Genomic DNA, 917986 nt, shown 5'->3' with positions numbered 1-917986 from the left:
GTGGCGGCCAGAGCCACACCCGGCAGCGCCATGTTGACCAGGTCGACACCCAGCGTCGTCAGTCCACCGAAGCCGAACAAAAGGGCCTGCAGCAGCAGGCCGACGAAGATTGCCGGAAACGCCTTCCAGCCGAGCATGAGACCGATGAGGCCGCCGAGCAGCAGGTGGACGGAAGTCGGCCCGAGCGGGAAGGCCAGTGACGAAGCGATAAAGAACACGGCGGCAAGCAGCGCCGTGCGCGGAATATCACGGTCGCCTAACTGGCGGACGCCGAGCGCAAGGCCTGCCGCGCCAGCCAGAGTGCCGGCGACGAGCACCGGCAACGATAGGACGCCGTCGGGAATGTGTGCCACGTCAGGCCTCCAGTCCGGTCGTCACTTCGCTTCACCCATATCGGTCGCCTTCACCCACATCAGCGCGCCGAGTTCGGTGGCGGCTGGCTTGCCATCCGGCGACTGGGCCTCTGGGCCGTCGATCAGCGCGGCAAAGCCCCACCATCCCGCCCTCGGCATGGCATAGGCGAAGACGCCTCTATCGTCGGCCTTGATCACCTGGGTGATGAAGGCTTCGTTGGGCGGTGTCACCGATCCATCGTTCACCCACTCCACCTCGACCTCGGCGCCGGGCACCGGCTGTCCGTCCTTGAGCACGACCCCGCGGAATAGGTTACCGGTCCACAGGCCGGTCGGTCGAACCAGCGGCGCAATCTCGACGGGCAGGCCGACGAGCCGATCCCAGCCTTCGCCGGAGGCGTAACCGTCCACGACCACCTTGGCATAGTGGATGATGTACTTGTTCTCCGCCGGCTCCCAATAGGGTTTGGGCTCGACGAAGAGCACCTCGGCACCCGGTTCGCCGACATCGCGCTCGAAGCGCCAAGCCTGCTTGCTGTCGACCGGAGCCTCGATCAGCGTGCTCGAAATGTCCTCGACGCCTTTTGCCGTGACCACACCAACCCGCACGGGCTTGACCATATCCATGGTCGGTCCGCGCTCCATCGGGTGGGTGAAGACCAGGCTGACAGTGACTTTGCCGCCCTCGGGCAGCACGTCCGCCGACGGCAGGATTTCCTGGAAGTGGGCGAAGGCGGGCGAGGTGAGGGCGATGAAGGCGGCGGTGGCAAGGAGCGTACGCATCGGCTTTTCCGGTTTGCATTAGTATGAGAAAAATACAAAATCATCATACCGACGCAATACGGTAAAAGACTAATGTGGCCCAGCCGTCAGCACGTCCAGATCGGTAGGGCGGACATAGCTTTCCCCTAGACAATGATAAATATTTATACGTACATTTCGTAGCCAATATAAAATGGGGGCAGATATGAGAGCACTGATTGTTTTGTTAGCCGGCCTTGCTTTTGTCTCGAATGCCATCGCCGCGCCAAAATTTGTTAGCAGCGAAGAGTTCAGCGTCGCCGTGGTCGACAAGACCATTGGCAGCAAGACCAAGAAAGGTGTGCCGTTCACCGCTATCGTCAAGAAGGGCGGAACGGGTGTCTTCACAGCCAAAGGCAAAGATCCGCAAACCTTTACCTGGGATTTCAAGGGTGACACCTTCTGCTGGCATTTCCCGAGCTTCACCGAGTGCAACAAGGTGGAGATCGTCAGTAAAAAGGCGGCGAATTTCTACGATTCGGCAAGCGGCAAGCTTAACAATGCGTATGTCGTGAAATGAATTTCGGCGACGCGGTTTTCCGCGTCGCTTTTTCAGTCCTGCGCGATATGGCTATGGCCATGCGGATCGGATCGTTCGCTTTTCCCTTCGACCGGCACCATGACTAGGCGACCATATCGGACACCGCGCTCGGCCATGAGATGTTCGGCGAAATGACTGATCTCGCCGGCTTTCCCTTGCAGCAGCGCCACTTCGAGGCAATTGGCTTCGTCGAGATGGACATGCGTCGTGGCAAGCGAAAGATCGTGGTGGTGGTGATGTACCGCCGCGAGGCGACGCGCCAGTTCGCGCTTCTCATGGTCGAAGGTGTAGACGACGGCGGCCACGCAGTCCCGCTCGGGATCGGCGGTGGTGGCCAGTTCCCCAAGGCCGGCGCGGGCAAGATCGCGGATCGCCTCTGAGCGGTTTTGATAGCCGCGCCGGGCAATGAAGGCGTCGATCTCCTCGACGAGGTCGTCATCCAGTGTGATTGTCACCCGCTGCAAGGCGCTCTCCCTGATTTCCAGCCGGCGGAAGCCCGTCGGCGGCAGGGAGGTTAGCAGGCTCGGGTCGGCGAAGGATAGTCGTCGCTATACTCTTGCGAGTTCGCTCGCAAAGGACGAGTAGCTGGCTGAAGACAGTGGCAGGTAGGTCTTGTTCATACGACCGCAGACCGTCTTCAGTTTCTCGACTGCGGTGTGGCTGACGCAATCCACCGGGAACATCACCACGTCGGCGCGCACGAGGACGCCATCCAGCGTTTCGGCCGATTGCTCGGCGCCGCCATCATGGTGGATCAGCGAACCACGGCAACGCTCGACAAGGTCGCGCATGCGCGACACCGTGCGAGGCCGTCCGCCGATGTAGGCGATGCAACGCCCCTCGAGGTTGAACGGGCAATCATCGGCACAGGCGCGGGCGGGGTAGGGCGAGGCTTCCGCCAGTTGGTCGGTGAGGTTGCCTATCCGTGTTTCGGCGACGGCGACCTGGCTGGTCAACGCATCGATTTCGGCCGCGAGATGATCGTTGCGGCGTAGGGCTAGGTCGAGCCGGCGGGCGAGTTCGTCGGCGCGATGATCGAGACGAGCCAGCTCTTCGCCGCCTTCCAGCTCGGCGACGCGGGCGCGCAGGGTTGCCGTCTCTCTAACGAAAGGCTCGATGCTAGACACCAGGCGGCTCAGGCGCTCGATCTCTCGGTCGCGGGCCGCAAGTGTTTCCAGGTGGCCGGCATTGGCCTCTTCCAGCCGCCGAGCCAGAGCGGCGCATTGCTGTTCGGCGAGAGAACGGGCACGCGCATCGCCTCTGTGGGAGGCCCCGCAGAGATGCGACATCATATGTACCTCGCCGAAGACGCGCACTTCCAGCGCGCCACCGAGATGCACGTGGCTCATCACTGCCCAAAAGGCACCGGCGATCTGGCCTTCAGCCACTTCTCGATCCCAGAAGGCCGAAAGCTCTTCCTCCGAATGGCAACGTGATGCCTTGCGCACCGCGCCGGCATGATTGGTCTCGAGTAGCTTCTGGACGGCGCTGGAGGCCCGGTTGCGGTTCGATAGGACGTGCACGAACGCGCCATGCAGTTCATAGTCGGTCATCTGGTCGATGCCGTGGAAAAGCCCCAACCGTTTCGCCATTTTGCGCAATTCGGCCAAGACCAGACAGGTTCCGAGGGTTACGCAGTGGCAACTCTTCGGTAGGTCCCAGATCTTCGGTCGTTCGTGACGGGCGGGGCGCAGCTGTGGCCGGTCGGCTGCGAAAGAGGAAAGGGAGGTGGCCGCGTCGGCCGTCCCGGGTATCGAGAAAACGGGTTTGCCGAGCATGTCAGTTCCCTTTGGGCAAGAGAGCGCAAAGGGCGCGATCGACGGCGTCCGCGCTCACTTCCAGCTCGAACGGGCAGCCCCGCCCGGCACAGAGATCGAAGTGGGCGCAACGAAAGATGCCGGCGCGTATCTCCACCAGTTCGGCACACATCCGCGCCTGCACCTCGCCGCGATCCGGCGGATTGAGGGCTTCCAGCACGGAACGCCGCACCTCTACCTCGCGGTCGACCGGCATCTCCTGTGCGATTCCCACCGGCGCGTGGATGAAGCGATAAAGGCGCGACACGCCGACGAGGCTCGCCGCGTAGCCCTCGGGCGCGCGCGGCCGGGGTACGAGCGCGCAACGTTCGACGAGCCGGCGGCAGGCGAGAGCGTCGGATCGGCTCGCGTTGAATGTTTCGCCGGCTTTCCGCCGTTTCTCCGCGCCGATGAAGCGCACGAGGATCAGCAGATCCTCTACGTCCTGGGTAGACCAGCTTTCGTGCGTCAAGTGGGGAGCGTTCATGATGGCTTCCAGCGATAGGATTCGCCTATAGGGATCATAACTTGAGTTATTGAGTCAAGTATGAGGGAAAGTGACTACGAAATATCGGTTTACCCTTGCCCTACCTGCGGCGAACCGCCAATCTGCGATGATCCGCGCATCCATCCGGAGTTGCGATTGTCCAGCCCTCAATCTTCTGCTGTGTTCGAAGCCCGTCTCCACCATTCAGGCGGCAATGGCGCGCCTCTTCTGCTCCTGCACGGCTTCGGAGCCGACCGCCGCACCTTTACGGCCAATCAGCCGGCCTTGTCGGCAGTGGCCGATGTCTGGTCGCTCGATCTGCCGGGGCACGGAGCTTCGCCCTGGGTGGACGGGGCGAAACCGTCGGCGGCGACCTTTGCCGATGCCATCCTGCGGGCACTCGATGCGGCGGAGGTTGGCCGCGTCGATATCGTCGGTCATTCACTCGGTGGCGCGGTTTCCGGCGTCTTCGCAGCTCGATACCCGGATCGCGTCCGGTCGCTGACGGCGCTTGCCGCTTCGGGGCTTGGCCGGCCGGTGCCGCGCGTTTTCGTCGAGACGCTGCCAACTTTGACCGACGTCGAGGCCACCGAACATCTGCTCCAGCGCCTGTTCGTCAGGAAGAGCCTCGCCAACCGGCGCCTGGCGCTTTACATGCTCGACGAGCTGGAAAAACCCGGACGACGGGCGGCGTTGTCGCGAATCGCCTCGGAAATGACGGCGATCTCCGCCGAGGCGGACGCCGCTTTCCGCGCGGTTGCCGAGGCTGGCGTGCCGCGTCTCGTCGTCTGGGGGGCCGGAGACGCCGTCAATCCGCTTGATGAGGAACGTCTCGACGCGGTGGGCGGCGAGCGTTGCGTCATTCCCGACGTCGGCCACCTGCCGCACGTCGAGGCGGCGCTTGCCGTCAATCGCCGCCTCGCCGCTTTTCTGGCCGAGCTTCCTGCCTGATCGTCTTGTCCTTTATCGCAAACAAGGCCTTCCAAATGTCCCGTACTACCCGCGCCACCCAATTCCTCGACAAGGCGCGTGTCGCCTACGAAACGGTGACCTACGATTACGATCCCGACGCCGACCGCATCGGCATGCAGGCGGCCGAGGCGATCGGCGCCGAGCCGTTCCGTGTCCTCAAGACGCTGATGGCTGAGGTGGACGGCAAGCCGGTCTGCGTTGTCGTGCCCTCCGATCACGAAGTCAGCATGAAGAAGCTGGCGGCGGCCTTCGGCGGCAAATCGGCCAATATGATGAAACCGGCCGACGCCGAGCGTGTCACTGGCTACCACGTCGGCGGCATATCGCCCTTCGGCCAGAAGAAACGCGTGCCGACCGCCTTCGAACAAGCGGCGCTCGCCCATCAAACGGTTTACATGAACGGCGGCCAGCGCGGCCTGCAGGTGCATCTCAAACCGGCCGACGCGGTGAAGTCGCTCGACGCCAAGGCAGTATCGCTCGTGGCGGATTGACCACTAATCCGGGGACAAAACCAACCCGCCAGCGGATAACCGCTTGCCATTCTGTTGCACTTGGACGGGGGTGATTCTACCCATCGTGCCATGGGCAAGGAACTGATTCCATCCGACGGCATCGAGCCGATCAATCTGCGGGAGGCGCTCGAGGAGCGCTATCTCGCATATGCTTTGTCGACCATCATGCATCGGGCACTGCCCGACGTGCGCGATGGCCTGAAGCCGGTGCACCGGCGCATCCTCTACGCCATGCGCCTTTTACACCTCGACCCCGGCAACGCCTTCAAGAAGTGCGCCCGTGTCGTCGGCGACGTGATCGGTAAGTACCATCCGCACGGTGACGGCGCGGTCTATGAGGCGATGGTGCGCCTCGCCCAGGATTTCTCCCAGCGCTATCCGCTGGTCGATGGCCAGGGCAACTTCGGCAATATCGACGGCGACAGCGCCGCCGCCCAGCGTTACACCGAAGCGCGCATGACCGAGGTCGCCCGCCTGCTGCTGGATGGGCTTGACGAGGATGCCGTCGACTTTCGGGAGACCTACGACCAGGCCGACAAGGAACCGGTCGTGTTGCCCGGCGCCTTCCCCAACCTCCTCGCCAACGGCTCGGCCGGTATTGCCGTCGGCATGGCGACCAATATTCCCACCCACAACGTCGCCGAGATCTGCGACGCGGCCATCAAGCTGATCGACGCGCCGGAAACGCCGGTGGAGGGCTTGGTCAACCGTGACGAGGGGCCAATCCGCGGCCCGGATTTCCCAACCGGCGGTATTATCGTCGAGAGCTCGGAGTCCATTCTCGAAAGTTACCGCACTGGCCGGGGCGGCTTCCGCGTCCGCGCCCGCTGGCATCGCGAAGACCTTGATCGCGGCATGTGGCAGGCGGTGGTCACCGAGATCCCTTACCAGGTGCAGAAGGCCAAGCTGATCGAAAAGATCGCCGAGCTGATCACCGATCGCAAGGTGCCGCTTATCGAGGATGTGCGCGACGAGTCGACCACCGACGTCCGCGTCGTCATCATTCCGAAGTCGCGTAACGTCGACGACAAGCTGATGATGGAAGCGCTGTTCCGCATGTCGGAACTCGAGAGCCGCTTTCCGATGAACATGAACGTGCTGTCGCGCGGTCAGGTGCCCAACGTGCTCGGCGTGCGGCAGGTGCTCATCGAGTGGCTCGCTCATCGTCGCGAGGTCTTGATCCGCCGGTCGCAACACCGGCTCGACCAGATCAACGCCCGTATCGAGCTGCTCGAAGGCTTTATCATTGCCTACCTCAACCTCGACGAGGTGATCCGCATCATCCGCGAGGAGGACGAGCCCAAGGCTGAATTGATTCGCGCCTTCGCTCTCAACGGGACTCAGGCCGATGCCGTGCTCAACATGCGCCTCAGGAATTTGCGCAAGCTTGAGGAAATGGAGATCCGCAAGGAGCACGCCGAACTGTCCAAGGAAAAGGCCGAGATCGAGGACCTGCTCAGCTCGGATAAGAAGCAGTGGAAGACGGTGCGTTGGCAGATCGGCGAGGTGAAGAAGGCGTTCGGTGCCGACAGCAAGATCGGCAAACGCCGCACCACCTTCGGAGAAGGTCCGGCCCATGACGCCGGCGATGTCATGGAAGCGCTGATCGAGCGCGAGCCGATCACCGTCGTCGTTTCCGAAAAGGGCTGGATTCGCACGCTGAAGGGCCACATCTCAGACGTTTCCGGTCTTCAATTCAAGGCCGGCGACGAGCTCAGGCTGTTCTTCAAGGCGGAAACCACCGACAAGCTGATCGTGTTCGCCGACAACGGCAAGGTATTCGCCCTCGGCGCCGACAAGCTGCCGGGCGGCCGTTCGGCCGGTGAACCAATCCGGTTGATGGTCGACATGGACGACGATGCCGATGTGGTTGACGTGTTCGTCCACAAGCCTGATCGCAAGCTCCTCGTGGTGTCGTCCGATGGCTATGGCTTCGTTACCGTCGAGGCCGACCTTGTCGCCACGACGCGCAAGGGCAAGCAGCTGTTGAACGTTTCGCCTGGCCAGAAGGCGAAGCTGATGGTTCCGGCGGAAGGCGACCATGTCGCCATCATCGGCGAAAACCGCAAGTTCCTGATCTTCCCACTCTCCCAGGTGGCGGAGATGGGCCGTGGCAAGGGCGTGCGTCTCCAAAGGTTCAAGGATGGCGGCGTGTCAGACGTGAGGGTGTTTGCCGCCGATGGTGGTCTCATCTGGACCGACACGTCGGGTCGCGTGTTCCAAAGGTCGATGACCGATCTCGCCGACTGGATAGGTGATCGCGCCTCCGCCGGTCGGCTGCCGCCGCTGGGATTCCCAAAGTCGAACAGTTTCGGACCGAGGGGGCTCTGACGAGTCGTTGGGGGCTATAACGATTAAATACTACATTTGGTGTGTATGAAACCCGCCGGACACCTCCTTTGCTGCCTTTACGGACCTGCCGAACGAATGTACAAATCGCATGCTGCCGATTTCCTGAACAGGAGGTCGGGCGCTAGGGATTGACCAGGGGATTCATCGTCGAGCCGCCATCTCATCTTTAACAAGAGGTTAGGGATGGTGTTCTAAAGTGAGCAAATGTGCTTCGGTGCAACGCTTCGTTTTGGAAGGGCTCCGGAAGGCTTTCGGCCTGCTGGAGTCGCGGTGGTGATGAGTGCTCAAACGGCAAGGCGTATGGAATGACTGCTGGGCGAAACGGCACGCGCTCGACGACGAAAACGCTCCTGACGGTGATGTCCACATCACTGGCTTTGGCGATCGGCGTAGCGGGCTGCGGAACAACCGAACAGGCCCCTCTCAAGTTCGCCAAGGCAAAGATCGATCCTAAGTACGGCGTTGCGCCAAGCCCACGCGTCGTGGCGATGGGCGACCCCGTACCCAAGGGTGGCGGTCGTGCCATGGTCGGCAAGCCTTATCAGATTGCCGGAAAAACCTATTTTCCGCGGATCGACCCTGATTATAAGGTCGTCGGCCTTGCCAGCTGGTATGGCACCGATTTCCATGGTCGCCGCACCGCCAATGGCGAAGTGTTTGATAGCGCGTCGATCTCGGCCGCCCATCCTACCATGCCTCTGCCGTCCTATGCCCGGCTGACCAGCTTGGCGACCGGCCGGTCGGTTATCGTCCGCGTCAATGATCGCGGCCCGTTCCATTCCAACCGCGTCCTCGACATGTCGCAGCGCGCCGCGGACATGCTCGGCGTCAAGGCCGCGGGTGTGGCCAAGATTCGCGTCGAATATGTCGGTCCCGCTTCGACCGACGGCGATGATACCGCCTTCCTGCTTGCCTCTTATCGTGGCCCGTCGCTGGATCAGCAGCAGGCAGACAAGCCGAACGTGATGCTTGCCGCCGTCGAATCCTTGCCGGGCGTGAAGTCCGTGATGAATGTCTTCGGCAGTTCGGATGCGCCGAAGGCCGCGCCTGCGCGGATGGCTCCCGTCGCTCCGGCGGTGATGGCTGCCGCGACCATGCCGGCGGAAGTTGCCGGCATTCCAGCGCCGGCTATCGACGTTGTGCCGCTGCCGCGTCCTGCCGAGACCTTCGATTACGTCACGATCGCTTCGGCAGACCCAGCCGATTTCATGGCGCAGCCGCAGTTCGCGGTTCTTGCGCCGACCGCGGTGCCTTTGCCGCAGCCGCGTATGAGTTACGCCGACCCGAGTGCCAACACCTATCAGCCGACCGTCATGTTCGGCGATGTCATGTTACCGCCTCTGCCGCCGAATGCCTCTGGCTATGCGGCCGACCGCGTGTCGCAAGCCTATCAGGCCGTCGATGGTATCGAAGCCGGTACGGGCCTGTCGGAGCTGGTCAATAAGCTTGAAGGTATGGCTGGGTCGAAGCCGTCTGCCGTCCATGACACGTCTGGGCCGGTGGTGCAGCTAGGCGTGTTCGGCAACCCTGATAATGTCGCCAAGGTGAGCACAGCGCTCTCGGCCTACGGTACGCCTGTTGTTACCGACATCACCGTCGGCGGGCGCGATATGAAGCTGATGCGTCTCACGGCCCTGACCACGACGCCGGACCAGGTGATTGCCGCTGCCGAGGCTGCCGGCATCGACGGAGCCCGTCTCCTGCGCTGACCCGGTGTTCCGCGCGACGAGGGAGATCCGGCGTCTTTGGGCGCCGGAAGCGGGAGGTCCGGTTTCGTCGTCATGCGTGGGTTCGTTCTGCCGTTCCTTCTGTTTGTTGTCCTGATGTCCGGCCCGTCCGTCGCAGTTGAGAGCGCCGCGCCGCGGGTGATGCTGCATGACGAAAGCACCGGCTCACTGCTGATTACCAAGGACGAAAACAAGCCTTTCGCGCCGGCCAATTTCGCCAAGCTTGTTACCGCCGCCGTGGTTTTCGAAGCGCTGCAGACGGGTGAGGTCACCGATGCCACGCTCTATCCCATCACAGAACATGCGTGGCGAACGGGCGGCGCGCCTGCCCGAGTGACCACCATGTTCGCGGCGGTGAAGTCCTTCGTGCCGGTGAGCGATCTTCTGCGCGGTCTCGTCGTCGACTATGCCAATGACGCGGCTATTGCGTTGGCCGAGGGCTTGACGGGGTCCGAAGCGGCTTTCACTGAACGCATGAACGCCTATGCGGCGCGGATTGGTCTCAAGGACAGCCGGTTCGCCAATCCGACCGGCTACCCTGACCCCCAGGCAAAGACCACTCTGGCGGACATGCTGGCGCTGGCTGCCTATGTCCGGACGACGTATCCCGACCGCTACGCGCTTTATAGCCAACCGGATTTTCTCTGGAACAAGATCAACCAGACCAACAAGACCCGCTTTGTGAAGGAGCTGCCGGGCGTCGACGGCATGATGCTGGCGTTCGATGAAAAGGATGGTTTCGGGGCGCTGATGTCGGCCAAACGGGGCGATCGCCGTATCACCGTGGTGGCAAGCGGCTACACTGCGCTCGCTGATCGCGACAAAGATCTCAAGGCGCTTGTCGAGGGGGCGTTCTCTGAATATGGCCGCTTCGAGATTTACCCATCTGGCGCGGAGATCGGCCGGGTGAAGGTGTTTGGCGGCAATACGCCGGATGTGGCGGTGATTTCGGCGGGTGGCGCTCCGGTGCATCTGACGCTGCCAACCGGCGATCGTTCCAAGTTTCGCCTCACCGTCGTCTACAATGGTCCTGTGCCGGCCCCTATCGTGCGCGGCACCCCGATCGCCCGTCTTGAGGTGCGCGTCGACGATCGTCTCTATCAATCGGTCCCGCTTGAGGCGGCCGGTGATGTCGAACGCGGCGAGATCCGGGACCGGGCGCTCGACGGCTTCACCGAGATGTTCGCCGGCTGGTGGTATAAGACGATCGGGTCTATATCGATCGAGGATATCGTGAACTTGGGAGCATTGCGTGGGCGGCACCAGGGGTAGGTTCGTCACTTTCGAGGGCGGCGAAGGCACCGGCAAGTCAACACAGTCGAAGCGCCTAGCCGCGGCTCTGGAGGCGCGTGGCCTCGACGTGGTGCTGACGCGCGAGCCGGGAGGTTCGCCGGCGGCCGAGACCATTCGCGGTCTTCTCCTGTCCGGCCGGGTCAAGCCGCTTGGCGTGCTCGGTGAGGCCTATCTGTTCGCCGCTGCCCGCATTGACCATGTTGCCGAGCTCATCGAACCGTCGCTCGGGCGCGGCGCCGTCGTGATCTGTGACCGTTTCGCCGATTCGAGCCGCGTCTATCAGGGGACCGCTGGAGGACTGTCGGCCGATGTTGTCGATGGCCTTGTCGACGCCGCCATCGGCTCCACGATTCCCGATCTCACAATCATCATCGATGTGCCAGTGTCGGTCGGGCTCGCTCGGGTTGGTCATCGCTCCGAGGGCGCCGATCGGTTCGAAAGCGACGCCGTCGCCGTACACGAAGCACGCCGCCGAGGCTTCCTGGCGCTGGCCGACCGCTTTCCTGAGCGTTGTGTCGTCGTCGATGGTAGCCGGGAGAAGGACGTGGTGTCCGCCGAAATCCTGGCGCTGGTGACAAGCCGCTTTAAGCTCGACGGGGAGGGCGCCCGTGGCGATTGAGGACGATCGCGCCACCGAGGCCGATTGGCTGGAAGGGTTGCCGCTGCCGCGCGAACAGACGGAGCTGATCGGCCATTCGGTCGCTGCCGCCGAACTGCATGAGGGCTACACCGGCGGTCGCTTGCACCACGCCATTCTCTTGACCGGACCGAAGGGCATCGGCAAGGCCACGCTGGCCTTCCGCTTCGCTCGCTTCGTGCTGAGCCACCCCGATCCGACGAAGGCGCCTCCGCCCACCGCCGGTCTGCTGCCGGCAAGCGATCGCGTCGCCGCCATGGTGGCGACTGGCGCCCATCCCAATCTCTTGCACCTCCGCCGCCCTTGGGACGACAAGACCAAGAAGGTCAAGACACAGCTGACCGTCGACGAGATCCGCAGGACGGTGACTTTCTTCGGCAATGCCGCCGGTATCGACGGCTATCGCATCGCCATCGTCGACGCGGCCGACGACATGAATATCTCGGCGGCCAATGCGCTGCTGAAGATGCTGGAGGAGCCGCCAAAGCGGTCGCTGTTCCTGGTGCTGTCGCACGCGCCGGGTCGGCTGCTGCCGACCATTCGCTCGCGCTGCCGGCGGCTTTCCCTTGATCCACTCGGCCCCGACGATCTCGACGCGGCCTTGACGTCGCTAGGCCTGACGGTCGCCGAGGGCGACAAACCGGCGCTGGCGGCCTTGGCAGAAGGCTCGGTGCGGCGAGCGATCGAATGCATCGAGAACGACGGTCTCGATGTCTATCGGCTGTTTCAGACCTTGGTGGACGGATTTCCGCGTCTCGACCGACCGCGCCTTTATCGCTTTGCCGACGCGGTCGCTGGTCGCAAGGGGGGCGACAGTTTCGATCTTTGCGCCGACCTGGCTCGCGGCTGGCTCTCCGAGCACATGCGCCTGACGCTGAGGGGGAGTGTTGACCGCCTCAATGGCTATGCCATCGCTTGGGAAACGGTGAATCGCATCGTCGCCGAGACAGATGGCATCAACCTAGATCGCCGGCAGGCTGTCATTTCGATGATGCAAAGCCTTGCGGGATGTGTAGCGAAGTAGCTATTCACAAGAGTGTGCCGTCGGCGTTCCCCTAGGACGCGCCTTGCGACCTTCCGTCCGGCACCATCGAAACCCTGAAGCGAACTCATGAAACCGACGTTCTACATCACAACCGCGATCAGCTACCCCAACGGGGCTCCTCACATCGGTCATGCTTACGAAGCGATGGCGACTGACGTGATGGCGCGGTTCATGCGGCTCGACGGCTATGATGTCCGCTTCCTGACGGGCACGGATGAACACGGCATCAAGATGCTGCAGACGGCGCGCAAGGAGGGCATCACCGCCCGCGAGCTCGCCGATCGCAACTCGGCCCGTTTTCTGGAGATGGCCAGCCTCCTGAATCTCTCCAACGACGACTTCATCCGCACCAGCGAAGAGCGTCATCGCGTTGCCTGCCAGGCGATCTGGAAGGCGATGGAGGCCAACGGCGACATCTATCTCAATAAATATGCCGGCTGGTATTCGGTGCGCGACGAGGCCTACTACGGCGAAGAAGAGATCATCGTCTCCGATGAAGGCATCCGCTTCGGCCCGCAGGGCACGCCCGTCGAATGGGTGGAGGAGGAGAGCTATTTCTTCCGTTTGAGTGCCTATCAGGAAAAGCTCCTGAAGCTTTATGAGGATCAGCCCGATTTCATCGGCCCGGATGAACGGCGAAACGAGGTGATGAGCTTCGTCAAGGGTGGGCTAAAGGACCTCTCCATCTCCCGCACCACCTTCGACTGGGGTATCCCGGTGCCGGGCAATGACAAGCACGTCATGTATGTCTGGGTCGACGCCCTCACCAACTACATCACGGCGCTGGGTTACCCCAACACCGACAGCGAGCTGTTCCAGAAGTTCTGGCCGGCCCTGCACATCATCGGCAAGGACATCGTCCGCTTCCATACCGTCTATTGGCCGGCTTTCCTGATGAGCGCTGGCGTACCGTTGCCGAAGCGTGTTTACGCCCACGGTTTCTTGTTCAACCGCGGCGAGAAGATGTCGAAGTCGGTCGGCAATGTCGTCGGCCCGCAGGAGATGGTCGATGCCTACGGCCTCGACCCAGTGCGTTACTTTTTCCTGCGCGAGGTCTCCTTCGGCCAGGATGGCAACTACAGCCACGAGGCGATTGTCGGACGCATGAACGCCGACCTTGCCAACAATCTTGGCAACCTCGCACAACGCTCGCTGTCGATGATCGCCAAGAACCTTGGCGGCGTGCTGCCGGCGCCGGGGCCGCTGACCGACGCCGATAAGGCTATCCTTCAGAGCGTCTATAGTCTGTTGCCGACCTGCCGCGAGGCGATCCACGGCCAGCAGATCCATCAGGCACTCAACGCCATCTGGGCGGTGCTCGGTGAGGCCAACCGCTATTTCGATGGCGAAGCGCCCTGGACGGTCCGCAAGACCGATGAGGCACGCTTTGCCACCATCATGTGGGTGACCGCCGAGTTGCTTCGCAACGTCGCCATCTTGATCCAGCCGGTGATGCCGACGTCCATGGAGAAGCTGCTCGATCTGCTGGCGGTGGCGGCGGATCGACGCGCCTTCGACAGTTTGGGCGAGGGTGGGGCACTTTCCGGCGATGTCGCTCTGCCGGCACCTGTCGGCATTTTCCCGCGCTACGTGGAAAAGACGGCCGACTAAGACTGAGAGCGGTGAAAGCCCCGGGTGAGCGCCATTGCCCGGGGTAAAATCAGTCCAGGATCGTGAAACGCCAGTCGAAGCTACCTGCGAAGGCATTGGCGTAATCTTTGTGCAGTGCTTGCTGGAGCGTTGAGCTGCCGCCTGCTTGACAGCGGCGGTGGCTGAATTTCTGATGGCCACACAGGGCGGATCGTATGCCCGAAGGCAATCAGGTTCTCAAATGGCTCACTATGATGTCGTGATCGTCGGCGGCGCCGTGACGGGGTCGTCGGCAGCCTATCATTTGGCCTCCAATCCCGATTTCTCCGGCAAGGTGCTGGTGCTGGAGAAGGATCCCTCCTACCGCAAATGCGCATCGGCCCTTTCAGCAGCATCGATCCGGCAGCAGTTCTCCACTGCGGTTAACATTAAGATATCCCTATATGGAATTGAATTCATTAGGAATATAGGCGATATTCTCGACGTGGATGGTGACAGGCCCGACATCGGCTTCCACGAGGACGGGTATCTCTTTCTCGCCACTGACGCGGGGCGCGAAACACTCGTCGAGAACCACAAGTTACAGGTCGAACTCGGCGCCGACATCGCTTTCCTGGAACCGGGTGATCTGACCGCCACTTTTCCTTGGCTCAGCGTTGACGATGTCTCGGCCGGTTGTTTCGGCCGCAGCGGCGAGGGGTGGTTCGACGGCTATGGCATGATGCAGGCCTTCCGCAAGAAGGCGCGTTCGCTGGGCATCGACTATCGGCCGGCTCGTGCCGCTGCCATCGAGGTGGAAAGTGGCAAGGCAATTGGCGTTCGTCTCGAAGACGGCGAGGTGATCAATGCCGGCACGGTGATCAATGCCTCCGGTGCCGACGGGCGCAAGCTCGCCGCCACGGCTGGCATCGACATTCCAATCGAGGTGAAGAAGCGGATGATCTTCACCTTCAAGTCCGAGGATCGGATCGAGCGTTGTCCGCTGCTGATCGACCCCAACGGCACCTATGTACGCGGCGACAGTGACGGCTTCATCTGCGGCTGGGCACCTTCGGGTGAGGACGATCCGGAAGTCGAAGACGATTTCGATGTCGACTGGAACCTGTTCGAGGACCATATCTGGCCGACCATTGCCACGCGGGTTCCCGCTTTCGAACGCATCAAGCCGGGGGCGGCCTGGGCTGGCTATTACGACATGTGCGCCCACGACGACAACGTGCTGCTCGGTGCGATGCCCGAGGTACCTAACTTTTTGCTGGCCAATGGCTTCTCTGGCCACGGCTTGCAGCAGGCGCCCGCCGTCGGTCGCGGTCTGTCCGAACTCATCGTCTACGGTGGCTACCGCAGCCTCGATCTTGCGGACTTGTCGCCCGCCCGCGTGCGCGATGGACGCAAGGTCAGGGAAAAGAACATCGTCTGAATGGCAAGAACGGCGGAAGCGAGCCACCGGACGGAGAGCGATTGCAGAAAAAAATATATCGCGCCAGGAATTGCGCCAGAGGGAGATCGGCATTTCCGGTGAATATGGCACCGGAAATGCCCTTGTTCCGCCCTTCGATCAGCCACGAACGCCGCGCCGGGCGGACTCGATCACTCGTCGTTCAGCCGCTGGCGGGTTCGCGGTTGGGCAGGCGATGCCGCCAGTGGGCAAGCCGTTGTCTGGCTGCATGGATCTTGCCGGCAAGCGGCGCTGCCGTCTCATAGAAATGCTGGTCGTCTGCTCCGGTATGGATCGTTGAGGGCCGGCGCAAGCCTTCGCGCGCGATGAAGAAGGTCAGGATGTCCAGCATGATCGCCTCCGAACGTTTTGTCAGAGGTCTATATAAGTGCAAGGAAAAACGATTCATATTGCCCGTTTTCGCAAGCCGTCTTTCAGATCTGAACGATGGCGGAGACCCATCCGCCATCGTAAAGCCGATCGCGGGATCAGGCAGTGCCGCCATTGACTGCCGGCTTTACCTTGTTGCCAAGCAGTTCGATGGAGTGGAGAGCCACGTCATGCGGTAATTCTGCCCCTTGAAGCAGCAGGGTAATCCGATCGATGCCGCCGAGCGATTCATTGACGTGGTGCACCTTGGCGATGATCTCATCCGGGCTGCCGATCATCAGTGCGCCGGTCGGCCCGCGCAAAGCGTCATACTGGGCGCGCGTTGTGGGGCCCCAGCCGCGCTCGCGGCCGATCTTCGAGAAGGTGCGCTCGTAGCCGGGCCAGTAGACATCGGCAGCTTCTTCGGTTGTGTCCGCGAGGAAACCAACCGCGTGAACGCCGACCCTGAGCTTTTCCGGGGAATGGCCGGCTTCGGCGCCCGCCTTCCGATACAGGTCTATCAGCGGCCGGAATCGGTGCGGTTCGCCGCCGATAATGGCGACCACCAGAGGCAGGCCCATCAGGCCGGCGCGGGCGAAGGAAGCTGGCGTGCCGCCGACGCCGATATAGACCGGCAATGGGTTCTGGACGGGCCTCGGATAGACGCCTTGCCCAGTAAGCGCCGCGCGATGCTTACCTGACCAGGTGACATTGATGTTGTCGCGGATGGTCAGCAGCAGGTCGAGCTTCTCGGTGAACAGTTCGTCGTAATTCCGGAGGTCGTAGCCAAACAGGGGATAGGATTCGATGAATGAGCCGCGCCCAACCATGATTTCAGCGCGGCCGTTCGAAATCAGATCCAATGTGGCGAACTGCTGGAACACCCGCACCGGATCGTCGGAACTGAGCACGGTCACGGCGCTGGCGAGGCGAATGTTTTTCGTGCGAGCAGCAGCGGCGGCCAGAATAGTCGCCGGCGATGAGGCAAGGTATTCCTCGCGGTGATGTTCGCCGATCGCGAAAACGTCGAGTCCGGCAGCCTCTGCGGTTTCGATTTCCTCAAGGAGCCGCGCCATGCGCTCGGCATCGCCAGTTTGACTGGCTGGGGTCCAGGTGGTCGAAACGAAGCTGTCGATACCGAATTCCATGGTCGATCCCTGGGTAAGAGCAGTCAGAGTGCCGTAAAGCCCGAAGGCAACGCAATCCGCTCAATTTGGATGCCAAACTACGGCGGCGAAAGGGGTAGATTGTTCATCGTGAGTGGAAGATGTGTCGCGCATTACGTGACTTTGCGTAATCACTGGGACGGATAAGTTCACCTCACTACCCTTGCCGGCAACCCGGCTCTGATCGAGGAACATTCTAAATGGCCAAGGTCCTTGTACTCTACTATTCCGCATACGGACATATCGAGACGATGGCCACTGCCGTCGCCGAGGGCGCCCGCTCTGCTGGCGCCACGGTTGATGTGAAGCGCGTGCCGGAGCTGGTGCCCGAAGATGTCGCCAAGGCGTCCTACTTCAAGATCGATCAGGCGGCACCGATTGCCAAGCCCGACGAACTCGCCGATTACGATGCGATCATCATTGGTGCCGGGACGCGGTACGGCACCGTCGCTTCGCAGATGCGCAACTTCCTCGACCAGACCGGCGCTCTCTGGTTCCAGGGTAAGCTCGTCGGCAAGGTCGCCTCGGCCTTCACCTCGTCGGCCACTCAGCATGGCGGCCAGGAGTCGACCATTCTCGGCCTGATCCCGACTTTCCTGCATCACGGCATGGTCTATGTCGGACTTCCCTATGCCTTCCAGGGGCAGATGGGCGTTGAGGCCGTCAAGGGCGGTTCGCCCTACGGCGCATCGACCATCACCGATGGCGATGGTTCGCGCCAGCCGTCCGAGATCGAACTGGAGGCGGCTCGCTATCAGGGCGCCCACGTCGCAAAGATCGCCGGCAAACTGTTCGGCTGATTTCGGTCCGACCGCGTCGTCAAGCCTCGGAATCTTTAGGGATTCCGGGGCTTTATTTGCTTTTGGGCCGCGAGCGCTCATAAAGGCCGATCGGTGCGCCGTCGGTGCCCGTGATGACGGCCGCCTGGGCGTAGCCGGCCCGCTCGGCCAGTCGGATCGACGGTGCGTTTTGGGGCTCGATGATGCAGGTCGTCAGCGGAAAGCGCGCGGCTCGGTCGGCCCAGGCAAGGCAGCCGGCGAGCGCCTCGCTGGCATATCCCTTGCCATGGGCCGAATGCACGAAAGCCCAGCCGGCTTCCGGTAGCCCCCGAACCGGCAAATCGATTGGCCGTTTGAAATCGGAGAAGCCGATTTCACCGATGAACGAGCCGGTATCTTTCCGCTCCACCGCCCAAAAGCCATAACCCATGACGATCCAGTGGCCGGCATAACGCAAATAGCGCATCCAGCTCTCATGCTCGGTCGCTGGCCGGCCGGAGATGAAGCGCGTCACTTCCGGATCGGCCCACATAGCCGCAAGCGCCGGAAAGTCGTCGCGCCGGTGTCCTCTCAGAACAAGTCGGTCGGTTTCGATCTCCGGCGCCCGTGTCCTTCGGCTCTGTGGCATCGCTCACCTCGCATGGATATAGTATCGCTTTAGCAGATTCGACGGAGAGTGAGCCTCATGCGGTGTCCTTATTGCGGCAATGACGATAGCCAGGTGAAGGACAGCCGCCCGACCGAAGACGGAACCGCCATTCGTCGTCGTCGTGTCTGCATCGCTTGTGGCGGTCGCTTTACCACCTTCGAGCGAGTTCAGCTCCGCGAGCTGACCGTCATCAAGCGCTCCGGACGGCGAGTGCCCTTTGACCGTGACAAACTGATGCGTTCGGTGCAGATCGCTCTCCGTAAGCGCCCGGTCGAAAGCGAACGGGTCGAGCGGATGGTCAACGGTATCGTTCGCCAGCTTGAGAGCATGGGCGAGAGCGAGATCGAAGCCGGGCTGATCGGACGATTGGTCATGGAGGGCTTGAAGACGCTCGACGACGTCGCCTATGTGCGCTTTGCCTCCGTCTACCGCGATTTCCGCGAGGCCAAGGATTTCGAGAGCGTGCTCGGCGAACTCAACGCCGACAGTGAGTGAGGCGGCAATGACGGTGGCCCGCGGCCAGCCGACCGAGCTCGATCGTCGTTTCATGGCCGCCGCCATTGCCCTCGGCTGGCGCAATTCCGGTGTCGCCCGGCCAAACCCCTCCGTCGGCGCCATATTGGTGCACAAGGGAGCGGATGGGTTTGAAGTGGTTGCTCGGGCCGTCTCGCCCCCAGGTGGCAGGCCGCACGCCGAGGCGCTGGTACTGGCGGCTGCCGGCAGCCGGGCTCGTGGCGCGACGCTTTATGTTACGCTTGAACCTTGTTTCAACGGCGGGCCGGCGCCATCCTGCGTCACCGCGCTGGTCAATGCTGGTGTCGCCCATGTCGTCGTCGGTATCGAGGATCCAGATCCTCGATACTCCGGCCGCAGCCTCGCCATTCTCGAGCGCAATGGCATCAGGGTGACGTGCGGCGTGCATGGGGCCCAAGCGGCTCTACTGCATGCCGGACACATCGCCCGTTCTCGCCTCGATCGTCCGCATGTCCATTTGCGCCTGATGCTCAGTTCCGATGGTTGCGTCGAGCGCACCGGCGAGGGCACCAGGCCGATCGCTTCCGCCGCTGCCCGTGCCCATGGCTTCGGCCTTCGCATCCTGCATGACGCCGTGATGGTTGGCAGCGGCACAATCATCGCCGACAATCCTCGTCTCACGGCTCGTTTGCCAGGCTGCGAAGCTCGTTCGCCGGTGCGAGTGGTTATTGATGCCGAGGCCCGTACGCCGGTGGACTCCAACGTCGTGGGGCTGGCTCGCACATCGCCGACCTGGATCTTTGTGGCTCCCGACGCGCCGGAGGATCGGGTGAAAGCCTTGTTCCAACGTGGCGTATTGGTCCTGACGGCCGAACGCGAGGCGTCCGGTCGCATCGACCTTGCGGACGTCTTGTTTCAGATGGGCGGACTTGGGATCTGCTCGGTATTGGCCGAAGGCGGAGCTCGTCTGTCGCGCTCCTTGCTGGAAGCCGGCATGGTCGACGAGGCGACGGTCATCGTCTCAGGTGAGGCGGATGGCGGCGAAGTTCCGGACCTGCCTCTGACGGGGCTTTCCGACGCCGGGGCCTTTCGCATCGTCGCCGGCAGGTCGTTCGGAGAGGACCGTTTGTTGCACCTTGCCCGCATCGACGGTCGCACGTCGATCCATGACATTCGCCTGCCCGTAAGGCCTATCCGGAGACCTATTGCGGAACCACTGTGATTTTGCCAACCTCTTTGCGTTGAATGATTTGTTAGCCCAAATGGGGACTGCGATGACCCTTCCGATGACTGTCCAGGATGTGAACAGCCTGGGCGCCAAGGCCTTTATGGCCACCTTCGGCGACGTTGCCGAGCATTCTCCCTGGGTGGCCGAGGCCGCCGAGGAGATGCGCCCCTTCCAAAATCGCGATGCTATCGTCGCCGCCTTTGAGCAGACGCTGCGTGCCGCCGGCCGCGCGGCCAAGCTCGCGTTGATCCGCGCCCATCCCGATCTCGCCACCAAGGCAAAGTCCATCGCCGATGATTCACGCCGCGAGCAGGCTGGCGCCGGGCTCGACGCTCTGTCGCCCGAGGAGTTTGCCCGCTTCGAGACGCTCAACAAGACTTATCGCGAGCGTTTCGGCTTTCCGTTCATTTTCGCGGTGCGAGGGGCGACAAAGGCCGACATTCTCGCTTCCTTCGAGGAGCGGCTCGACAACAGCCCTGAAGCGGAATTCGAGCGCGCGCTCGACGAGATCGCTCGTATCTTCCGTTTCAGGATCGAGGATCGGGTTGCATCGTGAGGACGCCGACGCAACTTGGCATTCGCGCTGAAGCCATGCTCGCCGAACTCGCCGCCTTTACCGACGGTGACGGCAATCTCACGCGCCTCTATCTCTCGCCGGCTCATCGCGCGGCGGCGGACCGTGTTGCCTCGTGGATGCGGGATGTCGGCCTTGATGTCGGGTTCGACGCGCTTGGCACCGTGCGCGGCCGCCTGAAGCCGACCGCTCCCGGGAGGGCGGGCAACCGCCGCCTGCTGATCGGTTCGCACATTGACACAGTGGTGAACGCCGGCCGCTACGACGGCATGCTGGGCGTGGTTGCCGGCATCCTGGCGATCGAGGAAATTCTGGCGCGGCATGTCGAACTGCCGTTCGGGATCGACGTGCTGGCCTTCGGGGAGGAGGAGGGCGTTCGCTTTCCCTCGACGCTCGTGTCCAGCTCGGCTGTCGCCGGTAGCCTCCTGCCATCCGATCTTGACGCGCGCGACGCCGATGGCGTGGTGTTGCGAGACGCTTTGATCGCCTTTGGAGGCAACCCCGACGCGGTCACGTCCGCCGCCTATGCTGCTGAGGAAACGCTCGCCTATCTTGAAGTCCATATCGAGCAGGGGCCTGTGCTTGAAGCCGCCGGGCTTCCGCTCGGCGTGGTCACCTCCATTGCTGGGCAATCGCGTTTCTTCGTCAGCGTCATGGGTGAAGCGGGCCATGCCGGCACCGTTCCAATGGCGTTGCGCCGGGATGCGCTCGCGGCGAGCGCCGAGATGATGCTGACCATCGAGGAAGTAGCCCGTGCCGGCTATGCCCACCAAATGGTCGCTACCGTCGGCCGTCTTGCGGCGAAGCCCGGCGCCGTCAACGTTATTCCGGCCGAAGTTGTCTTCACGCTGGATATCCGGGCTGACGCCGATGCGCCGCGTTTGGCCGCCATTGCCGAACTCGAAAAGCGTTTTCAGGCGATCGCGATCAAGCGTGGGGTCTCGGTAACCCTAGATAAGTTTTACGAGAGCCCAACCACACCTTGCGCCCCGCGCCTGCAGGAGGCCTTCGCCGGCGCCGTTCTCGATCTCGGACTTGCTGAGCGGCGACTCGCCTCGGGTGCCGGCCATGACGGCCACGCCATGCACCATCTCACCGATGTCGGCATGCTGTTCGTGCGCTGCCGCGGTGGTATCAGCCACAACCCGGCTGAATTTGCGACCGTTGACGACATGGGCCTTGCCGTGGAAGCCTTGATCAAGGCCGTAGAACGGCTGGCGGCAGACGCCGTATCTTCAGGGGACTCGACATGAAAGCCATTATCGAAGCCGCTTTTGCCGCCGAGGTCGACTTCCTGAAAGCCTTGGTGAAAGTGCCAAGCGACAATCCGCCCGGCGATTGTGCACCCATCGCCGAAACGGCCGCCAGCCGCCTCGAAGCGCTCGGTTTTCGCGTCGAACGCCATCCGGTTCCCGAGCCTTTCGTTCGTCAGAATGGCATGCGCTCGGTGACCAACCTGATCGTCCGCCATGTGTTCGGGGCGGGGAAGGGGCCGGTGATCGCTCTCAACTCTCACGGCGATGTGGTCCCACCAGGCTCCGGATGGACGATGCAGCCTTATGGAGCGGAGGAAAAGAACGGCGCTGTCTATGGCCGTGGCGCCGCCGTATCGAAGTCGGATTTCGCCACCTATGCCTTTGCGTTGAAAGCGCTAATCGATTCGGGACTTCCTCTTGACGGGACCGTGGAACTGCACCTCACCTTCGACGAAGAGGCTGGCGGATTCGTCGGTCCTGCCTGGTTGATCGAACAGGGGCTGTCGAAGCCTGATTATGCGATTTCCGCCGGTTTCTCCTATGCCATCACGACCGCGCACAACGGCGTCCTGCACATGGAGATCATCGTGCGCGGAAAACAGGCGCACGCCGCGATGCCCGAGACCGGCATTGATGCATTGGAGCACGCCGTCCCGATTTTGAAGGCGCTCTACGACGAGCGGCACCGCCTCGGAGGGGCTGTCTCAGCACTGAAGGGCATCGGCTCGCCCAAGCTTACCGTCGGACTGATCTCCGGTGGTATCAACACCAACGTTGTGCCTGACCGCGTTGCGCTGCGTCTCGATCGCCGTCTTATCCCCGAGGAAGTCGGCACAGAGGTCGAGGAAAAGTTGATGGCGCTGATCAGTGCGGCCACACCCAAGCTAGAGGGGCTTGAAGTTGAGTGCCGGCGCATCATGCTGGCCGAGCCGCTACGTGAGCTGCCGGGCGCCGACCGGTTGGTCGCGGCCATATCGAGCCATGCCAAGGAAGTGCTCGGTGTCGCTGTCGAACCGACTGGCGTGCCGCTTTACACCGATGCTCGCCATTATTCGGCGGCCGGTATTCCAACGGTTCTCTACGGCGCCGGCCCTCGCTCCATCCTTGAGGCCAACGCGCACGCGGCCGATGAGCACGTTCAGCTATCGGACCTCAAGGCCGCGACAGAGGTGATTGCATTGACGCTGAAGGATTTGCTGGCGGTTTGAAGATACGCCGTTCAAGACGGCGTATCTCATTGATATCCCTGCGGTGGGACAGGGTCATCGCCAACGGCGTGCACGTTCCCAGTATTCGGTTCAGGCTGCGACGTCGAGGCTCGCGCTGGTTTCAGCCCCCGACGACTGTACGGCCTCGTAGGCTGAAATAGCCGAGTTGACAGCGGGATTGCGTTCCGCGGACGGCGTGGCTTCTTTTTCGCTATTCCGCTGAGCTGCGGCAGAACCGGGCGAGGCCTTTGTTGTTGTCTTGTCTGTGCTGCCGTCTGAATAAGTGATGGTCGTCGTCGAGCTGCCGTCTGCATTGTAGACGGTATTTTCGCTCTCGACCTGCTTGCTCGAAGAGCTGTCGCTGGACGAAGACGAGCTGCTTGCAGTTGTTCCGGTCGCAGAGCTGGTCGCCGCCGTCGACGTACTGTCGGCCGCGGCGGTGGTGTCGGTCGACGCAGCGGTCGTTGCCGATGACATGCTCTCGGCGAAGGTCGTGAACTCATCTTGGCTGACCGAGCCATTACTGTCGGTATCGATCGCCGTGTAGAGCTGCTCCAGCGCCGCGGTATCGGAGGAGAGTTCGTCGGGTGCACCCGCGGAAAATTCCTCCAAGCTCAGGCTATCGGAGCCGTCCGTGTCGAGGTCGGAAAAGGAGGGACCGCTGCCAGCGTTCTCCTGAACGGACATCAACGTCGATTGCATGTCGCTCGACAGTTGGTTGAACGCACTCTCGAATTCCGACCCCGAGAGAGCGCCGTCGCCGTCCGCGTCGGCAGTGGACACAAGATTCGATACGGCGGAGGACAGGGCGTCTGATCCGGTGCTGTTTGCGGCGGTCGTTAATTCTTCAGCGGTCACGCTGCCGCTCTTATCGGTGTCGACCTTGGCGAACAGCGCCTGCAACTGCGACTGGGAAGACGAGGACGAGGTTAACGAGGAAACACTCATGGCTTCGATATACTCCCAGGTTGGGAGGCGCGCACAATCGCGCGTCAGCCTTTTGACGTGTCGACCCATAAAGTCAGGCAGAGATTATTGTATCCCAATTTGATAGGTTTTCTGGGCAGTTACAAGCCGGTCTAGGTTCTGTCCGTCTACGCTCAGCTGACTGTTCCCCAGAGGTCGTAGGCATCGGCCCGCTCGATCTTTGCGGTGACGATGTCGCCGACACGCATCGGGCGGTGGCTCGCAAGATGAACGGTGCCGTCGATCTCTGGCGCGTCCCACTTGGAGCGACCTTTGGCGACGGTGCCGTTCGCCTCGTCGATGATGACCGGAATGCGCTTTCCGACCCGCCGCTGCAGAAGTTTCGCTGAGATTCCCTGCTGGTGCGCCATGAAGCGGTGCCACCGGCGCTCCTGCTCCTCAGGTGGCACCAGCGGCAGGCCGAGGTCGTTGGCGGCAGCGCCTTTTACAGGCTCGTATTTGAAGCAGCCGACGCGCTCGAGCTTCACCTCGGTTAGCCAGTCGAGCAACATTTCGAAGTCTTCTTCCGTCTCGCCGGGGAAGCCGACGATGAACGTCGAACGAATGGCAAGGTCGGGACAGATATCGCGCCATTTGGCGATACGCTCGGCCGTCTTCTCTTGATGTGCGGGCCGGCGCATGGCGCGAAGAACATTCGGCGAGGCGTGCTGGAAGGGAATGTCCAGATAGGGCAGTACCTTGCCCTCGGCCATCAAGGAGATGACCTCATCGACGTGCGGGTAAGGGTAGACGTAGTGGAGACGCACCCAGATGCCAAATTCGGACAAGGCACTGGTGAGGTCGTAGAAGCGCGCCCGGATCTCCCGATCCTTCCATACGCCGGTCTGGTACTTGATGTCGACGCCGTAGGCCGACGTGTCTTGCGAGATGACCAGCAGTTCCTTGACGCCGGCGTTGGCCAGCTTTTCCGCCTCGCGCAGCACGTCGACCACCGGCCGAGATACGAGGTCGCCCCGAAGCTTGGGGATGATGCAAAAACTGCAGCGGTTGTGGCAGCCCTCGGAAATCTTGAGGTAGGCATAATGGCGCGGCGTCAGCTTAACGCCCTGCGGCGGCACCAGGTCGAGAAAGGGATCGTGCGCCGGCGGGATAGCCTCGTGCACGGCGCTCATAACGCTTTCGTAGGCCTGCGGGCCGGTGATTGCCAGCACACCGGGAAAGGCTTCGCGGATCTGCTCGGGTTCGGCGCCCATGCAGCCTGTGACGATGACCTTGCCGTTTTCGGACATCGCTTTGCCGATGGCGTCGAGGCTTTCGGCCTTGGCGCTGTCGAGGAAACCGCAGGTGTTGACGATGACCACGTCGGCGCCGTCGTGACGGCGGGCGATCTCATAGCCTTCCGACCTTAGGTGCGTGACGATGCGCTCGCTGTCGACGAGTGCCTTTGGACAGCCGAGGCTGACGAAGGAGATCTTCGGGGCAGTGTCGGAACGGGCATCGATTGTCATTTACGCCGAAATCCTGAGCTTTTGAGGCCGAGATGCATGAAGAGCTTTTCCTTCGCAGTCAAGATGGCGGGCATGAATTCGCCGGAATGCCGTGGTTTGGATGATAACGTGGAACTTCACGCGGCGATCACCTTTTGCGGAGCGATGAAAACCAAATCGCAAAGACTCCGATGCTAGTGTATGATTTGTGTTGTAACGAGATACCGAGGCTTCATGCGTTTTCTGACGTCCCGCTCCTCCAAATCTTTGGCAGCTATGACTGCTATTTTCGCGACCCTCTCTCTTGGGGGCTGCGCCGGCGGACCATCTGATTTTCTGTCTATGGCGAGCGAGCCCAAGGCGGAGAAGCCGATTGTTCGCGATGCCAATCAACAGGCGGCGCTTGCCGCCGCGTTAAGCGCACAGAGCCGGGGATACCGAATGCCGTCCGATGACACGTCGACGGTGATGGCTCTATCTGCCGCGCGCCAGCAGCAGACCTCGGAGGCTCAGGCGCTTGTCCAGGAAACGGAAGCGGCCTTCAAGCCTGTCACGACGCCGGCTTGCGATGCTTATTCAGTTGATCCGGCCACGGCTTGTCCGGCTAAGACGCCCTGAAACACATCGGCTTCAGTGCATCGACAACTGCTGGCCTAGGTAAAAGGCTGGCAGGCACTTTAGGCCAGACGCTTCTGCTTTTCCGCACCTTTCAGCTGCTTCGGCAGCGTTGCGGAACGGCCCTGCGATGAGCAGCAATTCGGTGCGACCGCTGCGATCTCGGATGGTTGCAAGTCCATCAAGCCCTTCGAATAGCGCTGGATATTGCCTGACAAGATCCAACCACGCCTTTTTGAGCGTGGTGAGGTCGCCATAGGTACCGAGTTCCATGCCGAACTGAGTGTAGGCCGCGTCGCTTTGGGAGCTGGTATCCGGCGGCACGAGATCGTCAAAGTTTGGGGTGGCCGAGGACAGTGCCGTATTAGCCTGGGAAGCGAGCACTGACGGCGTGCCGATGCTGCCAGTCATTTCCGAGAAATGGCTCTCGACCTTACCAAGCCGTTCCGACAAGGAATCGATCTGTCCGCGCAACAGTTCGGTCGCTTGGCGGAGTGCCGCATTCTCGATTCGAACTTTTGCCAATTCGCTAGCCAGATCGGCGTCATGGGCCGGAGCCCCTACCATGTCGCTGCGGCCGCTCGATGTTGTCGCGACAGACGTCGCGTCGGGCGTTGGCGTTCCCCGAAGCAGTGTCGCCCCGCCACCGTAGGCGACCGGATGCGGCGGTTGAACGGCGGTCTCATGCCCCGGATCGCCATACACCAGGGCAACGACGGCGAATAGCAGCGCCAATGTGGCAATCGCAAGCCAGACGGACAGCGCAATAGAGCCGGAACCGAGTACCCCGCCTCCGCCGCCGTATCTGTCGTCACGCTCGCCGTTCACGAGAACACCCCAACGCCGAAAGGCCGCATTTCGGCCAGTCTCTTCCATAAAGGATGAGGAAGCCGATTCACTCAAGGGTAATGAGTCGTCGCCGGCCCTTGCCGGCCTGCTTACCCACGAGTGTTTCACGGTTGCGCCATCAGTGGCCTGTAAAGAAAGCCCGATCGAACGGAAAACTTCACTTGTTCCTCATGCGCGGGCAATATGGGGCGGTGAACGGATGACGGAAGGACTGGGGGCGTGACGAGACTTAGGAACTATTTCCTGACCGGTTTGCTGGTAGCCGGCCCGGCCGGAATTACCATTTATCTCACATGGTCGATGGTGTCGTGGATAGACAGCTGGGTGAAGCCCTATTTGCCGCTCGCCTATAATCCCGACACCTATTTGCCTTTTCGCGTCCCCGGCTACGGTTTGGTTGTCGCCGTTTTCCTCATCACGCTGATCGGCTTTTTGACCGCGAATATCGTCGGTGCTTCGATCTTTTCGTTTTCGGAAGAGCTGGTCGATCGCATGCCGGTCGTGCGCAATCTCTATAAAGGATTGAAGCAGATCTTCTCGTCGGTGCTTGCCGATAAAGGCGATGCCTTCAAGCAGGCCGCATTGGTCCGCTTTCCTCACACGGGCATTTGGACCATCGGTTTTGTCGCCGGCACAACGCGTGGAGAGGTGGCGGAACGACTGAACGGCGGTGAAGACATGCTCACCGTCTACGTGCCGACCACGCCCAACCCGACCGGTGGCTATCTCGTATTCATCAGGCGGGAGGATATTATCCTTCTCGACATGACGGTCGAGGACGCTGCCAAGTTCGTGATCTCTTTCGGCCTCGTCACCGCGGAGTCGGCCGACGCTGCCGAAGGCCTCATTCGCACCCTATCAAAGAGCAATCCCCGTCAGTCGGTGACCACCGGCGCGTCGGAGCGTCCGCCCCATTCGGTCCAGGAACCGTCGTAGACGGCAACAGCGCGCGCCCCGATCACGTCAAGGGCGAGGGCTAGAACGGCAGCTGTGACCCCCGAGCCGCAACTGGTAATGATGGGCTTGCTGGTATCGACACCGCGTGAAGCGAACAGCGCCCGAAGATCCGATGATGATTTCATGCGTTCGCCATCGATGACATCGCCAAAGGGGATGTTGATGGCGCCGGGCATGTGCCCTGAACGAAGGCCGGCGCGCGGTTCCGCCTCCTGACCCAGGAAGCGGCCGGTTGAGCGCGCATCCAGGATCTTGATCTCGCTCCCGAGCGCTGCCTTGACCTCATCGAAATTCCGCACCAAGGCCGGCTTGAAGGACGGGCTGAACGTCTTTTGTTCGATTCTGGAGGGCTTACCCTCCTCGAGCGGAAGATGCTCGGCGATCCAGGCCGGGAGCCCGCCATCCAGAATGACAACATCCTCTGCGCCCATCGCTCGGAATGTCCACCAAACGCGTGCGGCCGAACGCAGGCCGTAGCTGTCGTATATGACGATCGTCTGTCCATGGCTGATGCCAAGGGCACCCATGGCAGTTGCGAAGGCTTCCGGCGATGGCAGCATATGCGGCAGGGGAGATGTTGTATCTGCGATGGCATCGACATCGAAGAAGACGGCGCGCGGAATATGTCCGGCCAGATATTCGGTCCAGCCATTTCGCGCGGTTGCAGGCATATGCCAAGAGCCGTCAACAACGGCCACACTGGGGTCGTCGAGGTGGCGTGAGAGCCAGTCGGCAGTAACAAAATGCGGGTCCGGATGAACGGGCATGACTCGGCTCCTCGTTGATGGTGGCGAACTAGCGCATTGTGGAGAAAAGTGGAAACCGGTTTTTCGCAAAATCAATGCGACAACAAAGACCTAGAGCAACGATTTGCGCTCGTCAGAACGCATGTTGCTCTAGGCGCTCTCGGCGGATGGTCCGAAACGCAGGCGGACACGGCGGTTGATCCGGCCCTTGTTCTCGATCTTGGCGATATGCACCTCACCGATCTCGCCCGTGGATTTCACGTGCGTGCCGCCGCAGGGCTGAAGATCGATATCGGCGCCGATGCGAACGAGGCGCACCCGGCCGGCGCCAGTCGGCGGCTTCACCTTCATCGTTTTGACGAGAGTCGGATTGGCGACAAGTTCATCATCGCTGATCCACTCGGTGGTGACGGCGTGGTCAGCGCGGATCAGCGCGTTGATGGCGTCGTTGGCAGACACCCTTTCCACTGTTTCACCTTCCGGAAGGTCGAAGTCGAGCCGACCTTCCTCAATCCCGACTTGCCCGCCGGTGACCGGATAAGGCAGCACCACGGACAGGAGATGCATAGCCGTATGCATTCGCATCAGGGCATGACGGCGGGCCCAATCGATATGCTGGATGATCGTCTGGCCAAGCTGCGGCAAATCTTGATCACCTCTGGGGATGAGAATGATTGACGATCTATCAGGGCTATAGACGGTATTTTTAATGTTCGTTCTTAGCCCTGTTCCCCACTCGATCGATCCACAGTCGCCGGGTTGACCGCCGCCTTGTGGATAGAAGATCGACCGGTCGACATAAAGCCCCCCATCTGTGCCGACAGCGGTCACCGTTGCCTCGACAAGTTCCAGATAGGGGTTATCGAGGTACAATGCCTCGGTCATCGCTTTTCCTCCGTCACGCCGCCTCGAACGGCGGCCTGAATTTCCTGGGAGCATTGAGCCAGTTCGGCACCGGCAAGTTCTTGCTCCTTAGGAAGGCCGGGTTGTAGAGCTTCGACGCGTAACGTGCGCCACCGTCGCAAAGCACGGTGACGATGGTGTGTCCTGGGCCAATTTCGCGGGCAAGGGCGATGGCGCCGGCGACATTGATGCCTGAGGAACCGCCGAGGAAGAGACCCTCGTGTTCGACGAGATCGAACAGTATCGCGAGCGCCTCCTCATCGGAGATGCGGCAGGAGAAATCCACCGGCGCGCCTTCGAGATTGGCTGTGATACGACCTTGTCCAATACCCTCGGTGATTGATGACCCTTCGGCCTTGAGTTCGCCGGTTGTATACCAGGAATGGAGCGCTGCGCCATATGGGTCGGCCAGGCCGATCTTTACGCTCGGCTTCCGCTCCTTGAGACCGATACCGACACCGGCCAGCGTGCCGCCGGATCCGACGGCGCAGATGAAGCCATCGACCCTACCGTTCGTCTGCTCGAAGATTTCGCGCGCGGTGGTGTCGATATGCGCTTGCCGGTTGGCGATGTTATCAAATTGGTTAGCCCAGATGGCACCTCGCGGTTCGGTCTTTGCCAGCTGGTCGGCGAGTCGACCGGATAGCTTCACGTAGTTGTCGGGATTTCGGTAGGGAACGGCCGGTACTTCCACCAGTTCGGCGCCCACCATGCGAAGGTAGTCCTTCTTTTCCTGCGACTGCGTCTCCGGAATGACGATCACCGTCTTGAGGCCGAGAGCGCTGCCAACCAGCGCCAGACCGATTCCGGTATTGCCGGCGGTGCCTTCGACGATGGTGCCGCCAGGCTGAAGGCGCCCGGTCGCCAGAGCATCACGGATAATGTAGAGAGCGGCCCGGTCTTTGACCGATTGCCCCGGATTCATGAACTCCGCCTTGCCGAGAATCTCGCAACCTGTTGCCTCGGAAGCGTGGCGAAGACGGATCAGCGGAGTGTTGCCGATCGTATCAAGAATGCTGTCGGTCATTAGGACGCCTCCGTGGATGCCGCCGGCCGAACGCGGGGCCGGAAAAACTCAAGCACCCATCCGAAAAGGGCAGCCCTTTCGGTAAAAGCGGATGCGGGAACAACAATAAGATGAAATGCCGCGCCAGTTCGATCGGATTTCAGGTTGGCGGTGGGCACCATCCTTTACGCAAAATCGATCCCGGCCGGCTCGTCGGGCAGTATCGCCCAGCCTGTGGGTGTCAGATATTCCAAGGGTTTGTAGCGGCGCTTGTAGTCCATTTTGCGCGAGCCCTGTACCCAATAGCCAAGGTAGAGATAGGGCAACCCACGCCGCCGCGTCCGCTCGATATGATCGAGAATCATGAACGTGCCGAGCCCGTCGCTTTGTAGGTCCGGCTCGTAGAACGAGTAGACCATGGACAGGCCATCGATCAGCACATCGGTCAGGGCCGCGCCGATCAGCGGCCCGTCCCCCATGCCGTTCAGGAAGGTATTGATGCCGCGCCGCCGGTATTCGATCATCATGGTCGACACGTGCGTTTCCTCGACCATCGCGGCGTAGTCGCCCACCGTCATATCCACCATGCCGCCGTCGGCATGGCGGGCGTCGAGATAGGAACGAAAGAGCGAATACTGTTCGCCCGTCGCAGCCGGCGGTAGCTCGGCGCCGATCAGGTGGTTGTTGCGCGCATAATTGCGGCGCTGGCTCTTGTCAGGACGGAAGTCGTCGACGCGCACACGCACCGACACGCAGGAGTGGCAATCCTCACAAGCCGGGCGATAGGCGATGTTCTGGCTGCGTCGGAAGCCGCCATGGCTCAGGATGGAGTTCATCGCCGCGGCGCGTTCGCCCACCATATGGGTAAACACCTTCCGCTCCGTCTTGCCCGGCAGATAGGGACAGGCGGACGGCGCGGTCAGAAAGAATTGAGGCGCGTCGGTCGGATGTTGCGTCATGGGTTCGTGCGTCGGTCTGTTCTGTCGATCTTGGCATCTTTCGCCGGCTCTGGCGAGATACCAACATCAACGGAAGGAATGGATCCGGGCATACCGAGGCCGCGCAACGACCATCGATGCCAAGCATCGCCCGCGTGAGAAGCGCAATAGCCAAGGCGGCGATGTCGCCGCCGGTATTTGAGGCCAAAAGCGGAATCAGTACCGATTGACGAAGACGACGCCGAGTACGATGTCGTGCAGCAGCCGCTTGTTCTCGGTGAACAGCGATACCAGCAGCACCAGCGGCGTCAGGACCGATATCGAGAAGTAGAACAGCACGGCGTGGATCGCGGCGATGCCGGGATTGAGGCGACTGCCGTCCATGAAGCGGGCCTCGATGCCCTGGGTGCGCATGCCCACCGTTGCGGAATTGGGGCCGCCCAGCGAGAAGGCGCAATAAACGAGCGCCACGGCTGGCCAGAGGATCGGGTAGAGCATCCAGCCGAGGCCGAGCGTCACGATGCCGAGGAAGAACACCACTACGCCGACCGCGAAGGTAAGCATCGCGATGATAACGGCATCGATCAGGAAAGCCAGGACACGGCGCGTACGGATTCCGCTGACGGCGCTGGGGCCGGGTCGACCTTCGTCGATGATATAGTCGGCAGCGTCATAGGTCCGATTGGACATGGAAGTCTCCCTGGGAACGATGAGCCGAATATGGGAATGCGGCTTGTGACTTCAATGCGCCTCAGGCTCCGGGTGCCGCCTACTCCGCCGATTTTCGCTCGACGCCATAGCCTTTTGCCCTGAGCGCCGCGATGATTTCCTCGGCGTGGTGGCCATCACGCGCCTCGAGCGTGATGTCGAGCGATGCTCCCTTGGCCGGGATCTCCAGCACGGTGCGGCGATGCGACACCTCAAGGATATTGCCGCCTGCATCGCCGATCAACGTTGTGATGGCGCCGAGCGTGCCCGGTCGGTCCGGAATGGCGAGGCGGATGGCGACGATCTTCTCCTCCCGGGCGAGTTCGCGCATCATGATCGAGGCTAGAATGCGCGGATCTATGTTGCCGCCCGATAATACGAGGCCGACCTTCTTGCTGCGGAACAGGTCGGGTTCGGCGAACATCGCTGCGAGACCGGCGGCACCAGCCCCCTCGGCCATTGTTTTCTGCAAGGTGAGGTAGGCGTTGACCGCGCGTTCGAGATGGCTCTCATCGACGAGCACGATGGTGTCGACGAGGTCGCGGACCACCGGCAGCGTTCTTCGTCCGGCCACCTTGACGGCAATGCCCTCGGCCAGCGTGGCGCCGCCGGCCATGGCGTCGATGCCTTTCACCGCGGCCCACATCGAGGGATACATGCGCGTCTCAACGCCGATCACCCGGATGTTCGGCTTCAAAGCCTTGGCCGCCGTCGCCATACCGGCAATGAGGCCGCCGCCACCCACCGGTACGGCGATCACGTCGAGGTCGGGCCGCTCCTCCAGCATTTCCACCGCCAGCGTGCCTTGGCCGGCAATCACGTCGCTGTCGTCATAGGGATGAATGAAGACGAGATTTTCCTCGGCGCCGATCCGCTCGGCCGCCAGCGCCGCCTCGGCCACCGTCTCGCCCTCCAAGACCACGCGAGCACCGTAGCCGGCCGTCGCAGATACTTTCACATGCGGAGTCGTGACCGGCATGACGATGGTCGACGCGATGCCGAGCCGCACGGCGTGATAGGCAACGGCCTGAGCATGGTTGCCAGCCGACATGGCAATCACGCCACGTCGTCGCTCACTGGCCGAGAGCGTCAGGAGACGATTCAGGGCGCCCCGTTCCTTGAAGGCCGAGGTCACCTGCAGGTTCTCGTATTTGACGAATACGTCTGCCCCAGTCAGCCGGCCAAGGCGCGGCGCGGGCAGGAAAGGGGTATGCATCACCTGACCCGAAATCGCCTCCCGTGCGGTGAGAATACGCTCGAGAGTGATTGGTTTGTCGGTGTCGTCCATCTGTTTTTCCACGCTTTTTCCCGCCGCGCCCGTTCATGGGAACGAGCAGGGTAACATCCTTGTGAAAACATTCGTTTTCTAGTCAAGAATCCGGGATTGTCTCTGGGATACCCCTGAGCGTAATAAACCTTAGAAAGGGACCTTCGACACCCTTGCGAAGTGAAGGTCTATCCGCTAACCGTGCCACAAGCAATTCGGCGACCCCACGCGACTCCTCACGAAATTGTTGCGTTGCGCAAATGGGTTGCGTCCGAACCAACGAGGTCACAATGGATGAACTCCTTCGGGACTACCTGCCGGTGATCATTTTCCTCGGCGTAGCGTTGGCCATCGGCCTAGCGCTTCTGGTGGCGCCCTTCATTTTGGCTTTCAAGAATCCCGATCCGGAAAAGTTGTCGGCCTACGAATGTGGCTTTAACGCCTTCGATGATGCGCGCATGAAATTCGATGTGCGCTTCTATCTGGTGTCGATCCTGTTCGTGATCTTCGACCTGGAGGTCGCCTTCCTGTTCCCTTGGGCCGTGGCTTTCAAGCAGGTTGGATTGTTCGGCTTCTGGTCGATGATGGTTTTCCTCGGCGTTCTGACCATTGGTTTCGCCTATGAGTGGAAGAAGGGGGCGCTGGAATGGGATTGAGCCCGAGAGAGACGCTGGTGTCGCCCGCCCCCAAGGGCATCATCGATCCCCGGACCGGTAAGCCGATTGGCGCCGACGACGGCTTCTTCACCGGTATCAATGACGAACTGGCCGATAAGGGCTGGCTCGTGACCTCGACCGAGCATTTGATCCACTGGGCGCGCACCGGCTCGTTGATGTGGATGCAGTTCGGTCTCGCCTGCTGCGCCGTCGAGATGATGCAGGCGTCGATGCCCCGCTACGACATGGAGCGCTTCGGCTTCGCGCCGCGCGCCTCGCCGCGACAGTCCGATGTGATGATCGTTGCCGGCACGCTGACCAACAAGATGGCTCCGGCGCTCCGCAAGGTCTACGACCAGATGCCGGAGCCGCGCTACGTCATCTCCATGGGCTCCTGTGCCAACGGCGGTGGCTATTACCACTATTCATATGCCGTGGTGCGCGGCTGTGATCGCGTGGTGCCGGTCGATATCTATGTGCCAGGCTGTCCGCCGACCGCCGAAGCGCTACTCTATGGTGTGCTGCTGCTTCAGAAGAAGATTCGGCGCACCGGTACCATCGAGCGCTGAGCGACAACGAGGCTGGGTGAAACATGAGCGAAGCCCCGAACGATCTAACTGGCGAATTGGCTCTGGCCGTCGGCGGCGCCCTTGGTGTCGACGCGCTCTCAGTCACCGTCGCCTATGGTGAGGTGACCGCCGTTGTTGTGCGTGAGCGGATCGTCGACGTCGTAACGCGATTGCGCGATGCACCGGGTCTCGGCTTCATCAACATCATCGATGTCTGCGGCGTGGACCATCCGGAACGGCCCGAGCGCTTTGACGTCGTTTATCATCTGCTGTCACCGACCCGGAACGCCCGCCTTCGCCTCAAGGTAACGACCGATGAGGACACCCCGGTGCCGTCAATCTCCGGCGTGTTTCCTGGCGCGCAATGGTTCGAACGGGAGGCCTACGATCTGTTCGGTATCCTGTTCACCGACCATCCCGAACTCCGGCGCCTGCTCACCGACTACGGCTTTGATGGCCATCCGCTCCGCAAGGACTTCCCGATGACCGGCTACGTCGAGGTACGCTACGACGATGCCCAGAAGCGTGTTGTCTACGAGCCGGTTCGGCTCAATCAGGAATTCCGCAATTTCGACTTCCTGTCGCCCTGGGAAGGCACGACTTACGTGCTGCCGGGCGATGAGAAGGTCAAGACGAACTGAGGCGCGTGATCGATGGCTGAAGCCCAGGTCAGAAACTTCAACATCAACTTCGGGCCGGAGCATCCGTCAGCGCACGGCGTGCTGCGCCTCGTCCTTGAGTTGGACGGCGAGGTGGTCGAGCGTGTCGACCCACATATCGGCCTCTTGCATCGCGGCACAGAGAAGCTGATCGAAGCGCGCACTTATTTGCAGGCGCTGCCGTATTTCGATCGCCTCGACTACGTGGCGCCGATGAACCAGGAGCATGCCTACTGCATGGCGGTGGAGCGACTCGCCGGCATCGTCGTGCCGCGCCGGGCGCAGATCATCCGCGTGCTCTATTCTGAAATCGGTCGCATCCTGTCGCACCTCCTCAACGTGACGACCCAGGCGATGGACATTGGCGCGCTAACGCCGCCGCTCTGGGGCTTTGAGGAACGCGAAAAGCTGATGATCTTCTACGAGCGTGCCTCCGGTTCGCGTATGCATGCCGCCTATTTCCGTCCCGGCGGCGTCCATCAGGATCTGCCTGAGCAGCTCGTTGCCGATATCGAGGCGTGGTGTGATCCCTTCCTGCAGGCCCTGAGCGACCTCGATACCCTTTTGTCAGAGAACCGCATCTTCAAGCAGCGCAACGTCGATATTGGCGTCGTCAGCCTGGAAGACGCTTGGAAGTGGGGCTTCTCGGGCGTGATGGTGCGAGGTTCCGGCGCGGCCTGGGATCTTCGGAAGTCGCAGCCCTACGAGATCTATGGCGAGCTTGATTTCGATGTCGCCATTGGCAAGAACGGCGATTGCTACGATCGCTACCACATCCGCATGGAAGAGATGCGGCAAGCCGTGCGCATCATGAAGCAGTGCCTCGCTCTTCTGAAAGTGGAGAAGGGACCGGTACAGACCATTCAGGGCAAGTTCGCGCCCCCACCTCGGGCCGAGATGAAGCGGTCGATGGAAGCTCTGATCCACCACTTCAAACTCTACACCGAAGGCTTCCGCGTGCCTGAGGGCGAGGTCTATGCCGCCGTCGAGGCGCCGAAGGGTGAGTTTGGCGTCTACCTAGTGTCGGACGGTAGCAACAAGCCCTATCGCGTCAAGATCCGCGCCCCTGGATTTGCTCATCTGCAGGCCATGGATTTCCTCTGTCGCGGCCATCTTCTGGCCGACGTGTCGGCCGTGCTCGGTTCGATCGACATCGTGTTTGGTGAGGTGGATCGCTGATGTCCGTCCGTCGTCTTCATTCCGAACAGCCTGAAAGCTTCGCCTTCACTGAGGAGAACGCCGCTTATCTTCAGAAGGTGATCGGCCGTTATCCCGAGGGCCGTCAGGCTTCGGCGGTGATCCCAGCTCTGATGGTTGCTCAGGACCAGGAGGGCTGGATCAGCCGTCCGGCGATCGAGGCGGTGGCAAAGCTGCTCGACATGCCCGATATTCGCGTGCTGGAAGTTGCAACCTTCTATACGCAATTCCAGCTGTCCCCGGTTGGCCGTAAGGCGCATGTCCAGGTTTGCGGCACCACGCCGTGTCGCTTGCGTGGCGCCGATGAAATCATCGCCATCTGCAAGAACCGGCTTGCCGCTCATCCCTTCGAGCTTTCCGCCGACGGTGACTTCTCATGGGAAGAAGTCGAATGCGCCGGCGCTTGCGTCAACGCGCCGATGGTCACTGTTGGCAAGGACACCTACGAGGATCTGAGCGTCGAGACCTTCAACGCGCTGATCGACGGCTTGGCCACAGGAAATCCGCCGGCACCGGGCCCGCAAAGCGGGCGTTTCTTCTCGGCTCCAGCCAACGCTGACACCTCATTGACCGATCCTGCGCTCAACGATGGATCGGTGATCGGCAAATACCGCGCTTTCGATCGCGAGGAGCTGACCCCGCAGCCGGCAGCGCCAGCCGCTGCTGCCCCGGCACCTGCGACAGCTCCGGCGGCCGCCAAGCCGGCTGCCGAAACGCCCATTCCCAAGGTGGTTGAGGCGCAAGGGCAGGCCGATAGCGAGAAAGTCCCGGACCTGCATAAGCCGACGCTGCTTGAAGCGGCGCGCGATGGCAAGCCTGACGACCTCAGGCTGATCCACGGCGTCGGCTCCAAGCTCGAAGAGCTATTGCATAAGCTTGGCGTCTATCACTTCGATCAGATCGCCAACTGGAATGAGATGAACCTCAGATGGGTTGACCAGCATCTCGGCAGTTTCCGCGGCCGTGCTCTCCGCGACAAGTGGATCGAGCAATCCGCGAAACTGGTGAGCGGCTGGCGGCCGTCCGACAAGGACGGCGACAAGCCCGCCTGAGATTGAACCGAAGACCTGGGAACCTCAGTCATGCTGCAGGACAAGGACCGCATCTTCACCAATATCTACGGACGCCATGACTGGGGTCTGCAGGGCGCGCTGAAGCGCGGCCAGTGGGATGGCACCAAGGATATCCTGGCCAAGGGGCGCGATTTCATTATCAAGGAAATCCAGGCGTCTGGCCTGCGCGGGCGCGGTGGCGCCGGTTTCCCGACCGGCCTCAAGTGGTCGTTCATGCCCAAGCAGTCGGATGGGCGTCCGCATTATCTGGTGGTCAACGCCGACGAATCCGAGCCTGGCACCTGCAAGGACCGCGAGATCCTCAGGCATGATCCACATACGCTGGTGGAAGGGTGTCTTCTTGCCGGCTTCGCCATGGGCGCCCATGCCGCCTACATCTATGTGCGCGGCGAGTTCGTCCGCGAGCGGGAGCGGCTTCAAGCCGCTGTCGACCAGGCCTATGATGCCGGCCTTCTCGGCAAGAACGCCTGCGGCTCGGGCTGGGATATGGACGTCTTCGTGCATCACGGCGCCGGCGCCTATATCTGCGGCGAGGAGACGGCTCTGCTCGAAAGCCTCGAGGGCAAGAAGGGCCAGCCGCGCATGAAGCCGCCGTTCCCGGCCAACGTCGGCCTCTACGGCTGTCCGACGACGGTGAACAACGTCGAGTCCATCGCCGTGACGCCGACCATCATGCGGCGCGGTGCCGCTTGGTTCTCCAGCTTCGGCCGCGACAACAACAAGGGCACCAAGCTGTTCATGATCTCCGGCCACGTCAACACGCCTTGCGTGGTCGAGGAAGAGCTTGGCATTCCGTTTCGCGACCTGATTGAGAAGCATGCCGGTGGCGTGCGCGGCGGCTGGGACAATCTCCTGGCGGTGATCCCCGGTGGCGCTTCGTGCCCCATCGTTCGCGCCGACCAGATCATGGACGCCCAGATGGACTTCGATGGCATGCGCGCCATTGGTTCCAGCTTCGGCACCGGCGGTCTTATCGTTATGGACAAGTCCACCGATGTGATCGCTGCCATCTCTCGCATCTCCTACTTCTTCCGCCACGAAAGCTGCGGCCAGTGCACGCCGTGCCGCGAGGGCACCGGCTGGATGTGGCGCGTGATGGAACGCATGCGTCAGGGCAACGCCGCTCGTGAGGAAATCGACATGCTGTTCCAGGTGAGCAAGCAGATCGAGGGGCATACCATTTGTGCCCTTGGTGACGCCGCCGCTTGGCCGGTGCAGGCGTTGATCCGGAATTTCCGCCCGGTGATCGAGGCGCGGATCGACGATTATGTATCCGCGCACGGCATGGCAGCCGAATAAGCGGGCGGGTTTGATCGAGTTTGACGGGCGGCTGCCGGCTATGGGCGGCGCGGCTCCAGCAAGGGTTGGGTCGACATGGCAAAACTGATCGTCGACGGGATCGAGGTCGATGTAGCTCCGGAGCTGACGCTGCTGCAGGCATGCGAAGCGGCGGGCGCCGAGATTCCGCGCTTCTGTTACCACGAGCGTCTGTCGGTCGCCGGAAACTGCCGTATGTGCCTCGTCGAGGTGAAGGGCGGGCCGCCGAAGCCGACCGCTTCCTGTGGTATGAACGTGCGCGATCTTCGGCCCGGTCCCAACGGCGAGCCGCCGGTGGTGCTGACCAATTCGCCCATGGTCAAAAAGGCCCGCGAGGGCGTGATGGAGTTCTTGCTGATCAACCATCCGCTCGACTGCCCCATCTGTGACCAGGGCGGCGAGTGCGACCTGCAAGACCAGGCGATGGCCTACGGCGTCTCCGGTTCGCGCTTCATCGAGAACAAGCGCGCCGTCGAGGACAAGTACCTCGGCCCGCTCGTCAAGACGTCGATGAACCGGTGCATCCATTGCACCCGTTGCGTCCGCTTCACAACGGAAGTGGCCGGCATCGCCGAGATGGGCCTCATCTCGCGCGGCGAGGACGCCGAGATCACCAGCTACCTCGAAAAGGCGCTGTCCTCGGAATTGCAGGGCAATGTCATCGACCTTTGCCCGGTTGGTGCGCTGACCTCCAAGCCCTACGCTTTCCATGCCCGTCCCTGGGAGCTTTCCAAGACCGAGTCCGTCGATGTCATGGACGCTGTCGGCTCCGCCATCCGGGTGGACGTGCGTGGCCGAGAGGTCATGCGGGTGCTGCCTCGCCTCAACGAGTCGGTCAACGAGGAGTGGATCTCCGACAAGACGCGCTTCATCTGGGATGGCCTCAGGACACAGCGGCTCGATCGCCCCTACGTCAAGGCCAATGGTCGTTTCCGTGCCACGTCGTGGAGCGATGCCTTCACGACGATTGCCACCCGCGTCACTTCGACGGCTCCGGAACGCATGGGCGCCATCATCGGTGACCTCGCTTCCGTCGAGGAAATGTTCGCGCTCAAGGAATTGATGGCCGCGCTTGGTGTGGTTTCGGTCGATGGCCGGCAGGACGGCACGGCGCTGCATCCGAAGTTTGGCCGCGCCAGCTACGTGTTCAATGCCACTATCGCCGGCATCGAGGACGCTGACGCCATCCTGATGATTGGTGCTGATCCGCGCCGTGAGGCGTCGGTCATGAATGCCCGTATCCGCAAGCGCTGGCGGGCGAGCGGCGGCAAGCTGCCGGTCTATACGATCGGTGCGCCGGTCGACCTCACCTATCCGCAGGTGCACCTTGGCAACGATCCGGCCGCGCTCCAGCATCTCGATGCCAGCGCGTTTGAGGCGCTGAAGGCGGCACAGAAACCGCTCATCATCGTCGGGCAGGGCGCACTCATTCGTCACGACGGTTTGGCCCTGCTGTCGCTCGCCGCCAAGCTGGCGACCGACGTTGGTGCCGTCACTGAGAGCTGGAACGGCTTTTCGGTGTTGCATACCGCCGCTTCGCGCGTCGGCGCGCTTGATCTCGGCCTTGTGCCGGGCGAGGGCGGCCGCGACGTTGCCGGTATGATCGACGCATCAACCAAGGGCGAACTCGACGTGCTGTTCCTGCTGGGTGCCGATGAATTCGGGGCTCAGCATCTCGGTCCGAATACCTTTGTCGTCTATATCGGCAGTCATGGTGACACCGGTGCCCACCGTGCCGATGTCATTCTTCCGGGCGCTACCTACGCCGAGAAGTCGGGCACCTACGTGAACACCGAGGGGCGGATTCAGTTGGGCAATCGCGCGGCTTTCCCGCCGGGCGAGGCCCGCGAGGACTGGGCGGTGCTCAGGGCATTGTCGGAAGTGCTCGGCCGCCGGCTGTCCTTCGACAGCCTGGCTCAGCTCCGGGCAAAGCTCTACGCCGAGCGTCCTGAGTTCGCCGCCATCGACACCATCCCGGCGACCGAGTCCGGAGCGATCGCCACGCTTGCCGCGCTTGGCGGTATCGTACGGCCGGAGCCCTTCGTCCCGGTGTTTGCCGACTTCTACCTCACCAACCCGATCGCACGTGCCTCCAAGGTGATGGCCGAGTGTTCGGCGCTTGCCCGCTCCGGGCACTCCATCGCAGCGGAATGAGAGACGCCCCATGAGCTTCTGGTCCGATATCGTCTGGCCCGTCGTGGTGATCGCCGCTCAGAGCGTGCTGCTTCTGGTGGTGCTACTTGTCATCGTCGCCTTCATCCTGCTGGCCGACCGCAAGATCTGGGCGGCGGTGCAGATCAGGCGTGGCCCCAACGTGGTTGGTCCGTTCGGCCTGTTCCAGTCGTTTGCCGATCTTCTGAAGTTCGTGCTGAAGGAACCGGTCATTCCGTCCGGCTCCGCCAAAGGCTTGTTTCTGCTGGCGCCGCTTGTTACCTGCACGCTTGCCTTGCTGGCCTGGGTGGTGGTGCCGGTTGCTGACGGCTGGGTGATCGCCGACGTCAACGTCGGTGTGCTGTTCTTCCTCGCCATCTCCTCGCTCAGCGTCTACGGCTCGATCATGGCGGGGTGGGCGTCCAACTCGAAGTATCCCTTCCTGTCGGCCTTACGCTGCGCCGCGCAGATGGTTTCCTACGAGGTGTCGATCGGCCTCGTCATCATCACCGTGCTGCTCTGTGCCGGCTCGCTCAATCTTTCGGCCATCGTTCGCTCGCAGGAAACCGGCCTGGCCACCATGATCGGCGTGCCCTGGCTCGCTTTCTTGAACTGGTACTGGGTGCCACTGTTTCCGATGTTCGTGGTGTTCTTTGTCTCGGCATTGGCGGAAACTAACCGTCCGCCCTTCGATCTCGCCGAGGCCGAGTCCGAGCTGGTGGCCGGCTTCATGGTCGAATACGGCTCGACCCCGTACATGATGTTCATGCTCGGCGAGTACGTCGCCATCTGCACCATGTGCGCCATGATGGCGTTGCTGTTCATGGGCGGTTGGATGCCGCCGATCAACGTCGCGCCGTTCACCTGGGTGCCGGGCATCATCTGGTTCCTGGCCAAGGCGCTCTTGATGTTCTTCTTCGTCGCCATGGCCAAGGCGATGGTGCCGCGCTACCGCTACGACCAGTTGATGCGCCTCGGCTGGAAGGTGTTCCTGCCACTATCGCTTGTCTACGTCGTGCTGGTGGCCGGCGTGCTGCAGATTACCGGCTGGGCGGCCTGACGGGAGTCGATCATGGATCTGTCGCTCGCAGGCATAGTTGGAGCGGCGGTCGGGATTGGTGTCGGTCTCGTCGATTACGGCGTGATCGCATCGATCGTAAGGCGGGCGCTGGAGCGTCGGCCGGGATGGATGGAGCCGCGGCGGGCGGACCTTCTGATGAAGGTTTTGTTCGTCGTCAACGCCGCCGTCTTTGCTGCCCTGGGTTGGTGGCTGGGCGTGTCGGTGGCGGGAACGGGTCTTCCGGCGCCGGGCTGACAGGCGACGGAACATGATTTCGGCCGGCATCGCCTCATGGCGATGCTAGATCGGGAATGAAGGAAGCGGGTGAGATGAAACTCAGTCAGGTGGCAAAGTCCTTCCTCCTCAAGGAGTTCGTGTCGGGGTTTTTCCTCGCGATGCGCTACTTCTTCAAGGCGAAGCCGACGATCAACTACCCCTTCGAGAAGGGGGCGGTGAGCCCGCGCTTCCGCGGTGAGCATGCGTTGCGCCGCTATCCGAGCGGCGAGGAGCGTTGCATCGCCTGCAAGCTGTGCGAGGCGATCTGCCCGGCGCAGGCGATTACCATCGAGGCCGGCCCGCGCGGCAACGATGGTACACGCCGCACCACGCGCTACGACATCGACATGGTGAAGTGCATCTACTGCGGCTTCTGTCAGGAAGCCTGCCCGGTGGATGCCATCGTCGAGGGACCGAACTTCGAGTTTGCCACCGAGACGCGTGAGGAACTCTATTTCTCCAAGGAGCGGTTGCTTGAGAATGGCGATCGCTGGGAGCGGGAAATCGCCCGCAATATCGCGGCTGACGCGCCTTACCGCTGATCGGCCGCCAGGGACTGACGGAATTGGACGCGCCAAAGGGCGTATCGGGGACGAAGCGAGATGATCCAGGCCTTGTTCTTCTATCTGTTTGCGGCGATTGCCATCGCTTCGGCGGTCATGGTGATTTCTTCCCGCAACCCCGTGCATTCGGTGCTGTTCCTGATCCTCGCCTTCGTCAACGCGGCCGGCCTGTTCATGCTGGCCGGTGCCGAATTCCTCGCCTTGTTGCTGATCGTCGTCTACGTCGGTGCCGTGGCGGTGTTGTTCCTGTTCGTGGTGATGATGCTCGACGTCGACTTTGTCGAACTGCGGCAGGGTTTCATGCAGTATCTGCCGATCGGTGTGCTGGTCGGTCTGATCTTCCTGGCCGAGCTGTTGATGGTGGCCGGCGCTTGGGTGTTCGCTCCGGAGGCGATTGCCACCGCTTCCGCGCCAATTCCCGACCCAGCGCAGGTTTCCAACACGTTGGCGCTCGGTCAGCTCCTCTATACGCGCTACGTCTACTTCTTCCAGGTGGCGGGCCTGGTGCTGCTGGTCGCCATGATCGGCGCCATCACGCTGACGCTGCGCCACCGCGTCGCCGTACGGCGTCAGAACATCTCCGTTCAGGTGGCGCGCACCCGCGCCACGGCCATCGAAGTCAAGCATGTCGAGCCGGGGAGGGGACTGTGACCAACTACGCTCATCGCTCCACGCCGGACAAGGAAGGTTGACCCCATGACGCTCGGTCTTGCGCACTATCTGTCGGTCGCGGCGATCCTGTTCACGCTCGGGGTGCTCGGCATCTTTCTCAACCGGAAGAATGTCATCGTTATCCTGATGAGCGTCGAGTTGATCCTCCTTGCGGTCAACCTTAACCTCGTCGCCTTCTCGCATTTCCTCGGCGATCTCGTCGGACAGGTCTTTGCCCTGTTCGTCCTGACGGTCGCCGCCGCCGAGGCCGCCATCGGCCTTGCCATTCTGGTCGCATTCTTCCGCAACCGCGGCTCCATCGCGGTGGAAGACATCAACGTGATGAAGGGCTGACGCAAGAGATGTATTCCCTCATCGTCTTCCTTCCGCTTATCGGCTTTCTCATTGCCGGCGCGATTGCGCTCTGGGGCGCGTCGGCTACCGTGCCTGCTCCTGAGGGTGGTCACGACGCCCACGGCCATCACGGCGAGCCCGTGGCGCATGCCGTGCACGACGATCATGCCCATGGTGGTCACGACAACCATCATGCAGTTGAGCCGGCGGCGCCGGGTTCCCGTGTGGCCGAGTTGGTGACGACGGGCCTGCTGTTCGTTTCGGCGATCCTGTCCTGGGTGGCTTTCATTTCGGTCGGTTTCGGCGAACACGAGACCCAGTCGATCAAGGTCCTGACCTGGATTTCTTCCGGCGCTCTGAAGATCGACTGGGCTTTCCGTGTCGATACGCTGACCGTTGTCATGCTGGTGGTGGTGACCACCGTATCGTCGCTGGTCCACCTCTACTCGATCGGCTACATGGCCGAAGATCCGGATCGGCCGCGTTTCTTCGCCTATCTCAGCCTGTTCACCTTCGCCATGCTGATGCTGGTGACAGCCGACAACCTCGTTCAGATGTTCTTCGGCTGGGAGGGTGTCGGTCTCGCCTCCTATCTCTTGATCGGCTTCTGGTACAAGAAGCCGTCGGCTTCGGCGGCTGCCATCAAGGCCTTTGTGGTCAACCGTGTCGGCGACTTCGGTTTCATGCTGGGTATCTTCGGCATCTTCGTGATGTTCGGCACGATCAGCTTGACCGACATCTTCGCCAACGTGGCGACCGTCGAAGGCAAGACGATCCACTTCCTGTGGGGCGATTGGGACGCGATCACGGTGATCTGCCTCCTGCTGTTCATGGGCGCCATGGGCAAGAGCGCGCAGTTCCTGCTGCACACCTGGCTGCCGGACGCCATGGAAGGTCCGACGCCGGTCTCCGCTCTCATCCACGCGGCGACCATGGTGACCGCCGGTGTCTTCATGGTGGCGCGGATGTCGCCACTGTTCGACCTCAGCCCGACGGCGCTGACCGTCGTCACGCTGGTAGGTGCCGTCACCGCCTTCTTCGCGGCCACCGTCGGCCTCGTCCAGAACGACATCAAGCGCGTCATCGCCTACTCAACCTGTTCGCAGCTCGGCTACATGTTCGTAGCGCTCGGCGTTGGGGCTTATGGCGCCGGCGTGTTCCATCTGTTCACCCATGCCTTCTTCAAGGCCCTGCTGTTCCTGGGCGCTGGCTCGGTGATCATGGCCAGCCATCACGAGCAGGACATGCGTGCCATGGGTGGCCTCCGGCACAGGATTCCGGTGACGTTCTGGGCTATGACGCTCGGCACGTTGGCCATCACCGGCGTTGGAATTCCCGGCACGGAGATCGGTTTCGCCGGCTTCCTGTCCAAGGATGCCATCATCGAAAGCGCGTTCGCTGGCCACAACCCGGTATCCGGTTTCGCCGCCGTGCTCCTGGTGATCGCCGCCGGCTTCACCAGCTTCTATTCCTGGCGTCTCGTCTTCCTGACTTTCTTCGGTCAAAGCCGTGCGCCCAAGGACGTCTACGACCACGCTCACGAGAGCCCGCTTGTCGTGCTCATTCCACTCGTCGTGCTGTCGCTTGGCGCGGTGCTGGCCGGCATGGTTTTCTACGGTCACTACGTCGGCGAAGAGCAGGCGGAGTTCTGGAAGGGCTCGCTGTTCTACGGCCCGGAAAACCATATCCTGCATGCCATGCATGAGGTTTCCTTCCTGGTGAAGGTTTCGCCCTTCGTGGCCATGCTGGTCGGCCTCGCCATCGCTTTCTGGTTCTACATCCTGAACCCGGCGCTGCCCAAGAAGCTCGCCTCGGCTCTGCCAGGGCTCTACAAGTTCCTGCTCAACAAGTGGTACTTCGACGAGCTCTATGACCTGATCTTCGTGCGTCCGGCCTTCGCCATCGGCCGGCTGTTCTGGAAGACCGGCGACGGCACCATCATCGATGGCCTTGGTCCCAACGGGATTGCCGCCCGTGTGCAGGATGTCACTGCCCGCGTCGTGCGACTGCAGACCGGATATGTCTACCATTATGCCTTTGCCATGGTGATCGGCGTTGCCGCCCTGATCACCTGGGCCATGTTCGCCGGGGGACAATGAGTATGAGCGGAATGCCGCTTCTGACGCTGACCACGTTCCTGCCGCTGGCGGGTGCCCTGTTCATCCTGCTGATCCGGGCGCAAGACGAGGCCGCGATTCTCAACATCCGGCGCGTGGCGCTGATCACAACGGTTGCCACCTTCCTGGTGTCGATCGGCATCTGGACTGGCTTCGACCCCAAGAACCCCGGTTTTCAGCTCACTGAGACGGCTGGCTGGTCGGGTGGCTTCTTCGCCTATCGCATGGGCATTGACGGCATCTCGATCCTGTTCGTGCTGCTGACCACGTTCCTTATGCCCTTCTGCATCCTGGCGAGCTGGGAGTCGGTTCAGGTTCGCGTCAAGGAATACATGATCGCTTTCCTGGTGCTCGAAACGCTGATGATAGGCGTGTTCTGCGCCACCGACCTGGTACTGTTCTACGTGTTCTTCGAAGGCGGCCTGATCCCGATGTTCCTGATCATCGGCATCTGGGGCGGACAGCGTCGCGTCTACGCCTCCTACAAGTTCTTTCTCTATACGCTGGCCGGCTCGGTTCTGATGATGCTGGCGATCATGGCGATGTACTGGCAGAGCGGCACGACCGACATCACCGAGCTGGTCAACCATCCGTTCCCCGCCACCATGCAGTGGTGGCTGTGGTTTGCCTTCTTCGCATCCTTCGCCGTGAAGATGCCGATGTGGCCGGTGCACACATGGTTGCCGGACGCTCACGTCGAGGCGCCGACCGCCGGCTCGGTGCTGCTTGCCGCCATCCTGTTGAAGATGGGCGGCTATGGTTTCCTGCGGTTCTCGTTGCCAATGTTCCCGCTGGCATCAGTCGATCTTGCCCCCTTCATCTTCACGCTCTCCGTGGTCGCCATCGTCTACACCTCGCTGGTGGCGCTGGTGCAGGAGGACATGAAGAAGCTGATCGCCTATTCGTCGGTCGCCCACATGGGCTACGTGACCATGGGTATCTTTACGCTGAACATGCAGGGTCTGCAGGGCGCGGTATTCCAGATGTTCAGCCATGGCTTGGTGTCGGGTGCGCTGTTCCTGTGTGTCGGTGTGGTCTATGACCGCCTGCACACCCGCGAGATCTCGGCTTACGGTGGCCTCGTCAACCGCATGCCGGTCTATGCGACGGTGTTCATGGTGATGACGATGGCCAATGTCGGCCTGCCTGGGACGTCGGGCTTCATCGGTGAGTTTCTGACCTTGTCGGCCGCCTTCCAGGTCAACACCTGGGTGGCCGCCTTCGCTTCGCTGGGCGTTATCCTGTCGGCGGCCTATGCCCTCTGGCTGTTCCGTCGTGTCGTCTGGGGCGCGCTCACCAAGGCGAACCTCAAGGCGATGCTGGACCTCAGCCCGCGCGAGATTGCCATCCTGGCGCCGCTTGTCGTGTTGGTGATCCTGTTCGGCGTCTACCCGTTGCCGGTGCTCGACGCCACAGCCGCCTCGCTCGAGGCGCTTCTCCGCTCCGTTCACGCGGCGATCGACGCCGCTGGCCAGACCGCATCGGTCGGGCCGCTGCCGCTGATCCGCTGAGGGCACAGACCATGACCGTACTTCCCGACTTCGCCCTCGCCGGACCGGAACTTCTGCTGGCCGTGGGTGCCCTTCTTCTCCTTATGCTCGGCGCTTACGGCGGCGAGCGGCGGACCGGGCTCGTCTTCGGTCTATCGGCGCTGCTGCTCGTGGCAGCCGCCGTGGCGGTCATCGTCGGCCGCGACGGCTCTACCTTCGGTGGCTCCTTCGTGGTCGATGGGTTTGGCCGCTTCCTGAAAGTGCTGGTGCTGATTGGTTCGGCGCTGGCGGTGGTCATGACCCAGCGCTTTGCGGTCGCCGAGAAATTCTTCCACTTCGAGCTGCCTGTGCTGATCGTGCTGGCAACCATTGGCATGCTGCTGATGATCTCGGCGGGTGACCTCATCGCCGTCTACCTCGGTCTCGAGCTGCAGTCTCTGGCGCTTTACGTCGTTGCCGCCTTCCATCGTGACAACGGTCGCTCGACCGAGGCCGGCCTCAAGTATTTCGTGCTTGGTGCACTGTCGTCGGGCATGCTGCTTTACGGCGCCTCGTTGATCTACGGCTTTACCGGCCACGTCGATTTTGGCGGCATTGCCGCTGCCGCCGCCACCAGCGGCGGTCACGCCTCGCTTGGCCTGACCTTCGGCATCGTCTTCGTCGCTGCCGGCATTGCCTTCAAGGTGTCGGCCGTGCCGTTCCACATGTGGACGCCCGACGTTTATGAGGGCGCGCCGACGCCAGTCACCGCCTTCTTCGCCGCCGCGCCGAAAATTGCCGCCATGGCTTTGTTCGTCCGCGTCTTGATGGAGGCGCTGGGGCCGGTCAAAGCCGAGTGGCAACAGATCGTCGCCTTCATGTCGCTGGCCTCGATGATTCTCGGCGCGTTCGCGGCCATCGGCCAACGCAACATCAAGCGGCTGATGGCCTATTCGTCGATCGGCCATATGGGATTTGCACTGGTCGGCCTCGCCGCTGGTTCCGAAGCCGGTATCTATGGTGTCCTGATCTATCTCGCCACCTATCTCGCCATGACGGCCGGCGCCTTCGCCGTGATCCTGTCCATGCGCCGCGATGGCGTAATGATCGAGGACATCGACAGTCTTGCCGGCCTGTCGCGCACCAACCCCATCGTGGCTTACTTGCTCGGGATCATCATGTTCTCGCTGGCCGGCATTCCGCCGTTTGCGGGGTTCTTCGGCAAATACTTCGTCTTCGCCGCCGCTATCAATGCCGGGCTCTATTGGCTCGCAGTGATCGGCATCCTGAGTTCGGTGGTGGGTGCCTACTACTATCTCCGCATCGTCAAGATCATGTTCCTGGACGAGCCGAAGGGAGCCTTCGAGCCGATGGGCGGCGAGCTGAAAGTGGTGCTGGGCATCGCTGGCCTATTCGTTGCCGCCTTCGCATTGGTGTTGGGGCCGCTGGGTGACGCGGCACTGGCCGCCGCGCACACGCTATTCTGAGGCGTCCGGAACAATGACTGATGGTCCGGGACTTGTTTGTCCCGCTGGCTATACGGCCGTTCATCTCGACGCGGTCGGCTCGACCAACGCCGAAGCGTTTGAGCGGGCCAGGCAAGGCGCGGAATCGGGGCTCTGGGTTGTCGCCCGTTGCCAGACGGCGGGGCGCGGCCGGCGTGGGCGGATTTGGACATCCGAGCCAGGCAATCTCTATTCCTCGCTGATGCTGCGCGATCCCATCGAGGAGGCACGGCTCGGCGAAATGCCGCTTGTGGTGGCGCTTGCCGTCCATGATGCGGTCGCAGCGGCATTGCCGCCTTTCGCACGGGCCGACCTCGCCATCAAATGGCCAAACGACATTCTCTACGCCGGAGCCAAACTCTGCGGCATCCTGATTGAGGCAACGACCACACGTGAGGGCAGGGTGGTGGTCGCCGGCATTGGCGTCAACTGCGTCCATCACCCCGACGTCGCGCTCTATAGCGCTACCGATCTCGCCGAGATCGGTTATCCCACCGAGCCCGAGGCAATGTTCGGCCTTCTCGCCATGGCGATGGCGAACCGGCTATCCGAATGGCGGAGGGGCGACTTCTCCGACCTGCGAGAGGCCTGGCTCGGTCGCGCCCGTGGCATTGGCGAGGCCATCACCGTCCGCCTCCCTATGCGTGAACTCACCGGCATCTTCTCAGGTCTTGATGGCGAGGGGCGGCTTCTGCTTCGCCATGACGGCGGGTTGGAGGCAATCTCCGCCGGCGACGTGTTCTTCGGCCGATCCTAAGGCCTTTTGCTGGCCCCACATACGATTCCGGTGCTGTGCAGGCTCTTTCCGAGAGTTTTCTTGACGTAGCTGCCTTTCGCGTCCACCTAGAGCCAACAGACAAAAGAATGAACGCACGTCGGCAGGGGTCGGCGAACTGGAGATACTCTGTGACGAAAAAGAAGAGCGGGGCCGACGAGCTCATTTTCCTGCCGCTCGGCGGCGTTGGCGAAATCGGCATGAATCTCGCCCTCTATGGCCTCGGTCCCGAGGCCGACCGCAAGTGGTTGATGGTTGACTGCGGCATATCGTTTGCCGGCCCGGACCTGCCGGGCGTCGACCTGTTGCTGCCTGATATCTCCTTCATCGAGGCTTATAAGGATGACCTCGTCGGTATTCTGATCACTCACGCCCACGAAGACCACTACGGAGCCATCTACGACCTCTGGCCAAGGCTCGGTGCGCCGGTCTACATGACGCCGTTCGCCGCCGCCCTTCACGCCGCAAAGCGCGAAATGGAGCCTGGCGCGCCGCGTGTGCCGACCAGCGTCGTCCAGCAGGGGCAGCGCTTTTCCATCGGTCCGTTCGACCTCGAACTAATCGCCATGTCGCATTCGTTGCCCGAGCCAACAGCGGTGCTGATCCGCACATCCATGGGCAATGTGCTGCACACCGGCGACTGGAAGATCGATCATGATCCGCGCGTTGGTCGGCCGATCGACATGAAACGCCTCGCCGAGATTGGTGTCGAGGGCGTCGACGCGATGATCTGCGACTCCACGAACGCGGTTCGTGCCGGGCGCAGTCCTTCCGAGGGCGAGGTTGCCCACGGCCTTGCCGAGGTTGTCGCCAGGGCAAAGAGGCGCGTTGCTGTCACCATATTTGCCTCTAATCTCGGCCGGATCCGTTCGATCGCCGAAGCGGCCGCCAAGAATGATCGCGAGGTCGTCGTGGTCGGCCGGGCCATCAGGCGCGTACTCGACGTTGCCGGCGAACTCGGCATGCTCGAGGGACTGCCGCCGTTCCGCGATGAAGAGTCCTATGGTTATCTGCCGGCCGACAAGGTGCTAGCCATCGTCACCGGTAGCCAGGGTGAGGCGCGCGCCGCGTTGGCAAAAATCGCTGCCGGCGATCACCGCAATATCACGCTCAATCGCGATGACATGGTGATCTTCTCCTCGCGCACCATCCCCGGTAACGAGAGGGCCGTCGGCGCCATCAAGAACAAGCTTGTCGAGCAAGGGGTCGAGATCGTTTCCGACAGTGATGCGCTGGTTCATACCTCGGGCCATCCGCGGCGCGATGAAATGATGGAGCTTTACCATCTCGTCAAACCGAAGGTGGCGGTTCCTGTGCATGGCGAGGCCATCCATCTGGCTGCCCATGAGAGGCTGGCGCGCGAAGCTGGCGTGCCGCGCGTGGCGCGCACGCGAAATGGCGAGATGTTGCGCCTTCTGCCCGGGGACGAACCGAAGGCGATCGGCCATGTACCCTTCGGCATCCTCGTCAAGGATGGCAACCTCGTCCGCGATCCCGATGGGTCGGGTGTGGTCGAACGCCGCAAGATGAGTTTTGCGGGCGTGGTGGTCTGCACGCTTCTGATGAACGGACGCGGCGACATTCTTGGTGAATACGGCCTCAACTGCTTCGGTCTGCCCGAGGTCGACAACAAGGGGGCGGATTTCGAAGATGTGCTGGCAGCGGCTGTCGATGGTTGCCTGCTGTCCATCCCCAAGAACCGCCGCAAGGACGAAGATATGGTCGCCGAAGCGGTACGCCGCTCGATCCGTGCCGCCGCCAACGAGCGCTGGGGCAAGAAACCCATCACCGAGGTGACAGTGCTGAGAGTGGATTGACCGTCAGGCCGATGCGCCGCCGCTGAGGCTCTCATCGTGACGGACACAAACACCCGGCCAACAGCGCGAAAAATTGTCAGATTGCTATAAATCGTCAGGATCCCGGCAATCTGTTGTTAGGCGAACCAACGATATCCTATGGTCCAGGAGGGGCCATGGGCATTCGTCGTTTTCTAGCGAACCGAGACGGCAACGTCGCGATCATCTTCCTCGGGTGTCTCGTACCCCTTTTGATCAGTATCGGGGCAGCGGTGGATTATGCGCGGTTGGCGGATGCGCGCGAACTGATGCAACACTCGCTCGACGCTACGGTGCTGGCCCTGTCATCGGAGGCGCCCAAGCTGACTTCTACCCAGCTCAATGCGCGGGCGGTGCAGCTCTTCAACGTCAACTTCCCATCGGGGAAAGCGGATAACGTAAGCGTATCCGCTACCTTCACCCAAACCAACGGAGCCGTCATCGCTGCTTCCGCGAGCGGAACGGTTCCCATGACCTTTTTGAATCTCGCTGGTATCGCCTCGGAGACTCTGTCCGTCACATCCAAGTCGGCTTGGTCGTCAAAGCGATTGCGCGTAGCTCTCGCTCTCGACAATACGGGGTCCATGGCTTACTCGGGCAAGATGTCGGCTCTCAAAACAGCCACCAACAACCTGCTTGCCCAGCTACAGTCGCAGTCAACGACCAGTGGCGACATTTATGTATCCATCATTCCGTTCAATCGTGATGTCAACATTGGCGCATCTAACAAGGATGCGACTTGGCTTTACTGGGATGGGACTTGCATTAATTATAGCTCAAGTTCTTGTAATTATGGAGACAAGCTATATCCATATGGTACAGACAAATCGAAGTGGAATGGATGCATTACAGACCGAAATAAGGATCTGGACATTTCGGTATCTGTTCCGGACGTTAATAATTATAAGACAAAATTTTATGTCGATCAGTATGGTAGCTGCCTTTCCACGCTGACACCAATGACAAATAACTGGACAACGTTGAACTCCGCAGTGACTGCCATGACTTCAAACGGGTCAACCAATCAAACAATTGGTTTGGTCTGGGCTTGGCAATCACTACAATTGACTTCGCCGATCGCTGCTCCGGCCAAGGACTCTAACTACGAGTACCAGGATGCGATTATCCTGCTATCGGATGGCGACAATACTGAGAACCGGTTTGGAGGCAACGGCAGCGCCAGTTCGTCTGCAGTCGACGATCGGATGTCGAAGGTCTGCACGGCTGCCAAGGCAGCGGGTGTAACCATCTACACCGTTCTGGTTATCTCTGGGAATGCATCCGTGCTGAAATCCTGTGCCAGTTCCAGCGACGACTATTTCAACGCCTCCACTGCCAACGACATCATCACGGCCTTCGGTGCCATTGGTGACAAGCTCTCGGCACTTCGCATCGCCCAATAAGGTGGACCCATGAGTGGCCGAGGATCGGCACGAGCTCATAATTCACGAAATAACGTATCACAGTGCCATCCCCACGGGCCGGTGGCGCCGAGGATGGTGCGGCTGGCCTTCTCAACGTGAAGACCACATTGCGGGGCAGCGGCGTGACCGGTCGCCGCGGGCGAATCCTCCCGTCGAAAACGATGAACAGGATGCCCAAAAACGCCGGAGCCTGGGTGCTAAATCGGTGATCGTCGTTGCATCCTGCTTCTAGCGATGGCTATGGGGTGGAGGGAAGGCGCGAAATGGGATAACAGCTCATCGCACGATTCAGGTGGTGAGCGTGTATGCCGCCGCCTTTTCTTGCTGTGTCCCTAGAGAGGCTTAGGCGCGTTGGATTATCGGAAAGCCAGAACGCAAGCAGCCTTTTGGCTCGAATACGCGGGATTGCGCGCGGCGGTTGCTTTGCTACATCTCCTCGGCGTCGACTTCGCGTCGGCGTTCATGGGGCGGCTCTGGCGATGGTTTGCGCGCTTCAATCCTCGCCATCTTCGGGCGGAACGGAATCTTGCCTTTGCCCTGCCGGAATTGACAGCGGTCGAGCGGAATTCGATACTTTCGGAAATGTGGGAAAACCTTGGCCGTACGTTTGCCGAGGCACTTCTCCTGCCGGAAATCGTCGATAAACCCGAACGCGTCGTCGTGAATGACAAGTTCACTGCCGATATTCGCGCTCTTGGAGCCAGAGGTGCAGTGTTCTGCTCGCTGCACCAGGGCAACTGGGAGTTACTGGCGATTGGCTGCGCGGCCGTCGGAAAGCCGGTCGCTGGTGTTTACCGTTCGCTCAAGAACCCGCTTGCAGAAAGATATTTTCGGTCGCGGCGGGAGACGGCCTACCCAGCGGGGCTGGTCGCTGCCGGTGCAACGTCGGTGTTGCGCCTCCGCTCCATTGCCCGTGGAGGCGCAGCCATCGCCATGATGGCTGATCTTCCGGATGGTACGGGCGTCCGTGCTTCGTTTTTCGGCGGTCCCTCGTCTCTTTCGAAACTGCCCGTGACATTGGCCCGCCATCTCGGCCTTCCGTTGGTGGTGGCACGTTGTCGCCGGACGGAAGGAGTTCATTTCTGCATTGATGGCCAAAGGATAGATCTGTCTCGCACCGACGACCCCGATGCCGACGTGGCCGAGGGAACACTCACGTTGCATGCAATATTCGAGGATTGGATTCGCGACGAACCGGGCCAATGGATGTGGGCAACGCGCAAATGGTCGGAAGCCGTTCTCCGGGGTGAAGCCCGAAGGTAATACCCGTTCACCTCGCATTCATGTCAAATCTTTGAATTGACAAGCTTTTGCCTCCTTTCTTCTGATTGATGCCCCATTGGCTGGGCAAACTCCGGAACCGAAGGCCGCTGCTGCCGGTTTCTATACCGGACTTCGCCCGAAGCACGGCGGCCGTTAGGTGCTACCGATTCTGACCGCTGTCGTCTCGGGATGCACAAGGGAAGGCTGGAGGATTTTATGAAGCGACTTAGAAAGCTGTTGCTGGCTTGCGCGATCGTACCGTTGTCGCAGATCGCCTTACAAGCCGCGGCCCAAGCCGAAGAGGGCGGCTTTGTTCTAGCCCAGGCCGGCCCGCCGGCTTGCCAGCCCGGCGATGCCAGCTGCGTGCCGCCTGAGAAGGTGGCGCCGCCGCAGGAAAAAAAGCCAGAGGCACAGCCCGAGCCTGCTGCTCCCAAGCAAGAGATGGAGCCGCCTCGCCCCGCGCCTCAACCCGAGGTCCGTCCCGAGGCACCTCGTCCTGAGGCCCAGCCCGAGCCATCTGCTCCCAAGCAGGACGCGAAGCCACCGCGCCCTGAGCCTCAGCCTGAGGTGCGTCCCGAGGCGCCGGCACCTCGTCCTGAGGCCCAGCCCGAGCCATCTGCCCCCAAGCAGGACGCGAAGCCACCGCGCCCTGAGCCTCAGCCTGAGGTCCGTCCCGAGGCGCCGGCTCCTCGTCCGGAGGCTCAGCCCGAGCCCTCTGCTCCCAAGCAAGAGGCAAAGCCTGAAAGTCCCGCGCCTCAACCTGAGGTCCGCCCCGAGGCCCAACCTGATGCTCCGAAGCTCGAATCGGGGCCCAAAGCGCCTGGCGCCGAGCCCAAGGCACGCCCTGAACGCCCCGCGGCGAAGCCGGATGCACGTCCTGACCGCCCCGCGCCGCCGGATGAAACAGCAGCTCCGAAACCCGAGTCGAAGCCAGTAGCCCCCGCTCCTGAGCCGACAGCAGAGCCTAAGCCCCCGATTCCTGCACCGATAGGCGCACCTGATAAAGGCGCTCCTCAACCGCCTGCGCCCGACGCTGCTGCGCCAGGGACACCGCCTCCGCCACCGGTTCAGCCCGGCGATCAGCCGCCGCCCCCGCCGGACGCGGCTGAAAAGCACGCACCTTCCGCGGCGCTTATCGAGAAGGTCGGGAACCCCGGTGCCGCCGCCGCGGAAGCCATGGGTCAGAGTGTTGGCCAGAAAGCTGGGAACATCCGAGACATCCAGCGCGACCGCCGGGTGATCAGCGACGACAACGGTGTTCGCGTGACGGTGGAACCGGGTGGCCGCGTCATCGTCCAAAGTGGCGAAGAGGCAGTCATCCGCCATGACGATCGCGGTCGTTTCGATCGCGGTGGTCGCGATTATAGCGAGCGCCCGACCCGCGATGGTGGCCGCGAGGTGACTGTCGTCACTCGCGATGGCGGCGAGGTACGGACCATCTACGATGAAAACGGCATGATGATCCGACGCGAACGGCAGGATCGCGATGGCGGCGTCTACGTCCTGTTCGACAACCGAAGCTTTGGCCCAGGCCCGGTGGACGAGCCGGCGTGGCAGCCCGTCGTTCGCTTGCCGCCTCCGCCGGCTTACGACGTACCGCGCGATCGCTATCGTGTAGAAATGCGGTCTGCCCCGCCGCTTTATGTTGAGCAGGCCCTCACTGCGCCGCCTCTCGTCGAGGTACAGCCGGAATACACGCTTGATCAGGTCATCTATAGTCCCGACCTGCGCGAGCGGGTCAGATCCGTCGACCTCGACAGTATCACTTTCCCAAGCGGCGCTTGGGTGGTGGAACAGAATCAGGTTCCCAACCTTGAGGCTGTTGCGCGTGGTATCGACGCGGCTCTGCGTAGCAATGCCAACGAGGTTTTCCTTGTTGAGGGCTATACGGATGCCGTCGGCTCGGTGGTGGATAATCTGTCGTTGTCCGATCGTCGTGCCGAAGCGGTCGCCAATGTATTGACCGATCACTATGGCATTCCGCCCGAGAACCTTGTCACGCAGGGGTACGGCGAGAGCTATCTGAAGATCCAGACCGAGGGCCCGGAACGCGCCAATCGCCGTGTGATGGTGCGTCGCATCACGCCGCTGCTCTCCACCAAGGGTCAGCAGTGAGGCAATTGCCCCGCCGCGTCTTTGTCCGCTAAAAGAGAGCCCCGTCCACGTTGGACGGGGCTTTCGCATATGGCCGAAGGTTCCTTTACTCGGAATCGTGCTTTGCCACATCGCTTCGTCGCAGTCCTAGGCAACCATCCCCGTCGCTTGACGGTCGCCGCCGTCGTTGTGATGGCCGCGCTCGGCTGGCTATGGCTGGCCGTCGCCGTTTTAGACGGTGAGATGTCCAAGGCGCTTATGCCGGCAATGGGGGAGAACCTCAGCTTTGGTGGCGTCATGCTGATGTTCGCCATGTGGGTGGCCATGGTGTTCGCCATGATGCTGCCAACGGCGGCTCCCACCTTTCGCGCTTATGCCGATAACGTGGGGATTGGCGCCGTTGCGCTGATCACTGGCTACACGACGGTCTGGCTGGTGATTTCTCTGTTGGCAACAGCCGTTCAGGTCTGGCTCATTCGTGTCGGCGCGCTGGCCCCGCACATGGCGCCCGCCGGCGTGGCATTGTCGGCCTCTATCCTGATCGCCGCCGGCATTTACCAGTTCACCCCGTTGAAATGGGCCTGCCTTGTTCGCTGCCGCAACCCGCGCAGTGCCGACATTTACGATGGGGCAGGGGCGGCTTTTCGGATTGGCGTCGAGGAAGGGTTCGCCTGTCTTGGCTGCTGCTGGGCTATAATGGCGGTCATGTTTGCCGCTGGTTTGATGAATCTTACGGCCATGGCCCTGCTTGGCGTGCTAATGGGGCTGGAAAAGCTCGTTAGCGGCGTAAAAGTCACGTATTTCCTCGGGGTTTTGCTCATTCTTGCCGGTGTCATCTTGGCGAGCGGCCTTGTGATCGGGTAGATTGTCGCCAGATGTAACCATCCGGCAGGATCGGTGAGGTTTTGGGCGATGATTTTGTGGACTCCGTCGGACGACGCGTATCGTCCGTTCATGATGGCTCGCAGCCCGGCCGTCGGATCGGACGAGAGGAACGGCGCGCAATGACGGAACTGACGCTTGTGGGCAGACATCAGAATGCGTTGATCGCCCTTGCCGTGCATGCCTTTACGGCAAGCGGTATCGTTCTTGCCATGCTCGCGGCGTTTGCCGCCTACAATCTCGACTGGCCAGCCTTCTTCATGTGGCTTGGATTGGCGCTCGTCGTTGATGGCGTCGATGGGCCGATCGCCCGCAAGGTCTCCGTGGAAAGCCGTCTGCCGACCTTCTCCGGCGCCGCGCTCGACTTTGTGGTCGACTACGTCACTTACGTCTTTCTTCCGGCACTTGCCGTCGCGACGGCGGGATTCACATCGATTCCCGTAGCCTTGGCGCTTGCCGGCGTCATCGTCTTCACATCCGCGATGTATTACGGCGACACGCGCATGAAGATGAAAAACAACGCCTTCCGGGGCTTTCCGGTAGTATGGAATGGCGTTGTTTTCCTCTATTTCGTTTTTGATCTCAATCAGTTCGCCGTCATCGGCATCACGCTCGCGTTGTCGATCCTGACGTTTGCCCCGATTGCCTTCGTACACCCGGTGCGCGTCGAAAAGTGGCGGCCGGTGACGCTGGCCGTGACCCTTGCCTGGTTCCTTTTTGCCGGTGCGGCGCTCGCCTGGAAGCTCAATCCACCTCTCGGCGTCGAAATCGGTTTGGCACTCTCCACTACTTATCTGGCGTTCGTGGCGGCGATACAGCAGCTCATCGAGAAATTCTTCGGTGTAAAAGCCGCCTGACTTCTTGAAAAGCTGACGGCGCTCTCCAGATAAGGTCCTGTTCTGACGGCCATATCTGGGGAATGACCGCTTCCATGCTCGATCTTCTTTTTAATGCCAACGCCTGGGCAAGTCTTCTCACCTTGACGGTGATGGAGATCGTCCTTGGCATCGATAATCTCGTCTTCATTTCGGTGCTCACCAGCCGTCTGCCGACCGACGCCGCACGCAAGGCCCGCGCACTCGGCCTTTCCATGGCACTGGTCTTTCGTATCCTGCTGCTGATTACCCTGTCGTGGTTGATCGGCCTTACGGCGCCGGTGTTCTCTTTATTCGGACATGGCTTCTCCTGGCGAGACCTGATCCTGCTCGCTGGCGGCTTGTTCTTGCTCTACAAGGCAACGCACGAAATCCACGCTGGCATAGAGGGCGAGGAAGACGCCAGCGGCAACGTCGTGCACGCTGCCTTTGGCGCGACGGTCGCCCAAATCATCGCCATCGATATCGTCTTCTCGATCGATAGCATCATCACGGCGATCGGCATGGCCGAGCACGTGCCGGTGATGATCGTCGCCGTCGTCATCGCCATGATCATCATGTTCATTGCGTCCGAGCCGATCTCAAAGTTCATTCACAACCATCCCACCACCAAGATGCTGGCGCTGTCATTTTTGCTGTTGATCGGTGTTTCGCTGGTGGCAGATGGCGTCGGGTTCCACGTGCCGCGTGCCTACATCTACTTTGCCATGGCCTTTTCGGCTGGTGTCGAGATGGTCAACATCCTGGCGAGTCGCAGGCGTCGCAAGGCCAAGGCTTGACGCCAAACTCGGCTGAACGATCAAAAGCCTTTTTTGGTCCAAGTGGGCGGTGGAGGAATCCTCCGCCCTTTTGTCGTGTGAAATCATAAGAGATGGTCCCGAAATTGTGACATTCGCACATGGTGTTTGTACGGATTTCGCTTGGGATCTAGATCGTTTCAGGCTACCCCTCTGTCAGGTGGCGCCTCGTCGGCGTTTTTCGACGTTCATGGGTCGCCTCGCTTCATCACGGGTACTGGGACCGATGAGCACCACCGATATCGCTAAACGGGTTCACGACCATAACTGGAAGCTCGACCCGATCGTCCGCAGTCTACTCGATACGGACATCTACAAGTTCCTGATGCAGCAGCTGATATGGAAGCGCTATCGCGATGTCGATGTCACTTTCTCGCTGATAAATCGGACAAGCAGCATCCGCCTGGCCGATGATATCGACGAGGGTGAACTCAGAGCCCAACTTGATTATGCTCGGTCGTTGAAGCTTGGCAAGAAAGAGTGGATCTGGCTCGCCGGTAATACGTTCTACGGTAAGCGACAGATCTTTGCGCCCGAGTATCTCGACTTCCTGCGCGATTTCCAACTCCCACCCTATAGGCTCAGCAAGGCTGACGGCCAGTATCAACTTGAGTTTCACGGGCCGTGGACGCACACGACCATGTGGGAAATTCCCGCCTTGGCCATCATCAACGAGTTGCGTTCGCGCTCCGTGATGAAGACCATGCGCCGTTTCGAGCTCGACGTGCTCTATGCTCGTGCCAAGGCCAAGCTGTGGAGCAAGGTTGAGCGGCTGCGCACCTTTCCCGACATTAAGATTGCCGACTTCGGGACCCGCCGCCGCCACTCGCACCTCTGGCAAGATTGGTGCGTCAACGCATTGAAGGAAGGGCTGGGTTCTGCGTTCATCGGTACCTCCAACGTGCTGATGGCCATGAAGAGCGATCTTGAAGCCATCGGCACCAACGCCCACGAATTGCCAATGGCCATGGCCGCGCTCGCCAATACCGAAGACGAAATGCGCCGCGCACCCTATCGCGTTCTGTGCGACTGGCAGGAACTCTACGACGGCAACCTGCTGGTCGTTCTACCGGACGCCTTCGGAACCGCCTCATTCCTGCGAGACGCGCCGGACTGGGTTGCCGACTGGAAGGGCTTCCGCCCCGATAGTGCCGATCCGGTGGACGGCGGCGAGGAGATCATTGCCTGGTGGAAGTCCAAGGGACAGGACCCGCGTGACAAGCTGATCGTCTTCTCCGATGGCCTCGATGTCGAGGAGATCGAGCGTGTCTACACGCACTTCCGCGGCCGGGTGCATATGAGCTTCGGCTGGGGAACTAACCTCACCAATGATTTCCATGATTGCGCACCGCAGCCCACCGACGACTTCGACGCGATATCGCTGGTTTGCAAGGTGACGCAGGTGGCCGGCCGGCCAGCGGTGAAACTCTCCGACAACCCGGAGAAAGCGACCGGCGATCCGGCCGAGATCGCCCGCTATCTGCGAGTCTTCGGCGAGGCGGGGCGTATTAAGCGGCCAGTGCTCGTTTGATCTCCAGGCCGAAAACGGCAACGCCGCCCGTTAGGGCGGCGTCTTTATAAGTCAGCTCTTGCTTGTTCAGGTCAAGCTTCGAAAGGCTTGGTGGCGAGCCACTTCTCCAACCAGTGGATGTCATAGGCGCCGTCGATGATATCGGCGTTCTTCAGCATGTTGTTGAAGAGCGGTATCGTCGAGTCGATACCGTCGACCACGAACTCGTCCAGGCACCGGCGCAGGCGCATCAGGCACTCGACGCGGTTTCGGCCATGAACGATCAGCTTGCCGATCATGCTGTCGTAGTAGGGCGGGATCGTATAGCCCTGATAGACACCGCTATCGACGCGGACCCCCAGGCCTCCCGGCGGATGCCAATACGTGATCTTGCCGGGCGATGGCGCGAAGGTGGCGGCGTTCTCGGCGTTGATGCGGCACTCGATGGCATGGCCGTTGAAGTGAACGTCCGACTGGCGGAAGCTCAGTGCCTGACCGGAAGCCACCTTGATCTGCTCGTTGACGAGGTCGATGCCGGTGATCATCTCGGTGACCGGGTGCTCGACCTGCAAACGGGTGTTCATCTCAATGAAATAGAACTCGCCGTTCTCATAGAGGAACTCGATGGTGCCGGCGCCCGAATAATTGAGTTCCGCCATGGCGTTGGCGACGATCTTGCCGATCCTGGCACGCTCGTCATCATTGAGGGCCGGCGAGCGGGCCTCTTCCATGACCTTCTGATGGCGACGCTGAAGGGAACAGTCTCGTTCGCCGAGATGTACGGCGTTGCCCTGGCCGTCGCCGAGCACCTGCAACTCGATGTGGCGCGGCTTCAGGAGATATTTCTCAATATAGACGGCGTCGTCACCGAAGGCGTTCTTCGCTTCCGTCTTGGCGGCCGACATGGCGGACGGCAACTCCGCCTCGTTCATGGCAACGCGCATGCCACGGCCGCCGCCACCCGCCGACGCCTTGACCAGCACCGGATAACCGACTTCGGCGGCAACCTTGAGCGCGTCTTCCTCGGATTCCACAGCGCCGTCCGAGCCGGGCACCACAGGAATACCAAGTCGCCTGGCGGTCGCCTTGGCCTCGATCTTGTCGCCCATGATACGGATATGGTCGGCAGACGGCCCGATGAAGGTGATGTTATGGGCGGCTAGAATGTCGGCGAAGCGGGCATTCTCGCTGAGGAAGCCATAGCCCGGATGCACTGCTTCGGCGCCAGTGATTTCACAGGCGGCGACGATGTTGGGAATATTGAGGTAGCTGTCGCGCACCGGTGCCGGACCAATGCACACGCTCTCGTCGGCGAGGCGGACATGCATGGCGTTGGCGTCCGCCGTCGAATGGACGGCAACGGTACCGATGCCAAGCTCCTTGCAGGCGCGCAGCACCCGAAGGGCGATTTCGCCGCGGTTGGCGATGAGGATCTTTTCGAACATGGGGCTGGTCACTCGATGATCAGCAGCGGTTCGCCGAATTCGACCGGCTGGCCGTTCTCGACGAGCACCGCGGTAACACGACCGGCGCGAGGGGCCGGAATGTGGTTGAGGTGCTTCATGGCCTCGATGATCATCACCGTCTGGCCTTCTTTGACCATATCGCCCACTTCGACAAATGAGCGAGAGCCAGGCTCCGGCGCCAGATAGACGGTCCCGACCATGGGGGAGGGCACGGCACCAGGATTCACCGCCGGATCGACAGACTTGGCCGTTTCGGCGACAGGCGCCACTATGGGGGCGGGCGCGGCCATTGCCGGCGCGGCCCAGCCACCACCTTGGGTAATGGTTACCGGCGCCGCCGTCCGAGCCACGCGGATCTTCAGCTTTTCCTGCTCTACCTCGATCTCGGTGAGATTGGTCTCGTCGAGGATGTTGGCAAGCTGGCGGATCAGTTCGTAGTCAAAGGTCTGGGGCATCGGTTCTCACCGGATTGGGACGGCGGTCACCCTTTCAGGAGACCGGCGAGGGCTTCGAGCGCGAGTGTGTAGCCGAGGGGGCCAAGGCCGACGATCACTCCGGCCGCCACGGGCGACACGAAGGACCGATGCCGAAAACTCTCGCGGGCATGGACGTTTGAAATATGGACTTCGATCACGGGAACACCGGTTCCCTTGATCGCGTCGTGGAGGGCGATCGACGTGTGGGTATAGGCGCCGGGGTTCATCACCACGCCGGCTCCGCGCCGCCCGGCCTCCTGGATCCAGTCTACGAGTACGCCTTCATGGTTGGATTGGCGGAACTCGACGGCTGAAAATCCCAGTGCATCGGCCTTTTCGCGGCAGTTCGCCTCGATATCGGCAAGAGTGAGCGATCCGTAGATGCCCGGTTCTCGTGTTCCGAGAAGATTGAGGTTCGGTCCGTTGAGGATGAACACTTCAATGGGCAATCGGTCGGTTCCCTTTCAGGTCGGTGCAGAAGCTGCCGCAACCCTTACAGGGCAGCGACCGGCTTCCTTATAGGCATATGCCGCGCCGAAAAAAAGAGGCCGCGCCAATTCATCCCCGTCCGTGGGAACCCATCTTGTTCGCGGTTCCGACCAACGATCAGCAGGTCGTCTTGCCGCAAGCGCGCATCGCCTCAATCTTGCTATTGAGTTCGGAAAAGCCGACGGCTCCATAAACCAGTTCATCACCGATGATATAGGCGGGCGTGCCGTTGATATTGAGCTTGTGTGCAAGGTCGTAGGATTGGCTGATCGCCGCTGCCACTTCCGGCTTGGCAGCGGTTTCCTTCACCTTTGCCTCGTCGAGGCCGGCCTTGGCCGCCGCCGCGAGGGCACGGTCGCCATCGGCTTGGCCACGGGAGCCCAGCAAGTCGAAGTGGAAAGCCTCATAGGCCTTGGGGTCAAGGATATTAACGGCGGCTGCTACCTTTGCCGCCTCGACGGATCCTTCGCTCAGGATGGGAAACTCCTTGAGGATGATCTTGACGTCTTTCTCCTTGTCGAGAATGGCGCGGGTATCGGAAAGGGCTTTTTTGCAATAGCCGCAGTTGTAGTCGAAGAACTCGACCAGCGCGATCTTGGCGTTGGGATCTCCGAGGACTGCCTGGTAGGGCGAGGAGAAGATGGCCTCTCGGTTCGCCTGGATGGCATCGGTCCGTCCCTGCTCCTCGGCCATCTTGTTGCGGGCGTCGAGCGCTTGCAACGCGTCGGCAATCACCTCCGGATGGTCCATCAGGTATGCCTTGACGACATCGCCGATCGCCGCCTTCTGGCTGGCGGTGAAATCCTCGGCGTAGGCGGTGGATGGCAGGAGCGTCGCGGCGACAAGCGTCGCCATCAGGAATTTTCGGCAATGGGCAAACATGCGGCTGCTCCTTGTCCCTGTCGGGAGATGTCGGGTCAATTCGGTCTCTTGTAGGTGATGATGTCGTCGGCGCGCAGCCAAGCCGGCGAACCTGCCTTGAGGCTTTCCTGGGCGCGAATGGCGTATTTCTTGGCGGTATCGATGTCGCCGGAGGCAAAGCTGCCCTGTGCCGATGCGAGGTCGGCCAAGGGGATATTATTTTTGCGAGCATAGGCGATGGCGAGCTGGCGATAACCGACCGGCTGGTCAGGATCGTCGCCGATCCCTTTGGTGAGGGCGGCGATGGCCTCGTCGGTCAGCTTTGCATCGCCGGTACCCACCAGCGCCTGCCCAAGCAAAACACGGATAAGGCCCGCGCTCGGTGCCAGTGCGACTGCTTTCCGGAGGGGAGGCAACGCATCCCTTGGATTTCCGGTTTCCAGCAGGATCTGCCCTTTGAGTTCCCAGAAATAGGGATTGTTCGGCGAGCGCTTGATCAAAGCGTCCATACGGGCCAAGGCGGATTTCGGATCGGAAAAGCGATAGGCGACGATGGCGCGGGCATAATCGGCCGCAAGGCTGGTGTCGGATGGCGGGTAGAGCCGCAGCACGCTCTGGCCATTGCGGGTGAAGGCCGCGAACTTGGCGCGGACGAGGTCATGACGCTCTTTGAGCGACGGGTCGTCGGGCTTGTCGAAGAATTTTGACTTGTGGGCCAGTTCGTCGATCATAGCGATACGGTCGGCGGCCATGGGGTGAGTTTGAACGTATGGGTCGACATGCGCGGACATGAACATCTGTTGCCCGGCGAAACGCTGGAATGTCTCCAGCATGCCCTTGGCGGACTGGCCCGTCTGGTCGAGATACTTCAGCGCCAGCTGGTCGGCGGTCGTTTCGTTTTCGCGGGCATACATCAGCAGACCACGCTGGCCGAACTGCATGCCACCGGTAGCGACCGCGCCGGCCGCCGCGCCACCACCTCCTGCCACGCCCGCCGCGACACCGCCTAGCAAGGCAATGGCCGTCAGGATCTGCATCCTGCGGATTTCGGACCGGAGCTGGGCGAGGTGATTGGCCGCGAGATGACCGATCTCGTGCGCCAGGACGCCGATCAGTTGATTGGGCGTCGTGGAATCGATGATGGCACCGGCATTGACGAAGATATGCCGACTGTCGGCGACGAATGCGTTGAAAGTATCGTCATTGACCAGCTTGACCTGAACGGTGGCCGCGCCGAGACCAGCTGCTTTCAACAGTGGTCGTGTGTAGTCGGCAATCAGGGCCTCCGCTTCGGCGTCGCGCAACAGGGAAATTCCGCGCCCGCGCTCGGCAGCGAACGACGGCATTGAAGACGAGACGACAATTGCCGCGGCCGTGATGACGGCAACGGAGGCGCGGTAGAAACTGATCATCGTGGCGCGATTCACCATCGGAAGTCTCGTCAGTGTGTCTTTGGCCTGATAAAGGGCAGAACGCAGGCTCGGTGCAATGGAAAAATCCCGAGCAGCAGCGCTTGGCGATAGACTGCCGGCCATCTCAGGCAAAATCGTGGAGGGGGACATGCTGGTTTCGCGGCGGAGTGATGTGGCGCCCTTCCTGGCCATGGACGTACTGTCGGATGCCAACCGTCTCGCGCGCGAAGGGCGGGATATTATTCATATGGAGCTTGGCGAACCCGGAGCGCCTGTGCCGACCGCCGTGCGCGTCGCCGCCGAGGCAGCCCTCTCTCGCGGCCGTATTGGCTATACCGAGGCATTGGGCATTCCGGAGTTGCGTGCCCGCATCGCCCGCCTCTACGCCGATCGCTATGGTGTCGACGTGCCGGCCGAGCGGGTTGCCGTCACCGGGGGCTCCTCCGGGGCCTTCAACTTGGCCTTCCTTGCCATGTTCGATGTTGGCGATCGCGTCGGTCTGCCGACGCCTGGTTATCCAGCCTATCGGAATATCTTGACTGCGCTCGGTCTTGAGGTGGTGGAAATTCCGACCACCGCCGAGGCGCGTTGGCAGGCCAGCGCTGCCGCCATAGAGATGGTGCACGCCGAACGACCGCTTGCCGGAATCATCGTAGCGAGCCCCAACAATCCTTCGGGAACCATGATGACGCGCGACGGCCTCAAATCGCTGGTCGCCGCCTGTCGCGATATGAAGATCGCCCTCGTCATGGACGAGATTTATCATGGGTTGGTTTATGACGGCGACGAGGTAACGGCGCTGGAGTTCTCCGACGACGTCGTGGTCGTCAACTCCTTCTCGAAATACTTCTGCATGACTGGTTGGCGCGTCGGCTGGATGGTGCTTCCGGAGCAATTGGTCCGGCCGGTCGAGCGTCTCGCTCAGAACCTCTTCATCTCGCCGTCAGAGCTGTCACAGCGTGCCGCCCTCGGTGCTTTCGCGGCGGGTGAAGAACTGGAAGCGGTGAAGGCCGGCTATTCTGCGAGCCGTCGACTGCTCCTGGAGCGTATGCCGCGGATCGGTCTCGATCGCTTTCTGCCAGTCGATGGCGCTTTCTATTTCTACGCCGACGTCAGCCGCCATACCAACGACAGTCTCGATTTCTGCCGCCGTATGCTGAATGAAGCGGGGGTAGCCGCAACACCCGGCCTCGACTTCGATACCGGGCGCGGCTCAACTTATGTGCGCTTTTCCTTCGCGGGACGCACGGACGCCATTGCCGAGGCCTGCGAGCGGCTCGGGGGCTGGTTGAGGTAGGAGACTTACGCCTTCACGTAGACCCAGGCTTCCGCTCCGGACCTCAGCGTCACCAATATGCGCTTGTAGTCGGCGACCTCGTAACCATCGGCGGCGATGAGCTCGTCTGGGGTCATTTCGAAGACGACGCCGGGCACTTCATCGTCCAGATTCCCACTTGGTGAGACGATCGGGTGATGCGTCTCTCCCGACTGCCGCAGAACGTCCGGGTCGGTGATCTCCACCATCGCTCGATGCCAGCCGACCATGGCGTCGGCCCGACCTTTCAGTTCCCGCCCGAAATTGGCGAGTTGCACCGACTTGAGCTGCAAGGTTCCGTAGGAAAACAAAAGCACGCTTTCCGCCATGACGAGCTCCTTCCTTTTTCTTGGCGCGATGCCCGATACAACAAGGCCGCCCAGGTTTACCGGGGCGGCCTCGATTGGTTTGCTTCGAACAATCCTCAGAAGAACGAACGGCGCTGCCACCAACCAGTCTTCTTCGGATGGTTGGACTCAGGTTCCGGTTCCGGCTCTGGTTCGGGTTGGCGGACCGGCTCGTTGGCTTCCACTGACTTTTCGACCAGTTCGGCAACGCTTTCGAGCGGCAGATGAACAGGCGACGTTGCCGGCACACTATCCTCAGGCACGTCTTCGGCCTGTTCGGCCTCTGCTGCGAGTGCTTCGACCGGTTCGTCGTCGGCCGCGCTGGGGCTTGCAATCGCGGCGGATGCATCATCCGTCACGGACTGTTGGTCGGTGACGACCACTTCGTCGGGGGCTGTCACCGCATCGGCGGAAACGGACTCGCCTTCCTGCGCCACGGCAGCCGACTCGGAGCCAGCATCCTCGTCAAGCTGATGCCGGCGGCGACCACCGCGACGGCCGCGTCGACGCGACCGACGACGCTGCTCGGCCTCGCTTTCGCCTTCAACACGCGGCTCACCATCTTCCTCATCGGTACCGTCTTCTTCGCCTTCCGTCGCCAACTGCTCGGTGCCTTCGGCGCCTTCGACGGCTGCGTCCTGGCCTTCACCGTTGGCAGCGGTCTCGCCACCTTCGATCCGCCGACGCCGACGCCGACGCCGCTTGCGGCGGCCATCTCCGTCCCCACCCCGTTCATCGCGTGAGGCTTGCGCCTTTTCCGGCTCGCTCTCCTCGCCTTCTTCGTCTTCCTCGTCCTCGATTTCCTCGTCAACTTCCTCGTCATAGGGCTGAACGCTCTCTGGCGTCAGCGTCGGCGCGGGCGGCGGCGGGGCGGGGTTGAGGATGATCTCACCGCGCTCAACGGCAAAGTGCTGAGCACCCAGATGCTCGTCGGCCGAGATGGTGATGGTCAGGCCGAAGCGCGCTTCGAGATCTGAAAGGTGCTTGCGCTTCTGGTTGAGGATGTAGAGCGCCACTGCCGATCGTGTACGCACGGTCAGATGGTGTGTCACGCCCTTGATCAACAGGTCTTCGAGTGACCGCAGAACGTGCAGCGCCACGCTCTCGGTGGAGCGGACGATGCCGGCGCCCAGGCAATGCGGGCAGAGCTCGGTGGAGCCCTCGAGCACGCCGGTGCGGATACGTTGGCGGCTCATCTCCATCAGGCCGAAGTGCGAGATGCGTCCCACCTGGATGCGAGCGCGATCGTTCTTCAGGCAATCCTTGAGCTTGCGCTCCACTGCCTTGTTGTTCTTGACCTCCTCCATGTCGATGAAGTCGATCACGATGAGGCCGGCAAGGTCGCGCAGGCGGAGTTGGCGGGCCACCTCTTCGGCGGCTTCGAGGTTGGTGGCGAGCGCGGTATCCTCGATATTGTGCTCGCGCGTCGAACGGCCGGAGTTGACGTCGATGGCGACGAGCGCTTCCGTCTGGTTGATGACCAGATAGCCACCCGACTTCAGCGTTACTTGCGGTGAGAACATCGCATCAAGCTGCGGTTCGACGCCGAACCGGCCGAAGATCGGAATCGGGTCGCGGTAGGGCTGGACGTTCTTGGCATGGCTCGGCATGAGCATGCGCATGAAGTCCTTGGCCTCGCGATAGGAATCGTCGCCGGCCACCAGGACCTCGTCGATGTCCTTGTTGTAGAGGTCGCGGATCGAACGCTTGACCAGCGAGCCTTCCTCATAGACGAGGCTTGGCGCGGAGGACCTGAGCGTCAGCTCGCGCACGTTCTCCCACAAACGCAGGAGATACTCGAAGTCGCGCTTGATCTCGGTCTTGGTGCGAGCGGCGCCGGCCGTCCGAAGGATGACGCCCATGCCTTCCGGCACGTCGAGTTCGTGAGCGATCTCCTTGAGACGCTTGCGATCCTGAACGTTGGTGATCTTGCGGGAAATGCCACCGCCCCGGCCGGAGTTGGGCATGAGCACCGAATAGCGGCCAGCCAGCGAGAGATAGGTGGTCAGCGCCGCGCCTTTGGTGCCGCGCTCTTCCTTGACGACCTGGACCAGCAGGACCTGCCGCCGCTTGATCACTTCCTGAATGCGATACTGGCGCGCCCGACGAACACGGCGCTCGGGCACTTCCTCAAGCGCATCTTCGGCACCGACGCTCTCGACGTGCTCTTCTTCGTCGTCGTTCGAGCGTTCCTCGCCATCGTCATTGATGGTCTCGACGCTCTGGTCGTCGTGGATGTCGATGACCCCACCATTCTCGGGCACCGGAACTTCATCGTCTCCGGATTCGATAATTGGCGTCGCCGCGATGTACGCGTCTTCATAAGCAGGCTGCGGCTCGCCGCCTTCGGCGGGCGCCTCGCTGACGGTTTCCACCGGCCTAGATGCCGCTTTGGCCGCCTGAGCACGAGCTTGCCGATCGCGGTGCATGCGAGCCCGGCGTTCGGTCTCCTCACGCTCCTCAGCCTCTTCGGCTTCGATCAGAGCCTGACGATCGGCCTGGGGAATCTGGTAGTAGTCGGGATGGATTTCGGAGAACGCAAGGAAGCCATGGCGGTTGCCGCCATACTCAACGAAGGCAGCCTGCAGCGACGGCTCGACGCGTGTCACCTTGGCGAGATAAATATTGCCTCTGAGTTGTTTCCTTGTCGCCGACTCGAAATCGAATTCCTCAACGCGGTGTCCACGCACCACTACCACCCGGGTCTCCTCCGGGTGGGTGGCATCGATCAGCATTTTGTTGGCCATAAAGACTGACTCCCGGCCGCATACGATCTCCACACCGCCGCGATCCCGATGGAAAACTCCGGAGAGCTCTCCCTGGGGGCGTCGCGCGCTGGAAGGATCGGCACTGGCCGTAGATAAGGGGGAAGGGAATGGGGAAGGGCGCCGGACCGACCAAGGCCACAAATCGGGAAAAGGCCGATGCTTGACGCCATCCTGCCTCTTCCAAGATCTGCTGTGGCCCCACGACTTTCACGTCCGGCACGTTCTTTCTTTTCAACACCGCCGTTCCTAAAAAAAGCCCGCTCGGCGAAAGCCAATACGGGGGAACGGCGACGAATGCCTGTCGGGTGACCTCATCGGCCACGCGCCGGAGCGCCGAACTTTCCGGTGGATCTACGGGCGTCCTCATATGCTTCCCGCAACGCGGCAGACCGCCGGTCGGAACGCAACAAGCGAAGGACTGAGTTTCACGCATCGGCCGGAAAACCACACCGGCGGTGACGCTGATCTCTCAGACCCCCGACTACCGATCTCATTCCACCGCTTTTTCAAGCAGGCGGCGAATCGGTTGGACGCTCTCAAGTACCGAGAGCAAGGATTCGGGCTCCGATCTCTTATTACTTGCGTGAAGTCACATATGCAAGGTGATCAAATAGGCCGTCGATCAATTCCTCGCAATGTGAAGCGTCTCCCATTAAATGCAGCGTGACGCAGGAATGTTTAACCAAATGCGCTTAGTTACTGTCGGGTGAATGGCCTCCGATCCGGGGGGAGACATCTCGTCCGGAGAGGGGAGTTGCCATCCTGTCCGTCTGTGGCAGTTTGGGCCGATCATGGGATCGTGGGAGCGATCATTTGACGACCGTCGCAAACCGCTTTGCAGTCTTTTTTCGTGTCGTCACGGTGGCGGTGATGACGCTCGTCTGCCTGACGGCTGGCGTGCTCGCCGAGGGCGCGCCTGTGGCAACCGATGGCCGCGTCGTTGGTGATGACAGCCGCACCCGCTTCGTGCTGGATATCTCCGGTGAGGTCGACCTCAGTGCCTTCACGCTCGGCGAACCTTACCGCGTCGTCATCGACTTGCCCGAGGTCGACTTTCACCTGCCACCAGGGACTGGTTCCACCGGCCGGGGCCTCGTTGCCGATTGGCGCTACGGTCAGTTCGCGGCCGGGCGATCGCGCATCGTGCTCGACGTCACTGGTCCGGTGAAGATCGATAAGGCGTTCGTGTTGCCCGCGGTCGAAAACCAGCCGGCCCGCCTGGTACTCGACCTTCTCAAGACCACGACCGCTGCGTTCGAGGAGGACTTGAGAAAAAGCCAGCTCGCACGTGACAGCGCCAATGAAGCGCCGGTGCAGAAGGCCGACCAGTTGCCACCGCCCGACCGCAGCAAACGGGAGAAGCCGCTGATCGTCATCGATCCCGGCCACGGTGGTGTCGACTCCGGCACCGTCTCGTCGTCGGGCGTCATGGAAAAGGACATTGTCCTGGCCTTTGCCATGAAGCTGCAAGAACGCCTCGAACAGACTGGAAAGGTGGCCGTGCTGCTCACACGCAGCGATGACACCTTCCTGCCGCTCGCCTCGCGGGTGCAGTTCGGGCGCGACCACGCAGCCGACCTGTTCCTTTCGGTTCACGCCGATTCCGAGCACGAGGGTTCGGTGCGAGGCGCCACGGTCTACACGTTGTCCGACAAGGCATCCGACCAGGAAGCGGCGGCGCTGGCTGCCAAGGAAAATGCCTCCGACCTCATCGCCGGTCTCGACCTGCAGAAGGAAGCCGACGGCGTGACCGACATTCTGGTCGATCTCACCCGGCGGGAAACGCGCAACTTCTCCGCCGCATTTGCCAACGGGCTGGTCGGCGATCTTGCGTCCACGACGCGGATGATCAAGAATCCGCGTCGATCGGCTGGATTCCAAGTGTTACGTGCCCATGATGTTCCCTCGGTGCTCGTGGAGATCGGCTACCTTTCCAACGATCAGGACGAAAAGTTGCTGACCTCCGACGAATGGCGCTCGCGCGTTGCCGACGCTACCACGCAGGCGGTACTGCGTTTCTTCGGTCAGAAATACGCCTACCTCGGCAAATAGCCACTGCTGGCTGACTGTTGCGGCCAAGCAACGCCACGGCCCCGCCTTCGCCACAAAGAGCGGCGAACGTCCGGCCTCACGGAAACATTCGCATTCTGCGGCGTTTTAAGGTATCGGCTGCCCCAAAAGCCGACGTACGAGCAGTCAGGCGTGCCGGGTTTCGACCCACCGCCAAGGCGGGTGGTAAAGTCGGTTCGGCCGGTGTCGACGGGAATGATGGACGGGACATGATCTTCGTAAGATTTTTCGGCTGGGTTTTCTCGATCACGGCGTTGCTGTTCCTGGTGGTAGCCAGCGGCGTGGCCGTCTATATCCATTCCCTCAGCACCGATCTGCCCGACACCAACCAGTTGCGCAATTACCAGCCGCCGGTGGTTACACGCATCCATGCCGCCGACGGTGAACTCGCCTCTGAATACGCTCACGAGCGGCGGCTGTTCCTGCCGATCCAAATGATTCCCGATCGGGTCAAGCAGGCGTTCATTTCCGCCGAGGACAAAGACTTCTACACCCATCCCGGCATCGACCTTCTGAGTCTCGCCGGCGCGGCCGTCAAAAATCTGGACACGCTCGTCTCCGGCTCCAAGAAGCGCATGGTTGGCGCCTCGACCATTACCCAGCAGGTCGCCAAGGTCTTTCTGCTCACCAATGAGCGCACAATCGACCGCAAGCTGCGCGAGGCGCTGCTGACGCTGAAGATCGAGCAGACGTATACCAAGGACCAGATCCTGGAACTGTATCTCAATGAGATCTATCTGGGTTTCCGATCTTATGGCGTCGCCGCCGCTTCGCTCGCTTATTTCGACAAGCCGCTGTCCGACCTGAAACTCGAGGAGGTGGCCTATCTGGCCGCGCTTCCCAAGGGGCCGGAAAATTACAATCCCTACCGCAGCCGGCAGGCGGCGGTCGAACGCCGCAATTATGTCATTCAACAGATGGTCGCCAATGGTTACGCGACGCGCGAGGAGGGCGACGCGGCCATGAAAGCGCCGCTTGTCATCGCCGAGCGCAATCAGTCGGCCAAGGTGTTTGCTTCCGACTATTTTGTCGAGGAGGTACGCCGGACCTTGCTGACGATGTACGGCGAGAAAGGGCTTTACGAGGGCGGGTTGTCGGTCCGCACCACGCTCGATCCAAAAATGCAGGTGATCGCTCGCGGTGTCCTTCAACGTGCGCTTTTGCGTTACGATGAGGCGCATGGCTGGCGCGGAGCGAAGAAGCAGATCGACGTGACTGGCGATTGGGGCATTCCACTTGCCGCAGAAGCGGCACTGTCGGACGTGCCTGAATGGAACCTTGCCGTGGTGCTCGGCTTTGACGGTGATGCTGCCCGGATCGGCCTTCAGCCGTCGAAGGGCCCCACCGGCAATGTCAATGGCGAGCGTGTCGAAGGCGTCATCACTCTCGATCAGCTGAAATGGGCAAAATGGGACAGCGGCCCGAAGCGGGGTGCACCCGTGAAAGCCGCCTCGGATGTGCTTTCGGTTGGCGACGTGATCTATGTCGAGAAGACCGGTAATGCCGTCGGCACGCTCGAGGCCTATCGGCTCCGGCAGTTTCCGGCCATTTCCGGCGCGCTGGTGGCCATGGACTCCAACACGGGCCGTGTCCGCGCCATGGTTGGCGGTTTTTCCTTCGCGGAAAGCGAATTCAACAGGGCGACGCAGGCGATGCGCCAGCCGGGGTCGTCGTTCAAGCCCTTTGTTTACTCCGCGGCGCTCGACAACGGCTATACGCCGGCTTCGGTGATCATGGACGCGCCGATCGAGATCGACCAGGGCGCGGGCCTCGGCATGTGGCGGCCGCAAAACTATGGCGGTGGCTATATCGGTCCGGCGACGCTCCGCACAGGCATCGAACAGTCGCGCAACCTGATGACGGTGCGCCTTGCCCAGGACATGGGCATGCCGCTCGTCGCCGAATACGCACGTCGCTTCGGTATCTACGACAACATGCAGCCGGTGCTCGCCATGTCGCTTGGTGCCGGCGAGACGACGGTGATGCGCCTCGTTAACGCCTATGCCATCATTGCCAACGGCGGCCGCCGCGTACAGCCGACTCTGATCGACCGCGTCCAGGATCGCTTTGGACGGACGGTCTACAAGCATGATCAGCGGGTCTGCGAAGGCTGTAACGCCGACGATTGGAAGGGCCAGGACGAGCCTCAACTGGTTGATGAGCGCGAGCAGGTGCTCGACCCGATGACCGCCTATCAGATCACCTCGATGATGGAAGGCGTCGTCCAGCGCGGCACGGCCACCGTGATCAAGAGCCTCAATCGTCCCATCGCCGGCAAGACCGGTACCACCAATGACGAGAAGGACGCCTGGTTCGTCGGCTTCACGCCTGAACTGACCGTCGGAATCTTCCTCGGCTTCGACACGCCCAAGCCCATGGGGCATGGATCAACCGGCGGCTTGATCGCCGCTCCGGTTTTCCGCGATTTCATGGGCCAAGCGCTGGTCGGTCAGCCGCCACAGGAATTCAAGGTTCCCGACGGCATGACGCTCATCCCGATCAATCGCAAAACCGGCATGCGCGCCTACGAGGGCGAGAGCGCCATCATTGAGGCGTTCAAGCCGGGCACCGGTCCGTCCGACGTCTATTCCGTGATCGGTGGCGACGGCGTGGCCTGGGGTGTCCCCACCCAAGTTAATCCCGAGGCCGACAAGGCAGCAGTGAGTGGTACCGGCGGTCTCTATTGACGGCCGGATTTTAGGCCACCATGTGTGAAGGCGAACCCGAAAGTCGCCTAAGTGTTTCTCGGCGCATAATGCTACCGCGCGAAGCTGGTTCTTTGACGGCGGAGCGGGGCGGAATAGGCAGCCGATGGGTTTACATCCGCAGCGTCCATTCATATGGTCCGCCGCGCCCGTGATCGACGACGGGTGCCCGCCGATGGCTATCGCCACGGTGACAACTCAACCTTACGACTGGAGCTCACGTCCATGCGAGCCGAAATCGAGGCCATCGTCGACGAGATCAAGCAGGGTATGGCCCTGCTGAGGAGGCATCTTTGACTGGGATGCCTCCCAGCAGCGCATGGCCGAGCTGAACGGTTTCGTCGAAGATCCGACCCTGTGGAACGATCCTGAGCGCGCGCAAAAGATCATGCGCGAGCGGACCGATCTCGAAAGCCGAATCAATGGGTATCTCAAGCTCGATCGCGATCTCAAGGATAGCGTCGAGTTGATCGAACTTGGCGAGATGGAAGACGACGCTACCGTTGTCGCCGACGCCGAGAACACCCTGCGCGGCCTCAAGGACGAGATTGCCCGCCAGCAGGTGGAATCGATGCTGTCCGGCGAGGCCGACTCCAACGACACCTATATCGAGGTGAACTCGGGCGCCGGTGGCACCGAGAGCCAAGACTGGACCAATATGCTCCTGCGCATGTACACGCGCTGGGCCGAGCAGCATGGCCACAAGGTCGAACTGCTCGAAGTCCACGATGGCGAGGAGGCTGGCATCAAGAGTGCGACGGTGCTCATAAAGGGCCACAACGCCTATGGCTGGCTAAAGACCGAGTCTGGCGTTCACAGGCTGGTGCGCATTTCGCCTTTCGACAGCCAAGCAAGACGGCATACATCGTTTTCGTCCGTCTGGGTCTATCCTGTGGTCGACGACAAGATTGAGATCGAGATCAACGAGAGCGATTGCCGCATCGACACCTACCGCGCTCAGGGCGCCGGCGGTCAGCACATCAACACCACCGATTCGGCGGTGCGCATTACTCACCGCCCGTCGGGAATCGTCGTCTCCTGCCAAGCCGAGAGATCGCAACACAAGAACCGCGCCACGGCCTGGAACATGCTACGTGCCCGCCTCTACGAGGCTGAGCTGAAGAAGCGCGAGGAGAAGGCCAACGCCGAGAATGCCGGCAAGACCGACATCGGCTGGGGGCACCAGATCCGTTCCTACGTCCTGCAGCCCTACCAGTTGGTCAAGGATCTGCGGACCGGTGTCGAGAGCACCGCGCCGTCGGACGTTCTCAACGGCGACCTCGATCCCTTTATGGAGGCGGCGCTCGCTCAACGCGCCTTTGGCAAGCAGCCGGCCGAGATTTCGGATATCGACTGAGCAGACGCTTAAGTCGAACGAGAAAAGGCGGGGTGCCGAGCACCCCGCCTTTTCAGTATCACGGGTGATTATCTTCGCGGAGCCATGCCCCGCTACGCGGCGACCGACAGGCCCTCAAGGCAGAAGACTCGCCAGCCGGTTCCCTGCGTTGATGTAATTGACCGGATTGAGCGGCACACCGTTGATGCGGGTCTCGTAGTGCAGATGTGGACCGGTTGAGCGGCCGGTGGAACCCACCTCACCGATAACGGTATCGCGTGTCACGCGGTCTCCAACCTGGGCAATGATGCGAGACATGTGGCCGTAGCGGGTCGTGACGCCGTTGCCGTGGTCGACCTCAACCATATTGCCATAGCCTCCCGACCAGCCGGCCACCGTGACGACACCGGGTGCTGTGGGCCGAATGTCGGTGCCTGTGGGCGAGCGGAAGTCGATACCGGCGTGAAATGCCAGCGAACCGAGAAATGGATCGCGACGCGACCCGAAATTGGACGTCATGTCGCCGCCGGGCATGGGGCGGATAAGCGGCAGACGGGCCGCTTCGGCTTTGACCAGCTCAATGCGGCTGAAAGCCATATCGGCTTCCTGCATGGCGGAGGAAAGAGCCTGTGCGCCTCCTATGGGGATGTAGGGGCCACCGACGGCGTCTTGCAAATCCGCCGAAGCTTCCGGCACATTCACTCTCAAACCGGCGTCGGCAATGACCCCCACAGCTGCGTCGACGCGTGAATTGGCAGCGTCAGCGATGGCCTCTACCGCCTTCGCCTGCTCGGAGTCGACGGCGGCGAGATGACTGGAGATTGCTTTTAAATCCGGCTTGCCGTCTGAGGTGCGCAGGTCGACCTTGGCTACGTCGGCCTTTGGCGACGTCGAAGTTAGCGCATCGAACTGACGGTCTACCAGACTGGCGCTGCCGTCATCGGCATACGCATTGATGGAGCCGGTCATGTCGGTTGAGTCGAGAGCCGCATGTTTTTCGGCGGGGACCGCTGCGTTGTGGCCGTCGATGAGGCCGATGCTGCGTGCCTTGTCGATCAGTTCGCCGACTGCTCGTTGCCGGTCCGCGATGCCCTGCTGGGCCGACATGATCTTCTCGACCTTTTCGTCCATCGCGACGCTGTCGAGAATCTGCCGGCTGGAGATGCGATCGATTTCCGAGCGAAGACGGGCGATGCGGTCCTCATAGGCCTGCTGCATGTTGGCGTTGCGCTCGCGAACCAAGTCGAACAGGTCGTCACGAAATACCAGATAGGTCGTCGCCGCGAGAAAGCCGAGTGATACCGCCAGAAAGAGGGTGAGACCGCCGAACAGGGCCAGCGGGCTAAAGGTGTACGTACGGGTATTGTCCCGGCTGATGATGACGATACGTCTCGCCGAACTCTGGCTGCAATATCGATCTGCGGCTTGCGGTCTCATCATCAACGCGACGCTCCAAGGGGGCACTGGCCGCATCACCGACATGCGGTAGGCGGAGCCCCGTTGAGCGCGATTAGAAACTGTTAGGGTTAATGAAGGCTTGAAGCGCATCCACGACAGCGTGTGCGCGGCTCGTTCAGAGTGCCTTGACCGCCGCCAACACGTCTTCGGCGTGGCCTTCAACCTTGACCTTAGGCCAAGCTCTCGCCACCGTTCCATCGGCCGCGATCAGGAAGGTAGAGCGGATAATACCGAAATACTTTTTGCCGTAGAGCGACTTTTCACCCCAGGCTCCGTAGCTTTCCGCCACCTTGTGTTCCGGATCGGAGCCGAACGCCACCGTCAGCTTATGCTTGACGCGGAACTTGCCGTGCTTCTCCACCGTATCCGGCGAGATTCCGATTACCGTCGCTCCCGCCTTTTCGAATTCGTCCGCCAGACAGGAAAAACCAATTGCCTCACGGGTGCAGCCCGATGTGTCGTCCTTGGGATAAAAATAAACGACGATCGGCCGGCCCCGCAGAGCGGCGAGCGAAACCTCGCCCTGGTCGGTCGGCAGGGTAAAGTCGGGGGCAGGGGATCCAACAGCAACAGTGGTCATCGGGCGGTCTCCGGCTTTTAAGTTGTCTTTATCCTCCGGTTGACGCCTCGGAGCAATAGGCCGCCGACGTGCTCGCCATCAGGGAACGGACGCGGGAGCGTTCCCTAATCAACAGATATCCGTGCTGGTCGGCGAGTGTTTTAGGCTCGGCCGTGAGCGCCTCGCATGAACGGCTCGGTTCACTCAGCATGACGATACGACATTTCCGGGCGGACAAAGGCAAAGGAGCCTTTTGCGGCAGGATATTCCCACCAAAAATTGTACTTTTCAAATTACAGGATATAAGTAATTATATCGGTGTTTTTTAAAACAAGTCGCAGTTTTGAGCTTTTTTGCGCGAGATTTCCCCTCGCACCCTCCATCCTTTTTAAGGAGGACGCAATCGTGATTGTGCCATTGAAACAAGGGTTTACCACCCACTTGGAATTTGAGGGTATGCCTCCCATTCCCGTCGTCTGTCGCGTCAAGGCCGGCTTCCGAAGCGACGGAAGCCTCTCTGTTGAGGGGGAGGCCGATGTCGCCGGAGACTTCACCTACATGATTGGTGTTTGCGGACGTATCAGCATGGGTGCTGGCCGTCGTAAAGTCGGGGTTCGGATTGCTGCTGCCGATGCCGAGCACGGCGTGGTCCGCTTCCTGATCCGGGATCCGGTACTCGACGCTGTTGCCTAGAAGGCGGCAGCCAGTCAGGTCGTTTCAATATTCTCCAAAGCAAACGGGGCGCCGAAGCGCCCCGCTTTTCATGAACGATAGTGAAGCTATCAGGCGATCTTGGGGTCGAGTTCGCCCGAAGCGTAACGCTTGGCCATGTCGGCGAGCGGAATCACCTTGATCTTCGAGCCGTTACCGGCGGCGCCGAATTCCTCATAGCGCTGCTTGCAGACCTTCTGCATGGCGGCCATGGCGGGCTTCATGAAGGAGCGCGGGTCGAACTCGGCCGGCTTCTCCGCAAAGAACTTGCGGATGGCACCGGTGATCGCCATGCGGCAGTCGGTGTCGATGTTGACCTTGCGCACACCGTGCTTGATGCCGTTGACGATCTCTTCGACCGGAACGCCGAAGGTCTGGGGCATCTTGCCGCCGTAGGCGTTGATGACGTCGAGAAGGTCCTGCGGAACCGACGACGAGCCGTGCATGACGAGGTGCACGTTCGGCATACGCTCGTGGATCTCCTTGATGCGGTAGATGGCGAGCACGTCGCCGTCCGGCTTGCGGGAGAACTTGTAGGCGCCGTGGCTGGTGCCCATGGCGATGGCCAGGGCGTCGACCTTGGTGCGCTTGACGAACTTCACGGCTTCGTCCGGGTCTGTCAGCAGCTGTTCCTTGCTGAGCACGCCCTCGGCGCCGTGGCCGTCTTCCTTGTCGCCCTTACCGGTCTCGAGCGAGCCGAGCACGCCGAGCTCACCTTCGGTCGAGGCGCCAACCAGATGCGCCAGCTCGGCCACGCGGCCGGTGACGTTAGCATTATAGTCGAAGTCAGCCGGGGTCTTGCCGTCAGCCTTGAGCGAGCCGTCCATCATAACCGACGAGAAGCCATTGGTGATGGCCGAAAGGCAGGTGCCCTCCGAGTTGCCGTGATCCTGGTGCATGCAGACCGGGACATCCGGGTAGAGCTCGATGGCAGCCTTGATCAGATGGCTGAGCACGATGTCATTGGCGAACGCGCGAGCACCGCGGCTGGCCTGCATGATCACCGGGCTATCGGTCTCCTTGGCCGCGGCCATGACGGACAGCATCTGTTCCATGTTGTTGATGTTGAAGGCAGGCATGCCGTAGCCGTGTTCGGCGGCATGATCGAGCAACTGCCGCAGTGAAACCAGCGCCATAAGGGAACTCCTTCGCGAATTCTTCTGTGATCCCGAGCCCTTCCCGCCTATCAAACGCGACCGGCGAAACAGACTGGCTCATATCTACGACTTTAGCACAATTTACCAGAGGCGAGTTCGGTCAAGGCCGTCGGTTGCGCCAAAAAATCGTGAACGCAATTGATAGTTCGTCTGAATATTCGTGTTTTCCTCGTTGGGCAAATTACAGCCCAAGAGATCAGCTGGCAAGCACTGCCACGTCGACCCGGCGGGCCAGTTGCCGCACATCGTCGGGCGAAGGAAGGTTCGGCCCGATTCGACCGAGTTTGGCTGTTGCAAACGCCACCGCCCGGCGAGCCAGCGCCTCTAGCCCCAGGTTATCGGCGACCGAAGAGGCTATGCCGGCCACCATGGCATCGCCCGCGCCCACCGTCGATAGTGCGTTGACCACCGGTAGGCGGGCCGAAAGCGCGGTGGTGCCCCGCAGGAAGATTGCCCCTTGTTCACCGCGCGAGACGGCGACCAATTCGATACCGAGTGCCTGGATATCCCGGGCCGCGGTGACGATATCGGCCACCTCCTTGAGCGGCCGACCGACCCACGACTCCAATTCCAACCGGTTGGGCTTGACGGCAAACGGCAGGTTGCCACTCGGAGCGGCGAGCGAGGCCGCGAGCGGCGCGCCGGAGGTGTCGAGCACGACGCGACAACGCAGAAGGCTGAGATCGGCGGTGAGCCTCGCCCAAACGCTGGCCGGCTGACCCAACGGCAGCGACCCGGCAAGTACGACCAACGCGCCGTCGACCACTTCGCTCCGCAGCACGTCGAGCACCATGTCATAGGTCTCGTCGTCGAAGGTGAGGCCGGGCAGGTTGATATCCGTCGTCGTGCCGGTAACGATATCGGCGATCTTGATATTGGTGCGGGTATCGCCAGCCGTGCGGACGAAGCGATCCTGGATACCCTTGTCTTTGAAGAAGTCGGTGAAGGTGGCATCGTTGCCACGACCGAGCACGCCGGTCGCCACGACCGGAATGCCCCAGTCGGCGATGCATCCGGCAACATTGATGCCCTTGCCGCCGACATTCGATTGCGCAGCGCGGGCGCGATGGACCTTGCCCGGCGTTAGGTCATCAAGCGTGACGGTGAGGTCGATCGCTGGATTGAGCGTAACGGTGATGATGGGCGAGGTCATAGTCGGCTCCAAAGCGAAAACGTCTCTAGCGTCTTTAATATAGCGGTTTCGCAGGATGGCGCCGTTTCGGCAAGCCCCTCCGCAAGGAAAGGGCGGCTACCGGCTCAGTGCTCGACGTGCAGGCACTTGTGGTGATCGCCCAACACCTCGATCACTCGGCACTCGCCGACGCAACGATGCCCGCAACCACCAACCATTGCTTCCAACTCATCCTTGAGCGCCATCAGGCTCTCGATGCGAGCATTGACCTCGGCCAGCTTGTCACGTGCGATACTGTCGGCTTCCGCGCAGGGTTGGTTCGGATTGTCCTGAAGCGTCAACAACGTTCGAATGGCATCGATCTCAAAGCCGAGATCGCGCGCGTGGCGAATGAATGAAAGACGCTTGAGATCTGGCGCACCGTAGAGGCGACGGTTGCTCTCGCTGCGCGGCGGCGTCGGCAACAAACCGATCTGCTCGTAATAGCGGATCGTCGGTACCTTGACTTGGCTTCGCCGGGAGATTTCGCCAATCGGCATATCCGTCATTTTACGTACTTGCTCCTCTAGCGACTGGAGGATGCAGCCTTAGGGCAGCAAAATCAAGAAGAGCAGCATTCAAGGATTCGCGATGGGCGATATAGCATTAAAAACCCGCTTCAAGGTTGATGGCATGGATTGCGCTGCTTGCGCTGCCCGCGTTGAAGGAGTCGTGGCGAGGCTTGGCGGAGTCGAGGACGTGTCCGTTTCCGTGATGACGGGTTCAATGGTCGTCCACCACGACAAGACCGTCGATCTCGCCGCGCTCGAAAACGCGGTGAGCCGTCTCGGTTACGGCATCAACGCCGAGCGTTCGGAACGCCGCGCCGAACAACACGCCGAAGAAGAGCATGAATGCGACTGCTGCGGCCATGGCGAATCCGGACATGCCGAGCATGCCCATCACGACCATGATCACCATGGCCACGACCATGCGCATGAAGAACATGACCACGCCGAACATGACCACGCTGGTTCGAGCCATTCCGGCCACGATCATGCAGGCCACGTCCACGCCGAGATCGAAGGGGCCTGGTGGAAGTCTCCAGCGGGTTTGCATACGATCGGCGTAGGTCTGGGTATCGTTGCCGCCTATGCGTTCGGCCGGCTTGTACCTGAAGCGGAACGCTGGCTGTTTCTTGCCGTGATGCTTGTCGGCTTGGCACCGATCGCTCTGCGCGCCCTGCGCTTGGCACAGGCCTGGGAGCTGTTCAGTATCGAGACCTTGATGACCATAGCCGCGGTCGGCGCTGTGTTCCTCAATGCCGGCGAGGAAGCGGCGGCCGTGGTGTTCTTCTTCCTGGTCGGCGAATTGTTGGAAGGCCTCGCTGCCCGGAGAGCTCGGTCTTCGATCAAGGCGCTGGCTGGCCTTGTGCCAGAAACGGCGCATCTTGTCGCCGGCGGTACCACGCGCGAGGTTGCCGCCTCGGCACTGGTGGTTGGCAATGAGGTACTGGTTCGCCCCGGCGACCGCGTGCCGTGCGACGGCTTGGTGGTTGCCGGAACTAGCTCTATCGACGAATCCATGGTGACCGGCGAAAGCGTGCCTGTGACGCGCGGCGAGGGCGCCTCCGTCTATGCCGGCACGATCAATGGCGACGGTGTGCTTACCGTTCGCGTCACGGCTCCGGCCGCCGACAACACCATTGCACGCATCGTTCGGCTGGTCACCGAGGCTCAGGAAACCCGCGCTCCCGTCGAGCGCTTCGTCAACCGCTTCGCCAGATACTACACACCGGCAGTGGTAGCCATTGCCGCCGCCGTCGCGGTGCTGCCGCCGCTCTTTGATGGTGATTGGCACGGTTGGATCTACAAGGGGCTTGCCGTCTTGCTCATTGGCTGCCCTTGCGCGTTGGTTATTTCCACGCCGGCCGCCATCGCCGCGTCATTGGCCTGCGGCGCGCGCACCGGACTGCTGATCAAGGGGGGATCGGTGCTCGAGCGTCTGCGCGACATAACCGCCGTTGCCTTCGACAAGACCGGCACGCTGACCGAAGGCATGCCGAAGGTCACTGATGTCGAGAGCTTCGGGGCTGATCGCGATACTGTGCTGCGGTTTGCCGCCTCGCTCGAGGCGTCCTCCAGTCATCCACTGGCCAAGGCTATTCTTGCGGCTGCCGATGGGGCAATCCTCTCACCCGTCGAAGACGGCAGGGCTGTTCCGGGCAAAGGTGTCATTGGCCGTGTCGATGGGCGTGAGTTGTTCTTTGGTTCGGCCGACGCGGCTGCCGAGCGGGCGCAGCCATCGGCCGAGGTGCTCGCCACCGTCGAGCGTCTCGCCGCCGAAGGCAAGACGATCTGCCTTTTGTTGGCGGATGGCGCCGCTCTCGGTCTTGTCGCTCTTCGCGACGCGCCGCGTCCGGATGCCGTTGCCGCCGTTGCCGACCTACGGCGTCGTGGCATCGCTACCGTGATGCTGACCGGCGACAACCCACGCGCTGCCGCCGCCGTTGGCCGCGAACTCGGCATTGATGACGTGCGGGCCGGTCTTCTGCCGGCCGACAAGCAAGCCGCCATCAAGGCGCTGCAGGACAAAGGGTTGATCGTTGCCAAGATAGGGGATGGCATTAACGATGCCCCCGCGCTCGCCACTGCCGACATCGGCATTGCTATGGGCGGAGGCACCGACGTTGCGTTGGAAGCGGCGGACGCTGCCTTGCTCTACGGCCGGGTTGGCGACGTCGCGGCGCTGATCGATCTCTCCCGTCGGACGATGGCCAATATCCGGCAGAACATCACCATTGCGCTCGGGTTGAAAGCCTTCTTCCTCGTGACGACGGTGCTTGGCATCACCGGCCTCTGGCCGGCCATCCTTGCCGACACCGGCGCAACCGTGCTGGTGACCGCCAACGCGCTACGTCTGTTGCGCACCAACCGATAGCGCACCGTTCGCGCCGGCTGGAACGAAGCTTGCTCGGCGGACGGCATGTCTGTCCGCCGGAGACGCTTATGAACCGCCGCGCGTTCCTCTTCGGGACGATTACGAGCCTTGCCATGCCGGCGGTGGCCCGTTCCGGCACGCTCGGCCTCGCCGAACTGCGCGGCAGCCTGACAGCGCCCGAGGCGCGGCCGATCGTTCGCCGGACAGGCGATCGCAGCATGGAACTGCAGGCCGCCATCAACCGGGCTGCCAGAGCCGGCAGGCCACTTTACATTCCCGCCGGTCGTTACGAGGTCTCCAACATCCACCTGCCGGATCGCACTCGCCTTGTCGGCGTGCCGGGCGAAACGCGGCTCGTCTATTCGGGCGGTGGCCGGCTCCTCTATTCGGAAGATGCGCACACCTTGTCGTTGGACGGCTTGGCGCTCGACGGGGCCAACCGGACACTGTCCGACGAGGACGACGGGCTCTTGTCACTCGCCTTCGTCGAGGACCTCGATATCTCCCGCCTCCTCGTGCAGGGCAGTGTCGGCCACGGCATCGCGCTGACCCGAGTGGGAGGCAGCCTTCGCGATTGCCGCGTTTCCGGCGCCGGTGGCGTTGGGATTGTGTCGACCGAGGGGAGGGCGCTTGCCATCGCAGGCAACGCAGTGAGTGATTGCGCGCGCGGCGGCATCCATCTCCGGCGCTGGACGGCGGGAGATGATGGTTCGACGCTGCGCGACAACCGCATAGATCGGGTGGGCGGGGGAGGTATCCGCCTATCCTCCGCCGGTAACGTTCGAATCTCGGACAACGATCTCCGTGCCATCGAAGGAGTGGGCATCGTCGCCGATGCCGGTTCGGTGGGGGCCGCGGTCAGCGGCAACACGATTGATGGCGCCGGGCTCGGCATCGCGCTGCTTGGCGGCAACGGCGACCGCCTGTCCCTAGTCGAGGGCAATACCGTGCGCAACATCGCCGGCGATACGGCGTTGACGGCGGTCGGCGGTCGGTCGGGCGGCGTTGGCATTCATGTTGAGACACCGGGATCGGTGACTGGCAATATCGTTGAAGCCGCGCCGCATCTCGGTCTGTCGCTCGGCTGGGGGGCGACGCTCGGTAGCGTCGTCGCATCCGGAAATGTCGTCAGGCGGACCGGGGTCGGCATCGGCGTGTCGGTGTTGGCACCGCCCGAGCAGGCAACCATCGTTACCGGCAATCTCCTGGTCGAAGTGCCGGGCGGCGCGGTGCGCGGCATGCGGTTTGCCGAGTTCGCAACCGATGACCTCACGCGGATCGGCGCCGCGGCCTGGCCCGGTCTCACGGTTGGGGAAAACCGCGTGGCCTGAGCGTGCACAGGCTGGGGAACAGCTGTGGAGAAGCTGTTCATGATCCTGGAACAAGCTGTGCGCCAGGCGGTGGAAAACCGGTGCGAATGCCTTTGATAACCGCCAGAAGAGCCTGTGGATATCCTGTGGCCTTCATGTGGACGGCTTCCGTCCCACCCGGGAGAGCACGATCACCGGCAGGATGCCGATGAGCACAATGGCCAGTGCCGCCAGCGAGGCTTCCTCATAGGTACCACGTGCCGCTTCGCCATAGAGGTGCGTGGCGAAGGTCTCGAAGTTGAGCGGCCTCAGGAGCAATGTCGCCGGCAATTCCTTGATGCAGTCGACGAACACCAACAGCGCGCCGGCTGCCAGAGAGGCGCGCGTCAGCGGCAAGTGCACGGCGTAAAGCGTATCCCCTGCCGAGCGGCCGAGCGTGCGCGCTGCGTCGTCGAGTGATTTTGGTATCCGAGCAAGTCCGGCGTCGGCGCTGCCGGCGGTGATCGCCAGGAAACGCACCATGTAGGCGTAAATCAGCGCCGCGCCCGAACCGATGAACAGAAGCCCTGTCGACAGGCCGAGCCATTGCCGAACCGCACCGTCGATGGTGCGATCGAGCGGTGCCACCACCAGCAGCACGCCGAGAGCGACGACGGTGCCCGGCATGGCGTAGCCGATCGTTGACAGCCTGAAGATCAACGGACCGGCCCGCCCCGACGACAGTCGCAGTGCGTAGGCGGCGACGACGCCTAACACCAGGGTAAGCAAAGTGGCGCCTCCGGCATAGAGCAGGGTGTCGCGCGCCTCGCCAATGAGCCGGTCGGAGAGGCCTGCGAAGCGCCATCGCGTCCACGCCTCTTCAATGAGGTGGATGGCCGGGATCAGAAAGCCGAACGTCACCGGTAAGGCGCCGAGCGCGAAGAGGCCGATCCCTCTGAGACCGCCGCACCGCTCTGGTCGCAACGTTCGTCCGCGTGAGCCAGAGACATAGCCTTGTCGGCGCCGCGCCCATCGCTCGAGGGAGATCAGCATGACGACGATCGAGAGCAGCAGCAACGCGATTTGGGTGGCGCCGGCCAGATCGTTCTGCGTTATCCAGGTGGTGTAGATCGACACTGTCAGCGTGCGCACGCCGAGGAATTGCGAGGCGCCAACGTCGTTGAGCGCCTCCATCAGCACGAGGCTGACGCCAACGGCGATCGCCGGTCGGGCAAGCGGTAGCGCTACGCGCCAGAACAGTCTCCGGTGCGGTGTGCCGAGCATGCGGGCCGCATCGAACAGGTTTGCCGACTGGGTCAGGAACATCGCCCGCGTCGTGAGATAGACGTAAGGGTAGAGGACCAGGGAAAATAGCAGCACGCAGCCGGGCAGCGAGCGAACGTCAGGTAAGCGGAACTCGCGCGGGCTTGCATAGCCCAGGACCCAGCGGACGGCGCCCTGGAAGCCGCCGGTTGGATGCAGGATATCGAGATAGGCGTAGGCGACGATGTAGGTCGGCACTGCAAGCGGCAACAACAGCGCCCATTCGAGAATGCCGCGTCCTGGGAAGTCGTGGGCCGTCACCAGCCAGGCGAGCGCCACCCCCAGTAGGCCTGCGATCAGCCCGACACCGACGAGCAAGGCCAAAGTCTCGGCCAGCGCCCTCGGCAAAATGGTGCTGGCAAGGTGGAGCCACAAGCCGGGCGAGCCGCCAACCGCCTGCGAGCCGAGGGCCAACACAGGCAGGCCGACGAGCACGGCAATGACGGCGGCGGCAAAGCGCCAGCCAGGGCGACGCCGGGAAGGCGCTGCCTTCAATGAAATAGCGGTTTCGGCAAGCAAAGCCATCGGCAGGGAAAATGCGGGACGTGGAAACGTCCCGCCCTTCGATTAACTGTCGAAGCCGACCTTGTCGACCAGTTGGCTTGCCGCCTTGCGGTGCTTGATGATCTCGCTCAGCGGCGTCTTGTCGACGGTGAGCTCACCGAACGAGGCAACGATCGGATCGGCCGCGACGCCAGCCTTCACCGGATACTCGTAGTTGGCCTTGGCATAGATTTCCTGCGCCTCGTCGGAGACGAGATACTCCAGGAACTTCACGGCTTCGTCCTTGTTGGGGGCATGCTTGGCAATGGCCGCGCCGGAGATATTCACCTGCGTACCACCGTCCTTGAACGTCGGCAGAATGACCTTGATCGCATTGCCCCACGTGGTCTGCTCTTCGCCACCTTTGCCGGAGCGCATCAGCCCGACATAGTAAGAGTTGGCAACGGCGAGATCGCAGATGCCACCGAGGATGTCGCGAGCGCCATCGCGATCGCCGCCGGCCGCCTTGCGGGCGAGGTTGTCCTTGAGGCCGGTCAGCCAGGTCTCCGTCGCTTCTTCGCCGTGGTGGGTGATGTAACTGGCGAACAGGGCCGTATTGTAGGGGTGCTGGCCCGAGCGGATGCACACCTTGCCCTTCCACTTGGGGTCGGCAAGATCCTCATAGGTGAGGCCGTTCACATCGAGGTCTTGGGCCGCGTAGATGACGCGGGCGCGGTAGGACAGGCCGAACCACTGGCCGTTCTCGTCACGCAGCTGCGCCGGCACGGCCTCATTCAGAACCGCGGAATTGATTGGCTGCGTCACACCCTTTTCGACGAGGTCAACCAAGTTTCCGGCGTCGACGGTCATCAGGATGTCGGCTGGCGAGCTTTCTCCCTCGGTGGAGACGCGCTCGGCAAGGCCGTCCTGCAGGAATACGGTCTTGGCGGCAATGCCCGTCGCCTTGGTGAAACTGTCGATCAGCGGCTGGATCAGCCCTGGTTCGCGCGTCGTGTAGATATTGACGTCGGCGGCGGCGGTGCCCGTGACGGCAAGGGGAATGAGCGCCGTCAGGCTGAGCATCATCTGTCGCATGAGGTTTTCTCCAGTGTGTCTGAACGACCCGATCAACAACATAGTTGAATATTATAGTCAACATATTATGGGCGGGCACGGTTTTCTCTTCCACTGGATCTTCAGGTAGGAAAAATCATTGCCTGGCCTGGTGTTACGCTGACACCGATGCGACAGACACCGGCAGCTAGGCGGCGGGTGGATCTGATCCTGATGGGGGCGGCAAGGCCCGGCAGACGGACGTGGAGCGTCTCGATCTCACCCATCAGCTCGCGCGCCGTCACCTCGCCTTCGCCGGTATTGGGGATGACGTCGATATCCGTCGGGCGGACCAGGACGACTGCCTCGTCGCCGTCGTCGAGCATATCCGGCGCAGGAAAAGTGCCGAGTGCCGTCTCGACCCAGCCTGCCCCGACACGACCTGGGATGCGGTTGCAAGCTGCGAAGAACTCGGCGGCATACGGACAGTTCGGCCGGTCGTAGAGGTCATAGGCACTGCCGATCTGCACGACTTCGCCCGACCGCATCAACACCAGTCGATCACCGGACGACAGTGCCTCCTCGGGATCATGGCTGACGATGACCGCCGTGATGTTGAGCCGGCGGATCAGAGACAGAGTTTCCCGCCGGATACCTTCCCGAAGCGCCCGGTCGAGGTTGGAAAACGGTTCGTCCATCAGGAGGAGGCGAGGCTCGGGCGCCAGCGCCCTGGCGAGCGCCACTCGCTGCTGTTCACCGCCGGAAAGCTCGTGCGGATAACGAGTGGCGTGGCCTGCAAGGCCGACGAGGCCAAGCATGTCTCGGGCCCGATCGTTTGCCTGAGCCTTTGACTTGGCCCGAAGGCCGAAGCGGACGTTGTTTTCCACAGTCAGGTGCGGAAACAGCGCATAATCCTGGAAGACGAAGCCAACTCGTCGCCTCTCCGGTTCGACGAAACGGCTGGGACCGAACACCTCCTCACCGTCAATGCGGATGCTCCCCTCGTCGGGCGTGTCGACGCCGGCGATCAGCCGCAAGAGCGAGGACTTGCCACAGCCGGAATGGCCAACGAGGCTCACCACTTCGCCCTTTTCTACGGCAAGATCGAGGTTTCGAACCGCCTCCGTCTCCCCAAAGCGACGAGCAAGCGACAGAACCTCCAGCGCGGAAAGGGCAGGCATACCAGCTCCATTTGTTGCATCTAAATATCAACAATAGAAAACTGGACTATCGGGGGCAAGCGGTAGGGTTGCCACCTGGAGAATCCCTTCGATATCCGCGACTTTTCGCTTGCCCGGCGACCGGATTCAGCTTAGCGGAACCGCTTGATCCTTCTGGCCCCTTACCGGAAAGAGTTCCCCATGCAAAAGCCCGCCCACGATAGCCTGCTGATCATTGATTTCGGCAGCCAGGTGACGCAGCTCATTGCCCGCCGAGTGCGCGAGGCCGGCGTCTACTGCGAAATTCACCCCTATCAGTCGGCGGCGGCGGCCTTCGATAAATTGCAGCCAAAGGGCGTGATCTTCTCCGGAGGCCCGGATTCGGTGACCCGAGATGGCAGCCCGCGTGCACCGCAGGCCGTGTTCGACAGCGGTGTGCCTATTCTCGCCATCTGCTATGGCCAGCAGACCATGGCCGTACAGCTGGGTGGCAGTGTCGAAGGTGGCCACGCCGCCGAATTCGGCCGTGCCGACGTGGAGATCCTGAAGGCTTCGCCGCTGTTCGAGGGGCTGTGGGAAGTCGGCAAACGCTATCCGGTGTGGATGAGCCACGGAGACCGCGTGACCCGCGCGCCGGAAGGCTTCGAAGTGATCGGCGTCTCCGAGAATGCCCCCTTCGCCATCGCCGTCGACGAGACGCGGCGTTATTACACCACCATGTTTCATCCCGAAGTGGTGCATACGCCCGATGGCGCCAAGCTTCTTTCCAATTTTGTGCACCAGATTGCCGGTCTGAAGTCCGACTGGAGCATGTCGGCCTATCGCGCCGAGATGATCGCCAAGATCCGCGCACAGGTCGGCAAGGAGCGCGTGCTTTGCGCCCTATCCGGCGGTGTCGACAGTTCCGTGGCTGCCGTGCTGATCCACGAGGCGATCGGCGAGCAGCTCACCTGCGTCTACGTCGACCATGGCCTGATGCGCCAAGGCGAGAGCGAGCAGGTGGTCGGCATGTTCAGAGATCACTATAACATTCCGCTTGTTCATGTTGATGCATCTGATCTTTTCATTGGTCAGCTCGAAGGCGAGGCCGACCCGGAAAAGAAGCGCAAGACCATTGGTCGCCTGTTCATCGAGGTGTTCGAAGCCGAGGCGAAGAAGATTGCCGCCGACGGTCGCGGTGCACCAACTTTCCTTGCTCAGGGCACGCTTTATCCGGATGTGATCGAAAGCGTCAGCTTCTCGGGCGGGCCTTCCGTCACCATCAAGAGCCACCACAACGTCGGTGGCTTGCCGGCGCGCATGAATATGAAGCTGGTGGAGCCGCTGCGCGAACTCTTCAAGGATGAAGTACGCGCGCTCGGCCGTGAACTCGGCCTGCCGGATAGCTTTATCGGGCGCCACCCGTTCCCGGGGCCGGGCCTTGCCATTCGCCTGCCAGGCGGTGTGACGCGTGAGAAACTGGATATCCTCAGGAAGGCCGACGCCATCTATCTCGACGAAATCCGCAAGGCTGGCCTCTACGACCAGATCTGGCAGGCTTTCTCTGTGCTACTGCCCGTCCAGACGGTGGGCGTGATGGGCGATGGCCGCACCTACGACCGCGTACTGGCGCTACGCGCCGTCACCTCGGTCGACGGCATGACGGCCGATTTCTTCCCCTTCGACATGAACTTCCTCGGCCGCGCCGCCACCCGCATCATCAACGAAGTGAAGGGCGTCAACCGCGTCGTCTACGACGTGACCAGCAAGCCGCCTGGAACCATCGAGTGGGAGTAGGGGCTGGCCTAGGTCAATTGCCGTGACGATGACGCTGGATGATGAGAGTTGGAACCAACAATTCAAGTCAGACTAGATGCATTGTATGAGCTTTGTTCGACCAATCAATAACTTCGACCGTCGATTTGGTTGATAGTTCGCTTTGCTGCGCAGCTACCGTCGCTGTCACTTCTCCCTTCCACTCCTCTTCCAGTCAACACGGGCTCCATGATTCGTCTCGATAACATCAGTAAGCAAAACGGCCATCAGATCCTGTTTATCGACGCGTCGATGGGTATTCTGAAAGGAGAGAAGGTTGGACTTGTCGGGCCGAATGGCGCCGGCAAGACGACGCTGTTCCGGATGATCGTCGGTGAGGATCGGCCCGACGATGGCCAGGTATCGATCGATGCCGGCATGACGATCGGCTATTTCAGCCAGGATGTCGGCGAAATGTCCGGCCAAAGTGCCGTTGAGGCGGTGATGGATGGCGTTGGGCCGGTGAGTGCGCTCGCCGCCGAAATGGCCAAGCTCGAGGCGGCCATGGTCGACCCGGATCAGGCCGGCGAGATGGACGCCATTATCGAGCGCTATGGCGACGTGCAGGGGCGCTTCGAGGAACTGGATGGCTATGCGCTGGATGCGCGAGCGCGCGGGGTGCTCGCCGGCTTGAGCTTCAGCCAGGAACGCATGGACGGCGATGTCAGTCTTCTTTCCGGCGGCTGGAAGATGCGCGTGGCGCTCGCCCGCATCCTGCTGATGCGGCCCGATGGCATGTTGCTGGACGAGCCCAGCAACCATCTTGATCTTGAAAGCCTGATCTGGCTGGAGGCTTTTCTCAAAGGCTATGACGGCGCCTTGCTGATGACCTCGCATGACCGCGCCTTCATGAACCGCATCGTCGGCAAGGTCGTGGAGATCGATGGTGGGTCGCTCACGACTTATTCGGGCGATTTCGATTTCTACGAACAGCAGCGGGCGCTGGGCGAGACGCAGCGTCAGGCGCAATTCGAGCGTCAGCAGGCGATGCTTGCCAAGGAGATCAAGTTCATCGAGCGCTTCAAGGCGCGCGCCTCGCATGCGGCACAGGTTCAAAGCCGCGTGAAGAAGCTGGACAAGATCGAACGGGTCGAGCCGCCCAGACGACGCCAGTCCATCCAGTTTGAGTTCCGCACACCGCCACGCTCCGGGGAGGATGTGGCGAACTTCAGCAACGTGCATAAGGGCTATGGCGGCACGCCGATCTACGCGGGGTTCGATTTCAAGCTGCGGCGCAAGGAACGCTGGTGCGTGCTGGGCGCCAATGGCGCCGGGAAGTCCACGCTGCTGAAACTGGTGGCCGGCGCGACCGAGCCGGACGAAGGCGCGGTGACCATAGGCAGCAGCGTCAAGATGGGCTATTTCGCGCAGCATTCCATGGATTTGCTGGACGGTGACGAGACGGTTTTCGCCTCGCTGGACGGTTCCTTCCCGCAAGCTGGACAAGGCGCTCTGCGCACCCTCGCCGGTTGCTTCGGCTTCTCCGGCGACGATGTCGAGAAGCCCTGCCGCGTACTCTCCGGCGGCGAGAAGGCGCGGCTGGTCATGGCCAAGATGCTGTACGACCCGCCGAACTTCCTGGTGCTCGACGAACCGACCAACCATCTGGACATGGCGACGAAGGAAATGCTGGTCGCTGCACTCTCGACATTCGAGGGCACCATGCTGTTCGTGTCGCATGATCGCCACTTCCTGGCGGCCCTCTCAAATCGCGTGCTGGAACTGACGCCCGAGGGCATCCATCAGTTCGGCGGTGGCTACACCGAATATGTAGCCCGGACGGGCCAGGAAGCACCGGGTCTTCACCCTGGCGGTTAGCGGGGTTGGTGAAGAAGGGTCGGGGATAGCGATGAGGGCACTCGGCGTTACGCTTCCCATCGCTCCTGATCGGTTCTGGCGACCCCAGCTTTTTCATTTCACAGGCTTCCTGACCTGTGCTGGGTTCAACGCATTCGTCGAGGTCTTCGCGCTGAGCTATTCCCCGTGCTCGGCGATCACGGCGAGAAAGGCAGCGCCGTAGCGATCCAGTTTGGCCTCTCCGACGCCCGGAACCTTTGCCATCTGCGATCGCGAACCAGGGCGCGCGGTGGCCAGCTCGATCAGCGTCTTGTCATGGAAGATCACATAGGGCGGCACATTCTGCGCGCGGGCGAGTTCGGTGCGTTTCTCGCGTAGCGCCTGAAACAACGTTTGGTCGGCCTCGGACAGGGCGGTCATCGCCTGGGTGCGGACACCCTTGGTCCGCGCGGCCTGCGGTTTTGCCGGCACGCGCAGCATCAGCACAGGCTTTTCGCGCAGGAACTGCCGGCCTACCTCTGAGATCGACAGCCCGCCATGGCCTGTCAGGTCGACATCAACAAGGCGAAGCGCGATCAACTGGCGCAGGATGGCGCGCCAAGTGCGGCTGTCGTGCTCCTTGCCGATGCCATAGGTCGAGATGCGATCGTGGCCGGACTGAGCAATGCGCTCGTCCGACCCGCCCAGCAGCACGTCGACGATGTAGGCCTGGCCAAAGCGCTCGCCCGTCCTGTGGATGCAGGACAGGGCCTTCAGAGTTGCAACCGTTCCGTCGAACAGGGCTGGTGGCTCCGCGCAGGTATCGCAGTTTCCACAAGGCTCGGAATGGTCGCCGAAATAGGACAGTAGCACCTGCCGGCGGCAGCCGGCCGTCTCGGCAAGGCCCAAAAGCGCGTCGAGCTTTTGCCGCTCCATGCGTTTTCGTTGTTCCGGCGCGTCGGAGTCCTCGATGAAGCGGCTGCGCAGTGCGATGTCTTCGTGGCCGTAGAGCATCAACGTATCCGCCGGCAGACCGTCGCGACCGGCTCGCCCTGTCTCCTGGTAATAGGCTTCAATGCTCCCGGGCAGGTCGAGATGCGCGACGAAGCGCACGTCGGGTTTGTCGATGCCCATGCCGAAGGCGATGGTGGCCACCATGATGATCGCCTCTTCGCGCTGAAAGCGCGTCTGGTTGGTCTCGCGAGCCGACTTGTCCATGCCGCCGTGGTAGGGCAGCGCGGTATAGCCCTGGTCGCAGAGCCATGCCGCCGTTTCTTCCGTCTTTCGCTTCGACAGGCAGTAGACGATGCCGCTTTCGCCCTTGTGTTCCTTCAGGAAGCGCTTCAGCTGTGCCCGCGGATTGTCCTTTTCCGCCATGGCATAGCGGATGTTGGGGCGGTCGAAGCCGGCGATGAACGCATCGCTTTCGGCAATCTCAAGATGCGACAGGATCTCGGCGCGCGTTGGTGCGTCGGCCGTCGCCGTCAGCGCCATGCGCGGTGTGTTGGGGAATTGCGTGATCAGCGCGTCGAGTTGACGATAGGAGGGACGGAAATCGTGCCCCCATTGCGACAGGCAATGCGCTTCGTCGATGGCGATCAGCGACAGCGGCGTGCGGCGCAGCAGGTCCAGAATGTCGGATCTGAGCAGTGTTTCGGGGGCGACGTACAGGATATCCAGCGCGCCACTCGATATCTCCCGCCACAAGGCGTGTCGCTCCTCGCCCTGCAGGTCGGAATTGAGCGCGGCAGCCTTCACACCCGCTTGGCGCAATGCCGCCACCTGATCGGCCATTAGGGCGATCAGCGGCGAGACGACCAGCCCCATGCCGGGCCGGGCCATCGCCGGTATCTGGTAGCAAAGGGACTTGCCGCCGCCCGTTGGCATCAGCACGAAGGCGTTGTTGCCGGCCATCACATGGTCGACGATTTCGGCCTGGGGTCCGCGGAAGGCGTCGTAGCCGTAGACGGTTTTCAGAATGTGCAGGGTATGCGCGGTCACGGCGGCCCGGGGGAAGAATCGGAAGGACGGGTTGTCATAACAGGTTTGCCGTCGGCCCGCCCGCATAGGGGAGATTCGACGCTTGATTGGCTTTGAGACTGATCCTCAAATGCGTGGCGCCGAAGGCTAAGCGGTGGGAACCGTGCCGCCATCAATGGTGAATTCTGTTCCCGTAATCGCGCCGGCACGCGGCGACACCAGAAAGGCGATGAGGTCGGCCACCTCCTGCGGCTTGACCGGCCGGCCGAGCGGGATGCCGCCGAGCGCGTTCATGATGATCTTCTGGCCGCCCTCGTAGTCGGTTCCGGCATTGGCCGCCAAACGCTCGGCCAGCGCGACCGCTGCCTCGGTTTCGATCCAGCCTGGCGAAACGCGAACAACCCGAATGCCCTTGGGGGTCACCTCCTTGGAGAGGCTCTTGCTGTAGGTGGAAAGGGCAGCTTTTGCGGCAGCGTAGGCCGTCGTGGAGTCGGGCAATGGCAGCTCGTGCTGGATCGAGGTGACGTGAACGATGACGCCGGATCCCTGCTTGATCATCGACGGCAGGAACGCCCGATCGAGGCGCACCGCCGGCATGAGGTTGAGATCGAGCTCCCTGGACCAAATGTCGTCGGTTAATACCGCAAAGCCGCCGGGCGGCGCCGACGAGCCACCTAAGACATTGACGATAATATCAACTCCGCCCAGGCGCTCGACAACGCCCTTGACGACGGTGTCGCAGCCATCTGCCTTGGAAAGATCGGCGGCAATGTATTGAACGCCTTCAGGCGGGTCGTTCGGAACCGTTCGCGCCGTTCCGACAACCTTGACGCCGGCCGCTGCGAGGGTGCCGACCACGGCTGCGCCGACCCCCTTCGTCCCGGCCGTGACCAATGCGCGACGGCCGGCAAGTTGGAGATCGAAACTCATAGAGTGATCTCCAACTCGGAGATCTTGTCGCCATCGAGGAGGAAAAAGAAACGCAGGTCCACTGGGCTGCCCGGGAAGTTACCGGTTAGCCGGCTCGTGACGACCGTTCGTGCGCCATCGGTGCCGATTGCCTGGGGTTCGCTGACATAGCTGTATTTCGACGACGCCTCGGCTTTCCATGCTCGAATGGCTTCCCGCCCCGTATAGGTATGACCTTCATCTTTAACGACACCGGTATCGGTGAAGCATTGCGCCATTGCATCGCCGTTCTTGGCATCGGCAATGAAGTAAGCGGCTATCGGTGTTGGAAAATTGATCATATTGTTCTTCCTCTGGTAGGGCGTTTCATCCGGCCATCGGATTGCCTGACCCGGAAAATGGCTGTAGACTTACCAAATGACAAGAACGCACGAAAAAGTTAGGTACTCACCTGAAAGTAAGCCTCACGCCTACACGCGAGAGACGGCTGCGGAAGGTGTCGAACAAGCCCTGAAATTGCTGGAGGGCCGATGGAAGCTGGTGATCCTGTTCCATCTGTTCGGCGGCCGGATCATGCGCTTCTCCGACCTGGAACGCGCCATTCCTGGAATTTCCCAGAAAATGCTGATCCAGCAGCTCCGGCAGATGGAGGGGGACGGAATTGTCCGCCGTATCGTACATCACCAGGTGCCACCGAAGGTCGAGTATGCTCTCACGGATTGGGGGCAGGCCTTGTGTCCGGCGCTCGACGCACTGCTCACCTGGGCAACCAATCGTCCGGGGGCCGATGGCACGGCGGATGCGGCCGAACTATCGGTATAATCCCACCGGTGCGACGGCCGATCCCATAGCGTGGTTGACCCTGCGGATTTCCAACATACACTTGCCCCTGTCGAAAAGGACCTGAGCGGCATCGGTAAGCCCGCTCCCTTCTCAGGCTTGAGAGGCTCCGCGTCACCTTTGGGGGGAACCCGCGACAAGCAACGGCGAGTTTCGCTGCGGCTTGGCGTGCGCTCAAAGGTCTATCGGTACGCGGCAAGCGCGGCGGCTCGCGCTCATTATGGAGTGCAAAAAAATGCCAGTTATCCAGGCCCATTAGCCGCTCATCACCCAGATCAATGTTTTTTGCCGTTCCCGACGGCGGGCAGGGTCCGCTGATCGACTATCTGGCCAAGGCTGCTCGCGAGGTTGATGGTTGGATATCGGCCAGTCTGCACCGCAGCCTGGACGGAACGCGCGTCGTCAATTATGCGCAAAGCGCCGACGAAGACGCTGCCCGTCGCGTCATCAAGCACCTGGTGGGCCGTGGTCTGATCCAAAGAAACAAAGCCTACGGCGAGGCGCACCCCGGCCTTTATGAGATAGCTTTTACGCTTGACCGAGACGGCTAAGTCTCTCGATGGGCGCACGCTCCTAAAGGGTGACGGCGCCTTTCCGATTAAGAGGAGCGCGGGAACGACCGCTTGGCCGACCTCGCACTTCATCTCTAACTTCGGGCCGCCGACAAGACGGCTAAGCCTTCAGAACCTTCCGGAGAGAGGCCTCGATCTGGCCGCCACAATAGGCATCGCCGTAGTCTTGTCGCGCTTTAGCGGCCAACGCCTTGAGGGACGGTAAGGCGGCAACCCGCCGCGTCAGATCTGCGGTCAGAGGCGCGCTTTCTTCAAGGATCTTTCCGATCGTGTCGAAGCGCTCGGCCATGGTCGACCAAAGGGTGGCGGTCACGACGTCGGCGATGCCCGGTTTCTCGCCGCCGAGCAGAAATCCCGAATCCGCTTTCAGGCCGTGGCGCACGCCGGTTTCCTCCCAAAGCGACATCCACTTCTTGAGACGCGGAATAAAATCCCGCCAACTCTTTTCCGTCCACATCTCGCGCCCGCCATCCAGGGTGATTTCGTCGATCACGTCATTGGCGTCATTTACGACCTTCATGGTCATGGCACGGAGTGCGGCGGTGTTTGGCAGAAGATCCAACGTCTCGCCAAGATAGAGGACGATGGCCGGCATTTCAGCGATGGCAAAGTCTGCCTTCTTGTCGATGAGCAGAGGCGGCCCCATGAAAGGAACCGGCATCCGCTTCACCGGTCCACTCATCAAATCCGAAATCGCCGCATCGCCGCCTTCGGTCCAGCTTTTTCCGGCGTAGGTAAGCACGGCTCGCACGAATTGCCCCCGGAAGGGAACGGACCAATAGTAGAGATCATAATCGGACATCGTCTAGGCTCCCATCAAGCGATCGCCATCCAACAACGTCTACGGCTATGTATGGTTTCCATTGGCATTATAGGCCGGCTTATGACCGGCCCATGGCGTCTAGTCGCTTAGCTCTGCAAAAGCGCGCGGTTCCTTGCCGAACGTCCGGTGATTGGGAGTGAAGAATACCAACACCGGCGATTGCTTGCCGAACGAGCGTGCCCGGCGAGTTTTCGCCTGATGCCTCAAACCCGCTTCAGCCATTCGAGCAATTCGGGGCCAAGCAGGCGTTCGTTCAGTTGCTCGTCCGACAAATCGACGAATGAGTCGAGGTCACGGATGATGACTAGCCCAGTGTTGCGGAATCGACCGGCTATCTCTTGCAGGAATTCGAAGTCCACACCTTCGTGCTCGCAGGCGCCGACAAACAGGAAATAAACCTGATCTCCGCGCTCTTGGGATTCCTCCAGAATGCGTGTTGCGCGAGCGTGATCGGCAGGTTCGTTCTCGCCGTCCGTCACGAAGATAATGATCGAGCGCTTCTTTTCTTTGTGGTCGGGTTTCGATGCCCCAAACAAGAAGCGGCTCAACCAGCCACCGGCTTCCATAGGCAACCAACCGAAGTGACGAAGATTGGCTTCAAGCACATGGCTATAGGTGGTGCCACCACCCCAGCCCGGTACCATGCCGAACACGTTGCGAATGACATAGTCCTCGCAATTGTCCGGAGTGACTGTGCCGACATGATGCACGCTCCCTTGGCCATGGCTGAACGTGAATACGTCCATCTGGCCGTCGGGGTCGAGCACCATGCCATAGGGAACCAAGCGCGCGATCAGCTTGCTGGTGGTCCCTTCCTCATGCTCGTGCTCGAAAGAGCCGGAGACATCCAAGTCGAAGATCAAGTCGGCTTTGAAATCCGGCCTCACACCGGCCTTGTCGAGCGAAAGACGCAAGGATTTCGCCGACTTCTGGAGATTGAGTTGCAGAACCATATTAACTCCTCAAGCCTTGAGATTCTGAAGAACATCGCGCAGCCGGAACGCTATTTCGCCGGCTTCCGTACGGGTTGGCCGGCCGCCGCTCCGCGCCAGGGTGTTTAAAGCGGCAAAGCTGCTGAGAAGGTCGGGAAGCGAGACAAGCACTACGCTCTGAATAGCCGCGATGAGACGAAGCGGTTGCTCGGCTTGCACGGAGGCAACGGACGCATTGCCGCGGAGCTGGGCCAGACTTTGCGTCAAGCTCATCGAACGTTCCAGGAAACGTCGCGACAGCTCCTCTCGCTTGCCTAGGAAATAATTTGATAGAAACTGCGCCGCTAACGCCGCTGCTTCGATCGCATTTGCCGTCTCGCCAATTTCATCGTCGAGCCGTCCCAACGCCTCTCGAAGGGAGAGCAATTCTTCGAGCGCCGCACCCGTCAGCCCGACGAGCTGGTTGATCTCGACGCGCGCGCGCTCCAATTCCTCGATCGTGTCGATCCTGGCATTCGCACGCCGCAATGCCCGAACCAGGATTCCACCATCCGATCCGGCACCGGAAGCTGCCTCAATGTCGATCGCTCCGAGCAATTCGGCCATCCGGCGAAGATATCCGGCGGTCCTGACCAGCACCTGCGCCTGCGATAGATCAACTGCGCGCGACACCAGCCCGCCATAACGCTGCTGGGCATCATGCCCCCAAAGCACGATCTGTCGCTCGTTCGCACTCTCTGCCGGAAATGATCCAATGATACGAAGCGCCTGATCGATGACATGCGAACCTGCCTGTGGTGACAGGTCCCGCAAGTCGTCCGCGGCAACTACAATCCGCTTGCGTTCATCTCCAGGGATTGCCGTGGGAGCAACGACAAAATTAGTGTTGGGCGTCGAAGGACGAGACTTTGTTTGCTTCGATCTGGCAGCTCGCGGTTCTTCAGCCCTGCCAATCACCGTGGGGCGAAGAACGCCGGGCTGGGATGGCTTCGGGGTAGTCGGTTCCTTGCGCGCACGGAGTTCTGCGATAACGGTCGGGCGCACGCCAGCCGGTGCGTCCTTTTCCTTTTCCTTCTTGTCGGATGGAGCCTCGTCTTCGGACGTCATGATCAGGAGAAGTAGGCGAGAACGTCGTTGAAGTTGCCGACAAAGCCGCGACCCACCGCCGCATACTCCCAACCATTCGGTCCCAGAAGAACGCTGCCGAGTTGGACGACGTTGAAATCCTTGAATTCGTCTGACAGCGAGTATGCGCCAAGCTCGCGCCCGTTTTCATCGGTCAGCGTGATTGTGCAGACTTCGATGTCGCCGAAAGCCGCTTCCTCCTCGTCCCCGGCTCCTCCGTCGTGACCATGATCGGTCTCGTGCACCGTAACCAGGATCGGAACCTCATTGACGCCGTGAGGGAGTCGCGCTCCATCGATCAGAACCGTCTCGCTGTTATTTTCGACGCGCTTGTCGCCGCTGTGGGTCAGGCCGCCGCTCGGCGTCTGGAAAGAGCCGTCCGGATTGGTTGCGAGCGCGCCGCCGCCGGGATTCATCCGCGTGGTGTTGTAAGTGGACAGTACGTTATCCAGTTCCGCCACCTTGGCGCCCGCCCCACTGTTGCGAGCTTCGAGGGCATGCACATCGATGTCATCGATATGGCCCGCGTCACAGTGCCATTCGACCGTTACCTTGAAGCGCGCACCTTTATTGAGTGAAAGCCGCAACTTCGGCGCGGCGACGCCGGGCTTTTCGAGCTTGAGCGTCAGCATAGACTGAGACTTCCTTTTACAGTGTAGAGTAGAGGGCAGATGGGGTGCAGTTAGGCCGATAGCGACGCCAGTTCCTGGCGTGCCGCGACGAAGCGCCGGCGGGCTTCCTCAAACTTTTCGTCCGTTGCCGCCGTGGCAGCCGCGACGAGACCATGGATTTCCTTGGTCGTCGCGATGATCTGTTCGATCTGCTTTGTCTGAGCCAGTCTGTTGTTGCCTGGCGCTTCCGCTGCCTTAACGGCGACGTCCCTTAGCGCACGGCTACGCAGGTCGGTGAGTTGCGCATCAAGCCTGGCTTGGCGCTCGGCGATCTGCTGTACATTTTTGACCGCAAAGGCGCCGTGGATCGACAGCAATGTCATCTTGATCGAAGCAAAGCGCGAGGAGACTGTGGTGGCCGTTTCCTGAAGCGTGGCAACCCCCGCCTGCTCGATCTGCTGAATGACGAGTTGGTCGGCCGGCAAGCGCGTGTAGGTGCCTTCAAGGGCGAGTGCCCGACTTTCGAGCAGGCGCAGCTTGTCGCTGAGTTCCATGAAACGCGATTGCGCCACCGGGTCAGCCGCGTTCAGATTGGCCTTTTCCTCGGCGACATATACCCGAGCTTTGTCCTGCAGGGCACGCGCCGTTGCTGCCGCCACTGTGAATTCGCCAAAATGCTTGGAATAGGCCCGTTTAAGTTCGTCGAGCACCTGCAGTTCGGAGAAGAGTTTCCCCATCTCTCCACCGAGCTCATTTTCAAGGCGCGTCATTTCGTCGGCCAATGTCTTCGTTCGGCCCGATACGAGATCGCCAATGCTGACCATCAGATCTTCGGCGATTTCCTCCGCGCGTCGGCCTCTGAAGCGATTGAGAAGCGAACCGAGGAAGCCCGGCTTCGCAGGGTTTTGAATCTTATCAAGGACTTCCGCCAGATTGGCGTCTTCGATGCCCTTTTCAAGCTGGCCGAACAGAGCGAAAACCTTGGCAGCAGTGTTCTTGTCGAGCCGCGCCAGAAAGCCGTCCAGCGTTCTTTGCAGCGCATGTTCCGCGTCTAGACCTATGCGAAGCACGTCGCTTGCCGCCATGCTCTCAAAATCGAAGCGCGCCAATTCCTTTTTGACATCCGGCACTTGGCCTGGACGTAAAACGATCGCTCCGGTGTTCAGCGGTGTTTGCAGAACTTCCGCCGACGGCATCGTCACGGGGGTGGTGGTCGGTTCCATCGAATGTCCTCCCGCGCCGTGTCATCGAAGCCCTGTCTTTCATCCCCCGGCGGCACAAGCATGCCGAGTATGAAAAATGGCCGGTGACTCGACTGGGTCACCTTCTCGAAGCACAATCGCGGCACCATATGAGAACGAAGCCAGCACAAATGCAAGTGAATTGTGTGCCGCGGGATTTTCAATCTCTTGCTGCGTAAATGGATGCTGAAGGCGGCTCAAATCCACTTCGTGGTCGACCGGGGCGCACGCCATTTCTGCGCAAAAGAAAGCCGCCAGCGAAAAGCGCCAATCGCCTCAAGCCACAGATTCCCTGAAGCAGCGTCACAGCCTCTTATGATGAGATGGGCTTTGACGGTCTATGCGGATTTTGGGATGGCCGATGAGGTAAGTCTATGCCAAATGTGAAGTATTAATGTTATCAGTGTTTTGTGGCGTGGTGATCGCCTGGAGGTATCCAGAAAATACTGCTCGGTGGCGACCGTTCGATCGGCACCGAGCACTGCCAACTCCTGGCGATTCCGTTGGTTCTACGTTCTACTCATCGCGCAGCCGTCCGCCCAGAGCAGCGGCGGCGCTGGCAATGAAGGCGCCGATCACCAGTGACAGCGCGGCCATCAGGGCGAAGGCAATGCCGGCCTTGCGAGCCTTGTCGGCAGCCTCCTGGGCCTTCGCTTTGGCGTCATTGACCTGTGCAAGCACGCTATTGACGCGGGCCGTGGCATCGGCTTCAGGGAGGCCTGTGTGTGCAGCTACCAGTTGTCCGAGATAGGTTCGGTCGGTAGGCGACATTTCGCCGGCAGCGGCGCTGGCGATCAGGATGCGCGAGACCTGCGCGGTGACGGCGGCATCGCCTTCGGCGCCCGGAGCGGCGAGGCGGGTCGGATCGTTCGGCCGGAATAGGGTATCGACGAAGTAAGACATGGCGTCGCTGCCGCTATTCTCATTTGAGCTCGAGGCAGTTCCAGCCGAGGCTCCCATGGCCGCGCCGGAGGCAACATTGGAGGCGGCTTGCACGCCGGTTCCAACCGCGGAGGTCAGGCTGGAGCTTGCCATGCAGATCACAAGCAGCGTTGCCAGCGCCCAAGCCATGAGACCGTGCGCCGTGTCGCGGAAAAAGGTCTCGTCGGTGTGGACACCCACCCACTTGGTGCGCAATCGCCCAGTCATATAGCCCCCAAGAGCGGACGACAGCCACTGCACGACGATCATCCAGATCGCGGCGGAAACGGCAAAAGTGGTGACGCCAGCTCCTTGATTGGCCCACGGGGAAATCATCGTTAGACCAAGACCGGAGCCCAAAAATATCAACACCACGGTGAGCGCGGCGGCTGAAACGGCACCGGCAATAATCGCGCTCCAGCTGACGGCGGAGGACGAAGATTCAACGGGTGGCGCATCATCGAAAGCGGGAAGAGCGGAAGCCATGGTGTTCTCCTGTCGACGATTGGGAAATGCCCAGATCCACGGAGGCCTTCCGCCGCAAGCTCGGCCGCCGCGATCGACGATCGCACCATACCGGGCGTTTCGCACCGAGTGAACTTTGCGACGGAAAGACCATGGCTAATAAGCGTCGCTGATGGAAAAAGGTTCCGCCGCTACTGCAACTTGAGTTCGCTGCTGGGTAGGTTGGAGCGTAAGGAGATGGTTTACTCCGAGGCTGAGGTAGCGGACGGCATCGCCGCCTCTGCCTTCAGCCAGTCTCCGAACGAGCGGACGATCCGCGAGCGGACCCTGGCTTCGGGATAGACGAACCAATAGGCCTTGCCGGCGTCGAGCGGTCGCTTGGTCAGCAGCACCAGCTGTCCGGACGATAATTCCGTTTCGATCATGAAGCGCGGCATCAGCGCCACGCCCATTCCGGCGACAGCAGCTTCCGCGATCATTGAAAATTGGTCGAAGCGCGAGCCGCGATAGGCGCCGGTGGTCGCAATGCCTTCGGCGGAGAGCCAGTCGGCCCAAGCGGTTGGGCGGCTCGATTGATGGAGAAGTGGGGCTCTTGCAATGGCGGCAAGATCGCCGAGGCCAAAACGGTCACGCACGCCAGGCGCTGCCACAGGATAGATCTCTTCGATGCAGAGGAATTCGCAGATCGCGCCTGGCCAAGTCGGTTCGCCAAAATGAATGGCGGCGTCGAGCGGGACGTCGTTGAAGGAGAACGGCTCGTTGCGGACGGTAAAGTTGACGGTGACCTGCGGATGGTCGGACAGAAAAAGCGGCAAGCGCGGGACCAGCCAGCGCGCTGCGAAGGTGGGCAGTACGCCCAGATTTATGACCTCGGCGCCGCCGGCGCTGGCCATGGTGCGCTCGGTGGCCGTTGCCAAACCGGCGAGGATTCGTGCGACCTCCAACCGATAGGCCTCGCCGGCATCGGTGAGGAAAACGCGTTGATTGATCCGCTCGAACAGCGGCAATCCGAGCCTGGTTTCCAGCTCGCGGACCTGCCGGCTGATAGCTCCTTGCGTCAGGTGCAGTTCGGCGGCGGCGCGCGAGAAGCTGAGATGGCGGGCAGCGCTCTCGAAAGCAACGAGCGCACCGATCGACGGCAGGAGATCGCGGGCCATTCGTGGATCCGATCATGAGTTTTTCTCATGAGCCTACCAGAAATCATCGTTTGCAGGGTAGGGGGCTCGGGACAATAACCTATCAGCAGTTAAGCCCAGCGTGCCGCCGTGCTCCGGCCGGCGCCGCCGACGAGAGTGTCCGATGTCCGCTTCCAGTCTTGCCAGGGAAACCGCCGATCTTCTCGCCCGCCTCGGTGTCGCCGAAGGTACCTATATGGGCGGCAGCCTTGCCGTATCATCGCCCATCACCGGCGAGCGGATAGCCGAGGTGCGCGAGACCGACGAGGCCGACTGCGACGCCGCCATCGCCGCCGCGGAAGCCGCCTTCCGGACTTGGCGCTTGGTGCCGGCGCCCAAGCGCGGCGAGTTGATCCGCCTGTTCGGTCTTGAGCTGAGAGCGGCCAAAGTAGATCTCGGCCGGCTCGTCACCATCGAGGCCGGCAAGATCGTCTCCGAAGGTCTTGGCGAAGTGCAGGAGATGATCGACATCTGCGATTTCGCGGTCGGTCTCTCCCGTCAGCTCTACGGCCTCACGGTTGCGACAGAGCGCCCGAGCCATCGCATGATGGAGACTTGGCACCCGCTTGGTGTCGTCGGCATCATTTCGGCCTTTAACTTCCCGGTCGCCGTCTGGTCGTGGAATGCCGCCATCGCACTGGTCTGTGGCGACACTGTCATTTGGAAGCCGTCGGAAAAGACGCCACTCACTGCGCTGGCCACCCAGGCGCTGTTCGAGAAGGCCGCCGCCAAGGCGGGAGCGCCGGCTGGCCTGTCTGCTGTGATCATCGGTGGTAGGGCGATTGGCGAAGCGCTGGTCGACGATACCCGCGTCGCGGCCGTGTCGGCCACCGGCTCGACGGCCATGGGACGCGCCGTGGCGCCGCGTCTCGCCGCTCGCTTTGCCCGCGCCATTCTTGAACTCGGTGGCAACAACGGCGCCATCGTCGCGCCGAGCGCCGACCTTGACCTTGTGGTGCGCGGGGTTGCCTTCGCCGCTATGGGGACCGCCGGCCAACGCTGCACCACACTCAGGCGTCTGTTCGTGCACGACAGCGTCTACGACAGCCTGCTGCCTCGCCTCAGGAAGGCCTATGCCTCAGTGACGATCGGCGATCCACGCGAGGCTGGTACTCTGGTCGGGCCGCTGATCGACAAAGCCGCATATGACCGCATGCAGCAATCGCTCCAGAGGGCACGGGATGACGGCGCTGTCCTCCACGGCGGCGAACGCACTCGCGAGGAACTGGGTAGCAACGCTTTCTATGTCAGGCCGGCGCTGGTCGAGATGCCGGCACAAACCGAGGTCGTCGCGACCGAGACGTTTGCGCCAATCCTCTATGTCATGCGCTACACCGACTTCGACGCGGCGCTCGAAGCGCACAACGCGGTGCCGCAGGGTCTCTCTTCGTCGATCTTCACCAACGACCTGCGTGAGGCCGAGACCTTCCTGTCGGCCAAGGGCTCGGATTGCGGCATCGTCAACGTCAACATCGGCCCGTCCGGCGCCGAGATCGGCGGTGCCTTCGGCGGCGAGAAGGAAACCGGCGGTGGCCGCGAGGCCGGCTCCGACGCCTGGAAGGCCTACATGCGGCGTGCCACCAACACCATCAACTACGGTCGCGACCTGCCGCTGGCGCAGGGCGTCAGCTTCGACGTGGAGTAAGGCGATGACGATCCGCATTATTGTCGCAGGGGCAACCGGCTGGACCGGGAGCGCCGTGGCCAAGGCGGTGCTCGCCGCCGATGATTTAGCTCTCACCGGCGCCGTTGCCCGTTCGGCGGCCGGTCGCGACATCGGCGAGGCATTGGGGGGTGGTGCCGTCGGTGTGATGGTCGTTGCCACGGTGGAGGAGGCGCTGAAAATTGGCGCCGACGTGCTTGTCGACTACACATCGCCGCTGGCCGTGAAAGCCAACGCGCTTGCGGCAATTTCAGCCGGCGTAGCTGTGGTGATCGGCACGTCGGGTCTTTCAGCTGACGACTATGCGGAAATCGACACCGCGGCACGGACTAAGAACATCGGTGTATTCGCCGCCGGTAACTATTCGATCACCGCTACGCTGATGACCAAGTTCGCTCTAATGGCGGCCAAATACGTCGCTGACGTCGAGGTCATCGACTACGCCTCGGCCGGCAAGCCGGACACGCCGTCCGGCACGGCGCGCGAGCTGGCCGAACGGCTCTCTGCCGTGCGACAGCCGGCCACTTCAAAGCCAGTAAGCGAACTCGGCGGCGTCCGTGAGACGCGTGGCGGTGCAATCGGCGCGGTGCAAGTGCACTCGCTGCGCCTTCCGGGTTACGTCCTTTCCTGCGAGGCACAATTCGGTGCGCCGGGCGAGCGGCTTCTCATACGCCATGATGCCGGCTCCGACGCCGCGCCCTATGTCGCCGGAACACTGCTTGCCGTACGGCACGTGCGGGAGCAAGCGGGCCTTCGGCGAGGGTTGGACCTGTTGATCGATTGACGCTTTTCTTGGTGCTCTGGTTGAGCTCTGACCGCATTGTCTTGGGAGTTACCTAACTTGTCCCCCTCTATCTCCTCCCGCACCGGCGGCCAGATCTTGATCGATCAACTCGTCAAGCAAGGCGTCGAGCGGCTCACTTGCGTACCCGGCGAATCCTACCTCGCCGCTCTCGATGCACTGCACGGCAGTCCGATCGACGTTCTGGTTTGCCGCAATGAGGCCGGAGCCACCATGATGGCCGAGGCCTATGGCAAGCTCACCGGTAAGCCCGGCATCTGCTTTGTGACGCGGGCGCCAGGCGCCACCAACGCCGCGCCGGGGCTGCACATTGCCGAGCATGACTCGACACCGCTGATCCTGTTTGTCGGTCAGGCCGAGCGCGGCATGTTGGAACGCGGTTGTTTCCAGGAGATGGACTACAAGGCGGTGTTTGGCTCCATCGCCAAGTGGGTTGTGGAAATCGACGACCCCCAGCGCATCCCCGAGCTTGTCGCCCGCGCCTTCCGCGTTGCCATGCAGGGCCGTCCGGGACCGGTGGTGGTGTCATTACCCGAGGACATGCTGACCGAGACCGCCGAGGTCGCCGACGCGCCAGTCGTCGAACCGGTCGAGATATGGCCAGGCCTTGCCGACCTTGCCCGGTTGCAGAAGCTTATCTGGGAGGCAAAGCGACCGTTGGTCGTCCTCGGCGGGTCACGTTGGAGCGAGCGGGCGCGGCGCGAGGTGATCCGCTTTGCCGAGCGCTTCGACTTGCCAGTGGTGACCAGCTTCCGCCGGGCCTCGCTGTTCCCCGCCGATCATCCCAACTATGCCGGCGACCTTGGCCTTGGTCCCAACCCGAAACTTGCCGCGCGCATTCGTGAGGCGGATGTGTTGCTCGTCATCGGCGGCCGACTGTCGGAGTCGCCGTCCTCGTCCTACACGCTGCTCGATATTCCCCAGCCAAAGCAGACGCTGATCCACGTCTACCCCGATCCGGAGGAGATCGGCCGCGTCTATCAGCCGGCGCTCGGTATCGTCGCCAGTCCGCACGCCTTCGCCTCGGCTTTGTCCACCGTGCACCCACCGGTCGAGATCCGCTGGTCTGCCGAGACGAAGACGGCCCGCGCCGACTTCCTCGCCTGGACCGATAAGCCCACCGTGCTGCCGGGCGAGTTCCAGTATGGCGAGGCCATGGTCTGGTTACGGGAGCACTTGCCGCCCGATACGATCATCGCCAACGGTGCCGGCAATTACGCCATCTGGGTGCATCGCTACTGGCGCTATCGCAGCTTCACCGGCCAGTTGGCGCCAACCTCGGGATCGGTTGGCTACTCCGTACCGGCCGGCGTCATGGCCAAGCGGCAATTTCCCGAGCGGCCGGTCGTGGTCTTTGCCGGCGATGGTTGCTTCCTGATGAACGGGCAAGAATTTGCAACTGCGGTGCAATACGATATTCCGGTGGTGGTGATCGTCGTTGATAACGCCATGTACGGCACCATCCGCATGCATCAGGAGCGCGAATATCCGGGCCGCGTCTCGGCCACCTCGCTGAAGAATCCTGATTTCGCGGCGCTGGCGCGCGCTTACGGTGGGCATGGCGAGACGGTACGGACCACGGCCGAATTTGCGCCGGCCTTCGAGCGGGCAATGGCCTCCGGCAAGCCGGCGATCGTCCATTGCTTCCTCGATCCGCAAGCGGTGACTCCGGCGAAAACGCTCGACCAGTTCGCCGGCCGCGCCTGATACCAAGATGCATTGAAAATGACTATTGGTATTCTGCTTGTCGATTTCGCATGCCACTGATGCAAATGAGAAATCGACAATGTTTCAATGAGCGGATGCGTCAGCATCTTCGCGAATTGGTATGAGCAAAATGAAAAGGCCCGGCCTTGATATTGGCCGGGCCCCTCGTTCTGATCTCTTGCCGATCAGTAATCGGCGTGGATGTCGTTGTCCTTGGTCTCCCGGACGAACAGCATGCCGATCACCAGCGTGATCGCTGCCACGACGATTGGGTACCAGAGGCCGTAGTAGATATCGCCGGTGGCCGCCACCATGGCGAAGGCGGTGGTCGGCAAGAAGCCGCCGAACCAACCGTTACCGATGTGGTAGGGCAGCGACATCGAGCTGTAGCGGATGCGCGTTGGGAACATCTCCACCAGGATCGCGGCGATCGGCCCGTAGACCATGGTCACGTAGAGCACCAGCACGAAAAGCAGCAGCGTCACCATGACGAGGTTGATCCGCGCCGGATCGGCTTTGGCCGGGTAGCCGGCGGCGGTGATGGCGTCGGTCAGCGACTTAGTGAACACCTGTGCCGGCGTCGAGCCGTCGGCACCGGCCGCGGTTCCGAAAGCGACCGCGGTGGCGCCGATCTTCACGGTCGCTGGCGTACCGGCCGCCGCCGTCTCGTTCTCATAAGGCACGCCAGCCTTGACCAGAGCCGCTTTAGCGACGTCGCAGGAGGTGGTGAATTTCGATGTACCCACCGGGTTGAACTGGAATGAGCACTCGTTCGGATCGGCGACGACGGTTACCGGAGAACTGGCGACGGCCTGCTCGAGCGCCGGGTTGGCATAGTGGGTGATACCCTTGAAAATCGGGAAATAGGTGAGGCAGGCAAGTAGCAGACCCAACATGATGATCGGCTTGCGGCCGATCCTGTCCGACAACGAGCCGAAGATCACGAAGAAGGGTGTGGCAATCAGCAAAGAGGCGGCGATCAGGAGATTGGCGGTCTGGGCCTCTACTTTCAGCGTTTGGGTCAGGAAGAACAGTGCGTAGAATTGGCCTGTGTACCAGACCACCGCCTGACCGGCGACGAGACCGAACAGGGCAAGCAGAACGACCTTGAGGTTCTTCCAGCGACCGAAAGCCTCGGTGAGCGGCGCCTTGGAGGTTTTGCCCTCGGACTGCATGCGTTGGAAGGCAGGGCTTTCGCTGAGCTTCATGCGGATCCAGACGGAGATCGCCAACAGCAGGATCGACACCAAGAAGGGAATGCGCCAGCCCCAGGCGTTGAAGTCGTCAGCGGACATCGCCGCGCGACAGCCGAGGATGACCAGAAGCGACATGAACAGGCCGAGCGTCGCCGTCGTCTGGATCCATGAGGTATAGGCGCCGCGGCGATGATCGGGCGAGTGTTCGGCGACATAAGTTGCCGCGCCGCCATATTCGCCACCAAGCGCCAGGCCCTGCAGGAGGCGCAGCAGGATCAAGATTACCGGCGCAACCATGCCGATGGCGGCATAATTGGGAAGAATGCCGACAATGAAGGTCGACGCCCCCATGATCAGGATAGTGACGAGGAAGGTGTACTTGCGACCGATCATGTCGCCGAGCCGGCCGAATACCAGGGCGCCAAATGGTCGCACTGCAAAGCCGGCGGCAAAGGCGAGCAGGGCGAAGATGAAGCCGGCCGTCGGATTGACGCCGGAAAAGAATTGGGCGGCGATAACCGCCGACAGGGAACCATAAAGATAGAAGTCATACCACTCAAAAACGGTGCCGAGCGACGAGGCGAAGATGACGCGCCGCTCCTCCTTAGTCATCGATGTTGATAAGGGTGACTTCGTCGGGTCGACGGTGACATCTGTCATCGGAGCTCCTCCCAGAACTTGACGCTTTCCCCTGGTCCGTCCGTCGATCGAATTCGATCGCCGGCTCCACCCGGACTCGAGAGCGGAACGTAATACTACGTATGCGGGAGTTGTGCGTGAAGATACCGATGGCGGAATCTTTAGTCTACAAACGATGTGCTTAGCGGAAACGCCGCAGACTGATCTGGCGGCTCTCACTGCTTCGACATTCGCATCCGCTAGCAATCTATTGTTTTCATTGGATATTGCGAACCCGACATTTGAACTGATGACGCATGTCGATCGAGCCCCAAATGTCGAATGTGCTCAACTAACCGCCAGGCGTACGCCTAAGCGCTGAGGAGTCGAACTTGCCCGATCGCATGATGTGGCGCCACGCGGCTTCCACGTCGTCAGGGATGTCGACGTGCGGCAGGAAGCCCTTGCCGCGCGGCCCATAGCCGTTTTGGTCGTCGGTAAGACGTTGGATTTCCCCAGCCAGCAGTGAAAGGAAGCGCTCCGGCGTCCACTTGCGGCTATTCGGGCTCTGGAGAAAGTCGATTCGATTGTTGCGGTAACCGACGCGCGGCACCTGCACTGGCCAGTTGGTGATTGCCGGACATGCCGCATCCGCCCAGGCCTGTCGGAACGAGGCGTCGGTGCGCCGTTGCATCAGCGGATCCTGCACGAGCAGCATCGACGTCGGTGCAAAGCCGATGCTGTCGAGAAAGCGTCGGCTGAAAAGGCCGTTCTCACCGCAATTTGTCGAGGCATCCTCCAGCAGCAACCGCGACTGATCGAGGCCGAGGAACATCGCAGCGATGTCGCCGAGCAGGCGGGCTTCGGATGTTTGGCCGGCCAGCGCCTTGCGGTAAACCGGGTGGGCGTCGACGGCTGCGGCCAGCAGCGGGGTCGAATGACCAATACCGCCGGAAATCAACAGTGGCGCACCGGTTGTCCTGGCCTTCTTCACCGCGCCCTCCAGCGTCCACAGCAGCGCGTTACCGGCTAACACGACAAGATCGAATACGGGCGTATTGTGCAGGCCCTTGTCGCTGAGGTCGTCGAGCGCCAGAAAGTGGGCGACGGCGTTGAGCGCCACGATATCGTCGGTGTCGAGCGGACCGTAGGGACCGAAGAAGGACATGAGAAGCTTTTCCGTGTGCCGCCGTCGAGGGAGGTGACGGGCTGTCACAACTTGTACGATCCACGATGACAGCGGCCTATCCGTGGCAGCGCTCATTGTGATGGATCAACCGACCCTAATCGATCCAGCCGTATAGGCGCCCGTCTGTATCGCCAGACCTATGCTTGTTTTCCTGTTGCGGGCAATCTGCCGAGAAGATAGGCAACGGTCAGTCCCGCGGGCGGATGGGCCGCCCGCTGAAGGAACCGGAGAGTCCCATCATGGCGATCACTCGCATCGAGCCCGGCAAGCGCATGAGCAACGCCGTCGTCCACAACAAGACCGTCTATCTCGCTGGCCAGATCGGCTCGCCAAAGGGCGACGTCAAATCGCAGGCCGCCGAGGCGCTCGCCGAGGTCGACCGCCTGCTCGCCGTTGCCGGTACTGACAAGACGCGCATACTGCAGGCCATCGTCTGGCTCGCCGACATGGCCGACTTCGCTGCCATGAACGAAGTGTGGGAAGCTTGGGTCGCTCCCGGCAACACTCCGGCTCGCGCCACCGGTGAGGCCAAGCTGGCCGCGCCGGAATATAAGGTCGAGTTCATCATCACCGCCGCCCTTCCGGATTGATCCGGCGCCGGCCGCTCCGATTATTTCGGGCTTTCCTTGATCCGGCTCGACGAGCCTGATCAAGGATGTCCGGCTAAAGCAGTTTGGAGCGTTCTCATCGACCGATCGTTTCGATCGGCTCTGTGAACGCTCCAGAAACTGCGGTCGGAGTGGAAGAGTGTCACTCCCGCGTGGTATCAGGAAAATCGCGGTTTGCCGCGCCTGTCCGGAGTGTCTGGCCCTTGCTCAACACTGAGATTCCTGGCTTCGTCTGGGCCTATCGTTTTGACGCCGTGACCGGCGTCGGCCATCCCTTGCCGCCAACCACGCCGCGTGAGGATCTGATCGTCGACGAGGGCTTCGTCTGGCTGCATCTGGCCCTCAGCGATGCGCGCGTGCCAAAGTTTCTCGAAGGCTTTGCCGATCTTCCCGACGAGGCACAGGCAACGCTGACCGACCGCGATAATCATGTGGTGCTTGCGTCCGACGACGGTGTGCTGCACGGCGTATTCACGGATATCGAACGCGCTTTCGATTACGAGACCAATGATATCGGTTGGTTTCGCTTCGCGGCGTCCGAACGGTTGATTGTCACGGCCAGGCTGCATCCTCTGCGCTGCGTGGAAGCGGCCCGGCTTGCCGTCGACCGTGGATTTGCCATTCATGGAACGGTCGGGGTGTTTGCCGCGGTCGTGACCGAGTTTGAGAAGGTGATCGACACTCTCATTCTCGAGATGGGCGACGAACTCGATCGTATCGAGGATTACGTGTTCGAGACGGCGCCGCGCGACGAGCGCCGCCGCCTCGGCCCGGTTCGGCGCACCGTTGTGCGGTTGAACCGCCAACTCAGGGCCTCAGTCGCTCTGTTCCGCCGCTATCAGCGGTGGGATGAGCGGGATCCGCTGCCGACTGGCACGGTAGAGATGGCCGAAACACTCGCCGATCTGCTCGGTTCGGCATCGCAGGAAATGCAGGGGCTGCAGGATCGAGCCCGCCTGCTGCATGAAGAAATCGACTCCAAAATCTCGTCGGAAACCAACCGCCATCTCTACATACTGTCGATCATGACGGCCTTCCTGCTGCCGCCGACGCTGGTGACCGGCTTCTTCGGCATGAACACCGGCGGATTGCCTTTTGCCGGCGAGCACTTCGGTACGTTGGTCGCGTTTTTTCTTGGTGGGGCGTCCATCTGGGGCGCCTGGTGGTTCCTGAAGAAGGTCGGCATTCTCTGAAAGCAAAAGGACCGCCGCCTCGGCATTGCCAGCAAAAGTGTTTTGCGGTTTGCGTCGAGAATTGCGCCAAACGTTGAGACAGAGAATTTCCAGAGACATGGAATCCGCTGGAAACTCCCAAAAGACTGTCGCCTGTCGCTCACTCGGCGGCGCGGGCAAGTCCCATGCGTGGGAAGGCCATGCCATTTTCGTCGAAGAGATGCAGCCGCTCGGCCGGCGCCGTCACGGTCAGCGTTGCCCCCTTGGCAATATCCACATCGCCATCGATCTTGACCGTGATCGGTTCGGGAAGGCCGGTGTCGAGGTAGACCAGCGTGACCTCGCCGAGCTTTTCGACGATTGATACCTTGCCGGTGAACAGTCCCGGCCCATCGGTCGGTACGAGATCCTCCGGGCGCACGCCGAAGGTCGCTTTGGCATCGACATAGGTGGCGGGGACCGAGGCGTTGACAATGACCGGATTGCCTGTTTCCGGCTGCACCGTTGCCGGCGTGCCAGCGCTGGTGATGGTTGCCGAAACGATATTCATCGCTGGTGAACCAATAAAGCGGGCAACAAAGAGGTTGTCCGGCGTGTGGTACAGCTCCATCGGCGTGCCGACCTGTTCGACCACGCCATAATTCAGAACAACGATGCGGTCGGCGAGGGTCATCGCTTCCACTTGATCGTGGGTCACGTAGATCATCGTGGTGTCGGCCATGCGTTCGTGCAGCTTGGCGATCTCAAGGCGCGTGGCGACGCGCAGTGCCGCGTCGAGGTTGGACAGGGGCTCGTCGAACAGGAACACCTTGGGATCGCGGACGATAGCCCGGCCGATGGCGACCCGCTGCCGCTGGCCACCGGAAAGCTGCTTGGGAAGGCGGTCGAGATAGGGCGTGATCTGCAGCATGTCCGCCGCTTCTCGGACACGCTTTTCCTGCTCGCTTGGCGATGTCTTGGCAAGCTTCAGGCCGAAGGCCATGTTTTCATAGACGGTCATGTGCGGATAGAGCGCGTAGCTCTGGAACACCATGGCAATACCGCGCTTGGACGGCGGCAGCGCATTGACGACGGTGCCGCCGATCTCGAGTGTGCCCTCGGTGATGTCCTCCAGCCCGGCGATCAGTCGCAGAAGCGTTGATTTGCCGCAGCCGGAGGGGCCGACAAAGACAAGGAACTCGCCGGACTTGATGTCGAGATCGATGCCGTGCAGAACCTGCACCGCGCCATAGGCCTTCTTGACTTGCTTGAGCTTCAGTCCGGCTGACATGCGTAATTCCTCCCGCAATTCCGAAGGGTTCTCCCAAACCCGGTTCATGGAGCCGGCCGTTCCACTGGGGAACGGCCGATCTTCTTTCAGATCATTTCAGCTTGGCAATGAAGGCGCTTTCGGAGGGCAACGTGACCATGTCGTCGGCGACCCTTGATGCAAAGCCAAGGTCTGCGATGTCTGCTACGGAATGGCCTTCCGGTACCTGAAAGCCCGCTCCCATGGAGCCGAAGTTGAAGACGCAGAGCACCTTTTCGCCGTCCGCCTCGCGCAAGAAGGCAAGAATATCGCCCTCTGAAGCAAGGAACCGCACCGATCCCTTTGACAGCGCCAGGCTCGCCTTGCGCCAAGCGATCATCGCCTTGTAGGTCTCGTATTGGCTTCCGGCCTTGCCGACCTGCTGATCGGCAGCCTTGGCAAGGTGGGCCTGCGGCACCGGCAGCCACGGCTTGGCAGTGGAGAAGCCGGCATTCACGGCCTCGGCTTCCCAGACCATTGGTGTGCGGCAGCCGTCGCGTCCCTTGAACTCCGGCCAGAAGCGGATGCCATAGGGATCGACCAGATCCTCAAAGGCAAGATCGGCTTCGGTAAGGCCCAGTTCGTCACCTTCGTAGATGCAGACCGAGCCGCGCAGGCTGAGTTGCAGGGCTGCCATGAGTTTGTCCTGCTGCGCCGGATTCTGCGCGAAGGGCAGGAAGCGCGTCGCGTATCGGACGACGTCGTGGTTGGACAGCGCCCAGCATGGCCAAGCATCGCCGGCTTGCGCCTCGAAAGTCTTGAGCGTCTTCTCGACATAGGCCCGCGTCGGCTCGCCGCCCAGAAGGTCAAAAGTGTAGCTCATGTGCAGCTTGTCGCCACCCGAGGTGTAGGCAACCATCGTCTTGAGTGAGCGGTCGCCGTCTCCAATCTCGCCCACCATGGTGGAACCGGGATACTGGTCGAGCAGCTTGCGCATCCGCTTCAGGAATTCGAGGTTCTCCGGCTGGCTCTTGTCGTAGATATGGTCCTGCCGAAGATAGGGATTGACCCGCGGTGCGTCGATGGCGTCAACCGGCCGCGTTTGTGGCGGGTTGGGCCGCAGTTCCTCGTCGTGAAAATAGAAGTTCACTGTGTCGAGCCGAAAGCCGTCGACGCCGAGGTCGAGCCAGAACTTCAGCACATCGAGCAATGCGTCCTGTACCGCCTGGGTATGGAAATTGAGATCGGGTTGGCTGGTCAGGAAGTTGTGCAGATAATACTGGCAGCGGCGGGTATCCCATTCCCAAGCCGAGCCGCCGAATACCGACAGCCAATTGTTGGGTGGCGTACCGTCCGGCTGAGAATCCGCCCAGACGTACCAATCCGCCTTGGGATTGATCTGATCGAGTCGGCTTTCCGAAAACCAGGGGTGCAGGTCGGAGGTGTGGCTCAGCACCTGGTCGATAATCACCTTGATGCCACGCCGATGCGCCTCGTTGACCATTGTTCTGAAGTCGTCGAGCGTGCCAAAGATGGGGTCGATATCGCAATAGTCGGAAACGTCGTAGCCGAAGTCCTTCATCGGAGATTTGAAGAAGGGTGACAGCCAGATGGCATCGACGCCAAGATCCTCGAGATAGCCGAGACGAGCGGTGACGCCTGCAAGGTCGCCTATCCCGTCGCCATTGGAGTCCTGGAACGAGCGTGGATAGATCTGGTAGATCACCGATCCACGCCACCAATCGGGATCGGCGGCTCGGTTGGCACGTGCGGTGGCTTGGTCAGGCATAGTCATCGTCAACTGGTCTTTCTCTTCGTCGATGCCGGCGGGGAGGGCGTCGGCACAATCCATTTTGTCCGGGCAACGCTGTAGGCACAAAGCGGGTGCACCGCTTTGTCGCCGTTTGTAGGGGCGATCTCCTTCTAGCCCTTGACGCCGCCGGCCGTGAGTCCCTGCACGATCTTGCGTTGGAAGACCAGCACGAGGACGACGAGGGGCACGGTAACGATGACCGAGGCAGCCATGATGCGCCCCCAGGGTATTTCGTACTGGCTTGCGCCCGACAGGAGCGCGATGGCAACCGGTACCGTGCGCGTCTCGTTGGAGGAGGTGAAGGTCAGGGCGAACAGGAACTCGTTCCAGGCGGCGATGAAAGCCAGCAGACCTGTCGTCACCAGTGCCGGCCACATCAACGGCATGAAGACTTTAGTGATGATGACCCACGGGGTGGCACCGTCGACGATCGCTGCTTCCTCGATCTCCATCGGCAGATCCCGCATGAAGGTGGTGAGTACCCAGACCGTGAAGGGCAGGGTGAAGATCGTATAGGAAAAGATCAGGGCGAAGGGCGTGTTGAAGAGACCAAAGGCGCGCACCAGCTCGAACAGGCCGGCCAGCACCGCGATCTGCGGGAACATCGACACGGCAAGGATTGTCATCAGCAGGAGACCGCGGCCGCGGAAACTGACGCGGGCGAGGGCAAAGGCCGCGGTCACTGCGAGGAACAGCGCCAACCCCACCACCGACGTTGCTACAAAGATCGAGTTACCGAGGTTGCGTAGGAACACGCCGGCGGTCAGCACCGAGATATAATTGTCGAGGCTGAAGTGGACCGGAAAGTAGTTGACCTCGAATAACGCCGTTCCCGATTTGAAGCTCGTCAGGATCGCGTAATAGAAGGGAAAGATCGAGACGATGACGATAACGGCCACGAGCGCGTAGAAGGCGGTGGTCTTTGCATAGCTCCAGAGCATCACCGGTCTCCTCCGTCGAAGCGCACCTTGCCGAGCCAAATGTAGAGGATGGTCATCAGGGCGATAATCAGGAACAGCATGGTCGACTGTGCCGAACCGTAGGCAAACTTGTCGAAGTCGATCAGGTTCTCGCGCGCCAGCACCGAAATGGTCTTGGTCTGAGCGCTGTTGGGTGTCAGCACGTAGATCAGATCAAAAATGCGCATGGCGTCGAGCAGGCGGAAGATCACCGCCACCATCAGCGCCGGGCGCACCAAGGGGAGCGTCACCTTCCAGAAAGTCTTGACCGGGTGAACGCCATCGATGGCCGCCGCCTCATAGATGTCGCGCGGAATCATTTGCAGGCCGGCGAGGATGAGGAGCGCCATGAAGGGCGTCGTCTTCCAGACGTCAACGATCAGCACGGCGATCATCGCCGTATCCGAGGAGGCGGTCCAGGCAATCTTATGGTCGATGAGACCCAGCATCATCAGCAGATCGTTGATGATTCCGAACTGGTCGTTCAGCATCCAGCTCCACATCCGAGCGGAAACGATGGTCGGTATCGCCCAGGGAATGAGGATGGCGGCGCGCACGAGGCCACGCCCCTTGAATTCAGCATTGAGAACGAGTGCGACGACGGTGCCAAGAATGGTTTCGAGTGTGACCGAAAGGACAGCAAAGCGAACCGTATTCCAGACCGCATTCCACCAGACGGGATCGGCGAGCAGCCCTGACCACATGACCCGGCCGCTCTTTAGTACCGTCCAGTTCAGGTAATTCTTGAAGCCGACCAACTCGGCGCCGCTAATGTTGGTGAGCGATGCGTTGGTGAACGAAAAGTAGATCGTCCTGAGAAGCGGCCATCCGGCGACAATGGCAAGCGCGACCAACATGGGCACCAGAAACCAACCGGCTGCCCTCAGGCGCTGGCGCATCAGTTCGGATTTGACTCGCTTTGGACGCCCGGGTCCGGTTGGCACGATCCGGATGGTAGATTGTGTGGAGGCCATGGCAATTCCTGCGATGGAGTGCGAAGGGCGTCGATCTGCCTCGGCGGTACCGGTCGCGGGCACGATCAGGGGACACCGGAATCTCCGACAGCCACCCTCACGACTGAAGTTGTGCGGAACGGGCTGATTGGCGGCTCGGTCGAAAATATGTCCAGACTGGCGCGATAGAACCGCACCGGAAGAAGCCAGCCGCCCGTTCTTCTAGAGAGTGACGCCGGGCGACTGGCGAACCAAAGGCTTACCAGCCGGCGCCCTTGAGCTCGGTTAGCTTGGCCTCAAGCATTTCGAGGTTATCGGCGGCGGCACCATTGCCCGACAACGTGTCGTGAACGGCGGACCAGAACAACGAGGACACCTCGTTGTATTTGACCTTGGTCGGCGCCGACGGACGCGGCACGGCGTTCATGAACACGTCTTTCCACTGCGGAATGATCGGCGCGGCCTTGGCCACGTCGGGGTCATCGTAGAGGGACACGATCGTCGGCAAGTTGGTCTGGTCGATGGCCCGGTTCTTCTGAACCTCCTTGGAGCCAAGGAACAGAGCGAGCTTGATCGCCTCATCCGGGTTCTTGGAATATTTGGATACCGCGAAGTTCCAGCCACCCAGCGTTGCCGCCGGTTTGTCACCCGCCGTCGCAGCCGGCAGGGGCGATACGCCAAATTTGCCCTTCACGGCGCTGTCCTCACCGTTGCCGAGCGCATAGGCATAGGGCCAGTTGCGCATGAAGACGGCGTTTCCAGTCTGCCAGACGCCGCGTGCTTCTTCCTCTTGATAAGCAAGCACGCCGGGAGGCGAAATGGTGCCAACCCAGCCCTTGACCGTATCAAGGGCCTTGGCAGCCTTTTCATTGTTGATGGAGATGTCGCCGTTGGCCTCGACGATCTGGCCGCCGCCGAACGACTTCACCCACTCCAATGCGTTGCAGGTCAGGCCCTCGTAGGCATTGCCCTGGAAGACAAGGCCCCACATGTCCTTGGCGCCGGCCGCCCGTTCCTTGTCCTGGATTTCCTTGGCCGTGGCGGCCATCTCATCCCAGGTCTTGGGAACCGGCTTGCCATATTTTTCGAGCAGATCCTTGCGATAGAACAGAGCCGGCGCGTCGGTAAATGCCGGAATCGCAACCAACTTGCCATTGGCCGTCTGCGACTCGATGATCGAGGGGAAATGGTCCTTGACCACATCCTTGGCGGCATCCGTCAGGTCGAGGAACTGATCCGACAGCTGCGGCGCCCAGATGACGTCGGTCTGGTAGACATCGATGTCGGCGTTACCGGCGGCCAGCCATAGCCGATACTGGCCGAACTGGTCGGTGGTGGACGACGGCATCGGCACGATCTTGACCGTGTTGCCGGTCTTGGCTTCGAACTCCTTGAGCTGGCTCTGCAGGAAAGCCAGTCCGTTGCCGGTATCACCGGACACGACCGCAAGCTCTGCTGCCATCGTGGCGGATGCGCAGAAAACCGCGCCGGCAAAAAGACCGGCACGCAGGGCTGAATGAAACATCGAGTCCTCCCTTGAATGCGGCACTTCTCCCGAATGCCGCAACTGGGTACGAAGCGCCCGAAACCTCCAAAGCGCTTTGAACGATAGGATCATCCTTGAAAGCCGAGCCCCTGTCAACAGGTCAATGTAACCGTTTGCAGGGAGGATTTAGGCGCCCCGGCTGCCAATTCTTGCCGTGCTAATCCTTTGAGCAGGAGCCAATGGGTTTAACAGTATCGCGACAAATGGTAAGGCTCGCTCATCGGCGCTGGCTCCCGGCTTCTGGGGGAAGAGTGAGGCGGCTTCCGATGACGACGGAAAAAATGACAATGAATCTTAAGGAATTGGCTGCCGAGTTGCATCTCTCGCAGACCACCGTCAGCCGCGCGCTCAACGGATATCCAGAGGTCAGCGAAAAAACGCGCGAAATTGTGCTCGCCGCTGCGCAACGTTTCGGATATCGGCCGAGCCCGGCAGCCCGACGGCTGGCAACGGGACGTGCTCACGCTTTGGGCGTCGTATTCAATGCCGAGCGAAACGCGTTCATGGATCCGCTTTTCGTCGAATATCTCGCTGGTGTCGCCGAGACCAGCGCCAAAGAAGGGTTTGATATTCTCATCAGCCCGTCGACGCCCCGTGATGAGATCGCCAGCTTCGGCCGATTGGCCCGCGATGGCACGGTCGATGTTGTCATCCTGTCGGCGCCGCAGGTTATCGACGCGCGCATTGCCCTGCTCAGCGAGTTGAAATTTCCCTTCGTCGTGCACGGTCGCCCTCCCGAGCCTGTGGGTATCTCCTTTATCGACATCGACAACTTCGGCGCTTTCCAGCAGGCGACCAGCTTCCTGATCCAACTTGGCCACCGCCGCATTATGTTGATGAACGGCGAGGAGCACTTCACTTTTGCACAGGATCGCTCGCGGGGCGCTGCCGTCGCTTTTGCCGCCGCCGGGTTGCCTGGGAGTCTGCTCAACGAGTATTTCATGCCGATGACGGCCGAGAACGCCTATCGCTGCGCCCGCCAAGCGCTGGAAAGCGACGCGCGGCCGACAGCTATCCTATGCGGCTCCATTCTGGTGGCGCTCGGCGTGCTGCGGGCCGCCGCCGAACTTGGTCTCGAAGTGCCTCGCGACCTGTCGATCGTCGCCCACGACGATGAGATGCCGGCCTTTCCTGCCGAGCAGTTCCACCCTCAACTTACGACGACGCGGTCCTCGATCCGCGCTGCCGGTGCCCGCGTTGCCGAGATGGCGCTTGCCCGGGTTGCCGGGCAAAAGCCGGGCACAGTGGCCGAGGTGTGGCCGGTGCAACTGATCGTCCGTGGATCGACGGCCGCCGCCCCCGAGCGGCCTTTAAACGGCGCGCATACCGAAGTCTCTTAAAATTACAATTAGAATACAAATACAGTAGATAATAGATATTATCGGCCGAAATTTGCACTCAACGAAAGCAAAACGCTCTTGGCGGAAAGATTTTCTCTTTTCTCCTTTCGCGGGAGTGCGCGCTTTCTTGAGGGTATCAGGGAGGCTTGATACCGCTTCGCCAGTATCTCCAGTCATGTGACCGGCAGAGAGAAAGCCGCGACGTTCGTCGCGCACGAGGTGAGTTCAGGTGTCCCAGGATCGTCTGACCCATTTGAAGCGTCTCGAAGCGGAATCCATCCACGTCATCCGCGAAGTCGCCGCCGAGTTCCGCAATCCGGTCATGCTCTATTCGATTGGCAAGGATAGCTCGGTTATGCTGCGCTTGGCGCTCAAGGCTTTCTATCCAGGAAAGCTGCCATTTCCGCTGCTGCACGTTGACACCACTTGGAAGTTTCGCGAGATGATCGCCTTCCGCGATGCGACGGTAAAGTCGGAGGGGCTCGATCTCCTGGTGCACACCAATCCGGACGGAGTCGCGGCCGACATCACGCCGTTCAGCCACGGCTCATCTGTCTATACCAACATCATGAAGACAGAGGCTCTGAAGCAGGCGCTGACCGCGCACGGCTTCGACGCGGCCTTCGGTGGCGCCCGTCGTGACGAGGAGAAGAGCAGGGCGAAGGAGCGAGTCTTCTCCTTTCGGACCGACACCCACGCCTGGGACCCGAAAAACCAGCGGCCGGAGCTATGGCACCTCTATAACTCCCGCGTCCGGCCGGGCGAGAGCATCCGCGTCTTCCCGCTGTCTAATTGGACCGAGCTCGACATCTGGCAATACATCCTGCTTGAGAAGATCCCGATCGTGCCGCTTTACTTTTCGGCCGAGCGGCCGGTGGTCAACAGGGGCGGCCAGTGGATCATGGTCGACGACGATCGCTTACCGCTCCAGGCCGGGGAAACACCGGAATTGCGCCGCGTCCGCTTCCGTACGCTTGGCTGCTACCCGTTGACTGCCGCTGTCGAAAGTGACGCGGCGACCCTGCCGGAAATCGTCCGCGAGATGCTGATCGCCCGAACGTCCGAGCGCTCCGGTCGCCTGATCGACCACGACGATGCCGCCTCCATGGAAAAGAAGAAGCGGGAAGGCTATTTCTGATGAATGCCATCGACCAGAACGTCGCCGCCGATGCCTCGGCTTTTACCGACTATCTCGGCCGGCACGAACGCAAGAGCCTGCTCCGTTTTCTCACCTGCGGTTCGGTTGACGACGGCAAGTCGACGCTGATCGGCCGTCTGCTCTACGACTCCAAGCTGCTGTTCGAGGACCAACTCCTGAGTCTCGAGAAAGACTCGCGCAAGCACGGCACCGTCGGTGACGACATCGATCTGGCGCTTCTTGTCGATGGCCTCGAAGCCGAACGCGAGCAGGGCATCACCATCGACGTCGCCTATCGTTTCTTTTCGACCGACCGGCGCAAATTCATTGTCGCCGACACGCCCGGCCACGAGCAGTACACGCGCAACATGGCGACGGGCGCCTCCACCTCCGACCTGGCGGTGATCCTGATCGACGCACGGCGCGGTGTGCTGACCCAAACGCGCCGTCATTCCTTCATCGTGTCGCTGGTTGGCATTCGCCACGTCGTGCTGGCGGTCAACAAAATTGATCTTGTCGACTTTTCCCAAGCCGTCTTCGACGATATCGTCGCCGACTACAGGGCGTTTGCCGCCGATCTCGGCTTCGAAACGCTGACCGCGATTCCGCTCAGTGCTCGTTATGGCGACAACGTGCTCGAGCGGAGCGTTCGCATTCCCTGGTACACAGGTCCGACACTGGTCGAACATCTGGAAACCGTGGCCGTCGACGATGATGCGACTGAACGGGCGTTTCGCTTGCCGGTACAGTGGGTCAACCGCCCGAACCTCGATTTTCGCGGCTTCTCCGGCACAATCGCTTCCGGCACAATCAGGCGTGGCGACGCTGTGGTGGTTGCAAAATCCGGGCGGACCTCGACGGTGAAGTCCATCGTTACCTTCGACGGCGAGCTCGAATCCGCTTCTGTCGGCGAGGCGGTGACATTGACGCTTGCCGACGAGATCGACATTTCGCGCGGCGACGTGCTGTCCGCTGTCACGGACCGACCGGAAGTATCCGACCAGTTCGCTGCCCATCTGATCTGGATGGCCGACGAGCCGCTCCTGCCGGGTCGGCCTTATCTCCTGAAGATTGGTGCGCGCCAGGTCACCGCTCAGGTCACGGCGATCCATCACAAGATCGACGTCAACACCGGCGGTGAGTTACCGGCGAAAAGCCTCGCTCTCAACGAGGTCGGCATCACCAACCTGTCCTTGTCCGAACCGGTTGCCTTCGATCCCTATGCCGTCAATCGTGAGACCGGTGCCTTCATCGTCATCGACCGGCTTTCCAATCTCACCGTTGGCGCTGGCATGATCGATCACGGTTTGCGTCGTGCCGGCAATATCCATTGGCAGGCGCTTGACGTCGACAAGCGAGCACGGGCGCTCGCCAAGGGGCAGAAGCCGGCCGTCGTCTGGTTCACGGGTCTTTCCGGCGCCGGCAAGTCGACCATTGCCAACCTCGTCGAGAAGAAGCTGACCGCACTTGGCCGTCACGCCTATATCCTCGACGGTGACAATGTCCGCCACGGCCTTAACCGCGACCTCGGTTTCTCGGACGCCGACCGGGTCGAGAACATTCGGCGCGTTGCAGAGACGGCCAAGTTGTTTATCGACGCCGGCCTGATCGTGCTGGTCTCGTTCATCTCCCCCTTCCGCGCCGAGCGGCAATTGGCCCGGGAACTGGTGGAGGAGGGCGAGTTCATCGAGGTGTTCGTCGACGCGCCGCTTGATGTCGCAGAGGCTCGCGATCCCAAGGGGCTTTATGCCAAGGCACGCGCTGGCGAGATTGCCCGCTTCACCGGCATCTCCTCGCCCTATGAGGCGCCGGACAAGCCGGAGATCCACCTCGACACGACCTCGGCCCCCCCGATCTGTTGGCCGAGCGCATCGTCGCACACTTGCAGGACGTTGGAATCATACCCGGGGCCGATGTGACGATCTGATCGTTACTCGTACGTGCCGGCTCGATGGAGCCGGCCCATGCGAAGCGCAAAGCCGAGCGACGGCAGTGCCAAGAGGGCTGCCGCCGCGAAGGCGACGATCATCGCGAACCGGAGACCTTCCGGCGAGCGGTCGGTCGCAAAACCGGCGAGATTGGCGACAAGACCGAAGATCGCCGAGCCAGCCGCGTAGCCCGCTGACTGGAGCGTCGGAAGAAGGGCCGAAGCCTTGCTGCGCTCATCCTCAAGTTGAGTTTCCATGACCACTTGGCAGAGACTGCCCCAGGCAACGCCCATGCCGAGGCCGATCACCAATTGACTGAGCATGACCAGTGCCAGGAGGTGCTGAGCCATGGCGCTGAGGCCAACAAGAAGCCCTACCATCAGCACCGAAGCGCCGATAGCGACGAACGCCACGCGTCTTCCCCGGCCGTCGAAGTTAGCGACCGTTACCGCGCCGCTGCTCCATGCCACAGCCAGAATAGCGCCAATACCACCGGCAACGGCCGGCCCATATCCCCAGAGATGCTGCACGGCGTAGACCAGGAATACGCCGGTCACTGATTGGGCAAGCGGCAGGAGGAAGATCGCCCACAGACCGAGTCCCGATATGCTGGAAAGGCCGAAGGCACCATGCGGCAGGATAGAAACGTGGGCGGAAAGGTCGATGCGCACCGCTGCGATGAGGCAGAGAGCCGCCCCCAACACGACGATAGAGGCCTGCCAAGGCTCTTCTAGCGCAACGCCGGCAATCGAAATCGCCATCATGGCAAGCGCCACCAGACCGAGCCGGATTCCGGGAAAGAAGCCCGTGTCATGGTTACGCGCCTCCCGCGGCACCGCCACATGCACGAGCAACAAGAAGATGGCGACGATCGGCAGGTTGACGAAGAAGGCCGCGCGCCAGCTCACCATCTCCGTAATGACACCGGCCAGAACCGGTCCGCCGAAAGCGGCGACGGCCCAGACGATTGCCTCGGCGCCAAACAGCTTGGCGACCAGCCGCGACGGGAAGAGCTGCGGAATCAGCGCGAAGGCAATGGCCGCGACAAGGCCTTCGCCGGCGCCTTGAACAGTGCGCCCGATCAGAACGAGTTCCATGCTCGGTGAGAGAGCGGCTGCTAGCGTTCCGACAGCGAACACGCCGCTGGCCACGAACAGGCAGCGCCGTGCGCCGAAGCGCGCCTTGAGAAGCGGCGCCGAGGCACCGGCGGTGATTGAGGCAACGATATAGACGGTGAGCGTCCAGGAGATATAGGCCTCGCCATGCAGTTCACCCACCGCCGTTGGCATCGCGGTCGATACCAGGAAGGCATTGAAAGCGAAGATCGCCGTGGCGAGCATCAGCGTGAGTGAAGCCGCCAGATGGGGCGGTGCGATGAGTTCTGACCAGCGGCTCGATGAAGCGGAATGCATGATAGAAAAGCCGGAGCCAAGTTTGAAAAGGGTGCCCCCTATAGCAGCCTTGAGCGGTTGCCGATACCGCGGACAACCGCCAAGCGTTGCCTTTGACCGCCGATTTCCGCTATTACGGGGGCAAGGGCGCGCCTGCGGGCTGAGTTCCCTTATCGATTTCCAGGAGAACTGCCGATGTCGGGGCTTAGCCGTACGTCCGACGACTTGTCGCCCAGACGCCGGAAGATTCTCTATCACGCTTGGCATCGCGGCACGCGTGAGCTGGATCTTTTGCTCGGCCGGTTCGCCGATGCCGCAATCGGCGACCTGACGGAAGCCGAACTTGACGATTTCGAGGCCCTATTGGAGGTCGACGACCGGGATCTGTTCGGCTGGATTCTCGGCAAATTCCCGGTTCCGGAAACCGCGCCGAAAGCAGTATTCTCGAAGGTAATCGCCTTCGCCCTTGAGAACCCCGTGGTCGGCTGAGTGGCCCTCAGACGGCTGCGGACGCAGGTTGGCCGCGATCGCTGGTCCTGGAAAAGGTAAGCGGCGGCGTTGGCGGATCCGGGCGATGAATGGCCACGCGGTTGCGCCCCTCGCTCTTGGCCTTGTAGAGCGCGAAATCCGCTGCGCTATTCAGCGACTCGTAATCTGAGCCGACTTCCGCGACGCCGGCGACTCCGCCACTTACCGTGAAGCGAAGTTCGCCTTTGGCTGTATCCAGGCGATAGGCGTGGGTAAGCTGGCGAATGTGCTCAGCGAGGATGGTCGCTGTGGCTACGCTTGCATCGGGAAGGAACAGCGCAAACTCTTCGCCGCCGACCCGCGCTGTGACGGCATTTTTAGGGGCTGCCCCGGCAAGAATGTAGGCGAATTCTATGAGTGTGCGGTCTCCGATCAGATGGCCGTGCGTGTCGTTGATCCGTTTGAAGTGGTCCAGATCGAATAGAGCCAGAGCGCCGCGATCGGAACGGTCTGCCAAACGCGGCAGAACTTCGTTCAGGAAGCACCGCCTGTTGGCGAGTCCGGTCAGCTCGTCAGTTTCCGCCGCGATGCGAAATCGGCGTTCCGAACGCTGGGCGACCAGAGCCATTTGAAGAAGGCCGGAGAGAACGAGGACGGCCATCGTGCCGATCAAGGTCAAGCCAATCAGATTACCGCTCGGAAGACTTGTGATGGATGGATCGAGAGGGAAAAAGAATATGTAGATCATACGGGCTATCAGCATCGCTTGCTGAAAGACAATGACCATCAGTGTCAGGGCGAGAGCCGGCAAACGTTCCTTTCGGCATTGACGAACGAGCTCGAGGCTGAGAACCAGCAGATAGGCGAACTGCATGGCCGAGATAACGTAGGTCCTGAAATTGATGTCGGCAAAGAGGCCTTGATCGCAGGCGAGGGCGCCCCAGATCAGTGCGCCCAGCAGGGCGAAGAGACGGTCATGGCCGGCGACCTTGCCGAAAAAGCGGCGATAGCCAAGCCAGATCAGTCCCGAGACTAGCAGCAACATCGCGTTGCTGACCGTGATGGACCACAGGGCCGGTATATGGCCGCGCAGCCCCAGCATGATCATCGATATCGTGGCGAGGCCGTAGGCAACGCCCCAGATCAGAACGCAAACCTCGTTCCTTACTGCTCGCCAGATTACCAGATGGCCGGCCGATACGCAGGCGCCGGTTACGGCAGCCGCGATGATCAGAGAGGGAACATGCAGAACTGCGCTCACGAGGTGGACCTCTCAGCATGGACCGACTACTCACCGCTCGCCTGGAGAGGAAGGGCAGCCATGACCAAGGAATTTAGACTTGTCTACAGAAGGAGTGTTGAATGGATATGTAAAAACACCATCCTTGCTGAACAATGCATAAATGGCACCGTTAGCCTTCACCATATTACAGTACGCCGAACGGCTGCCACGAAGACCTGTCGCGGGGCGATCAAAAATCTGCGACTACTTTTTCGGTTTGATGCAAAATTGCTAACCCATTGGATTTTGTTGGTTTTTCGTTTGTGCTCGGGGTTTCTTTTTGCCTCGGGATGCTTTAGAAAGTCACCCTTTCTTCCATTGCAGATACCGCCGCCATGCCCACGTCCTGGTCCAGCCTGCTGTCCGACTTTTCAACCGTTACGGTCGCCGCCGTTCCCGATGGCGCCGAGGCGCTGGCGCTTGCCGAACTGGTTCGGTCGGGAAAGCGGCGCGGGCTCGATGCTGTCTACGTTGCGCGCGACGGCCAGCGTCTTCAGCAGCTCCAGCGGGCGCTTGCCTTCTTTGCACCGGAGATAGGTGTCCTGGAATTTCCAGGTTGGGACTGCCTTCCCTACGATCGTGTCTCTCCGACGCCGGCGGTTGTCGCCAGGCGCATGACGACGCTGTCGGAATTGGCCGCTCACGCTGGTGACGCCCGCCCCTTTGTCCTGCTTACAACCGTCAATGCATTGGTGCAGCGCGTCGTGCCGCCGTCCATGGTATCTGGACAGGTCATGACGCTGGCTCCCGGCAACATTGCCGACATGGGTAAGCTGACTGCCTGGTTGGAGAATGCGGGTTTTTCCCGTTCGTCCACGGTGCGCGATACCGGTGAATATGCCGTGCGCGGCGGTATTCTCGATCTCTATGCGCCGGGAACCGAAGCTCCGGTCCGCCTCGACTTCTTCGGCGACCAGCTGGAATCAATCCGCACCTTCGATCCGGAAAGTCAGCGTTCGACGGGGCAGCTGAAACGCCTGGACCTCGTGCCGATGAGCGAGGTGCAGATCACCCCGGCCTCGATCAAGCGTTTCCGGCAGGGCTATATTGCCGCCTTTGGGGCCGCCACCTCGGGCGATCCAATGTATGAGGCGGTGAGCGAAGGGCGCCGTTACGCGGGCATTGAACATTGGCTGCCGCTCTTCCACGAGCAGCTGGGCACGCTGTTCGATTACACCGGTGATGCGTCGATCATGGTCGATCAGCTGGTTGATGAGGCGGTGAACGAGCGCCTCACCACCATTGTCGATCATTACGAGGCCCGCCTCGACACGCTGAAGACCGCCGGTTCCGGTGCGCCTTACAAGCCGATGCCGCCCACCACGCTCTACCTCGCCGAAAGCGAATTGCAGGGGCTGCTTGCCCGCCGCGCCGTTGCTCGCCTGACACCGTTCAATCGGCCTGAACAATCCGCAGTGAAAGTTGTCGATTTCGCTGGAAAGACGGGACGTTCGTTTGCCGCCGAGCGAGCGACCGGCGATGTCAATATCTTCGACGCGTTGGTGAAACACATCGCGGCGCTTGGCGTAGAAAAGCGCAAGGTGATCCTCGCCTGCTGGTCGGAAGGCTCGCGTGATCGCCTTGCCCAGGTCATCCGCGACCATGGTGGTCAGGCAACCGAACTGGCGCCCCACCTCGATGCAGCCCTGAAGGCACCGGCCGGCGTACTGCCGCTCGCCATCCTGGGTATAGAGACCGGTTTCGAAGTGCCTGGTTTCGTGGTCATCGCCGAGCAAGACGTGCTTGGCGACCGGCTGGTGCGCGGTGCCAAAAGTCGCAAGAAGGCCGAGAACTTCATCAAGGAGGCGACGAGCCTTGCCGAGGGCGACCTCGTCGTCCATGTCGATCACGGTATTGGCCGGTTTGTCGGCCTCAAGACGATCGAGGCGGCCGGCGCGCCGCACGACTGCCTGGAGATTGTCTACGCCGGTGGCGACAAGCTGTTCCTGCCGGTCGAAAATATCGAACTTCTGAGCCGCTATGGCTCCGACGATACCGATGCGCAGCTCGACAAGCTGGGTGGTGGCGCCTGGCAGGCGCGCAAGGCGCGGCTGAAGAAGCGCATTCGCGAGATCGCTGACGAGCTGATCAAGACGGCTGCCGCTCGGCTGCTCAAGACGGCGCCGGTGCTGTCGCCTCCCGAGGGCCTGTACGACGATTTCGCCGCCCGCTTCCCCTATGACGAAACTGAAGACCAGCTCAATGCCATCGAGGCGGTGGCCGGTGACATGTCCTCCGGCCGGCCGATGGATCGCCTGGTCTGCGGCGACGTCGGCTTCGGCAAGACGGAAGTGGCGCTCCGTGCCGCCTTCCTCGCGGCAATGAGCGGCAAGCAGGTGGCGGTAGTCGTGCCGACGACGCTGCTGTCACGCCAGCATTTCCGCACCTTCCACGACCGCTTCAAGGGGCTGCCGATCAATGTGCGGCAGGCGTCTCGTCTCGTGCCTTCGAAGGATCTCGCTGCCACAAAGGCAGGCATCTCCGATGGCACCGTCGATGTCGCGGTGGGAACGCACGCGCTGCTCACCAAGGGCATCGATTTCAAGGACCTCGGTCTGTTGATCATCGACGAGGAGCAGCACTTCGGCGTCAAGCACAAGGAGCGGCTGAAAGAGCTCAAGTCCGATGTGCATGTCTTGACGCTATCGGCCACACCGATCCCGCGCACATTGCAGCTGGCGCTGACCGGCGTCCGCGAACTATCGTTGATCGCGACGCCGCCGGTCGACCGTCTCGCCGTGCGCACCTTCGTGACGCCCTTTGATCCGCTGATCGTTCGCGAGGCGATCCTCAGGGAGAAATACCGGGGAGGGCAGGTATTCTACGTCTGCCCGCGCGTCGCCGATCTCGCCAGCCAGCGGGAGTTCCTGGAAAAGCACGTGCCGGAAGTGAAGGTTGCCGTCGCCCACGGCCAGATGGCCGCGACGCAGCTCGAGGACATCATGAACGCCTTCTATGAAGGCCAATATGATGTGCTGCTTTCCACCACCATCGTTGAATCCGGCCTCGATATCCCGACGGCCAACACCCTGATCATCCATCGCGCCGACATGTTCGGCCTTGCCCAGCTCTATCAGCTGAAGGGACGCGTCGGCCGCTCCAAGACGCGCGCCTACGCCATCTTCACGACGCCGCCGGAGAACCGCGTCAATACGGTCGCCGAACGCCGTCTCAAGGTCTTGCAGTCGCTTGACACGCTTGGTGCCGGCTTCCAATTGGCGAGTCATGACCTCGATCTGCGTGGCGCTGGCAACCTGCTTGGCGAGGAGCAGTCGGGCCACATCCGGGAGGTTGGTTACGAACTCTACCAGCAGATGCTGGAAGAGGCTGTGGCTCAGCTCAAGGCCGGCATCGTCGATGAGGTGGTGGAAGATCAATGGTCGCCGCAGATCACCCTCGGCACGCCGGTGATGATCCCCGATCATTACGTGCCCGATCTGCAACTACGCCTTGGCCTCTATCGGCGCCTTGCCGACCTCGAGGACAGCAGCTCGATCGATGCCTTCGGCGCTGAGCTGATCGATCGCTTCGGCCCGCTGCCCGAGGAGGTCGAGCATCTCCTCAAGACCATCACCATCAAGAGCCTCTGCCGCAAAGCCAACATTGAGAAGATCGACGCTGGCCCGAAGGGGCTGGTCCTGTCTTTCCGCGACGGCAAGTTCGAAAATCCGGCGGCGCTGGTGCAATACATCGGCGAGCAAGGCTCGCTGGCCAAAATCCGGCCGGACCAGAAGATCGTGCTGACGCGCGAATGGCCGGAAGCCGAGCAACGCCTGAGGGGCACGGCGGCGATATTGCTGAAGCTTGTTCGTATGGTCGACGATGCAAAATCCGGCGTTTCGACAACCCTCAAGCCCATTGAGCCACAAAAATTGAAGCTCAAGCCGACGCCGCCTCCACCGCCTCAGGCCCCGCTGCCGAAGGGGCGTTACCCCTCGCTGGCATCGCTCAAAGGAAAAGGGCGGCGCTAAATTTACCGGGTTGTCTGAAATTCTTGGCTGCGCGCCTTGAATCCTACACTTTTCTGACACAATCGAGTATCGATATAGTGTTCCTGAAGTGAACTGGACCCCGCGATTTTGGAAGCGTGGAGGTCGTCATGGGCGAGCTGATCAACGTTTCGACATTATTATTAGTCGGTGTGCTCGGTGGGATGACTGCCGGCACGGCTTTGGGCTTCATTTGGCTGACGGAGCGGCGCAAACTTGCTCTCGGCGTCTGGGCCGCCTCCTTGTGGCTAGGCGCCATTGCTTGCGCGTTCTATATGTTGCGTCCCGTGGTGCCGGATTGGACTTCGGTGCTGTTCGGCAACGCAACGCTGGCTTTCGCCTACGGCCTGATCTGGCTCGGATTCCAGCTTTTCGAGGGTTGTCGACCGGTTATATGGAAGGCCGCGGTTGGCGCGGTGGCTTGGCTGCCGTTCCTCGCCCTTCCTCTTCTTCATAACCAACCAACCTTGCATGCTGCGCTGGCTTCGACGGTGATGGCCCTTTATTCGTTGGCGATCGCCTGGAAGCTCATCCTCCGTCGCCGGGTTGAGCCACTGCAGGCTCGTCTCCCGACTGCCGTCATGTTCGCCGCTCACGGTCTGCTTTATGCGTCCCGCGTACCGTTGCTGGTGCTCTTTCCCGACTTCGGCCTGGGTGAGGCTTTTGACCAGTCGCCGCTGTTTATCGCTGGCGTGTTCGAGGCGCTTTTGTTCACGCTTTTCCTCGTCGTCGCCATGTTGACATTGATCGCCCAGCGCGATGCCCGCTTCCACCGTAAGGCTGCCGAGATAGATGCGCTTACCGGCCTTCCCAACCGGGCGGCCTTCTTCACTGTTGCCGAGGCGCTGCTGCAGGGCGGCGGCGAACGCGGCGTTCTGATGGTGTTCGACCTTGATCACTTCCATTTCGTCAACGACCGTTTCGGCCGTGACGAAGGGGATCGGGCTTTACGAGCCTTTGCTCAGGTTCTGGATCGTGAAGTGCGACCACCCGACATCGTTGCTCGCGTCGGGGATGAGGAGTTCGCGTTGTTCATGCCATCGATCCGGCTCGATGTCGGTCTGTCGATTGCAGAGTATCTCTGCCGCCGAACCGAGGAACTGAGGCTGATGACCGAGGATGGCGAGCATATTCCGCTCACCACCAGTGGCGGTGTGGCCGCTGTCGCGGATGTTGGCGCCAATATCGAGGCACTGATGGTGGCCGCGGGAACGGCGCTTGCTGAGGCAAAGCGCATCGGCCGGAACCGGTGCCGTGCCTATCGAGCCGCGTCGAAGCTGCACAGCCATCTGGTGGATAATTGGCTCAAGACCGGCTGAACCGCTTGAGTTTCAGACCGACACGGCGGTCCTGGAACGGACCGCCATCGTGCCAAGCAACAGTATGACGTAAATCACGATGGCGGCGATGGTTAGCCATGCGGGACAGTGCAGCTTTTCGGTCGCCTCCATGGCGTCGAAGGTAATGCGCAGTCCGATCGCTATCTGCAGCAGCACGGCCGGCAGATAAAGGATCGGCACGTAGCGGACCGGTGCTCCGGTAACGGCCGGCAGGATGATCGGCGCGTGGGCGAACACCATGGACAGGATGAAGCCGACGGCGATGGCATGAATAGCCGCGTCGTGGCCATAGACGCTCTCACCCGGCGGCAGCAGTGAAAGACTTGCGGCGGCGACCAGCAGCCAGCCGTAACCGCAGATCAGCATCAAGGCGGAAAAGCGCGCAAAACCTTGGGTCCGAACGGTGCGGAGCGCGATGTCCTCCCTGAGCAGCCAAAGCGCGATACCGGCAAGTGCCACGGAAAGCAGCGCCGAGCCTTGCCATGGCTGGCCCAATGCGAGCGCCAGAACGAACAGTGCAACGAGGAGGACCAGCAGGCCGCGAGCGGCCAGTGTTGGCCTTAACAAGCGCGATAGCTCGATCCGCTCGGCGACGACAGTCAGGATCAAGAAGCCGAGCCAGACGTAACCCACCTCCGGCAGTGTCCGGCCGGATATCCAGAAGAGGGTTCCCAGCGGCCATAGGGCGGCGGCAACTGTCATTAGCGCGGTGAACAATGTGGGCAGTTTCCAGGTTGAAAGAGCTGTGAGTAGCGTCAATCCAACCCCGGCAACGAGAAACAATGGCGCGGTGGCCTCGGCATAGCCGCAAAGTAACAGGACGGCGCCGGCTCCCGATAGCGCGGGCACCAAAAGCGCCGTGAGGCGACCGTCGGCGACAGCGCGCTCAAGCGAAATCAGCGTACCGAAAAAGCCCGAAGCCATGATCGCCCCGTGCATATCCGCCAGGTCACCCACCGGTGCGACAACGCCTAGACGGGCGAGGCCACCGGTGAGGCCGGCTACCAGCGATGCCGCCGCGGTCACGGCAAGGGCGATGCGAAGGAACGGGGTGAGCGTCATGGCAGGGCTCCGTGGATATTTCTGAAAAGCGGACAGCGAGCAGGTCGTATTCGCCCGCCTCAATGACCGAAAATGCCGGCGGCAAACTTCGAAACGGCCGCCTCGAAGCGCGACGGCTGGCGTTCGAAACGCGAGCGGACGGCTGGATCGGCAAGTTCCGGTGACCAGACGGCCGACTTGTCGATTGCGACAGCCACCTTCCAATCCCGCCCAACAGCTCCCTCCACGGCAGCTTTGGCATTTTCGCCGATCAGACTGCCGAGCGGGCAGGTCGGCGTCGTCATCATCAGCTCGACGTGGATGGTTTGGCCTTCAATGTCCAGGTGGCGAACGAGGCCGAGCGAGACGATGTCGATGCCGAGTTCGGGATCGTCGACGGTCGCAAGGGCGGCGAGAACCTGTGCTCTCATGGCTTCATCTCCGGGCCAGTCGGATGCGCCAGATATCCGGCCCCTGTTCGAGATAGTCCCAGCTGAATCCAACCAGGGTCCGCGCCTCGAAATGCTGGCGAAGCGGCACCGGGTCGAAGCTGTTGATGATTTCCATCGCCTGGCCCGGCTCGAGGGCGTCGAAGCTCTCGATAATTGTGGCACGACGGAGCTCACAGGGGAGACGGCGAACATCGAGCACGCTCGCGGCGTCGATCGTATCAAGGGGCATCGTTAGGGCTCTCCGTTATTCGATAAACGAAGAGTAGCTTTCTTGTCGTGCTGCCTCGTTGTCGCGCAGCAAACTTCCGATACGGAAAAGCAACGGCGCCCCGAGGGGCGCCGCTAAATTTGACCGTATATTTGAGAGAAACCAGCCCGGATCAGAGGATCGAGCGGTAGAGCGCCTCGATGTCCGCAATGTTGGTATCGCGCGGGTTGCCACCGGTGCAGACGTCGGCGAACGCCGCCTTGGCGAGCGCCGGAATGTCGTCGGCCTTGACGCCGACTTCGCTCAGCTTGGCGGGAATACCGACATCGGTGGAGAGCTTCTGGACGGCGGCGACAGCCGCCTTGCGGGCTTCGGCAATCGACATGGCCTCGGTACCCTTGACGCCAAGCGCGGCGGCGATGGCGCGATATTTCTCACCAGTGAAGTCGGCATTGTAGGCCATCAGCGTCGGCAGCAGCACTGCGTTGGCGACACCGTGCGGCGTGTTGTAGAAGGCGCCGAGCGGATGGGCCATGCCGTGCACCAGACCAAGGCCGACGTTGGAAAAGCCCATGCCGGCGACATACTGACCGAGAGCCATCTCCTCCACGCCCTTGGGATCGCCAGCGCACGAAGCGCGCAGCGACCGGCCGATGATCTCGATCGCCTTGATATGCAGCGCGTCAGTCAGCTCCCAGGCCCCCTTGGTGATGTAGCCCTCGATGGCGTGGGTCAACGCGTCCATGCCGGTGGCGGCCTTGAGCGGCTTGGGCATGGTGGCCATCAGCTCGCTGTCGATAATGGCGACCAGCGGAATGTCATGCGGGTCGATGCAAACGAACTTGCGGCGCTTTTCCTCGTCGGTAATGACGTAGTTGATGGTCACCTCGGCGGCGGTGCCGGCGGTCGTCGCCAGCGCGATAATCGGCACCGACGGCTTCTTGGTGGGGGCGAAGCCTTCGAGGCTGCGCACGTCGGCGAATTCCGGATTGTTGGTGATGATGCCGATCGCCTTGGCGGTATCCTGCGGCGAACCGCCGCCGATGGCGACGAGGTAATCGGCCTTGGCGGCTGCGAAGGCGGCGACGCCCTGCTTGACGACACCGATAGTCGGATTGGGCATGACCTTGTCGAACAGCTCGTAAGCCAGACCGGCCGCGTCCATCAGGCTCGTCACCTTGGCAACCGTGCCGGCCTTGACCAGCACCGCGTCGGTAACCACCAGCGCCTTCTTGTAGCCGCGGCGCTGCGCCTCACCGACCAGCTCGGCACGGGCGCCGGCGCCGAAATAGGACGTCTCGTTGAGAATCATGCGATGGGACATGCTGCGTTCCTCCTGAGGCCGGTTGTCCGGCGCGTCGATGGCTGCGGCGCTCGCGGCCGGGCAACTTGCCAGGAGCGGATCCGATGCGCGGCGTCCGCGCGCCGATCGCCCGTGGAAAGGGGCGGCTGGATATCGCCAACCCCGGTCCCCGCCAAGAAAGCCGCCGAGAGCTGAACCATCTTGAAAACTATTGACTCGCAAGGTCGCTCACAACCTCGCACGAACCCCTATTAGATGATCGAAATTGATTGAATTTGAGAGTTTTGCGACATAGCTGACGATATAGCTCCGCAAAACCCGAACCGCCCGGGAGGATCGGCGTGGGTTCATTTGAGGAAAGCTGGCTATGCGGAGGTCGACTTCTAGTCGAGCGCCTGATGGCGGGTTTCCGTGTCGATCTGTGAAGCAGCCACAGCGGCGAGGATCAACAATACGGCAAACAGCGCCACCGCCGCGCCGAAACTCCGGGCAATCAGGAGTGACAATAGGGACGGTGCCAGCAGCCCGCCGAGCCGAGCCATGGCTCCCGCGGCGCCCATGCCGCTCGCCCGTGCCGCTGTCGGATAGAGCTCCGGCGTATAGGCGTAAAGTGCACCCCAGGTACCAAGCAGCGCAAAGCTCATCAGAAGAATAGCCGTCGCCACAAGGCTCGCGTTGCCGGCGACGACGAACAGCACGCAGCCGGCCGCCGACAACAATAGAAAACCGATCAGCGTCGGCCGACGCCCGATCCGTTCGACGCCCCAGGCGGCTAGTGCATAGCCCGGCAACTGGGCCAACGCGACGATGACGAGGAAGCCATAGCCGCGCACGAATCCGAATCCCTCGCCTGCGAGCCGCGCAGGCATCCAGGTGAAGATCCCGTAATAGCTGAGCGACACCAGAAACCAGACTGCGAGCATCAATAGCGTCCGCCTTTTCAACGGCGGGGATAATAGATGGACAGTCCGAGGTGCTTCACCGGCAGCGAGCGGTTCGGAAAGCGGCGCCTTGCCATTGGCCTTCAGAACGCGGTCGATGACGGCACGCGCTTCGTCGCTCCGTCCCTTGCTAAGGAGATAGAGCGGCGACTCCGGTACCATCAGACGCAGCCAGAAGCCTATCAGTGCCGGAACGGCGGTCACGAAAAGGATGGCGCGCCAGGCGTCCGTCAAGCCGACTGAGGCCGCGGCCCAGGCAGCGAGCGCCACCACCACCGTGCCGATTGCCCAGAAGGCCTCCAGCATGACCAACCAGCGTCCACGCCGGTCCGAGGGTAGGAATTCGGCCATCATGGCGTAATCGACGGGCAGCGTGCCGCCCACGGCGACGCCAGTGAAAAATCGGGCGGCGAGCAGCAACGCAAAGTTCGGCGCGAACACCGAAGCTAGCCCGAAGAGGCCGTCGCAAGCCACCGTAACCAGCAACACCCGCCGGCGGCCGATACGGTCGGCAATTCGGCCGAACAATGCCGCGCCGATCATCATGCCGAGGAAGAATAAAGTGCCGGTTTGCAGTGCTTCAGGCACCGTCAAACCAAAGCTTGCCGCTATCGATGGGGCGGTAAAGCCGACGGCTAGAACCTGCATGGCATCGGCGGCCCAGACGAGGCCGAAGATGCCGAGAAGTCGCCGCTGAAACGCGCCGGTGCCGGCCTGATCGAGGGCGGAATCGATAGCAACCGGCATGACGGCACCTCAAAATAGAGGGTTGATATACCCTTCCATAGACCAAAGTCGCAGGCTGGAAAACCAAACCTTTACCGAACCGACAACTTCCGTGGCCCTCACGCCCTCAACGCGACTTCGTGATCACCCCAAGGGTGACTAATACTAAAGTCGCATGCTATAATCCTGCACAAGATAAATCAACGATCGAGGCAAGAAGGGATCATGAGCGATATGTCACAGGACGCCGTCAAGTGTCCGTTCATCCGGTGCCGTCACCCGGTGCCGCGTTCCTGGAGCGAGGGATGCGCTTCGAGCTGCTTTCTCCTCCGCAAAGAGCGCCGGCGGATTACTGTTCGTCACACTTACGACTTCTAAGGAGGGGACCACCCCTCCTTTTTTGTTGGACGAGCGAAGCCACGTCTGCGGAACAGGCCGGGTACTCTCATACCAGCCAAGACGCTCGGCACGATTCAACGCGCATCCAAAGCCAGACCTGATGTTGGCCAATAAAGCTATATGGCTGATATCGTTGGATTTAGTAAGGCCGGGGAATGAGGCTGGGATTCGAATCCGTGACCTCATGATTGAAAGTTTCATCAGCCGTCATCTCGTATGGAACAGATCAGGGATCATGGTCCATTGATGGTTCGCTGACCGCTCGAACGCGGGGCCATTCATCTTCCGGCGCGTACATCCAACCCGTTGGTCGGTCGCGACGAGATGCACAGGATCGATGTCAGCAATATCATCCGCGCCAAGCAAATTGTTTGCCCACGACTGATAACGCGTCAATTGCTCGTGACCACACGTTCTTGGCGCGAATTCTATCACCTTCCGCAAGAGAACACCTGCGATAGCGAGGCTGCCAAATCGACATCCCGGAAGGGCTTGTGGAGACGGACTGCATGGGGATGGAGACCGACATAGTCGAGCCTGTCGCCGCTGATGAACACATGCGGCACATACCTTTGCTGCAAGATGCGATTGATCGCCCGAACGCCGTTGCCCTGCGCCAGACCGACATCAACGACCATGGCGTCGGGACAGCATTTGAACGCCGTCGCAACGGCGCCGTCCTCGGTATATTCGGTGCCGCAGATGGAGTATCCCAACTTCACCAGCGTGTAATCGAGTAATAGGGCGACGAACGAGTCGTCTTCAACGATCAAAATTCGCGGCGCGGTCATCGGCGCACCTCACCACCGGCTCCGCCTTCGTTTACCCAGGTTGCGATCTCTTCAAGGGACGCTCGGGATTCGGTCCGCTCATTCGTCGTAATGGCTCGTCGCGCCATGCGCAGACGCTGGATAAGGCCGCCTTGCCAATCCATTTTTTCTTTGAAAAACAACATGGCCGTCGCCCTATCCATCGCTGTCTCCGTCTGCCAACAATACATCCCGATGCCGGTCTTCGTTTTCGTCGAAACCAGGCCTCGAATACCTACAACGCTCAAGCAGTTTATTTCGGCGACCAAAAAGATAAACGGACGGATTTTACTCACAAATACTCAGGACGCGTCGTTTCAGTATGATAAGATATCAATAATTCATGGCAGCCTTCGGATTCCGTCCGTTAAGCATGTCGCGCGACGGCGTTGTCAGGGAAGACGAGGAGCGACGAGATGATGGGCAGCTCGCCAACGAGAGATGTCGCGTCTGGCTTCTCGGATCAGTCAGACGGTACGTCGATTCCATGGCCGATCATCGGCGTCGGCTCGTCAGCCGGTGGTCTCGATGCCTGCCGGAAGCTGCTCGATGCCATGCCGGATGCCTTGGCCTGTGCGCTGGTCGTGGTCCAGCACCTGGAGCCACATCACGATTCGCTAATGGCAAATCTGTTGGCCACCCACACGACCATGCAGGTGGTGGAAGCTGCCGAGGGGATGCTGATCGAGATCGGCCACCTCTATGTTATTCCGCCCGGCTCATATCTTACGGTTCGCCATGTCGCTTTCCATTTGACCAAGCCGCAGGCTTCGCAGGGAACGCGGCTGGCTTTCGACGTTTTTCTTCACTCGCTTGCCGAGGAATACGGGCCGCGCGCAGTCGCCGTTGTGCTATCCGGCACCGGTACAGATGGCAGCGCTGGTCTTGAAGCCATCAAGGCGCAGGGGGGTGGACGCTTGCACAGGATCCAGCCGAGGCGAAATTCGATGGCATGCCCAAAAACGCCATCGCCACCGGCCATGTCGATCTTGTGCTCCCCGTGGAGCAAATAGCCGAGGCCATCACCGAACGTGTGCGATCTGCCGGCGGTGCCGTAGGCTCGGTGGAACGCCCGATCAGCAGCGTTACCGAGGATGGTTTGCGGTCGGTGCTCGCTATCATTCAAGCGAAGACCAGTCGCGATTTCTCGGCCTACAAACCAGGCACCCTTGCACGCCGGCTCGACCGCCGCATCGGAATGGCTGGCCTCGACACGCCGTCGCTCGAAAATTATATCGACCGCCTGAACAGCGACACTGACGAACTCAACTCTCTGATCGATGAGCTACTGATCCATGTCACCGGGTTTTTCCGCGATCCCGAGGTGTTCGATCACCTCGCCACCAACGTGCTGCCGACCTTAATCGCGACGCATCCTACCGGCCAGCCGATCCGCATCTGGGTGGCAGGATGCAGCACCGGTGAGGAAGTTTATTCGCTGATCATACTCCTGCTCGAAGCTCTGAGCGCTGCCAAAAGTCCAGCGAAACTGCAGGTGTTTGCCACCGACATCGATCAGAAGGCGGTCTCCGTTGCCCGCAATGGCCACTATCCGGCCGACATCGCCGATGCCATCTCGCAATCCCGGTTGGACCGCTTCTTCACCAGCGAGGATAACGGCTATCGTGTCACAGCGGAGCTTCGCGACGCGATTGTCTTTTCCGTCCACGATATTCTTACAGATCCGCCATTCTCCCGCATCGATTTCGTCTCCTGCCGCAACCTTCTGATCTATCTCGGAGTCGACGCGCAGGAAAAAGTGCTCGCCGTGTTCCGCTTCGCCCTGAGGCCGGGCGGCCTGCTGCTGCTCGGCAGCGCTGAATCGGTTGGCGGCAACGATGATCAGTTCTCGGTCATCTCAAAGCCTGCGCACCTGTTCAAATTCACGGGACGAGGCAAGCCGCGTAGCGGCCTGCCAATCGGTGATGGCGAAGCGTTGCGTATGCCGCTGCGTCCCGCATCCGAGCGCGCCGCTCGGCCGCCGACCTCTCTGTCGGCATTGTGCGAAAGGCTGGTGATCGATGCCTTCGCACCGGCCGCTGCGTTGATCAACTCCCGACAGGAAGTGCTCTACACCCTCGGTCCGATCGATCGGTATCTGCGCATCGCACCTGGCTACCCCAACGCCGATCTTCTGGCCATGTTGTCCGACCAAGTGCGGATGAAAGTGCGGTCGGCGCTACTGATCTTCGGCGAAAGCCGGACTCCGGCGCGGTTAGCGGGCGGGCGGCTCGAAGCCGCGTACGGTGGCAGGCGCTTCGACATCGACGTTCGCGCACTACCCGGCGATGGCGAGGAGTTGGTGCTGATCTCCTTTGTCGAAGGTCCTGACGAAGCGATTTCCACCGCCCCTCCTGGCGCGGCGTCACCGGACGATCAGTCGCGCGTTAATGAACTGGAGCGGGAGCTCGTCACCGCGCGGACTGAACTCAGCGAAGCTCTCCGCAACATCGAGCGATCAGCAGAGGAACAGAAGGCTATCAACGAGGAGGCTATGTCGGTCAACGAGGAATACCAGTCAACCAACGAAGAACTTCTGACATCCCAGGAAGAGTTGCAGTCGCTCAACGAGGAACTGATTGCTCTCAACGGTCAGCTCCAGGAAACACTGGAACGCCAGCGTACCACCTCCGACGATCTGCAGAACGTGCTCTACAGTACGGACGCTGCGACGATTTTCCTCGATACCAAACTAGATATCCGCTTCTTCACACCCGCGACGCGGTCGCTGTTCTCCATCATCGCAAGCGATGTGGGGCGGCCGCTGGCCGACCTGCGCTCACTTGCCATCGACGGTACGCTGTCGGCCGATGCGGCGCGCGTGCTGGAAACGCTCGCCCCGATCGAACGGGAAATTGAGGTGGAGAGCGGGCTGTGGTTTCTGCGCCGCATCCTGCCATACCGCACCCAGACCAACGGTGTCGAAGGGGTTGTGATCACATTCGCCGACGTCACCGCCCCCCGACACGCCGCCGACGAGCTTCGTGCCGCCAAGGCTCTGGCCGAGCGCGCCAACATTGCCAAGTCGCGCTTTCTCGCCGCCGCCAGCCACGACCTGCGCCAACCGTTGCAAACCCTGTCGCTTGTCCACGGGCTGCTTGTAACGAAAGTGTCGGGTGAACAGGGCGAGACGTTAATGGCTCGGTTTGACGACGCCTTGAACTCTATGTCGGATATGCTCAACACGCTGCTCGACATCAATCAGATCGAAGCCGGAACGGTTCGGGTTGAAAGGAAGGCCTTCCCGCTAGCCGAGCTTCTCGACAGGCTATTCTCAGAACTGACGATCCAAGCCAAGGCCAAAGGACTGGCCTTCCGCTATGTCCCCTCGACGCTTTGGGTGGACAGCGACCCACGCCTTCTGGAGCAGATGGTTCGCAATCTCCTGATGAATGCTCTGAAATACACCAGGAAAGGTGCTGTTCTGCTGGGATGCCGCCGCCGGGGTGACCGTCTCACCATCGAGGTCTGCGATACCGGGATCGGTATTCCTCCAAACGAGCTGGAAACGATCTTCGAAGAATATCATCAAGTCGACAATGTTGCTCGACAGCATGGCCTTGGTCTGGGACTGGGACTGTCGATCGTGCAGCGGGTCGGGGCCTTGTTGAGGCATCCGGTCCGCGTTCGCTCCAGGCTGGACGTCGGATCATCGTTTTCGATAGATGTTCCCGTTCATGCCAAATCGGCCGAGCCCGCTTTGGTGACTGGCCCTAAATCGCTCGCGCCCCGTCTCGTTCGTCCCGCTTCGATCCTGCTGGTCGAGGACGACCCCGATGTCAGCGATCTTCTGGCTCAATCGCTCCGCTTGGTGGGCTATCGGGTATTGGTTGCAGCCAACGGTGCCGCCGCCAGCGATCTTATTCGGATTGGCTCTGTTCGCCCTGAGCTTGTGGTGACCGACTACAATCTGCCGAACGGGCGTACCGGTGTCGAAGTGATCTTTGATATTCGCAACCAGATTCACGCCCGCATTCCCGCCATCGTACTGACCGGTGACATATCGACGCGCGCGCTGGCCGACATTGCCGATCGCTCCTGCGTCCAACTGAGCAAACCAGTCAGCCTCGCCACCCTGCTGGGTGTTATCGCCGAACACCTTCCCCCTAGGGAGGCGACGCAGTTTGAAGACCTACCGTCGCCGAAGCTGCAAAAGTCGAGTGCTGGCGGTCCCCCCATCGTGTTTGTCGTCGACGACGACGATCGTGTGCGCGACCTGATCCGAGACGTGCTCCGGGAGGCCGGTCACAGGGTTGAGACCTACGCCGATAGCGAAACGTTTCTGGCCAACTTCCGGGCTGTGGGGCAGGATTGTCTGCTCGTCGATGCCTATCTGCCCGGCATGAGCGGTCTGGAATTGTTGCGCCAACTGAACACACAGGGGGATGCGCCAGCGTCGATCATGATCACAGGCGGCAGTGACGTTCAAACAGCGGTCGATGCCATGAAGGCCGGTGCCCTGGATTTCATTGAAAAGCCGATCGGCCGGGACATGTTGTTAGCGGTGGTCGGCCGTGCGCTCGGGGAAGCCAAGGATACCGAGCGACGCACGGCGCGTCAGCATGCCGCTCTCGAGCATGTGGCTGGGCTGACCAGTCGCCAACACCAAATCATGGACTTGGTGCTGGCGGGGCATCCCAGCAAAAATATCGCCGCCGACCTCGGTATCAGCCAGCGCACCGTGGAGAACCACCGTGCCGCTATCATGAAGAAGACCGGTGCCCGCTCGCTGCCGGAGCTAGCGCGTCTTGCCGTGGCGGCGGCAGCGGTTCCGAACTTGCCGCACTGAGCCACCACATTCGGATCCGATCGCTGTCTGTCTGCGTCAGGCGAGCGCAAGGTGGCGGTAGAACAATCGCTTGGAGACTTCGACCAAGGCGAGATAGGCCGCCGTTGCGCCGACCAGATAGGCGAAGAACAAAGGCGGCGGCGATGTGAAGCCGAACCATTGTCCTGCCGGCGTAATGGCGAGCCCGACCGCCACGACCACCGCGGCGGCCGCTGTCGCCATCAATGAAGCGCGCGGCCGGCTACGGAAAAACCGCCGCCGCGTGCGGATCGCGAACACCACCAGCACCTGCGTGGTCAGGGACTCGATGAACCAGCCAGTCTGGAACAGAGCTTGGCCGGCTCCGAACACGTGCAGCAGCACGTAGAAGGTCAGAAAATCGAAGGCTGAGCTCAGCGGGCCGAAGAACAGCATGAAGCGCTGGATCTCCTTGATGTCCCAGGCGATCGGCTCCGCGACATCCTCCGGGTCGACGCGGTCGAAGGGAATGGCGATCTCCGAGATGTCGTAGAGAAGGTTGTTGAGCAGAATCTGGATCGGGGCCATCGGCAAAAACGGCAGGAACAGTGCCGCGCCGGCCATCGAGAACATGTTGCCGAAATTGGAGCTGGATCCCATCAGGATGTATTTGGAGACATTCTGCACTGCGGCACGCCCGCTCAGTACGGCAGCCTGCACCACGGAAAGATCGTGTTCTAGCAGGATGAGATCGGCCGCCTCGCGCGCGACATCGGCGGCGCCGTCGACGGAAATGCCGACATCGGCGGCGTGCAGGGCAGGGGCATCGTTGATACCGTCGCCCATGAAGCCCACGACATTTCCCATCCGCTTCAATGCCAGTATGATCCGATGCTTCTGTTGCGGATTGACGCGGCAGAATAGATTGACGCGTGCGAGCTGGCCAATCAGTGCCTCGTCGGAGAGATGAGTGAGTTCGTCGCCACTGAGAGCGCCCGTGACCTCGACGCCGATTTCGCGGAAGACGTGCCTGCTGACCTGTTCGTTGTCGCCGGTGAGCACCTTGACACCGATGCCTGCCGTCGCCAGCGCGGCGATGGTGGCGCCGGCACTGGCCTTCGGTGGATCGAGGAAGACGGCAAAGCCGGAAAATACCAGATCGCTTTCATCGCTGATCGCCGCGGAGCTGATGCTGGCATCCTCCGCCCGACTGGCGACGGCCAAGGCCCGGAAACCCTCGGCACCCAGGGCATCGAGCGTTGTGGCGAAGGTGTGCCGCGTTGCAGTGTCGAGTTCATGTTCGACCCCATCGGCATCCTCATATCGGCTGGACAGCCGCAGCAGATCTTCCGGTGCCCCCTTGACGATCAGTCGCCGACCGCCAGCGTGCTCGGCCAGGATCGAAATCCGCCGTCGCTCAAAATCAAAAGGCACTTCGTCGATCTTGGTCCACTCTGTCGCGTCGATGGGGCTGGACACCAGGATGGCGTCGTCGAGAGCGCTCTTCATGCCGCTCTCGAACAGCGAATTGACATAGGCGTAGGCGTGGGCGTGAGCTGATGGGTTGCCGTGTCCATCGACGGTCTTGAGTAAGGTGATGGCTGCTTCGGTCAATGTACCGGTCTTGTCGGTGCATAGCATGGTCATGGCACCGAGATCGTGGATCGCCGTGAGCCGTTTGACGATCACCTTGCCCTTGGACAATTCGAGGGCCGAACGTGCCAGTGTCACCGTAACGACCATCGGCAAGAGTTCGGGCGTTAGGCCGACGGCCAGCGCCAGTGCGAACATGAGGGACTCCAGCACCGGTCGGTGGAAGGAGATATTGATCACCAGTACGAACAGCACCATCAGCACAGTGAGGCGCATGATCAGCATGCCGAAGCGATGGATGCCAACGGTGAAGGCGGTAACCGGTGGCTTTTCTGCCAGACTGCTCGCCAATCCGCCGAGCGTCGTGTGGCTACCGGTTTGGCAGATGAGAACGCTAGCCGTGCCCGAAATCACCGATGTACCGGCGAACACCGCGTTGGTGGCTCCGGTCGGACTGGTGGCGGCCGTCGAGAAGTCGCCGACGCTCTTTTCGGCTGGGTAGGCCTCACCGGTCAGCAGCGCCTCGTTGACGAAAAGATCCCGACTGGCGATGAGTCGCCCGTCGGCAGGCACGAGGTCACCGGCGATCAGCTCGACGATATCGCCGGGCACCACCTGATCCACCGGCAGATCGCGCGGCTGTCCGTCGCGCAGCACCTTAGCCGTCACTGCCACCGATTGCCGAAGAGCGTCGACCGCGCTCTGCGCCCGACTTTCCTGGATGAAGTCGAGTGTTATGGAAACTGTGACGATGGCAACAACAATCAGGAAGCTGGCAATATCGCCGCTCGCTGCCGACAGGCCACTTGCCACCAAGAGGATGATCACCAGAGGATTACGGAAGCGCCCGAGAAACTGCAGCCAGAGCGGCACCTGTTTGACCGCCGCCGCATCGTTGGGACCAAACTCGGCAAGACGCGTCTCGGCCGCGCTCCCGGTCAAACCGGAGGGCGTTGCCGACAGGCGGGAGAGGAGCCGCTCGACCGGTTCGGTCCAAATGTCCGTTGGCCGGAGGTTGGCTGCGACAACCGGCGACGAATGACGTCGCTCGGTCCGGATCGGATGCCGAGGCGCTCTTGCCATGAGCCTATCCTCCTGAAACGGCGATTGACCGACAGGCCTCGGGGCAGAGTAGCCCCTTGCCTGCCGATCGCTTAGTTAAATGTGAACTCCCGAAATCTCGAAATAATTCTTCTTGTCACGGGTGTAGAGATTTCGAGCGAACGCTCTGATCCTGTTTATGTTCTCGTCGAAGGCCGTTAATGCGGATGCCTCGTCTAGCTGCCCGTGGCCGTCCTGGTGGCCGTGGACAAATGGTTCCAGAACGGCCTGGTCGAGACGGAAGGTGATTTCGAAGGCCGCATCGTGTCCCCAGAAGCTGATGCTTCGACGATGGGGATCATAGCTGCGGGAGTCGTTCAGAAAATCGATGGCCATGGATCGCCTCCTCGTTGACATTCGACGCTCAGCGATTGCGGCAGACCTTGCGATTGTAGCTGTCGCGATAGCAGCGCTGATCGGCCTTGTGCCGCCCAGTGGCATCGGCCACCACCGCGCCGACGGCCGCGCCAGCAACACCACCGATCACGGCGCCGCCAACACTCCGCGACGCAACACCGCCGACGACGGCACCGCCGACGGCGCCGATGCCGGCACCTTGCATCACGCGGTCGTTGCGCGCGCCGACGCAGCCCGCGAGCGTGAGGCCGAGTATGCTAATGATGATAAGAGATTTCATGTCGATTATTCCCTTGAGAGGTGAGAAGGGCGTCGCCGATTCTGTTAGCGGCAGACTTCCGGAGTCACAGAGACGCGATCGGGCAGTTCGCATGTCGGCCGCCCGAGGTTAGGCGGGCGGGGAAGCGGCAAAGGCGCCGCCGCAGCGGCTGGCCGTACAGCCACGTCCCTGGGCAGGACTGCCAACGCGACGGTGCAGGGCGCAGTTCGCTGTACTGCGCAATCAGCAGACGTTTTTTGGCCGGCAGGATCAAAACCGTAGCAATCGGACGGCAGTGCCGTCAGGCCGAAGGCCAGCGTACTCACCAATAAACCAAGCCGGATCATCATGACGGATGTCCTTCTGTGAAAGCTGTTCGCTGGCCGAACGGTCCAATTCAGTGGTTGAGGCCTACGCTCGTCTTCGGCTCCGCATGTGATTCAACCAGCCACAGTTGCCGAGCGATGCCACGGGCGACCTCTGTGAACAGATCGGCAGTTTCGAGGTCGCCCTGCGTCGTGGCGATGCCGATGGCGGCGCGCGATGACTCGCCGAAAGCCGCCAGCGAGCCGGCAACCGCGAAGACATGCTGCGCGCCATCGGCGATTCCGAGGTCATAGGGGACTAAAAAGGAGCGCGCGGTTGCGGTCTGCACGGTGCCTTCAGCGGTTCCACCCAGCCCGCCGGTACGCTCGGCGATCTGGTCGGAGTAGGTGCCGACGGCAGTGGCAACCGTGTCGAACAACTCGTGAAGCGCAATGAAGTTCGTTCCCCGCACGTTCCAGTGTGCCTGCTTGACTTGAGCCGCCAGATCGATGGAGGCCGACAGATGCTTATTGAGAAGTTCGACGGATAATGTCCGTACGTTTTCGGACAAAGTGTTTCTCGTGGTGTGCAATTGACATACTCCGAATGGTCGATAACGATGATCGCCGGCGGGGAAAGTATTGATCCTGAATTATAAGCCGCGACGTCTGGAACGGCAGGATCGGAAATTACTCAGTTGACGTTCGCTGGCGAAAAAAGACTTGGAAATCCATTTCGTAGGATCGTTTTTTTGAGGGTCTTCTGGGGCGCCATGTCCGCGATCGATGGTGCCGTGACAACCGAGATGGCGCGCCATCGCACAATTGACCGGTGTATTTAGCCAGCTCCACACCTATATAGAGGCCGACCGATCGACTTCTCCCACCCGCTGGTGAGACGGTTGGGCGCCGGGGTGCATTGCCGTCGCCGACCTGGCTGGCGACGTTTCCACCTCGGATGGCCTTCGGCGGCTAACAAAGCGGCTCATCCGATCCGGCCTGCGCCGGAGAGAGGTCACCATGCGCAAGCTCGTTCCGTTCATCGCGATAACGACACTGGTCATCGCCGCCGCCGCTGGCTGGTATGCTTGGTCAATCTATGGCAGTCAGAGATTGCCGGCCGGCGTCACAGTGGCCAACGGTCGTATCGAGGTCGAACGCATCGATATTTCGACCAAGCTGGCCGGGCGGGTCGCCGAGATCGGGGTGAAAGAGGGGGATCTTGTTGCCGCCGACGATGTCGTCGCAATCCTCGACACGACCGATCTCCTGGCCCAGCGTGCCGCGGCGCGTGCCGCCGTTGCCCGCGCCACCGCCGGCATTGCCAAGGCAAAGACGGATGTGGCGTCGGCCGCGGCCAATCTCGGCCTCGCCGATGCCGAGTTGCGGCGCTCGTCGGAACTTTTGGAAAAAGCAGTCAGTCCGCAGTCCCTAGTCGACCAACGCAAAGCACAACGCGATGTGGCGGTTGCCACCGTCGCCGCCGCCAATGCCGCCGTCGATGATGCCATGGCCGCCCGTGATGCCGCTTCGGCCCAGGTCGATATGATTCAGGTCAACATCGACGATATGACTCTGCGTGCGCCGACCGCCGGCCGCATCGAATACAAGCTGGTCAATCGAGGTGAAGTGATCGCCAGCGGTGGCAAGGTCGCCACCATGCTCGATCTCACCGACGTCACCATGACCGTCTTCCTGCCGACCCGGCTGGTCGGCCGCGTCAACCTCAACGCTCCGGCCCGCCTGGTGCTCGATGCAGCGTCGGAGTGGGTGATCCCGGCCACGGTCTCTTTCGTATCGGCCGAGGCGCAGTTTACGCCGAAAAGCGTTGAGACCGCCGATGAGCGGGACAAGCTGATGTACCGGATCAAGGTCAAGATCGACCCGTCTCTCCTTGAAACCTATCGCGACTATGTCAAGTCCGGCTTGACTGGCAATGTCTACCTACTGACCGATCAGGCGGCGACCTGGCCGGAAAATCTGGCTATTCATCTGCCGCGAGCCGCCGCCAAATGACAACGCCCGCCGACAATCGACCGGAAGCGGGGGGGAGGCGGGTGCTCCTGTCATCGCATCCAGCGTCAACCATCGGTATGGCAAAGCCGCCGCACTCACTGAACTTTCGCTGAGCTTTGCCTCCGGCTCGTCGACGGCGATCATCGGTCCGGACGGCGTCGGCAAATCGACGCTGCTCGGTCTCATCACCGGTGTGCGGCGCCTGCAGACGGGAGAGATTAGCGTTTTGGGCGGATCGATGCGCGAGCGACGTCAGCGTGACGATGTCGCCCCGCGCCTTGCCTACATGCCGCAGGGGCTCGGCCGCAATCTCTATCCGACGCTGACGGTGGCCGAGAATATCGACTTCCACGCTCGCCTGTTCGGACTGGCAGCCACAGAGCGTGCCGTCCGTATAGACCGCTTGCTCACTGCGACCGGCCTCGATCCGTTCCGCCAACGCCGGGCCGGCCAGCTGTCGGGCGGGATGAAGCAGAAGCTGTCGCTATGCTGCGCGCTGGTTCACGATCCCGATCTCCTAGTGCTTGACGAACCGACAACCGGCGTCGATCCGCTGTCGCGGCGTCAATTCTGGGACTTGATCGATTCCATCCGTAACCAGCGCGCCGGCATGACGGTGATCATCGCCACCGCCTATATGGACGAAGCGGCTCGTTTTGACCGGGTGATCGCACTTAACGATGGCCGCGTGATCGCCGACGGCACGCTCGCCGACATCCTGGCCAAGACCGGCGAGGCAACGCTGGAAGATGCCTACCGTCGGCTTGGCTGTCGTGACGGCGAAACGCTGGCGCCCGCCTTCGTCATGCCGGAGCGCAAGCCGGAACCTGGCAACTGGGCGATTTCGGCCACGGGGCTGACGCGTCGTTTCGGCGATTTCACCGCCGTCGACCACGTATCCTTCCAGATCGAAAAAGGCGAGATTTTCGGCTTTCTCGGCTCCAACGGCTGCGGCAAGACCACCACCATGAAGATGCTGACCGGCCTGTTGCCGGCCACCGAAGGCACCGCCGAGCTGCTCGGCAGTCCGGTCGATGCCGCCGACATCAGCATCCGCCTGCGTGTCGGCTATGTGTCGCAAAGCTTTTCACTCTACGACGAGCTAACGGTCAGGGCCAACCTGACGCTGCATGCTCGCCTCTACCGCCTCAGCGCGGCCGACGTCACAACCCGCGTTGACGAGTCGCTGAAACGCTTCGATCTGGTCGCTCACGCCGACAGCCTGCCGGCGTCGCTGCCGCTTGGCATTCGCCAGCGTCTGCAGCTGGCCGCCGCCTGTCTGCATCGCCCGGAGGTGCTGATCCTCGACGAGCCGACTTCCGGCGTCGACCCTCAAGCGCGCGACGATTTCTGGAGCCACCTCGCCAGCCTGTCGCGTAACGACGGCGTCACGATCTTTGTCTCCACCCATTTCATGAACGAGGCCGAACGCTGCGACCGCATCTCCTTGATGCACCAGGGCCGTGTGCTGGCGGTCGGCACGCCGGCCGAACTCGTCCGGCAAGCCGGCGCGGAAAACCTCGAAGCCGTGTTCATCAACAAGCTTGAAGGCGCCGAGGCGGCAAGCCAAGGCAAACAGGCAGCGGCCACTTCATCGCAGCTGGACATCGCCAAGCCGCCGTCCGCTCCTGCTTCGTCTCCGCACCGTCAACGGCGGAACCAGTTCGCATCCGCGTCGATGATTTGGGCCTTTGCCCATCGCGAGGGACTGGAGATCCTCCGCGATCCCATCCGCATGTCGTTTGCCGTGTTCGGATCGCTGCTGCTCTTGGTGCTGTTTGGCTACGGCATTTCCTTCGACGTGCAAAACCTACCCTACGCCGTGTTCGATCGAGACCGGTCGATCGAGAGCGGGCAGTTGATCGATGCCTTTTCGGGCTCCAGCTATTTCAAAGCTCAGACGCCGATCAGGGATGAACGGGAGGTCGACCAGCGTCTGCAATCGGGCGAATTGCGCCTCGTCGTCTCCATCCCACCCGGCTATGGCGCCGATCTTCTGAAGGGCATCCGCCCGGAAGTGGCAATCCTGATCGACGGTGCCAATACTTTCCGCGCTGAGACGGTCAAGGCTTACGTACAGGGCGTTGTCTTGACCTATGTGTCGCAGCTGACCCACGACCGATACGGCCCGGGCGCATCGATGGCGCTGCCCTTCGATCTCAGGCCACGCTACGCTTACAATCAGGCCTTCGTCTCGGTCGACGCCATCACTCCGGGCGTCATCATGCTGCTGCTTATTCTGATTCCCTCGGCGCTGACCGCCGTCGGCGTGGCGCGGGAACGCGAGATCGGCTCGATCACCAACTTCTCCGCCTCTCCAGCCTCGGTGGTCGATTTCATGATCGGCAAGCAACTGCCCTATGTGGCGGTTGGAATGGTCAGCTACCTGACGCTGTTCGCCTTCGCTCGCCTGTTCTTCGGCGTGCCTTTCACCGGATCGTTCCTCGCGCTGAGTGCCGGAGCTCTGCTCTACGTGCTGGCCGCCACAGGCTTCGGCCTTCTGATTTCCACACTGGTCAAAACTCAGGTTGCCGCCATCATGGCGGCGGCGATTCTATGCGTCGTGCCGGCCGTCAACTTCTCCGGCTTCATCAACCCGATGTCGTCGATAGAAGGTATCGCCCGCTGGGTCGGCCTGTTGTTCCCCGCTTCCTGGTTCCAGACCATTGCCATCGGCAGCTTTGCCAAGGGTGTGAGCGCACTCGATCTCCTCGGTTCGGATCTGGCGCTCGCCGGCTTCGCGGTGGTGTTCATCGGCGCCGCGTGTCTTCTTCTCGACAAGCAGGAGGCCTGACATGCGCCGCTTCCTAATCAACGTCTTCTATCTGGCCATCAAGGAGCTGTGGAGCCTGCGGCGTGATCCGGTCATGCTGTTTCTCATCATCTACGCCTTTTCGGCGGCCGTGGTGATGGTGGCGAATGCCGTCAAACTCGAAGTCGTCAACGCCACCATCGCCATTGTCGACGAGGACCGCTCGCAGCTGACCGCTCGCATGACCGACGCCTTCGTTGCCCCTTATTTCAAGACGCCTGAACTCATTACTCATAACGAGGCCGATGGTGCCATGGAGGCAGGCCACTATGGATTCGTGCTGGAGTTTCCGCCGTCCTTCGAGGCGGACGTGTTGCGCGGTCGGCAACCAGCCATCGGTCTCACCATCGACGCCACCGCCATGGTCCAAGCTGGCAATGGCTATGCCTACATCCAGTCGATCCTGCTGACCGAGGCAACAAACTTCCTCCACAGCAAGGGCATCGAGGCTCAATTGCCGATCGTCACCGCGCCACGGGTCTATTTCAACCCCAACATCGAAGGGCGCTGGTTTTCCTCGATCATGCAGCTGATCAATTCGATCACCATCTTGTCGATCTTGCTGGTCGGTGCCGCTGTTATCCGTGAGCGCGAGCACGGCACCATCGAGCATCTGCTGGTGATGCCTGTTCGGGCCATCGAAATCGCGCTCGCCAAGGTGTTGGCCAATGGCGTTGTGCTGCTTGTCGCCGCCGTGCTGTCGATGGAACTGGTCGTGCGCTGGTATCTCGACGTGCCAGTGGCCGGGTCGCGCGCCTTGTTCTTATTCGGCACTACCATCTTTCTGTTTTCGACGACGTCTCTCGGCATCCTCGTGGCGACACTCGCCCGATCGATGCCGCAATTCGCGCTGATGGCCATCCCGGTGTTCACCACCATGCTGCTGCTCTCAGGCAACATGACCCCGCTTGAGAGCATGCCGACGGTGCTGCAGTGGGCGATGCACGCCTCGCCGTCGGTCTATTATGTACAGTTCTCACAAGGACTGCTTTACCGTGGCGCCACGATCGACCTCGTTTGGAAGCCGCTGCTGATCATGAGCGGCCTTGGCGCGCTTTTCCTCGCCTATGCTACGCACCGCTTCCGCTTGATGCTGTCGCAGACCGAATGAGCGACGCTATCAGAAATATCGGAAGATGCTGCGAAGCGGGCCTCTCTTCAGGTAACGATAGCGTCTGATAAAGAGAGGGCGAATAACGTCAGCGACCAGCGCATCGACATTCTCGCCACCGGCTCCGGCTTTAGCTATTGGAACTGCCGCAATGCCGGTCGTCAGGCTATGGACGCTCATATTATTTTCCTCTTCTTGTCGAGGGGCATATCCCATTGCGCAGCGGTTCATCGTCTGTGACTTGGGGGCTACGAGACGATCATTCTTCCCGCCGACGCCGATAACCGGCCGACACGCCTGATCCGATCTCGCAGAATAAGGATCTGGAGCATTTGGCCTATCAACCAGGCATTTCAATATGGGCCTGCCAATACTCTAGAAATCGCAATTTATGACTAGGTGAGCGTGACACCCGTTAAACAATATCCGTTTCTGTCACCAGACCGTTAGGTTCGGAAAATACCCCTAATTCTGAATATCGCTCCTGCCGGCCAATTTCTCCAAGACATTTCAATTGGCAGATTTTGGCACAAGTTGCCGAATCCAATCTATTTATTGAGTAATTTCCGACGGTTCCGTGACACGTGTCTTCGGCTCATAGTGTGAGAACAATCAACTAGGCAAATTTCTATTTCACTTACGGCATGCAATGCCCGTTTGCCGACCTCACTCCAGAGAGGGAAGCCATGAATAAAGACCGCATCGCCGGCTCAACCCAACATAACGGTGGCGTCCTCAGGGAGCCAACCGCAGGAGCGCAGGCAACCCCAGGCTGTGTGTCAACGGCGTCGCTGAGAAATCCAAAGGCGATATCCCAAATGCCGTCCGTGGTTTGGCGAAGGTCAAAATTGCTCCGGCGAACAACGCCAAAACCTGACGGACGGCTCGTACTCCCCGCCGAGGATCTCATTGACGCGCGTCTAGGCAAAATCCCACCTGAAGGAGCATCACATGTCACGTTTATTGCTGACCGCCGCGTATCTCACCGCCTTGGCAGCCCTGGCGCTGCCGCTTCCGGCGCTGGCGCAGGGCGCTCCGCAGACTCTGTCGATGACCAAGATCGATCCTGCATCGCTCGCCACGGGCTATCGCACCTCCAAAGTGGTTGGCGCCATCGTCGTCAACGAAGCCAAGGAAAAGATCGGCACCGTTGACGATCTGATCGTCACCAAGGACGATACGGTTCCCTATGCGGTGCTTTCGGTCGGTGGCTTCCTCGGAGTGGGCACGAGATACGTCGTTGTGCCTGCCAATCTCCTCGTGGTGCAGAACGGCCAGATGACGCTGACCGGCGCCTCGAAGGATTCGCTGAAGGCTCTCCCTGAGTTCACTTACGCCAAATAAGTAATCGCCGGTGGGGCTGGCGATTCCGCTGCTATCCGCTTTTGCTCATTAGGAGGCACTCCATGAATCTCGGAACAATCCTGCTGATCGTCTTGGTCCTCTTCGTGATCGGAGCCTTACCGCGCTGGCCACACAGCGCCACGTGGGGTTATTACCCCAGCGGTGGATTGGGCGTGATCCTGATCATCGTCATCGTGTTGGTATTGCTGGGCCGCATCTGACGCTTGTTCATCTGGAATCCGAGACGATCGGATTCCAGAGGCGTTACCGCTAAGGCCGGATCGACTGCGATTGCTGTTTCGAAATGTGGACGATGCCGGCCAAGAGTGGTGCAAGTTTCAGCACGTAAAGATATTCCCAATTAAGCTTTCCCAAGCCCCGGCCAGGGTGACGCTCAACAGGCAGGTCCACCAGCCATGGACTCCCGGCGATCAGCCACGATGCCAGAGCCGCCAAGACTGCGTCCGTGGTGGCAAGTCGGACAGTTCGATCGTTAGCCGATCGGATGGATAGAGCCGCCGCCATATCCACCAAGGGGAGCCATCACCATCCGTAACCACGCCAGCCATAGTGGTAGTGAAGCCTCGTCTCGAAAGACCGATCGGTGAACGCGGTCGGATTCCAATCAGGGCTGCTCCGGATCATTTCGCGCGTCACGTCGACCTTGATCTGGTTGCCGAACCAATCGATGTCGGTGATCGCGTAAGGGGACAGCAGCACGCGCTTGCCGGGCCACCAGCCTCTGGTGTCGACAATGAGGTAGCGCAGACTCCAGTCGACATCGTCGAAGAGAAAGTTTTCGACATGGCCGATGTTGCCGTCCTTGGCGTGGATGCCGTAGCCCGTGACCGCCAAGGTGCTTCGCAAATGCTGATCGCCGATGGGCTCATCAGGCGGCAGTGCCGTCGGCGGCACAATGACTCCCGTATCGAAGTAGGATCCGCCACCCCACGTCGGATCCCAATTGTAGTAGGTGTAAAGACGGCGTTCCATCTGTTGTGATACTGGCAAATCCCAATCGATGCCGGGGCTTTTCTCGATCTGTGACCTCGTCAGGTTCACAGAGAGCAAGCGTAATTTTTGATCTATTCGCGTCACGGCCGATGGATGCAACAGAACCTTGCGCTCTGTCAGCCAGGAGCCGGTCTCGACGACGAGCCAGCGCAACTTCCAGCTCCGATCATCGAACAGGAAGTCCTTGACCGTTCCAAGCGGACCGTCGGTGGCTTCGATGGCATATCCACGCAGCATTGAGATGGCGTTGAGCATCGAGAGGCTTTCCTAGAGGAAGAACGGCAGTTCAGGGCCGCCACCAAAGCAACGACCGAAGGGTGTCGGTGGAGGCGCCCGGATCGTCATGCCAGATCGGCTTGAGCTGGCCACGGAGAGCCACTGAACGTAATCGAAAGCTGGTGAGGAGGCATTTCCCGTGTCAGGCCGGGAAGTGGCACTCGCCTCCTGGCACCACCGCAATGGCAGTGCCACCGACCGCGGTTTCTTCGTCCATATTCATGGCGCCAGCGGGCGACGATCAAAAGAGTCGGAATTTACCCATAACTACGCGCGATGCCCACGGCCACAGGTGCCCAGCGGCGGTCTTTACGGCAAGGACTGGCCAGTCACGCCGGGGGGCTCACCACTGCCGAGGTCGACCTTGGGCGCAGCTTGGTTCCAACTCTGGCGCGGTCCGGTCAGGGATATCAGCCCCCAAGGCGGTCTGCCGTCGACGCTTCCCCGTCAGCACTTTCAAGCGAAATGCGATGATCGCCGAAGCGGATTTCGGCACGTTCCTGCTTATGCTGCTCGTCTTGATAGAGTCGGTACCCGAAGGCTGCGACAACAGCTGCGAATACCGCCAGAGCGACGTAGACGAAAGTGCGTGGCAACGTTGAATATTCCTCTTGATGATAGTTCATTGGTAGAAAGCATGGAGTTATTCTGGCATCCGGTCGTATTTTGCGCCACCACACCAAATTTCCACGCATGATCACGAGCAGAAATCGCCCATCCAAAAATTATAAATGGCTATTACACGCACCATCAGGGTCGGAATATACCTAGCGCCAGGCGACTGGTTGGGATTCCGCTAGTTTAGCCGGAAAAGCTACAAGAGGTAGATGATTGAGTGGTTTCCGATCCTGCCTGCTCCCGCCGAGGTGACCTAACGTTTAGGACGCGGAACAACGGGATCCCCAGACCTCACAGATCCCGTAGTTGCCGTATTCGCCGTCACTGAGCGCTGACCTTGAAGCCAGCGCCGAAACGGCACAGGAATCGGAGAGCATCATGTCCGACGTGCAACTGCAGAAGGCCGTTCTCGACGAGTTGAACTGGGAACCTAGCATCACCGCCGCCCATATTGGCGTATCAGCCAATGATGGCGTCGTAACGCTTGCTGGTCACGTCGGCACCTACGTCGAGAAATTCGCCGCCGAAAAGGCGACCCGCCGCGTCAAGGGTGTCCGGGCCGTCGTCGAAGAACTCGAAGTGCGGCTGCTCAACAGCCTTAAGCGCGAAGACGACGAGATCGCCAAGGTGGCAGTCAATCATCTCGCCTGGGATGCGTCCATTCCTAAGGACGCTATTATGGTCAAAGTCGAGAAGGGTTGGATCACGCTGAGCGGCAACGTCGCCTGGAACTATCAGCGTGAAGCGGCCGAGCGGGACGTGCGGGGCCTATCGGGCGTCATCGGACTCACCAACCACATCGCCATCACCCCGAAGGTGGACGTCGCCGACATCAGCGACAACATCCAGCACGCTCTTGATCGGTCGTGGTTCTTCGACCCCAAGACAGTGGGTGTCTCCGCCGTCGGCGGCAAGGTCCATCTCACCGGCACGGTGCATTCTTGGCACGAACGCAACGTCGCGGCCGACGCTGCCTGGTCGGCGCCGGGCGCTAGCGACGTCGTCAACGATATCATGGTCGCCTGACCCAAAGCCGCCCCCGGCGCTATCGACGGGGGCGGTATCGGGCGTTGGCCGCGATCGATCCGGATCTCGGTAAAGGAGACGCGTATTTGGACGATCCCTATGCCACTCTCGGCCTCACACAGGCCGCCAGCCAGGGCGAAATACGTCATGCTTACCGCAAGCTGGCAAAGCGATACCATCCCGACCTCAACCCCGGCAAACCCAAGGCCGAGGCTTTGTTCAAGAAGGTTTCGCTGGCCAACGAACTGTTGTCCGATCCCGAACGGCGCGCCCGCTTCGATCGCGGCGAGATCGATGCCGCCGGACAGGAGCGCCCGCCGCAGCCGACCTATCGCGACTTCGCTGAGGGTGATGCCGGCCATCGCTATGGCGCCGCGAACGAATTTTCCGACCTCTTCGGCTCGATATTCGACAGTGTTCACCGTAAGACCGGCAGTAGCCAAGCTTCCGGACAGGACGAACTCTATTCGCTCGACGTCAACTTCCTCGAAGCCGTGAACGGCGCGACGCGTCGCCTGACATTGCCGGACGGTCGATCGCTGGATGTCACCATCCCGGCCGGCACCGAGGATGGTCAGGTGTTGCGGCTAAAGGGACAGGGCACCGTCAGTAGCCATGGCGGGGTCAATGGCAACGCCTTGATCGAGATTCACGTCGCATTACATCGTTGGTTCCACCGTGACGGCCGCGACATCCGGATTGACGTACCGATGACGCTGGGGGAGGCCGTTCTGGGTGGCGCGATCGAAGTGCCGACGCCTGGCGGCCTAGTCCGCATGCGCATCCCGCCGCACTCGGACACTGGAACAAAACTGCGTCTGCGCGGACGTGGAGTGCCTGCGCATGGCAAGGAGGCCGCCGGCGACCTGCAAGTCACCCTGCGGGTGATGATCGGTGCGGCCGACCCCGCTCTCGAGGCCTTCCTGACTACTTGGACACCGGAGCACGCAAACAACCCGAGGCGAGCGATGGAGACTACATCATGATCGACATCGACGTTCTCATTGCCCGTGAGCCCGGCCTAAGCCGGCAGGACCTCGATCAGTGGATTTCCGACGAATGGGTACGGGCGGATCGCACGGCTGATCAATGGACCTTTCAAGAGATCGATGTTGCGCGCGTGCGGCTGATCCGCACATTGCGGGAGGACATGGCGATCGATGACGACGTGCTGCCGCTCGTCCTGTCGCTGCTGGATCAGATCTATGACATGCGTCGTCGCTTACACCGCCTCGCGGCGGTCGAGAGGGGCGGCGCGAAGACCTACGAGTGAGTACATTCCGACGCTGTCTGACGACAGCGAAGCGTGGCCACACTCCTTTCTCGGATGGCGCGCCGAAGCGGCGGACTTCCTCCTGCCAATTGCGCCCTTCAGGCTACAGCGGGCGATCAGCTGCTGTGTCATCCCAAGGAGACTATTATGCACGCCAACAATTCCGTGGTCGCCATCTTCGATAGCCATGAGACCGCCGAAGGGGCTGTGAAGAAGCTCACCGCCGGTGGCTTCGACATGAAGAACCTGTCCATCGTCGGAAAAGGGTATCACACAGAAGAGAAGGTCGTCGGATTCTACAGCACTGGAGACCGCGTCCGCTTCTGGGGAGCTCGCGGCGCATTCTGGGGAGGACTGTGGGGTTTGTTCTTGAGCGGCATGTTTGTCACCGTGCCGTTCATCGGCAGCGTTGTTGTGCTCGGATACTTCGCCGCCACGCTGGTGTCGGCTCTGGAGACCGCCGTCGTGGTCGGCGGGCTCAGCGCGCTTGGTGCCGGCTTCTACAGTCTTGGCATCCCTAAGGACAGCGTCCTTGAATATGAGTCCGCCATTCGCGCCGACAGCTTCGTCGTCATGGCGCATGGCAGTGCCGATGAGGTGGCCAAGGCCAAAGAGATTCTGTCCGGCGCGTCGGCGTCCCGCGTTGACGTTCATCTCGCGCCGGCAGCCAAGAACGTGCCAGTGGCTGTTCACGCCTGAGCGGCGCGGCACCGGGTCCTCGGCGAAAGATAGCCTCGGGTTGGGATTCTATCCTGCCGCTGCGCTGCCAATCGTCCGTGTACCCGGGGCCTGATCAGCTGTGCTTCGACCTGGTCGGCCATGCCGGCCGCAAGGTGACGCTCGTCTCGTTGCGAGCAATCAAGGTCACATGCGCGAGGCACGGCAGAAATCTAAACATTCGACTTCGATCCCCGTCGCCCATCAATGCAGAAGGATGCCGATCATGTCCAAAGAGCAAAAGCATGGCAACAAGGAAGCTCGCAAGCAGAAGGGTGACAAGAAGAAGCCGCCGGCAGTCGCCGCCAGCGTGTCATCCCTGATGGCCAGCGCAACGCCAAACGGTCGCATGCCCAAAGCGAAATCCTGAGGGACGCATCATGACCGAGAGCAGGATCGAGTCCACGGTCACGTTCCACCACCCGATCGTGCTGCGAGATTTCGACGCGCCCCAGGCAGCAGGAACCTATCGGCTCGTGTTCGACATGGAAAAACTTGAGGGGCTATCATTCACGGCAACACGGCGCACCGGCATCCAGTTGCACTTGCCTGCTCTCTCGGTTTCGGACTCGGCAACGTCGGTCGTCAAGATAACTCAGGGTGAACTCGATGCCATGATCGCCACCGACGCCGCGCTGCGATGAGCAGGTAATCTCATCGGATGGCGACGGTAGCCAATGTCCTTTCGATTTCCGGCCGTCGCAGCAGCCACCACCTAAAGCCCCATCCGCGGAGAAACGATCGCCATGCCCAGGGTCAACCGAATTGCCTTCATCGGCAACTCCCTTCCTCGGCGGTGCGGTATCGCCACCTTCACAACGGAACTTCAAAGGGCAGTCGCCGCGCATCGTCCTCGACTTGAAACATCAATCGTGGCGATGAATGATGTGGGCCAAATCTACGCCTATCCTGACACCGTCCGGATTGAGATCGGCGAGGATCGGCCGGAGGACTATCTGGCCGCCGCCGAGCTCCTGAACAGCAACCAGGTCGACGTGGTCTCCCTCCAGCACGAATTCGGCATTTTTGGCGGGGAGGCCGGCAGCAACATCCTTCCCTTGCTATCTCGCTTGGCTGTCCCGGTGGTGACCACCTTGCACACCGTGCTAGCCGAGCCCACGGCTGCCCAGCGCCGGGTGATCGAGCGCATCGTCCGGGTTTCGGCACGAGTGGTCGTGATGGCTGAAAAGGGCCGTCAGATGCTCAAGGACATTTACGGCATTCCGGCGGACAAGATCGAAGTCATTCCGCACGGCGTACCGGACGTTCCCTTTGAGACCTCGGACCTCACCAAGCAGGCCGAGGGCTATGAGAACCACAAGATCATTCTCACCTTCGGACTGCTGTCGCCCAACAAGGGCATCGAGGTGATGATCGATGCCATGCCCGCCATCCTGTCGGCATGTCCGTCAGCCGTTTATGTGGTGCTCGGTGCCACCCATCCCAATTTGATCCGAGATGAAGGCGAAGCCTACCGCGAGAGTCTGGTGGCACGGGTCGAGGCGCTTGGCATCAAGGATCACGTGGTATTCCTCAACCAGTTTGTCGACCAAGCTACGCTGCTTCGTCACATTTCGATGTGCGACGTCTACGTCACGCCCTATCTCAAGGAAGCGCAGATGACCTCTGGAACGCTTGCCTACAGTTTCGGGCTGGGTCGGGCGGTCGTCTCGACGCCTTATTGGCATGCCGCTGAGCTCCTCGCCGACGGCGGAGGCATTCTGGTACCTTTTGGTGATAGCGCAGCGATCGGACAGGCCGTTGCCGGTCTTCTCTGCGATGACGCAAAGCGGCGGGAGCTGGCACTCGGCGCCTATCAGCGCAGCCGGTCCATGACTTGGAAACACACGGCCGAGCGTTATATCAAGGCGTTTGAAAGCGTAATTGCTCGGCATCCGCAAAAGCTGGCCGCGACGGACAGCCTTGCGGCCATGGCCCGAACGGCAGACCGGACACCTGAACTCAGTACGGATCATCTGTTGTCGATGTGCGACGACACCGGCCTCTTCCAGCACGCTGTGTATGCCACTCCGGACCGGACCCACGGCTATTGCGTCGACGACAACGCCCGTGGTTTGTTGCTGGCAACGACGCTGGAGCATGCTGGCGAATCCGACTTGCCTGATCATCTGGTGGGGAGCTTCGCCGCGTTCGTCCAGCATGCCTTCAATCCCGATACTGGCCGCTTTCGTAATTTCATGAGCTTTGATCGTCGCTGGCTGGAGGACGTAGGGTCCGAAGATAGCCATGGGCGTACGCTGTGGGCTCTTGGCGAATGTGCCCGCCATGCGACCGATCTGTCGCGACGGCAGTGGGCATCGGCTCTCTTCACTAAAGCCCTGCCGGTGGTTGAGGACTTCCACTCACCTCGCGCTTTGGCCGCCACTCTGCTCGGCCTCGTGCCGTTCCGCGCCTCTCATCCTGACGATGGCATGGCGAGCCGGCTCCAGACGCTTCTTTCCCGTCGTCTGATGGCGTCGATCGTGGCGGCGGAGGCGCCGAACTGGATATGGTTCGAGGCGGGACTCTCGTATGACAATGCACGACTCCCGCAAGCCCTGATTTCAACCGGTCTGGCTACCAGGCAGGGCTCCGTGGTTCGGGCTGGCCTCAGGACTCTCGATTGGCTGATCGCGATACAGACGGCACCATCGGGTGTGTTTCGTCCTGTCGGCTCGAACTCCTTCGGCACATTGCACGAGAAACCTCAGCCCTTTGATCAGCAGCCCCTCGAAGCGGCGGCGACGATTTCAGCCTGCGTCGCCGCATGGACTGCAACCAGAAACCTGAAATGGAAGATCGAGGCCGAACGCGCCTTTGCCTGGTTTATGGGTATCAATGACCTTTCCGTCCCGCTCGTTGATACCAAGACGGGGCGGTGCCGCGATGGGCTGCATTACGACCGCGCGAATGAGAACTGTGGGGCGGAGTCGGTTGTCTCCTACCTGCTCGGTCTCTCGGAAATCCGCAAGCTGGTTCGGGTGCGCAACGTCCAGGCGGAAGTTCTCCCCGTTGTGAAACTTCTGCAGTCTGAGCGGCCGCCCACTACTACAACGGCCATCCAGTGAGAATATTTTGCTGCCATATGCCAGCCTCGAGCGCGCCGATTGAGCTTTGTCCGTCCATTCCGCTTCGACGTTGCCCCTCGCGCCCGAAACTGGTTTGAAGTTCGTTCTGGCCCATCGAGAGGGCCAGGACGTGAAGCGCAGTCGGTTTGAACCGCTCCGGGGCTACCAGAGCCGAAGAGTCTCGCTCGTGCGCCGATCTCGGCTTCCCCCCGGGAATGGCCGAGCATGCCATTGAAAAGCTGATCGCCTGGATGGATGCGAAAACCACCCAGGGTTGATAGGGCGGCGACGGCTCGCAACGCAAAGGCCCTCAATGTTGGGGGCTGTAATGCGTTTGTCTTTGCTTGTCGTCGCCGCGTGCGTCGCTCTTTTCGCGTGCGCGCCGAAACCACAAATCTATGCTGAAAAATTCGCTGCGGAAAAGGACCTGAAGTTCGATAGCCCGGAGTGCCTTTCGATCCGAGAGAAGGCGTTGACCTACGATGACAAGACGGCGGAACGAGCAGTCACCGGCCTGGCTTTAGGCCTGTTTCTTGGTCCGTTCGGCCTTCCATTTGCTGTTGCTGGCGATGCCTCTCAGAACGAAGACCGTCGCGCTTTTGCCGCCGAAGTCCATCGACGCCGCTCTTCGAAGCCTTTGCCAAAAGAACTCGAGCCTTCAAAGAGTGAGCCAGAAAAGAAGAGCCCCTGACATCGAGGGGCAAAACGACCATGAGTACGCAAATAGAACGACTGGTCGCACGTGCGAGTTGTGCGACTAGTCGCAAAGCCTCGCAAACAGTCGCATGTTCTGGTCTGGTTCTATTCTGTCTGCTTCTAACCCATTGAAAAGATTGGTGAGCGCGATGGGATTCGAACCCATGACCCCATGATTAAAAGTCACGTGCTCTACCGACTGAGCTACGCGCTCCCACCTTGATCGCAGCGGCAACTACCACTTTCGCCGAGTATAACCCGCAACGGGGACGGCGCGAACGGGCTTTCACATACTCGACCCGAACCGACATGGCAACCGAGGGCAGGGCGTTTTTCTCTCTCCAGACAAAGCCGCGCCCGCTTTTCTGTGTGTCCGAGATAGCACGGCTCCGCTTCGAACATCTGCGAAGCCGACCCGGGTCTTATGCCGGGCATTGCGTTGAACGTTTGAATCGTTTTATGAATTTCAGGATTATTGGGCGGTTTCCGCAAGCGAATCCGCCTCTTTTCCTATTGATCGGTGAGGCCCGTGTTTACCGCCCTGCGTATCGGCACCCTTTATTTCGGCTCGTCCTTTCTCACAGCCAACTGGCTGACGCGCATGCCGGACCTGCTTGCCCATCTTGGCGTCGACAAGGCGACAATGGGGCTGGCGTTGTTTCTAGGGCCCGTGGGGGCACTGGTCACGGCGCCCATCGCCGGGCCGCTGATGGATCGCTTCGCCGCTGCCCGCGTCGGCGTGTGGGGGCTTGTGCTCGCCGCGATGATGGTACTCGGCATCGGTCTCGCAGGTCACTGGACGATCCTCGCCGCCGTGCTGTTCTTCGCCGGCGTTGGCAATACATTGTTCGAGATCGGTGGCAATGCCGGCGTCCAACGCCTCGAGACGACCTCCGGCGGTAAATACATGGCCCAGTGCCACGGCTATTGGAGCCTTGGCTTTGTCTGCGGGGCGCTTTCAGCAGGCCTGTTCGGCCAGTTTGGCGTGCCCTTGGTCTGGCACCTCGCCACGGTGGGGGCTCTCGGCATCGTCGCTTGTGGCGGGATCGCGCGACTGCTGCCTCAACCGATGTATGAACGGATCCTTCGTCCGGTCGGGGGAGCCAAGCCGCCGCTATTCACCATACCAAGCCTCAGTTTGGTAGGTCTCTGCATCATGGCAACCGGCGTGACGCTGGCAGAGGGCGCGGTTTATGATTGGGGTACGCTGTTCCTGCGCGAACGGCTCCAGCCAAGTCCGTTTTGGACGTCGGCCGCCTACGGCACCTTCCCGCTTACAATGTTTGTCGGCCGGGTGTTGGGCGACTGGTTCCGGGCGCGCTATCGTGCGTCAAGCATCGTCCGCGTCTGCGCTACCATGACGGCCATAGGGCTGGTCGGTTTCATCTTCTCGCCACACATCGCCATCTCCGGTTTGTCATTGGCACTGATGGGTGTTGGCGTGTCGCTGGTCATGCCGATCGGCGTGGCGGCGGCCGGTGACAAGCCGGGCGACGCGGCGCGCAACGTGGCTGCCATGTCGATGATCATCACCTCGATCTTCCTGTTGGCCCCTCCCGGCGTCGGCTTTGTAGCGCAGCATTTCGGCCTGACGGCGGCATTCCTCATGATGTTGCCCTTCGTGGCGATGTCGGGCGTCTTTGCCCGTGAAGCCGATCCGCCGCCGGCCGATCTCGGCAGCCAACAAAAGATAGTTGGCGGGCCTGCCGCCGTTGGTGATACGAAGATTTCAACCACGTAACCCGCCGATTTCCGGGAGTGAAGGCCATGGTGAAGGCGATTGTCGTCCGTCAAACGGGCGGACCCGAAGTGATGTCCGTCGAGGAAGTCGAAGTCGGTATGCCCGGTCCGGGTGAGGTGCGCCTCAGGCACACGGCGATTGGCGTGAACTTCATCGACACCTACTATCGCAATGGGATCTACCCCGCGCCGGCCGGCTTGCCGTTCATCCCGGGCGCCGAGGCTGTCGGCATCGTGGAAAAGGTGGGTGAGGGTGTTGTTCAGTTTCATCCGGGCGATCGTGTTGCCTATGCCGGATCGGTTGGCGCCTACGTCGAAGCGCGCCTCATCTCGGCGCAGCGGCTCGTCCGCGTTCCCGACGACATCGATGGCTTTACCGTCGCGGCGAGCCTCCTCAAGGGCATGACGGTGCAATATCTGCTGCGCCAGACCTTTCAGGTGACGCGTGACCATACCGTGCTGTTTCATGCTGGCGCCGGTGGTGTCGGTCAGATCGCCGGCCAATGGCTAAAGTCGATCGGTGCGACGTCCATCGCCACGGTCGGTTCGGAAGAGAAGGCGGAGATCGCGAGGGCCTGCGGCTACACCCATGTGATCAACTATCGCGCGGAAGACTTCGTCGCCCGCGTGGGTGAGATAACCCGCGGCGCCAAGTGCGACGTCGTCTATGATTCGGTTGGCAAGGACACGTTCCCGGCCTCGCTCGACTGTTTGAAGCCGCGCGGCCTGTTCGTCTCCTTCGGCAACTCCTCGGGGCCGGTATCGGAATTCAGTCTCGGTATACTGTCGCAGAAAGGATCGCTTTATGCGACCCGCCCGACGCTCGGCCACTACACCGCGACGCGCGCTGACCTCGATGCTTGCGCCGAGGACCTGTTCGAGCAGATACGCAATGAGGTGGTGACGATCAATGTCGGACAGAAGTTCGCGCTGACGAACGCCGTCGCCTGCCACAAGGCCATGGAGGCTCGGGAGACAGTCGGCTCGACGCTACTGACCGTCTGAATTCGGCATCAGACGGAAAATGATGTGCCGCAGCCGCAGCTGGATGTGGCGTTCGGATTGTTGATCTTGAAGGACTGGCCCATCAGGTCGTCGACGAAGTCGATCTCGGAGCCGTCCATGAAAGGCAGCGAAACCGCATCGATCAGCACCGTCGCGCCATCGCGCGTGACGGCGAGATCATCGGCATTTTGCCCCTCGACGAGGTCGAAGTGATAGGAAAATCCGGAGCAGCCACCACCCTCGACCGAGATCCGCAACGCCGTCTTGCTCGGCTGCTTCTCCAATACCTTGAAAATCCGACGCGCGGCACCGGCGGTCATGGTGATGTTGGCGGCGAGAGCTTCCATGATGGTTCCTAGGGCTCGAATGACTTGAATGTGTGATCCCTGCTGACATACGTAAGGCAGCGGATGGCAAAGTCAAATGACGGCTGCGAGAGCCCGTCATGCGCGTTTGCCGAGGCTGAACAAGGGGTCGGGAGGTCATCGTGGCAGGTCTTGGGTTTGGTACTGAGCCGCTGGCACTTTTCGCCGTCCATCCCGAGGAGAGTCTCGGCCGGCGTTATTCCGAGTCAGCGAGCCCGACACGCACGCCGTTCCAACGCGATCGCGATCGCATCATCCACTCCACCACCTTCCGCCGCCTGAAGCACAAGACGCAGGTTTTCGTCTTTCATGAAGGCGACCATTACCGGACCCGCCTCACCCATACGCTGGAAGTGGCGCAAATCGCCCGCGCGCTCGCCCGCGCGCTGAGGCTCAACGAGGATCTCGCCGAGGCATTGGCGCTCGCCCATGACCTCGGTCATACGCCGTTCGGCCACACCGGCGAAGATGCGCTCGATGCCTGCCTTACCGGCTTTGGCGGATTCGATCACAATGCTCAGTCCTTCCGGGCGGTTACCGAGCTGGAACACTCCTACGCCGAGTTTGATGGGCTCAACCTGTCTTGGGAAACGCTGGAGGGCCTCGTCAAGCATAACGGTCCGCTGACCGACGCGGACGGCAAGGCGATCGGCCGGCACGCCGAGCGAGGACTGCCGGTGGCACTGCTTGCTTACCCAGACCTACAGTCCCTCAAGCTCGGCACATATGCCAGCGCCGAGGCGCAGTGTGCTGCGATCGCCGACGATATCGCTTATGACGCACACGACATTGACGATGGTTTGCGCGCCGGGTTGTTTTCTCTCAATGATCTCAGGCCGTTGCCGCTTATCGGCGGCTTCCTCGAGGCGATCGAGGCTAAATACCCAGGCCTCGACCGACACCGCACCATCCATGAAATCACCCGTCGGCTGATCACCGCCATGGTCGAGGACGTGATCGCAGCCGCGCTCGCCCGGCTCGCCGCGATCAATCCACTGTCGTCCGACGACATCCGGCAGGCCGGCCACACCATCGTCACCTTTTCCGAGAAGATGGCCGCCGTCGATGCGGCCATCAAAGGGTTTCTCTTCCCTCGCATGTACCGGCACCCCGAGGTGATGCGGGTGCGCCGCGATGCCGACCGTGTGGTCAAGGACCTGTTTGACAAATACGTCACCCATCCGGACTTCATGCCGGAGGAATGGCGGCGCGACCTAGATGCCAGCGATGAGACAGCTCTCGCCCGGCGCGTGGGCGACTATATTGCCGGCATGACCGACCGTTTCGCCATCCAGGAACACCGTCGCTGGTTTGACGATACGCCGGAATTGCGCTAGGCCCCTCGCCGAATGGCCGGAATCCGGCTCCCACGAGGTACCCGATGAATATCTTCCAGGTGTTCGGCGAGCGCATTCGCTCGGCCATCGCTTCTTTGCTGCTTGACGTTCCCGCTGATGTGCTCTCCCGCATCGCCGTCGAGCCGCCGCGCGATGCGAGCCATGGCGATGTTGCCACCAACGCCGCCATGCTCTTGGCAAAGCCGCTGGGCAAGAAGCCGCGCGACCTCGCCGAGGATATCGCCGCGATGCTCCGGAGCGATCCGGATGTCGAGGCGGTCGAAGTGGCTGGCCCTGGGTTCATCAACCTCCGCATTTCCCCGGCCTTCTGGACCAATTTCCTGAAAGTGTCGCTGGCCGAGGGCCTCGACGTCGGCGCGACCAGCCTCGGCAAGAGCCTCAAGGTCAACGTCGAATATGTGTCTGCCAACCCAACAGGCCCGATGCATGTTGGCCATTGCCGGGGCGCCGTCGTGGGCGATGCGTTGGCCCAGTTGCTGGCCAAGGCCGGCTTCGATGTCACCAAGGAATATTACATCAATGACGCCGGTGGTCAGATCGACGTGCTGGCCCGCTCTGTCTTTCTGCGCTACCGCGAGGCTCTCGGTGAGACGATCGAAATTCCCGAAGGCCTCTATCCTGGCGACTATCTGAAGCCGGTTGGCGAAGCGCTCAAGGCCACATGGGGTGATCGGCTGCTGACTATGCCTGAGTCCGAGTGGCTTCCGGTTATCAAGAAGCTCGCCGTCGACATGATGATGGACATGATCCGGGCCGATCTAGCGATGCTCGGTGTGCGGCATGACCTGTTTTTTTCCGAGAAGACGCTGCACGACCCGCGCGGCAACGAGCCTTCCGAGATCGCTGAGATGATCGAGGAGTTTCGCCAGCGCGACCTCGTCTATGACGGCCGCCTGCCGCCGCCCAAGGGCCAGTTGCCCGACGACTGGGAGGATCGCGAGCAGGTGCTGTTCCGCTCCTCCAATGCCGGCGACGATGTCGACCGTGCCTTGGTCAAGTCAGACGGGAGCTACACCTATTTCGCCGCCGACGTCGCCTATATGCGCTCGAAGTATCAGCGCGGCTTCAAGCAGATGATCTTTATTCTCGGCGCCGATCACGGCGGTTACGTCAAGCGGCTCGAGGCCGTCGGCAGCGCCATTTCCGGTGGCACGGTTGAGGTCATCGTTCGCCTTTGCCAACTGGTGAAGCTCTATCGGGGCGGCGAGCCCGTGAAGATGAGCAAACGTTCCGGCGACTTCGTGACGCTGGCCGAAGTTGTCGAAGAGGTCGGCCGCGATGCGGTGCGCTTCATGATGCTCATGCGCAAGAACGACGCGCCGCTCGATTTTGACTTCGTTAAAGTCAAGGAACAGAGCAAGGACAACCCTGTCTTCTACGTCCAGTACGCCCACGCTCGCTGCTATTCCATCCTGCGCCAAGCCCGCGAAACGGCGCCCGAAGCGGCTGCGGCCGACGAATCGGCTGCGCCATTGGAACTGCTTGCCGATCCGTCTGAACTGGCGCTGATACGGAAATTGGCGGAATTTCCACGCGTTGTTGACGCCGCTGCCGGTTCTCATGAGCCACACCGGGTCGCATTTTATCTGTATGAACTGGCTAGCGACTTCCATGGACATTGGAACGCTGGCAAGGAAAATGTAAGTTTGCGTTTTGTTAACCCTGATGAACCACTGTTGACCCATGCGCGCTTGGCTCTGGTCAAGGCGGTCAGGAACGTTATCGCGTCGGGCCTTGAGGTTCTTGGCGTCAATGCGCCCGAAGAGATGAGATAATCGCCTAGGCGGATCGTCTGATCCTGGCGGTGGCGAAGTGAAACGGGAAGAGCGACGCCGATGGTTAGGAGCAGCGCAGCCGAACAGTCCTCCACGCGGCCCGCCGTATCCGGCAGCGATGGGCGGCTCAGCGAGGATGAACGCTTCTATGAAGATCTCCTCAGCGGTCGTGAAGCCAGCGACGCCGATATGGACCAGTTCGTCGACGCTCTCGCTGCCGAACTGGAGCAGGACATAGCTTCGATGAATCCGGTCGATGTACGCACCGGCCAAGTCTACAAGCCGGCCAGTGCGCGCAAAGCCAACCAGGCTTATGATCCATGGGACGATCAGGCTCTCGATGAGTTCATGGCTGAGTTCGAACGCGATGGCGTCGATCCGGTCGTTGACGAATTCGGTGTCCTTCCCCCACATGTTGGTGACGCGGAGGTTGAGCCCGCCAACACACACGGTCGTCGTCGCCTCATGACGGCTGTCGCCGCGGCGGTCCTCGTTATGGCCACCGGCTTTGCCGGTTGGGCGTTCTTTGGCGGTTCGACGGGGTTCCGCGAGGCCGTGGTTGTGAAGGCACCCGACGGTCCTTACAAGGTCAAGCCGGATCCCAACGCTCAGGAAGTTATTGCGTCCTCGGAAGGCGCATCTGTCTACGACACGGTCGGTGGTGCTCCGCCCAAGAGCGAGGAGCGTTTGGTTGCCCGCAGTGGTGATGTACCGGAGCTGCCGGCCGTCACGCCGCACGTCTCGCGAATCACGCTTCCGGACGGCCAAGAGGTGGAGGCAGAGCTTCCTACCGGGTTCGATCCCAACGAAACGGGCCCGCGTCGCGTACGTACCGTGCTGGTTAGGCCTGACGGTTCTTTGATCGAGACACCTGCCGATTCGGCCGCGAACACGACGACCACGACCGCGCCGTCGCCGAGCGATGGTGCCGGTCAGATCATCGCCCGCAGTGAAACCGCCGGCGATACCGCCGCAGGTGATGACACAGAGGGCGGTACTGGCCTGCCGCCGCTTGCCTCGACCAATCAGACCGTGGCGTCCGACAACACACCGGCGGCGCCTCAAGGTTTGCCGGCGAGCAATCTGACCGATGCTTCCGGCCAGTCGATGCCGATCAATCTTGCCGCCGTGGCCAGCGCCACACCGGACACCTCCGTCGAAACGACGGCTTCCGTACCAACCCAGGCGTCGGCACCGCTGCCGCCTGACAAGCCGGCCGCTCCTGCTGCCACGCCGTCATCCGGTCCGCTTGATCTGACGGCCACGGCCGGTAAGGCACAGCCAGCCGCGCCGGCGCAAGTCGCAAGCTTGCCTGCCGTCACGCAACCTGCGCCGGCGGCTGCCTCAAGTGGCGGTGTCGGGGCGTATGTGCAGCTGTCATCTCAGCGTAGCGAGGACGCGGCGCGCTCTGCTTTCGTCGCGTTGCAACGGAAATTCCCATCCATTCTTGGCTCGGCGGTCGCCGACATCCAGCAGGCCGACCTTGGCAGCAAGGGCGTCTACTACCGGGCCCGCGTTGGCGCCCCTACCAAGGAAGCTGCCGTGGCACTCTGCGAACAGCTTCGCTCGGCCGGCGGCGACTGCCTGATCGCTCGCTGATTGAAAACCGATGGTTTGGGCCGCGTCGAGGTGCCGGACGGCATCGGGCGCGGCCTTTCCTTGGGAAGGATTGACGATGTCTCTTGCTTTCGTAACCGGTCTCAAGGGAACAGAGCTTTCCGTCGAGGAGCGCGCGTTTTTGGCTGAATCGGCGCCCTGGGGACTTATCCTCTTTCGTCGCAACGTCGAAAACCCCGAGCAGATGAGGCGACTGACCGGCGACTTCCGCGATGCCGTCGGTTGGCAGGCTCCCGTGTTGATCGATCAGGAGGGCGGGCGCGTCCAGCGCCTGACGACGCCGCACTGGCGCAAATATCCCTCGGGACGGCGGCTGGCTGGCGCGGCAAAACTCGCCGGTGACGCCAAGCTGATCGAAGATGTCGCGCACCTGATCGGAGATGATCTCGCGGCTGTCGGCATCGACGTCGACTGTGCTCCTTGTCTCGACATAGCGACCCCCGACATGACGCCGGCCATAGGCGATCGCAGCTATGGCGAACAACCGGATTTGGTGGCCGCCGCCGGTCGCGCCTTCGCCAACGGACTGATTGCTGCCGGCGTGTTGCCTGTGATTAAGCATGTACCTGGTCACGGTCGCGCTCGGGTCGACAGCCATCATGAATTGCCGGTGGTCGATGCCGATCTTGATAGCCTTGTCGCCACCGATTTTGCGCCGTTTGTGGCGTTGGCGGATCTACCGGCGGCGATGACCGCCCACCTCGTCTATACCGCTATCGACGCGGAGAGGCCGGCGACGCAGTCGTCCGCAGTCATCGAACGGATCATCCGCGATCGCATCGGATTCGATGGCCTTCTTTTTTCGGACGATCTCTCCATGAACGCTCTGAAAGGCACGCTGGCCGAGCGGGCGAGAGCAACGCTCGCCGCCGGCTGCGATATTGCTCTCCATTGTTCGGGCGATATGAGTGAAATGGTCGCCGTGGCCGCCGAGACGCCTGTCCTCGCGGGAAAAGCGGCGGCGCGAGCCGAAAGGGCATTGAAGGGACGCGCGGGATCGCCGCATGATGATGCGGGCGGCGTGCTCGCTTGGCTCGATGCCGCGCTGGCCGCCTATGATTCCGCTGGCGTGTAAGCTGGCGCAACGCGGGTGAGATGACCTTCTGATGGCGACAACCGACGAGTGGAGCGAGACGCGGCTCGACGTCGACCCGACAGCTGAAGAGGCGTTCGTGGTCGATCTCGATGGCTTCGAAGGGCCTCTCGACCTGTTGCTGACGCTCGCCCGGAACCAGAAGGTCGATCTGGCTCGCATCTCCATCCTGGCGCTGGCCAATCAGTATCTTGCCTTCATCGAACGGTTGGGCGAGCGCCGGCTGGAACTGGCTGCCGACTATTTGGTCATGGCCGCCTGGCTCGCCTATCTCAAGTCGCGCCTGATGTTGCCGCCTGATGAAACGCCCGGCGACGAGCCCTCGGCGGAAGAACTCGCCGGCATGTTGGCCATGCGACTGAAACGCCTCGAGGGGATTCGTATCTTGGCCGAGAGGCTCATCGATCGGTCTCGGCTTGGCCGCGACGTTCTGCCGCGCGGTGCGCCCGAGGAGATGGGGCTTATTCGGCGTTCGCTCTGGGAGGCGAGCCTGTTCGATCTGCTTGATGCTTACGGCCGGCAGCGCCAGCGCGATATGGTACGCGTCCACACGGTCCGCAAACGACAGGTCTGGGCACTCGCCGACGCACGCGATCTTCTGGAGCGGTTGATTGGCGCGATTACCGACTGGGCGCCGATCGAAGACTATCTTATCCGCTACATGACCGGCCCGGAATCGCGGGCCACCGTCCGCGCCTCGGCTTTTTCAGCTTCGCTGGAGTTGGTGCGCGAAGGGCGGATGGAATTGATGCAATCGGGGCCATTCGCGCCGCTCTACGTGCGCAAAGGGCAGGGCAGATCCGAAGCGCCTGAGGAGGGCGATCTATGAATCGTTCGGGCCTCACCGACGAAGCGCCTCACGGCCAGCTTCGGCTATTCGCCGGCGATCGCGATCCGGCGGAATATGAATCCTGGATGACGGCGATCCGCGGCGCCGAGGCGATCTTGTTCGCGTCCGCCCAACCGGTCGGTTCCGATGAGCTCGCCGAGCGCCTGGCGCCGGGAACAAATATTCCCCAGGTATTGACTGACCTGCGCACCATTTACGCCTCACGCGGTGTCAACCTCGTTGAGGTGGCCGGCAAATGGATGTTTCGCACGGCGCCCGATCTCGCACACCTTTTGACTCGGGAGCAGGTCGAGCCGAAAAAGCTGTCGCGCGCCGCGCTGGAGACCCTGGCGATCATTGCCTATCATCAGCCGGTCACCCGCGCCGAGATTGAAGAGATTCGCGGTGTTTCCACCAACAAGGGTACGCTTGATGTGCTCATGGAAACGGGCTGGATCAGGATGCGTGGCCGCCGTCGCACGCCAGGGCGGCCGCTGACCTACGGCACCACCGAGGCCTTTTTGGTTCATTTTGGCCTGGACGCGGTGACCGATCTGCCGGGTGTTGATGACCTCAAGGCCGCGGGCTTCCTCGAAGGCGCGGTGCCGCCGGGCTTCCGGATACCGATTCCCAACGCGTCTGACACGCTGATGCCCGACGAGGACCCTTTGACCGAACTCGATTTCCAGGACTACCAACCGCTGCCGCCCGAGGAATGAGGCTTTATAGAGGTTAGCCGGCCAGTACCTTCAGAAAGCCGGAATTCCTGCATAGCCTTGTCGCGGTTTGTTGCGACAGGGCGTGCGTTGTGCAAGAGTGCCGCCACTTTTGGGCGGGCTATGCCCTCTGGAGACAAAAATGGGTTCGTTGAGCATCTGGCACTGGCTGATCGTCTTGGTTGTTGTCCTCATTCTGTTTGGTGGTCGGGGCAAGATCCCTGAGCTGATGGGCGACTTTGCCAAGGGCATCAAGAACTTCAAGAAGGGCATGAACGACGACGACGAAACGCCGTCGAAGCCCGTCGAGAACAAGACCGACGAACCGCCCCGGGTCTGATCGATCCTCTATCTTGCGTTCATCCATAAGGCGTCGCGCCTGATGGTGCGGCGCGCGTCGATGGTAGGCGAGTGAGCGATGTTTGAAGTCGGTTGGACGGAAATCCTGGTGATCGCCATTGTGGCGCTCATTGTCTTTCCCACCAAGGATCTGCCGCGTCTTCTCAGGACCGTCGGCCAGTTGGTCGGTAAAGCGCGTCGCATGGCTGGCGATATGCAGGCGCAGTTTAATCAGGCACTGCGTGAGGCGGAGCGCGAGGCTGATCTTACCGATATCAAGAACAGCGTCCAGAACGCCAATCCGCTGACTGATCTCAAGAAGACTCTAGATCCGTTGCGCACCTTTGGTGACGACCTGAAGAAAACGGTGACGACGTCGATTCCTCCGAAAGCGATCGAATCTGTTGCCACTCCGGCGCCGACCGATGCATCGCCGCCGGCGGCGCCGGTGGTGCCCGTCGATGGGCCGGCACCGACCGACGCTGGTCATCCGGCTGAGGCTTCACCGCCGATCACACCGGAACAGCCGGGTGGTAAACCGACTTTTGAGGCTTCCGCTTCGGCTGGCAAGGGCGAGGGCGCCGCATGACTACCAAGGAAGAAGACGACGACATCGAGGCGTCGAAGGCGCCGCTCATCGCGCATCTCGCCGAGCTGCGGTCGCGCCTCCTAAAATCGTTGGCGGCGATTCTTGTTTGCTTCCTGATCTGTTTTTTCTTCGCCCACAATATTTTCAATATTCTGGTCATCCCCTATGAGCGGGCGGCGGGCGCAACGCAAAATGTGCGGCTGATCTATACTGCGCCGCAGGAATATTTCTTCACCCAGTTGAAGCTGGCCATGTTCGGCGCTTTTTTTGTCGCCTTCCCGGTGATCGCCAATCAGATCTACATGTTCGTGGCGCCGGGTCTCTATAAGCATGAACGGCGTGCTTTCCTGCCATTCTTGGTTGCCACGCCGATCCTGTTCTTGCTCGGCGCTCTGATGGTGTTCTTCTTCGTGATGCCCGCCATCATGCTGTTCTTCCTGTCGATGCAGCAGGCGGGCGGTAATGGGAAGGCGGCAATCGAGCTGTTGCCCAAAGTGTCGGAATACCTCAGCCTGATCATGACGCTGATCTTCGCTTTCGGCATTGTGTTCCAGCTACCGGTGGTGCTCACATTGCTCGCCCGCGTCGGTGTTGTTACCGAGGCGGGGCTGAAGTCCTGGCGTCGCTACGCCATCCTTCTTTCCTTCGTCGTTGCCGCCGTACTCACGCCTCCTGACCCGATGAGCCAAATCTTGCTTGCGGTTCCGACGATGGTTCTCTACGAAGTGTCCATTATTGCCGTCAGGTACATCAAGAAGCGCGACGAGTCCCGGGACGTCTCCACCACCGAAGGCTGATGCGAGGGCTCCGGCGGACGTGCCGCGCGGGGAAAGCCAATGCTCGACATCAAGTGGATTCGCGACAATCCGGAAGCCCTGAAGCACGCTCTTGTTCGGCGCGGCCAGTCGGCGGACTTCGCCGAAGCCACCGCGTCGGAGGCGATTCGGCTCGACGACGCGCGCCGGGCCAATATCAAGTCGCTGCAAGAGGCCCAGGAGCGCCGCAACATCGCCTCCAAGGAGATCGGCAAGGCAAAGGCCAGCAAGGACGAGGCCCGCGCCGCCGAGCTGATGGAAGAGGTCGCACGCATCAAGTCATTCATTCAGGATGGTGAGGCGAAGGAGCGAGAGCTGGATGCCGCTCTCGAAGCGGCGCTGTCGGTGATCCCCAATCCGCCACTCGATGAGGTACCCGAAGGGCCGGATGAGAGTGCCAACATCGAGCACCATCGGTTCGGAGAGCCACGCCAGTTCAACTGGGCGAAGGAGCATTTCGAACTGGGCGAAGCGCTCGGCATGATGGACTTTGAGCGTGCTGCCAAGCTGGCCGGCGCCCGCTTCACGGTGGTGAAGGGGCATCTTGCCCGCCTTGAGCGTGCGCTCGGGCAGTTCATGATCAACCTTCACACCATGGAGCACGGCTACACTGAGGTGATTCCGCCGCTGATGGTGCGTGACGAAGTGATGTACGGCACCGGTCAGCTACCGAAGTTTGCCGAAGACCTGTTCCGGACCACGGATGGCCGCTGGCTGATTCCGACGGCCGAGGTGCCGCTCACCAATCTCGTCCGTGAGGAAATCCTCGAGGAGAAAGACCTGCCACTGCGTTTTACTGCACTGACCCCGTGTTTCCGATCGGAAGCCGGTTCGGCCGGTCGTGATGTACGCGGAATGCTGCGTCAGCATCAGTTCAACAAGGTGGAGCTTGTCTCGATTACCGCGCCGGAGAAGTCGCTCGACGAGCACGAGCGCATGCTCGCCTGTGCCGAGGAAGTGCTGAAGCGCCTCGGGCTGGCCTATCGCGTCGTGACGCTCTGCACCGGCGACATGGGGTTTGGCAGCCGCAAGACTTACGACATTGAAGTGTGGTTGCCTGGCCAGAAGAAGTTCCGCGAGATTTCGTCCTGCTCGGTTTGTGGCGATTTCCAAGGGCGCCGTATGAATACGCGCTATCGTCCCGCGGGCGAGCCGAAGGGCACGCGCTTCATCCACACGCTCAACGGGTCAGGTGTCGCTGTCGGCCGCGCTCTCATTGCCGTCATGGAGACTTGGCAAAACGAAGACGGCTCCATAACGGTACCTGATGTTCTGCTGCCCCTGATGGGCGGAATTGCACGTCTAGAGAAAGCCTAAACAGAAAGCGAAGACCCGGCCATGCGCATCCTGATTTCCAATGATGACGGCATCTACGCGCCGGGTCTTGTCGCACTTGAGAACATTGCTCGGTCGATCAGTGATGACGTTTGGGTGGTGGCGCCCGAAACGGACCAATCGGGCTTTGCCCATTCCCTCACGTTGCACGACCCGCTGAGGGCAAGGAAGATCGACGAGCGCCGGTTTGCCGTGCGCGGTACACCGACCGACTGCGTGATCATGGGCGTTCGCCATATCCTGCCCGGCCGGCCGGACCTCGTGCTCTCCGGCGTCAACGCTGGCACAAACATGGCCGACGACGTCACCTATTCTGGGACTGTCGCCTGCGCCATCGAGGCGACGCTGCTCGGCATCCCCGCCGTCGCGCTGAGTCAGGCTTACGAGGACTTTGTCGGTCGCATTCCCTTTGAGACCGCCGAGGCGCTTGGGCCGGATATCCTCCGCAAGTTGACCGGGCAGGGGATTGCCCATGGCACGTTCATCAATGTCAACTTCCCCAACTGTCAGCCATCCGAAGTGGCCGGCATCGAGGTGACGCGGCAGGGTAACTTTGCCTATGACCACGGCATCGACGTCGAAAAGCGCATCGATGCCCGGCATAAGCCCTATTACTGGCTGACCTTCAAACGCGGTGAGATGTTGTGCGCGCAAGGGACGGATGCTTTTGCCATATCGCGCAAAAAAGTTTCGGTCACTCCGCTTCGCCTCGACCTCACCGACAGCGCGGCTATGGAAAAACTGCAGGCGCTGTTCTGACCGAAACGCTTTTTCAAGGCTGTTGGTCTTACTTTTGACACCTCGGTCATAAATGCAGCGTCACAACTCATGTTTTGTGGCATTGCGCGAGAGAATGGTGTCGATGAGGCCTTTCGAGCCGGACAAAGTGGCGATCGCGGAGCTGACGATGAAGCTCCGTGGCATGGGTGTCACTGATAACCGGCTGCTACGCGCCCTCGAACTCGTGCCGCGCCGCATGTTCGTCGCCGCCGCCCATCAGGCGAGCGCCTATCTCGATCGATCCCTGCCTATCGAATGCGGTCAGACCATCAACGCTCCCTCCACGGTAGCGTTGATGGTGTCCGCTCTCGCTATCGAGCCACAGGACAAGGTGCTTGAGGTTGGTTGCGGGTCGGGCTTTCAGGCGGCCATTCTCGCCCATCTCGCTACCCAGGTGGTGACGATGGATAGGTTCCGCAGCCTGATCGACATCGCCGAGGATCGCCTGTCGGCACTGAAGATCACCAACGTCGTCACTCTGCTCGGCGATGGGCTCGAGGGCTTTACCCGCTATGCGCCCTACAACCGTATCCTGATCGATGGTGCGGTTGAAAAAGTACCGACGGCATTGCTCGATCAACTGGCCGACAAGGGAACACTGGTCGCCCCGGTTGGAACCGGCCATACGCAAACCCTGGTGCGAATCTCACGCGACGGTCGGCTGTTCCATCGCGCCGAGCTCGGCAATATTCGGCAGTTCCCGCTGCGGGAAGGCGTAGCGCGACGGTTGTGAGTCCCGACCGTCGGGCTGAACGTGTTCACCAAAAGTCTTGAGGAAATCCGCCGTTTCCCGTGGGTTTCATGGTGTTAACTGGCGAGCCTTCTTGTCGCTTTAAACCTTTGTCAACGTTACTGCGGCTTAATCATTGCAGTTGAAGTCGAGCAGGCGAGACCTGATGATCATGAGTAACCTAGCGATCTGCCGGACCTCCCGCTTCCTGGCCCAGGTTGCCGCCGTCGCCATCATGGCTGGCTTTTCGGCCGGCTGTAGCGGCGACGTGAGCCGGTTCGGAAATGTGTTTGCCGAGACGGACAACCAGGGCCAGATCATTGGCCGCGCCGATCCGATGCCGACCGGATCTATAAACGCCCAGGCGACCTCCGCGCAGCCCGCCTATGCGCAACCGGCCTATCCGCAGCAGACTTATGCCGCGCCGGCCCCCACCTATTCGTCGAGCGCCGTGTCTGCGAGCGCGCTGCCGCCGGCTCCCGGCGCCGTTGTCAACAATGGCGCTTATGTCAGGCCGACTCAGACCGCCGCCCTGCCGGCACCGACCGGCACTGCCCCAGCCGCCACTCAGCCTTGGACACCCTCGAACGGTACGACCATCACCGTAAAGCCTGGCGATAGCGTGCAAGTGCTCGCTCGCCGCTATGGAGTGGCCGAATCGTCGCTGCTCGCCACTAACGGTCTTATTGCTGGCGCGCAGCTGGCTCCGGGACAGAATATTGTCATTCCGGCTTATGGACAGCAGAACACAGCGGTTGCCGCCCCGCCGGCCGCAACGGTCGCCTCAGCTACCGCGCCTGGCCCGCAAGTTCTTGGCCAATTGCCGCCCGTCAAGCCACCGGTGCCGAAATCTGTGTCGAGCGAAGTGGCTGCCGCAGCGCCCGCCAAGCCTGTCCCGCCAGCGACCACCGCGGTCGCCATGGCGACACCGACCTCGACGACAGCTACCGATGCCAAGCCGGGCTTGCTGCCGCCAGCTGGAAACAAGCCGGCTCAGCAAGCGAGCCAGCAGGTGGCTGCACTTGCTCCGAACCAGACTCAGCCAAGTGTCAAGGATACCTCGCCAGCTTCGGCGGGTGTTGAGAGCGCTGCCGATGGCAGCTTCCGTTGGCCGGTGCGCGGCCGCGTGATTTCCGCCTTCGGCGTCAAGCCGGGTGGTGAGCGCAACGACGGCATCAATATCGAAGTGCCCGAGGGGACTCCGATCAAGGCAGCCGAGGGCGGCCAGGTGATCTACGCCGGTAACGAGCTGAAGGGCTTCGGCAATCTGGTGCTGGTCAAGCACCCGAACGGCTTCGTGTCGGCCTATGCTCATGCCAGCGAGGTGCTGGTCCAGCGTGGCGACAGTATCCTGCGTGGTCAGACCATCGCCAAGGTTGGCGCCACCGGCAACGTCAGCCGGCCGCAGCTACACTTCGAGATTCGCAATGGCAATCGCCCGGTCGATCCGCTGCCCTACCTCAGCGGCTGATTAACGGCATTTGAGACAGCACAATTCTGCAACCGGCGGCTTCGGCCGCCGGCTTTTTATATTCTGGATGCCGCTTCATTGTTCAGGTCGGTAGCTGCGCTGATCCCGCAGCCAGACCACGGTATCGTTTTGTCCGGCACGCGAAACGCACCCACAGGTATTGATTTCCCGTCCTCCGGGCTTGTTGTAGCGTGGAGGCAGATACTCAATTGTTTGGAATGAGATATGCCTCTCTTGGAAAATCGCCGAATCGCGCTGGCCGCTCGCCCCAAAGGGGAACCCAGAATTTCCGATTTTCGTTTGGAAACGGTCGCCGTTGCAGAACCTAGTGATGGCCAAATTCTGCTGGAAATCCTCTATCTCTCGCTCGATCCCTATATGCGGGGGCGCATGAGCGCGGCGAAATCCTATGCGAAGCCGGTTGAAATTGGGGAGGTCATGGAAGGTGGAACCGTGGCGCGGGTGGTTGTTTCGCGTCATCCGTGTTTCGCAGAGGGAGACATCGTCCTCTCCTATTCCGGCTGGCAGAGCTTTGCGATTTCCGACGGTTCGGGTCTGCGCAAGCTCGATACCTCGCTTGTGCCGCCCAGCACGGCGCTCGGAGTGTTGGGTATGCCGGGTTTCACGGCCTATTCCGGCCTTTTGACGATTGGAAAGCCTGCGGTGGGAGAGACGGTGGTAGTCGCCGCCGCTAGTGGTGCTGTGGGTTCTGCGGTAGGCCAGATCGCCAGGATTAAGGGCGCGCGTGCGGTCGGTATTGCCGGTGGGCCGGAAAAGTGTGCTTTCGCAAGGAAAGAACTCGGATTCGATGCCGTTGTGGATCATCGTGCCGGGGATTTTGCCGAGCAGCTTGCAGCCGCCTGTCCGGATGGGATCGACGTATATTTCGAAAATGTTGGCGGCGCCGTATGGGATGCCGTTTTCCCGCTGCTTAATGAGTTTGCCCGCGTTCCAGTTTGCGGTCTGATTGCGAACTATAACGACGAAGGAGAGGCGCTTGCCGGGCCGGATCGTCTGCCGGGCCTCTTGCGTGAGATATTGACGAAAAGTCTGACGATCCGAGGGTTCATCCAGCGAGAATTCGCTGATCAGCGACCCGCGTTTTACCGAGAAGCGGCCGAATGGCTTGCCTCGGGAAAGCTGCGGTACAAAGAGGATATCGTCGACGGGCTCGAAAACGCGCCCACTGCCTTTATCGGCCTGTTGAAAGGCAGAAATTTCGGAAAGCTCGTCGTCCGCGTTGCCTCATGATTCCATGACGGCGGCGGCTATATTCGGCAATCGGTAGCTTTTCCCGGCAAGGCGTCTCGTTCGACCTTGCCGGGGCGAGGCGACAGGGATCAGCGCCAGCCGCGCGGGATAATCCGCTCGTCGTCGGTCACGCAGGCGAGCGAGGCGGCTGGTGCCTGATTGTCGCGACTGACCAGATAGGCCGTTTCCGCGTCGCTGCCACAAATCGGCCTGGCAATCACTTCGAATCCAGAACGACGCAAGCAACTGCCAATGTAGCGCTCGCGCAATTCCGCGTTGACATCGCTCGTGCGGCTGCTGCCGGGGTAGAAAAACCCACCTCTCTCGCGGCAATAGCGGCGACCGCTCTCCGGATCTTCCCGGCACTCAGTGAACCCGGGGCTGTATTCCGGGGGGCGGTATTCCGTGACTAGCGCTTGAGGAATCTTTTCCAGCGATTCGATGCGGCATTGGTCAGCCGCGGCTTGTCGCTCTGCGAAGCTCGATCCGGTTTTATGAATGACCGGCACCGGCGTTGACACGCACCCTGCGAGCAGGAGCGCGCCCATCGCCATGATACGCTTCATCTTTCTCTCCCCCGATTCTGACGGTTACCCGTTACGTTTCGAGCCTTAACCGGCCCGCCAGATCTTGAACATATTGCCAGGCGACACGGCCTGACCGTGCGCCGCGCGTCCGCTCCCATTCGAGTGCTTCCGCCCTGAGAACCTCTGGGTCGATATCGAGTTCCAGCGCCGCGACATAACCTCGCACCATGTCGAGATAATCATCCTGCGAGCAATTATGGAACCCGACCCAAAGACCAAACCGGTCGGAGAGCGATACTTTCTCCTCGACCGCCTCGCCAGGATTGATCGCCGTCGCTCGCTCGTTCTCCATCATATCGCGCGGCAACAAATGGCGCCGGTTGGATGTTGCATAGAACACAACATTGTCCGGACGCCCCTCGATGCCGCCCTCAAGCACAGCTTTCAGCGATTTGTAAGAAGCGTCGCCGTGGTCGAACGAGAGATCGTCGCAGAACAGGATAAACCGATGGCCGCTGTCGCGCAGCATTTTCATCAGAACCGGCAGGCTCTCGATGTCTTCCCGATGAATCTCGATCAGTTTGAGGGGCGTGAAGCCCGGATGGCCGGCAAGGCGCCGGTTGACTTCCGCCTGGGCGGCCTTCACCAGCGACGATTTGCCCATGCCGCGCGCACCCCACAGCAGTACATTGTTGGCCGGCAAGCCACGGGCGAAGCGCTCGGTGTTGGCGACGATCATGTCGCGATTGCGATCGATACCCTTGAGAAGGCCGATCTCTACGCGATTGACCCGCTGAACAGGTTGCAGTGAAGCCGGATCGGCGGCAAAGACGAAAGCATCGGCCGCCCGAAAGTCCGGCGCCGAGGGACGCGACGGTGCCAACCGTTCGAGAAGGTCGGTGATACGTTCGAGATGGCTGTTCAGTGTCTCGATGGCGGAAGCGCTCATATCCGTCCTCTCCCTGTTGATCTAGTACCGAGCGGTACTCCCTTGGTTTTTCTAGGTCGCCCTATATGTCAATGCAAACCTCGGAAGGCCATTTCCGGTACGCTTTGCGGTGATTCCTGCCGGAGACTACCTAGACGGCGGCCCGAAGAGCGGCCGCGCGTAGCTTTGGTTTGCAAAGTCCTGCGGCCTAGGTATATTCCGGCCACTTTCGAGAGGGCGTCTTGTCGCCTTCTCTTCAATGCCCCTGTGCCTCGTCGGTCCGGCTTACGGGCGGCGGCGTGCCGATGGAGTTGACCTGATGTTTGTGACCCCAGCCTACGCCCAGGCAGCCGGTGCCGCCGGCGACGCCAATTTTCTGATCCAGTTTGCGCCTTTCATTCTGATCTTCGTGATCATGTATTTCCTGCTCATTCGGCCGCAGCAGCGCAAGGCCAAGGAGCATCGGGATATGCTGAAGAACCTTCGGCGCGGTGACGTGGTGGTGATGCAGGGCGGCCTGATCGGCAAGATCGCCAAGGTTGTCGATGAGAGTGAACTGTTGCTCGACGTGGGTGATGGTACCACTAAGGTGCAGGTGCGAGTCGCCGCTGGCCTTGTGCAGCAGCTCCGCACCAAGGGCGAGCCCGTCAAGGAAGGCAACTGACCGAACGGTTGGTACAAGATGGAAAGCGGGCAGCCGATCTGCCCGCTTTCGGCCAATGAGGTCCGAGGCAGCACATGCTCTATTTTTCTCGCTGGAAAGTGACCGCGATCCTGTTGACGATTTTCGTCGCACTCGTGGTTCTGATTCCCAACTATCTGAGCTCGGACCAGATCAAGTCCCACTGGCCGTCCTGGCTTCCGGGGCGGCAGATTGTCCTTGGCCTCGACCTTCAGGGCGGTGTGTATCTGCTCTACCAAGTCGATGTGACCGACTACAAGCAGAAGCGGCTCAAGGCGCTCGAAGGCGATATCCGCCAGGCTATGCGCGATGAACCGCGCCTCGGTTATACCGGCCTTGGTATCCAGGGCGACGTCGTTCAGCTGAAGATACGCGACGCCGATAAGTTCGACGAAGCCGGCAAGCGTCTTCACAATCTGCTCAATCCACTCTCGACCGCTACCCTTGGCGGGACCGCTGTGAGCGAGTTCCAGCTCGATCAGGGCTCCGATGGGCTGATGCGGCTCGGGTTCTCGTCGGCGGGTCTCGACAAGCGGCTTGGCACCGTCGTTCAGCAGTCGATCGAAGTCATTCGCCGCCGTGTTGACCAGATGGGCGCCGTCGAACCGTCGATCCAGCGCCAGGGCTCCGACCGCATCCTGGTAGAGGCGCCCGGCGAGAAGGATCCGGCTCGTCTCAAAAACATTATCGGCCGTACCGCGCAGATGACCTTTCATCTCGTTGATCTCAACGTGTCGCCCGACGAGGCGGCCAAGGGCAACCTGCCGCCTGGTGAGATCCTCCTGAAACAGAAGGAAGCGGGCGGCATTCCGATGGTGGTCGACGAGACACCACTGATGGGTGGCGAAGATCTCACCGACGCCCAGACCTCGTTCCAGAGCCAGACCAACGAACCGGTGGTGTCCTTCCGTCTGTCGACGTCCGGTGCCCGCAAGTTTGCCCAGGTGACGACCGATAACGTCGGCCGGCTGTTTGCCATTGTGCTCGACGACGAGATCATTTCAGCGCCGCGCATCAACGAACCGATCACCCAGGGGTCTGGTCAGATCTCCGGCCACTTCACTGTCGAGACCGCCAACGATCTCGCCGTGCTGCTCCGAGCCGGCGCGCTGCCGGCCAAGCTGTCGGTCGCCGAGGAGCGCACCGTCGGTCCCGGACTTGGCGCCGACTCGATCGCCGCCGGCGAACGTGCCGCGATGATCGGTACCGTCGCTGTCGTCATCTTCATGCTGGCGGCCTACGGTTTGTTCGGCGTGTTCGCCAATGTCGCCCTGTTGGTCAACGTGATCCTGATCATGGCCATCATCACCATCCTGCAGGCGACGTTGACGCTGCCCGGCATCGCCGGCATCGTGCTCACCATGGGCATGGCGGTCGACAGTAACGTGTTGATCTACGAACGCATCCGTGAGGAGCAGCGGCTTGGCCGGTCGCCGATCTCGGCTATCGATACCGGTTTCCGTCGCGCTTTCGGTACCATTCTCGATGCCAACATCACCACTTTGATCGCCGCCATCGTGCTGTTCCAGATGGGCTCCGGCCCGGTGAAGGGCTTCGCGGTGACCCATGTGATCGGCATCGTCACAACTATGTTCACGGCCATCACCTTTACCCGACTGGTGGTGGCGACTTGGGTCCGCTACCGGCGGCCGTCCGTCGTTCCGCTTTGATCCGGACCCTGAGGCTCCATCATGCGCCTGCTTCGCCTATTTCCTGACGACACCAAGATCCCCTTCATGAAGTGGAGGAAGTGGAGCTTCCTCTTCTCCGGCATCGCGTCGGTGCTCTGCTTTGTGGTCCTCTATACCCATGGAATGAACACCGGCATCGATTTCCAGGGCGGCACGCTCATGGAAGTCCAGACCAAGTCCGGTCCGGCCGACCTTGAGGGCATCCGAAATCAGCTTAATGGCCTCGGTCTCGGCGAGGTACAGGTGCAATCTTTTGGCGCCGATGACGACGTGCTGATCCGCATCGCCCGCCAGGAAGGTGGAGACGAGGCCCAGACCGCCGTTATCAGCAAAGTGCAGGCTTCCCTCGGCGATGGCGTCGACTATCGCCGCACAGAAATGGTCGGGCCCCGCGTCTCCGGTGAGCTGGCTGAGAATGGTATTCTCGGCATCATCTCGGCGCTGGCCTTGATCATGGTCTACGTCTGGTTCCGATTTGAGTGGCAGTACTCGCTCGGCGCGGTGATCGCCACGTTGCATGACGTCGTGCTGACCATCGGCTTCTTTGCCATTAGCCAGGTTGAGTTCAATCTGTCCTCGATCGCCGCCATCCTGACGATCGTTGGCTATTCATTGAACGATACCGTGGTCGTCTATGACCGAATCCGTGAGATGCGGCGCAAATACAAGCGCCTCAATCTCGTCGTTCTCCTGGATCTCGCCATCAATCAGACACTGACCCGGACAACCAACACCGCGCTCACCACGCTGATCGCGCTTGCTGCTTTGGTGATATTCGGTGGCGAAGTGATCCGTTCGTTCACCGCGTCGATGCTGTTTGGCGTGCTGATTGGCACCTATTCCTCGATCTTCATCGCGGCTCCCGTCCTGATCTTCCTCGACCCGCAATTGGCCGGCGACAAATCGACGAAAAAAGTCGAGGATGATGAGGGGGCCGTCGAGCCGGCGTGAGTTCGGGTGTGTCTCCTCTGGAGCGCCGCCGATGAAGCTGTTTGGGCCACGAAGCCGTCCGCTACAACGCCATGAGCAGCACCTGCCCGAGCAGGCGCCGGTGGAAGCCTATGGCAACGGCGGGTTTCGCTTTGGCGGCATGTCGCATCGTGGATCGATCCTGATCCTGCCGTCCGGCGTTCACGGCTGGGCGGCCGTCACGTCGGCCGACATCACCATCGACAGTCTTGCTCGAGTTCTTGAAGAGGCTGGCGACATCGACATGGTGTTGATCGGCACCGGTCAGGATCTCGTTCCATGCAAGCGGGCCGTCGTCGACGCTTTGCGCGAACATGGCGTCAAGCACGAGGCAATGTCGACCGGGGCAGCAGTCCGCCTGTTCAATGTCATGCTCGGCGAGCGGCGCAAATTCGCCGCGGCCCTGTTGGCCGTCGACTAATGGTGTCCTCTTCTCGCCTTGACGACGCTTATCGCTATTGCGAGGGGCTCGTTCGCGATCATGACCGTGATCGTTGGCTGGCCGACGAACTGCTTCCCGAACAGAAACGCCGGCATGCCTTGGCAATCCATGCCTTCTCCTATGAGGCGGCGCGCATCCGCGAGACCATCCATGAGGCGATGCCAGGCGAAATTCGCCTGCAATGGTGGATCGATGCCATAGAGGGCGAGGCACGTGGCGACGTTGCCGCCCACCCTGTGGCTGCGGCATTGATCGACACCATCCGCCATTTCTCACTACGCCGGTCGGGTTTCGTCAATCTTCTGGAAGCCCGCCGCTTCGATCTTTACGACGATGCCATGCCGACGCTCAACGATCTCGAAGGCTATGCCGGCGAGACGGCGTCGGTTCTATTCCTTGAGATTGCTCAGGTGCTCTGCGATGGCGCCGACCCGAAGGCGGCCGACGCAGCCGGTCACGCTGGTGTCGCTTATGCCTTGACCGGATTGATGCGGGCGCTGCCGATCCATGCGCGCCGCAATCAGGTTTATATACCGGCCGATCTCCTGAAAGCGTCCGGGATCGAGCCGGACGATGTGCGCCAAGGCCGCAAAGCCGAGGAATTGGCGGGCGTTCTTAGCGCCCTGAGGGACCAAGCCGCTGGTCATCTCGATAAGGCGCTCGCTGCCCTGGCGGAAATGGATCCGCGCGCTAAGCCGGCCTTCCTGCCGCTCGCCTTTGTCACACCTTATCTCAAAACGCTTGCCAAGGCGGCGCCCTATGGTCCCGTGGCTGAAATCAGCGCTTGGCGGAAGCCATTGCTCCTGTGGCGGTTCGGGCGACGGCTTTAGCCGCGCGCGCTCGCCTCGACGAGGCCCACCAGCCCCTTCAGCATGTCGATCGGTTCGGGTGGACAGCCTGGGATCGTGAGATCAACCGGAATAATCTCCGATACGGCGCCGATCACCGCGTAGCTCTTGCTGAACACACCGCAGCCGGCGGCGCAGTCGCCGATCGCCACCACCCATTTGGGTGCCGGCATTGCGGCATAGGTGCGTTCAAGACCTTCGCGCATGTTGGCCGTGACCGGTCCGGTCACCATCAATACGTCGGCGTGGCGCGGCGAGGCGACGAAGCGCAGGCCGAAGCGCTCGACATCATAGTAACTGTTATTGAGAGCGTGGATTTCCAGCTCGCAGCCGTTGCAGGAGCCAGCGTCGACCTCGCGGATCGAGAGGCTGCGGCCAAGCCGCGCCTTGGCGGCAACACCGAGTCGCGCGGCCAGCGCATCGATCTCGGCGTCCGCAACCGTCGGCGCCCTCTCGGTCACCGGCCGTCGAAAAAGACCCTCGAGCAGCATTCTACGCATGGTCGGTCGTCCGCCTCAAAGGTCGTGCCCGGAATAGGAGCAATTGAAAGACTTGTTGCAGAGCGGGAAGTCGGCAACGATGTTGCCCTCGATAACCGCCTCCAGGAGAGGCCACTGAAAGGCTGAGGGGTCGCGCACGGTCCCGCGCAGTACGCGGCCGGTCTCATCGGTCCTGAGCCAGACCAGCACGTCGCCGCGGAAGCTCTCGACCATGGCAAGCCCTTCCATGGCGCCGTCACGCGGCTCGTGCGCGAGACCACCGGCTTGCGGGACTCTGCGTTCGCGCAACGCCGGCGCCGTTGGATAGGCAATTGGCCCGGGCGGTAATCGGTCAATGATCTGCTCGATCAGTTCCAGGCTTTCAGAGATTTCATCGATACGCACCCAGATGCGGGCATCAACGTCGCCGCCCTCCCGCCTGATGACCTTGAAGTCGAGGTCGCCATAGGGCGGGTAGCCGGGCGCCTTTCGAGCATCGAAAGCGCGGCCGGACGCACGGCCGACCGGTCCGCCGGCTCCGAACCGGCGCGCGAGTTCGGGCGAAAGGCGACCGGTTGAGACCGTGCGATTCTGCAGCGAAGCTGTGTTGTCGTAGAGTTCGACAAGGCGGGGGAAACGTTGGCGGATGCGTGTGGTGAGGGCCTTGATCGGCGCAACATCGTCAAGGTCGGAGGTTACGCCGCCTGGAATGATGCGATCCATCATCAACCGATGGCCAAACGTCGCTTTGGCGGCGCGCAATACTTCCTCGCGCAGTATGCCGCAATGCGCCAGCATCAATGCGAAAGCGGCGTCGTTGCAGATGGCGCCGATGTCGCCAAGGTGGTTGGCGAGCCGTTCGAGTTCGGCCATCAGCGCGCGCAGCCATATTGCCCGTTGCGGCACGCCGATGCCCAGAGCTGCCTCGGCCGCCCGTGCGAAGGCAAAGGAATAGGCTACTGTGCTATCGCCGGAGACACGGGCGACCACCTTCGCCGCCGCCTCCAGCGTCGTGTTGGTGAGTAACCCCTCAATGCCCTTGTGAACGTAGCCGAGCCGCTCTTCCAGCCGCACGACGATCTCGCCATTGGCCGAGAAGCGGAAGTGGCCTGGCTCGATGATGCCTGCGTGCACCGGGCCGACAGCGATCTGGTGGAGCGGCGGTCCTTCGGCCTTCAGGAAAGGGTAGGGCGCGCCGTCGGCCGGGATCAAGGCACCGTCGCCGAGCGGCGCGCGGACACCCCAGCGGTCGTGGTCGAGCCAGCGCCGATCGTCGGGCATTCCCTCGGGTAGAAGGCCGTAAAGGTCGACGATTGCCCGCTCGAGGCGCTGGGCCGGCGGATGCGTAAGACCGACCGACGGGAAACGGCCGTCGGGCGTCGCCAGCGTCAATACCATGAGTGCGCCGTCGTCGTCGTCGAGTACGGCCATGTGTACGGCGCGAGGTTCGGCCCATAGACCCGAAAGCGTGGCATTCCCCGCGGCGATCGCCAGCGTCGCCTGCCGCCATGTGTCGGCGTCGACGGTGACGCGCGGCCAGGGCTTCTGCTCTTCGATGGTCAGCGCGGCGTTGAGGAGGGCGGTGCGGAGCGTGCTCATGGTCTCATCCCAGCATGCGCGCGACGTTCTGGAACCAGGCAACCAACGGGCCGGGCAGGTAGATGCCAGCGATCAGCACCAGAACGAGATGAATGATGAGCGGTAACATCGATGGAGGTCGGCCGGCGTCGACGACACTTGGCGACGGCGTACCGAAGGCAATGCCTGTCAACCGCCAGATAAGGGCGCCGAAGGCGAGGAGCAGGCCGAAGACCAGGGGTATGGCGAGCAGTGGCTGGCGGGCGAAGGTCGAACTTACCAGAAGGAACTCACTGGTGAAAATGCCCATGGGCGGCAAGCCGGCGATGGCCGCGACGCCGACCACAAGGCTCCAGCCAAGCGTCGGGTGGCTCTCGGTGAGGCCGCGAATATCAGCAATCTTTTGCGTACCCTTGACCTGCGCCACCTGACCGACGGCGAAGAAGATCGCCGATTTGGTCAGCGAATGCATGGTCATGTGCAGAAGGCCGGCGAAGTTGGCAAGCGGTCCACCCATGCCGAAGGCGAAGGCGATGAGCCCCATATGCTCGATCGATGAGTAGGCGAACAGTCGCTTGATGTCCCGCCGGAGGTACAGCATGAATGCCGCGAAGATCAGCGACACCAGGCCAAGCGTCACCAGAAGCGGTCCTGGTGCCACCGCGAAGGGGTTGGCGGCGAGCAGCATCTTGAAGCGCAGGAGCGCATAGAGCGCCACGTTGAGCAGCAGGCCCGACAGCACGGCCGAGATTGGCGTCGGACCCTCGGCATGGGCGTCCGGCAGCCAGGCGTGCAGCGGTGCGAGACCGACTTTGGTGCCGTAGCCAAGCATCAGGAATACGAAGGCAACGTTGAGCAACTCCGGGCTGAAGGCACTGGCGTTGGCGATCAGTGTCGTCCAGACCATGGCGTCGTGGCCTTCGCCGATCACCGGCCGGGCGGCCATGTAGATCAGGATGGTACCGAACAGGGCGAGGGCGATGCCGACCGAACCGAGAATGAAGTATTTCCAGGCAGCCTCTAGCGCCGCCTGCGTGCGGTAAAGGCCGACCATCAGTACGGTGGTCAGAGTGGCGAGTTCGACTGCCACCCACATCAAGCCGATGTTGTTGGCCGTCAATCCGAGGTTCATCGAGAAGGAGAGTGCTTGATACATGCCGTGGTAGAAACGGATGTAGCCCGGTTTCAATCGGCCGATCTCGATTTCATGACCGATGTAGCTCGCCGAGAAGATCGAAGTGGTGAAGCCGACGAAGGTGCCAAGCACCACGAAGACGACATTGAGATCGTCGACGAACAGGAAGCTCACCGTTGGGTCTGGTCGCGCAACGAGCAGTGTCAGCGCGAACAGGAAGGTGATGCCGGACGCCAGCATGTTGATGAGGGCGCCGGGCCGGTACTGCGGGATCAGGACGAGAAGGAGCGCCGCGATGCCGGGAACCACAAGCAAGGCGTCAATTGGAGCAAAGGGTAGCATATTCAAAATCGCGATCATTCCCGGCCCTCCCGAAAATCGTCGAGGGCCTGGGTGTCGATGGTGTCAAAGCGCTCGCGGATGCGAAACAGGAACACCCCGATGACGATGAATGCGACCAGTACCGAGAAGGCGACGGAGATCTCGACCACCAGCGGCATGCCGCGGGCGCCGGTGGCGGCTAGGACGAGGCCGTTTTCAAGGCTCATGAAGCCGACGATCTGGCTGATGGCGTTCTGACGCGTCACCATGATCAACAGACCGAGCAAAATGACCGAGAGAGCCAGCGCCAGATCCTCGCGGGCGATCGGGTCGGCCTCGGCGGCGGCCGGCAGCATGACGACCATGGACAGCGCCACGAGGCCGATGCCCATCAGCATGGTCGGGCCAATGCCGCCCACCGTTTCGATGTCGCGATGGACACCGAGACGCAGCACCATGTGGTGTAGCGCCACCGGAATGATGATCGCTTTCAGAATCAATGCGATGGCAGCGGTGACGAACAGGTGCGGCGCCGACTGGACATAGGCTTGCCAGGCGACTGACAGCGACAGCACCACCGCATGCGCCGCGAAGACGTTGAGAAGACCGAGTAGCCGGTTCTGATAGAGCATCATGAAGCTCACCAGCACCATGCCGCCAGCCAGAAGATGCGCAGCGTCGAGGGAAAAGCGTTCCATCAGAAGCTCCGCGAAACGAATAGCAACAGCGTGCCGAGAAGGCCGAGCATCAGCGCGCCACCGACAAATTCCGGCACGCGGAACACCCGCATCTTGGCAATCGCCGTCTCGAACAGCACCATCAGGAAGCCGCCGATGGAAAGCTTGCCGACCCAAGTAACGACACCGACAAGCATGCCGAGGACACCGTCGTTCTGGCGAGCCATGCCCCAGGGCACAAAGATGCAGGCGATCAGCGAGATGTAGAGCAGGAGCTTCAGTGCCGCCGCGAGCTCGATCACCGCGAGATGGCGGCCGGAATACTCCAGCACCATGGCCTCATGCACCATGGTCAGCTCAAGATGCGTCGCCGGATTATCGACCGGTACACGGGCATTCTCCGTCAGCGCCACGATGATGAGACCGATCAGCGCTAGGCCGAGCGAGACGCGCAGTGTGCTGTGGTCGACCATGAACTCGGCCACAGTCGAGAGCTGCGTCGAGCCGGCCACCAGCGCCACGGTGAACACGATCATGATCATCGCCGGTTCGGCCAGTGTCGCGAACAGCATCTCTCGGCTCGATCCGATGCCCCCAAAGGCCGTCCCGATGTCCATGCCGGCAAGTGCCAGGAAGAATCGCGCCGAGCCAAGCAGCGCGGTGATGGCGATCAGGTCGGCGGCCCATGAGAAATGCAAGCCGGCGGCAAACGTCGGCACCAGCGCCGCTGCGACCCAGGTGGTGGCGAAAATCAGGTAGGGCGCGTTGCGAAACAGCCAGGAGGCGTTGTCGGCCAGTACGGCTTCCTTGCGCACGAGGCGGAGAAGGTCGCGATAAGGCTGCAACACAGACGGTCCCTGCCGCCGCAGGAGGCGCGCTTTCACCTTGCGTGTGAAGCCGATGAGGCCTGGCGCGAGTGCCAGCACCAGCACCATCTGGATGCCCTGGACGAGGATGGCGAGGATCAGGCCCATGTTGCCACCAGAACGAGAAGGAGAACCAGCGCCGCGAAGACGAGACTAAGGTAACTGCGGATCGTCAGGAACTGCAGGATGTTGAGCCGTTCGGCCGCGTAGAGCACGGCGCTCTCGATCGGCGCGTAGATGAATTCCCATATCAGATCACGCAGCGACAACGTCAGACTGGCCGGCGCCATGTCGCCGGGGGCGGGCATGGTCTGGCTGACCTTGGCCCGGAAGGCGATCGGGCCGAACACCCGGCGGATCGGCTGAGCGAAACTGTCGGCAGTGTATTGCGTAACCGGGGAAGCATCGGGAAAGCCGCAGTCCCAGGGCGGCGCGCGGCGCACGGCACGGGAGGCGAAGTTGTGAATGACGCGGATCGCCGCCCAACTGGCCATCATGATGAAGAAGAAGACCAGGAAGCCGGAATAGGAGCTGCGGCTCTCGGAGATCGGTATGATCGACAGGTGCGGCAGGATCGGCTGTTTCGGCATCGCGCCGGCGACAAGCATCTGTGAGACCGGCGACAGCGCATCGAGGAACGGGCCGGGGAAGACACCGGCAACGAGGCAGACGGCGAGAAGAGCGTACATCGCACGGACCTGCCAGCGGCTGACCTCGTGCGCCGTCTCGGCGGCGGGCGAGCGTGGCCGGCTGAGGAAGGTGATGCCGAAGGCACGAACGAAGCAGGCGGCGGCGAGCGCCGCGGCCAGAGCCAGCATGGCGCCCGACGCCGGTACCAGGAAGCGCAACGCCCACTGCGGCAAGTCGGGACTGAGGAGAATTGCCTGAAGGATCAGCCATTCCGAAACGAAGCCGTTGAGCGGTGGCAATGCCGATATGGCGAGGCAGCCGCCGAGAAACAGATAGGCCGTCTCCGGCATGCGGTGGACGAGGCCGCCAAGCTTCTCAATGTCCCGTTCACCGGAGCCAGTCAGCACGTTACCGGCGCCGAAGAACAGCAGGCTTTTGAACAGCGAGTGGTTGAATGCGTGGAAGATCGAGGCGGTAACGGCCAGCGCCGCCGCGCCGACCATGTCGTTGGTCTTGAAGGCGAGACCGAGACCAAGGCCGATGAAGATGATGCCGATGTTTTCGACGGTCGAGTAGGCAAGGAGCCGTTTCAGATCGCGCTGCAGGACGGCATGAAGCACGCCGAGCACCGCCGATCCCGCCCCCAGGATCAGTACCAGCACCGCCCACCACCACGCCGGCTCTCCGGCAAGGTCGAACACGACGCGAATGAAGCCGTAGATGGCTACCTTGGTCATAACGCCCGACATCAGCGCCGACACATGGCTCGGTGCCGCGGGGTGAGCTAGCGGCAGCCAGACGTGCAGCGGCACGAGGCCGGCTTTAGAACCGGCGCCGAGCAACATCAACACCAGCACGAGGCCTGTAAGCCAAGGCACATGCTCGGCGGTACGAATGGCCGAGAAGGCATAACCACCATCCGGACCGGCCAGCAGGCCGAAGGCGAGCAACAACATCAGAGTGCCGAAGGACGCCATCAACAGGTAGACATAGCCGGCGCGGCGGTTCTCCGCGTCGTGGTGGTGGGCCATCACCAGTGCCCATGAGCTAAGCGACATGAACTCCCAGGCGACAAGGAAACTGAAGGCATCGGCCGACAGGACCACCAAATTCATGCCGGCTAGGAAGGCCGGATAGAAGGGCAACACGCGACCCGGCTCCTCCTCGTGGGCACCATAGCCAATGGCATAGAACGAGGCCACCATTGCGCCGAAGTCGACAATGATGAGGAAGGCGGCACTGAGAGGATCTAGGACGAAATACGCGCCGATCCACGGCAGGCCGACCGGCAAATGCACGCCGCCCTGAAAGGCGCTGCCACCTAGAAGGGCAAGGAGCGCACACATCAGCAATATGGCGGCAAGGACGAGGCTTGCGCCGTAAACGACGGGTGTCGCCCAGGCAGCGCGACGGGCGGTGAGGATCGGCGCCACCACGGCGACGCCGGCAAGGCCGGCGACACTCAGAAGGGCCGCTACGATCGGCATTGTCACTTTCGTTCCCCGAATGGGTTTCGGGCCGCTTCCGGCGGCTCCGTGAGAGCGACGTGCAACGACGCTCACGCATCGGCTCGTCGAGGCGTCGATTGACGCCGGTGAACCACACCGAACGGTGCGGGAGCCGCGATCCCGGCGCGACCGGTGTCGGCGTCGGATGAGGCGGCTGTCGTGAAAGACTCAAGGATTGATCAAAGCATACCGGCTCAACGATGCCGCCGAAATTGTTTGTTGGTATTCAATCAATTCAGTTGGGCCGATGACGTGCCGCTGTTGCATGGATGTCGCGGCGTCCTGAGCGCAAGTCGGCGTCCATCCGTCCGGCATTCAGATTGAATTATGAGAGATGAATGCCGCAATTGCGCGGATGCGTCAGCAGATACGAGGCAACTGCTCGCCGGCCAGCCAGTCGACGATGCGGCCACCACCGAAGCCTGTGGTCATCTGCACGAAATGCTGGTCATCCTCGACTGCCTCGCCAATGATCGCCGCGTCCACCCCGAGCGGATGCGTCCGCATGGCGGCCACCAGCATTTCCGCTGCCTCAGCCGCGACCACGGCGACGAGCTTGCCCTCATTGGCGACGTTAAGTGGGTCAAGGCCGAGGAGTTCGCACGCCGCGGCCACCTGCCGCTTGATCGGAATTTGGTCTTCGACGATGCGGAAACCGACATCCGATTGATGGGCAAGTTCGTTAAGCGTGGCTGCGAGCCCGCCACGCGTCGGGTCGCGCATCAAGCGCAGATGAGGCCCGGCGGCCGACACTATGGTCTCGACGAGGCCATTGAGCGCCGCGCTATCCGACAGGATTTCCGTCTCGAACGTAAGGTTCTCGCGGCTCGACATGATGGCGACGCCGTGGTCGCCCATCGAGCCGGAAACGATCAGTTTATCGCCGGGCCGCGCCCGGTCACCGGATAGCGCGAGACCATCCGGCACCACACCGACGCCGGCCGTCGAGATGAACACGCCGTCCGCCTTGCCGCGCTCCACCACCTTGGTATCGCCGGTGATGATCATCACGCCGGCGGCCCTGGCCGCCGCGCCCATCGAATCGGCAATGCGCTTCAGGTCGCCGAGCGGGAAGCCTTCCTCGATGATGTAGCTCGCCGACAGGTAGAGTGGCTTTGCCCCGGCCATGGCGAGATCATTGACAGTGCCATGCACGGCCAGCGAACCGATGTCGCCGCCCGGAAAGAAGATCGGCGATACGACATAGCCGTCGGTGGTCATCACCATGCGCCCACCAGCCGGCGTCGGGAAGCTCGCCTGGTCATTACCCTGTTCGAGCAGTTCGTTACCGAAGGCGTCTTTGAAGATCGAGGAAATCAGTTCGGCCATGGCACGGCCACCAGCGCCGTGGCTCATGTCGACGCGACCGGATTTCAAGTCGAGTTTGCGGCGGAAGGTCTTTGTCATGCGGTTCTCCGCAGGCCGGCATCGCTCTGTCGGGTACGGAAGCGGCCGTAGGTCCAGTGGGCGGCGCAAGCGCCTTCCGACGACACCATGCAAGCACCCGTCGGCGTCTCCGGCGTACAGACGGTGCCGAACAGGCGGCAGTCGGCCGGCTTCTTCTGGCCGCGCAGGATGGCGCCGCATTCACAGGCCGGATTGTCCTCGGCCGGCTGCGTCTCGATGGTGAAGCGCTTCTCTGCGTCATAGAAGGCGAAGGCGTCGCGCAGCTTCAGCGCGCTCTTCGGCACGGCACCGAGACCGCGCCACTCGAAGCTTTCGCGCAGCTCGAAAACCTCATCGCAAAGCTCGATGGCAACGGGATTGCCCTCCGTCCTGACGGCTCGGATATATTGGTTTTCGACGTCCGCCCGCTGCTCGTTGACCTGCCGCACCAGCATCAGGATGGCGTACATCACGTCAAGCGGCTCGAAGCCGGCGATCACCACCGGCTTGCGGTAGTCGCGCGCGAACACCTGATAGGGTTCCATGCCGATGATGGTGGAGACGTGCGACGGGCCAACGAAGCCCTCGATGGCAATCGGCGGCTCGTCCGGCGTCGGCGGCATGTCGAGGATCGCCCGCATGGCGACGGGCGTCAGCACATGGTTGCAAAAGATCGAGAAGTTCATGAGGCCCTTGGCCTCGGCTGTCTTCAGCGCCACGGCGGTCGGCGGTGTCGTCGTCTCGAAGCCGATGGCGAAGAAAACCACCTGCCGGTCGGGATTAGCCTCAGCGATGCGTATGGCATCGAGCGAGGAATAGACCATGCGGATATCGGACCCAGCCGCCTTGGCCTTCATCAGGCTGAGGCCGCCTGAGGCCGGCACGCGCATAAGGTCAGCGTAGGTACAGAGCGTGACTTCCGGCCGCTTCGCCAAGCGTATTGCGTCATCGATGCGGCCGATCGGGAGCACGCAGACCGGGCAGCCGGGCCCGTGAATCATGCGCACATTTTTCGGCAGCAGGTCCTCGATACCGTAGCGCGAAATGGCGTGGGTATGGCCGCCGCAGAACTCCATCAAAGCATAGGAACGGTCCGGGCGCACCTCGGCGGCAATAGCCGCCGCGATGTCACGCGCCCTGTCGCCGTCGCGATATTCGTCGACGTATTTCATCGGACACCTCCGGCGGCGAGCGGCACGCCGCGCGCTTCATCGAGCAGGTCGAGGGTCCGTCGTGCCTCGTCCGGATCGACTTTGGACAGCGCGTAACCGACGTGAACGATGACATAGTCGCCGACAGCGACGTTTTTCACCAGCGCCACGGAAATGGTCATCGACACACCGTCGAGGCTGATCTTGGCCATGTTGTCGGGCAGGAGCTCGGTGACGAGGGCGGGAACGGCAAGGCACATGGGTCAGATCTCCGAGAAGGCTCGGCGCGCGAGAACGGCTTGTCCGAAGGAAAGGCCGCCGTCGTTGGCCGGCAGGCGCCGGGCGAGGAGGGGAGTGAGATTGGACGTGACGAGAGCGGCCGAAAGACCTTCGGCCAGTACGCGGTTCATCAGGCAGCCTCCGCCGAGTGCAATCGACTTGAGGCCGGTCATGATGGCACCATGGTGGGCGAGGGCGGTGAACCCTTCGATCAGAGTACCATGGAAGAGGGATGCGCCGGTGCGGGCATCGGGGCGGGCGACGGTGAAGTGGCTAAGAAGCGGAGCGAATGAAAGGACGCCGCCTTCGATCTCAAAGCCACCGGCGAGCGCGACCGGTTCGTCGACCAGCGCCTCCAGTTCCATCGCCGCCTGTCCCTCATAATCCTGCACGGCACGCACGCCCAAAAGCGCCGCCGCTGCGTCGAACAGCCTTCCGAGCGATGTGGTAGCAAGCCGATCGGCACCTGAGGCGACACGATCGGCGATCGGCCCAGCCAGTGGTCGGTCGGCAAAGAAGCTTGACGCGAGATCGGCCTGTCCGAGAGCCGCGAGCGCACCTGCGCCCATCCGCCACGGCTCGCGGGCGGCACGGTCGCCACCAGGTAGCGGCAACGGTGCAAGATGGCCAAGGCGATGGTGCGCCGCGCCGCTCACAAAAAGCAGCTCGCCACCCCAGGCGCCGCCGTCATCGCCGAGACCGTGACCGTCGAGGGCTAGACCCAACACCGGTCCGGCGTGCCCGACTTCCGCCGCCACTGCCGCCACGTGCGCGGCGTGATGCTGAACCCGCACGATCGGCAGGCCGAACTCCTCGGCTATCTGGCTGGAGCGATAGTCGGGATGAAGGTCCGAGGCCACCAGCTGGGGCTTCACGCCGACAATGTCGATCAGGTGCTGGATGGTCTCGCGGTAGAATTTCAGTGTCTCGGCGGTGTCGAGATCGCCCACGTGCTGGGAGACGAAAGCCTCCCGGCCGCGCGTCAGCGTCACCGTGGATTTGAGATGCGCGCCAAGGGCGAGGGTTATGGGCCCATCTTCGGCAAGCGCGATCGGCTCGGGCACGTAGCCGCGCGCCCGGCGCAGGAAAGATGGCGCGCCGGCAATCACCTGTGTGACGCTGTCATCCGCGCGTACGACGATGGCGCGGTCGTGGGTGACGATCAGGTCGGCAATGCCGGCGAGGCGGCGCGTCGCATCCGCGTCGTCCACCACCAACGGCTCACCACCGGGGTTGGCCGAAGTGGCAACCAGCACGAAGTTATTGGCGACGTACGGATCGTGGCCGGCAAAATCATGGTCCGCGAGAGCTGCGAACAGCAAATGGTGCACCGGTGCGTAGGCCAGCATGACGCCAACGCGAGAAAGGCCGGGCGAGACGGCGGGCGCCAGCACGCCGGGCTTTGCCTGCATCAGCACGATCGGCCGGGCAACCGACGAACAGAGGGCCTGCTCTTCTGGTGACGCTACGGCCACTGGGGCAATGGAAGAACGATTGGCGACCATCACCGCGAAGGGCTTGAACTCGCGCGCCTTTCTTGCCCGGAGCGCCGCGACCGCCTCGGCATTACGACCGTCGCAGACCAGATGGAAGCCACCGATGCCTTTCAGCGCCACGATGCCGCCGGCTTTGATCGCCGATGCGATCTCGGTGACGGAGTGGCTCAGCTTCGGTCCACAGGTGGGACAGGCGACTGGTTCGGCATGAAAGCGTCGATCCCGGATGTCGGTGTAGGCCGTCGCGCAGTCCGGACACATTGGGAAGGAGGCCATCGACGTTTGCCGGCGGTCATAGGGCAGGCGGCGGGTGATGGTGTAGCGCGGGCCGCAGTGGGTGCAATTGACGAAGGGGTAGGCGAAATAGCGGCTTGCCGGGTCGAACAATTCGGCAAGGCAGGCGTCGCAGGTGGCGGCGTCCGCCACGATCCGCGTCATCGTCGCGCCGTCGAGGCTTTCTCTGATGATGAAGTCGCTATCGCCGGTGACCGGCAATTCCCGGCGATCAACCGTGTCGATGCGGGCAAGCGGCGGCGCTTCCAACCTGAGGCGTTGTGTGAATTCCTCGACGCGCGTGCCCTCCACCTCGATGGTAACGCCGTCGGCGCCGTTGCGGACATAGCCGGCAAGACCGCATTCCGTGGCGAGCCGGTGCACGAACGGCCGCATGCCCACGCCCTGCACAGCGCCGTTCACCTTGAGGAAAAGGCGCGCCACGGGGGCGAAGGCGTCGGGGCTGGGCGCGGCTGTCATCGTTCCATCAGGCCCGGGCGACGGCGGCGGTACGAGAAAGCGCCGCGCGCGCTTCGATCCAGGCGTAGAAGGCGGCCATGCCTTCTCCAGTCTCAGCGGAAACCACCAGCGTCTGCAGGTGCGGATTGACCCGCAGCGCGGCGGCGAGACATTTGCCGACGTCGAATTTGAGATGCGGCAGAAGGTCCGCCTTGTTGAGGAGCAGCAAGTCGGCGACGGCGAACATGTCGGGATATTTCAAAGGCTTGTCCTCGCCCTCGGTAACCGAGAGCACCACGACCTTGTGTGCTTCTCCAAGGTCGAAGCCAGCCGGGCAGACGAGGTTCCCGACATTCTCGATGAACAGGATCCCACCGGGCTCCGCCTTTATGTCGTCGAGCGCGGCACCGACCATGCCGGCTTCCAGGTGGCAGCCCTTGCCGGTGTTGATCTGAACGGCGCGGGCCCCGGTTGCCCGGATGCGTTCGGCGTCATTGTCGGTCTGCTGATCTCCTTCGATGACAGCGATCGGAAACTTCCTCTTGAGGTCCTCAATGGTGCGGACCAGCAACGTCGTCTTGCCTGAGCCGGGCGACGACATCAGGTTGAGCGCCAGGGTGCCCGTGGCGGCAAGGCGCGCGCGGTTCTGCCGGGCTGCGTCGTTGTTCTTGGCGAGAATATCGCGTTCGATGCGGATCACCCGCTCGCTGTCAAGGTCGGGCTGATGCACGGCGGCAAGCGGAGCCGCGTGTGAGTGATCATGTCCATGGTCATGCAAATGGTCATGATCGTGCGGGTGGTCGTGGTGATGGTCGTGATCATGGCTATGGTCGTGATCATGATGGTGGGGATGATCATGGTTGTGCACATGGTCGTGCAGCTCGGCCGGTGTCTTGCCGTTGATCTTGTAGCCGGTCCCGCCCGAGCCGCAGCCGCAATCATTGCACATCACTCTACCTCCAGTTCGCGCAGCTTAAGCTCGTCGCCTTGCGTCATCTGCACGTGGCGGCGCCCGCAGTCCGGGCAGGCGCCAAAGCGTTCGGTCATCGGCACTGTCTTAGCACACTCGAGACACCAGCCACTGCCGGGAACGCGGTCGATGATCAGCTTTGCGTTCTCGGCAAGGGTGCCGTGGCTGATGGCGGAAAAGCAGAAGGCCAGGGCGTCGGGATCAACATGGCTGAGCACGCCCACCTCAAGAACCACCGCTCGAATACGCGTCGCGCCGTTCTTTTTCGCTTCCTCGACGGCGATTTCGACAACCGCTTCGCAAAGCGACATCTCATGCATTGGTCGCCCCTGCCGGAACGACATCCACCGCCACACAAGGAGAGAATTGCGCCGCCAGCCGGGCGATCGCCGCCGCGACATCGCCGTCCGGCCGGAATCCTGCGAGTGCGCGCGCAAACGGTCCGTCCGGATGGAAGTTCCATTCCGTGGGAGCGACAACGCGGGCGTCTCGGAGCCGTCCATCTCCTTGCACCACGGTCCAATAATATAACCTGCCGCGTGGACTTTCCACTGAGGCGTATCCCGTATTGTATTGCGTCCGACTTGCAGTAAGCCAGTCGCCGAAGCCCCGCTCGAAGCTGGCACTACCCAGAAGAACGCCGAGTGCCTCTTCCGCCTCGATGAGGCGGGCTGCGTCGGTGGCACCCGGTGTCGACGCCGACCAACCGAGGCGGGCTGCCGGCCCCGTTTCAGGATGCCGGCCGGGAAGAGACGGCTGCGAACAAAAGTCGGCGTCAGCCTCCAGCGCGGCCACAATGGCTGCATCGTCGGCCGTGGTCAAAGCGTCTGGCAACGAGGGGGGCTTGGGCAGCGCTGGCAACCAATCAGGTACGAGGCCAAAGGCGGCGCCGATAGCCCTGATATCGTCGCCAGCGACGCCGGTTCGTGCCGCCTTGCGCGCAGCGTCAAGAGCATCGCGGACAATTGGGAAGGCGGCGACCGGCGCGAGACGCACCAGCTCGCGAAGATGCTCGGCGATCCGTTCAGCCGCCAGTCGAACGCGCCAACGTTCAGCTTCCTCCACGCTAATCGTTCGATGGCCTGCGGCTGCTGCGGCGAAGGTCAGAGCTGCGGAATGCGACACCCCACAAACGGCATTGACGAGGCCAACCGCCTCGACGGCCTGTTCGATGGGGCGGCCGGCAAAGCGCGACGCCAGCGACAGGGGCCGTGCCGAGCGGATCGACGCCTCGGTGACCACACCATCCGTCAAGGAGAACTCGACGGCGATCCGGCCAGGATCGAAGTCGCTCATTTTCCATTCTCCGGCAGGCCGTTTCCAAAACCGAGAAGACGGCGGCGGTCCATATTGACGGATAGAGGCCCGATTTCCGATGGTTCGGCCTCACGCAGCAGCTCATCGAGTGCGGCGAAGGCGACGGTTTCAGCCGCCACCTGATCGTCAAATTCCTCCATCGGCGAAAACAGGGACGCTGAGCCGTAGCGACTTCCGTCCTCCATTGATGCCACCACGAAATCGACGTCGCCAGCCGGCAGCTCGAGCCGCAGCGTAACGCCGTCGGGTGGCAGCTTGATGCCCACATCGGCTACGGCGACGATGTTCATGCACCAGGGCGTTACCACCGCGGCGAAGCGAAAATGACCGAAGCGACAGACTGGTGTCACCATGACGGCGAGCGACGGATTGTGAATGGGGAGGTCCGCCATGCGAGCTTCGGCCGCTCGCCAAAATCCTTCGAGGCGACCGACGAGTTCCCCATCATCAAGGGTGGACAGCGGCGCGTCAGCGGTCATCGTCGATCCTCAGGAACTTGAGCTTGGCGCCGTCGCAATGAGGACAACGCCAGTCATCTGGTAGCGCCTGAAAGGGGGTGCCGGGCTCTATCTGCGCCACGTCGTCACCTTCAACCGGATCATACACCGTCCAGCAGACGCCGCACTCCCAGCGATCGTCCAAGCTACCGGTCATTGGAAATAAGCCTCGCCAATCTCGCGCAGCCGAATGGCAGAATCGAGAAAATCCTCCTGGGCTGCCTGTGCCGCGGCGGGTACGTCGCCGATTTCGATGGTGTCGAGCAGGATGGCGTCCATGGCATTGAAGAATTGTACCGACCAAACATTGTGAATCGCCGTCGCCTGGACGCGGCAACTACCGTATCCGCGCGAGACGACTTTCACCGGCCCGGTCCCAAGACGGTTGACGAGAAGATCGAGGTCTTCTGGCAGCATGGGCAGGAGTGTCAATGAGACGACATGGTTTGGCTCACCAAGCCGATAATGCACCGCGCGGTCGGCGATCTCGGTCAGGACGGCCGGTGCGTTCATTAGACCGTCGGGCATAGCTCGGAGATCGAGGCGTGGCAGTGTCATCGCCGCGGCGCGACGGACCGCCTGCGGCACAGCCGACACCTCGGCGTAGTCTGCAAGGATCGTATGATCGGCACCGACGAAACGAACACGCCAGAGACCGGCAAAGATGCTCTCGACGATCTCGGCGACAACGCCATCCGGAAGAGCCACTGTGGCGGCCACTTCGCCTTCGCCGAGAATTTCGTTGAGCAGGACGCGTTCTTCATTCGAAAGAGAGGATAGGTCGAACAGCAGCCCGGGCGCCGTTTCAGTCTGGCGCTCGAGAGCATCCACCATCTCCGGAAGAAGGCGTGCGACATTGGGGCAGCGAGCGATCAATGCCTCGGCATCGGTCGTCGCCAGGAAGGCGAGGGTACCCGTGCCGGTGGTTCGGCCGGTCGTCGGGAATTCCTCCGTCATGCGTCGGCCCTCCGGGCACTTGTTGTGATCTCGATGCGGCCTGGAGCGGAAAACGTCGCTGCGTCAGGTCGCAGTGCCGCGCCGAGGCGGTCGAGATATTCGCTCCAATCGCGGATGCGTGGCAACACGTCGAGTAGGGTTTGCCCACGCAGCACGACCAACGACGGAAACACCTCGACATGGAAGCGCGCCTTCAGCGCCCCTTCGGCCGAACGGGCGACCACGCCGGCACGGAGGCGGCAGGGAAAGGCGGCGAGCAACTCCGGCACCACCACGGCAACGTCGCCGCTATCGTTCCGCTGATCGGGATCGCCGGTGAAGAACAATAACCGGTGTTCAGGCCCGCCCTGCGCCGGCGCCAGAAAGGCATCCAGTGTTTCGGTGTCGACGGTCGGCAGACCATGAAGGCTGGCGAGGGCGGCAATCAAAGCAGACATGTTTCCCGTTTCCTCATCGGGCAGGAAGGCCTTGGCCTTACTTCCTCAGGTGCTCCGGCAGTTCCGGTTCGCGGTCGATCAAGTCGGCAAACAGGTGCTCGAAGGCTCTGCCCTCGGCAGCCGCGGCGAGGCCGTCGAGCGCGCGGTCAATCGCTTCGGCTTCGGCATCGTCAAGCACCCGCATCGCACTATCGATGTGCACGAGCAGCCGTGCGCCCCTCGTCTGCCGACCGATCAGCAGTGTCGATACGCGTCGCCGCTCGCCATGCCATTCGCAGAGAGCGGAGAAGTCGTCGCCTTCGACGACGGTCATCGGCAGGCCGAGGCACATGGATTGGTTCCCTTAGTCGGCACCGGCACGCGGCCGCTCGTAAGCAGCCCGATCGATATCGTTGGCGAGCAGGCCACTTTCTGCGGGCAAGGGAACCGCGCGCCGGCTCGGCGCGACGCCCCAACTCTCAAGAACCTCCACCGCCGCCGCGAGCGCCGGCTCGATGCTGGCCGACACCGGCGCCGTCAACGGACCACCCCAATCCTCGAGATCGAGCGGTTGACAGCCGATGAGTACGATGTCGCTCGGATAATGACCCATCAGGTCGGCTGCCGATAGCACTTCCTGGAAGCCGGTCTGATGCAGGCTCATCTTCTTGGCGCCGGTGAACTTCGGCACCTCGTCGCCGATCACCAGCTTCAGCGTGCCGGGCGGCAGGCCATAGTCGATGGCATCGAACACCAGAAGACGATCTACCTCGGCGACTCGGTTGACGAGGTAGAGCCCCTGCGTCCCGCCATCGAGCAGATCGACGTCCTTCGCCATAGCGTAGAGCCGATGAAAGGCCTCGACAGCGCGAACGCCAAAGCCTTCATCGGCCCACAGGATGTTGCCGATCCCCAATACCAACACTGTCATGCCGCTCAGTCCTCGCGCTCGTCGCGGAACTGCCGCTCACCGGAGATCATTGTGGATATCATGGTCTGGCGGCTCATGATGTCCTCACGCACCGCCGCGTAGATATGGACGATGGCGAAGATGACGATCACCCACATGCCCAAGTGGTGAATTGTGTGAACATCCTGCGAATTCGGCCAGATGCTGAATACCCAGCCGAACGCCTTGGCTTGCCAGCTGTCGCGACCGGCGCCCTCGGAATAGAGCGCGAAGCCAGTGACTATCATGCCGAGGTTGAACAGCGTGAACATCGCGAACATCGCCGCGTGGGCCAACGGATTATGGCCGATGTATTTGTAGGGCTCCTTTTCGAGGAACAAATACCAGCGCGCCTCGCGAATGACGCCTTTCCACCATGTCTTCTCCCAGACCGGCAGGTAGAAGAGCTGGCGCGAATATTTATTGCCCCAGAAGGCCCAGAGGATGCGGGCAAGGAACGCGACGGCCAGCACCTGCCCGGCGGAGAAATGGGCAAAGCGAATGTAGCCGAACAGGAAGTTGTCCGACGCCTCGCCCGGCATGGTCGGCGGCGGCGAGCCGATGAAGTAGCCGGTCACCGCAAGAATGGTAATGCAGAGGGCGTTGCCCCAGTGCCAGAGGCGGACCGGCGCCTCGTAGACGTAGATGGACGGGCCGGAGACGATAACATCGTCGGTGGCATCCATAACGCCGGTGAGCAGTTTCGCTTCGCTTGCCATGGCATTGCCCTCAGCGAACGGTGACGGTGGCCATGTCTTGCCCGTCTTCGCTCATCACGTGAGTAGAGCAGGCCAGGCAGGGATCGAAGGAGTGCAGCGTCCGCAGGATCTCAAGCGGCTTTTCCGGATCGGCCATCGGCGTGTCGAGAAGAGCGGCTTCGAAAGCGCCGATGTTGCCTTGCGGGTCGCGGGGGCTACCGTTCCATGTGGTCGGCACGACCGCCTGATAGTTGTCGATCTTGCCGTCCTTGATCCTGATCCAGTGACCGAGCGCGCCGCGCGGGGCCTCGGTGAAGCCAACGCCCTTCGCCTCTTTCGGCCAAGTGTCCGGCGTCCACTTGTCGGTATTGGCGGTGGCGAGGTCTCCCGCCTTGATGTTGGCGACCAACTTGTCCTGGAAATAGCGCAACTGATTTGCCGCCCATTGGCATTCGAGGGCTCGCGCCGCCGTGCGGCCGAGCGTCGAGAACAGCGCGGTGAGCGGCAGACCTAGGTCGGTGAGCAGCTTGTCGACCGGCTCCTTGAACTCGGCCTTGCCCTGCGCGTAGCCGATGATGTAGCGGGCCAGCGGTCCGACCTCGACGGCATGGCCCTTCCAGCGCGGCGACTTGATGAAGGAGTATTTGGCCGCCTCGTCCAGTGCCTCGATATTGGTCTTTGTGCCACGGGCATTGGGGCCGAGTTCGAAATGCGGCTCGGTGACTCCATCCCAGGGATGCAACCCCTTGGTTTCATCAGGATACTTGTACCAGGAGTGGGTGACGAACTCCTGCACTTCGTCCGGATTGGTCAGGTCGATCGGATGGATCTCGTCGAGTTTGCCGTTCAGGATGACGCCGCGCGGCAGTTTCAGTGAGGTGTCGGTATAGTCGTTGGCATGCTCGGGAATGTCGCCATAGCTCATCACCGAGGTCGACGACAGGCCGCCGCCGTGCAGCCAATCCTTGTAGAAGGAGCCGATGGCCTTGAGGTCGGGTATGTAGACCTGCTCGGTGAAGGCGATCGCCTGGTCGATGATCGACGAGACAAGGTTCAGCCGCTCCATGTTGATGGCGCCGACGGCACCGGTGCCATCGACGTTGATCGGGGAGGGTACGCCACCCACCAACCAGTTGGGATGCGGATTCTTGCCGCCGTAAACGGTATGGATCTTGACGATCTCCTTCTGGAAGTCGAGCGCTTCCAGATAGTGCGCGACCGCCATCAGGTTGGCTTCCGGTGGCAGCTTGTAGGCCGCATGGCCCCAATAGCCGTTCTTGAACGGGCCGAGCTGGCCGCTCTCCACGAATTTTTTTAGCCGGCCCTGCAAGTCGCGGAAATAGCCTGGCGATGAGAGTGGCCAGTCGGAAATCGACTGGGCAAGCGCGCTGGTCGCCTTGGGATCGGCCGAAAGAGCCGAGACGACGTCCACCCAATCGAGCGCATGCAGGTGGTAGAAGTGGACGAGATGATCATGCACCTGCAGCGTCAGCTGCATGATGTTGCGGATCGAGTTGGCGTTCTCGGGAATCTTGATGCTCAGGGCGTTCTCGACGGCGCGCACCGAGGTCAAGGCATGTGTGCCGGTGCAAACGCCACAGATGCGCTCGGTGAACGCCCAAGCGTCGCGCGGGTCGCGTCCCTTAAGGATCACTTCGATGCCGCGCCACATGGTGCCGGTGGAGACGGCGTTGCGAATGACGTTATCGGCGTCGACGTTCACTTCGACGCGCATGTGCCCTTCAATGCGCGTTACCGGATCGACGACGATGCGACGGCCGGCATTGTCGAGCTTGAAGCCGTTGGGGGTTTCGATACCCATGGCGAAATTGTCCTGTTGCTGGAAGGATCGGCGGGGCGCGAGGCGCCCGCGCGCCGGCGATTATTGCTGGTCGTTGCGACGGTGATGGTCGTGCTTGCTGGTGAGGCGCTTGACGGCGGTCGCCGCCGTGTGCACCGCCACGCCGGCCACTACGACACCGGCGGCGGTAAGGCCGATCTTGTCGGCCGTCGCCTCGACACCGAACTGACGGATGGTGGTCAGCCGGTCATAGAACGAGCCCTTGTCCCAGAAGCCTTCTTCCGAGCAACCGATGCAGCCATGGCCCGATTGGATCGGGAAGGAGACGCCGCCGTTCCAGCGCACTGTCGAACAGGCGTTATAAGTGGTCGGTCCTTTGCAACCCATCTTGTAGAGGCAGTAGCCTTTGCGCGCGCTTTCGTCGTCCCAGCTCTCGACGAACTGGCCGGCGTCGAAATGCGGCCGGCGATAGCATTTGTCGTGGATGCGCTGCGAATAGAACATCTTCGGCCGTCCCTGACGGTCGAGTTCGGGCATCTTGCCGAAGGTAAGGATATAGCTGATGACGCCGGTCATCACCTCGGCGATCGGCGGGCAGCCAGGCACCTTGATGATCGGCTTGTCGCGGATCACCTTGTCGATCGGGACAGCCTGCGTCGGATTGGGTTTGGCCGCCTGTACGCAGCCCCAGGAGGCACAGGCACCCCAGGCGATGACCGCCATGGCGCCATCGGCCATTTCCTTGAGCTTCTCGACGAACGGCCGGCCGCCGTCGATGCAGTACATGCCATCCTCATTGAGCGGTGGGTTACCCTCCACGGCGAGGATGTAGCCCCCCTTGTACTTTTCGAGGGTCTCCTGAAGGATCTCGTCGGCCTGATGTCCGGCCGCCGCCATCAGCGTGTCGTCATAGTCGAGAGAGATCATCGACAGGATGACATCCTTGGCCAACGGGTGCGCCGAGCGGATGAAGCTTTCCGAACAGCAGGTGCATTCAAGACCGTGCATCCAGATGACGGGAATGCGCGGCTTGGTCTCCAGCGCCTCTGCGATCTGGGTCGCGGCCACCGGACCGAGCCCTAAACTTGCCGCCGTCAGGTTACAGAATTTGACAAAGCTCCGCCGCGTGATCCCCTGCCTACGGATCACGTCATAAAAGGTCTCGGTTGCCGAACCCATGCTGTTCCCCCGAAAAGCGCGCCAACGCAACGAGCGGTCGATCCACACCTGAAAGGTGTCATATCCCGCGACTCGAGAACATTAGCAATCGCTCATGCAGCTTAGTCCGCAGTTCAGAATCGGTCCAGATCACAAATCGTAGTGATAATGGCGCGTTCCAGGTTTTCGTCGTTGAAATAAGGGGATAGGCTACTCCCCATGAAGCGGTGTACGTGTCTTGACGTATGGGACTGCCCCCGAGACCGGCTTCTGGAGAGCGAACCGGCCGCAACCACGAGGTAGAGCGATGCCCGTTACCGTTTATGGAATCAAGAACTGCGACACCATGAAAAAAGCCATCGCCTGGCTCGACGAACACGACATCGCCTACGCATTTCACGATTACAAGAAATCGGGCATTTCCAGCGACAAGCTCGGAAACTGGGTATCGCGAGCTGGCGGTTGGGAACACGTGGTCAACAAGAGTGGCCTGACTTTTCGCGGCCTGCCCGAGACCACCAAGGCAAGCCTGGACAACGAGCGCGCCATTGCCCTGATGATCGAGAAGCCGAGCATGATCCGCCGCCCGATCATTGAGGCGGACGGTGGCAAGCTGATCATCGGCTTTTCAGACGAATCCTTTACCGCAAGCTTCGACCCATCCAATCCCGCGCCCTGAATCGGCGCACGGGGCGCTGAGCTTCGTCAAGTCCCGCAGAAGGTTGCCGCCACGCGTTCTTCCGGGCGCGGCGGCAGGGTGAGGTCTACATCTTCCGCCCGATCTTCGAAGGGGCGCGCCACCGCCTGCAACAGGCGGATATAAGTTGAGCCGTCGCTCCCATCGACGATGGCGTCGAGTGCTTTTTCAATCTGATGGTTGCGCGGAATGATGGCGGGATTGACCGCGCGCATCGCCACCGCGACGTCGGCGGGGGAACGGCTGCCCGCCGCGAGCCGCTCTTGCCATGTCTTCAGCCAAGGCTCGACCCCGGAGCTTCCCCCGAAAAGCGACAGGAAAGCTTCGGTATCCGCATTCGGATCGACAAGGCCGGCTAGACGGCGGAAGGTAAGGGTAAAGTCGGCTCCTCCCATCTGCATGACGGACAGCAGACCGGTTACTAGGTCACGGTCGCCCGGCCGCTCGTCGGCAATGCCGATCTTTTCGAGGAAACGCCCGAAATAGGTGGCTTCGAAATGACCGGCAAAGCCGCTCAGTCGCTGCACGACCAGCTCGACCGCCTTGTCGCGATCATCGGAGAGGAGCGGCAGCAGACATTCGCCGAAGCGAGCGAGGTTCCACTGAGCGATCTGCGGCTGCCGGCCATAGGCGTAACGGCCCTGGCGGTCGATGGAACTCAGCACCATACTGGGGTCATAGGCGTCCAGGAAGGCGCATGGACCGTAATCGATGGTTTCTCCGGAGATCGCCATGTTGTCGGTATTCATCACGCCATGGACGAAGCCGACCGATAGCCAGAGTGCGACGAGTCGCGCCTGCCGTTGTACGACGCTTTCGAACAATGCCGCGTAAGGGGTGTCGGTGCCCGCGATATCGGGATAAAGCCGTTCGATCACGTAATCAGCAAGGCGGCGGATACCATCCTCATCGGAGCGATGGGCGAAATATTGGAAGGTGCCGACACGGACGTGGCTCGCAGCGACGCGGGCCAGTACGGCACCCGGCAGCGGTCGTTCACGGAGAACCGTTTCGCCGGTTGCTACGGCTGATAGCGACCGCGTCGTCGGAATCCCAAAAGCCGCCATAGCCTCGCTGACGAGATACTCGCGCAACACCGGTCCCACCGCTGCTTTGCCGTCGCCGCGCCGTGAGAAGACCGTACGGCCGGAGCCTTTCAATTGCAGGTCCAGTCGGCGGCCGTCACCGGCGATCACCTCACCGAGCAGCACCGCGCGACCATCACCGAGCGCCGGCACGAAATGACCGAACTGATGGCCGGCATAGGCAAGGGCAATCGGGTCGGCGCCAGCCGGTATCGCCGCGCCCGACAGTGCTGCCACACCCTCGGGCGAGGCGAGGGCCTCGGCGTCGAGGCCTAGTTCCTGGGCCAGAGTCGTGTTGAGGACCAACAGCCCCGGCGACGGTGCTACCTCGGGACGCACACGCTCGTAAAAACGGGCGGGCAAGCGAGCATAACTGTTGTCGAAAGCGATGGAGAGAGGCACGAGCGGCTCCTCAAATCCCGGCCGTCCACGACGGTCTCGGCACGCAGGGGCGGTCACCGGACGATTGGCCGGTTCGCGTTTCTACTACGTAGAGTTCTGGATAAGGCCCCGCAAGGGCTTAGCCATCAAGGTAAATGGAGGTAGAGCAATTATCGTGCGGAAAATTATATTAAAACAAATATTTATACGAGAGTCTTAATCAAATATGTGAACGTTAGCCGTCCAATTTCTATCATTTAGATAGAAGAATGTACCATAAATGATTGATGTTTATGATAAGCGCGACGAAATCTAGATCATTCCGTCTCACGCAAATGGAATCAGGAGCCTGCTGGCGCGAAGGCGTTTTGGCCCATTCCGGAGGGCGCCGAGAGAATCGTGGTTGGCTAAAACCAGCTTGGCGACTGGGTGGGAAGGGCCTCTGCGTCATCTGCGCTCTGCCGTTGGGAAGATTCCGCAGTCGAAAATCTATTTCGGACCTCTGTAGGCTGTGACGATTCCGCAACAGCTCAGTCAAACTCGCGGAAGCAGAAATCATTAGGCATAAATTGCCCCTATTCAGCCATAAACGAACCTGACTTTATCCCCGTAAAACAAGCGTGGGAAAGCGTGTACGTGGCTGCTGCCATGAACCACATGTTCCCATGGAGGTTCGCGGGATGGGCGCGGTGCTCTAGGCACCGATAACCTGAAAGCGGGCGGGGCGGAACGCCGAGAGTGAACATGTCGGGTGTCTGTGTCAGAAACGTCTGCAAGGTCTCCGTCGCCCTGTCGTTGGGGGTGATGTTCGGCTCACAGGCCATGGCCTTCGATCCGCAGTCCGCCGCCAGGCAGGATGCGTGTTGCGATGCCGCAACCATGTCAACGCTCCGCGAAGCCACCCGAGCCTATTATTCGGGCGACAAGCGCGAAGCGGTCACCGGGCTGCTCGCTGCCGCGCAGAGCGGCCATCCGGCGGCCCAGTGGAAGCTCGGCCGCATGTACGCCAAAGGCGACGGCGTGGCCGAAGACGACATGAAGGCGTTCGATTTCTTCAGTCAGCTGATCTCGGCCCACGGTGAGGATTCGCCGTCGTCTCCGGACGCGCCGTTCATTTCCAGCGCTTTCGTTGAGGTTGGCTCTTACTATCTTACGGGCATCGCGGATTCGGCGGTTGTACCCAACGTCAACCGCGCCCGCGAAATATTCACCTATGCCGCCTCCTATTTTGGCGATGCATTGGCCCAGCTGAAGCTTGGCAACATGTACCTTGACGGGGTCGGCGTGGATCAGGATCCTCGGCAAGCCGCCCGCTGGTACCTGCTTGCAGCCCGCAAAGGACAGATTGACGCTCAGGCCAAACTCGGCGAGATGCTGGTCAAGGGCGACCAGATCGAGCCCAATCCGGTTCATGGCCTGATGTGGCTGACCATCGCTCTGAAGCGCGCCGAAGTCATGCATCATGACGATGCGGAAATCCGCGCGGCTCATGAAGATGCCTTCTCGCTCGCCAGCGAGGACGAGCGTCGCAAGGCCATCGCCTTGGCCGATCAATGGCTCGTGGACAACGACGCCGCCTTCACCCAGGCCTATGCCACGTCGGAACGTGCCGTCGAAGCCTCAGCGACCCGCTGAACGCAAACGGTCGAGATGCTCGGCGGCCTATGCCGTCAGTCATCCGGCAAGTGCCATCCACCGGGCCGTCGTCTCCGAGAAACAGATCGGCAGAGCTGGCGCTATACCCTGATCTCGACCACCACCGGCACATGGTCGGATGGCTTTTCCCAATCGCGGACGTCGTCCTCGATTTCGACTCCGGCGACTCGATCTGCCGCTTGGGGAGATGCCAGGACATGGTCGATCCGGATTCCCCAATTCCTCTGCCGCGCGCCCGCTTGATAGTCCCAGAAGGTGTAGCGCCCCGGCCGGTCATCGACGGAGCGCAAAGCATCCGTCCAGCCTAGATTAACGATCGACCGGTAGGCGGCCCGGCTCCGCGGCAGGAATAGCGCATCACCAGCCCAGACCGCGGGGTCATGACAGTCGCGCGGCTCGGGAATGATATTGTAGTCCCCGCAAAGCAGGGTAGCTTCCTCAAGCCTGAGAAGGCCAGCGGCATACCGCTTGAGGCGCTCCATCCAGGCGAGCTTGTAGGGGTATTTGTCGCTGTCCGGCGGATTGCCGTTGGGAAGATAAATGGAGGCAACGCGCAAACTGCCGCTCGGCACGGACACTACCGCCTCAATGTAGCGCGATTGAATGTCCTCGTCGTCTCCCGGTAAACCACGCCGAACCTCTTCGAGTGGTAGCAGGGATAGAATGGCTACGCCGTTGAAGCCCTTCTGGCCGTTCAGAGCTACATTATAGCCAAGGCGCTCGAACGGTTCGGTCGGGAAGGCCTCGTCAACGCACTTGATCTCCTGAAGGCAAACAATATCGGGACGGCTTTTTTCCAGCCAGGCCGATGCCGTCTCAATCCGGGCGCGGACACCGTTGATGTTCCAGGTGGCGATGCGCATGCAAGCTCCTCCGGCGGCTATTTCGACCTAACGATTCCCTATTTCCATACGCGCGAATCCTTCTCATACGCACGTGAACGTTACAAGAACTATCGTATTTTGATCTAGGTTAAGGGCATGCTTGACAACAGAACAAAGGCGGAACATTATAGGGAATAACAGGGAACACGGAGGCGAGGATGCCTGTCATAAATGCCAAGTTTTCCATCAGGGAAATCGAGTGTGTGGTCGGTATTCGCTACAATCAGGCGCCACCGACCCAGAACAAAAAAAGATCATTGTCGGGCTCTGCTCAGGTTTTGCCCGGATTTTCGCGTGAATCGATGCCTACGGTGCGCGATTTCACGCTATCGCCGCGCGAGCGCCTCGCCTCGGCGATTGCCTCGGCAGCTATCGTCCGCGATGTAGCGGCCCTTGGCGCCCTGGTCCTGTTCGGCACCATGCTGGTGCTGATATTGAGTTCGGCTGACATATTGGTTTGAGCTTGGGGATGGACGGGGTGAGTTTTCCACAAGTCGCAAGCCTTTCCACGAAAACACTCCGATCGCTTGGCTGGATGGGGTAGCCTGTCTTCGCCGATCCGATGTGGTGGATCGGCTTCCAATCGGAACATGGCGATGATCGGCGACGTTGGCTTTATTCACCTGCGCGTTCACAGCGCCTATTCGCTTCTTGAAGGGGCGCTTCCCCTCGTCAAGGCGCTGAAGCTTGCCTTGGCTGACAACCAGCCGGCACTGGCGATTACCGACACTGGCAATCTTTTCTGCGCCCTCGAATTTTCCGAGAAGGCCATCGAGAAGGGATTGCAGCCGATCATCGGCTGCCAAATGGCCGTCGATTTCGGGGATGATAGCACCGACCGCCGCCGACCGGGCGGACTGCCGCAGGCGCTGCCGTCCATCGTGCTCCTGGCAGCAACGGCGGAAGGTTTCGCCAACCTCACGGTGCTGATGTCGCGCTCCTTCCTGGAATCGGAACCCGGCGCTGCCGCCAATTTGCCGATCGGCCGTTTCGAAGGGCTGACCGGTGGAATCATCGCACTGACGGGCGGTCCTAGCGGTCCGGTCGACAAGGCAATCGCCGCGGGGCTGATGCCACAGGCCGAAAGCCGCCTTGCGCTGCTTGAACAGTTATTTGGCGACCGCCTCTACGTCGAACTGCAGCGGCACGGCACGCCCGAGGAGGTGATGGTCGAGCCACATCTCGTTGAGCTCGCCTATGCGCGCGGCTTGCCGCTTGTCGCCACCAACGAGTGTTATTTTCCGACGCGCGCCGACTACGAAGCCCACGATGCGCTGATCGCCATTTCCGAAGGGCGCATGGTCGCCGAGGACGATCGCCGCCGTCTGACCGAGGAGCATTATTTCAAGTCGCGCGCCGAAATGCAGACGCTGTTCGCGGATGTGCCGGAAGCGCTGGAAAACACCATTGAGATCGCCCGACGCTGTACCGTCAGGGCGCCAAAGCGCAAACCGCTGTTGCCGCGCTTTGCCGGAGCCGACGTTGACGACGTCGCGGCGGCCGAGGCGGCCGAGGCGGCCGAACTTGCTCGTCAGGCCTGGGAGGGACTCGCTCGTCGTATCGAGAGCCATGGTCTTGCCCCCGGACTAACGCTTGAGGACTATCATAAGCGCTTGGAATTCGAGCTGGGCATCATCACCGGCATGAAGTTTCCCGGCTACTTCCTGATCGTGGCCGACTTCATCAAATGGGCCAAGGCGCACGGCATTCCTGTCGGGCCAGGCCGCGGTTCGGGCGCAGGCTCGCTGGTGGCTTTCTCGCTCACCATCACCGATCTCGATCCCTTGCGGTTCGCCCTGCTGTTCGAACGCTTCCTCAACCCCGAGCGCGTGTCGATGCCGGACTTCGACATCGACTTCTGCCAGGACCGCCGCGAAGAGGTGATCCGCTACGTCCAGGGCAAGTATGGCCGCACCCAGGTGGCGCAGATCATTACCTTCGGGTCGCTTCAGGCGCGTGCCGTATTACGCGACGTTGGCCGCGTGCTGCAGATGTCCTATGGGCAGGTCGACAAGCTCTGCAAACTGGTACCTCAGAACCCCGCTCATCCGGTGACGCTCGGGCAGGCGCTGGAAGATGAGCCTCGGCTGAAGGAGGCACGCGAAGACCCGGTCGTGGACCGCCTGATCGACATCTCGATCAAGCTCGAAGGCCTTTACCGCCACGCTTCGACGCACGCCGCCGGTATCGTGATCGGCGACCGACCGCTCGATCAACTGGTGCCTCTCTATCGAGACCCGCGTTCGGACATGCCGGTCACCCAGTACAACATGAAGTGGGTAGAAAGCACCGGCCTTATCAAGTTCGATTTCCTCGGCCTCAAAACGCTGACGGTGCTGAGGCGCGCCGTCGACCTCATCGAGCGCAAGGGGGTGAAGATCGACCTGTCGGCGTTGCCGCTCGATGATCCCAAGACCTACGAGTTGCTGACCCATGGCGAGACGGTCGGCGTGTTCCAGCTGGAAAGCATGGGCATGCGCAAGGCCATCTCGGACATCAAGCCGGACCGCTTTGAGGATATCATCGCGCTCGTCGCGCTTTATCGGCCTGGTCCCATGGCCAACATTCCCGTCTACGGCGCCCGAAAGTTCGGCCTCGAGAAGCCTGACTATATGCACTCCTCTATCGAGCCGGTGCTGAAGGAGACTTACGGCATCATCGTCTATCAGGAGCAGGTGATGCAGATCGCCCAGATCCTGTCAGGCTATTCGCTCGGCGAAGCCGACCTGTTGCGCCGCGCCATGGGCAAGAAGATCAAGGCGGAGATGGACAAGCAGCGAGTCCGCTTCGTCGATGGCGCTGTCGAACGCGGCATCGACAAGGCGCTCGCCGATACCATTTTCGACCTCCTGGCCAAGTTCGCCGACTACGGCTTCAACAAGAGCCACGCCGCTGCCTACGCGCTGGTCGCCTACCAGACCGCCTATCTCAAGGCCAACCACCCTGTTGAGTTCATGGCGGCGTCCATGACGCTCGAATTGACTAATACCGATAAGCTCAACGACTTCCGGCGCGAGGCGATCCGCCTGGGTATCACTGTCGAACCGCCCTCGGTCAACCGATCCGATGTGGTGTTCGAGGTGGATGGCAAGCACATTCTCTATGCGCTTGCCGCCGTCAAAGGCGTCGGCCAGGCGGCCGTCGAACATATCGTCGAGCAGCGGGGCAACAAGCCGTTCCGATCAGTCTCTGATTTCGCCAGCCGCATCAATCCGAAGGCGATGAACAAGCGCATTCTCGAAGCGCTGACCGCGGCTGGTGCCTTCGATTGTCTGGAAGCTAACAGGAACAAGATGTTTCAAGGGCTCGAGGGCGTGATGGCCGCTGCCGCCCATCGGCTAGAACAGCAAGAGACTGGCCAAAACGAGCTGTTCGGTGGCGGTGGCGAACCGGAACCCGTTCGCCTTCCATCTGTCCCTAACTGGCTACCGGAAGAAAAGCTGCAGCGCGAGCACACGGCAATCGGGTTCTATCTGTCCGCCCATCCTCTCGACGCCTACGAGGCGCTTCTTGGCCGCCTCAGGGTGCAGACATGGGCTCAGTTCTCAGCCTCGGTGAAGAGAGGGGCCGCGGCCGGTCGTCTTGCCGGCACCATCGTCGCCAAGCAGGAGCGCAAGACTCGCACCGGCAACAAAATGGGCATCATCGGCATTTCAGATCCCACCGGACAGTATGAAGCCGTGATCTTCTCGGAGGGACTTGCTCATTTCCGAAGCCTTCTCGAACCCGGACAGTCAGTTATCCTGCTCGTCAATGCCGAGGACAAGCCGGAAGGCATCTCGGTGCGCATCGATTCCGTGGAGCCTCTCGATCAGGCGGCAGGCAAATTACAAAACGCTCTTCGGATCTTCCTGCGCGGCGTTGAGCCGCTTGCCGCGCTCCGTGATGTGCTGAGGCCGGGCGGGGAGGGGGATGTGTCACTGATCGTGCTCGGCGATCGCGGGCGGGGCGAGGTGGAGGTGAAATTGCCGGGCGGCTATCGGGTATCACCACAGCTAGCCGGTGCGCTCCGGGCGGTCGATGGCGTAGTCGATGTCGAGTTGGCCTGAGGGCGGCTAGCCGCCTGACACGAGCGCTCAGCGACCGTCGAGATCCCGGCGTACGGCGGCGAAGACCGAGCGAAACATCTCGGTTGTCAGCACGCCGGTGTTCGTGTTGTATCGCGAGCAGTGGTAGCTGTCGTAAAGGCGAACGCCGGGCAGACAGTCGAGCGTGTGTACGGCGCCATGGGCAAATTTGTGACGGGCAAGTGGTACCCCAAGCGTCTTCAGCAGCTGGTCGTGGGCGATCTTGCCTAGGGCCAAGATGGCGGAAAGCCGCGAGAAGCCTGCCATTGTCGCAGCAAAGAAGCGCCGACAGGTGTTGATCTCGTCGGTTGTCGGCTTGTTCTCTGGTGGCACACAACGCACCGCGTTGCTGATGGCGGCGTCGACGAGTTTGAAACCGTCGTTGGGGTCTGCCCGATAGACCCCACTCGCAAAGCCAAAGTCGAGCATGGTCTCGTAGAGAAGATCGCCGGCATAATCGCCGGTAAACGGCCTTCCCGTACGATTGGCACCGCGGAGACCAGGGGCGAGCCCCGCGATCAGGAGGCGCGCGTTGGAGTCCCCGAAGGTCGGAACCGGTGCGTTGAACCAATCGGGATGCGCAAGACGCTGGTCGTTTCGGAAGGAGACAAGGCGCGGGCACAAACCACAGTTCGGGTCGGGTTCGACCGGCTGTCCCTCGTATTCGGCAAATATCCTAGGCTTCGGCATACCGGTCTCAGACTTCATGGTTCGCAAAGGCGGCGAAGGCGCGGCTCCATTTCGGCAGTAGCTTGAGGAAGCGCGTATTCTAGCTGGGCGCCAATCGAACGTTGCTGCATCGACAATCTTCCACTTGGCTGACAACTACGAGCCGGGCCAATACGGATATCTCTTGCTGAAATGAAGTCAGCTAGCTACAGCGCGGCTCGAATATGTAGCCGTCCGGGAAGTATATTTGCAACACTTGGAAGCCGAACGCGCGTCAGCTGATGGCGTCCCCATAACCCGGCAGCGCCCGGTGTTGCTTCCGGCGCTCATGCTCAGTCAGCTCGCGCTACGCGCCTTGCTTGAGACCTCCGAGAAAGACATCGGCAGGTTCGAGCATGGAACAACCGTGTGAATCGGCGCTTACGCTTCACTCCTCGTCGGTTGCTCCCGACCGTTCGGTAGGACGGGCCGGCCGTTCGCCTGCGTCGCGGCCGATGCGCGTTGAAAGATTGGCCAGGTCGATGAAGTGATCGGCTTGGCGACGCAACTCGTCGGCCACCATCGCCGGCTGCGTCTGCAATGTAGAAACGACCGAAACCTTGCGGCCTTTGCGCTGGATGGCCTCCACCAGCGAACGGAAATCGCCGTCGCCCGAAAATAGAACGATATGGTCGACGTGTTCGGATAGCTCCATGGCATCGACTGCCAGCTCGATATCCATCGATCCCTTGACCTTACGCCGGCCGGTGGAATCAAAAAATTCCTTGGTCGGCTTGGTCACAACTTTATAGCCATTATAATCGAGCCAGTCGATTAATGGGCGGATGGAGGAGTATTCCTGATCCTCAGCAAGTGCAGTATAATACAGCGCTCTTAAAAGGTATCCCTTGGCACTGAATTCCTTTAGCAACCTACGATAATCAATATCAAATCCAAGGGCCTTGGCAGTCGCGTAAAGATTTGCACCATCGATGAAGAGGGCTATTTTTTCGCGTTCGTCAAACATTAGTTCTTTGCTTACCTCGCAACCGGCGGTCGTTAACAATGCTTCGTTTATATGAGCTTTTGTTCACGCGCTCTAAGAAAATTTCATCAGACGATATCAACGCGCTTCGTTTTGCCCGTCAACATTTCGCACATTAGCCCGCCTGTTATCAAGTTTCGGCGGCACAACCAAGTTAAAACGCTTTATTCTGATGGATTCCCACGGAAAATAGCAGAAAAGGGTACCAATTCGACAAACGACGCATGCAATGGACAAACGAATTAGCACCAACCATGGAGCGGTCACCGCTTTTTGATGCTCGCGTGAAATGATCCTCGCACTGGCTGGAAGTGGATGTTCGCTTGCATCGCCGCTTGCTTTTCGGCGGCCCTCCGCATATCTTCAATACGAATTCGGCAGGTTTGTTTCGCTATTTGAGACGAAACTGCTGGAAGCGAAATTCGCACTCTCTGAGCGCTTGCCGGACGGGATGCCGTTCGTGCAGGCGAAATTTGTTTCTGAAGCTGGAGTTGGACTATGGCACGCGTCACAGTCGAGGACTGCATCGACAAGGTGGACAACCGCTTCGAACTGGTGCTGCTGGCCAGCCATCGTGCCCGCATGATCTCGTCCGGTTCGCCCCTGACGGTTGATCGCGATAACGACAAGAATCCAGTCGTTTCGCTGCGAGAAGTGGCGGAATCGTCGATTTCTCCTCAGGACCTCAAGGAAGATCTGATCCACTCGCTGCAGAAATACGTTGAGGTGGACGAGCCCGAGCAGGAGCCGGTGGCCGGCCTACTGGGCGGCCCCAGCGATAGCGGCGACGACGATGAGATCGTCTTCGATCAGATGTCCGAAGAGGATCTGCTGCGCGGCCTTGAGAGCATGGTCCCGCCCGAGAAGGTCGAAGAGATCTGATTGCCGATCATGGCTGATGCTTTGACGGGCGGACCGGTTTCGGTTCGCCCGTTTTCATGCGTCGGAAACGGATTGAAAAGGCTCATCTCGCTTTTCCGTCGGTGCGGCCATGAATGAACTACTCTCCGAATTGGTGTTGCTATAGCTTGATTTTCGATGCCGACCCGATGCGGATTCGGGGTGCTCGGCAAGGAGAGGAATAACCGTCCCCGATGATGCGGCAGTACGAACTCGTCGAAAGGGTGCAGCGTTACAACCCCAATTGCGACGAGGGGCTGCTTAACCGCGCCTATGTTTACGCTATGCAGAAGCATGGCACGCAGAAGCGTGACTCGGGTGATCCCTATTTTTCGCATCCCCTAGAGGTCGCGGCCATTCTCACCGATCTCAAGGTGGACGATGCGACCATTGTCATAGCTCTTCTGCACGACACGATCGAAGACACTGACGCCACGCGGCAGGAGATAGACCAGCTGTTTGGCGTCGAAATCGGCCAGTTGGTCGAGGGGCTCACCAAGCTCCAGAAATTGGATCTCGTGTCGAAGCGTACCGCGCAGGCGGAGAATCTCCGAAAGCTGCTGCTGGCCATCGCAGAGGACTTGCGTGTTCTCCTCGTAAAACTTGCCGATCGTCTTCACAACATGCGGACCCTGCACTTTGCACCTGAAAGCAAGCGCGGCCGCATCGCCGAGGAGACGATGGAGATCTATGCGCCGCTCGCCGGTCGAATGGGCATGCAGGATATGCGCGATGAACTTGAGGACATCGCCTTCAAGACGCTGCACCCCGACGCTTTCAGTGCCATCAAGGCGCGCCTTGATGAAATGGAGGCGCTGCAGAAGGACCTCATCGCCGATATTGAAAAAGAACTTCGGGAAAACCTGGAGTCGCGCGGCATCGTCGCCACCGTCAAGGGGCGGCGCAAACAACCCTATTCGATCTTCCGCAAAATGATCGACAAGCAGCTCGGCTTCGAACAGCTCAGCGACATCTATGGGTTCCGTGTGCTCGTGGATGATGTCGATACCTGCTATCGAGCGCTCGGTGTCGTCCATCAGCTCTGGCGAACGGTGCCGGGCCGCTTCAAGGACTATATCTCGACACCCAAGCCGAACGGCTACAAATCGCTGCATACCACCGTGGTCGGGCCTCATCGCCAGCGTGTCGAGCTGCAGTTCCGTACACATGGGATGCAGCAGGTCAACGAGTACGGCATCGCCGCGCACGCCCTCTACAAGGACAAGATCAGCGAGAGTGGCCACCTGCCGCAGCTCGCCGACGATACGGCTGCCTATGCTTGGCTGCGTCAGACCGTCGAAGCGCTGTCTGAGGGGGCGAGCCCCGAGGAGTTCCTGGAAAACACCAAGCTCGAGCTTTTCCAGGATCAGGTGTTTTGCTTCACGCCCAAGGGGCTGCTGATTGCCCTGCCACGCGGCGCGACCCCGATCGACTTCGCCTACGCCGTTCACACCAACATCGGCAACACGTGCGTCGGCTGCAAGATCAACGGCCGCATCACTCCGCTGGTAACCGAACTGAAAAACGGCGACGAGGTGGAGATCATCCGCTCCAAGGCTCAGGTGCCGCCACCGACTTGGGAGACCATTGCCGTCACGGGCAAGGCGCGCGCCGCCATCCGCCGCGCCACACGCGAGGCGACACGCAAGCAGTTTGCCTCACTCGGCCGTCAGGTCCTCGAAAGCGTGTTTTCGCGCGAAGGTCGTGAGCTTACCGATGCGTTGCTCGAGCAGGCGCTGCCCCGCTTGTCGCAGCCGACTGTGCCGGATCTGCTCGCCGCTGTCGGGCGTGCGGAGGTTCCATCGGCCGATGTGCTCAAGGCCTGCTTCCCCGATTATCGCGAGGAGCGGGCGGCTAGGCAGACGTCAGCGCAACGGCAGGAAGGTGGCTGGTTCTCGTTTGCCGCCCAAGCGGGCATCAAGTTTCATGGCGATTCCGATTCGATCCGCGCCCATGGACTGCCGATTCGTACCGTCGCGGCTGATCTGCCGGTGCGCTTTGCACCCGATGGCGGCGCTGTGCCCGGCGATCGCATCGTCGGTATCGTCGAGCCGGACATCGGCATCACCATCTATCCGATCCAGTCGCCGGCGCTGATCGCCTTCGAGGACAAGCCCGATCGTTGGTTAGATGTGCGCTGGGACATTGATAGCGAGGATCCGATCCGCTTTCCGGCCCGCATCTCCATTCAGTCGTTCAACGAGCCCGGCTCGCTCGCTCGCATTGCCAAGGCGATCTCCGACGGCGACGGCAACATCGACAACATCGGAATGGCGCGACGCACGCCCGATTTCCACGAGATCGTCGTCGACCTTGAAGTTTGGGACATCAAGCATCTGACGCAGATCCTCAACGAGCTGCGCGTGCTGACGAATGTCAGCAAGGTCGAACGCGTCAACGGGTAAGCCATGATCATAGGTATCGGCTCCGACCTTATCGATATTCGCCGCGTCGAGAAGACGCTGGAACGCTTTGGCGAGCGTTTCGTCCGGCGGGTATTCACCGATGTCGAACGCGAGAGGTCCGATCGCCGGGCCAATCGCGCAGCGTCCTATGCCAAGCGGTTCGCGGCCAAGGAGGCCTGCTCCAAAGCGCTAGGTACAGGCATCCGTATGGGGGTCAACTGGCGCGAGATGGGGGTCGTCAACCTAGTGACAGGACAGCCGACCATGCGTCTCCAGGGCTCGGCGGCGGCGCGCCTTGCCGCATTGACCCCAAAAGGGCTTGTTCCGCGCATCGATGTCACCATCACCGACGACTATCCTCTGGCGCAGGCCTTCGTCGTAATCTCCGCTTGGCCAGCGGACTGGCCGGGAAGTGGTGCTTGATCCGCCACAATTCGGCTTGCTTTTCGGCTTTTCGTTGCGTCTCCGGTGCCGCTCCGATAAAAGGCGCCAAGGTCCGAGCTGCCGCGGATCGGTCGCTTTGGCCGACAGGGGTTCGGGATCAGACTCCGATTGAAGGGCGGCCACATGTCGGCGACCAAACAGAGCGCGGAATCCAAGGACGGCATCTGGGAGACGATCAAAGTGATCGTCGAAGCATTACTTCTCGCGCTCGTTGTGCGCACCTTTCTGTTCCAGCCTTTTTCGATCCCGTCAGGCTCGATGATGCACACGCTGCTCATTGGCGACTACCTGTTCGTTTCGAAATACTCCTACGGCTACAGCAAGTATTCCTTCCCCTTCGGCCTCGCGCCTTTTGAAGGTCGCATCTGGGCGAGCGCGCCCAAGGCCGGCGACATCGTCGTCTTCAAGCTGCCAGCCGACCATTCGACCGACTATATCAAGCGCGTCATCGGTCTGCCTGGCGACAAGGTTCAGATGAAGGGTGGCGTGCTCTATATCAACGACCAGCCGGTCAAGCGCGAACACACCGGGGAATTCGCCGAAAAGGGGCCTTTCGGTAATGACATCAAGGCGCAGGTCTGGCGCGAAACGCTGCCGAACGGAGTCTCCTATGACACGCTCGACATGGGTACGACAGCCGGTGACGATACCCGCGAATTCGAAGTGCCGCCGGGCCATTATTTCATGATGGGCGACAACCGCGACAACTCCGCTGACAGTCGCATCGACGGCTCCGGGGTGGGCTACGTGCCGTTCGATCATCTGGTTGGCAAGGCGCAGGTCATTTTCTTCTCCATCGACGAAAGTGCCAAGCCCTGGATGTTCTGGACGTGGCCGTGGACGGTCCGCGTCGACCGCATGCTTTCGATGCTGAACTGATCTATGAATAATCATCAGGCACAAATCCTGGAGGCGCTCGAAGGGCGCCTCCAGTATCGTTTCCAGGATCGCGCCGGTCTTTTACGCGCGCTCACCCACCGTAGCGCCGTACCAGGCGATCAAGTGGCGCATGAGAGCTATCAGCGCCACGAGTTCCTGGGTGACCGCGTGCTGGCGCTGGTGGTGGCAGAAATGCTGTTCACCACCTATCCGAGGGAAGAGGAGGGCGACCTCGCCCGACGCCTCAATCAGTTGGTTCGCCGCGAGACATGTGCCGAGGTGGCGACAGATCTCGATCTTGGCTCGGTGTTAAGGCTCGGCGCTGGCGAGCGTCAGTCGGGTGGTCGCCGCAAGGAGGCGATCCTTGGCGACGTAGCCGAAGCAGTTATCGCGGCGATCTACCTCGATGGTGGCTTCGACGCGGCAAAGGATTTTGTCTTGCGCAACTGGAAACCTCGCATGGAAAGCCTCTCGGGCTCCCTGCGCGATTCCAAGACGCTGCTGCAAGAGTGGGCGCAGGGGCGCGGGCAAGGGCTTCCCAACTATACGATCGTCGAGCGTTCCGGGCCCGATCACGCCCCGACGTTCCGCGTCATCGTTACCATCGACGGTGAGTCCGCCGGTGAAGGGCAGGGCAAGTCGAAGCGCGACGCCGAACAAGCCGCCGCCGCTGAGGCGCTGGTCACGCGGGCAGGGTGAGTGAAACAACAGCCTGCGACGCCATCTCGAAATATCCCGCCACAACCCCGTCCAGAGATTTGGGGAAGGGCGTGCGCTTCGACCTCTACCTATTCTCTACTTAAGCGGCACAACCCGCCGTAGATCCGCTATCCAGTTCGAAAGGAATGACATAATCTTGGCCACCCTTCCGCCTCCGGAGAGAGACGCGATGACCGACGAATCCGCCATATCCGCTGACATGCCCACCCGCGCCGGCTTCGTTGCGCTGATCGGCGTTCCCAACGCCGGCAAATCGACGCTGCTCAACTGTCTGGTCGGGGCCAAGGTGTCGATCGTCAGCCACAAGGTGCAGACGACGCGCGCCATCATGCGCGGCATTGCCATGCACGGTTCGTCGCAGGTGGTCTTTGTCGACACGCCAGGCATTTTCGCACCCAAGCGCCGGCTCGACCGGGCGATGGTGGACACCGCCTGGTCCGGGGCTGCCGACGCCGACGTGATCTGTCTGCTGGTCGACGCCAAACGCGGTTTGGTGGAGGAGGTAACGCAGGTCGTCGATAAGCTCGGTGAGCTCCGGCATCCCAAGGTGCTGATCCTCAACAAGATCGACACGGTGAAGCGTGACAGCCTTCTGGCGCTTGCCGCCGACCTCAATGCTCGCGTTGGCTTTGAAGCTACCTTCATGGTTTCGGCCCTGAACGGTTCCGGTACCGCCGACCTTCTTGCGCATCTGGCGTCGCATGTGCCGGAAGGGCCGTGGCTCTATCCGGAGGACCAGCTCTCCGACCTGCCAATGCGCATGCTGGCTGCCGAGATAACCCGCGAGAAGGTGTTCCTGCGCCTCCACGACGAGCTGCCCTATTCCTCGACCGTTGAGACCGATCAGTGGAAGGACCAGAAGGACGGTTCCGCGCGCATCGAACAGACCATCTTCGTCGAACGCGAAAGCCAGAAGAAGATTGTACTCGGCAAGGGCGGTGAGACCGTAAAGGCCATCTCGATGGCCGCCCGCAAAGAGCTGACGGATATCCTGGAACGGCCGGTCCACCTGTTCATCTACGTCAAGGTGCGTGAGAACTGGGCCGATGATCCCGAGCGCTATCGCGAGATGGGGCTGAATTTCCCCAGGCACTGACGGCGGAGAGCAGGGCGCGCTGGTCGGGCCCTCGCTCACGCACTCACCTCCCTGCCGTCTGTCACGTTTGCCTCCTGTCTTGTGCTTGTCTTTAGCGGGGCCAAAGCTGCCCTGGAGCTGTCCGTACGGACAGTAAATCAGGGCATATCCCGGAGTTCTAGGTATAAACAGCCTGAGGTCTTTGTTTGGTACTTAGTTGACATCGGTGTCACAACCTGATTTCTTCTTACAACTGACAGCGATGTCGGCTGAGGCTGGAGGAGGTCTGGTTGGTTACGCTCAAGGACGTTGCCCGCGAGGCGGGTGTTTCGCCCAAGACGGTGTCGCGCGTCGTCAACGACGATCCTGCCGTCAACAGGCAAACGCGCGAGGCCGTCGCCGCGATTATCAGCCGTATGCATTACGTGCCGGACCACGCAGCCCGCATGATGCGCATGTCCCATTCGTCCGTGGTCGGTCTGATGACGGACGCCGTTGCCACCACGCCATATTCGGTGGACATCATTCGCGGGACGCAATCGGGGTTGAGAGAGCAGTCACGCACCATGCTGATTGCCAACACGGACGGCGATCCGGCGCAGGAGCGGGAATACTGGCAGGTGTTCCGGGCTCACAAGGTCGCGGGCGTGGTTTACGCCACCATGTATCATCGCCCCGTAGACGTTGGCGCGCCCGATTTCGAGCGCGGCATCGTCCTTGCCAACTGCTATTCCGCGCGGCGTAGCCATTCCTGTGTCGTCCCCGACGATGAAGGGGGCGGATACACGCAGGCCCGCCATCTGATCGAACTTGGCCATCGACGCATTGGTATTGTGTCGCTCAGCCCAGTCTTGCGCGCCACTGTTCTGCGGGGGGCCGGTTACCGCACCGCCTTTGCCGAAGGCGGTCTCGTCTACGATCCCTCGCTGGAGATTCCTGGATTTTTCACCCGGCCGGACGGTGGGGAGGATCTTGTCGCCTATGATGCGGCGCTCAACCTTCTGCGGCGTGCCGGCCGTCCGACCGCCATTATCTGCGGCAACGATCAGATCGCGGTGCAGGTTTACGCCGCGGCGGCCATGCTCGGCTTGTCGGTTCCCGAAGACGTCTCGGTGATGGGATTTGACGACATGACCGTCATCACCCGGACGCTGAAGCCGATGCTGACCTCGGTGGCGCTGCCATATTTCGAGATCGGCCGCACTGCCGTCGACATTCTCAGCAGGATCAATGGCGAAACCGAGGGAGTGGTTGTGCCACAGGTATTGGTGCCCTGTCCGCTGGTCGTTCGCCAGTCCTGCCGGCAGTTGGTTTAGCACTTTGCCGGGTCACGGGGTGGGCTGATTGGACTGACGGGCGGCCTCGACGATGCTGTCATGAAAAATCGTCTGTGCCGCTGCGACAGCCTCGCGCACGTCGGCCGTTGCCTTTGCCAAGGCTTCCGGATCGGGTGGGTTCGCGGCGGCTAGATCGAACATGCGCCCACGTGCTGCACGCAGCTTTGCGACTGCGTTTCTCAGTTCCCCGGCGTGGCCGATGAGCTCTTTGCGCACCAGACGGCCAAACTCCGGTTCGAACTGCCGTGTTGAAAGTTCGGCGAAGATGGTCCGTCCGACTCGATCGCCGGCGAGGCGGCTTACAGCGTAGACATTGCCGAGCAGCGACAGACAGAGCAGTCCGCTGACCAACAACAGAAGACGGCGAGTGGTCATGGCAGCTTTCCTTGGCTGTAGTCGTCACCAGTGATGATGGCAGCAAGGTCAAGGTCCTCGGCACGCCCAAAACCATTGTCGTAACCGGCCTTGAAACCGACAGAAGCAACCAGCAGGACGGCCAAGGCGCCGGCTGGAATAAGCGGCTGCCAACCACCCCACAGCCTTCGCCCGGCATGAGGTACTCGAGTTGCTGACATGACCCGTCCGACCAGGGCCGTGTCGAGCGTGGCCGTGGTCGCCGCGTGGACCGCGGTGTCAGCCGCGATCACATCATCGAGGAGCGCGCGGCTCTCCGCGTCGATGGCGAGCAGGCGCCTGGCCGCTTCGGCCTCCGCGATCGGCCAGCGGGTGAGATCTCCACCCCGGACCAGCAGTTTGTTCTCGAATTCAATCCGATCCATCGGTCGGTTCCTTCATTGCGACTCTGATGCTGCGCCGAGCACGGGCAATCAACTGTTCCGCCGCGGCACGCGATATACCGAGGAGTTCGGCTATATCCTCGGCCGAGCGCTCGCCCACCGTAGCCAGCATCAAAGCCATTCTCTGGCGCGGCGGCAGGGCGGCGATGACGGCGGAGACGTATCTGAGCGTCTCGACACCGGCGATGGTCCGCTCGGCTCCGATATCGGCCGACGGTAGGTCTTCTGCATCGTCGATAGGGCTCCATGGCCATCGAAACCGCTGTCGACGGATATCAATGCAGCGGTTGACGACGATGCGATAAAGCCAAGTGGACAGGGCCGCCTTCTCGGGATCGAAACGACCGGCGTGTCGCCAAAGCCGGATCAAGGCTTCCTGCACAGCGTCATCGGCTTCGCCGGCATCAAGGAACTGGCCGGCGATCGACCTCAGTTTCGGGCCATGGCGATCGATGACGCAGCGGAAGGCCCGCTCGTCTCCGGCCGCCACGGCCCGTACCAGTTCGGCGTCGGACTGCTCCAAGCCTTTCCCTCCAGGCTATTGCGCCATCAGCGCATGGCGCGCGCCGCCTCTATTCCAGCTTGGAACTCCTCTTTGGAAACCAGGCCGTCGCCGTCCTTGTCCACCCGGGCCGCACCGGCGCCCGGAGCACTCATGAACTCGTCCCGTGTCAGTTTGCCGTTGCCGTCGGTGTCGAGGGCTTCGAATCTGATCGCCATCGCGCCCTCCATAGCTTCAGTCTTGCGGAACATCCGGTTACCCGCCTCGGCCTGTTCGGCTGCCGTGATGAAGCCGTCATGGTTGATATCTAGCCGCTCGAACCGCTGGGCGCGGGCCTGACGCAGCTCAGCCGCATCAAGCTTGCCATCGCCGTTGGCGTCGAGGCGCGAAAAGGCAATATCGGCGAGGCGATCGCCAGCGAGGGCTGGCACCGAAAAGGCTGCGAGCCCGCTGGCGACGAGAAGTCTGATCAGTGGAACCATAGTCAACACTCCGCTTGGTTGGCGTCGGTCCTGTTACGTCGGCGCGTGCTGCGGCTGACGTTGCCTGCAAAGAAATCTGCGCCACCGAAGAAAAATAGATCTGAGCAGCGTCAGTCACCCTGCAAGGGCAACGTAACAGCGGCATCTCCGAAGTCTGGCATTCCAGTTCGTTCGGACATCTTGAGCAATGGAGACAATGCCCCATGCATCGCGCGCTAATGCCTATCGCCGCCGGCATCGCCTGCGTTCTGTTCGCCACAGCTGCCGACGCCCAAACCTCGGTTACGTCGGCCGCCCTCAACCTGCGGACTGGACCGGCCACGGGCTATCCGGCCATAGCGACCATTCCAGCACGGCAGGTGGTCAGCGTCTATGGTTGCACCGCCGGCCCGAGCTGGTGCGACATAGGCTGGGCTGGCTATCGGGGGTGGCTGGCCGCCGCCTATCTCGGGCCGGTGGCTGCCTATCCGGTGGTGGTCTATGACCCGGTTGTCTACCACAATGCCTATTATGCCGGTCAGCCCTATTACGGCGTCGGTCCCGGATTGACGCCGCGTATGGAGGCCCGTCGCGACGCGCGGATCGATTACCGTGTCCACCGGAGAATGGACCGACGCTGGGATCGTTGGGGTGCGGATTGAGCCATTGGCGACAAGAAGGCGGTAGGGCAGTGCCCTCCGCCTAATACTGTTTATCCATAATGAACAATATGGTTGCGAGTCCTTGGCTTGTGTCACGCTGGGAGGGCTTCTAGATTCAGGTCGAGTACGGCCGTATCAGATGTGGCCGAAGACGAGGCGGCCGGTCATGGCAACATGATCCGGTAAAAGTCCTCCGAAAGGATAGTTCGATCATGGCCGATCTCGGTCGCCACTTCGCCGATCTTCCAACGACACCGCGCATGCCGGCGCTGTTCGTCGGTCACGGCAGCCCGATGAATGCCATCGAGGATACGCCCTACAGTCGCGGGTGGCGTGAACTCGGCGCTCGCCTGCCTGTACCCAAGGCAATCCTCGTCGTTTCGGCTCATTGGATGACACGCGGCGTCACGCTGGTTCACGTCAGGGATCATCCCGTTACCATTCACGATTTCGGCGGCTTTCCGGATGAGCTGTTCGCCCAGCGCTATCCGGCACCGGGCGCACCCGGCTATGCCGAGGCGACCATCGATCTCGTGAAAAACCATCATATCGAGCCCGATGAGCGTTGGGGCCTCGACCACGGCGCTTGGTCTGTGCTGATCCATATGTTCCCGAAAGCCGATATCCCCGTGTTTCAGCTGTCGGTCGACCTCAGTCGGTCGCCTGAAGAGCATTTTGCGCTGGCCGAGGAACTAAAAGCCCTGCGCGAGCGGGGCGTGATGATCATCGGTTCGGGCAATCTCGTCCATAACCTTCGCGCGGTTGCCTGGGGTGGCGGACCGGCTTACGACTGGGCTGAAGAATTCGACGCGCGAATGGCCGAGGCGATCGAGAAGGGCGACTACAAGTCGGTCGTCGATGCGCCAAAGCTTGGTCGCATCGCACAACTATCGCATCCGACGTTCGAGCATTTCTTTCCGGCTCTTTACCCGTTGGCCGTCGCCGACAAGGCCGATGAACTCAGCTTCTTCAACGAGGGCATCGATCTCGGCTCGATCTCCATGCGCTCTTTCATGCTGGCTTGACGCAGCAGCCCGCGACGAATGAGGATAGGTCATGCAGGAGGGAAGGGCATGACCGACGGCCTATTGCGCATTGCTCTGGCACAAGTGTCAGCCGGCGGTGACATTGAGGCTATCATTGGCCGGGCGGCAGGCGAGGGCGCCGACATCGTCGTCTTCCCTGAAATGTATTCCAACGGCTACACACCCTTCGATCCTGCGAGCCAAGCCGACCGAGCTGCTTGGATCGACGCTGCCAAGCCGCTCGATAGCGGTTTCGTCGATCGGTTCCGCTCCGCTGCCCACCGGCACGGTGTTGCCGTCGTGGCAACATTGCTCGAGCGCGCTACGCCTAAGCCATTCAACGCGGCTTTGTTGATTGATGCCGTGGGCGACATCGTTCTCCACCAGCGCAAGCGCCACATCTGTTTTTTTGGCGCACCGGAGGAGGCCTGCGCCGCCGGCGACCGTTCGGCAGTGGTTCGTCTCTCAACAAAGGCTGGCAAGGTCTCTGTCGGCATCATGATCTGCATGGACCGCGAATACTCCGATGTAGCGGATGATCTCGTCCGACAGGGCGCCGAGGTAGTCCTCGTTCCCAACAGCTGCCTGCTTCATGACGAGCCCGAAATCGGCGACGTGCGGCTGTGCGGCATACGTGCCACGGCCTTCGAAACCGTCATGGCAATCGCTGTCGCCAATTACCCGATACCCAAGGATGACGGGCATTCCGTTATCGTTGGTCCCCTCGGCCGGATCGTCGCCATGGGCGGCGCGGCGCCAGACCTCATCGTTGGCGACATCGACCTTGAAGCACTGCGGCGTCTCCAGAAAAGCGAATGGTTCCGGCGAGCTGCTCCTTATCGCTGAACCCATGGGGGCAAGGAAATTGGGGCGCTTTGCCAGAGAGGGCATTCAAACCTCCAAAAGCGCCACGCCGGACGATTTCAGAGGGAGTAGCAGCTCGTCCGCAAGGCCCGATACCGTCACGAGAGTGCCAACATCCGTAAGCGGCATGATCTGGTAGGGCGATGCCGCTCCCAACTTGTCAGGCGTCGCCAGAACAATCGTTTCCGCCGATTGTCGGGCGATGAGGCGCTTGATCGCCGCCTCTTCCCGGTCGCCTGTCGTGATACCTGTGTCCGGATGCACGCCGGTTGCCCCCATGAAGAACAGGTCGGCGCGAATCCGAGAGATTGCTTCCGCGCTCGTCGTCCCGACGGCGACGATGGAATGCTTGAAAAGCCGCCCACCGATGAGTTCGACCTCTACAGAGGGATGGCGGACGAGTTCCACCGCGATGCTCGGGCTGTGGGTTACGATAATCGCCTTGAGATCGCAGGGAAGGTGACGGGCCAGTTGCACGTTCGTGGTGCCGCCGTCGACAAAAACGATCTGGCCGGGCTGGATCATTTGGGCTGCGGCTTGTCCGAGCTTGGCTTTCACGGATGATCCGAGCTGCTCGCGAGAGCCGAAATCAGCGATAGCCGGGGAGGCGGGCAGAGCTCCACCGTGCACCCTTTGCAACAGACCTTCGCCGGCAAGTTCTCGCAAATCACGACGAATTGTGTCCTCGGAGAGGCCGAGTTTTTGGCTGAATTCCTTCGCCACGAGACGGCCTTCTTGTCTCAAAACCTGCTGAATCAATGCCTTACGTTCGGATGTGAGCATATCGGCCTCATTTGCACGAAATTTCTTGACATTGCACGATATTGCACGAAAACTAAGTGCATATCCAGAGCAGGATATGGGCATCAAAGGCTGAGGTTATCATCTTGAGCATTGCCGATCGGGTTCGTGTGGAGAATGTCACAGTTCTCTCCAATGACTGGTACGTCCTGAAGAAGACGACGTTTTCCTTCCAGCGCAGCGATGGAAGCTGGCAGCGCCAGTCGCGTGAGACCTACGATCGGGGAAACGGTGCGACCATCCTTCTTTACGATCCGAAGCGTCGTACGGTGATCCTCACCCGCCAGTTTCGCTACCCGGCCTTTGTCAACGGACATGATGATCTGTTGATCGAAGCGTCGGCAGGGCTCCTTGACGATGCCGAGCCAGAGACCCGCATTCGCGCTGAGACGGAAGAGGAAACGGGCTTTCGCGTGCGCCATGTGCGTCAGGTCTTCGATGCTTTCATGAGTCCAGGTTCGGTAACGGAGAGACTGCATTTCTTCGTGGGCGAATACGAGCCCGGTGACAGGGCGTCGTCTGGCGGGGGCAACGCAGCCGAGGGCGAGGACATCGCCGTTCTGGAAATTGGAATTGACGAGGCCCTGGCAATGATCGGTTCGGGTGTGATCCGCGATGGCAAAACCATCATGCTGCTGCAGCACGCAGCTCTCAATATTTTCTCCGACCAGCGCTGAAGAGGGATGGTGCGTCATGCTGATACTGATCGCCGGTCCATATAGATCCGGAACCGGTGACGATCCTCAGAGAATGGCGGATAATCTACGCCGCCTCGAGGAAGCCTCCTGGCCGCTTTTCAGGGCCGGACACATACCGGTCATCGGTGAATGGATCGCACTTCCTGTCTGGCGTTCGGCTGGCGGAACAGAGCTCGGTGACGAACTCTACGACCAGATTTTCTATCCGACGGCCGATCGTCTTCTACAGCGCTGTGACGCGGTCCTCCGGCTTCCAGGAGACTCCAAAGGGGCCGATAATGACGTTCGCTTGGCAAAAGAGCGAGGATTGCCTGTCTATCATCGGCTCCAGGACGTGCCGGGGATGGAGGGGGACCAGGCTGGGCTTTAGGCCCGGCTCCCAGATCCATGATTCGCATAATAGATATTATGGAACCTAATTACGCAGGCAAAAGCAGGCTGGCGGGGTCAATTGGCCAGCGCTGCTTCACTCTGTAGGCTCGGAGCAAGGCGCGCCATCACTACGACATCACGATACTCATTGCCGAAACGCGCTGCCGCTCGCATCACGCCCTCGCGGACAAATCCACGCGTCTCATAGAGCGCTATCGCCCGACGATTGTCGGAAAAAACCGTGAGTTCGATCCGTTGGAAATCCAGTCGCTCGGCAGCGGCAACGGTCATATCGAGCAAAGCCTTGCCGATGCCTTTGCCGCGAAACTCAGGCAGCAACCCTATGCCTAACGTGCCGACATGAGCCTCGATTTCGAAGGAATGGCGGCAGACGTCGCACCAGCCGATCAATTCGCCATCGACGACGGCCCCCAGATGGGGATTTCCGGCAGCGAGACTCTCACGAAGGAAATCCACGGTCCTGTCCATCGATGGCGCATCGAGAAAGCGCAAATAGCGACGTTCGCGCGCCACAACGCCGACCAGCCGGTTGAAATCAACGGCGTCGTCGATCGATATGGAGCGAACGAGGATATCTCCGCCAGCCATGGCTAACTCATATAAATAAGCTATTTCAATAGATTATTCGGGTTTCCTGAGTTATGCAAGGACAGAACAGCATTTGCGGAGAAACACATGGCACACACCACCCGGCCCCTCGTTTTGATCTGTGCCGTTGCTCTGATTGTACAGGCGGGCGTCCTTTACGCCATGGGGCAGCCGCCGATCTGCGCTTGTGGAACGGTACGGCTTTGGGTCGGTGCCGTGCTCAGCCCGGAAAACTCGCAGCAACTCACCGATTGGTACACGCCATCGCACGTCATCCATGGCATGCTGTTCTTCGCACTAGGCCGCCTGCTTTTCCGCGGCCGGTGGTCGCCGGTCCTGGCCGTCGCCCTCGCGCTCGGCATCGAGATTGCCTGGGAACTCATCGAGAATTCTCCGCCGGTAATCGCCCGCTATCGCGAGCAGGCCCTGGCGCAAGGCTATTCCGGCGACAGCGTTCTGAACTCCCTCTGCGATACCCTCGCCATGCTGGCCGGTTTCTGTTTGGCTGCCCGACTGCCGGTTCGCGCCAGCATAGCCTTGGCGCTTGCTGCCGAACTGTTCACCGGCCTGATGATCCGGGACAACCTGACGCTCAACGTCATCCAACTGATCGTCCCAAGCAAAAACATCTCCGCCTGGCAAGCCGAAGGCGGTCTCTATGGCGCATCCACGAAACAATGACCCCTTCCTGCCTCATAGCGCGCCGGGAAACACGTCTGACAGGACGGCCAAGGCTTCGTCCCAACGATGGATACGCGGATAGCCACTCACAAGCGCGTTGTGAGGCGACGAGAAGACGATGCCCTGCCCAGCGAACCGCTTGAAGTGCCGGGCATTGTCATCGATCAGGCAATCGGCGGATATGATGCTTTTATCGCCGCAGAAAACGATATTGAGCGGCTCGACGAACGGAAAATGCCGCCGCAGCCAAAGGAACTTCGGGCCGAGTGAATTGGGAAACTCCATGGCGGCGGAGGTAACGAACAGCTCGTAGCGGGCTGCGATTTCCGACAGCGCTGCTTGGCTCCCCTCGATCACTGGCAGATTTGCGAAGAAGGCGCCGTCGTGCATGGCGGTCCTGAGTGCCTCGGCCGTATCCAGTTCGAGGACATCGAAGATCTGCCGACCATGAAGGGCTTCGGTGCTCCATCGTGCTCCATGACGATGGCGCAGCCAGTTCAGCATGGCGCCATAAGTGTCGGCGATGACTTCGTCCATGTCGACGGCAACGCGGATACGTTTCACGGTCCTCTCTCCCAAGGCAACTTCAGAGATGAATCGAATCAAACTATGTCTGGTCGGCCCGGACATGCAAGTTCGGCTTAAAGTTTGGTCCGCGATGTTCTATTGAGCGGCCACAGGCGGCCGCCCCGCGGTCCCATTCGTCAAGGAGGCACCGATGGCCCTCGACCGCATTCTCGCCGAAGCCTTTATTCCTGAACTGCCCAACTACTACAAAGGCAAGGTGCGCGAGAATTACGATCTGCCGGACGGCAGTCGCATCATCATTGCCACGGACCGCATCAGTGCCTTCGATCGGGTGCTAGCGGCTATTCCCTTCAAGGGACAGGTGCTGACCCAGACCGCGCGCTTCTGGTTCGACGCGACCGCCGATATCTGCCCCAACCATGTCGTCGCTTATCCCGACCCCAACGTGGTGATCGGTCGCCGGCTCGACATTTTGCCGGTCGAAGTGATCGTGCGCGGCTATCTCGCAGGTACCACCAGCACGTCGGTCCTGACCAAATACCGGACCGGCGAGCGGAGAATGTATGGGCTGACGCTGCCTGATGGCCTCTACGATAATGAAAAGCTGCCCTCCCCGATCCTTACCCCGACCAGCAAAGCTTTCGACGGCGGTCACGACGAGCCGCTGAGCGGCGAGGAGATCCTGGCAAACAAGCTGCTGACGCCCGAGCAATGGGCCACGGTGTCGGACTACGCCCTGAAACTTTACGCGCGCGGTGCCGAGATCGCCGCGCAGCATGGACTCATTCTGGCTGACACCAAATATGAGTTTGGCCTGGATGGTGGCGGGACGATCGTGCTCGCGGACGAGATTCACACCCCCGATTCAAGCCGTTATTGGATCGCGGCCTCCTATGCCGATGATTTCGCGGCTGGTCGGCGTCCCAAGAGTTTCGACAAGGACTTCATACGCGCCTGGGTCGGGGCGCGTTGCGACCCCTACAAGGATCCCATTCCCCAGATTCCAGAAAGCATGATCGCCGAGACCTCGAAGGTTTATATCGACGCGTTCGAAGCGATTACCGCAGGGATTTTCACGCCGGATCTCGCGGGGACGACACCGCTCGAGCGGGTGCGGGCAAATCTCGCCCCCTATTTCGGCCGCTGACGCAACGGGCCGGCTTGCGAACGGTTGCAGGTCGGCAACGTCCTGTGAACCACTTCCGGTTTATGCTACTGGTAAAGCTGGCATAAACGGGTCATGAAGTCGTACTGACACTGGGGCTTGGGCAGAATCATGGGGCAGATCGCCGGCGGAGCCGTTCCGTTCGATGATAATCCGGGATTGAAGAACGCGCTCGACAAGCTAGAACGTTTGACGTCCGTGCTGCGCAAACCCGAGCCGCCGGACTGCCTGAACGCCAACAATCCCGTGCATGCCCTGCTGGCAACCACCGAGGCTGCCTTCGCTCCCGCACCGATGGAGCTCGAAGCGCCTGTTGCTGCCGGCCGAAGGCCGAAAGCGGCGATCGCCGTCGCGCCGACGCTTTTGTCGATGAAGCAAGCCTCGACCATGACGACGCTATCGGTGTCGTCCATCAAGCGCATGATGGCTGCCGGCACTTTTCCGAAGCCGGTTAGGCTTGGCGAAAGCCGCATCGCCTTTGTGGATGCCGAAATTCATGCCTGGGTGCGCGCCCGCATAGCCGAGCGCGGCTAATTCACGCCTCTCGGACCTCCTGAGACACTGCATTTGCGGTGTTGCGGACCAACTCGGCCAACGATTCGTAGCGCTCTGGCGTGATCTGATGCGCTTGGCCAACGGTCGCCACAGCGGCCACCACGCGATTGCGGCCATCGAACACCGGCGCGGCGATGCAGGACGTATCGTCAAAGGTCTCGCGATCATCGAGTGCCCAACCGCGCTCGCGCACGACGTCGAGCTCCCGCGCCATGGCATCCGGTGAGGCGATGGAGCGCGGTGTCGCCTTGATCCAGTCCAGATCCGCGAACAACCGCTTTCGGTCCACCTCATCGAGGAAAGCCAGGAGTGCCTTGCCTGTTGCCACTCGGTTCAGGGGGGAGCGCCGTCCCTCACTGCCCGCGCTACGAGCGCCGCCATTGGGACTGGCACTGGCGATAACCACCGCATCCCGCCCCTCGAAAGTGGCTATTTCGCAAGGAAGGCCGGACTGGCCGGCCAGCATTTCCAGATGCCTGAGCGACAGGCTGTCGATAGTGCGCTGCCGTATGCCGAGGATACCGAGTTCGCATATCTTCGTGCCTAACATAAAGCCGCCATCGACCCGAACTTGCAGGGCGCCAACGTCAGTCAGGGCTTTGAGCAGCTGATGGGTTGTGCTTTTGGGAAGATCAAGGGTCTTCTGAATGGCCGAAAAGGGCAATCTGCCGCGACGTCCAACCAAATCGAGAATCAGTATTGCTTTTCGCAGTGCCGGAACGGCAACCGCGCGACGCGACGTGGTTGCCTCTTTGCCATTTTCACGGACCATTGCCCGCCCTCATCGAATTGTCATCGGTGACAACTTTTACGACGCCCCGCAAAACCAGCCATCCGTGGCGACACGTGGATATGTACAAAAAATCGCATTCGTTGCAGTACAATGATCAGGGCATGCCGGAAATTCGCTTGCACCCATGAACGACTCCTTGCACAACCCCTTCACTCGGCGGGTCGTTTTATAGCTGACTTGCCTTATCCTCCCTGCGAGGAATTTTGCCTTTAAGGCGGAATCATCGGCCATTCCCCGGAGCTGTACATGCCAAGCCATCCCGACGCGTCCGGAGCGGCGCCGTTGCCGTCGCCCGGAAACTCGGAAAGGGCGTTGCTCGCGATGCTGCTGGTCTTCGCCTCGACGATCTTTTTTGCCGGCGGCGACGTCGGCGCTAAATTAATGAAGGAAACGGCGCCCGCCCAGTTGGCCACGTGGTTTCGCTATTTCATCTTCTTTCTCGTGGCGTTTCCCTGGGCGATGTCCTCTAGCGGACTCAAGGCCTTCCGCCCGGCGAGCTATCGGCTGCAGATCGGACGCGGCCTTGCGGCTGTGGCCTCAACCAGCTTCTTCATCCTCGGCCTAGCCTACCTCGATGTTCCCTCCAACACGGCAATCCACTTCATCTCGCCGATCATCGTCATGGTGCTTTCGATTTTCGTGCTGGGAGAAATGGTGGGAATCCGTCGCTGGCTCGCGGCAGCGGTCGGATTTGCCGGCGTACTGCTGATCGTTCGCCCCGGTACCGACGGGTTCCAGCTCGCGGCTCTTTTGCCGCTGGGATCGGCGACGGCCTGGGCGCTGGGAGCGCTGTTTACACGTCTGATGAAGAACGAGCCGACAGAGGTTACCTTCATGTGGACGGGAATCGTCGGCTTAAGCGTGTCGACACTGCTGGTACTGCCGGTGTTCCACGTTCCAACCGGCCGCGAGCTCGTCTATGGCATTGGTGGCTCGTTGAGCTTCACGCTGGCGCACATGTTGTTCATCTCGGGCCTGAAACTGGCGCCATTGTCGCTGCTGGCGCCCATTACCTACGTGCAGTTGGTATCGGCCGGGATTCTGTCCTATCTGTTCTTCGGAGATTTCCCGAGCTATTATACGCTAATAGGGTCGGCAATGATTGCTGGCTCAGGCCTCTATTCGGCCCACCGCGAGCGGATCCGGCGGATAACACCCGCCATGCCGGCGCCCCCCGTGCAGTAACGGTTGGCGCCGTCATCTCGGACGGAACCACAAGCCGCAATTTTCGTTTGTTGTAGGCGGCGCTGGCGGACTTTTGTTCTCCGGTGCTTTTAGAGTCTGTCGAGCGATAGGAGAACACCCCATGAAGAGATCTTCCATCATTTGGATCGTTATCGCCGTCATCGTCGTGATTGGCGCAATCGTCTACTTCTCGGGCAATAAGAAAGTCACGCCGCCGCCGCCGCCCGCGACATCGTCGGCACCCGCCGCCCCATCCACGCCTGCGCCTGCCAAACCCGCGCCGGCTGCTCCTGCGACGCCGGCTCCTGCAACGCCTTCAACTCCGGCTGCTCCGGCAACGCCGCCTGCGACGGCCCCGTAAGGCATCGGGCTTCCGCACTTCGGTTGGCAACTCTTGTCCGGCCCGGGTGATGTTGCTTCAAAAAAACGATCGGCGCCTCTCATGGGCGCCGATTTTGTATTTTGAAGGATAGCAGCTCAGAGCTTTAGGTCGAACACGGCGGTACGCGGAGTACCCCCCGTCCCTTCCCAGGCTTCGATCATCGCTTGCATGCGCATGGCGAATTCCTGGCTGTCCTGAACGACCGCTGTATTGGCAGGCGAGTCGGAGGTTTGATCCTCAGTCTTGCTCTCATCCGAAACGAATACCTCAAAGCCGGATACCTGGTCGAGCGAACTGGCCTTGATGGTATTGGCCTTGGTCAGCGCATTGGCTGACGCCGATCCACTACCCTGCCCTGAAGACTTGTCAGTCGACGTATCGACGGCGTTTTTATCTGTCTTCTCAGCGACCTTAACGGCCTTCTCGGCACTCAAATCGGTTGTCGTCGACTGTTTCTGCTCGGTCGGCGTTTTCGGCACCGGCGAGGTCACACCGGTGAGTACCGGTTTTACACTCCCGATATCCATGATCTATCCTTTCGAGCCGGATAGTGAATGATCCGGATCATCAAAGGAAGTGTACGCCCGGGGACCTGAAAGGAGCGTTTTTGCCATCGTTAAATTTTTAACGATGTACACGATCGTCGGGGCGTTTGTTGGTGAGCGGCCGCCTCTGCCCCGAGACGGCGCGACTAAAGCAGATGAGGTATTAACAGCTCCTCAATGCCTAGCAAAAACAACACCTTTCACGGCGCAGGATGAATAAACGGCCAGGGTGAGGCCTCGCTATCGCGCGGCACCGCGACGTGGATCAACACCGTTTCATTGGCCTCCAGAGCCAGCGGAAGCACAGCGGCCAAGTCTGATTGCGAGATGACAGAATACGCCTTGATGCCGAAGGCCTCGGCTAGTTTCGAGAAGTCGGGGTTGCGGAGTTCGGAGGCGATGAAGCGCCCTTCGAAGCGGGTTCGCTGATCGCGGCGGACATTGCCGTAGGCACCGTTGTCGAACACCACGACGACGACGCCGATGCCTTCCTGCGCCGCGGTCGCCAGCTCCTGCACGCCGAACATGAAGCCGCCGTCGCCACAGACAGCCACCACTTTGCTGTCGGGATTGGCGACCTTGACACCGAGCGCCGTCGGAAAGCCATAGCCAAGCGTCCCTTGGTAGCCTTCACTGACGTAGGTGCGCGGCTGCCGAGCGTCCCACGCGAAATAGGAGGCAAAGCCAACCTGACAAAGCTCGGTCAGGAAGAAGCCATCGTCCGGCAGCGCCGCTCGAATCGTCCGGAGATAATCGACTTCAGGCTGTACCTTGACGATCTCGGATTCCACGGCCGCCTTGGCGGCAGCGATCTCCTCATCAATGGCGGCGCCATCGCGCTTGGATACCGCTATAGGCGACTTGCCGATTGCCTCGATCAGCGCGCGAACGCCAGCCTTCGCATCAGCGACCACCGGCACGTCCGCCTTCAGACGCACCATTTCCTCAGGATCGACATCGATGCGGACAAGCTTACGCCCACCGGGAAGACGTTCGTGGTAGGTCATCATGCCGGCCCAGCGCATGGTCGGCAGCTCCAGCCGCGTGCCGATGCCGATTACCACGTCGGTTTCCTGATAAAGGCGGTGGGCGACAGCTGACGACAGGCCGAGCGGCTCGCTCTCGGCGAGAATGCCGCGGCCGCCGCGCAACGCCGTCACCGGCGCGTTGAGCAGGGTGGCAAGCGCCCTCACCTCTTCCGCCGCGTGCTGGGCGCCGCTGCCGGTCATGATCATCGGCCGACGAGCCGTCGCGAGAAGCTGTGCCGCCGCTTCGATTGCCGCCGCGTCAGGCTCTGGCGATGAAGGAATGGCAGCGGCGTCAAGAGGGGCGACCACCGATGTCTCCGCCATGCTGTCCCACGCCATTTCAAGCGCGACCGGTCCCGGCCGACCGGCCAGCATCTGCCGAAACGCCTCGTTGACGAGCGCAGGCGCATCTTCGACCCGCTCTATGCGGGCCGACCATTTGGTCATCCGCCGAAGGAGTCCGAGTTGGTCGGGGATTTCGTGCAGGTGGCCGCGCCCCCTCCCCTCGAAGGTCGAGGGAATGTTGCCGGTGATCAGCAGTACCGGCGCGCAACAGCCGAGCGCAGTGATGAGCGCCGCCCCCGCGTTGAGCACGCCAGGCCCCGGAACCACCGAAAATATGCCGGGCCTGCCAGTGGAGCGGGCATAGCCGAATGCCATGTAGCCCGACGCCTGTTCGTGGCGGGCGCTGTAAGTGCGGATACGATCCGCCGATAATGCCAGCGCATCGAACAGCGGGTAGGTCTGCGCGCCCGGCAGGCCGAATACGGTGTCGACGCCATTGGCAATAAGCGCGTCAACAATCGCGCGACCGCCGGAGACGGCGTCACGGACTTGCAGCATGATGTCCTCCCAAAGGATCGGTCAGGTCAGTCGACCGGATATCCCACAGCCTTGAGTGCCGACACGAAAGCGGGAATGTCACGGACATGAAGACCCGCAACATTGATACGACCCGAGCCGGCCATGTAGACGGCGTGGTCCTTGCGCAGCGACAGAACCTGTTCAGGGCTTAGCGCCAGCGTCGAGAACATACCGGTCTGCGTCTCATGCGCCTTCAACCCCGGGCCGGCGGCAGCCAGAGCCGCTCGCACGCCGCGGACACGGGCACCCATGCGATCGATTTCCTCGCGCCAGACGCGCGTCAGCTCGGCATCCTCAAGGATGGTACGAACGATGGCCGCGCCATGGTCCGGCGGCATCGACCAGGACACCCGGCTGAAGGCCGCCAAATTGGACATCACCACCGACGCGGCCTTCTCATTGCGCGCCTTGACGTAGAGAGCGCCGACGCGCTCGCGGTAAAGACCGAAATTCTTGTCGCAGGAATAGGCGACCATGACTTCGTCGAGGTTATCCGTCAGCAGGCGTACGCCATAGGCGTCACCCTCAAGGCCCTTGCCAAGACCGTGATAGGCAAAATCGATCAGCGGCACGACACCGGTTTCCTGCAACGCCTTCAGGACCGTCTGCCAGTCACCCGGCTCCAGTTCGCCACCGGTCGGGTTGTGGCAGCAGCCATGCAGCAACACGACATCGCCCGCTGACGCCCCCTCGATCGCCGCGACCAGCGAAGCAACGTTCACCTTCTGCGTCTTCACATCAAAATAAGGATGCGGCACTGCCTTGAGGCGGGTGGCGTTGAGGATCTGCAGATGGTTCGGCCAAGTGGGCGCACCGTAGAGGATCTTCGCGTCGGGGCGCGCCAGCGCAACAAGATCGGCGGCAAGCCGTACAGCACCGGTACCGCCGGGCGTCTGAATGCCGGCGACACGGGCGCCCGGATCCTTGCCGAAGACGATCGGCTTCAGAAGGTCGGTGTAGGCGGGGTCGCCTTCCGGTCCGAGATAAGCCTTGGTGGTCCGTGTTTCGAGCAGCATCTTCTCGGCTGCCTTTACCGCGGCCATGATTGGCGTGACGCCACTGTCGTCGCGATAGACGCCGACGCCGAGGTCGAGCTTCTGGGAGCGAGGGTCGGCGCGGTAGAGTCCGATGAGGGCAAGAAGGGCATCGGCAGGCTGTTCGGGCAAGGTATCAAACATTTGGAGCGCTTCCGGGTGGCGGTGAATAACCTCACCTTAATGGGCTTCTGCGGAAATTTCTCTGCAATTTCCGGAATGGCAATTGCCCGCAGTGAAGATTTTCAGCATGATGCGGCCCGCTTGCGCATGTTTCTTGCGTGGTTGTTTTTTCGGAGTTGCGCGCCTTGGAAGAACTGGATGTCTTCGACTTACGCCTTCTCGCCGCCATCCAGGCCAAGGGGGATATGACCCAGGCGGAGTTGTCTGAGATAGTTCATCTCTCGCCCACCCAATGCGCCCGTCGCCTGCAACGCCTCCGGGCCGATGGTTACGTCCGCGATATCGTCGCCATCCTCGATCCCGAGCGTCTTGGCATCAATATTATCGCCCACACGCTGGTCGGCCTGCGCAACCACGACGATGAGACGGGCAAAGCTTTCCGAGCTTTTGTCGACACGGCCGACGAGGTGGTGGAGTGTTGGTCACAGACCGGCGACGCTGACTATCTTCTGAAAGTCATGGTCAGGGATCTCGGAGAACTTGCCAGTTTGATCGAGCGGCTGATCACTGCCGTCGGGGGATTCGCTTCGCTCCGCTCCTTCGTGGCGCTGAAGGCCATCAAGCGGACAACGGCGGTGCCGATCCGGGTGTAACGGGTACCACAGGTCCTCTTCTACGTCGAAGAGACGAGAAGGACGTGTGAGCAGCCTTTCGCCGGCACCAAAAGAATTGCCGCATTCCACCGATCAGTTCCGTTTTTCTTTGAAATCACCGACCATCGTGAGAACGGCTGTCATGTCAGGCTCGCTGACATAGGAGGCCGAACGCCGCCCCATGTTCCATTGCGAGCGCCACCGTTCCGACTCGCCTTCGCAAAATTTCATCGGTACTTTCGTTTTTTATTCATTTGCTTTCGTAATTTTGCTAGCGTCGCCTTCACGTGAAAGCTAGCCGTTGGAAGCGGCGGTGACCCGGAGAGTGGCGATGGCGGACGTGGATATCCTGGTCATCGGTGGCGGCATCAACGGCTGTGGCATCGCCCGCGATGCAGTGGGGCGCGGTTACTCGGTGCTATTGGCCGAGATGGGGGATCTTGCATCCGGTACGTCCTCTGCGTCGACGAAGCTTATTCACGGCGGCCTCCGCTACCTTGAGCACTACGAGTTCCGTCTCGTCCGTGAGGCTCTGACGGAACGGGAAATCCTCTGGGCCATGGCGCCGCATATTATCTGGCCGCTGCGCTTCGTCCTGCCGCATCATGCCGGCCTCAGGCCCGCGTGGTTGCTGCGGCTCGGCCTTTTTCTTTACGATCACCTCGGCGGCCGGAAGAGGCTGCCGGCCACCCGGGCGCTTGATCTTCGCGTCGACGCCGCGGGAAGAGCACTGAAGACCGGCTATCGCAAAGGGTTCGAATATTCCGACTGCTGGGTGCAGGATGCTCGCCTCGTGGCACTCAATGCCATCGACGCCGCTGCTCGTGGCACCACCATTGTCACTCGCACTCGCGTGACGAGAGCCGTCCGCGTCGGCGACCACTGGGCTGTGACACTCACCGACACGGAAACCGGCGCCGTTCGCACCGTCACCGCTCGTCTCGTCGTCAACGCCGCCGGACCGTGGATCGATGAAGTGCTGCGCTCCGCCGCCGATATGCCGGAGGCGCATAATGTTCGTCTCGTGCAGGGCTCGCACATCATCGTTCCGAAACTCTATGACCATGACCGCGCCTACATCTTCCAAAACGCGGACGGCCGCATCGTCTTCGCCATTCCTTACGAGCGCGATTTCACTCTGATTGGCACCACGGACCGCGATTATTCCGGCGATCCGGCGGACGTCCGGATCACCGGCGAGGAGACGACCTATCTCGCGGCATCCGCCTCGGAGTATTTCGAAAAGCAGATTACCGTCTCCGACGTCGTCTGGACCTATTCCGGCATTCGTCCGCTCTACAACGACGGGGCTTCGAAGGCGCAGGAGGCGACGCGCGATTACGTGCTGAAGCTTGCAGGCGAAAAAGCCGAGCCGAAGATGCTCAACGTGTTTGGTGGCAAAATCACCACCTATCGCCGTCTTGCTGAGAGCGCGCTGGAGCTCATCGAACAAACGATCGGCGCACGAGGCGCGCCTTGGACCAAGGGTGCGATACTGCCTGGCGGAGATATTCCTGCCGGAGGCCTCGAGGCTTACCAGACGCGTCTTGTCGCGGCTCGTCCTGGCATCGATCCGGGGCTGATCGGACGGTTGGCCCATACCTATGGCACCCGGACGGAAGCAATTCTTGCTGGCGCCACCATTACCGCCGACCTCGGACGCGACTTTGGCGCTGGCCTGACGGAAGCCGAGGTGCGCTATCTGGTTAAAGAGGAATGGGCGAAAAACGCCGACGACATACTGTGGAGACGCACCAAGCTGGGGCTCCGCGTGCCGAAAGAGGCAGTTGCCGACATAGATGTCTTCATCGCCGGCCTGCGCTGAGCCAGTGGAGGCTTTGGAACGGCGCTTGCGCTGCCCTAGCGAACAACTAAAACTCAAGCAAAACCAAGGGACGGGAGGAGACCGACCATGGCCGAATTTGTACTCGCGATCGATCAGGGTACCACGTCGACGCGGGCCATCGTTTTCGACGAGGAGTATCGCGTCAAAGGCGTGGGAAAACAGGAGTTTCCTCAGCATTTTCCGGATTCCGGTTGGGTTGAGCATGAGCCGGAGGATATCTGGCATACCACGCTGGAGACCATGCAATACGCCCTCGCCCGCGCCGCCGTGTCGCCACAGGACATCGCGGCCATCGGGATTACCAATCAGCGCGAGACGACGCTGATCTGGGACCGCGACACTGGCAAACCCATCCACCGTGCCATCGTCTGGCAAGACCGTCGGACGTCCGATCGCTGTGCCGCGTTGAGGGCCGACGGCGCTGAAGACATGGTGCGCGAAAAGACCGGACTGCTGCTCGATCCCTATTTTTCCGGCACCAAGATCGCCTGGCTGCTCGACAACGTGGAGGGTGCGCGCAAAGCCGCCGAGGCAGGCCGCCTCGCGTTCGGCACCGTCGACAGCTTTCTGCTTTGGCGACTCACGGGCGGCCGGGTGCATGCGACGGACGCGACCAACGCTTCACGCACCCTCCTCTACAACATCGCCTCCGGAGAATGGGACGACGACCTCCTGCGCCTTTTTGGCGTGCCGCGCGCCCTGTTGCCAGACGTGCGCGATAGCGCCGCAGACTTCGGTGAAACCGACCCCGATCTGTTCGGCGTCGCCATCCCCATTCGAGGCATCGCCGGCGACCAGCATGCCGCGACTGTCGGCCAGTCCTGCTTTTCACCGGGAATGCTCAAGTCCACCTACGGAACCGGTTGCTTCGCTTTGCTCAACACCGGCACCGAGATCGTTCGTTCGTCCAATCGGCTCCTGTCGACCATCGCCTACCGCCTCGATGGTAAGGTGACCTACGCGCTGGAAGGCTCGATCTTCATGGCGGGCGCTACCGTGCAGTGGTTGCGCGACGGCCTGCGCTTTTTCGAACGATCGGATCAGGCCGGGGCTTTGGCCGACCACGCCGATCCCAGCCAGAACGTCTATCTCGTGCCTGCCTTCACCGGCCTTGGCGCCCCGTGGTGGGACGCGGAAGCACGCGGCGCTCTTTATGGGATGACGCGCAACACCGGGCCGGCCGAGATTGCCCGCGCCGCACTGGAAGCGGTTTGCTACCAGACGCACGATCTGCTCGAGGCGATGCGCCGCGACTGGACAGGGGCATCGCAAACGGTGCTGCGTGTCGATGGCGGCATGGTCGCGAGTGACTGGACCATGCAGCGCCTCGCCGACCTCCTGAACGCGCCGGTCGACCGTCCGTTGGTGTTGGAGACCACCGCCCTCGGCGCCGCCTGGCTGGCCGGTCACAAGGCGGGCGTGTGGCCGGACATGCAAGGTTTTTCCGCCAGTTGGAAGCGCAATCGTCGCTTCATGCCCCAGATGGACGACGACATCCGGCAACGAAAGCTCGCAGGGTGGGCCGACGCCGTCAGGAGAACGTTGACCACCTGAAAGCACACCGGCCCGCCACCTCCAATACAGGCGACATGGCGGGCCGGATAGCGTCGGCCACGGTGCTTTGGTCCGTCGACTACCCAATCCCTGTTCAATTTCCGCATAGTATTTTCGCGGAGATAAAGATGGGACTGATTGTCAACACGATCGACGAGAAGGATGTTTCTTTCAGTCGAAACAAAATTACCGAGCTTCAACTTACCCTGACTGAAAAGGGTGATCACTTCCACCTAGTTTTGATCCAAATCATCGCCGAGGCTAGCCTAAAGGCTAATCATGATTGCATTGGACAGTATGAATATGGAGGTGTGAATGATCGACAAATCGTCCTCCAAGGCAGGCGGAGACGCCTGTGGCTGTGATCAGGAACCGGAACTCATGCGTCGCATGGCGATGACGCTCGATTCCGATCAGGTCCTGCAGGGCATCGAGCGCAAGTTGGCTGCCGATCGATGCCACGAATGCACCGAACTCGACGCCTGCAAGGTCTGGCTCGATATCACAGCGATCCGTGGTGCCGTGCACCCGCCGAAGTTCTGCCGTAACGCCGATCTCTTCGAAGAAATTAGCAACGACGCAGCTTCGTCGTCCTTCTGACCGCTTGGCTTCTCGGAGCGAGATCAGGCGGCATCGGCCTCGCCGTTTTCGTCGTCGTCGACTGAAACTGTTAGGGAGGCAAAGCTGTCGGAGACTTCGACCGGCTTGTCGGTGCGCGTAGCCAGACCGGATTTCGCGCGCTCGAGCGACTTCAGCGCAAACTCGCGGAATTGCTTCACCGGGATCGGCGGCGAGTAGATATATCCCTGCGCCTGGACGACGCCGATCGATTTGAGGTGTTCCACCTGATCTGGACGCTCGACGCCTTCGGCAACAATGCCCAGGCCGAGCTGATGTCCAAGCTCGACCAAAGTGTCGACGATCGTCTGTGAGGAATGATCGGTACCGATGTGGTCGATGAACATCTTGTCGATCTTGATGATATCGACGCCAAGCTTCTGTAGGTAGGCAAGACCGCCGTGCCCGGTGCCGACATCGTCGAGGGCGACCGAGGCGCCAAGCGCCTGGATGCGGCCGATGATGGCGCGTGACAGCGTGAGGTCCTTAAGCGGATGCTGCTCGGTTACCTCAAAGCAGAGCTGCTCATAGCGGATCTTCGAATTGCCGTAGATCCGCTTGATGTCGTCCATGATCTCCAGGTCGTTGAAATGCATGGCCGTAAGATTGATGGCCAGCTTGAGCCCGGGATTCTTGTCGTAGATGTCGGAAACGTCGGCTACCGTTTGAGTCATGAGCTGACGCGTTATGTCGCGAATGGCGCCTGTCGCCTCGGCGTAGGCCAAGAACTGGCCAGGCGGTACCATGGTGCCATCTGGCCGCAGCCAACGAACCAGCACCTCGGCACCGCGAATTTCTCCGGTCATCAAGTCAAACACCGGCTGGTAGTAGGGGAAGAATTCATGGTTATCGACGGCGCGCGAGAAGCTGTCGCCCTCGGACTGGCGCCACATGGACCAGGTGACGATGATAAAGACGCCTAGCCCGGCCATCGTAGACAGAATAATGGTGATGGTACGAAGACCGGCAATCGATTTCTGGGCCGCCGTTTGGTCGACCGCCACTCGAACCTTGATCGGATAGCGCTCGGAAGAGACCACAGATACCAGCGCGGCCGACTTGTCGCTCTCCGTCCACTTGCCGGCGAATTTGCTCCACTCGGACCCGTCGTCGAGATAGACGGAGGCGGTGCTTGAGTCTTCGAAATAGCTGGCGCCAGCATCGATATCGAGTGCGCGCGATGCGAGGCGGGCTACGAGACGCGACTGGTCGTCGACTCGCAACGTGACGACGGCTTGCCGTCTGTCCTTTCCATCGCTCAACACCGACAACATGACCGACGGATCGCCTTTCTCGGCCACCGGCAACCGAGCAGGTGCCGCGAGGGCACCCATCGGTTCGCCACAAATCAGCGTACCGGCTTCGTCGGTCAGTCCGATCTGTACGATGAACTCCGAGTTGAAGGCCGCCATTCCAAAAGTGGTTCGATCGGCAAGACTACAGCTCACGCGGCCGCTGACCCTGAGGTCGGCGAGCACTCTCAATGCTTCGGCGACGGTCGTCTCGGCACGCGTCAGATAGCGCGCCGCCATGGAATCAGCCTCGGCCTGTCCGGTTGAAATGGCATGTTGGAAAAGAACGTAGTCGGCGGCGGCGATCGGAACGGTTGTCACAACCGCCGACAGGGCAAGGAGCCGGAGCCATTTCAACCACCTGAGCTTCACGTCGCATCCATTCCGGTCTTCGATCCGCTACTTGGCACCCACATGTCTTGCACACGGGAACAGATGCCGTCTTTCGATCATTCATCTTTGTTTGGGCTGGATGAACAAATGGTTTCCCAAACGCCGCGCCCTCATCTTTCTTTGAAACCGACAGATTGCACGCTTCATCAATAAAATAGGCCAGAGGCATGGCTTGTGCGCTGACCGTCATTTGGCCACAATGCCAGTCTCGAAAGGCGTGGGGTTATCTCTGTTTGCCGATAAAGACTTATTGGGAGTTTGAAATGACGATTTCCAGTCGTTGGTCTCTTACCGTGGCTGTCGTGGCGTTGACCGCGGGCCTCGCCGGACCAGCCTTCTCGGCGGCGACGCCAGAACAGGTAACGGCGGCGCTGACCAAGCTGTTGGCCACGGACAAGGGAGCGACCTTCACGCTGGGAACGCCAACCCAGTCGAGTGAGGGGGTCGTCTACAATAACGTCTCGATCAAATCTGGAGACGGTGGCGAGACGAAAATCGACGTGCTGACCGTCGCCAATCCTTCTGTCGAGGGCGACACGCTGAGCGCTGACTCGATCGTTGCGGAAAATATTACCGGCAGCAATAAGGGCGATAACCTTTCCGTTTCGTCCCTCGAGCTGACAGCTCCTGTATTTACCGGCAAGGAAACGGGCAATCGCGTCGATGCCGTATCCGCCGAGGGTATTTCGCTCAGTCAGCCGGGCAAGGCTCCAGTCGTCGTCGACAGCGCGGACTTCGATCTTTCCGACTATGCCAACGACGTGCCGCATGCCATCGACGTGTCGGTGGAAGGTATCGCAATCGACCCGGCGGCGGTGGATGAGAGCGGTCAGTTTGCTGCTCAGCTAAAGACCATGGGCTATGACAAACTGACGCTAGGCTTTTACGGTTCCGGCTCACTTGATGAGGCGACCGGCGACCTTATGGTCAACGAAATCACGATTGCCGGCACCGATCTTGGCACCGTGACGCTGACGGGCACTTTCGGCGGGCTTACTGCCGATGTTGTCAAGGGACTGAAGCAGCCTAACCCGCCACAGGACGCGTTTGGCAAGATCACCTTGAAGCAGGCCTCGGTCTATTATGGCGACGCCTCGTTGGCCGGTCGTATCATCGCCCAACAGGCCAAGCAGATGGGCCAGGAGCCGGCTGCCTTTGTTGGCCAGATTACCGGTGCCCTGCCGCTGCTCCTGTCAGTGATCGGTAACCAGCCGTTTCAGGACAAACTGGCCCAGGGCGTGACGACGTTCCTTAAAGATCCCAAGAACCTGACCATCACTGCCAAGCCATCGACGCCGATTGCGCTTATGGAGCTTTTCTCGACTTCGCAGGCCGCTCCGCAGACCCTTCCGGACCTCCTCAAGGCTGACGTTATTGCCAACCAACCGGAAACGGAAGGCGGCGAGGCGGGCGAAGGCACTGACACGAACTGACTAGGAATCCGGCCCGTCAGCGGGCCGGCTCATTCGATAGTGGTCAAACGTCGGCAGTGGCGAGTTGCCCGAAACGTCAGCAAATAGGAGGGGCCGGTTCGCCGGCCTCGAAAACTGTACATCCGGGAGGATCGTCCATGAGGACCAGCGCTTCGCTTGGCGTAGTTGCCGCGTTTGCTGCACTTGCTTGCCCCTCGCTTGCCCAGGCGGAAACGCCGCGGGAGACCCTGGTCCGAGAATGGCTCGCCTCGGCTGCGTTCGGACTGCCGGTCACCATCGGTACCAGCAGTTTCGATCCAGCGACACAAACAGTAACGCTGGATGACGTCACTTTCGGCGACATCGACGACAATCTCATCGCCGTCCATTTCGACGAATTGTCGGTCGAAGATGCGCGGACTGCACCGGGCGGCGCCTTCGCCGCCCACGCCATTCGCGGCTCCAGCTACAGTGTTGACATCCGTCTGGACGTTGGCAAATGGTTCCCTGGTCTGGCCGCGCTGGAAGCCGGCGCCAACAAAGAACTCGACAAGGTACCTTTACCTTCGACGAAGCAAAAGCCGGTCAACAAGGCCCAAGAGAGCCGTGGTGACACCCACACCGACGGAGATGCTTCGCCGCCCTCCGAGAAATCCAAGGCCGACGCAGAGACCACGCGGCCGCCGGTGGTCGACTACGCCCTGTCGGCGGAAACCCTGCTCGTCGAACGCTTGGTGTTTCCGCCGCCGCCGAAGGCTCTGCCGGCAGACCGTCCGCTCTACGAGAAGATTTTCAGCTATGCGACGTGGACGACAGGTATTCGGGCCGACTGGGCGGAGATGAACAACGTCCAGATAGAAACCAGCGGCATGACCGAGGGTGACTCCATCACCACCTATTCGCTGGCTTACCTGTCCGGCCTGCACGAAGGACGTGTCGAGAGGGCGGGCATCAACTCGGCGGAGCAAAAGCCCAAGGACGAGACGTCGCCGCTGAAGTCGATGACAATCGACAGTACCTACGTCATCGGCATGGATTTCGGCGCGGCGCTGGAAACTCTCGACCCATCCAAGTATGTGGGCGGCGCAGGCGACGGCAAGGTGCGCACCATCTATTCGCAGTATGGCGTCAACAACGTTGTGCTCGCCTTCGATGGGGCAACTGCCAGCATCGGCAACATCGAAGCCAACAACGTATTCATGCGTCAGACCGGCCAACCTTTGGTGAAGCTGGTGGCGGAGGCGCTTGATGATCCCAAGCGCATAGAGGCCGATCCCCTCTCATTCGTTTCCACCATCCTGCCCAACTACACCCAGCTCATGGGTGTGGATTTCGTCCAGGCCAATAAGCTGGAGGTCAAGGCAGGAGACAGTTTGGATCTTGCCATCAACCGCTTCGATGGTAACGGGCTTGATGGCAATGGCATCGGTGCCTTTACGCTGCGCGACATCACGGCCGATTCCAAGGCGGCATCGTCAAAATTCAGCCTGTCCTTGCTGACCCTGCAGGATATTCGTTTCGGCTCTCTCGCCTCCCTTATGGAACTCGGCATGAACGCCTCCGAAGGCAAGCAACCCTCCGGCAAGGCGATGCATGACGCCATTGTCAACGGCGGCACGTCATTCGGATTTGTCGAGCTCAGCGCGCTGTCGATCGAATCGCCACTCGGGTCGGTGGGGCTCGATTCGCTCGCCCTCACCAGTGGCAGTTATCTGGGCACCCTGCCCCAGCGAGGCGACTTCACGTTCACCTCGCTGTCGCTGCCGGTGTCGCTGCTGTCCGATGAGACGCTGGTCTCCGAACTCACAGCAATGGGATATGACACTCTCGATTTGTCCGGTGGCATGACGCTGACCTATGATGCCGAAAAGGGCGATCTCTGGCTCGAGGACCTCACCCTGAAGGCAACCAACATGGGCCTTATTTCCGCTGACTTACATCTCGGCGGCCTGCCACTGTCGCTGGTCGAAAAGCCAGATGAAATGGAAGCGCGCATGAACGAGGCGACGCTGGTTTCCGCTTCGCTCACCTATGGTAATAGCGGCATCGTCGAGAAAGCCTTCGAGGCGCAGGCGAAAAAGCTTGATCAGGATGGCGAGAAATTCCGCCAGAACACCGCTGGCGCTCTGCCGCTGATGTTGAATTTCCTTGACGATCCAAAACTGCAAGCGAAGTTCGAGGGACCGATCACCGATTTCATCAAGGATCCGAAGTCGATAACCCTGACGATCGCGCCGGAAAAGCCGGTTCCCTTTGCCGAGCTCGAGAAGGTCAATACCGATAAACCGAACGACCTCATCCGGGTCCTGAACGTCGACGTAACAGCCAATCAGTGAAGCCTGTCGTGCCAGAGCACACGACGATACCCAAATAGAAAAGGCCGGGGAGGCGCCCTCCCCGGCCTTTGTCTTTTATGGCGACCTGCCGATCAGTTCGGCACGTTCAGCTTCAGATGCAATTCGCGGAGCTGCTTGAGCGAGGCTTCCGATGGCGCCCCCATCAGCGGATCCTCGGCACGCTGGTTCATCGGAAACAGCGTAATCTCGCGAAGGTTCTGCGCGCCGCACAGTAGCATCACGACGCGATCGACACCGGCCGCCATGCCACCATGTGGCGGCGCGCCATACTGGAAGGCGCGGTACATGCCGCCGAAACGTTCCTCGACCTCGGCCTTGGACGTGCCGACCAATTCGAAAGCCTTGACCATAGTCTCCGGCGACTGGTTGCGGATCGAGCCGGAGGCCATCTCGTAGCCGTTGCAGACCATGTCGTACTGGAAAGCCTTGATGGTCAGTGGATCCTGCCCGTTAAGCGCTTCAAGGCCACCCTGTGGCATAGAGAACGGGTTGTGGGCAAAGTCGAGTTTCTTGTCTTCGTCGCTCCACTCGTAGAAGGGGAAGTCGACGATCCAGCAGAGCTCGAAACGCTCGGTATCGACGAGGTTCAGGTCGAAGCCGACGCGGTTACGCGCTTCGCCGGCAAACTTGTAGAACTTCGCCGGATCACCGGCCACAAAGAACACCGCATCGCCTTCTGCGAGGCCCAACTGAACCCGGATCGCCTCGGTACGCTCAGGTCCGATGTTCTTGGCAAGCGGACCAGCCCCTTCCACCGCACCATTCTCGGAGCGCCAGAAGATATAACCGAGGCCGGGTTGTCCCTGGCCCTGCGCCCAGGAGTTCATGCGGTCACAGAAAGCACGGCTACCGCCCGTCTTGGCCGGGATAGCCCAGACCTCCGTCTTCGGGTCGGCCTCGATCATGCGAGCGAACACCTTGAAGCCGGAACCGGCAAAATGCTCGGTCACAGCCTGCATCTCGATCGGGTTGCGAAGATCGGGCTTGTCCGAGCCATAGAGACGGACGGCATCATCATACTTGATGCGCCGGAACTGCTGGGTGACCGGCTTTCCTTCGGCAAACTCCTCGAAGACGCCACGGATGACTGGCTCCATGGTGTTGAAGACGTCGTCCTGCGTCACGAAGCTCATCTCGAGATCGAGCTGGTAAAATTCGCCCGGCAGGCGGTCGGCGCGCGGATCCTCGTCGCGGAAGCAGGGTGCGATCTGGAAATAGCGATCGAAGCCGGCCACCATCAGCAGCTGCTTGTACTGCTGCGGCGCCTGCGGAAGGGCGTAGAATTTACCGGCGTGGATACGGCTCGGCACCAGGAAGTCGCGCGCGCCTTCCGGCGACGAGGCCGTCAGGATCGGCGTCGAATATTCGGTGAATCCGGCATCTTCCATGCGGCGGCGCATGGAGCGGATGACCTTCGTCCGCTTGACGATGTTGCCATGCAGCGTTTCGCGGCGAAGGTCGAGGAAGCGATACTTGAGGCGCACGTCCTCCGGATAGTCCGGCTCGCCGAACACCGGTAGCGGCAAGTCCTTGGCCTGAGCCAGCACGGAGATCTCGTTGGCGAACACCTCGATCTCGCCGGTAGGAAGGTTCGCGTTGATCGTCTCGGGCGTGCGGGCGCGAACGAGGCAGTCGACACGGATCACCCACTCGGCGCGCAAGGTCTCGGCCAACTTGAACGAGCCGCTGTCGGGATCAACCACGACCTGCGTCATGCCGTAATGGTCGCGAAGGTCGATGAACAGCAGGCCGCCATGATCGCGCACGCGATGCACCCAGCCGGACAGCCGCACATTCTGCCCAACGTCGCTAGCTCGAAGTTGGCCGCAGGTGTGGGAGCGATAGGCGTGCATGATGATCGTCCTGTCTCGTTTAATCCGTCGGGAACGGCTCCGGAATCTCGCCTTGGGGCGGCCGGATCTGTGGCCGCGACAAGCGCACGGCGGGGCGGATTTGTCAAGAATTCAGACGGTGGATTACGCGCTTCACCGGCTGACCGACACCTCCGTTGCGGTCCGGAATAAGATCAACATCCACGGAAGAATTTTCCATTGCCGGCGTTTTTAAAGCCTGTTGCTTCCGACTTTGCCGGCTTCGTCGGAATAGTGTCATCCGATTGTGGGAGAAGCCTTCGCTCAGACGGCAGGCCGCAAGGCGACTCGCAGGACCATTCCCACCTGCCGGCCGATGGGGACGCTTCCATGAGCAAGCAGAAGACCAAGGACCTCCTGGCAAACGCGGTGCACGCTAACAAGCTGACCAGCCGGCAGGGCATTCTCGAGCGCCTGTTTACCCTTGCCTTCTCCGGCTTGGTTTACCCGCAGATATGGGAAGACCCAGCCGTCGATATGGCCGCTTTGGAACTCAATCCTGACAAGCGCATCATTACGATCGCCTCGGGCGGCTGCAACGTCATGAATTACCTGACCGCATCCCCCGCCGAGATTATCGCGGTCGATCTCAACCCGGCTCACATCGCACTGCTCAAGCTGAAGCTGACCGCTGCTTGTCACCTGCCTAATCATGAGAGCTTTTTCCGCTTCTTCGGTCATGCCGACGAACGCGAGAATACTGCCCGCTACGACCGCTTCTTACGCGACCATCTGCCGGAAGATGCCCGCGCCTATTGGGAAAAGCGAGGCCTGACCGGCCGTCGGCAGATCGCCATCTTCACCCGCAACATTTACCGCTACGGTCTGCTCGGCCGCTTTATCGGCATGATGCATCTGCTCGCTCGTGCCTATGGCAAGAACCCGCGCCTCATGCTGACCGCTCGGGGGCTCGACGACCAGCGACGTCTGTTCGAGGAGAACCTGGCGCCGGTCTTTGATTCACGGCTTGTCCGCTGGCTATGCCGCATGCCGGTATCGCTTTACGGTCTTGGCATCCCGCCAGCCCAGTTCGCCTACCTCTCCGCCGACGCCGGCGGCGATCTGGCCGGCCTGCTGCGGCAGCGCCTTTCCCGCCTTGCCTGCGATTTTCCCCTCGAAGACAACTATTTTGCCTGGCAGGCCTTCGGCCGCGGCTACGACCGCGAAAGCCGCCGGGCAGTTCCGCCCTACCTCGGCCGCGACGCCTATGACGCCATCCGCGCCAATGCCGACCGCGTCGTCGCCGTGCAGGCGTCGATGACCGACCGGCTGGCCGAGATGCCCGCCGGCAGCCTCGACGGTTATGTGTTGCTGGATGCGCAGGACTGGATGACGCCTGTCCAGATGATCGCTCTGTGGACCGAAATCACCCGGACGGCCCGCCCCGAGGCCCGCGTCATCTTCCGCACCGCTGGCTTTGACAGCCCGCTTGAGGCTGTGCTGCCTACTGAAATTCGATCGCGCTGGTCCTATGACCCGTCAACGGTGGCGGGTTATATCGCCCGCGATCGCTCGTCGATCTATGGTGGCTTCCATCTCTACGTGAGGGCGTCGGCGTGAGCGTCCCGGCCTCGGCCCCTCGGTCGTCAGATGGCCAGAAGGCGGCCATGGACCGCATGTACCGGCTAACCCGGCATATCTACGACGCGACGCGCAAACCGTACCTGCTTGGCCGCGATCGCATGATCGAGGATCTCAACGTTCCACCCAATGGTACCGTGCTGGAGATGGGCTGTGGCACCGGTCGCAACCTCATCGCGGCCGGCCGGCGTTATCCAGGTGCCCGTCTGTTTGGTTTCGACATTTCGGCCGAAATGCTGAAGACGGCACGCAGCAACGTAGAACGCTCAGGCCTCAGCGTTTGTCTCTCTGAAGGCGACGCATGCGTCTTTGACCCCCATGCGGTTTTCGGAACTGCACGTTTCGACCGTGTTTATTTCTCCTACACGCTGTCGATGATCCCCGATTGGACGACGGCGCTGGCGCATGGTCTCTCCTTGGTCAAGGATGGAGGGCGCCTGTCAGTCGTCGATTTCGGCTTCTGCGAGGGGCTGGGAATCCCGGCCCGGGCTCTTCTCCACGGTTGGCTTTCTCTCTTCCACGTTACGCCGCGCGCCAGCCTGGAAACGGAAATGGCTCGCCTCGCGAAGGCGAGTGGTCGGACTCTTACCTTCGAACGGCCGGCGCGCGGTTATGCGCAACTCGGCACTCTTCGCTGATCTGTGTTCCGCGCGACACACCGCTTCGATGTTGTGGCCGTCGGGATCGATGATATAGGCGGCAAAATAGTTGGGTGCGTAAGGACGAAGTCCCGGCCCACCATTGTCCGTACCGCCCGCCGCCAACCCCGCCGCGTGGAAGGCCACTACCGCCTCCCGCGTCGCGGCGGAAAAGCCAATGTGGATATGCCCCTTGCGGCTCGCGTTCGATAGCCAAAAGCCGGCGTGACCATCGTAGCCGTAGCCGGCATTCGAAGCGCTGGTTGCATCCGAGGCGATGCGCGTAATCAGCCTTACGATGCCGAGCGGTGCCAGCAATGCGTCATAGAAGGCGACGGAACGGTGGATATCCGTCACTGGACAGTCGATATGATCAAACATGATGGTTAGGGGACGAGCGGCGGCGGATATGCCGTCGCTCGCCATCCTTTCATTCCGGCTTGTGGCAGACTGCTTCGATGTTGTTGCCATCGGGATCCAACACAAAGGCCGCATAGTAGTTCGGGTGGTAGTGCGGCCGAACCCCCGGCCCGCCATTATCGCGGCCACCGGCTGCCATCGCCTCGGCGTAAAAGGCATCGACAGTGGCGCGATCCTTGGCCACGAAGGCGACGTGGAAGTGCATGATCTCACCGGCCGGTCTGCCGGTCGACACCCAGAAGTCCGGTTTGCCGTCGCTTCCGTAACCGGCAAAGGCGTCGCCGCCGGTTTCCTCTGCCGAGACGGACATCACCACCGAGACGCCGAGAGGCGCCAGTGCCTTGTCGTAAAAGGCCTTCGACTTGTCGTAGTCGACGGCCGGAAAACCCATGTGATCAAGCATTTTTGTCTCTCCTTTTGATGGAGAGACATTAGCCGATTGCTCTGCCAGCCCATGTCAGGAGTATATGCTGACGCAACCTGTCAGACGCCTTCGAAGCCCGCGAGTACGCCGACAGCGTTGTGACCGATGTCCTCGACGGCGTAACCGCCTTCCTGCACGAACAGAGTCGGACGCCCGAGGCGGGCGATACGGGCGCCGATCTTGGGATAGTCCTCGCGCTTCAGTTTGAATTTTGAAATCGGATCGCCTTCGAAGGTGTCGAGGCCGAGCGATACCACCACGACATCCGGTCCGAAGGCTTCGATTGCGCGGCAGGCTTCATCGAGTGCGTCGCTCCAGGTGTCCCAGGCAGTCCCGAACGGCATTGGCAAGTTGACTGCGAAGCCCTCGCCCTGCCCTTCGCCCTTTTCGTCGGCACGACCGGAGAAGAACGGATAGGCAAAGCGCGTGTCGGCGTGCAGATCCACCGTTTGCACGTCTCGGCGCCGGTAGAAGATTTCCTGCGTGCCGTTGCCATGGTGATAATCGACGTCAAGGATGGAAACGCGGCGGGCGCCATGATCCAGGAACCACTGGGCGGCCACGGCGGCATTGTTGATGAAACAATAGCCGCCCATGGTGGACGATCCCGCGTGATGGCCCGGCGGACGGCACAGCGCATAGGCAGCCCTCTCGCCGCCATCGATCAGTTTGGCACCGCCGACCGCCGACCAGACCGCCGACTGTACGGCCTCCCAAGTGCCTTCGACGAAGGAGCCGCCGCCGTCGAAGGAGTAGTATCCCATCAGGCCGTTGACGTGTTCGGGCCTGATATCGCGCTGACCGCGCGCCGGCCAGACATAGGGCATGGTCGGGCCGGTTCGCCCCTCGGCGAGCCACAGCGTCCAGAAGTCGGCCATGAACTGGAGATAACCGGCGTCGTGCACCTTGGCCGCCGACGTCAAGGCATCGACGGGCGCCGCCTCGATGACCTCGCCAAGGCCGACCGTCGCAATCCGCTTCAGAATAAAGTCAACGCGAACCGGCAGCTCGAAAGCCGGCGTGATGACTCCGGCATTGAGTTCCTGGTTATCAGCATGCAGGCGGTGTCGAGAGGAGTAGACGGTTTTCATAAGCGATTCCGGTCAAGCGACGATCAAGAAACCCGACGCTACACCGGTCGTTTGTGTCGGCAAGGGCGAAAAGACGACACGGAGGCGGAAATTCGCGCCGGCCGTCTTGCCTTTCGCGGCCGTTCGGGCGAAATCGCCCGACCATGCTGATCATCTCCGATCTCACCTACCGTATCGTCGGCCGCACCCTCATCGAGGGCGCCTCCGTCACCATCCACGATGGCGCCAAGGTTGGCCTTGTCGGTCGCAACGGCACCGGCAAGACGACGCTGTTCAACATCGTTGCCGGCGAGCTTGCAGCCGAGAGCGGCTCGATCGACCTCAAGCGCGGCTCTCGCATCGGCCGCGTTGCCCAGGAGGCACCGGGCTCCGACACCTCGCTGATCGACTTCGTGCTGGCCGCCGATACCGAGCGAACCGCGCTGATGACCGAGGCGGAGACGGCCACCGATCCGCACCGCATCGCTGAAATCCAGGTCCGTCTCGCTGACATAGAGGCACACTCGGCCGAGGCCCGGGCCGCCACCATTCTGTCCGGTCTCGGCTTCGATGCCACCGATCAACGGCGGCCCTGCGCCGACTTTTCCGGTGGCTGGCGGATGCGAGTCGCGCTTGCCGCCGTGTTGTTCACCGAGCCGGACCTGTTGCTGCTCGACGAACCGACCAACTACCTCGACCTCGAGGGCACGCTCTGGCTCACCAACTATGTCCAGCGCTATCCCTATACGGTGGTGCTGATCAGCCATGACCGCGACCTTCTCGACACCGCCGTCGATCATATCTGTCACTTATCCGACGGAAAGCTGACGCTGTGGAAAGGCGGATACACCTCATTTGCCCGCCAGCGGCAGGAGAAAATGCTGCTGCAGGAAAAGGCGCGCGAAAAGATCGAGGCGCGGCGCAAGCACTTGCAAGCCTTCGTCGATCGCTTCCGCTACAAGGCCAGCAAGGCAACACAGGCGCAGTCGCGCATCAAGATGCTGGAGAGGCTCGACATTGTCGACGCCGTGGTGGAGGACAATGTCCGGCAGATCAGCTTCCCAAATCCCAAGGCCAAGCTGGCGCCGCCCATCGTCACCTACGACAAGGTCGATCTCGGTTACGACCCGGAAAAACCGGTATTGAAGCGGTTGACGTTACGCATTGACGACGACGACCGCATTGCCCTTCTGGGCAAGAACGGCAATGGCAAATCGACTTTCGCCAAGGCCCTGGCCGACCGCCTGACGCCCTTCTCCGGCAATATCATCAAGGCTGGTAAACTGGAGATCGCCTTCTTCGCCCAGCATCAGCTCGATGAACTCCATCCTGATGAGACGGCCGTCGCGCACGTTCGCCGCCTGATGCCGGACGCGCCCGATGCCCGCGTGCGCTCACGTGTTGCCCAGATGGGTCTCGACACCAATAAGATGGACACGCCGGCCCGTGAACTCTCGGGTGGTGAAAAAGCCCGCCTGCTTCTGGGTCTCGCAACCTTCCATGGACCCAATCTCCTGATCCTCGACGAGCCGACCAACCATCTCGACATCGATAGCCGCGAGAGTTTGATTCAGGCGCTCAACGACTTCGAGGGGGCGGTTATTTTGGTTAGCCACGACCGACATCTGGTCGACGCGACCATGGATCGTCTCTGGCTGGTGGACAAAGGTACCATTACGCCCTTCGATGGCGATATGGACGACTACAAACGCTTCATCCTGTCCGGCGACGCCGACCGGACATCGACGAAGCCTGACGAACAAAAAGTCACCAACGCCGATCGTCGTCGCCTCGCCGCTGAACGGCGCGTCCAGCTCGCCCCGCTCAGGAAACGCATCCAGGGCATCGAAGCGGACATGGACAAGCTGCGAAAGCTGATCGCCCGTATTGACGCGGCGCTTGCCGATCCCGCCCTGTTCACAAGCGATCCCGCCAAAGGCGCAAGGCTCTCCAAGGAAAGGGCCGACGCCCTTCGTGGCCTGGATACACTTGAGGAAGAGTGGCTGACGCTCTCGGCCGAATATGAAGAGGCCGAGGTGACGGAAGGCTGATTGTCACCCGGCCGCTTTTACCCTGTTTTACGAGTCTATATCGTCGACTTGATCTGCTTCTCCGGACAACCGCCATGACGACCGCCTTCACGCCTTTCGACATCGCTGCCTTCGTCTGGTTCCTCGCCATGTGGTTCGGACAGGCTTGGCTTACCGAAAACAGCCCCTGGTCCAAGCATTCGCTCACCCATTTCATCAATATCGGTCGGCACGGCTGGGTAAGGCAGGCCGCAACGCGGGATCTCCGCATGGTTGATACGGCCATCGTGGCCGGCCTGCAGAATGGCACCGCCTTCTTCGCGTCAACTTCGCTTCTCGCCATCGGCGGTGGCTTCACGCTGCTGAACTCGGTCGATCACGCTGTCGGCCTCGTTTCGGCGCTCTCAGAACTCACGGCCACTAATCCCGTTGCCTTCGAGTACAAGGTGATGGGCCTGCTTGGCATCTATGCCTATGCCTTCTTCAAGTTCGGCTGGGCCTATCGCATGTTCAACTTCGGCTCCATCCTGCTTGGCGCGTTGCCGCCGCCGTCCGAGGCGGACACCACGGAAATGGACAAGGCGGTGGCACGAGCGTCGTCGATTATCGTGGTGGCCGGAACCAACTTCAATCGCGGCCTTCGCGCCTTCTTCATGTCGATCGGCTATCTCGGCTGCTTCCTCGGACCGCTGCCGTTTATCCTTAGCTCGACCTTCATCGCGGTGGTGCTCGCGCGCCGCCAGTTTACCTCCAACGCCGTCAAGGCCATGAGGAGATACGAGTGACCGACGTCGATCCGCGCCGCGTCAAGGCCGGCCAAATCCGTGACGTCCTGCTGCAAATGGCCGCCGAGTCGCCTGCCGGCAAGTCCATCAGCCCGGACGCCGTCGCTCGCGCCATCGCCGGCAAGGACGAGAAGGTTTGGCGCCGCCTGATGAAGCCGATCAAGGACGAGGCGGCGCGCCTCGCCAAGGATGGCAAGGTGATCATGATCAGGAAGGGCAAACCTGTCGATCCCGACCGCGTGCGCGGCCTTTACCGCATCCGCCTGCGGGCTGAAGGAGAGCCGATGCCGGTGTACGAGGCTCCGAAGCCGGAAGATGATCTGCTGGACGACGATTTTATATTGGACGACGACGAGGACTGAAGCGGCGTCTCATGGCCGTGGCAGCAACGCGTCCGTGTACCCGGCAAAGCGATAGGCTACGAGGCCGATCCATTCGCGGACGGCCATATCGGTCATGGTCAGTCCTTCGGCGGCTGTTCTGCCACCGAACCAGTCCGTGGTGGCACCGTTTCGATAGTCGACCGGCCACGCCACCACGCCGTTCCAACCTGCGGCGCGGAACGTACCGATGGCGCGCGGCATGTGGAAGGCAGAGGTCACCAGCAGCCATTGTTCCTGCGGTGCCGGCTCAGCGGCGGAAAAGCTGAAGACGGCGTTCTCGTGTGTATTGCGAGAGTGGTCCTCGATGGAAATTCGGGCCGCCGGTACGCCAAACTCGATCAGAAGATCCCTGGCAACGGCCGATTCGGCGACATCGTTATTGGCAAATACGCCGTTTGAGCCGCCCGATAGCAAAATCCGGGCATTGGGATAGCGCCGGGCAAGCTCAGCGGCAACGACCAGCCGTTCGGCCCCATCAATGAGCTCGGCCGAATGGAGTTCGGTCGACAGACTGCTGTCAACCACACCGCCCAGTACCAGAATGCCGGCCGGATTCAGGCGATCGGGGTCGTCCGGCACCGAAAAGCGCTGTTCGAGCGGTCTCAGCAGGATCGTTGGAACACCAGTCCAAGAGCAAATGACAAGAATGCCGAGCGCAATGCCAATCAGCTCAGCGCCCCGCCGCCGCCAACCAAACACTCGTAATCCCACACCGAACAACAACGCCAGAAGAAGCGCGTTGGATGGGCGTAGGAACAGGAAGCCGAGCTTGGAGAGCACATAGAACACCTTGTCGGCCCTCCTTCTCCAAGGCGAATCCGGTCCCGCTACTGAGGAGTCAGAACCTTGCCGGGCACATTGCCGACAACGCCATTGTAGGAGATTTCACACCACCGCGCATCGAGCAGCGCAAGCTGAGTCTTCCGACTGCCGAACTGCCAGGAACCAAAAGGAATTTCGTCACGGCACCAGCGTAGCACAATGCCCTTGGCATCGCCCGAAAGCGTGCTCTTTTTCGCCGCCTTCTCGCTCATATCTGTGTAAAGCGGGGTCGGCTTACCGTCGCGAAGCGCGTAAGTCATGTCATAGGGGCTGGCTGACTGAGCCAGTGCCATCCCGGACGAAAGGCTGAAGCCAATCGAAAGGGCAATCATTCTAAAGCCAATCAATCTCGTCCTCCCCGCCGACAGGCGGCGCCATAGCTTCCCCAGCATGGACATGATCCGAGGAACGCGAGGAGGTCAATCCGTTGATCGGCTTAGCGCCCTTTCCTGAACGTCAACGACGCAGGCGCCACAAGCTAAACGATGGGCGGCCCATCCGAGCCGCCCATGCTGGTTTCAGATGTCCGTGGCAGTCCGCACGACCCGGCCGACAAGACCATAGGCGATGCCTTCCTCGGCGCTCATCCAGTAGTCGCGATCGGTATCCTTCTCGATGCGTTCGACAGGCTGCCCGGTGGCATCGGCGAAGATCCGATTGAGACGATCGCGCATCTTGATGATCTCGCGCGCCTGGATCTCGATGTCAGTGGCCATACCGCCGGTACCACCGGACGGCTGATGAAGAAGGAACCGGGTGTTGGGCGTGCAGAAGCGACGCTCCTTGGGCACCGACACGTAGATCAGTGCACCAGCACTCGCCACCCAGCCCGTACCTATGATGTTCACCGGGGCTGCCACGAAGCCGATCATGTCATGGATCATATCGCCGGATTCAACGTGGCCGCCAGGCGACGACACGATGACGGTGATCGGATCGGTCGCATTCGCCTCCGCCAGTGCCAGCAGACGTGACGTCACGTCTTTGGCCATTTCCTGGGTCACCTGGCCGGTGATCAGAACCGTGCGCGACTTGAAGAGATACTTATCGACCTGCGGTGCTTGGGTCGCATCCTTGGCCTTTTCGTCCTTCTCCTCTTCCTCGTCGTCGAGGCGGACGTATTCCTGATCCTTGGAAATCATGTGGACCTTCTCGTGGGTGGCGGCCGCGACAAAGGGGTCGGGCCTCGTGACTCGCAAATCCTGATGGACCCATTCGTATCTCATCAGGGGAGCAGACGGCAACCCAACCGGATGGACAGGGTGAACGGCTCACTCACTGCTCGAGATAAGCACGCAGAGCGACAAGTGACAGATCCCGCGCGCCAGTTTCTCTCAGCATGCAGCCCGCCACCGCGCCGCCAAAGCCGGTTCCGCCCAACCAGAACCCGCTCTCTACGTCGCAGGTGGTATCGCGCACAGTCAGCCAGGCCTTCTGGCCGGCTTTGAGTTTGTCCTTTGCCTCGCTCTCAAGCCCCGCGAGCAGCGCCCGATAGTCGGCATTGAGACGCTCGTCCCAAATCGTGGACTCGCGTTCGAGGCAGGCGGCCATCATCACTGTGTTGTCGTTGCCTGGCTCGGCAAGGCAAGGATCGGATACGGCACCGACGCAACGGAGCGCACTCGCTCCCTCCTCTCCCGCCTTGTCGATACAGGCGGTGATCACGTCGCGGTCGGCATCGGTCGGTTTGGCCGGGTTGTTTTCCTCAGCGCGGAGAGGACGGGCGAAAAACGCGGCTGCAATTAAACAAAGAATGACAATCCGCCGCATTTGCATCTCCCTGGAGCAACGCACGTTCTGACGAACGCAAAAGCGTAGCTCCCTTTCTTTGTTATCAAACCGCTTTTGCGGAAAACCGATTCCCCGCTTTCAGCACGGTGCTTCTAACTTTCTGGGCGGAGCCGACCTTGCAGGAAAGCTTGCCATTCGCGGATCGAACCGTTGAAGACGTTGCGATCGACCCGTCCGCGGATACCAGCGACCCGTCCGGCTTCGGTGTGCTGCCAGAAATTCCAACGCAAGCTGGGATCGCGGACCACCGGATGCCCCTTGTAGGAGGCTATCCAAACAAAATAGCCAGGGAAAGCCCCTCTTAGGCGATCGTTGTAGAAGCTGATCGACGTGTAGATGATCGGACGCTTGCCGTAGTAGCGCTCGATAGCGTCGAGCCAGATTCGCACTTCCGAAATGATCACTTCGCGCGGCGGATGGCCGGGACAGTTCTTGGAATCGACCCACTCGATGTCGAGTACCGGCGGCAATGCATAAGGATCGTAAGGCACGTGCTGCAGGAACCAGCTCACCTGTTCCATCGCCGGACGGCAAAAATACCAAAAATGATAGGCGCCGCGCGGCAAGCCCGCCATGGCCGCGCCATACCAGTTGGCGTCGAACTTGGGGTCGTACCAGTCCCCCCCTCGGTGGCCTTCAGCCAAGCAAAGGCGGTGTTGTCGGCCACCACGGAGCGCCAGTTGATATCGTCCTGGTAATAAGAGACGTCGATGCCCTTCACCGGATAATCGTCAGGACCCGGCGGACCGAAATCAAATAACGCGCACGCCGACAGGCCGAAGGCGAGTGAGCCGAGGGCGATCGGATTTACGAGACGAGCGGCAAGGCTGGCCCAGCGACTGGCCCCGGCGGGCGGCTTGCCGCCGCGCCGTCGCTTCGTCCGAAAAGCCTTTTTCACCCAAGTAAAATCCATGACGCGAGCCCGAGGAACGCCAAAAACCCCACGACATCGGTCACCATCGTCACGAAAACCCCTGAAGCGACCGCCGGATCGATATCGAACCGTTCGAATGCCAGAGGTATCAGGATGCCGGCCATTGCCGCGGATAACAGGTTGACGATCATCGCTACGCCGATCACCCCTCCCAGAGCCAAGTCCTGGAACCAAAGCGCGGCCGCCGCCCCGACGATCAATGCGAAACTGCCGCCGTTGAGTAAACCAACGCTTAATTCTCGACCGAAAATCCGCCAAACATTGTGTGCATCGAGATCGCGAGTGGCCAAAGCCCGTACCGTCACGGTCATCGTCTGCGTCGCCGCGTTGCCGCCCATCGAGGCGACGATCGGCATAAGCACCGCAAGCGCCACCATTTTCGAGATCGAGCCGGAGAACATGCTGATCACCGACGAGGCGAGGAACGCCGTCAGCATGTTGAACAAAAGCCAAACCCATCGTGTGCGGAGCGTATAAAATACCGAGTCCGAGATTTCTTCGTCACCGACACCCGCCAACGCACGGATATCCTCCTCCGCCTCAGCCTGGATCACATCCACCACGTCATCGACGGTGATAACGCCCACCAGCCGTTCCGCTTCGTCAACCACCGCCGCCGAGACGAGGTTATAGCGCTCGAACATGCGCGCCACGTCCTCCTGGTCGTCCGTTGCGAACACACGCTGCCGCTCGTCGTTCATGATGTCGGCCATCCGGGTAGGACGCGGCGCACGCAGAAGGCGATTGAGCGCCACGCCTCCTAGAAAGCGGAAACCGGGGTCAATGACGAAAACTTCGTAAAACTCGTCCGGCAGGTCTTTGTGGTCTCTCAAGTAGTCGATGGTCTGCCCGGCGGTCCAGAATGGTGGAACGGCGATAAAATCGGTCTGCATCCGCCGACCGGCGGTCTCCTCGGGGAAATCAAGGCTGCGACGCAACGCCATGCGGTCGACCGCCGGTAGCTTGGCAAGGATCTCCTCTTGGTCTTCGTTGTCGAGATCCTCGAGGATGTAGACTGCGTCGTCCGAATCGAGGTCGCGGACACCCTCCGCCACCGCCTCGGGCGACAGTTCCTCAATAAGCTGGGCACGGACGGTGTCATCGACTTCAGTAAGCGCGGCGAAGTCGAAATGCTCGCCAAGCAGCTGAATGAACGGCATTCGCTCATCGGCCGGCAACGCCTCGATGATATCGCCGACATCGGCCTCGTGCAGATCGGCGGCCAGCGCTGCGAGGGTCCGTGCATCGGCTGCCTCGATCGCCGAGTGGATCGCGTCAAGGAAGAGAGGATCCAGTTCGCCATCTTCGGCCCTGAGTGGCGGCAGGCCGGCAAGGCCGAGCGTTTCAGGCGCGTTGGGCTCGACTTCGGCCATGGCGCGTCTCCCGCGAATCTTGAGGTGGCGAACGGGTTGAATCGACGACGAAAGCCTGCGTCGTCGCGCGGGAGTTAAGGCCGACAAACCGGAGGGCGCAAGGAAGAAATTCCGATGGCTACGACACGGCAGCCAAATCCCTCAAGGCAGCTACTGCCAAAAAGGGAGCTTTCCATCTTTGCCCTCAGGAACCCTGTGGCGCTAAGCGGCAAGCGCGCCATACTGCCTCTCGGCGGTCCGGGAGGCAAAATCGGCTGAAGGCTGCTAGTTTATTGCTGTTTTATCTTCCGAGCGCACAGGCCAAGTCGTTTGAAGCAGACCCATTGCCTGTTCGGCGGGGACTGCGCGGCTGAACAAGAACCCCTGCCCCTGATGACAACCAAGCAATTGAAGCGTCTCGGCCTGGGATGCCTCTTCAATTCCCTCGGCAATGGTCTTCATTCCTAGTCCTCGACCAAGGCCAATCATCGCTCGTATGATCATGGCCTGTCTCGCGTCGTCCAGGAAGGACGACACGAAGCTCCGATCGATCTTCAGCTTGTCAAATCTCAAACGCGACAGCTGCGATAGACTGGAATAGCCGGTCCCGAAGTCGTCAATGGCGATGTGAACCCCCGCCTCTCTGAGCTCGTCGAGCAAAACGGCTACGAGCTGCACGTCTTTGACGAACATCGACTCGGTAACCTCCACCTCGAGCTGACTGGGGGAAAGGCCCGTTTCCGCAAGTGTTTCCAGCATTTTTCGTCCGAAGCTTCGGTTGCTGAACTGGGCCGGCGAGACGTTAAATGACAGCCTCACGGCGCGAGGCCATTTAGCGGCGTCCCTACACGCCTGACGGAACAGCACGTCCGAGAGCTCGCCAATCATGCCGGTCTCTTCAGCCAGGGCGATGAACTCCGATGGGGGAACGAAGGTACCATCGGGACGGCGCCAGCGCGCCAGGGCTTCAAATCCGACAATGCGACCAGACGTCAAATCGATCATCGGCTGATAATAAGGGTTCACTTCGCCAGACTTGAGCGCGGCACGCAACTGTTTGTCCAGATCAGCGTATTTGGCTGTCGCTTCATCGATAGCCGGATCAAACCATTTAGGATCGTTGGAATGCTCTCTTTTCGCAAACGAAGCCGCGGAGAGTGCGCATCGAAGAAGATATTTGATATTGGCGGCGTCATCGGGATATCGAGCCATCCCGATATAGGCGGAGACTTCGTAGCTACGGTCACCAATCAGAATTGGGGTGGATATCTGCTTGATAGTTCGGCGCGCGAGCTTTTCCCAATCCCTCGTCAATGAACCCTCTTGCGAGGCATAGAATTGGTCGCCGCCTAGTCTGAACAGATAGCCGCCAACAAAAATTTCACGTAGCCTGTCTGCAACGACCACCAGTATTTCGTCGCTAATCTCATTTCCGTATATGTCGTTAATATATTTAAATCCATGGATATCGATTACCATGGCCAAGTGGGGCTTGCCGACGTTGTTGCTCGCTCGCAGGCGTTCGACCTCTTGCTTGAGACCAATGCGGTTGGGAAGACGCGTTAGGGGGTCATGAGCTGCGATCCAGGATACGTCGCGTTCGGCGCGTCTGCGGTGAGCCATCTCTACCTTCAGATCGTGAAGCCGGCGATAACCGAAAGCGAAGCCCAGAAAACCGACAATTAGCAGCGCGAGAAGCAGTTCATCAGCCTGAAGATACTCGTATTTTCGCAGAAGTGCTGCGAGATTCTCATAAAGATTGAGCCACTCGCAGCCAACGAAAAGCAAAACACCGATGAAAATGAGAGCTGCTGCATCTCGGGTTGCTCTTCCCACCCTGAAAAGCCGCATTTTCTCACCTCTCTCCATGCATTCGCGATCCGCACCGCGTTGCACATGAATTGATAGATACAAAAAATCAAAATCCCAACAAGCATAATTTATATGGACGCGTCGAATTAATTAATGATTTACGATCCGACTAGGCACTTTTGGCCGAGACCCTCGTCGTGGCCATAACCCACAGATAAATATGGTGCTTTGGCATATAGACTACTTGGCGAAAATCGATGGAGGATAAGTCGACTGTCGACTAACCCTTTGTTCTGAAATCGATAATTTCGGATTTCGTAGAGAAGTAGATCGTATTTCAATCAAGGCAACCTATATTCCGTTAAATATATCATTCGGATAATTTGAAGGATTTTAACTTACAGTCCGGTTATTGATGAGTAATTATAAAGTAAAATTCGGTGGGCGACTGTGGATGAGCAATGAATAAATCGCTTGGATTCGGTGTGCTGCCCTACGCGGATCTCTTTATCGCGGATGTAAGCTAAGGATTTTATTTCTATCTATTGAAAGATAGTAGGATGCAGCTCTTCTGAGCTCATCGCCATGTCTGGGCAGTCAAGGCGCGTCTGGAGCGTTTACAAGAGATCAGCTAGTCCAGATTCCGGAAGGCATAAAAAAACCAGGCACTTACGAGCCTGGCTTTTTTGAATGGTGCGGTCGAGAAGACTCGAACTTCCACGTCTTGCGACACAGCGACCTCAACGCTGCGCGTCTACCAATTCCGCCACGACCGCATCGTGGTAGGTGCCACCCCTTCCGGGCCGGCGCCGGGTATCTAGCAAGAGATTCTCCGGGGCACAAGAGGCAGGCAAGAAGAATTTTGCCAGCATCGGAAAAACGGCTGGAATCCGGGAAAATTCCTTAGATCTTCACAACATCGTCGACACGGCGGTAGGACGCGGGGCGAGCCAGGACTTCGGTGATGGACACGGTCACGCGGTCCCCCTTCAACACCACCTGCCCCTTTGCGACCGGCAGGTTGTTGGCGAGGATATCGACGTCATCGTCGGCCGAATGGTCCAGCTCGATCACCGCGCCACGTCCCATCCGCAACAGCTGATGGATCGGCATGGTCTGCCCGCCGAGCACGACAGAGATCTCGACTTTGATCTTCTCCAGAATGGCCATCGGTCCTATCTTCCGTGTCGTCGGCGGCGTGCTTTGACGAACCGGCGCCAGCCGGAATACGAAGCGGCAAACCCAACGCATCGTCGTCCGTTGAGTGTTTGCGGCATAAGGTTACCGAATGGTTAACGAGAGATCCGAAATCAGGACAGACATGCATGCCATCCCCGGTTCGCCACCGGTCGAGTGGCGTGTCGAACCGGGCCTCACCGATTACGAGCATGCGGTTGCTTTCATGGAAGACCGCGTCGCCGCGATTTCGGCGGGGCAGAAAGCGGAGCTCGTTTGGCTGGTCGAGCACCCTCCCCTTTACACCGCGGGAACCAGTGCCGATGAGCGAGACCTCGTTGAGCCCGATCGCTTTCCCGTTTACCGGACCGGGCGCGGAGGGCAGTACACCTATCACGGACCCGGCCAGCGGGTCGTATACGTCATGCTGGATCTTGAAGCTCGCGGCAAGGATATCAGGGCTTTTGTGGCGGGGTTGGAGCGCTGGATCATCGGCGCGCTGGCCACCTTCAACGTTCGCGGCGAACGGCGCGAAGATCGTGTCGGCGTCTGGGTGCGCCGACCCGACAAGGGGAGCGGCGCGGAGGATAAGATTGCTGCCATCGGCATTCGCGTCCGTCGCTGGGTTACCTTCCACGGCATCAGTCTTAACGTCGAGCCGAACCTCAGCCATTTCTCCGGCATCGTGCCTTGCGGTATCCGGGGCCACGGCGTCACCAGTCTGGTCGACCTCGGGTTGCCGATTGCCATGGAGGATGCCGACGTCGCCCTCAAGGCGAGCTTTGTCGAAGTGTTCGGACCTTGCGCTACATCGAGGGGCTGACTGGGCGGATCGCTAAGGATCCACCCCGCCGTGAACATGGACGGAAACCTTGGCCGGCGAACGCGCAACCGCGGCGACGGGAACCAAATCCATCGAAACTAAATGTTTGCGAGATTGGCGGCGTATGCAGCGTGCATGCGATGAGTTTCGACCTGCAAAAGGACGGGTAAGGAGAATGGAGTGCTAGCTACCGGCCCGCATCCGGGAGGAATGCTCCAGATATTTCAGGGGAATTGGGCGCGCCCTCATTAATTGTCATACTTAAGAAATGGGCTCGGCGCTAAAAGTCAAAAACCGGACGACGGCGATCATCAATGGATCGAAATGCGTTTTGGGTGGCTTTTTGCCAGAAGAGCGCCGCAAATTCCCATCTTGGATACGGATATTATACCTTAGTATAGGTCTTAAATTCATACGGATCAGCAGAATATTCCATGAAGGAGACTGATTTGTCTCTTTTGCGAAAACGCCTGCTGGGTTAACTTGCTCTTAGCCGGTGTGGAGGCCGGCATCCGGGGAGTGATCAGGTCTTCCTGTTGCTTCCGGAGAAAATTTGGAGGAGAGAATGCGCACTCTTAATTTGCTCGCCGCGACCGCCTTTGCGACGGCTCTTTCAGTTTCGTCCGCCTTTGCCCTGACCGTCGGCTTCTCGCAGATTGGTTCGGAATCGGGCTGGCGCGCCGCCGAGACGAGCGTCACCAAGCTTGAGGCTCAAAAACGCGGCATCGACCTGAAGTTTGCTGACGCGCAGCAGAAGCAGGAAAACCAGATCAAGGCCGTTCGCTCGTTCATCGCTCAGGGCGTCGATGCCATCTTCATCGCTCCGGTCGTTGCCACCGGCTGGGATGCGGTTCTGAAGGAAGCCAAAGAAGCCAAAATTCCGGTGATTCTGCTCGATCGTACGATCGACGCTCCGAAGGACCTTTACCTCACCGCCGTCACGTCCGACACGGTCTACGAGGGCAAGGTCGCCGGCGAATGGCTTGTCAAGAACGTTGGCGACAAGCCTTGCAACATCGTCGAACTGCAGGGCACGACCGGCTCTTCGCCGGCCATCAACCGCAAGAAGGGCTTTGATGACGCTATCGCCAGCCATGCCAACCTGAAGATCATCCGTAGCCAGACCGGCGACTTTACCCGCACAAAGGGTAAGGAAGTCATGGAGAGCTTCATCAAGGCTGAAGGCGGCGGCAAGAACATCTGCGCCCTCTACGCCCACAACGACGACATGGCCGTTGGCGCCATCCAGGCGATCAAAGAAGCTGGCCTGAAGCCGGGCAAGGACATCCTGGTCCTCTCGGTCGACGCCGTCCCGGATATCTTCCAGGCGTTCATCGCCGGCGAAGCCAATGCCACAGTCGAGCTGACCCCCAACATGGCCGGTCCGGCCTTCGATGCCCTTGATGCCTACCTCAAGGACAAGAAGGAGCCTGCCAAGTGGATCCAGACCGAGTCCAAGCTCTACACGCCGGCTGATGACCCGCAGAAGGTCTACGACGAAAAGAAGGGCCTCGGTTACTGATACCGACCCGGAACGCCGCCCCTTTTAGATAGGGCGGCGTTCCCCTTTATTGCCGGGCCGCTTTTCCGGCTGCCGGCGGGCTTGTCCCTCGGGGTGAGGCCGCTGCATCGGAGGGCGGCCCGTTTCTTTGATCGGCAATAGTTGGACCAGCTATCATGGCGAACGCTCAGCCGCTGCTATCCGTGCGCGGAGTCAGCAAGGCCTTTCTCGGCGTTTCCGCGCTCGAGAATGTCGACTTCACCCTGCGGGCCGGCGAAGTGCACGCCCTTCTCGGCGAGAATGGCGCGGGCAAATCGACGCTCATCAAAATCATTACGGGCGCTTACCGCAGAGACGAGGGCGAAGTCCTGCTCAATGGGACGCCCATCCATCCGCGCGACGTCGTCGATGCGCAGAAGCTTGGCATCGGCACCGTCTATCAGGAGGTCAACCTCCTGACCAATCTCACCGTGGCAGAAAACCTCTTTCTCGGACGTCAGCCCAAGCGCTTCGGACTGACCGATGTCCGAGAGATGAACCGACGGTCGCGGGCAATTCTCGATACCTACGGACTTCATATCGACGTCACGGCGCCGCTCGCCAATTTCTCCGTTGCCATCCAGCAGGTCGTCGCGATCGCCCGCGCCGTCGATATCTCCGGCAAGGTGCTGGTACTCGACGAGCCGACCGCCAGCCTCGACTCCCATGAAGTGGCGATGCTGTTCGCGGTAATCCGCCAACTCCGCGAGCGGGGTATGGGCATCATTTTCATCAGCCATTTCCTCGACCAGGTCTACGAAATCGCCGACACCATCACGGTGCTGCGCAACGGCCGGCTAATCGATACGGTGTCCGTCGCCGGCCTCGACCGCTTGAAGCTGGTATCGATGATGCTGGGCCGTCAGCTCGAAGCTGACATAAAGCGCACGATCGATCCCAACACAGCGCAGTCCGAGCCGCTGGTCTCGTTGCGCGGCCTCGGCAAGCGCGGCAACATCGATCCAATCGACCTCGACATCCGTCGCGGCGAGGTGGTGGGGATCGCCGGGCTGCTCGGCTCCGGCCGCACCGAAACGGCGCAGTTGGTGTTCGGTATCGAGCGCGCGGACAGCGGCACCATCAGTGTCGCCGGTACGCCGGTCACCATGTCTTCGCCGCGCAAGGCAATCGCTCAGGGCTTCGCCTTCTGCCCCGAGGACCGCAAGACCGATGGCATCGTCGGTGACCTGTCGGTGCGCGAGAACATCATCTTCGCTCTGCAGGCCCAACGCGGCTGGACGCGGCCGCTCTCTCGCTCCGAGCAGGAGGCCCTTGCCGACCGCTATATCGCCGCCCTGGACATCCGCACGTCCGACCGGGAGAAGCCGATCAAGTTCCTGTCCGGAGGCAACCAGCAGAAGGTGCTGCTGGCCCGCTGGCTCGCGACCAACCCGCGCTTCCTGATCCTTGATGAGCCCACTCGAGGCATCGACGTCGGTGCCCATGCCGAAATCATCCGCCTGATCATCGATCTCTGCGAGCGCGGCATGGCACTTCTGGTCATCTCATCCGAGCTCGGTGAACTTGTCGGCTACTCCTCTCGCATTGTCGTGCTGAGAGACCGCAAGATGGTCAGCGAGCTGACCGGTGAGGAGATTTCCACCGATCAAATCATGAAGGCCATCGCTTCGCATGGCACTTCCGGGGAGGCAGCGTAATGGCCGTTCCTACCATCGTCCGTGAACGGATACCTCAGCTAATTGTTCTGGCTGTGATTCTCGCACTCAACGGAATCATATCGCCGGGCTTCTTCTCCATTGAAATCCAGAATGGCCGTCTCTACGGATCGCTGATCGATGTGCTCAATCGCGGCGCGCCGGTGACCCTTTTGGCCATCGGCATGACGCTGGTGATTGCCACCAAGGGCATCGATCTTTCGGTGGGTGCCGTGATGGCTATCGTCGGCGCCGTCGCGGCGTCGTTGATCACCTCTGGCTACTCGTTACCGGCGACGGTCGCGGGGGCTCTGTTCGTCGGTCTCGTCTGCGGCATCTGGAACGGCGCTCTGGTTGCCCTGCTCGACATTCAGCCGATCATTGCAACGCTGATCCTGATGGTGGCCGGGCGCGGCATCGCGCAGTTGATTACCGAAGGCGTCATTCTGACGTTTAACGACAAACCGGAGCTGATCTTCGTCGGCTCAGGCTCGTTCCTGAACCTGCCCATGCCGGTGATCATCTGGATCGTCATCGCGATCCTGGCGATCCTGGTGGTACGACGATCGGCCCTCGGCCTGCTGATCGAGGCAATCGGCATCAACCGACGCGCCTCGACCCTGTCGGGCGTCAATTCCCGAGTTATCCTGCTCGCCGTCTACGCGGTGTCCGGATTATGCGCGGCCACCGCCGGCATCATCGCCGCCGCCGACATCAAGGGCGCCGACGCCAACAACGCCGGCCTCTGGCTGGAAATGGACGCCATCCTGGCGGTAGTTATCGGTGGCACGTCGATGCTCGGCGGCCGTTTCTCGCTCGTCGGCTCGCTGATGGGTGCCATGATCATCCAGTCACTCAACACTGGCATTCTGCTGGCGGGTTTCCCGCCGGAATTCAACCTCATCATCAAGGCGGCGATCATCCTGATCATCCTGATCGTTCAGTCGCCAGCCAGCCAGGCAATCATGGCTAACTTCCGAGCCAACCGACAAGCCATGGCGGTCAAGACCGAGAGCAGGGAGCACGCGGCGCGATGAAAAACTCCAAATACCTGCCGCTGTTGGCCACCTTCGTGGTCTTCATGGTGGCCTATATCATCTGCATCTCGGTGTTCCCGAACATGCTGTCCACACGCGTCGCCGGTAATCTGCTCACCGACAATGCCTTTCTCGGCATCACGGCGGTCGGTATGACCTTCGTGATCCTATCGGGTGGTATCGATCTCTCCGTCGGCTCGGTAATCGCCTTTACCGGCGTGTTCCTGTCAGTGATCCTGAGGGACACCTCAATTCACCCGCTGGTCGCCTTCGTCTTGGTGCTGGCTCTGACCACGGCCTTCGGAGCGGCGATGGGTGGGGTCATCTTCTTCCTCGATATGCCGCCCTTCATCGTGACGCTGGCCGGCATGTTCCTCGCACGCGGCATCTCTTACCTGCTGACCACGGATTCGGTGCCCATCAACCATCCGTTCTATTCCACACTGCAGGACATCTATTTCCTGATGCCCGGCGGTGGTCGGCTGACCCTGATAGCCATCATCATGCTGGTGGTATTCGCCGTCGGAATCATCGTTGCCCAACGCACCCGCTTCGGCACCTACGTTTATGCGCTCGGCGGCAACCTTACCTCGGCGCAGCTGATGGGCGTGCCGGTGGCCAAGACGACGATCGGCATCTACGCCCTTTCGGGCTTCCTGGCCGGCCTTTCGGGCATCGTCTTCTCGCTCTACACCTCGGCAGGCTATTCGCTTGCAGCCGTTGGCGTGGAACTCGACGCCATTGCGGCCGTCGTGATCGGCGGAACGTTGCTGACCGGTGGCTACGGCTTTGTCGCCGGCACCTTCCTCGGCATCTGCATTCAGGGCCTGATACAGACCTACATCGTCTTCGATGGAACTCTGTCGAGCTGGTGGACGAAGATCGTCATCGGTCTGCTGCTGTTCGGCTTCATCGCCCTGCAGCGCGGCCTGATGTGGATGTCCGAGCGTAGCTCGCGCAATATGCGCCACGCTTCGGCCGCGCAGCCAAGCAGTGCGTGAACGCTGTCGCCAGGTTCAAAACAAAACCGCCGCCGGAGCGATCCGACGGCGGTTTCATTTTGCGAACAGGTAATTTAGCGATCGAGATAGTGCACAGTCGGCAAGTCGCGCAGCCGCTGGGCGGCGGTCTCCGGCGTCAGGTCGCGCTGCGGCGAGCCGAGCATCTCGAAGCCGACCATGAACTTCTTCACCGTCGCCGAGCGCAGCAGCGGCGGATAGAAATGCGCATGGAACATCCACTCCTCATGCGCCTCACCGTCGGTTGGCTTCTGATGAAAGCCCATCGAATAGGGAAAGGACGTCTCGAACAGGTTGTCGTAACGGATAGCGATGTTGGAAAGAGCGTCAGCCAGCGAGGCTCGCTCGCCGTTCGTAAACTCGTCGAAGCCGCCGATGCGACGCTTGGGCAATACCATGGTTTCGAACGGCCAGATTGCCCAATAGGGCACCAGCACCACGAAATGCTCATTCTGGTGGATGATGCGCTCGCCGAGTTTCAGCTCCTTCTCGACATAATCGAGAAGCATCGCCCTGCCCTTTTCCTTGAAATAGGCGAGCTGACGGTCGGTTTCCTTGGCCGTCTCGTTCGGCATGTGCCGGCTCGACCAGATCTGCCCATGCGGATGCGGCTGCGAGCAGCCCATCACCTCACCGCGGTTCTCGAAGATCAGCACCGAACCGATGTCTGGCTTCGAGCCGAGGTCGACGAACTGCTCCACCCAGGCATCGACGATGTAGGTAATCTCTTCGACCGACATGCGCGACAGCGTTTGGTCGTGGCGCGGCGAGAAGCACAGCACTCGGCAAAGGCCGGACTCGCCCTCGGCGATCATCAACCCATCGTCGTCGCGGTAATCCGACGGCGCGTCGGGAGTCAGCGCTGCAAAGTCGTTGGTGAAAACGAAGGTATGCTTGTAGTCGGGGTTACGCTCGCCGTTCATGCGCAGATTGCCAGTGCAAAGATTGCATTTGGGATCGTGCGCGACGCTGGTAACGGGCGGCAGCTTTTCCACCTGTCCCTGCCACGGCCTCTTGGCCCGATGGGGCGATACCAGCACCCATTCCCCGGTAAGCGGGTTAAGCCGGCGATGGGGATGATCGGCGAAAGCGTTCATGATTGTTCCGTCCTGGCCGATGGGCCGGTCGGCGACCGGTCGGAACGCCTTGGCGTTCCGGGAAATGAGGCGGAGAAAATGACGTGTCCCCGCCCCGCCGTTGTGAATCAGCCTGCAAGCGGACCAACGCCCTGCTGCGGCGAGCAAGCGAAAATAGTCGACTTGAGACCGGTAGCCTTCTCATAGGCCACCTTGACGCTCTCCATGAAGGCATCAGCCGCGCCGGCTTCGACGAGACTGACCGTGCAGCCACCGAAGCCGCCACCGGTCATCCGGGAGCCGAACACGCCCGGCTGTTTCTGGGCGATGTCGACCAGCACATCGACTTCCTCGCACGAGATCTCGTAATCATCGCGCATCGAGCTGTGCGACTGGTTCATCAGTGCGCCGCATCGGACAAGATCACCGGCGGCCAGCGCGTCGGCGGCTTCGACCACCCGCTCGTTCTCGGTCACGATATGCCGGGCACGGCGATAGGTGACGTCCGAAAGCAAAGCCTTGTTGGCTTCCAGTCCGGCCGGCGTCACGTCGCGCAATGCCTTGATCGGGCCGAGCACCGGCGCAAGAAGGTGAACGGCTTCCTCGCAGGAGGCGCGGCGCTTGTTATACTCGCCGGACGCCAGCTCATGATGAACCATCGAATTGGCGACGACGATCCGGGCACGCGGATCAATCGGCACCGGCCGCTTTTCGAGACTGCGGCAGTCGATCATCAGCGCGTGGTCGTGCTGGCCGTTGCAGGAAATGAACTGGTCCATGATGCCGCAGCGCATACCGACGAACTCATTCTCGGCCTTCTGGCAGAGTTTGGCGAGTTCCACTTTGTCGATTGGCAGCCCGGCAACGGTGAGCAAGCTGTAGCCGATCGACACCTCGAGCGCCGCTGAAGAGGACAAACCTGAGCCAACGGGCACAGATGAGGCGACCAGAATGTCGGCTCCTTTGAGTCTCATGCCCGCGCCAGCCAGCGCGACAGCCACGCCGAACACATAATCGGTCCAATCACGCTTTGGCTGGGGAGCAGGATTGTCCAGATCGAACTCGCGAGTCTCGCCAATTTTGGCCGAGTGGACACGGAGGATTCTGTCCGCGCGCGGTGCTACGGCAGCCCGAGTTTCATACTCGAGCGCCGCCGGCATGATGAAGCCGTCGTTATAGTCGGTGTGCTCGCCGATCAGATTTACGCGTCCCGGCGCTCTGATGAGAAACGGCTCGCTTCCGTAGATATCCTTGAATCCCGCCTTGAGCTCGTCGACGCTAAACATGTTGGCTTTTCGCCTCCCGAGGGTCATGGCCAGCACCCCCTCGGAAACGGCTGCCGGCATGGATGAATGCGCTAATGCAATCGCGCCGCTTCGGGCTCACGCGTCGAGGCGACACTCCCTTATAGACAGCATAAAACAACCCGGCAAGCGCCCGGTGCTTGCACGCCTTTGCGTATAACAGCGGATTTCCGCCCCCCTCAAGGAGAGCAGAGCCAGTCTCGGAACGGATAGATTCTTACTTAAAGCAGCCCCTGCGTACGTCCATGTTCGGCTCGAAAGGCCTTTGGACTGCACCCGGTATAACGGCGGAAGACGCGACTGAAATAGAGCGGGTCCTCATAGCCGACCTGGGCGGCAATCTGCTTCACCGGGCTTGGCGTCACCAAGAGCAGATGACAGGCGAACTGGATCACCTGCTCCTCACGCCACTTCAGGATCGATCGGCCAAGCGTCTGGGTGAACAGGTGCGCAAGACGCGACGGTGAAAGGCACACTGCCTGGGCGATTTCGGCCACGGAAAGTGGGCGATGCAAGTTATCGGTGACGAACTTGCAGGCCATCAGCAGCCGCTGGTCGAAGTGCCCCGGCGGCGCTGTCGCCCGGTCATTCTTCGCACAGAGCAGGATGACTCTTTCAAGGAGATTCATGGCGAGCTCCATGGAAAGCAGATCGGTGTTGGCCGACCAGCTCGCCACTTCGCCGAACAGCGTTTCCAGCGTTGCCACCAGCGACTTGTCCTCGACCCGCTGCACAAAGAACGCTCCGTGCACGCCGCGCCAGGATAACCAGCCGCTCCAGAAAGCGCGCGGCTGGAAATAGATCCAGCGGTGCCACCACTCCGACGCCCCTGGCGCGCGTCCATAGTCATGGATGGCCCCCGGAGGAAAAAGCACAAGATCACCCGGCTCGACCGTAAAGCGGTTCTCGCCATCGAAAACTTCGCCGCTCCCCTTGACGGTCAGGTTGATAATCCAGCCGCGCATGCCATCCGGGCGTTCGATACGGAAGTCCAGCGGGCCTCCGCGTTCGATCGGCGTAATACCGGCGACAAGGCGCGTATCGAAATGGAAGCCGGGAAAGAGCGGGGCGACAAACGGGTCAGCCGTCGTCTCACCTTCCGTTTGCAAGAGAGACAAACGGCGAATGACGCTTTCGACTTGGGCCGGAGCGGAAAGGGGGGTGGCAGTATCGTCCATGTAAAAAGCTGGATTAGCCCTTTGGGAAGCGGATGGGGCGCACTATAATCCTCACAATCAAAATGAGCAATAACAGCGGCTTGGATTCAATTGCCGACACGGAGGAAGAGGCTGGCCATTTCGCGTCATAAGCGAAATTCGTCCGCATCGCAGCTAGAGCTTAGGCAAAACCGCACTGCTTGGTCTTGATGCGCCAACGGGCGTGTTTTCCGACTTCGTGTGGCGGATCTAGGTTCGATGGAAAACAAAAAAGGCGATCCGAAAGGCATAGCAGCTGAACGGATACGTCAACCAAGACAGAGTTCCCCTGGGAGGGGCAGATGGCAAATGGCGACCGGCCTATGATCGGTCTTGATTTCAGGCCCGACAGCGCCCGAGAGGCGTTCTCGCCGAATATCGGCCGAACCCCAAAGCCGCTGCGATCTCCCGGAAAATGTCTGAGCATCGCCTAAAGCGCGGCGCTTATGTCGAGACCGACGCCCGTCGTTGGGTTATTTAGCCTGCTGGCCGCTTCAATACGCGCGGCCAAAAGACAGACTCATGCTGAAGGCAGCCATCAATGAAACTCAAGGAACTCCGCGAACAGGTCTGCGAGGCCAACCTAGAGCTCGACCGCCGCAAGATCGTCGTCCACACCTGGGGTAACGTCTCGGGTATCGATCGCGAAAAGGGCTACATCGTCATCAAGCCGTCGGGCGTCTCCTATGACAAGCTAACGCCGGACAAGCTGGTGGTGGTGAACCTTGCCGATGGCAAGGTGCTCGAGGGCGATCTCAATCCCTCCACCGACACCAAGACGCATCTGGTTCTCTATCGCGCCTTCCCGACCATCGGCGGCGTCACCCATACGCACTCTGCCTATGCCGTTGCCTGGGCGCAAGCGCGCAAGGAAATCCCCTGCTTCGGCACCACGCATGCCGACTACTGCCACGGCCCCGTGCCGATGACGGCTCCCCTCACCGCCGAGGAAGTTGCTTCGGACTACGAAGCCAACACCGGCGAAGCCATCGTTCGGCGTCTCGGCAATGAGAATCCGCTCGCCAAGCCGATGGTGCTGGTGGCCGGACATGGTCCCTTCACCTGGGGCAAAAATGCCGCTGATTCAGTTCTCAACGCCGTGTTTCTCGAGGAGATCGCCCGCATCGCCACAACAACCGTGATGCTGGCTCCCAATGCGGCTCCCGTCGAGGAATACGTTTCTGAATACCACTATCAGCGCAAGCACGGCCCTGGGGCGTGGTACGGCCAGAAAAAAGCCTGATCCCCTCTCGGATATCGGGCAGCGGACTACGGCAAGGACAACAATTTTCTAGGAGGCAAGGAAATGTCGCTCAAGGACATCACGCGGAAGCCGAAGATCGGTTTCCTCGGCATCATGCAGGAACTCTACGACAACACGCTGCCCGGTATCACCAAGCGCCAGGAGGGCTTTGCCCGCGAGGTTTCGGCCCGCCTGACCGGTGTCGCCGAGGTGTTGTTCCCGAAGGCCGCCCGCTGCCGTGAAGACATCGAGCAAGTGCTGAAGATCTTCGCTGCCGAAGAAGTCGACGGCATCATGATCGTCAACCTGACCTACGGCCCGGGCCTCCGCCTCGTCAACGCCTTCCGCGACGTGTCGACGCCGCTGTTCCTGGCCAACATCCAGCCGGAACCGCGCGTCACCAAGGCGTGGGACATGGCCGACCTCACCTATAACCAGGGTGTCCACGGCGCCCAGGATACCGCGAATTCGCTGATCCACGTCGGCAAGCAGTTCTCGGTCTGGTCGGGCGACTGGAAGGATGGCGAGTTCGTTAAAGCCTTCGAAGTGTTCGCCTCGGCCGCCCACGCCGTCGCCGTCATGAAGCAGACCAAGGTCGCCGTCTTCGGTCGCATGCCCGGCATGGGCGACATCCTGACCGACCCGCACACCTTCATGCGCGTCATCGGCCCGCAGGTCGATCACATCGGCATGGGCCCCGTGGCCGCCGAGATGGACAAGGTCAACACCCAGGAGATCCAGGCCGTCATCGCCTACTGCAAAGCCAACTTCGACATGGACCCGAAGCTGACCCAGCCGCAGCTCGAGGAAGCCGCCAAGATCCAGGTCGCCCTTACCAAGGTGCTCGAAGCCGGCGAATACGACGCTTTCTCGCTTTACTTCAACGAGATTGGCTTGGACGGTCGTTTCAAGCAGACGCATATGATGGCCGCCTCCAATCTGATGGCCGACGGCTATGGTTACGCCGCCGAGGGCGACACCAACTGCGCCTCGCTGATGGTCGCTGCCCGCGCGCTGCAGGCTGATCCCCAGTTCACCGAAATGTATGCCATGGACTTCGAGCTCGACGCGGCTCTGCAGAGCCACATGGGCGAAGGTAACTGGAAGATCGCCCGCAAGGACAAGAAGCCGCGCCTGATCGACCGTCCGCTCGGCATCGGTGGCCTCGATAATCCGCCGACCGTCCTGTTCCAGGGCGAGCCCGGCCCGGCCACGCTGGTCAGCCTCGTCTCGCTCGGTGCCGACAAGTACCGCCTTGTCGTGTCGCAGGGCGATATCCTCGACACGGAGGAGTTGCCCACCGTCGAGATGCCTTACTTCTTCTTCAAGCCGGCCACCGGCGTGAGGGAATGCCTCAATGGCTGGCTGAAGAACGGCGGCACGCACCATCAAGTCCTGCATCTCGGCGATACCCGCGCCAAGTGGAAGGCCTATTGCGATCTCGTCGGCATCCAGTACGTCGAGGTCTGATACCCGCTCCTCCCAAGCAAGCGGAACTGGGCCGGCGAAAGCCGGCCCTTTTGTTTGAGTCTCCCAGACCGAACGGTGATCTCCGCCAGCGATATCGCCCATCGCCAGAATCCATTTGCGCCGACGCGCCTGAACGGCATTAATCTCGTCTCGAAATCAAAGCCGAAAGGCCAATTATTCTGGGAGAAAAGTCATGCTGTATCGCAAATTCGGCCGTCTGCCGGTCGAGGTCTCGGATATCGGCTTCGGCGCCTGGCAAATCGGCGGCGCTTGGGGGGAAGTAACCGAGGCTGACGGCAGAGCCGCCCTTGAGGCGGCGCTCGAAGCGGGCGTCACCTTCATCGACACTGCCGATGTCTACGGCGATGGCCGATCCGAGCGAATCATTGCCTCGGTACTGAAGGAGTGGACAGGCAAACGGCCCTATGTCGCCACAAAGGCTGGCCGCCGCCTCAACCCACACGTTGCCGCCGGCTATACCCCGGAAAACATCGAAGCCTTCATCGACCGCAGCCTCGCCAATCTCGGCGTCGAAACGCTGGATCTCGTTCAGCTCCACTGCCCGCCGACAGAAGTACTGTACACCCCTGCCCTGTTCGTGGGGCTCGAGGCGATCAAGGCCAAGGGCAAGATCCGCAATTACGGCGTTTCGGTCGAAAAGGTCGAAGAGGCGTTGAAGGCGATCGAGTATCCGGGCGTTGTTTCCATCCAGATCATTTACAACATTTTCCGTCAGCGGCCGGATCGGTTGTTCTTCGAGGAAGCTAGGAAGCGTGGCGTCGCCGTGATCGTGCGAGTGCCGCTTGCTTCAGGTCTGCTCTCGGGCAAGATCACGGCGGAAACGAAATTCGCCGCCGATGACCATCGCCTGTTCAACCGTCATGGCGAAGCCTTCGATGTCGGCGAGACCTTCGGCGGCGTGCCTTTCGAGGTTGGCCTGCAGGCGGTCGAGGAGATTCGCCAACTGGTACCCGTTGGCCAGAGCATGGCCGCCTTTGCGCTGCGCTGGATTCTGATGGCCGACGCCGTCAGCGTCGTGATCCCCGGCGCCCGTAACGCGGAACAAGCGCGCGGCAATGCCGCTGCCTCCGATCTTCCAGCCATCCCGGCAGACGTGATGGCCGCGACGCGCGAAATCTACGCCAGGCTGGTTGCCCCGCACGTCCACCAGCGCTGGTGAGCGGCGGCGGAAATATCCTTTCTTGCGGCGGAAACCCTTGCGATTTCCGCCGCTTGTTTCTTGTCCCCAAGCGGGCTGCGGCCGCTCATGGGAAGCAGGACATATCGCGTGGGGCATCTACAGGATCGACGTCGCTGGGGCTTGACCCAGTGCCTCAGAATCTCTAGACAACTCGCAACGGAGCTGTGGCCGAGAGGCTGAAGGCACTGGTTTGCTAAACCGGCGTACGAGCTTAAACTTGTACCGAGGGTTCGAATCCCTCCGGCTCCGCCACTACCCTTGTTAACCTATGGGCTTGCAGCTGACAGGCGGCATTGCCTTACTCTCGTAGAGCGTGCCTCCCGGACCTTCGCGATTTCTGGTGTTATGCGGATGCCGCTGCGAACGTCAGACAGGCTCACGTTATCGCCTGCAGGTCTCGCAAAGCGATGCGAACATAGGCCTCGACCAGACCATCGCCCTCGCTTCGTTCCACCCCGATAGCCAGCCGCATCGTTGCGGTGCCAAGGTGCATGAGCAAGGTGGCCGTGGTGAGAAGCTCGGTGGAATCCGCATTCGGGTGAAGGCGTTGCAGCACACGCGCAAGAACAGCGCCGTTCTCACGGCTGTCGGCAAGGTCGATATCCAGAAGCGCCTTATCTGCCTGTGTACCTGACCAGATATCGCGCATGACGGGTTCGGCGAGGAACAACCCGTAATACATGTCGATCAAGCTGCGAAAGGCGCGAGCAAGACTATCGGTATCCTTTACCTCTTCTAGGGCTTCTCGGATGCAAGCGCGGCCTTCCAAGTTGTACCGCTCGGCCAAAGTACGAACGATGGCCCCTTTGTCCGGAAAATACTGATAGAGCGAGCCAATCGAGACACCCGCCTGTTCGGCCAGTTCTCCCATCTTCATCGCATCACTACCGTCGCGCGCAATTAGTGTCTTGGCCGCTGCCAGAATACGCTCCATGCGTTCACGACTACGCACCTGCTGCGGTGTGCGACGCGCAACGGTCTGCGAGGTCGCTTCCTTGTGATGACTATCAGTCATATATGATAAACCCTCATATTTAGGCTTGACCGGAATAATATGAGGATTTATCACATTACGCAACGTGAGAATCATTCACATTAAGGGAGGCGCACGGTCATGCAAAAGCCTATTCTACTGGTGGGAGGCAAAGGCAAAACTGGGGTCCGGGTCGGCAAACGCCTGACCGAACGTGGACTGCCGGTGAGGTTCGCCTCGCGTTCGACCGGATTTGATTGGAGGGATCGCGACACTTGGGCCAACGCCATCGAAGGCGCCGCCTCCATCTACATCACATATTATCCCGATCTGGCCGCGAAGGGCGCAGCTGACACTGTAGGGGCGTTCGTAGCCTTGGCGGTATCGCTTGGCGTCAGACGTCTCGTTCTGCTTTCCGGGCGCGGCGAACCAGAGGCCGAAGAGAGTGAGCGGCGGCTCATCGCATCTGGCGCCGACTGGACAATCGTACGAGCCAGTTGGTTCAACCAGAATTTTGACGAGGGCCAACTCGCGCCAATGATACTGGGCGGAGAAGTTGCTTTGCCAGTCAGCGTGGTCCGAGAGCCTTTTATCGACGCCGACGATATCGCCGACGTTGTCGCGGCGGCTCTCGGCGACCCTCGCCACATTGGCAAGCTCTACGAGGTGACGGGGCCTCGTCTTCTCACCTTTTCGGAAGTGGTGGGAATCATCAGCAAGGCGGCCCATCGCGAGATAAGATTCAGAACTGTTACTGCAGAGGCCTTTATCAAGGCGCTGAATGACGGAGGAGTCCCCGGCGATGTTGCGGACCTTTTGGAAGAACTCTTCACAATTGTGCTCGATGGTCGCAACTCATCGCTGAGTGACGGAGTCGAGCGCGCCTTGGGGCGGCCGCCACGCGACTTTGTCGACTATGCCGAATCCGCAGCGACCCGAGGAGCTTGGAGCTAACCCATGAACAGTTGGCTTAATCTGTTGTTGTTCACTGCGGCACTCGGCGCGGCGATCATGGGGGGAATCTTCTTCGCCTTCTCGAATTTCGTCATGCCGGCTGTTGCGCAACAGCCAGCAACGTCCGGCATCGCGACAATTCAGACCATCAACGTGACTGTGCAGAATCCCGTCTTTCTCGCGATATTCCTAGGTACTGCGCTCATCAGCATTGTTTTGGTTATCGCGGTCTTGGGGATCGGACATCCGCGCCCGTTTCTCATGATCGTCGGGGCGATATTCTATATCATTGGAACGTTTGGGGTAACGGTCGCCCTTAATGTTCCCATGAACGAGGTTCTGGCTTCGTTGCCGCCGGAGAGTCCAGAGGCACACTTAATTTGGGCGGATTTTCTGAGCGATTGGACGTTCTGGAATTCCATCCGTGCCGCTGCCGCCGTGATCGCCGCAACCTGCCTTGTCGGTGGTGTGCTCGTTTAGCAATCGAGGTCCGGACTGGTTTGCCGTAGCGATCCTCACGACTGACGATTCGGCCGGCCTTCCACCAAATCGTACGTTCAATTTTGGCAGATAGAGACTAGGGAGGTCGCAAGATTGCCCAACCTGATCGATCCCTCTCTGTCGAGCCTATAATGAATGATGGCGTCTACGTGCCGCCAAACTCGGCGCGGGATAAGGCTACAAAGTCGGCCTGTGGGACTTCTTCCATGAAGATAGTCAGCGCATCGAGCATGACCGGCTGCAGCAGGCTATCGGCAAACAGTGCCGAAAGATGATCGCCCACCGCGGTTCGCAGCTCTTCCGGCACCGGACCGGTCAGTGACATATGAAAGCGGAACCGCTCGAAGACGTAAGGATAGCCCCACGCCTTGAGATTCTCGACCTCGACGGCATTGAGGTTCGACCCGTTTCGGCGGGCAAATTCCTCAGCTCCCATCGGAGCACGGAATCGGTCGAACTCGGCCACCACCGCGTCGGCAAGCGTCCGTAGCGCGACCGGAGGCTCCTCGGGAACCAGGGCAAAAAAGCTGCCGATGCGCGCCACCTTGAGGAGTCCAATATCGAGCGGCGGCTGCTTGCTGGCAAAATCGCTGGCGGCGGACTGCAGATCCCATGAGTGGAATTCCGGCCTGAGGCGCATCGGTGGCTTCAACGTGGCATGGAAGCCGTAGCGGCGAGGATCGGTGACCAACGGCTCCCAGGCCGGCGGCAGCGTCCGTGCCGGCACCCGGCCGCCGAAGGCATCGCGACCGAGCCACCGCAACGCAATACGCGTCAGCGGATGGTCAATCGGCGGGGCATAGTAAAGGGCGTAGCGGGCACGATGCGGCATGATGGTCCCTTCAGGCCTGACGATCGGCGATCGCCTCGACCAGTCTGGCAAAGCGCCGACCGGCCTCGGTGAGATCGCCGCTATTGTCGACGGTATAAATCGCCAACTCGGCTGGCAACGATGGTTCTGGCCGGTCTAGGCGGGCTCTGATCTCCGCCTCCGTTTCGCGGCCACGCGCTACGAGCCGGGCAACCAGGCAATCGTGGTCGGCGGTAACAAGGATCACTGCGAGCGACGGATAGACGTCAGCGAAATCGCCAAGGGATGAGCGACTCCCGTTCGCCACCAGACAACAACCGGCCTGCACTTCCCCGATGGTCGAAGCCGGAATACCGTAGCCATGACCATGCGCACGCCAGAAAACGGCAAAGCCGCCGGCGGCCGCCGCGGCCTCGAACTCGTCGTGGCTAACGGGTTGGTGCGCTTCGCCGCCAGCGTCGCCGGCTCTCGTCACCATTCGCCGCACAAAGGCGATATCCGATCGTCCGGCCAGGCGATCGGCCGCCTGAGCCATCAGGCTGTCCTTACCGGCGCCTGATGGACCGACGACAACGATCATGCAGCCGCTCGGCGGTGTTTCGAGACCGTTCATTACGCTACCCGCCGCCCCTCGCGCCAGACGGCCCGAACCACTGGCATGCCTTCCCGACGGTGTACATGGACCAAGTCGGCACGGAGGCCCGTGGCGATACGACCACGATCTACAAGGCCGACGCTCCGGGCCGGTGTGGCAGTGACCATGGCAATGGCGCGCGCGAGATCGATCCCCGCGGCCCGGTCGGCCAGGATGAACGGAGCGTGGATCAAACTGATCGGCACGTAGTCGGAGGAGAGCACGTCGAGCACGCCCGCGGCGGCGAGGTCGCCGGCCGCGATATTGCCGGAATGCGACCGGCCGCGCACGATGTTTGGCGCGCCCATGAGGACGGCGATACCGGCGGCGTGCGAGGCGCGGGCTGCGTCGAGTGTCGTCGGAAACTCGGCGATTCGGACGCCATGGCCAGCCGATTCCGCGACATGGTCGATCGTTGCGTCGTCGTGGCTGGCCAGCGCGATGCCACGTGCCTGGCAATCGGCGGCAACAACCTGCCGGTTGGGGGCGGAATGGCGGGCCGAAGCCTCCTGCCGGCGAGCAACGAAGGCGGCGAAGGCCTCGTCGGAGAGGCCGCGCTTGGTCTTATAGTAGAGCGTGTATTGGTCCATGGTTTGGAACTGCCGCTGCCCAGGCGCATGGTCCATCACCGAGGCGAGATGCACCAGCGGATCGTCGCGGAAAGCCTCGTAGTCGGCGAGCATATCGGGGGCCGACACTTCGCAGCGCAAGTGGATGAGATGGTCGGCACGGAAGCGCCCCTGGTCGCGCCCCTCATGCAACGCATCGGCGAGTGCCCGCATCTCACCCGGCGCAAAGCCACCGTCCTCGTCGGAGCCCATGCGCAGGCAATCGAACACCGTGGTGATGCCAGCCGTCGCCACCTGACCGTCGTGCGCCTGAATGGCGGCAATGGTGTCCCAGCGCACGCCGGGCCTCGGCGCGTAATGCACCTCCAGATGATCGGTGTGCAGTTCGACAAGGCCGGGAATGAGGTAGTCGCCGCCGAGATCGATACCGTTCCGCGCCGAACCTTCCGTCACCTCCGCGATGCGACCATCGCGGACGATCACGCCGCCGGTGACGACCCGATCCTCCAGCACGAGGCTGGCATTGCAAATTTCCAAATCGCAAGCGTCGATCATATCAGGTCTTCTTCTCGTCAGGGCTGCACGCGGCCGGTCAGCCGGCTGCGCAGCGCATTGGAAATGGTGTCGAAGATGAAAACGGTGCCGATGATCAGGATCACCATGTAGAAAATGTTCGGCCAGTTTGTGTGGGTGCGCATCGACTCCCACAGTTTGAGGCCGATGCCGCCGGCGCCCATGGCGCCGATGATGGTGGCCGAACGGGTATTGGATTCCCAGAAATACAGCGTCTGGCTGACAAAGACGGGCAGTACCTGCGGCAGTACGCCGAAGCGCTGCACCGCGATTGGCGGGGCACCCACTGAAGTCAGCCCGTCGCGCGGCTTGCCGTCGATGTTCTCCAGCGCCTCCGAGAACAGCTTACCGAGCGAGCCGGTGTCGGTAAAGAAGATGGCCGCCATGCCGGAGATCGGGCCGGGGCCAAAGGCGCGGGTGAAGAACAGCGCCCAGATCAGCATGTCGACCGAACGCTGGAAGTCGAAGAAGCGCTTGGCCGTCTGGTTGGCCAACCAGTTGGGCGTAATGTTACGGGCAGCGACGAAACTGAGAGGGAACGCCACGATCGCCGCGAACAGCGTGCCAATGAACGCCATGACGACGGTTTCGAGCAGCTTGGTCCAGACATCGAGATGCTGCCAGGACGGATTGTAGAGGAAATCGTTGACCGCGAGAGCGAGGTTACTGCGGGTGGGATCGAGGCGTTGCCCGGCGGTGATCAGGTGCATCACCTCCCCGGCCGATTTGCCGAAGAAGGCTGAATTGGTGTCGAAGATGAAGTTGACCCAGCCGGGGAAGCGCCGGTGTACGACCACCGAACCACTGTCGATCTGCGCCCAGCCGGACAAGCCGAAGGCAACGATGATGCGGTCGCCGGCCCGCTTCTGCTCCGCCCAAGCCGGCAGCGGCCCGGTCGCCCTCACAGCGTCGCCGGTACCGAGCGGCACCACCAGCGTCTCACCGTTTCTTTCGACCACAATGTGGTTTGGGGTGACAACGAGACGGGCATTGGCCGAGAAGTGTATCTCGGCGCGCTTTACCACCTCTTCAATGCGATTAGTTGGTTCCGTGGTGGGAGTAGCGGGCGCGGTGCCCGGTGCCATGAAACTGCCCCCGGCCATGAAGCCGCCTGTCGTTGCGCCGGCCGGTTTGGGCGCGGCTATACGGCGCTCCATCATGGTGCGATCGACGGTCATCCAGTCCGGTTTCGGATTGGGGCCGATCGGATCGAAACGCGGAAAGGTCACGGCCATGGCGCCGTCTCGATCGATGGAGATGGTGGGGCGATATTCGTAGGTCACCCATTGCACGAGATAGGAGCCCGCAATCTGCCAGTTGGTATTCGCGAGCACTTGGCCGATGCCGAACACCCACCAGCAGAACACAAGATAGATCACGGTGGCGGCCGCCAGCGCCGGCACCCGCCATACCGTCCAGAAGCGCGGACGTACGGCTTGAGGGTAGCGAGAGGCGATGGCGGCGTATTGATCGGCGGTGAGGGCAAGCATCGCAGGGCCTCCTCAGGTAGCTGGCAGGAAGGCATCGCGGCCGACCATGCTTCGGCGCAGCCAGGCAGAGAACTGGTCGACGGCGACGATGGTACCAAACAGCAGGATGACGATGGCTATGGTCTTGGCGCCATGGTTCTGGCTGATCGAAAGGCGCAGAAGCTCGCCGATGCCCCCGCCACCGACAGCCCCGATGATGGTGGATATCCGCACGTTGATCTCGAGACGCAGAAGGAAATAGCTGGCGAAGTTGGGAAGCACCTGTGGCAGCATGGCGAAACGCACGCGCTCGATCCATGTGCCTCCCACAGCTCTGAGGCCTTCATCGGGCTTCATGTCGGCGTTTTCCACCACCTCGAAGAATAGCTTGCCGAGCGCGCCGATGCTGTGGATCGATACCGCCGCGATGGCCGGTATTGGCCCCACGGTGAGAAAAGACAGGAAGAAGCCGGCGACCACGACATCGGGAAAGGCGCGCAGGATTTCCATGAATCGGCGGACCGGCCAACGAGCCCATCGGCTCGGCATCATGTTACTGGCTGCGAAAAACGACAGTACGCCGCCGATGAGCGTGCCTATTATAGTCGACAGCAGCGCGATATTGAGCGTGATTGCCATCTGGTCGATGTATTCGGGAATGTAGAGAGCTGATGTGAGATAGGTGCGGCCCTCGGGATAGTTGTACTTGAGACTGCCATCGTCGTACGGCGATGGCAGGTCGAACATGGCGCGCCCCACCTCGAGCCAGTCACGCGGCACCAAGTCGCCCGTGAAATCCAAAAAATGCGGCAGCCGGTCGAAAAATTTGCCAGCGTTGGCCTCGTTGGCGAACCACAGCGACAGCGCAACCGTGACGATCAGACCGCCGATGCCGAGGACGGTGTAAAGGCGCCGCACCTGTGCCTGGGCCTGCCAGTGGCGTTCGATAAGGGCGGCACGGTCGGAGAGTCTTGTCGGCATGGCTGACCCGGCTTAGGAGGGGACCGGCCGGAGGATTCCGGCCGGTCCGGTTCGAGCGAGGGGAGATCAGCCGCCGATCGCCGCCTTGCGGGCGGCGACGATGGTCTTGTAGAAATCGGGCGTCACATCGGTGAAGCTCTTGAAATCGCCGCCCTCAATGGCCGAGAAGCAGGCCGCGTCGCTCTTCGGCAGGTCCTTCATGAAAGCGACGAACTTGGTCTTGACCTCATCCGGCAGCGCATTGCGAACGACGATCGGACCGTTGGGGATGAGCGGCGACTTCCACAGCTCAACGATGTCGTCCATGTTGAGCATGCCCTTCTCGACCATCTTGCGCAGATTGCCGGAGGTGTAGCCGTCCTTGAATTCGCCGACGCCCGAGCCAAAGGTGGTGCCGGCATCGAAGGTGCCCTTCAGCACTTCGAGGACGAGGTTCTCGTGGCCGCCGCCGAAGCCGGTCGAAGCGAAGTAGTCCTTGATGGGGGCGCCGATGGCATCGGGCAAGGTCACAGTCGGCACCAGGTAACCCGAGGTGGAATCCGGATCGGCAAAGCCGAGCTTCTTGCCCTTGAGGTCCTTGAGCGTCTTGATGCCGCTGTCCTTGCGGGCCACCATGATCGAGTAGTAGCCGGTCGAACCGTCGGTCTGGACCGTGGTCAGCACCGGCGTGACGACATCCGGGTTGGCCAGAGCGATCTTGGCATAGCCTGAGGCACCAAGCTCAGCTTCGTCGAGCGTGCCACCGAGCAGGCCCTGGATGACGCCGTCATAGTCGGCGGCCGGGAACAGCGACACCTTATCGACGCCGAGCACGGCCGGCAGCTTGTCCTGCAGGCATTTGAAATTACGCAGGCGGTCGGCTTCATTCTCGCCGCCCAGAATGCCGATGCGGAAATCCTTGATCTCCTCGGCGGCAGCGGCGCCGGCGAGCGCGACGAGGGCGGTTGCGGCAAACAGAATCTTCTTCAACATCCGTCTCACTCCTGGTTCCGCCGGCTCCGCCGGTCGGATGGTCATGCTGCGCCAATGGCGCGGGCAAGCGAGCGCGCGGGATCGCCCTCTGAAACCGGCGGTCGGTCTCGCGCGTTCGAAATCTGGTCGTTGAGGCTGGCCGGCCTTACATGGCGGCGGCGGCTTGCATGACGAGGCCGGAAATGGCTTCGGGCGCTGGCACCCACTGGGGGGTGAGCGAAGTCGATGTCATGCGTTCGTCGAAATCATCCTCGGCACCGTAGATGCGGCGGACCGCTTCGGCTGTCAGTTCAGCTGGCGGGCCATCGAACACCACCCTCCCCTCGGCCATGCCGACGATGCGCTGGCAGTAGGCACGCGCCGTATCGAGGGTGTGAAGATTGGTAATGACGGTGATGCCGTCGCGGCGGTTGATGTCGGCCAGAGCGTCCATCACCACCTTGGCATTCATCGGGTCAAGTGAAGCGATCGGTTCGTCGGCCAGGATAACGCGGGGTTCCTGCATGAGGGCACGGGCGATGGCGACACGTTGCTGTTGGCCGCCACTGAGCGTGCCCGCGGCTTGCAGCACAGTCTGCTCGATGCCTAGCCTCTCCAATGCCGCGATGGCCATGATGCGTTCGTCGCGGCTGAAAAGATTCATCACCGACAGAGCTGTCGAACGGTGATTGAGGCGGCCCAGCAGCACATTGGTCAGTACGTCGAGGCGCGGCACCAAATTGAATTGCTGGAAGATCATGGCGCAGTCGCGCCGCCAGCGACGCAACGCCTCACCCTTCAGCGAGGCGATCTCCACATCGCCATAGCGGATAGAACCGGAGGTAGGATCGGCGAGCCGATTGATCATTCGCAGTAGCGTTGATTTGCCGGCACCGGAGCGACCGATGATGCCGACCATCTGTCCCTCAGGGATCGAAAAACTGACGTCATCGACGGCGACCTTGGTGCCGAAGTGGCGCGACAAGTTGCGAATTTCGAACATTGGTCTAGACGCCCTGCCAGATTATATTTTGTGTGAGCTTGAATTTACGCCGGCTGGATGTCACTTTCGTGTACAAGCGGAAAGTAAACCGGCTAATGACCGTACTTATTCAAGAAAGACTCAACGTCAAGTTCGCGAAAATCTTCGAGCGCCTCTCGAAGTTGCCCATGCTCCCAATCCCACCAGGCAAGCGTCTCCAACCGATCGGCGATATCTTCGGAAAAACGTCGTTTAAGGGGCCGTGCCGGCACACCCGCCACGATGGTGTAGGCGGGCACGCTTCGGCTCACCACAGCGCCAGCGCCGACGACGGCGCCGTTGCCGATGGAGACGCCCGGCAAGATAGTGGCGCCATGACCGATCCAGACGTCGTGGCCGATGCGAACGCGATTGTCGCGCCGCTGGGCGAAGAAGTCCTGTTCGTGGTTGGCGTCGTCCCAGTAATCACCGGCCCGGTAGGTGAAGTGATGGAGGCTCGCCCGATCCATCGGATGACGGGTGGCGTTGATGCGAACGGCAGCCGCGATATTGGCGAATTTGCCGATCGTGGCGCACCAGACCATACCGTCGCGTTCGATGTAGGAGTAGTCGCCAAGCTCAAGTTCGCTGATGCGGCAGCCTTCGGCGATTTCGGTATAGCGGCCGAGCTGGCTCGCCTCGACACTGGCTGCGGAGTGGATCAGAGGGGTTTCCGAGAGGCGTGTCATTGTCCGGTTCTCCGCTCCGAGTAGCGAGACACATCGACGACGCGGCTTGCCACGCGGTCGCGCACGTCCTCGTCATGGAAAATGCCGACTAGTGCCGTGCCGGCCGCTTTTTTTCCTCGATCATATCGACGACGACGGCACGGTTGGCAGCGTCCAGCGAGGCGGTCGGTTCGTCGAGAAGCAGAATAGGATGATCGGAAATGAAACCGCGGGCGATGTTGACGCGCTGCTGCTCGCCACCCGAGAAGGTGGCCGGTGGCAGGCTCCAGAGCTCACGCGGCAGATTGAGCCGAGCGAGCGCCACTTCGGCACGTTCCAGCGCCTCGGTCCGGTCGGCGCCTCGGGCGATCAGCGGATCGGCCACAACTTCCAGCGCCGGCACGCGCGGAATGGCACGCAGGAACTGGCTGACGTAACCGAGGGTGAGGCGGCGGACGTCGAGAACTTCGCGCGGCAGAGCTTTCGCAAGGTCGACCGGATGGCCGGCGTGAGCGACGAGGATCTCGCCGGCGTCGACGCCGTAGTTGCCATAGAGCATCTTGAGGATGGAACTCTTGCCGACACCCGACGGGCCGCCGAGCACCAGGCACTCGCCGGAGCCCACCTCGAAGGAGACATTGGAAAACACTGGCAGACGGAGACCGCCGCGCAGATGCATGACGAATGTCTTGGCGATGTCGCGCACACGAAGCGGCAGCATGGCGTTCTCCGGTCAGGCTTGCGGAATGGAGGAGACGAGGAGTTGCGTGTAGGGCTGGCGCGGATCGTCGAGCACGCGATCGGTCAACCCCTCCTCGATGACGCGACCGTCCTTCATCACCATGATCCGGTGGCTGAGCAGACGGGCGACGGCGAGGTCGTGGGTCACGATGATCACCGAGAGGCCGAGATCGCGGACGAGACCACGCATCAGGTCGAGGAGGCGCGCCTGCACCGAAACATCGAGGCCACCGGTCGGCTCGTCCATGAACACGAGGCGTGGAGCGGTGACGAGATTACGAGCGATCTGCAGGCGCTGACGCATGCCGCCGGAAAAGGCACGAGGGCCGTCATCAATGCGATCAGCGGCAATCTCGACACGCGAAAGCCAGTCGAGCGCCGTGCCGCGAATGCGGCCGTAGTGCCGGTCGCCGATGGCCATCAGTCGCTCGCCGACGTTGGCGCCGGCCGAAACACCCATACGAAGACCTTCGGACGGGTTCTGATGCACAAATCCCCAGTCGGTGCGCATCAGGAAGCGGCGCTCGGCCTCCGGCATGCTTGTCAGATCGCGCAGGCTGCCATCGCGCATGGCGTAAACCACCGAGCCGCTGTCGGCCTCAAGCCGTGTCGACAAGCAATTGAGCAGGGTCGTCTTGCCCGAGCCACTCTCGCCGACCACTGCCAACACTTCGCCGGGCCAGAGATCGAACGAGATGTCCACGCAGCCAAGGCGGGCACCATAATGCTTGGCAAGATCGCGCACTTCGAGAATGGGAGCTTCGGTCATGATTGGGCTCCGATCTCGGTGCGGCGGCTCTCGCAGTTGTCGGTATCCGAACAGACGAACATGCGGCCGCCGCGATCATCGAGCACCACCTCGTCGAGATAGACGTTGCGGGCACCGCACAGGGCGCAGGGCTCGCTGAAGGTTTGCACTTCGAAGGGGTGATCCTCGAAGTCTAGGCTCTTCACTTCAGTATAGGGCGGCACGGCGTAGATGCGTTTCTCGCGGCCAGCACCGAACAGCTGCAGCGCCGGGCTCATCGTCATCTTCGGATTGTCGAATTTCGGTATGGGCGAAGGGTCCATCACATAGCGTCCGGCTACTTTCACCGGATAGGCGTAGGCCGTGGCGATCCGGCCGTGATGGGCGATGTCCTCGTAGAGCTTGACGTGCATCAGGCCATAGTCCTCAAGGCCGTGCATCACTCGCGTCTCGGTCTCGCGCGGCTCGAGGAAGCGCAAGGGCTCGGGGATCGGCACTTGATAAACGAGGATCTGGCCTTCCTTGAGTGGATGTTCCGGAATGCGATGGCGCGTCTGAATGACGGTCGCCTCAGCGGTATGCGTCGTGGTGGTAACGCCCGCCACCTTGCGGAAGAAGGCTCGGATCGAAACCGCGTTGGTGGTGTCGTCGGCGCCCTGGTCGATTACCTTAAGCACGTCGTCCGGTCCGATGACGGCGGCGGTGACCTGCACGCCACCCGTACCCCAGCCATAGGGCATCGGCATCTCACGAGCGGCGAACGGCACCTGATAGCCGGGAACGGCGATCGCCTTCAGGATGGCGCGGCGGATCATCCGTTTGGTCTGCTCGTCGAGATAGGCGAAGTTATAGGTGACGGCGTTCATTGGGCGGCCTCCCCGATCGGTTCGTCACCCTCGTCAGCCTCGACCAAATTGCCACGTTCCTGCCAGGCAGTACGCAACCGGCGGACAAGGCCCAGTTCAGCCTGGAAGTCGACGTAGTGCGGCAGCTTCAGGTGCTCCACGAAGCCAGTCGCTTCGACGTTGTCGCAATGGGAGAGGACGAATTCCTCGTCCTGGGCGGGGGCGGTTATCTCCTCGCCATATTCGGCGGCCCTGAGCGCCCGGTCGCAAAGCGACATGGCCATGGCCTTGCGCTCGCTCTGGCCGAACACCAGCCCGTAGCCGCGTGTGAATTGCGGCGGCCGTTCGGCCGATCCTTTGAACTGATTGACCATCTGGCACTCGGTGACGCGCACCTCGCCGATCGCCACAGCAAACCCCAGTTCGGGAATGTCGATCTCCACGGTCGCTATGCCGATCCGGATCTCGCCAACAAAGGGATGGCTTCGCCCGTAGCCGCGCTGGGTGGAATAGGCGAGCGCCAGCAGGAACCCTTCATCGCCACGAGCGAGCGACTGCAGCCGTTCGGCGCGTGACAAGGGAAACTCCTGCGGGGTGCGGGTGATATCGCCGGGCTCGGTGCCTTCGTCGATCTCCGTTTCGATCAGGCTCTCACCATCAAGAATGTCGGAGACGCGAGCCAGGTCTCCGATGCCGCCATCGCGACAAGCCGGCTCCGCAATGTCGGGATCGCCCGACAGTGTGGGATCGAGCAGACGATGGGTATAGTCGAAGGTGGGGCCGAGAAGCTGGCCACCCGGCAGATCCTTGTAAGTGGCGGAAATACGCCGCTCGACCCGCATTGCGTGGCTATCGAGTGGCCGGCTCATCCCGAAGCGCGGCAGCGTTGTCCGATAGGCGCGCAGTATGAAGATCGCCTCGATCATGTCGCCGCGCGCCTGCCGGATGGCCAGTGCTGCGAGACCCGGATCGTAGAGCGAGGCCTCGGCCATCACCCGGTCGACGGCAAGCGACAGCTGTTCGGTGATCTGCGCCTCGGTGATAGCCGGCAGGTTCCGGTCACCGCGACGGCGGTCGGCGAGGAGGCGGTGGGCATTGTCGATGGCGGCCTCGCCACCTTTGACGGCGACATACATGGCTCAGCCTTCCGAAGGGATGAAATGAGTGGAGCGTGGCAGGGCGACGAGATCACGACCAGCCGTCAGCACCACGTCGAGGCCACGCGGAAAGAGCGCTCGGTTGGCGGCGCGAAAGGCGGCAAAGCCTTCGGGCAATCCCTCGATGGCGATGTCATAATGGCCGTCGATGCCGGGACCCGTGAGGCCGAAGCGCTCGCCCTCGCCAAGGCATCCCACCTCAACGACGAGTGTCGCTGAGCGGTCGGGGTAATCCTGGGTCCCGAGAGGCAAGTCCTCCGGCGTGATGCCGTTCAGTCCAATGAACGCGAACGCCGCTTGGTCGGGATTTGCCGTCAGGGAGGCTCCGGTATGAAAGGCGAACCAAGCGCCGAGCGCTGGCGATGCATCACTGCACCAGACCGGCGTGTCGGCGTCGCAAAGTGTGAGCGCCAGCGCCGTCTGGGCTGGGCCGGCGAGACCTGGAGCCGTTACGTCGGCCTTAATGCGATGGCAGCTGCCTGGCCGGGCCATGGCGTCCATCACGAGGCGAAAGGTCGCCTGCGCTTCGAACACCGGTTGACCGAATCCACCGTCCAGAGAGGCTTCAAGTGAAGGAATGTCGTGGGGCATTAGTCTTCTCCCCGCACCAGCGTGAAGAAATCGACGCGCGTTGACGCCGTCTCGGCTTCCTGTTGCTCATGCTCGTCGGCGAGACGCGTTTCAATGACCGCGCAAAGCTGGTCCACCACCAAACGCCCCTTCTCCGTGCCAGCAAGGGCGTCGAAGACGGCAGCGCGGCGGGCGCGATTCCGGTCGCTGCCGAGCAACTGGCCAAAACCCACATGACCAGATGCCAGCCGTACCGTCGACCGGCTCACCGTCGCCTCGCCAAGGTTGAAGCGGGCGCCATCGCCACCGATACGGCCGGTCAACATGACGAGCCCGGTCTCCGGACCGCGCAGATCGGTCACTTCTGGCGGAACGGTGAGCTTCGTCCAGGCAGCCTCAAGTTCGGCGGCATTGGCGCGAGCCAGAAGCCCCATGCGGCGCCGGCGGCGTTCCATCTCAGGATCATCAACAACAGCAGCGGCATCCATCGGCTCGCTCCGGTAACACCCGCTTGCCGCTTTGGCAGGGCAGGCTTGCATCTTGCATATTTGTCTATTAATCTAGACAACTACACAATAACGAGAGTCTTAACGGAACTCCGTGACAGCGAGGTGACATGGCCCAGCCAAAGCCGGTCGAGCGACATTCGGGCGTCTCCCTCTGGCGGCAAATTGCCGATCGCATCCGCGTATCGATTGCCGACGGTGAATTCCGGGAAACTGGCCGATTACCGCCAGCCTTCGATCTCGCCGAGCGCTTCGGGGTCAACCGGCACACCGTACGGGCCGCCCTCGCCTTTCTGGCGGAAGAAGGGCTCGTCGAGAGCATTCAGGGACACGGCACCATCATTACAGGTGGTCGCCAGCTGACGTTGCCGATCTCGAAACGAACCCGTTTCTCAGCTGGTGTCGGCGATCAGGCATCTTCGGTGACGACCCGCCTGCTACGCTCAGGCGAGCTTCAGGCTTCGGCCGAGGTGGCTGCTCAATTGCAGATCGCTCCAGAGCAATCGGTTATTGAAGTGGAGGAATCCGGCTACGTCGATGGCCGACCCGTCTCCTGTTCGCACCACTTCTTTCCGGCCGATCGCTTTCCCGACATCGCTCGCCATATTGCCGCCACTGGCTCGATCACCCGAGCTTTCGCCGCCTGTGACCTGCCAGACTATCTCCGGCTGAGCACAGAAGTGTCGGCCCGCCACGCCGATGCCCGCGAGCGCGAACTGATGCACTTGTCGCCCGGCGCCATTGTGCTGGAGACGCGGGCCGTCAATACCGATCTGGATGGTCGGCCGGTGCAATGCTCGCGGACGCGCTTCTCCGCCGACCGGATCAGCCTCAGGGTAACCGCCTGACCGCTGAGGTCATGTCGATCAAATTTGAACGGCCGAAATGATGGTCGATGGCCGGACGATCTCGTCTTGGGCGGCGATCAGCACGATTTCCCGGCTACCGACCTCGACGGTTCGCTTCAGGAGGCCGAACACTGAAGAGACTGAGCGCGACAATGCCTCAGGCACCGAGCGCGTGGTCAGCCAATGCACGTAGAACAGCGCCGCGATGGCATCGCCGGCGCCGTTGATCGATAGAGGCAGCCGCCGAGAGCGGGCAAGCCACAGGTTGTCGCCATCGGAGGCGACGATATCGAGCGTGTCATCCGGCGTACCATCGACGATCAGCGATGTGACGAGCACGACCTTGGGGCCAAGCGCATGCAGATCGGCGATCGATGCCCTGACTTCATCCATCGACGTCGAAGGCCGCCCAACCAAATAGTCCATCTCGAAATGATTGGGTGTGACGAGATCGGCCGCTGGTACCGCCTGGTCGCGGAAGAATTCCGGCACACCGGGACGCACGAAAATGCCCCGTCCAACATCGCCGATCACCGGGTCGCACGCATACGCCGCTGCCGGATTGGCATCTCGCACTCGCTTCACGGCCTTGAGGATAGAGTCCCCGATGGCCGGCGCTCCGACATAGCCGGACAGAACGCCATCGCAACTCCCCAGTACTCCCCGCTCGTAAATGCCTTCGACGCAGTCGTCGATCAACGAACTGTCGAACACCTGTCCTTTCCAGGATCCGTAGCCGGTATGGTTGGAGAACTGGACGGTATGGATGGGCCAAACTTCATGGCCGAGACGCTGCATGGCAAAAGCGGCTGACGCGTTACCAACATGACCGTAGGCGACATGAGACTGAATGGACAGAATGTTCATGGATGGCATTTCGAGATGGGTATGAGACTGCGCTGGATAGGCCATAGGGCTTAACAGCTCACAATAAAGATCATCTCACTGTCGAGCACCCGGCAACTTTGTGCAAGCCGCCCCATCGCCTTCCAGTCTGGAAAGCGTAAGTCATTTCAGGCGGCTGCTGTGGCGAAGGACAAGTCCAGCCGCGCCGAGGCAGTTGTCGTTATCGAGAAACTTCCCTGCCCTGAAAACCGGATAATGCGCTTCGTCGACGTCATCGCGCTTGACGAAGGAGTGCTTCTCGTAGCTGGCGCGTAGCGGCGCGAGCAGCAATTCGCCGGCACCGGCCAGAATACCGGAAACAATGAACAGTGGCGGGTTGATCATCGCGCCGACCATGCTGAGGCCACGGCCGGCCGCCTCGCCGGCATCGGCGAGGAGACGGCGGAAGCCCGTCTCGCCCTGAACGGCACGTGCTACAATCTCATCGACAGGTATGGAGCGGCCGAGCCAATCGGCAGCCATCTTTGCGACGAAGCCGGCTCCGCAATAAAGTTCGAGGCAGCCGCGATTACCGCATCGACACAGTGGCCCGTGCGGATCGACGACGATATGGCCCATCTCGCCGGCCGACCCGGAGGCGCCGACAAGCGCTCGGCCATCGACCACGACGGCGCCACTGACGGCCTGGTTGAGTTTCAGCAGAACGAAGTCGCTGCAGCCACTGGCTGCGCCCCACATCATCTCAGCCAGCGCGGCGCAATTGCTTTCGCTGTCGGCGAAAATGGGTTTTTGCAACGCCGGCTCAAAAGCTTCGCGGAAGTCGGTACCCTGCCATCCCGGCAAAGCCGAGGACCGCATGACGCGTCCGTCGGGCGCCAGCGGTGCCGAGACTGCAAAGCCGATACCGATCAGGCTGCCGTATGCGAGGCTGTGTTCCTTGTAGAGCGTGTCCACAGCGTGCTTGACGACGCGCGCAGCCTTGGTGGGCGAATACTCCCGCTCGACCGGCATCGCCAGATCGGCGACCACGTTATGCGCCACGTCGGCAACAATCACCCGGATCTCATCGACATCCAGGAGGGCCCCGACGCAGGTGCCCGCCTCCGGATTGAGCGAATGAGCGATGGCCGGCCGGCCGGGGCCTGGGTTCCGCGCCTCCATCTCGACCACCAGATTCGATCGCTTGAGGTCCGCGAGAATGGTGGAAACGGTCGATCGGGCGAGGCCGGTATTGCGCGCAATCTGCGACGTGCTCACCGCTCCATGGCCACTCAGTGCTCTCACGACCTTTACGACCGGCGAGTCCAACTCGCGGCCATAAAGCAGGCCCTCGAGTTCGCTAGTGATCATGTTGGCCAATTTCGTCTCCGACGAACTTAATAGATACTACCCGTCGACGCTTTAACGTCCCCTGCGACAAAACGGTAGTGTCGCGCCTTTCCGCCGTCAATGACATAATAGGGGCAGCTAGAGCCCAAGGAATCCAATCTCTCGGCAGAAATCGGCTAAATTCAATCGTTTATGCTAGATTTTCGACGTAACTAGTCGCCTTAACGTCGGGTAATTACGTCGAAAATGACATAATGATCCTTGACAGAGGGTAAAGGCGGCCATACTCCATGCTCAGTCGCGCTAGAAACGACTGGGAGGAAAATCATGACATTAACTTCTGCTGCCTCGCGCGCCGCGCTCGCCGGCGGTCTGCTATTGGCCGGGACTTGCCTGTCCTCGGCCGAGGAATTGACGCTTTGGACATTGAACTTCAGCTCGGAAGCGTCGAACGAAGCGTTCAACAAGATTACCTCCGGCTTCGAAGCCGCCAATCCCGGCGTTAAGGTGACTGTCGTCACCCGTGGCACCGACGACCACAAGACCGCGATCCGCGTTGCCGCCGGCACCGACAAGGGGCCGGACATTTATTTCATGTGGGCGGGCCTCGGCCTCGGCGGCGAATATGTGAAGGCGGGTCTCAGCCTGCCGCTCGACAAGTATTATGCGGAATATAAATGGGACGACGAACTGGTCCCCGCCGCGGCTTCTTTCTCGCGTATCTACGAGGGCGGCCGCCACGGCGTGCCATTCACCTTCAAGGGCGAGGCGCTCTACTATAACAAGGCGCTGTTCGAAAAGGCCGGCATTACCGGCACGCCTGCCAACTATGACGAACTCGTTGCCGACGCGGAAAAGCTGAAGGCAGCCGGCATCCCTGCGATCACCTTCGGCGGCACGGTCAACTGGCACGTCATGCGGCTGATGGACGTGATCCTCGAGTCAAAGTGCGGCGCTGAAAAGCATGACGCACTGATGAACATGGCGGTCGACTGGACCAAGGAAGCCTGCGCGAAGGACTCTTTCACCGAGCTCGACAAGTGGGCGAAGAATTACATCCTGTCGCCCTTCATGGGGATCGATCAGGCTCAATCGTTCAACCTGTTCGTCGCAGGTCGGGCGGCGATGATGTTGGAGGGCGACTGGCTGGTGCAGCAGCTTGCCGAGGCCACCGACCTCAACGGTTACGACCTGTTCCCGTTTCCGACGGGGACCAACCGGCTCTATGGGTTTGCCGAATATCATTATGTGAGCTCAAAGAGCAAGAGTCCGGATCTCGCCGCGAAGTTCCTCGACTACTTCAACTCCACTGAAGTACAGCAGAGCGTGCTCGGAAAATTCAGCACTTCGTCCATCAATAAGCACGTTGTCTATAAAGATCTGCGTCCGATGGACAAGAAATGGCTCGATATTTTCAACACCTATGACAAAGTTTACATGAACGGCGACCAAGCCTTCCCGCTTGACGTGACCACGGAATATTTCCGCGTCATCAATGAAGTGGCCAGCGGCAACATGGCGCCGACCGATGCGGCCTCCGCCATGCAGACCTTCATCCACAACAAGGGCTGACCTCTCCTCCTGAAGCCCTATGCGGCCGACCGCCTCCCCCCGGCCGGCCGCATTTTTTCCATCGCGCCAAGTGAGGGCGACCTGCCCTCGCCTGCCTGTCAGTGATCGAACCGCTTTTGAATCGACGGGAGGAAAGCCATGAATAAAATTGCTAGCGTATCCCGCGCGGCCATCGCCGCCGCTCTGCTTCTGACCGGAACGAGCCTGTCGGCGGCTGAAAACATCACGCTCTGGACGCTGAATTTCAGTTCCGAGGCCGCCAATAAAGCCTTCAACGCAGCGGTCGACGGCTTTAAAGCGGCCAACCCCGGCGCCGAGGTGACGGTCGTCACCCGAGGCACGGATGATCACAAGACCGCCATCCGCGTCGCCGCCGGCACCGACAAGGGGCCGGATATCTACATGATGTGGGCCGGTCTCGGCCTCGGGGGTGAATATGTGAAGGCTGGCCTCAGCCTGCCGCTCGACAAGTATTACGCGGAATACAAATGGGACGACGAGTTGGTGTCGGCATCCGGCTCCTTCTCGCGAATGTATCCGGGCGGCCGCCATGGCGTGCCTTTGTCCCTCTCCGGCGAAGCGCTCTATTACAACAAGGCATTGTTCGCGAAGGCAGGCATCACCTCGCTCCCTGCCAACTACGACGAACTGGTGGCTGACGCCGAGAAGCTGAAGGCAGCCGGCATCCCGGCGATCGCCTTCGGCGGCACGGTCAACTGGCACCTCATGCGCCTGATGGACGTTATTCTTGAGGCCAAGTGCGGTGCCGAAAAGCATGATGCGCTGACGGCGATGACCCTGAAGTGGACGGAAGAGGCCTGCGTCACCCAGTCTTTCAGCGAACTTCAAAGGTGGAGCAAAGATTACATCCTGTCGCCCTTCATGGGCATCAACGATTCCCAAGCGTTCAACCTGTTCCTGGCCAATCGCGCTGCCATGATGCTGGAAGGCGACTGGCTTGTGCAGCAGCTCTCCGAGGCCGGCAAGCTCGATGAAGTCGACCTGTTTCCGTTCCCAACGGGCACCGGCCGCCTCTACGGCTTTGCCAACTATTATTACGTGAGTTCTAAGAGCAAGAACCCGGATCTCGCGGCGAAATTCCTCGACTATCTGCTCTCCACGCCCATCCAGCAGAGTTTGCTCGGGGCTTCCAGTACGACTTCTGTGAATAAGAATGTCGCATATGGAGAAGTGCATCCAATGGTGAAGAAATGGATCGACCTATTCAATACCTATGACAAGGTTTATTTGAATGGTGACCAGGCATTCCCACTCGATGTGACCACAGAATACTTCAGGGTGATCAATGAAGTGGGCACCGGCAACATGACGCCCGCCGATGCCGCCGCTGCGATGCAGACCTTCATCTCCAACAAGGGCTGACTGGCCGCTCTGAAATCCGAGTGGCCGGCCTATCAAGAGGCCGGCCATATCCTGTCGCCGCCAAAGGCAAGGAGGCGTTCAATGGCCGAACGCGTCAATCTGTCCGATACCCGTATCCAGGCTGCGATGCTGCTGGGGCCGGCCCTCGTTATCTACTGTGTGTTCGCCATATTTCCGATGCTCGACGTGATCTGGCTGAGTTTCTTCAAGTGGAACGGTCTCGATCCGGTCAAAACCTACGTCGGTGCGGCCAACTATGTCGACGTCTTCACCAAGGACCCTGTGTTCTGGGTGGCATTTCGAAACACGTTGATTTGGACCACGCTGTCAGTCGCCATTCCGCCGATGATAGGCCTCGCTCTGGCGCTCGGCCTCAACCAGCCGATCTTTGGCCGTAACAGCCTGCGCGCCATCTATTACCTGCCGGTGATCATCGCCCCGATCGCCGTCGCCACCATGTGGCGCTGGATGTACGATCCTTTCTTCGGCCTGTTCGGTCAGATCCTGACCTCGCTTGGCCTGCAAGCCTTCGTACCGGACTGGCTCGGCAACCGCGACATCGCCCTCTATTCGGCTTTTGGCGCCTATGTCTGGCAGTCGGTCGGTTTTTCGATGGTGCTGTTTCTTGCCGGCCTGCAGGGCGTCGACAAGTCGCTGGTCGAAGCGGCGCGCATTGATGGGGCCGGCCGCTGGGCGGTGTTCCGCTACGTGACGCTGCCGGCGCTGCGCACCACTCTGACCATCGTGCTCGTCCTCTCCATCATTTCGTCCCTGAAGGCCTTCGACATTGTTTACGGCCTCACCGGCGGCGGTCCCGCTCAATCGACCCAAATGCTGGCGCTCTGGGCCTTCACCCAGTCGATGCAGATCTTCGACTTCGGCCGTGGCAGTGCCATCTCGGTCGTGCTGCTCGGTGTGACGCTCGCCGTCGTCATTCCCTACATGCGCTGGAGTCAGAAGCGCGAGGAGGCCGCGGAATGAGCGTTTCCGTTGAAACTGCCGCGGCCGACCGGCCGCCGCGCGACTGGGTGCTGATCGGCCTCTGGATCTCGCTCTTGCTGGTCGCCGCTATCTGGATCGCCCCCTTCGTCTTCATCGTCTTCACATCGCTGAAGTCGACAGCGCAGGTGATGACGTCGAGCGCTTTCGCACCGCCGACCGATCCCCAGTTTTCCAATTTCACCTCGGCTTGGGCGCGTGGCCGCTTCAGCACCACTTTCGTCAACTCGGCGATCATCACCGTCGTCAAGGTGCCGCTTGGCTTGTTCCTGTCGGCCATGGCCGCTTATGCCCTAGCCAAAATCCCCATGCGCTTCGGCAAGTTGATCCTGCTGCTGGTGCTGTTTGGAACAATGATCCCCTTCCAGGTGATGTTGGCACCGATCTTCACGCTGGTGAACGGTATCGGACTGATCGACACCTACCCCGGCGTCATCCTGCCCTATCTCGCCTTCGGCATCCCCTATCAGGTGTTCGTCCTCTACGGCTTCTTCCGGGCTATCCCGAAGGAACTCAGCGAAGCGGCGCGCATCGACGGCGCCTCTCACTTCACCACCTTCCGGCGGATATTCCTGCCGGTGACGCTCCCGGTGCTGGCGGCGCTGTTCATCCTCGACTTCGTTGCCACCTGGAACGAATTCGCCATGGCGCTGGTGCTCCTGCAAGACCGGGACATGTGGACGCTTCCGCTCGGCCTGTCGGCTTTCCAAGGGCAGTTCTCGCGCGATTACGGCCAGCTCAACGCCGCCATCGTCATGACCGTGCTGCCGGCCACCATCGTCTACTTGATCTTCCAGCGTTATTTCGTTTCCGGACTGACATCCGGCGCCGTCAAGGGCTGAAGCCTCAACCAGGATAACCAGAATATGTCCAAGCAGAGCGTATCCAAGTGGGATCTCTTTGAGGCCAGCTTTACCGGCCCCGAAACCGGCAACCCCTATCTCGACACCGGCTTCGAAGCGTTCTTCAAGCAAAACAGCCGCGTCGTCCGCGTACCCGGCTTTTATGATGGCGCCGGTGTCTACAAAGTCCGCTTCATGCCCGACAATGAGGGCGAATGGACTTACACGACCATTTCCAACGTCGCCGAACTCGATGGGCAGACAGGCGCCTTCAGCGTCAAGGTACCGGCAGCGGGCAGCCATGGTCCGGTCCACGTTGCCAACCAGTTCCACTTTGCCTATGCCGACGGAACGCCTTATCTGCCTTTCGGAACAACGAGCTACGCCTGGACGCATCAGCCGTTGGAACTGCAGGCAGAGACGTTGAAATCGCTCGCCGGCGCCCGTTTCAACAAGATCCGTATGGCTGTGTTCCCGAAAGACTATCCGTTCAACGTCAACGAGCCCTTGTTTGACATCTTCGAACGCGATGACGAAGGCGAGCTCGATTTCGACCGCCCGAACCCCGCTGCGTTCCGCCATTTCGAGACTCAAGTGGCCGCGCTTAGCGCTCTCGGAATCGAGGCGGATATCATCATATTCCACCCCTACGACCGCTGGGGTTATTGTGAGATGTCAGCGGCGCAGGACTATCGCTTCGTCGCCTATCTCACGGCGCGCCTCGCGGCCTTCCGGAATGTCTGGTGGTCCTTGGCTAACGAGTACGATTTCCTGCTCAACTCCAAGCCCATGGCCCAATGGGATCGCTATTTCCAGATCATCGAGGAAAACGATCCCTACCGGCATCTCAAGTCGATCCACAACGGCGACGTCAAGGCCAACTACGACCATCGTAAACCCTGGGTCAGCCACGTCTGCATCCAGAACTGGGACGTCAAGCGCACCCAGGAATGGCGCGATGCCTACGGCAAGCCGGTCGTCAACGACGAGCCTGAATATGAGGGTAATATCCTTCTATCCTGGGGCAATATCTCGGCCGAGGAACTGGTTCATCGCTATTGGATCACGCTTCTGCGCGGCGGCTATGCCGGCCATGGCGAAACGTTCATGCATCCTGAGGATATCCTCTGGTGGGCCAAGGGCGGCGTATTGCGTGGCGAGGCCTGGAAACGGATCGGGTTCCTGCGCGATCTCCTCGAGCAGGACGTGAAGAAAGGTCTCACGCCGCTTGCACCCTCCGACAACTGGCCGTGGAGTCGAGTCTCCGGTGCCAGCGATGGGGATGTCGTCTACATCTACCTCGGCGAACATCAGCCGGCGATCTGGGCGCCTGGGCTGCCGACCGAACCCGGCGACTACGATGTGGACGTCATCGATACGTGGAACATGACGATCAGCCCGGCCAAGCTCGTCGACGCGCCGGCCAATCATCCGACCCGGCACGGGGCGCAGGTGCGCCCACGGCGTCCGGATGCGGCGTTTGCCATCGAACTGCCCGGCAAACCCCATCTTGCCATCCGCGTTCGCAGGCGTCGTTGATAAAATCGGGGAGGAAGCAAAGTGGCCAGTGTCACAATCAGCAATGTGCGCAAGAACTACGGCGCGGTCCCCGTCATCCATGGCGTTGACATCGCCATCCGCCACGGGGAATTCGTCGTGCTCGTCGGCCCGTCGGGCTGCGGAAAGTCGACGCTTCTGCGCATGATAGCCGGCTTGGAGAACATCTCCGCCGGCACCATCGCCATCGACGATAAGGTGGTCAATCATCTGGAGCCGAAGGACAGGGACATCGCCATGGTGTTCCAGAACTACGCGCTCTACCCACAAATGACCGTCGCTCAGAACATGAGCTTCGCGCTGGAACTCGCCAAGGCCGACAAGGCAACGATTCGAAAGAAGGTGAGCGAGGCGGCCGCCATCCTTGGCCTTGAGCCGTTGCTCGATCGCAAGCCTGCACAGCTTTCCGGTGGACAGCGCCAGCGCGTTGCCATGGGCAGAGCTATCGTCCGCAATCCCAAGGTGTTTCTGTTCGACGAGCCGCTCAGCAATCTCGATGCCAAGCTGCGTGTCGCCATGCGCGCCGAGATCAAGAGCTTGCACCAGCGGCTCGGCACAACCGTCGTTTACGTGACCCACGATCAGATCGAGGCCATGACCATGGCTGACACAATCGTGGTGCTCAACGCCGGCCATATCGAACAGATCGGCACGCCCCTCGAACTCTACGATCGGCCCGTCAACCGCTTCGTCGCCGGTTTCATCGGTTCGCCGGCCATGAACTTCGTCGTCGGCATCCTCGAGGCCGATCAGGCCGGTCTGAAGGTTGCGTCCGGCGCGGTCGTTGCCATCGGCCCCTACCCGGCTGAATTTGCAGGGCGAGAGGTGGAGTTCGGCATCCGTCCGGAACACATCCAGGTGTCCGATAACGGCGGTGTTGAAGCCCATGTCGACGTGGTCGAACCGACTGGGTCGGAGACGCACATCGTGGTCGATGCCGCCGGCAATAAACTGGTCGCCCTGGTCCGCCGACGTATTCCGATTGCTGTCGGAGACCGGCTCTCAATCGCCTTCGAGGAAGGACAAGGTCACCTGTTCGATGCCAAGAGCGGCCAAAGGCTCAGCCTGGACGCACCTCGCGGGTAAAGACGACGTCATTCCAAGGCGTCGCCTCGGGCCCTAAAACACGCTTGAGCGCCGGGAACACAGGTTCCCAGCGCTCAAAGCCAGCCAGCTCCAGCACTCTGCCGAAGCGGATTCGTCAGTGAAGTTCGCCGATCACCGCTTCTGCGTTCGGAGCCATGATGGAGGTGTCGAAACCGGCTTTTTCCATCTCGTCGATGACCGCCGCCAGCGCGAGGTCGAGGCAATAGGACGTGAACTCGGCATTCAACGTCTTGGACGTTTGGCGCGCATAGATGATCAACCGCGCGAGGGCCGCGAACTCCTCCGAATCGGCCACAATGGCCTTGTCGATGGTTCTATCCAGCATCTCGATCCCCTTCATTGCCTACAAAGCACACGTTACCTGGGGACCTAACCAAGTGTGCCGTGACAGAGCCGTTATAAATTGGAAACGGCGGACTACCACTAGGTAGCAAGCGTCTGGAAATAGGACGTATGCGAGAAGTCCCAAGCCGGGGACTGCTTCGATCGGGCGTCGGCTTCGAGCTCCACCGCCTTCAACAGCGCCACCGCATCGATCATTTTCTGGTCAACGCGAAATGTCCGCACCAGTCCACTGATATGCATGCGTTCGTCGGGCGACAGCGCCGCCGCGGCAAGGATCATCCTCCAGGTCCGTTCCTTGTAGAAGATCGACGAAGCCGTTGTGATCAGCGCCTGGGATTGATGCTCGGCAATGAGATCGGCCAGTAGCAGATGGTTGAGCGTGGCTCTCACGTTGACCAGAGGTTCCGACAGCGGCAGATAGGCGAGCTCCTTTGGCGCGTGTAACAGCGCAACCTCGGAGTCGTCCTCCAGTTGGCCGTTGGCATAGGCTTCGTAAATAGCTCCAATTCCGGTCATGCCGAACGCGGCGCATTCGGCTGCCCTCAACGCGCCGATGCTCGCCGCGCCAAACATGCGCACACCACACGACAAGGCATGGAGGATTTCCTTGTGCCAAACCGCCGCCGTCGCTTCGAAATAACCGTCGACGAGACCGATGACGTCGGCACCCTCCTCCACAGCCCGGTATAGGTCACCTTTGGCCGCGGGTGGGCGAAGCGCCGCGCCGGCAGGAGCACGCGCCTCCGCTCCGTGAAGCGATGGACCGATGAATATGACCTTCATCGAAACACCAGAAGACGCGAGAGAGCCCTTGCGCCAAAACGACGCTGTCTGCGCCCATCGGGATGCTCCAAGCCGGACACGATCACCTTTATCACCGAAAAGCGGTCTTCGCCGGGGTTCAGCCGAACTGCGATGATCCGACCGATTCCGCGGTCCCGGAGTCTGTCCAGAACACTCGTCAGCATCGCCTCCACTCCGTCTCCCGGAACGCACAGGTCGGGGGGGATGCGAGCCTGAGGTCGAAGTCGCAATTTACGCAGAAGGAATTCGGACGCTTGGCTCTCGTAGACATCGTCCTCGACGTCGTCGCGTGTGCCGGTAATCAGCGTCAGTCGCGACTGAACGGCTTCGGTGATGGCCCGAAGCGCTGCGCGGTAGGCAACCGGATGCGTGCCGCTCCCCATCGTGATGTCAATATATCGGAGGGATCGACGCGATAACGCGTCGGCGGGTGCGAGCAGAACCGAGAAGGTCGGCACGCCGAGATCGCTGGTCATATCGAAAAGCTGCAGCCTGAACCCGGCCCGTTCTATGCGATCCACCAGCAAGGTCACGACGGCGTCGTTGAGATCGGCGCTTGAAACGCATGTTGCCGCTTGGCGCTCGAAACGCTCAAGGGACCAAAGGGTATCGGCATCGCGCTCGATGCGTTCGAGCAGGCCGTGAAAGATCGCCTCCCGGTCGGTGTTTCCGGAGGCTAGCCCGTCGGACGACTGCCAAAAATGCGAGGAACGGGTAAAATCGAGAAGGACCGCTTCCAAGGGAACCCAGATCGCCTCGCCGCTCGTCAGGTCGTACCCCTCGACCCACTCCAAGCGACAGGCGCGATCCTTGGGGTGGTGACCCGCCGCCACGAGATCGTCGAGAGCATCGCAGAATTTGCCTTTCGCGATCAGCTCTGCAGCCGAGGTCATCCGCGTGGGAAGACTTGGCCGCTCGGCGCACGCCCGTTCAAGCGCTTCCATGACGGCCGACGCCTTGGCGTCAACATCCGAGATGCCTTTGCCTTGGTGAACCGAGAGCGCCCGGGCATTGGGGCGAATGGCATTCCAGACCGGAATGCCGATGCAATCCAGCCCAGTCACCTTTGCAAGACGCGTGACCCCGTGCTCGGCGAGCGCCGACGCCACGCGTACCAAAGTATCCTCCGGACGGCACATGCGGTCCGAATAGGTGTGTGTGCTTGATGCCACTTCTATCGGACCGAACGCGCCCTTACCCGTTGAGACGGCCAGAATAGGCACTCAGGCGACCCGAGAAAGCCTCGCCCTTGCCATCGAAGGCCTCATCGCCGCTGTCGAGCGCCACGGCAAGATCAACACCGGCGACCAGTTTCGCGCCCTTGTCACGGGCGGTCTTGGAAAAATCGAACGGTTCCTTTGCGGAATCCGGCAGGGCTGACACCGTGCCATTTTCAAAATCGACCAACCAATATCCGGACTCGCCGGAGATACCGAGAACTGCCAACTTAGCCATGTTCTTCTCTCCTCAACCACGGGCTCCTTATTTGAAGCCCGCTTTCCGCATGCCGTCTCGAAACATGTCCGTCTTCCATTTCTCGCGGATCGGCACCTTCATCAGCCAATCGTCGATGGTGAAATCAGGATAGATCGCGAGTGTCCGGCGCATCTCTCTCTTGGCGCTTCGTTGGTCGCCAAGCATGGCGTAGGCCGCCGCGGCCAGCCTTCCGGCATTGGCTTGGTCGGCCATCCGGCCGATACAAGCGATGGCCTCACCATATTCCTCTAGAAAGTAATTAGCACCAGCCGCCGTCCACCAATAAAGATCGGGGCATAGCGGGTTGAGTTCGATCGCTCGTTTGATCTTGTCGAGAGCGAGGATCGGATCGGCGGCGTGCACGAGCGTATCAGCATGGTCGGCAAGCAGGTCGGCATGCGACGGAGCCCGGCTTTCAGCCTCGAGAAAGGCTTCCATGCTTTCGAAAAACTGCCCTTGGTAGAGCTTGGCGACGCCCAGCTGATGATAGCCGCCGGCATCGTCGGCCCCAATGCGGATGGCGTCGCGGGCGTGGGCCTCCGCCGAACTTAGCAACTCTTCATCGCCGCGTGCCGTCAGGAGCCACTCAAGGTGTTCCGTTCGCGCCAGACCGGCAATTGCCGAGGCATATTGCGATGCGTCGTGAAGAGCTGCGCGGAAGAATTTTCGGGCCCGACGAATACCGGGCAGATCGGCAACCGAGAGGCTATGTTGTCCGAGCAGAAAGTTCTGATAGGCAGTTGGCTTTGAGATGGTGCGGATCTTCGCCAACTCTTTTCTGGCGATCGAACCTGCCGTCTCCAGCACGATCCGGGCAACAAGCTGATTGTAGGTGTCCGGAAAATCGTCCGGGTGGCCAGGAAATTTCTCGGACCAAACAACCCCATCGCTCGCAACATGGACAAGCGTTGCATAGAGGGCGGTTTCTCCGCCCCGCTCCTGAAGTCGCGTCTCCAAAACGTAGGAAACATCGAACTGCTTCAGAAGATCGGCCTCCTCTCCAGCCATCCCGGCGATCCGCCTGGCGGTATGGGGGGCTACAATCGCCATGGTCGGAATACGACAGAGACCGATGGTGACGTCTTCGATCAGCCCGGAAATGGGCGCCCAATTCCGCTTTTCCTCGGAGCGCCTTGGCGGCAGCAACAGCAAGCGCGGCAATTGGGGGCGCAATGCTGAAGCCGGCTCCGGATGGCGCGCTTGAGCCCACTCTGGGGTTGGCTCCATGGCGGTAACAGCCGCCCGTCCCTCATCGTTGAACAGCAGTCGGGCAAAGCCAAGCATGTCCTCGGACGGCCGAGTATTGAGTTCGGACCAGAGCTGCTGCTTGTAGCGGTCATAAATGAGCCGGGCCTGGGATAGCCTCCGATCCTTGGCATAGACCCGCATCAGAACCTGATGGGCGACATCGCTGTAAGGGTCCAGCTCGATGAGCCGCGCGGCCGCGGTCTTGATCGACACGCTGTTCTGGCGCGAAAGGGCAGCCGCCGCCTCTTCCAACGCAGTGGCAAATTCGGCCAACCAGAAATCGCGCCGCTCCAGAAGCCAGAGCTGGCCCGTTTCTGACGATGTATCGATATCGGCGAGAAACTGCCCCGATAAGATCTTCAGGAAGATCTCCAGGCGCTCAACAGGCCCCTCCGAGTACCCCCGCTGCATGTCTTCAAAATCAAAACCGATAGCGTCCCGACAAAGAGCAATCTCGGAGGAACGGATATCGAGGATGTTCGCTTTAAGCTCTCGCTGACGTATCCTGATCCTCGACAGCAGCTGACGGAGATTGCCGAGCGCCTTGGCGCCGCCGTCGTTGCCCTCCCCCCAAAGAAAAGACGCCAATTCAGTCCGAGATACTCTTCCAGATGGCCGAAACTCCAAGAAAGCGATTGCAAGCAATCCCTTATCCGGAAAGGCGACCAGCTGGCCGTCGGATCCGATCAATCGCGTCTCGCCGAAGGTCTTCAGTCCAAAGGGCACGTCGTTCCTCGTTTGGTTCGAAAGCCTCCCGAAGTTCAGTTGGAACGAAGGCTTTGAATCTCAGCGCCAACCGTGAAATCGGTGACGGATGTCTGGCCATCGTCGGCGAGCATTTTCACCAAATCGATGATGGATCTTCTGACTCTCGCTCTCCTGATGCGAACGAAAGCCTTATTGAGGGCCATGCCGTCCTGCGTCAGCAGGGTAGTGTCGACGGCGTCCGACAATGGGTCGCCATCAATGTGCGAATGGCCGGCAATGTTCTCGAAAAAGAAGCCTACGGGAACCTCGAAGACATTAGCGATCGTCTGAAGACGGGACGCACTGATGCGACTGGTTCCCTTTTCGTATTTTTGAACCTGCTGGAAAGTAACGCCCAATTGCTCCGCCAGCTTTCCCTGGCTCATGCCGACAAGAAGTCGGCGCATGCGCACGCGCGAACCAACATGAATATCTATTGGGTTAGGCGACTTGACGGTCATTGGAGTCTCCAGCTTGGCGATGGTCGACGAGCGTCGTAACGATCAAGGTAGCTTAGGGAGCAGGCCGAAAGAGCCACACCACAAGTTAGTGTATTTCATGAGGCGTACAAAATAAAGTAGCGAGCGTGCAACGCTGCTCAACGTGAATGCCAGCGCGCATGGTGTTGGCTTGGTGCACAACTTAAGCTCGCATAGGTAAATTCGTCCTAAACTATCTACCAAACTTTGAACCGCTCGATTGCCCCATCGCAGGGGAATGGACTATTATTATCGGTCTGGAGCAGGCGGGCGCTAGAATCCTGCCGCCAAGGGATGAGACGGAAGAGGAGGCCTGGTACCAATGACCGGGGCCGATTGCGTATTGGGCGTGGACCTGGGTACCTCCTCGGTGAAAGCCGTATTGGTGGATCGGGACGGCCGTATCCTCGGACAGGGGCGAGCAGAATATGGCTTCGTCAGTCTTCACAGCCTATGGGCCGAGCAATCGTCTGAAGTATGGCTGCAAGCCTTCATAGAGGCGGTGCGGGAGACTTTGCTGCGCTCAGGCGTCAGTGGCCAAAGCGTCCAGGGAATGGCAGTATCGGCAAATGGCGGAGGAACCGGTATTCCGGTGGATGTCGGCATGCAGCCGATCCGCCCTTGCCTGCTCTGGCTCGACCGTCGCGCCAAGATCGAGAGCGAGCGCGTTCGCCAGGTGATCAGCGAGAAGGATCTCTACGCCATTACCGGTAACGGCGCAGACTCCTACTTCGGCTTTACAAAGATCCTGTGGATCAAAAATCACGAGCCGGAAGTCTGGTCGCGCATCAATTATTTCCTGCCGCCCAACGCCGATATCATTTACCGCCTGACAGGCGAAATTGCCGTCGACCATTCGCAAGCCTGCAACATCGGCGGCGTCTACGACCTCGGCAAACGTGCCTGGTCTGAGGAGATGGCGGATATTCTCGACATCCCTCCCTACTTCTTTCCGGAGCGGCTGGTCGGCTCGCAGGAGGTGGTCGGGCGGTTGCACAAAGCCGGCGCGCGCATGCTGGGTCTCTCCGAAGGATTGCCGGTCTGTGCCGGCGGTGTCGACGCGGCGGTTGCCACGCTTCGGGCCGGGGTGGTGCGCGAGGGGCAGCACGCCGCCATGCTGAGTTCGTCGACCTGCTGGGGGTTCATCCACGCCAGTGCCGATCGCTTTCCCGGGCTTGTGTCGATGCCATATGTGATCGATAGCGAGACACTCACTTATTCCTACGGTGGTTCAGCGACATCAGGTTCGGTGGTCCAATGGTTCCGAGACAATTTTGCCGACAATGAACGGCTGGTCGAGTCTTTGACCAGCGGAGGCAAGCGCCGCATTTCGGCCTTTGACCTCCTGGATGAGCACGCCTCAACCATCCAACCAGGCTCCAACGGCCTGATGGTACTTCCCTATTTCATGGGCGAGCGAAGCCCGATTTGGGATGTGGACGCCCGTGGCACCATCACCGGCTTGACGCTTAACCACACCAAGTCTCACCTCTATCGAGCCATTTTGGAAAGCGTTGCCTACGCGCTGAAGAACAACATCGAATACGGCAGCGCCGCCTTTCAGGGGCTCGAAGAGCAATTGACCGTCGTCGGCGACGTGTCGAAATCCGATCTCTGGATCGAAATCATCACCAATGTTACCGGACGGCCGGTGCGGGTGTTGCCCAACAGCGGCAAGGCGGCCTATGGCGCGGCGGTGATCGCCGCTTACGGCATAGGAATGATCGACCGCCAGCAGATGGGGGACTGGCTGAGTGTCCGCCAACAGGCAAGAGTGCTGATGCCGGACGCCACAGCCAACGCCGTCTACGAGCGTAGCTTTGAGACATTCAAACGGCTCTACGAGCACATGAGATCCTATTTTCCAACCGCCACCGAAAGTTGACGCTTCGCCTCAAGCCGCGGCGAAGCCTTCGAGCGGGAACTCGTACTCCTGCGCTTCTTGCGACTTGCGGCGGAATTCGCTGGGCGTGACGCCAATTACCTGCCGGAACAGACGATTGTAATTGGAGACATTGTTGAATCCCACAAGATAACAGATCTCCTGTATGGAGCGCGCTGTGGAAAACAGATACTCGCAGGACTTATTGATTCTCGTCTTGATGACGTAACGGCGAAAGCCGATGCCTGTGCACTCGATGAACCAGCGCGAAAACATCTTGTAACTCATACCGACCAGGTCGGCCGCTGCCTCCATCGAGACGTCTTGTTCGATATGCTCGTGGATATAATCGACCACCTTGTTGAAACGCCGGAGCGAAACGGTTCGCATATCGATGAAATAGCGCGACGTTCCGAGCACCGTCTTGCGGCGGCATTGCTTCAGTTCGTCGATGATCCGCATGAACGAGATGAGCCGCTCCAGAGGCTCCTGGGTATCGATACCGTTCATCAGGCCGTAGACCGATCGCTGCGTTTCGCCGCCGTATTCGACGCCGAACACCGCTTCGTCGAAGGCCGGTCGAAGCAGGCGCAACTCGGTCAGCACGTTGGCACTGGCCTCGATCCACTCTTTGCGGAACTGCAAGATGAGGTCGCGCTCGGGAACCGCCGCGCCACTCCGCGCGTCGCTGACAAAATTGTGCGGCGTGTAGGGACCTATCAAAAACAGGCTGCCGGGCCGGAAATTCAGCACATTGTCGCCAATGAACAGCTTGCCGCTGGTCCTGACGATCTGGTGCAACTCGTATTCCGGATGAAAGTGCCATTTGTCGCTGTCACCAGGCCACCCGCAGCGTTGAAAGCGGAAGGAATTTCCGAGGTTGTTGTCGTTCACCTCGAGCGATGGCTTCATCTCCGGCATCGTTCGTTCCTCCTCCGTCGCCGGCCGTTCGCAGCTCAACTGCCTCAATGATCTGAACCAGACGACACCATTGTCAAGACGACCGTCGGCATCTGGTTGCCACTCATACCTATGGCTAACCGGCCCGCCAAATTCCGCTGACGATTCAAGGTTGAGGTAGAAAAAGTACAAGACAAATCAGGAAAAAAGTCTACGGGCGAACGCAGGAGGTCAGCTAGAAGGAATCCGCCGAAAGGCAATAATTACGGAGGAGACGTTATGAATATCCACGCAAAAGCGGCGTTACTTGCCGCCACGGCGACGCTTGTCCTGTCGGCAGGTGCAGCTTTCTCCAAGGATGCTCCCAAGATTGGTGTTTCCTTCCAGGAAATGAACAATCCTTACTTCATCGTGATGAACGAGGAAGTCACGGCCTTCGCCAAACTGCTCGGTGCAAATACAGAGGTTTACGTCGCTGATGCTCGTCACGACGTTTCCAAGCAGCTCAGCGACATCGAGGACATGGTCTCCAAGGGCGTCAATATCCTGGTCGTGAACCCCACCGACTCCGAGGGCGTCCGTGGCGCCGTCGAAGCCGCCAAGGCCAAGGGCGTGACGGTTGTTTCCGTGGACGCGCAGGCTGCTGGCGTCGACGCCTTCGTCGGCTCCAAGAACTATGACGCGGGCGTCCTGGCCTGTGACGCGATGGTCAAAGATATTGGCGGTAAGGGAGAAGTCGCCATTCTCGATGGCATCGCCGTGGTTCCGATCCTCGAGCGTGTGCGCGGCTGCAAGGACGCCCTCGCCAAGGCGCCGGACGTCAAGCTGGTCGACACTCAGAATGGTCGTCAGGAACGCGACATTGCCGTCGACGTCGTTGAGAACATGATCCAGTCGCACCCGAACTTGAAGGGCGTCTTCTCGGTCAACGACGGTGGTGCGATGGGCGCCCTCGCCGCCATCGAAGGCTCGGGCAAGGACATCGTCCTGACCTCGGTCGACGGCGCCCCCGAGGCGACCAAGGCGATTGCTGCCGGCTCGGCCTTCAAGGCCACCGCCGCCCAGTTCCCGCGCGACCAGATGCGCATCGGCCTTGCCATCGCGCTGGCCAAGTACATGGGCGCCCATGTTCCGGCCGTGATCCCCATCGACGTCCAACTCGTCGATAAGTCCAACGCGGCTACCTTCGCCTGGTGATCGATCCGCCGCGGGGAGGACGTGGGGCAACCGCCCCTCCCCGCGGCGGTCTGCTTTCCGGACAGTCCGATCAGCATCGCCGTGTGGAACGGCGCGCTCCGAGGGTTCCGCCATGCTCGAAATGAAACATATCACCAAGAGGTTCCCCGGCATCGTCGCCCTCAACGATGTCTCCCTCTCGCTGAAACGCGGCGAGGTTCACGCGCTCGTCGGCGAAAACGGCGCCGGCAAGTCGACGCTGATGAAGATCCTTTCCGGTGTCTATCAGGCCGACGAGGGGGAACTGCTGATCGATGGGAAGGCAGTTCATCCGACACGCACACGCGAGTCGGAAAAGCTTGGCATCAACATCATCTTCCAGGAATTCAGTCTGGTTCCCGATCTCAATGCCTATGAGAACATCTTTCTCGGCCGCGAAATCCGTACCAAGCTCGGCACGCTCGATAGCCGCACCATGCGCCGTATGGCACGCGAGGCGCTCGACCGGCTCGACATGTATTTCCCGCTCGACTGTCCCGTTGCCGATCTGACGGTGGCCGAACAGCAGTCGGTGGAAATCGTCAAGGCGACCATCTTCAGCTGCAATTTCCTGGTGCTCGACGAGCCCACGGCGACTTTGACGCCGCGCGAGGTCAAAAAGCTGTTCGAGGTGATCGAGCGTCTCAAGGCGCTTGGCGTCGGCTGCTTCTTCATCTCCCATCATCTCGAAGAGATCTTCGAGATCGCTGACACCGTGTCGGTGTTGCGCGATGGCTGCCATGTGTTCACCGGCCCGGTCAGCGACTGTACCCAGGACGAACTAATTTCCAAAATGGTCGGGCGCGAAGTGACGCAGGCGTTCCCGCCGAAACGCGGCGCCGCCGAGCAGACTGAGCCACCGATCATGGAAGTGCGCAAGCTGCGCTTTCCCGGCTCGGACGAGATCTCGTTTGAGGTGCGGCGCGGCGAAATCCTCGGTATCGCAGGATTGGTTGGTGCCAAGCGGACAGAGAGCTTTCTGGCGCTGATCGGTCGCGATCCCTCCATCGAAAAGGAAGTGCTGTTCCAGGGCAAGCCGGTCGAGCTGCGTTCGCCGCACGAAGCGCTGACCCATGGCATCGGCTACCTACCAGAAGACCGAAAGCGGACCGGCTTGTTCCTGCCGTTCTCTATCCGCTCCAATATCGTGATCAGCACAGTTGCTCGGTTGACCAACAAGCTCGGCATGGTGTTGCCGCGCGAGGAGAAGGCGCTCAGCGACCGCTTCATTCAGCGCATGCGCATCCGCACCACCTCCGATCTCAAAACCGTGTCGGAGCTGTCCGGCGGCAACCAGCAGAAGGTGATCATCGCCCGCTGGCTGGCCAGCAACTGCAAGCTCTTGATCTTCGACGAGCCGACCCGCGGCATCGACGTGGGCGCAAAGGCGGAGATCTACGTCATGCTGCAGGAGCTCGCGGCGCAAGGCCTTGGTGTCGTGGTGATTTCGTCCGACCTGCCGGAAGTGATCGGTCTTTGCGACCGCGTGTTGGTCATGCGCTACGGCTCGATCCGCGCCACGTTGACCGGTGCCGACATCAACTCTGAAAAAATAATGCTTTACGCCTCGGGAGGTGAAAATGGGTGAAGCTGCAGCCACCGGCGCGACGTCGCGCGAACAACCCGGCGGACTGGTCGGCCTTGCCAAGGCCACCGTCGCCAGGCCTGAGTTCGTGTCCTTCGTCGCGCTGATCGTCCTGATGATCCTGACCGCGACGATGAACGAGAACTTCTTCACGGTCGACAACCTGATGAACATCACGCGTCAGGTTTCTACCACCGGCATCATCGCCGTTGGCATGACCTTCGTCATCCTGACGGGCGGCATCGACCTCTCCGTCGGCGCCATCGTGGCGCTCGCCTCGACGCTGATGGCCGGCATGATCGCCAACATGGGTTTCCCCTTCTGGCTGGCGGCTTTAGTGGCTATGCTCGGCGGCACACTGACCGGCTCGGTCTCGGGCTTCTTCATCGCCCGCTTCGCCCTGCCCCCGATCATTGTCACGCTGGCGATGATGGAAATCCCGCGCGGTCTCGGCCTGATCTACACCAATGGCTATCCGCTGCCGATCGACCGTGAGTTTGGCTTCATCGGCCGCGAATACATTCTCGGCCTACCGATACCGACGCTGATCATGCTGATCGTTTTCGCGGCGGCCTACTTCGTGCTGAACCGTCTGCCGATCGGCCGCTATATCTACGCCGTCGGTGGCAACGAAGACGCGGCCATCCTGTCGGGTATCCGTACCGCTCGCATCAAGCTGATGGTCTACGCCATCTCCGGCTTTACCGCTGCCATCGCTGGCATGATCCAGACCTCGCGTCTCCTGTCCGGCCAGCCCAATTCGGCCATCGGCGTGGAACTCGACGCCATCGCAGCCGTCGTGCTCGGCGGCACGGCGATCACCGGTGGTCGTGGGCATATCGTCGGCACCCTGATCGGCGCCTTACTGCTCGGTGTGCTCAATAACAGCCTGAACATGATCGGCCTGTCGCCGTACAGCCAGCGCGTCGTCAAAGGCGTCATTCTGCTGATCGCCGTCCTCATCGGCTATCTCCGCAAGCGGAATACACGCTGACACCATAACGAGGCGCCCCGGAGTCAACGAGGCGCCTCCCGGACAAAACCAAGGACCGACCATTGGTCGGTCCCATGCAAAACGGCGTCGACCGTCCCAAACCGAACAATCTTCCCGACTGCCAGACCATGGATCTGGCGGACCGGACCCTCTTTGCCCGGTGTCAAGCCGGACCCTGTGCCGCGTTTCTCTAGAGGATCAAGTGCTGTGACTTATTTTCTCGGAATCGACATCGGCGGAACCGTTATCAAGAGCGGTCTCTATGACGCCGAAGGGCACGAAAAGGCCGTGGCATCCGAGGTCGACAACGGCGTCGCCGCCCATGTCGGCTGGTCCGAGCGCGATATGAATGCCATGTGGCGGATCGTCGTTGGCACCATTCGCCGCGTCGTCGCCGAAGCGGGCGTTTCCGCCGATGACATCGCCGGTATCAGCTTCTCCGCCCACGGCAAGGGGCTCTACGCCCTCGACGCCGATGGCGAGCCGGTGCGCAACGGCATTATCTCCTCGGACAACCGCTCGCTGTCCATCGTCAAGGACTGGAAGGCCAAGGGGCTCGACGCGGCGAGCTATCCTTACGGCTACCAGCAACTGTGGACGGGCCATCCGGTATCGCTGCTCGCCTGGATGAAGGCCAACGAGCCGGACAATTACCGTCGGACGCGCCACGTGCTGATGGCCCACGACTTCATCCGCTATAAGCTGACCGGCGTTTTCGCCGCCGAGGTCACCAACATCTCCGGCAGCAACCTCTACAACGTCGAGAAGGGCGCCTACGACCCTGCGCTTTTCAAGATGTTCGGCATCGACGAGATGGAGGGCTGCCTGCCGCCGGTCGTCGGATCTGAGGAATGCGTGGCCGGCCTGAGCAGCAAGGCGGCAGAGGAAACCGGCCTCAAGGCGGCTACGCCGGTGTTCGGCGGCTTCTTCGACGTAGTGTCGGCGGCGGTCTGCGCCGGCCTCTCCGATCCCAGCTTCGTCAATGTGGTGATGGGCACCTGGACCATCGTTACCTGGACCACCGACCGCATCCTGAAACCGGAAGGCGACACGTGGCCCTACATCTGGGGCCGCTACTGCATGCCCGATCGCTACTTCGTCCACGAGGGCAGCCCGACGTCGGCCGGCAATCTCGAGTGGTTCGTCCGCACGTTCCTCGGCGGCTTGCCCGACTGTTATCGCCAGGCCGACCTGATGATTTCGTCGTTGCCGAAGGCTGGAACCGGCATTCAATTCCTGCCCTATCTGTTCGCCTCCAACCTCGGCGACGACCTCTCGGCCGGCTTGCACGGCCTCGCCAATGCCCATGGCCTCGGCCAGGTTTTGCAGGCGGTCTATGAGGGCATCTGCTTCTCGCAGCATGTCCATCTCGAGCGGATCGTCAAGCTGTCCGGTCGTGACAAGACCTTGCGCCTCACTGGTGGTCCAACCCGCTCCAAGCCCTGGATGCAGATGGTCGCCGACATCTCGGAGATGCCGGTCGAGGTGATGCACGTCGAGCAGTCCGGCTGCCTCGGAGCGGCCATCGCCGCCGCCGTCGGCTCCGGCGTCCACAAAGGCTTCAAAGAAGCCATGGCGGCGATGTGCCCGTCCGGCGCGCTGATCGAGCCGGATGCCAAGAGCTTCCCTGCCTATCGCGAGAAATACGCTGCCTTCCGCCGTCTGGCCGAGACGCTGTCCACCCTGCCGGCTGGACGCTGAGAGCCATCAAGTTCTGGAGGATGATGTGACCCGAGAGGCGCTGCCCAACCCGCTGGGCATCTACGAGAAGGCACTGCCGAAGGACCTCGACTGGCCGGCGCGGCTAGCCCTTGCCAAGGCATTGGACTTCGACTTCGTCGAAATGTCGATCGACGAAACCGATGAGCGCATGACGCGTCTCAGCTGGTCGAAAGCCGAGCGCGCTGCCTTCTGTGCCAGCGTAAGCGACTTCGGAGTTTCCGTGCCGAGCGTCTGCCTGTCCGCCCATCGGCGCTTTCCGTTCGGCAGCCGCGAGGCGTCGACGCGTGTCAAAGCGCGCGACATCATGCGCCGGGCAATCGACCTCTCCGTCGATCTCGGCATCCGCACCATCCAGGTGGCGGGATACGACGTCTACTACGAGGAAGCCGACATCGGCACCAAGGAGCGGTTCATTGAGGGGTTGCAGTGGTCGGTGGGCGAGGCCGCCAAGGCGCAGGTGATGCTGGCGGTCGAAATCATGGACACCGCCTTCATCAACTCAATCACCCGCTGGCGCGAATACGACCAACTCATCCATTCGCCTTACTTCTGCGTCTATCCCGACCTCGGCAACCTCACGGCCTGGGGCAATGACGTTGACGCCGAGCTCAGGGCGGGTATCGACCGCATCGTTGCCATCCACTTGAAAGACACGCGCAAGGTAACCGGCGACTTCCCGGGCCAGTTTCGCGACGTGCCGTTTGGTGACGGCTGCGTCGACTTCAAGGCCTGCTTTTCCACACTCGCCGACCTCGGCTATCGCGGCCCCTTCCTGATGGAGATGTGGACCGAGAAATCCGACGAACCGGTGGTGGAGATCGCCACGGCCCGCCGCTGGATGATCGAGCAGATGCGTCTCGGCGGCCTGCTGCAGGCGGCATGAAAAAACACCAGAGGAAACGCCCAACAAACAAAGTGAACGTCCGTCGGAGATGGACGAAAGGAGACTGAAATGGCTGTGAGTATTGAAGGTCAGGTTGCCGCCATCACTGGTGGTGCCTCCGGTATCGGCTTGGCGTGCGCCAAGGCCATGGCTGACGCCGGCGCCCGTGTCGCCATCGTCGATCGCGACGAAGAAGGTCTTGCCAAGGCCTGCGCCGAAATCGGCGCCAAGGCGTTCCCGGTTCGAATCGACCTCCTGAATCCCAAGAGCGTCGCGACCATGTTGCCGCAGATCCTGGAAAAGGCCGGCAAACTGGACATTCTGCATGCCAACGCTGGCGCTTATATTGGCGGTGACGCTGCCACGGGCGATCCCGACGCCTGGGACCGCATGCTGAACCTCAACATCAACGCGGCGTTCCGCACCGTGCATGCCGTTCTGCCCTATATGATCGAGCGCAAGCACGGCGACATCCTGATGACCAGCTCGGTGGCCGGCGTGGTGCCGGTGATGGTCGAGCCGATCTACACCGCGTCCAAGCATGCCGTGCAGGCCTTCGTGCACACCGTTCGCCGCCAGGTGGCCAAGCATGACGTGCGCGTCGGCGCGGTACAGCCGGGTCCGGTGATCACCGCCCTCCTCAAAGACTGGGTGCCGGAGCGGCTTGCCGCCCTGAAGGCAGCCGGCGGTCTCATCGAGCCCGAGGAAGTTGCCGAGGCGGTGCTGTTCATGCTGACGCGGCCACGCAACGTCATCGTCCGCGATCTGGTGATCCTGCCGGCTCAGTTTGATATCTGAACCCTCCCACCGGCAGACTGAGCGGCGGCGTACCGGCAGCGGTAGCGCCGCCGCTTCTTTTCGAGCGTTCGTTGCTCGCCCCTGCCCCGCAATTTGATTATCCTCCGCGCACCGTGTCGGTTCCCGCAGAGGAGATAGTCATGTCGCAGGTCAGAGTCCGCCCAATGGGTGCCAACGCAAGCCTCGATCGCAATGGCCGAGGTGACGTTGTCGCCCGCTCCGGCGCCAGCCTGGCGCTGGCCGGTTCGCCATCGATGGAAGGCTTCAATCCGCTCGAATTGCTGGATGCTTCGCTGGCCGGCTGTCTGGCGCTCAGTGTCCGTATTGCAGCCCGCAATCTCGGCCTTAACGATCGGCTCGGCTCGGTTTCAGTGGAGGTGATCGGCGCCAAGGCAGCGGAACCGCCGTCGCGCATCGCCCGCCAGACCTGCCGCTTCGCGATCGAAGGCGACTTCAACGACGCCGAACGGCGGTCGCTGATCGAGGAGGCGCACAAGGTTTGCACCATCGGCAACAGCTACCACACAGCGATCGACATCATCGACGGCGAGCCCGTCGTGTGAATTTCAACAATCCCACAGAACTTGTCTATGGATGCCTATACGGGTAAATTTATCCGAATACGACCTGTTTCGCGCAAACCTGTTTCTATGGCACCGAGCATTTCAGACGGCCCCGACATTCTCATTTCCCATGCCTCGGCTAGACTGGCCGCAATAGGTCGCCCAGTCGGCCATCCTTCGAGGAGAGAATTATGACCGCTTTGCCCGCCCGCGCGCCCCGGACCCCACTCTCGGTTCTGAAAGCAACGACGGCCGCCGCGCTGCTTGTGATGGGCCTTGGGCCGGCTCTGGCCGCCGAAGGCGGTGTCGATGCCACCATCAACGTTGGCTCGCTCTACGAGCCGCAGAACCTCGACAACACCGCCGGTGCTGGCCAGGGCATCAACGAAGCCTTCAACGGCAACGTCTACGAAGCCCTGTTCCGTCTCAATGACGACGGCTCGGTGTCGCCGAGCCTCGTCAAGGACTACAAGGTGTCCGACGACGGCCTTACATACACTTTCACGCTGCAACCGGGCGTCACCTTCCATTCCGGTGATCCGCTCACCTCCGCCGATGTCAAGTGGTCGATCGAGCGCGTCACCTCGGCCGACAGCAAGAGTTCGCGCAAGAACTCGCTGAAGCCGATCGCCTCCATCGAAACGCCGGACGACGCGACCGTCGTCGTCAAGCTTTCGTCGCGGTCGATCTCGCTGCCCTACAATCTCTCCTATGTCTGGGTGATCAACGACAAGGCCAAGGATCTGCAGTCTACCGAGGATGGGACCGGTCCCTACGCCCTCGAAGGCTGGCAGCGTGGCGCGCAGCTTGCCGTCAAGCGTTTCGACAAATACTGGGGGCCGAAGGCCGAGAACGGCGAGGTCGTCTTCAAATATTTCACCGAGGCGACCGCCCTCAATAACGCGCTACTGACTGGCGCCGTGGATGTCATCACTTCGGTGCAGAGCCCGGATTCGCTGGCTCAGTTCAAGGACAACCCCGACTTCGCCGTCGCCGAGGGCAAGTCGACCACCAAGCTGATCCTTGCCTACAACGACCGTGTCGCCCCCTTCGACAACGTCAAGGTGCGCAAGGCGCTGGCCCGGGCCGTCGACGACAAGAAGCTGCTGGAAGCGGTATGGGGCGACTATGGCACGCTGATCGGCTCCTTCGTGCCGCCGACCGATCCCTGGTACGTCGACCTCACCAAGGTCGATGCTTACGATCCGGCAAGCGCCAAGGCGCTGCTCGCCGAAGCGGGATATCCCGATGGCTTCACCTTCACCATCGACACCCCCAACTACGACCCCCATCCGCTCGCCGCGCAGTTCCTGCAAGGCGAACTGGCCAAGATCGGCGTCAAGGTGAACATCAACGTCATCACCGCCAACGAGTGGTACACCAAGGTCTACAAGGCGCACGACTTCCAGGCGACCTTGCAGGAGCACGTCAACCACCGTGACATCGTCTTCTACGGCAACCCCGACTTCTACTGGGGCTACAACAATCCCAAGGTCACCGATCTGATCAAGGCGTCCGAGGAAGCCAAGACCGTCGACGAGCAGACCGAGAAGCTGAAGGAAGCCAACATCCAGATCGCCGAGGATGCCGCCAGCAACTGGCTCTACCTCTACCCACAGATCGTGGTGTCGAAGAAGTCGGTCACCGGCTACCCGCTCAACGGCCTTAACTCGCAGTTCTTCGCCTACGGCATCAAGAAGGCGGACTGATCTCTCATCCGCTTGCCTCGACACGCGACGCCGCCCGACCTAAGCTCGGGCGGCGTTTGCCGCTTTTTTCAAAGGTGCCGTCATATTCGCCTATCTCGTCCGTCGGACAGCGATCCTCCTGGTTTCGGTGCTGATCGCCGCCGCTGTCCTTTTTCTGTTGCTGCGTCTGCTGCCCGGCGATCCCGCTAACGCGCTGGTATCGGTGGGTGCCGACCCTCAACAGATTGAAGCCGCCCGCCGGCAGGTTGGCTCCGACTTGCCGATTGCGGCCCAGTTCATCCGCTATCTCGGGCAGCTCGGCCGCTTCGATCTCGGCGCCTCCTTCGTGTCCGGCGTGCCGGTGCTGGAGGAAATCGGTCGCCGCCTGACACTGACGCTGCCGCTCACCGCCCTGGCCTTTACCGGCGCCATTGTCCTGGCTCTGCCGCTCGGTATCCTTGCCGCCGTCAAGCGCGACCGCTGGTATGGTGGCCTTATCTCCGTTGTCTCGCAGCTCGGCGTCGCCATCCCGGTTTTCTGGATCGGCATCCTCCTGGTTACTGCCTTCGCCGTGAAGCTGCGGCTGTTTCCCTCGAGCGGCTTTCCGACCTCCGGTTGGCGTGACCCGTTCGCAGCCTTGCATCAATTGACGCTGCCTATCCTGACGATCGCCTTGGTCATGTCGGCCTCGCTGATCCGCTATATTCGCTCGGCGACACTCGACGTGCTTGGCTCTGATTACCTCCGCACCGCCCGCGCACTTGGCGCCGGCTACGGCGAAGCGCTCATCCGTCACGGCATTCGCAATGGCGCTGTGCCCGTGATCTCCATCCTCGGCATCGAGCTTGCGTCAACGCTGCTCGGCGCAGTGGTGGTCGAGCGGGTGTTCTCCCTGCCAGGTCTAGGCTCCATGCTGCTCACCGGCATCGAACAGCGCGACTATCCGAGCGTTCAGGGCGTACTGTTCATCTCGACGCTTCTGGTCCTCCTTGTCGGCTTCGGCGCAGATCTCATACAGCGTCTTGTCGATCCCCGCCTGCGTGGGACAAGCGGAGCACGGTCATGACCGCCGTGGTGTCCCCCCTCGCTCCAAAGTCAAACTTCCGCGTCACCCCGGCCTTTGTGATTGGGGCAACCCTTGTCGGCCTCCATGTCGTCGTTGGGTTGCTGACTCTCGTCTGGACGCCGTATGACCCGGCGGCAATGACCGGCGGTCGTCTGGCTGCCCCATCTCTCGCCCATTGGGCTGGGACCGACCGACTCGGCCGCGATCTTTTTACCGAGATCATGGTGGGTGCCCGCATCGCGCTTAGCGTCGGCGTTGGTGCCGTGACCATCGCCGCGGCGATTGGCGTTACCGTAGGCATGCTGGCCGCTTTTGCGTCCCGCGCGGTCGACGACGTGCTGGCCGCGACGCTCGATATCCTGATTGCGTTTCCAACGCTGCTGCTCGCCATGTTGATTGTGGCCGCGAGTGATGGTGCCAGCCTCGGCACGGCCATCTTTGCCATCGGTATCGCTGCTTCGTCCATCGTCGCTCGCCTCACCCGCATCCTGGCGAAGCGCGTACTGGCCATGGATTACATCACCGCTGCGCGCGTATCGGGCACAAGCTGGCTCGGCATCGTCCGCATCCACGTGTTACCGAACATTTGGCCGACGCTGATCGTCAACTTCGCCCTGCAGTTCGGTCTTGCGGTGATCGCCGAGGCGTCGTTGTCTTACCTTGGTCTGGGCGCGCCGCCGCCCAACGCGTCCTGGGGACGATTGCTGCAGGAGGCACAGGCCACCGTCTACACTGCGCCCCTTGGCGCCATCGCGCCGGGTCTCGCTCTGGTGTCGCTGGTGATCGGCCTCAACCTGTTTGCCGACGGTCTCCGCGACGTCGCCGATCCGACCCGGTGGAGGCGTTGATGGCTGATCTTCTCCGTATCGAAAACCTCTCCATCAGCCACGCTGGCCGGCGGCTCGTCTCCGGCGTGTCCCTCGGCCTTGCCGCCGGCGAACGGGTCGGCCTGATTGGCGAGAGCGGTTCCGGCAAGTCGCTGACGGCGCTTGCCGCCATCGGTCTTCTGCCCGAGGGCATGACGGCTTCCGGTTCCGTCCTGCTCGCCGGCCAAGAAGTCGTGGGCACCGCCGACCGCGATGTCGTCCGCCTCCGAGGCACTGCCGTCGCCACCATCTTCCAGGAGCCGCTGACCGCGCTCGATCCGCTGATGCGTATTGGCGATCAGATAGCCGAAGTGTTGCGCCGCCGCGCCCGCCGCGATGGACGATCTATCTCTCGCAATGATCTCGCCACAGAGGTATCGGCTCTGATGGCCCGTGTCGCCCTGCCCGATCCGGCGCGCCTTGCCCGTTCCTATCCGCATCAGATGTCCGGTGGCCAGCGTCAGCGGGCGGCGATCGCCATGGCGCTTGCTTGCCGGCCGAGCCTTCTCATCGCCGACGAGCCGACCACGGCACTCGATGTCACCACTCAGGCCGAAGTGCTGAAGCTGCTCGAGACGTTGGTGCGCGAGGAGAACATGGGGCTTCTCTTTATCAGCCATGACCTGCCGGTGGTCGGGACTGCCGTCGATCGGGTGCTCGTCCTGCGGGCAGGTGAACTGGTCGAAGAAGGCGAAGTCGCCAAAGTATTTGGCCAGCCGCGCCACCCCTACACCCAAGGCCTCGTCGAAGCGGCCCGCGCCTTCGATCACGCCATCGGAGCGGCGTTATGAGCCTCATCGATCTCAACGCCGTCTCTTTTGCCTACGGTCACGGCCGTTCAGTGCTCAACGGTATCGACCTTCGCATCGAGACAGGCCGCAACCTTGGCATCGTCGGCGAGAGCGGATCCGGCAAGACCACCATCCTGCGTCTGCTGCTCGGCCTTGCCCGGCCAACGTCCGGACAAATCACCTTTCGCGGTGAGCCGCTTGATCCCCGCGACCGGCCGTTCATGCGCGGCTTCCGGCGGGCGGTCCAGGCCGTGTTTCAAGACCCATATTCGTCGCTCGACCCGCGCCAAAAGGTGGCCGACATCGTCGCCGAACCCTTGCGATCGCTGAGGGTGCAAACCGATATCGACGCCGCCGTTGCCGGAGCGCTGGCATCGGTGGACCTTCCTCTTGACGCAGCAGACCGCTATCCGCATGAGTTCTCGGGCGGCCAGCGCCAGCGCATCGCCATCGCTCGTGCTATCGTGTCGCAACCCGAACTGGTGCTGGCCGACGAGGTGGTGAGCGCGCTTGACCTCACGACGCGTATCCGCATCGTCGATCTCCTGAAATCGCTGTCGGAAAAGACGACGCTGGTGCTCGTTTCCCACGACATCGGCTTCGTGGCCCTTCTCTGCCAAGATCTCGTCATCTTGGAGAAGGGCCGCATCGTCGAGCAAGGGCCGGCGCGAGACATCCTGTCGGCGCCGAAACATCCCTACACGCAACGGCTTCTCGACAGCACGCCGCGTTTGCCCGATTTTGCTTGAACCGACCTTACGGCTCGCGCTGGCCCTCGGCGAGGCCGAGGCGCGTCATCTTGTCGTAGAGAGTCGACTTGGCAATCCTGAGCGCCGAAGCGGTCCGGCCGAGACTGCCGCCGCTGCGGCCGAGCGCGTCAACGATCATCGCCCGTTCGAAGGCCAGCACCGCCTCGGTCAGCGACAATGGTTCGAGGGCCGCTGCCTCAGCAAACGGCGGGAAACCAGCCTCGATACCCAACACGCAGCGATCGGCGACATTGCGCAACTCGCGCACGTTGCCCGGCCAGTCGTAGGCCATCAGCGTGCGGAGGCGGATATCGTCGAGTGCTGGCGCCGGACGGCCGTGCACGACGCTGGCTTGCTCCGCGAAGTGGGCGAACAGGAGCGGGATGTCCTCGCGCCTGTCGCGAAGCGCGGGCAGCGTCAGCGAGGCGACGGCGAGCCGATAGTAGAGATCGGACCGGAAACGGCCCTCGGCCGCCATCTTGCCGAGGTCGCCCTTGACGGCGGCGATGATCCGGCAATCGACGGGAACGGAGGTATTGGAGCCAAGTCGTTCCAGAGTTCTCTCTTGCAAGACGCGCAGCAGCTTGATTTGCACGCTGACCGGCGTGGTCTCCACCTCGTCGAGGAACAACGTGCCACCGCTCGCATGTTCGATCTTGCCGATGCGGCGCTTGGTGGCCCCGGTGAAGGAGCCTGCCTCGTGGCCAAACAATTCGCTTTCGACAAGATGCTCCGGCAGTCCACCACAGTTGATCGCCACGAAGTGGGCCTTGCGACGAGAGCTTTCGTCATGCAGGCAACGGGCGACCAGCTCCTTGCCGGTGCCGGTATCGCCACTGATCAACACCGAGGCGTTGGTCCCGGCGATGTCGGTGATGACTCGACGAAGTTTCACGATGGCCGGCGAGCGGCCGATGATGCGTCCCTCCAGGCGGCCACCATCGGAAAGCTTGTGACGGAGGCGAACGATCTCAAGCGTCAGCGCCCGCTTCTCGCGCGCCCGCCGCACCACCTCGACCAGATGCTCCGGCGAAAAGGGCTTCTCGATGAAGTCGTAGGCGCCCGCGCGCATCGCCTGCACTGCGAGCGATACGTCGCCGTGGCCGGTGATGAGGATGACCGGCAGGTCGGCATCGGCCGCCTGCATTTCCCTGAGGAGCGAGAGGCCGTCTCGTCCGGGCAGGCGCACGTCGGAGACAATGACCCCCGGCTTAGCCTCGGCGATCCGGCGCAGCGCCTCTTCCACCGAGCCGACGCCGATCGTTTGCATACCCTCGAGCTGAAGCGCCTGCTCGCAGCCGAGCAGCACGTCGGGATCGTCCTCGACGATCAGCACCCGGAGATCGTCGATCGTGGCCTTCGTCATGTCGCCTCTCCGGCGCCTGTTGGAATGGTCATCGAGAAGACGGCCCCGCCGTCCTCTGCATTGCTGGCGACAAGTTCGCCGCCAAAGTCGCGGATGATACCGGCGGAAATCGTAAGGCCCAGCCCGAGGCCGACGCCCGGTGCCTTGGTGGTAAAGAACGGCTCGAACATATGATCCAGCCTCTCCGGAGGCAGGCCTGGCCCGCTGTCCCGAATGTCGATGCGGGCGAGTCCCCCTTCGCGCCGGGCAGAGAGGAAAATACGCTGATCCTCCTCCCCTTCCATGGCGTCGATGGCGTTGCCGATCAGGTTGAGCAGCACTTGTTCGAAGCGGTTGGGATCGCACCAAAGATCGATATTGCCCCCCTCAATGTCGATCATCACCGCAACTATTCCGCGTGTCAGGCGATGATTGAGCAGGAACAACACGTCATCAATAACCTTGCGCAGTCCGACGCGCTGCGGCTCACCGGATGATTTGCGCGCGAAGATCTTGAGTTCGCCGGTCAGGTGCCCCATGCGTTCGACCAGCGGCCGAACCCGTTCGAGATTGCTGCGTACGGTGTCAAGTTCGCCGCGTTCCAGGAATCTCACCGCATTGCCACACAGCGTGACGAGGGCGGCGAGAGGCTGGTTAAGTTCGTGAGCGAGACCGGCTGAGAGCTGACCGAGGCTGGCGAGCTTACCGGCTTGAACGAGGCCGGACTGGGCATCGCGTAGCGTGCGCTCGGCACGCTCGCGCTCCTCCACCTCGCGGCGCAGTCGCTCATTGGTCGTCGACAGCGCTGCCGTTCGTTCGACCACTTCGCTTTCGAGATGATCGTGAGCCCGCTGCAGCGCGGCGCGCGCCGCCAGAATTTCGCGAAGATGCCGCCGCCGCTGGCGGTAGACCGCCAATAGGCCCAGACACAGCAGACTACCGAGACCGACGAGCGCCGCCCACAGACGTGCCAGATCATCCATCTCCGAGAGGTCGGTGAACACGGTGAGCGTCCACGGTGTCTCGGGCATCGCTCGGCTTTCGGAGAGGAAGAGCCCCTGAGTGGAAAAGCCGCCGTCCGTTCCGGCCGCGCCCGGCAGGCGGACGATGCGGGTACGATCGTCAAGTTCCCTTAGCGTTGAAAGGCCGATCGGCGCCAGGGACCGGTCATTATACTGCTGCGCCTCGGCAATTTCCCGGCGGGCTTTTTCGTCGAGCGCCGCCAGCGTTCCGTATTTCCAGCCAGGCACCGAAGACAGCACGACGACACCATGCTCGTCGCTGAGAATGGCCGGCGACTCCGCCGACGCCCAGGAGCGTTCGAGCTGATCAAGACTGACCTTCACGACGCTGATACCCAGCGTGTCGTTGCCTCGGGTGATCGCCGTCGCCAGGAAATAGCCCGGTTGAAGGTTTGTGGTGCCGATGCCGTAGAAGCGGGTCACCCGGCCGGCACCGGCGTTTTGGTAGTAGGGACGGTAGGAGAGGTCACGGCCGACGAAGCTGTCCCACTTGTTCCAGTTGCTGGAGGCAATCACCCGCCCCGTCTTGTCCAACAGGAAAACGTCGAGCGTGCCGATGCGATCGTTGAGCGCCTCAAGGTAACTGTCGGCGCGGTAGCGAAGTAGAGAGTCGGTTGGACTTACGAGCAGGGCGATAATGGTGCCATCAAGACCCATGACGTACGGATAGCTCGCGTATTTGCCGACCTCTCTTTCGAAACTCGCCGCGTAAAGATCGAGCCGATGGCCGGCATTGGCGCGGGTGGTGGAAAGCGAAAGCTCGAAGGCGACACGGTAGGCGACGAAAGCCACCAACGCTGCGAAGGCAAGAGCGCCGGCCAACGGTAGCACCGCCGCAAGGCGAAGCCGGCGACGTTTAGGCACGATGCTCTCGGCTTCCCCGGCCAATACGGTTCCTCCCGCAGGCTTCCCATGTCCCATCGATAGCGCAAGGCCGCCCGACTGGAAAGCCGGACGGCCTGTGCATGCCTTGAGTATGGAGTTCAGCCAAGAGCCTTCAGGAGGAAGACCGCCAGCACCACCATGCCCGCGCCACCGATGCGGGTGGAGATCTGGGCGAAGGGCATCAGGCCCATACGGTTCGACGCTGAGAGGATGGCGACATCGCCGGTGCCACCGAGACCGGAATGGCAGCAGGTGACGATGGCTGCTTCGACCTCATACATCCCCAGCAGCTTGCCGATGAACCAGCCCGAGGAAACCATCGCCAGCACGGTGGCGGCACAGATGGTGAAATAGGCGGGCGTGAAAGCGGCGATCAGATCGTTCCAGGGAACGTAGAGGGTGCCGAGGCCGACCAGCAGCGGGAAGGTCATGTTGGTGGTCATGAACTTGTACATCTGGTGGGCGCCGGTCTCCATCTGCGCCGGTATCAGCTTCGACACCTTGAGCAGAGCCGCGCCGATGATCATCAGGATTGGGCCGGGAATACCGGTATAGGGGGAGAGGAAGGCGCCAAGGATGAACATGGTGCAGGCCATCAGGAGACCGGCGCCCATCAGTGGCAGCTCGAGCTTCTTCTCGGTGGCCATTTCCTTGAGGAACTCGTTGTCGTCGCCGGTACGAACCAGAAGGCCGTTGCCGGAATAGCGCTGCTTCTTCTCGCCGATGCGTTTGAGAACGCCGGCGGAAATAATGGCCACGACATTGCCGATCAGCGCGGCCGGGATCAGCGAGGCGATTAGCGCCGGCTGCGCCGTGCCGAGGATCTCGGAATAGGCGAGCGACAGCGGCAGGATACCTTCGCCAATGCCGCCGGCGATGATCGGCATGACGATGAAGAAGAAGGTGTGTTTGAAATCATAGCCGAAGGCCATGCCGACGAGACCGCCGACTGCGACGGCGCCGAGCGTGCCGACAGCAAGCGGCACGAACATCTTGAGGAAGCCCTGAATCAGAACCTTGCGGTTCATGCCGAGCATCGAGCCGGTCACCAGACATGCGATGTAGAGATAGAGGAAATTCGACGTCTTCATCACCGCCTTGATGGCGTCGGACGTTGCCGGATTCATGACTTGATAGCCGAGCATGGCCGAGGGCACGAACAGGCAGAGGATGGCCGACCCGCCGATACTCTTCAGATAGGGAATGCGGCTGCCGATCTCACCAAGCAAGAACCCCAGCACCATGATGGTAGCAAAGCCGCCGATCATATCGGCCGGGAGTTTACCGACCACCGACGCGCCGAAGACGACGGCGGCAATGGCGATGTAGAGCGGGAGCGGCACCGGGCCGACCTTGTAGGCGACAACGCGGGAGAAAAGGCTGCTGCCCGTCTCCGTCGTAATCGCGTCATTGCGAGTGATATCCGTCATGTTCGTTCCTCCTGCCCGGCGCACTTCATCCCCGTGCTGGGCCTCTCTCCAGGACTGTCCGGCCGCCCGATATGTCGGGCGCCGAGATGGCTTCGATCCGGGGCGCGCGGCCGTTGAGGCCAACATCCGCGAACCGACCATGCCCCGACCCTCCGTCCTCGTTCCCTCCTCGGAAGGCGGCCGTCGCATGCCAACTGAATGGCATCAGCCGTGCCAACTTGAGCTGCCGGCTAAACGTTTGTTTTATCGATTTAATTCGTGGATCGACTGATCGGATTTTCCGGATTTCCGGACACGGACCGCGATACACCGTCCGGAAAACCGGACGACTTGAAGGTGGCTGAATACGTGATATCACTGATTTTATTGAGAATTCTGGATTTAACTGTCTGGCGGAGACGGGCAGCGGAGTCATTTCATGTCGCTGACGCCCAGCACGCAACGTCACATCACCGCAACCAGAGATGTCTTGTCGTGTATTGAGTACAAGATCCTATAGAAAGCCAAAAAACGGGATTCAAATTTCATTCCTTGAAAGACAACGCGCCCGTCATGCTTTGTGCCTCAGTGGCGCAACGATACTATCGGCGGGCATTCCGGTTTCGCGACCGGCTTTACCGGATCAAACTGATGGCGCTTGTTTCTCTTCGCAATGTCTTCAAGGCCTTCGGGTCGACGCGGGCGCTCGCTGGTGCTTCGCTCGACGTTGAGGCTGGCGAGATCGTCGCACTGATGGGTTCCAACGGCGCCGGCAAATCGACTCTGGTGAAGATCCTGTCCGGCGTGATCCAGGCTGATGCCGGCGATATTCGCTTCCACGATCAGCCCTTTAGTCCCCGGTCCCCGGCCGAGGCAGCGGCCGCGGGCATCGTCACCGTTCATCAATCGACTGGCGTCGTCGGAATTCCCGGCCTGTCGGTTGCCGACTCGCTGCTTATCGACCGCTATGCCGACCGTGCCACGCCCTTCTTTTTGAACCGCCGCAGCGTCCGTCGGCAGGCGCGCGCCATCGTCGACGAGGCCGGCTTTGATCTGCCGCTCGACCGTGACTTCGCCGATCTCTCGGCCGCCGACCGGCAACTGGTCGCCATCGCCCGCGCCATTGGCCGCAAGGCGGAGCTCCTCATTCTCGATGAGCCGACTGCCAGTCTGTCGGGGGCCGAGGCCCAGCGGCTCTACGCCGTGCTGAGGGATCTGGCAGCCCGTGGCATTGCCATTCTTTACATCTCTCACCGCCTCGCCGATTTGGAAGCGCTGGCCGACCGGGTCGAGGTGCTGCGCGGCGGACGCACCGCCGGCAGTTTCCGCCGGCCGATCGATTTCGACGCCGCCGTGGAGACAATGATTGGCCGGCCGCTAGCGAGCGCCCATCCCGACGCTCGCCCGCCGGCCGGACCGGCCGTGCTCCGTCTGAAGGGCATTCGTCTGCTGCCGCATGCCCGCCCCTTCGACCTGGATCTTCATGCCGGCGAAGTGGTCGCAGTGACCGGCGTGCTCGGCGCTGGCAAGAGCCGCCTTCTTACCGGCATTTTCGGCGAGGGGCGCTTTGCCACCGGCGAGATGTGGCTCGACGGCCGGCGCTATGCCCCACGCGATCCAGCCGAAGCCATTGCCGCCGGTGTCGTCATGGCCGGCGAGGACCGCCATCGCACATCGCTGATGCCAACCGGTTGGCCTGGCGAGGCGGTGCGTGCCACCATCAGCCTGCCCCATCTTGAGCGTTGGTTTCCATCGGGGTTCATCCTCGGAGACCGCGAAACCGCTGAGGGGAAAGGTGCCATCTCCCGTCTCGGCATCCGCGCGGCTTCACCGGCCGCCTCGGTCTGGTCGCTGTCCGGCGGCAACCAGCAGAAGACCGTTATCGCCCGTTGGGAGGCCGAGCCGAGCCGTGTACTGCTGCTCGACGAGCCATTCCAGGGCGTCGACCTCGGCGCCAGGCAGGACATCATCGCCACCCTTCGCCGCCACACCGACCGTGCCACGCTGATAGCTACCTCCGATCCCGAGGAGGCGGCCGAGGTTGCCGACCGCGTCGTGGCGCTCGACGGCCATTCTCTTTCAAGCGCCTTTGGCGAAACGACCAACTTTCAGGAAGCCCATCCATGACGTCCGACAGCGATGCCGTGCCGGCCCCGGCGGCCAGCCTTCATCCGGTCCACCGCCTCGGTGACCTCGTTCGCAACGGCGCGATCTTCATTCTGCTTGCCGCTTTGATGGTTGGCTTCACCCTCGCCCAGCCGGCATTCATCGGCATCAATAACCTGATGAGTATCCTGCAGGCCGTGGCCGTTGTGGCGATCCTCGGGGCCGGCGTTACCATTTCCATGGCCGTTGGCGGCTTCGATCTATCGGTTGGCGCCACCGCCGCTTCGTCAGTGATGGCGGCGAGCTACGCCATGATCGTCTGGCGGCTCGGCGTTTTCGAAACCGTGCCTCTGGTCCTGGCCTTCGGCGCCGCTGTCGGCCTTATCAACGCCTTCCTGATTGTGCGCCTGCGTATCCCCGACATGCTGGCGACGCTTGCCATGATGTTCCTCCTGACCGGGCTGCAGCTCATCCCCACTGCAGGCCGGTCGATATCCGCTGGCCTGATCCTGGAGGATGGCTCCACCGCTCTCGGCAAATACGATCCGCTGTTCCTGACGATCGGCCGTACAAGCATTGGCGGCGTCATCCCCGTGCCTGTGTTGCTGACGTTGATTGTTGCCGTCGTTCTGTACGTGCTGACCGAGCACACCCGCGCCGGCCGTCTTCTGTTTGCCACGGGCGGCAACGAGCTGGCTGCCCGCCTCGCTGGCGTCTCGACCGCTCGCATGAAGGTGCTGTCCTATGTGATCTCGGGCACGCTCGCTTCGATCGGCGGCATCGTCGTGGCCGCCCGCGTCGGTCGCGGTGACGTTTCGTCCGGTTCGTCGCTGATGATGGACGCGGTGGCTGCCTCGCTGATCGGGTTTACGGTACTCGGCCTCCGCCGGCCCAACGTGTTCGGCACGGTTGTTGGCGCGGTGTTCGTCGGCGTGCTGCTCAACGGACTCACCATGCTCAACGCCCCCTACTACACGCAGGATTTCGTAAAGGGCGCCGTGCTCGTCGGCGCGCTTGCCATGACCTACGGCCTTGGCCGTACCCGCTCCTGACCGCTTGATCCCTTAACTCCCAGCAACGGAAACCCCATGAAGACCTCGATCCTTTCCTCCGGCCTCGCGGTCGGTGCCGCTCTCCTTGTCTCTCCCGTCGCCGCCGAAGGCCTGGCGGGCGCCCCTGCCCCATTCGACAAGGGCGGTGTCGAAATCGCTGTCGTCTCCTTCCTTGGCAGTGGCGACTGGTTGCAAGCCTTCGAAGCCGGCACCAAGCGCCAAGCCGAGGCCCTGGGCGCCACGCTGACGCTTTCGCAGGCCCGCAACGACAACGACACCGAGCGCAATCTCGTCGAGCAAGCGATCAATCGCGGCGTCAAGGGCATCATCATCAACAACGGCCGTCCGGAAGTCCTGAAGGACGTTGCCCAGAAGGCGCTCGACGCCGGCATCAAGGTGGTGGCCTACGACGTCGACCTCGACAACCCGGCGATCCCGCAGATCGAGCAGAGCGACAAGGACATGGCTCGCCTTGTCCTGGAACAGGCCGTCAAGGACAAGGGTGACGGCTTCACCGCCGGTGCCGTGTATGTCGCCGGCTTTGCGCCACTCGACCGACGTTACGCCGTGTTCAAGGACTTCGTCGAGAAGCACAAGCTGACAGAGAAAGCTGTCTGGGGCGTGGTCAACGACACCGTGCCGGCCTCGGTCGCCGATCAGACCAAGGCGGTCTTGCGCGCCAACCCGGATATCTCGGTGATCTTCACCCCGTGGGATGAGTTCGCCAAGGGCGTCAAGCTCGCCACCGACGAACTGGGCGTCTCCGACAAGGTGAAGATCTACGGCGTCGACACCTCGACCGCCGACATCCAGCTGATGATCGAGCCGAATAGCGCCTGGGTGGCCACTGCCGCCACCAATGCCGCCGTGGTCGGCGAAGTGTCCGTCCGCGCCGTATCTCTGGCCATCGCCGGCCAGGATCCCGGCCATTCGGTTCTCCTTCAGCCGACGCTGGTCACCCGCGACGATCTTGTGAACAACAAGATTGAGACCATCGAGGACCTGCAGCGGAAGTTCCCCGCCTTCAGCGCTTCCGATGCCGCCACAGCCAGCTGGATTCCGGCACCGAAGAAGTAATTCTTCGTCGCTTGTCACTTACGAAGGGGCGTCGCCTGAAGCGACGCCCAACTCGTTTCCTGTTTTCCGCTGGTGCCCAATGAGCCTCGACCTGCTGCCCCCCGACTTTTCCCGCAACATGAAGCTGATCGGCCATTCCGATATCGGCGGCCGAAGTGACGGCCTGCAACTCATGGTCCATCGGGGCTTTGCCTATGTCGGCCATCCCTGGTCGCGTGGCTTCTCGATTGTCGACGTGCGCGATCCCAAGCGGCCCGGCGAGGTGACCTATGTCCCGGCGCCGGAGAATACCTGGAACATTCATCTCCAGGCGCATGACGACCTGCTGCTGGTGATCAACGCGCTCGACCTGTTCGCCGATGTCGATGTTTCCCAGGACGAGAAGGTCTACTACACCAAGTCGGTGGGCGAGACCTTCGCCGACGCCGCGGCTCGACAGGCCTGGACGGCCGGAATGACCGTTTACGACATCTCCAAGCCCGACCGGCCAAGGAAGATCGGCCAGCTCGATTCAGGTGGCATCGGCTTCCACCGCCTGTGGTATGTCGGTGGCCGTTGGGCCTACGCCTCGGCACTGCTTCCGGGCTTTACCGACTACATCTTCGTCACCATCGACCTTGCCGATCCGACGAAGCCTTTCATCGCCGGAAAGTGGTGGCTGCCGGGCATGAACAAGGCTGCCGGCGAGGTTCTCGGCGCGCCCGAGGGGCGGCGCTGGGCACTGCACCATGCCCTTGTCCACGGCGATACCGCCTACGCTTGTTGGCGTGACGGTGGACTAACTTTACTTGATATTTCAGATCGTTCCACGCCAAAGCTCATCGTCCATCGTAACTGGTGTCCGCCCTATGGCGGCGGTACTCATTCAGCTCTTCCGCTGGTGGCGCGCAATCTTCTGGTGGTGGCCGATGAAGCGGTCCTCGACAATGAGGAAGACGGTCGCAAGCTGACCTGGCTGTTCGATATCCGTGAGCCGTCCAATCCCATTTCCATCTCGACTTTGCCGGTGCCGGACGAGATCGACTACGCCAACAAAGGCGGCCACTTCGGTCCACATAACCTCCATGAGAACCGTCCCGGCAGCTTCGTCTCCGATACGCTGATCTTCGCCACTTGGCAGAACGCCGGCATTCGCGCCTTCGACATCTCCGATCCCTATCGACCAAAGGAAACCGGCGCCCTGGTGCCGGCGGCGCCGACCGTCATGACCGATCGCCGGCCGGGCCGCCCCAGAGTCATCCAGTCGACCGACGTGTTCGTCGACGCCGCTGGACTTATCTACGCGACCGACTACAACGCCGGCCTCGAAATCATCGAATACGGCGGCTGATCGGAAATAAGATGTACGAAGACTCCGCGGCTTTTAAGACGCTCGGCGCCCGCTATGGCAACCGCTTCTCCCGCTCACCGGCGCTACGCGCCCAGCACGGTGGCGGCGAAACCCATCACGCCATCGCCGCTCCCGATGCCGTCTTGTTCGCCGAGAATACCGAAGAAGTAGCCGAAGCCGTGAGGCTCTGCGCTGCCGAGGATATTCCAGTGATCGCCTTTGGCGCAGGTACCTCGCTTGAAGGCCACTTGGCAGCCACCAAGGGGGGATTGTCGCTCGATCTCACTCGCATGCGGAAGATCCTGCGGGTTAGTCCGGCGGACCTCGACTGCACGGTCGAGGCCGGTGTGACGCGGGAGGACCTCAACGCCTATCTGCGCGACCAGGGCCTGTTCTTTCCCGTGGATCCCGGTGCCAATGCCACCCTCGGCGGCATGGCGGCAACGCGCGCTTCTGGCACCAACGCCGTCCGCTATGGCACCATGCGCGAGAATGTGCTGTCGCTGACCGTTGTTCTGGCCAATGGCGACGTGATCCGTACGGCGAGCCGTGCCCGTAAGTCGGCTGCTGGCTATGACCTAACCCGACTGTTTGTGGGATCGGAGGGCACGCTCGGTATCATCACCGAGGTAACGCTGCGCCTTCACGGCATTCCAGAGGCCGCTGCCGCCGCCACCTGTCGCTTCCCCGATCTTGTGAGCGCTGCCGAGGCGGCCATCGCCGTCATCCAGTATGGCGTGCCGATCGCCCGCGTCGAATTGATGGAAAAGCGGCTCGTCGATTACACCAACGCGTTTTCCGGTTTGACGCTTGAAGGCGGCGACACGCTGGTGTTCGAATTTCATGGCTCTGGGCAGAGCGTCGAAGACCAGGTGGCGACCGTGAAGGATATCGTCGCCGATTTCGGGGGCACCGCCTTTACCTGGGCGACGACGCCCGAAGAACGATCACGTCTGTGGAAGGCGCGGCACGACGCCTTCTACGCTGTGCTTGCTGCCCGTGCCGGCTCGAAGGGCTGGGCGACGGACATCTGTGTGCCGATTTCCGAGCTTGCGGCCTCTGTCGCGCTCGCCCGCGACCTCGTCGAAAAGGCCGGTGCTACGGCCGCGATCCTCGGTCATGTGGGTGACGGCAATTTCCATGTCATGTTCGCTGTCGATCCAGACGACGCGGACGAGCTTGCCCGCGTCAGATCGATCAACGCGGAGCTGATTCATCACGCCATCGCCGTCGGTGGCACCTCGACCGGCGAGCATGGCATCGGCTCAGGCAAGATCGACTACATGCGCGAAGAGTTCGGTGACGCTGGCCTTGCACTGATGCGGGCGATCAAAACCGCCGTCGATCCGAAGGGCATCTTCAACCCCGGCAAAATTCTGCCGTCGGCCTGATCGGGGCCGCTGCATGGGGAATGGCGTGTCCCCTCGGCGCAAAAGGCTTACCTCCTCTTGAAACGATATGTAAGCTGGCGCGCGAGCCGTCGGCAGACCGATTGGCCCCGTGCCAGTTTGGAATTGGACGGAGCAAATAACGCCTGGCCAAGATCGATTGCTCGCCTCTTGGATCATAGGATTGCGCTAAAGGAATAGGCGATGGCCGATACGGACAAAAACCTTGTCATTTTCGATACGGATCCGGGCATCGACGATGCGATGGCACTGCTGTTCCTGAAAGCGCAGCCGAGTTTGAAACTTGCCGCCATCACCACTGTGTTCGGCAACGCCGAGACCGATATTACCACTCGCAATGCTCTCTACCTCACGCAGCGCTTCGGCATCGACGCACCGGTCTATTCCGGCGCTACCCAGCCGCTGACCATCAAGCGCCTGAGGGCGCCGACCTTCGTCCATGGCGACGACGGTCTCGGTGACGTGGACGTTGTCGAGGGTTTCTCAGCCGAGCCGGCCGAGGGTCACGCCGCTGACCGGATCGTCGAAATCATCAGGGCCAATCCCGGCAAGGTCACCATTCTTGCCGTGGCGCCGCTGACCAACCTTGCCCTCGCCCTGGAGCGCGATCCCGGCATCGCCGCGCTGGTGAAGGACGTGGTGATCATGGGTGGCGCCTTCGCCTGGGGTGGCCGGCGCGGCAATGCTACGCCGGTGGCCGAGGCCAATGTTCACAACGATCCGCACGCCGCCGACAAGGTGTTCACAGCCGCCTGGCCTGTGACAGCCATCGGCCTCGACGTCACCAGTCACTGCATGGCAAGCCACGATGATGCCGCGGAACTGGCCGAAAGCGGAGAGGCCGGCCGTTTCCTCTGGGATATCTCTCGCGGTTATGAGGCCCTTTATCGGCAGCGAAATCAGATGGATGGTTGTTGCCTGCACGACGTGGCGGCCGCCGCTTATCTGGTGGCACCGGACCTGTTTACCCTGCGTTCGGGGCCAGTCCGCGTCGTCACCGAGGGCATCGCCATCGGCCAATCCATCCAGAAGCTCGACGAACATAGTTTCGGCCCCAATGCCTGGGATGGGCATCCGTCGAAATTGGTCGCCGCGGATGCCGACTTTGCCGGCATTGTGGAGAGCTACAAGACCGCCATCCGCTCACTCGGTTGAGGTGAGGCCTATGTCCGTCGATCCGCGCGTCCTCCTCCGCTCCATGTTCGACGCGGCGATCGCAGCCGCCCAGCCGGACCGTTGCGTTCCGCCTTTTCTGCCGCCCCGCCCGAAGGGTCGGCTGATTGTACTCGGTGCTGGAAAGGCATCGGCTGCCATGGCGCGAGCGGTGGAACGCCATTGGGACGGACCGATCGAAGGGCTGGTGGTGACGCGCTACGGCTACGCCGTGCCGACCGAGCGCATTGAGGGCGTCGAAGCAGCACACCCGGTACCCGATGCCGCGGGCCTTCAGGCAGCGCGCCGCATCTGCGATATCGCCGCTGGCGCCGGGCAGGATGATACCGTCCTCTGCCTGATCTCTGGCGGAGGTTCGGCGTTGCTCGCCCTGCCGCTGGAGGGCATTACTCTCGAAGACAAGCAGGCGATCAACCGGGCGCTGTTGGCCTCCGGCGCGCCGATTTCCGAAATGAACTGCGTCCGCCGTCATCTGTCGGCGGTCAAGGGCGGCCGCCTCGCCGCCCTCGCCCACCCGGCAAAGGTTGTGACGCTGCTGATCTCCGACGTTCCCGGAGACAACCCTGTCGATATTGCCTCCGGCCCTACCGTCGGCGATCCCACCACCTCGGCCGATGCGCTCGCTATCGTCCGCCGCTACGGCATTGTTCTGCCCCCCACCGCCGAGGCGCTGCTTGCGGCTGCTCGCAGCGAGACGGTGAAGCCGGACGACCCGTGCCTCTCCGGCTGCGAGACACATGTCGTCGCAGCCCCACAGGCCTCATTGGAGGCCGCGGCGGCCACCGCTCGACAAGCCGGCTTCGCCGTCCATATCCTGGGCGATGCCCTGGAGGGCGAGGCGCGCGACGTCGGCGCCGTTCTGGCTGGAATGACCCGACAGGTCGCACGACGTGGCCAGCCGTTTGCCCCGCCTTGCGTGCTTCTGTCAGGCGGCGAGACCACTGTAACGGTGCGCGGCAAGGGGCGTGGCGGTCGCAATGTCGAGTTCCTGTTGTCGCTCGGCCTGCATCTGCGTGGGCTCGAAAATGTCTGGGCGCTGGCCGGTGACACCGATGGCGTTGACGGCCAGGAAGAGATTGCCGGCGCCATCCTGACGCCCGACAGTCTTTCCCGTGCCTGGTCGCTCGGCGTCAATGCGCAGACTGCCCTCGACGAAAATGACGGCCACGGCTTCTTCGGCGCGCTGGGCGATGCCGTGGTCACCGGTCCGACGTTGACCAACGTCAACGACATCAGGGCTATCCTGATCGGCTAGTTCCGCGATGGCTCTGTTTTCTCTACGTTGGGAACTTGCGAGTCCTCGCGCAATTTTCAACGGCAGGAGCCAGCGATGCAAGGCATCGAGCTTTCGCAGCTGTTCTACCAGAACGTTGTCAGTCCCTGGCTCGACAAGGCCTTTCCGGGCCTGCCTTACGATGCGGGGATTTTCGGCTATGGCTCCGAACTCCTCGGCTTCGACGACGACATGTCACGCGATCATAACTGGGGTCCGCGTGTCCAACTGGTGGTGACCGGAGCCGACTTCGCGGCTCACGCCGTGGCGATTGTCGACGGCTTCGACGCGGTGAAGCCGGCCACTTTCCTTGGCGAGCCCATCGGCTATCGCTCTCGCCCCCATCCGCCGATTGTCGCAAGTGACGCGTTGGGGTGTCCCTCGCATGGCGTCGAGGTATTTACCGCCCAAGGAATTGTGAGAACGCGGCTGGCGCTTGACCTGGACACTCCGCTCGACGCCCTGACTTGGCTGTCCTTACCGGAACAGAGACTGCAGGAACTCACAGCTGGCGATGTTTTCCATCACGGCCTCGGAGATCTGAAGCGCCTCAGGGAAACCTTCGGCCAGTGCCCACACGACGTCACTCTTTACAAGCTGTCCGCCCAATGGCGCCGTATCGCCGACGAACAAGCTTTTGTCGGCCGAGCCGGTTATGTCGGCGACGATCTTGGCTCCCGTATCATCGCCGCGCGGCTTGCGCACGACATCATGCGAATAGGCTTCCTGCTGGAAGGTCGCTATCCGCCCTACGCCAAATGGTTCGGTTCGGCTTTCGCCAGGCTTGCAAGCGCAAAGACACTGTCGCCACTGCTTTCCGCGGCACTGGCAGTGGATACGTGGGAAGCACGCCAGACGCATCTCGCCAACGCCTGCCTCGCGGCTGCCGAACTGCATTCCTCAGCCGGCTTTCCACTTTCGGTTACGCCGAGGATCGGCCCCTATTTCAGCCGTCCGTTTCTGACAATCAACGCCGAGGAGATCAGCGCCAGCCTTGCCGCAGGCATCGTCGATCCGCTTCTCAACGGCCTGCCGGTTATCGGCTCCATAGATCAGATCGCCGATGCAACGCCAATGATCGTTGAGCCGGAACGAGCGCGACACGTGATGTCCGCATTGCTTTCAAATCTCGGCAAGGACTGAATTGACGGGCTTTATCGGCATTGTTTTTTTGCAACCTAAAATTGCTATTGCCGCATAAATTCGGAGCGGCCGGCTCTTGTTTCGATCCGGCACACTTTTCCTCACAAAGATCACTAAATCGTCCCGCAGTCCGGCGTCGAGCCCCAATGTCCTAAACAACGCCTCAAACGCCTTCGTATTTTTGACGAGAGGAGAGGAGATCAAGAATACCTTGTTAACGCCATCTATGCTGGCAGAAAAGGCTGAAATAACGTCTGATTTGATAGGGTTTTACTTTCAATTTTAGCTTTCAAACGACAAGCTTCGCGCAAGGGTGGCGGTGTTTCCTGCAAGCAATGACAGTGCTTCAGGAGATCAGCGATGAGTCTTTATGGCGTCTTGCGTAGCGGCGTTTCCGGAATGAACGCCCAAGGTAGCAAACTGGCTACCACCGCTGACAACATCGCCAACGCTAATACCGTCGGCTACAAGCGCGCCTCGAGCGAATTCTCGTCGATGGTGATCGGTAACAGCCGCTCCGGCGATTATCAGCCGGCGGGCGTCAGTACCCAGACACGCTACGCCATCGGTGAAGCAGGCTCATATCTTTCAACCACCAGCGGTCTTGATCTAGCAGTCACCGGGTCCGGTTTTTTCGTGGTGCAGGACGCGGGCGGCAAGCCCTATCTCACCCGTGCCGGCTCGTTCGTCGAACAGACGGACGGTACGCTGAAGAATGCCGGCGGCTTCACGCTGCTCGGCTACGATCTCTCCAGCGGCACGCCCTCCCCCTCGGCCAATAGCCTGACGGGCCTCGTACCGGTCAATGTCAACGCTCTCGGCATGACGGCGTCGCCGACAACGAGTGGCTACATCACCGCGACGCTCAACTCCAATGCCACCACCGTCACGACGCCAGCCAGCAGCAACACTGCCGCTTCCGCCTACACCAACAAGACCTCGCTGACGACTTACGACAACCTCGGCAACGAGGTGATGCTCGACGTCTACTTTACCAAGACCGGCTCCAACCAGTGGGAATACGCGGTGTTCGACCGCGCGGGCGCCTCCGCGTCGGGCGGCTTCCCCTACGCGGCTACGGGAACGCCGGCTGCCGGTCCGGTCCTCAGTACCGGCACCCTCACCTTCGATCCGACCAACGGCAAGCTGACCGCGCCGGCAATTCCGTCCTTCTCGGTACCAAACAATGGCTCGTCGCAGACCATGACGCTCGACCTGTCGGGCATGACCCAGCTTGGCACCACGGAATTCACCCCCACTGGCGACACCAATGGCAACGCCGCCCAGGCGGTTGACAGTGTCGAGATCAGCGACAAGGGCATCGTTTATGCCATCTTCGGCGATGGCACGCGAAAGGCCACCTTCCAAATCCCGCTCGCCAACGTACCGAGCCCTGACAATCTGACGCCGGTTGCCGGTAATGCCTACTCCGTCTCGATGGACTCCGGCGATCCCAGCCTCGGCTTCGCCGGCTCGTCGAGCTTCGGCGTCATCAAGTCCGGCTCGCTGGAGCAGTCCAACGCCGACATGGCGAGCGAACTCACGGCGATGATCGAGGCGCAGCGCGGCTACACGGCCAATTCCAAGGTCTTCCAGACCGGCTCCGACCTGCTCGACGTTCTCGTCAACCTGAAGCGCTGACTTCCAAACCCAACGGATGACCCCGATGTCCCTCTCGATGGCCCTCAACGTCGCCAACTCCTCGCTGCAGACCTCCGGCGTGCAGACGGCGACGACGTCGCGCAACATCGCCGGCGGCGCGGAGTCGTCCTACTCGCGCAAATCGGCGATGGTTATCACCGGCGCTGGCGGCACCGTTCAGGTGGTGTCGATCCAGCGTGCCACGGACGCCGCCCTCTACAAGACCATGCTGAAGGCCACCTCGGCCTCGTCCAAGCAGGATGCCCTGCTGGATGGCCTCACCAAGCTGTCCCAGACGATCGGCGATCCCGAGCTCAACCAGAGCCCGGCTGCTAAACTGGGCGACCTCAACAACAAGCTGCAGCAGTATGCCGCCAACCCGAGCAACACCATTCTCGCTCAGGCGGTGCAGAGCTCGGCCACATCGTTGGTTTCGACGCTCAACGAGGCGACGACAACCGTACAGTCCACCCGCGCCCTTGCCGACGCCGACATGGGCGCCTCGGTTGAGCGCATCAACGATCTGCTCGCCAAGATCGACACCCTCAATACGACTATCGTCCACGGTACCGTGACGGGCGCCGACGTTACCGACAGCATGGATAGCCGCGATGGCCTGATCTCCCAGCTTTCCGAGGAGATCGGCATTTCTGTGGTGGCGCGCGATAACAACGACGTCGCCATCTATACCGATGGCGGCGTGACGCTGTTCGAGACGCATCCGCGCGAAGTCAGTTTCCAGGCGACCAATGTTTTCAGCGCCTCGACGGTTGGCAACGCCGTCTACGTCGATGGCGTCGCTGTGGCTGGCGGCACATCATCGATGTCCAGCACCTCCGGTCGCCTCGCCGGCCTCGCCACGCTGCGCGATGAGGCAAGTGTCACCTACCAGAGCCAGCTCGACGAAATCGCCCGTGGTTTGATCGAGGCTTTTGCCGAAAGCGATCCGTCCGGCACAGGGCCGGACGTGCCGGGCCTGTTCACCTGGCCGTCCGGCACCATGCCGGCCACCGCGACCATTCAGACAGGCCTTGCCGGCCTCATCACTGTCAACCCAGCCATCGATCCAACGACCGGCGGTGATCTCGATCGCATTCGCGACGGCATCACCTACGACTACAACACCGGTAACGAAGCCGGTTTCGCCGAACGACTGAATGCTCTCGTCACGGAGTTTGGCGAGGCGCGGGTGTTCGACCCGGACTCCGGCGCCGATCCCACCAACACGCTCGCCGACTACGCCACGTCCTCGGCAAGCTGGCTCGAATTCAACCGGCAGCAGGTCGACACTTCATCGACCTACCAGTCGACCATGCTGCAGCGCGCTTCAGAAGCGCTGTCCAACACCACCGGCGTCAACCTCGACGACGAGCTGTCCAAACAGCTTGAGATCGAGCGCACTTATTCGGCTTCCGCCAAGCTCATCTCGGCGGTCGATCAAATGCTTCAAGACCTGCTCAACGCCGTCTGAGAGAGGAGTGAGACATGAAAACCACCTATATCTCGACCCAGGCGGCGTCCACCGCATCCCGCCTTTCGATCCTCAAGATGCAGACCGAACTCGCAAAGAATACCAAGGAATTGAGTTCTGGGCGCTGGGCCGACGTCGGTCTTGAGCTTGGCAACAAGACCGGACGAACCATTTCGCTCCGCCAGGACTACCAGCGTCTCGACGCCATCCGCGATACCAACGGCCTTGTCGCTTCACGCCTCGACACCAGCCAGGCGTCGCTCGACGGCTTGCTGAAAAACGCCCAGGATTTCGCAGCCTCGCTGATCGCCGTTCGCTCGGGCAATGTCGGCGCCAAGGTCATCGCCGACGACGCGAAGAATGATCTGCAATCGCTGATCGCTTCGCTCAATACGTCGATCAACGGTGAGTATCTGTTCGCCGGTATCAACACCGACGTCCGACCGGTCAACGACTATTATGCGACGCCTACCTCGGCCACCAAGACGGCTTTCGACACCGAACTCGCCAACTACTGCAGCAGCGTTGGCGCCGCCACGCCGGCCGATCTGTCGGCCAGCGACCTCAGCACCTTCATCGACGTCAACATGACCAACATGTTTGACGCCACGAGCTGGTCTGATCCCGCCACCGGCTGGTCTTCGGCTTCAAGCCAGAACGTCAAGAGCCGGATTTCCACTTCGGAGCTGATCGAAACCTCGACCAATGCCAACGAACAGGCTTTCCGCAAGCTGGCCATGGCCTACACGATGGTGAGCGAACTCGCGGACAAGGGGCTGTCGGAAAAGGCCTATCAGACCCTCATCGACAAGACCGCCCAGATCGTCGGCAACGCGACAGTCGACGTCACCGTGGTCAAGGCACGTCTCGGCACCGCGCAAGAGCGGCTCAGCAACGCCAACGGCCGCATTGAGGCGCAGATGGACATTCTCAACCGCAATATCAACGACTTCGAGCAGGTCGACCCGGTTGAGACCCAAACCCGCATCTCCGCCCTGGAGACGCAGCTCGATATGGCTTTTTCGCTGACCAGCCGCGTGCAGCAGCTCAGCCTGCTCAACTATCTCTGATCCCCGGTTCGCCGGCTGGCTCGTTTCATCTCAACCCGCAGGGTGTTTCATGCATCAGTTTTCCTACGCCGACATCGTTGGCGACGCTGTTAACCTCGCGCGCCAGCACGAGGCCGAGGCCATGGACCATGCCGTCGAACTCCTCCAACGGGCCAAAGCCAAGGGTACCCGATCGCGGGAAGCGACCGATGCCATCCTCTATCTCCGTCGTCTGTGGAGTTACCTCATCGAGGATCTCGCCAGTCCCGACAACGACTTGCCGGACAAGTTGCGTGCCGACCTCATCTCCATCGGCCTTTGGATCATCAAGGAAGCCGAGCAGATCCGTCGCAACGAGTCCGATAATTTCGATGGACTGATCGAGATCAACGGCATCATCCGGGCAGGTCTCGCATGAGCAACGGTTCGATGCACATCGGTCTCCGCGCTCGCGAGCGCCTCTATATCAACGGCGCGGTGATCCGCGTCGACCGTAAAGTGTCTATCGAGCTGCTGAACGACGTGAGCTTCCTGCTCGAAGCCCATGTCATGCAGCCCGAAGAGACGACGACGCCGCTTCGGCAGCTCTACTTCGCCGTCCAGATGATCATGATCGACGGTACCGACAGCCGTAGCGCCCGTTCGGTCGCCGCCGGGCTGATCACCTCGCTCGATCGAACGTTGATCAACCCCGACATCCGCGTCGGCCTTCGGGCGGTGGAAGCACAACTCGCCGCCGAACGACCGTTCGACGCCCTCAAGACCATCCGCTCGCTGTTTCCGGTCGAGGCCGGCGTACTGGGCGGACTCATCGCCGCCTGACCAGGAGGACACCCCCATGCAGGTCAACACCACAACCAGCCAGAGTTCCAGCTCATCGTCGTCTTCGTCGACGAAGTCGTCCAGCTCCGGCAGCTCTCTCGACTACAACTCCTTCCTGAAGCTGTTCATGGCCGAGATGAAGAACCAGGACCCGACTGAACCGACCAGTTCGACGGAATATATCGCGCAGTTCGCCACCTTCTCCCAGGTCGAGCAGTCGATGCAGAGCAACACCAAGCTCGACAGCATGCTGTCGTCGCTCGCCTTGTCGCAGGCCGATGGCATCATCGGCCGGACACTCACCTCCGAGGACGGCAGCGTCTCCGGCAAGGTCACCGCGGTCCGCATCGTCAACGGCGGCGCGCTCGCCGATCTCGACAGCGGCAAGTCGGTGGTGCTCGGCCCCGGCGTGGTCGTTACCTGATGAACGAGTTCGACGCCCTCGACCTAGTTCGCGACGCCATCTGGACCATCATCATCGGCTCCGGACCGGCCGTACTCGCCGCGATGACGGTTGGCATCGTCATCGCGCTCTTGCAGGCTCTGACGCAGGTGCAGGAAATCACGTTGACCTTCATTCCGAAGATCGTCGCCATCTTGCTGACCGTTGTGGCCACCGGTCCGTTCATCGGTGCCCAAATCTACGCCTTCACGGAAATCGTCTACGGCCGCATCGAGAGCGGCTTCTAGTCTGGAGACGGGGCGAAAGCCCCGCTCAAGTTCCCTGGATTATTTCTGCCCCGACTGTATTCAGGAGCACACCGCATGTCGAACGTCAGCCTGTCGGCTCCCGCCGGCACCAAGCCCGCTTCCGGCTCGCGCGACATCGGTTTTGCCATCGGCATCGTCGCCATCTTGGCCGTGTTGTTCCTGCCAATCCCTCCGATCCTGATCGACACGGGCCTTGCATTGTCGATCGCTCTATCGGTGCTGATCCTGATGGTCTCCCTGTGGATCCAGCGTCCGCTCGATTTCTCGTCCTTTCCGACCGTCCTGTTGATCGCCACACTATTGCGCCTCGCCCTCAACGTGGCGACGACGCGCCAGATCCTGTCGGGCGGCCATGCGGGCGATGGCGCCGCCGGTCATATCATCCAGGGTTTCTCGCGCCTGGTGATGAGCGGCGACTTCGTGATCGGCCTCGTCATCTTCGCCATCCTGATCATCGTCAACTTCGTGGTGATCACCAAGGGCGCGACCCGTATCGCCGAAGTCGGCGCCCGTTTCACTCTCGATGCCATCCCCGGCAAGCAGATGGCCATCGACGCCGACCTGTCGGCGGGCCTGATCACCGACAAGGAAGCACAGCAGCGGCGGCGCGAACTGGAGGAAGAGAGCACCTTTTTCGGCTCGATGGACGGCGCTTCCAAGTTCGTACGGGGCGATGCCATCGCCGGCATCATCATCACCGCCGTCAACATCTTCGGCGGCATCGTCATCGGCACCACCCGCCACGGTCTCCCGCTGTCGGAGGCGGCCGACGCTTTCGTCAAGCTTGCCGTCGGTGATGGCCTGGTCACCCAGATACCGGCGCTGATCGTCTCGCTGGCCGCCGGCCTGCTGGTCTCCAAGGGCGGCACGCGCGGCTCGGCCGAGCAGGCGGTGATGGGACAGCTTGGCGGCTATCCCCGCGCACTCACCGTGGCCGCCGGTCTTTTGGCTGGTCTTTCGCTGGTGCCGGGCCTGCCCCTCCTGCCCTTCCTCATTCCAGCAGCGATGATGGGCTTTGTCGCCCGGGCGATCCCCAAGCGCCGCGCCGAGCGCGCTGCTGCCGAGGCCGCCGAAAAGACCAGGATCGATCAGGCCGCCAAAACCGAAACCAAGGACTCGGTCAAGGAGCAGCTGCGCACCAATGAGATCGAACTTTGTCTCGGCAAGCAGATTGCCGCGCGTATGATGAACAATCACGGCGAACTGGCTCACCGTGTCGGCAAGATGCGTCGCAAGTTTGCCCAGCAGTACGGGTTCGTGGTTCCCGACATCAAGCTCGGCGACAGCGTTGCCATGCCGCAGAAAGAGTACCGCATCAAGATCCACGGTACCGTCATCGCCGCCCAGGAGTTGCGGCTGGGCGAAGTCATGGTGATCACCGGTGATACCACAGGGCCGGACGTGCCCGGCGACGAGACCCGCGAGCCGGCCTTCGGCATGAAGGCGATGTGGGTGTCCCAGGACTATGTGAACGAGGTGACGCGCGAGGGTTACTCGCCCATCGACAGCATGTCGGTGATGCTCACCCACCTCTCGGAAGTCCTCCGCAACAACCTGCCGCAGCTTCTTTCCTATAAGGATATGCGCATCCTGATCGATCGGCTCGATCCCGAGTACAAGCGCCTCGTCGATGATATCTGCCCGTCGCAGATCTCGTTCTCCGGCCTGCAGGCGGTGCTGAAACTCCTGCTCGCCGAGCGCGTATCAATCCGCAACCTCCATCTCATCCTGGAAGCGGTGGCCGAGATTGCCCCGCACGTCCGCCGCGCCGAGCAGATCGCCGAGCACGTCCGCATGCGCATCGCCCAGCAGATCTGCGGCGACCTTGCCGACGGCGGTACGCTGAAGGTGCTGCGCCTCGGCAACCGTTGGGACCTCACTTTCCATCAGGGACTGAAGCGCGACGGCAAGGGCGATGTCGTTGAGTTCGACATCGATCCGCGCCTTGTCGAACAGTTCGGCACCGAGGTGTCGGAGGCGGTTCGCAGCCGTCTTTCGCAGGGCCACAGCTTTGCGGTGGTCACCGCTCCCGAGGCCCGTCCCTACGTGCGTCTCATCGTTGAACGCCTGTTCCCCTCGTTGCCGGTGTTGAGCCACGTGGAGATCGCGCGCGGCGTCGAGGTCGAGGCCCTCGGGACCATTTCATGACCGGTATCGGCTCGAACACCATTCTCGCCATCTGCTTGTTATTCTGCCGTATCGGCGGCGCGCTGATGCTGATGGTCGGCATCTCCAGTGCCCGGGTACCCATGCAGGTTCGCCTGTTTCTCGCCTTCGGCCTGACGCTCGCCGTGGCGCCCATGCTGGTCGACCAGGCCGCCGCCGCCATTACTGACGACGCGCCGGTGACCCTGTTGCGGCTGATCGCCGCCGAGACGTTCACCGGTCTGTTCATCGGCTTCCTCGGCCGCCTGTTCTTCCTTGCCCTGCAGATGATGTCGCACGCCATGGCCATGACCGTAGGTTTCTCGATGCCGGATACGGCGATCGAAGATCAGGAGGCCCTGCCGGCCATGTCGGCGCTGGTCATGCTGACGGCGACACTGATGTTCTTTTTGACGGACCAGCACGCCAAGGTGCTGGAGGCGGTCATCTCCTCCTATAAGGTGCTGCCGGTAGCCGGCGTTTTCGATCCGCAGGGCAGCCTCATCGAGGTGACCGACACGCTTTCCGCCGCCTTCTGGCTGGCTCTGCGCCTGGCGAGCCCCTTCATCATCTACGGCTTGGTCGTCAACTTCACCCTCGGCCTCGTCAACAAGATGACGCCATCAATTCCGGTCTACTTCATCTCGATGCCCTTCGTATTATTCGGCGGGCTGATGTTGTTCTATTTCACCGCCGTCGAATTCCAGCAGCTGTTCGTGCTCGGTTTTTCCGACTGGCTGGCCTCCCAATGAGCGCGGCCGACAAAAAACGCCTCGACGCCATGCGCCGCATTGCCGGGCTCCGCAGGCAGCTCAAGCAGGTCGAGGAACTGCGCCTTGCCCGGGTCATGCGCGAGGAAGCCGACATCGATGAAAAATGCACCGCGCTGATCGCTACGCTCAATGACGACACACCGCTTCATGGTCTGTTTGCCGGGCATATGGCCGCCCGCTTGAAGCGCCTCACCGAGCGCAAGACATTGCTTGAACCACTCAAGGCGCAGCAGATCGCTGCCGTAATGACGGAAGCGCGCCACACCCGCTTTGCCGAAACGGTGATCGGTCGCCTGGAGACCGGCATCGCAGCGGATGACGAGAAACGCCAGCTCGAAAGCCTCGTCGAGGGCGCGCTCGCTCGCCGTCACGCCAGCCTCGCTTAAGCTCGGCTGGCTAATCTGTTTCCCAACGTTTCCGGAGGACGCTGATGGCCATCTCTCCCCCGTCTGATATCATTCTCGACGTCTCCCGCGCCGCCGATCCCGAACGGCTCAAGGTGGCGACCGCCAAGCTTGACCGACTGGCCGACACCACCGGCACCGCCTTCGCCAGCTTGATGCCCGCCGTCTCCGAGGCCGGCGGTGCTCTCGCCGCGCTGGCCGATGCGACCCAGGTTGTCGACCCGGCGCCTTCAGCGCCCTTCGATCTTCATCGTGCCCGTCTGCGCCTTCAGAACGAGACTGCGCTGGCGAGCCGCGTGGATGACGCCGCGGCAGCTGCCGGAGACCATCGCTCTAAAGCGCTTGAGAGCTTCGAAGCGATGGTGCTCAGCACGTTCGTCGGTTCCATGCTGCCCGAGGGCGCGGAGGACGTCTATGGCTCCGGCACTGCCGGCGACGTGTGGAAATCCATGCTGTCCGACCAACTTGGCAAGCAGATGGCCAAGGCCGGCGGTATCGGCATCGCCGATCGTCTCCTTGCCGGTCACGTTCCCAATCTCGACGCCGGCACAGCCGGTGGCTCCCCCCTGCGCCTCGCCGCGCTTCTCTCCACCATCCCGCGTACCTGACGTCCGACGTTATTTCGGAGTTTCCTGATGGACGAACCGCTCGCCGCTATCGCCCCCACTGAAAGTGCCACCCCAACGGCACTATCCGTTTCCCTCGATCTGTGGAGTAATTCCGACGGCAGCACGCCGATCGAGATCTTGGCTCTGCTCAAAGCTATTGCCCGCCTCGAGCAGGTGGTGGACCAGGAGACACAATCCCTTCGGGCTGGCGAGACACCGGCTTTCGAGGACCTCAATTATCGCAAGAGTCACGGTCTCCTGGAGTTGACGCGCGCCATGCGTCTCGTCGATCCCCTGAGCATTGGCGATGATCTCAGGGATCGGCTCGAGAGCTTTCGTGACCAGCTCGAGCGCAACAGGCTGCTGCTCAAGACCCACCTCGACGCCACGCGCGAGATCTCGGCAATCCTCACCGCGGCCATCCGCGATGCGGAGTCCGATGGGACCTATGCGCCACCGCAACGCATGTGGACGCTACCGCAATGAGGCGTATTCTTCTCACGGGCCTTTGGGTCTGCGTCGTCACGCTTCTGTCGGCCTACAGCGCGGCTTGGTGGCTGGTGAACGGCAGCGTGGCGAAGCCGACTGATGAACCGACCTGGGAAGGCCTGCAATACGTCAAAACGGCCCCGATCAACGTGCCGATGATCCGTGACGGCAAGCTGATGGGCTACAGCGTGCTCGAATTGGTATTCACCGCTGACAGCACCCGCCTCAAGGAGGCGCCGGTGCCGCCGGAGCTGTTCGTCACCGACGAGGCTTTCCGTACGATCTACGGTGACGACAGCGTCGATCTCGACCACATCCAGCGCTACGACCTCAAGGCCTTTGCCGAGGGTATTCGCCAGAAGGTCAACGTTCGCTTGAAAAGCGATATCGTTCAGGAGGTTCTGGTCGACCAGATCAGCTATTTCTCGCGCGACGCCATGAAACAATGACCGACCATTGAATGGTGGGTAAAAAAAGGGCGGCTTTCCTGCACGGAAGGCCGCCCTTTTTTCCATGCGCCGACAGCGCTACGATCAACTCGTTGTCGCTGGCGGCGGCTGCATCTTCTCGGCAAGTTCCCGGAAGGCATCTTGGCTCAACGGATCGGTCGGGTTCTGCCGAAGGCCGTCGTAAATGCGCGGCACCAGCGAGACCGCCTGATCGAGTTCAGGGTCCTGCCCTGCTTGGTATCCACCCATTAAGCGCAGGTCGCGCGTATCCTCGAAGCGGGCGATCAGGCTCCTGAGCCGTAACACCAGGTCGCGCTCCTCGCGGCTCCAGACATGCTGGGCGAGGCGAGAAATCGAAGCGAGTACGTTGACGGCTGGATAGCGGCCTTGGTCGGCAATCGCCCGGTCGAGCACGATATGGCCGTCGAGCGTGCCGCGAATATTGTCGGCCACGGGGTCGTTATGATCGTCGCCGTCGACGAGGACGGCGAACACGCCGGTGATCGAGCCGCCGCCTTCTTCACCTGGTCCAGCCCGTTCGAGGAGTTCCGGCAGGGTCGTAAACACGCTCGGTGCGTAACCGCGCGCCACCGCCGGCTCGCCGGCGGCGAGCGCCACGTCGCGGGCGGCGTGGGCGTAGCGGGTCACCGAGTCGACGATCAGCAGCACTTGCTCGCCACGATCGCGGAAATATTCGGCAACGGCCATGGCGGTGCGGGGCGCCAGGCGCCGCATCATCGGACTCTCATCGCCGGTTGCCACCACCGTGACCGAACGGACGCGGTTGTCGCCAAGGGAATCGTCGAGAAACTCGCGCACCTCGCGGCCGCGTTCGCCAACCAGTGCGATCACCACGGTGTCGAAGGCACGCGAGCGGGCGATCATCGAAAGCGTCGTCGATTTACCGACGCCGGAACCAGCGAAGATACCGATGCGCTGCCCCGCGCAGATGGGCGTGAACAGATCGAAGGCGCGTACGCCGGTGCGGATCGGCTTCGTGACGCGGGCACGGCGGAGCGCATTGGGCGGCCGGCCATCGACAGGGACCGCCGCGGCACCTGGCATCAGCGGCCCGAGCCCATCGACCGGCGCCGCCATGGCATCGATGACGCGCCCCTTCCAGGACGGATGTGGGGCAAGGACCACAGGTCCCGCATGGTAGGCGACGGCACCGAGGCCAACTTCAAGGCGTGGCGCGAAGGGTTTGACGGTGACCCCTTCGCCATCGATGCGCAGCACCTCGGCGAGCCCGGGGCCATCGGCAGTGGCGATCTCGACGCGGTCGCCCAGATGGACGTGTCTCGACAGGCCGCGGAGGCGAAAGGCTTCGGGCGCCACTTCCGATACCCGACCCCCGATGCGGATAAATCCGAGTTGGTGGGCAGCGGTGGCAACGCGATCGGCGAGGTCTGCAAGGTCGGGAGAGTTCGTCACGAGACCTGCCCGAGCCGCTTGACGGCATCCTGCATCGATTGCTCCGACTTGTTCGAGGCGGCGGTCACCTGCTCGAAGGCGCGCGTCACTTCGATGAGACGGGTCATCTCCAACACGGGATTGACGTTGGCCTCCTCGACGAAGCCCTGGGCGACGCCCTGGCCGACAAAGTCGACCACCGGCACGGCCGGCCGGTCGGGAATGACGCCTGAATTAGTGCCGCGCGCCAACTTTGCTTCGTCAGGGATCGAAAACAGGCCGATCGCACCGATCGCCCGACCATTCTGGGAAATCATGCCGTCTCGGCCGATCGTCAGGCGTCCGGCATCGGTGTCGACGAGGATCGAGGCACCGCCTGGATCCAGAACGGGATTGCCCGCGACGGTCTGGAGAACGCCGTCGGCGGAAATCTGCATACGGCCGTCGCGGGTGTAAACGTTGCCGTTCTGAGTCTGTACGGCCAGCCAGCCTTCGCCATCAACGGCGACGTCGAGGTCATTGCCGGTCTGGCGCAGCCCACCCTTGTCGCGGGAGATGAAGGTTTCGCCTGTTGATGAATAAGCAACGGGGTCGGAGCCGGCCTTTGACAGAAAGGTGTCGAACTTCACTTCGTCGGCCCGGTAAGCGGCCGTCGATAAATTGGCCACGTTGGTTGCCAGCGTATCGAGGCGATTGGCGAGTGCGACCTGGGCCGACAACGAGACATAAAGGGAACTCTGCACGGTTCACAGGCCTCCAAGTTTCAGCCCTTGCAGGCTCATCAAGGTATTGGCGCTCATCACCGCGCTGGTTTTGCCGGTGATCAGTGTGGCGACAGACGTTGTCGCCGTACTGCTGGGGTTGGCAGCCTCCCACATGGCGGTAAACCGGGTGAGGAACTTTTTGAGTTCGTCGGGATCGGAAAGGCTTTTGATATCGATCCGGCTGGCGATGTAGTTGGCCTGAACGTCGATATCCGCGTTGCCGGTCTCCGACGACAATCCGAGCGCCGTCTGCGCCACCTTCAACAGCGCGGAGTCGGCGAGAATGCTGTAGCCGGAGGTGATGGTCGACGCCTTACGCTCGAAATAGAGTGCTAGCCGCACGCCCTCATTGTCTTTGCCTGCCTGCGTCTCGACGGTCTGCCGAAGATAGCTCGATACGGTATCGGCCGCTTGGGTGCTCGTCTGGACGCGAACGGTGCCGTCTCCAGAGAAATTGAAGGCGGTGGCAAAATCCTTCCAGGCCGATTTGGTCTGCCGCGCGGCAAAGCTATCAGTATCGGCGGGATCGGAAGTCAGAACGCGCCGCAGGAAGTTCTTGGCATTGGCCGCCGTTCCTGGCGGGTCGACGCCGAAAGCGGTCGTGGCATAAGCCACCAGCGAGTCGTCGGCGAGAAAGTCGTCGACGGTCTTCACCGTCGGCAGCGTTTTCTCGTAGGCCAGAGTGCCAAGCCGGATCATCGACTTGGAGTCGCCCTGTTCGGCCGCGTTCTCGGCATATTTCTTCTCGATGTCGGTCAGCGCATCTTGGGTCTGCGCCGACGGCTTCAGGAAAGAGAAGGCCTTGGCAAACTCCTGATAGCGCTTGTCGACAAGTTTGTTGGCAAAGCTCGCTGAATCGGTGAGATCGCTCTCCAATACCTTGCGCATGAACGCCTTGGCGTAGGTCATGTCCTCAAGACCATAGGCCTTCATCGCATAGGAATAGAGGCGCTGGTCGCCTAGGAAATCGTCAAGGCTGGTCACCTTGCCGATGTTCTCTTTGTAATACTCGGTCGCCCGTTTCACGTCCGGCTGAGCGGCGGTGCGCTTCAACGTCGCCGACATGTCGCGCGTGATCATCTGATAGCTGAGCGGCGTCGAGAGCATGGCCTTTCTCCTTGTCTTGCCTTGATGATTGCCGCCTGAACCTTGCTCGTGGCTGGCGGCGGACCTCCCAAGCCTCGCACAAGCCTCGCCGCCTAGACCCGACGGCAGGCAACCACGAAAAGGAGCAAGGCATTGGGTAGTTTGATCGGCTTCATCATCGCGATCGGCTCCTTGCTCGGCGGCTACGCGGCACTTGGCGGGCATCTCACCGTGCTTTGGCAGCCGTGGGAGTTCGTGATCATTGGCGGCACCGCCCTCGGGATCTTCATTGTCGGCAATACGATGCGCACCGTGCGAGATACCGGCCGTAGCATCATCGAAGCGGTGCTCGGCAAAGCACCACAGCGACAGCACTATCTCGGTGTTCTCGAGGTGCTCTATGCCCTGATGCGCGAGTTGAGGTCCAAGGGCCGCAGCGACGTCGAAAAGCACATCGAAGATCCGGAGAATTCCGACATCTTCCGCAAAGTGCCATGGGTCAGCAAAGACCAGGAAATGCGCGCCTTCATCTGCGACTACTTCCGCCTGATCATTGTTGGCAATGCCCGGCCACACGAGGTTGAGCAGTTGATGGACGAGGAAATTCAGACCATCGCCCACGAGCGTCTGATGCCTTACCTCGCCATGGGGGCGATCGCCGAAGCGCTACCGGCGCTCGGCATCGTTGCCGCCGTGCTCGGCGTCATCAAGGCAATGGGCGCCATCGATCAATCCCCGCAGATCCTCGGCGCGCTGATCGGCGCGGCGCTGGTCGGAACTTTCGGCGGCATCTTCCTGTCCTACGGCGTGGTGACCCCGATCGCCGGCAAGATCAAGACAGTGCGCGAACGCCAGCTCGCCCCCTACATTCTGATCAAACAAACACTGATTGCGTCCATGAATGGCGCCGTGCCGCAGATTGCCTTGGAATATGGCCGCAAGACCATTCCCGCCCATCAGCGGCCGACCATCGACGATGTCGAGGACGAAGTCATCTCCTCGCCCGCACCAGCCGCCGCCAAGCCCGGTGAGACCACCCAGCGGAGTGCCGCCTGATGGCCAGCCTGCATACCGCCACCCGCCCCGTTTCCGACAAGCTCCTCGATGCGAGCGGCATTTCCGTCGATCGCATCCCCATGCTGCACGTCGCCTTCGATCGCCTGGCGACACACTGTGCCGACAGTCTCCGCCAGATGTCGGCCTCACCAGCCTATTTTTCGCTCTCGAACATCGCAGCATCGCGCATCGACGACGTGCTGGACGACTATGAGGCCAACGCCATCGCCGGCGTCTTCCACGTGCCGGCTTGGGACTCGCGCATCCTCGTCGGGTTCGACCGGGACTTCATCTTCTCCATGGTCGAGGTTCTGTTCGGTGCCGACGGCAGCGAACCGCCCATCGACGTCGAACGCCCGTTTTCCAACATCGAAGTCAACATCGCCCAGGCGATCTTCGAGCGCATGGCCAAGGTACTTCCGCTCGCCTTCGGTGCGCCGCATGACACCACGTTCAAGTTCGAACGCATCGAAACGCGCATGGACTTTGCGATCATCGGGCGGCGCAATAGCCAGGCACTGGTCGCCAAGTTCCTGCTGCAGGCGCTCAATCGCGGCGGCGAGATGTTCGTCATCCTGCCGCAATCGGCCCTCAACCCGGTTCGCGAAACGCTGGCCAACACCATGGCCGGCGAGGCGGCTCCTCGCGATCCGCGCTGGGCCCGCCAGATCCAGAGCGAGGTGCAGCGCACCGAGATGCGCGTCGATGCCATCCTAGAAGAGCGATTTATCGATCTCTCCGATGTTTCCAACTTCGAAGTTGGGCAGGTGATCGAGCTGCAGGCAACGCCACGCAGCCGCGTCAAGCTGGTCTGTCGTGGCGAGCCACTGTTCTGGTGTCAGCTTGGCCAAAGCAACGGCCTTTACACCATCAAGATCGACGAACACGTCGATGCCGATCAGGAGTTCCTCAATGACATCCTTTCTCGTTGAAACCATCCTGCTGGTCGCACTGATCGGCACCATCGCCGGCCTGCTCGTTTTCCGGCGGGAACTTCGGGAGCTCAAGTCCAACCAGGCGAACTATGCCACCTCGCTCGACGAGACCGGCGTTGCCCTGATGACCGTCGGTAATGCCATCCGCGAGATCAACATGCAGGGTCTGACGACGCTGCAGAATCTCATCGTCGAGATCGAACGGGCCCGGACCATGCTCGACGAGCTGGAGAAGGCGGCAAGCCTCGCGCCGGCTGAACCGGTGAGGAGCGGCGCGCGCGCCTCCGGCCGCTGATCGCAGCCACGTCCCACGAAAATTCCAGGAAAAGGATAGGATCATGGCACGCAGTACCAAGACCCAGCGCGACATCGACGAGATCATGGCCGAGATGGACGGTTCCTCTCAGCCCACGCCGGCCGGAGACGTTCTGGAAGCGGTCGCCGTCGAGACGATTGCGAGCCTCGACACCAGCGACGAGCCGCCGGAAGAAACTGGCCCCAGCCTGGAGGACAGTTTCGGCGCCGTTCGCAATCTCGAGGCGGTGATGCGCATTCCCGTCACTATCCAGGTGGTTCTCGGCTCGGCGATCATGCCGGTTGCCAACCTGATGAAGCTCCGGCGCGGCTCGGCTATTCCGCTCGACCATCGCGTCGGCGAACCGGTCGATGTCGTGGTCAACGGCCGCACCGTCGCTCGCGGCGAGGTGGTGGTGGTCGAGGACGACACCTCACGCTTCGGCATCTCGCTCACCGAGATCGTCGGCGGCAACGCCTCCAACGCTTGAACGGCGGACGGGAGATCATGGCAGCCTCGGCTACGGCGAAAAAGAACAAGAGCAACCGCGCCCTTCAGGGTCCCGACAAGGCAGCGGTCTTGCTGCTGGCACTCGGCCAGCCTCTGTCGGGTCGCTTGCTCTCCCATTTCGACACCGGCGAGATCAAGCAGGTTACCCGCTCGATCGCCGACCTCGGCGCCGTGTCGGCCAAGCAGATTTCCGACATCGTCGAGGAGTTTGCCACGCGCTTCACGGGCGGCAACCTGCTCGGAACCGTCAGCGACGTCGAAAAGATGCTGACCGGGATCCTGCCGCCCGATCAGGTGTCCGACATCATGTCGGACGTGCTCGGTTACGCCAACCGTTCCATCTGGGACCGGATATCCTCGGTTTCCGAGGCGATCTTCGCCAATTATCTCCAAAAAGAGCACCCGCAGACGGCAGCGCTCATCCTGTCCAAGGTGCGTCCGACCTTCGCCGCCCGCACCATGAGCCACCTGCCGCCGCCGCTGCGCCACGAACTGATGCGCCGCATGCTGAATCTCAAGCCGATCGTCGAAGACACTGTGGCGATCGCCGAGCGCACGCTGCACGAGGACTTCATGCTGAACTTCTCGCGCAACATGGGCGCCGACACACATGCCCGGATGGCCGATATCCTGAACAAGATGGAGCGGCAGGACATGGAAGACGCTCTCGAAGGCATCAAGAAAGTGAAGCCGGAATCGGCGGAGATGCTGAAAGGGCTGCTCTTCACCTTCGACGACATCATCAACCTGGCACCGCGTGCCCGTCAGGCGATCTTTGATCAGATCCCGACCGAACGGGTGGTTCTCGCCCTTAAGGGTACCGACCTCGACTTCCGCGACGCCATCCTGTCGTCGCTGGCCACGCGCGCGCGCCGTATCGTCGAGAATGAACTGTCGACGAGCGAACCATCGCCGCAGCGCGATGTGCTCGAAGCGCGTCGGGTGATCGCCGACCTCGCCTTGGACATGGCCGGTCGCGGCGAGATCGAGCTCAATTCCGACCAGGATGACGACACCTACGTGCGCTGAGGTGCGCCATGAGCGACGAGCCGGATCAAGACAGTAAAACCGAGGAAGCCACCCCAAAGAAGACGCAGGACGCCATCGAAAAGGGCAATATCGCAACCTCGCGCGAGCTGCCCATGCTGTTCTCCCTCGGTGCCACCCTGATCGTCATGATCTGGGTGATCGGCAGTGGTACTGCCCGCCTGGCGGTGACCCTTCGCGGCTTCCTCGACAACCCCGGAGACGTCCGCCTTGAACAAGGCCAGGATGCCGTTCTGCTGCTCGACGCCATCGGTCTCGAGATGGGTCGCTTTCTGGTGCCGGCCATCATTATCTTCGCCGTCGCGGGGCTGGCTGGGTCCTTTGTTCAGAACGTACCTCAGGTGGTGTTCGACCGCATCAAACCCGAGCTCAGTCGGGTGTCGATCGCCAAGGGCTGGAAACGTGTCTTCGGCCTGCAAAGCTTCGTCGAATTCGGCAAGGCACTGTTCAAGTTCGCTGCGACGGCCCTTGTGGTTTCGATCATCCTCAAAACCGAACAGCATCGGATGGTGAACGCCATGTTCTCCGACCCCGGCACCCTCGTCGACTCCACCGTCGGCATCGCCATCCACTTGCTTTCCGCCGTCTGCATCGCCACGGTGCTGCTGGTGGCCGCCGATCTGGTCTGGGCTCGCCTGCAGTGGCGGCGCAACCTGCGCATGACCAAGCAGGAGGTGAAGGACGAGTTCAAGAATACCGAAGGCGACCCGATGGTCAAAGCCCGGATGCGTTCGCTGGCCCGGGACCGCATTCGCCATCGCATGATGGCCAGCGTACCGCAGGCCACGCTGGTCCTAGCCAACCCCACCCACTATGCCATTGCTTTGCGCTACGTCTACGAGGAAGGCGGCGCGCCGGTGGTACTCGCCAAGGGGCAGGACCTCGTGGCCCTCAAAATCCGCGAGATTGCCGAAGAGAACGGAATTCCGGTGGTTGAGGATAAATTGCTAACCAGGGCGATGTACGGTAAGGTCGAGCTCGACCAGATGATCCCCGTCGAGTTCTACCGGGCCGTCGCGGAAGTCATCTATCTGCTTCAGGCACGGTCTTCCGATAGTCACCTGCCTGCCATCATCCACGGCCACTCATGACGGATACTCGAAACGACCATCGCTCACTCGCCCGGGAAAAGGCGATCGCCGAAGGCGTCAAGGACGTCGCAGCCGAACTGCGCCTGATCGATATCGTCAATCTGGTCGTCTATATCCAGCTCGAGAAGCATGGCAATCTCGACGACCTCGTTGCTTCCTCGGTCGAACTCTTTTTCAAACCTGACACACTGCGCTATGGCTGGCGTGCCGCCATCGATACCGATTGGTCTGGGCCGACCACGGTGACGCTCGACATGGAATTCCAGAACCAGGGCGTGACGGTGTTTTTCAGCCTGATTTTGGGGCCGCTGAACGCGGGCGTCGAGATCCATTATTTCGCGGTTTCCGGCTCCTCCGGCGATCCGGAAGAAAACACGCGTCGTCTCGTCGACGCCATCGCCGACGCTCGTCTCGTTCCGATCAACTGACGGACAAGGCTGAGCCGGTGAGGCCAGCCTCGGGCAAGATTTGCGCTCCATGATCCCTCCCGAACACTCGGAGGGATCGTCTTGCAGCCCATCCATCTCTTTTCTCTCGCCTCCCGGCAAGCCGACTGGCTGTCCGTCCGTCAGGCGACCGTCGCGCAGAACGTAGCCAACGCCGACACGCCGAAATATAGCGCCGTCGATGTCGAGCCGTTCAGCGAGGTCTTTTCCCAGACCCGACTTGAACTCGCGGCGACCAACCCGGGGCATATGGCACCCTCGGGCCTCGATGCCGCCACGGCGGATGTCCGCCGCGAGAAAGCCTGGGAAACAAGCCACTCGGGCAACTCGGTCAGCCTTGAGCAGGAAATGATCAAGGCCGGCGACATTCACACCAGCTTCTCCCTCAATCGCAGCATCGTCGCCGCCTTCGGTCGCATGCTGACCTCCGCCGTGAAGGGTTGACCCGATGGATCAGCTGACCGCCGCCCTCAAAATCTCCGGATCCGGCATGCAGGCCCAGTCGACGCGCATGCGTGTCGTCTCCGAAAACCTCGCCAACGCTCAGTCGACCGGCCGTACCCCCGGAGCAGATCCTTACCGCCGCAAGACGGTGACTTTTGCCGAGGAAATGGACCGCGCCATGGGAACGCCGAACGTCATCGTCAAAGACATAGGTGCCGATCGAAGTCCCTTCGATGTGAAGCACGATCCTGGCAACCCCGCAGCGGACGCCAACGGCAACGTCAAGATGCCGAACGTCAACGTGCTCATCGAGCTTAGCGATCTTCGCCAGGCCAACCGATCCTATTCGGCCAACGTCGAGGCAATCACCCAGGCCCGCTCGATGCTGACCATGAACATCGATCTCCTGAGGAACTCGTGATGCTGAACCCCATCTCCTCGCTCGATTTCAACCTCGACCGGCTGTCGCCACCAACCGCCACTTCGGCCATTCGCACCGCTGCGCCTGCCGCCGCAACGTCCGCCGCCGCCGCTCCGGTCAATTTCACCGATGTGCTTGCCCAGGTCTCCGGTTCGGCGATCTCCGATCTCAAGGCCGGCGAAGCGGCCTCGATCGCCGGCATGGAAGGCAAGATGAGCGTGCAGCAGGTCGTCGAGGCAGTGATGACCGCCGAGAAGTCGCTGCAAACCGCCCTCGCCGTCCGCGACAAGGTCGTGTCCGCCTACCAGGAAATCGGCCGCATGGCCATTTGAGGAGCCCAACATGAAAGCGCTCGCCATCGCCGCCACCGGCATGACCGCCCAGCAGCTCAACGTCGAAGTCATCGCCAACAACATCGCCAACATCAACACGACCGCGTTCAAACGGTCACGCGCCGAATTCACCGACCTGCTCTACCAGACGCAGCGCATGCAGGGCGTGCCCAATCAGGGCGGCCAGTCGGTGATCCCCGAGGGCGTGCGGCAAGGGCTCGGCGTCCGCGCCGCCGCCATCCGCAACCTGCATCTACAAGGTGGCCTGACGCTCACCGGCAATACCTATGACATGGCCATCGATGGCCGCGGCTGGTTCCAGGTCGACGGGCCGAATGGCGAAACTCTCTATACGCGCGCCGGCGCCTTCAACAAGAACGCCGACGGCCAGCTCGTCACGCTCGATGGCTATGCCGTGCAGCCGCCGATCATGGTGCCGACGGACGCCACCGACCTGACCGTCAACGAATCCGGCGAGATTTTCGCCACTGTCCCCGGACAGACAGCACCCCAGTCGCTCGGCCAGCTGTCCCTTGCCAACTTCACCAACGACGTCGGACTGGAACCGATTGGCGGCAATCTCTACCGGGAGACTCTCGCCTCCGGCACACCGGTTGCCGGTGTTCCTACCGATCAAGGTTTTGGCAAGATCCGCCAGAAATATCTTGAAGCGTCCAACGTCGATCCCGTTTCCGAGATTACTGAGCTCATCTCGGCGCAGCGCGCCTACGAGATGAACTCCAAGGTTATCCAGGCAGCCGACTCGATGGCCGGCACCGTCTCGAACGGGTTGCGCTGACGCCGGAAAGGCCTTTCCATGAAACGCCTGCTGCTGCTTGCCACACTTGCATTTTTCGCCATTGCCCTGCCGGCCGGCGCCCAGATGGTGTCGACCTTGCCGGTGCCGGGTATCACCATCTACCCCGGCGATCCCATCACCGATGAAATGCTGACGGATCGCCGCTTCCGCTTGACGCGCGCCTCTCTCGAAGCCGTCGTCGCCGGGCGCGAAATGCTAGTCGGCAAGGTGGCGCGACGAACGTTGCTACCTGGACAGCCGATCACCATCAACGCCGTGGAAAATCCGCAGTTGGTGCGGCGCGGTGTGCCGGTGCGCCTCGTCTTCACGGAGGGCGGCCTCACCATCATCACTTACGCCGAGCCGATGCAGTCCGGTAGCGCCGGCGAGGTGATCCGTGTCCGCAATACGGAATCCGGCACCATCATCGTCGGCGTCGTCCAGGCCGACGGCAGCATCGTCGTAGGAAAAAGCTGATGCGCGCCCTTTTCGCCGGCCTCGCCGTCGGCTTCTTCGCCCTCCAGCCAGCCTCCGCCCAGGATAGCCCGCGGATGCCGATCACCCTGGATCCACAGACCGGCGAAGTGGTCAGTGTTGTCGATAGTCCCTTGGCCTTTGTCGAAAGAGACGGATCGACGCTGCTCGCCGCCGACATGGCACCAACTTCGCCTTTGCCGCCGCCACCTGCCGTCGCACCGATCATGCCGCGAAGCGGACCGGAACCGAGAGCCCCCGACACGCCGGATCCGATGGTACACGCGCTCGCCCCCGGCGACGTGCGCATCAAGGATATCGCCGCCGTCGAAGGCGTCCGCGAAAACCAACTCGTTGGCTACGGCCTCGTCGTCGGCCTGCAGGCCACAGGCGATACGTTGCGCAACGCCGCCTTCTCCGAGCAATCGTTGCAATCGATGCTGGAGCGGCTCGGCGTCAATGTGCGCGATAGCGCGCTCCGTACGCGCAACGTCGCAGCGGTGATCGTTACCGCCGAACTACCGGCCTTTGCCGGCGCCGGGTCGCGCATCGACGTCAACGTCGCCTCGCTCGGCGATGCCAGCTCGCTGCAGGGCGGCACTCTGGTCATCACCCAGTTGGCCGGTGCCGACGGCGAGGTCTACGCCGTGGCGCAGGGGCCGATCGCCGTCACCGGCTACAGCGCTGCCGGCATGGCGGAGAGCGTGCAAAAGGGCACCCCTACCGCCGGCCGTATCCCCAACGGCGCGTTGGTCGAACATGAACTTCAGACCAGCCTGGATGGTCTCGGCGCATTGACCTTCAAGTTGCGCAACCCGGACTTTCGCACGGCTATCCGCATCACCGACGCGATCAATGCCTATAGCCGCCGCCGCTACGGCGCCGCCGTCGCCGAGGAACGCGACTATCGCACCGTCGCGCTCATCAAACCTCGCGGCATGTCGGCGGCTCGATTCATTGCCGAGATCGAAGGTTTGCCGGTGCGGCCGGACACGCCGGCGCGCGTCGTCATCGACGAACGTTCGGGTACGGTCGTGATGGGCGCCGACGTGCGCATTTCAACCGTGGCCATCACTCATGGCAACCTCAGCATCCGTGTCACCGAGACACCGGTAGCCTCACAGCCGGCTCCCTTCTCCGACGGTGAGACGGTGGTCCTGCCGCGTACCATGGTGGATGCCAGCGAGAGCGGCGGCAACCTCGCCATCATCGGCGGCACCGACCTGCAGACGCTCGTTCGCGGTCTCAACCAGATCGGCCTCAAGCCGACCGGCGTCATAGCCATCGTCCAGGCGATGAAGACTGCTGGCGCACTCCAGGCGGACCTGGTGGTGCAGTAATACCAAGAGGCATTGAACATGCCTCTTGGTGTTCCGCTTGCCGATTTCTCATGCCCTTGATGCAGATGAGAAATCGGCAATGTCTCAATTGGCGGATGCGTCAGCATCTTCGCCAATTGGGATGGGGCTTCCGGCGACGGGGCCAGCCCCGCGCAAGACTGCGATGCGATCCTTCGAGACATCAAATCAAGGACTGAAAGGGTATCGACATGACGTCGATCCGACGGCGCATTCTGTTTCGCCTTGTGGCAGCAGCCATGACGGTTCAGCTCTGCCCAGTCATCGCGCGGGCAATGGAGACAGAAACAAAGACAGTGTCGCCGGTTGAAACCGACGCGACCAGTCACTCGGGTCTGGAGATGCGCGCGCTGACCGAAGAGGCGCGCCAATATTGCGTCAATATTCGCGATGTTGCCGCCGATGCCCGCTACGCTTGGCAGAAATCGACCCTGGAAGGTCTCGACAAGCGCCTCACCGAGCGGATTGCCGCCCTCGAGGCGAAGCGGGCCGAGTATGAAGCCTGGCTCAAGAAGCGTCAGGATTTCCTCGCCGCCGCACGCGACGATGTCGTCGCCATCTACGCGAAGATGCGTCCTGAGGCCGCCGCCGGCCAGCTCACATCCCTTGACGACGAGATGGCCGCTGCCGTGCTCGCGCGGCTCAACGCGCGCGCCTCCAGCGCCATTCTCAACGAAATGGATCCCGCCCGCGCCTCCCAGCTCGCCACCACGCTCGCCGGTATGACCGAACTGTCCGCCAAAGGAGACACCCCTTGAAGCGCGCCCTGCTTCTCATTGCCGGCCTGACGCTCGCCGGCTGCAATACGTCCAACGACCTCAATACGGAACCAACCATGTCGCGGCTTGGCGCGGCACTGCCGCTCAACGCGTTGGCGCCAGAACAGGCCATGTTTCGTGACCCCAACTCCACCTACATTCGTGGTGGGGAAGGTCTTTTCCGCGATTCCCGCGCTCATCAGGTCGGCGATGTCCTCACCGTTCTGATCCAGATGAATGACAAGGCCGCGCTCGACAATTCCTCGGAACGGTCTCGTGTGTCCAGCGCCGGCTTTGGCGCAGGCTTCGGCTTCTCCGTCGATGGCGAGGGCTCGGACGCCAGCCTCAACGGCAGCGCCAATTCGACCTCCAAATCGAAAGGCGAAGGCGCCGTCGAGCGCTCGGAAGCGATCAAGGTCACCCTGGCCGCCGTGGTTACCAGCGTCCTGCCGAACGGCAATCTGATCATCTCCGGCTCGCAGGAAATGCGCGTCAACTTCGAGATGCGGGTCGTCAACATCCAGGGCATCGTCCGCCAGCGCGATATCTCCGGCAACAACGTCGTGCCCTATGAGAAGATCGCCGAGGCGCGCATTTCCTATGGCGGCCGCGGTCGTCTGACCGAAGTGCAGCAGCCGGGCGTGCTCCACCAGCTTTACGATCGTGTGGCTCCGTTCTGAGAGACAGCATGGCCAAGCTTCCGCTCCCCGCTGCCCGCGAGGCAACCCCCACCGAAACCGAAACCGAGGTACGCCGCCTTCCTCCGCCACCCGAGCGTGGCGCCCTTTTGAAGCCGGCACTTATCCTGACGATTCTGGCCGTGGCCGCCGGTCTTGGTCTCGGCGTCCACCTCGTTCGCTATGCTCAGGTGGCCGACGCCAGCAAGCAGCAGAACACGGTCTCGTCGGGAGAGGCCGATCCCCGTGCCTCCCGCCTCTACCGGTTGAAGCCGATCGTTACCAACCTCGCCGAGCCCTCCGACGTCTGGCTTCGTCTCGACGCCGCGATCGTATTCGAAGACGAGATGCCCAACTCGGAGATCGTCTCGGCGGAAATCTCCGAGGATCTCCTTGCCTTCCTGAAGACGCTGAAGGTCGGGCAACTCCAGGGCGCCACCCAGCTCCAGCATCTGCGCGAAGACCTCAAGGACCGCGTCGCCATTCGCTCGGGTGGCGACGTGAAAGATCTCATCATTGAAAGTCTGGTTGTCCAGTGAAGAAACTTTTGCTCGCCATCCCGCTTTTGACCGTCCCGCTGCTCGTGACCATGAGCGCGCCGGCCCTCGCCCAGATTCCCGGCCTCGGCTCTGGAATCCCCGACCTCAGTTCACTGATCCCAGCCGGTGAGGGATCGGCCTCTGGCCGCATCGTCCAACTGGTCGCGCTTCTGACAGTGTTGTCGGTGGCGCCGGGCCTGTTGATCATGGTGACGAGCTTCACCCGCATCGTCGTCGCCCTCTCCTTCCTGCGCTCCGGCATCGGTTTGCAGACGACGCCGGCCAACCTCATCCTGATCAGCCTGGCGCTGTTCATGACGTTCTACGTTATGGCGCCAACCTTCGACCGCGCCTGGAACGACGGCGTGCTGCCTTTGACCCGCAACGAAATCTCCGAAGAAGTCGCTTTCGAGAAGATCTCCGATCCCTTCCGCGATTTCATGGCCCAACGTGTCCGCGACAAGGACTTGAAGCTTTTCGATGACCTTGCCGCCGAGCATCTCGGCATCAAGACGGACGAGGGCGCGACACCGCTCCGGGTGCTGATCCCCGCTTTCATGATTTCCGAACTTCGGCGCGGTTTTGAGATTGGTTTTCTGATCGCCTTGCCCTTCCTGGTGATCGACATGATCGTGGCGACGCTCACCATGTCCATGGGCATGATGATGCTCCCTCCCACCGTTCTGTCGCTTCCCTTCAAGGTATTGTTCTTTGTGCTCATCGACGGCTGGAACATGCTGATTGGCGGTCTGGTTCGATCGTTCTTTTAGCCGCGGAACAGTCTTCGCTTTTGAAAACCCGCCCCACTACCGGAGCGGGTTTTTGCGTTTGGTTCGGGGCGTTTCCGCTTGGAAACGTAGCCGGGAAAGCCATTCGCAGCGCGTCAGCTTCGCGCAAGCCTCATCGGGCAAGGTGAAGCCATGGCAGGTTGGATCGCTCAGCGAACCAAGAGGATCCAAGGGCATGATGCCGCTCCTGCCATGCCGGTGAAAACCCGGAATGTCCCAACTCACTCATCAAAAAGGGACATACGAAAATGGCCAGCCTTCTGACCAATGCCGCGGCAATGACCGCCCTCCAGACCCTCGCGTCCACCAACAAGTCGCTCGACACGACGCAGAACCGTATTTCCACCGGCCTGCGTATCTCGTCCGCCTCCGACGGTGCCGCTTACTGGTCGATCGCCACCACCATGCGCTCCGACAACAAGTCGCTGTCCGCCGTTCAGGACAGCCTCGGTCTCGGCGCCGCCACGGTGGATGTGCAGTACACCGCCCTTGATGCCACCGTCGACCAGCTTACCGAGATCGGTAAGCTGCTCGTCAGCGCCAAGACCCCGGGCGTCAACCGCGGCCAGATCCAGCAGGACATCAAGGCCCGTCTCGGCCAGATGAACTCCATCGCCTCGTCGTCGGTGTTCAACAGTGAGAACTGGCTGTCGGTCGACTCTGGCGCCGCCGACTACAACAAGGACAAATCGGTCGTCGCCTCCTTCTCGCGTGTTGGCGATGCAATCTCCATCGAGACGATCCAGGTCGACGTCGACCAGATCAAGCTCTATGACGCCAATACGGCCGCTACCGCCACCGGTACCGCTCCGACCACCGATGCCGCGGGCCTTGCGCTCGGCGCGGTGAAGGTTGGCGGCCAGGGCCTGTTCGACTCCCAGTGGGCGATCACCACGTCCAACGGCGCGGCGACGCCGGTCTATACGGCCCAGACGCTGTCGATCAAGGACCTGGACATCTCCACGCTGACCGACTCGGCCGCCGACCAGGAGAAACTGTCGGCCTATATCTCGATCGTAGATGGCGCCCTCGGCAAGCTGACCGACAGTGCCTCGAACCTCGGCGCCGTCAAGAACCGCATCGACACGCAAAAGGACTTCGTCCAGTCGCTGACCGATGCCATCGGCCGCGGTATCGGCCAGCTCGTCGACGCCGACATGAATGCTGAATCGACACGCCTCCAGGCGTTGCAGACCCAGCAGCAGCTCGGCATCCAGGCGCTGTCGATCGCCAACTCCAACAGCCAGAACATCCTGTCGCTGTTCCGCGGCTGAGCGATCACCACCCGCTCGAAGTCGCAAGGAAGCCACGCCCTCCGGGGCGTGGTTTTTTCATTGGCGGCAATGCTCGCGCAAGTTTGCCGGACGACACTGAGCCGTAGACGACCTAGCCGCCCACCGGCTCCGCCCCTGACGCAACGGACCGCATCGAGGCCGACAGATGACCGCTCGCGAACACGCAGAAACCCTCTGGATCAACCTCCTCGACCTTGGTCCGCGCCGGCTTGCCGCCCTGGCAATGGTCGCCGTCACCATGATGGCGTTGATCGCCGGCTCCGCTTATTATCTGAGCCGCCCGCAATATACGGTGCTCTACACCAGCCTCGAGAACGGCGACGCTTCACGGATCGGATCGGCGCTGACCGACGCGGGTATTGCCTTCGACGTCAGTGCCGACGGCGCCACGGTCTTCGTCACCCCGGCCCAGACCTCGCAGGCGCGCATGCTGCTTGCCGAGAAAGGGCTGCCGCGCAGCGCGGCGGCGGGCTACGAGCTCTTCAACGAGCTTGGCTCACTTGGCCTCACATCCTTCATGCAGGAGGTGACGCGCGTGCGGGCTCTTGAAGGTGAGCTCGCCCGCACTATCCAGACAATGAAGGGCGTCAAGGCGGCACGCGTCCACATCGTGCTGCCCGATCGCGGCTCGTTCCGGCGCGACCAGCAGCCACCCTCCGCCTCTGTGATCATCCGCACCGATGTGCCCGATGACGTACGCATGGCCGAAGCGATCCGCCAATTGGTTGCCGGCGGGGTACCCGGGCTTGGCGTCGACCACATCACTGTTCTTGACACCGAAGGCAGCGTGCTCGCTTCGGGAGAGGACGCGACATCCTTGCCTGGCAGCAAGACCAATCGGCTGGAACGCACCGTGGCAACCGGCATCGAGGCCAACATCCGCCACGCACTGACGCCCTATCTCGGTCCGGACAACTTCCAGATCAGCGTTGCCGCCGAACTCAACACAGACCGCACGCACACCAATCAAACGCTATTTGATCCGGAGTCGCGTGTCGAACGCTCGGTGCGTACCGTGCGCGAGAATGGCAATTCACAAAATTCCAGCCAAGACCCGCCAACCACCGTCGAACAGAACCTGCCCGAAGAGACCGTACAGTCTACCAACCCGGGCGATCGCTCCAGCGAGGAAAATCAGCGGCGCGAGGAGCTGACCAACTACGAAATATCGACCACCACCAAGGAGGTGATCAGCGACGGTTACCAGGTGAAGTCGCTGTCGGTTGCCCTGATCGTCAACCGTGCCCGCGTCGCCCAGTCGCTCGGCGAGAATCCCACTGCCGAGGCGATCGATGCCCGCGTGAACGAGATGCGTAACCTTGCCGCGTCCGCCGCCGGCCTCAACGAGGGACGGGGCGACCATATCCAGGTGACCGCCGTCGACTTCGCCGACAACTTTGCCGATATGCCGCCGGTACCGCCGCTGACATTCAAGGACGTGCTGTTGCGTCAGGCCGGGACGGTCGTCAACGCGGTGGCGATCCTTGCGGTGACGCTGCTGCTCATCTGGTTCGGCCTGAGGCCGGCGATGAACGCCCTTCTGCCGCGTCTCGAGACAAAGGCCGATGACAAGGAAGCGTCCGCCGCGCTGACCAATGCCTCCGGCGAGGCGACCGCCGCTCTCGCCGGCGCCAGCCAGACGGCGCTGCCAACCGGCGAAGCTGCCGGCAGCATGCAGCATCTCATCGAAGATATGAACTCCCGCATGCGCAACTCGCCGCTCAAGGTGCTGGAACAGCTCGTCGAGATGGATGAAGAGCAGGCTGCCAGCATCCTCCGGCAGTGGATGAGTGAAGAGGAGGCCGCCTGATGCTGCGCTCGGCCATCGACGTACTTGCCATCTTCGACCTCGACCGACCCGATCCGCCGCCGGTGCCGCTGGAGGCCGAGCCGCCTATCGAGCCGCTAGGCTATTCCGTCGCCGAGGAAATCGAACGCCGGGTGGCCGAAGCAGTCGCCACGGTAAGGAATGAAGAGCGGGCGGACGCCGAATGGCAGCTGACGGAAGCGTTGGCCGAACAGGCAAAGTCACTTCGCGCTGAACACGAGGCGGCACGCAAAGCCTGGGTGGAGGAGCAGTCCGAGCGGATTGCCGCCACCATCGAAGAGCAGTTTACCGCGCTCAGCGAACAACTCAGCGTTGCCGCCGCCCGCGCCCTCAGGCCTTTTCTCATTGAACGGATGGTCGATCGGTCGGTAGACGACCTTGCCACCTGTATCGGGATCCTGATGACCGACGGCCCGACACCGTCCTTGGAGATCACCGGCCCGGCCGACCTGCTTGAGCGCCTGGCCGAAAAGCTGGGCGTGCGTGCCGCCGCCGTTGCTTTCCGCCCCGCCGACCACGCCGATATCGTCGTGACGGCGGGCGAAACCCAGATCGAGACCCGCCTCCGGGAATGGGTCGCCCGCCTCCTTCCCATTGAAGAGTGAGCACCATGAGTGCCGAGCCCCCGGAAATTATCTTCGTCCGCCGAGCGCTGCATCGCAGGACAGAGGAACCGCATACCGGTGTCTGGAAGATCGCCTACGCCGACTTCATGACGGCTATGATGGCCTTCTTTCTGGTGATGTGGCTGATCAACGCTACCGACCAGAAGACGCGTGAGGCAGTCGCCAGCTACTTCAACCCGATCAAGCTTGCCGAGGCGACCGTCGACAAGAAGGGCCTGCGCGACCCATTGGAAACCGAGAAAGAAGGCAAGCCCGACGGCAAGGATCAACGGTCGGCGGTCGAAAGCGTCGACGAGAACCTCAAGGGGTATAGCGAGACGCTCGACAAGCCAAACGAGCGCAAGCCGCGCTATTCGGAAGCTGCGCTGTTCGAGGATCCCTACGCGGTATTGGCCGCCCTGGTTGCCGGTTCCGAGCCCGATCAATCGGCCGACAACGTCGGCGCCTTCGAAACGCTCGGCCAGTCGGGCGAACCCGGCCTCAATGGCGGGGACGCCCAACGCGATCCCTTCGATCCGGTCTACTGGAAGATGTCGCGAACCCCCAAGCCGCAGGACGGCGACGAAAATGGCGGCACCACTGTTGCCGCCGACAAAGCCTTTGAAACTCCGGTTGGCGCGCAGCCTACCCCGGCCAAGCCCCAGGTCGACGCAAAGGCGGAAGCCAAGGAGGCCGCAAAGCCCGCCGCCGTTGCCGAGCCGCCGGTCGATCAATTGCAAAAGCTTGCGACCGCGCCAATGCCTCCGCCGCCTGCCCCGATGGCTGCTCTCGATGCGGCCAAGAAAGCTGCGGAGACAGCCAACGCCACGACGACGGCGAACACGGAGCTGGGAAAGCCGACCCGCACCGCTGAGGAGGAGAAACTCGCAGCGGGCCCCTTGCCTGCCCAAGTCGAGATCGCCCAGACCAAATCGGGCGCCGACGCCAAGACCCTCGGCCATGACATTCAGGCTGCTGTCGGCAATATCGGCCCGACGCCCGGCATTGAAGTCAGCGCTGCGCCCGAAGGCCTGTTGGTCACGCTGATGGACGAGCAGAAATTTGGCATGTTCGCCGTCGGTTCGGCCGAACCGGAGCCGGAACTTATCCGGACCATCGACGCCATCGGCAAGCTGATCGAGAAGCGGCCCGGCAAGATCGTGGTGCGCGGCCACACTGACGCCCGGCCGTTCCGCAGCAAGGACTATGACAACTGGCGGCTCTCTACCGCCCGCGCGCATATGGCTTACTACATGCTGGTGCGTGGTGGCGTTCCCGAGACGCGCTTCGAAAAGATCGAGGGCTATGCCGACCATTGGCTGAAGAACGCCGGCGATCCCGAGGCGCCGGAGAACCGCCGCATCGAGATCCTCATCAGGGAGACGCCAACGTGATCCGCCGCGTCCTCTTCCTCGTCTCGCTGTTGGCCGCAGGTCCGCTTGCCGCGGCTGACGCAACGGCCGACGCCCTTCAGCCTTTTGAAATGGTGCGCACGCTGCAGATGTTGCAGGCGCAGATCGCTGGCGGCAACGCCGCCGCGGTGGCTGCCCAGCGCGAGCTGCTCGTCGTCATGGAGGGGAAATTCCTCGCGGCCGATCCCGCCATCTGGCAAGATGGGCGCAATGCGCGCGCCGCCGTTACCTACACACTCTCCGGCGGCAGCCCTCGGCTGATGCGCGGCCTTCTCGCGCGCACTCCACCCATCGCCGTCGAGACCAATCTCGCCGCGGGCGCGCTCGCCTACATCGAGAACCGCGAGGACGAAGCCCGCAAGGATCTGTTGCCGCTCGATGCCCGTTCGCTGCCTATGTCGCTCGGCGGCCAGGTGGCATTGGTCCAGGCCGGCCTGGTCGCCCGGGAGGATCTGGGCCGGGCGATTCATTTGCTCGACGATGCCCGCCTGCTGATGCCGGGAACTCTGGTCGAGGAGGCGGCGTTGCGTCGCGAGGTGTTCCTGGTCGCCCAGAAGGGCGATCTCGACCATTTCGAATTTCTGTCCCGCCAATACCTCCGTCGCTTTGGTACCTCTATTTACGCAGAGGATTTCCGCCAGCGCTTCGCCACAGCCATCGCCCGGCTCGGCATCGCTGATGGCGACGATCGCTTTCCCCGCCTCGAGGCAATTCTGAAATCCTCCGACCCCGAGAACCAGCGGGCGCTGTTTCTGCAACTGGCTCAGGCAGCCGTCGTGCACGGCAAACTCACAACGGCACGCTCGGCGGCGGCCGACGCGGCCAAGCTGTCCCCGCTCGGCGGCGGCGATGCCATGCGGGCCGGCCTTTATGACGCAGCAGCCTCTATCGTTGCCGGCAACGACATCGCCGATGTGGCCAAGCTCCTCGGCAACCTCAATCGCCGTCAACTCGCAAGGCGAGATGCCGATCTGCTGGACGCCGCCGTCGCAGTCGCGGGCGCCGTTGGCGAGGTGCCCACGGTGCCAACCCCACTCGATCCTGTTCCGGTCGTCAGCGCCGACGCCAAGCGCGGCGATACCTGGGTGACCGACAATATGCGGACCGCCGAAGCGGACCTTGCGGCCGCTGACGCCCTCCTGGAAAAGGCAAGCAGCCCATGACCAGAATCGACACGCCGCTGGCGTCACCTGCCACCGATAAACCGGCTGACAAGGCGATCGGCAAAGTCACGTCCAAGGGTGGCGACAGCCGCCAAGCTGCCTTCCGATCCCTATTGCGACAGCTCGGTGGCCACGAAGACAACGGCACCGGGACATCCGGCAAGGAACCGAAGACGCTTTCGGACGACGCCGCGCCGCGTGGCCTGCCAACAGTTCGCCGTCGGGTCGAGTCCAAGGACGACAAGGCAGCCGAGACATTACCCGAGAACAATATCGCGGCGGAGCCCGTGGAGCAGATCGCCTCGGGTGAGCCGGTGCGCGCTTGGCAGACCATTCTCGGTGAATGCTCGGTGGATCGCCGGGAGCAGCCCGCCGCGACCGTCGACCTCACTGCGCTGATTTCGGCCCGAGCGGGGGACACCAACGTATCGGCCGGCTCACCGGAGAAAACGGCGCCCACTGCATCCGATCGTCCCGGTCGGCCGGTTGGCGCGGCGCTTCCGTCGACTGCCGGCCTCAATCTTATGCGCGGCGATGCAGTTTCCCCGGCGACGACCGACACGGTCGATCCATTCGCAGCTCTATCCTCACTTCTGGAGAAGGCGAACGACACCGTAACGGAACCGGAAACAGCTGATATGGCGCCCATCAAGATGTCGATCGTTACCCGCGAAACACATTTCGAACCGGTTGCGCGCCTGTCACCAGTGCAGCAGATCGTCACAGCGGTCGGTGAAGAACTCGTCGCTGCCAACGCATCTGCTCCAACGGAAGCCGCCCCACAGTTGACCGAACCGTCGCGCCACACCGCCGGGCCACTCAAGGTACTGCATATCAAGCTCGAACCGGAAGATCTTGGCGCCGTCGTCGTCAAGATGCGGCTTGTCGACAGATCGCTGGAGCTCGAGGTTGTGGCCTCCCGGCAGGAAACCGCCGATCTCCTTGCCAAGGACAGGGACATGCTGACAAGGGCGTTGCGCGGCTCCGGCTACACGACAGATGTGGTCGCAATCACCGCCTCGACGACACCCGACAGCAGCCAGATGACGGGTGACAATCGAAGTGGCGCCCAAACATCGTCCGGTCATCCCGGCGCGCAGGCGGGCGGTAATCGAGGCTCGAACGATCCCGCTGGCAGTGGCGGCCGGCCGCCGGCCCGCCCCCAGCCGGGAGAAGGAGTGAACCATGAAGAAAGCGGCGCTGGCCGTTCTGGCGGCGATCTCTACCTTTAGCCCCATTGGCCGTGCAGCCGCCGAGGAGCTGACCATTTGCGAACGCGAGATGCGGGCGGCGGCCGCCGAATTCGGCATTCCGCTCGGCGTGCTCTACGCCGTGGGCATGACCGAGAGTGGCGGCAAGAAGGGATTGCAGCCGCTGGCCATGAACATTGCCGGCAAGCCCTATGTCGCTTCGAGCCTTACCGACGCCCTCGCCCGTTTCCAGAAAGAAAGGTCCCGCGGCGTCAAGCTCATCGATCTCGGCTGCATGCAGATCAACCAGCACTATCACGGCGAACGCTTTGCCTCGGTGGCGGAAATGTTCGACCCGCACAAGAACGTCCAATATGCCGCCCGCTTCCTCAATGAGCTGCGCGCCCGCCACGACACTTGGACGATGGCCGTTGCCCGCTATCACGCCGGCCCGAATAACAATCCGGCCCAAAAGCAGTATGTGTGCCTTGTCATCGGCAATATGGTACGGAGCGGCTTTGGCGCCTGGACGGCTAATTCAGCCGCCTTTTGCGGCAAGAAGGCTGGCTGAGTCAGAAGGCTACTTGTACGTACATCTACATAGTAAACGAGTGACGGGACTTGACCGGCAAGCCTATCGGCGTATACATGGATACCATTATGAATAGAAAATGAACGTCATTGGCAACAGTACATAATTTTATGGAATTTTTCGATATTTAATTGCGGCGTTTGTCAGACAAATTCGAATAATAGCGTTTCCAGATACATAATCACATATCCAGAAGCATGCCAGATACATATGGCAACAAGTTGACCAATGTCCACTTCTCAACCTAGCTTATCCCCGACGTTGATCTTTACCCACAGGTCGATTGACGGGGAATGTGAGCTATGTTCGTTATCATTGATGACCGGAAGATTGTAACTTCCGGCTACGCGTCAGGATTTGAACGTGAAGGGGTTTCCTCGATCGGCTTCCGATCGCCGGAGTTCCGAGACTGGATGGGGGCCGCACCTGACAGCGACCTATTGACCATCGAGGGCTTTTTGCTGGGCAATTGCGAAGACCGTCAGTCGGTGCCGAAAATCATCCGTGAGAGATGCGGTGCCCCTCTGATCGCCTTCAGCGACGTTCCCAGCCTCGAGCAGACGTTGAATCTGTTTGCCGTCGGCGTCGATGACGTCGTTCGGCAGCCGGTCCACATCCGCGAGATCATTGCCAGGGCCGGTGCCATCCAGCGCCGGACCGGTAGCCAGACCGACGATTGCCGGATCATCGGGTCGATGCGCGTCTTCTTCGACGGTCGCGACCCGGAAGTGAACGGCGAGCCTTTCGTGCTGCCGCGCCGAGAGCGTCGGATTCTGGAATACTTAGTGCGCAATCAGAACAAGCGCGTCACTAAGGAAAAGATCTTCGGATTCGTCTATGGCTTCTGCAATGAAGAAGTCGAGGAGAGCGTGATCGAGAGCCACATCAGCAAGCTGCGCAAGAAACTGCGGGCACGCCTGGGCTTCGATCCGATCGACTCCAAACGCTACGTCGGCTACATGCTGGAAAACGGCTGAGCCATCCCCATCGGCGGCAGTCCCTGGATTGCCGCCGATCGTGGCATTATTGGCAGCGAATGAGGCGGCGTTTGTAGAATCCGATAACGACGCTCCGATCATGTGCCTTTAACGTGTAACGCACCCAGTATCTTGCAGCGATTTTCGGCTTTGGCGACCGTCGCCAATGGTCATCGGCTGCAAAGTCTTTTCACATCAATTCCCACGCGCGAATGGCTCGCTTCCTAAGCTGAGATTCCGATCCTGGCACAGTCAGATCGGACGCGGGAGTTCACTGTATTTTTGAGACGTCAGGTTGTGAAACGAGAGTTTCGCGCATCGAGTCACCATTGGCCTGTTTCTGCTAAAAGAAAAGCCAGGCCAATACCTTGTTTTGAGTTCAATCAGAGCGCATATTTAAATCTAGTTGAATTGGAAAACATGGCTTGGCGGCAACATTTGTCGCTATTTTCTTTCGAATTTCTATCTTGAATGCATGCGCCATGCGGCGTCGCATTTTGTCCCACTTGGTGCCCGGAATGCCCTCCACCCTGACCGCGCATGCGCTCGCGGCCCGGGCATTTGGGCTGAGGTGGGCATAGCCTGGCAAGGCAATTGCCGTTCGCGGAGGCCCAACCATGGCTAATCGTACCACGCAGACGATCGTCCATTTTATGCACGCCTTTCTCCTGCCAGGCTTCAACAAGCCTTTGGCGGCGGGGGATTATCGTATTGACCATGAAGAGGAATCGATCGAAGGGCTCTCCAGTATGGCGTGGCATCGTATCGGTTCGTTCATTCATCTGCCCGCAATCGGCGTGGAAAGCGCGACGCATCAGATGGTGCCGATCAATCCATCGGACCTCAACGCCGCGTCTGCGAAAGACAGCAAGCAGCCGTGAACACCTTCCCGCCCTCGTTTGTTCGGCCAACGCAGGGCTCGTCGCCAGAAGCGGCGTAGCGAATGACCACCATTGACATCAATGGCTCTCGAAGAAGGATATCAACCATGGCACTGGCCTTTCCCAATCCGAGCCGCAATTACGACGAGGCGCGCCACGGCGTGCGCTTTTCCGGTCATGACGGCATGTTCGAAATATCGTTTCTCGTCGAAGCAGCGGTACTTTCGAAACACCAGCCACAGCAAACGCCCCTGTCGGAGCAGCAGTATCTTTCAGTTTTCGACGCAATGCGTTCTTCCATTCAGGAGGCGGCAAGCGAAATGTATTCCAGCCACCGCCGCCCGACCAACACCCTCACAATCACTAATTTCCGATAGGCGGTGACAATGCTGATTCGATACGGTTACGAGATCACCCTCACCTGCCCACAACCAACCGCGCTGGTCTGCCTGCTGTCGCTCCATGAGGATCGCGCTGCCGACGTCAGGGTACCTGAAACGACCTTCACCAACCCGGACGTGCCTGTGTCGACCTATCTCGACCTTTTCGGCAATCGCTGCCGAAGACTTGTCGCACCAGCTGGTGATTTCATGATCTGGGGCGACGCGACTATCGAAGATGACGGCGCCTTGGATGCACTCGTTCCAGAGGCCCGGGAAACGCCGGTGCAGGATCTGCCCGACGAATGCCTGGGCTACCTGATGGGCAGCCGCTATTGCGAAACGGATCGTCTCAGCCAGATCGCCTGGGATCTATTCGGAAAGCTTCCGCCTGGCTGGAGCCGTGTGCAAGGGGTTTGCGACTTCGTGAATGCCCACATCCGTTTCGACTATATGCAGGCTCGGGCCACCCGCACTGCGTTTGAAGCTTTTCACGAACGCGTCGGGGTCTGCCGCGACTTCGCACATCTGGCGGTAGCTTTCTGCCGGTGCCTCAATATTCCCGCACGCTATGTGAACGGCCATCTGGGTGACATTGGGGTTCCTGTTGTCGATCCCATGGATTTCAGCGCCTGGATCGAGGTTTTCCTGGATGGGGCCTGGTATACGTTCGACCCGCGCAACAATAAGAGGCGGATTGGCAGGATTGTCATCGCGCGTGGGCGGGACGCCGCCGATGTTCCTCTCATCAACTCATTCGGCCCGCACGTTCTGAAATCCTTCCGCGTATGGACCTACGAGGTGCCCGCGCCGCTGTAGCCATAAATTTCATCCGCTACGGCGACAACGCGAGGGCACTTTGATGATCGAGAGCCTATCCAGACTCCCGAAAGTGCCTGCTGATCGACTGGCCAGGCCCTTTATGCGCTTCCTGCGCATCGAGGCCATGGCCGGCGCCGTCCTGTTGCTAAGCACTCTTTTGGCGCTGGCGCTTGCCAACTCTCCATGGTCGGTTCCGTTTCTCGCCCTCTGGGATACGCATGTCGGTATCCTGCTTGGCAGCATTGAAATCTCCCGGTCGCTGAAACACTGGATCAACGATGGGCTGATGACTCTGTTTTTCTTCGTCATCGCGCTGGAACTGAAACGGGAGCTGGTGCTCGGCGAGTTGCGTGATCTGCGGGTCGCGGCCCTACCCGTTGCCGCGGCGATCGGAGGGATGATCGCTCCGGTCAGCGTGTTTCTTCTGGTCGTCGATGGCGGACCGGGCAAAAGCGGCTGGGGCACCGTGATGTCGACAGACACTGCCTTCGTCATCGGTTGCCTTGCCGTTCTCGGGTCGCGCATTCCTCAAAATTTGCGATTGTTCCTGCTTTCATTGGCTATTTTCGATGACGTCGGTGCCATCCTCGTTGTGGCTGTCGGCTATGGCGGCCATCCGAACTGGCTGGCTCTTGGCGCCGCTGGACTGGGACTGATGACCGTGGCCACCATCGCGCGCCTCGGCGTTCGTGGTCTTCCTGTCTATTTCGCCCTAGGGGGTGGAATTTGGCTGGCTCTCGATGTCTCGGGCATCCACGCCACTTTGACCGGTGTCATCCTCGGGTTGATGACGCCGGCGCGAAGCTGGGTGAGCGACAGGCGGTTGCACGCCATCCTCAGTCGGGTCATCGCCTACCCGCCCGGTAACCACTGGAGCGGAGACAGAACCGCTCGCCGTGATCTGCATCGAGCCGGTATCGCAACGCGCGAAGCGCTGTCCCCCATCGAGCGCCTTGAAATAGCTCTCCATCCTTGGGTGGCGTTTGCAATCCTACCTCTGTTTGCCCTGGCCAATGCCGGAGTTCCTGTAAGGGGCACGGAGTTCGACCCGAGACTCACGACAGCAATCTTCGCCGCTTTCGTCATCGGCAAGCCGGTCGGCGTGATTTTGTTCAGCTACGTAGCCGTGAAATCGCGGCTGGGTATTCGTCCGAGCGAACTGTCCTGGGGGCTGTTGGCCGCGGGAGGATTGCTGACCGGCATTGGCTTCACGATGGCGCTATTCATTGCTGATCTTGCCTTCGAAGCAGCGCTTCTAAACTCGGTCAAGCTTGGTGTTCTCGGCGCGTCCGTCATCTCGGCAGCCATGGGGTTGGTTTTACTGACTTGGCTCACGTCAGCCGGACGAAGCGCCGCGCGGACATGAGCGGGAAATGCCGGTGCCTCGACGGCTTATCGTCTCACTTCCGTCCAATTGGCGAGCCGTTCGGCAGCTGTGCGGGCTTCCGCTTCCCTAATTGACAGCATCCCAGCCATTTTCTCCCGATATGCGGCCAGGATCGTTGTTGGCGCGCTATCTGGTGACCCTGCGCTGAAAGGCGGCGCGGGGGCATACTCCAGTCCAAGCTGGATGGTCTGGGCTGCTGCCTCACCCGCAATTTCGGCCAGCACGGTAAGGGCAAAATCAATGCCGGCCGTCACCCCTCCTCCGGTGATGACATTTCCGTCGCGCACGACCCGCCCTTCGTCGACGATCGCACCGTATAACGGTAGCAAGTAGCGCCACGCCCAGTGACAGGCTGCGCGGCGCCCTTTCAATAGGCCCGCCGCACCCAGGATGAGCGAGCCTGTACATACTGAGGTGACGTAACGCGCCTCCAGCGCCAAGCGCCTTACGTCTCCGATGAAAGCCGTGTCCAGCGCGACGGTGGTCGCATTTGCGCCTCCTGGCACACAGATCAGATCGCAGGCCGAGATATTTGCCAGCCGCTGGGTTCCGGCAAACGTCAGCCCCTCGCTCGGCACATCTCCCCCCGCGGCACTGGCAACGGTCACCTCGCTTTTTGGCATGCGTGAGAAGAACTGGTACGGCCCAGTGAAATCGAGCTGGGTCATGCCTGGATAGATGGCAAAGACGATGCGGAATGGCTGCTCGGTCATGGTTTTCTCTCCCTTTTCGCTTGCCCGATTATGCCCAAGCGAGCAGTGTGAAAAAATGACGGTGATCCCTCCTTTCCAGCCAATGACCAAAAACATCGCCATCTTTCTTTACGAAGACTTCCAGCTCCTCGATGCGTCCGGACCCATCGCGGCATTCGAGATTGCCGGCCGCGTAAGGCCGAACTTCTACCGGCTGACAATCATGTCGATTCAAGGTGGGCTAGTCAGGAGTTCATCCGGAGCCTCGATCGACAGCGTCGCAGCCGACACCGTAGCGCCTGTCGACACACTGATCGTGTCGGGTGGCAACGGCAGCCGCACCGCCATGCAGTGTCAGGACCAGATTTCCTATTTGCGCGGTTGTGTAGCCGAGGTCAGGCGGTTGTGCAGCGTTTGTTCGGGCGCATTTCTGTTGGCGGCGGCAGGGTTGCTCGATGGCAAGCGGGTAACAACCCATTGGGGCCGGGCAGAGCAGCTGCAACAGCTATTTCCAAAGGTTCGGGTTGAGATCGACCGCATCCACATCCGCGACGGCAATATCTGGACTTCGGCGGGAATCAGCGCGGGAATCGACCTTGCCCTCGCGTTGATCGCAGACGATCTCGGTGACAAAGTCGCCCGGCGAGTGGCGCAGGAAATGGTGGTCTATTATCGCCGACCGGGTGGTCAGTCGCAATTTTCCGCGCTGGCCGACTCGGGTGGTGATGCCACGATCTTTTCTCCGCTGTTCGACTGGATGCGTGCCAATCTGGCGGAGCGACTGACCGTCGAGCGACTTGCGGAACGTATGGCCATGAGTCCGCGCAACTTCTCCCGTAGTTTTCGGAAGGTAAGCGGGATCAGTCCCGCCAAGGCGGTTGAACGTATCAGATTGGAAGCCGCGCGTGAGCGGGTTGAAAGCTCTCGCGAACCCATCGAACAAATTGCCAGGGCGACTGGATTTCGCGATCCGGAGCGAATGCGTCGAGCGTTTTTGCGAAGTTTCGGGCAACCACCGCAAGCGATAAGGCGAGCTGTTGCCTAACCCAGTTGTGCCATGCCGTGCCTGAAATGTCGGATTTTGCCAGTAACGCTCAACGGTCGAGCTGGACTGTCATAGCCACGGGGCTGGCGGACGGAGTGAGATTCGAACTCACGGAGGGCTTGCACCCTCGGCGGTTTTCAAGACCGCTGCCTTAAACCACTCGGCCATCCGTCCTGCGCTTGCCTGCGCGGCGCGCAACATGTCGATTTTTCGTCGTCTTGGCAAGGGATTCGGCTTGCCTGCGACCGCCTATCCCACGGCTCAGTCGCGCGAGCGAAGCAGCCTTGCCTTTTCGCGGTTCCAGTCGCGTTCCTTGGTCGCCTGCCGCTTGTCGTGCAGCTTCTTGCCTTCGGCCACCGAGATCTCGCACTTGGCCATGCCGCGCTCGTTGAAATAGAGGCGGAGCGGCACGATGGTCATGCCCTGACGCTGGATCGAGGTGATCATCCGGTCGATCTGTTTGCGATGCAGCAGAAGTTTGCGCGGCCGCCTCAGCTCGTGATTGAAACGGTTGCCCTGAAGATATTCAGGGATGTGGGCGTTGTAGAGGTAGACATCGCTACCGGCGACCCCAACATAGGCCTCACCGAGGTTGATGCGGCCGGCACGCAGGCTCTTCACCTCCGTGCCGACCAACATAATACCTGCCTCGAGCTTCTCGCCGAGGGCATAGTGATAGCGAGCCGCCCGGTTGTCGGCGACGATCTTCTTGTTTGGATCCGCTTTTTTCTTCTGCGCCATCACCTTGCCATCCGTCAGCTCAAAAGGCCGGCGTGTTCGAGCGCTTTACGCAGCGCCGTTTCCGTCGACGGCGCCACCGGCACCAGCGGCAGACGCAACTCGTTTTGCATCTTGCCGATCAGAGACAGGGCATATTTGGCGCCCTGCGGGTTAGGCTCGATGAACAGAGCATGATGAAGCGGGTAGAGCTTGTCCTGAATGGATAGTGCTTTCGCAAAATCCCCCGCAAGGCAAGCGGTCTGGAACTCGGCGCAAAGGCGCGGCGCGACGTTGGCCGTCACCGAGATGCAGCCGTGGCCACCGTGGGCCATGAAGGCCAACGCCGTTCCATCCTCGCCCGAAAGCTGGATGAAGCCAGGGCCCATCGCATGGCGCTGAGCGGAGACACGCTCGACCTTGGCCGTGGCGTCTTTGACGCCGACGATGTTCTGGAGCTCGTTGAGCCGGGCCATCGTCTCCACAGACATGTCGATCACCGACCGGCCAGGGATGTTATAAATGAAGATAGGCAGGCCGACCGCGTCATTGATCGCCTTGAAGTGCCGGTAAAGGCCTTCCTGGTTCGGCTTGTTATAGTAAGGCGTGACGACGAGAAGCGCGTTCGCCCCCGCCTTCTCGGCGAACTGGGCGAGGTCGATGGCTTCGGCCGTGTTGTTCGAGCCCGCGCCGGCAATCACCGGCACACGACCAGCCGCAACCTTTATGCAGGCCTCGACCACCCGTTTGTGCTCGTCATGGCTGAGCGTCGGGCTTTCACCCGTGGTTCCAACCGGAACCAGGCCGTGGCTGCCTTCCGTGACCTGCCAATCGACGAACGCCTCGAAGGCGTTCCAGTCGATGGCGCCGTCGCGGAAGGGCGTGACGAGCGCAGTGATCGATCCCTTGAACATGATCCCTCTTCATGATGGACTGGGCGAGATGCGAAAGTGCACCCCGGTCCGCAGCCGGCGGACAATAAGGCGAGGACGGGCGAAGGACAACAGCTCCGCCAGCCTTTGTGGAAATTTGCCACAAAGCCGTGTCACAAATTCGGTCCACCCTCCCCTCTGTCGGCGGCGTCAAGGTTTCCTCAACAAAATGGCGACATCTTGAAGTTAATTTTCAATTGATGAGGGTTGCCATGCTCAAGACGCCTTCGCTCGTTGCCGCGCTGATCATTGCCTTGCCGGCCATGTTGTCGGAGCCGTCGCCTGTCCTTGCTGCTCCCGCAGATATCACCGGCGCACTGCCGAGCCTATCGCAAAGCAGCGTCGAAGGGTTGCGCTCGGCCCTCGACGCCCTCGATTCCAAAAACCTTACCGGTGCTTTGGCCTTGGCCGCCGGTCTGCCGGAACTCGATCGAGACATCGTCACCTGGATGGCCATCCGGCGTGGCACCGAAGGGCTAACGCCGGCTACCATCACCGATTTCGCCCGCCGACGGCCCGACTGGCCTTCTGTGGAGTTGATGCGTCGGCGCGCCGAGCAAGCCCTCACGGATATGAACCTGACCCCGGCCGACGAGGTCGCGGCCTATGCCGGTTCCGCGCCAATCTCCGACAAGGGAACGAAGTCGCTCGCCCGCGCGCTGATCACCCTCGGTCGTACCTCCAACGCCTCGGTGCTGCTTGGCGCCTGGTGGGCGCGCGAGGCACTGTCGCCGGCCGACGACAAGGCGGTGATCGCGGAGTTCGGCAAGGTGCTGACCCGCGCCCAGCATAAGGCGCGCTACGACATGCTGATGTATGCCGATCGCGTCACCCAGGCAGCGGCACTCACACCGTACCTGCCGGACGGTTATGCCGCTCTTGCCACGGCTCGCACTGCCGTGCTGCGCGGATCCTCCGACGCCGGCCGCAAGCTTGACGCCGTACCGAAAACGGTGCGCAAGGATCCGCTCTACGCCTTCACTCTGGCCGAGTGGCACCGCCGCGCCGATCGTCCGGAGGAAGCGGCCAAAGCCATTCTATCCGTCGATGCCAAAGCGACCCTCGCTCATGGTGACGAGTGGTGGGTGGAGCGGCGCATCGTTTCGCGCGACCTCGTGGAAAAAAACAGCCCTCGTCTTGCCTATAAAGTCGTGGCCAGTCAGGCCGGTGGCAGCGAGATGACGCTTCAGGAAGCTCATTTTCACGCCGGCTGGTACGCGCTACGCTTTCTGAAGGACCCGCAATCGGCGTTGCGGCATTTCGGCGAACTCGAGAAGATTTCGCAAAAGCCGATTTCGCGGGCTCGCGCCAACTATTGGATCGCCCGTGCCGAAGAAGCGGCGGGTCGCGCAGCCAACGCTCGTACCCGGTACGACCGCGCCGCCGACGATGAGTTTACTTTCTATGGCCAGCTCTCTCGCGTGAAGCTCGGCCTGCCGACCCTCGGATTGCCGCCGGCACCGAAGCCCACTGACGCCGATCGGGCGGCCTTTGCGCGCACCGACCTTGCCCGTGTGCTGGTGCAGTTGCTCAGGACCGGTCGGGAAAGTGACGCCAACCTGCTCTATCTGGAACTGGCGAAGACACTCCCCACCGGGGGGCAGGTGGCATTGCTTGCCAGCTTTGCCGAAAGCCAGGGCGACCATCGCCTGGCCCTGCAAATCGGCAAGCTCGCCGCCGACCGGGGGCTCGGCGCCGAACGCCTCGCCTTTCCGCTTGATGCCATTCCTGAAAGTGCCCGCCACCAGAAGCTGGTGGAAACGGCTATGGTCTACGGCATTGCCCGCCAGGAGAGCGCTTTCGACCCAGGCGCCCGCTCGGCGGCTGGCGCGCTCGGCCTTCTCCAGCTGATACCGACAACGGCTGCCAATACGGCAAAGGCGATCGGCGTCAAGTTCTCCAAGGATCGCCTCACCAGCGATCCCGGCTACAACGCCACGCTGGGCGCCGCCCATCTGCGCGAGCTGTTGGACGAGTTCGGCGGTTCTTATGTCCTGACCTTCGCCGCCTACAATGCGGGCAAGAGCCGCGTCAGGGAATGGGTGCAACGCTTCGGCGACCCACGCAACCCCGGCGTCGATCCGGTCGACTGGATTGAAAGCATCCCCTATGGCGAGACGCGAAATTATGTGCAGCGGGTGTTGGAGAACATCCAAGTCTACCGCGAGCGTCTCGACGGTTCCCGCCTTGCCATTGTAGAGGATCTGCGACGCGGCAAATAAATGCCGCGCCGAGTCCCTCGACCGAAGCTATTCGTCGTCGCCACCACCGCCGGAATCGTCACCACCGGAGGAGTCCTCGCCACCACCGGAATCATCGCCGCCGCTAGAGTCTTCCTCCACCGCGGAGTTGTCCTGGGCGGGCTCCTCATAGCTTTGATCGCCGCCTCCCTCGTCGCTGGAAGCGCCCTCGTCGCTAGCTGCCCCATCATCGCCAGCAGCCCCCTCGTCACTCGAGAAGCAGTCGGCCGGTGGATTATCGCCAGCGCAAGCATCGCTCCCTTCGTCCGACGCATTGGCGTTGTCGTCCGACACGCCGCTATCATCGGGAGAGGCCTCGTCCCGAGGCTGTTCATCAGGATTTGCTTCGTCGGGCGTGGCTTCATCCTTGGACTGCTCGTCGGGAACCGCTTCATCTTGGGCGGTCCCGTCATCGGCGGGTGTGGTTGCGCAATCTTGTGACGGATTGTCGGCGGCGCAGCTGTCATCGCCCGGAAGTGCTTCATCAGCGCCCTGCCCAGCCCTGTCCGGCTGGTTGGCGGTGTCGCCATCCGTCTTCGGTGCCTCATTGGCATCGGCGGGTTGATCGGCTTCCGTATCAGGGGCGACGGCGTCCGGCGCCGGCGCCTCGGTGGCAGCCGACTCCTCGGTGTCGATCTCGGTCTCGACGCTATCGAGCGTCTGACGCTCGTCGGACGATTGGTACAGGCTCTCCGCCTCCGCGCCGACACTGACGCCAGAGGTCTCGACCTCCGTTTGAGCCGCGGTGAATTCCTCTTCGGTCAGACCGAACTCGTAGCTGTCGGAAACCTCGACCGTCTCTTCGTAGGACGTCCAGGAATATTCCTCGTAGTAGGAGACGGACTCGCTATAGAAATACTCCGTCTCCGAGGAGATGCTCTGCCATGACTCGCGATAATCGGCGGCATAGGTCGGCTCATAGGCCGCATAATATTCGTATGCACCAGCGTAGTAGCCATAAACCTCGGCCATCAGCATGGACGCATACCAAAGCTGATCGGCTTGGCGGCTCGCCGCGTCTGCTTCCTTGAGGAGTGCCAACAGGTGGGCTCTCTGCGCCGCCGCGCGCCGGTCGCCCTTCTGGCTCTCGCCGCGCCGCATTAATTCGTGGCGCATATGACTGATCTTGCGGGCGCTCGTCGCTGACTGTTTGCCCGACTTTCGCGACGCACCGACATCGACGACCTTGAGATAAGTCTTCCACAGAACGTTGAGTGACTTGAGAGAGTCGGCAATGTGCTGGTCGCGGATCCCAGACAGCTGATAGGCACTATCGAGCTTGGCGAGCGCGGTTGCCACTTTCGGCAGGGCGGCCCCCATCTTGCGATTGTCACGCGCTTTGCTGGCAACTGCGACGTCACGATAGGCATTGGCGACGTCGATCAACCCCTTCAAAAACGGCGCCGATCTGCCGCGCGATTCCTTGGGCAAGGCGGTATAGCTCTTGGAAATGACCGTAACGGCAACGCCTTGCCTGTCCAGAATCTGCGCCGCGGTGAGTTTCGCTGGCGCTTTCTGCGCGGCAGTAATGGCTTGAGCACTGCAACTCCCGGCGAGCGGTCCGCCTGCCAGAACGGCTGCGGACAGCATAAGAACTTTCACAAGACGTGCTAGCATACTTTTCTCCCAGATCGGCACGGGCCGACTCTGCTGGACCGTCCGTCGACAGGCATCCCCATGTCCCGTCGCCCCCTCGGTCAGTCGACGAAATCTTGCCGTCATCAGGCGGTCAAGCCGGCAGAATCGATTCATGAGCGGCGGCGATCGCGTGAAACGCGGCTTGTGGTTTGGACTGGCGAAAATATCACACATTGTTAAATAAGATGAATTGCATCCAGTTTTCGCAAAGCCAGCCAACGCCGCCAGCGATTCTGTTCACTGGAGCATCACCTCACTCGCCAAGCTGGGCGCCACCTTCACCGCCACCTGTTGTCTGGAGAGGATGGAAGCCACTGACGCCGAAGCGCTCGCCTGCCAAGTGGCGAGGGTATTTCACCCAAGCTGCGGCTGCGGGCAGCCCTGTCGCCCTGACCTCCATGGTTATGTGGATCGGATTCGCGGACGAAGTGTCGACTGTGGTCGTCACCTTGGTCGAAAGAGCGGTTCCGACCAGAACCCGGCGAAGGAAATTCGCAAGGAAATACATGGCGATTCCGCCAGTTTTCTATGCTCGGGATACCTGCCCGGCAAAAAGTCGAAAAAGGCCGCTTGACTTCGCCGGGGGCATCCCCTAATTCACCGCTCACCAACACGGAACGCGGCGCTGCCGACAAGACAGCGAGCGCAACGATACGGCCCAGCGGGGGTGTAGCTCAGTTGGTTAGAGTGCCGGCCTGTCACGCCGGAGGTCGCGGGTTCGAGCCCCGTCACTCCCGCCATTTCTTCAAAAGAGAATTTGAAATCATCGCTTTATGCGATGTTTTTCATTTTTGACTTTAGAAGAATTTATCCTTCGAAAATGCTTTTTTTGCACGGTGTCATGTCTCCGCATCGTTGATTGCGGAGACTTTGCGCGGCCAACAGCTCAGCCTCGTCCTGTCGTAAACACTGCTCATGCCGGTCGAACGAGGTGGCGCCGCGGTGTCGGCCAAGGGCGCCGGCTCCTCGGGAAAATCTTGCCAGAACCGGGCGATGTCGCGGCAAAACGCTTCGAAATGCATCTCAGAGGGCGTGACGCCAACGCGGAGGCCTATGGGCGAGCGAGGCTGAAGGTAAAGCCCGATTTTACTTGCCGCACCGGTACCTTTCCTGTATTAGCGCGCCATCGTTCAAGATGGACGATGCCCGGCTGGGGGCTGAACGGAAGGTGGCCGCGTCGCAAGGCGAGGTCTTTGATCCCGCAAAACGGATCGTCTTCCCGTGTCTCCGCTCTCGATCTCGTATCTGTGGAGCCTTTCGGAGGGTTCGCAGAGGCTTGGCGCCGGGTGGTCAATAGAACCGAGAAAGGCTGTACCGACATGGCGCTCTACGAGCACGTGTTCCTGGTCCGCCAGGACGTCTCCGCCCAGCAGGTGGAAACGATCGCTGACCAGTACAAGGCCGTCATTGAAAGCAATGGCGGCGCTGTGAAGAAGGTAGAGAACTGGGGCCTGCGCGCCCTTGCCTACCGCGTCAAGAAGAACCGCAAGGCTCACTACGTCCTGTTCAACCTCGACGCGCCGCATGCCGCCGTCGCCGAAATGGAACGTCAGCAGAGCCTCAGCGAAGACATTCTCCGCATCATGACCATTCGCGTCGATGAGCTTGAGGAAGGCCCGTCGGCCATGCTTCAGAAGCGCGATCGTGACGATCGTGATGGCGCTCCGGCCGGCCGTGGCGATCGTGGCGGTTTCCGCGGTGGCGATCGTGGTGGCCCGCGTCGTGACCGCGCGCCCCGTCGTGACGAAGCTGGGGATATGGAATAATCATGGAAATCACCTCTCTCCCCGCCGCCCGCCGTCCGTTCTTCCGTCGCCGGAAGACCTGCCCGTTCTCCGGCGCCAACGCCCCGAAGATCGACTACAAGGACGTGCGTCTGCTGCAGCGCTACATCTCCGAGCGCGGCAAGATCGTTCCCTCCCGCATCACTGCGGTGTCGGCCAAGAAGCAGCGCGAGCTCGCCCAGGCGATCAAGCGCGCCCGCATCCTCGGCCTGCTGCCGTTCATCATCAAGTGATGACGGGCGCCTGACGGCGCAATCTGAGACATCCGACGCCGCGATCATAGTCGCGGCGTCGTTACTGCAAAGTTGGGATGCGGCTATTCGGCTCGGCACCCCTAACCGCCCGGCGGCATAGGCCGTCGATCGAAGCATCGGTCGTCCTCATCGGCGATCGCGCGGGACAGCGAGATAAACGTGAACGGACTTCTTCTCGGCATCGCTGCGGGTGCTGCATCAGCCCTGCTTTTCGCGGCCGTCACAAGTGGCGGTGCCTTTGGCACGCCGCTGTTCTTCATGTCCGCGCTTCCCATTGCCATCGTCACGATCGGTTGGGGCACGTTTGCCGGCCTCGCCGCCGTGCTCGCGGGCTTTATTGGCCTAATGACCCTCGTGTCCTGGAAGGCGGCGCTGCTGCATGCCCTGGTGATCGCCGGTCCCATGGCTATCTACAGTTATCTCGTCTGTCTCGGTCGCCCCCTCGACGCCGAGGGCAAAAGCTTTGAGTGGTACCCGCTCGGCCGCGTGTTCATGGCCATGGTGCTGATCACCGCGGCCACCATAATCGGCGTCGGCGTGATCATCGGCTTCGACGTGCAGGCAACGGCTGGTGAAGTCGCCGACATGCTGGTCAGCATGGGGCAGACCTCCGGCGACCTGGGCGCGCCGACACGCGAAGACCTGCTGCCCGCCCTTCTCATCTACATGCGTCTTATGCCCCTGGCGCTGGCCATGTTCTGGCTGGTGCTGACCGCGTTCAATCTCTGGCTGGGTAGTCGTATTGTGCGCCTATCCGGACGCCTGAAGCGCACCGATGATTCTATCGCGGAAACGCTGTCTCTGCCGCTGTGGATGGCAGGCGTATTTGTCGCCGCCGCTCTTCTGGCAGGTGTCGACAATTCGCTTGGCCTTGTTGCCGGAGTTGTCGCGGGGTCGGTGGGAATGGGCTTTGCGCTGGTGGGCTTTGCCGTCCTGCACGTCGTCGTGCGCGGCAATCCGGCTGCACCGCTTATCCTCGGCGTCACCTACGGCGCCACCTTCGTCCTTTCCATCCCGCTCTTTCCACTGGCTATAGCCGGCATTCTCGACGGTCCATTGGGCCTTAGGGCCAAGCGACTCAACAAACGACCGGGTGCCTGACAGCCCCCGATCTCCCAAACGGCAGCAACGCCAAAACAACCATATTGGAGTACAGAAAATGAAGGTCATCCTTCTCGAGCGCATCGGCAAGCACGGCACCCTCGGCGAGACCATCAGGGTCCGCGACGGATTCGCCCGTAACTTCCTGCTGCCGCAGGGCAAGGCGCTGCGCGCTACCAAGGAGAACCAGGCCCGCTTCGACCGCGAGCGCGCCGCCCTCGAGGTCCGTAACGCCGAGCGTAAGTCGTCGGCCGAGGAGATCAAGGTCGGCCTCGACCAGCGCTCCTTCATCGTGGTCCGTCAGGCGGCCGAGACCGGCCAGCTCTACGGCTCCGTCGCCGCCCGCGACATCGTCGACATCCTGGCCGCTGCTGGTGAAACCGTCACCCGCGCCCAGGTGGACATCAACGCGCCGATCAAGAACCTCGGCGTCCACACCGTCGAGATCATCCTGCACGCCGACGTACGCGCCACCATCACCCTCAATATTGCCCGCTCTGAGGAAGAGGCCCTGCGCCAGGCCAAGGGCGAGGACGTCACCGCCAACGCCCGCGAGGATACCTTCGTTCGCGAAGTCAGCTCGGTGCTTGAGGACGAGGGCATGGACCGCGAGGAGCTCTGAGCCGCCTTCGGTTCTGAGTCTGCCGCTACAGATTGGCCCCGGGACCCAAATCCCGGGGTTTTTCTTGTCAAAACAATGGGCTGCCGATTCTCTTGCAAGGCTATTGGTCTGGGGCGAGAGTCAATAACCATCGTCGGGAAATTCGACTCCTTGTGAATAGTGGGAGTCCGCCACAACTGCCGCATCCTGACAGGACGGGGCTTGATACTGTCCCTTCTTCATCCATCAGCAGGAACCCGTCCGTCCCATGTCCACCATCCGCCGCGTCGAAGATCAGGCTACCGCGCTTACCCGTAGCGCACCGCATAATGTTGAGGCGGAACGGCAGCTGCTCGGCGCCATGCTGATGAACAACGAGACGTTCTTCCGCGTCTCCGACTTCCTCGAGCCGCCGCACTTCTACATCGAGCAGCACAAGGCGATCTACGAGAAGATCGGCCAGCTCATCCGCGGCGGCAAGGTCGCTTCGCCGATCACGCTGAAGACCTTCTACCCGGCCGACTATCAGATCGCCGAGATGCCGGTGACGCAGTATCTGCTGCGCCTCGCTTCAGAAGCGACCACCATCATCAACGCTGAAGACTATGGCCGCGTCATCCACGATCTTGCCGTCCGCCGCGACCTGATTCGCATCGGCGAGGACATGGTCAACATTGCCTTTGACGCACCGATCGACATGCCGCCGCGTGCCCAGATCGAGGATGCCGAGCGGCGGCTGTTCGGCATCGCCGAGAGCGGACGCTACGAGGGTGGTTTTCACACTTTCTCGGACGCGCTGCGCGAAGCGATTGACATGGCCGCCGCCGCGTACCAGCGCGACGGTCACCTGTCCGGCATAGCCACCGGCCTCAATGACCTAGATCGGACCATGGGCGGTCTGCAGCGGTCCGACTTGATCATCCTCGCCGCTCGTCCGGCCATGGGCAAGACATCGCTGGTCACCAACATCGCCTTCAACGTTGCCAACGCTTACGAAGCGGCTGAGCAGCCGGATGGCTCACTGAAAACAGTGAATGGCGGCATCGTCGGCTTCTTCAGTCTGGAAATGTCATCCGAGCAGCTGGCAACGCGTATTCTCGCCGAGCAGTCGGAGGTGTCGTCCTCCGATATCCGCCGTGGCAACATTGATGAAAACCAGTTTGCCAAGCTCGCCGCCGTCGCCCAGCGTATGCAGACGCTGCCACTCTACATCGACCACACCGGTGGCATTTCCATCGCCCAGCTCGCTGCCCGCGCTCGCCGTCTGAAGCGCCAGCGCGGGCTCGACGTGGTCATCGTCGACTATCTTCAACTGTTGTCGGGTTCGTCAAAGTCCGCGCAGGGCGGCCGCGTGCAGGAAATCACCGAGATCACCACCGGTCTCAAGGCGCTGGCCAAGGAATTGGCCGTCCCGATCATCGCCCTCTCCCAGCTGTCTCGTCAGGTCGAAAGCCGTGACGACAAGCGGCCGCAGCTCTCCGACCTGCGCGAATCCGGCTCGATCGAGCAGGACGCCGACGTTGTGATGTTCATCTACCGCGACGAATATTACATGCAGTCGCGCATGCCCAAGGAAGGCACCGAGGACTTCTTCAAGTGGCAGACCGAGATGGACCGCGTCACCGGCAAGGCTGAGGTGATTATCGGCAAGCAGCGCCATGGCCCTACCGGTACCGTGCAGCTCGCCTTCGACGCTTCGGTCACCCGCTTCTCGGACCTCGCCAAGGACGATTATCTGCCCGAGCGCTTCGAATAACGGTCTTCCCATGAAAACCAAGGCCCCGGCTGCGCAAAGCTCCGGGGCCTTTTCTATTCAAGCCTCACCCGGCTTATTTCGCGGCCAGGAAGTCGCCCACTTCGAGCAACACGAACTCGTCGTCGTCGGCCTTATCGACGGCGCGGCCGGCCGAGTACGGCAGGTTGTTGTCATTGCCGACCACGATGTGCGTGGCGTCAACCACATCGACGTTCTCGATAGTGACGAAGGGCATAGTGTAGACGCCGTTTACGGTGCCCTGCTTGGCCCTGTTGTCGGGATCGGCGATATTCAGGAGATCGATGTAGCCGACCTTGCGCACGGCCTTGCCGACGTTGTCATCGCCGAAGGCTATCTTGTAGACGCGCTTGTGCTTGGCCGGCTTGTCGAAACAGGTCGGCTCGGGCTTGGCCGGATCGGCGCAGACCTTGTCGGGAAGGCCGGCACCGCCATCACGCTCGATGACCAATGCCGTGCCATCGTCGATCATGTTGAAATCGCCGATGTTGGTGCCGGCACCTGAGAAGGGATAGAGCCAGGAGCGGCCGGTCCAAGCCTTCTTGGCAACATCGAACTCGACAATGCGAGTGGCAGTCGCGCCGTCCACCTGCTCGAACTTGCCGTCGCCGAGATAGAGCGGACCTTCCAGAAGCCCATAGAGCTTGCTGCCGTCTTTCGATTGGGCCAGCCCCTCGAAGCCATTGGAGCGACGCAGGTTGAACGCTGGCAGTGGCTTGGTGGGATCGGCCGGCAGGCTCAGGGTCGGGTTGTCAGGCGACAGAACCGGCTTGCCGTCGACAAGCGTCGGCACTACGTCGGTCAGCTTGCCATCGGCGGTGACGTGGATGAGGTAGGGGCCGAGCTCTTCACCGAGCCAGAAGCCATCGCCGACCGGCTGGATCGACTCGATGTCGAAATCGGCGCCGGTCAGGTAGCGCTTGTCGGCGCCTTCCATGACGATCGGGAACGGCGCCACCTTGTCGGGATCGCTGAGGAAAACGGTGCCAAGGCGATCTACCGTACCGGACTGCCAGTCGAACTTGACATGATGCAGCATCAGCATGGCGTCGGTGGAGTTGGCCTTGCTGCCGAAGCCATTGTCGCTGAGGGTCCAGAAGGAGCCGTCGGCCATTGTCCTGATGCCGGAGAAGCCCTGCACGGCCTGACCATCAAACGGCAGGCCGAGGCCTGTTTTGCGAACACCATCGAGGCCAGGGACCGAGCCGAGCGTCGTGGCGCGCTTGCGGTCGGGCGTCGAGAATTTGCCGGCCTGCTTCAGAAATTCAGGCGCATCGGCTGGGGCAGCGATGATGGTATTTGCTGGCAGAATGGCCTGCGACACCAGGGTCGCCTTGAAGGCCGTTTCGTCGGCAAGTGCAAAGGCAGAGGATACGACGAGGGCGACGGACGCCAGGAGCAAAGTCTTCATCGGGCTCACCTGAAAAGGAATGGAGAAAGCCAGACCTTGTTAAGAAGCCCTGGTGTCAGTGGATTGACACGGTCGTGACGGTTCGATGATGCGGAATAAAGACCAATGAAAAGAAAAACCCCGGCAAAGCATCTTGCCGGGGTGATGATTTCTTCCGCCACGCCGCAACCGCGGCGTGGATCAGGTGAGCGGGCTCAGTTCTTCTTGGTCTCTTCCAGGAAGAAGCGGCCGAGCGGATTCTGGTCGAAATTCTCGATGTTGGCGCGGGTCACGTTGATATAGGGGCTGTAGTAGAGATCGATCCAGTTGACGTCGTCCTTGGCCATCTTCTGGAGGTCGATATACATCTGCTCACGCTTCTTGGGATCCATCTCGACACGCGCCGCCGCGACCAGATCCTTGACGGGCTGGCTCTTGTAGCGCGTCATGTAGTTCATGTTGCTGTCATCGCCCAGCGTGAACGTCGTCTTCTGGTCGGGGTCCAGAATATCGTTGGTCCAGTACATGACGGACAGATCGTAGGACCCGTCGATCAGCATGTTCCAGCTCTGGCTGGGATCGACCTTCTGCAGGTCGAGCGTGACGCCGGCCTTGGCCAGCATCTGCTGCATGAGCACGGCGATCTGTTCGTCGGCCTCATTGCCGGCGTTGACGACGTAGTTCAGCTTCAGATCGGACGCGCCGGCGGCGGCCAGCATGGCCTTGGCCTTTTCCGGGTCATAGGGGCGCTGGAGATTGTCGGCGTAGTGATAGAGGGCACCCTTCGGAATGTAGGAATAGGCGACTTCGCCAAGGCCGAAGGTAACCGCGTCGACGATCGTCTTCTTGTCGATCGCCATGTCGATTGCCTGCCGGACCTCTTTTTTGCCGAGCAACCCATGCGAATGGTTGATCAGCATGTGGTCTTCGCGGGTCGACGGGTTGAGAACGACCTTGAGGTTGGGGTCTTTCTGCAGTTCGGCGACACGGGAGAACGGGACGAACAGGGCAGTATCCAGTTCGCCAGCCTGAACCTTCAGCATGCGCGTGTTGTCGTCGGGAATCGAAATCCATTCGACGCCGTCGAGGCTGACATGGGCGGCATCCCAGTAGTTGGGGTTCTTCTCGAGGATGACGCGATCGCCACGGCGCCATTCCTTGACGGAGAAGGCACCCGAACCGATCGGCGCTTCGCCAAAGGCATCTTCGCCTTCCGACTCCAGTACCTTCTTCGGCAGTACGGAGACGTTTGGCAGCGCCATCGACGACAGGAACGGCGCCGACTGCGTCTTCAGCTTGACCACCAGCGTCTTGGGATCGGCGGCGGTTGCCGTATCGACCACCTTGAAACTATCGGCCCACAACGAGCCGGGATTGTCGCGGATACGCAGGATCGAAAAGGCGGCGTCGTCGGCGGTCACCGCGTCGCCGTTGGAGAACTTGGCGTCGCGCAGCTTGAAGGTATAGGTCAGGCCGTCGTCGGAAATCGTCCAGCTTTCAGCAAGGCCTGGGATCAGCTTGGTGCCGGACTTGTCGACGCGCACCAGCACGTCGAACACGTTGGAAAACACCCAGTTGTCGACGTTCTGCGCCGTTTTGATCGGATCGAAGGTCGTGCCGTCCTCGCGGCGGCCGATGGTCAGCACACCGGCGGCCTCGGCGATCGAGGCTCCGAAGATGAGGGTGGCGAGAACGGTCGCCACGCTGAGTTTGGTCCACTTTGCGGTCATGTCGAGTCCCCTTCTGGTTATGATATTTCGCCCGTGACGAGCCCGGACGTTTCTTCGGTCAAAGCGTCTCCGCCTCGTGGAGACACAAGCGGTTTGTCAGGATCGATGTCCGGAATGGCGTCGATCAGCGCCTGCGTGTAGGCCTCGCGTGGGGCGCTGAACACCTCTTCCGTCGGCCCCTCCTCGACGATCTGGCCGTGGTACATCACCACCACCCGTTCGCAGAGGTTGCGGACGATCGCGAGATCGTGGGCGATGAACAGCAGCGTCAGATTGAGGCGCTGCTTGAGGTCGCGGAAAAGGTCGACGATCTGCGCCTGGATGGTGACGTCGAGCGCGGCGACGCATTCATCGGCGACGATCAGCTTCGGATTGACCGCCAGCGCGCGAGCGATGCCGGCGCGTTGGCATTGGCCGCCGCTCATGGTCAGCGGCTTGCGGCTAGCGAACTCGCGTTCGAGGCCGACGAGGTCGAGGAGTTCGCCGATCCGCTCGGCAATCCGCTCTCTCGGTACGCTCTCCTGCACGGCAAGGACCTCGGCAAGCATGGCGCCGACGGTCAGGCGAGGGTTGAGCGCGTTATAGGGATCCTGAAACACCATGGCCGTCTCGCGGCGGAGTTTCCTGAGCGCCTTCGCCCGTTCGGTGACAATGTCGGCGCCGTCGAAGGACACATGTCCCTCGGAGATCGGCGTCAAGCCGAGCAGCGCCCGAGCCAGCGTCGACTTTCCCGAACCGCTCTCGCCGACAATACCCACCGTCTCGCCGGGCATGACCTGCAGGCTGACGCCTTTCACCGCCGCCAACTCGCGTGGCCCGCCGGAAAACAGGCCACGGCCGGTGATAGGGAAGCGGACATGAAGATCATCGATCTCGATGAGTGGCCGCGTCTTCGCGGCGAAGGGTTCGTGGGCGATGACGGCTAGCGCCTGCCGTTCCGGCATCGACGGATGCGAAGCGATGAGGTTCTGCGTGTAGGGATGCTTTGGGCGCCCAAGGACGTCGCGCTTGTCCCCGATCTCCAGCAGCAGTCCTTGCCTGAGCACGGCAATGCGGTCGCAGGTTTGGGCTACGATGCCGAGATCATGGGTGATCAGGATGACCGACAGACCACGACTCTCCCGGAGGTCCATCAGTAGCTTCAGAATCTGCGCTTGGATGGTGACATCAAGCGCGGTCGTCGGCTCGTCAGCGATCAGGATGCGCGGGTCGCAGGAAAGCGCCACACCGATCATTGCCCGCTGTCGCATGCCACCGGAGAACTCGTGCGGATAGCCGTTGTACTGCCGCGCAGGATCGGGGAAACCCACTTGCGCCAGGATTTCCAGCGCCGCCGCCCTCGCCTGCTTGCCGTCGACACCGCGATGGACTCTGATGCCCTCGGCGATCTGATCCCCGATGTGCATCAACGGGTCGAGGTGGCTGGTCGGATTTTGGAAGATCATGCCGATATCGCGGCCACGCACCGCGCGGATGTCGGCGTCCGGCGCCTTGGTCAGATCGCGACCGTCCAGCATCACCGAACCCGAGGTGATGGCAAGTTTGGGCGACGGCATCAGCCGCACCAGCGAACGGCAGGTGAGGCTCTTGCCCGAACCGCTTTCGCCGACCAGGCCGAGGATCTCGCCCTTGCCAAGATCGAAGGACAGGTTGTCGATCAGTGTGCGAGGTCCGTCTTCGCCAGCAAAGACGACGCTGAGATCGCGTACCGAGAGCAGCGCCTCGCTCATTCGCGCACCCCCAGGAGATCGCCAAGGCCGTCGCCGGTCAGCGAGAAGCCGAAGGCCAACGTGACGATGGAAAGGCCGGGAAACAACGTGATCCACCAGGCAGTGGTAATGAAGCTCTGCCCCTCCGCCACCATCACCCCCCACTCGGCAAGGGGGGGCTGCACGCCGAGGCCGAGATAGCTGATAGCGGCGCCGGAAAGTAGCACCAGCACGCAGTCCGACATGGAGAACACGACCGAGCCGGCGATAGCGTTGGGCAAAAGGTGACGGAACATGATGCGGGGACCGGAGAAGCCCAGGCTGAGCGCCGCCGTCGCATAGTCTACCGTCTTCAGCACCAACATCTGCGCCCGGATCAAGCGCGCATAGGACACCCAGCCGACCAGCGCCATGGCGATGTAGAAGCTCTGAAGCCCTGGCCCGAGAATGGCGATGATCGACAGCATCAACACGAGAAAGGGAAAGGCCAGGATAATGTCGATGATCCGCATGAAGACGGTGTCGACCTTGCCGCCGAGATAACCGGCGAGCGTGCCAACCGTCGTGCCGATCAGGAACGGAAACACCACGCCGATCACCGCGATCTGCAAGTCGATGCGGGTGCCCCAGATGACGCGCGAGAAGATGTCACGGCCGAAGTTGTCAGTGCCGAAGGGATATGCCCAGGACGGTGGCCGCAGGCGCAGATCGCCGTTCTGAAAGATTGGATCGTAAGGCGCGATAACCGGCGCCAACAGTGCGACGAGGAGAAATGCAGCGAGCAGGATCAGCCCGGCCAGCAGCGTCGGCCGCCGCCGGACCGCCTTCCAGGCCGGAGCGAGCGCGACGGTCATTGTTTCACCCTCGGATCGATGGCGACGGTGACGATGTCGGCGAGGAAATTCACCAGCACGGTCGCACAGGCGAACACCATGGCCACGCCTTGCACCACCATGTAATCGCGCGAAAAAATGGCGCGGACCAGCAATTGGCCCATGCCCGGCAGCGCGAACACGCTTTCGACGACGACGGTACCGCCGATCAGCCAGCCGATGTTGACGGCAAGCAGATTCACCGTCGGCACCAGCGAGTTTGGCATGACGTGCCGCCAGAAAACGATGCTTTCCGGCATGCCGCGCGCCCGCGCCGCCGTGGCGAGATCACCTTTCAGTTCGGCAATCATTGCCGTCCGAAGCGAGCGGATCAGTACGGTCGACAGCGACAGGGCGATGGTCAGCGACGGCAGGACCAGGTGATAGAGCTTGTCGGCAAGGGTTTCGCCGTAGCCGGAAACAGGGAACACATCGAGCCGCACCGAGAAGAAGATGATCAGCATCAGCGCCAACCAGAAGGGTGGGAAGCCGATGCCGAAGGTTGAGACGAAGCGCACGGCATGGTCGGCCGGTCCGCCGTTGGAACGGGCGGCCAGTGAGGCGAGCGGTACGGCGATGACAAGCGACAGCAGCACCGCCGAGAGCACCAGCGCCAGCGTCGGTTCGATGCGGGTGGTGATCAGCCTCAGCACATCGATCTTGTAGAGGATCGACTTGCCCATCTCCCCATGGGCGAGGTTCTGAAGAAAGTAGAAGTATTGCAACCAGATCGGCTGATCGAGGCCATATTGGGCGCGGATGGCCGCGATGGCCGCCGGCGTCGACTTGGTGCCGAGCAGCACGCGTGCCGGATCGCCGGGAATCAGGCGGACCAGAACGAAGGTGATCAAGCTGATGCCAAACAGCACCGGCAGAAACTGCAGGGGGCGATGGAGAACGAACTTATACCGGTGCATCGCGGCGTCCGGATGTGGCAGGCAATGACATGGGTGGGGCGATCGTCATCGTTGGCTATGTTTCCCGAGGAAGGCTAGGAGTGCTGGGTAGTAATCACCAGGGTTCTCATAGAACGGCATGTGGCTCGCGTTGGCGAACACCCGGAGTTCGGCATTCGGCAAATTGAGCTTCATGCGCAGCGCGCAGGCCGGCGTCAACTCGTCATGCTCGCCGCAGGTGATGAGCGTCGGCACGGTGATCTTGTGAAGGTCGGGGACGCGGTTCCAGTCCTTGAGATTGCCGATGTAGAGGAACTCGTTCGGCCCTTGCATGGTGCTGTAAGGCCCCATGTTCCAATCAGACAGCGATCGGTTGACCGGCGCCGGCCATTCCTTCAAGCGACAGACGTGACGATAGTTGAGCAGGGTGATCGCCGCCAGATATTCGGGATGGTCGATGGTGCCGGCCGCCTCGTGCGCCTGCATCATAGCCACCGTCTCCGAACCTAGCGCAGCGCGCAGGCGCTCGAGCTCGGTGATGAGATGCGGCATGTCGGCGACTGTATCCTCGAGGATCAGCGTCTTGAGCGCCTCCGGATAGGTCAGCGCATAGTCGATGGCGAGCCAACCACCCCAGGAGTGGCCGAGGAAATGCACCTTGCCGAGGCCGAGCGCCCGGCGAACCTTTTCGGTCTCCTCGACATAGCGGCCAATCGTCCAGAGCGCGGGATCGTCAGGCCGGTCGGATGCGCCAGTGCCAAGCTGGTCGAAGGCGATGACGCGGTAGCCTTGATCGATCAGACAGGAGTGGGCCTCGCGAAGATAATCGCACGGGAGGCCGGGACCGCCGTTGGCCAGAAAGACCACTTCGTCGCCCGTGCCGAACTCATAGGCGATGACATCATAGCCCTCGACCTTCACGACATGCCTGGCATCCGGGGCGATTTCCCGCCACATGGCGATCTCCAGTCCGATTCAAAGCCCACGAATTGAGCGTGATCAATTTTTGGATGAATTGCTGCTCAACACCAGCTATTAGAAGTGATAGGGTTCGTGGGTTAGAGGAGCATAAGCCACCATACGCGGGGCTTTCCACTCCGGAGTAGCTATAGATGCCCGTCGACATCGCCGCCATCAAAGAGCGGCTCGCCACCGAGACCAACCTGGAGGGGTGCATCGACCAGGCCTTCGACATGATGAAGGGCTTCGGCTTCGACGCACTCATCTACGACTACACGCCGGTGCCCTACGACGTCGACGGCAGCATGAATATTCCGTCGGTCCTCAAGCTCAGGAACGTGCCGGAAGACATGCACGAATACTGGTGCGGTCGCGGGTACTTCCGTTTCGATCCGGTGCAGCAACTCGCTCTCCGGACGTCGACGCCTTTTTTCTGGAACTATGACCGCGACGCCAACACGGCGATCCGCAAGTATCTGTGTGACGACAGCCGCCCGGTCGAGAGCTATCTGCGCGACCGTGGCCTGACCTCCGGTGTTACCGTGCCCGTACATCTGCCGCGTGGCGACTATGCAACGGTGACCGGCGTAAGTTTCGGCGCGGGAACCGATTTCCAGCGCACCGCCGAAGGCGCCCTGGCCGACTTCGGGCTGCTCGCCCATCTCTTTCATGAAACGGCCTATTCGGCTTTTGATGCTCCTGCTCGTATTGGCGCCATGCCGCGTCTCACCGACCGAGAGCGCGAATGTCTGCGCCACTCCGCCGAGGGCCTGTCGGCCAAGGAGATCTCGCGCATCATCGACCGCTCGGTGCCGACGGTGGTGATGCATCTCAACTCAGCGATCCGCAAACTCGGCGCCCGCAACCGCACCCAGGCCGTGGTGCGTGCCATCCACTACCGGCTGCTCGACGAACGCCACACCTATAACTTCTGATAGCTGCTGCTCAGCTTTTCGCCGCGCTATGTTTTTGCCCAACGCAGATGCAGCGGAGGGTAAGCGGTGGTTGACGTCGTGGAAGGATTTGCGCCGTTTGGTGCCTATGAAACGTGGTATCGCGTCAGCGGCTCGCTGTCATCGTCCCGGTTGCCATTGATCGTCGCCCACGGCGGTCCAGGTTGCACGCACGATTATGTCGACAGTTTCAAGCGCATCGCCGACCTCGATGGACGCGCCGTCATCCACTACGACCAGCTCGGCTCCGGCAACTCGACGCACCTGCCCGACAAGGGCAAGGACTTCTGGACGATCGAGCTGTTCCTTGACCAGCTCGACGCCCTGCTTTCCCACCTCGGGATCGCCGACCGCTACGCCTATCTCGGCCAGTCCTGGGGCGGCATGCTTGGTGCCGAACACGCCGTGCGTCGACCTGAGGGCCTCAAGGCACTCATCATCGCCAACTCGCCGGCCAACATGCATACCTGGGTGAGCGAAGCCAATCGTTTGCGTGAGGAGTTGCCGCCGGAGGTGCAGGCGACGCTGCTGGAACATGAAGCGGCCGGCACCATTTCCCATCCCGATTACGTCGCTGCGTCGCGGGTCTTCTACAATCGCCACGTCTGCCGCCTAGATCCCTGGCCGAAGGAGGTAAGCCGCACCTTTGAGCTGATGGACCTCGACAATACCGTCTACATCAACATGAACGGCCCCACCGAATTCCACGTCATCGGCACCATGAAGGATTGGACGATCGAGGATCGCCTGCCACTGATCGACGTGCCGTCACTGCTGATCTCCGGTAAATATGACGAGGCGACGCCCGAAGTGGTTCGCCCCTATGTCGAGAAGGTGCCCGGCATTCGCTGGGTGCTGTTCGAACATTCGAGCCACATGCCGCATGTCGAGGAAGAGGCGAAATGCCTTGCCACCGTCTCGGACTTCCTGAAGTCTGTCGAGGGATAGAAGGCAACGCAAAAGGCAAGGACCGACCATGACCTGGAAAACCGCCCGCCGCTCTTTCTATTACGATGGCGCTCCCGAGCCGGAAGATCCTGTGCTCCTCCCCCGCAAGGTGGCACTGCTCGTCATCGACGTGCAGAACGTCTATCTCGAACGCCCGGATCCCACTGGACTCAACGGCGGCGACCTCGAACGCTATCACGCCTGGACGCCGTTCCACGAGCGCATGCACGGAACGGTGATTCCGTCGATCCAGAAGCTGCTTGCAGCCTTTCGCGGTCGTGAGCTCGATGTACTCTACGCCCGCATCGCCGCGCTACGACACGACGGGCGTGACCGTTCGCTCAGCCAGAAGAAACCGGGCTGGAATAACCTTTTGCTGCCGAAGGACGAAGCGCCGTCGCAGATCGTTCAGGCCATCGCACCTAAGGGCGACGAAATCGTCGTCACCAAGACCACCGACAGCGCGCTTACAGGTACCAATCTTCGTCTGGTGCTGACCAATCTCGGCGTCACCCATGTGGTCTGCTGCGGCATCTTCACCGACCAGTGCGTCGCCTCGACGGTACGCAGTCTCGCCGACGAGAGCTTCGATGTCATCGTCGCCGAGGATGCTTGCGCCGCCGGCACCATGGACCTGCACGACCGCGAGCTCGAGATCATGAACATGATCTACTGCTCGGTGATGAGCACCGACGATGTGATCGGCTACCTGCCGGCCTGAGCACGACACATCCGGCCTGCCCTTACCGGGCCATCCGTCGGCCGCTGCCGTTTTCGAAGAAGTGCAGACGGTCGGCGGCAACCATCACTCTGATATCGTCGGCCAGCGGCAAATCCGGCGACAGCGCCATGGTCAGATGTCGCCCTTCGACCGAGCCATGCACCAGCCTTTGGGCACCGAGTTCCTCGATATACCGGATGGCGAAGGGCATGCCAGCTCCGGATGCGGCCGGTTGGATGTCCTCGGCGCGAAGCCCGACAGTCAGCTTGCCATCGGCAATTCCGGCAATCCCACTCGCCATGACCTGTCCACCAATCGCCACGGAGCCGTTCGCCATCTCGGCGTCGGCGAGATTCATAGCCGGCGAACCGATGAAGCTCGCCACGAAGGTCGAGGCCGGGTTGTGATAGACATCGAGCGGCTGGCCGACCTGCTCGATACGCCCGCCATTCAGCACAACAATGCGGTCGGCCAATGTCATCGCCTCAAGCTGATCGTGCGTCACATAGACCGACGTGACGCCGAGCCGTCGCTGCAGTTGCCTGATTTCGCCGCGCATGGAAACACGCAGCTTGGCGTCGAGGTTGCTGAGCGGCTCGTCGAACAGGAAGGCATCGGGCTTGCGAACGATGGCACGCCCCATGGCAACACGCTGTCGCTGGCCACCGGAAAGCTGCTTTGGCTTGCGGTCGAGGAAGGGCTCGATCTCCAGCATGCGCGCGGCCTCGGCGACACGAGCGTCGATGTCGGCCTTGGGCACACCACGATTGCGAAGGCCGTAGGCAAGATTGTCGTAGACGCTCATGTGCGGATAAAGAGCGTAATTCTGGAACACCATGGCAATGTTGCGAGCGGCCGGGTCGACTTCGTTCACCACTCGGCTGCCGATGGCGATGTTTCCTGAACTGATGCTCTCAAGGCCGGCGATCATTCTCAGCAGCGTCGATTTGCCACAACCTGACGGACCAACGAGCACGATGAACTCGCCGTCGGCGATCGAAAGACTGACATCGGAAACGGCCCGGACACCGCCAGAGTAGACTTTGCTCACAGCGGTGATTTCAATGGCGGACATGCTCACTTCTCCGTTTCGATGAGGCCTTTGACGAACAGCCGTTGCATGCCGACCACCACGATCACCGGTGGCAGCATGGCCAGCACGACCGTCGTCATCACCACGTTCCACTGCGGTAGCGCGTCGGCGACATCCGACATGCGCTTGATGCCCATGACGATGGTGTAATGGCTGGACGTGGTGGTGATCATCATTGGCCAGAGATACTGGTTCCAGCCGTAGATGAAGAGAATGACGAACAGCGCGGCGATGTTGGTGCGGCTAAGCGGCAGCAACACATCTCGGAAGAACTTGAGCGGCCCGGCACCATCGATGCGCGCCGCCTCCATCAGTTCTTCCGGCACCGTCAGGAAGAATTGGCGGAACAGGAAAGTGGCCGTCGCCGAAGCGATCAGCGGCACCGTGAGACCGGCATAGCTGTCGAGCAGACCGAGATCGGCCACCACCTTGAACGTCGGCACGATGCGCACCTCGACGGGCAGCATCAGCGTGATGAAAATCATCCAGAAGGCGACCGCCCGGAACGGGAAGCGGAAGTAGACGATGGCGTAGGCCGACAGGATGGAGATGATAATCTTGCCGAAGGCGATGGAAAGCGCCATCACCAGCGAATTCCACAGCATGCCTAGGAGCGGCGGAGCGCCTGAGCTGGAGAGGCCGTCGGTCAACATCGAGCGATAGTTGGCAAACATCTCGCGGCCGGGCAGCAGCGGGATCAAGCCCGACATGAAGTCGTTGGGGCCGTGCGTCGAAGCGATCACGGCAACGTAGACCGGGAAGGCGACGACCAGCACGCCGACGATCAGTACGACATGGGCAAGCGCGTCGAGCCAGGGATGGCGATCGATCATGGTCGGTTCCTCAATACGTTACCTTGCGCTCGACCCATTTGAACTGGATCACTGTCAGCGCCACGACGATGATCATCAACACCACCGATTGAGCGGCGGACGAGCCGAGGTTCAGCCCAATGAACCCGTCGACGAACACCTTGTAGACCAGGATGTTGGTCGACTGGGCCGGGTTGCCGCCGGTGGTGGCGTGGATCACCGGGAAGGTGTCGAACATCGCGTAGACGAGATTGATGACCGCCAGAAAGAAGGTGGTGGGCGACAGAAGCGGCAAGGAGATGGTGAAGAAGCGCTTCACCGGTCCGGCGCCATCGATGGCCGCCGCCTCGATCATCGATTTTGGGATCGCTTGCAGGCCGGCCATGAAGAACAGGAAATTGTAGGACACCTGCTTCCAGCTCGCAGCGATCACCACCAGGATCATGGCGTCCGTCGGCTGCAGGGCGTGATCCCAGTGGTAGCCGACCATGGCGAGGAGATAAGGCAGCAGACCGATGGTGGGGTTGAACAGGAACCACCACATGATGCCGCCGACGGCGGGGGCTACCGCATAAGGCCAGACCAGCAACGTTGCGTAGACGCGGCTGCCCCGCACAAGTCGATCGAGACTGGCGGCGAATACGAGGCCAAGACCGACCGACAGCAGCGTCACCGCCGGCGCGAAAATTGCCGTCACCTTCAGGGCGTTGAGATAGCTCGGATCCTGGAGAAGGTCAGTGTAGTTGGTGAGGCCAACCCATGCGGTGGAAAGGCCGAAGGCGTCCTCGCGTTGGAACGACTGGAGAATCGCCTGGGCCGCCGGCCACAGGAAAAATACGACGGTCACGGCGAGCTGCGGCAGGAGGAGCGCGTAGGGCAGCAGGCGGTTGCCAAAGACGGTGCGCTTGGTCTGCATGAAATGAACCGGATCGAGGAACGCGGCAGAGCCTGGTTATCGGCAGCCGCCCGGATGAATACCGGCGCCGCACGGGAGAGCCCGTCGGCGCCGGTGTTCGACAAAGATGACCGGCTTAACCGTTCGACGCCCGGAAGTCGGCGATCAGCTTGTTGCCGCGCGTCACGACCGAGTCGAGGGCGTCCTTCGGGGTCTTCTTGCCAGCGAGGAGATTTTGGAACTCCTCGTCGATGACGTCGCGGATCTGAACGTAGTTGCCGAAGCGCAGACCCTTGGAATTCTCAGTCGGCGGGTTCAGCGTGATCTGCTTGATGCCGACGTCAGAGCCCGGATTCTTGGCATAGAAGCCCTGATCCTGGCCGAGCTTGTAGGCAGCCTCGGTGATCGGCAGATAGCCCGAATACTGGTGCCAGTCGGCCTGCACTTCCGGCGACGACAGGAAGGTGAAGAAGTTGGCGACGCCCTTGTATTCGGCCTCGCCATGGCCCTTCAGCACCCACAGCGTGGCACCACCGATGATCGAATTCTGCGGTGCACCCTGGACGTCCGAATAATAAGGCAGCATGCCGAAGCCGACCTTGAAGTCCTTCGAATTGGCGATCACGCCAGCGCGCGAGGCCGACGAATTCATATAGATGGCGCATTCCTGGCTGTAGAACTTTGGCGGGGCGTCATTGCCGCCGGCCGGACCGCCGTATTCGAACAGCCCCTCATCCTGCCACTTCTTGAGATTGGTCCAGTGACGGACCTGCAGGTCGCCGTTGACGGTCAGCTCGGCGTTGATGCCGCCGATACCATTCTGAAGGGTGCCGATCGGCTTGTTATGCCAGGCCGAGAAATTCTCGAGCTGCACCCAGGAGATCCATCCGGTGGTGAAGCCACACTTGGCGGCGCCCGACGACATGATCTTCTTGGAATAGGTCTCGACATCTTCCCAGGTCTTGGGCGGCTGCTCGGGGTCGAGGCCGGCCTTCTGGAAGACATCCTTGTTATAATAAAGGATCGGCGTCGAGGAGTTGAATGGCATCGACAGCATGTTGCCGTCAGCGTCGGTGTAGTAGCCGACCACTGCCGACAGGAAAGCCTTTTGGTCGAATGCGGTGCCGGTGTCCTTCATCAGCTGGTAGACCGGATAAACGGCGCCTTTGGCAGCCATCATCGTGCCGGTGCCGACCTCGAACACCTGCACGATGTCGGGCTGCTGCTTGGCACGGAAGGCGGCGATGGCGGCGGTCATGGTCTCAGGGTAGGAGCCCTTGTAGACGGCGGTCACCTTATAATCGCTTTGCGAGGCGTTGTACTTGGCGACGATTTCGTCGAGCTTCTTACCCAGTTCGCCGCCCATGGCATGCCACCAGGTGATTTCGGTGGCAGCGAAGGACGACCCGGACAGAAAGGTCAGGGCAAGGCCGGCGATGAGGGAACGCTTCAGCATGGCGTCTTCCTACTTTGGAGGTTTTCGGTGACGGCAAGCAGTAGGAGCCGCATATGACAGGGGGATTGCTTCCCCATGACGGTTCCAAGACACCCCGAAGGGCTCCTCGCGAATGCCTTGCAACAACCCCTCGGCAATGGAGGCGACTCGAAAGCCCGGGGGTAGCCGGAGGTTTGGCGACATTCTCATGCGCCTGCGAACCGTCTCCTCGGCCCGCCAAAAACGCCTAGTCCTTTCGTTTATACGCGTAACAACCTAGCGACTTGGTACACCCCTACCCGCGCTAGGGCCCGCCCAAGAAAACCAGGCTTTACCGTCCCTCCTAAAACCACGCGTCCAATATCCATGCCTCAGGCATCGGACAACATTAGGTTGCCGTTGAGCGAGATAACAGCCCTCTTGCCGAGGACGCTTGTTTTTACATCTGTTTTATAACGCGCCCTGACCCAAAATCACGATCTGCTTGGTGGCAACTTAGATATACGTCATGGACGAACAGATATAGCTGCAGATTGTATCGTTTCACTCTGGGTAATAATAAAGCACAACGGAAAGTATCTGCACATTTGATCAAACTCAATGGCTTCTAATTCAGAGCAACGTTTTGAATAAACGTCAGCTTAACCCAGCCAGATATGAAATGGGCCCTACACATGCTGAGGGCGTGGTTCAGGCATTGAGTTGGCTGAACGGATTGTTTGGGAGAGAGAGATGCGCTGGACTGTTGGCAGATTGGGGTTGAAAGCTTGGCGGCTGGGCATATCCGGCAAGATCGTTTTCGGGTTCCTGGTAGCGCTAGCGTTAATGGCTGTCGTCGCTGGCGTGGCGCTGAGGACCTTCTCTCAATCCAACAGCGTAGTGAGCGCCCTCGCCGTCCGAAATCTCGAAGTCGGCATAGCCAATGACATCCAGGCGAAATTCCTGGAGTACCGCCGCCTCAGCCGAGAACTCATCTACACCTCGCTTCCCGGCACGGCCGAGGCAACCGAAAAGCAGGCAGAGCTGTTACGTACGGCGATTGCCAACGACATCGACAAGATTTCGGATTTAGGTCAGCGCGACACACTGAAGGAATTGAGCCTCGAGTTCGACTCCTACGCGACCGAGCTCACGCGCATCGGCGTTGAAAAAGCCAAGCTGGCGACCATGCGCACGCAGTCAATGGAGCCCGCCGTTGCTGCCGTGCAGAAGGGACTCGAAGACCTCGCAGCCATCGCGCTGGCTACCAGCGATGCCGCGACGCGCGACACCGTCAACGAGATCCTGCGGCTGGTCTTGCAGATGCAAAACCAAGTGAACGTCGCCCTCACAAATCTGGACGACGACTCTGCGCAGGCGGCACTCGACACGCTGACCACGGCCGATAGCTGGATTGATTCCTCGGCGAAGAGCGGCCCCAAGGAACTGCGTTCGACGTTCGCCGAACTGCGCGACAAAGCCAGTCAGTATGAATCCGATTTTACGGTCATCCAGGCGTCGAGCCTTCAGAATATCAAGGATGTCGCAGCGCTTAACGACAAGGTCGCTGCCATCACCGACACGCTCAATGCCTTCATGAGCGTCGCCAATAAGAGCCAAGCCGCCTTGCAGGCAAAATCCGAAGAGATGCTGGCCTCGTCGGAAACCATGCTGTGGGGCATCTCGGCCGGCGGTCTTGTTCTCGGCCTCGTACTCGCTTTGCTGCTGGGGCGCGGCATATCCCGTCCCATCGTGTCGATCACCGGTGCCATGCAGCGCCTTTCTGTCGGCGAGCTGGCCGTGGCCATCCCCGGTCTCGGTCGAACCGATGAGGTCGGAACGATGGCGGCGACGCTCAATGTTTTCAAGGAGGGGCTGCAGGAGAACGAGCGGCTGCGCGTTGAACAAGACCACGCCAAGGGGATGACCGAGGAGCGTCGCCGCGGTGAACTGAACCAACTGGCCGATGCGTTCGAAATGGCCGTCGGCGGCGTCGTTCAGTCGGTGGTTAGCGCCTCCTCGCAATTGCAGCTTGCCGCAAGATCGATGACCTCGGCCACCGAGGAGGTCTCGGGCCAGTCGATTACCGTTGCGAGCGCTGCCGAAGAGGCGTCCACCAACGTTGAGACCGTCGCGGCCTCGGCTGAGGAGCTCGCCTCCTCCATCGGCGAAATCAAACGCCAGGCCGATGAAAGCACCCGCGTTGCCTCCCGCGCCGCCAGCGACGCACAGGCTACGGCCAATCGCGTCCGCGAACTGGCCGAAAGCGCCAACCGCATCGGCGAGGTGGTCAATCTCATCGACAACATCGCCAGCCAGACAAACCTTCTGGCGTTGAACGCCACCATTGAGGCCGCCCGCGCGGGCGAGGCCGGCAAGGGGTTCGCGGTCGTTGCCGCCGAGGTGAAGCAGCTCGCGGACCAGACATCGAAGGCCACTTCGCAAATCTCCCGACAGATCGGCGAAATCCAATCGTCGACACAGTCGTCGGCCGAAGCGATCGTCGGCATCACCTCGATTATCGAGCAGCTCAACGCCATCGCATCGTCGATTGCCGCTGCCGTCGATCAGCAAGGCGCGGCGACCAACGAAATCGCCCGCAACGTCGCCCAGGCATCGTCGGGGACCCATCAGGTGTCGCAGAACATCGTTGGCATCACGCAAGCAGCAACCGAGTCTTCTAGCGCCGCGACCCAGGTACTGGCCTCGGCCGACGATCTCGCCCGACAGTCGGATACGTTGCGCGGCGAGGTGAGCCGCTTCCTGTCATCGGTACGCAGCACCTGACAGAGTGAATATGACAGCACCTTGCGGCGGCCTCACCGGCTGCCGCTTTTTTGCATCACTCGAGCCGACTACGAAACAACCAGCCGGCGGCCGGCAGTGTCACACCGGCAATCACTGCCATCGGCACCGTCTCGGCGACGATTTCGGCAAGCGGAATTTCCTTCAGGAATACGCCGCGCACGATCACCAGGAAATAGCGGAGCGGATTGACGTAGGTGAGCACCTGCAACCACTCGGGCATGTTGGCAATCGGCGTGGCAAAACCGGAGAGCAGCATTGCCGGGACGAGGAACAAGAAGGCCCCGAGGATTGCCTGCTGTTGCGTGGCCGCCAGTGCCGAGATGAACAGACCAAAACCGACAAGCGAGACCAGATAGAAAAAGGCGGCACCGTAAAGGGCAAGCAATGAGCCGCGCAGTGGAATGCCGAAAATCCAGACGGCCGCGAGGATGAACAGGGTGATATGCACAAAGCCGATCAGGATCGGCGGCACCACCTTGCCGATGAGGATTTCATGGGTCCGGAGCGGTGACACCATCAGCTGATCGAAGGTTCCCAGTTCGCGTTCGCGGGCGATGGAAAGCGAGGTCACCAGCAAGCCGACCAGCATGGCGATCGAGGCAACGAGGCCCGGCACCATGAACCACCTGAATTCAAGGTTGGGGTTGAACCAATTGCGCGCCACCGTGCCGACCCGGACAGAGGCGAGCCGCTGGCCGGCCGGGGTTTCGGCGGCAAGGCCGGTCGCGATGGACGAAATATAGCCGGCGACGATCTGTGAGGCGTTGGAGCGCCGACCATCGAGGATGACCGCGAGATCGGCGGTCGATCCGGCTTCGATATCGCGCGAAAAATCCGGGCCGATCTCGACGGCGGCGATCACCCATTCACGGTCGATTGCTTGGTGGAGTTCGGCCTGGTTGTCCGTGCGTTGGACAAGATGAAACTGCGGCGAGGCCTCAATGCGGCTGATGAATTCAGCTCCCCAATGCCCGGAGTCGCGATTGAGCGCCATCACATCGACGTTCCGCACCTCAAGTGTGGCCGCGTAGGAAAAGACCAGCAATTGCAGAACCGGCGGGGCGATCAGGATCATCCGGCTCTTGGGGTCTCGGAAAAGAGCCAGGAATTCCTTGCGGACAAGGGCGAGGAGGCGCGTCGGTCCCATGTCAGGCGATCCTTTTCGCGGTCTTGCGGATGGCTATGGCAAAAAGAACGACCCCGAAGCCGATCAGGATCAGGATGGCGCGAAGGAACATTGGCCAGATGTCGCCAGCCAGGAATACCGATTGCAGACTGGGGATCAGGTAGCGGGCCGGCACGGCCAGCGAAATATACTGGATCACCGTCGGCATCGAGTTGATCTCGAAAATGAATCCGGACAGCAGGAAGCTCGGCAGGAAGCCAGACAACAGCGCCAACTGGGAGGCGAGAAACTGGTTCTTGGTGACCGCCGAGATCAGAAATCCCTGCCCGAGCGCCGGCATCAGGAAAGCCGCCGATAGGGCGTAAAGCGCCAGGATAGATCCTCGAAACGGTACATCGAACAGGAACACGGCAAGGACGACACACAGACTCATAGAGCCGAGGCCGAGCAGGAAATAAGGAACGATCTTGCCGGCAAGCAGCTCCCAGGCGGTGACCGGTGTCGCCATCATTGCTTCCATGGTACCGCGTTCCCATTCGCGAGCGATCACCATGGAGGTGAGCAGCGTACCGACCAGCGTCATGACGATACTGATCGAACCAGGCACGAGAAAATTGCGGCTCTTGAGTTCGGGATTGAACCAGAAGCGCTGCTGAACAAGGAGCGGCGTTGCAGTCAGTGCCCGCTCGGCCGCCCGCTGTGTCTCCCAAGTGGAAACCGTACCGGCCGCATAGTTTTGCACGAAGTTGGCCGTGTTGGGATCGGCGCCGTCGACAATCACCTGCACCGCCGGATGGCGAGCCGCCGTGAGATCCGCGGTGAAGCCGTCGGGTATGACGAGGAAGCCGCCGATCCTGCTTTCGACGAGATCCTCGGTGAACTCTCGCCGATCGTGGCCGATCGTCACGTCGAAGTAGCGAGAATTCTGAAAGCTCGCTGCTAGATCGAGCGTGGTGGGTGTCGTTTCCTCGAGCACAAGCCCAACCCGCGTGTGCGTGGTGTCAAGTGACACGCCATAACCGAACAGAAACAGCAGGATCAGCGGCAGCACCAGCGCGATCAGGATGCTGGAGGGGTCGCGAACGATCTGGAAGCTTTCCTTGCGAATGAGCGCCATGAGGCGGCGCGTTCGTCCACGGCGGTGAGCGTTCATGCAGCGGCCTCCCGTTCACTCGCTTCAATCAGCGTGACGAAGGCATCCTCCATGGTGGGATCAGGGCGATCGGCTGTCGCCACCTTGGCCTTCAATTCGTCGGGCGAGCCGAGGGCAATCGACTTGCCGCGATAGATCAGCGAAATGCGATCGCAGTATTCAGCCTCGTCCATGAAATGGGTGGTGACCAGTACCGTCACCCCCTTCTCGACGAGACCATTGATATGTGTCCAGAATTCGCGGCGGGTGATTGGATCGACGCCCGACGTGGGCTCGTCGAGGAACAGCGCTTCCGGCTCGTGCATGACGGCGGCGGCCAGTGCGAGGCGCTGCTTGAGGCCGAGCGGCAGGTCCTTGGCCGACATGGTCGCGTGTCTTTTGAGATCGAAGATATCGAGCATCAAAGCGATGCGCTCTCGGCGTCCCGCACCGGACAGACCATAGACGCCGGCAAAGAAATCGAGATTCTGGCCGACGGAAAGATCCCCATAGAGCGAAAACTTCTGGGCCATGTAGCCGAGGCGATTGCGCGCCTCGGCGGCGTCGCGACGAAGATCGAATCCGGCCACCCTGCCCTCGCCCTCGGTGGGCTTCAAGAGGCCGCACAGCATCTTGAACGTGGTGGACTTGCCGGCGCCGTTGGGGCCGAGCAAGCCGAAGATCTGGCCGCGCGGAATGTCGAAGGTGATGCGGTCGGCGGCGGTGAAATCGCCGAACCGCTTGGTAAGGCCGCGTGCCTCGATGACCGGCCGGCCATCTCCGGTGGCGAGGGGCGACTGTGACTCGGCGAGTGCAGAGCGACCGCTTGGTCCACCACCCAGCATGTCAACGAAGGCGTCCTCAAAGCGGGGCGTGGCGGGAACGAGGCGGTCAGGATCGATGCCGGCGATCTTGGCGACGCTTTCAGCATCGCCCTGTTCCGCCAGAACCAGCCGGATCGCCTCGCCCTGAATGACACCATCGACGACTTTGTCCTCATCGAGAAGGCGAGCGAGAAGCCGGCGACGGCTGTCCTTGATGCCGGTGAGGCGCCAAACCCTTCCGACAACACGATCTGTGAGGCCGGAGGGCGTACCGGCATAGAGCATCTTGCCGGAATTCATCAGCAGCACGTTATCGCAGGCCTCCGCCTCATCAAGGTAGGCGGTCGACCAGACGACGCCGATGCCCTCGGCCGTGAGGTTCTCGACCATCTTCCACAGTTCGCGCCGCGAGATCGGGTCGACGCCGACGCCCGGCTCGTCAAGCAGCAATAGGCGCGGCTTGCGGATCAGCGCACAGGCGACGCCCAGCTTTTGCTTCATGCCGCCAGACAGTTTGCCGGCAAGCCGGCCGGTAAAGCGCTTGAGATCTGTGAAGGTCAGCAGTTCGTCAAAAACGGAGGGTCGGTCACGACGCGGCAAGCCGCGCATGTCGGCATAAAGATCGAGGTTCTCCTGGACAGAAAGATCCTCATAGAGACCGAAGCGCTGCGGCATGTAACCGATCGACGCCTGAATGGCCGGCGCCTCGGTTCGTGCATCATGGCCCAGCACTGTGATGCGGCCGACTTCAGGTTGCATCAGCCCGGTCAACAGTCGGATCAGCGTGGTCTTGCCAGCACCATCGGGGCCAACCAGGCCGGTAATCTCGCCTCCTCGAATTTCGCCCGAAACATCGTCAAGCGCGGGGGCTCCATCACCGAAGCGCTTTACGACGCCCTCGAGACGGACAAGGACCGGTTTGCCATCGTCGGCGTTCACTTGGCCTCGCCCGCCATAGGCGGCAGATGAACGGTGACCGGCATGCCTTGTCTCAGATCCTTGCCCGGATGGTCGACGATGATGCGAAGGCGATAGACGAGATCGGTGCGCAGATCCGGCGTCTCGACCGACTTCGGCGTAAACTCGGCCACAGGCGAGATGAAACCCACCTGCCCTTCATAGCCAGCGCCTGTCGTTCCATCGGAGGTAACCTTGACCTTAAGCCCGGGATGAACACGGCCAAGGTCGGCCTCGGACACATAAGCGCGCACCCACACAGGCTCGTTTAGAGCTAGCACCAGCACGTTAGTCGACGAGGCGACGATAACGCCCGGCTCGCTGATGCGCGACAGGATCACCCCGTCGGCTGGTGCCTTCAGCTCAGTGTCGGCCAGCGAGGTGCGGGCAGCGTCGAGTTGAGCCTCAGCAGCGCGTAGCTGGGCTTCAGCCGCGGCTATGTCTTCGGTACGGCTTCCCTCCTCGATAAGGTCAAGCGCCGCTTTGGCGCTGGCAACGCGCGCGCTTGTCATATCCTTGGTGGCGGTCGCCGTATCGAGGCTCGATTGGGCAACCGTGCCCTGGCTACGCAGTTGGTCGGCGCGAGTCAGCGCCTGCTCGGCGTTGGCAAGGCTGGCCACCTGTTCCTCATAGGCCGCGCGCGCCTTGGCGATCTCCGATGGGCGAGCGCCCGCTTTGAGTTTGTCGAGCGTCGCTCGGAGTGCCACCACATTCTCTTCAGCGGCGCGGACGGCGATCTCGTAGGGACCGGCGTCAAGGCGAGCCAGTACATCGTTGGCCTTCACCGCATCGCCCTCTTCCGCGACCATGGCGGCGAGCCGGCCACTCACACGGAAGCCGAGCGAAACCTGGCGGATATCGACGTTGCCGTAGATCTTCTCAGTTGCCGGAGCCGGCAGGAAATAGCCGTAGCGTTGCGGCACGCCCATGTACCAGGCAATACCGGCGCCAGCCGCGGCAAGGAGAACGATGGCGGGGACAATCTTGTTCATGTGGCGCTTTCCCCGATCGGACAGATACCGGCGACAAGGTCGGCGGCGATGCCGCGGATCGCAATGATCTGTTCGGGGCCGACGGCCGACCAGCCCATCTCGCGCAAGATGGTGGCCCGGCCGACACGATAGATGATCAGCGAACCGACCAGCGACAGCGTTCGGAGCCGCGTACGTTCGGACGATGGATCGGCCTCGATGAGAATGCCGACCAGATGGCGAACGGCAGTTAGCATCGGCTGCATGAAGCCTGTGTAGATGCGGTCGAAGGCCTCAGTCGGCTCAGCCTGCTCACGCACCATGTAGCGCACCCAGATAGCCGACTCGTCGTCGGCGAACAGGGTGAGCAGGGATTCGCCCACTGCAATGAGGATGTCGCGCGCCTCGGTCGCATCGATCGGCCGATCGCCGGATTGCGCTTCAGCGAACCGCTCGAGCACTATCTTTCGCCGGTCGCCAACGCGGATCTGCAACCGTTCGATGAGATAGTCCGCGACCGCGTTATAGAGGCCGCGCTTGTTGTCGAAATAGTAGTTGATCGCCTGAAGATTGACCCCTGCCCGCTCGGCGAGCTTGCGGGTCGACACACCTTCGAAGCCATACTGACCGAAGAGTTCAAGCGCGGCGAGGAGGAGCTTCTCGCGCGTATGATCGTTTCGGGTCGTGTCGGTTGCGGAACGGAGAGATGGCGCTTTTGTCATGCCCGCCATTCTATACCGATCGCCATTTCAGTCAATCGACTGATTTATGTCGGGCTAAGAAAAAGCCAAACGGTCTCATTCCGCGAAGCCGGTTGAGAAGTCGTCGGAAATGTTGGACCGCTCCGGTTCTTTCAGTCTCGCGACAGCGCCACGACCGGATCGAGCTGGGAAGCATTGCGAGCCGGCAGGAAGCCGAAGACGACACCGATCAGCGTCGAGCACAGGCAGGCGGCGATGATAGAGGTCGTCGAGTAGATCAGCGTGAAGTCGCTCGAGAACAACCGCACAATCTGGCCGATGCCGAAGGCGGCCCCGATACCGCACAGGCCGCCGATCAGGCACACCAACACGGCTTCAATCAGAAATTGCTGCAGGATATCGCCTTGTCGGGCACCAACCGCCATACGCACACCGATTTCGCTCACCCGTTCGGACACGGATACTAGCATGATGTTCATGACGCCGATGCCGCCGACCACCAACGAGATAACGGCGATCGCCGCGATCAGCAGCGTCAGCATCTGCGTGGTCGCGGTGATTGTCTGGCGGATGTCATCGGTGTTGAGAATGAAAAAGTCCTGCGTGCCGTGGCGCTGGGTCAGGAAGCGCGTCACATCCTGCTCGGCGAGGCTGGTGTCCACGTCATCGGCGACGCGCACCGTAATCGAGCGGAGCGACATGTTGCCGAGGAAGCGGGTCTGCACCGTCGTAAAAGGCAAATAGACGGACAGGTTCTGGCTGGAGCCGAAGCCGCCCTGCTGAGGTTGCGTCACGCCGACGATACGGGCGGGCACGTTGCCGATGAGCAGCACCTGTCCGACCGGTGAGTTGGCGCTATCAGCGAACAGCGTCTTGCGGGTGTTCTCGTCGATGACCACGTCGGTCGCCCGGTTGCGCACCGATTGAGCATCGAAGAAGCTGCCTTCGGCGAGCCTGGTACCGCGTGCGGCGAAATACTGCTCGCCGACGCCATTGACCAGCGCACTTGCCTCCTGCGAACCCACGCGTAGCGTCTTGCTGGTAGAGACAGTTGGGGTGACGGCTGCGACATAGCTTTGCCGCGCCAAAGCCTCGGCGTCTGAAACGACCAGCGTGGTGATGCGGGCCGAACGCGTGTCGCCAAAGCTGCGACCGGCGAAAATCTCCAGCGTATTGGTGCCAAGGTTTGAAATGTTGGCCAACACCTGCTGCTGCGTGCCTTGGCCGATCGCCACCACTGACACCACCGAGGCAATACCGATGATGATGCCGAGCATGGTGAGGAAGGTTCTGAGGCGATGCGCAGCCATGGCCAGCACGGCCATGCGCAACGCCTCCTTGAACCGGTCGATCAGCGAGCGGAGATAGCCACCTCGCCGCGCCCCGTCGACAGCCTTCTCGGACGAAACCTTAGGCATCGTTTCCGAGGTTGGCGCACTCCTGCGGTCGCTGAGGATGACGCCGTCGGAAATCTCGATGATGCGGCGGGCGCGGCTCGCCACATTCATGTCGTGGGTGACGATGATGATCGTCTTGCCCTCGGCATTCAGCTCCTCGAGGATGCGCAACACTTCCTCGCCGGAATGTTTGTCGAGCGCGCCGGTCGGCTCGTCGGCGAGAATGACATTGGCACCGTTCATCAGGGCGCGGGCGATGGAGACGCGTTGCTGCTGACCTCCGGAAAGTTGACCTGGCCGGTGGTCGGTGCGGTCGCTCATGCCGAGCCGGTCGAGCAGGCTTTCCGCCCGCGCTCGTCGATCTCGCTGCGCCATGCCAGCATAGATCGCGGGGATCTCGACGTTGGCAAGCGCGTCAAGTTCGCCTAGCAAATGATATCGCTGGAAAATGAAGCCGAAATGCTCGCGCCTGAAGGCGGCGAGTTCATCCGGCTCCAGCAGAGCCGTTTCCCGGCCGGAAATGCGGTAGCTGCCACCCGTCGGCCGGTCGAGGCAGCCGAGGATATTCATCAGCGTCGACTTGCCGGAACCGGAAGCGCCGACGATCGCCACCATCTCGCCCGCCTCGATCACCAGATCAACGTCCTTCAGCACGGTGATCGTGCCATCGCCGGACGGAAATTCGCGACGGAGCTTTTCCAGCCGGATGAGCTCGGCCATGACCTTACATCCCCGGTGGTGGGCCGCCGGCGCCACGACCTAGCTTGAGCGAGGAGGCAGAGGCCGCTCGCTGGGCGGCGGTCATTTCGCCGGTCACCACCAGATCGCCCTCGGTGAGACCCGATTTAACCTCGGCGGTAACCTTGTCGTTGAGACCGATCTCGACATGGCGTTCCGCCATGATGCCATCGGCATTCAACACCTTGACGCGATATTTCCCTTCGGAATCGCGATTACCCAGCGCGGCTGCCGGTACCGTCAGGACATTTTCGGCACTTCCGAGCACGATATTCACCTCGGCGGTCATGTAGGTCCGGAGACGGCCATCGGGGTTCGGAACGGTGAAGTTGCCATAATAGTAGATGGCCGACGACGAAGAGCTCGACGAGGAAGATGAGGAGCTCGACGAAGCGATAGCCGTGTCGCTGCGAATGGATTCAGGTGCCGGATCGATGCTCTCAAGAGCCGCGTCATAGCGGTGTTCGGGATCACCGATGATCGTGAAGTAGACCTTCTGGCCTGGCGCGACGTGGACGACGTCGGCCTCCGATATCTCTGCTCGCACCGTCATTGTGTCGAGCTGCCCCAGCACGATGATGGTCGGCGCCGACTGGCTGGCGTTGACCGTTTGCCCGGCCTGACTGACCACAGCAAGCACCGTGCCGTCCATCGGCGCGGTAATGCGGGTATAGCCGAGATTGGCTTTGGCTGTGGCCACGGCCACTTCCGCCGACTGAATCTGGGCGTCAAGGGCGGCAATCTGCGCCTCTGTCGTCTTGACGCTGGCTTCGGCACTTTCCAGATCGGCGCGCGCGACGGCGTTCTGGTTGACCATGGTCTGCTGGCGATCAAGTGTCTGGCGGGCCAGCGTCAGCGATGCGTCTTTTTCGGCTCGCTGCGCGTGGATATTCGCCAGAGACGCCTCAGCCGTCTTGAGACTGTTCTGCTGCGTCACCGAGTCGATCTCGGCGATAAGGTCACCAACTTTGATACGGTCGCCGAGCTTGACGTGAAGCGAAGTGATCCGCCCCGAGGCCTGTGCGCCGACGGCGACAAGCTTGACTGGTCGGAGTTCGCCGGTCGCCAGAACGGTCTCTTCGACGTTGCCGCGCGCAACCGTCGCGGTCATCATGGTCACGGTAGGCGCCGTATAGTAGCTAACCTTGACGAAATAGCCGGCCGCCACCGCGACGAAGAGCACAAAAAGAAAGATCAAGCCGCGACGGCTCTTACGTTTGCGCTGTGAGGCGGTCATGCGCGGTGTCCGCTAAGATACGCCAGCGACGCAAATATGCCGCCGGCCAGGATGATACCCACCATGGGGTATACGGTTCCATCGTGCAGCAATCCGACCGCCGCGCTGGCACAGCTCGCCACGGCGAACTGCATCACGCCGAGCACCGAAGATGCCGTGCCGCGATGGGATGAAACGTTGCTCATGGCGACCGCCATCGTATTGGCGCCAATCAGCGGGCCAGTGGACAAGCAGAGCATTAGAAGCGCGACGAGCATCGGCAACGACGCGCTGGCGGCCGAGGCGACGAGAACAATTCCCATCGCCACGTTGAAGGCAAGAGCGCCGACCAGCACGCTTCGTGTCGAAAAACGGCGCAGCAGCAATCGATTGACCTGCGAGGCTACGATCATACCGCAGGCATTGAGGCCAAACAGCCAACCGTAGTGTTGCTGGCTGACGCCGTGCAGATGCATGTAAACGAACGAGGAACCGGTGATGAAGGCAAAGATACAGGCCGCGGCGAAGGCCCCCGACAGGGCCGGTGCCATGAAGCCTCGGTTGGAGAGAACCTCGCCAAAGGCACGTGCAATACCGACGATACCGACCGCGTGCCGACGTTCCGGCGGTAGCGTTTCCGGCAGTCCCCGCGACGCCGCCACGAGGCAGCCGATGCCGAACAGGGTGAGGACAACAAAGATCGCCTGCCATGGCGCCACCGCTAAAATATAGCCGCCAAGAAGCGGAGCGACGATCGGCGCCAGACCCTGTACGAGCATCATCTGCGAAAGGAATCGGGCGCTGCCGCGTTCGTCGAATAGGTCGGCGACGATGGCCCGGCTGACCACCATGCCGGCGCAGCCGCCGAGCGCCTGGCAAAGGCGAAGGAAGATGAAGCCTTCCACGGTTGGAACGACAATGATGGCGGCCGATGCCAACGTGAAAATCATAAGGCCGGCGATCAAAGGCGGCTTGCGGCCGAAGCGATCGACCAATGGGCCGTAGATCAGCTGTCCCGCCGACAGGCCAAGAAAGAACACCGACAATGAAAGCTGCACCCGCCCCTCATCGGTGGCAAAGCTATCCGCAAGGCTTGAAAAGCTCGCGAGATACATGTCGGTCGACAACGGGGCGAAAGCTGTGAGGGACCCAAGAATAAGGGTCAAGCCTAGGGAACCAATGGTGACAGTCTGGGAAGGGGACATCGTTTCTTGAGTTTACCGGAGATGCGCCGGCTCGCGGCTCAAGGCCAATGGAAAGATTAGTTGGCAACCGCCTTACGCAGGCGCGGACCAGTGTTGGTATCCACCACTTCCGGCTTCGAAACGTCGACCGTGCCGTCCCAGCCGCCACCCAGCGCCTTGTTGAGCGTGATGTAGTTGTTGGCGATGGCGACCGTGCTGGTGAGCAGCGAATCCTCGGCGGAATAAAGCGAGCGTTCGGCGTCAAGCACATCGAGGAAACTCGACGAGCCCGACTGGTAAAGCGACTGTGCCAGCTCCGACGCCTTGCGATAAGACTGGGTGGCGTCAGCAAGGCGGCCGTTCTTGATGCGCTCTTGCCGGAAGGCAACGATGGCGTTCTCGACGTCTTCCAGCGCACCGAGCACCGAGGCCTTGTAGGCGACGAAATACTGATCACGCGTTGCCTCGGCGGCATCCTGGGCAGCGGCAAGCTTGCCTGCGTTGAAGATAGGCACCGATAGCGACGGTCCTAAGCTCCAGGAAATCGTAGACGACTTACCAAGGTCACCAACGCTGGTCGCAGTTGTGGCAATAGAGCCAGCCAGACTTATCGAGGGATAGCGCGCGGCCGCCGCGGCACCGATCTTGGCCGTTGCCTGGGCATATTCGCGTTCCGCCTGACGGATGTCAGGCCGGTTGGAAAGCAGATCGGCCGGCAGACCCGGGGGTACCGGCTGGCGCGGCCGCGGGATCGCCCCGCCCCTCGTCATGCGGGCATCCAGCTCAGCCGGCGCCCGCCCCGTCAGGACCGCGAGGCGGTGGACTGCCTCGGCATAGGAGGTCTGGAGGTCCGGGATCTTTGCCTCGGTACTCGCCGCCTGTCCCTCCGCGTTCGAGACGTCGACCGCCGAAGCCGACCCCGCCTCGAACTTCTTGCGCGTCAGCCCAGCCGTCTCGCGTTGAGACGAGGCGCTTTGTCGCGCCAGCGCCATGCGCGCTTGATACCCCCGCGCCGCCACGTAATTGGAGGCGACATCGCCGATCAACGTCAGCAATGTTGCGTTGAGATCCTCGTTGGCTGCCTGGCTGCCGTAAAGCGCCGCTTCCGACGAGCGAGCGTTGGCGCCAAACAGATCAAGCTCCCACGACGAATCAAATCCGCCCTTGAACTGGTTACGCACCTCTCCCTGCGACTTCTGTCGGGTCGTCGACGATGAGCCATCGGCGGACGGAAACAAAGCCGCATTGGTCTGTCGCTCGCTCGCGCGGGCTGTCCGAATCTTAGCCTTGGCGGCTGCGACATCGAGATTGCCGGCGACGGCCTCCTCAACAAGGGCGTTGAGTTCTTTGTCGCCGAGTCGCTCCCACCAATGGGCAAGTTCGACCGAACGGGCCGGCGTCTCGGCACTCTTCGAGCTCCAGCTGGCCGGCAACACGAGGTGCGGCACCATATAGTCCGGTCCGACGGCGCAACCCGATAAAAGCAAGCCGAGAAGCGGGAGTGAAATCCCGGCAACGCGACGGAGGGAGGGGTAACTTTTGACAATCATATCCGCGCGCAACGCCATGGCTGTACTGTTGCCCTTCTAAAACTTGTGGGATTTGGACTGCTTCTACGCCGGTCGGCAAGTCAAAAGAGGTCGAAAAGTGTAACTAGCGCCGACAACCAACCGGAATGATGATCAGGACACAATCAGATACGCACAATTGACAAGGCATTGGGAAAAGCACGACGGTTGACGCAGTCCCTGCCGCTATCCAGTTTTGGCGACATGCCATTGGATGTAGGTGAGTTTGCCCGATGCCCGCTCTTCCCTCAAGCTTTTCGACGCAACGCCTCGAGCTACGCAGCTACACACCGGACGATGCTGCCTGGTATGTGGCTATGGCGACACGCAACCGCGCCCATCTCGCCCGCCATGAGGCCGACAATGCGGCGATGAAGATCGTCACCATAGTCGATGCCATCACCATCATTCGTGGGTTCAATGAGGAAGCCGATGCCGGCGAATCTACCTTTCTCGGCGCCTTCAACCGCTCAAATGGGGATTTTGTCGGGCAAATTTACGTTGGCGTCAGCAACGCCGATCTGCCCGGCTACCTCATAGGCTATTTCTGTGACGAGGCGCATGTGAGGCAGGGCTACACAGTGGAAGCCGCGGCGGCCACGCTTACCAAGCTGTTCGAGGACTGCGGCGCCCAGCGCGTCGGGCTCTGGTGCGACGACACCAACATCGCCAGCCAACACATCGCCAAGCGACTCGGAATGCGCCAGGAGGGCCATGTGCGCGCCGACAAGCGCCTTGCTGATGGCTCGGTCACCGGCTCGCTCTGCTACGGCCTGCTGCGCGACGAATTTCTCGCACAGCAGACGCCCTAGCCTTCATTCATTCCGCCCTGCCGACCGCCGGCACGAAATCGGACAGATCCTCGCGATCAAAATAGACCGCGCGCCCCTCTTCAGCCGACTTATACAGCGCCATCAGCATTTCGATCACCGCAACGCCGTCGGCAAACGTCTCGTCGGGCATCTGTCCCTTGCGAAAGCGCTCGACCATGTGACGGTTCTCGTCAGTGTAACCATAGACGCCGGCTTCGTCTTCCAGCACAGGCATCAAGCCCTGCTCGGCATTCTGCTTCTCGACGAGATCCTCGCCCTCGTTACCGCTGACTCGACGCGACATGAACACCTTGAGTCCGGTGTTGAGCGAGGAGAATTCCAGCGCGTATTCCGGCCCTAACAGCTCGAGCTGAATGCGCAAACCGGCGCCAACGTAAGCCCAGGACGTGGTCGCCTCGATGATCACTTCCTGCCCGAGCTCGTCCTCGAGCGTGATCATGCCGCGCGCGAAGTCCTCACTGGCTCGTCGGCTATAATCGACCGTCGGCCCCATGCGTTCCTTGAGTTCCGCGGCATAGTTCGGTCGCGTCCACTTCAGGCAGGCAACGGCACCGGTCGCCGACTTCAGTTTCAGCGACGAGCGTGGAGCATCGGGGCGCGTCAGCATGAAGCGCGCCACCTCGACTGAATGGCACATCATGTCGAGCAGCACACCGCCGCCTTGCTGGTCGCCCTTCCAGAACCAGGGCTCGTGCGGGCCGGCGTGTTCCTCGGCCGCCCGGGCGAGATAGGGGCGGCCGGCGGCCGGCACCGCTCGGCGCCAGATGATATCCTTGCCGCGCATGACGGCCGTGGAGAACACCTGATTCTCTAGATAGCCATGGATAAGTTTGGCGTCCTCGACGAGCCGAAGCATCTCGCGCGCCTCGCTGAGCGTACGTGCCAGTGGTTTCTCGCAAGCAACGGCATAGATGGACGAGCGACCGGCCGTCTTGAGATCATGCAGCGTCCGCATGACGTCGAGGCGGGTATAGTTGGGGGACAACACCCAAATGGCGTCGACGTCAGGCGCCGTCAGCAGAGCGTCCAACGTCGGATGAGCGGTGCAGGTACCGAGATCGAGATCGTGAACCGCCTCGGCGAATGTCCGACGCTTGTTTTCGGTCGGCGAATAGACGCCGGTCACTTCGACGTTGCGGACGCCGACCAGCGACTTCAGATGAAAATGAGCAATGAAGCCACTGCCCACGAAGCCGATGCGGAGGGTCTGGCGCGGGAAATCGGTCGTCATCTCTGGTCCTCATAAGTCTCTTGTCGTTGTCCGGCGGTCCTGCGGCCGTCCGGCTTGGCGGGCGCGGTTGACGAGCGAACCACGAGTTCGGTCGGTACGATCAATGTGGCGTCGGATGCGAGCCGGCCTTCCAGCCGCTCGATCATCATCCGCATGACCTCAACGCCGATCTGACGTTGCGGCTGGCGAACCGTGGTGAGCGGCGGATTGCAAGCGACGGCGAAGATGGTGTCGTCGAAACCGACCACCGAAATGTCACCCGGCACCGAGGTGCCACGCGCCCTGAGCCGGTTGATGGCGCCGACGGCCATTTCATCGTTGGAAGCGAAGATGGCCGAAAAAGGCATGTTCCGCCGATAGAGTTCGTCGACCGCTGCCTCTCCTGAGGCAAGGCTGTAGTCACCGCGCACTTCCAGCCGCTCGTCGGGCGGATATCCTTCATCGGTGAGTGCCTTGCGCCAGCCGGCGACACGGGCGACGCTCATGACTTCCGGAACGGGGCCACTGATATGGGCAATGGCCGTGTGGCCAAGCCCGAGAAGGTGGCGCGTCGCCTTGGCGGCGGCGCCTTCGTTGTCGATCAGCACTGTGGGCAGCTTGCGCATCGGCAAGTATTCGAGCGCCACCACCATTGGCGGCAGTTCGGCATCCTCGAGTTCCACCGGCATCGAGCCAGTCATCAGAATGAGGCCGTCGGCGTGTCGCTCGCGTACCATATCGATGTAGTGGTGGACACGCGCCGGGTCGGAGCGGGCATCGCCCATCAGCACCTTGTAGCCGGCCGACGAGGCCACATCTTCGACTCCCTTGAAGACGTCGAGGTAAAATGGGTTGGAGATGTCGCGCACCAGCAGGATCACCGTGTCGGTGGCCTGGCGTCGGAAATGGCGCGCTTGGGCATTGGGCACGAAGCCGAGCGCGGCGACACAGCGCAGCACCGCTTCGCGCGTCTCCGGTCGCACGAGGTCGGGGTTTTTGAGGGTGCGCGACACAGTGGCGACGGACACGCCAGCCATGGCGGCAACGTCGCGGATATTGGCGGAACCTGCCATGACGATCAGACCCTCAACCGAGCTTGCCGGCCATAAAGCAGCATCAGAAGCAGCAGCGTCACGCCGAAGATCACCTGCCGCCCCCAGAATTCCAGATTGAGTGTGGTGAGCACGCTCTGCAAAAGGATCAGCGCGATGGCGCCGAGCGCCGTGCCGGTATAGGAGCCAGCACCACCTGACAGCGAGGTGCCGCCGATCACCACGGCGATGACTGACGGCAGCACATACTGGTCGCCGACGCTAATGAAGGAATTGCCGGTGTAGCCGATGACGCAGACGCCGGTGAAGCCGCCGAACAAACCGGCAAGGCCGTAAAGCAGCACGCGGATGCGGCGGGCCGGCAGGCCGGTCAGCACGGCAGCGTTCTCATTGGCGCCGACGGCGTAGATCGACCAGCCGAAGCGCGTTCGTTTCAACACCAGCGCCATCAGCACGATGATCGCCGCCCAGACGAACAGAATGCCGGGGATGCCGAGGAACGCCGAGCGACTGACGAAGGCCATCAGTGCCGGTGCCGCGTTGCCCGACGGCACGCCACGCGAAAGCACCACGAGGCCTCCCTGGATGACACCCATCATGCCCAGCGTCATGACCAGCGGCGGAATGCGCAGGTAGGTGACGCCAAGGCCGTTGACGAGGCCGATCACGAAGCCCGCAAAGCAGGCGACGACAAAGGCCAAGGGTATCGCGGCGTCGGATCCGTTCATCACATTGCCGGCGATGACGGCGCCCAGCGAGATGACGGCGCCGATGGAAAGATCGATCCCCTCACGCCCGCCGAGGATGACGAGGTTCTGTCCAGCCGCGGCGATGCCGAGAATGGCCGACACCGTCAGCAGGCGGACGATCTGGTCGCCGCGTGCAAAGCCCGGTGACACCAGCTCGCCGATGGCCAGTAGCGCGAGGATAGCAAACAAGGAGATCAATAGCGGGTTCTTCGCAAGGTCTACGAAGCGGTTCATGGCTTTCTCCTCCTCAGCGCCGGGTGACGAGGACGCCGCCGGCCAGCGCGGCGAGAATGATCAGGCCTTGTACCAGCGTCTGGTACTCGAATGGCAAGCCGGCGAAGAAGATCACCGAGCCGATCATGCCAACGACCCAGGCGCCGAGCACCGAGCCGAGCTCCCCGCCGATACCGCCGGCCAGCGCCGTACCGCCCAGCACTACCGCCGAGATGGCCGACATGGCCAGCGTTTGGCCCATCAGCGGATCGCCGCTTGCCGTCTCGCCCGTCAGGCAGAGGCTGGCAAAGGCACCGAACAGGCCGGACAGAACAAAAGCGGAGACCCGAAGCCTGCCAAGGTTCAGGCCGGTCTGGAAGGCGGCGGCTCTATGGCCGCCAACCGCCCTGAGGCGGGTCATGAACGGACGGGCGGCAAGGAAGGAGGCAATCAGGAAGGCGGCAAGATAGATGACGTAGACCGAGGGAATGCCGAGGATCGTACCGGCATAGGTGCGCCAATAGGGTTCTGGCACCGGAAGGCCAGCCTGCGGCAGCACCCAGAGGGCAAGGCCGGAAAAGACGATCGAAGTCGCGAAGGTCGTAACGATCGGCTGGAAGCGCAGGCCGGCGATGATCAGGCCGTTGACGAGGCCACAACCGACGCCGACGCCCACGCCGACAAGAAGACCGACCGCGACCGCGGGGCCATCGCCACCTAGAGTTGCGATCACCGTGACGGTAACGACGTTGACGAGCGCCACGATGGCCCCTACCGACAGGTCGATGTCGCCGCCGAGGATGACGTAGGTCTGGCCGATTGCCACCAGCACCAAGGGCAGGAAAGTGGTGAGGTTGGACTGGATGACCGATGGCTCCAGGAAATTGTGCTGGAGCATGGCATTGACGACGACGAGAACGATGAGCGCCGCCGCCGTTACGATCCAGGTACGGCCGCCGAGTTGACTGAGGCGCGTCATGCCGCGTCTCCGTAGGAAGCTTGCGTCAGCTCGAATGGCGTCAGCCGATCACCCGAGAGCTCGGCGGTGAGAGCGCCGCCGTTCAGCACCAGCACACGATCACAGAGGGAAAGAAGTTCGCTATCCTCGGAAGAGTAGATAATCACGGTCGCCCCTTCGTCGGCGAGCTTACGGGCCAGGAGGTAGAAATCTCCCTTGGCTCCGAGGTCGATGCCCTTGGTAGGGTCGTCGAGCAACAACAGGCCGGGCGCCGGAGATAGCCAGCGCGAGATGAACACTTTCTGCTGATTGCCGCCCGACAACGAGCCGATCGGTGTGTCGAGGCCGACATAGCGCGTATTGAGGCCAGCAAGCACCTCGGCAAAACGCTCGCGAAACAGAGCTCCTGGAATAAAGTGTCGCCTCTCGCGCACCAGGCTTGCGATGGCGGTATTCTCGAAGATCGAGCGCCCAGGCAGTGCGCTATCGCGGGCTCGATCGCCGGAAACATAAGCGATGCGATGGGCCATGGCGTCGACCGGCCGGCGGGAGGTGACATCGACGCCGTCGAGAGTGACACGGCCGGACTGGAACGGTTCGGCACCAAACAGGCCTGATAGCAGCGCCTTCTGCCCCTGCCCCTGCAAGCCGCCAAGGCCAAGGATCTCGCCGCGCTGCGCCGTGAACGACACAGGCCCCAGCCGGGCCGCTCGAACGTCCTCAACCGCCAGTCGGATATCCCCCTTGAGCGGCGCGTGATCACGGACGGAAGCGGCAATAGCGCCGGTCTCGCCCACCATGGCGTAGACGACAGCATAGCGGTCGGTCTCGGTAGCGGCAAATTCAGCCACCGTCTGACCATTGCGCATCACGGTGATCCGGTCGGCGATGGCAAACACTTCGTCCATGCGGTGCGAGATGAAGATCGACGAAATGCCTTCCGCCCTCAGCTCGCGCAGGATGTCAAAGAACACGTCCACCTGCCGACGGTCGAGCGTCGCGGTCGCTTCATCGAAGATAATAATCTTCGGCTTGCGGGCGAGCACCTTAAGAATCTCGGCGAGCTGGCGCTGGTCCGGCGAAAGGTCTGCAACGCGAGCATCCGGTGTGAACCCCTTGCCGGCCACCGCGGCGATGCGGGCGATCAGCGCTTCGGCCTCGCGGGCAATGGCGGTATGATCGGTGAAGCCAAGTGCGTTGCGCGGCTCGCGGCCGAGGAAGATGTTTTCGCCGAGGGAGAGCTGCGGCACCAGCGACAGTTCCTGGTAGAAGAGTGCCACGCCCTGTTCTTCGGCGAGGCGGGGCGAGCCGAGCGCCGCTGGCTTGCCGTCGATCAGCACCTCGCCTGTGTCGTGGCCCACCGTGCCGGCAATGACCTTGCAGAGCGTCGATTTGCCGCAGCCATTGGCACCGAGTAGCGCATGGATCTCACCGCGCTCCACCGTAAGACGGGCCTTATCGAGCGCACGCACGGCGCCAAAGCTTTTGGATATGTCGATGGCACGAAGGATTGGCTGCATCATGCGTATCCGGTTCGGATCGGCAATGCGCATCCGCCGCACGCGTCAATCGCGTGCGCCGAACGGCGGAAAAGAGACGGGCCGGTCCCAGGAGGAAGACAGGCCGGCCCGTTCGGGAGTTTACTTGAAGAACTTGGTAGCGTCGTCGATCGACACGACGTCGGTCACCGACCAGTAGCCGGGCTTGCCTTCCGCTTCCTTCAGCTTGTCGGCAAGGTTGTCATTGGAGACGAACGGGATCGGGATGTAGATGGCGTTGCCATAAACGCCGCCGAAGATGCCGTCCTTGAACTCCTTGCCCTGCAACTTCAGCACGGCGACGTTGAGGGCCGAGGCCATGACGCCCGGCGGGTTGACGGAGGCGCCCGACTTCAGGCCTTCCTTCGACCACAAGTCCATGAAGTCTTTGCGGATCTCGCCGGTGGCGACGATCGACTTCTGCTTGCCGGCAGCCATGATGGCGCGCCACGTGCCGGCCGCCATACCGTCCTGCACCCAGATGCCGTTGATGTCGGGATAGGTGGCAAGCAGCGTCTGTGCCGTCTGCTGGCCCTGTGCCTGATCCCAGTTAGCGTTGGCCTCGTTGAGGATCTTGATGTCAGGGAACTTCTTGAAGACCTCGGTATAGCCGTCGACGCGCATCTGGTTGGCCGGATGGCCAGCGACGCCGTTGATGGTGACGACGTTGCCCTTGCCGCCAAGCGTGTTGGCCAGCCATTCGGCCGACTTCATCGCCCAGCCCTTCTGGTCGATGCCAACGTAGATCGCGTCCTTGGACGACACCTCGGCATCGGTTGCGACGACCAGAATGCCCTTGGCCTTGGCCTGAGCGAAGATCGGGTCGAAGGCCGTCGGGCTGTTCGGATTGATGATGATGGCGTTGACGCCCTGATTGATGAAGTTTCGGACGTTGCCGATCTGCCCCTGCACGTCGACATTCGCCGACTGCACGACGACATTGACGGTGACGCCCTTGTCGGCCCAAGCCTTGGCAGCCGCCTGAGCCTCATCGATCATCTGGGTGCGCCACTCACTGCCGACCCAGCCGTTCGACAAGCCAATGGTGAAAGTCTCGGCCGCCGACGCCGCGCTGACCGCGGCCACGGCGATGCCGGCCGCCAACAGAACTGATTTCATTATCGCCTCCCTGAAGCGCCGCGAACCAGTCATCCGGTCCGCCAGCCTTGTCGTTTGGTATCGTTTCCTCCGGGATCTCACTCCGTGGTGCCCGCCAACGGGCATCCTGATCCCCTTGGGCCAATAACGCCCGACACGCATGATGTAACCGGTTACATTACCCGTCAATAAGCCCTTTCGCCTATAGCCGCCCTTACCCGGCAACCTCAGGAAGTGCTCCGCCGCGCGCGCCGCTCAGCCGAGCGCCGCGTCGAGATCGGCGATGATGTCATCGGCATTCTCGAGGCCGACCGACATGCGGAAGGTGCCCTCGCCCGTCCAGTCGCGATAGGCGGTCGCATCCTGTCCCTCGAGGTGGAAGGACGAGGCGATCAGGTCTTCGGCTGGGATATGAAACAGCAGACTACGCGTCTTGCCGAGCGATACGGCGTAGGCGACCGTTTTCAGTCGATCGGCGAACTGCCGAGCCAGCGCCGGTCCGTCATCCGTCACGAAGGAGACCATTCCCGAGAAGTTCTTCATCTGGCGAACGGCAAGCTCATATTGCGGATGGCTCTTGGAACCGGGCCAGTAGACGCGCTTCACGCGCGGATGGTTTTCGAGGAAGGCGGTGATGGCGCGAGCATTTTCTTCATGCGCCTTCATGCGGATAGGCAGCGTCTCAAGACCGCGCAGGATCAGCCATGCCGCGAAAGGATTCAGGGCCGCGCCAAGGTGGATCAGCGACGTTTTCCTGAGATCGGTAATGGCTTCCGCCTTGCCAATCACCGCTCCGCCCAGCGCATCGCCGTGGCCGCAGGCATATTTGGTCAGCGAATGGACGACGAAATCGGCGCCGAGTTCCAGCGGCTTCGTCGCCACCGGCGTCGCCATGGTCGAGTCGACGGAGAGTTCGGTGCCTGCCGCGTGGGCGATGCCGGCGATGGCCGAAATGTCGGCAAGACGGAGAATCGGGTTGGCGGGGGTCTCGATGTGCACGAGCTTCGTCTCGGGCCGGATCGCCGCCGCCACCTTCGCAAGGTCGGATGTATCGACCGCTGTCGCGCTGATTCCGAGCCGCGACAGACCGTCGTGAGCGAACTCGGCGACGCCAGCGTAGCAGACATTGGACAGAACGAGATGATCACCCGTCTTCAGCCGGTTGAGGAACAAGCCGGTTACCGCCGACATGCCGCTGGCAAACGTCAATGCCGCCTCGCCGCCGTCAAGCGTGGCGAGCCGCGCCTCCAGCGCTTGTGCGGTCGGATTGCTCCAGCGAGTATAAAAATGCGGTGCCTTGTCACTGAGGTCATTGGCGGAAAAGCCGATATCGTCGGGATGAGCGTAGAAGCTCGAGGCCGGCACCAGCGGGCTCAGCACGGGTTCGCCCGAACGGGCAGCCGGCAGGCCGGCATGGATGGACTGGGTCTCGATCTTCATGATGACTTTCTCTCGGATGCGGACGCTCCCGCCAACAGGCGGCGAAATCCCTACTCCGCACCCTAACTCCACCTACGCGCCCTTCTAAGGAATTCGATTCCGCCAACTGACAGGTTGGCGCATTTTCATTCCATTTACTGCCAACGATCCGCACGAACCAAATAGAGACCTTGTCGGAGATAAAATGGGGGTATATACCCGCGTTATGGACTCACCATGCTATTGCGATCTTCTAAGGACGGCGGCGCGCAAGACGACCGCCATTTACGACCGTCATCTGGCAGAGGTCGAGCTGACGCTTGCCCAATACAAGCTGCTGAAGAAGATCGATCGCGCCGGAAAACTGTCGATCTCCGAGCTCGCCGCCCTCTGCGATCTCGACCGCTCGACGATCGGCCGCAATGTGCAAGTTCTCGAGCGACACGACCTCGTCGAGGAAACCAACTGCGGTGATGGTCGGCGCTGCATGCTGAGACTGACTGACACAGGGCGACAACGGTTCGCCGCCGCCGTGCCGCTCTGGCAGGCAGCCCAGGCCGAAATTGAAGCGACGCTCAATCCAGATCAGATCACGGCGATCACGGCTCTTTCCGGCGTCCGATAGAACCTCGGCTTGTTCATCCTCTCTATTCAGCGAAAGCCCGCCGATGACGACGTCCGCCCTCCCCGCCTATTTTGCCCGCCGCGACATTCACTACGGCTGGGTAGTAGCCGCCGTCACCTTCCTCACCATGCTGGCGACGGCCGGCGCGCTGGGGGCGCCCGGCGTGATGCTGCGGCCACTCGAGGCCGAGTTCGGCTGGCAGAACTCAGACATCTCGACGGCCTTCGCCGTCCGCCTGGTACTTTTCGGCTTGATGGGTCCCTTCTCGGCGGCGCTGATGAACCGCTTCGGCGTGCGACGCGTGGTGGTGACGGCGCTTCTGCTGATCATTGCCGGCTTCGGCTTCTCCGTGACCATGACCAAGCTCTGGCAACTGATGCTGTTCTGGGGTGTTGTCATCGGCTTCGGCACCGGCATGACGGCGCAGGTACTTGGTGCCACGGTGGCGACACGCTGGTTCGTCAGCCGGCGCGGCGTCGTTGTCGGCATGCTCACGGCGTCCAGCGCCACGGGACAGCTTATTTTTCTGCCAATCATCGCCGCTGCCACCGAGGCTTGGGGCTGGCGTGCCGCCCTCGGTCTGGTGGTCGCTCTACTATCCATCGCGCTGTTCGGCGTACTGTTCCTGATGCGCGATCGGCCTGCCGACGTCGGTCTCGCGCCGCTTGGTGGCATGCATCAGCCGGCGCCGGCCCATACGGCCGGCTTGTTGACGCTGGTGTCGGCGCCGATCCAAGGGCTTCGCGACGCCGCCCATTCCTACGTCTTCTGGGTGCTTTTCGTCACCTTCTTCGTCTGCGGCTTGTCCACCAACGGCCTGATCCAGACCCATTGGGTGTCGATCTGCGGTGACTACGGCATACGGCCGGTCAACGCGGCGGGTTTCCTGGCTTTCGTCGGCGTGTTCGACTTCGTCGGCACGCTGCTTTCAGGCTGGCTCTCCGACCGCTATGACAATCGCTGGCTGCTGTTCTGGTATTACGGCCTGCGCGGCTTGTCCCTGCTCTATCTACCGCTCACCGGATTCGATCCGCTGTTGCTCGCCGGTTTCGCGGTCTTCTACGGCCTCGATTGGGTCGCGACCGTACCGCCAACGGTAAAGCTCGCCGCCGAGCGCTTCGGCGCCGAGAAGGCAGGTCTCGTCTTTGGCTGGGTATTCGCCGCCCATCAGCTCGGTGCCGCCACCGCCGCCTATGGTGCCGGCTGGAGCCGCACCGATCTGGAAAGCTACATGCCGGCGCTGGTTGTGGCCGGCGGCTTTTGCCTTGTAGCGGCGGCTCTCTGCCTCACCATCGAGCGTAAGCGCGAACCGGCCGCTCCGCTGCCACAGGCTGCCTGAGCAAGATCAGAGGACGAAAGTCACGACAATCATCAGGACGAGGATCAACCCGCCGACGATGGCGGCAACCATTCGGCCAGCCGGCGGACGATTGCCAGCCGATGCGCCCGCCGCTCGGGCGGCCTCGGCCTTTTTGCGCGCCTCGCGTGCCTTCTTGTCGAGCTTGACGACCTCGCCCATCCGTCCCTCCGTATCGCCTTGATCCCGCCGCTCAGCCTGTAACGCCAGCAAGCGCTTCGGTCACGCGAATTTCGCCGACCGCGTCGCCAGCCCAAGTCTTGACCGGGGGATTGGCGAGATCCTGCATCTCAGCATAACCCGGATCGTCGGGGGTGAGTTTCAAGAGATCGATGAGAATTCGAGCCGTCACCGCCTCCGACGCTCGCCCGGCGCCATCGTCGATCTTGATGGCAACCCCGAGGCCGAGCTCCTTGATCGCTGCGATAAAAACACCTTCGGCTCCGGTCTTGACCAGGACGCGGCTACCAAGGGCCGTCATAGCCCGGGTACAGAAGCGCCCGGTACCGGCGACCATGAAAGGTTCGGCGGCGGCGGCAAGCCTCAGCCGCTCGGCGGCGCGAGAGCGCGTCGCCGTGAGGCCGACACCGGTCACGAAACGGGCGAAACCGTGGGCGAGCGCCCGGGGCGCAACGGCGAAAGTCGGGATCGAACAACCGTCTATGCCACAGATATCGGTGGCGTGCGGCGTTCCGGTCATCGAGGCTCCAGCGGCGATCACCTCACGCATCACCGGATGTTCTGCCCGCTCGTAGCCGCGCGGGTCGGTACCGGTCACGACGCAGGTGCAGAGAAAGCCGGAGTGCTTGCCCGAACAGTTGTTGTGAATGCGGCCGGGTTTTTCCCCGCGGCGATACAATTCGCCCTGATCGTCATGACGCGCCGGCCAGTGGGGACCACAGGCAAGGCACCCTTCGTCGAGCCCGGCAGCGGCGAGCATGGCTCGGGCGGTCTCGACATGCCGGGGCTCGGCGTTATGCGATGCCATGGAAAGGGCCAGCTCCGCGTCGCCGAAGCCGAACCGATCGGCCGCGCCGCTTTCAACGAACGAAAGCGCCTGAAACGGCTTCACTGCAGAACGGGGAAAACTCGGCCGTTCGATGTCGCCGGCACCGAACACCAGGCGGCCGTCACCATCGACGATCGCCACCGAACCGCAGTGAAAGCTTTCGACGATGGGGCCACGCGTCACCTCGACCAGAACTGGATTTTCCATCGAAATCATCGTCCCTGTTTGTCGATCCAGGCGGCGAGACGGGCTACGGCCTCGTCCAGCACCTCGTCGCGCTTGGAAAAGCAGAAGCGGATAAAGCGCTTCGGCGGGGCGGAAACATAGAAGGCCGAAACCGGCACGGCTGCGACACCCGCCTCTCGCGTCATCGTGAGGCAGGCTTTGGCGTCGTCATCGATACCGAGCGGTCCGGTGTCGGTCACAATGAAATAGGTGCCGGCCGACGGCAACACCGAAAAGCCCAGCGCCGAAAGGCCGGTCGAGAGGCGGTCTCGCTTGGCCTGCAAGCCGGAGATGAACCCATCGAAATAGTCGTCTCCGAAACAAAGCCCATGTGCCACCGCTGTCTGCAGCGCCGGCGGCGTCGTGAAGGTGACGAACTGATGCGCCTTGGCGATTGGCTCCATCAGGGCCGGTGCCGCAGTGACATAGCCCACCTTCCAGCCGGTCAGCGAGAAGGTCTTGCCGGCCGAGCCGATGCGGACGACGCGATCGCGCATGCCGGGAAGCTGCATTGGCGACACATGGCGACGACCATCGAACACCAGATGCTCGTAGACCTCGTCGGAAATCACCACGGCGTCGTGCTTCTGGCAGAGGCCGGCGATCAGTTCCAGTTCTTGCCGCGAGAACACCTTGCCCGCCGGATTCATCGGGGTGTTGATCAGGATCGCCTTGGTGCGGTCGGAAAAGGCGGCTGCCAGTTCGTCGGCATCGAGCTCCCAATTCGGAGGAGCGATGCGAACCGGCTTTGGGATGCCGCCAGCCTGCAGGACGATCGGCAGGTAGCTGTCATAGAGCGGCTCGATCAGCACCACCTCGTCGCCAGGACGGACGAGGCCGAGAATGGCATCGGCAAGCGCTTCGGTCGCGCCGGACGTCACCATCACCTCGTTGGCCCAGTCGATATCGAGACCATAGAAGCGCTTGTTGATGGCGGCGACCGCCTGCCGCAGGGCCGGCAGGCCCATCATCGGCGGGTATTGGTTGGGTCCCGCGAGAAAGGCCTCGGCGGCGACGCGGCGCACCTCTTCGGGACCATCGACATCGGGGAAGCCCTGTCCGAGGTTGATGGCGCCGGTCTCGCGCGCAAGACCCGACATAACCTCGAAGATGGTGGTCGGAAGGCCGGTAAAGATGGGATTGGTGAGTTTCATCTCAAGATCATTCGCTGCAAACCCGGCGACCCTAGTGGAGCCTCGCCAGCCCCACAAGCGGTTTGCCGTTCAGCGTCCCGCCCGGCGCATGGCTTGCCACTGCGGATCGAGGTCTTTGCCTATGGCGTGACTGAGCTCATCCGGCTAAGCTCATGGCATCTCACGGGGTGCCCCATCCGGGGCTGAGAGGAGTTTCTCCAACCCGACGAACCTGATCCGGGTCATGCCGGCGGAGGGATAGAGCCATGCAGACATCAGCCTGAAGCGTTCCGCCGCCCGCAATTTCCAATGACGGCAGAACGATCATGATTCTCGACGAACGCACCTACACCATCGAGCCGGCGCATGTCGGCACCTATCTCAATCTCTATGTCGACGAAGGCATGGCGATCCAGACGGGCCACCTCGGCACGCTGATCGGCTGGTTCACGCAGGATATCGGCGCCGTCAATGACGTCGTGCATATCTGGCAGTATGAAGACCTTGCCGACCGCGAGCGACGGCGTGCCGGCATGGAAGCCGACCCAGCCTGGCAGGCCTTTCGCGCTAAGGCGGCGCCCTTTGTGCGGGCGATGCGGAGCCGCATCCTGAATCCCACCTGGTTCTCACCACTCGGTGGCAATGGGGTGCGGCCATGAGGCGATTTGCTGCGCGCTTGTCTTCAATAATCGACCGCCTGCTCGCCAGCCTATTGGCGGCTATCCTGGCGGCGCTGCTCGTTCTGGTGTTCGGCGCCACGCTGCTGCGCTATGTCTTTTCAACCGGCTTCGTCGCGACCGAGGATCTCGGCATCCTTCTGCACACGGCGCTGGTCTTCCTCGGACTGCCGCTTTGCGCCAGCGGCCCACTCGCCATGCGCATCGACGTTGTAACTCGCCAACTCGGCCCGAGGGGCCGCGCAGTCGCCGATATCCTGTCCGATTCCGTCACGCTGGCCGCGGCACTGGTCTTGATGCTCGGCGCCGCCAAGGTGGCCACGCTGATCGGCGGCATATCGCCAACCCTGGACACGCCGGAAAGCTGGCGCTTCTGGCCGGTGGCCATCGGTGGCGCTTTGGCGGCGGCACATCTGATCCTCGGCTCCCTCGCCAGTGGCCGATCCTGGGCGAGCAGCCTCGCCGTCATTGCGGGCGGCGCCGGCCTCGCGACCCTGCCTCATCTTCCCGTCTTGCAGCCGGTCGGCTTGCCGAGCCTCGTTGCCTGCGCCGCTGTCTGTCTCGCCCTCGCGGCGGAAGCCCCCTTCGTCCACGCGCTGATCGTCGGACTTGCTGTTGCCATCCCCTTCGGCGCCCGTCTACCAGAAGCCGCCATCGTACAGCAGACGGTTTCCGGCATGGGCAAGTTCCTGCTCCTCGCCATTCCCTTCTTCCTGCTGGCCGGCATGCTGATGAACGCCGGCGGCCTCGCCCATCGTCTCGTCAGCTTCGCCTCGGCGCTGGTCGGTCATCGACGTGGCGGCATGGCGCAGGCGACACTCGTCACCAATCTGTTGTTTTCCGGCGTCTCCGGCTCGTCGATCGCCGATGCAGCTTTTGGTGCCAAGGTGTTGGCGCCGGCCCTTATTGCGGATGGCGTCAAACCGGAAAAGGCGGCCGCCATCGTCGCTGCCACGGCGGTGCTACCCAACATCATCCCGCCATCAATCGCCTTCCTGCTGCTTGCTTCGGCCACCAATCTGTCGGTGGGAGCCTTGTTTGAAGGTGGTTTGGTGGCTGGCCTGATCCTGGCGGCGGCCATGGCGGCAATGTTGCATTTTTCCGCCGACACACCGAGCCGTCCGTCTGCCGATCGGATCGAGCGCATTGCCGCCTTCGTCGCCGCGGTACCGGTGTTCGGTCTGGCATTGGTGGTCTTCTTCGGCATCCGCCTTGGTATCGCCACGCCCACCGAGGCCGCTGCCGTCGCCTCGGTCTATGCGCTCATCGCTGCGCTGGCCGTGCCGGGCGGCCGCAAGGCGACCCTAGCCGCCTTTCTCCAGGCAGGGCGAGAGACGGCGGCGATCGGCCTCCTCGTCGCCTCGTCGGCGCCGCTGGTTTTCCTGCTGGCCGTCGACGGTCTGCCGCAGGCGCTGGCCGGTTGGGTAACGGTGTTGGGCAGCAATCCCCTGGCCGTCATGCTCGTTGCCAATCTTATCCTGCTCGCCGTCGGTGGGCCGCTCGACGTCGGCCCCGGAATCCTGCTGTTCGCGCCGCTGCTCATGCCATCGATCGTCGCCGCGGGCATCGACCCGGTGGCCTTCGGTGTCATCCTCACGGTCAACCTGATGATCGGTGGTCTGACACCGCCGGTCGGTGTGTTGGTATTCGTCGCCGCCGGCATCACCGGACTTTCTTCAAGCGCCGTCTTCCGCGCCGTACTGCCGCTCACCCTCACCCTCATCGCCGCCATGTCATTGATGGCGCTTGCCGCCGCCCTCTGGGCGTTTCCATGACCTCGAACTTCGGAGGAACTGCATGCCTATCCTGACCCGCCGCGCCTTTGCCGCCGGCCTTTCCGCCCTAGCCCTCCCTGCCGTCATCCGGCCGGCTCGCGCCGCGTCGCGACCGCTGACCGTCGCCTCGTTGCTCGGCGACGATAAGCCGGAGACAAAGATTTGGCTGAAGGTGCGCGACCTTGTGGAAACAAAGCTACCCGGCCGCTTCGATTTCCGTATCGTCGGCAACGCCGCGCTCGGTGGTGAAAAAGAGGTGGCCGAGGGTATCCGCCTTGATTCCATCCAGGCCAGCCTGTCCACTCTATCGTCCCTGTCGGCCTGGGTGCCGGAGACACAGCTCTTCGATCTGCCCTTCGTCTTTCGCGATCGCGATCACGTCCGCCGTGCCACCTCTGGTCCGATCGGCTACGAGTTCAAGGGGAAACTGACCGACCAAGGGTTCGTCACACTCGGCTTCATCAATTATGGGGCTCGCCACCTTCTGGCCAAGGAAGCGGTGACCACACCCGGGGGTGTTGCCGGAAAGCGCATCCGCGTCATCCAGAGCCCGCTGCACGTCGAACTTTGGAAGGCCTATGGCGCGCTTCCGACCCCGATCCCTATCACCGAGACCTACAACGCGCTGAAGACCGGCGTCGTCGACATGATGGATCTCACCAAGTCGGCCTATGCCGGTTTCCGTCTCTACGAAGTGGTGCCCTATCTCATCGAAACCGCCCATATCTGGGCCACCGGTGCCGTCTATCTGTCAGCCGGATTCTGGAATGGTCTCAACGATGAGGAGAAAGCGGTGTTCACGGCGGCAATCGCCGAGGCATCGACCTATTTCGACGCGCTGATGCAGGCCGATGAAGCAACGTCGATGGAAACTGCGAAAGCGGCCGGCGGCCAGATGATCGCACCAGAAAACCGCGATGCCTGGGTGAAGGGCGCTGAGGGCGTTTGGGCAATCCTGGCGCCAAAGGTCGGTGGCATGGAGAAGATCAAGGCGCTGACGGCGCTCTAACATCGCACCAAAAAGCCGGCACGCCTCGCGGCGGCCGGCTTCCAGAACTCAAATGACGCCCGACCTCAGACCAGCCGGCCCTGTTCGACCGCCGCCGCGATGAAGCTCGCAAACAGCGGGTGCGGCTCGAACGGACGGCTCTTCAGCTCGGGATGATACTGCACACCGATGAACCAGGGATGGCCGGGGATCTCCACTGTCTCCGGCAGCACGCCATCCGGCGACATACCGGCAAACGACAGGCCGCAGGCCTCCAGCCGATCACGATAGTCGATGTTCACTTCATAGCGGTGACGATGACGCTCGTGAATGATCTCCGAGCCGTAGATCTCGGCGATCTTGGATCCCTTGGCGAGATGCGCCTCGTAGGAGCCGAGGCGCAGCGTACCGCCCATATCGCCGCCGGCCCGGCGCTTCTCCAGCGCATTGCCCTTCAGCCACTCGGTCATCAGGCCGACCACCGGTTCCTCGGTCGGGCCGAACTCCGACGACGAGGCTCCGGTCACACCGGCCAGCGCCCGAGCCGCTTCGATCACGGCCATCTGCATGCCGAAGCAGATGCCGAAATAGGGCACGTTGTGCTGGCGCGCAAAGCGGGCCGCGAGAATCTTGCCCTCCGAGCCGCGCTCGCCGAATCCACCCGGCACCAAGATGCCGTGCACATGGTCGAGATAGGGGGTGGGATCCTCCTTCTCGAACACTTCGCTCTCAATCCATTCGATCTTGACGCGAACATTGTTGGCGATGCCGCCATGCATCAGCGCCTCGATCAGCGACTTGTAGGCATCCTTCAGCACCGTGTACTTGCCGACGACGGCGATGTTGACCTCGCCCTCGGGGTTCTTGACGCGATTGACGATACCCTGCCAGCGATCAAGCTTGGGGGCTGGCGCCGCCTCGATACCGAACGCGGCCAGCACTTCGTCGTCAAAGCCTTCCTTGTGGTAGGCCAGCGGCACTTCGTAAATGTTGCCGACGTCGAGCCCAGGGATGACCGCCGACTGGCGAACGTTGCAGAACAGCGACAGCTTCTTGCGCTCGCCCTCGGGAATCGGCCGGTCGCAGCGGACCAGCAGGATGTCCGGCTGAATGCCGATGGAGCGCAGCTCCTTCACCGAGTGCTGTGTCGGCTTGGTCTTCAGCTCGCCCGCCGAGGGAATGTAGGGCATCAGCGTCAGGTGGATGTAGACGCAATGCCGGCGCGGCAGCTCGTTGCCAAGCTGACGGATCGCCTCAAGGAAAGGCATCGCCTCGATGTCACCCACGGTGCCGCCGATCTCGCACAGCACGAAGTCATAGTCTTCGTTACCGTCGAGAATGAACGCCTTGATCGCGTCGGTGACGTGCGGAATCACCTGCACAGTACCGCCGAGATAATCGCCATGCCGTTCGCGGGCGATGATCTCCTGATAGATGCGGCCGGTGGTGATGTTGTCCTGCTTGTTGGCCGGGCGCCCGGTGAAGCGCTCGTAATGGCCAAGGTCGAGATCGGTCTCCGCGCCGTCGTCGGTCACGAAGACTTCGCCATGCTGATACGGAGACATCGTCCCCGGATCGACGTTCAGATAGGGGTCGAGCTTACGGAGACGAACCTTGTAGCCACGCGCCTGCAGAAGAGACGCAAGAGCCGCTGCCGCGAGCCCCTTGCCCAAGGACGAAACCACGCCGCCAGTAATGAAGATGTACCGCGCCATGGGCCTTCAACCTATCTTTTCGCGGACCCGTTGGGGAGTGGTCCGACTGGTTTATCCAAAACAAAACGAAAAGGCCGGCCCGGAAGGCGTTAACCCTCCGGTCGACTGATCGCTTCAAGCTATTGTCCTGTCTCACGAAAACGGCCGCGGAAGCCCGCGACCGTCCATATCCGCTTTCTACCGGACGGGGTCGTCCTTAGGGTGTCTGTGCGGGCGTAGCCGGGGCGACTGGGGCCGGCGCAGACGTTGTCGGGGCCGAATCAGTCGCCGGAGCGGCCGGAGTTTGCGCTGCCGGAGCAGCCGGTGTCGCGGCTGCGGGAGCCTGAGTCGTCGGCGCGGCCGGAACCTCCACCGCGGGAGCGACCGGCACGTTACCCGACTGGGCGGCTGGTTTGCTCATCTGGTTGAGCTGGTCGAGAACACCACCCTTGCCTGAGCCGATGGGCTGATCGGCCGTCGGTGAGGACGGTGCCGTCCGCACCTTGTCGAGGATCGAATCGTGCGCGCCGGTAAAGCGCGGCAAAACCGACAGACCGATCGAGGTCACGAAGAAAATCCCCGCGAGGATGGCGGTGGTGCGGGTCAGTACGTTGGCGGTGCCGCGGCTGGTCATGAAGCCACCGCCGCCACCAATACCAAGCGCACCGCCTTCGGAGCGCTGCAGAAGCACGACGCCCACCAGGGCTGCGACCACCATCAGGTGGATGACGAGAAGAACGGTTTGCATGTAACCCCAAAACTTTCAACGGGCGCCCGACCGGGGCGCGCCAAAGGGCACACCGACCGCCTATGCGGTCCGAGTCCGCGGCGTTGTACACGAAGGGCGGTAGCCTTTCCACCTTTCTATGGCGTTTATTTTGGGAAGCGAACGCCTTATCACAAGCCTCCCATCAAAGAGAGGAGCCCCAAGACCATGATACTCGCAACTCCGCGCCTTGTGCTCGCTCCCTGGACGGAGCAGGACCTCGCCCCATTCGCCGCGCTCAACGCCGACCCGGAGGTCATGCGCTATTTCCCGAAGACCCTGACGACCGACGAAAGCAACACCCTTGTCGATCGGCTCCGAGGCACGTGGTCGGAGCACGGCTACGGCTTTTCCGCCGTGCGGCGGCGAGAGGACGACGCTTTCATCGGCATGGTTGGCATTCAGAAAGTGCTCAACCCCGCCTACCCCTTCGCGCCGGCAGTCGAGGTGGGCTGGCGGCTCGACAAGGCATTCTGGCAGCGCGGATATGCCAGCGAAGCGGCGCGCGCCGCCCTGGCTCATGGTTTCGATGTCCTCGAACTCACCGAAATCGTCGCCTTCACGGCGGTTTCCAACCTGCCATCGCGCGCGGTGATGCAGAGCCTTGGAATGGTACGCGATCCGGCCGACGACTTCCTGCATCCATTATTGCCGGAAGACCACCCGCTCAGACCGCATGTGCTTTACCGGTTGAAGCGAGAGAATTTCCAACGCTGACCGTCACTCGAGAAGAAGCAGAGCCGCCGCGTCGAAATCGGCTCGCCGAAAATCGCGGCGTTGACGCGCTTCGCTGTCGACGCCCCAAAGCTCGGCGTTCCAATCCTCGTCGACATGGGCAGCGAGCCAGACGTCGTCTGGCGACAAGCGCTTCTCCATAAGGGCGAGTGCCAGGAACACCGAACCGGTTAGCGTTGTGACCAGCTCGGTGGCGGCGAGGCGGATGGCGTCGTCAGGCAGGGTGGAATGAACCGCGGCGAAAAGCCGCGGCGGCTGAGGTACCGCCACCACGCCCACCGTTGCGATCGGGCGTGTACCGAACCGCTCCCGGACCCAGTCGAGCACCGGCTCCCAGGCGGATCGCTGGCGTTCGTCAAGGCGTTGCGGCTCGCCTGCGCGATAACAGGTCAGGTCCGAGCCGGCATAAGCGGCGACTTCATCTTTCACCGCCTCGATCTCGCGCGATACGCCGTCGATGGCCGAGTTGACGAGTCGGGTGAGCGGCATGGTCATCGGATCGATGAACTTGCCCTGCCCGGCCCATTCGGCCTCCAGGGCGCAGGCCGCCCGTAGCGGGCCGACGGCAAGCAGATTGCGCCCCGGCGTGCGAACCGGCTTGCCGTCGAGCAGCACGCGATAAAGGCCGTCGATCGGCTCAACCGATACCGCTTGGTAGAAGCGCTTCGGCAGCACGCGCTGCACGTTGGCGCGGGCCCGTTCGGTTGCCAGAACTGGATCGAAGGACGCGGCAAGTTCGTCGAAGAGATCGGCCATCGGTTTACGCCTTCCCGCCAAGCAGCTCCATCGCCAATACCGGCACCTCGGTAAAGCCGTCGGCGAGCACTTGGGCACCGGCCTGTATGAGTTCGTCGCGGCTATTGTAGCCCCAGGTGACGCCAAGGGCGAAGGCGCCTGCCGCGCGGGCCATCAGCATGTCAAAGCCGGTATCGCCGATCACCACCGTGCGAGACACATCGCCGCCGAGAGCGGCCACTGCGTCGACCACCATGAAGGGGTGCGGCTTTGATGGTCCGTCATCGGCGGTGCGAAGCACGGCGAACAGATTTGTCAGCCCGTGCGTCTCGAGGATGGCGTCAAGCCCACGCCGCGACTTGCCAGTGACGACGCCGAGCAACACGTCGTCCTGTGCCGCCAAGGCCTTCAAGGCGTCGAGCGTGCCGGGATAAAGCGGCGCCGTTTCGGCAAGGCGAAATTTCATCGCCTGATAGGTGTCGCGATAGGCCTCCACGACGAGGCCGACGGTGACCGCGTCAAGATCAGGATTGAGGCGGCTGACCGCCTCCGGCAGCGACAAGCCAATAATGGAAAGCACGCCGGCCGGGTCGGGCGGCACATGACCGAGCTTGACAAAGGCCTCCGTCATGGTGGCGACGATCATATGCTGGCTGTCGACCAGCGTGCCGTCGCAATCGAACAGAACGAGTTTTGGCGGCATTGGCCGGCTATCCGCCGCCGTCATGCCAACGCGCCGCCGCCGGCCGTCTTCAGCCACGCTTCGCCGCAGGCTTTGGCCAACTCGCGGACTCGCAGGATGTAGCTCTGCCGCTCCTGCACCGAGATGACGCCGCGCGCGTCGAGCAAGTTGAAGCGATGGCTGGCCTTGATGCACTGATCATAGGCCGGCAGCACGCACTTGTTGATGCCGTCCGTACCGGCCGCCGCGCCCTTCTCGAGCAACGCCTTGCACTCAGCTTCGGCGTCCTTGAAATGCTGCATCAGCATGTCGGTGTCGGCATATTCAAAGTTATGACGGGAGTATTCTTCCTCAGCCTGGTGGAAGACGTCGCCATAGGTGACCTTGTCCTCGCCCTCACGGCCGTTGAAATTAAGTTCGTAGCCGTTGTCCACGCCCTGAAGATACATGGCGAGGCGCTCGAGGCCATAGGTGAGCTCGCCCGACACGGGTGAGCATTCGATACCCGCCACCTGCTGGAAATAGGTGAACTGGCTCACTTCCATGCCGTCGCACCAGCATTCCCAACCAAGCCCCCAGGCGCCGAGGGTCGGGCTCTCCCAGTCGTCCTCGACGAACCGCACGTCGTGCAGCTTGAGGTCGATGCCGATCGCCTGAAGGCTTTCGAGATAGAGCGCCTGCAAGTTCTCCGGCGACGGCTTCAGGATCACCTGGAACTGGTAGTAGTGCTGGAATCGGTTGGGGTTTTCGCCATAGCGCCCGTCCTTGGGGCGACGAGATGGCTGCACGTAAGCCGCCTTCCATGCTTTCGGCCCCAGCGAGCGCAACGTCGTCGCCGGGTGGAAGGTACCGGCCCCCACTTCCATGTCGTAGGGTTGCAGGATGACGCAACCCTTCTCGGCCCAGAAGCGCTGCAGGGTCAGGATCAGCCCCTGAAAGGAGCGGCGGGGATCGTTGACGTCGGCGGGCTGGGTCATCTGGCGCTACCTGAAACGGCTGGAACCCCGGCGGGAGCCGGGCGGGATCGGGCGCGAAATTAGGTGCGCCCCCTCGCCCCGTCAACCGCAAAAAGCCTCGCACCCCGCCGCCCGAAAAATCGGCGGGCATCGTCCAAGAAAGGAAGCGTCATCCAATCGCGGGTGCCGCCACAGGATAGGACGATGACCTCCAGACGCCTTCGCTTCACCCTGGCTCTCGCCGCCACGTTGATCGTGGCCGCCCCAGCCTTCGCCGCCGAAAAGCGCCATCAGTTCCTGGAACCCATTCAGTCGGATCGCCAACAGGAAGAAGAAATAGAGGGTTCGGCCACTGGCGGCAAAATCTGCTATTGCCGCACTCTCCATGAGAAAGGCGCCACCGGCCAAATAACGTGGAGGGTGGCCTGCTCGGAACAGCCCGATCAAGGTGCGCGGAAGATCCGCGCCGACGATTGTGGGGCCATCCGCAACCTGTCACATCCCTGATCCAACAATGAAAAAGGCCGAAGCAATGTGCTTCGGCCTGGTTCAACAATGGCGAACAGATCCGCCAAAAAGAATACCCGATACTCAGCGGCGATCGCGATAGACACCGGTCACCGGATCGCGCTCCATGCGGATCTCGACACGTACCGGCTTGGCGTTGGCTTCATGGAGAATTTCGGCCACACGCATCATCTCGCGCTTCAGCACCTGCACGACGACGTAAACGCCTGCGCCGATGAGAGCATATCCAACCAGATGGGACATGGACCAATCTCCTTTGCTGACAAAACCATGAGACCACTGTCTTGGTTTCCTGGCAAGCGCAAATTCCTGTGATAGGTTCACAAACCGTAGCGAGAATACATACTACGTCGTTCGATTGTCGCAAGAATATTGTCGAAATCGACAAGGGTGGTGGCATCGACCGCGCTGCCAAACAGACGTCGGCGCAGGAAGCCGCTCCGTCCGGGTTCGAACAGGCGGATATCAACTTTGTCGCCGAAGCGGGCGGCAAGATCGTCATGCGCGGTGCCGATCCGATCGGCAAGGCCGAGCGCCACCGATCGCTCGCCGGCCCAGTAGAGCCCCGAAAACAGCTCTTCACCGCCGGTCAACCGAGCACCGCGTCGGTCTTTGACCAGTTCGATGAAGAAGGCATGGATGTCGCGCTGCAGCGTTTTGAGATGTTCGATGTCCTCGCCGTTCTCCGGCTGGAAGGGATCGAGAGTCACCTTGCGCGTGCCGGCCGTATAGACACGGCGATCGATACCGAGCCGGCCGATGGCCTTGTCGAGGCCGAAGCTGGCCGAAACCACGCCGATTGACCCGAGGATGGACGAGCGGTCAGCGACGATCTCGTCGGCCGCTGAGGCCAGCATGTAGCCACCCGACGCCGCTATATCCTCGACGTAGGCGATCACCGGCAGCTTTTTTTCCTCGGCAAGCTGGCGGATGCGGCGAAAGATGAGGTGAGATTGGACGGGCGAGCCACCGGGCGAGTTGATGGCAAGCGCCACAGCCTTCGCCCCACTCACCGAAAAGGCTTTCTTGAGCGCGCCATCGATAGACGACAGCGACAGCGACCCACGCCCTAGTGCGGCGGGCATGCCGATAGCCCCGGATAAGCGTACGAGCGGCACAACGGGAACGTCGCCGCGAAACCGTCGCGGCAGCCAGGACCTGAAATCGACCAAGGGCATGTTCCTTTGCGGAATTGTTCGTCGTCCTCGCATGTAGGAAGAAGCCTGCGAAGATTCAAATGGCGGCCAGGGGACCTGTTCGATGCAGGAAATCTGAATGCAGCCTTCAGAAGATACGATTTGTTCCTATTGGGCATCACACCTATATTGAGGATGTAAAAAGAGAGACAGAGAAAGAACGGAGAACAACGATGGACGCCATGATGTTCGCCATGCTGGGTGCCAACCACAAGCGCCACAGCCAGAGCACCGCCGAACGCGAGATCGCCGAGGCAATCGCCAACTACGAAGAGACTGCCGGCAGCCGGGCCAAGACCAAGAAGCGCGGTTTCCTGAAAGGCTTCGGCCTCTGATAGGCAGGCACCGATCGCCGGTACGACGCGAGCGCTCGATCCCAAGGGGGATGTCGGGCGCTTTGTCGTATTTAGGCGATGCTCGCAGTTTGCCACGGTCACCATTTCATCACTATTTTCCTGAATGACTGCCGCACTCCGGCCGCCAATCGCGCGACCGTTCGCTTCGAGCCAAAAAGGCTTCGGCCTCTGATAGGCAGGTACCGATCGCCGGTACGACGCGAGCGCTCGATCCCAAGGGGATGTCGGGCGCTTTGTCGTATTTAGGCGATGTTCGCAGTTTGCCACGGTCACCATTTCATCACTATTTTCCTGAATGACTGCCGCACTCCGGCCGCCAATCGCGCGACCGTTCGCTTCGAGCCAAATATGACGATCGAGAAAATGGTATCTTCATCGGTGCGCCATGGTGGCAGCGAGTTGCAACGCATCGACTATCTGGACGGCTGGCGGGGGCTGGCAATCCTTCTGGTGCTGCAAGGGCATTTCCTGATCATTCAGGGCTGGCACAGCGGGCGAATGGGCGTCGACGTGTTCTTTTGCCTGTCCGGCCTATTGATGAGCCGCCTTTTGTTTCAGCGTCGCGTGCCGCTTGCCACCTTCTATAAACGCCGCATTTCGCGCATCATTCCCGCCTTCTTCCTTTACCTCCTGATCGTCTTCGGCATCGCTGCGCTCATCGGCAAGGCGGCTCCGGCGTCGGAGGTGGTGCCGACGGTGCTGTTTCTTCGCTCCTACCTGCCGGCAGACTTTCATATGTTTGCGAGCGCCTACCCGATCGGCCACCTTTGGTCGCTGAACGTGGAGGAACACTCCTATATCTTCCTGTCGCTTCTCACCCTTCTCCCCTTCCTGCGCGGCCGAGAAGGCTGGGCGCTGATTGGCTTCGGTCTCCTGACCATCGCCATACACCTCAGCTATTTTACCTTCCCCTCGATCGCGCCGCCCATAGAATACTGGGTGCGCAGCGAAGTCGCGGCAACCAATCTTTTGCTTTCAGCCGGTTATTCTCTGCTCAGAGATCGAACCGCCCCTTACGTCCGCCCTTGGATGCCAGTGGCCGCCTTTGCCCTTGGGTCGGCGCTTTACGTCGGCTCGGTGTTTCCGTGGATGATGACCATGACGGTCGCGCCCTTCTTCCTGGCCTTCACCGTCAACCATCTGGCCGAGGCGCCGAGATGGGTGCGAACGGCGCTGTCCTGGAAGCCACTCAGGCTGCTCGGCATCGGTTCTTTCTCGATCTACCTCTGGCAACAGCCTTTTTATCAGTACAAGACATACCTGTTCGGCGACCTGCCGGCCCACGAACTGATTGGCCTCGTGCTATCGGTGGCGATCGGATTCCTGTCGTTCTACGCCTATGAAAACCGCGTCAGGAGTTGGCTGAACCGCGTGTGGTGAGGACCACCATTCAATCGGAGGAAGAAGACGTGAAGATTCATAAGGACAGCAAGCTGCTGTTCATCGGCGACTCGATCACCGACTGGAGCCGCGCCCGGCCGATCGGCGAAGCATTGTTTGACTCTCTCGGCACCGGCTATGTCGGCTTGGTCAACGCCTTTCTCAATGTGACGCACGCCGCCCACCGTATCCGCGTCGTCAACATGGGCGTCAGTGCCAATACCGTGCGCGATCTCGAAGCACGTTGGGCGACCGACGTCGAAGACCTGAAGCCGGATTGGCTGTCGATCATGATCGGTGTCAACGACGTCTGGCGGCAGTTCGACGCCCGCCTCCAGACCGAGAACCATGTGCTGATCGGTGAATTCGAGGCGACGCTGGAGCGCCTGATCGTTCGCACCAAGCCCCACCTCAAGGGGCTGGTCCTGATGGCGCCCTACTTCGTCGAGTTCAATCGCGAAGACCCGATGCGCAAAATGATCGACGACTACGGCACGGTGATGAAAAAGCTCGCCGAAAAGCACGGCGCCATCTTCGCCGACACGCAGGCCGCCTTTGACGAGATGATGGCCGAGATCCATCCTATGGGCATCGCCACCGACCGTGTCCACCCGACCTTGACCGGTCACATGATCATCGCCCGCGCCTTCCTGAAAGCGGTGGGATATCCGATCTGAGAGGCGGCAGGGCGAGGCAATCGGAGGCGATTATGGCACTCGAGGAACTTCCCCTCGCACGTGCATTCACGCTGTTGGAGCCAGGGCCAGTTGTTCTGGTAACAACCAACGACGGCCGGCGCGACAACGTGATGACCATCACCTGGACCATGGTGCTGGATTTCTCGCCGACCTTCGCCATCAAGACCGGCCCCTGGAACTATTCCTATGCGGCGCTCGCAAACAGCAAGGAATGCGTTCTCGCCATTCCCACGGTTGACCTGATCGACAAAGTCATCAGCATCGGCACCTGCTCAGGGCAGGACACTGATAAGTTCGATGCTCTCAATATCGCCCGCAAACCGGCTCGGAACGTGCGCGCTCCCCTGCTGCCCGAGTGCCTTGGCAACGTCGAATGCCGTGTCGTCGACATTCTCGATCCCCATGGCATCATCGTGCTCGAAGGGGTTACTGCGTGGATCGATCGTGAGCGCCAGGAGCGCCGGATGCTACACGCGGTCGGTGACGGCACCTTCGTCGTTGATGGTGAGACGGTCGATCGCCGGATCGCGATGCGTTCCAAGTTGCCGGATGGCGTTTAGGCCCCCTCGCCCGCGCCGCATCTCGCTCGGCGACCGTTTGTAAACCTCACTGAACACGGCGTTGAAGCGCCGGAGGCTGCCGAAGCCGGCCTGAAGCGCGACATCAGTCATGGGAAGATTGGTGTCTGTGATGAGGCGCTTGGCGCGCTGAACCCGCGCCGTCTTGGCCACTTCGGTCGGGCTGGCACCGAGATGTCGACGGAAAAGCCGCGTCAGGTGCCGGCCGCCGATACCGACGCGCTCTGCCAGTGCCTCCACATTGCCATCGCCGTCGAGCGCTCCCTCATCCTTGATCAGCCGCGCCGCCTTCTCGACAATGGCGAGTGTACCCTTCCACGCCGGACAGAAGGGCGCCGTCTCCGGTCGGCAGCGCAGGCAAGGCCGGTAGCCGGCGAGCTCGGCCGCGGTCGCACTCGGTAAGAACTCAATATTGCGTCGGAGCGGCTGCTTCACTGGGCAGACGCAGCGGCAATAGATGCCCGTTGTCCGTACGCAGATGAAAAAGGCGCCGTCATAGGCAGGATCACGCGCCGCCCAGGCCGTTTCGCAGAGGGTGATGTCGAGGCTCATAACAGGAATTGTACACGCACTCTGCGCAAGATCATCGAACAGAGTCCGATTCCGGCGAGCAGTCCATCATCGGTCAGGCAATTATTCGCTCAGTCAGCCAGGAGGCGTCTTTGACAAAAGCACCGCGGATGGGCCTCCTCGAATGGGGCCTTCTTGTTTTCCTCTCCGTCCTCTGGGGTGGCTCGTTCTTCTTCTCGAAGGTGGCGCTTGCCGAGCTGCCACCGTTCACCGTCGTGCTCGGCCGCGTGTCGATCGCCGCTCTCGCACTTTTCATCTACCTCCGGTCGACCGATCAGGTGATCCCAGTCAGTGGTAAAGTCTGGCGCGCCTTCTTCGGCATGGGGCTACTCAACAACCTCATCCCTTTCAGCCTGATCTTCTGGGGCCAGACGGCGCTCGCTTCGGGTCTTGCCTCCATTCTCAATGCCACGACGCCGATCTTTTCCATTCTGGTCGCCCATCTGCTGACCGCCGACGAGAAGATGACCCCACAGAAGATCACCGGTGTGCTGCTTGGCATCCTTGGCGTCTCTGTTCTGATGAGCGGCAGCGCCTTTGCCGGCAACGGTCCACCGGTTTGGGCGCTTCTTGCCTGCCTTGGCGCCGCCCTGTCCTATGGCTTTGCCGGCACGTTCGGGCGCAGGTTCCGTCGCATGGGCATCGCGCCGGCTATCGGCGCCTTCGGCCAGACCACGGCCTCTACCGCAATGATGCTGCCACTTGTCGCCCTCGTCGACGCCCCCTGGCAGCTCGCCATGCCCCACCTCGTTACCATCGGTGCGCTTCTTGCTCTGGCGCTGATCTCAACGGCGCTGGCCTATATCATCTACTTTCACCTCCTCTCCGTTGGTGGTGCCACCAACTCGTCGCTGGTGACCCTGCTGATCCCCGTATCGGCCATCCTGCTTGGAAACCTCGTGCTCGGCGAACGGCTGTCGATCAGCCATTTCCTGGGGATGGCCTTGATCGCCCTGGGTCTCCTGTCGATCGACGGTCGGATCTTCGCCATGCTCAGGCGAACTCCAGCCATGTGAGGCGCACATGTTCGACATCGTCTACACCTATCTTCAGGCCCCCATCGGTTCCCTGCTTCTGGCTGGCGACGGCGTGCGTCTGTCGAAAGTCGGCTTTCCCAACGGCAAGGGCCGCGTCGCCCCGCAGGATCACTGGCGGCGCGATGACGGCCAGTTTGTCGAGGCGCGCGCCCAGCTCTCGGCCTATTTCGCGGGCGAGCTTCGCGCTTTCGACATCGAGCTAATGCCGGTCGGTTCGCCCTTCCAGCTCGCTGTCTGGCAGGCGCTTACCGCTATTCCCTATGGCGCGACCATGTCCTATGGCGAGCTCGCCAGTCGCATCGGCCGCCCTTCGGCGAGCCGCGCCGTCGGCGCTGCCAATGGTGCCAATCCAATCCCGATCATTGTCCCCTGCCATCGGGTGATTGGCGCGTCTGGCGCTCTCACCGGCTTCGGTGGCGGTATCGACACAAAACGCTGGCTGCTGGCGCACGAGCAAGGTGGCGCGCCAGGCGCGCTTCAAGGCAGCCTGTTCTAAGCCAAAGCTGGTCATTCTGGCCCGCTCCTTGCTTTTGTTGCAGCTGGCAGGCAAGTTTAGCGTTGGCGTTCATAAGTTTGCCGCAGATTTTCTCGACGATCGAGGTCGGGCCGGTTCGCCCAGGCTTTGGGAGTTCACATGACGGCATTCGAAATGAGCGCGGCTTCGCCACGACGCAGTTTTACCGGCTCGGCTACGATTGCCATCGTCGGAGCGGTCGCGGCGGCAACGCTGGCACGGTTTAACGCCGATAGCTTCTATTACGGCGATCTCCTGACCTTCTTCCTGCCCACACTGTTCGAAGTCTCCCTCGCCGCCACACTCGTAGCGCTCGTTGGCCGCCATCGCCTCCTCGCGGCAATCGCCGTCGTTCTTACCGTACTCAATGGCCTGCCGCTCTTCATGCCGATCGATCGCGCCGCCGCGTCGGCCGGTGGGCGAGAGCTCCGCGTCGCCACGAGCAATGTGCTGGGCGGTCGCAGCGACTACGACGATCTCATCGCCTGGAGCACCAAGTCGGGCATCGACGTGCTTGGCCAACAGGAGGTGAGCGGCTACGTGCTGCGGCATTTCGATGCATTGCGGAACCATTTTCCTCAGACGCCGTCGGCCGAACTGCTCGGTCGCTATCCGGAGGTGATGGCTTGGTCGGGTTGGCGGATCCTCAAGGCAGAGCACATCAAAAACGTCTCTGTTATCCCTGGAGACGGATGGGGAGGCAACCCGCTCAGGCTGGAACTCGCCCCGCCCGATACGACGGATGCCGCATCGATTCCCGCCTCGAAGCCGATGGTAGTGGTCTACGTGCTGCACCCCACGACGCCTCGCAGTTTTGACCAGTGGGAAGGCCGCAACCTCTATCTCAACGTCGTGGCAAAATCGGTCGCCGCCGAGGCTCCGGGTACGCCTGTCGTTGTCTTGGGCGACTTCAACACGCCGACATGGTCGCCGTTCTTCCAATCGTTCCTGAAAAAGTCTGGGCTGGTCGACGCTGCCGGGACCGGTTGGCCGAGCACGACGCGCTTCTCAAGGCGGTGGTTCGCCAAGAACTTCTATTTCGGCTCGCCGGTCGACCACATCCTGGTATCTCGCAATATCGAAGTGAAACACTTCGAGGTTGGTCCCGATATCGGCTCCGATCACCTTCCGGTGCTCGCCGACCTGCGTCTCCCCTGAGGTCACCACCAGGAGACTGGCAGCGCTGCCCCCCGAAGCACAGCCTCGACATCCGAGCGAAAACTGCCGTCCGGCGCGTGCAGCACGATGCCGGGCAATATCCGAAGCGGCGCCCGGCCCTGTGGCCGGCCGCGCAGGATTAGCCGGTGCGCTGCTTCTCCAGCGCGCGCATGGATCGGCAGCAAGGCGAGCGAACCGAAGCGGCTGCCAATGGCCGAGAAGAGACGCGGCAATTCGTCGGCGCGAAAGACGACCGTCAGCGTACCGGATGGCTTCAGCGCGGCGGCGGCGGCGCGGACCCAACCATCAATCGCATCGGCAGTCACCGCATGCGCCCGCGCCCGCGCCGGCGACGGTGATGATCGGCCGCGATCGGCAGGATGGAACGGCGGATTCATGACAACATGATCGGCCATATTGTCGAGCAAGCCAGCGGCCCGACGCTCGGCGGCTGGCGCCAGCACATCGGCGACCACGACATGGACCCGGTTGGCCGTGCTTGCATTCATCGCCGCATTCCCCTCGGCGAGCCGTGCCAGCTCCTGATCGATCTCCACCAGGGTGACGGTCGTCTCAGGTAGCCGATGAGCCGCGGCGAGGCCGGCGACACCGACCCCGGCGCCGAGGTCGACCACATGACCGGTCGTTCCATCGGGAAGCGACGCGGCAAGCAGCACGGCATCCAGGCCGGCTCGGTGCGAACCGGACAGCGGCTGGTCGATCATGAGTTGATTGCCAAGAAAGCCATCACGGCTCACGGCGCTCAAAACGGTCACCAGTCCGATTCCGGCTTCGGCTTATGCCGAAGTTCCGCGCCGAGACCGGCATCGGTAATAAGGCGGCGGGCACGAATAGCGTCATCGGCATCGACTAGAATACGGCGCGGAAAAGCGCCGACCATTCCCTCAAGCGCACTCATCGCCTGATCGGCGACGATATAGCCGATGTCAGCGTCCTTCAGCAGCGCCTCCACAAAGGAGATGGTCACCAAATCGTTGGTGCGGATCAATTCTTCCATGAAACCTCCGGAATTGCCGATGGCTATCCCCGATGAGATTCGACATTATCCGCTTGGCGGCCTAATGGTCACCCAATTAATCTTTCTCAAGCGCGGGCACCGACTCGTGTCGGGAAGCGTTGTGGACACACAACCGGCGGCAAGCCGGACGGATGGTTCGGGAGTGGAAGGTTTGAGCTCGGTCGCACCTCAGCACAGCAACGCTCCGGCGGCACCGCGCGAGAAATCCATCGCGCCCCTGATGAAGCTTGTCGACGCCGACATGCAGCGGGTCAACCAGATGATTCTCGACATGGCCGCTGCCAATGCCGAGATGATTCCCGAAATCGCCCGTCACCTGATTGATTCCGGCGGCAAGCGCCTGCGGCCGATGCTGACCCTCGCCGCCGCGCTCGCCTGTGGCTATCGGGGGGATGGCCATGTCAAGCTGGCCGCCACCGTCGAGTTCATGCACACGGCGACGCTTCTCCACGACGATGTGGTCGACGAGAGCGAACTCCGGCGCGGCAAGCCCTCGGCGCGCATGGTCTGGGGCAACCAGGCGAGCGTGCTGGTTGGCGACTATCTGCTCGGCCAAGCCTTCCGCACCATGGTCGAGGTTGGTTCACTCGACGCGCTCGCCGTGCTATCGCGCGCCGCCTCGGTGATCGCCGAAGGCGAGGTGCTGCAACTGGTCGCCGCCAAGCACCTGACGACCAGCGAAGAACAGTATCTGCAGGTGATCAACGCCAAAACGGCGGCTCTCTTCTCGGCCGCCACCGAGGTTGGCCCGATTATCGCAGGCAGCCCCACCGAAGTGCGCACCGGACTCGCCGAATACGGCACTCAGCTCGGCCTCGCCTTCCAGCTTGTCGACGACGCGCTTGATTATGGCGGCTCGTCGATGACGCTCGGCAAGAAGGTCGGCGACGACTTCCGCGAAGGCAAGGTAACGCTGCCAATCCTGATCGCCGCCGCCCGAGGTGGCGACGCCGACCATGACTTCTGGCAGCGCACCATCGAACGCGGGGAAATCGAGGACGCCGATCTCGGTCACGCCATCGAGCTGCTCGGAAAGCATCAGGCCATCGCCGCCACCGTCGAGCGCGCCCGTGCCTATGGCGATAAGGCGATCGCCGCGCTCGAGGTGCTGGAGGAAGGCCCCTACCGGGCGGCTCTCGAAGACGTGGTGCATTTCTGCGTGAGCCGCGTCAGCTGATTTTTTAAACAGTTAGATGAAGAAGTCCGAACAACACATTGTTCGGACTTCTTTTCGTATTAGTCCTTGGTTGCCACGCCAGCTTCGGCGAAGGTCGCCATGCCCGCATGCACATCTGCGGCCGCACGGATGATCGACCCGGCGATGGCAGCGCCGGTACCCTCGCCGAGCCGGAAGCGCAGGTCGACGATCGGTTCCTTGCCGAGTCGAGTGATGACGTCGCGATGAGCGCCTTCGACCGAGGCGTGGGCAATCTGAACGTGATCGATGGAGTGCGGATCGACGGCATGCAGCACCGCGGCGGCGGCGGTAACGACGTAGCCATCGACCACCACCGGAATGTTCTGGTGGCGGGCGGCAATGATGGCGCCAACCATGGCGGCGATCTCACGACCACCAACTTGGCGCAGAACCTCGAGGCCGTCGCGCTCACCCTTGCCGAGACGCGCCACGGCGGCGGCCACGGCATCGCGCTTGCGAGTCAGGCCGGCGTCATCGACACCGGTGCCACGGCCGATCCAGTCCGACGCCGCGCCGCCATAGAGCGCATGGTAGATGGCGGCGGCAACCGTGGTATTGCCGATACCCATTTCGCCGAGCATCAACAGGTCGGTCCCGCCGGCCACCGATTCCATGCCGAAAGCCATGGTAGCGGCGCAATCGGCCTCGTCGAAAGCATCCTGTTCGGTGATGTCGGGCGTCGGCACCTCCAGAGCAAGCTCGAACACCTTGAGCCCGTAATTGTAGCTCTTGCAGAGCTGATTGATGGCAGCGCCGCCGGCGGTGAAGTTGGCTACCATCTGGAAATTCACTTCGACCGGGAACGCCGAAACGCCCTTGGCAGCAACACCATGGCTGGCCGCGAAAATCGACACCATCGGATGGCGCACCGCCGGCCGCTCTACCCGCTGCCAGGCGGCCAGCCATTCAGCGAGTTCCTCGAGCCGACCGAGCGAACCGAGTGGCTTGGTCAGCTCCGCATTGCGCGCGCGAACGGCAGCGACGGAGGCTTCGTCCGGCCCCGGCATCGAACGGATCAACTCACGAAAATCGTCGAACGGCAGGCCGGACATCGAGGGAATCATATCTTCGTCTTTCTGAGTGAACTGGAAACCACGGGTCTGGATTTAGTATCAGAACCACCGCAATACCACGAAATGACACAACATTTAGCGGGTTCACGCTATACATGACTCGCGCGGCGGCCTACAAACGAAGAATGCTTGCCAACGAACTCCTCCACCGTCTTGCCGATCTCGGCGCCTCGCTCCGCTTTTTCTCGCGCCTGCCCGTGCCGCAGCTCGGACGGCTGGACGACACAGGCGCCCTGCCCAGCCTGCCGCGAGCGGCGGCGGCGGTGCCGCTCGCCGGCTTCCTGATTGCTCTGCCGGCGTCGCTCATCGGTCTCTTGGTCGGTTCGGCCGACCTGCCCGATCTTCTCATCGGCCTCATCGTTGTCGCAGCGCTGGTGGTTCCTACCGGGGCGCTGCACGAGGATGGTCTCGCCGACAGTGCCGATGGCCTCGTGGGCGGCACCACGGTCGAAAAGCGGCTCCTCATCATGAAGGACAGCCGCATCGGCACTTTCGGCGGACTGGCATTGATTCTTGCAACGTCGATCCGTGCCAGCGCCTACGGCGCGCTGTTCGCACACCCGGCGGCGGGCGTCTTCGCCGTGCTGGGCGCGGGCGCCCTGAGCCGCCTTGCCATGACTGCCCTCTGGGCGGCGCTGCCCAACGCTCGGCCAGACGGTCTTGCCGCAAGGCTCGGCCAGCCTGACCAGCGCGCCGTTGCCCTCGGCGTCGGATTGACGGTACTGCTGTTGTCGCCGCTGCCGGCATTGATCGGCGCGTCGGCTACGCTTCTCGGCATCGCTTTTGCTGGCCTCACCACCCTCGCCTTCGCCGCATTTGTCCGCGACAAGATCGGTGGGCAGACCGGCGACATTCTTGGCGCGACGCAGGTGCTTACTGAGGTGGCCTTCCTGATCGGCCTCCTGATCGGCAGGTGACAACAATGGTGGAAACGCCTTGCGTCAAAATTTGTCGAATGCTGGAGGGCGGCAGCCTCTGTCGCGGCTGCGGTCGCACACTGGAGGAAATCGCCCACTGGACGGAGATGAGCCCCGAGGGGCGACGAGCGATCATGGGCGGGCTTGCGGAACGGCTGCGGCGGATCCAAATGCTGGATACCGCATCCCGATCGGAGGCCTGAGCCAATGCGACAACCGGTGCTCTATGTCGCCGTGGCGATCCTGATCATCGCTACCGGCATCCTGTTGATCTTCGGCCGGTCGGGCGACGTCGCCGGCCTCGCCCCGGCCCAGTTCGCCAATGCCGCCTATCTCTCGATCTTTGCCCTGTTGATTGGCGCTTCGCTGGCGTTCGGCCGCCACCGCGTCAACGCACGGCTATGGCACATCGCGGTCTGGCTCGCCGTCTTCCTGGCGCTCGCCGCCGGCTATCGCTGGTTCCATCAACCACCGACGGTGATCGTGCCAGGAGAAGACGCCCATTCGACGGCAATCTGATCAGTCCGTTGCTCTACTCGCAAAACGCGCCGCCAACACGCTGACGATGACCAGTTGCAGGAAGTGGAAGACCATGATCGGCGCGACGATCAGGCCGATGGCGGCGCTCTGGCCGAACATCACCGGCGCCAACGGTACGCCTGTCGCCAGCGACTTCTTGGAACCGCAGAACTGGCAGGCGATGCGATCGCGGATATTGAAACCCATGATGGCGCAGACACCGTTCATGATGACGTAGACCACCAGGAACAGCGCCACCGAAGCGACGGCAATCTCCAGCACCACCGTGAGATCGTTGGCACTCCAGACGCCGGCCGCCACGGAATCGCAAAAAGAATTGTAGACGATGGCGAGGATGGTGGTGCGATCGGCGAGCTTCACCCAGAAGGCATTGCGGTGCGCCCAGCCGCCGAGCCAGCGGCGGGCGATCTGGCCGAGAATGATCGGCACCAGCACCAGCATCACCACCTTGAGCATCACCGGCAGGAGCGGCATGTCGATGCCGTTGCGCTTCATGTACCAGCTCATCAGAAGCGGCGTGACGAACACGCCGAGCAGGCTGGACAGAGAAGCGTTGAACACGGCCGCCGGCACGTTGCCACGAGCGATGTTGGTCATCGCCACTGATGAGGACACGGTGGACGGCAATGCCGCGACGTAAAAGAAACCGAGCCAGAGATCATCGGAAAACAGATCCGGCATCAACGCCCGGGCGGCCAACAGCAAGGCCGGAAACAAAACGAAGGTAGCAAACTGCACGCAAACGTGCAGGCGCCAATGGAGGATGCCAGCCTTCATCTTCTCCGGCGACAGCGTCAGCCCGTAAAGAAAGAACACCACCGAGACACCGTAGGTGGTGACATATTCGAAATGCAGGGGCCCGCCGCTCTTGCCAGGGACCGGCCAGATGAGCGCCAGCGCCACCATCAGAACGAGGCCAATGAGGAAGTAATCGAGCTTGGGCAGACGGAGGGACACGGCAGACAAACTTTCCGGTATCAAGCGGCCTTGCGGCGCTGGAGCGCATCAAGAGCCGCGTCGATGACCTCGAGGCCAGCGCCTTCCTTGACGCCCCCCTCGGTCAAGATGCGGCGCCAGGCGCGAGCGCCCGGGACCTTGTGGTAGAGACCAAGCATATGGCGAGTAAAGGCCGACATCCGGCCGCCAGCGGCCAGGTGAACGGCGATGTAAGGCCGCATCTGCTCCACCACGACGAACGGATCGGCGTCGCCGTCAGCCATGCCATAGACGAGCCGATCGACCGAGCCGAGCAGTGCCGGCTCCTGATAGGCAGCGCGCCCCAGCATGACCCCGTCGAGCGTCTTCAGAAGATCGAGGGCGGCGTCAAGATCGTTGATACCGCCGTTGATGCCGATGAACGCATCCGGGTGCCGCGTCTTGAGGCGGCGAACGCGGTCGTAATCGAGCGGCGGGATGTCCCGGTTTTCTTTGGGGCTGAGGCCCTTCAGCCATGCCTTGCGGGCGTGCACCCAGAGGGCTGAAACACCAGCAGCGATCACCGCGTCGGCGAGCCTGTCTAGCGCCTCCTCGGGGTCCTGATCATCAACGCCGATGCGACATTTAACGGTAACCGGCACACTGACCGCCGCGCGCATCGCCGCGACGCAGTCGGCGACGAGCGCCGGCTCCAGCATCAGGCAGGCGCCAAACCGGCCGGATTGCACGCGATCGGATGGGCAACCGACGTTGAGGTTGATCTCGTCATAGCCCCAATCCTCGCCCACCTTGGCGGCAAACGCCAACTCGGCCGGATCGGACCCGCCAAGCTGCAGCGCAACCGGATGTTCCTCGCCGGAAAAGCCCAGCAGCTTTTCCCGATCGCCAAAGCGGATCGCCGCCGTCGTCACCATCTCCGTATAGAGCAGCGCATGCGCACTCAGCTGCCGATGGAACAGCCGGCAATTGCGGTCCGTCCAATCGAGCATCGGTGCTACGGCAAAAATCGGCCCCGAGGAGTACAGGGAATTCGCTGAATTCTGCGGATTTCCGAGGCTACCTTGCATGCCGATTTGGTCTCGTAAGTTGTGATCCAGGCTCGTTTGCGATACCGTTTACAACAAATGTCGTAAAGCCAGAGGCCATGTTGTAAATGGGTTCGATTATCGAGCGGAAGAGAAAAGACGGAACGGTCGCCTATATGGCGCAAATCATGATTATGCGCGACCGGAAAATTGTGTTCCGCGAGAATAGAACGTTTGAACGCCGCCCCGCCGCGAACGCTTGGCTGAAGAAACGTGAGGCAGAGCTGGCTCAGCCGGGTGCGCTGGCTTCCGCCAAGTCGGCAAGGCGGTCAGCAACCCTCGCCGATGCCATCGACAAATATGTTCGAGAAAGCATCCGCCCTATCGGCAAAACCAAGGCCCAAGTCCTGGAGACAATCAAAAGCTTCGATATCGCGGACATACCCTGCCCTGAGATCGGGAGCCAACAGATTACGGCCTTCGCGACGGAGCTTAGAAAAACACGAGCCCCATCCACAGTCTCGAACTATCTCTCGCACCTATCGGCCGTGTTCCGTATCGCCCGGCCGGCGTGGGGCTACGAGCTCAACTACAGTGCGGTGCAGGACGCATTCATCGTCGGAAAAGCTTTGGGCCTGACAGGACGGTCCAAGGTTCGTGAGCGCCGGCCGACGATTAATGAGATGGATAAGCTCATGGCCCACTTTGCGAAGGGTCATGCCAAACGCCCCTCATCAAACCCGATGCACAAGGTGGCGCCCTTCGCGATGTTCTCAACGCGTCGCCTCGAAGAAATCACCCTCCTTCGAGGGACCGACCTCGATGAGGAGGGGTCAAGGATCTTGGTCCGCGATATGAAGAACCCCGGAGAAAAAGAAGGTAACAACGTCTGGTGCGATATCCCGGTTCCCGCGCTGCGGATCATCCAGTCAATGGATCGAACCCAAGAGCGCATTTTCCCTTTCAGCACGGACGCCATCGGCGCCGCTTTCACGCGCTCGGTTGCACTCCTTAACATTGAGGATCTGCACTTTCATGACCTTCGGCACGAGGGGGTTTCCCGGTTGTTCGAGATGGGCTTGAGCCTACCTCGCGTCGCAGCCGTATCGGTGCATCGCTCCTGGAACACCCTCAGGCGCTATACTCACTTGCGGCAAGTCGGAGACAAGTGGGCTGGTTGGGGGTGGCTTGATAAGGTAGCTCAGACTTCCCAGTGACGCTTTAATGTCGCACCGCCTTTGGTGGGCCTGAGATGGTGGATGGACCGGTTTTGGGCGGCGAAACGCCCCCTTATCGATTGCACACTGCAGGATGAATCATTACCGCTTTAAAGGCGCAATTCGAGCCATTTCCTGGCTGCCAACTCACGTTCTATGAATGCTTGTTTTTCATTTTTGTTCATGCGATCCGTAATGCGAAACTAGATATAGATGAGACGGCGATCCTAATGGGTTACTATAGATTGTTCCTCGCTTTGTGCGTTGTCTTTAGTCACACCGCATTCCAGATTGGTTTTAATGTCGGAAAATCTGCCGTTATTGGATTCTTTCTAATTAGCGGCCATGCGATGTACAATTTAGTGAATAAAAAATACTCGTCGTTAGGCGGAATTTTTCCCTTTTATATTGACAGGGCGCTGAGAATATATCCGCTATATATTTTCTTTGCCGCGATTTCTATATTATGGATTCTTTTCAACGCGCAAAATATCGGATTTCATCAGAGCTGTACACCTGAATTGATGGGATTGAATGTTGCCATTGTTCCTCTATATTTTCAAATTGCTCCCTGGCATCTCTGCACGCTTCTGCCTCAAAGCTGGAGCTTGTCTCTGGAGTTAGTGTTTTATGTAGTCTTGCCGTTTATTATCATATTTTGGAATCGATGGGTGGTGCTAGCGATCTTTACACTGTCAGTCTCAGTTTATCTCCAGGCCTATCTCGGCATTATTGATACCGACCATTACGCTTATCGTCATCTTTCGGGCACGTTATATATTTTTCTCATAGGCATGTCCTTCGCCTGCGAGGGATTATTTTGGGGTGTATTTCGTTGGTCAGCGTGGATGTGTTCAGTTATACTGTTTGTGATAATGTTTAGTATTCCGTCCCTCTGGGAGCTAAACAGCAATCGAGAGATCGTTATCGGTCTCTTAATTGGAATTCCATCGCTCGAATTATCGAGAAAAATGCCGTCATCAAAGATTGAGAGATTTTCTGGAAACTTAAGCTACGCTGTTTTCTTGTCTCATTATTTAGTATATCTAGTTGTAACGCAGTTTTTCCACCTGGATTACGGAGTTAAATTGTTTTCAATAGTGGCTATAATATCCTTTATTATTGGGTCAATATCCCATATTTACATAGAGAAACCTATTATGACTCGTTTCGGCCGACGTCGCGACGATCCGCAACCAGCGATCGCCGTCGTGATTTGATTTCCATTCTGCCGGCCCCAAGTATTTGAATCGACATGGAACAGGGCGCGGAATAGGTCGACCGGCTTTCATTTTCCTACGGTCACCCACTTAATGAACGTCGGCGCATACGTCGATCCGGCACGAGCGAGACCCCGCGCCGCAGCCGGGTCTCCCAGTCTTGGCACGAGAAATCCCACAGCATCAGTTGACCAATTGCCCCCAGCTTGAGTTCTCGTGAGCGGTCTTGGCGAGGCGATCCGCCTCTTCCTTCTTGCCAAGCGGCTGTGCCTTCGGCGCCTTGCCCTGCGCTGACTTCGGCACGCGGGTGTCATGCTTTTCGAAGCGCTTGAAGTATTTGTCGATCGCCGAGACGTTACCGGCTTCCGCCTCGGTCATCAGCGCTGTGATCAGCTTTGCTTCCACCCGGAAGCGGGCTTCGGCCCTCGACTTCAGCTCCCGAAAATAATGTTTGCGCAAAGTTGGTGGCGTGATCGAAAGCGCCGCCGAGATCTGCTCGACCGACCAATCGAAAGCCATCAACTGTATGACAAGTCTACGCTTTTCGTCGGTCGGTGTATGGACTGGCCGACCACGCTTGCCGAACCCTTCGGGGATCGGGTCGCCGAGCAGGTCAAAATCCAGTGCCATTAGAAAAAAATCTCCGCGTGAGATCTATGCCGGTTGGGAGGGTTAGGCCCCCTCAGAGTTCGACCCCGCCCCCCGCCTCGCGTGAAACGGGGTGTTTCACAGGCGCTCAGCCCCGACCGCGCCGCTCGCCGAGGTGGTTCTCCTTCAGGCGGTTGTCGCAGGGGCGGCAGACAGCCCGGAGGTTCGACAGGTCATCGGCGCCACCATTGCGGCGGCTCACGATGTGGTCAGCGATGGTTGCCGTGTGGATGCAGCCCGGCAAGGCGAGCTGACAGACGAAGCCATCGCGAACGAGGCACTGCTCGCGAAGATCCCGCCATGCGGACGTGTGGTAGTAGGCGTCGGCCGTCTTCGGCGGCAACCGAGCCGACGAGGTATCAAGCCGAGGGGCAATGCCCTTCAGCCTCGTGAGCTTTGCCATGTTGGGTTTGGTCCAATTGAAAAGCCAGGCTGGAGGACCAACCCGGCTTCATTGCCCGAAGGCGCAATTCTTTAATGTGGCAAAAACTGATGATCTTCCCCGGAGAAGTCAAGGCGAGCCCAGGCGGGGTTTCATCGAGTTGGGGACAAACCTTTCACCGACGAGGCACAGGGCGTCTCGCACACGGCGCCCAATCGCGGCGCATGTCTCCTTGTCCGCCTTTCCATTCAATACCTTAACCGTAGGCCAAGCCATGGCGGCCTCTTCGATCGTTCGCCCCTCCACGCAAATCGCCATCGGGATCGACCAGTCGGGTTGCCCGATGTAGGCAGCGATCATCGCGAGCTCGGTCTTTGCACCGAGAATGGTACCAGCCGGCCCGTCGTATGACTTGGTCGAGCAGTCCACCCGGATCACGCGATAGTCGATCGCCGAGGAACCACTCGCCTGCGCCGCCTCGGCAAGCGACACAACGTAACCGGCGGCGACAACAGCAAGGCGGCTTAGGCCTCCGCGCTCCGGTGCCTTGGCGGCAAGGCGGCGGATCGTCTCCGAAGCGCGAACCAGAACCCGATCCGTTTTGTTCTCAAACCAAGGGCTTGCGACGGATACCTCAATTCTTGCATTAGCTGTCATCACACGCCCTCGCGCTGTGTTGCCTGAGATTGTCCGCCTGCCGGCTCCTCCGGCGGCCTAGCCGATGGCAACCAGATCCGATCGACCTTCGCCGGCCGTGGAAGCCTGAAGCCCCGATCGGCAAACCACTCGCGCCAAGCCACGAAGTCAGGCGATGCGACCAGCACATAGGCGAACCCCGTCGATGCAGCCTCCATCGCTTGAGCCTCGGCAAGCAGCACAGCGACTCCCTGCCCTCGTTCCGCCTGTTGAGCCATGAATTTTGCCTTGCCAGCCGTCGGCGAAGATCGTGTCCCCGGTGGTGGTGTAGCTGAGTAGGTAGGTGGTCATCGGCGGTTTTCGGTAGGGTCTGGTTGCTTACACCAACCTGATACCGGAAGGGCTACCGATGACCGACGAGATGATGAACCTGCGCAAGCTGGTAGAGAAGACCCCTGACGCCGATATCTTGCGCGAGATGATCGGCTATGCCGCTGAGCGGCTGATGGAGCTGGAGGTGGGTGCCGCCACCGGCGCGGGTTATGGCGAGAAGAGCCTCGACCGCCTGGCGCAACGCAATGGCTACCGCGAGCGGGGTTGGGAGACGAGGGCTGGCACGGTCGAGTTGCGCATCCCTAAGCTGCGGAAGGGAAGCTACTTCCTGGGCTTTCTGGAACCGCGCCGCATGGCTGAGAAGGCGCTGACGGCCGTCATCCAGGAGGCCTATGTCCAGGGCATCTCGACGCGCTCGGTCGACGATCTCGTCAAGGCGATGGGCATGAGCGGCATCTCCAAGAGCCAGGTCAGCCGGCTGTGCGAAGAGATCGACGGCAAGGTGAAGGCCTTCCTCGATCGACCGATCGAAGGCGACTGGCCTTACCTGTGGATCGACGCCACCTACCTCAAGGTTCGCCGTGGCGGGCGCATCGTCTCGGTCGCCGCCATCATCGCGGTTGGCGTCAACACCGACGGCCGGCGCGAGGTGCTGGGCATGGAGATCGGCACCTCGGAGGCCGAGCCGATCTGGACCGAGTTCCTGCGCAAGCTCACGCGCCGAGGGCTGCGCGGGGTCAAGCTGGTCGTCTCGGACGCTCATGAAGGCATCAAGGCCGCCGTCACCAAAGTACTGTGCGCCACCTGGCAACGCTGCCGCGTCCACTTCATGCGCAACGTGCTGGCCCATGCCGGCAAGAGCGGGCGGCGGGTCGCCAGTGCCTTCATCGCCACTGCCTTCGCTCAGGAGAGCGCCGAGGCGGCAAGCAGCCAGTGGCGCGCCGTCGCCGATCAGATCCGCCCCAAAGTGCCCAAGCTGGCTGCCATCATGGACGACGCCGAGACCGACGTGCTGGCCTACATGACCTTCCCCAGGGAGCATCGGGTCCAACTGCACTCGACAAACCCGATCGAGCGCGTCAATGGCGAGATCAAGCGCCGCACCGAGGTCGTCGGCATCTTCCCCAACGAGGATGCCATCACCCGCTTGGTCGGGGCGATCCTGCTCGAACAGAACGACGAGTGGGCCGTGCAGCGCTCCAGATACATGACACTAGAAACCATCGGTCAGATCAGCGATGATCCACTCGTCAGCTTGCCAGCTGTGGCACGCTGATTATCCAGGCGCTGCCGGAAAGCGTCGAGGCCAAGCCGCAATTACACCACGCTGCGGGACATGATCACGGCCGCCGCTGGAATGATGGAATATCGCGGCCCGCTCATGCGGCCTCCCTTTCGGCTTCGTAACCTGATTGCAAAGCCTCTATTTCCGCCGCGCGCTCTTTCGCGAACGCGCGTTCGGCTTCAATGCATGTTCGGATGGACGCGCCGTAGCGCCGGACAAAGGTCAGCGTGCCGAAGGCGGCGCCGAGCACGTCGAGCCGCCGTTGCGCCGTGTCCGCGCGCATCAGCCCACGTGAAACTTTGAACTCCAGGCGCGTCGTCTCGGCGTCGATCAACTGCCTGATGGCGGCAATCTGATCGTCGATCGACGGCTTTGAACGCCTGCCGGATACGGCGTCCGTCATGGTGCATCCTCATCTATGACGGCGAGAATGAACGCATGAGCCACGCCTTGGCCGAGCTGCGCTTCCATTGGACCAGACGCACGCTCCCGCACAGCCGCGATGATTTCCCCATCGGTCGAGCTTGGCGGTAGGCCAAGGATGCTCCACAGCGCCGAACGCAGGTTGACCAGCCGAAAAGCCGGCTCGCAATGAAGGTCGGTCATCGCGCCCTCCCCAGCCACTTGGCTCGGGAGCCATCGTCCAGCACATAACCCAGGCCGGCTAGGTATTTGACCACGAACCCCATGCGGCGAAGTTCGGTCACCAACACCTGCACGGACTTCCGCGAACCCGAGAAACCCGCCTGTTGCAAACACTCGCTCATGCCATCGGCGCTAACCGGCATGCTCGGCGGTGCGCCTGCGAGCAAGTCGAGCCCTACGAGATGGCGCGACGACACAACACGCCCCTGCCAATAGCGAATCTTCGAAACGGCGCCGACTGGTTGACTCGCGAGACACGGCACCGGCTCCACCTTTGGCGGTTGGCTTTCCGACAAATCCGGCACGTCTTCAGTGAAGGCAGGCGCGTCGGGTAGCGTCGTTTCCGGCCAGGAGAACGCGCGCCCTGCCCTGATATCGTCCGCCGGCAACTCGCCGATCATCCCCTTTGCGAGGAAATCAAGCGCCGTCGCTTTGACGTCATGCCGGGACAGCTTCAGTCCGCGAGCCTGCACGCCAAGCGGAACCCGCTCGCGGCAAAGACCGAGCACGGCACCGCGGAGAAAAAAGTTGAGGCTGCTCACGCTGCATCCTCCTCGGCAAGCACTACGTCTCGGCACTCGGCGCAAAGCCAGATGCCGGCCTTTCGCGCGTCGCCTGCATCCATCGCCGGGCCGAGGTGGCAGAGGTAGCCGAAGGGTGCGTCAACCGAGCCGCACTTGGCGCAGTGGTGGACGAACAACACGGCCTTGCCATGCCGCTCGAACCGGCCGGAGGGGTTCAGCGCCGCGAGGCCGGTAATCGGCTTCGGCGCCGGTCGCGCCGCAAGGTCGGCGGCTTGGAACAGGCCGGTCATTGCCTGCCCCCCTTCACCACCCGCACTTTGGAATTGGCGAGCGACATGCGCGCCGAGCGCCGGAGGCTCCTTCGCCTAAACAGCCCCGGCGCGCCGCTCCCTTCCTTCGTGAGGTCACTATGGAAATCGAGAGCGTGTCAGCCGATAGCCAGGAAAGCCAAAGGAAAGGGCGAGCCCGGAAAGGGCAACAGGAGGAAGCCTTCACCCCCAAGGAAATGGGCGTGTCCGCCGAGGAGATCCTACGCTTCATTGAGCGGATTGAACGCCTTGAGGAAGAGAAGTCCTCACTCAGCGACGACATCAAAGACGTGCTCGCCGAGGCGAAGGGGCGCGGCTATTCGGCCAAAGCCCTGCGCGCCATTATCAAGCTTCGCAAGCTCGATCCCGAGGAACGCCAAGCCTCCGAAGCCATCCTCGATCTCTACATGAACGCAATCGGAATGATCTGAGGCGAACCATGAACACCCTCTTCCTCCTCATGGCGCAATACAACGCCGCCGTCATCATCCCGCTCGACAAGGTCCGCGCCGACTTCTTCCCCCACCTAGGCTCAGGACTCATTGATTTATCCAGAAGATGACGGTGGCTGCGATGCAGATCGCTGACATGAAGGTGTGGGCGCAGCGATCATAGCGTGTGTGGATTCGCCGCCAATCCTTGAGCCTGCCGAACATGATTTCGATCTTGTGGCGCTGGCGATAAAGCGCGACATCGTGGGGGATCTGGATCTTACGGTTGCGCCTTGAAGGGATGCAGGCGGCAATCTTACGCTGTGCAAGTGCCACGCGGAACCAGTCTGCATCGTAGCCTCGGTCGCCGAGCAGGGCCTTGGCCCTGGGCAGGGCGTCGATCATGAGCGCCGCCCCTTTGTAATCGCTCATCTGGCCTTCGCTCAGGAGCATGACCAGCGGCCTGCCCTTTGCGTCACACACGGCATGGAGCTTCGAGTTCAGGCCGCCTTTGGTGCGTCCGATACGTCGGGGAACAGCCCCTTTTTGAGCAAGCTGGCTGCGGTCCGGTGCGCCTTTAGGTGGGTTGCATCGATCATCAGTTGGTCGGGTTTCCCGCCCTTTGCGGCGAGCCCGGCGAAGATCTTGTTGAACACGCCGAGCCGGCTCCAGCGGATGAAGCGGTTGTAGATCGTCTTATGCGGCCCGTACTCGGCAGGTGCATCGCGCCACCGCAGGCCGTTGCGGATCACGAAGATGATGCCGCTGATGATCCGCCGATCATCGACGCGCGGAACCCCGTGTGACAACGGAAAATAGGGCTCGATCCGGCGCATCTGCGCCTCCGACAGCCAGATCAGATCACTCATCGCAACGCCTCCTCACGCTGCTATTGAATCAACCAATCTTTGCGACCGCAACCAATTTAATAGGTCCTGAGCCTAACGATGCCGAAGCTCCTCCGCAAAGTAATGGCTGGCGAAATCGACCTCCCCGTCACCCGAATCGAAGGCAGCCAAAAGGCCGCCAAGGGCGTGCATATCTCCGACCTGGCTGAGTATCTGGACAAGCGAAGGGCTGCGGCGATTAGGGAACGGGATGCGCTGTGCGGGTGAGATCTTGGTAGTCCGACGGTAGTTCGAAGGTGACGCGCCATCAACTGATGGCTGAACGACCGTTTGTCGCCCCCCTACCACCACTCAAGACGTGGGTTGTAGATTGATAAACCGGCTATTGGTGGAATCTGTACTACAAATTGCTAAAGCAGACTCCCACTACACCTCCCGAACTGACTCGGAATCTCCACGAACGTCATCACCAACGGACCTTGGAGTTTAGGCCCGCCCATCCGTAACACTCCAAGTCCTAGCAGCTCAGGTTAGCAATAAAGCACCGCCAAAGGACCTTTGCCTGAACATCACATGCCGGAGATCGCCTCCACAGGCCTTTCCCTATGCGCCTGCAACCAGCTTTCGTTCTCATCGAGCGCGAGCTCCCCGAGCTCCACTAACAAGCGGCGCAGCTCTATCAGCACGTCGTAGATTGTGTCGGCAGCAGCAAGTCCGGCATCTGGATCGGCTGCAGAGGAAAATGCGTACCAAGCCTTATCCAGTTCACCAAGTCGCTCCTCCAAGACATCGGCAAGCCGCAAAAATACCCGATTACTGTCGTTGGATTCGGCGAACTGTGCCGAGTGGTTACGCTTCTCTACATAGTACTTCAGCATGCCGGAGCCAGCGAACAACAGCGTCGTTGCCGTGATGATCAGCGCGCGGAACGCTTCAGCAAAATCCATAGGATGTTCGGGATTCGCGAAGCGCGAAATCTCCATCATTGTCGGGCTAAGCAGCAGTAGGGTGCCGACGAGCGCGATCCACGAAACGTGGATGACGGCGACGCGCGGCCAGAATCCGATGTGCGGCACGTTCCAGTGCTTCACCTGCCATTCCATGCTCTCGATAAAACACAGCGCCAATGTGCCGACGATAGCGCAAACAGCCGCCAGCCAGAAGGTAGCGCCAACCGCGCCTCTGGGCTGGAAGAGGGCGAAGCCGAAGGTCAGGAGATAGATACCAGCGAGGACATGCGCGCCCATCGCAAGCCATGAGCGCTTGCGATATGAAGTTCGCTCCAACCTTTGAAACCTTGCTGTGGCAGCCTCATGCTCCGGTTTTCCCTCGCGTGGTGAGCGCACTGCGTCTTCCGTCTTATCGACCAATTTATCGCGATGCCGACCCCAACCATTCCAGACTCCCGAGAACTGATATCGGAAGGCATTGGCCGCAACTGCGATGGCGAACCACCAAACAGCTAGCGGTATTAGCCAAGCGCGTGTCGGATAGAGGTGCGCCGCGTCCAGCATCGACTCAAAGCCGTTGTGGCTGACCAGCACCGCGAGCGTCAGTAGGCAGAGCAACGCGGTGCCGAGGCCGACGGAACTGGCCTGTTCCGCGAGCCAAGTGTGACCGCGCTGTAACACCCAGCGGTCGAAATGATAAGAGGCTTGCTCTTTGACCCATGACTTGTGAGCCCGTCTGACGCCCTCGATTAGCGGCCTGCTCGACTCTACAGAGAATGTGATAGCGTCTCTGGCGGCCTCGAGATCCGGCCGGGCCGCCATCTTGTCTGGCCCTGGCATTTCCAACCAACGTTCACGGACTCTGTGCGCAAGTTCAAGCGCCTCACGAAAGCAGTGCAGGGTCGTCGCCGATGCCCTAAGGCCACTACGCAACGCCGCCCACATCGTGACTGTAGCGCTGATTTCCCGGATAGTCTTCAAATCGCTATCGATGCTGCGCAGATGCACCCGGTCGACCATGCGGTCGATACCGGCGCGCCACCATGCAATTTGCACCCGGAGCACTTCTTTGACACCGCGAAGGTCTTCGGACTGCTGGGCCCATTCCATCTTGTCAGTGAAGATGGCAATCATCCATACCCCCCCAACCAGAGCCACATAGGCCCAGAGCCAGAGCACATGGCTGTTGTCGAGTTCTGTGAAAATTTCAAGGCAAGCGACCGCCACTAAGAACAGGGCGATCATCAGGCGCAACACCCAGCGGAAAGTCGCCGCCAGCCGTGATTGTTGAGCGTTAAGCGGTATATGGCGTGCGGCATCCGACGAACGCAGATTGGCCAGGAATTCGGCAGGGTTTCCACTCGGCTCAAAAGGTGCTGCACCAGCAACCGGGTTCTCCCCTCTTAGGAGATTGTCCACTAATCGCGCCGACCAGCGCTTCCAGAACGGGAAAATCGCAGGTTGCCGACGCCAGAAAAGATCCCGACGGAGCTCGTAGTCAAGTTGGCGTTCGTGGAACAGTTCGAAATGCCGCGTCACGCGCAAGGCATTGTCGAGCATCTGCCCTGTCGTCAACGGCTTAAGGTTAGAGTTCTCGGGGCGAGCGACGAACGGCGTCCTGAATACCTCCTCACGCTGAAGCGAAAGAGGGACGTGGTCGAGATCATGATCTGGCCGCCGTTGCCCCTTGCCATGTTGGTTGTAGATCGAGGTGATGGGAGGCAGGATTGTAAACAATGGCTGCGCTGCATCGAGCTTGTCAGTGTCCATCCAGAACACATGCCCTGCGTCGGGATCGTCAAGTACCGAGCTGGTCAGCAGTTCTTCGCTGCGGTCCATCGCCCATTGCGCCATTTTGTCGAACAAGGCGGTGCGGCGGAAGGCGACGACACGTGCAACTGCGCCGGGTTTTGCCCCATCTTCGATCAGAGCGGGCTGCGCCGGGCCTGCAGCAAACAATAGCGTCGAGTAACGGGCGAGCCACAAGCCGAGTTGGTCGAAATGCCCATCGCGAAATTCCTTGTTATGTGTCTTTTGCTCGTCGCTTATAGCATCACTAATGTAGTTCATACGCTCTCGGCCGAGATGGCTGTCGAGGCGACTGTCATCAAATTTGTCCTTCATCAGTCTGCGCAGAGCAACAGCAGAAAAGCGAGTAGCATTCTCGCTTCTCAACTTTTCATAAGCATCGGTCGTCTCTTGCTCATCGGGACGATAGCCATCAAAAGCAGCAATAGTCATCGCCGACCATAGGGGAAAATCACCTTCAAGGATTGTGCGGACGACAACTAGATCACAGCCGCTGTCTCCGCCGCACATCAGCACCTTCGGCGTCAGAGGCAACTGCTCATCGAGCCAACGGGCGATGCGGCACCAATGTTCAGTGAACTCGTCGAGAGCACGTGCATTTTGCTCCGGTCCGGTACGAAGCTGACGTTTGCCGGTAAAGCCAATGAGAATGGGCAAGCGGCGGTAGGCAATATCTTTATCCGACATCAAAACACCTCGAAGAGTAAGCTAACTCCAGCAACCGCGCTTCTGGCGTCTGCAGCCAACTAGCAGGCTGTTGAAGAAGTCACCCGAATGGCTTTGAGGGTGGCTTGGTCGCCGTTGTGATAGGCGAAGGTGACCTCGATGGAGCCATCGTCGAGCAATTCGGCGTCACCGTCGCCGGTGACCTCGTCCATTTCGTCTGATCCGGCCCATGTGAAGACGACCATCGAGCGGCTGCAGCCGAGTTCGAGGTTGGCCTGCATGGCGCCGAAGGCGATTTCGCCACGGCTGTTGGCCCCGATGGTGATTGTGGCCGGGCCACACAGATCGAGATAATCGCGATCCCAGATGTCGGCTTCGATGATGCGCCAGCGGCCGATCAACTGGCAGTCCGTTGGCACGCTCATGTGGGTACCGCCAGGAGTTTGGGCAACCGCACCAGATTGTAGGCGGCGGCACAGAAGGTGAAGGCCCATCCGACGCGGTCGATGCCCCGGAACCTGGTCTTGCGCTGCCCGCCGATCGTCTTGATCCAGCCAAAGGCTTCCTCGATGCGCTTGCGAATGCGCAGGCTGACACCATAACCCTCATGCCGTGTCGTGCGCCCGTCGATGGCCGAGCTTCGCCCGCTGGTATTCCGGGCCACGTGCGGCGTCACGTTCATCGACCGCAACTCGTTGACGAAGTCCTCGCTATCGTAGGCCTTATCGGCACCCAGCGTGATCGCCTCCGGCCGGTCGGCACGCAGTTCGACCATGCAAAGGCCCGCCACCCGTTCGGCATGGCCATCGGCTTGGGTCAGGCTGGCATCGACCAGAAGACCGTGGCGGTTCTCCATCAAGCCGTGCCCCATGAAGCACAGCTTCGCCTCCTTGCCTTTGCCCTTCTTGTAGAGCCGCGCCTCCGGATCGGTGGTGGAGACATGGGTATCATTGGTCCGCTTGTGCCCATGAAAATCGGCTTCGGCATTGCGGCCACCACCACCCGAAGGCGGCGTGTCCGATCCGTCTCTGGGCCTAACGCTCTTCATCGAGGCCCACGCCTCGATCAGCGTCCCGTCGACCGAGAAGTGATCGGTGGACAGAAGCTTGTTCACCTTGGGCTGCGCCAGAACCGCCCTGAGGAACTTCGCCGCGACGGCCCCTGCCAGCAACCGGTCGCGGTTCTTGGAGAACGCCGAATGATCCCAGGCCGCATCGTCCACGCCGATCCCGACGAACCAGCGGAACAAAAGGTCGTATTCCAGCCGCTCCATCAAAAGCCGCTCCGAGCGGATCGAATAGAAGGCCTGCAACAGCATCGCCCGCAACAGCTTCTCCGGCGGGATAGAGGGCCGCCCGATCGGCGAGTAAAGCGCTGCAAAATCTGCTGCCAGGCTCGTCAGGGCCGCGTTCACGATCTCCCGGATCACCCGCAGCGGATGATCCCGCCGAACCCGCGCCTCAAGATCGACATAGCTGAAAAGCTCGCCGCTCCGCTCGTCTCCACCCCGCATCCACCACCCTCCAAATCACCGTTCGGACAGAGTGAATCATGCCAGTATTGACGAGGCGAGGCCTTTTTCAACAGCCTGCTAGTGCTGCGTCATCCGTCACTGTCCAATCTGAGGGTTATTCTCTGAAAGGCAATTTTGATCCAGAACATTCATCAGGAAGCCAAGTTAGCTGTAACATGCACTCTTTGACCAGATCCTATATTTTTGAGAACCCATGCAAGGTTGCAAACTCAATTGGCAACTCGCCGGAACGTGATGAAATTCTATTTGTTTTTAGATCCGGTGAAACTAGGAAATTCCAAACTAACAGCCCTCGATCGAAGGGAAAATGTCTGTCTGGCGGTTAGGTGTCGGCCTCCACCACTGCGACCTACTCGGATTTGAGATGTTCGGATACATCACCAAACTCGCCCTGCCATTCATGACCACTCACTTCAGATCAGCTAGTTGTCACGTAGTTCCCCTCTCTGGACAGACGTCCATTCAGTCCTTTTTTAGTACACTCTTATGTTCACAGTGCACTCCCTTAGCGGGTACCCACATTGTGTTTCCCCAACGCGGCTTCGTAATCTACCGGGGTCTCAGGAACATCCGAAACGTACCTCGAGGACCTTCTTGACCAGAGAAAATCGTTTTAATCGTTTCTGATTGTATCAAATAGCCCTAAATCAGTAGATTTCTCTCTAAATAGGTAAGCCACCCGATGTCCATTCTAGGTGAGGCATTTCCGGTCGACATATTTCTTAGCTATCGGTGGCACGATCAGCGTAAGACAGGAGAGTCCGCCTTTATAAGATGGGTTAGGCATATTAAACCAATATTGGTCGAGGAATTAGAGTTCGAGTTTAGTTGCGTCCCTAGTATTTTTTGGGATCATGATGACATAAGTCGTTCCCAAAATTTTAATTCTCATTTGGAAATTAACGCAAGGTCCTCAGCAATATTTGTACCTCTTGTATCTCACGAATATCCAAAATCGGATTATTGCAAAAGAGAACTAGAGTGGTGGCGAGATGAGCAAGCTCGGCGTGGATGGGCGGAATCCGATCGGATCTTACTAATCAACGTTTGCGCACCTCCATCTGAAGATCCGAATTGGAAATCTTTTAAGACTAGCCTATACTTACAGGATCTCCTCGGAATCGATTTCTACAAGCCAATACCAAATTTGCGCGTAATAAGACCTTTTGGCTGGCAGGACAGGGACCAGGATAAAATCAAAGATCCTGAATTCCAAAAAGCAATGGCAGATTTCATTGATGTTTTATGTAGGTCACTTCACACGATGTGCGCTATCGCAGAGCAGAAACAGAGAGAAGAGAAAGATATATATTCAACTAAGAACTCAAATTTGAAGATATATATATACGGTAAAGATGTTTCTGTCGAAGAACGAAAAGCAATAGCGGTAACACTCGCCAAAGCCGGTCTTGATCCCATCTCCGGGCGTCCCGTTGCGGTGGCTCCCAACCTCTTGGGGCGCCTTAAAGAAGGTGAACGCATCGCGGCAGAGATCGACCAATGTGACGGCGTTTTATTAATTGCTCCAGAAGAAAATGCTAATCTAGAATCTGAAGCCTACTACGTATATGGCTTGGTTAATACTGTTTTGGCAAAATCAGAAAGACCTAATCGCCGCATTCCGATTGTGGTGGGCGACCCCATAACAGATCCCCAACAGGTGACAACGCGCCAGGGTTTTCTATCTCCTGCGATGGGTCATGTGCAACTCGACGCCCCAAAGCTGGCAAATTTGATTGAAACCTACATTCGAGAGCAATGTCGATGAACGGACGGCTTCCCACCAGCCCATATCCTGGCCTTCGCTCGTATTCATCAAGCGAATCGAATATTTTCTTTGGACGCGAGGAGATGGTCCAGGATGTCGTTCGACTGTTGGCGGAGAACTCACTAGTCACCATCCATGGCGATTCGGGATCGGGCAAATCCTCGCTCGTTTGCGCCGGAGTTCTGCCGCTACTCAAACTGGACCAGTCGCGTGCCCAGGGGTGCTGGCGCACTTGCATAACCCAGCCCGGCAATTCTCCGCTTCACAATCTTGCTGCAGGCCTAGCCGAGGTAAAGGGAGATGCGTCTGACGAGAATGTTCGCGCATTCCGGCGGGCATTCCGCAAAAGAACTGGCATAATAGAGCACCTAATTGAACTACTTGACTGTAAAGAAGATAACTGCTTATGCATTATTATTGATCAATTCGAGGAGTTGTTCGAGTATTCGAGATTTAATGAAACGGCCGATGCAAATATAATAATTTCCATACTTAATGAATTGGCAACAAAGAAACCAAATGGTCTGTATGTCATCATAACGATGCGTACGGAATATCTAGGTAAATGCGCCCAATATGAGGGCTTTGCAGAGATCGTGAATAGAACCCAATATTTAGTGCCTTATATGAAGGCACAAGCCCTACTACGCGCAATATCGGTTCCTGCAGCACTGTATGGCGGGTCAATAGACGACAAATTAGCCAGACTTTTGGCTAATGAGGCAAGTAACGGACAAGATCGCCTGTCGCTGCTTCAGCATGGTCTCAGCCGGCTGTGGGCACTAAAATGTCAAACGGACGAAGCGCCAAATCTGACTGTCGAAGATTATGTGAGCGCAGGTTCTCTATCGACGTTGATCTCAAGTCATGCCAACGAAATATTGTACAAAGCGACTGGAGGCGATTCCGCGAAAACATTAATTGTTGAACGCATATTTCGTGCTCTGATCAGCCGCAATGCGGACGGGCTCGCAATTCGACGACCGCAGACTTATCGAGAAATACAAGAAAATGTTGACGCGGACGACGTGATTTTGCAGCCGCTTCTGGCCTGCTTTCGCGGGCCAGAGGCCTGCCTGCTACGTCCTTATGGCGATCAGCCGCTCGCGCCTGAAACGCTGGTGGATATCAGCCATGAGGCATTAATCCGTAATTGGAATAAGATTGTCGCAAGCCACATAGGCTGGTTCGACAGGGAAAATGAAGATGCCTTGATCTGGCATTCGCTGCGGGTGGCTACGGAAAATTACAAGATCGACAGCCGGATGCTGTTGTCAGTCGCAGTGTCGGCTGATCGCGCGTCCTGGATGTCCGAACATAGCCCAGGATGGGCACGACGATATGGGGGAGATTGGGATGCTGCGGCCCAATTGGTAGAGGCCAGCCGCTACGCCGAGGCCGCACTTTGGGCGGCGCGAGGCCGAAGCCCCAGCGACGTACATTTACCTGTCGGTGTTGGGGTGGATGGCGATATTTTGGAAGAGGAATTTGATCCGACCTGGCCAGACATTATGGTCGACTATACTCGAGAACGCATGATCTTGTGGCATCGCCGACAACTGATTGTGAGCGTCAAGGGCGGTACCTTAGCGGCTGCTTATGCATCCGTTAAGAAGTTGCGTGAACTGGGATTTGAGCAGCTCTTGGACACTCTCGATCGAGGTTCTGATTCAGCCCAACTCCACCGTGCTTTCTGGGCGGCCATAACCGGCGACGATCGCTCCGATAAAGCCTTTTATTCTTCCGACGTGTCCGTTAAGGAGTCGGTATTCGAGGGTGAAGAAGGCCCGCGATTGTTAAAGCGAACAACCTCGTTGGGAATGACTCCACTTGCATGGGCGTTTTTTGCTGGTCGCAACGACCTCGCCCAAAAAATGATTGAGAGATTCAAAGCCGACCCGAATGTTCTTGATACTCTCGGCGCGAGTATAATTCACTATTGTGCTTATTCAGGAAATATTGACGGCATAAAATATCTTGTTAAAAAATGTAACGTCGACCCCTTACACGTTTCTTTAGACGGTGGGCCGCCAATTATATGGGCTATACAGCAAAAACATCATAAAGTAATCTCTTATTTGTTATCGAAAGGCCAACGTATAGACTTTCTTGCGGAAGGAAGTTGGAACGCACTTACAGAATCTGTTCGTGCTGACGATATATTATACACAAAAAAGCTTATCAATAAATATAAATTTAATACTGATCACAAAACAAAAGACAATCAGAGCTTAATTCACGTGGCGTGCTTTGGCGAACAGGCAAATACATCGTTAGTAACGCAATATCTATGTACTTTACCAACGACAAATATTTTGGCTAGAACGCAAAACGGCAGTACGCCGCTGCATATAGCATCTATATCTAGAGGGAAAATATCTGCTATCCCAGTTTTGCTAGAGGCTGCGAAAGTGAAAGGCATTGCGCTTTCTGAAATTCTTAACGCAAGGGATGAATTCGGAGATACACCACTGCACAATGCCGCTACGGAAGGAAATATTCAGGCTCTCGAGGCGCTACTGGAAGCTGGTGCAGATGCTGACGCCGTCAACAATACAGGCGATCCGGCAGTGGTCAAGGTAAGCTATGTGTTGGCAACTATGGGAAATTCGGCTCGTCGCGCTTGCCTCCATGCCCTTATCCGTCACGGTGCCCGGCTTGACCTATACGATTCATGGAGCGTCCTGCATTACGCAGCCGATGATGGTGATCTCGAAACACTGATTACAATACACTCTTCCAATCATAACATCAATTGGAACGTCTTGGAAACTGGCTCCGGCTGGACTCCTCTAATGAGGGCTATAGGGAAGGGGCGTATCGACTGCATTGCATTTCTGCTTCGCGAAGAAGTCGGGGCGAATCCATTTCTGAAATCTTCAGTTAGCTCGCTAGATGCCTTTAGGCTTGCAATAATGCAGTTGCAAAGTGCTGGTGATGAAAAGAAAATTACTCGAGCAAGAAATGCGGTAAATTTGTTGCGTTCTTATGCGGAGCGACGCAAAGAAAGCGATGAAGCCAAAGAAGCTCTGCGTGTTATTAATAGTGAGGTGTTTTTTGCAAACCCTCACCGATTCGGACGCGCCCCGGACATATCTCCTTCGCTACCTGAGTTGGTCATGGCGGCGCGCGAGGGCAATATTCCATCGCTACAAGCCATTCTGGCGTCTCGGTCAACCTTCACACCCGATTTGGGCCAAGCGATCCGAGAAGCTGCGTTGAAGGGAAAGCTTGAGGCGCTGCACTTACTGCTACCATTGGCTGACGGTATCATCAGTCACGAAGACCTGTCGCGCTATGCTGAAGAGGCTTCCCAAGTTGGACAGCACGGAACGACCAAAGCTCTGATCGGCGCGGGCGCAAGTGAGCCGGACCATTGGAATTTCCAGAAAGTCAGCATTGGTGCGACATTTCTTCAATTTAGTCCCTTTGTTTTACGCGAAGCTGACCCAGTTAAGCAGAGACTTTGTCAAATCGACGAATTAATTGGCGAGCCCAGCGGCTGGATCATAAAACAAGCACCGCTCACTTTCCTGAGGGGCTGTAAGCTTCTGGCTATCGAGCATAAGGATTTACCGGGGGCGAATGAGCAGTTCGTTATCGTCGAACGGAACAACAATGTCACATTCCTAGATTGGACAAATGAGCCAATATATATGCTTTGCGAACGTATTTTTGATATTTCCAAAGGTGACGCGGTTCGCGATTACGTCAGATTCTTCTTTCATTTTGTGCGAGGAAAACTGGGAAGATTTCAGATCGTCGATAGCGTTGATGACATTTTATGGTCAGAGACCGCCAGAAAGCGACGGAAGCAGTCAGTAGAAAAAATGATTACTCCACTGACTGTCACGATGGAGGATATGCATGGAGTTACTCTATCTGCGTCGGTAGTTTTTGGAAATGCATTATTTAAAACAAATATTTATGTAACAAAGAGATCAATTAAATTTAAGATCAACGACAGTATGAACCGGAATCAGGTTAGAGGGGTAATAGATCTGATGGACGAAAAACTATTGGCACGTAATCTTGATGTTCGAGTTCCAACCTCCCCCACGGTGTTTGGGTGACTTGGCATTGCCCTAAGATCCATCTAACTCTGAGTTGATTGCCCGTGTCAAAACGCAACGGGGCAACTGTGTTATTGTCATAGCCGGATAGGCTGATTGTTTCGGATCATTGCATTGAGGAAGCCAGGAGTTGTGATGCCGTCCATAGTCGTTGTGTAGGTCCTGAGTGAGGTGGTCACCGGCAATGTTCGGTAGGGTCTGGTTGCTAACTCCAACTCCAGACCGAAGAGACCACCGATGACCAAGGACATGATGAACTTCCGCGACCTCGTGGAACAAGCCCCTGACGCCGACATTCTGCGCGAGATGATAGGCTTTGCCGCCGAACGGCTGATGGAGTTGGAGGTCGGCACCGTGACGGGCGCCGGCTATGGAGAGAAGGATCCGTCACGCCGCGTCCAGCGCAACGGCTACCGCGAGCGTGATTGGGAGACGAGGGCTGGCACGGTCGAGCTCCGTATCCCCAAGCTGCGCAAAGGCAGCTATTTCCCAGGCTTTCTCGAACCTCGCCGCATGGCTGAGAAGGCGCTGACGGCCGTCATCCAGGAAGCCTACATTCAGGGGATCTCTACACGCTCGGTCGATGATCTGGTCAAGGCCATGGGCATGTCCGGCATCTCCAAGAGCCAGGTGTCGAGATTGTGCGAAGAGATCGACGACAAGGTGAAGGCCTTCCTCGATCGACCGATTGAAGGCGACTGGCCTTACCTGTGGATCGACGCCACCTACCTCAAGGTTCGCCGAGGTGGGCGTATCGTCTCGGTGGCCGTCATCATCGCCATCGGCGTTAACACCGATGGCCGGCGCGAGGTTCTGGGGCTGGAGATCGGCACTTCCGAGGCAGAACCGATCTGGACCGAGTTCCTGCGCAAGCTGACCCGACGTGGATTGCGGGGCGTCAAGCTGGTCATCTCCGACGCCCACGAAGGCATCAAGGCGGCCGTCTCCAAGGTGCTCAGCGCCACCTGGCAAGTAACCCTCCGCCGAAGGCCGCAGAGGCGATTGTTCGCGCTTATTTCGGGGCTCTTCGCCTTGGTGTCCATCGTTTGGCGAGTTTTTCGAGGGACGCTTCAATGGCTGGGATGTCCACGGCGGCTGGGTCGTAGGTTTCGATGCCCCACCATTCGCGGATTTCCTGGTGGCGCTCGTGGTTAGGATCGGCAAGTGCTTGTCGCGCTTCCATGAATCCCCATGGACCGCCACTGTCCTCGGGCGGGCAGGCTCCTGAGGCTTCGATCAGGCAAGGATAGGAGACGCCATCGATCGCCGGCATGATCTTCTCGATCTTGATCGAGTGCTCCCAGCCATCGCCGAAGTCGTAGAGATATTTGAACGACTTGGCGCCGGTATCCTCAACGATGTCGATGAGCCTCGCCTTGCGGGCATCCATTGGACCGTCGCCCCAGCCGTCGTCGGGAAGGCCGAAGCCGACACCTTTGAAGACCAGTTCGTAGAGATGGCTGTTGGACCAGCCGATGGCGGCCTGCAGCGCCTCGTGCAGCCGATCGAGGCGAATGTTGAGCGGCACATCCAGCCGCCGCATGACTTGAGGCTCGACGTCGTCGAGCACAACCTTCAATCTTGCAACGGAAGTGGCCGTGCCTGTCGATCTCGGTGAGCGCGTCATGCTGCCAGGGGCTCCTCGGTGGAGGCTTTCCAATTCCACGGCAGAAGCTCGCCGATATGGCCCTGCGGCAGTTCGGCAATCCGGGCAAGGACATCGGCGAGCCAAGCTTGTGGATCGATGTCGTTCATCTTGGCGGTCACGATGAGACTGGTCATCATGGCAGCACGGGTCCCGCCTCGGTCGGAACCTGCGAACAGCCACGACTTCCTGCTAAGGGCGAGGCCACGCAACGCGCGTTCGGCGGCGTTATTGCTGAGGCAAACCCGGCCATCGGAGAGAAAGCGCGTGAAGGCAGGCCAGCGCTTGAGCACGTAGTCGATGGCTTTGGCAACTTCGCTGCCGCGCGAGAGCTTGGCGCGCTCCGCCGCCATGTAGTCATGGAGATCGTCGACAAGCGGTCGGCTCAGTTGCTGGCGAGCTGACAGTCGTTCCTCGGCTGGCTTGCCATTGATATCCCGCTCGATGGCAAATAGGGCATCGATCCGCCTGATGACTTCGAGAGCGATCGGCGAGACAACCGGCGCCACCCGGCCTTTGGACTGGACCTTCCGGCGCGCCGCCGCCTCGATGTCGGCCATCAGGAAGAACGGACGTCGTGCATGAACCCAGCAGGCCGCCTCCAGCAACGGGCCTGGTTTACGGTCTGGAGCATAGAGCCCGGCATACCCACCATAGGCATCCGCCTGGAATAGGCCGCTATAGCCTGCAAGATGCGCCTCCGGATGCTCCCCGGCACGATCCCGCGAGTAATAGAACACGGCTGCCGGCGGTTCGGGACCGCCGAAGGGGCGATCATCCCGCACGTAGGTCCACATCCGCCCGGTGATCGTCTTGCCCTTGGCCAGAACAGGCACCGTGGTGTCATCGCCATGCAGTCGCTCGGCAGTGAACACATGGGATTCCAACCGCTCGAACAAGGGCTTCAGAACGAAGGCCGCCGCTCCGACATGATCGGCCAACGTCGACAGGCTGAGAGCGACACCCTCGCGGGCGTAACGCTCGCTCTGCCGGTTGAGCGGCTGATGCTGACCGAACTTCTCGAACAGGATCATCGCCAGCAGGTTCGGCCCGACATGCCCGCGCGGGATGACATGAAACGGCGCCGGCGCCTGACTGATGGCTTCGCAGTCGCGGCAGGTGAACTTCTCGCGGACCGTCTCGACCACTTTCCACTGACGGGGGATGACCTCCAGCGTCTGGGTGATGTCTTCGCCCAGCTTGCGCAGCCGATTGCTACCACAACAGGAACAGTTCGTCGGACCGGGCACGATGACACGCTCGCGCGGCAAATGGGCAGGGAACGGCCGGTGCGAGGGCCGCTGGCGTGCAAAGGACGACACCGTCGTCGTGCGCCTGGCACTCGCTTCGGCTGCCAGTTCGTCTTCCGTCGCCGCAGCCTCAAGATCAGCCAGTTGCAGTTCCAACTGATCGAGAAGGCGGACAGTCCGCTCCGAATGGGGGCCGTACTTGTCGTGCTTAAGCTTCTCGATGGTCAGTTTGAGATGGGCGATCAGGGCCTGATCTTCGCTCCGCCGGGCTCGTTCGGCGGCGAGTTCCGCAGCCGCATGCTCGGCTTCAGCCCGTGCAATACGGAGCGCCGCCTTCAGCGCGTCGATGTCATCCCCGGGCGTGGCCAAGTCGTCTTCCATGGCCAGATTGAATCACAAAAACAGTGCGTTGACCAATAATTTTAGCCCCATCCGCTTACCCGGCCCGGCTGGGCCGCCACACCTTCTGCGGGTTCCGCCAGTCGATGCCTTCGAGAAGATAGCCGAGTTGGCCAACGCTGATCGTCACCACGCCATCGGCGACGGACGGCCACAGAAACCGCCCTTGTTCCAGACGCTTCATGAACAGGCAGGCCCCTTGGCCATCATGCCAGAGCACCTTCAGACGATCGCCCCGACGTCCACGGAACACGAATACGTGGCCGCTAAACGGATCGAGGCGCAGGATCTCCTGAACCTGGAGCGACAGCCCGGCAAACCCTTTGCGCATATCCGTATGGCCCGTCGCCAGCCACACCTTCACGCCGGCCGGCATCGGGATCACAACCGGCACCCCATCAGGCCGGCCACGACCTGTACCAGGAAGTCCGCGTTCGAACTGGACGTCAGCCTGATGACCAGCCTGTCCCCGACCGCAATCTCCACCCGTTCACCCAATCCGCTGCCGGAACCCATCTGACAATCGGCCGGCTCTTCGGACGGCACACCATCCGGAGCCGGAAGGGCCAAACTGTCTGAGGCAAGCGAAACAGCCACGAACTCTGCAGCGTCTCTTGCGCTCGCAAGCCGATCCCGCCAGCAGTAGATTTGCTGGGCTTGGATGCCGTGTTGCTTTGCTACCCCAAGCACGTTGCCCGTCGACATAGCCTACGCGACAACGGCCCGCTTCTCGTCCCACGTCCAGCGTCGGCGCCGGGTGAAAACCTCATCTCCAACCACAACAGCCTCTCCAGCATTAATGCCGGCACTACTGCCGGATCAAAACAGCCGGAGATTCTTCGCAACAATCCAAACTCACAAGGCGGCCTTCTCCGGAGGGGTACCCTGGCAACGCTGCCGAGTCCACTTCATGCGCAACGTGCTGGCCCATGCCGGCAGGAGCGGTCGCCGCGTCGTCTCTGCCTTCATCGCCACGGCCTTTGCTCAGGAGACCGCCGAGGCCGCCAGTACCCAATGGCGTGCCGTTGCCGACCAGATCCGTCCCAAAGTCCCGAAACTGGCCACGATCATGGATGACGCCGAAGAGGATGTGCTGGCCTACATGACCTTTCCGAAAGAACACCGGGCGAAGCTGCATAGCACCAACCCGATCGAGCGGCTAAACGGCGAGATCAAGCGACGCACCGAAGTGGTTGGCATCTTCCCAAATGACGAAGCGATCGTTCGTCTCGTCGGGGCCTTGCTGCTGGAACAAAACGACGAATGGGCCGTCCTACGCGCTAGATACATGACGCTGGAAACCATCGCGCAGATGGGCAATGATCCCTTCGTCAGCTTGCCGGCAGTGACAAACTGATCAAGCAGGCCCGAGCCGAACTTAACGGTGACCAGCAGCGCCAGCTACACCACGCCAAGGGACACGATCTCTGTCGGGCTCTTGTGGCACCGTGAGGGTGAGCGGCAGGCGCTGCCCCATCTGGGCCAGGACGCGGGCGACGACCTTGTCCGTCTTGGCAAGAACGCCGAGTGTGGGGGCAAACTCGCGTGCCTGACGTGGATTGACGTGGGCATAGGCGATTTTGCCTTCATCGAGGGCTTCAATGAGGATTCCGTCACATCCGCTGGTCGCTTCGAAGACGATGAGAGCAGTAGGCTTTAGGGTTCCGAGCCATTGGGCGACGGCGGGCTTGATGTTCTCGATCCTCGACGTCGTTCGCCCGGCATTGATGCAGACGTCGATGAAGGCGCGGGAGAGACTGCAGCCGCCGATGATCTGTGGCATGGTTGGGCTCCTGTCCATGTCGTGCGGGCTCGTGGTAAGCCCAAGCAACTGTTCAGGTTGAAGACCAAGCGGAGGAGCCCCTTGCTCCCAAATGGGGTGGTACCCATGGGGGGACTGGGCGATTTTACAACAAGCTCACAACATAGTGCCGGGAAAAGCATATAATATTGATTTTATGTACTTATTCATGCTGTGCCGTCCAATCGAGCATGGGGGCCACGGCAAAGACGGGGGCGGCGTAGTGGCTCATGGTGTCCTTATCGCATTGGTTTCCGCTCCCATAAGCCAAAAGTCTCAAAAAGACGAGGGAGAGACGAGTTCAAAAGGACGAGAGGGACGGCAAATCGTTTCCGCTGACGCCGCACTAGCTATAAAGGAGGCAATCCAAGGAGGTTCGCATGCCTGTCACCGACATCGTCATCTTCCACAACCCCGACTGCGGCACGTCGCGCAACGTCGTTCGTATGGTGGAGGCCGCCGGCTACGCGCCAACGGTCGTCGAGTACCTCAAGACAGGCTGGACCAAGCCGCAGCTTCTCGCCTTGTTCGCCGCCGCCGGGATCAGCCCGCGTGACGCGCTGCGGGTTAAGAAATCGCCGGCCGTCGAACTCGGGCTCACCGATCCCTCGGTCCCCGACGAAGACATCATCGAGGCGATGATCGCCCACCCTGTTCTCGTCGAGCGGCCGATCGTGGTTACAGCCAAGGGCACCGCCCTTTGCCGGCCGAGCGAGAAGGTGCTCGACCTTCTCGACCGCTTGCCGCCTGGCCCCTTCGCCAAGGAGGATGGCGAACTGGTGATCGATGCCGCGGGCAGGCGGATTGGGTAAAGCTGTGGCCGCTCCAAGCGCGTAGCACCCAGGGTTTCCAGCTTGGGACGGGCTTCTCGGCCTGTCCCACCTCCATCAGCTCTCGAAGGATGCCCTGCCCCCATGGGCAGCCGACCAGTCGGCCGGGGCGTGCAGGAACTTCTCCACCTCGGCCAGCATCGCCGCTGGGAAGCGGTTCGAGGCCTTGGCTTCGGCCAGAACGTCCCACCATGTGGCAAGCGCATGCAGCGTGATGCCATCGGCGGCCAGCACCTCGGTCGACGACGGGAAGATGCCGTAGTGGAAAACGACGAAAGCGTGGCTCACCTTGAGGCCGGCGTCGCGCATAGCCTTGGTGAAGATCAGCTTGGAACGACCGTCGGAGGCAAGATCCTCGACCAAGATGGCACGGGCGCCTTCCTTGACGTCGCCCTCGATCTGGGCATTGCGGCCAAAGCCCTTCGGCTTCTTGCGCACGTAGAGCATCGGCAATTCCAGCCGATCGGACAGCCAGGCCGCAAAGGGAATACCAGCCGTCTCGCCGCCGGCCACCGCGTCGAGCGATTCGGCTCCGATCTCCGAGAGGATGACTTCTTCGGCGAAAGCCATCAGCCGCTTGCGCAGACGCGGGAAGGAGATGAGCTTGCGGCAGTCAGTATACACCGGGCTCGCCCAGCCGGACGTGAAGATGTATGGCTTTTCCGGATTGAACTGGATGGCCTCGACCTCCAGAAGAAGGCGGGCGGTCTCTCGGGCGATGAACGACTTGTCCATAGGCGGGTCCCCTAGCTGATTTGCCCGGCCATAGCATAGCTTGTCCGTCCTGTCCTGCCTTTCACCACCTCATCAATACGAAACGGCGGCCCTTCCCCCAGGAAGAACCGCCGTCAGTTGCCCGATCTTTTGGGCGCGCGTTTTCCATTTCTTGCCGCGAGGCCCGTTCCGGGGCCAGCCGCGTCAATCAATGCAGCGAAATCCACTCGCGCGCTTCGCGCTGGGCCGCGGCGATATCGGACATCGACATCTCAAAGGCAAGTTCTCGGCGATAACGGGCGGCACTCTCAGATCCGCGGAAAGCGGCGATATTGAACCACTTGTGAGCTTCGATGAGGTTCTGCTTCACGTCGCGGCCAACGGCATACATCACGCCGAGTTCGTAGAGGACATCGCTGGTGGCACCGGCGCCGCCAGCCATTTGATCGGTCGAATTCAATTCAAGACGGGCCATAATGACATTCCCTGTTGTGTATTGTTCGAGGTCTTTTGCCTCGTGTCTTCGTTTTCAGAAGATGTCATCATGCTGCGCCAATTGATTAAAAAGCAGATTAAATTGCAGACTTAACAATCGCCAAACAAAAACTGAACGGAAGGTTATGTAAAGGAGAAATAAACCATCGATTCCGCCGTTTTCGCGGGAATCTACGTTGCCGGTTTCGACACACCGCCGGCAGCTCTAAACCATATGGAAACCACGATGGAGATTAGTGGCTCGATAGATTGAAGCAGAGCCCGGCCGCTTTGCCGCGAACCCACATCATCATGCCGTTCAGTGACATCTTCTGCTCGGCAATGTTGATCACCACCGTCTCGCCAACCACGAGCAGCCCATCGGTGTTGTTCACTCTGCAGTCGCCGAGGCTCATATCCTCAACGATACATTCACAAGTGTATTTATTATGTTGCACAGCAGAGATTATGTAATACATGTCACGTTTGTGCCGACACCCGTCGCCAACCTTGATGTTGGGATTGCGGAGATGCTTCAAGGGTAATTTTATATCCGCGAAGGCTTGCAACATCGCCGCGCCTGACCTCCATTACGAGTGTCAGATATGACAAGTACGCCGTCCTGCCGGAGTATTTTCTCATAATGACACTTAAAATACATAAATTTGGAAATAATATCCTACAGGTGATTGAATATCGGATGGAATAATACTTTCAAAGAAAAAAGCCCCGGCGTCCAAACGACACCGGGGCGATATAAGATTTAATCGTAAGATTAATACGAAAGGATTAGGTATTGCCGGCGAGCGCTTCCCTCAGCGGGCTCGCTGATTGAACAGCACCTTCTGCGCCTCCTTGTCGTCCGCCAGATTGCTCGGCGGCGTCGGTGCCGTGATGGCCAGCGCCTTCACCACGGCCGGCCGGTTCGACACCCGGTCGATCCAGGCCATCACGTTCGGGAATTCAGCTGCCTCGATCGCCTGCCGCTCCCAGCCGCGCGCCCAGCCGACGCAGGCCATGTCGACAATGGAATAGTCACCGCAGATATAGTCTTTGCCGGCAAGCTGCTTTTCGAGGACGCCATACAGGCGATGCGTCTCGTCCTGGTAGCGCTTGATGGCGTAGGGAATCTTTTCCGGCGCATAGATTGCGAAATGGTGATTCTGGCCGAGCATGGGGCCAAAGCCGCCCATCTGCCACATCAGCCACTGCTCCGCTTCGACGCGGCCGCGCTCGTCCTGGGGATAAAACTTGCCGAACTTGCGGCCGAGATACAGCAGGATGGCGCCCGACTCGAACACCGAGATTGGCTCGTCGTCGGGACCTTCGGGATCGACGATAGCCGGCATTTTGTTGTTGGGCGAAATCGTTAGGAAGTCTGGCTGAAACTGGTCGCCTTTGCCGATATTGATAAAATGCAGGTTGTAGGGAACGCCCAGTTCCTCAAGCATGATGGTGATCTTGTGGCCATTGGGCGTCGGCCAATAGTAGAGGTCGATCGGTTTGGTCTGGGTCGCAGTCATCGGCTTCTCCTCGCCTGTTTCCGAGATCGGCTTGAGATGCCAGCATATTGTTCCGCCACAGCGACGAAAAGGGGCTGGTGATGAACTCGCCGTGTTTGCGATGACTCCCGACCTCAGGCGGAAGGGATTCCCTTCTCGCACTCCACGACGACCCCAATCTCCGGACCTTTGCGACGGATGATACGGATATCATAACGTCGATGATCCGCCTCGTCCTCCAGTTCCAACTCAAGCGGTAGCGGCCGCTCCTCGATAAGATAGAGCTTCGCCCCACCTGCCGAACGATCGCGGATTACGCAGTCGGCGAGGCGCCGGCCATCCCGGCCGCGCAAGATGCCGGCCCTGAGCCGCGTCCTATGGCGATCTTCCCGGCGGCGATTGTCGGTATCCGGCGCGTTGGGATCGGGCATGGCAGAACCTTGTCGGACAAAATCCGGCAAAGCCTGCATCGGCTCGCTTGTCCCGGCCTTACGTTTACCTTTTAGAACGGGCTATCGCTTGGCAGCGCCGGTGCTTCTTTGAGCAGTACAAGCTCGATCCGGCGGTTACCCGACAGGAAAGGATCATCGGGAAACATCGGATCCTTGTCGGCAACGCCGATCACCTGCGCGAGGCTGCCCGGGCCGAGGCCAAAGCTGCCGAGGATTTCCGCCGTCGAGAGCGCGCGCTTGGCCGAAAGAGCCCAAGCCGCGCCTCCGGGAACGGCCATGTCACCGGTCGATTCGGTGTGCCCGATGATCTGCAACCGTCCGGGCATCTGCTGGATGACCGGAGCAATGCGGGACAACAAGATCTTCATCCGATCGGTCGGATCGCTCGATTGCGAAGCAAACATCGGCCGGCCATCCTGATCGATGATCGAGATATGCAGGCCGTCGTTGGCGACATTGAGGATAATCTGCTTGGAGAGTTCGGCGTAATCGGGCAGATCCTGCAGCGCCTGCCGCAGCGATTCGGATGCGGTGAGATAGTCGCGCGGCTTGCTCTCGGCGGCCTTCTCGAACCGGTTGGTGTTTACCTCCGGCCCCTGCTTCTCGTATTGGTCTTTGAAGTCGCTGGCGAACTCTACCGCGTCGGACAGCGACATCGGCTGGACGTTGCGCAGGTACTTCCGCTCCGGCAATCCGCTCTGCTCGATCATGCCGGCAGGTCGCTGTACCGACTGATAACCGAAGGCATCCCGCATCGAGCCGGCAGCTTCCTTCAGCTTAGCTTCGTCCTGGTTCGAGAACGAAACGATCATCACGAAGAGCGCCATCAAGAGGCTCATCAGGTCGGCGAAAGTGATGACCCATGGCGCACCGCCATGTCCGCCGCCACCGCCACCCTTCTTCTTGGCACTCATCCCGCCGCCCTTCCGTATCTACGGTCAATCCGGCCGTCAGGCCGCTTCCTTCTCGGCCTCAGCCTTGGCGCGATGCTTGAGCGGCAGGTAGGATAGAAGCTCCTCGTGCACTTGCTTGGGGCTCTTGTTCTCACGGATCATCAAGACCGCGTCGATGATCATCGACTGGATTTCGGCCTCATGGTTGGCCCGGTTGGCGAGCTTGTCGGAAATGGGCGCCGCCATCACGTTGGCGATCACAGCGCCATAAAGCGTGGTCAGTAGCGCGATGGACATGGCAGGGCCGATCTGCTTAGGATCGGACATGTGGGCGAACAGCGAGACAAGGCCGATGATGGTACCCACCATGCCCATGCCCGGCGCCGCCTCGGCGATCTTGGCCCAAGCGGTGTGCCCCATGTGCAGGCGCTCGTGCTGCAGATCGCGCTCACGCTCCAGCACGTGCTGAATGGTCTCGCCCGAATAGCCGTCAGCGATCATCTGAATCGCCTTCTTGAGGAAGGGTTCGTCAATCTCGAGCTTTTCCAGGCCGAGCGGCCCCTGCTTGCGAGCAACCTCGGCGATCTCCGTCAACTGGTCGAGCAAATGGAAGGTATCATGCGTCTTGTACATGACCGCTTCCTTGAAGCCGCCAAACACGGCAATCGGAAACGTCTTCAGAGTGTAGCGCCCGAGGAGCGCGACCAGCGCGCCGACGATCACGACATTGGTCGCCAGAAGGTTCATGAACATCATGATGTTCGAGCCTTCGAGGGCGATGGCCAAATAGAGCACACCAAAACCGCCGAAAACGCCGAGAAGGGTTGCAATGTCCATCGGTCGCTCAACCCGGGGGGAATGAGACACGTAGAGCGGCTTGCGCCGCGGAACCCCGGCATTTCGACATTACGGATCATGGGGATAAGGCAGGCTTAACAAACAGGGTTAATCAAACCCTCCCTAGGTAACAAAAAAGGCGGCCCGAGGGCCGCCTTGGAGCAAATTGCGCAACTGGGACGGCAGCTTATGCCGCCTCACTTCGCCTTTATTCGATGCCCAGCTTCCGTTTGACAAGATCGTTGACCGCCTGCGGGTTGGCCTTGCCGCCGGTCGCCTTCATCACCTGACCGACGAACCAGCCACTCAGCGTCGGCTTCGCCTTGGCTTGCTCAGCCTTCTCCGGATTGGCAGCGATGACCTCGTCCACGGCCTTCTCGATGGCGCCGGTGTCGGTGACCTGCTTGAGGCCGCGCTCCTCGACCAGCTTCTTCGGATCGCCGCCCTCGGTGTAGACGATTTCAAACAGATCCTTGGCGATCTTGCCTGAGATCGTTGCATCACCAATCAGGTCGACAATGGCGCCCAGCTGGGCGGGAGACACAGGCGACACCTCGATGCCCTTGCCGTCCTTGTTGAGACGGCCGAACAGCTCGTTGATCATGAAATTGGCAACGGCTTTGCCGTCGCGGCTCTTAGCAACCTGCTCGTAATAGTCGGCCGATGCACGTTCGAGCGTCAGGACCATGGCGTCATAAGGGGTGATGCCATACTCGGTCACGAAGCGGGCCTTCTTTTCGTCCGGCAACTCGGGAAGGAGGGCCTTCAGGCTCTCCACCCAGACCGGATCCAACTCGAGCGGCAGAAGGTCGGGATCGGGGAAGTAGCGATAGTCGTGTGCCTCCTCCTTGGAGCGCATCGACCGCGTCTCGCCCTTGCTGGGATCGTAGAGACGGGTCTCCTGGTCGATCTTGCCGCCGTCCTCAAGGATGCCGATTTGCCGGCGCGCCTCGTACTCCACCGCCTGGGCGGCAAAGCGCATCGAGTTGACGTTCTTGATCTCGCAACGGGTGCCAAGCGGCTCGCCGGGTTTGCGCACCGAAACATTGATGTCGGCCCGCATGGAGCCTTCCTCCATGTTGCCATCGCAAGTGCCGAGATAGCGCAGAATGGTGCGGAGCTTGGCGAGATAGACTTTGACCTCCTCCGACGAGCGGAGATCTGGCCTGGAGACGATCTCCATCAACGCCACGCCCGAACGGTTGAGGTCGACGAAGGACATCGTCGGATGCTGGTCGTGGATCGACTTGCCGGCATCCTGCTCAAGGTGCAGCCGTTCGATGCCGATCTCGACGACGCCCTCAGGCATATCGAGCAGCACCTGTCCCTCACCGACGATCGGCTGCTTGTACTGGCTGATCTGATAGCCCTGCGGCAGATCGGGGTAGAAGTAGTTCTTACGGTCGAACACCGAATAGAGGTTGATCTCCGCCTTGAGGCCAAGGCCGGTGCGAATAGCCTGCGCCACGCATTCCTCGTTGATCACCGGCAGCATGCCCGGCATTGCCGCATCGACAAGCGAGACGTGCATGTTCGGCTCGGCGCCGAACACCGCCGAGGCCCCGGAAAACAGCTTAGCATTGGAGGTGACCTGAGCATGCACCTCAAGGCCGATGACGACCTCCCAGTCGCCGGTGGCGCCCTTGATGAGCTTCTTGGGGTCGGGGGTGCGGACTGCCATGTTCATGGTGGGTCTCTCGGATAGATCAGACGACATCTGTCTGGCGGGATAGCCCGTTTTGCTTCGCAGGTAAACGGGAAAGGCGCGTCATTCCAGCATCCCACCGGTCGGAGATCGACCCGAAAACGACAATGGGCGCCGCGATGACGCGGCGCCCGGTGTCCGTTCTGCTGCGAACAGGATCAATCAAGCGATAGGCGGTAGACCAGCACCATGGTGTCGACATCGGCGTCGGCTTTGTAGTCGGCTCCGACTTGATGCCCCCGCGTGGTCAGGAAGTCGTTGTCGTTGGCGATCAGCACCAGCACGTCCTTGGGATGCTCCGGATCGAACGCCGGCACGATACCCATCGATTCCCACTTTTCCGAAAGGTCGCTGGCGTCATGCGGCGCACCGTTATGGAGGCCCGCCTTGGCCAACTCCGCATTGTCATTCATGTCGATGACGGTCGTGAGCTTCGCAGCGATGACCGACGGATCGAGCTGTCCCTTTGGTGCCACAGGCTTCAGTCCATCGAAATCGGTGCCGGCGATGTTGGTGGCGCCGGTGAAATCGAGAAGATCGACGCGACGGTAGAGCGATGACTCCCCCTTGACGCCCCAACCATTGTTGCTGTCTCGTGAAAGCAGCAGCAACCGGCCATCCGGCAGGATCGACAGCTCAGACTGAGCGGCCACCAGCGTTTTGCCCTCGGCGTCCTTAAATGTCGGCAGGGGCACGACATATTCGGCCTTGAGCTTCAAGGCATCCGGATTGGTCGCATCGTAGACCAGCGCGCGCGTATTGAAGCGGGTCGTCTTCTTTTCGCCGCCATCCTGGCGGGTAGCACTTTGCAGCACCACCGTCAGCTCCTGCGTGGCCGGGTTGAGAGCCATGCCTTCGAAGCCCTGGTTGTTCTGGCGGCCAGTCTCCGGATCCTCCGGGTCGGGCTTGGGCGCGTTGGCACCGGGATTGTTGGACGAGAAGTTGAGCGAGCCCTTGCGCATCGGCAGGAACGCCTGCGGCGGCAGCGTTGCCGAGACCAGTTTGCCTTCACCGGTGAAGTGATAGATAGCCGGGCCGTATTCGTCGGAGATCATCAGCGAACCATCCGGCAAGCGAACAATCGCCTCTGGATCGAGGCTGACCGCGCCGGTGGAAGCGCCAGGAAGGTCGGGGCCATTGTCTTTATTGATGGCAACCGGATCGAGGCCGGTCATCGCTTTGCCGGCCTTGTCGGTGAGCAGGAATGTCTTGTCGAGCGTCAGCTCGGCGGTCGCGGCCTTGCCAATCTCCGGCGCGGCGAAGGACATCGAAAGCACGTTGACGCGCGTGCTGTAGTCCGTCGTACCCTCGACGTTATAACCGCGGTCGGGCAGCAGCAGGAACGACCCCTGGTAGCCCTTGTCCGTCTTCTTCCAATCCAGCACCGACATGCCCGAGCCGGAGCCGAAGGTGTCGCCGAAGCTATCGCGAAGATCAGCCGGCAGACGACCGGCGGCGACAAGCCCTTTGTTGACCGGCAGGTCGGACGCGGCCGAGGCCATGACACCAGTAAGAAGCGTCGCTGCGAAGACAGAAAGGCATGTAAGACTTTTCATGACAACCTCTTTGGTGAAACCATCAAGGTTGTTGGATATGTCGGTTGTTTGACGCTGGTGTGAAGGTCGTGCCCGCTGAGCCGGCACGACCATTTATAATCCTACCACCACTGCGTCGGGCTGAACGTGCCGGCAGCCTTTTCGATCGCCGAACCGAGCGTGAATAGCGTCTCTTCGTCGAACGGCCGGCCGATCAACTGCAGACCGAGCGGCAGCCCTTCGGCGGAGAGGCCGGCGGGCACGGCAAGACCCGGCAAACCAGCCATGTTGACCGTCACCGTGAACACGTCGTTGAGATACATTTCCACAGGATCCGCATCGGCTTTTTCGCCGATGCCGAAGGCCGCCGAGGGCGTCGCCGGCGTCAAGATGGCGTCCACCCCCTGAGCATAGACCGTCTCGAAGTCGCGCTTGATCAGCGTACGCACCTTCTGGGCGCGCAGATAGTAGGCGTCGTAATAGCCGGCTGACAGCACATAGGTGCCGATCAGGATACGGCGCTTTACCTCGGCACCGAAGCCGGCCGCCCGAGTGTTCTCGTACATGTCGAGGATATCGGAGCCCGGCACCCGCAGGCCATAGCGCACGCCATCGTAACGGGCGAGGTTCGAGGACGCCTCGGCCGGCGCCACGATGTAATAGGCCGGCAGGGCATATTTGGTGTGCGGCAGCGAGATATCGACGATCTCGGCCCCAGCCTCGCGCAGGATGTCGATGCCTTTCTGCCAGAGCGCATCGATCTCGGCCGGCACGCCATCGAGCCGATATTCCCTGGGGATGCCGATCCTGAGCCCCTTCACCGACTTGCCTATGGCAGCCTCGTAATCGGGAACGGGAATATCGACCGAGGTGGTGTCCTTGAAATCGACCGAAGCCATCGATTTCAACAGGATCGCCGCGTCGCGAACATCACGCGCGATCGGTCCGGCCTGGTCGAGCGAAGAGGCAAAGGCGACAAGACCCCAGCGCGAGCAGCGACCGTAGGTCGGCTTGATTCCGGCGGTGCCGGTGAAAGCGGCCGGCTGGCGAATCGAACCTCCGGTGTCGGTCGCCGTCGCCCCAAGGCAGAGGCGCGCGGCAACAGCGGCGGCCGAGCCACCCGACGAGCCACCCGGTACCAGATTGACGTCAGAGCCGTTACGCCGCCACGGGTTAACCACCGAACCGTAATAGCTGGTCTCGTTGGACGAGCCCATGGCAAACTCATCCATGTTGAGCTTACCGAGCATGACTGCTCCATCGGCCCAAAGATTGGCCGACACCGTGCTTTCGTAAGGCGGCTCAAAGCCGTCGAGAATATGGCTGCAGGCCTGGGTGTGCACGCCCTTCGTGGCGTAGAGATCCTTGATGCCGAGCGGCAGCCCTTCAAGCGCGCCGGCCTTGCCGGCGGCAATACGCGCATCGGATGCCCTGGCCATGTCACGGGCCTTTTCCGGCGTCTCGGTGACATAGGCGTTGAGTACACGCGCCTTTTCCATGGCGGCGAGATAAGCGTCGGTCAGTTCGACGGCGGTGAAAGTCTTGGCCTTCAGCGCGTCGCGCGCCTCGGCAAGGGTGAGTGCGGTGAGATCGGTCACGGCGGAAATCCCGAAAAGTCTTGAGAAGCTGGTGTCTGGCGGGAGTTACTCGACCACCTTGGGCACCAGGAAGAAATGGTCCTCGGAAACGGGCGCATTGCTCGTCACCGCCACGGCATCCTCGCCATCGGTGACCACGTCCTGCCGGCGACGCATCTTCACCGACACGACCGAGGTCATCGGGTCGATACCGGCCACGTCGACCTCGTTCAGTTGCTCGACGAATCCGAGGATGGAATTGAGCTCATTGGTCATGCGCTCCGCCTCGTCATCGGTGACCTTGATCCTGGCGAGACGCGCAACGCGGCGCACGGTAGCCGTATCCACGGACATGTAGATTCCCTCGAACAGACTGGAATGTCCCGCGTATAGCACCGGTCGCGGCCAGGAGCCACCCGCTTCCTCATGCTCCGACGTCATGGCGAACAATTTGGCGGCAGACGAACCGGTGAGTCGCACCGCTTAGTCCCTGCAACCTCAAAGGGAGACGGTCGGATAGCACCGAGGCGTTGAACCGAGCCGGAGGGCTAGCAAGCCGGTGCGGTCGCGGCGGCCCTTTTCTTGTCGTTTAACACATTGATCTATCGCAATATTTTAATTCTACGACATAGAGACTGCGTTTTTGCGGGAAATCATCCTGGTGAAGTTCTGCTTAATGAACCGAATTTGGCGGGAATCCGTTGTTTTTTCATTGATGAATTCGACAAAAACAGTTTATGAGTTCCGCACTTTTCGGGGGTGGCTTGGCCACCTTTCAGGTACACCAAGCTCATTATGCACATCGTGCTCGTCGACGGCAGTCGTACCGGACTGATGATCCTGCAGAGGATGCTTGAACCTCGTGGTGACGACGTCGCCTATTTCACCGACGGTCGCGAGGCGCTTTACTACATCCAAACGACACCGCAGGCCGAGGTGCTGATCACCAGTTTCGAGATCGGAGGCGTTTCCGGCACCGAACTGTGCTGGGAGGCTCGCCTTATCGCCGATGCTGGCCGGCCGCTTTATGTGATCGGCATGTCGGCCTCCAACGATGCGCAGCATTCCATCGGCGTGCTCGACGCCGGCGCCGACGACTTCATGTCAAAGCCGCCGCGTCAGGACGAACTCAATGCCCGCTTGAGAGTGGCTGAACGCACGCTGATCATGCAGCGCCGGCTGATCGACATGGCGACTATCGACCCCCTCTCCGGCCTCTTCAACCGTGGTGCCTTCCGCCAGCGGTTCGACGCGGAAATCGCCGCGGCCGAGCTTGGCGGCACTTTCTCACTCATTTTATTCGACATCGATCACTTCAAACACATCAACGACATCCACGGTCACGATGCCGGCGACGAAGTGATACGGTGCGTGGGAACACTTCGCGTGCCGTCAGATGCCCACTTTTCTCGCATCGGAGGAGAAGAGTTCGCCGTGATCCTGCCGAGCATTCCCATCGACGGCAGCATCTCGGTCGCCGACTATCTGCGTGGGCAAGTCAGCGCACTGGTCATCGAGCGCGGTGACAACACCATCCAACTGACGGCAAGCTTTGGAGTCGCGGAGTTCAGACCGGGAGACACGGTCAACGACCTTTATCGTCGCGCGGACTCGGCGCTATATCAGGCCAAGAATACGGGTCGCGATCGCGTGTCGGCGATGTCACCGGAAATCGTCTCCTGACTTCAACGCCAAGGCTTGGGCTGTGACGCCTGACGTGATAGTGGGTGCCGCCTCCTGCGCACGACAAGGCAGAAACGATGACCGAGACCGGAGACCCCGTCGCCTTTGTGTCCACGCTGCCACCGGGCCGCCGCCTGTTCGGCCTGGACCTCGGCAGCAAGACGATTGGCATAGCTCTTTCCGACGAACGTTTTCTGATTGCCACGCCCCTCGTGACGCTTTCTCGCGTCAAGTTCGGCAAGGACGCCGCGGCGCTGATCGAACTCGCCGACCGGCATAACGTCGGCGCCTACGTGCTGGGCCTGCCGATCAACATGGATGGCAGCGAAGGCCCACGCGCCCAGTCGACCCGCGCTTTCGCCCGCAACCTCGCTCCCCTCGACAGCCGACAGTTAATCTTTTGGGACGAGCGGCTATCAACGGCTGCCGTTACGCGCACCCTCCTCGAGGCGGATGCCTCGCGACGACGGCGCGACGAAGTGGTCGACAAGCTCGCGGCGAGCTTTATCCTGCAGGGATTCCTGGACCGCCTTCATCTTGCCGCGCGTGCCGACGATCCACGCCGCCTCTGACGCGTCGACGCATTCATTCGATCGGCGCTGGGATTGCCCGTGGCGAATGAATGCGTCAAACGCGCTGAGTCACTCGGATTGGCCGACCCGCTTTGTCGATTTTCTGATCAGCATCAGATTGCGGATATAAATAAGCAGGCCAAGCCCCTGGCCGGCGATGAAAACCGGATCCTGCCGGGCAATGGAATAGATCAGCAGCAGGAAGCCGCCGCCCAGCGAGAACGTCCAGAAGGCCACAGGGATCACCGAAGCCTTGGCTTTCTCGGAAGCGAGCCATTGCACGACGAAGCGCATGGTGAACAGCAACTGCGCAACGAAGCCGAGGATCACCCAGAAATCGAGCTGCTTGACGAATACGTCGTGAAGCCAGCCGGCAAACTGCATAAAGAGATTAGCCATGGTCGTTTCCGATTTCCGAGGCGATGGGAAGACGCTTGATGCGCCGCTTTAGCCACCAGACGCCAAAAAGGTCGAGGATGCCCTGCAGTCCACGGTCGAAGATACCGTAGTTGGAAGCCCCATGCATGCGCGAGCGATCGACGACGTCGAGATGGGTGACACCATAGCCTTCCCGTAGCACCAGCGCCGGCAGGTAACGGTGCCAGCCGTGGAAGAAGGGCAGCAACAGGAAGATGTCGCGCCGCACCGCCTTAAGGCCGCAGCCAGTGTCGCGTGTGGCGTCCTTCAGGATGGCGTTGCGCAGCCAATTGGCGAAGCGCGAAGCATAGCGCTTGGCCAGACCGTCGGTTCGTTTGAGGCGCTGGCCGGCGGCAATCCCCACCGACGGGCCGGCGACGATGAGAGCATCGACCAGTTTCGGGATATAGGCCGGGTCGTTTTGGCCATCGCCGTCAATGGTGGCGACGATCTCACCACGCGCGGCGAGCACGCCGGAACGAACGGCCGCCGACTGGCCACACGCCTCGATATGGCGAATGTGGCGGATCGGCCTGCCCTCGGCCTTCCAAGCCGCAATGGCAGAGCCGGTGGTATCGGTCGAGCCGTCGTCAACGACGATCACCTCAAAGGCGCGACCGGCCATGGCGGTGAGAATCTCCGGCACGATGACCGCGAGATTGTCCGCCTCGTTGCGGGCGGGAATAACAACCGAGACAAAGCCCGTCTCGGATGGTTTCGGTACGATCATGCTGGTCACTCCGACCGGATAGGCGCCGACTATGGCGTCCGGTTGCCCTACCCCTGAGAACTGCAAATCGGGGACGCTATTCGGCCTGCTTATGGCAAGTCGAAGCCGCGTCAACAAGGCCCTGCACTCACCGGAGAGTATGTCGATCCGATGGCGGAGCGGCAGCGGCAATCCATTTTCCGACAGGGCAAACAGCTGCCCCCTGCGCGCAAACCAAACGGCGACGAACAACGTGCCCCAAGCTCCGAACGAAAAGCCCGCCACTACATCGGAAACGCGGTGGGCATTCACCATCACCCGTGATGCGCCAATGGCGATGGCCAGCGGCCAGACCACCACGGCCAAGGGGCGCCAGAGAAGCGTCAGCGACAGCGCAAACGCCGCCGCCGTGGTCGAGTGCCCGGAGGGAAAGGAGGCGTACTTTGGGCGGAAGGCGAAGAGACGCATCACTCGTTCGCCTTCGACCGAGGGGCGAGAAAAGCCGAGCGAATATTTGACGACCAGCACGGCAATGCCGGTGGCGGCGATCGTGGCAAAGAAAAACAGCACCATGCGGTAGATGGTCTCGAAGTCTCCCGGCGGACCGAACCTCGGTCGCTTGAGATAATGCATGAGGATCAGTGCAAAACCCGAGGAGATCAGCATCCAATCGGACTGTCCCAGCCGCGACAGCAGAGGCCAGATTGGCCGAGGCGATCCGCCTGCCATGACCCAGGCACGGACCTCTTCATCGAACTGGCTGGATACGATGACGGCAAGAACCGTCACAAGACCAGCCAGCCACAGAGCGGTTCTGACAACGTCGGGATCGCGCCAACTGGCCGGCCGCCTGTTAATCAGCATAGGCGGCTCCTCACGGCTTCACGAACAGCAGCATGGTGCGCAGCTTCATGCCGTTGAGGTTACGACCGGAAACGGTGGTGGCAGGCTCCAGCGGCTTTTCTCCCTCGCCGAGTGCTGCCATGAAGTCATCCCTGGCCTCCGCGGCGACGATGGCGACGGCGCAATCATTGGCCAGGAACGCCTCGGCGGCGACCGGCGCTGTCGTCCGCAGGGTAGTGGTGCCCAGACGGAAGACGGCGCTCGGCTCGCCGTAGCCGACCACCGATACCGCGGGCGAGTCGCAGCGACGAACGCTAGCCACAGCTTTGGCAAGATCATCGCTCAACCACAGTTGCTGGGCAGCCGGCAGGAGTATCGCATAGCCGAGCAGCATCAGGCCACCAGCCGCGGCAACCGTCGCCGCCACACCGGGGAGCAGGCGTCCGGAGGCGAGCAGTCGGCTCGCCATAAAGCCGAGACCGGCGACAACGACCGCGCCGACGAGGCCCTGCCAGCTCGCATATCCCTGATAAATGAGAAACGCGATGTTGAGCCCGAAACCAACCAGGACCGCGCCGATCGCGATGAAGGCGACAGAAATCCGCCAGCCGCGTCGTGCCGTGCCAAGCGCGCCGCTGTCCAGCAGCAACGCCACCAGTATGGCCAACGCCGGCATAAAGGGCAGAACATAGTTGGGCAGCTTGGTGGCAACCGCCTCGAACACCAGCCACCCCGGAACGACCCAGGCGATCAGGAAGAAGATTGCCGGCTCGCGCCGCGCTTTCCAAGCTTGAACGATCGCGAGCGGCACCAGCACCGATAGCGGCCAGAAGGTACCGAGCGCGACCAAAAGATGCATACCGGGCGGCGCGCCATGCGATTCCTGCCCGGAAGCCACCTTACCGAGCATGTCATGGCCGACAGCCTGACTGAAAAACGCCCCGCGCGAGATCCAGCCGATGGCGATGAGCCACGGCAGCACCAGAAGGAGCATCCAGAGGGTGCCCCTCAGCGGCGACAGCGACCGCCAAAGCGCCGCCGATCGCTCTTTGGCCGAGACGGCAAGGAGTGTGAGTCCGGCGATAAGCGGCGTAATGGGCCCCTTGATCAGGATACCGACACCGATCGCCGTCCAGAACAGCGCGTTGCGCGGCAGCGACCTCTTCCTGGCCGGATCGACATAGGCGCGAGCCAGAGCGAACTCCGATGCGAGCACCGTGGCGCATAGCATGGCATCGGTCTTGGCGATGTGGGCCTCAAAACCCAGGAGCATGGCGGAGGCGGAAAGCAGGCCGGCGAACAATCCGGCACGGGGCGTACCAAGCGTCGCCCCGATGCCGTAGGTGAACATCACCATCAGCACCGAGCCGAAGAGCGACGGCAAACGATAGACCCAGAGCGGCGCGTCCTTGCCATAGCCGGTTATCTCGGCCGCCGCTGCCTGTATCCAGTAGATACCGGCGGGCTTCTTGTAGCGAGGCTCGTCCTGAAAGCGGATATCGACCCAGTTGCCGGTTTCCAGCATTTGGTGAGAGGCCTGCACGTAGAGCGCTTCGTCACGGTCGGTGAGCGGCAGCGATGAGATGCCCGGCGCAAAGAGCGCAAAGGCAACCAGGGTCAGAACGAGAAGATTGATAACATGCGGCCACGCGAGGTTCAGCCCTTTGCCGGATGCTGACGGCATGACCGGCGTCTCGCCGTCCTCGACCTGCTTATCGTTCTGCTTATCCATGCGTCGAAATCCGCGCCGAAGAAACTCTCTGCCCAGAGATACGGGCGCCTCTTATCACGGAAAGAGCCGTCTGGGCATCACAGTTGCGCAATTGCACGGGGTTGCACGTCGTCGCAGGAGTTACCCAGTTAAAAATCCAGACATGCCGATGAATCGGTTCCCAAAGTCGCCTCAATATGGAAGCATGCCGGCCGAGTGGTTCGACTCTGACTTCCGCATCCGCCCGATACCCGCCCCGAGCAAATGTCGGAATCAAAAGAGCCTCTCGTTATCTATTGCTTGTCGTGGATCTTTGAGTTTGACATTTGATCTCGAGCCTTACGTTCGCCAGTCTTCAAATGTCGAATTCGCTCCACTGGACTCCAAAACTATCAGAGGCTCGAATGCATCAGATCGCGGTCGCCAACCTTGTTTTGGCTTTGGGCGCGACGCTGATCCTCCTCGGCATCCTGTCGAGTCTTTTAGCCTCGCGCTTTGGCACGCCACTGCTGCTCGTCTTCCTTGTGGTCGGCATGCTGGCCGGCGTCGACGGTCCCGGCGGCATTGAATTCAGCAACTACCGACTCACCTATCTGATCGGCTCGTGCGCCCTCGCTATCATCTTGTTCGATGGTGGCCTGAGAATGCGGATTCCCGAGAACCGAGAGGCATTGGGGCCATCTCTCACTCTGGCGACGGCCGGCGTCGCGGTGACCGCCGTCCTCATTGGCGCGTTCAGCTATCTTGCCCTCGGTTACGATGTCATCGAAGGGCTTCTGCTGGGCTCGATCGTCGCCTCAACGGATGCGGCCGCCGTATTCTTTCTTCTGAAAACGGGAGGTCTTCAGCTCCGGCCCCGCATCGGGGCCACTTTGGAAATCGAGTCCGGCTCCAATGACCCGGTCGCGGTCTTTCTCACCATGGTGCTCACCGAATTGGCCGTCGCCCATTCGGCACCCGGCTTTGGCACTCTGACGGCGCTCGGCCGTCAGGCCGTGCTCGGCGGGGCGATGGGTGTTGCCGGCGGTGCGTTGGCGACGATGGCTCTCAACCGGCTGACATTGCCCGGTGGACTTCATCCGCTGTTCGTCATCGCGCTGACCGTCAGCGTTTTCGGCATCACCTCCTATTTCGACGGCTCCGGCTTCCTCGCCGTCTACGTAGCTGGCCTGGTGGTGGGCAACAGCACTGTCCGCTCCTATCCGGTCATCAGCAAATTCCTCGAAAGCGCGACCTGGCTCTGTCAGATCGTCATGTTCCTGATGCTCGGTCTGCTGGTGACGCCCAGCAAACTGATCGAATATGCGCCTCAGGGCCTGATGATCGCGCTGTTCCTGATGATCATCGGTCGGCCAGCCGCCGTCTGGATCTGCCTGAAGCCGTTCGGCTTCACACCGCCGGAGATCAATTTCGTCTCGTGGGTCGGCCTGCGTGGCGCCGTCTCGATCTTCCTCGCCACCGTGCCGACGCTCGCCGGCACAGCCGATGCACCGATGTATTTCAACGTCGCCTTCTTCGTGGTGCTGATATCGCTGCTCGTCCAGGGCTGGACCATTGCACCGGCGGCGCGTTTCTTTGGCATGGCGTTAAAGCGCGCTGCCGCCAGTGCGCGCCGCGTCGAGATCGACCTGCCTGGCCAGACCGACAATGAGATGGTTGGCTATCCGGTACGACCCGATAGCTATGCCGCGCTCCGTCCGGCTTCCCTGCCCGCCTGGCTCAAGCCAGTGATTGTGGTGCGCGACGGTGCTGTCAAGAACGCAGCCGAGGCCGGCCAAATCCGCAGCGGCGACTACGCCTATTTCATCTCACCCCAGGATCGCGTCAATCGTCTGGACCGGCTATTTGCCCCGCTGCCCGCCGAGACCGTCGCCGCAGCCAAGCGCACGGCCTTTGGCGAATTTGCGGTGGCCCCGGATGCCTCGCTCTCCGATCTCGCCACGTTTTACGAAATCCAGGTGTCACCAAACCTGAGCGGCCTCACCGTTGCCGAAGCCTTCTCGGCCCGTCACGGCAACCGCCTGCACGCGGGCAGCCGGCTGACACTTGCCACCTATGCCGAACTCATGGCGCGCGTCGTGGAGGATGGGCACCTCGTCAAGGCCAGCCTGAGGCTTGAGGATGTTGTCGATCTTTCCATGCGATCGCCGCAGCTACCGCCGCCCAAATTGGTACGCCGCCTTTACGACCGGCTGCATCAACGCTTTTCCAAAGAAAAGAAGCCGGCGGAGCCCGTGAAATAAGACGACGCGGCGCGGGCGGGCGATCACACCCTAAATCATTGTCCCGTTACAGCGTCGATCGCCGAGTTGCGAACACGATCGCCGACCGCGAGTCCGATGCGCGTGGCCTCCGGTGTCGGAAGCTCGAGTACGAACCGCACGGGCGCCTCTGAGGGAATGCGGGTGTCCGATTGCGGCTTGGCGCCGCGGGCGACCGAAACCACCCTGCCCTTGTCCGATATGAATATGATGTCGAGCGGAACAAAAGTATTGTGCATCCAGAAGGAAACGTCGCGCGTAACGCCCATGTCGAACAGCATGCCGGTTCCAGGTGCAACGTCGCGGCGGAACATCAGACCGCGTTCCCGGCTCTCCTCGCTATCGGCAATTTCCACCTGATAGGGATAGACCCCAGTCGAGGTTTCCACGCTGAGGCTAAAACGCTGGCCAACAGGATTTTCCCCCTCGCCAGCGTTCGAACCGTTTCCGAAAAAGTAGAGAATGGCGATTGCGGCAACAAGACCTGCGGCGAGCGCCCGTATCACTAAGCGCCACGACGTTACTTCCGACATTTTTGCCTTCGATCCCTGACTGTTCGGTGTTTGCACACGACACGTCGCGCGGCATCGGACCTTGCCAATGCCGCGCGACGCCCAATTAGGACATCAATGTGACGAAGGTATGCCGCCGGGTTGAACCGGACGAATTTCGGCGACCATCTTTCCCTTCGGTCCGTCACCATAGCGCACCAGCACCCGCTGGCCTGGCCGGAGTTCGGTGATACCGAAGCGACGCAGTGTTTCCATGTGGACGAAAATGTCCTCGGTGCCGTCGCCGCGTGTCAGGAAGCCAAAACCGCGGACGCGGTTGAACCACTTCACCTCAACCTGCTCGAGACCGCTTGAGGCGGTAATCTGCACATGGGTGCGCGACGGCGGCAGTTGCGAAGGATGGATGGCCGTCGACTCGTCCATCGACAACACACGCATGGCCTGAAAGCCCTTCTGCCGACGGACCGCCTCGCAAACGACGCGCGACCCTTCATAGGCCGTCTGGAAGCCGTCGCGCCGCAGACAGGTGACGTGGAGAAGCACATCTGGCAAACCCGGCTCATCGGGCACGACGAAGCCAAATCCTTTCGCAACGTCGAACCACTTGATGACACCAGCAACTTCGATGACTTCCGCGCCGATATCTTCATCGACGGTGTTGTCTTCAGACACAAATTGAGCCTTGGCCATGAGCCAGTCTCCACGATGGCACTAACTACAAGCGCGAATAACTCCGCGCTCCGACTATTCGTGATTCTTCTTCTAAAATACCACCTGAAGGCTACCCTTCCGCAAGCCCCTCGTTAACCGCTGTTAACGGTTTTGAGCGGGTTTCTCGCCGCCGTCCCTTGGCCTCGGCGGGGATTATCGCCCCAGCGTGGCAGATGGCCCATCGCAGCCGACCAAATCACAGCGCCGCCGAGCCTTGCATCCATCAATGTACCAAGGATAACTACCGGCCGGGCAGAAACAGAAGCTGGCCATTTGACGGCCACAGCGGAGGAAAACGACATGCGCTATCTTCACACAATGGTGCGGATCACCGACGTCGACGCGTCGCTCGCCTTCTTCCGCGACCTGCTCGGCATGACCGAGATCCGACGGACAGAAAACGAGGCGGGCCGCTTCACCCTGATCTTCCTGGCGTCTTCCGACGACGTCGAAGCCGGCCGGGCGCACAGCGCGCCACTTGTCGAGCTAACCTACAACTGGGATCCCGAAGCCTACGGCGAGGGCCGCAACTTCGGTCATCTCGCCTATGAAGTGGACGATATCTACGCCACCTGTGACCGACTGATGAAGGGCGGCGTAACCATCAACCGGCCGCCGCGCGATGGCCGTATGGCCTTCGTTCGCTCGCCGGACAACATCTCCATCGAGCTGCTGCAGAAGGGCGCTGCCCTACCGTCGGCTGAGCCATGGGCGTCGATGCCGAACACCGGCAAGTGGTAAGGCGCTATCCGTGCGTCGGTTGATCTCGGAAGGGGAGCAGCCATGACGCTGCGGTCGGGACTGTTTGTGTTGCTTACCCTTACCGCGGCCGGCTGCGGAGCGGTGCTTGATCGTTCCGAATTCAAACCCCTGACACCGGTCGAGATTGCCGAGATCAAGGCAAAAACCGACGCTGAAAAGAGCGCGGAGGAAAGCAGCGATAAACCTGCTGCCCCATCCTCCGCGCCACAGGTGGGAGCAGCCACGCCGGCTACGGAAGGCGTGCCGGCAGCGACTGTCGCCGCGGTGGCGCCCGATGAGAAACCCAAGGCAACCAGCATCTTCGCCTCACTGTTCGGCGGTCGACCGTCCGCCATCGAGCCGGCTACCGCTACATCTGCACAACCTCGGTCTTCAAAGGCACCTGAAAAAGGCGCCAGCGACACACCAGCCGCGGCCAGCGCGACCGTAGCCAAGGCGGATACGACGACTGCGCCGGGATCGAGTCCTGCCGCACTGGAGCCGCCCGAAGCTGCCGATGAGGTGTCGGAGGCTGAGCTAGCCGGCGAGGATGAGGCAGACCCGAGCAAGATAGCCGTGCCGAGGCCGCCCGTCGACGACGGCCTCGAGCATGACTTCGTCAACGTCTACACCGCCCGCCCGGAACGTCCGCAGGATCTGTTCGAGGGGCTACCGGGCGTCGCCTGGCAGGGCAATCTCGTGCTTGCCTCTCGCGGCCCGGACGGCGATCCGCGTGGCCTTTTCGACGGAGAGGTCCAGCCCTACGCCCACTACGTGCCCGGCTTGCCGCGCGACGTGGTGCAGGCCGCCAACGGGCTCCTGCTCGCCCATTCGGAAATCAACGTTTCCTGCGTGAAGCCGACACTGCTTGGCATGATTCGCGATGCTGAGAGGCATTTCAGCCGTAGGGTGGTGATCACATCGGGCTATCGCTCACCTTCGCATAATCGGCTCGTCCGCGGCGCACTGCACTCGCAGCACCTCTACTGCAACGCCCTCGACCTCTATATGCCCGGCATCGCCCGCGATGAACTGGCCCGTTACTTCTATGGCCACCCCTCGCGCGGCGGTCTCGGCCTCTATTGTCACACAAAGTCGATCCATGTGGATACCGGGCGCCGGCGCGAATGGCGTTGGTCTTGTCGCGGCCGTGGATAATGCTTGCCGATCAAGCAACTAGGTGAAGCTGCAAAAAAGCCGCAGCAAATGCCGATAGGCTCTTGCCCAACCGCTCGAAGCTCTCTATAAGCCCCCCTCGTTGGGCGGCCTTCGTCTATCGGTTAGGACACTAGCCTTTCACGCTGGAGAGACGGGTTCGATTCCCGTAGGCCGTACCACCCCAACACCCCCCTTGAATTCATTGCAATTGAAACGCTACGCAAGGCGCGATGCGCATCATTGCCAAACGATTCGTTAACCTTCTCGTCCGATGACCATCTCGGTAGATTCCGTGGTCCTTCTGCCCCTGCCCCGGATGCCCAGGTCAATGGTCATGGCGTAGTCCTGTTCTCTCCATAGAGAGCCGGCGCGCAAAACTGAAACAGGTCGCGATTTCATCGCTTTTGGAGCAAGAGAATGTCGAGGAGGGATAGTGCGGTTGGTATTATTTTGTTCTTGGCCTGGTTCATCGTTGTAGCATTTCAGGTTTATGACCACGCTATGTGGCGTGACGAAGTTCGCGCACTTTCCATCGCTTTGAGCGGAAATAATACATTTGACATGCTCAAAGTTCTGCACGGAGAAGGTCATCCGTCCGCCTGGTATTTAATGATTCGCGCCTTCTATTTTCTGTTCGGTCGAGTAGAGATTTTACCTGCTACGGCATTACTCATAGCAGCTGGCGCAGTTGCGCTATTGATTTTCCGATCACCATTTCCGCGCCTCATCGTCGTGGCGCTTACATTCGGCAGCCTTTTATCGTTTGAATATTCAGTGATGGCGCGGAACTACGGTATTTCGGTACTCGTAATGTTTCTGATAGCCATCGCCTACGAAAGGCAACGCGATCGAGGTTTTGTCGTCGGTCTTCTGCTTTTTATTCTGGCCAACACCAATATTATTGGCGCAATGATGGTCGGCGCCTTCCTGCTTTTTTGGTTTCTCGACGTCTTGGAGGAGACAGGTTTACGTTGGAGCGCCAAATTGGGCACTTTTGCTCTCAACGCCGGCCTTGCCACTGCGGGCGTCGCAATTTGCGCCCTGACCATTCTACCAACCTTCAACGATGCCGCGACGCGCGACCTGCAAGGGGTTTCGCTTGTACAGATAGTGATCAGGGCTCTTCTAAATCCTGGCAGGACCGCCATTTCTACCATCTTGTTTGGAGACTATCCATCCATAATCAAATCAATTTTCTTTATAATATTGCCATTTGGACTACTTTCGCGCCGGCCAGCCTTCTTTTCTGCCTTATTTTCGCTGTTCATTTGCGCCGTATTCTTCAGCGTAATTGGCTCCGGCGATCAGAGACATGCCGGTGTATGGTTTTTTTACTGCGTGATGTTATACTGGATCTCCTGGAGGGACATCGAAAAAGCAACAATGGCCACGGCGGAGCCATCATGGTCCAAGAAACTTGTCATAGCCGGAATGTTTGGATTTATGGTCCTGATTACCCAGCAGACTGCCAAGGGAATATATTTGGGCTTCCTGAGGATCGCACACCTAGCCCCCGTCGAGAGTCGTAGTGCTGATCTCGGGAAATTAATTCTGTCACGAAGCGATCTGGCCAACGCCACCATCATCGCCGACCCCGATTATCTGGTTGAAGCACTGCCGTATTATGTTCCCAATCCAACCTACCTGATCCGCAAGCACGGTTTGGGCCGCTTCGTCATTTTCAGCCGAACCGGCGAGCTTACAACCACGCTCGGCGAGATTCTTGATGAGAGCCGCGAACTGAAAAAGACGACAAACGCCCCGGTCATCATCCTTTTATCGCACAGGCTGGATGAGATGGTCCCGGATAAACTTTATCACGAAGGCTATAATTGGTCATTTAAAGCCAGCACTGAAGAGATAAAGGAATTCATGGGGGCGACGCAGCGGCTCGCGCAGTTTGCCCCCGCGGTATCGGATGAAAGCTATGACGTGTATTTGCTAGATTGATCTTGTCTGCCGGACGATTCCTACAAGACACATAGAGGAAGCATGTTTTCAGAGCGCCATGAAACGCCGAGCCAAAAATCGAGAGCTGCCGTACTCAAAGACTACATCGCAATCGCGAGGCTTGATCACAGCACTAAGCATGTCTTTATAGTCCCGGGCATCATCCTCGCCTTCTTGCTTCGCGGTGTTCGGACCGAACATTTGGGCCAATCGCTCATTCTCGGCTTCCTGACGGCCGTTTGTATTGCTTCTGCAAATTACGTGATCAATGAATTCCTTGATCGCGATTTTGACCGGCATCATCCGACCAAATCCCAGCGCGCGGCGGTTCAACGACAAATGAACGGCGGCATCGTTGCCGCTGAATGGGCGCTGTTCGTGAGCGTCGGCCTTACCTGTGCGATCATGTCGAGCAAGCTGCTATTTGCCACTGCCTGTCTCTTTGCGCTCCAAGGAATCGTCTACAACGTCTATCCATTGCGCAGCAAGGACAAGGCTTATGTCGACGTAATCTCTGAATCGATCAACAATCCAATTCGTCTTATTATCGGCTGGTCAATCATCGACCCAACGTCGCTGCCACCCAGTTCTTTAATTCTGTCGTATTGGTTTGGCGGGGCTTTTCTAATGGCGGCAAAGCGGCTTTCTGAATACCGTGAGATAGTCGCGGCATATGGCGTAGATTTACTCGCACGCTATCGCGCCAGCTTTTCAAGTTACTCTGAAGTATCCCTGACCTCTTCGTGCATTACATATTCCTTATGCTCAGTTGTGTTTCTCTCTGTTTTTATAGTTAAGTACCGCATCGAATACATTCTCGCGATGCCGTTTGTCGTGGCGCTGTTCACGGTCTATTTTTCGATGTCGACACTCGCTGGGTCGTCCGCTCAAAAGCCCGAGACACTTTTTCGAGAAACCAGGCTGATCATGATCGTCGTGGCGCTAGTGGCGGTATTCACGCTGGCCAGCTTTGTCGACATGCCAGTTCTGGCAGGGCTCGCCTCTCAGCATTTCATCGTCCTCAAATGACGGGAATGACGATGAACTGGGACAGCATTCGCCTTGTTGTTTTCGACGTGGACGGAACGCTCTACGATCAAAAATCGTTACGCTTGCGCATGCTGACGGATCTCGTCAGCCATACGCTGGCTTCGCGATCTCTGACGACGTTGCGCGTCCTTCGCGCTTATCGCCAATTGCGCGAAAAGATCGGCGATGAGGAAGTTCAGGACTTTGACGATATCCTGCTCGATCGTACGTCACAAAAAGCGCGCATCGACAAAGCGAAGATAGCGGCGCTCGTACACGAGTGGATGGAACGCCGTCCCCTTGCGCATATAGGTGCCTGCCTCTGCCCGCATATCGAAGACCTTTTCGTTGCCTTGAAAAGGCGCGACAAACTCATCGGTGTCTTTTCCGATTACCCGGCTGAAGACAAACTTCGCGCCATGGGCCTGAAGGCGGATTTCATCGTCTCGGCCACGGATGCTGGGGTCGGAATACTCAAACCGAACCCGCGCGGACTGGAAGTTATCATGGCGGCCGCGTGTGTCGGTCCACAGGAAACGATCATGATTGGCGATCGCGCCGATCGGGATGGAGAAGCAGCTCGCCGGGCGGGAGTTGCCGCCTTGATCCGCTCTGGCAAACCACTCGTTGGATGGTCGAGCTTTTCAGATTATGCCGCGCCGCAATTCTCGTCTTTGTTCGTCGCTGAATGAATGCCCGTCGGACCCTCTGCGAACGGCGGCCAGTATTGACTAAAACGCGGCGGGTTTCCGTTTCCCGCGGCGTCTCAGGCGCTTTCTTCGACGAGGTTGCCTCGCCCTTCCCCCGTGCCGAGCTGCAATGCGACGAGTCGCTCGATATCGGCGCCGAGCGCGTCAATCTTGGCATGCAGGCCAGCGATCTCCGCCTCCGAACGCAGGTTGGTCTCGTAGTCGAGGCGGGCTTCAAAGCGATCTTTTGCTGCTTGGCGGTTCTGGCTCATCATAATGATCGGGGCCTGCAACGCGGCGAGCATCGACAGCATCAGATTGAGAAAGATGAACGGAAACGGGTCGAAGGCCCGCGCCGCCAGCACGACGGTGTTCAGGACAGCCCAGACGGCCAGGAAGGCCCCAAAGCCCATAATGAACGACCAGGAGCCACCGATGGTGGCCACACGGTCGGCCAGGCGCTCGCCAAAGGTCAGGCGCTCGGCAAAAAGCTCATTGGGATCACGCGGAGCGGTCACCCGGCGAAGCTGCTCGGCGAAAAAACGAATGGTGGTGTTCATGGCTCACCTTTCTGTCGACCGGCCGCCGAAGGGCGATCGCGGGTGAGCAGATCCAAGGATCAGTCCAGCGCAACGGCCTTGGGCGGCACGGTCAATCGACTGTGATCGTTGCTGGGCATGACCCCTCGGGGGTTCAGTGACGAGGGACGCCGGTGGCGTCGACAATCGGAATGCCTTCCGATCGGGGCGAAATCAAGTGATGTTTTCGGGAAGGTCCCATGCCGCCCCCACATGCCTGATTGCGGCGATGCTTACGCCATGCCATAGCAGCCCCGCCCTCGTTTTCCGGAAAACCGCCGTGACCGATATTGCCGACGACCTTCTCACCGTTCGAGACCTTCTGCGCTATGCCATGAGCCGCTACGGCGCCGCCGAAATCGGCATTGGCCATGGCACAAGCGACGCGATCGACGATGCCGTTTTCCTGATCCTCGAATCGCTGCACCTGCCGATCGACGACATCAATCCCTGGCTCGATGCGCGCCTGACGCGCGCCGAGCGCCACTTGATCGTCGAGCGGATTGACAGGCGGATCGATGAGCGGATCCCGACACCCTATCTGGTAGGCAAGGCCTACATTCAGGGCGTGCCTTTCGTCGTCGACCCGCGTGTCATCGTGCCGCGCTCGTTCATCGGCGAACTACTATTCTCGGAAGCCTTTTCCGGCGAAGACGAGGCGTCGCTGATCCGTGATCCAGAAGACGTTCTGTCGGTCGCCGATATCTGTACCGGTTCGGGTTGCCTCGCCATTCTCGCCGCGATGGTCTTCCCCAATGCAGCGGTTGACGCCGTCGATCTCTCCGAAGATGCGCTCGACGTCGCGGCGATCAACGTCGACCGCCTGGGTGATGGTCGCGTCGGCCTCTATCATGGTGACCTGTTCGCCCCACTGGAAGGGCGGCGCTACGACCTTATCATCACCAACCCTCCCTACGTTGACGACGAGGCCATGGCTGAGCTGCCGGATGAATATCGGCAGGAACCTGAGATGGCGCTTGCTGGCGGCCTAGACGGGCTCGACATCGTCCGTCGCATTATCGAAGCGGCCCCGGACCACCTGAACCCTGGCGGCGGTCTCCTGTGCGAAGTCGGTAGTGACCGGGAGATTCTTGAAATGACCTATCCCGATCTGCCCTTCGTCTGGCTCGACACGGCCGAGTCCCAAGGCGAGGTTTTCTGGCTGTCCGCTGGCGATCTCGGCGTAACCGAAGATATATAGGGATGCGTTTTATGCATATCTCGAACAAACAAAGTGTCGAGATATGCAAAAATTAACTAGATAGCTGCAGTTTTAAGGCGTTTTTTCCTGAATGTGGTCTCGAAGACCTAGACAGCCGCAACGGTGGTCGCCAGTGTCCGACCAAGGGACCGCGGCCCCGTGCCGCGCAGCCTTGGCGACGATTATGTGGTGACGGTACTTGGCGTTACGGAGTTGCCGAAGAATTCGGTCACGTCCTCGTAACCATCATCGGCGATAATTGGTCGAAACCGCAGGGATCACCGATGAACGACACTTCCAGGATCGATGAGGCCGCCGGCTCCGCCGGTCAGGCGCGTACACTCACGGCAGCCGACTTTAGGGAAGCCGTCCGCGCCAAGCTGGCGTATTCCGTCGGCAAGGACCCAGCCAGGGCAACGGCCAAAGACTGGAGCATGGCGCTATCGCTTGCCGTGCGCGACAAAGTGGTGGAGCGGTGGTTCGAATCCACCAAGGCATCGCACGCCGGCCAGAAGAAGCACGTCTACTATCTTTCCATGGAATTCTTGATCGGCCGTCTGCTCAACGACGCCGTTTGCAACCTTGGCATTGAGGCCCAGGTTCGCGCCGCCTGCGCCGAGCTCGGTATCGACTATCAGGCCCAGCTCGAGCAGGAGAGCGATGCCGCCCTAGGCAACGGTGGCCTCGGCCGTCTCGCGGCCTGCTTCCTAGATTCCATGTCGACGCTTGGGATTCCCGCCCACGGCTACGGTATCCGCTACGACCACGGCCTGTTCCGCCAGCGCTTCCATGACGGCTGGCAGGTGGAAGAGCCTGAGGACTGGCTTGTGTCCGGCCGCGCCTGGGAATTCGAGCGCGCCGAAATGGCCTATCTCGTCAAGTTTGGTGGCCAGATTTCCTTCGACGGCCATGGAGCGACCTACTGGCGCGCCGAAGAGACCGTTAAGGCCGTCGCCTACGACACGCCGATCGCCGGTTGGAAGGGACGCCACGTCAACACGTTGCGTCTGTGGGCTTCGCGCCCCGTCGAGGTGCTCGATCTCGGCCGCTTCAATCACGGCGACTACATGTCGGCTGCCGAGAAGACCATCCGCGCCGAGACCATTTCACGCGTACTCTATCCCGATGACACAACAGCCGAAGGCAAAGAGCTGCGCCTCAAGCAGGAGTATTTCTTCACCTCCGCTTCGCTGCAGGACATCCTTCGTCGGTACCTCGAAGACAACGATGACATTCGCAAGCTGCCCGATCAGGTAGCGATTCAGATGAACGATACGCATCCGTCGATCGCCGTCGCCGAACTGATGCGCATCCTCGCCGACGACTATCGGCTGACATTCCCGGAAGCGTTCGAGATCACCCGGCAGTGCCTCAGCTATACCAACCATACGCTGATGCCCGAGGCGTTGGAACGATGGAACACCAATCTGTTCCGTAAGGTTCTGCCGCGCCATATGCAGATCATCGAATGGATCGACTACCATCACCTCGCCGAAGTGCAGGGACGCAACCTGCCGGTTTCACTCGATGCCATCCGCATCATCGAGTGGGGTAGCGAGATCAAGATGGGCAACCTCGCCTTCGTCGGCTCGCACCGGGTCAACGGTGTGTCGGCCCTGCATACCGATCTGATGAAGAAGACGGTGTTCAAGGACTACCACGTCCTCTACCCCGATCGAATCGTCAATGAAACAAACGGCATCACGCCGCGCCGCTGGCTTTACGAGTGCAACCCGGGCCTGCGCGCCCTGCTGCTCGAGGCGATCGGCGATGGCTGGGTCGACAATCTCGACAAGATTGAGGAAGCGGCAAAGTTTGCCACCGACTCCAGCTTCCAAGAGAGATTCGCCGCTGCCAAGCAGGCCAACAAGGTGCGTCTCGCCGCCGAAATCGAGCGGCGCATCGGCCTGCGTGTCGATCCCACGGCGCTGTTCGACGTGCAGATCAAGCGCATGCACGAATATAAGCGCCAGCTTCTCAACATCCTGGAGACGATTGCGCTCTATCAGGCCATCCGTCGCGGCCCAGGCGCCGAGTGGACGCCCCGCGTCAAGATCTTCGGCGGCAAAGCGGCGCCTGGCTATCAGATCGCCAAACGGATCATCAAACTGGCCAACGACGTCGCCCGGGTCGTCAACAACGACCCGATCATCGGCGATCGTCTGAAGGTGGCGGTTCTGCCGAACTACAACGTCTCGCTGGCCGAGATCATCATTCCGGCGGCTGACCTTTCCGAGCAGATCTCGACGGCTGGCATGGAAGCCTCGGGTACCGGCAACATGAAGCTGGCGCTCAACGGCGCGCTGACCATCGGCACGCTGGACGGCGCCAACGTCGAGATCGCCGAACGGGTCGGCCCGGACAATATCTACATCTTCGGCCTCACATCCGACGATGTCGCCGGTCTGCGCCAGCGCGGCTACAACCCCAACGCTACCATCGACAGCGATCCGACGCTGAAGGGCGCCATTGACGCCATGGTCAACGGCACCTTCTCGCCCGACGATCACGGCCGCTTCAACGAAGTAGCCGATCGCCTCTGGCACACCGACTGGTTCCTGGTGACGGCCGACTTCCAGTCGTACTTCCAGACCCAGCGCACCGTCGATGTCGACTACCGCGATAGGGCTCGCTGGACGGAACGTTCGATCCTCAACACCACCAAGGTGGGTTGGTTCTCCTCCGACCGCACCATCCGTGGTTATTCCAAGGATGTCTGGGGCGTCGAGCCGAGCTTCTGATCCTAGACGTTTCAGTAGCAAAACGGGCGGCAGGCTTTCGGCCTTGCCGCCCGTTCCGTTTTCCGCCCTAAGCGCGGAACGCCTGTCAGTGATCGCAGCTATGACGCGCCAGAACAGCGAGCGCAGCGGCGCCTTCGCGGGCCAATTCCGCATCAAAGGCGGAGCGGGTGATCCGCACGCGAAACGCCTCGTCGGTGCGCGGCAACGCCTCCCAACGATAGCGACCCGGCACGATATCTTCAAAATGGCCACGCAGCCCAACCGGTTCGTGGTCATTGATCACGACGAGCGACTCGCCGTCGGCCAGTTGGTCAAAGTTGCCGAAGATGATGGCACGACGATTGACGCAGGGAAGCCCGCGTACGTCGAGTTCGAGATCCCGGGTGGCTATGTCGGTCATGCTTTTTCTCCGCTTCGTCAGTGCTGAGACCATAGGGACACCAAGGCTTCCGGACTTTGCTCCTGCGCAAACCGGAGAAAATTTCTCTCCTATCCCCTGGCTTGGCGGGGTCTCTCCCAAGAGTGGTTGACCTCTCTCTACGAGCCTCCTACGACTTGGTATCTCCACGGATGCGAAGTTGACCGGTGCGATCGTCGGTTTCGCGCCCACCCGAAGCGCAGCCCTCTCCGGGCGATCCTTCCTTCTGACCGAGCGATGGTGCGATGCAGTCTGTATTCGACGGACATAACGACGTTCTGATGCGTCTCTGGGAAACCGCTGGCAAGGGTGGCGACCCGATTGCCGAGTTTAGAGACGGTATTTCCACCGGCCACATCGATGGTCCTCGCGCCGGTGCCGGCGGTCTTGCCGGAGGCCTCTGTGCGATTTTCGTACCTTCCAGGCAGGGAGCCCGGCCGACCTTCGAACGAGGCACTTATGCCTCACCACTCGCCGAGCCGATCGAACAGCCGGCAGCGCTGGCGGCGGCTGTTACCATGGCTGGCATTGCCCGTCGGCTCGACCGGGAAGGCATCTGGCGCCTCTGTACGTCGACGGCGGAGATTCGCCGCGCCATCGACGATGGCCTGTTCGCCGCCGTGCTGCATATGGAAGGCTGTGAACCAATCGATTCCGACCTCTACGGGCTTGAGACCTTCTATGCCGCCGGCCTCAGGTCGCTTGGACCTGTGTGGAGCCGCACCAACGTCTTCGGCCATGGCGTGCCCTTCGCCTATCCAAGTTCCCCCGACACCGGTCCCGGCCTGACGGAGGCCGGCGTTCGCCTGGTGAAGGCCTGCAACCGGCTGGGCGTCATGGTCGACCTGTCGCACATCACCGAGCAAGGCTTCTGGGATGTCGCCAGAGTGTCGGAAATGCCGCTTGTCGCCACCCATTCCAACGTTCATGCCATCACGCCGGTGACGCGCAACCTCACGGACCGCCAGTTGGCTGCCATTCGCGAGACGGGCGGCATGGTCGGTCTCAACTACGCGACTTCTTTCCTACGGCCTGACGGACAGGAGAACGCCGCGACGCCCCTCACCGACATGGTGCGTCACATCGACCATCTGGTGGAGCATCTCGGCGTTGATGGAGTCGGCCTCGGCTCGGACTACGACGGCGCCACCATTCCAGCCGAAATCGGCGACGCTGCGGGCCAGCAGGCACTCGTCGGCGCATTGCGCCAAGCCGGTTATGGCGAGTCGGACCTCATCAAGCTCTGCCGCGACAACTGGCTGCGTGTTCTGGCACAGACTTGGAAAGAACAACTGTAACGGGCGAACGAGTCTCCCGGCACGAGATGCGCTGCCCTGAATTGGTTCGATCTCCATAAAAGCAAAGGCCACCCGGTCTGAATTTGCCCACCGAAAGTCGGAGACAACGTTCGGCGGGCAGTTCAAAGCGACGGTTTTCATGAACAAACACCCCCGGCCGTTCAACGACCGGGGGTGCTTTAACGCGGAGACGAGCCGGCGCCCTCAGGCGCCGGGCAGCTTTATCAATTGCGCTGGTTACCGGACGACACGATGTCCATGTAAACGGCGGCGACCAGAATCACGCCTTTGACGATCTGTTGCCAGAAGGTGTCGATACCCTGCATGGACATGCCGTTGTCGAGGCTGGCCATGATAACCGCGCCGACGAGCGCTCCCGACACCGAGCCAACGCCGCCGCGCATCGACGTGCCGCCGATGAAGCAGGAGGCGATGGCGTCGAGCTCGTTGCCGAAACCTGCCGACGGCGTACCGGCAGCGAGACGAGCTGTGGTGGTAAGGCCCGCGAAGGCGCACATCAGGCCCATCAGGGCGAACACCATCATCTTCACGTAGGCGACGTTGACGCCGGAAAGCCGCGTCGCTTCCATGTTAGAGCCAACGGCGTAGATGTGGCGACCGAAGGTGGTCTTGTTGCCGATGACGGTGAACACGGCGAGGATGATCAGAAGGAACAGAACCGGCACCGGAACGCCCTGGTAATCATTGAGCGTCAGCACGAAGCCAAGGATGATGGCGCCAGCGAACAACAGACGACCAACCTCGGCCGGCATCGTCGGCACGGTGAGGCTGTGCTTCTGACGATTGACACGGGTGCGGAAGGCGAGAAACACCAGAACCAGGAACAGCAGCACGCCGCCGACATTGCCAGCCAATTCCGGCAGATAGCCTTGGCCAATGAACTTGAGAGGTTCATTCACAGGAGCGATGGTGATACCGCCGGTCAGGCCCAATACCATGCCACGGAAGGCGAGCTGGCCACCCAGCGTGACGATGAACGAGGGAATACCGAGATAGGCCGTGAGCCAGCCGACCATCAGGCCAAAGAACAGGCCGATGACGATGACCACCGGAATGGTCATCCACAATGGCAGCGAGTAGGTTACGTCCATCACGGCGGCGATACCGCCGAGGAGGCCAAGCAAGGAGCCGACCGACAGGTCGATCTCGCCGGCGACGATCACGAACACCATCGCCGATGCCAACATGCCTGTAATCGCCATCTGGCGCAGCAGGTTGGAGAAGTTACGCGGTGTCAGAAACTGCGAGCCGCCCAACTCTGAATCATAGCTGAGGTAGCCGAAGAAGGCCCAAATGATCACGATAATGATCAGAAGGGCTACGATCTTGTACTCGGACAGGAACTTCCTGACGTCTTTCTTGGTAAGTGTCATGGTCGTACACCGGTATTCTTATGAAAGATAAGCCTTAGGCGGCTTCCGTGATCGGTTGTCCAATGGCGGCGGCGAGAACCTTCTCCTGCGTCAGGCCTTCATTGATGAAGTTGCCCCGCAGTTTGCCCTCGCACATAACCAGAACGCGGTCGCTAATTCCGAGAACCTCGGGCATTTCCGAGGAAATCATCAACACCGCGACGCCCTGTTTGGCGAGTTCGAAGATCAGCTTGTAGATCTCGTATTTGGCGCCGACATCGATACCGCGCGTCGGTTCGTCGAGGATCAGCACCTTCGGCTCCGGCAACAGCATCTTGGCGACAACCGCCTTCTGCTGATTACCACCTGACAGCGAGGAGATCGGCAGAAGAGGTTCCGCCGTCTTGACCTTCATGCGGATGATCTGGTTCTGAATCTCGGCCAGTTCGACCTCGGACTGGATAAAGCCGCCGCTGGTGTAGCGCTTCAGCACCGACATAGTTATGTTGTAGCCCACGCCCATCAGCGGAATGATGCCGTGCCGCTTGCGGTCCTCCGGAACCATGCAGATACCGAGCTTCACGGCATCGCGTGGCTCGCGGACGTTGATTTCCTTACCTTCGAGGAACACCTTGCCGTCATTGTCGCCAGGCCAGCAGCCGAATAGCTTGCAGGCAAGTTCCGTCCGCCCGGCACCGACCAGTCCGGCCATCCCGAGAATCTCGCCCTTCCGGATCTCGAATGAGACGCCGTCCACCACCTTGCGTTCGCGGTTGGTGACGTCCCAGCAGGTGATATCCTTCGCCTCGAAGATCACTTCGCCGATGGTGTGCGCTTCGCGGGGGAACAAGTTCTTCATCTCGCGACCGACCATCATGGTGATGATCTTGTTGGTATCGAGTTCGGCCATAGGCAGCGTGCCGATATGGGTGCCATCGCGGATGACGGTAACTGTGTCGGCAATCTCGGCCACCTCGTCGAGTTTGTGCGAGATGTAGACACAGGCCATTCCATGGGCCTTGAATTCTTTGATGAGATCGAGAAGCGTCCTGGTTTCCGAGGTCGTCAGAGCCGATGTCGGTTCGTCAAGGATCAAAAGCTTGGCATTCTTGTTGAGCGCCTTGGCGATCTCCACGAGCTGTTGCTTGCCGCCCGAATAATTATACACCGGCAGCGCCACGTTGATGTCGCTCATCTTGAGGCGGGCCATCAACTTCGCGGCTTCGGCATTCATCCGGTCGTAATCGATGAAGCCAGCCTTGGTCCGCGGCTCGGTACCGAGAAAGATATTCTCGGCCACTGTCAGATGCGGCACCATCATCAGTTCCTGATGGATGATGACGATTCCCGCTTCCTCGGTCTCGCGAATGTTGCGCGCCTTGAGTTCCTTGCCCTCCCACAGGATTTCTCCCGACCAGGTCCCATAAGGATAGACCGCCGAGAGAACCTTCATCAGTGTCGACTTGCCGGCGCCGTTCTCGCCGCAAAGACCAACGCATTCGCCCCGACGAACCTGGAGATGAATTCCATCGATCGCCTTGACGCCATTAAAGTCCTTGGTGATGTTGTGCATCTCCAAGAGATAGTCTGACATGGACCGCACTCCCTTTGACGGCGCGAATGGCCTCGGGCCAGCCTTGCACGCCATCCTTCTTCGATCGGATCAAAGGCCGATAAAGGCCACTGCTTCCCAAAAAGGCTTTCGCCAAATCGGTCAGGCGCCGCCCCCGCAGCTTGCCAAACCGGCACGGCGCCTTCGTAAGGGCCGCAACATTCCGATAGTATTTACGTGAAGACTGAACTGTCGGCCTCAGCCGGCAGCCATTTCGCCGCTCCGCACGGGCGATGCCCTAATGCGCTGACCCGGTCACGCACCGAAAAGACCAGATAGGCTAGTCGCCATGAAGCAAACTCGTCCGACGGACCTTTCGGACCCAATCGGCAAATAGCACCCGGGGCGGGTATAGACCCGCCCCGGTTTCTTGTGTCAGAGAATTACTTGGCTCCGACCTGTTCCTTCGTGTAGAAGCCGTCCTCGACGACCTTCATCACGTTTTCCTTGGTCAGCGGGATCGGCGTCAGCAGAACCGAGTCGACCTGCTTCTTGCCGTTGTCCAGCTTGGCGGTGAACTCAACCTTTTCGCCCTTGACCAGCTTGTAGGACAGCTTGGCGGCTTCAGAGGCAATCAGCTTCAGCGGCTTGTAGACGGTAACCGTCTGCGTGCCGTCGATCACGCGCTTGATCGCAGCGAGGTCGGCGTCCTGACCGGAGATGGCAACCTTGCCAGCGAGGCCCTGGGCGGCGAGAGCCTGAATGGCACCACCGGCCGTGCCGTCGTTCGAGGCGATAACCGCGTCGATCTTGTTATCGGCGGCGGTCAGCGCGTTCTCCATGATCGACATGGCTTCGGTGGCGCTCCACTCCTTGACCCACTGCGAGCCGATCACCTTCACTTTGCCGGCGTCGACAGCAGCCTGGATGGCCTTCTCCTGACCGGCGCGAAGCAATTTGGCGTTGTTGTCGGTCGGCGCGCCACCCAGCAGGTAGTAGTTGCCCTGGGGGGCGGCCTTGAGGACAGCCTCGCCCTGCAGGAAGCCGACGCGCTCGTTGTCGAAGGAGATGTAGGCGTCTTCATCGGCGTTCAGGATCAGGCGGTCATAGGACACGATCTTGATGCCGGCCTTGTGGGCCTCGTCGATAACTTCGCCGAATACCTGTGAGTTCATCGGCACGATGGCGATGGCGTCGACCTTCTTGGCGATCAGGGTCTCGACCTGGTTGACCTGCTTCTGCTCGTTGGCATCGGCCGAGGTCACCACCACTTCGGCGCCCAGATCCTTGGCGGCGGCGATGAAGTAATCGCGGTCGCGAGCCCAGCGTTCAACACGCAGGTCGTCAATCGAGAAGCCGATGACCGGCTTATCGGCCGACGCATGGGCTGCCATCGGCAGCGCGACGGAAGCGGCCAGAATCGTGCTCGACAGAATGGTAGAAAGTTTCATTATCGCTCCTCCTGAAGGCCCTTACGGGCCCAGCCGCCTCCCCGGCGGCCTTCTTGCACCCCGAACCACGACCGGATGATTGATCCTCCGGTCACTTCCCCCGGCAACGCCCATCATAGGCATCGTCGTTGGCTCGGGATATACCTCACGCGAGGATAGATGCCTCAAAGCGATGATGGATGCAACTCATTTTGAGTGCGTAGTTGCGTTGTGACCATCATCCATTTGACGAAGAAATTTCCTATCTCCGTCATGAGGTTCCCCCAGATATGGCTATAACCGTGCCAATTCTCACATAGGCACAGCAAATCCCAGGCGCGCCTCTCCTGTCGGATAGCCGCCAAATATGATGTGATTACATCAAGGACGTTTCCTCCGGTCCCTGACAAACGTTTCCCGGCATCCTCCGTACCGCCGGTAAATTTCGACCCTCAAATTATACTCAACATGCCATTTTGGCAAGAGACAATGCTGCCCACATCGACGAATGGACAGTCCGGGGCCAATGCGCAAAGCCCCGCGGCGGCATGCGGCCGCGCGGGGCATCGAAGACTGAACGGCAAGAAAAATGGATCAGGGGGTCGGCGCCTCAGCCGGTAGCAGCCCTTCTGCTCTGAGCCGATCCCAAAGGCCAGCGGGAACCGCTGTCCGGTACCAGCCGAAGTTCTGTTTGGCGGCACCGAGCCGGCTCATGCCGACAACAACTGCTTTGACCGCGGGGTGGGCGAGCGGGAAATGAACGGCCGCCGCTGGCATTTCGGTGCCGACCTCAGCACACACGGCGGCGATTCGTCGCGCTTTCTCTATGATCTCGACGGGAGCAGCGCCGTAATCATAATTGCCTCCGGCCTCCGGCGGCTTCACCAGGATTCCGGAGTTGAAAATAGCAACCGCCACCACGCCAACGCCCCTCTGCTCGGCAAGTGGCAGGAAATCGGCGAGCCCCGGCTGTTCGAGCAGCGTATAGCGGCCGGCTAGCATCACCACGTCAAGATCGAGCTTGGAGATGAGATCGGTCGCCACGTCGGCTTCGTTGATGCCGGCGCCGATTGCTCTGAGGTCGCCACTGCGTCGCAATTCGTCCAGCGCCCGAAAACCGCTGTCGAGCGTGTCGCGATAGTGCCTATCGAAGTCGTCTTTTAGATTCCGCCGATCGAGGTCGTGGATATAGACGATATCGATCGTCTGGGCTCCCAGCCGATTATAGGATTGCTCCAGCGAACGCATGAAGCCGTCGTAGGTGAAGTCGAGCACCGGCTTCAGCGGCTGCGGCCGTACCCAGCCTCCCCGGTCAGGCGTTTCACCGCTCTTGTAGGGCACGAAATAGCGACCGACCTTGGTCGACAGGAGATACTCGCCGCGCGGCCGGTTGCGAAGGAAGCGGCCAACCCTGAGTTCGCTGAGGCCGAAGCCATAAAGCGGCGAGGTATCATAGTAACGGAAGCCCTCTGTCCAAGCCTCAGCCAGAAGAGCGTCCGAAACGTCATCCGGCACGTCCCAGGTCAGCGTGCCAAGGCCGGATGCGCCGAACCCGAAGCGATAGGCAGGCTTGTCGTCGAACGGAAGTGTCATGGTCGAGATGGCTCCCTAGTGCATCGCCCCAATCGAATGGCCCGCGAGAGCCCGTTCGGCTGGGTAAGTTGACGCATAAGCAAAGAAATCCAGTGCACGATGCTCTACGAGTCGCGTCTTTTTCGTGTGTCTGCGCACCAGACGCGAGCGAGAAACCATGGCGAGCACACCCGCCATGGCTCACTTGTCCGCTCCATTATTCTTTCAGCCGTAGAGCGGCCCGAGCGTCCCGCAAGCGCGGAAATCAGCGCCCTCCGGATCCATGCCGAACATCGCCCAAGCGCTAGGCCGGAAGATCGTCTCCTCATCGACGTTATGCATGGCAACGGGAATGCGCAGCATGGCGGCAAGCGCGATCAGATCGGCGCCGATATGGCCATAGGAAATGGCACCATGGTTGGCGCCCCAGGCTGCCATCACCTTATAGACCGACTTGAACGGCCCCTCCCCCGTCAGGCGCGGCGCAAACCAGGTGGTCGGCCACGTCGGGTCGGTCCGCTTGTCCAGAATGTCGTGCACCCGCTCGGGCAACGCCACCGTCTCGCCCTCGGCGATCTGCAGCACCGGGCCGATACCGGCGACGAGGCTGAGCCGCGTCATGGTGACGGGCATGCCGCCGCGCGTTGCGAAGTCGGTCGACCAACCGCCGCCCCGGAAATAGCCGTGGTTAGCCTGGCAGAAGTGCGTCGCCTCGAGAGTGCGCTGCTGGTCGGCCTCTGTCACTTCCCAGAACGGCTTGATACCGGGCTTGTTGTCGACCGTCATCTCGCCGGCGCCGTCGAGGCAGGTGGCACCCGAGTTGATGAGGTGGATAAGGCCACCCGCCGCCGACCCTTCAACCGTATGGCCCGAGACGCGCTTGATGGCCTCCGGGCTCCAGTAGGTGCGCACGTCCGAAAAGATCTGCGCTCGCGCCGTCAGAAGATTGCCGAACAGCATGCCGACGCCATTGAGGCAGTCGTTCTCGGTGGCCAGGATCAAAGGCTGACGCGGCCCGTTCCAGTCGAACGACGTGTTCAGCATGGTCTCCATGAAGTCACCGTTGGGCATGAAATCGGTCCACTGCCGCTGGCCCTGGAAGCCGGCCGCAATGGCATGATGGCCGCAGGATTCTTCGACATATCCGAGTTCGGCAAGGCGCGGATTGCCCACCATCAGGTCGTGGGCGATCAGGCACATCTTGACCGACGTTTCCCACTCTGAGCGCTTGCGTGCCGCGTCGGACGCTTTGTCGCCGTTGGGGTCGAAACCCTCTTTGCAATGTTCAAGCGTCCAGGCGAGCGCCTTCTCATATTCGACGGGATCGTAGATGTTGAGCTGCAGGCGGCGCTGGAACTCGCTCATGTCGATATATTCGGTGCGCATACCGAGATAGCGCTGGAAGAAATCGGCGTCGACGATCGAGCCGGCAATGCCCATCGACACGGCGCCCATGGAGAGATAGCTGCGACCGCGCATGGTGGCGACCGCGATACCGGCGCGAACGAAACGCAGGATCTTGTCGCGCACGTCGCCGGGAATCGTCCGGTCCGAGCCGTCCTGCACTTCCGAGCCGTAAATGCCGAAGGCCGGCAAACCCTTCTGGTTATGGGCGGCCAGCACTGCGGCAAGATAGACGGCGCCCGGGCGTTCGGTACCGTTGAAGCCCCACACCGCTTTGGGCATCAGCGGATCCATGTCCATGGTCTCGGAGCCGTAGCACCAGCACGGCGTCACCGTCAGTGAAACACCAACGTTCTCGCGGGCGAACTTTTCGGCCGTGGCCGCCGCCTCCGAAACGCCGCCAATGGTGGTGTCGGCAATCACGCATTCCACCGGCTCACCGGTCGGATGGCGCAGTGTCGAGGTGATCAGCTCGGCCACGGCCTTCGCCATGCCCATCGTCTGCTCCTCGAGGCTCTCGCGCACGCCATTGCGCCGACCGTCGATGGTCGGGCGGATGCCGAGCTTCGGCAGATTCTTGAAAACGCCGTTCATGTCTCTCTCCCTTACAACCCGTGCTCTCCCCAGTCCCCGCACCGACCTCCCCGGTCCGGCTTCAGAGGCGCTTCGGTCCGCCATGCGGCGGCGGCTCCACTTTATTCTTGAGTGTAGGATCGACCTCGCCGGCTTGCTTGCCATAACTCTTGAAGCGTTCCAGCACGACCGTCATCTCATCCTTGCCGAGGATCACACCACCACCCAGCATGCGCGTACCGATGTAGATCCGCGCCAGATTCTCGACTTCCTCGAGAACCGAAAAAGCCTTTGCCGGCGTCTTGCCCAGGGCGATGACACCGTGATTGCCAAGAAGGCAAGCCGTCCGGTCCTCAAGTGCTGCCAGCGCCTCCACCGACAATTCCGCCGTTCCGAAGGGCGCGTAGCCCGAACACTTCACCACGTCGCCGCCCGAAACGCCGATCATGTAGTGGATCGGCGGAATATCGAGGCGACAGCAGGCAAGGATTGAACAATTGGTGGCGTGACTGTGTAGGACGGTATCGACATCTGGCCGTGCCTTCAGGATGTCAAAGTGGAAACGCCATTCCGACGACGGCACATAATCGCCGTAGTAGCGCCCGTCCCAATCCATCTCGACGATCTGTTCGGGCTGCATTCGATCATAGGCGATGCCGGAGGGGGTGATTAGCAATCCACCGTTGACCCGGACGCTGAGATTGCCCGCCGCGCCAATGTTCAGCCCGACGGCATTCATTCTAAGACAGGTCGCGATCATCTCCTGCCGGAGATCAAGATTGGATGTCATTTGCTGGTCGCCTCCTGAGGCGCGGACGGATCGGCCGCCCCTTCCGCCGGAGATACTTCCCGGTTTTCCCGATCGAGCGGTGCGATCAGCACCTCCACACCGGCGTCCTCCAGCATGCGCCGGTCGCCGTCGGAAATTCCCTCGTCGGTCACGAACACGTCGACCTCGGCAAGTGGAAACACCACTAGGCTGCGCGCCTCGCCGAATTTGGTGCTGTCGGCCAGCACAACTAACCGCGCCGCTTGGCGGCGCAACGCCCGCGCCGCCCGAAGCGGCAACGGATCGTCCTCCATGATGCCCGCCGGGCCAACGGCGTGGCAGCCGATGAAAAAGGTGCTGGCGGCAACATGGAAGGCCGGCGGATCATCGAAGGGGCTGAGCACGATGCCCTGCTGGGCCAGTACCTCGCCCCCGGTGAGGAAGACCCGATTGTCGGTCTTGAAGGCGAGATGGTTGGCCACCGGCAGCGAGTCCGTCAACACCGTCAGACCGACGGCCGGCAGCATTTCCGCAAAACGGGCCACAGTGGAGCCGCCATAAAGGATCAGTGTGTCGGGCGTCGACACAAGCGCGGCGGCTCGGCTGGCAATGGCCTCCTTGGCCGCGGCGGCGCGCTGCGCCTGCACGCCGAAAAAATAGGAAGCGAGCGGCCGGCCAGCCGCCATCAGCGGCGCCACGCCGCCACGGACCTTACGAATGCGCCCGGCGTCGCAGAGCTGGTCGACGTCGCGGCGCAGCGTGGCACCCGAGGCGTCGACCATTGTCAAAAGCTCCTCGTAGGACACGGCATCGCGCCCTTCGACGGCCTTCAGGATCAGGTTGAAACGCTCTTCCTTCAGCATGTCGAGACCATATGTCGAGACCCCCAAAAGCGTCAATCCGATGCGTCGCAGTTTTGGTCAAAACATTTCATCCATGCGCAATATTTATCAGGGGAGTGGAATTATGCCAAAAGCCTCGGCATTGAGCCCATCCAAAGGGCATTGCACGGCGCTTTTCGTCGCAAAGACCAGGCAAGACGATCAATTCGTGCACACTCGGCATTCCCCGTGCTTGATTCACTCACCGGGATTACCTAAGACCGTCCAAAACCCCGGCCAAAAATCCGGCCGAAGACCGTGACGGAGGAAGTTTGATGCGTGCCTTGTTGTTTGCTCTCGCCGCCAGCGTCGCGGCGGTCCTGCCGGTTCATGCCGAGAACGTAACGGTCGATGTGACCGCCATCGTCGAGCATCCGGCGCTTGACGCCGTTCGCGACGGCGTCAAGGACGCCTTGGCCGCCGCGGGATATAAGGAAGGCGAAAACCTTACCTTCGTCTACAAGTCGGCGCAGGGTAACGCGGCCACAGCCGCCCAGATCGCCCGCCAGTTCGCTGGCGAAGGCCCGACCGTGATCGTGCCGATTTCGACCCCGTCGGCTCAGACCGTCGCGGCCGCCACGCGCGATATTCCGATCGTTTTCTCGGCAGTGTCCGACCCGGTTGGCGCCCAGCTCGTGAAGAGTATGGACAAGCCGGGCGGCAACATCACCGGCCTCTCCGACATGTCGCCGGTGGCGGAGCATGTGGCCCTCATCAAGGAAATCTTGCCGAATGTGAAGAAGCTTGGCTTCCTCTACAATTCCGGTGAGGCCAACTCCGTGTCGTTGCTGGCTGCCCTCAAGGCTGAAACCGACAAGGCCGGCATCGAGATCGTCGAATCCGCCGCCACCAAAACCGCCGAGGTACAAGGCGCAACGCGTGCCCTGGTCGGCAAGGTCGACGCCATCTATGTCCCGACCGACAACACGATCATATCCGCGCTGGAATCGGCCGTCGGCGTTGCCGAGGAGTCCAAGTTGCCGCTGTTCACCGCCGATACCGACAGCGTGTCGCGCGGCGCAGTCGCCGCCCTTGGCTTCAACTATTATGACGTCGGCAAGCAGACGGGCGCCATCGTGGTCCGCGTGTTGAAGGGCGAGACGGTCGGCGACATTCCGGCCACCGTCGCCAAGGGCACCGACCTCGTGGTCAACAAGAAGGCCGCCGCCAAGATGGGCGTGACGCTGCCCGAGGCTCTGGTCGCCCGTGCCACCAAGGTCATCGAATAATCAGGGCGTCGCGCCCCGCTGCGATCACGGAGGGGCGCGTCTCCGAGAAAAGGCCGGTCGACACCGGCCGGGATATCCCGTTCCACCGCCTGTGCAGCTCCGCCAACTGGCAACATTAGTTCGGAATATCCAGCACAAGGATTGTTGCGCGTGAGCCAAATCGCCCTCTGGGGGGCCGTCGAACTCGGCCTCGTCTACGCCTTCGTCGCGCTCGGCGTCTATCTCGCCTTCCGCATTCTCGATTTCCCCGACCTTACCGTCGACGGCACCTTCCCGCTTGGCGCGGCCGTAACGGCGGTGCTGATCATGGCGGGCATCAATCCCTGGCTAGCCGCCTTAGTGGCGATGATTGCCGGAGCAGCAGCCGGTCTTGTCACGGCGACGCTCAACGTCCGCTTCAAGATCTTGAACCTGCTGGCGTCGATCCTGACCATGATTGCCCTGTTCTCGGTCAACCTCAGAGTGATGGGTCGGCCGAACGTAGCGCTGCTCTCCGTCGACACCATGCTGACCCCCTTCTACGGACATGGTTTCCGGGACTTCATGGTCCGGCCGATGTTCCTTCTGGTACTGGCCATCGTGGCGCTCATCGTCGTCTGGCGCTATCTCGAAAGCGATGCCGGACTCGCCATGCGCGCCACAGGCGCCAACCCCCGCATGGCCCGCGCCCAGGGTATCAACACCGACCGCCAGATCTATCTCGGCATCGCCCTGTCCAACGCGCTGGTGGCGCTTGGCGGTGGACTGTTCGCCCAGACCAACGGATTTGCCGATGTTACCGCCGGTGTCGGCACCATCGTTGTCGGACTCGCGGCGGTGATCATCGGGGAAACGCTGTTCGGCACGCGCCGCATACTGATCGCGCTGATCGGCTGCGTCGTCGGTTCCATTCTCTACCGCATCGCCATTCAACTGGCACTGTCCAGCGACTCGCTCGGCCTTCAGGCGTCGGACCTCAACCTCGTCACCGCCGTACTCGTTACCTTCGCGCTGGTGCTGCCACGCCTCAAGCGAGGAGTGCTCTCGTCATGATCGCGCTCAACAACATCCACGTCGTGTTCGGCCGCGGGACTCCGCTCGAAAAGAAAGCGCTGTCGGGCGTCTCGCTCACCATCAAGGAAGGCGCCTTCACCACCGTCATCGGCTCCAACGGCGCCGGAAAATCGACCTTGCTCGGCGTACTGGCCGGCGACGTTATCCCCACCGAGGGAAGCGTGCGCATCGGCGATGCCGACGTCACGAAACTACCGACCGCCGCTCGCGCTGGCCGAGTCGCTCGCGTTTTTCAGGACCCGCTGGCCGGCTCCTGCGGCGCGCTCTCGATCGAAGAGAACCTGGCGCTCGCCCACAAACGCGGTCAGCGGCGGGGTCTCAAGCTGGCACTCGGCCATAGCCGCCGCAAACTATTCCGCGAGCGGATCGCCGAACTCGACCTTGGCCTCGAAAATCGCATGACCGACCGTATGGCCATGCTGTCGGGTGGTCAGCGGCAAGCCGTATCGCTGGTCATGGCAATGATGGCCGGTTGCAACGTCTTGCTGCTCGACGAGCACACCGCCGCCCTCGACCCAGGCATGGCCGAGTTCGTCATGAAGCTCACCGAGAAGATCGTCGGCGCCAAGAAGCTGACAACGCTGATGGTGACGCATTCAATGCGACAGGCGCTCGACTATGGCGACCGAACCATCATGTTGCATGGCGGCGAGATCGTACTCGATGTCGAGGGCAACAACCGCCGCAACCTGGAGGTCGAAGACCTCATCGACATGTTCCGCCGCGTCCGTGGCCAAACACTGGACGACGATGAACTGCTGATCGCCGAATGATCCGAGGGTGGCTTTGCCCGCCCTCTTCTACCCGATCACCCTTTCGATCGCCTCCCACAACGCCGGCGCCCGATAATTCGGAACGGCGATGTCAGCGCCATTGGTCTTCACCGTCGCCTCGTCGAGTGTGGTGGTCAGCCCCACCGTGAATATCTTCGCGGCATGCGCCGCCCTGATCCCCGGGGGGGCATCTTCGAAGGCGATCGCCCGGTCGGCCGAGACACCGAGGCGCTGCAAACCAGTGAGGTAAGGCAGCGGATCCGGCTTGCCGCGTTCCAGCTCGGTCCCGATGACGGTGGTATGGAAGTATTCGGCAACGTCGAGCTGCGCCAACATGTCGCTGACATTGGGACGCGGCGCGTTGGAGACCACGGCCAATCCCACCTTGTGCTCCACCGCCCAGTTGAGCACGTCGACCAATCCATCGATCGGCTGGAGCCGGCCGACGATCAGCCGGCGGAACAGCGCTTCCTTTTCGTCAGCAAGGCGCGGATGTTCTTCCACCGCGACATGTGGGAAAAGGTTTTTGAAAATCAGCGAATTGGCCTGTCCGGACACATATTTGAGAAAGGTCGGCTCATCGATGTTAACGCCGTAGGCCTTGCCGAATTCCACGAAGGCCTCGTGGTGGAAGCGGTCGCTGTCGGTCAGCGTTCCATCCATGTCGAACAGCAGGGCATGTGAAAACATGAATGAAAGACTCCGGGCACAACATCGATTTTGAAGCGGTTTTGCATACACCGCACATCCTGGCGGGTCCAGCGGCGCGACGCGCATTTGACAGACCGAACTGCCTGACTTTTAATCTTCCACCCAGAACGGGCGGGCTGTATTGATCTCGCCAAAAGCACAATAAAGCGGATCTAAATGGAACTTCGCCAACTTCAGCATTTCGTGGCCGTCGCCGAGGAAATGCACTTCACCCGCGCCGCCCGTCGCGTCAACATCGTGCAGTCGGCACTCTCCACCTCGATCCGCGCACTTGAGGAAGAACTGGCTACCAAGCTGTTCACGCGCAACACCCGCCAGGTACAGCTGACCACAGCCGGTCGTGTCTTTCTCGACAAGGCGCGCCTCGCCATCGAAGCGGTGCGCGAGGCACGCGACGCCGTTGCCGCCGTGCAGGGCCTGACACGGGGGCGGCTTGCCATTGGCACCGTGCAGAGCCTGCCGGCCTTCGTTGACCTACCAGCCCTGCTTGCCTCGTTTCACGAACTTTATCCAGGCATCGAGGTTCGCCTCTGCCAGGGCAACGCCGATCACCTCATCGACAAGATCCGGTCCGGCACTATCGACCTTGCCATAGTGCCGCTGATCGAAGCGCCGCGCGGTATCGCCACCAAGATGATTGCCTGCGAGTATCTGGTTGCCATTTCGGCCAAGGACCATGCACTGGCCGGCCGCACCGATGTGCCGCTGTCGGCTTTCCGCGACGAGCCCTTTGTCGACTTCGAACAGGCCTGGGGCACGCGTCAACTCGTCGACACCGGATTCCGGCATGCCGGCGTCGAGCGCCGCGTTGCCTTCGAGGTCAACGACCTCGGCACGCTGATCGAACTGGTGTCGCGCGGCCTTGGCATCGCACTGGTGCCCGAGGCAATTGCCGAGGCAGCGGCTCAAACGCTCGGCGTCATCCGTCTCACCGAGCCGCAGATGTGCTGGGAACTGGCTGTGGCCACGCTGTCAGGTGGTGGCGACGAGATTATTCTCGACGGCGCACCGAAGGCCTTCATGGACCTGCTGATCGCCGCCCGTAGCGTCGAGACGGAGGAAGAGAAAGCCGCCTGAGGCTACCTCTTCCTTCCACAGTCATTCTTCAGCTCGCGTACTTCCGCCAGTCGTGCTGCTCCTTGAAGCCCAACACGGTCCGGATCTTTTCGTTGGAGATTGGCGCCTCGTATCCAACGAGCGGGCGGCTGTGCGGCGTGTTCGGGCAGACTTTCTTGAGGAACACGCCGGTCGGCTCGTGCGCCGTGATCGTGTCGTTGACGGCATTGAACACTTGGAAGCCGAGCCCATCCTTGCCAACAGCGAGATGGACGATCTCGCCGAGATCCCTGGCATCGATATAGCTCCAGGCATTGCGCTTGCGCGTCAGCGGATCTTGCATGAAGCCGGGAAAATTGGCGTACTCGTCTGGCTCGATGACGTTGCCGATCCTGAGCGCGTAGATGTCAGCGCCATAACGCATGGCAAAGGCACGGGCCGTCTTCTCGTTCACCACCTTGGAGAGACCATAGCTGTCCATCGGGTCGGTGTCGTAGGCCTCGGTCAAGGGAAACTCATGGAAGTCCTTGTCACCCTCGGCAAAGCACACACCGTAGGTGGTCTCGCTCGACGCGATGATGACCTTGCGGACGCCGAGCTTCATCGCCGCTTCGATCACATTGTAGGTCGACATCACGTTGGTTTCGAAGGTGTGATTATCCGGCGTCAGCAGAATGCGCGGTATGGCTGCGAAATGCACTACGGCATCCGGCAGCACCGGCCGCGAGCCGCTTGCGAGGCTGTCGAAATCGAAATGCATGGAGAGCGCGCTGTAGACCTGCCCGCTGTCGGTCAGATCGCAGGCAAGCGTCGTCACTCCGGGGCAGTCAAGCGGTTTGAGATCGAGGTTGAAGACGTCGTGCCCCTTGCCCTTGAGATAAGGTACGACATGACTGCCGGCCTTGCCCGAGCCGCCAGTGAAGACGATCTTGCTACCCATTTTTCTCTCCGCAAACTGTCCACCGCCGGCTCATGCCGCGGCGCGTCAGGTCATCAGTTGTCCGCCGTTCACCTCGAGCACCTGACCGATCATGTACCCGGACAGCGCCGCCGAGGCGAGGAACAGGTATGGCCCAGCCATGTCTTCTGGCTTGGCCAGACGTTGCAGTGGAATGGTCGCGCGCATGGCTTCGAGATAGGCTTGGTCGGAATAGCGCTCGTGGAACGGCGTCTCGACGATGCCGGGCGCCACCGCATTGACGCGGACGCCGAAGGGCGCAAATTCCTTGGCCATGCCGCGCGTCACATTTTCGATGAAGGCCTTGGCCGAACCATAGGGACCGGCCCCTAGGCTGGCGCCGGTGCGAGCGGCGATCGACGTGGTGTTGATGACGAACCCCTGCTGCGCCTTGAGGAAGGGCAACGCGGCATGCGAGGCCACCAGCACCGAGCGGACATTGAGGCCAATGATCTCCTCGAATGCTGCCTCGTCGAAAGCGGCGTAGGGCATACGCGCCACCATGCCACCGGCATTGTTGACGAGGCCGTCGAGCCGGCCGAATGCCATGGCCGTCTCCTCGACGACCCGGGTTATCTCGGCCGATTTCGTGACGTCGCCGTGTACCGGCGTTGCCTTGCCCCCGGCCGCGCGGATGTCGGCGCAGAGCGCTTCGGCCGCGGCGGCGGACGAATTGTAATGGACGCCCACCGATGCGCCCTGTTCGGCAAAAGCACGCGCCAACGCCGCGCCAATGCCGGAGGACGCACCGGTGATGAGCACGGCCTTACCGGTGAGATCGGGAATGCTGAGTGGCTTGGTCATCAGAGCCTCCGTGAAAGCAGATCGCCTTATGGGCCTCGCCCATTGGGCCGAGCCGAACAAGCAAAGCCCGTCTGGTCACCGCTGTCCATGGGCAAGCCGGCTATACCGCTTCAAACAGACCTGACCATGAAGGTCTGATAGGGCGCCTCGAGGGCGGCGACTTCCTCCGGACTCAACTCGAGATCGACGGCGGCAATGGCGTCGTCGAGGTGGCCCATCTTGCTGACGCCGATGATCGGTGACGTCACGCCATTGATCTGCAGTACCCAGGCGAGCGCCACCTCGGCCATTGACCGCCCCCGCGCTTTCGCAACCTTTTCCACGGCGGCTACGACCTCAGGCGCGTTGCCCTCGGTATGATCGTACATGCCCTTGTTATGACGGTCGGTGGTGTTGCGCTTGGTCTCGGTGCCCCAAGGGCGAGTGAGCTTGCCACCACCGAGCGGGCTCCACGGAATGACGGCGACGCCCTGATCGCGGCAAAGCGGCAGCATCTCCCGCTCTTCCTCGCGATAGACGAGGCTCACTTGGTTCTGCATCGACGAGAACTTCGTCCAGCCGTTGAGTTCGGCTGCATGCTGCATCTTGGCGAACTGCCAGGCGAACATCGAGGAGGCGCCGATGTACAGCGCTTTGCCGGCCTTCACCACGTCGTGGAGAGCCTCCATGGTCTCCTCGACCGGCGTGAAGGGGTCGAAGCGGTGGATCTGGTAGAGATCGACGTAATCGGTGCCGAGCCGCTTCAGGCTATTGTCGATCTCGCCGAGGATAGCCTTGCGCGATAGGCCCCGACCGTTCGGCCCCTCCCGCATAGGGAAGAACACCTTGGTAGCCAGCACATATTCCTCGCGTGGCGCCAATTCCTTGAGGACGGCGCCGGTGATCTCTTCGCTGGAGCCAGCCGCGTAGACATTGGCGGTATCGAAGAAGTTGATGCCAGCGTCCCAGGCCTTGCGGAACAGCGGCCGCGCCTCATCCAGACCCAGCACCCAGGGACGCTCCTCCATCACCCTGCCGAAGGACATGCAACCGAAGCAAATGCGGCTGACCTCAAGGCCAGACTTTCCGAATCGGGCGTATTGCATGGCGATTTCCTCCCTGGCGACCATCGGCAACGCCCGATGTCTCTCTTTTCGAGCAGACAATCAATCGTCACCGCTTTGATCCGTCAAATGGATTATCGAGATAAGATTGATCAAGCCGATTGAAACAAAACACCACCCAATGCGCTTTGGATGTCACGTTCGCGGCTTTTATGTCACCCGAAGCACCAGCCGTACCCAATTCCGCCTCGGGATAATGAATCGTTTTTGCTAGGTTGCACCTTATAAAGGAAGGCCCCAGATAGACGCGCCAAGGGAGAAAGCCATGTCGGAAAACGAAGAGACTATCAGCCGCCGTTGGTGGAAGGAGGCGGTCGTCTACCAGATCTACCCGCGCTCCTTTCAGGATTCGAACGGCGACGGCATCGGCGATATTCCGGGCATCATCTCGCGCCTCGACTATCTCAAAGGCCTCGGCATCGACGTCGTCTGGCTAAGTCCGCATTACGATTCGCCGAACGCCGACAACGGCTACGATATTCGCGACTATCGCAAGGTCATGGCCGAGTTCGGCACCATGGCAGACTTCGACGCCTTGCTCGCTGGCCTCAAAGCGCGCGGCATGCGTCTTATCGTCGACCTTGTCGTCAACCACTCATCGGATGAACACGTCTGGTTCGTCGAAAGCCGCAAGTCGAAGGACAATCTCTATCGCGACTATTACATCTGGCGCCCGGGTCGCGGTGAAGGCCCGCCCAATGACTGGCGCTCCTATTTCTCTGGTTCGGCCTGGACGCTCGATCCGACGACCGGCGAATATTATCTCCACCTCTTCGCCGATAAGCAGCCCGACCTAAACTGGGAAAACGACAAGCTACGCGCCGAGGTCTACGACCTCATGCGCTTCTGGCTCGACAAGGGCGTAGATGGCTTCCGCATGGACGTCATCCCGATGATTTCCAAGGAACAGACCTTCCCCGACTATCCGCCGGAGCATCGCGAGCATACCGAGTATTACCATGCCGTCGGCCCGCGCCTGCATGAATTCCTGCAGGAGATGAACCGCGAGGTTCTATCGGAATATGACGTGATGACGGTGGGTGAGGCTTTCGGCGTCACGCCCGAGCAGACGCCCGATCTGGTCGACGAGCGGCGCGGCGAGCTGAACATGATCTTCAACTTCGATGCCGTACGTCTCTGTCACGATGGTTTTCGTTACAGACCATGGACTTTGCCGGAACTGAAGGCGGTCTACAGCCGCCTTAAGGAAAGTACCGGCCCCCATTGCTGGAACACCATCTTCTTGTCCAACCACGACAACGCCCGCCTCGTCAGCAGCTTCGGCGATGAGGCCGAGCCTTGGCGCGTACCGTCGGCCAAGCTTCTGGCCACCATGCTGATGACCCTGCATGGGACGCCCTTCATCTACCAGGGCGACGAACTCGCCATGACCAACTACCCCTTCACCTCCGTCGAGCAATATGACGACATCGCCGTCAGAAATGCCTGGAAGGCTGAAGTGTTGACCGGGCGGGTACCGGCCGCCGACTTCCTCCAGGGCATGGCACGCACCAGCCGCGACCACGCCCGCACGCCAATGCAATGGAGCGCCGCGCCGAACGGTGGCTTCACCACCGCCGGCAAGGCTTGGCTCGCCGTCAATCCCAACTATTCCGAGATCAACGCCGAGACCGCGCTCGCCGACCCTAGCTCGGTCTATCACCACTATGCCAAGCTCGCCGACTTGCGCCGAGCGCATCCTGCCCTCGTCTACGGCGACTTCGTCGATCTCGCGCCGGCGCATCCGCATCTGTTCGCCTACACGCGGGCGCTCGGCGACGAAGCCTTGCTCGTTCTTCTCAACTTTTCGCGCGAGACGATCGACGTCGAGTTGCCAGCGGGCATCGAGGTCGGCGAACAGTTGCTCGGTAATCTCGCCAAGTCGTCGGAGAGCAACCGCCTTGCAGGTTGGGAGGCGCGCGTCCACCGCTACAGCCGCTGAGGAAATGCCGGCTTACGGCCCGGCGACAACCGGGCCGTTCTTCTCCGTCCACTCGATCATACTGCCGGGATAGATTCCGACGTCGGCGCGCCCCGCAGCTTCGGCGATGGCCAACGCTTCGCCTGCCCGGCGACCGGACCGACACATCAGCACCACCGGGATTTCCGATGGCGGCGGTAGCTGTTCGGCTTTGAACGTGGAAAGCGGCAGGTTGGCCGCGCCCGGCACATGGCCGACCGCGAACTCATCGACCTCGCGAACGTCGACGAGATGAATCCGATTGGAATTGAGCCCTGCCCGCACCTGATCGAAGCTGAAGACCTCGCCGGCGAGAACTGGCCCAGCAAACATCGATGCGAGACCGCCGAGAAACACCAGAGCTGCGAGACGCATCGTTCACTCCTCTTGCCTTGCCCCTGCGGAAACATGGGGACCATCAAGTCACAGTCGCAAGTGCCGTCGGCAAAATAACGGCGCCGGCTTTTCCCGGAAGGAAGAAGCCGGCGCCGTAGTCGAGATGCCCTCGGTCAGCAGCAGCGGAACACACCGCCGGTGGAGCCACCGCCGTAGCGGCGTTCCTGGCTGTTGCGGAAGAACTCTTCCCGCGTCATCACCGGATCATCCGGATGGTTGGCAGCCCGATGGGCGACATAGGTGTCGTAATCGGGAACGCCGACCATCAGACGCGCCGTCTGGACAAGTTTGAGACCCACCTCACGCGGATCAGGTAGCTTGAGGCCGCACACCTGACAGGTCATCACCCACCTCGCTCGCGGTTGGCTTCTGCTGGCGCAGCGCCTTCAGCATCGCCTGAACGCCGAACACCAGCATGCCGACGACGATGATCATGAACACGGCGGTCAGCGCCGCATCGACCCATTGGTTGAAGACTACGCGTTGCATGTCCTCCACGGTCTTGGCCGGGGCCAGGACGGTGCCGTCGGCAATCGCCTTGGAGAAGCGATTGGCCTGGGCGATGAAACCCACCGCCGGGCGACCATCGAACAGCTTCTGCCAGCCGGCGGTCAGCGTACAGACGGAAAGCCAGGCAAGCGGCACCAACGCCACCCAGGCGTAGGCCTGCCGCTTCATCTTGAACAGCATCACCGTGCCGAAGGCCAGCGCGATGGCCGCCAGCATCTGGTTGGCAATGCCGAACAACGGCCACAGCGTATTGATGCCGCCGAGTGGATCGACCACGCCTTGGTAGAGGAAGTAACCCCAAGCCGCGACAGCGATTGCCGTGGCAATAAGATTGGCCGGCCAGCTGTGGGTTTGGCGGAAGGCGGGGACAGCCGTGCCGAGCAGATCCTGGATCATGAAGCGGGCGACGCGCGTACCGGCGTCGACCGTCGTCAGGATGAACAACGCCTCGAACAGAATGGCGAAATGATACCAGAACGGCATCAGCGCCACGCCGCCGAGCGCGCCCGACAGGATGTGCGCCATACCGACAGCCAGCGTCGGCGCGCCACCAGCGCGCGAAAGTATGGTCGCTTCGCCAACGTTCTTTGCCATCTCCGTCAGCATGTCCGGCGTGACGGTGAAGAGCGGATCCCAGGCCGAGATCACCTGTGCCGCCTGATCGGCGGTGGTGCCGATGACGCCGGGCGCGGTGTTCATGGCGAAGTAGACACCCGGCTCGATCACCGAGGCGGCAATCAGTGCCATGATGCCGACGAAGCTCTCCATCAGCATCGCGCCATAGCCAATGAAGCGGAACTGACTCTCGCTCTCGATCATCTTGGGCGTGGTGCCCGAGGCGATCAGCGAGTGGAAGCCCGAGATGGCGCCGCAGGCGATGGTGATGAACAGGAACGGGAACAGGTTGCCGGAGAACACCGGCCCCGTACCATCAATGAACTTCGTCACCGCCGGCATTTTCATCTCCGGCATCACGAAGACGATGCCGATGGCCAGCGCCAGGATGGTGCCGATCTTCAGGAAGGTCGACAAATAATCGCGCGGCGCCAGCAGGAACCACACTGGTAGAACCGAGGCAACGAAGCCGTAGCCGATCAGGATGAGGGCCAGCGCTTCACCTTTGTAAGTGAACAGCGGCGCCAGCGTCTCGCTCTCGGCCACCGTACGGCCGAAGATGATGGCGAGCAGCAGCAACACGACGCCGATGGCGCTCATTTCACCGATGCGTCCGGGCCTGAAGAAGCGGCTGTAAAGCCCCATCAGGACGGCGATCGGGATGGTGGCAAACACCGTGAAAGTGCCCCACGGACTGCCGGCCAGCGCCTTGACGACGATGAGGGCCAGCACGGCAAGCAGGATGATCATGATCATCAGGATGCCGATCGAAGCAACGATGCCCGGCACCGGACCGAGTTCAGTCTTGATCATGTCGCCAAGCGAGCGTCCATCGCGACGGGTCGACGCGAACAGGATCAGGAGATCCTGCACCGCACCGGCGAAGATCACCCCGGCGATCAGCCACATGGTGCCCGGCAGATACCCCATTTGAGCTGCGAGCACGGGACCGACTAGCGGACCGGCGCCGGCGATGGCGGCGAAATGGTGCCCAAACAGCACGTATTTGTCGGTCGGGACGTAGTCGAGGCCATCGTTATGGCGTACGGCCGGCGTCCGCCGAGCGGGATCCGCACCGAGAACGCGGCTGACGATGAACAGCGCATAGAAGCGGAACGCGACGAGATAGCAGGCAACGGCCGCGACCACCAGCCACAGCGCGTTGATCGTCTCGCCGCGGCTCAGCGCCAAGACGCCGAGGGCGATGGCGCCGACGACAGCGATCAGTATCCAGACAAGCCACTCGCCCGGAGACCGGGGCATCTTGGCGACTGTTGACATCTTTTCCTCCCGACGAAGACTCGTCGAGGGAGACGGCGTGGCGGGCAAGCCAAACCATTGCACGGCACGGTATGCCGGGCGTTAAAAGATCGATTTCGCTTTGAACCCCACCAAGTTCGCCGCCTTCCCGCTCGTTCCTCCTCCTCCCCAGGATTCCGAACCAACGAACAAGGACGGCTCCCACTCCCAAGGCAGCCTTCCGCTTCACTGTAACGATGCGAACTCGATTGGATTATTGTATCCCAACCTTCACGACAAGGTGAAGAAACGGTTAACGCGAGCGGTTTCCCTTAGCAAATAGGATGACCAATACGGAGTCTTTGCCGATTTCAGACAAGATAAACGGCGGTTAGTCGCCTCAGTGAACGACGGGCGTTGCCTCAACAATCACCCGGAAGCGATCGCGAACGCTAGACGGCACGATAGCTGCCGGCGCGATTTCGGTCACGCCGAACGACCGGTGCACGATGCTCCTCGCTTCCTCAAGCGATCCGATCACGCCCAGCCCCATCATCTGAAGCGCGGCATTGCCGAGGGCCGAGGTTTCAACGGGACCGGCGCTGACGGGGATGCCACAGGCATCGGCCGTTAGTTGATTGAGAAGACCATTCTGCGATCCGCCGCCGATGATGCGGACGTGGGTAAGCAGTCGCCCGGTCAGCGCTTCGAGTTCATCCTTCACCCGGGCGTAATCGAGAGCGAGGCTGTCGAATACTGTCCGGGCAACCGCGCCCAGACCATCCGGCACCGGTTCGCCGTGTTCGGCGGCGAGCGCTCGGATCGTACCCGTCATTGAGGCTGGGTTAAGAAAGCGCGGATCGTCTGGGTTGATCAGGCTTGCCCAGGCAGGCGCCGCCGCGGCGGCGGCAACGAGATCGCTGAAGGCTGGCTGACCGAATTCCTTGCGCACCCGCTGTATCAGCCAAAGGCCCATAAGATTCTTCAACACGCGGTAGCGGCCACAAACCCCGCCCTCGTTGCCGATATTAAAACCGCGCGCCAGATCGCCAACGTAGGGAACGGGACTCTCGATCCCCATCAGCGACCAGGTACCCGACGACAGAAAGGCTTCGTCTGGACCGCCGAGCGGTGCCACTGCAACGGCCGACGCGGTGTCGTGGCCACCCGGGGCGATAACCAGAACCGGCCGTCGTCCATCGCGGCCGGTCATCGGTCCGAGCGTGGTCCCCGGTTCGACCGGCGTCTTCATGAGGCCCGGCCGAACGCCGGCCAACGCCAGCAGATCCGGATCCCAATCGCGCGTCGCAAGCGACAGAAGCTGCGAGGTGGTGGAAATCGAATACTCGTTGGCAATCACGCCGGACAGGCGGAAATGGAGATAGTCGGGCGTGAATAAAAGATGTCGGGCGGCAGCCAGCCAGTCGGGATGCTCCTTGGCGGTAGCGCGCAGCTGATAAAGCGTATTGTAGGGCTGGAAATGAATGCCGGTGCGCCGATAGATCTCAGCCGCTGGCATGATCGCGGTCACCTCGTCGATCAGCCCGGCGGTTCTGTCATCACGATAGGCAACGGAAAGGCCGACCTGACGTAGTTTCTCGTCGAGAAGCACGTAATCGACACCCCAGGTGTCGCAACCAACGCTGTCGATCGGCGCCATGGCCTCGGCTTTGTCGATCCCAAGACGGATTTCCCGGACGATCGTCTCGCTGTCCCAGCAGTCATATCCGGTGACCGGGTCGTTCCCGAGCCGAGCCTCGAACCGATGGGCCTCTGCGAGTTCGATACGGTCGCCGTCGAACGTCGCCAACATGACACGGCCGCTACCGGCGCCGACATCGACCGCCGCGACATGCGTCGGCTGCTTCCCCCGCGACATGACTGTCCTCCGCCCTCACCGCGGCAAACCTAGTTTCGGGAGACCCGCGCCGTCAATGAAGTCGTCGACTTTTAGCAGAAGGTATCAATTTTTCGCAGAAAAAATCATTCCGAACACGCGGCCTCATGTTTCAAATGTCAGTACAACCGCGTCAGGCGAAGAGAAACCCGAATTGCTCGCGCACCCTGGGCAGGGCTTTAAGAATCCCGTCGAGATGAACCTTCAGTGCCACCTCCGCCCGATCCGCGTCGCGATCGTCGATGGCATCAACAATTCGCCGATGTTCATCCACCACCTTGGGTAGCGTCTCGGGGAGCGGCAAGGTCAGGTGACAGACTCGGTCCATATGCGCCTTTATGGTCTCAAGCGTTGCCCAGGCTGCTGGAAAGCCGGCCCCCTCGGCGAGAGCCGCATGAAAGGCTTCGTCCTCTCGTTGGAACGCGTAATGCGACCGCTCGGCGGCAAGATCGGTCTGCCGGGCAAGAATGCCGTCTATCCGTTGACGCACCTCCGGATCAAACGACGCGCAGGCGCGGCGCACCACCGCCACCTCGACCGACTCGCGGACAAAGCGGGCCTGCCGCATCAGGTCGAGTGATATCTTGACCACAAAGGTGCCGCGCCTTGGCAAAATCCCGACCAGACCGGCATTGCCCAGGTTGATCAGCGCTTCACGTACCGGCTGACGCGACACGCCGTAGCGATCGGCGAGTTCCTTCTCGGACAGCGACGCACCGGGTTGGATCTCGAGGGTTATGATTGCCTTGCGCAGCTCGCGCTCGACACGCCTCGCCGCCGAATCCTCGGAACTGTCCGGGAGAACGACCGTCATCTTCTGACACCCGCCTTTGCGGCGGCAGGCAAATAGTCTGCATGCCGCTTTTCTTACTCGACAGCTGCCATACCACATCAGTATGGTAGTGGAAACGCCATCCTTCGTCAGGCACCAAGTGGAAGACGAGATTGCCTCGGGCCGACGAAATGCTGGTGTGCCGACAGCCAGGGAGAGTGGCAGGCATGCATTTGCAAGAAGAAGACGTCGACTTTATCGCCTCGCGTTTCGTCGAGGCGCGCCGTGCCGCCATCGCGCTCGGTGCCTTTCCCCGCGTCCAGCCCAACACGTTAGCCGACGCCTATCGCGTGCAAGAGCGTGCCATTGCCCTTGATGGCCGCGCAATCGCCGGTTGGAAAATTGCCGGTATTCGCCCCGATCTGCGTGAAGGCCTCGGTGCCAACCGTCTCGCCGGCCCCATTATGGCTGGTAACGTCCATTACCTGCCGACCGGCGGCGCAGCGCGTGCACCAGTGTTTGTCGGTGGCTTCGCGGCGCTGGAAGCCGAATTCGTCGCGGTCTTTGGCCGCGATCTTTTACCGGTCGACGGTACCTTCACCGCTGACGCCATCAAGCAAGCGCTGTCAGGCCTGCATGCCGGTTCGGAAATCGCGTCCAGCCCGCTGGCGACTCTGAACGATCTAGGACCAACCGCCATCGCATCCGATCACGGCAACAACGCCGGCGCCGTTGTCGGGCCGGAAGTCACCGGCTGGCGTGACGCCGACCTGTCGGCGCTCACCTCGCGCATGCTTATCAATGGTAACGTTGCCGGCGAAGGCTCGGCCGCCAATGTCATGGGGGGGCCGTTCGCTGCCCTTCAGTTCCTGGCCGAGCACCTGTTGACCCGTAACAGACATCTACGGGCCGGCGACATCGTTTTGACCGGCATGACCACCGGCATTCATCAGGTCATGCCCGGCGACAAAGGGCGCATCGAGTTTTCCGGCGCTACCGCCTGCGACATCGAAGTTGTCGCCGCGACACCGGCCGGTCTTTGACCGACCGTCTGCTTTGGGGAAACGGAGCTGCCGTCCTGGTTGAGGAGCCATGGCGAAGATCCGAGGGGGCTGTGCCCGCCAGCCACGACCGCGGGCGAAGCGACTAACCATAGCCGCTAAAGGGAGGAACACATGAAAAGGGAGCTCACCTGCATTCTCGGTGTCATTGGAGCCTTCGGGTTCGCCGGCACCGCCATGGCCGACACGGTCACCCTCAAGGCCGCCGACATTCATCCGGATGGCTATCCCACCGTCGAGGCGGTGATCTACATGGGCAAGCTGGTCGAGGAGAGGACCAGCGGGCGCATCAAGATCCAGGAATTCAATAACGGCGTTCTCGGTTCGGAAAAGGACACCATCGAGCAGACGCAGTTCGGCGTCATCGACTTCAACCGCGTCTCCACCGCCCAGTTCAACAACGTCGTGCCCGAGACCTCGGTGCTCGGTCTGCCCTTTGTCTTCAAGTCGGTCGACCACATGCACCACGTCGTCGACGGGCCGATCGGCGAGGAAATCCTGAAGGCGTTCGAGGCCAAGGGTCTGATCGCCCTCGCCTATTACGACTCCGGTGCCCGCTCGATCTACACCAAGAAGCCGATCGCCTCCATCGCCGACCTCAAGGGCCTGAAGCTGCGCGTGCAGCAGTCCGACATGTGGGTGGCGACCGCTCAGGCCATGGGCACCAATCCGACGCCGATGCCGTTCGGCGAAGTCTACTCAGGTCTTCAGACCGGCGTCATCGACGGGGCCGAAAACAACTGGCCCTCCTACGAGTCCTCACGCCACTTCGAGGTCGCCAAGTACTACACACTGACCGAGCATTCGCTGCAGCCGGAAGTGCTGGTCATGGCCAAGACCAGCTATGACAAGCTCTCGGCCGAGGATCAGGCGGTCATCCGCCAGGCGGCCAAGGACAGCGTTCCCAAGATGCGCGAGCTGTGGGCAGCCCGCGAGAAGGCGTCGGAAGCTAAGGTGCGCGAAGCCGGTTCGATCATCTCCCCGATCGACAAGGGGCCGTTCATTGATGCGATGAAGCCCGTCTACGACAAATTCATCACCGATCCGAAACTCAAGGACCTCGTCTCTCGCATCCAGGCAACTGAATAACCGGGACCACGGGCCGGCGAGTCCGGCCCGAACATCCATCCGCCGCCCGGTCACGGCCGGGCGGTACCCGGCTCGTCAGGATCGCGGTGATGCCATGACAACCCAGCATATTCTCCTTTCCCGTCTGGTCGACAGGCTGGCCAAACTGGCTCTGGCGGCAGCCGGCACCGCCCTGGTGCTGATGACGGCGATCGTCGGTGCCCAGGTATTCAGTCGCTATGTTCTCAATTTCTCTCTGACCTTCGCCGAGCCGATGGCCATCCAACTGATGGGTTGGTTCATCTTCCTGGGCGCAGCCGTCGGCGTTCGAGAAAACTTTCATCTCGGGCTTGATCTGTTGCGCTATGTGGCGCCACCGTCGGTCAATCGCCTGCTCGACACCATTTCGCTGGCGCTCATCGCCATCTTTGGCCTGTTCATTTCCTGGTACGGCTTCGAACTCGCGGCCAGGACATGGGACACATTGATCCCCGGCCTCGGCATCACCGGCGCCACCGATTTCCTGCCACTGACCTGTTCGGGACTGCTGTTCACGCTGTTCGCCATCGAGCGGATCATCAACATGCACTGCGGGTCCGGTGCTCCCGGAGCCGACGTTTTGGAAGCCTCGCTGCCGAAGGACGCCGCCTGATGGAACTCTGGATCCTGTTCGGCTCCTTCGTGGGCCTCTTGGTACTCGGCACCCCGATCGCTTTCTGCTTGGCGATCTCGTCGCTGTTCACCATTCTCTATATGGGCATGCCGCCAGTCATCGTCGTGCAACGGCTCAATTCCGGCATCAGCGCCTTCGCGCTCCTGGCCATCCCCTTCTTCATCTACGCCGGCGACATCATGGTACGCGGTGGCATCGCCGAAAAGCTGGTACGGCTGGCCGCCTCAATGGTCGGGCACATGCGCGGCGGCCTCGGACAGGTCAACATCGTCGCCTCGACCATGTTCGGCGGCGTCTCCGGCTCGGCTGTCGCCGATGCATCGGCCGTCGGCGGCCTGATGATCCCGCAGATGAGGAAACGCGGCTATGACGTTGACTATGCGGTGAACATCACCTCGGTCGGCGCCATCATCGCGCTGCTGATCCCACCATCGCACAACATGATCATTTATTCGATCTCGGCCGGTGGCACCATTTCCATCGCCGACCTGTTCACCGCCGGCGTCATTCCCGGCCTGATGCTTGCCGCGTCGCTGATGGTCGCCGCCTACTGGGTGGCCCGGCGTCGCGGCTATCCGGCGGAGACTTTTCCCGGCTGGCGAGCCATCGGCCCAATCGTCTTCAACGCCATTCCCGGCATACTGCTGATTGCCATCATTTTCGGCGGCGTCCGCTCGGGCATTTTCACGGCGACGGAAAGTTCCTGCATTGCGCTGATCTACGCGCTGCTCGTCACGCTGCTGGTCTATCGCTCAATGAGCTGGGACGATTTCCGGGAGGCAACGCTGGGCGCCGTGCGCACCACCGCCATGGTGTTGATGGTGATCGGCTCGGCCGCGTCGTTTGCCTGGCTGCTGGCGCTGATGCAAGTGCCGGCGGCGATGGTCGCGGCGATGCATGCGGTGTCCGACAATCCGATTGTCATCTTCCTGCTGCTGAACCTGATCCTGCTGGTGCTCGGCTGCTTTATGGATATGGCGCCGCTGATCATCATCACCACGCCGATCTTCCTGCCGGTGGTCACTGCCTTTGGCATGGACCCGGTGCAGTTCGGCGCCATCCTGATCCTCAACCTCGGTATCGGCCTATGCACGCCGCCGGTGGGCTCGGTGCTGTTCGTCACCTGCGCCATCGCCAAGATCCCTATCCTGCAGGCAGTCCGCACCATCTGGCCGTTCTATTTTGCCGCCTTCGTGGTGCTGATGATCGTGACCTACGTGCCCGCCGCTTCCCTGTGGCTGCCGCACCTCTTCCGCTGAGCGTGGCACCGTCGAGAAAAGGGCGGTCCGTCAATTCGGGCCGCCCTTTTTGGAATTCACGGCGATTGAATATCTCAGATCACCCAGGTGAAGGCCGAATAATCGCGCTCGGTGAGCATCTGGTCCATGTTGCGGGCCGGGTTACCGGGTGCGTCGCCGAAAATGATGCGGGCCGGCGTACCGACCGCCGTTGAGTGGGCGGGCACCGTTGTCGTCACCAGCGAGCCGGCGGCGATCTTGGAATAAGCCCCGATCTCGACGGGCCCGAAGATCTGCGCGCCGGCACCAATCATCACACCGGTGCGGATGGTCGGATGGCGCTTGCCGGTATGGGTACCGGTGCCGCCGAGCGTCACGTCCTGCAAGATCGATACTTCGTCCTCGATCTCGGCCGTTTCGCCGATCACCACACCAGTGGCGTGATCGATAAAGATGCCCTGCCCGATGGTGGCACCGGGGTGAATATCGGTCTGGAACACTGATGACGAACGGCTCTGGAGCACCAGTGCCATGTCGCGTCGGCCCGCCCGCCAAAGATGATGGGCAATGCGATGCGTCTCGATGGCTGAGAAGCCCTTGAAGAACAGGAAAGGCTCGATCAGCCGGCCCGACGCCGGATCGCGCTCGACCACCGCCTTCAGATCGGCGTGCACGGCGTCGAGAATGGTCGGCTCGGCGTCGATCACCTTCAGCACCGTCCGGGCAATCATTTCAGGGGGAAGCTCGTCACCGGCGAGACGCTGGCCGAGACGACTGGCAAGCGCCGTCGCCAGGTCAGGCTGTTCCAGGATGGTGGAAACAAGAAGAGAGGTGAGCGCCGGCTCGCGGGCCATGGCAGCTTCCGCCTCGCTCTTGAGACGATGCCAGTAAAGATCGATGGCCGCCGAACGGCCATTTGCGACTTCTCCCGTCCGCAGTCTCGGCGCTCTGTCCATCGTCGTCACTCGCACGCAGCTAACTTGATCGGCCAACGCAATTTTATACGAAAGTCGCAGCTTCGCCAAAGCATGGGCTTGTGGCTTGAACGTTAGGAATGGAAGTTTGTTCTGATATTTCCGAATTTATTGGAAATCTCTTCCGGCCTCGGCGTTTTTGGGAGACGACGATGCCTTGGCCGTGCCAAGCGGCTGGAAATGCCGCCTTTGCCGACGGAACGTCTCCACAAGGAAGCGGCGGCAGGCGGCGATAGCTGCGATCGAGGTCGCGCCTGGATGGCCGACCAGCCAGTAGGTGCGCGAAAAGCTCAGCTCCGGCAGGATGCGAACGAGCCCCGCCGCGTCGAGCGCCATGAAGTCGTGCAGCACGCCAATACCGGCTCCGGCGCAGATCGCCTCGAATTGGCTCGTCGCGCCGGCGCAGCGGTATAGCCGTTTCGAGTAGACCTGCAACGTCGCCGCATAATCGAGCGCCGACGAGTAGGTATAGTCGTCAATGCTGGTGACAAGACGGTGGCCGGCGAGGTCGTCGAGACCCGCGGGTTGTCCGTGTTTGGCGACATAGCCCTCCGCCGCATAGACACCGAGCGTGTAGTCGACGAGCCGGGTGGCAACGAGGCGGCCGGTCGTCGGCCGCGACAGCTCGACGACGAGATCGGCTTCACGCCGCGACACCGAGAATTTCACCGGCAGCGGCACCAGCTCCACCGTGATCCCCGGATGTTGTTCCGCAAATAGCCCCAATTCGCGGGCGAGAAAGCTGTTGCCGAGACCATCGGGTGCGCCAACACGGACGGTGCCGGATATCTCCGTTTCGCCCGCGGAGACCGCGGCCAACGCCGCGCGCGTCTCCATCTCCATGCGTTCAGCCAGCGGGATCAACCGTTCGCCCGCTTCGGTCAGCACGCAGCCGGACGGCCGCCGCTCGAACAGCGCGGCGCCGAATTCGGCTTCCAGGGCGTCGAGACGGCGCGCCACCGTCGTGTGATTGACGCCCAGCCGACGGGCGGCGGCGGAAAGCTGTCCGCCACGCGCCACAGCGAGAAATACACGGAAGTGATCCCAGTCCATGTCTGCACATTAATGCACAATGGTTTTCCATGCCAGCATATTGCCGCGCAACGGACGTTGGTGTTTCATCACCTCAAGCGCGTATCGCACGCAGCCTCAACCAGAGGGATATAAGTGAAATGACGACAACCATCGGACACTTCATCGACGGCCAACACGTCTCTCCCGGCTCGGATCGCTCGGCCCCGGTATTCAACCCCGCAACAGGTGCCGAGACAGGACGCGTCGCGCTGGCCAATGAAGCGGAAGTGCGTCTGGCCATTGAGGCCGCCAAGGTAGCTCAGCCACGCTGGGCGGCAACCACGCCGCTGCGCCGCGCCCGCATCCTCAACCGTTTCCTCGGCATCCTCGAACAGCGCGTCGGCGAACTCGCCGCCGTCATCACCGCCGAGCACGGCAAGGTACTGAGCGACGCGCGCGGCGAAATCCAGCGCGGCATCGAGGTGGTGGAATTTGCCATCGCCGCGCCGGAACTGCTGAAGGGCGAGTTTTCTGAAAACGTCGGCACCGGCGTCGACAGCCACTCGTTGCGCCAGCCACTCGGCATCGTTGCCGGCATCACGCCGTTCAACTTTCCGGTCATGGTGCCGATGTGGATGTTCCCGGTGGCGCTCGCCTGCGGCAACGCCTTCATCCTGAAGCCATCGGAGCGCTGCCCCAGCGCATCGCTGCTGATCGCCGATTGGCTGACCGAAGCGGGCCTGCCCAAGGGCATCTTCCAGGTGGTGCACGGCGACAAGGTCGCCGTCGACGCCCTGCTTCATGATCGCGACATCGCCGCCATCAGCTTCGTCGGCTCGACGCCGGTCGCCCGCTACATCTATGAGATGGCGACGAAGAACGGCAAGCGTTGCCAGGCGCTCGGCGGCGCCAAGAACCATATGGTGATCATGCCCGACGCCGACCTCGACTTGGCGGCCGACGCCCTGATGGGCGCTGCCTATGGCTCGGCCGGCGAGCGTTGCATGGCCATCTCCATCGCCCTGCCGATCGGCAAGGGCACAGCCGATGCCCTAGTGCAAAAGCTGAGGGAACGGGCGCGGAATCTGGTCATCGGTTCCGGTACCGACAAGGCGTCGGAGATGGGGCCGCTCGTGTCGAAGCCGCATCTCGAAAAGGTACGCGGCTATATCGATAGCGGCGTCGACGAAGGAGCGACGCTGGTGCTCGATGGCCGCGGCTTCGTCAATCCCGGCAGCGAAGATGGCTATTTCATCGGCGCCACCCTGTTCGACAACGTGACGACCGAGATGAAGATCTATCGTGAGGAGATCTTCGGACCGGTGCTCGGTATCGTCCGTGTCGACGACTTCAACACCGCCGTCCGCCTCATCAACGAACATGAGTTCGGCAACGGCGCCGCCATCTTCACCCGCGACGGCGACAGCGCGCGCGAATTCACCACACGCATTCAGGCCGGCATGGTCGGCGTCAATGTGCCGATCCCAGTGCCGATGGCCTTCCACTCCTTCGGTGGTTGGAAGGCTTCGCTGTTCGGCGACCACCACATGCACGGCTCGGAAGGCGTCCGCTTCTACACGCGCCTCAAGACGGTGACGAGCCGTTGGCCGACCGGCATCCGTGCCGGCGCCGACTTCATCATGCCGACCATGGAGTGATCAGAAGGGGCTGAGCGGGGCGGCGGCGAGCCGCCCTTCCCTGCCCGGTAGTCGGGCGAGAAAGTTGGCGAACAGCCAATAGCCGCCTTCGGTCAGCACGCTTTCGGGATGAAACTGCACGCCGAACGTCGGATGTGCCATATGCTCGATGGCCATGATGTCGCCGCCCTCCGCGCGCGCGGTGACACGAAGCGGCGTGCCTTTCGGCACCTCAACGGCGAGCGAATGATAGCGCCCAACCTGTAGCGGATTTGGCAGCCCGGCAAATAGGCCATCTCCTTCATGAACAATCGTGGATGATCGCCCATGCATCGGCTCCCGCGCCTGAGCGATACGCGCGCCAAAAGCGGCGCCGATGCATTGGTGGCCAAGACAGATGCCGAGGATTGGCAGATGGCCTGACAGTATTCGCACCGCTTCGGTGGAAACGCCCGCCTCGCCAGGCCCACAAGGACCAGGGCTGATGACCAGAGCTTCAGCACCGAGCGCTGCAAGGCCCGACACCTCGACCGCGTCGTTGCGCAACACCCTAACCTCCTCGCCGAGTTCGACGAAATAGCGCGCCACGTTGCCGACGAAGCTGTCATAATTGTCGAGGACGACGATCATGCCGGCCTCCGGAAAGCTTCGAGCAACCGCCGCGCCTTCAGCTCGGCTTCGTCGAATTCGGTCGCCGGATCGGACAAAAGCGTGATGCCGCAACCGGCGCCAAGCGATGCCCTGTTACCGGCGAATGTCGCCGTACGGATGGCGATGTTGAAATCGGCCGAACCATCGAAGCCGAGATAGCCGATCGCCCCGCAGTAGACGTCGCGCGGCATTTTCTCCAGCTCGGCAATGATTTCCATAGCCCGTATCTTCGGCGCGCCGGTAATCGACCCTCCGGGGAAGATGGCCCCAAGCGCGTCCACCGCCGTCCTGCCATCGGCAAGCTCACCCGTCACGGTCGACACGAGATGATGTAGCGAAGCATAGGTCTCGACCGCGCAGAGGCTGGGCAACTTCACCGTATGCGGCTTGCAAACCGCGGAAAGGTCAGAGCGCAGGAGATCGACGATCATCACATTTTCTGCCCGGTCCTTATCCGAGGCGGCGAGCGCCATTGCGCGGGCGGCATCCTCGACCGGATCTGCGGCGCGCGGCGCCGTTCCCTTGATCGGACGCGTTTGAACATGCCGGCCACGGACCTCGATCAGCCGCTCTGGCGAAGACGAGGCAATCCGCACGTTGCCATGATCAAGAAAAGCAGCAAACGGAGCCGGATTGGCAGCCCGCAGCGTCCGGTAGTAGCCCCACGCATCAAAGCCGGCCGGCAGGTCGACTTCGATACGTCGAGCAATGTTGGCCTGAAAGATGTCGCCGGCGAGAATGTAGTCTCGGGTCGTAGCCACGGCCGCCTCGTAGCCGGCCCGGTCGAGGTTGGCCCTGAACACCGGGTGATCGAGGCCGGCAAACGGCGCTTCGGTCGGCGCCGCTGCTTCGAGCAAGCCCATGAACTGCTCCGACCGTTGCCGCGCCCTCCTCTCTCGTTTGTCCGGCTCCGTTTCAGGCCAGCCCGTGGAGACGAGGTGAGCGCGGCCGTCGATCAGATCGCAGGCAACGACTACATCGTAGAAATGCATCTCCAGTTCGGCGATGCCCTCGGTTGGCGCCGGTACGAACGGCAAGCGTTCGAGCAGGCGGCCAAACTCGTAAGCGACATGGCCGATCGCGCCACCCTGAAACGGTGGCATGCCAGCCGCCGGCTCTTGCCGATAAAGCGCCAGACGGCGCGCAAGCTCGGCCAGCGCCCGACGGCCAGGCGATGGAGGATCATCCGGTTGCGGCGAAATCGCCTCGCCATTCCACAACATCCGCCCGTCGACAACGCGAAACGTCGCGAAAGGGTCGGCGGCAAGAAAGGCGTGACGGCTGAAAGACGAACCGGCGAGCGCGCTATCGAGAAAGGCAAAATGCCGCAGCGGGCGAAATCGCGCCGCCAAAGTCATCGGATCGGAACAGTCGAAGGCGGTGACGATCATCTTGCATCCGCGCCCAAAGGCAAAGGGTTTGTCCGGTATAACGCGTATCGCAAACGTCTGAAACCATTTATGATTTGCATTCTCAACATTTCCTCATAACGCTCGACAGCGTAGACTTTGGACGTATAACAGCCGCCATGCCAGCCAGACGCTTCCTCGCCTCCACCGCCGTCTTCGCCTCCATCGCCATGATCTGGTGGCTGGCCGGCCGAGAGGGGTGGACCAACGCCTATCTGTTGCCGGCACCTTCGGCCGTGGTCAGCGCTCTGTCCGATCTCGTCGCTTCGGGCGCTCTTCTGAAACACACGCTGGTCAGCCTTCAGCGCGTGCTCCTCGGCTTTGCGCTGTCGGTGGCGCTGGCATTGCCACTTGCCGTGCTGCTATCGGCGATCCGGCTGGCTCGCGCCGTGCTCGACCCGCTTCTGGAGTTCATCCGTCAGGTACCGCCGCTCGCCCTCATACCGCTGCTGATCCTCTGGCTCGGCATCGGCGAGGCCCAGAAGCTCGGCATCATCGTCCTCGCCTCGTTTTTTCCGGTGTTCCTCGGCTTTCGTGGCGGGATCGCCGGCGTCGACCCAAAGCTGATCGAGGTCGGCCGTGTCGCCGGTCTCACCCGCCGCGAAATCCTGATGCGCATCGTCCTGCCATCGGCACTGCCGGAACTTGTCGTGGGGCTGCGTATCAGCCTCGGCTATAGCTGGAGGGCGCTGGTCGGTGCCGAGCTGATCGCCTCTTCGGCCGGCCTCGGCTACATGATCATCGACGCCGAAAACCTTGCCCGCACCGACATCGTACTGGCCGGCATCCTGGTCATCGGCGCCATCGGCCTCCTGTCCGACCTCGTGCTCCGCCTCGCCGTCGGTCGTGCCTTCCCTTGGCTATCCGCCGACCTGGAGGCCGCCCGTGCTTGAACTGATCGACGCGAGCCGTCATTACGACGCCGCCGGCCGCAACGTCCGCGCCCTCGACGAGGTGAGCGAGCTTTTTCCGACAGGCTCGATCACCACCGTCGTCGGTCGCTCCGGCTGCGGCAAGACCACTCTCCTCCGGTTGCTCGCCGGTCTCGCCGAGCCCAGTTCGGGCAAGGTCCGACGCGACCCTGCCCATAGCATCGGCGTGGTCTTTCAGGAGGCGCGGCTGATGCCTTGGCTGGACGTTGCAGCCAACGTCGCCTTCCCATTAAAAAGCCGACTAATCAATACCGACATCGCAGCCCGCGTCGATGAGGCCCTAACGCTGGTCGACCTCACGGAGGCGAGGCGCGCCCTGCCCGCGCAACTTTCCGGCGGCATGGCGCAACGCGTCGCCATCGCCCGCGCCCTGGCACAGCAACCCGACATTCTCCTTCTCGACGAACCCTTCTCGGCGCTCGACGCATTTACCCGTCGCAGCCTGCAGCGTGTCCTCGTCGACGTCTGGCGCGAGCGCCGCCCCACCGTGGTGCTGGTCACCCATGACGTCGAAGAAGCCGTATTGCTCGGCGAAAGCGTCATCGAAATGACGACCGGCCGCGTTGTCGATCGCGTCGCCATCGATCTGCCGTTTCCGCGCGAGGCAACCGACCCAGCGGTCGTCGACCTCCGCCGCCAAATTCTTGCACGCCTCGTCGGCGGCGCCGATCCGTTCAATTCCGAGATCAAATCCAGGAGGAATCCATGAAGCCGATTACCCGCCTTACCCTCGCCGTCGCGTTCTTCGCCAGTGCACTATCCCCCGTGCTCGCGGCCGATCTTGAGGCCCTGCGCGTCACCTACGTCACCGCGCCGTTCAATGTGCCGTCGATCGTCGAGAAGCACGAAGGTATCCTCGAAGCCGATTTTGGTGCCAAGGGTATCAAGATCGAGCGTCCCGAGATCACCTCGGGCGCCAAGCAGACCGAGGCCATCGCCGCCGATGCCATCGACGTCGCCTCGGTGTTGGGCGGCGCCTCGGCCATCCTCGCCAAGGCCAACGGCGTCGATGTCCGCATCATCGCCGTCTATTCGCGTTCGCCCAAGGCCTTCGCGCTGATGACCCGCAATGATGGTCCGCTCACCCTCGCCGATCTCAAGGGCAAGAAGATTGCCGGCCCCAAGGGAACGACCCTGCATCAGCTCCTGGCCGCGGCCCTCGCCTCCGCCGGCCTCACCATCAATGACGTCGACTACATCAACATGGACCTGCCGACGGCCCGCGCCGCCCTGCTCTCAGGTCAGATCGACGTCGCGACGCTGGCCGGCAACAACGCCATCGCCGTCGAGAAGGCTGGTGGCAAGACGCTCGCCACAGGCGAGGGTCTCATCCAACCGACCACGGTGATCGCCGCATCGGGCAAATTCATCGACGCGCACCCTGACCTCGTCGAGGCATATCTCGCTGCCCATCGCAAGTCGCTCGACTTCCTGGCGGCCAAGCCTGACGAAGCGCTGAAGATCGCCGCGGACGAGCAGAAGATCTCGGTCGAGGATGCAAAGGCGCAGCTGCCGCTCTATGACTTCACGCCAACGCTGACCGACGCTGACATCACCAATCTCGAGGGCGATCAGGCCTTCATGGTGGACAATGCTATGCTCCCGAAGGACCGGGTAATAGACATCCGCAAGGATCTCGTATCTCCCATCGCCTACGCCGTAAAATAACGCCGGGGAGGCGCGCCGAACACGATCGCGTGCACGGCGCGCTTCGTAATCGATCCGATCTTGCGCGTCTGGATCGTCATGCCTATGCTTTTGGATGCCGCCTTTCATGGCGGTGAACGTTCTCGGGGCGGGGTGAAATTCCCCACCGGCGGTAATCGCGCGAAAGCGCGTCAGCCCGCGAGCGCCCGTTCCCTTCTGGGAGCGGGGTCAGCAGATCCGGTGTGATTCCGGGGCCGACGGTATAGTCCGGATGGTAGAGAACGGCTGACGCCACACGTGTGTCCTCCTGTGCGGAGGCGCGCGTGCTTGCGCGTTTGCTTGCGCCCCCAGTGCGTTCGATCATTGGATCGAGGACCGCATGGGCGCTTTAAACGACCTGACCAGTTCTTCTCTGCCTGCCGGCGTCATTGCCGATGCCTTTGCACGCGCGATCGCCGTCGCGGCCGATTATGCTGGCGCCACATCCCCCAATCCGCCGGTCGGCTGCGTGCTGCTTGACGCGGTCGGCAATAGTCTCGCCGTCGAGGCGCATCGCAAGGCCGGCGATCTGCATGCCGAGGCTCGCGCCATTGCCGCCTGCAACGCGGCTGGCACGATCGACCGCATTCACACCGTGGTGGTCACGCTGGAGCCTTGCAACCACCATGGCCGCACACCGCCCTGCGCCGAGGCGATCCTGGCAACGCCTGCCCGAGAGGTATGGATCGCCGAGACCGATCCCAATCCGCGCGTCGACGGCGGCGGCGCGGCGCGTCTTGCCGCGGCCGGCCTCTCCGTTCGCTTCCTCTCTGAATTCGACCATCCCGACGCCAGTCGCCTCGCCGCCGACACCGAGCGCCTCATCGCCCCCTTCGTCAAATGGGTGACCACCGGCCTCCCCTTCGTCACGGTCAAGCAGGCACTTGATGACACAGGATCGATGATCCCGCCGGTGGGCCACCGCACCTTCACGTCGGAAACTTCTCTGACGCTTGCCCACCGCATGCGTCGCCGCGCCGATGCCATCCTCACCGGCAGCGGTACGATCCTGGCCGACAACCCGGAATTCACCGTCCGCCGGCTCCCGGACCATCCGGACAAGCGCCGAATCCTCGCCATTCTCGACCGCGGCAGCCGTGTGCCGGCCGACTATCTCACCGAAGCGGCACGGCGCGGCCTGCGGCCGATACTGTTCTCCGACATTGGCGAAGCACTCACCCGTCTCGGCACGGAGAGCGTCCATGAGGTCCTGGTCGAGGCCGGGCCGATACTGACTTCCGCCATCCTCGCTACCGACATCTGGGACGAGCACGTCACCATCAGAAAGATCGGGGACGGCACTCCCGACCGCGTCACCGTTTCTCGAAACCACAACAAGAAAGGCTGAAACCTTATGTTTTCCGGCATCATCGCCCGGACCGTCGCGGTCCGGACGGCCGAGGCCACCGGCGGCTCGCTGGTGGTCTCCATTCCAACCGGCTGGTCCGACCTTGAACTCGGCGAAAGCATCGCCGTCAACGGCGTCTGCCTCACCGTGACGGAGATGGACGAGGCAGGCACGGCCCGCTTCTTCCTCTCTCCCGAAACACTGTCTCGCTCCAATCTTGGCCGTCTCACAACCGGTTCAGTGGTCAACCTTGAGCGCTCGGTAGCGCTCGCTGATCGCCTGTCCGGCCACATGGTCCAGGGCCACGTCGATGGCAAAGCAACGTTTGTCTCGGTAACGCCCGACAGCGACGCCCGCCGCCTGGAGTTTGACCTGCCCGCCGCGATCGCCCGTTACTGCGTCGAAAAGGGGTCGATCTCGCTCAACGGCATCAGCCTCACCATCAACACCATCGAACCGGCACGGGATGGTGCCCGCATCGGCATCACCATCATTCCCCACACCTGGGACAACACCAACCTGTCGGCTGCCGCTCTCGGCGACGAAATCAATGTCGAGGTCGACGTCATCGCCAAATACGTGGAGGCACTATGCAAGCCCTATCTCGCGCACTGAACCGGCTGAAGGCCGGCGGCATGGTCCTGCTCGTCGATGACGAGGACCGGGAAAACGAAGGCGACCTGGTCGTCGCCGCCGAGTTCGCCACGCCCGAAGCCATCGCCTTCATGGCCAAGAAGGCCTGCGGTCTGATCTGTCTGGCGCTCACCGGCGAACAGATCGACCGGATCGGTCTTTCGCCGATGGTGGCGATGAACCGTGCCCGCCGCTCCACCGCCTTCACCGTCTCCATCGAGGCGCGCGAAGGCATTACGACCGGCATCTCGGCCTATGACCGGGCGCACACCATCCGCGTCGCCGCCGACCCGGCCGTAGCGCCTGGCGCCATCGTCTCGCCTGGCCACGTATTCCCGCTCCGGGCGGCCGAGGGCGGCGTGCTCGCCCGCAATGGCCACACCGAGGGGGCGATCGACCTTGTTCGTCTCGCCGGGCTGTCGCCCGCCGCCGTCATCTGCGAAGTGATGGGCGAGAGCGGCCACATGGCCCAAAGGCCCGAACTCGACCGCTTCGCGAGGGAGCACGATATCCCGGTCCTCACCATCGCAGAGCTGGTGGAACATCGCTGGGCGACCGAGCCCCTGGTCGAGGAGGTGGCGAGCGCCGACCTTCCGACGGCCTATGCTGATGGCGTGTTGCGGGTCCATGCCTTCCGCAGCCTTGTCGACGGCGTCGAACATCTCGCCATCGTGCGTCGCCCTCTGGGCAAAACGCCGCTCGTCCGCGTTCACTCCGAATGTCTGACGGGCGACGCGCTCGGCTCTCTCCGCTGCGACTGTGGTCCGCAACTGCATGAGGCTCAGCGGCTGATCTCCGAAGACCCCGAGGGTGGCGTAGTGGTCTACCTGCGCGGCCAGGAGGGACGCGGCATCGGCCTTGCCAACAAGATCCGCGCCTATGCGCTACAGGACGGCGGCCTCGACACGCTCGACGCCAACACCGCCCTCGGCCTACCGGCCGATGCCCGCCATTACGGGATCGCGGCGCAGATCCTGAAGGCGCTCGGCATCGACCGCCTGCGTCTGCTCTCCAACAACCCTGCCAAGGCCGATGCGCTCACCGGTTACGGCATCGATGTCGTCGGGCAAGTGCCGCTCATCATCCCGCCCAATCCGTTCAACCGCCGCTACCTTGCCACCAAGGGCCAGCGCTTCGGCCACAGCCTTTGCCAGCATGACTCGTGAGGATCCAATGACAGCTTCCCCTACGCCACCGCGCCTTGCGGTCGTCGTCAGCCAGTTCAATCAGGAGGTAACCGGCGGCCTTCTTGCCGGCACGCGTCGTGAGCTCGAAGAACGCGGCGTAGCTTTGCTCGATGGCGATATCTTCTCGGCTCCCGGCGCCTTCGAGATTCCGCTTCTTGCCCAGACGCTAGCCAAAAGCGGCCGCTATGCCGGCGTGATCTGCCTCGGCTGCGTCATCAAGGGCGACACGGCGCATTTCGAGTTCATCAGCCTCGGTGCCGCCACCGGACTGATGCAGGCCACTCTCGCCACCGGCGTGCCGATCACCTTCGGCATTCTCACCACTTACACCGACGAACAAGCCTTGGTCCGCAGCCGCGATGACGCTGCCAACAAGGGCCGCGAAGCGGCGGCGGCCTGCGTCGAGACGCTGGCAACGCTGAACAAAATCAAGGCGGGCTGACATCCCCACAAACGAGGACGGCGGCCCTTTCGGACCGCCGCCTTCCTCAATCCCGGAAATTCGACCTCAATCAAGCCCGAGCTTGCCGCGCAAAGTCGACAGATCCTCGGCCAGCGTATTGACCGCCGCCGCCAGCACCTTGCGATCATCCTCGGTCAGCTTGTCATAGGTGACGTAGCCCTCGCCATCCTTGTACTTGGCGAGCGTTGTATCGACGGTGGTGAAGTTGGCGTCCACCGTCTTCAAGAAGTCGGCTTCCTTGGCGGCGATCAGCGGCCGGACCAGATCCACGATCTTGCGTGAGCCGTCGAAGTTGCCGCGGAAATCCCAGAGATCGGTGTGGCTGTAGCGATCTTCCTCACCGGAAATTTTGGTGGCCGCCACTTCTTCCATCAGCACGGCTGCGCCACCGACGACCTTCTCGGGCGGGAAAGTCAGCGAGGCGATGCGGCTTTCCAGCTCCTTGACGTCGGCGAGCAGCTTGTCTGCCACCGGCGCAAGGCCCTCGGTCGAGTTCTTCTCCCACAGGCCGTACTCGATGCGGTGGAAGCCGGGGAATTCCGGGTCCGCCTCGGCCTTCTCGTAGTCATCGGCGCGCGAGTCGATGGAAACGTCGAGGTCGGAAAACAGTTCGGCGATCGGCTCGATCGCCTCGTAAGAAACGCGCGTCGGCGCGAACAGCGCCTTGGCCTTGTCCACCTCGCCGGCCTTGACGGCAGCGGTAAAGGCAGTGGTGTCCTGCACCAGCTTAGCGACCTGCTCCGAGACGTAGATCTTGTACTCGGCAATCGGCTCGACGAGATCGAGGCTGGCCTCTTGGGCGAAGGCGCCGGATGAGAGGATGAGCGTCAGCGCCGAAGCACCGACAAGGCCGGAAATACGCATGTTTCGGTCTCCCTTCATGAAATGGATATGGGATCAGGCGCCGCGCGCAGCGGCGATCAACGAGCTGCCGAGGTAATCGGAAGCGTCGCGAATTCCGGGAAGCGTGTAGAAATAGCCGCCGCCGACTGGCTTGAGATATTCCTCGAGCGGTTCGCCGTTGAGCTTGCGCTGCACGGTTATGAAGCCCCGTTCGAGGTTTGCCTGATAGCAAATGAACAGCAGTCCCTGGTCGAGTTGACCAGAGCGGGTGACACCGTTGGAGTAGTTGAACGGCCGCCGCAGGATCGTATGCGCTTTCGAAGCCTCGTCGCGGGCGTTGGCAAGCCGGATATGGGCATCCATGGGCGTTGATTTGCCCTCGGGATCGGCCGCGAAATCAGGCACGTCGAACTCGCGGCCATCCCGGCGATCGAGTGGCGCGCCGGTCATTTTAGTGCGACCGATGATGCGCTCCTGCTCGCCGAATGGCGTACGATCCCATCGTTCGACGAAATTGCGGATGATGCGAACCACCTGATAGCTGCCGCCCATTGCCCAGGCCGGCTCGCCATCCTCCTGCCCCACCCAAACCACGCGATCCATCTCGGTGGCGTCCGAAGAGTCCGGATTGGCGGTTCCATCGCGGAAGCCGAGGAAATTGCGGGCACTCTCGGCGCGGCCATCCGGCCCCGGCGTAATGACCGGCACGTTGCCTTCCTGCTTCCACTTCAGGATCAACTGGCGGCTCGATGCCTTGATAATGTCCCGGAGCGCGTGGATCGTGGCGTCCTGCGTATTGGCGCAGATCTGAATGGTTAGATCGCCGTGGCAGATTTCGGCATCGAGCGCGTCATTGGGGAAGCGGGTCATCCGCGAGAGATGCTTCGGCTTCAAGGGGGCGAGCCACGGCCGCTCGTCGAACAACGAGGCACCAAGAGACACGGTGATCGTCAGGTTATCAGGCCGCACCGTTGGGCCCAGCAGACCGGAGTCGGTGGGGGGCAGCTTTGGGTCGAGAACGGGTACCGGACCGCCGACAGTGAGAAAGGCGATACGTGCCGTCAGCGTCCGGAACAGCGTCTCGAGCTCACCGGCATCGTTGGCCAGCACATCGAAGCTCGCCACCATGCCATTGGCCGGGCGGGCATTGACGATGCCGGCCTGATGGATGCCGAGATAGGCAACGCTGTCGATCTGGCTCGCCGCGTTGGCAACCGGGGCATCGGCGACCGAGTGATGCGCGGTTTCAGCCTTGGCGACACCTGCGAGCGAGCTACCGATTGCCGTGGCACCGAGCCCCTTCAGCAACCGGCGACGATCGAGAGAAAGCGAGGGGCGGCGGAGATCCTTCGGATCGAGCATCCTTGTTACTCCAACCCAAGCGCCGGATTGATCCGGTCGATAGCGTCGGCGAGCGCGACGAACGTGGCAGACAGTGCCTTGCGGGCGTCCGGCGGCACTTCGGAATAGGCGACAGGCACCGCGCCCGGTCCGGCGAGTTTGACGATTTCGGCCCTCACCGCCGCGAAGGCATCGCTCACAGCCTTGGTCGCATCGGGCGACGCGTCGTTCGCAAGCGGCTGCAACAGCGACACCGGCTTCTCAAGCCCATCAACGGCAGCTGCGAATTCGCCGAGGTCGTCGCCGGCGTAGAGACTGTCGCCGGAGATCACTGGTCCCTCGGCAAGCCGCCGTGCCTCGCGCGCCGCATTGCTCGCGAGGTCGGCCGGTTCGAACTTCACGGCCTTGAGGCGGTCCCGCAATGCCACCGCGTCCGCGGCCAGCTTGTCGGTGACGGGTTTCAAGCCAGCGGTCGAATTATCTCGCCAGAGCCCGAACTCGACACGATGGAACCCGGTGAAGGCTGGGTCTTGCTCGCGACCAGCGAGATAGGCGGCGATCGGATCGATGGCGTTCTCGAGATCGGCGATGCGGCCGCTCACCGCCTCGACGTGCCGGTATGCGGTCCGGGCAGCGACATAGGCGGACTTGGCAGCCGTGGAATCTCCAATGTCGACAGCCGTTGCCAGCGCCTTTGTCGCCTGAATCATCTGGCCCGATTGCAGGGCAAGATAGACCTTGTATTCGGACAGCGGGCCGATGAATGCCTTGAGCGGAGGCTTGGCTTTTTCCGCCTCCGAGCGCGCCGAAGCGGTCACCGTCAGCTTACCGCGCGGGTTGGAGAGGAGACCGCAGGTGATGTCGTAGACGCCCGGCTTCAAACGAACGGCAAGTTGCGAACGGAAACCGGGAGCGATGTTTTCGCGCTCCTCGATCACCATGACGCCATCAAGGATCTCCCACTCGATCGGCCGGTTCGAGGCATTCTCGATCTCGAACACGCTGCGCCCGGCCGGCACCGTCAGGTCCATCGGCTGGCAAGTCTTGTCGCCCACGCGAATGGCAATCGCGCCCGGCTCGACCGGCCGTGACGCCTTCAACGAGGCCAGATAGAAGGCCCCGCCGCCGGCGAGCACCAGCACGCCCGCCGCGACAAGCGCAGCAGTTATCAGTCGCGACGGCGGAACACCGGCGCGTTGCGGATCAGGCGAAGACATCCTTACCCCTTCTCGGTCCCGTTCACCGCCGGCCTGAAAAAGGCTGGCCGCTCGGGTTTCAGAAACAGCGTCAGCGTCACAACGAGGAAGACGACATAGAGTCCCGCCTCGCCGACCGTCGGCGCTTCCTGATAGTTGAACACGCCGGACAGAATGGTGCCGAGGACGCTCGACACCGGCAGCGTGTCGGACAGGTCGTAGACGCGCGCCTGGAGGAGGTTCCACAGACCCGCCTCATGCAAGCTGCGCAAGCTGGCTGCGGCAAGCCCGGCCGCGACGACAAGAATGAAAATGCCCGTCCACCGGAAAAAGCGCCTGAGATCGAGGCGGATGCCACCACGATAAAGCGCATAACCCAGCGCCACAGCGACCAACAGGCCAAGCAGAGCACCAATCGGCGCGGAAGCGCCCGGGCTCTGTTGGAAAACGGCGAGCAGGAAGAAGACGGATTCGAGTCCCTCTCGCCCCACGGCAAAGAAGGTCATGCCGATCAGCGCCCAGGTAGCGCCGTTCGGTGCCCGCATGGCAGCGTCGATTGCCCCACGCAACTCACCCTTGATAGAGCGAGCGGCGCGGCGCATCCAGAACACCATGCTGACCAGCACGATCACTGCGACGAAGCCGATGATCGCCTCGAACAGCTCTTGGGCTTTTTGAGGGAACTCGGCAGCCATCAACTGCAAGGCGGCGCCGGCAAACAACGAAAGCGCCACGGCAAGCAACACGCCAACCCACACCACCGGTAGATACGCGCCACGCCCCGTCTGCTTGAGATAGCTCGCGATGATTCCGGTCACTAGCGCGGCTTCTATGCCCTCACGCAGCATGATGAGAAATGGCGCCAGCACCCCGGTCTCCTGTCGACCAATAAGATGATAATTGCTTTCAACATTTAGGGCGCGCCTGTCAATAGCACTGCTCGTGTTTTTGCGAGTCATTCGCAGATATGCGTAGATCCTACGCAACACGCGCAGCTTGATTCACAACATGAAGAAATCCAGTTCTTACGCCGAAGGCACCTGAATCAACACATGAAGCGGATCGCAGATCCAGATGGATTCAACACATTAAGGGAAACAATAAATTGTTATATTTCAATATTTTATATAAGAAACTTCATATACAGAATTATCATGGATCGTTTGGGCAGGCAACTCAGAGCGGCGATGTCGAGCGGATGAGGCCAGATGCCAACGCCATATCATCGGCAAGAGGACGATCGTCGGCATAGCTTGGGACGACATCGCGGACCTGCCGATAGAGTCGATCCGTGCCAGGAGCGCGTCCCTCGTGGCGGAACTCATGCGCTTGCGCCGCGGCCAGAAGCTCGATGCCGAGGATCGCCTCGGCGTTTTCGATCACCGACAGCGCCTTGAGCGACGCCGGCGTCGCATGACTGAGGTGGTCCTCTTGCAGCGCCGACGTGATGCCACCGTCGAGGCTGGCCGGAAGCGACAAGCGTCGATTTTCGTTGACCAGGGACACCGCCGCATACTGAGCGATCATGAAGCCCGAACTGACGCCACTGTCGGCGGCGAGGAAGGCCGGCAAGCCACTGATCAGCGGGTTGACCAGGCGGTCGAGACGTCGCTCGGCCATTGCCGCCACCTCGGCAACCGCGACTGCCAACTGGTCGAGTGCGAGGCCCATGGCAGCACCGACCGCGTGCGCTTCCGAATGAACGCCGGGCGCCTCCGGCGTACCGACGATGGCCGGATTGTCCGACACCGACGCCAGCTCGCGAGACACCACATCAGCGACGGCGGCAAACGCATCGCGGGCCGCCCCATGCACATGCGGAACGGCGCGCAAGGACAGCGCATCCTGCGTCTTGCGACCGGCACCGGCGGCAATGATCCCGCTGCCAGCGAGTCGATTGCGCAGTGCAGCACCGACCGCGTGAAGGGAGGGCGACGCTCGAAGCGACAGCGCGACTGCGTCGAAGGCCGCCGGGTTGCCCATCAGCGCCTCGATGGTCAGCGCAGCCGTTGCGTCGGCCCAGTCGAGCACCCGCTCGGTCCGCGTAAGCGCCAGCGACGCCAAACCGGTGGCGCAGGGAATGCCGTTGACCAGGGACAGCCCTTCCTTTGCACCCAGTTCCATTGGGGCTTGACCGGCCGCCGCGAGTGCTTCGGCCCCGCCGACGACCTTATCTCCGACCCGAGCCCGCCCGGCACCGATCAACACCAATGCTATATGTGCCATGTGACTGAGATAGCCGACCGATCCCTTGGTTGGGACCAGTGGCGTCACGTCGGCGTTGAGCAGTCCGGTCAGCGCCTCGACAACCTCCAGCCTGACCCCGGAATAGCCGAGCGCATAATTGCTGACCGCCGTTGCCATGATCGCGCGCGTCTCGACGACATCAAGCGGTGCTCCGATCCCGGTGGCGTGGCTCATCAGGATGTTGTGCGACAGCTGTCGCTGCAACGGCCGATCAACCACCACGTCGCAGAGGGCGCCGACGCCGGTATTGACGCCATAGGCGCGAATGCCGCGGTCAACGATCGCCTCGACGATCGCGCGGGCGTTTTTGATGCGCTGCTTGGCCGTTTCGGAAAGCTGGAGACGCGCGCCCTCGGCAACGGCCGCGACATCGCGCCAGCCGAGATGGGTATCGACGACGATATCGGTCATGCCGCCCTCAGGCCTGGAAGTTACCAATGAACTGGCGGAAGCGCTCGGAATCGGAGTTGGTGAAGATGTCCTCCGGCGCGCCATCGGCCTCGACGACGCCCTCGTGCAGGAACATCACCCTGTCAGAGACGTTGCGGGCGAACGCCATCTCATGGGTGACCACCAGCATGGTCCGCCCTTCCTCGGCAAGCGCCCGCATCACCTTCAGCACCTCGCCGACCAGTTCCGGATCAAGCGCCGAGGTCGGCTCGTCGAACAACAGCGCCTTCGGCTGCATGGCCAGCGCCCTGGCAATGGCCGCGCGCTGCTGCTGGCCGCCGGACAAATGCGCGGGATAATAGTTGCGCCGCTCGGCGAGACCGACCTTTTCGAGCAGCGCTTCCGCTTCGGCGATGCACTCGGCCTTCGGGCGCTTCAGGACATGCACCGGCCCCTCGATCAGGTTCTGCAGCACCGTCATGTGGGACCAGAGGTTGAAGCTCTGGAACACCATCGCAAGTTCGGAACGGATCCGGTCGACCTGCTTGCGATCGGCCGGCACCAGCGATCCCGCCCGATTCCGTTTCATGGCGATGGCTTCGCCAGCCACCGTGATCTCGCCCTCGTCTGGCGTCTCCAAAAGGTTGATGCAGCGCAGGAAAGTACTCTTGCCGGAACCGGAGGCGCCCAGAATGGAAATCACGTCGCCGTCTTGGGCATCGAGCGAGATGCCGCGCAGAACCTCGTGCTGGCCGAAGGACTTGTGGATATTGCGGACCGAAATTGCCGGCACCGGGGCGTCAGCCATGAACCTCTCCCTGGCGTCCGCCGCCGCTTGCCGGGTTCGGCCGCTCCCTGAGGTGCGGCGACAGTCGATATTCGACAAGCGCCATCAGGCGGACAATGATGAAATTGATGAGAAGATAGATCAGCGTCGCGACCAGGAACACCTCCATGGTGCGATAGGTCTGCGAAATCAGACGCTGCGCCGTACCGGTCACCTCCCAAACGGTGACGAGGCTGGCAAGCGCCGTCGATTTCACCATCAGGATGATCTCGGTCGAATAGGCCGGCAGCGCCTGCCGGATGGCGATTGGTGCGATGATGCGGCGGAACAGCAGCAGTCCCGACATGCCGGACGCCCTGCCCGCCTCGATCTCGCGGGCGGGGACGGCCTGCAACCCGCCGCGCATGATCTCAGCCTGGTAGCCGGCGGTGCAGAAAGCGAGCGCCAGCACCGCGCACGAGAAGGGATCGCGCAGCACCGGCCAGAACAGGCTGTGGCGGACGGCCGGAAACTGACCGAGACCGTAGTAGATCAGGAACATCTGGATCAGCAGCGGCGATCCGCGAAAGACAAAGACATAGGCGCGGCCAAAGGCCGACAGCAGCAGCCCACCGGACACCCGGCAATAGGTGATGCCGAGCGCAAACAAAGCACCGAGACAGACCGATGCGGCGAACAGCGCCAGCGTCATCGGCACGGCCGCGATCAGCTTGACGAAGGTCGACCAAAGGAAGGCGACATCGAAATCCATGGCGTCCTCCCTTTCTAGCGCCGGCCGAGACTGTTGCGGAAGCTGCGCGCCACGCGTCGCTCAGCGAAGTTGAAGATACGATCGGACAGCGTCGTCAGCACGAGGTAGAGCGCCCCTCCGACGATGAAGAACAGGAAATACTGCTTGGTGGAGCCGGCGGCGATCTGGGACGTCCGCATCAGCTCGGCAAGCCCCGTCACCGACACCAGTGTCGAATCCTTGAGGCTGAGCTGCCAGACATTGCCGAGACCCGGCAGAGAGAAGCGCAAGATCTGCGGCACCAGGATGCGCCGGAAACGCAACAGCGTTCCCATGCCGATCGAACGGGCGGCGTCGATCTCGCCGCGGGCAACGGCCTGATAGGCGCCACGATAAACCTCCGCCTGATAAGCTCCCGAGATGAGCCCGACGGCGACGGCACCGGCCAGAAAAGACGGCAGCCCAAGAAAGCCGTCGTAGTTGAGCCACTTTCCGATCGCGGTCACCGCCTGCGATCCGCCAAAATAGACGAGATAGATGACCAGTAGCTCGGGCGCTCCGCGAAATACCGTCGTGTAGGCGTCTCCAAGCCAGCGTGCCGGCCGTGACGCCGACAGCTTGGCCGTCGCGATGATCGCGCCGAGCACCGCCCCGATGCATAGCGAGGCGGCGGTGACGGCTAGCGTCATGCACATCGCCCACAACAGGATACCGCCCCGGCCTTGCTCGCCGAAGCCGATCAGGTCAATCCAGGACATCAAGGCTCTCCGTCGGGCGCTCCCGGAGGTCTAGCCGATCACACGTGACGCGACTAGGTCCGGGAGCATCCTGGACACATCAAGGGGTGACGTCGACCTTGAGCCACTTCTCCGACAGCTTCTTCACGGTACCATCGGCAATGGCGGCCTTGATCGCCTCGTCGAACAGCGCCTTCAGCTCCGGATCGGACTTGCGAACACCGAGACCTTCGCCTTCACCCCAGATCTGCCCGGCGATTTCCGGACCGGTGAAGGCCAGACCGGCATTGTCGGCGCTGGCGAAGGCACCGAGGAAATAGGTAGCATCGTCAAAGCCCGCGTCGATGCGACCGGCCGACAGATCGAGGTCGCGCTCAGCCGAGGTCTTGTATTCCTTGATCTCGGCAACGTCCTTGAAATTGTCGTAGACGAAGCCCGCGTAGACGGTCGACGCCTGGATACCGATGGTCTTGCCGGTCAGCGCCTTCTTGAGCGGGGCTATGGCATCGGCGCCATCCTTGGTCGTCGCGAGCTTGATCACCGAGCCGGTCCCGGCGAGCTTGGCAAGCTCGCCATCCTTCGGCGCAGCGAAGACGGCCGGCGTCGCGGCATAGGGAACGGTGAAATCGATCACTTCCTTGCGCTCCGGGGTGATCGACAGGGCGTCCATGATGATATCGAACTTGCCGGCGTTGAGCGCCGTGATCATGCCGTCCCAGTCCTGGGAGATCAGCGTACACTTCACCTTGGCGTGGGCGCAGAGATACTCTGTGAGGTCCGGCTCGAAGCCGACGATCTTGCCGCTGGCATCCGTGAGGTTCCACGGCGCATAGGCACCTTCGAGCGCAATGGTGACTTCCTTCCATTCCTTGGCCGAGGCCGGCACAGCCAGCGCGGCGAACAAGGCGGACGCGGCAACGAGACTACGGATGTTCATGGTGTTCTCCTCTGGTTTTTCGAAGCACTCCGGCTTCTTCTTAATTTCTTCCCGCCGTGGCAAGCGGCCTAGCAAAAAACATATCATGCCTTGAGGCGTTGAAGGGCAGCGGCAAACGCGCGGTCAACCTCTTCGTCGTTGGCGTGGCGGCCATCCTCGATCAGCCAGCGGCCGCCGATCATGACGTCACGAACGGCCGACCCGATACCACCAAATATCCAGCGATCGAGAATCGCATCGCCCTCAACGGAGGCGAGATACGGCGAACGGCCATCCAGCACTACAATATCCGCTGGCGCGCCCACTGAAAGCGCCGATTCGTTCGTGCCCGCGGCGCGAGCCCCGCCGGCAAGCACGCGGTCGAACAGCGTGCGCCCAACCGAGGCGCCCGGTCGGCCGGCGAGCCGATTCCGCCGGCGATCGCGTAACCGTTGGCCAAATTCCAGAAGGCGCAATTCATCTGCCACAGACGTTGAAACGTGGCTGTCGGTGCCGATCCCGAAACGCCCGTCTGCGGCGAGAAAATCGGACGCAGGGAATATGCCGTCTCCGAGATCGGCCTCGGTCGCCGGGCAAAGGCCGGCGACGGCGCCCGAGCCGGCGATCATCGCCACTTCCGCCTCGGTGACGTGCGTGGCATGGATAAGGCACCAGCGCTCGTCGACATCGGCAATGTCATAAAGCCTCTCGACCGGACGCCGGCCCGAATGGGCGATCGACGCCGCCACTTCGCGCTCCTGCTCGGCCACATGGATATGGATGGGCGCATGCTCCGGCACCGCCTTCATGACGGCGGCAATCTCGTCGCCGGTCACAGCCCTCAGCGAATGAAAGGCCAGGCCAAGCCGTGCCCCCGCCGACCGACAAGGCACGACGAGGCCGTGAAGCAGCGTCAAGAAGCCGTCGACATCATGGATGAATCGACGCTGCCCGGCGGTTGGTGCAACGCCTCCAAAGTCCGAATGGGCATAGAACACCGGCAACAACGTCAGGCCGATACCCGACATCTCCGCCGCCCGCAGGACGGCCAGCGACATCTCGGCCGGCTCGGCATAGGGGCGCCCATCCGTGCCGTGATGGAGATAATGAAACTCGGCGACACGGCCAAAACCGCCCTTCAGGAGCTCGATCTGCAGCTTGGCCGCGATCGCCACGACATCGTCGGGCGTCAGCAGCGACACCAGCCGATACATCTCCTCGCGCCAGGTCCAGAAGCTGTCGTCGCCCTGCCCGGCCACTTGCGTCAGACCGGCCATGGCGCGTTGGAATGCGTGGGAATGAAGGTCGGCGACGGCCGGTACGACGGGGCCGCCAAGGCGTTTGGCGCCAGCTGCCGGTACCCCGCGCTCGATCGCGTCGATCCGGCCATCGGCGCCAATGGAGAACACGACATCGTCGGCCCAACCATCCGCCAGCAAGGCTCTTTCGGCGAAAAGCAATTGATGGTTATCTGTTACCATCTTGTTCGCGAAACCTCACGCTTGTACATACAAGCACTGTAGAGGAAATTTCTTAACCCGCAAGCCGAATTCATCCGCTTCTGACCAATTTTGGGGAGTGCCTAGAAAATGAGCGACGTCAGTGAGCGTCCCCGCGGGACTCCCCCGCATTATGCGATGGTCAAGCAGATGATCCTCGCCCGCATCGGCAACGGCGAGTGGCCGCCCCGCCACAGAATTCCTTCAGAAAACGAGCTGGTCGCCACGCTTGGCCTCAGCCGGATGACCATCAACAGGGCATTGCGCGAACTGGCGGCAGACGGTGTTCTGCTGCGTATCCAGGGCCTGGGCACCTTCGTCGCCGAGGGCAAAAGCCAGACGTCGGTGTTCAAAGTGCGCAACATCGCCGATGAGATCCGCGAGCGCGGCCATGCCCACGCAGCCCAAACAGTCATGAAGGACGAATTGAAGGCGACGCCGGAACTCGCCGACGAACTAGGCATCGAGCTTGGCGCCGCCGTCTTCCACTCGCTGGTGATCCACCTCGAAAACGACATTCCGGTCCAACTAGAAGATCGGCACGTCAATCCGACTCTGGCGCCGGACTATCTCACCCAGGATTTTTCCACCCGTACGCCCAACAGCTATCTTAGCGCCGTGGCCCCGTGGACGACGGTGGAACACACCGTCGAAGCCGTCCTGCCCGCGCCCTGGGAAGCCAAGCTGCTGGCCATTGCGCGTAGCGATCCCTGCCTGCTGATCCGGCGCCGCACGTTTTCCGGCGAGCGCGTCGTCACCTCCGTCCGGCTGCTGATGCCCGGTGGACGTAGCCGCATCGAGAGCCGACAGGGCGCCAGCATAACCTGAACCAGCAGCGCGGGGATCACCGTTCGAAGAGGATGAGTCATGGATTGGCGGCACTGCCTCTTTTGCGTTGACTCGTCATTCGTCCAGTGCTTTCTGTGTTGTATAGACAAGATAGGGGATCATCATGCCGAGCAACACGCGATATCGTGATGTCGAAATCCGCGCACCCCGGGGCACGACGCTTCGGGCCAAGAGTTGGCTGACCGAAGCGCCGCTCCGCATGCTGATGAACAACCTCGATCCCGACGTCGCCGAGAATCCCAAGGAGCTGGTTGTCTATGGCGGCATTGGCCGCGCCGCCCGCGATTGGGAATGCTTCGACACGATCGTCCGCACCCTCGAGCGCCTCGAGGACGACGAGACGCTGCTGATCCAGTCGGGCAAGCCGGTCGGCGTATTTCGCACGCACAAAGACGCGCCACGCGTGCTGATCGCCAACTCCAACTTGGTACCTCATTGGGCGACTTGGGAGCACTTCAACAAGCTCGATGCCGAGGGGCTGATGATGTACGGTCAGATGACGGCTGGCTCGTGGATCTACATCGGCGCGCAAGGCATCGTTCAGGGCACCTACGAGACCTTCGTGGAAGCCGGACGGCAGCATTATGACGGCAGTCTCAAGGGACGCTGGGTATTGACGGCCGGCCTCGGCGGTATGGGCGGCGCCCAACCGCTTGCCGCCGCCATGGCCGGCGCCACTTCGCTCAACATCGAATGTCAGCAATCGCGCATCGACTTCCGCCTGCGCACCCGCTACGTCGACAAGCAGGCAAAGGACCTGGACGACGCGCTGCGCCTCGTCGCCGAGCACACCAGTAAGGGCGAAGCGGTCTCTATCGCGTTGCTTGGCAACGCCGCCGATGTATTGCCGGAGCTGGTGCGGCGCGGTGTGCGGCCGGATCTGGTCACCGACCAGACATCCGCCCACGATCCACTCAACGGCTACCTGCCGTCCGGCTGGACCTGGGACGAATATCGCGCCCGCGCCAAGGTCGAGCCAGAGGTGGTGATCGCCGCCGCCACGGCTTCGATGCGACAGCACGTGCGCGCCATGCTCGACTTCCAGACGATGGGCGTGCCGGTGTTCGACTACGGTAACAACATCCGCCAGCGCGCCTTCGACGCCGGCGAGCAGAATGCCTTCGCCTTCCCAGGCTTCGTCCCCGCCTATATTCGCCCGCTGTTCTGCCGCGGCATCGGCCCGTTCCGCTGGGCAGCGCTGTCAGGCGACCCGGCCGACATCCATGCCACCGACGCCAAGGTGAAGGAACTGATCCCCGACAATCCCCACCTGCACAACTGGCTGGACATGGCAGCCGAGCGCATCGCCTTCCAGGGGCTGCCAGCGCGCATCTGCTGGGTCGGTCTCGGCGCTCGCGCCCGGCTCGGCCTCGCCTTCAACGAGATGGTTCGGCAGGGTATCGTCAAGGCTCCCATCGTCATCGGCCGCGACCACCTCGACAGCGGCTCGGTCGCCTCGCCCAACCGCGAGACTGAAGCCATGCGCGACGGCTCGGATGCCGTCTCCGACTGGCCACTGCTCAACGCGCTGCTCAACACCGCGTCCGGCGCCACCTGGGTATCGCTCCACCACGGCGGCGGCGTCGGCATGGGCTTCTCCCAGCATGCCGGCATGGTGATCGTCTGCGACGGCAGCGAGGATGCCGACCGTCGCATCGCCCGCGTTCTTCACAATGACCCGGCAACCGGCGTCATGCGCCACGCCGACGCCGGCTATGACATTGCCATCGAGTGCGCCCGCGATAAGGAACTCGACCTGCCGATGCTCGGAAAATGAGTCTCCGGCTTCTGACAGACGCCGATTTCCGACGCCTGCCCTGGCAGAATGGTCGCGGCACCACGCTGGAACTCCTCCGGCGTGACGACGCTGCCGGCGCCATGCTCTGGCGGCTGTCGATCGCCGACGTTGTCGAGCCCGGCCCCTTCTCGCCTCTGCCCGGCATCGATCGGGTGATCACACTGATCGAGGGTACAGGATTCGATCTCGACTTCGGTGGCGCCCAGCCACCGGTGTCCCTCCGATCGTTCGAGCCGCTGGCCTTTTCCGGCGATTGGTCGACGGCAGCCACCATCGTCCATGGCCCGTCACGCGACTTCAATGTGATGACCGCTCGTGGGAAAATAACGGCGAAGGTCCAGGTCGTCCGAAGCGGTATCATCGCCGCTCCGTTCGCCTATATTCTGGCTGTATGCGGCAGTATGACCGCCAGCGGCGATGGCGTTACAGTTCGGGCTGAGCGGGGCGAACTGATCGAATGCCATCAAGAGGACGAAGTGCGTCTCGGAATGGAGGAGGCGGAATCGGCCCTCGTCGTTCATCTGCTGATGAACGGCGACGAAGTCATCTTGTGAAACCAGAACGACCGGGGCGCCCATGAAATCTCCTGCAAGAGCGGCTCGCACCATGCGTATTGGCACGAAGACGTTACTCGCGGTAGGGATGCTGGAATTAGTCATACATGAGTGCTAGGGGAAGCTGACTTGCTTCAGCGTTTCGCGGCGCCGAACAGTTCGACAACAGCATGGATCCCCAGCCATGAGCGAAAAGATAAAGATCGTCGCCACATCAGACCACACCGGCATCGATCTCAGGAAGGCCGTCATCGCCCATCTTGAGGCCCGCGGTTACGCAGTCGAGGACGTCGGTCCTGTGTCGACCGAAAGCACCGATTACCCCAAGTGGGGCGAGAAGGCTGCTCGAGTCGTGCTAGCCGGTGGGGCGCAGCTCGGCATCGCCATCTGCGGCACCGGTTTCGGCATTTCTCTCGCCGCCAACAAGCTTGCCGGCATCCGTTGCGTCGTCTGCTCCGAGCCCTATACCGCCAAGCTATCGCGGCTGCACAACAATGCCAACATGTTGGCTTTCGGTGCCCGCGTTGTCGGTGTGGATCTCGCCCTGATGATTGTCGATGAATTCCTGAATGCCGAGTTTGAGGGCGGTCGCCACGCTCGTCGCGTCAACATGATTTCAGAGCTTGAAGCCGGCCGCTCGGTCTGCTGAAAGGGCGTGGCCGCCGGTCTTCGGATAGGCGGCCGGCCGGGAGGAGATAAGGGCGTCCGGATTTCGTGTCCGGACGCCCTTTTTGTATCCGGAAATCGTTCAAGCCGTGCGCCGCCGTTCGGGACGCGGCATCAGCCCGCGCACCAGGCGATAGCCAAGGAGCAAGACCACCAGCCCGACGTGGATGATCTGCGTGAGGTCGAGAACCTTGGTCGCCAAGAGATAATGGACGGCGGCAAGCGAGACGGCGACGTAAACCAGCCGGTGCAACAGCCGCCAGTTTTTCCCCAGACGCCGGATTGACAGCCGGTTGGACGTGACCGCCAGCGGTACCAGCAGCACGAGAGCGGCAAAACCCAGCGTAATAAACGGCCGCCGCGCGATATCGGGAATGATGGTGCTCCAGATGAGACCGCGATCGAGCGTCAGGTAGACGCTGAAATGCATCGCCGCGTACCAAAATGCGAGGAGGCCAAGGGCACGGCGAAAGCGCAGAAGATTGACACCCGCCAGCTGTCGGAGCGGCGTAATGGCGAGCGTCAGAATGAGAAAGCGCAGCGCCCAGAGACCGAGGGTCTGCTCGAAAGCGCGAACCGGGTCGGCGCCGAGACCGCCGGTCGCGCCGAGCCAGAAGCTCGCCGCCGCCGGCATGAAGCCGATGACATAAATGCCCCAGCCGGTGAGACGATCAACAAAAGGCGACCGAGCCATCGCCATTAATAGTTGGCCCTAAGATCCATGCCCGTGTAGAGGCTCGCCACCTCGTCGGAATAGCCATTGAACATCAGGGTCGGGCGCCGGCCCGAACCGAAGAAGCCGCTTTCGCCGATGCGTCGCTCGGTTGCCTGGCTCCAGCGCGGATGGTCGACCTCGGGATTGACGTTGGCAAAAAAACCGTACTCGTTGGCCTGCAGCGAATTCCAGGAATTGGGTGGCTGGGTTTCGACCAGTGAAATCCGGACGATCGACTTGATGCCCTTGAATCCATATTTCCACGGCACGACGAGACGGATGGGCGCACCATTCTGGTTGGGCAGGCTCTCTCCGTAGAGGCCGACAGCGAGTAGGGTCAGCGGATGCATCGCTTCGTCGAGACGCAGGCCTTCCACATAAGGCCAAGGCATGGGCTGCAAGTAGCCCGACTGTCCCGGCATTTCCTTAGGCCGCACCACCGTTTCGAAAGCGACGAATTTCGCCGAGCCCTGCGGCTCCACCTTGTCGAGCAGCGCTTTCAGCGGAATTCCGTCCCACGGGATCACCATTGACCACGCCTCGACGCAGCGCATGCGATAGATGCGTTCTTCGACAGGCAAGTCGGCGATCAGCTTGTCGACATCGAAGGTTTGCGGTTTGCCGACCAGCCCATCGACGGTGATCGTCCATGGACGCGGCTTGAAGTCGCCCGAATAGCGAGACGGATCGGCCTTGTCGGTGCCAAACTCATAGAAGTTGTTGTAGGTGGTCACGTCCTCGCGCGATGTGAGCGGCTCGTCCACCTTATAGGGGCCAGGCACTGTCTTGAGCGGCACTGTCGCCGGGCTTTCGGCGCGGGCTCCACCGGTACCAAGCGCCAATCCCGCCCCTGCCATAAGCCCCATGAATTCGCGGCGACGCAGATAGACGGAACGCGGCGTGATCTCGGACGCCGGAATAGCGGGCGGGCGATAGGTTGGCATCGACAATCCTCCCGGCGGCGCGTTTGCGCTGCACTTCGGAGGCATTCTCGAATGATACGGTCGGAATGAAAAGCCACTATTTCGTGTAGTGCAATAAAAAGGTCGGCGCCGCGGGGCACGGCGCCGACCCGTTCATCGTCCCATCGCGCTTACTCGGCAGCGACGGCAACCGGTGCAGAAGCGGCGGCGAGCGCCTGGTCGAGATCGGCGATGATGTCGTCCGGATGCTCGATACCGATCGAAAGACGGACATAGCCGGGCGTAACGCCCGTCTTGAGCTGTTCCTCAGCCGTCAGCTGCGAGTGCGTCGTCGAAGCCGGATGGATAGCCAGCGACCGGGCATCACCGATATTGGCAACGTGGTAGAACAGCTGCAGCGCATCGATGAATTTCTTGCCAGCCTCGACACCACCCTTCAGCTCGAAGCCGATCAGCGCACCGTACCCGCCTTCGAGATAGGCATCGGCGCGGCGGCGGAACTCGCCACTCTGCAACTTCGGATAAATGACGCGCGTCACGTTCGGCTGTTTCGTGAGGTAGTCAGCCACCTTCTCGGCATTCGCCACATGCTGGCGGATTCTGAGCGGCAGCGTTTCCAGACCCTGAATAAGCTGGAAGGCGTTGAACGGCGAGAGCGCGGCGCCAATATCACGCAGCAACTTGACGCGGGCGCGGATGGCATAGGCGATCGGGCCGAGTGGCTTCACCGCCTGCGACCAGATTGCGCCGTGATAGGCCGGGTCCGGCGTGTTGAACAGCGGCTGCCGCTCGGGGAAAGCCTCCCAGTCGAAGTTGCCGCCGTCAATGATCAGGCCACCGATCGAGGTGCCGTGGCCACCGATATACTTGGTGGCCGAATAGACTACCACCGCCGCGCCGTGCTTGAGCGGCTTGGACAACAGCGGCGCCGCCGTATTGTCGATGATCAGCGGAATGCCGAGCGGGCGACCGATATCGGCCACTTCCTTCACCGGGAAGACGTTGAGCTTGGGATTGGGCAGAAGCTCGGCATAGTAGGCGCGAGTACGATCGTCGGTTGCCTTGCGGAAGTTCTCGGGGTCTGTTGGGTCGACGAAGCGAACCTCGATCCCCAACTGACGCAGCGTGTCGGCGAGCAGCGCCCAGGTACCGCCGTAGAGATCGGTCGAAGAAACGATGTTGTCGCCGGCCGAGGCAACGTTGAGGATGGAGAAAGTGGTAGCCGCCTGTCCCGACGCCACGGCAACGGCGGCGACACCACCCTCGATCTCAGCGATACGCGTCTCGAGCGCATCCTGGGTCGGATTGCCGATGCGCGTGTAGATGAAGCCAAGTTCCTCAAGCCCGAACAGGCGAGCGGCATGCCCGGCATCCTGGAACTGATAGGATGTCGTCTGATGGATCGGCACGGCGACGGAGCCTGTGCTTGGATCCGCTCGGAAACTACCGCCGTGAAGCGCAAGGGTCTCAGGGTGTAGCGACTTGCTCATGAAAAAATCTCCCAGATCAATCATCCTGCGCTCACCATGGAGCCCAAAACAGCATGGAGAATGATTTTCCTTCCCCTGCCCTGCTGCCGAAACGTATTTCAACATGCATCAGAGCGAGATGACAGTTCTGGAATTTCTTTGCGCCGACAAGAAAGGCAATTTCCTTCTCCCGCTTGGCCGATTGCCGCAGCGTCTTTTCCGGAGACGCTTAATTCCAAGGAAGCACCCCAAGAGAGAAATGGGTGGGGCTCGACGTCACAAAGCTCCCAAGGCAACCATCTTTATCCGAGTTGGCCGGATGCCGACTCCCCAACCATCCCGCACAAACTATCGTTCAGATCTGGTCAATGTCGATTTTTGCAAAATATTCCTGTAAAAGCCGAGCGGGCCCATAGAATTTCAAATGTTAATATATATGATACGGGATATATATTTAGTATCTACGTAGATCGATGACACAATAGCTTGCGATTCCACAAAAAATGACCGATTGACTATGCCGAAAAAATCGGAAATCTTTAAAGTGGTTAAGGTTGCGGCCGAGTCGCGGTGGGATCATTCTCAGGCGGACAGTGGGCGGACAAGTAAATCGTCTTGGTCTGCATTGTGCCACTCGACGAAAAGCTGCGTCCTAGGCACACTGGTAAAATCGCCGTGCGATTTGGGGAGATGCTGGATTCGGCCTCGACGTTTGGACACACGTTATAAAGTGTCCGGAACCTACGCCGATGCCAACAATATCGCCGGACAACCTATTGTTCCTGAGGGAGCATTCGATCTTGACATTTGATCGGGAGATTGGCGCCCTCCGAGGCTCGGATGCCGGAATTGTTGGATTCGGCGAAACCGACAGAACGAGTGGCCTGTTGGCCCGCCAGCTCGCGGCGGCGACGCATCCAGATGGCGGAATCGACATCACGGCACTGCTGAAAGTCGTCGGATCAACTTACGAAAGCTTGGAAACTGCGCTTAACGAGGCTTCGAACGCAAACGGTACATTGAACATCGGATTGGCTGAGCAGAATGCCCGCATGAGCGCTGCGCTCGAGGCTGCGTCAGAGGGCGTTGCCGTTTTTGATGCCGACGACAGGGTTGTCCTCTGGAACCGACGCTATTTGGAACTTTATCCCGAACTTGACGGGTTTCTTACCACCGGCCGCAGTTTTGAAACGATGCTGCGCCACAGTCTCGATCGAGGCGCTTATGTCGACGCCCTTGGCCAAGAGGAAGCTTGGCTCAAGGCTCGTCTACAGCGGCACTCTCTGCCCAGCAGCGTTGAAGAGCAGCATCGTGCTGACGGACGCTGGATCCGAGTTGAGGAGAGTCGCCTGGCGAGCGGCGGGTGGGTAGGCATTCGCGTCGATATCAGCGAATTCAAGCGGCGTGAAGCGGCTTCCCGGTTGCTATTCGAGGATAGCCCGGTTCCCATGTATCTGTTCGACTTTGAGACCTTGCGATTTTTGGCTGTCAATCGCGCGATGATCGCCCATTACGGCTATACCGTCCATCAGTTCATGAACATGAGCGTCTTGGAGATGCGCCCGGAGCGTTGTCGCCCGGAAGCGCTAGAAGCCATTCGAAACTGGGTCGACACTCAGAGTGGCGATCGCCTCTTTCGGCATGTCAAGGCTGACGGCACGGAGATTGAGGTCGAAGTTTTTGTCCGACAGCAGATCCACAATGGCAAACCAGCGGTTTTGGCGACGGCCATCGACGTCACAGAGCGCAAGCGCGCCTCAGATGAACTAGAGGCGACACGCGAGTTCCTGAACACGATCGTTGAGAACGTGCCCGCGGCGATGTTCGCCAAGGACCCCATCAGCCGGAAATACATTATGCTGAACCAAGCCGGTGAGCAGCTGTTCGGCTGTTTGCGCGATGCCTTCATCGGCAAGAATTCCCGGCAGATCTTCGGCGAACGTGTCGCAATGGCTGCCGAGTCGGACGAGGATCTCCTTCTGTCAGGCGAAGCGTCACAGTTGACGACTTCTGAGACGATCTCTACCCCCAACGGCACCCGCCTCGTCACAGTGACCCGCATGGTGGTTCGCAAGGCGGACGGCTCGCCCCGCTTCATCGTCGGCGTAACGATGGATGTCACCGAAAAGCGGCGCGCCGAGGAACAGATTGCCTATCTTTCACAGCACGATGGACTGACAGGCCTGCCCAATCGGGAAGCGATGATGATCCGCCTTGCCGACGGCATCTTTGCCGCCATGGCAACCCAGGCGCGCTTCGGTCTACTCAGCATCGACATAGACCGTTTCAAAACGCTCAACGATCTCTATGGTCACGCGGTTGCCGACCGAGTGTTGAAGGAGGCGGCGAGGCGCCTCGTCGATATCGCCGGCGACGGGCTGGTCTTCCGGCCAAGCGGAGACGAGTTTGTCGTCATTTCCAATGATCCAGACCAGCCAAACGCCTCACGGCGGCTCGCAGCGTTGGCTCAGAGCGTCTTCGCCGAAGACGTCGTGGTCGACGACAAAGTCATTCGGGTAGGCATCAGTATCGGTGTCGCCACTTACCCCGTTGATGGTGACAGTGGGTCCATGCTGCTCGCCAACGCGGGCGCGGCTCTCTACCACGTCAAGTCCGAAGCGCGAGGCTACGTCCGAGTTTACGAATCCAAGTCAGACCGGCTCATTCGCGATCGATGGGCGCTGCAGGCAGATCTGGGGCACGCGCTTCGCAACGGGGAGCTCTCCCTTCACTTCCAACCTCAGGCGGAGATCGACGGCCGGATCTTCGGCTTTGAGGCGCTGATGCGCTGGACGCATCCGACCCGCGGCCCCATATCACCGGACAACTTCATTCCTCTGGCGGAAGAATCCAACCTCATTCTCGATATGTCGGCCTGGGTGCTGACAGAGGCTTGCCGGACCGCCGCGAGCTGGGCGCATCCGCTGACCGTCGCCGTCAACCTGTCGCCGATCCAGTTTCAGCATGGCGAACTGCCGCGGCTTATTCAGCAGACACTGTTCGACACCGGCCTTCAGCCATCGCGCCTCGAGCTTGAGATCACCGAGGGCATTCTGCTCGGCGACTTCGCGCACATCGTCAGCATGCTGAGGCGGATCAAGGCGATGGGCGTACGCATCGCCATGGACGATTTTGGTACAGGCTATTCCTCGCTGTCTTATTTGCAGGCTTTCCCTTTCGACAAGATCAAGATCGACAAGAGTTTCATTCAGTCGATCGGCCGTACCGAGCAGGCAAAGACCATCATCCGCGCCGTCATCGGCCTCTGCCGGGGCCTTGGCATTCCCGTCATCGCAGAGGGGGTCGAGACGGAGGAGCAGCGGAGTTTCCTGGCGCAGGAACATTGCACGGAAATACAGGGCTACATCATTGGTCGACCGGCGCCGATTCAGGTCTACAGCGAGGTCGTCGACAGACTGGACGCGGCGCGCACCATTTGATGATCGACCTCCAGCCCTAAAACAGCGATAGCGAATGAAGGTTGTGACATACAGCGGGGCGACATAGGCTCCGCCCGATTCCGGTCGCTCGTCAGAAACCGGATCCAGGGAGAAACGCGATGGAGAACTTCACCTTCCTCAACCCGACGAAGATCATCTTCGGTCGGGACGCCGAAGTGTCAGTCGGGATCGAAACAGCCCGCTATAGTCGCAAGATCCTGCTCCATTACGGCGGCGGTTCCATCAAGGCTTCTGGCCTCTACGATCGCGTCTGCGCCTCGCTCAAAGCGGCCGGTGTTGAGTGGGTCGAACTCGGCGGCGTCAAGCCCAACCCACGCCTCTCCATCGTCCACGAGGGCGTTCGTCTCTGCAAAGAGCACGGTCTCGGCTTCATCCTGGCGATCGGCGGCGGTAGTGCTATCGATTCCGCCAAGGCCATCGCGATGGGGGCGGTCATTGAAAGTGACGTCTGGGACTTCTACGTTGGCCGGGGAACACCCGCCGATGCGCTGCCCATTGGCACCGTGCTCACCATTCCGGCCGCAGGTTCGGAATCGAGTGACGGCACGGTGATCACCAATGAAGACGGCTGGTTGAAACGCGCCGTCGGCGGTCCGTTCCTCTACCCACGCTTCTCGATCCTCAACCCGACTCTTTGCGCTACCCTGCCGCCATTCCAGGTTGCCTGCGGCGCCGCTGACATTATGTCGCACCTGATGGAGCGCTACTTCACCAACGTGAAGAACGTCGCCTTTACCGATCGGCTGATCGAGGCGACCATGAAGACCGTCACAGCGCAAGCGCCCAAGGTACTGGCCAACCCTGACGATTACGACGCCTGGGCGGAGTTGATGTGGGCCGGCACCATCGCCCACAACAACCTCCTCAATACCGGCCGCGTCGGCGACTGGGCTTCGCACGATATCGAGCACGAAGTGTCGGGCATCTATGACGTCGCTCACGGTGCCGGCCTCGCGGTCGTCTTCCCGGCCTGGATGAAATATGTCCTCCGTCACGACATCGACCGCTTCGTGCAATGGGCTGTACGCGTCTGGAATGTCGAACTCGACGTGTTCGACAAGGAGGCGACCGCTCGCGAGGGCATCGCCCGCCTGGAGGCCTTCTTCCACAAGATCGGCCTGGGAACGACGCTCGCCTCGCTCGGCATCCACGACGACCGCATCGATGAGATGGCGCGAAAAGGCACCAACGACGATAGCCGTGTGCTTGGCAATTTCGTTAAGCTCGACAGCCACGCAGTCGCCGACATCCTGCGCCTCGCCCGGTAATCTTTCCGGCGGCGGGGCTACCTGCCTCGCCGCAGCATCGACCAAGCGACAAACCAAGGCGAACAACGGCCATCGGTGATCCGCCCTTCCTGCCAGATGAGCCTGCCTTTCACAGGTCCCGGCAAGGCTGCCCGATGAGAAGCAAGGTTGAGTATCAGCATCAGATCCGTCGTATCCGCCTCCCAGGTAACGCGGATCACACCGTCATCGACGCTCCAACGGCCATTCTTTCGGATGCCAGTGCAAAGTGGCACGACCTCCCGCCGGCGGACGCGCAGAATGGAGCGATACCAATCGAGCATGCGCGCGTGGAGCGACAGGCGATGCTCACTCCAGTCCAGCCGAGCGGCGGCAAACGTGGCAGGATCGAACGGGTCAAGCAGGTTGTCCGAATTGACCGCGAAGGTGGCGATCCGCCCGTCCCGAACCGCCATGGCGAAGGTTGGGGCAAGGTCGGAGAAAAAGGGAAAGGGCGATCCAGCCGCCCATTCCTCACCTTGAAACAGCATGGGAATTTGTGGGGCTAGCAAGTAAGCGGCGGTCGCTGCCCGACAGGCCGCTTGTGAGGCTAACATGCTGATGCGTTCGCCCCGCGCTCGGTTCCCTACCTGATCATGGTTCTGAAGAAAGGACACAAAGGAGGTCGCCGGAAAGGAAGCAATTGGCTGGTTCTCGTCGTCGCTGGCCTGGAACCCATCAGCCAGCGCCCGTGCGAGGACCTCCGGTCGTCCTGCGCAGTCGGCATAGTCCTTGTCAGTCTCGCCGGTAATGGCGGCGTGCAGCGCGTGATGGAGATCGTCGTTCCACTGTCCGTCGAATCCGCCGTTTGCAGATACCCGGTCAGTTTCCAGTCGGGCACTTTCAAGAACAAGATGAATCTTTCGGCCCCCTCCCGCGGCGCGCGCGACCTCGGCGATACTCGAAAGAATGTGGTCCGGCTCGATGTCTCGAAGCTCGTGGGCCGCATCGATGCGAAGGCCGTCGAGGTGGAATTCACCGATCCACATGCGCACGTTGGCAAGCACGAGATCGCGCATCGAGGTTACCTCCCGGCAACCGTAGTCGATGGCTTCACCCCAGGGAGTCGCATAAAGCTCGGTATGAGCCGGGGCGAGGAGCGGCAGATAGTTCCCCTCCGGGCCGAAATGGTTGTAGACGACATCTAGCAACACGGCGATTCCGAGCGCATGTGCCCGGTCGACAAAGGCCTTGAAGTCATCCGGCCTGCCGTAGCGGCTGTCCGGAGCAAACAGCAATACGCCATCGTAGCCCCAGCTCCACCGGCCGGGGAAATCGCCCACCGGCATCACCTCGATCACCGAAATACCGAGGGATTTCAGATAGGCAAGCCGTGAGATAGCTGCCTTGAATGTGCCTTCCGGCGTAAATGTGCCAATGTGCAGCTCGTAGATGACCGCTTCATGCCACGGCAGGCCGCGCCAGGAGGCGTCAGTCCAGCGAAAGCCATCGGATGCGACCACCTCGCTCGGCCCGTGCACATCCTCCGGCTGGAAGCGACTGGCAGGGTCAGGCACGGCGGTACCGTCGGGCAGCAGAAATCGGTAACGAACGCCGGCTGGGCCAGCAGCGGTCAGCGTGAACCAGCCCTCCGGCTCGCTAATCATTTGCAGTGGCTCTCGGCCGTCTATCGCCAGGATAATCGCCGTCTGATCGGGCGCCCACAGGCGAAAGCTGACGAGACCATCGCGCCAAGCGGCACCGAATTCCGCCGGCATTTCTCCCCTACTAACAGTCGGCGGAGTGGCGGGCGTCGACATGTCCATCCTGGCGTCTCCCCGTTGGGCGGCCGTCAAGGCGACCGGTCGGCGGAGGCCATTGTGGCCGGGCAGAGGCGTGCAAGCAACCGGTCTGTTTCAGCAACCTATAGCTCAGGAACAGCCCGGCGGTGCCGGGCTCGCATCCGTTCGCGATGCAGGGAATAGAGCCCGCTTGCCACGATCAGCGATGCACCGACGGTGGTCGTCAAGCCAGGAACGATACCCCAGACAACAAACGAAACCGCGGTCGCGGAAATCATCTGCAAATAGCTGAAAGGAGCGAGCAGTGACGCTGGCGCCATGCGGTAGGCGAACACGCAACAGACCTGCCCAATGGCGAAAAACAGGCCACCGGCCATGCCAAAGACGAACTCGTGCCACGACGTCTGGAAGATCTCGGGCCAGACCAAAACCGTTGCCACGGACAGGCCGATGAGCGACGTCCAGACCATCATCGTCTCGGCACTGTCGCGAGCCGCCTTGCGCGTCAGAATGGTCGAAAAGGCACCGACAAAAGCGGCAACGAGCGTGAAGATGGAAGCGTAATGGAAACTTGACGTTCCCGGCTGGACGATGATCAGAACGCCGCTGAAACCGACCAGGGCGGAGAGCCAGCGCCGGGTACCGACAACTTCACCGAGAAAGACGATCGATAGCGCCATGACGAACACCGGCGACACGAAGGAGATCGCCGTTGCATCTGGGATCTGCTGGTGCTGAAGGCCAAGCAGAAACAGGATGGTGCCGCAGATCGCCGCCAAGCCGCGCAGAATGTTGAGCCACAAATGCCGAGGACGAAACACCGCCCTTCCCTCACGGCGCAGCGCAAAGGGCACGGCGACGATGACGTAGACGAGATTTCGCCACCAGGCGATCTTCTCGGCGCTGGCCTCGGGCTGAATGAACTTGGCACCAACGTCGCACGCCGCGAACAGCAGCGTCGAGGCCGCGATCAGGGCAATGGCGAGCAATATCCGTTCGTCGACGCGCGACGACAACCCGACGTCAACCGTCGGAGACATGGTCTGGGAGGTCACCTTGCTCTGCCTGCAAAGAGCTGGCCGATCAGCTTGGCCAGCATAGGATGGCGCAATTGCCACCCTCTGCATGAAACGATTTTGAGGCAAAGACAAGGCAGCTCAAAAAACTATGACAAAAAATCTCCGGTTGCGACATAAGGGCATGAACGACCGGTAAAGCGATCAGGACAAATAGCTCGATAACGACAGTTTGGAAATCTTGCCAATGGCTGCGTATGCAGCCTCCAACTGTGCCTCGTAGTTGGACATATTGGCTGCCACCGTGGTGATGTCCACCTCGCTGAGATTGGAGATCACGTCCGCCGCATCGGTCTGGTAATCCTCTTGCGAACTGACGGCGTCCTTCAAGTCCGACGAATCGAGCGACAACTTGGTCTGAACCGTCGACAAACCATCAATGGATTTGGCCAGCAGGTCGATAGCTTTCGTCACCGAGTCACTGTCCGTCGAACCGTTGGCGATGGTGGATATGGCCCACAGCGCCTGTTTGAAGCTATCGTCGTTCGCCGTCACACCATAGGAGATGACGCGACTCGATGAAACCCGCACCGACGCCGTTTGATCGTCGCCTTGATAGTAGTCCAGCTCGTCTTGCGAAGTTGCGGTCGACCCCTCGATGCTGTCGATGTCCACGGGTTCGGTGTCGACAGCGCTGCCGGAAAAGAGATAGCGACCATCCAGCTTTGTGTTCATCAACGAGACGACGCTTTCGAGCGCAGACTTCGCAGACGTCTGCAATGTGTCGGAGCTGGCCGTGGACGAGGCAAGTGTCGCCTTCAAACTGCTGAGGTCGTCGAGGATCGATCCGACGGAATTGTACATCGTCTCGACACGGTTGCTGGCTGTGTTGGCTGCCTCTTTATAAGCTTTGGAGCGCGTCACCGACGCCTGCAACGACACAACACTTCCGGCTTTAGAGCCAAGCCCACCGTAATCATCCGAAACTTGGCCGGACGCCTGCTGCGTCGTGGCTTCCGCTTCCTTGACTTGAATCCTCATTGCCGCCTGGAGCAGGCTTTGTGACGATGCAAAAGTGGCGACACGCATGGCCATGCCTGATCCTCCGACTCTTTACGATTGGCGCGGCTACGATTTCACCGCTGCAAGCAGCGTATCGAACATGTCCTTGGCGGCTTGGATCACCTGGGCCGCCGCCGAATAGAGCGTCTGATAATCCTCGAGTTTGGATGTCTCCTCATCGACGTTGACGCCCGATTGCGAGGCAATGGTGCTTGATAGCGAAGACTGCAACGTATTGGCAGTCGTCTCAGAATCCTCGGCCGTCGACGCGCGGCTCGCGAAAGCGGACACCACGCGAGAGGCATAATCGGTGAGTGTCCCGCTCATCGAACCGATACTGCCGACCGCGCTATAGCTGTAAGAGGTCGTCAATGCCGAATTTAGCGCATCGGCTACCGTTGTGGATCCGCTGGTCAAAACGGTCTTTCCAGTCGTCGTCACGTCGGTTGACAGCGTCCCGACGGCGAGTGTTCCGCTGTCCTTGAGGAGACCTGAGGAAACCTGGATATTGGACGCGGAACTGCCGGTAAAAACGGAATTCAGTCCAAAGAAACTCGAGAAGCTCTGACCATTGATCGAGCTGTCCTTGGCGCCGATCGACACGCCGGAACCATCTGTGTCGGAACTGATGGTGAGCTTGCCATTCGAATCGACCGAAGCACTGATGCCATCAACCGCATCAAGCGCGGATACGAGATCATCAACCGAACTATAGCTGGAGAGGTCGAGGTCCTTATACGAGGTCAGCTTGCCATCCGAGTCCACGAGGGCGACCCGAACAGTCCCAGACGAGGAGAAACTGGAGACACCAGAAACATCCGTCGTTCCAGTGAGGCTGTCGGGTGCCGGCACCGACGATCCATCGGCAACAGCCGCATTGACAGTCGAGATCAGCTTGCTTGCCAGCGTGTCCAGTTCCGACTGCGCGTCCGGCAACGTCTCGTCACGTAATGTCAGCAGCCCGCCGATCTCACCGTTGGTGATCGAACTTGTAATATCTTTGTTGCCATCAACCAAAATCGACCCGTTGGCGTCGACTGAAAGCTCATGAGCGTGGCTGGAGACAAGCGTCGTGCCGCCAGTGGTTGTGACGTAGAGAACGCCGGACGACGTTGTACTCGTGGAAATATCCAGCAGGCTGGAAATCGCCTCGACCGCGGAGTTGCGCTTATCCTCAAGATCGGCGGTCGACTCCCCTTTTTGTTTGCCCGCGGTTATCTGGGTGTTGTAATCGGCAATCTTCTGAAGATTTGCATTGACGGTATCGACGTCGTCGGAAATCTGTTGATCAGCGTTGCTTGCGAGCGTCGATATCGATGACGAAATGTCCCTGAGCTGGCTGGCGAGCGTGTCGGCGGCGGAAATCAGGCTGCTCTGCGTCGAGTTATCGTCTGGCGAAGAAGCCAGCTCGGTTACCGCCGTCTCGAGCGACGCCATCTGTGTGGTAATCGACGTACCGCCGTCATCACTGCCAGTGGTCGATCCCATGAGCGACTGGAGCTGATCGGTGTAGGACGCCGTAATCGAAGCAGACCCAAGGTCCGCGTTGGCCGAAACCAATGACGCGAACACATACTTATCCACACCGCCGGTAATCGATGAAATCGCCGTGCCTGCTCCCTTCGAGCCAGACACCGTCGACACCTGATTGGCCGTTTTGACGGTATACCCGTCGACGTCCGCGTTCGCGATATTGGACGAGGTGACGTTGATGCCAACTTGCGCCGACCTCAACGCCGACAACGCGATAGAACTGGCGACTGATATAGACATGAGCCGCCTCCTCGTGAAGCGCTACCGAATGAGCCTCAAGCGAGGCGGTCGGGGAGAAGGGATGTGTGGGCTGTGGAACCACCCGACATGCGAGACCCTGTCCGCCCATAAACCGGCGCGGTCGACGCCCCGTCTTCGCGAACGGCGGCAACCACCGCCGCGATGCGCCGCCGTGATGCCCCAATGGCGCCAGCGAGCCGCGACAGGTTCTCCTGGGCCAAGCGCTGGACAAACCCGACCCGCTGGTCGAGATAGGAACGTTCGGCGTCGGTAACCGGCCCCGCCGCCCCGATCGCCTTGAGCGAGGCTTCAATACTGGAGGCTAGATTACTCTTTCGGCCGGTCGTTGCGGCGAGCGAAGCGGGCATACCGCTAGCCAGCAGGGCATTCTCATCGTCGATGACGGCGATCAATTCTTCGATGAGCGCGTCGAGTTCGACGATCTTCGGATTATCTGATGGCCGGCGCTCAATGGTTGTTTCGGCGCGCATGATTTTCATTCCTATTCTTATCAAAAGAGAGGATTTCGGCGGATTCAGCCGATGCGCCCAACTTACCGACCGTGAGATAGGCTCTGCTCACCGCGTAGCCGGTATTGGCGCTGGCAATTGCTGCCGCCGTCTCGGCGCGATACCGCTCGAGATCCGCTATTACTTCGGATACTTCGCCCTTCATCAGACCGATAATACGGGGATCGTCCCCCTCTTCTCGCCGGTCTATGTCGCGACGGATGCGTTCGAGCCGTCTGGTCAGGAGTTCGATAGCGTCCTCGATCTCGTCCCTGTCCGTTTTCTTCTTCATCTCAGCGCACCGCTTGCAGAAGAGTATCGAACATGTCCTTAGCGGTGGAGATGATCTGCGAGGCCGACGAGTACGCCTGCTGAGCGGCGATCATGCTCGAGAATTCTGTGTTAGTATCGGACGTCGACTCCTCAAGCTCGGAAGCGTGAATCTTACCGACGCCGTCAGAATTGGCGTAGTGATAGGTGGCGCCGGATGTCGTGCCGGACGTCGAATAGACCGAACTGTTCATTTCGGTCAGGCCGTTAGCATTGGAGAACGTAGCCAGAGGTATTTTATAAATGGCGATCGACTCGTTGTTACTATAATCTCCGTAGACTGTACCATCCTCGTCGATCGAAACGCCCGTGAGCGTTCCATATGCGCAACCGTCGCTAGTGCATTTGACGTCAACCGCGGTACTATCGCTACCCGTCGAAGTCGTACCCTGCCTCAAACCGTCGGAACTACCAATCGTTCCATAATTGAGAGTGGCACTTATATCTTTAGCACCGTCGGTAAGGCCGGTAACAGTAAGCGTGGTCGCCGAGGCCGGCGAGGTCGATGCTAGCGTACCGTCCGAGTTGAATGTGATGGTCGCCGAGCACGATACTGTCGGAGCCGGCGTAACAGCTTTGCCATCGCTATCCTTCAAAGAGCCAGCCGACATCGTCCAGGTATTCGCTGGAGTTGAGCTCTTTTGCCAGGTTACGTCCACACTGTACTCGGTGCCGAGACTATCATAAAGCGAGATTGTGCTAGTATATTGCGTAGACGTCGACGCATCTGCCGGCAGAATACCCTTAAGATCCACACTTGAGGTCGCCACAGCATAGCCTGACAACTTATCGGTATCAATTTTTTCCAGATTGGCGTCGGTGGTACCTCCGACAACATTGCCGCTGGAATCTGTTGGCCAACCCAGCAACGAGTAACCATTATTTGTAAGATACCCAGTACTGTCTTCTACAGTAAAAGAGCCATTTCTAGTGTAGTATACTTGGCTACTATTGTCGCTCTGCACGGCAAAAAAGCCATCCCCCTCAATACCCATGTTGGTACTGACCGATGATGAGACGAGTGTTCCGGCATCTAGAATGTTCTGCGACTTGCTCGCCTTCACGCCACCACTTGAGCTCGTCGTCGAGCTGGAGGTCAGCAGCGACGAGAAGCTCGTCGTGCTCGCCTTGTAACCTGTGGTCGAGACGTTGGCGAGATTGTTGGAGATGATCGATAGAGCCGACGATTGGGCCTGCATGGCCGATACGGCTGAATTCATCGCACCCGTCAGAGACATGGCGGCACCCCTCAGGCAGACGTAGTGGAAAGGGAGGAGGTGATCGTATCGACCGACTCCTGAAGCGACAGCAGCGTCGAGTTCATGTCGCTAAGCTGCGAGTAGCTCGCGTAGGACATCATCTGATTCATGAAATCGGTGGTGTCAGTCGGATCCAGCGGGTTTTGATTCTGGATTTCCTGAACAAGCAGCGTAAGGAACTGCGATGTGTCGATCGACGAAGAAGATGAAGAGGAGGAAGAAGACGATGTACTGGTCGACCCGGTACTCGTCGAAGACCCCACGGAGGACGTTGTGCTCATGATAAACCTCACGCGCCCCCAGCCCTTGTCTCCAAGAGCTAGACTGAATGAATTTTGACTGCCGTCTTTTTTGGCTTCGATATTGAAACGGGTGAGCGAGGAAAATCAGGCGCAAAAACTTAACGAAAACGCCGGTTTCTATTTGTTAACGCTCGTTAATATCTAGAAATACAAAGGGACCAGCGCTCGAGATGGAGAGCTTCATCACGACGAAGGAACGGGGCGAGCGCCGCCCATCTGAACCCTGCCCCGTCGAAACGCCCATCAACGAGAAAAGCCGCCGAAACGGCGGCTTTTGCATTTTGCAACTGCGAGGATCAAAATTGGTTACGAGGAGGCGCTGTCCTTATCGGTCGTGAGCGCCAAGATGCGTGCAGCCAAATCGCGAGGGGCGCGTATCGGGCGAGCCGAGGCAAAAGCAACCCTCAGCGTCATCGCATGGTCAAGAATACGCCGGGCCGGTTCCGAGACGCAGAGTAGCCGCTCCGCCTCTGTACGAAGCGCTTCCGGCCAACGCGCCAAGTCCTCGCCTTGGCGATCGACGAGATCCTGAAACTGCGCTTCGTCCATTCTGGGCAATCCGCTCTACCAATTTTGTAACTCAAAGTATCCGTCAGCCTGCAAATACAAGCAACAGATAAAAAAGATAACAATATGGCGTGCACAGGTTGAGACGACAAAACGCCCCGAAGGCGGCAAGCCCGCGGGGCGAGGACGGCAGAACAGAAAGGAGAAGGGCTTCAGCTGGTAGCTGGTTGTTGACGCATCGGGCCCCGGACTCTGCGGACAGGCGTCGTACCCCGCGTCGGCGCCGGCGCTTTGGTTACCGATTGCTCCGACATAAGGCCCAGAAACATGGTGCTATCAAAGCCGACGGCGGGGGATGTCACCAGAGGGGCAACCGGCGGCGGCACGCGGACCGCCGGCCCGTCGTGGGGCTCCTCAGATGATTCCTGGTGATCGTCCATTCCGGCAATTTTTGCCCAAGCGTTCCGAAGGCCAATCAGGCTATCGTAAAGCTTGCGATAGCGTTTCACCACGTCCGGCTTACCGAAGCTCACATGAAGCGAGATGGTGTAACTTCGATAGACGCGGTGCAGTTGCTCTGCCACTGCCCCACCCTTATCGTAATCAAGCGCCTGATCGAGCCCACGTAGGATGGTGGCCGCTCGCATCACCTTGTTGAAGCACTCCTCGATTTGCTTCTGTTCGCGGGCCCGGATCGCCTGCAGGATGGCCAACAACGTGGCGTCGTACAACTTGACGACGGCGACGGTCGGATGCACGGACGCGGCCGCCTGGCGATAGGCGGCAGCCGCGTAGCCCAAGTGGGAATTCATAAGCGGATCCCTCCTCTATTTCTTAGGAACTGCTGCTGTTCTGGGAATCGAGCAAAGCCGAGAGATAGTCGAGCGTCGACTGAGCCGTGCTAATCTTGGCCTGAATTTTGGCGTAGCGTGTCTTCAGATTTTGCTTATAGGTATCCGCTCGATCTGTAATCGTATCAATCTGATCTTGGTAATCATCATCTTTGTCTTGAAGGCTCGTGACAACCGTTGTGATCGAACCATCACTGTCATTGATGGCCGCATCAGTGATATTATACAATTGCTCAGCTATGCCTGACGCCTGTGTGACAGTGATAGACTGGCTGGTACTGCCGTTATAAACGAAGGTGTAGCCTTCGTAGGCAGTTCCCGCGACGCCCTTGAGGCCATGGCCGGTACTCGTGACCGTAAACAGCCCACTTTGGCCATCGACGGTGGCCCCGGTAAGATTGCCACTGGAATCCACGGTAACGTCGAGTTTGAAGCTCGACGGAGCGTTCGATCCACGATAGAGGATACCAAGATCACTCGACGAGCTTTCGTAAGTATATGAAAATAGTTTTTGGATGGTACTCGGATCGCTGTTCAAGACGTTGTTAAGCGTATCCTCGTCCAACACAAGTTCATTATTTTCGTCGAGACTGAGCCCGATCGACGACATGGATACATCATTGAGCGAGAAAGTCAGCGCCGAAGCAACCTGTTGGTTGATAGCCCGAATGGTGCTATCGCCGAACAAAGCCGAGTCGCTGGAAGCGCCACCGCTTGATGAGGTTTCTTGCTGGGTTAAAGCCCATTTTCGATAGGCGTTGTAAGCATCGACGAAGGAACTTACCGCGCTTTTGATATCAGACAGATTCTGGTCTACCTCGACCGTAACAGACTCGCCCTGACCAGTCGTACCGGTGAGATAGAAGGTCATACCGTCGATTACATCATCGATTTCATTGGATGACCGCGTAATGCTAACATCATCGATGGTAAACTTCGCCTGCTGGGAGGCTTGCAACTCATCGGCAAAAGCGCCCTTATCGTCAATAACACCCATGTTTTTGAGAATACCGTCGGTATCGCTCACAGAGATGGTCTGGCCGGTATCCGCCGTCGTTAGAATAAGCTCGGATGAGGAATCCGACACTTTCAGCACAGTCGCTTTGACGCCGCTGGTGGAGCTCTGATTGTTGATAGCGCTTGCAATATCCGACAGTGACATGTCCGATGTCACGTCGACTGAAACGCTACTCCCCCCGCGGTTCCAATTTTAAAGCTCCCCGATAACGACAGTTCCGACTTTGAAGAAGCATAAGTGCCGCTCGCTACCTTCTGCTCCGTAGCAAGCTGACTAACCGTGATGGAATGGGTACCGGTGTCACTACCGGACTCGACCGAAACGGTAAGAACATTGCTCGCGGTGGCTCCTCCCACACCGGTCAAATAGGCTTTGCGTTCAGCAAAAACATCAGAATCGCTTGAGGAGGAATCGGCACCGGCCCTGAGCGCCTCCGATGAAGTCTGGAGGGTTTCGAGCAGATCCGATGCGTCGTTATAAGCGGAGATCTTGGTTTCGTTAGTGGTGATTTTTGAGGAATAGCTATCCGCGGTAGCAAGCTTGGCTTGATAGAGTTCTTCGATAAGGCCATCCCAATCGACGTTATTGACGTCTGAGCTACCGTAGTTGGTCGAGGAAGAGGAGGAAGAACTGGACGACGTCGAAGAGGTGGAGGTAGTACTGGAGGTCGACGTCATGTCCTTGCTCCCGGGGCACACATTGTCAGTAACGTCGACGGGGAGCTAATTTTAGCTCCCCGCCAGACCAACCGAGCAATTACTGCATTAGCTTCAGCAGGTTCTGCGTCAGGCTGTTAGCTGACGACGCCGCTGCCACGGCTGCCTGCACCATCACCTGCGACGAGGCGAGCTTCGCCTCTTCAGATGCGACGTCGACATCGGAGATGGATGATTTGGCCGATTCAAGGTTTTCAACCTGCGTGGAGATCGAGTCTGAGCTGAACTGGAACTGGCTTTCCTGAGCACCGATACTGGCACGCGCGTTCGATACGGTATCGATGGCGCTGTCGAGTGCCGTCAGAGCGGTGTTGGCGTTGCTCTGGCTCGTGACATCAAGCGTTTTGACGCCAAGAGTCGTGGCATCGAGGCCAGTCAGCTTGATATTGATTGTGTCGGTGCTCGACGAGCCAACCATCACGCTGACGCCGGAGGAGAACATATTGTTGCTGGTCAGCAGGCTCTGCGAGTTGAAGCGGGTACCGCTGGCGATCGTATCGATCTGGCTGGTCAGCGACGAGAATTCTTCGTCGATATAGCTGCGCTCGGTATCAGTCACGGTACCGGAGGCCGACTCGGTGGCCAGAACCTTCATACGCTGCAGGATGTCGGAAATGTTGGACGCGCCACCATCGGCCGTCTGCAGCACCGCAATGGCGTTCGTGGAGTTGGTGGAGGCCTGGTTGAGCGTCGCAACGTCTGACGACAGGCGGGTCGAGATGGCAAGACCGGCGGCGTCGTCCGACGCCTGGCTGATGCGAGAACCCGACGCCAGCTTGGACAGCGACGAGGACTGCGAGTCGGCATTCTTGTTGAGGTAGCGAACGGCGGAGTTGGCGGCGGTGTTGGTCGCGATAACGGGCATTTCAAGCTCTCCCAATCGATGAACAACGTCACCCGTCTGCCGGGAAGACGTTAGCTTGAGGCGTCATCGCCCCTCGCTTCATCCCTTCAACGGACGAGCACGAACCGACCCGGCGAAAATAGTTCGCCGCCCCATATTTTTTTGGTTAATCGCGAGTAAATGACTGACGGATATCATCTTCCGCCTGCGACAAATGCCGGCGCAAATGCTGTCTTCCGCGCTTTAGCAGCGACTCCACAGCCATCACAGTGGTCTCCATAACCTCGGCGATTTCGGCGTTCGACATAGACTCGTGATAGCTGAGGATCACGGCGATGCGCTGCTGGTCGGGCAATTTTGCCAAGGCTGACTCCAGCAGGCTGTTCATCGACGCGCGATGCATCTGCGTGGGCGCGTCCTCGGCGCCGTCAGCCACTTCGGGCGCCGTTTCGAGGTCATCCATCACAGGCTTACGCCGGAGGTCGATGCAGCGATTGGTGATGACGCGATAGAGCCAGGTCGAAAACTTGGCCCGCCCGATCTCCATGCGCTTGCGGTGGGTCCAGAGCTTCAAGAAGCTATCCTGCACCGCATCATCGGCATCGGCGACATTCTTCAGAATACGGAGTGCCAAGGCAAAGCCCCGATCGGCATGCCGTTCTACGAGCCGAGCGAAAGCGTCTCGGTCATCATTGGCAATCAGCTCGAGGAGCTTATCGTCCTCGTCCCTCGCACGCCCAACAGCTATTCCTTCGCCGTCCACGGACGAACCGAGGGGGACAGATGCATCAACACGGAAAGAGCTCGCTGCAGCAACCATCATCACACACCTCAATACGCCGTCGTCATCCGACCAGAGCGTCCCCTACAACACTGAAACGAAGCAACTCGACAAACCAGGCGCAAAAAATCGCCAAACAGAAGAATAATTAAAGTATAGGCAAATAATACCGTGGTCGGCAGGGCAAGTTTTACCTGTCGGCAAAACCTGCCTACCGCCAATCCGGAGCCGTAACCGGCAAAACCCGCGGAATTCCAGCCTTCTTCCATAATTTCAGCCCCACAAAGCTCCCTGGGCAAGTTTTGTCCCAGCGTTCATCCCCTAGTGTTGCAAATGGCATGCTATTTTTCTGTTTTCACAACAGAAACATATATTTAAGGGAAAATTGCAAATAGCAGAAACATATGGAAAAAAATGCCGATGGCTTATGCGAAGAAAATGCCGGTTTCCCAGGCTTCATTCTTTGCGGATATCGGGTCGTAAAAAATCTGTCTGCGACAGAATGTATCTATTGGAAACATTTTGCAAAAGATCGCTAAGCCCGGCATTGACGGGGCGAAGAATTCTCGGCCTGCTCTTCGAAACCGCGCCTGAATGCAGAGCCTCGTCCGTTTTACTTCGGAGACTGGCAAGGAGCCGACATGTTCATCGAACCCAACCGGATGGCCCAAACAACCACCGATCCCACACCGCTAGAATGTGTCAGCTTCGACGTTTTCGACACGATGCTGCTGCGCCGATGCACGACGCCGTCCGGGGTCTTCGAAGTGGCATGTCGACTGGCCGGCTGTGACACGACCCGCCCTGGGTTGGTAGAAAGCTTCACCCAGCATCGGAGCCTCGCCGAAGCCAAAGCGCGAAAGGCTGCTTTCAAAGTGACCGGCAGCGGCGAAGTGGCCATCGAAAAGATCTATGCCCAGTTTCCTCGCCATCTGTTCGGACTTGATGAACTATCCCCCGAGGATTTAGGCGAAGCTGAATTCCAGGCAGAGCTCGTTCTCTGCGTTATCAACCCCGACATCCTCTCCTTTTATCGGTCGGCGCGAGACGCTGGAATGCGGACTGGCTTCGTGTCCGACACCTATTGGAATAGCAAGCGACTTGGTCGACTGCTCACAGCCGCCGCACCGGGTATCACTTGGGATTTCCTTTATGCCTCTTGCGACCACGGCTCATCGAAGAGCGAAAGCCTCTTCCGCAAAGTCGTCGTCGGCGAGAAGCTGAAAGGCCGTCGCACGCTGCATGTTGGCGACAACCCCGCCGCCGATGTCGAGGCTCCCAAACGTCTTGGAATCGAAGCCCATCACCATCGTCAGGCATCAATCTATTTTACCGGCCTGCTGCAGCGAGAAGCATCGACCTTCGCCCTTATTTCTCCCTCTGTCGCCCACGGTCAGCGGATCGATGGCGGCCTCAGATCGCTGCGCCGTTGCGTCGCAAACCGTCTGGCGACTGAGGCCGACGCCTTTGCCCTTGGTGCCACCGTTCTCGGTCCGGTAATGGCCGCCTTCGATCGCTTCGTGTCCGAAGAGATCGAGAAGCTGTCTACCGACGGCCGAAAGGTGGCGGTCGCCTTTCTGGCCCGCGACGGCTTCCTGCCCCATTGCATCTGGACGGCAAGCAATAGGCAGCAGGTCGGTTATGCCGAGATCAACAGGCGCGCCGCCGCGCTCGCCGCCGCCGACGATGCCACCGGGTTCAAGCCATTGCTTCCCGGAATCGAAAAGATCGATCACGCGGGTGTTGTCGAGATGATCGGCGCCGACAGTCCGGATCTTCGCTCCTTCTTTGCCCGCCAACCCGGCGGCATCGCCGATGGCGAGGCGCTTTGCAGCAAGCTGCCGGCATTGCTCGGCAAGGAGACGGTCAGGAAGCTGGCCCGTTCGATGCGCACCGGCTTGTTCGAACACATGCGAGAGGCCATTCCAGATTTCGGGGTGTGCACTGATCTGGTGTTGGTCGACTTGGGTTACAGCGGCTCGGTGCAGAAGGGACTACGGCGCGCCATGAAGGCGGCGGGCCTTCCGATGCGACTGCATGGACTTTATCTTCTGACCAAGGATGACAGCCTCGAAGCCGACAACGGCGATACGATCCAAGGTTTCATCGATGATCTCACCGTGTCGCCCCAGACCAAGTTGACCCTGCTGTCCAATATCGCGGTCCTGGAACAGCTCTGCGCGGCCTCCGACGGCAGCGTGCGCAGTTACCAAAACGGCAAACCAGTGCGCGAACCCGACGTCCGTGACGCCGCGCAAATCGAACTCAGCCGTCAAGCGCAAGCCGGCGCGATCCACTTCGCCGAGCAGCTTGGTGAATTCGCTTCGGCTGGGCTCGACCCATTCGCCGACGCAAATTTGAGAGCCGCCTGGGCCGCTACTCTTCTGGCCCGCCTGCTCCTGATGCCAACCGATGACGAACTCTTGCTGCTGGGTGAGGCCCGCCACGACGTCAACCTCGGCACCAAAATGGTTGTACCACTCGCAGACTCCACCAAGGCAGCCGACTGGATGGTCGCTTGGACTTTTTCGGAAGCCGCCGGCATGCCAGCTCCGCCAATGTGGCCGGCTGGTAGCTTCACCGCAATCTCCCCCATCGATGGATTTTCCTACATCCTTAGGGGGTGCGGACTCCTGCCCCGCGAGATTCACGATGACATTCCCTGCGGCCGGACCGACGTGACTCTGGTGGACAAGACAGCGGCGCACCTTGTGAAAATTACATGCCGACGGACCGGAAACAACGATCTGCGCCTGCATATTCCGCTGTCTCGCCAGCAGGGTATTGAAGCGGTGGCCATCCCCCTCGGGCAGATCGCTTCGCGCGGGTTGTTGCGCGGAATCACGATCCAGCAGCACGACAAACTACTGCTCGGTCACATGAATGCAGAGGTTGAGCGCGTCGCCGCCGAGCGTCTGCATGCCGTCGGTATCAGGTTCGAGGACGATCTGTTCGTCGCCGAGCCCGACGGTAAACTCATTGTCACGCTTCCACCGCTCGAGGCCCAATACGCAATCATCTCCGTACTACTGAGCCCGCTTGGCGTAGGGCGCCCGATGTCACTTACCGAAGACAACCCGGATCGTTCTGCTCTGACGCTGCCATCCCTCTAAAAACAGATCCTCTGTCGTGATGACAAGAAGCGATTTGGCGAGATCTCCCAACCGCCTATTTTTATGAAAGGTCTAGGGTCCGCGAACTTCGCCGCCTGACACCAAGCGCCGAGCCTCCGACGAACCCGGCGCGGTTCATGGGCAACCGTCCTGCGTCTGACTCAAGAGCGATCCTGAGCCTCAATCACCTTGAGATAGTTGAGCAGCCGGTTTTCCTCCAGGCGAGCTAGAAGCGAGTTCTGGTGAAACGGAAACAGTACATTTGCAAGTTGCTCGCTCCAGGGGGCATCCATTGCAAATAGGACGCCTAGACCGAATACGGCCGGAATTTCGACAAAGGCCATCTCTTGGCCATTGGCGAGCATTTCGCGTAGAAAATCGTCTACCGCCGTCAAGACGCCATTTCTCGGTCCTCCTTCTTCAACCGCATAGGCGAAGGCGCCCATTCCCCGAAATCCGGAATTCGGAACGAGGCTGGATCTGCCGGGAATCGCACCGGCATCGAAGGAGAACACATTGCGGTACTCCTGTGGAATCCGCGATGGCTCATAATATTGATCGCGTCTTGCACACGGCCAACCGACATCATGGAGAAAGATCAACAGCGGCTGCTTTTGGTCGCGGCAAATGCCGTTGATTGCTTTAAGCTCGTTATAGACCGTGTACCAATTGTGATCTCCGTCGATCAACCAAGCATCGGCGGCCTTGATGTCAAAAAGCGCTTCAAGGCTGGGGCGGGCATCGTGCCTCACTCTCGGCTCTGCCTCTACCCAACTTAAAAATTCAGGCTTTGGGCATGGATCTATACAGACCAAGCTTCCCTCTACCCTATTCACAAACTTGGCGAGCAGCGTCGACATGCCGCCGTATTCAGCACCAATTTCGACGACCGCCTCGACTTTGGCGATCGACAATGATGACAGGATCAGGTCGCCGAATTCGGCCATCGAATGAATGAGAAGATCTTGCAAGCGTGTCAGCCCTTCGCGGAATTCCATTATTTGGATTATACGCTTGTAGCTGTCGATTCAGGCGACGAAAGTCGTACCGTTCTTCGCCTTCCCAAAGGGATACGGTTGCCCCGGATCTGCGATGGAATGGACGCCGCTACGCGAAGACGGCTTGGCTTCACGACGAGCTGGCTGCGGTCGAGCTGCCGACGATCCGCATCGAGACGCGACAGGCGAACGCCGCCATGAAGACCATGCCGAACAAGACCGATCGCTACGGTGCCCGCGCACTGGTGCAGATCATGCGGACAGGTTGGTTCCGGCAGGTGCATGTGAAGAACCGACGCTGCCAGCTATGGTGCTCATGACTTCTGGCGTCGGGCCGAGACGAACTCAGAAGGTGCAGCTTGACTTCAAGCCCCCCAATCAGAGAAGGCTCTAAACGGGAGGGGCCGTTTCGTAAGCTTGCTAGGCACCAAAATCTGGCACCGTAAAACAACGCTCAGGCGCGGAACGACTGTAGTATGTGGGCAAGCCCCGGCTCGTCCACAACCACGGCAGCATCTTCACAGCTCATCCACTGCCGCTGCCGCTGAGTCCGCTCAGGCCAGTCGGAGAGATTTTCCGTGACTTCGAGGCTATAGACGTCAACATCGACCAGGGCGAAGCAGTCCGGGAGCCGCTTCCAATACCGGTAGTGGCCAATCGGCGTCCTGGACGGCGTGCCGAGCACACCGGCCTCTTCCATCGCCTCGATGGCCGCTGCCTTGCGGTCGGTCTTACCCTTCATGCGCCAGCCCTTGGGGATCAATGGACGATGGGTTTCGCGCGAGGACACGAGCAGTACCGACACGTCTCCATCCGCCGTCCGGCGGAACGGAAGGGCCGCGACCTGATGCTGAATCTTTCCGTCGGCGACTGCCTTGCCCATAATGCTCCAGTGCTGAATATCGATCGAAGGTGGGCATTAGCCCGATTCTCTAGACTTAACTAGTTTACCAGCGAAAAGTTTCCAGTCCGTAGAGAGACGCGATAGGCAATCGCCCCACAACTAAGCATTTGGTCCCAAGAAATTCACGCCCCCCTTGTCGAAAATCCGTCATCGACCTGCCGCAATTACCAATACATTATATTTTCGGCTAAGCTCACCCGCGAAAGAGGCTCCCACCATGCCATTTACGACTAGAGATGCCCACACGGCCCTTATCGTGATCGACCTGCAGAAGGGCATTGCCGCCTTGCCCCCACAGGAGCTGGCACGTCCGGCGATCGCCAATGCCGTCAGGCTGATCGAGACCTTCCGCGCCCATAAGCAGCCGGTTGTGCTGGTCAATGTCATTGGCGGCGCACCGGGCCGCACCGACACGAAGCCAGCCGGTAACCGGCCGGCTGATTGGGCCGAGCTTCTTCCAGAACTGGGTCATTCGCCCGACGATATCCGCATCAGCAAGAAGACCTGGAGCGCCTTCACAGGTACCGGCCTCGATGCTCGCCTTCGCGATCTCGGCGTGACCGGTGTGGTGATCAGCGGCATTGCGACCAGCATGGGTGTCGAGTCGACCGCTCGCTTCGCCCACGAACTCGGCTACAATGTTGCCCTGCCGGTCGACGCCATGACCGATGCCAATCCCGAGGCGCATCGGCGGAGTGTCGAGCTGTTGTTCCCGAGAATCGCCGAGACTGGCACCACGGACGCGTTGATCGCCCTTCTCAAATAGGATCAGCCGAAAAAGCGTCGTGCCAGTGCGTGCAAAAAAGCGGGGCCGCGGTCGAGCAGCGCGTCGTTGAAGTCGTAGCGGCTGCTGTGCAGCCCTGCGCTGTCGCCATTGCCGAGGAACAGATAGGCCCCCCGCACCTTCTCCAGCATGAAGGCAAAGTCTTCGCTGCCCATCATCGGTCGATCGAGCGGCTCGAAGGCGTCATTGCCGAACGTGTCGCGGATCACATCAGCCGCCAGGTCGACCGAGGCAGCGTCATTCATGGTCACCGGATAGCCAACCTGCCAAGCGATATGTGCCTCGGCACCGAAGCTTGCCGCTTGCGCACGAGAGATCTCTTCGAACCGCCGGCATAGTCGCGTGCGGACAGCAGGATCGGTGGCGCGCAAGCTCACCTCCAGCACCGCCTCGTCGGGAATGACGTTGCAGGCCGAGCCGGCATGAAAAGCACCGACCGTGATGACGCCCGCTTCCTGCGGCGGCACATTGCGCGAGACAGCCGTCTGCAAGGCCATGACGATGCTCGCCGCGGCGACCACCGGATCGACGGTATCTTCGGGGCGAGCCCCATGGCCGCCGGCACCGCGCACGGTGAGTGTTGCCGCGTCGATCGCTGCCATCATCGCTCCGGGCCGGGCCGAGAAGCGACCGGCCGCTAGGCCCGGATAGTTGTGCAGCGCAAAGACGGCGTCGCAAGGAAAGCGCTCGAACAGGCCCTCCTCGATCATCCGCGCGGCACCACCGGCCGTCTCCTCGGCCGGCTGGAAGATGAAGCGCACCTTGCCCCGGAAGTCGGTGTCGTTGAGGAGGCGGAAGGCGGCGCCGATCAGCATGGTCGTATGGCCGTCGTGACCACAGGCATGCATCATGCCCGGCGTGCGGCTGGCATAAGGCACGCCGGTCTCCTCAAGGACCAGTAGCCCGTCCATGTCGGCTCTGAGCCCGATGGCCCGGCCGTCGCCGCCACGATCGAGGGTGGCAACAACACCGGTGGCGGCAATGTCGCGCGTCACCGAGAGACCCCAACCCGACAGCAGATCGGCAACGAAAGCCGAGGTCTGCCGCTCCTCATAGCCGGTCTCCGGCATCTGATGCAGGCGACGACGGATGGCAACCAGTTCCGGCAGGAAGGCACCGAAGACGGCTTCGTCCATGATCTACCCCTGTTGCGGCCGCGCCGGCTGGCGATAGAGCGTCAGCCGGCGCTCGACCTCGGCCATGACACGCGTCAGCACCACGACAACGGCGAAGTAGAGAAGTCCAGCGGCGATCAGCGGCTCGAAGATCAACAGCGACTGACGCTGCAGCATGCGCGCCGTGCCCATCATCTCCATGATGGTGATCGTCGAAGCGAGTGAGGTGGACTTCAGGAGAATGATGACGTCCGAGGTCAACACCGGCAGGCAGAGCCGCAGAGCCTGCGGCAGCGTGATACGCCAGAGGATGGTGAAGGGGCGCATGCCCACTGCCATCGCCGCTTCGGTCTGCCCCTTGGGCACGGCAAGGATGGCACCCCGGATCACCTCGGCATTATAGGCAGCCTGATTGAGCGACAGCGCGAACACCGCGTACCAGAGACCGTCGCGCAGATAAGGCCACAGGAAGGAATGGCGGATGAAGGTACCGGGCAGCACCTGCCCCAGCCCGTAGTAGATGAGATAGAGCTGGACCAGAAGCGGCGTGCCGCGAAAAGCGAAGGTAAAGGCCTTGGCAGGCCAAGCCGAGATCCGAGAGCCGTAGACCATGGCGACAGCCGTCGCAGTTCCCATCAGGAGACCGAAGATGACGCCGGTCACCGTCAGGAACAGCGTCAGCGGCATGGCAGCCAGAAGAGACGGCAAGAACGAGAAAACGCGGGCAAGGACCTCCATCAGCGGTAGCCCCGCGAGAAGCGCCGCTCGAGACGGGAAATGACCCAGACCGACACCGCCGTAAGCATCAAGAACAGCACGGCGGTTAAACCATAGAAAAAGATGTATTGCCGTGTACCGGCCGCCGCACGATACCCGACATAGAGCAGATCGTTGAAGGCGCCGAGCACGGAAATAATGGCGCTTTCCTTGGTCATCTCCAGCCAGAGATTCCCCATGCCGGGTATGGCGTGACGAACCATCTGTGGTGCAACAATGCGGATGAGAATGATCCATCGGTGCATGCCGAGGGCCAGCCCCGCCTCGATCTGTCCGAGTGGTACGGCAAGATAGGCGGCGCGCAACACCTCAGCCATGAAAGCGCCTGAGACGAAGGCCAGCGCCACCACCGCCGCCCAGAATGGGCTGACCTGGAAATTGTCACCGGCAAGGCCGAAACCTTTCACCAGCCGCTCGATACCCGAGGCAATGGAGAAATAGAGCAGCAGGATGACCAGGAGTTCCGGCAGCGCCCTCACCACCGTGGTGTAGACGCCGGCAAGGAAACGAACGGCCCGCCAGGACGACTGCTTGCCGACCGCACAGACCGCGCCAAACACCAACGCGATCAGATAGGCTGACACCGATACCTTGAGCGTGGTGACGATGCCCCAGAAGAGATCGTCGCTCCACCCCGTATCGCCCCAGCTCAGCAGTGAAAGAGTGCCATCCATCGCGCCATCCGCAAAAGAAAACCGCCGCCGGCCCGATTAAAGGGCGGCGGCGGATATCACGGCTTATTTGCCGTCGACCCAATGGGCAATGCTCTTGTCGAGCGTGCCGTCGGCTTTGATCGAGGCAAGCGCATCGTCGACCTTCTTCAGTGTCGCCGCGTCGCCCTTCTTGACGACGTAGCCAACGCCCTCGCCGAGCGTCTTGTTATCGGGCGCGGCGGCCTTGATGTCGAAGTCGGCGCCCTGCGGCGTTGCAAGGAAGGTGTGCAGATAAAGATCGGGCGACAGCACGAAATCGATACGGCCAGCGGCCAGATCGGCCATCGAGTTGTCGGCGGTATCGTAGGCCTTCACCTCGACCTGAGGATAGTACTTGGTCAGGTACTGGTGCTGCACGGTCGACGCCTGCACGCCGACGATCTTGCCCTCGAAGGCCTTGGGATCGAGGATCTTGCTACCATCGGGCGCATCGACGGTGCCGACGGTGAAGCTCTCGGCCTTCGGGCCGACCAGCGAAGTGCCCTCGGTGTAGTAGGAGGCGCTGAAGTCCACCGTCTGCTTGCGCTCGTCGGTGATCGAGAAGGCGCCGACCACCACGTCGAGCTTGTTTTCCTTCAGCGCCGGCAACAGGCCATCAAAGGCCATGGCGGAAATCTCGCACTTCACCTGCATGCGCTCGCAGAGAACGTGAGTGATGTCGGCCTCGATGCCTTCCCACTGGCCGGCGGCGTTGACTTGGCCGAACGGCAGATAGGGCTCCGGCGTCATGCCGAGCCTGATCACATCCTCAGCCAACGCCGGCAGGGCAACCGATGAGGCGATGGCAATCGCCAGGGCCGCTTTCACAACGATATTCGACATTTGGGACGTTCCCCTTTTCCTTGACATCAATTGCTTGGACGGCAGGCTCAGCCGCGATGCCAACGCAGCGACATGCAGGAGAGACCGGCGTCGATCTTGCCGATTTCCGTGGTCTTGAGTGGCACCACGTTGAAGCCATTGGCCGTCAGCAGCTCGGCAGTGCGCGGATAGTCGGAGCCGACGAAGACCACGTCATTGACGCGCAGCGCATTGGCAGCCGCTTCCTCGCCCGCCGGGACCAGCAGCGTCTTGAAGCCTTTGAAGACGCCGGAACGCTCGAGACGCTCGGTAGTCAGCACCGTTTCCTCGTCCAGAAGCGAGCAATCGGTCTTGAAATGCAGCACATCCTTGGGAGTTTCGACGATCTCGCCCTTACGGTCGAGTTTGGCAAGACATTCGATCAACGCCTCGGCGCCCTCGCGATTGGTACGGGCCGAGAGGCCGATCATCACGGTTCTTTGGGTGGTCAGCACGTCGCCGCCATCGGCAAAGCCACGAGGCAAGTCGAGCACCGTCGAGAACAGGCGCTTCAGCACCGGAGCGATCTTGGCGGTCTCGCCGGCGCGCGTCTGGGCACCCGGACGCAGCAGGATGGCGCCCTCAGGGAATACCAGAGCCGGGTCTTCAACGAAGATGGAGTCGGGGAAGGCTTCCAGCGGCGGCAGCACCGTCACCTCGACACCGGCGAGACTCACTGCGTGGATATAAGCCGCATGCTCGGCAAGAACGCCAGCGTATGTCGGATTGCCACGATCGTCGGCGCGGAGGCCATTGACCACCGAAGACGACGGCGTACGGACGATGAAAGAATCGAAACGATAGACGGGAAGGAAGCTGGCCATTCTGACACCTTGATGGAAAGCGCTGTCATAGACGAACCGTCCGTCAAGGTGCAACAACCGGAAGGGGCATTGTCCTTCGTGTAAAGACGGATGCCGGCCGGAAATCCTCCGACCAGCGCGGATTGATGGGATGCAGGACGCGAACGCCCTGCATCGAACTCACTTCAGCGAATAGAGATTGATCTTGAAATACTTGTCGTTGATCGTCTTATAGGTGCCATCGGCCACGACTTCGTCGATCGCCTTGTTGATGGCTTCCTTCAGCGCACCATCTTCCTTGCGGACGGCGATACCGACGCCCTCACCGACGAAAGCTGGATCGGTGATCGGCTCACCGGCCAGCTTGCAGCAGGCACCGGCCTCTTTGCTCACCCAGTCGAACATCGGCAGGAAATCGCCGACCTGCATGTCGAGGCGACCGGCAGCCAGGTCGAGATTGGCCTCGTCCTGCGTCGGATATGTCTTCAAAGTGGCGCTCGGATAGGTCTTTTCGATATATTCGGCCTGCGTGGTGCCGGCCTGCGCACCAATAATCTTGCCGGAAAGCGCCGCGTCGGAGAACTCAGTGAGACCGCTGTCCTTGGGAACGACGTGGGTCATCGCGGCCTTATAGTAAGGCTTGGTGAAATCGACGACCTTCTTGCGCTCTTCGGTGATGAACATCGAGGCGATGATCATGTCGTATTTCTTGGCGAGCAGCGCCGGAATGATGCCGTCCCAATCCTGGGCCACCACCTCGCACTTGACCTTCATCTTGGCGCAAAGGGCGAGGCCGATCTCGACGTCAAAGCCCTTGATGGAGCCGTCGGTGTCTACGTAGTTGAAGGGCGGATAGGCTCCCTCGGTGCCAATTTTCAGCGTTTCCTCGGCATGGGCGGCAACGGCCCAACCAGCGAGGAGTGCGGCGGCGGCAAGGCCGCGAATGATGCGGTTGTTCATGGTGCTTGGTTCCCCTGGAAGCGCTATGGGCCGGTTTATCTCTTTGCCCACACCGCTGAAAGATTAGCGGCAAACAGGAGGGGATGACAATTCTCTGTCAGGAAAATTGTTGGGCCGGCGGCAGATTATTCCCGCTGGCGCTTCAAGATGGCCGAGAAGCTGGGATCGAAGGCACGACGGATAGGATCGGCGGCCGCACCAATTGCCACAGCCCAAGGGTCGGTCATCCCGAGCCGCAGTCGAGGGATGGCACGGTCCAGCGTCGGCGACAAAGAAGGACGCAACGGCTCGATGGCTGAGACCAGCTTGGGCATCAACGAGCCGGGCACACCGCTCGAAAGGATGACGGTTTGCGGATCGAACAGCGTTTCGGCGGTATGAACCGCGAGCCTGAGGTCGTGCGCCGCCCGCTCGATCCATTCGGCAATGCGTCGATCATCCGCCGAGATAAGCGTTTCAAGCCTGTCGAACTGCTTGGGGTCGGCCGGGTCGATCCCAACCATGGCGTAGAGCGAGGCAATGGACGCCCGGTGCTCGAGCGGTATCAGATTGTCGGGCCCACCGAACAACACCATGCCGATCTCGCCAGCGTTGCCATGGGCGCCGCCATAAAGTTCGCCACCAAGAATCAGGCCGGCCCCGATGCCGTAGCCGACATAGATGCAGACGGCGTGGTCGAGGCCCTGGGCGGCGCCCACCATGCGCTCGGCCGTGGCGCAGGCGGCGGAGTCGTTCTGCAAGCTGACGGCAAGGCCGGTGCCGGCGGCGAGCCGATCCAGCAGCGGAAAGCTCTGCCAAGCCTGCATAAGCCAAAGGCTGTCGTCGGCGATCTCGACGCCGAAGGGGCCAGGCATGGCGACGCCGATGCCGGCGATACGCGCCTCGGCATCCGGCCGGCCGGCGCTGAACTCCGTTCTGACTCCCGCCAGAAGATCGAGCACCACCTGGGCACCCTCCTCAGGCGACCGAGGCGGCACTTTGGCCATGGCGCGAGCCAGGATGTTGCCGACGAGGTCGACGACAATGACGCGGCTGATGTGACGATCGATCTGCAGGCCGATGGAATAGGCTCCCTCGGCGACCAGTCGATAGGGCGTGGACGGCTGCCCCCTGCCCTTGCGCACCAATTCCTCGGAGGCGACGAGACCTTCGTTCTCCAGCGTTTCAACCAGATTGGACACCGCCTGCTTGGTAAGGCCGGTGGCGCGGGCAAGGTCGGCACGCGACAGGGCACCATTCACGCGCAGCGCGTCGATGATGACGCGCCGGTTGTGGGCGCTGGTCCCCTCGTTATTGGCACCGCTCTTGGCGCGGATCGACCGCTGTTCGTTCATGCCCAAATCCATCTTGACAGCAGTTGATATTTCGCCCACGAATAAGTCAAGCAATTTGACTTAATAAGGAACCGACAGAGTTCCGGGGAACGCTAGTCCACCCCAAAGGTGTGACGACGCTCCGTCCAGCGGCCCTCCGGGCCATCAAATGACCGGTCGTGGCGGCTCGTTGTCGCCGCGATCCTTTCCGCGTAGTCACCGACCAAAGGGAGCCCACAATGAACAGGTTTTTCGGCAGGACACTCCTCTCAGCGACGCTGCTGACGGCACCGTTTTCCGTTCCGGCTTTCGCCGAAACCCAGATCAACGCGCTGTTCATGGCCCAGGCCGCCTATAGCGAGGCCGACGTTCGCGCCATGACCGAGGCCTTCACCAAGACCAACCCAGACATCAAGGTCAATCTCGAGTTCGTTCCCTATGAGGGACTGCACGACAAGACCGTGCTCGCCCAGGGCGCCGGCAACGCCTACGACGTCGTGCTGTTCGACGTGATCTGGCCGGCCGAATTCGCTGCCAACAATGTGCTGGTCGACGTCTCCCCCAAGATCACCGACGACATGAAGGCGGGCGTGCTGCCCGGTGCCTGGACCACCGTCAAATACGGCGACAAGTTCTACGGCATGCCATGGATTCTAGACACCAAGTACTTGTTCTATAACAAAGAAATCCTGACCAAGGCAGGCATCGCCAACCCGCCAAAGACGTGGGACGAACTCGCAGCCGACGCCAAGATCATCAAGGACAAGGGCATCCTCGCGACGCCGATTGCCTGGAGCTGGGCACAGGCGGAAGCCGCCATCTGCGACTACACCACGTTGGTCAGCGCCTTTGGTGGTGACTTCCTGAAAGACGGCAAGCCGGCTTTCCAGACCGGTGGCGGTCTCGACGCCCTGAAATACATGGTCGACACCTATAAGTCCGGCGTTACCAATCCGAACTCCAAGGAGTTCCTGGAAGAAGACGTCCGCAAGGTGTTCGAGAACGGCGACGCCGCCTTCGCCCTCAACTGGACCTACATGTACAACATGGCCAACGACCCGAAGGATTCAAAGGTCGCGGGCAAGGTCGGCGTGGTGCCGGCACCGGGCGTCGCTGGAAAGAGCGAAGCCTCGGCGGTCAACGGCTCGATGGGCCTTGGCGTGACCACTGCCAGCAAGCACCAAGACGAGGCGTGGAAGTATATCGTCTTCATGACCTCGCAGCAGACGCAGAACGCCTATGCCAAGCTCAGCCTGCCGATCTGGGCATCCTCCTATGCGGATCCGGCTGTGACCAAGGGCCAGGAAGAGCTGATCGCCGCCGCCAAGGTCGGCCTTGCCGCCATGTATCCGCGCCCGGCCACGCCGAAATATCAGGAGATCTCGGTCGCCTTGCAGCAGGCGATCCAGGAAGCCCTTCTCGGCCAATCGAGCCCCGAGGACGCCCTGAAGACCGCCGCCGACAACAGCGGCCTTTGATACCTTGAACATACCGGGCGCCCCTGGCGCCCGGTTCCCCGCTGACCGATTATCCGACAAGGACACTGCATGTCCGGCACCTGGATTACCACCCGGGCGTGGCTGCTCATGCTGCCGCTCCTCATCGTCATGGTCGCCGTCATCGGCTGGCCGCTCGTCGACACCGTGCACCTATCCTTCACCGACGCGAAGCTGGTCGGGACATCCGGTAGTTACGTCGGCTTCGACAATTACGTCCGCCTTGTCTCCGGCAATGCCTTCGGCCGCACCCTTTTCACCACCACCTGGTTTGCCGTGGTGTCGGTGACCGCCGAGATGGCGCTTGGGGTACTCGCCGCGCTTCTGCTCAACCAACAGTTCCGCGGGCGTACTCTGCTGCGGGCCCTGATGATCTTGCCCTGGGCGCTGCCGACAGTCGTCAACGCCACGCTGTGGCGTCTGATCTACAATCCCGAATATGGCGCGCTCAACGCCGCCCTCACCCAGCTCGGCGTGCTCTCCGATTACCGTTCCTGGCTCGGCGAGCCTGGCACCGCCATGACGGCGCTGATCGTCGCCGACTGCTGGAAAAACTTCCCCCTGGTCGCGCTGATCGCGCTCGCCGCCCTGCAGGCGGTGCCGCGCGATGTCATCGCCGCTTCCTTCGTCGATGGCGCCAGTGCCTTTGCCCGCTTCCGCTACGTGACGCTACCCTATCTGGCCGGCCCCTTGATGGTGGCGCTGGTGCTGCGCACCATCGAGGCTTTCAAGGTGTTCGACATCATCTGGGTAATGACGCGCGGCGGTCCTGCCAACTCGACGCGCACCTTGTCCATCCTCGTCTACCAGGAAGCCTTCTCCTTCCAGCGGGCTGGCTCAGGCGCTTCGCTTGCCCTTATCGTCACGCTGATCGTCACGGTACTCGCCATCGTCTATGGCACCGCCGTGAAAAAGGTTGCCGGGAGCGCCGCCTGATGGAACGCCAGAGCCCCCTCTTCCGCCTGTTCCTGCATGCCTCGGCGCTGCTCCTGGGCATCGTCATCCTGGCGCCGCTCGTCTGGCTGTTCGTGATGAGCATCTCGCCGGCCGCCGACCTCGCCGCCAAGCCCCTACGCTGGTGGCCGGCGACGATGGACTTCTCTCGCTATGCCATCCTCCTTTCGACGCTGGAAAACAGTGCAGGCGCGGCGTTTATGGCAAGCCTCAGAAACTCGCTGATGGTCGCTGGCATGGCCACCGTCGCCGCCGTGGCGCTCGCCGTACCCGCCGGCTGGGCCGTGTCGCGCACGCCATCGGTCGGCTGGTCGCTGTCCCTGGTCATCGGCACCTATATGCTGCCGCCTGTCGCCCTCGCCGTGCCGCTCTACCTGGCGCTCTCCAAGTTCGGCCTGCTCAACAGCGTATTCGGCCTGGCGCTCGTCTATCTCACCATTCTCGCTCCCTTCACGACGTGGCTGATGAAATCCGGCTTCGACGGCATTCCACGCGAGATCGAGCAGGCCGCCGTCATCGACGGCGCCAGCCTGTGGCAGACGCTTCGGATCATCACACTGCCGCTCGCCATGCCGGTGGTGGCCACCTCAGCTCTGTTCGCCTTTTTGCTGGGGTGGGACGAATTCTTCTACGCCCTGCTGTTCACATCCGACCAGCGGGCCAAGACACTGACCGTCGCCATCGCCGACCTCGCCGGCGGACGCGTTTCAGACTACGGCCTAATCGCCACGGCCGGTGTGATCGCCGCGTTGCCACCGGTGATCGTCGGCCTCGTCATGCAGCGGGCGCTGATTTCCGGACTCACGTCCGGCGGCGTCAAAGGCTGAACCAAAAAGGACAACACCATGACCGCTCCCCGTCCCGAAAGCCTCCTCGCCATTGACCGAGAAATGGCCCGCCAGCACGCCGATGCCCTCGCCTCATTTGAGACCAACCGCGAGATGGCTACCCGCGCCGCAGCCTCGCTCAAGAAGACCGATCGCCTGTTGATGCTGGGCATGGGCGGTTCACACGCTGTCGCCCGCGCTGTCGAGCCCTATTATCGCGCCCTCGGCATCGACGCGGTGTCGCTGCCGGTATCCGAGCAACTCACAGCGCCTCTGCCAATCAACGGCCGCACGATCTTCGTCACCTCGCAGTCGGGCGAAAGCGCCGAGGTGGTCCGCTGGTTCAAGGAAACGGGTGGCACCACCGAAACCTTTGCTCTGACCCTTGAGGGTGTCTCCTTCCTCGGCAAAGCCGCCCCGGCTCTGGTGGCAGCCGGCGGCTCGGAACTGGCTTTCGCCGCGACGCGCAGCCTGACGCTGACCTTCGCACTGCATCTTGCCGTCCTCTCGGCGCTTGGAGCGGACGCGGAACCGGCGCTCGCCGTGTTGAAGTCACCGGAGGCACCCAACGTTTCCGCCGCGCTAGTCGCCCTGAAGAACGTCCGCACCATCGTCACCTCCGGCCGCAGCCTACAAGGCGTCGCCGAGGCCATCGCCCTCGGCTTCACCGAACTGTCACGCCGTCCCTGCTTCTCGCACGAGGGTGGTCAGCTCCGGCATGGACCGATGGAAATGCTGTCGCCCGAGATCGGTGCCGTCCTGTTCCGCGCCAAAGACCCGACGTCGCCATTGATCGCCGGAATGGCTGTAGAAATCCTCGCCGCTGGTGCGCCGGTCGTGGTCTTCGACGCCTCGGGAGACGCGCCAGTGGCAGGGGCCGTCACCATTCCCGTCAAGCCGGCCACTGGAATGGCCGCCGTCTTCGCCCTGCTGCCAGCCGCCCAGTCCCTGATGGTCGCCTTCGCCGCCGAACGCGTCGAGAATGCTGGGACGCCCGTCCGTTCGAACAAGATTACCCGGAGCGAATAAGTGAAGCCGATTGCTGTTATTGGAAACGTCAACGTCGACCTGATCCTAGGCCCCGCTACGCCCTGGCCGCAGCCGGGAACCGAGATCATCGTCGACCATGACGAGCTGCGGGTCGGTGGCTGCGCCGGCAACTCGGCACTGGCGCTCAAGGCACTCGGTGTGCCCTTCGCGCTGGCCGCCAGTGTTGGCAGTGATCGCTTCGGAGCATGGCTGGCCGGCGAGTTCGGCGGGCAATCGAAAAACTGGCGGGTTCACGAAGAAAACACCACCATCTCTGTCGGCATTACTCACCCCGACGGCGAGCGTACCTTCTTCACTACACTCGGCCACCTGCCACACTACGGCGCCGCCGACGTGCTGACGACGCTCGACGGCGAGGCCCATCGCGGCGGTCTGGCACTGTTCGCCGGCCCGTTCCTGATGCCCAAGCTGTCGCAAGAATACGGCCAGCTTTACGATTGGGCCGACAAATTCGGCATTCGCGTCGCCCTCGACACCGGCTGGCCACCGGCCGGTTGGACGTCAGAGGTCGTCGCGGCAACCAAGGGCTGGCTGGCTCGCTCGGCCATTGCTCTGTTCAACGAGGTCGAGACCACTTCGATCACCGGTCGGGACGACGTGCACTCCGCCGCCCGCGCCATGCTCGATCTGATGCCAGAAGGCGCCGTCGCCGTCGTCAAGCGCGGTCCGCATGGCGCCTTGGCGGTCTCCAGTGCTGGCGTTGTCGAGGTTGCTGCCCCCAAGGTCAAGGTGATCGACACGATCGGCGCCGGCGACGTGTTCAATGCCGGGTTCCTGGCGGCACTGGCCGCCGGCAAATCGCTTGAGGAAAGTCTCAAGGCGGGAGCCGCAACTGCCTCGCTCGCCGTTTCCACCTATCCGCGCCGCTACGCCCCGCCGGAGTCCCGTTCATGAGCGCTCTCGTCGTCGACAATATCCGCAAGTCGTTCGCCGACGTCGAAACGCTGAAAGGCATCAACATCTCGCTGCAAAGCGGCGAGTTCCTGGTGCTGCTCGGCGCGTCGGGCTGCGGCAAGTCGACGCTGCTCAACATCATCGCCGGCCTCGCCGAGCCGACTGGCGGTGACATCCGCCTCGAAGGCCGCTCGCTGATTGGCGTCCATCCCAAGGACCGCGACATCGCCATGGTGTTCCAGTCCTACGCGCTCTACCCCAACCTGACGGTCCGGCGGAACATTGGCTTCGGCCTTGAGATGCGAAAGGTGCCGGTCGCGGAACGCGAAAAGGCGGTTGCCGAGGCCGCCAGGCTGTTGCAGATCGAGCCGCTGCTCGATCGCCGGCCGAGCCAGCTCTCCGGCGGCCAACGCCAGCGCGTCGCCATCGGCCGGGCACTGGTGCGCAACCCCAAGCTGTTCCTGTTCGACGAGCCGCTCTCAAACCTCGATGCCAAACTTCGCATGGAGATGCGTACCGAGCTGAAGCGCTTGCACCAGATGATGAAGACCACGGTGGTCTATGTCACCCACGACCAGATCGAGGCGATGACGCTCGCCACCCGTATCGCCGTCATGCGCAACGGCCAGATCGAACAGCTGGCCTCACCGGAAGAGATCTACAACCGACCGGCTACGCTCTACGTCGCCACCTTTGTCGGTGCGCCGCCAATGAACCTTCTGAACGTGGTCGCCACCCCGCATGGTCTGTTGATTGCCGGCGGCGACACGGTGATCCCTTTGCCACCCGCCCTGCTTTCCAAAATTCCCCAAGACAGAAACATCAAGCTCGGCGTCCGGCCCGAGTGTTTCCGTACCGACGCCGCCGACGGTCTGCCACTGACCCTGCGGTGTGAGGTGGTGGAGCTCACCGGCCCAGAGCTGATCCTGTCGGGCAGTGTCGGCGGCCAACGCCTCGTTGCCACCTTATCGCCGCGTACGCGGGCAACGGCGGGCAGTGACGTCGCCCTGACACTCGACACCGAGGCACTTCATCTGTTCGACGCGGAAACAGGCATGCGCATCGAAACCGCCTGATCGCTACCGTTACACGTACAGCGGGGTACCGCCGCTTCGCGTTCAATTCTGTTGGCACGGTCCCAGCGAGATATCGCGCCGACTTACTGCGGCTGATGCCGTTCGATTTTCGGCAAAAATACCGTCAACAGGCCGAAAGCCGGCAAGAACGAGCAGATGTGGTAGACGAAGTCGATGCCCTTGGCATCCGCGACTTGACCAAGGACGGCAGCGCCGATACCTCCGACCCCGAAGGCAAACCCAAAGAAGAAACCGGCGATCATGCCAACCTTGCCTGGCACAAGTTCCTGGGCGAACACAATGATCGCTGAGAAGGCCGAGGCGAGCACGAGGCCGATGATCACAGTCAGCACCGCTGTCCAGAACAAGCCGACATACGGCAATGCAAGCGTGAAGGGCAGCACGCCGAGGATCGACACCCAGATGACCGGCTTACGCCCAATGCGATCGCCGATTGGTCCACCGATAACGGTGCCGGCCGCCACCGCGCCGAGGAACACAAACAGCAGCATCTGCGACTCTCGGACGCTGACGCCGAATTTATGCATCAGGTAAAAGGTATAGTAGCTCGAAAGACTGGCGAGATAGATATACTTGGAGAATACCAGACAGCCGAGCACGGCCAGAGCGGTGATGACGCGCCAGCGCGGCAGAGAGGCTTGGGATATCGCGACGGTACGCTTGGCCGTTGCCTTGCGATGCCGGCCATACCAGTTGCCGACCTGCCATAGCACGATCATCGCCAGCAAAGCGGCAGCCGAGAACCAGGCGACACTCTTCTGACCGTTTGGCAGGACAATGAAAGCGGCGAGCAATGGCCCCAGCGCCGAACCGAAATTGCCACCAACTTGGAACAGCGACTGGGCGAGACCATAGCGCCCGCCGGACGCCATGCGGGCCACGCGCGAGGATTCCGGATGGAAGACCGATGATCCCGTGCCGATTAGGGCGCAGGCGACGAGCAGCAGATGATAGCTGTGGACGTTGGCGAGCAGCAGCAAGCCCAAAAGGGTAAAGCCCATGCCAATCGCCAGCGAATAGGGCTGCGGATGTCGGTCGGTGTAGCTGCCGACCAGGGGCTGAAGCAGCGAGGCCGTGAACTGGAAAGTCAGCGTCATCAGGCCGATCTGACCGAAACTGAGCGCATAATTCTCTTTCAGCATCGGATAGAGGCCGGTCAGCAACGACTGCATCATGTCATTGAGCATGTGGCAGAAGCTGATGGCGAAGATCACGGAAAAGGCCGTTGTCGTCGCGGACGGAACGGCAGCCGGTGCTGTTGTGTCGGTCAAGTGGCACTCCATGGCGCAGCCGGCATCGCATCAAGAAGCGGCCGGTTGCGCGCGACAATATCGTTTTCGGCGCTTCCTGCCTTCGTGATATGGTCCAATTACTATTCGACTGGGCCAACTTCACCATGGATATCAACTTTCCACGCACCGCCGGTAGCGAAGCGAGCCGCTCGGATCTCGTCGCCCCATGGTCGGAAGAGCCACACGCAAAACGCATTGAATGGTTGGAGCGAGCTGTCGGGCCGATTGTCGCCAAGGCCATAGAATATGCCGACGGGCATGTCGTCCCACCCCACCGCCATAGCCGCGCCCAGATGATCTACGCGCTTTCGGGCGTGGTGACGGTGGCCATGCCCGGTGAGCGATGGATGGTGCCACCCGACCACGCGCTTTGGGTGCCAGCCGGCACCGAGCATTCAGTCACTGCCGGCGGCCGTGTCAGCATGCTCTCGATCTACGTCAAGCCCGGCGCCGTCGCCGATCTGCCGACCCGTGGTCGGGTGGTGGAACTGACCGGCCTGATGCGCAGCTTGATGGTGGAGGCGGTTAACCTGCCTCAATGCTACGAGCCATCCAGCCGCGCAGGACTTGTGATGGCGCTGATCCTGGAGGAGATCCCTCGGCTGCCGGTTCGCCCGCTCGGCCTGCCGTTTCCAGCCGATCTCCGCATGGCGGCCCTGTGCCTCCGTTTCCTGGACGCTCCCATGCCTCGGGCAGACATCGACGATTGGGCCGAGGCGCTCGCCATGAGCCGCCGGACCTTCACACGGGCGTTTCGTCGAGAAACCGGACTGAGTCTATCCGAATGGCGCCAGCAAGCCTGCCTGTTTGCGGCGCTGCCACGCTTGGCTGGCGGAGAAAGCGTAACCAGTGTCGCGCTCGACCTTGGCTATGACAGTCCTTCGGCTTTTTCGACCATGTTCAAGCGCATGACCGGATCGACGCCGGGACGATACCTGCGCGAAACGACATCGAGCCACGCTGAACACCCCGACAGGGCAGTCGACGTCAACGCGGGCTGAGCCGGAACAGTCGTCCCGGGCTCGCATCTTCAATCACCCACACGGCCCCGTCGGGCGCTACCGCCACGTCGCGGATACGCCCTTCCATGGCGAAGCGCTCATCTTCGTGGGCGCTGTTGCCATGGATGGTGACGCGCGACAGCGATTGGGTCTTGAGCCCGCCGATCAGCGCCGATCCCTTCCAGGCGGGGAAAAGATCGCCCTTATAGAAGGCGAGGCCTGCTGGCGCGATCACCGGATTCCAATAAAGAGCCGGTTCGCGGAATTCCGGTCGGGTCGGCGGCTTGGGGATCGGCGTGCCATTGTAGTTGTCGCCGTAGGACACTTCCGGCCAGCCATAATTGACGCCCGGCTCGATCAGATTGAGTTCGTCTCCCCCCTTCGGGCCCATCTCGTCCAGCCAGAGACGACCATCGGGCGCAAACGCCAAGCCGTAGGGATTGCGATGGCCGGTGGTCCACGTCTCGGCACGAACGCCCCCTGCGGCAGCTTCCGGATTGCCGGGCGCCGGCTTTCCATTGAGTGTCAGGTGCAGCACCTTGCCGAGCGCAAGATCCGGATTCTGGGCCGTCTCCGGCCGCATGCGGTCACCGGAGGTCAAAAACAGCGACTTGCCATCCGGCGCAAAGGCGAGGATGCCGCCCGGCTGACCGCCCTTGCCTTTCGGCATCTGCCTCCAGATCACTTCGAGGCCATCGAGCCGCCCCCCACCGCTCTGTTCGGCCAGCGTCGCGCGGGCGAGCGCCAATGAACTGCCGCCCTCGCCGGGCTCGACATAGGTGAAGTAGATGCGGCGGCTCTGGGCGAAATCCGGCGCAAGCGCCACGTCGAGCAAGCCGTTCTGGCCGGCATGCTCAACCTTCGGCACGCCGGAAATCTCAACCGGGTCGCGCCCGCTGTGATCGACCAGGAACATTTTGCCCGGCTTGGTGGTGACGATCAGCCGGTCGGCGTCGATCATGGCAATCGCCCACGGTAAGTCGAAGCGCGCCACCGTCTGGGTCTGGAAGGGGACCTTTGTCGTCGCCTTGTTGGGTCCGGCGTTTTCCGGCGCAGCGGTCGCTGGCATTGCCGTCAGGCTGGCGACGGTTGCCGTAGCGAGCAGAATCCCTCGGAGGGTGGCGGGCATGTCGGCATCTCCCTGGCTGTGCCGGCGGAGCCGACATCTCAGGAAGATTTGGGAAGTCGCGCCCCTTTCTCAAGAGGCAAGCGATTACAGCCAGCCCAGCGCCTTCCACCAAAGGAAGTCGAGCGGCACCAGCGCGACGAGCGTGATCAGCGCCAAAGGCACGGTCACCTTGACGAGATGATCGAGTTTTTCACCGGAAAGCTGCATCGCCACGACGAGCGGCCCCACCTGATAAGGAAACAGCACGGTCGAGAAGCCGACCACCTGCGTCATCAACACGGTCATGGCCCCATAGCCGGTGAGGGTTGCAAGATCGCTGGTCATTGGCGTCAGCACCGCCGGCGCGCTCGGCACCGTCGTGAACATGCCGGTCACGAAAGACAGGAATGTCAGTGAGAAGAAGTTGGCGGCGTCATGCCCCGGTGCCAGCGGCAGCACGGAGGTCAGAAACGCGCCGAGCTTGCCACCAAGACCGGAGGCGTTGACCACGGCGCCGAGCGCCAGCGCGCCGGCAACGAACAACAGTAGACCGAAATCGACCGACTGCCGGAAGGCTTGGGGACTCACCACACCAAAGCGCGGAGCCAACAGCAATACGGCGGCGGCTAGACCAACCCAAGCTGAATTGATGCCGTGCAGGCTGTCGGTCATCCAGAAGACAAGCGTCAGGACCAGGATGCCGATCACCTTGCCCTGCCCCGCGCGCGCGGTTGCGGTTGCGGCCGCCGTCGTCCCGATAGGCTCGCCAACTTTGGCAGGAAACAGGGCGATCACCAGTGCCACGGTGACGATGGACTTCACGATGCCCAGCACGGGATAGTGCAGCAGGAGATAGCCGGTATAGGTGAAATGAATGCCGAGGATCGTTTCGGCCGAGCCGGCCAGAACCATGTTCGGAATGTTCGCCGGCAGAATGGCAAAGCTCGGCATGTTGCAGCCGATGGCCAGGATCGCTGCAATGCCGATGCGCCCGTTGGAGCCTTTGCCGAAACCACAGCGATCGGCGAGCGCCATACCGATCGGTACCATCACCACGGCTCGCCCCACCGAAGACGGCATCAGGAAGCCGAGGATCATCGAGGCGAGCATTAGGCCACCGATGAGACGCGGATAGGTTCGGGTAAGGAGCGGTGCGATGACCGCGGCAAGGCGGCCATCCAGACCCGTGGCGCTCACGGCGGCGCCAATCACAAAGCCGGAGATGATCAGCCATACCGCAGCCGAAGCGAAGCCGGAGAATACCAGAGGCGCCGGCTGCAACCCGGCAATCAATACCGAAGTAAAGAGCAGCAAGCTCGCGAAATAACCCGGCACCAGCGCCGTCGCCCAAAGCCCGAGCGTCACGAGGACGATAGCGAGCGTAATGCCTCCCGATGGACCGAGAGCGGCTGGTGAGGCTATGGCGACGGTCAAAGCTATCAGAACCACCACAGCCAATATGAAATGACGAGGCGTCAATTGGCTGAGCGTGAACATGAACAAACCCTCGGAAACGTCTGATCGGACCGGCACCCTATCGGAAAGCCGACGTTGGCGTTAGACTAACATTATGCCAAACAATGTCGCCGAAACGCCATTCTTCGACCCCTCGCCGGTCTCTTACATCATCGATCCAAGCTGGCCACTGCTGATCCGCAGCCAAACGCTGGTCGCCAACCGCATCGTACGGCCGCATACCCATCCCCGTGGCCAATATGCCTGGGCAAGGAAGGGCGTGCTACGCATCGTCAGCGATCACTCGGTCTGGATCGTTCCTCCGACACATGCCGTCTGGATCCCCGGCGGTACGCGCCATCAGGTGGCGAGCGAGACGCGAGCCGAGGTGCGGCATGTCTTCGTCGATCCCTCACGCGCCGTGCGGGTCGGAGCCCAGCATCCCGACCGCTGCGCCGTCCTGACCGTGACGCCCTTGATGCGCGAACTCACACTCCGACTGGAAGTCATACTCGCCGATGAGGCCGACGAAGCACGCCGCCTTCGCTTCTGTGACGTAGTGATCGATGAACTGGATCGGCTCGACGAGGCCCCGCTGAGCCTGCCCGGCGGTCGCGACCCACGGCTCGTCCGCCTTACACGCCACCTTGGCGAACATCCCGAAGAACGCCGGCCGCTCGCCGAACTCGCCAGCTTCGTCGGCGCCAGCACACGCACGCTGGAGCGGTTGTTCGCCGAGGAAACCGGCCTCACCTACCGTCGCTGGCGGGCCCGATTGCGTCTGCTCGCCGCCATTGAACGGTTGGAGCGGGGTGACAGCGCCACTGACGTGGCGCTATCGCTCGGTTACTCGTCGCCAAGCGCTTTCACGGCGAGCTTTCGCGAGGAGTTTGGGAAAACGCCAAGTACCTTTCTGCGCGGGTGATTAAGATCACCACGTTTTTCGGTCATGCCCATCGCCCGCGCCTCCCTCATCCGCGGCTGTCATAGTCCGCTGTCTCCCCTTTTTCTGGACGTTCCAACGCTACCGTTGTTACATCCAAGGCGAGTAAAGCAGGCCGGCTGTTGTCGGCGACCATCTCGCTGGTGAGGATAGACCCGTGGATCTTCTGGTGAAACTCTATGACGTCGAGCCCGACACCGATCTCAATCGCCGGCTGAAGGAAAACGGCGTTGTCATCCGGCGCGCGCTGGCGCCCGAACTCGACACCATCCGAGCCTGGATCGCTCCCCGTTTCAGTGCCGGCTGGGTGAGCGAGGCGCAGGTCGCCTTTTCCCGCGATCCCAATGCCTGCCTGGTCGCCGTCAAGGACGGGAAGCTCCTGGGCTTTGCCTGCTACGACGCCATCGCCCTCGGCTTCTTCGGTCCGACCGGCGTCGACGAGGCGGCACGCGGCCTCGGCATCGGCAAAGCACTCTTGCTCAGAACGCTTCTCGCCATGCGCGAACGCGGCTACGGTTACGCGGCCATCGGTTGGGCCGGACCGGTGGATTTCTATGCCCGTGCCGTTGGCGCCATCCCAATCCCCGACTCCGATGGCAGCGTCTACACCGGCCTGCTCAACCCGCTGGCGAATGGACGGGACGGTTGAGATGGGTTCAGAGGGCGCGCCTCTGACCTCTGACAGCTTTCCGCTCGATCAGCATCGACAGCGCAAACACGGCCGAGCCGACGAGGCCGAGCAGCACGCCAACCCAACCGGTAGACGTCCAGCCGAAACCAGCGGCGATCGCCATGCCGCCCAGCCAGGCGCCGAGCGCGTTGGCGATGTTGAAAGCCGAGTGATTGAGGGCAGCGGCCAGCGTTTGCGCGTCTTTGCCAACATCCATCAGACGGGTCTGTAGCGTCGGCACCACCGCAAAGCCGGTGCCGATGAGGAAGACGCCGACCACCGCCGTTACGTGTTGGCGCGCTGCCACGGTGAACAGCGCCAGTACCAGAACGTTCCACGCGAGCAAACCTGCGATGGTCGGCAGCAGCGCCCGGTCGGCCAGTTTCGGCCCGACGATGTTGCCGACGATCATGCCGGCGCCGAACACGCAAAGGACGAAGGGCACAACGCTTTCCGGAATGCCCGACACCTCGATCAAAGTCGGCGTGATATAGCTGAAAACGGCAAACATGCCGCCAAAACCTGTGGCGCCAATGGCCAGCGTCAGCCAGACCTGCGGCTCGCGTAATGCGCCTAACTCCCTGAGCGGGCTGGCACCGGGCTTCGGCTGGTCGCGCGGCACGCAGAGGGAGACCAGCACCACGGTCAACAAGCCTAGCGCCCCAACCACCCCGAAGGCCGTGCGCCAACCGAGCGTCTGCCCGGCCCAGGTGGCAACCGGGGTTCCAACCAGCGTCGCCACCGTCAAGCCAAGCATGACACGGCCGATGGCGCGAGCACGCCCGTCCGGCGGCGCCATGCCAGCGGCCACCAGCGCCGCGACTCCGAAATAGGCACCATGCGGCAGGGCGGTGATGAAGCGCAGCGCCACCAAGCCGGCAAAGCTTGGCGCCAGCGCACTGGCGAGATTTCCCACGGCGAAAAGGCCCATCAGCACCAGCAACAATCGAAGCCGCGACAGTCGAGCGCCAAGGACGGCGATCAGCGGCGCCCCGACCACCACGCCGAGGGCGTAGGCGCTGATAATCCAGCCAGCCTTGGGCATGCTGACCTGCCAGGCGGCGGCGACGTCGGGAAGAAAGCCCATGGCGGCGAACTCGCCAGTGCCGATGGCAAAACTGCCGATCGCCAACGCAAATTCGGCAATCGTGGCGGCACTGAAGGGAAAGGACTTGGCGGCGATGCTCATGGCGCTCCGATCGTCGGGACAATCCGGGCAATGGCCCGGATCGACAAAATCGGACGCAGCCTAGATTTGATTCCGCCGCCGATAAACATATGGTTTCGGAAGGAGCTTTCGGAAAAGGCGGAAAATTGATGCGAACGGACCAGGAAACGGCATTGCTTGCCGCAGTCGTACGGCACGGCAGCCTTTCGGCTGCGGCCCGATATCTCGGTCTGTCAGTTTCCGTGGTGGCCGACCGCTTGGCCAGCCTTGAGCGGCGGCTCGGCGTACGACTGATCGCCCGTACCACCCGCCGCCAGTCGCTGACCGACGCCGGCAAGCTCTACCTCGCAGAGATGGAGCCAATCCTCGCGGCCATCGACGCCGTCGAGGCGCGCGTCCGCGACCTATCGTCGGTGCCGCAGGGTACACTTCGGATCTCCGCTCCGCTGCCCGTCGGCCGCCAGTGGATCGCCCCGTTCGTGGGGGAATTCGCCATTCGCTATCCGGACATCCGGCTTCAGCTTCTGCTCGAAGACCGCTACGTCGATATCGTCGGCGAGGGATTCGACATCGCCATCCGCGGCGGCCCCGCCGTGGAGTCGGAATTCGCCGGCCGCCTGCTGTTCTCCACACGACGCGTCGTCGTCGCCAGTCCGGGCTATCTGGCAGCGCACGGCGTACCGGAGCGCCCCGAGGACCTGGCCGCGCATGCCTGCCTCGGATTCAACCGTGGTGGCCAGTTCCACGCGGACTGGCGGTTTGGCCGTGGTGACGCGGCAAAGATCGTCAGGGTATCGACACGACTGGCAACGGCCAATTCCGAATTACCGGTGGTCTGGGCAGCGGCCGGGCTGGGGCTGACGCAGAAATCGCTCTGGGAGGTGCAACGACATCTCGACGACGGCAGCCTCGTCACCGTGCTCGATGCTTTCGAACCGGACCCGGCATCCTTCTTCGCCATCCACCCGGTCAGCCGGGCTCAATCCCGCCTGTTGTCCCTATTTGTCGGGGAACTGTCCGCCTATTTGCGAGAGCACCTTGCAACGTAAAGGCGCCGTGCCGATAGGCCTCAGCCCTTGCGCAGCGCCCGATATTGCGTCGGCGAACTGTCATGCACGCGCCGGAAGCAGCGCGAGAAGTACAAGGGATCGTCAAAGCCGAGATCGGCCGCGATCGCCTTCACCGACTGGTCGGTCGTGTCGAGCAGAAAGCACGCTCGCTGGATTTTCAGACGAATGAAAAAGTCGAGCACTGTGAAGCCGGTGCGCTTCTTGAACACCGCCGCCAGATGCGACGAGGATAGATTGGCTTCACGCGCCAACTCGTCGACCTTCAGCGCCCGACCGAGATTGCCCTGCATCACGTCGATCACCCGGCGGATACGCTGATCGAGATTGTCGTCTCGGTTGGGCGAGCGATGGCGCAGCACCACGAGATGGGTCACGAGCTGGCCGAGTGCCATCGAAGCCGACAGGAGATTGTCCGGCGTGTAGCCGCGACCGAGGATCGACAGCATCTTTTCGAACAGCGTCGGGATGGCCGGATCACGCCCCGGGTGGAGCAGCGGATCATCCGGATCGAGCTCGAGCAGTTCCGGCAGCAGCGCCACCTTGGCGCCGTCAAGGTGAACCCAGTAGATCGTCCATGGATCGTCGGGATCGGCGCCATAGGCGTGCGGCGCGCCAGCCGGTGCCACCAACGCTTGGCCGGGGCGAATGCGCAGGCTGGTATCGCCCACCCGTGCCCAGCCACCACCGTCAGTGCAATAGATCAAAACCGACTGAGAAATGCCCTCCGGCCGCTCGACAAAGTGCCATTGGGCCCGTGGATAGTGACCGACGTCGCTCGGCAACAGTTCGATCAGCGGCCGACCTTCCAGCCAGCCGGACACCACCGGTCGCGGCAGTACGATGGATCGCTGCCCCGGAAAACCCTCCTTGATCCGCTGTTCGCCATCTTCGGTCATGGACCCAAGCTATCAGAGGATCCTCCATGATGTCCATCGTTCCCGCTATTCACGACAGAGAGGGCGACGCCTAGCGTTCCGACAATGACAAATCCCTCGCTTCGGGATGGGAAGGAACGCGCCATGAAACAAGTCGAACTCCCTAGAGCGCCAGCGGCGCTCACCGGGCCGGTCAAGGCGTGGTCCGAGCCCCTCGTCCTGCCAACCTATGAGCCGGCCCCGGCCGACCGCAATCCGATGTTTCTTGAGAAGCGCGTCTTCCAGGGGTCGAGCGGCCGCGTCTACCCGCTCCCTTTCTTCGACCGCATCAGTTCGGAGCTGCGCGACAAGACCTGGACGGCGCTTCATATCGAAAACGAGTACCTGCGCGTCACCGTGCTGCCGGAACTCGGCGGCCGCATCTATGCCGTCGTCGATAAGATCAACGGCTACGACCTCGTCTATCGCAACCGCGCCATCAAGCCGGCGCTGGTCGGCCTCGCCGGTCCCTGGCTGTCGGGCGGCATAGAGTTCAACTGGCCGCAGCACCACCGCCCCAGCACCTATATGCCCACGTCATGGGAAATCGTCGAAGAAGCCGACGGTTCGCGCATCATCTGGCTCAGCGAGCATGAGCCGATGAACCGCATGAAGGGCATGCACGGCGTGCGTCTCGGCCCTGGCAAGGCGTGTCTGGAGCTGGCTGTGCGCCTGCACAACCGCACGGAGCTGACCCAAAGCTTTCTCTGGTGGGCCAACGTCGCCACCGAGGTCCACGAGGATTACCAGAGCTTCTTCCCCGAGGACGTCCACTTCATCGCCGACCATGCCAAGCGCGCCACCTCGGCCTTTCCCGGCTGCGAGGGACACTATTATGGCGTCGACTATGCCGGCCGCGCCAAGGCAGGCGTGCCGTCCGAGGAGACGCCGGCGCAGTTCGTGCCGAAGCGTGGCTATGCGCCCAATGATCTGCGCTGGTACGCCAACATTCCCGTGCCGACCAGCTATATGTGCCTCGGTTCGCGTGACGATTTCTTCGGCGGCTACGACCACGCCGTCGATGCGGGAATCGTCCATGTCGCCAACCACCATATCTCACCCGGCAAGAAGCAGTGGACCTGGGGCAACCATGACTTCGGCTATGCCTGGGACCGGAACCTGACCGAACCGGACGAGAACGGCATCTATTGGCCCTACATCGAGATCATGGCCGGCGTCTACACCGACAACCAGCCCGACTTCTCTTTCCTCGCTCCTGGCGAGACCAAGACCTTTTCGCAATATTGGTACCCCATCCGTGAGATCGGCGCCGCCGCGACCGCGACCCTCAAGGCGGCCATCGGCCTGAAGCGCGAGGGCGCCAAGCTGACGGTCGGCGTGCAGGCAACCGAGGCCGTTGCCGGCGCCCGCGTGATCATCTCTGCTGGTGACCGGACACTGACCGACACGTTAGCGGACCTCGATCCGGCCAAGCCGCTTCTCCTCGCCATCGACCTCACCGGAGACATCGGTCCAGATGACGTCCGCATCGTTGTCAAAAAGGGCGACGCCGTACTGGTCGAGCGCCAGCCGACCGACCGAGGTGAGGTGATCGTGCCACCGCCAGCGACCGAACCACCGCCGCCCGAGGAGATCGACAGCGCCGACGAGCTCTGGATGACCGGTGTTCATCTCGACCAGTACCGCCACGCCACACGCCCGGCCGACATCTACTGGCGCGAAGCGATCCGTCGCGACCCCGGCGATAGCAGATGCAACACCGCCCTTGGCGTCTGGCATCTTCGACGCGGCGAGTTCGCAGCGGCGGAAGCCTGCTTCCGCAAGGCGATCGAGCGACTGACGCGCCGCAATCCCAACCCGCCGACCGGTGAAGCGCATTACCACCTCGGCATCGCCCTGCGCTATCTCGGCCGGCAGGATGCCGCCTATGACGCGCTCTACAAGGCAACCTGGAACGCCGCTTGGCGTGGACCGGCACATTTGGCGCTGGCTGAAATCGACGGCACGCGCGGCGCCCTCGAAGAGGCCCTTGCCCATATCGATGAGGCGCTGCGCCACGACATCGAGAATTCCGTCGCCCGAAATCTCAAGGCAGCGCTGTTGATCAAACTCGAGAGAACGGCTGAAGCAGATGCCTTGCTTGCCGAAGCGCTTGCCCGTGACCCGCTCGACGCTCGCGCCCGCGTGCTAAAGGGCCTTCCCCTTCACGGCGACGACCAGCTCCACCTCGACGTCGCCATCGAGACGGCACGGGGCGGATTCGTTGCCGACGCCCTCGCTCTCCTTGATGCCCGCATCGCCGCCGTTGGCGCCGCGACCTCGCCACTGCTCCACTATCACGCCGCGGCTTTGGCTTCCCGACTCTGCCTACCGGCCGTCCGGCATCTCACAGCCGCCGCCAAGGCATCGCCTGACTATTGCTTCCCCGCTCGACTCGAGGACATCGCCGTGCTGGAAGCGGCGATCGCCGCCAATCCCGCCGACGGCCGCGCGCCCTGCTACCTCGGCAACCTCCTTTACGATCGTCGTCGCCATGCCGAGGCGATCGCCATGTGGGAAAAATCGGTTGCCGTCGATCCCTCATGGTCAATCCCCTGGCGCAACCTTGGCATCGGTTCCTTCAACATCGAAGGGGCGTCGGACAAGGCGGTCGCCGCCTATGACAAGGCGCTCGCCGCAAACCCGCGCGACGCGCGCCTCCTGTTCGAGCGCGATCAGCTCTGGAAGCGCATCGGCCGCTCACCGGCCGAGCGGCTCACAGAACTGGAAACCAGGCTTGACCTCGTCGCGACCCGTGATGACCTCAGCGTTGAACTTTCCGCTCTTTACAATCAGCTCGGCCAACCGGAAAAGTCGGCACCCCTGATCGCCGGCCGCGCCTTCCAGCCCTGGGAGGGTGGAGAAGGACTCGCCCTCGACCAGTGGGTGCGCAGCCACCTCAGCCTCGGCCGTCGCGCGCTGTCCGCCGGCCGGCCAGACGAGGCGGTGGCCAAGTTCGAATCCGCTCTCAACCCGCCGCAGTCCCTCGGCGAAGCGCGCCATCTCCTCGCCAACCAGAGCGACGTGCATTATTGGCTCGGCAAGGCGCTTGCCGCTGCCGGCCGCGACACCGAAGCAAAGCGCTGGCTGACGCTGGCCGCCGAATTCGCCGGCGACTTCCTCGGCATGGAAGTGCGGGCCCACTCGGAAAAAACATTCTTCTCGGCCCTGTCGCTCACTGCTCTCGGTCGCAAGGCGGAAGCTGAGAAGCTGCTCAGGGATCTCCGCGCCTATGCCGAGGAGACGATGGCAAGCCCGGCGAAGATCGACTATTTCGCCACCTCGCTGCCGACCATGTTGCTGTTCGACGACGACCTGCAGCTGCGTCGTCGCGTCTCTGCCCACGTCATGCTCGCCGAAGCGGCCATCGGCCTCGGCGACACCACAACCGGCCGCGAGCATCTTCAGACAGTCCTGAAGCTGGACCCCAACCACGCGCTCGCCGCCGACCTCCTCGGCGATCTTCCCAATCGCTGAGGAGGTACAAATGCACCTGCTGCGCCTTCGGACGGATGTCGCCGAGCTGTTACTGTCGACGCAAGGCGCCGCCGTTCTTGGTTGGAGCCTCGATACGGACACCGGCAGATTTCCCTTGTTGCGTCCGGCCCGTCACGACGGCAACGGCGCCCCCGACGAGACGGCAGCTTTCCCGCTTGTGCCCTATGGCAACCGCGTCGGCGGCAACACCTTCTCTTTTGCTGGCCGCGACTATCAACTCGTGCCCAACGCTGGCGACCGCTATCGCCTGCATGGCGACGGCTGGCTGTCCGACTGGACCGTCGAGGCGGCAACCGACAACAGTGCGACGGTCGCTCTGAGCCATACGGCCGACGAGAGCGCCCCTTGGGACTATCTTGCCCGGCAATTGGTGACCCTCGACGGTTACAGGCTGACACTGACGCTTTCGGTTGAGAACACCGGTCGTGATACCCTACCCTTCGGCCTCGGCTGGCATCCCTATTTCCCGCTCACTTCACGCACGCGACTGACGGCACCCGCCTCCTCCGTCTGGCTGGAAGGTGCCGATCATCTTCCCACCGAAGAAGTGCCGCTCCCCGCCAATCTCGATTTCCGAAAAAAGGCGCCGGTGCCCGCTCGTTGGATCAATAATGGCTTTGAGGACTGGAACGGCTGCGCGCGCATCGACTGGCCGGAACGCGGCCTGACGTTGACCATCGATACCGACCCAATCTTCTCCCGCTACGTCGTCTATCGCCCCGACACTGCCCGCGACCCAGCCTTCGCTGGCGATTGGTTCTGTTTCGAGCCAATGACGCACACGGTGGACGGATTCCACATGCCGGGCATGGGTGGACTGACGCCACTTCGTCCGGGTGAACGTCTGGAGGGGCATATCAGGCTGGAAGCATTGGCGCTGCAGACCGGCTACCAACGGGCGACAGGGAAAGACTACCCCGGCCCCTGATCGAATGGTGATGAGCGCGCGTTGCACTGTTACCGGCTTCAGCAGCCGAGCGGACGCGGGGACCAACAGAGTTCGAAGCCGCAGCCCTCGCACGAACCGGAGGATGATCGCTGCTGGTGTCCGAACGCTTATCCGGATCCCTCGCCATCATTGCCTTCATTGTGGAAAATGCTCCACATGCGTTTCGGCAGTCCGGCCGAAGTAGACCACTCGCCGCCCCAGGAAGGACACCAGATAGCCGGCGCAGCCGGCTGCTTTCGCCTTCGAGCAAAACTCTTGGTAGCCGTAGTCGGGTCCGTTTGACTGCGCCCAGCGGACCAAGGCCGCAACCGTGGCCGCCTCGAAAATCTCTGCCACCGAACAAGATGAGGCCGGCATCTCCAATACAACGCTGTCGCCATCTGGCAGGTAGTAGGTCTGAGTGCCGCGGCGGTAATCGACCGTGTAGCTTTCAAAACCGGCAGCGATCAACTCGCCGACAATCTGAGGAAAACTGAGACCGCCGTCATGAGCAGCTTCAAGACAGCGTCGGGCAATGGCAATCCGCTCCGCGTCCATGGCACAGATCCTTTCGTGCTGGGTTTGTCGGCAAGCAATCCGGCGGGTTAGTCCACCGGAACCGTCTTCAAGCCCCGCCTGTCGGCGAGGGTCCGCAAGAGATGGTCAAGCGTCGCCCGCTCGTCCGTGCTCAGAACGCCAAAATAGTCGGCGTCATTGTGGTCGGCGAGCGCCGCCAGAACCGGCACCTTTTGGCGCCCCGCCGCGGTCAGCGACAGGCTATGCGCCCGCCCATCATCGGGGTTGCTGGCGCGGGCGAGCAGCCCCTTTTCAATCAGCCTCTCGGCGAGCTTACTGATCGCACCCCGCGTCATTCCCATTCGATCGGCCAGGGCCGAGGGGGCCATCCCCTCGGCGTCATAGAGCGCGCGCAGGAAAGTCCATTCCGCCACTGTCACGTCCTCCGTCGCGGCTCGGCGAGCGAAATCCTGCGACACCGCATTGGAGACCATCCGTAGCCAGTAACCAGTGTGCACCGTCAGGTCCGAGACCTCAGCCATACCTACCCTCACTTAGTTGACTAGGAACCTAAGCGAGGGTAGTTTCCTAGTCAATAAAAAATGTACCGACTAGTGGCAAAGCCGACCTCCGCCGGAAGAGGAAATTCCAAGCCGGTGGCAGTTTGAGAATGATCGCCGCCGGCCAGAGCGGACAGAATTCAGGATCAACAGAGCTCGAGACCGCCGCGCTCACCCGAGCCAGATGACCGCTCCCCGTACCTAAGAATTGGCCGAGGTGCGCAAGTTGAGCCGAAAGGAACAGCCCGCATCCCATAAATACCCGCCAGACATGATCGCGATTGGAATGGAAATAACTCCGGCGCTGAGTTAAGCTATCGGCTAATAGCGTGTGCTGCGTGCGCTACGGGCATCCCGGAATTGACGGAGACTTCAATCAACCTTCCATCCAAGGGAGCGAGAATCTATGTCTTCGCCGATCTCTCCACGGCACATTCGGTCAACTCTTCGACGGTTTCTCGATAACGAAGCGTCGGGCGGTCTCATTCTGATGGCCGCCGCCGTGTTGGCGATATGGACCGCCAACTCGCCACTGGCGGAGACCTATTTTCATATCCTTCATGTTTATGTCGGCCCTCTCAGCATTCAGCATTGGGCCAACGACGCGCTAATGGCCGTGTTCTTCTTGCTGGTTGGGCTGGAGATCAAGCGCGAGATGCTGGATGGCCAGCTTTCGAGCTGGGGCCGGCGAATCCTGCCCGGCGCGGCAGCCGCCGGAGGCATGCTGTTCCCGGCCTTGTTTTATGTCTTCCTCAATTGGAGCAATCCGGCTGCGCTGCGCGGTTGGGCCATACCGACAGCAACCGACATCGCCTTCGCCCTCGGCGTGATCTCGCTATTCGGATCGCGTGTCCCGGCATCGCTCAAGATCTTTCTGGCGGCATTGGCCATTATTGACGATCTCGGCGCGGTCATCGTCATCGCAGTGTTTTATACGGCCGAACTGAACATGCTGGCCTTGGGCGGCGCTGCCATCGTTGTTGCAACGCTCTATGGACTGAACCGGGCAAAGGTGGTGGCCCTGTGGCCCTATCTCACGCTCGGTATCCTGCTCTGGTGCTTGGTCTTCGCGTCGGGCATCCACGCCACGCTGGCAGGTGTGATGCTGGCCATGATGATTCCGTTGAAGCCGACGCCGGGAACGCCGGAAGCCCTGTCCGCGGAATCCCCGCTTCACCGGTTGGAAAATTTGCTGCACAAGCCGGTTGCCTTCGTCATTGTTCCGATCTTCGGCTTTGCCAATGCTGGCGTTTCTTTGGCTGGCGTTTCAATGGCCGTCTTTGCCGAACCGATCACCATGGGCATTGCCATGGGGCTGGTACTGGGGAAACTGGTGGGCGTTGTCGGAACCGTGGCTCTGCTGGTGAAGCTCGGTCTTGCCCACCTTCCGGCAAAGGCGAGTTGGGGCCAGATGATCGGAACCGCCTTCCTGTGCGGCATCGGCTTCACGATGTCGCTGTTCATCGGACTGCTCGCCTTTGGTGATCCAGCCGTTCAGGACCACGTCAAGATCGGCATCCTCCTCGGCTCGGTCGTGTCAGGCATACTCGGAGCGATTTGCTTGGCGGCCTTCGGCCGGCGCAAGGCGTATACTGAAAGCTGAGCGCCGCCTGCCATTGATTGATACGCCAACGCCCGAACGGTTTTCCGTTCGGGCGCCAAACACTATCCCTGCACCGGCGGATACCCCCGCCAGTTCACTTCCGCCCGAGGCCAGTGCTGCGGACGTTGTCCAGCAGTACGGCGAGCAGCAGGATCAGGCCGCGCACCAGATATTGGTAGAAGGCCTGAATGTTGAGGAGGTTCATGGCGTTCTCGGCGATACCGAGGATCAGCACGCCGACGATGACACCGACCATCGCCGCCCGGCCACCGGCCAACGACACGCCGCCGAGCACGCAAGCCGAAATAGCCGACAGTTCGAGGCCGGTCGCCGCGTTGGGCTGGCCGGAGGTGATGCGTGAGGCCAGGAGAATGCCAGCCACCGCGCAGACGAGCCCCTGGATGGTGAAGATCCAGATGCGCATGCCATCGACGTTGACGCCGGCGAGGCGCGACGCTTCAGGGTTGCCGCCGATCGCCAGCGTGTTGCGGCCGAATACCGAGCGGTTGAGCACGAACCCGAACAAGCAGAACAGCAGGCCCATGACCCAGATCGGCGTGGGGATGCCCAGGAAACGCGACAGCGCCAGCTGATAGAAGCCGGGATCGTTGATGCCCACCGCCCGACCATCGGATGAAATCAGCGCCAAGCCGCGCACGATCTGCATGGTGGCGAGCGTTGTGATCAGGGCGTTGATCTTCAGTTTGGCGATGATGGCGCCGTTGACGAATCCGACGAAGGTGCCGCAGGCGAGCGCGGCGATCAGACCGATGATGATCGAGCCGGAGGCGTTGGAGGCCATCACAGCCACCATGCCGGTGAAGGCGACGATGGAGCCGACGGACAGGTCGAAGTCGCGCGAGGCGAGGCAGAACATCATCGTGCACGAGACGATGCCGATGGTTACCACCGACTGGAACAGACCGAGCATGTTGCGCTCGGTGATGAAGCTCGGCACGAAGACCGACACGGCCGCGAAGGCGATGACGAAGATGACGAGGAGACCCTGCTCGCCGAGCAGGAGACGTTTCAGGAAGGCCATCACGATGCTTTCTTGTTCGGCTCGCCAGCCGTCCGGTCCGGCAGGGCCGAGGCGAGAATGGCGTGTTCGTTGAATTCGGCGCGGTCGTAGTGGGCGGCGATCCGCCCCTCACACATGACGACAACGCGATCGGAAATACCCATCACCTCCGGCAGTTCGCTGGAGACGACGACGATGGCCAATCCCTTGTCGGCGAGGTTATAGAGCAACTCGTAGATCTCAGCCTTGGCACCGACATCAATGCCGCGCGTCGGCTCGTCAACGATCAGCACCTTGACGTCGGTCTCGGCCAGCCAGCGGGCGAGCAGCACCTTCTGCTGGTTGCCTCCGGAGAGATTGACAATCTCCTGCTTGGCCGAAGGGGTACGAATGCGAAGGTGCTTGATGAACTCGGCGGCGGTATCCGCCTCGCGCTTGGGGCTCAACACGCCGAAGGGCGAAAAATGGCGGCGGGCGGAGACCACGATATTCTCCCCGACCGACAGCCCCTGGATGATGCCATCGAACTTACGATCCTCCGAGCAGAGCACCAAGCCTTGCCGGATCGAACGACGCGGGCTCGATCCCGAGCTGTCGAGACCATCAATGGTCACCTTTCCGGAATGACGGGGATCGGCACCATAGACGAGGCGCATCAGTTCGGACCGCCCGGAACCGACCAGTCCGAAGAAGCCAACGATCTCGCCGGCCCGCGCCTCGAAGTCGATGGGGCGCGGTGATTTCGATCCGGTAATGCCCTCGACCTTCAGCCGTACCTCGCCAGCGGGACGCCCGCGCCAGCCCCAGATATCTGATATCTCACGGCCAACCATCTCAGCGACGAGGCTGTCGCGCGTCACATCGGCCATGGTCGGATGGTGGGCGGCAAGCTTGCCGTCGCGCAGCACAGTGCAGCCATCGCAAAGGCGGAAAATCTCGTCGAGGCGGTGCGAAATGTAGATGATGACTTTGCCCGCGGCGCGCAGTTCGCCGATGATCCGGAACAGGACCTCGCTTTCCTGCGACGACAGCGAAGACGTCGGCTCGTCCAGGGCAATGACGCGGGCGTCGAGCATGATCGCCTTGGCGATCTCGATCATCTGCCGTTCGCCGAGCGACAGTTTCGCCACCTTGGTGTCGGCGTCGACCGTCAGACCGATATCCCTCAGGCGCCGGTTCACTTCGGTCTTCAACGACCGGAAATCGATGATGCCGGCGCGGTTGGGAAAACGGCCGAGCCGGAGGTTTTCCGCAACAGTGAGTTCGGGGACCAGTTGCAATTCCTGGTGAACCACCACCACGCCGGCAGCGAAGGCGTCGCGCGTGGAGGAAAAATGCTGGATGGCGCCCTCGATCGAAATCTCGCCGCTATCGGCTGAGGTATCGCCAGAGAGAATGCGGATCAGTGTCGACTTGCCGGCGCCATTTTCACCGATCAGTCCGTGAACGGAGCCCTTCGCCACTCCGAAGGAGACGTCCGACAGTGCCTTGACGCCGGGATAGGTCTTGGAAACGTTGGAGAAGCTCAGAAAGTCGGCCATGTCCTCGCGCCTTGCTGGGAAGCCGGCGATGGAAAACCGCCGGCTCCATTTCGTGTTAGCAGCCTAGCGGCCTCATTCGATGCCGAGGCTCTTGCGGACCTCGACATAGGTGTCGCGCAGCGCCAGTTCGCCAGATGTCAGCGTCAGGGCCGGCGGCTGTTTGCCGTTGGCAACCCAGTCATACATGTTGAGCGCCGTCTCGTAGCCGTGGCGCTTCGGGGAAATGATCACGGTGCCGAAGAAGCCGGTAGCGGCGGGCTTCTTGAACTCGTTGATCGCCGAGTCCGCGCCGCCAATACCGACGCCGATGAAGTTGTCCGGCGTGATGCCGACAGTCTCGGAAGCGCGAACCGCACCGAGCACCGCCTCGTCATTGAGGCCAAAGGCCACCCAGTGCTTCACGTCCGCATGCTTGTTGAGCACCACGGTGGCGGCGTTGAGCGCAGCCTCGGTATCGGTCTTGGCCTGCGGCGCGTCGAAGATATTGGCTTCGGGGAAGCCGGCGGCCTTCAACGAGGAAATGGCACCCTGGACGCGGTCGACGGCGGTGGGCAGCTGGTCATAGGAGACCCGGATGGCACCAACGCTCGCCAAGTCCCAGCCGCGCTTCTTGATCTCGTCAGCTATGGATGTGCCCACGGCCTCGCCGATCTTCAGCGCCGAGATGCCCATGTGCGGCACACTTTCGATCGGCGTTCCGTCTGCATTGACGAGGCGATCGTCGACGGTCATCAGTTTGAGGCCGTTGGCTTCCGCCTTGGCGACGATGCCAGGTCCGAGTTTGACGTCCGGCGTACAGATGATGAAGCCCTGCGCGCCCTGGGCACCGAGATTGTCGATGGCCGACTGAACCTTCTCGCCATCCTCGGCGCCGATCTTCACCAGCGTGAAGCCTTTTTCCTTGGCGGCGATGTCGGCGAACTTCCACTCGTCCTGGAACCAGGGTTCCTCCGGCTGCTTGACCACGAAGCCGATCTTGACGTCGGCCGCGTGGGCCGCCGCCGTCAGCGCACCGACGGCGATGCCGACGGCAGCGAAGCTCTTCAGAATGCGAAGCATGGCGTTTCCTCCATTTTCTCTTCAACGATCGCTCGCCAACGCGGCGCGCCTTTCGCTACCTCAGGCGACCTTCCGGCGGAACTGGCCGGCATCCGTCATGGACGATTCCGTGCACCCTGCCATCGCAGGATAGCCCGGCTCTTCCGTACCGGCAGAACGTGTGGCGGCGATGCGCCATCGGAAACCGTGATGAACTGGGCAAAGATCAAGGCCGGATGCGCCCGACGAACCCGGGCCAACCAGCCAAAAGCCTCCTCCAGATACCGCCCTTCTCCGCCCTGTCGTCTTTTCGGCTGCCATGCGTCGTTCCAGCGGCCATCCCACCGCCGGCCGAACCGGTCGCACCACACCTCTCGCTCCCTAGGCAGGGACGATCGTGTGCGGCGAGAAATAACCTAGGTGGCGGATGTCCTCGCGGGAATGGCTGCATCCATGAATTCCATGGACGAAACTCTTAAGACGCCCGAGACTTCTACCTTTGGCGAACTGCCCCAGAAGCGAAGTCCACAGCGCCATCGCGCACGCGGCGGCGGCCCTATTCTACGCAGTTATCCGGAATATCGCCGGCCTCGTCGCCGTTGACCTGACCGGCACGACTGCTTACCCTTTGCTGACAAGGACTTGCAGACAGGGGAAGCCATCTTGACTGAACAGACAACCGTTACCGTCGGCGTCATTGCCAAGGAAATCGGCGTTTCAGACGCCAAGGTGAAGAAGGCGATCGAGACGCTCAAGATCGAGCCGGTCGGCAAGCGAGGCATCTGCAAGCTTTACGCCTCCGATGTCATCGAAGCCGTCAAGAAGACCCTTGCCTGATCGTCAATCGACGCGGGATTTGGCGCTTACGTTTCATCCGCGGCCGCCGCGGTCACGAGACACCATATGCCGCCGAGGATAACGAGGCTGCCGATGATTTCCTTTGCCTTAAGCGGTTCGCCAAAGACAATCCACGCCATCAACATCACCAGCACATAACTCGCCGCCGAAAGTGGAAATGCCAAGCTGAGGTCCAGCTCCGCCAGAACGGTCATCCAGACGACGAAGCAGATGATTTCGGCGACGACCGCCGCGGCGAACCAGGGCGAGGCAAGAAGACTGCCAAACCAGCCCGAACCCACGGCGGACGAAGCGGCATCCGACGCGCCGAGCTTGAGAAACAACTGCTGCAGCGTGTTCAGAACGGGGATTGCCAGCCAGGTTGTCCAAAGCCATCTGGGCATTAATCGGTCTCCGACCGTTCATCGCCAGGCGTTGCGATGGCGAGATATGGCGCCGCGAACCGCAATGCGCGCTGGGTCACCGGATTGGAGTGACGGAAGAACATGCTGTTGGCGCCAAGCCGGCTGCCGAGGCGGACCTTGTTCTTGTAGTAAGCCTGGCCACTCTGGTATCGATCCAGACCTTCCTTGAGGCAGTATTCGACGTTGTCGATCCAGCTCAGGTAATAGAGATTGAAGGGCCGCCCTTTCTCGACATCCATACAAAAGAATTTGTCGATCAGGGTGCGCTCGCTTCGGATCAGGAAATTTGTGGCGAGCAGCTCATCCCCGACAAAATACAGCGTGACAAACGATCGTCCCGGCATTCCCGTCAGCATTCCCTCGAAATAGGCAGGCGTGAGATCCTCGAATTGCCAGTCGCTGCGCTCGCGCGTCTGACGATAGAGTTCCATGGCGCGGTCTCGATAGGGCCCGAAATCGGTTCGCCGTTCGATACGCACACCGCCCCGCGCTTTGAGCTTTCGGCGTAGATCCTTGCGCGTTGCCGCCGAGAGGCGTGCGAAATAGCCGTCGAGATTGGGAAAATCGACGTCGAGTACTGCCGTCGGCAACCCGGCCATTTCGGCATAGCCTCGCGCGGCGATCGCATCCTTGAGACCGTCGGGAAGCGGTTTTGGAATATCCTTGAGCGCAAGGAGCGCGCAGCCGGCGGCAAGAGCGTGGGTTTCAAAGGTGGCGACGAGAGAGCCAAACAGGTCTGCCCGGCGAGCAGCTGGAATATCCGGATGAAAGCCGGGGTACCCCGTCTCGGTGCAGGGCGACCCGAGACACGCGAGCGGAAGCAACAGGAAGCTGGACCAGATGCCGCGTAGACGCATCACTGTGTCGCGAAGCCAGCGATTGTCCAGCGTCGTCTCCAGGCCATAGCGGGTCATGAACGCCGGCATGGCGACAACAATTTGGTTACCAGCTCTTCCGATGACATAGCGAAACTGAAAGCCCGGGATACCCGCGCGTTCGACCGCGAGCAGGTAGTCGTACCCCTCGGCCTCACCGGGGAAGCATGCGTTCCATTGCTCGCGGTCGATGGCGGCGAGATCGGCATAGACCTCGAATACGAGTGCCTCAGCCCGTGTGGCAGGACAAACCAACGCATCAAGCGGCATGACAGGTCTCGAAGAAGTTGGCGGTTTGCTCGGCAACGTCGCGGTACTGCCGGTCGACATGGATCATGTGATAGCTGTCATCGATGAAGTGCAGCTCGCTGGGACCGCCGATGTGCGCGTGGATATATTGGGCATGCTCAGTACTCGCGAGATCATCCTCTCGAGAATGCACGATCAGCGTCGGCGTACGGATGAGCGGAAGGCGCCGCCGCATCTCCTGCCCCAGACGGTGCATTTCCACCAAGCTGCTAGCAGGGAAACGCTCGAGAATCCCCTCGGCGGAAGCTCCCGCCACAAGCCGTCGGGCACGCTCATCCTTGATCCCGAGCGAGGGGGACTCATCGAATTCGAGCAGCCCAACAAACGGGACCTTCGAAACCCACGAAATCTGGCGAGAAATAAACGCCTTGAACCTCGGAATGGCCCAACCATCGTAATTGAAACATGGCGAGTAGAGACCGACGGCGCGCACGGTGTCGGATTGCCCTTCCGAGGCCATCAAAGCCAGTTGGCCGCCGACGCAGATGCCCGCGGCATGGAGCCTGTCGACTTCCGGTGCAAAATCGGCGATGGCCTCGCGCACGCTATCGAGCCAGTTGCGCCAGTTCGTACGGCGCAGCGTTGCCGCGTCCTTGCCGTGCCCAGCAAGTAGCGGCGCGTAGACGCTGTAGCCGCGACGCCAGAGCTGACGGGCCACGAGCCGCATTTCCGATGGTGCCCCGGTGAGACCATGGACGAGAACGACGCCATTTCCGCTGTTGCCCGGCATGAAATAGGAACGGGAATCGCCTGCTTTAATCTTCATGATGATACGTTCCGCATGTCTAGAGACCCGCCGAGCCGACTGTGGCGACACCAATAATCACCAAGGCCACGCCAAGTGCGTGGCGCCGGTTGACGCGCTCCCCGAGGAGAGTGGCACCCGCGAGAGCGATGGTCGCGTAGCTCGCCGACATCAGCGGGAAAGCGATCGACAAGGGCGCAGTGCCGAGCACCCAACACCAAGCGACGAGTTCGACAGACCAGAAGAGGACGCCGAGTACCGTTGTCGGATTGAGGAATACCTTGAGGCCAAAGGCGTATTTCCGCGCTGCGAACTTGAAACAGACCTCCCGGCCGGTTTCGGTAAGAATGCAGAACCCGATGACGCCGACCTGCGTGGCCGTCAGCTCGCCGATCATGGCATCATCGCTCCGAAAACATCGAGGAGCGCGTAGTTGGCGGCGCTGTTGATGTTGATGATTTCAGCGTCGGGCGGTGCGTCACGCGGCTGGTCGATAAGGCTTTCGCCGAGCTTCATCAGCCGTGTCCAGGCCCCGCCCCCGTAGCGGGGGCGCGAATAATCACCCGTCACGTCCGCTCCAACGACTCGGTGGCGCTTGCCTACTTCACTCAGGAGACGAAGGACATCAGTAAGCCTCATCTGTCCTTGGTCCCAATTGGTCACGGCGTCCCAGGAGCATAAGACATCCTTGTCGAGGCTGATGTAGACCGCCTCGGTATCGATGCGAGCCATCAGCAGTTCGAGAAACCGGTCGACGCCCAATTCTCCGATGGTTCGCCAATGCAGATAACCCGACTTCTGTTCGAAGCCGCTTCCACCATCTAGGCGCGCCCTCACGCGGCTGGGCGAGTGATCAAAGGGATAGAGTTCGAGCCGGCCGCGCGCCAACAGGTCGAGGTTTGCACCCTTGCGCTCTGGCGACTTCAGGTCGTCGCTGCACACCCCGACGGTGATCACTCTGGCCACCGCCGGGTGGTCGGCTACGCCGTTAATCCAAGAGCCACAATGCAGGCCTCCGGAGAAGCGCACCCAGTCGGGATGGTTGTCGATATGGATGATCGTCACCGGCTCGGTAGAGCCATCGAGCGCCAGGTCAATCAACAAGCTGGAGACGTGATGAAAGTCTCCTGAGCCCGTAAAGCAGAGCTTCGGTTCATTCTTCGCCCCAGCGAGATTGATGCGCAGGCAGCGGTGGAGATCGTCCACCACCGCCTGTCGCGCCCAGAGACGAAAATTCCGCCCTGGTTCGCGAACATCGATTTCCCCGCAGCCAGCCATCAGGCAGGTCCGCACGAACTCGGCCTGCGCCTCCAGCGCCTCGTCGAGGTGAAGCAGGAACAGCTGCATCGCCTCACCTCCGCTCGGCGCGGTCCAGCAACCTGTCGAGCAACTCGAGGGCGAGATCGATTTCGCTATCGGAAATCATCAGGCTCGGCGCCAGCGTAATGACGTTCTTATGGTAGCCACCAACGTCGAGGACGAGACCATAGCTCCGGCCATCGACCATCATGTCGCCCTTCATGCCCTCGTCGACCATCCAGTCGAGAGTCGCCTTGTCGGGCATAAAGCCGTCGGGTCCGCAGATCTCCATCCGCAATGCCAGACCCAGACCATCGACGTCGCCGACGATCGCATGGCGGCTCTTCAGCACCTCAAGTCCGTCCAGGAAGCGCTTGCCACGCGCGGTAACAGTGGCGCCAAAATCCTCTTCGCCGATCATGCGGAAGGTTTCGAGCGCCACAGCCGTGCCCATCGGATTGGACGCGAAGGTCGAATGGGTCGATCCCGGCGGGAAGACCGTCGGATTGATCATCTCCTCGCGAGCCCAGATACCCGACAGCGGGTTTAGCCCGTTGGTGATCGCCTTGCCAAACACCAGCACATCAGGCGAGACGCCGAAATGCTCGATCGACCAGAGCTTGCCCGTGCGGTAGACGCCCATCTGAATCTCGTCGACCACCAAGAGGATGCCGTGCTCGTCGAGAACCGTCTTGAGTTCGCTGAAAAAATTCAGCGGCGGGATAACGTAGCCGCCTGTGCCCTGAATCGGCTCGACGTAGAAAGCGGCATACTCGGACTGGTGGGTCTTGGGGTCCCAGACACCGTTGTATTCGCTTTCGAATAGACGGGCGAACTTCTGAACGCAGAGGTGGCCGTACTCCTCCTTCGACATGCCGCGCGGACCGCGGAAGTGATAGGGGAACTCGATGAATTGCGCCCTGTCGCCAAAATGGCCGTAGCGGCGGCGGTAGCGATAGCTCGAGGTGATCGCCGAGGCGCCCAGCGTACGGCCATGATACCCGCCTTCAAAGGCAAACATCAGGCTTTTGCCCTGGCAATGATTGCGCACCAGCTTCAGCGAATCCTCGATGGCCTGGGAGCCGCCAACGTTGAAATGGACGCGGCCCTTGTGCCCAAATTTGCGCTCCGCATCCTGAGCGATGAGCGCCGCCAGCTCGACCTTTTCGCGGTGAAGGTATTGCGAGGCGACCTGCGGAAGCCTGTCGAGCTGCCGGTGAGCGGCGGCATTGAGACGCTCGTTTCGGTAACCGAAGTTGACCGCCGAATACCACATCTGCAGATCGAGATAAGGCACTTCGTCCCGATCGAAAAGGAAAGACCCTTCGCAGGATTCGAAGAACTTGGGGGCCTCCGCGTAGTGAACCGTATCACCATAGGAACAATAGCGCCCTTCAAGGGCACGCAAGTCGTCCTCGCCAGGCGCAGTATCAGTTACGGTGGTCTCAAGCGATTTCAGCATGGATTTCTCCAATTAAAGCTGTTGGGAAAGAGGAAGCAGGTGGAACGACGACTGCGGTGACCCGGCAAGTGAGAGGGTCATGTCGAGCACATCGAAGAAATCGGCATAGACGGCGTGCGGGATCGCTTCGCGGCGGCAATAGGCAGCGAGCTTTCCCTTGGCGAACACCATGCCGGCGCTGCGGGCTGCACAGAAATCGGAGCGGCCATCTCCGATGAAGACGTGCGGAGCGGCTCCCTTCAGAACCGCGCATTTGCACACTCCCGAAGCAAAGCGGCAGTCCGCCCGCGCATGCGGGAAGGCAAGATCGAAGCCGGACTCCGTCACGATCAGGCGGTTTGCTACGATCCTGATGCCGGAAATTTCGTGCAGGGCGAGCACACGGCGGATGAAATGGTCGACGCCGTCGCTGACGATCACGACCTCAATTCCACTACGGTCGCAGAACCTTTTGAAATCCCGGAAACCGGGGTCGATGTCGACCTGCTCCAGGAATTGGTCGATCTCGTCTCGTTCGGCACGGATCAGGCGGACCTGTTCCCGCATGCACTCCGCCGAGTTGATCGTACCCGCTTCCCAGCGCGCCTCGATGTCTCGCCACGCAGGAAGGGCGAAGCGGCCGAGAACGAGATCGGTAACGTCCTCAGTCGCAATGGTGCCGTCAAAATCGCAGAAGGCTAGCATGTCATGGTCCCAGACTTATCTGAGACCCGTCTACGCCCCCTCGATGAGGCCTGCCTGAGGGGAGGATGAAGCCAAACTGAAGGCTATCACCGTCACGCGGCGACCGCCGGCATGATCAGTTCGACCCGCAAGCCATACCCCCAAGTCGGCGTGGATAAACCAACCTGAATGCCGAGGCGCTTGGCAATCTCGGCAACAATGGCCAACCCGAGCCCCGCGCCGTCACGATCACTGGCCGACACCCGATGAAACTGGAGAAATACCGCTTTCCTCTGGTCCTCAGGGATACCGGGACCACGGTCGTCGATGACAAGCCGCCAATAGGCGCCAGCCGGCGCGATTTCAACGCGGATCTCGCCGCCATCGGGTGAATACTTGATGGCGTTATCGACGAGATTGTCGATCAGCAGTCGCAAGAGGAGCCGATCGGCGTTCACGGAGGCAACTTCACTTCCGGCAAGCTCAACTTCAAAACCGCGGTTGCCAAGAATGGCGCCAACATCGGCAAGCGAAGCAGCGGCGACCTCATAGAGATTGATCGCTTCCAGGCGGAGCGGCTGATGGCTCACGCGCGCCAGATGCAGGAGCTGAGCGATCAGATGCATGGCCCGCTCGTTGCTGGCCACGAGATCTTTCATCAATTGCTGCCGCTCGTCCTCGTCCGTCGCCTTCTCGAGCATTTGCAACAGAAGCTTGATGCCGGCCTGTGGCGTCCGCAACTGGTGAGCGGCGAGGTCGGCGAAACGCCGTTCCAAGGTCAGCGAGGTATCGAGCTTTTGCATGAATTGGTTGAGAGACCGGACAAGCGGTAGGAGATCGCTCGGCATGTTGTTTATGGCCAACGTCGACAGATCGTCAGGCGTTCGCGAACGAATTTGTCTCACCAGCCCTCGAATATGGCTGAGCCCGTTATTGATCACCAGCCAGGTCAAAAACGCGATCGCCGGCACCAGCACCAGAAGCGGCAGGGCTATGTCCAGAAGGATATTGCCGACGAGGCCTTTTCTCAGTGCGATCTTTTCGGCAACCTCGACGACGATCCCGGTCTGCGCAATCGGCAGAGAATAAACACGCCACTTTTCGCGGGCGAATGTGTAGTCCGCAAAACCCGCGCCGAACTTCGGGACACTTGCCGGGAAAGCGTTGCTGCTGACCATGGCGAGCGCGTCGGCTTTCCAGGAACGGAAGGCGTGCGCATCAGCGTAATCGTCCGCGTCCTGGTTGAGTGCCAATTGGTTACCCATGGAAAAATCAATGTCGGGCACTTCCGCCGGCACTGAAAAGTCATTCTTCTCAAGGTGCCCCTTGAGAAGGATCCAAAGCGTATTGGCGTCGTTGATAAGCTCGGCGTCGTAGATGTTTTCGATTTCACGCGTGGCGCTGCGATACGCCAGAGCGCCGACGATCAGGATGGTGGCCATCAGTGTGGGGAGGATGCGCCAGAACAGGCGCTGGCTGAGCGTCACGACATCACCGCTCAACCATATAGCCAACGCCCCGGATCGACTTGATAAACGACGAACCGAGCTTGCGCCGGAGATTATAGACAGTAACCTCGATCGTGTTGCTCTCGGTTGTCGATTCCGCGTCGTAGAGAGCATACTCGATGTCGGTTTTGGTGACGTAACGGCCAGCGCGCTCCATCAGGAGGCGCAGAAGATGGAACTCCTTGGCCGGCAAATGCAGCGTCTCCCCGCCACGGCGAGCGACAAGCGCCGCCGGATCAAGTTCAACATCGCCCGAGACAAGGAGTGTCACAGCCCGCCCCTCCCTCCGCCGGGTAAGCGCGCGAATGCGGGCCAGGAGTTCATCGAGGTCAAACGGCTTGACGAGATAATCGTCCGCGCCACCGTCGAGCCCCTCGACGCGGTGCTTGACGCTGTCGAGCGCGGTCAGGAACAGAACCGGCGTTTGATTGGCCTTGGCGCGCAAGGCGCGCACGATGTCGAAACCGCTCATCTTCGGGAGGTTCACATCGAGAACAGCCATGGCATATTCGTTGTCCTCGCACGCCGCCAAGCCGGATTCCCCATCGCTGAACCAGTCGACGCCATACGCATGCTTTTCGAGCGCGCGCTTAAGCGACGGGCCGAGAATATGGTCGTCTTCGACAAGAAGAATACGCAGCTTGTCACCTCTCACCACACGGCTGTCGGAGCAGTATTGCATTTGCCAACTCTGGATGGCACTGCCCACTCTGACCTGCTGGAGGCTTTCGCGATAAGGTTATGCGGCCACAGCCGGATCGTCCAGCGGGCTTACTGGCGGATGGGGCGTTTTCGGTCGCAGCCCCCCTTACGGAGGCAATCCCCATTGCGGAACACACACGGAACATGTTAACTCTGTTCGTGATTTGTACCGAATCGCGCTACGGCGCAACCGACGCCGGCCGACCAGCGGGGACCAGACGATGCTCACGCGCAAACAGCTCGAACTCCTGATGTTCATTCATGAGCGTCTCAAGGAATCGGGCGTGCCGCCGTCCTTCGACGAAATGAAGGATGCGCTGGATCTCAAGTCCAAGTCCGGCATTCATCGTCTGATTACCGCGCTGGAAGAGCGCGGCTTCATTCGCCGCCTGCCCAATCGGGCACGCGCACTGGAAGTGATCAAGCTGCCGGAAACCATGCAGCCGGGCATCGGCCGGGCTCGCAAGGGCTTCGCGCCGGCGGTCATCGAAGGCGACGGTGGTCGCAAGCCTTCGTCGGCAAGTGCCGCCGCGCCGTCGCTGGATAGCCGCGACACCGTGCCGGTTCCGGTCATGGGGCGGATTGCCGCCGGTGTGCCGATCGCCGCCATCCAGACCCAGTCACACATCTTGCACGTGCCGATCGACCTCATTGCCGGTGGAGAGCATTACGCCCTCGAAGTGCGCGGCGACTCGATGATTGAAGCCGGCATTCTTGATGGCGACACCGTCGTCATCAAGAAGTCCGACACCGCCGATTCCGGCGATATTATCGTGGCGCTGGTGGATGATGAGGAAGCGACGCTGAAGCGTCTGCGGCGCAAGGGCGCGTCGGTCGCCCTTGAGGCCGCCAATCCGGCCTATGAGACGCGCATCTTCGGCCCTGACCGGGTCCGCATCCAGGGCCGCCTCGTGGCGCTGATGCGCCGCTATTAATCCACTTTTCAAAGCGGCTTGAAACGCGGGCTGACGGTTCCCGGGAAGCTGTGCTTGTCTTTCATCCCCGCGGAGGGCGCGTACCTGGGCGCCGTAGGACCGTTAGACCTATTGCGCCAATCGACTTTTCGCCGACGGGAAAAGCAGCGACGTATCGCCATAGGAGTAGAAGCGGTAGCCGCTGGCGATCGCATGTGCGTAGGCGGCATGCATGGTATCGAGACCGGAGAAGGCCGATACCAGCATGAACAGCGTCGACTTGGGCAGATGAAAATTGGTCATCAACAGGTCGACGGCGCGAAAGCGGTAGCCGGGCGTTATGAAGATGTCGGTCGCCCCCGCGAACGGTCGAACGAGGCCATCTTCGCCGGCAGCGCTTTCCAAGAGACGCAACGACGTCGTGCCGACGGCGACCACCCTGCCCCCGCGTGCCCGTACTGCATTTAGCGCCTCGGCGGTTTCTGACGAGACATGACCAATCTCGGAATGCATCTTGTGGTCTTCGGTATCGTCCACCTTCATTGGCAGAAAGGTACCGGCGCCGACATGCAGCGTCACGAAATGCCGGCCGATACCGCGCCCATCAAGGCGATCGAAGAGCTCCGGCGTGAAATGAAGCCCGGCGGTCGGCGCGGCGACCGCGCCATTTTCCCGGGCGTAGACAGTCTGGTAGTCGGCTCGGTCGTGCTCATCCTCTGCCCGACGCGCGGCGATATACGGCGGCAGCGGAATGTGACCGACCGTCATGAGCGCTACATCGAGGTCCGGCCCGGCACGATCGAAGGTCAGCGTGATCTCGCCATCCTCGCCTTTCTCCGCCACGACAGCGCCAAGGGGATCGGCTGCCGGATCAATGCCGGAAAACACCACGCGGTCGCCGGCGCGCAGCTTGCGAGCTCCCTTGACGAAGGCACGCCAACGATCCGGGGCCTCGCGCATATGCAGCGTTGCCGAGAAGCGAACTGGCTCGGCGCCATGGCGATCTCGCCGCCCTTCAAGCTGGGCGGGGATCACCTTGGTGTCGTTGAACACCAGCGCGTCTCCCGGTGACAGAAGGTCGGCGAGATCGCTGGCGTGTCTGTCCTCCAAGGCTTGGCCGGGCTTCACCACCAACAGGCGGGACGCGTCGCGCGGAACGGCGGGACGCAGGGCGATACGCTCGGGTGGCAATTCGAAATCGAAGACTGAAACTTGCATTCTTCTGCATAGACATGACCGAGCGTGAAAGGCAACGGCCAACGCCAGCGGCGGCGCCTCAACATGTCCATAGAAGGGAATGCCTTGGTACCGAGGGCCTCAAATCGCCGACGCCGGACGGATCATCCGACCCGCTACGAAGAACGCTCCGGTCCGGTTGATCGGCAAAAATGCTGAGCCGTCTATTCCGCGACGCAGAACCGCAAGGATAACCGGCTAAAAAGGCCGACCTCCCAGGAACTGCGACTAGCGCCGACAGGGTTCATCGGATAAACCGCGAGCCGAAAAGTCCAAAAAACAAGGACCAACCATGCTCGAGTGGTTCCGCAAGCTGCTGCCGCACGAAGAACAGTTCTTCGATCTGTTCGCCCAGCATTCACAGACCGTCGTCACCGCCTCGCACTCGCTGAATGCCCTCCTGTCCGGAGACGACCGCGACGCACGCATCGCCGAGATTGTAGCGCTCGAGGACAAGGCCGATGGCATCACCCGCGAGGTTCTGCTTGCCGTCCGGCGGAGCTTCATCACGCCCTTCGACCGCAACGACATCAAGGACCTGATCCAGTCGATGGACGACACCATCGACACCATGCACCGGGTGGTAAAGACCATCCTGTTGTTCGAGCAGCGTGTCTTCGATCCCGGCATGCGCGACATGGGTCTCGACATCATCCAGGCGGCGAAATTGGTTGCCGAGGCGATACCGTTGCTCAAGAACGTCGGCTCCAACGCACCCCGCTTGACGGCGCTGTCGGAGGAGGTCAGTCGCGTCGAGGGCCATTCGGACTTCCTGCACGACAACGGCCTCAAGGATCTCTACCGTCGCCATGGCACTGGCAACGCCATGAGTTACATCATTGGTAGCCAGATCTATGGCGAGCTAGAAAAGGTACTTGATCGCTTCGAAGATGTTGCCAAGGAAATCAGCGGCATCGTGATCGAGAACGTCTGATGGAGACGCTAGCCCTTCCGCTACTTTTTGGTCTGGTCGGCATCGCCCTGCTGTTCGACTTCCTGAATGGTCTGCATGACGCGGCCAATTCGATCGCGACCATCGTCTCGACACGCGTGCTCAGACCGCAATACGCAGTAATCTGGGCGGCGTTTTTCAACTTCATCGCCTTTCTGTTCTTCGGCCTCAATGTAGCGACGACGCTAGGCAAGGGCATCATCGACCCGGCGATCGTCACGCCGCACGTGGTCTTCGCGGCACTGATGGGGGCCATCGTCTGGAACATCGTCACCTGGGTCGCCGGCATTCCATCGTCATCCTCGCACGCCCTCGTCGGTGGTCTGGTCGGCGCGGGCCTTGCCAAGACGGGCTTCAGCTCCGTCGTCTGGTCGGGCCTGATTAAGACGGCCAGCGCCATCTTCGTGTCTCCGGCCTTGGGTTTCTTTCTGGCGCTGATGCTGGTGCTGGCGGTGTCCTGGACTTTCGTGAAGCGCACGCCGTTTGCCGTCGACAAGACCTTCCGGCACCTGCAGTTCGTCTCCGCGTCGCTCTACTCGCTGGGCCACGGCGGCAACGACGCGCAGAAGACCATGGGCATCATCGCCGTGTTGCTCTACTCGCAGGGTTATCTTGGTGGCGAGTTCTACGTGCCCTTCTGGGTGGTGATCGCCTGCCAATCGGCTATGGCGCTCGGCACGCTGATGGGGGGCTGGCGCATCGTCCACACGATGGGCTCGAAGATCACGCGCCTTAACCCTATGCAAGGCTTCTGCGCCGAGACGGGTGGTGCCATCACCCTGTTCATCGCCACCCATTTCGGCATACCGGTGTCGACCACCCATACGATCACCGGTGCCATCGTCGGCGTCGGTGCAGCGCGGCGTGTTTCAGCGGTCCGCTGGGGGATAGCCGGCAACATCGTCATCGCTTGGATCATCACCATGCCGGCCGGCGCCGCCATCGCTGCCTGCGCCTACTGGCTGGTCGACCTGTTCGTCTGACAGGATCATCGGCGCTCGCGCATGAAAAAGCCCGCGTCGGCACTGGCCGCGCGGGCTTTCCCAATTCAGGCGGAGAGGATCAGGTGGCGTCGGCGGCCACGATGATCGAAACAATCTTGTCGGGATCACGCACCGGCTCGCCGCGCTTGATCTTGTCGACGTTGTCCATGCCCTCAATGACCTTGCCCCAAACGGTATACTGCTTGTCCAGGAAGCGGGCGTCATCGAAGCAGATGAAGAACTGCGAGTTGGCCGAGTTCGGGTTCATGGCGCGGGCCATGGACAGCGTGCCGCGCACGTGCGGCTCGGCATTGAATTCCTGCTTGAGGTCGGGATACTTCGAACCGCCGGTGCCGGTGCCCTGAGGGCAGCCGGTCTGAGCCATGAAGCCCTCGATCACCCGGTGGAAGACGATGCCGTCGTAGAACTTCTCGCGCACCAGCGTCTTGATATGGGCGACATGGTTGGGTGCAAGGTCCGGCCGCATCTCGATGACGACGGTGCCCTTGGTGGTTTCCATGACGAGGGTATTCTCGGGATCCTTGATATCGGCCACGCGGGCCTCCTTTCGGGTCTGTTTTGCCGGCAGTGCTCTTATCACGGTCGGCTGGGAAGTTCGATCGGTCAGTTCGGAGCAGAAGCGAGGCGCGCCTTGACGATTTTGTCCGGGTTGGCCGGCGGCTCGCCACGGTTGATCTTGTCGACCACATCCATGCCGTCGGTGACCTGCCCCCAGACGGTGTACTGACCATCGAGGAAGCTGCCGTCGGCGAACATGATGAAGAATTGCGAGTTGGCGCTATCGGGGTCCTGAGCACGCGCCATGCCGAGGGTGCCGCGCCCGAAGTGCGTCTTCGAGAACTCGGCAGGAATATCCGGCAGATCGGAGCCCCCCATGCCGGTCCCCGTGGGATCGCCTGTCTGGGCCATGAAGCCCTCGATCACCCGATGGAAGATGATGCCATCGTAAAAGTGCTTGCCGACCAGCGCTTTGATCTGAGCGACATGCTTCGGTGCGAGGTCGGGCCTGAGCTCAATGGTCACCTTGCCCTTGCTGGTCTCCAGAATCAGCGTGTTGTCGGGCGACGCGGCCCAGGTACGAGTGGACCAAGCGCCAGTAGCCAGCACAAGGCTGGTGGCGGCGAGCGCCGCGAGAAAGGTCCTGCGGATCACATCGATCTCCCTGTATTGTCGTGGTGGCCGTTCAATGGGCCGAATATCGGGCGCGGAGTTTCTCCGCCACCTGCGGCGGAACAAAGGCGGCGACGTCTCCCCCCAATCGAGCGATCTGCTTGACGAGACTGGAGGCAATGTGCCTCACCGCCGGAGAAGCGCCGAGATAGATGGTGTCGATCTCCGGTGCCATGGCCGCGTTCATACCCGCCATGCCCGACTCGACGTCGAGGTCGGATGCATTGCGAAGGCCACGGATGATGGCGTTGGCGCCATGCTCGCGCGCTGCGTCCACGAGAAGGCCGGCGAAGGCGACAACTTCGATTCGGCCACCGGTGCGGGCGGCGATCGGCGCAACAAGGTCACGCAGCATGGCTTCGCGGTCGGCGGCGTCGAACTCGCCTTTCTTCTCGTGATGGGCACCGACGGCGACAACGAGCCTGTCGAACAGACGGGATGCGCGCTCGATGATGTCGAGATGACCATAGGTGGCCGGGTCGAACGAACCGGCGTAAAGGGCTGTCTTCATGGTCACCTGAATAGCCGTTTCGCCGCCTGTTAACAACTGCGCGCCACGCCGAAGCGGTCGCCGCGCAGCCAAGTCCGTCGGATCTAGGCACTTGGTCGCATTAACCAGTCGTTAAGCATTAACCCCGATGCGTTCAATCGTCAGGAGCGCGTTAACTGCCAGGTAACGATCCCGACCCAAACTCGATCCTTACATTAGGTCTCGCGCAGGAAGGCGGACTGACATGACGAAGCATCGTGTATTGCGTTTGAGGAAGATGGCCCTCGTCATGGCCGGGCTTTCGGCTGCCGTTCTGTCAATCGGCGCGACGGAACCCATCTATCCGGAAGTCGGCCGAGGTGACCAAGTCTCAGATATAGGCCATTGCGCCGTCGAAACGGTCGACGGTCTGAAGGTTTGCGCCAAAGAGGCGCGGACCAACGTGGGCATCACGGTCACCACCGTGGCGGCAGGTCTCACCATTGTAGACTGACGAAGACCATCGAAGAACAGGCGAGGTTCTACCGAGCTTCACCTAAGATGCGGTAAGGGCGCAAGACGTTTGGCCATCGTCTTGCGCCCTGTCTTTTTAAGATTTCCGCGCAGGCGCCAGGATCACTCCTCGGCGCCGTTCTCTTCTCCGATATCGGTGATATGCTCGACCGATACCACCTTCTCGCCCTCAGCCGTATTGAAGATACGGACACCCTTCGAGGCGCGCGAGACGATGCGAATCTGGCCGACCGGCACGCGAATCAACTGACCGCCGTTGGACACCAGCATGATCTGATCAGTGGGCTCCACCGGGAACGCGGCGACCAGCTTGCCAATCTCGTCGAGCTTGCCCTGATCGGTTGCCTTGATGCCCTTGCCGCCGCGGCCTGAGATTCGGAACTCGTAGGACGACGAACGCTTGCCGTAGCCCTGCTCGGTAGCCGTCAGCAGGAACTGCTGAGCCAACATCATCTCGGCATAGCGATCGGGGGAAAGCACATCGATACCGTTGCCTTCTTCCTCGACCTCGTCGGCAACCACATCCTCCACGTCCGCTTCCTCCTCGCCAGCCAACCGCTGCTCGGCCGCCCACTGCTTCTGGAAGGCGGTGCGCTCGGCTGGGCTGGCATCGAAATGCCGAAGGATGGTCATGGAGATCAGTTCGTCACCATCGGCGAGCGAGATGCCACGCACACCGGTGGAATCACGTCCCTTGAAGACGCGCACATCGCCCACGGAGAAGCGGATGCACTGACCGAGCGCCGATACCAGCAGGAAGTCGTCATTTTCCGTGCAAGTCTCGACGCCGACGATGCCATCGGCCTCGTCGTCGAACTTCATGGCGATCTTGCCGTTACGGTTGACCTGCGTGAAGTCGCTCAGCTTATTGCGACGGACGGTGCCGAGGCGGGTGGCGAACACCACATCAAGATCCGACCAGCTCGCCTCGTCCTCCGGCAGTGCCAGAATAGACGTGATGCGCTCGCCATCCTGTAACGGCAGGATGTTTTTGATGAACTTGCCGCGCGATTGCGGCGTGCCGAGCGGCAGCCGCCAGACCTTGAGCTTATAAGCGATGCCGCGCGAAGAGAAGAACAGCACCGGCGCATGCGTCGAGGCAATGAACAGGCGGGTGACGAAATCCTCTTCCTTGGTCGCCATGCCGGAGCGACCCTTGCCGCCACGGTTCTGCGCCCGGTACTGCGACAATTGCACGCGCTTGATGTACCCCTCGTGGGACACCGTGACCACCATATCCTCGCGGGCGATGAGGTCTTCATCCTCCATGTCGCCGTCGGATTCGACGATCTCGGTCCGGCGCGGCGTGGCATAGGCGGTCTTGATCTCGGTCAGCTCGTCGCGGATGATTCCCATCACCCGTTCGCGCGAGGCGAGGATCTCGAGATAACCCTTGATCTCGTCGGCGAGCTGGTTGAGCTCCTCGGAAATCTCGTCCCGGCCGAGCGCGGTGAGGCGCTGCAGGCGGAGGTCGAGGATGGCACGAGCCTGCTCTTCAGAGAGGTTGTAAGTGCCGTCATCGTTCACTTCGTGGCGTGGGTCGTCGATGAGGCGGATCAGCGCCTCGACATCGGCGGCCGGCCAGCGGCGGGTCATCAACTGCTCGCGGGCGGTGCTCGGATCGGGCGCGTTGCGGATGACGGCGATCACCTCGTCGATGTTGGCGACGGCGATGGCGAGACCGACCAAGACATGCGCCCGATCACGCGCCTTGCCGAGCAGGAAGCGCGTGCGCCGCGTCACCACCACCTCACGGAAGGCGATGAAGGCGCTGAGCACTTCCCGGATGTTCATCAGCTGCGGCCGGCCGCCGTTCAGGGCCACCATGTTGACGCCGAACGAGGTCTGCAGCTGCGAGAAGCGATAAAGCTGGTTGAGCACCACGTCGGCAACGGCGTCGCGCTTCAGCTCGATAACGACGCGAATGCCATCGCGCGAGCTTTCGTCGCGAAGATCGGCGATTCCCTCGACGCGCTTCTCGCGAACCAACTCGGCGATCTTCTCGACCATCACCGACTTGTTCACCTGATAGGGAATCTCGGTGACGATCAGCGCCTCGCGATCCTTGCGGATCTGCTCGACGACGACGCGGCTGCGCATGACGACCGACCCGCGGCCGGTCATGAAGGCCTGACGGATACCGGAGCGCCCGAGAATCATGGCGCCCGTCGGGAAATCGGGGCCTGGCAACACCTCCATCAGTTCTTCGATGTCGATGTCAGGATTGTCCATCAGGCGAATGGTGGCATCGACCACTTCGCCGAGGTTGTGCGAGGGAATATTGGTCGCCATGCCCACGGCAATGCCGCCGGAGCCGTTGACCAACAGATTGGGGAAGCGGGCCGGCAGCACCGACGGCTCTCTTTCGGAACCGTCGTAGTTGGGATTGAAGTCGACGGTGTCCTTGTCGAGGTCGTCGGTCAGCGCCTGCGCTACCCTCTCGAGGCGGACCTCGGTGTAACGCATGGCGGCCGCGCTGTCGCCGTCGATGGAGCCGAAGTTGCCCTGCCCGTCGACCACCGGCAGCCGCATCGAGAACGGCTGCGCCATGCGCACCAATGCGTCATAGATCGAGCTGTCGCCATGCGGATGGTACTTACCCATGACGTCGCCGACGATGCGCGCCGACTTGCGATACGGCTTGTTCCAGTCGCAGCCATTCTCGCTCATCGAGTAGAGGATGCGCCGGTGCACCGGCTTCAGGCCGTCGCGGACATCCGGCAGCGCGCGAGACACGATCACGCTCATCGCGTAATCGAGATAGCTGCGCTTCATTTCCTCGATGATCGACACCGCTTTGATGTCGGTCGGCTCTGTACCGTCTGGTGTCTTCGTCTCTTCAGCCAATGACTTCAACTTCCTGAACTACTCCGCCGTTCGGCCGAACGACCTGAAGGCGGCGGGATTGTCTTTCCGGTCTCATCGTCCGATCGGACAACGCACGATTCCACGCGACCGGAACTTCCAGATATGCTTCGTTCTAGCCGATTCTGACATCAGAAGCCATGGACCGGCGCACCCGTCAACAGGCATCGTGCCAAGCAAATTTACCGTTTCACATCAATATATTATTCTGGCTTTTTATTGACGTCGCCCAGCCTTCTGGACAGCGATCCAAAACTTCGCTCGAAAACAAAGCGCCCGTCCTCCATCGAAGGGTGGACGGGCGTCATAAAATGCGATCGCCTCAGCGGAGCTCGGTCACGAACTTTTCCCTGGGACGACGGACCTTTTTGAGGCTCACCAGCCAGTCCTTGTCCGCCTCGCGATAGCCGAGCGGCAGGATAGTAACCGACCTCAGGCCACGCGCCCGGAGACCGAGCAACTCGTCGAGCGCATCGGCGTCAAAGCCCTCCATCGGCGTCGCGTCGACCTCCAGCATCGCCGCCTCGGCGATGGCGAGACCGAAACCGATATAGGCCTGGCGGGCGGCGTGCTCGAAGTTGGTGCGGGCATCGCGCGGCACATAGGCCGTCAGCAGGCGCTGCCGGTAGGCGTTCCAGTTCGTGAGACGCTCGCCGTCGAGTTTCCGCTCGGCCACGACAAAGTCGAAAGCCTCGTTGATACGGTCGGCCGTGTAGGTGTCCCACGCGGCGAAGACGAGGAGATGCGAGGCATCGACCACCTGGGCCTGGCCGCTGGCAATCGGCAGGATCTTTGCTTTGATGTCCTGATTGGTGATGACGAGCAACTCGTAGGGCTGCAAACCGCTCGAGGTCGGAGCAAGACGGGCGGCCTCGATAATCCGCTCAATCTTGTCCTGCGGCACTACGCGAGTCGCGTCGAACTTCTTGGTGGCGTAGCGCCAGTTGAGTTTCTCAAGGAGCATGATGAAAAATCCTGGGTAAGAGACACCCCACGACAAATCCGGCGCTGAGGAAGCGCCGGAAGATCCGCCCGGGAATAACCGCCACACTCATCAGGCATAGCGATATATTTCAATGGCCTCAAAGAGACGTCACCGATAAGTGACCGCGTCTTGGGCTCAGTCCTTTTTGTCGTAGGGGTTCTCGCCGCCCGAACGCATCTCAACGCGGATTGGCGTGCCCGGCATTTCGAAGCTTTCTCGCAGGCCATTGGAAAGATAGCGCATGTAGCTCACCGGCATCGCCTCCGACCGCGAACCGAAAATGATGAACATTGGCGGCCGCGTTTTCGCCTGGGTAATGTAGCGAATCTTCAGGCGCCGGCCGGCGACGGCCGGGGGCGGATGATGCTCGATGAGGCCGGTCAGCCAGCGATTGAGCCGACCGGTGGAGATGCGGGTATTCCAAACGTCATAGGAGCGCACGACTGCCTGCATCAGCTTGTCGAGGCCCTGGCCATTGATGCCGGACAGCGTCACCAATTCGACGCCACGCACCTGCGGCAACAACCGCTCGCATTCCTCGCGCAATTCCTTGAGCTTGGCGGCGCGATCCTCGACGAGATCCCACTTGTTGACGCCGATCACCAGCGCCCTGCCCTCGCGGACGATCAGGTCGACGATATGCAGGTCCTGTTTTTCGAAAGGAATGGTCGCGTCGAGCAGCACCACGACCACTTCGGCGAATTTGATGGCTCGAATAGCATCGGCCACCGACAGCTTTTCCAGCTTCCCCTGCACGCGCGCTTTGCGACGAAGGCCGGCGGTGTCGAACAACTTGACTTCGCGGTCCCGCCACACCCAATCCACAGAGATGGAATCGCGGGTGATGCCAGCCTCGGGCCCGGTGAGTAACCGGTCCTCGCCAACCATACGATTGATCAGCGTCGACTTGCCGGCATTCGGCCGGCCAGTGACGGTGACGCGTAGCGGCCGCTGCGGCTGTGGCTGGACGAGATTGCCATCCTCATCGACGTCGAGGTTGACGACCGCCTCCTCGCTGTCGGGCTCGGCAAAGCCAAGACGCCCTTCGAACGCCTCTCGCAGCGCATCGTAGAGATCGGCCAAGCCTTCGCCGTGCTCAGCAGAAATGGCGATCGCCTCGCCAAGGCCAAGCTCGAAGGCTTCCATCAGGCCGGCATGGACACCGCTGCCCTCCGCCTTGTTGGCGACGAGGATCACGTCCCGATCCATGCGACGGATCACTTCGGAGAAATGCTTGTCGAGCGGCGTGATACCCGAGCGGGCATCATAGATGAACAGAATTGCGTCGGCTTCCCGGATAGCCGTTTCGGTCTGGGCGCGCATGCGGCCTTCGAGCGATTCCGGATTCGCTTCTTCGAGACCGGCGGTGTCGATCACCTGAAAGTTGAGATCGCCGAGCCGGCCACTGCCGACGCGACGGTCGCGTGTCACGCCGGGCGTGTCGTCGACCAGCGCCAGCTTCTTGCCGACGAGGCGGTTGAACAGCGTAGACTTGCCGACATTCGGGCGGCCGACGAGAGCAATGGTCGGTTGCGCAGGCATGGTCGAGACTTCCTTCAATAGACATTGCGGCGCCGGATCACCCGATCCGCCGCCGCCCGTCCGTTTTCTTGTGGCGCCGCGTGTTCAGTTCACGGCGATGAGCGTACCGTCTCCGGCCAGAACCATCATCTTGCCAGAGCTCAGAATAGGCGCGATGGCGCCACTGAAACCAATTTCCGTATTGACGCCGAGCGCGCCGGTAACCGCGTCCACCGAAGCGACACGGCCGTCGTTGGACGAGGCCCACAGCTTGCCGGCCGCCATCACCGGCCCGGCCCACGAGCCTCTACGGCTCGACGAGGGCTTGAGCGGCAGCGTCTGCGACCAAATCACCTTGCCGGTCTTGAGGTCGACGGCGATCATCCGGTTTTCCAGGTCGATCAGGAACAAGCTGCCACCCGAGACGACAGGCGTTTCGGCGCTACCGATCGGCTGCTGCCAGCGGACATCGCCGGTTTTGACATCAAGAGCAACCAGCGAACCACCAATACCGGTCGCGTAGACGGCATCGCCGTGAATCACCGGGCTCGCCGAGGCGTCACGCAGGCCGGTGATCGCCGAAATCGAGCTACCGCCGGTGATCGAGGCCTGCCATTTCGCGGTTCCGGTGGCGAGATCGAACGCCTGGATCTGACCGGTCGAACCGGCGACCACGACTGTGTCGGCGGAAATCGCAGCGCTGCCGGCGCCAGCCAACGATGCCCCTGAAACCTCGGTGGAAGCGCGCCAGCCGGCGGCGCCAGTTGTCGCGTCAAAGGCCTGGACCACACCAGACTGAGCGGTGACGACCACCTTGCCACTACCAACGGCGGGTGCCGAGCGGGCCGGCGCATCGAGCTTCACGCGCCAGACAATAGAGCTGCTGGCAACGTCGATGGCGAGGAGTTCACCATAGCCGGTCGCCGCGTAGACGCGACCGCCCGCCACGGCGAGGCCACCGCCGCCCACGGAGTCGCTCGAGCCCGCCGGGTAGGCGCCGACATGCCAGGTCGCGCCACTGTTGGCCACTTTGAAGCCGGACACGACACCCGAGGCATCATAGACGTAGACGATCCCGTCAGCCGCCACCGGTCGCGCCGAAATGCCACGCCCTTTGCTGGTGGACAGGCCCATCATACCGTTGCCGAAACCGGACTGCCCACCCTTCATCGACCAGTAGTGCACCCCTTGCAGGGCACCGGCGACATTACCGGGATCATTGGTGGCCGTACCGCCGGGCTGCGACCAAGCGGCAAGCGCCGTGGCCGCGCCGATGGTCGCCCGACCATTGGTGATGCCCCGCGTCGGATCCGAAACGGCCAAAATGGAGGTGCGATTACCCTCGGCTACCGGCTTGTCTTTCTTGAAGGGATTAAGCGAAGAAATTGAATCCATCGCCGAATCCGACCCGCAGCTACCGAGCGTCGCAACGACGGCCAGCGCAAGGGCGGCCGAGGAAAGGCGGAGGAGAACTGTCATCCGGCTGCTCCATTTTCGACATCGCCGGCCTCGGAGATTGCGAGGTCACGCAAAATGCGAGCACGGGCGCGCACGTCCGACGGGGTCGCGGGATCGTCGGTCAACTTGCGGGCTTCCTGGCTGACGCTCTTCCAGTCCTCGGCACGAACGGCGGCAAGCGCGATGATCTCGCGCGCGGCATAGCGCCAGGGCGAAATGTCGTTGTTATAGCCGGAAACCCGCGCCTTGATCTGATCGAGGCTTTCCCGATCGACGGCAATCAGCGCGGCGCGGACGGTGGCGAGGTCGCGGAAAGCAGGTTCAACGCCGGAGGCCTTGGAGAGGTCTTCGAAAGCGGCCAGCGCGTTATCGGTCTCGCCCATCGCAGCATGCTCGGAAGCAGCGCGGAACCGAGCCAGAACCTGATATTGCGATGGCGCGCTACCAGCATAGAGCGCCAGCGACTCGGCGAGGCCCTTGTGGTCGCCTGCCTTGGCCGAGGCCAGCACCTGAGAATAGGCATCGCCCGCCGCATTGGCGCGGCTGGTCGACCAATAATCATAGGCACGCCAAGCAGCCGTACCGGCGACGACAATGCCGGCAGCCACATAGAGAACCCAGCCATAACGCTTCCACAGGGTCGTCAGCCGATCACGGCGCAGGTCATCGCCGACTTCGTCGAAAATATCAGACATCTTCTATCCAACTATCGGTCCGCGATCCCGCGGATCACGGCCTATGGGCACGCCTTGCGCCAACCCGAGCCAGCGCTTTTCATTGACGCCGTTTACAGCCTTTTTTGCCACGACGCCACCTCTTCATGCACGCCGCGCGCGCCTCACAGCAACGGCATGCCAATCAGCCAGTCGTGCAGCGCGAACAGCAACGCCGCCCAGACGGCAAGACCGATCGCCACGGCGATCCAGTCGTTGATCGGGGCCGATGGCGATACCGACGATGCCGTCATCGGCCGCGCGATCAGCGAGAACCGGGCCGCCAGCGCCCATACAAAGAAGACGGCGCTGAGTAACACCCCAGCCAGCGTCCCGACGGCCAGCACATGAGCAACCGCCCAAAGCGTCACCGACATCAGCATGGGATGACGAACGAAGCGGCCGATGCGGGTTGGTTTAGGAAAGAACGAGGCAACCAGTAAAGGCAATGCCACCGCCATCAGCACGAAGGCGAAATCGCGAGCCCACGGCGGGGGCTCGAACAGCAGCACCGGATCCTGTCGGGCAAGACCATAGCCGTAGATCGTGAGAACGAGTCCAGCGAGGGAGACAAGCGAATAGATGCCGCGCCAAGGGTTGTAGCCAATGCGGTCGATCGTCGCGCTCCGCACGTTCGGTGCCAGGATGTAAATCGAATGCACACCGATAAAGAGAGCAAGGCCGATGATGAAGATGGACATGCTCGACTCCATGAACGCCCAGAAAAGACCGAACACCTACTGATTGAGAGCTGGTCGAAGCAGCGGTGCCCGCAGTGAAACACCTCCGCCGCCCAATTGCGAAAAATCAGCTAAAAAGCACCCAGTTCGGCAAAGGTCGCGCTGACCATAATCAATTAACGCTTGCGTGCAATAGTGGTCAGCATCTTTACGGGGGATGTCATGTATCGCGTCTTCACCCTGTTGGGATTGTCTTTCTGTTTGGCAACTGGGTCCAACGCCTATGCTGCCACAGCCGGCGATCCAAGCTTTGACAACGTCCCGATGCGCTCCTCGCTGCCGCCGGGAGGACACGCCAGTGAACTGGCGATGACATTGCCGCCTGCCGCGGACATAGCCGAAGCTCTCGGCGCCGGCCCCGCGACGCGACAGGCCCTCGGCCCCCAAGTCATGGTGCGCGTCGACATTTCTTCGCAGACGATGACCGTACTGGTCCATGGCAAGATCGCCTACGTATGGAAGGTATCTACGGCGCGACCCGGCTACGCAACGCCGACCGGCTTCTGGACTCCCTATCGCATGCACGTCATGTGGCACTCGCGGAAATACGACAACGCGCCGATGCCCCACTCCATCTTCTTCCATGAGGGCTTCGCCATCCACGCGACGCCCTACGTAACACGCCTCGGCAAGCCGGCTTCGCATGGCTGCGTTCGCCTGCATCCTGACAACGCCAAGGCGCTGTTCGCTCTCGTCCGGCAGTATGGCCCGTCGACGGTTCGTGTTTCCATCGAGAGGTAGGCAGTCGATCAGGCGCGCACCGGGAAAAGGTTCGAAGCGCGCGACTGCCCATGAGGCTAACGACTCGCCAGCCCCACAGTCGCGGTTCTCTGGCCGCTTCATATGAGCGCTCAAGCGCAACGAGGCCGGCCGCCTCTGGGGCTGGCTTATTGTCGGCGCGGCACACCGCTTCGCCGTGTAAGACCGCCACTTTCCCCAAATAGCAGTTTTATCCATGACAACGGTGTCATAATCCAGAATTCGTCCATGGGAAAACGCGCCCGTGGCGAAAACGATTCAACCCAGGGCCTGACTCACGAGGCGCATCCGGAAAAACGGCCGAGGACCATAAGGGCATTCACGTAGAGATTTTTGAGACCTTCCAAACCATGCCCCTGCCTTCCATAACCGTCTCCCATATTCAAAATTTCTTTCGGTGGGTTTTAGCGGAGGTTTATGCTGCACCGCAACATTGGCTTCATTCTGAGCATATCACCTCAAAAACGCCCTCATCAGCTCTAGATAACGGCAAATCAACGACCATACCCCCGTCTAAAGTCGCATTTCAGCCGCATTCTGCCTTCCGCAAAGTTAACTTTCCCAGCTCCAAATGCTGCCGTGCGAAAACTGCATTCCAGACATGCAGCCCCCCCTCTAGCCCCGCATGGCTCGTTCCCCTAAATGTTTGTGTGTCGAGAGCGAAGCGCAGCAGACGAAAGACTGAAGAGCGCAGCGCCTCACAACCCGAATGGATGAATGAAATGCTGGACACCGTTGTCAACAAGCTCCGTAGCTACCGCAAGTACCAGGAGACTTATCGCGAGCTCTCCCGTCTGAGCACTCGCGAGCTTGCCGACCTGGGCATCTCCCGCGGTGAGATCTCGAACGTCGCCCGCAAGGCTACGCTCTGAGCCAAAGAGATTAGGCTCGCCTGCCGAACTATCCTCCTCCCAGTTCCGCGGCGACCCTGATAGACACCCTGCCGGTTCCTCCTCCCTCCGGCCGGTGTCTTGGAAAGATGGTTCTCCTCCCCCATCTTTCTGTTAGGCGACAATGGTCTACTCCTCCTCCCAGGACCATTTCGCCGGATTTGTGAGTACCGACCTGCCCTTCCTCCTCCCTGGGCATTGTCGGTTTGATCGCAGCAATCCTCCTCCCTTGCTGCGGTCGTCCTGTGATGCACCTCCTCCCGCATCGCAGGTTAGCTGTAGCGGCATACCTCCTCCCATGCCGTCTACAGAAAATTGCAGCGCCCACCGGATCTCCTCCCCCGGTGGGCGTTTGCATTTTGGAGGTATCCCCGGATCAGCGCCCTCAGACCAGCCCTTCCATTATCCGGGAAGGGTCAGGAAAACCGCTGCATGCACGCAGCGGACGTGCTATCCCCCCGCCATGACCCAACAGCCCCTCGCTCCCGTTCATATCGTCGGCGCCGGCCTTGCCGGCTCGGAAGCTGCCTGGCAACTCGTGTCTCGCGGCATCCCCGTCGTCCTCCATGAAATGCGGCCGCATCGCGGTACCGAAGCACACAAGACCGGTGGTTTTGCCGAACTCGTCTGCTCCAACTCCTTCCGCTCCGACGATCACGAGAACAACGCCGTCGGTCTGCTGCACGAGGAAATGCGCCGCGCCGGATCGTTGATCATGAGCTCGGCCGACACCAACAAGGTTCCAGCCGGCGGCGCCCTGGCCGTTGATCGTGAGGCATTTTCGGAGAAGGTCACCGCTACGCTGCGCGCTCATCCGCTGGTCACGGTGGCCGAGGGAGAAATCGACGGCCTGCCGCCTGAGGATTGGGGCGATGTGATCCTCGCCACCGGCCCACTGACCTCGAAGGCGCTCGCCGATGCCATTCGCGCCACCACCGGTGCCGCTTCGCTTGCTTTCTTCGACGCCATCGCGCCAATCGTCCATTTCGACAGCATCGACATGGACAAAGCCTGGTTCCAGTCACGCTATGATAAGCCCGGCCCTGGTGGTACCGGTGCCGACTACATCAACTGCCCGCTGGACCGGGATCAGTACGAAGCCTTCGTCGATGCCCTGATCGCCGGCGACAAGACCGAGTTCAAGGATTTCGAGAAGACACCCTATTTCGATGGCTGCCTGCCAATCGAGGTGATGGCCGAGCGGGGCCGTGAAACGTTGCGCCACGGACCGATGAAGCCGGTAGGCCTCACCAACCCACGAGACCCGATGGTGAAGTCCTGTGCCATTGTTCAGCTCCGTCAGGACAATGCGCTCGGCACGCTCTATAATATGGTCGGTTTCCAGACAAAGCTGAAATACGGCGCCCAAGCCGACATTTTCCGCATGATCCCAGGCCTCGAGAAAGCTGAATTTGCCCGACTCGGCGGCCTTCACCGCAACACCTATCTCGACAGTCCGCGCCTGCTGGATCCGGTGCTCCGTCTCAAGGCGGCGCCGCGCCTCAGATTCGCAGGGCAGGTGACCGGTTGTGAAGGCTATGTTGAATCGGCCTCCATCGGCCTCCTGGCCGGGCGCTTCGCCGCGGCCGAACGGCTTGGCACTGAAGCTGTTCCGCCACCACCAACCACCGCTCTCGGCGCCCTTCTCGGCCATATCACCGGCGGTCACATCTCCGCCGAGACGGAGGGCACCCCACGGTCCTTCCAGCCGATGAACGTCAATTTCGGACTCTTCCCGCCCATCGAGGTGCCACGCGAACCCGGCCAGAGGCTACGCGGTCATGAGAAGACCATCGCAAAGCGGCAAGCAATTTGCCGACGCGCGCTGTCTGATCTCGCCGGGTGGCTCGATTGACAGGCGCGCAATCTGTGTAGTCACCAGGCGGATTCAACTAAAAGAAGTATTTGCTTCGGAAGTAACAATTACAAAAGGAAAATCTGGCTTATAGAGAGATAGCGACTTCTTGCGGAAAGCAAACAATGAGGCCCGGCTGGCTGCCTAAAGATCTGCGTCGCATGAGCGGATGGATCGTCCGGCCCGCCAGTTTGCCGGCGTTGATCGCACTTGTCGCCATCGGGTTGCTCGGCCTGCTCGCTGATTACCAGAATCGTCAAATATTTGAGCAGCATGCCAGGGCGACTGTCGCCGACCGCCTGTCGGTCATTCGGGCGCGTGTCGAGGGCAACGTCAACCGTGATATCCAGATCGGCCGCGGTGTCGTAGCGGCACTGGCGACTCGCCCCGGCTTGGGCGAAATCGAGTTCCGGGCACTTGTCGAGCATCTGTTGGAAACCGGATCCGACCTTCGATTGATCGCCGCCGCTCCGGACATGATCATCCGCTTGGTCTACCCGCTCGCCGGCAACGAAAAGGCTGTTGGTCTCGACTACACAAAAACACCAACTCAGCGGGACGCCGTCATGCGTGCCCGGACCACCGGCCAGCTCGTCATGGCTGGCCCGCTCGAACTGGTGCAGGGCGGCATAGGCCTGGTCGGCCGATTTCCCGTGCAGATCGATCGATCCGATGGGCCTCCAATCTTCTGGGGTATCGTATCGGCAGTGATCGACGTCGATCGCCTCTACGCCAGCAGCGGCATAACCTCCGCCGATTTGGATCTCGACTTGACCATACGCGGGCGCGACGGCAAGGGCGCGACCGGCGAAACTTTCTTGGGGTCGGAGGACGTGCTGGGTCACAATCCGCTGACTACGACGGTCAACATTCCCGGCGGCACCTGGGAATTGGCCGCCACGCCGAAAGGGGGATGGCCCGCACCACCCAACAACATCGTTTTCCGCCTGATGATCGTTTTCATCGGCCTGTTGGTTGTGCTGCCGATCCTCGTTACCAGCCACCTCTATGCCGAACGACGTCGTAATCTCGACAAGCTCAGTGAAGCCAATAGCCTCGCCGAAGCCCGCAATAGTCAACTCGAAGAGGCCAACCGCCGGGCTCGGTATTCGTCTCTGCATGACGATCTGACCGGTTTGCCCAACCGCCGCTATCTGATGGATCATCTCGGCCGGCTGGAGGCCGACATGTCGACCATGTCCACCCGACTGGCGGTCCTTCATATCGATCTCGACCGCTTCAAGCAGGTCAACGATGCCTATGGGCATGCCACGGGCGACCGCCTGCTCCAGCATGCAGCCAACTTGATGCGTGCGGTATTTCGGTCCGATGACATTGTTGCGCGTATCGGCGGCGATGAATTCGTAGCGGTATGCGTTAGCGAGGAACCCGAGACGCTCGCCCGTATGGTGGCGGGGGATTTGATTGCCGGCTTCCGCCACCCGATCGACTTGGGTGACATGAGCTGCCGCAGTGGCGTTTCAATCGGTATCGCCTGCTCTGGTCTCCGCGACAGCCAGCCGTACAAACTTCTGATCGACGCAGACATTGCCCTCTATCGAGCCAAGAAGCTCGGGCGCAATCGCTTCGAGTTTTTCACCAAAGCTCTGGAGGCCGAGGTCGTCAGCACCAAGCATATGGCCGACGATATCCTCACCGGCATTGAAGAAAGGCAGTTTACTGCCCACTACCAGCCGCAATTCGACGCCGTGACGCGCGAGATGGTCGGTCTCGAGGCGTTGATCCGCTGGAATCATCCCACGGAAGGACTTCTGGTACCCGCCCGCTTCCTCAAGGTGGCGGAGGATATCAACGCGCTGCCGATCCTCGATCATCTCGTGTTGGAAACAGCCCTCGCTCATCGTCTGAACTGGATCGCCGCAGGGCTGCGCGTGCCGCGCATCGCGGTCAACGTATCAATGGGTAGGCTGCGCGATGAACGCGTCATCGACATGCTGAAAATGATGCCGATCGAACCGGGCATGTTGTCCTTCGAGCTCACCGAAGCGATTTATCTCGACGACAGGGACGACATTGTCTCGGATAATATCCGCTCGCTCAAAGATCTGGGTATCGAGATCGAGATCGATGATTTCGGCACCGGCTACGCCTCGATCGTCAGCCTGATGCGGCTGCAGCCGAGCCGCCTCAAGATCGCCCACCAACTCACGTCCGCCGTTTCGTCCTCCTTTGCCCAGCGCCAGCTCATTCGCGCGATCGTTGAGATCGGGCGAACAAAAGGCATCGGAGTCGTTGCCGAAGGCGTAGAAACCATGGAACAGGCCGACATTCTGGCCGATCTCGGCTGCCAAACGCTGCAGGGCTATGCCCTTGGGCGACCGGTCGACGCAAATGCGCTGGCGCATCTGATGCTCCATCAAAGGGATCCGCTCGGCGCGGGCCGGACAGACGGTCTGCTTGCCGCCGAAGGCGATCAGAGCTAAGGAAGGGTTCGGTCGGCAGTTCACCGAGGCGTCGCTGTCCCCCAGGGGAAGCTAAACCTGCCCATTCTTTCCGAAAGTCGACGGACACTCGTCCCGTGCCCCGTTGCAAGCCAGCGACCAGCGACAATCAGCAATGATCGGCACGCTCGAGGATAAAGCATGTCCAGAGACATCCTACCCTTCATGGCGCCAGACCTGTCGGCTCTCGCAAAAGCGCTCGGTCGAGAACTCGGCCTGATCGAAGGCAAACCCGGCCACGTACAGCTTCTCAATATGCTGGCGCGCACCGTCGGCTACCGCAATTTCCAGCATCTCCGCGCCGCGTCGATGGCGCAAACGCGCCTCGCCGAGCCACCGTCCCCGCCCGAGCCAATCGACTATGCGCTCGTCGAGCGGGTAGCCGGTCATTTCGACGCCGATGGCCGCCTCCTGCGCTGGCCATCGCGCTATGGCCACCAGCGTCTGGCGCTCTGGGTACTTTGGTCGCGCCTCGATGCGGGAGCCATCTACAACGAGTTCAGCATCAGCCTGGTCATCCGCGACAATCATCTGTTCGGCGATCATGCGCTGATCCGACGCGCGATGATTGATGTCGGCCTAGTTGTCCGTACGACCGATGGCCGCGAGTATCGGCGCGTCGAGCGGAAGCCCCCTGGCGAAGCCCTGGCGCTGATCCGCCGCGTGGCGATCAGCATCGCCGCCTGACGCGACCGAGCGGCCGAAAGAGATTCAGGTCTTTCGCGCCGCGTAGAGCCGCTCGATGACGAGATCGAAATAGCCATCGGCATCGATCTCGGTCAGCACCAGCGCGTTCTTCGATCGGTTGGTCACCGAATGCCAGTCGACCACGGTCATACCCCGCGTCAGCTCATCGCAGGAGATCTCGACGTTGACGAGGCGTCCCTTGAATAACTCCGGTTTCAGGAGATAGGCAGTGACGGTTGGGTCGTGCAACGGCCCGCCGTCCATGCCCCAGGCCTTTTCGTCGAAGCGCTTGTTCCACTCGAGCAGATGGTAGAAGGCTTCCATATGCGGCCCACCCATGGCACGCAGCTTGTCGAGCCGGGGCTTCTTGGTGAGCGCTGCATGGGTGCAGTCGAGCGGAATCATGACAATCGGCGCGCCACACTCGAACACCCTCTTGGCCGCCTCGGGATCGACGTAGATGTTGTATTCGGCGGCCGGGGTGACGTTGCCCCCCTCCGAACGCGCGCCACCCATCAGCACGATAGCTTCGAGACGCTGAGCGAGGCGCGGCTCCCTTGCCATGGCAAGAGCAATATTGGTGAGCGGCGCCAGGCAGCACAGCGTCACCGTCTTCTCCGGTCGCGACATCACGAGTTCGACGATCTTGTCGGGCGCAAAGCCGTCCGCCGCCGTCGCCACCGGATCGGGCAGATCGTAGCCCTCGAAACCGGTCGCTCCGTGCACATATTCCGCCGTCTCAAGAACGCGCACAATCGGGCCGGCAGCGCCGGCGTAGACCGGCACATCAGCCGCCCGCTCCACCAGTTCCAGCGCTTTGAGCGCGTTGCGGGTGGTGTGATAGAGCGGCACATTGCCGCCCACCGTGGTGATTGCCAGAAGCTCCAAGTCGTCGGGCGAGCCGAGAGCCATCAGGAAGGCGACGGCATCGTCGGGCGACGGATCGGTATCGATGATGATGGACTTGGCCATGAAGGACTCCGGGAACGCCTGCCCCCGCAGCCTTATCCGTTCAAGTACTTAGAGGCAACGGCCAAATCATCCGGCATGGCTGGCCTGCCAAAACCCGGGATCAGTCGGAAACGAACAGCTTGCCGTTGGCGAGCCCCAGCAACGTCGCCAACACCACCACCAGAACCAGAAGCGTGGTGATGGAAAGCTGCGCCCAAAGCAACCAGTCGGCGAAGGGGAAGGGATAAGCGCGCACCAGAGTGAACAGAGCCACGGTAAAAGCCGCCGCCGGGAAGGTGTAGCTCCACCAGGACAGCGCCAGCGGTGCCTTAAGGAAGCGCGGCAGAATCGTGAGGAATATCGCGGCGAGGAAAGACGCATAGCCGAACAGCGCCAAGGCCGGCCAATCCACCTTGCCTTGGAGGGCCACCAGAGACAGGAAGGCAACAGACGGCGGCGCCAGGAAGAGCACCAGCGTCGGCTTCAGTTTTTCCGGGAAGGCCGGGCCAGCGGCGATGCGCTGGAACAACAGCGGCTGCACGGTTACCCAGAAGATCAAGCCGATACCAAACAGGAGCCATGAGGGCATGACTAGGCCGAGGCGAACCCCGAACACCGGCGCCAGAAGCATGCCGACCAGTGGGATCAGCGTCGGCGGCATCAGCGACATCGGGTCATTGCGTGGCGTCAGCATCAGACCACGTACGGTGAACAGCGCCACCAGGAGATGGAGCGCCACGGCGACTACCCATGCCCAGAACGCGGCAACCGGCTGAGTGGGGATCAGCAAGGCCGAGATCATCATCAGGCCAATGGTGAAGGCGCCGGCAAAGGCGGCGCGCGCCGGATGGCTGAGGTCGGCGAACAAGGCGCGCGGATGGCGGATCTCTCGCCAGATATGGAGAAGGGTCAGCAGTACCCAGACCAGCGCAGCCACTGAAAGCAGCGCCTCACCGGGAAAAGACGGCACCCCGAAGTAGGCCGTTGCCTCGCGCCAGGCCAGACCGAGGCCGCCGATCCCCATCGGTGCCGAGAACAGCGGAAAAGGCAGGTGAGCCGTGCGGCTCGGCCGCGCGGGCGCGGCCTTCGGCTGCGCTTCGTCGCGATCGGTTCTGCTGGCGGTCGCCATGTCGTCCTCCTCGTGCAGGCGGGAACTTCCGCGACACGCTCCTAGTTTCCCACAGGGAGGCTAAGGCTCCGTAAAGCCTAAACGGTTGAACTTGGCCTTAAGGCGCAGCCGGCTGCCCTTGCCAAGCTGCACCAAGGCACCAGTATGAAGGAAGCGCCGACAAGCAGTCCGGCCGTGTGTGTTCGAGGTGTCCTGATGCCCAGTCAGCCTGTCGTTACGTTCCACGGCGCGGCGGAGACCGTTACCGGCTCCTGCCATATGATCGAGTCCGGTGGACATCGAATATTGATCGACTGCGGCATGTTCCAGGGCTCCAAGACAGAGAAGGAACTCAACTACCGCGCCTTTCCTTTTGACCCACACGCTGTCGACGCGCTGATTTTGACGCACGCCCACATCGACCATTCCGGACTTGTGCCGAAACTCGTGAAGGACGGCTTCAAAGGTCCGATCTTCGCATCGGCGCCGACAATCGACCTCTGCAAGGTGATGCTGCCCGATTCCGCCCACATCCAGGAGATGGAAGTGGAGCAGCTCAACCGTCGCAACAAGCGGCGGGGCCGACAGTCCGTGACGCCGATCTACACGCTGCTCGACGCCCTGGAGGCGGTGAAGCAGATGCAGTCGACCGAACTCGGCGTGTGGCGAGAGGCGGCACCGGGCTTCCGCTTCCGTCTGTGGAACGCAGGCCACTTGCTCGGTTCGACGTCGGTCGAGGTGGAAGCGGCCAGCAATGACCGGTCTGTGCGTATTCTGTTTTCCGGCGATCTCGGGCCGGACAATAAGCTGCTGCAACCAGCCCCGGAGGCACCCGCCGGCTGGGATCACGTGGTGATGGAGTCGACCTACGGCAACACCGACCGCCAGGAAGTGACCGAGGCGCGTCGCCGGGCAGAACTACGCGCCGAGGTGCGGGCAGCGATCAATCCTGACGGGGTGCTGCTGATCCCGTCCTTTGCCGTCGAGCGTACGCAGGAACTTCTCGCCGACCTCGTCCATCTGTTCGAGACCGGCCAATTGCCACCCTGCCCGGTCATCATCGACTCCCCACTTGCCAACCGAGCGAGCCAGATCTTTCGCTCCTATGCTCGCGGCCTCGACAACGGCGACTTGTTGCTCCGCGCCTTCGCCTCGCCCCATGTGCGGTTCACCGAAAGCGTCGAGCAATCGATGGCACTCGATCAGATGCACGGATTCCACATTGTCATCTCGGCGTCGGGGATGTGCGAGGCCGGCCGTATCCGTCACCGGCTGCGCAACTGGCTGTGGCGGCCGGAGGCGACTGTGTTGCTAGTGGGCTATCAGGCGACAGGCACCCTCGGTCGCTTGCTGGCGGACGGCGCTCCGGAGATCCGCATGAAAGGCGAGCAGATCGACGTCCGCGCCCGCATCCGCAAACTCGACCTCTACAGCGGCCACGCTGACGGACCGGAACTTGCCGCCTGGCTCAGGAAACGAATGCCCGTGACGGGAACCGTGTTCATGGTTCATGGCGAGGAGAAAGCCATTGAAGGCCTCAGGGCGCGGCTTTCCGATAGCCTATCTCACGAGCACCTCATCGATCCGCACCTTGACGCCTCCTATCGACTCGGTCACGCCGCCGCCATCGAGATTGTCGATACGGCCAGAAAGCCGCGCATCGATCCGATGCAGGTTGGCCGCACCGACTGGCATAACGATTTCCAGAGCCTCCTCCTCGATATCCAGGCGGAAGTCGGCAAGGCGGCCGACGAGAAGACGCGTGCAAGAATCATTCGACGGCTCCGGGGTGCTCTCGCCGCGGAATAGCCAGGGGAGTTTCGCCCAATGCCGCGAGAGGCTAGAACAATGCCGCCGGTTCATCGTCGGCGTACCGGCCGGCCGGAGGTCGCCCGCAACAAGGAACGGTCAGCAATGCCGATCAATGCCTCGATCACTCTGAGGAGCGATGGTCCATCGTCGGTCAACGGCGATCGCATCCGTCTGCTGGAGGCGGTTGCCCGCGAGGGCAGCATCTCTGCCGGCGCCAAGGCGATCGGCATTACCTACAAGGCGGCCTGGGACTGGCTCGACGCCCTGGCCAACCTGTTTGGCCAACCGATGCTCGACACGCGCACCGGCGGCAAGGCCGGCGGCGGGGCCACCCTCACCCCGGCCGGGACCAAAGTGATCGAGGCCTATCGCCGCATGGAAGCGGAAATGGCCCGCGTGGTCCGAATGATCGAGCCGGATCTTGCCGGCAGTGGTATTTCCCCCCTCAACCTCTTCTCGGGCTTTTTCATGCGAACCTCGGCGCGCAACGTTCTTCGCGGTACCATCGTGTCCATCGATGCCGATACGCTCAATGCGGACGTCGGGGTGGCGGTGTCGAACGAAACCACCATCCACGCCACCGTCACCGCCGGCAGCCTCAAGGATCTAGGTCTGGTCGTTGGACGAGAGGCGGTCGTGCTGATCAAGGCGCCGTTCGTGATGATCGCTCCCGGGACCGAACCGCCCGCCGTTTCGGTTGCCAACCGTATCTCCGGCCGTATCGCCCGTATCGAGCGTGGCACGGTCAACGCCGAAGTGGTGCTGGATGTCGGTGGCGGCAAGTCGCTCACCGCTTCAATCACAGCCCGCTCGGCCGAGGCGCTGTCGCTTCAGGAGGGTGCTTCCGCCTGCGCTCTGTTCGACGCCAGTCATGTGATCATCGCCATAGACTGAAAGGCCACGAGCACACCGCCTTCCGTCTACTGACACATCTTGCCGAGCTCGTGGGCAATCATGGCGCCAACTCGCGTCCTTGCATTTGCCACGTCTGGCCAATGGCACGGATTGGCTGTAAATGTCCGATTGAATCGATTCTATAAGTGGCCCTTTTCGCGCGGTGATCCGATGACCCAAGTCCGCCTGATCATGTTGATCTTCTTCCTGGAGCCGCTCGTCTTTGGCAACTGGCTGTCGCGCATTCCTGAAGTACAGGCGGGCCTGGCTCTCCGCCCGGCGGAGTTGGCGCTAGCCCTGCTCGGCATGCCGATTTCCAACCTCCTGATCCTGCCCTTTGCCGGCCGGATCTGTGATGCCGTCGGTGCGCGCAACCTCCTGATCTGCTCATTCGCCGGCATGCTGCTGATCCTGACCTTGCCCGGTCTTGCCTTCAACATACCGTCGCTGTTCCTGATCCTTGCATCCTGCGGGGCGCTGCTGGCGCTGGCCGAACTGGCCATGAATGTCGAGGCGGCCCGCATAGAAGAGGAGGCTGGCAGGCTGATCATGAGCACCTGCCACGGGTTCTGGAGCGTCGGAATCGGCGTCGGCAGCTTCGTCGGGGCCACACTTGCCACCTTCGGGCTGACGGTCACCGGAGCACTGGTGCTGTCGGTGGTGATCGTGTTGCCGGTTGCGGTCTGGGCGGGCCTGCGGCTACCAGCGGTGGAACCGGTCAAGGCAGCGGACCACACGCCCTCGCCGTCCTTTTTCGCCATCCCGCCGAAAGCCTTGCTACTGGTCTGCCTATTCAGCATAGGGTTTGCCGTCACCGAAGGGTCGATGGGCGACTGGTCGGGCATCTTTCTGCGCGACGAGACGGGAACGCCGATCGCCATGCTCGGCTACGGATACGCCACCTTCGCCGCCCTGCTGTCGGCCGGCCGCTTCATGGGCGACGCGTTGCGCAAGCGCCTCGGCATGGTCGTGCTAGCGCGGCTCTGCGTGTCGATCGCCCTTGGTGGCGCCCTGCTGCTGTCCGTCGCCGACAATTTCTGGATGGGCGCCGCGGCCTTTGGCATGATCGGCCTCGGCATTTCCGTCGCCTTCCCGCTGGCAGTGACCGCCGCCATGACCACACCCGGCACGCCGGCAGGAAACGTCGCCATCCTCTCGGCGATCTACGTACTCGGCTTCCTGGCCGGCCCGCTGGTCATTGGCGGCCTGGCCGAATTCTTCGGCATCCGCATCGGCCTGATGTTCCTGATCCCTGTACTTTTGATCAGTCTTACGCTCACTGGTTCGCTCCGCCCCGGCGAGCGCAAGACAGCGGCGGCGACCGAACCGGCCGGCGCCTAAGCCTTCCCGTCAAGCCGCTCGGTTCAGGATGGCGACGAAGAAGCCATCCGTGCCGGTGAGCGCCGGCGTGAGACGCAGCATCGCCCCGTCGCGGCCCTCAAGGTGAAGACAAGCAAGGTCCGGCGCCGCCGTGCCGGTGACCGCCGAGAAAGCCGCCGCCGCGTCGCCGAGCCTGAAACCCGGCGTGCGAGACAGGAAAGCGGCGATCTGCTCTTCGTTTTCCTCGGGCAACACCGAGCATGTGATGTAGACGATGCGGCCGCCTGCCTTCACAAGCCGCACGGCGTTGTCGAGGACCGACGCCTGTTCCTTGAGGCGAATCTCGAGGGCGCCCGGAGCAAGGCGCCACTTGGCGTCCGGCCGACGACGCCAGGTGCCCGAGCCCGTACAGGGCGCATCGACCAAGACCAGATCGCTCTTGCCGGCGAGGTCGGCCAGCACATCCTGCTCGCGGCGCGGCTCGCGGATCTGGATGTTGCGGCTACCGGAGCGGTCAATGCGGTCGAGGATATCGCCGAACCGGCGTTTGTCGCTATCGTAGGCGTAGATCTGGCCGTGGTTACCGAGCGCCGCCGAAAGCGCCAACGTCTTGCCTCCGGCTCCCGCGCAGAGGTCGACCACCTGCCGGCCGCCACCGACGGCAGCGATCAACGCCGCCAGTTGGCTACCCTCATCCTGCACCTCGAACCAGCCTCTCTTGTAGGCGAGGTCGGATGAAACATGACCGGGCCGGAGGTCACCGTCGACCGCCGGGATACGGATGCCGACTGGCGACCATCGGCAAGGCTCTGCCTTGAGATGGGTAAGGCCCTCCAGCACCTGCTCCAGTCCGCTCTTCAGCGTGTTGACCCGCAGATCGACATCGGCGCGGCCAGCCAGCGCCTCACCTTCTTCCACCACACGGTCGCCGAAGGCGCGGGCAAGCGAGTTCGCCAGCCATTCGGGATAGTCGCCCTTCACCCAGTCGGGCGCATCGACCGGAACGGTTCCGGCAGACAGTACCGCGCGCTCGTCATCACTGAGCGCTGACGGCGCGAACTTGTCTTCGGCAAACAGGGTGTCCAGAGACGGTACGCTTCGCCCCCACAGGCGCACGGCGGCGGCGAGCGCCAGCGCACGCGGGTTATCGGACCCCATGATGGCAGAGAGCGACGCCTTGCGGCGCAGCACGTCGAACACCAGGTTGCCGATGGCGCTACGATCTTTCGAACCTGCGAAACGGTGGGCAAGTCCCCAGTCCTTCAGAGCATCCTGCACCGGGCGTCGCGTACGCTCGACATCTCCCAGCACCTCGATCGCCGCCGCGATCCTGCCACCGTCTCTCATAGCAATATCCTTCGGTTGCCCGTCCAATCGTGCTGCCGACATATGAATGAGACGGCCGCCGGGAGCAAGCCCGACGGCCGACCTATGGATTCGGCAGCGTGGTCTCGAAACTCAGGCGCCTTAGACAGCGCCGGGATAGTTCGGGCTCTCACGGGTGATGGTCACGTCGTGAGCATGGCTCTCGCGCATACCAGCCGAGGAGATGCGCACAAACTGGGCCTTCTCCTGCAGGTCGGGAATGGTCTTCGCCCCGACATACCCCATGGCAGCGCGAACACCGCCCACCAGTTGATGGACGACAGAACCGAGCGGTCCCTTGTAAGGCACCTGCCCCTCGATACCTTCCGGCACCAGCTTCAGCTGATCGCGCACTTCCGCCTGGAAATAGCGATCGGCCGAACCGCGCGACATGGCACCTACCGAGCCCATGCCACGATAGCTCTTGTAGCTGCGCCCCTGGTAGAGATAGACCTCGCCAGGGCTTTCATCGGTGCCGGCCAACAGCGATCCGATCATGCAGACGGTGGCGCCAGCGGCCAGCGCCTTGGCGCAGTCGCCCGAGAAGCGGATGCCGCCATCGGCGATCACCGGCACGCCGGCATCGCGGGCAGCCGAAACGCCTTCCATGATCGCGGTGAGCTGCGGCACACCGACACCGGCCACAATGCGCGTGGTGCAGATCGAACCCGGCCCGATACCAACCTTGACGGCGTCGGCACCGGCGTCGATCAGTGCCTTGGTGCCGTCGGCAGTCGCCACGTTGCCGGCGATGACCTGCACATGGTTGGAAAGCTTCTTCACCTTGGTGACGGCTTGCAGCACATATTCGGAATGGCCGTGGGCGGTATCGACCACTAGCACATCGACCCCGGCATCGATCAGCGCCTGCGAACGCTCATGCCCCTTGTCGCCGACGGTCGTGGCGGCGGCGACGCGCAGGCGCCCTTGGTCGTCCTTGGCGGCGTTGGGGTTGAGCCGCGCCTTCTCGATGTCCTTGACGGTGATCAGGCCGACGCACTGATAGGCTGAATCCACCACCAGCAGCTTCTCGATGCGGTGCTGGTGCAACAGGCGCTTGGCTTCGTCATGGCTGACGCCTTCGCGCACCGTGATGAGGTTCTCGCGCGTCATCAGTTCATAGACACGCTGATTGGGGTCGGAGGCAAAGCGAACGTCGCGATTGGTCAGAATGCCGACCAGACGACCATGGGTGCGGCCACCCTCGCCGGCATTCTCCACCACCGGAATACCCGAGATGTTATGCCCCTTCATAAGGTCGAGCGCTTCCTTCAGCGTCGCCTCCGGGCCGATGACCACCGGGTTGACCACCATGCCGCTCTCGAACTTCTTCACCTGCCGCACGTGCTCGGCCTGCGTCGCCACGTCCAGATTGCGATGAATGACGCCGATGCCTCCGGCCTGCGCCATGGCGATGGCAAGACGCGACTCGGTCACGGTGTCCATGGCCGACGAGATCAGCGGAATGTTCAGCTCGATGGAACGGGTGAGACGGGTGCGCATGTCGGTATCGGCCGGCAGCACCTCGGAATGACCCGGCATTAGCAATACGTCGTCGAAGGTCAGCGCGAACTCGCCACCTGCGGAAGGAACGAAGAATGAGGCCATGACCAACTCCTTGGGCTCGCGGGCGACGAAATGAAAATAGCCTGTCCGAAATCACGTCTGGCGCGACTCGAAGCAAGCGTTCATCACCGAATGAAGTTGGCGGTGGTCTCTACCACGGGCGCGGCGTTTGGCAAAGGCAAAAGCGCGACTTTGGTATACTTACGCGGAAGCGCTAACGGATGGCGGAGCCGCTTGAATCACTACGCGAAGGTAAGCACCAACTGCGGGAGGCGCCGGAATCGATATGCCAAAGGCCCGAATCAACACTTGAATATATCGCGATTGTCATTAATTTTTTCAATGACTTCCACGACTTTATGAATGTGTTGCTCGATGAAGAGACGTGGGTGGTCCACCGGCTCCTCGACGTGCTCGTAGGTCCATGTCAGGTCGTGCGGAATATGGACGGCAAACGCCCCGGCCTCCAGCGCCGGCAGGATGTCGGAACGCAATGAATTGCCCACCATCAGCGCCCTGTCAGGTCCATTGCCACGGGCCGTGAATACGCGGGCATACGTGGAGGCCGATTTATCCGAGACGATTTCCACGGCATGAAACAGCTCGGCGAGGCCAGATGCCGCGAGCTTGCGTTCCTGGTCGAACAGATCCCCCTTGGTAATCAGGATCAGCGGGTAGCGCGCCGATAGCGCCTCCAGCGTTTCGCGCACCTCCGGCAGCAGCTCTACGGGATGATTCAGCATCTCCCGTCCCATGGCCAGCACGCTGGCGATCACGGCCGGATCGAGTTGGCCGGCGCTGACCTCCAGCGCCGTTTCCATCATTGACAGCACGAATCCCTTGATGCCGAAGCCATAGACGGGAATGTTGCGTTTCTCGACGGCAAACAGCCGGTTCGACAGCGTCGCCCGATCGCCGAAGTCGGCCAGGAGATCAAGAAAGCGCCCCTCGGTGTCCCGAAAGAAACACTCGTTCTGCCAAAGCGTATCATCGGCATCGAAGCCGAGAGTGGTAACCGACGCCTGCGCCATGTATCCGCTCTCCAATGAATGTCGTCATTGCCAACGCGTGGCGCCCCGATTATCCGCAAGGACCCGATATGCCAATCCGAGCCGTTCTGTTCGATAAAGATGGGACCCTTCTCGACTATCACCTTACCTGGGGACCGATCAACGTCGCGGCCGCCGACATAGCCGCCGCTGGCGACCTCGACCTCGCCGACCGTCTCCTCACCCTCGGCGGCATGGACAGGTCGAGCATGGTGACCCGGCCCGGCAGCCTGCTCGCCGCCGCCCACACCGTCGAGATTGCCGCCGCTTGGGTAGAGGCTGGCAGCCCCCTCTCGCTTGAAACCCTCGCTAGCCGGCTCGATGCCCTGTTCACCGCGTCGGCCACAGGCTCGGTGCCGATCGGTGATCTCGACGCATGCTTTACATCACTCCGAGCGGCGGGCCTGACGCTCGGCATCGCCTCGTCGGACAACGAGGCATCCATCCGCTTGATGCTGGATCACCTCGGCCTCACCCATCACATCTCGTTTGTCGCCGGATATGACAGCGGCCATGGCGTAAAGCCCGGCCCCGGAATGGCGCTGGCCTTTGCCGCCGCGCTCGGCCTCCAGCCGTCGGAGATCGCCATCGTCGGCGACAACAGCCACGACATCGACATGGGCCGCAGCGCCGGTGCCGGTCTTGTCATCGGCGTCCTAAGTGGCACCAGCGACGCGGCGGTGCTTACGCCGATCGCCGATGCCTGCCTTGGCGACATCAGCGAACTCGCAGCTTTCCTCGCACCCCATACGGCCACCTGAAGCGCCAGCGATACCGCCAGTTTGGCGTTGACTCGACCCCCTACCCGCGCGAAGTGTCGCGCCACCCCTCCTGAACAAACAGCCAAGGAACCCTGCCATGCAGCCCGGCCGCGACATATCCGTCCTGATCGATATCATGGCTCGGCTGCGCACCCCGGAAACCGGTTGCGCCTGGGATCTCCAGCAAACCTTCGAGACCATCGCTCCCTACACCATCGAGGAAGCCTATGAGGTTGCCGAGGCGATTGCCCGTGGCGATCGACATGACATCTGCGACGAACTGGGCGACCTGCTGTTGCAAGTGGTGTTTCACGCCCGCATGGCAGAGGAAGAAGGCGCTTTCGCCTTCCCGGACGTGGTGGAAGCGGTGACCCGCAAGATGATCCGCCGCCATCCCCATGTGTTTGGACCGGCGGAAGCCCGGACCCCGCATCTCGTGAGGGGACTGTGGGAAAAGATCAAGGCGGAGGAAAAGGCTGAGAAAGCGGCACACCATGGCGGCGAGATCCCACAGGGCCTGCTGGACGCCGTATCGATCGCCATGCCGCCGATGCTGAGGGCGGTGAAGCTGCAACAAAAGGCGGGAACGGTCGGCTTCGATTGGAACGATCCCCGCGCCGTGCTCGCCAAGATCCGCGAAGAGCTCGACGAATTGGAGGCGGAGATGGACCACGCCGATAGCGGTGAGGTGGAAAAGGCCGAAGCGCGTACCGCCATCGAAGCCGAACTCGGCGACGTGCTGTTCGCCCTCGCCAATCTTGGCCGCCATCTCGATATCGACCCGGAAGCGGCTGTGCGGGCGACCAATGAGAAATTTAGGAAGCGGTTTGCCTACATCGAGCGGAAGCTCGACGAAGCCGGACGACGGCCGGAACAGGCGACCCTGGAGGAAATGGAAGCCCTCTGGCAGGAAGCGAAGACCGAGGCCTGATGGTCCGAATGACGCTTAAATAGCGAGAAACCCGGCGCGATGGCCGGGTTTCACAATCCTCTGGGGGCCGGACCATCTTGGAGCCTGCGGCTCGTGGTCCGGGGCAACTGGCGAGCGATCCCGATGACGGGATCGATATGGCGACGATCAGAAGCCGGCATTGCGGAACATCCCACGATCAACGGCGCGCTGACGGTATTCGAGGTCGATCCGGTCGGTGGCCTCGTTGAGATAGGCAAGCTCGCGTTCCGCCGAGGTGGAGGGGCGAAGGGCGCGGGCGGCCTTGCGGAGGTGAGTGAACATTTTATCTTCCTTTCGATCCACGAAGCGCCGGTTTTATTCAGGACCCAGCGATCCGTTCCTCTGTCCTGACACTGACTAAGATAATGTATTCTGTTCTTTGGACCAGTTCGAATGTTGCATGACGCTCATGCATCCCGCGAATTGGTCTCAACAGATTTTCTTTTGGCAGGCTTCAGAGAAACTTCATTCGACTTAGCGGCGCCGCAAATAACTTAACAAGCCATTAACATCACGGATCCGGTACGGCGGGCACCGCGCCCTGCCCCACGCAACCGAATGCACGGACGACCAGAGACGCGCCAAAGGATGAGAAAAGCCACTTGGAAATGAAAAAAGCGCCCGGGCGATCAAGCCGTTCGGGCGCTCGTCAGAAGGTCAGAAAATCCTAATGAGACCATTCCGGCGCTGAGGCCCACCGGTCAGCTCTCTTTCATTCTTCGCCGGCACCAAGCGCGCCAGCGATATTTTCTTTTTTCTTCAAAGCCTTATATCAGAGGCCAAGGTTCCGGTTACGACGGAACAGACCACGATCGACTTCACGCTGACGCAGTTCGAGATCGATGCGGTCACCAGCCTCATTGAGATAAGCCGTTTCGCGTTCGGAGGCGGTGACGGAGCGGAAGGCCTTCTTCAGGTTGGAAAACATAGCTGCATCCTTTCTCTGGGTGCCGCCGGATCATCTTCGTTCCAGCGTTCATTTCTTGCTCTTGCAGCCTAAGAATAGCTAGTTATGCGGACCGTACCAGCGCGTATACCGCAAAGCCGTCATGCGTCAAATGAGAACCGACTTGAAGAATAACTATGGATGCCCTTCAGATAAACTTTTGCGCCCGCAAGCAACAAGGCGCGATGAGCACAATATGACAAAAGCGCTCCGGCCGTTCTGGCCAGGGAGCGCTTGCGTCATACTCGTCTTGATTTTCCAGCCCGTTTCTCGGGCCGACGATCGGCGGCTTACAGGCCGAACGGGCCGCGCCGGAACAAGCCACGGTCGACTTCCCGCTGGCGATACTCAAGCTCGATACGGTCACCGGCAGCGCTCAGATATTGCATCTCACGCTCCTCTGTAGTGGGAACACGCAGAGCACGGGCGACCTTCTTCAGCGGACCAAACATGGCTTTGTATTCTCTCAACGATACGAACCGATGGCGATTTCGCGACCGCGACGGATGCGTCAGCGGCATCGCCTTGCCCGTTTATATATACTTTCGTCGTAGAGAGACCAAGATCAGCTACGCAAGCCAGCCATGCGAAAAGCCCGGAATCGCGACATTATTTCTTCATGATTGTTTCAGGCGAATTTAAGTGCGAGTCAAAAGTATGGCACGCCGCCCAATTCTTCGTAACGTCGCCACATTTGCGTCACGCAGCCGGATCGACCACCTTGCCGGCCTCTAACACCATGCCATCGAAGGACGGCACGACACCGGCCGGAAGATCGGCGACCAAGGTGCGGTAGTCGAGATCATGATGCATGTGGGTAAGGACGATCAGCTTCGCGCCGGTGCGATGGCCAGCTTCAATCGCCTGATCGACCGAGAAATGACTGACGTGTGGCCGATAGCGCAACGCGTCGACGATGAACACGTCGATACCGTCAATCAGCGGCCAGCTTTCGTCGGGAATGGAGCTGACATCGGACGAATAGGCCAGCGCGCCGAAGCGATAGCCGATGCTGTTGATATCGCCATGCGTCTGCACGTAGGGCATCACCTCGATGGAACCACCCTTACCTTCGATCGAGAAGGCTTCCCCCGCGACGACCCTATGCTCGGTGACGATGGGAGGATAGCCGGACCCCAGCGGCGTCTCGAAACAATAGCCGAAGGCTTCCTTCAGCCGGGTCGCCGTCTCCTCGTCGGCGTAGATTGGCACGCGGTGACCGCTGTTGTGAAAGAACTGGCGGAGCTCGTCGATGCCGTGGATATGATCGGCATGCGAGTGGGTGTACAGCACCGCGTCGGCCTCGCCGACATCCGCTCGCAGAACCTGCTCGCGAAAATCCGGGCCGGTGTCGACAATAATGCGGGTGATCCCACCGTCCGCGCTGAACCGCTCGACCATCAGCGACGACCGTAGACGCCGGTTGCGCGGCTCTTTGGGATCGCAAGCGCCCCAATCGTTGCCGATGCGCGGCACGCCAGGCGAGGCGCCGCAGCCGAGGACGGTGAAACGCATGCGTTCGGTCATGATGCGAACGCCTCGCGCGGTACTTTGGCGAACAGACGGGCGAAATTGGCGGTCGTCGCCGCCGCCATCTCCTCCGGCGTAACGCCCTTCACTTCGGCGAGCACCTTGGCCGTATGCGCCACGTAGGCCGGCTCGTTGCGCTTACCACGCCAAGGCAGCGGCGCCAGATAAGGCGCATCGGTTTCGACCAGAAGGCGGTCGTCCGGCACGTCGCGGGCGATGGCGCGGAGATCATCGGAGCGCTTGAACGTCAGGATGCCGGAAAAGGAGAAGAAGGCGCCAAGCGCCCTTGCCCGCTCCATCAGCTCGCGACCGGATGAGAAGCAGTGCAGGAGAATCGGAAAGGCCCCCTTCGCCGACTCCTCTTCCAAAATAGTGGCCATGTCGGCGTCGGCGTCGCGCGAATGAATGCAGATCGGCAGGCCGGTGATCCGGGCCGCCGCGATATGGCGGCGGAAAACCTCTGCCTGCACATCGCGCGGCGAGGAATCATAGAAATAGTCGAGTCCGGCCTCGCCAATACCGATTACCTTGGAATGACCGGCGAGCTCCACCAGCTCGGCAACGGCAATTTCCGCTTCCTTCTCCGCTTCGTGCGGATGGGTGCCAACCGTGCAATAGACCTGTGGGTGCGCCTCTGCGATGGCCCGGACCTTGCTAAAATCGCGGACGCGCGTGCCGATGGTCACCATGAGCCGCACATCGGCCGCCGCCGCGCGGGCGATCAGCGCGTCCGTTTCGCCGGCGAAATCAGGAAAATCTAGGTGGCAATGGCTGTCGACGATCATTGTATCTGAACGCTAAAAAAGACGAGGGGATGTTTCGACATAGCCGCTGACCGCTCCGCTGTCGAGCATCGGCGGCGGTTGAGCTGATACGCGCACCGCGCCGGTCGTCACAAAACTCTCACCTGCGGCAGCTAGAGAAACTGTGGTCGCGGCATTCATTCAGCCGCTCAGCCGTAGATTAGAGATTAGGATATTGAAGAGCCGCCGGCCATTTCGTCGGCCAGATTTCCGGACGCCCTCGGGCGTCCGTCTTTTTTTCGGGATGCCGGTTGAGCCTGTCCCTCTGAAAGGACACAGCCTTTGGGGACGTTCATTTTCCCAGAATTCTCCTATCCGAAAAGTCTGCAACTTTTTGGGCGGATGCCATAACATCCCGCGCCATGCGTCCCGATCTCCTCAATCCGCTTTTTCAGCCACTCACCTCGCTTCCCGGCGTTGGCCCGCGCACAGCGCCCAAGCTGGAGAAACTGCTCGGCCCCGGCGGCGAGGCGGCACGCGGTGCCGTGGTACTCGACCTCCTGTTCCACATCCCGACCGGGGTCATTGATCGGAGTCATGAGGCTCTGATCGAATCGGCACCGGAGGGGGCGATCGTTACGCTGCGGGTCCATGTTGACCGACATCGTCCGACGCCCGCGCAGTCGCGGGCGCCCTACCGCATCGCCGTCCACGATGAGAGTGGCGAACTCACCGTCACCTACTTCCGCGCCGACAAAGGCTGGCTGGAGAAACTCTATCCGGTCGGAGAAACGGTGCTGATCTCCGGCCGCATCGAGCGCTTCAACGGCGCGCCACAGATGACCCATCCCGACCATGTGGTGCTTGAGGCCGAGGCGGACAAACTGCCACGTATCGAGCCGGTCTACCCGATGACCGAGGGTGTAGGCGGCCGATTGCTCGCCCGTCTGGCCGATGCGGCGCTCGCTCACTTGCCTGCATTGCCGGAATGGCTCGACGATGCGCATCGCCGCCGTGAAGGCTGGCCGTCCTTTGCCGAGGCCCTACGGTATCTGCACAAGCCTGAAGCTGCCGAGGAGACCGACGAGCCAAGCCCTGCCCTTGCCCGCCTCGCCTATGATGAACTGCTCGCCAACCAGTTGGCCTTAGCCCTCGTAAGGCGCCAGCTCAAAGGCACGGTCAACCGGCCGAGCCTGCCCAACGGCAACATCGCCGGTCGCCTTCGCGATGCCCTGCCCTTTCGTCTCACAAGTTCTCAGGACTCCGCCATCATCGACGTGGTCGCCGACCTTTCGGCGCCGTCACGCATGGTGCGGCTCATCCAGGGCGATGTTGGGTCGGGAAAGACCATGGTGGCCCTGTTTGCCGCGGCAGCGGCCGTAGAGGCCGGTGGGCAGGTGGCGATGATGGCGCCGACCGAACTACTCGCCCGCCAGCACGCCCATTCCATGGCCAACCTGGCCGAAACGGCAGGCCTCAGGCTCGCCCTTCTGACCGGCGGCGACCGAGCGAAAAGCCGACGCGAGACGCTGGAACGGATTGCCGCCGGCGAGGTCGACGTCGTCGTCGGCACTCACGCGCTGTTCCAGTCGGCGGTGGAATTCCGCAACCTGACGCTGGCCGTCGTCGATGAACAGCACCGCTTCGGCGTCCATCAACGGCTGGCGCTGTCGGCCAAGGGACCGACCACCGACCTTCTCGTCATGACGGCGACGCCCATTCCGCGCACGCTGATGCTTGCCTATTTCGGCGACATGGACGTCTCTCGCCTGACCGAAAAGCCGGCCGGCCGCAAACCGATCGCCACCGTCACCGTGCCGCAAGAGCGCATCGGCGAAATCGTCGAGCGCATCACCTCGGCTATCCGGTTGGAAGGCGCCAAGATCTACTGGGTGTGCCCGCTGGTTGAAGAGAGCGAAAGCATCGATCTGGCCGCCGCGGAGGAGCGCTACGCCGATCTCAGACAGTACTTTGGTGACGACGTGGCCCTCGTCCACGGCCGCATGAAGGCAGTCGAAAAGGACGCCGCCATGGCTCGCTTCAAGAGCGGTGAGGCGCACATCCTGGTGGCCACCACGGTGATCGAGGTGGGGGTCGACGTCCCGGACGCCACCGTCATGGTCATCGAGCATGCCGAGCGCTTCGGCCTGGCCCAACTTCACCAGTTGCGCGGCCGAGTCGGGCGTGGCGAAAAGTCGTCAGCCTGCGTACTGCTCTACAAAGGGCCGCTCGGCGAAACGGCCAAAGCCCGGCTGACTGTCATGCGCGACACAGAAGACGGTTTCCGCATCGCGGAAGAAGACCTGAAGCTGAGGGGCGGCGGTGAGCTCCTGGGTACCCGGCAAAGCGGCATGCCCGGTTTTCGCTTCGTAAGGGCCGAACATCACGGCGCGCTGATGGAAACGGCGCGCGATGACGCGTCGCTGCTGCTCGCCCGCGACGCCGGCCTCGCCGGCTCACGCGGAGAGGCCTTGCGGCTGCTGCTTTACCTTTTCGGCCGCGACGAGGCTGTGCGGTTGATCCGCGCCGGTTAACCCCGCCAAAGCGTCAATGCTCCCCCTCGGCCCGCACTTCGCCTGCCACCTCGCGGATGGCCGCCATCATCAGCTCGGCGCCCAGCGCAAGAGGCACGCCTGAGCGAACGATGAGCCCCAGCGGCCCAAAGGTATCGGACGTATCGACCGGCAACTCGCGCAGCGTGCCGGCCACAAGATCGCCGACCACCTCGCCATAATGGGCGATCCAGATGGCATCGCTACCGATAGCGAATCTCCGACCGAATACCGTCGACACCGTATCGATGTGTCGAAGCCGCGGCCCAACCGCGAGGCGGATCAGGAGTTCGACGGCATGGTCGTGGATGATCGAACCCGGCGGCGGCACCACGACGACATAATCGGACAGGCGACCCAGCTTGGCCCCTTGAGCGAACAATGGATGTTCCCGACGCGCCACCACCGCGACGCGCTCGGTGTAGAGATGCTCGAAGGCAAGGCCGACCATGTCCGAGGGCGAGCCCATGCGTCCCAGCGCAAAATCCAGTTCGCCACCCCGCAATTGATTGAGAATGGACACGTTATCGGCGGTTATGATCTGCGGTGTCGTTCCAATGCTGACACTGAGAAAACGCGACACTGCCTCCGGCAGAACACGCGACGACGCCGAAGCGAGCGCCCCAACCCGAACGATGGATGCACCTTGTTGTAGCGCCAGCTCGACCGATTCGACGCCTTGGCGCAGCGCGGCGATCGATGCACTGGCAAAGCGCAGGAATACCTCGCCATAATAGGAAAGCACCACCGAACGGTGGCTGCGATCGAACAGCTCCACCCCGAGAATTTCCTCGAGTTCGCGGATGGTTTTCGACACCGCCGGTTGGCTGATGGACAGCGACACCGCCGCCTTGCCAATGCTTTTCAGGCGGGCGACTTCCACGAAAGAACTCAGATGCCTATGCTTGATACGGTTCTCAATCACGTCGGGCCCTCTATAACCGGCCGTTATGTAACGGGGTGCACCGCTCCTCTGCCATGAAACATTGGTCGAGTCCGTGTCCGCCCTCGTCCGTAATCGGTGGTAGGGTGGCCGGAATGCCACCACCCCACAGGCAATCATTCGAGGAGTGCCTATGCAGAAAGCCAAGCTCCAACTCGACGTCATCGTCGATGTCGTCTGTCCCTGGTGCTTCCTTGGCAAGCGCCGGCTCGACGCGGCGATCGCCGACCTCGACGATCTCGACATCGAGGTCCGCTATCGGCCGTTCCAACTCGATCCGACCATTCCGGCCGAGGGCGTCGATCGCGAGGAATACATCATCGGAAAATTCGGCAGCGCGGACGCACTGGATGAGGCACACGCCCGGCTTTTCGATCTCGGCACCGACGTCGGTATCAGCTACGCCTTCGATCTGATCGAGAAGACACCCAATACGCTCAATGCCCATCGCCTCGTCCGTTGGGCGGCCGCCGAAGGACTGGGCGATGCCATGTTGGAGCGATTGTTCTCGCTGTTCTTCGAAGAAGGCGGCGACCTTACCCAAGCCGATACGCTGATCGCCGCCGCCGAACAGGTGGGCCTCGACGGCGACGAGGTGACCATGAAGCTAGAGGACAGCGCGGACCTCGACGTGGTCAAGGCTGAGATCGCTCATGCCAGCCATATTGGCATTACCGGCGTGCCGACCGTCGTAGTCGAGAACAAGTTTGCAATCTCCGGCGCCCAGACATCGGAGGTGCTGGTCGATGCCCTGCGCCGGATCGCATCCGAACTGGGCGCGACAAAAGGCTGAATTGACGAAGGGGCGCCCCACCGGAGCGCCCCTTTCCAGCAACGGTTCGAATGTTCAGATGGCGTCGACCTTATCGCGGTCGATGTGCTCGGCCTTGATGCGACGGACCGTGCCCGTCCAGGAACGCATGACCACCGTGTCGGTAATGATTTTGCCACCCTTGAAGCGCACGCCGTCGAGCAGATTGCCCTTGGTGACGCCGGTGGCGGCAAACAGCACGTCGCCCTGCGCCATCTCTTCCATGCTGTACTTCTTGGTGACGTCCTCGATGCCCATGCGTCGAGCACGCTCGATCTGATCGGGGCGGTTGATCATCAGCCGTCCCTGCATCTGGCCGCCGAGGCAGCGCAACGCCGCCGCCGCGAGCACGCCCTCCGGTGCCCCACCGACACCAAGATAGATGTCGATGCTGGTCTCCTCGGAGTCGGTGGTCTGGATGATGCCGGCGATATCACCATCACCGATCAGGCGAATGGAAGCTCCAAGCCCACGCACCTCGTCGATCAACCGGGCATGGCGCGGCCGGTCGAGGATGCAAGCCGTGATCGCCGATACCGGCACGCCCTTGGCTTTGGCCAGGGCCCTGATGTTTTCAGTCGGCGTGGCATCGAGATCGACCACGCCAGCCGGAAATCCGGGGCCGATGGCGATCTTGTCCATGTAGACGTCCGGCGCGTTCAGCAACCCACCCTGCTCGGCGATCGCTATGCACGCTAGAGAATTGGTCTGGTTCTTGGCACACATCGATGTGCCTTCGAGCGGGTCGACGGCGATGTCGACCCGTGGCCCCTTTCCGGTGCCCACTTCTTCGCCGATGTAGAGCATCGGCGCTTCGTCGCGCTCTCCCTCGCCGATCATGATCGTGCCCTGAACAGGCAACTGGTTAAGCTCGGATCGCATGGCGTCGACGGCCGCCTGATCGGCAGCGCGCTCGTCTCCATGACCCCGCTGACGGGCGGCGGCCATGGCCGTACGTTCGGTAACCCGAACAACCTCCAGGGTTAGAATACGATCAAGAGAATTGGAGAACTTTTGCGACATGAAACAACCCGCGGTTCGGACAGCCGACCGAATTCGTCGCTGCGGCCAGTGGAGGTCTTGGGAGCCGCGCGCGAACGGGGAGGAAACCCGGTCGATACCTTATCGAGGTAGGAAGAACCGACGATAGAGGTCAATGCGCCATAGGACGCAATACGGATATTCCGCGCGCGGATTAACCATGCGGTTATGAGGCGGCAGTGCACATACTTGGCGAAATACCGCCACTTACCGAGACCGGCCGCCTGTTTAACCATTAGACATGCAAAAAGTCGATAGCAGCATTCCGATAGTGGGACCTGGAAATTAACGCTGCCCCGACAGGAGCCCTACAGGCTTTCGATGCGGATCAGCGTCGGCTTCTCTGCGATATGACCAGCCGCCTCGATGGCCGCGAGCGCGGCGCGGATTTCCGTCTCGCGCGTGGCATAGGTGATGAGCACCACCGGCTGCGGTGCACCAGTATGGCCGGCGGCATCGTCGTCGACCGAGCGTCGATGCTGAACGATGGATTCGAGCGAGATGTCGCGATCGGCCATGCTCTTGGCGATGCCGGCGAAGGCGCCGGGCCGGTCGTAGACGGAAAGGCGCACGTAGTAACCGCCCTTGTGTGCCTGAATCTCGGCCTTTTGGTAAGGCATGAGTTCGTTCACCGGCAATCCGAATACCGGGGTCCGATGGCCGCGCGCGGCATCGACGATGTCGGCGATCACCGATGATGCCGTGGCGTTGCCACCGGCGCCGGGACCAACCAGCACCACCTCGCCGAGCGCATCGCCGTCGAAAGCGACGGCATTGAGAACGCCGGACGTCTGCGCCACCACCGATTTCTTGGGGACCATGGCCGGATTGACTCGTGCTTCAATGCCGCTGTCGGTCCGGCGTGCCACGCCCAGAAGCTTGATGCGGTAGCCCAGTTCCTCGGCCGCCTTGATATCGTCGAGCGAAATCGAGGTGATGCCCTCGACATAAATGGCGTCCGCGTCGAGTTCCGTGCCAAAGGCAAGGCTCGTCAGGATGGCGAGCTTGTGGGCGGTGTCGAAGCCGCCAACGTCGAAGGTCGGGTCGGCCTCGGCATAACCCAGCCGCTGCGCTTCGGCGAGACAGGTCTCGAAGGACAGATGCTCCTTCTCCATCCGGGTCAGGATGTAGTTGCAGGTGCCGTTCAAAATGCCGACGATGCCGGTGACGGTATTGCCGGCAAGGCTTTCCTTGAGCGTCTTGATCACCGGAATACCGCCGGCTACCGCTGCCTCGAACCCTATCGAAAGGCCGGCCGCTTCCGCGAGCCGGGCGAGTTCGACGCCATGCCGGGCAAGCAGCGCTTTATTGGCGGTGATCACCGGCTTGCCGGCGGCAAGCGCCGAGCGCACCACATTTTCGGCGGCGCCGGATGCACCGCCGATCAGTTCGATCACCACGTCGACGTTCGGATCAGCAACCATGGCCACCGGATCGTCGTACCAGGCAAACCCGCTCACGTTGATGCCTCGATCGCGGTTGCGGTCACGCGCCGACACGGCCGTGATCGCCACCGGCCGACCGGCTCTCAGCGTCAGCGAGCTGAGATTGGACTGGACGATGCGAACGACGGACGCGCCGACGGTCCCGAGACCGGCGATGCCAAGGCGAAGCGGTTTACCCATGGTGCTTTCCGAAACTCTCTGTCTGCCAGAGCATTTCCGGAGAACGGATTCGCCGGAAATGCTCTATCTATTTGTTCTCATGCAATTCCTGTCGCAAAGCCGCGATACACCTTTGCCGAAATTGCTCTGGAGGGCCGAAGCGGATCAGCTGGTATGGCTGATCGGTGCATAGTTATGCATGGTTTCGTCGGCCGTGTCGAAGAATCGACGGAGCCCGCGCGCCGCTTGCCGAATGCGCTGCTCGTTCTCGACGAGGGCGATACGGACGTAATCGTCGCCCTGCTCTCCGAAACCAACGCCGGGCGCGACGGCGACTTCCGCCTTCTCAATCAGCAGCTTGGAGAACTCCAAACTGCCGAGCGATTTGAACCGCTCCGGCAACGGCGCCCAGGCGAACATCGAAGCGCGCGGCACGGGAATATCCCAACCGGCCCGACCGAAGCTCTCCACCATGACATCGCGGCGACGCTTATAGGTCTGGCGCACCTCTTCGATATGAACGTCGGCATCCGGATCGTTGAGAGCGGCCGTCGCGGCCACCTGAATGGGCGTGAAGGCGCCGTAATCGAGATAGGACTTGACGCGCGCCAACGCGGCGATCAGCCGCTCGTTGCCCACGGCAAAGCCCATGCGCCAGCCAGCCATGGAGAAGGTCTTGGACATCGACGTGAACTCGACGCAGACATCCATGGCACCCGGCGCCTGTAGTATCGATGGCGGAGGAACGCCATCGAAATATATCTCCGAATAGGCCAGATCGGAGAGCACGAACACCTCGTGCTTGCGTGCGAAGGCCACCACGTCCTTGTAGAAGTCGAGTTCGACCACCTCGGCCGTCGGATTCGACGGATAGCAGAGCACAAGCGCGAGCGGCTTCGGGATGGAGTGCGTCACAGCCCGTTCAAGCGCATGGAAAAATTCCGGCCCCGGCGTCACCGGCACCGAGCGGATGACGCCACCGACCATCAGAAAGCCGAAGGCGTGGATCGGATAGGAGGGATTGGGGCAGAGGATGACATCGCCGGGCGCGGTGATGGCCTGCGCCATGTTGGCAAAGCCCTCCTTGGAACCCAGCGTCGCCACGATCTGCGTATCGGGGTTGAGCTTCACGCCGAAGCGGCGGGCGTAGTAGGCCGCCTGCGCTTTCCGAAGGCCGCCAATGCCGCGCGAAGCGGAATAGCCGTGCGTATCGGGCCGCTGCACCGTTTCTATCAGCTTGTCGACAACGTGACGCGCGGTGGGCAGATCAGGATTGCCCATGCCGAGGTCGACAATATCTGCGCCCGAAGCTCGCGCGGCAGCCTTGAGCCGGTTGACCTGCTCGAAGACATACGGCGGGAGGCGCTTGATCTTGTGGAACTCGTTATTGCTCATGGGGTTGACCTCGGTATGGTCGTTGAAGTCGGCGGTTTTCGCCCCGCGCCGACAGGCGGGTCTGTGCTTCTAGATCAAATACGGGCGGTGGGGAAAGTGGCTTTTGGCCGGTCATCGACCGATCTCTCCAAAAAGCCGCCGCTGTTGCCGCCCTGCCCCTGCCTGGAACGGTTTCAACCGATCGTGGAGAGAGCCGGGAAGTTTTCTAAAAGCCAGAACGACGCGCGCTGCATGCCGCCTGACAGGAACAGCGCGCCGGTGATAACCAGCACGCCGCCCATAGCTCGCTCGACCAACGGAAAATGGCAGCGGAAACGGCGCATGAACAGCACGAAACGAGCCGCGAACAGCGCGGCGATCAGGAAAGGAACCCCGAGACCAAGGGAATAGACGGCGAGCAGCAACGCGCCGTCACCGACGGTATCGCGGCTACCGGCGACCGACAGGATGGTGGCGAGCACCGGACCGATGCACGGCGTCCAGCCGAACGCAAAAGCGAGCCCGAGCAAAAACGCTCCGCCCAGGCCAGCCTTGGCCTGGAAATGATGAAAGCGAGCCTCGCGATAGAACAGCGCCACCCGAAACAGCCCCAGAAAATGCAGCCCCATCAAGACGATGAACGCACCGGCCACGATTCCGAGAACTTCCGACCATTGTCGAAGAAGCTGACCGAACACCGAAGCGGTGGCTCCAAGGGCTACGAAGACGCAGGTAAAGCCAAAGACGAATGACAGCGCCACCTCAGCGACGCGCCGTTTGGCGGCGAGATGGCTCATCTCCTCGCCGGTCAATTCCTCGATCGACGCGCCGGTCAGGAACCCGAGATAGGGCGGAACGAGCGGCAGCACGCAGGGGCTCACAAACGAGAGCAGTCCAGCGCCGAATGCTGCGATCAGGGTTACGTTCGCGTCCATGTGGCCTCTACCAATCGGGCATCGACTGATACTCGATTTCCTCTGGTCATGCGAGGCAGGTTTTCCTGCGGGCCATCAATTCGTCGCGAAGCCCGAACGGGTCGAGCCTCCCCGTCGAATACGTAAATATCCACAAACACAGAAGGTTCTACAGGTAGAAACCATATACCACCGATTGAGCCGACGGATGTTTCTCAGACTTCCTCTCCTCCGAAAGGCGTCGATATCGCCACGTGCCAAGGGCGAAAATCAAAACGGAGTTGATTTTCTGCGCGAAACGACGTCTCCTGGCGTATTAGCGAGGACGCATTACTGCATGCTGGCAGGTTAACCGTTATCTAGCAATCTACGCATATGTTGGTCAGCCTTTAGCAGATGGTTGTGTGCGTTCGGGGGAGCGAATGATCAGACTGTTGGTGATCGCTGGACTGGCATTAACCGCCAGCCTCGCGACGTTTGCATTTGCAAACGGCGCAACAGTGATCCACGTCGCCAGCACTTTCCCCATGTCGATGCCGCTATTCTCCGAAGCGACGGGCCGCCTGAGCGAAGAAGTGGACAGCCTGACCGACGGCGAAGTCAAACTTGTGTTTCACGTCCCGGGCGACTTGGCGCCGACCTCCGATACAATGGATCGCGTTAGCGCCGGCAAGATCGAGGCCGCTTGGTCGACAGCAGGCCAATTCGCCGGACACGACAGCGCATTCGAACTGCTGAGTTCCATTCCCTTCGGGCCGGATACCGTCGAATACATGGCCTGGCTGTTCGAGGGGGGCGGACTTACCCTATCTCGTGATCTATTCTCAAGTTACGGCATCTATAACGTACCTTGCATGGTGCTTCCGCCAGAAGGGGCCGGTTGGTTTTCGAAGGAAATCCGCAGCGCTGACGACCTGAAGGGTCTGAAAATCCGATTCTTCGGCCTCGGCGGTCGAGTTCTTGCCCGGCTCGGCGCCAACGTGGTGCAAATATCGCCCAGCGATATCGTTGATGCCATTAAAAAAGGCGACATCGAAGCGGCCGAATACTCGCTTCCGTCCATGGACTTGACGCTTGGCCTTCAAAATGTTGCAAAATACTATTATTTTCCAGGTTGGCATCAACCCTCTACCCTCTTCGAGCTTTACTTCAGCGACGCGACATGGCGCGCGCTGACGACAAAGCAGCAGGAGACGATTGAAACTGTCTGCGCCGCGGTCATGCGCGACACTATTGGCCGGGCAGAAAAGATGCAGATGGACGCGCTTGATGACATCAAGAAGCGAGGCATCAAGCTCCGTCGATGGTCACCCGATCTCCTGCTTACTTTCGAAGCCGCGTGGAGATCTGTCGCTGACGAGGAGATGGCAACCAGCCCGAGATTCGCGGAGATTTATAAGTCTTACGAGCGGTTTCATACCAACTACGGATTTTGGAAGCGTTTCAGTTATCTTCACTGAGGTCGCCCGAGCACTCGACAGGAGCCCCCGAGACCGATGAACTGGCATGAAGATCTGACCGGTAGCGTAAGAGATGCGAGCATCCGGACCAAGTTGTCCGGCGCGCTCGTTTTTGTCTTATTGCTGATCGCCGCGGTCAGTACGTTGGGTGTCGTTCAGGTTATATCGGTCAACAAGGTCACGACCGAGATTCGCGAAGTCCGGCTGCCGCAGGTGGAACTGCTGGAGAAGTTGCGCCGTCTTGCCTTACAGCACAATCTTGTCGTCATGCGGCGCCTGCAGGTTATCGACTATCGGAACCTGGCCGAGATCGATGCCAACCTCAAACAAACCCGTCTAGAGCTGCAAGATGCATCGGCGAGCTTCAAGACCACGATCAGTTCGCCGGACGAAGAGCGGCTGTTCGCCATATTCTCGCATGCCTGGGACATCTATCTCGCTTCGCTCAATCAGGTGAACGATGCAATCGAGAGCGGTGAGCTGGAAGAGGCCACCGAGTTTGCCAACGGCACGACTCGGCTCCAGTATCAGGCAGCCGTAAAAGAGCTTGAGAATCTCATCGCCTATGCCAAGGCCCAATCGGAAGACGCCGCTGCGCGAGCCTCTAGTGCCGTTTCGCGGGCTGTCGGCCAATCGCTCCTGGTGCTGGTCGTTGCCAGCCTAGCCGCGCTAGCTACGATCTTCTGGGTCCAGCGCAACGTGTCCGGTCCGCTCCAAAGCATCGCCCATGCCATGCGCCGGCTGACGGTGGGCGACCACACGACACCTATTCCCGAACCGACACCGCGGCGCGACGAAATCGGCGTGCTGGTGCTCGCACTTGCCGGTTATCGCGATGCTCTGATCCATAGCCGGGAGTTCGCCCATAATGCCGAGCGGGAATGGGAACGCCTTAGGGCCGCGGTCGCCAACATGCCTGTCGGTCTCTCGATGTTTGACGCCTCGGATCGCCTCATCATCTGCAACCGCATATTTTGCGACATGTATGGCCTGGAGCCAGAGGACACCCTGCGCGGCCGCACCTGCCGTGAGATCTTCGGTGACGCGGCGCGCCACGCGGACATCTACACTCCGATCGCTGACGTTCTGAGCGAAGTTCGCTCCGACCACGGGGCCGCGACCCATTTGGTATATGAGACCGGCGACAACCGTATCCTGGCATTAGGCATTCAGAGCATCGCCGGCGGTGGCTGGATCGCCATCCACGAGGACATCACGGCGCGTCGTCGCGTCGAGGAAAAGATTCGCCATATGGCACGCCACGACGCGCTCACCGACCTCGGTAACCGCCTCCTATTCCGCGACAGTCTTGAGGGAGCACTGACCGAACTTGCGGACGAGAAAAACGTCGCCGTGCTCTGCATCGACCTGGATCGGTTCAAGAACGTCAACGACACCCTCGGCCACCCGGTCGGGGACGCGCTCCTGCAGGCGGTCGCCAAACGTTTGAGGTCGTGCATCAGCCAGAACGACATCGCCGCGCGCTTTGGCGGCGATGAATTTGCCATCATTCAGCTGGGGCCTGTTCACCAGCCAGAAGCTGCCAGCGATCTCGCCCGCCGCATCGTTCGAATCGTCGGGGAGCCCTACGAGATCGAAGGCCAGCAGCTCATCATCGGTGCCAGTGTTGGCATCGCCATAGCCCCGCTCGATGGCAGCAACGCCGATACCCTGCTCAAAAACGCCGACATGGCGCTCTATACGGCCAAGGCCGACGGCCGTGGCGTCTACCGTTTCTTCCACGATGAAATGAGCCTGCGTTCTCAGACGCGGCGCCTGCTTGAACTGGAACTGCGCAGGGCCTTGGTCTCGCAGGAGCTTTGTCTCCACTATCAACCGATGTTCAGCATGGAAAATCGCGAGATCATCGGCTTCGAGGCGCTTCTTCGCTGGAACCATCCAACGCGGGGCCTCGTTCCTCCCAACGACTTCATCTGGTTGGCCGAGGAAGTGGGGCTGATCGTTCCGATCGGCCAATGGGTCATGGAGCAGGCATGCCGCGATGCAGCGAGTTGGCCGGGCTACATCACCATTGCTGTCAACGTCTCGCCGGTTCAGTTCCGCGACAGGACCTTCGCCGATCAAGTGGTTTCGGCGCTTGCTGCTTCTGGCCTGGAAGCTGACCGGCTGGAGATCGAGATCACCGAACGCGTGCTGATCGCTGACACCTCAACGACCCTCGCCATTTTGCAGCGACTGCACGAGATCGGCGCTCGAATCGCTATGGACGACTTCGGCACCGGCTATTCGAGCCTCGGCTATCTGCGTCAGTTCCGCTTCGACCGGATCAAGATCGACCGTTCCTTCGTCGCCGACCTCGGGGAAGATGACCGGGAATCGCTCGCCATCGTCCGGGCCGTCGCCGGCCTGTCATCCAGCCTGAACATTGCCACCACGGCCGAGGGTGTGGAGAGCGAGCAGCAGTTCGAGCGCCTGCGCGCAGAGGGCTGCGACACGGTACAGGGCTTCCTGCTGGGAAAGCCGGTACCGGCGGAGGACGTCACTCGAATGTTCGAGGAAGGTACAGCTATCTCTGCGGCGTGAGGGTGTAGGTCTCTGACAACCCCGGAGCCAGCGAATTCAGCGGCGCTTGCCTCGTTGTACGGAGTACCGCAAAGGCATCGCTCTACCTCAACGCAGGGCGCGACATCACGCTCAGCCGACCAACCCCAAAACTTCACCGATGTATTGAAAATGGTGGGCGGTGACGGTCTCGAACCGCCGACATCCAGTGTGTAAAACTGGCGCTCTACCAACTGAGCTAACCGCCCGCCACGACCGCCTCGAAGGCGATTGGCCCCCTGCTCTACCGACTCAGTCGACCGATTGCAAGACCGAGTCCTCCGCCTTCGAGTGAGTGAGACGGAAAACAAAAAGGGCGCGACCGTTACCGGTCGCGCCATTCAAATTTCCATCGGCCCAGTCCGTTTGTGGACCGGGCCGATCAAAGAGGTCAGCCGTTGACCGCGTCCTTGAGGCCCTTGCCCACGCGGAACTTCGGCTGCTTGGAGGCAGCGATCTTGAGCGGCTCGCCGGTCTGCGGGTTGCGACCCTCGGAAGCGGCGCGCTCGGTCACAACGAAGTTGCCGAAGCCGACGATGCGAACTTCATCGCCCACCTTCAACGCTTCGGTGATCGTCGCGAAGACCGCGTCGACGGCCGCACCGGCCTGCGCCTTGTTGAGCGACGCCTTCTCGGCGACCTGCGTGACCAGATCGTTCTTGTTCATGTCGTGTCCCTTTGTCTGACTCTGTCGGCAGCGGACTTGTCCGTCACCCCGGCGGCACGTTTCCCGGATTTCCGGGGAAAATCAAGTGCGGAAAGACCGCTTATGCGCGATTTTTTGCCGGAAGACAAAAAAGACCCGGGCTTTGAAGGCCCGGGTCCGGAATTTGCTGGACAACTTGCGTCAGTTGGCTCAGTGCGCGGTGATCAACGTCAAATCGCCCACTTCGCCATCTGCGACCGGCTTGGCCGCCGGTTCCTTCGATTCGTCCCACGTGATCGGCTCAAGCGGCCTCAAGAGCGCCACTTTCAGCACCTCGTCCATATGGGCGACGGGAATGATTTCCATGACATTGCGAACGTTATCAGGAATGTCGGCGAGATCCTTGGCATTCTCGTCGGGGATCAGCACCGTCTTGATGCCACCGCGGTGAGCGGCGAGCAGCTTTTCCTTGAGACCACCGATTGGCAGGATGCGACCACGTAGCGTGATTTCGCCGGTCATGGCCACGTCGTGGCGCACCGGCACACCGGTCATCACCGATACGATCGAGGTGACCATGGCGATACCAGCCGACGGACCATCCTTCGGCGTAGCACCCTCGGGAACGTGCACGTGGATGTCGCGCTTGTCGAACAGTGGTGGCTCGATGCCGAAATCGACGGCCCGCGAGCGGACATAGGAGGCCGCCGCCGAGATCGATTCCTTCATCACGTCCTTGAGGTTGCCGGTCACCGTCATGCGACCCTTGCCCGGCAAGCGTACGCTTTCGATGGTCAGCAACTCGCCGCCAACTTCGGTCCAGGCGAGCCCCGTGACGACACCAACCTGGTCGGTGCCATCGGCCTCGCCGTGCCGGTAGCGCGGCACACCGAGATACTGTTCCACTTTCTCAGCCGTCACCGTGATCGACTTCAGCGCGCCCTTCGACTTTTGCAACTCCGTCACCGCCTTACGGGCAAGCGACATCATCTCGCGGTCGAGGTTACGAACGCCGGCCTCGCGGGTGTACTGACGGATCAACGAATGAATGGCGTCGTCGGTGAGTTCATACTCACCGGGCCGCAGGCCATGGTCAGCGATCGACTTGGACAGCAAGTGTCTCTTGGCGATCTCGACCTTTTCATCCTCGGTGTAACCGGCGATACGGATGATTTCCATGCGGTCCATCAGCGGGCCGGGAATGTTCAGCGTATTGGCTGTCGTCACGAACATCACATCCGAGAGGTCGTATTCCACCTCGAGATAGTGGTCCATGAAGGTGTGATTCTGCTCGGGGTCGAGAACCTCCAGCAGTGCCGACGACGGGTCGCCCCGGAAGTCCATTCCCATCTTGTCGATCTCATCGAGCAGGAACAGCGGGTTGGACTTCTTGGCCTTCTTCATCGACTGGATGACCTTGCCGGGCATCGAGCCGATATAAGTACGGCGGTGACCGCGGATCTCCGCCTCGTCACGCACGCCGCCGAGCGACATGCGCACATACTCACGCCCCGTCGCCTTGGCGATCGACTTGGCGAGCGAGGTCTTGCCGACACCCGGCGGGCCGACGAGGCAGATGATCGGCCCCTTCAGCTTGTTGGCCCGGCTCTGCACCGCCAGATACTCGACGATGCGCTCCTTGACCTTGTCGAGCCCGAAATGATCCTCGTTCAGCACCGCCTCGGCGTAAGCGAGGTCGTCGCGGGTCTTGGAACGGGTCTTCCAGGGAATGCCTAGAATCCAGTCGAGGTAGTTGCGCACCACGGTGGCTTCGGCCGACATCGGCGACATTTGCCGAAGCTTCTTCAGCTCGGCACTCGCCTTCTCACGGGCTTCCTTCGAGAGCTTGGTCCGCTTGATGCGCTCTTCGAGTTCGGCAAGCTCGTCCTTGCCCTCCTCGCCATCACCGAGCTCTTTCTGAATCGCCTTCATCTGCTCGTTGAGATAGTACTCGCGCTGCGTCTTCTCCATCTGCCGCTTGACGCGGCTACGGATGCGCTTTTCCACCTGCAACACGGAGATCTCGCTCTCCATCAGCCCCAGCACGCGCTCAAGCCGTTCGACCACCGACTTCAGGGACAGAACGTCCTGCTTCTCGGAGATCTTGACGGCGAGGTGGCTGGCGATAGTGTCGGCGAGCTTGGCGTAGTCGTCGATCTCCTTGATGGTGCCGAGCACCTCAGGAGACACCTTCTTGTTCAGCTTGACGTAGTTGTCGAACTCGACCAGCACGGAACGGGCCAGCGCCTCAACCTCGACGCGGTCGCTCTCGACCTCTTCGATCGGGCGCACTTCGGCTTCGAAATAGTCCGAACGGTCGATGAAATTGATCACTTCGGCCCGGCGAGCACCTTCCACCAGCACTTTCACCGTGCCGTCGGGCAGCTTCAGGAGCTGGAGCACCGTTGCCAGCGTGCCGACCGTGTAGATGTCGCCGGAGGCAGGATCGTCGTCGGAGGCGTTTTTCTGAGTGGCAAGCAGAATCTGCTTGTCGGCCGTCATCACTTCTTCGAGGGCGCGAATGGACTTCTCGCGGCCGACGAACAGCGGCACGATCATGTGCGGGAAAACGACGATGTCGCGAAGTGGCAGGACTGGGAAGACGTCCCGTTCGGCGCCAGTCGCGGGAGTGGATGCGGCCATGAGGTGGTTTCCTTTCTGGTGGCCCGCCGGCTTGGCCTGTCGGCGCCGACGTCCGTCGCACGCGGTTTACGGCAAGGGCCGCCGACCGGATGACCGGAAGGCCCATGTTCGGCAACGGGTGAGAGGATCGGAGGTCTGATCCGCTACGTGGCCGTCAGGTCCGCCCCTCGATGGGCACAAACCTAGGCGCCATTCCCGTTTCCGTTGCCGCCGCGTAAGCGGATACATGGATCGCGGCGACTGTGCTTTCAAGGCCTTGACACGAAAGCGTCAATGACCCGACGCACAACGCTCCCAGTCCACGGGACCGGGAAGCTGGACGGCAAATATTCCATCGCCGCCCAGAGAAAGCTTGTCAGGCGCCCGTGCCCGTGTCCTCAAGGCGCTCGCCGTAAACGTAGATCGGCTTGGCCTTACCGACGACGACATCGGCGGAAATCACCACTTCCGTCACGTCCTCCAGGTTCGGCAGCTCATACATGGTCTCGAGCAGGATGCCTTCCATGATCGAGCGGAGACCACGGGCACCCGTCTTGCGGTCGATCGCCTTGCGTGCGATGGCGGCCAGCGCGTCTTCTTGGAAGGCGAGCTTGACGTTCTCCATCTCGAACAGGCGCTGGTACTGCTTGACGAGGGCATTCTTCGGCTCGGTGAGGATGATCACCAAGGCGGGCTCATCGAGATCCTCAAGCGTGGCAAGCACCGGCAGACGGCCGACGAATTCGGGGATCAAGCCAAATTTCAGAAGATCTTCCGGCTCCACATGGGCGAACAATTCGCCGGTGCGCCGATCTTCGGGAGCTGCCACCTGCGCCTGGAAGCCGATGGACGTCGACTTGCCGCGCGCCGAGATGATCTTCTCAAGACCGGCGAAGGCGCCACCGCAGATGAACAGGATGTTGGTCGTATCGACCTGCAGGAACTCCTGCTGCGGATGCTTGCGACCGCCCTGCGGCGGCACCGAAGCCACGGTGCCTTCCATGATCTTCAGCAGGGCCTGCTGCACGCCCTCGCCCGACACGTCGCGGGTAATCGACGGATTGTCGGACTTGCGGGAAATCTTGTCGACCTCGTCGATGTAGACGATGCCGCGCTGAGCGCGTTCGACGTTGTAGTCGGCAGCCTGCAACAGCTTCAGGATGATGTTCTCGACGTCCTCGCCGACGTAACCGGCCTCGGTCAGCGTCGTCGCGTCGGACATGGTGAACGGCACATCGATGATGCGGGCCAGCGTCTGGGCAAGCAGCGTCTTGCCCGAGCCCGTCGGCCCGATCAGCATGATGTTCGACTTGGCCAACTCGACGTCATTGTTCTTCGACGCGTGGTTGAGGCGCTTGTAGTGGTTGTGAACAGCCACCGCCAACACCTTCTTGGCCTTGTCCTGGCCAATGACGTAGTCGTCCAGCACCTTACGGATTTCCGCGGGCGTCGGCACGCCGTCCCGTGATTTCACGAGATTGGACTTCGACTCCTCGCGGATGATGTCCATGCAGAGTTCCACGCATTCATCACAAATGAATACCGTTGGTCCCGCGATGAGCTTGCGGACTTCGTGCTGGCTCTTGCCGCAGAACGAACAGTAGAGGGTGTTCTTCGACTCGCCGCTAACCTTAGTCATCCAATCATTCCCGCTCGGTTGACGGACGGTCCGCCGCCGCGCCCTTGGGCGGGTAGAAGACCGAACCTTCCCTCTCGAACCCTTCTTCAGTGACCGAATCCGCCGGAACCGCCACTCGCGCATGCTGCGCCAAAAGGACTCAAGATAGCTTTAACGTACCGATCTCAGTGCGCCGGCGCCTTCGGCGCCGACAAACCTCTTTCTCAGGGCAGATCTGGAGCTGCCCGCTTCGCAATGACGTCGTCGACAAGACCAAAGGTCTTGGCGGTCTCGGCATCCATGAAGTTGTCGCGCTCAAGTGCCTCTTCGACCGAGGAAAGATCCCGGCCCGTGTGATGGACATAAATCTGGTTGAGGCGATGCTTCAGCTTCAGGATTTCCTGGGCGTGCAACATGATATCCGCCGCCTGGCCCCGGAAGCCACCCGACGGCTGGTGAACCATGATACGCGCGTTGGGCAACGAGAAGCGCATGCCGGGCTCGCCAGCGCAAAGAAGCAGCGATCCCATTGAAGCGGCCTGCCCGATGCAAAGCGTCGCCACCTTCGGACGGATGAACTGCATGGTGTCATAGATGGCGAGGCCCGCCGTCACGTAGCCACCGGGAGAATTGATATAGAGGGAGATCTCCTTGTTGGGATTCTCCGACTCAAGGAACAGAAGCTGGGCACTGACAAGTGTCGCAACACCGTCATCAATCCCGCCGGTAATGAAGATGATCCGCTCCTTGAGGAGGCGCGAAAAAATGTCATAGGCGCGCTCGCCACGGTTCGTCTGCTCGACGACCATCGGGACCAACGTGCTCATGGTGAAATCGACAGGATCCTTCATACGTTCCCTCGGCGTTCGACGAACGAACCGCCCTTCCATGGCCTCTTGAGGCTTGGTGGATCAGCGGTGACGTCGCCCTCAAATCACTCTTGCCGTGATCGTTACATCCCAACCCGGCACTTGGCTACACCAAAGCCTCTGAATTTTCGCTGCATGGTGTACGGCCCCTCCATGCCTCATATAGGCTTTGGGGAACCTTCCATGAAAGCCACGTATGCATCGCCGGCAAACTCTGCAAGCGGCAGGAACCACACGCAGAGCTGCCCGACACAAAACGCAACGGGCCGGGGCGTCACCGCCCCGGCCGCGGAATTTCGTCATAGGAGAAGCGGAGAAGCCGATCAGACGGCTTCTTCCTCGTCGTCCTTGAACAGCTCTTCCTTGGTGACCGTCTTGTCGGTGACCTTGATGAGACCGAGAAGAACGTCGACCACCTTCTCTTCGAACACCGGCGCCTGCAGCGAGGCAAGCGCGTTGGCATCGCGGCGGTAGAAGTCAAACACGGCCTTCTCCTGACCGGGGAACTGGCGAGCCCGCTCGATCAGAGCGCGCTGCAGTTCCTGCTCGTTGACCTGCACCTTCTCGCGCTCGCCGAACTTCGACAGCACAAGACCGAGACGGACGCGACGCTCGGCGATCTTGCGATAGTCGGCGCGGGCCTTCTCCTCGGTGGTCTCTTCGTCCTCGTAGGTCTTACCAGCGGACTTCATTTCCGCCTCGACCTGATTCCAGATGGCGTTGAATTCCTGCTCCACCAGCGTTGCCGGCAGCTCGAAGGAATACTGGCCATCAAGGGCGTCGAGCAGCTGGCGCTTCACCTTCTGGCGGGTCTGGCCGCCGTTCTGCGACTCGATCTGCTGCTTGACGATGTCCTTCAGCGCATCGAGATTGTCCATGCCGAGCGTCTTGGCCCAGTCGTCGTCGAGCGCCAGCTCGCCAGGGGCGGCCACTTCGAACACCTCGATATCGAAGGTGGCGGGCTTACCGGCCAGATGCTTGGCCTGATAGTCCTCGGGGAAGGTCACTTCAATGACCTTCTTGTCGCCGACCTTGGCGCCGATCAACTGCTCCTCGAAGCCGGGGATGAAGCGCCCCTGGCCAAGGAAGATGGCGGCGCGGTCGTCGGCGCCACCGTCGAAGGGCTCGCCATCGATCTTGCCGAGATAGGAAATGGTCAGGCGGTCGCCATTCTCGGCGGCAACACCCTCCTCGCGGGCGACGTAGGAACGGGCACCCTCGGCGATCTGGGTCAGGCGCTCGTCGACTTCCGAATCAGCTACCTCGACAACCGGACGCTCGATGGCAATGCCGTCGAGCGACGCCAGTTCGAACTCGGGCACGATCTCGTAGGAGAGATCGTAGGCAAGATCGAGGTCACCCGACAGGATCTTCTCGGCATCTTCGTCGGAGAGCTTGATCTGCGGCTGCATAGCAGCCTTCTCGGAGCGCTCCTCGAGGGCCTTGTTCGACGTCTCGCCGATCACGGTGTTGACGATCTCGGCCATGGCCGACTTGCCATAGAGCTTCTTGAGGTGAGCCTTGGGAACCTTGCCGGGGCGGAAGCCGCGAATCTGGGCGCGCCCCTTCATGTCCTCGAGATAGGCATCGAGCTTTTCGGCGAGTTCTGAGGCCGTGATGACGATCTTGAGCTCGCGCTTCAGGCCTTCGGTCGAGGTTTCAGTCACCTGCATGGATGTGTTCTTTCGTCTCTGATCCCGAGAACGCCTCACAGACCGTTCCGGAGGTTTTCCCTGCCGACCCGGCCCGAAGAAGCGGTTCAATTCTGTCTTCACCACCGGCGGGACGCCTTGGAGACGTACCTGACACCGACCGCATCACCCTCGATCACGGTGGGCCGATCTGGTGCGGGCGAAGGGACTTGAACCCCCACGGCTTGCGCCACTGGAACCTAAATCCAGCGTGTCTACCAATTCCACCACGCCCGCGATCTAAACCACACCGATCATCGCCTCCGATGCTCGAAGCGGGGTCTCCATAGCAAACTTCCCCGCAGGCACAAAGCAAAAAGGGGAGGATTCGTGATGAACCTCCCCTTTGGTCGAGTTTGCCGGCTTTGCCGGGCTCACGGCGCGGGCTGGCCGACGGGGGAAGCGGAGGTCAAGGCCGCGCCCAACAGATCGAAGCTATCGCGTCCGGATGCCTTGGCGAGACTGGCCACCGTGTCTTCCGCCGACGTCACGTCGACACCGATCGTCTTGAGCCGCGCCGTTACCGTCGCCTCGTCGGTACGGGCAAGCGCGGCCAGCGCCGTCATCGAGGCGTTGTTGAGGGCGCCAAAGGCGGCCATGCGCGGATTGCCGCCTGCCGAGGCTCCCGCGCCCTCATAAGCGAAGGCACCGGCGGCGACGAGGCAGACGACGGTCGAGACCCACATGGCCGAGCGGCGGAAATAACTTAAGAGCGTCCGCCAATTGCGCCAGACATGCAGCCCGAAGGGCACGATCAGGAACATCGACAGGATCTCATGCATCTCGCGAAAATACTGGTTACCGACGCCTAAGAACAGCGCGATACCCGAAACGAGGGAGATCAAGAACAGCCACGTCGTCAACGGCGTGGCGTAGCGCATCAGAACATCCTTGGCGGACATGGGAGGACCCAATCACTAGAGAGAATTCGAAAAAGCCAGCCCCCTGGCTCCCCTTCCCTCTAGCACCGCCCCCCGTCCCGATCCTCTCAAGACGATATCGAAGTGTATCAAGCAGTACCGGCTGCGGGCTTTCGCTTCCGGCTGGCCTTGCGTTCCTTTTCCTCGGCCTTGGCAGCCTCGCTCCGTCGGGCAACACCCACGGCGGCACGACACCAATCGAGGAACTCGTCCTGTTCGTCGTAGAGCCGCTCCGGCGCCCGCCAATAAGGCATCTGCGCGGTGCGCCCGTCCTTGGTGGTGTATTCAAATTGCGGGCAATCCTCGGCGACAAAACGACCCCGCGTCTCATCATCGACCTTGAAATAGAGGCTACCGTCGATCTCCAAGGCGAACACCATGCCATCTTGATAGATGGAGAGCCCACCGAACATCTTGCGGAAGGTGACGCCGCCAAGCGGCTCCGTCAGTTCGCGCAGGAATTCCCGAAAGCCATCGTCCGCCATGATCGTCCCCGTCAATGAATGACGAGAACATAAAGCGAACACTAGGCCCTGTCGAGTCCCATCTGCCAGAACGCAGCCTCCAGTCGGCTAGCCTGGGCGAACAAGTCGCGGAGTTGGCGGAAGCGCGCTTGTCCAACCTCCCCACCGGCGAGCGCATCGAGATGGGCGATGGTCGCCGCGCCCACCGACTGGTAGCCCTCGGCGGAATACTCAGTGATCCACGGAGCGTAGGGATTTTCGGGCGACAGGGCACCGGGGATGCCGGCAAGGCGCTTGCCGATCACCGCGTATCCGATCATGCAGGGAGCAAGCGCCACGTGAAGGTCGAGAAGATCGCCGCGAACGCCCCAATCCAGCACGAAGCGGGTATAAGCCGTGGTCGGCATGTCCTCGTCGGCCGCTTCGAGATCGGCCGGCGCCAGCCCCCAGCCGGCGCAATATTTGACATGCAGCGCCATCTCCCCGTCGAGAATCGCTCTGAGCCCGTCGAGGCCATAACGCATTTCCTCCATCGTCCTGCCCTTGTAGGCGGCAAGCGCGTAGGCGCGGGCGAACTGGATAAGGAATAGGTAGTCTTGGACGAGGTAGTGGCGAAATGCCGCTTCGGGCAGCGTACCAGCCGCCATCATCTCCACGAAGGGGTGTTCGACATAGGCGCGCCAGTCGTCGGCACTGGCATCGACGAGACGGTCGAATAAGGTCATCCGTTCTCTCCTCGCGCCCAGGCGGCCTTCGTTTCAGCCTTGAACTCCTCGAAGCGACCGGCCTCGATGGCGTCGCGGATGCCCTGCATCAGCGTTTGGTAGTAGGCGACGTTGACCCAGGTGAGCAACATACCGCCCAGCGCCTCGCCGGTACGCACCAGGTGATGAATATAGGCGCGCGAATAGTCGCGGGCCGCCGGGCAATCCGAGGTGGGGTCGATCGGCCGCGGGTCGTCCATATGGCGGGCATTCTTGAAATTGAGCTTGCCGAATCGGGTGTAGGCAAGGCCGTGACGGCCGGCACGTGTCGGCATGACGCAGTCGAATTGATCGATGCCGCGTGCCACGCTCTCGATGATGTCGTCGGGCGTGCCGACGCCCATCAGGTAGCGCGGCTTGTCGCGTGGCAGGATCGGGTCCACGACATCGATCATTCGCAGCATTACCGCCTGCGGCTCGCCGACGGCGAGACCACCCACTGAATAGCCCTCGAAGGGCATGGTGGAGAGTTCGTGGGCACTCACCTCGCGGAGGGCGGGCACGTCGCCACCCTGCACGATGCCATAGAGCCCCTGCCCTTTCCGAGGCCCACCCATCGCCTCGAACTGCTGGCGCGACCGCGCGGCCCAACGCAAGCTGAGCTGCATGCCGCGCTCAACTTCTTTGGGCTCGGCCGGCAGGCGGACGCATTCGTCGAGCTGCATCTGGATATCGGAACCGAGCAGCCCCTGGATCTCGATGGAGCGCTCCGGCGTCAATTCGTGTCGGCTGCCGTCGATGTGGCTCTGGAAGGTAACGCCACGCTCGTCCATTTTCCGAAGCTGGGCGAGCGACATCACCTGGAAGCCGCCGCTATCGGTCAGGATGGTGCCGCCCCAGGTGGAGAACTTATGCAGGCCGCCGAGCGCCGCTACCCGCTCGGCACCGGGCCGGAGCATCAGATGGTAGGTGTTGCCGAGAATGACGTCGGCGCCGGTCGCCTTGACGTCGTCCATGAACATCGCCTTGACCGTGCCGAGCGTACCGACCGGCATGAAAGCCGGCGTACGGACGACGCCATGCGGCGTAACGATCTCGCCACGGCGCGCCCGACCATCGGTCGCAAGAAGGCGGAAGGAAAAAGGCTGGGTCATCGGCTTGGCTTTCCGGCGCTAGGCGGCTGTCCCTCTCCGTTAAGAAAAGGGATCGCCGCCCGCCAATAGCGAAAAACGCCGCCGGCAACAACGGTTGTTAGAGCCGGCCCGAAACGCGCTGGATCGGGCGGCTAGCTTCGGAGCAGCCGATAGATGGCTGGAATGACCAGCACGGTGAGCAGCGTTGATGACGCAAGACCGAACAACAGCGATATGGCGAGCCCCTGGAAGATCGGGTCGGTCAGGATCACCGCCGCGCCGATCATGGCGGCGAGCGCCGTCAGCAGGATCGGCTTGAAGCGGATAGCTCCCGCTTCGATCAGAATGTCGGCCAGCGGCCGCCGCGCCACATGGGATACCCCCTCCTCGTCCTCCATCGTGACTTCGCGCGGTGCGTGGCGAATGAAGTCGACGAGCAGGATCGAGTTGCGCACGATAATGCCGGCGAGCGCGATGAAACCGATCATCGAGGTCGCCGTGAACGGGGCATGAAACAGCCAATGTCCGCCGAGAATGCCGATAAAGGTCAGCGGGATAGGCGTCAGGATGACCAGCGGCAGCTTGAACGAACCGAATTGCGCGACCACCAGGATGTAGATGCCGAGGATGGCGATGGCAAAGGCTGCCCCCATGTCGCGGAAGGTCACCCAGGTCACTTCCCACTCGCCATCCCAGAGCAGCGTCGATCGGCTCTCGTCTGCCGGCTGGCCATGCAGCGCGACCACCGGCTTTTCAAGGCCCGTCCAGTCCTGCCGGTCGAGCGCTTCGTTGACAGCCAGCATGCCGTAAAGCGGCGCCTCGAAGGCGCCGGCAAGCTCGGCCGTCACCATCTCGGCAAAGCGGCCGTTGTGGCGGAAGATCGGGAAGGATGCCTTTTCCTCTTTCACTCGCACCACGTCGCCGAGTTCGACGACGCCACGGTCGCCGGGCAGGACATTGGCCGGAATGGGCGTGGTCAGTGCCGTTTCGTCCAGCACCTTGTCGCCCTTCGGCCGCTCAACCACGATCGGAATGGCCGCCCGGCCACCACCGCGATGCGAATAGCCGACCGTCGACGAGCCACCAAGAATGGCCAGCGTGTCGAACACGTCGCTCTCCTCGACGTGGAAAAAATCGAGATCGTCGGTGGAGATCGTCGCCCTCAGCCGACGGGTCGGTACGCCAAAGGAGTTGTCGACGTCGACGATGAATGGCACCTCGCGGAAGGCGGCTTCCACCTTTTCGGCCGTGCGGCGGCGTTTGTCGGCGTCGGGGCCGTAGATCTCGGCAAGCAACGTGGCCATCACCGGCGGTCCCGGCGGCGGCTCGATCACTTTGATCGACGTGCCGGCCGGCACCGGCAGCGCCATGACGCGTTGGCGGAGATCAAGGGCGATGTCATGCGAGGCCCTCGCACGTTCGCCCTTGCCCGTCAGATTGACCTGCACATCACCAAATCGCGGCTGGGTTCTGAGATAGGATTGACGCACCAGGCCACTGAAATTGAAGGGCGCCGACGTGCCGGCATGAGTCTGGGCGGACACCACTTCCGGCAAGTCGAGCGCCACCTTCGCCACGGCCTGCGCCACCGCGTCGGTCGCCGCCACTGACGAGCCTTCCGGTAGATCGATGGTGACGGCGAGCTCCGCCTTGTTGTCGAAGGGCAACAGCTTCACGGTGACATGCTTGGTGTAAAACAGCGTCAGCGAGCCGAGCGTCATCACTCCAACGGCAAGCAGAAAGGCGAGGCTCCTTCCCTTGCTTGCCAGGATTGGCCGCGCCACGACCGCATAGGCCCGCCCCAGAGGGCCACCGCTGTCCGTTCCCTGATGATGGTGCGTCGGGCCGTTTCCGGCCACCTTCACCATCAGCCAGGGCGTGACGATCACCGCCACGAAAAAGGAGAAGATCATCGCCGCCGAGGCATTGGCCGGAATGGGGCTCATGTAGGGGCCCATCATGCCGGAAACGAACAGCATCGGCAGCAGCGCCGCGACGACGGTCAGCGTCGCAACGATGGTCGGATTCCCAACCTCGGCGACGGCGGCAATGGCGCCGTCGCGCCGGCTTCGCTCCCCGCCCATCCCCCAGTGGCGGGAAATATTCTCGATGACGACGATGGCGTCGTCGACCAGGATGCCGATCGAGAAGATCAGCGCGAACAGCGACACCCGGTTGAGCGTGTAGCCCATCACCTTGGCAGCGAACAGCGTGAGCAGGATGGTGACCGGGATGACGACCGCCACCACCACCGCCTCGCGGAAGCCGATCGCCACCCACACCAGGGCGATGATCGACAGCGTCGCAAGACCGAGATGGAAGAGCAGTTCGTTGGCCTTTTCGTTGGCCGTCTCCCCATAGTCGCGCGTCACCTCGACGCTCAGACTGTCGGGGATCAAATTGCCTTTGAGGCTATCGACTCGGGCGAGGATGTCGTGGGCGACAGTGACCGCGTTGGCGCCGGCCCGCTTGGCAACAGCCAGCGTGACCGCCGGCAACCGCCCGACCGAACCGTCGGCTGCCTTGCTGACGCTGGAAACGTAGAGGTCGGCGGTATCCTGAACGAACGATACGTCGGCAACGTCGCGCAAGTAGACCGGGCGGCCATCACGCGTCGTCAGCAGGAGGTTGGCGATCTCGGCCGGCGATTGCAGCGTCTCGCCGGCTACCATCTGAATCTCTTGACCATCCCCCCGGATCGTGCCGGCCGGAAACGACCTGTTGGCAGCGGTAACCTTGGCCGAAAGCTGCTGCAGCGTCACGCCATAAAGGGCAAGCCGATCAGGGTCGGGCGCGACGCGGATGGCATCGCCCGTTTCACCTACCAGATAGGTCAGACCGACATCGTCGACCTTGGCAATCTCGCTGCGAAGCTCGCGGGCAACGCGCGTGAGATCAGCGGCGGTGACCGATGCAGCCGCCTCGGGCTTCGGCGCCAAGGTCAGTGTGACGATGGCGACATCGTCAATGCCACGGCCAACGATGCGCGGCTCGGCGATGCCAACCGGAATGCGATCGAGGTTGGCGCTGATCCGGTCGTGGATGCGCAGCACCGCCGCGTCGGCCGACGTGCCGACCAGGAAACGGGCGGTGACCAGCACTTGCTCGTCGTGGGTCTGCGAATAGACGTGCTCGACGCCGTTGATGGCCTTGACGATGGTTTCGAGCGGCTCGGTGATCAGCTTTTCCGCATCTTCGGCCTTGAGGCCGGGCGCCGACACGTGAATGTCGACCATCGGCACCGATATCTGCGGTTCTTCCTCGCGTGGCAGCGTCACAAGAGCGACGAGACCGACTGCGAAGGCGGCCAGCAGGAACAACGGGGTCAGCGCCGAGCCGATGAAGGCGCGAGTGAGATGGCCGGCGATACCGAGCTTCATGGCAGCACCACCGCGTCACCAGCGGCAAGACCGGTCAGGATTTCCACGTCGCCACCATGTCGTTCGCCGAGCACCACCGTACGGTCGGACTCCGCTCCGCCAGAGGCAACGCGCAACGTATCGATTCCGGATCGGCTGGCGACGGCGCTGACCGGCACCAGAATCGCCTGCCGCGTGCCGATAGGCACACGCACCAGGACGCGAGCGTCGACGAAATCGGTAACCAGGCCCGGCACTTCAACATCGGCGGTAACACGGCCGTTTTCGATCTGCGGATAGATCTTGGCGAGCCGCCCTTCGAGGGTACCTCCCGTCGTCTCGACGGCAAGCGAAGCGCCCGCCTCGAGCAGCGCGGCATGGCGTTCGGGAATGGACAGACGCAGGAAAAAGCCACCGCCGCCCAAGGTGGCGACGGTTTCGCCCGCCATCACCACCGACCCCTTGGTGACCGGCACAGTCAAAACCTTGCCGTCATCGGGGGCCAGCACGTCACCTTCAGCACCCTGCTGGATGACCACTTGCCGCTGCGCCTCGGTGGCGGCGATCTGGTTGCGAAACACGTCGACCTGAGTCCGGAGCTGATCCAGGCGTTGACTGGTCGTAACCCCCTTGTCGACCAACGTCTGGCCGCGCGCGAGCTCGGCCACCGCGTTCTGCAATTGCGCCTCAAGCGCCTTCATCTGAGAATCAAGAGCCGACACCTGGAAGTCGATCTTGTCGTCGCGCACGACAGCGATGCGCTGGCCAGCCTTCACCGTATCGCCCTCCGAAACGTCGAGCGAAATCAGCGTGCCACCGACGCGAGCACGGGCGGCGAGGCTGTCGCGCGCCTCGACGCGGCCGTAGACCGCCTTCCATTCCGGAACGGCGACCGGCTGAACAACAAGCGTGCCGGCCTGGGCAAGCGAGGTAAGGCAGAGCGAAACGAGCCCGGCAACGATGATGCGCATGACGACCTCCCGATCAGAAGGCGGTACCGGGCTTCACGCCAAGCTTGCGGAGGACGATCGCCGCTGGACAGAACCCGGTGAAGGCCGACTGAATGAGGTTGAAACCAACAAAAGCCGTCAGCCACATGAAATAGGACGAGACGAAATAGGTGAGCAGCAGCGAGACGAGCAGCACGCTGCCGGCGAAGGCGAGAACGGCGCGATCCAGAGTCATTGGTCATCTCCGTTTAGATCGTATATTATAATATTCTCATACACAGATGAACACAAGAAATGCAAGTCCTTCCGCGTTCGTCGGCGAACGGTCGCCAGAGCGTGACTGAGCGGCTCGCAAGATATCGACAGGCTGAAACGCCGTGGAGGTCCTGTCAATCAGACCTGCGGCGAGAAGGCGACAATTTGTATAGTGATTACATCAAGATAATGGATTCGGCACCGATCAGGAGCCCCCAATCGCCACAGTCCACAAAGCGCGTATGGTCGCTTTTCAGCCTGCTTTGATGATAGCCTCCGCTCCCGAATCTCTGAGAGGACTGCATGGTCATAGCCTTCGACATTGGCGGCACGAAAATCGCGGCGGCGCGAGTTGGTGCCGAGATGACGGCCAACGAAATCGGCCGCCTACCGACTCCCACGCGTGACTATGACGCTTTCTGCGCTGCCATCGCCGATCTCGCCGGACCCGGCGATGAGCCGATCGGCATTTCTATCGCAGGCGTGGTCGATCCCCGTGATGGTCGGCTCACCGTCGCAAACATTCCCTGCGCCGATGGAAAGTCACTCGCCGCCGACATTGAGACGCGCCTTGGCCGGCGCGTGAGCGTGCTCAACGACGCCAAGGCATTTGCGCTTGCCGAAGCCGCCGTCGGCCTGGGCAAGGGCCATGCGTCGGTCTTCGCGGTGATCATCGGCACGGGCATCGGCGGTGCCTTCGTGCTGAACGGCCGGCTCGTCATAGGCTCGACCGGCAGCGCCGGCGAATGGGGCCATGGCCCAGCGGCGGCGACCCGCACCGTCGCCATTTTGCCGAACATCCGCTGCGGCTGCGGCCAGCCAGGCTGTCTCGACACGCTGGGCGGCGCGCGTGGCCTCGAGCGCCTGCATCGCCATCTCTCGGGGATCGAGGCGGACAGCCCCAACATTCTCACCGCTTGGCAGCAAGGCGAGCCGGACGCCGTACGCACCCTCGACGTTTATCTCGATGTCGTTGGCGGTGCGCTCGCCAACGCAGTCAACATCCTCGATCCAGACATCGTACCCATCGGCGGCGGCCTTGCCCGCAACGGGGCACTCATTGCAGCCATCGACGCCGAGGTGCGGGCTCGCACGCTCGGGAGCCGGGCAATGGCACTCTGCGTACCCACCGAGGCCGGACCGGAAAAGGGTCTTGTCGGAGCCGCGCTTTACGCATCGGAAATAGCCTTGTCATGACCGTTCACCTCGAAGTCTGCATCGATGACGTCGCCAGCCTCGACGCCTGCGCCAAAGGGGGCGCCGACCGGATCGAGCTTTGCTCGGCGCTGGACCTCGGCGGGCTCACCCCCTCGCCCGGCCTAATCGCCGCCGCCGCGAAATCCGCCTTGCCGGTCCGCGCCATGATCCGGCCGCGCGCCGGCGACTTCCGCTTCACCGAGGCAGAGGTGGACGTCATGCTGGCCGACATTGCAGCGGTGCGGGCTGCGGGCCTCTCCGGTGTCGTGCTCGGCGCGATGACCGCTGACAATGAACTCGACAGATTGCTACTGACCCGCCTCGTCGCGGCGGCAGGCGATCTAGGCAAGACGCTGCACCGCGCCGTCGATCTGCTGCCCGATCCGGTCACCGCTGTCGACCTCGCCATTGACCTTGGCTTCGACTGCATCCTCACCTCCGGTGGCGCGCTCACCGCCGAGGCTGGCGCCTCCGTCATAGCCGCCATGGTGGCGCGCTCTGCCGGCCGCATCGACATTATGGCCGGCAGCGGCGTCCGGCCGGAGAATGCGGCCGCCATCCGGTGCGCTGCCCGCGTCGGCTGGTTGCATTCATCCTGCGCGCGGGCCGAGGCCAACGGAGGCGACATCCGTCATTTCGGCTTCGGGCCAGCCGAGCGTCGCCTTACCGCTCCCGACCTCGTCCGGACGCTCAAGGCGGCCGCTACTTCTGGAGACCCGTCTTGAACGTCAGCGACAACATCAGGGGCGCTATTCTCGCCGTCTGCGCCTTTGGCATCTTCTCGGTCGCCGACACCGTCGTCAAATATGAGAGCCAGTTCGTTCCGGTTTCCGCCGTCACGGCGATGATCACCGGCGCCGCGGCGTTGTTCATCGCACTTTATGCCGTCCTGAAGGGCGAGGGCCGCGCACTTGTGCCGGTGACGCCGGCCTTCACGCTCGGCCGCGGCGCCCTGCTCGCCAGCGAAACGGCGATCATCTACTATGCCTTCTCGGCCATTCCGCTCACCGACGTCTACGTCCTCACCTTTCTTGCTCCGATCTTCGTTTCGATTTTCGCCATCGTCGGCCTCGGCGAACGGCCGTCGCCATGGGTGGCGGCCGGCGTCCTGCTCGGCTTCGTCGGCGTGCTCGTCGCCTTCCGCCCGGGCGCCATGGGATTCGGTCTCGGTCATTTTGCCGCCGCCGGCTCGGCGATGATCTTCGCGGTGACGCTGGTGATGATCCGCGTTGCGGCGCCGCGAGAATCCGACCTTGCCTTGGTCATCAGCCCAATGGTCATTCTGGCAATCGGCAGCAGCATCTTCACGGCACTGACCGCCGGCTTCCCAGCCATATCGGCTGGCGAAACAGCGCTTCTACTTCTTGCCGGATTCTGTCTGTTTGCCGGCAATCTGCTGATCGTCCGCGCCTATCGCGTCGGCGCGGCATCCTTCCTGGCACCTTTCCAATATTGCCTGATCTTCTGGGGCCCGCTCAACGGCTGGCTGGTGTTCGGCGCCAGCGTCGAGCTCTTCACCTGGATCGGCGCCGCCATCATCATTGCCGCCGGGCTCATGGTCTTGCGGGCTGAACGGGCCAGCGCCTGAACAGCTGGTCTTCGTCAAGATCGCCGTTTAGTCCCCCATTTCGGCAGGCCTGCTTGATGCTCGCAGCCCCGCAAGGTAGCTTTCACCGAAGCGCCAAATGACAACGTAATCATACTACAAAACTGTCGCACCAGGGGAGAACGCCATGACAAGACTCGAAGGAACGGTCGCCGTCATCACCGGCGCCGGCCGGGGCATCGGGCGGGAGATAGCTCTCCATCAGGCCCGTGCCGGGGCCAAGGTCGCGGCGCTTGCCCGCACCGCCCGCGAGATCGAAGAAACCGCCGCCCTGATCGCCGCCGAAGGCGGTACGGCGATCGCCGTTCCCGTCGATCTTGTCGACCGCGCCGCCGTCGAAGCAGCCATTGCCCGCATTGGCGTCGAACTCGGACCGATCGACACCCTCGTCAACAATCATGGCTCCTTCCGCGCTTTCGGGCCGATCTGGGACTGTGATCCCGAGACATGGTGGGGTGACATCGAGATCAACCTGCGCGGCACCTTCCATACCTGCCGCGCCGTGGCCCCGGCCATGCGAGCGCGCGGACGCGGCCGCATCATCAATCTGGTCGGCGGCGGCACCGGTAGCAGCTTCCCCAACGGGTCCGGCTACGCCTCCAGCAAAGCGGCGATCATGCGCTTCACCGAGTGCTTCAACGACACGGTGAAGGATGCGGGAGTGTATGCCTTCGCCGTAGATCCGGGGCTGGTGCGCACGTCCATGACCGAACTCCAGCTCTATTCGGACGAGGGCAAGAAGCACCTGCCCGACATCGAACGGCTATTCGACGAGGGCGTCAACATCCCGCCAAGTCGCGCCGCCGCCCTGATCGCCGACATCGCTGCCGGTCGCTTCGATCCGCTGGCCGGCCGCATGCTACGCGGCGTCGAAGACCGCGACGCGCTTGAAGCGGCGATGGACGACCTCGTCGCCACCGATGGCCGAGCGCTGAGGCTGACCCGCCTGGATATTTGACGAAACGGCGCGGGCGACTACCCAGCCGTCTGCGTTTCAGCCTTTGCCAACAGCGCCAGCACGTGAGCGTGCGATGCTTCGAATGCCGCCTGTTCCTCGTCCGTGAAGCGGCAGGCAACGACAGCCTCGCGGCCGGCACGGCCAATGACGCAGGGCACGCTCATCACGACGTCGGAGACGCCGTATTCGCCCTGCAGCAGCGTGCCGACCGGTAGCACCGAGCGTTCATTGCCAGCTATCGCCCGGATGATGCGGAACACGGAGGCGGCAATGCCATGGTTGGTGTTGCCCTTGCCGGCAAAGATGTCGAGACCAACCTGAAGCACCCGCCGCCGAACCTCGGCGCGGTCGATCAGCGGCAGTCCATTCAGCTCGCAATAGCTATCCACATCCAGTCCACAGACATTGCACAGGCTCCAGGGGATGAAACCGGTATCGCTGTGATCGCCAAGCACCCAGCCGAAGATATTCTTGGGGTCGATTGCCACATGCTCGCTGACGATACGCATGAAGCGGGCGGTATCGACGATGGTGCCAAGGCTAATCACCCGTTCCTTCGGGAACGACGAGTGGCGCAACACAACCTGGACCAAAATGTCGACGGGATTGGTGACCATCAGCACGATGGCACCGGGTGAAGTCCGCTCCACCTCGGCGATGATCGACTTCATAATGGCGCTGTTGATCTGTGCCAGCGCGTCGCGCGTCTGCCCCGCCTTGATCTGAGCGCCAGCGGTGATCACCACGATATCGCTGCCAGCGGAGTCCGCGTAGTCACCTGCGATGAGGCTAGGGTTCTGCGCATTGATGAAAGAGGTCGTGTGCGAGAAGTCCCATATCTCGGCCTGCGCCTTGGCGTGAGCTTGATCGACGACCACGATTTCCGAGGCGACACCGCTATTGAGAAGATGGCCGACCACTTCGGTGCCGACCGCCCCCATGCCGATGACCGTGACCTTCATCGCTGCCTCCTGACGCATGACCTGACAGCCGAATCTAGATCACTTCGGGGCCGGAGAGGCAATCACCGGGCGTAATCGATACCCCGCGATTCCTATGACTTTTTTATATCTTTGCCCTCCGCTCCGTCTCGAACGCCTATGCGGTTCGGACCTATCTTGAGTGCAGAATTCATCCCCTTCACGCCAGCCTCCACGGCAGGGTGCGAGATGAATTCGCATGCGGCGAGATCTTTTCTGAAGTTGAAGCTCCCACCGCATCGAACCGACTTGGGAGTCCCGTCGATGGACATCGTCTTGTTGCTTTCCGGCATCGCCTTTTTCGCGCTGATGCTTGGCTACGTCCAAACCTGCGAACGACTTTGAGCGCTGGAGTACCGAAAATGCTTTTCGAATACATTCTAGGCGCCGCAACGGCGGCGTTCCTATCCGGCTACCTCATCTACGCTCTCGTCCGCCCTGAACGCTTCTGAAGCACCGGCCAGGAATATTCACATGACCATCAATGGATGGATACAGATCCTGCTCTTCTGCGGGGTTGTCATTCTGCTCATCAAGCCGCTCGGCGGCTACATGACGGCGGTCTTTGCCGGCGATCGGACACCACTGTCATCAGTCCTGGGGCCCATCGAGCGCGGCCTCTATCGCTTCGCCGGTACCAGCGAACGGGAGGAACAGCACTGGACCGTCTATGCGGTGTCCATGCTGCTGTTCAACCTCCTCGGCTTCCTGCTGCTCTATGCGGTACTGCGCCTTCAGGGCTGGCTGCCACTCAATCCGACGGGCATGGCGAGCGTACCGCCGGAGCTTGCCTTCAATACGGCCGCCAGTTTCGTGACCAACACCAACTGGCAGAACTACGGCGGCGAAAGCACTATGTCGTATCTGAGCCAGATGCTGGGGCTGACGGTCCAGAACTTCCTGTCAGCGGCCACTGGCATTGCGCTGGCCATGGCGCTGATCCGAGGCTTTGCCCGGAAATCAGCCCGCACGGTGGGTAATTTCTGGGTCGATATGACGCGCAGCACCCTCTACGTACTGCTGCCGATCTCAATCGTGATGACGCTTGTCTTCGTCGGTCTCGGCATGCCGCAGACGCTCGGCGCCTCTATCGACGCGACGACACTGGAAGGCGCAAAGCAAACCATCGCGATCGGCCCGGTCGCTTCCCAGGTCGCCATCAAGATGCTTGGCACCAATGGCGGCGGCTTCTTCAACGCCAACGCCGCCCACCCCTTCGAGAACCCTGATGCCATAGCCAACTTCATCCAGATGGTGTCGATCTTCGCGATCGGCGCGGCCCTGACCAACGTGTTCGGCCGCATGGTCGGCAATCAGAAGCAGGGTTGGGCTATTTTCGCCGCCATGGGCACGCTGTTTCTCATCGGCGTCGTCGTTTGCTACTGGGCCGAGGCGGCCGGCAATCCGCTCGTCCATGCTCTCGGCATCAACGGCGGCAATATGGAAGGCAAGGAAACCCGCTTCGGTACCGCACTGTCGGCTCTCTTCGCCGTCATCACCACCGCGGCCTCCTGCGGTGCGGTCAACGCCATGCACGATAGCTTCACGGCTCTCGGCGGCATGGTCCCGATGATCAATATGATGCTCGGCGAAATCATCGTCGGTGGCGTTGGCGCCGGCTTTTACGGCATCCTGATGTTCATCGTCATCGCCATCTTCGTTGCCGGCCTGATGGTTGGCCGCACGCCCGAGTATCTCGGCAAGAAGATCGAGGCGAAGGAAGTAAAGATGGCCATGCTGGCCGTGCTCTGCCTGCCGCTCGCCATGCTCGGTTTTGCCGCCGTGGCTGTGGTGCTGCCGACCGGCGTCTCCTCGATCGCCAATGCCGGACCACACGGCTTCTCGGAGATCCTCTACGCCTACACCTCGGCGGCGGCGAACAACGGCTCGGCCTTCGGCGGTCTCACCGGCAACACGTCCTGGTACAACATCACCCTCGGCCTCGCCATGCTGATGGGCCGCTTCCTGGTCATCATCCCAGCTCTGGCCATTGCCGGCTCGGTCGCCGCCAAGAAGACCGTTCCCGAATCCGCCGGCACCTTTCCCACCGACGGTGGCCTGTTCGTTGGTCTTCTTGTCGGCGTGATCGTCATCGTCGGCGGCCTCACCTTCTTCCCGGCACTGGCACTCGGACCGGTGGTCGAACACCTGGCGATCGCCGCCGGACAGACCTTCTGAGCCGCCCGAGGGCCAAGGAGTTTCCCATGAGCAAGTCAATATCCGCGAGCCTTCTCGATGCTCGCATCCTGTTGCCGGCGATCGGCGGAGCCTTCCGCAAGCTCGATCCGCGCAGCCTGATCCGCAATCCGGTCATGTTCGTCGTCGCGGTCGTCTCGGCACTGACCACAGTCCTTCTCATCAAGGATTTCATCACAGGTAACGGGCATCTCGGCTTTTCCTTCCAGATCGTCGTCTGGCTCTGGTTCACCGTGCTGTTCGCAAACTTTGCCGAAGCGGTCGCTGAAGGCCGTGGCAAGGCGCAGGCCGACGCGCTGCGCCGTACCCGCACCGAAACGCAGGCCAAGCTACTGACCGGCTCCGACGGCAAGGCCTATCGCACGGTTCCCGGTCATAGCCTCAAGGTCGGCGACGTCGTGCTCGTCGAGGCGGGAGACATCATCCCCTCTGACGGCGAAGTGATCGAGGGTGTCGCCTCGGTCAATGAGGCGGCGATCACCGGTGAATCCGCCCCGGTCATCCGCGAATCCGGCGGCGATCGTTCCGCCGTTACCGGTGGCACCGAAGTGCTCTCCGACTGGATCCGCGTCCGCATCACGGCGGCCGCCGGCTCCACCTTCATCGATCGCATGATCGCACTTGTTGAAGGCGCCGAGCGGCAGAAGACGCCCAACGAGATCGCGCTGAACATCCTTCTGGCCGGCATGACGCTGATCTTCGTGCTGGCGACCGTCACCATACCAAGTTTCGCCAGCTATGCCGGTGGCTCCATCCCGGTGGTCGTTTTGGTCGCCCTGTTCGTGACGCTGATCCCCACCACCATCGGCGCGCTTCTGTCGGCCATCGGTATAGCCGGCATGGATCGCCTGGTCCGCTTCAACGTGCTGGCCATGTCCGGCCGCGCGGTCGAGGCAGCCGGGGATGTCGATACGCTGTTGCTCGACAAGACCGGCACCATCACGCTCGGCAACCGCCAAGCCACAGCTTTCCATCCGTTGAACGGCGTCACTCCCGAGGCCCTCGCCGATGCGTCGCAACTCGCCTCGCTGGCCGACGAGACACCCGAGGGTCGATCCATCGTCGTGCTCGCCAAGGAGAAATACGGCCTGCGCGGCCGGGAGATGGAAAGCCTGCACGCCACCTTCGTTCCCTTCACCGCCCAGACGCGAATGAGCGGCGTCGACTACGACGGTCTCAGCATCCGCAAGGGCGCCGTCGAGGCCATTCTCGCTCAAGCCGATCCGGCCGCGGCGACGGCACTGCGCGAGGCGCGGTCGATCGCCGACGGCATCGCCAAGACAGGCGGCACACCACTGGCGGTGATGAGAAACGGCCAACTGCTTGGCGTCGTCGAGCTCAAGGACATCGTCAAGGGAGGCATCCGCGAACGCTTTGCCGAGTTGCGCCGCATGGGCATCCGCACGGTGATGATTACCGGCGACAACCCCATGACAGCCGCCGCCATCGCCGCCGAGGCCGGTGTCGACGATTTCCTCGCTCAGGCGACTCCCGAGGATAAGTTGAACCTCATCCGTGCCGAACAGGCCAAGGGCAAGCTGGTGGCCATGTGCGGCGACGGCACCAACGACGCGCCGGCTCTCGCCCAGTCGGACGTCGGCGTCGCCATGAACACCGGCACCGTCGCCGCCCGCGAAGCCGGCAACATGGTGGACCTCGACAGCGACCCAACCAAGCTCATCGAGATCGTCGAGATCGGCAAGCAACTGCTGATGACGCGCGGCGCCCTCACCACCTTCTCGATCGCCAACGACGTGGCCAAGTATTTTGCCATCATCCCCGCGATGTTCCTCGCCTTTTACCCCCAGCTCGGCGTCTTGAACGTGATGGGTCTTGCAACCCCGCAAAGCGCCATCCTCTCGGCGATCATCTTCAATGCCCTGATCATTGTGGCGCTGATCCCGCTGGCGCTGAGAGGCGTCCGTTACCGGCCAGTCGGCGCCGGTGCGCTGCTCACGCGCAACCTCCTGATTTACGGCCTCGGTGGCATCATCGTGCCCTTCATCGGCATCAAGGCGATCGATCTCGCCGTCACCGCCCTCGGCCTCGTTTGAAGGAAACCTGAGATGTTGAAACAACTACGGCCGGCTGCGGTCACTCTTCTCGCCATGGCGGCCTTGACCGGTGTCGCCTACCCGCTCGCCATGACAGGCATCGCTCAGGCGATCTTCCCTCACCAGGCGGCCGGTAGCCTGATCGAACGAAACGGAGTCGTCGTCGGCTCGGAACTCATCGGGCAGGCCTTTACAAGCGATGGCTATTTCCACGGACGCCCCTCGGCCGCCGGAAACGGATATGACGCATCGAGTTCGAGCGGATCCAACCTCGGCCCTGCCAACCCGAAGCTGATCGACCGCATCCGTGCCGACGCGGAAAAGCTGAAAAGCGAAAATCCCGGCGCATCGGTACCGATAGACCTCGTCACCACCTCCGGCAGCGGTCTCGATCCGCATATCTCGCCAGAGGCTGCCTATTTCCAGATCCCGCGCTTGGCCAAGGCACGGTCCATGGATCCGGCCTCGATCAAAACGCTGGTAGATAGTCAGATTGCGGGGCGCGAACTGGGTTTCATGGGCGAGCCAACCGTCAACGTGCTGAAACTCAACCTTGCGCTCGACGGCTTGCAGAAGAAGTGATCGAATCCAGTCGGGGCCGGTTTGCGGCCCCGACCCGCTAGACGAGGACGACATGCCGCTTCAGGACGATCGGAATGCCGACGACAGGCCCTCTCCCGACGCTTTGCTCGAAAGCGCAGAGCGGGAGAACCGTGGCCGCCTGAAAATCTTCCTCGGCGCGGCGCCCGGCGTCGGCAAGACCTATGAGATGTTGACGGCTGGTCGCGCCCGCCGCGCCGACGGGACGGACGTCGTCATCGGCGTGGTCGAAACGCACGGGCGACCTGAAACGGAGGCGCTGCTGGACGGGTTCGAGATCATTCCCCGTCTCAGCCTCGCCTATCGGGGGCGTCAGTTGGATGAGATGGACCTCGACGCCATCATCGCCCGCAGGCCCGACCTTGTTCTGGTGGACGAACTCGCTCACAGCAATGTTGAAGGCAGTCGCCATCCCAAGCGTTATCTCGACGTAGAGGAACTGCTCAGCCGCGGCATCGATGTCTACTCGACGCTGAACATTCAGCACGTCGAAAGCCTCAACGACATCGTAGCCCGCATCACCCGTATTCGAGTCCGCGAGACAGTGCCGGACTCGATCATCGACAGGGCCGACGACATTGAAATCATCGACCTCACACCCGATGATCTGATCAAGCGACTTCACGAAGGAAAAGTCTACCTGCCAAAGACGGCGACACGGGCGACGGCCAACTATTTCTCGCCAGGCAATCTCACCGCCTTGCGCGAGCTGGCGTTGCGGCGCACGGCGCAGCGCGTCGACGACCAACTCGTCAGCCATATGCAGGCCCATGCCATCGCCGGTCCTTGGGAAGCCGGCGAGCGTGTACTGGTATGCATCGACGAGCAACCGCGCTCGGCGGCCCTGGTTCGCTATGCGCGACGACAGGCCGACCGTCTCAAGGCGCCTTGGGCGGCAATCCATATCGAAACGACCCGCTCGGTAGCTTTGACAGAGGCGGGCAAGGATCGCCTGGCCGATCATCTGCGCCTTGCCGAACAGCTCGGAGGAGAGGCGGTTACCATCCCCGGTCAGGATATGGCGCGCGACATCCTCCGCTACGCCAAAGCTAACAACTTCACCCACATCATTGTCGGCAAACCCCACAAGGGACGCTGGCGGGAGCTGATCGACGGCTCGGTCTCGCACGAATTGATCCGCCACTCCGGCGATATCAGCATTCACGTCATATCGGGAGCGGAGCCGACAATCGCCCCGACAAAAGGCGTTCGTACGGCATCCCCCGCGACCACGATCAACATCAAGCCCTATGCGGTTTCCACGCTCTATGTGGCCGCTACGCTGGCGCTCAGCGGGGCACTCGATCGGTTCCTCGACGTGCGCAACCTCGCTCTGGTCTTTCTGGTATCGGTGCTGGCATCGGCCATCACCTCCGGATTGTGGCCGGCACTCTATGCCTGCGTCGCCAGCGCCCTCGCCTTCAATTTCTTCTTCCTTGAGCCACGCTACACCCTGACCATTCGCGACCCTGAAAGCGTGGTCGCCTTGGTGGTCTTTCTCATCGTCGCTGTCACTGCCAGCAATCTTGCCGCCCGTCTGCACCGGCAAGCCTCAACTGCTCGCCAGCGGGCGCGAATGACCGACGATCTGTACCAATTCTCGCGCAAGCTCGCCGGCACGGGCACGCTTGACGACGTACTCTGGGCGACGGCCTACCAGATCGCAGCCATGCTGCGCGTGCGGGTGGTGATCCTGATGCCGGAGAGCAATACCCTCGCCGTCAGGGTCGGCTACCCGCCCGATGACACCTTGGTCGATGCCGATATTGCCGCCGCCCGCTGGGCATGGGAGCATGAACAGGCCGCCGGTCGCGGCGCCGATACCCTGCCGGGCGCCAAGCGCCTCTACATGCCGCTGAAGACAGGACGGACACCGATCGGTGTGATCGGTCTCGACAACGACAAGCCAGGCCCGTTGCTGACGCCTGAAGAGCAGCGTCTGTTCGGCGCCCTCGCCGACCAAGCCGCCGTCGCCATCGAGCGTATCCAGCTCGTCGCCGATGTCGAGGCGGCCAAACTCGCCGCTGAGGCCGACAGATTGAGAACGGCTCTGCTGTCGTCGATCTCCCACGACCTGAAGACACCACTCGCCAGCATTCTCGGAGCCGCCGGCACGCTCAAAGACTATGCCGCCTCACTGCCGGACGCCGACCGGGCTGAGCTTGTGTCGACCGTCATTGAGGAATCCGAGCGCCTGCACCGTTTCATCGGCAATCTGCTTGATATGACACGACTGGAATCGGGTGCGATGCATCCGAACGCCTCGTTGCATTTTCCCGGCGATATCATTGGCAGTGCCCTCCGGCGCGCCGGCAGGCTTCTGGCTCGCCACCAGATCGACGTGTCATTGCCTGCCGACCTACCAATGCTCAGGGTCGACGCTGTGCTTTTCGAGCAGGTCATCTTCAATCTGCTCGACAACGCGGCAAAATACGCGCCACCAGCGTCCACCATCGCCATCCAAGGGTGGCGGGACGCCGGCCATGCGGTATTGCGTCTCGTCGACGAAGGTCCCGGCATCCCGCAAGAGGATCTCGAACGGATCTTCGACAGCTTTTATCGCGTCCGAAAAATAGACCACGTTCCAGCAGGCACAGGTCTGGGGCTGGCCATTTGTCGCGGCTTCATCGAAGCGATGGGTGGCACGATCGCCGCGACAAACCGATCAGATCGCTCTGGTGCCATTTTCACGATCCGCCTTCCCATTCCGCCACAAACAGAGTCACTGAAAGAGCCGTCATGACAGCGCCAGCGGTCAAGATATTGGTCGTCGATGACGAGGCACCGATCCGTCGGCTGCTGAGAGTCGGGCTGACAAACGAGGGCTATTCCATCCTCGAAGCCGCCGACGCCCGCGAGGCCTCGGCCAGCCTCAAGGAAGACAAGCCTGATGTGATCATCCTGGACCTTGGATTGCCCGACATTCAGGGCCACGACCTGCTCGCCAACTGGCGCGCCTCCGGTCTTGAGCTGCCGATCCTCGTCCTGTCGAGCCGCACCGATGAGGCTGGCATCGTCAAGGCGCTCGAACTCGGTGCCGACGATTACGTGACCAAACCCTTCGGCGTCGCCGAACTGGCGGCTCGCATACGCGTCGCCCTGCGTCATCGTCTTCAGCAGCAGGGCGAGCGCCCGGTCTTCCAGGTCGGGGATCTTTCGGTCGACCTCGTCAAGCGCCTCGTCAAAGTGGCGGGCCAGGAAGTGAGCCTTTCCCCCAAGGAGTACGACATTCTCCGCCTCATGGTTCAGCATGCCGGCAAGGTGCTGACGCATCAGCATATTCTTCGGCAGGTGTGGGCTGGATCGGCGGACGTACAGTATCTGCGCGTCTATGTCCGGCAACTCCGGCAGAAGATCGAGAAGAGCCCCGATCAGCCCCAATACATCCTCACCGAAACGGGAGTCGGGTACCGACTTCGCGTAGCGGACTGAACACCAAATTGTTGAAATGGAATGACTATGGAACTCGTCGACTTGATCGAGCCGCGAGACGTGCTCGTCGATTGCGCCGTAGCCTCCAAGGCGGAGCTTCTGCGTGTTTTAGCCGGTATGGCCTCGGAGCGGACAGGGGTGGACTCCAATGCAATCCTCGGGTTGTTGGTCAACCGCGAGCGTCTCGGCTCAACCGGCATGGGAAACGGCGTCGCCATTCCTCACGCCAATGCTCCGGAACTGATGACTCCGCTCGTTCTTCTGGTCCGCTTGACGCACCCCATCGACTTCGAGGCCATCGACGACATGCCCGTCGATATCGTCTTCATGGCACTTTCCCCGGCACAGAGGGGAGCGTCCCATCTGAACATTCTTGCCTGTATCGCACGGAGCGCACGTTCGGAGCCTTGGTTGAACGCGGTCCGCCAGACGCCATCATCGGCCGCTCTTCATAAATTACTCGCCGGCACGACCAACTGATCGGTCGTCAACGCAGCAATCCCTGGCCGCCGTCGATCCAGATGGGCGTGCCGGTGATATGGGACGACGCATCGCTCACCAGGAAGGCGATGAGATGGGCAACGTCTTCCGCCCGCCCCGGCTGGCCGCCCGTCAGGGGCACTTGCCCTTCCGGCCACACAACTGGAATGACGGTCTCTTCCTCGGCACGAACCGTCGTGCTGTCATCGATGTTGGTCTCGATCGCCCCTGGACAGACGGCATTGACCCGGATGCGATGACGCCCCAGCTCCAGCGCCAGTTGCTGCACCATCGCAAGTTGGGCCGCCTTGGTGGCCGAATAGGCGGTGGCGCCGGGAGAGGTGAACGTTCGCGTCCCGTTGATCGAGGAGACGACAACGATGGAGCCGCCGTCCCCGTTCTTGAGGTGGGGCACAGTAAATCGCAAAGTCAGGTAGGTGCCGCGCAGATTGATGGCGATCGTCTGATCCCACTCCTCGGCCTTGATGTCCTCGATCGGTGCCCAGGTGCCGTTGATGCTGGCATTGGCAACCACCGCGTCCAACCGTCCGAAGCGATCCATGAGCTTTGAAACCGCCGCGCTCATTTGGTCCTCTTGGGAAATGTCGGCGTCGAGCCTCTCAACGTCAGCACCAGAATCGCGCAGCAGTTTCGCCACCTCCTCGAGTTCCGATGGCGTGCGCCCCAGCAGCCCCACGGCAAAGCCGCTCCGAGCCAATTCGATGGCTGAGGCCCGTCCTATGCCAGATCCCGCGCCTGTAACCAAAGCAACTTTTGCAGTCGACATTCGTTTGTCTCCCGGTAATAACGTCAATTATACCTAAAGTTGTAGTTCTCTTTGCAACAGAATTGATGGTGTTTCAGTCGTTCACTAGCTCAGCCGCCTTCCGATAAAGGACTCAATGGAGTATGATGTGCGTCGGCCGCGTAGCTCTCGGTTGTATCGCCTTCGGCCATCGCCACTCCCAGCGTCTCAGTTCACCGTCGGGTCTGTTTTGATTTCCGGCGCAGCGTCGATTGACGAGCCTACGGGTGCGTCCATTCGCGGATCGAACCGTGTCGTCAAACGATTGTGCTCCTAGCGTGCGTTCTCTCTTTTCGGGGAACCAATGCATGACGGTTTGGTTCCAAACCATGTGAGATGTCGGATCGTCGTCCGGCAGAATAGGTTGGCGCACCCGTGACCCGGAAACTCGAAATCCCGCCCTTCGACAGCGACGACGAACAGGCCTCCGACCGAATGGAACCGGACACACATGCCAAGGTTCATATCGTGAGGCGGTTCGAACCGCTGGCCGTGCTGGCCGTTGCCTCGGAAGCCTTTCCGGTGATCAAGACCGGCGGGCTCGCCGACGTCATCGGATCGCTACCCAAGGCGCTGTTGTCTCAGGGCGTCGGCGCGAGAACACTCGTTCCGGCCTACCCGGCCGTGCTCGCCAACTGCCCGAACAGAGAGATCGTCGGGCAAATGTCCGTACTCGGCGAGGAGGTCACCTTATGGGCCGGCCACTGCAACGAACTGGAGTTGCTCCTGGCCGACTGCCCGGCGCTGTTCGACCGGCTCGGTGGTCCCTATCTCGATGATCGGGGCAGGAACTTCATCGACAACTGGCGGCGCTTTGCCCTCCTGTCAGCGACCGCCGCGCGCGTCGCCGCCGAAGGTGTGGATGGCTGGCGGCCTGATGTCGTCCACCTCCATGACTGGCAGGCAGGTCTTACGGCCGCCTACATGCGGGCGGCGGGCATCGATATTCCGATCGTCCTCACGATCCACAACCTGGCCTTCCAGGGTCAGTTTCCCGCCAGCATATTTCCGGCCCTAGGGCTTCCCGACCATTTCTTTCACATGAATGCTCTGGAGTATTATGGCGACATCAGTTTCTTGAAGGCCGGCATCCGAATGAGCGACGCCGTAACGACCGTATCGCCAACCTATGCCCGGGAAATTCTGACGGAAGAACAGGGGATGGGTATGGCGGGCGTGTTGCAAAGCCGGCGATCGGTCCTGTCCGGCATCGTCAACGGCATCGACGAAGACATCTGGAATCCGTTGACAGATTCCCATATCGCCGCGAACTATGACCTTGAGAGCCTCGAAGCGAGACAGGCGAACCGCGAGGCGGTCGAGCGCGTCTACGGCCTTACGCCGGGGGATGGAGCGATCCTCAGCGTGATCAGCCGCCTGACTTGGCAGAAGGGGATCGATCTTCTAGCCCCCGTATTGCCCGGCATCATCGACCGGGGCGCGCGCTTGATCGTCATTGGCGAGGGAGATCCCAGCATCGTCTACGGCCTTGCCGAGCAGACCCGAAAGTACTCCGGCCGCGTTGTGGTGCACCTCGGCTTCAGCGAAGAGTCCGCGCATCTGCTGCATGCGGGAAGCGATATCGTCATTCAGCCATCCCGTTTCGAACCCTGCGGTCTCACTCAGCTTTATGCCCTGAGGTATGGCGCCATTCCGATCGTCGCCCGTACCGGCGGGCTGGCGGAGACGGTGATCGATGCGAACGAGGCAGCGATTACCGCGGGCGTGGCAACAGGCTTTCAGTTTCGTCCCGGCTCGGTGGAAGATCTTTACAACGCCATCGATCGCGCGCTGACGACCTTTGAGAATGCTCGCTCTTGGCGGCGGTTGCAGACGCAGGCCATGCGGACGGATTTCGGCTGGGGACGAAGCGCGGAGCGTTATGCGCGGCTTTACCGGCAGCTCATTCGTGATCACGCAGGCTCTATGCCCGGGCACGCCTAACCTTCCGCCGAGGCGGCTAGCTAAAGAGGCTGACGCGAAATTCGCTGGGGCGAGGCAGATGGCGATGGTTTCGAGAACCGGAGCGGAGCGGACTTAACGTCCGTGAGCGCCGGAAGCGCAGAAATCGAAGCTAGATGCCCGACCCAGTAGAGTTTCGGGTTAGGCTATGGCATCAACCAGAACCTCAGTCCCGCTGAGACGGCGAGGACGACTCCCACCCCTGCCAGCCAGTAGCCGAGGAACCACAGAAGGCGCACCAGCGTCGGGCGGATCGTCATCAATGGTAGCCCTCCTCCGGCCGGACCTTGCCGCGGAAAACCCAGTAAGCATAACCGGTATAGGCTAGGATAATGGGGATCAGCACCAAGGCTCCCACCAATAGAAAGGCAAGACTCGCGTGTGGCGCAGCCGCGTCTTGAATGGTGAGCGACGGCGGGACGATGTAGGGATAGAAGCTGATGCCGATGCCCAAGAAACCCAAAACGAACAGCCCCAGAGCAGCAAAAAATGGCGGACTGTCCTGACGGCGGTTGAGGCCGGATATGATGACGGCCACGCAGGCCAACACGAGCAATGGCACAAGAATGCTGAAAATCACCGCCGGAAAGCTCAGCCAGCGGCCGAGATAGTGCGTCCCGATCAGCGGCGTCCACAAGCTGAAAACGCCCATGGCCAAAAGGGTGAGATAAGTCGCCGGCCGGGCGATCTTGCGAGCTCGGGCGGCAAGATCGTCCGTGGTCTTCATCACCAGCCAGGTCGCCCCCAGCAGCGCATAGCCGATGACCAAGGAAACACCGGTCGCCACTGAAAAAGGCGTCAGCCAATCCCACCAACCTCCGGCATAGGAGCGGTTGGCCACTCGAATGCCTTCGATCAGCGCGCCAAGCGCAATGCCCTGGGAAAAGGCCGCCACCAGCGACCCGATGGCAAAACCCCAGTCCCAGACGGGCAACCAACGCTTGGTGCGCCAGCGATATTCAAAGGCGACACCACGGAAAATCAATCCCAGCAGCATGGCAATCAGCGGCACATAGAGCGCGGTGAGAACCGTCGCGTATGCAAGGGGGAAAACCGCCATTAGGCCACCGCCGCCCAGCACCAACCAGGTCTCGTTGCCGTCCCACACCGGGGCAACCGTGTTCATCATCGTGTCACGGTCACGCTTTTCTCGAAAGAACGGGAAGAGGATGCCGATCCCGAGATCGAAACCGTCCATCACCACGTAGGCCAGGACGGCAAAGGCGATCAGGAAGGCCCAGACGAAAGCAAGATCAATGCCCATCGTTCTCTCCGTGCGGCGTGCCCTGAGCAGGCCCTGGCGTGATGCCGGCCGTCCTGACCGGTCCCTTGTCCAGCTCTGTTTCCTCCAGTTCGGCCGGGAGGCACGCCATCAGGCGCAAAAGATAGAAGACCCCCGCCCCGAAGACGAAGAAGTAGGCGATGACGAAGGCCACGAGCGATGTCGCCACGGCGGGAGCGGCGATCGGCGACACGGAATCCGCCGTCAGCAAATGCCCATAGACGGTGTAAGGCTGGCGACCGACCTCGGTCGTGATCCAGCCGGCAAGCACGGCCACGAACCCGGCAGGCCCCATGGCAACCGCCGCCTTGAGCAGCCAGCGATCGGTGGTGAGACGCCCCCGCCACCAGGCGACTGCCGACCATAGACCGAGCAACAGCATCGCGGTGCCGAGCCCGACCATGACGCGGAACGACCAGAAGACAACGGCGACGGGAGGCTCGAGTTCGTCGGGGATGGTGTCGAGGCCGGCGAGCGGCTCCTTCCAGCCATGCTTCAGGATGAGGCTCGACAGACCGGGGATCGAGATGGCGTAGTCGACCCGCTTGTTCTTTTGGTCGGGCAGTCCGAACAGGATGAGCGGCGCGCCGTCGGGATGGCTATCGAAATGGCCCTCCATGGCCATGACTTTTGCCGGCTGATTTTCGAGCGTATTGAGGCCATGCTGATCGCCCGCGAAGATCTGCAGCGGCGCCACGACTGCCACCATCCCCATGGCCATCGTGAACATCGTAGCGCTACGCCGAGGCGCATGCGCCTTCAGGAGATGCCACGCACCGCAGGCACCGACCACCAGCGCCGTGGTCAGATAGGCCGCGAGTACCATATGCACCAGACGATAGGGAAAAGACGGGGTGAAAATGATCGCCCACCAGTCGAGCGGAACGAATTGGCCTACATCGTTGATTGCAAACCCCTGGGGTGTCTGCATCCACGAATTGGCGGCGAGGATCCAGGTCGCCGACAGCAAGGTCCCGACCGCCACCATGCCGGTTGCAAAAAGGTGCAGGCCGCGGCCGACCCGCTTGAGGCCAAACAACATGACGCCAAGAAAGCCTGCCTCAAGGAAAAAGGCCGTCAGAACCTCGTAGCCCATGAGTGGCCCGATCACTGGGCCGGCCTTGTCGGAAAAGTGGCTCCAGTTGGTACCAAACTGGTAGGACATGACGATGCCCGACACGACGCCCATGGCGAAGGCAACCGCAAAGATAGTTTTCCAGAAGTCGAACAGCTCCTGATAGACTTGCCGCTTGGTAACGAGCCACAGCGTGTTGAGCACGAAGAGATAGCTCGCCAAGCCGATGGTAAAAGCAGGGAAAACAATGTGAAAAGCGATTGTAAAGGCAAACTGCAGGCGCGCTAACAGCAGGGCATCCAGGTGTTCAAGCATCGGGCGCGCTCCCTTCCCTGCCGGTTGGTCCAGCCTAAAGGTGGCCGGCCAGAAGAATACAGCCGGCATAAACGACCGGCCCGCAGCGGCTCAGGTGGATCTTCCCACCCCGCGCCAGCACTGCATGGTCTCACGCGCAACGTTCGTTGTCCGATAAAGTTCCTGCGAGCGGCCAGAACGCGCAGGCCCGACGAGAGTGGCCCCTACCGCGGGACCGCGTGGGGCAGGAACTGCTTTTGACTCTCTCCACGCCTGAGATTTCCGCCAAGGCGGAACGCCCCGATCATCACGAAGAGGCCCTTCAAGCCTCGCAACAGTGGGCTGACGCGCATTTTCCGGTCCAGCCAGTGTGTATTTCGGCACTTTGTACCAAACCCAGGACCAACGAACTTGTTCCCGCGTGGACCTTAAAAGTGGCGCCGCCAGGGAACCAAACACGCTCTGGGAGCTTCCCTAGTTGGCATTCCATGCAGGAGTCGGCGGGCTATGGTAACCTTCAGCGTTTTTCTGGTCGGTCTGTTCGGACTGATCCTGTTCGGGGGTGGTATCCAGCTCATCCTCCTAGGAGGCAGCGCCTACTACGTTTTGGTCGGTGGCGGCATGCTGATCACCGCCGTTCTGCTTTACCGACGAAGCGCTCACGCCCTAACCGTCTATGCGGCGCTCGTGTTTGCCACGTTGGTATGGGCGCTGTGGGAAGTAGGCTTCGACTGGTGGCAACTCGGGCCGCGCGGCGGTGTGCTTGTCCTCGTCGGCCTCTGGTTGCTTCTGCCGTTCGTGCGACAGCGTCTCGATCGCTCCGCGACGGTGCCACGGTTCTGGAGTGTGCCAGCCCTTGCCCTGACCGCTGCCTGTATTCTTTCGGCAGTTGTTGCGGGCTGGTCGATGGTCGGCGATCCCTACGATCTGGCCGGCCATCTGCCTGACAAGCGAAATCAGCCGACCATCAGTCCCAACGGCGGCGTGCCGGACGCCGAATGGTGGCAATATGGCAGAACGCCGCTCGGGCAACGCTATTCGCCGCTGACCCAGATCAACGTCGACAATGTCGATAAGCTCAAGGAAACCTGGCGCTATCAGACCGGCGACGTAAAACGCCCCGATGACGTTGGCGAGACCACCTATCAGGTGACGCCACTCAAGGTCGGCGACACGCTCTACCTCTGCACGCCCCACAACTGGGCGATCGCGCTCGACGCGGCAACGGGCAAGGAGAAGTGGAAATACGACCCGCAGGCGGGCCTCAATGCCGACCGCCAGCACCAGACCTGCCGGGGCGTGACCTATTATCACGACACCGCCGCCGCGGCCGGCACCCCCTGCGCCGAACGCGTCTATCTGCCGACCTCCGACGCGCGGCTCATCGCCCTTGATGCGCAGAACGGCACCGTCTGCGCCTCTTTCGCGGACCAGGGCGCGCTGCACCTCGAAGCCGGGATGCAATATAAGCCGGACGGCTATTACTACTCCACCTCGCCACCGGTCATCGTCGGGCGAAAGATCATCATCGGCGGCGCCGTCAATGACAACTACTCCACAAAGGAGCAGTCCGGCGTCATCCGCGCCTTCGATGTCGATACCGGCGCCCTGATCTGGAACTGGGACTCTGGCAATCCCACGGAAACCGCGCCACTGCCGCCGGGTCGGACCTACACGACCAACTCGCCGAACAGTTGGTCGGTGTTCAGCGTCGACGAGGCGCTGGGGCTCGTCTACGTCCCTCTCGGCAATCAGGTTCCCGATCAGCTCGGCATGGGCCGCAGCGCCAGTGTCGAGAAATATTCCTCGTCGATCGTCGCGCTGGACATCAACACCGGACAGGATCGCTGGGTCCGCCAGACCGTCCACCACGACCTCTGGGACATGGACGTGCCGGCGCAGCCTGTCCTGCTCGATCTGACCAAAGCCGATGGGAACACGGTGCCGGCCCTCGTCGGGGCGACCAAGCAGGGCGACATCTACGTCCTTGATCGCCGGACGGGAGATCCGATCCTGCCGGTGACCGAAGTTCCGGCTCCCGGTGGCACCATTGCGGAAGACGTCTCTTCCCCGACCCAGCCGCTGACCGCCCTCACCTTCACGCCTCCACCTCTCCAGGAGAAAGACATGTGGGGCGTGACCATGTTCGACCAGCTTGCCTGCCGCATTCGCTTTCACGAGCTCAACTACCAGGGCCGCTACACGCCGCCCTCATTGAAGGGCTCCCTGATCTACCCGGGCAATTTCGGCGTGTTCAACTGGGGCAGCATCGCCGTCGATCCGGAACGGCAGGTGATGTTCGGCATGCCGACTTATCTCGCCTTCACCTCGCGATTGGTCCCCAGCGCGGACATCCCGCCGCGCGGTCAGGACCAGAAAGGCAGCGAGCAAGGGCTCAACCGCAATGACGGCGCCCCCTATGGCGTCTTCATGGGGCCATTCCTCGGTCCGCTGCAGATCCCCTGCCAAGCGCCACCGTGGGGCTACGTCGCCGCCGCCGATCTCACCTCCGGCAAGATCATCTACAAGCACCGCAACGGCACGGTGCACGACATGACGCCACTGCCTCTACCCTTCAAGGTCGGCGTCCCCGGCATCGGCGGCCCGATCATCACCAAGGGTGGCGTCGCCTTCCTGGCGGCGGCGGTCGACAACTACCTCCGCGCTTACGACCTCACCACAGGCCGCGAGCTGTGGAAGGGCCGCCTGCCAGCCGGCGGACAGGCAACACCGATGACCTATGCCCTCGGCGACGGCCGCCAGATGGTGGTGATCGTTGCCGGCGGACATGGATCGATTGGCACCAAGGCGGGCGATTACGTTCTCGCCTATGCTTTGCCCTAAGCTAAATGGCGCGGGAGAAATCCCGCGCTTTTTTTCTACGTTGGCCTCATTTGCATTGTTTTTGCGGTCTCGCACGACCGGGTAAATTTCCCCATCGGCGGAACAAATACCGACGCTTGTGGTTCTGCCTTCAAAGCGTGGCGGCCGATCAGCTCGCCTAGAGTCCCAAGTTCCGTCACCGCGCTCCCCCCAGCGAGCCCCTCGAGTTCCACAGACCTTCCACGACGAGAGGACACGCTAGGTCGACGTGAGGCCAAGCCGGTGAGCTGGCCCGACCCTTCAAGAGTTTCCATTGAGGAGCAAAAAAGAATGGCCAGGCAGGCAACGCAAGACAAGCGCACAACGACGAAAATCCATGATCAGACACTGCTGCGTGGCGAAGGCGGCGAACTGCACCAGACGAGAGCTGGCGACACTCCTGTTCTGACCACGGCACAAGGCGCCCCGGTTGCCGATGACCAGAATTCGCTGAAGGCCGGAACGCCCGGCCCAAGCCTGATTGAAGACTTTCATTTTCGCGAGAAGATCTTCCATTTCGACCACGAGCGCATCCCCGAGAGGGTGGTGCATGCCCGTGGTTATGGCGCACATGGCTATTTCGAGACCTATGAGTCGCTCGCCGACTACACCCGCGCCGACATTTTCCAGCGCGCCGGCGAAAAGACGCCCGCTTTCGTCCGCTTCTCAACGGTGGCCGGCTCCGAGGGCTCGGCCGATCTGGCCCGCGATGTGCGCGGTTTTGCAGTGAAGCTCTATACCAAGGAAGGCAACTGGGACATCGTCGGCAACAACATCCCGGTGTTCTTCGTCCAGGACGCCATCAAGTTTCCGGATGTCATCCATTCGGTGAAACCAGAGGCAGATCGTGGCTTCCCACAAGCGCAATCGGCACACGACACGTTCTGGGACTTCATCTCGCTGACGCCGGAATCGATGCACATGATCATGTGGGTCATGTCCGATCGGACCATCCCCCGCTCCTTCCGCTTCATGGAAGGCTTCGGCGTTCACACCTTCCGCTTCCTTAACGCACGCGACGAGTCCACCTTCGTCAAGTTCCTGTGGAAGCCCAAGCTCGGGCTTCAGTCGGTTGTGTGGAACGAGGCGGTGAAGATCAACGGCGCCGATCCCGATTTCCATCGGCGGGACCTTTGGGAGGCCGTCAAATCGGGCAACTTCCCGGAGTGGGAATTGTGCGTCCAGTTATTCGATCAGGCGTTTGCCGATAGCTTCGATTTCGACGTGCTCGATCCCACCAAGCTTATCCCGGAGGAGATCCTGCCACCTCGCCCCGTCGGGCGGTTGGTGCTCGATCGGATGCCGGACAATTTCTTCGCCGAGACCGAGCAGGTCGCTTTCATGACGCAGAACGTGCCGCCGGGCATCGACTTCTCCAACGACCCGCTGCTGCAGGGGCGCAATTTTTCCTATCTCGACACACAGCTGAAGCGGCTCGGCAGTCCCAACTTCACGCATCTTCCCATTAATGCGCCGAAGTGCCCGTTCGCCCATTTCCAGCAGGACGGTCACATGGCGATGCGCAATCCGGTTGGCCGCGCCAACTATCAGCCGAACTCGTTGGGCGAAGGGCCGCGCGAAGATCCGGCACAGGGCGCGCGCTCGTTCCGCGAACCCATCGAGGGCCCGAAGGCAAGGCTGCGGCCGGAGAGCTTCGCCGACCACTACAGTCAGGCACGGCAATTCTTCAACAGCCAGACCGGGCCGGAGCAGAAGCACATCGCCATGGCGCTGACTTTCGAGCTCAGCAAATGCGAGAACCCGGTGATCCGCGAGCGGATGGTCGCCCATCTCCTCAACATCGATGAGGCGCTCGGCGCGACGGTGGCTGATCGGATCGGACTTGAGACCTTGCCCAAGCCGGCCGATGCCGCGGTGGCGCCACGCGACGATCTACCCCCCTCACCTGCCCTCAGCATCATCCAGAACGGTCCGCCGAGCTTCGCCGGCCGCAAGGTGGGTGTCCTCGTCTCCAACGGCTGCGACGGAAAGCTTCTCAAGGCCTTGCAGATGGCGATCGAAAAGGAAGGCGCCACCGTGGAACTGATCGCGCCCAAAGTGAGCGGTGTCGTTACCGCCGATGGCACTCAACTGCCAGCCAAGCACATGATCGACGGCGGCCCCTCGGTTTTGTTCGATGCCGTCGCGCTCATTCTGTCCAAAGAGGGAGCTCAGATGCTGGCCAAGGAAGCGGCGGCACGCGACTTCGTGGCAGATGCCTTCGCGCACTGCAAGTTCATCGCCTACAGCCCCGAGGCCGATCCGCTGTTCGAAAAGGCCGGTTTGGAACCCGATGCCGACGAGGGGCTCGTTCCTCTCGACGGCGCCGCCTCGATAGCGACCTTCGTCCAAAGCTGCCGCAAGCTTCGCTTGTGGGCGCGCGAGGCGGCCGTCAAGCTCTGAGAACGCCAATGGTCCATCAAGGTTTAATCCATGGGCCGCTGGGGCCGGGCACGCTGCATCTCTGCGTGGATATGCAACGCGTGTTTGGCCCCGGCTATCCATGGGCGATGCCGTGGTTGGAACGGGTTAGGCCGACGATCGAGGCGATCTGCGCACGCCATGCCGATCGTACCCTCTTCACACGCTTCATTCCCGCGGCCCATCCCGGCGAGGGACGCGGCACCTGGGCGCGCTACTACCGGCGCTGGGCTGACATAACGCTTGAGAAGCTCGATCCCGAAGCCATACGGATCATTCCCGCCCTTGAACGCTTTGCGCCACCGGCGCGCGTGCTGGACAAGCGTGTCTACTCGCCGTGGACCGAGGGACAGCTCGACGCGATGTTGTCAGGTTCCGATGTCGATACGCTGGTCATCACCGGCGGAGAAACAGACGTCTGCGTACTCGCTTCGGCGCTCGGTGGCATCGATCGTGGCTTTCGCGTCGTTCTGGTTGGGGACGCGCTCTGCAGCTTCTTCGACGAGACGCACGACGCGCTGATGGAGCTCTATCTCACCCGCTTTACCGAACAGCTCGAAGTCGCGACCGCCGAGGAAGTTCTGGGAAATTGGCGCTAGCCGGTAAACCAATCCCAGCCTCGAGTGGAACCACAAGGCCGCTCGCGGGTTATCCTTTTGAAGTTGCCCGCCAAATGCAGAGAAAGCCATGACGAACCGTCTGCAGGATATAGAAGACGAGTATCGCGACTATCTCATCGAAAGCGGCGATGCACCGCCGAACATTCTCGAACTCACTGCGCAGGATTTCGTCAGCCGCAACGAAGATCTCGCCGCCCCCGAGGGGCGATTAGGTGGCGAACGCTGCGATCCTCGCATCACAGAAATGGCCGCGCTGATCGGCTATCAGTCCTGACGCCCAGCCGAGGCGCGGTAACCCCCGCCTTCGGGCGTTCGCCTCGGCCACCTCTCCCCGCGTGGTACTCCGGTTCTGCCGGGCACGCGGGGTTTTCTTTTGAGTCCGACCGACCTCAGCCGCTCGGTGACCTTTCAAAATCAAAAATACCCTGTGTTGCCAAGGCCGCGGCACCTCGCGCCCACGAGCCAGGCACCCAATCCGGAAGCAGCTCCGGCTTGGAAAAGAACACGCGCTCTTCCATGGCCCGCCGAATTGGTCCGATCAGCGTCTCGCCGAACTGCACCGCCTCGCCGCCGACAACGATGATTTCCGGATCGAACAGATTGACCAAATCAGCAAGATGGTGGCCGATCCGCGCGCCGGCTTCTTCAAGAATGGAAACCGCGTCCGTGGTGCCGGCTTCAACCGCCGAGGCAAAATCGGCTCGCGACGCCGACATCGTACCGCGCCCCGCTCGCCAGACCTCCAACATATATGGTTCGGCCGCGTGGGCCATCAGACAACCGTGACGTCCGCATTCACAGAGTCTGCCACTCGGGACGGAGGTAATATGACCAAACCTGCCGGCAACATTGCGAGCACCGCGGTAGATCTCGCCATTGATAATCAGTGCGGTACCAATTCCGGTTCCCACGGCGAGTGCGACAAAGTTCCGGCGATCGCGGCCAGCCCCGAATAGCTTTTGTGCGACCGCAAAGGCGCTGATGTCATCGTCGATCCAGGTGGGTACATGCACATGCTCTCCGAGCAACTCGCCGAATGGCAAGTCATGCCAGCCGAAGCGCGGGCTCCGACGACAGATGCCGCTGCTGACATCGACTTCCCCGGGAATAGAAACCCCGATCCCCATGACTTCGGACTGTAGACGTCCGCTCTCGGCGAGCATCTGGGGCATAGCCTCCGAGATTGCCTTGATCATGCCGGCCGGGCTGGTGTCGGATATCGGCGCATGCCAAGTCACAAGAGGATTGGTCGCAAGGTCGGTCAGCACGCAATCGATGCCGTCGGCGTTGAGTTTGAAACCAAACGCGAGATGGGCCTCGTAGTTGATGTCGATCGGAACCGGTCGCCGGCCGGTGGCGCCGCTCACCGCTTCTCGCTCGATGATCAAGGTCTCTTCCACCAGCTCGGCCACCACGAAAGTGACCGCCGCCGGGCTGAGGCCGGTGATGGTGGCGATCTCCGCGCGCGAAACGGGGCCATGGCGGCGCAGGAGGTTGAGGATGAGCCGACGGTTCAGCGCCCGCGATGTACTGGAATTGCCCCTCACGATTTCCTCTTAGTTTATTTCTTAAATTAACTCTTGGCGCTCCGCCAAAACTAGGCTATCAGATTCCATATGGCAATCGGGGAGAGGTTGCCCGCGCGGTTTATTTCCGCGCTGGAGGTCAAAACAACAGCCTTGAAATCGTTGAGCTTCGAGCGGGTGACCGTTCGAGAATGCCTCGTCATGTCTCGGGAGGAGATAGAGATGGAAAGAAATACGGATTCCTTGATCGGCATGGAGCTCGCCACCACGCGTCGGCGGTTCATGATCGGCACCGGCGCCGTGCTGGCCGGCAGCATGCTCGCCCGGCCGGCCCTTGCCCAATCCAAGGAGCTGACGATCATTTCCAACATCGGCAACGCCGACCAGCGTGCCGTGCTGCAGCGCCTTGCCGATGAATACTCCAAGGCGTCCGGCGTCGCCGTCACCATCAACAATATGGACCACGAGGCCCACAAAACGGCCATCCGCAGTTATCTGGTGGTCGGTGCTCCCGACGTCTGCTTCTGGTTTTCCGGCAATCGGATGAAGGCTTTCGTCAAGCGCGGCCTGTTCGACGACATGTCCGATCTCTACGAGCGTGAGGGCTACAAGAAGGTTCTCGGCGCCACCACCGGCGCGTTGACGGTCGACGACCGGCAATACGGCCTGCCGCTCGGCGGTCTCTTATGGGGCATGTTCTACCGCAAGGACGTGTTCGAACAGAAGGGTTGGACCGCGCCTGCGACCATTGAGGACCTTCTGGCGCTCGGCGAGCAGGCCAAGTCGGCCGGCATGATCCCCGTCAGCATGGGAACCAAGGAAATGTGGCCCGCCGCCGGCTGGTTCGACCATATGAACCTGCGCATCAGCGGCCTCGAGAAGCATCTGGCACTGATGGACGGCAAGCTTGCCTATACCGACGCCTCGCTCAAGCCAGTGTTCGACAAATGGGAGGCGCTAATCAAGGCCGATCTGTTCACGCCGAACCATACGTCCTCGGGCTGGGAACAGGCGGCGGCCGCGTTGGCCCAGAAGAAAGCGGCCATGATGGATCTCGGCGGCTTCATCAAATACGGTTTCCCGCCGGAAGACGTCGACAAGATCGCCTATGCCCCCTTCCCCGTGATTGACAAGAGCATGCCTCGCTACGAGGACTTCTCGCTCAATTCGGTCCATATCCCGAAGAACGGCAAGAACAAGGAAAACGCCCGCGACTTCCTTGCCTATTTCTACAAGCCGGAAAATCTCGCCGCGTTCCTCGAAGCCGAAAGCGCGGTACCGCCGCGCATCGACTGCCCGCCCAGCAAGGATCCGCTGATCAACGCCGCCGTCGAGTCGATGAAAACGGTCGTCGGTACTGCCCAATATTACGATCGCGACACCGATCCCGACATGGCGCAGGAAGGCCTCAAGGGCTTCCAGGAATTCATGGTCAAGCCCGAGCGCCGCGACCAGATTCTCGAGCGTCTTGAGGGAACGCGCAAGCGGATCTTCAAGGACTGACGCCCTCCAGGCGATCGAGATACTCCTCCCGATCGCTCGCCTCGGGCGAGAACGCGGCCTCTCTTCCCCCGGAAAGACCGCCTCGCCCGAGGCCTCCCCCTCGGGCAAATAACTCAACGGGAATGACCAGATGAACTCCTTCTGGCGACGCCATCGCTACTGGCTGGCGCCCACGCTCTTCATCCTCCCCGGCGCGCTGCTGTTCGGCATCGTGATCATTCTGGCCTCTGTCCAGACGATCTGGGTTTCCTTCTTCGATTGGGACGGCGTAGGCCCGATGCAGTGGGTCGGCCTTACCAACTACGAGCAGCTCGCCGCCGATCCGCAGTTCTATGTTTCGCTGAAGAACAACGTGATCTGGCTCGTCATGTTCATGTTCGCACCGCCATTGGGGCTGGCACTCGCGCTGCTGCTCAACCAGGCGATCGCCGGCATGAAGTTCTTGAAATCGCTATTCTTTGTGCCGCTGGTATTGGCCTCGGTCACCGTCGGCGTCGTCTTCACCTGGGTCTATGATCCAACCTTCGGCCTGTTGTCGCTGATCTACGGCTGGTTTGGCGCCACCGCCCCTGCCCTGCTCTCCGACGAACATCTGGTCAGTTTCGCCGTGGTGATCGCCGCGCTCTGGCCGCAGGTCGCCTTCTGCCTGGTGCTGTTCCTCGCCGGCCTCAACAACCTCAACGAAGACCTGATCGGCGCCGGCCGGGTCGATGGTGCGCGGGGCTTTGCCATGCTGCTGCACGTCGTGCTGCCGCAGCTTCGCGAGGTGAGTTTCATAGCCCTCGCCGTGACGGTGATCGGCGCGCTTCGCTCGTTCGACATGGTGGCCGTCATGACGTCGGGTGGGCCATTCGGTTCGTCTACCGTGCTCGCCTACCAGATGTACGAGCAGTCAATCTTCTCCTACCGCTTCGGCTATGGCGCCGCCATCGCCACCGTCCTGTTCGCCATCATGGCCGTGTTCATCGCCTGGTATCTGCGCACACTGCTCCGGCCGGAACAGGAGACTGCCTGATGTATCCCCGTCCCATTCCGGAAACCGCCCGATCGGCGCGTGCGGCCTATATCGCCTTGGTCGTCGCCGTGCTCATCCTGTGGCTCCTGCCGCTCGTCACGGTGATGCTGACATCGCTGCGCTCCTTCGAGGAAGTGATGGCCGGCAACTACTGGGGGTGGCCGAAGTCGTTCAACTTCGTCGAGAACTACACCGCCGTTTTCAAGCAGACGGCTCTGGCGCGCTATTTCGTCAACAGCCTGATCATCACCCTGCCTTCGGTTGTCGGCGTGCTGGTTCTGTCGACGCTGACCGGCTACGTGCTGTCGCGCCACCGCTTCCCCGGCAATCGCCTGGTCTTTGCGTTGTTCGTCGGCGGCAACTTCCTGCCGGCGCAGATCATGATGATCCCGGTGCGCGATCTGATGGTCGGCGTTGGCCTTTACGACACCTACTTCGCGCTGATCATCTTCCACACCGCGTTCCAGACCGGCTTTGCGACGCTGTTCATGCGCAACTTCATCGCCGCTCTGCCGGACGAACTATTCCAGGCCGCCCGCGCCGAGGGCGCCTCGCCCTGGCAGACGCTTTGGCACGTCGTGGTACCGCTGATCCGCCCGGCTCTCGCCGCACTGGCCATCCTGACCTTCACCTTCGTCTGGAACGACTACTTCTGGGCGATCGTGCTGACGCAGAGCGATGCCGTCAAACCGGTGACCGCCGGCCTCAACAACCTGCGCGGCGAGTGGACCTCCGCTTGGAACCTGGTGGCGGCCGCGACGATCATGGTCGCGATCCCGCCCGTCGCAATGTTCTTCCTGATGCAGCGTCACTTCATCGCCGGCCTGACCATGGGCGCGGTGAAGGGCTGACAACACTATTCGAAGGATGCCTCCCCATGGCGAGCGTCGAAATTCAAAACGTCGAAAAACATTATGGCGGCTTCCACGCCCTCAAGGACATCAGCCTGACCATCGACGAAGGCGAGTTCATCGTCATGGTCGGTCCATCCGGCTGCGGCAAATCGACCCTGCTCAAAACCATTGCCGGGCTGGAAACCGTCACCTCGGGCCGGTTGCGGATCAAGGAGCGCGACGTCACCCACCTGGAGCCGGGCGACCGCGGCATCGCCATGGTCTTCCAGTCCTACGCGCTCTATCCGCATATGACGGTGGAAGAAAACATGGGCTTCGGCCTGCGCATGGCCAAGCGCCCCAAGGCGGAGATCGACGCCGCCGTCGCTCGCGCAGCGCAGATCCTGCGGCTCGAGGAACAACTTCAGAAATTCCCCAAGCAGCTTTCCGGCGGCCAGCGCCAGCGCGTTGCCATCGGCAGAGCCATCACCCGCTCGCCCGACGTCTTCCTGTTCGACGAGCCACTCAGCAATCTCGACGCAGCGCTCCGCACCCAGATGCGTGTTGAACTGTCGACGCTGCACGGCCGGCTTGGATCCACCATGATTTATGTGACGCACGACCAGGTGGAAGCCATGACGATGGCGAGCCGCATCGTCGTGCTCAATGGCGGGCGGATCGAGCAGGTCGGCGCGCCGCTCGAACTCTACACCAACCCGGTCAACCTGTTCGTTGCCGGCTTTCTGGGTGCGCCACGGATGAATTTTGTCGCCGGTGTGGTGACCTCGACTGACGGCAGAAGTGCCTCAGTGACCTGTGGCGACAGCCTCAAGATCGATTTCGACAATCTCGACGAAACGCCGCCCATCGGCACGCGCGTGACGGTCGGTATCAGGCCGGAAAAGCTCCGCGTCGGCGACCACACTGCCGGCACCAGCTTTCCGGCGCGCGTCCGGCTGACCGAATATCTCGGCCGCGAAACCATCGTGTATGCCGACGCCGGTACCCTCGCGACATCCGGGTCGGACAGCGGCACGGGGGTGTTCACCGTCCAGATCGGCGATATACAGCCCTTCACGCCCGACGAGCCGGTGTCGATCGGTTTCGACGCTGTCCACGCCTACCTCTTTGCCTCCGATGGAAAAACGCTGTCCGCGGCCAAGCCCGTCACCAAGACCTGACAAGGAAACCCAGCCAATGAAACTCGCATCTCCGGCGCCGCTGTCGGTTTGGCGCCCGCTCGCCCTCGACGATTTCCTTGTCGGTGCCCCGCACTATCCCGAACATGTCGATGACAGTTATTGGCAGCGCGATGCCGAACGGATGGCCGCCGCCGGCTTCAACGTCGTTCGCATGGGCGAATTCGCCTGGCATATCCTTGAGCCCCGCGAAGGCGTCTTTGACTTCTCGCTGTTCGACCGGGCTATTGCCGTTCTCGGGCAACAGGGCGTCAACACCATCTTCTGCACGCCGACGGCAACGCCGCCGCGCTGGCTGACGGCCACGTATCCGGAGGTGCTGCGCGTCGATGAGAACGGCCGCGCCGCCCGCCACGGCTCGCGCCAGCACGCTGATACGGCAAGCCCTGTTTACCGCCTTCATAGTCAGCGGATCACCAAGGCACTGGCCGAGCATTATCGCGACAACCCGCATGTCGTAGGTTGGCAGACTGACAACGAACTCAACACCACCGTCTCCACCTCCTATTCGGAGGCGACGCTACGCGAATTCCGTCGCTACCTGCGCAATCGCTACGCGACGATCGCCGATCTCAACTTTGCCTGGGGCGGCGATTTCTGGGCTCTTGCCTACGACAATTTCGATCAGGTGGTTCTGCCGGTATCCGGCGCTCCGGGCCATCCATCGCCCGGCCACGTCCAGGACTTCCATCGCTTCCTGGCAACGGCGACAGCAGCCTTCCAGCATGATCAGGTCGAGATCCTGCGCGCCGCCAATCCCGATTGGTTCATCTTTCACAACCTCGGGCGGTTGGTCGACATCGACTTCCGTGGCCAGTTCAGCAAGGACCTCGATTTCCTTGGCTTCGATATCTACCCGATGCTCTACGACGAGATGCAGCGCGCCGGCGGCCACGCGGCAACGCAGGCTCTGAACCTCGATGTTTGCCGTGGCTTTACCGGCAACTTCATCGTTCCCGAACAGGCCTCGGGCTTCGGTAGCCAGCCGACCTTCTCGACCATGACGCCGGAGCCGGGCGAGATGCGCCGCATGGCCATGAGTTCGGTGGCGCGCGGTGCCGACGGTTTGATGTTCTTCCGCTGGCGCCCGGCGCATTTCGGTGCCGAAATCTACTGGATGGGCATCCTCGACCACGACGACGTGCCCCGCCGTCGCTACGAGGAAGCAGCTCGGTTTGCCTCCGATATTGCTCGGATCAAGAAAGACCTGCTCGGCACGTCGGTGCGCATGGATGTCGGCATTGCCGGCGCCGACTTCGACAATCAAGAGGCCTATAAAACCTATCCGATCGGCCTGCCGAGCCCTCTGGAGGACGCGACGCGGCTGCACCGCTATTGCTACAAGAATGGCATCGCCTGCGGCTTTATCCACCCCGAAGACGATCTCTCGCGCCTAAAGCTGCTCTATGTCCCCCACTGGGTGATGTGGAAGCCGGAGTGGGACGAGCGGGTGGAGGCCTTCGTTCGGAACGGCGGCACGCTGGTGGTCGGCGCCATGACCGGCACGCGTGACGACAACAACCATATCATCCGGACCATGGCACCCGGCCCCGGATTGTCCAGGCTATGCGGCGTTCGGATCGAGGAATTCGGCCGGGTTGCCGAACCGGGATCCGACGGCCTGTTCGCTCTTCAAGGCACCGAATGGGGGCTGCACACACCCGCAAAGACGTTGCCGGCCGGGTCAACGGAGCGACGGTATAATTTCACGCTAGGCAATCGCGAACACGAATCGGCGCACCTTTACGAACTGTTGGAAACCGAGCCGGATGTCGAGTTGCTGGGTCAGTGGAGCAACCGCTTCGCGAGCGGTCGCGCCGTCGTCACCAGCCGGAAGGTCGGGGCAGGACGCGCGGTTTACGTCGGCACCTATCTCACCGAGACGCTGGTCGAAGGCCTCGCCGACCAGCTGTTTCCGACCGCCGGCATCGCACCGCTCCTCTCGGACCTGCCGCCGAATGTGGAAGTGACGCTTCGCGAGGCGGCAGACCGCAAGCTGCTCTTCGTGCTGAACACTGACGCGGAGCCGGTAACGGCATCAGGCGTACCACGCGGAACCGACCTTCTGACCGGGAACGTCGTAGAAGGGCCCCTCGCGCTCGAACCCTATGGCTGCGCCATCGTCAAATTAGCCTGACCTGTCAAACTGCCTCCCGGACTAAACCGGGAGGCAACCGGCGGCGCGCATTTGATGGGATAGACGTGACATCGCACTGTTCCGCTGGACTGCCGCTATCTGCCCAACTAATTTGGTCGACGATATCCGACGCTAACGACACGGATCGCCACTTCAGATAACTAACGGCTCCGACGATGCGATCGGAGTGAGTTCAGCGAATGATCGAACCCAAAATTTTCTACCAGCCGACCAAACTGCGCTGGGATCTGCGCTTGGCCGATCATCCCTTAAGCACCTACACTCCGCTGAACGACGCCGCGGCCGCGGCCGCCCAGACCGATGCAACCGTCGGGGATTTGACGCCCAACGATCATGTCGTCGTGTACTTCAGCAGCCGCCATTTCATTCCCTATTGGGGCGTCGACTGCGCTATATCCTTGATGATGCTCGAACCACAGGGCATAAAGCCAAGGCATTACTTTACGCTGCCGTTTTTTTACTGGAATTTCAAACACATCCTTACCCACTCGACAAAAATACTCAAAAGATGCCCCAACGCGGTGTTCTTTAATCCGCACATATGCACAACGCCCCCTGGCGATGTTCCAAAAACACGCAACATCTCGCTGATCGCGTCCAAAAAGCGTGACCTATTCGGTCATCGGTTGCGGCACGTTATCGCGGACGCTTGCCGCGATAAGCTGGATCTCTATGGCCGCGCCTACAAACCGATCCCCTCGAAATCGGAAGCCCTTCTGGAGTATCGGTTCTCGGTCGCCATAGAAAATAGCCGCTTCGGTGGCTATTTCACCGAGAAGGTACTCGACTGCTTCATCAACAAGACGGTACCGATCTATTGGGGAGATCCGGAAATTGGTCGACATTTCGATGCATCAGGCATCATTCATTGCAAAAATAAAGATGAACTCATCCACGCAATAAATTCCATTACACCGGAAGATTACGAGTCACGCCGAGCCGCCATTGAGAACAATTACGCGGCCGCGCTCAAATATACCAACTTCAATTCGATGCTGTCCGAAACGATGAGTAAACTAGCCATCGAATCCAACGAAACCCATCTGGTTGCGCCGTGATGGACTTGTACAACCAAACGTGCAGGCTTCGAAAATAGATAAGGCGGCTCAACCAGCCGTCGTCTTTCCGGTTTGGACCGGCACATGTTGACCAATCCATCCGAGGATATCCGACATGACCTGCTCGCGCCCAATGTCTTGCAGCAGATCATGAAAATGTCCGTCATAGAGCTTAAGCGTCTTGTCCACAGATCCGGCACGCTGAAAAAACTCTTCGCTGCCTGCCGGAAGGGTGGCCTTGTCGGCCGTGCCGTGCAGGATCAACAGCGGCAAACTGATCTGCGGGAATCCCTTTTGCAGTTCGTCTCCACCGTGGACCAACGCTGCGACGGTGCGGAGCGGTTGGACTTCTCCTGTAATGAGCGGATCGCTGTCGAGTGCCGCTACGGCGACCGGATCACGCGAGAAATCAACCGTCTTCAGCTTGAGGACAGGAACCTTCGGGATTACGCGGGCGAGTAACTTGAACAAGCTGAGAGCGATCCGGGGCGCGGGGACGCGATAGGCGAAGCTCTCGCAAATGAGGCCGGACAACAAATTCTGATGTCGCAAAGCATAGACTGCGGAGACGACGCCGCCGGCGCTATGGCCAATGAGAAACACCGGCAGATCAACATGGCGCGTATACGCGAGGGACACCGCCTGCGCCAGATCGCTCACATAATCATCAATCTCAGAGACGAAAAAACGCTCTCCCTCCGATCTGCCGCGCCCTCGGAGATCGATAGCGTAGACGCCGTAACCGGCCTCGACCGCACGCTCGGCAACCCACTTGTAATGACCGCTATGTGCCAGAAAACCATGGCAAATCACCAATATTCCCAGTGGTACGCCGGTCGGGAACCATGAGCGCACAAATAATCGCAGACCGTCCCCACCGGTCAGATACTCGTCATGGCTGGTGAATTGAGATTGGGTCGACATAACTGTGACCTCCAAGGTAATAGTTCACATAACAATAATTCAAATGAGACACGCACGCCTCTAAAACAGAATGCGCATCACCAATATTGCCATGAGCCAAGGGAAATGCGCAATTTTCTTTTTATAAAATAAGTAGCGCATAGAGCGCATCACTTATCAAATATCAGATCAAAATAATATTCGATGTCTTATTGATCTGGACGATATTTGACCTTCATCGCCAAGCTGCGTGTTTTAAAAAAGGCTCGCTTCAGGGAATGCGACCTCCAGTCGCCAAGCCGATTCATGCGTGGCGCGGGTAAGCCGGGCGAAACACCATCTGCCCACGGCTCGTTCGGAGCTATATGCTCCCGTGTCTGCGGCACGCCGCCAGCCCGGCAGTAAAAGGAGCCCTCACAATGGTCCTCTTGGAATTTGCGATGTATCCCGTCGGCAAAGGCGAGAGCCTCAGCCCCTACGTCGCCCGTTCAATCGACATCATCGATAAAAGCGGCGTCGCCTACCAGCTCACCCCCATGGGCACCATCCTGGAAGGCGAATGGAACGAAGTGATGGCCGTGGTGACCGCATGCTTTGAAGCCATGCGCGCCGACTGCCCGCGCGTCGAAGTCGCACTCAAGGTTGATTATCGCGACGGCGAGACGAGCCGCCTCGCCACCAAGATCACATCGGTCGAGGACAAGCTGGGGCGCAAACTCAGCACCGGCTGAAGGCTGGTCCGGTACTGGCGTCCTTCATGGTTGCCTGAATGAAGGCGGCCGCTTCCCCTAGCTTTTTCGCCTCCCAGTCGTTCAACTCGACAGGCAGCTGCTTCAGAATGCCCTCGCGGCCGATCATGCAGGGCATGCTCAAGGCCACGTCGCCATCGTGTCCATAGTGACCGCGAAGCGTCGTGGATGCCGGGTAGATGCTGCGCTCGTCAAGCAACACCGCCTTTGCCATCGTAATCGCCGCCTGAGCCACGCCGGCATTGGTCCAGCCCTTGCCGTTCAGCACCTCGTAAGCGGCGCTGACGATCCTCGCCTTGACCACGTCGGGATCCCGAATGTCCTGCGTCGCCTGGAAGTACTGGTCCATCTTTCCGAAGGGTATCCCGCCAACATTGACGTGGCTGAGGACGGGGAATGCCGTCCGCCCGTGCTCGCCCATCATGAAGCCGGTCACCGACTTCGGATCAATGCCGTAGGTATCGGCGATCAATTTGCGCAGACGGGCCGAGTCGAGCATGGTTCCCGTGCCGAAAACGCGGCCTCGCGGATAACCAAACTCGTTCTCGGCAATATAGACCATCGTATCCAGGGGGTTGGTGATCAGGATGACGATGGCATCCCTGGTATAGCGCGTGATGCCTGCCATGACCTCGCGGATGACGCCGCAATTCGCCTTGGTCAGAAGCGCCCGATCGGGCTCGGCTTTCGGTTTGGTCGGGTCGGGCGTGACGCTGGACCCCGCCGCGACGATGATCACGTCGGCATCGGCGCACTGTTCGTATCCGCCATCGCGGACATCGACGTTGGTCATGTAGGTCAGTGCGGTGGCGTGTGCCTGATCGAGCGCTTCTCCGTAGGCGACATTCTTCAAGACATCGATGACGCCGATTTTGCCGAACAGCCCGGTCTTCATCGCGTCGGCGAGAACGTAGGAGCCGACGTGCCCAACGCCGACGACAACCAGCTTGTTAACATGCACGATTTTATGTCCCGCGGGTGGCGATCTGCGCATCGAAGACGCCCATCTTCCACCCGTTGGCGTCTCAACGATTACGGTGTGCTCCTACTCCCGAGGGCGCTGATCGACAAGCTCATTCGGTGAGCATTTCAGCCACTATTTGCCGTAAAAGCGCCCTTTCACCAATATCTTGGGAAGAAACGGACGGACAGACGGACGCCCTCCGACGCAGCCTCTCAAACGCGGACCGACCTCAAGCCCGGCATGGGGACAATCATCGAAATTTCATCGAACCGTCAGGAAAACGGAATGAGGACAGACCAGAAATTTCTGCCCGAGGTTGGCCCCGGACTGCCAAACTGGAATTCCGAGCGATCCACCCCAACACCCGGTCGACAAACCCATAGAGGTGCACGCCATGTCCAACATCGTTGCCGCCGGATTCAGCGCCAGCTCCAAGGATGGAGAGATCGATAGTCTGGGTGAGGACCTCACTCGCCTGGTCTCCATCGGCGCTGATGTCGCCGAACTCGGGCTCAGCGGCCTCGACCTGGTGGCTGGAGGCCGGATCATTGGCGACCGGCTGCGCCGGCTGGCAGCCATGACGGCGCGCCTGCCTCTACGCTACAGCGTGCATGGACTGGTAGCGTCCAACTTCATGGATCCGGAGACCCTGCCCCTTCAGCTTTCCGCCGCCAAGGCACTGGTCGAGGTCTGCGATCGCATCGACGCCCGCGTGCTGGTGCAGCATGGAGGTGAACTGCGACCGGAGCAGATCAAGGAGCGTACCGGTGCTGACGCACGCCAGCGCGAGGCGCTGATGGAACTCGCGGAGTTTGCCCAACGCTATGGGGTCCGCATCGCCCTTGAAAACATCTTCACGACCGAGGAAGGGCAATATCGACAGACACCGGCCGAACTGGCAGCGACCGTCAAAGACATAAATCACCCGAACCTGGTGGCGCTCATCGACTTCAGCCACGCCTATATCGAAGCGACCTATCGCGGACTCGATTTCAAGGCGGAACTGGCGGCCATGGCTCCCGTCACCGGCCATCTTCATGTGCACGACAGTTTCGGCCGGCCTATCGGCCGCTTCAAGCCATTCTACCCGCAGGAAGCAACGGCGCTTGGGCTCGGCGACCTGCATATGCCGCTCGGCTGGGGCGACATTGATTGGGAAGCTCTGTTCTCCGAAATAGACGTACTACCGGACACCTTCCTGATCATGGAGATCGAAGCCCGCTATCGCTCGGAGCAGCCGGAATCGCTGGCGATCGCCCGGCGGCTGATAGACATCAACTCGGCGCGGGCGGCCAAGGCAGCCGAGTAGACAGTGGCTGCGAACGCCTCAGTGAGGAACGCCGGAATGGCCCGGCGCCCCCACTGAAACACGCCAACTCGTCAGAACACCTTGAGTCCGTTCAGCAGAACGATGGCGATGGCAACCGGCGCCACGAAGCGAACCAGGAAGAAGACGCTCCGGATGGCAATGCGATTGATCGGCGAGCCTGCTTCCGCGAGCCGCTTTTCCGGGGCCGCCAGGCCGTACACCCAGCCGACGAACAGGCAGATCAGAATGCCGCCAACCGGAAGCAGGATGTTCGAGCTCAGGAAATCGAAGAGATCGAACGGGTTGAGACCGAAGATCTTCCAGTTCGCCGTCAGGCTCTGCGAGAGAGCGGCGGGCACGCCAAGCACGGCGATCATGGCAATCGTGCTGAGCGCCGCCGTCTTCCTCGAAAGATGGAATCGCTCCGACAGAATGGCCACCACGACTTCCAGCAGGGAGAGGATCGCGCCGACGCTGGCAATCGCCGTCAACAGGAAGAACAGCGTCATGAAGATGACGCCGCCGGGCATCGAGGTGAACACGGCCGGAATGGTCATGAACACCAGCGACGGACCGGCTGCCGGCTCGAAGCCGAAGGCGAACACTGCCGGAAAGATGGCAATTCCGGCAAGCAGCGACACCGACAGATCCGCGAAGACCACCCGCGTCGCCGTGGCGGCAATGTTCTGATTTTCTCGGAAATAGCTGCCGTAGGTCAGCATGGTGCCCATGCCGAGCGACAGCTTGAAGAAAGCGAGCCCGAGTGCCGTGAGCATCACCGCCGGGGTGATCTTGCTAAAGTCTGGGCTGAACAGGAAAGAAAGGCCCTGCCCGGCGCCCGATAGCGTCAGGCTGCGGACGCACAGGATCAAGAGCAGGATGAAGAGCAGCGGCATCAGGCGGCGCGTCACCGCCTCGATCCCCTTCGAAACACCGAAGGCGATGATGAAACCGGTGAGAGCGAGCACCACCCACTGCCAGATGAGCGAAGACCACGGGTTGGCAACCAACTGGCCGAATACCACTTCAGCCGCCTTCGGATCAGTGGTGGCAATCTCACCAGTCAGCGACTTGAAGATATAGGCGTAAACCCAGCCGGCCACCTCGGAATAGAAGGCCATGATGAGAAGCGCGGCGAGAAACCCCATCCAGCCGATCGCCTTCCACCACCATTGGTTCTTCGGAGCCAACTTATCGAAAGTGGAGATCGCGTCCGCCCGTGCTGTCCGACCGAGCATGATTTCAGAAATCATCACCGGCAGACCGACGATGATGGTGGCGGCGAGATAGACCAGAAGAAAGCCGGCGCCGCCATTCGTGCCGGTCAGCGATGGAAACTTCCAGATGTTGCCGAGGCCCACGGCCGACCCGAGCGTGGCCATCAGTGCGCCGAACGTGCTGGTAAACCCGTCACGACCTTGAGACATTTTCGTTTCGCCCCCTGCGACTTTATTCGTTTGAATAAAGCTATCAGTCAGGGGGAGAACGCACGCAAGATAGGGTAGCCCACCACCCTTCGGCTACCCTGTGCAAAAGCCACGAAGCGACACTGGGCACTCAGGCCCGCCCCGAAAAGTCCGCAATCTTTTCACGCTGTGCCCTGAAATCTGTAAGCAACGTGTAAGCTTGGAACATCATCGTCTCCGCAAGGCAACAAGCAGGACACGACGATGGGTATCTCAGTTTTGATAGACGAGAACGACGTTCGATATCGCCGTATAGAGGAATTTATTCGGGATATTTATCACAAGTCATACTTTGCAAGCCCCGCAAAACTCCCACCGAAACTGGTTGCAAGATATAGTAAGAGCGGTGAGCTTCTTTGTGCTGCCGGTCTGAGAGCCCCCAAGGATGGGTTCTTCTCTGAATGCTATCTGGATCAGCCTATCGAGCAGACCCTGGCCGCCGCGATCGGCAGCCACGTCCGACGCGCAGATATTTGCGAAGTCACCGCCCTGGTCAGCAGATCGCCCCTCGAGACGGGCGCGTTCATCGACAACGTCGCGGCGCAAATTGCCGACCTCGGTTTCACCTGGTCGTTCTACACGCTGACAAACCGCCTTGCCCTGCTTTTGAAGCGCAAGGGGCTATCCCCAATCGATCTTGGCCCCGCCGAGGCTCACCGCGTTCCCTCACCCGAGACTTGGGGTCGCTACTATCTGACATCCCCCCGCGTATTCGCCATTTCGATCGAGCATCTCAGGGCTCGCATGACCTCTCCCGGAGGCACCGCCGATCATGCCGTCGCTATCTGAATCCCTCCTCGATAACACCGCCGCCGATGGCACGGCCAAGGCCTTCGCCGATGCGGAGCACGACCTCGACAGGCGTGAGTTCCTGGCAGCGGTGAGCAATCTCGCCGCCCAGCTCCAGCGGGCGCCTGGGGTTGTCGGCCTCCTGATGCCCAATGGCGTCACTTGGGCTGTGGCTGTCATCGCAGCCGCCGCGGCGGGAAAGACCATCGTTCCGCTGCCGACCTTCTTCAGCGCTGGGCAGATCGCCCACATCGTTGCCGATGCCGGCGTCGAGCTGATCCTGATCGACGGACAGACCGAAACAGAGCAAGCCTTGAAAGGGTTCGCCACCCTGGTGGTCAAGGTTGATACCGAAGCGTCGAGCTTGCCGCAGCCGGCGTCGGACTTCGGCATGATCATCTACACCTCCGGCAGCACGGGAACGCCCAAAGGCGTGCGCCTCGGCGAGCGACAAATTGCCTGGTCTACCAGCGCGTTGGCCGAAGCAAGCCGAGCCACTCACGCCGACAGCTATCTTTCGGTCTTGCCGTTGTCGCTGCTTCTGGAAATGCTCGCCGCGATATTCGTTCCGATAAGGGTTGGTGGCCGGACATTCTTCGACCGAGAGACAGCCGATGCCATCGGATGCGGCGCCGTCCGATCGCTGGCAGGCGTTTTCGAACGCCACAAGCCGACATCGTCGGTCCTCCTGCCCCAACTCCTCAAGATCTGGGTGACGGAACTATCCGCCAACGGGCAAACCGCCCCAGCCTCACTACGGTTTGTCGCCGTGGGTGGTGCGCCGGTTCCAGAATCGATCGCCAATCGCGCCGCCTTGCTCGGCATCCCCATCCACGAGGGCTACGGTCTCTCCGAGTGCTGTTCCGTGGTCGCCTTGAACCGTCCGGGTGCCAGGGTGGCGGGAACCGTCGGCCAGCCGCTCGATGGCTTGGACGTCATCATTGAAGACGGAGAAATCATCGTCTCCGGCCCATCGGTAACGCAAGGCTACCTCGGAAAAGTGGACCATTTCGGACCATGGCGAACCGGCGATCTCGGCCGCTTTGATAAAGCGGGCAACCTTATCGTATTGGGCCGCAAGGACAATCTGATCATCACCGGCTACGGCCGCAACGTCAGTCCGGAGTGGGTGGAAACCGCCCTGCTCTCGGATCCACGCCTCGCGCTTGCCTGCGTATCAGGCGGGTCGGATCAGCCATTGACCGCCATTCTGATACCGGCTCCGGCAGCGGAATCCTGGTTCATGACTGCCAGCGAGACCGACCTGACCGGTCTTGTCCGCGACCTGACGGTCACGCTCCCATCCTATGCGCGCCCCGAGCGTGCCATTTCGGTCTCGTTGGCCACCGCGCGGATCGAGCAGCTCATCACCGACAACGGCCGCGTTCGCCGCAACGCCATCGCGACTTTCCTTTTGGCCCGTCGCGAACAAGCGGCGTGACGATACCAAGCCTCACACGATCCCCAGCAAAGGACCAACCATGTCTTTCTATGACCAGCTTCAGCAAGAAACCTCAGCCGAGCGGCAGCGTTTTCTTTCCATACCGCTCATCCGGCGGGCAATCGCGGAAGGAGCCGACCGCGAGACCTATCTCGCCTTTCTCGGCGAGGCCTATCACCACGTGAGCCATACGTTTCCACTGCTGGCTCTGGCAGCTTCCCGTACCACCGATGAGCGCTATCAGGACGCGCTGGTCGAATACATGGAGGAAGAGCGCGGCCACGAGAAGTGGATCCTCGACGATATCGTATTTTTCGGCGGCGATGCCGACGCCGTGCGCAAGCGGAATCCGTCGCCCGCGACCATCGCCATGATCGGCTATAGCTATTACGCCATTGAGCATGTGAACCCCTACGCCATGCTCGGCAGCGTGCATGTGCTCGAAGGCATGTCGGTTCTGCTCGCCGATAAGCTCGCCGACCGCCTGAGCCAGTCCTGGGACCAGCAAGGCGCCAACGGCTTTTCTTACCTCCGCTCGCACGGCAGTCTCGACCAGAGCCATGTCGCTTTCTTCCGCGATCTCGTCAACGGCTTTACCGACCCGGCAATCCGACGCCTGATCATCGACAATTCCAAGATTTTCCATCACCTCTACGGCGGCATCTTCCGGGAGATCGACGCACGTGAGGGGCTGGCAAATGCAGCCTGAGCCCCCTCTTGTCCTGGTCACGGGCGGCGGCTCTGGCATCGGGCGCGCTCTGGCACTGGCCGCCGACCGCGAGGGGGCCGATATCGCATTGTGCGGACGGAGAGCCGACGCACTGGCTGAGACGGCTGCCCTCTTCGACGGCGGCGGCGACACGCTTGTCATTCCCGCCGACCTCACCACCGCGGCCGGGCGCGCACGCGTGATCGATACCATCGGCCGCCGCTGGGGTCGGTTGGATATTCTCGTCAACAACGCCGGCATCGTGGAAGGCGGACCTCATGACACCTTTGATGATGACGCGGTCGAGCGCCTGATTAAAACCAATGTGCTGGCTCCCATGGCGCTTACACGCGCGGCCTTTCCTTTGCTTAAGGCGAGCCGAGCGCGCTCGCCGCGCGTCGTCAACGTCGGTTCGGTGTTCGGCGAAATCGCCTATCCCGAATTTGCCGCCTACTCCGCCAGCAAGTTTGCCCTGCGCGGCTTCTCGTTGGCCCTACGAAGGGAGTGGAAGCGCCATGGCATCGAAGTCACCTATGCCGCGCCCCGCGCCACCCGCACCGACGCCGCGTCGGCCTTCGATGATCTCATCGAGAGCCAAGGCATGTCACTCGACGCACCCGATGCTGTGGCCAAGCGAATCTGGAAAGCCGTCAGCCAAGGGCGAAGAACCGTTTACCCCGTGGGACCCGAACGGCTCTTCATTCTCATCCAGAGCATGTTTCCCGCTCTGATCGATCGCGCCCTAACGGCGAAATGAAGTCCCAACCCCATACACGGAATCCAAATAATGAGCTCAACTCGCGTCACCGCAATTCGCGCTGCCTTTCTCGGCGCCATGGTGTTCTCCTCCGCCCCGGCGTTCGCCGACGCCGATCCTGCATTCGACGGCGCCCTGCATGATCTTGAGATCCGTTGGGAAACCGTGAAATTCACAATTCCCCCGGGCGACAAGCAAACAGCCGAAATGGAAAAGGTCGGCGCGGAAGCGGACGCTCTTCTGGCCCGTTACCCCACTCGGGTCGAGGCCGAGATCTGGGACGGCATCCTGAAATCGGAACAGGCCTCCATGGCATCGGCCTTTTCGGCGCTGTCACTGGTCAAGCAGGCAAAGGTCACTCTCGAAAAAGCCTATGCGGAAAACCCCACCGCCCTCAACGCCGGTGCACCGGCCAGCCTCGGGGTTCTCTACTATCGTGTTCCCGGCTTTCCGATCGCCTTCGGTGACAACCAGAAAGCCCGGGCCCTCCTAGAGCAGGCGACGAGCTCCGCGCCGCAGGGCCTCGACGCCTGGTATTTTTACGGCGATTTCCTGATGAACCAAGGTGAAAATGACAAGGCGCGCCAAGTCTTCACCTATGCCCTGTCGATACCGGAGAGCCCGTTGCGGCCGCTCTGGGACAAGAGCCGCCGCCAAGTGATCAAGGAAGATCTTGCCAAGCTGCAGGCAAAGACGTGACCCCAATTCTTTCAAAACAGAGAGACGGCGGCGACCTCTGGAGCTGGATCGACCACCAGCTCGCCCACCCGAAGGGTGTCGCCGGCCGGCTTCTGGGACACATCATGGTCCCTCTCAACCGGGCTCCTAACGAGCGGGCGGTCGCCGCGCTGGCCCCTCAGGCGGGCGAGGCGATTCTCGAAGTCGGCTTTGGTCCGGGACAGGCGCTCGGGAGTATTCTCGCCGCCGCGCCGGGTTGCCGTCTGCACGGCATCGACCGCTCCGCCGAAATGGTCGACCAGGCACGCCGGCGAAACATGCGGGCCGGTGGCACGATGGACTTGCGCGTCGGCAGCCTTTTCGACCTTCCCTGGCCCGACGCGAGTTTCGATAAGATACTTGCCGTCAATGTCGCCTACTTCTTCGATCAAGAAGGCGTCGCAGCACGCGAACTCCATCGCGTGCTGCGGCCGGGCGGGCGGCTCGTCCTTTACGTCACGGACAGCGATACCATGAAGCGCTGGCGTTTGGCTGGACCGGAAACCCACCGTCTCTACGGTGAGGCCGATCTTGAGGCCATGCTTGCCGCTGCCGGATTTGCACCCGAGAACATAAGGCTGACTCCCGTTGCGCTGCCTCTGAAAATGAGGGGTTGGATGGCAACGGCCGAACGAAGCAGGATGCCGACCGTCATGACGACCGATCCAGCGGAGCCCAAGGCTTCAGCATCATGGTAGCCTTGGCACCACGGCGCGGCGCATTTTCAAGGACCAGCTGACCGCCAAAGGCCCTTAGAGTTCGCGCCGCGATCGACAGCCCAAGCCCGACACCACCAAGCCGATCGCTGCGCAGGGGCGCCCGCGAGGACAGGTCGCGGGACAGGATGGACGCCGAAAAGCCCGGCCCGTCGTCGATGACGCTGACCGAGCAACTGTCACGGTCGATTGCCACCGAAATCTCACTGCCGGCTGGCGCGTGCGACAGCGCGTTTTCGACGAGGTTTCGCATCGCCCGGAAGAGTTCGTCGAACAATCCGGACACTGGAAGGGGACGTTCGGCGCCGATCAGCTCGATGGACCTGCCGCTGGTGACGACAAGCGGCGCCATAAGCTCCGCCACCCGTCGGCAGACTTCACCGAGATCGACGTGATCATCTGGCGACAGCTGGATCCGGCCTAGGCGGGCCCGGTCCAGCAATTGCTCAATCATTCGCTCCATGCGGTTGATTTCCGGATCCAATAGGGACCTCTCGTCATCGCCGCGATCGGCCAATTGCAATTTCAGAACCGCGATCGGCGTCCTCAGATCGTGAGCAACGTCCGCGACGAATTCTTCGAGTGCGCGATACCCCGCCCGGAGCCGAGCGAATGCAAGGTTGACCGCTCGCACAAGAGCCCGCACATCATCCGGCAGCCCCGTTTCGTCGATGGTGACAATTGTAGCCTGCGTCGCGATGGCCTCAGCCTGAGCGACGGCGGTGCGAACCGGCCTCAGCGCAATGTGAGCGACCCCGAGGTTGGTAACCAGCATGAGAACCAGGAATGGCAGCCATAGCCAGGCGATGTCCTTGGTGAACTCTTCAAGCACGGAGTCGAAAACGATCTCCCCGCCGGGAAAGACGACTTCGACGAATAACGGCCGATCGGTTCCAACGATCGCCGTGGCAAGGCCGTAGCGGGTCGTTTGAGCTGGCCCAGCCGGCAGTTCGAAAAAGAATCCTTCTTTGCCATCCAACGGCACGAAGGCATCCCGATTGGGCGAATTGCCGCCCAGCCATTGGCCCTCAGCATCAAGGACTACATAGAGACCGTTGGCACGATCGATCAGCGTTTGGGTTCGGCGACCAGCCGAAAAGCTTCGCTCACCGCTCGCGACCACGTCGGCGGCAATGGCTCGCGCGAAGCTGCGCAAGGTTCCTTCACGAAATTGGGTCTCGTAAGCCTGAAATCGGAAATAAAGAAAGGCCGCAGCGAAAAGGATCGCGGCGACGGCGGCCAGCAGGAGCCCGATCGTCAGGCGGCCAAACAGCCCACGCGGCCCGACCTTCACGATACCCCTCTGGTCAGCATGTAACCGATGCCGCGCAGAGTATGGACTTCGATTTGGGCGCCGGCTCCGACCAGGCGTTTTCTGAGGCGATGCACAAGGACCTCGATGGCGTTCGAACTGACCTCTTCGCCGAACCCGTACAACGCCTCCTCGAATGCGACCTTGGTTATGACGCTTCCGGCGCGGCGCATAAGAAGCTCCAGAGCACCAAATTCGCGCCGGCTGAGGTCGACATCGCGCCCGTCGATGCGACACAGCCGCATCGACGTATCGAGATCCACGTTGCCCTCCTGGAACACAATGCTGAGCGGCTGCCCTACCCGGCGCAGTTGGGCACGAAGACGCGCAATGAGCTCGTCCATGTTGAAGGGCTTTTTCAGATAATCGTCGGCACCGGCGTTGAGACCAGCGATCACGTCGGACGGAGCATCTCGTGCCGTCAGCAGCAGGATGGGGCTAGCCACGCCCGATCCTCGCAGAGCTTCGAGTAGTTCCATGCCATCACGATCGGGCAAGCCGAGATCGAGGACGATGGCATCATATGACGTCGTCGCGGCGGCTTCTTCCGCATCGAAGGCGGTTGTAAACGCATCAACCGTAAAACCATTTGCTCGCAACGCCTTGGCGACTGCGTCGCCGAGTGCCCTGTTGTCTTCCACATAGAGAATGCGCAATTTCGAAACGACCCTATCCGGCTCCCGGCGCCAGTCTTGCTATCTCGAAGCTGTCGGTTGCCTGTCGGACTCATCAGAACGGAGACGGCTCGTCGCATTGATGTCGGTCGTGAACGACCAGTGCCACCAAGATCCCCATAGGCGATGAAAAGACCCGCTCATCGGCCGGCGATCACGGCAGCCGCGCCACCTCTATCTGGGCGCCTTTGCGCGCTTGGTAGTGGGGATCGATGGACGGCGACCTGATTGCGGCCGGCGCTCTTGGCGGCATAAAGAGCGCTGTCGGCTGCCACGTGCAGGCTCTGAAAGTCAGGCCCGGTTTCGCCAATGCCAGCAACGCCGCAACTGACAGTCAGACTTACGGCACCCGTGGTCGCGACAATGCGAAGATCGACGGTCATGCGGCGAATTCGATCGGCCACCTCGGCCGCCTCGTCGATGGTCGCTTGGGGCAAGAACAGGGCGAACTCCTCACCACCGACCCGAGAGGCGATACCACCGGTGGGTGCCGCCGCCGCCAAGATGGCTGCGAACGCTATCAAGGCGCGATCGCCGGTGGGATGTCCATGAGTGTCGTTGACCAGCTTGAAATGGTCGATATCGAACAGGATCAGGGCACCGCGTTCGTCATCGCCGATGAGAGCCGGTCCGACACGCTCGAGAAAATGGCGACGGTTGGCCAAACCAGTCAGCGAGTCGGTTTCGGCGACAATACGGAAGCGACGTTCCGAGCGCTGCCCGATCAGCACCAGTTGTAGCAGGCCGAGGAAGACCACAAAAACTGATGATTCGATCAAGCCGAGCCCCATGACCAGACTGTTGGGCAACACGACAGTGGCAGGATCGAGCGGCGTCGTAATCGACGAGACAACCCGGTAGATCTGAACCGCGGCGTGAGCCCCGACGAGCACCGTGGTCAATCCGACCGACGGCAGTGGCTCATGCGGATAGTGGCGAACAAGATCGACAACGACAAAGAGAAGATAGGCGAACTCGATACCTGACAGTACGGCCGAGCGAGTGTTGATATCGTCGAAAAGTGAGCTGGTCGCCGCGATGACTACCCAGATCAACGCGCCAGCGCCGGCGATCCAGCGATCGAAGCGACTGGTGAGACCGGTAAACTGGCGATAGCCTAGCCAAAGGAGGCCGAAAGAACCGAGCAAAACGGCATCCGCGGCGGTGACAGACAAAACGTCGGGCACGCGACCACGCAGGGCGACCAAGGACATGGTCAAGACGGCCAGTCCGAACGTCACTCCCCAGGACAGGATGCAGGTCTCGCGACGTGCGGACGACCAGATCAGGATCAGGCTGACACAAATGCAGAAGCTCGCGGCCGACACCGTGAACAGAAGCGTGGGAATGTCGAGAAAGCCGCCCAACGCACCACCTATTTCTCACAAAAGCTTACACGAAGACCAAGTATAAATACGCACATCAAGGCCAATATGCCTGCCTTCGCCGAAATCGCAGGCGTCTTACTTATTCGAAAGTAACATAGTGAATCTAAAAGCCGCATGAATCAATCGGCTTGCCCGCACGTCCGGCTTTTGCCGAGCGTGTTACGGGGCTTCCAAGAGAAGCACCAAATGGCGCTTATCCCGGCGAAGGCGGCATTGAAAATGCTACGTTTCAACACATCGTGCCCAGATTTACAGATCGTTCGAAGCGAACCGGCCGAGCTCGCCCCGCCCCTCAGGCTCTCAGGCTCACGCGACGAATTGATCGGCCATATCCCTGACCTTCTGATCCTGCAGCAACAGATCCGCTGCGACGCTGGCAGCGATTACCGCCGGCTCTTTTGACAAGATGCCGGGAATGCCGATCGGACAAACGAAGGATCTGGCGTGCGCTTCGGAATGGCCGAGCGCCTTTAGCCGATGTTCAAACCGAGTGCGCTTGGTGGCGCTGCCGATGAGGCCGACATAAGGCAGACGGTTCAAACGCAGGGCGGCGTCCAGGATATTGAGATCGAGACCGTGATCATGCGTCATGATGATCACGAATGCCCCATCGGGAGCTCGCGCGGCTTCGGCGGCGGGCTGGTCGCTGACCACGCAGTTAAGATTGGCGAAGGGCAGGTTCGGGAACATCTCCGGACGGCTGTCGATCCAGCGAACACTGAATGGCAGCGGGGCCAACGCCAGCACCAATGCCTTACCGACGTGACCTGCCCCGAACAGCAGGAGGTCACGCAACGGGCTGCCAAAGCTTTCCAGGAGCGTACCGTCTTCCTTGAGAAGAACGGTATTGCCAGCTGGTTGCCCTTCGTTGATCGCGCGGACCATCGGAACGCCATCGACCAACTGGGATAGGGTTTGAAACGGGCCTCTGGCCTCGGCTCTGGCGAGATCTCCCAGCTGATCGAGTCGGCTCCGCCCAAACACCTCCACGACCAACGTCACATCGCCGCCACAGCACTGCCCCAGGGAGGGGCCGAGTGCCAAGCGCATCAGCTCGGTCGCATCGCGCCCGGCTTCCATGAGTTGTAGGGCGCGCTGGATCGCCTCGTGCTCTAGGCGTCCGCCGCCGATTGTGCCTGAGATGGCGCCGCCGCGCGCCACAACGACACGCGCACCGGCTTCGCGCGGCGCAGATCCGTGTGTCGCAGAAACTGTCACCAGCGCGGCCGAGCCATCGCGTTCGACAAGACGAATAAGTGTGGCAAAGAGCGCCCGCATTACCGCCTCCATCCCAACGAAACGCTCATTGGAAAACTCGCCTCAGCCGAACTCTGCGAGAGCCGACAAACAGGAAGCAATGGGATGCGGAATTTATGAGCTACCTGGAATTTCGGAGAGAGCTGCATCTGCGACACCGGACTAGAACACACGATGCACCCACCATCGACGGTTCAGCCGGCGAAATCTGTCCAGTGCAGGACTTGCCACTCGAAATCGCTGTCGCCGAGGCGACAACCAGCCGTCAGCGACACCCTACCTACGGCGAGAATGGGATGCGGCTCGCCGCCAACGTCAGCGGCAAAGACAGGAACCACGTCATGGTATCTGCTCAAGATAAGACGAACCAATCGTCAAAGCCGATGAAATGACCGAATTACCCCTGCGAAACAGAATATATTCCGATATCAGCTATGATTTTGAGACGATCAATAGTCTCATCCCGGTCGAAGTTGTTCGCAATACAATAACTTTCCACCACCGTCTTCGCGGCAGCGGAGGCGGCTTGATTCTCCCACTCGACCATAGATATCAAATGAACGGAGTCGGCGGTCACAGGTCTTTCGAAGAGAATATCGTGTTTTAATCCTGGTTGTACATGCAAAAGAGCATGAATGTCTTTCAGTCTTCCCAAAAATTCTGCGTAGGCGTTACGTGGGATTATAAACCGATCTAACCGGACAATAGGCATCTCGACGGAAGGGACCGCATCGCTTTCCATAGATTACTCGTTAATTCAGGAGTCCTCAGCCGGCTGACCTCTAATGGCTACGGCCATTCGCTTCAAATAAATTTTTAATAAAGACCACACAGAAACCTGCCTTCTCCACAATAAATTCGACCCACACCGTATGGATACGCGAGCCCTCAATTCAGGCATCGGACATCATGCGATGTTTCTTGCATAAGATCGTTAGAATTCAATTCTGTCGCAATGTTTGTTGCATGAGAAGACACTGTACTCTTGGAATCATGGCACAATACGCAATCACCTAAGCGGTCGATGCGAGAGGCGTCGATGGTCGCAAGGCGCAGCGTCTCAGGTGCAACCTTCTACAACCTAGGCAAAAAAATACGCCGGTTGATACCCTTTGGCACACGCCGTTTGAAACAGCTCGGAGAGGATAATACCAGGCCGCCGCCGTCCGCGGCCCTCTCGCAGGCCATGATTACTTTGCACCCACCGCGTCTATGATCCTAACCCAGGAGCGGATGCCCTTGTGGAACGAGGCGAGATCATACTTCTCATTGGGCGAATGAACGCGATCGTCGGCAAGGGAGAAACCGGTGAGCAGCGAATCCATGCCAAGGATGGAGCGGAAGTCGCCGACGACGGGGATGGAACCGCCTCCGCCCACCACGATGGCCGGCTTGGGCCATTCGTGCGACAGGGCCGCCCTCGCCTTATCAAGGACCGGCGAGTCATAGGGGAGCTGGATTCCCGGCGAGGCACCGTGCGAGGCGAACTCGACCTTGCAGTCTTCCGGCACCTTCGACCGCGAATAGGCGCGAAAACTCTCTCGGATCTTCAGAGGATCTTGGCTGCCGACCAAGCGAAACGACACCTTGGCAGTGGCCTTGGAAGCGATCACCGTCTTGAAACCATCGCCGGCATAGCCGCCACTGATACCGTTGATCTCGGCTGTTGGCCGAGCCCAGATCAATTCCAGCCGCGACCGCCCCTGTTCGCCGGAAAGCCGCGACAGACCGATATCGGTCAGAAACCCCGGCGAAGTTTCCTCGAGCCGCTGCCAATCTGCCTTGATCGCCCCAGGGACCTCCTCCACGCCATCGTAAAACCCAGGAAGCGTCACGGCCCCTGTCCGGTCGTGAAGGCCAGCCAGAATGTCCGAAAGAATATGAATAGGGTTGGCTGCGGCGCCACCGTATCCGCCGGAGTGCAGATCACGATCGGCCGCCGTAATGATAACTTCCTCCCCGACAAGGCCGCGCAGACTGGCACAGATTGCCGGCGTCTCGGCATCCCACATCGACGTATCGCAGACCATGGCGAAATCGGCGCGGAGCTCCTCGGCATTGGCGAGCAGGAACGGTCTCAGAGATGGCGAACCGGATTCCTCTTCGCCCTCGAACAGCACGGTCAGCCGGATCGGCAGCGTGCCCCTGACCTCTTTGTAGGCGCGGACGGCTTCCAGGAAGGTCAGGAGCTGGCCCTTGTCGTCGGAGGTACCGCGTCCGGTAATGATCTTGCGGCCATTGCCGGCATCACGGATGGCCGGTTCGAAGGGATCGTGCGTCCAAAGCTCCAACGGATCGACAGGCTGGACGTCATAATGACCGTAAAACAGCACGTGTGGGCAGTTGGGGGCCATACCCTCATGATGGGCGACAACGACTGGATTGCCGTCGGTTTCGCGCACCGAGGCCTTAAAGCCGATGTCGGCGAGATGGCGGACGAGATAGGCCGCCGCCTCGCGACAATCTGCCCTATAGGCGGGATCGGTAGAAATCGACTTTATCCTAACGAGTTCGAACAGCGTGTCGAGGCTGGACGGCAGGTTCGCATCGGCGCGTGCCAGCACGGCATCGATATCGGTCATGGCAAGCAATCCTCAATGGAAAGCCGGCCACCGTGAGTATGGAGACCGGCAAGTCTGATCTGGTAGATCAAGCGATCCGAGCGGCGTCGATTGCCGATTTGAGATCACTCCACAGCGCCTCGGTTCCTTCGAGACCGACATGCAGACGAACGGAGCGCGGGTCGAGGCCAAACTCCTGCGCCGAATTGGGCATGGCCTTTTGCGCCAGCACCACCTCGCCGGGAACAACCAGACTCTCGTGGCCACCCCAGCTGACGCCGAGCTTGAACAAGCGCAGGTGGTCGCAGAATGCGCGGAGGTCGATGCCCTCGCGGAACGCGAAAGAGAACAGGCCGGAGGTGCCGACGAGCCCGGGAGGCAATGCGTTGCCGAGACCGGGATGGTTGACGCTGGCGACGTTTTCATGGGCGGCGAGCCGGCGGGCAATCTCAAGCGCGGAGCTTTCATGGGCCTTCATGCGGATGGCCAGCGTGCGCATGCCGCGGATCAACAGCCAGGCATCGAATGGCGACAGTTTGGCTCCCAGATACGGCAGACTCTCGCCACGGATGCGGTCGATAAGCGTTTTTGGTCCGGCCACCACGCCGGCCACAACATCACTGTGACCGCTGAGATATTTCGACGCCGAATGCAGCACCAGATCGACCCCGAGGCCGAGCGGACGCTGGAAGATCGGGCTCGCCCAGCTATTGTCGATGACCGACAGCGCGCCATGCCGCCGAGCCAGGGACGCCAGCGCGCCGACGTCATGGGCTTCCATCACCCAACTGGTCGGGCTTTCAAGATAGATGAGCTTGGCCCCTGGAAGGGCCTTTTCCACCGCCGCCTCGTCGAGGCCGTCGACGTAGGTGACCTCGATCTGCATCCGCTTCAGGATCGTGCCGAACAGTCGATAGGCATCGGGATAGACGTTACGCACGGCAACGATGCGATCGCCAGGTTTGACGAAGGTCAGTACGGTCGCGGCGATCGCTCCCATGCCGCTGGCAAATCCCAGTGCGTCCTCGCCCCCCTCAAGCTTGGCCAGCGTCTCCTCGAAGGCGCGCACGGTAGGATTGAGTCCTCGCGAATACACCGGTCGAACGACCTCGCCGCGATAGGTGGCGATCATCTCGTCATAACTTGAGAACGTAAAAAGCGACGTCTGGACGATGGGCGGGACGACAGCGTCAAAGGCGTTGCGTTCGTCATGGGTCGCAATCAGTCCCAGCTCGTCGAACAGCTCCAAACCATTGCTCATTTAGACATTTCCTTGATGTCCTCTTCTACCACCGTGAGAATCTCGGTGGTTTCACGCCGGGCCGCCACTGCGTCCTGAGCCGCAATGGCGTTGAAGAGGGGGCGGTGAAAGGGAAAGGAGCGACGGGCAAAGTCCGGACGATCGAACGGCTTGTCCCAAAAGCGCTCAAAGGCTTCTCGCATCTGTTCGAGCAGTTGGCGAAACAGGGGATTGTGTGTCGCGTCGTAGATGGCAAGGTGAAATGCTAGGTCTTCAGGCCCCGACGTTCCCTTGCTGATGTGGACATGCTCCATTTCATCGAGTCGGGCCGCGATGATCTCAAGGTCTTCGGGGGTGCGCCGTAGCGCGGCCAGCATTGATGCCTCAATTTCCAGTGCTCGCCGGACTTCGAGGGTCTGAAGAAGGGCGTCTCGCAGGTTGGCGGTGCCAACCAACAATGGCATGGAGATGGTCTGCGAACTGATCGGCTGTAGAAGATACGTTCCGCTGCCGCGCCGGCTTTCGACGATGCCGAGCGCCTGGAAGCGACCGATCACCTCGCGGACCGTCGACCGCCCAACGCCGAGAGCGACCATCAGCTCACGCTCGGTCGGCAGCCGATCGCCCTTCTTGAGATCAGCATGTTCAATGAAACCCGCCATGGCCTCGGCAACGTGCTGGATACGATCGGACAGGACTCGCGAGTCGGTCCGCAGCATGCCCTGTCCTTTTTCATTGCGCATTTCAGTCCTGTCGCCTCGCTGTCACAGTCACCCCTTGACAATTGGTCTGACATCTTATCAACATACGCTTCGTCAAAAATGTCAAGAATAATAAAAATCCGCAAAACAACACGGGTTCCAGAACCATGATTTGAGTGAATTAAAAGCCAGACAACGGCAAGCTCAATTCAATATTGGCCCGTATATAGATACAAAAAACAGGGAACAACTGATCATTCTCTAGAGGTGCGCTGCACTAAAGCATAGCATGCGCCCCTCTTGTGCAAAAACTAGGAGGTGTTGTTATGAAATTAGGTATACTTAGTGGAGTGGCCATGGTCTCCATGACCGCTCTGCTCGCTGGTCCCGCATATAGTTTCGAAGGCAAGAGCGTCGCGGCGTCTGACTGTAGCTATGGTGGCAAGATCAAATCGATCGTTGCCACCGATGAGCACACTGTGACCTTCTCCATGTGCTCTCCAGATCCCGCGTTCGAAGCGAAGGCCGCCTTCGTTTCGTTCGGTATCGAGCCTTCCGAACACATTGAAAAGGATGGCCCCAAGAAGGCCTTGCTCGACAAACCGATCGGCACGGGCCCGTTCAAGCTCGACGCTTGGAACCGTGGCGACTCGATCGTCATGAGCCGCAACGACAACTATTGGGGCGACAAGCCCTCCTACAAGACGCTGGTGATCCGCTGGAATCAGTCGGGAGCCGGCCGTCTGAACGAGCTGCGCGCCGGCACGGCCGACATTGTCGCCAACCTCAGCCCCGAAGACTTCGATGGCGTCAAGAACGACCCCGATCTCCAGTTCCTGCCGCTTGCCAGCCCGAACACGCTCTACCTCGGCATGGTCAATACGGTGAAGCCGTTTGACGACGTCAAGGTTCGTCAGGCCATCGCCATGGGCGTCGACCGGCAACGCATCGTCGAAAATTTCTTCCCCGAAGGTTCAGAAGTCGCCTCGCATTTCACGCCGTGCTCGCTGCCCAACGGTTGCAGCGGTGAGGATTGGTACAAGTTCGATCCGGCGGCTGCCAAGAAGCTCTTGGCCGAAGCGGGCTATCCCGATGGCTTCAAGACCAAGATCTACTATCGCGACGTGTTCCGCACCTATCTGCCGGAACCGAGCGCCGTGGCGGTCGAGTTCCAGACCCAGCTGAAGCAGAACCTCGGCATCGACGTCGAAGTGACGCCCATGGAATCGGGCGAGTTCATCAGCCGGGCCAACTCGGGCAGCCTCGACGGCTTCTACCTGCTCGGCTGGGGCGCGGACTATCCGCACATCACCAACTTCCTCGACTACCACTTCGCCAGCACCAACAAGCAGTTCGGCAAACCCTTCGCCGAAATCTACGACGTGCTGAACAAGGCGGGCACCATCGCCGACGTCAAGACGGTCGAGCCGCTCTACACCGAGGCCAACAACTCCATCAAGAATTTGGTTCCGACCATTCCGATCGCCCACGGCGCTGCTGCTTTCGGCGCTCGCGCCACGCTGAAGAACGCATCGCTGCGTCCGTTCGGTGCGCCGCGGCTGCAGGATATGGTCCCCGACAAGGATTCGCTGGTGTTCATGCAGAGCGCCGAGCCGATCAGCCTCTACTGTGCCGACGAGACCGACGGTGAATCGCTCTACGCTTGTACGCCGATCATCGAGGCCCTTCTCGACTACGCAAAGGACAGCGGTGCCATCGTTCCGAGCCTGGCCAAAAGCTGCGAAGCCAACGGCGACTCAACGGTGTGGACCTGCCATCTTCGCGAAGGCGTGAAGTTCACCGACGGCAGCGACTTCGATGCCAACGACGTCGTCGTCTCCTGGGCGGCCGGCATCGACGCCGCCAACGCCGCCCATGTCGGCAACACCGGCTCGTTCGACTACTTCTCCAGCCTCTGGGGAAGCCTTATGAACGTCAAGAAGTAAGCGGCCGACTTCCTTGGGGTGGGCTTCGGCCCACCCCTTCGCCAATTTGGATTCTCCGATGCTCGGATACGCTGCCAAACGCGTCCTGGTTTCTATACCGGTCATTTTCGGCATTCTTGTCGTGACGTTCGCGCTCGCCAGACTCATTCCTGGCGACCCATGCAAGGCGATGCTCGGCGACAAGGTCTCACCGGAAACCTGCCTTGCCTTTGCCGAACGCTACGGCCTCAACAAGCCGCTGCTGAGCCAGTTCCTCATCTACGTCACCGACATATTTCACGGCAATTTCGGCAATTCCATCCGGTTTTCCCGTCCGGTGTCGCAAATCATCGTCGAGCGGCTGCCGATGACTGCCGAATTGGCGTTCATGGCGCTAATCGTCGCCTCGGTGGTGGGTATCGGTCTCGGCATCCTCGCTGCCCGCCGGCACAACTCGGCAACCGATGTGGGGACTATGGTCGTCGCCAACGTCGGCATTTCCATGCCGGTTTTCTGGCTGGGCCTGATGCTCGCCTATCTGTTCGGCGTCATGCTGCGCGGCACTCCCTTCTGGTTGCCACCGTCCGGGCGCCTGTCGGCCGGAATGTCCTCGGTGCCGTTCTATGAGGCTTGGCACTGGGAAATCGCCGCCGGAAGCAGTTGGGCGCGCGTTCTGGAGTTCTTCTCAAACTTCTACATTCTCAACGCCCTCATTACCGGCAACTGGCCCGTGTTTTGGGATGCGTTGCGTCACATGGTTCTGCCTGTGATTGCGCTGTCGACCATTCCGATGGCCGTCATAGCTCGCATGACCCGGTCGTCGCTGCTCGACGTATTGGGCCGCGACTACATCCGCACAGCCAGAGCAAAGGGCGTGCTCGACCGTGACGTCGTGCGCAAGCACGCCCTCGGCAACGCCATGCTGCCAGTGGTCACCATTCTCGGTCTGCAAATGGGCGCGCTGCTGAGCGGCGCGGTCCTCACCGAGACTGTGTTCGGCCTTGCCGGCGTCGGCCGCATGCTCGTCGAGGCGATCTTTGCCCGCGACTATCCGGTGGTGCAGGCGTTCACGGTCATGATCGCGGTGTCCTATGTGGCCATCAACCTGCTCGTCGACCTCTCCTACACCTATCTCGATCCCCGTATCAGGCCTCAATAGGACAAGCCATGACCCGTCTTGATACCGCGTCGGCCGTGGCCGCCGACGCCATCGCCGAAGAAGGCCTGATCGGCGACCCGGTACCGCTGTGGAAACAGACATGGCGCCGCCTGCTGCGCAAACGCTCTGGCCAGGTCGGGCTGATTATCCTCGGCATGCTGCTGTTGATCGCCATCGCCGCCCCGGTTATTGCGCCCTACGACCCGAACGACGTGCTGATCGGCACAGAACACGTCAAGCGTCGCGAAGCGCCATGCGTGCATCTTCTGGGCTGCGACGTCAGCCGCCCGCAGCACATCATGGGAATCGACGGCAATGCGCGCGACGTGCTGTCGCGCGTCCTGCACGGTACGCGGATCAGCCTGATGATCGGTCTCGTCACCGTCACCGCCGCCCTGGTGTGCGGCGTATTGTTCGGCGCGGTCGCCGGCTTTTTCGGGGGGCTTATCGATAACATCATCATGCGTGTCATGGATGTGATCCTCGGCTTTCCGTCACTGCTTCTGGCGATCGCCATCGTCGCCGTGCTGGGGCCAGGCATTGTCAATGCGCTTCTTGCCATATCGGTGGTCTCGATGCCCGCTTATGCCCGCGTCACCAGGGCAAGCGTGCTGTCGGTCAAGACGCTCGATTTCGTCTCGGCGACTCGCGTCCTCGGCGGCAGCCGGACCCGCATTCTGTTCCGGCGTGTGCTGCCCAACGCCATCACCCCGATCGTCGTGCTGGCCACCCTCGGTATCGCCACAGCCATTCTCGATGCAGCAGGCCTCAGCTTCCTCGGTCTCGGCGCCCAGCCACCGATGCCGGAATGGGGCACCATGCTCGGCACCGAAAAGGACCAGGTATTTTCGGCGCCACACCTCGTCTTCTTCCCCGGCATTGCCATCATGCTGACGGTGCTCGGTTTCAATCTGCTTGGCGACGGGCTGCGCGATGCCCTCGACCCACGGCTCAATACGTGAGAACCGTCATGGCAAGTCCGATCCTCGACGTCAGCGAGCTGGCGGTGGAGTTCGCCACACGCGCTGGTACGGCCCGCGCGGTCGACGGCGTCTCGCTCAGCATCACCGCCGGCGAGACCCTCTGCATTGTCGGCGAGAGTGGCTGCGGCAAATCGATCACCGCGCTCAGCATCATGGGATTGGTTCCCTACCCTGGCCGGGTGACGGCGGGCGAAATCCGCCTCAATGGCGCGGATCTGCGCCAGATGTCGGCGGCAGAACTCGGCAAGGTGCGCGGCGATCGCGTGTCGATGATCTTTCAGGACCCGTCGTCGTCGCTCAATCCGGTGCATACCGTCGGCCGGCAGATCGCCGAAGTCTACATGCTGCACCGGAACATGGGGCGGCGCGAGGCGGAAGCGGCTGCGATGAAGATGCTAGCCGCCGTCGGCATCCCCGATCCGGCCCGCCGCATGAAAGCCTACCCGCACGAAATGTCGGGCGGCATGGCGCAGCGGGTGATGATCGCCATGGCGCTCGCCTGCCAGCCGGAGGTGCTGATCGCCGACGAGCCGACCACGGCTCTCGACGTCACCATTCAGGCTCAGATCCTCGACCTGATGCGCGACCTGCAACGCGACTTCGGCACCGCCATAGTACTGATCACCCATGACCTCGGGGTCGTGGCGGAAATGGCCGACCATGTCGCGGTGATGTACGCCGGCCAGATCGTCGAGTTCGCCGATGTGAGAACGCTGTTCAAGTCGCCACGCCATCCCTACACACAGGCGCTGCTCCGCTCGGTACCGGTGATCGGAGCGATGACCGATATGCTGGAAGTGATCGACGGGCGGGTTCCGCAACTGACGCAACTGCCCGACGGCTGCCTGTTCGCGCCGCGTTGCACGGTACGGCGGACACTCGACGATCCCCGCTGTACCAGCGAGGTACCGCCGCTTGCCGAAGTGAACGCAGGACACAACTGCCGCTGCTGGCGCCCCGCGACCGAGCCCCTCGCCTCCAAGGAGACGCCGCCCGCATGAGCGCTCTCATCGAACTCAACGGCATCAAGAAGAGCTTCGCCTTTCGCAAGGGGCTCCTGCAGCGCGTCGTCGGCGAGGTGAAAGCCATCGACGACGTCAGCCTCAGTATTGAGCGTGGCCGCACGCTCGGCCTTGTCGGCGAAAGCGGCTGCGGCAAATCGACGCTGGCGCGGATCGTCGTTGGCCTCTATCCGCCCAGCGCCGGTGAAATTCTCTTCGAAGGCAAGCAGATCGCCGGTCCGGACATGGGCGTCGCCCCCGAATATAGCCGACGCATCCAAATCATCTTCCAGGACCCCTATTCATCGCTCGATCCCCGCCTGCCGGTTGGCGACTCCATTGCCGAAGGCCTGGTCATCCACGGCATCGGCGACACCGCCAGCCGGCGCAAGGCGGTTCTCGACATGCTGGCGCTGGTGGGACTGCCGCCACAGGCCGCCGACCGCTACCCGCACGAGTTCTCCGGCGGTCAGCGCCAGCGCATCGGCATAGCCCGGGCGCTGATCCTCGAACCGGAATTCCTGGTGTGCGACGAGCCGACGTCGGCGCTCGACGTTTCGGTACAGGCACAGATCCTGAACCTGTTGAAGCAACTCAAGGCGCAGTTCAACCTGTCGATGATGTTCATTTCGCACAACCTGGCCGTCGTCAGGCATATCGCCGACGACGTCATGGTCATGTATCTCGGCCATGCCGTCGAAGTGGCGCCAGTGCGGGACCTGTTCGAAACGCCACGCCATCCCTACACGCGGGCGCTGCTATCGGCGACGCCCATCGCCGATCCGGACCGACGGGGCGAACGGATCAAGCTGGTAGGCGAAATCCCCTCGCCGCTCAACCCGCCATCCGGCTGCCCCTTCCACCCGCGCTGTAGCTTGGCTAACGACCGCTGCAAGACCGAGGTGCCCGCCATGATGGTCGCCGGCAACGCCCGTGTTGCCTGCCATGCCGTCGAGGAAGGTCGAACCCTCGCTCACGCGCAAGCGTGACGTTTCTGCCGAGGTGCTTGATCAGGCGAGGGACGCCTAGGACGACCGGCCTCCGATGACACCGTAGCGCAGCAAGATCAGCAGCAGCGCCCCGAGCAGGCCGGCGGCGGCACCGAGCATCGAGGCGCCGGTGTAGTCGCTGATCGAAGTACCGAGCGAGAACAGCAAGGCGCTGAGACCACCGCTCAGAAAGACATTGACGGCGATCAGCGAACTGCCAAGGCCGGCGCGACGCGCGATCAGGTTCTGCAGGTAGGTGATGGGAATGGCGATGATGCCGGCAGCACCGAAGCCGGAAATCCCCGTCAGCAGGTAGACGCTGACCGTGTTGTGGGAAAGCCCCAGCAGCGCCAGATAGAGACTATAGAAGGCCGCCGAGGCCGAGGCCGCCAGAACAGACGACGTGCGCGCCTCGATCCATCCCCAGACGATGATGAACACCACCTCAAGCAGCGCCACGATGCCGACAATGGTACCGACATCGGCCGGACTGCCACCAGCCTGACCGGTAACGATCAGAGGGAGCACGGTGCCGTTGACGTGCAGCATGCTGGTAATCAGCGCGATGGCGACGACGTGTGGCCAGACCGAGACGGAACCGATCTGCTTCAATGAGGCGAGGAATGCATAGGACGGCTCTCTTCGTTCGACCCTCTCGCCAGCCTGCTCTCGAACCAGAACGGCGAACAGCAGGAAACAGACGGCGCAGGCGAGACCTGCCAACAGGAAGGCCGGAAGCATGCTCGGCCGTCCCGCCAGGGCGAAGCCGACAATGCCGGGAACCAGCACCCAGGAGGCTGATATGACAGCGCGGATCGCCGAGTTGACGGCAATCATTTCGCGCGGCGCCAACGCTTCTGAACCGGCTCGAACGTAGGCGAAGATCAATGAATTGAGAGCGCCAAACACCGGAATCAGCATCAGCGACGCCACCGTGAAAACGGCCACCGTCGGCAAGAAATACACCAGTAGATAACCAATCACACCGGCCAAACAGACGGCGAGTATTGGCAGTCGAAACCGGCCAAGCCGATCGGCCAGGATGCCGGCGGCGACGCTTGCCGACACGTTGACGATGGCGGCGCAGAAACTGACCACCGCGAAGGCCGTATTGCTGAGGCCCAGCTCGTGGATGCCAATCAGCGAGTAGTAAGGCGATGTCGCCGCACCCGTAAAGCCGAAGAAGAAGATGCCTATGGCGCTGACCCGCAGTCGGGGATTGCCATAGACGATCGAAAGGGCCGATCGCATCGATGCCTCTGCGTCAGGATGTGACCGGAAGACCGGCGGAAGCGAGAGAACGGGGCAGTGTTATCGCCAGCGTGCCGAGAACACGGCCGCCGCCCGGTAGTCGAAGCTCTTGACGAACGGATAGATCGGTTGCACCCGCCGTTCGGAGACGAGCGCCTCGATCTCCTGATTGATCACGCCATCGGTGAGCGCCATCAGGTTCGGATTGGCAATCGGCTGCAATTCCGGCGACAGGTATCCCGACTTGACGACGACAAGACGCGCCGTACGAGGATCGAGCCCCAGACGCGTGAAATCGGAGATGTTGTGATAGGGGCGCCGTCGCGCCGCCAGCACCAAGGTGATGCCGCCAACGGTGACCACAGCCTGCCGCTCGGCCAGGGCTTCGTCCTCGTCGAGCCGAAGCACGCAGGCCTTGGTGATAGCGCGCGGCGAAGACGGATCGAGCGTACCGCCGATGGAAAGCTCCAGTTCCACGCCGACGCCAGCGGCAAAGCAGGCGTCCGTCGCCGGACGATCGGTGATGCCAGCGACGATGGCACCTTGGAAATTGCGCGCTATCAACGCATTCAGCACGTCGGCGCGATCGCCGACACCGCCGCCCGTCGGGTTATCGCCGGAATCGGCCAAGATCACCGGAGAGGTCCGCGCCTGTTCCGCCAGATCGAGCATCTCCGGCAGCGAGCCGGTGACGGGGCCGAACCGGAAGGCGTCACGCGCTCGCCAATAGGAATCGGCAATCGCTTCGGCCACCGCCTGGGCAGCGTCGCGATCAGTGCCCGTCACGACGGCGCAGGCCGTGGCACGTGGTTCGTCGGCCCAGACGTAGCCAACCATCAGATTGGCATCCCAGATACCGGGCTGCCGGTCGAAATCAGGCAGCACCGCGTAGAGGCTCTTGGCAGGTTCATCCTCGGTCGAGGTCCGCTCGCCGGGCAGCAGCACCGGCACCGGAGCCCAGGCGACACCGGGCTTTTCACCAGTCCTCAGCGCTTTCAGCAGCATCGACCAGGCGCGAACCATGGTTTCGCGCACGTCGATATGTGGCGCAGTGCGATAACCGGCGAAAATGTCGATCTGATCGATGATCGTCTGCGACAGGTTGCCGTGCAGATCGTAGCTGGTGGCGATCGGGCAGTCGGGACCGACCACGGCGCGGGCGGACGAAATCCAGTCGCCCTCGGCATCGTCCATGCCTTCGACATTCATGGCGCCGTGCATGGCGAGATAAAGCCCGTCGAGCGGCTGCGCCGCTTTCAATCGCTCCAGAAAATCGGCCTTGAACGCCTCATAGGCATCCCGTGCCACCGGACCGCCGGGCACGGCGCGGGCATGCAGAAGCGGCAAATGGAGGGCATCGCTGGCCTTGAGGAAGCTGAAGTAATCGGCTTCCAGCAGTTCGGCGCCGCGCACGACGCGGAAATCCTCGCTGCGTGTCAGGGCCGGCGAATAGGTGCTGCATTCAATGTGAATACCGCCGACGGCGATGCGGAAAGTCATGGGCAGCGAACCTCAGAAACGGGGGCTCAGGCGGACAGTGGCGGAAAAGCGCAGCCAGTCCTTGTTTTCACGGGGGGTCCAGGCCGCCTCGGCGACGGCCGGCAGGCGTGGAAAGACCAGCCGATTGAAGTAATCGCGGCTGATGAAGTTCTCGGTCCAGATGCAGGCCTGCACGCCCTTGAGACGCGGCTTCAAGTCTTCCGGGAATTCGCCGACGGCCTCGTAGGTGTAGGTGTGCTTGGGGGGCACGGTCCCCGCCCAACTGGCACCCGGCTCCTGCCAAGCTTCGTCTTGCACCATATCGAGATAGTAGGCCTGACCCGGCGTCATCACCACGTCATAGCCCTCACCGGCCAGCTTGACGCCAACCTCCGGCGCCCGCCAAGCCATCAGCAATGTGCCCTCAGGGGTCACGCCGCCGCCGTGCGACACCTCGTCCCAGCCGGCGAGGCTACGGCCGCGCGCCTTGAGCATTTCCTGGATGCGCTTCATGAAATGGCTCTGCAGCCCGAAGGTGCCATCAAGGCCATGCTTTTCCATCAGGCTGCGCGCCAACGGCGACGCCATCCAGGTATTGTCGGCCACCTCGTCGCCACCGACGTGAATGATCGGCGACGTGAAAATCGTCACCATCTCGTCGAACACCTTGCCAAGAACGTCGTAGGTCGCCTCGATCGCCGGATTGAGGGCATTGTTGGGGAAGCCCTGGACGGAGCGATAGCTCTCAGGCGCCTCCTGGCCATCGGTAAGATCGGGCAGCGCCGCCAGAATGGCCGTGCTGTGGCCGGGAATGTCGACTTCCGGCACCACCTGGATATTGAGCAAAGCGGCATGGGCGACGACCGCCCTCGCCTCCTCCTGGGTGTAGAAGCCACCGACCGGTTTGGCACCGTTGCCGAGTTGGGGCAGCAGCGGCTCATCAGGCCCGCGTAACGCGCCGACTGTCGTCAGCTGAGGCAGGGCCTTGATTTCCAGCCGCCACGCCTCGTCGTCGGTAAGATGCCAATGGAAGACGTTCAGCCGGAACCAGGCGAGAATGTCGATCAGCCGTTCGACGTCGGCCGTCGGGAAGAACTGGCGCGACACGTCGAGATGGCAGCCGCGCCAGCCGTAGCGCGGCGCGTCCGTGATCAGGCCGGCGGCGGGAAAACGGAACGTCACCGGATCGGTCTTGGCACCGTGCAGCAAGTGGGCAAGCGCCGTCAGAGCGTACTGGCGACCAGCCTTGCCGGCACTGGCGAGTACGATTTCGTCCGACGATAGGGCGATCTCGAAGGCTTCGGGCGCAAGTTCGGCGCGCCTCACAAAGCGCACAGGCAGAGCGCCCTCGACGGAGGCGAACACGAACGGCGCCGGCGCATCGGCAAACAGACGATGGTGGAGCGACAGAACGACGTCGATCGCCTTGAGGTCGTCATGCCCAGTGCCGGAAGCGGGATAGAGAGCAACTGGAATTCGGTCACCGGCAGTAAGCTCCGCCTTCACAGGCCAGGGCAGCAGCGCGAACGGCTGCTTGGTTTCGCCGATCGGCAGCAGACTGGGTGCCAGCTCACTGGGAAACCCTTCGATCTGGCAATCGAGGACGTCCGCGTCGTGGTGAGAGCCGTCGGCCAGCGTCACATAGGCCGACTTCGCGCCGTCGGTGCGATGACGCGGGCGCCGCCAGAGGCCGGCCACTGAAAAGCGCCAGGAAGCACCCGGCTCGAGCACCAAGCCGGCGGGGGCCGCGACCTGATGGAAGCTGCCATCGCGCTTGATAAACACCGCGTTGTCGCAAACTCCCGGCACCTTGACGCGGGTCAGCGTCGTGTAGGCGAGTTTGAAATCTCGGATCGGCGCATCGGACAGGTTGACGAGCGTGAAGACAAGAGCACCGGCCGGATCGTCCTCGAGCGGACGCCACGTATTTTCAAGACGGAAGCTGGCATTGATCATCAGAATTCCCCTTGCGCGGCTTTGTTGCCACTGCGTTTTTTGCACCAGTGAATGACAAACCACCCATGCCCGAACTGGCGATGAAGCGGGTCCAGATCGCCATCCCGTTTCCTTCGAACAAACGATCAGTAGTGCTCTGACTGCGAGAAAGTGTGGGCGAGTTCCGCCTGACCGGCGGTCAGCCCGCAATCGACAGGCAGGCAGACGCCGGTAATGGCGGCTGCTTGCTCGCTGGCCAGGAAATACACGGCGTTGGCCACATCCTCGGCGGAGGCGATGCGGCGCAGCGCGTACCAGCGCTTGGCTTCCTCAAAGACTTGCGGATTGGCGGCGGCCCGCGCTTCCCAAGCCTGGGTACGAACCGTGCCAGGCGCCACGGTATTGGCGCGAATACCGAACTTGCCGTACTCGACCGCGATCAGCCGCGTCAGGTGAATAAGGCCGGCTTTGGCCGCGCTGTAGGCCGGATGGCCGAACACCGCAATGCCGTTAACCGAGGCGATGTTGATCAGCGAGCCATGGCTGGCCTTGAGCTGATCCTCAAGCGCCCTGAACATCAGAAAAGAGGCCTCGAGGTTGAGGGTCGCGTCCTGACGCCAGATTTCCGGCGTCGTGTCATGCAGCGACACAGCGCGCGCCGCGCCGGCGTTGTTGACCAGCGTCGTCACCGCGCCGAGGGCAGCGACCCGCTTTGCAACGCCGGCAAGGCTCGGCGCGTCGGTCACATCGGCCACGACCGGCACAAAGCAACTGGCGTTGCCGAGCATCTCGATAGCCTTGCCAAGGGCGGCGGCGTCGATGTCGACCAAAGCCACGAAGGCATGAGAATCGGCCAAGCGGCGAGCAATCGCTCTGCCGATGTCGCCAGCGGCGCCGGTAACGACCGCGACCGAGCCGCTCATGCGCGAGCCCCTACGAACGGCGGCGTTGAACGCGGGCGCAGCATATTCAGTCTCCCATGATCTGGCTGTTGTCGGTGCCGTCGCGATGTTCGATCAGCTGCTGCTTGATCTGGCGAAGCGTCACCGTCGAAATCCGACGATTGCGGTAGGCAACCAGGCTGGCAATCACATCAACAATGGCAAGGTAGGCAAAACGGCTCGATGTCGGTCGGAAGATATTGTCTCCTTCCGGTAGATCGATGGTGATGGCCATTTCGGCGGCCTGCGCCACCGGGCTATCGGCCCGTGTCAAGGCGATGGCGCTGATGCCGGCTTCGCGCGCCAGGTTGAAGCAGCGCACCAGCGACTCGTTGCGTCCGGAAAACGACGAGCCGATCAGGACATCATTGGTGCGCGCCGCCGCCGTCAGCATCAACTGCATGTCGTGATCGCTGCAGGCGACCACGCGCGTACCCAGACGAAACAGGCGGTTTTGCAATTCGGAAGCAACCATCGACGAACTGCCCCCCGAGCCGAAGGCATAGACCATCTCGGCGCGGGCGATCCGGTCGGCAATGCGATCGAGCATTTCTGGCTCCAGTGACCGGTGAGCCATGTAGAGCGCATTCTGTGCCTTGGTGATGACGTCCTCGGCGACATCGGCCGGTTCGGTGCTCTTTGCCTCCGGGTTGAGGTAGCGCACGCCCACATAGGCGGTCTTGGCAAGGCGAACACGGAAGTCGGCAAAGCTCTGGCAACCGAGCCGGCGGCAGAACCGGGTGACAGTCGGCGGCGAAACCTCCGCCCGCTCGGCCAAATCGCTGATCGAGGCGCCGACGGCAAATTCGAGCTGGGTCTGCAGAATATCGGCGATCCTCTGTTCAGACGGCGAGAACTGCGGCCGCATCTCCTGGATCGTCGCAAAAATATCCATATGGCCCCCACCGCCGCCCGGGACTCAGCGCGCCTTGTAAGCGACGCAGTCGATCTCGACCTTGCAATCGACCATCATGGAAGACTGCACGCAAGCTCGCGCCGGCGGGTTGTCGCCGAAATAGCTGATGTAGACTTTGTTGAAACTCCAGAAATCGCGCGGATCGTCGAGCCACACGCCGACGCGCACGATGTCCTCGAGTCCATAGTCAGCTTCGCGCAGGATGGCGATCAGGTTGTCGATCGCCTTGTGTGCCTGCTCGACGATGCCGCCAGCAACCACTTCGCCATTTTCCATGGCGACCTGACCGGAAACATAGAGCCAACCATCGGCCTCAACGGCACGGGCGAACGGCAATTTCTGGCCGCCGGCACCTGGCTGGACGGCTCCATATCTTTTAATGGCCATGAGTGACCCGCCTGCAAAATGTTTTCTTTATGCGTTGACAATGGACCATAAAAACCGGATTTCTGCCAGAGCTTTTTCAGTCTGATGAAAAGAATTTAGACGAGGAGTCATCATGCGCGATCCCTTCCGCAACCCCTTCCCGGAAAGCGACACTGCTCGTCGTGCCATATGGGAAATGCTGGTGCCGCGCGATATCGACGCCTATTTGGCCGCCGACTGGTCGATGGTCGACGACGACTTCATTGAAGATGGCTTTCTTGGAATTTCCGGCAACAAGAATTCCAACCCTGACAACTGGACGTTGGCCTTTCCCACACTGGCCAGCTATCGCGACGAATGGCTGCGCCAAGCGCGCGATGGACTGAGCGCCGCCTATGGCGAAGATCCACGGGTCGCCATTTTTCGCACCACCACGCTCGAAGAAATAGACATCGTCGGTGAGACCGCCCTCGTGAGAAAGAAGTTCGATGGCGGAATCCGCAAGGCCGATGGCGGTTTCGACGTCATGGCCTGGCAGACGCTCTATTATTGCCGCCTGCATCAGGGGCGCTGGAAGATCGCCGGCTTTACCGGCTATCTTCCCAATCCGATGGGCACCACCGCCTGATCGGAGGACCATAGGTATTTTAGCGTCGCCGCCGCAATCCAGTGCGATGCCGGGCATTGGCACACACGCCATCCCGACACTTGCCACCAACCCGAGGCACCACCTTGCGCATCTTCACCGCCGCTCTCGCAACGGAAACAAACACCTTCTCTCCGATCTGCATCGATCGCCGCGCTTTTGAAGATTCGCTCTATGCGCCGCCCGGCCAACATCCGTCGACACCAACTCTGTGCACGGCACCGATCACTGTTGGGCGAAAGGTCTGCGCTGCGAAGGGCTGGGAACTTATCGAGGGAACCGCGACCTGGGCCGACCCGGCGGGGCTGATCAACCGCGCCACGTTCGAGGGGCTGAGGGACGAGATTCTGGACCAGCTCAAGGCGGCCCTGCCCGTCGACGCCGTCGTGCTCGGACTGCACGGGGCCATGGTAGCCGATGGTTATCTTGACCCCGAAGGCGACTTTCTGGAGCGCATCAGAACCATTGTCGGTCCCGATGTGCTGGTCTGCTCGGAGATCGATCCGCACAGCCATCTGACGGCAAAGCGGGTCGCCGCCGTCAACTTCCTCGTCGCCTTCAAGGAATTTCCCCACACCGATTTCGTCGATCGGGCAGAAGACCTCTGGGCGATTGCCGTCGCCACCCTGGAGGACCGGGTCAAGCCGGTGATGAGCGTATTCGACTGCCGCATGATCGATGTCTTTCCGACCTCTCGCGAACCGATGCGCAGCTTCGTCGACCGCATGAAAGAGATCGAGGCGACCGATAACGATGTGCTCTCGCTGTCGGTGATTCATGGTTTCATGGCAGGCGACGTACCGGAGATGGGCACCAAGACCATTGCCGTCACCAACGGCAATCCGGCAAAGGGGCAAAAGCTGGCGCGCGACCTCGGCATGGAACTCTTTGAGAAGCGCGGGACCTACATGGTGCCGCAGATCGACGAGAAGGAGGCGGTCAGCCGCGCCCTCGCCGCCACCGCGCATCCAGTGGTGATCGCCGACGTATGGGACAATCCCGGCGGCGGCACCGCGGGCGATGCCACGGTGATCCTTGAAGAGCTTCTGGCGCGCGGGGCAACAAGCGTTGCTGTCGGCCTGATCTGGGATCCAATCGCAGTCCAGATCTGCATGGCGGCCGGCGAAGGGGCGGAAATACCACTGCGCTTCGGCGCTAAGTCGGCTCCCTTCACCGGCGATCCGATCGATGCCATCGTCAAGGTCGTGCGCGTGGTACCGAACGCTGAGATGCGCTTCGGCGACAGTGTCGCGCCATTTGGTGCCGCCGCGCATATCCACTTCAAGGGTATCGATGTCGTCCTCGGCACCGTGCGGGTGCAGAGCTATGATCCTTCATTGTTCACGGCGCTTGGCATCGATCCGATGACCAAGGATATATTGCTCATCAAATCCACCAATCATTTCTATGCCGCCTTCTCCAAGATCGCGTCGGAAATCCTCTATTGTTCGGCCGGACGCCCCTATCCCAACGATCCTGCCACAACCCCTTACCGCCGGGCGCGCCGCGATATTTGGCCGATGATTGCCGACCCGCATGGCGATGTCCGAACCAGTGAGGCAGCAGCGCAATGACCGTTATGACTCCCCGTGCCGGCGATCCGATCGCCAGCGTATCCACCCCTCAGCCGGTCATCGACGAGGATCGCCTCGCCGCCAACATCGCCCGCGTCCAGTCCTATATGGACGCCCATCATCTGAACTTTCGGCCGCACATCAAGACGCACAAGATTCCGGCTGTGGCCGAGGCGCAGCGACAAGCCGGCGCCCGTGGCATCAATTGCCAGAAGGTCACGGAAGCGGAAGCGTTCGCCGAGGCGGGCTTCGACGACATCCTGATCACTTTCAATATCCTGGGCGTGGAGAAGTTGGACCGTCTCGCCGACCTCAACGACCGGATTTCGGGGTTGAAGGTCGTCGCCGACAGTGCCGTCACGGTTGACGGGCTCGCCGGCCATTTCGCCGGCCGCAAGCCGCTCGCGGTGCTGGTGGAATGCGACACCGGCGCCGGCCGTTGCGGTGTCCAGACGCCGGCCGAGGCCCTGGCGCTGGCTCGGCGCGTCGCCGGCAGCAACGCCCTGACATTCGGCGGTTTGATGACCTATCCCAAGGCTGGAAGCGAAGCCGCGACGGAAGCCTTCTTCGCAGAGACTCTGACCGGCCTGAAGGCCGAGAGGATCGACTGCCCCATCGTCAGCAATGGCGGCACGCCAAGCCTTTTCTCCGCCCATCTCGTGACCTCGGCCACCGAGCACCGCGCCGGTACATATGTCTATAACGACCGTTCGATGGTGCGTGCCGGCCACTGCGCACTCGACGACTGCGCCATGCACATCCTGGCCACTGTTGTCTCTCGTCCGACGCCGGATCGCGCCATCCTTGATGCCGGATCGAAAGCGCTGACCTCCGACTTGCTGGGCTTTTCGGACTTTGGCCTGATCGTCGAGTATCCCGACGCGCTCATCACCGGTCTTTCCGAGGAACACGGCACAGTCGATCTTTCCAAGCTGTCGGGTCGGCGCCCGGAAATCGGCGAACGCGTCCGCATCGTGCCGAACCACACCTGTGTGGTGTCAAATCTTTTCGACAGCATGGTTTTTCATCGCGGCGGCGTGGTGACTCGCGTCGAGCCGGTGGCTGCCCGCGGTCTCGTCTGGTAGCCAGCCGCATCAGCGAAAAGTAAATACGAAACAAAAGCGGCATCGCGATCGGGCTATATCGCGATGCCGCAATAGTTTTGCCAGGAAACCGCCGAACTGCCCACGGTGGGGGCTGCCTGCGGCTTCGGGTTAAGCCTCTCGATTCAGCAAGGGCATGCCGAGCTCGGCGAGATTGACCTTACGCTCAAGCGACCAGCCGTCGGCGTCGAACAAATGGCAATCCTCTGCCTTGATGCCGACCTTGAACTCGTGCCCCGCTTGCACCGGAGCCGAGCCCGGCAACAGGGCGCAGAAAGACTCGCCCGTCGGTAAGTTGGCATAAGCGATGGTATTGATTCCCAGTCGCTCGATAACCGCTGGCGTCACTGCAAGGTTAATGTGCCCCTCCCCCAGACGCGTGTGTTCCGGTCGGATACCGAGCGTCATGGTCTTGCCCACGATATACTGGCGCGGCTTGACGGGAACCAGCAGCGACTGGCCGGCGAACTCCACGGTAACCCCCTCCTCGCCAGCGTCGGTACACACCACCGGAAGAAAGTTCATCTTTGGATTGCCGATGAAGCTCGCAACAAACAGGTTGCGCGGTTTGTGATAAAGCTCGAGCGGTGCCCCGACTTGAGCGATATCGCCGGCGTTCAGGACCACAATGCGGTTGGCCATGGTCATGGCCTCGACCTGATCGTGGGTGACGTAGATCATCGTCGCCTTGAGCTGGGCGTGCAGTTTGCTGAGCTCAAGGCGCATTTCGGCCCTTAGCGCGGCGTCGAGGTTGGAGAGCGGCTCGTCGAACAGGAAAATCTTGGGCTCGCGAACGATGGCGCGGCCGATGGCGACGCGCTGGCGTTGACCACCCGAGAGCATGCCAGGCTTCTGCTGAAGCCGCTTGTCGAGCTGCAGAACCTTGGCAACCGCCCCCACCTTCTCGCGAATCTTGTCTTCCGGAAGCTTCTCCACCCGCAGAGGAAAGGCGATGTTCTCAAACACCGTCATGTGCGGATAGAGAGCGTAGGACTGGAACACCATGGCGATACCGCGGGCGACCGGTGGTTTGTCGTTGACCCGCACATCATCGATCAAAATGTCGCCGCTGCTGGTCGAATCGAGGCCGGCGATCATGCGCAGCAACGTTGACTTGCCACAGCCGGACGGTCCGACGAACACGACGAATTCACCTTCCTCAACCTCGAGGCTGATGCTTTTCAGCACCTCGTAGTCGTCGAAGGACTTGTTTACCTGGTTGAGTTGCAGCTGCCCCACGGCTCTGGTTCCCCGCGAAATTCGACCGTCGCTGGTGCGAAGTCGGCTTCCGTTCTGTCGATTGGAGAGATCCCGCGGGCCAGACTGGCCCGCAGGACGCGCTCGGCAGGCTTACTTGTACTGCTCGAGATCGGCGGCTGCCTTCTTGAGGGCGGCGGCCGGCTCGGCCGCGCCGGTAACGACCGACTGGACCATCTCGATCATCACGTTCTGGAAGCCCTTGTAGTCCTTGAACAACGGCTCCGGACCGCCAAAGGAAATGCCGTCGATGAACGGCTTCCAAGTCGGATCTGCCTTGACGAACTCGTCGACCTTGGCCGACGGACGCAGCGGGGTGAGGCCAGCCCCGCCCTGTAGCTCGTATTCGCCTTGCGGCCCCGGCGACGTGATGAACTTGGCGAATTCTGTCGCCTTTTCCTCAACGCCGGTACCCTTGAAGATGGCCAGACTGTCGGTGATCAACAGCGTGCCCTGCCCTTTGGCCGATGGGCCAAGCGGCAACGGAGCGACGCCCCAGTTGATCTTGGTCTTCTTGAGCAGATTGGCCGCACCCGAACCGGCCTGGATCATCCCGACCTTGCCGTCGAGGAAGATGGCGCGGATCTCGTTCTGCTCATAGGCGGTCGCGCCTTCCACCGAATAAGGGGTGATATCCTTGTAGGCCTGCAGCGCGGCGAGAACTTCCGGGCTATCGATGGTGATCTTGTCGCCGTCGTTCACCTTGCCGTTGTTGGTGTAAACCCAATGCATGAACTGATGCATGGTGTTGTCGAAGGTCTTGGCCGGCAGGCCGTAGCCGGCGACACCGGTCTTTTCCTTGATCTGCTTGGCGTCGGCGATCTCTTCGGCCCAGGTCTTCGGCGGCGTCTCGGGATCGAGGCCGGCGGCCTTGAACAGGTCCTTGTTCCAGTACAGAGCCTTGGTCGAGAAGGCGATAGGAACGCCCCACTGGGTGTCCTGGAAGGTAACGGTACCGACGATGTTGGGGTAATAGCTCTTCTTCTCGTCGTCGGTCATCGGCACCGGAACGATGAGGTCGTTCTCGGCAAACTGCTTCAGCGTGCGTGAGCCGACATAGGCCATCGCAACGGGGTTACCGGCCACAGCCAGCGTGGTCGCCTTGTCCTGGCACTGGTCCCAGCCGACCAACTCCGGCTTGACCGACCAGCCCGGATTTTTGGTTTCCCATTCCTTGATGTATTTCTGGTGGATGGGATCGATCGTGTCACCGCAATAGATCCAGCTGATGGTCTGATCAGCGGCCATGGCCAGAGCCGTTCCTGCCATCAGCATGGCAGCGGCCCCGAGCGTCACTTTCGTCATCTTAGACATTGACTGTTCTCCTCTGATTTTCACTTTGTTTTTTCAGTCATCCGAGGTCGCTCGCCGATGATCCTGCGGTCCGAGCACCTCACCCCACACCCGGCCCCGCGGCGGCGCCGGTATCTCATTCGGACTTACACCCCGAACGGAATTCTCACGACTTCACGGCACCCGCTGTAAGGCCCGCGACGAGGTATTTCTGCAGGAAGAAGAAGACGATCATCACCGGCGTGATGCCGACGATACTGGCCGCCATCAGTTCGTTCCAGGCAACCTCCTGGCGACCGAAGAAAGCAAACAGGCCAACTGACAGCGGCATATACTCCGACTTCGAATTGAAGGTCAGGGCATAGATGAACTGCTGCGCGTAGACGGTCAGAAAGCAGTTGATGCCGGCGATCAGGATGCCAGGCATTGCCAGTGGCAGAACCACACGACGGAAGGTGTAGAAGCGGCTGGCGCCGTCGGCAAAGGCGGCCTCCTCAAGCTCCTTGGGAATGCGAAGCATATAGGCCCTGAGCAGCCAGATGCCAGTACCGAGGATGAAGGCGGTCCCCGGCACGATCATGGCGAAATAAGTATTGAGCAGCCCGGTGGCTCGCATCAGGCGGTAAAGCGGGATGAGCAACACGGCGCCGGAGAACATGTTGATCATCAGAAAGGCGCTTAGCATGGTGCCTCTCCCGCGGAACTCGATGCGGGCCAGGGCATAGGCGGCGGGGACGATCATGAAAAGACCAAAGAAAGTGGCGACGGTCGCAATGAAAATACCGTTCAGAATGTAGAGCCACAGGAACGGGACCGTCTGCCAGATACGGAAATAGGCGTCGAAAGACCCTTCCTTCGGCCAAAAGCTGTAGGGAGACGAAAACAGTTGCTGCAGCGGCTTCAGCGAGACGAGAAAACCTTCCACGAACGGCGACAGCACGAAAGTGAGAAAGACGAAGATACCGAGATAGATGCCGATCTTCTCGTACCAGGTGTACTTGTCGATCATCGCTCAGCGCTCCTGCGTAGCCGACAGTTTGTTGACGATGCGGAAGTAGAAGAAGCAGAAGATCGACAGGCAGATCCCCACCAGCACGACGCGAGCCGAACCCTCGCCGTATTTGTAGGACCCGAAGGCGGTCTTGTAGGTGTCGATGATCATGGTCGTCGTTTCGCCGGACGGACCACCGCGCGTCAGAATCCAGATGATGTCGAACGAATTGAAGGTCGAAATCAGCGAAATCATCGAAATGGTGATCAGCGACGGCGTGATCAGCGGCAGGGTAATGCGGCGCAGCCGATAGAGGCGACTGGCACCGTCGACCCAGGCGGCCTCGTAGAGGTCCTTCGGAATGGATTGGGTGGCGGCCAACATGTAGAGCGTTACCAGCGGAACGCCGATCCACACATCGGTGAAAATAGTCGCCCAGAAGGCAGTCGAACCATAGGCGAGAAAGGCAACCGGCCCATCTACCAGGCCAAAGCGTTGCAGCAGGCCGGAAATCATGCCGAACTGGCCGTTGTACATCCAGCCCCACATGAAGATGCCGATGGCCATCGGTACGATCCACGGCGGCATGGTCAGCACTCGAAAGAGCGCCCGCCCCGGCACAGCCGCGTTCAGCAGCGTCGCGCCGAGCACGCCGATGATCATCTTGATCGACACAGAAAAGAACGTCCACACCATGGTGCGGAGAATGATGATCTCGAAGCCGGACTTGAAGATCTTGATATAGTTCTCCCACCCGACCCAGTTGACCGTCTTCTTGAGAGCCGTATCGGTGAATGACAACAGGAAGGCATCGACGAGCGGATAGGCAACGATGGCAATGACGTAGATCAGGGCTGGTGCCAAAAGCATCCAGGCAAAGATGGCAGCGCTTCGACTGACATTCATACTGTCGTCCTTTTAGCCGTTCAGCGATCGCGTGTTACCGTTAAGGCAGGCATCATAGGTCGCCCACACCGGGGCAAGATCGATGACCTTGTGGCCAGCTCGGGCCTCATCCATGGCAAGCGCCAGCATGCCGGCCTCGATGGCATCGAGAGCCGACACCGGAAGCGGCGCTCCAGCCGTGACATGCGCGATAACGTCGGCAGCCATTTGCTCATCGGCACCGTAGTGCTGAGATTTGGCGGAGGGCGCCTTGTAGGAGTTGGCGATCAGCTTGGCGCTGTCGATGGCGCGATGAACGTTGAGGAAGCCCCGAACGAAGTCGCCCTCGGCTGTTCCCTTTGCTCCGATGACGCAAAACCGCCTGAAATCATCGGGAACGTTGAGATTGGTATGGAAGGCGAGCGAGGAGCCGTTCTCGTATTCGACGATGGCAGTCTGGAAATCGATGATGTCGGCATCGCTGTCGAACACCTTGTCACTACCCATCCAGCCACTCGGCTTCCGATGAAAAACCTCAAGATCGTTGACGCCCTGCGCCTGCGGCGCATTGGCCGGCGTAAAGCTTCGGCGACCGCCGAAGCTGGCAACAAAGCGAGGGCGAACTCCCATGACACCATTGTAAAGATCGAGATCGTGGCAGCACTTTTCGAGCATGAAACCGCCCGTATAGTGGGCGTAGCGGCGCCAATCGCGCATGAAGAACGCACCGTGATAGGGCGGGATGTGCTCGGATGCCTCGATGGAGGCGATGTCTCCAAGCAACCCCGATGCCTGAGCGGCGCGTAGGTCGCGATACAATGGCGAATAGCGCAGCACCAAACCGACCAACAGGCGGTCGTGCCCATGCTTGGCCAGCAGCCGGGCGAGCTCGTAGCTCTCCTCGATGGACGTGACGATCGGCTTTTCCGAAAAAACCTTAAGTCCAGCCTCTAGCCCGATGCGGATGTGTTCGAGATGCAGATGGTTCGGCGAGCCGATCATCAGCAGATCAAGCGTATTGGCGTCGATCAAAGCCTCAGGCGTGTCGTATTTCCGTCCTGCCGAAATACCAGCCCGCTCAAGCTGCGGCAGACCGGCGGGATCCGGATCAACGTAGCCAACGATTTCGAATTCCGGATCGATGTCCTTGAATATCTCGCCGAGATAGCCAAGCCGGAAACCGAGACCGACGATGCCGACTTTCATCACTAGAAACCCCTTATCTAATTTTTTTTCGCAGACTGCTGGAAAACATTGCCTCGGTCAACAAAAAATCCTGTCAGCGGGCTCGATTGTGAAAATAAATTCAATGATTTACGCAAAAGAAACCTCCACCCCGCAGCAGGAAGCCACGAGAGTCAGTCTTCTTCAGGTTTTACAATCAAGCGTTGTGTTAACTGTTCCGTAGACAGAGTTTAGTTGCGGCTTTTAACAAGCTTCAGCCATCTCCGCCGTATTGTGCCTTCAGAATAATACCAAAAAAGGCCAAGAGTCCATGACCAACGCCAAACCAGGCGGTATAGAGGCAAACATTTGAAATCAAACGGTCTTTCTGGAGCTGCCTTAGTCGACGAGTTTTTTGATGAAAACGATTTTCGATCTTGGTATCGTGCTGGTATTAGCCGGAGCCCAATGGGAGATGGATTTATGACGGCCAGACCTTCATGGCTCTCCCGGGCGGGCTCAAAAGCCCAAAGTGCACTGCGTCGGTCGGAGCCGTCGATATGAATGGCAACTTGTCCTTTGAAGAGTTGCAGTCCGCCCGCGTTGGCCCGCTCTATCTCAAACTCAAGACCGTCATCGAAAATGCCATCACCGTCGGCCGCCTCAAGCATGGTGATGCCCTGCCACCCGAACGCGATATCGCCGATACCGCCGCGATTAGCCGCGTCACCGTCCGCAAGGCGATCGATACACTGGTGGCCGACGGATTACTGGTTCGCCGCCGTGGTTCCGGCACCTTTGTGGTCAGGCCGATCCAGCGCCTCCAGCAGCCGTTGTCGCGTCTCACGTCGTTCACCGACGACATGCATCGGCGCGGCATGCAGGCCGGTTCGCGTTGGATCAGCCGCGGCTTGGTTTTCCCGACCCCGGAAGAAACGATGACGCTCGGTCTAGCCAGCGAGGCGCGCGTTGCCCGTTTGATCCGGATACGCACGGCGGACGACCTGCCCATCGCTCTGGAGCGCACCAGCCTGCCCGACGACATCCTGCCCGATCCCCATGTCGTCAATGATTCCCTCTATTTGGCATTGGCGGAACGCGGCGTGCGTCCAGTCCGCGCCAATCAGCGCATTTCCGCTGTTCTGCTCAAGGACGATGAAACCGAATTGCTCGGCGTCCCCCCAGGATCGCCGGCGCTTTCGGTGCAGCGTATCGCTTATTTCGAGACCGGGCGGGTCATGGAAATGTCGACTGCGCTCTATCGCAACGACGTTTATGACCTCATCGCCGAGCTGACCATCGGGCAATGAGACGAAGCCTCATCACTTCAATGACTTAACGATCAGAGAGAAATTTTCCCCAAATGTCCGCAACACTCGCCGTCACCGGCGGCCGCATCTTCGATGGCTCTACCTTCGTCGAGGATAGAGCACTGATCCTCGAGGACGGTCGCATCGTGGCGATCGCCCCGGCCCACCAACTGCCGGCCGGCATCGCTGAGATTGATGCCACCAACAGGATCGTCTCGCCCGGTTTCATCGACCTGCAGGTCAACGGCGGCGGCGGCGTGCTGTTCAACAACGATCCGACCGTCGCCGGCATTCGAACGATCTGTTCAGCCCATGCCCGCTTCGGCACGACCGCGCTGATGGCAACGCTGATCACCGATACCCCGGAAGTCGGCGCCGCCGCGATCTCCGCCGGTATCGAGGCGCACCGACTGAGGGTGCCCGGCTTCCTCGGACTGCATCTGGAAGGTCCGCATTTGTCGGTTGCCCGCAAGGGCACCCATGACCCTTCGCTGATCCGGCCGATGACCGATACCGATCTCGCCCGAATGGTCGACGCGGCTGGTCGGTTCGGGAAAGCGATCACCACCATTGCGCCGGAAAGCGTCAGCCCCGAACAGGCTGCCCGTCTGGTCGAGGCTGGCTACGTCGTGAGCCTGGGTCACACCGACACCAAGGCGTCGACCGTCGCCGCCTACGTGGCGGCCGGCGCCTCGATGGCAACGCACCTCTTCAACGCCATGAGCCAGATGGCGAACCGCGAGGCGGGACTGGTCGGAGCAGCTCTCGCAAGCGGCCGCCTATCCTGTGGCATGATCGCCGATGGCTTCCATATCGATCCCACCGTGATGCAGGTGGCGTTGCGCGCCAAGCAAGGCCCCGGTCGCATATTCCTGGTCACTGACGCCATGTCGACGATTGGCACCGACCAGACAAGCTTCGAACTGACCGGCCGCCAAATCTATCGCAAAGGGGGACGGTTGACACTTACCGACGGAACCCTGGCGGGGGCCGACATCGATATGTTGTCCTGCGTTCTCTTCGTGCACAAGCGCCTCGGCCTGCCCCTCGGCGAAGCGATCAACATGGCTTCGCTCTACGCCGCCCAAGCGATCGGTTGCGCTTCCAAGGGCCAACTGGCGGCCGGCATGGACGCTGATTTCCTGTTGCTGGAGAGCGACCTGTCGCTCGCCGCCACCTATATCGGCGGCACTTGCGTCTACCGCCAATCCGGACAGGGACAGGTCGCTTCATGATCGTCTGCTTCGACATAGGCGGCACCACCGTAAAGGGCGCCGTCGCCCACGCGGTCGACAACATCCGCCCCTTTCCACGCCGCCCGACACCAGCGAGCGATTTTGCCGCCTTCGTGGCCGCCCTGAAATCGGTGATGGCCGAGGCCGGAGGCACGCCTCAATGCGTCGCCATCTCGATTGCCGGCATTGTCGATCCCGAGACTCAGAGAGCTGTGGTCGCCAACGTGCCCTGCATCAACGGCCGGCGGCTGCAGGCCGATCTCGAAGACGCGCTCGGGATGTCGGTACTGATTGCCAATGACGCCGACTGTTGCGTCCTGGCGGAAGCCGGGATTGGCGCCGGGCGAGGCCATCGCATTGTCTTCGGAGTCATTCTCGGTACCGGCGTCGGTGGTGGCCTGGTCATCGACGGCAAGCTGATCAACAGCCACGGTGGCTTTGCCGGCGAATGGGGACACGGGCCTGTCGCCGCCACCAGGGCCGGCCATCCACCGGTTGAGCTGCCCCGCTTTGCTTGCGGCTGCGGTCAGATTGGTTGCGTCGATGCCGTGTGCAGCGCTCGCGGCATGGAGAAGTTGCATGTCGAGCTCTCGGGTCAATCCCTCAGCAGCGAACAGATTACCCAGGCTTGGATCGCCGGCGACTCGGCGGCGGCGCGCACGATCGACGTCTATCTCGACATCCTGTCGGGACCGCTCGCGCTGGTGGCCAATGTTACCGGCGCGACCATCATTCCCGTCGGTGGTGGCCTTTCGAACTGTGGGCCGTTGATCGGGGCGCTCGATGAGGCCGTGCGGTCTCGCATCCTCCGGCGGATCAATCGGCCGCTGGTGGTCCAGGCTCTCTGCCAGGTGGAGCCGGGTCTGGTCGGCGCGGCCGTGCTGGGATTTGCGTCCCTCGAACAATCAACGAGCGGAGGGAGAGGAAATGGGGCATCGGCAAACAGGTGACGGACAAGCCGCCTTCATCGCGATCGACTGGGGCACCAGCAGCTTTCGCGCTTGGCTGATGGCGGCGGACGGCACGCCGCTCGCAGAACGCCGCGGCGAGGAAGGCATGCGTCACTGCGCGACCGCCGGCTTCGAGACTGTGTTTCGGCGCCACATCGCGGCGCTTGGGGGCGAAGGACTGCCGACGATTATCTGTGGCATGGCCGGAGCCCGCCAGGGGTGGCGAGAAGCGCCTTATCTTGAAACGCCGACACGCCTCGACGCCCTGCATGCGGGCGCCGTTCGGGTCGATATCGATGGTGACGTTCGAATTTTACCGGGGGTAGCCCAGGCGTCGTCGGCCGAGCCGGACGTCATGCGAGGCGAGGAAACCCAGATCCTCGGCTCGATCGAACCAGGCTTTACCGGCCTCGTTTGCATTCCCGGCACTCATAGCAAGTGGGTCGTCATCGAAGACGGAGCGATCACCGCTTTTACGACCTACATGACGGGTGAACTGTTCGCCCTTGTCGCCGAACAGAGCGTGGTGTCATTGGCACTCGACAAGGAAGTCGGCGCCACACCGGATAGTCAGGCCTTTTCGGCTGGCCTCGGCACTGCCGAATCGGGCGATGCCGCCCTCACCTCCTCGCTGTTCCGCATCCGCTCGGCCATGTTGCTCGGCTTCGCCAACAAAGGCGACGGCGCGGCCAGGCTGTCGGGCCTACTGATCGGCACCGAGATGGCCGACGCCCTGCGCCGCTATGGCAGGCAAAAACCTGTCCGCCTCATCGCAACCGGTTCGTTGGCAGCACTCTATGAGGCGGCTCTTGCGCACGCCGGCTTCATCTCGACAACGGCGGATGCCGAACTTGCATCAAGGCGCGGACTGGCACGCGTCGCGCTCGCACTTTGGAATAAGGGAAGTTGAAAATGGTGTCTCCCGTCGGCTGGCCCGAACTCAAGTACCCGCTGGTTGCCATTCTGCGCGGTGTCCAGCCCGACGAGGTCGAGGCAATTGGCGACGTCCTCGTCGAGGCAGGTTTTGAGGCCATAGAGGTGCCACTCAACTCGCCCGACCCGCTCGTCTCGATCGAGCGACTCGCCAAACGCCACGGCGAGCGCATCCTGATCGGTGCCGGCACCGTGCTGAGCGCCGCCGACTGCGCCGCCGTCGCCGATGCCGGCGGACGCCTGATGGTCAGCCCCAATGTCGACCCCGAGGTTCTGGCGATGGCTGTGGCCCGGGGCATGGTGACGCTGCCCGGCGTCATGTCGCCAACCGAAGCCCTGCTCGCCCTCCGCTGCGGCGCCTCAGCCCTCAAATTCTTCCCCGCCTCGGTGCTCGGCCCCTCCGGCATATCAGCAGTTCGCGCCATCCTGCCCAAGGGAACGCGGGTAGCAGCGGTCGGCGGAGTCTCGAACGAAAATTTTGCCGACTATGTCGCGGCGGGAATCAGCATCTTCGGCTTAGGCACCAACCTCTACAAACCCGGACGAACGACGGAAGAGATGGCCACCACGGCAGCGGCGGCAATCAAGGCCTACGATAAGGCGATCGGCAGGTAACCGATCGCCCGTCGTGGCTACTCATCGAGTGGAGACCTTCGCCGCGCCTTCCGCAAATGCAGAGCTCTCCTATGCCGAAACAATCCGAAGATCCGCCGGGTCAAAGCCGACGTGGACTTGGTCGCCAATCATAAAGGGCTTGGCTCTCGGCGCGACCGACGCGAACAGCGGCCCGGCCTTGGTTTCCAACGAATACTGGATCTGATTTCCCAAATACGCGGCGTAGGTCACTTCGGCGGGCAGAGAATAGACTGTTGGTTCGGCACGGATCGCCATCTGGTGCGGTCTGAGTACCAGCTTGCCCGCCCCGTGGATCGTCGTCGTAAGTGGCAGCTCGATCCGCCGCCCGAGCAGATCGACGCCGGTAGTCGCGCCAGTGGGCGTCACATCGACATCGATGAGGTTGGCGTCGCCGATGAAATCGGCGATGAAGGCGGAGGCCGGCCGCTCGTAGAGATCTTCCGGCGTTCCCTCCTGAGCAATCTCGGCATTCTTCATGACGATGATGCGATCAGAGACAGCCATGGCTTCTTCCTGATCGTGGGTAACATAGACGGCCGTCAAGCCCAGCCGTTGCTGGATCTGCCGGATCTCCTCGCGGACGCGACGCCTGAGCTTGGCGTCGAGATTGCTGAGCGGTTCATCGAGAAGCAGCACCTCGGGCTCAAGAACAACGGCACGCGCAACGGCGACGCGTTGCTGTTGACCGCCGGAGAGTTCCGATGGCAACCGCCTGCCGAAGCCGGCAAGGCCGACCATGGCCAAACCTTCCTCAGCCCTCGCATGGGCCTCCGCCTTCGCCACGCGCTTGACCGTCAGGCCATAGGCGACGTTTTCGAGGACTGTCATATGCGGAAAGAGCGCATAGGATTGAAAGACCATCGACACGCGCCGGTAGGTGGCCGACAGGTTGGTGACGTCGGCGCCACCGATCAGGATACGGCCTTCGGAGGCGCTCTCCAAACCGGCGATCAAGCGTAACGTCGTCGTCTTGCCACAGCCGGACGGACCAAGCAGCGTCACCAACGTGCCCGGCTGGATATCGAGATCAAGTGGCTTCAGAGCAACCACCTCGCCGAAGCGCTTGCTGACGCCTTCGAACTGAACGGAACCTTTTTCAGACATCGGAGTGAGCTCCCGGGTCAATGAGCTTCAACGCGATCGGCGCGGCGCAGGCGGCGTCGGCCAATCAACAATTGCATCAAGAGAATACAGGTCAGCATGGTGACGATGAGCACCGACGCATACGCGATGGAGATGCCGTATTCGCCGTTCTCGACTCGGCCGACGATGAAGGCCGTCGCCATGTTGTACTGCGCCGAGACGAGGAAGATGACCGCCGACACCGAGGTGATGGCCCGCACGAAGCTATAGGTCAGCGCCGCGAGGATCGCCGGCCCCATCAACGGCATGATGACCCGGCGCAGAGTGGTGAAGCTGTTCGCCCCAAGCATGATCGAAGCTTCGTCGAGCGACTTGTCGAGCTGGCTCATGGCCGCGATGCCGCCGCGCACGCCGACAGGCATGTTGCGGAAGACGAAGACGATGACCAGGATAATCGCCGTGCCCGTAAGTTCGACTGGCGGAAAGTTGAAAGCCATCACATAGGCGACGCCGATCACCGTGCCGGGAATGGCAAAGGACAACATGGTCGAGAATTCAAACGCATTCTTGAAGGCGAACTTCTGCCGCACCAACAGATAGGCCGTGGCAAGCCCCACCATCGCGGTCAGAGGCGCCGAGATGCCGGCGATCCACAGCGTGGTGAAATAACTGTCCCAGGCGGATCCGACAAAATGGATGCCGTTGCGGTACACGATCTTGAAGGCGCGCACATAGTGTTCGAACGTGAAGCTGTGATCGTAGCCCCAGAGCTTCACGAAGCTTCCGAAAATGATGAGGGCGTAGATCAGCGCGGTAAACATCGCCCAGGGAATGGCAACGCCATAGCACGTCCAGCGCAGCGCAGGGTTCAGGGCGGCATTGCGTCCGGAATCGGCCTTGCCGGTAACCGTGGCATAGTTCTTCTTGCCGACCCACTGCCGCTGAATGACAAAGACAGTCAGCATCAACGCAAGCAACGTCACCGACAGGATGGCCGCTTGGGCCGGATCGGCGACGGTACCGACGATTGAAAAATAGATCTCCGTCGACAGCACGTCGAAATTGCCGCCCAACACAAGCGGATTGCCGAAATCGGCGAGGCTCTCGATGAAGGCCAACAGAAAGGCATTGGCCAGCCCCGGACGCATCAAAGGCCACGTTACGTAGCGAAACGTCTGCCAGCGGTCCGCGTCGAGCGTCTGGCTCGCCTCCTCCATCGAAGGGCTGACGCCTTCCACAACGCCAATCAGCACGAGGAAGGCGATCGGCGTGAAGGACAACATCTGAGACAGCCATACGCCCCAGAAGCCGTAGAGCCAGCGGCTCTTCTCGATTCCGAACACTTCATAGAGGCCGGCGGTGATCGTACCGGCGCGGCCGAACAGCAGGATCAGGGCAAGACCGATCACGAAGGGGGGCGTGATGATCGGCAGGATGGAGAGGACCCGAAGCAACTTCTTGGCGCGAAATTCAGTCCGGGTGACAATCAGCGCAAAGGCAAGCCCTAAGAGCGTCGTTCCAGCGGCGGTCGCCAAGGCCAGAATGACCGAATTCACCGCCGGACCACACCACCCTGCTCCGACCAGACAAGCTCCACTCCAAACTTCCGGCGAGAACAAACGCGGGAAGAACTCGCTGACACCGAAGCCGGCGCCATTTCGGAGCTCAAAGGCTCGCCCCAATATGAATGCCATCGGATAGAAGACGAACAATCCAACGAGTGCGACGATGGCGCCGACCAGTCCGGTGATGAAGGCGTCGCCCCGTCCCTTGCCGAGCCCTGACACGCCGGTCGTCAGCACGAAGAGCAGCGCGGCGGCGACAACCAGCGCGCCCGCCCCCATGCCGGACTGGCTCGCCCCTTGCGGCACGCCGAAGCGCGGGCCATGCCCAAGGATCAGCAGGCCCTGCGCCACCATCAAGATGAGGCCGAGCGCGCCGGAGGCGACGAGACCACGAGCCACCGTGAGCTGCCGTGTGCCAAGCCCTAGCGTCGCGGCGGCGGCGGCAAACCCAACGAGCGGGGCCGTCAGCCACCACCGCCCCTGAAGCAGAGATACGAGGGCCGATGGTCCGAGTAAGAATGGATCGGCCAGCCAGCCGAGCCGCCAGAAGCCGGGATCGCCCACGAGGTACCAGGGCAACAGGGCATAGCCAATCAGGCCGATCAGGAGCCAGAGCCCCGCCGTGCGTTTCATGCCATTCATCCTGAAGGGGATTTCGACCCGTCCCTCGATGGGAACGGGCCGAATTACGACGGATTATTCCTGGATCTGCCCACCGGCGTTCTTCACATCGACATCCCAGCGCTCAAGCAACCGGGTGCGGGTTTCCGATGAGCCATAGGTCTTGTAATCGTAGTCGATCAGCTTGACCGAGGCCATATCCGGCGCGTCCGGATCGGTCTTGGCACCCGGATTGGATGGAATGTTATAGACGCCGACCTCAAGGCCCGCCGACTGCGCGTCCGCCGAGATAACGTACTCGACCCATTTCTTCGCCTCTTCCTTATGCGGCGTGCCCTTGATGACGCTGACGGCGCCGGTTTCATACCCCGTGCCTTCGCAAGGCGCGACGATCTGAACCGGGAAGCCCTGTTTCTTCAGGTTGACCATGTCGTGCATGAAGCCGATGCTGATCGTGGTCTCGCCACGCGCCACAGCCTTGCCCGGCGCCGAACCGGATTTGGTGTACTGATTGATGTTGGCGCCAATCTCGGCAAGCAGCTTGAAGCCTTCATCCTCGCCGAACAGCTGCACCAGCGTGGCGAGTTCGGTATAGGCGGTGCCCGACGATTTCGGGTTGGCCACCTGGATCTCGCCCTTGTATTCGGGCTTGGCGAGATCACGCCAGCAGGCCGGCGCATCGAGCTTCTTTGCCGCCAATACCTCGGTGTTGTAGATCATGCCCAGCAGACCGACGTGGACGCCGATGGCCTTGCCGTCGGTCATGTCCGCCATGTTGCGCGCCCAGCCGAGCAGTTGCGACGTGTCGACGCCGGACGCCTCGGTCAAATCTTCGGTAGCGGCAATCATATGCGGGTCGCCAGTGCCACCCCACCACACGTCGATCTTCGGGTTGCCGGCTTCCGCGCGGATCTGGGCCAGCACCTCACCGGTGCTCTTGCGAACCATGGCAACGTCGACCCCGGTATCGATCTTGAAGTTCTGAGCCATCAGATCGCACCAGGCCTGCTCGTTCGAACAGACGACGTTGAGTGTGGCGGCACCGGCTGCGGATACAGAAATACCGGCCGCCAGCGCGATGGCGCTGACAGTGCAAAGACGGATCATGTTTTCCTCCCGTTCCCCCGGTCCTCGTCCAGGGCTGCTGAAACGTGACATGCAGTCCGGCTGCGAGACCAGACCCAAATGGTGGAGAAATGGCCGAGATCGCCTGGTTTTGTATGAACAATATTTCAAAGCCGGCGAAATCACGCCTCAAAGCGGGGCAACGCGACTGACGGCGAATTTCCGAGACGCCCCACATCAGCGATTGATGGGGGCATGACTCAGGAATACGAACGCCAAGTTTCAGATGGAGCCACCATCGCGATCATTGATGATGACGATGATCTGCGCGGCACGATGACCGCGCTGCTCAGGGAGAACGGCTTCACGCCGCTTCCGTTCCGTGACGCGGATGGCTACCGCCAGCTCGATACGCCCCCAAAACTTGATCTGGCGCTGATCGATCTCAACCTCGCAGGCGAGTCGGGGCTCGAACTGGCAATGGAAATCCGGGAGCGGGTTGGCATTCCCATTGTCATGCTGACCGGCTGGGGAACCGAAACGGATCGCATCGAAGGACTCGAAATCGGTGCCGACGATTATCTCATGAAGCCATTCAACCCGCGCGAACTGCTCGCTCGCCTCAAGGCCGTCCTACGCCGTTCAGGCTGGAAAACACCGACGCCGGATCGATCCAACCACCAGATAGAGGCCTTCGGGACCATGACGCTCGATCTGACCCGGCGCGAGCTCCTCGCCTCCGACGGCGGCGAGATACCGCTCACCAATGGCGAATACCGCTTGCTGGAATACCTGGTGCGAAACCGGGACCGCATCATTCCGCGGGTGGAACTGCTCAGGGAACTTGGCAGCGACCTTTCGACCTATGTCGACCGTACCATCGATGTCCTGATCCTGCGCCTGCGCCGCAAAATCGAGACCGTTCCCTCCAAACCTATCTATCTGCAAACCCGTCGCGGTCAGGGCTACATCTTCGTCACCACGTCGCGGAGCGAGCCGTGAAAGCGCTAGCCAACCTGTCGGTTCGCGCCCGATTGCAAGGCGCCTTGGCAATCCTCGCCTTGTTGACCTGCTTTGCCGGCGCGGTTGCCTGGATTACTCTCGAAGGTGGACAAAGCCGCCTCAAGACGCTGAATACCGGCACGCTGGCAGAGGTGGACGACGCGCTCCGCCTGTCGAGCGACGCAGCCGATTTGGCGACGCGCATGCCGTTTCTGCTGGCCCTCGACAGCCGATTTCGTGTTCATCAGGAAGGCGAGCATATCCTCGGCCTGATCGCCAATATCGAGAATCGCCCCGACCTCCAGCCTGTGATCGCGACCGATCTTGCGAAAATGCGCCAGGCCGTGTTCGACCTGCTCGCCGCGACCCAGTCCCGATCCGCCCTGCTCGATCGTATCCTACGCCTCAATGCCGAAGTGGCGCGCGAAGAGCGCGGTCTTGCACTCCTGTCAGCCGTGACGGACCAATCCATCAACGAACGTGGCGAGTGGCTGACACTGCAACGCATCGCGGCGGCCCTTCTCGGAGCAGGGCGAGCCGAAAATCTGATCGGCCTCGGTGAGTTCCAGCGAGAATTTTATGGTCTGACCCAGAGATTGCCATCCGCCGCAACAACCACCAGCCGTCAGGCGCGTCAAAGACTTACCGCGTTTGCCGAAGGCGACAGCGGCCTGTTCGAACTGCGTCGGCAGGAACTTGCCCATCGCATCGCCGCTGCCAACGCACTGGTGCGCATCCGCGTCGGCGCCGAAATCGTCAGTTCCTACGCGGCCGCCGTCACCGCCACGGCAAAGGAGGAGATCGCCAGCGAACTGTCCAGTACGACCACAGTAATCTCGGTCGCCAAGAGCACGATCCTCGTCGTCATGGGGGTCAGCACGGCCGTTGCGCTGTTCACGGCGCAATTCGTCGCCAGCTACGTCACGGCCAACCTGTCAGCCATTGCCGACGGCATGATGCGTCTTGCCGCTGGCGACCGCTCAAGTTCGTTGCCCCGCGGTTCTGGCAAAGGCGACGAGATCGGCAAGCTGCTGAGGGCCTTTCGAGTGTTTCGAGCCAATGCGATACGGCTTGACCGGGCGCATCGTCAACGGGTTCGCCAGACGGCTCTGCATGAGACCATGGTGCGCGGTATGTCCGACGGCGTTGCGGTGCTGGCCGCGGGAGGTGGCATAACGGCCACCAACGACCGCTTGGCCGAGGTGCTGGACCTGCCCCTTTCCAGCCTTGCGAGACCGGCCAACCTCGACCGCCTGCTCAAGACCAACGGCTGGCGCTCCATCTCAACCGCCGCCGGCTATTCCGAACTGACCGATCCTGGCGGCCGCACGATAGAGCGTCGCGACCGAAGCCTGCCTGCCGGCGGCACCGTCGCGCTGTTCTCGGACGCCACCGAGCGAAGGCAGCTTCAGGATCGCATGCAGCAGATCCAGCGGATCGAAGGCCTCGCAAAGATCTCCGGCGAGGTGGCCCACGACTTCGGCAACATACTCTCGACCATTTCCAGCAGCACGCACATGCTGGAGGGCGCATCGCCGGAGCGGAGCCGCGAACTGCGCAACTCGATCGCCAGCGCCATCGAACTTGGCACCTCGCTCACCCAACGACTGCTTGCCTTCGCCCGCCGTCAGCATCTCGAACCCGAGCTTGTCGAGCTCAACGAGCTCGTGGAGGGATTAACAGACCTTATCTATCTGACTCTTCGAGATAATATCGTTCTCAGCGTTCAACCCACCGATCAACCCCTTTTCGTCCGCGTTGACGCCGGCCAACTGGAAAGTGCCATCATCAACCTCTGTCTCAACGCCGCCCAGGCAATCCCGGACAGTGGCCGGATCACCATCACCCTCGCGTCGCCTGATGGCCAGCATGCCATCATAACCATAGAAGACACCGGCTGCGGCATGACGCCGGGCGTTCTGGCCCACGCCATGGAGCCCTTTTTCAGCGCCAGGCGCGACGGCAAGGGAACCGGTCTGGGCCTTGCGATGGTCTACGGATTCATTCGCCAATCCAATGGCGATGTGCAGATCGAGTCCGAGGAAGGAGCCGGCACAACCGTAAGGCTAACGCTCCCACTTATGGAGAAGACAGTTGATCTGTCCTCTCTCTCGCTCCCATGGCGCCGGATATTATTGGTCGAGGATGACCCCGCCGATGCCGAGCGATCGTCGGGGTTGCTGTCCGGAGCCGGCGCAATGGTCGAACTCTGCGCCAACGCGAGAGCGGCGCTACGTCGCCTCGCAGACGAGCAGGGATTTGATGCGGTGATCACCGATCTGCATCTCGGCAACGAGACGGCGGGTTGGCAGGTCGCCGAAAGTGCCCTCGCCAGTGATTCGAATGTTGTCGTTTTCGTCGTCTCGGGGCACCTGCCCGAGGTATCGCCGTTTGGAACGCGCTACGGCGCCAGACTCAAGCTGCTGAACAAGCCGCTCGATCTTGCCAATCTGCTGCGCGACCGCGCAGACTAACCGGAATCGTGACGAGCAACAGCGCGCCTTTATAGACGACTACAAGAATCTTACTACACAAGGAAGATTGGCTGGGGGACCTGGATTCGAACCAAGACGAACGGAGTCAGAGTCCGTCATTCTACCGTTAAATTATCCCCCAGCGGGACTCCGTCGGTTCGGAGGCGGCGATGAAGCGTCGCTTCGTCGGCTGCGGCGTTCTGGTACCCGATCGAAATCACCGTGTCAAGGCGTTGGCAAAGCTTCAGGAACACCACGCAGCCGAGAAACGGATGAGCGCCGCCGAGCCGGCTTTGCGGGCTGATTGCCCGCGAACGTATTTATTGCCAATGTCAATTCTGGCGAGGAGTTTTAGGGTATATTAAGAAAGCTGCGCCCAAAAGTCGCGCCGCGCCCTAACGCTCCCCCCCTTTCCGTGCCACTATGCCGGTTACGCGATCGCGCCAAGATGTTGGACGCCGTAAGGCGCGCCGGCCCCAAAACAACCATAGCGACGCGCCTCAGTCGCACCATGATGGACTACGCTGCACCCCGATGCCGTGGACGAGTTTTGCCCATGATCTCCCGCCGAAAGAGCCGGGAGCGCCCGACGACAGCGGTGCCCTGCTGCGCCTGATGCAGCTCGTGCTGGCCGGCGTCGAGGCATCAGGGAGCGAGGGCTGCCACCTCACACGCGATTCGGCGATCGTCAGCGTCGCCCGGGCGCTGGTCGGTGAGGCAACCGACTGGACCGCCGCCAGCCGCACCGCCACCATGGCGCTGCGCGACCTCGTGTGGCGTGTCGACACGGCGCGCGGGCTGCTGCTCGAGCAGGTTGGCGACCGCTCCCGCAAGGAGGTCGAAAACCTGCTCGATACGGCTGACATCCACGCCTTTTTGAAGACCATCCTGCTCGCACCGCCCCGTGCGGCGGAAGATGACGAAGAAATCGCCTGAAGCGGTTGACAAACGCCCCGCCGCGTTGTGGTTTGGCGGCCTTTCCGGGACCGCCGCGAGACCCTGGTAGAGCGAATGGTTATTTGCTCGGAGGCTTGCATCGGGGACGCAAATGTCGGAGCCGAACCACTAGATGAGCAGCCTTGAATCCTCTTCCTCCGCCGAAGCGCGGCTTCACCGCGAAATCGAGCGGCGGCGTACCTTCGCCATCATCTCGCATCCGGACGCCGGCAAGACGACGCTGACGGAAAAGCTGTTGCTGTTCGGTGGTGCCATCCAGATGGCCGGCCAGGTGCGCGCCCGAGGCGAGAACCGCCGTACCCGTTCCGACTGGATGAAGATCGAGCGCGACCGCGGCATCTCCGTCGTCACCTCGGTGATGACCTTCGAATATGGCGGCAACGTCTTCAACCTCCTCGACACGCCAGGCCATGAGGACTTCTCCGAGGATACCTATCGAACGCTGACCGCCGTCGACAGCGCCATCATGGTGATCGACGCGGCCAAGGGCATCGAAGACCGCACGCGCAAGCTGTTCGAGGTCTGCCGCATGCGCGACATCCCGATCGTCACCTTCGTCAACAAACTCGATCGCGAGGCCCGCGATCCGTTCGAAACGTTGGATGAGATCGAAAAGACGCTGGCCCTCGACACGGCGCCGATCACCTGGCCGGTCGGCTCGGGCAAGGAGTTCATCGGCACCTACGACCTGAAGCGCCGCCAGACTCGTCTGATGAACGAAAAGGGCGACGATCACCGCGACGAGATCGGCGACGAACAGCTCGATGCGCTTCTTAAGGAACGCTATCTGACCGATCTCAGGGAAGGCATCGATCTGGCCGCCGATGGCACCAATGCCTTCGATCTCCAGTCCTTCCGCGAGGGGCACTTGACGCCGGTGTTCTGGGGCTCGGCGTTGCGTAATTTCGGCATCAAGGACATCCTGGACGGCCTCGCCGCCTATGCCCCTCCCCCGCGCGATCAGGCGGCCTCGAGCCGCGTCGTCAAGGCGGAGGAGCCGAAGATGAGCGCCTTCGTTTTCAAGATCCAGGCGAACATGGATCCCAACCACCGCGACCGTATCGCCTTCGTCCGCCTCTGCTCGGGCAAACTCACGCGTGGCATGAAGGTCAAGCACGTCCGGACGCAGAAGACCATGGGCCTCACCGCGCCGCAGTTCTTCTTCGCCCAGGATCGCCAAATCGCCGACGAGGCCTGGGCCGGCGACGTGGTGGGCATTCCCAACCATGGCACGCTCAGGATCGGCGATACGCTGACCGAGGGTGAAAACCTTGCCTTCATCGGCGTACCGAGCTTTGCGCCGGAAATCCTGCGCCGCGTCCGCCTGGAGGACGCCATGAAGGCCAAGAAGCTGAAGCATGCCTTGCAGGAGCTTGCCGAGGAAGGCGTCGTGCAGGTGTTCCGCCCCGTAGACGGCTCGCCGGCGTTGGTCGGCTTTGTCGGCGCCCTGCAGCTCGACGTGCTTCAGGGCCGGCTCGAACAGGAATACGGCCTGGAGGTCGGCTTCGAGGTCAGCCAGTACAACATGGCGCGCTGGCTGGCCGGCGAAAAGCAGGACGTCATCGACTTCCAGAACGGCAACCGCGCGGGTATGGCCGAGGACGTCGACGGCGACCCGGTGCTGCTGGCCACCTCCGGCTACGCCTTCAACTACATCAAAGAGAAATGGCCGAAGATTCTCTTCACCGACATCAAGGAAACGCAGGCGCGAGCCGTGGAAGCGTAAACCCTCCAGCGGCAACGGAATGCAAAAACACAGAAGGCCGGGCGCAGTGTCCGGCCTTCGCTCTTCTTGAGTGCTCAGCCCACCATCACTTGCCGAAGGCGGCAGCCATCAGCTCGCGGGTGTAGCTCTCGCGGGGGGCGTCGAAGATCTGGTCGGCCGACCCTTCCTCGACGATCTCGCCGCTCTTCATGACAATGATGTAGTCCGAGAGCGCCCTGACCACCGCGAGATCGTGGCTGATGAAAAGGTAGCTGAGGTCGTGCTTGGCCTGCAGATCGCGCAACAGCTCGACGATCTGCTTCTGCACCGACCGGTCGAGCGCCGAGGTCGGCTCGTCCAGCACCACCACCTGAGGCTTCAGAATGATGGCTCTGGCGATGGCGATGCGCTGGCGCTGGCCGCCCGAGAACTCGTGCGGATAGCGGTTGCGCGTCGCCGGATCGAGCCCGACCTCCAGGAAGGCCTTGATGGCTCTGATGTCGCGGTCCGACTTGCTGAGCTGCGGCTCGTGAACCAGAAGGCCCTCAGTGACGATCTGTCCGGCGGTCATGCGCGGACTGAGCGATCCGAACGGATCCTGGAAGACCAGCTGCATCTGCCGGCGGTGGTGGCGCATCTCCTGCCGGCTTGCCTCCGAGATGTCATCGGTCCCGAAGCGGATGGCGCCCGTGCCGTGATTGAGGCGCAGGAGCGCCCGGCCGAGCGTCGACTTGCCGGAGCCGCTCTCGCCGACGATGCCGATCGTCTGGCCTTCCTTGAGGCGTATATCGACATTGTTCACGGCGTGAATGTCGAGCTTCTTGCCGCCCATGAATCCGCCGCCCATGCTGAAGCGGACGTCGACGCCCCGCCCCTCGAGCAGCACCGGCGCATTATCGGCCGGCGGCGCCTTGCGGCCCGTCGGTTCGGCGGCGAGCAACATCTTGGTGTAGGGATGCTGCGGATTGGCAAAGATGTCGGCCACCGTGCCGGTTTCCACCACCTCGCCTGTCCGCATCACCGCCACCCGATCCGAGAACCGGCGGACGATGCCGAGATCGTGGCTGATGAACACGATGGCGAGGCCAATCCGCTGCTTCAGCTCGGCGAGCAGCTCCAGGATCTGCGCCTGGATGGTTACGTCGAGCGCCGTGGTCGGCTCGTCGGCAATCAGCAGTTCCGGATCGTTGGCGAGCGCCATGGCGATCATCACGCGTTGACGCTGGCCGCCCGACATCTCGTAAGGATAGCTGTCGACGCGGCGTTCCGGATCGGGGATCTTCACGAGCTTCAGGAGCTCGATCGCCCGCGCCCGCGCTGCCTTGGCCGTGAGGCCACGGTGATGCATCATGGGCTCGGCGAGCTGCTTGCCGACCTTGTAGAGCGGATCGAGCGAGGTCATCGGCTCCTGGAAGATCATGGTGATCTTGGCGCCGCGGATGCGGTTCAGCTTGCCAAGCGGCAAGCCGATCATCTCCTGGCCCTGGAACTTGGCCGAACCTTCGGCGCGACCGTTGGAGGCGAGCAGCCCCATGATGGCCATCATGGTCTGGCTCTTGCCCGAGCCGCTTTCACCAACGATGGCCAGCGTCTCGCCCTTGTTGACCTTGAGGTCGATGCCCTTCACCGCGTGAACGTCACCGGTCGGCGTCGAAAAGCGGACGCTGAGGCCGCGAATATCGAGAAGCGTATCGGCCATGTCAGCGGTCCTTCGGATCAAGGGCGTCGCGCAAACCGTCGCCGATGAAGTTGAGGGCGAACAGCGTCACCACGAAGAAGATGGCCGGATAGATCAACAGCCACGGCACCGCCTGCATGCCCGTGGTGCCCTCGGCGATCAGCGATCCCCAGGAGGTCATCGGCTCCTGCACACCGAGGCCCAGGAAGCTGAGGAAGCTCTCGAGCAGGATGACCTTCGGCACTAGCACGGTGACGAACACCACGACCGGGCCGATGGTGTTGGGAATGACATGCCGTCGGATGATCTGCCAGTTGGAAAGGCCCATGGCATGCGCCGCCTCGACGAACTCGCGCCGTTTCAGCGACAGCGTCTGTCCGCGCACGATACGCGCCATGTCCAGCCACTCGATGGCGCCGATCGCCGCGAAGATCAGCACGAAATGCCGACCGAAGAACACGACGAGCATGATCACGAAGAACATGAACGGCAGCGAATAGAGGATCTCGACGAAACGCATCATCACGTTGTCGACGCGGCCTCCGAGATAGCCCGACACGGCACCGTAGGTGACCCCGATGATCAGCGACACGAAGGTTGCAAGAAGACCGACGGTGAGGGAGACCTGCCCACCAACCATGATGCGCGGCAGAAGGTCACGCCCGTTGCGGTCGGTGCCGACCGGGAAATATTCCCCGTTGATCTTGCCTTTCACCTCGATGGTCTTGCCATCGTCCAGCGTCGATGTGATCTCGGAGGCGTCGAACTCATCCGGCCGGTCGAGGTAGCGCATAGCGCGGGCATCGATCGGCTTGTCGGAGCTGATGCGCGCCGTATAGGTCGTGCCGTCGGCATCGAAAGCGTCGAGCCTAAGGTGAGCGCGTTCGACGGCCGTTTGCATCACCTGATGCAGAGTGTCCTCGAGCGGATAGGGACCGAGTGACGGTGGCACGGCGACGTAAGAGGGGAAAATCTGATCATACTTGTGCGGATAGACCCAGGTGCCGCCGAAGCTGAACACCGCCACGACGATCAGCACTATGAGACTGACCATCGCCGCCTTGTTGCGCAGGAAGCGATGGCGGGCCATGGCCCACAAGCTGATGCCGCGCACTGCGGTCACCGGCTCGCTGAGGGATTGCGTCATCTCACTCATAACGGACCCTCGGATCGAGAACGGCATAGAGAATGTCGACGAGAAGATTGAACACGACGATGAACACCGAGATCAGCACCACGGTGCCCATCACCAGCGTGTAGTCGCGGTTGAGGGCGCCGAGGACGAAATAGCGACCGACACCGGGCAGCCCGAACACCGTCTCGACCACCACCGAGCCGGTCAGAACGGCGGCAGCGACCGGACCGAGATAGCTGACGGCCGGCACCAGCGCGGCGCGCATGGCGTGGACGACGACCACAACACGGGTCGGCAGGCCGTAGGCGCGGGCGGTACGGATGTGGTCGGCTCTCAGCGTCTCGATCATCGAGCCGCGGGTGATGCGCGCGAACACGGCAAGCTGCGGCAGCGCGAGCGAGATCACCGGCAACAGCAGATTAGCGGGGCCACCGTCGCCCCAGCCGCCGGCCGGCAGCCAATGCAGCACCACGGCGAAGACGAAGGACAGGATCGGCGCCAGCACGAAATTCGGAACGGTGATACCGAAGCTCGCAATGCTCATCACGGCATAGTCGACGAAGGAGTTTTGCCGGAGCGCCGCGTAGGAACCGATGGCAATACCGCCAAACACCGCGAGAAGCAGCGCCCACGAGCCGAGAACCATCGAATACGGCAGGCTGTTGGCAATCAACTGGGCCACGGTGAAATCGCGATAGATGAAGCTCGGACCAAAGTCGCCGTGCAGGAGATTCCACAGATAGTGGCCGTACTGCACCACCAGCGGCTGATCGAGCAGGAAGGCGCGCTTGAGGTTCTCGAGCGTCTGCGGCTCCAAGGGGCGTTCGAGGTTGAACGGACCACCCGGCGCAACGCGCATCAGGAAGAAAGACATTGTGACGACGATGAAGATGGTCGGCAGGGCCGACATCAACCGTCGCAGGACAAAACGTAACATGGACCCGTCCCCGTTGGATTGGTCACGGAAGGCGAGAACGACCCGTCGGCCAAGGGCACCCGGCAACGAATATTCCGGATAGTCCGACGGGCGCCGCCTCCCCTTCACGGGAAAGCGCCGCCCTCAGGAACGTCGCCCTTTTCCCCGACAGAGGGAAATGGGCGAACGCCGTCGATCATCTCATTGAAGCGACAGGAACTTGGTCAGGTGCTCGTTGACGCCATTCAGCGCAAAGCCCTTGACCTTGTTTGAAACGAGCCAGGTGGAGGCATGCACCATCAGCGGCACGACACCCTGCTCGTCCATGGCGACCTGCTCGGCGTCATGCAGCATCTGCAAACGCTTGGCGGCATCGCGCTCCTCGTAGGAGCCCTTCATCAGCTCGTCGAACTTGGCATTCGTGTAGTGACCGTAGTTGAAGGTCTTGTTGGAGCTGACCATCAGGTTGAGGAAGTTTTCCGGGTCGGCATAGTCGGCCTGCCAACCGCAACGGGCCGCGTCGAACGAGCCGCCTTCCTGCAAGTAGGCGTAATGCGACTTCACGTCGAGGTTCTGAATGGTCACCTCGGCGCCCAGCGCCTTCCACATGTCGGCGACGGCGGTGGCCACCTTCTTGTGGTTCTCGTTGGTGTTGAAGCGGATGTCGACCTTAAGCGGCTTGCCGCCCTCGCCGTAGCCAGCTTCCTTCAGCAGGTCCTTGGCCTTGTCCTCACGGTCGAGCTGATCGAGCTCGGACCATTCGGGCTTGGCCGGCGTATAGCCGACAATGCCTTCCGGCACGAAGGAGTAGGCCGGCAGCTGCGTGCCGGAGAAGATCTTCTCCGACAGGAAGTCGCGATCGACGGCCATCGAGAAGGCCTGACGGACGCGAACGTCGTCGAACGGCGGCTTGCGCGTATCGAGGACGTAATAATAGGAAGAAAGGTCGGGCGCGGCCAGAACCTGGTCCTTGCCGAGCTTGCCCTCGAGGAACTTCTTCTGGTCGGTCTGGAAATTATAGACGACGTCCAGCTCGCCGGCTTCGAACATGCGCTCGGTGGTCGCCATATCTTCCGACGGATTGTAGATGACCTTGTCGATCTTGACGCTGGCCGCATCCCAGTACTTGGGATTCTTGACCGTCGTGAGATGATCGTTGGGCACGTTCTCGGTCAGGCAGTAGGCGCCGTTGCAGACGATGTTGCCCGGCTTGATCCACTCGCTGCCGAACTTCTCGATAGCCCAGCTCGGCACCGGCAGCGCGGCGTAATGGGCCAGCAGCTCGATGAAGTAGGGGGTCGAACGCTCAAGCGTGATCTCGAGGGTCTTGTCATCGATCGCCTTGACGCCCAGCGTGTCGACAGCGGCTTTACCGCCATTGATCGCTTCGGCATTCTTGATCGGATAGAGAATGTTGGCGTATTCGGCGGCTTCCTTCGGATCCTCCATCCGACGGTAGGCAAACACGAAGTCTTTTGCCGTCACCGGCTTGCCATCCGACCAGTTCGCGTTGTCGCGAAGCTTGAAGGTGTAGACCAGACCGTCGTCCGACAATTTCCAGCTCTCGGCTGCGCCCGGGATGACCTTGCCGTGCGGATCATAAATGGTAAGGCCCTCGAACATGTCGCGGACAATGAAGCCCTCGACGTCGATCGAGATGTGCGCCTGATCCAGCGTCTGCGGTTCGCCGCCATTGCCGCGGCGGATGACGACCTCGGCCAGCGACGGCGTCGCCAGAACCGCCAGCATCGAGCCGGCGATCAACGTCGCCGACAATGTGCGGAATATACGGTGGTTGGTCATTTTATCGAGCCTCCTGCCTGTAGTCGCGTCGACCGAGCGCTTACCGCCGATCGCCGAAATAATTGATTTTTCTTTGGTTTTCTTACCAGCGATTCAAAGGCGCCGGTAGTGCCAGCCGGCGCCAATTGTCGTTCTCTCTCTTTTTGCCAGCGTCAAGCGCCGGGCCGGTGTTGGGCGATCCAGTGCCAGGCGATATCGATCCGGCGGGGTACCCAGACCTTATCATGCGAAAGCACGTAATCTACAAAACGCTGAAGCGCGGCCACTCGGGCCGGTCGCCCGACGAGGCGGCAATGCAGGCCAACGTTCAGCATCTTGGGACTGCCGTTTCGGCCCTCCTCGTAGAGGACATCAAAAGCGTCCTTGAGGTACGTGTAGAACTGATCCCCCGAGTTGAAGCCTTGATTTGTCGCAAACCGCATATCGTTGGTGTCGAGCGTATACGGAATGATGAGATGCGGCCCGCTGGGTCCCTCCACCCAATAGGGCAGATCATCGGCGTAGGAGTCCGACGAATAGAGGAAACCGCCCTCCTCCATGGCGAGTTCGTTGGAGTGGATCGAGGCGCGGCCGGTATACCAGCCGAGCGGCCGCGATCCCGTGACCTCTTCGTGGAGGCGGATGGCTTCGAGCATGTGCTCGCGCTCGGCCTCCTTGGTATAGTCCTTGTAGTCGATCCACTTGAGGCCGTGGCTGGCGATCTCCCAGTCGGCCTCCTTCATGGCCGCCACTATCTCCGGATTGCGAGCCAGCGCGGTGGCAACGCCATAGACCGTGACCGGCACGGCGCGGGAGGTGAACAGGCGATGGAGCCGCCAGAAGCCGGCGCGCGAGCCGTATTCGTAAATGGACTCCATGTTGGCGTGCCGCTGGCCCGGCCAGGGCTGGGCGCCGACGATTTCCGACAAGAAGGCTTCGGAGGCAGCGTCGCCATGGAGAATGCAATTCTCGCCGCCCTCCTCATAGTTGACCACGAACTGCACCGCGATGTGAGCGCCTTCCGGCCAAGCGGCGTCGGGAGGATTGCGGCCGTAACCGACCATGTCGCGGGGATAGGTCTTATCGATCATGTCGCGTCACCTCGTCTGCTTGAGCGATTTACCGGCGCCAACGCCGGAGCAGCTAGAGCGGAGCGCAGCCGGCTCAGTGCGTGATCTCATCGTCGGGGAATGAGCCCCCCACGTCGAGCGTCAACTCATCTTCCTTAGTACCGTGCGTGCGCGCCAGCCGGTTCCACGCACGCCAGCCAAACGGAATATAAGCAAGGTAAAGAATGGTCAGAATGCTGAGGACATGGAATGGATAGCTGACCAGCAGCATGGCCAGGATAACAACGCCGATCAGGATAGGCACCACCCATTCGCGTTGGATGCCACCATATTTTTTGCCCGAGAAAGTCGGCACGCGGCTGACCATCAGCGCCGCGATCAACACGACATAGGCAACCACCACCGGTGCCGCCGCTTGCGGCACGTCGATGCCGACACGATCGATATAAATCGGCAGGAGCACGGCGAGCGCACCGGCCGGAATCGGCACCCCGGTGAAAAAGTTGGCCTGCCAAGCCGGCTTGTTCTCGCCCAACATCGTGTTGAAGCGAGCAAGACGCAAAGCACCGGCGATAGCGAACAGCACCACGGCAACCCAGCCGAAGGAATTGATGTCGTGGAAATTCCACACGAACAGCAGCAGCGGCGGTGCAACACCGAAGCTGAGGAAATCGCTAAGGGAATCGAGTTCGGCACCAAATTTTGAGGTGACATGAAGGTAGCGGGCGAGCCGACCATCGAGCCCATCGAGCACGGCGGCGATCAGAATGGCGTAGACCGCCATATCCACGCGCCCCTCAAAGCCCATGCGGATCGACGTGAGCCCGGCACACAGCGACAACAACGTCACGAGGTTGGGAATCACGCTCCGGATCGGAATACGACGAACCCGCTTCGGACGTTCAACGGCTTCCGGATCGGGATCAAACGGCGGGAAAAGTCCAGGCATTACCGTCCGCCTCAGGCCACACGCACGAAAGGCGTCTTGGTGATGCCGTCGATATCGGCGAGCACAGTCTCGCCGGCGATCGCCCGCGTACCTTCGGAGACGAGCGCCGTCGCCGTCGTCGGTAGATAGACGTCCACACGCGAACCGAAGCGGATGAGGCCGAAGCGATCGCCAACGGTAAGGCTCTCGCCCTCTCGCGTGAAGGAGACGATACGCCGAGCAATCAGACCGGCGATCTGAACCACGCCGACGATACGCCCGTCTGGTCGCTCGATCACCAAGCCGTTGCGCTCGTTGTCCTCGCTGGCCTTGTCGAGCTCGGCGTTGATGAACTTACCGGCCTTGTAGGCGATGCGGGTGACGCGGCCAGTGACCGGCGCTCGGTTTACGTGCACGTCGAACACGTTCATGAACACGCAGATCCGGAACAGCGGCTCGGAACCCAAACCGAGTTCACGAGGCGGCACGGCGAGGCCCACCGACGAAATGCGACCATCAGCCGGCGAAACGACGAGCGAGTTCGACACCGGCGTGACGCGTATGGGATCGCGGAAAAACAGAGCGCACCAGATGGTGAGCGCCAACCCGATCCAGAACAGCGGTTCGAACAGCCAGCCGAGCAGCACGGTCGCCGCCAGGAAAATCAGGATGAACTTGTGCCCTTCCGGATGGATCGGCGGCACGGCGTTCCGGATCGATTTCAGCACCGACATGTCATTCAAGCCCGTAGAACGGCGGGGCAACCCCGCTAAGAGAAACGGACTTTTCGCACGAATGAGCGACACATGCAAAGCCGGTCGCCGCCACTCGCCGGTTGTTCACACCGCTTTCGCCAAAAGACGGCGGCCGGAGCATTCGCTCCGCCCACCGTTGCCGCCATCCTCAAGCCGGCACGGGCTCGTCACCACCCCGCGTCGCGGTCTCCGTGCGCAGCAAGTAGAGTGATGCGCCGATAATCAGGATAGCGCCGCCCCAGAGATAGCCGCTCGGGGCATAGGCAAAGACCAGCCAACCGGCCAGCGTGTTGAGCGGCAGGCGCACGTTATCGAAGGTCTGGAGATAGGAAGCGTCAGCGCGCGCATAGGCGAGCGTCAGAAGATATTGCGCCGCGGCGGTCAGTGCTGCCAACGCCACCACCACCCAAAGCACCGTGCCTGCCGGCAGTGCGAAGGCGGCTCCCACGTCGAACCCGGTTGAAGTGAGCAGGAAGGCGGCATTGATCGGAGTGAGCAGCGCCAGCAGATAGATGGTCACCGAAGCCGGACTCTCAACGGCGGCGAGCTGCTTGGTCATCACCGACGAAGCCGCCCACATAGCCGCCGCGCCGAGCGGCAACAGGCTATAGACCGAGAAGCTGTCCGACCAAGGGGCGAGGATCAGCATGCCGCCGATAAACCCGACGACCGTGGCCAGTGCCCGATGTGGGCCGATACGCTCACCAAGGATGAGCCGGGCCGCCACGATGACGATGAACGGCGAGGTCATATCCACCGCCACCACTTGGGCGATCGGCACGCCGGCTGCCAGCGCACCGACGAAAAACTGTACGCCGAGCGTTGCGAAGACGACGCGAACGATATGCGCCACCGGATGGGCGGTGTGGAAGGCGCCGGCACCGAGCTTCAGAAGCGTGGGCAGGAAGAAGACGAGTGACAGGCCGTATTGCCAGAAGGCGAGCGCCTGCGATGAGAAATGGTAGGTTCCGGTCACCCACTGGGTGAGCACATTGATAGCGGCGAAGACGACGCCGGCCGACACCATGTAGATCGCCCCCAGCACGGGAAACGACTTGGTCTTGTTCGGGCTCTGATTCAAGGTTCGGATCCTTAAGACAAGGAACGACACGGAATCAGGGCGATCGGGTCATGAAGACAATCGGTCGCGGCCGGCAAACACCGTCGCGAACGGGATTTTCAGCATACCCTTCTCTTTCATCCGGACTGTACCGTCGGCTCCGGAATCCAACCGGATCTGCTGACCCCCGGCCTTACGGCTGGAGCGCTCGCGGGCTAGACGACTCACGCCGCCATTACCGCCGGTGGGGAATTTCACCCCGCCCCGAGAATGGTTGCCAGTGTGGGAACCCACGCCGACACAAAGACTTTAGTCCGAGAAGCATCGGAAATCAAAGGCGACACACCGTTTCCGCGCGCATGACAGTCATGTTCTCCGACATGTGATCGCTATCCCCTCGACCCTTGACCGCGCTTCCGCCATAAACCGGACGAAACGTGAGAAAGCCATGCTTATTCCGCTGATTGTCGCCTGCGCGCTCTTTATGGAAAATCTGGACAGCTCGGTGGTCTCCACCTCGCTACCGCAGATCGCCATCGATCTCGGTGTCGATCCGATTTCCCTGAAACTGGCCTTCACCAGCTATCTGATTTCGGTGGCTGTCTTCCTGCCGATCTCCGGCTGGATGGCGGACCGTTTCGGTGCCCGAACCATCTTCCGTCTCGCCATCGTGGTGTTTGTAACCGGGTCGATACTCTGCGGCCTGTCGTCATCACTCGAAGGTTTCGTCGCCTCCCGCATCGTCCAGGGCGCCGGCGGCGCGATGATGGTGCCGGTTGGCCGGCTGGTAATGCTGCGCTCGATTCAGAAGTCCGATTATCTGCGCGCCATGAGCTGGCTGACGGTGCCGGCCATGATCGGCCCGGTGCTCGGGCCGCCGCTCGGCGGCTTCATCACCACCTTTTTCCAGTGGCGCTGGATCTTCTGGATCAATATCCCGATCAGCATCGTCGGTCTCATTCTCGTCAGCATTTTCATCAAGAACTACAAGGAAGAGAATCTTCCGCCGCTCGATACGCGCGGTTTCGTGCTGTCCGGCATCGGTCTCGCTGGTTTCGTATTCGGCGTCGCCGCCGGCGGCATCGGCGTGCTGCCAACCTGGCTCGACATCGCCCTGATCACGGTCGGCGCGGCTTCGCTCTATGCCTATGCCCGCCACGCGGTGGAAACCCCCGAACCGTTGATGGACTTGAATCTCTTCCGTTTGCCGACATTCCGCGTATCGGTGCTCGGTGGTCTTCTGTTCCGCATCGGCGTTGGCGCCATTCCCTTCCTTCTGCCGCTTCTTCTTCAGCTCGGCTTCGGCATGACGCCGTTCGAAAGCGGCATGCTCACCTTCGCCACCGCCGCCGGCGCGGTATTCATGAAGTTTTCAGCGCCTCGCATCGTCCGGGCCTACGGTTTTCGCATGGTGCTGATGGTCAACACGCTGTTCACCACCGCATTCCTCTTGGCTATTATCTCTTTCAGCAAGGAGACATCGCATCTGGTGATCTTCGCTGTGCTGCTGGTTGGCGGTTTCTTCCGCTCCTTGCAATTCACCGCGCTCAATGGTCTCGCCTTTGCGGAGGTGGACAATCGGCATATGAGCCACGCCACTTCGATCTCCTCGGTCGGCCAGCAGATCTCGGCGGCGCTCGGCGTCGCGGTTGGTGCCACCGCCCTTGAGATCACCCGCTCGATGCGCGGCGACATGGCCGTCCTTCCAACGGACTTCATTCCGGCCTTCCTGGCGCTGGCGGTGATCGGCCTTCTCTGCATCCCGATCTATGCCCGGATGTCGCCGAACGCCGGTTCTGAAGTCTCCGGCCATCGCGCCGCCGAGGCCGCTGGGGAGGCGTCAGTCTAGCCGAGTCGCCGGATCGATATGAGTGCCGCTCCAGCGCGCGCCCTTCCAGGGGCGCCACCACCGATAGGTTCGATCGATCGTCTCTGGCACCGGATCGAAGCCGGACGAGCCCCAGGGATTGCAGCGGAGAATGCGGGCAAGGCCCATCCAGCCACCGGCCCATAAGCCGAACCGGCCGATTGCCTCGTCGGTATAGCTGGAGCAGGTGGGAAGATGACGGCACTGCCGCCCCATCAAAGGCGACAAAACGATCTGATAGACTCGTATCAGTCCCCGGCCAACAAGACGCCCCGGCGTCGACCGACGAGTCGTAACGTCTGAATTGACGTGGCCGCCTTCATCGCTATGTCGCTGTCCGCATTCGCACATGGCCGATTCCTAGCCAGCGACACGCGCGGCGGCGATATCGTCAAGGCAAGCAACCACCGCCTCGAACACCAGCATGGTCGAAGTGTGTCGCGCCTTGAAGTCGCGCACCGGCTCAAGATAGCGAAGCTCGGCAAAGCGACCGGCCGGCGGCGCGGCGCCCTCTTTGAGCATGGCGAACATCTCGTCACGCGCCTGCCTGAGTTCGGCGGACGTGGCACCCACCACGTTTTTAGCCATAACGGCCGCCGCTGCCTGCCCCAGCGCGCAAGCCTTCACCTCGTGAGCATAGTCGGCAACGACGTCACCTTCTAACCGGAGATCGACGGTGATCCGCGAGCCGCATAACTTGGAATGGCGCGTCGCCGTGGCATCCGGCCCGGCAAGACGGCCGACGCGGCCTATGTTGCCGGCCAGTTCAAGGATGTGCGCGTTATAGACGTCGTCGAGCATGCTGACACCTTCGGCGGACGGCCAAGCATAATATCCAGCTTCTCGCCAACCGCCTTTGAACTCCGGGGCACGACGCGTATATAGGCCTGAGACGGCCTTCCCGCCAAGCGCGGAGACAAGCCGGACGTTGTGGCCTCCGCGAGAACCTGCGCGAGACCCCAGGAAGGACCAAGCATGGACGATGCCATCTTCACCGCCAGTGCCCGCAAAACTCGCCGCCCAAGCCGCGAGGAAGCCGAGGCCGCCGTCCGCACGCTCATTGCCTATGCCGGCGAGGATCCGGAACGTGAGGGGCTACGTGACACCCCCAAGCGCGTCGTCAAAGCCTATGCCGAGCTTTTTTCAGGCTACAGCCAAACCGACGAGGAAGTGCTCGACCGCATCTTCACCGAGGTAGCCGGCTACGACGAGTTGATCCTCGTTCGTGACATCCCTTTCTATTCGCACTGCGAGCACCATATGGTGCCGTTCATCGGCAAGGCCCACATCGCCTACTACCCAACCTCAGGTGTCGTTGGTCTCTCCAAGCTCGCCCGCATCGTCGAAATGTACGCCCGTCGGCTACAGACGCAGGAAACGATGACCGCTCAGGTCAGCAATGCCATCGAAAAGGTGCTGAAGCCGCGAGGCTGCGCCGTGCTGATCGAGGCGGAGCATCTTTGCATGGCGATGCGCGGCGTGCAGAAGCCGGGCGCGTCGACGGTGACCGCCCGTTTCACCGGCTGCTTCAAGACCGACCCCACCGAACAGGCCCGCTTCATGATGATGCTGCGCGGCGAAGGCAAGTGATCCCGACATGACGTCCGAGACGAAACTGTTCCCGCCCGCCGGCAATAAGGCGGCGCTTGAGGCGGGTGATGTGCTGACCCCGCGCTTCGGCCCGGACGGCACGATCGCCTGCGTCACAGTCGACGCCGATAGCGGTCAGGTGCTGATGGTCGCCTACATGAGCGCCGAGAGCCTCGCGCTGACCATTCAAACCGGCGAAGGCTGGTATTGGAGTCGGTCACGCAACGAGCTCTGGCACAAGGGCGCCACCTCCGGCAACGTACAGAAGGTGGTCGAACTTCTGACTGACTGCGACCAGGACGCGCTCGTATTGCGCGTGCGCGTGGACGGCACCGGCGCCACATGCCACACTGGACAGCTCTCCTGTTTCTACCGGCACGCTCCCATCGGCCAGAAGGCGGCCGAGGGCCCGGTGAGGCTCGAACACATCGGCGGCGACCGTCTTTTCGACCCTGTCAAAGTCTACGGGCATGGGCACTGAGGGCCTTGCCGCGTTTTCCCTTGATTGACGGCGGTCGGCCGGCCTGCTGATAGTCGCGCCGTCGCCGTTCAGTCATAAAGGTCGGCATGCCCCGCCAGGTCTTCGTCCTCTTCGCGCTGCTGATGCTGACCTTCATGTCAGTCGCCTCCGCGCACGAGCACGGCATGGCGCACACCCCGTCACAGCTCACCGAGACAACGGCGCCTGTTGCCCCGACCGCGACGACACAAGCCCTCGATCATGCTGTCGTTTGGCTTGCCTCCTCCAGCGCTTCCCTCTGCTCTGACGCGCGCGACGCCTGCCGCAATCATAGCAAGTTTACCGACTGCACCTGCCCGGCCGCCTGCTCCGGCGTATTCAGTGTGACTGCGACAACGACTCTTCTTTTAGCCGCGGTCTCCGCTGCCGCGCCTAGCAGCGTCCGGCGCCTGTTGGCCACGTCCTCCGCGCCACCGACGCCACCACCCCGCGCCTGATCGTCTTCCGAACGACCATCCATCAACGGACCATTTGCCACAGTCGCCGGCCGCAGTGCCGCGTCTGTCGGCACGGAGACAGACGATCATGCCTATGACTCACTACATGCAGCTGCTGGCCAGCAACCAGCCCTGGAACCTTATCCTGTTCATGGCTGTGCCGGTGATCCTCGCCGAAACCATCGCCATTGCCGAACTCTATCTGCTGTATACGCGCCATCTCGATGGCGCCGTGCGGAAGGTAAGCCGGATCGCTGGATCGATCGCCGGCATCTACTTCCTCGGCGTCTTCCTCTACCTGTTCTTCACCGCCGTGGTGCCCCTGACCATTGGTGGCGCCTGGCGTGGGCCGGCTGACGTGATCGCCGTCGGCTTTTACCTGACCGGCGTCATCCCGCTCGGTGGTATCGCATTGATCGATCTTGGCTTTCTCTGGAAGGGCCGCACTCCTGAGGCGCGGCTCGGCCTGCATGCCGGCTTTGTGGCGCTGTTCCTGATCGTCGCCCACGTGGCGATGATTTTTGGCATGCTCGACCCGACGCTACTGACCGGCACAGACCCGATGGCAGCAATGCCCGGCATGGCGCCCTGACAATCGACCAGGCGGCGGGCGCACTATTGCCCGTCGCCGCAATTACTCGATTGGGAGATCAAACGGTCAGGTTATGGCTTTCGTCGCCAAAGCTGAACCGGATGCCGGCTTCCTCGTCCCGCGACCAGGCAACGATACCGTCCAACACCATTTTCTGTGACGGGATACGAACGATGACCGGATCACCCGGTGCGAACAACATTCCAATGGTACGGACACGACAGCCGCTATGGCTGATGTTTTCGACAATGCAGGCGATATCGCGCGGGTCGGAATGGACCAGAGCCGGCCAGTGGCAATTCAATCGCTCCGCCCGTCGCTGCTCACCAACCCTCACGTTAGGGTTGCGCAAGCGGGTAATGAGCTCCGCCATTTCTCGCTTTGACAACTTACGGTCTGTATGCACGCCCGAATATCCGTCATTGGCAACAACCTCAACTTGGGGCTTTCTCGTTAATCCTTGGTTTACCCCGTCACCATTTGGCCAATGATCGTAGGAAAAATTCGGGATTTGCATCATCAGTCGCGGCGGAGCTATCCTAAGGGCTAATCCGTATCCGAGCCTCGCATTCTGTCCATGTCCCATTCGTTTTCACTGCGCACTGTCGACGGGCTCGCCGCTGTCAGCAAGGCCGACTGGGATGGCCTCGCCAACCCCGGCTGGGAGACAGGCGCGCGCGGCGCCATCCGTTGGATGAGTGACGAACCGCCCTTCCCCTACAATCCCTTCATCAGCCATGACTTCCTGCTGATTTGCGAGGAGGCGGGATGCGCGACCGCCGAGACCGGCTGGCTGCCGAGCCACCTGCTCCTCGAAGACGAGGACGGTCATCTCATCGGTGCGGCCCCAGCCTATCTGAAGGGCCACTCCTATGGCGAATATGTCTTCGACCATGGCTGGGCCGATGCCTGGGAGCGATCTGGTGGACAATACTACCCCAAGCTGCAGTCATCCATTCCCTTCAGTCCAGTGACAGGTCCGCGCCTCCTCGCAGCCGATGACGCGACGCGACAAGCGCTGGCACGCGGCATGAAGCTCGTCGCCGACCGCTACGAACTCTCCTCGGCGCATGTGACCTTTATTGATGAGGAAAGCGCCGCCGCGCTTGGCGCCGAGGGCTGGCTCGAACGGCTCGACCAGCAGTTCCAGTTCAGGAACGATGGCTACACGACCTACGACGACTTTCTAGGCCGCCTCGCCTCGCGCAAGCGCAAGGCGCTGAAACGCGAACGACGGGAAGCGCTGCAAGACGGCATCAGCGTCGAATGGGTAACCGGCAGCGACCTCACCGAGGCTCACTGGGATGCCTTCTTCGCCTTCTATATGGATACCGGCAGCAGAAAGTGGGGAACGCCCTACCTCAACCGTCGTTTCTTTTCACTGCTATCCGAACGAATGGCCGACCGCATCCTGCTCGTCATGGCGCGTCGGGCCGGCCGCTACATCGCCGGAGCGCTCAACCTCATCGGTTCCGACCGCCTCTACGGCCGCAATTGGGGGGCCATCGAGGAACACCCCTTCCTGCATTTCGAGGTCTGCTATCATCAGGCCATCGATTACGCGATCGAGCACCGTCTGGCAGTGGTCGAAGCCGGAGCACAGGGCGAACACAAGCTGTCGCGTGGCTATCTGCCGGAGACGACCCGTTCGGCTCACTATATAGCCGATGCCGGATTCCGGCGCGTAGTGGCCGACTTCCTCACTCGCGAGAGACGCGCGGTCCTCAGCGCCGAAACGGAACTCGAAAGCCTTGGTCCCTTCCGCCGTGGGCCACTTCAGGAACAGGATTGACCGACCGGGCACGAGGGACCACCTTGCGCTCCGACGGTTCCTCCTGGGAGAATACGATGACCGCTTATGATGCCGACAATATCTTCGCCAAGATCCTGCGTGGCGACATTCCCGCCTACAAGGTCTACGAGGACGACGACGTCTTGGCTTTCATGGACGTTATGCCGCAGTCGGACGGCCACACGTTGATTCTCCCCAAGACACCGGCCCGCAATATTCTTGACGTCGATCCTGACGTTCTCGCCAAGGTCATCAAGGTAACGCAGAAGATCGCCAAGGCGGCCGTCAGCGCCTTCGAAGCCGACGGCGCCGTCGTCATGCAATATAACGAGGCACCGGCTGGCCAGACCGTCTTCCACCTGCATTTCCACGTGGTACCGCGCTACCTTGGCGCGCCGCTCCGCCCGCACACCGGCAAGATGGCCGACAGCGCGCTGCTCACAAACCACGCCGAGAAGCTCAAGGCCGCTCTGGCAGAGTGAGGCGAAGTCTCATAGCCTGACCCGAAACTCTACTGGGGCGGACATCTAGCTTCGAATTCTGCGCCTCCGGTGCTCACGAACCTCAAGTTCGCTCCGCTCCGGTTCTCGAATTCATCGCTATCTGCCGCACCCCAGCGAATTTCGAGTCAGGCTCTCAGAGATTCTCACGATCGAAGGCGACGCGCGCCGCCTCAACCGCGTCACGCGTCCTGACCGCCCAGTCGACCAGCCCCGACAGCGGCGTCATCAGCGATTGACCAAGCTCGGTGAGGCTATATTCGACGGCCGGTGGCGTGGTTGGAAATACCTTGCGCGCCACATAGCCATCGCGTTGCAGGTCGCGGAGCGTCTGGGTCAGCATACGCTGTGAGATATCGGGGATGGCGCGCTTGAGCTCACCGAAGCGATGCGGACGCAACGCCAGCGTCAACACCATCAACGTGCTCCATTTGTCTCCGATACGGTCGAGCACGCCTCGAACCGGGCAGGCATCGAAATTCGGCTCTGTCCTGATGGCTTGCTGAAAACCATCGAGCATGCCCCCCACATTATCGGAAATTTCCGTCTTCACCGGTTCCCTCCAAGTAACTAACGCAGGCCAAACTGCCGTCTTGCCCATCAGAACCTGATCTCTATTTTATGCATAGTCTCGAAAAGAGACAATGTTGCATTCCATATGAGGATCGTCCATGAGCGAGAAACTGATGGTCACCGGCGCCGCTGGAAAGCTTGGCCGCAGCGTGGTTACCCTACTTATCGACGAGTTTGGCATTTCGCCCTCTGACATCGTCGCAGGGACCCGCGACCCTAGCAAGCTCGCCGACCTTGCCGCGCGCGGTGTGGCGGTGAGGGCCGTCGACTTCGGCAAGCCGGAGACGCTCGTATCGGCCCTCACCGGGATCGACCGCCTGCTGATCGTATCGACGGACGCCATCGGCAGCCGCCTCGCCGGCCAGCAGGCCGCCGTGGCCGCGGCAAAGACGGCCGGCGTCAAGGGAATCGTCTACACATCCGCCCCCAATCCTCACGGCGCCAACCACCCACTTTTCTTCGCAGGCGACCACGCCGGTACCGAAACGTCCATTTTCGAAAGCGGCCTGCCCTACCGAATTCTGCGGAACCATTGGTATCAAGAGAACTTCTTCATGGGCTTGCCGGCAGTCGTGAAGCAAGGCACCTGGTACACGTCGGATAAATCCGGCACCAAGGTAACCTATGTTGCCCATGACGATTGCGCCCGCGCCGCCGCCGCCGCCCTGACCCATCCGTGGGCCGACGACAAATCCATCTACGACATCACCAGCGACGAAACATTCACGACCGAGGAAGTGGCCAGCCTAGCCTCCGGAATACTGGGCAAGCCGATCAACGTCGTGCGGCTGTCGCCAGAGGTGCTGGGCGCCAATCTCAAGGCAGCCGGCGTACCCGATTTCGTAATCACGCTTATGCTTTCGATGGATGCAACCAACAGCGCCGGCCTGCTGGCGAAAACGTCCGGCGCTGTGGAAGAGCTGACGGGACGCAAACCGCGCTCGCTCGCGGCATTCTTCGAGGCGAACCGGGCTGCCTTCGTGGCATGATAAAGCTGGGGCGCCAATTGCGGCGCCCCACCCCGTTATCTGAAACGGCTCCTCAGGCGTCGGGATCGAAGCCCTCGAACACCAGTTGAGCACCGAAGTCGACCGCGGCCTGCCGCTCATCCGGCTTGCGGATGGTCCAAGCTGTCACCGGCAGCTTCCACTCGTCACGGATCCGGCAGCTGACGTCATTTCCCAAGAGCCTTACCCAGTAGCTCACGAACTGGAACTGCGACCACGACCGATGTGAAAGGGTGGCGAGTTCCTCGCGGTCAAGCACGCGATACTCGTTGTAATCCTTTGCGCTGGCCGCGTCGTCGGCGACGATGCCTCGCGGCAGGTCCGGAGCGATCTCGGCGATATCCTGGATCTGGCGCGGATCGAACGATTCCACCACCACCGGCCCGCCATAGGTCGAAAGCTCCCGGGCCGTGGCCTCGACAAGGTCACGCTGACGCGCAGTGAAATAGCTCTTGATCTCGATGACCAAACCGGTGCGGCCACCGACGAGGTCGAGCACCTCCCGCAGCGTCGGGATGCGATCCTCGGTCCCGACCATCGGGATCGCCTTGAGCTCGGCCATTGTCCGGCCGGCCACCGGGCCCTTGCCGGTGGTCAGGCGATCGAGAACGTCGTCGTGGAAAACGTAGACCACACCGTCGGCGGAGAGATGAACATCCATCTCCATCGGAAATCCCGCCCGCGCCGCGGCGTCGAAAGCCGAAAGCGTATTCTCGATCCGCCCCACCTTGGCGTCATGCAAACCACGGTGAGCGATGGGGCGGGCGGTCAGCCAGGAAAAATCGGTCATTTGCCTCAGGAAACCTCAATGATGGCGTCGATTTCTACCGCGACGCCGAGCGGCAGGGCAGCGACACCGACGGCTGTGCGGCTGTGCTTGCCCTTATCGCCCAGGACGTTAGCGAAGAGATTTGACGCTCCGTTGACGACCTGCGGCTGATCGGTGAATTCCGGGGCGGAATTGACGAAGGCATTGAGGCGGACCACCCGCACGATGCGGTCGAGATCGCCCACCGCCACCTTCACCTGCGCCAGAATGTTGAGAGCGCAGAGTTCGGCGGCCTTCTGTCCGCCGGCCACATCGACATCGACGCCAAGCTTGCCGGTGATGGCGGCGCCAGCGGTCGTCTTGGAGATTTGCCCCGAGACGAACAGCAGGTTGCCGGTGCGAACGTAAGGAACATAGTTGGCGACGGGCGCGATCGCCTCGGGCAACGCCAAGCCAAGGCCGTTAAGGGCGGATTCGACAGAACTGGTCATTTGCGGGCAGTCTCCTGAACGAGAGCTGGTGGTTCGCCCCGAAACCTACTTCCATCCGATGAAACCTCGGAGCAAATATCGGGGTCAAAAGAACCACCGGCAATCTAGTGCTTCTAGTGGAGGTTTGGGATCTGACCTCCAATCCGGGGCCTCTATCTAGCCTGGATTCAAAGGTCAAACTCGCTCCAATAGCCATGCCCCATCACGCCCATCAGCGCAACTCGCCCGTGGGAGCGCACATCTCGCGCGTGTTATGATCCGTTGATGTTTGCATGAGTATACGTGCTATCTTGTGTCCATTCATCCGCATACTCAACGAATCCATTTTGCAGACAGGCCGGGGAACCCATGATGAAGTTGATTTTCCGGTCGGCAATGATCGCCTGTGCCTTTTCGGCGCTGATCGAGCCGACGCTTGCTGGCGGTTTGGTGCCGCACCGTGTTGCCTACGACCTTGCTCTTGAGAGCAATCCGCAGATGAGCGACCTCAGCGTCAACATGAAAGGGCGCATGGTCTACGAATTCACCGGTAATGCTTGCGAGGGCTACACGGTCAACTTTCGCTTCGTGCTGGAGACAGGCGACTCCGCTGGCGCCTCGGCGGTCACCGACCTTCGAAACAAGAATTTCGAGAGCGGCGACGGCCGGAGCTTCGGTTTCCAGTCCCAGACCTTCGTCAACGAAGTGCAGACCCAGGACGTCAACGGAACCGCCGTCCGTGATGGCGACAAAGTCAACGTCAAGCTCAAGCTGACCGAGAACACCGAGTTCACTATCGACAAGCCGTTGATGTTCCCAACCGCTCAGCTCATCAAGACCATCGCGGAGGCCGAAAAGGGAACCACCGTCTTTTCCGATGACATTTATGACGGCTCGGATGGCGGCCAGCACGTGTTCCACACCTCGACGGTCATTGGGTCCGCTCGAACCACTGCCCCCGACGAGAGCGAGAAGCCCATCGGCAACATGCGGCGCTGGCCGGTCACCGTCTCCTATTTTGGTGCCGAAGCCGGCGGCGACCAGCCACCGGACTACTCGATCTCTTTTGATTTGTGGGAGAACGGCATCTCCTCGAGGATGCGTTTGGACTACGGCGACTTCGTTCTCGATGGCAAGATCGTTCACCTCGAGCTGCTGCCGGAGACGCCTTGCAATGGGCCGTCGGCATCCGCCGTCGAGCCCTCTGCCGTGGCACCGCCCGCCGACGACAAATCGGCTACCAGCGGAAAACCCGCAAACGGCAGTCAGCCGGCGGCGGAAGCTCTCCCGAACACCGAGGATAGCGCAGGCACTGCCGAGCAGAAAAAGGACGACACGCCAGCAACAGGCGAAGCACCGGCCACCCAGGTCCAGCCCGAGGTGAAGCCCGCCAACTGACGCTTCACACGGTTGCTCGTCTCGCCTGTCGGATAAACAGACCGAGGGCCAGCAGCATCAGAGACGCGGCAATGAAAAAGGAAATATCGGGGCTGCGAACAGGCGCAGCCTCCGACAGAAAGTAGCCGAAGGCCTGAGTATAGAACAGTGCGCCAACCAGCATGGCGAGGTTCATCAGTGCCGAGATACCTCCCTGTAGCGCACCCTGCGTATCTTCCGGCACTGCCTTCGACATCAAGGCCGACAGCATCGGATGCGCAAACCCCTCCACGGCATTGACGATCAGCATCACCACGACCACGGCGGTTGTCGGCGAAAGAGCAAAGCCAACGCAAGTTGTCGCCGCGCCGGCGAGGCCGACCGCCGCCATTCGCCGCTCGCCCCAGCGGGCCACCGCCGGCCCGGTGCCAAATCCTTGTAACAGCGCAACTGTTATTCCGGAGGCAGCAAGCGTCAGCCCGACGGTCATGCTGGACCAGCCGTATTTGGCCATCCCCCAGAAAGGCCATATCGCCGCATAGACCGAAGTGCCGAAGAAAAATACCGTCAACACCAAAGCGTAGGGAAGCACGCCGGTGTAGCGGCCGAAGACCGCCAGGATGCCGAGAGGATTGGCCTCGTGCCAACGGAAAGACCGGCGGCTTTCGCAAGCAAGCGTCTCCGGCAACGCGAAAAGACCGAATAGGAAGTTTACCCCCGCAAGCACCGCCGCGCTCCAGAAGGGAACCCGGGTGCCAAACTCCCCAAGCATCCCACCAATCGCCGGCCCCAGCACAAACCCGAGGCCGAAGGCGGCAGTCATGCGACCGAAGGAACGGGCCCGATTCTCCGGCGAGCTGACATCGGCGAGGCAGGCATTGGCGATGACGTAGGACGAACCGCAGACACCGGCAATCAACCGCCCGACGAACAGCCACAGCACCGTCGGCGCCATTGCCTGCACGACATAGTCGACCGAGAGGCCAGCAATGGCCAAAAGCAACAGCGGCCGCCGACCGAACCGGTCGGACAGCGCACCGGCGAGCGGGGCGAATACGAACTGTGCCAAGCTGAACGCAGCAAACAACCAGCCGCCGATACGGGCGGCGCCATCAAGCCCAGTGTGGCCGACCTCCTCGATGAGTCGCGGAAGGACCGGGATAATAAGGCCGAAGCCAACGACATCGAGGAATACGGCGACCAGTGCGAAAAGGGTCGCTCGACGCGCTTCGGCAGCGGAGATAAGGGCAGAACGATCGGCGGCAGCCATCGGCGCGTCCTCTGAAATTGAACGGCGGACTATAGGGTGCCGGACGTCAGAAATTGTCGGCAGTGGCGGCGGGCCTGCTGATTCCCCTTCCGCGGAGTCAAAAAGCAAAAAGGCACCCAATCGGGTGCCTTTGCGTGGAGTCTCGTCCAGGCCGGGCGCTCTGAAGCGCATCCGGCCAAGGCCGACTCACTTGATCTTGGATTCCTTGAACTCGACGTGCTTGCGCGCGACCGGATCGTACTTGGTCTTGGTCATCTTCTCGGTCATCGTGCGCGAGTTCTTCTTGGTGACGTAGAAGTACCCGGTGTCGGCGGTCGAGACGAGCCGGATCTTAATGGTCGTTGCCTTGGCCATGGCATCCGATTCCTTGTGCTTGTTGACAGTAACAGCCAAAGCGGCTGGACGCCCCACGCGGGAAGCGCCGTTCGTTCGGCGGGCACCCTAGTCGAAAGCTCCCGAAAGTCAAGACGAGCTTGATGGACCATCCGCATTTGGATCCGGCACCTGGCGGATGCGACGGAAGGAGAAAAAGGCGTAGCCGGCTAGGATCAACACCGTCACGACGACCAAGCCCTGTGGCCCCAGCGCGTCCATGCCGGCCCCGGTCGCGGCCGGCCCCACCAGCATGCCGACCGAATACATGAAAATGAAAGCCGCGTTGGCCGAAGCAAGGTCTCCACCGGAAAGTCGCGCGCCGAGATGGGTCAACCCCACCGCGTAAAGACCGGCCACCAGCCCACCCCAAAGCCCTATGGCAGGCATCAGCAGAAACTGATGAGACGACACGGCGGCGACAAGCCCGGCCGATGCGATGCCACCCAAGGCCACGTAAAGGAGCAGGCGCCGCCGATCCATGCGATCGGACAGCATGCCGAGCGGCAGTTGCGCCACGATATTGCCAAGGGCCACCGCCATCACGAGGAGTGCGGCCACCCGCTCGCTATAGCCGAGGCGGAGGCCGTAGACAGGCGAGAAGCTCATCACCGACGATTCGACGGCGCCCACCGTGAAAGCAGCAAAGGTGGCAAGCGGCACCACCGTCAGGAAGTGCAGGAAGTTGCCGCCCTTGCCCTCGTCGGCTGGCGGATCGGCCCTGAAACCGGCGATGATCGGCAGGATAGAGACGGCCATCAGTCCGGTGCCGATGGCAAACGGCAGCCAACCCTCCGAACCGACAAGGCTGAGGATCGCCGGCCCCACCGCGAAACCGATGGAGAGGATGGTGGCGTAAACGCCCATCACAAACCCGCGTTTCGCAGCCGGCGCCAACGAATTGATCCAGAACTCGGAAACGATGAAGGCCGTGTTGAGGCAGAGCGAGAAGACAAAGCGCAGCACGAACCACACGGTGATCGAGTCGAAGAAATAGAACAGCGGAAAGGTGATCGTGCCCAGAACCACTGCCACCAACAGCACCCAGGCAGCACCGAATCGACGTGTCAGCTTCGGCACGAAAGGCGTGCTGAGAAGCGCTGCGACACCCGCCGCCGTGGTCACCAGACCGATCACCGAACTCGAATGGCCGCGCTGCTCGAGAATGACCGCCAGAAGCGGCATACCAAGCGATAACGACGTACCGACCGCCGAGATCGCTCCGATCGCGGCGGCAAGCCCGGCAAGGCGGCGCCGGTCGAAACGATCCTGAGCAGGTAAAGTCATTGGCGGAATTCCAGGAAAAGGGATTAGCCTTCTACCGGACGCCAGCCGTAAATCCAATCCATGTTGTCGGCCAACCGTTCGGCGCCGAGAAGACGCATGCCGAGATTGCGCGCCTTCGCCGGCGCACCACCGAGATGGTAGATGAAGCCATTGCGCCGCGCGGTCGCCGCCACCTTATCGGTTCGCGCCTTGCGGCCGTCGGCAAACGCACGAAGCCGCTGTTCGATGTCGGCGCCAAGATCGGCCGCCAGCACGCCGGCCAGCACACGCGCATCCTCGATCGCCATCGCCGCGCCCTGCGCCACGAAGGGCGGCATGCCATGCACGGCATCGCCGATCAGCACCGTCCGACCCTTGGTCCAAGGCGTGTTGCGCGGAGCTTCGCAGAGCGCCCATTTGCGCCAGCTGTCCGGCATGGCGATCAGCTTTCGCACCGCCTCCGGCCAGTCTTTGAAAGCGGCCTGTATCTGCGCCGGATCCCCAGGCACGTCCCAACCGTCTTCGTTCCAGACGTCATCGATGGCCGCGACAAGATTGATCTCTCGCCCCGCGTCGATGGCATAGTGGACAAGATGAGCGCGTCTGCCCAACCAGAGCCCCGTCTCATTGTGCCGGAAGGAGTGGGCGAAAAACCCCTCGGCCTCGAACGTGGCACGCCAAGCGGTCCGCCCGGTATAAACCGCAGGACTGCCGCCGATTACCGTCTCGCGCACCATGGAACGGACGCCGTCGGCCCCCACCAGCACAGAACCGAAAAACTGGACCGGTTCGCCGGCATCAAGACCTTCGACCACAACGCCCGCGTCGGTCTCCTCAATCGACGTGACCTCGACGCCGAGATGCAGGGTGACGCGCGGCTCCTGCTCGACAGCGGCGAGCAGCGTTCCCTGGAGATCGGCGCGATGGATGACGATATAGGGCGCTCCGTAGCGCTCCACCATCGCCTCGCCAAGCACCATGCTGAGAATGAGGCGACCACTCGCCCCGTCGCGGATGGTCACCGCCTCCGGTCGTACGCCTGTGGCATCGAGCGCCGAACCAAGGCCAAGATGAAAGAGGATCGAGGAAGCATTCGGCGACAGCTGCAGACCGGCGCCAACCTCTCTCAGTTCGGGCGCCCTGTCGATCACCGTGACTCGCACGCCGGCCCGCGCAAGACACAATGATAGCGTGAGGCCAGCAATTCCGGCCCCAATCACCACCACCGGTAAGTGATCCGGCATAACCCCATCCTTGGCGTGGCTCAGGCCGCTCTGGGCTGCCACGCGGCGTCTTTGGGTTCCGATTCGGTCGCCTTGAGCGACGGATCGTAGCGATAGACGGTCGAGCAATAGGAACAGACAACCTCGGCATCATCTCCCATTTCCAGGAAGATATGCGGATGGTCGAAGGGCGGCTTTGCGCCGATGCACATGAATTCCTTCGCGCCAATCCGGATGGTCGTCACACCGGCGTCGTTGGCGAAATGAGGAATGAAAGCGTCGGCCATGCACGATACCCTTGTTGAAATCCGTGGCTTCACGAAGCATACCGGCAATATGACAGCAAGAACAGTCCCCTTGCGGCAAAAGGGACGTGACTTTGCAGGGCAGCGCCAATGGCGCGATGGGAGGCCGTTATATGCCGAGCTTTTCGACTGCCGACGGCGACTTTGCCTATCTCGATGAGGGCAACGGTCCACCGATAGTGCTCGTCCACGGCTTCGCATCCAGCGCCCGCGTCAATTGGCTGGACACCGGCTGGATCGATTGGCTGGTCCGAGCCGGCTACCGGACGATCGCCCTCGACAACCGAGGGCACGGTAACTCGGTCAAACTCCTCGACGCCGAGGATTATCGGCTCGAGAAGATGTCGGGCGACGTCGAGGCGCTGATCGATCATCTCAGCCTCGGCCGCGTCCGAGCCATCGGCTATTCCATGGGGTCCCGCATCCTGCTCGACTTTGCTTCCCGCCATTCCGATCGCCTGGAAAAGCTGGTACTCGGCGGCATCGGCGGCGCCATGGCGAAAGCCGGACTCGATCGCGAACCCATCGCCGCCGCCCTCCTCGCCCCTTCCCTGGAAGACATCGACGACCCGGTCGGCCGCGGCTATCGTCTGTTCGCCGACCAGACCCGTTCCGACCGACAGGCGCTCGCCGCCTGCATTCGCGGCTATGGCCATCCCATCGACCCGGCGGAGACCGCGCGCATCGCTGTTCCGACGCTAGTCGCCGTCGGCACGAAGGACGCGGTTGCCGGTTCGGCGGTTGAACTCGCCACGATGATTCCCGATGCGAACGTGCTCGACATCCCCAATCGCGATCACATGCGAGCCACCGGCGACAAGCTGTTTAAGGAAGGCGTCACGGCCTTTCTTGCTCGATAAAAAAGCGGCGCGACCATTGCGATCGCGCCGCTCTCAATTGTCTCAATGGACGCCAGTGGTCACACTGCCTTGGCGCTCTGCTTCGGGCTACGCTTGCGCGGCTTCGGCGGCACCGGTGCATCGGCCACCTTGGCGTCGACTTCCTCCACCTTGCGCTTCAGCGCCGGGTCGGGCAGGCAGTCGAGTTTGAGACCGATCTCGCCGGCTTCGTTGGTCTCGACCGACACCTTGACGGTGCCACCCTTCTTCAACACGCCGAACAGCACAGCGTCGGCAAGAGGCCGCTTGATGTGCTCCTGGATGACGCGGCCGAGCGGACGGGCCCCCATGCGCTCGTCGTAGCCCTTGGTGGCCAGCCAGTCGATCGCCGCCTCATCGAGCTCGAAGGTGACGTTGCGGTCGGCAAGCTGGGCCTCGAGCTGCATGACGAACTTCTGCACCACCGAGCGCACCACTTCCGGCGGCAGAGCGCCGAACGGGATGATGGCGTCCAGACGGTTGCGGAACTCCGGCGTGAACATGCGGTTGATCGCCTCGGTGTCGTCACCTTCGCGCCGGGTGCGGTTGAAGCCGATCGGCTCGCGGGACATGTCGGCGGCGCCGGCGTTGGTCGTCATGATCAGGATGACGTTGCGGAAATCGACCTGCTTGCCGTTGTGGTCTGTCAGCTTGCCGTGGTCCATCACCTGCAGCAGGATGTTGAACAGATCCTGATGCGCCTTCTCGATCTCGTCGAGCAGCAGCACGCAATGCGGATGCTGGTCGACGCCATCGGTCAGAAGGCCACCCTGGTCGAAGCCGACATAGCCTGGAGGCGCGCCGATCAGCCGGCTGACGGTATGCCGCTCCATATACTCCGACATGTCGAAGCGCAGGATGGGCACGCCGAGGATCGAGGCGAGCTGACGGGCCACTTCGGTCTTGCCGACACCGGTCGGGCCGGAGAACAGGTAGTTGCCGATCGGCTTTTCCGGCTCCCGGAGGCCGGCACGCGCCAACTTGATCGCCGAGGCCAGAGCGGCGATCGCCTTGTCCTGACCGTAGACGACGCGCTTGAGGTTGGTCTCCAGGCTTTCCAGCACCTCGGCATCGTCCTTGGACACCGACTTGGGCGGGATGCGGGCCATGGTGGCAATGGTCGCCTCGATCTCCTTGATGCCAATCACCTTCTTGCGCTTGCCCTCGGGCAATAGCATCTGGCTGGCACCGCTCTCGTCGATGACATCGATCGCCTTGTCCGGCAGCTTGCGGTCGTTGATGTAGCGGGCGCTGAGCTCCACGGCCGCCTTGATGGCGTCCTGGGTATAGCGGACCTTGTGGAACTCCTCGAAATAGGGCTTGAGACCCTTCAGAATTTCGATGGCATCCGTGACAGTCGGCTCGTTGACATCGATCTTCTGGAAACGGCGCACCAGCGCCCGGTCCTTTTCGAAGAACTGGCGATATTCCTTATAGGTGGTGGAGCCGATGCAACGGACGGTGCCGCTGGACAGCGCCGGCTTCAGCAGGTTCGAGGCGTCCATCGCACCGCCCGAGGTCGCACCGGCACCGATCACCGTGTGGATCTCGTCGATGAACATGATGGCGCCGGGATAATTCTCGATCTCCTTGACGACCTGCTTCAGCCGCTCCTCGAAGTCGCCGCGATAGCGCGTACCGGCCAGAAGCGCGCCCATGTCGAGCGCGAAAATGGTCGAATCCTTCAAGACACCCGGCACATCGCCGTCGACGATGCGGCGAGCAAGGCCTTCGGCTATCGCCGTCTTGCCCACACCGGGATCGCCGACATAGAGCGGATTGTTCTTCGAGCGGCGGCAGAGCACCTGAATAGTGCGCGCGATCTCGTCGGCCCGGCCGATCAGGGGATCAATCTTGCCCTTCAAAGCCTTCTCGTTGAGGTTGACGCAATAGGCGTCGAGCGCGTCGGCCTTCTTCTTTTCGGGCGCGGGCCCACCGCTGGGCGGCGTCTCCTGCGACGGCGTTTCTTCATCGACGCCACGCGTTGCCCGGCTCTCGCTCATGCCTGCGCGCTTCGCGATACCGTGGCTGATGTAGTTGACCGCGTCATAACGCGTCATGTCCTGCTCTTGCAGGAAATAGGCGGCGTGACTTTCGCGCTCGGCAAAGATGGCCACCAGCACGTTGGCGCCGGTCACCTCATCGCGCCCAGACGATTGAACGTGGATCACCGCGCGCTGAATGACACGCTGGAAACCGGCGGTGGGCTTTGCTTCCTCGCCGAGTTCGGTCACCAGATTGTCGAGCTCTGTATCGATATATTCGACGAGGTTGCGCTTCAGAACGTCGAGATCGACGGAGCAGGCGCGCATGACGGCCGCCGCGTCGGGATCTTCGACCAGCGACAGCAGAAGATGCTCGAGCGTCGCATATTCCTGGCGGCGCTCATTGGCGAAAGCGAGGGCCTGATGAAGGGCCTTTTCGAGACTGCGCGAGAAAGATGGCACGATGGACCCTCACTTTTTTCCATGACGCACTGAAGCGGATGCTGGTGGCGACGCGCGAAGTCCATCACCTGTGTCACCTTGGTCTCGGCGACTTCATAGGAATAGACACCACACTCCCCCACCCCATGATGGTGGACGTGCAACATGATCTGGGTTGCCTCTTCACGCCCCTTGTTGAAGAAACGCTCCAGAATGTGCACCACGAATTCCATCGGCGTGTAATCGTCGTTCAGGATCAGAACACGATACATGCTCGGTCGTTTGGTCTTGGTCAGGACCTTGGAGTCGACTCCAGTTCCCGAATTCGACCCGTTCCCACTCTCCCCATCCTCGTCGTCGGCCGATAAGACCGAACGGCGCGTCTTGTCTTCCATCTTCGCGTCGGTCCACCGGCTGGTCACAGGACGACTGTCCGGCAAACCGTAGGATAGATCCGCCGGTGCCATTCTCGCCACGCCAGCCTGAACCGCCTCGACCACCTTTTCCCTCCGATTGCTTGCCCCGATCTTGCGGGTCATGGGGACATATTGAATCAGGGACAACTGGCGCGCAATTCCAATCTGGAGTCCAGGCCGACACTCCACGCACTTGTGAGAAGACGATCGCCTGTCTGTCTGTATTTGGTAAGGAGTTTCGCTTAGGTCAAGCCGCGATGCAATATGATGAAGTGTTGGGAGCCCCCAGCTTTTCGCATGACAGGCGCCAGCCTCGCCACTCTCCCTAAAAATACGGAGTCCTTTTTCGGGACGGTGCAAATCCGGAAAAGTCGATTCAAACTTTACGCTTCCGTAACCGCGTTGCCGCTAATTTTGCAACCGTTGCCCGTTGGGCTCAGGGGGATGGAGAACAGGTCCGGAATGGGCTTCGTATCCGGCCGAATGGCACGGACGAGACCCTGGAGTTGGCGTTGTGAGGGCGGTCCATTGTTGAGTTTGCGTAATCTGGTTTCCAAGGTCCTACACCGAGTGGCGGCTCCCGCCGTCATCGCCGTCATCGCGGCGGGCGTATCCACAGCCGCGATCGCGGCCAAGGAGTTTCCCAGTCAGGTCGTTCCTTCGAAATATTCGGCGATTGTCGTCGATACAGCGACCGGTAAGGTCCTGTACGAGGTCAGTCCCGACACTCACCGCTACCCTGCCTCGCTCACCAAGATGATGACGCTCTACGTCATGTTCGAAGAGCTCGAGAGGGGGCGTTTCAAGCTCTCGACACCGCTCCGCGTCTCCGCCCTCGCACAACGGCAGACGCCGACCAAGCTCGGGTTGCGCGCCGGCGAGACGATTTCCGTCGAAGACGCTATCAAGGGTCTGATCACCCGCTCGGCAAATGATGCCGCCGCCGTCATCGCCGAAAATGTCGCCGGTTCGGTCCCGGCTTTCGCCGATCGCATGACGCGGACCGCCCGCGCCATCGGCATGACCAACACCCGTTTTCGCAACGCCAACGGTCTACCCGATCCCGGGCAGTTCACGTCAGCGCGGGACATGATGAAGCTTGGGGTGGCACTGCAGGTCCGCTTCCCGCAATATTACCCGCTGTTCTCGATCCAGTCCTACAATTTCCGCGGACGGACAATCGGCACTCACAACAACCTGCTTGGCCGCGTCAACGGCGTCGACGGCATCAAGACCGGTTATGTCAACGCCTCCGGCTTCAACCTCGTCACCTCCGTCAAGCGCGACGGCCGCAAGATCGTCGCCGTCGTCATGGGCGGCAAGACCGCCGCCCAGCGCGACGCCCATATGGTGCAGTTGATCAATGCTTACCTGCCCAAGGCCTCTCGCGCTCGCGGCTATGACGATCAACTCGTGGCCGACGCGATGAACGCACCGAAGGTCGCGGCCGCCAGCGCGGCGGCGCCAGCCGAGCCGGCCCGCCTCATCGCAGCGTCGACGCTGCCGCCGCATCCCGCGCCGATGCCGCGCCCCATGACGGCCGACGCGGATAACGTCGATCCCGACCCTGCCCTCGTGACCGCCTCGGTCGCTCCGGCAGCGCCCATGCCGCCGACCGCTCCGGCCGCTGCCGAACCCGAAGAGGTTGCCGAAGCTCCTGCGCCGGTATCTGCCTCAATCGCCCCCTCCCCCGAGCCGGTCAGCCTAGCGACGGCCACTCTGCCGGCCAGCCTCGCCAACGCTCACCTGCCTTCCTCCGCCGCGGAAGCCTTCGCCGATATCGGTCCGGCTCCCCAGAACGATCCGTTGGCAGACCTCGTTAGCCGCGCCGATGTCCACGCGCGCCGCGCGGCTGCGAAGTCGGTCCAGGTGGCGTCGGCCGCCCCGGCCAACGTCATGAGCGACGCCGTTCAGGCACCGCGTGAGACACCGGCCTCGGTCGCCGCTCGCCAGAGCGGTTGGTACATTCAGATTGGCGCGGTTGGTTCGAAGGCCGCTGCCATGGATCTTCTGGACAAGGCGAAATCAGCCGCTCCCCAGCTCGCCGCCGCCAGCCCCTACGCCGAAACGGCCGGCAAGGGTGTGGTGCGGGCGCGCTTTGGTGGTTTTGAGAATGAGAAGGCCGCAAATCGGGCCTGCCAGGCCCTGAAGAAAAACGACTTCGCCTGTTTCACAATCAGGCTCTGACCGCCTCTCCGGCGGTTGGAGCACCCCGCGCCCGATCCGTAAGGCAAGTGTTCGCCTTTCACCCGGCGCGGCCATCACAGTTAGTCAACGGCACCCACTGTTCTGCGTAACGGGAGCTAGACATGTTTGGACATAAGCCGGTCCTTGGCCTGGTTGATACGTACCGCCAGGAAAGTGGAACCGCCCTGGTCGGGATGCACCCGCTTCATCAGTCGACGGTGGGCGGCCCTGATGTCGGCCTCTCCGGCGCCCTTTTGAAGCCCAAGGATCTCGTACGCCTCCTCCTCGCTCATGGAGCCCGCATTCGCCGTTCGACGGCTCCGCGATGCGGTCTCACCCTGCACGTTCTCACGCCATCCGGGCATTCGGCGGTCGAGATAAATCTCTAAGGTGGCGCGGCTGCGACCGTCGCGCGCCGTCTCGGCATGGAGGGCGGATAGCTCCGCGCTCCCGAGGCGATTGAGATCGCGCCCTCGGAAGGCGCCGGAAACGACCCGCCCGCCGATCGCGTCGCCATCGACAACCACCTCAAACATAGGTGAACGCAACACCGACTGCCCGCGCCGAGCCCCACGCGACGTCCGCAGCAAGCCCGACCGGTGTAGCCCGACCAACAGAGCGACGCCGACAGCGGCGAACGCGACACGACCGGTAATGGCAAGCGCCGCCACCGCTCCGAGCCCGGCCAGCAGGCCATAGTTGCGGGCAATGGCGTCGATGTCGCCCCTGAGACTGGCGCCGCGCCAGCGGATGAGCCAGGCACCCAGGGCAAGCAGCAGAACCAGTATGAAAGCCATACTCATGGAAAGGCGTATCCGACGTTCGGGTTGTTGGTGGCTTCATTTCGAACTTTGCCGGCTGGAATGCAATGGCAATGGACATAGGCGACTTTCTTGGAGCAGGACGCTAGGTACCGCTTGAAGCGCCACGCCTTTGCCGCCATTTTGCCTTTTAGTGGAGTCGGCGGCCGGGCGTTCGGACGCCGTGATGTTTGTGCGCTGCCCCAAACCGACGACGGGATTCTTCACCCATGATGCTACGCCAGCCGACTTTTCGACGCTTCGCCATGGGACCCCTTCTCGGAGCGGCGCTGGCCACCCTCGCCATTGCCGGTTCGCTGCCGGCCGGAGCACGGGGACTGGCAACGGCTCAACCGGACACGGGGCTGCCTGTCGCTTCCTCGCTTGAAGGCAACTACCTTGCCGGCCGCTTTGCCGGCAGTATTTCCGACTATCGCGCTTCCGCCGACTATTTTGCTTCGGCATTGCTCGATGCGCCCGACGACAAATTCCTTCTCGAACGCGCCCTGTCGCTCTACATCGCCGCCGGCGAGCTGACCGAGGTTCGCGCTTTCGCCGAACGGCTGAGCGCCGTCGATGCTGACAGCCCAATCGCCGCTTTGACCATCGGCATCGATGATTTTCAGTCCGGCCGGTGGACCGAGGCGGTCGCTTCCTTCCAGCACGCGCGGTCCGGACCGCTCCTGACGCTGGTCGCCGAGATCCTGTCGGCATGGGCCGAACAGGGCGCGGGTAAAACCGATGAAGCGCTCGCCCGCCTCGCCAAGCTCGACGGCGAGAAATGGTATCTCTTTTTCCGCCACTATCATGCCGGCCTCATCGCCTCGGTTGCCGGGCGTGGCGACCTGGCCGCCGAGGAATTGAAGGCGGCGCTCGCCCTTGACGACGGCCCGGTGTCGGTCATTGACGCGGCAACACGCACCTTTGCCCGTAACGGCGACTTTGTCACCGCCAAGGCCACGATCGACAAGGCACTGGCCTCGGCGCCCGGCCATCCACTGCTCAAGGAAGTCGCCGCCCTCGTCAACGCCAAGAGCCGCCCGGCGCCCCGCGTCCGCACAGTCAATGAGGGGGCGGCCGAGATTCTCTCCGGCCTCGGTTCGGCGGTGGTGCGCGAGGATACCAACGACTTCGGCATCGTCTTCCTGCAATTGGCGCTAGCACTCGACCCGGCAGACGACATGACCCGCATCACGCTGGCTGAGAATTTCGAGCGACTGGAACGGGCTGACGACGCGATTGCCATTCTCGACAAGGTTCCGACCCGCTCGCCGCTCCGGCGCAACGCCGATATCATGATCGCCTTCGACTACAACGCGCTCGACAAGGTGGATGAAGCGCGAGCCACCCTGAAGCGCGTTATCCGCAAGAACTCGAAGGACAAGGAAGCGCTGAACGGTCTCGGGAATATTCTGAGAACCCGCAAGATGTTCGCCGAAGCCGCGGACGTCTATACGCGGACCATCAAGGCCATCGGCGATCAGCCGCAGACCGAGGATTGGCAGGTATTCTACAACCGCGGCATCGCCTACGAGCGGACCAACCGCTGGCCGGAGGCGGAAGCCGACTTCAAGAAAGCGCTGGAACTCAAGCCGGATCAGCCTCTGGTGCTCAACTACCTCGGCTATTCCTGGATCGACAAAGGCTTGAACCTCAAGGACGGAATGGCGCTCATCGAGAAGGCGGTCAGCCTATCCCCGACCGATGGCTTCATCGTCGACAGCCTCGGCTGGGCGCACTACAAGCTCGGTGAATATGATCAGGCGGCCAACGAGCTTGAGCGGGCGGTGAACTTGATGCCATCCGACCCGACGATCAACGATCACCTCGGCGACGCCTACTGGCAGGTTGGCCGTCGTCTCGAGGCGCGCTTCCAGTGGAACCACGCCAAGGCCAGCAAGCCCGAGCCGGAAGATCTGCTCAAAATCGAGGCCAAGATCGAACACGGCCTGGTACAAGACAACACCAACAAGGCCGCGGCCGAAGCGACCGACGCCAAGCCGACCCAGGCGACACCCTGACCTGGCAGGACTCGACGAACATGGCCGTCGTCGAACAGGCTCGTGCCAAGATCAACCTAGCGCTTCATGTCATCGGGCGACGGCCCGATGGCTACCACGACCTTGATATGCTTGTGACTTTCGCCGACGTCGGCGACACGGTAACCTTGGCGCCGGGCGACGAGGACCGCTTCGACATTGGTGGGCCGATGGCGAGCGATCTCAGCGCCGGCGCCGACAATCTCGTCTTGCGGGCTCTGCGCGGTTTCCGCGAATTGAGCGGATGCAAGGACCCGATCGCGGTGCATCTCGACAAACGCCTGCCGATCGCCTCCGGCATCGGCGGCGGCTCGGCCGACGCAGCGGCTGCCTTGCGCGGCCTCTGCCGGCTCTACAGCCTCTCAACCGACGACCCCGCCGTCACCGCCCTAGCCCTGTCGCTGGGCGCCGATGTGCCCATGTGTCTCGACGGCCGGCCCGCTCACGTCGCAGGCGTCGGCGAACGCATCACGCCGACGGCCGGGCGGCTCGCCTTTGGCTTGCTGCTGGTCAATCCGCGCGTCGGCGTGTCGACGCTCGCCACTTTTCGCGCACTCGAACGACGCGATAATCCACCACTTCCCGCCCTGCCCGCTTTCGCCACGCTGGCCGACCTTGCAACCTTCCTCGCCAGGGAGACACGCAACGACCTTGAGCCACCGGCCAAGGCCATTGCGCCGGTTATCGGCGACGTGCTCGCCGCCGTTGGCGGTCTGCCGGGCGTTCAACTTGCTCGCATGTCAGGGTCAGGAGCCACCTGTTTCGGTCTGTTCGATGACCGGGCAACGGCCGAGGCCGCTGGTGAGCAACTTGCCGCCGAGCGTGCCAACTGGTGGGTGGCACCGATCCAAGCAGAGTTCTGACCAAACGCGCGTTGTTCTTGAGCAAATTCAGCAAAAATGGGAACCAGTTTTCCGTCCGAATTTTATGGAAAAACAAGTAGATAGAGCTTTTCGTTGAACCTGTTTTCGCCAGAAATCTTCTAGAGATCGACAGCCACGTCTTCGGCAGCGATCACCTTGTGAATGCGCTCCTCATCCACCTCTTCCTCGCCGAAGGGTGCCACCGGCCAGTCCCAGGCGTCGAAGGGAGGCGGCGGGATGATCCCATGGAGAAGATCGCGGTTTTCGACGACGACGCCATCGCGCCGGCGCCGAACGTAGGAAACGTCGGTGACGATCACCGTCTTGCAGGGTAGCTGGGCCAACCCGTCGAGGTGGCCGGCAACCAGTTGCGCCACGGCGTTGTCGGGCATGACGCGTGCCTGTCCGTCCTTCGAATGCAATCGACTCACCGCGCCGACTGCGATCTGCGACAACACATTGGCTGAGATCACCAGATCGAGTTCGTCGATCTTGCGGAGAAAACCCAACGGGTCGAGGCGGACCCCAAGGTCATCTTGCCCGGTGGCGAGCTTGATGCGCGATTGCTCGACGAGGCGGTCATAGCCGGAGATGTCGCGGGTCATGAAGCTGACGTTGGGATAGCGGCGCAGAAACGTCTTCAGCCGCACCGTCGGCAGATGGACGATATCGACCAGCACCACCTTGTTGAACATGCTGGAGAGCCGATCGATAGGGACGTCCCGCAACAACCCCGAACCGAGCACCACCGCCGTGCGACGAACAGCGACTCCATCGATCACCCGATCGATCGCTGCCCGCGTCCGCGCCTCATGCTCGGCCCAAGCGGCGCGACAGCGGCCGGCGCGCGCCCAAAGACCGACGGCGTCCCGCACAGCGGAGGTACGACTCCTGGGCGAGGTCAGGCGGGTGGCGGCAAACAACAGGGCTTCGGCGAGCATGCGCGGAATCCGGCTAGAGCTTCATGCGGAAAAGCGAGATCCGATTTCCGCGTCAACGATTACGACAACGATCGAAAGCAGTACCCGTGTTCTTTTTCAAATTACGCTTCGCTACAAAAGATCACGCAATTTCGCCGCAGACCACGGGCACCGGCGTTCCGGTGGTGGTGGGGAAGGAAGACGGCAATCCTTTCAAGCGGCGAGCGGCAAGATAGGCGAAGGCCTGCGCCTCGACGAAGTCGGCGTCGAATCCGATATTGCCGGCCGGCACCACGTCCACGCCGGTTCGCTCGGCAATCATCCGCACCATCACCGGATTGCGGGCGCCGCCGCCCGAGACGATCACCGTGCGGATAGGCGCGCCGGCCAGCCGAAGGCCGGCTGCGATCCCCTCGGCCGTAAAGGCGGTGAGCGTCGCCACACGGTCGGCAAACGACAGGCTGGCGGCCGCATCGGCGCGGAAGGTATTCCTGTCGAGCGACTTGGGCGCCGGCGTCTCGAAATGCGGATGGTCCATCAACTGCCCCAGCACAGCCGCGTCGACATGTCCCTGCGCGGCGATGGCACCATCGACATCGAAGCGAGCGCCGGTGGCGTTGAACACTAGGTCGTCGATCAGCGCGTTGCCGGGACCGGTATCGAAGGCGGTAAGCTCCCCGTCCTCGCCAATCAGCGTGACGTTGGCGACACCACCGATGTTGAGGAAAGCGACGGGCGGCGTGAGCCCGGCCTTGCGGGCCAGCGCTCGATGGTAGACCGGCACCAGCGGCGCGCCCTGCCCGCCTTCGCGAATATCGGCGGAGCGGAAGTCATAGACCACCGGCAGATTGAAGCGCTCGGCCAGCATGCCGGCGTCGCCGATCTGGGCGGTAAAGCCGCGATCGGGCGCATGGTGCACAGTCTGACCATGGAAGCCGATTACCTCGGGCCGAATGCCTTTTTTCTCGGCGGCGATCAGCAGCACCGCGACGGCGTGGGCATGAGCGTCGGTAACGACGGATTCCGCTTCGGCGAGCCGGCCGAAGCGTTCTTTGCGGGCGGTCATGCCACGCGCATCCTTCAGAGCGGCTCTCAGAACCGCCCGTTCCTCGTCGCCATAGGCCTGAAACAGCGTCGGCCCAAACTCGGCAATTCCTTCGCCGTCAGTGCGGATCAGCGCCGCGTCGACGCCGTCCATCGACGTGCCGCTCATCAGACCGAGTGCCCACATGGCCGAATCGCCAGACATTTTTGACCTCATACCCCGTGAAATCCCGCTTCGATCCTGATAGGAAGCCCAGCGGACTGATACGTCAATTCGGGTCCGCGAACAAACCAAAGGTAAAGAAAGATGAGCGGCTTCAAGTCGGATTTCCTGCGCACGCTCGACGAGCGCGGCTTCATCCACCAGATCTCGGACCCCGAGGGTCTCGACGCGGCGTGCATGAAGGGTCCGATCACCGCCTATGTGGGCTACGACGCCACTGCCACATCGATCCACATCGGCAACCTCATCACCGTCACCATGCTCCATTGGCTGCAGGAAACCGGTCACCGGCCTATCAGCCTGATGGGCGGCGGCACATCGATGGTCGGCGACCCCTCCTTCCGCGACGATCAGCGCAAGCTGCTGACGCCGGAGACCATCGCCGACAATATCGAGAGCATCAAAAAGGTCTACGCCCGCATCCTGCGCTACGGCGACGGTCCGACCGACGCCATCATGGCCAATAATGCCGACTGGCTGATGAAGCTCAACTACGTTGAGTTCCTGCGCGATGTCGGCCGATTCTTCTCGGTCAACCGCATGCTGTCCTTCGACAGCGTCAAGCTGCGCCTCGACCGCGAGCAGTCGCTGTCCTTCCTCGAATTCAACTACATGATCATGCAGGGCTATGACTTCGTCGAGCTCAACCGCCGCTATGGCACTGTCCTGCAGATGGGCGGCTCCGACCAGTGGGGTAACATCGTCAACGGCGTCGATCTAAGTCACCGCATGGGTGGCCCGCAGCTCTACGCGCTGACGACGCCGCTGCTCACCACCTCGTCGGGGCAGAAGATGGGCAAGACCGCCAACGGCGCCGTCTGGCTCAACAGCGACCTCTTCAGCCCCTATGATTTCTGGCAGTATTTCCGCAATACCGAGGACGCCGACGTCGTCCGATTCCTGAAGATCTTCACCCGCCTACCGCTCGGCGAAATTGCCAAGCTGGGCGCGCTCGGCGGCGCCGAGATCAACGAGGCCAAAAAGGTACTCGCCACCGAGGCGACCGCCGTCGTTCATGGTCGCGAAGCCGCGGACGCCGCGGCCGAAACGGCGCGCCTCACCTTCGAGGAAGGCGTCCACACCGACGACCTGCCGACCATTGAGGTGCCCAAGGCCGATCTTGAGGCCGGCGTCGGCGTTCTCGCTGCCTTCGTCCAGGCGGGACTTGCTGCCTCCAACGGCGATGCCCGCCGCTCCGCACAGGGCGGTGGCCTCAAGGTCAACGACCGCACGGTCACCGATCCCAAGGAAATGCTGACGCTCCAGAGCCTGACCGGCGATGGCGTCATCAAGCTATCGCTTGGCAAGAAGAAGCACGTGCTGCTGAAGCCTGTGTGAGCGGCCAGAAGCGATAGCCAAGTCTGCCCGAGCCGAAATACCCGGCCAATGGGAGACGGAACAGCAGCACCCTCGGCCCCCGCCGGGGGTGTTTCTCATTTGGGGGCTAAAGATTAGGGAGCTAAAGAGCCAGGCTCTCGCTTTGATGGGGCAACAGGGAGACGAGGATCTCCTTCGGAACAGCCTTTGAGAAATAGTAGCCCTGGATCAGGTCGCATCCCCAGGCGGCAAGGGAATCCAGTTGCTCCCGGGTCTCGACGCCCTCCGCCACCACCTTGAAAGACATGACTTTCGCCAGCTTGATGATCGTCGACGCCAGGCCGCATTGTTGGGCGTCGCGGGGAATGTCGGTGATGAAACTGCGGTCGATCTTGATGCAGTCCCACGGCATCTCCCGCAGGTAGGAAAAGGATGAATACCCCGTGCCGAAATCGTCGATCGCGATGCTGATGCCCATGTCTTTCAGGTCCTTGAGAAGGGGCGTGACCTCGTTCTCGCGCTCGATATAGGAGGACTCGGTGATTTCGATCTGAAGATGGCTGGCGGGGAACTTCGTCTCGGCCAACGTCTTGGTCAGGACGGATTTGAAGCTGCCGAACCTGACCTGGCTCGCCGAGATGTTGACGGAAACCGTGATGGGCGCATACCCGCTCTGAAGCCATTCCTGGGCATCCCGACAGGCTCTCTCAAGGACATATTCCCCGACCGCCTCGATAAGGCTTGTTCCCTCCGCCACCGGTATGAAATCGCTCGGCGGCACCACGCCCAGCTCGGGATCGGTCCAGCGCGCCAGGGCCTCGACGCCGCACAGCTTGTGACTCACCGCGTCGAACTGTGGTTGGTAGTGAACTTGAAGCACGTTGTTCGCCAACGCGTTTTTCAATTTCACGCCCAGCCTCATCTTCTTCTGGCTCTCAGCGGTCAACCTGTCTTCGTAGATGCCGACGGACCCGCGCCTGTTGCGCTTGGCCTCGTAGAGAGCCGAGTCCGCCTCCAAAAGGGCGTCATGACCACCCGCCTGAGGCTTGTAGCTGACGCCCAGCGTAGCGGAGGAGAACACTTCCAGGTTATCGTCGATCCGAACGGTCTGACCGAGCGTCTTCTGGATTTTTTCAAGAACGCTTTCGATGAAGACGCCATCGTCCGAACGGATCAAAAACGCGAATTCATCGCCGCCGATGCGGCACAATATGTCATCCGGCTTTAGGCACTCCCTCTGGATGGCATCCAGACGGCTGGCAACCACCTGAAGAACTCGATCGCCAGCGCCATGCCCGAAACTGTCGTTCACGTCCTTGAAGTGGTCGAGATCGACGATGACCAGCGCGAAGGCCTTATCGCGCAGACTGAACAGGCGCTGATCGAGAACGCGACGGTTGGCAAGACCGGTCAGTTGGTCACGCGAAGCAAGATATTCCAGCCTGTCCTGGGCACTCTTCTGCTCGGTGATATCGATCAACGAATAAACGTAGGTTTCGCCGCCCTCCGCATCCTCCCCGGCTGACGTGATCGAGAGAATGCCCGGCCGGCACTTGTCCGGTCCGAACGTGACTTCCCGGCGCCATGTTCCCTTGGGGTTGTGCGGCAGCGGAAGGGGCTGGCCATCGCCCCAGAACGCGTCTGTCAAACTGGCCGGATAGGGATGGGCGACACCGTCGCCAATGCCCAACATGCGCTGAAAGGCGCCATTGGCTTTCAGCATGGCGCCGGTATGCCCGACAATGGCGAGGCCTTCGGTCGAGTTCTTGAAAACGACATCACCACGCCGAACGTCCTGGTCCTTCCTGGCCATTTCCTTGATCAGCGCGGAACTGCTTGCGATCAGCAGGCGCCAGCGAACCGTATCAGCCTCCAGATACTCGACAAACGCCCGCCGCTTCCACAGCACGAACAAGGCAAGCGGCACACCAAACGCAACGGCGATCAGAACCTTTCCGGCAAGCCCGCCAAAGACGATCGCGGCAATTTGCGCGTTGATGCCGAAGGCGATGAAGGGAAATGCGATACCGTCCAGCACGAGAACGAGGACGAAGGAGAGAATGTAAATCGCCGCGGTAATGGGAAGCGTGGTCTTTTTCTTCTTCGTGAACTCGAAGATGTACAACAGAAGCAGGAGTTCGGCGACGATGAGAACGCCCCCGAGCGCGATCAACGACGTCGAGACCTCGAACAGCGCCGTGGGGACGCCATGCGGGTTGATGACCCCATTGGCCTGCAAGATAGATTCCGTCAGGAAGGAAACGATAATATTGAAGACATCGACCACAAAGACCAGCCGAACCAAGTGGCGCAGGATGAAGGCATTTCTTTCAATCCACACGAACATGACCGACGTCATCATGAAGGCGCCGTAACAAAGATTACCGCCGGAGACGACGATTCCATCGGCGACTGGTAGAGAGTATATATTCCCCATAAATCCGCCGATCAGCAGAACAAGGGAAATATAGACATAGAAATGAACCTGCCGCACCGGGCCCGAAAGCGTCGTGAAATAAAGCGGAAACAGCGAGAAGGCGGCAATTTGCAAAATCAACAAGGCGAACATGACGGCCGATCCATGGTTGGGTCATTCAGCAAGGTCGTGCAGCGCTTCACATCGTCCAAGCATTGATGCCCCGGCGGAGAGGAGCCACGCGCCCCCTCGAACCCGATGGCCATTTGCGTTCCCCCCGCAAACGGCCTCGCAGTCATAAAAATCAACCTAGCATCAAGTCGGCGCGCGCTCATCCGAACTATTGGCAATGCCAACTATCAGAAAGTCTATCGTCGCATTTGTCGCTTCCGGATCGGCGGACAGGTTGGACCATGGTTGGCGGCGAAGGTTCGCGCGGCATCCCCGGCAGAGAACGCCCCCGCGCGCCAACGACCGTCGTGTTGACGGCCGTCGCCGCCAGACCATGACGGGTGCGATTATTTCAGCTCGAACAAACGCCGGAAGATTCCCGGCGCGATGGCCGACAGCGGATTGACCGACAGTGATGGAGCATCGATCGGCCCGTTGAGACGATAGGAAACGCCGAGCAGACCGGAACGTCCCCCGCCGGCAAAGATCGTCTGCCCGAGCAGCGGAATGGCTGCCAACACGCTGTCGAGTTGGCTGGCTGGCAGATAGCTGCCGGCAAGGCGCAGGGCGTTCTTCGAAAAATCGACGTCGCCGGCCATAGTGAGACCGGCCGTCCCGGTTCGGATGAAGCCCTCGCCGATCGACAGCATGCCGTTTCCGAACTTTACGTCGAAGATCAGTCGGCCAATATCTGCCGTCGACAAGCCCTCGGTGGGGCCATCGCGAGAAGCCGTGGAAAGCTGCGCCAATGCCGGCTCCTCCACCACCTTCCAGCGGCTGCCATCAATGCTGGCCGACATGATGCCGTTGTCATCGATCGTACCGACGAGCGTGGCGCGGCCGCCATAAACGCGCCGATAGACACCAAGGAAGCGCAGAAGGCGTCCGACTTCACCGGCCTCGACTTTGAGATCCCGTCCCTGCGCGCCAGGTTGCAGCGTTGCCGACGCTGAGCCGCCGCCAGACGTCTGCACCGTCAGCGACAGATTGTCGATCTGTCCTCCCGATATGGCCGACGACAGATTGAGCCCATCGAGTTGCTCGCCGCCTTCGCCGGATACATTGGCAATGGTGGCGGAAAGATTGAGCGACAAGTCGCTAGGAATGCCGGTGCCCGTGGTCCGACGAAGAAGGCTGTCGACCAACGCACTCGCGTCGAGTCGGGAACCGGTGATGGCAACCTTGAGACCACCATCGCCCGCCGATGCCTTGAGCGCCAGACGATCGGTGGCCGAGAAATTGAACTTCGTGAGATTGGCGCCAGCAAAGCCGCCGCCGCCATCGAGGTTTATCTGGCCCTCGACCTCCGCCCCCCCGGCTTTCAGGGCGAGGTTGGTGATGGCCGTACCACTTGGCCGAGTCGCCATATCGAAAGTCAGCGTCCCCGGCTTGCCCGCCGATTTGCGGAATCCAACCAGCGGCAGATTGATCTCTGCCTTGGCTAGGTTGGCCGAGACGCGACGCGACTGTCCGTTGTCGGTCATTTCAACGGAAACGACCCCCTTGAGCATGTCGCCGAGATCGACGCCATAGGCCTTGGCGGCAGCGGCGTCGAGATCGAGCCTCACCACGGACTGCGCCTTTCCCTCGCCGGACAGGGGCTGGGTCAGGAAGACATCGGCCTGAGTGCCATCGATCAATGCCTTGCCGCTGATATGCGCCGCACCGTCACTGAGCTCGATCGCAAAATTGCCCCGCGTGATCGTCCGGCCATTGATGGGCACGCCGGGATCGAAATCCGTGAGATCGATCCGGCCATTCGTGACGATGTCGGTGTCGGCTATATCGTCGGCGAGCGGCAGGCGGATCGAGAGATCGGCCTTCAGGTCGCCGGCCACGTCGGCGGGATTGGGGGAAAAATCAGCCGGCCCAGCCAACTGCAGGCGATTCCACAGAGCGATTCCAGCCGCTGCCGGGCCGGATAGTCGGACCCCGACTTCGGCGTCCGGCACTTTGGCGTCGATGACCGGCACGACAAAGCTGGACGGCCCCACTTCCAGGCGCCGTCCGTCGCCCAAATCAACCCAGCCGCTGTCGACGGTGATCTCGAAGCGATTGCCGGACAGCTTGCCGTGCCCGATGGCGTCACGGATCAGCGGGGCGTCGTCGAACGGTGTGAAGACGCCTTCGGAGAAATCAAAGGCTATGGTTGCATCCGGAACGATGCTCCCGCCCGCCATCTGGTCGCCCCGCACGGAGATATCCACGGTAGCGTTGGAAACCAGACCCGAATGGATATTCTTGCCGATCCAGTCGCGAACCTCGGGGGCGACCGTCGTCGGCCAGAGCAGCTTCAGGGCAGCGGCCGGCAGGCGGGGAGATACACCCGACAAGACGGCGAAGGAGCTTCCGTCTTTGTGCGACGCTCGGACCGCCGCCGTGAAGCTGATACCAGCGCCCTCGACATGCATGTCGTCCATGATGAGCAGCGCAGCCTTCGAATCGTAGCTGCCGGCAATCCGCCCTTCGGTCGTGCGAATACCGCTCAGCACGTCCTGCCCCTCGAGTTCGACATCGAAGGTCCAGAGCGGGCGGGTCCGGCTGGATGGCACCACTTCGCCATGGGCAAGCAGATAGCCGTTGGTGAGCACGATCGGCGATGGATTTAAGGATATTGCCCGCTTCTCGGGATTCCAGCTGAAATCAAGGCGCACCTGCCCGGCAAGCGCGTCCAGCTCGCTATCGCCAAAACGCAGCGAAGGGCCGAGGATCAGCTGCCAGCCGCCGGCGGTGATTCCCTTTTGGCTATCCACGGTCACCGAGCCCGTCGCCCCAATAGAGCCCGACAGGTTGAGATCGTCGCGCCCGGCAGCGGAGGCGAAGTCGGCGAGGTCGAAGCCGCGCGTCTCGGCTTTGACGACAATCGGGACGCCCGGTGGTGGCAAATCGGCGTTGAGCCGCACCGAAACGGCACCATTTGCTCCCAGACCGATCGCTTGCGCCTCGATGACGCGACCATCCTTGACACCACCGGTCACGGAAATGTCGGACACGATGTCGCGCCGCGCCTTCCCCGGTCGCTCGATGCCGAAGCCGAAAGAGCGTACCTCGAAGAAACGCAAACCGTTTTCCTCGACCGCCTGGCGCACCCCCATGATCACGCGGTCGAGCGGTGGCAGCTTTGATTCCGGTCCGACATCGCTGATCAGAACATGGTCCAGCATCACACCGTCGATGGGAACAATGTTGGCGGTCGGCTTAGGCCAACGCGCGGCGATGCGGACCTCGTTGATCGACACCACGAGATCGTTCGGCCGCTCCAGACGGATGTCACGAATGACGAGTTGGGGATTGAGATCGTCGGCAATCTCGATGCCGACCAGGCCGATGGTGATGCGAGCGCCATCCGCGTCAGCCGCCATGATCGACTCGATCCGGCTGGCCAGGAATGGCAGGAACAGCGGCCCCTGCAATAGACGCCAGGCAAGAAAAGCAGTCGCCACGCTGAGAACGACGAGCAGAATCACCGCGAACCGGATGGCACGTTTCCACCAGCGCGTTCGGCCATGCGGCTTCTTTTCGTCGATGCCGGTACCCGCTATGTCGACGTCCTCCTTGATCAAAGTCTGGCCGACGCGGCGTCGGACCGGAATCATCGTTGGCAGTGGCGGCAAGCTTGCCTCTATCCCGGCAGCCAGCTACCAATCGAAAACTACGTAGCGATCACGCGCCGACACGAACGGAAAGATCCAACCATGGCCGATTCCTTCCTCTGCCGCCTCGAAAGCCGTAGCCTCGTTGAAGTCGTCGGTCCAGATGCCTCCGATTTTCTCGACCGCATGATTACACAGAATACCGATGCCGCCGACGGACGAACCGCCGCCTTCGGCGCGCTCTTGACCCCGCAGGGCAAGATCATCTCGGATTTTCTCGTTGTCCGGCAGGAAAGTGGCGGATTTCTGCTCGACGCGCCGGCCGCTGGCGCCTCCGAGCTCCGCAAGCGCCTGACAATGTTCAAGCTCCGAGCCAATGTGACGATTGAGGCCTCGTCGCTGGTCGTCTACGCCGGCACAGGTACGCCACCGGTCGCGACGGGCCTGATTGCGCAGGATCCTCGCCATCCCGACCTCGGCTGGCGCCTCTACGCTTTGGAAGGGGCCGTCGTCACCAACGCTGACGAAGCAACCTGGCAGGCGCATCGCGTTTCGCTGGGCATTCCGGAAGCCGGTACCGACCTGCCGCTGCTCGACGCCTTTCCGCACGATCTCGCCATGGACAGCCTGCATGGCGTCGACTTCGACAAGGGCTGCTACGTCGGCCAGGAAATCGTAAGTCGTATGCGCTATCGCGGCACCGCCCGCCGCCGACCGGTCGTGGTTTCGGCCGAAACCGACCTGCCGCCGGCCGGCACCGAGATCCTGATCGGTGGCCGGGTTGCCGGCCACCTTGGTTCGGCAAGCGGGTCACGCGGCATAGCCATCCTGAGGCTCGACCGTGTGCGAGACGCGGTGACGGCGGGCGAGCCCATCACGGTGGAAGGTGTGCCGGTTTCGGTTGCGCTTCCCGCCTGGGCCGACTACGGCTGGCCCGACATCGCAAAACAGGACCCATCCAAACCGGGCGACTGATATCCATGGCCGACAAAGCCGGCTCGCCGCCCCGTGCCTGGCAGCGCATGCTGTCGGGACGGCGGCTCGACCTCCTCGACCCCTCGCCGCTCGATGTCGAAATAACCGACATCGCCCACGGGCTTGCCCGCGTCGCCCGATGGAACGGCCAGACCATCGGCGACCATGCGTTTTCCGTGGCCCAGCACTGCCTGATCGTCGAGGACATCGCCGGGCTGCTCGAGCCGGAACTCACCGTTTGTCAGCGCCTTATCGTCTTGCTGCACGACGCCCCGGAATATGTGATCGGCGACATGATCTCGCCGTTCAAGGCCGTGATGGGTGGCGATTACAAGGTGGTCGAGAAGCGCCTTGCCGACGCCATCCACCGCCGCTTCGGGCTGGAGAAATACGATACGGAACGCCTCAAGAAGCTCGCCAAGAAGGCAGACTTGATGTCCGCCTATTTCGAGGCGGTGGAACTTGCCGGCTTCACCGCCGACGAGGCAAAGCGTATCTTCGGCGTTCCCCGTGGCATTGGCCGTCAGACCCCGGCCGGACCGCTGCTCGGCCTCGACCCGCTGCCGACCGTCTCCGCGGAGGAAGCCTTCATCAACCGATTCCAACAACTCGAAAGCCAGCGATGACCGCGACGACCATCCACGTCTGTTCCCTCACCAAGCTTGAAGAAACGGTGGCGCTCACCGGCGCCCGTCACGTCATTACGCTGATCAACGCCGGGACCCCAATGCGTCTGCCGGCGACGATCAGCCATCAGAACCATCTCTTCCTGGCCATGCATGACATTGTGGAAACGGTCGATGGCATGACGCCGCCCGGCGAGAGACACGTGGCTGAGATGCTGGAATGGGTGAACGACTGGGACCGGACCACGCCGCTCGTCGTCCACTGCTTTGCCGGTATTTCGCGCTCGACCGCCGCCGCCTACACGCTGGTCTCGGCGCTGAATCCGTGGCGTGACGAAGCCGCCCTCGCCACCCTGCTGCGCGAGCGGGCGCCTTCGGCGACCCCTAACCGCCGCATAGTGGAGATCGCCGACCGGCTGCTCGGCCGCGAGGGCCGGATGGTGGCGGCGATCGATGCCATTGGCCGCGGTGCCGACGCCTTCGAGGGCACGCCTTTCGCCCTTGAGATCGAGCAGGCGCCGTAAGCTGCGACGGCGAAACGATTGAGTGTCTCAACGGACCTACACGCTGGGTTTCCGTGTTATAGGCAATTCATGGATACTCGCGATACGCAACTGGAAAGCGGCAGCATGCCGACGTGGGTCTACAGCTTCGGCGACGGTGTGGCGGATGGCGGCATCCGGCTCCGGCATCTTCTCGGCACCAAAGGCGCCAATCTCGCGGAAATGGCTAGCCTCGGCCTGCCCGTCCCGCCCGGATTCACCATCACAACCGAGGTATGCCGGCACTATTATGCTGACGATCGGCGCTATCCGGCGGATCTCAAGAGGCAGGTAAACGCGGCGATCGAGCTTCTCAGCCGGCGTACGGGCCGCTCGTTTGGTCACCCGGAACGACCGCTTCTGGTCTCGGTGCGCTCGGGCGCGCTCGCCGCCATGCCAGGCATGATGGACACCGTGCTCAACCTCGGGCTCAACGACGTTACCGTCGAGGCGCTGGCCGCCGAATCGGGCGACGCTCGCTTTGCGCTCGACAGCTACCAGCGCTTCATCCAGATGTTCGGCGACGTCGTGATGGGCGTCGATGCGCAAGCCTTCGAGGAGATCCTTGACGACCTGAAGGAGCGCGAAGGCTACTTCAACGATACGGAACTCAACGCCGACGAGTGGCGCAAGGTGATCGCCAGCTTCAAGGAGTTGATCGCTGACGAGACCGGCAAGCCGTTCCCGCTCGATCCCCTTGAACAGCTTTGGGGCGCCATCAGCGCCGTGCTCGGATCATGGGGCAACAGCCGCGCCGTCACCTTCCGCAAACTGCACGGCATTTCGTCGAACTCCGGCACCGCCGTCAACGTCCAGGCCATGGTATTCGGCAACATGGACGAACGCTCGGCAACCGGTGTCGCCTTCACCCGTAATCCATCCACCGGCGAACCACAGCTCTACGGCGAATTTCTGCTGAATGCCCAGGGCGAAGAGGTTGTTGCCGGCCTCAGGACGCCGCAGGATATTACCGAGGCGGCTCGGCTCGCCAGCCGCTCCGACCGCCCGTCTCTCGAAGCGATGATGCCCGAGACCTACGGCGAGTTCATCGGCTACTGCCAGCAGCTCGAGCGGCATTTCAAGGACATCCAGGATATCGAGTTCACCATCGAGCGTGGCAAACTGTGGATGCTGCAGACGCGCTCTGGTCGCCGCACCGTCGAGGCGGCGCTCAAAGTTGCCGTCGACATGGCCAACGAGGGCCTGATCAGCCGCGAAGAGGCGATCGAGCGCATCGATCCGTCCTCGCTGGAGCAACTCCTGCATCCCACCATTGAGGCCGACGCGCCACGCGAGATTCTGGCAACCGGCCTGCCCGCCTCTCCCGGCGCCGCCGTCGGCGAGATCGCCTTCAATTCCGAGCAAGCCGAAAAGGCTCGCCAGCGCGGCATCAAGGTCATTCTCGTCCGAGCCGAGACCAGCCCGGACGACGTGCATGGCATGCATTCGGCGATCGGCGTCGTCACGGCGCGTGGCGGAATGACCTCGCACGCCGCCGTCATCGCCCGTGGCCTTGGCAAACCCTGCGTAGTCGGCGTCAGCTCCCTCAAGGCCGACCCGGTGGCCGGCACCATCACCATCGGCAAGCGCGAACTGCGCGCCGGCGACGTTATCACCATCGACGGCTCGTCCGGCCAGGTCATGGCCGGCCGCGTGCCGATGAAGGAGCCGGAACTATCCGGACCCTTCGCCGAAATCATGACATGGGCCGACGCGGTTCGCCGCCTCGAGGTCCGTGCCAACGCCGAGACGCCGACCGAAGCGCGCATCGCCCGTCAGTTCGGCGCGGAAGGCATCGGCCTTTGCCGCACCGAGCACATGTTCTTCGAACACTCGCGCATTTCCGCCGTGCGCGAGATGATTCTTGCCGAGACGCCCGAGAGCCGCCGTGCCGCGCTCGAAAAGATCCTGCCGATGCAGCGGCAGGATTTTGCCGAGTTGTTCGAGATCATGGAAGGTCGGCCGGTGTGCATCCGCCTGCTCGACCCGCCATTGCACGAATTCTTGCCGCGCACCGAACGCGAGGTGGCCGAGCTGGCCGTGACAGCCGGTGTGGCACCGGACGTATTGCGCCGCCGCATCGCCAATCTCGAAGAATATAATCCGATGCTTGGCCATCGCGGCTGCCGCCTCGCCGTTTCCTTCCCGGAAATCGCCGAAGTGCAAGCCCGCGCCATCTTCGAGGCCGCGATCGCCGCGGGGAAAAACTCGGCCGGCCGATCGTGCCGGAAATCATGGTACCGCTGGTTGCCGCCCGCAAGGAGCTCGATTACGTCAAGGCGATCATCGCTCGCGTCGCCATCGAGGTGTCCGAAGCGGTGGGGCTACCGGTGAATTACCAGGTCGGCACGATGATCGAGCTGCCGCGCGCCGCGCTGATGGCCGAGGACATCGCGCAGTCGGCCGCCTTTTTCTCGTTCGGCACCAACGACCTCACGCAGACCACCTTCGGCATCAGCCGCGACGACGCTGCGTCGTTCCTGCCGACCTATCTGCAGAAGGGCGTGCTGGCGCGCGATCCGTTCATCACCATCGACCGTGACGGCGTCGGCGAGCTGATCCGTATCGCCATCGAGCGCGGGCGGAAGTCGCGGCCCGATATCGGTCTTGGCATGTGCGGCGAACACGGCGGCGATCCGGCGTCCATCGCCTTCTGCGAAGAGGCGGGCCTCGCCTATGTCTCCTGCTCGCCGTTTCGCCTGCCGATCGCCCGCCTCGCGGCGGCGCGCGCCGTCATCATTGGCCGCAAGGAGTGGGTTAGCACCTGACCCGGTTGGCGATGAAGCGGGCCGTAGCCGGCCCGGTGAATAGCACCATGAAGAAGCGCATGGTCTGCATGGCCATGACAAAGGACATGTCGACATTGCTCGACGCGGCGATGATCGCCACCGAATCGGCGCCACCCGGCGAGGTGGCTAGATAAGCCGTCAGGAAGTCGACACCGGTCACCGACGCCAAGACGCAGGCATAGATGGCGCAGATGGCGACCAGCACGACGATGGCGAGAAGAATGGTCGGCAGCGCACGCGCCGCGTAGGCGATGATCTCCCGATTGAACCGGCTACCGATCGCCCAGCCGCAGACCGCATAGGAGACCGCGAGCAGCACGGGCGGCAACTCGACGGTGAGCACACCCGCTCCCTGCAGGCCGATGGCGAACAGCATCGGCAGAATCATCGCGCCGGTGGTTAGGCGAAAGATACGCGAAACAGCAAGACCGATACCGATCACCGCCAGCGTTCCGGCTAAGTTTGCCCAATGAACCGGAGGGAACCAGGCGGCCGCCGTGCCACCTGAGATCGTCATGTCGAGGTAGAACCGCGCCGCCAACGACGCGCTGGTAGCAACGATCAAGACCCGCAGATATTGCATGACGGCGACGAGGCGTGTGTCGCCGCCATAGGCCTCGGCCATGATCACCATGGCGGTGGCCGCTCCCGGCGAAGCGCCCCAGACGGCGGTCGTGCCGGGTAACACGCGGAAACGGGCCAGCGCATAACCGATCACATTGGCAGTCAGGACGACCGACGCCACGCCGATCAGGATCACTGGCCACGCAGCAAGGATTTCACCAAGCACAGTGGGCGGCATCGCCCGCGCCATCAGCGTGCCAACCACCCCCTGCGCCATCATGAAGGCCGGTTTAGGCATCGCCACCGCTCTGCCGTTGACGCCAAGAAGGATCGCCGCCAGCATCGGCCCAAGCAGCAGCGCCGCCGGGAGATGGAAAACCTCGAATACGACACTGATTGCCGCGGATGCCGAGAGCAAGACAGCCCAGCGGAGAGCGCTGGCGCGAAAGCCGGAGCCCGGCGTCGGGAAAAACATCAACGGTACCGATCGGCGACAGGAAGGATGACGGCCAGTAGCCGCCCGTGAGCACAGATGCCGAGGGCATCTTTCGCTAACCCAGCGCTACACCCTTCAACGCCAAGCGGACCAGACTTATTTTCTCATGGCAGCTTTGTGCACTTGTCATCAATATGCAACAAACCGGCAACCGGCGATTGATGTACTTGATATTGGAAATAATAAAAATATTTCTACTATAAATTTTTCGCTTTAGGACGTTTAAATTACGTGTTTTCGCGTATTAAAGCTCTTGTTTTTGAGTCTCGAAATTACTTTTCGTAAATATCAGACTGATTATTTGGACTCAACTCCATCGACAAGAGTCGAATTGACATGAATTTCCTGAATACTCGTAGCAAGATTTTACACCGGATCATCCTCACAGCCTCGCTCATCGTGGTTGCAAGCTTCGCGCTGTTCTCCGCGACCATCTACCTGCTGGAGCGACAGGACCTCAAAGACAACGTCGCTCGCAACTTGGCAGCCACCGGGAGCAGTGTCGCATCCGGGACCGGCAACTGGTTTCAGGGACGTCTGCTGATCGCCGGACAGGCCGCTGATGCCATCGGCGCCTCAAAGGACATGCTTGGCCTCGTTCTGGCGGGCAAGACGATGAGCGCGGAGTTCCTGTCGGTGTATCTCGGCGAAGAGAATGGCGCCTTCACCATCTCGCCCAAGGCCGACATGCCCAAGGACTACGACCCACGCAAGCGGCCTTGGTTCATTGACACCGCGAAAGCCATGTCGACCCAGCTCACCGAGCCATATGTCGACTTGGCGACCAACAAGATCGTCATTTCAGCCTGCGTGCCCGTCAGCGCCAACGGCAAGTTGATCGGCGTGTTCGGCGGCGACTTCGCGCTCGATTCGCTGATCGAACGCATTAAGGCCGCCAACTTCGGTGGTATCGGCCAAGCCTTTCTGGTCTCCTCGGAAGGCAAGATTCTTGTCCACCCAGACGCGAGCCTGGTCGGCAAACCACTGTCGGAAGCCTTCGCCGGCCTGTCGGGGCCTACGACAGGCAGCGTCATCGAGACCACCTTTGCCGGCCGCGACCACGTCGCAAGCTTCGTCGCCATCGAGGGGCTGCCGGTCAAGTGGTATGTCGGCGTCGCCGTCGACAGCGACATGGCCTATGCCAGCCTCAACAAGCTCGGCATGACAGCCCTCGTCGCCACCATCGTCGCCACGGTCCTGTTGTTGCTCGCCCTTGGGTTTGTGTTGAAACGCGTTGTTGCCGAACCGATCACCGCTATGACCGCCGCCATGCGCTCATTGGCCGGCGGCAACCTTGCGACCAGCATTCCCAGTCTCGAGCGCCACGACGAGGTAGGCCATATGGCCGCCGCCGTCGCCGTGTTCCGCGATAACGCCGAGGAGCGAGATCGCCTTGAGAACAGCCAACGCGCCGCCATCGGCGAACGCGAGCGTCGGGCCGCGCGCGCCGAGACGCTGATCCAGCGCTTCCGCGCCGAGGCAACGGGAACCATCGGGTTGGTTGTCGACGCGGCTCAACGTCTGGAAGGCTCTGCCCAGGAGCTGATGGCAACCGCCGAGGGCAGCGAACAAAGCAGTGGCATCGCCGCCGCCGCCGCCGAACAGGCATCGGGCAATGTCCGTTCCGTCGCCGCCACTTGCGAAGAACTGGAAGCTTCGACCAATGAGATCGCCCGCCAGGTCGGGGCCTCGCAGGCCGTGGCCGGCAAAGCACGTGCCTCGGCGAACGAAACGCGCGAGACGGTTGGCAAGTTGCTCGCGGCTACCGACCAGATCAACCAAGTCGTCAGCCTGATCACCGCGATTGCCGAACAGACCAACCTCCTCGCCCTCAATGCCACCATCGAAGCGGCACGGGCGGGCGAAGCTGGCAAGGGATTCGCAGTTGTCGCCGCCGAGGTAAAATCGCTCGCCAACCAGACGGCCAAGGCCACCGAGGACATCTCTCGCAAGATCGGTGAAATCAAGCTGGTGTCCGACAATACCGTCAATGCCATCACCGAGATCGGCACCATCATCGAAGAGGTGAACACGGTCTCCGCCAGCATCACTTCGGCCGTCACCCAGCAGACCGGCGCCACCGGCGAGATTAGCCGCAACATGCAAGAGGCGGCGCGCGGCAATAGCGATCTGTCGCGGACCATCGTCGAGCTCAGCAATGGGGCCGCCACGACCCGTTCCGAGGCGAAAACGGTGCTCGACGCCGTGACCTCGCTGAAAGCGACGTCGGTCGACCTCAGCCACAAGGTGGAGAGCTTCCTTACGGAGATCGACGCCGCCTGAAGCATCCGCGGATCGCGATATCGCAAGCCCGACCGCTCATAACGGCCGGGCTTTCTCATATCAAGCGCGAGGAAGCGCGCCTGCCACCCGCGATTCTCCTGTTCACTCGATTTGCCAAGCCCTTGCCGGAGGCACAAAACGCCTCTATCAGGGGGGCTTATGACTATGAAAGCCGCCAATCCCTACGGATTCAGCCGCCCGCATCTCCTCGGGATCGAAGGCCTTTCCCCCCGGAGATCGTCGACCTCCTCGACCGCGCCGAAGACAACATCGAACTCGGTCGCCAGCCCTCCAAGAAGCGTGACAGCCTCTCGGGCCGCACGCAGATCAACCTCTTCTTCGAGAACTCGACGCGCACGCAGTCGTCCTTCGAGCTGGCCGGCAAACGGCTTGGCGCCGACGTGATGAACATGGCGGTCGGTCAATCGTCGGTGAAGAAGGGCGAAACGCTGATCGACACGGCGATGACGCTCAACGCCATGAACCCCGACGTCATCGTCGTTCGGCATAATGCCTCCGGCGCCGTTGCCCTGCTCGCGCAGAAGGTCGACTGCTCCGTCGTCAACGCCGGCGACGGCAGCCACGAGCACCCGACGCAGGCTCTCCTCGATGCACTGACCATCCGCCGCCACAAACAGCGAATCGATGGCCTCGTCGTCGCCATCTGCGGCGACGTCGCCCATAGCCGCGTCGCCCGCTCCAACGTGCTGCTGCTCACCGCCCTCGGTGCGCGCGTCCGCCTTGTCGGCCCTTCAACGCTGGTGCCCGGCGCCTTCCGTGACATGGGCATCGAGACCTCCACATCGATGCGCGAGGGACTCAAGGATGCCGACATCGTCATGATGTTGCGGCTGCAGCGCGAGCGGATGCAGGGCTCTTTCGTGCCCTCGGTGCGCGAATATTTCCACTACTGGGGCCTCGACGAGGAGAAGCTGTCCTATGCCAAGCCCGACGCGCTCGTCATGCATCCCGGCCCGATGAATCGCGGTGTCGAAATTGACCCGGCCGTCGCCGACGGTCCGCAGAGCCTCATTCGCGAACAGGTGGAAATGGGGGTCGCCATCCGCATGGCGGTGCTCGACGCGGTGGTCAACGCCCAAGGCAATGGCGCGGAGGCCTTCCGATGAGCCAGCCAACGAGCAGAACAGCCCAGACACGTCCGCTCTGGCTGACCAACGCCCATGTCGTCGATCCCTCGCAAGGCATCGACGGCCCCGGCGCCGTGCTGATGATCGATGGCCGCATCGCCGCCGCCGGTCCATCGGCTGAGAATAATGGCGCGCCTGAAGGCACCGAGGTCGTTGATTGTCGCGGGTTCGTCGCAGCGCCCGGCCTCGTCGATCTTTGCGCCCATATCGGCGAACCCGGACACGAACACCGCGAGACGTTCGCCTCGGCCGGCCGAGCCGCCGCCGCCGGCGGCATCACCACGCTCGTCGCCATGCCGGATACCGAACCTTGCATCGATGATCCGGCACTGGTTGATTTCGTGGCGACCCGCGCCCGCCGGACGTCCGTGGTGCGCGTCCGCGTCATGGCCGCACTGACCAAAGGCCAGGAAGGCGGCGAGCTTACCGAATTCGGCCTGCTGGGTGAGGCCGGGGCCGTCGGCTTTACGTCGGGGCGCGGTACCATTGCCAACGCCCAGGTGCTGCGCCGAGCCCTGACTTACGCCAAGGATTTCGGTGCCCTCGTCTGCAACCGGCCGGAAGACATGGCGCTGAAGGGCGCCGCCGTCATGAACCTGTCGGAGACGGCGGTGCGACTTGGCCTGCAGGGCATCCCCGCCGAAGCCGAGACGATCATGCTGGCCCGCGATCTCCGCCTTGCCCGCCTTGCCGGTGGCCGCTACCACGCCTCGCTGCTGTCGGCTGCCGAATCGCCTGAATTGATGACCTGGGCCAAGGATCGGGGCATCGCTGCAACGGCCTCCGTCTCCGTCGCCCATCTCACGCTGAATGAGATGGACATCGGCGCCTACCGTACCTTCTTCAAGCTGTCGCCGCCGCTGCGCGCCGAAGCCGACCGCCTCGCCCTCGTCGAGGCGGTGAAGACCGGTGCGATCGACGTCATCGTTTCCAACCACGATCCCCAGGACGTCGAGACCAAGCGCCTGCCCTTCGCCGAGGCGGCCGATGGCGCCATCGGCCTGGAGACCTTCCTGTCGGCGGGCCTCAGGCTGGTGCATGATGGTTCATTGACGCTCCCTCGGCTGATCGAGGTGATGTCGACCCGGCCGGCCAAAATCGCCGGCCTTGATGCCGGCACTCTGAAAAAAGGTGCGCCGGCGGACGTCGTCGTGTTCGATCCGGACGAGCCGTGGGTGCTCAATGCCAAGGACATTTTCTCCAAGGCGAAGAACACGCCCTATGACGGCGCCCGTTTCACCGGCCGAGTCCGTCGCACCTACGTTGGCGGCTCCCCGGTGTTCGAACGCTGAAGTTCCGTGCAGAGTGACATACAACCCGTAATCGGTTACCCCCATCCAAGATTGCCGAGGGCATCATGTTCGAGTCCGTCGCTCCCTGGGTCGCCTATGTCGTTGCCGCGCTTGTCGGCTACGGCCTCGGTTCCATCCCCTTTGGCTTGCTTTTGACGCGGGCGGCCGGCCTCGGCGATGTGCGCGCCATCGGCTCAGGTAACATCGGGGCAACCAACGTTCTCCGCACCGGCAACAAGAAGCTCGCTGCCGCGACGCTGCTCCTCGACCTCCTCAAGGGCACTGCGGCCGTTCTGCTTGTCCGGTTTGCGATGCCAGAGGTGCCGGAGGCGAACGTTGTCGCCGGCGTGGCCGCTTTCCTCGGTCATCTCTTCCCGATCTGGCTCGGCTTCAAGGGCGGCAAGGGCGTCGCCACCTACATCGGCGTGCTGCTCGGTCTGTTCTGGCCGGCAGTGCTCATTTTCGCCGGCGTCTGGATCGCCGTCGCCTATTTCAGCCGCTACTCGTCCCTCGCCGCTCTCGTCGCCACCGTGATTGTGCCGCTTGCTCTGTGGGCGCTTGGCAACAACCTGCTGGCGGCCGTGTTTGTCCTGCTGACCGTCATCGTCTGGGCAAAGCACAATGCCAACATTCGGCGCCTCCTGGCGGGCACCGAAGGCAAGATCGGGCGCAAGGGATGACCGGAACGGGCATTGTGCATGGTTGAGCTTTCGGACGACCAACGCATCTCCTGGCTGCGTCTCATTCGCTCGGAAAACGTCGGGCCCGCCACCTTTCGCAGCCTGATCAACCATTTTGGCTCCGCCGAAGCGGCGCTCGACGCCTTGCCGGCACTCGCCCGGCGCGGCGGATCGGCCAAGACCATTTCAATCCCGTCAGTGGCCGAGGCGGAGCGCGAGATCGAACGAACCCTCGCCCACGGCGCCCGAATCGTCGCGATCTCCGAGCCCCTCTATCCAGCGTATCTGCGCCAGATCGCCGCGCCGCCGCCAGTCGTCACGGTGCGTGGCGGCTCCAAACACCTGTTTGGCCGGCCGGCGGCGGCCATCGTCGGTTCGCGAAATGCGTCGCTGGTCGGCCACAAGATGGCTGAACGCATCGGTCGCGGCCTTGGCGAGGCCGGCTTCGTCGTGGTCTCAGGCCTCGCCCGTGGCATCGACGGTGCCGCCCACCGAGCAGCCCTCGACACCGGGACCGTGGCTGTGATCGCCGGAGGCATCGATCATATTTATCCGGAAGAACATGGCCCGCTGATGGAGGAGATTATCAATCGGGGTGGCGCCGTCCTTACCGAGATGCCTTTCGGGTGGGTGCCGCGCGCCAAAGATTTTCCGCGCCGCAACCGCATCGTTTCCGGCATGAGTCTCGGCGTGGTGGTGGTCGAGGCTGCCGCTCGGTCCGGCACGCTCCATACCGCCCGCTACGCGCTCGACCAAGGCCGCGAAGTGTTCGCCGTGCCCGGATCGCCGCTCGATCCCCGCGCCGAGGGAACAAATCGGCTGATCCGCGATGGCGCGACGCTGACCTGTTCCGCCGACGACGTCATCGCCGTGCTCCGACCGATGCTGGAAAATGACGCCCCATCCTTCCTGGAACTCCGCGAAGACGGTGACGGTGCGATCGTCGACTCCATCGGCCCGCAAAGCCGTGATGCGGTGATCGAGGCGCTCGGCCCGACGCCGGTGGCGGTCGATGACATCATCTCCCACACCGGGCTGACGTCGTCGGTCGTGTCGGTGATTCTACTTGAGCTGGATCTCGCCGGGCGCATCGAACGGCACGGAAACCAGCTCGTCTCGCTTTTACGATGACGGCCAACGCGCCCGCGCACGCAGGGGTCGACCCTTGCTTAATCCGGAGGTCGCTCTTAAAGAGGGCTGAGCCTTAATCTTAAAATTGTCCGGCGCACCTGAATGAACCTTGTGATCGTGGAGTCGCCTGCCAAGGCGAAAACCATCAACAAATACCTCGGCCGCGATTACACGGTGCTGGCATCTTATGGCCATATCCGCGACCTGCCGGCAAAGGATGGTTCGGTTCTTCCCGACGACGATTTCGCCATGATTTGGGAAGTCGACGGCAAATCCGGCAAGCGCATGTCCGACATCGCCGCCGCGCTGAAGGATGCCGACAAGCTCATCCTCGCCACCGACCCTGATCGCGAGGGTGAGGCGATTTCCTGGCATGTGCTCGAGGTGCTCGGCGCCAAGCGCGGCGCGCTCAAGGGCAAGACCATTCAGCGCGTCGTCTTCAACGCCATCACCAAGCAGGCCGTGCTCGACGCCATGGCCAAGCCGCGCGATGTCGATCAGCCGCTGGTGGAGGCCTATCTGGCCCGTCGCGCGCTCGACTATCTCGTCGGGTTCACACTGTCGCCCGTTCTCTGGCGCAAGCTGCCCGGCGCCCGTTCGGCCGGCCGCGTGCAGTCGGTGGCGCTGCGCCTCGTCTGCGACCGCGAAAACGAGATCGAGATCTTCAAGCCGCAGGAATACTGGTCGATTATCGCTCGGCTGGCCAATCCGACCGGCGACGAGTTCGAAGCCCGACTTTCCGAATGGCAGGGCAAGAAAATTGGCCGCCTCGACATTTCCGACGGCGTGACCGCCAACGAGATCCGCGCGTTTCTGAACAGCGCCACCCTGGCGGTGACCGACGCCGAGCAGAAGCCGCAGAAGCGCCATCCCTTTGCGCCCTTCACGACCTCGACGTTGCAGCAGGAGGCCTCGCGCAAGCTTGGCTTCTCGGCTCAGCGCACCATGCAGGTGGCCCAGCGCCTCTATGAGGGCGCCGACATCGGCGGCGAAACGGTCGGCCTGATCACCTATATGCGTACCGACGGCGTGCAGATTGCACCGGAGGCGATCAATGCCGCTCGCCGGGTGATCGTCCAGGAGTATGGCGAGCGCTACCTGCCGGAAAAGCCCCGCGTTTATTCCGCCAAGGCCAAAAACGCCCAGGAAGCGCACGAGGCCATCCGCCCGACCGAACTGTCCCGCCTGCCGAATACGGTAGCCCGCTATCTCGAAGCCGATGAAGCGCGTCTCTACGAGCTTGTCTGGAAGCGCACGATCGCCAGCCAGATGCAGAGCGCCGACTTCGAGCGCACCACCGTCGACATCACCGCAACCAGCGGCGGCGCGACGGCGGGGATGCGGGCCACTGGCTCGGTGCTGAAGTTCGACGGTTTCCTGGCCCTCTACCAGGAAAGCCGCGACGACGAGGAAGACGAGGACGGCTCCCGCCTGCCGCCGCTTTCCATTGGCGATGCTCTGTCGCGCAAGTCGGTTGCTGCCAGCCAGCATTTCACCGAGCCGCCGCCGCGCTACACCGAAGCGACGCTGGTCAAGAAGATGGAAGAGCTCGGCATCGGCCGTCCCTCCACCTACGCGTCGACGCTCGCCACGCTGCGCGACCGCGATTATGTGACAATCGACAAGAAGCGGCTCGTGCCGTCCGACAAGGGCCGGATCGTCACCGCCTTCCTCGAAAGCTTCTTCACGCGTTACGTCGAATACGACTTCACCGCCAGCCTCGAAGAAGACCTCGACCGCATCTCGGCCGGCGAGGCCGAATGGCGCGAGGTGCTGCGTCGCTTCTGGACCGATTTCAACACCCGCGTCGGCGAGGTGAAGGAATTGCGCGTCGCCGAGGTCATCGACGCGCTCAACGATGATCTTGCCGCCCACATCTTCCCCGATCGTGGCGATGGCTCCGACCCGCGCTCCTGCCCCACCTGCGGCACCGGCCGGCTGTCGCTGAAACTCGGCCGCTTCGGCTCGTTCATCGGCTGCTCCAACTATCCGGAGTGCCGTTTCACTCGCCAACTGGGTGGCGACGGCGAGGCGGAATCCGCGCTCGGCGAAGGCGGCGTCAAGCTGCTTGGCACCGATCCGGAGAGCGGCCTCGATGTCACGCTGCGGTCCGGCCGCTTCGGCCCTTATGTTCAGCTCGGCGAAGAGGGCAAGCCGAAACGCGCCTCGCTGCCCAAGGACTGGACAGTCGAAAACATCGACCTTGAGCGCGCCTGCCGCTTGTTGTCGCTGCCGCGCACCATTGGCGACCATCCGGAAACCGGCAAGCCGATCGAGGCCAACATCGGCCGCTACGGTCCCTACGTCAGCCACGACGGCACCTACGCCAACCTCTCCTCGGTCGACGAAGTGTTCGACGTCGGCCTCAACCGCGCCGTCGCAGTCCTCGCCGAGAAGAAGGAGCGCGGTGGCCGCACGCGCGCCACGCCGGCCGCTCTCAAGAGCCTTGGCGAACATCCGGCATCCGGCGGCGAGATTACCGTGCGCGACGGGCGTTATGGACCCTACGTCGCCTGGGACAAGATCAACGCCACCCTGCCCCGCGGCAAGGACCCACAGACGTTGACGCTCGAGGAAGCGCTGGCGCTGATCGCCGACAAGGCTGCCAAGACGCCGACCAAGGGTAAGGCCGCCAAGGCGCCAAAGGCCAGCGCGAAAGCGGCAGCCGAAGGCGACACGGGCGGCAAGAAAAAGGCGGCTCCCAAAGCCGCTGCGACGGCGGCAGCCGCCAAGGGCGCGAAAAAGGCTGCGACCAAGCCCAAAACGTCAAAAGCGAAGCCGGCGTAAAACCGCAATCCATAGTTGCGATTCCGTCGCCGGTCCTCGCTTATTATTTATAATTTTATCGTTTCTGTTGTCCAAATCCTTACATTCTACCTATACTGTTGAACGATGACGACGTTCGCCTCGCTCAGTGGTCTAGAAGTACGACAATGTATGGTGAGATCCTGCGGACGCTCCTCAACAGGCCCGTCCAATCCGAACGTGACGTTAGGGTCTTTGCATTCCGCATAGCCGCGATCTGCTTCGTACTTGCCTTGGCTGCGGATTCTGCCCTGCAGCTGATCGCCTTCGGTGGTTGGCTCGACATCCTTCGCAGCTGGGTGATCACCACCGGCGTCATCGCTCTGGTCGCCTATCCCGTTGGCGTCTACCTTGGCACGACGCGCCTCGAGCATTACCGCACCAAGACCAAGCTGATCGAACAGAGCCTCGCCGACAGCCTCACCGGTCTCAGAAATCGTGCCTCGCTGCCGATTGATTATGATGCCGGCCCGGAAAGCGACCGTCTGATCATTCTCCTGTCCCTCGACCGCTTCAAGGTCGTAAACGAGCGCCACGGTCACGTTATCGGCGATCGGGTTCTGATCCGCTCTGCCCGATTGATTGCCGAGGAGTTGGCTAATCTCGGCAACATCTACCGAACCGATGGAACGGAATTCACCGTTCTTGCGACCGGTCACACCGTCGCCGATGCCAAGGCTCAAGTCCTGGCATTGTTGGCTCGGTTTGAGAGCACCAATTTCGGCACTTTGGAAAAACCAGTGTGCCTGACCGCCTCGGCCGGCATCGCCGATGTACCCTCTGCTACGACCTTCACAATGGCTTTTGCCGCCGTCGACGCGGCGCTCGAAACCGCCAAAGCCACGGGCCGTAGTCGTGTCTGCCTCGCCTCCGAGCCGGCTACTCCCGGCATCGTCGAAGGCGACGAGGTGATATGGAGCTCCGATTTGTCTCCACACCACGGCAGAGCCAGCCACCCCTGATACCGCCCGTGTAGAAGCCCTTGAACCGGCCATCCGATTGCGAGACTGGCCTTGCATCTCCATCTATGGTCTATGTCGCAACCTCCTCAAGCCGCAGGGAAGACCCGCTTGGCCCGCAAGCTCCGCCCGACCGACGAACCCGCCACCCCGACCAGGGAGGCGATCCTCCGCTTCATCGCGGAGCATCCCGGTAAGGGAACCAAGCGCGACATCGCCCGCGCTTTCGAGGTACACGGCGAGGGCCGCGTCGTTCTGAAACGGATTCTGAAGGAACTCGAAGGCGAGGGTTTGATCGAGCGCCAACACCGTCGCTTCGCCGAACCTGGCGCCCTGCCGGCTGTGCTGGCTTGCGACATTGTCAGCCGCGACCGCGACGGCGATCTTTACGCCGAGCCCGCGGAATGGGATCCCGACCAGGGGCCGAGGCCACGCTTCATCGTCGCGGCCATGCGCCGCCGACGCGGCGAGCACGGACCGGCCGCTGGCCTTGGTGATCGCGTTTTGGCCCGCGTCGTCGACCTTCCGGACGGGTATGAAGGTCCCGCTCGCGCCGGCATTCGCGTCATGAAGGTGCTGGAAAAGAAGCCTGAAGGCGTGCTCGGCATCCTGCGCGTCACCGATGGCGGCGCGCGACTGCTACCAATCTCCAAAAAGCAACACGAAGAACTGGTCATAGACGCTGCCGACCTAGGCACGGCCCAGGATGGCGACCTTGTTTCGGTTGACGTCATCCGTTCCGGCCGTTTCGGCCTCAGCCGCGCCCGGGTGCGCGAGACGATCGGCAATCTCCGCTCGGAAAAAGCGGTGTCGACCATTGCCATCCACGCCAACGACATCCCCTATATCTTCCCTGAAGCGGTGATCCGCGAGGCGGAAGCGGCGAAACCTGCCAGCATGGCCGGCCGCGAGGACTGGCGCGCCCTCCCCCTCGTCACCATCGATCCGCCGGATGCCAAGGATCACGACGACGCCGTTCATGCCATCGCCGATGAAGATCCGACGAATGCCGGCGGTTACATCGTTACCGTCGCCATCGCCGACGTCGCCGCTTATATCCGTCCCGGTTCCAATCTTGATCGTGAGGCGTTGAAGCGCGGTAACTCGGTCTACTTCCCCGACCGTGTCATCCCGATGCTGCCGGAAAAGATCTCCAACGATCTCTGCTCATTGAAGGAAGGCGTCGACCGACCGGCCATCGCCGTCCGCATGGTGTTTGACGCCGAAGGCCGCAAGAAGAGCCATACCTTCCACCGGATCATGATGCGTTCGGCGGCCAAGCTCTCCTATGTCGAGGCACAGGCGGCGATCGATGGCGTCCCGAACGAACACACCGGTCCGCTCGTCGACAACATATTGAAGCCGCTTTGGGCCGCTTATGACATTCTGGCATCTGCCCGCGACGCGCGCGGACCGCTCGATCTCAATTTGCCTGAGCGCAAGGTGCTGCTCAAACCGGACGGCACCGTCGACCGCATCGCTACGCCGGAGCGACTCACCGCCCACCGGTTGATCGAAGAGTTCATGATCCAGGCCAATGTGGCCGCCGCCGAGACGCTTGAGAAGCGCCGCACGCCTCTGCTCTATCGCATCCATGACCAGCCTTCGCTCGCCAAGTTGGAATCGCTGCGTGAGTTCCTGGCGACGCTCGACATGAAGATCGCCAAGCAAGGCAACCTGCAGCCAGAGCTGTTCAACCGCATTCTCGAGCGGGTCGAGGGCACGCCACAGGCCTATCTCGTCAACGAGGTGGTGCTGCGCTCGCAGAGCCAGGCCGAATACTCACCGGTCAACATCGGCCACTTCGGTCTCAATCTCAGGAAATACGCCCACTTCACCTCGCCGATCCGTCGTTACGCCGATCTGGTCGTTCATCGCGGGCTGATCACCGCCGCTGGCTTTGGCGACGATGGCCTGCCCGATGGCGTCGAAGAGACGCTGATACGGGTTGCCGAAGAGATTTCGGTCGCCGAGCGGCGCGCCATGCAGGCTGAACGCGAAACCATCGACAGGCTGATCGCTGGCTGGCTTGCCGACCGGGTCGGCGCCGCCTTCCGCGGTCGCATTTCCGGTGTCACCAAGGCCGGCCTGTTCATCCGCCTCGACGAGACCGGCGCCGATGGCTTCATCCCCATTTCAACGCTGGGCGATGATTACTTTGCCTTCGACGAGGCGCGTCATGCGCTGATCGGCTCGAAATCCGGCGAGACCTACCGACTGGGCGACGCCGTCGAGGTCCGCCTCGTCGAGGCGGCGCCGTTTGCCGGCGCCCTGCGCTTCGAGATGATGTCGGAAGGCAGCGCCGGCCGGCCGCTTGGTCGCGGTGCCGCCATGCGCGCCGCCAAGGCCCGCAAGGACAGGCAACGCAAGGATCAGATGAATAAGGTGAGGCGCGGACGGTAGGACGCCGGTAAGACTGGCGCACGCCCACGCCTATCAGAGCCTGATCTGAAACTCGCTAGTGGCTAGGCAGAGAGCCACGGCTTCGAGAACCAGAGCAGAGCGAGCAACTCCAGCAAAAGTGCCTCGCGGTTTTGCGTCCGGAGTTGCGTCTAAAAAGAAGAGTATTGGCAGAGAACCGCCAATACTCTGGGGTCCGTGAGCACCGCAAGCGCAGAAGACTAAGCTATATGCCCGCCCCCAGTAGAGTTTCCGGTCAGGCGATCACACGCCGAGCCTGGGGCCCTCAATGGCCGGGCAACGGTCCATCACGACTCTGACGCCCTTCGCCTCGGCCCGTTCGAAGCCCGCTTGGTTGATCACACCGAGCTGCAGCCAGATGGTCTTGGGCGGTACAGCCAGCGCCAACGCCTCGTCGATGGTGTCGCCCGCCGCCTCGGAATTGCGGAACACGTCGACCATGTCGATCTCGGCGGGGACCTCGGCGAGGCTGGCGTAGACCGTCCGCCCCTGCAATTCCTGCCCGGCGAGGCCCGGATTGACCGGGTACACCTCATAGCCACGCCCGATCAGAAAACCCATGACGCCGTAGACGGCGCGCGATGGATTCTGGCTGGCGCCGACCACGGCGATGGTTCGCGTCTCCTCGAGGATGCGGGTGATGTCGTCGTCGGTCTTGCCGTCGATGGCCATCGGTGACACTCCTTCTTGCCTCTTCAAAGCGTCACTATGCCATGATCATCGACCTTGACGAAGGGATTGTAGGCCACTTCCCAGAGATGACCGTCGGGATCGGCGAAATAGCCTGAATACCCGCCCCAGAATACCTTCCGCGGCTTCTTCCTGAGCGTCGCGCCTGAGGCGAGCGCGTGCGCCATCGCCGCGTCCACCGCGTCTTCCGACGAATAATTGTGGGCAAGCGTCACGCCATCGAAGCCATGACCGTCATCGGCAACTTCGGCATCTTCAGCAAGCAACCCTCGCGGAAAGAGCGACAGCACGAGCCCACCGATCTGAAAGAAAACGATATTTTCGCTCGAGCCAGGCCCGGCACTAAATCCCAGCGCTTCATAGAAGGCACGCGCGCGAGCAAGATCGGCAACGCCGAGTGCGATGATCGATACGGCGGAAAAATGTGGCTTGGTCGTCATGAGTCTCTCCCTGTTTGTCTCGGCCAGAATAAGTCGGAGCAAGCCCGTCCGCGTCAGCAGTCTTTGGTTGGAGGGCTGCCAAGGAACCGGCAAATGCGGGAAAACCGGCCGCTGACGCTTGACTTGGCGCCGCCGACGTGGTGTCAGGCCGTCGAGCAAGGCGCCGGCGACAACCGGCCGGCCGCATGAACGAGGTGGAAAGCCATGTTCGACTTGACTGGAATGACGGCGTTGGTGACCGGTGCCTCCGGTGGCATCGGCGGCGCGATCGCCACCGCGCTTCATGCGCAGGGCGCAAAGGTGGTGCTCTCAGGCACCCGCCTTGCGCCGCTTGAAGAGCTGGCCGCCCGGTTGGGGGAACGCACGCATGTCGTCACCGGCAATCTTGCCGATCGCGCCGACGTCGACCGTCTGTTCACTGAGGCCGAGGCTGCCCTTGGTCAGGTCGACATCCTGATCAACAATGCCGGCATCACCCGCGACGGCCTGTTCATGCGCATGAAGGACGAAGACTGGGACCAGGTGATCGAGGTCAACCTCACCTCCGGCTTCCGCCTCGCCCGCGCCGCCGTCAAGGGCATGATGAAGCGCCGCTTCGGCCGCGTCATCGGCATCACCTCCGTCGTTGGCGTCACCGGCAATCCCGGCCAGGGCAACTATGCCGCGGCCAAGGCCGGCATGATCGGAATGACCAAGGCGCTAGCCGCCGAGGTGGCGACCCGCGGCATCACTGCCAACTGCGTGGCGCCGGGCTTCATCGAGACGCCAATGACCGAGGCGCTCAACGACAAACAGAAGGAAGGCACGCTCGCCGCCGTGCCGATGGGCCGGCTCGGCACCTCGGAAGAGATCGCCGCGGCCTGCGTCTATCTGGCGAGCCGCGAGGCAGCCTATGTCACCGGCCAGACGCTGCACGTCAACGGCGGCATGGCGATGATCTAGTCGGCGGACCGGACGTAATATCCGGCGTCGACCAGGTTTTTCAGGTTTCGCGAATGGTAAAAGAACCACTCGCGATCATTGGCGGTTTCGCGAGGGGCCGCTAGTCATCAGGGACGAAGTGTGTTACCAAGCCCGCGATCTGATCGGGAACCGTACGAGGCCCCGCCCGAAGGTCGTGAGCACGAGCATCGGCTGAGATCGCCACGATTTCCGAGGGGGCTTCGAACTCGTTCGACCCCGGGGGCGGGTGATCGGACAACCGGGGGGTGGTGCCGTCAGGCACTGACTTGCTCGACACCTTCGGTAGCCGGTCTTGGCCGCCACGCCATCGCTTATGCGAGGCAGGCGGCGAGTGACCGACGTCCCGTTAGGCAATGGATTTGGACTGATAAGGATCCGTGAACATGAGCGAAGTCGCTGAAAAGGTGAAGAACATCGTTATCGACCATCTCGGCGTGGATGCCGACAAGGTGGTTCTCGAGGCCTCCTTCATCGAAGATCTGGGTGCCGACTCGCTCGACACCGTCGAACTGGTCATGGCCTTCGAAGAAGCCTTTGGCGTCGAGATCCCCGATGATGCCGCCGAGACGATCCTGACGGTCGGCGACGCCGTCAAGTTTCTCGAGAAGGCGACGGCCTAAATTCCGGACGTGTTCGGCAGGGAAGCAGTTCCTCCCCGAGGAGCTGCTTTCTTTGCTTAACAGTGCGTTCACGGGACCGACGTCGGCGAATCGGCCGGCGGCGTCTTCGGTTGGTCCGACCGGCTGAACGGTCCCTCCGCTCCGTAAATTGCGTCCCGTTGAGCGTGTCCTCTCCCATTGTGGTTACGGACCCGGCGGAGACGATCAGCAGGGAGGCTCTCGTCCAATGAGACGAGTCGTCATCACCGGTCTCGGCATGGTCACGCCGCTCGGCTGCGGTGTCGAGCACAACTGGGCTGCCATCAAGGCCGGTAAGAGCGGCATTCGCCGCATTGAATCCATTCCTGTCGACGATATCGCCTGCCAGATCGCCGGTGTTATTCCACGCGGCGACGGCACTGGTGCGACCTTCAATCCTGATCATGCGATGGATCCCAAGGACCAGCGCAAGGTCGACGATTTCATCATCTTCGCGCTCGAGGCCGCCCGCCAGGCGGTCGAGGATAGCGGCTGGCAGCCGACCGACTATGACGATCAGGTGCGTTCCGGTGTGCTGGTTGGCTCCGGCATCGGTGGCATCAACGGCATCGTCGAAGCGGGTTACACGTTGCGCGACAAGGGGCCGCGCCGCGTTTCTCCCTTCTTCATCCCCGGCCGCCTGATCAACCTCACCGCCGGCTATATCTCCATTGCCCACGGCTATAAGGGCCCGAACTCGTCGGTCGTCACCGCCTGTTCGACCGGTTCGCACGCCATCGGCGACGCAGCGCGGCTGATTGCCAACGATGAGGCGGACGTCATGCTTGCCGGCGGCGCGGAAAGCCCGATCTGCCGTCTCTCGCTCGCCGGCTTTGCTTCGATGAAGGCGCTCTGCTTCGCCTTCAATGACCGTCCGGAACAGGGCTCGCGCCCCTATGATCGCGACCGTGATGGTTTCGTGATGGGCGAAGGCGCCGGCGTTGTCGTCGTCGAAGAGCTGGAGCACGCCAAGAAGCGCGGCGCCACCATCTACGGTGAAATCGTCGGCTACGGCATGTCAGGCGACGCCTACCACATCACCGCTCCTTCCGAGGACGGCGACGGTGCGTACCGCTGCATGAAGGCCGCCCTGCGCCATGCCAAGATCTCGCCGGAGGAGATCGGCTACGTCAATGCCCACGGCACGTCGACCATGGCCGACGGTATCGAAGTGGGCGCCGTCGAACGGCTGTTCGGCGACGCAGCGAAAAATCTGGCCATGTCCTCGACCAAGTCGATGACCGGCCACCTTCTGGGTGCCGCGGGCGCGATCGAGGCGATCTACACCACGCTTGCCATACGCGACAGCATCCTGCCGCCAACCATCAATCTCGACAATCCCAACGTCGAGACTCCGATCGACCTCGTGCCGCACAAGGCCAAGGAAAAGAAGCTGCGTTACGCACTCTCGAACTCCTTCGGTTTCGGTGGCACCAACGCCTCGCTGATCGTCAAGGCCTTCGAGGGCTGAGAGCCATCGGCGACTGAAGCAAAAAAGGCCTACCGGACGCTTTCGTCTGGTGGGCCTTTTGATTCGGTTGGCGAAAGCTGTGGCAATCACCAAAGCGGCGCTTGCCAAGGCCGGAGGTGGCGTGCTGCTTGGAAGTTCGCCCGAACGGGCCTGGAAAGACGCTTTGCCCCTGGGTTCGGCGCCTTGACGGCCACCGTTCCGCGCTGCTGCCACAATCATGGGCGGAAGTGACGGATCGCGCCCCATGAAGAGACTATGGCCCATGGACGACAGGCAGGACGCAACAGACACCCCTGACGGGATCAAAACGCGGGTCAATCCGAAAAGCCCGCGGGAGGCGCTTGCGCCCGAGCAAGCACCGCCCTTGCCGCGGTCGCGCCGAGCCCGCAACCCGATCGTCGTCGTTATGAACGGCCTCGTGACCCTGCTGCTGCTCGGTGTTTTCGCTGCCGGTGCCGTGCTCTATTGGGGCAAGAGCGAGTTCGAGAAGCCCGGCCCGCTGACTGAGGAAAAGGTCGTCGTCATACCTGCCGATTCCGGCGTCGTCCGCGTCGCTGACATCCTGCAGACCGAGGGGGTGATCGAAAACCCCTACGATATGCTCGGCCACTATATCTTTGTCGGCGGTGTGCGCGCCTACCAGCAGCAAGGCCGACTCAAGGCCGGTGAATACGCGTTCCCGGCCGGCGTCAGCATGCGTGGCGTGATGAACATGCTGGTCTCGGGCAAGGCGATCATGCATCAGATCACCTTCCCAGAGGGCCTCACCTCCCAGCAGATCGTCGAGCGCTTGAAGCAAAGCGAATTCCTCACCGGCGCGGTTCCGACCGTGCCCGCCGAAGGCACACTGCTGCCGGAGACTTACAGCTTCACGCGCGGCGCCTCCCGCGGTCAGATCCTCGAGCAGATGAAAACGGCCCACGCCAAGACGCTCGATGAGATCTGGGCTGGCCGCAACCGCGACCTCCCCTTCTCCAACCCGATGGAGTTGGTGACGCTGGCTTCGATCGTCGAGAAGGAAACCGGCAAGGCCGACGAACGGCCGCATGTCGCTTCCGTGTTCCTCAACCGGCTCGAACACAACATGCGCCTGCAGTCGGATCCGACGATCATTTACGGCCTCGTCGGCGGAGCCGGCACGCTCGGCCGATCAATCACCCGCGCCGATATCGATAAGCCCACGCCTTACAACACGTATCACGTCAATGGCCTGCCGCCGGGGCCTATCGCCAACCCCGGCCGTGCCGCGCTGGAAGCGGTGGCCAATCCGTCCAATACCAAGGATCTGTATTTCGTCGCCGACGGCACTGGCGGGCACATTTTCGCGGCCAGCCTCACAGAGCACAATCGCAACGTCGTAAAATGGCGCAAGGTTGAGCGTGAGAGAGCCGCCGCCGGTAAGCCCGATGTCGATACCAAGGATCCGGACGCCGTTGACCTGCCACCAGACAGCGACAGCGACGCTCCGGCTGCGAAGGCAGACCCCAACGATCTGTTGGATGGCGAAACACCGCGTGACCCCAAACTGCCGGTACTGCCCCAACCAAAACCGGAATGAGATAAGGGCGCCGAATCGGCGTCCTTACCTTGCCAACCACAAAGAGCCTTTGCTTGTTGGGGGCCACTTGGCGCCTTTGTGCTAAGGAGCCCTCTCCCGAAAGACCTCAGCCGTAGAGATTGGTCCGGACCGCCAGGTCATAGTGCGCATCGATCTGCTCGGCGACGGTTGCATCCTGCTGGGTCATTGCGGCCAGCATCTGCCCTGGTGTGGGCAGGCTTTTGCGGTCGATCAGAGATCCCGGGGCCCAAAGCCGTGCCCGGTTCACAGCCTTTCCGCAATGGAACAGGACCTCGTCCACCGTGACGATGATGGCGGTTTTGGGTACCTTCGGCCCTCCACCAGACTTGAGCAAAGCGCCGCATTTTCGGATATGCGGCTGTGTCCATTGATCCGCATGAACACGTCGAGGCCAGGGAACAGGAACAGCATGCCAAGCCGGTCGTCCTGCGTGAGGTTGCGCATGGATTCGATTCGGTTGTTTCCCGGCCAGTCGGCGAACGCCACGGTCTTGCTGTCCAGCACGCGAACGAAGCCCGGCGGACCTCCGCGCGGCGACGCATCGAGCCCGGTGCTATCGCCTGTGGCGAGGCAGAAAAACGTCGCCTTCTCCAAATAGGCGACATGAAATGACAGGAGCTCCGGCATGACTGCCTTCTGGATATGCTCCGACGGTGGCGCATAGAGCCGGTCGAGGTCGGCTTCAGCAAGACGGGAAGTTTGCGAGTCCATCGGCTTCTCCTGTTCAAGCAAGGGAGAAGTAGCCGCTTCTGCGCGGCCGCGCTAAGCTATCGGCGCCAATTAATTGCGAGTAGCTGCCATGATTGAGGAGAAGTTCGCCTTAGCGGCCAGCGACGCTCGTGACCCAATCATCGTCGCGCTGTACGAGGCGGAAGCCGAATATCGCGAACTGGGGATGCACAGCCATGCGCGCGGGCAGCTCTCCGGTCTGCGCCGGGGACTGCTGACCATGGGAACGGACAACGGTTCTTGGGTCGTGCCTGCCGATCACGCCGTTTGGTTGCCTTCCCACCAGCCGCATTACGGATGGACGCACGGCGCCGTCGAGGCGTGGAGTTGCTATGTGTCTGAGGCGGCCTGCCTGAGCTTGCCCAAGCGTCCCTGCACGATCAGAACCTCGGGTCTGCTGCGCGAGGCGGTCCTCCGTGCTTCGGATTGGCAAGGTTCAACTCTCGACGAGCAGCAGTGGCACGTTGCCATGGTGATTCTCGACGAGTTGCGCGCCGCTCCCGTCAAACCGTTTGGGCTGCCGATGCCGCGCGACCCGCGCCTTGCCCTGATCGCACGCGCCTTGCTCGACAAGCCGGGCGACCGACGCGGCGTGGACGAATGGGCGCAATGGGCCGGCATCTCGGAACGAACACTGAGCCGCCGCTTCGTCTCGGAAACCGGCTTCACCTATACGGCATGGCGCCAGAGGGCGACGCTGATGCGGGCTCTCGAGTTGCTGGCCGAAGGGCAAGCGGTGACCATCGTCGCCCTCGATCTCGGCTATGACAGCCTCAGCGCCTTCATCGCCCTCTTCAAGCGAACTTTGGGCGTCACGCCGTCCGCTTACTTCCAGCACCCCTTATGACTTGGATGGCAATCATGCCGCTACCGCCCGCCGAGCCCCGCTCGCATCAAAAGCCGCCTGACGGGCCCAATCTCCCGGGCCACCATCAGGCCGGCGGTGCGGACTAACTGCATCGGCAGGAAGCCGTTGAGCAGCGAACGGTTGAGAAGATCGACGCCGGTCACCCGTCCGGTCACATCAAGACGACGGGCATGGCCATAGCGCTTGGCAACCATCGCGCCGTCGAGGATATTGCCAGTCGACGGATGCGTCACGGCGCGGACGATCTCCTCTAGCGTCGCGATATCGCGTAGCGTCAGGTTGAAGCCCTGTGCGCCGATCGGCGGGAATCCATGCGCCGCCTCGCCCATCAGCACAACGCGGCCAGCGGCCAATCGCCGCGCCTGAAAGCCGGAAATCGGCCAGCGCTGGCGGGGGCTGTCGATGGTGACGGCCCCCAGGGCCGAGTTCGATCGGCGTTCAATTTCCATGGCGAGCGCCGCGTCATCGAGTCCATGCATGGCCTCGATCACTTCGGGGCGGTCCATCCACACCAGCGACGACCGTCGCGAGCCATGGGGAACCAGGGTGAATGGCCCCGCCTCGGTGTGAAACTCGACTGAGGTATCGTGGTGCGGCACGCTGTGTGAAAGCGCCAGCACCAGCGCCTCCTGCGGATAGCTCCAGGATTTCACCTCGATGCCGGCCGCTTGGCGAACACCGGAATTGCGGCCGTCCGCCGCGATCACCAATTCGGCGGTGACGGTCTCGCCCGAAGAAACCGTGAGTAGATCAGCTTTCTCGCCATGATCGAGCGCCTGGAACAGTGTCTCAAAGCGAACAATGCCGCCGCCACGGGCGGCCACGGCGTCCGACAGCGCGGCGACCAAGGGGCCATTGGCAACGTTATAGCCATACAGATCCCGGCCGATCTCTCGGGCGTCAAAGGTGACGTCAGGCGCCCGGAAGAGGCGGCCGGAGGCGTCGATGAGCCGCATTCGCCTGAGCGGCGCAGCGACGGATCGGAGCCCCGCCCAAACGCCGTGTCGTTCGAGGAAATCCACGGAGCCGCCCAGAAGCGCCGTCGTCCGCCAGTCGTTGACACTGGGGCGCGGCGCTATCAGCGCCACGCGCACACCCGCGTCGGCAAGCGCAATGGCCGCGGCGAGGCCTGCCGGCCCTCCCCCAACAACGGCGACGTCGAAATGCTGCGGCGCCTCGCTCATGCGCGTCTCCAAAAACAAGTGCCCTATGTGGCCATATCGCGCACGTTTGACAAGGTCGGCTCGCCCAGCCGGCATTGCCCTTCGAACAAAGCGGCGTGCCGACGAAACAGCGCGGTCATGCGATCAACCACAGCTCGGATCTCTGGCCGGTGACGGTCCTCGTTGTTCATGACGAGCCAACTCCGGTGCCGAAGCTCGCTGATTTCCTCACCCACCCGGCGGAGTTCCGGATCGACGTCGCCGACGAAGCAGGGCAGGACACCAACTCCGGCGCCGGACAGGATCGAATGGAGCAGTCCTTCGGCCCGGCTCACCGTGGCAATCAGATTGTTCGGCCACTTGTCATGCGGATAGCGCAGATAGCGGGAGACGGCCATTTCTTCCGAGACAGCGATCCAGCGCTCGCCGTGGGAGGGTGGCATGTCTGAGACGGCATAGACGGCATAAGCCACTTCCGGCAGCCGCACCGCGGCCAGATTGGTTTCCTCCGGCTCAAAGGCGCGGATGCCGATATCGGCACTGCGGTGAGCGAGCGACGCCCTCTCCTCGCCGATGCCGATGTCGATGCCATGCCGATCACCGGGGAGAACCAGCTCGCCGAGATTGCGGGTGAGGAAGCGAGCGCACCAAGTGCCGGCGCAGATCCGGATGCGGATCGCCCCGCACAGGCCAGCGTTCCAGATCTCCATCTCGCGCCCGGCCGCTTCCATGCCCGCGAGATGGTCGAGCAACGCCTGCCCGCCGCCGGTCAGTGAATAGCCAGTCTGGCTGCGCAGGAACAAACCACATTCCATTTGCCGTTCAAGCTCCAGCATCCGCCGGCCGATGGTGGCGCTGGAAAGGCCGATCCGGTCGGCCGCGGCGCTGAGGCTGCCACTGCGGGCAACCGCCAGGAAGATCTGATAGGAGTCCCAAGGGATGTGTTTCATTTCTGAATGCCAAGTTGCAATCCTGCAGGATTGAAGCGATTCATTTGCCGCTCTATCTAGGAGGTGGATAAGGGAGAAACGCCATGACCCCCGAACAATACATCCACCTATTCATGCAGCCAAAGCCGAAGAAAAGGTCATTTCCAGACCAGAGTCAATATGACTATGAATTGGAACTGACAGTCGCCTGCCAGAAAACCAGCATCGTCAAGCGAACAGCCCGCTATATACTTGGTCTTGTGCGATAGCGCGTCACATCCTGTCAGAAAAACTCCGGAAAGGCTCCAATTTCGCCTGAGTTCCGGATTGAGGGAGTGTTTTGCTGCCGGAAGGCACCGAGAGATGAGACGCAAAAGGCGCCGGCCTTGGCCGACGCCTTTTTCCCACGTGTTACGCGTGGCTCACCGTGAGTTGCGGATCACCTGCACATCGAGATCGCGGATCTTCTTGCGAAGGGTGTTGCGATTGACGCCAAGAAGCTCGGCCGCCTTGATCTGATTGCCACGGGTTGCCGCCAGCGCCGCCCCGATCAGCGGATACTCAACTTCCTTGAGGATCCGGTGATAGAGCCCCGGCGGCGGCAGATTGTCGCCAAACTCTGCGAAATACTTGGCGAGGAAGCGCTCCACCGACTCCGAAAGGTCCTCGTCGGTCGGCGTTTCTTCCTCGACCAGCGTCACGGTCGGCGTCGACAGTTCGGCTTCGATCAGGTTCACCGAGATGGTGTCCTGCGGATAAAGCGCGGCGAGGCGACGAACGAGGTTCTCAAGCTCCCGGATATTGCCCGGCCAGCGGTAGCGCTTGAGCCGTTCCACGGCGGCCGACTCGATCTGCTTGGAGGGTAAGCCCTCCTTCTCGGCCACGGTGAAAAAGTGCCGAACGAGATCGGGAATGTCCTCGATTCGCTCCCTGAGCGGCGGCAGGCGGATCGGCACCACGTTGAGGCGGAAGAACAGGTCCTCGCGGAACAGGCCCTGGTTGATCAGCAGCCTCAAGTCCTTGTTGGTGGCGGCGACAATGCGCACGTCGGTCTTGATCGGCGTACGGCCGCCGACGGTGGTGTATTCGCCCTGCTGCAACACGCGCAACAGTCGCGTCTGGGCATCCATCGGCATGTCGCCGATCTCGTCGAGAAACAGCGTGCCGCCCTCAGCCTGCTCGAACCGGCCGGCCGAACGGGCCTGCGCACCGGTGAAGGCACCCTTCTCGTGGCCGAACAGCTCGCTTTCGATGAGATCGCGCGGGATGGCCGCCATGTTGATCGGCACGAAGGGACCGTTGCGGCGTTTGCCGTAGTCGTGCAGCGCACGAGCTACCAGTTCCTTGCCGGTACCGCTCTCGCCGGTAATCATCACCGTCAGGTCGGTCTGCATCAAGCGGGCAAGAACGCGATAGATCTCCTGCATGGCCGGCGAACGACCGACCAGCGGCATGTTCTCCGAACCATCCTCGCCGACTTCCAGCCGCTGCTTGCCCTTGGGTTCGGCCAGGGCCCGACCGACGATGGAGATCAGCTCCTTGAGGTCGAAGGGCTTGGGCAGATACTCGTAGGCGCCCTTTTCGGAAGCGCGGATCGCCGTCATGAACGTGTTCTGCGCACTCATGACGACAACAGGCAGATCGGGACGCGCTTTCTTGATGCGCGGCAGCAGATCGAAGGCGTTTTCGTCGGGCATCACCACGTCGGTGATGACGAGATCGCCATCGCCTTGGCTAACCCAGCGCCACAGCGTCGCGGCGTTGGAGGTGAGCCGCACTTCATAACCCGCCCGCGACAGGGCCTGATTCAGCACCGTGCGGATTGCGGAGTCGTCGTCGGCGACGAGTATGCTGCCGGTAGGCATCGTAGAAGACCCTTTCAGTCCGCGATCTTGTCGACGTAGGCGGGAAGGAGGAGACGGAAGGTGGTGCGGCGCGGCTGGCTTTCGCATTCGATGACGCCGCCGTGGTCGCCAACGATCTTGGCGACCAGGGCGAGGCCGAGGCCGGTGCCATTGGTCTTGGTGGTAACGAAGGGATCGAACATGTGCGTCTGGATTTCTTCCGGCACGCCGGGGCCATTGTCGCGCACGCAGAATTCCAGCGGCAGGCTGACCCGCTCGCGCGTACCGGGCACGGAAAGCCGCACACCGGGCCGGAAGGCTGTCGTCAGCGCTATCTCGGCGTCCGGCGTGTCGGTCAGCGCCTCAGCGGCGTTCTTCACCAGATTGAGGAAGATCTGCACCAGTTGATCACGGTTGGCATAGACCGGCGGCAGCGACGGATCGTATTCCTCGACAATGCGGATATCGCGGGCAAATCCGGTCAGCGCCAGGCGTTTCACGTGCTCCAGCACGGCATGGATATTGACCGGCTCGCGCTCGATCGGCCGCTCGTCGGAGAACACCTCCATGCGGTCGACAAGCTTGACGATACGGTCGGCTTCATCAGTGATCAGTCGGGTCAGTGCCCGGTCTTCGTCGTCGGCCGCCTGTTCCAGAAGCTGCGCCGCGCCGCGAATGCCGCTGAGCGGATTCTTGATCTCGTGCGCCAGCATGGCAGCTAGGCCGGTCACGGAGCGGGCGGCGCCGCGATGGGTGAGCTGCTTGTCCATCTTGTCGGCCATGGTGCGCTCTTGCAGCATGATCACCACATGACCGGGCCGGTCGGATGCCGGGGCGGCATAGATATCGACGACACGCTCACCGCCATTGCGGGGCGTACCGACATCGACACGGTACTCGTTGACCGAAGCACCGCGCTCGCGCACCTGCTCGACGAGTTGAAGAAGCGGGCTGCCGAAGGGCACGAAGTGCCGGAGCGAATGCCGGCCGAGCACGGCGGCGCTGGACTGGAAGAAATTCTGCGCCGCATCGTTGGCCGAGCAGACCCTGCCTTCCGGATCGAGCATGATCACCGGATGCGGCAAAGCATTGAGGATCGACACTCCGAGATCCCGTTCCGCCTGAGTCTCCGCGCCTGGTGCGGATGATGACGTCGTCATGCGGCAACCCTCTCGAAACTCGCTCTGCCATCGGCGAACCACTCGTCGACGGCCTCCATCACCACGTCCGGCACCTCCGCCGTCAACGCTCGCCGCCGGATATCAGGCGCCGCCGCGTCGTCGCGCGGCATCGCGTCGAACGTCCAACCAACATGCTTGCGGGCCATCTTGAGGCCCAGGCCCTCGCGGTAGTGGCCCAGCATGTGCGCGTATTGCGCCTTGAGCGACGCAAGGATCTCGTCCCTGCCAGGAGCCTCGGCTTCGCCGCCGTTGGCGAGCGCCGCGGCGATCCGGCCCGGCAACCAGGGACGGCCATAGGCACCACGGCCGATCATCACCGCATCGGCGCCCGATTGATGAAGCGCTTCGCGGGCCGACGTCGCATCAATTACATCGCCGTTGACCACCAGCGGGATGGACACAGCCTCGCGCACGGCCCTCACCTTCGACCAGTCGGCCGCGCCCTTGTAGAACTGGTTGCGCGTACGGGCATGCACGGTCACCATGGCAACACCGGCCGCCTCGGCCCGTCGAGCCAGCTCCGGCGCGTTGATGCACCCGTCGTCCCAGCCGAGACGCATCTTCAGTGTCACCGGCACGCTGACGGCGCCAACCACAGCTTCGATCAGCGTCAGCGCATGATCGAGATCGCGCATCAGCGCCGAACCGGAATAACCCGACACCACCTTCTTGGCGGGGCAACCCATGTTGATGTCGATGATGTCGGCGCCACCGGCTTCCGCTGCCCGGGCGCCCTCGCCCATCCAGCGCGCTTCGCGACCGGCGAGCTGAACGACATGCAATCCGTCATCATCGGCTTCGGCACGCGCCGTCGTTTCCGGATGTCCTTCGAGCAGCGTTTCCGACGCCACCATTTCGGATACGGTGAGGCCTGCGCCGTAGCGGCGTGCGACACGGCGGAACGGCAGATCGGTGATGCCAGCCATCGGCGCGAGGAACACCGGCGACGGCAGAGTTACGCCGCCGACACAGAGTTCCGCCGCCGGCGCTGTCATCGCCTCGCGATCCGGCCTGGAAACCGCCATGCTTACACCTTGTGCACGAACTGCCATTGCATACAAATTACGCAATTGATAGCCGTTTGGAAGAAACGACGCAAGCGTCTTGCGGCGCATCCGGCCGATAACGTAACGAGAATGCACATTTTTGCCGCGACCGCCATGAGGTCGCCAAGCGGAGCCCAGCAAACGGCAATGCCTTCCAGCACGACCTCCCCTGCCCGCTCTTCCACCCGGCCCACCGTCGCGGTGATTCTGGTCGCCGCCGGGCGCGGCACCCGCGCCGCCAGCGTCGGCGCGCCTCCCAAGCAATACAGGCAGCTCCACGGGCGCCCTGTGATCGCTCGAACGATCTCCGCCTTCCTCGGCCATCCCGGCATCGACCGCGTGCTGACGGTCATCCACCCCGACGACCGCGACCTCTACGCCACGGCCGTCGCCGGGCTCGACGACCCCCGCCTCTCGCCACCGGTTCCCGGCGGTGCCGATCGGCAGGCAAGCTGCCTCGCCGGCCTTGCGACGCTGGCCGCCGATGCGCCAGACTACGTGCTGATCCACGACGCCGTTCGGCCATTCATAGGCCATCACGCCATCGACCGGGTGATAGAAGCCCTCGGCCGCGAAGTGGCCGTCCTCTGCGGCGTCTCGGTGATCGACACGGTCAAACGAGCCGATGAAACTGGCTACGTGAGCGAGACGGTACCACGCGAACGACTGTGGCGCGCCGCCACGCCGCAGGGCTTCCGCTATGCCGAAATTACCGCGGCTCACAGGGCGCTCGCGGCACGCGGCATCACCGGCATGACCGACGACGCGGCCGTCGCCGAACAAGCTGGCCATCGCGTGCTGCTCGTCGACGGCGGGGCCGACAACATCAAACTGACCACAGCGGAGGATTTCCAAATGGCCGAACAGCGTCTCGCCGCCGAGGCCTTCCTTGCCTGCCCCGACGTCCGCGTCGGCACGGGCTACGACGTCCACGTGCTTGAGCCCGGCGATGGCGTGACGCTCTGTGGCGTGTTCATCCCGCATGACCAGCGCCTGAAGGGGCATTCGGACGCCGACGTCGCCCTGCACGCGCTGACCGACGCCATTCTCGGCGCGCTTGGCGATGGTGACATCGGCAAGCATTTCCCGCCTTCCGAGGATCGCTGGCGCGGCGCCGCCTCCAAGCTGTTTCTGAAGGACGCCGTTCGCCGCGTCGCCGAGCGCAGCGGCATTCTTGCCCATTGCGACGTCACGATTATCGCCGAGGCGCCCAAGGTGGGCCCGCACCGCGAGGCCATGCGGGCGGCGATCGCCAGCGCCTGCGGCATCACCATCGATCGTGTGGGAGTGAAGGCTACCACCAACGAAGGGCTCGGCTTTGCCGGCCGCCGCGAAGGCATCGCCGCCATTGCCACCGCCACGGTGAGGCTACCTCTCTGAGGTGTGTTACTGGCGCGCCTTGCCCCTGTCGTCTGTTCTGAGGCGGACGACGACCTATATTGTATGGGATACCCAGGCGGCAAAGCAGCCGATGCCGAAGAGGAGATCGCCATGACCGACCTTTCGCCGCTTCATCCTCGCGCCCAAAATCTGCTTGAGAAAGCCCGTTCAAAGGGCGTGAAGATTGCCACCGCGGAAAGCTGCACCGGCGGCCTTGTCGCCGGCCTGCTGACCGAAATAGCCGGGTCGTCGGACGTGGTTGATCGCGGCTTCGTCACTTATTCCAACGAGGCCAAGGTGGAGATGCTCGGCGTGCCCGAGGCGACGCTGATCGCCCACGGCGCCGTTTCGGAGGCCACCGCCCGCGCCATGGCCGAAGGTGCCCTTGCGCATTCGCGCGCGACTTTTACCGTTTCCATTACAGGTATTGCCGGCCCCGGCGGCGGCACCGCCGACAAGCCGGTCGGCCTCGTCCATTTCGCCTGTGCCGGCACCGGCCGGCCGACTGTCCATGCCGAGCGGCGCTTTGGCAGTCTCGATCGCGCCGGCGTACGCTACGCGGCGGTGGTTCAGGCGCTCGCCATGCTGGAAGAGGCAATCGCCGACTGGAGCCTCACGGCTTGATTGGCCAACCGGAACTCATTGCGCTTTTACAAAGTCGATGAATGCACGTAGCGGCGCCGGCACCAGACGGCGGCCGGGATAATAGAGAAAGGGTCCGGAGAAGCTCGACCACCACGGCTCCAATACCGGCTCCAGCGTGCCGTTTGAAAAATGCGGCCGAAGCCACTCCTCGAAGAGGCCCATGATGCCGACGCCGCCGATCGCCGCCGCGATGAGAAGTTCCGCCGCGCCAGCGGTGCCGGCGATGAACTGACCAGCGGGATCAACATTGACGATCTCGCCATCCTTTTCAAATTCCCAGGGCGCGATGGCACCACTGGCAAAGCGGGCACGAATGCAATTGTGTTCGAGAAGATCGCGCGGATGGGAAGGCCGGCCGCGTCGATCAAGATAAGAGGGCGCCGCCGCGAGCGCGGAGCGCTGGCGCCGCGGACCAATCGGCACGGCGATCATGTCCTGTTCGAGCCGCTCGTCGTAGCGGATACCGGCATCGCAACCCGAAGCAACCAGATCGACGAACGTGTCCTCGGCAATGATTTCCAGCTGGATATCGGGATAGGCCGCCAGGAATGGCGGCACGATATCCGGCAGCACCAGTCGCGCCGCGCTGATCGGCACGTTGAGCTTCAGTCGCCCACCGATCCGCTCACGATAGCCGTTGACGACGTCGAGCGCCAAATCCACCTCGGCGACGGCCGGCGCCAATCGGTCGGCAAGCTCCCGGCCGACAGCCGTCAGCTCGACGCTCCGCGTCGTCCGGTGAAAAAGCCGCACGCCAAGCTGCGCTTCGAGCCGTCGCACCGCTTCGCTGAGCCGTGAGGCGCTATCGCCCGCCGATCTCGCGGCATCGCGAAAGCCGCCCGCCTTGGCCACCGCGAGGAAGGCCGACATATCGCCGAAATCAACAGCCATTGTTCGAAATTCCGTACAGCCTGTACCGAATCTACCCTGTTCCCAGTACAACGGCCAGCGCTTATCTCTGGGCTCTATCAGCGTAGGAGACAGCCCATGTCCTCGATTGAGAAATCCGGAACCTTCCGCCTCGGCGACCGCAGCGTGAAGCGGCTCGGCTATGGCGCCATGCAGCTCGCCGGCCCCGGCGTTTTCGGCCCGCCAAAAGATCGAACGCAGGCGGTAGCCGTACTGCGCGCGGCGATCGCCGCTGGCGTCGACCACATCGACACCAGCGATTTCTACGGCCCGCACGTTACCAACGAGATCATTCGCGAGGCGCTCCACCCCTACCCCGCCGATCTGACCATTGTCACCAAGGTCGGTGGAAAGCGCGGCTCCGATGGCTCGTGGCTGAAGGCCGACGCGCCCGACGAACTGCGCTCAGCCGTTCACGACAACCTTCGCAACCTTGGCCTCGATACGATCGACGTCGTCAACATGCGTTTCATGTTCGATCCGCATCGCCCGGCCGAGGGACCGGTCGAACCGCAGATCGAAGCGCTGGCCGAGCTGCAACAGCAGGGGCTCATCCGCCACATCGGCGTCAGCCACGTCACGTCGGCGCAGGTCAAAGCGGCGCAACGCATCGTCGATGTCGTCTGCGTCCAAAACCACTACAATCTCGCCCATCGCGATGACGACGCCCTGATCGATGAACTCGCCGCCGAGGGCATCGCCTATGTGCCCTATTTCCCGTTGGGCGGCTTCTCGCCCTTGCAGTCGGACACCCTCAGCGCCGAGGCAAAACGGCTCGGCATCACGCCGATGCAACTGGCGCTGGCCTGGTTGCTACGCCGCTCGCCCAACATCCTGCTGATCCCCGGCACGTCGTCGGTCGCTCACCTTGAGCAGAACCTCGCAGTGGCGGACATCACCCTCGACGACGCGACGCTTAAGGCGCTCGACGCCATCGGCAAGGCGTGACGCAAACCGGTGGGGCGCGGCTTAGAGCAATTTCAGCAAAAGTGGGAACCGGTTTTGCGTCCGGAATTGCGTCTTAACAAGGAGATAGAGCCTATTCGGCGAACCTGAATTCGCCGAATAGGCTCTAGGCCGCCCTCACCGCCTGAACTGGCGATAGAGCCAGATGAGGACGACGGCGCCAATGGTGCCGCCGACGAGATTGGGAAGCCAACCGTTGGGACCGTTGGGCACGATGCCGAAATGGCGGACCACCCAGGCGAACGCCAGCGCACCGACGACGCCAAGAAGCAGGTTGGTGAGAAGACCATGGTTGGACCGGGTGAAGCGCTCGGCCAGCCAGCCGGCCAGCAGCCCGATGATAATGGTTCCGAGAATACCGACGCCTGCCATTTTGCCCCTCCGTGACCCATTATGGACGTCAATGTAAGCTGTCCTTACATCGGCCGGAAGTGCAGAAACATCGCAAACGCATCTTACTCTCTCCTCAGCGGAGATGCGCCGTCAAAACCTTGAAACTGGCGTAGCCGAAAGCGACGGCGAGCAGCCCGTCGAACAGGCGACGGATACGGGCAAAGCCGCGCGCCACCGTGGCCGATGAGAAAACCACGGCGTAGGTCAGGAAGATCAAGGCGCTCTGCAAACCCACGGCGGCGATCACCACCAGAAGCGTTCCCATCGGCGCGCTCGGCGGCACGCCGATCGAATAGAGGGCCCCGAAGAACAGGATGGCCTTGGGGTTTGTGAGGTGCAGCACCAGCCCTTTGCGATAGGCCCCGCCCCACGTCAGGTCATCGACGGCACTGAACGTCAGCGCCTTTGGGCTGACGGCGCTTCGAGCCGACTTGACGGCGAGATAGAGAAGATAGCCGGCGCCGAGGTAGCGAATGACCTCAAGGATCCAGGCGTTAGCCAGCATGATCGCGCCGAGGCCGAGCGCCGCCGCCGCCGACCACGTGAGCGAGCCGGTCACCACCCCGCATGCCATGGCAACCCCACGCTGACGGCCAGCCCCCATGGACATCGATGCGACAGCCAGGGTGGCCGGTCCCGGACTGGCTGTGGCGATGAACGCGGCGGACAGGATGATCGGTAGATTGACGGCAAGGCTCATGTCAGCCTCCCCTGCGTTTAGGCGCCTACACCGTAAATGGCGTCGGCGCGCGTCTCAAAGGCTTCGGAGAACTTGCGGAAAGCCCGGTCAAACATCGAGCCCATGAGGGCGCCTAGCATCCGGCTGCGGAACTCATAGTCGATCCAGAAATGAACGTTGGCGCCATTCCCCTCGCGCGGCGTAAAGGTCCAGCGATTGTCGAGGAAGCGAAAGGGGCCATCGACATATTCGACCTTGATGGCGAGCGCTGCTCGGTCGAGCGTCACCATCGAAGTGAAGGTCTCCCGCACCGGTCCATAGCCGGCGGTGAGATCGGCGATCAGCACCTCGCGGCCGTCCTCGTCGGTGCGCCGCTGCCGGACGACCAGCCGCTCGCAGAGCGGCACGAACTCAGGGTATTTATCGACATCGGCCACCAGATCGAACATCCGCTCCGGGCTGTGGTTGACGTGGCGCACGGTCTCGAAGGTCGGCATTATCCGGTAGCGTCCTGTGATCCAGAATGAAGCAAGGCGGCTTTTAAAGCATCATCCGACCGGAGTGAAGCGAGGATCGAAAAGATGATGCGTCTTAAACAACGAGCTGGAGTGCCGATCTGATGCAATCAGATCGAACAGCGCTCCAGCATCGCCCTACGCTTTTCAGACTTCGCGCTGAAAGGCAACAATCCTGCCCAGCTTTTAGCCCCTCGCCTCGGCAAGCTTCTTCTCACGGTTGGCCCGAAGCTTCTCGAAATCTTCGCCGGCATGATGGGACGAGCGGGTCAGCGGGCTCGACGACACCATCAGGAAACCCTTGGTGTAGGCAACGGTTTCATACGACTTGAACTCGTCCGGCGGCACAAAGCGAATGATGGCATGGTGCTTGGAAGTCGGCTGCAAATATTGGCCGATGGTCAGGAAATCGACGTCGGCCGAGCGCAGGTCATCCATCAGTTGCAGCACCTCGCTCCGCTCCTCACCGAGGCCGACCATGATGCCGGACTTGGTGAAGATGGTGGGATCGAGTTCCTTCACGCGCTGCAAAAGGCGAATGGAATGGAAATAGCGCGCGCCGGGACGAACGGTGAGGTAATTCGACGGCACCGTTTCCAGATTGTGATTGAACACATCCGGCTTGGCCGCCACCACAACTTCCAGCGCGCCGTCCTTGCGCAGGAAGTCAGGCGTCAGCACTTCGATGGTGGTCGACGGCGAGCGGGCGCGGATGGCACGGATCACCTGGGCAAAATGTTCGGCACCGCCGTCCTGGAGATCGTCACGGTCCACCGAGGTGATGACCACGTGGCGGAGGCCGAGCTTTTCGACGGCCAGCGCCACATTCTCCGGCTCATTGGGATCGAGCGGCGCCGGCATGCCGGTCTTGACGTTGCAGAAGGCGCAGGCACGGGTGCAGGTGTCGCCCATGATCATCATGGTGGCGTGCTTCTTCGACCAGCACTCACCGATATTGGGGCAGCCCGCCTCCTCGCAAACTGTGAAGAGACCGTTCTCCTTCACGATGCCCTGCGTTTCCTTGTAGACCGGCGACCCTGGCGCCTTGACGCGGATCCACTCGGGCTTGCGCTGGATGGGGTTGTCCGGACGATTGGCCTTCTCCGGATGGCGCGCCTTGGGCGCGGTCTTCACGGTGTCGAGAATGGTGACCATTTCAGTCGCTTTCTTGCCCTACGGCCGGCCTCGGCCGGTCTTCTGTGACTATCTTCCTAGCAAAACTACTAGGGCTGGGCCATGCCAGTGCCGTCGCATCTGGGCTGCGCCGTTGTCATACAGTTTCTCTAGAAGCCGCCGCCGGTTTTGAAGCCGTCACCGCCGGAGTCACCGCCGCCGCCAAACCCGCCACCCGTGCCGAACCCACCGCCGTCGCCCCACGACCCACCGCCGCCCCAGTTACCGCCGAAGTCGTCGCGGCGACCGGAGCCGCTATACCGGTAGCCATCTCGGAACGCCCCTTCCAGTACGGCTGCCGTGATCGCGCCGGAGATGATGCCGCCGATCATGTTGCCGATCATATCGCCGTTGGAGAAATTACCATTGGGGCGATCGTAGCCGCTACGACGGAAAACATCGCGCGAATGCTCAAGCTCTTGCCGCTTGTTGGCCATATCGATCGACGTGCGCCGGAGTTCCTCCGCCTGGGCATCGACGCGAACAAGATCACGCTCGATCTGGCGCAAAGACTTGACGATACGGTCATCCTCCGGCGTCGGCGTCGCTTCGGCGCGCCTGACCAGCTCAACGATGTCGGCGCGGGCCAATGTGCCGGCCAGATCGTCGATCACCCCACGCACCGCCGGATCCCCCTTGTCGTCCAGCGCCGTCGCCGTTTCCTTGTCGATGCTGTCGACGTCCGACCGGACGCGGGCAATATCGGTCTCGACCTTGGCAAGCGCCCGGTCGGCCTCGGCCACAGCGGCTTCAAGCGGTCTGATACCGTCAGCTTCCAGCGCAGCTCGCTCATGAGCCTGTCGAGCTGCCACGGCCTCTGCCACGTCGGCCTTGAGGCGCTCGGCGTGCTCGGCAAGGCGCAAAGGTATCTCGGTCAGCATGAAGTAGTTGATGCGCGCCGCATCGTAGCCGGCAAGCCGGGCCACCTTGCCATCGAAATAGCGGGCCAAAGGTCCCGCCCTATAGGTCGACGTACCGTAGCCGTGCTGCCAGAGATACATGAACAGGCGATCGGCCTCGTAGGGCTTGCCCTTGACGGCGCGATCTTCATCCGCCTGTCGCCGCTTTCCCTCAGCCGCGGTCGCTGTTGTCTCGGCAGCCTCGACGGCGGCGGTAAGGCGCTGCCATTCGTCCTCGTTTGCAAGCCGCGCTTCCACCGCGTCAGTTTTCGCTTCGACAAGATCGATTGCCGCGTCGCGCTGCTTGACCGCCGCGGCACGCTGATCTTCGAGGTCCTGAAGCTTCTTCGACGCCCCCTCGCGGCTAGCCTTGAGCTCGACAAGACGATCGCGACGCTTGTCGAGAACAACACGAGCCCGCCGCTCGACACTATCGAGTTCACCGACCATCTCGCCACCGGCGATGGCATCCAGCCTCAGGCGGGCCAGTGCCCGGAAGGCATCCGCCTTCTCCGCCCGCAGGCGGTCGCCCTCAGCCTTGGTGTCGGCCAGCATGGCGACCAGACGGTCCTCGTCGCGTCGGACGCCAAGGATGGCCCGTTCGATGTCGTTGAGCGCCTGTCTGGCGGAAATCATGCTGTGTCCTCGAATTCAGGGATGGCGTCCGGCTTTTGTTCCGGCACTTACCAGCTGGTGATGGCGCCCGAGAGCACATCCATTTCGTAGACCGGTTCAAGGCTGCCGCGTGGCTTCTCGCCGAGGATATTGTCCTCCACGATGCCGTCGTTGCTCTTGTCGGCCGCAACCTTGTCATAGGTCGCCTTGGGCACGCGAATACCCCATTTGTCGACCGTCCTGACCTTGCCGTCTTCCTCGCTGGTCACCGGCATCTTCAAGGCATCGCCAGACGGCGTCACCGCTTCGACGATCAGATAGTAGTTACGGGCCTGGGTGTTGACGTCGGGAACCCGATAGACGCCGGTCTTTTCACCCGGCCGCGACATAATCCGCAGTTCGTAAGTCTGCGCCAGCTTCGCGCGGAGATCGGCGATCGCAGCGACTGCCTGTCGGGCCGCGGCAGCATCGCCGGCGGTGATAGCCGAGCGAGCGGCGGCGACGCGCGTTCGCGCTTCCACCTGAGCATCCGAGGTGAGGGCTTCCGTCGCCAAGGCTTTCTCGGCCGCGTCGACGGCTTCCGGCAGCGTCACGCTCATCTCGGCCCGCACGGCCTCGGCGGCTCGTTCCGTCGACGCAACACGCCAGTAGGTGACGCCACCGAGCACGACGAGGGCGAGCAGCGCCGCTCCGGCGATCTTGCCCACCATGGCGCGCTCGACCCAGAACAGCGCCATCGTCCTGGCAAAGGACGGCGGCGCCGGGTCGTAGGCGAAGCGACTCTCCTTCAAGGCACGGATGCCGTCATCGAGAATGCGATCGGAAACCTTGAGCCCCTGCCCTTCGTAGAGCGTCCGGAGCCGTTCCTTCAAAGTGGCGTCGCGGCTATCCTCACTAAGCGCTTTTTCGACCACACCTTCTTGGTGACGCAGCGTGTCGACCACGTCCATCGCCAGCATCAGTTCGTCGAGCTTGGGAGCAGCGCCACCACCCTGAGCAATATCAGCCATTGAGCACCAATGCGTTGCCCTGCTCGGCAAGGCGGGCCATCCGGCGCTTGCCGTCCTCGACAGCGGCGCGGATCTCTTCGGAGTTCTTGGTGGCCAGCGTCCGCATCTCGGCAATGATCTCGGTCGAGCGCTCCTGATAGGTGACGACGCTGTCGACCAGCTTCTTCACCGCGTCGGCACGCACCGTCGGGCCATAGCCGGCCTTCAGCGCCTCTTCCTGCACCTTGCCGCCAATGTCGGCCAACACTTCCAGCGACTTCGACACGCCCTCCTTCATGGCGTTCAGCGTCTGGGTCGACTCGTGGAGGCCAAACACGCCGGTAAACGACGCCTTCAGCGCCGTGAACACCGATTCATTGGTAGTGAAGAAGGAGATCGACTGCTGGTAGACACGCTCCTTGGCCGACGTCGTCTGCAACAGGCGCGCCATGATCACTTCGGACGTGTTGTAGCCAATGGTGAGATTGTCGGCGAGATCCTTGGCCACCTGGTAGCGGCCTTCCTCGTTCTGCATGGCCCGGAGCTTCTCGTCGCGAATGAGCTCCAGCTTCGCCCGCTCGGAAGCCTCCGTGCCTGCAAAGCCGGCCACCGCCTCAGAAGCCTTGCCCAGTTCGTCCTTGGCAACCGCGAGCTTGGCCTCGGCCGCCTTAAGCACTTCCAGCGCCGCCACCTCAGCCTGCTTCAGCGCGCCCCGGAAGTCGCGGTAGGCCTCGAGAATGATCTGCTCGCGTTCGATGTTGGCCTTGGTATCGCGAGCCACCTCGACATAGGTGTCGCGAATACCGTCGAAACGGCTGGCGATGTCGCCGCGCGAGATCTTCATCCAGGTGTTGGTCGCTCGCTCGAACAGATCGAGTTTGCCATCGGATATCTGGTCGACCATCGCCTTGGCGTCGTCGCGGATCGAGTTGAAGCCCTGGGTGATCTTTTCGTAGCGTTCGCCGATCGACATCTGCGAAATCTGCTCGCGCACCACCTCGTTGAACACGCTCATCTGGCTGAGCGTGCGGGTGATGACGGCGATCCTGTCGGGGTCGAGATCGGTAATCCTCTCGAGAAGGCCGATGATCGGCGACTCCTCGGTTCGGGCCGGCAGGAGGCCGAGGTCGCGCAATCCACCCATCGCTTTATCGAGATACTGCATGGGCGTCTTCACAATGTCGGTCGTGGTCAAGGCCGTTTCCCCCAGTCACCGAAAACGCGGATGAACGTCCGCGAGGCGTCGCGCAAGATGTAGTTATCCCATCGGCCGTCGCAAGCAGACGTTCAGCGAAAATTCAAGCGCCGAAGATCGCCTCCAGCGCGCCTCGCATCACCTTGGCATCGGGCTCGCGGCCGGTCCACAGGCGAATGCCGATCACACCCTGGTTGACCAGCATGCCCAGCCCGTCGAGCGTAACGGCGCCCCGCGTCTCCGCCTGCTTGAGGAAGGCGGTATGGGGCGGGTTCGGAATCACGTCGGCCACCACCATGCCCGGCCGAACCGAGGCGAAATCAACGGCAGGCAGATCGTGCACCCCCGGGAAAAGGCCGATCGATGTCGCGTTGATCAGAACGTCGGCGTCCTCGGGAACAGCGTAGTCGTCCCGCCACGGCACGAACTCGGTCGCCGCCGCCGTATGTGCTGCCACCAACTTCACCACCGCCTTGCCGCGTGCCGCATCCCGGTTGACGACGGTGATCGAGGCCGCGCCGGCCAATGCCGTCTCGACAGCGATCGCTCGGGAAGCGCCACCAGCACCGAGAACCACGACGCGCTTGCCCTTGGGATCGATCACCGTCTTGAGCGAGGTTAGAAAGCCCTTGCCGTCGGTGTTCTCGCCGGTCAGTCGGCCGTCCTGGTTGACCACGCAATTGACCGCGCCGATGATTTCGGCCGAGGGAGCGAGTTCGTCGATGAAATCGATCACCGCCACCTTGTGCGGCAGCGAGCAGTTGAAGCCACGCCAGCCCATGGCGCGGGCACCCCGCACGGCATCGCCGAGGTCGGCCGGCGCCACGTCGCAGTTGATGTAGCGGGCGTCGAGTCCCATGGCGCGATAGGCCGCCTCGACCATAGCGACCGTCGGGTTCTCGGCGACCGGCGTTGCAAAGCAACCGGTGAGAAGGCTAAGAAAATTGAGTTCGACAGGCATGGCGTCATCCCTCCCGGGGGCCGGTCGAACGCCGCCCCTCTCCCTAGGATGATCTTACTGCCAGGAGCCCGGCTTGGAAACGCGCCTTACAGTCCGCTTTCCGACCGGTCTGTATTCTACCGACGTCCCTTGAGCGGGGTTACCTTAGCCGAAGGCTTGTCAGCGGGGAGCCGCTGCTCGATCACACCGCGCCAGCCGAGGCCCCGATAGGTCTCATACCCTGGTGTGACGTGCTGGGCGATGATCCGGCCGTCACACACCTGCCAGCCGGCCTGCCCACTGCCGAAGGCCGGCAGTCGCTCGGTCAGAAGACCTGCGCCGTCAGACGCTGCGATGATCCGGTTGTTGCGATCGACGATCAGTACGCGGCTGATCGCCTTTTCTTCGTCGGTGAGGCGCACGCCCTCGACGATGGCGCGCGATTGCGGCTCCCAATCGAAGTGAATGGCCAAAAGACCGATGGGCCGGCCGTTCGCATCGCCACCGGTTCGTACCGGCGTAACGAAGGTGCCAACCATCGTGTCCGCCAAAAGCGGTTCGCGGGCGATATCCTCGGCATGAAAATCGTCGCCGGTCCGAAGCCCCATGCCTGTGCGAAACCAGGATCGCGAGGAGATGTCAGTCCCGGCGATAGGAAAACGATCGCCCCGACCGGACGCCACCACCTTGCCGTGGGGATCGCACAGCCAGATATCGAGATAGACGGTATAGGCGCGCAGAATGACGTTGAGGCGCCGCGCGGCATAGGCGAAGGCCGCCTCGCCAGGCGCCGTCATCGCATCGACAAAGGCGGAATCGGTGGCCCACCAGCGGACATCGCACGTGCGTTCGTAAAGGTTGCGATCGACGATCTCGATGGCATTGAGCGCAAGGTCGACAAGCCTCTGCCCTTGCGACGACTGGCTCATCTCCTGGACCAGCGAAGAAATCTCGCCGATCTCCGAGGCAAGTTCGGCCTCAAGCGCTGTCGACAGCTTCTCCACTTCCTCGGAGATGCCGCGCACTTCCTGGCTGACCACGGCAAAGCCTCGGCCAGCCTCCCCGGCCCGTTCGGCCTCGATCAAAGCGTTGAGTGCAAGAATGCGCATACGGCGGTTGATCGCCCTGATTTGCCCAACCTTGTTGAAGGCGATTTCCTGAACGGATTCCGACTTTGACGAAATGTCGCGAATGGACACAATCGAAGCAGTCATCCGATCCCCCGGATTTTCGCATTTTCAACGGACGCAGAGTCGCATTCACCCCGTTAACAAAGTAAAAATAGCGATCGAAGTTCTACGGACAGAAATGCTGCTTTTATTTGCAGAGAACCCACGAAGAGCGACTGCAACGCGCAGCCATAGCTCAGACGACCATCCGCGCCAGGAACACGAAGATGATCGCGCCAATGGTCGCAACAGCTACTTCGTGCAGGAAGGGGCTGGCGATAGGAATGTTGATACCAGTCCATTGCAGCACCAGCCCGCCGACGAACGAGCCGATCAGGCCGGAGACCAGATAGCGGATGAGGCCGCCGCCGCCCACGATAAAGCTCGCCAGCCAGCCGGCGAGAAGACCGACGGCACCCCAAATCAGAAAGGCATGTCCCTGCATCGCGCTATCTCCTGACAATAAACTGGTATCGCGGTTTTGCGTCCGAAATTGCGCCGCAATAAAACGAGGCCGGCAAGATCACCGCCAGCCTCTGCCATAAATCGCAATCACGCCTCAAATATGGATGGCGCGACCATAGGCGGCAAGCACGCTCTCGTGCATCGTCTCGCTGACGGTTGGATGCGGGAACACCGTGTGCATCAGCTCTTCCTCGGTGGTCTCGAGCTGCATGGCAATGACAAAGCCCTGGATCATCTCCGTCACTTCGGCGCCGATCAGATGGGCGCCGAGCAGTCGGCCAGTCTTGGCGTCAAAGATGGTCTTGACGAGGCCGTCCGGCTCGCCGAGCGCCACCGCCTTGCCGTTGCCGATGAACGGGAACCGCCCGACCTTCAGCTCGAAGCCCGCCTCCTTGGCCTTCTTCTCGGTGAGACCGACGGAGGCCACCTGCGGGTGGCAATAGGTACAGCCGGGGATCTGTAGCTTATCCATCGGATGGGGATGCAGACCAGCGATCGCCTCGACGCACAAGGTGCCTTCATGCTCGGCCTTGTGGGCAAGCATCGGCGGACCGGCAACGTCGCCGATGGCATAGATGCCCGGCACATTGGTGCGGCCGAGACCATCGGTGGCGATGGTGCCCCGATCCAGCTTGACGCCCAGCGCCTCAAGGCCGAGGTTCTCGACATTGCCGACGACGCCTACGGCCGAGATGACGCGATCGGCGGTGATCTCCTGCTTGGTGCCATCCTTGAGTTCGACGGTAGCCGTCACCTCGTTGGCGCCCTTCTTCAGCGAGGCGACCTTGGCTTCCAGAAGGATCTTCATGCCGGCCTTCTCGAAGCGCTTCTTGGCGAGCTCGGCGATCTCGTGGTCCTCGACCGGCATCACCTGGCTCATCACCTCGACGACCGTGACGTCCGAACCAAGCGCCCGATAGAAGCTCGCGAACTCGATGCCGATGGCACCCGAGCCGACCACCAGCAGGCGCTTGGGCAGCGCTTCCGGCACCATCGACTCGAAATAGGTCCAGACCAGCTTCTTGTCCGGCTCCAGGCCCGGCAGAACGCGCGGGCGAGCGCCGGTCGCCACGATGATATGCTTGGCCTCGAAGTCGCCGGCCGGCAGCCACCCCTTCGGCGCGCCGTCAATCGCCTTCACCTTGACCTTGCCGGGCGCGGTGATGGTCGCCTCGCCCCAGATCAGGTCGACCTTGTTTTTCTTGAGCAGGAAGCCGACGCCCTGGCTCATCTGCTGGGCGATGCCGCGCGATCGCTTGACGATCGCCGCGACGTCGACACCCGGTTTCTCGGCCTTGATGCCATAATCGGCGGCGTGCTCGATATAGTGGAAGATCTCGGCCGAACGCAGCAGCGCCTTGGCGGGGATGCAGCCCCAGTTGGGGCAGATGCCGCCGATATAGGCGCGTTCGACAACGCCGACCTTGAGGCCGAGCTGGGCGGCGCGGATAGCAGCGACGTAGCCGCCAGGTCCGGAGCCGATGATCAGGATGTCATACTGGGACATAGGTCTATGCCTTCAATCTGGGTGCGGCGCGGGACAAGCCTCGCGCCGGAAGCAGGCGGCGCCGGTCCTGCCGGCAGCCGCCTCCCGAAATGGACGACGGGGGAGGAACCCCGTCACACCAGCATCGACATCGGCTTCTCGATGAAGCCCTTCAACGCCCGCAAAAGCTCGGCGCCGAGCGCGCCGTCGACGGCGCGATGGTCGGTGGAGAGCGTGACGCTCATCACCGTGGCGACGGCAAGCTGGCCGTTCTTCACCACCGCCCGCTGTTCGCCCGCGCCAACAGCCAGGATGGTCGCGTGCGGCGGGTTGATGACGGCCGCGAAGTCCTTGACGCCGAACATGCCGAGGTTGGACACCGATGTGGTACCGCCCTGGTATTCTTCCGGCTTCAGCTTGCGGTCCTTGGCGCGACGAGCCAGATCCTTCACCTCGTTGGAGATGGTGGAGAGGCTCTTCTCGTCGGCCTTGCGGACGATCGGCGTAATCAGGCCGCCGGGGATCGATACGGCCACGCCGACGTCGGCGTGGCGATGCTTCAGCATGCCACCGTCGGTCCAGGAAACGTGGGCATCCGGCACAGCCTTGAGAGCCAGCGCGTAGGCCTTGATCACCATGTCGTTGACCGACACCTTGTAGGCAGGCTTGCCATCGGAGGTCGGCGACGCATCGTTGATATCCTTGCGCAGGGCCAGCAGCGCATCGAGTTCCACGTCGACCGTGACGTAGAAGTGCGGCACCGTCTGCTTGGATTCGGTAAGGCGGCGGGCGATGGTCTTGCGCATGCCATCGTGCGGGATCAGCTCGTAGCTGTTGGGATCGAACAGCTTGAGCGTCATCTCGTCGCTGGCACCGGTCGGCTTTGCTGCTGGTGCGGCGGCCGGAGCCGAGGCCTGCGGAGCCGCCGGCTTCGGCGAAGCTTCTACCTTTTCAACGTCGCGCAGGATAATACGGCCTTTTGGCCCCGAGCCCTTGACGGACTTGAGGTCGAGCCCCTTGTCCTTGGCAACCCGGCGAGCCAGCGGCGAAGCAAAGACGCGTTCGCCCTCGGCAGCCTTGGCAGCTTCCGCCTTTGGCGGCTCCTGCTTGGGAGCATCGGCCTTCGGAGCTTCCGATTTGGGCTTTTCCTCGGCCTTGGGCGCTTCCGCCTTGGCCTCAGCCGGAGCCGAGCCTTCGGCGGCTGCCGCGGCGGTGGCGACATCCTCACCCTCTTCGGCAAGGATGGCGATCACCGCGTTGACCGGTACGTCGGCCGTACCCTCGGCTACCACCAGCTTGGCGACAATGCCCTCGTCAATCGCTTCGACCTCCATGGTCGCCTTATCGGTCTCGATCTCGGCGAGCACCGTGCCGGATTTCACGGCATCGCCCACCTTGACGTTCCATTTGGTCAGGTTGCCCGTCTCCATGGTGGGAGAGAGCGCCGGCATCAGGATCTTGATCGGCATTTTATCTCTCCTCAGCGATAGGTGACGGCACGTACCGCCTCGATCACGTCGCCGATGGTCGGCAGGGCGAGCTTCTCGAGATTGGCCGCGTAGGGCATCGGCACGTCCTTGCCTGTGATGCGGCCGACCGGCGCGTCGAGATAATCGAAGGCATTGGCCTGGATCTGATAGGCGATTTCGGAGCCCACCGAACCCTGCGGCCAACCTTCCTCGACCGTCACGCAACGACCAGTCTTCTTGACCGAGTTGACCACCGTCTCGATGTCCATCGGACGAATGGTCCTGAGGTCGATCACCTCGGCGTCGATACCAAGGCCGGCCAGTTCTTCCGCCGCCTTGATCGCATAGGACATGCCCATGCCGAACGAAACGATGGTGACGTCCTTGCCGGCCTTGTGGATGCGCGCCTTGCCGATCGGCAGCACGTAGTCGTCGAGCTTCGGCACATCGAAGTGATGCCCGTAAAGGACTTCATTCTCAAGGAAGATCACCGGATTGGGGTCGCGGATCGCCGCCTTGAGCAGGCCCTTGGCGTCGGCCGCCGTGTACGGCATCACCACCTTGAGGCCGGGGATCATGCCGTACCAGGCGGCATAATCCTGGCTGTGCTGGGCGCCCACGCGAGCAGCGGCGCCATTGGGGCCGCGGAAGACGATCGGACAGCCCATCTGACCGCCGGACATATAGAGCGTCTTGGCCGCCGAGTTGATGATCTGGTCAATCGCCTGCATGGCGAAGTTGAACGTCATGAACTCGACGATTGGCTTCAGGCCGGCGAAAGCGGCGCCAACGCCGATGCCGGCAAAACCATGCTCGGTGATCGGCGTGTCGATGACGCGCTTGGCCCCGAACTCGTCAAGCAGGCCCTGCGATATCTTGTAGGCGCCCTGATACTCGGCGACTTCCTCGCCCATCAGGAACACGTCGCCATCGCGGCGCATTTCCTCGGCCATCGCCTCGCGCAACGCTTCGCGGACCGTCTTGCTTTCGAACTGAGTGCCAGCGGGAAGGTCGGGATCGGCTTCCACCTTGACGGCGGGCGCCGCCGGCACGGTGCTCGACGCCTGTGCGATCGGCTGCGGCTTTTTGGCCGGCGCAGCCTGGGCGGCTGGCTTCGGCGTCTCGCCCGCCTCGGGCTTCGCAGTGGCCGTCTCGCCTTCCTCGCCGACACGGGCGATCACGGCATTGACCTTCACGCCTTCGGTGCCATCGGCCACCAGGATTTCGAGAAGCTTGCCCTCGTCGACGGCTTCGATTTCCATCGTCGCCTTGTCGGTTTCAATCTCGGCGAGCACGTCGCCGGACTTCACATCGTCGCCCACCTTCTTCAGCCACTTGGTGAGCGTGCCTTCTTCCATGGTCGGCGACAGCGCCGGCATCAGGATGTCGATTGCCATTTTCAAAACCTCTCGGGCGCTGTCAGCGAAGAATGTCGGTCCACAGCTCGGACGGATCCGGCTCGGCATCAGCGGAGGCGAAGTCAGCCGCTTCGGTCACCACCGCGCGCACGTTCTTGTCGATCTCCTTGAGATCGTCCTCGCTGGCCCAGCCCTTCTCGACCAGCCGCTTCCGGACCTGCTCGATCGGATCACGCTCGTCGCGCATCTTCTGCACTTCGTCCTTGGTCCGGTACTTGGCCGGATCGGACATCGAATGGCCGCGATAGCGGTAGGTCTGCATTTCGAGGATATAAGGACCGTTGCCAGCCCGCGCCCACTCGACGGCGCGATCGGCCGCCGCCTTGACGGCGCGAACGTCCATGCCGTCCACCTGCTCGCCCGGAATGTTGAAGCTCTCGCCGCGCTTGGCAAAATCGGTCTGCGCCGAAGAACGGCTAACCGAAGTGCCCATCGCATAACGGTTGTTCTCGATGACGAAAATCACCGGCAGCTTCCACAGCTGCGCCATGTTGAAGGTCTCATAAACCTGACCTTGGTTGGCCGCGCCATCGCCGAAATAGACGACCGACACATTGTCGGTCCCGCGATACTTGTCGGCAAAGGCGAGACCGGCGCCGATCGGCACCTGGGCACCGACGATGCCGTGACCACCGAAGAACTGCTTCTCGCGGCTGAACATGTGCATCGAGCCGCCTTTGCCGCGCGAATAACCACCCTGGCGGCCGGTCAGTTCAGCCATGACACCCTTGGGGTCCATGCCGCAAGCCAGCATGTGGCCGTGGTCGCGGTAAGACGTCGTGACCTGATCTTCGCCCTCGCGCAGCGCCTTGGCGATACCGACGACCACCGCTTCCTGACCGATATAGAGATGGCAGAAGCCGCCGATCAAACCCATGCCGTAGAGCTGGCCAGCCTTCTCTTCGAAGCGCCGGATCAGCAGCATGTCATGGTAGGCCTTGAGTTCTTCGTCCTTTTCGAACTCAGCGACCTGATAATTGATGGTCGAATTGGACGTCCTGCCGGTTTTTTTCGTCGCGGATGTCGGGCCCGAAGCGCGGCTGCGCTTCTCGGTCGCCGGTCGTACAGCCATTGATCGCTCCTCCCGTATCGGGATTATTCCGTAGAGGCGCCGACGGAACCCCTTTCCTGGGAGCAAGTCAAGGTTTGGATCGCATGTCAATCATGCGAAAGCCGCATCACTCGATTCACGATTAACTGAAATCGAGTTAATTTAGGGAAAATATAGCAATATCAATTGCTTTTTGCCTGAGCCAACTTGTCAAAATCCATGATGACCACTTCATTCGGATTGACAACAGAAAGTTGCACCCGCGCTCGTTCGTCGACCATATCCTGATCGAGACTGGAAGGGCGCAGCAGCTTGACGTGCGCTTCGAGCGCAGATTTCTGGGCATTCAGGCGGGCCAATTCGGCGTTGAGTTCCTGGGTACGGCTCTCAAAGCGGGCGCGCCCGACCATACCAAACTCGCCATTGACGGCATGATAGCCGAAATAGCCCAAGAAAACGGCGGTCACGGCGGGGAGAATGAGGCGACGAAGCCAAGACGGGCGATGCTGACGGGTAATCATACGCAACGAACTCACGCGGAACGGCGGGAACATCCCGTTCCCTTACTGAGGGAGTCTGAACCAACGTGGTAAAAGGAGGGTGAACAGCGCCTCATATGCTTCGGCAAAATGAGTCTCTGGAGCCGCGCAATAGACAAAAAGTGGCAAACGCCTCGCGCCTCCCGTAATCACGACATCGTGTCCCGACGGCCAGCACGACAAGGGCGTAGGGAGCCGCCAAACCGCCACGAAATCCGGCGATGGATCGGAAAAATTGGGAGGATCAGGCGTGAAGTTTGCGCGGATATGGCCGCGGCCTGCAACGGCGCTATCGCTGCTTGGTCATGCGGCGTTCCTCGCTCTGCTCGCCATCGAAGCGCCGCGCCATATCGCTGTTGTGAAACAACCTCTTGCCCCGATTGACGTCGTGATGGTCGCGCCAGCGGAAAAACAACCGGTGCCCGCTGCCAATCCGCCGCCGGCCGCGGCCATTCAGCCCGAGACCGCCAGCCGACCATCGCCACCACTCCGCGCGGCTCGTCCGTCGACCAACGGACGCGTCACCGCAACAGAATATTTTGCCGACGCCGTGCTGGATGACCCTCGCAACCGAGGAACTCGACAGAAACTTGCCTCGCTGGGCAGCGACGAACGGTTGATCCAGCTGTGCAACATCGAGGCTATGGAGCAGCTCAAGCGTTGGAAGGCCGGATTCGTGCCCGATCACGTCGTCGCCTATGCGATGGCCGACCCATCCCTGATGAAAACGTCGATCAAAGCGCCGGGCGCCGCCGTTCACGCGGACGGAAAATGGTACCGGCTGTCGTTCAACTGCGCCGCAACGGCCGACTTCGGCGGTGTCGCATCCTTCGCCTTCACGCTCGGCAGCCCCATCCCACCGGGGGAGTGGGAGCAGCATGACCTGCCCGAACTGGTCGATGGCGATACGACCGATTGAGATCCGCCTCAGCCGGCGATCGCCAGGCTCTTCAGCTTCCGGTGCAGCGCCGAGCGCTCCATGCCGACGAATTCGGCGGTGCGCGAAATATTGCCGCCGAAACGGTTGAGCTGGGCCTTGAGATACTCCCGCTCGAAAATCTCGCGCGCTTCCCGCAGCGGCAATGCCATCAGATGTTCGCCACCCGAGCCCGACGGCAACGAGGGCAGCATGGTGCCAATCTCCGACGGCAGCAGGTCGGCTGTGATCACCGCCTCCGGGTCGCCGCGCGTCAGGATCATCAGTCGCTCGACGTTGTTGCGAAGCTGGCGGAGATTGCCCGGCCAGTCGTGCGACTGCAGCACCGCCATCGCGTCCTCGCCGATGCGGCGAACCGGCAGACCAGTGGCTCGGGAAATCTGATGCATCATCTGCTCAATGAGGAACGGGATATCCTCGCGCCGCTCCGACAGGCCCGGCACGCGCACCGGTACCACGGCCAGACGATGGAACAGGTCTTCTCGGAAATGACCTTCGGCAATCTCGCGTTCGAGGTCGCGGGCCGTCGAAGACACGTAGCGAACGTCGACATGCACCTTCTGGGTACCACCAACGCGTTCGAAAGCCTGATCGACAAGCACGCGCACCATGCGGTTCTGCATGTCGCGCGGCATATCGCCGATCTCGTCGAGATAAAGCGTACCGCCGTGCGCCTCCTCCAGCGCGCCGACCTTGCGCTTGCCATCATCGTCGGACTCGCTGCCGAACAGCTCGATCTCCATGCGGTCGGGCGAAAAGGCACCGGCATTCATCACGACGAACGGACCGGACGCCCGGTGCGACCGCTCGTGGATAGCCCGCGCCACCGATTCCTTGCCGGACCCGGAAGGACCGGAAATCAATACGCGGCTGTTGGTGGGCGCAACGCGGTCGATGGTGTTCCGGAGCTGATTGACCACCGATGAACCGCCAACGATGCCCTCCTGCCGGTCGGAGCGAATCTGCAGTTCGCGAATTTCGCGCTTGAGGCGCGACGATTCCAGCGCCCTTTCGGCGATCAGCAGCAGCCGATCCGCCTTGAACGGCTTCTCGATATAGTCGTAGGCACCACGCTTGATGGCGGAGACGGCAGTCTCGACGTTGCCATGCCCGGAGATCATCACCACCGGCACGTCCTGATTGTTGGCCTTGATTTCGTCGAGCAGTTGCAGGCCGTCCATGCGGCTGCCTTGCAGCCAAATATCGAGGAAGATCAGCTGCGGACGCCGCTCGGAAATAGCCTGGAGTGCCTTGTCGCAATCACCGGCCGTCCGGGCACCGTGCCCCTCGTCCTCGAGAATGCCCGCCACGAGGTCGCGAATGTCAGCCTCGTCGTCAACGATCAGAATGTCGGTCGCCATTGTTTCCTGCGTATCCGTTCCGCCGCCATGCGGCCGTCCTCGTGCCCCGGCCGCTTCGGCAGTAACATAAATGTCACACGATCTGAAGCCCTATCGACGCTAAACTATCGACAATCATACTGTTCTGTGCGGATCAGTCGGTAGGCTGATCCTCACCATCGCGCCATGCCCTCCGTCGGCAACCGCCGGCGAGTCCAAAAGATCGATGCTGCCTCCGTGCTCTTCGACAATCTTGCGCACGATGGCAAGGCCAAGACCAGTGCCCTTCTCGCGCGTGGTCATGTAGGGCTCCAGAAGCCGATGCCGATCGGCCGTTGGCAAGCCGATGCCGGTATCCACCACCTCGACGACGTTGAAACCGCCGGCCTCGCGACCATAGACATCGACGCGCGCATCCGTTCGTTCGCCTTCTGGTAGCCCTTCGATCGCTTCGACCGCGTTCTTGACGAGGTTGGCAACCGCCTGACTAACCAGCCGGTGGTCGAAGCGCCCCTTGAGCGGGGTTGCCGGTAGATGTGCCTCGAAGGTGATCTCCGGATGGCCGACGCCCAGCAAAAACACCGCCTCACGCACGCATTCGCCGAGATCGCGCTCCTCAAACGACGGCTTGGGCATGCGCGCGAACTGCGAGAACTCGTCGACCATGCGGCCGATATCCCCGACCTGCCTGACGATGGTATCGACGCACTGGTCGAACACCCGCCGGTCGTCATCGACCACCAACTTGCCGAACCGTCGCCGGATGCGTTCGGCGCTAAGCTGGATCGGCGTCAGAGGATTCTTGATCTCGTGGGCGATGCGGCGGGCAACGTCAGCCCAGGCCGACGTGCGCTGCGCCGACACCAATTCGGAGATATCGTCGAGGGTCACCACATAGCCGTGCTCGCGGTCCAGCGACCGGTCGGGCGTCACTTTGACCGACACCGTGCTCTTGTGACCGCCGCGTATGAGAGCAATTGTCGCTTGGTGCGACCTCATTTCGTCTTCGTCGCGCAGGGCGACGGACAGGAGTTGGGCCAGCTCCGGCACTTCGTCGGCCAGCAGACGGCCAACGAAGCTGAATAGATCCACCCCGAGCAACGACAACGCCGAGGCGTTGGCGATGGTGACGTGGCCATCGTTGGAAATACCCACCACACCGGCTGACACGCCCGATAGCACGGCCTCGGTAAAGCGGCGCCGTCGTTCCGCTTCTTCCGACGCCGAGATCAGATCCTGCCGTTGGCTCCTGAGCTCCACCGTCATCTTGTTGAAGGAGGCACCAAGGCTTGAGATGTCGTCCGAGGTCGCCCCGACGGGTACGGCGGCACTAAGATCGCCATGCGCCACTCGGTCGGCGGCGTTGATCAGGTGGCGGATCGGCGCCACGAGATAGTTGGCGAACGATAGACCAACCCACATGGCGCCGAGCAGAAAGACCAGCGACATGCCGCCAAAGATCATCGCGAAACCGATCTGAACGTCGGAGCGATTATTCTCAAGCTCGCGGTATTCCATGGCGCTGTCGCGGGCGAGCTTCAGGTTGTCCAGCACCTGCTTGTCCAGCAGTCGAACGATATAAAGATAGGTCTCGTCATAGGTCCTGAGCTTCAGGAGACCGCCGACCTGGTTGGACTGGCCCGGCTGCAACAAGACCGCCACTTCCTTGCGCGCCTCGTTGATCGCCTCCACGGTCGGCATGACCGTTTTGACAGTGGGGTCGATGTCGGAGCGCAGGATGACGTTGGCGTTTTTGTCGAGCAGATAAGCGCTCTGCAAACCGTGCAACGACGCCTGCAGGCGCATCAGGTTCTCAAATCGGGTCGGTTCGTAGTCGTAGAGCGATTTTGCCGCATCAAGAGAGGTGGCAATGCTGATGAGATCGGCACGGAGCACGCGCGCATGCTCCTGCATGTAGGCACTCGCCACCGTCAGCACGTTATCGACAACCTGTCGCGTCCGCGATTCGAACCAGTGATCGAACCCCTGGTTGAGCGACACCGTGAAGGCCACCGCCACCATCACCGCCGGCAAGGCGGCGATGAAAGCGAACAGCGCCACCACGCGCAGATGCAGCCGGGCTGCCGCCCGCCCCTCGAACCAGGCCCAGCCTAGGCGCCAGACCTCCTGTCCGACCATGAAGACCATGGCGACCAGCAACAGGCCGTCGATCACCAGCGCGCCACGAACGACATCGGTGGTCGGTGACACCGGCAGGAGATTGGAGATCAGCGCGAAAGTACCGAGCGAAAACATCGTGGCGATCGCCACAAGTACGAGGCCGGCCAGCCGCCGCCCCCGTCCCTCGGCATAGACGTCTTTCATCGCCATTGGTCTTGCGGCAGCCTCAGCCTGACCCACCGACAACTCCGCCATCGTCTGTCTCCATTGCGCACCCGAGCCGTCTATCACGATTGCGGCTTCTTGACGAAAACCACGTGCAAAAGCGGAATATCCCCTTTTTTGTCCCGTTGCCGCCACAAGGCTCGCTTTACATGCAGCGACAATGAACTAACAAGGCGACCAGCCAACAACCAAGCTAACAAGGCGACCAGCCGACAATTGCGGAACCAAGCCGATATGACCGACAGCCCGCTTCCCAAGCCCGCCCTCGCGGCGGCGCTGCATGCCATCGAAATCACACGGACGGGCGTCACCGCCCTCGAGGAGGCTGCGCTGCACGGCCCGCTTGGTGAGGCCATTGACAAGGCCATCGGCATCGTCGCGGAGGGCAAAGGCAGGCTCATCGTCACCGGCATCGGCAAGAGCGGCCATATCGCCCGCAAGCTCGCGGCCACTTTCTCCTCGACGGGAACAGCCGCCTACTACGTCCATCCCACCGAGGCCGGCCATGGTGACCTTGGCATGGTTGATAGCTCCGACGTGATCCTGGCGCTGTCTTGGTCTGGCGAGACCACCGAACTCGCCGTCGTGCTGGCCTTCGCCAAACGCTTCAACGTACCGGTGGTCGCTCTGACCGCCGGTGCCGAGTCGACGCTGGCCGCCGCCGCCGACGTGGCGCTCATCCTGCCTCGTGTACGGGAAGCCTGCCCGCACAACCTCGCCCCGACGACGTCGACCGTCTTGCAGCTTGCCATTGGCGATGCAATCGCCATGGGCGTCATGGTGAGACGGGGTTTTTCGGAAACCGACTTCCACATTTTCCATCCGGGCGGCAAACTCGGCTCGCAGCTCCGACGCGTGTCGGAAATCATGCATAGCGAGCAGCTGCCGCTCATCAGCATAAACAGCTCCATGACCGACGCCATCCTGGCCATCAGCTCGGGCGGCTTCGGCGTGGTCGGCGTTATCGATCCTGACGGCCGGTTGGCCGGTGTCGTCACCGACGGCGACCTTCGCCGATTCGTGCATTCCGACCTTGGTCCGCAGTTGAGCGCCGCCAAACTGGAAACGCCGGTCACCGAGGTGATGACCCGCAAACCAGTCACCGTCGCGCCGCAGATCTTCGCCGCCGAAGCGCTCGACCTGCTGCAAAATCGCAAGATTTCAGTGCTGTTCGTGGTCGACAACCAGAAGCCGATCGGCATCTTGCACACCCTCGACCTGTTGCGTATCGGCGTCGCGTAACCGCGCGCGATAACGTGCGTCACTCTCTCAACGGTTCGGGATGGCTGACGATGCGGCGGATCTCCGGAAAAGCGATGCGCGCGGCCCGCTCTACCGCGTCGGCGCGGCTATGCACCTCGGAAGCCGATAGCGTCCGGGGAAAGCGGCAGTGGAAAGCGACGAACACGCCGTCATCGATCTCTCGGGCGCGGACGTTATGAATGTCACTGACACCATTCTGTTCCGCGGCCTCCCGCAGAACCACGGTATACTCAGCTACCCTCTTGTCCGGCAGGTTTGCGCCGGGAATGAGGTCGGGATAGAGCGGCTCAAGATGCGTCTCCACCTCGATTTCAGCGCCGATTTCAGCGCGGATGGCCGCCTCGAGACGGCTTGCCACGTCATGCGCCTCCCCAAGCGGCATGGCCCCGTCGACCTCGCAGTCGAGCGACACTGAGAGGCGATCGCCAAGATGTTGAATGGTGATGTGGTGAACGGGTATGCGCTCGCGCGAGGCCGCCAAAAACACCCGCTCTCTTAGGCTCTCGTCGTCGATCGGCATCGGCCTCAAGCTGACCGTTGCCTCGGCGTCGGCGATCTCCGCCGAAATTGCCGCGACCATTGCTCGTTTGACGGTGGCCGTTTCGCTAAGGCTGAAGGTGCGCGGCACCCCCGCCGAAATATCGACAAAATGTCGCGGGCCGACGGTGCGCATGCGGAGCTGGTCGATGGCGACCACCCCCGGCAGATCCTGCAACAGCCGGCGGAGCGTGCGCGTAACGGTCGGCGACACCCGATCGGTAAGTTCGTCGGCGGTACGGCGGATCATCCTGAGGCCCAACCAGCCGATGAAGATGGCGATGGCCGCCGCCGTCACCGAGTCGGCCCAGTCGGCGCCATAGATCGTCGCGACAAATCCGACGATGACGATCGCCGACGAGGCGACATCGGACAGAAAGTGCATGGCGTCGGCGGCGAGCGCTCGACTACCTGTCTCCACGGCCACCTTGTGGAGAGCCCGGGCACGCCAAAGATTGATGATGATCTCAACGCCGAGCACGGCAAAGGCGACGATGTTGACCAAGGGTGGCTCCGCCCCACCGGTAAAGCGGTTCCAGGACTCCACGGCCACGCCGCCGGCCAACACCAAGAGCAACGTCCCTTCCCCGAGCGCAGCGAGATCCTCGTATTTGCCGTGACCATAGGGATGGTCGTCGTCGGCCGGCCGGTCAGCGAAGCGCACGGCCAGGAAGGTGACCAGCGTGGCAATGGCATCGGTGCCCGAATGCAGCGCATCAGTAACAAGGGCCAGCGAGCCGATCAAAAGGCCAACGATAAGCTTGGCGGCGGTGAGGCCGATGCTGGCAACCAGCGATACCAGCGCCACCCGTTCTTTTCTGGTCATCGCCCCTCTCGCCTTCCGTAAACCAACGGACATGGGCATGCCCTTCCGCCGGCCAGAACGCAAGCTCCCGTGTCGCCGCGCTGCCTGTCACTCCACGAAAACGGTGACCCGGTCGGCCCTGCCCTCGCCATCGATGACCGACAGCGTCACAAAGCCGGCGCCCTTCGGAAAGTAACTGAACTGTCGCGCCCAGGGCTCCTGCGCCACTGGCGCCCCATCGGCAAGCCAAGTGAATGGCCCTTTGCCATTGCGGACCTTGAGGGCGAGCGGCTGAGGAGAGCCAGCACGGAAACCGAGATCGACGTGCGCGCCGGCCGGTGGATAGGCAATCTCCGGCCCAGCATCTCTTGCCGCCACGGCCGCTCGCGCGCCGCGCAGCCGTTGGAGCGGCGGTGGCAATTCGGCATTGGAGACCTTGAGCAGACCCGGCGGCTCCGGTGGCAGACGCGTGGTCCCGCCCGCCCGAACGAAAGTGTCGGCGAGGATCGGGACGGCGACATCGACCCCCATCAAACCGGGCAGCGGCGCACCATCCGGCCGGCCAACCCAGACGCCCACAACGTAACGGCCATCGTAACCCATCGCCCAAGCGTCGCGATAGCCATAGGAAGTACCGGTCTTGATAGCGACGCGAACATCGCCCTTGGTTGCGCCAAGTGGTCCAGCCAGGATGTCGGTGACATAGGCGGCGGCTCTTTCGTCCATCAGCGGCTTGGGTGGCTCGGCGGGCCCCAAGGCGTCGAGCCGTTCGTGAAGCGCGATCGGTCGACCACCGCGGGCGAGCGCGGTATAAAGCGTCGTCAAGTCGTTGAGCGTCAGCCCGACACCGCCGAGGCCGACGGCGAGATTGGCCGGGGCCATGTCGGGTAACTTCGCCTCGACGCCGACCCGACGGAAGCGTGTGACGAGCCGCGCCGGCCCCACCAGCTCCAGCGTCTGGATCGCCGGCACGTTGAGGCTTTCCGAAAGTGCCTGCCGAACGGTCACCGTGCCGCGAAAGGTCTTGTCGAAGTTGTTGGGCGTATAACCGGCAAAAGCAGTCGGCCGATCCTCAACCAGCGTCTCGGGGTGAGCGATGCCCGCCTCGAAGGCGAGGCCGTAGATGAACGGCTTCAGCGTCGAGCCGGGCGAGCGGACAGCCCTTGTCATATCGATCGAGCCGGCCCGCCTCGCATCAAACAGCCCAGCCGATCCGACCGACGCCAGCACGTCGCCGCTCGCCTCCTCCGCCACCATGATCGCCACGGAGACGTTCGGGCCGACGGCGCTGGCCCGCTCGGCAGCAAGACCTTCGAGTAAGGCCTGCAGCTTGCGGTCAATGCTCAGACGGATTTCGCCCTCTTTGGGAGCAGCCGCCACCGCCCGGTCGGCGGAATGCGCCGCAAGCAATGGAAAATCGCGTCGTCGGGTTGGCACCGGCTCTGCGATGGCCGCTTCGGCGTCAGCCCGCGAAAGAACCCCGCGATCGACGGCCCGTCTCAGGATGCGGTCCCGCGCGGCCTTGGCAGCGGTGGCATCTCGGTCGGGACGGCGGGCTTCCGGTGACTGTGGCAGCGCAACCAGAAAAGCCGCCTCGGCCGGGGTAAGCCGCAAGGGCTCCTTGCCAAGCCAGGCCAGCGATGCGGATCGCACCCCCTCGATGTTGCCTCCGAACGGCGCAAGGCCGAGATAGGCGGCGAGGATATCGTCCTTACTGGCAAAGCGCTCAAGGGCCAGCGCCTTGACGATCTGACCGAACTTGCCGCTTGGCGAACGGGTATGCAGGCGTTCCGAAAGGCGCACCACCTGCATCGTCAAGGTCGACCCGCCGGAGACGATATGGCCGTGGGTCACAAGCTGCCAGCCGGCGCGGAGAAGCGCTTTCGGATCGACGCCTGCGTGTTCGCGGAAACGACTGTCCTCGGTGGCGAGCAACAGATTCACGTAGGTGGGATCGACGCGCTCCGGATCGACCGGCAGCCGCCATAGCCCGTCGCCCACCGTGTAGGCACGCAGAATCTCGCCGTTGCGAGCGGTGACGACTTGCGACGTCGGAGCGAACAAATCGACCGGCGGCGTGGCATCCACAAGTCGGAAGAACCCAACCACCGCGGATGTACCGCCGACAAGGACAGACATCACCGCGGCTGCCGCCAACACCAATGTGAAACGTCGGATGGCCACCTGTCCTTCTCCCACCGGACAGACATGCTAGCGCATGGCGTCAATCGCCGCGAGAACGCAATGCGCAGTATATTAAAATCGACGCTGCCACCTGCACATCACGCCACACTATCGCTGATTCATGAAGCGCGGCCGATCAGACGCATGGTGCAATCGTCAAGGTTTAATAACGCGCCTCCACTCGGCTTTTTCTGTAGAAAAACGGATAAAAGGCTACAAATTACCGCAGATTACAACTTTCGTATTATACCGCATACTTAAATAGATTATGCGCAGAACAAATATATCATACCCAAAATCCGCCAAAAAATAATCCGCAAAATAAATAATACATATTCTGAATAGTACAACGTTAACGGTCATAGCCTAGAAATAACGTCGGAGAGAAGCGGGCGGATGCTGAACTCTGGAGATAGAAATGGGATTATTCGGCAAGATACTGTCGAGGCAGACAAATGGAACGCCGGGCGAAGCCGCGACCATAGCCGCAAGTGACCGCCGGAAGGAAGCGCAGGCGGACACGTCGGCCTCCAATACGGAACCTCTGCGGATTATGCGGACGGACGCCAGTCTCTCCGGTATCGGCCCGAACGACTTTCTGTTCGACGGACGCCCGGCCAGTTTGATCCTCGCCTTCGTCTCGCCAAAGGTGGACTTCGCGGGTGCGACCCGCAAGATAAAGTCACTGGCTCCCTCGGCCGAAGTGGTGGCGACGACAACCGCCGGTGAGCTTTGCGCCAGAGGCGGCGAGAAGATCTATTGCGAGACGGATGGAAGCTGGCAGAACGTTGTTCTGCAGGTTTTTTCGCCGACCCTGATTGAGAAGGTCGAGGTATTCTCGGTCCCGCTCTCATCGCAAGACCTACGAGCCGGTCGGTCGACAATGTCGCATGGCACGCGCATCGGCAAGATCGTCTCCGCCCTGAATTCCGTGAAGCCGACCATGCATCTCGATGCCAAGTCGACCTTTGCGTTGACCTTCGTCGATGGCCTGTCGATGTCGGAAAGTTACTTCATGGAGGCCGTGTACGAGGCGGGCAGGTTCCCATGTCTGTTCATCGGCGGATCGGCTGGCGATGCGCTGACTTTCAGCGAGACGTTGCTGTTCGACGGCCGGCAGGTTGTGAAGGATCATGCCGTCGTCGCCTTCGTCAAGATGGCCGCCGGGCAGCGCTATGGCGTCATGAAGAGCCAGAACTTCCGCAAGATCGGCCCGAGCTTCGTGGTCGTCGACGCCGATCCCGACCGGCGATCGGTCAGTGCCGTCATGGACGAAAAGAGCGGCAGGGTTATCTCTCTGGTCAAAGCCCTGTCGGCCGCCCTGAAGGTCGAACCGGCGAAGCTCGAGACGGCGCTGAAGGGCAAGGCATTCGGCATCGAGCTGGGCAATGAGTTATTCGTCCGCTCAGTGGCAAAAATAGATCTGGAGAAAGAAGTATTCTACTTCTACTGCGACATCGGCTCCGGCGACGAACTGACGATGCTTGAGCAGACCGACTTTCTGGAGCAAACCCGCACGGACGTCGAACGCTACTTGCGTGGCAAACCGAAGCCGGTCGGCGTTCTCATGAACGATTGCATTCTGCGCCGTCTGTCCAATGCCGGAGCATTGTCGCGGACCGGCGGTATCTGGCCGGCCCCCGTGGCGGGGTTCTCGACCTACGGCGAATTGTTCGGCATCAATATCAATCAGACCCTGTCGGCGATCGTCTTTTTCGCAAATGTCGAAAAGGAATTCTCCGATGAGTATCTCGACAATTTCGCGATCCATTATGCGAGTTTCGTCAACTACTTCACCCGGAACAGGCTAAAGCGTGTCGAAATCCTCAACCGCCTGAGAACCGGCGTTATCGAAAAGATCTCGGATTACCTTGAGACATCCTCGAAAATCGAGGGCACGCTATCGGAGATTTCCAACGTCGGTGAAGTCATGTCGGGCATCCGAGCCGCAATGGTCGGGTCCCGCTCGGAGCAGAGCAACAAACCCTCTAACACAGAGGCGCTGGCAGCCCGCTTCGGCGGACTCAACGATGCGCTCGCCGCCCTGCGAAAAGTCGTTTCGGTCATCGATAACATCACTGGCCAAACCAACCTGCTCGCCCTCAATGCGACCATTGAGGCAGCACGCGCCGGTGAGGCCGGCCGAGGCTTCGGCGTGGTGGCGGGCGAAGTGAAGAAGCTTGCCAACGACACAAAGGCCACGCTCGGCCACACGCAGACCGCCATCGCCAACATAGAGGAATCGCTTCGCGAACTCGGCCTCATCATCGACGCCACCAAAGTGGAGTTTTCTGAGGAAGGCGCGCGCTACAAACACATCATCGGCAACGTCGAGGAAATTTTCGCCCAAAGCGGTCATTTCGAACGATCGATAGCCGACCTGTCGTCAATGGTCGCCGGCCATCGGAGCAGCATCGAGCAGGCGGTGAGTAGCATCGAGTTCCTCCAGCAGCTCGACAAGAGCCACAAGGATGCCGCCTAACTCCGGCGCCGCTCCGCATGGCAGCCCAAAACAAAACCGCCGCGCGGGTTTCCCCACGCGGCGGTCGTCGTATCTCGGAATACGGATAGATCAGCCGTAGATCGGGAAAGCGTCGGTCAGCGCCTTGACGCGCAGTTTCACTGCCGCCTCGACACCGTCGTTGTTATCCTCGCCGTTGACCTTCAGTCCATCGAGCACCTGCAGGATCAGGTTGGCGATCTCCTTGAACTCACCAGCACCGAAGCCACGCGAGGTGGCAGCCGGCGAGCCGAGGCGGATACCAGAGGTGATGGTCGGCTTCTCCGGATCGAAGGGCACGCCATTCTTGTTGCAGGTGATGTCAGCGCGGCCGAGCGCTGCCTCCACCACCTTTCCGGTGAGCCCCTTCGGGCGGAGGTCGACCAGCATCAGGTGATTGTCGGTCCCGCCCGAGACGATGTCGACGCCGCCGCGCTTCAATTCGTCCGACAGCACGCGGGCATTCTCCACCACCGCCTTGATGTAGGTCTTGTAGGTCGGCTGCGCCGCCTCGAGCAGCGCCACAGCCTTACCGGCGATGACGTGCATCAGCGGCCCACCCTGCAGCCCTGGGAACACCGCCGAATTGATCTTCTTGGCGATATCCTCGTCGTTGGTCAGCACCATGCCGCCGCGCGGTCCGCGCAACGTCTTGTGCGTGGTGGTGGTGACCACATGCGCATGCGGGAACGGCGAGGGATGCTCACCAGCCGCCACAAGCCCAGCGAAGTGCGCCATGTCCACCATCAGGTAAGCGCCCACCTCATCGGCGATGGCACGGAAGGCGGCAAAATCCCAGACACGGCTGTAGGCCGAGCCGCCGGCGATGATGATCTTGGGCTTGTGCTCCTTGGCCAGCGCCACGAGCTGGTCCATGTCGATGCGGTGGTCCTGGGCGCGGACACCGTAGGTGATCGCGTTGAACCACTTGCCCGACATGTTGGGCTTGGCGCCATGCGTCAGATGGCCGCCCGAGGCGAGGTCGAGCCCAAGCACCGTATCGCCGGGCTTGGCGAGTGCCAGGAACACCGCCTGGTTGGCCTGACTGCCCGAGTTGGGCTGCACGTTGGCGAACTTGCTGCCGAACAGTGCATTGGCGCGCTCGATGGCCAGGTTTTCGGCGATGTCGACGAACTGACAACCACCATAATAGCGTTTACCTGGGTAACCCTCGGCATACTTGTTGGTCAGAACGGAACCCTGCGCCTCGAGAACCGCCTTGGAGACGATATTCTCCGAAGCGATCAATTCGATTTCATGCTGCTGACGACCGAGCTCCTTCGCCACGGCGGAGGCGATCGCGGGATCAACCTCAGCGAGGGAGCTATGGAAGAAATTGGCAAGCTCTGCGCTGGTCGTGTTGGACATTTGGGTTTCCATTCCGTCAAGGGACGTTTCTTGGGCCGGACTTACCGGGACGAAATGCCCCGGCGCCACGCGCGCCCGTGACGGGGCTCGCTTATCACGGGCGGGGGGGTGCCATCAACCTGAGGACCGCCCATCCGGCGGCCGGCAGCCCTGCTTAAATCGAATATTCGGCCGGATCAGCCCGAGATTCTGGCAAGCGCGGCGATCTTGGCGTCATCCTTCGCGCGTCCGGCAAGGCTATAGAATCGCCTGAGATCGGTGGCCGAAGCGACACGAAACTGTCTGCCATCCACCTCGATCTCCTGCGCCTCCCCGATTTCATAGAGCATCCAGCCATCGGCCGTACCGATGCTCATGTCGGCCATCACGTCGATGACGAGCGGCGCGCCTTCGAGATGCAGGTGGACCCGCGAGCGGAATCGGTCGTTGCCACCCTCCCCGCCCGGATCGATGCCGAACGCGGCCGCCAGCGCCTTTGCTTCCTCCGCGCCGACAATGACGTCAAGATCAGCGGCACGGAAATCACCAATGCCACGAAGTTCGAGGACAGCCGTGCCAAACAAGACCGGCGCGACGCCGGCCCGCTGGGCGAGAGCGTGAAGAAAAGCGAGGGTTTCAGCAAGCGCGGCACGCATCTATACGGAGAACCCTCCCCGGCCGGAAACGGGCAACGGCGGCGCATCGGTTTCGGCGAGCCGTCGCTCGAGCTTCCTGAGCGCTAGGCGCTCGAGATCGTGGCGGGCAGCATTAATCGGACCGATGACCTGCACCTCGACGCCGGTGACCGAACAGATGGCGGAGACGCGCACGGTGTTACCGAGGGCGATGAACTCGAAATAGACCTGCCGCCCTTCCGGACTCCCCGCCATTCAAACACCATCCAGCAAAAAGCCCGCCCGGGGATACCGGACGGGCTCAAGCTAGCATGGAACGCAACAGAATTCAGCCGGCCTGCGCCTGATTCTGAGCCTCGGGCGACATAGGCACGCCAAGACCGTCGCGCTGGTAGATGTCGTCACGGAATTCGACGGTGTTGTTCGGCGTCGCCCAGGCCGTGATGTACTGGAAGTAGAGCGGCACCGGATCGGCCACCGGCGCGTCGATGCGCTCGCCGGAGGTCAGCGCCTCGGTGATACGATCCTTCGGCCAGTCGGGCGTATTCTTCAGGATCCAGTAGACGTATTCGCGGACGTTCTGAACGCGGACGCAGCCCGAGGAATGGAACCGGTCGTTGCCGCCGAACAAACCCTTGCTCGGCGTGTCATGCATGTAGACACCTTCCGGCGAGGGGAAGTCGATCTTCACCGTGCCCATGGAGTTGAGGTCGCCCGGCTCCTGGCGGAACATGTAGTTGACCGCCTGGTCGGTTTTCCAGTCGATCGACTGCCAGGGAACCTCGGTGCCCGAGCGCGGATCGAAAGTATGGATCTTCTGCCGGTCGAGATAGGACGGATCCTTCTGCATCTGCGGGATCAGGTCCTTGAGGATGATGCTCTTGGGGACCGTCCAGTAGGGGAAGAATCTGATGATGGTGATCTTCGTATTGAGAAGTGGCGTCTGCCGATCGATCTTGCCGACCACGCCCCGGTGCCGCGAATGCACAGTGTCGCCGTCGATGGTCTCGATTTCCGCACCGGGGATGTTGACCATGACGTAGCGGTCGCTACTACCGCCGAGCGGGTTGGGCAGCGTCTGCAGGCGGACCAGATTGAGCTGCAGCTGCTGAAGACGCATCTCGACAGGCACGTTGAGCTGGCGCAGCGTCGCATCGTCCACCACGCCGGTGGCGATGATGCCGTGACGAGACTGGAAGCGGCGGACGGCGCCGTCGACGAAGCTGTCATAGGCAGTGGACACGCCTGCGCTCTGGTCGAGATCACCGGTGACCATCAAACGCTGCCTTAGCGTCGCAACGGTCTGGTTTTCCACGCCGACACGGAGCGCACCACCCGTCGGTACCTGGGGCCAACCGCCTTGCGTGGCAATGGCCGAATACTGGGAGATCGCCTGTTCGGTGAAGACGTTCGACTGGCCGGAAATCGAGGGCCGAGTCGTCGGCGCCGAGAGGTCGGCGGGAGCGGACACGTCGAACCCCTCCGTCCATTCCGTTTGGGCCAGCAGTGTCTGGGCCTTCGAGGCAGAAGCGGCCAGCGCCGTCACGCCGGCGAGGCCAGCTTTGAGCACCCCGCGGCGACTTGCCGCCATCGATAAAAATGATCCCTTCACGACCGCACTCCAGATCGAAACGTTCAGACGCCGGCAAATCGGGCAAAAGCGCCCGTAACCTAGACCAATGGACAACGGTCTTGGTTAACGGAGCCTTTCCGGCAGATTCCCGCGCAAACGAAGCGCCTGCGATGGACTCGCATGACAGCTTCAATGGCCTGCCGTTTATCGGCAATTCATGGCGAAATCGAGGACTATAAACGCCTCTGCTCGCAGCGCAGGCCAGACCCGATCAAACGGCATGGCAACAAAAGGACGTGAAAAGACCCTGGGCGCAGGGAGGGCGCTCAGGGCCAAGTTGCGCGTCTCGGGAGGAGTTGAGACGTTCGATGCATCCGGTCTCAGGAAAGGGGAGGAAGCGTTCCAACCGACATGCTCGATACACTTAACATCTGACATCAAAGTGTTAAAGAATGGTTAACGACCGAGAAAAGGCGGTGTATCGGCGTTCACCCTGATGGGTCTTTTCTGGAGATATTATCTTTCTCGAAATGTACATGTCAGATTTGACACTGGACGAATGGATATACAGGTAACAACCGGCACGTTGACTTTCACTCAAGTCACGTGCCGATTTTTCTGAAGATGGCTTGGTCAGAAAAAGCAAAACGGCCGCCGTTGTTGCACGGCGGCCGTTGCCAAAAGCGGGGCGATACGGGATCCGATGATCCAAAGCGCACCGAAGTCGCATGTTTTCGACTTCGGAATCCTAGGGTTAGGAGCGCCAGTGATGCACTCAGAGCCGGTAGAGGATCTGGTCGGTCCAAAAGCGCTCCAGCCGCTGAAGCGACTTGTTGAGCACCTTGAAGTCGTCGCGGTTGATACCGCCGACCGTTTCGATCGAAATGATGTGACGGTTGTACAGCTTACCGACGATGTCGGCGACCGCCTGCCCCTTGTCGGTCAGCTTGACGCGGACCGAACGGCGATCCATGCGCGAACGCTGGTGGTGAATGTATCCCATCTCAACCAGCTTCTTGAGATTGTAGGAAACATTGGAGCCCAGATAGTAACCGCGCGTCCGAAGTTCGCCGGCGGTCAGCTCGCTGTCGCCGATGTTGAACAGCAGAAGTGCCTGAACGGCGTTGACGTCGGTGCGGCCCGAGCGATCGAACTCGTCCTTGATGACGTCGAGCAGGCGGCGGTGCAGGCGCTCGACGAGACGAAGAGACTCGAGGTAGAGCGGCTGGAGGCCCTGCTCTTCTTCGGGCTCGGTGGCGTAAAGATCATAGGCGCGCTTGGCGTTGGCCATGGTGGAAAGCCTCTCTGTCGTACTTTTTGGATGCGGCTCTTTGTCCGCCTTGATCACGACAGTAGCCGAGAGCTTTGAAAATCGGCTTAAGGGGCAAGCTGAATATTAGTTTAACGCGATTCCAAACCTGCCAGAGTCTTCGCTTTGGTAAAGCAGGGCTTTACGACCCAAAAAAGCCAACGACCCCATGAATTTCAGCGAAAATCCGCTAAATTCGACCTAGTTTTCATCGACCCGACTCCGGTCGAGAAAGCCGGTTGAGACGAATTGGCAAATTTTACGCAATAACTCTTTGTTGACCTTCACAGACGATCGCGTGTTCGCTCGTAATAAGCCGAGAGCACAGCATAGAGCGCCACCGTACCGATATGGAAGATCATCAGCGGGTAGTTGCGGCCGAACTGCGGATTGTAGGCGCTATAGAGCGCGGTCTCGGTGAGCGCGCTGATCATCCAGACCACAGTGCCCCACGAGGCGAGCAGCCAGAGGCCGACCGCTGCGACAAGATCGGCAACAGCGAAAAACAGCGTAGCTACGATGACAGGCGACGACAGGGTCAGAAAATTGCCGCTCGGAACCCCTAAGCCGAGAATGGTCGCCCAGCGCAAAAGGCCGGCGACGAGGAACACCGTCGACAGAAGGCGCACATAGATGACCAGCGTCAGGCGGGCATCAAACCGATTCCAGAGGCCGGCGTCGAACCCCTCGGGCCGCCGCGAGTCGCCGTTACCGCTCATCCGGTATTCCTTTCGGTTTGTTCGCTGCTTCATTTTTCAGCGCCGGAGTATCGATCAAATCATACCCCGCGTATAGAGCGAGAGGCCGAGCCGTGCTAAAGCGACACCGCTTTCCGCTGGCAGGACTCCTCATCATGACCACGAATAATCCTTTCTCCAGAGGCGCCGCCACGCCCAATATGCGCGACATTCTGGGTGGCCGCCGCATGCGCCGCCTGCGCCAGACTGATTGGTCGCGGCGCCTAGTGCGTGAAACTCGCCTCTCGGTCGACGACCTCATATGGCCGATTTTCGTCATCGACGGCGTCGGCGTGCGTACCCCGATCGCCTCGATGCCCGGCGTCGAGCGCCTGTCGGTCGACGAAGCGGTGCACGACGCCGCCGAGGCGGCGGCCCTCGGCATTCCGGCCATCGCACTCTTTCCCTATACCGATCCGACAAGACGCGACGAGAACGGCAGCGAAGCGCTAGCGTCGGATAATCTCATTTGCCGAGCACTTCGGGCCATCAAGACCGCCGTTCCGGACATCGGCTTGATGACGGATGTGGCGCTCGACCCCTACACCAGCCACGGCCACGACGGCCTGCTTGAGGGTGATGTCATCCTCAACGACGAAACGGTGGCGGTGCTTTGCGAACAGGCCCTCAACCAGGCGCGGGCCGGCGCCGACATCATAGGCCCCTCGGACATGATGGATGGCCGCGTCGGCGCCATCCGCGCGGCGCTTGACGACGCCGGTTTCGAGCACGTGCAGATCATGGCCTATTCAGCCAAGTATGCCTCAGCCTTCTATGGCCCGTTCCGCGACGCGATCGGCACCAGCAAGACGCTGCGTGGCGACAAGCGCACCTATCAGATGGACCCCGGCAATTCCGACGAGGCGATCCAGGAGGCCGAACTTGACCTCGCCGAGGGGGCCGACATGATCATGGTCAAGCCTGGCATGCCCTACCTCGACATTCTGCGGCGCCTCAAGGACGAGTTCCAGGTGCCGACATTCGCCTATCAGGTCAGCGGCGAGTACGCGATGATCATGGCGGCGACTCGCAACGGCTGGCTCGACGGCGAGCGGGCGATGATGGAGAGCCTCGTCGCCTTCAAGCGGGCCGGCGCCGATGGCATTCTCACCTACTTCGCGCGCGACGTCGCTCGCAAGTTGAAGGGCTGACGTGCAGCCCGCCCGCCTTCTTACGATAGTGACCGCCGCGGCCATCGCCTCGGTTTTCGCGGCCGAGGGCTGGTCGCTGGCGGACGGTTACCGCGACGCTCGCGCTTGCCTTAATGCCCTGCCCGCCCTTGAAGAAAGTGGTCAGCTTGTCGTCGGCAGTCTCACGCGTTCCGACGATCTGCCGGGCGTCTTCGAAATCGGCTACCGGGTGACCGAGGGTTTCGGAAGCTGGCCGGGCCGGCTGCGTTGCGCCTTTGGCGATGGACCGGACAACCGACGTCATCTGCTCGGCGTTGAATTTGGCGGTCAGCCGATTGGCGAAGCCCGCCTCTATTTTCTGGAGCGCTTCTGGCTGGGCGATCCGGCAGCCATAAGGAGCGGAGAGGCGCGTCTCAAAAGCGAGATACCGCCACTTTCTTTCCTGGCCGCGATGATCGGGCGGCCCCACCCTTCGCTGATCGGAGCTCTGCTCTGCGCGCTTCTCGCCCTCGCGGCGCTGGCTACCGGCCGGTTATCGGGAAAGCGGCGGCAGGTCTGACGCCGCCCTTGTCTCGTCGCCGGTCGAAGGATTAGGGTGTCGGCCAAAACGCCGACCAAAGCACCCGCCAAGCCGTAGCGCTCGTTATCGATCAGGTTTTTCAGCGTGATGGGCGCGCCCCTGGCGGCGATGAGGGAGAGACAGATGACCGAACAGACCCCCGGATTCTCGACGCTTGCCATCCACGCCGGCGCTGCTCCGGACCCAACCACCGGCGCCCGGATCACCCCCATTTATCAGACGGCATCCTACGTCTTCGAAGATGTCGATCAGGCGGCCAAGCTGTTCGGCCTCGAAGCGTTCGGCAACATCTACGGACGCCTGACCAACCCGACGCAGGCGGTGCTGGAAGAACGCGTCACGGCGCTCGAGGGCGGCGTGGCAGCGCTCGCCGTGGCGTCGGGTCATGCCGCGCAGCTTCTCGTCTTCCATACCCTTCTTCAGCCCGGCGACGAGTTCATTGCTTCCCGCAAGCTTTACGGCGGCTCGATCAACCAGTTTAACAATGCCTTCAAAAACTTCGGCTGGAACGTTGTCTGGGCCGACCCCGCCGATCCCACCTCTTTCGAAAAGGCCGTGACGCCACGCACCAAGGCGATCTTCGTTGAGTCGATTGCCAATCCCGGCGGCATCATCACCGACATCGGCGCCGTCGCTCACGTGGCCAAGCGGGCCGGCGTGCCGCTCATCGTCGACAACACTCTGGCGACGCCCTATCTCTGCCGGCCGATCGAGCACGGTGCCGACATTGTCGTGCACTCGCTGACCAAGTTCCTGGCGGGGCATGGTAACTCGCTGGGCGGCATCATCGTCGATGCCGGCAACTTCGACTGGTCGCGCGAGAACCGCTATCCGATGCTGTGCGAGCCGCGTCCCGAATACAATGGCCTGGTCTTCCACAAGAACTTCGGCAACTTCGCCTTCGCCGTTGCCTGCCGCGCCCTCGGCCTGCGCGATCTCGGCCCCTGCATTTCGCCCTTCAACGCCTTCCAGATCCTGACCGGCATCGAGACACTGCCGCTGCGCATGCAGCGCCATGTCGAAAACGCCATGGCGGTGGCCGAATACCTGTCCGACCATCCCAAGGTGGCCTGGGTGTCCTACGCCGGCCTGCCGGGCGACCGTTACCATGGCCTGCAGCAGAAATATGCGCCGAAGGGCGCCGGCGCCGTTTTCACCTTCGGCCTCAAGGGCGGCTACGAGGCGGGTGTGACGCTGGTGAAAAGCGTCGAGCTGTTCTCCCATCTCGCCAACGTCGGCGACACCCGCTCGCTGGTCATCCATCCCGCTTCGACCACACACAAGCAGCTCACCGACGCGCAGAAGGTGGCCGCTGGCGCGGGGCCGGACGTGGTTCGGCTTTCGGTCGGCATCGAAGATGTCGCCGATATCATCGCCGATCTTGAGCAGGCGCTCGCCCAAATCGACTGACAAGTGGTTCGACTCCGATATTTGCGTGACAGCGGGCCATCCCGGCGCAGATGTCGGAGTCAAGAACGGCGGAGGCGAGCATGTCCCCAAGTCTCAGGAAGCTGATCGGCGCCGTTATCCTGGTGATCACCGTGCCGGTCTACGCGCTCATCGCCATGGTGGTCGCAGTGGCGGTGCTACCCGGCGTGAACTTCTGGTGGCAACTCGTCTATTATGTCGTGGCTGGCCTGCTCTGGGTACCGCCGGCCGGGCTGCTCATCGCCTGGATGGCGAGGCCGGATCGTCGCTTGGCAGGCTAGATCTTGTCTTTCGATATCAGGCGGCAATGTCGCCAGATGGCGCGGCAACGCGCACGATACTGGTAATACCACGGCGGCCGAGAGCGGCAAGAAGCGTGTCGACGGCGCCGGGATCGGCGTCACCGGTCAGCATCAACTGACCTGCGAGCCTGGCAAACAGCGTGAAAGCCGGATCGGCACGCAGCCGGCCGAGGTCGATCAGCACCAGATCGTAGGTTTGCTCCAGCGCTTCGAGCAGCATGGACGCAGCTTCGGTATCGAAGGCGAGCGCCGCCAACGGCTTGCGCCCGGCGCCGATTTCATGGGCGCGCGAGGTCGCGTTGCGTTGAATGACATCGGCGAAATCAGCTTCTCCGGCGAGAAGCTCGGCCAAGCCCGGTCGGTCGTCGGTGCGTCGGCCAGCACCAATGACGACGATGCGCGCGCCGTTGAAGCTACCATCGCGGGCCAGTTCGTCGACAAGGCGATGATTCTCATCGCCCTCCCCGAAGCATGCCACCGCGACCCGCCGACGACCGGCGAGATCGACACCGGGAATGATCGGGGGGGCAACCGGCATTGCGGCGGGAAACCCGACCATCACCTCGGTCGGCGGCGAGGCTTGGTCGCGGGAAATCTTCAGATCAAGGGGTTTTAGGGCGCAGACAGTAAGCGGCGCCTCCTCGGGCAATTCGGTCGTCTCGCCGCGGCGCCAACGGCTCGCGGCCATCGCAATTCCACCCAGCATCAGCACGGACAGGCCAACCAACGAGGCCCCAGCGGAAGGAGAAAGGCTCACCACCTGCTCGACCGGTGCCGCGTCTGACACCAAACGCGCCCCCACGCCACCATCTGTACCCTGGAGGGAAAGATAGTCAGCTATGACACGGTCAACGAATCGCACGGCAAAATTGGTATTCTCGGACGAAAATCGCACGTCAATCGCTCGGCCACGCCCAGAAGGTACAGCCGAGAATCGTGCCGCCAAGGCATCAGTCAGGCGCTCTTCGGGTGACACCAGTTTGCTGGCACCACCCAAGCCCACCGCCATGAGCACACGCACCTGAAGCGGCGGCTTCGAAAACACGCCGGCATCGGTAACGCCGAGTTCAGTCGCCGCCCGGCGCAAGGTATCCCGGGAAGAGATAAGTTTAGCCTGTGCATCCAGAAAGGCAGCGTCGATGACGCTCTCAGCTACACCCTTGCGGTCGATGGTCAGACTGGCGCGCACTTCGACATCGGATGGCAGGCCGGAAAGAAGACCGTGAGTCGCTGCCGCGACCGAGGCGGCCAGCGCCACCAAGAGAGATGCTCGACGCAAAATAAGCCGGAAACCAGCCGGACGCGCGCCGTCTCCCGCCTCACCGGCAGGGGTCTGGTCGAACACGGTCATGGGTCGAGCTTGCCTTCGCATACGAAAAGCATGGTCGGGGATGGTAACCAGCTCGTTAAGCATCGCGAAATTGTTACCGTCGCTGACGTTTTCCCGGCCTCGTCAAGACTTCATAAAGGAATGCCGACCAGCATTTTCCTTTCCTTAACCATGCCGCACTAGGGTCACCTCACGTATTCGCGCTGATTTGGTGGGGGTTTTCGCATGCGGCGACGCGCCTTTCTCGGTCTGGCTCTGCTCGGCCTCGGCGCTTGCACGGCCCTGCCCCGGCGGCAGCCGGCGGACGCGCAACCTCCCTTCCCCGACGGACTTGACGGCCCTTACCGACTCGACAGCGGCGACAAGCTGCGCGTTACCGTTTTCGAACAGACGGCACTATCCGGCACATTTTCCATCGATCAGTCGGGTTACATCGCCTACCCTCTGGTCGGCAACGTCGTAGCGCGCGGCCTGACCACGCAGGAGCTGGCCGGCGCCCTCACCAGAGGCCTCAAGAAAGGCTACCTCACCAATCCCGACGTGACGGTCGAGGTCGACACCTACCGCCCCTTCTTCATCATGGGCGAGGTGCGCAATCCTGGCCAATATACCTACGTCAACACCATGACCATCGAGACGGCCATCGCCATTGCCGGTGGCTTCACCTCACGGGCCGACGAGCGCCGTATCGAAGTTTCGCGCCGGCTGAACGGCAAGAATTATACGGGCATACTGCCTCCGAGCGCTCTGGTCCGCCCCGGAGACGTATTGAAAATTGCTCAGCGGCTATTTTGACGGCTGAGATTTACCAATGCTGAAGCGGACAAATTGTCCGCAATTTTACTTCACTTCAGGACTTTTGCGGGATCATGGCGACATCAGTCGCCTTGATCTTCGAAATGGATTGCAATGAGCGCCACAGAGCCAGCCTCCGAGCCTGTTCCCCGCCACGCGGCAACAGCGGCGACGGTTGCCGAGAACTACCGCGACGCTTCCATCGCTCCATCGCTGGTGAGCGGGCTTGCCGCGGCTTTCGAGGGGCTTTGCCTGTCCATCGTCGGCGTCGGTCTGCTGCCGCTGTTCTCGGTATCGCTGGCCGGCCTTACCATGGCGATTCCCATTGGAGCGGCCTGCTTGACGCTGCTGGTCGCCCAGATACTCGGCGCCAACGACCTATCGCTGCTGCGCCGCCACTCCCAGCGTCTCGCCAAGCTGCTGTTGGCTTGGTCGAGCGTCTTCGGCTTTGTTTCTGTGCTGATCGTCATAGGGGACGGCGCGCCTGGCATCGCCCGCCTGTGGTTCCCCGTCTGGTATGTGGCCGGGGTGATGGCACTCGGTCTTTCCTCCGCCGTTACCGCGACGGCGACTCGCCGGTTAACCCGCGCCGGGCGCTTGCAGAAGCGGGCCGTCATCCTCGGCGGTGGCGCCATGGCAGAGTCCCTGATCACAGCGCTCGAGGAGACCGGCGGCAACGAACTTGCCATCCTCGGCATCTTCGACGATCGCAACGACGACCGCAGCCCGGAGAACCAGCGCGGCTTCCCCAAGCTCGGCAATACCTCCGATCTCGTCGATTTCGCCCGCCTCACCGCGATCGACCTCGTCATCGTCGCCCTGCCGCCGACCGCCGAGGTGCGCATCCTGCAGCTTCTGAAAAAACTGTGGGTGCTGCCAGTCGATATCCGCCTCGCTGCCCATACCAGCAAGCTGCGCCTCCGCCCACGCTCCTACTCCTACATTGGCCGCGTTCCGTTCCTCGACCTGTTCGATCGACCGATCACCGGCTGGTCGCAGGTGTCGAAGCGCGTGTTCGACGTGACCATCGCCAGCCTTGCCATCGTTGCGCTGTCGCCGCTGATGCTCGGCGCGGCGATTGCCGTCAAGGCGACCTCCAAGGGGCCGATCCTGTTTCGTCAGCCGCGCTATGGCTTCAACAACGAAGTGATCTCGGTGATGAAGTTCCGATCGATGTACGCCGACAAGGCGGACATCAAGGCCGAAAAGGTCGTCACGCGCGGCGACCCGCGCGTGACGCCGGTCGGCCGCTTCATTCGCAAGACATCGATCGACGAGCTGCCGCAACTATTCAACGTGCTGAAAGGCGACCTGTCGCTGGTCGGCCCGCGCCCGCACGCCGTCAACGCCCATACCGAGCACAAGCTCTGGGAAGAGGTGGTCGACGGTTACTTCGCTCGTCACAAGGTCAAGCCCGGCGTTACCGGTTGGGCGCAGATCAATGGCTGGCGCGGCGAAGTCGATACGTCCGATAAGATTCACGCACGCGTCGAACACGACCTCTACTACATCGAGAATTGGTCGGTTCTGTTCGATCTTTACATTCTGATGCTGACGCCGGTGCGCATCATCAATCAGGAAAATGCCTATTAAAGTAAGGAAATCTCGCGGGCAGCACGGAAATCGACACCGAGACCGAGCGCATCGGAAATGATGATTGCTCCCTCGGCGACTGGCGCGACAACCGACACACCACGCAGAAGTCGCAAACAGTCGAAGATGCGCTCCTTCGGCACCGGATTGACCGACACGACAGGCAGCAGCGGCAAGCCACCGCCCGATACCCGCACCGTCGTCGTCACCATGCGCTTTGGCGCCACCACTTCCTCGGCGGCATAGGCAAGCCCCTTGTTGCAGGTGAAGCCGGTCATCTCTGCAACCACACCGTCCTCGACGGTGACTTCGCCGCCGCAGCCTATCGGACAGCCGATGCATTGGATGGCGTGGACCAAGCGTTCCATCATGCCTCCTCCTCGATTTCGTCCTCGGCATCGATCTTCTCGGGTGCCGCAACGACCCGGAATTCAAGCGTCATGGCATCGCCGATCTTGCGGACGGGAATGTCGGCGACAATCATCTCGCTGGGCTTGACCACCCTGAGCTTGCGTTCGAAGGCGAGCACGCCATCCGCCCAGAATTGCAAGAGCGACGCGCCCATCGGCTTCGATGCCCGGAAATAGAAGCGGACGCTCATTCGACCCGGCTCGAACGGGGAGAGGCGCTGCGGCACGACGGTGCGAAGCCCCTCGCCCGCCATGACGGAACGCTCCTGGCCGGAAGCGGCAAGCTCCCCACGGGCGTGGCGAGCCGCCGAGCGACCAGCGATCGCCGCCTCCTCGGAAACCCAATCGACGAGGTCGTGGACATGCAGCACGTTGCCGGCAGCGAAGAACCCAGGGAGCGATGTCTCACGAAACTGGTCGACCCGTGCGCCACTGGTAATCGAATCGAGGGCGACACCGGCCGCGCGGCCGAGTTCGTTTTCCGGAATGAGGCCCACCGAGAGCAAGACACAGTCGCAAGCCACGTCGAAGGCCGTTCCATCGATCACTTCCAGCCTGTCGTTCACTTGCGACACGGTGATTCCAGTCACCCGATCCTTACCGTGAATCGCCGTCACCGAGTGGCCGAGGTAGAGAGGAATGTCGAAATCCTCAAGGCACTGGACGATGTTTCGGGTCAGGCCGTTGGAATACGGCATGATCTCGAAGACGGCCTTCACCTTTGCGCCCTCGAAGGTCATGCGGCGGGCCATGATGAGGCCGAT

841 protein-coding genes, 9 tRNA genes, 13 pseudogenes and 3 riboswitches (2 of these 866 only partly in view) are annotated in these 917986 nt (G+C 61.5%); of the genes and pseudogenes, 414 read left to right on the top strand and 449 right to left on the bottom strand.

Features of this window, described 5'->3' with window-relative positions; genetic code table 11:
• On the bottom strand, positions 1-353 hold the 5' portion of the coding sequence (gene cbiM, locus AB6N07_RS17950) for a cobalt transporter CbiM (protein ID WP_370674432.1). 274 nt of this gene lie to the left of the window's left edge; the window shows 353 of its 627 coding nt (coding positions 1-353); the start codon lies at positions 351-353; the stop codon falls past the left edge of the window.
• A gap of 21 nt (positions 354-374) precedes the next feature.
• A complete protein-coding gene (locus AB6N07_RS17945; RefSeq protein ID WP_370674431.1) occupies positions 375-1136 on the bottom strand; it encodes a DUF4198 domain-containing protein in 762 nt (253 codons plus the stop codon).
• A 184-nt stretch (positions 1137-1320) separates the two neighbouring features.
• Between AB6N07_RS17945 and AB6N07_RS17940 the strand changes: the two genes are divergently transcribed.
• On the top strand, positions 1321-1674 hold the full coding sequence (locus AB6N07_RS17940; RefSeq protein WP_370674430.1) for a hypothetical protein: 354 nt from the start codon (positions 1321-1323) through the stop codon (positions 1672-1674).
• Positions 1675-1706: 32 nt separating this feature from the next.
• On the opposite strand, the gene nikR is transcribed toward AB6N07_RS17940, so the two are convergent.
• The 3 genes from nikR to AB6N07_RS17925 all read right to left on the bottom strand — a co-directional run bounded on the left by nikR (position 1707) and on the right by AB6N07_RS17925 (position 3978).
• Positions 1707-2159: a nickel-responsive transcriptional regulator NikR gene (gene nikR / locus AB6N07_RS17935; protein ID WP_370674429.1), complete on the bottom strand. Its 453-nt coding sequence runs from the start codon at positions 2157-2159 to the stop codon at positions 1707-1709.
• 84 nt (positions 2160-2243) lie between these two features.
• Positions 2244-3287, bottom strand: a complete 1044-nt coding sequence (locus tag AB6N07_RS17930; protein ID WP_370674428.1) for a DUF2325 domain-containing protein — start codon at positions 3285-3287, stop codon at positions 2244-2246.
• Between the two features lie 187 nt (positions 3288-3474).
• Complete coding sequence (locus tag AB6N07_RS17925) at positions 3475-3978, bottom strand: hypothetical protein (protein ID WP_370674427.1); 504 nt, start codon at positions 3976-3978, stop codon at positions 3475-3477.
• A 156-nt stretch (positions 3979-4134) separates the two neighbouring features.
• On the opposite strand from AB6N07_RS17925, the gene AB6N07_RS17920 reads away from it, so the two are divergent.
• The 9 genes from AB6N07_RS17920 to AB6N07_RS17880 all read left to right on the top strand — a co-directional run bounded on the left by AB6N07_RS17920 (position 4135) and on the right by AB6N07_RS17880 (position 15526).
• Positions 4135-4929, top strand: a complete 795-nt coding sequence (locus AB6N07_RS17920) for an alpha/beta fold hydrolase (protein WP_370674426.1) — start codon at positions 4135-4137, stop codon at positions 4927-4929.
• Positions 4930-4964: 35 nt separating this feature from the next.
• Entirely contained in the window at positions 4965-5441 is a 477-nt protein-coding gene (ybaK, locus tag AB6N07_RS17915; protein WP_370674425.1) for a Cys-tRNA(Pro) deacylase, read from the top strand.
• A gap of 90 nt (positions 5442-5531) precedes the next feature.
• Complete coding sequence (gene parC, locus AB6N07_RS17910) at positions 5532-7793, top strand: DNA topoisomerase IV subunit A (RefSeq protein WP_370674424.1); 2262 nt, start codon at positions 5532-5534, stop codon at positions 7791-7793.
• Between the two features lie 326 nt (positions 7794-8119).
• Entirely contained in the window at positions 8120-9523 is a 1404-nt protein-coding gene (locus tag AB6N07_RS17905; RefSeq protein ID WP_370674423.1) for a septal ring lytic transglycosylase RlpA family protein, read from the top strand.
• A 72-nt stretch (positions 9524-9595) separates the two neighbouring features.
• A complete protein-coding gene (locus tag AB6N07_RS17900; protein ID WP_370674422.1) occupies positions 9596-10813 on the top strand; it encodes a D-alanyl-D-alanine carboxypeptidase family protein in 1218 nt (405 codons plus the stop codon).
• Positions 10794-11453: a dTMP kinase gene (tmk, locus tag AB6N07_RS17895; RefSeq protein ID WP_370674421.1), complete on the top strand. Its 660-nt coding sequence runs from the start codon at positions 10794-10796 to the stop codon at positions 11451-11453. The genes AB6N07_RS17900 and tmk overlap by 20 nt, the downstream gene beginning before the upstream one ends.
• Positions 11443-12495, top strand: coding sequence for a DNA polymerase III subunit delta' (locus tag AB6N07_RS17890; RefSeq protein ID WP_370674420.1), 1053 nt, complete (start codon positions 11443-11445; stop codon positions 12493-12495). The genes tmk and AB6N07_RS17890 overlap by 11 nt, the downstream gene beginning before the upstream one ends.
• A gap of 87 nt (positions 12496-12582) precedes the next feature.
• Positions 12583-14127 (top strand): methionine--tRNA ligase, encoded by a 1545-nt coding sequence (gene metG, locus AB6N07_RS17885; protein WP_370674419.1) that lies wholly within the window; start codon positions 12583-12585, stop codon positions 14125-14127.
• Positions 14128-14347: 220 nt separating this feature from the next.
• Positions 14348-15526, top strand: coding sequence for an NAD(P)/FAD-dependent oxidoreductase (locus tag AB6N07_RS17880; protein WP_370674418.1), 1179 nt, complete (start codon positions 14348-14350; stop codon positions 15524-15526).
• 181 nt (positions 15527-15707) lie between these two features.
• On the opposite strand, the gene AB6N07_RS17875 is transcribed toward AB6N07_RS17880, so the two are convergent.
• On the bottom strand, positions 15708-15896 hold the full coding sequence (locus tag AB6N07_RS17875; protein ID WP_370674417.1) for a hypothetical protein: 189 nt from the start codon (positions 15894-15896) through the stop codon (positions 15708-15710).
• A 136-nt stretch (positions 15897-16032) separates the two neighbouring features.
• Positions 16033-17061, bottom strand: coding sequence for an LLM class flavin-dependent oxidoreductase (locus tag AB6N07_RS17870; RefSeq protein ID WP_370674416.1), 1029 nt, complete (start codon positions 17059-17061; stop codon positions 16033-16035).
• 218 nt (positions 17062-17279) lie between these two features.
• Here AB6N07_RS17870 and wrbA point away from each other — a divergent pair, with 218 nt between their 5' ends.
• Complete coding sequence (wrbA, locus tag AB6N07_RS17865; RefSeq protein ID WP_370674415.1) at positions 17280-17879, top strand: NAD(P)H:quinone oxidoreductase type IV; 600 nt, start codon at positions 17280-17282, stop codon at positions 17877-17879.
• A gap of 52 nt (positions 17880-17931) precedes the next feature.
• Here wrbA and AB6N07_RS17860 read toward each other — a convergent pair whose 3' ends face one another.
• The gene (locus AB6N07_RS17860) at positions 17932-18486 is read right to left on the bottom strand and encodes a GNAT family N-acetyltransferase (protein ID WP_370674414.1); all 555 of its coding nucleotides are present in this window, start codon (positions 18484-18486) and stop codon (positions 17932-17934) included.
• A 57-nt stretch (positions 18487-18543) separates the two neighbouring features.
• On the opposite strand from AB6N07_RS17860, the gene nrdR reads away from it, so the two are divergent.
• From nrdR to AB6N07_RS17835, 5 genes are read left to right on the top strand one after another with little or no spacing between them, the layout of a single operon-like run.
• Complete coding sequence (gene nrdR / locus AB6N07_RS17855) at positions 18544-19002, top strand: transcriptional regulator NrdR (protein ID WP_100082059.1); 459 nt, start codon at positions 18544-18546, stop codon at positions 19000-19002.
• A 7-nt stretch (positions 19003-19009) separates the two neighbouring features.
• Positions 19010-20203: a bifunctional diaminohydroxyphosphoribosylaminopyrimidine deaminase/5-amino-6-(5-phosphoribosylamino)uracil reductase RibD gene (ribD, locus tag AB6N07_RS17850; protein WP_370674413.1), complete on the top strand. Its 1194-nt coding sequence runs from the start codon at positions 19010-19012 to the stop codon at positions 20201-20203.
• 52 nt (positions 20204-20255) lie between these two features.
• On the top strand, positions 20256-20765 hold the full coding sequence (gene uraD, locus AB6N07_RS17845) for a 2-oxo-4-hydroxy-4-carboxy-5-ureidoimidazoline decarboxylase (RefSeq protein ID WP_370674412.1): 510 nt from the start codon (positions 20256-20258) through the stop codon (positions 20763-20765).
• A complete protein-coding gene (locus AB6N07_RS17840; RefSeq protein WP_370674411.1) occupies positions 20762-22036 on the top strand; it encodes an allantoate amidohydrolase in 1275 nt (424 codons plus the stop codon). Before uraD ends, AB6N07_RS17840 begins: the two co-directional genes overlap by 4 nt.
• Positions 22033-23247, top strand: coding sequence for an ArgE/DapE family deacylase (locus AB6N07_RS17835; protein WP_370674410.1), 1215 nt, complete (start codon positions 22033-22035; stop codon positions 23245-23247). Before AB6N07_RS17840 ends, AB6N07_RS17835 begins: the two co-directional genes overlap by 4 nt.
• 90 nt (positions 23248-23337) lie before the next feature.
• Here AB6N07_RS17835 and AB6N07_RS17830 read toward each other — a convergent pair whose 3' ends face one another.
• Both AB6N07_RS17830 and rimO read right to left on the bottom strand, forming a co-directional pair.
• A complete protein-coding gene (locus AB6N07_RS17830) occupies positions 23338-24195 on the bottom strand; it encodes an EF-hand domain-containing protein (protein WP_370674409.1) in 858 nt (285 codons plus the stop codon).
• 152 nt (positions 24196-24347) lie between these two features.
• Entirely contained in the window at positions 24348-25682 is a 1335-nt protein-coding gene (gene rimO / locus AB6N07_RS17825) for a 30S ribosomal protein S12 methylthiotransferase RimO (RefSeq protein WP_370674408.1), read from the bottom strand.
• Between the two features lie 213 nt (positions 25683-25895).
• On the opposite strand from rimO, the gene AB6N07_RS17820 reads away from it, so the two are divergent.
• Positions 25896-26279 carry a hypothetical protein gene (locus tag AB6N07_RS17820; RefSeq protein ID WP_370674407.1) on the top strand — a complete coding sequence of 128 codons (384 nt, stop codon included), beginning with the start codon at positions 25896-25898 and terminating at the stop codon, positions 26277-26279.
• A 12-nt stretch (positions 26280-26291) separates the two neighbouring features.
• On the opposite strand, the gene AB6N07_RS17815 is transcribed toward AB6N07_RS17820, so the two are convergent.
• On the bottom strand, positions 26292-27179 hold the full coding sequence (locus AB6N07_RS17815) for a hypothetical protein (RefSeq protein ID WP_370674406.1): 888 nt from the start codon (positions 27177-27179) through the stop codon (positions 26292-26294).
• 165 nt (positions 27180-27344) lie between these two features.
• On the opposite strand from AB6N07_RS17815, the gene AB6N07_RS17810 reads away from it, so the two are divergent.
• Entirely contained in the window at positions 27345-28061 is a 717-nt protein-coding gene (locus AB6N07_RS17810; protein ID WP_370674405.1) for a DUF502 domain-containing protein, read from the top strand.
• On the opposite strand, the gene sseA is transcribed toward AB6N07_RS17810, so the two are convergent.
• From sseA to AB6N07_RS17780, 6 genes are all read right to left on the bottom strand, one after another.
• Positions 28001-28849 carry a 3-mercaptopyruvate sulfurtransferase gene (gene sseA, locus AB6N07_RS17805; protein WP_370674404.1) on the bottom strand — a complete coding sequence of 283 codons (849 nt, stop codon included), beginning with the start codon at positions 28847-28849 and terminating at the stop codon, positions 28001-28003. The genes AB6N07_RS17810 and sseA overlap by 61 nt on opposite strands.
• Positions 28850-28978: 129 nt before the next feature.
• Complete coding sequence (locus AB6N07_RS17800) at positions 28979-29713, bottom strand: alanyl-tRNA editing protein (protein WP_370674403.1); 735 nt, start codon at positions 29711-29713, stop codon at positions 28979-28981.
• A 13-nt stretch (positions 29714-29726) separates the two neighbouring features.
• Entirely contained in the window at positions 29727-30758 is a 1032-nt protein-coding gene (locus AB6N07_RS17795) for a cysteine synthase A (protein ID WP_370674402.1), read from the bottom strand.
• Between the two features lie 164 nt (positions 30759-30922).
• Positions 30923-31696: an arginyltransferase gene (locus AB6N07_RS17790; RefSeq protein ID WP_370674401.1), complete on the bottom strand. Its 774-nt coding sequence runs from the start codon at positions 31694-31696 to the stop codon at positions 30923-30925.
• 195 nt (positions 31697-31891) lie between these two features.
• Positions 31892-32365 carry an RDD family protein gene (locus AB6N07_RS17785; RefSeq protein WP_370674400.1) on the bottom strand — a complete coding sequence of 158 codons (474 nt, stop codon included), beginning with the start codon at positions 32363-32365 and terminating at the stop codon, positions 31892-31894.
• Positions 32366-32444: 79 nt separating this feature from the next.
• Positions 32445-33671: a threonine ammonia-lyase gene (locus tag AB6N07_RS17780; protein WP_370674399.1), complete on the bottom strand. Its 1227-nt coding sequence runs from the start codon at positions 33669-33671 to the stop codon at positions 32445-32447.
• 269 nt (positions 33672-33940) lie between these two features.
• Between AB6N07_RS17780 and AB6N07_RS17775 the strand changes: the two genes are divergently transcribed.
• The 24 genes from AB6N07_RS17775 (at position 33941) to pncB (ending at position 60743) form a co-directional block, all read left to right on the top strand.
• Positions 33941-34306, top strand: coding sequence for an NADH-quinone oxidoreductase subunit A (locus tag AB6N07_RS17775; protein ID WP_370674398.1), 366 nt, complete (start codon positions 33941-33943; stop codon positions 34304-34306).
• Positions 34297-34875, top strand: coding sequence for an NADH-quinone oxidoreductase subunit B family protein (locus tag AB6N07_RS17770; RefSeq protein ID WP_370674397.1), 579 nt, complete (start codon positions 34297-34299; stop codon positions 34873-34875). Before AB6N07_RS17775 ends, AB6N07_RS17770 begins: the two co-directional genes overlap by 10 nt.
• Before the next feature lie 23 nt (positions 34876-34898).
• The gene (locus AB6N07_RS17765) at positions 34899-35516 is read left to right on the top strand and encodes an NADH-quinone oxidoreductase subunit C (protein ID WP_370674396.1); all 618 of its coding nucleotides are present in this window, start codon (positions 34899-34901) and stop codon (positions 35514-35516) included.
• Between the two features lie 12 nt (positions 35517-35528).
• Positions 35529-36713: an NADH-quinone oxidoreductase subunit D gene (locus AB6N07_RS17760; RefSeq protein WP_370674395.1), complete on the top strand. Its 1185-nt coding sequence runs from the start codon at positions 35529-35531 to the stop codon at positions 36711-36713.
• On the top strand, positions 36713-37783 hold the full coding sequence (gene nuoE, locus AB6N07_RS17755) for an NADH-quinone oxidoreductase subunit NuoE (protein WP_370674394.1): 1071 nt from the start codon (positions 36713-36715) through the stop codon (positions 37781-37783). The genes AB6N07_RS17760 and nuoE overlap by 1 nt, the downstream gene beginning before the upstream one ends.
• Before the next feature lie 30 nt (positions 37784-37813).
• Positions 37814-39103, top strand: coding sequence for an NADH-quinone oxidoreductase subunit NuoF (gene nuoF / locus AB6N07_RS17750; RefSeq protein WP_370674393.1), 1290 nt, complete (start codon positions 37814-37816; stop codon positions 39101-39103).
• A 75-nt stretch (positions 39104-39178) separates the two neighbouring features.
• Complete coding sequence (nuoG, locus tag AB6N07_RS17745; protein ID WP_370674392.1) at positions 39179-41275, top strand: NADH-quinone oxidoreductase subunit NuoG; 2097 nt, start codon at positions 39179-39181, stop codon at positions 41273-41275.
• Between the two features lie 10 nt (positions 41276-41285).
• Positions 41286-42332 (top strand): NADH-quinone oxidoreductase subunit NuoH, encoded by a 1047-nt coding sequence (nuoH, locus tag AB6N07_RS17740; protein WP_370674391.1) that lies wholly within the window; start codon positions 41286-41288, stop codon positions 42330-42332.
• Between the two features lie 12 nt (positions 42333-42344).
• Positions 42345-42587: a hypothetical protein gene (locus tag AB6N07_RS17735; protein WP_370674390.1), complete on the top strand. Its 243-nt coding sequence runs from the start codon at positions 42345-42347 to the stop codon at positions 42585-42587.
• Positions 42588-42661: 74 nt separating this feature from the next.
• Positions 42662-43150, top strand: coding sequence for an NADH-quinone oxidoreductase subunit NuoI (gene nuoI, locus AB6N07_RS17730; RefSeq protein WP_370674389.1), 489 nt, complete (start codon positions 42662-42664; stop codon positions 43148-43150).
• A gap of 60 nt (positions 43151-43210) precedes the next feature.
• Positions 43211-43822 carry an NADH-quinone oxidoreductase subunit J gene (locus AB6N07_RS17725; protein WP_370674388.1) on the top strand — a complete coding sequence of 204 codons (612 nt, stop codon included), beginning with the start codon at positions 43211-43213 and terminating at the stop codon, positions 43820-43822.
• A gap of 45 nt (positions 43823-43867) precedes the next feature.
• A complete protein-coding gene (gene nuoK, locus AB6N07_RS17720) occupies positions 43868-44176 on the top strand; it encodes an NADH-quinone oxidoreductase subunit NuoK (RefSeq protein ID WP_026783452.1) in 309 nt (102 codons plus the stop codon).
• Between the two features lie 8 nt (positions 44177-44184).
• Positions 44185-46275, top strand: coding sequence for an NADH-quinone oxidoreductase subunit L (gene nuoL, locus AB6N07_RS17715; RefSeq protein ID WP_370674387.1), 2091 nt, complete (start codon positions 44185-44187; stop codon positions 46273-46275).
• Between the two features lie 2 nt (positions 46276-46277).
• A complete protein-coding gene (locus tag AB6N07_RS17710) occupies positions 46278-47804 on the top strand; it encodes an NADH-quinone oxidoreductase subunit M (RefSeq protein ID WP_370674386.1) in 1527 nt (508 codons plus the stop codon).
• A gap of 11 nt (positions 47805-47815) precedes the next feature.
• Complete coding sequence (gene nuoN / locus AB6N07_RS17705) at positions 47816-49249, top strand: NADH-quinone oxidoreductase subunit NuoN (RefSeq protein ID WP_370674385.1); 1434 nt, start codon at positions 47816-47818, stop codon at positions 49247-49249.
• A gap of 13 nt (positions 49250-49262) precedes the next feature.
• Positions 49263-50024 carry a biotin--[acetyl-CoA-carboxylase] ligase gene (locus AB6N07_RS17700; protein ID WP_370674384.1) on the top strand — a complete coding sequence of 254 codons (762 nt, stop codon included), beginning with the start codon at positions 49263-49265 and terminating at the stop codon, positions 50022-50024.
• 149 nt (positions 50025-50173) lie between these two features.
• A complete protein-coding gene (locus tag AB6N07_RS17695; RefSeq protein WP_370674383.1) occupies positions 50174-51859 on the top strand; it encodes a ribonuclease J in 1686 nt (561 codons plus the stop codon).
• A 155-nt stretch (positions 51860-52014) separates the two neighbouring features.
• A complete protein-coding gene (locus AB6N07_RS17690) occupies positions 52015-53280 on the top strand; it encodes a TadE/TadG family type IV pilus assembly protein (RefSeq protein WP_370674382.1) in 1266 nt (421 codons plus the stop codon).
• Positions 53281-53652: 372 nt separating this feature from the next.
• Positions 53653-54564, top strand: coding sequence for a lysophospholipid acyltransferase family protein (locus tag AB6N07_RS17685; RefSeq protein ID WP_370674381.1), 912 nt, complete (start codon positions 53653-53655; stop codon positions 54562-54564).
• 1176 nt (positions 54565-55740) lie between these two features.
• Entirely contained in the window at positions 55741-56679 is a 939-nt protein-coding gene (locus tag AB6N07_RS17680) for an OmpA family protein (protein WP_370674380.1), read from the top strand.
• A 102-nt stretch (positions 56680-56781) separates the two neighbouring features.
• Entirely contained in the window at positions 56782-57522 is a 741-nt protein-coding gene (locus AB6N07_RS17675) for a DUF2182 domain-containing protein (protein ID WP_370674379.1), read from the top strand.
• A gap of 140 nt (positions 57523-57662) precedes the next feature.
• The gene (locus tag AB6N07_RS17670; RefSeq protein ID WP_370674378.1) at positions 57663-58397 is read left to right on the top strand and encodes a phosphatidylcholine/phosphatidylserine synthase; all 735 of its coding nucleotides are present in this window, start codon (positions 57663-57665) and stop codon (positions 58395-58397) included.
• Between the two features lie 74 nt (positions 58398-58471).
• Positions 58472-59194: a TerC family protein gene (locus AB6N07_RS17665; RefSeq protein ID WP_370674377.1), complete on the top strand. Its 723-nt coding sequence runs from the start codon at positions 58472-58474 to the stop codon at positions 59192-59194.
• Positions 59195-59438: 244 nt separating this feature from the next.
• Positions 59439-60743: a nicotinate phosphoribosyltransferase gene (pncB, locus tag AB6N07_RS17660; RefSeq protein WP_370674376.1), complete on the top strand. Its 1305-nt coding sequence runs from the start codon at positions 59439-59441 to the stop codon at positions 60741-60743.
• 71 nt (positions 60744-60814) lie between these two features.
• On the opposite strand, the gene accC is transcribed toward pncB, so the two are convergent.
• The 5 genes from accC to AB6N07_RS17635 all read right to left on the bottom strand — a co-directional run bounded on the left by accC (position 60815) and on the right by AB6N07_RS17635 (position 65444).
• On the bottom strand, positions 60815-62167 hold the full coding sequence (accC, locus tag AB6N07_RS17655; protein ID WP_370674375.1) for an acetyl-CoA carboxylase biotin carboxylase subunit: 1353 nt from the start codon (positions 62165-62167) through the stop codon (positions 60815-60817).
• Between the two features lie 8 nt (positions 62168-62175).
• The gene (accB, locus tag AB6N07_RS17650) at positions 62176-62643 is read right to left on the bottom strand and encodes an acetyl-CoA carboxylase biotin carboxyl carrier protein (RefSeq protein ID WP_370674374.1); all 468 of its coding nucleotides are present in this window, start codon (positions 62641-62643) and stop codon (positions 62176-62178) included.
• 26 nt (positions 62644-62669) lie between these two features.
• Positions 62670-63113, bottom strand: a complete 444-nt coding sequence (gene aroQ, locus AB6N07_RS17645; protein ID WP_370674373.1) for a type II 3-dehydroquinate dehydratase — start codon at positions 63111-63113, stop codon at positions 62670-62672.
• 157 nt (positions 63114-63270) lie between these two features.
• Positions 63271-64035, bottom strand: coding sequence for a DsbA family protein (locus AB6N07_RS17640; protein ID WP_370674372.1), 765 nt, complete (start codon positions 64033-64035; stop codon positions 63271-63273).
• A 35-nt stretch (positions 64036-64070) separates the two neighbouring features.
• Complete coding sequence (locus AB6N07_RS17635) at positions 64071-65444, bottom strand: M48 family metalloprotease (protein WP_370674371.1); 1374 nt, start codon at positions 65442-65444, stop codon at positions 64071-64073.
• A 130-nt stretch (positions 65445-65574) separates the two neighbouring features.
• Here AB6N07_RS17635 and AB6N07_RS17630 point away from each other — a divergent pair, with 130 nt between their 5' ends.
• Positions 65575-66723 carry a pyridoxal phosphate-dependent aminotransferase gene (locus AB6N07_RS17630; RefSeq protein ID WP_370674370.1) on the top strand — a complete coding sequence of 383 codons (1149 nt, stop codon included), beginning with the start codon at positions 65575-65577 and terminating at the stop codon, positions 66721-66723.
• Positions 66724-66728: 5 nt separating this feature from the next.
• Here AB6N07_RS17630 and AB6N07_RS17625 read toward each other — a convergent pair whose 3' ends face one another.
• Together AB6N07_RS17625 and AB6N07_RS17620 are read right to left on the bottom strand one after the other, a co-directional pair.
• Positions 66729-67070 (bottom strand): gamma-glutamylcyclotransferase family protein, encoded by a 342-nt coding sequence (locus AB6N07_RS17625; protein ID WP_370674369.1) that lies wholly within the window; start codon positions 67068-67070, stop codon positions 66729-66731.
• A 95-nt stretch (positions 67071-67165) separates the two neighbouring features.
• On the bottom strand, positions 67166-69835 hold the full coding sequence (locus tag AB6N07_RS17620) for a ribonuclease E/G (RefSeq protein ID WP_370674368.1): 2670 nt from the start codon (positions 69833-69835) through the stop codon (positions 67166-67168).
• Between the two features lie 834 nt (positions 69836-70669).
• Here AB6N07_RS17620 and AB6N07_RS17615 point away from each other — a divergent pair.
• From AB6N07_RS17615 to prfB, 3 genes are all read left to right on the top strand, one after another.
• Positions 70670-71908 (top strand): N-acetylmuramoyl-L-alanine amidase, encoded by a 1239-nt coding sequence (locus tag AB6N07_RS17615; protein WP_370674367.1) that lies wholly within the window; start codon positions 70670-70672, stop codon positions 71906-71908.
• Positions 71909-72135: 227 nt separating this feature from the next.
• Positions 72136-74613 carry a penicillin-binding protein 1A gene (locus AB6N07_RS17610; protein ID WP_370674366.1) on the top strand — a complete coding sequence of 826 codons (2478 nt, stop codon included), beginning with the start codon at positions 72136-72138 and terminating at the stop codon, positions 74611-74613.
• A 243-nt stretch (positions 74614-74856) separates the two neighbouring features.
• A protein-coding gene (prfB, locus tag AB6N07_RS17605) for a peptide chain release factor 2 (protein ID WP_370674365.1) occupies positions 74857-75988 on the top strand; the annotation gives its coding sequence in 2 pieces (ribosomal slippage) (positions 74857-74925 and positions 74927-75988; 1131 coding nt in all).
• Between the two features lie 114 nt (positions 75989-76102).
• On the opposite strand, the gene AB6N07_RS17600 is transcribed toward prfB, so the two are convergent.
• Both AB6N07_RS17600 and AB6N07_RS17595 read right to left on the bottom strand, forming a co-directional pair.
• Positions 76103-77515 carry a peptidoglycan DD-metalloendopeptidase family protein gene (locus AB6N07_RS17600; protein WP_370674364.1) on the bottom strand — a complete coding sequence of 471 codons (1413 nt, stop codon included), beginning with the start codon at positions 77513-77515 and terminating at the stop codon, positions 76103-76105.
• Positions 77516-77540: 25 nt separating this feature from the next.
• Positions 77541-78005, bottom strand: a complete 465-nt coding sequence (locus AB6N07_RS17595) for a peroxiredoxin (RefSeq protein ID WP_370674363.1) — start codon at positions 78003-78005, stop codon at positions 77541-77543.
• A 435-nt stretch (positions 78006-78440) separates the two neighbouring features.
• Here AB6N07_RS17595 and AB6N07_RS17590 point away from each other — a divergent pair, with 435 nt between their 5' ends.
• On the top strand, positions 78441-78677 hold the full coding sequence (locus tag AB6N07_RS17590) for a hypothetical protein (protein WP_370674362.1): 237 nt from the start codon (positions 78441-78443) through the stop codon (positions 78675-78677).
• A gap of 89 nt (positions 78678-78766) precedes the next feature.
• Here the strand turns inward: AB6N07_RS17590 and fba are convergent, their stop codons facing one another.
• From fba to AB6N07_RS17575, 3 genes are all read right to left on the bottom strand, one after another.
• Complete coding sequence (gene fba, locus AB6N07_RS17585; RefSeq protein WP_370674361.1) at positions 78767-79831, bottom strand: class II fructose-bisphosphate aldolase; 1065 nt, start codon at positions 79829-79831, stop codon at positions 78767-78769.
• A 217-nt stretch (positions 79832-80048) separates the two neighbouring features.
• A complete protein-coding gene (gene pfkB / locus AB6N07_RS17580; protein WP_370674360.1) occupies positions 80049-81005 on the bottom strand; it encodes a 1-phosphofructokinase in 957 nt (318 codons plus the stop codon).
• Positions 81006-81109: 104 nt separating this feature from the next.
• Positions 81110-81532, bottom strand: coding sequence for a helix-turn-helix domain-containing protein (locus tag AB6N07_RS17575; protein WP_370674359.1), 423 nt, complete (start codon positions 81530-81532; stop codon positions 81110-81112).
• A gap of 82 nt (positions 81533-81614) precedes the next feature.
• Here AB6N07_RS17575 and AB6N07_RS17570 point away from each other — a divergent pair, with 82 nt between their 5' ends.
• Both AB6N07_RS17570 and AB6N07_RS17565 read left to right on the top strand, forming a co-directional pair.
• Entirely contained in the window at positions 81615-83903 is a 2289-nt protein-coding gene (locus tag AB6N07_RS17570; RefSeq protein ID WP_370674358.1) for a heavy metal translocating P-type ATPase, read from the top strand.
• A gap of 68 nt (positions 83904-83971) precedes the next feature.
• Positions 83972-85234 carry a TIGR03808 family TAT-translocated repetitive protein gene (locus tag AB6N07_RS17565; protein WP_370674357.1) on the top strand — a complete coding sequence of 421 codons (1263 nt, stop codon included), beginning with the start codon at positions 83972-83974 and terminating at the stop codon, positions 85232-85234.
• A gap of 132 nt (positions 85235-85366) precedes the next feature.
• Here the strand turns inward: AB6N07_RS17565 and AB6N07_RS17560 are convergent, their stop codons facing one another.
• The 3 genes from AB6N07_RS17560 to AB6N07_RS17550 all read right to left on the bottom strand — a co-directional run bounded on the left by AB6N07_RS17560 (position 85367) and on the right by AB6N07_RS17550 (position 89232).
• Positions 85367-87040 carry an ABC transporter permease gene (locus AB6N07_RS17560; protein WP_370674356.1) on the bottom strand — a complete coding sequence of 558 codons (1674 nt, stop codon included), beginning with the start codon at positions 87038-87040 and terminating at the stop codon, positions 85367-85369.
• Between the two features lie 42 nt (positions 87041-87082).
• Positions 87083-88093 carry a Fe(3+) ABC transporter substrate-binding protein gene (locus tag AB6N07_RS17555; protein ID WP_370674355.1) on the bottom strand — a complete coding sequence of 337 codons (1011 nt, stop codon included), beginning with the start codon at positions 88091-88093 and terminating at the stop codon, positions 87083-87085.
• Between the two features lie 101 nt (positions 88094-88194).
• A complete protein-coding gene (locus AB6N07_RS17550) occupies positions 88195-89232 on the bottom strand; it encodes an ABC transporter ATP-binding protein (RefSeq protein ID WP_370674354.1) in 1038 nt (345 codons plus the stop codon).
• Between the two features lie 180 nt (positions 89233-89412).
• Here AB6N07_RS17550 and guaA point away from each other — a divergent pair, with 180 nt between their 5' ends.
• Both guaA and AB6N07_RS17540 read left to right on the top strand, forming a co-directional pair.
• The gene (gene guaA / locus AB6N07_RS17545; protein ID WP_370674353.1) at positions 89413-90987 is read left to right on the top strand and encodes a glutamine-hydrolyzing GMP synthase; all 1575 of its coding nucleotides are present in this window, start codon (positions 89413-89415) and stop codon (positions 90985-90987) included.
• A gap of 207 nt (positions 90988-91194) precedes the next feature.
• The gene (locus tag AB6N07_RS17540) at positions 91195-92823 is read left to right on the top strand and encodes an ABC-F family ATP-binding cassette domain-containing protein (RefSeq protein WP_370674352.1); all 1629 of its coding nucleotides are present in this window, start codon (positions 91195-91197) and stop codon (positions 92821-92823) included.
• A 156-nt stretch (positions 92824-92979) separates the two neighbouring features.
• Here the strand turns inward: AB6N07_RS17540 and recQ are convergent, their stop codons facing one another.
• From recQ to AB6N07_RS17525, 3 genes are all read right to left on the bottom strand, one after another.
• Entirely contained in the window at positions 92980-94782 is a 1803-nt protein-coding gene (recQ, locus tag AB6N07_RS17535; RefSeq protein WP_370674351.1) for a DNA helicase RecQ, read from the bottom strand.
• Positions 94783-94908: 126 nt separating this feature from the next.
• Positions 94909-95691, bottom strand: a complete 783-nt coding sequence (locus AB6N07_RS17530) for an SDR family oxidoreductase (RefSeq protein ID WP_370674350.1) — start codon at positions 95689-95691, stop codon at positions 94909-94911.
• Positions 95688-96011, bottom strand: a complete 324-nt coding sequence (locus tag AB6N07_RS17525) for a nuclear transport factor 2 family protein (protein ID WP_370674349.1) — start codon at positions 96009-96011, stop codon at positions 95688-95690. The genes AB6N07_RS17530 and AB6N07_RS17525 overlap by 4 nt, the downstream gene beginning before the upstream one ends.
• Before the next feature lie 76 nt (positions 96012-96087).
• On the opposite strand from AB6N07_RS17525, the gene AB6N07_RS17520 reads away from it, so the two are divergent.
• Together AB6N07_RS17520 and AB6N07_RS17515 are read left to right on the top strand one after the other, a co-directional pair.
• Complete coding sequence (locus tag AB6N07_RS17520) at positions 96088-96492, top strand: winged helix-turn-helix transcriptional regulator (protein ID WP_370674348.1); 405 nt, start codon at positions 96088-96090, stop codon at positions 96490-96492.
• 296 nt (positions 96493-96788) lie between these two features.
• Positions 96789-97061, top strand: a complete 273-nt coding sequence (locus AB6N07_RS17515) for an antibiotic biosynthesis monooxygenase (RefSeq protein WP_370674347.1) — start codon at positions 96789-96791, stop codon at positions 97059-97061.
• Positions 97062-97182: 121 nt separating this feature from the next.
• Here the strand turns inward: AB6N07_RS17515 and AB6N07_RS17510 are convergent, their stop codons facing one another.
• The 7 genes from AB6N07_RS17510 to AB6N07_RS17480 all read right to left on the bottom strand — a co-directional run bounded on the left by AB6N07_RS17510 (position 97183) and on the right by AB6N07_RS17480 (position 104357).
• A complete protein-coding gene (locus AB6N07_RS17510; RefSeq protein ID WP_370674346.1) occupies positions 97183-97884 on the bottom strand; it encodes a glutathione S-transferase in 702 nt (233 codons plus the stop codon).
• Between the two features lie 224 nt (positions 97885-98108).
• Positions 98109-98858, bottom strand: a complete 750-nt coding sequence (locus AB6N07_RS17505) for a VWA domain-containing protein (protein WP_370674345.1) — start codon at positions 98856-98858, stop codon at positions 98109-98111.
• Positions 98859-98867: 9 nt separating this feature from the next.
• Positions 98868-99944 (bottom strand): hypothetical protein, encoded by a 1077-nt coding sequence (locus tag AB6N07_RS17500; protein ID WP_370674344.1) that lies wholly within the window; start codon positions 99942-99944, stop codon positions 98868-98870.
• Between the two features lie 2 nt (positions 99945-99946).
• Positions 99947-100594 (bottom strand): TerD family protein, encoded by a 648-nt coding sequence (locus tag AB6N07_RS17495; RefSeq protein ID WP_370674343.1) that lies wholly within the window; start codon positions 100592-100594, stop codon positions 99947-99949.
• Between the two features lie 50 nt (positions 100595-100644).
• Complete coding sequence (locus tag AB6N07_RS17490; protein WP_370674342.1) at positions 100645-101796, bottom strand: hypothetical protein; 1152 nt, start codon at positions 101794-101796, stop codon at positions 100645-100647.
• A 534-nt stretch (positions 101797-102330) separates the two neighbouring features.
• Entirely contained in the window at positions 102331-103221 is an 891-nt protein-coding gene (locus tag AB6N07_RS17485; protein ID WP_370674341.1) for a hypothetical protein, read from the bottom strand.
• Between the two features lie 221 nt (positions 103222-103442).
• The gene (locus AB6N07_RS17480) at positions 103443-104357 is read right to left on the bottom strand and encodes a LysR family transcriptional regulator (RefSeq protein ID WP_370674340.1); all 915 of its coding nucleotides are present in this window, start codon (positions 104355-104357) and stop codon (positions 103443-103445) included.
• Between the two features lie 142 nt (positions 104358-104499).
• Here AB6N07_RS17480 and AB6N07_RS17475 point away from each other — a divergent pair, with 142 nt between their 5' ends.
• Genes AB6N07_RS17475 through AB6N07_RS17465 form a run of 3 tightly spaced genes read left to right on the top strand, consistent with a single transcriptional unit; the run spans position 104500 to position 108547 of the window.
• Positions 104500-106020, top strand: a complete 1521-nt coding sequence (locus AB6N07_RS17475; protein WP_370674339.1) for an aldehyde dehydrogenase family protein — start codon at positions 104500-104502, stop codon at positions 106018-106020.
• A gap of 4 nt (positions 106021-106024) precedes the next feature.
• A complete protein-coding gene (dapB, locus tag AB6N07_RS17470; RefSeq protein ID WP_370674338.1) occupies positions 106025-106822 on the top strand; it encodes a 4-hydroxy-tetrahydrodipicolinate reductase in 798 nt (265 codons plus the stop codon).
• 57 nt (positions 106823-106879) lie between these two features.
• Entirely contained in the window at positions 106880-108547 is a 1668-nt protein-coding gene (locus tag AB6N07_RS17465) for a thiamine pyrophosphate-binding protein (protein WP_370674337.1), read from the top strand.
• 185 nt (positions 108548-108732) lie between these two features.
• On the opposite strand, the gene AB6N07_RS17460 is transcribed toward AB6N07_RS17465, so the two are convergent.
• Both AB6N07_RS17460 and AB6N07_RS17455 read right to left on the bottom strand, forming a co-directional pair.
• Complete coding sequence (locus AB6N07_RS17460) at positions 108733-110403, bottom strand: MFS transporter (RefSeq protein ID WP_370674336.1); 1671 nt, start codon at positions 110401-110403, stop codon at positions 108733-108735.
• A gap of 310 nt (positions 110404-110713) precedes the next feature.
• Entirely contained in the window at positions 110714-111529 is an 816-nt protein-coding gene (locus tag AB6N07_RS17455) for a YdcF family protein (protein ID WP_370674335.1), read from the bottom strand.
• A gap of 260 nt (positions 111530-111789) precedes the next feature.
• Here AB6N07_RS17455 and AB6N07_RS17450 point away from each other — a divergent pair, with 260 nt between their 5' ends.
• The gene (locus tag AB6N07_RS17450; protein WP_370674334.1) at positions 111790-112140 is read left to right on the top strand and encodes a RidA family protein; all 351 of its coding nucleotides are present in this window, start codon (positions 111790-111792) and stop codon (positions 112138-112140) included.
• Between the two features lie 221 nt (positions 112141-112361).
• The gene (locus AB6N07_RS17445) at positions 112362-113351 is read left to right on the top strand and encodes a transporter (RefSeq protein ID WP_370674333.1); all 990 of its coding nucleotides are present in this window, start codon (positions 112362-112364) and stop codon (positions 113349-113351) included.
• A 139-nt stretch (positions 113352-113490) separates the two neighbouring features.
• Here AB6N07_RS17445 and AB6N07_RS17440 read toward each other — a convergent pair whose 3' ends face one another.
• From AB6N07_RS17440 to AB6N07_RS17420, 5 genes are all read right to left on the bottom strand, one after another.
• Positions 113491-114600 carry an ABC transporter ATP-binding protein gene (locus AB6N07_RS17440; RefSeq protein WP_370674332.1) on the bottom strand — a complete coding sequence of 370 codons (1110 nt, stop codon included), beginning with the start codon at positions 114598-114600 and terminating at the stop codon, positions 113491-113493.
• 91 nt (positions 114601-114691) lie between these two features.
• Positions 114692-116347: an alpha-glucosidase family protein gene (locus tag AB6N07_RS17435; protein ID WP_370678273.1), complete on the bottom strand. Its 1656-nt coding sequence runs from the start codon at positions 116345-116347 to the stop codon at positions 114692-114694.
• Positions 116348-116481: 134 nt separating this feature from the next.
• On the bottom strand, positions 116482-117312 hold the full coding sequence (locus tag AB6N07_RS17430) for a carbohydrate ABC transporter permease (protein WP_370674331.1): 831 nt from the start codon (positions 117310-117312) through the stop codon (positions 116482-116484).
• A complete protein-coding gene (locus tag AB6N07_RS17425; protein ID WP_370674330.1) occupies positions 117312-118229 on the bottom strand; it encodes a carbohydrate ABC transporter permease in 918 nt (305 codons plus the stop codon). The genes AB6N07_RS17430 and AB6N07_RS17425 overlap by 1 nt, the downstream gene beginning before the upstream one ends.
• Positions 118230-118542: 313 nt before the next feature.
• The gene (locus AB6N07_RS17420) at positions 118543-119745 is read right to left on the bottom strand and encodes an ABC transporter substrate-binding protein (RefSeq protein ID WP_370678272.1); all 1203 of its coding nucleotides are present in this window, start codon (positions 119743-119745) and stop codon (positions 118543-118545) included.
• Positions 119746-120116: 371 nt separating this feature from the next.
• Here AB6N07_RS17420 and AB6N07_RS17415 point away from each other — a divergent pair, with 371 nt between their 5' ends.
• The 3 genes from AB6N07_RS17415 (at position 120117) to cysN (ending at position 124226) form a co-directional block, all read left to right on the top strand.
• Positions 120117-121169, top strand: a complete 1053-nt coding sequence (locus AB6N07_RS17415; protein ID WP_370674329.1) for a LacI family DNA-binding transcriptional regulator — start codon at positions 120117-120119, stop codon at positions 121167-121169.
• Positions 121170-121398: 229 nt separating this feature from the next.
• Entirely contained in the window at positions 121399-122307 is a 909-nt protein-coding gene (cysD, locus tag AB6N07_RS17410; RefSeq protein WP_370674328.1) for a sulfate adenylyltransferase subunit CysD, read from the top strand.
• On the top strand, positions 122307-124226 hold the full coding sequence (gene cysN / locus AB6N07_RS17405; protein ID WP_370674327.1) for a sulfate adenylyltransferase subunit CysN: 1920 nt from the start codon (positions 122307-122309) through the stop codon (positions 124224-124226). Before cysD ends, cysN begins: the two co-directional genes overlap by 1 nt.
• A gap of 11 nt (positions 124227-124237) precedes the next feature.
• Here cysN and AB6N07_RS17400 read toward each other — a convergent pair whose 3' ends face one another.
• Complete coding sequence (locus AB6N07_RS17400) at positions 124238-125647, bottom strand: MFS transporter (protein ID WP_370674326.1); 1410 nt, start codon at positions 125645-125647, stop codon at positions 124238-124240.
• Positions 125648-125821: 174 nt separating this feature from the next.
• Between AB6N07_RS17400 and AB6N07_RS17395 the strand changes: the two genes are divergently transcribed.
• Positions 125822-126115 (top strand): succinate dehydrogenase assembly factor 2, encoded by a 294-nt coding sequence (locus AB6N07_RS17395; RefSeq protein WP_370674325.1) that lies wholly within the window; start codon positions 125822-125824, stop codon positions 126113-126115.
• A 7-nt stretch (positions 126116-126122) separates the two neighbouring features.
• On the opposite strand, the gene AB6N07_RS17390 is transcribed toward AB6N07_RS17395, so the two are convergent.
• A complete protein-coding gene (locus AB6N07_RS17390; protein WP_370674324.1) occupies positions 126123-127196 on the bottom strand; it encodes a GGDEF domain-containing protein in 1074 nt (357 codons plus the stop codon).
• Positions 127197-127711: 515 nt separating this feature from the next.
• Between AB6N07_RS17390 and mfd the strand changes: the two genes are divergently transcribed.
• Entirely contained in the window at positions 127712-131347 is a 3636-nt protein-coding gene (gene mfd, locus AB6N07_RS17385) for a transcription-repair coupling factor (RefSeq protein WP_370674323.1), read from the top strand.
• Positions 131348-131475: 128 nt separating this feature from the next.
• A complete protein-coding gene (locus AB6N07_RS17380; RefSeq protein ID WP_370674322.1) occupies positions 131476-132684 on the top strand; it encodes a GGDEF domain-containing protein in 1209 nt (402 codons plus the stop codon).
• A 12-nt stretch (positions 132685-132696) separates the two neighbouring features.
• On the opposite strand, the gene AB6N07_RS17375 is transcribed toward AB6N07_RS17380, so the two are convergent.
• From AB6N07_RS17375 to AB6N07_RS17345, 7 genes are all read right to left on the bottom strand, one after another.
• Positions 132697-133767 carry a hypothetical protein gene (locus tag AB6N07_RS17375; protein ID WP_370674321.1) on the bottom strand — a complete coding sequence of 357 codons (1071 nt, stop codon included), beginning with the start codon at positions 133765-133767 and terminating at the stop codon, positions 132697-132699.
• Positions 133768-133826: 59 nt separating this feature from the next.
• A complete protein-coding gene (locus AB6N07_RS17370) occupies positions 133827-134177 on the bottom strand; it encodes a metal-sulfur cluster assembly factor (protein WP_370674320.1) in 351 nt (116 codons plus the stop codon).
• A 4-nt stretch (positions 134178-134181) separates the two neighbouring features.
• Positions 134182-134427, bottom strand: coding sequence for a DUF2249 domain-containing protein (locus AB6N07_RS17365; RefSeq protein WP_370674319.1), 246 nt, complete (start codon positions 134425-134427; stop codon positions 134182-134184).
• Positions 134428-134578: 151 nt separating this feature from the next.
• Positions 134579-135730 carry a lactaldehyde reductase gene (fucO, locus tag AB6N07_RS17360; protein WP_370674318.1) on the bottom strand — a complete coding sequence of 384 codons (1152 nt, stop codon included), beginning with the start codon at positions 135728-135730 and terminating at the stop codon, positions 134579-134581.
• Between the two features lie 362 nt (positions 135731-136092).
• Positions 136093-137397: an MFS transporter gene (locus AB6N07_RS17355; protein WP_370674317.1), complete on the bottom strand. Its 1305-nt coding sequence runs from the start codon at positions 137395-137397 to the stop codon at positions 136093-136095.
• A gap of 809 nt (positions 137398-138206) precedes the next feature.
• Positions 138207-138566 carry a response regulator gene (locus AB6N07_RS17350; RefSeq protein WP_370674316.1) on the bottom strand — a complete coding sequence of 120 codons (360 nt, stop codon included), beginning with the start codon at positions 138564-138566 and terminating at the stop codon, positions 138207-138209.
• Complete coding sequence (locus tag AB6N07_RS17345; RefSeq protein WP_370674315.1) at positions 138563-138748, bottom strand: hypothetical protein; 186 nt, start codon at positions 138746-138748, stop codon at positions 138563-138565. Before AB6N07_RS17345 ends, AB6N07_RS17350 begins: the two co-directional genes overlap by 4 nt.
• Positions 138749-139000: 252 nt before the next feature.
• Here AB6N07_RS17345 and AB6N07_RS17340 point away from each other — a divergent pair.
• A pseudogene (locus tag AB6N07_RS17340) lies at positions 139001-139548 on the top strand (chemotaxis protein CheB); the annotation flags it as partial.
• A complete protein-coding gene (locus tag AB6N07_RS17335; protein WP_370678271.1) occupies positions 139537-143373 on the top strand; it encodes a CheR family methyltransferase in 3837 nt (1278 codons plus the stop codon). The pseudogene AB6N07_RS17340 and the gene AB6N07_RS17335, both read left to right, overlap by 12 nt.
• A 36-nt stretch (positions 143374-143409) precedes the next feature.
• Here AB6N07_RS17335 and mgtA read toward each other — a convergent pair whose 3' ends face one another.
• The 4 genes from mgtA to dps form a co-directional block, all read right to left on the bottom strand.
• Entirely contained in the window at positions 143410-146007 is a 2598-nt protein-coding gene (gene mgtA, locus AB6N07_RS17330; RefSeq protein ID WP_370674314.1) for a magnesium-translocating P-type ATPase, read from the bottom strand.
• A 75-nt stretch (positions 146008-146082) separates the two neighbouring features.
• Positions 146083-146361, bottom strand: a complete 279-nt coding sequence (locus tag AB6N07_RS17325; protein WP_370674313.1) for a DUF1488 family protein — start codon at positions 146359-146361, stop codon at positions 146083-146085.
• 28 nt (positions 146362-146389) lie between these two features.
• Entirely contained in the window at positions 146390-146662 is a 273-nt protein-coding gene (locus AB6N07_RS17320) for a hypothetical protein (RefSeq protein ID WP_370674312.1), read from the bottom strand.
• Between the two features lie 376 nt (positions 146663-147038).
• Positions 147039-147539 (bottom strand): DNA starvation/stationary phase protection protein Dps, encoded by a 501-nt coding sequence (dps, locus tag AB6N07_RS17315; protein ID WP_370674311.1) that lies wholly within the window; start codon positions 147537-147539, stop codon positions 147039-147041.
• A gap of 427 nt (positions 147540-147966) precedes the next feature.
• Here dps and AB6N07_RS17310 point away from each other — a divergent pair, with 427 nt between their 5' ends.
• The 3 genes from AB6N07_RS17310 to AB6N07_RS17300 are packed head-to-tail and all read left to right on the top strand — an operon-like array spanning position 147967 to position 152885.
• A complete protein-coding gene (locus tag AB6N07_RS17310; protein ID WP_370674310.1) occupies positions 147967-148962 on the top strand; it encodes an HlyD family secretion protein in 996 nt (331 codons plus the stop codon).
• Positions 148963-149014: 52 nt separating this feature from the next.
• Positions 149015-151756, top strand: coding sequence for a ribosome-associated ATPase/putative transporter RbbA (gene rbbA, locus AB6N07_RS17305; protein WP_370678270.1), 2742 nt, complete (start codon positions 149015-149017; stop codon positions 151754-151756).
• A 1-nt stretch (position 151757) separates the two neighbouring features.
• Positions 151758-152885 carry an ABC transporter permease gene (locus AB6N07_RS17300; RefSeq protein WP_370674309.1) on the top strand — a complete coding sequence of 376 codons (1128 nt, stop codon included), beginning with the start codon at positions 151758-151760 and terminating at the stop codon, positions 152883-152885.
• A gap of 9 nt (positions 152886-152894) precedes the next feature.
• Here the strand turns inward: AB6N07_RS17300 and AB6N07_RS17295 are convergent, their stop codons facing one another.
• A complete protein-coding gene (locus AB6N07_RS17295) occupies positions 152895-153065 on the bottom strand; it encodes a hypothetical protein (protein WP_370674308.1) in 171 nt (56 codons plus the stop codon).
• 771 nt (positions 153066-153836) lie between these two features.
• Here AB6N07_RS17295 and AB6N07_RS17290 point away from each other — a divergent pair.
• Positions 153837-154229, top strand: coding sequence for a PRC-barrel domain-containing protein (locus tag AB6N07_RS17290; protein WP_370674307.1), 393 nt, complete (start codon positions 153837-153839; stop codon positions 154227-154229).
• A gap of 62 nt (positions 154230-154291) precedes the next feature.
• Positions 154292-154450 (top strand): DUF3309 family protein, encoded by a 159-nt coding sequence (locus tag AB6N07_RS17285; protein ID WP_370674306.1) that lies wholly within the window; start codon positions 154292-154294, stop codon positions 154448-154450.
• A 322-nt stretch (positions 154451-154772) separates the two neighbouring features.
• Here AB6N07_RS17285 and AB6N07_RS17280 read toward each other — a convergent pair whose 3' ends face one another.
• Both AB6N07_RS17280 and AB6N07_RS17275 read right to left on the bottom strand, forming a co-directional pair.
• The gene (locus tag AB6N07_RS17280; protein ID WP_370674305.1) at positions 154773-155498 is read right to left on the bottom strand and encodes a PRC-barrel domain-containing protein; all 726 of its coding nucleotides are present in this window, start codon (positions 155496-155498) and stop codon (positions 154773-154775) included.
• A 431-nt stretch (positions 155499-155929) separates the two neighbouring features.
• Positions 155930-156115 (bottom strand): hypothetical protein, encoded by a 186-nt coding sequence (locus tag AB6N07_RS17275; RefSeq protein WP_370674304.1) that lies wholly within the window; start codon positions 156113-156115, stop codon positions 155930-155932.
• Between the two features lie 400 nt (positions 156116-156515).
• Here AB6N07_RS17275 and AB6N07_RS17270 point away from each other — a divergent pair, with 400 nt between their 5' ends.
• The 8 genes from AB6N07_RS17270 to AB6N07_RS17235 all read left to right on the top strand — a co-directional run bounded on the left by AB6N07_RS17270 (position 156516) and on the right by AB6N07_RS17235 (position 162912).
• Positions 156516-157163: a BON domain-containing protein gene (locus tag AB6N07_RS17270; RefSeq protein WP_370674303.1), complete on the top strand. Its 648-nt coding sequence runs from the start codon at positions 156516-156518 to the stop codon at positions 157161-157163.
• Positions 157164-157216: 53 nt separating this feature from the next.
• Positions 157217-158149, top strand: a complete 933-nt coding sequence (locus AB6N07_RS17265) for a DnaJ C-terminal domain-containing protein (protein ID WP_370678269.1) — start codon at positions 157217-157219, stop codon at positions 158147-158149.
• A complete protein-coding gene (locus AB6N07_RS17260; protein WP_370674302.1) occupies positions 158146-158436 on the top strand; it encodes a chaperone modulator CbpM in 291 nt (96 codons plus the stop codon). The genes AB6N07_RS17265 and AB6N07_RS17260 overlap by 4 nt, the downstream gene beginning before the upstream one ends.
• 147 nt (positions 158437-158583) lie before the next feature.
• Entirely contained in the window at positions 158584-159135 is a 552-nt protein-coding gene (locus AB6N07_RS17255; protein WP_370674301.1) for a general stress protein, read from the top strand.
• A 244-nt stretch (positions 159136-159379) separates the two neighbouring features.
• Entirely contained in the window at positions 159380-159523 is a 144-nt protein-coding gene (locus AB6N07_RS17250) for a hypothetical protein (RefSeq protein ID WP_370674300.1), read from the top strand.
• A 10-nt stretch (positions 159524-159533) separates the two neighbouring features.
• Complete coding sequence (locus AB6N07_RS17245) at positions 159534-159797, top strand: hypothetical protein (RefSeq protein WP_370674299.1); 264 nt, start codon at positions 159534-159536, stop codon at positions 159795-159797.
• Between the two features lie 102 nt (positions 159798-159899).
• Positions 159900-162221 carry a glycosyltransferase family 4 protein gene (locus AB6N07_RS17240; RefSeq protein WP_370674298.1) on the top strand — a complete coding sequence of 774 codons (2322 nt, stop codon included), beginning with the start codon at positions 159900-159902 and terminating at the stop codon, positions 162219-162221.
• Between the two features lie 328 nt (positions 162222-162549).
• Entirely contained in the window at positions 162550-162912 is a 363-nt protein-coding gene (locus AB6N07_RS17235) for a hypothetical protein (protein WP_370674297.1), read from the top strand.
• Positions 162913-163055: 143 nt separating this feature from the next.
• Here the strand turns inward: AB6N07_RS17235 and AB6N07_RS17230 are convergent.
• Positions 163056-163131 (bottom strand) — tRNA-Lys (locus tag AB6N07_RS17230).
• Positions 163132-163446: 315 nt separating this feature from the next.
• On the opposite strand from AB6N07_RS17230, the gene AB6N07_RS17225 reads away from it, so the two are divergent.
• Positions 163447-164658: an MFS transporter gene (locus AB6N07_RS17225; protein ID WP_370674296.1), complete on the top strand. Its 1212-nt coding sequence runs from the start codon at positions 163447-163449 to the stop codon at positions 164656-164658.
• A 26-nt stretch (positions 164659-164684) separates the two neighbouring features.
• The gene (locus AB6N07_RS17220) at positions 164685-165662 is read left to right on the top strand and encodes a quinone oxidoreductase (RefSeq protein ID WP_370674295.1); all 978 of its coding nucleotides are present in this window, start codon (positions 164685-164687) and stop codon (positions 165660-165662) included.
• A gap of 8 nt (positions 165663-165670) precedes the next feature.
• Here AB6N07_RS17220 and erpA read toward each other — a convergent pair whose 3' ends face one another.
• On the bottom strand, positions 165671-166009 hold the full coding sequence (gene erpA, locus AB6N07_RS17215) for an iron-sulfur cluster insertion protein ErpA (protein ID WP_370674294.1): 339 nt from the start codon (positions 166007-166009) through the stop codon (positions 165671-165673).
• A 137-nt stretch (positions 166010-166146) separates the two neighbouring features.
• Between erpA and AB6N07_RS17210 the strand changes: the two genes are divergently transcribed.
• From AB6N07_RS17210 to AB6N07_RS17145, 14 genes are all read left to right on the top strand, one after another.
• Positions 166147-167364, top strand: a complete 1218-nt coding sequence (locus AB6N07_RS17210) for a deoxyguanosinetriphosphate triphosphohydrolase (protein WP_370678268.1) — start codon at positions 166147-166149, stop codon at positions 167362-167364.
• 44 nt (positions 167365-167408) lie between these two features.
• Positions 167409-169160 carry an arginine--tRNA ligase gene (gene argS, locus AB6N07_RS17205; RefSeq protein ID WP_370674293.1) on the top strand — a complete coding sequence of 584 codons (1752 nt, stop codon included), beginning with the start codon at positions 167409-167411 and terminating at the stop codon, positions 169158-169160.
• 60 nt (positions 169161-169220) lie between these two features.
• Positions 169221-170759 carry an SPOR domain-containing protein gene (locus AB6N07_RS17200; RefSeq protein WP_370674292.1) on the top strand — a complete coding sequence of 513 codons (1539 nt, stop codon included), beginning with the start codon at positions 169221-169223 and terminating at the stop codon, positions 170757-170759.
• Positions 170760-170835: 76 nt separating this feature from the next.
• On the top strand, positions 170836-171852 hold the full coding sequence (gene nagZ, locus AB6N07_RS17195; protein WP_370674291.1) for a beta-N-acetylhexosaminidase: 1017 nt from the start codon (positions 170836-170838) through the stop codon (positions 171850-171852).
• A 31-nt stretch (positions 171853-171883) separates the two neighbouring features.
• Entirely contained in the window at positions 171884-172699 is an 816-nt protein-coding gene (locus AB6N07_RS17190) for a ScpA family protein (protein ID WP_370674290.1), read from the top strand.
• A gap of 86 nt (positions 172700-172785) precedes the next feature.
• Positions 172786-173418, top strand: a complete 633-nt coding sequence (gene scpB / locus AB6N07_RS17185) for an SMC-Scp complex subunit ScpB (RefSeq protein WP_370674289.1) — start codon at positions 172786-172788, stop codon at positions 173416-173418.
• Between the two features lie 139 nt (positions 173419-173557).
• The gene (locus AB6N07_RS17180; RefSeq protein ID WP_370674288.1) at positions 173558-173755 is read left to right on the top strand and encodes a twin-arginine translocase TatA/TatE family subunit; all 198 of its coding nucleotides are present in this window, start codon (positions 173558-173560) and stop codon (positions 173753-173755) included.
• Positions 173756-173833: 78 nt separating this feature from the next.
• Positions 173834-174343, top strand: coding sequence for a Sec-independent protein translocase protein TatB (tatB, locus tag AB6N07_RS17175; protein ID WP_370674287.1), 510 nt, complete (start codon positions 173834-173836; stop codon positions 174341-174343).
• Entirely contained in the window at positions 174340-175140 is an 801-nt protein-coding gene (gene tatC / locus AB6N07_RS17170) for a twin-arginine translocase subunit TatC (protein WP_370674286.1), read from the top strand. Before tatB ends, tatC begins: the two co-directional genes overlap by 4 nt.
• A gap of 39 nt (positions 175141-175179) precedes the next feature.
• Positions 175180-176475, top strand: coding sequence for a serine--tRNA ligase (gene serS, locus AB6N07_RS17165; RefSeq protein WP_370674285.1), 1296 nt, complete (start codon positions 175180-175182; stop codon positions 176473-176475).
• A gap of 21 nt (positions 176476-176496) precedes the next feature.
• Positions 176497-177252 carry a 5'/3'-nucleotidase SurE gene (gene surE, locus AB6N07_RS17160; protein WP_370674284.1) on the top strand — a complete coding sequence of 252 codons (756 nt, stop codon included), beginning with the start codon at positions 176497-176499 and terminating at the stop codon, positions 177250-177252.
• A gap of 103 nt (positions 177253-177355) precedes the next feature.
• Positions 177356-178006 carry a protein-L-isoaspartate(D-aspartate) O-methyltransferase gene (locus tag AB6N07_RS17155; RefSeq protein WP_370674283.1) on the top strand — a complete coding sequence of 217 codons (651 nt, stop codon included), beginning with the start codon at positions 177356-177358 and terminating at the stop codon, positions 178004-178006.
• 169 nt (positions 178007-178175) lie between these two features.
• On the top strand, positions 178176-179474 hold the full coding sequence (locus tag AB6N07_RS17150) for a peptidoglycan DD-metalloendopeptidase family protein (protein ID WP_370674282.1): 1299 nt from the start codon (positions 178176-178178) through the stop codon (positions 179472-179474).
• 225 nt (positions 179475-179699) lie between these two features.
• Positions 179700-180725 carry an NADP-dependent oxidoreductase gene (locus AB6N07_RS17145; protein WP_370674281.1) on the top strand — a complete coding sequence of 342 codons (1026 nt, stop codon included), beginning with the start codon at positions 179700-179702 and terminating at the stop codon, positions 180723-180725.
• A gap of 89 nt (positions 180726-180814) precedes the next feature.
• On the opposite strand, the gene AB6N07_RS17140 is transcribed toward AB6N07_RS17145, so the two are convergent.
• Both AB6N07_RS17140 and AB6N07_RS17135 read right to left on the bottom strand, forming a co-directional pair.
• Positions 180815-181291 carry a hypothetical protein gene (locus AB6N07_RS17140; protein WP_370674280.1) on the bottom strand — a complete coding sequence of 159 codons (477 nt, stop codon included), beginning with the start codon at positions 181289-181291 and terminating at the stop codon, positions 180815-180817.
• Positions 181292-181322: 31 nt separating this feature from the next.
• Positions 181323-182201, bottom strand: a complete 879-nt coding sequence (locus AB6N07_RS17135; protein WP_370674279.1) for an ATP-binding protein — start codon at positions 182199-182201, stop codon at positions 181323-181325.
• 298 nt (positions 182202-182499) lie between these two features.
• Here AB6N07_RS17135 and yajC point away from each other — a divergent pair, with 298 nt between their 5' ends.
• The 5 genes from yajC (at position 182500) to AB6N07_RS17110 (ending at position 186794) form a co-directional block, all read left to right on the top strand.
• The gene (gene yajC / locus AB6N07_RS17130) at positions 182500-182844 is read left to right on the top strand and encodes a preprotein translocase subunit YajC (RefSeq protein WP_370674278.1); all 345 of its coding nucleotides are present in this window, start codon (positions 182500-182502) and stop codon (positions 182842-182844) included.
• Between the two features lie 74 nt (positions 182845-182918).
• Positions 182919-184532 (top strand): protein translocase subunit SecD, encoded by a 1614-nt coding sequence (secD, locus tag AB6N07_RS17125; protein ID WP_370674277.1) that lies wholly within the window; start codon positions 182919-182921, stop codon positions 184530-184532.
• A gap of 21 nt (positions 184533-184553) precedes the next feature.
• On the top strand, positions 184554-185504 hold the full coding sequence (gene secF, locus AB6N07_RS17120) for a protein translocase subunit SecF (RefSeq protein ID WP_370674276.1): 951 nt from the start codon (positions 184554-184556) through the stop codon (positions 185502-185504).
• Between the two features lie 31 nt (positions 185505-185535).
• Positions 185536-185943, top strand: coding sequence for an Mth938-like domain-containing protein (locus tag AB6N07_RS17115; protein ID WP_370674275.1), 408 nt, complete (start codon positions 185536-185538; stop codon positions 185941-185943).
• The gene (locus AB6N07_RS17110) at positions 185943-186794 is read left to right on the top strand and encodes a phytoene/squalene synthase family protein (protein ID WP_370674274.1); all 852 of its coding nucleotides are present in this window, start codon (positions 185943-185945) and stop codon (positions 186792-186794) included. The genes AB6N07_RS17115 and AB6N07_RS17110 overlap by 1 nt, the downstream gene beginning before the upstream one ends.
• Here the strand turns inward: AB6N07_RS17110 and AB6N07_RS17105 are convergent.
• From AB6N07_RS17105 to AB6N07_RS17000, 22 genes are all read right to left on the bottom strand, one after another.
• A complete protein-coding gene (locus tag AB6N07_RS17105; RefSeq protein ID WP_370674273.1) occupies positions 186791-187312 on the bottom strand; it encodes an NADH-quinone oxidoreductase subunit B family protein in 522 nt (173 codons plus the stop codon). The two genes, AB6N07_RS17110 and AB6N07_RS17105, sit on opposite strands and share 4 nt — an antisense overlap.
• A gap of 15 nt (positions 187313-187327) precedes the next feature.
• Positions 187328-188890 carry an NADH-quinone oxidoreductase subunit C gene (locus tag AB6N07_RS17100; protein ID WP_370674272.1) on the bottom strand — a complete coding sequence of 521 codons (1563 nt, stop codon included), beginning with the start codon at positions 188888-188890 and terminating at the stop codon, positions 187328-187330.
• A gap of 4 nt (positions 188891-188894) precedes the next feature.
• Entirely contained in the window at positions 188895-190364 is a 1470-nt protein-coding gene (locus AB6N07_RS17095; RefSeq protein ID WP_370674271.1) for a hydrogenase 4 subunit F, read from the bottom strand.
• On the bottom strand, positions 190361-191023 hold the full coding sequence (locus tag AB6N07_RS17090) for a hydrogenase-4 component E (protein WP_370674270.1): 663 nt from the start codon (positions 191021-191023) through the stop codon (positions 190361-190363). The genes AB6N07_RS17095 and AB6N07_RS17090 overlap by 4 nt, the downstream gene beginning before the upstream one ends.
• Positions 191023-191976: a respiratory chain complex I subunit 1 family protein gene (locus AB6N07_RS17085; RefSeq protein WP_370674269.1), complete on the bottom strand. Its 954-nt coding sequence runs from the start codon at positions 191974-191976 to the stop codon at positions 191023-191025. The genes AB6N07_RS17090 and AB6N07_RS17085 overlap by 1 nt, the downstream gene beginning before the upstream one ends.
• Positions 191967-193985, bottom strand: coding sequence for a hydrogenase 4 subunit B (gene hyfB / locus AB6N07_RS17080; RefSeq protein ID WP_370674268.1), 2019 nt, complete (start codon positions 193983-193985; stop codon positions 191967-191969). The genes AB6N07_RS17085 and hyfB overlap by 10 nt, the downstream gene beginning before the upstream one ends.
• A gap of 381 nt (positions 193986-194366) precedes the next feature.
• A complete protein-coding gene (gene hypE, locus AB6N07_RS17075) occupies positions 194367-195413 on the bottom strand; it encodes a hydrogenase expression/formation protein HypE (RefSeq protein ID WP_370674267.1) in 1047 nt (348 codons plus the stop codon).
• A complete protein-coding gene (gene hypD, locus AB6N07_RS17070; protein ID WP_370674266.1) occupies positions 195410-196564 on the bottom strand; it encodes a hydrogenase formation protein HypD in 1155 nt (384 codons plus the stop codon). The genes hypE and hypD overlap by 4 nt, the downstream gene beginning before the upstream one ends.
• Positions 196561-196803 carry a HypC/HybG/HupF family hydrogenase formation chaperone gene (locus tag AB6N07_RS17065; RefSeq protein ID WP_370674265.1) on the bottom strand — a complete coding sequence of 81 codons (243 nt, stop codon included), beginning with the start codon at positions 196801-196803 and terminating at the stop codon, positions 196561-196563. The genes hypD and AB6N07_RS17065 overlap by 4 nt, the downstream gene beginning before the upstream one ends.
• Positions 196804-196806: 3 nt before the next feature.
• The gene (gene hypF / locus AB6N07_RS17060) at positions 196807-199071 is read right to left on the bottom strand and encodes a carbamoyltransferase HypF (RefSeq protein ID WP_370674264.1); all 2265 of its coding nucleotides are present in this window, start codon (positions 199069-199071) and stop codon (positions 196807-196809) included.
• Between the two features lie 7 nt (positions 199072-199078).
• Positions 199079-199999, bottom strand: a complete 921-nt coding sequence (hypB, locus tag AB6N07_RS17055) for a hydrogenase nickel incorporation protein HypB (protein ID WP_370674263.1) — start codon at positions 199997-199999, stop codon at positions 199079-199081.
• Positions 199999-200340: a hydrogenase maturation nickel metallochaperone HypA gene (hypA, locus tag AB6N07_RS17050; RefSeq protein WP_370674262.1), complete on the bottom strand. Its 342-nt coding sequence runs from the start codon at positions 200338-200340 to the stop codon at positions 199999-200001. The genes hypB and hypA overlap by 1 nt, the downstream gene beginning before the upstream one ends.
• Positions 200333-201316: a hypothetical protein gene (locus AB6N07_RS17045; RefSeq protein WP_370674261.1), complete on the bottom strand. Its 984-nt coding sequence runs from the start codon at positions 201314-201316 to the stop codon at positions 200333-200335. The genes hypA and AB6N07_RS17045 overlap by 8 nt, the downstream gene beginning before the upstream one ends.
• Positions 201313-201816 (bottom strand): [NiFe]-hydrogenase assembly chaperone HybE, encoded by a 504-nt coding sequence (hybE, locus tag AB6N07_RS17040; RefSeq protein WP_370674260.1) that lies wholly within the window; start codon positions 201814-201816, stop codon positions 201313-201315. The genes AB6N07_RS17045 and hybE overlap by 4 nt, the downstream gene beginning before the upstream one ends.
• Positions 201806-201991, bottom strand: coding sequence for a rubredoxin (locus tag AB6N07_RS17035; RefSeq protein ID WP_370674259.1), 186 nt, complete (start codon positions 201989-201991; stop codon positions 201806-201808). Before AB6N07_RS17035 ends, hybE begins: the two co-directional genes overlap by 11 nt.
• Entirely contained in the window at positions 201988-202791 is an 804-nt protein-coding gene (locus AB6N07_RS17030) for a hydrogenase expression/formation C-terminal domain-containing protein (protein ID WP_370674258.1), read from the bottom strand. Before AB6N07_RS17030 ends, AB6N07_RS17035 begins: the two co-directional genes overlap by 4 nt.
• Positions 202788-203228 (bottom strand): hydrogenase accessory protein, encoded by a 441-nt coding sequence (locus AB6N07_RS17025; RefSeq protein WP_370674257.1) that lies wholly within the window; start codon positions 203226-203228, stop codon positions 202788-202790. Before AB6N07_RS17025 ends, AB6N07_RS17030 begins: the two co-directional genes overlap by 4 nt.
• 37 nt (positions 203229-203265) lie before the next feature.
• On the bottom strand, positions 203266-203559 hold the full coding sequence (gene hypC / locus AB6N07_RS17020) for a HypC/HybG/HupF family hydrogenase formation chaperone (RefSeq protein WP_370674256.1): 294 nt from the start codon (positions 203557-203559) through the stop codon (positions 203266-203268).
• Between the two features lie 12 nt (positions 203560-203571).
• The gene (locus AB6N07_RS17015; protein WP_370674255.1) at positions 203572-204138 is read right to left on the bottom strand and encodes a HyaD/HybD family hydrogenase maturation endopeptidase; all 567 of its coding nucleotides are present in this window, start codon (positions 204136-204138) and stop codon (positions 203572-203574) included.
• A gap of 5 nt (positions 204139-204143) precedes the next feature.
• Positions 204144-204842, bottom strand: coding sequence for a Ni/Fe-hydrogenase, b-type cytochrome subunit (gene cybH / locus AB6N07_RS17010; RefSeq protein WP_370678267.1), 699 nt, complete (start codon positions 204840-204842; stop codon positions 204144-204146).
• Positions 204843-204885: 43 nt separating this feature from the next.
• Positions 204886-206676, bottom strand: coding sequence for a nickel-dependent hydrogenase large subunit (locus AB6N07_RS17005; RefSeq protein ID WP_370674254.1), 1791 nt, complete (start codon positions 206674-206676; stop codon positions 204886-204888).
• A 60-nt stretch (positions 206677-206736) separates the two neighbouring features.
• Complete coding sequence (locus tag AB6N07_RS17000) at positions 206737-207834, bottom strand: hydrogenase small subunit (RefSeq protein ID WP_370674253.1); 1098 nt, start codon at positions 207832-207834, stop codon at positions 206737-206739.
• Between the two features lie 286 nt (positions 207835-208120).
• On the opposite strand from AB6N07_RS17000, the gene AB6N07_RS16995 reads away from it, so the two are divergent.
• A complete protein-coding gene (locus AB6N07_RS16995; RefSeq protein ID WP_370674252.1) occupies positions 208121-208492 on the top strand; it encodes an arsenate reductase in 372 nt (123 codons plus the stop codon).
• Positions 208493-208518: 26 nt separating this feature from the next.
• Here AB6N07_RS16995 and AB6N07_RS16990 read toward each other — a convergent pair whose 3' ends face one another.
• Positions 208519-209997 (bottom strand): YdiU family protein, encoded by a 1479-nt coding sequence (locus tag AB6N07_RS16990; protein WP_370674251.1) that lies wholly within the window; start codon positions 209995-209997, stop codon positions 208519-208521.
• 723 nt (positions 209998-210720) lie between these two features.
• On the opposite strand from AB6N07_RS16990, the gene AB6N07_RS16985 reads away from it, so the two are divergent.
• Positions 210721-211611: a tetratricopeptide repeat protein gene (locus tag AB6N07_RS16985; protein ID WP_370674250.1), complete on the top strand. Its 891-nt coding sequence runs from the start codon at positions 210721-210723 to the stop codon at positions 211609-211611.
• A 101-nt stretch (positions 211612-211712) separates the two neighbouring features.
• On the opposite strand, the gene xth is transcribed toward AB6N07_RS16985, so the two are convergent.
• Complete coding sequence (gene xth / locus AB6N07_RS16980) at positions 211713-212495, bottom strand: exodeoxyribonuclease III (RefSeq protein ID WP_370674249.1); 783 nt, start codon at positions 212493-212495, stop codon at positions 211713-211715.
• Positions 212496-212674: 179 nt separating this feature from the next.
• Here xth and AB6N07_RS16975 point away from each other — a divergent pair, with 179 nt between their 5' ends.
• Together AB6N07_RS16975 and dnaE are read left to right on the top strand one after the other, a co-directional pair.
• Positions 212675-212977 (top strand): hypothetical protein, encoded by a 303-nt coding sequence (locus AB6N07_RS16975; RefSeq protein WP_370674248.1) that lies wholly within the window; start codon positions 212675-212677, stop codon positions 212975-212977.
• A gap of 135 nt (positions 212978-213112) precedes the next feature.
• Positions 213113-216565, top strand: coding sequence for a DNA polymerase III subunit alpha (gene dnaE / locus AB6N07_RS16970; RefSeq protein WP_370674247.1), 3453 nt, complete (start codon positions 213113-213115; stop codon positions 216563-216565).
• 27 nt (positions 216566-216592) lie between these two features.
• Here the strand turns inward: dnaE and AB6N07_RS16965 are convergent, their stop codons facing one another.
• On the bottom strand, positions 216593-217273 hold the full coding sequence (locus AB6N07_RS16965; protein WP_370674246.1) for a uracil-DNA glycosylase: 681 nt from the start codon (positions 217271-217273) through the stop codon (positions 216593-216595).
• Positions 217274-217679: 406 nt separating this feature from the next.
• Positions 217680-218258, bottom strand: coding sequence for an NYN domain-containing protein (locus AB6N07_RS16960; RefSeq protein WP_370674245.1), 579 nt, complete (start codon positions 218256-218258; stop codon positions 217680-217682).
• Positions 218259-218774: 516 nt separating this feature from the next.
• On the opposite strand from AB6N07_RS16960, the gene rpoZ reads away from it, so the two are divergent.
• The 7 genes from rpoZ to AB6N07_RS16925 all read left to right on the top strand — a co-directional run bounded on the left by rpoZ (position 218775) and on the right by AB6N07_RS16925 (position 226015).
• The gene (gene rpoZ, locus AB6N07_RS16955; protein ID WP_370674244.1) at positions 218775-219158 is read left to right on the top strand and encodes a DNA-directed RNA polymerase subunit omega; all 384 of its coding nucleotides are present in this window, start codon (positions 218775-218777) and stop codon (positions 219156-219158) included.
• A gap of 212 nt (positions 219159-219370) precedes the next feature.
• Positions 219371-221581: a bifunctional (p)ppGpp synthetase/guanosine-3',5'-bis(diphosphate) 3'-pyrophosphohydrolase gene (locus AB6N07_RS16950; protein WP_370674243.1), complete on the top strand. Its 2211-nt coding sequence runs from the start codon at positions 219371-219373 to the stop codon at positions 221579-221581.
• Between the two features lie 3 nt (positions 221582-221584).
• The gene (acpS, locus tag AB6N07_RS16945) at positions 221585-222004 is read left to right on the top strand and encodes a holo-ACP synthase (protein ID WP_370674242.1); all 420 of its coding nucleotides are present in this window, start codon (positions 221585-221587) and stop codon (positions 222002-222004) included.
• Positions 222005-222148: 144 nt separating this feature from the next.
• Positions 222149-222904 carry a signal peptidase I gene (gene lepB, locus AB6N07_RS16940; protein WP_370674241.1) on the top strand — a complete coding sequence of 252 codons (756 nt, stop codon included), beginning with the start codon at positions 222149-222151 and terminating at the stop codon, positions 222902-222904.
• Positions 222905-222907: 3 nt separating this feature from the next.
• Complete coding sequence (rnc, locus tag AB6N07_RS16935; protein ID WP_370674240.1) at positions 222908-223603, top strand: ribonuclease III; 696 nt, start codon at positions 222908-222910, stop codon at positions 223601-223603.
• Between the two features lie 190 nt (positions 223604-223793).
• A complete protein-coding gene (gene era, locus AB6N07_RS16930; RefSeq protein ID WP_370674239.1) occupies positions 223794-224720 on the top strand; it encodes a GTPase Era in 927 nt (308 codons plus the stop codon).
• 269 nt (positions 224721-224989) lie between these two features.
• On the top strand, positions 224990-226015 hold the full coding sequence (locus AB6N07_RS16925) for a LacI family DNA-binding transcriptional regulator (protein WP_370674238.1): 1026 nt from the start codon (positions 224990-224992) through the stop codon (positions 226013-226015).
• Positions 226016-226027: 12 nt separating this feature from the next.
• Here the strand turns inward: AB6N07_RS16925 and AB6N07_RS16920 are convergent, their stop codons facing one another.
• From AB6N07_RS16920 to AB6N07_RS16905, 4 genes are read right to left on the bottom strand one after another with little or no spacing between them, the layout of a single operon-like run.
• Positions 226028-226411 (bottom strand): periplasmic heavy metal sensor, encoded by a 384-nt coding sequence (locus AB6N07_RS16920; protein ID WP_370674237.1) that lies wholly within the window; start codon positions 226409-226411, stop codon positions 226028-226030.
• Entirely contained in the window at positions 226408-226815 is a 408-nt protein-coding gene (locus AB6N07_RS16915; RefSeq protein WP_370674236.1) for a hypothetical protein, read from the bottom strand. Before AB6N07_RS16915 ends, AB6N07_RS16920 begins: the two co-directional genes overlap by 4 nt.
• Positions 226802-227356 carry an RNA polymerase sigma factor gene (locus AB6N07_RS16910; protein WP_370674235.1) on the bottom strand — a complete coding sequence of 185 codons (555 nt, stop codon included), beginning with the start codon at positions 227354-227356 and terminating at the stop codon, positions 226802-226804. Before AB6N07_RS16910 ends, AB6N07_RS16915 begins: the two co-directional genes overlap by 14 nt.
• Positions 227357-227382: 26 nt before the next feature.
• Positions 227383-227817 (bottom strand): EF-hand domain-containing protein, encoded by a 435-nt coding sequence (locus AB6N07_RS16905; protein WP_370674234.1) that lies wholly within the window; start codon positions 227815-227817, stop codon positions 227383-227385.
• A 203-nt stretch (positions 227818-228020) separates the two neighbouring features.
• On the opposite strand from AB6N07_RS16905, the gene AB6N07_RS16900 reads away from it, so the two are divergent.
• From AB6N07_RS16900 to AB6N07_RS16890, 3 genes are all read left to right on the top strand, one after another.
• Positions 228021-228458, top strand: coding sequence for an SH3 domain-containing protein (locus tag AB6N07_RS16900; RefSeq protein ID WP_370674233.1), 438 nt, complete (start codon positions 228021-228023; stop codon positions 228456-228458).
• A 212-nt stretch (positions 228459-228670) separates the two neighbouring features.
• The gene (ygiD, locus tag AB6N07_RS16895) at positions 228671-229483 is read left to right on the top strand and encodes a 4,5-DOPA dioxygenase extradiol (protein WP_370674232.1); all 813 of its coding nucleotides are present in this window, start codon (positions 228671-228673) and stop codon (positions 229481-229483) included.
• A 48-nt stretch (positions 229484-229531) separates the two neighbouring features.
• A complete protein-coding gene (locus tag AB6N07_RS16890; protein ID WP_370674231.1) occupies positions 229532-230329 on the top strand; it encodes a carbon-nitrogen hydrolase family protein in 798 nt (265 codons plus the stop codon).
• A gap of 45 nt (positions 230330-230374) precedes the next feature.
• On the opposite strand, the gene AB6N07_RS16885 is transcribed toward AB6N07_RS16890, so the two are convergent.
• Complete coding sequence (locus AB6N07_RS16885) at positions 230375-231130, bottom strand: DeoR/GlpR family DNA-binding transcription regulator (protein ID WP_370674230.1); 756 nt, start codon at positions 231128-231130, stop codon at positions 230375-230377.
• 104 nt (positions 231131-231234) lie between these two features.
• Between AB6N07_RS16885 and AB6N07_RS16880 the strand changes: the two genes are divergently transcribed.
• On the top strand, positions 231235-231825 hold the full coding sequence (locus AB6N07_RS16880; RefSeq protein WP_370674229.1) for an NUDIX domain-containing protein: 591 nt from the start codon (positions 231235-231237) through the stop codon (positions 231823-231825).
• 16 nt (positions 231826-231841) lie between these two features.
• Positions 231842-232216 (top strand): DUF4406 domain-containing protein, encoded by a 375-nt coding sequence (locus AB6N07_RS16875; protein WP_370674228.1) that lies wholly within the window; start codon positions 231842-231844, stop codon positions 232214-232216.
• Positions 232217-232293: 77 nt separating this feature from the next.
• On the opposite strand, the gene AB6N07_RS16870 is transcribed toward AB6N07_RS16875, so the two are convergent.
• Positions 232294-232827, bottom strand: coding sequence for an N-acetyltransferase family protein (locus AB6N07_RS16870; protein WP_370674227.1), 534 nt, complete (start codon positions 232825-232827; stop codon positions 232294-232296).
• Positions 232828-232914: 87 nt separating this feature from the next.
• Here AB6N07_RS16870 and AB6N07_RS16865 point away from each other — a divergent pair, with 87 nt between their 5' ends.
• Positions 232915-233508: a DUF2585 family protein gene (locus AB6N07_RS16865; RefSeq protein ID WP_370674226.1), complete on the top strand. Its 594-nt coding sequence runs from the start codon at positions 232915-232917 to the stop codon at positions 233506-233508.
• A gap of 12 nt (positions 233509-233520) precedes the next feature.
• On the opposite strand, the gene AB6N07_RS16860 is transcribed toward AB6N07_RS16865, so the two are convergent.
• Positions 233521-234072 carry a hypothetical protein gene (locus tag AB6N07_RS16860; protein ID WP_370674225.1) on the bottom strand — a complete coding sequence of 184 codons (552 nt, stop codon included), beginning with the start codon at positions 234070-234072 and terminating at the stop codon, positions 233521-233523.
• A gap of 154 nt (positions 234073-234226) precedes the next feature.
• Here AB6N07_RS16860 and AB6N07_RS16855 point away from each other — a divergent pair, with 154 nt between their 5' ends.
• Both AB6N07_RS16855 and AB6N07_RS16850 read left to right on the top strand, forming a co-directional pair.
• Positions 234227-235183 (top strand): phosphoribosylaminoimidazolesuccinocarboxamide synthase, encoded by a 957-nt coding sequence (locus AB6N07_RS16855; RefSeq protein ID WP_370674224.1) that lies wholly within the window; start codon positions 234227-234229, stop codon positions 235181-235183.
• 129 nt (positions 235184-235312) lie between these two features.
• Positions 235313-235735, top strand: a complete 423-nt coding sequence (locus AB6N07_RS16850) for a helix-turn-helix transcriptional regulator (protein WP_370674223.1) — start codon at positions 235313-235315, stop codon at positions 235733-235735.
• Position 235736: 1 nt separating this feature from the next.
• Here AB6N07_RS16850 and AB6N07_RS16845 read toward each other — a convergent pair whose 3' ends face one another.
• Both AB6N07_RS16845 and AB6N07_RS16840 read right to left on the bottom strand, forming a co-directional pair.
• A complete protein-coding gene (locus AB6N07_RS16845) occupies positions 235737-236306 on the bottom strand; it encodes an IclR family transcriptional regulator (RefSeq protein WP_370678266.1) in 570 nt (189 codons plus the stop codon).
• Positions 236307-236339: 33 nt separating this feature from the next.
• Positions 236340-236528: pseudogene (locus AB6N07_RS16840) on the bottom strand (helix-turn-helix domain-containing protein); the annotation flags it as partial.
• Between the two features lie 267 nt (positions 236529-236795).
• Between AB6N07_RS16840 and AB6N07_RS16835 the strand changes: the two are divergent.
• Positions 236796-237734 (top strand): DMT family transporter, encoded by a 939-nt coding sequence (locus AB6N07_RS16835; RefSeq protein WP_370674222.1) that lies wholly within the window; start codon positions 236796-236798, stop codon positions 237732-237734.
• A 477-nt stretch (positions 237735-238211) separates the two neighbouring features.
• On the opposite strand, the gene AB6N07_RS16830 is transcribed toward AB6N07_RS16835, so the two are convergent.
• From AB6N07_RS16830 to AB6N07_RS16820, 3 genes are all read right to left on the bottom strand, one after another.
• Positions 238212-238643 (bottom strand): hypothetical protein, encoded by a 432-nt coding sequence (locus AB6N07_RS16830; RefSeq protein WP_370674221.1) that lies wholly within the window; start codon positions 238641-238643, stop codon positions 238212-238214.
• Positions 238644-238861: 218 nt separating this feature from the next.
• Positions 238862-240532, bottom strand: a complete 1671-nt coding sequence (locus tag AB6N07_RS16825) for a thiamine pyrophosphate-dependent enzyme (RefSeq protein WP_370674220.1) — start codon at positions 240530-240532, stop codon at positions 238862-238864.
• A gap of 26 nt (positions 240533-240558) precedes the next feature.
• A complete protein-coding gene (locus AB6N07_RS16820) occupies positions 240559-241731 on the bottom strand; it encodes an amino acid aminotransferase (protein WP_370674219.1) in 1173 nt (390 codons plus the stop codon).
• Between the two features lie 164 nt (positions 241732-241895).
• Here AB6N07_RS16820 and AB6N07_RS16815 point away from each other — a divergent pair, with 164 nt between their 5' ends.
• From AB6N07_RS16815 to AB6N07_RS16800, 4 genes are all read left to right on the top strand, one after another.
• Complete coding sequence (locus tag AB6N07_RS16815) at positions 241896-242363, top strand: Lrp/AsnC family transcriptional regulator (RefSeq protein WP_370674218.1); 468 nt, start codon at positions 241896-241898, stop codon at positions 242361-242363.
• Between the two features lie 331 nt (positions 242364-242694).
• Positions 242695-244188 (top strand): glycerol-3-phosphate dehydrogenase, encoded by a 1494-nt coding sequence (gene glpD / locus AB6N07_RS16810; protein ID WP_370674217.1) that lies wholly within the window; start codon positions 242695-242697, stop codon positions 244186-244188.
• Positions 244189-244275: 87 nt separating this feature from the next.
• Entirely contained in the window at positions 244276-245763 is a 1488-nt protein-coding gene (gene glpK, locus AB6N07_RS16805) for a glycerol kinase GlpK (RefSeq protein ID WP_370674216.1), read from the top strand.
• Between the two features lie 315 nt (positions 245764-246078).
• Positions 246079-246363 (top strand): DUF6455 family protein, encoded by a 285-nt coding sequence (locus AB6N07_RS16800; protein WP_370674215.1) that lies wholly within the window; start codon positions 246079-246081, stop codon positions 246361-246363.
• A 23-nt stretch (positions 246364-246386) separates the two neighbouring features.
• Here the strand turns inward: AB6N07_RS16800 and AB6N07_RS16795 are convergent, their stop codons facing one another.
• A complete protein-coding gene (locus AB6N07_RS16795; RefSeq protein WP_370674214.1) occupies positions 246387-248045 on the bottom strand; it encodes an EAL domain-containing protein in 1659 nt (552 codons plus the stop codon).
• Positions 248046-248329: 284 nt separating this feature from the next.
• Here AB6N07_RS16795 and AB6N07_RS16790 point away from each other — a divergent pair, with 284 nt between their 5' ends.
• Together AB6N07_RS16790 and AB6N07_RS16785 are read left to right on the top strand one after the other, a co-directional pair.
• Positions 248330-249499 (top strand): hypothetical protein, encoded by a 1170-nt coding sequence (locus AB6N07_RS16790; RefSeq protein WP_370674213.1) that lies wholly within the window; start codon positions 248330-248332, stop codon positions 249497-249499.
• A gap of 137 nt (positions 249500-249636) precedes the next feature.
• Positions 249637-251814 (top strand): hypothetical protein, encoded by a 2178-nt coding sequence (locus AB6N07_RS16785; RefSeq protein WP_370674212.1) that lies wholly within the window; start codon positions 249637-249639, stop codon positions 251812-251814.
• 92 nt (positions 251815-251906) lie between these two features.
• Here AB6N07_RS16785 and aspS read toward each other — a convergent pair whose 3' ends face one another.
• Complete coding sequence (gene aspS, locus AB6N07_RS16780; protein WP_370674211.1) at positions 251907-253688, bottom strand: aspartate--tRNA ligase; 1782 nt, start codon at positions 253686-253688, stop codon at positions 251907-251909.
• A 348-nt stretch (positions 253689-254036) separates the two neighbouring features.
• Here aspS and AB6N07_RS16775 point away from each other — a divergent pair, with 348 nt between their 5' ends.
• Together AB6N07_RS16775 and AB6N07_RS16770 are read left to right on the top strand one after the other, a co-directional pair.
• On the top strand, positions 254037-255266 hold the full coding sequence (locus tag AB6N07_RS16775; RefSeq protein WP_370674210.1) for a DUF3419 family protein: 1230 nt from the start codon (positions 254037-254039) through the stop codon (positions 255264-255266).
• 47 nt (positions 255267-255313) lie between these two features.
• Entirely contained in the window at positions 255314-255925 is a 612-nt protein-coding gene (locus AB6N07_RS16770; RefSeq protein ID WP_370678265.1) for a class I SAM-dependent methyltransferase, read from the top strand.
• A 36-nt stretch (positions 255926-255961) separates the two neighbouring features.
• Here AB6N07_RS16770 and AB6N07_RS16765 read toward each other — a convergent pair.
• The 3 genes and pseudogenes from AB6N07_RS16765 to AB6N07_RS16755 form a co-directional block, all read right to left on the bottom strand.
• Positions 255962-256306 (bottom strand): annotated as a pseudogene (locus AB6N07_RS16765) (VOC family protein); the annotation flags it as partial.
• 49 nt (positions 256307-256355) lie between these two features.
• The gene (locus AB6N07_RS16760) at positions 256356-256748 is read right to left on the bottom strand and encodes a VOC family protein (protein WP_370674209.1); all 393 of its coding nucleotides are present in this window, start codon (positions 256746-256748) and stop codon (positions 256356-256358) included.
• 80 nt (positions 256749-256828) lie between these two features.
• Positions 256829-257860, bottom strand: coding sequence for a histone deacetylase family protein (locus AB6N07_RS16755; RefSeq protein ID WP_370674208.1), 1032 nt, complete (start codon positions 257858-257860; stop codon positions 256829-256831).
• A gap of 143 nt (positions 257861-258003) precedes the next feature.
• Between AB6N07_RS16755 and AB6N07_RS16750 the strand changes: the two genes are divergently transcribed.
• The 3 genes from AB6N07_RS16750 to AB6N07_RS16740 all read left to right on the top strand — a co-directional run bounded on the left by AB6N07_RS16750 (position 258004) and on the right by AB6N07_RS16740 (position 261016).
• Positions 258004-259890, top strand: coding sequence for an ABC-F family ATP-binding cassette domain-containing protein (locus AB6N07_RS16750; RefSeq protein WP_370674207.1), 1887 nt, complete (start codon positions 258004-258006; stop codon positions 259888-259890).
• Positions 259891-259964: 74 nt separating this feature from the next.
• Complete coding sequence (locus AB6N07_RS16745) at positions 259965-260654, top strand: DUF599 domain-containing protein (RefSeq protein ID WP_370674206.1); 690 nt, start codon at positions 259965-259967, stop codon at positions 260652-260654.
• A complete protein-coding gene (locus AB6N07_RS16740) occupies positions 260651-261016 on the top strand; it encodes a DUF3253 domain-containing protein (protein WP_370674205.1) in 366 nt (121 codons plus the stop codon). Before AB6N07_RS16745 ends, AB6N07_RS16740 begins: the two co-directional genes overlap by 4 nt.
• Before the next feature lie 9 nt (positions 261017-261025).
• Here AB6N07_RS16740 and AB6N07_RS16735 read toward each other — a convergent pair whose 3' ends face one another.
• From AB6N07_RS16735 to AB6N07_RS16695, 9 genes are all read right to left on the bottom strand, one after another.
• Complete coding sequence (locus tag AB6N07_RS16735) at positions 261026-261826, bottom strand: YdcF family protein (protein WP_370674204.1); 801 nt, start codon at positions 261824-261826, stop codon at positions 261026-261028.
• Between the two features lie 38 nt (positions 261827-261864).
• Positions 261865-262251 (bottom strand): hypothetical protein, encoded by a 387-nt coding sequence (locus AB6N07_RS16730; RefSeq protein ID WP_370674203.1) that lies wholly within the window; start codon positions 262249-262251, stop codon positions 261865-261867.
• 126 nt (positions 262252-262377) lie between these two features.
• Positions 262378-263001: an ATP-dependent Clp protease proteolytic subunit gene (locus tag AB6N07_RS16725; RefSeq protein ID WP_370674202.1), complete on the bottom strand. Its 624-nt coding sequence runs from the start codon at positions 262999-263001 to the stop codon at positions 262378-262380.
• A gap of 133 nt (positions 263002-263134) precedes the next feature.
• Complete coding sequence (locus AB6N07_RS16720; protein WP_370674201.1) at positions 263135-263629, bottom strand: lysozyme inhibitor LprI family protein; 495 nt, start codon at positions 263627-263629, stop codon at positions 263135-263137.
• A gap of 113 nt (positions 263630-263742) precedes the next feature.
• Positions 263743-264294: a GH25 family lysozyme gene (locus AB6N07_RS16715; protein WP_370674200.1), complete on the bottom strand. Its 552-nt coding sequence runs from the start codon at positions 264292-264294 to the stop codon at positions 263743-263745.
• Between the two features lie 250 nt (positions 264295-264544).
• Positions 264545-265957, bottom strand: coding sequence for a magnesium transporter (gene mgtE / locus AB6N07_RS16710; RefSeq protein WP_370674199.1), 1413 nt, complete (start codon positions 265955-265957; stop codon positions 264545-264547).
• Positions 265958-266221: 264 nt separating this feature from the next.
• Positions 266222-267787, bottom strand: coding sequence for a putative bifunctional diguanylate cyclase/phosphodiesterase (locus AB6N07_RS16705; protein ID WP_370674198.1), 1566 nt, complete (start codon positions 267785-267787; stop codon positions 266222-266224).
• A gap of 652 nt (positions 267788-268439) precedes the next feature.
• Positions 268440-268524, bottom strand: a tRNA-Leu gene (locus tag AB6N07_RS16700).
• A gap of 127 nt (positions 268525-268651) precedes the next feature.
• On the bottom strand, positions 268652-268918 hold the full coding sequence (locus tag AB6N07_RS16695) for a FliM/FliN family flagellar motor switch protein (protein WP_370674197.1): 267 nt from the start codon (positions 268916-268918) through the stop codon (positions 268652-268654).
• A gap of 151 nt (positions 268919-269069) precedes the next feature.
• On the opposite strand from AB6N07_RS16695, the gene lipB reads away from it, so the two are divergent.
• The 5 genes from lipB to yjfF all read left to right on the top strand — a co-directional run bounded on the left by lipB (position 269070) and on the right by yjfF (position 274980).
• The gene (lipB, locus tag AB6N07_RS16690; RefSeq protein WP_370674196.1) at positions 269070-269747 is read left to right on the top strand and encodes a lipoyl(octanoyl) transferase LipB; all 678 of its coding nucleotides are present in this window, start codon (positions 269070-269072) and stop codon (positions 269745-269747) included.
• A gap of 565 nt (positions 269748-270312) precedes the next feature.
• Positions 270313-271269: a galactofuranose ABC transporter, galactofuranose-binding protein YtfQ gene (ytfQ, locus tag AB6N07_RS16685; protein ID WP_370674195.1), complete on the top strand. Its 957-nt coding sequence runs from the start codon at positions 270313-270315 to the stop codon at positions 271267-271269.
• A gap of 155 nt (positions 271270-271424) precedes the next feature.
• Positions 271425-272945 carry a galactofuranose ABC transporter, ATP-binding protein YtfR gene (gene ytfR / locus AB6N07_RS16680; protein ID WP_370674194.1) on the top strand — a complete coding sequence of 507 codons (1521 nt, stop codon included), beginning with the start codon at positions 271425-271427 and terminating at the stop codon, positions 272943-272945.
• Positions 272945-273979: an ABC transporter permease gene (locus AB6N07_RS16675; RefSeq protein ID WP_370674193.1), complete on the top strand. Its 1035-nt coding sequence runs from the start codon at positions 272945-272947 to the stop codon at positions 273977-273979. Before ytfR ends, AB6N07_RS16675 begins: the two co-directional genes overlap by 1 nt.
• Positions 273976-274980 (top strand): galactofuranose ABC transporter, permease protein YjfF, encoded by a 1005-nt coding sequence (yjfF, locus tag AB6N07_RS16670; protein WP_370674192.1) that lies wholly within the window; start codon positions 273976-273978, stop codon positions 274978-274980. Before AB6N07_RS16675 ends, yjfF begins: the two co-directional genes overlap by 4 nt.
• A gap of 74 nt (positions 274981-275054) precedes the next feature.
• Here the strand turns inward: yjfF and AB6N07_RS16665 are convergent, their stop codons facing one another.
• From AB6N07_RS16665 to araC, 3 genes are all read right to left on the bottom strand, one after another.
• Entirely contained in the window at positions 275055-276095 is a 1041-nt protein-coding gene (locus tag AB6N07_RS16665) for a UDP-glucose--hexose-1-phosphate uridylyltransferase (protein ID WP_370674191.1), read from the bottom strand.
• A 107-nt stretch (positions 276096-276202) separates the two neighbouring features.
• Positions 276203-277360, bottom strand: coding sequence for a galactokinase (locus tag AB6N07_RS16660; protein ID WP_370674190.1), 1158 nt, complete (start codon positions 277358-277360; stop codon positions 276203-276205).
• Positions 277361-277599: 239 nt separating this feature from the next.
• On the bottom strand, positions 277600-278556 hold the full coding sequence (gene araC, locus AB6N07_RS16655) for an arabinose operon transcriptional regulator AraC (protein WP_370674189.1): 957 nt from the start codon (positions 278554-278556) through the stop codon (positions 277600-277602).
• Positions 278557-279115: 559 nt separating this feature from the next.
• Between araC and araD the strand changes: the two genes are divergently transcribed.
• From araD to AB6N07_RS16635, 4 genes are all read left to right on the top strand, one after another.
• Complete coding sequence (gene araD / locus AB6N07_RS16650; protein WP_370674188.1) at positions 279116-279817, top strand: L-ribulose-5-phosphate 4-epimerase AraD; 702 nt, start codon at positions 279116-279118, stop codon at positions 279815-279817.
• Positions 279818-279880: 63 nt separating this feature from the next.
• The gene (locus tag AB6N07_RS16645) at positions 279881-281287 is read left to right on the top strand and encodes an L-fucose/L-arabinose isomerase family protein (protein ID WP_370674187.1); all 1407 of its coding nucleotides are present in this window, start codon (positions 279881-279883) and stop codon (positions 281285-281287) included.
• Positions 281288-281480: 193 nt separating this feature from the next.
• Positions 281481-282467, top strand: coding sequence for an aldo/keto reductase (locus AB6N07_RS16640; RefSeq protein WP_370674186.1), 987 nt, complete (start codon positions 281481-281483; stop codon positions 282465-282467).
• A gap of 179 nt (positions 282468-282646) precedes the next feature.
• Positions 282647-282740, top strand: a tRNA-Ser gene (locus AB6N07_RS16635).
• A 124-nt stretch (positions 282741-282864) separates the two neighbouring features.
• Here the strand turns inward: AB6N07_RS16635 and AB6N07_RS16630 are convergent.
• The gene (locus AB6N07_RS16630) at positions 282865-283503 is read right to left on the bottom strand and encodes a TetR family transcriptional regulator (RefSeq protein ID WP_370674185.1); all 639 of its coding nucleotides are present in this window, start codon (positions 283501-283503) and stop codon (positions 282865-282867) included.
• A 99-nt stretch (positions 283504-283602) separates the two neighbouring features.
• Here AB6N07_RS16630 and AB6N07_RS16625 point away from each other — a divergent pair, with 99 nt between their 5' ends.
• Positions 283603-284415 carry an NmrA family NAD(P)-binding protein gene (locus AB6N07_RS16625; protein ID WP_370674184.1) on the top strand — a complete coding sequence of 271 codons (813 nt, stop codon included), beginning with the start codon at positions 283603-283605 and terminating at the stop codon, positions 284413-284415.
• A 3-nt stretch (positions 284416-284418) separates the two neighbouring features.
• A complete protein-coding gene (locus AB6N07_RS16620; RefSeq protein ID WP_370674183.1) occupies positions 284419-284895 on the top strand; it encodes a DUF1772 domain-containing protein in 477 nt (158 codons plus the stop codon).
• 166 nt (positions 284896-285061) lie between these two features.
• Here AB6N07_RS16620 and AB6N07_RS16615 read toward each other — a convergent pair whose 3' ends face one another.
• The 14 genes and pseudogenes from AB6N07_RS16615 to phnG all read right to left on the bottom strand — a co-directional run bounded on the left by AB6N07_RS16615 (position 285062) and on the right by phnG (position 297142).
• Entirely contained in the window at positions 285062-285748 is a 687-nt protein-coding gene (locus AB6N07_RS16615) for a DUF1045 domain-containing protein (protein WP_370674182.1), read from the bottom strand.
• Between the two features lie 10 nt (positions 285749-285758).
• On the bottom strand, positions 285759-286340 hold the full coding sequence (gene phnN, locus AB6N07_RS16610; RefSeq protein WP_370674181.1) for a phosphonate metabolism protein/1,5-bisphosphokinase (PRPP-forming) PhnN: 582 nt from the start codon (positions 286338-286340) through the stop codon (positions 285759-285761).
• On the bottom strand, positions 286340-287485 hold the full coding sequence (locus AB6N07_RS16605; protein ID WP_370674180.1) for an alpha-D-ribose 1-methylphosphonate 5-triphosphate diphosphatase: 1146 nt from the start codon (positions 287483-287485) through the stop codon (positions 286340-286342). The genes phnN and AB6N07_RS16605 overlap by 1 nt, the downstream gene beginning before the upstream one ends.
• Positions 287486-287502: 17 nt before the next feature.
• Positions 287503-288993: a phosphonate ABC transporter, permease protein PhnE gene (phnE, locus tag AB6N07_RS16600; protein ID WP_370674179.1), complete on the bottom strand. Its 1491-nt coding sequence runs from the start codon at positions 288991-288993 to the stop codon at positions 287503-287505.
• Between the two features lie 12 nt (positions 288994-289005).
• A complete protein-coding gene (gene phnE, locus AB6N07_RS16595; RefSeq protein ID WP_370674178.1) occupies positions 289006-289953 on the bottom strand; it encodes a phosphonate ABC transporter, permease protein PhnE in 948 nt (315 codons plus the stop codon).
• Positions 289954-290019: 66 nt separating this feature from the next.
• A complete protein-coding gene (gene phnD / locus AB6N07_RS16590; protein WP_370674177.1) occupies positions 290020-290925 on the bottom strand; it encodes a phosphonate ABC transporter substrate-binding protein in 906 nt (301 codons plus the stop codon).
• Positions 290926-291070: 145 nt separating this feature from the next.
• On the bottom strand, positions 291071-291907 hold the full coding sequence (gene phnC / locus AB6N07_RS16585; RefSeq protein WP_370674176.1) for a phosphonate ABC transporter ATP-binding protein: 837 nt from the start codon (positions 291905-291907) through the stop codon (positions 291071-291073).
• Between the two features lie 92 nt (positions 291908-291999).
• Positions 292000-292614: a DapH/DapD/GlmU-related protein gene (locus AB6N07_RS16580; RefSeq protein WP_370674175.1), complete on the bottom strand. Its 615-nt coding sequence runs from the start codon at positions 292612-292614 to the stop codon at positions 292000-292002.
• Positions 292611-293314, bottom strand: a pseudogene (phnL, locus tag AB6N07_RS16575) (phosphonate C-P lyase system protein PhnL). Before phnL ends, AB6N07_RS16580 begins: the two are co-directional and overlap by 4 nt.
• A 12-nt stretch (positions 293315-293326) precedes the next feature.
• Entirely contained in the window at positions 293327-294103 is a 777-nt protein-coding gene (gene phnK, locus AB6N07_RS16570) for a phosphonate C-P lyase system protein PhnK (protein ID WP_370674174.1), read from the bottom strand.
• Complete coding sequence (locus AB6N07_RS16565; protein ID WP_370674173.1) at positions 294100-294948, bottom strand: alpha-D-ribose 1-methylphosphonate 5-phosphate C-P-lyase PhnJ; 849 nt, start codon at positions 294946-294948, stop codon at positions 294100-294102. The genes phnK and AB6N07_RS16565 overlap by 4 nt, the downstream gene beginning before the upstream one ends.
• A complete protein-coding gene (locus AB6N07_RS16560; protein WP_370674172.1) occupies positions 294945-296063 on the bottom strand; it encodes a carbon-phosphorus lyase complex subunit PhnI in 1119 nt (372 codons plus the stop codon). Before AB6N07_RS16560 ends, AB6N07_RS16565 begins: the two co-directional genes overlap by 4 nt.
• 3 nt (positions 296064-296066) lie before the next feature.
• Positions 296067-296675 (bottom strand): phosphonate C-P lyase system protein PhnH, encoded by a 609-nt coding sequence (phnH, locus tag AB6N07_RS16555; RefSeq protein WP_370674171.1) that lies wholly within the window; start codon positions 296673-296675, stop codon positions 296067-296069.
• The gene (phnG, locus tag AB6N07_RS16550) at positions 296675-297142 is read right to left on the bottom strand and encodes a phosphonate C-P lyase system protein PhnG (protein ID WP_370674170.1); all 468 of its coding nucleotides are present in this window, start codon (positions 297140-297142) and stop codon (positions 296675-296677) included. The genes phnH and phnG overlap by 1 nt, the downstream gene beginning before the upstream one ends.
• 128 nt (positions 297143-297270) lie before the next feature.
• Here phnG and phnF point away from each other — a divergent pair, with 128 nt between their 5' ends.
• Entirely contained in the window at positions 297271-298008 is a 738-nt protein-coding gene (phnF, locus tag AB6N07_RS16545; protein WP_370674169.1) for a phosphonate metabolism transcriptional regulator PhnF, read from the top strand.
• Between the two features lie 18 nt (positions 298009-298026).
• On the opposite strand, the gene pdxY is transcribed toward phnF, so the two are convergent.
• Positions 298027-298875: a pyridoxal kinase PdxY gene (gene pdxY, locus AB6N07_RS16540; protein ID WP_370674168.1), complete on the bottom strand. Its 849-nt coding sequence runs from the start codon at positions 298873-298875 to the stop codon at positions 298027-298029.
• 141 nt (positions 298876-299016) lie between these two features.
• Complete coding sequence (locus tag AB6N07_RS16535; protein ID WP_370678264.1) at positions 299017-300204, bottom strand: ROK family protein; 1188 nt, start codon at positions 300202-300204, stop codon at positions 299017-299019.
• 303 nt (positions 300205-300507) lie between these two features.
• Between AB6N07_RS16535 and AB6N07_RS16530 the strand changes: the two genes are divergently transcribed.
• From AB6N07_RS16530 to AB6N07_RS16505, 6 genes are all read left to right on the top strand, one after another.
• Positions 300508-301755, top strand: coding sequence for an ABC transporter substrate-binding protein (locus tag AB6N07_RS16530; protein WP_370678263.1), 1248 nt, complete (start codon positions 300508-300510; stop codon positions 301753-301755).
• Between the two features lie 138 nt (positions 301756-301893).
• Positions 301894-303138 (top strand): ABC transporter substrate-binding protein, encoded by a 1245-nt coding sequence (locus tag AB6N07_RS16525; protein ID WP_370674167.1) that lies wholly within the window; start codon positions 301894-301896, stop codon positions 303136-303138.
• 81 nt (positions 303139-303219) lie between these two features.
• Positions 303220-304119 carry a carbohydrate ABC transporter permease gene (locus AB6N07_RS16520; RefSeq protein WP_370674166.1) on the top strand — a complete coding sequence of 300 codons (900 nt, stop codon included), beginning with the start codon at positions 303220-303222 and terminating at the stop codon, positions 304117-304119.
• Entirely contained in the window at positions 304116-304979 is an 864-nt protein-coding gene (locus AB6N07_RS16515; RefSeq protein WP_370674165.1) for a carbohydrate ABC transporter permease, read from the top strand. The genes AB6N07_RS16520 and AB6N07_RS16515 overlap by 4 nt, the downstream gene beginning before the upstream one ends.
• Before the next feature lie 24 nt (positions 304980-305003).
• Complete coding sequence (locus AB6N07_RS16510; protein ID WP_370674164.1) at positions 305004-306518, top strand: DUF5060 domain-containing protein; 1515 nt, start codon at positions 305004-305006, stop codon at positions 306516-306518.
• Between the two features lie 21 nt (positions 306519-306539).
• Positions 306540-307622 carry an ABC transporter ATP-binding protein gene (locus tag AB6N07_RS16505; protein WP_370674163.1) on the top strand — a complete coding sequence of 361 codons (1083 nt, stop codon included), beginning with the start codon at positions 306540-306542 and terminating at the stop codon, positions 307620-307622.
• Between the two features lie 115 nt (positions 307623-307737).
• On the opposite strand, the gene AB6N07_RS16500 is transcribed toward AB6N07_RS16505, so the two are convergent.
• The 6 genes from AB6N07_RS16500 to AB6N07_RS16475 all read right to left on the bottom strand — a co-directional run bounded on the left by AB6N07_RS16500 (position 307738) and on the right by AB6N07_RS16475 (position 312724).
• Entirely contained in the window at positions 307738-307968 is a 231-nt protein-coding gene (locus tag AB6N07_RS16500; protein WP_370674162.1) for a hypothetical protein, read from the bottom strand.
• Between the two features lie 98 nt (positions 307969-308066).
• On the bottom strand, positions 308067-308771 hold the full coding sequence (locus AB6N07_RS16495) for a TfuA-like protein (protein WP_370674161.1): 705 nt from the start codon (positions 308769-308771) through the stop codon (positions 308067-308069).
• Positions 308768-309931, bottom strand: coding sequence for a YcaO-like family protein (locus AB6N07_RS16490; RefSeq protein ID WP_370678262.1), 1164 nt, complete (start codon positions 309929-309931; stop codon positions 308768-308770). Before AB6N07_RS16490 ends, AB6N07_RS16495 begins: the two co-directional genes overlap by 4 nt.
• Positions 309932-309986: 55 nt before the next feature.
• Entirely contained in the window at positions 309987-310247 is a 261-nt protein-coding gene (locus AB6N07_RS16485; protein ID WP_370674160.1) for a hypothetical protein, read from the bottom strand.
• Between the two features lie 27 nt (positions 310248-310274).
• Positions 310275-311927 (bottom strand): BTAD domain-containing putative transcriptional regulator, encoded by a 1653-nt coding sequence (locus tag AB6N07_RS16480; protein ID WP_370674159.1) that lies wholly within the window; start codon positions 311925-311927, stop codon positions 310275-310277.
• A 350-nt stretch (positions 311928-312277) separates the two neighbouring features.
• Positions 312278-312724, bottom strand: a complete 447-nt coding sequence (locus tag AB6N07_RS16475) for a helix-turn-helix domain-containing protein (RefSeq protein ID WP_370674158.1) — start codon at positions 312722-312724, stop codon at positions 312278-312280.
• Between the two features lie 340 nt (positions 312725-313064).
• On the opposite strand from AB6N07_RS16475, the gene AB6N07_RS16470 reads away from it, so the two are divergent.
• Positions 313065-314627, top strand: coding sequence for an FGGY-family carbohydrate kinase (locus tag AB6N07_RS16470; protein WP_370674157.1), 1563 nt, complete (start codon positions 313065-313067; stop codon positions 314625-314627).
• Positions 314628-314636: 9 nt separating this feature from the next.
• On the opposite strand, the gene AB6N07_RS16465 is transcribed toward AB6N07_RS16470, so the two are convergent.
• Positions 314637-315545 carry a helix-turn-helix domain-containing protein gene (locus AB6N07_RS16465; RefSeq protein WP_370674156.1) on the bottom strand — a complete coding sequence of 303 codons (909 nt, stop codon included), beginning with the start codon at positions 315543-315545 and terminating at the stop codon, positions 314637-314639.
• A 264-nt stretch (positions 315546-315809) separates the two neighbouring features.
• Here AB6N07_RS16465 and AB6N07_RS16460 point away from each other — a divergent pair, with 264 nt between their 5' ends.
• From AB6N07_RS16460 to AB6N07_RS16405, 12 genes are all read left to right on the top strand, one after another.
• Positions 315810-316721, top strand: coding sequence for a substrate-binding domain-containing protein (locus AB6N07_RS16460; RefSeq protein WP_370678261.1), 912 nt, complete (start codon positions 315810-315812; stop codon positions 316719-316721).
• A 112-nt stretch (positions 316722-316833) separates the two neighbouring features.
• Positions 316834-318327 (top strand): sugar ABC transporter ATP-binding protein, encoded by a 1494-nt coding sequence (locus AB6N07_RS16455; RefSeq protein ID WP_370674155.1) that lies wholly within the window; start codon positions 316834-316836, stop codon positions 318325-318327.
• A complete protein-coding gene (locus tag AB6N07_RS16450) occupies positions 318320-319318 on the top strand; it encodes an ABC transporter permease (RefSeq protein ID WP_370674154.1) in 999 nt (332 codons plus the stop codon). The genes AB6N07_RS16455 and AB6N07_RS16450 overlap by 8 nt, the downstream gene beginning before the upstream one ends.
• A gap of 207 nt (positions 319319-319525) precedes the next feature.
• Positions 319526-321019, top strand: a complete 1494-nt coding sequence (locus AB6N07_RS16445) for an FGGY-family carbohydrate kinase (protein ID WP_370674153.1) — start codon at positions 319526-319528, stop codon at positions 321017-321019.
• Between the two features lie 25 nt (positions 321020-321044).
• Positions 321045-321923, top strand: a complete 879-nt coding sequence (locus tag AB6N07_RS16440; protein ID WP_370674152.1) for an L-ribulose-5-phosphate 3-epimerase — start codon at positions 321045-321047, stop codon at positions 321921-321923.
• Between the two features lie 69 nt (positions 321924-321992).
• Entirely contained in the window at positions 321993-322721 is a 729-nt protein-coding gene (locus tag AB6N07_RS16435; RefSeq protein WP_370674151.1) for an SDR family oxidoreductase, read from the top strand.
• 140 nt (positions 322722-322861) lie between these two features.
• Positions 322862-323284 carry an OsmC family protein gene (locus AB6N07_RS16430; protein ID WP_370674150.1) on the top strand — a complete coding sequence of 141 codons (423 nt, stop codon included), beginning with the start codon at positions 322862-322864 and terminating at the stop codon, positions 323282-323284.
• Positions 323285-323475: 191 nt separating this feature from the next.
• On the top strand, positions 323476-324993 hold the full coding sequence (locus AB6N07_RS16425; protein WP_370674149.1) for an ABC transporter substrate-binding protein: 1518 nt from the start codon (positions 323476-323478) through the stop codon (positions 324991-324993).
• A gap of 82 nt (positions 324994-325075) precedes the next feature.
• Complete coding sequence (locus AB6N07_RS16420) at positions 325076-326038, top strand: ABC transporter permease (protein WP_370678260.1); 963 nt, start codon at positions 325076-325078, stop codon at positions 326036-326038.
• Positions 326035-326886 (top strand): ABC transporter permease, encoded by an 852-nt coding sequence (locus tag AB6N07_RS16415; protein WP_370674148.1) that lies wholly within the window; start codon positions 326035-326037, stop codon positions 326884-326886. Before AB6N07_RS16420 ends, AB6N07_RS16415 begins: the two co-directional genes overlap by 4 nt.
• Complete coding sequence (locus AB6N07_RS16410) at positions 326886-327695, top strand: ATP-binding cassette domain-containing protein (protein WP_370674147.1); 810 nt, start codon at positions 326886-326888, stop codon at positions 327693-327695. The genes AB6N07_RS16415 and AB6N07_RS16410 overlap by 1 nt, the downstream gene beginning before the upstream one ends.
• Positions 327692-328444, top strand: coding sequence for an ABC transporter ATP-binding protein (locus AB6N07_RS16405; protein WP_370674146.1), 753 nt, complete (start codon positions 327692-327694; stop codon positions 328442-328444). The genes AB6N07_RS16410 and AB6N07_RS16405 overlap by 4 nt, the downstream gene beginning before the upstream one ends.
• Before the next feature lie 7 nt (positions 328445-328451).
• On the opposite strand, the gene AB6N07_RS16400 is transcribed toward AB6N07_RS16405, so the two are convergent.
• The 3 genes from AB6N07_RS16400 to AB6N07_RS16390 all read right to left on the bottom strand — a co-directional run bounded on the left by AB6N07_RS16400 (position 328452) and on the right by AB6N07_RS16390 (position 333126).
• Positions 328452-329810: a sigma-54-dependent transcriptional regulator gene (locus AB6N07_RS16400; protein ID WP_370674145.1), complete on the bottom strand. Its 1359-nt coding sequence runs from the start codon at positions 329808-329810 to the stop codon at positions 328452-328454.
• Positions 329807-331675, bottom strand: a complete 1869-nt coding sequence (locus AB6N07_RS16395; RefSeq protein WP_370674144.1) for an ATP-binding protein — start codon at positions 331673-331675, stop codon at positions 329807-329809. The genes AB6N07_RS16400 and AB6N07_RS16395 overlap by 4 nt, the downstream gene beginning before the upstream one ends.
• 119 nt (positions 331676-331794) lie before the next feature.
• A complete protein-coding gene (locus AB6N07_RS16390) occupies positions 331795-333126 on the bottom strand; it encodes a 2-hydroxycarboxylate transporter family protein (protein ID WP_370674143.1) in 1332 nt (443 codons plus the stop codon).
• Positions 333127-333756: 630 nt separating this feature from the next.
• On the opposite strand from AB6N07_RS16390, the gene AB6N07_RS16385 reads away from it, so the two are divergent.
• From AB6N07_RS16385 to AB6N07_RS16285, 21 genes are all read left to right on the top strand, one after another.
• Positions 333757-335232 carry a sugar ABC transporter ATP-binding protein gene (locus AB6N07_RS16385; RefSeq protein ID WP_370674142.1) on the top strand — a complete coding sequence of 492 codons (1476 nt, stop codon included), beginning with the start codon at positions 333757-333759 and terminating at the stop codon, positions 335230-335232.
• The gene (locus tag AB6N07_RS16380) at positions 335229-336263 is read left to right on the top strand and encodes an ABC transporter permease (protein ID WP_370674141.1); all 1035 of its coding nucleotides are present in this window, start codon (positions 335229-335231) and stop codon (positions 336261-336263) included. The genes AB6N07_RS16385 and AB6N07_RS16380 overlap by 4 nt, the downstream gene beginning before the upstream one ends.
• Positions 336264-336299: 36 nt before the next feature.
• Complete coding sequence (locus AB6N07_RS16375) at positions 336300-337340, top strand: substrate-binding domain-containing protein (RefSeq protein ID WP_370674140.1); 1041 nt, start codon at positions 336300-336302, stop codon at positions 337338-337340.
• A gap of 79 nt (positions 337341-337419) precedes the next feature.
• The gene (locus tag AB6N07_RS16370; RefSeq protein ID WP_370674139.1) at positions 337420-338670 is read left to right on the top strand and encodes an LVIVD repeat-containing protein; all 1251 of its coding nucleotides are present in this window, start codon (positions 337420-337422) and stop codon (positions 338668-338670) included.
• Between the two features lie 11 nt (positions 338671-338681).
• Positions 338682-340061, top strand: a complete 1380-nt coding sequence (locus AB6N07_RS16365) for an FAD-binding oxidoreductase (RefSeq protein WP_370674138.1) — start codon at positions 338682-338684, stop codon at positions 340059-340061.
• Positions 340062-340262: 201 nt separating this feature from the next.
• The gene (locus tag AB6N07_RS16360; protein WP_370674137.1) at positions 340263-341234 is read left to right on the top strand and encodes a nucleoside hydrolase; all 972 of its coding nucleotides are present in this window, start codon (positions 340263-340265) and stop codon (positions 341232-341234) included.
• A 10-nt stretch (positions 341235-341244) separates the two neighbouring features.
• The gene (locus tag AB6N07_RS16355; RefSeq protein WP_370674136.1) at positions 341245-342507 is read left to right on the top strand and encodes a glycerate kinase; all 1263 of its coding nucleotides are present in this window, start codon (positions 341245-341247) and stop codon (positions 342505-342507) included.
• A 75-nt stretch (positions 342508-342582) separates the two neighbouring features.
• Positions 342583-343668 carry a DUF4037 domain-containing protein gene (locus AB6N07_RS16350; RefSeq protein WP_370674135.1) on the top strand — a complete coding sequence of 362 codons (1086 nt, stop codon included), beginning with the start codon at positions 342583-342585 and terminating at the stop codon, positions 343666-343668.
• A 360-nt stretch (positions 343669-344028) separates the two neighbouring features.
• The gene (locus AB6N07_RS16345) at positions 344029-345309 is read left to right on the top strand and encodes a flagellar hook protein FlgE (protein ID WP_370674134.1); all 1281 of its coding nucleotides are present in this window, start codon (positions 344029-344031) and stop codon (positions 345307-345309) included.
• A 25-nt stretch (positions 345310-345334) separates the two neighbouring features.
• Positions 345335-346780, top strand: coding sequence for a flagellar hook-associated protein FlgK (gene flgK, locus AB6N07_RS16340; protein WP_370674133.1), 1446 nt, complete (start codon positions 345335-345337; stop codon positions 346778-346780).
• Positions 346781-346794: 14 nt separating this feature from the next.
• Positions 346795-347850: a flagellar hook-associated family protein gene (locus AB6N07_RS16335; RefSeq protein ID WP_370674132.1), complete on the top strand. Its 1056-nt coding sequence runs from the start codon at positions 346795-346797 to the stop codon at positions 347848-347850.
• A 49-nt stretch (positions 347851-347899) separates the two neighbouring features.
• Positions 347900-348247 carry a flagellar biosynthesis regulator FlaF gene (gene flaF, locus AB6N07_RS16330; protein WP_370674131.1) on the top strand — a complete coding sequence of 116 codons (348 nt, stop codon included), beginning with the start codon at positions 347900-347902 and terminating at the stop codon, positions 348245-348247.
• Positions 348244-348651: a flagellar biosynthesis repressor FlbT gene (gene flbT / locus AB6N07_RS16325; protein ID WP_370674130.1), complete on the top strand. Its 408-nt coding sequence runs from the start codon at positions 348244-348246 to the stop codon at positions 348649-348651. The genes flaF and flbT overlap by 4 nt, the downstream gene beginning before the upstream one ends.
• A gap of 16 nt (positions 348652-348667) precedes the next feature.
• Positions 348668-349075, top strand: coding sequence for a flagellar hook assembly protein FlgD (gene flgD, locus AB6N07_RS16320; RefSeq protein ID WP_370674129.1), 408 nt, complete (start codon positions 348668-348670; stop codon positions 349073-349075).
• On the top strand, positions 349075-349341 hold the full coding sequence (gene fliQ, locus AB6N07_RS16315; protein ID WP_370674128.1) for a flagellar biosynthesis protein FliQ: 267 nt from the start codon (positions 349075-349077) through the stop codon (positions 349339-349341). Before flgD ends, fliQ begins: the two co-directional genes overlap by 1 nt.
• Before the next feature lie 75 nt (positions 349342-349416).
• Positions 349417-351510, top strand: coding sequence for a flagellar biosynthesis protein FlhA (flhA, locus tag AB6N07_RS16310; protein ID WP_370674127.1), 2094 nt, complete (start codon positions 349417-349419; stop codon positions 351508-351510).
• On the top strand, positions 351507-352259 hold the full coding sequence (locus tag AB6N07_RS16305) for a flagellar biosynthetic protein FliR (protein ID WP_370674126.1): 753 nt from the start codon (positions 351507-351509) through the stop codon (positions 352257-352259). Before flhA ends, AB6N07_RS16305 begins: the two co-directional genes overlap by 4 nt.
• On the top strand, positions 352256-352666 hold the full coding sequence (locus AB6N07_RS16300; protein WP_370674125.1) for a hypothetical protein: 411 nt from the start codon (positions 352256-352258) through the stop codon (positions 352664-352666). Before AB6N07_RS16305 ends, AB6N07_RS16300 begins: the two co-directional genes overlap by 4 nt.
• A gap of 44 nt (positions 352667-352710) precedes the next feature.
• Complete coding sequence (locus AB6N07_RS16295; protein ID WP_370674124.1) at positions 352711-353292, top strand: rod-binding protein; 582 nt, start codon at positions 352711-352713, stop codon at positions 353290-353292.
• Positions 353293-353319: 27 nt separating this feature from the next.
• Entirely contained in the window at positions 353320-353778 is a 459-nt protein-coding gene (locus AB6N07_RS16290; protein ID WP_370674123.1) for a flagellar biosynthesis protein FlgN, read from the top strand.
• Positions 353775-354230 carry a hypothetical protein gene (locus tag AB6N07_RS16285; RefSeq protein ID WP_370674122.1) on the top strand — a complete coding sequence of 152 codons (456 nt, stop codon included), beginning with the start codon at positions 353775-353777 and terminating at the stop codon, positions 354228-354230. Before AB6N07_RS16290 ends, AB6N07_RS16285 begins: the two co-directional genes overlap by 4 nt.
• An 84-nt stretch (positions 354231-354314) precedes the next feature.
• On the opposite strand, the gene fliI is transcribed toward AB6N07_RS16285, so the two are convergent.
• The 3 genes from fliI to AB6N07_RS16270 are packed head-to-tail and all read right to left on the bottom strand — an operon-like array spanning position 354315 to position 357514.
• Positions 354315-355664 carry a flagellar protein export ATPase FliI gene (gene fliI, locus AB6N07_RS16280; RefSeq protein WP_370674121.1) on the bottom strand — a complete coding sequence of 450 codons (1350 nt, stop codon included), beginning with the start codon at positions 355662-355664 and terminating at the stop codon, positions 354315-354317.
• On the bottom strand, positions 355661-356386 hold the full coding sequence (gene flgF / locus AB6N07_RS16275; protein WP_370674120.1) for a flagellar basal-body rod protein FlgF: 726 nt from the start codon (positions 356384-356386) through the stop codon (positions 355661-355663). The genes fliI and flgF overlap by 4 nt, the downstream gene beginning before the upstream one ends.
• A 3-nt stretch (positions 356387-356389) precedes the next feature.
• A complete protein-coding gene (locus tag AB6N07_RS16270; RefSeq protein WP_370674119.1) occupies positions 356390-357514 on the bottom strand; it encodes a DUF1217 domain-containing protein in 1125 nt (374 codons plus the stop codon).
• Between the two features lie 132 nt (positions 357515-357646).
• Between AB6N07_RS16270 and motA the strand changes: the two genes are divergently transcribed.
• From motA to nhaA (AB6N07_RS16125), 29 genes are all read left to right on the top strand, one after another.
• Complete coding sequence (gene motA, locus AB6N07_RS16265; RefSeq protein WP_370674118.1) at positions 357647-358549, top strand: flagellar motor stator protein MotA; 903 nt, start codon at positions 357647-357649, stop codon at positions 358547-358549.
• On the top strand, positions 358549-359481 hold the full coding sequence (locus AB6N07_RS16260; RefSeq protein ID WP_370674117.1) for a flagellar motor switch protein FliM: 933 nt from the start codon (positions 358549-358551) through the stop codon (positions 359479-359481). Before motA ends, AB6N07_RS16260 begins: the two co-directional genes overlap by 1 nt.
• A complete protein-coding gene (locus AB6N07_RS16255; protein WP_370674116.1) occupies positions 359462-359779 on the top strand; it encodes a hypothetical protein in 318 nt (105 codons plus the stop codon). Before AB6N07_RS16260 ends, AB6N07_RS16255 begins: the two co-directional genes overlap by 20 nt.
• A gap of 208 nt (positions 359780-359987) precedes the next feature.
• Positions 359988-360269, top strand: a complete 282-nt coding sequence (fliN, locus tag AB6N07_RS16250; protein ID WP_370678259.1) for a flagellar motor switch protein FliN — start codon at positions 359988-359990, stop codon at positions 360267-360269.
• A 17-nt stretch (positions 360270-360286) separates the two neighbouring features.
• Positions 360287-361318: a flagellar motor switch protein FliG gene (locus tag AB6N07_RS16245; protein WP_370674115.1), complete on the top strand. Its 1032-nt coding sequence runs from the start codon at positions 360287-360289 to the stop codon at positions 361316-361318.
• A gap of 8 nt (positions 361319-361326) precedes the next feature.
• Positions 361327-362427: a flagellar biosynthesis protein FlhB gene (gene flhB / locus AB6N07_RS16240; RefSeq protein WP_370674114.1), complete on the top strand. Its 1101-nt coding sequence runs from the start codon at positions 361327-361329 to the stop codon at positions 362425-362427.
• Positions 362424-362855: a hypothetical protein gene (locus AB6N07_RS16235; RefSeq protein WP_370674113.1), complete on the top strand. Its 432-nt coding sequence runs from the start codon at positions 362424-362426 to the stop codon at positions 362853-362855. The genes flhB and AB6N07_RS16235 overlap by 4 nt, the downstream gene beginning before the upstream one ends.
• Before the next feature lie 81 nt (positions 362856-362936).
• A complete protein-coding gene (flgB, locus tag AB6N07_RS16230) occupies positions 362937-363317 on the top strand; it encodes a flagellar basal body rod protein FlgB (RefSeq protein WP_370674112.1) in 381 nt (126 codons plus the stop codon).
• A 4-nt stretch (positions 363318-363321) separates the two neighbouring features.
• Complete coding sequence (flgC, locus tag AB6N07_RS16225) at positions 363322-363738, top strand: flagellar basal body rod protein FlgC (RefSeq protein WP_370674111.1); 417 nt, start codon at positions 363322-363324, stop codon at positions 363736-363738.
• A complete protein-coding gene (locus tag AB6N07_RS16220; protein WP_370674110.1) occupies positions 363738-364070 on the top strand; it encodes a flagellar hook-basal body complex protein FliE in 333 nt (110 codons plus the stop codon). The genes flgC and AB6N07_RS16220 overlap by 1 nt, the downstream gene beginning before the upstream one ends.
• Before the next feature lie 10 nt (positions 364071-364080).
• On the top strand, positions 364081-364869 hold the full coding sequence (flgG, locus tag AB6N07_RS16215) for a flagellar basal-body rod protein FlgG (protein WP_370674109.1): 789 nt from the start codon (positions 364081-364083) through the stop codon (positions 364867-364869).
• Between the two features lie 18 nt (positions 364870-364887).
• On the top strand, positions 364888-365346 hold the full coding sequence (flgA, locus tag AB6N07_RS16210) for a flagellar basal body P-ring formation chaperone FlgA (protein WP_370674108.1): 459 nt from the start codon (positions 364888-364890) through the stop codon (positions 365344-365346).
• Between the two features lie 272 nt (positions 365347-365618).
• Complete coding sequence (flgI, locus tag AB6N07_RS16205) at positions 365619-366683, top strand: flagellar basal body P-ring protein FlgI (RefSeq protein WP_370678258.1); 1065 nt, start codon at positions 365619-365621, stop codon at positions 366681-366683.
• 209 nt (positions 366684-366892) lie between these two features.
• A complete protein-coding gene (locus tag AB6N07_RS16200; RefSeq protein WP_370674107.1) occupies positions 366893-367459 on the top strand; it encodes a MotE family protein in 567 nt (188 codons plus the stop codon).
• Positions 367456-368139 (top strand): flagellar basal body L-ring protein FlgH, encoded by a 684-nt coding sequence (locus AB6N07_RS16195; protein ID WP_370674106.1) that lies wholly within the window; start codon positions 367456-367458, stop codon positions 368137-368139. The genes AB6N07_RS16200 and AB6N07_RS16195 overlap by 4 nt, the downstream gene beginning before the upstream one ends.
• A gap of 8 nt (positions 368140-368147) precedes the next feature.
• Positions 368148-368675, top strand: a complete 528-nt coding sequence (locus AB6N07_RS16190) for a flagellar basal body-associated FliL family protein (RefSeq protein ID WP_370674105.1) — start codon at positions 368148-368150, stop codon at positions 368673-368675.
• A 50-nt stretch (positions 368676-368725) separates the two neighbouring features.
• Positions 368726-369445 (top strand): flagellar type III secretion system pore protein FliP, encoded by a 720-nt coding sequence (gene fliP, locus AB6N07_RS16185; protein WP_370678257.1) that lies wholly within the window; start codon positions 368726-368728, stop codon positions 369443-369445.
• A gap of 266 nt (positions 369446-369711) precedes the next feature.
• Complete coding sequence (locus AB6N07_RS16180; protein ID WP_370674104.1) at positions 369712-370737, top strand: flagellin; 1026 nt, start codon at positions 369712-369714, stop codon at positions 370735-370737.
• Positions 370738-370903: 166 nt separating this feature from the next.
• Positions 370904-372568 (top strand): flagellar basal-body MS-ring/collar protein FliF, encoded by a 1665-nt coding sequence (fliF, locus tag AB6N07_RS16175; protein WP_370674103.1) that lies wholly within the window; start codon positions 370904-370906, stop codon positions 372566-372568.
• Entirely contained in the window at positions 372568-373191 is a 624-nt protein-coding gene (locus AB6N07_RS16170; protein ID WP_370674102.1) for a hypothetical protein, read from the top strand. The genes fliF and AB6N07_RS16170 overlap by 1 nt, the downstream gene beginning before the upstream one ends.
• Before the next feature lie 5 nt (positions 373192-373196).
• A complete protein-coding gene (locus AB6N07_RS16165; RefSeq protein ID WP_370674101.1) occupies positions 373197-374585 on the top strand; it encodes a MotB family protein in 1389 nt (462 codons plus the stop codon).
• Positions 374582-375766, top strand: coding sequence for a chemotaxis protein (locus AB6N07_RS16160; protein ID WP_370674100.1), 1185 nt, complete (start codon positions 374582-374584; stop codon positions 375764-375766). The genes AB6N07_RS16165 and AB6N07_RS16160 overlap by 4 nt, the downstream gene beginning before the upstream one ends.
• Positions 375763-376998, top strand: a complete 1236-nt coding sequence (locus tag AB6N07_RS16155) for a flagellar hook-length control protein FliK (protein ID WP_370674099.1) — start codon at positions 375763-375765, stop codon at positions 376996-376998. Before AB6N07_RS16160 ends, AB6N07_RS16155 begins: the two co-directional genes overlap by 4 nt.
• Positions 376952-377527: a transglycosylase SLT domain-containing protein gene (locus tag AB6N07_RS16150; RefSeq protein ID WP_370674098.1), complete on the top strand. Its 576-nt coding sequence runs from the start codon at positions 376952-376954 to the stop codon at positions 377525-377527. The genes AB6N07_RS16155 and AB6N07_RS16150 overlap by 47 nt, the downstream gene beginning before the upstream one ends.
• 434 nt (positions 377528-377961) lie before the next feature.
• On the top strand, positions 377962-378525 hold the full coding sequence (locus AB6N07_RS16145; RefSeq protein WP_370674097.1) for a response regulator transcription factor: 564 nt from the start codon (positions 377962-377964) through the stop codon (positions 378523-378525).
• 617 nt (positions 378526-379142) lie between these two features.
• A complete protein-coding gene (locus AB6N07_RS16140; protein WP_370674096.1) occupies positions 379143-379406 on the top strand; it encodes a hypothetical protein in 264 nt (87 codons plus the stop codon).
• 107 nt (positions 379407-379513) lie between these two features.
• The gene (locus AB6N07_RS16135) at positions 379514-379783 is read left to right on the top strand and encodes a DUF1488 domain-containing protein (RefSeq protein WP_370678256.1); all 270 of its coding nucleotides are present in this window, start codon (positions 379514-379516) and stop codon (positions 379781-379783) included.
• A 9-nt stretch (positions 379784-379792) separates the two neighbouring features.
• Positions 379793-380605 carry a transglutaminase family protein gene (locus tag AB6N07_RS16130; RefSeq protein WP_370674095.1) on the top strand — a complete coding sequence of 271 codons (813 nt, stop codon included), beginning with the start codon at positions 379793-379795 and terminating at the stop codon, positions 380603-380605.
• A gap of 43 nt (positions 380606-380648) precedes the next feature.
• The gene (nhaA, locus tag AB6N07_RS16125; RefSeq protein ID WP_370674094.1) at positions 380649-381974 is read left to right on the top strand and encodes a Na+/H+ antiporter NhaA; all 1326 of its coding nucleotides are present in this window, start codon (positions 380649-380651) and stop codon (positions 381972-381974) included.
• Between the two features lie 26 nt (positions 381975-382000).
• On the opposite strand, the gene AB6N07_RS16120 is transcribed toward nhaA (AB6N07_RS16125), so the two are convergent.
• The gene (locus AB6N07_RS16120) at positions 382001-382708 is read right to left on the bottom strand and encodes a DJ-1/PfpI family protein (protein ID WP_370674093.1); all 708 of its coding nucleotides are present in this window, start codon (positions 382706-382708) and stop codon (positions 382001-382003) included.
• Here AB6N07_RS16120 and AB6N07_RS16115 point away from each other — a divergent pair.
• A complete protein-coding gene (locus AB6N07_RS16115; RefSeq protein WP_370674092.1) occupies positions 382707-383732 on the top strand; it encodes a GlxA family transcriptional regulator in 1026 nt (341 codons plus the stop codon). The genes AB6N07_RS16120 and AB6N07_RS16115 overlap by 2 nt on opposite strands.
• Before the next feature lie 84 nt (positions 383733-383816).
• Here the strand turns inward: AB6N07_RS16115 and AB6N07_RS16110 are convergent.
• From AB6N07_RS16110 to dapA, 3 genes are all read right to left on the bottom strand, one after another.
• Positions 383817-383906: transfer RNA gene (locus tag AB6N07_RS16110), tRNA-Ser, on the bottom strand.
• Positions 383907-383993: 87 nt separating this feature from the next.
• The gene (smpB, locus tag AB6N07_RS16105) at positions 383994-384473 is read right to left on the bottom strand and encodes an SsrA-binding protein SmpB (protein WP_370674091.1); all 480 of its coding nucleotides are present in this window, start codon (positions 384471-384473) and stop codon (positions 383994-383996) included.
• Positions 384474-384487: 14 nt separating this feature from the next.
• The gene (gene dapA / locus AB6N07_RS16100; protein WP_370674090.1) at positions 384488-385363 is read right to left on the bottom strand and encodes a 4-hydroxy-tetrahydrodipicolinate synthase; all 876 of its coding nucleotides are present in this window, start codon (positions 385361-385363) and stop codon (positions 384488-384490) included.
• Between the two features lie 230 nt (positions 385364-385593).
• Here dapA and AB6N07_RS16095 point away from each other — a divergent pair, with 230 nt between their 5' ends.
• Complete coding sequence (locus AB6N07_RS16095) at positions 385594-387603, top strand: lytic transglycosylase domain-containing protein (protein WP_370674089.1); 2010 nt, start codon at positions 385594-385596, stop codon at positions 387601-387603.
• 27 nt (positions 387604-387630) lie between these two features.
• Here the strand turns inward: AB6N07_RS16095 and AB6N07_RS16090 are convergent, their stop codons facing one another.
• The gene (locus tag AB6N07_RS16090; protein ID WP_370674088.1) at positions 387631-389478 is read right to left on the bottom strand and encodes a hypothetical protein; all 1848 of its coding nucleotides are present in this window, start codon (positions 389476-389478) and stop codon (positions 387631-387633) included.
• Positions 389479-389512: 34 nt separating this feature from the next.
• Positions 389513-389767, bottom strand: coding sequence for a hypothetical protein (locus tag AB6N07_RS16085; RefSeq protein ID WP_370674087.1), 255 nt, complete (start codon positions 389765-389767; stop codon positions 389513-389515).
• Between the two features lie 155 nt (positions 389768-389922).
• On the opposite strand from AB6N07_RS16085, the gene AB6N07_RS16080 reads away from it, so the two are divergent.
• The 6 genes from AB6N07_RS16080 (at position 389923) to AB6N07_RS16055 (ending at position 394755) form a co-directional block, all read left to right on the top strand.
• Positions 389923-389999: transfer RNA gene (locus tag AB6N07_RS16080), tRNA-Asp, on the top strand.
• Between the two features lie 579 nt (positions 390000-390578).
• A complete protein-coding gene (gene rpsF, locus AB6N07_RS16075) occupies positions 390579-391025 on the top strand; it encodes a 30S ribosomal protein S6 (RefSeq protein ID WP_134180854.1) in 447 nt (148 codons plus the stop codon).
• Between the two features lie 2 nt (positions 391026-391027).
• A complete protein-coding gene (gene rpsR, locus AB6N07_RS16070; protein ID WP_084632951.1) occupies positions 391028-391276 on the top strand; it encodes a 30S ribosomal protein S18 in 249 nt (82 codons plus the stop codon).
• 180 nt (positions 391277-391456) lie between these two features.
• The gene (locus tag AB6N07_RS16065; protein WP_370674086.1) at positions 391457-392398 is read left to right on the top strand and encodes a hypothetical protein; all 942 of its coding nucleotides are present in this window, start codon (positions 391457-391459) and stop codon (positions 392396-392398) included.
• 58 nt (positions 392399-392456) lie between these two features.
• Positions 392457-393020: a 50S ribosomal protein L9 gene (gene rplI, locus AB6N07_RS16060; RefSeq protein WP_370674085.1), complete on the top strand. Its 564-nt coding sequence runs from the start codon at positions 392457-392459 to the stop codon at positions 393018-393020.
• A 247-nt stretch (positions 393021-393267) separates the two neighbouring features.
• Positions 393268-394755: a replicative DNA helicase gene (locus AB6N07_RS16055; RefSeq protein ID WP_370674084.1), complete on the top strand. Its 1488-nt coding sequence runs from the start codon at positions 393268-393270 to the stop codon at positions 394753-394755.
• A gap of 73 nt (positions 394756-394828) precedes the next feature.
• Here AB6N07_RS16055 and AB6N07_RS16050 read toward each other — a convergent pair whose 3' ends face one another.
• From AB6N07_RS16050 to AB6N07_RS16025, 6 genes are all read right to left on the bottom strand, one after another.
• Complete coding sequence (locus tag AB6N07_RS16050; protein ID WP_370674083.1) at positions 394829-396184, bottom strand: esterase-like activity of phytase family protein; 1356 nt, start codon at positions 396182-396184, stop codon at positions 394829-394831.
• Between the two features lie 194 nt (positions 396185-396378).
• The gene (locus AB6N07_RS16045) at positions 396379-397893 is read right to left on the bottom strand and encodes an ABC transporter substrate-binding protein (protein ID WP_370674082.1); all 1515 of its coding nucleotides are present in this window, start codon (positions 397891-397893) and stop codon (positions 396379-396381) included.
• A 17-nt stretch (positions 397894-397910) separates the two neighbouring features.
• Complete coding sequence (locus tag AB6N07_RS16040; protein ID WP_370674081.1) at positions 397911-399623, bottom strand: ABC transporter ATP-binding protein; 1713 nt, start codon at positions 399621-399623, stop codon at positions 397911-397913.
• A complete protein-coding gene (locus AB6N07_RS16035) occupies positions 399620-400456 on the bottom strand; it encodes an ABC transporter permease (RefSeq protein WP_370674080.1) in 837 nt (278 codons plus the stop codon). Before AB6N07_RS16035 ends, AB6N07_RS16040 begins: the two co-directional genes overlap by 4 nt.
• On the bottom strand, positions 400453-401391 hold the full coding sequence (locus AB6N07_RS16030) for an ABC transporter permease (RefSeq protein ID WP_370674079.1): 939 nt from the start codon (positions 401389-401391) through the stop codon (positions 400453-400455). Before AB6N07_RS16030 ends, AB6N07_RS16035 begins: the two co-directional genes overlap by 4 nt.
• Before the next feature lie 45 nt (positions 401392-401436).
• Entirely contained in the window at positions 401437-402327 is an 891-nt protein-coding gene (locus AB6N07_RS16025) for a proline iminopeptidase-family hydrolase (RefSeq protein ID WP_370674078.1), read from the bottom strand.
• Between the two features lie 155 nt (positions 402328-402482).
• Between AB6N07_RS16025 and AB6N07_RS16020 the strand changes: the two genes are divergently transcribed.
• The 3 genes from AB6N07_RS16020 to AB6N07_RS16010 all read left to right on the top strand — a co-directional run bounded on the left by AB6N07_RS16020 (position 402483) and on the right by AB6N07_RS16010 (position 404952).
• Entirely contained in the window at positions 402483-403265 is a 783-nt protein-coding gene (locus AB6N07_RS16020) for an autoinducer binding domain-containing protein (protein ID WP_370674077.1), read from the top strand.
• 66 nt (positions 403266-403331) lie between these two features.
• The gene (locus AB6N07_RS16015; RefSeq protein ID WP_370674076.1) at positions 403332-404231 is read left to right on the top strand and encodes a proline iminopeptidase-family hydrolase; all 900 of its coding nucleotides are present in this window, start codon (positions 403332-403334) and stop codon (positions 404229-404231) included.
• A gap of 28 nt (positions 404232-404259) precedes the next feature.
• On the top strand, positions 404260-404952 hold the full coding sequence (locus AB6N07_RS16010) for a cysteine hydrolase family protein (RefSeq protein WP_370674075.1): 693 nt from the start codon (positions 404260-404262) through the stop codon (positions 404950-404952).
• A gap of 22 nt (positions 404953-404974) precedes the next feature.
• On the opposite strand, the gene ugpC is transcribed toward AB6N07_RS16010, so the two are convergent.
• From ugpC to ugpB, 4 genes are all read right to left on the bottom strand, one after another.
• On the bottom strand, positions 404975-406027 hold the full coding sequence (ugpC, locus tag AB6N07_RS16005; RefSeq protein ID WP_370674074.1) for a sn-glycerol-3-phosphate ABC transporter ATP-binding protein UgpC: 1053 nt from the start codon (positions 406025-406027) through the stop codon (positions 404975-404977).
• A 2-nt stretch (positions 406028-406029) separates the two neighbouring features.
• On the bottom strand, positions 406030-406878 hold the full coding sequence (gene ugpE / locus AB6N07_RS16000) for a sn-glycerol-3-phosphate ABC transporter permease UgpE (protein WP_370674073.1): 849 nt from the start codon (positions 406876-406878) through the stop codon (positions 406030-406032).
• A 10-nt stretch (positions 406879-406888) separates the two neighbouring features.
• Positions 406889-407773, bottom strand: coding sequence for a sn-glycerol-3-phosphate ABC transporter permease UgpA (gene ugpA, locus AB6N07_RS15995; RefSeq protein ID WP_370674072.1), 885 nt, complete (start codon positions 407771-407773; stop codon positions 406889-406891).
• Between the two features lie 115 nt (positions 407774-407888).
• Complete coding sequence (gene ugpB, locus AB6N07_RS15990; protein WP_370674071.1) at positions 407889-409208, bottom strand: sn-glycerol-3-phosphate ABC transporter substrate-binding protein UgpB; 1320 nt, start codon at positions 409206-409208, stop codon at positions 407889-407891.
• Positions 409209-409919: 711 nt separating this feature from the next.
• Here ugpB and AB6N07_RS15985 point away from each other — a divergent pair.
• Positions 409920-411953 carry a methyl-accepting chemotaxis protein gene (locus AB6N07_RS15985; RefSeq protein ID WP_370674070.1) on the top strand — a complete coding sequence of 678 codons (2034 nt, stop codon included), beginning with the start codon at positions 409920-409922 and terminating at the stop codon, positions 411951-411953.
• 55 nt (positions 411954-412008) lie between these two features.
• On the opposite strand, the gene AB6N07_RS15980 is transcribed toward AB6N07_RS15985, so the two are convergent.
• The 9 genes from AB6N07_RS15980 to AB6N07_RS15940 all read right to left on the bottom strand — a co-directional run bounded on the left by AB6N07_RS15980 (position 412009) and on the right by AB6N07_RS15940 (position 423770).
• Positions 412009-413121 carry an ABC transporter permease gene (locus AB6N07_RS15980; protein ID WP_370674069.1) on the bottom strand — a complete coding sequence of 371 codons (1113 nt, stop codon included), beginning with the start codon at positions 413119-413121 and terminating at the stop codon, positions 412009-412011.
• Between the two features lies 1 nt (position 413122).
• Positions 413123-414253 carry an ABC transporter permease gene (locus tag AB6N07_RS15975; protein ID WP_370674068.1) on the bottom strand — a complete coding sequence of 377 codons (1131 nt, stop codon included), beginning with the start codon at positions 414251-414253 and terminating at the stop codon, positions 413123-413125.
• The gene (locus AB6N07_RS15970; protein WP_370674067.1) at positions 414250-415995 is read right to left on the bottom strand and encodes an ATP-binding cassette domain-containing protein; all 1746 of its coding nucleotides are present in this window, start codon (positions 415993-415995) and stop codon (positions 414250-414252) included. Before AB6N07_RS15970 ends, AB6N07_RS15975 begins: the two co-directional genes overlap by 4 nt.
• Positions 415992-417005, bottom strand: coding sequence for a secretion protein HlyD (hlyD, locus tag AB6N07_RS15965; protein WP_370674066.1), 1014 nt, complete (start codon positions 417003-417005; stop codon positions 415992-415994). Before hlyD ends, AB6N07_RS15970 begins: the two co-directional genes overlap by 4 nt.
• Positions 417002-417706 carry a CerR family C-terminal domain-containing protein gene (locus tag AB6N07_RS15960; RefSeq protein WP_370674065.1) on the bottom strand — a complete coding sequence of 235 codons (705 nt, stop codon included), beginning with the start codon at positions 417704-417706 and terminating at the stop codon, positions 417002-417004. Before AB6N07_RS15960 ends, hlyD begins: the two co-directional genes overlap by 4 nt.
• 131 nt (positions 417707-417837) lie before the next feature.
• Positions 417838-419802, bottom strand: a complete 1965-nt coding sequence (locus AB6N07_RS15955; RefSeq protein ID WP_370674064.1) for a MacB family efflux pump subunit — start codon at positions 419800-419802, stop codon at positions 417838-417840.
• Positions 419803-419806: 4 nt separating this feature from the next.
• A complete protein-coding gene (locus AB6N07_RS15950; protein WP_370674063.1) occupies positions 419807-421057 on the bottom strand; it encodes an efflux RND transporter periplasmic adaptor subunit in 1251 nt (416 codons plus the stop codon).
• Positions 421054-422202, bottom strand: a complete 1149-nt coding sequence (locus AB6N07_RS15945) for a multidrug effflux MFS transporter (protein WP_370674062.1) — start codon at positions 422200-422202, stop codon at positions 421054-421056. Before AB6N07_RS15945 ends, AB6N07_RS15950 begins: the two co-directional genes overlap by 4 nt.
• 95 nt (positions 422203-422297) lie before the next feature.
• On the bottom strand, positions 422298-423770 hold the full coding sequence (locus AB6N07_RS15940; RefSeq protein WP_370674061.1) for an efflux transporter outer membrane subunit: 1473 nt from the start codon (positions 423768-423770) through the stop codon (positions 422298-422300).
• Between the two features lie 251 nt (positions 423771-424021).
• On the opposite strand from AB6N07_RS15940, the gene AB6N07_RS15935 reads away from it, so the two are divergent.
• Positions 424022-424600, top strand: a complete 579-nt coding sequence (locus AB6N07_RS15935) for a GNAT family N-acetyltransferase (RefSeq protein WP_370674060.1) — start codon at positions 424022-424024, stop codon at positions 424598-424600.
• A gap of 7 nt (positions 424601-424607) precedes the next feature.
• Here the strand turns inward: AB6N07_RS15935 and AB6N07_RS15930 are convergent, their stop codons facing one another.
• From AB6N07_RS15930 to AB6N07_RS15900, 7 genes are all read right to left on the bottom strand, one after another.
• Entirely contained in the window at positions 424608-425852 is a 1245-nt protein-coding gene (locus AB6N07_RS15930) for a Gfo/Idh/MocA family protein (RefSeq protein WP_370674059.1), read from the bottom strand.
• On the bottom strand, positions 425849-426904 hold the full coding sequence (locus AB6N07_RS15925) for a LacI family DNA-binding transcriptional regulator (protein ID WP_370674058.1): 1056 nt from the start codon (positions 426902-426904) through the stop codon (positions 425849-425851). The genes AB6N07_RS15930 and AB6N07_RS15925 overlap by 4 nt, the downstream gene beginning before the upstream one ends.
• A gap of 5 nt (positions 426905-426909) precedes the next feature.
• Complete coding sequence (locus tag AB6N07_RS15920) at positions 426910-427866, bottom strand: ABC transporter permease (protein WP_370674057.1); 957 nt, start codon at positions 427864-427866, stop codon at positions 426910-426912.
• 13 nt (positions 427867-427879) lie between these two features.
• On the bottom strand, positions 427880-428824 hold the full coding sequence (locus AB6N07_RS15915) for an ABC transporter permease (RefSeq protein ID WP_370674056.1): 945 nt from the start codon (positions 428822-428824) through the stop codon (positions 427880-427882).
• Entirely contained in the window at positions 428821-430323 is a 1503-nt protein-coding gene (locus AB6N07_RS15910; RefSeq protein WP_370674055.1) for a sugar ABC transporter ATP-binding protein, read from the bottom strand. The genes AB6N07_RS15915 and AB6N07_RS15910 overlap by 4 nt, the downstream gene beginning before the upstream one ends.
• 120 nt (positions 430324-430443) lie before the next feature.
• A complete protein-coding gene (locus tag AB6N07_RS15905) occupies positions 430444-431463 on the bottom strand; it encodes a substrate-binding domain-containing protein (RefSeq protein WP_370678255.1) in 1020 nt (339 codons plus the stop codon).
• Between the two features lie 231 nt (positions 431464-431694).
• Positions 431695-432879 carry a PLP-dependent aspartate aminotransferase family protein gene (locus AB6N07_RS15900; RefSeq protein WP_370674054.1) on the bottom strand — a complete coding sequence of 395 codons (1185 nt, stop codon included), beginning with the start codon at positions 432877-432879 and terminating at the stop codon, positions 431695-431697.
• 184 nt (positions 432880-433063) lie between these two features.
• Between AB6N07_RS15900 and AB6N07_RS15895 the strand changes: the two genes are divergently transcribed.
• On the top strand, positions 433064-433483 hold the full coding sequence (locus AB6N07_RS15895) for a MarR family winged helix-turn-helix transcriptional regulator (RefSeq protein WP_370674053.1): 420 nt from the start codon (positions 433064-433066) through the stop codon (positions 433481-433483).
• 43 nt (positions 433484-433526) lie between these two features.
• Positions 433527-434822: an MFS transporter gene (locus AB6N07_RS15890; protein WP_370674052.1), complete on the top strand. Its 1296-nt coding sequence runs from the start codon at positions 433527-433529 to the stop codon at positions 434820-434822.
• Positions 434823-434828: 6 nt separating this feature from the next.
• On the opposite strand, the gene AB6N07_RS15885 is transcribed toward AB6N07_RS15890, so the two are convergent.
• Genes AB6N07_RS15885 through AB6N07_RS15875 form a run of 3 tightly spaced genes read right to left on the bottom strand, consistent with a single transcriptional unit; the run spans position 434829 to position 437228 of the window.
• On the bottom strand, positions 434829-435002 hold the full coding sequence (locus AB6N07_RS15885; protein WP_370674051.1) for a hypothetical protein: 174 nt from the start codon (positions 435000-435002) through the stop codon (positions 434829-434831).
• A gap of 31 nt (positions 435003-435033) precedes the next feature.
• Positions 435034-436056 carry an asparaginase gene (locus tag AB6N07_RS15880; RefSeq protein WP_370674050.1) on the bottom strand — a complete coding sequence of 341 codons (1023 nt, stop codon included), beginning with the start codon at positions 436054-436056 and terminating at the stop codon, positions 435034-435036.
• Positions 436057-436061: 5 nt separating this feature from the next.
• A complete protein-coding gene (locus tag AB6N07_RS15875; RefSeq protein ID WP_370674049.1) occupies positions 436062-437228 on the bottom strand; it encodes an aminotransferase in 1167 nt (388 codons plus the stop codon).
• Between the two features lie 153 nt (positions 437229-437381).
• Positions 437382-437484, top strand: a riboswitch (TPP riboswitch).
• Between the two features lie 49 nt (positions 437485-437533).
• On the opposite strand from AB6N07_RS15875, the gene AB6N07_RS15870 reads away from it, so the two are divergent.
• The 3 genes from AB6N07_RS15870 to AB6N07_RS15860 are packed head-to-tail and all read left to right on the top strand — an operon-like array spanning position 437534 to position 440668.
• Positions 437534-437866 carry an NIPSNAP family protein gene (locus AB6N07_RS15870; RefSeq protein ID WP_370674048.1) on the top strand — a complete coding sequence of 111 codons (333 nt, stop codon included), beginning with the start codon at positions 437534-437536 and terminating at the stop codon, positions 437864-437866.
• Positions 437863-439659 (top strand): TRAP transporter large permease subunit, encoded by a 1797-nt coding sequence (locus AB6N07_RS15865; RefSeq protein WP_370674047.1) that lies wholly within the window; start codon positions 437863-437865, stop codon positions 439657-439659. The genes AB6N07_RS15870 and AB6N07_RS15865 overlap by 4 nt, the downstream gene beginning before the upstream one ends.
• A gap of 22 nt (positions 439660-439681) precedes the next feature.
• On the top strand, positions 439682-440668 hold the full coding sequence (locus tag AB6N07_RS15860) for a TRAP transporter substrate-binding protein (RefSeq protein WP_370674046.1): 987 nt from the start codon (positions 439682-439684) through the stop codon (positions 440666-440668).
• Between the two features lie 65 nt (positions 440669-440733).
• Here AB6N07_RS15860 and AB6N07_RS15855 read toward each other — a convergent pair whose 3' ends face one another.
• The gene (locus AB6N07_RS15855) at positions 440734-442362 is read right to left on the bottom strand and encodes a CTP synthase (protein ID WP_370674045.1); all 1629 of its coding nucleotides are present in this window, start codon (positions 442360-442362) and stop codon (positions 440734-440736) included.
• A gap of 196 nt (positions 442363-442558) precedes the next feature.
• Positions 442559-443089, bottom strand: a complete 531-nt coding sequence (secG, locus tag AB6N07_RS15850) for a preprotein translocase subunit SecG (RefSeq protein ID WP_370674044.1) — start codon at positions 443087-443089, stop codon at positions 442559-442561.
• Positions 443090-443275: 186 nt separating this feature from the next.
• On the opposite strand from secG, the gene AB6N07_RS15845 reads away from it, so the two are divergent.
• Complete coding sequence (locus AB6N07_RS15845) at positions 443276-443824, top strand: GNAT family N-acetyltransferase (protein WP_370674043.1); 549 nt, start codon at positions 443276-443278, stop codon at positions 443822-443824.
• 3 nt (positions 443825-443827) lie between these two features.
• Here the strand turns inward: AB6N07_RS15845 and AB6N07_RS15840 are convergent, their stop codons facing one another.
• From AB6N07_RS15840 to AB6N07_RS15830, 3 genes are read right to left on the bottom strand one after another with little or no spacing between them, the layout of a single operon-like run.
• Positions 443828-444598 carry an ATP12 family chaperone protein gene (locus AB6N07_RS15840; protein ID WP_370674042.1) on the bottom strand — a complete coding sequence of 257 codons (771 nt, stop codon included), beginning with the start codon at positions 444596-444598 and terminating at the stop codon, positions 443828-443830.
• Positions 444599-444602: 4 nt separating this feature from the next.
• Entirely contained in the window at positions 444603-445280 is a 678-nt protein-coding gene (locus AB6N07_RS15835) for an HAD-IA family hydrolase (RefSeq protein WP_370674041.1), read from the bottom strand.
• A 20-nt stretch (positions 445281-445300) separates the two neighbouring features.
• Positions 445301-446236 carry a glycine--tRNA ligase subunit alpha gene (locus tag AB6N07_RS15830; protein ID WP_370674040.1) on the bottom strand — a complete coding sequence of 312 codons (936 nt, stop codon included), beginning with the start codon at positions 446234-446236 and terminating at the stop codon, positions 445301-445303.
• Between the two features lie 183 nt (positions 446237-446419).
• Here AB6N07_RS15830 and AB6N07_RS15825 point away from each other — a divergent pair, with 183 nt between their 5' ends.
• Positions 446420-446722 (top strand): hypothetical protein, encoded by a 303-nt coding sequence (locus tag AB6N07_RS15825; protein ID WP_370674039.1) that lies wholly within the window; start codon positions 446420-446422, stop codon positions 446720-446722.
• Between the two features lie 84 nt (positions 446723-446806).
• Here the strand turns inward: AB6N07_RS15825 and AB6N07_RS15820 are convergent, their stop codons facing one another.
• Both AB6N07_RS15820 and AB6N07_RS15815 read right to left on the bottom strand, forming a co-directional pair.
• A complete protein-coding gene (locus AB6N07_RS15820) occupies positions 446807-446986 on the bottom strand; it encodes a hypothetical protein (protein WP_370674038.1) in 180 nt (59 codons plus the stop codon).
• A 77-nt stretch (positions 446987-447063) separates the two neighbouring features.
• Entirely contained in the window at positions 447064-447921 is an 858-nt protein-coding gene (locus AB6N07_RS15815) for a S49 family peptidase (RefSeq protein WP_370674037.1), read from the bottom strand.
• Positions 447922-448112: 191 nt separating this feature from the next.
• On the opposite strand from AB6N07_RS15815, the gene AB6N07_RS15810 reads away from it, so the two are divergent.
• From AB6N07_RS15810 to AB6N07_RS15795, 4 genes are all read left to right on the top strand, one after another.
• Positions 448113-448274, top strand: a complete 162-nt coding sequence (locus tag AB6N07_RS15810; RefSeq protein WP_370674036.1) for a hypothetical protein — start codon at positions 448113-448115, stop codon at positions 448272-448274.
• Between the two features lie 369 nt (positions 448275-448643).
• Positions 448644-449675: an acyltransferase family protein gene (locus AB6N07_RS15805; protein WP_370674035.1), complete on the top strand. Its 1032-nt coding sequence runs from the start codon at positions 448644-448646 to the stop codon at positions 449673-449675.
• Positions 449676-449704: 29 nt separating this feature from the next.
• Positions 449705-450352, top strand: coding sequence for an SGNH/GDSL hydrolase family protein (locus AB6N07_RS15800; RefSeq protein ID WP_370674034.1), 648 nt, complete (start codon positions 449705-449707; stop codon positions 450350-450352).
• Between the two features lie 32 nt (positions 450353-450384).
• A complete protein-coding gene (locus tag AB6N07_RS15795; protein WP_370674033.1) occupies positions 450385-450933 on the top strand; it encodes a flavin reductase family protein in 549 nt (182 codons plus the stop codon).
• On the opposite strand, the gene AB6N07_RS15790 is transcribed toward AB6N07_RS15795, so the two are convergent.
• Positions 450841-451503, bottom strand: a complete 663-nt coding sequence (locus tag AB6N07_RS15790; protein WP_370674032.1) for a bifunctional transcriptional activator/DNA repair enzyme AdaA — start codon at positions 451501-451503, stop codon at positions 450841-450843. The genes AB6N07_RS15795 and AB6N07_RS15790 overlap by 93 nt on opposite strands.
• A 128-nt stretch (positions 451504-451631) precedes the next feature.
• Between AB6N07_RS15790 and AB6N07_RS15785 the strand changes: the two genes are divergently transcribed.
• The 3 genes from AB6N07_RS15785 (at position 451632) to AB6N07_RS15775 (ending at position 454230) form a co-directional block, all read left to right on the top strand.
• On the top strand, positions 451632-452537 hold the full coding sequence (locus AB6N07_RS15785; RefSeq protein WP_370678254.1) for a DMT family transporter: 906 nt from the start codon (positions 451632-451634) through the stop codon (positions 452535-452537).
• Positions 452538-452544: 7 nt separating this feature from the next.
• On the top strand, positions 452545-453054 hold the full coding sequence (locus AB6N07_RS15780; RefSeq protein WP_370674031.1) for a methylated-DNA--[protein]-cysteine S-methyltransferase: 510 nt from the start codon (positions 452545-452547) through the stop codon (positions 453052-453054).
• A gap of 138 nt (positions 453055-453192) precedes the next feature.
• Entirely contained in the window at positions 453193-454230 is a 1038-nt protein-coding gene (locus tag AB6N07_RS15775; RefSeq protein ID WP_370674030.1) for an endonuclease/exonuclease/phosphatase family protein, read from the top strand.
• 2 nt (positions 454231-454232) lie between these two features.
• Here AB6N07_RS15775 and AB6N07_RS15770 read toward each other — a convergent pair whose 3' ends face one another.
• On the bottom strand, positions 454233-455006 hold the full coding sequence (locus tag AB6N07_RS15770; RefSeq protein WP_370674029.1) for a tRNA1(Val) (adenine(37)-N6)-methyltransferase: 774 nt from the start codon (positions 455004-455006) through the stop codon (positions 454233-454235).
• On the bottom strand, positions 455003-455248 hold the full coding sequence (locus AB6N07_RS15765) for a DUF2007 domain-containing protein (RefSeq protein ID WP_370674028.1): 246 nt from the start codon (positions 455246-455248) through the stop codon (positions 455003-455005). Before AB6N07_RS15765 ends, AB6N07_RS15770 begins: the two co-directional genes overlap by 4 nt.
• Before the next feature lie 241 nt (positions 455249-455489).
• On the opposite strand from AB6N07_RS15765, the gene AB6N07_RS15760 reads away from it, so the two are divergent.
• Positions 455490-456446: a polyprenyl synthetase family protein gene (locus AB6N07_RS15760; protein WP_370678253.1), complete on the top strand. Its 957-nt coding sequence runs from the start codon at positions 455490-455492 to the stop codon at positions 456444-456446.
• Between the two features lie 59 nt (positions 456447-456505).
• Here the strand turns inward: AB6N07_RS15760 and cobT are convergent, their stop codons facing one another.
• Positions 456506-457531: a nicotinate-nucleotide--dimethylbenzimidazole phosphoribosyltransferase gene (gene cobT, locus AB6N07_RS15755; protein ID WP_370674027.1), complete on the bottom strand. Its 1026-nt coding sequence runs from the start codon at positions 457529-457531 to the stop codon at positions 456506-456508.
• Positions 457532-457665: 134 nt separating this feature from the next.
• On the opposite strand from cobT, the gene AB6N07_RS15750 reads away from it, so the two are divergent.
• The 3 genes from AB6N07_RS15750 to AB6N07_RS15740 are packed head-to-tail and all read left to right on the top strand — an operon-like array spanning position 457666 to position 458976.
• Complete coding sequence (locus tag AB6N07_RS15750) at positions 457666-458457, top strand: adenosylcobinamide-GDP ribazoletransferase (protein ID WP_370674026.1); 792 nt, start codon at positions 457666-457668, stop codon at positions 458455-458457.
• A gap of 5 nt (positions 458458-458462) precedes the next feature.
• Complete coding sequence (locus AB6N07_RS15745; protein ID WP_370674025.1) at positions 458463-458660, top strand: DUF1289 domain-containing protein; 198 nt, start codon at positions 458463-458465, stop codon at positions 458658-458660.
• 4 nt (positions 458661-458664) lie between these two features.
• Positions 458665-458976 carry a hypothetical protein gene (locus AB6N07_RS15740; protein WP_370674024.1) on the top strand — a complete coding sequence of 104 codons (312 nt, stop codon included), beginning with the start codon at positions 458665-458667 and terminating at the stop codon, positions 458974-458976.
• On the opposite strand, the gene AB6N07_RS15735 is transcribed toward AB6N07_RS15740, so the two are convergent.
• Positions 458977-459954 carry a bile acid:sodium symporter family protein gene (locus AB6N07_RS15735; protein ID WP_370674023.1) on the bottom strand — a complete coding sequence of 326 codons (978 nt, stop codon included), beginning with the start codon at positions 459952-459954 and terminating at the stop codon, positions 458977-458979.
• 20 nt (positions 459955-459974) lie between these two features.
• Positions 459975-460922: a tRNA dihydrouridine(20/20a) synthase DusA gene (gene dusA, locus AB6N07_RS15730; RefSeq protein WP_370674022.1), complete on the bottom strand. Its 948-nt coding sequence runs from the start codon at positions 460920-460922 to the stop codon at positions 459975-459977.
• 164 nt (positions 460923-461086) lie between these two features.
• Here dusA and AB6N07_RS15725 point away from each other — a divergent pair, with 164 nt between their 5' ends.
• Positions 461087-462175, top strand: coding sequence for a tyrosine-type recombinase/integrase (locus AB6N07_RS15725; protein WP_370674021.1), 1089 nt, complete (start codon positions 461087-461089; stop codon positions 462173-462175).
• 230 nt (positions 462176-462405) lie between these two features.
• Complete coding sequence (locus AB6N07_RS15720) at positions 462406-463395, top strand: acyltransferase family protein (RefSeq protein WP_370674020.1); 990 nt, start codon at positions 462406-462408, stop codon at positions 463393-463395.
• 183 nt (positions 463396-463578) lie between these two features.
• Here the strand turns inward: AB6N07_RS15720 and AB6N07_RS15715 are convergent, their stop codons facing one another.
• The 4 genes from AB6N07_RS15715 to AB6N07_RS15700 all read right to left on the bottom strand — a co-directional run bounded on the left by AB6N07_RS15715 (position 463579) and on the right by AB6N07_RS15700 (position 465339).
• Positions 463579-464025 (bottom strand): hypothetical protein, encoded by a 447-nt coding sequence (locus AB6N07_RS15715; RefSeq protein WP_370674019.1) that lies wholly within the window; start codon positions 464023-464025, stop codon positions 463579-463581.
• 106 nt (positions 464026-464131) lie between these two features.
• On the bottom strand, positions 464132-464446 hold the full coding sequence (locus AB6N07_RS15710) for an HNH endonuclease (RefSeq protein ID WP_370674018.1): 315 nt from the start codon (positions 464444-464446) through the stop codon (positions 464132-464134).
• Positions 464447-464554: 108 nt separating this feature from the next.
• Positions 464555-465082 carry a hypothetical protein gene (locus AB6N07_RS15705; RefSeq protein ID WP_370674017.1) on the bottom strand — a complete coding sequence of 176 codons (528 nt, stop codon included), beginning with the start codon at positions 465080-465082 and terminating at the stop codon, positions 464555-464557.
• Positions 465082-465339 carry a hypothetical protein gene (locus AB6N07_RS15700; protein WP_370674016.1) on the bottom strand — a complete coding sequence of 86 codons (258 nt, stop codon included), beginning with the start codon at positions 465337-465339 and terminating at the stop codon, positions 465082-465084. Before AB6N07_RS15700 ends, AB6N07_RS15705 begins: the two co-directional genes overlap by 1 nt.
• Before the next feature lie 131 nt (positions 465340-465470).
• Between AB6N07_RS15700 and AB6N07_RS15695 the strand changes: the two genes are divergently transcribed.
• On the top strand, positions 465471-466670 hold the full coding sequence (locus AB6N07_RS15695) for an IS256 family transposase (RefSeq protein WP_370674015.1): 1200 nt from the start codon (positions 465471-465473) through the stop codon (positions 466668-466670).
• Between the two features lie 103 nt (positions 466671-466773).
• Here AB6N07_RS15695 and AB6N07_RS15690 read toward each other — a convergent pair whose 3' ends face one another.
• Genes AB6N07_RS15690 through AB6N07_RS15675 form a run of 4 tightly spaced genes read right to left on the bottom strand, consistent with a single transcriptional unit; the run spans position 466774 to position 468138 of the window.
• Positions 466774-467082: a hypothetical protein gene (locus AB6N07_RS15690; RefSeq protein ID WP_370674014.1), complete on the bottom strand. Its 309-nt coding sequence runs from the start codon at positions 467080-467082 to the stop codon at positions 466774-466776.
• On the bottom strand, positions 467079-467285 hold the full coding sequence (locus tag AB6N07_RS15685; protein WP_370674013.1) for a hypothetical protein: 207 nt from the start codon (positions 467283-467285) through the stop codon (positions 467079-467081). The genes AB6N07_RS15690 and AB6N07_RS15685 overlap by 4 nt, the downstream gene beginning before the upstream one ends.
• Complete coding sequence (locus AB6N07_RS15680) at positions 467282-467866, bottom strand: hypothetical protein (protein ID WP_370674012.1); 585 nt, start codon at positions 467864-467866, stop codon at positions 467282-467284. Before AB6N07_RS15680 ends, AB6N07_RS15685 begins: the two co-directional genes overlap by 4 nt.
• Positions 467863-468138, bottom strand: a complete 276-nt coding sequence (locus AB6N07_RS15675; RefSeq protein ID WP_370674011.1) for a hypothetical protein — start codon at positions 468136-468138, stop codon at positions 467863-467865. Before AB6N07_RS15675 ends, AB6N07_RS15680 begins: the two co-directional genes overlap by 4 nt.
• Before the next feature lie 119 nt (positions 468139-468257).
• On the opposite strand from AB6N07_RS15675, the gene AB6N07_RS15670 reads away from it, so the two are divergent.
• Together AB6N07_RS15670 and AB6N07_RS15665 are read left to right on the top strand one after the other, a co-directional pair.
• On the top strand, positions 468258-468587 hold the full coding sequence (locus AB6N07_RS15670; RefSeq protein WP_370674010.1) for a DUF2312 domain-containing protein: 330 nt from the start codon (positions 468258-468260) through the stop codon (positions 468585-468587).
• 8 nt (positions 468588-468595) lie between these two features.
• Entirely contained in the window at positions 468596-468718 is a 123-nt protein-coding gene (locus AB6N07_RS15665; protein WP_370674009.1) for a pyocin activator PrtN family protein, read from the top strand.
• Here AB6N07_RS15665 and AB6N07_RS15660 read toward each other — a convergent pair.
• Positions 468696-469456, bottom strand: a protein-coding gene (locus AB6N07_RS15660; protein WP_370674008.1) for an IS5 family transposase whose coding sequence is annotated in 2 segments (ribosomal slippage) — positions 468696-469123 and positions 469123-469456 — 762 coding nt in all. Because the reading frame shifts where the segments join, the coding sequence is not laid out codon by codon here. The genes AB6N07_RS15665 and AB6N07_RS15660 overlap by 23 nt on opposite strands.
• A gap of 78 nt (positions 469457-469534) precedes the next feature.
• Here AB6N07_RS15660 and AB6N07_RS15655 point away from each other — a divergent pair.
• A complete protein-coding gene (locus tag AB6N07_RS15655; RefSeq protein WP_370674007.1) occupies positions 469535-469702 on the top strand; it encodes a pyocin activator PrtN family protein in 168 nt (55 codons plus the stop codon).
• 302 nt (positions 469703-470004) lie between these two features.
• On the opposite strand, the gene AB6N07_RS15650 is transcribed toward AB6N07_RS15655, so the two are convergent.
• From AB6N07_RS15650 to AB6N07_RS15640, 3 genes are read right to left on the bottom strand one after another with little or no spacing between them, the layout of a single operon-like run.
• Positions 470005-472881: a hypothetical protein gene (locus AB6N07_RS15650; protein ID WP_370674006.1), complete on the bottom strand. Its 2877-nt coding sequence runs from the start codon at positions 472879-472881 to the stop codon at positions 470005-470007.
• Positions 472882-472940: 59 nt separating this feature from the next.
• Positions 472941-473285: a hypothetical protein gene (locus AB6N07_RS15645; RefSeq protein ID WP_370674005.1), complete on the bottom strand. Its 345-nt coding sequence runs from the start codon at positions 473283-473285 to the stop codon at positions 472941-472943.
• Positions 473282-474373 carry an IS5 family transposase gene (locus AB6N07_RS15640; protein ID WP_370674004.1) on the bottom strand — a complete coding sequence of 364 codons (1092 nt, stop codon included), beginning with the start codon at positions 474371-474373 and terminating at the stop codon, positions 473282-473284. Before AB6N07_RS15640 ends, AB6N07_RS15645 begins: the two co-directional genes overlap by 4 nt.
• A gap of 703 nt (positions 474374-475076) precedes the next feature.
• Between AB6N07_RS15640 and AB6N07_RS15635 the strand changes: the two genes are divergently transcribed.
• The 3 genes and pseudogenes from AB6N07_RS15635 to AB6N07_RS15625 form a co-directional block, all read left to right on the top strand.
• Complete coding sequence (locus AB6N07_RS15635; RefSeq protein WP_370674003.1) at positions 475077-476162, top strand: toll/interleukin-1 receptor domain-containing protein; 1086 nt, start codon at positions 475077-475079, stop codon at positions 476160-476162.
• Positions 476159-480235: an ankyrin repeat domain-containing protein gene (locus AB6N07_RS15630; RefSeq protein WP_370674002.1), complete on the top strand. Its 4077-nt coding sequence runs from the start codon at positions 476159-476161 to the stop codon at positions 480233-480235. The genes AB6N07_RS15635 and AB6N07_RS15630 overlap by 4 nt, the downstream gene beginning before the upstream one ends.
• Positions 480236-480472: 237 nt before the next feature.
• Positions 480473-481207 (top strand): annotated as a pseudogene (locus AB6N07_RS15625) (IS256 family transposase); the annotation flags it as partial.
• Positions 481208-481247: 40 nt separating this feature from the next.
• Here the strand turns inward: AB6N07_RS15625 and AB6N07_RS15620 are convergent.
• The 3 genes from AB6N07_RS15620 to tnpB are packed head-to-tail and all read right to left on the bottom strand — an operon-like array spanning position 481248 to position 483905.
• Positions 481248-481862 (bottom strand): plasmid pRiA4b ORF-3 family protein, encoded by a 615-nt coding sequence (locus tag AB6N07_RS15620; protein ID WP_370674001.1) that lies wholly within the window; start codon positions 481860-481862, stop codon positions 481248-481250.
• Positions 481859-483511, bottom strand: coding sequence for an IS66 family transposase (locus AB6N07_RS15615; protein ID WP_370674000.1), 1653 nt, complete (start codon positions 483509-483511; stop codon positions 481859-481861). Before AB6N07_RS15615 ends, AB6N07_RS15620 begins: the two co-directional genes overlap by 4 nt.
• Positions 483512-483566: 55 nt before the next feature.
• A complete protein-coding gene (gene tnpB, locus AB6N07_RS15610; protein WP_370678168.1) occupies positions 483567-483905 on the bottom strand; it encodes an IS66 family insertion sequence element accessory protein TnpB in 339 nt (112 codons plus the stop codon).
• A 510-nt stretch (positions 483906-484415) separates the two neighbouring features.
• On the opposite strand from tnpB, the pseudogene AB6N07_RS15605 reads away from it, so the two are divergent.
• Positions 484416-484886 (top strand): annotated as a pseudogene (locus AB6N07_RS15605) (transposase); the annotation flags it as partial.
• Between the two features lie 21 nt (positions 484887-484907).
• Here AB6N07_RS15605 and AB6N07_RS15600 read toward each other — a convergent pair.
• A complete protein-coding gene (locus AB6N07_RS15600; protein ID WP_370673999.1) occupies positions 484908-485312 on the bottom strand; it encodes a transposase in 405 nt (134 codons plus the stop codon).
• A gap of 398 nt (positions 485313-485710) precedes the next feature.
• Between AB6N07_RS15600 and arsC the strand changes: the two genes are divergently transcribed.
• Positions 485711-486142: an arsenate reductase (glutaredoxin) gene (gene arsC / locus AB6N07_RS15595; protein ID WP_370673998.1), complete on the top strand. Its 432-nt coding sequence runs from the start codon at positions 485711-485713 to the stop codon at positions 486140-486142.
• A gap of 75 nt (positions 486143-486217) precedes the next feature.
• Here arsC and AB6N07_RS15590 read toward each other — a convergent pair whose 3' ends face one another.
• The 11 genes from AB6N07_RS15590 to gatC form a co-directional block, all read right to left on the bottom strand.
• Positions 486218-486895 carry an orotate phosphoribosyltransferase gene (locus tag AB6N07_RS15590; protein WP_370673997.1) on the bottom strand — a complete coding sequence of 226 codons (678 nt, stop codon included), beginning with the start codon at positions 486893-486895 and terminating at the stop codon, positions 486218-486220.
• Between the two features lie 187 nt (positions 486896-487082).
• Positions 487083-487349, bottom strand: a complete 267-nt coding sequence (locus AB6N07_RS15585) for an SEL1-like repeat protein (protein WP_370673996.1) — start codon at positions 487347-487349, stop codon at positions 487083-487085.
• Positions 487350-487602: 253 nt separating this feature from the next.
• A complete protein-coding gene (locus tag AB6N07_RS15580; protein WP_370673995.1) occupies positions 487603-487743 on the bottom strand; it encodes a hypothetical protein in 141 nt (46 codons plus the stop codon).
• Between the two features lie 420 nt (positions 487744-488163).
• Entirely contained in the window at positions 488164-488871 is a 708-nt protein-coding gene (locus tag AB6N07_RS15575; RefSeq protein ID WP_370673994.1) for a glutathione S-transferase N-terminal domain-containing protein, read from the bottom strand.
• Between the two features lie 113 nt (positions 488872-488984).
• Positions 488985-489281 (bottom strand): hypothetical protein, encoded by a 297-nt coding sequence (locus AB6N07_RS15570; protein ID WP_370673993.1) that lies wholly within the window; start codon positions 489279-489281, stop codon positions 488985-488987.
• A gap of 71 nt (positions 489282-489352) precedes the next feature.
• Entirely contained in the window at positions 489353-490216 is an 864-nt protein-coding gene (locus AB6N07_RS15565; protein WP_370673992.1) for a flagellar motor protein MotB, read from the bottom strand.
• Positions 490217-490252: 36 nt separating this feature from the next.
• On the bottom strand, positions 490253-491032 hold the full coding sequence (locus tag AB6N07_RS15560; RefSeq protein ID WP_370673991.1) for a motility protein A: 780 nt from the start codon (positions 491030-491032) through the stop codon (positions 490253-490255).
• A gap of 208 nt (positions 491033-491240) precedes the next feature.
• Complete coding sequence (gatB, locus tag AB6N07_RS15555) at positions 491241-492719, bottom strand: Asp-tRNA(Asn)/Glu-tRNA(Gln) amidotransferase subunit GatB (RefSeq protein ID WP_370673990.1); 1479 nt, start codon at positions 492717-492719, stop codon at positions 491241-491243.
• Positions 492720-492895: 176 nt separating this feature from the next.
• Positions 492896-494293: an esterase-like activity of phytase family protein gene (locus tag AB6N07_RS15550; RefSeq protein ID WP_370673989.1), complete on the bottom strand. Its 1398-nt coding sequence runs from the start codon at positions 494291-494293 to the stop codon at positions 492896-492898.
• A gap of 101 nt (positions 494294-494394) precedes the next feature.
• On the bottom strand, positions 494395-495870 hold the full coding sequence (gene gatA / locus AB6N07_RS15545; RefSeq protein ID WP_370673988.1) for an Asp-tRNA(Asn)/Glu-tRNA(Gln) amidotransferase subunit GatA: 1476 nt from the start codon (positions 495868-495870) through the stop codon (positions 494395-494397).
• Positions 495871-495915: 45 nt separating this feature from the next.
• Positions 495916-496203, bottom strand: coding sequence for an Asp-tRNA(Asn)/Glu-tRNA(Gln) amidotransferase subunit GatC (gene gatC, locus AB6N07_RS15540; protein ID WP_370673987.1), 288 nt, complete (start codon positions 496201-496203; stop codon positions 495916-495918).
• Between the two features lie 441 nt (positions 496204-496644).
• On the opposite strand from gatC, the gene AB6N07_RS15535 reads away from it, so the two are divergent.
• Positions 496645-497532 carry a diguanylate cyclase gene (locus AB6N07_RS15535; RefSeq protein WP_370673986.1) on the top strand — a complete coding sequence of 296 codons (888 nt, stop codon included), beginning with the start codon at positions 496645-496647 and terminating at the stop codon, positions 497530-497532.
• 77 nt (positions 497533-497609) lie between these two features.
• Complete coding sequence (ruvX, locus tag AB6N07_RS15530; protein ID WP_370673985.1) at positions 497610-498104, top strand: Holliday junction resolvase RuvX; 495 nt, start codon at positions 497610-497612, stop codon at positions 498102-498104.
• A gap of 69 nt (positions 498105-498173) precedes the next feature.
• Here ruvX and AB6N07_RS15525 read toward each other — a convergent pair whose 3' ends face one another.
• The 4 genes and pseudogenes from AB6N07_RS15525 to AB6N07_RS15510 form a co-directional block, all read right to left on the bottom strand.
• Entirely contained in the window at positions 498174-498503 is a 330-nt protein-coding gene (locus tag AB6N07_RS15525; protein WP_370673984.1) for a lipid-A-disaccharide synthase N-terminal domain-containing protein, read from the bottom strand.
• Positions 498496-499251 (bottom strand): glycosyltransferase family 2 protein, encoded by a 756-nt coding sequence (locus AB6N07_RS15520; RefSeq protein ID WP_370678252.1) that lies wholly within the window; start codon positions 499249-499251, stop codon positions 498496-498498. Before AB6N07_RS15520 ends, AB6N07_RS15525 begins: the two co-directional genes overlap by 8 nt.
• Before the next feature lie 213 nt (positions 499252-499464).
• Positions 499465-499803, bottom strand: a pseudogene (locus AB6N07_RS15515) (phosphatase PAP2 family protein); the annotation flags it as partial.
• Between the two features lie 301 nt (positions 499804-500104).
• The gene (locus AB6N07_RS15510) at positions 500105-501805 is read right to left on the bottom strand and encodes an ArnT family glycosyltransferase (RefSeq protein WP_370673983.1); all 1701 of its coding nucleotides are present in this window, start codon (positions 501803-501805) and stop codon (positions 500105-500107) included.
• 383 nt (positions 501806-502188) lie between these two features.
• Here AB6N07_RS15510 and AB6N07_RS15505 point away from each other — a divergent pair, with 383 nt between their 5' ends.
• A complete protein-coding gene (locus AB6N07_RS15505) occupies positions 502189-504027 on the top strand; it encodes a potassium/proton antiporter (protein WP_370673982.1) in 1839 nt (612 codons plus the stop codon).
• 35 nt (positions 504028-504062) lie between these two features.
• Here AB6N07_RS15505 and AB6N07_RS15500 read toward each other — a convergent pair whose 3' ends face one another.
• Both AB6N07_RS15500 and AB6N07_RS15495 read right to left on the bottom strand, forming a co-directional pair.
• On the bottom strand, positions 504063-504578 hold the full coding sequence (locus AB6N07_RS15500) for a DUF192 domain-containing protein (protein WP_370673981.1): 516 nt from the start codon (positions 504576-504578) through the stop codon (positions 504063-504065).
• A gap of 93 nt (positions 504579-504671) precedes the next feature.
• Complete coding sequence (locus AB6N07_RS15495; protein WP_370673980.1) at positions 504672-505247, bottom strand: cold-shock protein; 576 nt, start codon at positions 505245-505247, stop codon at positions 504672-504674.
• A 321-nt stretch (positions 505248-505568) separates the two neighbouring features.
• On the opposite strand from AB6N07_RS15495, the gene AB6N07_RS15490 reads away from it, so the two are divergent.
• The 6 genes from AB6N07_RS15490 to AB6N07_RS15465 all read left to right on the top strand — a co-directional run bounded on the left by AB6N07_RS15490 (position 505569) and on the right by AB6N07_RS15465 (position 510838).
• Entirely contained in the window at positions 505569-506009 is a 441-nt protein-coding gene (locus tag AB6N07_RS15490) for a VOC family protein (RefSeq protein ID WP_370673979.1), read from the top strand.
• Positions 506010-506051: 42 nt separating this feature from the next.
• Positions 506052-507167, top strand: coding sequence for a D-Ala-D-Ala carboxypeptidase family metallohydrolase (locus tag AB6N07_RS15485; protein WP_370673978.1), 1116 nt, complete (start codon positions 506052-506054; stop codon positions 507165-507167).
• A 104-nt stretch (positions 507168-507271) separates the two neighbouring features.
• Positions 507272-507346 (top strand) — tRNA-Glu (locus AB6N07_RS15480).
• Positions 507347-507584: 238 nt separating this feature from the next.
• On the top strand, positions 507585-509117 hold the full coding sequence (locus tag AB6N07_RS15475; RefSeq protein WP_370673977.1) for a hypothetical protein: 1533 nt from the start codon (positions 507585-507587) through the stop codon (positions 509115-509117).
• Positions 509118-509159: 42 nt separating this feature from the next.
• On the top strand, positions 509160-510146 hold the full coding sequence (locus AB6N07_RS15470; protein ID WP_370673976.1) for a UbiA family prenyltransferase: 987 nt from the start codon (positions 509160-509162) through the stop codon (positions 510144-510146).
• Between the two features lie 11 nt (positions 510147-510157).
• Positions 510158-510838, top strand: coding sequence for an HAD family hydrolase (locus AB6N07_RS15465; RefSeq protein ID WP_370673975.1), 681 nt, complete (start codon positions 510158-510160; stop codon positions 510836-510838).
• Between the two features lie 74 nt (positions 510839-510912).
• Here the strand turns inward: AB6N07_RS15465 and AB6N07_RS15460 are convergent, their stop codons facing one another.
• Positions 510913-511395 (bottom strand): DUF1003 domain-containing protein, encoded by a 483-nt coding sequence (locus AB6N07_RS15460; RefSeq protein WP_370673974.1) that lies wholly within the window; start codon positions 511393-511395, stop codon positions 510913-510915.
• 298 nt (positions 511396-511693) lie between these two features.
• On the opposite strand from AB6N07_RS15460, the gene prmB reads away from it, so the two are divergent.
• A complete protein-coding gene (gene prmB / locus AB6N07_RS15455) occupies positions 511694-512614 on the top strand; it encodes a 50S ribosomal protein L3 N(5)-glutamine methyltransferase (RefSeq protein ID WP_370673973.1) in 921 nt (306 codons plus the stop codon).
• 284 nt (positions 512615-512898) lie between these two features.
• A complete protein-coding gene (locus tag AB6N07_RS15450; protein WP_370673972.1) occupies positions 512899-515355 on the top strand; it encodes a glycogen/starch/alpha-glucan phosphorylase in 2457 nt (818 codons plus the stop codon).
• Between the two features lie 85 nt (positions 515356-515440).
• On the opposite strand, the gene AB6N07_RS15445 is transcribed toward AB6N07_RS15450, so the two are convergent.
• Complete coding sequence (locus tag AB6N07_RS15445) at positions 515441-515755, bottom strand: DUF2249 domain-containing protein (protein ID WP_370673971.1); 315 nt, start codon at positions 515753-515755, stop codon at positions 515441-515443.
• Between the two features lie 263 nt (positions 515756-516018).
• Between AB6N07_RS15445 and AB6N07_RS15440 the strand changes: the two genes are divergently transcribed.
• On the top strand, positions 516019-517071 hold the full coding sequence (locus tag AB6N07_RS15440) for a dipeptidase (protein ID WP_370673970.1): 1053 nt from the start codon (positions 516019-516021) through the stop codon (positions 517069-517071).
• 224 nt (positions 517072-517295) lie between these two features.
• Here AB6N07_RS15440 and AB6N07_RS15435 read toward each other — a convergent pair whose 3' ends face one another.
• The 7 genes from AB6N07_RS15435 to AB6N07_RS15405 form a co-directional block, all read right to left on the bottom strand.
• On the bottom strand, positions 517296-518465 hold the full coding sequence (locus tag AB6N07_RS15435; RefSeq protein ID WP_370673969.1) for a sugar ABC transporter permease: 1170 nt from the start codon (positions 518463-518465) through the stop codon (positions 517296-517298).
• Between the two features lie 34 nt (positions 518466-518499).
• On the bottom strand, positions 518500-520038 hold the full coding sequence (locus AB6N07_RS15430) for a xylose ABC transporter ATP-binding protein (RefSeq protein WP_370673968.1): 1539 nt from the start codon (positions 520036-520038) through the stop codon (positions 518500-518502).
• Positions 520039-520439: 401 nt separating this feature from the next.
• Positions 520440-521390 carry a D-xylose ABC transporter substrate-binding protein gene (gene xylF / locus AB6N07_RS15425; RefSeq protein ID WP_370678251.1) on the bottom strand — a complete coding sequence of 317 codons (951 nt, stop codon included), beginning with the start codon at positions 521388-521390 and terminating at the stop codon, positions 520440-520442.
• 630 nt (positions 521391-522020) lie between these two features.
• Positions 522021-523019 carry an aldo/keto reductase gene (locus tag AB6N07_RS15420; RefSeq protein ID WP_370673967.1) on the bottom strand — a complete coding sequence of 333 codons (999 nt, stop codon included), beginning with the start codon at positions 523017-523019 and terminating at the stop codon, positions 522021-522023.
• Positions 523020-523223: 204 nt separating this feature from the next.
• Positions 523224-524996: an L-fucose isomerase gene (locus tag AB6N07_RS15415; RefSeq protein ID WP_370673966.1), complete on the bottom strand. Its 1773-nt coding sequence runs from the start codon at positions 524994-524996 to the stop codon at positions 523224-523226.
• A gap of 61 nt (positions 524997-525057) precedes the next feature.
• Positions 525058-525765, bottom strand: a complete 708-nt coding sequence (locus tag AB6N07_RS15410) for a class II aldolase/adducin family protein (protein ID WP_370673965.1) — start codon at positions 525763-525765, stop codon at positions 525058-525060.
• The gene (locus tag AB6N07_RS15405; RefSeq protein WP_370673964.1) at positions 525762-526634 is read right to left on the bottom strand and encodes a DeoR/GlpR family DNA-binding transcription regulator; all 873 of its coding nucleotides are present in this window, start codon (positions 526632-526634) and stop codon (positions 525762-525764) included. The genes AB6N07_RS15410 and AB6N07_RS15405 overlap by 4 nt, the downstream gene beginning before the upstream one ends.
• Positions 526635-526900: 266 nt before the next feature.
• Here AB6N07_RS15405 and AB6N07_RS15400 point away from each other — a divergent pair, with 266 nt between their 5' ends.
• The 3 genes from AB6N07_RS15400 (at position 526901) to AB6N07_RS15390 (ending at position 529680) form a co-directional block, all read left to right on the top strand.
• Complete coding sequence (locus AB6N07_RS15400) at positions 526901-527854, top strand: ABC transporter substrate-binding protein (protein WP_370673963.1); 954 nt, start codon at positions 526901-526903, stop codon at positions 527852-527854.
• 150 nt (positions 527855-528004) lie between these two features.
• Positions 528005-528886 carry an ABC transporter permease gene (locus AB6N07_RS15395; protein ID WP_370673962.1) on the top strand — a complete coding sequence of 294 codons (882 nt, stop codon included), beginning with the start codon at positions 528005-528007 and terminating at the stop codon, positions 528884-528886.
• A complete protein-coding gene (locus AB6N07_RS15390; RefSeq protein WP_370673961.1) occupies positions 528883-529680 on the top strand; it encodes an ABC transporter ATP-binding protein in 798 nt (265 codons plus the stop codon). Before AB6N07_RS15395 ends, AB6N07_RS15390 begins: the two co-directional genes overlap by 4 nt.
• A gap of 27 nt (positions 529681-529707) precedes the next feature.
• On the opposite strand, the gene AB6N07_RS15385 is transcribed toward AB6N07_RS15390, so the two are convergent.
• On the bottom strand, positions 529708-530370 hold the full coding sequence (locus AB6N07_RS15385; RefSeq protein ID WP_370673960.1) for an HAD family hydrolase: 663 nt from the start codon (positions 530368-530370) through the stop codon (positions 529708-529710).
• A 177-nt stretch (positions 530371-530547) separates the two neighbouring features.
• Between AB6N07_RS15385 and AB6N07_RS15380 the strand changes: the two genes are divergently transcribed.
• Positions 530548-531468, top strand: a complete 921-nt coding sequence (locus AB6N07_RS15380; protein WP_370673959.1) for a LysR family transcriptional regulator — start codon at positions 530548-530550, stop codon at positions 531466-531468.
• 28 nt (positions 531469-531496) lie between these two features.
• Here AB6N07_RS15380 and AB6N07_RS15375 read toward each other — a convergent pair whose 3' ends face one another.
• The 3 genes from AB6N07_RS15375 to AB6N07_RS15365 all read right to left on the bottom strand — a co-directional run bounded on the left by AB6N07_RS15375 (position 531497) and on the right by AB6N07_RS15365 (position 534294).
• Complete coding sequence (locus tag AB6N07_RS15375) at positions 531497-532387, bottom strand: NAD-dependent epimerase/dehydratase family protein (protein ID WP_370673958.1); 891 nt, start codon at positions 532385-532387, stop codon at positions 531497-531499.
• 45 nt (positions 532388-532432) lie between these two features.
• On the bottom strand, positions 532433-533209 hold the full coding sequence (locus tag AB6N07_RS15370) for an SDR family NAD(P)-dependent oxidoreductase (protein ID WP_370673957.1): 777 nt from the start codon (positions 533207-533209) through the stop codon (positions 532433-532435).
• Between the two features lie 110 nt (positions 533210-533319).
• Positions 533320-534294 carry an aldo/keto reductase gene (locus tag AB6N07_RS15365; RefSeq protein WP_370673956.1) on the bottom strand — a complete coding sequence of 325 codons (975 nt, stop codon included), beginning with the start codon at positions 534292-534294 and terminating at the stop codon, positions 533320-533322.
• A gap of 283 nt (positions 534295-534577) precedes the next feature.
• Here AB6N07_RS15365 and AB6N07_RS15360 point away from each other — a divergent pair, with 283 nt between their 5' ends.
• Positions 534578-536254, top strand: coding sequence for an alpha-glucosidase (locus AB6N07_RS15360; RefSeq protein ID WP_370673955.1), 1677 nt, complete (start codon positions 534578-534580; stop codon positions 536252-536254).
• A gap of 12 nt (positions 536255-536266) precedes the next feature.
• Here AB6N07_RS15360 and AB6N07_RS15355 read toward each other — a convergent pair whose 3' ends face one another.
• The 5 genes from AB6N07_RS15355 to AB6N07_RS15335 all read right to left on the bottom strand — a co-directional run bounded on the left by AB6N07_RS15355 (position 536267) and on the right by AB6N07_RS15335 (position 541743).
• Positions 536267-536647 carry a rhodanese-like domain-containing protein gene (locus AB6N07_RS15355; protein WP_370673954.1) on the bottom strand — a complete coding sequence of 127 codons (381 nt, stop codon included), beginning with the start codon at positions 536645-536647 and terminating at the stop codon, positions 536267-536269.
• A 134-nt stretch (positions 536648-536781) separates the two neighbouring features.
• The gene (locus tag AB6N07_RS15350) at positions 536782-537012 is read right to left on the bottom strand and encodes a YbdD/YjiX family protein (protein WP_370673953.1); all 231 of its coding nucleotides are present in this window, start codon (positions 537010-537012) and stop codon (positions 536782-536784) included.
• Positions 536978-539074 carry a carbon starvation CstA family protein gene (locus tag AB6N07_RS15345; protein WP_370673952.1) on the bottom strand — a complete coding sequence of 699 codons (2097 nt, stop codon included), beginning with the start codon at positions 539072-539074 and terminating at the stop codon, positions 536978-536980. The genes AB6N07_RS15350 and AB6N07_RS15345 overlap by 35 nt, the downstream gene beginning before the upstream one ends.
• Positions 539075-539432: 358 nt before the next feature.
• Complete coding sequence (locus AB6N07_RS15340) at positions 539433-540911, bottom strand: rhamnulokinase family protein (protein WP_370673951.1); 1479 nt, start codon at positions 540909-540911, stop codon at positions 539433-539435.
• A 151-nt stretch (positions 540912-541062) separates the two neighbouring features.
• The gene (locus AB6N07_RS15335; protein WP_370673950.1) at positions 541063-541743 is read right to left on the bottom strand and encodes a GntR family transcriptional regulator; all 681 of its coding nucleotides are present in this window, start codon (positions 541741-541743) and stop codon (positions 541063-541065) included.
• Between the two features lie 185 nt (positions 541744-541928).
• Between AB6N07_RS15335 and AB6N07_RS15330 the strand changes: the two genes are divergently transcribed.
• The 4 genes from AB6N07_RS15330 to AB6N07_RS15315 all read left to right on the top strand — a co-directional run bounded on the left by AB6N07_RS15330 (position 541929) and on the right by AB6N07_RS15315 (position 545762).
• Positions 541929-542744, top strand: coding sequence for a 2-keto-4-pentenoate hydratase (locus AB6N07_RS15330; protein ID WP_370673949.1), 816 nt, complete (start codon positions 541929-541931; stop codon positions 542742-542744).
• Positions 542745-542939: 195 nt separating this feature from the next.
• Positions 542940-543851, top strand: coding sequence for a TRAP transporter substrate-binding protein (locus AB6N07_RS15325; protein ID WP_370678250.1), 912 nt, complete (start codon positions 542940-542942; stop codon positions 543849-543851).
• A gap of 94 nt (positions 543852-543945) precedes the next feature.
• Positions 543946-544482, top strand: a complete 537-nt coding sequence (locus AB6N07_RS15320; protein WP_370673948.1) for a TRAP transporter small permease — start codon at positions 543946-543948, stop codon at positions 544480-544482.
• Entirely contained in the window at positions 544482-545762 is a 1281-nt protein-coding gene (locus tag AB6N07_RS15315; protein ID WP_370673947.1) for a TRAP transporter large permease, read from the top strand. The genes AB6N07_RS15320 and AB6N07_RS15315 overlap by 1 nt, the downstream gene beginning before the upstream one ends.
• Before the next feature lie 74 nt (positions 545763-545836).
• Here the strand turns inward: AB6N07_RS15315 and cysE are convergent, their stop codons facing one another.
• Both cysE and AB6N07_RS15305 read right to left on the bottom strand, forming a co-directional pair.
• Positions 545837-546697, bottom strand: a complete 861-nt coding sequence (gene cysE, locus AB6N07_RS15310; RefSeq protein ID WP_370673946.1) for a serine O-acetyltransferase — start codon at positions 546695-546697, stop codon at positions 545837-545839.
• Between the two features lie 126 nt (positions 546698-546823).
• Positions 546824-547768, bottom strand: a complete 945-nt coding sequence (locus AB6N07_RS15305) for a LysR family transcriptional regulator (protein ID WP_370673945.1) — start codon at positions 547766-547768, stop codon at positions 546824-546826.
• Between the two features lie 119 nt (positions 547769-547887).
• On the opposite strand from AB6N07_RS15305, the gene AB6N07_RS15300 reads away from it, so the two are divergent.
• The gene (locus AB6N07_RS15300) at positions 547888-549387 is read left to right on the top strand and encodes a CoA-acylating methylmalonate-semialdehyde dehydrogenase (RefSeq protein ID WP_370673944.1); all 1500 of its coding nucleotides are present in this window, start codon (positions 547888-547890) and stop codon (positions 549385-549387) included.
• Here the strand turns inward: AB6N07_RS15300 and AB6N07_RS15295 are convergent, their stop codons facing one another.
• Together AB6N07_RS15295 and pabB are read right to left on the bottom strand one after the other, a co-directional pair.
• Positions 549388-549996: an aminodeoxychorismate/anthranilate synthase component II gene (locus AB6N07_RS15295; RefSeq protein ID WP_370673943.1), complete on the bottom strand. Its 609-nt coding sequence runs from the start codon at positions 549994-549996 to the stop codon at positions 549388-549390.
• Positions 549993-551408, bottom strand: coding sequence for an aminodeoxychorismate synthase component I (pabB, locus tag AB6N07_RS15290; protein WP_370673942.1), 1416 nt, complete (start codon positions 551406-551408; stop codon positions 549993-549995). Before pabB ends, AB6N07_RS15295 begins: the two co-directional genes overlap by 4 nt.
• 137 nt (positions 551409-551545) lie before the next feature.
• Between pabB and AB6N07_RS15285 the strand changes: the two genes are divergently transcribed.
• The 7 genes from AB6N07_RS15285 (at position 551546) to ribH (ending at position 557654) form a co-directional block, all read left to right on the top strand.
• Positions 551546-552319: an ABC transporter permease gene (locus AB6N07_RS15285; protein ID WP_370673941.1), complete on the top strand. Its 774-nt coding sequence runs from the start codon at positions 551546-551548 to the stop codon at positions 552317-552319.
• Positions 552312-553067, top strand: coding sequence for an ABC transporter ATP-binding protein (locus AB6N07_RS15280; protein WP_370673940.1), 756 nt, complete (start codon positions 552312-552314; stop codon positions 553065-553067). The genes AB6N07_RS15285 and AB6N07_RS15280 overlap by 8 nt, the downstream gene beginning before the upstream one ends.
• On the top strand, positions 553064-554026 hold the full coding sequence (locus tag AB6N07_RS15275) for an ABC transporter substrate-binding protein (RefSeq protein ID WP_370673939.1): 963 nt from the start codon (positions 553064-553066) through the stop codon (positions 554024-554026). The genes AB6N07_RS15280 and AB6N07_RS15275 overlap by 4 nt, the downstream gene beginning before the upstream one ends.
• A 114-nt stretch (positions 554027-554140) precedes the next feature.
• Positions 554141-554292: riboswitch (FMN riboswitch) on the top strand.
• A gap of 92 nt (positions 554293-554384) precedes the next feature.
• Positions 554385-555392 (top strand): bifunctional diaminohydroxyphosphoribosylaminopyrimidine deaminase/5-amino-6-(5-phosphoribosylamino)uracil reductase RibD, encoded by a 1008-nt coding sequence (gene ribD / locus AB6N07_RS15270; protein ID WP_370673938.1) that lies wholly within the window; start codon positions 554385-554387, stop codon positions 555390-555392.
• Positions 555393-555398: 6 nt separating this feature from the next.
• A complete protein-coding gene (locus tag AB6N07_RS15265) occupies positions 555399-556007 on the top strand; it encodes a riboflavin synthase (RefSeq protein ID WP_370673937.1) in 609 nt (202 codons plus the stop codon).
• A complete protein-coding gene (ribB, locus tag AB6N07_RS15260) occupies positions 555983-557191 on the top strand; it encodes a 3,4-dihydroxy-2-butanone-4-phosphate synthase (RefSeq protein ID WP_370673936.1) in 1209 nt (402 codons plus the stop codon). Before AB6N07_RS15265 ends, ribB begins: the two co-directional genes overlap by 25 nt.
• Positions 557192-557198: 7 nt before the next feature.
• Positions 557199-557654: a 6,7-dimethyl-8-ribityllumazine synthase gene (gene ribH, locus AB6N07_RS15255; RefSeq protein ID WP_370673935.1), complete on the top strand. Its 456-nt coding sequence runs from the start codon at positions 557199-557201 to the stop codon at positions 557652-557654.
• A 66-nt stretch (positions 557655-557720) separates the two neighbouring features.
• Here the strand turns inward: ribH and efeO (AB6N07_RS15250) are convergent, their stop codons facing one another.
• The 10 genes from efeO (AB6N07_RS15250) to hutF all read right to left on the bottom strand — a co-directional run bounded on the left by efeO (AB6N07_RS15250) (position 557721) and on the right by hutF (position 568343).
• Positions 557721-558539: an iron uptake system protein EfeO gene (gene efeO, locus AB6N07_RS15250; protein WP_370673934.1), complete on the bottom strand. Its 819-nt coding sequence runs from the start codon at positions 558537-558539 to the stop codon at positions 557721-557723.
• 33 nt (positions 558540-558572) lie between these two features.
• Positions 558573-559880: an iron uptake transporter deferrochelatase/peroxidase subunit gene (gene efeB, locus AB6N07_RS15245; RefSeq protein WP_370673933.1), complete on the bottom strand. Its 1308-nt coding sequence runs from the start codon at positions 559878-559880 to the stop codon at positions 558573-558575.
• Between the two features lie 5 nt (positions 559881-559885).
• Complete coding sequence (gene efeO / locus AB6N07_RS15240) at positions 559886-561076, bottom strand: iron uptake system protein EfeO (protein ID WP_370673932.1); 1191 nt, start codon at positions 561074-561076, stop codon at positions 559886-559888.
• Between the two features lie 2 nt (positions 561077-561078).
• A complete protein-coding gene (gene efeU / locus AB6N07_RS15235; protein ID WP_370673931.1) occupies positions 561079-561924 on the bottom strand; it encodes an iron uptake transporter permease EfeU in 846 nt (281 codons plus the stop codon).
• 307 nt (positions 561925-562231) lie between these two features.
• Positions 562232-563713, bottom strand: a complete 1482-nt coding sequence (gene hutH / locus AB6N07_RS15230) for a histidine ammonia-lyase (RefSeq protein ID WP_370673930.1) — start codon at positions 563711-563713, stop codon at positions 562232-562234.
• Positions 563714-563720: 7 nt separating this feature from the next.
• The gene (locus tag AB6N07_RS15225; RefSeq protein ID WP_370673929.1) at positions 563721-564500 is read right to left on the bottom strand and encodes an ABC transporter ATP-binding protein; all 780 of its coding nucleotides are present in this window, start codon (positions 564498-564500) and stop codon (positions 563721-563723) included.
• Positions 564493-565230: an ABC transporter permease gene (locus AB6N07_RS15220; RefSeq protein WP_370673928.1), complete on the bottom strand. Its 738-nt coding sequence runs from the start codon at positions 565228-565230 to the stop codon at positions 564493-564495. Before AB6N07_RS15220 ends, AB6N07_RS15225 begins: the two co-directional genes overlap by 8 nt.
• 14 nt (positions 565231-565244) lie before the next feature.
• Complete coding sequence (locus AB6N07_RS15215; RefSeq protein WP_370673927.1) at positions 565245-565967, bottom strand: ABC transporter permease; 723 nt, start codon at positions 565965-565967, stop codon at positions 565245-565247.
• A 79-nt stretch (positions 565968-566046) separates the two neighbouring features.
• Entirely contained in the window at positions 566047-566883 is an 837-nt protein-coding gene (locus AB6N07_RS15210; protein ID WP_370673926.1) for a transporter substrate-binding domain-containing protein, read from the bottom strand.
• Positions 566884-566966: 83 nt separating this feature from the next.
• The gene (gene hutF / locus AB6N07_RS15205) at positions 566967-568343 is read right to left on the bottom strand and encodes a formimidoylglutamate deiminase (protein ID WP_370673925.1); all 1377 of its coding nucleotides are present in this window, start codon (positions 568341-568343) and stop codon (positions 566967-566969) included.
• 108 nt (positions 568344-568451) lie between these two features.
• Here hutF and hutC point away from each other — a divergent pair, with 108 nt between their 5' ends.
• From hutC to rpiB, 4 genes are all read left to right on the top strand, one after another.
• The gene (gene hutC / locus AB6N07_RS15200) at positions 568452-569189 is read left to right on the top strand and encodes a histidine utilization repressor (protein WP_370673924.1); all 738 of its coding nucleotides are present in this window, start codon (positions 568452-568454) and stop codon (positions 569187-569189) included.
• Between the two features lie 124 nt (positions 569190-569313).
• Positions 569314-570987 (top strand): urocanate hydratase, encoded by a 1674-nt coding sequence (gene hutU / locus AB6N07_RS15195; RefSeq protein WP_370673923.1) that lies wholly within the window; start codon positions 569314-569316, stop codon positions 570985-570987.
• Positions 570984-571562, top strand: coding sequence for a HutD family protein (locus AB6N07_RS15190; RefSeq protein ID WP_370673922.1), 579 nt, complete (start codon positions 570984-570986; stop codon positions 571560-571562). The genes hutU and AB6N07_RS15190 overlap by 4 nt, the downstream gene beginning before the upstream one ends.
• A gap of 184 nt (positions 571563-571746) precedes the next feature.
• Complete coding sequence (gene rpiB, locus AB6N07_RS15185; RefSeq protein ID WP_370673921.1) at positions 571747-572211, top strand: ribose 5-phosphate isomerase B; 465 nt, start codon at positions 571747-571749, stop codon at positions 572209-572211.
• A gap of 99 nt (positions 572212-572310) precedes the next feature.
• On the opposite strand, the gene msrQ is transcribed toward rpiB, so the two are convergent.
• The 3 genes from msrQ to AB6N07_RS15170 all read right to left on the bottom strand — a co-directional run bounded on the left by msrQ (position 572311) and on the right by AB6N07_RS15170 (position 575356).
• The gene (msrQ, locus tag AB6N07_RS15180) at positions 572311-572928 is read right to left on the bottom strand and encodes a protein-methionine-sulfoxide reductase heme-binding subunit MsrQ (protein ID WP_370673920.1); all 618 of its coding nucleotides are present in this window, start codon (positions 572926-572928) and stop codon (positions 572311-572313) included.
• Positions 572928-573887, bottom strand: a complete 960-nt coding sequence (gene msrP / locus AB6N07_RS15175) for a protein-methionine-sulfoxide reductase catalytic subunit MsrP (RefSeq protein WP_370673919.1) — start codon at positions 573885-573887, stop codon at positions 572928-572930. The genes msrQ and msrP overlap by 1 nt, the downstream gene beginning before the upstream one ends.
• A 149-nt stretch (positions 573888-574036) precedes the next feature.
• A complete protein-coding gene (locus AB6N07_RS15170) occupies positions 574037-575356 on the bottom strand; it encodes an O-acetylhomoserine aminocarboxypropyltransferase/cysteine synthase family protein (RefSeq protein ID WP_370673918.1) in 1320 nt (439 codons plus the stop codon).
• Between the two features lie 866 nt (positions 575357-576222).
• Here AB6N07_RS15170 and AB6N07_RS15165 point away from each other — a divergent pair.
• Positions 576223-578775, top strand: a complete 2553-nt coding sequence (locus AB6N07_RS15165) for an EAL domain-containing protein (RefSeq protein ID WP_370673917.1) — start codon at positions 576223-576225, stop codon at positions 578773-578775.
• Between the two features lie 119 nt (positions 578776-578894).
• A complete protein-coding gene (locus AB6N07_RS15160; protein WP_370673916.1) occupies positions 578895-580064 on the top strand; it encodes an iron-containing alcohol dehydrogenase in 1170 nt (389 codons plus the stop codon).
• Positions 580065-580081: 17 nt separating this feature from the next.
• Here the strand turns inward: AB6N07_RS15160 and treZ are convergent, their stop codons facing one another.
• The 14 genes and pseudogenes from treZ to AB6N07_RS15090 form a co-directional block, all read right to left on the bottom strand.
• Positions 580082-581800, bottom strand: a complete 1719-nt coding sequence (gene treZ, locus AB6N07_RS15155) for a malto-oligosyltrehalose trehalohydrolase (RefSeq protein ID WP_370673915.1) — start codon at positions 581798-581800, stop codon at positions 580082-580084.
• Positions 581801-581946: 146 nt separating this feature from the next.
• Positions 581947-582864 carry a DMT family transporter gene (locus AB6N07_RS15150; protein ID WP_370673914.1) on the bottom strand — a complete coding sequence of 306 codons (918 nt, stop codon included), beginning with the start codon at positions 582862-582864 and terminating at the stop codon, positions 581947-581949.
• A 180-nt stretch (positions 582865-583044) separates the two neighbouring features.
• Entirely contained in the window at positions 583045-583935 is an 891-nt protein-coding gene (locus AB6N07_RS15145; RefSeq protein ID WP_370673913.1) for a flagellin, read from the bottom strand.
• 33 nt (positions 583936-583968) lie between these two features.
• Positions 583969-585675: a flagellar hook-associated protein FlgK gene (gene flgK, locus AB6N07_RS15140; protein ID WP_370673912.1), complete on the bottom strand. Its 1707-nt coding sequence runs from the start codon at positions 585673-585675 to the stop codon at positions 583969-583971.
• Between the two features lie 35 nt (positions 585676-585710).
• Positions 585711-586166, bottom strand: a complete 456-nt coding sequence (locus AB6N07_RS15135; RefSeq protein WP_370673911.1) for a hypothetical protein — start codon at positions 586164-586166, stop codon at positions 585711-585713.
• Positions 586144-586476, bottom strand: coding sequence for a hypothetical protein (locus tag AB6N07_RS15130; protein ID WP_370673910.1), 333 nt, complete (start codon positions 586474-586476; stop codon positions 586144-586146). The genes AB6N07_RS15135 and AB6N07_RS15130 overlap by 23 nt, the downstream gene beginning before the upstream one ends.
• A gap of 1 nt (position 586477) precedes the next feature.
• Complete coding sequence (flgE, locus tag AB6N07_RS15125) at positions 586478-587752, bottom strand: flagellar hook protein FlgE (protein WP_370673909.1); 1275 nt, start codon at positions 587750-587752, stop codon at positions 586478-586480.
• A 131-nt stretch (positions 587753-587883) separates the two neighbouring features.
• Positions 587884-588036, bottom strand: a pseudogene (locus AB6N07_RS15120) (flagellar hook capping FlgD N-terminal domain-containing protein); the annotation flags it as partial.
• Between the two features lie 345 nt (positions 588037-588381).
• Positions 588382-588624, bottom strand: a complete 243-nt coding sequence (locus tag AB6N07_RS15115) for a hypothetical protein (protein ID WP_370673908.1) — start codon at positions 588622-588624, stop codon at positions 588382-588384.
• 170 nt (positions 588625-588794) lie between these two features.
• Positions 588795-589394: a flagellar export chaperone FliS gene (gene fliS / locus AB6N07_RS15110; RefSeq protein WP_370673907.1), complete on the bottom strand. Its 600-nt coding sequence runs from the start codon at positions 589392-589394 to the stop codon at positions 588795-588797.
• 22 nt (positions 589395-589416) lie between these two features.
• A complete protein-coding gene (fliD, locus tag AB6N07_RS15105; protein WP_370673906.1) occupies positions 589417-590595 on the bottom strand; it encodes a flagellar filament capping protein FliD in 1179 nt (392 codons plus the stop codon).
• Between the two features lie 8 nt (positions 590596-590603).
• Complete coding sequence (locus tag AB6N07_RS15100) at positions 590604-591128, bottom strand: flagellar cap protein FliD N-terminal domain-containing protein (protein ID WP_370673905.1); 525 nt, start codon at positions 591126-591128, stop codon at positions 590604-590606.
• Positions 591129-591207: 79 nt separating this feature from the next.
• Positions 591208-592032, bottom strand: a complete 825-nt coding sequence (locus AB6N07_RS15095; protein ID WP_370673904.1) for a flagellin — start codon at positions 592030-592032, stop codon at positions 591208-591210.
• A gap of 145 nt (positions 592033-592177) precedes the next feature.
• On the bottom strand, positions 592178-592834 hold the full coding sequence (locus AB6N07_RS15090) for a sigma-70 family RNA polymerase sigma factor (RefSeq protein ID WP_370673903.1): 657 nt from the start codon (positions 592832-592834) through the stop codon (positions 592178-592180).
• Positions 592835-593433: 599 nt separating this feature from the next.
• On the opposite strand from AB6N07_RS15090, the gene AB6N07_RS15085 reads away from it, so the two are divergent.
• Positions 593434-595905, top strand: a complete 2472-nt coding sequence (locus AB6N07_RS15085) for a hypothetical protein (protein WP_370673902.1) — start codon at positions 593434-593436, stop codon at positions 595903-595905.
• Positions 595906-596066: 161 nt separating this feature from the next.
• Here the strand turns inward: AB6N07_RS15085 and AB6N07_RS15080 are convergent, their stop codons facing one another.
• Positions 596067-596903 carry a class I SAM-dependent methyltransferase gene (locus AB6N07_RS15080; protein ID WP_370673901.1) on the bottom strand — a complete coding sequence of 279 codons (837 nt, stop codon included), beginning with the start codon at positions 596901-596903 and terminating at the stop codon, positions 596067-596069.
• Positions 596904-597022: 119 nt separating this feature from the next.
• Here AB6N07_RS15080 and AB6N07_RS15075 point away from each other — a divergent pair.
• Positions 597023-597220: pseudogene (locus tag AB6N07_RS15075) on the top strand (IS110 family transposase); the annotation flags it as partial.
• 137 nt (positions 597221-597357) lie between these two features.
• Here AB6N07_RS15075 and AB6N07_RS15070 read toward each other — a convergent pair.
• Positions 597358-597786 carry an NUDIX hydrolase gene (locus AB6N07_RS15070; protein WP_370673900.1) on the bottom strand — a complete coding sequence of 143 codons (429 nt, stop codon included), beginning with the start codon at positions 597784-597786 and terminating at the stop codon, positions 597358-597360.
• A gap of 238 nt (positions 597787-598024) precedes the next feature.
• Between AB6N07_RS15070 and AB6N07_RS15065 the strand changes: the two genes are divergently transcribed.
• Positions 598025-598573 (top strand): cysteine hydrolase family protein, encoded by a 549-nt coding sequence (locus tag AB6N07_RS15065; RefSeq protein ID WP_370673899.1) that lies wholly within the window; start codon positions 598025-598027, stop codon positions 598571-598573.
• Between the two features lie 2 nt (positions 598574-598575).
• Here the strand turns inward: AB6N07_RS15065 and AB6N07_RS15060 are convergent, their stop codons facing one another.
• The 7 genes from AB6N07_RS15060 to AB6N07_RS15030 form a co-directional block, all read right to left on the bottom strand.
• Positions 598576-599727 carry a M20 aminoacylase family protein gene (locus tag AB6N07_RS15060; protein WP_370673898.1) on the bottom strand — a complete coding sequence of 384 codons (1152 nt, stop codon included), beginning with the start codon at positions 599725-599727 and terminating at the stop codon, positions 598576-598578.
• Between the two features lie 3 nt (positions 599728-599730).
• A complete protein-coding gene (locus tag AB6N07_RS15055) occupies positions 599731-600444 on the bottom strand; it encodes an ABC transporter permease (RefSeq protein ID WP_370673897.1) in 714 nt (237 codons plus the stop codon).
• Complete coding sequence (locus AB6N07_RS15050) at positions 600444-601157, bottom strand: ABC transporter permease (protein WP_370673896.1); 714 nt, start codon at positions 601155-601157, stop codon at positions 600444-600446. Before AB6N07_RS15050 ends, AB6N07_RS15055 begins: the two co-directional genes overlap by 1 nt.
• Before the next feature lie 63 nt (positions 601158-601220).
• Complete coding sequence (locus AB6N07_RS15045; RefSeq protein WP_370673895.1) at positions 601221-602018, bottom strand: transporter substrate-binding domain-containing protein; 798 nt, start codon at positions 602016-602018, stop codon at positions 601221-601223.
• Positions 602019-602065: 47 nt separating this feature from the next.
• Positions 602066-602860, bottom strand: a complete 795-nt coding sequence (locus AB6N07_RS15040; protein WP_370673894.1) for a dimethylarginine dimethylaminohydrolase family protein — start codon at positions 602858-602860, stop codon at positions 602066-602068.
• Positions 602861-603019: 159 nt separating this feature from the next.
• On the bottom strand, positions 603020-603799 hold the full coding sequence (locus tag AB6N07_RS15035; protein WP_370673893.1) for an ABC transporter substrate-binding protein: 780 nt from the start codon (positions 603797-603799) through the stop codon (positions 603020-603022).
• A gap of 125 nt (positions 603800-603924) precedes the next feature.
• Positions 603925-605133 carry an ROK family protein gene (locus AB6N07_RS15030; RefSeq protein WP_370673892.1) on the bottom strand — a complete coding sequence of 403 codons (1209 nt, stop codon included), beginning with the start codon at positions 605131-605133 and terminating at the stop codon, positions 603925-603927.
• Between the two features lie 218 nt (positions 605134-605351).
• On the opposite strand from AB6N07_RS15030, the gene AB6N07_RS15025 reads away from it, so the two are divergent.
• The 6 genes from AB6N07_RS15025 to AB6N07_RS15000 all read left to right on the top strand — a co-directional run bounded on the left by AB6N07_RS15025 (position 605352) and on the right by AB6N07_RS15000 (position 611409).
• Positions 605352-606590, top strand: coding sequence for an extracellular solute-binding protein (locus tag AB6N07_RS15025; protein WP_370673891.1), 1239 nt, complete (start codon positions 605352-605354; stop codon positions 606588-606590).
• Positions 606591-606659: 69 nt separating this feature from the next.
• The gene (locus AB6N07_RS15020; RefSeq protein WP_370673890.1) at positions 606660-607544 is read left to right on the top strand and encodes a carbohydrate ABC transporter permease; all 885 of its coding nucleotides are present in this window, start codon (positions 606660-606662) and stop codon (positions 607542-607544) included.
• Positions 607544-608389, top strand: coding sequence for a carbohydrate ABC transporter permease (locus AB6N07_RS15015; RefSeq protein ID WP_370673889.1), 846 nt, complete (start codon positions 607544-607546; stop codon positions 608387-608389). The genes AB6N07_RS15020 and AB6N07_RS15015 overlap by 1 nt, the downstream gene beginning before the upstream one ends.
• 18 nt (positions 608390-608407) lie before the next feature.
• Complete coding sequence (locus AB6N07_RS15010; RefSeq protein ID WP_370673888.1) at positions 608408-609418, top strand: SIS domain-containing protein; 1011 nt, start codon at positions 608408-608410, stop codon at positions 609416-609418.
• Positions 609419-610333: a carbohydrate kinase family protein gene (locus AB6N07_RS15005; RefSeq protein ID WP_370673887.1), complete on the top strand. Its 915-nt coding sequence runs from the start codon at positions 609419-609421 to the stop codon at positions 610331-610333. It abuts the gene before it with no gap.
• Positions 610330-611409, top strand: a complete 1080-nt coding sequence (locus AB6N07_RS15000; protein ID WP_370673886.1) for an ABC transporter ATP-binding protein — start codon at positions 610330-610332, stop codon at positions 611407-611409. Before AB6N07_RS15005 ends, AB6N07_RS15000 begins: the two co-directional genes overlap by 4 nt.
• Positions 611410-611492: 83 nt before the next feature.
• Here AB6N07_RS15000 and AB6N07_RS14995 read toward each other — a convergent pair whose 3' ends face one another.
• Positions 611493-612701, bottom strand: a complete 1209-nt coding sequence (locus AB6N07_RS14995; RefSeq protein WP_370673885.1) for an MFS transporter — start codon at positions 612699-612701, stop codon at positions 611493-611495.
• A gap of 125 nt (positions 612702-612826) precedes the next feature.
• On the opposite strand from AB6N07_RS14995, the gene AB6N07_RS14990 reads away from it, so the two are divergent.
• Positions 612827-613723 carry a helix-turn-helix domain-containing protein gene (locus AB6N07_RS14990; RefSeq protein WP_370673884.1) on the top strand — a complete coding sequence of 299 codons (897 nt, stop codon included), beginning with the start codon at positions 612827-612829 and terminating at the stop codon, positions 613721-613723.
• On the opposite strand, the gene AB6N07_RS14985 is transcribed toward AB6N07_RS14990, so the two are convergent.
• Both AB6N07_RS14985 and AB6N07_RS14980 read right to left on the bottom strand, forming a co-directional pair.
• Positions 613710-614852, bottom strand: a complete 1143-nt coding sequence (locus AB6N07_RS14985; protein ID WP_370673883.1) for a PQQ-dependent sugar dehydrogenase — start codon at positions 614850-614852, stop codon at positions 613710-613712. The genes AB6N07_RS14990 and AB6N07_RS14985 overlap by 14 nt on opposite strands.
• Positions 614853-614936: 84 nt before the next feature.
• On the bottom strand, positions 614937-616328 hold the full coding sequence (locus AB6N07_RS14980) for an SLC13 family permease (RefSeq protein ID WP_370673882.1): 1392 nt from the start codon (positions 616326-616328) through the stop codon (positions 614937-614939).
• 73 nt (positions 616329-616401) lie between these two features.
• Here AB6N07_RS14980 and AB6N07_RS14975 point away from each other — a divergent pair, with 73 nt between their 5' ends.
• Positions 616402-617211: a helix-turn-helix domain-containing protein gene (locus AB6N07_RS14975; RefSeq protein WP_370673881.1), complete on the top strand. Its 810-nt coding sequence runs from the start codon at positions 616402-616404 to the stop codon at positions 617209-617211.
• 175 nt (positions 617212-617386) lie between these two features.
• A complete protein-coding gene (locus AB6N07_RS14970) occupies positions 617387-617878 on the top strand; it encodes a GNAT family N-acetyltransferase (protein WP_370673880.1) in 492 nt (163 codons plus the stop codon).
• Positions 617879-617885: 7 nt separating this feature from the next.
• Here AB6N07_RS14970 and AB6N07_RS14965 read toward each other — a convergent pair whose 3' ends face one another.
• Complete coding sequence (locus AB6N07_RS14965; protein WP_370673879.1) at positions 617886-619088, bottom strand: MFS transporter; 1203 nt, start codon at positions 619086-619088, stop codon at positions 617886-617888.
• A gap of 128 nt (positions 619089-619216) precedes the next feature.
• On the opposite strand from AB6N07_RS14965, the gene AB6N07_RS14960 reads away from it, so the two are divergent.
• Complete coding sequence (locus AB6N07_RS14960; protein WP_370673878.1) at positions 619217-620116, top strand: LysR family transcriptional regulator; 900 nt, start codon at positions 619217-619219, stop codon at positions 620114-620116.
• Positions 620117-620136: 20 nt separating this feature from the next.
• Here the strand turns inward: AB6N07_RS14960 and AB6N07_RS14955 are convergent, their stop codons facing one another.
• Positions 620137-621033 (bottom strand): helix-turn-helix domain-containing protein, encoded by an 897-nt coding sequence (locus AB6N07_RS14955; RefSeq protein ID WP_370673877.1) that lies wholly within the window; start codon positions 621031-621033, stop codon positions 620137-620139.
• Positions 621034-621156: 123 nt separating this feature from the next.
• Here AB6N07_RS14955 and AB6N07_RS14950 point away from each other — a divergent pair, with 123 nt between their 5' ends.
• Complete coding sequence (locus AB6N07_RS14950) at positions 621157-624528, top strand: DUF5107 domain-containing protein (RefSeq protein WP_370673876.1); 3372 nt, start codon at positions 621157-621159, stop codon at positions 624526-624528.
• 10 nt (positions 624529-624538) lie between these two features.
• Complete coding sequence (locus tag AB6N07_RS14945) at positions 624539-625477, top strand: aldose 1-epimerase (RefSeq protein WP_370673875.1); 939 nt, start codon at positions 624539-624541, stop codon at positions 625475-625477.
• 156 nt (positions 625478-625633) lie between these two features.
• Here the strand turns inward: AB6N07_RS14945 and AB6N07_RS14940 are convergent, their stop codons facing one another.
• Positions 625634-626035, bottom strand: a complete 402-nt coding sequence (locus AB6N07_RS14940) for a DUF1398 domain-containing protein (protein WP_370673874.1) — start codon at positions 626033-626035, stop codon at positions 625634-625636.
• Positions 626036-626082: 47 nt separating this feature from the next.
• Positions 626083-626535, bottom strand: a complete 453-nt coding sequence (locus tag AB6N07_RS14935) for a MarR family winged helix-turn-helix transcriptional regulator (RefSeq protein ID WP_370673873.1) — start codon at positions 626533-626535, stop codon at positions 626083-626085.
• Between the two features lie 424 nt (positions 626536-626959).
• On the opposite strand from AB6N07_RS14935, the gene nhaA (AB6N07_RS14930) reads away from it, so the two are divergent.
• The gene (gene nhaA, locus AB6N07_RS14930; RefSeq protein ID WP_370673872.1) at positions 626960-628156 is read left to right on the top strand and encodes a Na+/H+ antiporter NhaA; all 1197 of its coding nucleotides are present in this window, start codon (positions 626960-626962) and stop codon (positions 628154-628156) included.
• A gap of 94 nt (positions 628157-628250) precedes the next feature.
• Here the strand turns inward: nhaA (AB6N07_RS14930) and araH are convergent, their stop codons facing one another.
• From araH to AB6N07_RS14915, 3 genes are all read right to left on the bottom strand, one after another.
• Entirely contained in the window at positions 628251-629198 is a 948-nt protein-coding gene (gene araH, locus AB6N07_RS14925; protein WP_370673871.1) for an L-arabinose ABC transporter permease AraH, read from the bottom strand.
• Positions 629198-630718, bottom strand: coding sequence for an L-arabinose ABC transporter ATP-binding protein AraG (gene araG, locus AB6N07_RS14920; RefSeq protein ID WP_370673870.1), 1521 nt, complete (start codon positions 630716-630718; stop codon positions 629198-629200). The genes araH and araG overlap by 1 nt, the downstream gene beginning before the upstream one ends.
• A 72-nt stretch (positions 630719-630790) precedes the next feature.
• On the bottom strand, positions 630791-631777 hold the full coding sequence (locus tag AB6N07_RS14915; protein WP_370673869.1) for an arabinose ABC transporter substrate-binding protein: 987 nt from the start codon (positions 631775-631777) through the stop codon (positions 630791-630793).
• Between the two features lie 642 nt (positions 631778-632419).
• Between AB6N07_RS14915 and AB6N07_RS14910 the strand changes: the two genes are divergently transcribed.
• Positions 632420-632593 (top strand): hypothetical protein, encoded by a 174-nt coding sequence (locus tag AB6N07_RS14910; RefSeq protein WP_370673868.1) that lies wholly within the window; start codon positions 632420-632422, stop codon positions 632591-632593.
• Positions 632594-632619: 26 nt separating this feature from the next.
• Here AB6N07_RS14910 and AB6N07_RS14905 read toward each other — a convergent pair whose 3' ends face one another.
• The 9 genes from AB6N07_RS14905 to AB6N07_RS14865 all read right to left on the bottom strand — a co-directional run bounded on the left by AB6N07_RS14905 (position 632620) and on the right by AB6N07_RS14865 (position 640519).
• Entirely contained in the window at positions 632620-632997 is a 378-nt protein-coding gene (locus AB6N07_RS14905) for an EamA family transporter (RefSeq protein WP_370673867.1), read from the bottom strand.
• Positions 632997-634163 (bottom strand): GNAT family N-acetyltransferase, encoded by a 1167-nt coding sequence (locus AB6N07_RS14900; protein ID WP_370673866.1) that lies wholly within the window; start codon positions 634161-634163, stop codon positions 632997-632999. The genes AB6N07_RS14905 and AB6N07_RS14900 overlap by 1 nt, the downstream gene beginning before the upstream one ends.
• The gene (locus AB6N07_RS14895; protein ID WP_370678249.1) at positions 634153-634968 is read right to left on the bottom strand and encodes an alpha/beta hydrolase; all 816 of its coding nucleotides are present in this window, start codon (positions 634966-634968) and stop codon (positions 634153-634155) included. The genes AB6N07_RS14900 and AB6N07_RS14895 overlap by 11 nt, the downstream gene beginning before the upstream one ends.
• A 19-nt stretch (positions 634969-634987) precedes the next feature.
• Entirely contained in the window at positions 634988-635344 is a 357-nt protein-coding gene (locus AB6N07_RS14890; protein WP_370673865.1) for a permease, read from the bottom strand.
• Positions 635341-636294 (bottom strand): arginase, encoded by a 954-nt coding sequence (locus AB6N07_RS14885; RefSeq protein WP_370673864.1) that lies wholly within the window; start codon positions 636292-636294, stop codon positions 635341-635343. The genes AB6N07_RS14890 and AB6N07_RS14885 overlap by 4 nt, the downstream gene beginning before the upstream one ends.
• 4 nt (positions 636295-636298) lie before the next feature.
• On the bottom strand, positions 636299-637708 hold the full coding sequence (locus AB6N07_RS14880; protein ID WP_370673863.1) for an aspartate aminotransferase family protein: 1410 nt from the start codon (positions 637706-637708) through the stop codon (positions 636299-636301).
• 12 nt (positions 637709-637720) lie between these two features.
• On the bottom strand, positions 637721-638392 hold the full coding sequence (locus tag AB6N07_RS14875; RefSeq protein WP_370673862.1) for an MtnX-like HAD-IB family phosphatase: 672 nt from the start codon (positions 638390-638392) through the stop codon (positions 637721-637723).
• A gap of 92 nt (positions 638393-638484) precedes the next feature.
• Complete coding sequence (locus tag AB6N07_RS14870; RefSeq protein ID WP_370678248.1) at positions 638485-639858, bottom strand: sensor histidine kinase; 1374 nt, start codon at positions 639856-639858, stop codon at positions 638485-638487.
• 4 nt (positions 639859-639862) lie between these two features.
• A complete protein-coding gene (locus AB6N07_RS14865; protein WP_370678247.1) occupies positions 639863-640519 on the bottom strand; it encodes a response regulator transcription factor in 657 nt (218 codons plus the stop codon).
• A gap of 283 nt (positions 640520-640802) precedes the next feature.
• Between AB6N07_RS14865 and lexA the strand changes: the two genes are divergently transcribed.
• On the top strand, positions 640803-641516 hold the full coding sequence (lexA, locus tag AB6N07_RS14860; protein WP_370673861.1) for a transcriptional repressor LexA: 714 nt from the start codon (positions 640803-640805) through the stop codon (positions 641514-641516).
• A 108-nt stretch (positions 641517-641624) separates the two neighbouring features.
• Here lexA and queA read toward each other — a convergent pair whose 3' ends face one another.
• Positions 641625-642713 (bottom strand): tRNA preQ1(34) S-adenosylmethionine ribosyltransferase-isomerase QueA, encoded by a 1089-nt coding sequence (gene queA / locus AB6N07_RS14855; protein ID WP_370673860.1) that lies wholly within the window; start codon positions 642711-642713, stop codon positions 641625-641627.
• A 310-nt stretch (positions 642714-643023) separates the two neighbouring features.
• Between queA and AB6N07_RS14850 the strand changes: the two genes are divergently transcribed.
• The gene (locus tag AB6N07_RS14850; RefSeq protein ID WP_370673858.1) at positions 643024-643665 is read left to right on the top strand and encodes a DUF47 domain-containing protein; all 642 of its coding nucleotides are present in this window, start codon (positions 643024-643026) and stop codon (positions 643663-643665) included.
• Positions 643665-644666: an anion permease gene (locus tag AB6N07_RS14845; protein WP_370673857.1), complete on the top strand. Its 1002-nt coding sequence runs from the start codon at positions 643665-643667 to the stop codon at positions 644664-644666. Before AB6N07_RS14850 ends, AB6N07_RS14845 begins: the two co-directional genes overlap by 1 nt.
• Before the next feature lie 79 nt (positions 644667-644745).
• Here AB6N07_RS14845 and AB6N07_RS14840 read toward each other — a convergent pair whose 3' ends face one another.
• The 3 genes from AB6N07_RS14840 to coaD all read right to left on the bottom strand — a co-directional run bounded on the left by AB6N07_RS14840 (position 644746) and on the right by coaD (position 646368).
• Positions 644746-645213 (bottom strand): peptidylprolyl isomerase, encoded by a 468-nt coding sequence (locus AB6N07_RS14840; protein ID WP_370678246.1) that lies wholly within the window; start codon positions 645211-645213, stop codon positions 644746-644748.
• Between the two features lie 77 nt (positions 645214-645290).
• Positions 645291-645794 carry a peptidylprolyl isomerase gene (locus AB6N07_RS14835; protein ID WP_370678245.1) on the bottom strand — a complete coding sequence of 168 codons (504 nt, stop codon included), beginning with the start codon at positions 645792-645794 and terminating at the stop codon, positions 645291-645293.
• 76 nt (positions 645795-645870) lie between these two features.
• On the bottom strand, positions 645871-646368 hold the full coding sequence (gene coaD, locus AB6N07_RS14830) for a pantetheine-phosphate adenylyltransferase (protein WP_370673856.1): 498 nt from the start codon (positions 646366-646368) through the stop codon (positions 645871-645873).
• 223 nt (positions 646369-646591) lie between these two features.
• Here coaD and AB6N07_RS14825 point away from each other — a divergent pair, with 223 nt between their 5' ends.
• Positions 646592-646840, top strand: coding sequence for a hypothetical protein (locus tag AB6N07_RS14825; RefSeq protein WP_370673855.1), 249 nt, complete (start codon positions 646592-646594; stop codon positions 646838-646840).
• A gap of 122 nt (positions 646841-646962) precedes the next feature.
• On the opposite strand, the gene gyrA is transcribed toward AB6N07_RS14825, so the two are convergent.
• The 6 genes from gyrA to AB6N07_RS14795 form a co-directional block, all read right to left on the bottom strand.
• Complete coding sequence (gene gyrA / locus AB6N07_RS14820) at positions 646963-649635, bottom strand: DNA gyrase subunit A (RefSeq protein ID WP_370678244.1); 2673 nt, start codon at positions 649633-649635, stop codon at positions 646963-646965.
• Positions 649636-650047: 412 nt separating this feature from the next.
• The gene (locus AB6N07_RS14815) at positions 650048-650689 is read right to left on the bottom strand and encodes an NAD(P)H-dependent oxidoreductase (RefSeq protein ID WP_370673854.1); all 642 of its coding nucleotides are present in this window, start codon (positions 650687-650689) and stop codon (positions 650048-650050) included.
• A gap of 156 nt (positions 650690-650845) precedes the next feature.
• Positions 650846-652252 carry a ribosome biogenesis GTPase Der gene (der, locus tag AB6N07_RS14810; RefSeq protein WP_370673853.1) on the bottom strand — a complete coding sequence of 469 codons (1407 nt, stop codon included), beginning with the start codon at positions 652250-652252 and terminating at the stop codon, positions 650846-650848.
• Between the two features lie 84 nt (positions 652253-652336).
• Positions 652337-653710, bottom strand: a complete 1374-nt coding sequence (locus tag AB6N07_RS14805; RefSeq protein ID WP_370673852.1) for a PQQ-binding-like beta-propeller repeat protein — start codon at positions 653708-653710, stop codon at positions 652337-652339.
• On the bottom strand, positions 653707-654384 hold the full coding sequence (locus AB6N07_RS14800) for a tetratricopeptide repeat protein (RefSeq protein WP_370673851.1): 678 nt from the start codon (positions 654382-654384) through the stop codon (positions 653707-653709). The genes AB6N07_RS14805 and AB6N07_RS14800 overlap by 4 nt, the downstream gene beginning before the upstream one ends.
• Before the next feature lie 143 nt (positions 654385-654527).
• On the bottom strand, positions 654528-655103 hold the full coding sequence (locus AB6N07_RS14795; RefSeq protein ID WP_370673850.1) for an NnrU family protein: 576 nt from the start codon (positions 655101-655103) through the stop codon (positions 654528-654530).
• A gap of 201 nt (positions 655104-655304) precedes the next feature.
• Here AB6N07_RS14795 and AB6N07_RS14790 point away from each other — a divergent pair, with 201 nt between their 5' ends.
• The 6 genes and pseudogenes from AB6N07_RS14790 (at position 655305) to AB6N07_RS14765 (ending at position 661795) form a co-directional block, all read left to right on the top strand.
• Positions 655305-655883: a L,D-transpeptidase gene (locus AB6N07_RS14790; protein ID WP_370673849.1), complete on the top strand. Its 579-nt coding sequence runs from the start codon at positions 655305-655307 to the stop codon at positions 655881-655883.
• A gap of 740 nt (positions 655884-656623) precedes the next feature.
• Positions 656624-656773 (top strand): DUF1127 domain-containing protein, encoded by a 150-nt coding sequence (locus AB6N07_RS14785; RefSeq protein WP_084633142.1) that lies wholly within the window; start codon positions 656624-656626, stop codon positions 656771-656773.
• Positions 656774-657254: 481 nt separating this feature from the next.
• The gene (gene trmFO / locus AB6N07_RS14780) at positions 657255-658646 is read left to right on the top strand and encodes a methylenetetrahydrofolate--tRNA-(uracil(54)-C(5))-methyltransferase (FADH(2)-oxidizing) TrmFO (protein ID WP_370673848.1); all 1392 of its coding nucleotides are present in this window, start codon (positions 657255-657257) and stop codon (positions 658644-658646) included.
• A gap of 125 nt (positions 658647-658771) precedes the next feature.
• Positions 658772-659398, top strand: a pseudogene (locus AB6N07_RS14775) (CHASE domain-containing protein); the annotation flags it as partial.
• A 138-nt stretch (positions 659399-659536) separates the two neighbouring features.
• Complete coding sequence (locus AB6N07_RS14770) at positions 659537-661090, top strand: putative bifunctional diguanylate cyclase/phosphodiesterase (protein ID WP_370678243.1); 1554 nt, start codon at positions 659537-659539, stop codon at positions 661088-661090.
• 159 nt (positions 661091-661249) lie between these two features.
• Positions 661250-661795 carry a DUF2087 domain-containing protein gene (locus AB6N07_RS14765; protein ID WP_370673847.1) on the top strand — a complete coding sequence of 182 codons (546 nt, stop codon included), beginning with the start codon at positions 661250-661252 and terminating at the stop codon, positions 661793-661795.
• A 24-nt stretch (positions 661796-661819) separates the two neighbouring features.
• Here the strand turns inward: AB6N07_RS14765 and AB6N07_RS14760 are convergent, their stop codons facing one another.
• On the bottom strand, positions 661820-662767 hold the full coding sequence (locus AB6N07_RS14760) for a nucleoside hydrolase (RefSeq protein ID WP_370673846.1): 948 nt from the start codon (positions 662765-662767) through the stop codon (positions 661820-661822).
• A gap of 100 nt (positions 662768-662867) precedes the next feature.
• A complete protein-coding gene (locus tag AB6N07_RS14755) occupies positions 662868-663875 on the bottom strand; it encodes an SLAC1 anion channel family protein (RefSeq protein WP_370673845.1) in 1008 nt (335 codons plus the stop codon).
• A 195-nt stretch (positions 663876-664070) separates the two neighbouring features.
• On the opposite strand from AB6N07_RS14755, the gene AB6N07_RS14750 reads away from it, so the two are divergent.
• The 3 genes from AB6N07_RS14750 (at position 664071) to AB6N07_RS14740 (ending at position 667901) form a co-directional block, all read left to right on the top strand.
• Positions 664071-665663, top strand: coding sequence for an MBL fold metallo-hydrolase (locus AB6N07_RS14750; RefSeq protein ID WP_370673844.1), 1593 nt, complete (start codon positions 664071-664073; stop codon positions 665661-665663).
• Between the two features lie 39 nt (positions 665664-665702).
• Positions 665703-666560, top strand: coding sequence for a TOBE domain-containing protein (locus tag AB6N07_RS14745; protein ID WP_370673843.1), 858 nt, complete (start codon positions 665703-665705; stop codon positions 666558-666560).
• Positions 666561-666731: 171 nt separating this feature from the next.
• A complete protein-coding gene (locus AB6N07_RS14740; protein ID WP_370673842.1) occupies positions 666732-667901 on the top strand; it encodes an MFS transporter in 1170 nt (389 codons plus the stop codon).
• Positions 667902-667910: 9 nt separating this feature from the next.
• Here the strand turns inward: AB6N07_RS14740 and AB6N07_RS14735 are convergent, their stop codons facing one another.
• The 3 genes from AB6N07_RS14735 to AB6N07_RS14725 all read right to left on the bottom strand — a co-directional run bounded on the left by AB6N07_RS14735 (position 667911) and on the right by AB6N07_RS14725 (position 671842).
• Entirely contained in the window at positions 667911-669227 is a 1317-nt protein-coding gene (locus AB6N07_RS14735) for an RsmB/NOP family class I SAM-dependent RNA methyltransferase (protein ID WP_370673841.1), read from the bottom strand.
• A 120-nt stretch (positions 669228-669347) separates the two neighbouring features.
• Positions 669348-670853: an IMP dehydrogenase gene (guaB, locus tag AB6N07_RS14730; RefSeq protein WP_370673840.1), complete on the bottom strand. Its 1506-nt coding sequence runs from the start codon at positions 670851-670853 to the stop codon at positions 669348-669350.
• Between the two features lie 260 nt (positions 670854-671113).
• Positions 671114-671842: an HAD family hydrolase gene (locus tag AB6N07_RS14725; RefSeq protein WP_370673839.1), complete on the bottom strand. Its 729-nt coding sequence runs from the start codon at positions 671840-671842 to the stop codon at positions 671114-671116.
• A gap of 68 nt (positions 671843-671910) precedes the next feature.
• Here AB6N07_RS14725 and AB6N07_RS14720 point away from each other — a divergent pair, with 68 nt between their 5' ends.
• Positions 671911-672621 (top strand): HAD family hydrolase, encoded by a 711-nt coding sequence (locus AB6N07_RS14720; protein WP_370673838.1) that lies wholly within the window; start codon positions 671911-671913, stop codon positions 672619-672621.
• A 97-nt stretch (positions 672622-672718) separates the two neighbouring features.
• Complete coding sequence (gene mazG, locus AB6N07_RS14715) at positions 672719-673552, top strand: nucleoside triphosphate pyrophosphohydrolase (RefSeq protein WP_370673837.1); 834 nt, start codon at positions 672719-672721, stop codon at positions 673550-673552.
• A gap of 147 nt (positions 673553-673699) precedes the next feature.
• On the opposite strand, the gene AB6N07_RS14710 is transcribed toward mazG, so the two are convergent.
• The 5 genes from AB6N07_RS14710 to AB6N07_RS14690 form a co-directional block, all read right to left on the bottom strand.
• Positions 673700-673855 carry a DUF3563 family protein gene (locus AB6N07_RS14710; RefSeq protein ID WP_370673836.1) on the bottom strand — a complete coding sequence of 52 codons (156 nt, stop codon included), beginning with the start codon at positions 673853-673855 and terminating at the stop codon, positions 673700-673702.
• A 490-nt stretch (positions 673856-674345) separates the two neighbouring features.
• Entirely contained in the window at positions 674346-674501 is a 156-nt protein-coding gene (locus AB6N07_RS14705) for a DUF3563 family protein (protein WP_370673835.1), read from the bottom strand.
• 308 nt (positions 674502-674809) lie between these two features.
• Positions 674810-674971, bottom strand: coding sequence for a DUF3563 domain-containing protein (locus tag AB6N07_RS14700; RefSeq protein ID WP_370673834.1), 162 nt, complete (start codon positions 674969-674971; stop codon positions 674810-674812).
• 247 nt (positions 674972-675218) lie between these two features.
• Positions 675219-676046: an MBL fold metallo-hydrolase gene (locus tag AB6N07_RS14695; RefSeq protein WP_370673833.1), complete on the bottom strand. Its 828-nt coding sequence runs from the start codon at positions 676044-676046 to the stop codon at positions 675219-675221.
• A complete protein-coding gene (locus tag AB6N07_RS14690; RefSeq protein ID WP_370673832.1) occupies positions 676043-676834 on the bottom strand; it encodes a TatD family hydrolase in 792 nt (263 codons plus the stop codon). Before AB6N07_RS14690 ends, AB6N07_RS14695 begins: the two co-directional genes overlap by 4 nt.
• A 380-nt stretch (positions 676835-677214) precedes the next feature.
• Between AB6N07_RS14690 and recG the strand changes: the two genes are divergently transcribed.
• Entirely contained in the window at positions 677215-679326 is a 2112-nt protein-coding gene (gene recG / locus AB6N07_RS14685) for an ATP-dependent DNA helicase RecG (RefSeq protein ID WP_370673831.1), read from the top strand.
• 13 nt (positions 679327-679339) lie between these two features.
• On the opposite strand, the gene pcaQ is transcribed toward recG, so the two are convergent.
• Positions 679340-680407 carry a pca operon transcription factor PcaQ gene (gene pcaQ / locus AB6N07_RS14680; RefSeq protein ID WP_370673830.1) on the bottom strand — a complete coding sequence of 356 codons (1068 nt, stop codon included), beginning with the start codon at positions 680405-680407 and terminating at the stop codon, positions 679340-679342.
• 13 nt (positions 680408-680420) lie between these two features.
• Here pcaQ and AB6N07_RS14675 point away from each other — a divergent pair, with 13 nt between their 5' ends.
• On the top strand, positions 680421-681080 hold the full coding sequence (locus tag AB6N07_RS14675) for a DsbA family oxidoreductase (RefSeq protein WP_370673829.1): 660 nt from the start codon (positions 680421-680423) through the stop codon (positions 681078-681080).
• Positions 681081-681134: 54 nt separating this feature from the next.
• Here AB6N07_RS14675 and glpX read toward each other — a convergent pair whose 3' ends face one another.
• The 4 genes from glpX to AB6N07_RS14655 all read right to left on the bottom strand — a co-directional run bounded on the left by glpX (position 681135) and on the right by AB6N07_RS14655 (position 686052).
• Entirely contained in the window at positions 681135-682121 is a 987-nt protein-coding gene (glpX, locus tag AB6N07_RS14670) for a class II fructose-bisphosphatase (protein WP_370673828.1), read from the bottom strand.
• Between the two features lie 326 nt (positions 682122-682447).
• Positions 682448-683764, bottom strand: coding sequence for a homoserine dehydrogenase (locus AB6N07_RS14665; protein WP_370673827.1), 1317 nt, complete (start codon positions 683762-683764; stop codon positions 682448-682450).
• A 144-nt stretch (positions 683765-683908) separates the two neighbouring features.
• Positions 683909-685138 carry an LL-diaminopimelate aminotransferase gene (locus AB6N07_RS14660; RefSeq protein WP_370673826.1) on the bottom strand — a complete coding sequence of 410 codons (1230 nt, stop codon included), beginning with the start codon at positions 685136-685138 and terminating at the stop codon, positions 683909-683911.
• 173 nt (positions 685139-685311) lie between these two features.
• Positions 685312-686052, bottom strand: coding sequence for a cytochrome c biogenesis CcdA family protein (locus AB6N07_RS14655; protein WP_370673825.1), 741 nt, complete (start codon positions 686050-686052; stop codon positions 685312-685314).
• A gap of 401 nt (positions 686053-686453) precedes the next feature.
• Between AB6N07_RS14655 and AB6N07_RS14650 the strand changes: the two genes are divergently transcribed.
• Entirely contained in the window at positions 686454-687491 is a 1038-nt protein-coding gene (locus AB6N07_RS14650; RefSeq protein ID WP_370673824.1) for a TRAP transporter substrate-binding protein, read from the top strand.
• A 36-nt stretch (positions 687492-687527) separates the two neighbouring features.
• Positions 687528-690035 carry an EAL domain-containing protein gene (locus AB6N07_RS14645; RefSeq protein WP_370673823.1) on the top strand — a complete coding sequence of 836 codons (2508 nt, stop codon included), beginning with the start codon at positions 687528-687530 and terminating at the stop codon, positions 690033-690035.
• Between the two features lie 151 nt (positions 690036-690186).
• Here the strand turns inward: AB6N07_RS14645 and AB6N07_RS14640 are convergent.
• The 14 genes from AB6N07_RS14640 to AB6N07_RS14575 all read right to left on the bottom strand — a co-directional run bounded on the left by AB6N07_RS14640 (position 690187) and on the right by AB6N07_RS14575 (position 705264).
• Positions 690187-690262: transfer RNA gene (locus tag AB6N07_RS14640), tRNA-Val, on the bottom strand.
• Positions 690263-690444: 182 nt separating this feature from the next.
• Positions 690445-690720 carry an HU family DNA-binding protein gene (locus AB6N07_RS14635; RefSeq protein ID WP_026791293.1) on the bottom strand — a complete coding sequence of 92 codons (276 nt, stop codon included), beginning with the start codon at positions 690718-690720 and terminating at the stop codon, positions 690445-690447.
• Positions 690721-690909: 189 nt separating this feature from the next.
• Positions 690910-693342 (bottom strand): endopeptidase La, encoded by a 2433-nt coding sequence (gene lon, locus AB6N07_RS14630; RefSeq protein WP_370673822.1) that lies wholly within the window; start codon positions 693340-693342, stop codon positions 690910-690912.
• A gap of 355 nt (positions 693343-693697) precedes the next feature.
• On the bottom strand, positions 693698-694960 hold the full coding sequence (clpX, locus tag AB6N07_RS14625; protein ID WP_370673821.1) for an ATP-dependent Clp protease ATP-binding subunit ClpX: 1263 nt from the start codon (positions 694958-694960) through the stop codon (positions 693698-693700).
• A 203-nt stretch (positions 694961-695163) separates the two neighbouring features.
• Entirely contained in the window at positions 695164-695790 is a 627-nt protein-coding gene (locus tag AB6N07_RS14620; RefSeq protein WP_370673820.1) for an ATP-dependent Clp protease proteolytic subunit, read from the bottom strand.
• Positions 695791-696131: 341 nt separating this feature from the next.
• Complete coding sequence (gene tig, locus AB6N07_RS14615) at positions 696132-697481, bottom strand: trigger factor (RefSeq protein WP_370673819.1); 1350 nt, start codon at positions 697479-697481, stop codon at positions 696132-696134.
• Between the two features lie 170 nt (positions 697482-697651).
• Positions 697652-697736 (bottom strand) — tRNA-Leu (locus AB6N07_RS14610).
• A 137-nt stretch (positions 697737-697873) separates the two neighbouring features.
• Positions 697874-698401: a DUF4405 domain-containing protein gene (locus tag AB6N07_RS14605; RefSeq protein ID WP_370673818.1), complete on the bottom strand. Its 528-nt coding sequence runs from the start codon at positions 698399-698401 to the stop codon at positions 697874-697876.
• Positions 698402-698508: 107 nt separating this feature from the next.
• Positions 698509-698904, bottom strand: coding sequence for a TfoX/Sxy family protein (locus tag AB6N07_RS14600; RefSeq protein WP_370673817.1), 396 nt, complete (start codon positions 698902-698904; stop codon positions 698509-698511).
• 41 nt (positions 698905-698945) lie between these two features.
• Positions 698946-699608 carry a thiaminase II gene (gene tenA, locus AB6N07_RS14595; protein ID WP_370673815.1) on the bottom strand — a complete coding sequence of 221 codons (663 nt, stop codon included), beginning with the start codon at positions 699606-699608 and terminating at the stop codon, positions 698946-698948.
• On the bottom strand, positions 699605-700741 hold the full coding sequence (gene tgt, locus AB6N07_RS14590; protein WP_370673814.1) for a tRNA guanosine(34) transglycosylase Tgt: 1137 nt from the start codon (positions 700739-700741) through the stop codon (positions 699605-699607). The genes tenA and tgt overlap by 4 nt, the downstream gene beginning before the upstream one ends.
• 131 nt (positions 700742-700872) lie before the next feature.
• Positions 700873-704100, bottom strand: a complete 3228-nt coding sequence (locus tag AB6N07_RS14585) for an efflux RND transporter permease subunit (protein WP_370673813.1) — start codon at positions 704098-704100, stop codon at positions 700873-700875.
• Entirely contained in the window at positions 704097-705050 is a 954-nt protein-coding gene (locus AB6N07_RS14580; RefSeq protein WP_370673812.1) for an efflux RND transporter periplasmic adaptor subunit, read from the bottom strand. The genes AB6N07_RS14585 and AB6N07_RS14580 overlap by 4 nt, the downstream gene beginning before the upstream one ends.
• A gap of 13 nt (positions 705051-705063) precedes the next feature.
• The gene (locus AB6N07_RS14575) at positions 705064-705264 is read right to left on the bottom strand and encodes a DUF2892 domain-containing protein (protein ID WP_370673811.1); all 201 of its coding nucleotides are present in this window, start codon (positions 705262-705264) and stop codon (positions 705064-705066) included.
• A gap of 323 nt (positions 705265-705587) precedes the next feature.
• Between AB6N07_RS14575 and AB6N07_RS14570 the strand changes: the two genes are divergently transcribed.
• The 4 genes from AB6N07_RS14570 to AB6N07_RS14555 all read left to right on the top strand — a co-directional run bounded on the left by AB6N07_RS14570 (position 705588) and on the right by AB6N07_RS14555 (position 709045).
• Positions 705588-706481, top strand: a complete 894-nt coding sequence (locus tag AB6N07_RS14570; protein WP_370673810.1) for an ROK family protein — start codon at positions 705588-705590, stop codon at positions 706479-706481.
• Entirely contained in the window at positions 706478-707206 is a 729-nt protein-coding gene (locus AB6N07_RS14565; protein ID WP_370673809.1) for a copper homeostasis protein CutC, read from the top strand. The genes AB6N07_RS14570 and AB6N07_RS14565 overlap by 4 nt, the downstream gene beginning before the upstream one ends.
• Positions 707203-708069: a DMT family transporter gene (locus AB6N07_RS14560; RefSeq protein WP_370673808.1), complete on the top strand. Its 867-nt coding sequence runs from the start codon at positions 707203-707205 to the stop codon at positions 708067-708069. Before AB6N07_RS14565 ends, AB6N07_RS14560 begins: the two co-directional genes overlap by 4 nt.
• A gap of 145 nt (positions 708070-708214) precedes the next feature.
• Complete coding sequence (locus AB6N07_RS14555; RefSeq protein WP_370673807.1) at positions 708215-709045, top strand: SDR family NAD(P)-dependent oxidoreductase; 831 nt, start codon at positions 708215-708217, stop codon at positions 709043-709045.
• Between the two features lie 17 nt (positions 709046-709062).
• Here AB6N07_RS14555 and AB6N07_RS14550 read toward each other — a convergent pair whose 3' ends face one another.
• A complete protein-coding gene (locus AB6N07_RS14550) occupies positions 709063-710007 on the bottom strand; it encodes a malate dehydrogenase (protein ID WP_370673806.1) in 945 nt (314 codons plus the stop codon).
• A 380-nt stretch (positions 710008-710387) separates the two neighbouring features.
• Here AB6N07_RS14550 and kdpF point away from each other — a divergent pair, with 380 nt between their 5' ends.
• From kdpF to AB6N07_RS14515, 7 genes are read left to right on the top strand one after another with little or no spacing between them, the layout of a single operon-like run.
• Positions 710388-710477 (top strand): K(+)-transporting ATPase subunit F, encoded by a 90-nt coding sequence (gene kdpF / locus AB6N07_RS14545; RefSeq protein WP_370673805.1) that lies wholly within the window; start codon positions 710388-710390, stop codon positions 710475-710477.
• Positions 710478-710499: 22 nt separating this feature from the next.
• Complete coding sequence (gene kdpA / locus AB6N07_RS14540) at positions 710500-712203, top strand: potassium-transporting ATPase subunit KdpA (protein WP_370673804.1); 1704 nt, start codon at positions 710500-710502, stop codon at positions 712201-712203.
• A 26-nt stretch (positions 712204-712229) separates the two neighbouring features.
• A complete protein-coding gene (gene kdpB, locus AB6N07_RS14535) occupies positions 712230-714275 on the top strand; it encodes a potassium-transporting ATPase subunit KdpB (RefSeq protein ID WP_370673803.1) in 2046 nt (681 codons plus the stop codon).
• 12 nt (positions 714276-714287) lie between these two features.
• Positions 714288-714857, top strand: a complete 570-nt coding sequence (gene kdpC, locus AB6N07_RS14530; RefSeq protein ID WP_370673802.1) for a potassium-transporting ATPase subunit KdpC — start codon at positions 714288-714290, stop codon at positions 714855-714857.
• Between the two features lie 52 nt (positions 714858-714909).
• Positions 714910-717618 (top strand): DUF4118 domain-containing protein, encoded by a 2709-nt coding sequence (locus AB6N07_RS14525; protein WP_370673801.1) that lies wholly within the window; start codon positions 714910-714912, stop codon positions 717616-717618.
• Positions 717615-718307, top strand: a complete 693-nt coding sequence (locus AB6N07_RS14520) for a response regulator transcription factor (RefSeq protein WP_370673800.1) — start codon at positions 717615-717617, stop codon at positions 718305-718307. The genes AB6N07_RS14525 and AB6N07_RS14520 overlap by 4 nt, the downstream gene beginning before the upstream one ends.
• A 27-nt stretch (positions 718308-718334) precedes the next feature.
• Positions 718335-718787, top strand: coding sequence for a PTS sugar transporter subunit IIA (locus tag AB6N07_RS14515; protein ID WP_370673799.1), 453 nt, complete (start codon positions 718335-718337; stop codon positions 718785-718787).
• A gap of 7 nt (positions 718788-718794) precedes the next feature.
• On the opposite strand, the gene AB6N07_RS14510 is transcribed toward AB6N07_RS14515, so the two are convergent.
• Positions 718795-719574, bottom strand: a complete 780-nt coding sequence (locus tag AB6N07_RS14510; protein WP_370673798.1) for an SDR family oxidoreductase — start codon at positions 719572-719574, stop codon at positions 718795-718797.
• 453 nt (positions 719575-720027) lie between these two features.
• Between AB6N07_RS14510 and glgA the strand changes: the two genes are divergently transcribed.
• A complete protein-coding gene (gene glgA / locus AB6N07_RS14505; protein WP_370678242.1) occupies positions 720028-721536 on the top strand; it encodes a glycogen synthase GlgA in 1509 nt (502 codons plus the stop codon).
• Between the two features lie 164 nt (positions 721537-721700).
• Here the strand turns inward: glgA and AB6N07_RS14500 are convergent, their stop codons facing one another.
• From AB6N07_RS14500 to AB6N07_RS14490, 3 genes are read right to left on the bottom strand one after another with little or no spacing between them, the layout of a single operon-like run.
• A complete protein-coding gene (locus tag AB6N07_RS14500) occupies positions 721701-721814 on the bottom strand; it encodes a DUF2474 domain-containing protein (RefSeq protein ID WP_370673797.1) in 114 nt (37 codons plus the stop codon).
• Positions 721814-722818, bottom strand: a complete 1005-nt coding sequence (cydB, locus tag AB6N07_RS14495) for a cytochrome d ubiquinol oxidase subunit II (protein WP_370673796.1) — start codon at positions 722816-722818, stop codon at positions 721814-721816. The genes AB6N07_RS14500 and cydB overlap by 1 nt, the downstream gene beginning before the upstream one ends.
• A complete protein-coding gene (locus AB6N07_RS14490) occupies positions 722808-724226 on the bottom strand; it encodes a cytochrome ubiquinol oxidase subunit I (protein WP_370673795.1) in 1419 nt (472 codons plus the stop codon). Before AB6N07_RS14490 ends, cydB begins: the two co-directional genes overlap by 11 nt.
• A gap of 486 nt (positions 724227-724712) precedes the next feature.
• On the opposite strand from AB6N07_RS14490, the gene AB6N07_RS14485 reads away from it, so the two are divergent.
• The 4 genes from AB6N07_RS14485 (at position 724713) to AB6N07_RS14470 (ending at position 730382) form a co-directional block, all read left to right on the top strand.
• Positions 724713-727049 (top strand): glucose/quinate/shikimate family membrane-bound PQQ-dependent dehydrogenase, encoded by a 2337-nt coding sequence (locus tag AB6N07_RS14485; RefSeq protein ID WP_370673794.1) that lies wholly within the window; start codon positions 724713-724715, stop codon positions 727047-727049.
• Between the two features lie 309 nt (positions 727050-727358).
• Positions 727359-729470, top strand: a complete 2112-nt coding sequence (locus AB6N07_RS14480; RefSeq protein ID WP_370673793.1) for a catalase — start codon at positions 727359-727361, stop codon at positions 729468-729470.
• An 8-nt stretch (positions 729471-729478) separates the two neighbouring features.
• A complete protein-coding gene (locus AB6N07_RS14475; RefSeq protein ID WP_370673792.1) occupies positions 729479-730087 on the top strand; it encodes a cysteine hydrolase family protein in 609 nt (202 codons plus the stop codon).
• Between the two features lie 88 nt (positions 730088-730175).
• Positions 730176-730382, top strand: coding sequence for a hypothetical protein (locus AB6N07_RS14470; protein WP_370673791.1), 207 nt, complete (start codon positions 730176-730178; stop codon positions 730380-730382).
• Positions 730383-730497: 115 nt separating this feature from the next.
• Here AB6N07_RS14470 and AB6N07_RS14465 read toward each other — a convergent pair whose 3' ends face one another.
• Positions 730498-731655, bottom strand: coding sequence for an ROK family protein (locus tag AB6N07_RS14465; protein WP_370673790.1), 1158 nt, complete (start codon positions 731653-731655; stop codon positions 730498-730500).
• A gap of 201 nt (positions 731656-731856) precedes the next feature.
• Between AB6N07_RS14465 and AB6N07_RS14460 the strand changes: the two genes are divergently transcribed.
• The 6 genes from AB6N07_RS14460 to AB6N07_RS14435 all read left to right on the top strand — a co-directional run bounded on the left by AB6N07_RS14460 (position 731857) and on the right by AB6N07_RS14435 (position 739400).
• Complete coding sequence (locus AB6N07_RS14460; RefSeq protein WP_370673789.1) at positions 731857-733137, top strand: ABC transporter substrate-binding protein; 1281 nt, start codon at positions 731857-731859, stop codon at positions 733135-733137.
• A 130-nt stretch (positions 733138-733267) separates the two neighbouring features.
• Entirely contained in the window at positions 733268-734152 is an 885-nt protein-coding gene (locus AB6N07_RS14455) for a carbohydrate ABC transporter permease (protein WP_370673788.1), read from the top strand.
• Positions 734152-735003: a carbohydrate ABC transporter permease gene (locus AB6N07_RS14450; RefSeq protein ID WP_370673787.1), complete on the top strand. Its 852-nt coding sequence runs from the start codon at positions 734152-734154 to the stop codon at positions 735001-735003. The genes AB6N07_RS14455 and AB6N07_RS14450 overlap by 1 nt, the downstream gene beginning before the upstream one ends.
• Positions 735004-735029: 26 nt before the next feature.
• Positions 735030-736166 (top strand): ABC transporter ATP-binding protein, encoded by a 1137-nt coding sequence (locus AB6N07_RS14445; protein WP_370673786.1) that lies wholly within the window; start codon positions 735030-735032, stop codon positions 736164-736166.
• 16 nt (positions 736167-736182) lie between these two features.
• Positions 736183-738321, top strand: a complete 2139-nt coding sequence (locus AB6N07_RS14440; protein ID WP_370673785.1) for a beta-galactosidase — start codon at positions 736183-736185, stop codon at positions 738319-738321.
• 200 nt (positions 738322-738521) lie between these two features.
• Positions 738522-739400, top strand: a complete 879-nt coding sequence (locus tag AB6N07_RS14435; protein WP_370673784.1) for a glycosyltransferase family 10 domain-containing protein — start codon at positions 738522-738524, stop codon at positions 739398-739400.
• Positions 739401-739448: 48 nt separating this feature from the next.
• On the opposite strand, the gene AB6N07_RS14430 is transcribed toward AB6N07_RS14435, so the two are convergent.
• Positions 739449-740324: a lysophospholipase gene (locus AB6N07_RS14430; RefSeq protein WP_370673783.1), complete on the bottom strand. Its 876-nt coding sequence runs from the start codon at positions 740322-740324 to the stop codon at positions 739449-739451.
• Positions 740325-740722: 398 nt separating this feature from the next.
• Between AB6N07_RS14430 and AB6N07_RS14425 the strand changes: the two genes are divergently transcribed.
• Positions 740723-741034 carry an MTH1187 family thiamine-binding protein gene (locus AB6N07_RS14425; protein WP_370673782.1) on the top strand — a complete coding sequence of 104 codons (312 nt, stop codon included), beginning with the start codon at positions 740723-740725 and terminating at the stop codon, positions 741032-741034.
• On the opposite strand, the gene AB6N07_RS14420 is transcribed toward AB6N07_RS14425, so the two are convergent.
• The gene (locus AB6N07_RS14420) at positions 741021-742013 is read right to left on the bottom strand and encodes a hypothetical protein (protein ID WP_370673781.1); all 993 of its coding nucleotides are present in this window, start codon (positions 742011-742013) and stop codon (positions 741021-741023) included. The genes AB6N07_RS14425 and AB6N07_RS14420 overlap by 14 nt on opposite strands.
• Positions 742014-742410: 397 nt before the next feature.
• Here AB6N07_RS14420 and AB6N07_RS14415 point away from each other — a divergent pair, with 397 nt between their 5' ends.
• Positions 742411-743325, top strand: coding sequence for a TIM barrel protein (locus tag AB6N07_RS14415; RefSeq protein WP_370673780.1), 915 nt, complete (start codon positions 742411-742413; stop codon positions 743323-743325).
• 71 nt (positions 743326-743396) lie between these two features.
• On the opposite strand, the gene AB6N07_RS14410 is transcribed toward AB6N07_RS14415, so the two are convergent.
• Entirely contained in the window at positions 743397-744752 is a 1356-nt protein-coding gene (locus AB6N07_RS14410; RefSeq protein WP_370673779.1) for a sodium-dependent transporter, read from the bottom strand.
• Positions 744753-744995: 243 nt separating this feature from the next.
• Here AB6N07_RS14410 and AB6N07_RS14405 point away from each other — a divergent pair, with 243 nt between their 5' ends.
• Genes AB6N07_RS14405 through AB6N07_RS14380 form a run of 6 tightly spaced genes read left to right on the top strand, consistent with a single transcriptional unit; the run spans position 744996 to position 749902 of the window.
• On the top strand, positions 744996-745580 hold the full coding sequence (locus tag AB6N07_RS14405) for a thermostable hemolysin (protein WP_370673778.1): 585 nt from the start codon (positions 744996-744998) through the stop codon (positions 745578-745580).
• Positions 745564-747021, top strand: a complete 1458-nt coding sequence (locus AB6N07_RS14400; protein WP_370673777.1) for an AMP-binding protein — start codon at positions 745564-745566, stop codon at positions 747019-747021. Before AB6N07_RS14405 ends, AB6N07_RS14400 begins: the two co-directional genes overlap by 17 nt.
• A gap of 40 nt (positions 747022-747061) precedes the next feature.
• Entirely contained in the window at positions 747062-747730 is a 669-nt protein-coding gene (locus AB6N07_RS14395; protein WP_370673776.1) for a TenA family transcriptional regulator, read from the top strand.
• A complete protein-coding gene (locus tag AB6N07_RS14390; protein ID WP_370673775.1) occupies positions 747720-748487 on the top strand; it encodes an SDR family NAD(P)-dependent oxidoreductase in 768 nt (255 codons plus the stop codon). The genes AB6N07_RS14395 and AB6N07_RS14390 overlap by 11 nt, the downstream gene beginning before the upstream one ends.
• A gap of 30 nt (positions 748488-748517) precedes the next feature.
• Positions 748518-749186 carry a tetratricopeptide repeat protein gene (locus AB6N07_RS14385; protein WP_370673774.1) on the top strand — a complete coding sequence of 223 codons (669 nt, stop codon included), beginning with the start codon at positions 748518-748520 and terminating at the stop codon, positions 749184-749186.
• Positions 749183-749902, top strand: a complete 720-nt coding sequence (locus tag AB6N07_RS14380; RefSeq protein ID WP_370673773.1) for a class I SAM-dependent methyltransferase — start codon at positions 749183-749185, stop codon at positions 749900-749902. Before AB6N07_RS14385 ends, AB6N07_RS14380 begins: the two co-directional genes overlap by 4 nt.
• On the opposite strand, the gene AB6N07_RS14375 is transcribed toward AB6N07_RS14380, so the two are convergent.
• From AB6N07_RS14375 to AB6N07_RS14335, 9 genes are all read right to left on the bottom strand, one after another.
• The gene (locus AB6N07_RS14375) at positions 749856-751214 is read right to left on the bottom strand and encodes a sensor histidine kinase (RefSeq protein ID WP_370673772.1); all 1359 of its coding nucleotides are present in this window, start codon (positions 751212-751214) and stop codon (positions 749856-749858) included. The genes AB6N07_RS14380 and AB6N07_RS14375 overlap by 47 nt on opposite strands.
• Positions 751211-751888, bottom strand: coding sequence for a response regulator transcription factor (locus AB6N07_RS14370; RefSeq protein ID WP_370673771.1), 678 nt, complete (start codon positions 751886-751888; stop codon positions 751211-751213). The genes AB6N07_RS14375 and AB6N07_RS14370 overlap by 4 nt, the downstream gene beginning before the upstream one ends.
• Positions 751889-752046: 158 nt before the next feature.
• Complete coding sequence (locus AB6N07_RS14365) at positions 752047-753273, bottom strand: GGDEF domain-containing protein (protein ID WP_370673770.1); 1227 nt, start codon at positions 753271-753273, stop codon at positions 752047-752049.
• 327 nt (positions 753274-753600) lie between these two features.
• Positions 753601-754572, bottom strand: coding sequence for a xanthine dehydrogenase accessory protein XdhC (gene xdhC / locus AB6N07_RS14360; RefSeq protein ID WP_370673769.1), 972 nt, complete (start codon positions 754570-754572; stop codon positions 753601-753603).
• Positions 754573-754745: 173 nt separating this feature from the next.
• Entirely contained in the window at positions 754746-754889 is a 144-nt protein-coding gene (locus tag AB6N07_RS14355) for a hypothetical protein (RefSeq protein ID WP_370673768.1), read from the bottom strand.
• Positions 754890-754948: 59 nt separating this feature from the next.
• Positions 754949-755293 carry a hypothetical protein gene (locus AB6N07_RS14350; protein WP_370673767.1) on the bottom strand — a complete coding sequence of 115 codons (345 nt, stop codon included), beginning with the start codon at positions 755291-755293 and terminating at the stop codon, positions 754949-754951.
• 448 nt (positions 755294-755741) lie between these two features.
• On the bottom strand, positions 755742-757133 hold the full coding sequence (locus tag AB6N07_RS14345) for a M20/M25/M40 family metallo-hydrolase (RefSeq protein WP_370673766.1): 1392 nt from the start codon (positions 757131-757133) through the stop codon (positions 755742-755744).
• A 67-nt stretch (positions 757134-757200) separates the two neighbouring features.
• A complete protein-coding gene (locus tag AB6N07_RS14340; RefSeq protein ID WP_370673765.1) occupies positions 757201-758373 on the bottom strand; it encodes a PLP-dependent transferase in 1173 nt (390 codons plus the stop codon).
• On the bottom strand, positions 758370-759071 hold the full coding sequence (locus AB6N07_RS14335) for a FadR/GntR family transcriptional regulator (RefSeq protein ID WP_370673764.1): 702 nt from the start codon (positions 759069-759071) through the stop codon (positions 758370-758372). Before AB6N07_RS14335 ends, AB6N07_RS14340 begins: the two co-directional genes overlap by 4 nt.
• Before the next feature lie 338 nt (positions 759072-759409).
• On the opposite strand from AB6N07_RS14335, the gene AB6N07_RS14330 reads away from it, so the two are divergent.
• Genes AB6N07_RS14330 through AB6N07_RS14310 form a run of 5 tightly spaced genes read left to right on the top strand, consistent with a single transcriptional unit; the run spans position 759410 to position 765110 of the window.
• Positions 759410-760999 carry an ABC transporter substrate-binding protein gene (locus AB6N07_RS14330; protein ID WP_370673763.1) on the top strand — a complete coding sequence of 530 codons (1590 nt, stop codon included), beginning with the start codon at positions 759410-759412 and terminating at the stop codon, positions 760997-760999.
• A 58-nt stretch (positions 761000-761057) separates the two neighbouring features.
• On the top strand, positions 761058-762137 hold the full coding sequence (locus tag AB6N07_RS14325) for an ABC transporter permease (protein WP_370673762.1): 1080 nt from the start codon (positions 761058-761060) through the stop codon (positions 762135-762137).
• 8 nt (positions 762138-762145) lie between these two features.
• Positions 762146-763099, top strand: coding sequence for an ABC transporter permease (locus AB6N07_RS14320; RefSeq protein ID WP_370673761.1), 954 nt, complete (start codon positions 762146-762148; stop codon positions 763097-763099).
• Between the two features lie 8 nt (positions 763100-763107).
• On the top strand, positions 763108-764121 hold the full coding sequence (locus AB6N07_RS14315; protein ID WP_370673760.1) for an ABC transporter ATP-binding protein: 1014 nt from the start codon (positions 763108-763110) through the stop codon (positions 764119-764121).
• Entirely contained in the window at positions 764118-765110 is a 993-nt protein-coding gene (locus tag AB6N07_RS14310) for an ABC transporter ATP-binding protein (protein WP_370673759.1), read from the top strand. The genes AB6N07_RS14315 and AB6N07_RS14310 overlap by 4 nt, the downstream gene beginning before the upstream one ends.
• A 36-nt stretch (positions 765111-765146) precedes the next feature.
• Here the strand turns inward: AB6N07_RS14310 and AB6N07_RS14305 are convergent, their stop codons facing one another.
• The 6 genes from AB6N07_RS14305 to AB6N07_RS14280 form a co-directional block, all read right to left on the bottom strand.
• Positions 765147-766361: an MFS transporter gene (locus AB6N07_RS14305; RefSeq protein ID WP_370673758.1), complete on the bottom strand. Its 1215-nt coding sequence runs from the start codon at positions 766359-766361 to the stop codon at positions 765147-765149.
• A 60-nt stretch (positions 766362-766421) separates the two neighbouring features.
• Entirely contained in the window at positions 766422-767861 is a 1440-nt protein-coding gene (locus tag AB6N07_RS14300) for a M81 family metallopeptidase (RefSeq protein ID WP_370673757.1), read from the bottom strand.
• Positions 767862-767873: 12 nt separating this feature from the next.
• Entirely contained in the window at positions 767874-769796 is a 1923-nt protein-coding gene (locus AB6N07_RS14295) for a beta-N-acetylhexosaminidase (RefSeq protein WP_370673756.1), read from the bottom strand.
• Between the two features lie 125 nt (positions 769797-769921).
• On the bottom strand, positions 769922-770698 hold the full coding sequence (locus AB6N07_RS14290; RefSeq protein WP_370673755.1) for an SDR family oxidoreductase: 777 nt from the start codon (positions 770696-770698) through the stop codon (positions 769922-769924).
• A gap of 46 nt (positions 770699-770744) precedes the next feature.
• A complete protein-coding gene (locus AB6N07_RS14285; RefSeq protein WP_370673754.1) occupies positions 770745-771611 on the bottom strand; it encodes a MurR/RpiR family transcriptional regulator in 867 nt (288 codons plus the stop codon).
• A 24-nt stretch (positions 771612-771635) separates the two neighbouring features.
• Positions 771636-772019 (bottom strand): RidA family protein, encoded by a 384-nt coding sequence (locus tag AB6N07_RS14280; protein ID WP_370673753.1) that lies wholly within the window; start codon positions 772017-772019, stop codon positions 771636-771638.
• Positions 772020-772131: 112 nt separating this feature from the next.
• On the opposite strand from AB6N07_RS14280, the gene AB6N07_RS14275 reads away from it, so the two are divergent.
• From AB6N07_RS14275 to AB6N07_RS14265, 3 genes are all read left to right on the top strand, one after another.
• On the top strand, positions 772132-772626 hold the full coding sequence (locus AB6N07_RS14275) for a hypothetical protein (RefSeq protein ID WP_370673752.1): 495 nt from the start codon (positions 772132-772134) through the stop codon (positions 772624-772626).
• A gap of 104 nt (positions 772627-772730) precedes the next feature.
• Positions 772731-774218 (top strand): M81 family metallopeptidase, encoded by a 1488-nt coding sequence (locus AB6N07_RS14270; protein WP_370673751.1) that lies wholly within the window; start codon positions 772731-772733, stop codon positions 774216-774218.
• Positions 774215-775303, top strand: coding sequence for a D-TA family PLP-dependent enzyme (locus AB6N07_RS14265; protein ID WP_370673750.1), 1089 nt, complete (start codon positions 774215-774217; stop codon positions 775301-775303). Before AB6N07_RS14270 ends, AB6N07_RS14265 begins: the two co-directional genes overlap by 4 nt.
• A 129-nt stretch (positions 775304-775432) precedes the next feature.
• On the opposite strand, the gene AB6N07_RS14260 is transcribed toward AB6N07_RS14265, so the two are convergent.
• The 5 genes from AB6N07_RS14260 to AB6N07_RS14240 all read right to left on the bottom strand — a co-directional run bounded on the left by AB6N07_RS14260 (position 775433) and on the right by AB6N07_RS14240 (position 780953).
• A complete protein-coding gene (locus AB6N07_RS14260) occupies positions 775433-776560 on the bottom strand; it encodes an ABC transporter ATP-binding protein (protein ID WP_370673749.1) in 1128 nt (375 codons plus the stop codon).
• A 111-nt stretch (positions 776561-776671) separates the two neighbouring features.
• Positions 776672-777883 carry an ABC transporter substrate-binding protein gene (locus AB6N07_RS14255; RefSeq protein WP_370678241.1) on the bottom strand — a complete coding sequence of 404 codons (1212 nt, stop codon included), beginning with the start codon at positions 777881-777883 and terminating at the stop codon, positions 776672-776674.
• Between the two features lie 154 nt (positions 777884-778037).
• Entirely contained in the window at positions 778038-778880 is an 843-nt protein-coding gene (locus tag AB6N07_RS14250) for a carbohydrate ABC transporter permease (protein WP_370673748.1), read from the bottom strand.
• Positions 778881-778883: 3 nt separating this feature from the next.
• A complete protein-coding gene (locus tag AB6N07_RS14245; RefSeq protein ID WP_370673747.1) occupies positions 778884-779768 on the bottom strand; it encodes a carbohydrate ABC transporter permease in 885 nt (294 codons plus the stop codon).
• Between the two features lie 12 nt (positions 779769-779780).
• A complete protein-coding gene (locus tag AB6N07_RS14240) occupies positions 779781-780953 on the bottom strand; it encodes a Gfo/Idh/MocA family protein (RefSeq protein WP_370673746.1) in 1173 nt (390 codons plus the stop codon).
• A gap of 518 nt (positions 780954-781471) precedes the next feature.
• Between AB6N07_RS14240 and AB6N07_RS14235 the strand changes: the two genes are divergently transcribed.
• The 5 genes from AB6N07_RS14235 to AB6N07_RS14215 are packed head-to-tail and all read left to right on the top strand — an operon-like array spanning position 781472 to position 785954.
• Positions 781472-782221, top strand: a complete 750-nt coding sequence (locus AB6N07_RS14235) for a GntR family transcriptional regulator (RefSeq protein WP_370673745.1) — start codon at positions 781472-781474, stop codon at positions 782219-782221.
• A 53-nt stretch (positions 782222-782274) separates the two neighbouring features.
• On the top strand, positions 782275-783456 hold the full coding sequence (gene nagA / locus AB6N07_RS14230; RefSeq protein ID WP_370673744.1) for an N-acetylglucosamine-6-phosphate deacetylase: 1182 nt from the start codon (positions 782275-782277) through the stop codon (positions 783454-783456).
• Complete coding sequence (locus AB6N07_RS14225) at positions 783453-784406, top strand: ROK family protein (protein WP_370673743.1); 954 nt, start codon at positions 783453-783455, stop codon at positions 784404-784406. The genes nagA and AB6N07_RS14225 overlap by 4 nt, the downstream gene beginning before the upstream one ends.
• The gene (locus AB6N07_RS14220) at positions 784384-785316 is read left to right on the top strand and encodes a 2-dehydro-3-deoxygalactonokinase (protein ID WP_370673742.1); all 933 of its coding nucleotides are present in this window, start codon (positions 784384-784386) and stop codon (positions 785314-785316) included. The genes AB6N07_RS14225 and AB6N07_RS14220 overlap by 23 nt, the downstream gene beginning before the upstream one ends.
• A 2-nt stretch (positions 785317-785318) precedes the next feature.
• The gene (locus AB6N07_RS14215; protein WP_370673741.1) at positions 785319-785954 is read left to right on the top strand and encodes a 2-dehydro-3-deoxy-6-phosphogalactonate aldolase; all 636 of its coding nucleotides are present in this window, start codon (positions 785319-785321) and stop codon (positions 785952-785954) included.
• A gap of 69 nt (positions 785955-786023) precedes the next feature.
• On the opposite strand, the gene AB6N07_RS14210 is transcribed toward AB6N07_RS14215, so the two are convergent.
• From AB6N07_RS14210 to AB6N07_RS14200, 3 genes are all read right to left on the bottom strand, one after another.
• Complete coding sequence (locus AB6N07_RS14210; RefSeq protein WP_370673740.1) at positions 786024-787079, bottom strand: ABC transporter ATP-binding protein; 1056 nt, start codon at positions 787077-787079, stop codon at positions 786024-786026.
• A 17-nt stretch (positions 787080-787096) separates the two neighbouring features.
• Positions 787097-789256, bottom strand: coding sequence for an ABC transporter permease (locus tag AB6N07_RS14205; protein ID WP_370673739.1), 2160 nt, complete (start codon positions 789254-789256; stop codon positions 787097-787099).
• A 63-nt stretch (positions 789257-789319) separates the two neighbouring features.
• Complete coding sequence (locus AB6N07_RS14200) at positions 789320-790351, bottom strand: ABC transporter substrate-binding protein (protein WP_370673738.1); 1032 nt, start codon at positions 790349-790351, stop codon at positions 789320-789322.
• A gap of 213 nt (positions 790352-790564) precedes the next feature.
• On the opposite strand from AB6N07_RS14200, the gene AB6N07_RS14195 reads away from it, so the two are divergent.
• Positions 790565-791311: a response regulator gene (locus AB6N07_RS14195; RefSeq protein WP_370673737.1), complete on the top strand. Its 747-nt coding sequence runs from the start codon at positions 790565-790567 to the stop codon at positions 791309-791311.
• Positions 791308-793785 carry an ATP-binding protein gene (locus tag AB6N07_RS14190; RefSeq protein WP_370673736.1) on the top strand — a complete coding sequence of 826 codons (2478 nt, stop codon included), beginning with the start codon at positions 791308-791310 and terminating at the stop codon, positions 793783-793785. Before AB6N07_RS14195 ends, AB6N07_RS14190 begins: the two co-directional genes overlap by 4 nt.
• 68 nt (positions 793786-793853) lie before the next feature.
• Here the strand turns inward: AB6N07_RS14190 and AB6N07_RS14185 are convergent.
• Positions 793854-793927 (bottom strand) — tRNA-Gln (locus AB6N07_RS14185).
• 392 nt (positions 793928-794319) lie between these two features.
• Between AB6N07_RS14185 and AB6N07_RS14180 the strand changes: the two genes are divergently transcribed.
• Together AB6N07_RS14180 and AB6N07_RS14175 are read left to right on the top strand one after the other, a co-directional pair.
• A complete protein-coding gene (locus AB6N07_RS14180; protein ID WP_370673735.1) occupies positions 794320-794721 on the top strand; it encodes a hypothetical protein in 402 nt (133 codons plus the stop codon).
• Between the two features lie 133 nt (positions 794722-794854).
• Positions 794855-796468 carry a peptide chain release factor 3 gene (locus AB6N07_RS14175; RefSeq protein WP_370673734.1) on the top strand — a complete coding sequence of 538 codons (1614 nt, stop codon included), beginning with the start codon at positions 794855-794857 and terminating at the stop codon, positions 796466-796468.
• A gap of 85 nt (positions 796469-796553) precedes the next feature.
• Here the strand turns inward: AB6N07_RS14175 and AB6N07_RS14170 are convergent, their stop codons facing one another.
• The 8 genes from AB6N07_RS14170 to AB6N07_RS14135 all read right to left on the bottom strand — a co-directional run bounded on the left by AB6N07_RS14170 (position 796554) and on the right by AB6N07_RS14135 (position 805792).
• Positions 796554-798146: an ABC transporter ATP-binding protein gene (locus AB6N07_RS14170; protein WP_370673733.1), complete on the bottom strand. Its 1593-nt coding sequence runs from the start codon at positions 798144-798146 to the stop codon at positions 796554-796556.
• A gap of 1 nt (position 798147) precedes the next feature.
• A complete protein-coding gene (locus tag AB6N07_RS14165; protein ID WP_370678240.1) occupies positions 798148-799272 on the bottom strand; it encodes an ABC transporter permease subunit in 1125 nt (374 codons plus the stop codon).
• A gap of 1 nt (position 799273) precedes the next feature.
• A complete protein-coding gene (gene oppB, locus AB6N07_RS14160; RefSeq protein WP_370673732.1) occupies positions 799274-800197 on the bottom strand; it encodes an oligopeptide ABC transporter permease OppB in 924 nt (307 codons plus the stop codon).
• Between the two features lie 180 nt (positions 800198-800377).
• The gene (locus AB6N07_RS14155; RefSeq protein ID WP_370673731.1) at positions 800378-801979 is read right to left on the bottom strand and encodes a peptide ABC transporter substrate-binding protein; all 1602 of its coding nucleotides are present in this window, start codon (positions 801977-801979) and stop codon (positions 800378-800380) included.
• A 152-nt stretch (positions 801980-802131) separates the two neighbouring features.
• The gene (gene puuE / locus AB6N07_RS14150) at positions 802132-803049 is read right to left on the bottom strand and encodes an allantoinase PuuE (protein WP_370673730.1); all 918 of its coding nucleotides are present in this window, start codon (positions 803047-803049) and stop codon (positions 802132-802134) included.
• A gap of 73 nt (positions 803050-803122) precedes the next feature.
• A complete protein-coding gene (gene pssA / locus AB6N07_RS14145) occupies positions 803123-803977 on the bottom strand; it encodes a CDP-diacylglycerol--serine O-phosphatidyltransferase (protein ID WP_370673729.1) in 855 nt (284 codons plus the stop codon).
• Between the two features lie 11 nt (positions 803978-803988).
• Positions 803989-804699, bottom strand: coding sequence for a phosphatidylserine decarboxylase (locus AB6N07_RS14140; RefSeq protein WP_370673728.1), 711 nt, complete (start codon positions 804697-804699; stop codon positions 803989-803991).
• A 160-nt stretch (positions 804700-804859) separates the two neighbouring features.
• On the bottom strand, positions 804860-805792 hold the full coding sequence (locus tag AB6N07_RS14135) for a DMT family transporter (protein WP_370673727.1): 933 nt from the start codon (positions 805790-805792) through the stop codon (positions 804860-804862).
• A 104-nt stretch (positions 805793-805896) separates the two neighbouring features.
• Positions 805897-806047, bottom strand: a riboswitch (FMN riboswitch).
• A gap of 172 nt (positions 806048-806219) precedes the next feature.
• On the opposite strand from AB6N07_RS14135, the gene AB6N07_RS14130 reads away from it, so the two are divergent.
• Positions 806220-807620 (top strand): MFS transporter, encoded by a 1401-nt coding sequence (locus AB6N07_RS14130; protein WP_370673726.1) that lies wholly within the window; start codon positions 806220-806222, stop codon positions 807618-807620.
• Here the strand turns inward: AB6N07_RS14130 and yidD are convergent.
• Entirely contained in the window at positions 807612-807989 is a 378-nt protein-coding gene (gene yidD, locus AB6N07_RS14125; RefSeq protein ID WP_370673725.1) for a membrane protein insertion efficiency factor YidD, read from the bottom strand. The two genes, AB6N07_RS14130 and yidD, sit on opposite strands and share 9 nt — an antisense overlap.
• A gap of 9 nt (positions 807990-807998) precedes the next feature.
• Positions 807999-808439, bottom strand: coding sequence for an iron-sulfur cluster assembly scaffold protein (locus tag AB6N07_RS14120; protein WP_370673724.1), 441 nt, complete (start codon positions 808437-808439; stop codon positions 807999-808001).
• A 174-nt stretch (positions 808440-808613) separates the two neighbouring features.
• Between AB6N07_RS14120 and folE the strand changes: the two genes are divergently transcribed.
• The 3 genes from folE (at position 808614) to AB6N07_RS14105 (ending at position 810777) form a co-directional block, all read left to right on the top strand.
• On the top strand, positions 808614-809228 hold the full coding sequence (folE, locus tag AB6N07_RS14115; RefSeq protein WP_370673723.1) for a GTP cyclohydrolase I FolE: 615 nt from the start codon (positions 808614-808616) through the stop codon (positions 809226-809228).
• Positions 809229-809235: 7 nt separating this feature from the next.
• Positions 809236-809709 carry a phosphoribosyl-AMP cyclohydrolase gene (gene hisI / locus AB6N07_RS14110; RefSeq protein WP_370673722.1) on the top strand — a complete coding sequence of 158 codons (474 nt, stop codon included), beginning with the start codon at positions 809236-809238 and terminating at the stop codon, positions 809707-809709.
• Between the two features lie 564 nt (positions 809710-810273).
• Positions 810274-810777 (top strand): DUF6803 family protein, encoded by a 504-nt coding sequence (locus tag AB6N07_RS14105; protein WP_370673721.1) that lies wholly within the window; start codon positions 810274-810276, stop codon positions 810775-810777.
• 58 nt (positions 810778-810835) lie between these two features.
• Here the strand turns inward: AB6N07_RS14105 and AB6N07_RS14100 are convergent, their stop codons facing one another.
• The gene (locus AB6N07_RS14100; protein ID WP_370673720.1) at positions 810836-811297 is read right to left on the bottom strand and encodes a PilZ domain-containing protein; all 462 of its coding nucleotides are present in this window, start codon (positions 811295-811297) and stop codon (positions 810836-810838) included.
• Positions 811298-811354: 57 nt separating this feature from the next.
• Here AB6N07_RS14100 and AB6N07_RS14095 point away from each other — a divergent pair, with 57 nt between their 5' ends.
• Positions 811355-812569 (top strand): GNAT family N-acetyltransferase, encoded by a 1215-nt coding sequence (locus tag AB6N07_RS14095; RefSeq protein ID WP_370673719.1) that lies wholly within the window; start codon positions 811355-811357, stop codon positions 812567-812569.
• A gap of 56 nt (positions 812570-812625) precedes the next feature.
• The gene (locus AB6N07_RS14090; protein WP_370673718.1) at positions 812626-813051 is read left to right on the top strand and encodes an HIT family protein; all 426 of its coding nucleotides are present in this window, start codon (positions 812626-812628) and stop codon (positions 813049-813051) included.
• A 154-nt stretch (positions 813052-813205) separates the two neighbouring features.
• Here the strand turns inward: AB6N07_RS14090 and AB6N07_RS14085 are convergent, their stop codons facing one another.
• Entirely contained in the window at positions 813206-813589 is a 384-nt protein-coding gene (locus tag AB6N07_RS14085) for a winged helix-turn-helix transcriptional regulator (RefSeq protein WP_370678239.1), read from the bottom strand.
• 151 nt (positions 813590-813740) lie between these two features.
• Here AB6N07_RS14085 and AB6N07_RS14080 point away from each other — a divergent pair, with 151 nt between their 5' ends.
• The gene (locus tag AB6N07_RS14080; RefSeq protein ID WP_370673717.1) at positions 813741-814631 is read left to right on the top strand and encodes an NmrA family NAD(P)-binding protein; all 891 of its coding nucleotides are present in this window, start codon (positions 813741-813743) and stop codon (positions 814629-814631) included.
• A 52-nt stretch (positions 814632-814683) separates the two neighbouring features.
• On the opposite strand, the gene AB6N07_RS14075 is transcribed toward AB6N07_RS14080, so the two are convergent.
• Both AB6N07_RS14075 and AB6N07_RS14070 read right to left on the bottom strand, forming a co-directional pair.
• The gene (locus AB6N07_RS14075; protein ID WP_370673716.1) at positions 814684-815439 is read right to left on the bottom strand and encodes a glycerophosphodiester phosphodiesterase family protein; all 756 of its coding nucleotides are present in this window, start codon (positions 815437-815439) and stop codon (positions 814684-814686) included.
• 5 nt (positions 815440-815444) lie between these two features.
• A complete protein-coding gene (locus AB6N07_RS14070; RefSeq protein WP_370673715.1) occupies positions 815445-815909 on the bottom strand; it encodes a RidA family protein in 465 nt (154 codons plus the stop codon).
• A 348-nt stretch (positions 815910-816257) separates the two neighbouring features.
• Here AB6N07_RS14070 and AB6N07_RS14065 point away from each other — a divergent pair, with 348 nt between their 5' ends.
• On the top strand, positions 816258-817286 hold the full coding sequence (locus AB6N07_RS14065; protein WP_370673714.1) for an EipB family protein: 1029 nt from the start codon (positions 816258-816260) through the stop codon (positions 817284-817286).
• 4 nt (positions 817287-817290) lie between these two features.
• On the opposite strand, the gene AB6N07_RS14060 is transcribed toward AB6N07_RS14065, so the two are convergent.
• From AB6N07_RS14060 to AB6N07_RS14040, 5 genes are all read right to left on the bottom strand, one after another.
• The gene (locus tag AB6N07_RS14060) at positions 817291-818535 is read right to left on the bottom strand and encodes a TCR/Tet family MFS transporter (protein WP_370673713.1); all 1245 of its coding nucleotides are present in this window, start codon (positions 818533-818535) and stop codon (positions 817291-817293) included.
• A 186-nt stretch (positions 818536-818721) separates the two neighbouring features.
• Positions 818722-818889 (bottom strand): 50S ribosomal protein L33, encoded by a 168-nt coding sequence (rpmG, locus tag AB6N07_RS14055; protein ID WP_026782960.1) that lies wholly within the window; start codon positions 818887-818889, stop codon positions 818722-818724.
• A 108-nt stretch (positions 818890-818997) separates the two neighbouring features.
• Positions 818998-820194: an MFS transporter gene (locus AB6N07_RS14050; RefSeq protein WP_370673712.1), complete on the bottom strand. Its 1197-nt coding sequence runs from the start codon at positions 820192-820194 to the stop codon at positions 818998-819000.
• A gap of 23 nt (positions 820195-820217) precedes the next feature.
• Complete coding sequence (locus AB6N07_RS14045; protein WP_370673711.1) at positions 820218-821417, bottom strand: FAD-dependent oxidoreductase; 1200 nt, start codon at positions 821415-821417, stop codon at positions 820218-820220.
• Between the two features lie 20 nt (positions 821418-821437).
• Complete coding sequence (locus AB6N07_RS14040; protein ID WP_370673710.1) at positions 821438-821683, bottom strand: zinc-finger domain-containing protein; 246 nt, start codon at positions 821681-821683, stop codon at positions 821438-821440.
• Between the two features lie 131 nt (positions 821684-821814).
• Between AB6N07_RS14040 and AB6N07_RS14035 the strand changes: the two genes are divergently transcribed.
• On the top strand, positions 821815-822561 hold the full coding sequence (locus AB6N07_RS14035; protein WP_370673709.1) for an alpha/beta fold hydrolase: 747 nt from the start codon (positions 821815-821817) through the stop codon (positions 822559-822561).
• A 59-nt stretch (positions 822562-822620) separates the two neighbouring features.
• Here the strand turns inward: AB6N07_RS14035 and clpA are convergent, their stop codons facing one another.
• Complete coding sequence (gene clpA / locus AB6N07_RS14030) at positions 822621-825026, bottom strand: ATP-dependent Clp protease ATP-binding subunit ClpA (RefSeq protein ID WP_370673708.1); 2406 nt, start codon at positions 825024-825026, stop codon at positions 822621-822623.
• Between the two features lie 14 nt (positions 825027-825040).
• A pseudogene (clpS, locus tag AB6N07_RS14025) lies at positions 825041-825400 on the bottom strand (ATP-dependent Clp protease adapter ClpS); the annotation flags it as partial.
• 552 nt (positions 825401-825952) lie between these two features.
• On the opposite strand from clpS, the gene AB6N07_RS14020 reads away from it, so the two are divergent.
• On the top strand, positions 825953-827608 hold the full coding sequence (locus AB6N07_RS14020; RefSeq protein WP_370673707.1) for a serine hydrolase: 1656 nt from the start codon (positions 825953-825955) through the stop codon (positions 827606-827608).
• Between the two features lie 116 nt (positions 827609-827724).
• Here the strand turns inward: AB6N07_RS14020 and AB6N07_RS14015 are convergent, their stop codons facing one another.
• The gene (locus AB6N07_RS14015; protein WP_370673706.1) at positions 827725-828411 is read right to left on the bottom strand and encodes a DnaJ domain-containing protein; all 687 of its coding nucleotides are present in this window, start codon (positions 828409-828411) and stop codon (positions 827725-827727) included.
• Positions 828412-828674: 263 nt separating this feature from the next.
• Here AB6N07_RS14015 and AB6N07_RS14010 point away from each other — a divergent pair, with 263 nt between their 5' ends.
• Positions 828675-830429, top strand: coding sequence for a tetratricopeptide repeat protein (locus AB6N07_RS14010; RefSeq protein WP_370673705.1), 1755 nt, complete (start codon positions 828675-828677; stop codon positions 830427-830429).
• Between the two features lie 20 nt (positions 830430-830449).
• On the top strand, positions 830450-831310 hold the full coding sequence (locus AB6N07_RS14005; protein ID WP_370673704.1) for a 4-(cytidine 5'-diphospho)-2-C-methyl-D-erythritol kinase: 861 nt from the start codon (positions 830450-830452) through the stop codon (positions 831308-831310).
• A gap of 119 nt (positions 831311-831429) precedes the next feature.
• Here the strand turns inward: AB6N07_RS14005 and AB6N07_RS14000 are convergent, their stop codons facing one another.
• Entirely contained in the window at positions 831430-832251 is an 822-nt protein-coding gene (locus AB6N07_RS14000; protein ID WP_370673703.1) for a hypothetical protein, read from the bottom strand.
• A 121-nt stretch (positions 832252-832372) separates the two neighbouring features.
• Positions 832373-833479, bottom strand: a complete 1107-nt coding sequence (locus tag AB6N07_RS13995) for an anhydro-N-acetylmuramic acid kinase (RefSeq protein ID WP_370673702.1) — start codon at positions 833477-833479, stop codon at positions 832373-832375.
• A 102-nt stretch (positions 833480-833581) separates the two neighbouring features.
• Between AB6N07_RS13995 and tyrS the strand changes: the two genes are divergently transcribed.
• Positions 833582-834835, top strand: a complete 1254-nt coding sequence (gene tyrS / locus AB6N07_RS13990; protein ID WP_370673701.1) for a tyrosine--tRNA ligase — start codon at positions 833582-833584, stop codon at positions 834833-834835.
• 121 nt (positions 834836-834956) lie between these two features.
• On the opposite strand, the gene AB6N07_RS13985 is transcribed toward tyrS, so the two are convergent.
• Positions 834957-837383: a putative bifunctional diguanylate cyclase/phosphodiesterase gene (locus AB6N07_RS13985; RefSeq protein WP_370673700.1), complete on the bottom strand. Its 2427-nt coding sequence runs from the start codon at positions 837381-837383 to the stop codon at positions 834957-834959.
• A 365-nt stretch (positions 837384-837748) separates the two neighbouring features.
• A complete protein-coding gene (locus tag AB6N07_RS13980; RefSeq protein WP_370673699.1) occupies positions 837749-841015 on the bottom strand; it encodes an AsmA-like C-terminal region-containing protein in 3267 nt (1088 codons plus the stop codon).
• Between the two features lie 81 nt (positions 841016-841096).
• Between AB6N07_RS13980 and AB6N07_RS13975 the strand changes: the two genes are divergently transcribed.
• The 4 genes and pseudogenes from AB6N07_RS13975 (at position 841097) to ppdK (ending at position 845905) form a co-directional block, all read left to right on the top strand.
• Positions 841097-841969, top strand: coding sequence for a folate-binding protein YgfZ (locus AB6N07_RS13975; RefSeq protein ID WP_370673698.1), 873 nt, complete (start codon positions 841097-841099; stop codon positions 841967-841969).
• Between the two features lie 5 nt (positions 841970-841974).
• Positions 841975-842595, top strand: coding sequence for a hydrolase (locus tag AB6N07_RS13970; RefSeq protein ID WP_370673697.1), 621 nt, complete (start codon positions 841975-841977; stop codon positions 842593-842595).
• A complete protein-coding gene (locus AB6N07_RS13965) occupies positions 842592-843119 on the top strand; it encodes a tyrosine phosphatase family protein (protein ID WP_370673696.1) in 528 nt (175 codons plus the stop codon). The genes AB6N07_RS13970 and AB6N07_RS13965 overlap by 4 nt, the downstream gene beginning before the upstream one ends.
• 105 nt (positions 843120-843224) lie before the next feature.
• Positions 843225-845905 (top strand): annotated as a pseudogene (ppdK, locus tag AB6N07_RS13960) (pyruvate, phosphate dikinase).
• On the opposite strand, the gene AB6N07_RS13955 reads toward ppdK, so the two are convergent.
• Positions 845895-846965, bottom strand: a complete 1071-nt coding sequence (locus AB6N07_RS13955) for an AbrB family transcriptional regulator (protein ID WP_370673695.1) — start codon at positions 846963-846965, stop codon at positions 845895-845897. The pseudogene ppdK and the gene AB6N07_RS13955 overlap by 11 nt on opposite strands.
• Before the next feature lie 357 nt (positions 846966-847322).
• On the opposite strand from AB6N07_RS13955, the gene AB6N07_RS13950 reads away from it, so the two are divergent.
• From AB6N07_RS13950 to rnr, 8 genes and pseudogenes are all read left to right on the top strand, one after another.
• Positions 847323-849269: a methyl-accepting chemotaxis protein gene (locus AB6N07_RS13950; RefSeq protein ID WP_370673694.1), complete on the top strand. Its 1947-nt coding sequence runs from the start codon at positions 847323-847325 to the stop codon at positions 849267-849269.
• Positions 849270-849428: 159 nt separating this feature from the next.
• A pseudogene (locus AB6N07_RS13945) lies at positions 849429-850396 on the top strand (aspartate carbamoyltransferase catalytic subunit).
• Positions 850393-851709, top strand: a complete 1317-nt coding sequence (locus tag AB6N07_RS13940) for a dihydroorotase (RefSeq protein WP_370673693.1) — start codon at positions 850393-850395, stop codon at positions 851707-851709. The pseudogene AB6N07_RS13945 and the gene AB6N07_RS13940 overlap by 4 nt, the downstream one beginning before the upstream one ends.
• Positions 851710-851774: 65 nt before the next feature.
• Complete coding sequence (plsY, locus tag AB6N07_RS13935; protein ID WP_370673692.1) at positions 851775-852389, top strand: glycerol-3-phosphate 1-O-acyltransferase PlsY; 615 nt, start codon at positions 851775-851777, stop codon at positions 852387-852389.
• A gap of 18 nt (positions 852390-852407) precedes the next feature.
• On the top strand, positions 852408-853520 hold the full coding sequence (gene dprA / locus AB6N07_RS13930) for a DNA-processing protein DprA (protein WP_370673691.1): 1113 nt from the start codon (positions 852408-852410) through the stop codon (positions 853518-853520).
• Between the two features lie 102 nt (positions 853521-853622).
• Positions 853623-856307, top strand: a complete 2685-nt coding sequence (topA, locus tag AB6N07_RS13925) for a type I DNA topoisomerase (protein WP_370673690.1) — start codon at positions 853623-853625, stop codon at positions 856305-856307.
• A gap of 251 nt (positions 856308-856558) precedes the next feature.
• On the top strand, positions 856559-857287 hold the full coding sequence (locus AB6N07_RS13920; protein WP_370673689.1) for a GGDEF domain-containing protein: 729 nt from the start codon (positions 856559-856561) through the stop codon (positions 857285-857287).
• Between the two features lie 108 nt (positions 857288-857395).
• Entirely contained in the window at positions 857396-859687 is a 2292-nt protein-coding gene (gene rnr / locus AB6N07_RS13915; RefSeq protein ID WP_370673688.1) for a ribonuclease R, read from the top strand.
• 261 nt (positions 859688-859948) lie between these two features.
• Here rnr and AB6N07_RS13910 read toward each other — a convergent pair whose 3' ends face one another.
• Positions 859949-860377 carry a CoA-binding protein gene (locus AB6N07_RS13910; protein ID WP_370673687.1) on the bottom strand — a complete coding sequence of 143 codons (429 nt, stop codon included), beginning with the start codon at positions 860375-860377 and terminating at the stop codon, positions 859949-859951.
• A 23-nt stretch (positions 860378-860400) separates the two neighbouring features.
• The gene (locus AB6N07_RS13905) at positions 860401-860835 is read right to left on the bottom strand and encodes a VOC family protein (protein ID WP_370673686.1); all 435 of its coding nucleotides are present in this window, start codon (positions 860833-860835) and stop codon (positions 860401-860403) included.
• 204 nt (positions 860836-861039) lie between these two features.
• On the opposite strand from AB6N07_RS13905, the gene fabG reads away from it, so the two are divergent.
• The 4 genes from fabG (at position 861040) to mltG (ending at position 865465) form a co-directional block, all read left to right on the top strand.
• The gene (gene fabG / locus AB6N07_RS13900) at positions 861040-861777 is read left to right on the top strand and encodes a 3-oxoacyl-[acyl-carrier-protein] reductase (RefSeq protein ID WP_370673685.1); all 738 of its coding nucleotides are present in this window, start codon (positions 861040-861042) and stop codon (positions 861775-861777) included.
• A 404-nt stretch (positions 861778-862181) separates the two neighbouring features.
• Complete coding sequence (locus AB6N07_RS13895; RefSeq protein ID WP_026792810.1) at positions 862182-862418, top strand: acyl carrier protein; 237 nt, start codon at positions 862182-862184, stop codon at positions 862416-862418.
• 226 nt (positions 862419-862644) lie between these two features.
• Positions 862645-863907, top strand: coding sequence for a beta-ketoacyl-ACP synthase II (fabF, locus tag AB6N07_RS13890; protein WP_370673684.1), 1263 nt, complete (start codon positions 862645-862647; stop codon positions 863905-863907).
• 262 nt (positions 863908-864169) lie between these two features.
• A complete protein-coding gene (gene mltG / locus AB6N07_RS13885) occupies positions 864170-865465 on the top strand; it encodes an endolytic transglycosylase MltG (protein ID WP_370673683.1) in 1296 nt (431 codons plus the stop codon).
• A 106-nt stretch (positions 865466-865571) separates the two neighbouring features.
• On the opposite strand, the gene AB6N07_RS13880 is transcribed toward mltG, so the two are convergent.
• Both AB6N07_RS13880 and AB6N07_RS13875 read right to left on the bottom strand, forming a co-directional pair.
• Positions 865572-865733, bottom strand: coding sequence for a hypothetical protein (locus AB6N07_RS13880; RefSeq protein WP_370673682.1), 162 nt, complete (start codon positions 865731-865733; stop codon positions 865572-865574).
• Entirely contained in the window at positions 865730-866113 is a 384-nt protein-coding gene (locus tag AB6N07_RS13875; RefSeq protein ID WP_370673681.1) for a pyridoxamine 5'-phosphate oxidase family protein, read from the bottom strand. Before AB6N07_RS13875 ends, AB6N07_RS13880 begins: the two co-directional genes overlap by 4 nt.
• A 172-nt stretch (positions 866114-866285) precedes the next feature.
• Between AB6N07_RS13875 and AB6N07_RS13870 the strand changes: the two genes are divergently transcribed.
• Entirely contained in the window at positions 866286-867062 is a 777-nt protein-coding gene (locus AB6N07_RS13870; protein ID WP_370673680.1) for a helix-turn-helix transcriptional regulator, read from the top strand.
• Positions 867063-867082: 20 nt separating this feature from the next.
• Here AB6N07_RS13870 and AB6N07_RS13865 read toward each other — a convergent pair whose 3' ends face one another.
• The 5 genes from AB6N07_RS13865 to dusB form a co-directional block, all read right to left on the bottom strand.
• The gene (locus AB6N07_RS13865) at positions 867083-868267 is read right to left on the bottom strand and encodes a UbiH/UbiF family hydroxylase (RefSeq protein WP_370673679.1); all 1185 of its coding nucleotides are present in this window, start codon (positions 868265-868267) and stop codon (positions 867083-867085) included.
• Positions 868268-868290: 23 nt separating this feature from the next.
• Complete coding sequence (locus tag AB6N07_RS13860; RefSeq protein ID WP_370673678.1) at positions 868291-869196, bottom strand: LysR family transcriptional regulator; 906 nt, start codon at positions 869194-869196, stop codon at positions 868291-868293.
• A 401-nt stretch (positions 869197-869597) separates the two neighbouring features.
• Positions 869598-871040: a nitrogen regulation protein NR(I) gene (gene ntrC, locus AB6N07_RS13855; RefSeq protein WP_370673677.1), complete on the bottom strand. Its 1443-nt coding sequence runs from the start codon at positions 871038-871040 to the stop codon at positions 869598-869600.
• Between the two features lie 14 nt (positions 871041-871054).
• Positions 871055-872179: a nitrogen regulation protein NR(II) gene (locus tag AB6N07_RS13850; RefSeq protein WP_370673676.1), complete on the bottom strand. Its 1125-nt coding sequence runs from the start codon at positions 872177-872179 to the stop codon at positions 871055-871057.
• Positions 872176-873225, bottom strand: a complete 1050-nt coding sequence (dusB, locus tag AB6N07_RS13845; protein WP_370673675.1) for a tRNA dihydrouridine synthase DusB — start codon at positions 873223-873225, stop codon at positions 872176-872178. The genes AB6N07_RS13850 and dusB overlap by 4 nt, the downstream gene beginning before the upstream one ends.
• Positions 873226-873393: 168 nt before the next feature.
• On the opposite strand from dusB, the gene AB6N07_RS13840 reads away from it, so the two are divergent.
• Positions 873394-874626 carry a bifunctional 2-C-methyl-D-erythritol 4-phosphate cytidylyltransferase/2-C-methyl-D-erythritol 2,4-cyclodiphosphate synthase gene (locus AB6N07_RS13840; protein WP_370673674.1) on the top strand — a complete coding sequence of 411 codons (1233 nt, stop codon included), beginning with the start codon at positions 873394-873396 and terminating at the stop codon, positions 874624-874626.
• A 111-nt stretch (positions 874627-874737) separates the two neighbouring features.
• The gene (locus AB6N07_RS13835; RefSeq protein ID WP_370673673.1) at positions 874738-875250 is read left to right on the top strand and encodes a CinA family protein; all 513 of its coding nucleotides are present in this window, start codon (positions 874738-874740) and stop codon (positions 875248-875250) included.
• Between the two features lie 15 nt (positions 875251-875265).
• Here AB6N07_RS13835 and AB6N07_RS13830 read toward each other — a convergent pair whose 3' ends face one another.
• A complete protein-coding gene (locus AB6N07_RS13830; RefSeq protein ID WP_370673672.1) occupies positions 875266-876162 on the bottom strand; it encodes a LysR family transcriptional regulator in 897 nt (298 codons plus the stop codon).
• Positions 876163-876258: 96 nt separating this feature from the next.
• On the opposite strand from AB6N07_RS13830, the gene AB6N07_RS13825 reads away from it, so the two are divergent.
• Positions 876259-877128, top strand: a complete 870-nt coding sequence (locus tag AB6N07_RS13825) for an aldo/keto reductase family oxidoreductase (protein ID WP_370673671.1) — start codon at positions 876259-876261, stop codon at positions 877126-877128.
• Between the two features lie 135 nt (positions 877129-877263).
• Here the strand turns inward: AB6N07_RS13825 and AB6N07_RS13820 are convergent, their stop codons facing one another.
• From AB6N07_RS13820 to AB6N07_RS13750, 15 genes are all read right to left on the bottom strand, one after another.
• Positions 877264-877518: a GlsB/YeaQ/YmgE family stress response membrane protein gene (locus AB6N07_RS13820; RefSeq protein ID WP_370673670.1), complete on the bottom strand. Its 255-nt coding sequence runs from the start codon at positions 877516-877518 to the stop codon at positions 877264-877266.
• Positions 877519-877612: 94 nt separating this feature from the next.
• Positions 877613-878239, bottom strand: a complete 627-nt coding sequence (locus AB6N07_RS13815) for a LysE family translocator (protein ID WP_370673669.1) — start codon at positions 878237-878239, stop codon at positions 877613-877615.
• A 17-nt stretch (positions 878240-878256) separates the two neighbouring features.
• On the bottom strand, positions 878257-878715 hold the full coding sequence (locus AB6N07_RS13810) for a type II toxin-antitoxin system RatA family toxin (RefSeq protein WP_370673668.1): 459 nt from the start codon (positions 878713-878715) through the stop codon (positions 878257-878259).
• A 204-nt stretch (positions 878716-878919) separates the two neighbouring features.
• Positions 878920-879888 (bottom strand): lipoyl synthase, encoded by a 969-nt coding sequence (lipA, locus tag AB6N07_RS13805; RefSeq protein WP_370673667.1) that lies wholly within the window; start codon positions 879886-879888, stop codon positions 878920-878922.
• A gap of 128 nt (positions 879889-880016) precedes the next feature.
• On the bottom strand, positions 880017-881441 hold the full coding sequence (locus AB6N07_RS13800) for a hypothetical protein (RefSeq protein WP_370673666.1): 1425 nt from the start codon (positions 881439-881441) through the stop codon (positions 880017-880019).
• A 47-nt stretch (positions 881442-881488) separates the two neighbouring features.
• Positions 881489-882430, bottom strand: coding sequence for a DUF6384 family protein (locus AB6N07_RS13795; RefSeq protein WP_370673665.1), 942 nt, complete (start codon positions 882428-882430; stop codon positions 881489-881491).
• A complete protein-coding gene (locus tag AB6N07_RS13790) occupies positions 882423-883574 on the bottom strand; it encodes a cell surface protein (protein WP_370678238.1) in 1152 nt (383 codons plus the stop codon). The genes AB6N07_RS13795 and AB6N07_RS13790 overlap by 8 nt, the downstream gene beginning before the upstream one ends.
• Before the next feature lie 133 nt (positions 883575-883707).
• Positions 883708-884565 (bottom strand): shikimate dehydrogenase, encoded by an 858-nt coding sequence (gene aroE / locus AB6N07_RS13785; protein ID WP_370673664.1) that lies wholly within the window; start codon positions 884563-884565, stop codon positions 883708-883710.
• 116 nt (positions 884566-884681) lie between these two features.
• A complete protein-coding gene (locus AB6N07_RS13780; protein ID WP_370673663.1) occupies positions 884682-885758 on the bottom strand; it encodes a methyl-accepting chemotaxis protein in 1077 nt (358 codons plus the stop codon).
• 151 nt (positions 885759-885909) lie between these two features.
• Positions 885910-886158: a GlsB/YeaQ/YmgE family stress response membrane protein gene (locus AB6N07_RS13775; protein ID WP_370673662.1), complete on the bottom strand. Its 249-nt coding sequence runs from the start codon at positions 886156-886158 to the stop codon at positions 885910-885912.
• Positions 886159-886272: 114 nt separating this feature from the next.
• A complete protein-coding gene (gene lpdA, locus AB6N07_RS13770; RefSeq protein ID WP_370673661.1) occupies positions 886273-887685 on the bottom strand; it encodes a dihydrolipoyl dehydrogenase in 1413 nt (470 codons plus the stop codon).
• Between the two features lie 113 nt (positions 887686-887798).
• Entirely contained in the window at positions 887799-889133 is a 1335-nt protein-coding gene (locus AB6N07_RS13765; RefSeq protein WP_370673660.1) for a pyruvate dehydrogenase complex dihydrolipoamide acetyltransferase, read from the bottom strand.
• Positions 889134-889144: 11 nt separating this feature from the next.
• The gene (locus AB6N07_RS13760; protein ID WP_370673659.1) at positions 889145-890530 is read right to left on the bottom strand and encodes a pyruvate dehydrogenase complex E1 component subunit beta; all 1386 of its coding nucleotides are present in this window, start codon (positions 890528-890530) and stop codon (positions 889145-889147) included.
• Between the two features lie 22 nt (positions 890531-890552).
• The gene (gene pdhA, locus AB6N07_RS13755) at positions 890553-891623 is read right to left on the bottom strand and encodes a pyruvate dehydrogenase (acetyl-transferring) E1 component subunit alpha (protein WP_370673658.1); all 1071 of its coding nucleotides are present in this window, start codon (positions 891621-891623) and stop codon (positions 890553-890555) included.
• 161 nt (positions 891624-891784) lie between these two features.
• Positions 891785-892156 (bottom strand): septum formation initiator family protein, encoded by a 372-nt coding sequence (locus tag AB6N07_RS13750; protein ID WP_370673657.1) that lies wholly within the window; start codon positions 892154-892156, stop codon positions 891785-891787.
• 235 nt (positions 892157-892391) lie between these two features.
• Between AB6N07_RS13750 and AB6N07_RS13745 the strand changes: the two genes are divergently transcribed.
• On the top strand, positions 892392-893060 hold the full coding sequence (locus AB6N07_RS13745) for a DUF930 domain-containing protein (protein ID WP_370673656.1): 669 nt from the start codon (positions 892392-892394) through the stop codon (positions 893058-893060).
• 8 nt (positions 893061-893068) lie between these two features.
• Here the strand turns inward: AB6N07_RS13745 and AB6N07_RS13740 are convergent, their stop codons facing one another.
• The gene (locus AB6N07_RS13740) at positions 893069-894439 is read right to left on the bottom strand and encodes a sigma-54-dependent transcriptional regulator (protein ID WP_370673655.1); all 1371 of its coding nucleotides are present in this window, start codon (positions 894437-894439) and stop codon (positions 893069-893071) included.
• A 114-nt stretch (positions 894440-894553) separates the two neighbouring features.
• Complete coding sequence (locus AB6N07_RS13735; protein ID WP_370673654.1) at positions 894554-896794, bottom strand: ATP-binding protein; 2241 nt, start codon at positions 896792-896794, stop codon at positions 894554-894556.
• Positions 896795-896998: 204 nt separating this feature from the next.
• Between AB6N07_RS13735 and AB6N07_RS13730 the strand changes: the two genes are divergently transcribed.
• Positions 896999-898006: an SIS domain-containing protein gene (locus tag AB6N07_RS13730; protein ID WP_370673653.1), complete on the top strand. Its 1008-nt coding sequence runs from the start codon at positions 896999-897001 to the stop codon at positions 898004-898006.
• Positions 898007-898025: 19 nt separating this feature from the next.
• On the opposite strand, the gene AB6N07_RS13725 is transcribed toward AB6N07_RS13730, so the two are convergent.
• Complete coding sequence (locus AB6N07_RS13725; protein WP_370673652.1) at positions 898026-899390, bottom strand: cation-efflux pump; 1365 nt, start codon at positions 899388-899390, stop codon at positions 898026-898028.
• An 87-nt stretch (positions 899391-899477) separates the two neighbouring features.
• Positions 899478-901553, bottom strand: coding sequence for a penicillin-binding protein 1C (pbpC, locus tag AB6N07_RS13720; protein ID WP_370673651.1), 2076 nt, complete (start codon positions 901551-901553; stop codon positions 899478-899480).
• Positions 901554-902106: 553 nt separating this feature from the next.
• On the opposite strand from pbpC, the gene AB6N07_RS13715 reads away from it, so the two are divergent.
• The gene (locus AB6N07_RS13715; RefSeq protein ID WP_370673650.1) at positions 902107-904035 is read left to right on the top strand and encodes an FIST N-terminal domain-containing protein; all 1929 of its coding nucleotides are present in this window, start codon (positions 902107-902109) and stop codon (positions 904033-904035) included.
• Positions 904036-904125: 90 nt separating this feature from the next.
• On the opposite strand, the gene glyA is transcribed toward AB6N07_RS13715, so the two are convergent.
• The 6 genes from glyA to AB6N07_RS13685 form a co-directional block, all read right to left on the bottom strand.
• A complete protein-coding gene (gene glyA, locus AB6N07_RS13710; RefSeq protein WP_370673649.1) occupies positions 904126-905421 on the bottom strand; it encodes a serine hydroxymethyltransferase in 1296 nt (431 codons plus the stop codon).
• A gap of 176 nt (positions 905422-905597) precedes the next feature.
• A complete protein-coding gene (locus AB6N07_RS13705) occupies positions 905598-906056 on the bottom strand; it encodes a hypothetical protein (protein WP_370673648.1) in 459 nt (152 codons plus the stop codon).
• Positions 906057-906290 (bottom strand): serine hydroxymethyltransferase, encoded by a 234-nt coding sequence (locus tag AB6N07_RS13700; protein WP_370673647.1) that lies wholly within the window; start codon positions 906288-906290, stop codon positions 906057-906059.
• Between the two features lie 73 nt (positions 906291-906363).
• Positions 906364-907626, bottom strand: a complete 1263-nt coding sequence (locus AB6N07_RS13695; RefSeq protein WP_370673646.1) for a murein L,D-transpeptidase — start codon at positions 907624-907626, stop codon at positions 906364-906366.
• Between the two features lie 757 nt (positions 907627-908383).
• Positions 908384-908899 (bottom strand): transcriptional regulator LdtR, encoded by a 516-nt coding sequence (gene ldtR, locus AB6N07_RS13690; protein WP_370673645.1) that lies wholly within the window; start codon positions 908897-908899, stop codon positions 908384-908386.
• Positions 908900-909201: 302 nt separating this feature from the next.
• Positions 909202-909636, bottom strand: coding sequence for a DUF6163 family protein (locus AB6N07_RS13685; protein ID WP_370673644.1), 435 nt, complete (start codon positions 909634-909636; stop codon positions 909202-909204).
• A 134-nt stretch (positions 909637-909770) separates the two neighbouring features.
• Between AB6N07_RS13685 and hemB the strand changes: the two genes are divergently transcribed.
• From hemB to AB6N07_RS13665, 4 genes are all read left to right on the top strand, one after another.
• Positions 909771-910805 carry a porphobilinogen synthase gene (hemB, locus tag AB6N07_RS13680; protein ID WP_370673643.1) on the top strand — a complete coding sequence of 345 codons (1035 nt, stop codon included), beginning with the start codon at positions 909771-909773 and terminating at the stop codon, positions 910803-910805.
• Position 910806: 1 nt separating this feature from the next.
• A complete protein-coding gene (locus tag AB6N07_RS13675; protein ID WP_370673642.1) occupies positions 910807-911343 on the top strand; it encodes a hypothetical protein in 537 nt (178 codons plus the stop codon).
• A 144-nt stretch (positions 911344-911487) separates the two neighbouring features.
• Complete coding sequence (locus AB6N07_RS13670; protein WP_370673641.1) at positions 911488-912774, top strand: O-acetylhomoserine aminocarboxypropyltransferase; 1287 nt, start codon at positions 911488-911490, stop codon at positions 912772-912774.
• 80 nt (positions 912775-912854) lie between these two features.
• A complete protein-coding gene (locus tag AB6N07_RS13665; protein WP_370673640.1) occupies positions 912855-913073 on the top strand; it encodes a DUF2842 domain-containing protein in 219 nt (72 codons plus the stop codon).
• 16 nt (positions 913074-913089) lie between these two features.
• Here the strand turns inward: AB6N07_RS13665 and AB6N07_RS13660 are convergent, their stop codons facing one another.
• A complete protein-coding gene (locus tag AB6N07_RS13660) occupies positions 913090-914445 on the bottom strand; it encodes a hypothetical protein (RefSeq protein ID WP_370673639.1) in 1356 nt (451 codons plus the stop codon).
• Positions 914446-914649: 204 nt separating this feature from the next.
• Here AB6N07_RS13660 and AB6N07_RS13655 point away from each other — a divergent pair, with 204 nt between their 5' ends.
• On the top strand, positions 914650-915219 hold the full coding sequence (locus tag AB6N07_RS13655) for a polysaccharide biosynthesis/export family protein (RefSeq protein WP_370673638.1): 570 nt from the start codon (positions 914650-914652) through the stop codon (positions 915217-915219).
• 114 nt (positions 915220-915333) lie between these two features.
• Complete coding sequence (locus tag AB6N07_RS13650) at positions 915334-916812, top strand: undecaprenyl-phosphate glucose phosphotransferase (RefSeq protein ID WP_370673637.1); 1479 nt, start codon at positions 915334-915336, stop codon at positions 916810-916812.
• On the opposite strand, the gene AB6N07_RS13645 is transcribed toward AB6N07_RS13650, so the two are convergent.
• The gene (locus tag AB6N07_RS13645; RefSeq protein ID WP_370673636.1) at positions 916809-917183 is read right to left on the bottom strand and encodes a DUF1667 domain-containing protein; all 375 of its coding nucleotides are present in this window, start codon (positions 917181-917183) and stop codon (positions 916809-916811) included. The genes AB6N07_RS13650 and AB6N07_RS13645 overlap by 4 nt on opposite strands.
• Positions 917180-917986: the 3' portion of an NAD(P)/FAD-dependent oxidoreductase gene (locus AB6N07_RS13640; protein ID WP_370673635.1), read on the bottom strand. The gene runs 498 nt beyond the window's last position; 807 of the gene's 1305 nt are visible here — the last part of the coding sequence; its start codon lies off the right edge, out of view — the gene reads right to left on this strand; it ends in the stop codon at positions 917180-917182. Before AB6N07_RS13640 ends, AB6N07_RS13645 begins: the two co-directional genes overlap by 4 nt.

Origin of the sequence: Pleomorphomonas sp. PLEO, assembly GCF_041320595.1 — a bacterium.
Taxonomy (GTDB): domain Bacteria; phylum Pseudomonadota; class Alphaproteobacteria; order Rhizobiales; family Pleomorphomonadaceae; genus Pleomorphomonas.
The sequence above is the reverse complement of the archived record's forward strand: the minus strand, read 5'-3'. Positions and strand labels throughout refer to the sequence as shown.

Coding starts and splice junctions, on each gene's coding strand:
- AB6N07_RS17945 (WP_370674431.1), bottom strand. CDS start 1,136: ATGCGTACGCTCCTTGCCACCGCCGCCTTCATCGCCCTCACCTCGCCC.
- AB6N07_RS17940 (WP_370674430.1), top strand. CDS start 1,321: ATGAGAGCACTGATTGTTTTGTTAGCCGGCCTTGCTTTTGTCTCGAAT.
- AB6N07_RS17930 (WP_370674428.1), bottom strand. CDS start 3,287: ATGGCGAAACGGTTGGGGCTTTTCCACGGCATCGACCAGATGACCGAC.
- AB6N07_RS17925 (WP_370674427.1), bottom strand. CDS start 3,978: ATGAACGCTCCCCACTTGACGCACGAAAGCTGGTCTACCCAGGACGTA.
- ybaK (WP_370674425.1), top strand. CDS start 4,965: ATGTCCCGTACTACCCGCGCCACCCAATTCCTCGACAAGGCGCGTGTC.
- parC (WP_370674424.1), top strand. CDS start 5,532: ATGGGCAAGGAACTGATTCCATCCGACGGCATCGAGCCGATCAATCTG.
- AB6N07_RS17905 (WP_370674423.1), top strand. CDS start 8,120: ATGACTGCTGGGCGAAACGGCACGCGCTCGACGACGAAAACGCTCCTG.
- AB6N07_RS17900 (WP_370674422.1), top strand. CDS start 9,596: ATGCGTGGGTTCGTTCTGCCGTTCCTTCTGTTTGTTGTCCTGATGTCC.
- metG (WP_370674419.1), top strand. CDS start 12,583: ATGAAACCGACGTTCTACATCACAACCGCGATCAGCTACCCCAACGGG.
- AB6N07_RS17880 (WP_370674418.1), top strand. CDS start 14,348: ATGGCTCACTATGATGTCGTGATCGTCGGCGGCGCCGTGACGGGGTCG.
- AB6N07_RS17875 (WP_370674417.1), bottom strand. CDS start 15,896: ATGCTGGACATCCTGACCTTCTTCATCGCGCGCGAAGGCTTGCGCCGG.
- AB6N07_RS17870 (WP_370674416.1), bottom strand. CDS start 17,061: ATGGAATTCGGTATCGACAGCTTCGTTTCGACCACCTGGACCCCAGCC.
- wrbA (WP_370674415.1), top strand. CDS start 17,280: ATGGCCAAGGTCCTTGTACTCTACTATTCCGCATACGGACATATCGAG.
- AB6N07_RS17860 (WP_370674414.1), bottom strand. CDS start 18,486: ATGCCACAGAGCCGAAGGACACGGGCGCCGGAGATCGAAACCGACCGA.
- nrdR (WP_100082059.1), top strand. CDS start 18,544: ATGCGGTGTCCTTATTGCGGCAATGACGATAGCCAGGTGAAGGACAGC.
- ribD (WP_370674413.1), top strand. CDS start 19,010: ATGACGGTGGCCCGCGGCCAGCCGACCGAGCTCGATCGTCGTTTCATG.
- uraD (WP_370674412.1), top strand. CDS start 20,256: ATGACCCTTCCGATGACTGTCCAGGATGTGAACAGCCTGGGCGCCAAG.
- AB6N07_RS17835 (WP_370674410.1), top strand. CDS start 22,033: ATGAAAGCCATTATCGAAGCCGCTTTTGCCGCCGAGGTCGACTTCCTG.
- AB6N07_RS17830 (WP_370674409.1), bottom strand. CDS start 24,195: ATGAGTGTTTCCTCGTTAACCTCGTCCTCGTCTTCCCAGTCGCAGTTG.
- rimO (WP_370674408.1), bottom strand. CDS start 25,682: ATGACAATCGATGCCCGTTCCGACACTGCCCCGAAGATCTCCTTCGTC.
- AB6N07_RS17820 (WP_370674407.1), top strand. CDS start 25,896: ATGCGTTTTCTGACGTCCCGCTCCTCCAAATCTTTGGCAGCTATGACT.
- sseA (WP_370674404.1), bottom strand. CDS start 28,849: ATGCCCGTTCATCCGGACCCGCATTTTGTTACTGCCGACTGGCTCTCA.
- AB6N07_RS17800 (WP_370674403.1), bottom strand. CDS start 29,713: ATGACCGAGGCATTGTACCTCGATAACCCCTATCTGGAACTTGTCGAG.
- AB6N07_RS17795 (WP_370674402.1), bottom strand. CDS start 30,758: ATGACCGACAGCATTCTTGATACGATCGGCAACACTCCGCTGATCCGT.
- AB6N07_RS17790 (WP_370674401.1), bottom strand. CDS start 31,696: ATGACGCAACATCCGACCGACGCGCCTCAATTCTTTCTGACCGCGCCG.
- AB6N07_RS17785 (WP_370674400.1), bottom strand. CDS start 32,365: ATGTCCAATCGGACCTATGACGCTGCCGACTATATCATCGACGAAGGT.
- AB6N07_RS17780 (WP_370674399.1), bottom strand. CDS start 33,671: ATGGACGACACCGACAAACCAATCACTCTCGAGCGTATTCTCACCGCA.
- AB6N07_RS17775 (WP_370674398.1), top strand. CDS start 33,941: ATGGATGAACTCCTTCGGGACTACCTGCCGGTGATCATTTTCCTCGGC.
- AB6N07_RS17770 (WP_370674397.1), top strand. CDS start 34,297: ATGGGATTGAGCCCGAGAGAGACGCTGGTGTCGCCCGCCCCCAAGGGC.
- AB6N07_RS17765 (WP_370674396.1), top strand. CDS start 34,899: ATGAGCGAAGCCCCGAACGATCTAACTGGCGAATTGGCTCTGGCCGTC.
- AB6N07_RS17760 (WP_370674395.1), top strand. CDS start 35,529: ATGGCTGAAGCCCAGGTCAGAAACTTCAACATCAACTTCGGGCCGGAG.
- nuoE (WP_370674394.1), top strand. CDS start 36,713: ATGTCCGTCCGTCGTCTTCATTCCGAACAGCCTGAAAGCTTCGCCTTC.
- nuoF (WP_370674393.1), top strand. CDS start 37,814: ATGCTGCAGGACAAGGACCGCATCTTCACCAATATCTACGGACGCCAT.
- nuoG (WP_370674392.1), top strand. CDS start 39,179: ATGGCAAAACTGATCGTCGACGGGATCGAGGTCGATGTAGCTCCGGAG.
- nuoH (WP_370674391.1), top strand. CDS start 41,286: ATGAGCTTCTGGTCCGATATCGTCTGGCCCGTCGTGGTGATCGCCGCT.
- AB6N07_RS17735 (WP_370674390.1), top strand. CDS start 42,345: ATGGATCTGTCGCTCGCAGGCATAGTTGGAGCGGCGGTCGGGATTGGT.
- nuoI (WP_370674389.1), top strand. CDS start 42,662: ATGAAACTCAGTCAGGTGGCAAAGTCCTTCCTCCTCAAGGAGTTCGTG.
- AB6N07_RS17725 (WP_370674388.1), top strand. CDS start 43,211: ATGATCCAGGCCTTGTTCTTCTATCTGTTTGCGGCGATTGCCATCGCT.
- nuoK (WP_026783452.1), top strand. CDS start 43,868: ATGACGCTCGGTCTTGCGCACTATCTGTCGGTCGCGGCGATCCTGTTC.
- nuoL (WP_370674387.1), top strand. CDS start 44,185: ATGTATTCCCTCATCGTCTTCCTTCCGCTTATCGGCTTTCTCATTGCC.
- AB6N07_RS17710 (WP_370674386.1), top strand. CDS start 46,278: ATGAGCGGAATGCCGCTTCTGACGCTGACCACGTTCCTGCCGCTGGCG.
- nuoN (WP_370674385.1), top strand. CDS start 47,816: ATGACCGTACTTCCCGACTTCGCCCTCGCCGGACCGGAACTTCTGCTG.
- AB6N07_RS17700 (WP_370674384.1), top strand. CDS start 49,263: ATGACTGATGGTCCGGGACTTGTTTGTCCCGCTGGCTATACGGCCGTT.
- AB6N07_RS17690 (WP_370674382.1), top strand. CDS start 52,015: ATGGGCATTCGTCGTTTTCTAGCGAACCGAGACGGCAACGTCGCGATC.
- AB6N07_RS17680 (WP_370674380.1), top strand. CDS start 55,741: ATGGGTCAGAGTGTTGGCCAGAAAGCTGGGAACATCCGAGACATCCAG.
- AB6N07_RS17670 (WP_370674378.1), top strand. CDS start 57,663: ATGACGGAACTGACGCTTGTGGGCAGACATCAGAATGCGTTGATCGCC.
- AB6N07_RS17665 (WP_370674377.1), top strand. CDS start 58,472: ATGCTCGATCTTCTTTTTAATGCCAACGCCTGGGCAAGTCTTCTCACC.
- pncB (WP_370674376.1), top strand. CDS start 59,439: ATGAGCACCACCGATATCGCTAAACGGGTTCACGACCATAACTGGAAG.
- accC (WP_370674375.1), bottom strand. CDS start 62,167: ATGTTCGAAAAGATCCTCATCGCCAACCGCGGCGAAATCGCCCTTCGG.
- accB (WP_370674374.1), bottom strand. CDS start 62,643: ATGCCCCAGACCTTTGACTACGAACTGATCCGCCAGCTTGCCAACATC.
- AB6N07_RS17640 (WP_370674372.1), bottom strand. CDS start 64,035: ATGTTTGCCCATTGCCGAAAATTCCTGATGGCGACGCTTGTCGCCGCG.
- AB6N07_RS17635 (WP_370674371.1), bottom strand. CDS start 65,444: ATGGTGAATCGCGCCACGATGATCAGTTTCTACCGCGCCTCCGTTGCC.
- AB6N07_RS17630 (WP_370674370.1), top strand. CDS start 65,575: ATGCTGGTTTCGCGGCGGAGTGATGTGGCGCCCTTCCTGGCCATGGAC.
- AB6N07_RS17625 (WP_370674369.1), bottom strand. CDS start 67,070: ATGGCGGAAAGCGTGCTTTTGTTTTCCTACGGAACCTTGCAGCTCAAG.
- AB6N07_RS17620 (WP_370674368.1), bottom strand. CDS start 69,835: ATGGCCAACAAAATGCTGATCGATGCCACCCACCCGGAGGAGACCCGG.
- AB6N07_RS17610 (WP_370674366.1), top strand. CDS start 72,136: ATGATCTTCGTAAGATTTTTCGGCTGGGTTTTCTCGATCACGGCGTTG.
- AB6N07_RS17600 (WP_370674364.1), bottom strand. CDS start 77,515: ATGCGCTTCAAGCCTTCATTAACCCTAACAGTTTCTAATCGCGCTCAA.
- AB6N07_RS17595 (WP_370674363.1), bottom strand. CDS start 78,005: ATGACCACTGTTGCTGTTGGATCCCCTGCCCCCGACTTTACCCTGCCG.
- AB6N07_RS17590 (WP_370674362.1), top strand. CDS start 78,441: ATGCCTCCCATTCCCGTCGTCTGTCGCGTCAAGGCCGGCTTCCGAAGC.
- fba (WP_370674361.1), bottom strand. CDS start 79,831: ATGGCGCTGGTTTCACTGCGGCAGTTGCTCGATCATGCCGCCGAACAC.
- pfkB (WP_370674360.1), bottom strand. CDS start 81,005: ATGACCTCGCCCATCATCACCGTTACGCTCAATCCAGCGATCGACCTC.
- AB6N07_RS17575 (WP_370674359.1), bottom strand. CDS start 81,532: ATGACGGATATGCCGATTGGCGAAATCTCCCGGCGAAGCCAAGTCAAG.
- AB6N07_RS17570 (WP_370674358.1), top strand. CDS start 81,615: ATGGGCGATATAGCATTAAAAACCCGCTTCAAGGTTGATGGCATGGAT.
- AB6N07_RS17565 (WP_370674357.1), top strand. CDS start 83,972: ATGAACCGCCGCGCGTTCCTCTTCGGGACGATTACGAGCCTTGCCATG.
- AB6N07_RS17560 (WP_370674356.1), bottom strand. CDS start 87,040: ATGGCTTTGCTTGCCGAAACCGCTATTTCATTGAAGGCAGCGCCTTCC.
- AB6N07_RS17555 (WP_370674355.1), bottom strand. CDS start 88,093: ATGCGACAGATGATGCTCAGCCTGACGGCGCTCATTCCCCTTGCCGTC.
- AB6N07_RS17550 (WP_370674354.1), bottom strand. CDS start 89,232: ATGCCTGCCCTTTCCGCGCTGGAGGTTCTGTCGCTTGCTCGTCGCTTT.
- guaA (WP_370674353.1), top strand. CDS start 89,413: ATGCAAAAGCCCGCCCACGATAGCCTGCTGATCATTGATTTCGGCAGC.
- AB6N07_RS17540 (WP_370674352.1), top strand. CDS start 91,195: ATGATTCGTCTCGATAACATCAGTAAGCAAAACGGCCATCAGATCCTG.
- AB6N07_RS17530 (WP_370674350.1), bottom strand. CDS start 95,691: ATGAGTTTCGATCTCCAACTTGCCGGCCGTCGCGCATTGGTCACGGCC.
- AB6N07_RS17525 (WP_370674349.1), bottom strand. CDS start 96,011: ATGATCAATTTTCCAACACCGATAGCCGCTTACTTCATTGCCGATGCC.
- AB6N07_RS17520 (WP_370674348.1), top strand. CDS start 96,088: ATGACAAGAACGCACGAAAAAGTTAGGTACTCACCTGAAAGTAAGCCT.
- AB6N07_RS17515 (WP_370674347.1), top strand. CDS start 96,789: ATGTTTTTTGCCGTTCCCGACGGCGGGCAGGGTCCGCTGATCGACTAT.
- AB6N07_RS17510 (WP_370674346.1), bottom strand. CDS start 97,884: ATGTCCGATTATGATCTCTACTATTGGTCCGTTCCCTTCCGGGGGCAA.
- AB6N07_RS17505 (WP_370674345.1), bottom strand. CDS start 98,858: ATGGTTCTGCAACTCAATCTCCAGAAGTCGGCGAAATCCTTGCGTCTT.
- AB6N07_RS17500 (WP_370674344.1), bottom strand. CDS start 99,944: ATGACGTCCGAAGACGAGGCTCCATCCGACAAGAAGGAAAAGGAAAAG.
- AB6N07_RS17495 (WP_370674343.1), bottom strand. CDS start 100,594: ATGCTGACGCTCAAGCTCGAAAAGCCCGGCGTCGCCGCGCCGAAGTTG.
- AB6N07_RS17490 (WP_370674342.1), bottom strand. CDS start 101,796: ATGGAACCGACCACCACCCCCGTGACGATGCCGTCGGCGGAAGTTCTG.
- AB6N07_RS17485 (WP_370674341.1), bottom strand. CDS start 103,221: ATGGCTTCCGCTCTTCCCGCTTTCGATGATGCGCCACCCGTTGAATCT.
- AB6N07_RS17480 (WP_370674340.1), bottom strand. CDS start 104,357: ATGGCCCGCGATCTCCTGCCGTCGATCGGTGCGCTCGTTGCTTTCGAG.
- AB6N07_RS17475 (WP_370674339.1), top strand. CDS start 104,500: ATGTCCGCTTCCAGTCTTGCCAGGGAAACCGCCGATCTTCTCGCCCGC.
- dapB (WP_370674338.1), top strand. CDS start 106,025: ATGACGATCCGCATTATTGTCGCAGGGGCAACCGGCTGGACCGGGAGC.
- AB6N07_RS17460 (WP_370674336.1), bottom strand. CDS start 110,403: ATGACAGATGTCACCGTCGACCCGACGAAGTCACCCTTATCAACATCG.
- AB6N07_RS17455 (WP_370674335.1), bottom strand. CDS start 111,529: ATGTCCTTCTTCGGTCCCTACGGTCCGCTCGACACCGACGATATCGTG.
- AB6N07_RS17450 (WP_370674334.1), top strand. CDS start 111,790: ATGGCGATCACTCGCATCGAGCCCGGCAAGCGCATGAGCAACGCCGTC.
- AB6N07_RS17440 (WP_370674332.1), bottom strand. CDS start 114,600: ATGTCAGCCGGACTGAAGCTCAAGCAAGTCAAGAAGGCCTATGGCGCG.
- AB6N07_RS17435 (WP_370678273.1), bottom strand. CDS start 116,347: ATGCCTGACCAAGCCACCGCACGTGCCAACCGAGCCGCCGATCCCGAT.
- AB6N07_RS17430 (WP_370674331.1), bottom strand. CDS start 117,312: ATGCTCTGGAGCTATGCAAAGACCACCGCCTTCTACGCGCTCGTGGCC.
- AB6N07_RS17425 (WP_370674330.1), bottom strand. CDS start 118,229: ATGCGCCAGCGCCTGAGGGCAGCCGGTTGGTTTCTGGTGCCCATGTTG.
- AB6N07_RS17420 (WP_370678272.1), bottom strand. CDS start 119,745: ATGGCAGCAGAGCTTGCGGTCGTGTCCGGTGATACCGGCAACGGACTG.
- AB6N07_RS17415 (WP_370674329.1), top strand. CDS start 120,117: ATGAATCTTAAGGAATTGGCTGCCGAGTTGCATCTCTCGCAGACCACC.
- cysN (WP_370674327.1), top strand. CDS start 122,307: ATGAATGCCATCGACCAGAACGTCGCCGCCGATGCCTCGGCTTTTACC.
- AB6N07_RS17400 (WP_370674326.1), bottom strand. CDS start 125,647: ATGCATTCCGCTTCATCGAGCCGCTGGTCAGAACTCATCGCACCGCCC.
- AB6N07_RS17395 (WP_370674325.1), top strand. CDS start 125,822: ATGTCGGGGCTTAGCCGTACGTCCGACGACTTGTCGCCCAGACGCCGG.
- AB6N07_RS17390 (WP_370674324.1), bottom strand. CDS start 127,196: ATGCTGGGGCTGCGCGGCCATATACCGGCCCTGTGGTCCATCACGGTC.
- mfd (WP_370674323.1), top strand. CDS start 127,712: ATGCCCACGTCCTGGTCCAGCCTGCTGTCCGACTTTTCAACCGTTACG.
- AB6N07_RS17380 (WP_370674322.1), top strand. CDS start 131,476: ATGGGCGAGCTGATCAACGTTTCGACATTATTATTAGTCGGTGTGCTC.
- AB6N07_RS17375 (WP_370674321.1), bottom strand. CDS start 133,767: ATGACGCTCACCCCGTTCCTTCGCATCGCCCTTGCCGTGACCGCGGCG.
- AB6N07_RS17370 (WP_370674320.1), bottom strand. CDS start 134,177: ATGAGAGCACAGGTTCTCGCCGCCCTTGCGACCGTCGACGATCCCGAA.
- AB6N07_RS17365 (WP_370674319.1), bottom strand. CDS start 134,427: ATGCCCCTTGATACGATCGACGCCGCGAGCGTGCTCGATGTTCGCCGT.
- fucO (WP_370674318.1), bottom strand. CDS start 135,730: ATGTCCCATCGCATGATTCTCAACGAGACGTCCTATTTCGGCGCCGGC.
- AB6N07_RS17355 (WP_370674317.1), bottom strand. CDS start 137,397: ATGCCGGTTGCTATCGATTCCGCCCTCGATCAGGCCGGCACCGGCGCG.
- AB6N07_RS17350 (WP_370674316.1), bottom strand. CDS start 138,566: ATGACCGCGCCGCGAATTTTGATCGTTGAAGACGACTCGTTCGTCGCC.
- AB6N07_RS17345 (WP_370674315.1), bottom strand. CDS start 138,748: ATGGATAGGGCGACGGCCATGTTGTTTTTCAAAGAAAAAATGGATTGG.
- AB6N07_RS17335 (WP_370678271.1), top strand. CDS start 139,537: ATGCCCAAAAACGCCATCGCCACCGGCCATGTCGATCTTGTGCTCCCC.
- mgtA (WP_370674314.1), bottom strand. CDS start 146,007: ATGGCAAGAGCGCCTCGGCATCCGATCCGGACCGAGCGACGTCATTCG.
- AB6N07_RS17325 (WP_370674313.1), bottom strand. CDS start 146,361: ATGGCCATCGATTTTCTGAACGACTCCCGCAGCTATGATCCCCATCGT.
- AB6N07_RS17320 (WP_370674312.1), bottom strand. CDS start 146,662: ATGAAATCTCTTATCATCATTAGCATACTCGGCCTCACGCTCGCGGGC.
- AB6N07_RS17310 (WP_370674310.1), top strand. CDS start 147,967: ATGCGCAAGCTCGTTCCGTTCATCGCGATAACGACACTGGTCATCGCC.
- AB6N07_RS17300 (WP_370674309.1), top strand. CDS start 151,758: ATGCGCCGCTTCCTAATCAACGTCTTCTATCTGGCCATCAAGGAGCTG.
- AB6N07_RS17295 (WP_370674308.1), bottom strand. CDS start 153,065: ATGAGCGTCCATAGCCTGACGACCGGCATTGCGGCAGTTCCAATAGCT.
- AB6N07_RS17290 (WP_370674307.1), top strand. CDS start 153,837: ATGTCACGTTTATTGCTGACCGCCGCGTATCTCACCGCCTTGGCAGCC.
- AB6N07_RS17285 (WP_370674306.1), top strand. CDS start 154,292: ATGAATCTCGGAACAATCCTGCTGATCGTCTTGGTCCTCTTCGTGATC.
- AB6N07_RS17280 (WP_370674305.1), bottom strand. CDS start 155,498: ATGCTCAACGCCATCTCAATGCTGCGTGGATATGCCATCGAAGCCACC.
- AB6N07_RS17270 (WP_370674303.1), top strand. CDS start 156,516: ATGTCCGACGTGCAACTGCAGAAGGCCGTTCTCGACGAGTTGAACTGG.
- AB6N07_RS17260 (WP_370674302.1), top strand. CDS start 158,146: ATGATCGACATCGACGTTCTCATTGCCCGTGAGCCCGGCCTAAGCCGG.
- AB6N07_RS17255 (WP_370674301.1), top strand. CDS start 158,584: ATGCACGCCAACAATTCCGTGGTCGCCATCTTCGATAGCCATGAGACC.
- AB6N07_RS17250 (WP_370674300.1), top strand. CDS start 159,380: ATGTCCAAAGAGCAAAAGCATGGCAACAAGGAAGCTCGCAAGCAGAAG.
- AB6N07_RS17245 (WP_370674299.1), top strand. CDS start 159,534: ATGACCGAGAGCAGGATCGAGTCCACGGTCACGTTCCACCACCCGATC.
- AB6N07_RS17240 (WP_370674298.1), top strand. CDS start 159,900: ATGCCCAGGGTCAACCGAATTGCCTTCATCGGCAACTCCCTTCCTCGG.
- AB6N07_RS17235 (WP_370674297.1), top strand. CDS start 162,550: ATGCGTTTGTCTTTGCTTGTCGTCGCCGCGTGCGTCGCTCTTTTCGCG.
- AB6N07_RS17220 (WP_370674295.1), top strand. CDS start 164,685: ATGGTGAAGGCGATTGTCGTCCGTCAAACGGGCGGACCCGAAGTGATG.
- erpA (WP_370674294.1), bottom strand. CDS start 166,009: ATGGAAGCTCTCGCCGCCAACATCACCATGACCGCCGGTGCCGCGCGT.
- argS (WP_370674293.1), top strand. CDS start 167,409: ATGAATATCTTCCAGGTGTTCGGCGAGCGCATTCGCTCGGCCATCGCT.
- AB6N07_RS17200 (WP_370674292.1), top strand. CDS start 169,221: ATGGTTAGGAGCAGCGCAGCCGAACAGTCCTCCACGCGGCCCGCCGTA.
- nagZ (WP_370674291.1), top strand. CDS start 170,836: ATGTCTCTTGCTTTCGTAACCGGTCTCAAGGGAACAGAGCTTTCCGTC.
- AB6N07_RS17190 (WP_370674290.1), top strand. CDS start 171,884: ATGGCGACAACCGACGAGTGGAGCGAGACGCGGCTCGACGTCGACCCG.
- scpB (WP_370674289.1), top strand. CDS start 172,786: ATGACGGCGATCCGCGGCGCCGAGGCGATCTTGTTCGCGTCCGCCCAA.
- AB6N07_RS17180 (WP_370674288.1), top strand. CDS start 173,558: ATGGGTTCGTTGAGCATCTGGCACTGGCTGATCGTCTTGGTTGTTGTC.
- tatB (WP_370674287.1), top strand. CDS start 173,834: ATGTTTGAAGTCGGTTGGACGGAAATCCTGGTGATCGCCATTGTGGCG.
- tatC (WP_370674286.1), top strand. CDS start 174,340: ATGACTACCAAGGAAGAAGACGACGACATCGAGGCGTCGAAGGCGCCG.
- serS (WP_370674285.1), top strand. CDS start 175,180: ATGCTCGACATCAAGTGGATTCGCGACAATCCGGAAGCCCTGAAGCAC.
- surE (WP_370674284.1), top strand. CDS start 176,497: ATGCGCATCCTGATTTCCAATGATGACGGCATCTACGCGCCGGGTCTT.
- AB6N07_RS17155 (WP_370674283.1), top strand. CDS start 177,356: ATGAGGCCTTTCGAGCCGGACAAAGTGGCGATCGCGGAGCTGACGATG.
- AB6N07_RS17150 (WP_370674282.1), top strand. CDS start 178,176: ATGAGTAACCTAGCGATCTGCCGGACCTCCCGCTTCCTGGCCCAGGTT.
- AB6N07_RS17145 (WP_370674281.1), top strand. CDS start 179,700: ATGCCTCTCTTGGAAAATCGCCGAATCGCGCTGGCCGCTCGCCCCAAA.
- AB6N07_RS17140 (WP_370674280.1), bottom strand. CDS start 181,291: ATGAAGCGTATCATGGCGATGGGCGCGCTCCTGCTCGCAGGGTGCGTG.
- AB6N07_RS17135 (WP_370674279.1), bottom strand. CDS start 182,201: ATGAGCGCTTCCGCCATCGAGACACTGAACAGCCATCTCGAACGTATC.
- yajC (WP_370674278.1), top strand. CDS start 182,500: ATGTTTGTGACCCCAGCCTACGCCCAGGCAGCCGGTGCCGCCGGCGAC.
- secD (WP_370674277.1), top strand. CDS start 182,919: ATGCTCTATTTTTCTCGCTGGAAAGTGACCGCGATCCTGTTGACGATT.
- secF (WP_370674276.1), top strand. CDS start 184,554: ATGCGCCTGCTTCGCCTATTTCCTGACGACACCAAGATCCCCTTCATG.
- AB6N07_RS17115 (WP_370674275.1), top strand. CDS start 185,536: ATGAAGCTGTTTGGGCCACGAAGCCGTCCGCTACAACGCCATGAGCAG.
- AB6N07_RS17110 (WP_370674274.1), top strand. CDS start 185,943: ATGGTGTCCTCTTCTCGCCTTGACGACGCTTATCGCTATTGCGAGGGG.
- AB6N07_RS17105 (WP_370674273.1), bottom strand. CDS start 187,312: ATGCGTAGAATGCTGCTCGAGGGTCTTTTTCGACGGCCGGTGACCGAG.
- AB6N07_RS17100 (WP_370674272.1), bottom strand. CDS start 188,890: ATGAGCACGCTCCGCACCGCCCTCCTCAACGCCGCGCTGACCATCGAA.
- AB6N07_RS17095 (WP_370674271.1), bottom strand. CDS start 190,364: ATGATCGCGATTTTGAATATGCTACCCTTTGCTCCAATTGACGCCTTG.
- AB6N07_RS17090 (WP_370674270.1), bottom strand. CDS start 191,023: ATGGAACGCTTTTCCCTCGACGCTGCGCATCTTCTGGCTGGCGGCATG.
- AB6N07_RS17085 (WP_370674269.1), bottom strand. CDS start 191,976: ATGGGCCTGATCCTCGCCATCCTCGTCCAGGGCATCCAGATGGTGCTG.
- hyfB (WP_370674268.1), bottom strand. CDS start 193,985: ATGCCGATCGTAGCGGCCCTTCTGAGTGTCGCCGGCCTTGCCGGCGTC.
- hypE (WP_370674267.1), bottom strand. CDS start 195,413: ATGACAAAGACCTTCCGCCGCAAACTCGACTTGAAATCCGGTCGCGTC.
- hypD (WP_370674266.1), bottom strand. CDS start 196,564: ATGAAATACGTCGACGAATATCGCGACGGCGACAGGGCGCGTGACATC.
- AB6N07_RS17065 (WP_370674265.1), bottom strand. CDS start 196,803: ATGTGCCTTGCCGTTCCCGCCCTCGTCACCGAGCTCCTGCCCGACAAC.
- hypF (WP_370674264.1), bottom strand. CDS start 199,071: ATGACAGCCGCGCCCAGCCCCGACGCCTTCGCCCCCGTGGCGCGCCTT.
- hypB (WP_370674263.1), bottom strand. CDS start 199,999: ATGTGCAATGATTGCGGCTGCGGCTCGGGCGGGACCGGCTACAAGATC.
- hypA (WP_370674262.1), bottom strand. CDS start 200,340: ATGCATGAGATGTCGCTTTGCGAAGCGGTTGTCGAAATCGCCGTCGAG.
- AB6N07_RS17045 (WP_370674261.1), bottom strand. CDS start 201,316: ATGAGCGACTTCGATCCTGGCCGGATCGCCGTCGAGTTCTCCTTGACG.
- hybE (WP_370674260.1), bottom strand. CDS start 201,816: ATGACCGCTGACGCGCCGCTGTCCACCCTTGATGATGGGGAACTCGTC.
- AB6N07_RS17035 (WP_370674259.1), bottom strand. CDS start 201,991: ATGACCGGTAGCTTGGACGATCGCTGGGAGTGCGGCGTCTGCTGGACG.
- AB6N07_RS17030 (WP_370674258.1), bottom strand. CDS start 202,791: ATGACGGAGGAATTCCCGACGACCGGCCGAACCACCGGCACGGGTACC.
- AB6N07_RS17025 (WP_370674257.1), bottom strand. CDS start 203,228: ATGTCTGCTTTGATTGCCGCCCTCGCCAGCCTTCATGGTCTGCCGACC.
- hypC (WP_370674256.1), bottom strand. CDS start 203,559: ATGTGCCTCGGCCTGCCGATGACCGTCGTCGAAGGCGACGACTTCTCC.
- AB6N07_RS17015 (WP_370674255.1), bottom strand. CDS start 204,138: ATGACAGTGTTGGTATTGGGGATCGGCAACATCCTGTGGGCCGATGAA.
- cybH (WP_370678267.1), bottom strand. CDS start 204,842: ATGGATGCCACCGACGATGTTATCGTCTCCGGCCCGTCCATCTACGTC.
- AB6N07_RS17005 (WP_370674254.1), bottom strand. CDS start 206,676: ATGGGTATCGAAACCCCCAACGGCTTCAAGCTCGACAATGCCGGCCGT.
- AB6N07_RS17000 (WP_370674253.1), bottom strand. CDS start 207,834: ATGGGTTCGGCAACCGAGACCTTTTATGACGTGATCCGTAGGCAGGGG.
- AB6N07_RS16995 (WP_370674252.1), top strand. CDS start 208,121: ATGCCCGTTACCGTTTATGGAATCAAGAACTGCGACACCATGAAAAAA.
- AB6N07_RS16985 (WP_370674250.1), top strand. CDS start 210,721: ATGTCGGGTGTCTGTGTCAGAAACGTCTGCAAGGTCTCCGTCGCCCTG.
- xth (WP_370674249.1), bottom strand. CDS start 212,495: ATGCGCATCGCCACCTGGAACATCAACGGTGTCCGCGCCCGGATTGAG.
- AB6N07_RS16975 (WP_370674248.1), top strand. CDS start 212,675: ATGCCTGTCATAAATGCCAAGTTTTCCATCAGGGAAATCGAGTGTGTG.
- dnaE (WP_370674247.1), top strand. CDS start 213,113: ATGATCGGCGACGTTGGCTTTATTCACCTGCGCGTTCACAGCGCCTAT.
- AB6N07_RS16965 (WP_370674246.1), bottom strand. CDS start 217,273: ATGCCGAAGCCTAGGATATTTGCCGAATACGAGGGACAGCCGGTCGAA.
- AB6N07_RS16960 (WP_370674245.1), bottom strand. CDS start 218,258: ATGTTTGACGAACGCGAAAAAATAGCCCTCTTCATCGATGGTGCAAAT.
- rpoZ (WP_370674244.1), top strand. CDS start 218,775: ATGGCACGCGTCACAGTCGAGGACTGCATCGACAAGGTGGACAACCGC.
- AB6N07_RS16950 (WP_370674243.1), top strand. CDS start 219,371: ATGATGCGGCAGTACGAACTCGTCGAAAGGGTGCAGCGTTACAACCCC.
- acpS (WP_370674242.1), top strand. CDS start 221,585: ATGATCATAGGTATCGGCTCCGACCTTATCGATATTCGCCGCGTCGAG.
- lepB (WP_370674241.1), top strand. CDS start 222,149: ATGTCGGCGACCAAACAGAGCGCGGAATCCAAGGACGGCATCTGGGAG.
- rnc (WP_370674240.1), top strand. CDS start 222,908: ATGAATAATCATCAGGCACAAATCCTGGAGGCGCTCGAAGGGCGCCTC.
- era (WP_370674239.1), top strand. CDS start 223,794: ATGACCGACGAATCCGCCATATCCGCTGACATGCCCACCCGCGCCGGC.
- AB6N07_RS16920 (WP_370674237.1), bottom strand. CDS start 226,411: ATGACCACTCGCCGTCTTCTGTTGTTGGTCAGCGGACTGCTCTGTCTG.
- AB6N07_RS16915 (WP_370674236.1), bottom strand. CDS start 226,815: ATGGATCGGATTGAATTCGAGAACAAACTGCTGGTCCGGGGTGGAGAT.
- AB6N07_RS16905 (WP_370674234.1), bottom strand. CDS start 227,817: ATGGTTCCACTGATCAGACTTCTCGTCGCCAGCGGGCTCGCAGCCTTT.
- AB6N07_RS16900 (WP_370674233.1), top strand. CDS start 228,021: ATGCATCGCGCGCTAATGCCTATCGCCGCCGGCATCGCCTGCGTTCTG.
- ygiD (WP_370674232.1), top strand. CDS start 228,671: ATGGCCGATCTCGGTCGCCACTTCGCCGATCTTCCAACGACACCGCGC.
- AB6N07_RS16890 (WP_370674231.1), top strand. CDS start 229,532: ATGACCGACGGCCTATTGCGCATTGCTCTGGCACAAGTGTCAGCCGGC.
- AB6N07_RS16885 (WP_370674230.1), bottom strand. CDS start 231,130: ATGCTCACATCCGAACGTAAGGCATTGATTCAGCAGGTTTTGAGACAA.
- AB6N07_RS16875 (WP_370674228.1), top strand. CDS start 231,842: ATGCTGATACTGATCGCCGGTCCATATAGATCCGGAACCGGTGACGAT.
- AB6N07_RS16870 (WP_370674227.1), bottom strand. CDS start 232,827: ATGGCTGGCGGAGATATCCTCGTTCGCTCCATATCGATCGACGACGCC.
- AB6N07_RS16865 (WP_370674226.1), top strand. CDS start 232,915: ATGGCACACACCACCCGGCCCCTCGTTTTGATCTGTGCCGTTGCTCTG.
- AB6N07_RS16855 (WP_370674224.1), top strand. CDS start 234,227: ATGGCCCTCGACCGCATTCTCGCCGAAGCCTTTATTCCTGAACTGCCC.
- AB6N07_RS16850 (WP_370674223.1), top strand. CDS start 235,313: ATGGGGCAGATCGCCGGCGGAGCCGTTCCGTTCGATGATAATCCGGGA.
- AB6N07_RS16845 (WP_370678266.1), bottom strand. CDS start 236,306: ATGTTAGGCACGAAGATATGCGAACTCGGTATCCTCGGCATACGGCAG.
- AB6N07_RS16835 (WP_370674222.1), top strand. CDS start 236,796: ATGCCAAGCCATCCCGACGCGTCCGGAGCGGCGCCGTTGCCGTCGCCC.
- AB6N07_RS16830 (WP_370674221.1), bottom strand. CDS start 238,643: ATGGATATCGGGAGTGTAAAACCGGTACTCACCGGTGTGACCTCGCCG.
- AB6N07_RS16825 (WP_370674220.1), bottom strand. CDS start 240,532: ATGCTGCAAGTCCGTGACGCCGTCTCCGGCGGTCGCGCGATTGTTGAC.
- AB6N07_RS16820 (WP_370674219.1), bottom strand. CDS start 241,731: ATGTTTGATACCTTGCCCGAACAGCCTGCCGATGCCCTTCTTGCCCTC.
- glpD (WP_370674217.1), top strand. CDS start 242,695: ATGGCGGACGTGGATATCCTGGTCATCGGTGGCGGCATCAACGGCTGT.
- glpK (WP_370674216.1), top strand. CDS start 244,276: ATGGCCGAATTTGTACTCGCGATCGATCAGGGTACCACGTCGACGCGG.
- AB6N07_RS16800 (WP_370674215.1), top strand. CDS start 246,079: ATGATCGACAAATCGTCCTCCAAGGCAGGCGGAGACGCCTGTGGCTGT.
- AB6N07_RS16790 (WP_370674213.1), top strand. CDS start 248,330: ATGACGATTTCCAGTCGTTGGTCTCTTACCGTGGCTGTCGTGGCGTTG.
- AB6N07_RS16785 (WP_370674212.1), top strand. CDS start 249,637: ATGAGGACCAGCGCTTCGCTTGGCGTAGTTGCCGCGTTTGCTGCACTT.
- aspS (WP_370674211.1), bottom strand. CDS start 253,688: ATGCACGCCTATCGCTCCCACACCTGCGGCCAACTTCGAGCTAGCGAC.
- AB6N07_RS16775 (WP_370674210.1), top strand. CDS start 254,037: ATGAGCAAGCAGAAGACCAAGGACCTCCTGGCAAACGCGGTGCACGCT.
- AB6N07_RS16770 (WP_370678265.1), top strand. CDS start 255,314: ATGGACCGCATGTACCGGCTAACCCGGCATATCTACGACGCGACGCGC.
- AB6N07_RS16760 (WP_370674209.1), bottom strand. CDS start 256,748: ATGCTTGATCACATGGGTTTTCCGGCCGTCGACTACGACAAGTCGAAG.
- AB6N07_RS16755 (WP_370674208.1), bottom strand. CDS start 257,860: ATGAAAACCGTCTACTCCTCTCGACACCGCCTGCATGCTGATAACCAG.
- AB6N07_RS16750 (WP_370674207.1), top strand. CDS start 258,004: ATGCTGATCATCTCCGATCTCACCTACCGTATCGTCGGCCGCACCCTC.
- AB6N07_RS16745 (WP_370674206.1), top strand. CDS start 259,965: ATGACGACCGCCTTCACGCCTTTCGACATCGCTGCCTTCGTCTGGTTC.
- AB6N07_RS16730 (WP_370674203.1), bottom strand. CDS start 262,251: ATGCTGGGGAAGCTATGGCGCCGCCTGTCGGCGGGGAGGACGAGATTG.
- AB6N07_RS16725 (WP_370674202.1), bottom strand. CDS start 263,001: ATGATTTCCAAGGATCAGGAATACGTCCGCCTCGACGACGAGGAAGAG.
- AB6N07_RS16720 (WP_370674201.1), bottom strand. CDS start 263,629: ATGCGGCGGATTGTCATTCTTTGTTTAATTGCAGCCGCGTTTTTCGCC.
- mgtE (WP_370674199.1), bottom strand. CDS start 265,957: ATGGCCGAAGTCGAGCCCAACGCGCCTGAAACGCTCGGCCTTGCCGGC.
- AB6N07_RS16705 (WP_370674198.1), bottom strand. CDS start 267,787: ATGCGGCTTTTCAGGGTGGGAAGAGCAACCCGAGATGCAGCAGCTCTC.
- AB6N07_RS16695 (WP_370674197.1), bottom strand. CDS start 268,918: ATGGCCATTCTGGAGAAGATCAAAGTCGAGATCTCTGTCGTGCTCGGC.
- lipB (WP_370674196.1), top strand. CDS start 269,070: ATGCATGCCATCCCCGGTTCGCCACCGGTCGAGTGGCGTGTCGAACCG.
- ytfQ (WP_370674195.1), top strand. CDS start 270,313: ATGCGCACTCTTAATTTGCTCGCCGCGACCGCCTTTGCGACGGCTCTT.
- ytfR (WP_370674194.1), top strand. CDS start 271,425: ATGGCGAACGCTCAGCCGCTGCTATCCGTGCGCGGAGTCAGCAAGGCC.
- AB6N07_RS16675 (WP_370674193.1), top strand. CDS start 272,945: ATGGCCGTTCCTACCATCGTCCGTGAACGGATACCTCAGCTAATTGTT.
- yjfF (WP_370674192.1), top strand. CDS start 273,976: ATGAAAAACTCCAAATACCTGCCGCTGTTGGCCACCTTCGTGGTCTTC.
- AB6N07_RS16665 (WP_370674191.1), bottom strand. CDS start 276,095: ATGAACGCTTTCGCCGATCATCCCCATCGCCGGCTTAACCCGCTTACC.
- AB6N07_RS16660 (WP_370674190.1), bottom strand. CDS start 277,360: ATGTTTAGCGTCGACGAGCTCAAGGCGGGATTCAAGGATATCTACGGA.
- araC (WP_370674189.1), bottom strand. CDS start 278,556: ATGGACGATACTGCCACCCCCCTTTCCGCTCCGGCCCAAGTCGAAAGC.
- araD (WP_370674188.1), top strand. CDS start 279,116: ATGAAACTCAAGGAACTCCGCGAACAGGTCTGCGAGGCCAACCTAGAG.
- AB6N07_RS16645 (WP_370674187.1), top strand. CDS start 279,881: ATGTCGCTCAAGGACATCACGCGGAAGCCGAAGATCGGTTTCCTCGGC.
- AB6N07_RS16640 (WP_370674186.1), top strand. CDS start 281,481: ATGCTGTATCGCAAATTCGGCCGTCTGCCGGTCGAGGTCTCGGATATC.
- AB6N07_RS16630 (WP_370674185.1), bottom strand. CDS start 283,503: ATGACTGATAGTCATCACAAGGAAGCGACCTCGCAGACCGTTGCGCGT.
- AB6N07_RS16625 (WP_370674184.1), top strand. CDS start 283,603: ATGCAAAAGCCTATTCTACTGGTGGGAGGCAAAGGCAAAACTGGGGTC.
- AB6N07_RS16620 (WP_370674183.1), top strand. CDS start 284,419: ATGAACAGTTGGCTTAATCTGTTGTTGTTCACTGCGGCACTCGGCGCG.
- AB6N07_RS16615 (WP_370674182.1), bottom strand. CDS start 285,748: ATGCCGCATCGTGCCCGCTACGCCCTTTACTATGCCCCGCCGATTGAC.
- phnN (WP_370674181.1), bottom strand. CDS start 286,340: ATGAACGGTCTCGAAACACCGCCGAGCGGCTGCATGATCGTTGTCGTC.
- AB6N07_RS16605 (WP_370674180.1), bottom strand. CDS start 287,485: ATGATCGACGCTTGCGATTTGGAAATTTGCAATGCCAGCCTCGTGCTG.
- phnE (WP_370674179.1), bottom strand. CDS start 288,993: ATGCTTGCCCTCACCGCCGATCAATACGCCGCCATCGCCTCTCGCTAC.
- phnE (WP_370674178.1), bottom strand. CDS start 289,953: ATGCCGACAAGACTCTCCGACCGTGCCGCCCTTATCGAACGCCACTGG.
- phnD (WP_370674177.1), bottom strand. CDS start 290,925: ATGTTGAAGAAGATTCTGTTTGCCGCAACCGCCCTCGTCGCGCTCGCC.
- phnC (WP_370674176.1), bottom strand. CDS start 291,907: ATGTTCGAAATTCGCAACTTGTCGCGCCACTTCGGCACCAAGGTCGCC.
- AB6N07_RS16580 (WP_370674175.1), bottom strand. CDS start 292,614: ATGACACGCCTCTCGGAAACCCCTCTGATCCACTCCGCAGCCAGTGTC.
- phnK (WP_370674174.1), bottom strand. CDS start 294,103: ATGACCGAAGCTCCCATTCTCGAAGTGCGCGATCTTGCCAAGCATTAT.
- AB6N07_RS16565 (WP_370674173.1), bottom strand. CDS start 294,948: ATGAACGCCGTCACCTATAACTTCGCCTATCTCGACGAGCAGACCAAA.
- AB6N07_RS16560 (WP_370674172.1), bottom strand. CDS start 296,063: ATGTATGTCGCCGTCAAAGGTGGCGAGGCCGCCATCGACAATGCCCAC.
- phnH (WP_370674171.1), bottom strand. CDS start 296,675: ATGCCCCACGACATTCCTTCACTTGAAGCCTCTCTGGACGGTGGATTC.
- phnG (WP_370674170.1), bottom strand. CDS start 297,142: ATGGATGCCGCTGCTGTTGTTGATGATCCTGAGATGGAACGCCGCCGG.
- phnF (WP_370674169.1), top strand. CDS start 297,271: ATGGCCCAGCCAAAGCCGGTCGAGCGACATTCGGGCGTCTCCCTCTGG.
- pdxY (WP_370674168.1), bottom strand. CDS start 298,875: ATGAACATTCTGTCCATTCAGTCTCATGTCGCCTACGGTCATGTTGGT.
- AB6N07_RS16535 (WP_370678264.1), bottom strand. CDS start 300,204: ATGATCACTAGCGAACTCGAGGGCCTGCTTTATGGCCGCGAGTTGGAC.
- AB6N07_RS16525 (WP_370674167.1), top strand. CDS start 301,894: ATGAATAAAATTGCTAGCGTATCCCGCGCGGCCATCGCCGCCGCTCTG.
- AB6N07_RS16520 (WP_370674166.1), top strand. CDS start 303,220: ATGGCCGAACGCGTCAATCTGTCCGATACCCGTATCCAGGCTGCGATG.
- AB6N07_RS16515 (WP_370674165.1), top strand. CDS start 304,116: ATGAGCGTTTCCGTTGAAACTGCCGCGGCCGACCGGCCGCCGCGCGAC.
- AB6N07_RS16510 (WP_370674164.1), top strand. CDS start 305,004: ATGTCCAAGCAGAGCGTATCCAAGTGGGATCTCTTTGAGGCCAGCTTT.
- AB6N07_RS16500 (WP_370674162.1), bottom strand. CDS start 307,968: ATGCTGGATAGAACCATCGACAAGGCCATTGTGGCCGATTCGGAGGAG.
- AB6N07_RS16495 (WP_370674161.1), bottom strand. CDS start 308,771: ATGAAGGTCATATTCATCGGTCCATCGCTTCACGGAGCGGAGGCGCGT.
- AB6N07_RS16490 (WP_370678262.1), bottom strand. CDS start 309,931: ATGTGCCGTCCGGAGGATACTTTGGTACGCGTGGCGTCGGCGCTCGCC.
- AB6N07_RS16485 (WP_370674160.1), bottom strand. CDS start 310,247: ATGGCTAAGTTGGCAGTTCTCGGTATCTCCGGCGAGTCCGGATATTGG.
- AB6N07_RS16480 (WP_370674159.1), bottom strand. CDS start 311,927: ATGCAGCGGGGGTACTCGGAGGGGCCTGTTGAGCGCCTGGAGATCTTC.
- AB6N07_RS16475 (WP_370674158.1), bottom strand. CDS start 312,724: ATGACCGTCAAGTCGCCTAACCCAATAGATATTCATGTTGGTTCGCGC.
- AB6N07_RS16470 (WP_370674157.1), top strand. CDS start 313,065: ATGACCGGGGCCGATTGCGTATTGGGCGTGGACCTGGGTACCTCCTCG.
- AB6N07_RS16465 (WP_370674156.1), bottom strand. CDS start 315,545: ATGCCGGAGATGAAGCCATCGCTCGAGGTGAACGACAACAACCTCGGA.
- AB6N07_RS16455 (WP_370674155.1), top strand. CDS start 316,834: ATGCTCGAAATGAAACATATCACCAAGAGGTTCCCCGGCATCGTCGCC.
- AB6N07_RS16450 (WP_370674154.1), top strand. CDS start 318,320: ATGGGTGAAGCTGCAGCCACCGGCGCGACGTCGCGCGAACAACCCGGC.
- AB6N07_RS16435 (WP_370674151.1), top strand. CDS start 321,993: ATGGCTGTGAGTATTGAAGGTCAGGTTGCCGCCATCACTGGTGGTGCC.
- AB6N07_RS16430 (WP_370674150.1), top strand. CDS start 322,862: ATGTCGCAGGTCAGAGTCCGCCCAATGGGTGCCAACGCAAGCCTCGAT.
- AB6N07_RS16425 (WP_370674149.1), top strand. CDS start 323,476: ATGACCGCTTTGCCCGCCCGCGCGCCCCGGACCCCACTCTCGGTTCTG.
- AB6N07_RS16415 (WP_370674148.1), top strand. CDS start 326,035: ATGACCGCCGTGGTGTCCCCCCTCGCTCCAAAGTCAAACTTCCGCGTC.
- AB6N07_RS16410 (WP_370674147.1), top strand. CDS start 326,886: ATGGCTGATCTTCTCCGTATCGAAAACCTCTCCATCAGCCACGCTGGC.
- AB6N07_RS16405 (WP_370674146.1), top strand. CDS start 327,692: ATGAGCCTCATCGATCTCAACGCCGTCTCTTTTGCCTACGGTCACGGC.
- AB6N07_RS16400 (WP_370674145.1), bottom strand. CDS start 329,810: ATGACGAAGGCCACGATCGACGATCTCCGGGTGCTGATCGTCGAGGAC.
- AB6N07_RS16390 (WP_370674143.1), bottom strand. CDS start 333,126: ATGACGGATATCACTCGCAATGACGCGATTACGACGGAGACGGGCAGC.
- AB6N07_RS16385 (WP_370674142.1), top strand. CDS start 333,757: ATGGCGCTTGTTTCTCTTCGCAATGTCTTCAAGGCCTTCGGGTCGACG.
- AB6N07_RS16380 (WP_370674141.1), top strand. CDS start 335,229: ATGACGTCCGACAGCGATGCCGTGCCGGCCCCGGCGGCCAGCCTTCAT.
- AB6N07_RS16375 (WP_370674140.1), top strand. CDS start 336,300: ATGAAGACCTCGATCCTTTCCTCCGGCCTCGCGGTCGGTGCCGCTCTC.
- AB6N07_RS16370 (WP_370674139.1), top strand. CDS start 337,420: ATGAGCCTCGACCTGCTGCCCCCCGACTTTTCCCGCAACATGAAGCTG.
- AB6N07_RS16365 (WP_370674138.1), top strand. CDS start 338,682: ATGTACGAAGACTCCGCGGCTTTTAAGACGCTCGGCGCCCGCTATGGC.
- AB6N07_RS16360 (WP_370674137.1), top strand. CDS start 340,263: ATGGCCGATACGGACAAAAACCTTGTCATTTTCGATACGGATCCGGGC.
- AB6N07_RS16355 (WP_370674136.1), top strand. CDS start 341,245: ATGTCCGTCGATCCGCGCGTCCTCCTCCGCTCCATGTTCGACGCGGCG.
- AB6N07_RS16350 (WP_370674135.1), top strand. CDS start 342,583: ATGCAAGGCATCGAGCTTTCGCAGCTGTTCTACCAGAACGTTGTCAGT.
- AB6N07_RS16345 (WP_370674134.1), top strand. CDS start 344,029: ATGAGTCTTTATGGCGTCTTGCGTAGCGGCGTTTCCGGAATGAACGCC.
- flgK (WP_370674133.1), top strand. CDS start 345,335: ATGTCCCTCTCGATGGCCCTCAACGTCGCCAACTCCTCGCTGCAGACC.
- AB6N07_RS16335 (WP_370674132.1), top strand. CDS start 346,795: ATGAAAACCACCTATATCTCGACCCAGGCGGCGTCCACCGCATCCCGC.
- flaF (WP_370674131.1), top strand. CDS start 347,900: ATGCATCAGTTTTCCTACGCCGACATCGTTGGCGACGCTGTTAACCTC.
- flbT (WP_370674130.1), top strand. CDS start 348,244: ATGAGCAACGGTTCGATGCACATCGGTCTCCGCGCTCGCGAGCGCCTC.
- flgD (WP_370674129.1), top strand. CDS start 348,668: ATGCAGGTCAACACCACAACCAGCCAGAGTTCCAGCTCATCGTCGTCT.
- fliQ (WP_370674128.1), top strand. CDS start 349,075: ATGAACGAGTTCGACGCCCTCGACCTAGTTCGCGACGCCATCTGGACC.
- flhA (WP_370674127.1), top strand. CDS start 349,417: ATGTCGAACGTCAGCCTGTCGGCTCCCGCCGGCACCAAGCCCGCTTCC.
- AB6N07_RS16305 (WP_370674126.1), top strand. CDS start 351,507: ATGACCGGTATCGGCTCGAACACCATTCTCGCCATCTGCTTGTTATTC.
- AB6N07_RS16300 (WP_370674125.1), top strand. CDS start 352,256: ATGAGCGCGGCCGACAAAAAACGCCTCGACGCCATGCGCCGCATTGCC.
- AB6N07_RS16295 (WP_370674124.1), top strand. CDS start 352,711: ATGGCCATCTCTCCCCCGTCTGATATCATTCTCGACGTCTCCCGCGCC.
- AB6N07_RS16290 (WP_370674123.1), top strand. CDS start 353,320: ATGGACGAACCGCTCGCCGCTATCGCCCCCACTGAAAGTGCCACCCCA.
- AB6N07_RS16285 (WP_370674122.1), top strand. CDS start 353,775: ATGAGGCGTATTCTTCTCACGGGCCTTTGGGTCTGCGTCGTCACGCTT.
- AB6N07_RS16270 (WP_370674119.1), bottom strand. CDS start 357,514: ATGCTCTCGACGCCGCTCAGCTATCAGATGATCACGCGCGACATGTCG.
- AB6N07_RS16260 (WP_370674117.1), top strand. CDS start 358,549: ATGGCCAGCCTGCATACCGCCACCCGCCCCGTTTCCGACAAGCTCCTC.
- AB6N07_RS16255 (WP_370674116.1), top strand. CDS start 359,462: ATGACATCCTTTCTCGTTGAAACCATCCTGCTGGTCGCACTGATCGGC.
- AB6N07_RS16245 (WP_370674115.1), top strand. CDS start 360,287: ATGGCAGCCTCGGCTACGGCGAAAAAGAACAAGAGCAACCGCGCCCTT.
- flhB (WP_370674114.1), top strand. CDS start 361,327: ATGAGCGACGAGCCGGATCAAGACAGTAAAACCGAGGAAGCCACCCCA.
- AB6N07_RS16235 (WP_370674113.1), top strand. CDS start 362,424: ATGACGGATACTCGAAACGACCATCGCTCACTCGCCCGGGAAAAGGCG.
- flgC (WP_370674111.1), top strand. CDS start 363,322: ATGGATCAGCTGACCGCCGCCCTCAAAATCTCCGGATCCGGCATGCAG.
- AB6N07_RS16220 (WP_370674110.1), top strand. CDS start 363,738: ATGCTGAACCCCATCTCCTCGCTCGATTTCAACCTCGACCGGCTGTCG.
- flgG (WP_370674109.1), top strand. CDS start 364,081: ATGAAAGCGCTCGCCATCGCCGCCACCGGCATGACCGCCCAGCAGCTC.
- flgA (WP_370674108.1), top strand. CDS start 364,888: ATGAAACGCCTGCTGCTGCTTGCCACACTTGCATTTTTCGCCATTGCC.
- flgI (WP_370678258.1), top strand. CDS start 365,619: ATGGTACACGCGCTCGCCCCCGGCGACGTGCGCATCAAGGATATCGCC.
- AB6N07_RS16200 (WP_370674107.1), top strand. CDS start 366,893: ATGACGTCGATCCGACGGCGCATTCTGTTTCGCCTTGTGGCAGCAGCC.
- AB6N07_RS16190 (WP_370674105.1), top strand. CDS start 368,148: ATGGCCAAGCTTCCGCTCCCCGCTGCCCGCGAGGCAACCCCCACCGAA.
- fliP (WP_370678257.1), top strand. CDS start 368,726: ATGAGCGCGCCGGCCCTCGCCCAGATTCCCGGCCTCGGCTCTGGAATC.
- AB6N07_RS16180 (WP_370674104.1), top strand. CDS start 369,712: ATGGCCAGCCTTCTGACCAATGCCGCGGCAATGACCGCCCTCCAGACC.
- fliF (WP_370674103.1), top strand. CDS start 370,904: ATGACCGCTCGCGAACACGCAGAAACCCTCTGGATCAACCTCCTCGAC.
- AB6N07_RS16170 (WP_370674102.1), top strand. CDS start 372,568: ATGCTGCGCTCGGCCATCGACGTACTTGCCATCTTCGACCTCGACCGA.
- AB6N07_RS16165 (WP_370674101.1), top strand. CDS start 373,197: ATGAGTGCCGAGCCCCCGGAAATTATCTTCGTCCGCCGAGCGCTGCAT.
- AB6N07_RS16155 (WP_370674099.1), top strand. CDS start 375,763: ATGACCAGAATCGACACGCCGCTGGCGTCACCTGCCACCGATAAACCG.
- AB6N07_RS16150 (WP_370674098.1), top strand. CDS start 376,952: ATGAAGAAAGCGGCGCTGGCCGTTCTGGCGGCGATCTCTACCTTTAGC.
- AB6N07_RS16145 (WP_370674097.1), top strand. CDS start 377,962: ATGGGGGCCGCACCTGACAGCGACCTATTGACCATCGAGGGCTTTTTG.
- AB6N07_RS16140 (WP_370674096.1), top strand. CDS start 379,143: ATGGCTAATCGTACCACGCAGACGATCGTCCATTTTATGCACGCCTTT.
- AB6N07_RS16135 (WP_370678256.1), top strand. CDS start 379,514: ATGGCACTGGCCTTTCCCAATCCGAGCCGCAATTACGACGAGGCGCGC.
- AB6N07_RS16130 (WP_370674095.1), top strand. CDS start 379,793: ATGCTGATTCGATACGGTTACGAGATCACCCTCACCTGCCCACAACCA.
- nhaA (WP_370674094.1), top strand. CDS start 380,649: ATGATCGAGAGCCTATCCAGACTCCCGAAAGTGCCTGCTGATCGACTG.
- AB6N07_RS16115 (WP_370674092.1), top strand. CDS start 382,707: ATGGTTTTCTCTCCCTTTTCGCTTGCCCGATTATGCCCAAGCGAGCAG.
- AB6N07_RS16120 (WP_370674093.1), bottom strand. CDS start 382,708: ATGACCGAGCAGCCATTCCGCATCGTCTTTGCCATCTATCCAGGCATG.
- smpB (WP_370674091.1), bottom strand. CDS start 384,473: ATGGCGCAGAAGAAAAAAGCGGATCCAAACAAGAAGATCGTCGCCGAC.
- dapA (WP_370674090.1), bottom strand. CDS start 385,363: ATGTTCAAGGGATCGATCACTGCGCTCGTCACGCCCTTCCGCGACGGC.
- AB6N07_RS16095 (WP_370674089.1), top strand. CDS start 385,594: ATGCTCAAGACGCCTTCGCTCGTTGCCGCGCTGATCATTGCCTTGCCG.
- AB6N07_RS16085 (WP_370674087.1), bottom strand. CDS start 389,767: ATGTATTTCCTTGCGAATTTCCTTCGCCGGGTTCTGGTCGGAACCGCT.
- rpsF (WP_134180854.1), top strand. CDS start 390,579: ATGGCGCTCTACGAGCACGTGTTCCTGGTCCGCCAGGACGTCTCCGCC.
- rpsR (WP_084632951.1), top strand. CDS start 391,028: ATGGAAATCACCTCTCTCCCCGCCGCCCGCCGTCCGTTCTTCCGTCGC.
- rplI (WP_370674085.1), top strand. CDS start 392,457: ATGAAGGTCATCCTTCTCGAGCGCATCGGCAAGCACGGCACCCTCGGC.
- AB6N07_RS16055 (WP_370674084.1), top strand. CDS start 393,268: ATGTCCACCATCCGCCGCGTCGAAGATCAGGCTACCGCGCTTACCCGT.
- AB6N07_RS16050 (WP_370674083.1), bottom strand. CDS start 396,184: ATGAAGACTTTGCTCCTGGCGTCCGTCGCCCTCGTCGTATCCTCTGCC.
- AB6N07_RS16045 (WP_370674082.1), bottom strand. CDS start 397,893: ATGACCGCAAAGTGGACCAAACTCAGCGTGGCGACCGTTCTCGCCACC.
- AB6N07_RS16040 (WP_370674081.1), bottom strand. CDS start 399,623: ATGAGCGAGGCGCTGCTCTCGGTACGCGATCTCAGCGTCGTCTTTGCT.
- AB6N07_RS16035 (WP_370674080.1), bottom strand. CDS start 400,456: ATGACCGTCGCGCTCGCTCCGGCCTGGAAGGCGGTCCGGCGGCGGCCG.
- AB6N07_RS16030 (WP_370674079.1), bottom strand. CDS start 401,391: ATGCACCGGTATAAGTTCGTTCTCCATCGCCCCCTGCAGTTTCTGCCG.
- AB6N07_RS16025 (WP_370674078.1), bottom strand. CDS start 402,327: ATGTGGCGGGAAATCGCCCCGGATGCCAGGCATGTCGTGAAGGTCGAG.
- AB6N07_RS16020 (WP_370674077.1), top strand. CDS start 402,483: ATGCCCGTCGACATCGCCGCCATCAAAGAGCGGCTCGCCACCGAGACC.
- AB6N07_RS16010 (WP_370674075.1), top strand. CDS start 404,260: ATGACCTGGAAAACCGCCCGCCGCTCTTTCTATTACGATGGCGCTCCC.
- ugpC (WP_370674074.1), bottom strand. CDS start 406,027: ATGTCCGCCATTGAAATCACCGCTGTGAGCAAAGTCTACTCTGGCGGT.
- ugpE (WP_370674073.1), bottom strand. CDS start 406,878: ATGATCGATCGCCATCCCTGGCTCGACGCGCTTGCCCATGTCGTACTG.
- ugpA (WP_370674072.1), bottom strand. CDS start 407,773: ATGCAGACCAAGCGCACCGTCTTTGGCAACCGCCTGCTGCCCTACGCG.
- ugpB (WP_370674071.1), bottom strand. CDS start 409,208: ATGCTGAAGCGTTCCCTCATCGCCGGCCTTGCCCTGACCTTTCTGTCC.
- AB6N07_RS15985 (WP_370674070.1), top strand. CDS start 409,920: ATGCGCTGGACTGTTGGCAGATTGGGGTTGAAAGCTTGGCGGCTGGGC.
- AB6N07_RS15980 (WP_370674069.1), bottom strand. CDS start 413,121: ATGGGACCGACGCGCCTCCTCGCCCTTGTCCGCAAGGAATTCCTGGCT.
- AB6N07_RS15975 (WP_370674068.1), bottom strand. CDS start 414,253: ATGAACGCTCACCGCCGTGGACGAACGCGCCGCCTCATGGCGCTCATT.
- hlyD (WP_370674066.1), bottom strand. CDS start 417,005: ATGAACAAGATTGTCCCCGCCATCGTTCTCCTTGCCGCGGCTGGCGCC.
- AB6N07_RS15960 (WP_370674065.1), bottom strand. CDS start 417,706: ATGACAAAAGCGCCATCTCTCCGTTCCGCAACCGACACGACCCGAAAC.
- AB6N07_RS15955 (WP_370674064.1), bottom strand. CDS start 419,802: ATGGCCGAGCTCATCCGGCTGGAAAAGCTCCGTCGCGAATTTCCGTCC.
- AB6N07_RS15950 (WP_370674063.1), bottom strand. CDS start 421,057: ATGACCGCCTCACAGCGCAAACGTAAGAGCCGTCGCGGCTTGATCTTT.
- AB6N07_RS15940 (WP_370674061.1), bottom strand. CDS start 423,770: ATGATTGTCAAAAGTTACCCCTCCCTCCGTCGCGTTGCCGGGATTTCA.
- AB6N07_RS15935 (WP_370674060.1), top strand. CDS start 424,022: ATGCCCGCTCTTCCCTCAAGCTTTTCGACGCAACGCCTCGAGCTACGC.
- AB6N07_RS15930 (WP_370674059.1), bottom strand. CDS start 425,852: ATGACGACCGATTTCCCGCGCCAGACCCTCCGCATCGGCTTCGTGGGC.
- AB6N07_RS15925 (WP_370674058.1), bottom strand. CDS start 426,904: ATGGCAGGTTCCGCCAATATCCGCGACGTTGCCGCCATGGCTGGCGTG.
- AB6N07_RS15920 (WP_370674057.1), bottom strand. CDS start 427,866: ATGAACCGCTTCGTAGACCTTGCGAAGAACCCGCTATTGATCTCCTTG.
- AB6N07_RS15915 (WP_370674056.1), bottom strand. CDS start 428,824: ATGACGCGCCTCAGTCAACTCGGCGGCCGTACCTGGATCGTAACGGCG.
- AB6N07_RS15910 (WP_370674055.1), bottom strand. CDS start 430,323: ATGCAGCCAATCCTTCGTGCCATCGACATATCCAAAAGCTTTGGCGCC.
- AB6N07_RS15900 (WP_370674054.1), bottom strand. CDS start 432,879: ATGAAGATCGAGACCCAGTCCATCCATGCCGGCCTGCCGGCTGCCCGT.
- AB6N07_RS15895 (WP_370674053.1), top strand. CDS start 433,064: ATGGGGGTATATACCCGCGTTATGGACTCACCATGCTATTGCGATCTT.
- AB6N07_RS15890 (WP_370674052.1), top strand. CDS start 433,527: ATGACGACGTCCGCCCTCCCCGCCTATTTTGCCCGCCGCGACATTCAC.
- AB6N07_RS15885 (WP_370674051.1), bottom strand. CDS start 435,002: ATGGGCGAGGTCGTCAAGCTCGACAAGAAGGCACGCGAGGCGCGCAAA.
- AB6N07_RS15880 (WP_370674050.1), bottom strand. CDS start 436,056: ATGGAAAATCCAGTTCTGGTCGAGGTGACGCGTGGCCCCATCGTCGAA.
- AB6N07_RS15875 (WP_370674049.1), bottom strand. CDS start 437,228: ATGAAACTCACCAATCCCATCTTTACCGGCCTTCCGACCACCATCTTC.
- AB6N07_RS15870 (WP_370674048.1), top strand. CDS start 437,534: ATGATTCTCGACGAACGCACCTACACCATCGAGCCGGCGCATGTCGGC.
- AB6N07_RS15865 (WP_370674047.1), top strand. CDS start 437,863: ATGAGGCGATTTGCTGCGCGCTTGTCTTCAATAATCGACCGCCTGCTC.
- AB6N07_RS15860 (WP_370674046.1), top strand. CDS start 439,682: ATGCCTATCCTGACCCGCCGCGCCTTTGCCGCCGGCCTTTCCGCCCTA.
- AB6N07_RS15855 (WP_370674045.1), bottom strand. CDS start 442,362: ATGGCGCGGTACATCTTCATTACTGGCGGCGTGGTTTCGTCCTTGGGC.
- secG (WP_370674044.1), bottom strand. CDS start 443,089: ATGCAAACCGTTCTTCTCGTCATCCACCTGATGGTGGTCGCAGCCCTG.
- AB6N07_RS15845 (WP_370674043.1), top strand. CDS start 443,276: ATGATACTCGCAACTCCGCGCCTTGTGCTCGCTCCCTGGACGGAGCAG.
- AB6N07_RS15840 (WP_370674042.1), bottom strand. CDS start 444,598: ATGGCCGATCTCTTCGACGAACTTGCCGCGTCCTTCGATCCAGTTCTG.
- AB6N07_RS15835 (WP_370674041.1), bottom strand. CDS start 445,280: ATGCCGCCAAAACTCGTTCTGTTCGATTGCGACGGCACGCTGGTCGAC.
- AB6N07_RS15830 (WP_370674040.1), bottom strand. CDS start 446,236: ATGACCCAGCCCGCCGACGTCAACGATCCCCGCCGCTCCTTTCAGGGG.
- AB6N07_RS15825 (WP_370674039.1), top strand. CDS start 446,420: ATGACCTCCAGACGCCTTCGCTTCACCCTGGCTCTCGCCGCCACGTTG.
- AB6N07_RS15820 (WP_370674038.1), bottom strand. CDS start 446,986: ATGTCCCATCTGGTTGGATATGCTCTCATCGGCGCAGGCGTTTACGTC.
- AB6N07_RS15815 (WP_370674037.1), bottom strand. CDS start 447,921: ATGCCCTTGGTCGATTTCAGGTCCTGGCTGCCGCGACGGTTTCGCGGC.
- AB6N07_RS15810 (WP_370674036.1), top strand. CDS start 448,113: ATGGACGCCATGATGTTCGCCATGCTGGGTGCCAACCACAAGCGCCAC.
- AB6N07_RS15805 (WP_370674035.1), top strand. CDS start 448,644: ATGACGATCGAGAAAATGGTATCTTCATCGGTGCGCCATGGTGGCAGC.
- AB6N07_RS15795 (WP_370674033.1), top strand. CDS start 450,385: ATGGCACTCGAGGAACTTCCCCTCGCACGTGCATTCACGCTGTTGGAG.
- AB6N07_RS15790 (WP_370674032.1), bottom strand. CDS start 451,503: ATGAGCCTCGACATCACCCTCTGCGAAACGGCCTGGGCGGCGCGTGAT.
- AB6N07_RS15785 (WP_370678254.1), top strand. CDS start 451,632: ATGGGCCTCCTCGAATGGGGCCTTCTTGTTTTCCTCTCCGTCCTCTGG.
- AB6N07_RS15780 (WP_370674031.1), top strand. CDS start 452,545: ATGTTCGACATCGTCTACACCTATCTTCAGGCCCCCATCGGTTCCCTG.
- AB6N07_RS15775 (WP_370674030.1), top strand. CDS start 453,193: ATGACGGCATTCGAAATGAGCGCGGCTTCGCCACGACGCAGTTTTACC.
- AB6N07_RS15765 (WP_370674028.1), bottom strand. CDS start 455,248: ATGGAAGAATTGATCCGCACCAACGATTTGGTGACCATCTCCTTTGTG.
- AB6N07_RS15760 (WP_370678253.1), top strand. CDS start 455,490: ATGAAGCTTGTCGACGCCGACATGCAGCGGGTCAACCAGATGATTCTC.
- cobT (WP_370674027.1), bottom strand. CDS start 457,531: ATGATTCCCTCGATGTCCGGCCTGCCGTTCGACGATTTTCGTGAGTTG.
- AB6N07_RS15750 (WP_370674026.1), top strand. CDS start 457,666: ATGCTTGCCAACGAACTCCTCCACCGTCTTGCCGATCTCGGCGCCTCG.
- AB6N07_RS15745 (WP_370674025.1), top strand. CDS start 458,463: ATGGTGGAAACGCCTTGCGTCAAAATTTGTCGAATGCTGGAGGGCGGC.
- AB6N07_RS15740 (WP_370674024.1), top strand. CDS start 458,665: ATGCGACAACCGGTGCTCTATGTCGCCGTGGCGATCCTGATCATCGCT.
- dusA (WP_370674022.1), bottom strand. CDS start 460,922: ATGCTCGATTGGACGGACCGCAATTGCCGGCTGTTCCATCGGCAGCTG.
- AB6N07_RS15725 (WP_370674021.1), top strand. CDS start 461,087: ATGGGTTCGATTATCGAGCGGAAGAGAAAAGACGGAACGGTCGCCTAT.
- AB6N07_RS15720 (WP_370674020.1), top strand. CDS start 462,406: ATGGGTTACTATAGATTGTTCCTCGCTTTGTGCGTTGTCTTTAGTCAC.
- AB6N07_RS15715 (WP_370674019.1), bottom strand. CDS start 464,025: ATGGCACTGGATTTTGACCTGCTCGGCGACCCGATCCCCGAAGGGTTC.
- AB6N07_RS15710 (WP_370674018.1), bottom strand. CDS start 464,446: ATGGCAAAGCTCACGAGGCTGAAGGGCATTGCCCCTCGGCTTGATACC.
- AB6N07_RS15705 (WP_370674017.1), bottom strand. CDS start 465,082: ATGACAGCTAATGCAAGAATTGAGGTATCCGTCGCAAGCCCTTGGTTT.
- AB6N07_RS15700 (WP_370674016.1), bottom strand. CDS start 465,339: ATGGCTCAACAGGCGGAACGAGGGCAGGGAGTCGCTGTGCTGCTTGCC.
- AB6N07_RS15695 (WP_370674015.1), top strand. CDS start 465,471: ATGACCGACGAGATGATGAACCTGCGCAAGCTGGTAGAGAAGACCCCT.
- AB6N07_RS15690 (WP_370674014.1), bottom strand. CDS start 467,082: ATGACGGACGCCGTATCCGGCAGGCGTTCAAAGCCGTCGATCGACGAT.
- AB6N07_RS15685 (WP_370674013.1), bottom strand. CDS start 467,285: ATGACCGACCTTCATTGCGAGCCGGCTTTTCGGCTGGTCAACCTGCGT.
- AB6N07_RS15675 (WP_370674011.1), bottom strand. CDS start 468,138: ATGACCGGCCTGTTCCAAGCCGCCGACCTTGCGGCGCGACCGGCGCCG.
- AB6N07_RS15670 (WP_370674010.1), top strand. CDS start 468,258: ATGGAAATCGAGAGCGTGTCAGCCGATAGCCAGGAAAGCCAAAGGAAA.
- AB6N07_RS15665 (WP_370674009.1), top strand. CDS start 468,596: ATGAACACCCTCTTCCTCCTCATGGCGCAATACAACGCCGCCGTCATC.
- AB6N07_RS15655 (WP_370674007.1), top strand. CDS start 469,535: ATGCCGAAGCTCCTCCGCAAAGTAATGGCTGGCGAAATCGACCTCCCC.
- AB6N07_RS15650 (WP_370674006.1), bottom strand. CDS start 472,881: ATGTCGGATAAAGATATTGCCTACCGCCGCTTGCCCATTCTCATTGGC.
- AB6N07_RS15645 (WP_370674005.1), bottom strand. CDS start 473,285: ATGAGCGTGCCAACGGACTGCCAGTTGATCGGCCGCTGGCGCATCATC.
- AB6N07_RS15640 (WP_370674004.1), bottom strand. CDS start 474,373: ATGCGGGGTGGAGACGAGCGGAGCGGCGAGCTTTTCAGCTATGTCGAT.
- AB6N07_RS15635 (WP_370674003.1), top strand. CDS start 475,077: ATGTCCATTCTAGGTGAGGCATTTCCGGTCGACATATTTCTTAGCTAT.
- AB6N07_RS15630 (WP_370674002.1), top strand. CDS start 476,159: ATGAACGGACGGCTTCCCACCAGCCCATATCCTGGCCTTCGCTCGTAT.
- AB6N07_RS15620 (WP_370674001.1), bottom strand. CDS start 481,862: ATGACGCGCTCACCGAGATCGACAGGCACGGCCACTTCCGTTGCAAGA.
- AB6N07_RS15615 (WP_370674000.1), bottom strand. CDS start 483,511: ATGGAAGACGACTTGGCCACGCCCGGGGATGACATCGACGCGCTGAAG.
- tnpB (WP_370678168.1), bottom strand. CDS start 483,905: ATGCCGGCCGGCGTGAAGGTGTGGCTGGCGACGGGCCATACGGATATG.
- AB6N07_RS15600 (WP_370673999.1), bottom strand. CDS start 485,312: ATGCCACAGATCATCGGCGGCTGCAGTCTCTCCCGCGCCTTCATCGAC.
- arsC (WP_370673998.1), top strand. CDS start 485,711: ATGCCTGTCACCGACATCGTCATCTTCCACAACCCCGACTGCGGCACG.
- AB6N07_RS15590 (WP_370673997.1), bottom strand. CDS start 486,895: ATGGACAAGTCGTTCATCGCCCGAGAGACCGCCCGCCTTCTTCTGGAG.
- AB6N07_RS15585 (WP_370673996.1), bottom strand. CDS start 487,349: ATGGCCCGTCTTGAATTGAATTCGACCGATCAAATGGCTGGCGGCGCC.
- AB6N07_RS15575 (WP_370673994.1), bottom strand. CDS start 488,871: ATGACTGCGACCCAGACCAAACCGATCGACCTCTACTATTGGCCGACG.
- AB6N07_RS15570 (WP_370673993.1), bottom strand. CDS start 489,281: ATGCCCGATCCCAACGCGCCGGATACCGACAATCGCCGCCGGGAAGAT.
- AB6N07_RS15565 (WP_370673992.1), bottom strand. CDS start 490,216: ATGAGTGCCAAGAAGAAGGGTGGCGGTGGCGGCGGACATGGCGGTGCG.
- AB6N07_RS15560 (WP_370673991.1), bottom strand. CDS start 491,032: ATGGACATTGCAACCCTTCTCGGCGTTTTCGGCGGTTTTGGTGTGCTC.
- gatB (WP_370673990.1), bottom strand. CDS start 492,719: ATGAACATGGCAGTCCGCACCCCCGACCCCAAGAAGCTCATCAAGGGC.
- AB6N07_RS15550 (WP_370673989.1), bottom strand. CDS start 494,293: ATGAAAAGTCTTACATGCCTTTCTGTCTTCGCAGCGACGCTTCTTACT.
- gatC (WP_370673987.1), bottom strand. CDS start 496,203: ATGTCCGTGGATACGGCTACCGTGCGCCGCGTTGCGCGTCTCGCCAGG.
- AB6N07_RS15535 (WP_370673986.1), top strand. CDS start 496,645: ATGCACATCGTGCTCGTCGACGGCAGTCGTACCGGACTGATGATCCTG.
- ruvX (WP_370673985.1), top strand. CDS start 497,610: ATGACCGAGACCGGAGACCCCGTCGCCTTTGTGTCCACGCTGCCACCG.
- AB6N07_RS15525 (WP_370673984.1), bottom strand. CDS start 498,503: ATGGCTAATCTCTTTATGCAGTTTGCCGGCTGGCTTCACGACGTATTC.
- AB6N07_RS15520 (WP_370678252.1), bottom strand. CDS start 499,251: ATGATCGTACCGAAACCATCCGAGACGGGCTTTGTCTCGGTTGTTATT.
- AB6N07_RS15510 (WP_370673983.1), bottom strand. CDS start 501,805: ATGGATAAGCAGAACGATAAGCAGGTCGAGGACGGCGAGACGCCGGTC.
- AB6N07_RS15505 (WP_370673982.1), top strand. CDS start 502,189: ATGCATCAGATCGCGGTCGCCAACCTTGTTTTGGCTTTGGGCGCGACG.
- AB6N07_RS15500 (WP_370673981.1), bottom strand. CDS start 504,578: ATGTCGGAAGTAACGTCGTGGCGCTTAGTGATACGGGCGCTCGCCGCA.
- AB6N07_RS15495 (WP_370673980.1), bottom strand. CDS start 505,247: ATGGCCAAGGCTCAATTTGTGTCTGAAGACAACACCGTCGATGAAGAT.
- AB6N07_RS15490 (WP_370673979.1), top strand. CDS start 505,569: ATGCGCTATCTTCACACAATGGTGCGGATCACCGACGTCGACGCGTCG.
- AB6N07_RS15485 (WP_370673978.1), top strand. CDS start 506,052: ATGACGCTGCGGTCGGGACTGTTTGTGTTGCTTACCCTTACCGCGGCC.
- AB6N07_RS15475 (WP_370673977.1), top strand. CDS start 507,585: ATGTCGAGGAGGGATAGTGCGGTTGGTATTATTTTGTTCTTGGCCTGG.
- AB6N07_RS15470 (WP_370673976.1), top strand. CDS start 509,160: ATGTTTTCAGAGCGCCATGAAACGCCGAGCCAAAAATCGAGAGCTGCC.
- AB6N07_RS15465 (WP_370673975.1), top strand. CDS start 510,158: ATGAACTGGGACAGCATTCGCCTTGTTGTTTTCGACGTGGACGGAACG.
- AB6N07_RS15460 (WP_370673974.1), bottom strand. CDS start 511,395: ATGAACACCACCATTCGTTTTTTCGCCGAGCAGCTTCGCCGGGTGACC.
- AB6N07_RS15450 (WP_370673972.1), top strand. CDS start 512,899: ATGAACGACACTTCCAGGATCGATGAGGCCGCCGGCTCCGCCGGTCAG.
- AB6N07_RS15445 (WP_370673971.1), bottom strand. CDS start 515,755: ATGACCGACATAGCCACCCGGGATCTCGAACTCGACGTACGCGGGCTT.
- AB6N07_RS15440 (WP_370673970.1), top strand. CDS start 516,019: ATGCAGTCTGTATTCGACGGACATAACGACGTTCTGATGCGTCTCTGG.
- AB6N07_RS15435 (WP_370673969.1), bottom strand. CDS start 518,465: ATGACACTTACCAAGAAAGACGTCAGGAAGTTCCTGTCCGAGTACAAG.
- AB6N07_RS15430 (WP_370673968.1), bottom strand. CDS start 520,038: ATGTCAGACTATCTCTTGGAGATGCACAACATCACCAAGGACTTTAAT.
- xylF (WP_370678251.1), bottom strand. CDS start 521,390: ATGGCAGCCCATGCGTCGGCCGATAAGCCGGTCATCGGCTTCTCGATT.
- AB6N07_RS15420 (WP_370673967.1), bottom strand. CDS start 523,019: ATGACACTTCCGTTCGACGACAAGCCTGCCTATCGCTTCGGGTTCGGC.
- AB6N07_RS15415 (WP_370673966.1), bottom strand. CDS start 524,996: ATGAACGGCGTTTTCAAGAATCTGCCGAAGCTCGGCATCCGCCCGACC.
- AB6N07_RS15410 (WP_370673965.1), bottom strand. CDS start 525,765: ATGACATCCAATCTTGATCTCCGGCAGGAGATGATCGCGACCTGTCTT.
- AB6N07_RS15400 (WP_370673963.1), top strand. CDS start 526,901: ATGCGTGCCTTGTTGTTTGCTCTCGCCGCCAGCGTCGCGGCGGTCCTG.
- AB6N07_RS15390 (WP_370673961.1), top strand. CDS start 528,883: ATGATCGCGCTCAACAACATCCACGTCGTGTTCGGCCGCGGGACTCCG.
- AB6N07_RS15385 (WP_370673960.1), bottom strand. CDS start 530,370: ATGTTTTCACATGCCCTGCTGTTCGACATGGATGGAACGCTGACCGAC.
- AB6N07_RS15380 (WP_370673959.1), top strand. CDS start 530,548: ATGGAACTTCGCCAACTTCAGCATTTCGTGGCCGTCGCCGAGGAAATG.
- AB6N07_RS15375 (WP_370673958.1), bottom strand. CDS start 532,387: ATGGGTAGCAAGATCGTCTTCACTGGCGGCTCGGGCAAGGCCGGCAGT.
- AB6N07_RS15370 (WP_370673957.1), bottom strand. CDS start 533,209: ATGACCAAGCCACTCAGCATTCCCGATCTCACCGGTAAGGCCGTGCTC.
- AB6N07_RS15365 (WP_370673956.1), bottom strand. CDS start 534,294: ATGCAATACGCCCGATTCGGAAAGTCTGGCCTTGAGGTCAGCCGCATT.
- AB6N07_RS15360 (WP_370673955.1), top strand. CDS start 534,578: ATGTCGGAAAACGAAGAGACTATCAGCCGCCGTTGGTGGAAGGAGGCG.
- AB6N07_RS15355 (WP_370673954.1), bottom strand. CDS start 536,647: ATGCGTCTCGCAGCTCTGGTGTTTCTCGGCGGTCTCGCATCGATGTTT.
- AB6N07_RS15350 (WP_370673953.1), bottom strand. CDS start 537,012: ATGACCTGTCAGGTGTGCGGCCTCAAGCTACCTGATCCGCGTGAGGTG.
- AB6N07_RS15345 (WP_370673952.1), bottom strand. CDS start 539,074: ATGTCAACAGTCGCCAAGATGCCCCGGTCTCCGGGCGAGTGGCTTGTC.
- AB6N07_RS15340 (WP_370673951.1), bottom strand. CDS start 540,911: ATGTCGCGGGGGAAGCAGCCGACGCATGTCGCGGCGGTCGATGTCGGC.
- AB6N07_RS15335 (WP_370673950.1), bottom strand. CDS start 541,743: ATGACGGTCGTTCTCCCGGACAGTTCCGAGGATTCGGCGGCGAGGCGT.
- AB6N07_RS15330 (WP_370673949.1), top strand. CDS start 541,929: ATGCATTTGCAAGAAGAAGACGTCGACTTTATCGCCTCGCGTTTCGTC.
- AB6N07_RS15325 (WP_370678250.1), top strand. CDS start 542,940: ATGGCCGACACGGTCACCCTCAAGGCCGCCGACATTCATCCGGATGGC.
- AB6N07_RS15320 (WP_370673948.1), top strand. CDS start 543,946: ATGACAACCCAGCATATTCTCCTTTCCCGTCTGGTCGACAGGCTGGCC.
- AB6N07_RS15315 (WP_370673947.1), top strand. CDS start 544,482: ATGGAACTCTGGATCCTGTTCGGCTCCTTCGTGGGCCTCTTGGTACTC.
- cysE (WP_370673946.1), bottom strand. CDS start 546,697: ATGGACAGAGCGCCGAGACTGCGGACGGGAGAAGTCGCAAATGGCCGT.
- AB6N07_RS15305 (WP_370673945.1), bottom strand. CDS start 547,768: ATGGACTGGGATCACTTCCGTGTATTTCTCGCTGTGGCGCGTGGCGGA.
- AB6N07_RS15300 (WP_370673944.1), top strand. CDS start 547,888: ATGACGACAACCATCGGACACTTCATCGACGGCCAACACGTCTCTCCC.
- AB6N07_RS15295 (WP_370673943.1), bottom strand. CDS start 549,996: ATGATCGTCGTCCTCGACAATTATGACAGCTTCGTCGGCAACGTGGCG.
- pabB (WP_370673942.1), bottom strand. CDS start 551,408: ATGATCGTCACCGCCTTCGACTGTTCCGATCCGATGACTTTGGCGGCG.
- AB6N07_RS15285 (WP_370673941.1), top strand. CDS start 551,546: ATGCCAGCCAGACGCTTCCTCGCCTCCACCGCCGTCTTCGCCTCCATC.
- AB6N07_RS15275 (WP_370673939.1), top strand. CDS start 553,064: ATGAAGCCGATTACCCGCCTTACCCTCGCCGTCGCGTTCTTCGCCAGT.
- ribD (WP_370673938.1), top strand. CDS start 554,385: ATGGGCGCTTTAAACGACCTGACCAGTTCTTCTCTGCCTGCCGGCGTC.
- AB6N07_RS15265 (WP_370673937.1), top strand. CDS start 555,399: ATGTTTTCCGGCATCATCGCCCGGACCGTCGCGGTCCGGACGGCCGAG.
- ribB (WP_370673936.1), top strand. CDS start 555,983: ATGCAAGCCCTATCTCGCGCACTGAACCGGCTGAAGGCCGGCGGCATG.
- ribH (WP_370673935.1), top strand. CDS start 557,199: ATGACAGCTTCCCCTACGCCACCGCGCCTTGCGGTCGTCGTCAGCCAG.
- efeO (WP_370673934.1), bottom strand. CDS start 558,539: ATGCGTATTTCCGGCCTTGTCGGTGCTTCGGCGCTGACGCTCATCCTC.
- efeB (WP_370673933.1), bottom strand. CDS start 559,880: ATGCTCGATCCGAAGGATCTCCGCCGCCCCTCGCTTTCTCTCGATCGT.
- efeO (WP_370673932.1), bottom strand. CDS start 561,076: ATGTCTTCGCCTGATCCGCAACGCGCCGGTGTTCCGCCGTCGCGACTG.
- hutH (WP_370673930.1), bottom strand. CDS start 563,713: ATGACCGATATCGTCGTCGATACCCATCTCGGCTGGCGCGATGTCGCG.
- AB6N07_RS15225 (WP_370673929.1), bottom strand. CDS start 564,500: ATGGCTGACGCCCCGGTGCCGGCAATTTCGGTCCGCAATATCCACAAG.
- AB6N07_RS15220 (WP_370673928.1), bottom strand. CDS start 565,230: ATGGATTTCGATGTCGCCTTCCTTTGGTCGACCTTCGTCAAGCTGATC.
- AB6N07_RS15215 (WP_370673927.1), bottom strand. CDS start 565,967: ATGTCCTGGATTGACCTGATCGGCTTCGGCGAGCAAGGCCGGGGCGGT.
- AB6N07_RS15210 (WP_370673926.1), bottom strand. CDS start 566,883: ATGAACATCCGTAGTCTCGTTGCCGCGTCCGCCTTGTTCGCCGCGCTG.
- hutF (WP_370673925.1), bottom strand. CDS start 568,343: ATGGTAACAGATAACCATCAATTGCTTTTCGCCGAAAGAGCCTTGCTG.
- hutC (WP_370673924.1), top strand. CDS start 568,452: ATGAGCGACGTCAGTGAGCGTCCCCGCGGGACTCCCCCGCATTATGCG.
- hutU (WP_370673923.1), top strand. CDS start 569,314: ATGCCGAGCAACACGCGATATCGTGATGTCGAAATCCGCGCACCCCGG.
- AB6N07_RS15190 (WP_370673922.1), top strand. CDS start 570,984: ATGAGTCTCCGGCTTCTGACAGACGCCGATTTCCGACGCCTGCCCTGG.
- rpiB (WP_370673921.1), top strand. CDS start 571,747: ATGAGCGAAAAGATAAAGATCGTCGCCACATCAGACCACACCGGCATC.
- msrQ (WP_370673920.1), bottom strand. CDS start 572,928: ATGGCGATGGCTCGGTCGCCTTTTGTTGATCGTCTCACCGGCTGGGGC.
- msrP (WP_370673919.1), bottom strand. CDS start 573,887: ATGCCAACCTATCGCCCGCCCGCTATTCCGGCGTCCGAGATCACGCCG.
- AB6N07_RS15170 (WP_370673918.1), bottom strand. CDS start 575,356: ATGAGCAAGTCGCTACACCCTGAGACCCTTGCGCTTCACGGCGGTAGT.
- AB6N07_RS15160 (WP_370673916.1), top strand. CDS start 578,895: ATGGAGAACTTCACCTTCCTCAACCCGACGAAGATCATCTTCGGTCGG.
- treZ (WP_370673915.1), bottom strand. CDS start 581,800: ATGCCGGCGGAATTCGGTGCCGCTTGGCGCGATGGTCTCGTCAGCTTT.
- AB6N07_RS15150 (WP_370673914.1), bottom strand. CDS start 582,864: ATGTCTCCGACGGTTGACGTCGGGTTGTCGTCGCGCGTCGACGAACGG.
- AB6N07_RS15145 (WP_370673913.1), bottom strand. CDS start 583,935: ATGGCCATGCGTGTCGCCACTTTTGCATCGTCACAAAGCCTGCTCCAG.
- flgK (WP_370673912.1), bottom strand. CDS start 585,675: ATGTCTATATCAGTCGCCAGTTCTATCGCGTTGTCGGCGTTGAGGTCG.
- AB6N07_RS15135 (WP_370673911.1), bottom strand. CDS start 586,166: ATGCGCGCCGAAACAACCATTGAGCGCCGGCCATCAGATAATCCGAAG.
- AB6N07_RS15130 (WP_370673910.1), bottom strand. CDS start 586,476: ATGAAGAAGAAAACGGACAGGGACGAGATCGAGGACGCTATCGAACTC.
- flgE (WP_370673909.1), bottom strand. CDS start 587,752: ATGTCTCTGACGGGTGCGATGAATTCAGCCGTATCGGCCATGCAGGCC.
- AB6N07_RS15115 (WP_370673908.1), bottom strand. CDS start 588,624: ATGGACGAAGCGCAGTTTCAGGATCTCGTCGATCGCCAAGGCGAGGAC.
- fliS (WP_370673907.1), bottom strand. CDS start 589,394: ATGAATTCCCACTTGGGCTACGCGGCTGCCGCCTATCGCCAGGCGGCC.
- fliD (WP_370673906.1), bottom strand. CDS start 590,595: ATGTCACTGTCGGATATTGCAAGCGCTATCAACAATCAGAGCTCCACC.
- AB6N07_RS15100 (WP_370673905.1), bottom strand. CDS start 591,128: ATGACGTCGACCTCCAGTACTACCTCCACCTCTTCGACGTCGTCCAGT.
- AB6N07_RS15095 (WP_370673904.1), bottom strand. CDS start 592,032: ATGCCCGTTATCGCGACCAACACCGCCGCCAACTCCGCCGTTCGCTAC.
- AB6N07_RS15090 (WP_370673903.1), bottom strand. CDS start 592,834: ATGATGGTTGCTGCAGCGAGCTCTTTCCGTGTTGATGCATCTGTCCCC.
- AB6N07_RS15085 (WP_370673902.1), top strand. CDS start 593,434: ATGTTCATCGAACCCAACCGGATGGCCCAAACAACCACCGATCCCACA.
- AB6N07_RS15080 (WP_370673901.1), bottom strand. CDS start 596,903: ATGGAATTCCGCGAAGGGCTGACACGCTTGCAAGATCTTCTCATTCAT.
- AB6N07_RS15070 (WP_370673900.1), bottom strand. CDS start 597,786: ATGGGCAAGGCAGTCGCCGACGGAAAGATTCAGCATCAGGTCGCGGCC.
- AB6N07_RS15065 (WP_370673899.1), top strand. CDS start 598,025: ATGCCATTTACGACTAGAGATGCCCACACGGCCCTTATCGTGATCGAC.
- AB6N07_RS15060 (WP_370673898.1), bottom strand. CDS start 599,727: ATGGACGAAGCCGTCTTCGGTGCCTTCCTGCCGGAACTGGTTGCCATC.
- AB6N07_RS15055 (WP_370673897.1), bottom strand. CDS start 600,444: ATGGAGGTCCTTGCCCGCGTTTTCTCGTTCTTGCCGTCTCTTCTGGCT.
- AB6N07_RS15050 (WP_370673896.1), bottom strand. CDS start 601,157: ATGGATGGCACTCTTTCACTGCTGAGCTGGGGCGATACGGGGTGGAGC.
- AB6N07_RS15045 (WP_370673895.1), bottom strand. CDS start 602,018: ATGTCGAATATCGTTGTGAAAGCGGCCCTGGCGATTGCCATCGCCTCA.
- AB6N07_RS15040 (WP_370673894.1), bottom strand. CDS start 602,860: ATGGCCAGCTTCCTTCCCGTCTATCGTTTCGATTCTTTCATCGTCCGT.
- AB6N07_RS15035 (WP_370673893.1), bottom strand. CDS start 603,799: ATGAACAACCGCATCATTCGCGGCCTTGCCGCCGCCGCACTCCTCGCT.
- AB6N07_RS15030 (WP_370673892.1), bottom strand. CDS start 605,133: ATGAACGAACAGCGGTCGATCCGCGCCAAGAGCGGTGCCAATAACGAG.
- AB6N07_RS15025 (WP_370673891.1), top strand. CDS start 605,352: ATGAACAGGTTTTTCGGCAGGACACTCCTCTCAGCGACGCTGCTGACG.
- AB6N07_RS15020 (WP_370673890.1), top strand. CDS start 606,660: ATGTCCGGCACCTGGATTACCACCCGGGCGTGGCTGCTCATGCTGCCG.
- AB6N07_RS15015 (WP_370673889.1), top strand. CDS start 607,544: ATGGAACGCCAGAGCCCCCTCTTCCGCCTGTTCCTGCATGCCTCGGCG.
- AB6N07_RS15010 (WP_370673888.1), top strand. CDS start 608,408: ATGACCGCTCCCCGTCCCGAAAGCCTCCTCGCCATTGACCGAGAAATG.
- AB6N07_RS15000 (WP_370673886.1), top strand. CDS start 610,330: ATGAGCGCTCTCGTCGTCGACAATATCCGCAAGTCGTTCGCCGACGTC.
- AB6N07_RS14990 (WP_370673884.1), top strand. CDS start 612,827: ATGGATATCAACTTTCCACGCACCGCCGGTAGCGAAGCGAGCCGCTCG.
- AB6N07_RS14985 (WP_370673883.1), bottom strand. CDS start 614,852: ATGCCCGCCACCCTCCGAGGGATTCTGCTCGCTACGGCAACCGTCGCC.
- AB6N07_RS14980 (WP_370673882.1), bottom strand. CDS start 616,328: ATGTTCACGCTCAGCCAATTGACGCCTCGTCATTTCATATTGGCTGTG.
- AB6N07_RS14975 (WP_370673881.1), top strand. CDS start 616,402: ATGCCAAACAATGTCGCCGAAACGCCATTCTTCGACCCCTCGCCGGTC.
- AB6N07_RS14965 (WP_370673879.1), bottom strand. CDS start 619,088: ATGAGCATCGCCGCCAAGTCCTTTCCCTTCAGTGCCGCCACGATTGCC.
- AB6N07_RS14960 (WP_370673878.1), top strand. CDS start 619,217: ATGCGAACGGACCAGGAAACGGCATTGCTTGCCGCAGTCGTACGGCAC.
- AB6N07_RS14955 (WP_370673877.1), bottom strand. CDS start 621,033: ATGACCGAAGATGGCGAACAGCGGATCAAGGAGGGTTTTCCGGGGCAG.
- AB6N07_RS14950 (WP_370673876.1), top strand. CDS start 621,157: ATGAAACAAGTCGAACTCCCTAGAGCGCCAGCGGCGCTCACCGGGCCG.
- AB6N07_RS14945 (WP_370673875.1), top strand. CDS start 624,539: ATGCACCTGCTGCGCCTTCGGACGGATGTCGCCGAGCTGTTACTGTCG.
- AB6N07_RS14940 (WP_370673874.1), bottom strand. CDS start 626,035: ATGGACGCGGAGCGGATTGCCATTGCCCGACGCTGTCTTGAAGCTGCT.
- AB6N07_RS14935 (WP_370673873.1), bottom strand. CDS start 626,535: ATGGCTGAGGTCTCGGACCTGACGGTGCACACTGGTTACTGGCTACGG.
- nhaA (WP_370673872.1), top strand. CDS start 626,960: ATGTCTTCGCCGATCTCTCCACGGCACATTCGGTCAACTCTTCGACGG.
- araH (WP_370673871.1), bottom strand. CDS start 629,198: ATGGCCTTCCTGAAACGTCTCCTGCTCGGCGAGCAGGGTCTCCTCGTC.
- araG (WP_370673870.1), bottom strand. CDS start 630,718: ATGGCCGACTTTCTGAGCTTCTCCAACGTTTCCAAGACCTATCCCGGC.
- AB6N07_RS14915 (WP_370673869.1), bottom strand. CDS start 631,777: ATGCTTCGCATTCTGAAGAGCTTCGCTGCCGTCGGCATCGCCGTCGGT.
- AB6N07_RS14905 (WP_370673867.1), bottom strand. CDS start 632,997: ATGCCCAGATGGCTTTGGACAACCTGGCTGGCAATCCCCGTTCTGAAC.
- AB6N07_RS14900 (WP_370673866.1), bottom strand. CDS start 634,163: ATGCCGCTTGATGCGTTGGTTTGTCCTGCCACACGGGCTGAGGCACTC.
- AB6N07_RS14895 (WP_370678249.1), bottom strand. CDS start 634,968: ATGAAGATTAAAGCAGGCGATTCCCGTTCCTATTTCATGCCGGGCAAC.
- AB6N07_RS14890 (WP_370673865.1), bottom strand. CDS start 635,344: ATGATCGGCGAGCTGACGGCCACGCAGGTCGGCGTCATCGGGTTCTGC.
- AB6N07_RS14885 (WP_370673864.1), bottom strand. CDS start 636,294: ATGCAGCTGTTCCTGCTTCACCTCGACGAGGCGCTGGAGGCGCAGGCC.
- AB6N07_RS14880 (WP_370673863.1), bottom strand. CDS start 637,708: ATGCTGAAATCGCTTGAGACCACCGTAACTGATACTGCGCCTGGCGAG.
- AB6N07_RS14875 (WP_370673862.1), bottom strand. CDS start 638,392: ATGCTAGCCTTCTGCGATTTTGACGGCACCATTGCGACTGAGGACGTT.
- lexA (WP_370673861.1), top strand. CDS start 640,803: ATGCTCACGCGCAAACAGCTCGAACTCCTGATGTTCATTCATGAGCGT.
- queA (WP_370673860.1), bottom strand. CDS start 642,713: ATGCAAGTTTCAGTCTTCGATTTCGAATTGCCACCCGAGCGTATCGCC.
- AB6N07_RS14850 (WP_370673858.1), top strand. CDS start 643,024: ATGCTCGAGTGGTTCCGCAAGCTGCTGCCGCACGAAGAACAGTTCTTC.
- AB6N07_RS14845 (WP_370673857.1), top strand. CDS start 643,665: ATGGAGACGCTAGCCCTTCCGCTACTTTTTGGTCTGGTCGGCATCGCC.
- coaD (WP_370673856.1), bottom strand. CDS start 646,368: ATGAAGACAGCCCTTTACGCCGGTTCGTTCGACCCGGCCACCTATGGT.
- AB6N07_RS14825 (WP_370673855.1), top strand. CDS start 646,592: ATGACGAAGCATCGTGTATTGCGTTTGAGGAAGATGGCCCTCGTCATG.
- gyrA (WP_370678244.1), bottom strand. CDS start 649,635: ATGAAGCGCAGCTATCTCGATTACGCGATGAGCGTGATCGTGTCTCGC.
- AB6N07_RS14815 (WP_370673854.1), bottom strand. CDS start 650,689: ATGCTCCTTGAGAAACTCAACTGGCGCTACGCCACCAAGAAGTTCGAC.
- der (WP_370673853.1), bottom strand. CDS start 652,252: ATGCCTGCGCAACCGACCATTGCTCTCGTCGGCCGCCCGAATGTCGGC.
- AB6N07_RS14805 (WP_370673852.1), bottom strand. CDS start 653,710: ATGACAGTTCTCCTCCGCCTTTCCTCGGCCGCCCTTGCGCTGGCCGTC.
- AB6N07_RS14800 (WP_370673851.1), bottom strand. CDS start 654,384: ATGTCTGATATTTTCGACGAAGTCGGCGATGACCTGCGCCGTGATCGG.
- AB6N07_RS14795 (WP_370673850.1), bottom strand. CDS start 655,103: ATGTCCATCTTCATCATCGGCCTTGCTCTCTTTATCGGTGTGCATTCG.
- AB6N07_RS14790 (WP_370673849.1), top strand. CDS start 655,305: ATGTATCGCGTCTTCACCCTGTTGGGATTGTCTTTCTGTTTGGCAACT.
- AB6N07_RS14785 (WP_084633142.1), top strand. CDS start 656,624: ATGCTGGACACCGTTGTCAACAAGCTCCGTAGCTACCGCAAGTACCAG.
- trmFO (WP_370673848.1), top strand. CDS start 657,255: ATGACCCAACAGCCCCTCGCTCCCGTTCATATCGTCGGCGCCGGCCTT.
- AB6N07_RS14765 (WP_370673847.1), top strand. CDS start 661,250: ATGTCCAGAGACATCCTACCCTTCATGGCGCCAGACCTGTCGGCTCTC.
- AB6N07_RS14760 (WP_370673846.1), bottom strand. CDS start 662,767: ATGGCCAAGTCCATCATCATCGATACCGATCCGTCGCCCGACGATGCC.
- AB6N07_RS14755 (WP_370673845.1), bottom strand. CDS start 663,875: ATGGCGACCGCCAGCAGAACCGATCGCGACGAAGCGCAGCCGAAGGCC.
- AB6N07_RS14750 (WP_370673844.1), top strand. CDS start 664,071: ATGCCCAGTCAGCCTGTCGTTACGTTCCACGGCGCGGCGGAGACCGTT.
- AB6N07_RS14745 (WP_370673843.1), top strand. CDS start 665,703: ATGCCGCCGGTTCATCGTCGGCGTACCGGCCGGCCGGAGGTCGCCCGC.
- AB6N07_RS14740 (WP_370673842.1), top strand. CDS start 666,732: ATGACCCAAGTCCGCCTGATCATGTTGATCTTCTTCCTGGAGCCGCTC.
- AB6N07_RS14735 (WP_370673841.1), bottom strand. CDS start 669,227: ATGAGAGACGGTGGCAGGATCGCGGCGGCGATCGAGGTGCTGGGAGAT.
- guaB (WP_370673840.1), bottom strand. CDS start 670,853: ATGGCCTCATTCTTCGTTCCTTCCGCAGGTGGCGAGTTCGCGCTGACC.
- AB6N07_RS14725 (WP_370673839.1), bottom strand. CDS start 671,842: ATGGCGCAGGCGTCGGTTACCACTCTCGGCTTCGATGCCGATGATACG.
- AB6N07_RS14720 (WP_370673838.1), top strand. CDS start 671,911: ATGCCAATCCGAGCCGTTCTGTTCGATAAAGATGGGACCCTTCTCGAC.
- mazG (WP_370673837.1), top strand. CDS start 672,719: ATGCAGCCCGGCCGCGACATATCCGTCCTGATCGATATCATGGCTCGG.
- AB6N07_RS14710 (WP_370673836.1), bottom strand. CDS start 673,855: ATGTTCACTCACCTCCGCAAGGCCGCCCGCGCCCTTCGCCCCTCCACC.
- AB6N07_RS14705 (WP_370673835.1), bottom strand. CDS start 674,501: ATGTTTTCCAACCTGAAGAAGGCCTTCCGCTCCGTCACCGCCTCCGAA.
- AB6N07_RS14700 (WP_370673834.1), bottom strand. CDS start 674,971: ATGTTTGGTCCGCTGAAGAAGGTCGCCCGTGCTCTGCGTGTTCCCACT.
- AB6N07_RS14695 (WP_370673833.1), bottom strand. CDS start 676,046: ATGACCGAACGCATGCGTTTCACCGTCCTCGGCTGCGGCGCCTCGCCT.
- AB6N07_RS14690 (WP_370673832.1), bottom strand. CDS start 676,834: ATGATCGTCGACAGCCATTGCCACCTAGATTTTCCTGATTTCGCCGGC.
- recG (WP_370673831.1), top strand. CDS start 677,215: ATGCGTCCCGATCTCCTCAATCCGCTTTTTCAGCCACTCACCTCGCTT.
- pcaQ (WP_370673830.1), bottom strand. CDS start 680,407: ATGATTGCCTGTGGGGTGGTGGCATTCCGGCCACCCTACCACCGATTA.
- AB6N07_RS14675 (WP_370673829.1), top strand. CDS start 680,421: ATGCAGAAAGCCAAGCTCCAACTCGACGTCATCGTCGATGTCGTCTGT.
- glpX (WP_370673828.1), bottom strand. CDS start 682,121: ATGTCGCAAAAGTTCTCCAATTCTCTTGATCGTATTCTAACCCTGGAG.
- AB6N07_RS14665 (WP_370673827.1), bottom strand. CDS start 683,764: ATGGGTAAACCGCTTCGCCTTGGCATCGCCGGTCTCGGGACCGTCGGC.
- AB6N07_RS14660 (WP_370673826.1), bottom strand. CDS start 685,138: ATGAGCAATAACGAGTTCCACAAGATCAAGCGCCTCCCGCCGTATGTC.
- AB6N07_RS14655 (WP_370673825.1), bottom strand. CDS start 686,052: ATGGACGCGAACGTAACCCTGATCGCAGCATTCGGCGCTGGACTGCTC.
- AB6N07_RS14650 (WP_370673824.1), top strand. CDS start 686,454: ATGATCAGACTGTTGGTGATCGCTGGACTGGCATTAACCGCCAGCCTC.
- AB6N07_RS14645 (WP_370673823.1), top strand. CDS start 687,528: ATGAACTGGCATGAAGATCTGACCGGTAGCGTAAGAGATGCGAGCATC.
- AB6N07_RS14635 (WP_026791293.1), bottom strand. CDS start 690,720: ATGAACAAGAACGATCTGGTCACGCAGGTCGCCGAGAAGGCGTCGCTC.
- lon (WP_370673822.1), bottom strand. CDS start 693,342: ATGGCCGCATCCACTCCCGCGACTGGCGCCGAACGGGACGTCTTCCCA.
- clpX (WP_370673821.1), bottom strand. CDS start 694,960: ATGACTAAGGTTAGCGGCGAGTCGAAGAACACCCTCTACTGTTCGTTC.
- AB6N07_RS14620 (WP_370673820.1), bottom strand. CDS start 695,790: ATGAAGGATCCTGTCGATTTCACCATGAGCACGTTGGTCCCGATGGTC.
- tig (WP_370673819.1), bottom strand. CDS start 697,481: ATGCAGGTGACTGAAACCTCGACCGAAGGCCTGAAGCGCGAGCTCAAG.
- AB6N07_RS14605 (WP_370673818.1), bottom strand. CDS start 698,401: ATGTCCGCCAAGGATGTTCTGATGCGCTACGCCACGCCGTTGACGACG.
- AB6N07_RS14600 (WP_370673817.1), bottom strand. CDS start 698,904: ATGGCGGACGATGGCTTTCGGGAATTCCTGCGCGAACTGACGGAGCCG.
- tenA (WP_370673815.1), bottom strand. CDS start 699,608: ATGACCTTATTCGACCGTCTCGTCGATGCCAGTGCCGACGACTGGCGC.
- tgt (WP_370673814.1), bottom strand. CDS start 700,741: ATGACCCAGCCTTTTTCCTTCCGCCTTCTTGCGACCGATGGTCGGGCG.
- AB6N07_RS14585 (WP_370673813.1), bottom strand. CDS start 704,100: ATGAAGCTCGGTATCGCCGGCCATCTCACTCGCGCCTTCATCGGCTCG.
- AB6N07_RS14580 (WP_370673812.1), bottom strand. CDS start 705,050: ATGCGCATCATCGTTGCCGGGCTCGTTTCGCTCTGCCTTACCTCGCTT.
- AB6N07_RS14575 (WP_370673811.1), bottom strand. CDS start 705,264: ATGACTCTGGATCGCGCCGTTCTCGCCTTCGCCGGCAGCGTGCTGCTC.
- AB6N07_RS14570 (WP_370673810.1), top strand. CDS start 705,588: ATGGTCATAGCCTTCGACATTGGCGGCACGAAAATCGCGGCGGCGCGA.
- AB6N07_RS14565 (WP_370673809.1), top strand. CDS start 706,478: ATGACCGTTCACCTCGAAGTCTGCATCGATGACGTCGCCAGCCTCGAC.
- AB6N07_RS14555 (WP_370673807.1), top strand. CDS start 708,215: ATGACAAGACTCGAAGGAACGGTCGCCGTCATCACCGGCGCCGGCCGG.
- AB6N07_RS14550 (WP_370673806.1), bottom strand. CDS start 710,007: ATGAAGGTCACGGTCATCGGCATGGGGGCGGTCGGCACCGAAGTGGTC.
- kdpF (WP_370673805.1), top strand. CDS start 710,388: ATGCTTTTCGAATACATTCTAGGCGCCGCAACGGCGGCGTTCCTATCC.
- kdpA (WP_370673804.1), top strand. CDS start 710,500: ATGACCATCAATGGATGGATACAGATCCTGCTCTTCTGCGGGGTTGTC.
- kdpB (WP_370673803.1), top strand. CDS start 712,230: ATGAGCAAGTCAATATCCGCGAGCCTTCTCGATGCTCGCATCCTGTTG.
- kdpC (WP_370673802.1), top strand. CDS start 714,288: ATGTTGAAACAACTACGGCCGGCTGCGGTCACTCTTCTCGCCATGGCG.
- AB6N07_RS14525 (WP_370673801.1), top strand. CDS start 714,910: ATGCCGCTTCAGGACGATCGGAATGCCGACGACAGGCCCTCTCCCGAC.
- AB6N07_RS14520 (WP_370673800.1), top strand. CDS start 717,615: ATGACAGCGCCAGCGGTCAAGATATTGGTCGTCGATGACGAGGCACCG.
- AB6N07_RS14515 (WP_370673799.1), top strand. CDS start 718,335: ATGGAACTCGTCGACTTGATCGAGCCGCGAGACGTGCTCGTCGATTGC.
- AB6N07_RS14510 (WP_370673798.1), bottom strand. CDS start 719,574: ATGTCGACTGCAAAAGTTGCTTTGGTTACAGGCGCGGGATCTGGCATA.
- glgA (WP_370678242.1), top strand. CDS start 720,028: ATGGAACCGGACACACATGCCAAGGTTCATATCGTGAGGCGGTTCGAA.
- AB6N07_RS14500 (WP_370673797.1), bottom strand. CDS start 721,814: ATGACGATCCGCCCGACGCTGGTGCGCCTTCTGTGGTTCCTCGGCTAC.
- cydB (WP_370673796.1), bottom strand. CDS start 722,818: ATGGGCATTGATCTTGCTTTCGTCTGGGCCTTCCTGATCGCCTTTGCC.
- AB6N07_RS14490 (WP_370673795.1), bottom strand. CDS start 724,226: ATGCTTGAACACCTGGATGCCCTGCTGTTAGCGCGCCTGCAGTTTGCC.
- AB6N07_RS14485 (WP_370673794.1), top strand. CDS start 724,713: ATGGTAACCTTCAGCGTTTTTCTGGTCGGTCTGTTCGGACTGATCCTG.
- AB6N07_RS14480 (WP_370673793.1), top strand. CDS start 727,359: ATGGCCAGGCAGGCAACGCAAGACAAGCGCACAACGACGAAAATCCAT.
- AB6N07_RS14475 (WP_370673792.1), top strand. CDS start 729,479: ATGGTCCATCAAGGTTTAATCCATGGGCCGCTGGGGCCGGGCACGCTG.
- AB6N07_RS14470 (WP_370673791.1), top strand. CDS start 730,176: ATGACGAACCGTCTGCAGGATATAGAAGACGAGTATCGCGACTATCTC.
- AB6N07_RS14460 (WP_370673789.1), top strand. CDS start 731,857: ATGGAAAGAAATACGGATTCCTTGATCGGCATGGAGCTCGCCACCACG.
- AB6N07_RS14455 (WP_370673788.1), top strand. CDS start 733,268: ATGAACTCCTTCTGGCGACGCCATCGCTACTGGCTGGCGCCCACGCTC.
- AB6N07_RS14450 (WP_370673787.1), top strand. CDS start 734,152: ATGTATCCCCGTCCCATTCCGGAAACCGCCCGATCGGCGCGTGCGGCC.
- AB6N07_RS14445 (WP_370673786.1), top strand. CDS start 735,030: ATGGCGAGCGTCGAAATTCAAAACGTCGAAAAACATTATGGCGGCTTC.
- AB6N07_RS14440 (WP_370673785.1), top strand. CDS start 736,183: ATGAAACTCGCATCTCCGGCGCCGCTGTCGGTTTGGCGCCCGCTCGCC.
- AB6N07_RS14435 (WP_370673784.1), top strand. CDS start 738,522: ATGATCGAACCCAAAATTTTCTACCAGCCGACCAAACTGCGCTGGGAT.
- AB6N07_RS14430 (WP_370673783.1), bottom strand. CDS start 740,324: ATGTCGACCCAATCTCAATTCACCAGCCATGACGAGTATCTGACCGGT.
- AB6N07_RS14425 (WP_370673782.1), top strand. CDS start 740,723: ATGGTCCTCTTGGAATTTGCGATGTATCCCGTCGGCAAAGGCGAGAGC.
- AB6N07_RS14415 (WP_370673780.1), top strand. CDS start 742,411: ATGTCCAACATCGTTGCCGCCGGATTCAGCGCCAGCTCCAAGGATGGA.
- AB6N07_RS14410 (WP_370673779.1), bottom strand. CDS start 744,752: ATGTCTCAAGGTCGTGACGGGTTTACCAGCACGTTCGGCGCACTGATG.
- AB6N07_RS14405 (WP_370673778.1), top strand. CDS start 744,996: ATGGGTATCTCAGTTTTGATAGACGAGAACGACGTTCGATATCGCCGT.
- AB6N07_RS14400 (WP_370673777.1), top strand. CDS start 745,564: ATGCCGTCGCTATCTGAATCCCTCCTCGATAACACCGCCGCCGATGGC.
- AB6N07_RS14395 (WP_370673776.1), top strand. CDS start 747,062: ATGTCTTTCTATGACCAGCTTCAGCAAGAAACCTCAGCCGAGCGGCAG.
- AB6N07_RS14390 (WP_370673775.1), top strand. CDS start 747,720: ATGCAGCCTGAGCCCCCTCTTGTCCTGGTCACGGGCGGCGGCTCTGGC.
- AB6N07_RS14385 (WP_370673774.1), top strand. CDS start 748,518: ATGAGCTCAACTCGCGTCACCGCAATTCGCGCTGCCTTTCTCGGCGCC.
- xdhC (WP_370673769.1), bottom strand. CDS start 754,572: ATGCGGGCGCTCTTTGCCACACTTATTCGTCTTGTCGAACGCGATGGC.
- AB6N07_RS14350 (WP_370673767.1), bottom strand. CDS start 755,293: ATGGAAAGCGATGCGGTCCCTTCCGTCGAGATGCCTATTGTCCGGTTA.
- AB6N07_RS14345 (WP_370673766.1), bottom strand. CDS start 757,133: ATGACCGATATCGATGCCGTGCTGGCACGCGCCGATGCGAACCTGCCG.
- AB6N07_RS14340 (WP_370673765.1), bottom strand. CDS start 758,373: ATGAGCAATGGTTTGGAGCTGTTCGACGAGCTGGGACTGATTGCGACC.
- AB6N07_RS14335 (WP_370673764.1), bottom strand. CDS start 759,071: ATGCTGCGGACCGACTCGCGAGTCCTGTCCGATCGTATCCAGCACGTT.
- AB6N07_RS14330 (WP_370673763.1), top strand. CDS start 759,410: ATGGTCTCCATGACCGCTCTGCTCGCTGGTCCCGCATATAGTTTCGAA.
- AB6N07_RS14325 (WP_370673762.1), top strand. CDS start 761,058: ATGCTCGGATACGCTGCCAAACGCGTCCTGGTTTCTATACCGGTCATT.
- AB6N07_RS14320 (WP_370673761.1), top strand. CDS start 762,146: ATGACCCGTCTTGATACCGCGTCGGCCGTGGCCGCCGACGCCATCGCC.
- AB6N07_RS14315 (WP_370673760.1), top strand. CDS start 763,108: ATGGCAAGTCCGATCCTCGACGTCAGCGAGCTGGCGGTGGAGTTCGCC.
- AB6N07_RS14310 (WP_370673759.1), top strand. CDS start 764,118: ATGAGCGCTCTCATCGAACTCAACGGCATCAAGAAGAGCTTCGCCTTT.
- AB6N07_RS14305 (WP_370673758.1), bottom strand. CDS start 766,361: ATGCGATCGGCCCTTTCGATCGTCTATGGCAATCCCCGACTGCGGGTC.
- AB6N07_RS14300 (WP_370673757.1), bottom strand. CDS start 767,861: ATGACTTTCCGCATCGCCGTCGGCGGTATTCACATTGAATGCAGCACC.
- AB6N07_RS14295 (WP_370673756.1), bottom strand. CDS start 769,796: ATGATCAATGCCAGCTTCCGTCTTGAAAATACGTGGCGTCCGCTCGAG.
- AB6N07_RS14290 (WP_370673755.1), bottom strand. CDS start 770,698: ATGAGCGGCTCGGTCGCGGTCGTTACCGGCGCCGCTGGCGACATCGGC.
- AB6N07_RS14285 (WP_370673754.1), bottom strand. CDS start 771,611: ATGGATATTTTTGCGACGATCCAGGAGATGCGGCCGCAGTTCTCGCCG.
- AB6N07_RS14280 (WP_370673753.1), bottom strand. CDS start 772,019: ATGGCCATTAAAAGATATGGAGCCGTCCAGCCAGGTGCCGGCGGCCAG.
- AB6N07_RS14275 (WP_370673752.1), top strand. CDS start 772,132: ATGCGCGATCCCTTCCGCAACCCCTTCCCGGAAAGCGACACTGCTCGT.
- AB6N07_RS14265 (WP_370673750.1), top strand. CDS start 774,215: ATGACCGTTATGACTCCCCGTGCCGGCGATCCGATCGCCAGCGTATCC.
- AB6N07_RS14255 (WP_370678241.1), bottom strand. CDS start 777,883: ATGACGAAAGTGACGCTCGGGGCCGCTGCCATGCTGATGGCAGGAACG.
- AB6N07_RS14250 (WP_370673748.1), bottom strand. CDS start 778,880: ATGATCGACAAGTACACCTGGTACGAGAAGATCGGCATCTATCTCGGT.
- AB6N07_RS14245 (WP_370673747.1), bottom strand. CDS start 779,768: ATGAATGTCAGTCGAAGCGCTGCCATCTTTGCCTGGATGCTTTTGGCA.
- AB6N07_RS14240 (WP_370673746.1), bottom strand. CDS start 780,953: ATGAAAGTCGGCATCGTCGGTCTCGGTTTCCGGCTTGGCTATCTCGGC.
- AB6N07_RS14235 (WP_370673745.1), top strand. CDS start 781,472: ATGAATGGCAACTTGTCCTTTGAAGAGTTGCAGTCCGCCCGCGTTGGC.
- nagA (WP_370673744.1), top strand. CDS start 782,275: ATGTCCGCAACACTCGCCGTCACCGGCGGCCGCATCTTCGATGGCTCT.
- AB6N07_RS14225 (WP_370673743.1), top strand. CDS start 783,453: ATGATCGTCTGCTTCGACATAGGCGGCACCACCGTAAAGGGCGCCGTC.
- AB6N07_RS14220 (WP_370673742.1), top strand. CDS start 784,384: ATGGGGCATCGGCAAACAGGTGACGGACAAGCCGCCTTCATCGCGATC.
- AB6N07_RS14215 (WP_370673741.1), top strand. CDS start 785,319: ATGGTGTCTCCCGTCGGCTGGCCCGAACTCAAGTACCCGCTGGTTGCC.
- AB6N07_RS14210 (WP_370673740.1), bottom strand. CDS start 787,079: ATGTCTGAAAAAGGTTCCGTTCAGTTCGAAGGCGTCAGCAAGCGCTTC.
- AB6N07_RS14205 (WP_370673739.1), bottom strand. CDS start 789,256: ATGAAACGCACGGCGGGGCTCTGGCTCCTGATCGGCCTGATTGGCTAT.
- AB6N07_RS14200 (WP_370673738.1), bottom strand. CDS start 790,351: ATGATCCGTCTTTGCACTGTCAGCGCCATCGCGCTGGCGGCCGGTATT.
- AB6N07_RS14195 (WP_370673737.1), top strand. CDS start 790,565: ATGACTCAGGAATACGAACGCCAAGTTTCAGATGGAGCCACCATCGCG.
- AB6N07_RS14180 (WP_370673735.1), top strand. CDS start 794,320: ATGCCGTGGACGAGTTTTGCCCATGATCTCCCGCCGAAAGAGCCGGGA.
- AB6N07_RS14175 (WP_370673734.1), top strand. CDS start 794,855: ATGAGCAGCCTTGAATCCTCTTCCTCCGCCGAAGCGCGGCTTCACCGC.
- AB6N07_RS14170 (WP_370673733.1), bottom strand. CDS start 798,146: ATGGCCGATACGCTTCTCGATATTCGCGGCCTCAGCGTCCGCTTTTCG.
- AB6N07_RS14165 (WP_370678240.1), bottom strand. CDS start 799,272: ATGACGCAATCCCTCAGCGAGCCGGTGACCGCAGTGCGCGGCATCAGC.
- oppB (WP_370673732.1), bottom strand. CDS start 800,197: ATGTTACGTTTTGTCCTGCGACGGTTGATGTCGGCCCTGCCGACCATC.
- AB6N07_RS14155 (WP_370673731.1), bottom strand. CDS start 801,979: ATGACCAACCACCGTATATTCCGCACATTGTCGGCGACGTTGATCGCC.
- puuE (WP_370673730.1), bottom strand. CDS start 803,049: ATGATCGATAAGACCTATCCCCGCGACATGGTCGGTTACGGCCGCAAT.
- pssA (WP_370673729.1), bottom strand. CDS start 803,977: ATGCCTGGACTTTTCCCGCCGTTTGATCCCGATCCGGAAGCCGTTGAA.
- AB6N07_RS14130 (WP_370673726.1), top strand. CDS start 806,220: ATGCTTATTCCGCTGATTGTCGCCTGCGCGCTCTTTATGGAAAATCTG.
- yidD (WP_370673725.1), bottom strand. CDS start 807,989: ATGTGCGAATGCGGACAGCGACATAGCGATGAAGGCGGCCACGTCAAT.
- AB6N07_RS14120 (WP_370673724.1), bottom strand. CDS start 808,439: ATGCTCGACGACGTCTATAACGCGCACATCCTTGAACTGGCCGGCAAC.
- folE (WP_370673723.1), top strand. CDS start 808,614: ATGGACGATGCCATCTTCACCGCCAGTGCCCGCAAAACTCGCCGCCCA.
- hisI (WP_370673722.1), top strand. CDS start 809,236: ATGACGTCCGAGACGAAACTGTTCCCGCCCGCCGGCAATAAGGCGGCG.
- AB6N07_RS14105 (WP_370673721.1), top strand. CDS start 810,274: ATGCCTATGACTCACTACATGCAGCTGCTGGCCAGCAACCAGCCCTGG.
- AB6N07_RS14100 (WP_370673720.1), bottom strand. CDS start 811,297: ATGATGCAAATCCCGAATTTTTCCTACGATCATTGGCCAAATGGTGAC.
- AB6N07_RS14095 (WP_370673719.1), top strand. CDS start 811,355: ATGTCCCATTCGTTTTCACTGCGCACTGTCGACGGGCTCGCCGCTGTC.
- AB6N07_RS14090 (WP_370673718.1), top strand. CDS start 812,626: ATGACCGCTTATGATGCCGACAATATCTTCGCCAAGATCCTGCGTGGC.
- AB6N07_RS14085 (WP_370678239.1), bottom strand. CDS start 813,589: ATGCTCGATGGTTTTCAGCAAGCCATCAGGACAGAGCCGAATTTCGAT.
- AB6N07_RS14080 (WP_370673717.1), top strand. CDS start 813,741: ATGAGCGAGAAACTGATGGTCACCGGCGCCGCTGGAAAGCTTGGCCGC.
- AB6N07_RS14075 (WP_370673716.1), bottom strand. CDS start 815,439: ATGACCGATTTTTCCTGGCTGACCGCCCGCCCCATCGCTCACCGTGGT.
- AB6N07_RS14070 (WP_370673715.1), bottom strand. CDS start 815,909: ATGACCAGTTCTGTCGAATCCGCCCTTAACGGCCTTGGCTTGGCGTTG.
- AB6N07_RS14065 (WP_370673714.1), top strand. CDS start 816,258: ATGATGAAGTTGATTTTCCGGTCGGCAATGATCGCCTGTGCCTTTTCG.
- AB6N07_RS14060 (WP_370673713.1), bottom strand. CDS start 818,535: ATGGCTGCCGCCGATCGTTCTGCCCTTATCTCCGCTGCCGAAGCGCGT.
- rpmG (WP_026782960.1), bottom strand. CDS start 818,889: ATGGCCAAGGCAACGACCATTAAGATCCGGCTCGTCTCGACCGCCGAC.
- AB6N07_RS14050 (WP_370673712.1), bottom strand. CDS start 820,194: ATGACTTTACCTGCTCAGGATCGTTTCGACCGGCGCCGCCTTGCCGGG.
- AB6N07_RS14045 (WP_370673711.1), bottom strand. CDS start 821,417: ATGCCGGATCACTTACCGGTGGTGGTGATTGGGGCCGGAATTGCTGGC.
- AB6N07_RS14040 (WP_370673710.1), bottom strand. CDS start 821,683: ATGGCCGACGCTTTCATTCCTCATTTCGCCAACGACGCCGGTGTGACG.
- AB6N07_RS14035 (WP_370673709.1), top strand. CDS start 821,815: ATGCCGAGCTTTTCGACTGCCGACGGCGACTTTGCCTATCTCGATGAG.
- AB6N07_RS14015 (WP_370673706.1), bottom strand. CDS start 828,411: ATGAGTATGGCTTTCATACTGGTTCTGCTGCTTGCCCTGGGTGCCTGG.
- AB6N07_RS14010 (WP_370673705.1), top strand. CDS start 828,675: ATGGGACCCCTTCTCGGAGCGGCGCTGGCCACCCTCGCCATTGCCGGT.
- AB6N07_RS14005 (WP_370673704.1), top strand. CDS start 830,450: ATGGCCGTCGTCGAACAGGCTCGTGCCAAGATCAACCTAGCGCTTCAT.
- AB6N07_RS14000 (WP_370673703.1), bottom strand. CDS start 832,251: ATGCTCGCCGAAGCCCTGTTGTTTGCCGCCACCCGCCTGACCTCGCCC.
- AB6N07_RS13995 (WP_370673702.1), bottom strand. CDS start 833,479: ATGTCTGGCGATTCGGCCATGTGGGCACTCGGTCTGATGAGCGGCACG.
- tyrS (WP_370673701.1), top strand. CDS start 833,582: ATGAGCGGCTTCAAGTCGGATTTCCTGCGCACGCTCGACGAGCGCGGC.
- AB6N07_RS13985 (WP_370673700.1), bottom strand. CDS start 837,383: ATGTTCGCCTTGTTGATTTTGCAAATTGCCGCCTTCTCGCTGTTTCCG.
- AB6N07_RS13975 (WP_370673698.1), top strand. CDS start 841,097: ATGGCCGATTCCTTCCTCTGCCGCCTCGAAAGCCGTAGCCTCGTTGAA.
- AB6N07_RS13970 (WP_370673697.1), top strand. CDS start 841,975: ATGGCCGACAAAGCCGGCTCGCCGCCCCGTGCCTGGCAGCGCATGCTG.
- AB6N07_RS13965 (WP_370673696.1), top strand. CDS start 842,592: ATGACCGCGACGACCATCCACGTCTGTTCCCTCACCAAGCTTGAAGAA.
- AB6N07_RS13955 (WP_370673695.1), bottom strand. CDS start 846,965: ATGTTTTTCCCGACGCCGGGCTCCGGCTTTCGCGCCAGCGCTCTCCGC.
- AB6N07_RS13950 (WP_370673694.1), top strand. CDS start 847,323: ATGAATTTCCTGAATACTCGTAGCAAGATTTTACACCGGATCATCCTC.
- AB6N07_RS13940 (WP_370673693.1), top strand. CDS start 850,393: ATGAGCCAGCCAACGAGCAGAACAGCCCAGACACGTCCGCTCTGGCTG.
- plsY (WP_370673692.1), top strand. CDS start 851,775: ATGTTCGAGTCCGTCGCTCCCTGGGTCGCCTATGTCGTTGCCGCGCTT.
- dprA (WP_370673691.1), top strand. CDS start 852,408: ATGGTTGAGCTTTCGGACGACCAACGCATCTCCTGGCTGCGTCTCATT.
- topA (WP_370673690.1), top strand. CDS start 853,623: ATGAACCTTGTGATCGTGGAGTCGCCTGCCAAGGCGAAAACCATCAAC.
- AB6N07_RS13910 (WP_370673687.1), bottom strand. CDS start 860,377: ATGGCCATCGACGGCAAGACCGACGACGACATCACCCGCATCCTCGAG.
- AB6N07_RS13905 (WP_370673686.1), bottom strand. CDS start 860,835: ATGACGACCAAGCCACATTTTTCCGCCGTATCGATCATCGCACTCGGC.
- fabG (WP_370673685.1), top strand. CDS start 861,040: ATGTTCGACTTGACTGGAATGACGGCGTTGGTGACCGGTGCCTCCGGT.
- AB6N07_RS13895 (WP_026792810.1), top strand. CDS start 862,182: ATGAGCGAAGTCGCTGAAAAGGTGAAGAACATCGTTATCGACCATCTC.
- fabF (WP_370673684.1), top strand. CDS start 862,645: ATGAGACGAGTCGTCATCACCGGTCTCGGCATGGTCACGCCGCTCGGC.
- mltG (WP_370673683.1), top strand. CDS start 864,170: ATGGACGACAGGCAGGACGCAACAGACACCCCTGACGGGATCAAAACG.
- AB6N07_RS13875 (WP_370673681.1), bottom strand. CDS start 866,113: ATGCCGGAGCTCCTGTCATTTCATGTCGCCTATTTGGAGAAGGCGACG.
- AB6N07_RS13870 (WP_370673680.1), top strand. CDS start 866,286: ATGATTGAGGAGAAGTTCGCCTTAGCGGCCAGCGACGCTCGTGACCCA.
- AB6N07_RS13865 (WP_370673679.1), bottom strand. CDS start 868,267: ATGAGCGAGGCGCCGCAGCATTTCGACGTCGCCGTTGTTGGGGGAGGG.
- AB6N07_RS13860 (WP_370673678.1), bottom strand. CDS start 869,196: ATGAAACACATCCCTTGGGACTCCTATCAGATCTTCCTGGCGGTTGCC.
- ntrC (WP_370673677.1), bottom strand. CDS start 871,040: ATGCCTACCGGCAGCATACTCGTCGCCGACGACGACTCCGCAATCCGC.
- AB6N07_RS13850 (WP_370673676.1), bottom strand. CDS start 872,179: ATGACGACGTCATCATCCGCACCAGGCGCGGAGACTCAGGCGGAACGG.
- dusB (WP_370673675.1), bottom strand. CDS start 873,225: ATGGCGGTTTCCAGGCCGGATCGCGAGGCGATGACAGCGCCGGCGGCG.
- AB6N07_RS13840 (WP_370673674.1), top strand. CDS start 873,394: ATGCCTTCCAGCACGACCTCCCCTGCCCGCTCTTCCACCCGGCCCACC.
- AB6N07_RS13835 (WP_370673673.1), top strand. CDS start 874,738: ATGACCGACCTTTCGCCGCTTCATCCTCGCGCCCAAAATCTGCTTGAG.
- AB6N07_RS13830 (WP_370673672.1), bottom strand. CDS start 876,162: ATGGCTGTTGATTTCGGCGATATGTCGGCCTTCCTCGCGGTGGCCAAG.
- AB6N07_RS13825 (WP_370673671.1), top strand. CDS start 876,259: ATGTCCTCGATTGAGAAATCCGGAACCTTCCGCCTCGGCGACCGCAGC.
- AB6N07_RS13820 (WP_370673670.1), bottom strand. CDS start 877,518: ATGGCAGGCGTCGGTATTCTCGGAACCATTATCATCGGGCTGCTGGCC.
- AB6N07_RS13815 (WP_370673669.1), bottom strand. CDS start 878,239: ATGAGCCTTGCCGTCAATCTACCGATCATCCTGTCCGCCGCGTTCATC.
- AB6N07_RS13810 (WP_370673668.1), bottom strand. CDS start 878,715: ATGCCGACCTTCGAGACCGTGCGCCACGTCAACCACAGCCCGGAGCGG.
- lipA (WP_370673667.1), bottom strand. CDS start 879,888: ATGGTCACCATTCTCGACACCGTGAAGACCGCGCCCAAGGCGCGCCAT.
- AB6N07_RS13800 (WP_370673666.1), bottom strand. CDS start 881,441: ATGATTTCCGCCAGACAGGCGCTCAACGACATCGAACGGGCCATCCTT.
- AB6N07_RS13795 (WP_370673665.1), bottom strand. CDS start 882,430: ATGGCTGATATTGCTCAGGGTGGTGGCGCTGCTCCCAAGCTCGACGAA.
- AB6N07_RS13790 (WP_370678238.1), bottom strand. CDS start 883,574: ATGCAGTATCTCGATAAAGCGATGGGTGGATTGCGCGACCTCGGCCTC.
- aroE (WP_370673664.1), bottom strand. CDS start 884,565: ATGCCTGTCGAACTCAATTTTCTTAGCCTTCTCACCGGTTGCTTTGCA.
- AB6N07_RS13780 (WP_370673663.1), bottom strand. CDS start 885,758: ATGACTGCTTCGATTGTGTCCATTCGCGACATTTCGTCAAAGTCGGAA.
- AB6N07_RS13775 (WP_370673662.1), bottom strand. CDS start 886,158: ATGCAGGGACATGCCTTTCTGATTTGGGGTGCCGTCGGTCTTCTCGCC.
- lpdA (WP_370673661.1), bottom strand. CDS start 887,685: ATGTCCCAGTATGACATCCTGATCATCGGCTCCGGACCTGGCGGCTAC.
- AB6N07_RS13765 (WP_370673660.1), bottom strand. CDS start 889,133: ATGCCGATCAAGATCCTGATGCCGGCGCTCTCTCCCACCATGGAGACG.
- AB6N07_RS13760 (WP_370673659.1), bottom strand. CDS start 890,530: ATGGCAATCGACATCCTGATGCCGGCGCTGTCGCCGACCATGGAAGAA.
- pdhA (WP_370673658.1), bottom strand. CDS start 891,623: ATGGCTGTACGACCGGCGACCGAGAAGCGCAGCCGCGCTTCGGGCCCG.
- AB6N07_RS13750 (WP_370673657.1), bottom strand. CDS start 892,156: ATGTTCCCGCCGTTCCGCGTGAGTTCGTTGCGTATGATTACCCGTCAG.
- AB6N07_RS13740 (WP_370673655.1), bottom strand. CDS start 894,439: ATGGCGACCGACATTCTGATCGTTGACGACGAGGCTGACATTCGCGAC.
- AB6N07_RS13735 (WP_370673654.1), bottom strand. CDS start 896,794: ATGGCGGAGTTGTCGGTGGGTCAGGCTGAGGCTGCCGCAAGACCAATG.
- AB6N07_RS13730 (WP_370673653.1), top strand. CDS start 896,999: ATGACCGACAGCCCGCTTCCCAAGCCCGCCCTCGCGGCGGCGCTGCAT.
- AB6N07_RS13725 (WP_370673652.1), bottom strand. CDS start 899,390: ATGACCAGAAAAGAACGGGTGGCGCTGGTATCGCTGGTTGCCAGCATC.
- AB6N07_RS13715 (WP_370673650.1), top strand. CDS start 902,107: ATGCGGACGGACGCCAGTCTCTCCGGTATCGGCCCGAACGACTTTCTG.
- glyA (WP_370673649.1), bottom strand. CDS start 905,421: ATGTCCAACACGACCAGCGCAGAGCTTGCCAATTTCTTCCATAGCTCC.
- AB6N07_RS13705 (WP_370673648.1), bottom strand. CDS start 906,056: ATGCGTGCCGCGCTTGCTGAAACCCTCGCTTTTCTTCACGCTCTCGCC.
- AB6N07_RS13700 (WP_370673647.1), bottom strand. CDS start 906,290: ATGGCGGGGAGTCCGGAAGGGCGGCAGGTCTATTTCGAGTTCATCGCC.
- AB6N07_RS13695 (WP_370673646.1), bottom strand. CDS start 907,626: ATGGCGGCAAGTCGCCGCGGGGTGCTCAAAGCTGGCCTCGCCGGCGTG.
- ldtR (WP_370673645.1), bottom strand. CDS start 908,899: ATGGCCAACGCCAAGCGCGCCTATGATCTTTACGCCACCGAGCCCGAA.
- AB6N07_RS13685 (WP_370673644.1), bottom strand. CDS start 909,636: ATGAGCGGTAACGGCGACTCGCGGCGGCCCGAGGGGTTCGACGCCGGC.
- hemB (WP_370673643.1), top strand. CDS start 909,771: ATGACCACGAATAATCCTTTCTCCAGAGGCGCCGCCACGCCCAATATG.
- AB6N07_RS13670 (WP_370673641.1), top strand. CDS start 911,488: ATGACCGAACAGACCCCCGGATTCTCGACGCTTGCCATCCACGCCGGC.
- AB6N07_RS13665 (WP_370673640.1), top strand. CDS start 912,855: ATGTCCCCAAGTCTCAGGAAGCTGATCGGCGCCGTTATCCTGGTGATC.
- AB6N07_RS13660 (WP_370673639.1), bottom strand. CDS start 914,445: ATGACCGTGTTCGACCAGACCCCTGCCGGTGAGGCGGGAGACGGCGCG.
- AB6N07_RS13655 (WP_370673638.1), top strand. CDS start 914,650: ATGCGGCGACGCGCCTTTCTCGGTCTGGCTCTGCTCGGCCTCGGCGCT.
- AB6N07_RS13650 (WP_370673637.1), top strand. CDS start 915,334: ATGAGCGCCACAGAGCCAGCCTCCGAGCCTGTTCCCCGCCACGCGGCA.
- AB6N07_RS13645 (WP_370673636.1), bottom strand. CDS start 917,183: ATGATGGAACGCTTGGTCCACGCCATCCAATGCATCGGCTGTCCGATA.